This window comes from Pediococcus sp. AC40, assembly GCF_030252485.1.
Lineage (GTDB): Bacteria > Bacillota > Bacilli > Lactobacillales > Lactobacillaceae > Pediococcus > Pediococcus acidilactici.
The window spans coordinates 1153431-2039959 of record NZ_CP127012.1; the positions used below are offsets into that span (position 1 = coordinate 1153431).

852 protein-coding genes, 28 tRNA genes, 6 rRNA genes, 2 other RNA genes, 7 pseudogenes, 6 riboswitches and 4 other annotated features (1 of these 905 only partly in view) are annotated in these 886529 nt (G+C 42.4%); of the genes and pseudogenes, 167 read left to right on the plus strand and 728 right to left on the minus strand.

Features of this window, described 5'->3' with window-relative positions; all coding sequences use genetic code 11:
- From pyk to dnaE, 3 genes are all read right to left on the minus strand, one after another.
- Window positions 1-948: the 5' portion of a pyruvate kinase gene (gene pyk, locus NL111_RS05550; protein ID WP_002831885.1), read on the minus strand. It extends 816 nt beyond the left edge of the window; the window shows 948 of its 1764 coding nt (coding positions 1-948); it begins with the start codon at window positions 946-948; its stop codon lies off the left edge, out of view.
- 76 nt (window positions 949-1024) lie between these two features.
- A complete protein-coding gene (gene pfkA, locus NL111_RS05555; protein ID WP_002830324.1) occupies window positions 1025-1993 on the minus strand; it encodes a 6-phosphofructokinase in 969 nt (322 codons plus the stop codon).
- Window positions 1994-2116: 123 nt separating this feature from the next.
- The gene (gene dnaE / locus NL111_RS05560; RefSeq protein ID WP_350355569.1) at window positions 2117-5452 is read right to left on the minus strand and encodes a DNA polymerase III subunit alpha; all 3336 of its coding nucleotides are present in this window, start codon (window positions 5450-5452) and stop codon (window positions 2117-2119) included.
- Window positions 5453-5578: 126 nt separating this feature from the next.
- On the opposite strand from dnaE, the gene NL111_RS05565 reads away from it, so the two are divergent.
- Window positions 5579-5755, plus strand: coding sequence for a YjzD family protein (locus NL111_RS05565; RefSeq protein WP_002831889.1), 177 nt, complete (start codon window positions 5579-5581; stop codon window positions 5753-5755).
- Window positions 5756-5862: 107 nt separating this feature from the next.
- Here NL111_RS05565 and clpB read toward each other — a convergent pair whose 3' ends face one another.
- The 14 genes from clpB to rpsU all read right to left on the minus strand — a co-directional run bounded on the left by clpB (window position 5863) and on the right by rpsU (window position 20882).
- Entirely contained in the window at window positions 5863-8466 is a 2604-nt protein-coding gene (gene clpB / locus NL111_RS05570; RefSeq protein WP_285110012.1) for an ATP-dependent chaperone ClpB, read from the minus strand.
- An 11-nt stretch (window positions 8467-8477) separates the two neighbouring features.
- On the minus strand, window positions 8478-9269 hold the full coding sequence (locus NL111_RS05575; protein WP_285110013.1) for a Nif3-like dinuclear metal center hexameric protein: 792 nt from the start codon (window positions 9267-9269) through the stop codon (window positions 8478-8480).
- Window positions 9247-9957, minus strand: coding sequence for a tRNA (adenine(22)-N(1))-methyltransferase (locus NL111_RS05580; RefSeq protein ID WP_002831893.1), 711 nt, complete (start codon window positions 9955-9957; stop codon window positions 9247-9249). The genes NL111_RS05575 and NL111_RS05580 overlap by 23 nt, the downstream gene beginning before the upstream one ends.
- 95 nt (window positions 9958-10052) lie before the next feature.
- Entirely contained in the window at window positions 10053-11192 is a 1140-nt protein-coding gene (gene rpoD, locus NL111_RS05585; RefSeq protein WP_002830329.1) for an RNA polymerase sigma factor RpoD, read from the minus strand.
- Between the two features lie 17 nt (window positions 11193-11209).
- Window positions 11210-13066 (minus strand): DNA primase, encoded by a 1857-nt coding sequence (gene dnaG, locus NL111_RS05590; RefSeq protein WP_002830330.1) that lies wholly within the window; start codon window positions 13064-13066, stop codon window positions 11210-11212.
- A 346-nt stretch (window positions 13067-13412) separates the two neighbouring features.
- Window positions 13413-15485 carry a glycine--tRNA ligase subunit beta gene (glyS, locus tag NL111_RS05595; protein WP_053906252.1) on the minus strand — a complete coding sequence of 691 codons (2073 nt, stop codon included), beginning with the start codon at window positions 15483-15485 and terminating at the stop codon, window positions 13413-13415.
- Window positions 15485-16384, minus strand: a complete 900-nt coding sequence (gene glyQ / locus NL111_RS05600) for a glycine--tRNA ligase subunit alpha (protein ID WP_119178948.1) — start codon at window positions 16382-16384, stop codon at window positions 15485-15487. Before glyQ ends, glyS begins: the two co-directional genes overlap by 1 nt.
- A 285-nt stretch (window positions 16385-16669) precedes the next feature.
- Window positions 16670-17431: a DNA repair protein RecO gene (gene recO / locus NL111_RS05605; RefSeq protein WP_058120789.1), complete on the minus strand. Its 762-nt coding sequence runs from the start codon at window positions 17429-17431 to the stop codon at window positions 16670-16672.
- A 2-nt stretch (window positions 17432-17433) separates the two neighbouring features.
- Entirely contained in the window at window positions 17434-18348 is a 915-nt protein-coding gene (gene era / locus NL111_RS05610) for a GTPase Era (protein WP_285110014.1), read from the minus strand.
- A 24-nt stretch (window positions 18349-18372) separates the two neighbouring features.
- On the minus strand, window positions 18373-18756 hold the full coding sequence (locus NL111_RS05615) for a diacylglycerol kinase family protein (RefSeq protein ID WP_004165942.1): 384 nt from the start codon (window positions 18754-18756) through the stop codon (window positions 18373-18375).
- A complete protein-coding gene (gene ybeY / locus NL111_RS05620; RefSeq protein ID WP_002830337.1) occupies window positions 18740-19210 on the minus strand; it encodes an rRNA maturation RNase YbeY in 471 nt (156 codons plus the stop codon). The genes NL111_RS05615 and ybeY overlap by 17 nt, the downstream gene beginning before the upstream one ends.
- A gap of 4 nt (window positions 19211-19214) precedes the next feature.
- Entirely contained in the window at window positions 19215-20183 is a 969-nt protein-coding gene (locus tag NL111_RS05625) for a PhoH family protein (RefSeq protein ID WP_053906251.1), read from the minus strand.
- An 11-nt stretch (window positions 20184-20194) separates the two neighbouring features.
- Window positions 20195-20638 (minus strand): GatB/YqeY domain-containing protein, encoded by a 444-nt coding sequence (locus tag NL111_RS05630; protein ID WP_002830339.1) that lies wholly within the window; start codon window positions 20636-20638, stop codon window positions 20195-20197.
- 58 nt (window positions 20639-20696) lie between these two features.
- The gene (gene rpsU / locus NL111_RS05635) at window positions 20697-20882 is read right to left on the minus strand and encodes a 30S ribosomal protein S21 (protein ID WP_002830340.1); all 186 of its coding nucleotides are present in this window, start codon (window positions 20880-20882) and stop codon (window positions 20697-20699) included.
- Between the two features lie 199 nt (window positions 20883-21081).
- On the opposite strand from rpsU, the gene NL111_RS05640 reads away from it, so the two are divergent.
- Together NL111_RS05640 and NL111_RS05645 are read left to right on the plus strand one after the other, a co-directional pair.
- A complete protein-coding gene (locus NL111_RS05640; protein WP_002830341.1) occupies window positions 21082-21891 on the plus strand; it encodes a pyruvate, water dikinase regulatory protein in 810 nt (269 codons plus the stop codon).
- 22 nt (window positions 21892-21913) lie between these two features.
- Window positions 21914-22318, plus strand: a complete 405-nt coding sequence (locus NL111_RS05645) for a hypothetical protein (protein ID WP_270515192.1) — start codon at window positions 21914-21916, stop codon at window positions 22316-22318.
- 217 nt (window positions 22319-22535) lie between these two features.
- Here NL111_RS05645 and NL111_RS05650 read toward each other — a convergent pair whose 3' ends face one another.
- The 6 genes from NL111_RS05650 to hisS form a co-directional block, all read right to left on the minus strand.
- On the minus strand, window positions 22536-23426 hold the full coding sequence (locus tag NL111_RS05650) for a deoxyribonuclease IV (RefSeq protein ID WP_270515194.1): 891 nt from the start codon (window positions 23424-23426) through the stop codon (window positions 22536-22538).
- A gap of 2 nt (window positions 23427-23428) precedes the next feature.
- Window positions 23429-24634: a CDP-glycerol glycerophosphotransferase family protein gene (locus tag NL111_RS05655; protein ID WP_002831904.1), complete on the minus strand. Its 1206-nt coding sequence runs from the start codon at window positions 24632-24634 to the stop codon at window positions 23429-23431.
- Complete coding sequence (locus tag NL111_RS05660; protein ID WP_270515196.1) at window positions 24627-25784, minus strand: CDP-glycerol glycerophosphotransferase family protein; 1158 nt, start codon at window positions 25782-25784, stop codon at window positions 24627-24629. The genes NL111_RS05655 and NL111_RS05660 overlap by 8 nt, the downstream gene beginning before the upstream one ends.
- A gap of 12 nt (window positions 25785-25796) precedes the next feature.
- A complete protein-coding gene (locus NL111_RS05665; RefSeq protein WP_002830347.1) occupies window positions 25797-26675 on the minus strand; it encodes a YitT family protein in 879 nt (292 codons plus the stop codon).
- 281 nt (window positions 26676-26956) lie between these two features.
- A complete protein-coding gene (aspS, locus tag NL111_RS05670) occupies window positions 26957-28738 on the minus strand; it encodes an aspartate--tRNA ligase (RefSeq protein ID WP_002830349.1) in 1782 nt (593 codons plus the stop codon).
- 15 nt (window positions 28739-28753) lie between these two features.
- Entirely contained in the window at window positions 28754-30028 is a 1275-nt protein-coding gene (gene hisS, locus NL111_RS05675; protein WP_119178953.1) for a histidine--tRNA ligase, read from the minus strand.
- Between the two features lie 413 nt (window positions 30029-30441).
- Here hisS and NL111_RS05680 point away from each other — a divergent pair, with 413 nt between their 5' ends.
- A complete protein-coding gene (locus NL111_RS05680; RefSeq protein WP_002830352.1) occupies window positions 30442-31311 on the plus strand; it encodes an N-acetylmuramoyl-L-alanine amidase family protein in 870 nt (289 codons plus the stop codon).
- Here the strand turns inward: NL111_RS05680 and NL111_RS05685 are convergent.
- The 10 genes from NL111_RS05685 to NL111_RS05730 form a co-directional block, all read right to left on the minus strand.
- Window positions 31296-31919 carry an HAD-IA family hydrolase gene (locus tag NL111_RS05685; RefSeq protein ID WP_002830353.1) on the minus strand — a complete coding sequence of 208 codons (624 nt, stop codon included), beginning with the start codon at window positions 31917-31919 and terminating at the stop codon, window positions 31296-31298. The genes NL111_RS05680 and NL111_RS05685 overlap by 16 nt on opposite strands.
- Window positions 31920-32009: 90 nt before the next feature.
- Window positions 32010-32459: a D-aminoacyl-tRNA deacylase gene (dtd, locus tag NL111_RS05690; RefSeq protein WP_075140048.1), complete on the minus strand. Its 450-nt coding sequence runs from the start codon at window positions 32457-32459 to the stop codon at window positions 32010-32012.
- Window positions 32460-32468: 9 nt separating this feature from the next.
- Window positions 32469-34700 (minus strand): RelA/SpoT family protein, encoded by a 2232-nt coding sequence (locus tag NL111_RS05695; RefSeq protein ID WP_002830361.1) that lies wholly within the window; start codon window positions 34698-34700, stop codon window positions 32469-32471.
- A gap of 107 nt (window positions 34701-34807) precedes the next feature.
- Entirely contained in the window at window positions 34808-35137 is a 330-nt protein-coding gene (locus tag NL111_RS05700; protein ID WP_002830362.1) for a hypothetical protein, read from the minus strand.
- 14 nt (window positions 35138-35151) lie between these two features.
- Window positions 35152-35889 carry a 16S rRNA (uracil(1498)-N(3))-methyltransferase gene (locus NL111_RS05705; RefSeq protein ID WP_159207784.1) on the minus strand — a complete coding sequence of 246 codons (738 nt, stop codon included), beginning with the start codon at window positions 35887-35889 and terminating at the stop codon, window positions 35152-35154.
- Window positions 35890-35898: 9 nt separating this feature from the next.
- Window positions 35899-36846 carry a 50S ribosomal protein L11 methyltransferase gene (prmA, locus tag NL111_RS05710; protein WP_270515203.1) on the minus strand — a complete coding sequence of 316 codons (948 nt, stop codon included), beginning with the start codon at window positions 36844-36846 and terminating at the stop codon, window positions 35899-35901.
- 325 nt (window positions 36847-37171) lie between these two features.
- Entirely contained in the window at window positions 37172-38470 is a 1299-nt protein-coding gene (locus tag NL111_RS05715; RefSeq protein WP_002830365.1) for a uracil-xanthine permease family protein, read from the minus strand.
- 223 nt (window positions 38471-38693) lie between these two features.
- A complete protein-coding gene (locus tag NL111_RS05720) occupies window positions 38694-38993 on the minus strand; it encodes a hypothetical protein (RefSeq protein ID WP_171030834.1) in 300 nt (99 codons plus the stop codon).
- Between the two features lie 285 nt (window positions 38994-39278).
- Window positions 39279-39743: a DUF6773 family protein gene (locus NL111_RS05725; RefSeq protein WP_270515205.1), complete on the minus strand. Its 465-nt coding sequence runs from the start codon at window positions 39741-39743 to the stop codon at window positions 39279-39281.
- Window positions 39740-39940 (minus strand): helix-turn-helix transcriptional regulator, encoded by a 201-nt coding sequence (locus NL111_RS05730; RefSeq protein WP_270515206.1) that lies wholly within the window; start codon window positions 39938-39940, stop codon window positions 39740-39742. Before NL111_RS05730 ends, NL111_RS05725 begins: the two co-directional genes overlap by 4 nt.
- A 534-nt stretch (window positions 39941-40474) precedes the next feature.
- Here NL111_RS05730 and NL111_RS05735 point away from each other — a divergent pair.
- The gene (locus NL111_RS05735; RefSeq protein WP_270515208.1) at window positions 40475-41659 is read left to right on the plus strand and encodes an aminotransferase class I/II-fold pyridoxal phosphate-dependent enzyme; all 1185 of its coding nucleotides are present in this window, start codon (window positions 40475-40477) and stop codon (window positions 41657-41659) included.
- Window positions 41660-41890: 231 nt separating this feature from the next.
- Here the strand turns inward: NL111_RS05735 and rfbB are convergent, their stop codons facing one another.
- The 6 genes from rfbB to NL111_RS05765 all read right to left on the minus strand — a co-directional run bounded on the left by rfbB (window position 41891) and on the right by NL111_RS05765 (window position 47221).
- Complete coding sequence (rfbB, locus tag NL111_RS05740) at window positions 41891-42886, minus strand: dTDP-glucose 4,6-dehydratase (RefSeq protein WP_270515210.1); 996 nt, start codon at window positions 42884-42886, stop codon at window positions 41891-41893.
- 22 nt (window positions 42887-42908) lie between these two features.
- Window positions 42909-44492 carry a cation:proton antiporter gene (locus NL111_RS05745; RefSeq protein WP_285110015.1) on the minus strand — a complete coding sequence of 528 codons (1584 nt, stop codon included), beginning with the start codon at window positions 44490-44492 and terminating at the stop codon, window positions 42909-42911.
- A gap of 165 nt (window positions 44493-44657) precedes the next feature.
- The gene (locus NL111_RS05750; RefSeq protein ID WP_270515214.1) at window positions 44658-45116 is read right to left on the minus strand and encodes a flavodoxin; all 459 of its coding nucleotides are present in this window, start codon (window positions 45114-45116) and stop codon (window positions 44658-44660) included.
- Between the two features lie 101 nt (window positions 45117-45217).
- The gene (locus tag NL111_RS05755) at window positions 45218-45667 is read right to left on the minus strand and encodes a GNAT family N-acetyltransferase (RefSeq protein WP_159207779.1); all 450 of its coding nucleotides are present in this window, start codon (window positions 45665-45667) and stop codon (window positions 45218-45220) included.
- Window positions 45668-45894: 227 nt separating this feature from the next.
- On the minus strand, window positions 45895-46632 hold the full coding sequence (locus NL111_RS05760; RefSeq protein WP_159207778.1) for an NADPH-dependent oxidoreductase: 738 nt from the start codon (window positions 46630-46632) through the stop codon (window positions 45895-45897).
- 211 nt (window positions 46633-46843) lie between these two features.
- Window positions 46844-47221 carry a KGG domain-containing protein gene (locus NL111_RS05765; protein ID WP_002830377.1) on the minus strand — a complete coding sequence of 126 codons (378 nt, stop codon included), beginning with the start codon at window positions 47219-47221 and terminating at the stop codon, window positions 46844-46846.
- 592 nt (window positions 47222-47813) lie between these two features.
- On the opposite strand from NL111_RS05765, the gene NL111_RS05770 reads away from it, so the two are divergent.
- Together NL111_RS05770 and NL111_RS05775 are read left to right on the plus strand one after the other, a co-directional pair.
- Entirely contained in the window at window positions 47814-48323 is a 510-nt protein-coding gene (locus tag NL111_RS05770; protein WP_270515218.1) for an HdeD family acid-resistance protein, read from the plus strand.
- A 122-nt stretch (window positions 48324-48445) separates the two neighbouring features.
- Window positions 48446-48712 (plus strand): SemiSWEET family transporter, encoded by a 267-nt coding sequence (locus NL111_RS05775; RefSeq protein ID WP_002831927.1) that lies wholly within the window; start codon window positions 48446-48448, stop codon window positions 48710-48712.
- A 167-nt stretch (window positions 48713-48879) separates the two neighbouring features.
- Here NL111_RS05775 and NL111_RS05780 read toward each other — a convergent pair whose 3' ends face one another.
- The 47 genes from NL111_RS05780 to NL111_RS06010 form a co-directional block, all read right to left on the minus strand.
- Entirely contained in the window at window positions 48880-49518 is a 639-nt protein-coding gene (locus NL111_RS05780) for a carbonic anhydrase family protein (protein WP_002830380.1), read from the minus strand.
- A 403-nt stretch (window positions 49519-49921) separates the two neighbouring features.
- Window positions 49922-51031, minus strand: coding sequence for a lactate oxidase (locus NL111_RS05785; protein ID WP_065124176.1), 1110 nt, complete (start codon window positions 51029-51031; stop codon window positions 49922-49924).
- 1098 nt (window positions 51032-52129) lie between these two features.
- A complete protein-coding gene (locus tag NL111_RS05790; protein WP_285110016.1) occupies window positions 52130-53452 on the minus strand; it encodes a GH25 family lysozyme in 1323 nt (440 codons plus the stop codon).
- On the minus strand, window positions 53436-53675 hold the full coding sequence (locus NL111_RS05795; protein ID WP_285110017.1) for a phage holin: 240 nt from the start codon (window positions 53673-53675) through the stop codon (window positions 53436-53438). Before NL111_RS05795 ends, NL111_RS05790 begins: the two co-directional genes overlap by 17 nt.
- Window positions 53675-53902: a hypothetical protein gene (locus NL111_RS05800; protein WP_285110018.1), complete on the minus strand. Its 228-nt coding sequence runs from the start codon at window positions 53900-53902 to the stop codon at window positions 53675-53677. The genes NL111_RS05795 and NL111_RS05800 overlap by 1 nt, the downstream gene beginning before the upstream one ends.
- Before the next feature lie 106 nt (window positions 53903-54008).
- On the minus strand, window positions 54009-54140 hold the full coding sequence (locus NL111_RS05805; RefSeq protein ID WP_285110019.1) for an XkdX family protein: 132 nt from the start codon (window positions 54138-54140) through the stop codon (window positions 54009-54011).
- Window positions 54140-54463 (minus strand): DUF2977 domain-containing protein, encoded by a 324-nt coding sequence (locus tag NL111_RS05810; protein ID WP_285110020.1) that lies wholly within the window; start codon window positions 54461-54463, stop codon window positions 54140-54142. The genes NL111_RS05805 and NL111_RS05810 overlap by 1 nt, the downstream gene beginning before the upstream one ends.
- Window positions 54463-55296 carry a hypothetical protein gene (locus NL111_RS05815; protein ID WP_285110021.1) on the minus strand — a complete coding sequence of 278 codons (834 nt, stop codon included), beginning with the start codon at window positions 55294-55296 and terminating at the stop codon, window positions 54463-54465. Before NL111_RS05815 ends, NL111_RS05810 begins: the two co-directional genes overlap by 1 nt.
- Window positions 55297-55310: 14 nt before the next feature.
- Complete coding sequence (locus tag NL111_RS05820; RefSeq protein ID WP_285110022.1) at window positions 55311-57146, minus strand: BppU family phage baseplate upper protein; 1836 nt, start codon at window positions 57144-57146, stop codon at window positions 55311-55313.
- Between the two features lie 3 nt (window positions 57147-57149).
- Entirely contained in the window at window positions 57150-57563 is a 414-nt protein-coding gene (locus NL111_RS05825) for a hypothetical protein (protein ID WP_285110023.1), read from the minus strand.
- The gene (locus tag NL111_RS05830) at window positions 57563-60508 is read right to left on the minus strand and encodes a phage tail protein (RefSeq protein WP_285110024.1); all 2946 of its coding nucleotides are present in this window, start codon (window positions 60506-60508) and stop codon (window positions 57563-57565) included. The genes NL111_RS05825 and NL111_RS05830 overlap by 1 nt, the downstream gene beginning before the upstream one ends.
- Complete coding sequence (locus NL111_RS05835) at window positions 60508-61269, minus strand: phage tail protein (RefSeq protein WP_285110025.1); 762 nt, start codon at window positions 61267-61269, stop codon at window positions 60508-60510. The genes NL111_RS05830 and NL111_RS05835 overlap by 1 nt, the downstream gene beginning before the upstream one ends.
- Window positions 61270-64290 (minus strand): phage tail tape measure protein, encoded by a 3021-nt coding sequence (locus NL111_RS05840; protein WP_285110026.1) that lies wholly within the window; start codon window positions 64288-64290, stop codon window positions 61270-61272.
- On the minus strand, window positions 64274-64591 hold the full coding sequence (locus NL111_RS05845; protein WP_243909967.1) for a hypothetical protein: 318 nt from the start codon (window positions 64589-64591) through the stop codon (window positions 64274-64276). Before NL111_RS05845 ends, NL111_RS05840 begins: the two co-directional genes overlap by 17 nt.
- Window positions 64592-64689: 98 nt before the next feature.
- The gene (locus NL111_RS05850; protein ID WP_008842043.1) at window positions 64690-65025 is read right to left on the minus strand and encodes a tail assembly chaperone; all 336 of its coding nucleotides are present in this window, start codon (window positions 65023-65025) and stop codon (window positions 64690-64692) included.
- 62 nt (window positions 65026-65087) lie between these two features.
- A complete protein-coding gene (locus NL111_RS05855) occupies window positions 65088-65549 on the minus strand; it encodes an Ig-like domain-containing protein (RefSeq protein WP_285110027.1) in 462 nt (153 codons plus the stop codon).
- An 8-nt stretch (window positions 65550-65557) separates the two neighbouring features.
- A complete protein-coding gene (locus tag NL111_RS05860; RefSeq protein WP_285110028.1) occupies window positions 65558-65833 on the minus strand; it encodes a hypothetical protein in 276 nt (91 codons plus the stop codon).
- 77 nt (window positions 65834-65910) lie between these two features.
- Window positions 65911-66516: a phage major tail protein, TP901-1 family gene (locus tag NL111_RS05865; RefSeq protein WP_285110029.1), complete on the minus strand. Its 606-nt coding sequence runs from the start codon at window positions 66514-66516 to the stop codon at window positions 65911-65913.
- A gap of 17 nt (window positions 66517-66533) precedes the next feature.
- Complete coding sequence (locus NL111_RS05870; protein WP_285110030.1) at window positions 66534-66935, minus strand: hypothetical protein; 402 nt, start codon at window positions 66933-66935, stop codon at window positions 66534-66536.
- Window positions 66936-67277, minus strand: a complete 342-nt coding sequence (locus NL111_RS05875; RefSeq protein ID WP_285110031.1) for an HK97-gp10 family putative phage morphogenesis protein — start codon at window positions 67275-67277, stop codon at window positions 66936-66938.
- Window positions 67270-67575 (minus strand): hypothetical protein, encoded by a 306-nt coding sequence (locus NL111_RS05880; protein WP_285110032.1) that lies wholly within the window; start codon window positions 67573-67575, stop codon window positions 67270-67272. The genes NL111_RS05875 and NL111_RS05880 overlap by 8 nt, the downstream gene beginning before the upstream one ends.
- A 4-nt stretch (window positions 67576-67579) precedes the next feature.
- Complete coding sequence (locus NL111_RS05885) at window positions 67580-67951, minus strand: phage head-tail connector protein (protein ID WP_285110033.1); 372 nt, start codon at window positions 67949-67951, stop codon at window positions 67580-67582.
- An 11-nt stretch (window positions 67952-67962) separates the two neighbouring features.
- Window positions 67963-68229, minus strand: a complete 267-nt coding sequence (locus tag NL111_RS05890; protein ID WP_285110588.1) for an Ig-like domain-containing protein — start codon at window positions 68227-68229, stop codon at window positions 67963-67965.
- Window positions 68230-68246: 17 nt separating this feature from the next.
- Entirely contained in the window at window positions 68247-69065 is an 819-nt protein-coding gene (locus NL111_RS05895) for a N4-gp56 family major capsid protein (RefSeq protein WP_285110034.1), read from the minus strand.
- Window positions 69065-69781, minus strand: coding sequence for a capsid assembly scaffolding protein Gp46 family protein (locus tag NL111_RS05900; protein ID WP_285110035.1), 717 nt, complete (start codon window positions 69779-69781; stop codon window positions 69065-69067). The genes NL111_RS05895 and NL111_RS05900 overlap by 1 nt, the downstream gene beginning before the upstream one ends.
- Before the next feature lie 104 nt (window positions 69782-69885).
- A complete protein-coding gene (locus NL111_RS05905) occupies window positions 69886-70857 on the minus strand; it encodes a minor capsid protein (protein ID WP_285110036.1) in 972 nt (323 codons plus the stop codon).
- Window positions 70841-72160, minus strand: a complete 1320-nt coding sequence (locus NL111_RS05910) for a phage portal protein (protein ID WP_285110037.1) — start codon at window positions 72158-72160, stop codon at window positions 70841-70843. Before NL111_RS05910 ends, NL111_RS05905 begins: the two co-directional genes overlap by 17 nt.
- 81 nt (window positions 72161-72241) lie before the next feature.
- Window positions 72242-73588 carry a PBSX family phage terminase large subunit gene (locus NL111_RS05915; protein WP_285110038.1) on the minus strand — a complete coding sequence of 449 codons (1347 nt, stop codon included), beginning with the start codon at window positions 73586-73588 and terminating at the stop codon, window positions 72242-72244.
- Window positions 73581-74072, minus strand: coding sequence for a terminase small subunit (locus NL111_RS05920; RefSeq protein WP_285110039.1), 492 nt, complete (start codon window positions 74070-74072; stop codon window positions 73581-73583). The genes NL111_RS05915 and NL111_RS05920 overlap by 8 nt, the downstream gene beginning before the upstream one ends.
- A 495-nt stretch (window positions 74073-74567) precedes the next feature.
- Window positions 74568-75011 (minus strand): ArpU family phage packaging/lysis transcriptional regulator, encoded by a 444-nt coding sequence (locus NL111_RS05925; RefSeq protein WP_285110040.1) that lies wholly within the window; start codon window positions 75009-75011, stop codon window positions 74568-74570.
- Between the two features lie 343 nt (window positions 75012-75354).
- Complete coding sequence (locus NL111_RS05930; RefSeq protein WP_285110041.1) at window positions 75355-75606, minus strand: hypothetical protein; 252 nt, start codon at window positions 75604-75606, stop codon at window positions 75355-75357.
- Window positions 75606-75914 (minus strand): hypothetical protein, encoded by a 309-nt coding sequence (locus tag NL111_RS05935; RefSeq protein WP_285110042.1) that lies wholly within the window; start codon window positions 75912-75914, stop codon window positions 75606-75608. Before NL111_RS05935 ends, NL111_RS05930 begins: the two co-directional genes overlap by 1 nt.
- 109 nt (window positions 75915-76023) lie before the next feature.
- Window positions 76024-76200, minus strand: coding sequence for a hypothetical protein (locus tag NL111_RS05940; RefSeq protein ID WP_159219778.1), 177 nt, complete (start codon window positions 76198-76200; stop codon window positions 76024-76026).
- Window positions 76200-76760 carry a DUF1642 domain-containing protein gene (locus NL111_RS05945; RefSeq protein WP_285110043.1) on the minus strand — a complete coding sequence of 187 codons (561 nt, stop codon included), beginning with the start codon at window positions 76758-76760 and terminating at the stop codon, window positions 76200-76202. The genes NL111_RS05940 and NL111_RS05945 overlap by 1 nt, the downstream gene beginning before the upstream one ends.
- Window positions 76761-76762: 2 nt before the next feature.
- Entirely contained in the window at window positions 76763-77056 is a 294-nt protein-coding gene (locus NL111_RS05950) for a hypothetical protein (RefSeq protein ID WP_159219780.1), read from the minus strand.
- Window positions 77046-77180, minus strand: coding sequence for a hypothetical protein (locus tag NL111_RS05955; protein WP_285110044.1), 135 nt, complete (start codon window positions 77178-77180; stop codon window positions 77046-77048). The genes NL111_RS05950 and NL111_RS05955 overlap by 11 nt, the downstream gene beginning before the upstream one ends.
- Window positions 77181-77221: 41 nt before the next feature.
- The gene (locus NL111_RS05960; protein WP_285110045.1) at window positions 77222-77593 is read right to left on the minus strand and encodes an N-acetylmuramoyl-L-alanine amidase; all 372 of its coding nucleotides are present in this window, start codon (window positions 77591-77593) and stop codon (window positions 77222-77224) included.
- Entirely contained in the window at window positions 77580-77729 is a 150-nt protein-coding gene (locus NL111_RS05965) for a hypothetical protein (protein ID WP_285110046.1), read from the minus strand. The genes NL111_RS05960 and NL111_RS05965 overlap by 14 nt, the downstream gene beginning before the upstream one ends.
- Window positions 77726-78127: a RusA family crossover junction endodeoxyribonuclease gene (locus NL111_RS05970; RefSeq protein WP_285110047.1), complete on the minus strand. Its 402-nt coding sequence runs from the start codon at window positions 78125-78127 to the stop codon at window positions 77726-77728. The genes NL111_RS05965 and NL111_RS05970 overlap by 4 nt, the downstream gene beginning before the upstream one ends.
- The gene (locus tag NL111_RS05975; protein WP_285110048.1) at window positions 78120-78740 is read right to left on the minus strand and encodes an RNA polymerase subunit sigma-70; all 621 of its coding nucleotides are present in this window, start codon (window positions 78738-78740) and stop codon (window positions 78120-78122) included. Before NL111_RS05975 ends, NL111_RS05970 begins: the two co-directional genes overlap by 8 nt.
- A 117-nt stretch (window positions 78741-78857) precedes the next feature.
- On the minus strand, window positions 78858-79673 hold the full coding sequence (locus tag NL111_RS05980; RefSeq protein ID WP_285110049.1) for an ATP-binding protein: 816 nt from the start codon (window positions 79671-79673) through the stop codon (window positions 78858-78860).
- Window positions 79654-80376: a hypothetical protein gene (locus tag NL111_RS05985; RefSeq protein WP_285110050.1), complete on the minus strand. Its 723-nt coding sequence runs from the start codon at window positions 80374-80376 to the stop codon at window positions 79654-79656. Before NL111_RS05985 ends, NL111_RS05980 begins: the two co-directional genes overlap by 20 nt.
- A gap of 37 nt (window positions 80377-80413) precedes the next feature.
- Complete coding sequence (locus tag NL111_RS05990; protein ID WP_098040711.1) at window positions 80414-80638, minus strand: hypothetical protein; 225 nt, start codon at window positions 80636-80638, stop codon at window positions 80414-80416.
- Window positions 80628-81305 carry a putative HNHc nuclease gene (locus NL111_RS05995; RefSeq protein WP_241531674.1) on the minus strand — a complete coding sequence of 226 codons (678 nt, stop codon included), beginning with the start codon at window positions 81303-81305 and terminating at the stop codon, window positions 80628-80630. The genes NL111_RS05990 and NL111_RS05995 overlap by 11 nt, the downstream gene beginning before the upstream one ends.
- A 10-nt stretch (window positions 81306-81315) precedes the next feature.
- A complete protein-coding gene (ssb, locus tag NL111_RS06000) occupies window positions 81316-81741 on the minus strand; it encodes a single-stranded DNA-binding protein (protein WP_285110052.1) in 426 nt (141 codons plus the stop codon).
- Window positions 81734-82426 carry an ERF family protein gene (locus NL111_RS06005; protein WP_285110053.1) on the minus strand — a complete coding sequence of 231 codons (693 nt, stop codon included), beginning with the start codon at window positions 82424-82426 and terminating at the stop codon, window positions 81734-81736. Before NL111_RS06005 ends, ssb begins: the two co-directional genes overlap by 8 nt.
- Window positions 82427-82885: a chromosome segregation protein SMC gene (locus NL111_RS06010; RefSeq protein WP_235019139.1), complete on the minus strand. Its 459-nt coding sequence runs from the start codon at window positions 82883-82885 to the stop codon at window positions 82427-82429.
- Window positions 82886-83109: 224 nt separating this feature from the next.
- Between NL111_RS06010 and NL111_RS06015 the strand changes: the two genes are divergently transcribed.
- Window positions 83110-83802 carry a DUF4145 domain-containing protein gene (locus NL111_RS06015; protein ID WP_053905900.1) on the plus strand — a complete coding sequence of 231 codons (693 nt, stop codon included), beginning with the start codon at window positions 83110-83112 and terminating at the stop codon, window positions 83800-83802.
- On the opposite strand, the gene NL111_RS06020 is transcribed toward NL111_RS06015, so the two are convergent.
- The 4 genes from NL111_RS06020 to NL111_RS06035 all read right to left on the minus strand — a co-directional run bounded on the left by NL111_RS06020 (window position 83778) and on the right by NL111_RS06035 (window position 85414).
- The gene (locus NL111_RS06020; RefSeq protein ID WP_053905901.1) at window positions 83778-83963 is read right to left on the minus strand and encodes a hypothetical protein; all 186 of its coding nucleotides are present in this window, start codon (window positions 83961-83963) and stop codon (window positions 83778-83780) included. The genes NL111_RS06015 and NL111_RS06020 overlap by 25 nt on opposite strands.
- 101 nt (window positions 83964-84064) lie before the next feature.
- A complete protein-coding gene (locus NL111_RS06025) occupies window positions 84065-84394 on the minus strand; it encodes a DUF771 domain-containing protein (RefSeq protein ID WP_285110054.1) in 330 nt (109 codons plus the stop codon).
- Window positions 84395-84407: 13 nt separating this feature from the next.
- Window positions 84408-85133, minus strand: a complete 726-nt coding sequence (locus NL111_RS06030; protein ID WP_243909992.1) for a Rha family transcriptional regulator — start codon at window positions 85131-85133, stop codon at window positions 84408-84410.
- Window positions 85134-85225: 92 nt separating this feature from the next.
- Window positions 85226-85414, minus strand: coding sequence for a helix-turn-helix domain-containing protein (locus tag NL111_RS06035; protein ID WP_201197922.1), 189 nt, complete (start codon window positions 85412-85414; stop codon window positions 85226-85228).
- Window positions 85415-85678: 264 nt separating this feature from the next.
- Between NL111_RS06035 and NL111_RS06040 the strand changes: the two genes are divergently transcribed.
- The 6 genes from NL111_RS06040 (at window position 85679) to NL111_RS06065 (ending at window position 89167) form a co-directional block, all read left to right on the plus strand.
- Window positions 85679-86017, plus strand: coding sequence for an XRE family transcriptional regulator (locus tag NL111_RS06040; RefSeq protein WP_285110055.1), 339 nt, complete (start codon window positions 85679-85681; stop codon window positions 86015-86017).
- A 3-nt stretch (window positions 86018-86020) separates the two neighbouring features.
- On the plus strand, window positions 86021-86431 hold the full coding sequence (locus NL111_RS06045; RefSeq protein ID WP_195918524.1) for a hypothetical protein: 411 nt from the start codon (window positions 86021-86023) through the stop codon (window positions 86429-86431).
- Between the two features lie 61 nt (window positions 86432-86492).
- Window positions 86493-87137: a hypothetical protein gene (locus NL111_RS06050; protein WP_285110056.1), complete on the plus strand. Its 645-nt coding sequence runs from the start codon at window positions 86493-86495 to the stop codon at window positions 87135-87137.
- An 18-nt stretch (window positions 87138-87155) separates the two neighbouring features.
- Window positions 87156-88043, plus strand: a complete 888-nt coding sequence (locus NL111_RS06055) for a DUF5067 domain-containing protein (protein WP_285110057.1) — start codon at window positions 87156-87158, stop codon at window positions 88041-88043.
- 151 nt (window positions 88044-88194) lie between these two features.
- Window positions 88195-88392 carry a hypothetical protein gene (locus NL111_RS06060; protein ID WP_005917307.1) on the plus strand — a complete coding sequence of 66 codons (198 nt, stop codon included), beginning with the start codon at window positions 88195-88197 and terminating at the stop codon, window positions 88390-88392.
- A 97-nt stretch (window positions 88393-88489) separates the two neighbouring features.
- Window positions 88490-89167, plus strand: a complete 678-nt coding sequence (locus NL111_RS06065) for a hypothetical protein (protein WP_159209602.1) — start codon at window positions 88490-88492, stop codon at window positions 89165-89167.
- 3 nt (window positions 89168-89170) lie between these two features.
- Here NL111_RS06065 and NL111_RS06070 read toward each other — a convergent pair whose 3' ends face one another.
- Complete coding sequence (locus NL111_RS06070; protein ID WP_285110058.1) at window positions 89171-89974, minus strand: hypothetical protein; 804 nt, start codon at window positions 89972-89974, stop codon at window positions 89171-89173.
- Window positions 89975-90258: 284 nt separating this feature from the next.
- Here NL111_RS06070 and NL111_RS06075 point away from each other — a divergent pair, with 284 nt between their 5' ends.
- Window positions 90259-91374, plus strand: a complete 1116-nt coding sequence (locus NL111_RS06075) for a site-specific integrase (RefSeq protein ID WP_285110059.1) — start codon at window positions 90259-90261, stop codon at window positions 91372-91374.
- A gap of 142 nt (window positions 91375-91516) precedes the next feature.
- Here the strand turns inward: NL111_RS06075 and NL111_RS06080 are convergent.
- Window positions 91517-91604 (minus strand) — tRNA-Ser (locus NL111_RS06080).
- A gap of 385 nt (window positions 91605-91989) precedes the next feature.
- On the opposite strand from NL111_RS06080, the gene NL111_RS06085 reads away from it, so the two are divergent.
- The gene (locus tag NL111_RS06085) at window positions 91990-93243 is read left to right on the plus strand and encodes a BglG family transcription antiterminator (RefSeq protein ID WP_285110060.1); all 1254 of its coding nucleotides are present in this window, start codon (window positions 91990-91992) and stop codon (window positions 93241-93243) included.
- Window positions 93244-93264: 21 nt separating this feature from the next.
- Here the strand turns inward: NL111_RS06085 and NL111_RS06090 are convergent, their stop codons facing one another.
- The 3 genes from NL111_RS06090 to NL111_RS06100 all read right to left on the minus strand — a co-directional run bounded on the left by NL111_RS06090 (window position 93265) and on the right by NL111_RS06100 (window position 95977).
- Entirely contained in the window at window positions 93265-94536 is a 1272-nt protein-coding gene (locus NL111_RS06090; protein WP_502929582.1) for an ISL3 family transposase, read from the minus strand.
- Between the two features lie 611 nt (window positions 94537-95147).
- Window positions 95148-95531, minus strand: coding sequence for a YxeA family protein (locus NL111_RS06095; RefSeq protein WP_002831931.1), 384 nt, complete (start codon window positions 95529-95531; stop codon window positions 95148-95150).
- Between the two features lie 197 nt (window positions 95532-95728).
- A complete protein-coding gene (locus NL111_RS06100; RefSeq protein WP_002830441.1) occupies window positions 95729-95977 on the minus strand; it encodes a GlsB/YeaQ/YmgE family stress response membrane protein in 249 nt (82 codons plus the stop codon).
- A 223-nt stretch (window positions 95978-96200) separates the two neighbouring features.
- Between NL111_RS06100 and NL111_RS06105 the strand changes: the two genes are divergently transcribed.
- The gene (locus tag NL111_RS06105) at window positions 96201-96797 is read left to right on the plus strand and encodes a TMEM175 family protein (protein ID WP_002830442.1); all 597 of its coding nucleotides are present in this window, start codon (window positions 96201-96203) and stop codon (window positions 96795-96797) included.
- Between the two features lie 149 nt (window positions 96798-96946).
- On the opposite strand, the gene NL111_RS06110 is transcribed toward NL111_RS06105, so the two are convergent.
- The 10 genes and pseudogenes from NL111_RS06110 to NL111_RS06155 form a co-directional block, all read right to left on the minus strand.
- Window positions 96947-98272, minus strand: coding sequence for a Na+/H+ antiporter NhaC family protein (locus NL111_RS06110; protein WP_128211878.1), 1326 nt, complete (start codon window positions 98270-98272; stop codon window positions 96947-96949).
- Window positions 98273-98650: 378 nt separating this feature from the next.
- Window positions 98651-99544 carry an IS3 family transposase gene (locus tag NL111_RS06115; RefSeq protein WP_128688300.1) on the minus strand — a complete coding sequence of 298 codons (894 nt, stop codon included), beginning with the start codon at window positions 99542-99544 and terminating at the stop codon, window positions 98651-98653.
- Window positions 99541-100215 (minus strand): helix-turn-helix domain-containing protein, encoded by a 675-nt coding sequence (locus NL111_RS06120; RefSeq protein WP_004165838.1) that lies wholly within the window; start codon window positions 100213-100215, stop codon window positions 99541-99543. Before NL111_RS06120 ends, NL111_RS06115 begins: the two co-directional genes overlap by 4 nt.
- 154 nt (window positions 100216-100369) lie before the next feature.
- A complete protein-coding gene (locus NL111_RS06125; protein WP_270515283.1) occupies window positions 100370-101545 on the minus strand; it encodes an ArgE/DapE family deacylase in 1176 nt (391 codons plus the stop codon).
- A gap of 105 nt (window positions 101546-101650) precedes the next feature.
- Complete coding sequence (locus NL111_RS06130) at window positions 101651-102067, minus strand: hypothetical protein (RefSeq protein WP_005917328.1); 417 nt, start codon at window positions 102065-102067, stop codon at window positions 101651-101653.
- Window positions 102064-102507, minus strand: a complete 444-nt coding sequence (locus tag NL111_RS06135; RefSeq protein ID WP_270515285.1) for a LytTR family DNA-binding domain-containing protein — start codon at window positions 102505-102507, stop codon at window positions 102064-102066. Before NL111_RS06135 ends, NL111_RS06130 begins: the two co-directional genes overlap by 4 nt.
- A gap of 212 nt (window positions 102508-102719) precedes the next feature.
- Window positions 102720-104180: pseudogene (locus NL111_RS06140) on the minus strand (catalase).
- Window positions 104181-104363: 183 nt separating this feature from the next.
- Complete coding sequence (locus NL111_RS06145; protein ID WP_270515286.1) at window positions 104364-105140, minus strand: ABC transporter; 777 nt, start codon at window positions 105138-105140, stop codon at window positions 104364-104366.
- On the minus strand, window positions 105137-106033 hold the full coding sequence (locus NL111_RS06150) for an ABC transporter ATP-binding protein (RefSeq protein WP_270515287.1): 897 nt from the start codon (window positions 106031-106033) through the stop codon (window positions 105137-105139). The genes NL111_RS06145 and NL111_RS06150 overlap by 4 nt, the downstream gene beginning before the upstream one ends.
- Window position 106034: 1 nt before the next feature.
- A complete protein-coding gene (locus NL111_RS06155; protein ID WP_002831937.1) occupies window positions 106035-106229 on the minus strand; it encodes a PLDc N-terminal domain-containing protein in 195 nt (64 codons plus the stop codon).
- Between the two features lie 215 nt (window positions 106230-106444).
- Here NL111_RS06155 and NL111_RS06160 point away from each other — a divergent pair, with 215 nt between their 5' ends.
- A complete protein-coding gene (locus tag NL111_RS06160) occupies window positions 106445-107518 on the plus strand; it encodes an IS30 family transposase (RefSeq protein WP_128212102.1) in 1074 nt (357 codons plus the stop codon).
- A 304-nt stretch (window positions 107519-107822) separates the two neighbouring features.
- Here the strand turns inward: NL111_RS06160 and NL111_RS06165 are convergent, their stop codons facing one another.
- From NL111_RS06165 to rnz, 4 genes are read right to left on the minus strand one after another with little or no spacing between them, the layout of a single operon-like run.
- The gene (locus NL111_RS06165) at window positions 107823-108341 is read right to left on the minus strand and encodes an adenine phosphoribosyltransferase (RefSeq protein ID WP_002830449.1); all 519 of its coding nucleotides are present in this window, start codon (window positions 108339-108341) and stop codon (window positions 107823-107825) included.
- On the minus strand, window positions 108342-110663 hold the full coding sequence (recJ, locus tag NL111_RS06170) for a single-stranded-DNA-specific exonuclease RecJ (protein WP_270515292.1): 2322 nt from the start codon (window positions 110661-110663) through the stop codon (window positions 108342-108344).
- 17 nt (window positions 110664-110680) lie between these two features.
- Window positions 110681-111466, minus strand: a complete 786-nt coding sequence (locus NL111_RS06175) for an SDR family NAD(P)-dependent oxidoreductase (RefSeq protein ID WP_002831939.1) — start codon at window positions 111464-111466, stop codon at window positions 110681-110683.
- 58 nt (window positions 111467-111524) lie between these two features.
- Window positions 111525-112451 carry a ribonuclease Z gene (gene rnz / locus NL111_RS06180; protein ID WP_058121246.1) on the minus strand — a complete coding sequence of 309 codons (927 nt, stop codon included), beginning with the start codon at window positions 112449-112451 and terminating at the stop codon, window positions 111525-111527.
- Between the two features lie 130 nt (window positions 112452-112581).
- Here rnz and NL111_RS06185 point away from each other — a divergent pair, with 130 nt between their 5' ends.
- The gene (locus NL111_RS06185; RefSeq protein WP_058121247.1) at window positions 112582-112884 is read left to right on the plus strand and encodes a hypothetical protein; all 303 of its coding nucleotides are present in this window, start codon (window positions 112582-112584) and stop codon (window positions 112882-112884) included.
- A 67-nt stretch (window positions 112885-112951) separates the two neighbouring features.
- Here the strand turns inward: NL111_RS06185 and obgE are convergent, their stop codons facing one another.
- The 4 genes from obgE to NL111_RS06205 all read right to left on the minus strand — a co-directional run bounded on the left by obgE (window position 112952) and on the right by NL111_RS06205 (window position 118448).
- Window positions 112952-114247 (minus strand): GTPase ObgE, encoded by a 1296-nt coding sequence (gene obgE / locus NL111_RS06190; RefSeq protein ID WP_220444244.1) that lies wholly within the window; start codon window positions 114245-114247, stop codon window positions 112952-112954.
- A gap of 39 nt (window positions 114248-114286) precedes the next feature.
- Window positions 114287-116071 carry an excinuclease ABC subunit UvrC gene (uvrC, locus tag NL111_RS06195; RefSeq protein ID WP_270515301.1) on the minus strand — a complete coding sequence of 595 codons (1785 nt, stop codon included), beginning with the start codon at window positions 116069-116071 and terminating at the stop codon, window positions 114287-114289.
- 164 nt (window positions 116072-116235) lie between these two features.
- Window positions 116236-116979 (minus strand): amino acid ABC transporter ATP-binding protein, encoded by a 744-nt coding sequence (locus NL111_RS06200; protein WP_270515303.1) that lies wholly within the window; start codon window positions 116977-116979, stop codon window positions 116236-116238.
- Complete coding sequence (locus tag NL111_RS06205; protein WP_036671242.1) at window positions 116979-118448, minus strand: ABC transporter substrate-binding protein/permease; 1470 nt, start codon at window positions 118446-118448, stop codon at window positions 116979-116981. Before NL111_RS06205 ends, NL111_RS06200 begins: the two co-directional genes overlap by 1 nt.
- A 178-nt stretch (window positions 118449-118626) precedes the next feature.
- On the opposite strand from NL111_RS06205, the gene NL111_RS06210 reads away from it, so the two are divergent.
- Window positions 118627-118767, plus strand: coding sequence for an SPJ_0845 family protein (locus NL111_RS06210; protein WP_002831946.1), 141 nt, complete (start codon window positions 118627-118629; stop codon window positions 118765-118767).
- A 59-nt stretch (window positions 118768-118826) separates the two neighbouring features.
- Here the strand turns inward: NL111_RS06210 and NL111_RS06215 are convergent, their stop codons facing one another.
- From NL111_RS06215 to rpsO, 8 genes are all read right to left on the minus strand, one after another.
- Entirely contained in the window at window positions 118827-119117 is a 291-nt protein-coding gene (locus tag NL111_RS06215) for a nucleoside triphosphate pyrophosphohydrolase family protein (RefSeq protein WP_002830457.1), read from the minus strand.
- Window positions 119118-119119: 2 nt separating this feature from the next.
- Window positions 119120-119707, minus strand: a complete 588-nt coding sequence (gene yihA, locus NL111_RS06220; RefSeq protein ID WP_002830460.1) for a ribosome biogenesis GTP-binding protein YihA/YsxC — start codon at window positions 119705-119707, stop codon at window positions 119120-119122.
- Between the two features lie 94 nt (window positions 119708-119801).
- A complete protein-coding gene (gene clpX, locus NL111_RS06225; RefSeq protein ID WP_002831947.1) occupies window positions 119802-121058 on the minus strand; it encodes an ATP-dependent Clp protease ATP-binding subunit ClpX in 1257 nt (418 codons plus the stop codon).
- A gap of 219 nt (window positions 121059-121277) precedes the next feature.
- On the minus strand, window positions 121278-122594 hold the full coding sequence (tig, locus tag NL111_RS06230; RefSeq protein WP_058121250.1) for a trigger factor: 1317 nt from the start codon (window positions 122592-122594) through the stop codon (window positions 121278-121280).
- Window positions 122595-122739: 145 nt separating this feature from the next.
- The gene (gene tuf / locus NL111_RS06235) at window positions 122740-123927 is read right to left on the minus strand and encodes an elongation factor Tu (RefSeq protein WP_002830466.1); all 1188 of its coding nucleotides are present in this window, start codon (window positions 123925-123927) and stop codon (window positions 122740-122742) included.
- Window positions 123928-124109: 182 nt separating this feature from the next.
- Window positions 124110-124979, minus strand: a complete 870-nt coding sequence (locus NL111_RS06240; protein WP_159207747.1) for a hypothetical protein — start codon at window positions 124977-124979, stop codon at window positions 124110-124112.
- Entirely contained in the window at window positions 124979-126682 is a 1704-nt protein-coding gene (locus NL111_RS06245; protein ID WP_002831951.1) for a ribonuclease J, read from the minus strand. The genes NL111_RS06240 and NL111_RS06245 overlap by 1 nt, the downstream gene beginning before the upstream one ends.
- A gap of 459 nt (window positions 126683-127141) precedes the next feature.
- Window positions 127142-127411, minus strand: a complete 270-nt coding sequence (gene rpsO, locus NL111_RS06250; RefSeq protein ID WP_002830470.1) for a 30S ribosomal protein S15 — start codon at window positions 127409-127411, stop codon at window positions 127142-127144.
- A 203-nt stretch (window positions 127412-127614) separates the two neighbouring features.
- Here rpsO and rpsT point away from each other — a divergent pair, with 203 nt between their 5' ends.
- Window positions 127615-127869, plus strand: a complete 255-nt coding sequence (gene rpsT, locus NL111_RS06255) for a 30S ribosomal protein S20 (protein ID WP_002830471.1) — start codon at window positions 127615-127617, stop codon at window positions 127867-127869.
- 26 nt (window positions 127870-127895) lie between these two features.
- On the opposite strand, the gene holA is transcribed toward rpsT, so the two are convergent.
- From holA to NL111_RS06310, 11 genes are all read right to left on the minus strand, one after another.
- Complete coding sequence (holA, locus tag NL111_RS06260; RefSeq protein ID WP_270515315.1) at window positions 127896-128915, minus strand: DNA polymerase III subunit delta; 1020 nt, start codon at window positions 128913-128915, stop codon at window positions 127896-127898.
- A complete protein-coding gene (locus NL111_RS06265; protein ID WP_285110062.1) occupies window positions 128912-131170 on the minus strand; it encodes a DNA internalization-related competence protein ComEC/Rec2 in 2259 nt (752 codons plus the stop codon). Before NL111_RS06265 ends, holA begins: the two co-directional genes overlap by 4 nt.
- Window positions 131160-131642, minus strand: a complete 483-nt coding sequence (locus NL111_RS06270; RefSeq protein ID WP_002830474.1) for a ComE operon protein 2 — start codon at window positions 131640-131642, stop codon at window positions 131160-131162. Before NL111_RS06270 ends, NL111_RS06265 begins: the two co-directional genes overlap by 11 nt.
- Before the next feature lie 14 nt (window positions 131643-131656).
- The gene (locus NL111_RS06275) at window positions 131657-132337 is read right to left on the minus strand and encodes a helix-hairpin-helix domain-containing protein (protein WP_119179097.1); all 681 of its coding nucleotides are present in this window, start codon (window positions 132335-132337) and stop codon (window positions 131657-131659) included.
- Window positions 132338-132396: 59 nt separating this feature from the next.
- Window positions 132397-132879, minus strand: coding sequence for a pantetheine-phosphate adenylyltransferase (coaD, locus tag NL111_RS06280; RefSeq protein ID WP_002831957.1), 483 nt, complete (start codon window positions 132877-132879; stop codon window positions 132397-132399).
- 32 nt (window positions 132880-132911) lie between these two features.
- Window positions 132912-133466 carry a 16S rRNA (guanine(966)-N(2))-methyltransferase RsmD gene (gene rsmD / locus NL111_RS06285; protein WP_002831958.1) on the minus strand — a complete coding sequence of 185 codons (555 nt, stop codon included), beginning with the start codon at window positions 133464-133466 and terminating at the stop codon, window positions 132912-132914.
- The gene (locus NL111_RS06290) at window positions 133463-133726 is read right to left on the minus strand and encodes a YlbG family protein (protein ID WP_002830479.1); all 264 of its coding nucleotides are present in this window, start codon (window positions 133724-133726) and stop codon (window positions 133463-133465) included. Before NL111_RS06290 ends, rsmD begins: the two co-directional genes overlap by 4 nt.
- Window positions 133727-134929: an FtsW/RodA/SpoVE family cell cycle protein gene (locus tag NL111_RS06295; RefSeq protein ID WP_002831960.1), complete on the minus strand. Its 1203-nt coding sequence runs from the start codon at window positions 134927-134929 to the stop codon at window positions 133727-133729.
- Between the two features lie 154 nt (window positions 134930-135083).
- The gene (gene typA / locus NL111_RS06300; RefSeq protein WP_270515320.1) at window positions 135084-136928 is read right to left on the minus strand and encodes a translational GTPase TypA; all 1845 of its coding nucleotides are present in this window, start codon (window positions 136926-136928) and stop codon (window positions 135084-135086) included.
- Between the two features lie 77 nt (window positions 136929-137005).
- On the minus strand, window positions 137006-137788 hold the full coding sequence (locus tag NL111_RS06305) for an inositol monophosphatase family protein (RefSeq protein ID WP_159207742.1): 783 nt from the start codon (window positions 137786-137788) through the stop codon (window positions 137006-137008).
- Entirely contained in the window at window positions 137775-138071 is a 297-nt protein-coding gene (locus tag NL111_RS06310) for a UPF0223 family protein (protein ID WP_002830483.1), read from the minus strand. The genes NL111_RS06305 and NL111_RS06310 overlap by 14 nt, the downstream gene beginning before the upstream one ends.
- A gap of 82 nt (window positions 138072-138153) precedes the next feature.
- Here NL111_RS06310 and def point away from each other — a divergent pair, with 82 nt between their 5' ends.
- Window positions 138154-138708 carry a peptide deformylase gene (gene def / locus NL111_RS06315; RefSeq protein WP_002830484.1) on the plus strand — a complete coding sequence of 185 codons (555 nt, stop codon included), beginning with the start codon at window positions 138154-138156 and terminating at the stop codon, window positions 138706-138708.
- Window positions 138709-138778: 70 nt separating this feature from the next.
- Here def and NL111_RS06320 read toward each other — a convergent pair whose 3' ends face one another.
- Window positions 138779-139237 (minus strand): hypothetical protein, encoded by a 459-nt coding sequence (locus tag NL111_RS06320; RefSeq protein ID WP_002830485.1) that lies wholly within the window; start codon window positions 139235-139237, stop codon window positions 138779-138781.
- Window positions 139238-139389: 152 nt separating this feature from the next.
- Here NL111_RS06320 and NL111_RS06325 point away from each other — a divergent pair, with 152 nt between their 5' ends.
- Together NL111_RS06325 and rnjA are read left to right on the plus strand one after the other, a co-directional pair.
- Entirely contained in the window at window positions 139390-139605 is a 216-nt protein-coding gene (locus NL111_RS06325) for a DNA-directed RNA polymerase subunit epsilon (RefSeq protein WP_002830487.1), read from the plus strand.
- Between the two features lie 3 nt (window positions 139606-139608).
- Window positions 139609-141285 (plus strand): ribonuclease J1, encoded by a 1677-nt coding sequence (gene rnjA, locus NL111_RS06330; RefSeq protein ID WP_002830488.1) that lies wholly within the window; start codon window positions 139609-139611, stop codon window positions 141283-141285.
- 216 nt (window positions 141286-141501) lie between these two features.
- On the opposite strand, the gene NL111_RS06335 is transcribed toward rnjA, so the two are convergent.
- The 30 genes from NL111_RS06335 to mraZ form a co-directional block, all read right to left on the minus strand.
- On the minus strand, window positions 141502-142923 hold the full coding sequence (locus NL111_RS06335; protein ID WP_285110064.1) for a C40 family peptidase: 1422 nt from the start codon (window positions 142921-142923) through the stop codon (window positions 141502-141504).
- 362 nt (window positions 142924-143285) lie between these two features.
- On the minus strand, window positions 143286-145229 hold the full coding sequence (locus tag NL111_RS06340; protein WP_270515329.1) for a PTS fructose transporter subunit IIABC: 1944 nt from the start codon (window positions 145227-145229) through the stop codon (window positions 143286-143288).
- Window positions 145230-145239: 10 nt separating this feature from the next.
- Window positions 145240-146151 (minus strand): 1-phosphofructokinase, encoded by a 912-nt coding sequence (gene pfkB, locus NL111_RS06345; protein WP_058121260.1) that lies wholly within the window; start codon window positions 146149-146151, stop codon window positions 145240-145242.
- Window positions 146148-146897, minus strand: a complete 750-nt coding sequence (locus NL111_RS06350; RefSeq protein ID WP_002831974.1) for a DeoR/GlpR family DNA-binding transcription regulator — start codon at window positions 146895-146897, stop codon at window positions 146148-146150. The genes pfkB and NL111_RS06350 overlap by 4 nt, the downstream gene beginning before the upstream one ends.
- Window positions 146898-147256: 359 nt before the next feature.
- Entirely contained in the window at window positions 147257-148309 is a 1053-nt protein-coding gene (locus tag NL111_RS06355; RefSeq protein ID WP_002830493.1) for an AI-2E family transporter, read from the minus strand.
- 97 nt (window positions 148310-148406) lie between these two features.
- Window positions 148407-149357 carry a ribose-phosphate diphosphokinase gene (locus NL111_RS06360; RefSeq protein WP_285110589.1) on the minus strand — a complete coding sequence of 317 codons (951 nt, stop codon included), beginning with the start codon at window positions 149355-149357 and terminating at the stop codon, window positions 148407-148409.
- A gap of 90 nt (window positions 149358-149447) precedes the next feature.
- Window positions 149448-151958 carry an SF1B family DNA helicase RecD2 gene (gene recD2 / locus NL111_RS06365; RefSeq protein WP_285110066.1) on the minus strand — a complete coding sequence of 837 codons (2511 nt, stop codon included), beginning with the start codon at window positions 151956-151958 and terminating at the stop codon, window positions 149448-149450.
- Window positions 151958-152617, minus strand: a complete 660-nt coding sequence (locus tag NL111_RS06370) for a tetratricopeptide repeat protein (RefSeq protein ID WP_002830498.1) — start codon at window positions 152615-152617, stop codon at window positions 151958-151960. Before NL111_RS06370 ends, recD2 begins: the two co-directional genes overlap by 1 nt.
- 9 nt (window positions 152618-152626) lie before the next feature.
- Window positions 152627-153301 carry a histidine phosphatase family protein gene (locus tag NL111_RS06375; RefSeq protein WP_002830500.1) on the minus strand — a complete coding sequence of 225 codons (675 nt, stop codon included), beginning with the start codon at window positions 153299-153301 and terminating at the stop codon, window positions 152627-152629.
- Window positions 153302-153505: 204 nt separating this feature from the next.
- Window positions 153506-154639 carry a tRNA 2-thiouridine(34) synthase MnmA gene (gene mnmA, locus NL111_RS06380; RefSeq protein WP_002830501.1) on the minus strand — a complete coding sequence of 378 codons (1134 nt, stop codon included), beginning with the start codon at window positions 154637-154639 and terminating at the stop codon, window positions 153506-153508.
- Between the two features lie 126 nt (window positions 154640-154765).
- Window positions 154766-155107, minus strand: coding sequence for a DUF1831 domain-containing protein (locus tag NL111_RS06385; RefSeq protein ID WP_002830502.1), 342 nt, complete (start codon window positions 155105-155107; stop codon window positions 154766-154768).
- 12 nt (window positions 155108-155119) lie between these two features.
- On the minus strand, window positions 155120-156280 hold the full coding sequence (locus NL111_RS06390; protein ID WP_002831978.1) for a cysteine desulfurase family protein: 1161 nt from the start codon (window positions 156278-156280) through the stop codon (window positions 155120-155122).
- On the minus strand, window positions 156277-156981 hold the full coding sequence (locus NL111_RS06395; RefSeq protein WP_002830504.1) for a 5'-methylthioadenosine/adenosylhomocysteine nucleosidase: 705 nt from the start codon (window positions 156979-156981) through the stop codon (window positions 156277-156279). Before NL111_RS06395 ends, NL111_RS06390 begins: the two co-directional genes overlap by 4 nt.
- Window positions 156982-156993: 12 nt before the next feature.
- Entirely contained in the window at window positions 156994-157245 is a 252-nt protein-coding gene (locus NL111_RS06400) for a hypothetical protein (protein ID WP_002831980.1), read from the minus strand.
- An 8-nt stretch (window positions 157246-157253) separates the two neighbouring features.
- Window positions 157254-157793 carry an NUDIX hydrolase gene (locus tag NL111_RS06405; protein ID WP_002831982.1) on the minus strand — a complete coding sequence of 180 codons (540 nt, stop codon included), beginning with the start codon at window positions 157791-157793 and terminating at the stop codon, window positions 157254-157256.
- A complete protein-coding gene (locus tag NL111_RS06410) occupies window positions 157793-158005 on the minus strand; it encodes a cold-shock protein (protein ID WP_002830506.1) in 213 nt (70 codons plus the stop codon). The genes NL111_RS06405 and NL111_RS06410 overlap by 1 nt, the downstream gene beginning before the upstream one ends.
- A gap of 155 nt (window positions 158006-158160) precedes the next feature.
- On the minus strand, window positions 158161-160962 hold the full coding sequence (gene ileS, locus NL111_RS06415; RefSeq protein WP_285110067.1) for an isoleucine--tRNA ligase: 2802 nt from the start codon (window positions 160960-160962) through the stop codon (window positions 158161-158163).
- A gap of 65 nt (window positions 160963-161027) precedes the next feature.
- Window positions 161028-161244 (minus strand) — a binding site (T-box leader).
- Window positions 161240-161968: a DivIVA domain-containing protein gene (locus tag NL111_RS06420; protein WP_002830508.1), complete on the minus strand. Its 729-nt coding sequence runs from the start codon at window positions 161966-161968 to the stop codon at window positions 161240-161242. Its footprint overlaps the feature before it by 5 nt.
- 23 nt (window positions 161969-161991) lie before the next feature.
- Entirely contained in the window at window positions 161992-162777 is a 786-nt protein-coding gene (locus NL111_RS06425; protein WP_002830510.1) for a YlmH family RNA-binding protein, read from the minus strand.
- Complete coding sequence (locus NL111_RS06430; RefSeq protein WP_002830512.1) at window positions 162770-163051, minus strand: YggT family protein; 282 nt, start codon at window positions 163049-163051, stop codon at window positions 162770-162772. The genes NL111_RS06425 and NL111_RS06430 overlap by 8 nt, the downstream gene beginning before the upstream one ends.
- Before the next feature lie 75 nt (window positions 163052-163126).
- Window positions 163127-164449: a cell division protein FtsZ gene (gene ftsZ, locus NL111_RS06435; protein WP_002830513.1), complete on the minus strand. Its 1323-nt coding sequence runs from the start codon at window positions 164447-164449 to the stop codon at window positions 163127-163129.
- A gap of 23 nt (window positions 164450-164472) precedes the next feature.
- Window positions 164473-165828 (minus strand): cell division protein FtsA, encoded by a 1356-nt coding sequence (gene ftsA / locus NL111_RS06440; RefSeq protein WP_002830515.1) that lies wholly within the window; start codon window positions 165826-165828, stop codon window positions 164473-164475.
- A 156-nt stretch (window positions 165829-165984) separates the two neighbouring features.
- Entirely contained in the window at window positions 165985-167085 is a 1101-nt protein-coding gene (locus NL111_RS06445) for a cell division protein FtsQ/DivIB (RefSeq protein ID WP_285110068.1), read from the minus strand.
- 12 nt (window positions 167086-167097) lie between these two features.
- Window positions 167098-168189, minus strand: a complete 1092-nt coding sequence (murG, locus tag NL111_RS06450; RefSeq protein ID WP_053906270.1) for an undecaprenyldiphospho-muramoylpentapeptide beta-N-acetylglucosaminyltransferase — start codon at window positions 168187-168189, stop codon at window positions 167098-167100.
- Window positions 168186-169580, minus strand: coding sequence for a UDP-N-acetylmuramoyl-L-alanine--D-glutamate ligase (gene murD / locus NL111_RS06455; RefSeq protein ID WP_002831989.1), 1395 nt, complete (start codon window positions 169578-169580; stop codon window positions 168186-168188). The genes murG and murD overlap by 4 nt, the downstream gene beginning before the upstream one ends.
- A 12-nt stretch (window positions 169581-169592) precedes the next feature.
- Window positions 169593-170549: a phospho-N-acetylmuramoyl-pentapeptide-transferase gene (gene mraY / locus NL111_RS06460; protein ID WP_053906268.1), complete on the minus strand. Its 957-nt coding sequence runs from the start codon at window positions 170547-170549 to the stop codon at window positions 169593-169595.
- A 15-nt stretch (window positions 170550-170564) separates the two neighbouring features.
- The gene (locus NL111_RS06465) at window positions 170565-172730 is read right to left on the minus strand and encodes a penicillin-binding transpeptidase domain-containing protein (RefSeq protein ID WP_270515353.1); all 2166 of its coding nucleotides are present in this window, start codon (window positions 172728-172730) and stop codon (window positions 170565-170567) included.
- The gene (gene ftsL, locus NL111_RS06470) at window positions 172727-173116 is read right to left on the minus strand and encodes a cell division protein FtsL (protein WP_004165986.1); all 390 of its coding nucleotides are present in this window, start codon (window positions 173114-173116) and stop codon (window positions 172727-172729) included. Before ftsL ends, NL111_RS06465 begins: the two co-directional genes overlap by 4 nt.
- A gap of 6 nt (window positions 173117-173122) precedes the next feature.
- Window positions 173123-174076, minus strand: coding sequence for a 16S rRNA (cytosine(1402)-N(4))-methyltransferase RsmH (rsmH, locus tag NL111_RS06475; RefSeq protein ID WP_002830522.1), 954 nt, complete (start codon window positions 174074-174076; stop codon window positions 173123-173125).
- Window positions 174077-174081: 5 nt separating this feature from the next.
- Window positions 174082-174513, minus strand: coding sequence for a division/cell wall cluster transcriptional repressor MraZ (mraZ, locus tag NL111_RS06480; protein WP_002831992.1), 432 nt, complete (start codon window positions 174511-174513; stop codon window positions 174082-174084).
- 244 nt (window positions 174514-174757) lie between these two features.
- Between mraZ and NL111_RS06485 the strand changes: the two genes are divergently transcribed.
- Complete coding sequence (locus NL111_RS06485; protein WP_002831993.1) at window positions 174758-174886, plus strand: DUF4044 domain-containing protein; 129 nt, start codon at window positions 174758-174760, stop codon at window positions 174884-174886.
- A gap of 275 nt (window positions 174887-175161) precedes the next feature.
- On the opposite strand, the gene NL111_RS06490 is transcribed toward NL111_RS06485, so the two are convergent.
- The 5 genes from NL111_RS06490 to NL111_RS06510 are packed head-to-tail and all read right to left on the minus strand — an operon-like array spanning window position 175162 to window position 179729.
- Window positions 175162-177513, minus strand: a complete 2352-nt coding sequence (locus NL111_RS06490) for an FtsK/SpoIIIE family DNA translocase (RefSeq protein ID WP_285110069.1) — start codon at window positions 177511-177513, stop codon at window positions 175162-175164.
- An 8-nt stretch (window positions 177514-177521) separates the two neighbouring features.
- The gene (locus NL111_RS06495; protein WP_004165988.1) at window positions 177522-178040 is read right to left on the minus strand and encodes a tRNA (cytidine(34)-2'-O)-methyltransferase; all 519 of its coding nucleotides are present in this window, start codon (window positions 178038-178040) and stop codon (window positions 177522-177524) included.
- 25 nt (window positions 178041-178065) lie between these two features.
- Entirely contained in the window at window positions 178066-178197 is a 132-nt protein-coding gene (locus tag NL111_RS06500; protein WP_255050926.1) for a hypothetical protein, read from the minus strand.
- Window positions 178198-178209: 12 nt separating this feature from the next.
- Window positions 178210-179355, minus strand: coding sequence for an AI-2E family transporter (locus tag NL111_RS06505; RefSeq protein WP_270515793.1), 1146 nt, complete (start codon window positions 179353-179355; stop codon window positions 178210-178212).
- 17 nt (window positions 179356-179372) lie between these two features.
- Complete coding sequence (locus NL111_RS06510) at window positions 179373-179729, minus strand: PTS glucitol/sorbitol transporter subunit IIA (RefSeq protein ID WP_002830528.1); 357 nt, start codon at window positions 179727-179729, stop codon at window positions 179373-179375.
- 131 nt (window positions 179730-179860) lie between these two features.
- On the opposite strand from NL111_RS06510, the gene NL111_RS06515 reads away from it, so the two are divergent.
- A complete protein-coding gene (locus tag NL111_RS06515; RefSeq protein ID WP_270515365.1) occupies window positions 179861-180874 on the plus strand; it encodes a lactonase family protein in 1014 nt (337 codons plus the stop codon).
- Between the two features lie 14 nt (window positions 180875-180888).
- Complete coding sequence (locus tag NL111_RS06520) at window positions 180889-181518, plus strand: copper homeostasis protein CutC (protein WP_270515367.1); 630 nt, start codon at window positions 180889-180891, stop codon at window positions 181516-181518.
- Window positions 181519-181598: 80 nt separating this feature from the next.
- Here NL111_RS06520 and mgtE read toward each other — a convergent pair whose 3' ends face one another.
- The 4 genes from mgtE to yjbM are packed head-to-tail and all read right to left on the minus strand — an operon-like array spanning window position 181599 to window position 185268.
- A complete protein-coding gene (gene mgtE, locus NL111_RS06525) occupies window positions 181599-182948 on the minus strand; it encodes a magnesium transporter (RefSeq protein WP_002832003.1) in 1350 nt (449 codons plus the stop codon).
- The gene (locus NL111_RS06530; RefSeq protein ID WP_004165990.1) at window positions 182948-183853 is read right to left on the minus strand and encodes an RluA family pseudouridine synthase; all 906 of its coding nucleotides are present in this window, start codon (window positions 183851-183853) and stop codon (window positions 182948-182950) included. Before NL111_RS06530 ends, mgtE begins: the two co-directional genes overlap by 1 nt.
- The gene (locus tag NL111_RS06535) at window positions 183843-184652 is read right to left on the minus strand and encodes an NAD kinase (protein ID WP_002830534.1); all 810 of its coding nucleotides are present in this window, start codon (window positions 184650-184652) and stop codon (window positions 183843-183845) included. Before NL111_RS06535 ends, NL111_RS06530 begins: the two co-directional genes overlap by 11 nt.
- Before the next feature lies 1 nt (window position 184653).
- Window positions 184654-185268, minus strand: a complete 615-nt coding sequence (gene yjbM / locus NL111_RS06540; RefSeq protein WP_002832006.1) for a GTP diphosphokinase — start codon at window positions 185266-185268, stop codon at window positions 184654-184656.
- A 165-nt stretch (window positions 185269-185433) separates the two neighbouring features.
- Between yjbM and NL111_RS06545 the strand changes: the two genes are divergently transcribed.
- The gene (locus tag NL111_RS06545; RefSeq protein WP_002830536.1) at window positions 185434-186024 is read left to right on the plus strand and encodes a DsbA family protein; all 591 of its coding nucleotides are present in this window, start codon (window positions 185434-185436) and stop codon (window positions 186022-186024) included.
- Window positions 186025-186187: 163 nt separating this feature from the next.
- Here NL111_RS06545 and NL111_RS06550 read toward each other — a convergent pair whose 3' ends face one another.
- From NL111_RS06550 to NL111_RS06565, 4 genes are all read right to left on the minus strand, one after another.
- A complete protein-coding gene (locus NL111_RS06550) occupies window positions 186188-187237 on the minus strand; it encodes a competence protein CoiA (protein WP_285110070.1) in 1050 nt (349 codons plus the stop codon).
- Window positions 187238-187401: 164 nt separating this feature from the next.
- Window positions 187402-188124 (minus strand): adaptor protein MecA, encoded by a 723-nt coding sequence (locus NL111_RS06555; RefSeq protein ID WP_002830539.1) that lies wholly within the window; start codon window positions 188122-188124, stop codon window positions 187402-187404.
- 248 nt (window positions 188125-188372) lie between these two features.
- Complete coding sequence (gene spxA, locus NL111_RS06560; protein WP_002832011.1) at window positions 188373-188771, minus strand: transcriptional regulator SpxA; 399 nt, start codon at window positions 188769-188771, stop codon at window positions 188373-188375.
- 253 nt (window positions 188772-189024) lie between these two features.
- A complete protein-coding gene (locus NL111_RS06565; RefSeq protein WP_002830543.1) occupies window positions 189025-189762 on the minus strand; it encodes an MBL fold metallo-hydrolase in 738 nt (245 codons plus the stop codon).
- Window positions 189763-189883: 121 nt separating this feature from the next.
- Between NL111_RS06565 and NL111_RS06570 the strand changes: the two genes are divergently transcribed.
- Complete coding sequence (locus NL111_RS06570; protein WP_002832012.1) at window positions 189884-190339, plus strand: hypothetical protein; 456 nt, start codon at window positions 189884-189886, stop codon at window positions 190337-190339.
- Between the two features lie 443 nt (window positions 190340-190782).
- On the opposite strand, the gene NL111_RS06575 is transcribed toward NL111_RS06570, so the two are convergent.
- The 14 genes from NL111_RS06575 to NL111_RS06640 all read right to left on the minus strand — a co-directional run bounded on the left by NL111_RS06575 (window position 190783) and on the right by NL111_RS06640 (window position 197428).
- Window positions 190783-190853 (minus strand) — tRNA-Cys (locus NL111_RS06575).
- Window positions 190854-190929: 76 nt separating this feature from the next.
- Window positions 190930-191013, minus strand: a tRNA-Leu gene (locus tag NL111_RS06580).
- A 45-nt stretch (window positions 191014-191058) separates the two neighbouring features.
- Window positions 191059-191131 (minus strand) — tRNA-His (locus NL111_RS06585).
- A 5-nt stretch (window positions 191132-191136) separates the two neighbouring features.
- Window positions 191137-191210, minus strand: a tRNA-Trp gene (locus NL111_RS06590).
- Window positions 191211-191263: 53 nt separating this feature from the next.
- Window positions 191264-191336: transfer RNA gene (locus NL111_RS06595), tRNA-Phe, on the minus strand.
- A 25-nt stretch (window positions 191337-191361) separates the two neighbouring features.
- A tRNA-Asp gene (locus NL111_RS06600) sits at window positions 191362-191435 on the minus strand.
- A 15-nt stretch (window positions 191436-191450) separates the two neighbouring features.
- Window positions 191451-191523 (minus strand) — tRNA-Val (locus NL111_RS06605).
- A 4-nt stretch (window positions 191524-191527) separates the two neighbouring features.
- Window positions 191528-191599, minus strand: a tRNA-Glu gene (locus NL111_RS06610).
- Window positions 191600-191612: 13 nt separating this feature from the next.
- Window positions 191613-191704 (minus strand) — tRNA-Ser (locus NL111_RS06615).
- Between the two features lie 12 nt (window positions 191705-191716).
- Window positions 191717-191789 (minus strand) — tRNA-Asn (locus tag NL111_RS06620).
- 6 nt (window positions 191790-191795) lie between these two features.
- Window positions 191796-191912 (minus strand): 5S ribosomal RNA (gene rrf / locus NL111_RS06625).
- A 96-nt stretch (window positions 191913-192008) separates the two neighbouring features.
- Window positions 192009-194931 (minus strand): 23S ribosomal RNA (locus tag NL111_RS06630).
- A 221-nt stretch (window positions 194932-195152) separates the two neighbouring features.
- Window positions 195153-196729: ribosomal RNA gene (locus tag NL111_RS06635) — 16S ribosomal RNA — on the minus strand.
- Together the 16S, 23S and 5S rRNA genes with 10 tRNA genes alongside form the textbook arrangement of a ribosomal RNA operon.
- Window positions 196730-197053: 324 nt before the next feature.
- The gene (locus NL111_RS06640) at window positions 197054-197428 is read right to left on the minus strand and encodes a S1 RNA-binding domain-containing protein (RefSeq protein ID WP_002832018.1); all 375 of its coding nucleotides are present in this window, start codon (window positions 197426-197428) and stop codon (window positions 197054-197056) included.
- Between the two features lie 188 nt (window positions 197429-197616).
- On the opposite strand from NL111_RS06640, the gene NL111_RS06645 reads away from it, so the two are divergent.
- Complete coding sequence (locus NL111_RS06645) at window positions 197617-198264, plus strand: VTT domain-containing protein (protein ID WP_002832019.1); 648 nt, start codon at window positions 197617-197619, stop codon at window positions 198262-198264.
- Between the two features lie 26 nt (window positions 198265-198290).
- On the opposite strand, the gene NL111_RS06650 is transcribed toward NL111_RS06645, so the two are convergent.
- From NL111_RS06650 to purB, 19 genes are all read right to left on the minus strand, one after another.
- Entirely contained in the window at window positions 198291-198917 is a 627-nt protein-coding gene (locus NL111_RS06650) for a TIGR01906 family membrane protein (RefSeq protein WP_119179052.1), read from the minus strand.
- Window positions 198908-199681: a TIGR01457 family HAD-type hydrolase gene (locus tag NL111_RS06655; RefSeq protein ID WP_270516079.1), complete on the minus strand. Its 774-nt coding sequence runs from the start codon at window positions 199679-199681 to the stop codon at window positions 198908-198910. Before NL111_RS06655 ends, NL111_RS06650 begins: the two co-directional genes overlap by 10 nt.
- Entirely contained in the window at window positions 199681-200214 is a 534-nt protein-coding gene (locus NL111_RS06660; RefSeq protein WP_002832021.1) for a YutD family protein, read from the minus strand. The genes NL111_RS06655 and NL111_RS06660 overlap by 1 nt, the downstream gene beginning before the upstream one ends.
- A gap of 99 nt (window positions 200215-200313) precedes the next feature.
- Window positions 200314-200922, minus strand: a complete 609-nt coding sequence (locus NL111_RS06665; protein WP_270516093.1) for a metallophosphoesterase — start codon at window positions 200920-200922, stop codon at window positions 200314-200316.
- Window positions 200923-201120: 198 nt separating this feature from the next.
- Entirely contained in the window at window positions 201121-202125 is a 1005-nt protein-coding gene (locus NL111_RS06670) for a class I SAM-dependent methyltransferase (protein WP_270516076.1), read from the minus strand.
- Window positions 202126-202141: 16 nt separating this feature from the next.
- Complete coding sequence (locus NL111_RS06675) at window positions 202142-202465, minus strand: conjugative coupling factor TraD, SXT/TOL subfamily, traD (protein ID WP_270516073.1); 324 nt, start codon at window positions 202463-202465, stop codon at window positions 202142-202144.
- The gene (locus NL111_RS06680) at window positions 202425-202859 is read right to left on the minus strand and encodes a competence type IV pilus minor pilin ComGF (RefSeq protein ID WP_270516071.1); all 435 of its coding nucleotides are present in this window, start codon (window positions 202857-202859) and stop codon (window positions 202425-202427) included. Before NL111_RS06680 ends, NL111_RS06675 begins: the two co-directional genes overlap by 41 nt.
- Window positions 202837-203025, minus strand: coding sequence for a hypothetical protein (locus tag NL111_RS06685; RefSeq protein ID WP_002832025.1), 189 nt, complete (start codon window positions 203023-203025; stop codon window positions 202837-202839). Before NL111_RS06685 ends, NL111_RS06680 begins: the two co-directional genes overlap by 23 nt.
- On the minus strand, window positions 203006-203452 hold the full coding sequence (locus tag NL111_RS06690) for a type II secretion system protein (protein WP_036672306.1): 447 nt from the start codon (window positions 203450-203452) through the stop codon (window positions 203006-203008). Before NL111_RS06690 ends, NL111_RS06685 begins: the two co-directional genes overlap by 20 nt.
- On the minus strand, window positions 203436-203744 hold the full coding sequence (gene comGC / locus NL111_RS06695; RefSeq protein ID WP_004165396.1) for a competence type IV pilus major pilin ComGC: 309 nt from the start codon (window positions 203742-203744) through the stop codon (window positions 203436-203438). The genes NL111_RS06690 and comGC overlap by 17 nt, the downstream gene beginning before the upstream one ends.
- On the minus strand, window positions 203744-204775 hold the full coding sequence (gene comGB / locus NL111_RS06700) for a competence type IV pilus assembly protein ComGB (protein ID WP_236252642.1): 1032 nt from the start codon (window positions 204773-204775) through the stop codon (window positions 203744-203746). Before comGB ends, comGC begins: the two co-directional genes overlap by 1 nt.
- Window positions 204729-205691 carry a competence type IV pilus ATPase ComGA gene (gene comGA / locus NL111_RS06705; protein WP_058121505.1) on the minus strand — a complete coding sequence of 321 codons (963 nt, stop codon included), beginning with the start codon at window positions 205689-205691 and terminating at the stop codon, window positions 204729-204731. The genes comGB and comGA overlap by 47 nt, the downstream gene beginning before the upstream one ends.
- Window positions 205692-205986: 295 nt before the next feature.
- Window positions 205987-206898 (minus strand): ribokinase, encoded by a 912-nt coding sequence (gene rbsK, locus NL111_RS06710; protein WP_285110072.1) that lies wholly within the window; start codon window positions 206896-206898, stop codon window positions 205987-205989.
- Window positions 206899-207041: 143 nt separating this feature from the next.
- Complete coding sequence (locus tag NL111_RS06715) at window positions 207042-207779, minus strand: YebC/PmpR family DNA-binding transcriptional regulator (protein ID WP_002832031.1); 738 nt, start codon at window positions 207777-207779, stop codon at window positions 207042-207044.
- A gap of 216 nt (window positions 207780-207995) precedes the next feature.
- Window positions 207996-209429 (minus strand): multicopper oxidase family protein, encoded by a 1434-nt coding sequence (locus tag NL111_RS06720; RefSeq protein WP_058121504.1) that lies wholly within the window; start codon window positions 209427-209429, stop codon window positions 207996-207998.
- Window positions 209426-209599: a hypothetical protein gene (locus NL111_RS06725; protein ID WP_002832035.1), complete on the minus strand. Its 174-nt coding sequence runs from the start codon at window positions 209597-209599 to the stop codon at window positions 209426-209428. The genes NL111_RS06720 and NL111_RS06725 overlap by 4 nt, the downstream gene beginning before the upstream one ends.
- A gap of 242 nt (window positions 209600-209841) precedes the next feature.
- Window positions 209842-210399, minus strand: a complete 558-nt coding sequence (gene efp, locus NL111_RS06730; RefSeq protein ID WP_002832037.1) for an elongation factor P — start codon at window positions 210397-210399, stop codon at window positions 209842-209844.
- Between the two features lie 287 nt (window positions 210400-210686).
- Window positions 210687-211241 carry a cysteine hydrolase family protein gene (locus NL111_RS06735; RefSeq protein ID WP_002832038.1) on the minus strand — a complete coding sequence of 185 codons (555 nt, stop codon included), beginning with the start codon at window positions 211239-211241 and terminating at the stop codon, window positions 210687-210689.
- 32 nt (window positions 211242-211273) lie between these two features.
- Window positions 211274-212575 carry an adenylosuccinate lyase gene (gene purB, locus NL111_RS06740; protein ID WP_002832039.1) on the minus strand — a complete coding sequence of 434 codons (1302 nt, stop codon included), beginning with the start codon at window positions 212573-212575 and terminating at the stop codon, window positions 211274-211276.
- A gap of 182 nt (window positions 212576-212757) precedes the next feature.
- Here purB and NL111_RS06745 point away from each other — a divergent pair, with 182 nt between their 5' ends.
- On the plus strand, window positions 212758-214050 hold the full coding sequence (locus NL111_RS06745; RefSeq protein ID WP_159208529.1) for an adenylosuccinate synthase: 1293 nt from the start codon (window positions 212758-212760) through the stop codon (window positions 214048-214050).
- A gap of 88 nt (window positions 214051-214138) precedes the next feature.
- Here NL111_RS06745 and NL111_RS06750 read toward each other — a convergent pair whose 3' ends face one another.
- On the minus strand, window positions 214139-214933 hold the full coding sequence (locus NL111_RS06750; protein ID WP_285110075.1) for an SDR family NAD(P)-dependent oxidoreductase: 795 nt from the start codon (window positions 214931-214933) through the stop codon (window positions 214139-214141).
- A 22-nt stretch (window positions 214934-214955) separates the two neighbouring features.
- On the minus strand, window positions 214956-215795 hold the full coding sequence (locus NL111_RS06755) for an aldo/keto reductase (protein WP_159208528.1): 840 nt from the start codon (window positions 215793-215795) through the stop codon (window positions 214956-214958).
- A gap of 127 nt (window positions 215796-215922) precedes the next feature.
- On the opposite strand from NL111_RS06755, the gene NL111_RS06760 reads away from it, so the two are divergent.
- On the plus strand, window positions 215923-216291 hold the full coding sequence (locus NL111_RS06760) for a winged helix-turn-helix transcriptional regulator (RefSeq protein WP_002832043.1): 369 nt from the start codon (window positions 215923-215925) through the stop codon (window positions 216289-216291).
- A 108-nt stretch (window positions 216292-216399) separates the two neighbouring features.
- On the opposite strand, the gene NL111_RS06765 is transcribed toward NL111_RS06760, so the two are convergent.
- On the minus strand, window positions 216400-217230 hold the full coding sequence (locus tag NL111_RS06765) for a hypothetical protein (RefSeq protein WP_226888032.1): 831 nt from the start codon (window positions 217228-217230) through the stop codon (window positions 216400-216402).
- A 264-nt stretch (window positions 217231-217494) separates the two neighbouring features.
- Here NL111_RS06765 and NL111_RS06770 point away from each other — a divergent pair, with 264 nt between their 5' ends.
- The gene (locus NL111_RS06770) at window positions 217495-218226 is read left to right on the plus strand and encodes an MIP/aquaporin family protein (RefSeq protein WP_002832045.1); all 732 of its coding nucleotides are present in this window, start codon (window positions 217495-217497) and stop codon (window positions 218224-218226) included.
- Window positions 218227-218484: 258 nt separating this feature from the next.
- Here NL111_RS06770 and ccpA read toward each other — a convergent pair whose 3' ends face one another.
- Window positions 218485-219486 (minus strand): catabolite control protein A, encoded by a 1002-nt coding sequence (gene ccpA, locus NL111_RS06775; RefSeq protein WP_285110077.1) that lies wholly within the window; start codon window positions 219484-219486, stop codon window positions 218485-218487.
- A gap of 163 nt (window positions 219487-219649) precedes the next feature.
- Between ccpA and NL111_RS06780 the strand changes: the two genes are divergently transcribed.
- Complete coding sequence (locus NL111_RS06780) at window positions 219650-220744, plus strand: M24 family metallopeptidase (RefSeq protein ID WP_004165407.1); 1095 nt, start codon at window positions 219650-219652, stop codon at window positions 220742-220744.
- Window positions 220745-220842: 98 nt separating this feature from the next.
- On the opposite strand, the gene NL111_RS06785 is transcribed toward NL111_RS06780, so the two are convergent.
- Both NL111_RS06785 and NL111_RS06790 read right to left on the minus strand, forming a co-directional pair.
- A complete protein-coding gene (locus NL111_RS06785; protein WP_002832050.1) occupies window positions 220843-221193 on the minus strand; it encodes a hypothetical protein in 351 nt (116 codons plus the stop codon).
- Window positions 221194-221616: a DUF948 domain-containing protein gene (locus NL111_RS06790; protein ID WP_159208527.1), complete on the minus strand. Its 423-nt coding sequence runs from the start codon at window positions 221614-221616 to the stop codon at window positions 221194-221196.
- 123 nt (window positions 221617-221739) lie between these two features.
- On the opposite strand from NL111_RS06790, the gene NL111_RS06795 reads away from it, so the two are divergent.
- Window positions 221740-222585, plus strand: coding sequence for a mechanosensitive ion channel family protein (locus NL111_RS06795; protein ID WP_004165409.1), 846 nt, complete (start codon window positions 221740-221742; stop codon window positions 222583-222585).
- Window positions 222586-222735: 150 nt separating this feature from the next.
- Here NL111_RS06795 and NL111_RS06800 read toward each other — a convergent pair whose 3' ends face one another.
- The 41 genes from NL111_RS06800 to ezrA form a co-directional block, all read right to left on the minus strand.
- The gene (locus NL111_RS06800) at window positions 222736-223329 is read right to left on the minus strand and encodes an XTP/dITP diphosphatase (RefSeq protein ID WP_002832053.1); all 594 of its coding nucleotides are present in this window, start codon (window positions 223327-223329) and stop codon (window positions 222736-222738) included.
- A 9-nt stretch (window positions 223330-223338) separates the two neighbouring features.
- Window positions 223339-224136 (minus strand): glutamate racemase, encoded by a 798-nt coding sequence (gene murI / locus NL111_RS06805; protein ID WP_004166014.1) that lies wholly within the window; start codon window positions 224134-224136, stop codon window positions 223339-223341.
- 249 nt (window positions 224137-224385) lie between these two features.
- The gene (ppsA, locus tag NL111_RS06810) at window positions 224386-226785 is read right to left on the minus strand and encodes a phosphoenolpyruvate synthase (protein ID WP_133279882.1); all 2400 of its coding nucleotides are present in this window, start codon (window positions 226783-226785) and stop codon (window positions 224386-224388) included.
- Window positions 226786-227273: 488 nt separating this feature from the next.
- Complete coding sequence (trxA, locus tag NL111_RS06815) at window positions 227274-227585, minus strand: thioredoxin (protein ID WP_002832056.1); 312 nt, start codon at window positions 227583-227585, stop codon at window positions 227274-227276.
- Window positions 227586-227683: 98 nt separating this feature from the next.
- Entirely contained in the window at window positions 227684-230041 is a 2358-nt protein-coding gene (locus NL111_RS06820) for an endonuclease MutS2 (RefSeq protein WP_159208538.1), read from the minus strand.
- Between the two features lie 96 nt (window positions 230042-230137).
- Window positions 230138-230419 (minus strand): DUF1292 domain-containing protein, encoded by a 282-nt coding sequence (locus NL111_RS06825; RefSeq protein WP_002832058.1) that lies wholly within the window; start codon window positions 230417-230419, stop codon window positions 230138-230140.
- 9 nt (window positions 230420-230428) lie between these two features.
- Complete coding sequence (gene ruvX / locus NL111_RS06830; protein ID WP_002832059.1) at window positions 230429-230869, minus strand: Holliday junction resolvase RuvX; 441 nt, start codon at window positions 230867-230869, stop codon at window positions 230429-230431.
- Window positions 230869-231150: an IreB family regulatory phosphoprotein gene (locus tag NL111_RS06835; RefSeq protein WP_002832061.1), complete on the minus strand. Its 282-nt coding sequence runs from the start codon at window positions 231148-231150 to the stop codon at window positions 230869-230871. Before NL111_RS06835 ends, ruvX begins: the two co-directional genes overlap by 1 nt.
- A gap of 470 nt (window positions 231151-231620) precedes the next feature.
- The gene (alaS, locus tag NL111_RS06840; RefSeq protein ID WP_002832064.1) at window positions 231621-234266 is read right to left on the minus strand and encodes an alanine--tRNA ligase; all 2646 of its coding nucleotides are present in this window, start codon (window positions 234264-234266) and stop codon (window positions 231621-231623) included.
- A 271-nt stretch (window positions 234267-234537) separates the two neighbouring features.
- Window positions 234538-235899 (minus strand): DEAD/DEAH box helicase, encoded by a 1362-nt coding sequence (locus NL111_RS06845; protein ID WP_285110078.1) that lies wholly within the window; start codon window positions 235897-235899, stop codon window positions 234538-234540.
- A gap of 257 nt (window positions 235900-236156) precedes the next feature.
- Entirely contained in the window at window positions 236157-237092 is a 936-nt protein-coding gene (locus tag NL111_RS06850) for a DHH family phosphoesterase (RefSeq protein ID WP_128736937.1), read from the minus strand.
- A gap of 80 nt (window positions 237093-237172) precedes the next feature.
- A complete protein-coding gene (gene dinB / locus NL111_RS06855; RefSeq protein ID WP_002832070.1) occupies window positions 237173-238297 on the minus strand; it encodes a DNA polymerase IV in 1125 nt (374 codons plus the stop codon).
- Between the two features lie 21 nt (window positions 238298-238318).
- A complete protein-coding gene (gene zwf, locus NL111_RS06860; RefSeq protein WP_004165423.1) occupies window positions 238319-239806 on the minus strand; it encodes a glucose-6-phosphate dehydrogenase in 1488 nt (495 codons plus the stop codon).
- A 230-nt stretch (window positions 239807-240036) separates the two neighbouring features.
- On the minus strand, window positions 240037-240420 hold the full coding sequence (gene yajC, locus NL111_RS06865; protein ID WP_002832074.1) for a preprotein translocase subunit YajC: 384 nt from the start codon (window positions 240418-240420) through the stop codon (window positions 240037-240039).
- A 64-nt stretch (window positions 240421-240484) separates the two neighbouring features.
- On the minus strand, window positions 240485-241627 hold the full coding sequence (tgt, locus tag NL111_RS06870) for a tRNA guanosine(34) transglycosylase Tgt (RefSeq protein ID WP_002832076.1): 1143 nt from the start codon (window positions 241625-241627) through the stop codon (window positions 240485-240487).
- Between the two features lie 19 nt (window positions 241628-241646).
- Window positions 241647-242681 carry a tRNA preQ1(34) S-adenosylmethionine ribosyltransferase-isomerase QueA gene (gene queA / locus NL111_RS06875; RefSeq protein WP_002832077.1) on the minus strand — a complete coding sequence of 345 codons (1035 nt, stop codon included), beginning with the start codon at window positions 242679-242681 and terminating at the stop codon, window positions 241647-241649.
- Window positions 242682-242693: 12 nt separating this feature from the next.
- Window positions 242694-243707: a Holliday junction branch migration DNA helicase RuvB gene (ruvB, locus tag NL111_RS06880; protein WP_002832078.1), complete on the minus strand. Its 1014-nt coding sequence runs from the start codon at window positions 243705-243707 to the stop codon at window positions 242694-242696.
- Between the two features lie 10 nt (window positions 243708-243717).
- Window positions 243718-244305 (minus strand): Holliday junction branch migration protein RuvA, encoded by a 588-nt coding sequence (gene ruvA, locus NL111_RS06885; RefSeq protein ID WP_285110079.1) that lies wholly within the window; start codon window positions 244303-244305, stop codon window positions 243718-243720.
- 45 nt (window positions 244306-244350) lie between these two features.
- Window positions 244351-246273 (minus strand): DNA mismatch repair endonuclease MutL, encoded by a 1923-nt coding sequence (mutL, locus tag NL111_RS06890; protein WP_285110080.1) that lies wholly within the window; start codon window positions 246271-246273, stop codon window positions 244351-244353.
- A gap of 11 nt (window positions 246274-246284) precedes the next feature.
- Window positions 246285-248969 (minus strand): DNA mismatch repair protein MutS, encoded by a 2685-nt coding sequence (mutS, locus tag NL111_RS06895; RefSeq protein ID WP_285110081.1) that lies wholly within the window; start codon window positions 248967-248969, stop codon window positions 246285-246287.
- A gap of 124 nt (window positions 248970-249093) precedes the next feature.
- Window positions 249094-250653, minus strand: a complete 1560-nt coding sequence (gene rny, locus NL111_RS06900; protein WP_002832083.1) for a ribonuclease Y — start codon at window positions 250651-250653, stop codon at window positions 249094-249096.
- 268 nt (window positions 250654-250921) lie between these two features.
- Window positions 250922-251977 (minus strand): recombinase RecA, encoded by a 1056-nt coding sequence (gene recA, locus NL111_RS06905; protein ID WP_002832084.1) that lies wholly within the window; start codon window positions 251975-251977, stop codon window positions 250922-250924.
- A gap of 170 nt (window positions 251978-252147) precedes the next feature.
- A complete protein-coding gene (locus tag NL111_RS06910) occupies window positions 252148-253389 on the minus strand; it encodes a competence/damage-inducible protein A (protein WP_119179152.1) in 1242 nt (413 codons plus the stop codon).
- 137 nt (window positions 253390-253526) lie between these two features.
- Entirely contained in the window at window positions 253527-254108 is a 582-nt protein-coding gene (pgsA, locus tag NL111_RS06915) for a CDP-diacylglycerol--glycerol-3-phosphate 3-phosphatidyltransferase (protein WP_004165430.1), read from the minus strand.
- Window positions 254109-254120: 12 nt separating this feature from the next.
- Entirely contained in the window at window positions 254121-254999 is an 879-nt protein-coding gene (locus tag NL111_RS06920; protein ID WP_270516014.1) for a helix-turn-helix domain-containing protein, read from the minus strand.
- A 42-nt stretch (window positions 255000-255041) separates the two neighbouring features.
- Window positions 255042-255767: an elongation factor P 5-aminopentanone reductase gene (gene ymfI, locus NL111_RS06925; protein ID WP_002832088.1), complete on the minus strand. Its 726-nt coding sequence runs from the start codon at window positions 255765-255767 to the stop codon at window positions 255042-255044.
- 16 nt (window positions 255768-255783) lie between these two features.
- A complete protein-coding gene (gene yfmH, locus NL111_RS06930) occupies window positions 255784-257076 on the minus strand; it encodes an EF-P 5-aminopentanol modification-associated protein YfmH (protein WP_285110082.1) in 1293 nt (430 codons plus the stop codon).
- A complete protein-coding gene (gene yfmF, locus NL111_RS06935; RefSeq protein ID WP_270516006.1) occupies window positions 257076-258335 on the minus strand; it encodes an EF-P 5-aminopentanol modification-associated protein YfmF in 1260 nt (419 codons plus the stop codon). Before yfmF ends, yfmH begins: the two co-directional genes overlap by 1 nt.
- Before the next feature lie 160 nt (window positions 258336-258495).
- On the minus strand, window positions 258496-259923 hold the full coding sequence (gene cls, locus NL111_RS06940; protein ID WP_270516087.1) for a cardiolipin synthase: 1428 nt from the start codon (window positions 259921-259923) through the stop codon (window positions 258496-258498).
- Window positions 259924-260005: 82 nt separating this feature from the next.
- Complete coding sequence (locus NL111_RS06945; protein WP_002832093.1) at window positions 260006-260824, minus strand: amino acid ABC transporter substrate-binding protein; 819 nt, start codon at window positions 260822-260824, stop codon at window positions 260006-260008.
- Window positions 260825-261460, minus strand: a complete 636-nt coding sequence (locus NL111_RS06950) for an amino acid ABC transporter ATP-binding protein (protein ID WP_002832094.1) — start codon at window positions 261458-261460, stop codon at window positions 260825-260827. It abuts the gene before it with no gap.
- Window positions 261461-261477: 17 nt separating this feature from the next.
- Window positions 261478-262128, minus strand: coding sequence for an amino acid ABC transporter permease (locus NL111_RS06955; RefSeq protein ID WP_004165442.1), 651 nt, complete (start codon window positions 262126-262128; stop codon window positions 261478-261480).
- Between the two features lie 226 nt (window positions 262129-262354).
- Window positions 262355-262583 (minus strand) — a binding site (T-box leader).
- Window positions 262584-262626: 43 nt separating this feature from the next.
- Window positions 262627-263172 (minus strand): rod shape-determining protein MreD, encoded by a 546-nt coding sequence (gene mreD / locus NL111_RS06960; RefSeq protein WP_002832096.1) that lies wholly within the window; start codon window positions 263170-263172, stop codon window positions 262627-262629.
- A gap of 9 nt (window positions 263173-263181) precedes the next feature.
- A complete protein-coding gene (gene mreC / locus NL111_RS06965; RefSeq protein WP_002832097.1) occupies window positions 263182-264027 on the minus strand; it encodes a rod shape-determining protein MreC in 846 nt (281 codons plus the stop codon).
- Window positions 264028-264115: 88 nt separating this feature from the next.
- A complete protein-coding gene (gene radC / locus NL111_RS06970) occupies window positions 264116-264784 on the minus strand; it encodes a RadC family protein (protein WP_002832098.1) in 669 nt (222 codons plus the stop codon).
- Window positions 264785-264826: 42 nt separating this feature from the next.
- Window positions 264827-266101, minus strand: a complete 1275-nt coding sequence (locus tag NL111_RS06975; protein ID WP_285110083.1) for a bifunctional folylpolyglutamate synthase/dihydrofolate synthase — start codon at window positions 266099-266101, stop codon at window positions 264827-264829.
- A gap of 158 nt (window positions 266102-266259) precedes the next feature.
- Window positions 266260-268923, minus strand: a complete 2664-nt coding sequence (locus NL111_RS06980) for a valine--tRNA ligase (RefSeq protein ID WP_285110084.1) — start codon at window positions 268921-268923, stop codon at window positions 266260-266262.
- Between the two features lie 46 nt (window positions 268924-268969).
- Window positions 268970-269179: a binding site (T-box leader), on the minus strand.
- Window positions 269180-269221: 42 nt separating this feature from the next.
- Window positions 269222-269713 carry a thiol peroxidase gene (tpx, locus tag NL111_RS06985; protein ID WP_002832101.1) on the minus strand — a complete coding sequence of 164 codons (492 nt, stop codon included), beginning with the start codon at window positions 269711-269713 and terminating at the stop codon, window positions 269222-269224.
- A 169-nt stretch (window positions 269714-269882) separates the two neighbouring features.
- On the minus strand, window positions 269883-271100 hold the full coding sequence (gene thiI / locus NL111_RS06990) for a tRNA uracil 4-sulfurtransferase ThiI (protein WP_002832102.1): 1218 nt from the start codon (window positions 271098-271100) through the stop codon (window positions 269883-269885).
- A gap of 12 nt (window positions 271101-271112) precedes the next feature.
- Window positions 271113-272267, minus strand: a complete 1155-nt coding sequence (locus tag NL111_RS06995) for a cysteine desulfurase family protein (RefSeq protein WP_002832103.1) — start codon at window positions 272265-272267, stop codon at window positions 271113-271115.
- 235 nt (window positions 272268-272502) lie between these two features.
- Window positions 272503-274212, minus strand: coding sequence for a septation ring formation regulator EzrA (ezrA, locus tag NL111_RS07000; protein ID WP_002832104.1), 1710 nt, complete (start codon window positions 274210-274212; stop codon window positions 272503-272505).
- Between the two features lie 163 nt (window positions 274213-274375).
- Here ezrA and msrC point away from each other — a divergent pair, with 163 nt between their 5' ends.
- From msrC to NL111_RS07030, 6 genes are all read left to right on the plus strand, one after another.
- Entirely contained in the window at window positions 274376-274861 is a 486-nt protein-coding gene (msrC, locus tag NL111_RS07005; RefSeq protein WP_024863027.1) for a free L-methionine (R)-S-oxide reductase MsrC, read from the plus strand.
- Window positions 274862-275043: 182 nt separating this feature from the next.
- Window positions 275044-275652 (plus strand): 30S ribosomal protein S4, encoded by a 609-nt coding sequence (rpsD, locus tag NL111_RS07010; protein WP_002832106.1) that lies wholly within the window; start codon window positions 275044-275046, stop codon window positions 275650-275652.
- 58 nt (window positions 275653-275710) lie between these two features.
- A complete protein-coding gene (locus NL111_RS07015) occupies window positions 275711-276988 on the plus strand; it encodes a replication-associated recombination protein A (RefSeq protein ID WP_004165449.1) in 1278 nt (425 codons plus the stop codon).
- A gap of 39 nt (window positions 276989-277027) precedes the next feature.
- Window positions 277028-277207, plus strand: a non-coding RNA gene (gene ssrS, locus NL111_RS07020) — 6S RNA.
- Between the two features lie 134 nt (window positions 277208-277341).
- On the plus strand, window positions 277342-277533 hold the full coding sequence (locus NL111_RS07025) for a hypothetical protein (protein ID WP_226884809.1): 192 nt from the start codon (window positions 277342-277344) through the stop codon (window positions 277531-277533).
- 66 nt (window positions 277534-277599) lie between these two features.
- On the plus strand, window positions 277600-278055 hold the full coding sequence (locus NL111_RS07030; protein ID WP_004165450.1) for a universal stress protein: 456 nt from the start codon (window positions 277600-277602) through the stop codon (window positions 278053-278055).
- Window positions 278056-278354: 299 nt separating this feature from the next.
- On the opposite strand, the gene NL111_RS07035 is transcribed toward NL111_RS07030, so the two are convergent.
- The 3 genes from NL111_RS07035 to NL111_RS07045 all read right to left on the minus strand — a co-directional run bounded on the left by NL111_RS07035 (window position 278355) and on the right by NL111_RS07045 (window position 281122).
- On the minus strand, window positions 278355-278918 hold the full coding sequence (locus tag NL111_RS07035; protein ID WP_285110085.1) for a DNA-3-methyladenine glycosylase I: 564 nt from the start codon (window positions 278916-278918) through the stop codon (window positions 278355-278357).
- A gap of 46 nt (window positions 278919-278964) precedes the next feature.
- Window positions 278965-280020 (minus strand): D-alanine--D-alanine ligase family protein, encoded by a 1056-nt coding sequence (locus tag NL111_RS07040; RefSeq protein ID WP_002832116.1) that lies wholly within the window; start codon window positions 280018-280020, stop codon window positions 278965-278967.
- Window positions 280021-280147: 127 nt separating this feature from the next.
- Complete coding sequence (locus NL111_RS07045) at window positions 280148-281122, minus strand: DUF2785 domain-containing protein (RefSeq protein ID WP_285110086.1); 975 nt, start codon at window positions 281120-281122, stop codon at window positions 280148-280150.
- 178 nt (window positions 281123-281300) lie between these two features.
- Between NL111_RS07045 and NL111_RS07050 the strand changes: the two genes are divergently transcribed.
- Entirely contained in the window at window positions 281301-282725 is a 1425-nt protein-coding gene (locus NL111_RS07050; RefSeq protein WP_002832119.1) for an APC family permease, read from the plus strand.
- A 346-nt stretch (window positions 282726-283071) separates the two neighbouring features.
- On the opposite strand, the gene NL111_RS07055 is transcribed toward NL111_RS07050, so the two are convergent.
- From NL111_RS07055 to NL111_RS07070, 4 genes are read right to left on the minus strand one after another with little or no spacing between them, the layout of a single operon-like run.
- On the minus strand, window positions 283072-283836 hold the full coding sequence (locus NL111_RS07055) for a DUF975 family protein (RefSeq protein WP_004165452.1): 765 nt from the start codon (window positions 283834-283836) through the stop codon (window positions 283072-283074).
- A gap of 7 nt (window positions 283837-283843) precedes the next feature.
- Window positions 283844-284632 (minus strand): ABC transporter, encoded by a 789-nt coding sequence (locus NL111_RS07060; RefSeq protein WP_002832121.1) that lies wholly within the window; start codon window positions 284630-284632, stop codon window positions 283844-283846.
- On the minus strand, window positions 284625-285491 hold the full coding sequence (locus tag NL111_RS07065) for an ATP-binding cassette domain-containing protein (RefSeq protein WP_002832122.1): 867 nt from the start codon (window positions 285489-285491) through the stop codon (window positions 284625-284627). The genes NL111_RS07060 and NL111_RS07065 overlap by 8 nt, the downstream gene beginning before the upstream one ends.
- The gene (locus NL111_RS07070; protein WP_002832123.1) at window positions 285488-285859 is read right to left on the minus strand and encodes a GntR family transcriptional regulator; all 372 of its coding nucleotides are present in this window, start codon (window positions 285857-285859) and stop codon (window positions 285488-285490) included. The genes NL111_RS07065 and NL111_RS07070 overlap by 4 nt, the downstream gene beginning before the upstream one ends.
- 264 nt (window positions 285860-286123) lie before the next feature.
- Between NL111_RS07070 and NL111_RS07075 the strand changes: the two genes are divergently transcribed.
- Together NL111_RS07075 and NL111_RS07080 are read left to right on the plus strand one after the other, a co-directional pair.
- Window positions 286124-286798 (plus strand): helix-turn-helix domain-containing protein, encoded by a 675-nt coding sequence (locus NL111_RS07075; protein ID WP_004165838.1) that lies wholly within the window; start codon window positions 286124-286126, stop codon window positions 286796-286798.
- Complete coding sequence (locus NL111_RS07080; protein ID WP_128688300.1) at window positions 286795-287688, plus strand: IS3 family transposase; 894 nt, start codon at window positions 286795-286797, stop codon at window positions 287686-287688. The genes NL111_RS07075 and NL111_RS07080 overlap by 4 nt, the downstream gene beginning before the upstream one ends.
- Before the next feature lie 246 nt (window positions 287689-287934).
- Here the strand turns inward: NL111_RS07080 and NL111_RS07085 are convergent, their stop codons facing one another.
- From NL111_RS07085 to NL111_RS07195, 23 genes are all read right to left on the minus strand, one after another.
- On the minus strand, window positions 287935-288750 hold the full coding sequence (locus NL111_RS07085) for a MetQ/NlpA family ABC transporter substrate-binding protein (protein WP_285110087.1): 816 nt from the start codon (window positions 288748-288750) through the stop codon (window positions 287935-287937).
- Between the two features lie 10 nt (window positions 288751-288760).
- Window positions 288761-289441, minus strand: a complete 681-nt coding sequence (locus NL111_RS07090) for a methionine ABC transporter permease (protein WP_002832125.1) — start codon at window positions 289439-289441, stop codon at window positions 288761-288763.
- Complete coding sequence (locus NL111_RS07095; RefSeq protein ID WP_004165454.1) at window positions 289431-290468, minus strand: methionine ABC transporter ATP-binding protein; 1038 nt, start codon at window positions 290466-290468, stop codon at window positions 289431-289433. The genes NL111_RS07090 and NL111_RS07095 overlap by 11 nt, the downstream gene beginning before the upstream one ends.
- A gap of 427 nt (window positions 290469-290895) precedes the next feature.
- A complete protein-coding gene (locus NL111_RS07100; RefSeq protein ID WP_002832129.1) occupies window positions 290896-292110 on the minus strand; it encodes an FtsW/RodA/SpoVE family cell cycle protein in 1215 nt (404 codons plus the stop codon).
- A gap of 15 nt (window positions 292111-292125) precedes the next feature.
- On the minus strand, window positions 292126-292347 hold the full coding sequence (locus NL111_RS07105; RefSeq protein WP_285110088.1) for a DUF2969 domain-containing protein: 222 nt from the start codon (window positions 292345-292347) through the stop codon (window positions 292126-292128).
- Window positions 292348-292355: 8 nt separating this feature from the next.
- Window positions 292356-292613: a membrane protein insertion efficiency factor YidD gene (yidD, locus tag NL111_RS07110; RefSeq protein ID WP_002832133.1), complete on the minus strand. Its 258-nt coding sequence runs from the start codon at window positions 292611-292613 to the stop codon at window positions 292356-292358.
- Window positions 292614-292626: 13 nt separating this feature from the next.
- Window positions 292627-292848 (minus strand): DUF1146 family protein, encoded by a 222-nt coding sequence (locus tag NL111_RS07115; RefSeq protein ID WP_002832135.1) that lies wholly within the window; start codon window positions 292846-292848, stop codon window positions 292627-292629.
- 207 nt (window positions 292849-293055) lie between these two features.
- On the minus strand, window positions 293056-293475 hold the full coding sequence (locus tag NL111_RS07120) for a F0F1 ATP synthase subunit epsilon (protein WP_002832137.1): 420 nt from the start codon (window positions 293473-293475) through the stop codon (window positions 293056-293058).
- Between the two features lie 11 nt (window positions 293476-293486).
- On the minus strand, window positions 293487-294896 hold the full coding sequence (atpD, locus tag NL111_RS07125; RefSeq protein WP_002832138.1) for a F0F1 ATP synthase subunit beta: 1410 nt from the start codon (window positions 294894-294896) through the stop codon (window positions 293487-293489).
- 23 nt (window positions 294897-294919) lie between these two features.
- Complete coding sequence (locus NL111_RS07130) at window positions 294920-295843, minus strand: F0F1 ATP synthase subunit gamma (RefSeq protein WP_002832139.1); 924 nt, start codon at window positions 295841-295843, stop codon at window positions 294920-294922.
- Between the two features lie 37 nt (window positions 295844-295880).
- A complete protein-coding gene (gene atpA, locus NL111_RS07135; RefSeq protein WP_002832140.1) occupies window positions 295881-297398 on the minus strand; it encodes a F0F1 ATP synthase subunit alpha in 1518 nt (505 codons plus the stop codon).
- Between the two features lie 29 nt (window positions 297399-297427).
- Window positions 297428-297970 carry an ATP synthase F1 subunit delta gene (atpH, locus tag NL111_RS07140; RefSeq protein ID WP_002832141.1) on the minus strand — a complete coding sequence of 181 codons (543 nt, stop codon included), beginning with the start codon at window positions 297968-297970 and terminating at the stop codon, window positions 297428-297430.
- On the minus strand, window positions 297967-298488 hold the full coding sequence (atpF, locus tag NL111_RS07145; protein WP_002832142.1) for a F0F1 ATP synthase subunit B: 522 nt from the start codon (window positions 298486-298488) through the stop codon (window positions 297967-297969). Before atpF ends, atpH begins: the two co-directional genes overlap by 4 nt.
- A gap of 45 nt (window positions 298489-298533) precedes the next feature.
- The gene (gene atpE, locus NL111_RS07150) at window positions 298534-298746 is read right to left on the minus strand and encodes a F0F1 ATP synthase subunit C (RefSeq protein WP_002832143.1); all 213 of its coding nucleotides are present in this window, start codon (window positions 298744-298746) and stop codon (window positions 298534-298536) included.
- Window positions 298747-298778: 32 nt separating this feature from the next.
- Window positions 298779-299495 (minus strand): F0F1 ATP synthase subunit A, encoded by a 717-nt coding sequence (gene atpB, locus NL111_RS07155; protein WP_002832144.1) that lies wholly within the window; start codon window positions 299493-299495, stop codon window positions 298779-298781.
- 240 nt (window positions 299496-299735) lie between these two features.
- Window positions 299736-302339 (minus strand): ABC transporter permease, encoded by a 2604-nt coding sequence (locus tag NL111_RS07160; RefSeq protein ID WP_285110090.1) that lies wholly within the window; start codon window positions 302337-302339, stop codon window positions 299736-299738.
- Between the two features lie 9 nt (window positions 302340-302348).
- Window positions 302349-303050 carry an ABC transporter ATP-binding protein gene (locus NL111_RS07165; RefSeq protein ID WP_004165456.1) on the minus strand — a complete coding sequence of 234 codons (702 nt, stop codon included), beginning with the start codon at window positions 303048-303050 and terminating at the stop codon, window positions 302349-302351.
- 356 nt (window positions 303051-303406) lie between these two features.
- Complete coding sequence (gene upp, locus NL111_RS07170) at window positions 303407-304036, minus strand: uracil phosphoribosyltransferase (RefSeq protein WP_002832148.1); 630 nt, start codon at window positions 304034-304036, stop codon at window positions 303407-303409.
- Window positions 304037-304105: 69 nt separating this feature from the next.
- Window positions 304106-305338: a serine hydroxymethyltransferase gene (gene glyA, locus NL111_RS07175; protein WP_285110092.1), complete on the minus strand. Its 1233-nt coding sequence runs from the start codon at window positions 305336-305338 to the stop codon at window positions 304106-304108.
- A gap of 12 nt (window positions 305339-305350) precedes the next feature.
- Window positions 305351-306373 carry an L-threonylcarbamoyladenylate synthase gene (locus NL111_RS07180; RefSeq protein ID WP_285110093.1) on the minus strand — a complete coding sequence of 341 codons (1023 nt, stop codon included), beginning with the start codon at window positions 306371-306373 and terminating at the stop codon, window positions 305351-305353.
- A 1-nt stretch (window position 306374) separates the two neighbouring features.
- Window positions 306375-307232, minus strand: a complete 858-nt coding sequence (gene prmC / locus NL111_RS07185) for a peptide chain release factor N(5)-glutamine methyltransferase (RefSeq protein ID WP_005917724.1) — start codon at window positions 307230-307232, stop codon at window positions 306375-306377.
- Window positions 307225-308304, minus strand: coding sequence for a peptide chain release factor 1 (prfA, locus tag NL111_RS07190; RefSeq protein WP_002832153.1), 1080 nt, complete (start codon window positions 308302-308304; stop codon window positions 307225-307227). Before prfA ends, prmC begins: the two co-directional genes overlap by 8 nt.
- 3 nt (window positions 308305-308307) lie before the next feature.
- Window positions 308308-308892 carry a thymidine kinase gene (locus NL111_RS07195; protein ID WP_058120908.1) on the minus strand — a complete coding sequence of 195 codons (585 nt, stop codon included), beginning with the start codon at window positions 308890-308892 and terminating at the stop codon, window positions 308308-308310.
- Between the two features lie 326 nt (window positions 308893-309218).
- Between NL111_RS07195 and NL111_RS07200 the strand changes: the two genes are divergently transcribed.
- Both NL111_RS07200 and NL111_RS07205 read left to right on the plus strand, forming a co-directional pair.
- Complete coding sequence (locus NL111_RS07200; protein ID WP_004165460.1) at window positions 309219-310565, plus strand: Mur ligase family protein; 1347 nt, start codon at window positions 309219-309221, stop codon at window positions 310563-310565.
- A 2-nt stretch (window positions 310566-310567) separates the two neighbouring features.
- Window positions 310568-311272, plus strand: a complete 705-nt coding sequence (locus NL111_RS07205) for a type 1 glutamine amidotransferase (protein ID WP_053906399.1) — start codon at window positions 310568-310570, stop codon at window positions 311270-311272.
- Window positions 311273-311356: 84 nt separating this feature from the next.
- Here NL111_RS07205 and manA read toward each other — a convergent pair whose 3' ends face one another.
- The 5 genes from manA to NL111_RS07230 all read right to left on the minus strand — a co-directional run bounded on the left by manA (window position 311357) and on the right by NL111_RS07230 (window position 317997).
- Window positions 311357-312325, minus strand: coding sequence for a mannose-6-phosphate isomerase, class I (gene manA, locus NL111_RS07210; protein ID WP_285110094.1), 969 nt, complete (start codon window positions 312323-312325; stop codon window positions 311357-311359).
- 67 nt (window positions 312326-312392) lie between these two features.
- A complete protein-coding gene (locus NL111_RS07215) occupies window positions 312393-313397 on the minus strand; it encodes a serine hydrolase domain-containing protein (RefSeq protein WP_285110095.1) in 1005 nt (334 codons plus the stop codon).
- Between the two features lie 336 nt (window positions 313398-313733).
- A complete protein-coding gene (locus tag NL111_RS07220; RefSeq protein WP_005917739.1) occupies window positions 313734-315605 on the minus strand; it encodes an ABC transporter ATP-binding protein in 1872 nt (623 codons plus the stop codon).
- Window positions 315598-317337: an ABC transporter ATP-binding protein gene (locus tag NL111_RS07225; RefSeq protein WP_002832161.1), complete on the minus strand. Its 1740-nt coding sequence runs from the start codon at window positions 317335-317337 to the stop codon at window positions 315598-315600. Before NL111_RS07225 ends, NL111_RS07220 begins: the two co-directional genes overlap by 8 nt.
- Window positions 317338-317340: 3 nt before the next feature.
- Window positions 317341-317997, minus strand: coding sequence for a TetR/AcrR family transcriptional regulator (locus tag NL111_RS07230; protein WP_285110097.1), 657 nt, complete (start codon window positions 317995-317997; stop codon window positions 317341-317343).
- Between the two features lie 110 nt (window positions 317998-318107).
- On the opposite strand from NL111_RS07230, the gene NL111_RS07235 reads away from it, so the two are divergent.
- The 4 genes from NL111_RS07235 (at window position 318108) to NL111_RS07250 (ending at window position 319138) form a co-directional block, all read left to right on the plus strand.
- Window positions 318108-318449 (plus strand): hypothetical protein, encoded by a 342-nt coding sequence (locus NL111_RS07235; protein ID WP_002832164.1) that lies wholly within the window; start codon window positions 318108-318110, stop codon window positions 318447-318449.
- Window positions 318450-318462: 13 nt separating this feature from the next.
- On the plus strand, window positions 318463-318927 hold the full coding sequence (greA, locus tag NL111_RS07240; RefSeq protein ID WP_002832165.1) for a transcription elongation factor GreA: 465 nt from the start codon (window positions 318463-318465) through the stop codon (window positions 318925-318927).
- 60 nt (window positions 318928-318987) lie between these two features.
- Window positions 318988-319060, plus strand: a tRNA-Glu gene (locus tag NL111_RS07245).
- A 5-nt stretch (window positions 319061-319065) separates the two neighbouring features.
- Window positions 319066-319138, plus strand: a tRNA-Gln gene (locus tag NL111_RS07250).
- Window positions 319139-319256: 118 nt separating this feature from the next.
- On the opposite strand, the gene NL111_RS07255 is transcribed toward NL111_RS07250, so the two are convergent.
- The 3 genes from NL111_RS07255 to NL111_RS07265 form a co-directional block, all read right to left on the minus strand.
- Window positions 319257-320222: a serine hydrolase gene (locus tag NL111_RS07255; RefSeq protein ID WP_285110098.1), complete on the minus strand. Its 966-nt coding sequence runs from the start codon at window positions 320220-320222 to the stop codon at window positions 319257-319259.
- Between the two features lie 271 nt (window positions 320223-320493).
- Entirely contained in the window at window positions 320494-320619 is a 126-nt protein-coding gene (locus NL111_RS07260; protein WP_285110099.1) for an NADPH-dependent FMN reductase, read from the minus strand.
- A gap of 241 nt (window positions 320620-320860) precedes the next feature.
- Complete coding sequence (locus NL111_RS07265; RefSeq protein WP_285110100.1) at window positions 320861-321055, minus strand: hypothetical protein; 195 nt, start codon at window positions 321053-321055, stop codon at window positions 320861-320863.
- A 276-nt stretch (window positions 321056-321331) separates the two neighbouring features.
- Window positions 321332-321421, plus strand: a riboswitch (TPP riboswitch).
- A 125-nt stretch (window positions 321422-321546) separates the two neighbouring features.
- Here NL111_RS07265 and thiW point away from each other — a divergent pair.
- Window positions 321547-322062: an energy coupling factor transporter S component ThiW gene (thiW, locus tag NL111_RS07270; protein ID WP_002832168.1), complete on the plus strand. Its 516-nt coding sequence runs from the start codon at window positions 321547-321549 to the stop codon at window positions 322060-322062.
- 66 nt (window positions 322063-322128) lie between these two features.
- Here the strand turns inward: thiW and NL111_RS07275 are convergent, their stop codons facing one another.
- Both NL111_RS07275 and NL111_RS07280 read right to left on the minus strand, forming a co-directional pair.
- Entirely contained in the window at window positions 322129-323481 is a 1353-nt protein-coding gene (locus NL111_RS07275; protein WP_002832169.1) for a glucose-6-phosphate isomerase, read from the minus strand.
- A 268-nt stretch (window positions 323482-323749) separates the two neighbouring features.
- Window positions 323750-324619 carry a GRP family sugar transporter gene (locus NL111_RS07280; protein WP_002832171.1) on the minus strand — a complete coding sequence of 290 codons (870 nt, stop codon included), beginning with the start codon at window positions 324617-324619 and terminating at the stop codon, window positions 323750-323752.
- A gap of 284 nt (window positions 324620-324903) precedes the next feature.
- On the opposite strand from NL111_RS07280, the gene fba reads away from it, so the two are divergent.
- Window positions 324904-325767 carry a class II fructose-1,6-bisphosphate aldolase gene (fba, locus tag NL111_RS07285; RefSeq protein WP_002832174.1) on the plus strand — a complete coding sequence of 288 codons (864 nt, stop codon included), beginning with the start codon at window positions 324904-324906 and terminating at the stop codon, window positions 325765-325767.
- Between the two features lie 197 nt (window positions 325768-325964).
- On the opposite strand, the gene NL111_RS07290 is transcribed toward fba, so the two are convergent.
- Window positions 325965-327407, minus strand: coding sequence for an ATP-binding protein (locus tag NL111_RS07290; RefSeq protein WP_002832175.1), 1443 nt, complete (start codon window positions 327405-327407; stop codon window positions 325965-325967).
- Between the two features lie 3 nt (window positions 327408-327410).
- A complete protein-coding gene (locus tag NL111_RS07295) occupies window positions 327411-328133 on the minus strand; it encodes a winged helix-turn-helix domain-containing protein (protein WP_002832176.1) in 723 nt (240 codons plus the stop codon).
- 103 nt (window positions 328134-328236) lie between these two features.
- Here NL111_RS07295 and NL111_RS07300 point away from each other — a divergent pair, with 103 nt between their 5' ends.
- Window positions 328237-328371, plus strand: a complete 135-nt coding sequence (locus NL111_RS07300) for a hypothetical protein (protein WP_285110101.1) — start codon at window positions 328237-328239, stop codon at window positions 328369-328371.
- A 421-nt stretch (window positions 328372-328792) separates the two neighbouring features.
- Here NL111_RS07300 and NL111_RS07305 read toward each other — a convergent pair whose 3' ends face one another.
- The 7 genes from NL111_RS07305 to gnd (NL111_RS07335) all read right to left on the minus strand — a co-directional run bounded on the left by NL111_RS07305 (window position 328793) and on the right by gnd (NL111_RS07335) (window position 336890).
- Window positions 328793-329335 carry an SAV1803-related protein gene (locus tag NL111_RS07305; protein WP_053906393.1) on the minus strand — a complete coding sequence of 181 codons (543 nt, stop codon included), beginning with the start codon at window positions 329333-329335 and terminating at the stop codon, window positions 328793-328795.
- A 202-nt stretch (window positions 329336-329537) separates the two neighbouring features.
- Window positions 329538-330224, minus strand: a complete 687-nt coding sequence (gene apf / locus NL111_RS07310; RefSeq protein ID WP_002832178.1) for an aggregation-promoting factor — start codon at window positions 330222-330224, stop codon at window positions 329538-329540.
- Window positions 330225-330461: 237 nt separating this feature from the next.
- On the minus strand, window positions 330462-331106 hold the full coding sequence (locus NL111_RS07315; RefSeq protein ID WP_004165473.1) for a LysM peptidoglycan-binding domain-containing protein: 645 nt from the start codon (window positions 331104-331106) through the stop codon (window positions 330462-330464).
- A gap of 464 nt (window positions 331107-331570) precedes the next feature.
- Window positions 331571-332560, minus strand: a complete 990-nt coding sequence (locus NL111_RS07320) for an alpha/beta hydrolase (RefSeq protein ID WP_002832180.1) — start codon at window positions 332558-332560, stop codon at window positions 331571-331573.
- A gap of 318 nt (window positions 332561-332878) precedes the next feature.
- Window positions 332879-334231: a gluconate:H+ symporter gene (locus NL111_RS07325; RefSeq protein ID WP_058120914.1), complete on the minus strand. Its 1353-nt coding sequence runs from the start codon at window positions 334229-334231 to the stop codon at window positions 332879-332881.
- A 181-nt stretch (window positions 334232-334412) separates the two neighbouring features.
- Window positions 334413-335984 carry a gluconokinase gene (gene gntK / locus NL111_RS07330; RefSeq protein ID WP_004166061.1) on the minus strand — a complete coding sequence of 524 codons (1572 nt, stop codon included), beginning with the start codon at window positions 335982-335984 and terminating at the stop codon, window positions 334413-334415.
- A gap of 3 nt (window positions 335985-335987) precedes the next feature.
- Complete coding sequence (gene gnd, locus NL111_RS07335; RefSeq protein WP_285110102.1) at window positions 335988-336890, minus strand: phosphogluconate dehydrogenase (NAD(+)-dependent, decarboxylating); 903 nt, start codon at window positions 336888-336890, stop codon at window positions 335988-335990.
- A 150-nt stretch (window positions 336891-337040) separates the two neighbouring features.
- On the opposite strand from gnd (NL111_RS07335), the gene NL111_RS07340 reads away from it, so the two are divergent.
- Window positions 337041-337883 carry a MurR/RpiR family transcriptional regulator gene (locus NL111_RS07340; protein WP_004166062.1) on the plus strand — a complete coding sequence of 281 codons (843 nt, stop codon included), beginning with the start codon at window positions 337041-337043 and terminating at the stop codon, window positions 337881-337883.
- Window positions 337884-338117: 234 nt separating this feature from the next.
- On the opposite strand, the gene NL111_RS07345 is transcribed toward NL111_RS07340, so the two are convergent.
- The 18 genes from NL111_RS07345 to recX all read right to left on the minus strand — a co-directional run bounded on the left by NL111_RS07345 (window position 338118) and on the right by recX (window position 358655).
- The gene (locus tag NL111_RS07345) at window positions 338118-338354 is read right to left on the minus strand and encodes a hypothetical protein (RefSeq protein WP_285110103.1); all 237 of its coding nucleotides are present in this window, start codon (window positions 338352-338354) and stop codon (window positions 338118-338120) included.
- A 125-nt stretch (window positions 338355-338479) separates the two neighbouring features.
- Window positions 338480-339328, minus strand: coding sequence for a hypothetical protein (locus tag NL111_RS07350; RefSeq protein WP_285110104.1), 849 nt, complete (start codon window positions 339326-339328; stop codon window positions 338480-338482).
- Window positions 339318-340766 (minus strand): glycosyltransferase, encoded by a 1449-nt coding sequence (locus NL111_RS07355; protein ID WP_285110105.1) that lies wholly within the window; start codon window positions 340764-340766, stop codon window positions 339318-339320. Before NL111_RS07355 ends, NL111_RS07350 begins: the two co-directional genes overlap by 11 nt.
- A 41-nt stretch (window positions 340767-340807) precedes the next feature.
- Window positions 340808-341614, minus strand: coding sequence for an accessory Sec system protein Asp3 (asp3, locus tag NL111_RS07360; RefSeq protein ID WP_229091700.1), 807 nt, complete (start codon window positions 341612-341614; stop codon window positions 340808-340810).
- Window positions 341607-343205: an accessory Sec system protein Asp2 gene (gene asp2, locus NL111_RS07365; RefSeq protein ID WP_058120919.1), complete on the minus strand. Its 1599-nt coding sequence runs from the start codon at window positions 343203-343205 to the stop codon at window positions 341607-341609. The genes asp3 and asp2 overlap by 8 nt, the downstream gene beginning before the upstream one ends.
- Window positions 343198-343974: an accessory Sec system glycosyltransferase Asp1 gene (gene asp1, locus NL111_RS07370; protein WP_285110106.1), complete on the minus strand. Its 777-nt coding sequence runs from the start codon at window positions 343972-343974 to the stop codon at window positions 343198-343200. Before asp1 (NL111_RS07370) ends, asp2 begins: the two co-directional genes overlap by 8 nt.
- Window positions 343965-344858: an accessory Sec system glycosyltransferase Asp1 gene (gene asp1 / locus NL111_RS07375; RefSeq protein WP_285110107.1), complete on the minus strand. Its 894-nt coding sequence runs from the start codon at window positions 344856-344858 to the stop codon at window positions 343965-343967. Before asp1 (NL111_RS07375) ends, asp1 (NL111_RS07370) begins: the two co-directional genes overlap by 10 nt.
- Window positions 344859-344877: 19 nt before the next feature.
- On the minus strand, window positions 344878-346113 hold the full coding sequence (locus tag NL111_RS07380) for a preprotein translocase subunit SecY (RefSeq protein ID WP_058120921.1): 1236 nt from the start codon (window positions 346111-346113) through the stop codon (window positions 344878-344880).
- Complete coding sequence (secA2, locus tag NL111_RS07385) at window positions 346110-348479, minus strand: accessory Sec system translocase SecA2 (RefSeq protein ID WP_285110108.1); 2370 nt, start codon at window positions 348477-348479, stop codon at window positions 346110-346112. Before secA2 ends, NL111_RS07380 begins: the two co-directional genes overlap by 4 nt.
- A gap of 764 nt (window positions 348480-349243) precedes the next feature.
- The gene (locus tag NL111_RS07390; RefSeq protein ID WP_058121470.1) at window positions 349244-349978 is read right to left on the minus strand and encodes a hypothetical protein; all 735 of its coding nucleotides are present in this window, start codon (window positions 349976-349978) and stop codon (window positions 349244-349246) included.
- 244 nt (window positions 349979-350222) lie between these two features.
- Window positions 350223-350585, minus strand: a complete 363-nt coding sequence (locus NL111_RS07395) for a DUF1634 domain-containing protein (protein WP_002832198.1) — start codon at window positions 350583-350585, stop codon at window positions 350223-350225.
- Window positions 350586-351431: a sulfite exporter TauE/SafE family protein gene (locus NL111_RS07400; RefSeq protein ID WP_002832199.1), complete on the minus strand. Its 846-nt coding sequence runs from the start codon at window positions 351429-351431 to the stop codon at window positions 350586-350588.
- 164 nt (window positions 351432-351595) lie between these two features.
- Window positions 351596-353764 carry an LTA synthase family protein gene (locus NL111_RS07405; protein WP_128736914.1) on the minus strand — a complete coding sequence of 723 codons (2169 nt, stop codon included), beginning with the start codon at window positions 353762-353764 and terminating at the stop codon, window positions 351596-351598.
- A 103-nt stretch (window positions 353765-353867) separates the two neighbouring features.
- Window positions 353868-355436 (minus strand): peptide chain release factor 3, encoded by a 1569-nt coding sequence (locus NL111_RS07410; protein WP_002832201.1) that lies wholly within the window; start codon window positions 355434-355436, stop codon window positions 353868-353870.
- 66 nt (window positions 355437-355502) lie between these two features.
- The gene (gene tagD, locus NL111_RS07415) at window positions 355503-355907 is read right to left on the minus strand and encodes a glycerol-3-phosphate cytidylyltransferase (RefSeq protein ID WP_002832202.1); all 405 of its coding nucleotides are present in this window, start codon (window positions 355905-355907) and stop codon (window positions 355503-355505) included.
- A gap of 75 nt (window positions 355908-355982) precedes the next feature.
- On the minus strand, window positions 355983-357113 hold the full coding sequence (locus NL111_RS07420; RefSeq protein WP_002832204.1) for an AI-2E family transporter: 1131 nt from the start codon (window positions 357111-357113) through the stop codon (window positions 355983-355985).
- 79 nt (window positions 357114-357192) lie between these two features.
- On the minus strand, window positions 357193-357747 hold the full coding sequence (locus NL111_RS07425; RefSeq protein ID WP_002832206.1) for a DUF402 domain-containing protein: 555 nt from the start codon (window positions 357745-357747) through the stop codon (window positions 357193-357195).
- 92 nt (window positions 357748-357839) lie between these two features.
- Window positions 357840-358655, minus strand: coding sequence for a recombination regulator RecX (gene recX, locus NL111_RS07430; RefSeq protein WP_004165485.1), 816 nt, complete (start codon window positions 358653-358655; stop codon window positions 357840-357842).
- 52 nt (window positions 358656-358707) lie between these two features.
- On the opposite strand from recX, the gene NL111_RS07435 reads away from it, so the two are divergent.
- Entirely contained in the window at window positions 358708-359166 is a 459-nt protein-coding gene (locus NL111_RS07435; RefSeq protein ID WP_002832208.1) for a flavodoxin, read from the plus strand.
- Between the two features lie 201 nt (window positions 359167-359367).
- On the opposite strand, the gene NL111_RS07440 is transcribed toward NL111_RS07435, so the two are convergent.
- From NL111_RS07440 to NL111_RS07495, 12 genes are all read right to left on the minus strand, one after another.
- Complete coding sequence (locus NL111_RS07440; RefSeq protein WP_058121475.1) at window positions 359368-359994, minus strand: GNAT family N-acetyltransferase; 627 nt, start codon at window positions 359992-359994, stop codon at window positions 359368-359370.
- A gap of 373 nt (window positions 359995-360367) precedes the next feature.
- Window positions 360368-361735 carry a 23S rRNA (uracil(1939)-C(5))-methyltransferase RlmD gene (gene rlmD, locus NL111_RS07445; protein WP_285110109.1) on the minus strand — a complete coding sequence of 456 codons (1368 nt, stop codon included), beginning with the start codon at window positions 361733-361735 and terminating at the stop codon, window positions 360368-360370.
- Between the two features lie 273 nt (window positions 361736-362008).
- Window positions 362009-363007 (minus strand): diacylglycerol kinase, encoded by a 999-nt coding sequence (locus NL111_RS07450; protein WP_002832212.1) that lies wholly within the window; start codon window positions 363005-363007, stop codon window positions 362009-362011.
- Between the two features lie 27 nt (window positions 363008-363034).
- Window positions 363035-364462, minus strand: a complete 1428-nt coding sequence (gene gatB / locus NL111_RS07455) for an Asp-tRNA(Asn)/Glu-tRNA(Gln) amidotransferase subunit GatB (RefSeq protein ID WP_002832213.1) — start codon at window positions 364460-364462, stop codon at window positions 363035-363037.
- On the minus strand, window positions 364462-365922 hold the full coding sequence (gene gatA, locus NL111_RS07460; RefSeq protein ID WP_220444216.1) for an Asp-tRNA(Asn)/Glu-tRNA(Gln) amidotransferase subunit GatA: 1461 nt from the start codon (window positions 365920-365922) through the stop codon (window positions 364462-364464). Before gatA ends, gatB begins: the two co-directional genes overlap by 1 nt.
- Entirely contained in the window at window positions 365922-366236 is a 315-nt protein-coding gene (gene gatC / locus NL111_RS07465; RefSeq protein ID WP_002832217.1) for an Asp-tRNA(Asn)/Glu-tRNA(Gln) amidotransferase subunit GatC, read from the minus strand. Before gatC ends, gatA begins: the two co-directional genes overlap by 1 nt.
- Before the next feature lie 19 nt (window positions 366237-366255).
- Window positions 366256-367413, minus strand: a complete 1158-nt coding sequence (locus NL111_RS07470) for a CamS family sex pheromone protein (protein WP_004165494.1) — start codon at window positions 367411-367413, stop codon at window positions 366256-366258.
- Between the two features lie 75 nt (window positions 367414-367488).
- Window positions 367489-369762 (minus strand): DNA helicase PcrA, encoded by a 2274-nt coding sequence (pcrA, locus tag NL111_RS07475; protein WP_036685151.1) that lies wholly within the window; start codon window positions 369760-369762, stop codon window positions 367489-367491.
- 90 nt (window positions 369763-369852) lie between these two features.
- A complete protein-coding gene (locus NL111_RS07480) occupies window positions 369853-370992 on the minus strand; it encodes an ATP-grasp domain-containing protein (RefSeq protein WP_285110110.1) in 1140 nt (379 codons plus the stop codon).
- A gap of 33 nt (window positions 370993-371025) precedes the next feature.
- Window positions 371026-371598, minus strand: a complete 573-nt coding sequence (locus NL111_RS07485; RefSeq protein ID WP_002832221.1) for a xanthine phosphoribosyltransferase — start codon at window positions 371596-371598, stop codon at window positions 371026-371028.
- Window positions 371599-371619: 21 nt separating this feature from the next.
- On the minus strand, window positions 371620-372261 hold the full coding sequence (locus NL111_RS07490; RefSeq protein WP_002832222.1) for a glycoside hydrolase family 73 protein: 642 nt from the start codon (window positions 372259-372261) through the stop codon (window positions 371620-371622).
- Between the two features lie 100 nt (window positions 372262-372361).
- Window positions 372362-372970, minus strand: coding sequence for an ECF transporter S component (locus NL111_RS07495; protein ID WP_004165497.1), 609 nt, complete (start codon window positions 372968-372970; stop codon window positions 372362-372364).
- Window positions 372971-373387: 417 nt separating this feature from the next.
- On the opposite strand from NL111_RS07495, the gene NL111_RS07500 reads away from it, so the two are divergent.
- Window positions 373388-376234: a DEAD/DEAH box helicase gene (locus NL111_RS07500; protein WP_285110111.1), complete on the plus strand. Its 2847-nt coding sequence runs from the start codon at window positions 373388-373390 to the stop codon at window positions 376232-376234.
- 46 nt (window positions 376235-376280) lie between these two features.
- The gene (locus tag NL111_RS07505; protein ID WP_036672320.1) at window positions 376281-377399 is read left to right on the plus strand and encodes a DUF4767 domain-containing protein; all 1119 of its coding nucleotides are present in this window, start codon (window positions 376281-376283) and stop codon (window positions 377397-377399) included.
- A gap of 264 nt (window positions 377400-377663) precedes the next feature.
- Here NL111_RS07505 and NL111_RS07510 read toward each other — a convergent pair whose 3' ends face one another.
- A complete protein-coding gene (locus NL111_RS07510; RefSeq protein ID WP_002832229.1) occupies window positions 377664-377921 on the minus strand; it encodes a helix-turn-helix domain-containing protein in 258 nt (85 codons plus the stop codon).
- 143 nt (window positions 377922-378064) lie between these two features.
- Between NL111_RS07510 and NL111_RS07515 the strand changes: the two genes are divergently transcribed.
- Window positions 378065-378286: a helix-turn-helix domain-containing protein gene (locus NL111_RS07515; protein WP_002832230.1), complete on the plus strand. Its 222-nt coding sequence runs from the start codon at window positions 378065-378067 to the stop codon at window positions 378284-378286.
- A 561-nt stretch (window positions 378287-378847) separates the two neighbouring features.
- Here the strand turns inward: NL111_RS07515 and NL111_RS07520 are convergent.
- From NL111_RS07520 to rpsL, 43 genes are all read right to left on the minus strand, one after another.
- Window positions 378848-379051 (minus strand): hypothetical protein, encoded by a 204-nt coding sequence (locus NL111_RS07520; protein ID WP_002832231.1) that lies wholly within the window; start codon window positions 379049-379051, stop codon window positions 378848-378850.
- 31 nt (window positions 379052-379082) lie between these two features.
- Window positions 379083-380384 carry a Y-family DNA polymerase gene (locus NL111_RS07525; RefSeq protein WP_285110113.1) on the minus strand — a complete coding sequence of 434 codons (1302 nt, stop codon included), beginning with the start codon at window positions 380382-380384 and terminating at the stop codon, window positions 379083-379085.
- Window positions 380385-380529: 145 nt separating this feature from the next.
- The gene (locus NL111_RS07530; RefSeq protein WP_285110114.1) at window positions 380530-381906 is read right to left on the minus strand and encodes an APC family permease; all 1377 of its coding nucleotides are present in this window, start codon (window positions 381904-381906) and stop codon (window positions 380530-380532) included.
- Window positions 381907-381917: 11 nt separating this feature from the next.
- The gene (gene ald / locus NL111_RS07535; RefSeq protein ID WP_285110115.1) at window positions 381918-383018 is read right to left on the minus strand and encodes an alanine dehydrogenase; all 1101 of its coding nucleotides are present in this window, start codon (window positions 383016-383018) and stop codon (window positions 381918-381920) included.
- Window positions 383019-383338: 320 nt separating this feature from the next.
- Window positions 383339-383557, minus strand: a complete 219-nt coding sequence (locus NL111_RS07540; protein ID WP_002832235.1) for a PspC domain-containing protein — start codon at window positions 383555-383557, stop codon at window positions 383339-383341.
- 326 nt (window positions 383558-383883) lie between these two features.
- Window positions 383884-384276, minus strand: coding sequence for a 30S ribosomal protein S9 (gene rpsI / locus NL111_RS07545; RefSeq protein ID WP_002832236.1), 393 nt, complete (start codon window positions 384274-384276; stop codon window positions 383884-383886).
- A 14-nt stretch (window positions 384277-384290) separates the two neighbouring features.
- On the minus strand, window positions 384291-384734 hold the full coding sequence (gene rplM / locus NL111_RS07550) for a 50S ribosomal protein L13 (protein ID WP_002832237.1): 444 nt from the start codon (window positions 384732-384734) through the stop codon (window positions 384291-384293).
- Window positions 384735-384859: 125 nt separating this feature from the next.
- Window positions 384860-385606 carry a tRNA pseudouridine(38-40) synthase TruA gene (gene truA, locus NL111_RS07555; protein WP_002832238.1) on the minus strand — a complete coding sequence of 249 codons (747 nt, stop codon included), beginning with the start codon at window positions 385604-385606 and terminating at the stop codon, window positions 384860-384862.
- 7 nt (window positions 385607-385613) lie between these two features.
- Window positions 385614-386408 carry an energy-coupling factor transporter transmembrane component T family protein gene (locus tag NL111_RS07560; RefSeq protein WP_005918860.1) on the minus strand — a complete coding sequence of 265 codons (795 nt, stop codon included), beginning with the start codon at window positions 386406-386408 and terminating at the stop codon, window positions 385614-385616.
- Window positions 386401-387264 carry an energy-coupling factor ABC transporter ATP-binding protein gene (locus NL111_RS07565; RefSeq protein WP_159208482.1) on the minus strand — a complete coding sequence of 288 codons (864 nt, stop codon included), beginning with the start codon at window positions 387262-387264 and terminating at the stop codon, window positions 386401-386403. The genes NL111_RS07560 and NL111_RS07565 overlap by 8 nt, the downstream gene beginning before the upstream one ends.
- Window positions 387240-388082: an energy-coupling factor transporter ATPase gene (locus tag NL111_RS07570; RefSeq protein ID WP_159208481.1), complete on the minus strand. Its 843-nt coding sequence runs from the start codon at window positions 388080-388082 to the stop codon at window positions 387240-387242. Before NL111_RS07570 ends, NL111_RS07565 begins: the two co-directional genes overlap by 25 nt.
- A 179-nt stretch (window positions 388083-388261) precedes the next feature.
- Entirely contained in the window at window positions 388262-388645 is a 384-nt protein-coding gene (gene rplQ / locus NL111_RS07575) for a 50S ribosomal protein L17 (protein ID WP_002832244.1), read from the minus strand.
- A 21-nt stretch (window positions 388646-388666) separates the two neighbouring features.
- Window positions 388667-389611 (minus strand): DNA-directed RNA polymerase subunit alpha, encoded by a 945-nt coding sequence (locus tag NL111_RS07580; RefSeq protein ID WP_002832245.1) that lies wholly within the window; start codon window positions 389609-389611, stop codon window positions 388667-388669.
- An 83-nt stretch (window positions 389612-389694) separates the two neighbouring features.
- Window positions 389695-390084, minus strand: a complete 390-nt coding sequence (gene rpsK, locus NL111_RS07585) for a 30S ribosomal protein S11 (protein WP_002832246.1) — start codon at window positions 390082-390084, stop codon at window positions 389695-389697.
- Between the two features lie 20 nt (window positions 390085-390104).
- Window positions 390105-390470 carry a 30S ribosomal protein S13 gene (gene rpsM / locus NL111_RS07590; protein WP_002832247.1) on the minus strand — a complete coding sequence of 122 codons (366 nt, stop codon included), beginning with the start codon at window positions 390468-390470 and terminating at the stop codon, window positions 390105-390107.
- A gap of 25 nt (window positions 390471-390495) precedes the next feature.
- Window positions 390496-390615: a 50S ribosomal protein L36 gene (gene rpmJ, locus NL111_RS07595; RefSeq protein WP_002832248.1), complete on the minus strand. Its 120-nt coding sequence runs from the start codon at window positions 390613-390615 to the stop codon at window positions 390496-390498.
- 27 nt (window positions 390616-390642) lie between these two features.
- Window positions 390643-390861 (minus strand): translation initiation factor IF-1, encoded by a 219-nt coding sequence (infA, locus tag NL111_RS07600; protein ID WP_002832250.1) that lies wholly within the window; start codon window positions 390859-390861, stop codon window positions 390643-390645.
- A 152-nt stretch (window positions 390862-391013) separates the two neighbouring features.
- A complete protein-coding gene (locus NL111_RS07605; protein ID WP_002832251.1) occupies window positions 391014-391673 on the minus strand; it encodes an adenylate kinase in 660 nt (219 codons plus the stop codon).
- A 31-nt stretch (window positions 391674-391704) separates the two neighbouring features.
- A complete protein-coding gene (gene secY, locus NL111_RS07610) occupies window positions 391705-393003 on the minus strand; it encodes a preprotein translocase subunit SecY (RefSeq protein ID WP_002832252.1) in 1299 nt (432 codons plus the stop codon).
- Window positions 393003-393437 carry a 50S ribosomal protein L15 gene (gene rplO / locus NL111_RS07615; protein WP_002832253.1) on the minus strand — a complete coding sequence of 145 codons (435 nt, stop codon included), beginning with the start codon at window positions 393435-393437 and terminating at the stop codon, window positions 393003-393005. The genes secY and rplO overlap by 1 nt, the downstream gene beginning before the upstream one ends.
- Window positions 393438-393463: 26 nt before the next feature.
- The gene (gene rpmD, locus NL111_RS07620; RefSeq protein WP_002832254.1) at window positions 393464-393646 is read right to left on the minus strand and encodes a 50S ribosomal protein L30; all 183 of its coding nucleotides are present in this window, start codon (window positions 393644-393646) and stop codon (window positions 393464-393466) included.
- A 13-nt stretch (window positions 393647-393659) separates the two neighbouring features.
- Window positions 393660-394163: a 30S ribosomal protein S5 gene (gene rpsE / locus NL111_RS07625; protein WP_002832255.1), complete on the minus strand. Its 504-nt coding sequence runs from the start codon at window positions 394161-394163 to the stop codon at window positions 393660-393662.
- Window positions 394164-394184: 21 nt separating this feature from the next.
- Entirely contained in the window at window positions 394185-394550 is a 366-nt protein-coding gene (gene rplR, locus NL111_RS07630; protein ID WP_004166087.1) for a 50S ribosomal protein L18, read from the minus strand.
- A gap of 43 nt (window positions 394551-394593) precedes the next feature.
- A complete protein-coding gene (gene rplF / locus NL111_RS07635; protein ID WP_002832257.1) occupies window positions 394594-395130 on the minus strand; it encodes a 50S ribosomal protein L6 in 537 nt (178 codons plus the stop codon).
- 26 nt (window positions 395131-395156) lie between these two features.
- Window positions 395157-395555: a 30S ribosomal protein S8 gene (rpsH, locus tag NL111_RS07640; RefSeq protein ID WP_002832258.1), complete on the minus strand. Its 399-nt coding sequence runs from the start codon at window positions 395553-395555 to the stop codon at window positions 395157-395159.
- A gap of 33 nt (window positions 395556-395588) precedes the next feature.
- A complete protein-coding gene (locus NL111_RS07645) occupies window positions 395589-395774 on the minus strand; it encodes a type Z 30S ribosomal protein S14 (RefSeq protein WP_002832260.1) in 186 nt (61 codons plus the stop codon).
- Between the two features lie 18 nt (window positions 395775-395792).
- Window positions 395793-396335 carry a 50S ribosomal protein L5 gene (rplE, locus tag NL111_RS07650; RefSeq protein WP_002832261.1) on the minus strand — a complete coding sequence of 181 codons (543 nt, stop codon included), beginning with the start codon at window positions 396333-396335 and terminating at the stop codon, window positions 395793-395795.
- A gap of 27 nt (window positions 396336-396362) precedes the next feature.
- A complete protein-coding gene (rplX, locus tag NL111_RS07655) occupies window positions 396363-396674 on the minus strand; it encodes a 50S ribosomal protein L24 (protein WP_002832262.1) in 312 nt (103 codons plus the stop codon).
- A gap of 33 nt (window positions 396675-396707) precedes the next feature.
- Window positions 396708-397076 (minus strand): 50S ribosomal protein L14, encoded by a 369-nt coding sequence (gene rplN, locus NL111_RS07660; RefSeq protein WP_002832263.1) that lies wholly within the window; start codon window positions 397074-397076, stop codon window positions 396708-396710.
- A gap of 46 nt (window positions 397077-397122) precedes the next feature.
- A complete protein-coding gene (gene rpsQ, locus NL111_RS07665) occupies window positions 397123-397389 on the minus strand; it encodes a 30S ribosomal protein S17 (protein WP_002832265.1) in 267 nt (88 codons plus the stop codon).
- A gap of 26 nt (window positions 397390-397415) precedes the next feature.
- Window positions 397416-397610, minus strand: a complete 195-nt coding sequence (rpmC, locus tag NL111_RS07670) for a 50S ribosomal protein L29 (protein ID WP_002832266.1) — start codon at window positions 397608-397610, stop codon at window positions 397416-397418.
- Window positions 397600-398034, minus strand: coding sequence for a 50S ribosomal protein L16 (rplP, locus tag NL111_RS07675; protein ID WP_002832268.1), 435 nt, complete (start codon window positions 398032-398034; stop codon window positions 397600-397602). The genes rpmC and rplP overlap by 11 nt, the downstream gene beginning before the upstream one ends.
- 2 nt (window positions 398035-398036) lie before the next feature.
- Window positions 398037-398708: a 30S ribosomal protein S3 gene (rpsC, locus tag NL111_RS07680; protein WP_004165509.1), complete on the minus strand. Its 672-nt coding sequence runs from the start codon at window positions 398706-398708 to the stop codon at window positions 398037-398039.
- A gap of 12 nt (window positions 398709-398720) precedes the next feature.
- Window positions 398721-399068: a 50S ribosomal protein L22 gene (rplV, locus tag NL111_RS07685; RefSeq protein WP_002832270.1), complete on the minus strand. Its 348-nt coding sequence runs from the start codon at window positions 399066-399068 to the stop codon at window positions 398721-398723.
- Window positions 399069-399080: 12 nt separating this feature from the next.
- Window positions 399081-399362 (minus strand): 30S ribosomal protein S19, encoded by a 282-nt coding sequence (gene rpsS / locus NL111_RS07690; RefSeq protein WP_002832271.1) that lies wholly within the window; start codon window positions 399360-399362, stop codon window positions 399081-399083.
- Window positions 399363-399388: 26 nt separating this feature from the next.
- Window positions 399389-400237, minus strand: a complete 849-nt coding sequence (gene rplB, locus NL111_RS07695) for a 50S ribosomal protein L2 (RefSeq protein ID WP_002832272.1) — start codon at window positions 400235-400237, stop codon at window positions 399389-399391.
- A 19-nt stretch (window positions 400238-400256) separates the two neighbouring features.
- Entirely contained in the window at window positions 400257-400544 is a 288-nt protein-coding gene (gene rplW, locus NL111_RS07700) for a 50S ribosomal protein L23 (protein ID WP_002832273.1), read from the minus strand.
- Entirely contained in the window at window positions 400544-401167 is a 624-nt protein-coding gene (gene rplD / locus NL111_RS07705) for a 50S ribosomal protein L4 (RefSeq protein ID WP_002832274.1), read from the minus strand. Before rplD ends, rplW begins: the two co-directional genes overlap by 1 nt.
- 17 nt (window positions 401168-401184) lie before the next feature.
- Complete coding sequence (gene rplC, locus NL111_RS07710) at window positions 401185-401823, minus strand: 50S ribosomal protein L3 (RefSeq protein ID WP_002832275.1); 639 nt, start codon at window positions 401821-401823, stop codon at window positions 401185-401187.
- Window positions 401824-401850: 27 nt separating this feature from the next.
- A complete protein-coding gene (rpsJ, locus tag NL111_RS07715) occupies window positions 401851-402159 on the minus strand; it encodes a 30S ribosomal protein S10 (protein ID WP_002832277.1) in 309 nt (102 codons plus the stop codon).
- Between the two features lie 283 nt (window positions 402160-402442).
- A complete protein-coding gene (gene fusA / locus NL111_RS07720; RefSeq protein ID WP_002832278.1) occupies window positions 402443-404536 on the minus strand; it encodes an elongation factor G in 2094 nt (697 codons plus the stop codon).
- 118 nt (window positions 404537-404654) lie between these two features.
- Window positions 404655-405125, minus strand: a complete 471-nt coding sequence (gene rpsG, locus NL111_RS07725) for a 30S ribosomal protein S7 (RefSeq protein WP_002832280.1) — start codon at window positions 405123-405125, stop codon at window positions 404655-404657.
- 15 nt (window positions 405126-405140) lie between these two features.
- On the minus strand, window positions 405141-405554 hold the full coding sequence (gene rpsL, locus NL111_RS07730; RefSeq protein ID WP_002832281.1) for a 30S ribosomal protein S12: 414 nt from the start codon (window positions 405552-405554) through the stop codon (window positions 405141-405143).
- 279 nt (window positions 405555-405833) lie between these two features.
- Between rpsL and NL111_RS07735 the strand changes: the two genes are divergently transcribed.
- Window positions 405834-406544: a prepilin peptidase gene (locus NL111_RS07735; RefSeq protein WP_285110116.1), complete on the plus strand. Its 711-nt coding sequence runs from the start codon at window positions 405834-405836 to the stop codon at window positions 406542-406544.
- Between the two features lie 28 nt (window positions 406545-406572).
- Window positions 406573-407520 (plus strand): nucleoside hydrolase, encoded by a 948-nt coding sequence (locus NL111_RS07740; protein WP_128211412.1) that lies wholly within the window; start codon window positions 406573-406575, stop codon window positions 407518-407520.
- A 74-nt stretch (window positions 407521-407594) separates the two neighbouring features.
- Here NL111_RS07740 and rpoC read toward each other — a convergent pair whose 3' ends face one another.
- From rpoC to NL111_RS07820, 16 genes are all read right to left on the minus strand, one after another.
- Window positions 407595-411236 (minus strand): DNA-directed RNA polymerase subunit beta', encoded by a 3642-nt coding sequence (rpoC, locus tag NL111_RS07745; RefSeq protein WP_002832285.1) that lies wholly within the window; start codon window positions 411234-411236, stop codon window positions 407595-407597.
- A gap of 30 nt (window positions 411237-411266) precedes the next feature.
- Window positions 411267-414866 (minus strand): DNA-directed RNA polymerase subunit beta, encoded by a 3600-nt coding sequence (rpoB, locus tag NL111_RS07750; RefSeq protein WP_285110118.1) that lies wholly within the window; start codon window positions 414864-414866, stop codon window positions 411267-411269.
- 228 nt (window positions 414867-415094) lie between these two features.
- Window positions 415095-417566: an ATP-dependent Clp protease ATP-binding subunit gene (locus NL111_RS07755; RefSeq protein WP_285110119.1), complete on the minus strand. Its 2472-nt coding sequence runs from the start codon at window positions 417564-417566 to the stop codon at window positions 415095-415097.
- A gap of 26 nt (window positions 417567-417592) precedes the next feature.
- The gene (locus tag NL111_RS07760) at window positions 417593-418057 is read right to left on the minus strand and encodes a CtsR family transcriptional regulator (protein ID WP_128688501.1); all 465 of its coding nucleotides are present in this window, start codon (window positions 418055-418057) and stop codon (window positions 417593-417595) included.
- A 237-nt stretch (window positions 418058-418294) separates the two neighbouring features.
- Window positions 418295-420100 carry a pyruvate oxidase gene (spxB, locus tag NL111_RS07765; protein ID WP_243909925.1) on the minus strand — a complete coding sequence of 602 codons (1806 nt, stop codon included), beginning with the start codon at window positions 420098-420100 and terminating at the stop codon, window positions 418295-418297.
- Window positions 420101-420434: 334 nt separating this feature from the next.
- Window positions 420435-420508 (minus strand) — tRNA-Pro (locus NL111_RS07770).
- 70 nt (window positions 420509-420578) lie between these two features.
- Window positions 420579-420652 (minus strand) — tRNA-Arg (locus NL111_RS07775).
- A 196-nt stretch (window positions 420653-420848) separates the two neighbouring features.
- Window positions 420849-420922 (minus strand) — tRNA-Arg (locus tag NL111_RS07780).
- 16 nt (window positions 420923-420938) lie between these two features.
- Window positions 420939-421010: transfer RNA gene (locus tag NL111_RS07785), tRNA-Gly, on the minus strand.
- 4 nt (window positions 421011-421014) lie between these two features.
- Window positions 421015-421087: transfer RNA gene (locus NL111_RS07790), tRNA-Thr, on the minus strand.
- A gap of 10 nt (window positions 421088-421097) precedes the next feature.
- A tRNA-Leu gene (locus NL111_RS07795) sits at window positions 421098-421179 on the minus strand.
- 34 nt (window positions 421180-421213) lie between these two features.
- Window positions 421214-421286 (minus strand) — tRNA-Val (locus NL111_RS07800).
- A 239-nt stretch (window positions 421287-421525) separates the two neighbouring features.
- Window positions 421526-422806: a serine--tRNA ligase gene (serS, locus tag NL111_RS07805; protein ID WP_024862977.1), complete on the minus strand. Its 1281-nt coding sequence runs from the start codon at window positions 422804-422806 to the stop codon at window positions 421526-421528.
- 282 nt (window positions 422807-423088) lie between these two features.
- Complete coding sequence (locus tag NL111_RS07810; RefSeq protein ID WP_002832291.1) at window positions 423089-423721, minus strand: deoxynucleoside kinase; 633 nt, start codon at window positions 423719-423721, stop codon at window positions 423089-423091.
- 76 nt (window positions 423722-423797) lie between these two features.
- Window positions 423798-425261 carry an amino acid permease gene (locus tag NL111_RS07815; RefSeq protein ID WP_002832292.1) on the minus strand — a complete coding sequence of 488 codons (1464 nt, stop codon included), beginning with the start codon at window positions 425259-425261 and terminating at the stop codon, window positions 423798-423800.
- A gap of 110 nt (window positions 425262-425371) precedes the next feature.
- A riboswitch (Lysine riboswitch) is annotated at window positions 425372-425549 on the minus strand.
- 29 nt (window positions 425550-425578) lie between these two features.
- Window positions 425579-426085 carry a GNAT family N-acetyltransferase gene (locus NL111_RS07820; protein ID WP_024862976.1) on the minus strand — a complete coding sequence of 169 codons (507 nt, stop codon included), beginning with the start codon at window positions 426083-426085 and terminating at the stop codon, window positions 425579-425581.
- A gap of 101 nt (window positions 426086-426186) precedes the next feature.
- Here NL111_RS07820 and NL111_RS07825 point away from each other — a divergent pair, with 101 nt between their 5' ends.
- Window positions 426187-426981, plus strand: a complete 795-nt coding sequence (locus NL111_RS07825) for a lp_1002 family arylesterase (protein WP_024862975.1) — start codon at window positions 426187-426189, stop codon at window positions 426979-426981.
- A 166-nt stretch (window positions 426982-427147) separates the two neighbouring features.
- Complete coding sequence (locus NL111_RS07830) at window positions 427148-428398, plus strand: LCP family protein (protein ID WP_128688503.1); 1251 nt, start codon at window positions 427148-427150, stop codon at window positions 428396-428398.
- Between the two features lie 180 nt (window positions 428399-428578).
- Here the strand turns inward: NL111_RS07830 and NL111_RS07835 are convergent, their stop codons facing one another.
- The 9 genes from NL111_RS07835 to NL111_RS07875 all read right to left on the minus strand — a co-directional run bounded on the left by NL111_RS07835 (window position 428579) and on the right by NL111_RS07875 (window position 435893).
- Window positions 428579-429037 carry a threonine/serine exporter family protein gene (locus NL111_RS07835; protein WP_002832298.1) on the minus strand — a complete coding sequence of 153 codons (459 nt, stop codon included), beginning with the start codon at window positions 429035-429037 and terminating at the stop codon, window positions 428579-428581.
- Window positions 429038-429055: 18 nt separating this feature from the next.
- The gene (locus NL111_RS07840; RefSeq protein WP_004166103.1) at window positions 429056-429799 is read right to left on the minus strand and encodes a threonine/serine exporter family protein; all 744 of its coding nucleotides are present in this window, start codon (window positions 429797-429799) and stop codon (window positions 429056-429058) included.
- A 148-nt stretch (window positions 429800-429947) separates the two neighbouring features.
- The gene (locus NL111_RS07845) at window positions 429948-430148 is read right to left on the minus strand and encodes a cold-shock protein (RefSeq protein ID WP_002832300.1); all 201 of its coding nucleotides are present in this window, start codon (window positions 430146-430148) and stop codon (window positions 429948-429950) included.
- Window positions 430149-430357: 209 nt separating this feature from the next.
- Window positions 430358-431260: a cation diffusion facilitator family transporter gene (locus tag NL111_RS07850; protein ID WP_004166105.1), complete on the minus strand. Its 903-nt coding sequence runs from the start codon at window positions 431258-431260 to the stop codon at window positions 430358-430360.
- 228 nt (window positions 431261-431488) lie between these two features.
- Window positions 431489-432169 carry a phosphatase PAP2 family protein gene (locus tag NL111_RS07855; RefSeq protein ID WP_285110120.1) on the minus strand — a complete coding sequence of 227 codons (681 nt, stop codon included), beginning with the start codon at window positions 432167-432169 and terminating at the stop codon, window positions 431489-431491.
- A gap of 12 nt (window positions 432170-432181) precedes the next feature.
- Window positions 432182-432841 (minus strand): HD domain-containing protein, encoded by a 660-nt coding sequence (locus NL111_RS07860; RefSeq protein ID WP_285110121.1) that lies wholly within the window; start codon window positions 432839-432841, stop codon window positions 432182-432184.
- Window positions 432838-434400 carry a ribonuclease Y gene (gene rny, locus NL111_RS07865; protein ID WP_002832304.1) on the minus strand — a complete coding sequence of 521 codons (1563 nt, stop codon included), beginning with the start codon at window positions 434398-434400 and terminating at the stop codon, window positions 432838-432840. The genes NL111_RS07860 and rny (NL111_RS07865) overlap by 4 nt, the downstream gene beginning before the upstream one ends.
- Before the next feature lie 147 nt (window positions 434401-434547).
- Window positions 434548-434961, minus strand: a complete 414-nt coding sequence (locus NL111_RS07870) for a hypothetical protein (RefSeq protein WP_004165533.1) — start codon at window positions 434959-434961, stop codon at window positions 434548-434550.
- Between the two features lie 53 nt (window positions 434962-435014).
- The gene (locus tag NL111_RS07875; protein ID WP_285110122.1) at window positions 435015-435893 is read right to left on the minus strand and encodes an RluA family pseudouridine synthase; all 879 of its coding nucleotides are present in this window, start codon (window positions 435891-435893) and stop codon (window positions 435015-435017) included.
- Between the two features lie 127 nt (window positions 435894-436020).
- A riboswitch (THF riboswitch) is annotated at window positions 436021-436116 on the plus strand.
- A 66-nt stretch (window positions 436117-436182) separates the two neighbouring features.
- On the opposite strand from NL111_RS07875, the gene NL111_RS07880 reads away from it, so the two are divergent.
- Both NL111_RS07880 and NL111_RS07885 read left to right on the plus strand, forming a co-directional pair.
- Window positions 436183-436737, plus strand: coding sequence for a folate family ECF transporter S component (locus NL111_RS07880; protein ID WP_002832309.1), 555 nt, complete (start codon window positions 436183-436185; stop codon window positions 436735-436737).
- A gap of 72 nt (window positions 436738-436809) precedes the next feature.
- A complete protein-coding gene (locus tag NL111_RS07885; protein ID WP_002832310.1) occupies window positions 436810-436956 on the plus strand; it encodes a hypothetical protein in 147 nt (48 codons plus the stop codon).
- 137 nt (window positions 436957-437093) lie between these two features.
- On the opposite strand, the pseudogene NL111_RS07890 reads toward NL111_RS07885, so the two are convergent.
- Window positions 437094-438421, minus strand: a pseudogene (locus tag NL111_RS07890) (nucleobase:cation symporter-2 family protein).
- Between the two features lie 199 nt (window positions 438422-438620).
- Between NL111_RS07890 and NL111_RS07895 the strand changes: the two are divergent.
- On the plus strand, window positions 438621-440027 hold the full coding sequence (locus NL111_RS07895) for a C69 family dipeptidase (RefSeq protein ID WP_058120834.1): 1407 nt from the start codon (window positions 438621-438623) through the stop codon (window positions 440025-440027).
- A gap of 353 nt (window positions 440028-440380) precedes the next feature.
- Here the strand turns inward: NL111_RS07895 and NL111_RS07900 are convergent, their stop codons facing one another.
- The 4 genes from NL111_RS07900 to NL111_RS07915 form a co-directional block, all read right to left on the minus strand.
- A complete protein-coding gene (locus NL111_RS07900) occupies window positions 440381-441619 on the minus strand; it encodes an ABC transporter permease (RefSeq protein WP_285110123.1) in 1239 nt (412 codons plus the stop codon).
- Between the two features lies 1 nt (window position 441620).
- Window positions 441621-442511 (minus strand): ABC transporter ATP-binding protein, encoded by an 891-nt coding sequence (locus NL111_RS07905; RefSeq protein ID WP_285110124.1) that lies wholly within the window; start codon window positions 442509-442511, stop codon window positions 441621-441623.
- 202 nt (window positions 442512-442713) lie between these two features.
- Window positions 442714-443058 carry a helix-turn-helix domain-containing protein gene (locus tag NL111_RS07910; RefSeq protein ID WP_004166113.1) on the minus strand — a complete coding sequence of 115 codons (345 nt, stop codon included), beginning with the start codon at window positions 443056-443058 and terminating at the stop codon, window positions 442714-442716.
- 844 nt (window positions 443059-443902) lie between these two features.
- On the minus strand, window positions 443903-445828 hold the full coding sequence (locus NL111_RS07915) for a BspA family leucine-rich repeat surface protein (RefSeq protein ID WP_285110125.1): 1926 nt from the start codon (window positions 445826-445828) through the stop codon (window positions 443903-443905).
- Window positions 445829-446470: 642 nt separating this feature from the next.
- Here NL111_RS07915 and NL111_RS07920 point away from each other — a divergent pair.
- From NL111_RS07920 to NL111_RS07935, 4 genes are all read left to right on the plus strand, one after another.
- Window positions 446471-446923 carry a hypothetical protein gene (locus tag NL111_RS07920; protein WP_002832318.1) on the plus strand — a complete coding sequence of 151 codons (453 nt, stop codon included), beginning with the start codon at window positions 446471-446473 and terminating at the stop codon, window positions 446921-446923.
- Window positions 446924-446938: 15 nt separating this feature from the next.
- Window positions 446939-448132, plus strand: a complete 1194-nt coding sequence (locus NL111_RS07925) for a hypothetical protein (protein WP_285110126.1) — start codon at window positions 446939-446941, stop codon at window positions 448130-448132.
- Between the two features lie 132 nt (window positions 448133-448264).
- Entirely contained in the window at window positions 448265-449338 is a 1074-nt protein-coding gene (locus NL111_RS07930) for an IS30 family transposase (RefSeq protein WP_128212102.1), read from the plus strand.
- Between the two features lie 339 nt (window positions 449339-449677).
- On the plus strand, window positions 449678-450214 hold the full coding sequence (locus tag NL111_RS07935) for a zinc ribbon domain-containing protein (protein WP_285110127.1): 537 nt from the start codon (window positions 449678-449680) through the stop codon (window positions 450212-450214).
- Window positions 450215-450509: 295 nt separating this feature from the next.
- On the opposite strand, the gene NL111_RS07940 is transcribed toward NL111_RS07935, so the two are convergent.
- The 18 genes from NL111_RS07940 to NL111_RS08025 form a co-directional block, all read right to left on the minus strand.
- The gene (locus NL111_RS07940) at window positions 450510-451154 is read right to left on the minus strand and encodes a redox-sensing transcriptional repressor Rex (RefSeq protein WP_002832321.1); all 645 of its coding nucleotides are present in this window, start codon (window positions 451152-451154) and stop codon (window positions 450510-450512) included.
- A 14-nt stretch (window positions 451155-451168) separates the two neighbouring features.
- Window positions 451169-452146 carry a serine hydrolase domain-containing protein gene (locus tag NL111_RS07945; protein ID WP_004166117.1) on the minus strand — a complete coding sequence of 326 codons (978 nt, stop codon included), beginning with the start codon at window positions 452144-452146 and terminating at the stop codon, window positions 451169-451171.
- Between the two features lie 15 nt (window positions 452147-452161).
- Window positions 452162-453199, minus strand: coding sequence for a tRNA (adenosine(37)-N6)-threonylcarbamoyltransferase complex transferase subunit TsaD (gene tsaD, locus NL111_RS07950; protein WP_285110128.1), 1038 nt, complete (start codon window positions 453197-453199; stop codon window positions 452162-452164).
- A complete protein-coding gene (gene rimI / locus NL111_RS07955; protein WP_005918056.1) occupies window positions 453186-453782 on the minus strand; it encodes a ribosomal protein S18-alanine N-acetyltransferase in 597 nt (198 codons plus the stop codon). The genes tsaD and rimI overlap by 14 nt, the downstream gene beginning before the upstream one ends.
- A complete protein-coding gene (gene tsaB, locus NL111_RS07960; protein ID WP_008841867.1) occupies window positions 453763-454491 on the minus strand; it encodes a tRNA (adenosine(37)-N6)-threonylcarbamoyltransferase complex dimerization subunit type 1 TsaB in 729 nt (242 codons plus the stop codon). Before tsaB ends, rimI begins: the two co-directional genes overlap by 20 nt.
- Window positions 454492-454653: 162 nt before the next feature.
- Window positions 454654-455646, minus strand: coding sequence for a UDP-glucose 4-epimerase GalE (galE, locus tag NL111_RS07965; RefSeq protein ID WP_024862965.1), 993 nt, complete (start codon window positions 455644-455646; stop codon window positions 454654-454656).
- 44 nt (window positions 455647-455690) lie between these two features.
- A complete protein-coding gene (locus NL111_RS07970; protein ID WP_285110129.1) occupies window positions 455691-456428 on the minus strand; it encodes an acyl-[acyl-carrier-protein] thioesterase in 738 nt (245 codons plus the stop codon).
- Between the two features lie 33 nt (window positions 456429-456461).
- Window positions 456462-457334, minus strand: coding sequence for a 16S rRNA (cytidine(1402)-2'-O)-methyltransferase (gene rsmI, locus NL111_RS07975; protein ID WP_285110130.1), 873 nt, complete (start codon window positions 457332-457334; stop codon window positions 456462-456464).
- A 1-nt stretch (window position 457335) separates the two neighbouring features.
- Complete coding sequence (locus NL111_RS07980) at window positions 457336-457683, minus strand: DNA replication initiation control protein YabA (protein WP_002832330.1); 348 nt, start codon at window positions 457681-457683, stop codon at window positions 457336-457338.
- 4 nt (window positions 457684-457687) lie between these two features.
- Window positions 457688-458698, minus strand: a complete 1011-nt coding sequence (holB, locus tag NL111_RS07985) for a DNA polymerase III subunit delta' (protein WP_285110131.1) — start codon at window positions 458696-458698, stop codon at window positions 457688-457690.
- A 6-nt stretch (window positions 458699-458704) separates the two neighbouring features.
- The gene (gene darA / locus NL111_RS07990) at window positions 458705-459040 is read right to left on the minus strand and encodes a cyclic di-AMP receptor DarA (protein ID WP_002832332.1); all 336 of its coding nucleotides are present in this window, start codon (window positions 459038-459040) and stop codon (window positions 458705-458707) included.
- Between the two features lie 15 nt (window positions 459041-459055).
- Window positions 459056-459685: a dTMP kinase gene (tmk, locus tag NL111_RS07995; RefSeq protein ID WP_004166122.1), complete on the minus strand. Its 630-nt coding sequence runs from the start codon at window positions 459683-459685 to the stop codon at window positions 459056-459058.
- Between the two features lie 424 nt (window positions 459686-460109).
- Window positions 460110-460709 (minus strand): recombination mediator RecR, encoded by a 600-nt coding sequence (gene recR, locus NL111_RS08000; protein WP_002832336.1) that lies wholly within the window; start codon window positions 460707-460709, stop codon window positions 460110-460112.
- 23 nt (window positions 460710-460732) lie between these two features.
- Window positions 460733-461047 (minus strand): YbaB/EbfC family nucleoid-associated protein, encoded by a 315-nt coding sequence (locus tag NL111_RS08005; protein ID WP_002832337.1) that lies wholly within the window; start codon window positions 461045-461047, stop codon window positions 460733-460735.
- Window positions 461048-461062: 15 nt separating this feature from the next.
- Window positions 461063-462799 carry a DNA polymerase III subunit gamma/tau gene (dnaX, locus tag NL111_RS08010; protein ID WP_063504429.1) on the minus strand — a complete coding sequence of 579 codons (1737 nt, stop codon included), beginning with the start codon at window positions 462797-462799 and terminating at the stop codon, window positions 461063-461065.
- Window positions 462800-462877: 78 nt separating this feature from the next.
- An RNA gene (gene ffs / locus NL111_RS08015) (signal recognition particle sRNA small type) lies at window positions 462878-462964 on the minus strand.
- 49 nt (window positions 462965-463013) lie between these two features.
- A complete protein-coding gene (tadA, locus tag NL111_RS08020) occupies window positions 463014-463499 on the minus strand; it encodes a tRNA adenosine(34) deaminase TadA (RefSeq protein ID WP_005916020.1) in 486 nt (161 codons plus the stop codon).
- Entirely contained in the window at window positions 463492-464097 is a 606-nt protein-coding gene (locus tag NL111_RS08025) for a class I SAM-dependent methyltransferase (protein WP_002832340.1), read from the minus strand. Before NL111_RS08025 ends, tadA begins: the two co-directional genes overlap by 8 nt.
- A gap of 221 nt (window positions 464098-464318) precedes the next feature.
- Between NL111_RS08025 and nrdH the strand changes: the two genes are divergently transcribed.
- The 3 genes from nrdH to nrdF all read left to right on the plus strand — a co-directional run bounded on the left by nrdH (window position 464319) and on the right by nrdF (window position 467779).
- Window positions 464319-464549: a glutaredoxin-like protein NrdH gene (nrdH, locus tag NL111_RS08030; protein WP_285110132.1), complete on the plus strand. Its 231-nt coding sequence runs from the start codon at window positions 464319-464321 to the stop codon at window positions 464547-464549.
- Between the two features lie 92 nt (window positions 464550-464641).
- Entirely contained in the window at window positions 464642-466807 is a 2166-nt protein-coding gene (gene nrdE, locus NL111_RS08035; protein ID WP_002832343.1) for a class 1b ribonucleoside-diphosphate reductase subunit alpha, read from the plus strand.
- Between the two features lie 18 nt (window positions 466808-466825).
- Window positions 466826-467779: a class 1b ribonucleoside-diphosphate reductase subunit beta gene (gene nrdF / locus NL111_RS08040; RefSeq protein ID WP_285110133.1), complete on the plus strand. Its 954-nt coding sequence runs from the start codon at window positions 466826-466828 to the stop codon at window positions 467777-467779.
- A 351-nt stretch (window positions 467780-468130) separates the two neighbouring features.
- Here the strand turns inward: nrdF and rplL are convergent, their stop codons facing one another.
- The 15 genes from rplL to NL111_RS08115 all read right to left on the minus strand — a co-directional run bounded on the left by rplL (window position 468131) and on the right by NL111_RS08115 (window position 479931).
- On the minus strand, window positions 468131-468496 hold the full coding sequence (rplL, locus tag NL111_RS08045; RefSeq protein ID WP_002832345.1) for a 50S ribosomal protein L7/L12: 366 nt from the start codon (window positions 468494-468496) through the stop codon (window positions 468131-468133).
- A gap of 45 nt (window positions 468497-468541) precedes the next feature.
- On the minus strand, window positions 468542-469048 hold the full coding sequence (gene rplJ, locus NL111_RS08050; protein WP_002832346.1) for a 50S ribosomal protein L10: 507 nt from the start codon (window positions 469046-469048) through the stop codon (window positions 468542-468544).
- Between the two features lie 26 nt (window positions 469049-469074).
- Window positions 469075-469200, minus strand: a sequence feature (ribosomal protein L10 leader region).
- A 47-nt stretch (window positions 469201-469247) separates the two neighbouring features.
- Entirely contained in the window at window positions 469248-469937 is a 690-nt protein-coding gene (gene rplA, locus NL111_RS08055; RefSeq protein WP_285110134.1) for a 50S ribosomal protein L1, read from the minus strand.
- Between the two features lie 91 nt (window positions 469938-470028).
- Complete coding sequence (gene rplK, locus NL111_RS08060; protein ID WP_002832348.1) at window positions 470029-470454, minus strand: 50S ribosomal protein L11; 426 nt, start codon at window positions 470452-470454, stop codon at window positions 470029-470031.
- A gap of 128 nt (window positions 470455-470582) precedes the next feature.
- On the minus strand, window positions 470583-471131 hold the full coding sequence (nusG, locus tag NL111_RS08065) for a transcription termination/antitermination protein NusG (protein ID WP_024862957.1): 549 nt from the start codon (window positions 471129-471131) through the stop codon (window positions 470583-470585).
- Window positions 471132-471221: 90 nt separating this feature from the next.
- Window positions 471222-471392, minus strand: a complete 171-nt coding sequence (gene secE / locus NL111_RS08070) for a preprotein translocase subunit SecE (protein WP_002832350.1) — start codon at window positions 471390-471392, stop codon at window positions 471222-471224.
- A gap of 12 nt (window positions 471393-471404) precedes the next feature.
- Window positions 471405-471554, minus strand: a complete 150-nt coding sequence (gene rpmG / locus NL111_RS08075) for a 50S ribosomal protein L33 (protein ID WP_002832352.1) — start codon at window positions 471552-471554, stop codon at window positions 471405-471407.
- A gap of 53 nt (window positions 471555-471607) precedes the next feature.
- Window positions 471608-472189, minus strand: coding sequence for an RNA polymerase sigma factor (locus tag NL111_RS08080; RefSeq protein ID WP_002832354.1), 582 nt, complete (start codon window positions 472187-472189; stop codon window positions 471608-471610).
- Between the two features lie 136 nt (window positions 472190-472325).
- A complete protein-coding gene (gene rlmB, locus NL111_RS08085; RefSeq protein WP_002832356.1) occupies window positions 472326-473081 on the minus strand; it encodes a 23S rRNA (guanosine(2251)-2'-O)-methyltransferase RlmB in 756 nt (251 codons plus the stop codon).
- On the minus strand, window positions 473074-473487 hold the full coding sequence (locus NL111_RS08090) for a Mini-ribonuclease 3 (RefSeq protein WP_004165556.1): 414 nt from the start codon (window positions 473485-473487) through the stop codon (window positions 473074-473076). The genes rlmB and NL111_RS08090 overlap by 8 nt, the downstream gene beginning before the upstream one ends.
- On the minus strand, window positions 473480-474898 hold the full coding sequence (gene cysS / locus NL111_RS08095) for a cysteine--tRNA ligase (RefSeq protein WP_024862956.1): 1419 nt from the start codon (window positions 474896-474898) through the stop codon (window positions 473480-473482). The genes NL111_RS08090 and cysS overlap by 8 nt, the downstream gene beginning before the upstream one ends.
- Before the next feature lie 156 nt (window positions 474899-475054).
- Window positions 475055-476542: a glutamate--tRNA ligase gene (gene gltX, locus NL111_RS08100; RefSeq protein ID WP_002832359.1), complete on the minus strand. Its 1488-nt coding sequence runs from the start codon at window positions 476540-476542 to the stop codon at window positions 475055-475057.
- Between the two features lie 124 nt (window positions 476543-476666).
- On the minus strand, window positions 476667-477815 hold the full coding sequence (locus NL111_RS08105) for a PIN/TRAM domain-containing protein (RefSeq protein ID WP_002832360.1): 1149 nt from the start codon (window positions 477813-477815) through the stop codon (window positions 476667-476669).
- 115 nt (window positions 477816-477930) lie between these two features.
- Window positions 477931-479301 (minus strand): DNA repair protein RadA, encoded by a 1371-nt coding sequence (gene radA, locus NL111_RS08110; protein ID WP_002832361.1) that lies wholly within the window; start codon window positions 479299-479301, stop codon window positions 477931-477933.
- 93 nt (window positions 479302-479394) lie between these two features.
- Window positions 479395-479931 (minus strand): dCTP deaminase/dUTPase family protein, encoded by a 537-nt coding sequence (locus NL111_RS08115; RefSeq protein ID WP_002832362.1) that lies wholly within the window; start codon window positions 479929-479931, stop codon window positions 479395-479397.
- 128 nt (window positions 479932-480059) lie between these two features.
- Here NL111_RS08115 and NL111_RS08120 point away from each other — a divergent pair, with 128 nt between their 5' ends.
- The 3 genes from NL111_RS08120 to NL111_RS08130 are packed head-to-tail and all read left to right on the plus strand — an operon-like array spanning window position 480060 to window position 482475.
- Window positions 480060-480383, plus strand: coding sequence for a GNAT family N-acetyltransferase (locus tag NL111_RS08120; protein WP_002832363.1), 324 nt, complete (start codon window positions 480060-480062; stop codon window positions 480381-480383).
- 10 nt (window positions 480384-480393) lie between these two features.
- On the plus strand, window positions 480394-481080 hold the full coding sequence (rpiA, locus tag NL111_RS08125) for a ribose-5-phosphate isomerase RpiA (RefSeq protein ID WP_002832365.1): 687 nt from the start codon (window positions 480394-480396) through the stop codon (window positions 481078-481080).
- A 48-nt stretch (window positions 481081-481128) separates the two neighbouring features.
- Window positions 481129-482475, plus strand: coding sequence for a C1 family peptidase (locus NL111_RS08130; protein ID WP_002832366.1), 1347 nt, complete (start codon window positions 481129-481131; stop codon window positions 482473-482475).
- 393 nt (window positions 482476-482868) lie between these two features.
- Here NL111_RS08130 and NL111_RS08135 read toward each other — a convergent pair whose 3' ends face one another.
- Genes NL111_RS08135 through NL111_RS08160 form a run of 6 tightly spaced genes read right to left on the minus strand, consistent with a single transcriptional unit; the run spans window position 482869 to window position 487770 of the window.
- Complete coding sequence (locus NL111_RS08135; protein WP_285110135.1) at window positions 482869-483540, minus strand: 2,3-bisphosphoglycerate-dependent phosphoglycerate mutase; 672 nt, start codon at window positions 483538-483540, stop codon at window positions 482869-482871.
- A gap of 23 nt (window positions 483541-483563) precedes the next feature.
- The gene (gene accA / locus NL111_RS08140) at window positions 483564-484331 is read right to left on the minus strand and encodes a carboxyltransferase subunit alpha (RefSeq protein WP_285110136.1); all 768 of its coding nucleotides are present in this window, start codon (window positions 484329-484331) and stop codon (window positions 483564-483566) included.
- Window position 484332: 1 nt separating this feature from the next.
- Window positions 484333-485115 (minus strand): acetyl-CoA carboxylase carboxyltransferase subunit beta, encoded by a 783-nt coding sequence (locus tag NL111_RS08145; RefSeq protein WP_285110137.1) that lies wholly within the window; start codon window positions 485113-485115, stop codon window positions 484333-484335.
- 2 nt (window positions 485116-485117) lie between these two features.
- The gene (locus tag NL111_RS08150; protein ID WP_285110138.1) at window positions 485118-486413 is read right to left on the minus strand and encodes an acetyl-CoA carboxylase biotin carboxylase subunit; all 1296 of its coding nucleotides are present in this window, start codon (window positions 486411-486413) and stop codon (window positions 485118-485120) included.
- Window position 486414: 1 nt separating this feature from the next.
- Window positions 486415-486792 carry an acetyl-CoA carboxylase biotin carboxyl carrier protein gene (locus tag NL111_RS08155; protein WP_002832374.1) on the minus strand — a complete coding sequence of 126 codons (378 nt, stop codon included), beginning with the start codon at window positions 486790-486792 and terminating at the stop codon, window positions 486415-486417.
- A 9-nt stretch (window positions 486793-486801) separates the two neighbouring features.
- On the minus strand, window positions 486802-487770 hold the full coding sequence (locus NL111_RS08160) for a beta-ketoacyl-ACP synthase III (protein ID WP_058120844.1): 969 nt from the start codon (window positions 487768-487770) through the stop codon (window positions 486802-486804).
- Window positions 487771-487998: 228 nt separating this feature from the next.
- On the opposite strand from NL111_RS08160, the gene NL111_RS08165 reads away from it, so the two are divergent.
- A complete protein-coding gene (locus NL111_RS08165) occupies window positions 487999-488460 on the plus strand; it encodes a hypothetical protein (protein WP_002832376.1) in 462 nt (153 codons plus the stop codon).
- Window positions 488461-488473: 13 nt separating this feature from the next.
- On the opposite strand, the gene NL111_RS08170 is transcribed toward NL111_RS08165, so the two are convergent.
- From NL111_RS08170 to NL111_RS08235, 14 genes are all read right to left on the minus strand, one after another.
- On the minus strand, window positions 488474-488647 hold the full coding sequence (locus tag NL111_RS08170) for a hypothetical protein (RefSeq protein WP_002832377.1): 174 nt from the start codon (window positions 488645-488647) through the stop codon (window positions 488474-488476).
- Window positions 488648-488661: 14 nt separating this feature from the next.
- On the minus strand, window positions 488662-489162 hold the full coding sequence (locus NL111_RS08175) for a PTS sugar transporter subunit IIB (RefSeq protein ID WP_002832379.1): 501 nt from the start codon (window positions 489160-489162) through the stop codon (window positions 488662-488664).
- A 20-nt stretch (window positions 489163-489182) separates the two neighbouring features.
- Window positions 489183-492113 (minus strand): sigma-54-dependent transcriptional regulator, encoded by a 2931-nt coding sequence (locus NL111_RS08180; protein WP_285110139.1) that lies wholly within the window; start codon window positions 492111-492113, stop codon window positions 489183-489185.
- Between the two features lie 378 nt (window positions 492114-492491).
- A complete protein-coding gene (locus NL111_RS08185; RefSeq protein ID WP_004165571.1) occupies window positions 492492-492872 on the minus strand; it encodes a DUF956 family protein in 381 nt (126 codons plus the stop codon).
- A gap of 118 nt (window positions 492873-492990) precedes the next feature.
- The gene (locus tag NL111_RS08190; RefSeq protein WP_002832384.1) at window positions 492991-493902 is read right to left on the minus strand and encodes a PTS system mannose/fructose/sorbose family transporter subunit IID; all 912 of its coding nucleotides are present in this window, start codon (window positions 493900-493902) and stop codon (window positions 492991-492993) included.
- Between the two features lie 17 nt (window positions 493903-493919).
- Window positions 493920-494726, minus strand: coding sequence for a PTS mannose/fructose/sorbose transporter subunit IIC (locus NL111_RS08195; RefSeq protein ID WP_002832385.1), 807 nt, complete (start codon window positions 494724-494726; stop codon window positions 493920-493922).
- Window positions 494727-494746: 20 nt separating this feature from the next.
- Window positions 494747-495727: a mannose/fructose/sorbose PTS transporter subunit IIA gene (locus NL111_RS08200; protein WP_002832386.1), complete on the minus strand. Its 981-nt coding sequence runs from the start codon at window positions 495725-495727 to the stop codon at window positions 494747-494749.
- A 466-nt stretch (window positions 495728-496193) separates the two neighbouring features.
- Window positions 496194-496279: transfer RNA gene (locus NL111_RS08205), tRNA-Leu, on the minus strand.
- A 70-nt stretch (window positions 496280-496349) separates the two neighbouring features.
- On the minus strand, window positions 496350-496802 hold the full coding sequence (locus NL111_RS08210) for a SprT family protein (protein ID WP_004166144.1): 453 nt from the start codon (window positions 496800-496802) through the stop codon (window positions 496350-496352).
- Window positions 496799-498973, minus strand: coding sequence for a Tex family protein (locus NL111_RS08215; RefSeq protein WP_285110140.1), 2175 nt, complete (start codon window positions 498971-498973; stop codon window positions 496799-496801). Before NL111_RS08215 ends, NL111_RS08210 begins: the two co-directional genes overlap by 4 nt.
- A gap of 120 nt (window positions 498974-499093) precedes the next feature.
- Window positions 499094-499528, minus strand: coding sequence for a hypothetical protein (locus NL111_RS08220; protein ID WP_128736880.1), 435 nt, complete (start codon window positions 499526-499528; stop codon window positions 499094-499096).
- 1 nt (window position 499529) lies between these two features.
- On the minus strand, window positions 499530-502199 hold the full coding sequence (locus NL111_RS08225) for a cation-translocating P-type ATPase (protein ID WP_285110141.1): 2670 nt from the start codon (window positions 502197-502199) through the stop codon (window positions 499530-499532).
- A gap of 225 nt (window positions 502200-502424) precedes the next feature.
- Complete coding sequence (nadE, locus tag NL111_RS08230; protein WP_285110142.1) at window positions 502425-503243, minus strand: NAD(+) synthase; 819 nt, start codon at window positions 503241-503243, stop codon at window positions 502425-502427.
- Between the two features lie 19 nt (window positions 503244-503262).
- Window positions 503263-504726 carry a nicotinate phosphoribosyltransferase gene (locus NL111_RS08235; protein ID WP_285110143.1) on the minus strand — a complete coding sequence of 488 codons (1464 nt, stop codon included), beginning with the start codon at window positions 504724-504726 and terminating at the stop codon, window positions 503263-503265.
- 126 nt (window positions 504727-504852) lie between these two features.
- Here NL111_RS08235 and NL111_RS08240 point away from each other — a divergent pair, with 126 nt between their 5' ends.
- Window positions 504853-505575 (plus strand): WecB/TagA/CpsF family glycosyltransferase, encoded by a 723-nt coding sequence (locus tag NL111_RS08240; protein WP_285110144.1) that lies wholly within the window; start codon window positions 504853-504855, stop codon window positions 505573-505575.
- Between the two features lie 108 nt (window positions 505576-505683).
- On the opposite strand, the gene NL111_RS08245 is transcribed toward NL111_RS08240, so the two are convergent.
- The 27 genes from NL111_RS08245 to pth all read right to left on the minus strand — a co-directional run bounded on the left by NL111_RS08245 (window position 505684) and on the right by pth (window position 533445).
- Entirely contained in the window at window positions 505684-506385 is a 702-nt protein-coding gene (locus NL111_RS08245; protein ID WP_002832395.1) for a GntR family transcriptional regulator, read from the minus strand.
- A gap of 27 nt (window positions 506386-506412) precedes the next feature.
- Window positions 506413-507555, minus strand: coding sequence for an N-acetylglucosamine-6-phosphate deacetylase (gene nagA / locus NL111_RS08250; protein WP_285110145.1), 1143 nt, complete (start codon window positions 507553-507555; stop codon window positions 506413-506415).
- A 67-nt stretch (window positions 507556-507622) separates the two neighbouring features.
- Window positions 507623-508411, minus strand: a complete 789-nt coding sequence (gene proC / locus NL111_RS08255) for a pyrroline-5-carboxylate reductase (RefSeq protein WP_285110146.1) — start codon at window positions 508409-508411, stop codon at window positions 507623-507625.
- 405 nt (window positions 508412-508816) lie between these two features.
- Entirely contained in the window at window positions 508817-509833 is a 1017-nt protein-coding gene (adhP, locus tag NL111_RS08260) for an alcohol dehydrogenase AdhP (RefSeq protein ID WP_285110147.1), read from the minus strand.
- A 232-nt stretch (window positions 509834-510065) separates the two neighbouring features.
- A tRNA-Gln gene (locus tag NL111_RS08265) sits at window positions 510066-510137 on the minus strand.
- Window positions 510138-510140: 3 nt separating this feature from the next.
- Window positions 510141-510226: transfer RNA gene (locus tag NL111_RS08270), tRNA-Tyr, on the minus strand.
- Between the two features lie 87 nt (window positions 510227-510313).
- Window positions 510314-511114, minus strand: a complete 801-nt coding sequence (locus NL111_RS08275) for a metallophosphoesterase (protein ID WP_036672334.1) — start codon at window positions 511112-511114, stop codon at window positions 510314-510316.
- Between the two features lie 98 nt (window positions 511115-511212).
- Entirely contained in the window at window positions 511213-512679 is a 1467-nt protein-coding gene (locus tag NL111_RS08280; protein WP_002832402.1) for a peptide MFS transporter, read from the minus strand.
- A gap of 110 nt (window positions 512680-512789) precedes the next feature.
- A tRNA-Thr gene (locus tag NL111_RS08285) sits at window positions 512790-512862 on the minus strand.
- Between the two features lie 61 nt (window positions 512863-512923).
- Window positions 512924-512996: transfer RNA gene (locus NL111_RS08290), tRNA-Asn, on the minus strand.
- Between the two features lie 6 nt (window positions 512997-513002).
- Window positions 513003-513119 (minus strand): 5S ribosomal RNA (gene rrf / locus NL111_RS08295).
- Between the two features lie 95 nt (window positions 513120-513214).
- Window positions 513215-516137 (minus strand): 23S ribosomal RNA (locus NL111_RS08300).
- 178 nt (window positions 516138-516315) lie between these two features.
- A tRNA-Ala gene (locus NL111_RS08305) sits at window positions 516316-516388 on the minus strand.
- A gap of 5 nt (window positions 516389-516393) precedes the next feature.
- Window positions 516394-516467, minus strand: a tRNA-Ile gene (locus tag NL111_RS08310).
- A gap of 80 nt (window positions 516468-516547) precedes the next feature.
- Window positions 516548-518124 (minus strand): 16S ribosomal RNA (locus tag NL111_RS08315).
- A 542-nt stretch (window positions 518125-518666) separates the two neighbouring features.
- The gene (lysS, locus tag NL111_RS08320; protein WP_002829757.1) at window positions 518667-520163 is read right to left on the minus strand and encodes a lysine--tRNA ligase; all 1497 of its coding nucleotides are present in this window, start codon (window positions 520161-520163) and stop codon (window positions 518667-518669) included.
- Window positions 520164-520240: 77 nt separating this feature from the next.
- The gene (gene dusB, locus NL111_RS08325; protein ID WP_285110148.1) at window positions 520241-521227 is read right to left on the minus strand and encodes a tRNA dihydrouridine synthase DusB; all 987 of its coding nucleotides are present in this window, start codon (window positions 521225-521227) and stop codon (window positions 520241-520243) included.
- Between the two features lie 101 nt (window positions 521228-521328).
- Window positions 521329-522207 (minus strand): Hsp33 family molecular chaperone HslO, encoded by an 879-nt coding sequence (gene hslO / locus NL111_RS08330; protein WP_002832404.1) that lies wholly within the window; start codon window positions 522205-522207, stop codon window positions 521329-521331.
- 62 nt (window positions 522208-522269) lie between these two features.
- Complete coding sequence (gene ftsH / locus NL111_RS08335; protein ID WP_002829754.1) at window positions 522270-524354, minus strand: ATP-dependent zinc metalloprotease FtsH; 2085 nt, start codon at window positions 524352-524354, stop codon at window positions 522270-522272.
- A 93-nt stretch (window positions 524355-524447) separates the two neighbouring features.
- Entirely contained in the window at window positions 524448-524984 is a 537-nt protein-coding gene (hpt, locus tag NL111_RS08340; RefSeq protein ID WP_002832405.1) for a hypoxanthine phosphoribosyltransferase, read from the minus strand.
- Complete coding sequence (tilS, locus tag NL111_RS08345) at window positions 524974-526347, minus strand: tRNA lysidine(34) synthetase TilS (protein WP_285110149.1); 1374 nt, start codon at window positions 526345-526347, stop codon at window positions 524974-524976. Before tilS ends, hpt begins: the two co-directional genes overlap by 11 nt.
- Window positions 526347-526808 (minus strand): S1 domain-containing RNA-binding protein, encoded by a 462-nt coding sequence (locus tag NL111_RS08350; protein WP_002829752.1) that lies wholly within the window; start codon window positions 526806-526808, stop codon window positions 526347-526349. The genes tilS and NL111_RS08350 overlap by 1 nt, the downstream gene beginning before the upstream one ends.
- A 267-nt stretch (window positions 526809-527075) precedes the next feature.
- Window positions 527076-527444: an FtsB family cell division protein gene (locus tag NL111_RS08355; RefSeq protein WP_058121356.1), complete on the minus strand. Its 369-nt coding sequence runs from the start codon at window positions 527442-527444 to the stop codon at window positions 527076-527078.
- Between the two features lie 76 nt (window positions 527445-527520).
- Entirely contained in the window at window positions 527521-527790 is a 270-nt protein-coding gene (locus NL111_RS08360; protein ID WP_002829750.1) for an RNA-binding S4 domain-containing protein, read from the minus strand.
- Window positions 527787-529370: a putative polysaccharide biosynthesis protein gene (locus NL111_RS08365; RefSeq protein ID WP_285110150.1), complete on the minus strand. Its 1584-nt coding sequence runs from the start codon at window positions 529368-529370 to the stop codon at window positions 527787-527789. The genes NL111_RS08360 and NL111_RS08365 overlap by 4 nt, the downstream gene beginning before the upstream one ends.
- A 9-nt stretch (window positions 529371-529379) precedes the next feature.
- Window positions 529380-532877: a transcription-repair coupling factor gene (gene mfd / locus NL111_RS08370; RefSeq protein WP_285110151.1), complete on the minus strand. Its 3498-nt coding sequence runs from the start codon at window positions 532875-532877 to the stop codon at window positions 529380-529382.
- Between the two features lie 10 nt (window positions 532878-532887).
- On the minus strand, window positions 532888-533445 hold the full coding sequence (gene pth, locus NL111_RS08375) for an aminoacyl-tRNA hydrolase (protein WP_004166161.1): 558 nt from the start codon (window positions 533443-533445) through the stop codon (window positions 532888-532890).
- Between the two features lie 242 nt (window positions 533446-533687).
- On the opposite strand from pth, the gene NL111_RS08380 reads away from it, so the two are divergent.
- From NL111_RS08380 to cbpA, 3 genes are all read left to right on the plus strand, one after another.
- Window positions 533688-534659, plus strand: a complete 972-nt coding sequence (locus NL111_RS08380) for an L-lactate dehydrogenase (protein WP_002829746.1) — start codon at window positions 533688-533690, stop codon at window positions 534657-534659.
- Between the two features lie 232 nt (window positions 534660-534891).
- Window positions 534892-536265: a L,D-transpeptidase family protein gene (locus tag NL111_RS08385; RefSeq protein WP_002832412.1), complete on the plus strand. Its 1374-nt coding sequence runs from the start codon at window positions 534892-534894 to the stop codon at window positions 536263-536265.
- 55 nt (window positions 536266-536320) lie between these two features.
- Window positions 536321-536968, plus strand: coding sequence for a cyclic di-AMP binding protein CbpA (gene cbpA, locus NL111_RS08390; protein ID WP_002829744.1), 648 nt, complete (start codon window positions 536321-536323; stop codon window positions 536966-536968).
- 145 nt (window positions 536969-537113) lie between these two features.
- Here the strand turns inward: cbpA and NL111_RS08395 are convergent, their stop codons facing one another.
- The 10 genes from NL111_RS08395 to NL111_RS08440 all read right to left on the minus strand — a co-directional run bounded on the left by NL111_RS08395 (window position 537114) and on the right by NL111_RS08440 (window position 546055).
- Complete coding sequence (locus NL111_RS08395; RefSeq protein ID WP_002832413.1) at window positions 537114-537476, minus strand: type II toxin-antitoxin system PemK/MazF family toxin; 363 nt, start codon at window positions 537474-537476, stop codon at window positions 537114-537116.
- A gap of 28 nt (window positions 537477-537504) precedes the next feature.
- Window positions 537505-537753 carry a hypothetical protein gene (locus tag NL111_RS08400; protein WP_002829742.1) on the minus strand — a complete coding sequence of 83 codons (249 nt, stop codon included), beginning with the start codon at window positions 537751-537753 and terminating at the stop codon, window positions 537505-537507.
- A 54-nt stretch (window positions 537754-537807) separates the two neighbouring features.
- Window positions 537808-538935: an alanine racemase gene (alr, locus tag NL111_RS08405; RefSeq protein WP_002832414.1), complete on the minus strand. Its 1128-nt coding sequence runs from the start codon at window positions 538933-538935 to the stop codon at window positions 537808-537810.
- A gap of 2 nt (window positions 538936-538937) precedes the next feature.
- Entirely contained in the window at window positions 538938-539291 is a 354-nt protein-coding gene (gene acpS / locus NL111_RS08410; RefSeq protein WP_002829739.1) for a holo-ACP synthase, read from the minus strand.
- Window positions 539292-539505: 214 nt separating this feature from the next.
- A complete protein-coding gene (gene cshA, locus NL111_RS08415) occupies window positions 539506-541041 on the minus strand; it encodes a degradosome RNA helicase CshA (RefSeq protein WP_002832415.1) in 1536 nt (511 codons plus the stop codon).
- A gap of 320 nt (window positions 541042-541361) precedes the next feature.
- Window positions 541362-542741 (minus strand): UDP-N-acetylmuramoyl-tripeptide--D-alanyl-D-alanine ligase, encoded by a 1380-nt coding sequence (locus NL111_RS08420; protein ID WP_002832416.1) that lies wholly within the window; start codon window positions 542739-542741, stop codon window positions 541362-541364.
- Between the two features lie 220 nt (window positions 542742-542961).
- Window positions 542962-543747 (minus strand): hypothetical protein, encoded by a 786-nt coding sequence (locus NL111_RS08425; RefSeq protein ID WP_058121122.1) that lies wholly within the window; start codon window positions 543745-543747, stop codon window positions 542962-542964.
- A gap of 47 nt (window positions 543748-543794) precedes the next feature.
- Window positions 543795-544691, minus strand: a complete 897-nt coding sequence (gene htpX, locus NL111_RS08430; protein WP_002829735.1) for a zinc metalloprotease HtpX — start codon at window positions 544689-544691, stop codon at window positions 543795-543797.
- Window positions 544692-544712: 21 nt separating this feature from the next.
- Entirely contained in the window at window positions 544713-545294 is a 582-nt protein-coding gene (locus tag NL111_RS08435) for a LemA family protein (RefSeq protein WP_002832417.1), read from the minus strand.
- A 71-nt stretch (window positions 545295-545365) separates the two neighbouring features.
- Window positions 545366-546055, minus strand: a complete 690-nt coding sequence (locus NL111_RS08440; protein ID WP_002829731.1) for a class A sortase — start codon at window positions 546053-546055, stop codon at window positions 545366-545368.
- An 81-nt stretch (window positions 546056-546136) separates the two neighbouring features.
- Here NL111_RS08440 and NL111_RS08445 point away from each other — a divergent pair, with 81 nt between their 5' ends.
- Window positions 546137-547363: a multidrug efflux MFS transporter gene (locus NL111_RS08445; protein ID WP_004166170.1), complete on the plus strand. Its 1227-nt coding sequence runs from the start codon at window positions 546137-546139 to the stop codon at window positions 547361-547363.
- A 93-nt stretch (window positions 547364-547456) separates the two neighbouring features.
- Here the strand turns inward: NL111_RS08445 and NL111_RS08450 are convergent, their stop codons facing one another.
- The 6 genes from NL111_RS08450 to NL111_RS08475 form a co-directional block, all read right to left on the minus strand.
- On the minus strand, window positions 547457-547702 hold the full coding sequence (locus tag NL111_RS08450) for a type B 50S ribosomal protein L31 (RefSeq protein ID WP_002829728.1): 246 nt from the start codon (window positions 547700-547702) through the stop codon (window positions 547457-547459).
- Between the two features lie 100 nt (window positions 547703-547802).
- Complete coding sequence (gene rho, locus NL111_RS08455; protein ID WP_002829726.1) at window positions 547803-549077, minus strand: transcription termination factor Rho; 1275 nt, start codon at window positions 549075-549077, stop codon at window positions 547803-547805.
- A gap of 27 nt (window positions 549078-549104) precedes the next feature.
- Entirely contained in the window at window positions 549105-550376 is a 1272-nt protein-coding gene (gene murA / locus NL111_RS08460; protein WP_005918974.1) for a UDP-N-acetylglucosamine 1-carboxyvinyltransferase, read from the minus strand.
- A 194-nt stretch (window positions 550377-550570) separates the two neighbouring features.
- Entirely contained in the window at window positions 550571-552175 is a 1605-nt protein-coding gene (pyrG, locus tag NL111_RS08465) for a CTP synthase (RefSeq protein WP_002832418.1), read from the minus strand.
- 212 nt (window positions 552176-552387) lie between these two features.
- Window positions 552388-552927, minus strand: coding sequence for a DNA-directed RNA polymerase subunit delta (rpoE, locus tag NL111_RS08470; protein ID WP_002832419.1), 540 nt, complete (start codon window positions 552925-552927; stop codon window positions 552388-552390).
- A 44-nt stretch (window positions 552928-552971) separates the two neighbouring features.
- Window positions 552972-553409, minus strand: coding sequence for a YwiB family protein (locus tag NL111_RS08475; RefSeq protein WP_002829721.1), 438 nt, complete (start codon window positions 553407-553409; stop codon window positions 552972-552974).
- A 158-nt stretch (window positions 553410-553567) separates the two neighbouring features.
- Here NL111_RS08475 and NL111_RS08480 point away from each other — a divergent pair, with 158 nt between their 5' ends.
- The 3 genes from NL111_RS08480 to NL111_RS08490 all read left to right on the plus strand — a co-directional run bounded on the left by NL111_RS08480 (window position 553568) and on the right by NL111_RS08490 (window position 557399).
- Window positions 553568-554908: an HD domain-containing protein gene (locus tag NL111_RS08480; RefSeq protein WP_008841769.1), complete on the plus strand. Its 1341-nt coding sequence runs from the start codon at window positions 553568-553570 to the stop codon at window positions 554906-554908.
- Window positions 554909-554918: 10 nt separating this feature from the next.
- Complete coding sequence (yidA, locus tag NL111_RS08485) at window positions 554919-555731, plus strand: sugar-phosphatase (RefSeq protein ID WP_053906234.1); 813 nt, start codon at window positions 554919-554921, stop codon at window positions 555729-555731.
- A 699-nt stretch (window positions 555732-556430) separates the two neighbouring features.
- Complete coding sequence (locus tag NL111_RS08490) at window positions 556431-557399, plus strand: ROK family protein (RefSeq protein WP_195459469.1); 969 nt, start codon at window positions 556431-556433, stop codon at window positions 557397-557399.
- A gap of 258 nt (window positions 557400-557657) precedes the next feature.
- Here the strand turns inward: NL111_RS08490 and NL111_RS08495 are convergent, their stop codons facing one another.
- From NL111_RS08495 to NL111_RS08525, 7 genes are all read right to left on the minus strand, one after another.
- A complete protein-coding gene (locus NL111_RS08495) occupies window positions 557658-558467 on the minus strand; it encodes a hypothetical protein (protein WP_058121117.1) in 810 nt (269 codons plus the stop codon).
- Between the two features lie 56 nt (window positions 558468-558523).
- The gene (locus NL111_RS08500) at window positions 558524-559336 is read right to left on the minus strand and encodes a hypothetical protein (protein ID WP_285110152.1); all 813 of its coding nucleotides are present in this window, start codon (window positions 559334-559336) and stop codon (window positions 558524-558526) included.
- A 12-nt stretch (window positions 559337-559348) separates the two neighbouring features.
- Window positions 559349-560080, minus strand: a complete 732-nt coding sequence (locus NL111_RS08505) for a hypothetical protein (protein WP_036685491.1) — start codon at window positions 560078-560080, stop codon at window positions 559349-559351.
- 300 nt (window positions 560081-560380) lie between these two features.
- Window positions 560381-560908, minus strand: a complete 528-nt coding sequence (locus NL111_RS08510) for a hypothetical protein (protein ID WP_002829714.1) — start codon at window positions 560906-560908, stop codon at window positions 560381-560383.
- A 144-nt stretch (window positions 560909-561052) separates the two neighbouring features.
- Complete coding sequence (locus NL111_RS08515; RefSeq protein WP_002829713.1) at window positions 561053-561595, minus strand: hypothetical protein; 543 nt, start codon at window positions 561593-561595, stop codon at window positions 561053-561055.
- 72 nt (window positions 561596-561667) lie between these two features.
- On the minus strand, window positions 561668-563008 hold the full coding sequence (locus NL111_RS08520) for an MATE family efflux transporter (protein ID WP_285110153.1): 1341 nt from the start codon (window positions 563006-563008) through the stop codon (window positions 561668-561670).
- Window positions 563009-563026: 18 nt separating this feature from the next.
- On the minus strand, window positions 563027-563635 hold the full coding sequence (locus NL111_RS08525) for a CPBP family intramembrane glutamic endopeptidase (RefSeq protein WP_036672063.1): 609 nt from the start codon (window positions 563633-563635) through the stop codon (window positions 563027-563029).
- A 259-nt stretch (window positions 563636-563894) separates the two neighbouring features.
- On the opposite strand from NL111_RS08525, the gene NL111_RS08530 reads away from it, so the two are divergent.
- Complete coding sequence (locus NL111_RS08530) at window positions 563895-564140, plus strand: hypothetical protein (RefSeq protein WP_002832425.1); 246 nt, start codon at window positions 563895-563897, stop codon at window positions 564138-564140.
- A 112-nt stretch (window positions 564141-564252) separates the two neighbouring features.
- Here the strand turns inward: NL111_RS08530 and NL111_RS08535 are convergent, their stop codons facing one another.
- Window positions 564253-564891: an HAD family hydrolase gene (locus NL111_RS08535; protein WP_285110590.1), complete on the minus strand. Its 639-nt coding sequence runs from the start codon at window positions 564889-564891 to the stop codon at window positions 564253-564255.
- A gap of 258 nt (window positions 564892-565149) precedes the next feature.
- On the opposite strand from NL111_RS08535, the gene NL111_RS08540 reads away from it, so the two are divergent.
- Window positions 565150-567009: an FAD/NAD(P)-binding protein gene (locus NL111_RS08540; RefSeq protein WP_002832427.1), complete on the plus strand. Its 1860-nt coding sequence runs from the start codon at window positions 565150-565152 to the stop codon at window positions 567007-567009.
- A gap of 234 nt (window positions 567010-567243) precedes the next feature.
- On the opposite strand, the gene NL111_RS08545 is transcribed toward NL111_RS08540, so the two are convergent.
- The 9 genes from NL111_RS08545 to NL111_RS08585 all read right to left on the minus strand — a co-directional run bounded on the left by NL111_RS08545 (window position 567244) and on the right by NL111_RS08585 (window position 575168).
- Entirely contained in the window at window positions 567244-568074 is an 831-nt protein-coding gene (locus NL111_RS08545; RefSeq protein ID WP_002832429.1) for a YitT family protein, read from the minus strand.
- 186 nt (window positions 568075-568260) lie between these two features.
- Window positions 568261-569547 carry a D-alanyl-lipoteichoic acid biosynthesis protein DltD gene (dltD, locus tag NL111_RS08550; RefSeq protein ID WP_285110154.1) on the minus strand — a complete coding sequence of 429 codons (1287 nt, stop codon included), beginning with the start codon at window positions 569545-569547 and terminating at the stop codon, window positions 568261-568263.
- Window positions 569540-569782 (minus strand): D-alanine--poly(phosphoribitol) ligase subunit DltC, encoded by a 243-nt coding sequence (gene dltC / locus NL111_RS08555; RefSeq protein ID WP_002829698.1) that lies wholly within the window; start codon window positions 569780-569782, stop codon window positions 569540-569542. The genes dltD and dltC overlap by 8 nt, the downstream gene beginning before the upstream one ends.
- 16 nt (window positions 569783-569798) lie before the next feature.
- A complete protein-coding gene (dltB, locus tag NL111_RS08560) occupies window positions 569799-571001 on the minus strand; it encodes a D-alanyl-lipoteichoic acid biosynthesis protein DltB (protein WP_087115922.1) in 1203 nt (400 codons plus the stop codon).
- Window positions 571001-572527: a D-alanine--poly(phosphoribitol) ligase subunit DltA gene (dltA, locus tag NL111_RS08565; protein ID WP_285110155.1), complete on the minus strand. Its 1527-nt coding sequence runs from the start codon at window positions 572525-572527 to the stop codon at window positions 571001-571003. The genes dltB and dltA overlap by 1 nt, the downstream gene beginning before the upstream one ends.
- Before the next feature lie 14 nt (window positions 572528-572541).
- Entirely contained in the window at window positions 572542-572694 is a 153-nt protein-coding gene (locus NL111_RS08570) for a teichoic acid D-Ala incorporation-associated protein DltX (protein ID WP_004166183.1), read from the minus strand.
- 282 nt (window positions 572695-572976) lie between these two features.
- Window positions 572977-573501: a biotin transporter BioY gene (locus tag NL111_RS08575; RefSeq protein WP_002832434.1), complete on the minus strand. Its 525-nt coding sequence runs from the start codon at window positions 573499-573501 to the stop codon at window positions 572977-572979.
- 330 nt (window positions 573502-573831) lie between these two features.
- Window positions 573832-574413, minus strand: coding sequence for an ECF transporter S component (locus NL111_RS08580; RefSeq protein WP_056985174.1), 582 nt, complete (start codon window positions 574411-574413; stop codon window positions 573832-573834).
- Between the two features lie 125 nt (window positions 574414-574538).
- Window positions 574539-574663: riboswitch (FMN riboswitch) on the minus strand.
- Window positions 574664-574715: 52 nt separating this feature from the next.
- On the minus strand, window positions 574716-575168 hold the full coding sequence (locus tag NL111_RS08585) for a MerR family transcriptional regulator (protein WP_002832437.1): 453 nt from the start codon (window positions 575166-575168) through the stop codon (window positions 574716-574718).
- A 151-nt stretch (window positions 575169-575319) separates the two neighbouring features.
- Here NL111_RS08585 and NL111_RS08590 point away from each other — a divergent pair, with 151 nt between their 5' ends.
- Together NL111_RS08590 and NL111_RS08595 are read left to right on the plus strand one after the other, a co-directional pair.
- A complete protein-coding gene (locus NL111_RS08590; RefSeq protein WP_004166185.1) occupies window positions 575320-576798 on the plus strand; it encodes an MDR family MFS transporter in 1479 nt (492 codons plus the stop codon).
- On the plus strand, window positions 576798-577562 hold the full coding sequence (locus NL111_RS08595; protein WP_002832441.1) for a DUF4811 domain-containing protein: 765 nt from the start codon (window positions 576798-576800) through the stop codon (window positions 577560-577562). Before NL111_RS08590 ends, NL111_RS08595 begins: the two co-directional genes overlap by 1 nt.
- Window positions 577563-577751: 189 nt before the next feature.
- Here the strand turns inward: NL111_RS08595 and NL111_RS08600 are convergent, their stop codons facing one another.
- The 10 genes from NL111_RS08600 to NL111_RS08645 form a co-directional block, all read right to left on the minus strand.
- Entirely contained in the window at window positions 577752-578957 is a 1206-nt protein-coding gene (locus tag NL111_RS08600) for a CDP-glycerol glycerophosphotransferase family protein (RefSeq protein WP_285110156.1), read from the minus strand.
- Between the two features lie 68 nt (window positions 578958-579025).
- Window positions 579026-580165 (minus strand): serine hydrolase domain-containing protein, encoded by a 1140-nt coding sequence (locus tag NL111_RS08605; protein WP_004166187.1) that lies wholly within the window; start codon window positions 580163-580165, stop codon window positions 579026-579028.
- A gap of 424 nt (window positions 580166-580589) precedes the next feature.
- Window positions 580590-582089: a glycosyltransferase-like membrane protein gene (locus tag NL111_RS08610; protein WP_004166188.1), complete on the minus strand. Its 1500-nt coding sequence runs from the start codon at window positions 582087-582089 to the stop codon at window positions 580590-580592.
- A 4-nt stretch (window positions 582090-582093) separates the two neighbouring features.
- Window positions 582094-583065 carry a glycosyltransferase family 2 protein gene (locus tag NL111_RS08615; RefSeq protein ID WP_053906224.1) on the minus strand — a complete coding sequence of 324 codons (972 nt, stop codon included), beginning with the start codon at window positions 583063-583065 and terminating at the stop codon, window positions 582094-582096.
- 23 nt (window positions 583066-583088) lie between these two features.
- On the minus strand, window positions 583089-584765 hold the full coding sequence (locus NL111_RS08620; RefSeq protein WP_004166191.1) for a putative glycosyltransferase family protein: 1677 nt from the start codon (window positions 584763-584765) through the stop codon (window positions 583089-583091).
- A 24-nt stretch (window positions 584766-584789) separates the two neighbouring features.
- On the minus strand, window positions 584790-586163 hold the full coding sequence (locus NL111_RS08625; protein WP_285110157.1) for a putative glycosyltransferase family protein: 1374 nt from the start codon (window positions 586161-586163) through the stop codon (window positions 584790-584792).
- A gap of 467 nt (window positions 586164-586630) precedes the next feature.
- Window positions 586631-591613, minus strand: coding sequence for a bifunctional glycosyltransferase/CDP-glycerol:glycerophosphate glycerophosphotransferase (locus NL111_RS08630; protein ID WP_285110158.1), 4983 nt, complete (start codon window positions 591611-591613; stop codon window positions 586631-586633).
- A 19-nt stretch (window positions 591614-591632) separates the two neighbouring features.
- Window positions 591633-592697, minus strand: coding sequence for an ABC transporter ATP-binding protein (locus NL111_RS08635; RefSeq protein ID WP_204230247.1), 1065 nt, complete (start codon window positions 592695-592697; stop codon window positions 591633-591635).
- Between the two features lie 12 nt (window positions 592698-592709).
- On the minus strand, window positions 592710-593519 hold the full coding sequence (locus tag NL111_RS08640; protein ID WP_004166195.1) for an ABC transporter permease: 810 nt from the start codon (window positions 593517-593519) through the stop codon (window positions 592710-592712).
- Between the two features lie 191 nt (window positions 593520-593710).
- Window positions 593711-594637 (minus strand): glycosyltransferase family 2 protein, encoded by a 927-nt coding sequence (locus tag NL111_RS08645; RefSeq protein WP_285110159.1) that lies wholly within the window; start codon window positions 594635-594637, stop codon window positions 593711-593713.
- Window positions 594638-594735: 98 nt separating this feature from the next.
- Here NL111_RS08645 and NL111_RS08650 point away from each other — a divergent pair, with 98 nt between their 5' ends.
- The gene (locus tag NL111_RS08650; RefSeq protein ID WP_002832450.1) at window positions 594736-595155 is read left to right on the plus strand and encodes a GtrA family protein; all 420 of its coding nucleotides are present in this window, start codon (window positions 594736-594738) and stop codon (window positions 595153-595155) included.
- Between the two features lie 10 nt (window positions 595156-595165).
- Here the strand turns inward: NL111_RS08650 and ligA are convergent, their stop codons facing one another.
- Together ligA and NL111_RS08660 are read right to left on the minus strand one after the other, a co-directional pair.
- Entirely contained in the window at window positions 595166-597193 is a 2028-nt protein-coding gene (gene ligA, locus NL111_RS08655) for an NAD-dependent DNA ligase LigA (protein ID WP_058121102.1), read from the minus strand.
- A 23-nt stretch (window positions 597194-597216) separates the two neighbouring features.
- A complete protein-coding gene (locus tag NL111_RS08660; protein ID WP_004166198.1) occupies window positions 597217-597972 on the minus strand; it encodes an exodeoxyribonuclease III in 756 nt (251 codons plus the stop codon).
- Between the two features lie 139 nt (window positions 597973-598111).
- Here NL111_RS08660 and NL111_RS08665 point away from each other — a divergent pair, with 139 nt between their 5' ends.
- Complete coding sequence (locus NL111_RS08665) at window positions 598112-598612, plus strand: YbhB/YbcL family Raf kinase inhibitor-like protein (protein WP_005918147.1); 501 nt, start codon at window positions 598112-598114, stop codon at window positions 598610-598612.
- A 209-nt stretch (window positions 598613-598821) separates the two neighbouring features.
- On the opposite strand, the gene NL111_RS08670 is transcribed toward NL111_RS08665, so the two are convergent.
- Window positions 598822-600732, minus strand: coding sequence for an endonuclease MutS2 (locus NL111_RS08670; RefSeq protein WP_285110160.1), 1911 nt, complete (start codon window positions 600730-600732; stop codon window positions 598822-598824).
- A 470-nt stretch (window positions 600733-601202) separates the two neighbouring features.
- Between NL111_RS08670 and NL111_RS08675 the strand changes: the two are divergent.
- Window positions 601203-601561: pseudogene (locus tag NL111_RS08675) on the plus strand (type II toxin-antitoxin system RelE/ParE family toxin).
- Window positions 601562-601576: 15 nt separating this feature from the next.
- A complete protein-coding gene (locus tag NL111_RS08680; RefSeq protein WP_002829673.1) occupies window positions 601577-601852 on the plus strand; it encodes a helix-turn-helix domain-containing protein in 276 nt (91 codons plus the stop codon).
- 392 nt (window positions 601853-602244) lie between these two features.
- On the opposite strand, the gene NL111_RS08685 is transcribed toward NL111_RS08680, so the two are convergent.
- The 3 genes from NL111_RS08685 to NL111_RS08695 all read right to left on the minus strand — a co-directional run bounded on the left by NL111_RS08685 (window position 602245) and on the right by NL111_RS08695 (window position 606486).
- Window positions 602245-603216: an AEC family transporter gene (locus tag NL111_RS08685; protein WP_285110161.1), complete on the minus strand. Its 972-nt coding sequence runs from the start codon at window positions 603214-603216 to the stop codon at window positions 602245-602247.
- A gap of 225 nt (window positions 603217-603441) precedes the next feature.
- Window positions 603442-604824, minus strand: coding sequence for a class II fumarate hydratase (locus tag NL111_RS08690; protein WP_236119739.1), 1383 nt, complete (start codon window positions 604822-604824; stop codon window positions 603442-603444).
- A gap of 18 nt (window positions 604825-604842) precedes the next feature.
- Entirely contained in the window at window positions 604843-606486 is a 1644-nt protein-coding gene (locus NL111_RS08695; protein ID WP_285110162.1) for a malolactic enzyme, read from the minus strand.
- A 121-nt stretch (window positions 606487-606607) separates the two neighbouring features.
- Between NL111_RS08695 and NL111_RS08700 the strand changes: the two genes are divergently transcribed.
- A complete protein-coding gene (locus NL111_RS08700; protein WP_024862907.1) occupies window positions 606608-607480 on the plus strand; it encodes a LysR family transcriptional regulator in 873 nt (290 codons plus the stop codon).
- A gap of 500 nt (window positions 607481-607980) precedes the next feature.
- On the opposite strand, the gene NL111_RS08705 is transcribed toward NL111_RS08700, so the two are convergent.
- The gene (locus NL111_RS08705) at window positions 607981-608895 is read right to left on the minus strand and encodes an aldo/keto reductase (protein WP_002832459.1); all 915 of its coding nucleotides are present in this window, start codon (window positions 608893-608895) and stop codon (window positions 607981-607983) included.
- A 596-nt stretch (window positions 608896-609491) separates the two neighbouring features.
- Complete coding sequence (locus NL111_RS08710; protein WP_036672059.1) at window positions 609492-611015, minus strand: ClC family H(+)/Cl(-) exchange transporter; 1524 nt, start codon at window positions 611013-611015, stop codon at window positions 609492-609494.
- A 134-nt stretch (window positions 611016-611149) separates the two neighbouring features.
- On the opposite strand from NL111_RS08710, the gene NL111_RS08715 reads away from it, so the two are divergent.
- The 14 genes from NL111_RS08715 to NL111_RS08780 all read left to right on the plus strand — a co-directional run bounded on the left by NL111_RS08715 (window position 611150) and on the right by NL111_RS08780 (window position 625721).
- Window positions 611150-611779 carry an HAD-IA family hydrolase gene (locus NL111_RS08715; RefSeq protein ID WP_058120976.1) on the plus strand — a complete coding sequence of 210 codons (630 nt, stop codon included), beginning with the start codon at window positions 611150-611152 and terminating at the stop codon, window positions 611777-611779.
- Between the two features lie 359 nt (window positions 611780-612138).
- A complete protein-coding gene (locus tag NL111_RS08720) occupies window positions 612139-612876 on the plus strand; it encodes a hypothetical protein (RefSeq protein ID WP_058120975.1) in 738 nt (245 codons plus the stop codon).
- Between the two features lie 13 nt (window positions 612877-612889).
- Complete coding sequence (locus NL111_RS08725; protein ID WP_058120974.1) at window positions 612890-613699, plus strand: hypothetical protein; 810 nt, start codon at window positions 612890-612892, stop codon at window positions 613697-613699.
- 304 nt (window positions 613700-614003) lie between these two features.
- The gene (glpK, locus tag NL111_RS08730) at window positions 614004-615518 is read left to right on the plus strand and encodes a glycerol kinase GlpK (protein ID WP_285110163.1); all 1515 of its coding nucleotides are present in this window, start codon (window positions 614004-614006) and stop codon (window positions 615516-615518) included.
- Between the two features lie 19 nt (window positions 615519-615537).
- Entirely contained in the window at window positions 615538-617361 is a 1824-nt protein-coding gene (gene glpO / locus NL111_RS08735) for a type 1 glycerol-3-phosphate oxidase (protein WP_024862904.1), read from the plus strand.
- A 14-nt stretch (window positions 617362-617375) separates the two neighbouring features.
- Window positions 617376-618095: an MIP/aquaporin family protein gene (locus NL111_RS08740; protein ID WP_024862903.1), complete on the plus strand. Its 720-nt coding sequence runs from the start codon at window positions 617376-617378 to the stop codon at window positions 618093-618095.
- A gap of 392 nt (window positions 618096-618487) precedes the next feature.
- On the plus strand, window positions 618488-619231 hold the full coding sequence (locus NL111_RS08745; RefSeq protein ID WP_024862902.1) for a hypothetical protein: 744 nt from the start codon (window positions 618488-618490) through the stop codon (window positions 619229-619231).
- Window positions 619232-619248: 17 nt separating this feature from the next.
- The gene (locus tag NL111_RS08750; protein ID WP_128688529.1) at window positions 619249-620118 is read left to right on the plus strand and encodes a hypothetical protein; all 870 of its coding nucleotides are present in this window, start codon (window positions 619249-619251) and stop codon (window positions 620116-620118) included.
- Between the two features lie 123 nt (window positions 620119-620241).
- Entirely contained in the window at window positions 620242-621108 is an 867-nt protein-coding gene (locus tag NL111_RS08755) for a hypothetical protein (RefSeq protein ID WP_024862900.1), read from the plus strand.
- A 248-nt stretch (window positions 621109-621356) separates the two neighbouring features.
- Complete coding sequence (locus NL111_RS08760) at window positions 621357-622205, plus strand: hypothetical protein (RefSeq protein ID WP_024862899.1); 849 nt, start codon at window positions 621357-621359, stop codon at window positions 622203-622205.
- A gap of 83 nt (window positions 622206-622288) precedes the next feature.
- Window positions 622289-623032, plus strand: a complete 744-nt coding sequence (locus tag NL111_RS08765; protein WP_024862898.1) for a hypothetical protein — start codon at window positions 622289-622291, stop codon at window positions 623030-623032.
- A gap of 214 nt (window positions 623033-623246) precedes the next feature.
- On the plus strand, window positions 623247-624098 hold the full coding sequence (locus NL111_RS08770; RefSeq protein ID WP_229091669.1) for a hypothetical protein: 852 nt from the start codon (window positions 623247-623249) through the stop codon (window positions 624096-624098).
- Between the two features lie 68 nt (window positions 624099-624166).
- Window positions 624167-624898: a hypothetical protein gene (locus NL111_RS08775; protein WP_058120965.1), complete on the plus strand. Its 732-nt coding sequence runs from the start codon at window positions 624167-624169 to the stop codon at window positions 624896-624898.
- A gap of 13 nt (window positions 624899-624911) precedes the next feature.
- Window positions 624912-625721, plus strand: coding sequence for a hypothetical protein (locus tag NL111_RS08780; protein ID WP_285110164.1), 810 nt, complete (start codon window positions 624912-624914; stop codon window positions 625719-625721).
- 83 nt (window positions 625722-625804) lie between these two features.
- On the opposite strand, the gene NL111_RS08785 is transcribed toward NL111_RS08780, so the two are convergent.
- The 3 genes from NL111_RS08785 to NL111_RS08795 form a co-directional block, all read right to left on the minus strand.
- Window positions 625805-626608: a hypothetical protein gene (locus NL111_RS08785; RefSeq protein ID WP_285110165.1), complete on the minus strand. Its 804-nt coding sequence runs from the start codon at window positions 626606-626608 to the stop codon at window positions 625805-625807.
- A 12-nt stretch (window positions 626609-626620) separates the two neighbouring features.
- Window positions 626621-627361, minus strand: a complete 741-nt coding sequence (locus NL111_RS08790; RefSeq protein ID WP_159210853.1) for a hypothetical protein — start codon at window positions 627359-627361, stop codon at window positions 626621-626623.
- A gap of 305 nt (window positions 627362-627666) precedes the next feature.
- On the minus strand, window positions 627667-629889 hold the full coding sequence (locus tag NL111_RS08795; RefSeq protein WP_285110166.1) for a BspA family leucine-rich repeat surface protein: 2223 nt from the start codon (window positions 629887-629889) through the stop codon (window positions 627667-627669).
- A gap of 445 nt (window positions 629890-630334) precedes the next feature.
- Between NL111_RS08795 and NL111_RS08800 the strand changes: the two genes are divergently transcribed.
- From NL111_RS08800 to NL111_RS08815, 4 genes are all read left to right on the plus strand, one after another.
- Entirely contained in the window at window positions 630335-631180 is an 846-nt protein-coding gene (locus NL111_RS08800; RefSeq protein ID WP_058120960.1) for a hypothetical protein, read from the plus strand.
- A 47-nt stretch (window positions 631181-631227) separates the two neighbouring features.
- A complete protein-coding gene (locus NL111_RS08805) occupies window positions 631228-631959 on the plus strand; it encodes a hypothetical protein (RefSeq protein WP_204230226.1) in 732 nt (243 codons plus the stop codon).
- A 115-nt stretch (window positions 631960-632074) separates the two neighbouring features.
- On the plus strand, window positions 632075-632818 hold the full coding sequence (locus tag NL111_RS08810; RefSeq protein WP_058120958.1) for a hypothetical protein: 744 nt from the start codon (window positions 632075-632077) through the stop codon (window positions 632816-632818).
- A gap of 16 nt (window positions 632819-632834) precedes the next feature.
- On the plus strand, window positions 632835-633665 hold the full coding sequence (locus NL111_RS08815) for a hypothetical protein (protein WP_285110167.1): 831 nt from the start codon (window positions 632835-632837) through the stop codon (window positions 633663-633665).
- Window positions 633666-633739: 74 nt separating this feature from the next.
- Here NL111_RS08815 and NL111_RS08820 read toward each other — a convergent pair whose 3' ends face one another.
- On the minus strand, window positions 633740-635893 hold the full coding sequence (locus NL111_RS08820; RefSeq protein WP_285110168.1) for a BspA family leucine-rich repeat surface protein: 2154 nt from the start codon (window positions 635891-635893) through the stop codon (window positions 633740-633742).
- Window positions 635894-636132: 239 nt separating this feature from the next.
- Window positions 636133-637935 carry an oligoendopeptidase F gene (pepF, locus tag NL111_RS08825; protein ID WP_285110169.1) on the minus strand — a complete coding sequence of 601 codons (1803 nt, stop codon included), beginning with the start codon at window positions 637933-637935 and terminating at the stop codon, window positions 636133-636135.
- A 30-nt stretch (window positions 637936-637965) separates the two neighbouring features.
- Between pepF and NL111_RS08830 the strand changes: the two genes are divergently transcribed.
- On the plus strand, window positions 637966-638091 hold the full coding sequence (locus NL111_RS08830; RefSeq protein WP_285110170.1) for a hypothetical protein: 126 nt from the start codon (window positions 637966-637968) through the stop codon (window positions 638089-638091).
- A gap of 110 nt (window positions 638092-638201) precedes the next feature.
- Here the strand turns inward: NL111_RS08830 and NL111_RS08835 are convergent, their stop codons facing one another.
- Window positions 638202-638756 carry a hypothetical protein gene (locus NL111_RS08835; protein WP_024862894.1) on the minus strand — a complete coding sequence of 185 codons (555 nt, stop codon included), beginning with the start codon at window positions 638754-638756 and terminating at the stop codon, window positions 638202-638204.
- Window positions 638757-638899: 143 nt separating this feature from the next.
- Window positions 638900-641395 (minus strand): glycoside hydrolase family 31 protein, encoded by a 2496-nt coding sequence (locus NL111_RS08840; protein ID WP_285110171.1) that lies wholly within the window; start codon window positions 641393-641395, stop codon window positions 638900-638902.
- 284 nt (window positions 641396-641679) lie between these two features.
- On the opposite strand from NL111_RS08840, the gene NL111_RS08845 reads away from it, so the two are divergent.
- Entirely contained in the window at window positions 641680-643107 is a 1428-nt protein-coding gene (locus NL111_RS08845) for an MFS transporter (RefSeq protein ID WP_285110172.1), read from the plus strand.
- A gap of 443 nt (window positions 643108-643550) precedes the next feature.
- On the opposite strand, the gene NL111_RS08850 is transcribed toward NL111_RS08845, so the two are convergent.
- The 5 genes from NL111_RS08850 to NL111_RS08870 form a co-directional block, all read right to left on the minus strand.
- A complete protein-coding gene (locus NL111_RS08850; protein WP_285110173.1) occupies window positions 643551-644747 on the minus strand; it encodes an MFS transporter in 1197 nt (398 codons plus the stop codon).
- A 172-nt stretch (window positions 644748-644919) separates the two neighbouring features.
- On the minus strand, window positions 644920-645393 hold the full coding sequence (locus NL111_RS08855) for an S-ribosylhomocysteine lyase (protein WP_285110174.1): 474 nt from the start codon (window positions 645391-645393) through the stop codon (window positions 644920-644922).
- 71 nt (window positions 645394-645464) lie between these two features.
- Window positions 645465-647030, minus strand: coding sequence for a BCCT family transporter (locus NL111_RS08860; RefSeq protein WP_502929571.1), 1566 nt, complete (start codon window positions 647028-647030; stop codon window positions 645465-645467).
- 204 nt (window positions 647031-647234) lie between these two features.
- A complete protein-coding gene (locus tag NL111_RS08865) occupies window positions 647235-647789 on the minus strand; it encodes a sugar O-acetyltransferase (protein ID WP_285110175.1) in 555 nt (184 codons plus the stop codon).
- 29 nt (window positions 647790-647818) lie between these two features.
- A complete protein-coding gene (locus NL111_RS08870; RefSeq protein WP_285110177.1) occupies window positions 647819-649165 on the minus strand; it encodes an FAD-dependent oxidoreductase in 1347 nt (448 codons plus the stop codon).
- A gap of 175 nt (window positions 649166-649340) precedes the next feature.
- Between NL111_RS08870 and NL111_RS08875 the strand changes: the two genes are divergently transcribed.
- Window positions 649341-650021, plus strand: coding sequence for an EAL domain-containing protein (locus tag NL111_RS08875; RefSeq protein ID WP_285110178.1), 681 nt, complete (start codon window positions 649341-649343; stop codon window positions 650019-650021).
- Between the two features lie 317 nt (window positions 650022-650338).
- Here NL111_RS08875 and NL111_RS08880 read toward each other — a convergent pair whose 3' ends face one another.
- From NL111_RS08880 to NL111_RS08940, 13 genes are all read right to left on the minus strand, one after another.
- Complete coding sequence (locus NL111_RS08880; protein ID WP_002829629.1) at window positions 650339-650761, minus strand: Hsp20/alpha crystallin family protein; 423 nt, start codon at window positions 650759-650761, stop codon at window positions 650339-650341.
- A 379-nt stretch (window positions 650762-651140) separates the two neighbouring features.
- The gene (ndk, locus tag NL111_RS08885) at window positions 651141-651566 is read right to left on the minus strand and encodes a nucleoside-diphosphate kinase (RefSeq protein ID WP_053906363.1); all 426 of its coding nucleotides are present in this window, start codon (window positions 651564-651566) and stop codon (window positions 651141-651143) included.
- Window positions 651567-651955: 389 nt separating this feature from the next.
- The gene (locus tag NL111_RS08890) at window positions 651956-652867 is read right to left on the minus strand and encodes a DMT family transporter (protein WP_058120949.1); all 912 of its coding nucleotides are present in this window, start codon (window positions 652865-652867) and stop codon (window positions 651956-651958) included.
- Window positions 652868-653002: 135 nt separating this feature from the next.
- Entirely contained in the window at window positions 653003-653449 is a 447-nt protein-coding gene (locus NL111_RS08895; RefSeq protein ID WP_002829626.1) for a MarR family winged helix-turn-helix transcriptional regulator, read from the minus strand.
- A gap of 153 nt (window positions 653450-653602) precedes the next feature.
- Window positions 653603-655234, minus strand: a complete 1632-nt coding sequence (locus NL111_RS08900; RefSeq protein WP_002832485.1) for an ABC-F family ATP-binding cassette domain-containing protein — start codon at window positions 655232-655234, stop codon at window positions 653603-653605.
- A 289-nt stretch (window positions 655235-655523) separates the two neighbouring features.
- Complete coding sequence (locus tag NL111_RS08905; RefSeq protein ID WP_128736829.1) at window positions 655524-656849, minus strand: uracil-xanthine permease family protein; 1326 nt, start codon at window positions 656847-656849, stop codon at window positions 655524-655526.
- Between the two features lie 22 nt (window positions 656850-656871).
- The gene (locus NL111_RS08910; RefSeq protein ID WP_128688533.1) at window positions 656872-658215 is read right to left on the minus strand and encodes an amidohydrolase family protein; all 1344 of its coding nucleotides are present in this window, start codon (window positions 658213-658215) and stop codon (window positions 656872-656874) included.
- A 157-nt stretch (window positions 658216-658372) separates the two neighbouring features.
- Window positions 658373-660310 (minus strand): ABC transporter ATP-binding protein/permease, encoded by a 1938-nt coding sequence (locus tag NL111_RS08915; protein WP_285110179.1) that lies wholly within the window; start codon window positions 660308-660310, stop codon window positions 658373-658375.
- A 32-nt stretch (window positions 660311-660342) separates the two neighbouring features.
- A complete protein-coding gene (locus tag NL111_RS08920) occupies window positions 660343-663048 on the minus strand; it encodes an HAD-IC family P-type ATPase (RefSeq protein ID WP_285110180.1) in 2706 nt (901 codons plus the stop codon).
- Between the two features lie 275 nt (window positions 663049-663323).
- Complete coding sequence (locus tag NL111_RS08925) at window positions 663324-663977, minus strand: ABC transporter permease (RefSeq protein WP_002829614.1); 654 nt, start codon at window positions 663975-663977, stop codon at window positions 663324-663326.
- Window positions 663977-664903: an osmoprotectant ABC transporter substrate-binding protein gene (locus tag NL111_RS08930; RefSeq protein ID WP_002832492.1), complete on the minus strand. Its 927-nt coding sequence runs from the start codon at window positions 664901-664903 to the stop codon at window positions 663977-663979. Before NL111_RS08930 ends, NL111_RS08925 begins: the two co-directional genes overlap by 1 nt.
- Window positions 664904-665539: an ABC transporter permease gene (locus NL111_RS08935; protein WP_285110181.1), complete on the minus strand. Its 636-nt coding sequence runs from the start codon at window positions 665537-665539 to the stop codon at window positions 664904-664906.
- Window positions 665539-666729 (minus strand): betaine/proline/choline family ABC transporter ATP-binding protein, encoded by a 1191-nt coding sequence (locus tag NL111_RS08940; protein ID WP_002829609.1) that lies wholly within the window; start codon window positions 666727-666729, stop codon window positions 665539-665541. The genes NL111_RS08935 and NL111_RS08940 overlap by 1 nt, the downstream gene beginning before the upstream one ends.
- A 230-nt stretch (window positions 666730-666959) precedes the next feature.
- On the opposite strand from NL111_RS08940, the gene pepT reads away from it, so the two are divergent.
- Complete coding sequence (pepT, locus tag NL111_RS08945; protein ID WP_128688535.1) at window positions 666960-668204, plus strand: peptidase T; 1245 nt, start codon at window positions 666960-666962, stop codon at window positions 668202-668204.
- A gap of 120 nt (window positions 668205-668324) precedes the next feature.
- Window positions 668325-669365: an oxidoreductase gene (locus tag NL111_RS08950; protein WP_128688536.1), complete on the plus strand. Its 1041-nt coding sequence runs from the start codon at window positions 668325-668327 to the stop codon at window positions 669363-669365.
- A gap of 341 nt (window positions 669366-669706) precedes the next feature.
- On the opposite strand, the gene NL111_RS08955 is transcribed toward NL111_RS08950, so the two are convergent.
- From NL111_RS08955 to dhaK, 5 genes are all read right to left on the minus strand, one after another.
- Window positions 669707-671485: an ABC transporter ATP-binding protein gene (locus NL111_RS08955; protein WP_285110182.1), complete on the minus strand. Its 1779-nt coding sequence runs from the start codon at window positions 671483-671485 to the stop codon at window positions 669707-669709.
- 2 nt (window positions 671486-671487) lie between these two features.
- Window positions 671488-672087 carry a MarR family winged helix-turn-helix transcriptional regulator gene (locus tag NL111_RS08960; RefSeq protein WP_058120943.1) on the minus strand — a complete coding sequence of 200 codons (600 nt, stop codon included), beginning with the start codon at window positions 672085-672087 and terminating at the stop codon, window positions 671488-671490.
- Window positions 672088-672281: 194 nt separating this feature from the next.
- Entirely contained in the window at window positions 672282-672650 is a 369-nt protein-coding gene (gene dhaM, locus NL111_RS08965) for a dihydroxyacetone kinase phosphoryl donor subunit DhaM (protein WP_024862880.1), read from the minus strand.
- Window positions 672650-673216: a dihydroxyacetone kinase subunit DhaL gene (gene dhaL, locus NL111_RS08970; protein WP_024862879.1), complete on the minus strand. Its 567-nt coding sequence runs from the start codon at window positions 673214-673216 to the stop codon at window positions 672650-672652. The genes dhaM and dhaL overlap by 1 nt, the downstream gene beginning before the upstream one ends.
- 19 nt (window positions 673217-673235) lie before the next feature.
- The gene (gene dhaK, locus NL111_RS08975; RefSeq protein ID WP_002832498.1) at window positions 673236-674228 is read right to left on the minus strand and encodes a dihydroxyacetone kinase subunit DhaK; all 993 of its coding nucleotides are present in this window, start codon (window positions 674226-674228) and stop codon (window positions 673236-673238) included.
- 152 nt (window positions 674229-674380) lie between these two features.
- On the opposite strand from dhaK, the gene NL111_RS08980 reads away from it, so the two are divergent.
- From NL111_RS08980 to NL111_RS08995, 4 genes are read left to right on the plus strand one after another with little or no spacing between them, the layout of a single operon-like run.
- Window positions 674381-675091, plus strand: a complete 711-nt coding sequence (locus NL111_RS08980; protein ID WP_005918298.1) for a GTP pyrophosphokinase — start codon at window positions 674381-674383, stop codon at window positions 675089-675091.
- Window positions 675081-675389, plus strand: a complete 309-nt coding sequence (locus NL111_RS08985) for a DUF7671 family protein (RefSeq protein WP_002829592.1) — start codon at window positions 675081-675083, stop codon at window positions 675387-675389. Before NL111_RS08980 ends, NL111_RS08985 begins: the two co-directional genes overlap by 11 nt.
- A gap of 2 nt (window positions 675390-675391) precedes the next feature.
- On the plus strand, window positions 675392-676075 hold the full coding sequence (locus NL111_RS08990) for an NAD(P)H-dependent oxidoreductase (RefSeq protein ID WP_004166247.1): 684 nt from the start codon (window positions 675392-675394) through the stop codon (window positions 676073-676075).
- On the plus strand, window positions 676075-676248 hold the full coding sequence (locus tag NL111_RS08995; RefSeq protein ID WP_002832503.1) for a hypothetical protein: 174 nt from the start codon (window positions 676075-676077) through the stop codon (window positions 676246-676248). Before NL111_RS08990 ends, NL111_RS08995 begins: the two co-directional genes overlap by 1 nt.
- 62 nt (window positions 676249-676310) lie before the next feature.
- Here NL111_RS08995 and NL111_RS09000 read toward each other — a convergent pair whose 3' ends face one another.
- The 8 genes from NL111_RS09000 to NL111_RS09035 form a co-directional block, all read right to left on the minus strand.
- Window positions 676311-676745 carry an Asp23/Gls24 family envelope stress response protein gene (locus NL111_RS09000; RefSeq protein ID WP_002829589.1) on the minus strand — a complete coding sequence of 145 codons (435 nt, stop codon included), beginning with the start codon at window positions 676743-676745 and terminating at the stop codon, window positions 676311-676313.
- 27 nt (window positions 676746-676772) lie between these two features.
- Window positions 676773-677189, minus strand: coding sequence for an Asp23/Gls24 family envelope stress response protein (locus NL111_RS09005; RefSeq protein WP_002832504.1), 417 nt, complete (start codon window positions 677187-677189; stop codon window positions 676773-676775).
- Window positions 677182-677304, minus strand: coding sequence for a hypothetical protein (locus NL111_RS09010; protein ID WP_002832505.1), 123 nt, complete (start codon window positions 677302-677304; stop codon window positions 677182-677184). Before NL111_RS09010 ends, NL111_RS09005 begins: the two co-directional genes overlap by 8 nt.
- A 13-nt stretch (window positions 677305-677317) precedes the next feature.
- Window positions 677318-677515, minus strand: a complete 198-nt coding sequence (locus NL111_RS09015; protein ID WP_002829587.1) for a DUF2273 domain-containing protein — start codon at window positions 677513-677515, stop codon at window positions 677318-677320.
- Between the two features lie 16 nt (window positions 677516-677531).
- Window positions 677532-678077, minus strand: coding sequence for an alkaline shock response membrane anchor protein AmaP (gene amaP, locus NL111_RS09020; protein ID WP_002829585.1), 546 nt, complete (start codon window positions 678075-678077; stop codon window positions 677532-677534).
- 10 nt (window positions 678078-678087) lie between these two features.
- Window positions 678088-678342, minus strand: a complete 255-nt coding sequence (locus NL111_RS09025; protein WP_002829584.1) for a GlsB/YeaQ/YmgE family stress response membrane protein — start codon at window positions 678340-678342, stop codon at window positions 678088-678090.
- Between the two features lie 497 nt (window positions 678343-678839).
- The gene (locus NL111_RS09030) at window positions 678840-679796 is read right to left on the minus strand and encodes an aldo/keto reductase (protein ID WP_024862877.1); all 957 of its coding nucleotides are present in this window, start codon (window positions 679794-679796) and stop codon (window positions 678840-678842) included.
- A 232-nt stretch (window positions 679797-680028) separates the two neighbouring features.
- Entirely contained in the window at window positions 680029-680154 is a 126-nt protein-coding gene (locus NL111_RS09035) for a hypothetical protein (protein ID WP_004166252.1), read from the minus strand.
- A 119-nt stretch (window positions 680155-680273) separates the two neighbouring features.
- On the opposite strand from NL111_RS09035, the gene NL111_RS09040 reads away from it, so the two are divergent.
- Window positions 680274-681083, plus strand: a complete 810-nt coding sequence (locus tag NL111_RS09040) for an HAD-IIB family hydrolase (RefSeq protein ID WP_002832507.1) — start codon at window positions 680274-680276, stop codon at window positions 681081-681083.
- Window positions 681084-681382: 299 nt separating this feature from the next.
- On the opposite strand, the gene pyrF is transcribed toward NL111_RS09040, so the two are convergent.
- Window positions 681383-682096, minus strand: coding sequence for an orotidine-5'-phosphate decarboxylase (gene pyrF / locus NL111_RS09045; RefSeq protein WP_285110183.1), 714 nt, complete (start codon window positions 682094-682096; stop codon window positions 681383-681385).
- 213 nt (window positions 682097-682309) lie between these two features.
- On the opposite strand from pyrF, the gene NL111_RS09050 reads away from it, so the two are divergent.
- Window positions 682310-682720: a peptide deformylase gene (locus tag NL111_RS09050; RefSeq protein WP_004166255.1), complete on the plus strand. Its 411-nt coding sequence runs from the start codon at window positions 682310-682312 to the stop codon at window positions 682718-682720.
- Here the strand turns inward: NL111_RS09050 and NL111_RS09055 are convergent.
- The 3 genes from NL111_RS09055 to NL111_RS09065 are packed head-to-tail and all read right to left on the minus strand — an operon-like array spanning window position 682717 to window position 683884.
- Window positions 682717-683250, minus strand: a complete 534-nt coding sequence (locus tag NL111_RS09055; protein WP_285110184.1) for a GNAT family N-acetyltransferase — start codon at window positions 683248-683250, stop codon at window positions 682717-682719. The genes NL111_RS09050 and NL111_RS09055 overlap by 4 nt on opposite strands.
- A gap of 11 nt (window positions 683251-683261) precedes the next feature.
- A complete protein-coding gene (locus tag NL111_RS09060) occupies window positions 683262-683714 on the minus strand; it encodes a MarR family winged helix-turn-helix transcriptional regulator (RefSeq protein ID WP_063504479.1) in 453 nt (150 codons plus the stop codon).
- Window positions 683715-683737: 23 nt separating this feature from the next.
- Window positions 683738-683884 (minus strand): hypothetical protein, encoded by a 147-nt coding sequence (locus tag NL111_RS09065; protein WP_226890109.1) that lies wholly within the window; start codon window positions 683882-683884, stop codon window positions 683738-683740.
- A 514-nt stretch (window positions 683885-684398) separates the two neighbouring features.
- Between NL111_RS09065 and NL111_RS09070 the strand changes: the two genes are divergently transcribed.
- Window positions 684399-685106 (plus strand): MerR family transcriptional regulator, encoded by a 708-nt coding sequence (locus NL111_RS09070; RefSeq protein ID WP_285110185.1) that lies wholly within the window; start codon window positions 684399-684401, stop codon window positions 685104-685106.
- A gap of 244 nt (window positions 685107-685350) precedes the next feature.
- Here the strand turns inward: NL111_RS09070 and NL111_RS09075 are convergent, their stop codons facing one another.
- From NL111_RS09075 to NL111_RS09140, 14 genes are all read right to left on the minus strand, one after another.
- On the minus strand, window positions 685351-685668 hold the full coding sequence (locus tag NL111_RS09075) for a carboxymuconolactone decarboxylase family protein (protein ID WP_002829574.1): 318 nt from the start codon (window positions 685666-685668) through the stop codon (window positions 685351-685353).
- 1 nt (window position 685669) lies between these two features.
- Window positions 685670-686086 carry a cupin domain-containing protein gene (locus NL111_RS09080; protein WP_002829573.1) on the minus strand — a complete coding sequence of 139 codons (417 nt, stop codon included), beginning with the start codon at window positions 686084-686086 and terminating at the stop codon, window positions 685670-685672.
- A 13-nt stretch (window positions 686087-686099) separates the two neighbouring features.
- Window positions 686100-686609: a flavodoxin gene (locus tag NL111_RS09085; RefSeq protein WP_002832511.1), complete on the minus strand. Its 510-nt coding sequence runs from the start codon at window positions 686607-686609 to the stop codon at window positions 686100-686102.
- Window positions 686610-686698: 89 nt separating this feature from the next.
- Window positions 686699-687583 carry a LysR family transcriptional regulator gene (locus tag NL111_RS09090; RefSeq protein WP_285110186.1) on the minus strand — a complete coding sequence of 295 codons (885 nt, stop codon included), beginning with the start codon at window positions 687581-687583 and terminating at the stop codon, window positions 686699-686701.
- A 290-nt stretch (window positions 687584-687873) separates the two neighbouring features.
- Window positions 687874-689037, minus strand: coding sequence for an NADH-dependent flavin oxidoreductase (locus NL111_RS09095; RefSeq protein WP_002832513.1), 1164 nt, complete (start codon window positions 689035-689037; stop codon window positions 687874-687876).
- A 208-nt stretch (window positions 689038-689245) separates the two neighbouring features.
- Entirely contained in the window at window positions 689246-690130 is an 885-nt protein-coding gene (gene rbsU, locus NL111_RS09100) for a ribose/proton symporter RbsU (RefSeq protein ID WP_004166265.1), read from the minus strand.
- Between the two features lie 166 nt (window positions 690131-690296).
- Entirely contained in the window at window positions 690297-690692 is a 396-nt protein-coding gene (rbsD, locus tag NL111_RS09105; RefSeq protein ID WP_002829567.1) for a D-ribose pyranase, read from the minus strand.
- Between the two features lie 17 nt (window positions 690693-690709).
- Window positions 690710-691615, minus strand: a complete 906-nt coding sequence (gene rbsK, locus NL111_RS09110) for a ribokinase (RefSeq protein WP_002829566.1) — start codon at window positions 691613-691615, stop codon at window positions 690710-690712.
- Window positions 691616-691746: 131 nt separating this feature from the next.
- A complete protein-coding gene (gene rbsR, locus NL111_RS09115) occupies window positions 691747-692745 on the minus strand; it encodes a ribose utilization transcriptional repressor RbsR (protein WP_002829565.1) in 999 nt (332 codons plus the stop codon).
- 281 nt (window positions 692746-693026) lie between these two features.
- Window positions 693027-694370: an Nramp family divalent metal transporter gene (locus NL111_RS09120; RefSeq protein ID WP_002829564.1), complete on the minus strand. Its 1344-nt coding sequence runs from the start codon at window positions 694368-694370 to the stop codon at window positions 693027-693029.
- A 229-nt stretch (window positions 694371-694599) separates the two neighbouring features.
- Window positions 694600-694767, minus strand: coding sequence for a hypothetical protein (locus NL111_RS09125; protein WP_002832515.1), 168 nt, complete (start codon window positions 694765-694767; stop codon window positions 694600-694602).
- Between the two features lie 82 nt (window positions 694768-694849).
- The gene (locus NL111_RS09130; protein WP_285110187.1) at window positions 694850-696706 is read right to left on the minus strand and encodes a glycosyltransferase family protein; all 1857 of its coding nucleotides are present in this window, start codon (window positions 696704-696706) and stop codon (window positions 694850-694852) included.
- A 30-nt stretch (window positions 696707-696736) separates the two neighbouring features.
- Window positions 696737-698701 carry a glycosyltransferase family 2 protein gene (locus NL111_RS09135; RefSeq protein ID WP_002829562.1) on the minus strand — a complete coding sequence of 655 codons (1965 nt, stop codon included), beginning with the start codon at window positions 698699-698701 and terminating at the stop codon, window positions 696737-696739.
- The gene (locus NL111_RS09140; protein ID WP_063504785.1) at window positions 698701-699780 is read right to left on the minus strand and encodes a bifunctional glycosyltransferase family 2/GtrA family protein; all 1080 of its coding nucleotides are present in this window, start codon (window positions 699778-699780) and stop codon (window positions 698701-698703) included. The genes NL111_RS09135 and NL111_RS09140 overlap by 1 nt, the downstream gene beginning before the upstream one ends.
- Before the next feature lie 332 nt (window positions 699781-700112).
- Between NL111_RS09140 and NL111_RS09150 the strand changes: the two genes are divergently transcribed.
- Both NL111_RS09150 and NL111_RS09155 read left to right on the plus strand, forming a co-directional pair.
- Entirely contained in the window at window positions 700113-701975 is a 1863-nt protein-coding gene (locus NL111_RS09150; RefSeq protein WP_502929572.1) for a glycosyltransferase family protein, read from the plus strand.
- A gap of 80 nt (window positions 701976-702055) precedes the next feature.
- On the plus strand, window positions 702056-702658 hold the full coding sequence (locus NL111_RS09155; protein ID WP_058120931.1) for a histidine phosphatase family protein: 603 nt from the start codon (window positions 702056-702058) through the stop codon (window positions 702656-702658).
- Between the two features lie 110 nt (window positions 702659-702768).
- Here the strand turns inward: NL111_RS09155 and NL111_RS09160 are convergent, their stop codons facing one another.
- The gene (locus NL111_RS09160) at window positions 702769-703623 is read right to left on the minus strand and encodes an SDR family oxidoreductase (protein ID WP_002832520.1); all 855 of its coding nucleotides are present in this window, start codon (window positions 703621-703623) and stop codon (window positions 702769-702771) included.
- A gap of 118 nt (window positions 703624-703741) precedes the next feature.
- On the opposite strand from NL111_RS09160, the gene NL111_RS09165 reads away from it, so the two are divergent.
- Complete coding sequence (locus NL111_RS09165) at window positions 703742-704218, plus strand: Rrf2 family transcriptional regulator (RefSeq protein ID WP_002832521.1); 477 nt, start codon at window positions 703742-703744, stop codon at window positions 704216-704218.
- A 156-nt stretch (window positions 704219-704374) separates the two neighbouring features.
- Here the strand turns inward: NL111_RS09165 and NL111_RS09170 are convergent, their stop codons facing one another.
- From NL111_RS09170 to NL111_RS09195, 6 genes and pseudogenes are all read right to left on the minus strand, one after another.
- Complete coding sequence (locus tag NL111_RS09170; RefSeq protein ID WP_119179073.1) at window positions 704375-705544, minus strand: MalY/PatB family protein; 1170 nt, start codon at window positions 705542-705544, stop codon at window positions 704375-704377.
- A gap of 2 nt (window positions 705545-705546) precedes the next feature.
- A pseudogene (locus NL111_RS09175) lies at window positions 705547-706409 on the minus strand (DUF3737 family protein).
- Between the two features lie 274 nt (window positions 706410-706683).
- Window positions 706684-707373, minus strand: a complete 690-nt coding sequence (locus NL111_RS09180) for a B3/B4 domain-containing protein (RefSeq protein WP_159208240.1) — start codon at window positions 707371-707373, stop codon at window positions 706684-706686.
- Between the two features lie 139 nt (window positions 707374-707512).
- Entirely contained in the window at window positions 707513-708202 is a 690-nt protein-coding gene (locus NL111_RS09185; protein WP_002829547.1) for a 2,3-diphosphoglycerate-dependent phosphoglycerate mutase, read from the minus strand.
- A 94-nt stretch (window positions 708203-708296) separates the two neighbouring features.
- A complete protein-coding gene (gene eno, locus NL111_RS09190) occupies window positions 708297-709583 on the minus strand; it encodes a phosphopyruvate hydratase (protein ID WP_004166282.1) in 1287 nt (428 codons plus the stop codon).
- A gap of 56 nt (window positions 709584-709639) precedes the next feature.
- A riboswitch (Fluoride riboswitch) is annotated at window positions 709640-709706 on the minus strand.
- 87 nt (window positions 709707-709793) lie between these two features.
- Window positions 709794-710684, minus strand: coding sequence for a hypothetical protein (locus tag NL111_RS09195; RefSeq protein ID WP_285110190.1), 891 nt, complete (start codon window positions 710682-710684; stop codon window positions 709794-709796).
- A 154-nt stretch (window positions 710685-710838) separates the two neighbouring features.
- Between NL111_RS09195 and NL111_RS09200 the strand changes: the two genes are divergently transcribed.
- Together NL111_RS09200 and NL111_RS09205 are read left to right on the plus strand one after the other, a co-directional pair.
- Window positions 710839-712014 (plus strand): SAM-dependent methyltransferase, encoded by a 1176-nt coding sequence (locus NL111_RS09200; protein ID WP_002829543.1) that lies wholly within the window; start codon window positions 710839-710841, stop codon window positions 712012-712014.
- Between the two features lie 421 nt (window positions 712015-712435).
- Window positions 712436-712878, plus strand: a pseudogene (locus tag NL111_RS09205) (GNAT family N-acetyltransferase).
- A gap of 171 nt (window positions 712879-713049) precedes the next feature.
- On the opposite strand, the gene NL111_RS09210 reads toward NL111_RS09205, so the two are convergent.
- The 5 genes and pseudogenes from NL111_RS09210 to NL111_RS09230 all read right to left on the minus strand — a co-directional run.
- Entirely contained in the window at window positions 713050-714603 is a 1554-nt protein-coding gene (locus tag NL111_RS09210) for a TIGR03766 family XrtG-associated glycosyltransferase (RefSeq protein WP_285110191.1), read from the minus strand.
- Between the two features lie 18 nt (window positions 714604-714621).
- The gene (locus tag NL111_RS09215) at window positions 714622-714993 is read right to left on the minus strand and encodes a 6-carboxytetrahydropterin synthase (protein ID WP_002829539.1); all 372 of its coding nucleotides are present in this window, start codon (window positions 714991-714993) and stop codon (window positions 714622-714624) included.
- Between the two features lies 1 nt (window position 714994).
- Entirely contained in the window at window positions 714995-716335 is a 1341-nt protein-coding gene (locus tag NL111_RS09220) for a TIGR03111 family XrtG-associated glycosyltransferase (RefSeq protein ID WP_002829538.1), read from the minus strand.
- 1 nt (window position 716336) lies between these two features.
- Window positions 716337-716960, minus strand: a complete 624-nt coding sequence (gene xrtG, locus NL111_RS09225) for an exosortase XrtG (protein ID WP_002829537.1) — start codon at window positions 716958-716960, stop codon at window positions 716337-716339.
- A pseudogene (locus NL111_RS09230) lies at window positions 716961-717536 on the minus strand (Firmicu-CTERM sorting domain-containing protein); the annotation flags it as partial.
- Between the two features lie 113 nt (window positions 717537-717649).
- Here NL111_RS09230 and NL111_RS09235 point away from each other — a divergent pair.
- On the plus strand, window positions 717650-718723 hold the full coding sequence (locus NL111_RS09235; RefSeq protein WP_128212102.1) for an IS30 family transposase: 1074 nt from the start codon (window positions 717650-717652) through the stop codon (window positions 718721-718723).
- 66 nt (window positions 718724-718789) lie between these two features.
- Here NL111_RS09235 and NL111_RS09240 read toward each other — a convergent pair whose 3' ends face one another.
- The 13 genes from NL111_RS09240 to rsmG all read right to left on the minus strand — a co-directional run bounded on the left by NL111_RS09240 (window position 718790) and on the right by rsmG (window position 730479).
- Window positions 718790-719512, minus strand: coding sequence for a hypothetical protein (locus NL111_RS09240; RefSeq protein ID WP_285110193.1), 723 nt, complete (start codon window positions 719510-719512; stop codon window positions 718790-718792).
- Between the two features lie 273 nt (window positions 719513-719785).
- On the minus strand, window positions 719786-720118 hold the full coding sequence (locus NL111_RS09245; protein WP_002829535.1) for an AzlD domain-containing protein: 333 nt from the start codon (window positions 720116-720118) through the stop codon (window positions 719786-719788).
- Between the two features lie 21 nt (window positions 720119-720139).
- Entirely contained in the window at window positions 720140-720928 is a 789-nt protein-coding gene (locus tag NL111_RS09250) for an AzlC family ABC transporter permease (protein ID WP_002829534.1), read from the minus strand.
- Window positions 720929-721145: 217 nt separating this feature from the next.
- Window positions 721146-722393: a serine hydrolase gene (locus NL111_RS09255; RefSeq protein ID WP_159208232.1), complete on the minus strand. Its 1248-nt coding sequence runs from the start codon at window positions 722391-722393 to the stop codon at window positions 721146-721148.
- 310 nt (window positions 722394-722703) lie between these two features.
- Entirely contained in the window at window positions 722704-723852 is a 1149-nt protein-coding gene (locus NL111_RS09260; RefSeq protein ID WP_002829532.1) for a sensor histidine kinase, read from the minus strand.
- Between the two features lie 19 nt (window positions 723853-723871).
- Window positions 723872-724561: a response regulator transcription factor CroR gene (gene croR / locus NL111_RS09265; protein WP_285110194.1), complete on the minus strand. Its 690-nt coding sequence runs from the start codon at window positions 724559-724561 to the stop codon at window positions 723872-723874.
- 117 nt (window positions 724562-724678) lie between these two features.
- A complete protein-coding gene (locus NL111_RS09270) occupies window positions 724679-725173 on the minus strand; it encodes a methylated-DNA--[protein]-cysteine S-methyltransferase (protein WP_285110195.1) in 495 nt (164 codons plus the stop codon).
- Window positions 725174-725417: 244 nt separating this feature from the next.
- Window positions 725418-726560, minus strand: a complete 1143-nt coding sequence (guaB, locus tag NL111_RS09275; protein WP_002832530.1) for an IMP dehydrogenase — start codon at window positions 726558-726560, stop codon at window positions 725418-725420.
- Between the two features lie 26 nt (window positions 726561-726586).
- Window positions 726587-727285, minus strand: coding sequence for a DUF1129 domain-containing protein (locus NL111_RS09280; RefSeq protein WP_285110196.1), 699 nt, complete (start codon window positions 727283-727285; stop codon window positions 726587-726589).
- A gap of 26 nt (window positions 727286-727311) precedes the next feature.
- Entirely contained in the window at window positions 727312-728418 is a 1107-nt protein-coding gene (gene ychF / locus NL111_RS09285; protein ID WP_285110197.1) for a redox-regulated ATPase YchF, read from the minus strand.
- A gap of 254 nt (window positions 728419-728672) precedes the next feature.
- Entirely contained in the window at window positions 728673-728873 is a 201-nt protein-coding gene (locus NL111_RS09290) for a DUF951 domain-containing protein (RefSeq protein WP_002829525.1), read from the minus strand.
- Between the two features lie 13 nt (window positions 728874-728886).
- Window positions 728887-729738, minus strand: coding sequence for a ParB/RepB/Spo0J family partition protein (locus tag NL111_RS09295; protein WP_002829523.1), 852 nt, complete (start codon window positions 729736-729738; stop codon window positions 728887-728889).
- Between the two features lie 9 nt (window positions 729739-729747).
- On the minus strand, window positions 729748-730479 hold the full coding sequence (gene rsmG, locus NL111_RS09300) for a 16S rRNA (guanine(527)-N(7))-methyltransferase RsmG (protein WP_004166297.1): 732 nt from the start codon (window positions 730477-730479) through the stop codon (window positions 729748-729750).
- A gap of 107 nt (window positions 730480-730586) precedes the next feature.
- Here rsmG and NL111_RS09305 point away from each other — a divergent pair, with 107 nt between their 5' ends.
- The gene (locus tag NL111_RS09305; RefSeq protein ID WP_271900779.1) at window positions 730587-731060 is read left to right on the plus strand and encodes a GNAT family N-acetyltransferase; all 474 of its coding nucleotides are present in this window, start codon (window positions 730587-730589) and stop codon (window positions 731058-731060) included.
- Between the two features lie 107 nt (window positions 731061-731167).
- Here the strand turns inward: NL111_RS09305 and rihC are convergent, their stop codons facing one another.
- The 3 genes from rihC to NL111_RS09320 all read right to left on the minus strand — a co-directional run bounded on the left by rihC (window position 731168) and on the right by NL111_RS09320 (window position 735970).
- On the minus strand, window positions 731168-732082 hold the full coding sequence (rihC, locus tag NL111_RS09310) for a ribonucleoside hydrolase RihC (protein ID WP_002832538.1): 915 nt from the start codon (window positions 732080-732082) through the stop codon (window positions 731168-731170).
- Window positions 732083-732182: 100 nt separating this feature from the next.
- Window positions 732183-733454 carry a NupC/NupG family nucleoside CNT transporter gene (locus NL111_RS09315; protein ID WP_002829516.1) on the minus strand — a complete coding sequence of 424 codons (1272 nt, stop codon included), beginning with the start codon at window positions 733452-733454 and terminating at the stop codon, window positions 732183-732185.
- A gap of 164 nt (window positions 733455-733618) precedes the next feature.
- Entirely contained in the window at window positions 733619-735970 is a 2352-nt protein-coding gene (locus tag NL111_RS09320) for an ATP-dependent DNA helicase (protein WP_063504789.1), read from the minus strand.
- A gap of 86 nt (window positions 735971-736056) precedes the next feature.
- Between NL111_RS09320 and NL111_RS09325 the strand changes: the two genes are divergently transcribed.
- Together NL111_RS09325 and NL111_RS09330 are read left to right on the plus strand one after the other, a co-directional pair.
- A complete protein-coding gene (locus tag NL111_RS09325) occupies window positions 736057-736194 on the plus strand; it encodes a hypothetical protein (protein WP_285110198.1) in 138 nt (45 codons plus the stop codon).
- A 69-nt stretch (window positions 736195-736263) separates the two neighbouring features.
- On the plus strand, window positions 736264-736617 hold the full coding sequence (locus NL111_RS09330; RefSeq protein WP_285110199.1) for a C40 family peptidase: 354 nt from the start codon (window positions 736264-736266) through the stop codon (window positions 736615-736617).
- 206 nt (window positions 736618-736823) lie between these two features.
- Here NL111_RS09330 and NL111_RS09335 read toward each other — a convergent pair whose 3' ends face one another.
- Window positions 736824-737360, minus strand: coding sequence for a MerR family transcriptional regulator (locus NL111_RS09335; RefSeq protein ID WP_002829510.1), 537 nt, complete (start codon window positions 737358-737360; stop codon window positions 736824-736826).
- Window positions 737361-737566: 206 nt separating this feature from the next.
- Here NL111_RS09335 and rlmD (NL111_RS09340) point away from each other — a divergent pair, with 206 nt between their 5' ends.
- The gene (rlmD, locus tag NL111_RS09340; protein ID WP_285110200.1) at window positions 737567-739039 is read left to right on the plus strand and encodes a 23S rRNA (uracil(1939)-C(5))-methyltransferase RlmD; all 1473 of its coding nucleotides are present in this window, start codon (window positions 737567-737569) and stop codon (window positions 739037-739039) included.
- A gap of 196 nt (window positions 739040-739235) precedes the next feature.
- Here rlmD (NL111_RS09340) and NL111_RS09345 read toward each other — a convergent pair whose 3' ends face one another.
- Genes NL111_RS09345 through NL111_RS09360 form a run of 4 tightly spaced genes read right to left on the minus strand, consistent with a single transcriptional unit; the run spans window position 739236 to window position 742570 of the window.
- Complete coding sequence (locus NL111_RS09345; RefSeq protein WP_002832543.1) at window positions 739236-739841, minus strand: response regulator transcription factor; 606 nt, start codon at window positions 739839-739841, stop codon at window positions 739236-739238.
- A gap of 3 nt (window positions 739842-739844) precedes the next feature.
- Window positions 739845-740945, minus strand: a complete 1101-nt coding sequence (locus NL111_RS09350; RefSeq protein WP_285110201.1) for a sensor histidine kinase — start codon at window positions 740943-740945, stop codon at window positions 739845-739847.
- Window positions 740938-741696 carry an ABC transporter permease gene (locus tag NL111_RS09355; RefSeq protein WP_159208980.1) on the minus strand — a complete coding sequence of 253 codons (759 nt, stop codon included), beginning with the start codon at window positions 741694-741696 and terminating at the stop codon, window positions 740938-740940. The genes NL111_RS09350 and NL111_RS09355 overlap by 8 nt, the downstream gene beginning before the upstream one ends.
- Window positions 741689-742570, minus strand: a complete 882-nt coding sequence (locus NL111_RS09360; RefSeq protein ID WP_285110202.1) for an ABC transporter ATP-binding protein — start codon at window positions 742568-742570, stop codon at window positions 741689-741691. Before NL111_RS09360 ends, NL111_RS09355 begins: the two co-directional genes overlap by 8 nt.
- 193 nt (window positions 742571-742763) lie before the next feature.
- Between NL111_RS09360 and NL111_RS09365 the strand changes: the two genes are divergently transcribed.
- From NL111_RS09365 to NL111_RS09375, 3 genes are all read left to right on the plus strand, one after another.
- Complete coding sequence (locus NL111_RS09365) at window positions 742764-743381, plus strand: DedA family protein (RefSeq protein WP_002829504.1); 618 nt, start codon at window positions 742764-742766, stop codon at window positions 743379-743381.
- 64 nt (window positions 743382-743445) lie between these two features.
- Window positions 743446-743655, plus strand: coding sequence for a PLDc N-terminal domain-containing protein (locus NL111_RS09370; RefSeq protein ID WP_002829503.1), 210 nt, complete (start codon window positions 743446-743448; stop codon window positions 743653-743655).
- A 22-nt stretch (window positions 743656-743677) separates the two neighbouring features.
- The gene (locus NL111_RS09375; RefSeq protein ID WP_058121432.1) at window positions 743678-744400 is read left to right on the plus strand and encodes a DUF6198 family protein; all 723 of its coding nucleotides are present in this window, start codon (window positions 743678-743680) and stop codon (window positions 744398-744400) included.
- Between the two features lie 316 nt (window positions 744401-744716).
- Here NL111_RS09375 and NL111_RS09380 read toward each other — a convergent pair whose 3' ends face one another.
- Window positions 744717-746642: an acyltransferase family protein gene (locus tag NL111_RS09380; RefSeq protein WP_002832549.1), complete on the minus strand. Its 1926-nt coding sequence runs from the start codon at window positions 746640-746642 to the stop codon at window positions 744717-744719.
- Between the two features lie 304 nt (window positions 746643-746946).
- Here NL111_RS09380 and NL111_RS09385 point away from each other — a divergent pair, with 304 nt between their 5' ends.
- Complete coding sequence (locus tag NL111_RS09385; protein ID WP_285110203.1) at window positions 746947-747510, plus strand: LOG family protein; 564 nt, start codon at window positions 746947-746949, stop codon at window positions 747508-747510.
- Here the strand turns inward: NL111_RS09385 and NL111_RS09390 are convergent.
- A complete protein-coding gene (locus NL111_RS09390; protein WP_285110204.1) occupies window positions 747507-747701 on the minus strand; it encodes a hypothetical protein in 195 nt (64 codons plus the stop codon). The genes NL111_RS09385 and NL111_RS09390 overlap by 4 nt on opposite strands.
- Window positions 747702-747963: 262 nt before the next feature.
- On the opposite strand from NL111_RS09390, the gene NL111_RS09395 reads away from it, so the two are divergent.
- Window positions 747964-748722 carry an ABC transporter ATP-binding protein gene (locus NL111_RS09395; protein ID WP_002832552.1) on the plus strand — a complete coding sequence of 253 codons (759 nt, stop codon included), beginning with the start codon at window positions 747964-747966 and terminating at the stop codon, window positions 748720-748722.
- A gap of 11 nt (window positions 748723-748733) precedes the next feature.
- Window positions 748734-750539, plus strand: coding sequence for an FtsX-like permease family protein (locus tag NL111_RS09400; RefSeq protein WP_002829495.1), 1806 nt, complete (start codon window positions 748734-748736; stop codon window positions 750537-750539).
- 89 nt (window positions 750540-750628) lie between these two features.
- On the opposite strand, the gene NL111_RS09405 is transcribed toward NL111_RS09400, so the two are convergent.
- Window positions 750629-751258, minus strand: coding sequence for an endonuclease III domain-containing protein (locus tag NL111_RS09405; RefSeq protein ID WP_063504500.1), 630 nt, complete (start codon window positions 751256-751258; stop codon window positions 750629-750631).
- A gap of 95 nt (window positions 751259-751353) precedes the next feature.
- Between NL111_RS09405 and NL111_RS09410 the strand changes: the two genes are divergently transcribed.
- Complete coding sequence (locus NL111_RS09410) at window positions 751354-752772, plus strand: C69 family dipeptidase (RefSeq protein WP_285110205.1); 1419 nt, start codon at window positions 751354-751356, stop codon at window positions 752770-752772.
- A 193-nt stretch (window positions 752773-752965) separates the two neighbouring features.
- On the opposite strand, the gene NL111_RS09415 is transcribed toward NL111_RS09410, so the two are convergent.
- From NL111_RS09415 to NL111_RS09480, 14 genes are all read right to left on the minus strand, one after another.
- A complete protein-coding gene (locus NL111_RS09415; RefSeq protein WP_285110206.1) occupies window positions 752966-753694 on the minus strand; it encodes an EAL domain-containing protein in 729 nt (242 codons plus the stop codon).
- Between the two features lie 11 nt (window positions 753695-753705).
- Window positions 753706-754347 carry a GGDEF domain-containing protein gene (locus tag NL111_RS09420; RefSeq protein WP_285110207.1) on the minus strand — a complete coding sequence of 214 codons (642 nt, stop codon included), beginning with the start codon at window positions 754345-754347 and terminating at the stop codon, window positions 753706-753708.
- A 48-nt stretch (window positions 754348-754395) separates the two neighbouring features.
- A complete protein-coding gene (locus NL111_RS09425) occupies window positions 754396-754908 on the minus strand; it encodes a hypothetical protein (protein WP_285110208.1) in 513 nt (170 codons plus the stop codon).
- A 445-nt stretch (window positions 754909-755353) separates the two neighbouring features.
- A complete protein-coding gene (locus tag NL111_RS09430) occupies window positions 755354-755566 on the minus strand; it encodes a P8 family protein (RefSeq protein ID WP_002829482.1) in 213 nt (70 codons plus the stop codon).
- A gap of 371 nt (window positions 755567-755937) precedes the next feature.
- Window positions 755938-756165, minus strand: a complete 228-nt coding sequence (locus NL111_RS09435; protein WP_053906336.1) for a DUF2922 domain-containing protein — start codon at window positions 756163-756165, stop codon at window positions 755938-755940.
- Window positions 756166-756220: 55 nt separating this feature from the next.
- Window positions 756221-756427, minus strand: a complete 207-nt coding sequence (locus NL111_RS09440; protein WP_285110209.1) for a DUF1659 domain-containing protein — start codon at window positions 756425-756427, stop codon at window positions 756221-756223.
- A 595-nt stretch (window positions 756428-757022) separates the two neighbouring features.
- Window positions 757023-758168 (minus strand): N-acetylglucosamine-6-phosphate deacetylase, encoded by a 1146-nt coding sequence (gene nagA, locus NL111_RS09445; protein ID WP_002832564.1) that lies wholly within the window; start codon window positions 758166-758168, stop codon window positions 757023-757025.
- A gap of 10 nt (window positions 758169-758178) precedes the next feature.
- On the minus strand, window positions 758179-759354 hold the full coding sequence (locus NL111_RS09450; RefSeq protein ID WP_162013296.1) for an SIS domain-containing protein: 1176 nt from the start codon (window positions 759352-759354) through the stop codon (window positions 758179-758181).
- A 23-nt stretch (window positions 759355-759377) separates the two neighbouring features.
- A complete protein-coding gene (locus NL111_RS09455) occupies window positions 759378-760112 on the minus strand; it encodes a GntR family transcriptional regulator (protein ID WP_002829461.1) in 735 nt (244 codons plus the stop codon).
- Window positions 760113-760195: 83 nt separating this feature from the next.
- Window positions 760196-761026, minus strand: a complete 831-nt coding sequence (locus NL111_RS09460) for a PTS system mannose/fructose/sorbose family transporter subunit IID (protein WP_002832566.1) — start codon at window positions 761024-761026, stop codon at window positions 760196-760198.
- Window positions 761010-761927, minus strand: coding sequence for a PTS mannose/fructose/sorbose/N-acetylgalactosamine transporter subunit IIC (locus NL111_RS09465; RefSeq protein WP_285110210.1), 918 nt, complete (start codon window positions 761925-761927; stop codon window positions 761010-761012). Before NL111_RS09465 ends, NL111_RS09460 begins: the two co-directional genes overlap by 17 nt.
- A gap of 20 nt (window positions 761928-761947) precedes the next feature.
- The gene (locus tag NL111_RS09470; RefSeq protein ID WP_002832567.1) at window positions 761948-762442 is read right to left on the minus strand and encodes a PTS sugar transporter subunit IIB; all 495 of its coding nucleotides are present in this window, start codon (window positions 762440-762442) and stop codon (window positions 761948-761950) included.
- A 20-nt stretch (window positions 762443-762462) separates the two neighbouring features.
- A complete protein-coding gene (locus NL111_RS09475) occupies window positions 762463-764490 on the minus strand; it encodes a hypothetical protein (RefSeq protein ID WP_285110211.1) in 2028 nt (675 codons plus the stop codon).
- Window positions 764491-764495: 5 nt separating this feature from the next.
- The gene (locus tag NL111_RS09480; protein WP_002829452.1) at window positions 764496-764891 is read right to left on the minus strand and encodes a PTS sugar transporter subunit IIA; all 396 of its coding nucleotides are present in this window, start codon (window positions 764889-764891) and stop codon (window positions 764496-764498) included.
- A 514-nt stretch (window positions 764892-765405) separates the two neighbouring features.
- On the opposite strand from NL111_RS09480, the gene NL111_RS09485 reads away from it, so the two are divergent.
- Complete coding sequence (locus tag NL111_RS09485; RefSeq protein ID WP_285110212.1) at window positions 765406-765696, plus strand: HesB/YadR/YfhF family protein; 291 nt, start codon at window positions 765406-765408, stop codon at window positions 765694-765696.
- A gap of 271 nt (window positions 765697-765967) precedes the next feature.
- On the opposite strand, the gene NL111_RS09490 is transcribed toward NL111_RS09485, so the two are convergent.
- Both NL111_RS09490 and NL111_RS09495 read right to left on the minus strand, forming a co-directional pair.
- Window positions 765968-767476, minus strand: coding sequence for a sialate O-acetylesterase (locus NL111_RS09490; RefSeq protein ID WP_285110213.1), 1509 nt, complete (start codon window positions 767474-767476; stop codon window positions 765968-765970).
- A 75-nt stretch (window positions 767477-767551) separates the two neighbouring features.
- The gene (locus tag NL111_RS09495) at window positions 767552-768430 is read right to left on the minus strand and encodes an aldose 1-epimerase family protein (protein ID WP_285110214.1); all 879 of its coding nucleotides are present in this window, start codon (window positions 768428-768430) and stop codon (window positions 767552-767554) included.
- A gap of 253 nt (window positions 768431-768683) precedes the next feature.
- On the opposite strand from NL111_RS09495, the gene NL111_RS09500 reads away from it, so the two are divergent.
- Window positions 768684-769187, plus strand: a complete 504-nt coding sequence (locus NL111_RS09500) for a QueT transporter family protein (RefSeq protein ID WP_285110215.1) — start codon at window positions 768684-768686, stop codon at window positions 769185-769187.
- A 323-nt stretch (window positions 769188-769510) separates the two neighbouring features.
- On the opposite strand, the gene NL111_RS09505 is transcribed toward NL111_RS09500, so the two are convergent.
- The 8 genes from NL111_RS09505 to NL111_RS09540 form a co-directional block, all read right to left on the minus strand.
- A complete protein-coding gene (locus NL111_RS09505; RefSeq protein ID WP_285110216.1) occupies window positions 769511-770536 on the minus strand; it encodes a zinc-binding alcohol dehydrogenase family protein in 1026 nt (341 codons plus the stop codon).
- Between the two features lie 173 nt (window positions 770537-770709).
- Window positions 770710-772116 (minus strand): dihydrolipoyl dehydrogenase, encoded by a 1407-nt coding sequence (lpdA, locus tag NL111_RS09510; RefSeq protein WP_002829442.1) that lies wholly within the window; start codon window positions 772114-772116, stop codon window positions 770710-770712.
- Window positions 772117-772118: 2 nt separating this feature from the next.
- Entirely contained in the window at window positions 772119-773723 is a 1605-nt protein-coding gene (locus NL111_RS09515; protein WP_502929583.1) for a 2-oxo acid dehydrogenase subunit E2, read from the minus strand.
- A gap of 10 nt (window positions 773724-773733) precedes the next feature.
- Window positions 773734-774714, minus strand: coding sequence for an alpha-ketoacid dehydrogenase subunit beta (locus NL111_RS09520; RefSeq protein ID WP_002829439.1), 981 nt, complete (start codon window positions 774712-774714; stop codon window positions 773734-773736).
- 2 nt (window positions 774715-774716) lie between these two features.
- Window positions 774717-775835, minus strand: a complete 1119-nt coding sequence (locus NL111_RS09525; RefSeq protein ID WP_285110219.1) for a thiamine pyrophosphate-dependent dehydrogenase E1 component subunit alpha — start codon at window positions 775833-775835, stop codon at window positions 774717-774719.
- A gap of 11 nt (window positions 775836-775846) precedes the next feature.
- Window positions 775847-776833, minus strand: a complete 987-nt coding sequence (lplA, locus tag NL111_RS09530) for a lipoate--protein ligase (protein WP_002829437.1) — start codon at window positions 776831-776833, stop codon at window positions 775847-775849.
- A gap of 222 nt (window positions 776834-777055) precedes the next feature.
- The gene (locus NL111_RS09535) at window positions 777056-778402 is read right to left on the minus strand and encodes a PTS sugar transporter subunit IIC (protein WP_002832577.1); all 1347 of its coding nucleotides are present in this window, start codon (window positions 778400-778402) and stop codon (window positions 777056-777058) included.
- A gap of 24 nt (window positions 778403-778426) precedes the next feature.
- Window positions 778427-779800: a glycoside hydrolase family 1 protein gene (locus NL111_RS09540; RefSeq protein WP_285110220.1), complete on the minus strand. Its 1374-nt coding sequence runs from the start codon at window positions 779798-779800 to the stop codon at window positions 778427-778429.
- Window positions 779801-779954: 154 nt separating this feature from the next.
- Here NL111_RS09540 and NL111_RS09545 point away from each other — a divergent pair, with 154 nt between their 5' ends.
- A complete protein-coding gene (locus NL111_RS09545; protein ID WP_285110221.1) occupies window positions 779955-780668 on the plus strand; it encodes a GntR family transcriptional regulator in 714 nt (237 codons plus the stop codon).
- 104 nt (window positions 780669-780772) lie between these two features.
- Here NL111_RS09545 and NL111_RS09550 read toward each other — a convergent pair whose 3' ends face one another.
- From NL111_RS09550 to NL111_RS09560, 3 genes are all read right to left on the minus strand, one after another.
- Window positions 780773-781417 (minus strand): DUF4767 domain-containing protein, encoded by a 645-nt coding sequence (locus NL111_RS09550; protein WP_285110222.1) that lies wholly within the window; start codon window positions 781415-781417, stop codon window positions 780773-780775.
- A gap of 132 nt (window positions 781418-781549) precedes the next feature.
- Window positions 781550-784747, minus strand: coding sequence for a YhgE/Pip family protein (locus NL111_RS09555; protein WP_285110223.1), 3198 nt, complete (start codon window positions 784745-784747; stop codon window positions 781550-781552).
- Window positions 784748-784816: 69 nt separating this feature from the next.
- Entirely contained in the window at window positions 784817-785137 is a 321-nt protein-coding gene (locus NL111_RS09560) for an ArsR/SmtB family transcription factor (RefSeq protein ID WP_002829430.1), read from the minus strand.
- A 186-nt stretch (window positions 785138-785323) separates the two neighbouring features.
- Here NL111_RS09560 and NL111_RS09565 point away from each other — a divergent pair, with 186 nt between their 5' ends.
- Window positions 785324-786166 (plus strand): methyltransferase domain-containing protein, encoded by an 843-nt coding sequence (locus tag NL111_RS09565; RefSeq protein WP_159215719.1) that lies wholly within the window; start codon window positions 785324-785326, stop codon window positions 786164-786166.
- Between the two features lie 54 nt (window positions 786167-786220).
- Here NL111_RS09565 and NL111_RS09570 read toward each other — a convergent pair whose 3' ends face one another.
- From NL111_RS09570 to gnd (NL111_RS09580), 3 genes are all read right to left on the minus strand, one after another.
- Complete coding sequence (locus NL111_RS09570) at window positions 786221-786406, minus strand: hypothetical protein (protein WP_285110224.1); 186 nt, start codon at window positions 786404-786406, stop codon at window positions 786221-786223.
- 230 nt (window positions 786407-786636) lie between these two features.
- Window positions 786637-788433 carry a toxin Cry1Ac domain D-VI-related protein gene (locus tag NL111_RS09575; protein WP_220444387.1) on the minus strand — a complete coding sequence of 599 codons (1797 nt, stop codon included), beginning with the start codon at window positions 788431-788433 and terminating at the stop codon, window positions 786637-786639.
- A 351-nt stretch (window positions 788434-788784) separates the two neighbouring features.
- A complete protein-coding gene (gnd, locus tag NL111_RS09580) occupies window positions 788785-789684 on the minus strand; it encodes a phosphogluconate dehydrogenase (NAD(+)-dependent, decarboxylating) (RefSeq protein WP_002829425.1) in 900 nt (299 codons plus the stop codon).
- A 173-nt stretch (window positions 789685-789857) separates the two neighbouring features.
- On the opposite strand from gnd (NL111_RS09580), the gene NL111_RS09585 reads away from it, so the two are divergent.
- Window positions 789858-790874, plus strand: a complete 1017-nt coding sequence (locus tag NL111_RS09585; protein WP_285110225.1) for a LacI family DNA-binding transcriptional regulator — start codon at window positions 789858-789860, stop codon at window positions 790872-790874.
- A 247-nt stretch (window positions 790875-791121) separates the two neighbouring features.
- Here the strand turns inward: NL111_RS09585 and NL111_RS09590 are convergent, their stop codons facing one another.
- The 7 genes from NL111_RS09590 to NL111_RS09620 all read right to left on the minus strand — a co-directional run bounded on the left by NL111_RS09590 (window position 791122) and on the right by NL111_RS09620 (window position 801623).
- The gene (locus NL111_RS09590) at window positions 791122-792666 is read right to left on the minus strand and encodes a gluconokinase (protein WP_285110226.1); all 1545 of its coding nucleotides are present in this window, start codon (window positions 792664-792666) and stop codon (window positions 791122-791124) included.
- A gap of 19 nt (window positions 792667-792685) precedes the next feature.
- The gene (locus NL111_RS09595; RefSeq protein ID WP_285110227.1) at window positions 792686-793675 is read right to left on the minus strand and encodes a D-isomer specific 2-hydroxyacid dehydrogenase family protein; all 990 of its coding nucleotides are present in this window, start codon (window positions 793673-793675) and stop codon (window positions 792686-792688) included.
- A 17-nt stretch (window positions 793676-793692) separates the two neighbouring features.
- Window positions 793693-795312 carry a mannitol dehydrogenase family protein gene (locus NL111_RS09600; RefSeq protein ID WP_285110228.1) on the minus strand — a complete coding sequence of 540 codons (1620 nt, stop codon included), beginning with the start codon at window positions 795310-795312 and terminating at the stop codon, window positions 793693-793695.
- Between the two features lie 24 nt (window positions 795313-795336).
- Complete coding sequence (gene uxaC, locus NL111_RS09605) at window positions 795337-796755, minus strand: glucuronate isomerase (protein WP_285110229.1); 1419 nt, start codon at window positions 796753-796755, stop codon at window positions 795337-795339.
- Window positions 796756-796778: 23 nt separating this feature from the next.
- Window positions 796779-798332, minus strand: coding sequence for a tagaturonate epimerase family protein (locus NL111_RS09610; RefSeq protein WP_285110230.1), 1554 nt, complete (start codon window positions 798330-798332; stop codon window positions 796779-796781).
- Window positions 798333-798353: 21 nt separating this feature from the next.
- Window positions 798354-799775, minus strand: coding sequence for a glycoside-pentoside-hexuronide (GPH):cation symporter (locus NL111_RS09615; RefSeq protein ID WP_285110231.1), 1422 nt, complete (start codon window positions 799773-799775; stop codon window positions 798354-798356).
- A gap of 366 nt (window positions 799776-800141) precedes the next feature.
- Window positions 800142-801623, minus strand: coding sequence for an Ig-like domain-containing protein (locus NL111_RS09620; protein WP_285110232.1), 1482 nt, complete (start codon window positions 801621-801623; stop codon window positions 800142-800144).
- 434 nt (window positions 801624-802057) lie between these two features.
- Between NL111_RS09620 and NL111_RS09625 the strand changes: the two genes are divergently transcribed.
- Window positions 802058-803329, plus strand: coding sequence for an ISL3 family transposase (locus NL111_RS09625; protein WP_502929582.1), 1272 nt, complete (start codon window positions 802058-802060; stop codon window positions 803327-803329).
- A gap of 74 nt (window positions 803330-803403) precedes the next feature.
- Here NL111_RS09625 and NL111_RS09630 read toward each other — a convergent pair whose 3' ends face one another.
- The 19 genes from NL111_RS09630 to yycF form a co-directional block, all read right to left on the minus strand.
- Entirely contained in the window at window positions 803404-804897 is a 1494-nt protein-coding gene (locus NL111_RS09630) for a lipopolysaccharide biosynthesis protein (RefSeq protein ID WP_285110233.1), read from the minus strand.
- Window positions 804898-804909: 12 nt separating this feature from the next.
- Entirely contained in the window at window positions 804910-805365 is a 456-nt protein-coding gene (locus tag NL111_RS09635; RefSeq protein WP_226887976.1) for an acyltransferase, read from the minus strand.
- Between the two features lie 71 nt (window positions 805366-805436).
- Entirely contained in the window at window positions 805437-806429 is a 993-nt protein-coding gene (locus NL111_RS09640; RefSeq protein WP_285110235.1) for a glycosyltransferase family 4 protein, read from the minus strand.
- A 101-nt stretch (window positions 806430-806530) separates the two neighbouring features.
- Window positions 806531-807517, minus strand: a complete 987-nt coding sequence (locus tag NL111_RS09645; protein WP_002832602.1) for an acyltransferase family protein — start codon at window positions 807515-807517, stop codon at window positions 806531-806533.
- Between the two features lie 24 nt (window positions 807518-807541).
- On the minus strand, window positions 807542-808489 hold the full coding sequence (locus tag NL111_RS09650; RefSeq protein ID WP_002832603.1) for an acyltransferase family protein: 948 nt from the start codon (window positions 808487-808489) through the stop codon (window positions 807542-807544).
- Entirely contained in the window at window positions 808482-809789 is a 1308-nt protein-coding gene (locus tag NL111_RS09655) for an O-antigen ligase family protein (protein ID WP_002832605.1), read from the minus strand. The genes NL111_RS09650 and NL111_RS09655 overlap by 8 nt, the downstream gene beginning before the upstream one ends.
- Window positions 809789-810454 carry a YveK family protein gene (locus NL111_RS09660; RefSeq protein ID WP_002832606.1) on the minus strand — a complete coding sequence of 222 codons (666 nt, stop codon included), beginning with the start codon at window positions 810452-810454 and terminating at the stop codon, window positions 809789-809791. Before NL111_RS09660 ends, NL111_RS09655 begins: the two co-directional genes overlap by 1 nt.
- Window positions 810451-810990: a hypothetical protein gene (locus NL111_RS09665; RefSeq protein ID WP_271900730.1), complete on the minus strand. Its 540-nt coding sequence runs from the start codon at window positions 810988-810990 to the stop codon at window positions 810451-810453. The genes NL111_RS09660 and NL111_RS09665 overlap by 4 nt, the downstream gene beginning before the upstream one ends.
- On the minus strand, window positions 810972-811718 hold the full coding sequence (locus NL111_RS09670) for a WecB/TagA/CpsF family glycosyltransferase (protein WP_271900728.1): 747 nt from the start codon (window positions 811716-811718) through the stop codon (window positions 810972-810974). The genes NL111_RS09665 and NL111_RS09670 overlap by 19 nt, the downstream gene beginning before the upstream one ends.
- Window positions 811719-811720: 2 nt before the next feature.
- Window positions 811721-812356 (minus strand): sugar transferase, encoded by a 636-nt coding sequence (locus tag NL111_RS09675; protein WP_002832609.1) that lies wholly within the window; start codon window positions 812354-812356, stop codon window positions 811721-811723.
- 15 nt (window positions 812357-812371) lie between these two features.
- Window positions 812372-813286 carry a hypothetical protein gene (locus NL111_RS09680; RefSeq protein WP_271900726.1) on the minus strand — a complete coding sequence of 305 codons (915 nt, stop codon included), beginning with the start codon at window positions 813284-813286 and terminating at the stop codon, window positions 812372-812374.
- Between the two features lie 257 nt (window positions 813287-813543).
- Window positions 813544-814155, minus strand: a complete 612-nt coding sequence (locus NL111_RS09685) for a recombinase family protein (protein ID WP_285110236.1) — start codon at window positions 814153-814155, stop codon at window positions 813544-813546.
- Between the two features lie 103 nt (window positions 814156-814258).
- On the minus strand, window positions 814259-815368 hold the full coding sequence (wecB, locus tag NL111_RS09690; RefSeq protein ID WP_285110237.1) for a non-hydrolyzing UDP-N-acetylglucosamine 2-epimerase: 1110 nt from the start codon (window positions 815366-815368) through the stop codon (window positions 814259-814261).
- A 696-nt stretch (window positions 815369-816064) separates the two neighbouring features.
- On the minus strand, window positions 816065-817288 hold the full coding sequence (locus tag NL111_RS09695) for a S1C family serine protease (protein WP_285110238.1): 1224 nt from the start codon (window positions 817286-817288) through the stop codon (window positions 816065-816067).
- A 117-nt stretch (window positions 817289-817405) separates the two neighbouring features.
- Window positions 817406-818209 carry an MBL fold metallo-hydrolase gene (locus NL111_RS09700; RefSeq protein ID WP_002829398.1) on the minus strand — a complete coding sequence of 268 codons (804 nt, stop codon included), beginning with the start codon at window positions 818207-818209 and terminating at the stop codon, window positions 817406-817408.
- Window positions 818210-818251: 42 nt separating this feature from the next.
- Window positions 818252-819166, minus strand: coding sequence for a two-component system regulatory protein YycI (locus tag NL111_RS09705; RefSeq protein ID WP_285110239.1), 915 nt, complete (start codon window positions 819164-819166; stop codon window positions 818252-818254).
- Window positions 819167-819177: 11 nt separating this feature from the next.
- On the minus strand, window positions 819178-820473 hold the full coding sequence (locus NL111_RS09710; protein ID WP_002832615.1) for a YycH family regulatory protein: 1296 nt from the start codon (window positions 820471-820473) through the stop codon (window positions 819178-819180).
- The gene (walK, locus tag NL111_RS09715; RefSeq protein WP_285110240.1) at window positions 820473-822320 is read right to left on the minus strand and encodes a cell wall metabolism sensor histidine kinase WalK; all 1848 of its coding nucleotides are present in this window, start codon (window positions 822318-822320) and stop codon (window positions 820473-820475) included. Before walK ends, NL111_RS09710 begins: the two co-directional genes overlap by 1 nt.
- A 640-nt stretch (window positions 822321-822960) precedes the next feature.
- The gene (yycF, locus tag NL111_RS09720; protein ID WP_002829394.1) at window positions 822961-823662 is read right to left on the minus strand and encodes a response regulator YycF; all 702 of its coding nucleotides are present in this window, start codon (window positions 823660-823662) and stop codon (window positions 822961-822963) included.
- 395 nt (window positions 823663-824057) lie between these two features.
- Between yycF and NL111_RS09725 the strand changes: the two genes are divergently transcribed.
- A tRNA-Lys gene (locus tag NL111_RS09725) sits at window positions 824058-824130 on the plus strand.
- 181 nt (window positions 824131-824311) lie between these two features.
- On the opposite strand, the gene NL111_RS09730 is transcribed toward NL111_RS09725, so the two are convergent.
- Genes NL111_RS09730 through NL111_RS09740 form a run of 3 tightly spaced genes read right to left on the minus strand, consistent with a single transcriptional unit; the run spans window position 824312 to window position 826866 of the window.
- On the minus strand, window positions 824312-824899 hold the full coding sequence (locus NL111_RS09730) for a sugar O-acetyltransferase (RefSeq protein ID WP_502929584.1): 588 nt from the start codon (window positions 824897-824899) through the stop codon (window positions 824312-824314).
- Between the two features lie 24 nt (window positions 824900-824923).
- Window positions 824924-825931: an aldo/keto reductase gene (locus tag NL111_RS09735; protein WP_285110592.1), complete on the minus strand. Its 1008-nt coding sequence runs from the start codon at window positions 825929-825931 to the stop codon at window positions 824924-824926.
- A 17-nt stretch (window positions 825932-825948) separates the two neighbouring features.
- Window positions 825949-826866 carry an amidohydrolase family protein gene (locus NL111_RS09740; protein WP_285110242.1) on the minus strand — a complete coding sequence of 306 codons (918 nt, stop codon included), beginning with the start codon at window positions 826864-826866 and terminating at the stop codon, window positions 825949-825951.
- A gap of 98 nt (window positions 826867-826964) precedes the next feature.
- Here NL111_RS09740 and NL111_RS09745 point away from each other — a divergent pair, with 98 nt between their 5' ends.
- Complete coding sequence (locus tag NL111_RS09745) at window positions 826965-827342, plus strand: MerR family transcriptional regulator (RefSeq protein ID WP_285110243.1); 378 nt, start codon at window positions 826965-826967, stop codon at window positions 827340-827342.
- A 33-nt stretch (window positions 827343-827375) separates the two neighbouring features.
- Here the strand turns inward: NL111_RS09745 and NL111_RS09750 are convergent, their stop codons facing one another.
- The 7 genes and pseudogenes from NL111_RS09750 to NL111_RS09780 form a co-directional block, all read right to left on the minus strand.
- Window positions 827376-828497: a low temperature requirement protein A gene (locus tag NL111_RS09750; protein WP_285110244.1), complete on the minus strand. Its 1122-nt coding sequence runs from the start codon at window positions 828495-828497 to the stop codon at window positions 827376-827378.
- 774 nt (window positions 828498-829271) lie between these two features.
- Entirely contained in the window at window positions 829272-829976 is a 705-nt protein-coding gene (locus tag NL111_RS09755) for a hypothetical protein (RefSeq protein ID WP_159216964.1), read from the minus strand.
- 609 nt (window positions 829977-830585) lie between these two features.
- Window positions 830586-830819, minus strand: a complete 234-nt coding sequence (locus NL111_RS09760) for a hypothetical protein (protein ID WP_128736757.1) — start codon at window positions 830817-830819, stop codon at window positions 830586-830588.
- 121 nt (window positions 830820-830940) lie between these two features.
- Window positions 830941-831174 carry a zinc-binding dehydrogenase gene (locus tag NL111_RS09765; RefSeq protein ID WP_081219226.1) on the minus strand — a complete coding sequence of 78 codons (234 nt, stop codon included), beginning with the start codon at window positions 831172-831174 and terminating at the stop codon, window positions 830941-830943.
- A gap of 5 nt (window positions 831175-831179) precedes the next feature.
- A pseudogene (locus NL111_RS09770) lies at window positions 831180-831425 on the minus strand (prolyl-tRNA synthetase associated domain-containing protein); the annotation flags it as partial.
- Window positions 831426-831464: 39 nt separating this feature from the next.
- Window positions 831465-832013: a GrpB family protein gene (locus tag NL111_RS09775; RefSeq protein WP_036671350.1), complete on the minus strand. Its 549-nt coding sequence runs from the start codon at window positions 832011-832013 to the stop codon at window positions 831465-831467.
- Window positions 832006-832701: an MmcQ protein gene (locus tag NL111_RS09780; RefSeq protein ID WP_229785782.1), complete on the minus strand. Its 696-nt coding sequence runs from the start codon at window positions 832699-832701 to the stop codon at window positions 832006-832008. Before NL111_RS09780 ends, NL111_RS09775 begins: the two co-directional genes overlap by 8 nt.
- Before the next feature lie 428 nt (window positions 832702-833129).
- Between NL111_RS09780 and NL111_RS09785 the strand changes: the two genes are divergently transcribed.
- Both NL111_RS09785 and NL111_RS09790 read left to right on the plus strand, forming a co-directional pair.
- A complete protein-coding gene (locus NL111_RS09785; protein ID WP_002829385.1) occupies window positions 833130-833435 on the plus strand; it encodes a hypothetical protein in 306 nt (101 codons plus the stop codon).
- A gap of 74 nt (window positions 833436-833509) precedes the next feature.
- Window positions 833510-833887, plus strand: coding sequence for a DUF805 domain-containing protein (locus NL111_RS09790; RefSeq protein ID WP_002829384.1), 378 nt, complete (start codon window positions 833510-833512; stop codon window positions 833885-833887).
- A 79-nt stretch (window positions 833888-833966) separates the two neighbouring features.
- Here NL111_RS09790 and NL111_RS09795 read toward each other — a convergent pair whose 3' ends face one another.
- Entirely contained in the window at window positions 833967-835199 is a 1233-nt protein-coding gene (locus tag NL111_RS09795) for an alpha-L-fucosidase (protein ID WP_285110246.1), read from the minus strand.
- 212 nt (window positions 835200-835411) lie between these two features.
- On the minus strand, window positions 835412-835747 hold the full coding sequence (locus NL111_RS09800) for a PTS sugar transporter subunit IIA (RefSeq protein WP_002829381.1): 336 nt from the start codon (window positions 835745-835747) through the stop codon (window positions 835412-835414).
- Window positions 835748-835854: 107 nt separating this feature from the next.
- On the opposite strand from NL111_RS09800, the gene NL111_RS09805 reads away from it, so the two are divergent.
- A complete protein-coding gene (locus tag NL111_RS09805) occupies window positions 835855-836928 on the plus strand; it encodes an IS30 family transposase (protein ID WP_285110247.1) in 1074 nt (357 codons plus the stop codon).
- A 107-nt stretch (window positions 836929-837035) separates the two neighbouring features.
- On the opposite strand, the gene NL111_RS09810 is transcribed toward NL111_RS09805, so the two are convergent.
- The 4 genes from NL111_RS09810 to NL111_RS09825 all read right to left on the minus strand — a co-directional run bounded on the left by NL111_RS09810 (window position 837036) and on the right by NL111_RS09825 (window position 840880).
- Window positions 837036-838130: a DUF871 domain-containing protein gene (locus NL111_RS09810; RefSeq protein WP_036671351.1), complete on the minus strand. Its 1095-nt coding sequence runs from the start codon at window positions 838128-838130 to the stop codon at window positions 837036-837038.
- Window positions 838131-838133: 3 nt separating this feature from the next.
- Window positions 838134-839393 (minus strand): PTS sugar transporter subunit IIC, encoded by a 1260-nt coding sequence (locus NL111_RS09815; protein WP_002829379.1) that lies wholly within the window; start codon window positions 839391-839393, stop codon window positions 838134-838136.
- Window positions 839383-839700 (minus strand): PTS sugar transporter subunit IIB, encoded by a 318-nt coding sequence (locus NL111_RS09820; RefSeq protein WP_285110248.1) that lies wholly within the window; start codon window positions 839698-839700, stop codon window positions 839383-839385. The genes NL111_RS09815 and NL111_RS09820 overlap by 11 nt, the downstream gene beginning before the upstream one ends.
- Before the next feature lie 208 nt (window positions 839701-839908).
- A complete protein-coding gene (locus NL111_RS09825; protein WP_002829376.1) occupies window positions 839909-840880 on the minus strand; it encodes a LacI family DNA-binding transcriptional regulator in 972 nt (323 codons plus the stop codon).
- 243 nt (window positions 840881-841123) lie between these two features.
- Here NL111_RS09825 and NL111_RS09830 point away from each other — a divergent pair, with 243 nt between their 5' ends.
- The 10 genes from NL111_RS09830 (at window position 841124) to NL111_RS09875 (ending at window position 849569) form a co-directional block, all read left to right on the plus strand.
- Entirely contained in the window at window positions 841124-841444 is a 321-nt protein-coding gene (locus NL111_RS09830) for a DMT family transporter (protein WP_002829375.1), read from the plus strand.
- Between the two features lie 443 nt (window positions 841445-841887).
- Complete coding sequence (gene mscL, locus NL111_RS09835; protein WP_002832633.1) at window positions 841888-842310, plus strand: large-conductance mechanosensitive channel protein MscL; 423 nt, start codon at window positions 841888-841890, stop codon at window positions 842308-842310.
- Window positions 842311-842615: 305 nt separating this feature from the next.
- Window positions 842616-843986 carry an NAD-dependent succinate-semialdehyde dehydrogenase gene (locus NL111_RS09840; RefSeq protein WP_002832634.1) on the plus strand — a complete coding sequence of 457 codons (1371 nt, stop codon included), beginning with the start codon at window positions 842616-842618 and terminating at the stop codon, window positions 843984-843986.
- Window positions 843987-844068: 82 nt separating this feature from the next.
- Window positions 844069-845256 carry an acetate/propionate family kinase gene (locus tag NL111_RS09845; RefSeq protein ID WP_065124016.1) on the plus strand — a complete coding sequence of 396 codons (1188 nt, stop codon included), beginning with the start codon at window positions 844069-844071 and terminating at the stop codon, window positions 845254-845256.
- A 382-nt stretch (window positions 845257-845638) separates the two neighbouring features.
- A complete protein-coding gene (locus NL111_RS09850; RefSeq protein WP_128736749.1) occupies window positions 845639-845959 on the plus strand; it encodes a PadR family transcriptional regulator in 321 nt (106 codons plus the stop codon).
- Window positions 845952-846581 (plus strand): DUF1700 domain-containing protein, encoded by a 630-nt coding sequence (locus NL111_RS09855; protein WP_058120903.1) that lies wholly within the window; start codon window positions 845952-845954, stop codon window positions 846579-846581. The genes NL111_RS09850 and NL111_RS09855 overlap by 8 nt, the downstream gene beginning before the upstream one ends.
- A gap of 4 nt (window positions 846582-846585) precedes the next feature.
- A complete protein-coding gene (locus NL111_RS09860; RefSeq protein ID WP_285110250.1) occupies window positions 846586-847503 on the plus strand; it encodes a DUF4097 family beta strand repeat-containing protein in 918 nt (305 codons plus the stop codon).
- Between the two features lie 28 nt (window positions 847504-847531).
- Window positions 847532-848260, plus strand: coding sequence for an ABC transporter ATP-binding protein (locus NL111_RS09865; protein ID WP_162013274.1), 729 nt, complete (start codon window positions 847532-847534; stop codon window positions 848258-848260).
- Window positions 848257-848973: a hypothetical protein gene (locus NL111_RS09870; RefSeq protein ID WP_285110251.1), complete on the plus strand. Its 717-nt coding sequence runs from the start codon at window positions 848257-848259 to the stop codon at window positions 848971-848973. The genes NL111_RS09865 and NL111_RS09870 overlap by 4 nt, the downstream gene beginning before the upstream one ends.
- A 47-nt stretch (window positions 848974-849020) precedes the next feature.
- On the plus strand, window positions 849021-849569 hold the full coding sequence (locus NL111_RS09875) for an ABC transporter permease family protein (protein ID WP_285110252.1): 549 nt from the start codon (window positions 849021-849023) through the stop codon (window positions 849567-849569).
- Between the two features lie 205 nt (window positions 849570-849774).
- Here NL111_RS09875 and NL111_RS09880 read toward each other — a convergent pair whose 3' ends face one another.
- Window positions 849775-850164 carry a GNAT family N-acetyltransferase gene (locus NL111_RS09880; RefSeq protein ID WP_235015638.1) on the minus strand — a complete coding sequence of 130 codons (390 nt, stop codon included), beginning with the start codon at window positions 850162-850164 and terminating at the stop codon, window positions 849775-849777.
- Window positions 850165-850333: 169 nt separating this feature from the next.
- Here NL111_RS09880 and NL111_RS09885 point away from each other — a divergent pair, with 169 nt between their 5' ends.
- Complete coding sequence (locus NL111_RS09885) at window positions 850334-850561, plus strand: DUF454 family protein (RefSeq protein WP_002829364.1); 228 nt, start codon at window positions 850334-850336, stop codon at window positions 850559-850561.
- 106 nt (window positions 850562-850667) lie between these two features.
- Here NL111_RS09885 and NL111_RS09890 read toward each other — a convergent pair whose 3' ends face one another.
- The 4 genes from NL111_RS09890 to ascB all read right to left on the minus strand — a co-directional run bounded on the left by NL111_RS09890 (window position 850668) and on the right by ascB (window position 856465).
- Window positions 850668-852077 carry a glycoside hydrolase family 1 protein gene (locus NL111_RS09890; protein WP_285110253.1) on the minus strand — a complete coding sequence of 470 codons (1410 nt, stop codon included), beginning with the start codon at window positions 852075-852077 and terminating at the stop codon, window positions 850668-850670.
- Between the two features lie 19 nt (window positions 852078-852096).
- Window positions 852097-853935: a beta-glucoside-specific PTS transporter subunit IIABC gene (locus NL111_RS09895; RefSeq protein WP_285110254.1), complete on the minus strand. Its 1839-nt coding sequence runs from the start codon at window positions 853933-853935 to the stop codon at window positions 852097-852099.
- Between the two features lie 95 nt (window positions 853936-854030).
- Entirely contained in the window at window positions 854031-854906 is an 876-nt protein-coding gene (gene licT, locus NL111_RS09900) for a BglG family transcription antiterminator LicT (protein WP_080548154.1), read from the minus strand.
- A 71-nt stretch (window positions 854907-854977) separates the two neighbouring features.
- Window positions 854978-856465, minus strand: coding sequence for a 6-phospho-beta-glucosidase (gene ascB / locus NL111_RS09905; protein ID WP_285110255.1), 1488 nt, complete (start codon window positions 856463-856465; stop codon window positions 854978-854980).
- Between the two features lie 536 nt (window positions 856466-857001).
- Here ascB and NL111_RS09910 point away from each other — a divergent pair.
- Window positions 857002-857211, plus strand: a complete 210-nt coding sequence (locus NL111_RS09910; protein ID WP_119178724.1) for a helix-turn-helix transcriptional regulator — start codon at window positions 857002-857004, stop codon at window positions 857209-857211.
- A complete protein-coding gene (locus tag NL111_RS09915) occupies window positions 857204-857641 on the plus strand; it encodes a hypothetical protein (RefSeq protein WP_285110256.1) in 438 nt (145 codons plus the stop codon). Before NL111_RS09910 ends, NL111_RS09915 begins: the two co-directional genes overlap by 8 nt.
- Window positions 857642-857690: 49 nt before the next feature.
- On the opposite strand, the gene rlmH is transcribed toward NL111_RS09915, so the two are convergent.
- The 4 genes from rlmH to NL111_RS09935 form a co-directional block, all read right to left on the minus strand.
- Window positions 857691-858170: a 23S rRNA (pseudouridine(1915)-N(3))-methyltransferase RlmH gene (gene rlmH, locus NL111_RS09920; protein ID WP_002832638.1), complete on the minus strand. Its 480-nt coding sequence runs from the start codon at window positions 858168-858170 to the stop codon at window positions 857691-857693.
- 536 nt (window positions 858171-858706) lie between these two features.
- Window positions 858707-862423, minus strand: a complete 3717-nt coding sequence (gene addA / locus NL111_RS09925; protein ID WP_285110257.1) for a helicase-exonuclease AddAB subunit AddA — start codon at window positions 862421-862423, stop codon at window positions 858707-858709.
- A complete protein-coding gene (locus NL111_RS09930) occupies window positions 862413-865976 on the minus strand; it encodes a PD-(D/E)XK nuclease family protein (protein ID WP_285110258.1) in 3564 nt (1187 codons plus the stop codon). The genes addA and NL111_RS09930 overlap by 11 nt, the downstream gene beginning before the upstream one ends.
- Window positions 865977-865985: 9 nt before the next feature.
- Window positions 865986-866516, minus strand: a complete 531-nt coding sequence (locus tag NL111_RS09935) for an NAD(P)H-binding protein (protein WP_002829353.1) — start codon at window positions 866514-866516, stop codon at window positions 865986-865988.
- A gap of 140 nt (window positions 866517-866656) precedes the next feature.
- A riboswitch (purine riboswitch) is annotated at window positions 866657-866754 on the plus strand.
- Window positions 866755-866978: 224 nt separating this feature from the next.
- Here NL111_RS09935 and NL111_RS09940 point away from each other — a divergent pair.
- The 3 genes from NL111_RS09940 to NL111_RS09950 all read left to right on the plus strand — a co-directional run bounded on the left by NL111_RS09940 (window position 866979) and on the right by NL111_RS09950 (window position 870000).
- Window positions 866979-868301: a nucleobase:cation symporter-2 family protein gene (locus NL111_RS09940; protein ID WP_036672010.1), complete on the plus strand. Its 1323-nt coding sequence runs from the start codon at window positions 866979-866981 to the stop codon at window positions 868299-868301.
- Between the two features lie 152 nt (window positions 868302-868453).
- The gene (locus tag NL111_RS09945) at window positions 868454-869020 is read left to right on the plus strand and encodes a DNA-3-methyladenine glycosylase I (protein ID WP_053906300.1); all 567 of its coding nucleotides are present in this window, start codon (window positions 868454-868456) and stop codon (window positions 869018-869020) included.
- A gap of 14 nt (window positions 869021-869034) precedes the next feature.
- Window positions 869035-870000, plus strand: a complete 966-nt coding sequence (locus tag NL111_RS09950) for an SGNH/GDSL hydrolase family protein (RefSeq protein ID WP_285110259.1) — start codon at window positions 869035-869037, stop codon at window positions 869998-870000.
- Here the strand turns inward: NL111_RS09950 and nhaC are convergent.
- The 15 genes from nhaC to rpmH form a co-directional block, all read right to left on the minus strand.
- On the minus strand, window positions 869985-871376 hold the full coding sequence (nhaC, locus tag NL111_RS09955; RefSeq protein WP_285110260.1) for a Na+/H+ antiporter NhaC: 1392 nt from the start codon (window positions 871374-871376) through the stop codon (window positions 869985-869987). The two genes, NL111_RS09950 and nhaC, sit on opposite strands and share 16 nt — an antisense overlap.
- 316 nt (window positions 871377-871692) lie before the next feature.
- Window positions 871693-873159: a cardiolipin synthase gene (cls, locus tag NL111_RS09960; protein WP_036668439.1), complete on the minus strand. Its 1467-nt coding sequence runs from the start codon at window positions 873157-873159 to the stop codon at window positions 871693-871695.
- Window positions 873160-873520: 361 nt separating this feature from the next.
- The gene (locus tag NL111_RS09965; protein ID WP_285110261.1) at window positions 873521-873919 is read right to left on the minus strand and encodes an HIT family protein; all 399 of its coding nucleotides are present in this window, start codon (window positions 873917-873919) and stop codon (window positions 873521-873523) included.
- A 71-nt stretch (window positions 873920-873990) separates the two neighbouring features.
- The gene (gene lepB, locus NL111_RS09970; protein ID WP_002829343.1) at window positions 873991-874569 is read right to left on the minus strand and encodes a signal peptidase I; all 579 of its coding nucleotides are present in this window, start codon (window positions 874567-874569) and stop codon (window positions 873991-873993) included.
- A gap of 198 nt (window positions 874570-874767) precedes the next feature.
- A complete protein-coding gene (locus NL111_RS09975) occupies window positions 874768-876081 on the minus strand; it encodes a PTS sugar transporter subunit IIC (protein ID WP_002832648.1) in 1314 nt (437 codons plus the stop codon).
- 28 nt (window positions 876082-876109) lie between these two features.
- On the minus strand, window positions 876110-876634 hold the full coding sequence (locus NL111_RS09980; RefSeq protein ID WP_002829340.1) for a GrdB-related putative oxidoreductase: 525 nt from the start codon (window positions 876632-876634) through the stop codon (window positions 876110-876112).
- 18 nt (window positions 876635-876652) lie between these two features.
- A complete protein-coding gene (locus NL111_RS09985) occupies window positions 876653-877609 on the minus strand; it encodes a glycosylasparaginase (protein WP_063504794.1) in 957 nt (318 codons plus the stop codon).
- Window positions 877606-878931, minus strand: coding sequence for a Sapep family Mn(2+)-dependent dipeptidase (locus tag NL111_RS09990; protein ID WP_285110262.1), 1326 nt, complete (start codon window positions 878929-878931; stop codon window positions 877606-877608). Before NL111_RS09990 ends, NL111_RS09985 begins: the two co-directional genes overlap by 4 nt.
- Window positions 878931-879671, minus strand: coding sequence for a GntR family transcriptional regulator, LSA1692 subfamily (locus tag NL111_RS09995; RefSeq protein ID WP_285110263.1), 741 nt, complete (start codon window positions 879669-879671; stop codon window positions 878931-878933). Before NL111_RS09995 ends, NL111_RS09990 begins: the two co-directional genes overlap by 1 nt.
- 184 nt (window positions 879672-879855) lie before the next feature.
- Window positions 879856-880602 carry a peroxide stress protein YaaA gene (gene yaaA / locus NL111_RS10000; protein WP_285110593.1) on the minus strand — a complete coding sequence of 249 codons (747 nt, stop codon included), beginning with the start codon at window positions 880600-880602 and terminating at the stop codon, window positions 879856-879858.
- A 398-nt stretch (window positions 880603-881000) separates the two neighbouring features.
- Window positions 881001-882908 carry a tRNA uridine-5-carboxymethylaminomethyl(34) synthesis enzyme MnmG gene (gene mnmG / locus NL111_RS10005; protein WP_002829334.1) on the minus strand — a complete coding sequence of 636 codons (1908 nt, stop codon included), beginning with the start codon at window positions 882906-882908 and terminating at the stop codon, window positions 881001-881003.
- 15 nt (window positions 882909-882923) lie between these two features.
- On the minus strand, window positions 882924-884318 hold the full coding sequence (mnmE, locus tag NL111_RS10010) for a tRNA uridine-5-carboxymethylaminomethyl(34) synthesis GTPase MnmE (RefSeq protein WP_002829332.1): 1395 nt from the start codon (window positions 884316-884318) through the stop codon (window positions 882924-882926).
- Window positions 884319-884574: 256 nt separating this feature from the next.
- Window positions 884575-885414 (minus strand): membrane protein insertase YidC, encoded by an 840-nt coding sequence (yidC, locus tag NL111_RS10015; protein WP_002829329.1) that lies wholly within the window; start codon window positions 885412-885414, stop codon window positions 884575-884577.
- Window positions 885414-885773 carry a ribonuclease P protein component gene (rnpA, locus tag NL111_RS10020; protein ID WP_002829328.1) on the minus strand — a complete coding sequence of 120 codons (360 nt, stop codon included), beginning with the start codon at window positions 885771-885773 and terminating at the stop codon, window positions 885414-885416. The genes yidC and rnpA overlap by 1 nt, the downstream gene beginning before the upstream one ends.
- A gap of 103 nt (window positions 885774-885876) precedes the next feature.
- The gene (gene rpmH / locus NL111_RS10025; protein ID WP_002829327.1) at window positions 885877-886011 is read right to left on the minus strand and encodes a 50S ribosomal protein L34; all 135 of its coding nucleotides are present in this window, start codon (window positions 886009-886011) and stop codon (window positions 885877-885879) included.
- Window positions 886012-886529 lie beyond the last annotated feature (518 nt).

Here is an 886529-nt window from a genome sequence, read left to right on the forward strand (position 1 = left end):
TTCACCAGAAAGCATTGTTGCATCAGTACCATCCCAAACAGCGTTAGCAACGTCAGAAGCTTCCGCACGAGTTGGGCGTGGGTTTTCGATCATTGAGTCAAGCATTTGTGTAGCAGTGATAACTGGCTTACCAAGTGCGTTGCACTTCTTGATCAATGTCTTTTGTACCAACGGAACGTTTTCTGCTGGAATTTCAACACCCATGTCACCACGAGCAATCATGATTCCATCAGCAACCTTCAAGATTTCGTCAGTGTTGTCGATACCTTCTTGGGATTCGATCTTAGGGAAGATTTGAACGTCTTCCATGTTCTTTTCTTCAAGTAATTCACGAATATCAAGAACGTCTTGAGGCTTACGAACAAAACTTGCAGCAATGTAGTTAATGTTCATTGATTCAAGACCAAAGCGAATGTCGCTAGCATCTTTTTCAGTAATACCTGGTAAGTTGATTGATACGCCAGGAGCGTTAGTACCCTTACGTGAACCAAGGACACCGTTGTTTGTAGCATGCACAACTAATTCGCGGTTTTCGTCATCTTTTTCGTCAATCTTAAAATCAAGTAATCCATCATCAAAGAGAACGTGTCCACCAACATGAACATCGTCGTAAAGACCAGGGTATGTAACCGCGATCTTTTCCTTAGTAGTTTCTAAGCTAGCATCCATTGAGATACGAGCCTTATCCCCTGTGTGATATTCTTGGTTACCATCTTTTTGGACGGTTGTCCGAATTTCAGCACCCTTTGTGTCAAGCAAAATACCTACTGATTTACCAGTAATCTTTTCTGCTTCCTTAACCATGTTGTAGCGGCCTAAATGTTCTTCATGGTCACCATGTGAAAAGTTAAAACGGAAAATATTTGCACCAGCTTCGATTAACTTAACAATCGTGTCAACTGATGTACTTGCAGGACCAAGTGTTGAAACAATCTTGGTTTTCTTCATTACAGAATCTCTCCCTTGATTTTAAATTATAAAAGATCTTTTAGATCATTTTATACCAAATTAATAAAATAAAAAATTAGAACGATAAGTCCTCACTTAATTGGTAAAGTGAGTCGTCTGCTTGATGTTTTGCATCAAACAAGTCCGTGATGTCGTGTGCTTGAACCTTGTTATCCAAGATTCCAACCGCTAAACCACCCTTGCCTTCAAGAAGTAGTTCAACAGCATAAGCACCCATCTTACTTGCTAGGACACGATCCTTAGCAGATGGAACGCCCCCGCGTTGAACATGGCCAATTACCGTAGCACGAGCGTCGAAGTCACCATATTGCTTAAGCTTTTTAATAAACTCTGGAGCAGCTTCAGAGTTTGCATCGCCTTCAGCAATTACGATGATTCCATAATCCTTACCGTTAGCACGGTTTCTCTTAAGCTTGTTAGCAATTGCTTCCACATCGTAATCAAAACCTGGTGCAATCACTGCGTCAGCTCCCGAAGCAACTCCTGCCCAAAGAGCAATATCAGCAGCGTGGCGACCCATTACTTGAACCGCAAACACCCGTTGATGACTCTTAGCAGTATCCCGGACCTTATCGATCGCGTCTACTGCAGTATTCAATGCGGTGTCAAAACCAATAGTGAAGTCGGTAAACGGAATGTCATTATCGATCGTTCCTGGAAGGCCGATTGTATTGTATCCGTGTTCTGTTAAGCGAAGAGCACCGTGGTATGAACCATCTCCACCAATAACAACCAACGCATCAATACCGAACTTCTTAAGTTGTTCGATACCCTTTAATTGGCTTTCTTCTTGAGCAAATTCAGGGTAACGGGCTGAGTACAGCATAGTTCCGCCTTGCGAAACCATGTCATCTAAATCCGTTGCCTTGAATTCATGAATATCACCAGCTACTAAACCAGCGAAACCATAATTTATTCCATAAGCTTCAAGACCTGAGCTTATGGCCTTTCGTGCAACGGCGCGGATGGCTACGTTCATGCCCGGAGCATCCCCACCACTTGTCATGATACCAATACGCTTCATTTTTTCACCTCAAATAGAAATATTGAGTTTTTTCAAAACTTCATTGTTGATTCTATCACTTTTAAAATCAGTTGTCTGTACCATTTTGCCAATTCTTTCAATGTAAGTGCTTTAATACACGTTTTATTTTTCAACCAATGAAATTTGATCTGTTCCAAGTAAATTTTCAAACGCTTTCTTCACTTCGGGTGTTCCTTGTAAACTAAATTTTTCGGATAGTGCTCGTTGCTGATTGGTATCTCGGTAAACCAAGGTAACCGGAACTTTACCATGGTACTCTTTGAACATCCCGAATAATCTCTTTTGGAAATCTGCGGGATTTTTGCGGCTGGGTACTTTAATTAGCCAGTGCGTTTGCCCATGTGCAATTTGTCGAGGTGCTTCAATCTGATCAACAATTAGCTGGAGCTGGTCCTCTCGTTGCTCAACTTTGCCCGTTAACTGCAGTACTCGTTTACTTTCTAAAAGTTGGGTGGCTTGGTAAACACGGGGGAAGATTACCGCTTCGCACTCATCCGTTTGGTCACTGATTTTAGCAAATGCCATAGGTTCGCCCTTCTTTGTTCGAATTGAGCGAATACTGCGGATATAAACTATGGAAGTTACCTTTTCTCCAGCTTTAAACTGCTGAATTGGGACAAAACGGCGCTGTTTAATTAATTCCGCAAATCGTTCTACTGGATGAGCTGAAACATAAGTTCCAAGTAATTCTTCTTCCCGATCCAACTTCTCATCAAGCGGTAGATCGGGACGACTTTTAATTGTCGGCATTAGCTTTTGAAATAGGTCCACATTTTGACCGCTAAAGGTAATCCCCTTAAGCAGTTCGGGTAAATATTCGTCTAGTTCCGCCCGATTATAGCCAAAGCTGTCCAAAGCTCCCGCAAAAATTAATTTATCAATTACATCTTCGTCAATCCCCTGATTGCCCATTCGGCGTAACCAGTCGTCAACCGTCTTAAATTGTCCACCCCGTTCACGTTCCGCTAATAAATGCTGGATAAAGTCGCGGCGTAACCCCTTAATTGCGGTAAATCCCATTCGGATTTGACCATTTTGGTAGGTATAAGTTGCGCTACTTTGATTAATATCTGGAGCTAACGTAGGAATTCCTAACCGCTTTAATTCTTGAATGTAAGTCTTAGTTTTCGTATCATTGCCCACCACGGAATTTAATAATGCCGTATAAAAATCACCAGGATAGTGTGCTTTAAGGTATGCCAACTGAAAGGCTAGTTTACTGTAAGCAACTGCATGGGATTTATTAAATCCATAGTTAGCAAAGTTTTCGATATACCGGTACACTTGTTGGGCAATTTTTTCACTATAACCCTTTTGAACGGCTCCCTGAATAAAATTCGTCCGCATTTGCTCAATTACGGCATGCTTTTTCTTGCTCATTGCCCGTCGCAACAAGTCCGCTTGGCCCAGGCTCAAGCCCCCCATCGCGGAGGCCACTTCCATTACCTGTTCTTGATAAACCAAGATTCCGTAAGTCTCACCTAAAACCCGTTCCAAAATTTGGTTAGGAAACCGATACGGTTCCAGATGATCCTTTCGTTTAACAAACCGGTCAATATTTTCCATTGGCCCCGGCCGATAGAGGGCGTTGACCGCAACGACGAGTCCGAAGTTCGTGGGGTGTACTTTACGCAAAACGTTACGGATCCCTGTAGATTCGAATTGAAAAACTCCGCTAGTATCCCCCCGCTGAAATAACTGTAAAGTTTGCGGATCGTTTAAATCAATCTTTTCAATCTCAAATTGCGGTTCGGTACGGTGGACCAGTTCTAAAATGTTATTCATTAAAGAAAGGTTCCGAAGTCCTAAGAAATCCATCTTTAATAAGCCAACTTGCTCAACAAAATTCTTGGAATACTGGCTCATCAGCATCCCTTCGTTACCATCTTGAACCGGCACGCTTTCCACCAGTTCGTCTTGACTTAAAACAATTCCCGCTGCATGCGTTGAAAAGTGTCGGGGAAGTCCCTCTAACCGGCACGCTGTCTCAAACATAAACCGATTTTTCGGCGAACTTTCAATAAAATCCCGTAACCGGTGAGAGGTTTGAGCTGCTTGTTTTAACGTGATGTTTAATTTATTAGGAATGAGTGCGCTAATTTGGTTAATTTTATTAGGCATTTCCCCAAATACACGGGCAACGTCCCGAATGGCCTGTTTAGCAGCTAAAGTACCAAACGTAATAATCTGCCCCACGTGTTGGTGACCATAGCGGTCGTGTACATATTGTAAAACGACTTCCCGCTGATCATCAGGGATATCTAAATCAATATCAGGCATCTGCGCTCGTTCGGGATTCAAGAAACGTTCAAACAAAAGCCCGTATTGCAAAGGATCCACACTCGTAATTTTCAATAGGTAAGCTACTAAGGAACCGGCCGCAGATCCGCGACCTGGACCAGTTAAAATTTGCTTTTGGTGTGCAAATTGAACCACATCGTGAATAATTAAAAAGTAATCCGCAAAGCCCATTTCTTTAATCACGGCTAATTCATGATCTAACCGTGCTTGATAACGTTCTGCGTCCGGAATATTTTCCTTCAACTGGGTTAATGCTTGCTGACATAATTGGGTCAAATAAGTGAATGAATCCTGCTGGTTAGGGGTTGCAAACTGTGGTAGACGCGGACTTACGATTGGAATTTCAAGGTTAATTCCGGCAACCACCCTATCCAGCTGGGTTAGCATTTCGGCATCAACCAAATGACCGTATTCGCGAACAAATTCAGTCGCGGGCTTCAGCCAGTTGTTACCGCCGCCCTTTGCTAAAAGTTCCGGATGCTGCAAAACTTTTCCCGAATCAATGTCACGCAGCACCTGGGTTGCGAAGTGATCTTCTTCATTTAAATATTCAACGCTGGGAAGCGGTAAACAACCAATCCCTGCTTTCTGCGCCATCTGGGTCAGTGTTTGGCGCATGACGTGAGACTGTTGCCCATTAATTCCTAAAAATAAATCCGGGGAGTCAATTGATTGTTGATATTCTTCGATTAGTGCTTGGGCATCGTTAGCCATTCCCCGCTCCAATAGTTCATTAACTTCGGAACGAACTGGGGGCACGATCACCACTAAATCTTTCCAATAAGCTCGTAAATCATTAAACGTAAGTGTTGGTTTTGCGGAGATTTCCGTCATTTTGGCAGAACTAATCCGTAGTAAATTATGATACCCGTTAATGTTTTTAGCTAGCAACACCAACGCAAACTGATTGTCGATGCCCCGGGTACTATCTAACCAAATGGTCAATCCAACGATTGGTTTTAAATCATTCTTCAAACAGGCTTGATAAAATTCAATCGCGCCGTACATCGTATTATTATCAGTGAGGGTCATCGCGGAATAACCACGATCTTTGGCAGTTTTAACCAGCTCAGCGATTTTTGTTGGACTCGTCAACAAACTATACGAACTTAAGACATGTAGCGGTACAAAAGCCATCATTTTCCCTCCCGTGTTTTTCTTAATTATACTAAATGTATTAGGCATATCCAAAATTCAAGTTTAATTTATTTTCCCTTAAGTTTGTGCTAGAATAGCTTTGTTCGAGAAAGGGGTCAATTAATAATGATGAAACAAATCGTAGTTATTTTTTGGGCATTTATTTTTGGCGAAGTACTCGGTTATATCGGTGGTGCCCTAGAAGTACTACCATACAGTAGCCTGGAGATTGGTACGATGGCTGCCATTACCGCCCTCATCACCTCTAACTTAATTCCGTGGCTTTCAAAAAAATACCGGTAATTAAGCTAAAGAGCTATCTTTTAAATTTAACCAGATAGCAACCCTATAAAAAGTAAAAACAGGTTGGAATTACTTACATTCCAGCCTGTTTTTTGTTTTATCAACCATTACTTAATTTGGGCTTCATTTTGAAAAACCAATTGGTCATTGAGCACGTCAATCATTACTGCTGACTTCGGTTTTACCCGTCCGCTAATAATCTCCTTAGCCAATGGCGTCTCTACATTCTTGACGATGTAACGTCGCAGCGGCCGTGCGCCATATGCCGGATCATATGCTTGCTGGACAATGTAATCTTGGGCAGGTTCTGAAATATTCAACTTAATCTCTTGGTCTGCCAACCGGTCAGATAATTGAGTAACTAATTTTCGAACAATTTTGCGAACATCCGTCTTGCTTAACGGCGTGAACATGATGATATCATCGACCCGGTTTAAAAATTCCGGCTTAAAGTATCCTTGTAAGACGTCGCGAACTTGTTGCCGAATATCTGCGTCAATGGAATTTTCCGACTGGTTCTTTAACAATAATTCCGAACCTAAATTAGAAGTCATGATTAAAATAGTATTTCGGAAGTTAACCGTTCGCCCTTGGCCATCCGTCAAACGACCGTCATCAAGCACTTGCAATAAAATATTGAAGACTTCCGGATGAGCTTTTTCAATTTCATCGAAGAGGACGATGGAATATGGGTTTCGGCGAACCGCTTCGGTTAATTGTCCGCCTTCTTCATATCCTACATACCCTGGTGCAGCTCCCACTAACCGGGAAACCGATTCTTTTTCCATGTATTCGGACATGTCAATCCGAACCATGTTGTCCTCCGAATCAAATAAAGCCTCAGCTAAAGCTTTCGACAATTCAGTTTTCCCTACTCCAGTTGGCCCTAGGAACATAAATGAACCAATGGGCCGGTTAGGATCCTGTAAGCCTGCTCGAGAGCGCAACACGGCATCGGCTACGGACTGAACTGCTTCGTCTTGTCCAATTACTCGCTGATGTAATTTATCCGCTAAATGAAGTAGTTTCTCCCTTTCGCCTTCTACTAACCGTGCAACCGGAATTCCAGTCATTTGACTAATTACCCGGGCGATTTCTCTGTCAGTAACCGACTCTTCAACAAGCCATTCTTGGTGAGTGTTTTCAGACTCATTTTCTAAATCCTGCAGTTCTTTTTCCAAAGTTGGAATGGTACCATGCTGGAGAACCGCTGCCCGATCTAAGTCGTAGGCACTTTCAGCTTCTTGTAAGTCATGTTTTGCCTTATCAAGTTCGTTTTTCTTATCACTGATTTTTTTAATTTCCGCTTTTTGGGCCGCCCAACGAGATTCTAACTTAACTTTTTCCTCTTTAGTAGTTGCCAATTCCTTTTGCAGTGCCTTTAAGCGTTTTGCGGATTCTTCATCCGTTTCGTTTTTTAACGCCCGTTCTTCAACCTGCAGCCGCATCAACTGGCGGTTAACTTGATCAAGTTCGGTAGGGTTTGAGTTCATTTCCACTTTAATCTTTGCAGAAGCCTCGTCAATCAGGTCAATTGCCTTATCTGGCAAATAACGGTCGGTAATGTACCGGCTAGATAACTTGGCTGCCGCCACTAATGCATTATCGTGGATTCGCACACCGTGATGAATTTCAAAACGTTCCTTTAGCCCTCGTAAAATACTAATCGTGTCCTCTACCGAAGGTTCCTTTACCAAAACCCGTTGGAACCGCCGTTCTAAGGCTTTATCCTTTTCAATGTTTTCGCGATATTCGTCTAACGTCGTAGCCCCGATTAGGTGGAGTTCACCACGTGCCAACATTGGTTTGAGTAAGTTACCAGCGTCCATGCTGCCTTCGGTCTTGCCAGCGCCAACGATTGTGTGAATTTCATCGATGAATAAAATAATCTGGCCATCCGCCTTTGCGACCTCTTTGAGAACCGTCTTTAAGCGTTCTTCAAATTCTCCCCGGTACTTGGCTCCGGCGATTAAGGACCCCATGTCTAGGGAAATGATGGTCTTATTGGCTAAATTACTAGGAACGTCTCCCTTTGCAATTCGTTGTGCCAATCCTTCGACAATGGCAGTTTTTCCGACTCCGGGTTCTCCAATTAGAACCGGGTTATTTTTGGTTTTCCGTGATAAAATTCGAATTACGTCTAAGATTTCTTCATCCCGACCAATCACCGGATCGGGATTCTCGTTATGCGCACGTTTTACTAAGTCCGTACCATATTTCTCTAGTGCTTTATATCCGCTTTCCTGTTCTTTGGACGTCACTTTTTCACCTCCACGAAATTCTTCAATCTTCTCTAATGCTTTTTTAGCAGTTACTCCCTGCTGTTTTAAAAAATTAGCAAATTCATTATTATTCAAATCAAGCAACGCTAAGAATACCGTATCCACCGCAATGAATTCATCCTGCAGCTTTTGTCGACGCTGTTCTGCTTGGATTAATAATTGATTTAATTCAGTAGAGATTGATTGACCATAACTAACTTGGCTACCACTAACGATGCTAATTTGAGCTAATTCGCGGTCTAATTCTGCTTGGACCGTCTGGTTGCTAACTCCGAGCTCCGAGAGTAAAGTTCCCACCGTTTGATCTGGTTGGGCTAAAAATTTAAACAATTCCGGAACCCCAATTTCTTGGTGCTGACGGTTAACCGCAATTTGTTGCGCCTCACCCAGTGCTTCTTGTAACGCAGTAGTCATTTTTTCAGGATTCATTCAATTACCCCCTACATAAATTGATAAGGATTGGTATTCACCGTTGACGGACAAACCTCAACTTGCCATTGGTTCGTCGCCTTCCATTGGCTAAATAACTTTGTTAATTCATCAATACAGATTTTTTCCACGTTGTGTCCCACGTCAAAAACATTAAGGTGATCCGCCAGCATATCGTGACCAGTATGATAATACACGTCGCCAGTAGCAAACGCGTCCGCACCGGCCGCCATCATTTCTGGATAAAATTTACCGCCGTCACCGCCTACGACCGCTACTTTACGGACCAATGCCTGGTTATCTTCAGCAACTACCCGCAAACCGTCAAGTTGGAAGACCTCTTTTAAGGTCTTGGCAAACTCACTCACCGTTTGGGGTTGTGCCAAACTGCCAATTCGTCCAATATTGCGGTCGTAGTGCGCAGAATAAACGGGTTGCACTTCCGTAAGGGACATTGCTTGTGCTAACCAATCGTTCATACCACCCGCCGCCACGTCTAGGTTAGTGTGGGCGGAGTAAACCCCAATGGAATGTTTAATTAAGGTAGCGTACATTTGATTCTGTGGTACGGTCAAATCCAGATTACGCACCGGTCGAAAAATCAACGGATGATGTGAGAATATAAAATCACATCCTTTGGTAATTGCCTCTGCCACAACCTCGGGACGGACGTCTAAAGTCACTAATACGCGGTGAATGGGCTGGTTAAGATCCCCAATCTGCAATCCGACCGGATCCTTAGGAAAAGCACTTTCTTTAGGTGCCATTTCTTCAAAACGTTCAATTAATTGTTTCGCCAACATTAGTCAACATCTCCTCAATTTGCGCAATCTTTTTTGATACTTCCGCTAATTTTTCGTCACCATGTTGTGGATGTCGTTCTAAATTATCCTGAATTGATTTTAGCCGTTTCAACTCCCGCTGCCACTTTCGCAAGAAAGTAGCGTTAGCAGCCTGCATTAAAAATGGGCCAAACGTTAATTCAGTTTCGGTCAATTGCATTTGTCCTGGCTCAGCAACGATGATTTCATAAAGGTGATAATCTTCAGCCACAATATCTTCATGAGTGATTTGATATCCGTGGGTGATGAGCCACTCCCGCAGTTCGTATTCCCCAACGTTAGGCTGTAAAATCAATCGTTGCACTCCAGATAACTTTACTTGGCCTTCTTCTAGAATTCGCCGAATCAACAGGCCACCCATCCCCGCGATACAAATCACGTCAACATGATCTTCTGGGTTTAGGACTGCCAATCCGTCACCTAACCGCGCATCAATCAAATCACTAACCTGATTTTTTTCAATTTCCATTTTGGAATTAGTTAACGGCCCCGGGGCAACTTCCCCAGCAATCGCAGCCGTTGCAATTTGATTTCTAACCAGGTTAATCGCTAAATAAGCATGGTCCGAACCAATATCGGCAATTTTGGATCCTTTTGGAACTAAACTCGCAACTACTTTTAGTCGTGGCGATAAATTATTTGAATTCATGAAAATAAACTCCCGGTATTTTTTGTATTTATTTTATGCTATCCCAAAAAGAGGCCCTATACAAATCTGCGACCTGTATGGAACCTCTTTAAATGCTAATCTAAGAAATCTTTTAATTGTTTTGAACGTGAAGGATGGCGCAGTTTCCGCAAAGCCTTTGCTTCAATTTGCCGGATCCGTTCACGAGTTACGCCGAAGACCTTTCCCACTTCTTCAAGGGTGCGAGTCCGGCCATCATCTAACCCAAACCGAAGCCGGAGAACATTCTCTTCTCGGTCTGTCAAGGTATCCAAAACGCCTTCTAGTTGTTCTTTAAGCAATTCATAAGCCGCATGGTCAGCAGGACTAGTTGCCTCTTGGTCTTCAATGAAGTCGCCTAGGTGTGAATCATCTTCTTCACCAATTGGAGTTTCCAAAGATACTGGTTCTTGAGCAATTTTAAGAATTTCGCGAACCTTATCCGAAGGCATGTCCATTTCTGCACCAATTTCTTCGGGCATTGGTTCACGGCCTAAATCTTGAAGCAATTGCCGTTGAATCCGGATTAATTTATTGATGGTTTCTACCATATGAACTGGGATTCGGATTGTCCGCGCTTGGTCAGCAATCGCACGCGTAATTGCTTGCCGAATCCACCAGGTCGCGTAGGTAGAAAATTTGAATCCCTTTTGGTAATCAAATTTTTCAACGGCCTTCATTAAGCCCATGTTTCCTTCTTGAATGAGGTCAAGGAACTGCATTCCCCGGCCAACGTACCGCTTAGCAATTGAAACTACTAAACGCAAGTTAGCTTCGGCAAGTTCTTGTTTTGCACGTTCGTCACCCTTTTCGATTCGGAGGGCTAGGGCAACTTCTTCATCGGCAGTTAACAGTGAAACCCGGCCAATTTCTTTTAGATACATCCGAACCGGATCGTTAATTTTAACTCCGGCCGGAGCTTTAGTATCGTCTAATTCTTCCTTTGAAATCTCTTGTGCCTTTAAGGCCTTTTCACTCGGGTCACCGTTTTCGTCAACCACACTGATTCCGGCGTCTTCGATCCGTTGAATTAAGTCATCCACGTCTTCGTCAGTCAACTTGAATTTATCGATCAAATCACGGGTAAGCTTAGTGTACTTAACCTTGTGTTCACTTTTTTGTGCTTTAATAATTTGGTTAACCGCCTTTTTAAATTCTGGTGAAGAAATGATACTTTCACTCTTTTTACGTTTGATTTCACTTTTTTTACTTGCCATAGTTAGCTGTTCCCCCTCTAATTTTGGAGCTGTTGTTGTTTTTGATAAAGAGAAATAAGTTTTAGCGTTAATTGCTGTTGTAATTCTTGGTTACCTAATCTGGTAGCTTCGTTTAAATCCGACTTAACTTTTGAAATCTGTTCGCTGAGCGGGGCCACGTCCTTAATCAAACTAATGTAGTCTTCGATTTCTTCTTCCGTGTAATCGGGGCTCAAATTAATCGACTCAATATTAGCCACTACCGACTGTAACTCTGGTTCCTTCAAATAATCCATGAAATCTGCCGCATCATATTCTTGATTCTTGGCTAGGTATCCTCCAGCCAACATATAAATAGTTTCCAGTTGCTCATTTGGAAAATAAAAATCCGGCAAGCTTTGTAATTTCAACCATACGTCGTGATGATTAAGTGCGCGGGCTAACAACCGGTACTGCGAAATATCCACACTTGATAGCTTCTTAGGAGTATTTTCGGTTTTCTCAACTTGATTTTCAAAAGTAGGTGGCGGCGCGGGGGCCGGACCCGGATCAAACTGCCGAGGAGTATGCGCAATCCGATCAGCCACGCTTTCCCTTAACTGGTTTTTCAAATCACGCTTATCAATACTAAATTCTTCAGCAAGTTGGTTAAGATATAGGTCTTGTTCCAAAGCGTCATTTAATTCACCAATCCGTTGGAGAGCTTTTTTTAGGTATTCCAGCTGATCGTTTTCGTTAGCTAAGTTTAAACCCATCCGGTCAAATTTCAATAAAAATGCCGTACTGGATTCCCCAGTCTGATTCATTAGTTTTTGAAAAGACTCAACGCCCTTATCCCGCACGTATTCGTCAGGATCACGGTTATCCGGGATAAAAATGACGCTGATTTGCAAATCACTAGTCTGTTTAATTAACGCAATGGCCTTCGCAATTGCACGTTGGCCGGGCTCGTCGCCATCAAAGCAGATTACTACACGGGAGGCAACTCTTTTAAGCGCTCGCACGTGGTCTTCTGTCAAACTAGTTCCCATCGTGGCAATTCCATTAGCCACTTGGGCCCGGTGAGCTGCAATTACATCCATAAACCCTTCATATAAAATAACGGTTTTCTTTTGGACAATTTCAGGGCGGGCTTGCGAAAAGTTATAGAGTACCTTTCCTTTATTAAAAATGCTAGTTTCCGGACTATTTAAATATTTCGGATGTTGGTCATCCTTCACCAAGCTCCGTCCGGAAAAAGCGACAATCTTCCCATTATTATCTTTAATTGGGAACATGATTCGATTAAAAAACCGGTCCTTTAACGAACCGTCTGCTGTTTCAATAAATAGTCCTGAATCTTGCATTTGTTTTTGATCGATTTGCTGTTCCTTAAGAAAACTTAACAGCAAATCTTGGTCTGCCGGTGCAAACCCTAAATCAAAATCCTGCATGTCTGCTTCAGTAATTCCCCGCTTTTTTAAATACGCGAGGGCCTTTTCACCTAATTGCGTATTCACCAACACGTGGTGATAAAGTTCAGCAGCCTTTTCATATAAGCCAATCATCTCACTTTGAGTCGCTGAATAAGCTGACTTAGGAGACTTCTTTACGTACTTATCGTCTAGGGGGACGTTGCCAAACTCCGCCACGCGCCGGACGGCTTCTGGGAAACTAATTTTTTCCAGATCCATCAAAAACTTAAATACATTTCCTCCACGTCCACAACTGAAACAGTGAAAAATCTGCTTATCTTCGGATACTGAAAAAGAAGGTGTTTTTTCATCGTGAAATGGGCAAATGCCAAACAAATTTTTTCCAGCTTTTCTCAACTGAACGTATCGACTAACTACATCAACAATGTTCACGGCGGACCGGACGTTGTCGATAACTTCTTCTGGAATCATACCAGCCATTCTATCACCCACTTCCGTAAGATAGACTCATACGATAGTATATTACAGCACTCCCTACTAATAAGCAATCAAAACGCACCAATAATTAACACTTTTGTCAAGTATGTTAAATAAGCACTTAAATATTGGGATTACCTCATTTATAGACTAAGCTACCTCAAGCTCCCCCAAAAAAATTTCACAAAAATTCTAAAAACTAGCGAAGACACCGGCAGCCCTGCTAACCTTTTCACTCCACCAAAAAATCTGTTGGTAGCAATCACTTTTCAATCACTGTCAACAGATTTTAAATAACTATTGCCACAGCCTCGTTAGCGAGCTCGCAGCTTTTTTAAAATTTCAATTTTTATTTAACCATTACCTTAGTCAAATCTCCAACACGAAGAACCAAGTTTGCTAAACGGCTCATCATGTTTAACCGGTTTGCTTTAATCTTTGCATCTTTATCCATTACCATGGTAGCGTCAAAATATTCGGTAATTGCTGGGGTCAAACTAGTCAATTCCTTAAAGAAGGCTGCCATGTCCGAATCATTCATCGCTTCAATCTTAGTGATCAAGTCAAAGAGCTTACCTTCAGTTTCGTTATTGAATAATTGCGGATCAACTGCCAAGTCACCGGCAGTGGTGTTTTTAGTAGCAATCCGTTGTACCCGGGTTAAGGCCTCGATCTCATCTTTGAAGGAATCCGCAGCCTTCGCGTTAGTTAGCACTTCGGCAGCCGCAATGATTGTCGTTACGTTGTGCTGGCTTCCGGCAAGCACGGCATCTTCAATATCATAGCTAACCGACTGGTGATCAAGGTATTGCTTAATTCGGTCATTGAAGAATTCCACCACTTCGGCAAAGTTTTTATCTACGTCTACCCCAAAGCTAGTTTGGTCGTCCGCCAACGCTTGCTTAACAGCTTCTTCAAATTTGTTCAAGTCTAGTGACCAATCACGTTGAGCAAGAATTCGAACAATCCCGTATGCGTGACGCCGTAAAGCATACGGGTCATTTGAACCGCTTGGGATCATTCCTGCACTAAAGAAGCTAAAGATATTGTCAAACTTATCGGCTAAAGCTAATACTGCTCCCACAGTGCTTTCAGGAAGTTCGCCTTCCGCACTATTTGGCATGTAGTGTTCCCGAATGGCTTGCGCTACGGCTGGTTTTTCGCCCTTCAATAGAGCATACTTTTCACCCATTACCCCTTGTAATTCAGGGAACTCACCTACCATCCCAGTAACCAAGTCAAACTTGTAAATTGCTGCAGCACGTTGCAAGTCTTCAGCTGCTTCTGCATCTAATCCGAGCATTTTAGCAATTACTTGAGCGATGGAGCCGACCCGCGTCATCTTTTCTGCCATAGTACCGATTTTATCGTGGAAGCTAACCTTTTTAAGTCGGTCAACGTAGTAGTCAATCGAATTCTTTTGATCTTCGTCGTAGAAGAAGGCAGCATCTTCAAGTCGAGCTGTTAACACTTTTTCATTTCCACGAATAACGTTTTCTAGGTGTTCCTTGTTTCCATTCCGTACGGAAATAAAGTTTGGCAACAGCTTGCCGTCCTGATTCCGCACGAAGAAGAACCGTTGATGATCACGCATGGAAGTAATTAAAACTTCTTCGGGAATTGCCAAGTACTTAGGATCAAATTTTCCGCTAAATGCCGTTGGCCATTCTACCAGATTATTTACTTCTTCTAATAAGTCAGCGTTCGGCGTCACTTCCCAGTTTTCTTCTTGGGCGATTGCTTGAATTTGTTCGCGAATCAACGCTTTGCGTTTTTCTGCGTCAACAATCACAAATTCAGCTTGTAGCTTTTCTTCGTACTCACTTGGATTAGCTAAGTCGACCGCTTTACCTAAGAAACGGTGGCCTTGGCTTTGCCGTCCGGCCTTAATGTCCAAAATTTGGAAAGGCAAAACCTCGTCGTCCAAGATGGAAACCAACCAGCGAATCGGTCTTACAAATTTAAAGTCGTAGTTCGCCCACTTCATCATGGTTGGGAAGTTCAATGATTCCACCACGTCTTTAATGCCTGGCAAAATTTCTTGGGTAGTTTTACCTTGAATTAGCTTGTGTACGTATACGTATTCCGTGCCTTTAATGGTTTTAAAGGTAATGTCGTCAACTGTTAAGCCTTGTCCCTTAGTAAAGCCAATCGCCGCTTTTGTCCAATTGCCATCCGCATCTTGGGCAATTTTCCGGGCAGGCCCCTTAGCATCCTCTTCAATATCTGGCTGACGATCGCCAAGTCCATTGATTCGAATTGCTAGACGACGAGGTGTCGAAAATTGCTCAATAGAATCATAGCTGAGCCGGTTTTCCTTCAAAAATTTAGCAACTTTTTGTGCTAATTGTTGGATGCTCGGTGTCACCACGTGTGCGGGAATTTCTTCTAAACCAATTTCTAATAAATAACTATGAGCCATTATTTTACCTCCTTGTCGTCATTTTTTAATAATGGGAAACCAATTTTTTCACGTTCTTCAACAAATGCGCGGGCTACTTTACGCGCCATGTTGCGGATTCGAGATAGGAATCCTGCTCGTTCAGTAACTGAGACCGTCCCGCGAGCATCAAGTAAGTTGAAGGTGTGGCTACATTTCAAGATGTAGTCGTAAGCCGGGTGCACTAAGCCTTTTTCGATTAACCGGTTAGCTTCGGCTTCAAAATCGTTAAACATGGTTTCCAACATTGCTTGGTTAGATTCTTCAAATGAGTACTTGGAATGCTCGTATTCAGGTTCTTTAAAAATGTCTCCGTAAGAAACGCCATTCCCCCACTCTAAATCAAAAACGGATTCTACGTCTTGGATATAGGAGGATAGCCGTTCTAGTCCGTAAGTTACTTCGCTGGTAACGGGGTGTACTTCGAGCCCCCCCACTTGTTGGAAGTACGTAAATTGGGTAACTTCCATTCCATCAAGCCAAACTTCCCAACCAACACCGGCACAACCCATTGAAGGATTTTCCCAGTTGTCTTCTACAAACCGAATATCGTGTTCGAGGGGATCAATCCCTAAAGCCTTTAAACTACCCAAATAAAGTTCTTGGATATTTTCCGGTGACGGCTTCATTACTACTTGGAATTGATGATGTTGGTAAAGCCGGTTAGGGTTTTCCCCGTAACGACCGTCTGCTGGACGCCGAGATGGTTCTACGTAGGCGGCGTTCCATGGTTCGGGGCCAATTGCCCGTAAGAAAGTGTACGGACTCATCGTTCCCGCACCCTTTTCAGTATCGTAGGCTTCCATCAACATGCATCCTTGGTCTGCCCAATATTTTTGTAAAGTTAAAATAATTTCTTGGACCGAAAGCTTTTTATTCATAAGTTCCTCCTTTAAATTTTACGGACAAAAAAAGCCCCTACGTAGCATAAAATACACTACGTAGGGACGATAATTATCGCGGTTCCACCCTACTTCCGGTGAGTTAATTTCTCACCGACAGCTTGAAATATTTATCTCTTAAGGACTCCAAATGCCCCACGGAACCGTTCCTAACCAGCTTCCACTATCCTGATTTCGCTAATAGTACGGAAAATCCGCTTTGTTCTTCACTGTCCGATTTAACAGAGATAATAATAAAAAACTTTTAATTGGTTGTCAATATAATTAATGCGCCCAATTTTGCATTTGATCAATAAAATGACGACTTTTAAGGTTAATCCCGACTTGATCTTGATAAATCCGCTCAGTTAACTGCCAGATTTCTCGCTTAGTTGCTGGTGAAACCGAAATCTGGCCTAATTTAAAAATACTGACCAAACTAAGCATTGCCATGGTTTTAGCTGCTTTAACGCTAAGGTGCCAGCGGTGTTCGTCTAAATGCCAGTGATTTTGACAAAGCATCCCGCCTCGCGACTCAGAATAATCTAATGCCAAATCTCGACGTCCGCAAACGACACAATGATCCCAAACGATTGCAATCCCAAAGGAATTTAGCAATTGAATCTGAATTAGATCCGTAATTACTTCCGCATCGTTACCAGCGTCAATCAGGGTCAGCGCCCGGGCTAGCCGGTCAAACCAAGCTTCAATTTTAAAATTATCATCAAATGCAGCGTCAACTAAATTTAATAAAAAAGTGGCGTAGGCATTTAATTCAATATCCTGAAAAATATTTTCAAACTGTTTAACGTCTAGGGCAGCGTTAATATACGACAGCCCGTTGCCCCGGATTAACCCCGAATAACGACCGTGGGTAAACGGCAAAATTGCCGAACGCAACTTAAAATCCTTCTTTTTGGCATTCTTGATGAAAAACATCCGTTTACCATATTCCCTGGTAAGAAATTTAACCAACAAATCGTTTTCCCGATGATTTTTGGCAAACATCACCATGCCAGTAAAGTCCGCGTTCACCAATTGGCTCATATTTAATATTCGTCCTTTTTATAACCGAAGGATTGCAAAATCCCTTGTTTATCACGCCATCCTTCAGAAACTTTAACCCATAGTTCAAGATAAACCCGGCTACCTAGTAAATGTTCAATGTCTACTCGCGCTCGGCTGCCAATTTCTTTTAGCATCCGACCGCCTTTGCCAATGATGATTCCCCTTTGGGTGGGGCGGTCCACAATGATCGTTGCGCTAATATCCACGAGGTCATCCTTACCAGGTTTCATGGATTCAATAACTACAGCTACGGAATGGGGAACTTCTTGCCGAGTTAACTGCAATACTTTTTCCCGAATCAATTCAGAAACCACAAACCGTTCTGGATGATCGGTAACTTGGTCGCTTGGGTAATATTGCGGACCTTCGGGCATCTGTTTACTCAAGGTTGCTAAGAGCTCGTTAATGTTGTTACCTTGTAACGCTGAAATTGGGAAAACCTCGGTCCAATCCAAAGCATCCCGGTACGAATCAACAATCGGTAACAGCTCGTCTGGATGAACTAGGTCAATCTTATTAATCACCAAATAAATTGGCCGATTCTTAATTTTCTTCAACCGTTCGATAATGTAGTTATCCCCGGCACCCCGTTTTTGATCCGCATTGACCATAAACATTACCGCATCAACTTCGTTTAACGAAGATATGGCGGATTGAACCATAAAGTCTCCTAGTTTATTGTGAGCTTTATGAATACCTGGAGTGTCGATAAAGACAATTTGTTCGCGGTCCGTAGTGTAAATACCTTGGATCTTATTCCGGGTGGTTTGTGGGACGTCGCTCATAATTGCTACCTTTTGACCAACAACGTAGTTTAAAAAGGTCGATTTACCAACGTTAGGCCGGCCAACGATTGCCACAAAGCCCGAATGAAAAGCTTGTTTATTTTCTTCCATAATCACGATTCCGTTTCCTTAATTTTAAAAAAAGTGGTGTGCAAAAACCAATAGTCCAATCAAGACGGTGAATACTGCGGTTAGTAAGACCGCTGCTGACGCGGCATCCTTAGCCTGTTTAACTAGGAATTGGTACTTGCCATTACAGGCAAAGTCCGCCAATCGTTCAATTGCTGAATTAAAAGCTTCTGCCACAAACATTGCTCCGATACAAACCACGATCGCAATCCATTCCATCAGTGACAAGTGGATTGCTAAACCACAGCCAACGACTAACACCGCAATTAAACAGTGGTAGCGGAAGTTGCGTTCACGTAGAAAAATATCTTTAACCCCGTACATCGCGTGGGCAATCGATTGGATTAGCGAGCGGTTCTTTTCGGTTTGGCGTTTATCTTTCAAGACCATAAGCACTCATAATTTCTTTTTGAAGCGGGAACATTTTTTCTTGGTCTTCCTTTTTCATGTGATCATAGCCGTTAAGATGTAAGAAACCATGGACACATAAAAACCCTAGTTCCCGTTCGTAAGAATGTCCCAAAAATTCCGCCTGTTCAGCAACTTTGTCAACCGAAATCATCAAATCCCCAATGTTATCCGGAATTTCTTCTGCCATTTCAGGATCCATAATAATATCTTCATCTTCGTCGTTAATTGCAAAACTAATTACGTCAGTAGGACGATCTACATTGCGATATTCGCGGTTAATTTTTTGAATTTCATCATTATGCATTAAGGTAACCGAAATTTCAGTTGCCACGTCTAATTTTAAATAATTTCCGGCAAAGTCTAAAATGTTCGCAATTAAATCCAAATGTTGTTGGGGTACTTCTTCAGTATGATCAAATATTTGAATATCCATCATATTATCCTTTCGCTTCTTTTTCGTCGTAAGCTTTGACAATCTTCGCAACTACAGGATGGCGAATAACGTCGTTAGCGGTGAAGTTAACGAACGCTACCTTATTGACGTTACTTAACACAATTTGTGCTTCCTTCAAGCCACTACGGGTGCCTCGCGGTAAGTCAATTTGGGTCACATCCCCGTTAACAATCATTTTAGAACCAAATCCCAAACGAGTTAAGAACATTTTCATCTGTTGATTAGTCGTATTTTGGGCCTCATCAAGGATTACGAACGCGTTATCGAGAGTACGTCCGCGCATATAAGCCAACGGCGCAATTTCAATCACACCACGATCTAATAAACGCGTAGTGTGTTCTGCCCCAATAATTTGATACAACGCGTCATAAACTGGTCGGAGGTATGGATCAACCTTTTCTTTCAGGTCACCTGGTAAAAATCCTAGACTTTCACCGGCTTCTACAGCTGGCCGGGTTAAAATGATTCGTTCTACGTCGCCCCGCTTTAAAGCCGCCACGGCCATCACCACCGCTAAGTATGTCTTACCAGTTCCGGCCGGACCGATTCCAAACGTCACGTCGTTATTCTTGACTGATTCCACGTACTGCCGCTGTCCAAAGTTCTTAATCCGAACTGGTTTACCCTTCGCATCCTTAATTAAGACCGTTGAATAAAGCTCGGGCAGGTAGCTTAAGGTTCCCTTTTCAGCCATCTTCATGGCACTAACGAAATCGGTGCTGCTAAGTTGCACCCCGGTTTTTAAAACTTGAACCAGCGTTTTCAAAATTGCAATGGTTTGTTCTACGTCAGTTTGTGCACCCTTTACGGTAATTCGTTCGCCAAACGGAAGTACCTTGACGTTCATCCCTTCCTCAATAATCGGCACGAAGCGTTCCTGATTACCAAGCAGTGACATTTCTAAATTTGGATCTGATAATATGAGATTCTTTTCGAACAACTCTTCAGACACGTTACCTTCCCCTAACCTAAGGTATTTTTTACAATTTCGTTAACTTTGGCACCGTCTGCCTTACCTTTTACTTTAGGCATCAATGTCGACATTACTTTTCCAAAGTCTGCCTTCGAAGTTGCCCCGGTCTCTTCAATTACTTGGTTAATGATTTCTTGCAATTCATCATCGCTTAGTTGTTTAGGCATGTACTTTTCAACAACCTTTAATTCAGCTTCAGTTTCTTTTACCAAGTCATCGCGGTTACCCTTTTTGAACTCAGCAATTGAATCTTTCCGTTGCTTATAAGCACGGTTAATTACCGTAGCAAAATCATCTTCGGTTAATTCGTGACCAACCCGACCTTGTTCGTTTAAAAGTTCGGACTTGATCATCCGAATTACGCTTAAGCTTAATTTATCGTGGGCCTTCATGGCAGTTTTTAAGTCGTCGTTAATTTGCTTTGTAAAATCCATTTTTATTCTCCTTTTAGTATACAAAAAAAGCTCCTGAAATTCAGGAGCGATGATCGGATTAGAAGCGTTTCTTGTTCTTGCGCTTTCTTGCAGCTTCCGATTTCAACTTGCGTTTTACGCTAGGTTTTTCGTAAAATTCACGTTTACGATATTCTTGTAGAGTACCAGACTTTGACACCGTACGTTTAAAGCGACGAAGAGCGTCATCAAGTGACTCGTTTTTGCGAACAACTGTTTTTGACAATGTGATTCCCTCCCTCCGAGCTTTGAAATAACAATTCGTACTTAGTACTCATGTTTCTTAAACATTATAACTGAACTAAACCATACCGTCAACAACAAATAATTAACTAGTTGCATAACGATTTGTTTATCGAAACCGTTTTCTTGCCTTTTAAAGTTATGTTACTATCATATAAAAGGATAACAGGAGCGAATTAATTATGACAGAAAACAAACAAATTACTAACGTTTTTATCATTTCCGATTCCGTCGGAGATACTGGTGATCAAGTAGCCCGCGCCGCCGCTGCCCAATTTTTAGATGCCCACTTGCGTTTTTCACGCTACCCCTTCACCCAGACCATTTCTTTACTAGATAGCATTTTAAAAAAAGCTGAACGGGAAAAGGCAATGATTTTTTCTACATTTGTTGATCCAAAGCTTAACCAACGCACTAAAACTTTTTGCCAAGAAAAAAATTTAAAATATTTTGACGTTCTGACCCCCGCCATCCAGCTTTTTGCCGAGGAGACCGGCCTAACTTCTTCCAATACTCCAGGAAGACGTCACTCCCTTAATGAAAACTATTTCGATAAGATCTCAGCAATGGAATTTGCGGTAACCTACGATGATGGTAAAGATCCCGCTGGTTTCTTAAAAGCTGACATCGTTCTACTAGGGGTTTCACGGACTTCCAAGACGCCGTTATCACTCTACCTTGCTAATAAGGGGTATAAAGTAGCTAATCTGCCATTGGTGCCTAAAACCCAAATTCCTGAAGAAATTTGGCAGGTTGACCGCGATAAAATTTTTGGTTTAACCACCACCAAGGAAGTTCTCAACGGGATCCGCCGGCAACGCATGATTTCATACGGTTTGAACCCCGATTCTTCATACGCAGATATGGACAGCATTAATAAAGAACTCCAATTTGCGGACGACCTATTTAAAAAAATCGGCTGCTTAGTAATTAATACGGCTAATAAATCAATCGAAGAAACCGCGACAATTATTATGGAAAGCCTCGCGTAACCTCATTTAAGAAGAGATTAATATGAAAAAAACATTAGTGTTCTTAGGATTTGCGGTAGTGTTAATTGGAAGCATTACTTTAGGATGGCACCTCACGCATCGTCCTAGCTCTGCCGCTAAGCAAGACTATGCCCAAGTTTATAACGCACACCAAAGTAAAATCGCCACCATCACTAATCATCAAAAAATTAGTTACTTATCTAACCTCCTTGGCGATTTGGGGTCAGCACGGAGAGTTCACCCAAAAAAGCCTCAGAATGGCCAGTTGCTCCGTCATTTTAAAATCGTTCAAATTAATCCGTCGGCCAAAATTGACGCTTTTATCTACCGGAACCACACCATTACGGTTAAAAATCTTCCCGTGGTTCATTCTGGAGCCTGGCACTTAAGTAGCCAGCAGTATCAAAAATTAGCGCATTTACGTTAATTTTCACAATCAGCAAAAAGAGGCAAAAAATCATTTTGGTGCATCGTTTTTAATGAAGCCAAAACTCAATTTATTCTGCTTAACTAAAAATCGCTTATTATGCCTAAGTTTGGCATAATGAGCGATTTTTAGTTAACGTTCACCAACTATTCGACTTTTCTCTGACGCGTGTTTTACAATGCACCGTTCTAGTCTACGCTTAACACCTAAACAATCACTATTCTTGCAGGACCTTCGTTAATAAATCCGGATCAAAGTCCCCTGATTTAAGCATTTGAATTTCAAGGCGGTAAGGAGCATGCTTCTTGCCATCCGCATCCTTAACCTGCGGAGTTTCCAAAATCTTGGGTATCTTCGCCAAGCGTTCATCATGAGCAATGCGATATAAAGCTTCAAAACCAATTGTCCCAAATCCAAGGTTGGCGTGCCGGTCCTTATGGCTCCCTAATCCATTTTTCGAGTCGTTTAGGTGAATTACCCCGATCCGGTCTAAACCGATCACCTGATCGAATTCAGCCAGCACATCGTCGAAATGATTCTTCACGTCGTAGCCCGCATCGTTAGTGTGACAAGTGTCAAAACAAACTGAAAGTTTATCGTTATGGGTTACCCCGTCAATGATTTGACGAATTTGTTCAAAGTTCGTGGCTACTTCAGTACCTTTTCCAGCCATCGTTTCAAGCGCAATTTGAACTTGCTGTTCCGGCGTGATGATCTGATTGAGCCCTTCAATAATTGAAGAAATTGCCGCGTCTGCTCCCGCACCTACGTGGGCGCCTGGATGGAGTACCAATTGACTAGCTCCCAACGCATCTGCTCGTTGCACTTCTTCTTGTAAAAAGTTAACCGCAAATTTAAAATTCGCGGGTTTTAACGTATTTCCCAGGTTAACGATATATGGCGCGTGAATAACCGTTGCCTGAAAGTTATGTTGTTTAAAAAGTGCTCGGCCTTCCTCAATTTTTAATTCTGTAATTGGCTTACGCCGGGTATTCTGAGGAGCCCCGGTATAAATCATCAAGGCGTTGGCGCCGTTAGCAATGCTGGTTTCCACGGAACCCAGAAACATTTTTTTACCACTCATGCTGACGTGTGATCCAATAATCAAGATTAATCCCTCCCGTAGTGAATTTTTTTAATAATTTGTTGAGCAGCGTCCCCCTGCTCCCATTGCACAAAGCGTTTAGCAAATTGGTTAAACCGCGACTGATCTAAAATAGCAAAATCATTCTGCGCTAACTGATGAACTTCCCGGAGCAGATCTGCCGCAGTAGTGGCAATGGGGCCCGGTAGTTCGTGATAGTAGTCAAAGTAAAAGCCACGCAGATCATCCCGGTAGTAATCAAGGTCGTAGGCAAAAAACAACATTGGTCGACGTAAATTGGCGAAATCAAACATAACTGAAGAATAGTCGGTAATTAATAAGTCGGTAACCAAATAAATTTCGTTCATGTCGTTAGTGGAATCCACCACCACCCGGTCTTCGTAGCCCGAAATATCAATCCGATCCGTGACTAAGTAGTGCGGACGAATCAATAGCACCACGTCGTCAGGCAAAACGCGCAGCATCTCACCTAAATCAAAATGCCAACGAAAATGATAATGCCCCACCTTAATAAAATCATCTTCCCGCCAAGTTGGCGCATAGGTAACCACCCGGCAGTCCGGCTTGCCAATAATTTTTTGCTTTAATTTGGCAATTGCAGCAACGTTATTCTTTTGAAAAAGAACGTCGTTACGCGGATAACCAGTTTTTAAAAACTGGTGATGAAAACTAAATGCGCGTTCAAAAATATCTGCTGAATATTGGTTGGCTGCGACTAAATAGTTCCAACGATCCGCCTCCTTAACAAATTCTGCTAGGTAACGTTCCCGACTATTTCCGGGAAACTTAACCTGATCCATATCTAAAGCAAGGTGCTTTAATGGGGTTCCATGCCAAGTCTGCACGTAGGTGGTCCGACGGTTCTTTTTCCACCAGGTTGGCATCCGCGAATTAAAAATCCAATATTCAGCGGTTGCAGAAGTCCAAATCCAAGTTAACGACCAGCGTTTAACGATTTTAGCTTCCGGAAATCGAGTAGTCATTGCTTGGTAAAATTCACCCTTAACGCCCCAAACTAACTGGGAACGATTTTCCGGAAACTCCTTAAGTAATTCATCATAAATGGCCTTAGGATTATCCGTCAGCCCCTTACCATTAAAACTTTCAAATAAAACGCGGCCCTTATGAACCGGCAACTGGATCAACGCATCATTAACCAGTATTAAACCGTATCGAATTATAATTTTAAGTACTTGTTTGAGCTTACGCATTCGTCAAAATCCCTTCAATCTGCTGAATTAGTCGGGTTCCCGCATGGCCATCATTTAGCTCGTTCCACTGTTGATTTATTTTTTGCAAACTATTCTTGCTAGAATAGCGGCTTTGCAAAGCAACGTTGAGCTCGGCTACGTTCTCAACTAGCTCGTCGAAAAACATCTGTTTGAAGCTGGCTTGAATGCCAACTGTTTGTTCAAATTGTGCAAGATCGTATGTAAAGAAAATCACCGCATTGGCGTTATTTAACAAGCTAAAGTCAAATGCGATCGAAGAATAGTCGGTAATCAGCGTATCCGCTACACACAATAACTCTTGGGTGGTAACGTGATGGTCAACTAGCACCACCCGATCTGGAGAATTCGCCACCAGCTGCTGTTCCAGTTCGCTTAAGTGCGGATGCAGCCGCACCACTAAAACGGCATCTTCGGGAACTTGCAAATGGGACCAATCCTTGGGGAGCTCAAACGTAACGTCTTTGCGGTACGTTGGCGCATATAAAAGCACCCGTTGTTTTTTAAACTGCGGATAATCCCGAAAAACTTTGGCCCGGGCCTTTTGTACCCAGGCTTCATTAAAATATTGGTCGGAACGCGGGTATCCAATTTGAGCAAGTTTAGCTGAGCTAACTTTCCAGCTTTGTTCAAAGACTTCTGCCATTTTAGCTGACCCCACCACAATTTCGTCAAAGCTATTATAAACCTGTTGAAATCGTTGCTGGTCGGCTACTGACCGATGATAGGTGCTGGGGTCTTCCCAGCCAAAAGCCTTAATTGCCCCATTAGCGTGCCAGATTTGGATAAAAAATTGTTCCTTCAATTTAGCAATCGCACTTAATTCAGGATAGTAATTATCAAATAGGGCAACCCGGGCAGCCCGGATTCCCCTAACAAAACTGGTCATTTGAAATTTGCGGAACTCAAGCGTGTGGCGCACCACTCCCGCGCTTTTTAAGCGTTGGACCTCCGCTTTTACAGCCGGTTCATAAACCAGCAGCACCGCGTCAGTACCAAAATGGCTGGTTAATTGTTTAATAAACTTGGCGTTCCCCGTAAAACTCATAAAATACGCAATTTTAAAGTGCGTGGGACGTCGTCGCAAAAACCAATCAACTAGCCGAACTAGCAGCAAATATAACTTCTTCAAGAAAATAACCCCTTATAAGGTCGGCTCGTAAAAGTGACCTAGAATTTTAATTGTGTCCGTAATACTTACAAAAGCGTGCGGATCGGAAACTTCCATCGCTGCTTCTAATTCCGGCATCTCATACCGCGAAACAATCGTGAAAAGAACCGTTTTTTCTTTGTGGTTATACGCACCTTCTGCACCATGGATAATGGTAATCCCCCGGCGCATATTATTTTGGATACTATCAATCACGCTCTTAGGCCGATCTGTAATAATCATCACCTGCATTTTTTGTTGCCGCGTGTAGGTCATGTCCATCACTTTTGCGTTAACGATCAACCCAATTGCTGAGTAAAATGCGTAGGGCCAACCGTATAGGAAACCAGCGGCCGTAACAATCAAAATGTTAAAGGCGATGTTGATGCTTCCAATGCTGTGCCCCGTTTTACGAAGAATCGTGATCCCTAAAATATCTAATCCACCAGTTGAAATCCCGCTTTTAAGGGCTAATCCGGTTCCGTAACCGTTAACTGCCCCACCAAAGAGGGCACAGATAATCGGATCGGTAGTTAACGTGACCGGGTGAATCCACTTAATCATGATACTGGCTAATCCAACCGAGATAATGGTAAAAATAGTAAACCGCGGACTAATTGCCTTCCAAGCTAATACAAATAACGGGACGTTTAACGCAAAAAGTAAGATAGCGACCGAAACGTCCATCGAAAAAAATCGTTTTAAGACCGTAGCAGCCACCTGTGCCGCTCCCGTAACTCCAGAAGCATAGATGTGTCCCGGTGTCCAAAATAAATTCATCGCAATCGAAACTAACACTGCGTATATAAACGCCGTAGAAATTCGTGCAACGTACTGATGTCGTTTAACAATTTTATTTATCTGATGACCCATTTCCCTATATCAATCACTTTCATATTTTATTTAAATTCAACATTTAATATAACATTTTACCGCAGTCAAAATGAAGGTTTTCAAGCGGTTATTGGAGATTTTTAAAATAACTTCCCCTTTATCATTAAATACCGACTCATTAATGATTTTATTAGTCCGATTTAAAAATAAAAAAGGCGGAAAAACCTTTGCAATTATGAAAACATCCTAGCAACTAAGTAAATTGTCTAACCTAGTTAGATATTTTCATTCCAACAAAAGTCTTCCCGACCTTTTTAAAGTTATTTTTCAGGTTTACGAATATCAACGTCCAAAGATAGTTCCGCCAACTGTTCTTCCGATACCGGAGTTGGGGCTTCGGTCATTGGCTCTGAAGCCTTGGAGTTCTTTGGAAAGGCGATCACGTCACGAATATTATCCCGTTTAGCTAGCAAGCGAGCAAACCGGTCTAATCCAATAGCGAGTCCGCCGTGTGGTGGGAAACCGTAGTCTAGCGCCGTTAGCAAATAGCCGAACTGGTCGTTAGCTTTTTCTAGCGTAAATCCAAGGGCCTTCAACATTTTTTCTTGAACTTCCCGGGTGTTAATCCGGATGGAGCCGCCCCCTAGTTCCAAACCATTTAAGATGATGTCGTAGCTTTGCGCATGTGCTTTATGCGGATCTTCGCCCTCATCTAGGTAATGTAAATCTTCTTCATTAGGCATGGTGAACGGGTGGTGCGCCGCAACCCAACGTTCGTCACCTTCATCATATTCAAACAGTGGCCAATCTACAACCCACAGGAAGGCGAATTGGTCTTCATCGATGAGGTCGAAGCGTTTAGCAAGTTCTACCCGCAAATAACCCAAAGTATCCGCGACAACTTTCTTGCGGTCCGCCGCAAACAACAATAAGTCGCCCACTTTAGCGTCTGTCTTAGCCATGATTTGTTTTTCGGTAGCTTCATCAAAGAACTTCGCTACTGGTCCGCTAAAGCCTTGGTCAGTAATCTTCAACCAAGCCAAGCCTTTGGCCCCGAAGCGTTCTACATACTTAGCAAGCTTGTCGATTTCCTTTCGGGAAAGTTTAGCAGCCCCATCAGGAACGGCGATTGCCTTTACCACTCCGCCGTTTGCAACTGCTCCGCTAAACACTTTAAATTCAGAATCAGCAACAATTTCACTGATGTCCTTTAATTCCATTCCAAACCGTACGTCGGGTTGGTCAGTACCGAAGCGATCCATCGATTCTTGCCATGAAATTCGATCAAATGGCAATTTAACGTCAATATCCAAGGTGTCTTTCATTACCCGGGCAATTAATCCTTCGGTAATGTCTTGAATTTCTTCCGCGGTCAAGAAACTAGTTTCTAAGTCGATTTGAGTAAATTCAGGTTGACGATCCCCACGTAAATCTTCATCACGGAAACAACGTGCCAACTGGTAGTAACGGTCAATTCCTGCTCCCATCAATAATTGTTTGAAAAGTTGTGGTGACTGTGGCAATGCATAAAAGTGTCCTGGGTAAACCCGTGATGGCACTAGATAATCACGGGCCCCTTCTGGAGTCGACTTAGTTAAGTCAGGCGTTTCAATATCTAGGAAACCTTGTTCATCTAGGTAGCTGTGTACCGCTTGAGTGATCCGATTCCGAATTTTGAGGCCCTTCAACATTTCTGGACGGCGTAAATCTAGATAACGGTACTTCATCTTCAATTCGTCAGATGCGTTCACCCCGTCTTCAATATCAAACGGTGGAGTTTTAGCTTTGTTCAAGATTTTGGCTTCGTGAACTTCAACTTCAATTTCCCCCGTCTTCATCTTCGGGTTAACGTCCTTGGGCTTGCGTTGTTTAACCACCCCGGTAACTTCAATTACGTATTCACTACGCAATTGGTCAGCAACGGCCAATGCGTCCGCTGAAAATTCGTTACTAAAAACTAATTGAACAATTCCTTCCCGATCTCGCAAATCAATAAAGATTAATTGTCCTAAGTTACGTCTCTTTTGTACCCATCCCTTCAGGGTAACGGTTTGATCAAGGTATTGTTGATCAACTAGTCCCGCATACGTTGTTCTCTTCATCTTTTTCTCCTCACGTTACTTTAAATCATTTTTTATATCTTTTAGTTCATCCAGTGATAAGGTCTTTTCCGTCCCCGTAGCCATTTCTTTTAACTTGAAGACGTGCGCTTGCATTTCAGCTTCGCCCACCGTAATTACGTAACGGGCATTAAGTTTATCGGCTGATTTAAATTGCGCCTTTGGTTTTCGTTCCAAGTAATCTTGTTCGGTAACAAAGTTCATTTTACGTAATTCATGAACGATCTTAAGGGTCTCAGTTTGTACAGCTTCCCCAATGCCAACCACGTAGAAATCTAGCCGGCTAGCTTGTAAGGCTGCTTGAGTTTGTTCGTTTAATAGTAACAAGAGCCGCTCTACACCTAAGCCAAAGCCAACTCCAGAAACTTCGGGGCCGCCTAATTCCTGTACTAATCCGTTGTAACGACCACCCGCGCAGATGGTAACGTCGCCTTTTCCAAGGGCAGAATCAGCAACCATAATTTCAAAGATGGTGTGGTTATAGTAATCCAAGCCACGCACCATTGACGAATCCACTACGTAAGGAATTTCCAAAGCATCAAGTTGTTCCTTCACTTGGGCAAAGTGCTTTTGAGCATCTTCGGTTAGGTAATCTAAAATACTTGGCGCATCCTTAACGATTTCCTGATCGGTGGCATCCTTACTATCTAAAACCCGTAGCGGATTCTTATGTAGCCGTTCTTTTGAATCATCGCTAAGTTCATCGTAGTGCGGTTCCAAATAATCAATTAAGGCTTGCCGATATTGCTGCCGACTTGCTTGGTCACCAAGGGTGTTAATTACCAATTTCAGTCCTGCAACCTTTAATTGGTTAAGGAAGTCCATTGCCATGGTAATGGTGTCTACGTCAATTTTAGGACTGTCACTTCCAAAGGCTTCGACCCCGATTTGGTGGAATTCACGTAACCGTCCGGATTGGGGACGTTCATAACGGAACATTGGCCCCATGTAGTAAACCTTCACTGGTTTTTGGTGTTCAGGACCATACAACTTGTTTTCCACGAAAGCCCGGACTACCCCAGCGGTACCTTCGGGACGCAAAGCAATGTGCCGGCCGCCCTTGTCATCGAAGTCATACATTTCTTTAGTGACAATATCCGAAGTATCTCCCGCACTCCGCGAAAAGACTTCGAATTTTTCAAACATCGGTGTCCGTATTTCTTCATAATTATAAAGCGCAAAAGTTTCCCGCGCTTTTTGTTCTACAAATTGCCATTCTTTAGAGTATGGCGGCAAAATATCCGCCGTTCCCTTAGGCTTTTGATACTTCATATAAATCACCTCAACTAGTTTTTAAGTCAGTAAATAAGGAATTTGGGCGAATTTAAAATACTATTATGAAAAATGCTTAGAGTCTTAAGGGACCAACAGAAAATAAAAAACGCCCTTGTATAAACAAGGGCGTTTAAACGCGGTACCACCTTAGATTGTACTCTATAGCATCATAACGGCTGCTAACCCATCTCCAAGGTGTCTTCAATACGATCCATGTACTCTTTTCCATCCCCCGAGCTCTCTACAACATGTAATCAATATTTAATAGTCCTTTTCACCGATTTATATTAACTTTATTATTAAAAGTACTAAAAAAATGCTAGTTAGTCAAGCTAGATTCTTTCATAAACCTCCGTCATATCTTTGATATAATGGACAGAGTGAATCAATAAATGTTAAGTGAGCGGAATATGAACAAAGAGATTATTTTTAACTTCATTAAAAGAAATACCTTGCAAATCATTATATCGGCTGGCTTCCTCATTGCCGCAATTTTAGTGATTGTCCCCCTATTCAGCGCCGAGAGCGTGTACGTAGGACTCGATCAAGTGGCCATTCGGAACTCGCCTAATCGCACGGCTAAAAAAGTCGGTTCCTTAGATCAATACCAAAAGGTGACCGTAGTTTCCAAAAGCAACGACTGGTACCGGATTCGTTTTGATGATACGAAAACCGGTTGGATCCCTTCCTGGATTACTAACCGAACCTTTAAAAAGGGGCAAAAAGAAACTCCGTTAGCCGAATCCAAAATTGTCCTGGACCCTGGACATGGCGGAGTTGACTCGGGAGCGTTAGCCATTAATCAAAAGCATCAAGAAAAAAAATATACGTTGCGGACCTCGCAAACCATCCAACAAACCTTAAAAAATGCTGGAGCAAAGGTTATTATGACTCGCGATGACGATGCCTTCGTGGAACTAGCTAAACGTCCCCAAATTGCCAACCAAGTTAAGGCGGATGCATTTATTAGCATTCATTACGATTCGGCTGACGTAAACAATTCGGGAACTGGTGACACAACCTATTATTATCATGATAATGGTTCAATTCAATTAGCCGAAGCGGTTAACCACCAGTTGATTAAATCAGTTCCTTTATACAATCGCGGAGTTAAATTTGCTAATTACCAAGTATTGCGGGATAACCGCCGTCCAGCCATTTTGATTGAGGGGGGCTACATCAACACTAGGGACGACTTTAAACTGATTTCAAGTGCCAGCTACCCTCAAAAGGTTGCTACTGCCGTCCGCAAAGGGCTAGAAAACTACTTAGCTAAGTAGTCCCTAATGGCAGCAAAATTAGTGGTCGTAAATTCTGGGGCACTAGTTACATCAATCAGTTGGTCTGGATCAAATAAAATTCCTTTAATAGCAGCGTGATGTGCGGCATCGATATCTAAATTTCGATCGCCAATCATGTACGCTGCTTTTTGATTAACGTGATGTTTGGTGATTAAATAATTTAAAGAGGCCGGATTGGGCTTCCGCGGAAAATCTTGATCTCCCGTCACAAAGTCGGTAAAGTAATCCCGCAACCCGTATTTTTGTAGTAAATCAATTGCAGCTTGGTTACGGTGGGTCAATAAGAAATTGTGTCCGCCTTGGGCAGTGATCTGAGCCAACAATTCTTTGACGTCGAAAAATGGCTGGGCTTCAATTAATCGTGGTGTTTCGATTTCACGAAACACCCGTTTAAATTGGTTAGCGTCAAGACCGTTAGCTTTGGCCGTCGTTTTAATCGCAAATCCTAAAGAATGTTGTCGCATTTGTTCGTAGACTAGTTGAGGATTTACCGTTACTCCTGCTTGCTGAGCAGCATCCACAAACGCGGCCACCATTACCGGATAGGTATTAAATAAGGTCCCGTCAAAATCGTAAAAAATATCCATTTTATTACTCCTTTATTATACTTAAAAAGAGGTTGCAAAAATCGGGTTTACTTGTCAGTGCACCCCATTTTCACAGCCTCTTTTACTTTATTATTCTTTATTTTGCGTATCTAAAAGAATGGTCACCGGACCATCATTAACCAACTCAACTTGCATATCCGCGCCAAATTCTCCAGTTTGTACCGGAATTCCAGTTTGGGCGAGGCGTTGGTTAAATTCATCATAAAGCTGACTAGCGGTTTCAGGATTTCCAGACTTGGTAAAACTAGGACGGTTACCCTTCTTCGTCGATGCAAATAAGGTGAACTGGGAAACTGACAGAATGGCTCCCCCAACTTCGTTGATCGACCAGTCCATCTTTCCTTCCTCATTTTCAAAAATCCGCAAGTTAGTAATTTTACGCACGGCATAATCAAGGTCAGCGGCGGTGTCCTGATCGTTAAAAGCCACTAACAGCATTAAGCCTCGATTAATTTTTCCTACCGAGCGCTCGGCAATCGATACCTGAGCCCGGCTTACTCTTTGAACTACTACTCTCATTTTTCACTCCTAATGGGTCGGGCGTTTAACTACGTAAACGTCCTTAACGTTTTTCAAACTTTCCATCACCCGTTCTAGATGGGCCAGATTATGCACTCCCATCGATAGGCTAATTACCACGATTCGGTTATGGTTAATTTTTCCGTTAATTGATGATAGATTACGCGTCGCGTTGTTGACCGATTTCAATACGTCATTTAATAAACCGTTCCGGTTGTATCCTTGTACTTCCAAATCAGCGGAATAGTTTCCCGAAGTATCGTCGGGGTCTTCCCAACTAACTTCGATAATTCGTTCACCCTGTTCTTCGGCACTCTTAACGTTCGGACAATCTTTTCGGTGAACCGAAACGCCCCGCCCTTTAGTAATGTACCCAACAATTGGGTCGCCAGGAACTGGCGTACAACAATGACTCAAGCGCACCAGTAGATTATCCGCGCCCTCAATAACTACCCCTTCCGAAGATGCCTTGGTTTTACTCTTCGGACGATGGTCGTCAGTGGAAATTGCCTGATGATTTTCAAGCATTTGCCGTTGAATTTCTTTTTGGTGATCAGCTTCAGCCTGTTCACGAATGTCTTTAGTTAGTCGGTTAGCAATCCCCACGGGGGCCAAATCACCGAACCCGACGGCAGCCAACAAGTCATCCACTTGGTTGAAATTCAATTGTTTAGCAACCTGAGCGAGATTTTCATCTTCCAGAAGTTCGCTAGGATCGTAACCAGTTTGTTCTAACTGCTTAGTTAAAATTTCACGACCCTTTTCAACATTTTCTTCATGATTAGCCTGGCGGAAGAATTGTTTGATTTTGTTACGACTCCGCCGGGTTGAAACCATTGTCAACCAGTCCCGACTTGGGCCTGCTGAATTTTTTGAAGTTAAAATTTCAACGATGTCACCGTTTTTAATCGTGTAGTCTAGCGGAACAATTTTGCCATTAACTTTCGCACCGGTGGCATGATTACCGACTTCGGTATGGATGGTGTAGGCTAAATCAAGCGGACCCGCTCCCTTAGGCAGTTCAAAAACGTCGCCTTTGGGAGTAAATACGTAAACGCGGTCACCAAATAAGTCACCCTTAACACCTTCCATGAAGTCCGCTGCGTCATTGCTTTCGTCCTGTAATTCAACAATTTCCTTAAACCAATTTAACTTAGCGTCGGTAGCATTTTGGTTGACTTCGTCCGTGATGCCTTCCTTATACGCCCAGTGTGCAGCAACCCCGTATTCGGCCACCCGATGCATGGCTTCCGTCCGGATTTGGAACTCCAGCGGGCGCCCTTCAGGTCCTACCACGGTCGTATGCAACGATTGGTACATGTTGGCCTTAGGCATGGCAATGTAATCTTTAAAACGCCCTGGAATTGGTTTCCATTTAGCATGGATTGCGCCTAAAACTGCATAACAGTCCCGCACCGTATCCGTGATTACCCGCACCGCCAACAGATCATAAATCTGGCTAAACTGTTTATGTTGGTCAACCATTTTCCGATAAATTGAATAGATGTGTTTCGGCCGACCATAGATATCCACGTGTTTCAAGTGAAGGTCAGCAATCGCGTCTTCTAACTCACCAATTGCCGAATTAATATATTCTTCTCGTTGAGCCCGCCGCGAATTCATTAAGTGGACAATCCGATAATATTGTTGGGGATTCAAATAACGTAAGGCAATGTCTTCTAGCTCCCATTTGATGGTGCTAATTCCTAACCGTTCGGCTAGTGGCGCGTATATTTCCAACGTTTCGTTTGAAATCCGCCGTTGCTTGTCCGGACGCAAATGGCGCAACGTCCGCATATTATGCAAGCGATCAGCCAATTTAACAATGATTACCCGAATATCTTGTGACATCGCTAAAAGAAGCTTCCGGTGATTTTCGGCAAGCTGTTCTTGGTTGGACTTATACTTAATCTTGCTGATTTTAGAAACGCCGTCAACAATGACCGCCACGTCGTGACCAAATAGTTCCTCAACGTCACCTAGTGTAATCAACGTATCTTCTACTGTATCGTGTAAAAAACCAGACGCAACCGTCTCCGGATCCATCTTTAAATTGGCTAAAATCCCGGCAACTTGAATCGGGTGCATAATATACGGTTCTCCCGATTGCCGATACTGCTCCTTATGAACATAGGAAGCAAAGTCACAGGCCTTTTGCACAAACGCCGTGTGCTCTTCATTCATATATTCTCGGCACATGTTCATTACGTCATTGGCCGATAATACTGGTTCTTTGGACATTAACATCACCACCAACCTCAAAATACAATAAAAGCACGGTATCGAGTGACAACGTGCTTCGGTCTTATTGAATAAAGTATACGTTTATTATAAACAAATTGCAATGTTTAGCTATTCGATAAGTTATAGGATAATATTTCAATACAGAAATATACGATAGCAAAGTAATTTGCGTAATGCGGCAAGATTATTATTGCCCCGATTAAGTATAATACCGGAAATAAAAATAAAAACATAAAGTGCAAACCATTCGACTTAATCAGGTTACCAAACGTGTAGCTTGCTAAAGAGTTAAACACGATTAGCAGCCACAAAACAATCATTACCGATGGAGTATGACATAATTTCAGCACAATTGGCAAAACAATTCCAATTAAAAACGCAAATAAAACGTAACGCCAGTGGGCTGAAATCTCCAAATTAGCGATTTTTTTCATAATTCTTCCCCTCACTATTGCAGTTCAAATTGATATGAAATTGCCGATAACACATACATTGGTGCGCTCTCGGCCCGTAAAATCCGGGGTCCGAGGCCGGCAAGTGTAAAATTAGCGTCGTTAAACGACTTGATTTCTTCAGGAGCCAGTCCGCCTTCTGGGCCAAATACTGCTAGGAGCGCATCCCCGCTAGCCGTATTTGATAAAACCCGCTTAAAATTAGCAAACTCTCCTTCTTTCGCAGATTCCTCATAAGCCACCATCCGATGCTGCACTGGTGAGTTAACCAAGTCCGCAAAGGAAATAATTTCCACCGTTGGAATCATTTGCCGGTGGGACTGTTCGGCAGCAGCCTTAGCAATTTCCTCAAAGCGTTGCAATTTGCGGTCAATTTTCTTTTCATTCCAGCGGGCAACTGAATAACGTGCTGTGAAAAATTGAAAATGACTTGCACCCATTTCCGTGCCCCGCTTAATAATTTGCTCGTTTTTATCCCCTTTAGAAATACCACAGGCAATTGTAACTTCTACCGGCAATTCCACAGATTTAGTGATCTCTTGTACCGCCTTTAAGCTCGCAAGCGCTGCATTATCAAGCAACTGACTTAGCCAAACCCTTTGATCACTACCCACTACTTCGATTTTTTCACCAATCTGTGCCCGCATTACCTTCAATAAATGGTGCGAATCCGCCTTAGAAAGTGTGAATTCATCTTGGAGAGCTAATGCTTCGTTAATAAAATACCTTTGCATAGCAGCCTCCTACTCTTCAAGTTGGTGTGACGCAATTACTCCGCGCCATTCCCCGTAAGTTAGCACTTGGTTAACCTTAAAGTCATTTGCCGCCAACGTCTTTTGAATCAATGGAAGCTTGTCATCAATAATTCCCGACATAACTAACCAGCCATTTTTATTCAACAGCGACTTGGCTTGAGGAATCATTGGCACTAGTACGTCAGACAAAATATTTGCTACGATGAGGTCTACGGGTTGCTTAATTCCCTCGAGGAGGTCGTTAGGCCGCGCCGCAATTGACTTAGCGATTGGATTCAAGTCAAAATTTTCTTGAGCAGCGGCAATTGCATCATCATCGACATCAAAAGCTTCCACTTTAGCTGCGCCCAATAATTTAGCCGCAATGCTCAACACGCCGGAACCAGTTCCCACATCGTAAACAGTTTCGTTTCCACGCATGATCATTTCCATTGCTTGTAAACATAGCCGGGTCGTCGGATGGGTTCCCGTTCCAAAAGCCCGTCCCGGATCCAAACTAATCACCTTTTCATCCGGTTGACTTGCTTGGTAATCACTCCAACTCGGTTTAACCGTTAGGTAACGGGTAATCCGCACCGGATGGTAATATTTTTTCCAAGCGGTAGCCCAATCATCGTCTTGAACATCCACGGTGGTTACGCTAGCCGGGCCAACGTCCAACCCAAAGCTGGGTAATTCGTTAAGCTTTGCCTTTAACTGGCCAACCACCTTGCTAACGTCCGTAGATTCCGGATAGTACGCCGAAACAATTGCCCCTTCCGTAATGTGGGGAATGTCTTTTAATTCATATAGTTCACTCGGATAAGAAGCCTGGTAGTTCTTAAAATCTAAGGCATCTTCAATTTTTACTCCTACAGCATCAAGCCCGTCAAAAATACTGCTTACTGCTTCAACGGCCTCGTTAGTAGTTTTTACGTTTACCTCGGTCCATTTCAAACCTGATCAGCTCCTATGTTATCTCATGTTAGATACTATAATACCGCATTTGACTAAAATTTTCGAAACGTAAAGCTAATTTTCCCCATCAAAAAGTCTGCAGTTATAAAAGAGGAATTTAAACTAAACCCGGGGAGCTGGTGACACCACTATCAAGATGGCGGTCAAACAAAATTTGAGTCCTACCGTCGTTTTCAAGTTAGCTCCGAACAAACTGTCTGCTAGCAAATCTTTCTTATAGACGGTAAATAAAAATGCCTTCCAAGAACTTCAATTCTTGAAAAGCATTCCTTCTGACTAACCACTTAATTATTCAAGCTGATATTTATCTTTCACTTAACGCCTTTTGGGGAAGTACTAAATTTAAAATTATTCCGAGAACCGTTGCTACTGCTAATCCCGAAAAGCTTAGATCCCCTAAGTTCAAGCTGGCATTACCAATCCCGATTACTAAAATCGAAGCAGCAATCATTAAATTGCGTTTCTGATTAAAATCAACGTGTTCATCAATCAAAATCCGTAATCCATTAGCCGCAATCGTTCCAAATAATAGGAAACTAATTCCGCCAATGACTGGACTCGGAATACTTTCAATCAAAGCGCTCAACTTTCCAATAAAGCTGAAAATAATCGCACTGACTGCCGCGCCCATTAACACGTAAACGCTATGTACTTTGGTAACGGCTAACACCCCGATGTTTTCTCCGTAGCTGGTTACTGGAGGGCCGCCAATGAATCCTGCCACGATGGAGGCAACCCCGTCCCCTGACAGAGTCCGGTGCAGTCCAGGTTCCTTGAAGAAGTTTCGGTGTGTCAAGGTATTTAAAACCATGATGTGCCCCGTGTGTTCGGTCATCGTAACGAAGGCTAGTGGCATCATACTCAGAATTGCTCCCCAGCTCAAGTGTAGATGATAGCTTACAAAAGGAATTTCAAAACTTGGAGCGATTAGCCAATGTGCGTGCGTCACTCCCGATAAATCAACCACCCCGAGAAACAACGCTACGATGTATCCGGTAATCAAACCTAGCAAAATGGGAATCAAACTAACGAATCCCTTTAAGTACATATTGAAAACGATCGTAATTAATAGGGTAATTAACGCAATTGCAAAATACTTAAGGTCATAAACACTTTGACTACCCACCGTACGCATGGTGGCATCTTTTGCGGCCGTTCCCGCCAAAGATAATCCAATTACCATGATGATTGGTCCCACCACTACCGGAGGTAAAATTCGGTCCAACCAGTCCGAACCTAGCTGGCTGATGATCAAGGCCACGATCAGATACACCACTCCGACAGAAATTGTTCCTTGGGCAATCCCCTCATATCCCGTAGTTTTCATGAGCGCCATCATCGGTACAATGAAGGTGAAACTTGAACCCATGTAAGCAGGAATCTTAGCCTTGGTAATCAGAATATACAGTAATGTACCTACTCCAGAACTAAAAAGTGCGATTCCAGGATTTAAGCCTACCAAAATCGGTACTAGTACTGTAGAACCAAACATTGCAAACATATGTTGAATCGATAGTCCGACTAAATGCGGAAACGTAGGGCATTCATTAATATCCAAAATTGCTTCCGGATTGCGGTACTGTCCTTGTTTTTGCTTTGACATAACTTGCACTACTCCCTTTCTTAATGCAAAAAGCCTCTTGGATCCAGCTGTGATCCAAGAGGCTTTTTGATGGTTTTCCCCGAATTAGTCGGAGTATTCAACGAGCAATTAGCCTTTTGGCCTCACGGGACCAAATTAAGGTTTCTTTAAGGAATAATCATACGCACATTCGATAACCCCGTCAATAGTTTATTTAAAAAATTCTCGTTTTACTGTAATTCGATTAGCGTTTGATATCCTTGACCCCGTCTTGCTCCGTCAAATGTTTCTTCAAATAAGCAAGCAGTTCATTTTCCCGGTGAAAAATCCGTGGACTTTGTTGTCCATGTAACCGCAAATCAATTTCATTAATTTTAATCCGCCCTGTCCAAGTATGGGTATACTTAATAATTACCCGATTATTAAGTTCTTCCTTACCAAATTTAAAAACGTACACGCTTTCAGGTGTCATCATTGGGCGAATATATTTCTTGCTATATTGTAACTGGTTACTCCGTAAAAATTGTTTGATTTTCTTTAAAATTGTTGACCACCTCACCCTTTTTTTATTTTCTAGTTTCCGCTGATTATGATTACTAATTCTATCCTATTCCAGTCTAAAAGTAAAATACGCCATTTCTAATAAATTTATTGATTTAATCCCGCTAAATATAGTTTTTTAACTCTATTTTATTTACTAATTTTTCTAAAACAGTTCGGCTGCTTGACATTTTCCTTCACGAGCAAATTAATAACACTATATTAGTCATCATAAATAAACACTTGGGGTTACCATAACTATCATCAAAGCAGCTTGATATCTAAAAACTTATTCATCTTTATCAAAACGTCGTTCAATACGTCGTTGATTCCATAAATCAAGTTTCTTTAGTAGCTCCATTACCCAAAGTCCCAAAATTAAACTGCTAATAAAAAGGATTCCGGTCGCCGCAATAAAGTAACCAATTCGACTTCCCTGGTAGAAACGCTGGTAGCGGTGGTAGTTCTGATAGGCATTTAAACCAGTCAATCCCAGCGTAAACAATAGTAGGAAACTTTTTTCATAACGCCCATCAAAAATTCTAATGCCGTTAAACAGCATCCGGACCACTACGTAACCACCTGCTAGTACTAATCCAAAGGCCTCTACCACGTAAGCCGACCAGGGCATCTTAAAAATTGTCATTTGTAAGGCAATTGCAATCGCCAACAGCGTCAGTAAGATTGTTAAAGCTTCGTAAGCAATTTGGTTACGGATTCGTTTAACTCGTTCATCAACAACTTTTTTTCTCATGATGGGTCCTCCCAAAATAAATCATCCAATGTCTTGTCTAAAGCTTGACAAATTGCTACACATAATCTGAGCGTCGGGTTATAGTTGCCTGCTTCAATCAAGCCAATGGTTTGTCGAGTTACCCCAATCAAGTTGGCCAGTTCGGCTTGGCTAAGGTCTTTTTCTAAACGAGCAATTTTTAAACGCTGATTTTTCATAACCCACCACCTTTTGTAATATATATTGCTTGATGCAAATTATACATTACGCAGAAACCGTTTTCAATGGCCAATAATAAAAAAACCACTATCGGTTGGATAGCGGCCGGTTGGACATCCGTAAATGTCCAGTTATTGGATGGGATATCAGAGTTAATATATGGAGGCTTAAGCCTTCCAAGTTGCTAGTATAGCCCCAAAATGGCAGAAAAACTAGGGATTTTCAATAATTTGTTTCAAAAATGTCACATTAACCGTTTTCAACTTTCCCACATTCTGGTAACTTAATTTTATTGATTACCTATTCGGCTAATTCCATTTAGTGTTATCATAAACCATTAGAGGGAGATTGAGAAACCATGAGCTAAGTCCAGCCCTTTAATTTTGAGCTTTGGTATGGCCATTCGTTTTTCATCTCTAACTACCAAAGGGGGGCGTCCTATTCAAGATTAACGTTGATCTGAGGATTGGACAGTAAGTCAGCGACAATCCGGCTAGTAAAAATTAACCATTTTAATACGAGGAGGACTGCACATGAGTGATAAAGTTAACGCACTATTAGAACGCATCAAACCATCTGTAAAGAATACTCAAATGGCGCAAGTTTTTAAATACAATGAAGAAATTTCTAAAATTCCAGGAGTAATTAAGCTAACCCTTGGAGAACCCGACTTCAATACCCCCGAACACGTCAAAGAGGCTGGCGTTCAAGCCATTCGGGATAACAAGAGCCATTACACCGCCACCGCTGGGGACCCCAAAGTTCGTCAAGCGGCAGCCCAATACTTAAAACAAAAATACGGTCAAGATTATGACCCAGAAAATGAACTCGTTATTACGGCTGGGGTTACCGGTGGAATGTACGCCACCCTAACGTCCATCGTTAGCGAAGGTGACGAAGTTTTAATACCAACGCCAATTTTTCCATTGTACTTCCCAATCGTTAAAACTAACCAGGGAAAAATCGTCTACATGAATACGGCTGAAAATAATTTCCTACTTAGCCCTGAACAATTGGAAAGTACTCTACAAGCGCATCCGCGTGCTAAGGCAATTATTCTCAACTTCCCTTCTAATCCAACGGGGATGACTTACACTAAAGAACAATTGTCCGCTTTAGCAGATATTCTGCAAAAGTATGATATTTTCGTAATTAGTGATGAAATCTATAGCGACTTGATTTTTGATCAAAAACACTACTCGATTTCTCATCTATTACCAGATCAAACGATTGTGCTCAACGGCCTTTCTAAGTCACATGCAATGACTGGCTGGCGAGTAGGCATCATTGCCGGACCAGCTCCATTAGTTGAGCAAATTGAAAAAATTCACGAGCTGTCGGTTACCAGCATTACGACGGTTGCCCAATACGCGGCCTTGGAGGCTTTCCAAAACGGGCTCAACGATAGCGAACCGATGCGCGTAGAATACAAAAAACGGCGCGATTATCTGCATGATGCCCTCGTTAAGTTGGGGATTGAATGCAGCAAGCCGCAAGGTACCTTCTACCTGATGGCTAAAATTCCGGGTGACTTAGAACAAGATGACTTCAAATTCAGTATGCAACTTGCTAAGGAAGCTAAAGTCGCCGTTATCCCGGGTTCTAGCTTTGGTCCTGGTGGTGAAGGCTACGTTCGCTTTAGCTATGCAGCAAGTATGGACGATCTAACTAACGCAATTGCGCGGATTGAAAAATTCCTTAAAGCTAAACGAGCATAGTTAAAAACCAGGACTGAGAAAACACCAAAAAATCCTTTTTAAAGATAAAATTTTTTGAAAAAACCATTTTGGTGCGTTGCTCGAATAGAAGCAAACGTACGCCAAAAGTTAGTATGTTCCCGCTCAGCCAAAAGGCGACCGTTATGCCAAATCCAGGCATAATGGTCGCCTTTTTAGTTAATGCTCAAACCATCCAATTTTGGGACAGTTCCCCTGCCTTTAATTATGGTTTTAAAGCTTACCTTTTTGATATTGCTGTAAATAAAAATCAACCGTCGCTCGTAATCCTGCGGGAAACTCCGTTTGTGGCTGCCATCCTAATTGTTGTTCGAGTAGGCTGGCGTCAATTGCGTACCGAAAATCATGCCCGGGACGATCCTTAACGTGCTGTACTAGCTGCGTATACTGTTCGACTGGTTTGCCCGTCATTTCAGCTAAAATAGCTAACAATTCTCCCACTAGTTGTTGGTTGCTCAACGGATGATCAGCACCTACGTTAAAATGTGCACCCGGTTTTGCTTGAAAAACCACCTGCCAAATTGCTTCACAATGATCACTGACGTAGAGCCAATCGCGCACGTTCTCCCCGGTTCCATATAAGGGGATTGGTTCCCCACGGAGTGCGTTAAAAATAACCTTTGGAATCAATTTTTCCGGATGTTGGTAAGGTCCAAAATTATTACTAGCGTTCGTAATTGAAATGGGCACCCCAAAAGTTCTCCCGTAGGACTGAACTAACAGATCCGCACTTGCCTTAGAAGCCGAATACGGACTACTTGGTTGATAAGGGCTCGCTTCAGTAAAGCTCCCCGTGGCCCCTAAGAAACCATAAACTTCGTCCGTACTTACTTGGTGAAACCGTTTGTGGGTGTAATCCTCTGCCCACAATTCTTTAAACTCTTCAATGAGGTTAAACGTACCATTAACGTTGGTGGTGATAAACTTTGCTGGATCGGCAATGCTCTGGTCCACGTGCGACTCGGCGGCAAAATTAATTACCACTTCTGGACGAAAATCCTGGAAGATTTGGCGAACTTGCGACCGGTCGGCAATGTCGCCCCGGCAAAAGTGGTAATTGCTTTCTTGAGAAACGGTAAGGTTATCTAGATTAGCCGCGTAAGTTAGCTTATCTAAATTCAAAAATTCAAATTTGGGGCGGCGGGACACCCACATATTCATGAAATTGGCGCCAATAAAGCCTGCGCCCCCGGTAACTAAAATTCTCATTTTTTGCTTCCAGCCTCCAAGTTTAAACCATTTGATTTTGTGGATCTAACACCAAGGATTCCGACAATAAAATTTCGCTATAAATTTCATAAACAACGTCACTATTAACTACGTGTCGCTTAGCTAAATCATATAAGTAAGCACGTTCCGCATCAAATGCATACATCAACGCTCGACGACGTGCAACACTTTGCAGGTTAGTTAAAACTCTTTTTTCAGTGTTGATTTCACGCCATTTTTTAAAAAAGTCTCCCAAAGTATTAGCTTGAATTTGGTCTCGTATATCATACATTGCATTATCTCTGACCGCTTCTTCTAAATCTATCGACTTCAGTTTTTTAATTCCGGCCTTAACCATTCCCTCTCGTAGAAATGCCAATTGCTGTTGCCGAATTTGTTCATCAAAATCTTGGGGCAATAATATTTTGAAGATGACGGTGGACACCGCCATACTAAGAATAATCGCAACCGTTTCTACCATTACCACAAAATTAAAGGTAGCCGGTGTTAACATCTCACTAATTGAAAAAGTCATGGCTAACGTAACTGTTCCATGAACTCCGCCTAAGGCAAACAGTAATGCTGTCTGGCGCTGTTGATCGCCAACAAATAGCCTTCCATAACAGTATCGACAAACTAACAGGATTACGTATACTAAAATACCAACCATCAACCATTCAAACGACTTAGTCATCATCGAATAGTTATCTTGTAATATACGAACTAGAACAATCCCCAAAACGACGAAAACAAAACTATTTAAAATACGATTTGCAAAAGTTACTATCTGTAATCCAAAATGCACTTGCCGTGGATCCGAAAAGCGGCTACGATTGACTTCGCCATTATGAATCAAACCGGAAACAATTACTGCAATCACTCCTGACATTCCTAGTCGCTCTGCAAAAAAATAAATTGCAAAAGGAGAAAGCAAATAAATTAGAGTCTGCGAAGAACGAACGTTATTACTTGAACGCATGAAGTATTCACGAATCGTCATCAGTATTATGGCAGTAATTGATCCAACCAGTACGCCGCCAATCATCATTTTAAAAAAATCTAATAAGTTTTGACCAATTACCAATTGTCCCTTTTGTAACCAAAGCATTGCTGCCTGCAGTAAAACAATCCCGGTGGCATCATTAAATAATGATTCCGTTTTTAAGGTATCGCGGATGACGCGACGGATTTTACGCCCTTCGATTACCGAATCAAACGCGGTAGCATCAGTTGGTGTAATAATTGCTGCAATTGCTAAGGCTAACGGCGCTGCAATAGACAAAGTCACGTGCAATAACCACGTTAAAATTATCATAGTAACCGTTGCTAATAAAACGGCCGTTCCCAAAATACTACCTAACTTCTTTTTAATTCTCAATAATGGCGTTAACTGCCCTTCAAAAAATAACAACGGCGCTAAGATCAAAACCATGAATATTTCACCATTAAATGGTGCAATTAATTGGTTAGTTACTGGTAAGATACCGGTCAAAATTCCAGCTAACAAGTTAACATAGTTGCCCGATACCTTAGGAATATATCGGGCAAGCACATTACTCACTCCCACTACTACTAGAATCATAAAGGTTGAAATCAAAATATTCATGACTAACTCCCATTTAAAATTGATTAACCGGGGGAATAGTATACCATATGATATAAAGTATAATCCATGTACAACGCGTATTTTATTGCATACTATTTTAAGTCCTTAATTACATAAATAAGGGAGCTTTCGCATTTTTCTGAAAGTTCCCTTTTTATAATCCGGTTATTTCACTAGTTCATCAACCCATGCAGCTAAGTCTTTTTCGCCACCATGTCCAGCTTTCACTTGCAAATCTCCAGCCCATTCTTTGAAGGTCTTTTCAAAAATCCCCGGATCACCGCCGAACGTGTAGAATGGCGCTACCACTCCTTGATAGCCTTGTAAATCCGTTAGGAAAGAATGGATGGGGGTTGCTGGGGCTCCATTCCAAACTGGACTACCTACCAAGATTAAATCATACAAAATCACATTTGAAATCGTTTTCGAAAGTGGCGGGAAATTTCCGGTTTCCGTTTGCTTAGTTGCCTGCTCTGAAACTTCCGTCATTTCCTCACTAAAGATCCCAGGAGCCACTTCAATGGTGAACCGATCCGCATCTGGAAGCAATTCGTACAGTGCTTTCGCTACTTTGGCAGTCGTGCCTGTCCGTGAATACGTTGCAATCAAAACTTTCTTAGCCATTTAAAAACCATCCTTTCTTTGTTTAGCATTTCACACCTATACTATAACGCTTTTTAGGTACTTTGCGGCGTACTTTTGTAAAACACTTTACAAACTTTTGATCATTCCAAAACCATGTCTAGGTGCGGGATGTTATCTTCTAAATAGACATCTGAAACGGGTTTAAAGCCAAATTGCGCATAAAAATTTTGTAAGTAGCTTTGCGCAGCAATTTTAACCGGTCGAATGCCTGCCACTCGTTTAATTTCATCCAAGGTTGCTTGAACCAAACGTTGTGCTAAATGCTGCCCCCGAAACTCTTTAACCACAAGTACTCGGCCAAAACTAATATAATTTGGATCGTCATGCGGAACAATTCGAGCATATGCCACCAGCCGACCGTTTCTTTTGATCATTACATGGCGCGCGTTCTGGTCTTTCTCGTCAACTTCTTGATACGGGCAATTTTGTTCCACGACAAAAACTTTGACTCGTTCTTGAAAAACTTCCCATAATTCGGTGGCGGCCATTTCCGCCGTTGTTTTGATTGATAACGTTAAATCGTCTGCCATTGAGTTCCCCCCTTCCGCATGTTTTTATTATTCAAGTCCAGTATACTCTTTTTATATCTACTACCAGAATTTTAACAAATTTTGTAGGATCTTTTAGCAAACGAAACCTTTCGGTATATAATTTTAATCTCTCTCCTCAAGACCAAACTCATTAACACATAAAAAAATCCAACCGCAATTAAATTTAGATAAAATCTCTAAGTCCAACCAGTTGGATTAAATATTTTTCATTCTAACGTAAACCCTTGTTCCAATAAGAAAGATGCCATCTCTTCGCGTCGTGGTTCAGCAAAAAAATCGGTCATTTTCCGTATCCAGTCGGTCTCTTGGGCATGCGAAGACCGTTTCGCATAATAAGCTTGCGTAATTTTTTGGTATTCACTCAAATCTTGCGCCGCTTGCCGATCGTAACCATTTTTGAAAGTATTATTATGCAGCGGCATCCGGGGCTTAACTGCATTTTTACGCGTAGGTTTTCCAACTGTTATCCCAAATAACGGCACCGTAAATTTAGGAAGGTTTAGCAAATCGCGTACGGTTGTTAAATCGTTGCGAATTCCGCCAATATAGCAGATTCCTAAGTCTAAAGACTCTGCGGCAACTGCCAGATTTTCCCCCGCAATGGCGGTATCCACTATCGCTACCGTTAGCGCCTCCATGTTTTTAATTCCGGCTAAGTCTAGACCCTGTTGTTGCAAGATTTGGGATTGCCGATACAGATCTGCCACGAACACAAAAAAGGCTCCGCTTTGCTTTACGTAGGCAGCACTCTTTGAAATTTCAGCAAGCTGTCCCCGGATGGACGGATCCGTCACGTCAATAATCGAGGTAGCTTGTACAAAGTTCGACGAAGCACCCGCATGCGCAGCAATTATCAGTTGTTCCTTAACCTCATCCGTAAGTGATGTGTCCGCAAAATTTCTTACAGAGGTATGTTTTTTCATTAATTCAATTACGTCTTCCAATAGCTTTCCCTCAATCCATGCTTACTATTTGTCAATAAAAAACAACAATCCATTATAGCACTACCCTTTCAAAAAAATATACCCAATCTTATAAGACACAAAAAACCTGATGATTAAAAGTGTTCGTGACTACTCTTAATCATCAGGTCTGGATTGTAGAAAAAAACTTGTATTTTTTTAAAAATGTTTTATACTAAATGCAAGGTTATAATTAATCGTCGTCGGAGTTAGCTCTTCCACCTTTTTTACCAATTTCTTGGTAAAAGTCCTTGCCATGGGATTTGGAAGTTGCTTCTCCGCCTTTTTTTCCATTTTTTTGGTAGAATTCTTCATCATGAGCTTCTGAAGTTGCTTCTCCGCCCTTTTCGCCGATGTCTTGGTAGAAATCCTTGTCGTGAGTTTCGGAAGTTGCTTCCCCGCCTTTTTCACCAATGTCTTGGTAGAAATCCTTGTCATGCGAGTCTGCAGTTGCTTCGCCACCCTTTTTACCAATGTCTTGGTAGAAATCCTTGTCGTGTGATTTAGCGGTTGCTTCTCCGCCCTTCTTGCCTGCTTCTTCCCGAGTCATCTTTTCTTCTTCTTTAGCCATGTTTCATTCCTCCTTGAGTTAGTTTTTTTCTACGAGTGTTATGTTAAATGCTTTTTAAAGCGATTACAAATTTAACGCTTGCAGATGCTCAGAAAAAAATAGTTAGGAAAATGATAGTTTCTTACAGGTTGCTAAACCAGTTGAGATACCAGTATTTTTGGACAAGCTACACCCATTTTAATTGAATGAATTTGGGATCGTTCGTTAAAAATTGGGGCATTCTACCTATATTTTACATAATTAGCTATCATTTTATTTGCTTAATATATTTTGCCTATTAATTTATCACGTCAGTCCGATACATGGCCGGCGTGTGCACATATAAAATTTTAAATTTACTAGACAAGTCCGCATTTGTGGGCTTTTTTATATTGGTAACATAAGAAATAATTAATCAAAATCAGTTAACTTTTCTTTTTTTATTTATTATTTGCTTGTATAATACGGTTAAAATTAAATCAAGAACCATCAGTCTAAAAGGTAATGGATCCGATATAAAGTTTATTCTGGTAGTAATTTTTATATCCTTATCTACTCGATGACCAACAATCTGACGTCTATAAAAGCTGTACATTATTGGGAGGAATTTTACATGAATAAGTTATTAGACAGATTTGATCCATTCATGTTTGTCGTCGGAATCTTAAGCATTTTCGTTGCGGTTATTTCTTTAAGAAATCCACTAGCAACCTTTAGTGCGGTAGTCGTTATTGCGGCAATTACCGCGATTTTGTCCGGGATTTACAAATTAACCGTCCTTAGAAATGCTTTAGAAAACTCTGGATGGGTGGTTTTTAATGCGGTTATTGATATTATTATCGGGATTTTAATGTTGTTTAACGGAAAATTTGGGATTTTGTTTGTCGCAATTTCGTTTGCAATTATGTTTTTGATGGATTCGATAATATCATTGTGGCTCTCTAACGTTATTAAATTAGTTAACGAAAAGTATTTTATGGTTGACGTTATTTTATCCGTAATTGGTATTATTTTGGGCGTTCTTTTATTAATTTATCCAGCCTTTTCAATCCTATCAATCTATTACCTAGTAGGATTATTCTTTATGATTACTGGGATTGGTGCGCTTATTCATTCGATTTAATTTGCTATTTAAATTAAACCGCCTTTCCCGCTCTGGTGACCGGACACAGTTCGATTCTGTGTGCGGGAATAAGTCCAAAAATTGATGACTCTAAAAGCTAAGTTGTTTTAGGAGATGATTTCTTGCAAGAAGAAACTAAGGTTATTCGAATTATTGGCCGGATGGCTTCCGTACTCTCCGTATTGATGTACGTTTCATACATCCCCCAAATAATCTCCAATATGCATGGTGATTACGGGAATCCTATCCAACCGCTAGTTGCTGGGATTAACTGCACCGTTTGGACAATATACGGTTATTTCAAGGCTGAGCGCGACTGGCCAATTATTGTAGCCAACGTCCCGGGGATCTTTCTTGGATTCTTTACGTTCTATACAGCATTGCATTAATTCTTAAATATTTTATCGGTTAAATAAAAAGTGACTAATCCCCAGTGGTGGTATTAGTCACTTTTTTATGATTATCTCATTCCGTTTTGAATGATCCGCTTAACAATTATTGGCGATAAAGTTAACGTAAGTACTTAGTAATCGATAAACTAGCTTCTGGGGCTTTCTTAAAGTTCGTACTTCTCGATGCTCCGACCATTCAAATTTTGTAACGCTCGATTATTAGGAGCGGCAAATACGGAGGTATATCTGTTGAGTTGTTGCAAGTCAATCGTTAGCGCATTTTCAAATACCAACCATTCCACCCCCTCGGTCAACGGAGGGGTCGTCAGGGAACCGATGTACCGATAAAAATTTCCGTCTTGGGGGATTAATTCCTCTAAAATTAACGGCTGGGTCACCGCTCCGTCCTCCATAGCATCTAATATCTTCTCGAAAATTTCATTTTTAGGACCTATTTTAAATGTAACGCTAACCACCAGCGGTTGTTCCAAGCTACCATAATGGACAAAGTGCGCTTCTAAAACTCGTGGCTCGGCTTCACCTTCAAAACGATGTTCTGCCGGATGGTGAAAATGGACCTCCATTAATTGAAAGCGACGTCGGTCAGACTTAATTTCCCCATTAGCCGTCAAAGACAGGTTATTAAGGTTGTTATGTACCTCCGTAGCGACGTACGGTTTGGTTCTACTAATTACTTGGTTTTGTTTGCCTTCTAGCTCGGCTTTTTCAATCAAGATTGGTGATTGTGTCATCCGGTCTTCTTTTTCCCACTGGTCTTGGTGATTATAATTTAATTTTCGCATCGTTAATCCCTTCTTCAAATCAATTGCACGGCGCTATTTTTTGGTAATTAAAAGGCAGAATTGCTCCCCCACTTTTAATTTAGCTTAATGCTATCAATTGTAATAATCGACTACAAACAACCAAAAAGCCGATTTGGTTAAAATCACCAAATCGGCTGAGATATTTCTTGATATTGAGCTGTTCAAAAATTACTGCACTCGTTAGCGTTGCGTTGCATTATCAACCTCTTAGTCACTTAGCCAGGCTACCAGATCATCAAGTTCGCCGATCATGAAAATTAAAATACTAATTCTTCATCTTAGCGAAAAGATGCGGTAAAATCGTTGAACACGCACTCAGTAAGCTGATTTACTAATTACATATTTTTCTGATTATTAAGCCTGAAATGGGAAATTTTACAGTCTAATATTTGATATTCAACAAACTATTATTTTTAACGTCTTCAATTGTCTTCGTGCCTGCTAGTTGCATAACAATCTCCAATTCGTGGTTTAGGTGTTCGAATACCGACTGCACTCCCTTAGCTCCGCCTAAAGCTAATCCGTAAATTACTGGACGGCCTAAAGCAACTAAATCTGCTCCGCTGGCCAAAGCTTTAAACACGTCTGAACCTCGGCGCACGCCGCTATCAAAGATAATTGGTACTTGTTTATTAACCGCGGTAGCAATGTCTTCTAGGACGTCAAAAGAAGCGGGCCCCCCATTTAATTGGCGGCCTCCATGGTTGGATACGTAAATTCCGGCAGCTCCAGCATCGATTGCTCGAATGGCATCTTCAGGAGTTTGAATTCCCTTAACGATTACCGGTAAATTCGTATAATCAGCAATTCGCTTAACATCTTCCGGCCGAATGTTTTGCGCGGCAGAAGCATATATCTCTTCAATTCCTTTTCCCTGACCGTTTCCTTCAGAAAACTTAATTAAGTTCGCCATTGGCAAAGGGAACGTGAATTTATTTTTTATGTCAGCTTCCCGATATCCGTCCACGGTGGCGTCAACCGTCAAAATAATTGCCTTAACGTTAGCCTTTTTTGCTTCATCTAACAGACTCTCGTTAAAATTCCAATCCTTGCTCATGTACAGCTGGAAAAATTGGGGAGCGTCTCCGCCAGCGGCAGCAGTTTCGGCAATAGATACTGATGAATAGGTACTTTGCGCCATTAGTCCACCAACGGCTGCAAGCCCGCGCGCAGTATCCTTTTCTCCTTGAGAATGTGCTAGCCCCTGGGCAGCAGCTGGAGCCATCATTACCGGAGTATTTAAAGGAATTCCAAAAATTTCAGTGTTTAGCTCTGGCTTTTCAATCCCGCTTAAGGCCTTTGGAGCAATTTGTCGGTGATGAAACGCCATTCTATTTTGTTTAAGGGTCCACTCATCTTCAGAGCCACCAGCAATGTAACCAAATCCACCTGCTGGAATTATCTCCTCAGCCCGTTTTTCTAAGGATTCCAAATTCAAAATATCTATTTTTTCTTCCCGATCACTTTGTTCATAACCATTAATCATTGTCATGGTATCTTCCCCCCGATTAAAAATCTAACTATTCTAAAATGGCTTCATAACAAAGAATACGCTAATAATTCATTGCCGTTGTCATTTCACTTACTTATTGTAAGTAGATTGACGGTTAAATGCAAGTGTCAATTTGATATTGATCTCCTAACCATATTTTTTAGGCAAAAATCGGAGTGATAACCCTATAACATAGCACTTAAACGTGTGTAATACGATCACACCTGTAATCGTGTGATTGCGATGACATTAAATTTCATTACTATGCAAACCAATTTCCTTTTTAGACAAAAAAATAGAAATGCCGATATATCGACATTTCTATTTTTCGTATATTGCTCTAATGGTACCTATAAAGGAGAGTACAAGATTTGAAAACTCCTTATAAATGCCGTTATATCAACACTTTAATGTGTTTACCGCACCACTATAGCACCACAACAATATAGCAGTACTTCATGTTTAAATAAGCGGGCACCTATATGGGTGCTTTTTGTATTCTTCTTGATTCGGCTTTTTCTATTTTGTATCAGTAAATCGTGTCATCAATCGTAATATATTAGCCATGCATGTTGCTTGCAATGCTTCTATATTTGCTTTAATATAAATTCTGCGATTTATTTTGTATTAACGATGAATTTTACCCCTTAACTATATAAACCTGTCTTTTTCAGATATCAAAATAAATTACACAAACAAAAAATCACGCAGCCTATTTCTAAGCTGGTGATTTCCTGGCAAGCCTGATATTCTTTGGAGGAGAACCTAGCTTGCAACTTCATTGTAATACTTTAATCGTATTAAGGAAAGTCCACTTAACCAATTATTGGTCGAGTGGGCTTTTTCTGTATTTTAAGTTATTTTCCGAAATAATTGGCGTAAATAAGTTTTTTTCCTACATTGGAGAATAATGATGTCATTTCAATAAAAAATAGGAGAACTCAATTCAAGAGACTACTCCCCCCTTTAGCCCTTAAACTAATACTCCTACTGATGATTATCCTACACCCAAATACACTTTAAAACAACCTGTCCAGACAACAAAAAAGCCTCCGTCCGAAGACAGAGGCTAAATAATTACTTCCTATTTAGTTAAACTTAAAAATTACTATGATCGTTAATGCTAATCTGGAGTCGATCTAGCGGTTCGCCATACATGCCGGCCCACGAATCAAACCCTGAAACTGAACCATTATCAGCGCACACTCCTAGATAGCCAGCACGTTGTGTAGATTGTGAACGGTAGTATGCTTGTTGGTAAGTCTCACCTTTTGGTGTGGTGTAGTACATTTGCACGCCGTCAATAGTGTGGCCTTTAATACCAGCTACGCCGTTGACTGTATCGTTCTTGTTTGCTTTGTGTACCCACGGAAGCCAACCGTCTTCGATTGTGTGGACGCGGTATTTGATTGAACCACGGTTTACTTTAATGTAAAGCATATCGTGCGCACTGTATGGCATGCCTGCAAATCCGTTAGCACCTGAACCAGCATTTTTAACTGGTGACAACCAGCGACCATTACGTTGATGCATTGCGTAGGTTACATCTACGCGCTTCTTGTGCGTTGGTTTAACTGGTTTTGGTGCCGGTTGCTTGCCATCATAACCGTTGTGCGTAATTCCGGTTAAATCGATGTTGCCATCTAGTCCGCCATTAATATACGTAGATGTGAACTGCCAAATAGCCACTCCATCCATAGTTGGGAAAGTTCCCCAATATGGTGTACTACGGACTAAGTAATCGGGATAAGCTGCAATCCAAAGGCATGTACCGAACTTCTGTATAATGCGCTTGTAATCAACATGAGCAAGCGTATAAGGCTTATAACTGTAATACATCGGCGTATATCCAGCATCCTTGATTTGTTGCATACCAGCAATGATAGCGTCTGTATTAGCTTTAATGCTGCCACTTGCACCATCTTCATAATCGAGGGCAACAATCGAACCCTTGGGTGTTTTAACGCGTGGCAAGTAGTAGTTAAGGCATTGCTTACCGAGTGCTGTACTACCACCAACCCCATACCAAATATAAGTATGAGCTCGCATCCCTTGACTTAATGCACTAGCAACTTGACTGTTGTACGTAGCTTGGTTAATGAACGTTCCACCGTATGATCCACCAATTTGTGCAATCGCAAACTGGTCGTTCTTATAGCCTTTAACTCCGCTATATCCTTGATACTTAGCCCAGTCTACACCTTGGCTACGTACCGAAGTAACCGACTTTTTAGCTTTCGCCTTACCCGTTTTAGCTTTGGCAGTGGTGGAGTGTTTCTGAACCGCTTTATGCTGTACGTTGGTGTATTGGTTATTCGTAGCACCACCAGCATTGGCGCTGACCAGTGGAGCGGCACTTACTCCAACAAAAAAGGCTGCCGCAATTGCAGCAACCCATCTTAATTTATTTAGTTTTGTCATCTTGCCCTCCTGTCTGGTTACTAACGGTAGTTGTATCACTAATTACCCCTAGCATCCCTAGGATGGTTAGTACAGTGTTAATAATCCCTACAATGCTTTGCCAGTCGACTGGATAATTGTAACCAAAGGCTACCATTAACTGCTGAACCAAAACGATTAGTAAACTAATCAATCCTGCCCACAATTTACCATCATGCCAATTGATGTTTTTTACATTCTTCATTAATAACTACCTCCCCATATTTTGTTTTGCAAGTCCTTAATCCTTTCGTGGTGGCGGTCTAACCGCCGATCATGCTCGTCTACTCGCTTATCTAACTCATTAATGCTAACCTTTATTTCTCTCAGATTATCATTAAGTGCTTTAAAATTTTTGTTTAAATCTTTTATATCATCTTGAAATGGGCCAAAAACGATGTATTTAAAAAGCAGGCTAACTATGCCTGCCATAAAAAGAATGATAGTTACAATCGATGCCCATTCCCCCCAAGACAACCCCAACAGTGTGTGCAATCTTGCACCTTCTTTCTCCTTACTTTTTCCAAAATAAAAACGCCTATTGTGCAGGCGTTGGGTTAATTAATGAATCATATTCATCTTGAGTTAACAGTTCACCATTCAAAAGTGTTTTTAAATCGTCTTTAGTGTATAAACCTTCTTCGTAGTATTTTTTAATATATTTAAACATTATTTATTGCCTCCTAGTTTAGCTAACTGTAATAGAGTTTGAGCGTTGAATTCATCTTGTTCTTCCTTTTGCTTAGCTTGATTTATCATTATTTGAGCGTTAATTTTATCTTGTTCACTTGGACCAATCACTGGTGGTTTGGGTTCTACATAGTCTGGGTTCTCTACAATCTCATTATTTTTTAGTAAATAAAAAAACGGTTTATAATTTTCGTAGAAATCATCTGGTATTTTTCCATCATACTGAATAACGTTGTCACCAATTAATCCACTACCAATGGCATAATCAACAATGATATTTTGGTCGACTTTTAAACTAAGCATTATTGGACCACCCCCACAATTTTGCGAATTGATGCTAGGTTCGAAGCCGCAACCGGTCCAGCCGTGCCTTCGTTATAAGCGTCGGATACATTTTTAGTAATGCTGCCAGAGTCACCACTAATAGTAAGCGTTACTTCAAAATTATTCATACCCAAGTGCGTATTTTGGTGTTGAATGGCGTTAATTTTAAAAGTGTTCCCCACCGCCGGCGTTGTTACATCATAAAATGCCCCGTTATTAGAGTTTATTGTAAATATCAATCGTGTGTATTTTTCAATCTTGTCAGCTAAGGTGAAATTAGTACCTACAGTAGTCATACTACCCTCCCACAGAGTTGCTAACCTAGGAATTGCTGTCCAAACGCTCGGTGCATTGTAATTAGTCCCAGCTCCATTAGTGTGTTCGGTATAAAAATATGCTTGACCTGTATAGGATTTAATAACAGAAATTTGTTTTCCCATACCCTCAATTTCGGACACATCTACGGTAACAATTGCATCATCATCGGCTGCTAAAGGACCATTTTTATATTTAAGACCGTAATATTTTCCCGGCTCTAACGCCATAATGTCTTTACCGCCACCAGTGTAAGTTCGCTTTCCCGCAATCTCATAAAATTTTAGCCACAAGTCACGGGTCATAAAGCCTGCCTGATAACGACTAACTGGAGTATGAGCATTAACCCCACTACCAATGTGCGCATCGACAACCGCAGCTAGCTTTTGGATGGCCTCCATCATCCCCATCTCGGTAATTGCCTGGTCCCTATTAACATAGGGAGTTAAACTATTAACTATATCGTGCGCTGGATTATTAATTGATTTATTTGCCAAAATTATCCCTCCTATTATCCGTTAATGAATTTGAAATTTCGACTGGTAGCATGCCCAAAACTACGTAATTGGATTGTTTGATTTACCGGATCCACACTTACTACGACCCAACCATCGTCACTGGGATTGCTAGCGTCGCTTCCAACGGAACATGTGATCCCAATGTTGTTAAATCCAAGGTCACTAGTGTAATTATCTTGATGCTGATGTCCGTGAATGTAACCCGCCATAATTCGCTTACCCTGGCTTGTGAAGTCAGATTTAACAGAAACTTCCCAATTCTTCGTGTTACTTGTCACCATGCTGGATGTGCCACGCATGAAGTCGTTGATTACCTGATTAACTAGATCCACGTTGTAATAGTGATCTCCGTAGATGTTATCTTCGTCCACGCTATCTTTCATTGCATCCGCATGAATATGCCCGACAATTATAGTTGTGTAATCTTCTGGGACGTTCTGTAAAGCAACATTAGCTAACCAATTGATTTGTTCCTCTTGATAACCCATGTAGATTAATCCAAGATACTTCAATGTGCCGTCTGATTTGAGTACTTCAGGCGTATCATTGGAATCAAGTCCAATTAGTCGTACTTTCTTTTCGGGATAATCTTTATAAAAATAGTTGCTATTTCCATTCCGTATTTCTCCATTTAATAGAGCCGAATTGTTGTACATTCGCTTTAAATCATTGGCTGGAATTGGTGTGGTACCGGCAAATTGAGTATCACCAGTACGGAGATAGTTAACCGGGCGCCCACTTGCGTCATCATGATTGCCTTTCAAAATAAATTTATCCGATGAACCATTATGATAAAAAAGCATATCGTTGATAAATTCCTTATGTTGGCTTAACACGATATCATACAATGCTGAACCGCCATCAACATTATCGCCGCCAGCAATAATTGCATCGACTGAACCGTCCATCAATAGTGCATTGTTTAGACGGTCGAGCCCAGTGCGGTTCGGATCGTTCCACTGGTCGTAGTGGCAGTCTGTAAAAAACACAAAGTTGAACAAACTAGGATCCATCAACGATCGCAGGTTTTCAATCGCCGATTGATTGTTTTTCGAAACGAAATTACCAATCCGAATATTATCTCCAACAATAATATTGCCCTTTAACTTTTCAAGTGCATCTTCAATATTTTGATTAACAATTTTAATCTGAGCATCAAAATCAGCCTGTGTAAGCAACCCGTCAGCCTTAATCTTGTCCTCAAGTGCTGAAAGTTGAGTCTTAATCTCGGTAATTGTCAGGTTAATACCGCTAACGTCAGCATTAAGCTCAGTGATTAAGTCAGCTACATCTTTCTTCCATTGCGCCATTGCTGTTTCAAAGTCACCGTTAGCCTTAACGATGTAATCTTTGAGTTTGAAATACAAATCTTCGAACGGCGTTATATAATCCGATGGCACTAGGTCGTTATAGACAAGATCAGCTAGGACAGTTAGATCAAACTCAAGTGTAGTAATACTTTCACCGTCTCTAACGATTCTGAAAAACGCTTGAACATAGGATCCCGCAACTGCAAAAGCTTGCTTCGGCATATCAAAGCGGAATTTTCCGTTCTGTGCGTCCAATGTCACCCCGTGCTTAGCATCAATAATTTTATGGATGCCGTCCGGTAGCTTGCCTTGGAACCAGTAATTGCAACCAGTCAAATTAAATGGTGAGCCGTCTTCGTTTTTAACAGTTACAAAAACTTGCCGCATCCCATCTTCATTTTGCCGAGCTTGTAACCACTGCGGATTAGTTGATGTCTCTTTATCGATATGGAAATCAGTAATATCGTCAACTAAATTACGTTTATCTTTCCCGATAGTAAAAGTTAGATACATACTCATAGGCTACACACCCCTTTCATTTAACTTTTCATCAATAATACGGTCGAGCGTTGGTTCGTCGGTCCCCAGAATGATTCGGTCGATTTTCAACTGCCAATCCTCATCAAACTTTTTGAGTGCTTCTCGATTTTCTTTTCCAACATTTTCAATATTTGTTTTGTTGTCGTTAATTGATTTTTCAACCATTTCCGTTAATTTTTTAACGTCGGCACGGTAACCGATGATTTCATCTTTCAGGTCTTCAACATCACTGATAAGGTGGTTAACAACTTCTGAATCGTCAATCGTTTCAAATCCTTGTGCCATTGCTTCTCGCACCTCGCTTCCTAATTTCGCATGCCGGATTGTGTCGGCAATCTCGGCTACCTTTGCTGGGTCCTTTTTGATTTCGGTATAGTCTTTAAACACCTGTGTCATCAGCTACCAGCTCCTTCCAATTTCTTTAATCTTTCATTTAAATCTGCGATAGTTTTTTCATATTCAGCCAGCTTCTGTTTAGTCGATTCGTCATCTTCCTTTACAGTTTTCAGGTCTGTTTCAGCGGTAGTCAATCGTTCATCGGCTTTTTTGCTGAAATCTTGGATACCTTCAACGTCTTTCTGCAACTGTGGCACGTTGGTATTGCCTAACCGGTCGTAGATTGTTTGCAGTTGACTGCTAGAGTTACCCGCACCACCACGCATGGCAGAAACATCACCAGAGATAGTTGTGACTGTGCTTGCCAGCTTTGAAACTTCTTTGGATATATTTCGATTTTCGTTCTGGTAATCGGTCAACTTTGGCGTCTTATCGCCAATTGTTAGCGTGGACTTAAATGGATTGGTAATGTCGATCTCCTTGCTAACCACCGTCAGTAACTGCGTGTCAGCTACGTACGGATTAACGAATAAGTAGCGATCGTAAACCTTAAAGTGGTCGTAGTCCGGCAACTCTAATGCCGAGATGTTCCAAGAGTTGGTTGACGCTTTTTGGTTCCTGATCCAAGCCTTAGCCTTACTCAATAGCTCGTTCGGATCCTTAACATCATCCCACGTGACAGCACCATTAATGATCCCGAACTCTTTTTGAAAATCGGGAATCTCAAGGTAATCCTTACCATCGTTAACCGGCGCAATGGTATAACGGACACCGGATTTAATCGTGCCACCTTTTTGGTCACCCGATTCTTGCTCCGGTATATTTCCGCCAAAACGGTATAGGTACCAGTACCATTCGCCCTTCCAACCTTGTGAATTCCGTTTCCACCAAGCAGCTAAATTCTCATCACCGGATTTACCATGTTCAAACATATCGGCGCCACCTTGGTCATAACCATTGCTCCAACCTTGCGCGCACTCTAATAACGTATCCGCGTCCTTCATTACTGCGGTATGGCTTGGTTTGTCGCCTTTTTTGCCCAAAATAAAAACATCGCCAGTCTGCAATGCCGGGAGCGTCTTAGTGTTACCCTCGTAATGCAGTGCATAGCCATGTTTTTTCAAAAATCCGTGCAACGTGTCGGTTGTGTAGAGCGTTCGATCAGTTTCGTGTACTGCCAACTCTAGAAAGTAACTCACAAACGATGAGCAGTCGCCGTGTGCTTGATTAGACAAGATGTCCGCACGGAGGTAGTTGGTCTCATATTTTAAATGTGAAGACTTTGCCGCTTCGAACAGCTTTACCCCAGCTTCAATGTCAAGTGCTTGCTTAGCTAACGGCGAATCAGCAACTACCTGCTTAGCTAACGGCGAATCAGCAACTACCTGCTTAACCCTCAACATTATTCTCTTTTTTGATCCAAAAATTAACGGCTCCGGGTCAATCCATGTACCATTATTGGTAAACGAGTGTGCAACTGCGTAGTTGAAGTCCTTTTTTGTCACACCAACATGAAGGTGATTGGTTGTCCGTCTGCCGACTACTTGGCCAGTCTTAACGTAATCTCCAATCTTAACCTTGATGTTGCTACTACTGCCGAATGCTTCCTGATAGACCACGTTGTAGCCATCATCGGAATGGGTGACGAAGTAGTATGCCAATCCACCCATGTAGCCCTTATGCGTTACTCTACCGCCATGGACGGCGTGAACGTCGGTGCCGGGATACTTAGCCGTCCCAAAGTCTAAGCCGTCATGGAAGCCATTTTGTCGGAATTCTCCTCCAGGGTGAACGCCGAAAAGTTGTCCGCTTTCGAATGCTACGTGTCCGACAGAAGGGAACGGAGACCCCCAATTACCACCTCCGCTAGCAACTATTTCAACTGGTAATTTATCATAACGACGCTTACCGGTGGGCCCCCATCCACCAGTATGGACATCACTAGCCCAATTGGAATCATTGAACATCGCCAACAGTTGGTGGAAGCCTTTGAGAATATCGGTATAGCCTTCGATAGCGTACGCCTTAAAAGTCGTGTCAATGAATTGCAGTAGTCCCTTGCTTGGGTGCCCAGCTGCAGCGTTAGAATCCCAGTTATTAACCACTGTCTCGCTACCACCGGACTCATGTTGAATAACATTTTTGATAGTAGCAACTTGGGCGTTGGTCACCTTAGTGTTCATACATTGTGCCGCAAACTTAATCGCTGGCCCCCAGTCACCATTAACAGCATGCATTGGACCGCTTAACTTAGTCCCATCGTCCGAACTATCATCATTCTTTTTATCCGGGTTCTGGGTCTCGATCTGTGCACCTAGCGGAATCAATCTAGTAATTACCTTAGACGGGTCAATCGTAACGCTTGCCGATTGCATGTTTTCGGTAATGCGAATTGGTGTGTCGTTGTTATGGTCCTTGCCCGGTGCCTTAAGGTAATCCAGGTAGTTCTTACCGTCCTTATATTCAGTAATCAAAAAGCCACCAACGGAATCCGTTAGTAGCTTCTTAATGGTTTCTTTGGTTGTGGCATAGTCAATTGTTCGGAGTGCGTTATCCTTGCTATTATCAACCGTTACAGTTCTTAGATTGAACTGCTTATAAGCCGGTACTTGAGTATTGTGCTCCTCAATAACCTTCTCCAGAAATTGCTTAGGCGTTGCGTTTCTAACTTCTAAAAAGCGCTGAACGCTGTCGATTAGGTAGCTTGAAATGTCTTCAAACACATAGGTCTGCAGAAATTGTCCGGAATCTTTCATCTCTCGCGTAGGCTTTAACGCTCGCCCCCGAAAGATAAGCTTATCATCGTCGTAGACCTCAACGTGCGTGTGCATTGGTCTCACATTGCCGAAGAGAGGGTTATCTTGATTGATGGTTAGCGATAAATCGTTAACATCGGACTGCTTAAGATTCAGCTTGCCTTCACTAACCGATTCATTAACAGCGGGATCGTGGATAACAAAGCCTGCTGTATCAGTCGGCTCATTGTAAGCAATAATTCTATACATTACAGCAGTTCCTCCCTTCTGAATTTGAACCATATCGTTCCATTACCATCAAGCGTGATCTTGTTAATACCAACTTGGATTGGAATTGAAGACTTTTCATCGGTTTTCTCGTCTAGAGTTTTCGTACCGAACGCACCTTTGATAGTCACTTTTCCAGTCACTTCAAAATTACTCATCACCTTATGCGACCCAATGTTTTCTAACTGAATATTCTGCTTACCATTGACCGTAAATTTGACGGGTTGCCAAATCCAGTGATCGAAGTAGACGTCATCCCAAACGTCTGCACCTTCGAGATTGTTGGTAAAGGCAAACGGGTAGCAGTCAAATGCTACCGTGACGGTCAATAGTCCTTTTTCTGAATCATCGTCAGCTTCCACGCTCTTACACTTACCAATCCAGTAATAGATTTCCTCGTGTGTGTCAATCAACGCTTGCCGCCCTAATGGCATTAGCTGTCGCTTGATGTCTTGTTCGACGCCTTTTCGATCGTGATATACACCAATTGGGATAACTAACTTGTATGTGATTTCTCGATTTTCGAAAAAGCGCTCGTTTTGATACATTGAAAAATCGTAAACACCCTGCATGTAAGGCACACTCTCGGTGATCTCTTTTTCTTCTGGCGTAGGCGCTGTACGCTCAACTAAAAAAAGCCCTGCTTTTCGGCTATCAAAATCACCGAATGCAAAGCCTTCTTCTGGGTTGTCGTCAAACACATCTCTCAATGTTGGTTGTAAATTTCTAAACCGATATTGCATCTAGCGTCCCCACCTTTCATTAAGATCAGCATGATTACCGAGTGCCGAATCTGTGCGTGTATAAGTCCTACCAACTAGCGCATCACCATCAAGATAGATAGCCTGTTGCTTGTTGGCTATTTTCCTCAATAATAGATTGTTTTGTTGGCCCACCGTCGAATCTTGCAAGGCAACTGTGCCACTAAAGTTGGCTCCAAAGGTGTTCGATGATAGTGACTGAACTCTACGGAGACTATTGCTCATGTTTGAAGCATCAATCGAAGGCATCGTAAACTGCATGCTATCAGCTACCTGTCCTGCCATTGCAGTAACGTTGCTCTGTACATTGCTGAACTGCTTCATCAATCCTTCATTGAATCCAAGCATGATAGATTTACCAGCAGGGATTAATAACCGTCTATCGTAACTAATTGGCCCTTTATGCTGTTTAATCCAGCTGGCAATACCACTTATGAAACTCTGTACAGCACCATAAGCGGATTTCATACCATTCAGAAAACCATTAATAATAGATTGACCGGCACCAAATAATGAAATGCCACTAATTCCGTCTTTAACAGCGTTGGCATTTTTAGTACCAGAATTTCTAGACCCGGTCAGTCCATCCAAAATACCTTTAACGAAAATTCCAATAAGCTTGGTTCCTGATGCAAGTACTTGTCCTAGAGCATTACCAACACCATAGACGAATTTCTCAACAGCTTGAACAGCGACACTAGCAAGCCTAGGCATTGCATTAGCTATTCCTAAAATAAACTTAGCCAGCAAATTAATACCTGCATCGATAATCCTGCCTAAGTTATTTGCGATCCCGTTAATAAAAGCAACAATTACATTAACTGCTGCCGTTATTATGTTAGGGAGATTTTGCGCAATTCCATTTAAAAACGCAACGATCAAATTGGAACCTGCAGTAATTAGTTGTGGTAGGTATGTGGTAATCGTGTTCAAGATTGCGATTATCAATTGTGCAAACGCCTCTGTTATTTGCGGAGCGTACGTCACAATTGCATTAATTAACGCCATTAATAGCGTCATGAAAGTTTGGATAATTTGAGGTGTCAGGGTAACGATCACATTAAGGATTGTTTCTCCTAATGTGATAAATGCTTGTCCAATTAATGGTACATTAGTAATTACCGCATTAAGGATCCCGCTTAACAATGCACTCATGCCAGCACCGATAGCTCCCATCATTGGGATTACTAGTCCAATGTTGTTACCAAGCAAGATAAAAGCATTAACTAGCGCCGTGACACCTTTGCTAGCTAGGACTAACCCGGCTCCCATCGCAAGGATACCGGCTCCAAAAAGTGCAACACCGGCACCTGCAGCTACTACCGCAGCACCGAACGCGATTAATCCCACAGCGTTAGCTGTCAACACTGGTCCGAGCAGAGCGAAAACACCAGCCAACACGGCGACTGTTGCGCCAAACGCTACTAAGGCAACCACGCCGTCCATGCCTTGCTTAGCCAATTGCGCAATCGCAAGTACCAACACAGCCAGGCTAGCAATCACCAACGCGAATCCTGCCGCAATCTCAAGTGCAGCGAATCCCATTGCGATCATCTGTCCAGCACTTTTTTCAGCATTCTTTCCAACTGCTTTTTCACCAACAGCAGCACCTTCGGAAGTAGCACCTACAGCAGTGTTTCCGGTTGCTACGCCAAATAGCTTAGCGACTAAGCCAACTACTGCCTTACCTATCGAGTAGAAGCCCTTAGCAAGCTTTCCGACTGCCGATGCCACTTTTACTGTCGCAATTAACAAACCTCCAAAAATAACTAATGCAGGTCCTAAGACTGGAGATAGTCCAACAAAACCACGAATAACTTTCGCAATCCATGAATTAGAAGTTGTCGCCCACGTAATAGTATTATTGATCATGTCAATCATGGCACCGACAACGCCGTTTTTGCTATCCATAGCCTTGTTTCGTAAAGCTTCCCAGTTACCGCCTATTTGCTCAATTTTAGAGCCAACATTTTTCTGCATTTCTGATGCTTGCGTACTTAAAGTTTTTGATGCCGCTGAGGCACTGTAAGATCCGTTTTGAATTTCTTGAAACATGCCGTCCCACGACTTAGTAACAGAGCCTGATTTATCATTAATTGAATCAAGTAACGGTCCAATTGCTTGCATTCCGGCAGTACCAAACATTGCTTTAAGATTTTTTTGCTTTTCAGACGATGTCATCCCGTCCATTGACTTGCTAATTTCTTGAAGAATTGTAGGGAATGGCTTCATGTTTCCTTGGGCGTCAGTGAAGCTAATCCCTAAATTCTGCATAGCATTTTGTGCTACTTTGCTAGGAGCTTGCATTTGCAAAATAGCATGATTCAAATCATCAGAAGCTTGAGCCGCACTATAACCACGGTTAGTTAATAGCCCAATGGCTGTAGATGTGGTTTGTAAACTCATGTTGGACGCTTTCGCGGTGCCACCAATTGTTGCTAGCGCTTGTTGCATGTCCTCAATTGAGGCATTACTTGCATTAGCGGTTAATGTTAATGCCGCCGCAGCTTGTTTTGGTGATTCGAGGCTATCACCCCAAATGTTCATCGCATTCTGAACAACGCCAGCTGTTTGAATCAAGTCCGAACCCGCCGCAGTTGACGCTTCGGCTATTGCAGGAAACTGTTCTTTAATCTGCCCAACGTTCGCACCGGCTTGTGCCATTTCAATCATCGCATCTGCCGAATCTTGCGCTGATAGAGGCAGGTCGGCACCCATCTTATTAGCAACGTCTGCTAGTCCTGAAATGTCTTTTGACGTCCCACCAGCAGTTACAGCTGCCTTATTCAACGAAGCTTGGAAGTCACCGAAAGACTTAACAGAACTAACACCTAGTGCAGTGGTCGCTCCACCAATAACAGCCATTGACTTACCAACCCCGCTAGTAACGGCTCCAACCTTGGACGAAAAGGAAGCAGTCTGCTCAGCGGCTTTTGCCATGGTTGCACTGAAATTTTTATCAATTGCGCTTAATATCGCCGTTACATTATAACTTTCCGCCATTCTGCTTCCTCCTTTCCTTAATCTTCTGGTAAGCGGCATAGCGCTCAGCAATCATGCGACTACGTTCTTGCTTTTCAATTCGTTTAGAAGGTAATCCTTCGAACTGATGTCTAATCTCACTGATTTCAGCTTCAGCGTCGTATAACTTATCGAGTTGGTCGTACTTCGGATGCGGATTGTTTTTACTCTTAGGTGTCTGGACCATCTGATTAAAAAATGCTTGTAGTGCTAAGTTGGTACGATCTTCTACTTTGCGAAGCTGGTAGGCTTCTAAGCGCAAGTAATACTCGCTGATCGTCATACGCTCAATTTCTTGGATAGAAGTAAAGCCTAGATAAGCTAACGAAAATAGAATGATTTCGCGATATTCTTCATCGCTTGATCTTTTTCGTTTGCCATCTAGGCTTTCATGTTTTTTAATGCCAACTTAACTGCGTTAGCCTTTTTAAGTTCTTTGTTAACTTCTTTGAATAGTCCTTCAATATCAGTGTCTGGATTATCAATAAAATCATAGATTGATTCGAGGCTTGCCCGTGGTGAATTAGGGAAGGTCGCACAGTATAGGACTTGAGCCAGTACTGCTGTATCGTAGGCTTGTAAAGCTGGAATACTCTTTGTCAATCCAAAGCCCAACGAAATTCCATCGCGTTTAACTCCGATTACATTATCAAGTTCATTTACGAAACGTACTCCAAAATTCAATTCTTGTTTTTGCTTTCCAATTGTAATTTCCATGTCTTATTACTCCTTTAATTGCCGCCCCCGTAGGTATTGTTCATTTCGTTGGCGACTGAGTTTTATTTTTCGGTAACTGTAACCACGCATTCTGCGGAATAACCACCATCAACGGTTGTAGCTTTAATCGTTGACTTACCAACACCTTTTGCCACAACTAATCCTGTGTAATCAAACGTTGCCACCGCTTCGTCTGTAGATGAACAGGCAATTTTTTGATTGGTTGCATTAGGCGGTGAAATTACTGCTCCAATATAGGTTTGGTCGCCAACAGTCATTGATAGTTCACTTTTAGTTAACGTTATTCCTGTAACTGGTACTATTACAGTAAAGCCGGGCACATCTACCTTTCTAGATAGGCTTGTGCCATCGCTCCATGCAACTTGGTATTCGCCATTGGCTACTGATGTTCCTGGTTCAATACCAGTAATTGCCACTGTCTTTTTACCAATATCTCCTTCGAATTTTTTAACTCCTGTTTTGTCAAAAATAACCAAATGTTGATGTGCACGATCTGTACTCATTTAATCACCTACTGTGCAGAAACATTCGCTCCATCACTGGTTGGGTCAACTGTGACCTCGGCGGGTTCATCTGGCACTGGTGACAAAACTGTAAATCCTGGAACGTCTACTTTGTTTGATTCGTTAGTACCGTCGTTCCAAACGATCTGATAGTCACCATCTGCAACGACAGTTCCTGCATCCAGTCCAGTAATTGCGACCGTTGTTTCTCCAACCTTTCCTTCAAATTTCTTAGTACCAGACTTGTCATAGATAACCAAATGTTGATTAGTTCTATCTGCCATAATATGTCCTTCCTTTTAATGTGCTTGTACAAGAGCCCCATTTTTAGTGGGTGTACTAGAAACTCCCACTGGGGCTTCTATTTTGACGATGGTGTTGCGTCAGGCACGTTTGTCCCAGCGTCCGCATCTTCCCATGGAGTTCCGCCGTTGCTTTCGGTGCCATCCTCGCCGTCTGTGACCTGATCCAGACCGCGGAAGATATAATCCAATTCGGCTTGTTGATCAGCAGACAACGTTAACCAGCCCCGTTGTGGCACGCCTTGAATCGCAAACGACACGTCGCGTTCGGACTTGTCGCCTGCATCGTTGGAGTTGTCGTCTTCAGAAACAACACCACGCATGTACCACGCATAGTACTTACCATCTTTGTTTTTACGCTTCCGATTAACACCCCAAATCTCCATAACCTCGTTATTCATAATTGAATCAATGAGCTGGTCGGCAATTTTCGAAGTGTTGTTAATGAAGTCGATTTCCACATCCGTTTCCAACGAAGAACTAGTTTGGAATCCTCCATCTTTTGTGTCTTCCGTGTCGGCATCTCGCTTGAAGTCAATCTCAAATGAGGTTTGCCCAGGGATTAACTGTGCTGATTCTGTTTTGGCATTGGATAGCTTACGAACGTAACCGACAACATCGTCACCGGAGAACTTAAGCACGCTATCATTTTTGGTTTCTGGCATTTATTCTTCCTTCCTTTCTATTGAATCTGTAGTTCAACCGTTACAATTCCATGCAATAAAGTTGAATTAGGTACGCTGGTGTCAATCAAAATGCGGGTTGATTGCTGTTGAGCTTGCCCGTAATACGCGTAGCTTTCTGTGTTGATGTGTCCGATTGAGGCATAAAAAAAGCGCTCAACCATATCTGTAATGGTTAAACGCTGTTTCGGTGTGCCCCAACAATCAATGGTTAGCACGATTGATCCAGTCAATTCTGTTTTGGTGTTATTTTTGTTATCTTCGACGCTACTCATTACGACGAACGGATATTTGACCTTGTCAGGTGGCAAGTAGTCGTATGTGTCGTATCCCATTTTCCGGGAAAGCATGAAGTAGCGATCGTAGACGTCTTGTGCTGGTGATTTTCTGATATTAACCACCTACCTTACTAAATTATGCAAATCGCTTAAAAATAGTGGCCGTTCCTTTCGCCAAGCCGGACCCATGTATGGTTGAGCAGCCATAAAACGAGTACCAAATTCTTGGTACCCCGAGTATTCCGCAGAAGAAATAATGGCTCCTGCCATTCCGCCTTTTAGTAATTGTGAACTGATACCGCGTTTTAGATTACCTGTATCAACAGGGGCTAACTCTTGTGCTTTGCTCTCCATGTTCGCAGTATGGGATTTAACAATAGCTTTAACTGCACCTTTTTGAGCTTTTTGCTTCAATTTTCTAATTAAAAGGTCTTGACCTTTGATCGAAAAATTATAGTTACTCATTTTGTGTTTCCCCCACAATGAAACCCATTATCTTAAGCGGATGTACACCAGTCTGGAGCTTATAGAATGTATCTCCACCATTAACAGTCAGCACGTCCCAATCAATGCCATACGGCTTAATCAGGCGTACCACCAGCCTATCGGTATCGATGTCTCCAAACAGTTGCTGTGCCCGGGTCAAGCCCAGATGTGTCACGTTGGCAACAGTTTCCCCAACCTTAACTGGCTCTCCACTGGGATTATCGGGGTCATAATGGTCATTCAATTTGTAAAATTGAACCTTGTCTGTAAATCGCATCCCATCACTTCCCTTGGTATCCCGAAATAAAACTAACCTTACCTAACGATGTAGGCTTATCTTCTTCGTCCGATAGCCAATCGGCAATATCATCTAAAAAGTCATCGAAATCACTATCCTTGAAAGTGATTGTTTCACCTTCTTGCGAATAGTTAGTCATACCTTCGTTTTTAAACCGATTAAAGCGCCGCACAGCCACCTCTAACAGAATGTAATTAAGCTCTGCTGGTACATCGTCCTTAGCTTTGCGATGAAGCTTAATCTTAAGCGATGCTTTGGTGTTTTTGAGGATTAAATTCAGTAAGGTGTCCCTACTGTTATCACCTTCCATTGCTAACAACACTTTAAGATTCTTCAAATCTTCTGTTTCATCCATTTGACCACCCCCTAGACGGCGTCAGTGATTGTTACCGCTAATGTTGTGGTCAATTTGCCGCTAGTGAACGTGATAGTTGCTGTACCAGCCTTAACGCCCGCTACAGTAAACGTCCCATCACTCTTTTTGACAACCGTGGCAACAGTCTCATCACTTGATGTAGCTGTAGTAGCCTTAACTACGGCGTCAGCATCACTCGCATCTGTTGGATCACTAGTGATTGTAATATCTTTAGTGTCCCCCACCTTTTCGGACAACGTTTTTTGACTAGCTGTAATCCCGCTAGCAGGTGGGTTTACACTTTTGGGGCTGAGTAGACAAGGTTCTTGTCGTAGTAAACGTAAGCTGTATAATGTTCGTCAGCTGTCATGATGGTTGTCTTACGAGTAATGTCTCGGTCAGTTTCAACTTGCACACCACGCTTCATGATTAACTTAAGAGCTGGCTTAGTTGGATCCACCTTGATAAATACTGCTTCGCCTTCTTTTAACTTTTTAGAACGCACAATTTGAACACCTAATACGTCAAGGTATGTGCCGTTGATTAATTGGTTGGCGCCCACTTCTGAACCAAGCTTTTGTGCCATAGCATCTTTACGAACCTTAGCTGCATCCTTAGGGCTCATAATTGCCACTACTACCTTGTCATCTTCATCATCAAAGATATCAAGCGCGGCTTGAATGCCATCAACTGTTGGATCGAACGTGATTGTTTGAGTTGCTGTCTTAGCAGCTTCCAATACGTCGTCATCAACCTTATTGGCAAGCGACAAACCTAATTGACGAGTCGATTCGCCGAGTGGGTCTCCATATCCTGAAAGCACTGCTTCGTCAGTAATAGAAGTCCCTTTAGCAGCCTTCTTAATGGTTGCTTCTTGCGTTTCTGTCCCTAATTTATCAAGCGGAATAGCTTCACCTTCACCAATATCTTGTGCATCGCCGATGTAGGTAAACTTAGGAAACTTCAATGTTGTCCCTGGTTGACCTTGTAAAGTAGTATCTACATTTGCTAATGGTGAAAAATGAAGTGCCTTCTGTAATTCATAGGACACAATCGGTGCTAATACCTCTGGGTTTGTTAAATCTGCAATTTTTGTTGGGGCTGTATCTGCCATTATTTAATTCCTCCTGTTAATTTATTAAACTTGTCGGGATCGTTTGCAAGGAGTTGAACCTTTTCAGCCAATGTCATTTGATCAAAATCTTTTGTCGAAACCTTAGCTGATTTCTTGCCACTGATTCGTGGTGTCGATCCTTTCATAAACTCTTTTCTAGTATCTTCCTTAATGTTATTAATCAAGCCTGTCAACGCCTTTGCGTTTTCGTAAATAGCGTCATTATCAGTACCATTGCCTACAACCATGTTAAGGACGTCATCACTCACTACTAAGCCTTGGTCTTTAAAGACTGCATTAGTTTCATTGATAGCTTTAGTACGGGCGATTTCAGCCTTTAACTTAGCAATCTCATTATCTTTTTCAGTTTCTTCCTTTGACTTTTTGTCATCAGAAAAAAGCTCCTTGATTGATTTGCGTCCGGACTTCAAATCATCAAGCAATTGAGATTGTTCATCGTACTTTTGCTTCAAGTCATGGTTTTCAGCTGTTTTAGAATCTAGACGCTTCTTGAGTTTCTCAACGGTTTTATCGCCATCGATATTTTTATTTTTGCCATTTTCTTCTTCGTTTTCCTCTTGTTGTCTTTGTGCATCTTCCGAGCTAGCATGGGTGTCTGCATTAGGATCAAGATTATCATTAGTAGCATTGCCACTATCATCTGATGGTTCAGCGAAGAATTGTAAGTTCATTGGTAATTTTTCTTCTAGTTTCATAACGATTTCTCCTTTTGCTCGCATTTAAAGCCTTGGGAGGCTACTCAGTTGTTCTTTTAGCTCTGCAAACAGGAAAAAGAGCATAAAAATAGCGGTAACCGTAATTAGTCATCGCTATTAGTTTTGTCATGCCAAGCCGAAATGCTGCATCTACAATTGGGATGCACAGGTAAATCTGGAACATCATCGACCGAATAAACGCCGTCGTTATAGGATGCAATCTCAAGACAAATCTTACAGGCAGAAGGTTCTGCGTGCCATTTACAGGTTTTAATATTGTACTTCTTAAAGCTCCTCAACTGCGCCTGTGTCTGTACCCTAGCTGATTCAGTCCGTGCTAAACGTTCAGTTACATATCTAGCATTGTTAACCTCATCTTTAAGATAAGACTTCAAATATCGTGCAATCACCCTCGGATTCAATCCCTGCACCATCTGTTTGGTTAGCAATTGGTCAAGCTTAGCTTTAAAAACGTCGCTATTAGCCCATAATCGTTCGCTAAAATTAGCATTGCCCGTAGACGCCATTACAATGCTAGACGTTTCAGCTGCTTTAACTGCTCCAGCTGAATCTGATAAGATACCAGCCTGTCGTTTTAGCTCGTCTACGTACTCATTGTTGAGCCTGTCAGTCATTGAGCTGTATATATCCATATTGTTATCAATCATTTCTAAACCAATTTGGGCTTTAAGCATTTCCAAACGGTTAATTCGCATTGTAGCGTTATAGAGGCGTAACCGAGTGTTGACCTCGTCTGAAAAGTCGGCATATTCTACTTTGCCTTTCTTTTTGAAGATATCTCTCGCCTTTGCTACCAGCTTTTTGGCTTGGTTAGAAAACGCTTGGACGTCTTCTTGAGCCACCTTTTTACGAGCTTCGGCAAGCGTGTATCCTTCACGTTTTGCGTAACGTGTGTACTGCTCACTGATATCCTTGTTAATGCTATCTAACAGAGTGTCATAGTGCTCTTGAAGGAGCTTATCGAAGTCCTTATCGTTTTTGATGTTAGATTCAATCCACTTGCGTTCATTGGCTTCACGCTGCTTCCAATAATCATCACTATTCTTCTTCGCCACCGTCTACACCAGCTTTCTGTTGGTCGGTCAAATTGCCTGTAGCTTCAAGTGAGTTCTTAATTGAATCAGCTTGTTCTTTTTCCATGCGATTAATTTCTTCTTTTGGATCATCGACAATTGACAACGCCGATAATTGCGTTTCCTTGCTGGTAATTCCTTCAAGATTCTTAGCAGTGGCAGCTTCATCGGCAAGGTTGGCTGGGATGTTTTGTGAGAATTTAAATGATAAGTCTTGCCAAGCATCTTGCTTACTGTCACTCAATACCGTTCCAACGCTAAACAATAGCTTGTAGAGTTGTCTTAATGATTGAGTAAACTTACGTTCTTTATTCATTGCTAAGTTACGCATTGGCAATAATTTGTATTGCATTGCCACGCCCGAACTATTTCCCGCAAAAGCCTCATCGTTGAGATTAGATACCATGCTGATTTGATAAATCAGATTAGTAATTCGATCAATCAGATTTTCTTGCATGTTATCGCCATCGGGCTTAGATAGAAATTCTAATCTAGCATTAGTTGCATCGGCATCTGGCGAATAGATAACTTGTTGCCCTTCAAGATTAAGCTTAGGATTACCTTCCTCGTCCTCTTCAAGTTGCACGCCAAGCATTGCTAAATAGGCATTGTCAAAATATTCGACCTGATTAGCTTTTTGACTTAACGTATTATCCAACGCATCAATCAGCGTCTGCACATTATCTAAAACGCCTTGCCTGTCTTCGTTTTGAAAGAACTCAACGGCCGGAACTGTACCGAACTGATTAACTTCACCATCATCCATCTTGAACGTGTCAGACAAATCATACTTAATATCATTTGTGATGACTTGCCCATGGAGTCGATTATTGATGTAATAGTAATTAATGAACGCAATCGGGTTCATGTCAACTGTGTCATCGTAGATGATAAAAGCGGATAACGGGCTTGCGTACTGCACTCGTGTCTCACTATTCTCATCTTGATACAAAAAAGCAATCGAACGACCATAGATATCTACTTGCCGACTAATCTCGGATAGCTTATCTTGAAATGAATTCTTGTCGTTCCATTGCTTTAATTTTTCGTTATCTTGCTTATCATCAAGCGTAATTTTGGGTGGAATTCCAATAAAAAATCCGTTAAACGTTTCAACAATATAGTGTGCCAAATTAGCTACTAATCGGTTATCCGGGCGGTTACCGCGGTGCGTGTCTTTATGCAAGATGTCATGATCGCCGATGTAATCTTTTCGCAAACTTTTATAGTGTTCTGCAATCATCATGTGTTGCAAGATAAAATCTAATACATCTTGTCCCGTCAACTCTTTGTCTGCTGGAAATACCAGCGTATTGTTATCAGTTACTAATATGTTTTCATTAATTCCTTGGATAAGACCACCTCCTTAAATATAATCATTTCTCAATACTGCGGCTTTATTGCCTTGCTTAAGTCCTAGTTTGGAAGCTAGGTCCATAATGATGTACTTAAATGCGTCACACGTATGGTCGTCTTCTTTAATAACTTTAGGTTCGTCCAGTTCAAAAGTCTTATCATCCCATGAATAACGTTCATGCTGGTCAATAAAGATTTTATTGTCTTCATTATCCAAATAATAAACTCGTCCTTGAGCCAATAAGTTAGACACGAAGTCAATCATTTCAGCTTCCTTTTTCTTAATCACTCCGTGCCAACGCAAATTAAACTCCTTTACGAATTCGTTTCGCATAGCACCTTCTGCTGAATCAATCGTTAACTTGATGTATCGCTTGTTCCCATACCGTTTTTGTACGGAATCTAAAAAAGACTTAATCTCGGGGACTAAGTCGCTAGGCGCCTTCTTATTTGCTTTGTTGTGCGGACTATAGTAATAAGTGTCTAACACGATCACTTTTCCTTTAGACGTCAAGCCAATAACAACGGCTGTCGTAGCCGAATTAATGTGCCCCGCATCCAAACCAACGGCTAATGATTTAATCTCATCATCGGTTGGTATCTCTTGCAATTTGTGGAACAACTTCATGTTGTACACATTGTTACCGATACCGATTGATTTACCTAAGTACAGCCATGAATAATAGTTATAGTCATTCTGCTTGTATTTCTCAATCATGCGCAGTTGTTCAGGCTGGATAATACCTAGCCTATCCATAGTGTAATCAGACGTATCAATGAAATAGTCCTGGTCTCCTGCCATCTCTTCTGCCCATTGGTTAACCCAATTATATTTACTTTTAGGGGGGTTGAACGAGTAGAATATCTTAACGGCATCTACGAACGGGCTTTTTTGACGTACAAAAGTACTGTTAGATTGGTCAAATACTTCACCGCTCTTAAAGTTGCTTATTTCTTCGTACCAAAGTGCAATTACATTGCTAATCGTGTTCGACTTAAGCTTTTCTGGATTGTCAGCACCATAGAATCTAAAAGTAGAACCTGTACGTATGTGTTCAATTTTCATAGGACTAACACTAGATCTAAACTCACTAGTCATACCCAGCATATCAATTGCCCATTTAATCTGGTTAAAAACTGAATCACGTAAATTAACAGCATTCTCACGAACGCAAACTATGTTGGCTTTGTGATTGCGCTGAATCTGTTGCTTCATCATCATAACCAACTTAAGACTAATGGTACTGGACTTAAACGAATTACGCCCGCCTTTGAGAATGAAATAATTCTTGTTGGAATTAAAAAACTTGTAAAAGTGCGGTTGTATTAAGTCACTAAGTTTAATTACCTTATTCATCTGGCAAATCACTCACAATCACTGTCTTATCTTCTAAGTTTGTAGCATCGGTCATTACTTTGGCTTTGTACTCACTTATATCAGCTTCCGCGGTAATCTTTCTAATCTGTTGTTCAAGCAACTTATCGTTGTCAGGATAACGTTTAAGGATCTCTTTAGCAGCACTAATCTTGGTTTTAACATCAGCCGGCACCTTCACCGTGCTTACATCGTACTGTGTGGTGACCACCTTCGTTTCAAGCTCCTTGCCTCTAACTACATTAGTAAGGAATTCTAAAGCTTCCTGTGCCCCCATAATGCGGTCTGATTCAATCTCTCGCATCTTTTTATCGATGTACGATTTAATCACAGGTTTTAACAAGTTTTCTGAACCAATTTGTTGTGCTGAACTCTTCTTATAGCCCGCATCAATAGCTGATTGAGTAGCATTGCCAGTCTTGATGTAGTTATCCGCAAACTTCTTTTGTTTAGCTGTTAGTTTCATTACATATCACCACACCTCCTTTAGGACAAAATAAAAAGCCACACAACGATAGCGTCATGTGACCTTAGTTATAAGAATGAGATGGTAAGGATTTGCACCTTACATATACTGGATTTTGTACTCTCCTACTTGTTCTTGGCTTCTTTCAACCTTAGCTTCGGATAGCGTCTACCTATTCCGCCACATCTCACCTGGTAGTTGTCCCCGATGGTTTCCGAGTAGGACTTATGCTGGCCTTTATGTATCTCCACCAGACTTCTTTTGTGTTTGCTTATCCGTGACTACCAACTACGACGTCAAACACACCGGTAATAAGACAGCAAGGAATCGAACCTTGCGACAAATGTAACATGCCTTTCCTTGATTGAATTTGTTGAAACGGAAGTTCGCCGAACCATCTGCCTTACATCTTTCGATACTACCAATATAACGGATACTAACTCCAAAAGTACTCAAGTTTTACTCCAAATTTACTCCAGATTTACTCCACTTTTTTTATTTTACAAAAGCTTGGCACTCCAGCCTTTCAGCTACATCTAATAGTGCTGCTTCATGCCAATTAAAATAAGTAGTCGATGACATGTTGTAATACCTGTTGGGCAGTCGTTGCATTAACGCGTCCATGTAGTAGCCGTGATCTTCCTCATAGCCTTCACAATAGACAATTTTAAGCAACTCACGGTAATGATACTTTCTACAACTGTTGATCGCCCAATCTACCCATTTACAGAACACTTTACCTTTTTCGGCATTAATCATTCTTTGCTCAACATATTCTGGAGCTGGTGCCGTTGCACTTGGTGCCCCATCGCCAAAGCTGGAGGTAACTTTCGGGTTAATTGGAGCATTTATGTAAGCTTTGTACTTACGATATTTAGACAATATTTTTCTTGCGTTATACTTGGTCTGTTCTTTATCTAATTCTGGTAATAATGCCATGCCCCGTCACTCCTGCTATAATAATATTGTTGAGATTATTAGATCGAGGGCACGTCTACGAGGTGCTCTTTTTTGTTGACATCATTCATCTATGTTAATTTACCCGTTACTCTAGTTTCTTGCCACAAAATGGGCAATATTTAATTCTCAAGCTATCAACAACTGCATTTTCTTTTTTGAAAATCACTTTATAGCCACGGTCATCAAGGACAATACGTGCCGAAAATCCGTTCCCAACGTCCTTTGCTTCCCCCTTATGGTACTGACATAAGTATTGGGTCCATCTTTCCAATATTCGTTTTACCTTGTTTTCAAAATTAGCGCAAACATATCTTACCTTTATTTATCTCACCTCTTCATAAGTCTTCCTGAAAATGTCATCCGCGATTGGCCAATGTTCACCATCGACGCCTGTAGCAATCCAGTCACCTATATTGATAGCCAAACCGCCTTCAAGGGTTGGTATTGAAAACGTAGGACCCCAACCGTCAATTACAAAGTTTTCTTTCACAATTCCATATTTTTCTATCATCTCTGCCGAACCATCGAACTGTTCTGCTTTAATCGTTGCTGTCTTACGAAATTTCTTTAACATTATTCGCCCTCCATTTTATTGCTCGGTAGTTCTTTAATTTTAATTAAGGCTTCCACAGCTTCTTCCCAGGTCAAATAGCCAAGTACATCGTTAGTAATTGGTGTACCGTATTCTAGATCGCCCTCTGGGTTAACACTAAAATCTAACACAGCTAATTCCAAACCATAACTACCCGGAGCGTATATCAGGCTTGCACCATAATCATTAGGAAATCTATATTTATTTTGTAACCCCACAGTCATACGACTTTTAGGGATTTCATATTTTGAAAATTCATTTAATTTTTGAATCGGATTTATTTCAGTCATTTACTATTCCTCCGTTTTTCTACAGGCTTCCTACTGGCTTTAATTAAAACGCCTTATAAACGTTGATATTACGGCTTTCTTTTCTGCTGGTTTTCTTCCCTCTCTATAATTAGCGGTACATCGCATTTATCTCGACATTATTACTGATTAATTTTTCCGTTATCTGTCTTAATTCTTTCGCGAAATCATCATCATGCCGGTTAATGTTACGCAATACTCTTTCAAACTTGTTCATTAACTTTGCCTGTTCATCCTGTAATTTCTGCATTTCTGTTTCCCAATCCATTAGTCTTCTACCTCCTCAAACTCAAGCAATCCAGCGTTGTTGTAATTTTCAAACTCCGGCCACTTTTCTTTAGCTTCCTCCTCTGTGAGAGCACCACCCGTAATTCCATCACTGCCCACAAGGCCTAAAATTACCTTTCCTTCATCATCTAATCGAACGTACTTCCTAAGACCGTGTATTCCTTTTAACTTAACTACACGTCTTGGTTCTTCAACCTCGTAACCATTGGCAATTGCATTAAGCAATAGTTTTTGGTTGCTTATATCGTTTAGCCATTCATAATGTGATTCTGTACTACCAGCATGATTGCGTATCCAAAAAATAATTTCCAACAGATTTACTTCATCGCCATAATATGCTTTTGCCTTTTCAATCCAATCCGCAACAAACTTTGGAATAACTACTTTCTTTTCTTGCAAATTTTCTAAAAGTTTAATTGCGTAATCACAACCTGAGGCATACCCTTCTTGATATTCCCCACCCACAGGGTCTTCAATATAATCTGAATGTGCTTCCACCATGCGCTTTGTTAGCTCTTCTTTAACTTCTTCAATATCCACTATTAATCGCCCTCCTTAAATCTCTTTAATACTGGCTTAAATTGCTCTTCTAGTCGGTCCAATTCATCTAAATACTGCGACAATTCCATCACATCGTTGTTGTCACGGATCATTAAATGAATGGCAGCGTTAAGAGCGTGCCTGACACTCGGATAGAAACCAAGTTGCTTCATGACAGGTAAATTGTCCTTGTCTAACTTAATCGCCCCAGAATCATCTCTGACGAACTTCAACAAGGTGTGATTGTTGTGACTCTCAATTTTAATCTGGTAATCTTCGTTAATTTTAATAATCATTTTTTCTCCCCCTAATCAGATAAGCGATTCCACTAATCCACGTTTGTAAAATAATCGCTGCTATAAAGATTGCTACGCCAATCAGTCCGCTATGGACCGCATGCCCGATTAACACTGCTGGCAACAGCCAAAATACACATGAGAAATACCACAACATGAACATAATTAGATTTCCTCCGGTTCAAATTCCACATCAATGCCTACCTTCGCCATGCCGATCGCAATTTCTTCAGCTTCCTTTAACGCTGCTTCTTTTTCAGCAAACAGCTTGGCTTCTTCTTTCGGTGCTGTCCATGACACTTGGTTCATGTAGCCTTTATCGTCCTTATTCTTCAATATGTAGAACTTGTGCTGTTCGACTTCGAAGTTGACCTGTTCGCCAATCGGACTAATAGCCGCGTGTAAGATGTCCGCCTTCTGTTTTGCTTGCTTCCATTTTCTGAATACTGTGGCATCTTCAATACCCACGTATTGGTGGACTTGATTTCCTAGCCTACGATAATATCTATTAGTTCCTGTGATCTTAATCAAGTACATCTTTTTCATTCTCCTTTTTAAATTTCTTTTTCCGCCAATGTTCCTGTTCGTCGACTACGGCTTTTTCAATACGTTTTAAATCATCAATCGTGTAATTGTTGCCGTAGATTTCTCTAACAATTTCCTCTGCCGTCATAACTCTTCAACCTCCATTTCAACTCTAGGCTCTTCGGCATACATTTTTTCCATCTCAACGCTCACTATCTGGTTGTCATCGTGCCAGACAACGCCTGTGCACGCGTCTGTGACTGCTTTAAATAGATTATCTATGTCAGGTTTAAAGATGGGTCTATGCTCGTTAGATAGCCTTCTATTACGTTCAGCCTTTGATACGCTTTTCTGTACCGACCGATAAAACGTAGTCTTAACTTTCAGTGCGCCCATTAGTGGTTCGCCTTTGTATTGATTTCTTACGGTCAAATGTGCATTGTCCTTATATGCCTTGTATTTCGGGGCAATGTACGCCCAACCTTTCCGCGTCACTCTCGGTCTACTAGCGGCTACTGGTTCGCCATCAATTACTAGCTTAATCACTTGAGGACACCTTCTTTTTACATACCTTGTACCAATGACTAGCGACGTTATATCCTACCATGCCTAATTTTTCGGCAATTTCATCGAATGTTGCACCCTTGCTTCTTTCGGCAATCAGAAACGCGTCTTCTTTTTTAGTCCACGTCTTAGGTGTCCTCTTACTATTATCTTTTTTAATTTCAATTCCGAGTTCCCGCAAATCTGAATAAATCTTCTGGACCTCTACACCTAGCTTCCATGCAATGTCAGCATAGCTAAGACCCTTATCAAGCATTTCTGGAATTAGTTTTTGCCGGGCAACCTTCATCTTGTGCTTCATCATGCTAATCTCACCAATATACTTACGCTTTTTAACTTTGGAGATGCTCAATCCGCGAGCTTTGCGAAAACCTTCGTAGTCGCCACGATCCAATAACTCTTGCTCAATATCGGATTGTTTAACAGCTGTGCCTGCTTTTACATAGCGCATGGGCTCCGGCATGTCCATGTAAACGCTATCCTTACGGTCACCCTCATATTTTGTGTAGTTCTTAAGCATCCACTTATGCAGGTCCGACTTATGTTCGCTTTCGCCGTATACTTCCTTGCTATTAATCCCGACCAAACGCCACATTAGCTTCACGCTCCTTTTCCTTTCGGTATTCTACATTGCAATTCGGGCAGGGCATCACCTGCATAATTGCTCCATTCGTTTGGTACACAATCTGCGTACCGCCACATAATTTACACATTAGAAAATCGCCATCCTTTTATCTTCTGTTTTTTCAAATTTGATAATTGCGTCGTTCTTAACGACACCCTTGTACATCCGACTTAATAATTTCGGGTTATATATTTCCGATAGTTCCTTACTGCTCAAATTAGTAGTGATAATCGTCCGGCTCCGCTTGTTTAAGACGCCAAACAGTACCTGCTGTACATATTCACTTGCTTCTCTTGATTCCCGCTTAAACGACGCCTCACTGCCCAAATCGTCCAATACAAGCAAGCTAACCTTACCAAGCAAGTCCACCATGCGAGATTCGGTGTAGTAGCTATCCCGATGCTCGAACGAATCCTTAATCTTTCGCATCATCTCGTTTATCGAAATGAACAAACAGGAAGCGTTAGGCTTGATGTTCTCATTGACACCCTTAAGCATGGAGATTGCTAAATGCGACTTACCAACCCCCGGCTTACCAGTAATGATGGTGTTAGCTTGGTAATTGCGATCCATATACCTGTATGCAATTCGCTTAGCTTTTTTTAAGTTACTCTCCGCTTCACTACCAGCTTCAACCTCGTAATTGTCAAAGCTCGCCTGCCACAAGTCCTCATCATCAATGATCGAATCTTTTCGTAGCACATCATGGAAGCCACGCTTGTAGTTCCGCAATGCACCTATCGTGACTAACTCGTTATTTTTATGCCTACGCTTCTCCTCAACGCATCTAGGACAGAAAGGCTCATGGTTAGCCAACATTAATAACTTTTGGTCGGGATGAATTTGGCAGTATTCGTTTGTCTTTTTAACATGCTTTAAAAGTTCAAAATTCAACCCCGCCATACGAAGACCCTCTCTGTGCATTAGATTGTTGTCGCGTTTGATATTCATCATCAAAACGTCCATTAAACCAAGTAGATCCATTCATCGGTCGTTTCCACGTATTAATAGCTAGGTCTTGTTTATAGAGTGCCAACCGTTCCAATAGATACTCGTTAGTATTATTGGCGCTCTTTCGTCTCCAAGCCTTGTAATGACTGAAAGCTTGTTTCTTACCTGTTTTATTCGGGTAGTCTTTCCAGACTGCTTCAAATTCTTGTTCAAGGGATGGTTGTTCATCGTCAGATGAACTATTATTTATATCCTTACCTAACCTATCCTTACCTAACCTAACCTGTGGTGACGGGTCGTCGACGGCCCGTGGACGTAACGTATACGCACCATTTTCATCCTGCTCTAATTGTTCCTTTTCATCGCCGTAAATCGTGGTGTTGTAGGTATCCTTGCGGATATAGTTGTGGATTTTCCAATCCTTGATAACTACGACCCCGGATTCAAATGCAAATATAAATTGCTTAGCTAACAACAATTTCAAATCATCATCGCTTGAACCAATCATTCTTTTAATTGTTTTGGCGTTCGAAACGAAACCATCATCATCGGCGTGCATATTAAGGTGAAAGTACAATGCCTGTGATGATAGCGGCATGTCTAAGAACGTGTCTGTGTCGGTTATTTTCTTACTGAACATCCTTCGTTGTGCCAATCAATCACCCCCATAGTTTCCTTTAATTCCCAATTCCTTATAACTTCTGATTGATTGCTTTTGAATAAAGCCAATTGTCAACTAATATCAGGGCTTCTTGTATTTCAAGATAAGAAGCTCCTTTTTTCTGCATTTCTTCAACTATTTCATTTGCAAGTTTTAAGGATTGCTCCAGTATTAAAAGGTTCTGCCCCTTTAATTTGTAAATATTTTGCATATGTTGATCTATTTCTGTATTTAGTGGTTTTTCACTAAGCTTCATCGTAATTCCCCCTGATTTTTAATCGTTTTAAATCTTCGACACTCAATTTGATACCGTTTACTGGCACGTGATACTTAGCGGCAAACTTAGCTGATGTAATACTTTCAATTTCGCCATGATGCACTCTGCAAAGCGGTAGTACATGCCGTTTTGAATGGTCAATCTTATTTCGGTTCGTTCGCCCGACCACGTCCACATGATGGATATCTGCATACTTTCCGCAAATAAGACAGACCCGATGTCTACAGCATTGATAAATGAAGTACTGCTCCTCTCGTGGTAGCAATTCGTAGCCTTTTTTAAACGGTACTCGCCATTCGAACATGAAATCGATGACCAGGTCTAGCAACTGGTTAGCATCGCTGACCGTTGATTCTGTGTGGTCTGATAAGCTGATTTTTTTACCCGCGGTGTAATATTCGTATTGTGTATAGAACATTGATTTCAGAAATTCCGCGGGTACTACGAAGTACGTTTCAATGTCATGCAGCAGGGCGAAAAATAATCGTCGCTGTTGTACTCGTGCTTTCCGCGGGTCTGCAACCTCGAAATCAATATAAAACTCACTCTGTGACCCACTAACGGTCTGGATATGATCTTGATTTAGCGGTTGTTCTAGATGAATAACCAAGTCTTTGCCTCGTTGTTCCGCTCTCGCTCTCTGCATCTAATCATCCCTAGAACGGTAAATCGTCGTCACCAATATCAATTGACTGTCCGCCATTAGCGAATGGATCTCCCGGCGTTGATGCTGGCCGTGCGTTATTTTGCTGGTTGCCTTTTGGTTTCGAATCTAGCAGTGAGAAGTTATCCGCCACAATTTCAGTTACATAAACTCGTTGTCCTTGTTGGTTTTCGTACGAACGGGTTTGAATCCGCCCTTCAATACCTACCAATGAACCCTTGTGTGTATACTTAGCAAAGTTTTCCGCTGCTTTCCGCCACATTACACAGTTGATGAAATCTGCTTCACGTTCACCCTGTGAGTTGGTAAACTGTCGGTTAACTGCCACGGTAAAACTAGCTACCGCATCGCCTTTAGCTGTGTGGCGAAGCTCAACATCTTTAGTTAAACGTCCTATTAGTATTGTTCGATTAATCATGGTGCCCCTCCTGTGTTTTGCTGACGTGGTCCAGTTGCTTGGTTACAAGTACGATCATCTGGTTAGCTGTCTCGTAATTTAAGTCGTTGATATGGGCAACATGTGCCTTATTTAGATACGCCGATTTAACTACGGCCTCTGGCTTACCAGTGGCGGTTGCCATTGCCTTAAATAGTGCCGTTAATGTTTCGTTTTGTTCGTTAGAAATCGGGTCAGGTTGTTTTTTGCTTTCAACATTTTTTTGAAACGAATCGGGATCCATGTCGTCGGTTGCGATATTGAAAAACTTAAGTAGAAAGTACTTTTCACCGTAAGTTAGTGCCTTACCAACGCCCTTTTCACCTGCTGTGTCAACACCTTGCGCATACCATGGGCATTCGATTGTTTCTTCGGGGTTATCACTGTTAATCCACGTCATCGTCATAATCAGCTCGGTAAAGTACACCACTGCACCTTTCTTATTTGAGCTAGTCATTACATTTTTGCTCGTGATTCGAGGAATCAGTAGCACGCCTTCTTGGTCCATTAATTCGTGGATCTGTCCCAAGACGTCCGATGAACCGGCATAGCTGTACTGCGTTGATCGTTGCGATTTCTGCACATACTTTGCACTAGCATGGATTGTCTGTAGTTTTTGGTACAATGTTTTAGGTTTAACCTCTTCTTTTGTTTTAGTTGTTGCCATCTAGTCCACCGCCTTAACTGATAACTTGTCTGGTTTTTGTCGTGCTACATAAGGGATTAGTGCTCCAGTTTCCGTGTCGACTAGTTGCCCGTTTTTTGATGGAACAAATCGACCTTCGGCAACCATGCGTTTAATTGCTGATAAGTTAGGCTCTTGTTTTACTAACGCCTCATCAATTCCAGAAAGTGACTGCACAATTTCTTTAGGCTTCGCATTGTTTGCCTTCGTAACTTGCCACCACGTTGGTTTGCTAGGATTGCTTTCGGTTCGAACATAGCGCCAAGTAGCGGTCTGTAATTCACGTCCTTGAAATAAGTTGAGCTCCTCTTGTTCGACCTCACTAATCCGATCACGAAGCTCGTCAATTTGAATATTGATACCTTCTTTATCGTGCTTTAACTTGCGCAATTTACGATCTAATTTGCTTCGTTTAGCTTCTAACTCATCAATCTTCATCATGTTTGCTCCCTTCAAATAAAGCTTCGGTTTCTTTGTTTTCACGTTCTGTTTCCCAAGCTCTTTCTAAGCTTGCGCTTAACTGTTTATTGTTCATGTGGTACACTCTCCCTAAGGTGTTTTATTATTTTTGGCCTGCTATTGCTGTAGCAGGCTTTTTATTTTGATTCATAATTTATAGGTTCCTTCTTTCTTGTATAATCGATATAGAAAGGAGGTGAAATTTTTTGGAAACTAAAGTATTTAATTATCGATCAACACTACAATGGATGCCCTCTGCGGAAATTGAAATTCCATCATTATGTCCTAGGTGCTCGGTTTCAAATAACCCTATTTTTTATATTGAGGGACACAGAGCGTTTAAAGATGGTGATGTCGCTTTCATATCACTACAATGTTCTTATTGTTCACGTTGGTCATTTATTGTGATTCAAAAAGGCGAAAATCATCACTGGAATCTTTTATCAGTATCACCAAATAGTCTAAAAAGAGAATTCGATTCTGCTATAACCAAGTGCTCACCTCGCTTCGTTGAATCTTACAATGCTGCATATAATGCAGAACAAAATGGTTATCTAGATTTGGCCGGCTCAGGTTATCGCGCTTGTGCTGAAATATTAATAAAAGATTGGGCATTGAAATATTCTGGAGAAAGTAAAGAGCAAATTTCGAAATACAAATTAAACGATGCAATATCACATTTTTTTAATGGAAACATAGCAGCTTTTAATGCATCTGATGTAGTTCGTTATTTTGGAAATGACTTCACTCATTGGGACAGACCAGAAGACTTTGACGCGCGCAGAACACTGGATGAAGTTAAAATTTATCTAGATATTTTAATTCAAAATATTCTGCTACAATTAAAAATTGCTAACCCGCCAGTTGGACGTGGTCATTCTGTTTCAAAAAGTAATTGACCATCTTCACTTGAGTAATAATGTTCAACAAACCTAACTGGATTTTCTGTTGATCCATCTCCTTTTCTGGTGGTTATGTGAATAACTTTTAAAACCTCTACTTTGTAGGGGTTTTCTTTTTGGAGATTTGCAAGAACCTCTTCTTTACTTAGATATTTCATTGTCTTCACACCTCCTTACTCGAAAAATGAATTAAATCCAAAACGACCAAATGCGTAGGCCATCCCTGCTATTACCAACATTGCTATCAGAATTCTCATTGCTAATTCCCCCTCATAATCACTTCTTTGTTATCATCAATAAATTCCTTGATTTCATCGGCAAACATCCACCATGTACCACCTTTGCCACCGCCACCAAGTGCCCCCTTATCACGAAGCTCTTGCAATTGTCTGTATAAATGTGGATTAGCTAAGACGTTAGCGGTAATCCATTGAGTGCTCTTATTGAGCATGTAGCTTTTCAAGTCGTCCATTTTCCAAATTTCGTGAGCCTCCGCTTTCTTCTTGGTGATTTCCCATTCGATACGGTCAACTAAAACTTTGTCAGCTGGTATCTCGAACTTAATGTTCGCTTCAACAATTTGAGCCACCTCTGCTACCTCCTTACTCTCCTAAGGTTGTTTGCCCCGCTGGAACCTTACTCATCTCTTTAATGATCTGGACTGTTGCGGTAGATGGTTGCCAGTTATTGATGAATTCATTGGCTTTCTCAAAGTCTTTCTGACGTAATTGCGACCGCGTCTTAATTCCAGTTACTTCATTAAGTCCTCTGTTGATGTCCTTAAACAACTTGCTACGCTGTGCAGCTGTTAATGCCAGTCCGTGAATTTTGATATATTCATTAACTTTTTCCGAAACACGGCGTGAGATGTATCCATATTCGCCCACATCCAAGCGCTGATTATCCTTCAAATACTTAACGTCACTACCGATTCGGTTTACCTTGTTATTGGTTTCTTCTGTTGCATCAAACATCAATTTCAATGCTTCCATTGGCGTTTTGGGTAATTGAATACGTTCTGCCTTAATGGTTTTTTCCATCTGGTTGAAAGCTTCAATGTATTTAAGTTTGAATCCTAAGGCCTTTTTACCAGTGAATCCCATTGCCAACAACGTGAATCCATCTCGGTTCATATAGACCACTTTTCGATCGCGCCCATAAGAATCTGGTTCAGTGCCTTCCGAAAACATCTCCCCAAAATTGGGGACATCTTGTTTCATCTGAGAAATATCCCGCAAAATATGATCATGTCGCTTTCCAAACACTTCTGCTACTTGTAAGCTGGTTGTTACTGCTTGTTGGTCTTTCATGATTACTAATTCGTTCATTCTTATTTCCTTCTTTCTTGTCCCACACCTATATACATGTATAAAAATCTGAGAAAATGCCAGTTTTTGGTAAAATTCTTTTATTTTTTCTCCTAGATTTTAAAAGCGTCAATTATTTTTAAAATTAATTTATTAGCGCTTGGCCCGTGGTTTTCTCCGCTCAGTACTTTCTGCATATATGAATGTGATACGTTAAAAGTTTTTGCGAGACTACGGGAGCTAATTCCTTCTGACTTTAAAAATTCAATAATGGCATCACGCCCGCCTTTTGTTTCTGGCAACAAAATCACCCCCCTAATTTTTAAACTAATTTATCAAGTTTTGTTGACTTTTTTTAAACTATAGTTTAATATAAAGCCATATTAAATAAGCAATTAAAGCCCACTACCACCGCAATTCCTCGCCAAAGTTGTTGCCATTGATGGGTATGTTTTTTATTGCCTAATTACTTGATGAGTTAATAATATAACTATAGTTTAAATAATGCAAGTGTTTTTATAACTAAAGTTTACTTTTTTCTCATCAAACATAGGAGAAACGTTATTATGACAATGTTTGACAGAGTAAAAGAAATTTCAAAGAAAAGAGGATTAAGTCTTGCTCAGCTAAACGAAAAAGCGGGATTTAAGCCAAATGTTATATATTCTTGGAAAACAAAATCACCTTCTATTGATAAAGTTGAAGCTGTAGCAAATGTTCTAGGTGTATCTGTAGACTATTTATTAGGTAAAGAAGAGAAATCCTCTACCACCAATGAGCCTGTTGACTTAGACAAGGCTCTATCTGAGGAAGGTATAGCTATGTTCGACGGTAAGCCGTTATCGGAAGAATACAAAAAAGCTCTATTAGCAATGCTTAGAGCCAATAAAAACAGTGGTGAATAGTCTATGCGCAATGATTTACATGATGATTTATTAGCACGTCTTATCTATATTGCAGACAAGGCGGGGATTAAGATTACAGAAATTGAAGGAAATTCCAGCGACCCAGACGTCGCATTTTGCAAGCAAAGAATTATTAATGTAAATAAAAATTTTGAGAGCGATATTAGTGTGTCTTTTCGGCTTGCCCACGAAATTAGCCACATCCAATTTTCACCGCCAACATTTCTTTACACTTTTTCTCCTTACATAAGAAATAAGGAAGAACGTGAAACCAACGAACGTGCCATTCACATAATTTCACGTTTAATTTATGCCGAAGTCCCAAAGGAGCAGCGAAATTGGCTTAACTTTATGAATGAGTTTCATTTACCGACGTGGTTCGAACCTCTAGTTAAAAACATCATATATGATTAAAATAATTGCCCAATAATCTGATGGCTAAAAAAGCTGTACACATTTTGGAGGAGTGTTCGCTATGGTAACATCGTTTACAGTTATTTTATTAATAGCATTAATTGCTACTTGGTACTTTTGGAAAAAGTCTCCAAATAAAAAGTATAGAAACGTGTCTATTGTAATTGCTATAATCTCATTTTTTGTGGTTGGATATTTCGGTAAAGATAGTACCGCAAAACCTAACAAATCTGTAGAAACGGAAAAAGTTTCTACGTCAAAACAATCACGCTTTTCTAACATTAAACTTGGAATGACTAAGAAAGAAGTGATCAAAGAGCTTGGTAAGCCTGATTTTCAAACTTCCCGTAACTTAACCTACGGCAAAAAGGACATTTATCTAGTTGACAATAAAGTTATTGGTGGTAATTACAAATCACTGCAAAAACAAGTTGACAAGAAAAATGCTGAGAAAAAAGAAAAACAAGAGCAATTAAAAGGGGCTGCTCAAGCATTTGGAAAAAGGAGTACAAAACATTTAGAGAGTATGCCAAGTACCTATAAAAAGATACCCCTAGCTACCGGTGAAACCATGTATAGTTGGAAGACGGATTATGGATTACTAGTTCGCGTTGATTCAGCAGACGGAGCTACTACTAAAGTATACAAATATGATAAAAAGGCTGATGACGGGCTTGGTGAGTTGTTATTTACTGGTCAAAATTAATAATTGGAGGAAATCAGAATGAAGAAATCACTAACATTGGGAGTAGTACTTATATCATCGATTATATTAGCCGCCTGTGAGAACAAGAACTCGAATGTGGCTACTAATCATTCTAGTAGCTCATCAAAAGTGGAAAAAGCCACATCAAAAAAGACTGATCCGTCTAAGCGTAAGTGGACGTACAAAAATAATATTTTTGATGCGGGAATTGAAACTTATAAATTTACTAAAACTGAAATCCGTGATTCTGCTACCGTAGGCAAAAAAGTATTGGTCATGTATTGCGATATAACTAACAACTCTAAAAAAGAACAAGACCCATCTAATATCTACATGGTTGTCCACGCCTACCAAAAAACAGGCACCGCTGATAAGAATTTAAGTGTAGGGATGAATGCATACGACGAGAACGGCAATGATCCACTGCAAAAATATAATGACGGTCTACAAGACAAATTATTAGCAGGCAAAACTACGCACGCAGCTATTATGTTTACTCTGGCTAATGACAATGATGTTACTGTTACATTCCAAAACCCAGAATTTAAGACTATTGGTAAGAAAGTTATCTCAGTTAAAGGACTAGGTGCATCTACTTCATCTAGTTCATCGAATGCATCAAGTGCGTCATCGCAAGTAGCTCAAGCAAGTGCTTCACGGAAAAGCCAACCTAGTACTGCCCAAAGTTCTGTAGCTGCCAATAGTCAAAAGCAAAATCAAGTTGCTGCTTCATCCAATCCTAATCAATCGTTGACTGATTTTGTAAATGAATATGGCATGTCACCAGCAGCCTATAAGATGCAACATGACGGCATGTCCGAAAAAGAAGCTCTAGATTCGACTCCGCGTGGAATGAAAAGTTCCGGAGAAATCCAAAGGCAAAATGAATTAGACAATCAGCAATAAAATAAAAAAGCCACATCCCCTAACCGCCAAGTAAGATGTTAGAACGTGATTGGCCGATCATTGCAGCTAACATCCCTGGTATTTTCTTAGGATTTTTTACATTCTATACCGCGTTACATTAATACTTTATTTACAAAGGAGCGAATAGTTTATGGAAACGAGTATTATGGCTATCATTGGAATAATTATATTTTTTATTGGAGCATTAATAATAACTCTTGGTCGAACTTTAAATATCTTACGTTTCTTTTTTGGTGATCGTAGTATGTTTACGCAGATGTTTTGGGGAATTATCTTTATCTGCATTGGCTTATTTTTAATCATACTTGGTAGCCCTCAGCTTAGATGATATCCTCTTTCCACTCCGGTGACTAGATACAGTCCGACTCTGTATGTGGGAATTAAAAAAGCATCCCAATATGGATGCAGAAAGAAAGTGATTATTTATGAAATCAATGTCATTAAGAAAATACACAAAATTTAATATCCGAGAGGATGATGGTTCTTTAACAATTCAACATAAAGGTACAGACGTTGGTAATATTTCGAATCCTGGTGATTCTCGAATAATTTCAGGTACTGCTTTTAAAATTTTTGATTGTAATTTTTATAGAACCTTTGAGGAACAAATTATTTTAAATGACGGTTCAGTTGTAGATTCATATAAAAAATCAGAAAATTTTAGACTATATTTGTCTGAAAGTGAACATATATTGTTTGTACCTGGTGCGACGAGTACGATAAGGGCATTCTTAAAGGACTTACAAACATCATATCCTGATAAAATTGAACTTTCGCTAGTGAACTTTAATTTCAACGCAATTAGATCTAATGAATCAATAACTAAAGGCGTTTGGTTTAAAGTACAGGATGACATAGTTGATAGTAAAGCATTTTTTGGGGACGAAGTCGATCAAAATGATGAAGCTAATAATGCTTTAAATAATGAGGATGCTACCTACATTATCTCTCAATTCGATATAGCTGGGGTTGAAAGAACTATCGGTTTTTCTAAAAAGGGCGCGATTGTTTCTTACAATTATATTGCAGCTACTCCTGAAACACCATTGCCATATCTGCAACTATCATTTGATGTTTATAAACAAGTGTCATCTTTAATGTAGCTATCATTCAATAGTTGACAGAATAACGTATTTATCCAAAGACTTTTCAATATCTTCTTTATTCTTAGAAGTTATTGTTAATGTTCTAGGTTTTATTTTTATGGATGAATTAGTATAACTATCTTCAAAATTAAGATTAAAATCGTTTATATTTTCTTCATCCAATTTTCTTATAGAAAAATGGTAGAAAGGATTAAACTTAATAAATTTTAATGTAACGGAATAGAGCTCACTACTTAAAAAGACATCTTTATCAGCTGAATAATCCGCAATTTTTTGAAATTCACTAATAAAGTTTAAAAAAACCGAAAATTCATTAATGGAATCTTTATACGCCATCGAAGAAGTATACAAAATCTTTATTTGATTATAATCTGCGCCATTTGCAAGTATAAATTTTAGGTCTCTATTGTTTTTACTATCAAATATTTCCACGTGTAAATTATGCTCAGAATTACTAGGAGAAAGTTTCATACGAGTTCCATTTTTTTTATTGTTGTAGTTAGCTACATATTTTTGAACCAACTCCTTAAAATTGCAACTTTTTTCTATATTAAACTTATTTGTACTCGTCCAGTTTACGGTGTCGCCTTGTATCTTTAATTTTAATTTATTCCATAAAATATATACTGTGTTGGAATGATTTAAAAGCCACATACTATAAGCACTTATAGTAGTAAGAACAGTAACTGTTTGATTAACCCATTCTGCTGTAAAGGAGCCAATTCCAATACTAAATACCAATGCAAGTAAAAATAATATAGTTGCAATTGCTATTTTCAGTAACTCGCTAATTGTTGGTTTCATAGAACTAGTCCTCCTAACTGTAAAACTAATAACGCTATTATACAACATGTTTACTTTAATAATATAGGAAATGCATATTCGATACACTCTATGTTATACCCTTAATTGAAAAAAATAGTAGCTAAATAATTAAGTTAACTACATAACAAAAAAGCCACTTCCCCCACCGACCAAAGTTTGGGATGTGACTACCAAATTAGAAAAACCACGGAAGTGGCTCCTTTAATGTACGCTTATTTTAACATTGAAGCCTGCTTCCAACAACAGAACGGAGGTTCGCTTTTATGGCAAGTATTAAAAAACAAAATGGAAAATGGACTGCTAGGATAACCTGGCGAGATGAGGAGGGAAAACGTCACTACAAAAGCAAGTATAATTTTAAAACGCAATCCGAGGCAGAATTATGGGCCGCAGATTTCCAGTTAAATAAACGGGATATTGATAGCGAAACTTATTTTCCTGCTTATTTTTATGATTGGTACCTAACGTATAAAGAACCCTCAGTAACTAATCGGACTAAAGCTACTTACATGCAACTATATCACGTTTTAAAGAAGTCGTTACTTGCTAAAAAACCGGTTGGCGAGATCACCCGGAAAGATTACCAGCGATTCATCAATGTCTTTGGCAAGAAGCATGCTAAGTCCACCGTAACTAAATTTAATTCGTTGATTCATGCTTGTGTCAAAGATGCGCTCTACGATAAAGCCATTGAAAAAGATTTTGTCTACGGCGTTTCCATGGTTTTCAACAAGAGCAAAACTCGCAAAATTGATTATTTAAACATTGATGAGATGAACACTCTATCCACTTATCTTCGTAGTAGTTTAAATAAGCATTTTACAAGCAAGTACATGATTCTAACTGCGATTTATACTGGCGCTCGTCTAGGTGAAATTCAAGCCTTGACCTGGAAAGATATCAATACCACCTTTAATACCATCTCTATTCGACGGTCTTGGAATGATGAAGAACAAAAATTCCAACCAACTAAAAACGAATCGTCAGTGCGAATCATTAAGATTAACGACGATTTAGCACAGTTACTGAAACAGCTGAAACCTAAGAGCAGTAGCACCAAGATATTCACTAATCAATATGGTACGGTGCCCTCTTCCAGCGCAGTAAATAAAACACTCCGGGAATCATTAGCCCATTGTGGAATCGATAAACCTAGTTTTCACTTTCATTCGTTACGTCATACGCATGTGGCGTATCTCTTATCCGAAAACGTTGATTTATTTATCATATCAAAGCGATTAGGCCATTCTGATATATCAACAACCAGTCGAGTATATTCATATCTAATTGACGAATACAAACAAAAAGCTGATCTACGTATCGAAAAATCACTTGATAAGATTTCACTGAATTCAAAAAATGTGCGAAAAATTTTATAGCACCGGAGTAGCACCGAAGTGCATTTTTCATATAATATTCTCATTTTATTCTATCTAACAAAAAAGTGGCTTAACACCAGTGTTTCCAAGGTGTCAGCCACTTTTGCGACGTTTCATAAAACCTTCTAAAAGGGTACTAATAAGGAGAGTACAGGATTTGAACCTGCGCGCCGGTATTAACCGGTTCGCCGGATTTCGAGTCCGGTGCATTACCACTCTGCCAACTCTCCATAACAGCATTTATTATATCAGATGAATTATTAACCCGCAACACCAATCAAGTATTTTTTTTAATTTTATCATGAACTTTACTCACGAATAATAACACCCTTTTAATTATTTTAAAATCGCTTAATTCTAGTTAATTAAACTCTTTAGCGGTTTCAGAAAATTAATATAACCGCACCTCCTTCTTTAAGTGAAATTAGCTAATCTTTATGCCTATATAAAGTTTATTTAGTACTATTTTTAAAACATTTTACCGAATAACGTAAATATAGCACTCCTAAAATATCCGTTATCGAAAACATTTTCCGTTGATTAAGCATTTATCGTGTATAATTATATGTAACAGTAAATATTAAGGAGGAGCTAACCATAGATTCTACCAAATTAATGAACAAGCGCGATTTGCTTGCGTATCAATTATTACAATTTTTTAGTCAGAATAACGTAAAACCAATTAGTACCTCCTCGTTAGCTGAAATCTTCAACACGACTCCGTACAAAATTGAGGCTTCCATCGCTACTCTGAATGCTGATTTACAAACAATTACTGCTAATGACCACAGTGTTTACATAAGTGAAAAATCATATAAGGGAATTTGGAGCGGGCATAATCTTTTTCAAATCATTGTCGACAAAGTCAAATTACATTATATTGAACGGTCGACCGCTTTTCGTGCTATGGAATATTTATTGTTTTATAACGATTTGGTTACACCCAAAAAATATATTCCCAAGGCTTTCTCGAGTCGCGCCGTTTTTTATCGTCAACTAACTTTAGTTAAACAATTACTAACTGATGAGTTTAATAACTTAACAATCCAAACTGGTAAAGACCGGGAATTTCAGATTCGATTAGAAATCATTGAATTATACGAACAAATTTATAAGGGATTAAAAGAGCCCTTCCCCGAACTAGATCCATTAATAAGTGGAATTTTTGATAGCTTAACGCCCTTTTTTAAACATCAATTACAACATGGCGAAAAATTTAAATTATCAATATTTCTACGAATTTGGATATTACGCCATAATAACCACAAGTATGTTCGTTTTTCAGCGCCTCATCCGCTTAATGTTAAACGCTACGACAAAATTTATCACGTTTTAAAGCAAACCCTAGGCTGGCACTTTAAGCTAACCCATTCGGAAATGCTTTTTTTGTACGGTTTTTTATTAAATCAAGATTACTTAGATTATGCGGGGATTCCAAAGGATACGTGCAACTATCAATTAGTTAATAAAATTACGGATGATTTTCTAAATTGGATCAAATCGTTTAATATTTTAGCGGATTTTCCGTTGGAAGTTGAACAATCTTTAAGAAAAGACCTTATTAACGTCAATTTAAAATTATTTTCGTACTACGCGGAACTACTAGACGCAACTTACAAAAATTCAATCCATACCTTACGAGAAAACTATCCTACGTTTGATATTTTAATTCAGCAATTTTGGCAAAAACTTGCTGCTCAACCCGAGCTTAAAAAATACCATCTTAATAAGTACAACTTGTACTATGGTTACATGTTGGCATTAGCTAATAACATTCCCGCTAAATACAGTCGCGACCGGGTTAGAGTGGTGATTGATTTTTCAAAGGGCAGCCTGTATTCCCGGCTCTTCGTCAACTGTTGTTGGTAAACTAAATTTTGAAAGTTCTAATCACTTGGTGATTAGGGCTTTTTTAGTATGTATGCGGAAAACGTAAAGTACTCTAATCCTAAACTTAAAAAAACCTCGGTAGCCAAAGCCAGCTCTTTTAATAGCTTTGATTTTATTATTTAATCCTTCTAAAGGTCCATTTGAGTGTTGTGTAATGAAGGTATTATGGATTTCATCATGATGAGTTTGAAGCATTTTAAGCGTACTAAGCATTTCTTCAGAACAACCTTCGGTGTTCCAAAAGGCGGCATTGTAATTGTTCCAATCTTTGTGTTTAAGTGCAGCTTGAAGTTTATTTAAGACGTTGTAAGTTTGATTGAGAGCGGGATCAAGATTTAACAGCCGATCTACAATATCTTTGGCGGTGACCCAGTAAGGGAAATAAGTCCATTTATGAAATTGTTCAAAATCTAACTGCTCATGAGGCACTAGCAATAATTTCCAATAGCGTTTAAGTGCTTTAAATTCACGGGAAGATGGGGCAAATTTTTTCATTATGCGAACTCTAGTCTTATTAAACGCCCGATTAAGGGCGTTGACGATATGGAACTTATCTACGACGACAATCGCATTTGGAAAGATAGTTCTAGTCAACTTTGGGTATGTATAGTTCATATCTGTGACAATGATTCTGACATTTTCCCTGGCCGCTAGATCATAACGTTTAAAGTGTTTTTCTAGTCGTTGGATAGTCCGAAAAGGAAGAATATCAATTAATTTATGAGTTTTGGCGTCCATGAATTCAAAGCTCATGGCATCAGTAGCGGTTTTAGTACTTTTGATTTCATCCATCAAGATTACTTCTGGAAGCCAGTGAAAATTTGGCTTAAAATCGCGTTCAGCTCGTAATAGTTGACGTCCAACAAAGGAGTCGGATGTCGAAAGTTCATTAGCAATATGTTTTAAAGACACTGGTTCAGCAAGTTTTTCTAGGCAAGCTTTACGGGTTGGATTAGAAATTGTGCAGTGCTTGGGAACTAGACTGGTTTGTGCTAGAAAATTAGTTTGGCATTCTTTACAGCGAAAGTATCTGCGCTTTAACTTCAAGACGGTATCATTTCCAAGAGCTTTAGCAAAGCGAACGGTGGTCAACCGCCACCCATACCTAATAATCTGTCCATTATTCATAATGCCACATTTGGGACAAGCCATCGGCTTGTAATCTAAAGTGCCTTCCAAGCGAATAACTCCATCACATTTTCGAGCACCATTTTTAATTTTTATATGATTATCATCTATACCTAACAAAAGCTTAGTAGTATCATTACACATAAGGACATTCACTTCTTTCTGAAAATCTTCGTCGTGGTTGATTTTTTCTGAACGGACAGTGAGTGTCCGTTTTTTTATATACCTAAGCATACAAAAAATCTGTCATCAGCAATAGATAATTCTATTACCAACAACAGATATTGTAGAACCGTATTCCCAGTACGTTGATAATACGCTAAAATCCTTATATGGAAATAACGTAATTTTGACTAATCATTTAGAACCACAATCCGATCTCTTCTTATCAGATACGTATTCTTACAAAATTAAAATTCCACAGCTGATTTGGAAATCATTTCCAACAGTTGCAGATTGGACCAACTTGATTACCCTAATCAAGGAAACCCGATCAGCAAAAGCTCGGCAATTTTTCAAATAACAAATTAAAAGCGTGTAAGACAAAAATCGGCTAGTTTGCGAGAATTAACTGAAAAGCGACCGTTATGAATTGGCATAACGGTCGCTTTTTGATTAAGCAAAACTAACTGATTTTTAGCACATATTTTGCCTCTATTGGAGCCAAAATACCAAAATAGCTTTTTGAGAATCCTTGAAAAATATTTCTTTAACTTTGTTCAAGCCTCTCTCCAGCTCATCAGTTAAAAACATCCTTAATCGATATTCAAAATTTTACGTACCTTGTTAGGTACCTTATCCTTGCTGATCTCGTTAGGTCCCTTTATTACCCGTTTTTTCGAAATCTCAGCCTTAACGACCGCGTTAGGAGTAAACGGTTTAACCTTTTCTCCCGTTAACTCATAATCTAGCGTACGCTTTTCGCCATTTTTTAAGACAAACTCAAATTTATAGTCGTAAGCATGCACACCAGATATTTTCTTCCCGCTGTCGTCGGTAGCTTGTTTTTTAGCTGGAACCTCATTCGGCACCACTGCGTAAGCTGTTTCCGCTTGATAATTGTCCTGATAGTACTTCCACCCAAAAATAATCACCACTGCCGCGACTAAAATCGCTAAAACTCGCCCTGCATCTCTCATTTATATTCTCCTATCTAGTAAGCCGTTATCAAACGTCTAATATTTGTAAGAAATGATACCATTTTTCGATTTATCATTACAAAAATAATGACCTACGTTGTCCAAAATATTCCGGCGAATAAAATCTTTTTCTAGCATAAAAAAAGACGACCCCCTGCGGATCGTCCCTATTTAAAATATAAATAACTAAAAAATTGCTAATTCTTACGGCTTTGAAGGAACCAAGATACAACAGCTACTAGTACTACAGCTCCGATGATCGAAGGAATCAGTGCCATTCCAGCTAAGGATGGTCCCCAAGTTCCTAGTAAGCTTTGGCCTAACCAAGCACCTACTAAACCAGCAACGATGTTACCAATCCAACCAGCTGGTAAATCACGGCTAGTAAGCGCACCAGCAATTGCACCAATAATAGCTCCTACAATTAATGTCCAAATAATTCCCATTATTACGCCCCCCTTCACTGCACTAATAGTAACAAATGTTCATTTTATATACAAATAATATGCATTGTAACTAACTTTTGTAAAAAATAACCCGTCAAAGTAACCACAATAGTTTGCCGCTGCAATAGTGTTGTACGACTAATAATTCCACATAAAAGATGGAATCATTAGCAAAAATTCCTTTGTGCTGTATAATTTTTATTAGGCAAGAAAGGAAATTACGATGAATAAAGCAAGAGTTGAAGCATTTACTGACGCAGTCTTAGCAATAATTTTAACAATTATGATTTTAGAACTTAAAGTGCCCGATTCTAACCAACTGAGTGCTATTTTAAGCGAACTGCCATACCTCTTTTCATATACCGTTGGCTATCTACTTATTGGGGTTGCGTGGTACAGCCACCACTACATGTTTAGTAAAACTTCGGGAATTTCTAAAAGAGTTTATTGGGCAAATAATTTCTGGATGTTCACGACCTCCTTTATCCCCATGGCAACCGCCTGGATTGGGCGAGACTTAAAAGCCCAGGGTCCCGAAATCTTTTACGCCATCGTCTTTTACATCTGGACCGCCGCTTACCTCATATTAAGCTACGTGATTTCTAATGACGACCTGAAAAGGAAACAATATAAAAAAGCGCACGACATTAGGAAAATGAAAATTTACCAATACCTCACCAACGTAAAATATATGCTAATTCAGACCATTTTGTTGATCATTATTTTAGTTTTCAAGCCTGAATTCTTACTAGCGGTAGTCTTATGGCAAATACTGGCCTTTGCAATCTGGAATAATGACGATAGTGATAAATTATTTTAAAAAGTTCGACCCTGAATTTTTAGGTAAAACTATCCCTAAAACGCGAAGCGGTTTACCGTAGCAAATTAATCCTAGACACACAAAAACCACTTGAAATTAATCAAGTGGTTTTTTTAGGCATCTTTTATAAAATTATTTAGTAAATATTTCTAGGCTGCAGAACGTTTTGCGTTGATATAGTTAACGATAAACGTCAAGCCCATCAAGACCACTGGGTAAACCATGTAACGAATCAAGTCTAAGTAGTTCGTACTCTTCCCCGCAAGTTGAAGGGTCATCATCATCGCGGAGTCCTGAGGAATGACCATCGAGGCCGTAACCGCAAAAATGGAAATCACTCCGGCGAGCACCTTCTTATCAACTTGGTATTGGTCACCTAATTCCTTAGCAATCGGTGAAGTAATCAAAACCGAAATATTGTTATTAACGATTGCACCGGTAACACAGAAACTCAAAATCCCAATGAGGGCTTCACAGCTTGCCTTGCTCTTGATATGCCGGGTGAACACGTGGACCATCCAATCAATTCCGCCATAGTGTCGCATTAATGCAACCATTCCGTTAACCATCATCGCAAAGATTGCTAGCCAGAACATGCTTTCCATTCCACTACCAATCGCCTTTGCGCACGCAAACAGGGAGGCTTTACCCAGTGCCATCCCGATTGCACTAGCCATTACGGTTCCCAAAGCTAGCACTAACACTACGTCCATTCCCATAACGGCCAAAATTAAAACTACTAAGTAAGGCAAAATGGTAATTACGTTATAACTGCCAGCATGAATATTGCTAGCACTGCTATTATTTAAACTCATTAAAGTATAAATAATAATCGTGATTACCGCTGCTGGAACGGCGATTTTAATCTGCCATAAAAACTTATCACGCATTCTTGCGCCCACTCCCGCTGCCGCTGAAATGGTAGTTCCACCGATCATTGAAAGTCCGTCTCCAAAGTACGAACCGGTGATTACCGCTGCCCCAGCCATTCCTGCGTTTAGGTGTGCAGCTGCTACTAGCGAAAAGGTCACTGGCGCCATGGTTACGATCGTTCCCGTAGAAGTTCCGATACACAGTGAAATGATTGCCGCAATCAAGAAGATTCCTGGTACCAGAAATTGGCTTGGAATCAACGAAGTTCCTAAATTAACGATTGAAGACTGCCCTCCCGAAATTGCTACGGCTGAAGAAAAGCCCCCCGCCATCATTACAATCAAGGAAAGGTTCATTACTCCTGCGTTTCCAGCGTTGTTTAGGTAGATGTTCATTTTCTTGGCAAACTTTGCCCGCGGTTCGAAGAAAATTAAAGCAAACAACAACGCCACTAAAATTGCTACCTGTCGTGGCATGTACGAAGACGGATCCTTGGCACCTTTAATCGTAAAGACCGCTAAGCAGCCTACGTACAGCACCAAAAAAATCAGTAATGGTAACAAACCAGCCGCGCCATAATCTTTGCGCGTTTTCTTTTCCATTCTCAAATCCCCTTAAACATTTATTGGTCTAGCACTTATCTATAATACCAAAACCCCGTTCAATTAACATAACTACTAAACTAAAGTTAGAGGTTACCATTAATAAGTAAATTTTTCAAATAAAAACCCTCTGTAACAGGTAGTTCGGAGAAAAGCGCCCTTTTCTCCTGAATCGTAAAGTAATTTTTTCAATAAAAAGAGGCTGAGAAAAAATAAAGTAATCCTTTTTAAGGATGGATTTTTTGGAAAATCAGGCTGGAATGTTGCCTTTACTATCATAGAAGCAAAAGTCAATTTTTCGGTTCAATCCAAAAACGACCATTATGTACTAGGCCCTGTCAAGTTGACAGATGAAATAATATAAAATTAGGCGGCTTACTAAACGGCTTCATTCCAGTATTCATCTGGAGTGAGGCCGTTTCTTTTTGTTGATCGATCATAATGATTAAAATATTCAATTCCACTTTCAACTAACTTAATCAGCTCTTGATAAGTTTTAGGTGTTTCATGCCGTTCCATCCAACGTAGTTTAAATTCATTCCACCATCGCTCCATCGGAGCATTATCATACGGAGTTCCAGGACGTGACATACTTCGTTTAATGTTGAATTGATTAAGAAAATTGTTAAATGTTCCGGAGGTGTAGGCTGATCCACGGTCAGTATGAATTAACGGTTGAACACAACTTACCATTGAAAACGCCTGCTTAAATAGTTGTACCTGTGATTTGCTAGTTTCTGTTTCGCTTAAGGTATATGTAAGTAACTTTCGACCGTATAAATCTAGTACGCCACTAAGGCGTACCTTATATTCACTGTTTACTCCATAAGATAATTCAGTTGAATCTGCTAACCAAACTTCGTTTGGCTTGTTTACTTCAAAATTTTGATTTAATAAATTGTCTTGGATATATTGTTCGTTTTGTTTGTTTCGATTATGTTTCTTCGGTCGAATCTGACATCTAATACGCAATTTACGCATTACACGACGGACCATTTTAGTGGTCACAGGGAAATCAATCAGCTTATCTTTTTCTAAATTAACTAATATATTTCCAGCGCCAATACCTTGATGATGAAAATCAAACCAATATTGTACACGGTTATTTAATTGTTGATCTTGCCGTTCCCAATCCGTTTCTTTGCGTTTTAGAAATTTATAATAAGCCTGTCGGCTTAAACCTGCATTCCTCAAAAGAAGCGATACTGCTCCAAAGTGATATTGACTGATTTCTTTAATTGCTTGATAAATCAACCGATGTTGCTTTTTCACCCCCTGCGCTGAAGTTCCATGTATTTTTTTACGAATTCTTCAAGTATTTTTTTCTCAGCTAATTGTGCCTTGAGTTGCCGATTTTCGCGCTTTAATTTATCTGTTTCGGTTAATTCTGTAGTTGGTTTACGATGCCCACGATTATCTGCGAGGCTTTCATAACCACCAGTTTGAGCTTTGATAACCCATGAGCGAACTTGTTGGTATGATACCTTAAAGTGCTCAGCTGCTTCGGCATACGAATGTTTACCTTTGGTAATCCACTCGACAATTTCTATTCGCTCTTCAAAAGTTGTCTTACGACTCATAACGGGGACCTTCTTCCTAAACGGCGTAGCCGTTAAAGTTTTATCCTCATTATACTTGTTAATCCAGTCAATTAGTTGCTTACATGAACGTAATCCAAATTTACTCATTAATTCACTAAGGGTACCTTCACCATTCAAATATGCCATAACCGCTGTGTACTTAAAGTCAGTGGAATATTTATTATTTTTTTTAACTTCCATCAGACCTTTAATACCAAAGGTTTCGTAGCGTATTAACCAATCCTTAAAAGTGCTTCTTCGAAGACCATGATATTTAGCAAATGCTCTTTGACTAATATTCGATTGGTTAAATTCATTTATAAAATTTAATTTTTCTAATGCTGTGTACTTAGATCTAGACATTCAAAAATCCCTCCATGATTATCAGATGAATTATGTTATTTCATCTGACAACCATAAAGGGATTATCACATTAAACCAAATTCAGGCTTAATGGTCAGTTTTCAGTAAATGTTCCTAAACTACCCAACTTTTGTCTTCCTCTTTACTTAATTGGCTAGTCTTTTTGGGCAGTTAGATATTGCGTAAATACCGTAATATACATCTTAATAAAGTTTAAATATAGGTCCTTTTCAACGTATTCATCAACTTGGTGAACTCCGTCACCGGTCGGCCCCCAAATCGCAAATGGAAAACTTTCATCCTTATCCCTTAGCAAATTAGAAGCATCGGTGACCGCCGGAATCACCCCTGGTTTAATTGGCGCACCACGAAATTCGCTACCGACTCGTTGAATTAATTCCATCAGCCGGCTTTTTCCAGTTGTTTCCACCGCATCCTGAGTCATGTAGGCTTCCAATTTAACTTGCGCGCCCGCGTCGTTTTGCTGATCGACTAATTTTTGAAGGTCAGCAATCACCTGCTGATTGGTAAAATTTGGAATCGTCCGCGCGTTAATTTCTGCTTCTGCCGTTGCCGGAATCGAATTAACCTGGTTCCCGCCCTTAAAAATTGTGGTGTGGAAGGTTAACGGCCCAAGCAATTCATTTTCAACTGCGGAATCACGGAAATGGTGATTAGCCGCGTGCAAAATTTCAATTAACGGATCAATAGCGTTTTTACCGTCCTCGGGCATCGAACTGTGAGCGGACTGCCCCTTAGAAGTTAACCTAATATCCAAGGAACCCTTATGTGAAAATGCCGGATCATAGCCACTCGGTTCGCCAATCACTAAAGCATCCACGTCGTCCATCAGTCCCATTTCAGCAATTTTTTGCGATCCTTCTTCGCCCACTTCTTCACCAAAGGTCGCCATTAGCCGAATGGTCCCCTTCTTCAGCAGGCGGTTGTGCTTAATTTCAATCAAAGCGATTACCATAGCTGCTAAGCCAGATTTCATATCAGCCGCGCCACGTCCATACAAACGGCCATCACGCTCCGTTAGTTCAAATGGATTACTGGTCCATTCAGTTGGGTCACCTGCATCAACCACGTCCATGTGTCCCGAAATTCCTAGAACCGGGCTGCCTGAACCAATTTCCGCTAACAAATCTGCCCGAGTGTCACTATAGCGAAGAACTTTAGCGTCAATCCCATTTTCCTTTAATAATTTTTGTAAGTACTTTGCCACCGTAATTTCGTGATCGTTAGTAGAATTAATCGCAATTAAATCCCCTAAAATCGCTATACAATCCTCATTTGTAAATACCGGTCGTTTTAATTCAATGTCCATTTTATTCCTCCTTGCGTGCACATCTTAGTGAAAACGTCTTCATCATTAATTGAATGCATTTTATCACTAATACTCGTTAATTTACAAGAAAGACCCTCTAAAGGATTAATTTCTGGAATGTGGTGCGTTAAGTTGCTGAATTAGTTTTTGATTTTGGTAATTACGATAATAATAGAACGTGAGGATATGCAGTATTAAAGTAAGTATCAAGATTTCCCACCAGAAAGGCAAAACCATTTTAAGAATTTTACTAGAAAAAAGCCCTAGTCCACCAAGAAGTGCGCCAAAATTTATTAATGTTGTGCAGCCAATATTTCTAAGCGCCCCCCATGTTGTGTAGTTCCATATGTACGGATAGATAACGCCAAATACACTCCCGCCAATAATGGCGATTAATAAGAGATGCCATAGGTAACTAGGTGTCATTTCCAAATGCGGGCAAAATAGCTCAATTACTACTATCAACCACCCCATGAACAGAAAGCTCGTCTGAAAAAAGGTATGTTTTAGTTGAGTTATCAAATTAACCCCTCCTTCACTTTTTTAGCATAATGCCGGCTAACAATGAAACTTTCCGCATTTTTAGTATGTACTTCTATACGTGCATACGTCGCTTTCTTAAATTCGGTAACCTGGTCCATATTCAGTATCGTTGAATTATTAATCCGCATTAAATTTTTCAACGCCAATTTTTCTAAATCTTTCAACCTTCCCCTGATATAGTAGACTTGGTTATTTACCGTATAAAGTTTCGAAAGATGATCCATCGCTTCAATTAGATAAATCTGAGAAATATCAATCTTAAGCCTTCGTTCATTTTTGGGATTAATTACTTCCACCTGATCTTTGAAGTTAAAACTTCTTGTTATTTTGCTAGCGTACTTTTTATTATCGGGGTGTAGAGTAACGGTAGCTTTGTCAATTGCTTGTTTTAAATCCCATTTAAACTCAAGGTAAATCATTAAAAGCCTCCCTTCATCTACCAAGGTTACCGTCTTTTAGGGGAATCCACAATATTTCTAATTTTTGTTGCAAAAACGCTTCCTAAGTTGCTACCTTGCCTTACTAGTACGGTTTATTACGAAGTACTCGAAAAAGAGGCTTTACCACATGGTGATTAAAGCCCCTCCAATCTTTGTTATTTATATTTTTAAATTTGAGCGTCGGTTTTGCTTTATCGTTCTGCTTCACCAACAATTTTATTGATGTCCATGCCTAAAGCTCTTGCAACTCGGATGCCGTAATCATGATCAGCGTCATAAAATTGACTAATTTCCAGCTGTTTAATTTCGTCAGATTTAACCTGGCCTAAAGCTCCTTTAATTGTGTCGATTAACCGATCTTTTTCAGCTGCTGACATTAGGCGATAAAGATCGCCTGCTTGAGTCGTATAATCAACCTGGTATTCATAAGGTTGTGCCAGCGCTTCCCCGTCCACCTTGAAAGGTTTAATGGAAGCATCCCGATCTTCAGTAGGTCCGTCAAAGGAGTTGGGTTCATAATTTACTTCCGGTCCCTGCGTGGCCTTCATAGCGCCATCACGTTCATAATTGTGTACCGGGACTACCGGACGATTAATCGGCAAGTCTTCAAAATTTGCTCCCAAACGATATCTTTGCGTATCTTTATATGAAAATAGCCGACCTTGCAATAATTTATCTGGCGAAGCTTCAATTCCAGGAACTAAGTTAGCAGGTGACATTGCCGCTTCTTCCACGTCCGTGAAGTTATTAGTTGGATTTTCATTTAGCACCATCTTTCCAACCTTAATCAATGGGTAATCTTTATGAGAAATTACCTTGGTTACGTCAAAGATGTCCCACTTATAGTGAAGGCCTGCTTCGTACGGCAAAATCTGAACGTAGAGCGTCCACGATGGGCTCTCCGCCTAAGCAATGGCGTCATATAAATCATCTTGTAGATAGTCAGTGTCTTTAACCGTGGCCTCGGCTGCAGCTTCATTCGTCATGTTTTTAACGCCTTGGTCTGAAATGAAGTGGTACTTGACCCAGAAGGCTTCACCCTTTTGGTTAACCCATTTAAAAGTATGAGAGCCATAACCGTTCATCGTTCGATAAGATGCTGGGAGCCCCCGGTCACCCATTAAATAAGTAACTTGATGCAACGATTCTGGGGAATGGGCCCAAAAGTTCCACTGCATGTCTTGAGTGCGCCGATTAGTTTGCGGATCCCGCTTTTGAGAATGGATGAAATCAGGAAACTTGAGCGGATCGTTTACAAAGAATACCGGAGTATTATTTCCAACAATGTCGTAATTACCATCCTGAGTATAAAATTTGACCGCAAATCCGCGCACATCGCGAACCGTGTCTGGGTAGCCCTTTTCTCCAGCCACTTGGGAAAAGCGCACAATCAAGGGGGTTTGTTTGCCAACGCCGTTAAAAAGGTCCGCCTTAGTATACGGACTCATGTCATTTTCTAGTTTGAAGTACCCCTTCGCACCAGCTCCTTTGGCATGCACGACCCGTTCAGGAATCCGTTCCCGATCGAAATGGGCCAACTTCTCCAATAAATTGTAGTCCTGCATCAATACCGGACCGCGATTTCCAGCAGTTTGCGTGTGTTGGTTATTGGCCCACGGTTGTCCAGCCTCCGTTGTTAATTTTTCTGACATATCTACTCAACCCTTCTCTAAAAATTTTAGTAGATCTACTATTCAATAAAACTAATAACGTTATTTGCCACGGATTATAACACCCGCTCTGCCAATAAAGAAGCAATATGCCTTCCGTTCTCACCTTTGACCCGCAATGGATATGCATTATCAAACTGCTTGTATACCTATCGTTACAGTAATTTATTCCGCAATTGTTTCAACTCGTCGAACCGCATGTTGGTTACGTAATGATTTAGCCATTATCAAAATTAAACATCCCACAATTAAAATTCCAATAAGTACCAGAGGTCGCCATAAATCGGTCCAACTAACTGGATGAATTAACCAATTTGTGGGGTTCAAAAGGTTGGTGGGCGACCATTTCATAAATCCTTTAAGCTGGCTAAACAGACTGCTAATTAAAACGCCAATTTCAATTACACCCGCAGCTAAAAATGGTGCGCCTGAATATATGGCAATCGTACTTGCCAAAACAACACTCGTTACAATGCCTAACGTTTGTAACAGTAAACTTGGCCATACTAAGTCGAAACGAATGGTGCTGCTAAAGAAAGCCCAATCCACATAAACTGCCCAACCAGCCCCCATTACCGTGCCTAAAACCACACAAATTAATCCTGCCGCCATTTTTGGAAAATAAATTGGCCCAGCCTTTTTGGCACGTGTTAAATAAAAAAGTTGTTGTGCGGGATTTTTTCCTAAAGTACAGGCATCCGCAACCAAATATGCCATGATAAAAAGTACTACTTGCTCCGTACTTTGGAAGTAAGAAGTCATCAAACTATCCCAAGTCGGAGATGGAAGCTGAATACTGGCAGCACTGCCGCCACCAAATTTTTCTATCAGTTGATCACTATAATATGCCGATAATGGTGCTACAATCCCCATTAATGCAGCAATGAGTAATATTAAAAACATCCGCTGTTTTCGAATCCACTGTCGTAATTCTAATTTCATTTAGCTTTCTCCTTATCTTTTGCGTGAATCCACCGTTCAAAAGCATGGTTAAGGTCTTGACTACTTCGATTAATCATTACCACGTCATCAGCTAACCTACTTAATTCGCCTAGCCCTTTTTCAAAATCTTGTGCTGGAAACTCAATTTGGTGTTGTTGAATCTCCTTTACCACAATTTGACATTGCTGTAAGGCAGCCACTACCCGATCCTTAGCGTTAACCGATTTAACTAATATTTCAACCGAATCATCCGTTCCTGCGATAAAATCTGTCAACGCTCCTGAAAAAATCATTTCTCCACGATTAAGTACGAGCAATCGTTCGGCAATTTGCTGGATATCATTAAGTAGATGGCTCGAAATTACCACCGTGGTAGTTTGTGCTATTTCATTAATTAAACCCAACATTGCCTGTCGACCGAACGGGTCCAGTGCACTGGTAGGTTCGTCTAAAAATAGCAGTTGGGGTTTTAAGATGTTGGCAGCGGCGATTCCTAATCGTTGCTTCATTCCTCGAGAAAATCCACCTACTAAACGGTTTTGGTGTTCCGCTAAGCCAACTTGTTGCAACGCAGTTAAAATTTGTTTTTCATTTATGCGTTGATTATCCAAGCGAAGTGACTGTTGTAAAATTTCACGAGCAGTTAAATATTTTTCAAACTCGGGAGTATCTGGGCAATATGCCAACTTTGCCGTCTGGTCGATTAAGATTTGTCCATGCTCTACTGGTTCTTGACCAAAAATAGCGTGGATTAGGGTTGTTTTTCCTGCTCCATTTGGCCCAATCAGACCCACCACTCCCGGACGGTTAGTAATTTTACCGTTCACCTTTTTTAAAGCTGCGAAATCCTTGAAGCGGACCGTTAAATCATGAATTTCTACTAAATTTCTCATTTTACCAACTCCCTTCCCGTCGTTCTAATAGATAATATGCGATCCCGCCTACCGGAATTGCTAACAATGTCACCACTATCCAACCCCATTTAGGTAAGTAATGCGTTCGTGATATTCGGCAAATATCATTAATTGTCCAAAACAGATAAATCCCACCAACTAAAATTAGCGGAACAATAATCTTTAAATAAGCCATTATTGGTTCTCCTTTTCCTAAAACTAATTGCCTACCTCCTTTATAAATGATGACGTTGGGTCGTTAGCAAATACTTTTCGTTAAAAAATATTATTTATTAGATTTAAAATAAAAACGCGCGTTTTATAATTAAGTTAGCCACGCAGCCAAAATGGTAAAAAAAAAAAACACCAAGACGAAAAATTCAGGTATCATTGAAGTTCCTACAACAAACAATGAAAGAAGTTTTCGTCTTGATGCAAGAACAGTCTATCACACCACGCCCAAAAGGTCACCATTTATCGGAAATCGAACGCGGTCAAATCGCCGCTTGGCACATTGAAGGATGCTCAGCACGGCAAATAGCGATTCGATTAGGCGTCTGCCACCAGACCGTCAATAATGAGCTCAAGCGTGGTCGAGTCACGCAAGTTAAACGCGTTAATAATCAGAAACACTACTTTGAAATTTACAGCCCTGAAGCCGCTCAGAATCGCTATGAAATAAAGCGGCAAAACTGTGGACGTCCATTAAAATTTAGCCAAGTGACGGCCTTCTTAGCCTACTTTGATGATAAGTTCTGCCATGAGGGCTGGTCTCCGGACGCTGCTGTTGGTTATGCCCGTAAGCACCGGTTATTTAAGCCGGCCAAAATGGTCTGTACGAAGACTTTGTACAACTATATCGATGCGCAACTATTGGAGATCCGTAACCTTGATCTGCTGGAAAAAACAAAACGCCGGACGACCCAGCACCACTCGCACCAACATCAGCGCCTACTCGGTCGTAGTATTGAAGAACGGCCAAAGCGAGTAGAAACGCGCCACGAGTTTGGTCATTTTGAGATCGATACTGTCATTGGCAAACGTGCTGGTAGCGAGAGTGTCCTATTAACGTTTACCGAACGTAAAACGCGCTATGAGATTGTCCGCTTGATCGAGGGTAAAGACGCTGAATCTGTGGCTTATGCCATGCAAAATATTACGGCTGAATTCGGTGACGTTATGCGGACAGTCACGGCGGATAACGGAACAGAGTTCACCACGCTAACGGCTGCGCTTGAGGGTGTTGCCGAGACTTATTATGCCCACCCTTATAGCTCGGCCGAACGCGCCACTAATGAGGTCCACAATCGTATACTCAGACGTTACTTTCCTAAGGGGCAATCACTCGATCTAGCTACACCCAGTCTGGCCCGTCAAGCTGAATCTCGGCTCAACCATCTCCCGCGCCGCTTACTTAAGTTCTGTACACCAGCTGAAGTATTTCGAAAGGAATTAGCACGTGCGCGCAAAGGCCGCGCCGCCTAATCCTGATCCACCTGGAACTCCCATGAGCCCTTTCGTCTGTGTGCTTTATCGGCACTGGCTAACTTACTATTGCAATTTGCGTTTAAAATAAAAACGAGAAGCCTTCTTATGTAAGGCCCCTCCTCTAAACAAACTAAAACGTTAAATGTTAAGACCCTCGTCTTCGATTAACGATTTAAATTTGAGCACAAAAAAACGCCTACAGATTTTCATCCATAAACGTCACTTTACTTAGAACATCAATTAAATTGCTAGTAAAAATCAAAATTTACTATAATGTGCTAAAAGTTATTATCCCTAATTTTTAGTACTCCATTAAACTAAGCATGTCGTAATCACGAATCTTTTCGCGTCCGTGCAAGTCTTTAAGTTCAATTAAGAAGGCAGTGCCGACTACTACCCCGCCAAGCTGTTCAACTAGCTTGATGGTTGCGGCAATAGTTCCGCCGGTGGCTAGTAAATCATCGGTAATTAAAACCCGTTGCCCTGGTTTGATGGCAGATTTTTCCAAATATAACGACGACTTTCCGTATTCAAGTCCATAGGAAGCTTTAACCGTTTCAGTTGGCAATTTACCCTTCTTCCGTGCGGGAGCAAATCCCACTCCCAAGGCGTACGCGACTGGGCAGCCAACAATAAAACCGCGTGCTTCAGGTCCTACAACCATTTCAACCTTTTTTTCTTTAGCAAAGTCAATGATTTGGTTAGTAGCTTCTCGGAAAGCTTCTCCGTTTCCCATTAAAGGTGAAATATCCCGAAAAATAACTCCCTTTTCTGGAAAATCCGGAATACTTGCGATGTAATCATGTAAATCCAATGCCATTTAAGACACTCCCTCATTCTCAACGTTTAGTAACTGGGTTAGCATGGTTGCCAATTGATCACCGTTACTATAAAGTAGTTTTTCCTGCGTTTGAATTAAATCCAAACGTTTTTGGTAGATTGGAGCTTCAGATAATTGGTGAGTTTGAACTTCGTCATTTATCAAAAGCTTTCCTTGTTCCATTTTAACAAAATTTAGTTCAAAGAATACTTTTACCATAAAATTAACCTTTTCTTGGTCAATTTTTAATTGTTTTCCTAGCTGTAACAATGCCGCTTTAGTTAACGGTTGCCGTTTGACCGCCGCAAAAACTGTCGCAAATTCAGTACGACTCGGCATCCCACTTGCGTAGTAATCAGTTTGGTGGAAAAAGTAAGTTGTAATTTGGGTTGGTTGCCACTTTTGCAAAGCCTGTCGTAGAACTTTTAAACTAGGCGGACAATCAACCAGTACTACGGCTTGATGGGCCTGGATTGCCGGGGAATCGTAAAGATAAAGCTGACGGCCCAAGTTTTGTTTTTCAATTAAACTTAATAGTTTGGGATTGAAAAAGATGTACTGTTGCTCATCACGGAACAGACTCTTAGCTAAATTAGTGGTTCGCTGATCAACCACCTGCAATCCGTTAATTTTCAAATCCTCGGTCATTAATTGTAGTGTTACATTCCCCCGCCACTCGTTAATGCCCAACGTTCCGGCCAGGTCAATGGTGTTGGATAAGTGACTTAATTTATCCGCGATCTCCCCGCGTTGGAATGCAATGGCTGCTAATTGTTGGCCAGCTTGATTTGCCGTGAATTTTAAGTGAGCTTGGTTTTGACCAATTGCCTTCACATCGGTAACTCGTACGTTGGTAATTGCCAATTTAGGCACCGGATTATCCATTCCAAACGGACCTAATTGCTTAATTTTGGTTACTAAGTCCGTGGAAAGCTCGCTAATTGCAACCGTAGCATCTAAATTCAACTGCGGCCGTTGCCGAAAATCGAGTTGGGCTTGTTCCGCAGCCTTTTCAAGTTGGTCCGCTAAAACTGGCAAATTAGCCTCTTTAACGGTGATCCCAATTGCCATGTGATGCCCGCCAAAACCTTCAAAATGCTCGCGCGCCGGGTTCAAGGCTTCAAAAAGGTTTAAATTGGCCACGCTACGACCGGAACCTTTATATACGCCATCCTGGTTTTGATCGCTTAACACGATGGTTGGTTTGTTAGTCAGTTCGACTAAGCGGCTCGCAACAATCCCCAGTACTCCCTGATGCCAATCGTGGCCGCTAATTACTAAGGTCTGTAAATCGCGATGGCCTTCATCTTTAGCAATTTCTGCCGCCACCTCATAAATCTCGTTAACCAACCCTTGGCGTTTAGTATTGGTGGCGTTAATGTCCTTAGCAATCGCGGTAGCTTGTTCCTCGTCAAAGGTCGTCAATAATTTTACGGCTTGGCTAGCGTCTCCCAAGCGACCAACGGCATTAATTCGGGGTGCCACGGTAAAGCCGATTGTTTCTTCATCAATCTGGCTAGTTTCAACGCCCGCCACCGCAATTAATTTTTGCAACCCGATTCGGGAAGTTTCTGGGATTAGCTGCAATCCTAGCTTAACTAAGAGGCGATTCTCGTCAGTCATCGAAACTAAGTCCGCAATTGTACCGATTGCGTATAAGTCCAAAAACTCTTCGGGCACTTCTTCTAATAGCGCACAAGCCACCTTAAAAGCAACTCCCACGCCAGATAAATCTCCGAAGGGATATTCTCCTTCTGGATGTCGGGGATGGACGATTGCATATGCGTTAGGCAATTGATCGGGCATTTCGTGGTGATCAGTTACCACCACGTCCACACCGTGCTCTTGCGCGTAATTAATGGCTTCGTTGCCAGCAACCCCGTTATCAACCGTCACAATTAGTTGAACCTGCTCATTGTTAATAAAATGCTGGTACTCCGCTAAGTTTGGACCGTATCCATCCTTAAAACGGTTCGGCACAAAATAATTTACGTCCGCACCTAACTGAGCAAGGGTTTCATACATGATGGTCGTACTCGTCACCCCGTCAGCATCGTAGTCTCCATAGATCAAAATCTTTTCGTTGGCTTCAATTGCGGACATGATCCGTTCGACAGCTTTTTGCATATCGTGTAGTAAAAACGGGTCGTGTACCACACTTTGATCCATCGCCAAAAAATTGGTCATTTCGTCGGCAGTCCGGAACCCCCGGGCTACTAGGATTCTTACAATGATTGGATCCAGCTGGGTTGCCTTAGCTAACTCCGCAATATCCACATCCGGCAGTGAAGGTACCTGCCAATTAAATCGACTATCTTTCATTAAGTAACATACTCCAGTTATTTCCGGTTAATGATTGGACTGTTAACCAGTCCGTCACCTAAACGCGGAAAGATTTGATAAAATATTGCTCCTAAAGCCATTACCTTAGGAACGTTTACTTCGCGCAGATTTTGTTCAATTGCTCTACGAGTTAGCCACGCAACCCGGTCAGAACTAATGACGAAGTTTTGCACACCTTTAAGATACTTACCGCTTGGATCAGCAATGTTAAAAAAGTTAGTATCCATTGGACCCGGATTAATCGTGTGCACCCGCACGTTTCGCCGTTTTAATTCTAAGCGTAACGCGTTCGAAAAGCCCACCAGTCCAAACTTCGCCGCAGCATAAGTGGTGGTCTTAGCGGTAGCAACTTTTCCAGCAATCGAGGCAACGTTAACGATGTCTGCCGCCTCACCAACGTGGTCAACCATCAGCGGTAGCAACGCCCGCGTTAGCTTAATGGTTCCCGCTAAATCAGTGCTCAACGTTCGGTCAATTTCGGAAAAATCTTGATTCAACAACGTTTTAAAATAACCTAATCCAGCATTATTAACCAACAGGTCCACAGAGCCTAAATGGCTACGAATCCAACGCCCCGTTGCTTCGATTTGCGCTTCTTGGGTTAAATCACAAGATAACGTAAATACTTGCCGGGCGCCACATTTGAAACAGTCCTGCGCGGTTTGCTTCAACCTATCTGAATTTCGCCCTAAAAGGACCAAGTTATCGTAATAAGGGCAGTTCAAAATCGCAATTTGCCGGCCCAAACCACTTCCAGCACCCGTAATTACCGCAGTTTTCATCAAAGATCATCCTCCTTTATTTTTCCTAACTTCCTACCAAATAGGCCACCTCAGGCCTTTACGGAAGTGGAACGTCAATTTCATCAAAATCTTGAACCACTTTAGTATTGGCAAAAATTGTACAAGCATCTTTTTCTAGCTGTTTAGCAAGTTTACCAGTGTAACGAGCTGAAATGTGCGTTAACAATAGTTTTTTTACCCGACACTTTTGAGCAATTCGGGCGGCTTGCATATTGGTCGAATGGTAATATTTCCTTGCCAAACTACCCTCCTGCTTGCCAAACGTACTTTCGTGCACCAAAACGTCCGCGTGATAAGCTAATTTTTCAATATTGGCCGTCTGACGCGTATCACCAAGAATGGTGACTACCCGACCAGGTTGCGGCTTGCCGATGAAATCTTTGCCATCAATTACTCTTCCGTCCGGTAAAGTAACCTGTTTACCCTGCTTAATTTCCCCGTAAATCGGTCCAGCAGGAATTGCCATTTCCTTTAGCTTATCCACCAATAGTTCTCCGGGATGGTCCTTTTCGCGAACCCGGAATCCATAGCTTTTAATCCGGTGATCTAGTTCAGCAACTTCTACAACGTAGTTCGCATCTTCAAAGAGCTTGCCGCCCTTCGTAATTTCGACAAACCGGATGCGATAAGCCAGTTTAGTTTCCGAAATCCGTAGCGCCGTCATCACAAAGTCCTTAATCCCCGCTGGCCCATAAATGGTTAATTCAGAATCGCCACCTTGATTTGAGCGACTACTCAAAAAACCAGGCAATCCAAAAATATGGTCTCCATGCAAATGGCTAATAAAAATTTTGTCAATCTTTCGCGGACGGATATTAGTTTTTAAAATTTGGTGTTGAGTTGCTTCTCCACAGTCAAAGAGCCAAACTTCGTTACTTTCATCTAATAATTTCAATGCCACACTCGTGACGTTTCTAAAACGACCGGGGCTTCCCGCACCCGTTCCTAAAAATTCAAGTTGCATACTTTCACCTATACACTGCCTTAACATCCATTTTTTACTTAATTTAATTGTATCACTAGCATCCATTTTTCTTTTAAGCTATTCTTATTTTAGCAGAACCGCTTAAAGAATATTGAGGAGGGTTTCACTAATGAATTTAAGTAACTTTATCAAATCCACCGTGGAACTTCATTCCAACCTGATTCTCAAGGGCGAACAACAAAAGGCCGTTTCCATAATCACCAAGCTAACCCTCACCAATGACGGTCAAACCATTTTACTGCACGTGGCTAACCGACCGTCAAGTCATTCCGGCTTAACCTTAGGCCAATTACGCGCCCAAACCCGGTTGGCTCAGCCTCAAGCCAAGCTTTGGCTGGTAAATCCCACAAGCGGACTAACCAGTCCCCTCTTTGGCTATTACCTGCGTAAACAATTTTTAATTCTCAAGTGAAAAATCAGTGATTAACCCCGCACAAATGTTTTGTTAATTTGTGATGGTATTCAATCACTGATTTTTGCTATTCTACAAATTCAAATACAAAGTCTAAAATCTGTACGCTGTCCCCATTTCGAGCACCTAAGCGCCGTAGTTCATCATCGATTCCCATTCCTCGCATTTGCCGTGCAAAGCGCAACAAACTTTCGTCATGGGTGGTATCCGTCATCTTAAAGAGCTTTTCAATTTTAGCTCCCTTAATTACCCAGACACCGTCTTCGTTGTCGATTTCAAAGTCCTTGTCCGCGTTAAATTCGTAGGTCTTATCGGTCGAATCGACTGAATTATCCTTAACTACCGTTGGCTGAGGGGTCGATTCTAAGACATCGGCTGTCCGAGAAATCAGCTTGCTAAGGCCTTCATGCGTAATCGAAGAAATTGGGAAGATCTCAAAATCACGGTAACGTTCATCGGCCCGAACCTTTTTCTCGAATTCGGCTAATTGCTCGTCCGCACCCGGTAAATCCATCTTGGTTGGCACAATAATTTGCCGTCGCTTAATTAAATCGGGGTTGTATTTTTCTAGCTCCGCGTTAATCTGTTCAAAATTAGTAAACGGATCTGCTTCGGTAAGCCCACTCATATCTACCAGGTGAAGCAACACCCGAGTTCGTTCTACGTGTCGTAGGAATTCAAACCCGAGCCCCACGCCCTGAGAAGCTCCTTCAATTAGTCCTGGAATATCAGCAATAACAAAGTCACGTCCGTCATCTAACTGAACCATCCCTAAGTTAGGTACTAAGGTAGTAAAGTGGTATTCAGCGATCTTAGGTTTTGCACTAGTAACTACTGATAACAGCGTTGATTTGCCCACTGACGGAAATCCAAGCAATCCAACGTCTGCCAAAACTTTCAATTCTAATTGCAATTCCAGTTCTTCACCTGGTTCACCATTTTCGGCAATTTCTGGCGCCGGATTCCGTGGGTTAGCAAAATGCATATTGCCCCGACCGCCGCGGCCACCTTTGGCAACTACTAGTTCTTGACCATTTTCTGTTAAATCCCCGATTACTCGGCCAGTAGTTAAATCCCGAACGATTGTCCCACCCGGAACCATAATTACTAAATCTTCAGCACTCCGTCCGGTCATTTGCTTATTCATCCCATTTTTTCCGGATTCGGCCTTAAACTTGTGACGGTAACGGAAATCCATTAAGGTGCGCAAACCGGGATCGACCTTTAAGATCACATCTCCGCCGCGACCCCCATCGCCACCGGCAGGTCCACCGTTAGGAACGTACTTTTCACGCCGAAAGGCAACGATTCCGTTTCCCCCGTTACCGGCCTTAATATTTATTTTAACTTGATCTACAAACATGTTTTTCTCCTAATCTTTTTTAACTGCGTTAACCGTTAGTCACCGCTTCACCGCACTTAGCGAGATTTTAATCGTTTTAGCAACCTTCGCAGAGATTCCCAATGCTTCGATTTCTTCAATTTTAGCGTCTCGAATCTTATTCAGTGACCCAAATTCCCGTAAAAGTTTGTTACGTGTTTTTGGTCCAACCCCGTTAATCGAATCTAGTTGTGATGATAACGAGTTTTTGGCGTGCATTTGCCGGTGGAAAGTAATCGCAAACCGGTGCACTTCGTCTTGAATCCGTTGGACTAGGTAAAATCCCTGACTCTTAGGGTCAAGCTGCACCCGCTGGTCTTGATCACCAAAGATTAAATCTGCGGTTTTATGCTTATCATTCTTTACCATTCCAGCAACCGGAATGTGCAAACTAAGCTCATTCACCAGCACATCGCGCGCGGCATTTAACTGTACATCTCCGCCATCCATTAAAATCAAATCAGGCAGCGATTGGTGTTCCTTTAATAGTCTAACATACCGACGCCGAATTACCTCCCGGGTACTGGCAGCTTCATCCGCGTGATCAACAGTATTCAGCTTAAACTTGCGATACATCTTCTTGTCGGGTTTGCCGTCGGTAAAGACCACCATCGCCGAAACTAAATCGGCTCCTTGAATATGTGAATGGTCAAAAGCCTCGATCCGGTGTCCCTCGGGGATTCCCAGGGCATCGGTAATTTCCTTCATGGCTCCCACGGTTTTGCTTTCGTCAAGCTCTAACAAACGGAACTTTTCTTCTAACGTAATTTGGGCATTCTCGCGAGCCAAATTCATTAAGTCCCGCTTTTCCCCTCGTTTAGGCGTACGGACCGGCACTCCTAAAATTTCGCTAATAATTTGATTGTCCAATCCTTCTGGCACCAAAATTTCACTAGGCAACACTTTATTTTTATTATTGTAAAATTGTAAAATGAACGAAGAAAATTCGTCAGCCACATCCGAAGCAATTGGAAACAACCGTTTCTCGCGCTTCATCAACCGGGATTGACGGATGAAGAAAATCTGAATGGATAACCATCCCTTATCCAAATAAAAGTTGAACAGGTCCCGGGGGGTGCGGTCGTTAGAAATGATCCGCTGTTTTTCAACGGTAACTTCAATGTAGTGAATCTGATCCCTAATTTCAGCTGCCCGTTCGAATTCCATTGCCTCAGAAGCTTGCTGCATTTTTGCCTGCAACGACTTTTTAACTTTAGCAACGTTCCCTCGCAAAAAGGACTTAATTTTAGCAATCTGTTGGTCATATTCTTCTTTAGGAACCTCTTTAAAGCAGGCCCCCAGGCATTGCCCCATGTGGTAATACAGACAGGGCCGCCCTTGATATCCATTACAACGCCGTAAGGGATAAACCTTTTCTAAAAAATGAAGCGTTTCTTCAGCTGCGTAAACATTCGGGTACGGTCCAAAGTAGTATCCCCCATCACGCCGGACGTTAGAAACAATTTGCATCCGCGGATCCTTTTCATTTGTAATTTTAATGTAAGGATATCCGGTTCCCTTTTTCAACTTGATGTTGTAATAGGGCTGGTACTTCTTGATTAACGTAATTTCTAGTAAAAATGCTTCCTTATCACTGGCGGTGACGATGTAGTCGAAATCAGCAATTTCACTTACTAATTTAGCTGTTTTACCTTCATGACTGCTTTTAAAGTACGAGCGCACCCGGTTTTTTAGATTCTTCGCCTTACCGACGTAAATAATTTGACTATTCAAATTTTTCATCTGGTAACAGCCGGGTTTGTCCGGTAACAAAGCCAATTTATGCTCAATATGCTCTGACGCCAAATCACTGCCTCCTAGTTTACATAATTACTCGTAACTCATAACATTATACTCTGATTTAACCATAATTATCAATCAAAAGGAACCATTCCCATTACATAGTAAAACCCCCGCCGTTAATCGCAAAAATCACTTTTGGGGTTTTAAAATTAGCCAAGTCAATTAGTTTATTGCAAATTAATTTTCGAGAGAAAATCCTGGGCCCGGCTAGTTTGTGGCTGAACAAAAAAGCTATCGGGAGTTCCCTTTTCTTGAATATTAGCTGCATCCATAAACCAAATCTGGTCCGAGACCGATTTAGCAAATTGCATTTCGTGAGTAACCACTACCATTGTCATACCGGATTGGGCTAAATCCCGCATAACTGTTAAAACTTCGCCAACCATTTCCGGATCTAACGCCGAAGTGGGTTCATCGAATAACATTACAGCCGGTTCCATCGCTAACGCGCGAGCGATGGCAACCCGTTGCTTTTGTCCGCCTGACAGATTTCCCGGGTACGCATCCGTTTTATCTGCCAAGCCCACCTTTTCTAGCAGTTTTTGAGCCTGGCCCCGGGCTTCTTCTTCAGAAATTTCCTTTACCCGTCGTGGTGCTAATGTAATATTTTCCAACACCGTAAGGTTAGGAAATAAATTAAAGTTTTGAAAAACCATGCCCACCTTTTGCCGCACTTCTTCAATTTCACGTAAGCTTTTTTCTACTAGGTTCCGTCCTTCAAAAACCACCGCGCCCGCAGTTGGCCTTTCTAACAAGGTTAAGCAACGCAAGAAAGTGCTTTTCCCGGCTCCCGAAGGGCCAATCACACTAATCACCTCACCTTCCTTCACTTCCGCCGAAACGTCTTTTAAAATCACGTTCTGCGCAAACGATTTAGTTAAGTTTTCAATCTTAAAAATAGTTTTGGTCATTAGTTAAACTTCCCTTCGTAAAATTTTAATAACCGTGATAGCGAGAAAGTTAAAACGAAGTAAAGGACCATCGCTACTAAAATTGGTGCAACGCCCCGATAAGTATCTGATTGGACAATTTTTAACTGGTAAATTAGGTCCGTCACCCCAATAATGGAAACAATCGAACTTTCCTTGATTAGGGAAATAAATTCATTGCCAAGCGCTGGCCAAATATTTTTTAAGGCCTGTGGTAAAACTACGAAACGCAACCGGTCTTGATAATTTAGTCCTAAACTTTGGGCAGCTTCGACCTGTCCTTCATCAACCGAATTAATTCCTCCCCGAATCACTTCGGCAACGTAAGCCGCGCTATTTAAGGAAACTGCGATCATCCCAGCAGTCAGCGCCGGTAAATTCACCACAATTCCCAGACCAAAGTAAACCAACATCAGTTGCACCATTAGCGGAGTTCCCCGAACAAATTCTACATAAGCCAACGCAATTGCTCGCAGGCTAGTGTGTCGACTTAAGCGCATTAAGGCTAGCAGTGCTCCGATTATTGAACCAAAACAAACGCCCACTAACGAAATTAAGATCGTGTATCCCACTCCAAGTGCAAAGTACTTCCAATAATGGATCATGGAGGTGTCTACAGTATTGCCTTTTAAATAAGTTCCCGCCGTTTTTAAGTATTCTGGTAACCGTTTTTGCTTTTTTATCCGCGCAATGGTCTGGTTAATTTTAGCTTTTAAAACTGGAGAGCCCTTAGGTAAGGCTACTGCCGTGCTAGTTTCGTCATCATTCAATTTAAAATGGGCGTTGAGAATCTTTAATCCCCGGTTATTTGCGGCGTAGGCCTCCGCGGTGGGCTTTTCCATTACGATTCCATCGACTTTATTAGTTTGCAAGGCCAAAATCAAATCAGTTCCCTTCTCAATCCCCCTTACCGAAGCCCCCTTAATTTGCTTTTTGGCGAGGTTATATTGGATTGACCCCGTTTGGGCAGCCACCTTCCGTTGATGAAACGAGTTTTTATCCTTAAATAAATGCCCGTCCTTTTGATTGATAATAATACTTTGACCACCTTGATAATAAACGTTAGAAAAATCAACCGATTTCCGCCGAGCTGCACTAGGATTCATTCCCGAAAGAACCATATCAACCTTGCCAGTTTGTAATCCTACTAGTAAGGAATCAAAATCCATGTTTTTAATTTTTAGTTTTACTCCTAGATCATGGGCAATATCTTTAGCAACGCTGATATCCATTCCCACGTCCTTACTTTTTCCATTACTAGAAGTTTGAAACTCATAAGGCGCGTAATCTGGGCTCGTTCCCAAAACGATATATCCCCGCTCTCTAATTCGTTGATAAGTGGGGTCTTTCGTCGTAGCGTGCACCGTGTCCGCTATGTCAACTCCCGTACTAATCAAACATAATGAAAATATAATGAATAACCAATTAAAAAATGTCTTCTCTTTTCTCATCGCAATCTCCTTATTCATGTAATGTTTATTAATATACACTATGAATACTAATTTCGGAAGACCGATTGCGTTATTTTGAATTATTATTCATAATAATCTGAATATTAGTTATGGAAATGTATATTTCTGACAATTACTAATATTTTTGGTATGATATGCGCAAGGGAGTGATTATCAAATGGGATTAACCGTAAAAAGAACGACCGATTTAGAAAAAATGCTGGGGCAATTTACTAATCCGGCAACCACCGCTGAAGAAAAAAAGAAGAAAGATAAATTTTTAGCTAAAGATAAAGACAAAAAAGGACAAAAAAAATAACCATCGTTACCAACTTGCTTCATTTCACGAGGCCATTGGTAACGATGGTTTTTTATTTTTTATTTAAAGCTGTGCGGGTACCGTTTTGCTAAGTCTTTAATGTTTTTTTGGGCAACCTCTTCAAAAGGAATGTCCGCCCACTGTGCGACTTGGGATAAATACCAAAGTACGTCGCCCATTTCCTTGGTTAACTGTTCCTTATCTAAATCCGCGCCCCGGAAAGTATAGTTTTTAACTAAATTAACTACCTGACCACTTTCACCCGCTAGCCCCAAAGCACAATTCGTTAATACTTGTTCATTGCCTAAAAGGGTTTTATTAGCTTTTTTTTGATACTCGTTAAATTCCATTTCTAATCACCCATCCTATCTTCAATCCATTGCCAAATTGCGTCCTTGCCAAACTTAGTTTGCGCAGAAAACATTTGAAACGCGTCTTGCTGATCAAAATTAAGGACTTTTTTTATCCGGCTTTCATGCTGGTTCCATTTTCCGCGGGCAATTTTATCACTCTTAGTAGCAACCACTAATACCGGAATATCATAGTAGCGTAAATATTGATACATGGAAATATCATCATCAGTTGGATCATGCCGAGCATCCACCAGTGAAATTACTCCCTTAAGTTCCTTGCGAGAAGTCAAATATTTTTCAATCATCCGACCCCATTTTTCCCGTTCCTTTTGGGATACTTTTGCATATCCGTATCCGGGTACGTCAACAAAAAAGAGTTGATCTTCGACCCGGTAGAAATTTAGTGTCTGTGTCTTTCCTGGTTGTGAAGACGTCCGCGCGTACGACTTCCGGTTGATCAACGTGTTGGTCAACGAAGATTTTCCCACGTTAGAACGCCCTACCAAGGCAATTTCAGGGTAGCCTTGTTCGGGATACTGTTCAGGCTTTACAGCACTAATTTGTAACTCTACATTATGGACTTCCATTAAATTCCCACCTTCCAATTCCGCCTTTAATCATAACACGGATTCAAAAAAAAGAACCAGGCTTAAGTAATTCACCTAGTTCCAATTTTTGAAATTACGATGCTTGTTCGTTGGTTAGTTCCACTTCTGGTTCTACGCCGTCAACCACCGTTTTCTTGTTAACCGTAACTTTAGCAACGTTATCTCGGGACGGAATTTCAAACATGATGTCCCGCATCACGTTTTCAATAATCGACCGCAGACCCCGCGCCCCCGTATTCCGGCTAATTGCTTGTTCAGCAATCGCGTGCAACGCTTGCGGGGTAAACTTCAATTCAACCCCATCAAGGGCAAGCAAGGCTTTATATTGCTTAACTAAGGCGTTCTTAGGCTCGGTTAAAATCCGGACTAAGTCTTCTTCAGTTAATTTTTCTAAAGCAGTTAAAATTGGTAAACGACCGATAAATTCGGGAATCAAACCAAATTTTAACAAGTCTTCAGGGATTACTTGTTGCATCAAGCTCTTACTTTCATCTAACGAAGTGCTTGCATTCGTTCCAAACCCAATCGTCTTATCGCCTAAGCGATTCTTTACGATTGTTTCAATTCCGTCAAACGCACCCCCGACAATGAATAAGATGTTGGTAGTGTTAATTTGAATGAATTCTTGTTGCGGATGCTTCCGTCCACCTTGAGGAGGAACGTTAGCAATCGTGCCTTCCAAAATCTTTAGTAAAGCTTGTTGGACACCTTCACCCGAAACATCCCGGGTAATTGAAACATTTTCGCTCTTCTTAGCGATTTTATCAATTTCATCGATGTAGATAATCCCGTGTTCGGCTGCTTCAACGTCATAATCGGCATTTTGCAAAAGCTTGAGCAAGATGTTCTCAACATCTTCTCCCACGTACCCTGCTTCAGTTAAGGTAGTCGCATCCGCGATTGCAAACGGCACGTTCAAGATTTTAGCCAAACTTTGAGCCAAGAAAGTTTTACCGGAACCAGTTGGCCCAATTAAACTGATATTACTTTTTTGTAATTCAGGACCATCATCCTTAGCATCCGCCTGGGCCATTTTGTTAATCCGTTTATAGTGGTTATATACCGCTACGGATAACGTCTTTTTAGCCTCTTCTTGACCAATTACGTATTGGTCGAGGTAATCAACAATTTCCGCAGGAGTCGGGATGTTAGTGATTTCAGTGGGTTTCTTTTCCGAAGCAAGTTCTTCGTCAATGATTTCTTTACATAGGTCAACACATTCATTACAGATATATACATCTGGACCAGCAATAATCTTTTTTACTTGATCTTGCGTTTTACCACAAAAAGAGCAAGCAATTTGGTCAGATGTCTGTTGATCATCATACAATCCTGTCACCTCTCAAATATTTATACAACCATCATAGCAGAATCCCTAAGGATACGCCAATTTAAACGTTTTGCTAGCTGATGGCGCATTTATCCTAAATAAGTAGAAAGAGGCTGGAAAATTACCTTTTCCAACCTCTCTAGTACCACCGTTAACTCTTTAAATTACCGGTGGACAATTCGTAGCCAACTTGGTTACTTCCTACTTTAAAAAATTCAATTATTTCTTAGCACTCTTCTTAGCTTTTGACTTAGGTTCTTCAATTGCAGAATCCTTAATCAAGTCAACAGCTTGCTTAATTGCTACATCATGTTTAACCATGTCAGCAGTCAATGCAGAGCGAACTGCTTTTTCTTCCATGTTGTATTGTTCAGCTAAGCTCTTGTATTCAGCATCCAATTCTTCGTCAGAAGGATCGATCTTTTCAGCTTCAACGATTGCTTCAAGAACTAAGGTTGTCTTAACCCGGTTTTCAGCACCTTCACTAAGTTGTTGGCGAAGTTGGTCTTCTGATGAACCAGTTAATTGGAAGTACATGTCTGGGCTAATACCTTGTTGTTGCATGTTTGCAAGATATTGGTTAACTTGACGGTCAACGTCTTCACGCAGCATTGCTTCAGGAATTTCTTTGATTTCAGCATTGTCAACGGCTGCTTGGATTGCTTCGCTTTCCTTAGCTTCGTCAGCTGCTTGAATCTTACGTTCCTTGATTTGGTCCTTAGTTTTAGCTTTCAATTCTTCAAGTGAATCTACGTCTTCATCAACGTCCTTAGCGAATTCGTCGTCAAGTTCTGGAAGTTCCTTAGTCTTGATTTCATGAATCTTAACCTTGAATAGTGCTTCCTTACCTTGAAGTTCTTCGGCTTGGTAATCTTCTGGGAAGGTTACCTTAACGTCAACGTCGTCATCCGTGTTGTGACCAATTAATTGATCTTCAAAACCTGGGATAAAGGAGTTTGAACCAAGTTCTAAGTCATAGTTAGTGGCCTTACCGCCATCAAAAGGTACGCCGTCAATTGAACCATCAAAGTCGATAGTCACTGTGTCGCCCTTTTCAGCTGGTTTGCCTTCTTTTAAGACTAATTCAGCTTGTTGTTCACGTTTCTTTTCAATTTCTTCGTCAACTTCTTTTGAAGTTACGCGAGTGCTTTGCTTGATTACCTTAACACCCTTGTATTCGCCAAGCTTAACTTCTGGCTTAACGGTAACAATCGCGCTCAATACCCAAGGTTCGCCCTTTTCAAGCTTTTCAACGTCAACTTGTGGTTGGTCAACTGGTTCAATACCAGCTTCCTTAATTGCTGCTGAATAAGCATCTGGTAATACGATGTTTAAAGCATCTTGGTATAAAGCTTCTTCACCATAAAGTTTGTTAAAAATTTGGCGTGGTACATGTCCCTTACGGAATCCTGGAACATTTAAACTCTTCTTAGTACGTTGAAATGCTTTATCAACGCCTTCTTTAATCATATCAGTACCAACTTCGAAAGTTAATTTACCTTCGTTAGTACCTGTTTTTTCCCACTTTGCAGTCATTGTGTTCCCTCCGACAAATGATTTATTTCATTACAATTCTGGATTGCATACGCTTATAATCTTAACGTATATAATTCAAAAAGTAAATATGAATATAACAAAAAAACCCGCAAATAGCGGGTTTTTCGCGGGACTAATGTAAATATTAGTCGTCGATTTCTGATACAACACCGGCACCAACAGTGTGTCCACCTTCACGAACAGTGAACTTAGTACCTTTTTCAATAGCAACTGGTTCGATAAGTTCTACAGTAAATGTAACGTTATCACCAGGCATAACCATTTCAACGTTGTCAGGTAATTCGATAACACCTGTTACGTCAGTTGTATGGAAGTAGAATTGTGGGCGGTAGTTTGAGAAGAATGGAGTATGACGTCCACCTTCTTCTTTTGATAGAACATAAACTTCACCCTTGAACTTCTTGTGAGTTTGGATTGAGCCAGGAGCAGCCAATACTTGACCACGAACAACTTCGTCACGGTTGATACCACGTAGAAGTGCACCAACGTTATCGCCGGCTTCACCAACGTCAAGAGTCTTACGGAACATTTCAAGACCAGTAATTGTAGTCTTCTTAACGTCATCCTTAAGACCGATGATTTCTACTTCGTCACCAACTTTAACTTCACCACGGTCGATACGACCTGAAGCAACTGTACCACGACCAGTGATCGTAAATACGTCTTCAACAGGCATCAAGAATGGCTTGTCAGTTGAACGTTCTGGTGTTGGAATGTATTCATCAATTGTGTCCATAAGTTCCATGATAACTTTTTCTTGTTCTGGGTCGCCTTCAAGAGCCTTCAAAGCTGAACCGCGGAGAACAGGAACATCGTCACCAGGGAAATCATATTCAGATAGAAGTTCACGAACTTCCATTTCAACAAGGTCAACCAATTCGTCGTCATCAACAAGGTCAGTCTTGTTCAAGAATACAACGATGTAGTCAACACCAACTTGGTGAGCAAGAAGAATGTGTTCACGAGTTTGTGGCATAGGACCATCAGTTGCAGCAACAACCAAGATAGCACCATCCATTTGAGCAGCACCAGTGATCATGTTCTTAACGTAGTCAGCATGTCCTGGGGCGTCAATATGAGCGTAGTGACGCTTTTCTGTTTCGTATTCAACGTGAGCTGTGTTGATTGTAATCCCACGTTCCTTTTCTTCAGGAGCAGCATCAATATCAGCGTAATCTGAAGCTTGAGCTAATCCCTTTTCTGACAACACTTTTGTAATAGCAGCTGTCAAAGTAGTCTTCCCATGGTCAACGTGGCCAATTGTACCAATATTTACATGGGGTTTTGTTCTTTCGTAATGTTCTTTTGCCATTAATACGAACCTCCTGTATGTCGTAAGAATCACTCAGCATTCAAATGAATAACTGGATCCTTTAAAAAATATTATACTACATCCTCCACGAAAGGCAAAGCACCCTCAGAGAATCCTCTAGTATTGTATAATAATCGCCTTTATTTTGTAAACTAAAATATTATAATTATTTGGCTTTTTTATTAACTACCCATAATACTGTTCATGATTTTGTTTAAGTCGTGAAATTGTTTCACCTCTTTTCCAGCCAGAAACTGGGCTTGCAATGCTGCCAGCCATCCCGTAGCCGTAGCAAAAACCCGCTCTGGAAAAGGAAATGCTAAATCGTACATTAGCCCCGCTTGCTGAATCAATAACTCTGCCTGAACCGGATCTGCACTTTGTTCAATTAATCGCATAAGTTCTTTACGTAAACGACTGGCATCAATTTGGGCTGGGACCACCCGATAGCTTTTTTCGTCAAGCCAAATAAAATCTAATTCTCGTTCAACCCGTAAATCAACCAGGTCTTTTAGAATTGAAACGCGGGTAAGTTGGTTTAAGTACGGGTCGACTAAGTTAAAACTTGCTGCCCGAATATAGTTTTTTTGTGGCAAGTGGTATGCTTGCTTAATTGCTTTTATCTGATCCGCTAATTGACGATCACCGAGATGATAAAAATGGCGTTCATCGGCCCGCACGCTTTGCGGAAAATCTTCCTGATAGCGGACTTCGGCTTCTTCGAGGCGCGTCACCATCGCCGGTGTTTTCATCTGCTGATCGGCTGACGCTAAAGTTTTCCACGCCACAATGAAATTATTAGTAGCAATTAACGCCCCTAAATAATCCGCAAAAACTCCCGGATGATGCAAAAAATTGGTCGACTGATTTGCGACCAATTGTAATGCTTCAGAATATTGTTGATTAGCAACGTAAAAATGGTTTAATAATTCCGCAACCTGGGTGGTAGGCGTCTTTTCATCAAGTTCTTCCAAAATTTGGATCGCTTGGGCTTGTTTACCATCATCCCAGAGTTCTTTAGCCTGGGTGAGTTGTTCATCAATTTCCTTCATTATTTTTTCTTACTAACCTTTTTAGCTTTTTTATGGTGCTGATTAACTTCCATAATCACTGGCAAAATTACCGGACGCCGCTTAGTTTGGTCGTAAAGGTACTTACCTAATTTGTCGCGGACATCTTGTTTCAAATGTCCCCAATCAAATTCTTTGTTATCTAAGTTAGCTTGCACGGTTTTCTTAACCAATTTAGAACTTTCTTCAATTAGGTCACCGCTTGCTTTAACATACACAAACCCTTTTGAAGTGATCTTAGGTTCCTTAATAATAATTTTCTTCTTCCGGTCAATGGTAACTACCGCAACAAACACTCCATCTTCAGAAAGGATTTTCCGGTCCCTTAGCACAATGTTACCAATGTCACCGACCCCGATTCCATCGATCATTGTATTGCCAACTTCAATACCCTTACCATGGAACATTTCACCATCCTGGTACTCTAAAACGTCACCTTTATTGACGATGAAAATTTGTTCTGGTTTCATTCCAACCTGTTCAGCTAGCTCTTGGTGAGCCGCCAACAATCGGTACTCCCCCTGAATTGGAATCAAAAACTGGGGCTTAATTAAATTCAGCATCAACTGTAAATCGTTACGACTTGCGTGGCCGTTTGCATTAGCGCGGTCAGAAATCGACTTAACTTCGGCCCCTGCCCGGTAGAGCATATCCTTAGTCTTCGCAAAGGTTGTTTCCATTGCGTGGGAAGGGTTGGTAGCAATTAAAACTAAATCACCCTGCTCAATTCGTAATTTTCCTCGACGACGAGAAGCCATTTTTTGTAAGGCTTTGATTGGCTCGCCTAACTTACCCGTTTCTAAAACGATGGTTTCTTCTGGAGCAAGCTTATCAAGTTTATTTAACGGAACGATTAAGTCATCGTCTGGAATATTAATCTTATTCAATTTAATCGCCGTATTAACGATTTTTTCTAAATCGTGACCCGTCAAAACAACTTTGCGTCCCGACTGAACAGCCGCGTCGATTACTTGCTGAATTCGTAAAATATTCGATGCTACGGAAGCGACCACTACCCGGCCTTCGTGATACTTGATGATTTCAGCGATGCTTGCTGCAATTTCGGTTTCGTTAGAAGGCCGTTCAAAGTTTTCTGCGTTAGCTGAATCACTCAATAACGCAATTACCTTCTTAGTACCAATTTGGGCTAACCGTCCAAAATCAGTCGCGTATCCATCTGTAGCGGTTTGATCAAACTTGAAATCTCCGGTGTATACGATTCGTCCTTCATCACAATCCAAGACGATTCCTAATGAATCTGGAATGGTATGCGTAGTTTTGAAAAACGAGACCGTCACGTCCCCAAAATCAATTTCCTTCTTCTCGTCCACCACGTGAAAGTTTTTAAATTTGCGTAAGTCGGGGTCATCATTGACCGTAATTTTTGCCAACGCAATTGTCATTTCCGAACCGAATACCGGCACCTCAATTTCCTTTAAAAAGTAAGGTAATGCTCCAATGGCATCCGCATGGCCGTGGGTCAAGAACACCCCGACAATTCGGTCTTTATTTTCAACTAGATACGAGAAATCCGGAATTACTATGTCAATTCCCAATAACTCGTTTTCAGGGTACTTAAGCCCACAATCCAAAATATAAATATCATTATGGATTTCAACTGCATACATATTTTTTCCGTTTTCGCGAACGCCGCCAAACGGAATGATTTTTATAACATCACTCATTTTTTCACCTACATTAAATATTCTTTAGTTTCCGCACAATTTATATACTGCTTTAATTTTAGCATAGATTAATTGTCAAAAACAAAAAGCACGCAGGAAGACTTTGGCGTTCACTTTATCTATACGGCAAAATTTATCTAACAAATTTCTCTAAATTGACCACGGCCAGTGCTTGGTCTGCCGTTAACACATTAGTAAAACAAACCCATCCCCCATTTTTAATGCCGCTCATTTAGCAATTAGGAGGTTTTTTATTTAAAAATTTACTTTTCGCTTCCAAATAAAAAGCAGTCTCGCGCTCCGGAGACTGCTCCAATTTAACTAACTATTTTAGGATTTCAATAATTTATTAACCAGCTGATTAAGTCAACTTAATTATTAAGCAGAACTCCCTCGTATTTTTCTAGGGTAAACAAAAAAGCCCCGCATCGAGATGCAGAGGGCTTTATCTGACCAATCTTAACGACGAAGGCCAAGACTCTTGATTAATTCACGGTAACGTTGTACGTCTGTCTTACGTAGGTAAGCAAGTAAGTTACGACGATGACCGATCTTCTTCATCAATCCACGTTGTGAATGGAAGTCTTTCCGGTGAACACGGATGTGTTCGTTGATTTCGTTAATGTCTGCTGTCAAAACTGCGATTTGTACTTCTGCAGAACCTGTATCGCCTTCGTGACGAGCGTATTTTGCAATAATTTCGTTCTTCTTTGCTTGTGAAATTGCCATTTTATCCACCTCATTCTTTAAATTGCCCAAGACTGAGTAAATCGTCGGCAGATCGATAGACTAAGTAATGGGTTTGCTTTTATAAGCACATCCTAGTTTACCGAAACTCAAAACTTTTTTCAAGTTTATTCGAGCATTGCATTAATAACGTACTTTCTGTATAATACTACTGTTGTATTAAGCATACTCTGGAGGTGAATAATATGCCAGTTATCAAATCTGCAATGAAACGTGTTCGTACAAACGAAAAAGCTGCTGCTCGCAACCGTTCGCAATTGAGCGCAATGCGTACCAGCATCAAAGCATTTGAAATTGCTGCTAAGAACAACGCTGAAAACGCTAATGAACTTTTAAACACAGCTTACAGCCGTATTGACCGTGCTAAAACAAAGGGTCTTATCAAGGCTAACAACGCTGGACGTAAGAAGTCTCGCTTAGCAAAAATGCTTGCTAAATAAAAAAGCACCGGTGATCCGGTGTTTTTTTATTGCCATCCATTTTTAAATTTAACTAGAAACAACTCAAAGAGTTCCTGTGGGGGTCTTTGGGTTGTTTTTAATTGCTCTTCTAAATCAAGCAATCCGAGAAAAGCACGTTTGAGGCTAGCCATATCAAATTGGCGCACCGCCTGCATAGCTAATTTAATTCGGTACGGATGGACCTTTAATTCTTGAGCAAGTTTACCTTGAGAAAATCCCCGTTCCGTTAAAATTTTAACCTGTAAGAGTAACCGAAATTGACTAACTAAGGCGGCGTTAATTCGCAATGGTTGTTCTTGGTTAAGCAACAAGACGGAATAGTCTGCAATCGACTGTCGCACATCCCCCTTCATCAACACCTTAATCAAATCAAAAACATTTTGGGTCAGACTTTTGGGAACGAGTTTTTGTACCGCCTCTAGGTCAATGTGCTTCGAATCCGCTGCGTAAACGGTCAATTTTTCCAATTCATTAATCACTTGCGCTAAATTATTTCCCGTTCGTAAAATCAATTCTTCGACTGCCGGGCTGGCAATTTGAATTTGACGCTCGTTAACAAACTGTTGAATTAACTGCCGAGTATCAGCCTCTTTAGGCGGGTTAGCGTCAATAACGGTGGCCTGCTTTTTCAAATCTTTGACGATTTTTTTCCGGCCATCCAATTTCTCATATTTAGCAGCAAACACTAAAATAGTCGTGGGTTCGGGTTGCTTCAAGTAATTAATTAAGCCGTCCAAATTAAACTTAACTTTAGTTTTTTCACCAGTTAGAAAAACCGGATTATTAGCAATCACCAGCCGATAGTCCCCAAAAAATGGCGAGGATTGCGCATCGTCTAATAACAAGCCTAAATCGGTATTTTCTAAGTCGTACGTTCCAACATTCATCACTTGCTGGTCTTCTGGGATTAGCGCGGTTAGTATTTTTTTGGCTGCGTTTTGAATGTAGTTATCCGGCCCTTCAATCAAATAGATTGGCTGAAGGTTACCTTTAGCAACATCCTTTTTTAAATCAGTAAGTTTCATTGAACAATGCTTCCTTTTTTATCAATTCCTACCTTCCATCTTCCCATACCATTGAAAAAATATCTATAAGAAATCATCCCGTAATCTTGGGTAGAAACGACCGGAATTCGTAACCGTTGCAGGCGCTCAATCACTTCCGCATTTGGATGGCCGTACCGGTTATTTCGTCCCGCCGAAACGACCGTTAGTTTAGGGGAAATTGCGGATAACAATTCAGGCGAATTAGCAGTCTTGCTGCCATGGTGTCCCAATTTAAAAATATCCACCTTACCAACCAATTCTGGATTTTGTAGTAGTTTCTGTTCACCACTAATATCTAAATCACCAGTCAATAAAATTCTTTTTCCGCCAAATTTACCTTCCAGCACTAAAGAATCTTCGTTTGCACCCTTCCCCAGCCGTTCCGGATATAAAATTTGCAGCGGTAGTCGGGAAACTTGAGCACCTTTTAATACCTCAACGATCCGGGTTTGGTGGAGATAGGGCAAAATTTGGTAACGGAAGTTATCCGTTTTTTCTACCCCGGCGGGAAAGAGCAGCTGTTGGACCTTTAAATTTTGCAAAACCGCCTTTGCTTCTCCAATATGGTCAACGTCTTGGTGGGTCAAACAAAGTGTATCAATCTTACTAATGCCAATGCTTTGTAAATAATTAATTGAACTATTCTTAGCAATTGTAGAAGTCTGCTTTTGCCGGGAGCCAAACCGTAACTTACCACCCGTGTCCACCATGGTTACCGATCGGTTAAAAGGCTCCCGAATTAAAATACTGTCTCCTTGACCGACGTCAAAGAACGTAACCTCTCCAAAAGGCAGTAAACGAAAATAAACTCCCGTCGCTATCCAAGTTAACCAATAAACTTTAAAAAGTCGTTTCTTCAAGGTCTGTGCATCCGTGGATACAATTTTAAGTGCAATCACTAAAAGAAACATCACCAACCAGCGACTAGGCTTTCCGGTTAGTAAAAGTCCCGGAAGCTGATCTAACCGTTGCAATCCCCACTCTACCCCGATAATCACCTGATTAATCACGCTGGCAGTGAGTGGGAAACAAAAAGCTATTAAAACAGCCGGGATCACTAAGCTTGAAAAAAGCGGTACGCATAGTAAATTAAAAAGAACCGTCAAAAGGTGGATTTTGTACATCGAAAAGAGGATAATCGGTATTTCTACCAAAAATAGTTTAAATGAAATTTTTAAACTGCTAGTGGTACTTTGACTAATCAAAACTAGAGATAGCAAGTAACTTAGCTGACCACCCATTTGAAGCAGCACGAATGGATTCAGCCATAGATTAATCAATAAAACTATGCACCAAGCCTCTATGCCACCCCTAAAATTCAACCGTAGTCGTTGTGCCACCAGCTTAATTAAAACTAGCGTGACTGCCCGAAAAAGGCTTGTACTTCCCCCTCCAAGCACGAAATAAACCGGTAAAACTACCATTTGTATGGTAAACAAAGTCTCCCGATCAATTCGCAACAAGATTCCTATTTTTTCAATCAACTTGATGAAGTAAAAAACGTGTAATCCCGAAATACAAAATAAGTGAATAATCCCTAAATTACGCAGTTTTTCACTATTTTCTTTTAGAAAATCGGTCTGCTCGCCCAAAATGATTCCCGCGCAATAACTACGCAGCGGTTCTGCAAACTGCTGACAGCGGTCTAATAACTTCTTCCGCCAGTGGTGCATCCATGCTTGGTAACTCTTTAAGGGGAGTTGTCGAACATTGATCAGCTGCGTCTTGTTTAAGTTATAGTAAACCTTTTTACCGTACATAATGCGGCGAAAATCAAATTGGTTCACGTTGGTTGGTTGCGCTAACGGCCCCAGATTTCCCGCAACTTCTAGTTGTAAATCTTGCGAATTATTTTGGAAGCTTTGCTGTAATTTGGGAGACTCCAGTGGGATAAAAGCCTGAACTCCTTGGTGATCAAAATTATTATTAAACGCTCGGATGCTGATCCCATCTTCTCGAATTTTGACCTCATCAGGGTGCACGTTTAAGATTATCCGCACATTTTCATAACTTTTCTGATGTTGCCCGATAAAATGACTCACGTGACTAAAATGCCACCCAAAAAGCAATCCCAACGTCACAACTTGTACCAATGGGAAAAGCTGTCGCAACCAACAAACCCGGCCAAACCAAACAAATAGCAATACTAAAAAAACTATTGAACGAGTAAAAACATATCCCGCCAGCAAAAAGATCGTCACCGTTGCCCAAATTAAAGAACTACTACTTTCCATCCTTTAATAAAGTTTTGACATCGATTTTAGCTAAATCTTCGTCCGTAAACTTAATTTGCTTAACGGCAACATTTTTACGTTTCAAAAGTGCTACTGCATAAGGGTCGTTATTATAGTTTCGTAAATAATTAATTTTCACGATGCCCGTTTGTAAAAGCATTTTGGTACATTGCAGACACGGAAAGTCGGTAACGTAAATCTCCGCTCCGTCAGTTGCCACGCCAAATTTAGAGCATTGCAACACCGCGTTCATTTCAGCATGAATTGTCCGCACGCAATGGCCATCAACTAAGTAACATCCTTCGTCTAAGCAATGCACGTCGCCGCTAACCGATCCGTTATATCCTCCAGCAATTACGCGCCGGTCGCGGACAATAATTGCTCCGACAGAAAGCCGTTTGCATGTGCTCCGTAGCGATAATAATAGTGCCTGTGTCATGAAATATTGGTCCCAATCAATTCTTTTATCCATTTTAACCATCCTTTTTAAACCGTAATTGAATCCTTTAAACCTGCAAAAATTTTATCACCAATTCCTTGAACCTGCTTTAAATCATCGATGGTTTTAAAGCCACCCTGTTCTTCCCGATAGCTAATAATCTGATCCGCCTTTTTATCTCCAATCCCGTTTAACGTTAACAAAGCATTTTTATCAGCCGTATTGATGTTTACTAACTCACCAGCCGATGAAGAACTTGCCAGGCTTTCATTTCCAGCATTGCCAGCGGTTCCCATTAACTGCTTAGGGTCAAAGTCCTTAATTTCTCCTTTAATGGGTATGTACACTACCTGTTGGTCACTTAATTGTAAAGCCATATTAATGTTTTTGCGGTCCGCAGATTCAGTCAATCCGCCAGCCAGTTCAATTCCGTCGACGACCCGCATCCCCGGTTTTACTTCATAAACTCCCGGTTTTTTAACCGCACCCTTTACGTCCACCATTAACTTCTGCTTCCTAGCTGATTTTTGAACACTATCAGTCGAAGGGTTGCTAGTTACAGAGCTAGATTGAGCTTCCGAACCCGCCATCATCACTTCTGAGCTTTCTTGTGGGGACTGCACATTATTCTTCGGCCGTAGCAAACTAACAACTAACAAAATAGCCGCCATCAAGATGCTTCCTATTATAATTGGTTTTTGGTATTTTTCCCAAATTTCTTCCCACATTTTCACCCCTCCTCAACTATATATACAAAAAAAGACCGGAATTTCTTCCAGTCTTTAGTTTATTTATTTTTTAGTCGACTTTTAAGCTGTAGCTCCACTGCTTCCGGTACTAACCCGTGGATGCTACCACCCATTTTCACCACTTCTTTAATTAAACTTGAAGAGGTAAAGTTCCATTTAGGATCAGCTGGCAAAAAGACGGTTTCAACTTGTTCAGCCAAAAATTGGTTCATTTGTGCGACTTGTGTCTCAAAATCAAGGTCGGCGGCGTTCCGAACGCCACGTACCAAAACGTCCGCATTTAATTCTTTAAAAGTATCCACCGTCAACCCTTTAGACGTGGTAAAGCTCACGTTCTCCAAGTCCTGCATCGCCATCGTCAACAAGTTAACCCGCTCTTGAGGAGAAAATAACGGCTGCTTATTGGTATTAATAGCGACCACTACCACCAGTTCGTCAAAGATTCGCGCAGCACGGCGAATCAAGTCCACGTGTCCGTTAGTAACCGGGTCAAAACTTCCCGCATAAAGTGCCTTCGTCATTATGTTTTGCTTCCTTACTTAAAATATTTTATCTAGCTACCCGCCTTGTAGATAACAATCTTAGTAATACCGTAACGTTGCTCGCGTGTTTTAGCTAACCAGCCAATTTGGTCGGGCAATTCGACTTCTTCACTAGTTTCACAGACAATGGTGACGTCTTTAGCAAGTAAATCTAGCTCCATCAGGGACACAATATCTTGGGCGATGGTTTGCAATGCGTATGGCGGGTCAAAAAAGACCATGTTATACGATACCGCTTGCTTCGCTAAATTATGAATCACCTTTTTGGTATCACCCTTAATTATCTGAAACTGCTCCGGATGTTTCGTTACCTGTACATTATCCCGAATAGTCTTAATTGCCGCCATTTGTTTATCAATCAAGGTTGCTTGTTCCATGCCCCGCGAGACCGCCTCGATAGCGAGACCGCCGCTACCAGCATACATGTCTAAAACGGCGCCACCGGTAAAATATGGCCCGATAATGTTAAATACATTTTCCTTAATTTTATCAGTCGTGGGCCGGGTTTTCATCCCTGGGACCGCCTTTAACCGTCGGCCGCCAAAATCACCAGAAATAATTCTCATTGTTCATCTTCCTCTGTTATCGTATAGTCCTCATCGTAGTTGACTCGCAAATCAGCGCGTGGTGAAATATACGCCGTACGCACAAAATTAAAACTGCGGATTTTTTTCAGCGTTTCCGCTGCGTCAGCTCGGTTAACATACAAAATCAAGTAATGCATTTCTTTGGACAAATAATTAATATCCCCTAGCTTCTTCAAAGCCGTAACTTTTTTTAGGTGACTAAAGAAAATTACGATGCTTTGCCGTTCAGTTATCTCCATTTATTTTGCTTCCCTTTGCTCTATTCTTTGGCTTCTTTTTTGTGAAGCACTAATATTTAACAAAACGCCAATGGTGGCAGATAAAACAATCATACTCGACCCCCCGTAGCTAATAAAGGGAAAAGTTACCCCTGTAATCGGGATCAAGCCGGTAATTCCACCAACGTTGAAAAAGGTTTGAACTACTAAATAAGTCGCAATTCCGTAGCAAATTAACGTATCGTACATCCGGTTTGACTTGGTACCTAAGATAATTGCCCGGAAAATAATCACGAAGAGCACCGAAATAATGATAATCACCATAATTAACCCTAACTCTTCAGCTACCACGGACATGATGAAGTCGGTATTTGCTTCTGGCAAGTATCCCTTTTTCTGGATACTATTTCCTAAGCCAACGCCAAATATCCCACCATTACCGAGCGCGTAATAAGAATTAACTAATTGGTTTCCGGCTCCTTTGGATAGCTCAAACGGGTGTGCAAAGCCGACCAACCTTTGCAGCATGTAATTGGAGGTGTTGACGTCAATTTTAGAAGCTACCGTCGTCAACAACCCAAAAAAGACTGCCAAACCCGCAAAAATTATTGCAACACTTTGCCGATAATTTTTCCCGGCTGCCAAGAATAGCACAATTGCAATCGCTGCGTTAATTGTGGAACCCCCTAAATCGTGTTCCAAAAAGTTTAATACGATTAGTCCGAATACAATAACGGCCGGGCTCCAGGTCGTCTTCGCTGAAATCTCGTCACCTAATTCCATGCGGTGCTGGTGCAACGACAAGATATTAGCTAAGTAAAGAATGATGAACAGTTTTAAGTACTCAGCCGGCTGAATCCCAAACGAACCAATATAAATCCAACCAGTGGCTCCGTTAGTGTTAGGGCCAAAGAAAATTAAGTATACTGACGCCAAAAATAGCGCCACAAATGCGAACATCAAAATTTTCTTGTTTCGAAAAACTTTTTTGTTCATCAAAAAGACTAGCAAGGTAATCACAAATCCAACGGCTACCCACACCGCCTGCTTCAGCAAATAGCTTTTAGCGCTAATCCCATTTTGAATATAGTAGTCTGCACTGGCCGAATATACCATAATGATCCCAAAAATACTTAGCAACACGTATGGAAAAACGACCCATAAATCTAGGTCTGGAAGCCGCCGCTTTAGTTTTTGCGGCAGCCAATTGATAATGCTTTGCATTGTTATCCACCTTTATCCTAATAATACTGTTCTATTATATCCTATATTTTCCCCGGAAAATTAAAAAGAGGCCGAGAAAATTTTTCCCGACCCCTTCTTAAGAAGAACTTAAACAGCGTTATTTTCTAACGTGTTTACGTAAACCTAATATTCATTATTTTTTAGCAGCCATTTTACGTTTCTTAGCCGCTTTTTCACGTTCGTTAGTATTTAAGATTTGCTTACGGAGACGAATATTTTCTGGTGTAACTTCACAGTATTCATCTTCATTTAAGAATTCAAGGGATTCTTCAAGCGTCATGTGTAATGGTGCTTTAACCTTAGCAATATCTTCAGAACCAGCAGCCCGGACGTTAGTTTGGTTCCGTCCCCGGGTGATATTTACTGAAATATCATTTTCCCGGCTGTTTTGACCAACGATCATTCCTTCGTATACTTCGGTTCCGGCGTCAGTAAAGATTACCCCGCGATCTTGGATTGCCATGATTGCGTATGTGGTTACCTTACCTGAGTTAATGGATACCAAAGTACCGTTACGACGACCTGGGTTCCAATTCTTAATCACTGGTAGATATTCTTGGAAAGTATGGTTCATAATTCCGTATCCCCGAGTCATTGAAAGGAATTCGGTTGAGTACCCGATTAATCCGCGTGAAGGAGCTAAGAAAGTTAACCGAGTTTGTCCGTTTCCGGTTGATTCCATGTTTTTCATTTCACCTTTACGTTGTGAAAGTGAATCGATAACTGAACCAGTATATTCATCAGGAGTATCAATTTGAACTGATTCAAACGGTTCGCACATCTTACCGTCAACTTCTTTAAGGATAACTTCTGGACGAGAAACTTGTAGTTCGTAGCCTTCGCGACGAAGCATTTCAATCAAGATTGAAAGATGTAGTTCCCCACGGCCAGAAACCACCCAAGCACCGGGATCATCAGTATCGTCAACTCGTAAGGAAACGTCTGTATGCAATTCTTGCTTCAAACGTTGTTCCAATTGACGTGAAGTAACAAATTTTCCTTCCCGACCAGCAAAAGGCGAATCGTTAGTTCTGAAGGTCATTTGCAAAGTTGGTTCGTCAATCCGCAAAACTGGCAATGCTTCTGGGTGTTCGGCATCTGCAACGGTTTCCCCAACGAAAATGTCTTCCATCCCGGAAACGGCAATTAAATCACCGGCCTTAGCTTCCTTAATTTCCAGCCGTTTCAAGCCAAAGTAACCAAATAGCTTAGTAACCCGGAAGTTCTTCTTACTACCATCCAACTTCATTACGGTAACGCTATCGCCAACCTTAATGGTACCGCGGAATACCCGACCAATTCCGATCCGACCCACGAAATCGTTATAATCAAGCATTGCTACTTGGAATTGAAGTGGTTGTTCAGAAGTATCTTCCGGAGCAGGAATGGTCTTCACAATCGTGTCAAAAATTGGTTTCATCGTGTGTTCTTGTTCTGCAGGATCTGAGGAGAAGCTTGAAGTTCCGTTCAAAGCTGAAGCGTAAACCACTGGGAATTCAAGTTGATCTTCGTCAGCACCAAGTTCAATGAACAAGTCCAAAACCTCGTCAACTACTTCTTCAGGACGAGCACCGGGGCGGTCGATTTTGTTAACTACCACGATCGGAGTTAGGTGTTGTTCCAAAGCTTTCTTCAATACGAACCGGGTTTGCGGCATGGTACCTTCAAATGCGTCTACAACTAACAAGACCCCGTCAACCATGCGCATGATCCGTTCTACTTCACCACCGAAGTCCGCATGTCCTGGAGTATCTAAGATATTAATTTGCTTGTCGCCATAACGAACAGCCGTATTCTTAGAAAGAATGGTGATTCCACGTTCCTTTTCGATTGCGTTGGAGTCTAACGCCCGATCTTCGATTTGAACGTGTTCATCTAACGTGTCCGATTGTTTTAACAATTCATTAACTAACGTTGTTTTACCGTGGTCAACGTGAGCAATAATCGCAATATTTCTAATATCGTCTCTTAATTTCAAAATTTGTTTCTCCCTTTCGTTTTGCAATGGCTTTACATAAAAAAACCTGTGACTCATTGTTCGGTCACAGCACAAGCTCATTTTACTATGTTCATTATAGTAGCAAATGCCTTTTTCGTAGCAACTAGTACAACGCCCGATTTTAGCATATTAAGTGGGCTTCCGTCAACACGGTCAACCATGAGCCCCAACACCGTCGCTAAAGCGTTTCCAGCCGCAAAATCCCATGGCTTAAGCGTGGATACATAGCCGACTTGCTTACCTAAAATCACCCGGCTAAATTCAATCCCCGCACTTCCTAAGACCCGTGAACCTAAGCTTTGTGACTCAATTGTTTGAAAATTAAATTTATTTGCAATTAACATCGGCCCGCTTAGCCCTACCAACCCCTCTGCTAACGGCAGATTTTCTGGCGAGGTTAGTTTCATTTCGTTACAATAGGCGGCACCCAGTCCTGGTCCTCCGTGCAGCAATCGGTCACGCATCACGTCATAAATATAGCCCAAAATCGGGTGTCCGTCCTCATACAACGCAACCATTACGGCAAAGTCTTCACCCTGTTTTACAAAGTTCATGGTACCATCGATCGGATCGATTACCCACACTAAACCAGTAGAATCAGTGATTTGATGTTCAGTCTCTTCTGCCAATATTTTAGCTGGCTGCAATAACGGTTCTAAGAAGGCAATGATCCTTTGCTGGTTTTCTTTATCTAGCGAAGTTACTAAATCACGCCGCCCCGTTTTTTGTCCAACCGCATAATGTTTTTGCATTTGTTCTAAAATAAATCGGCGGTCCTGCCGCAAAAAATCACAAATTTGTTGATCAATTTGTTCTAATTGGGTTTTAGTGATATCCATTTTCGGTCACCTTAATAATTTTTACACCTTCATCACGAAGTTGTTTAACTGCTTGAAACGGCTGCATTCCTGAATTTTGTTCAAATTCACGATAAATTCGTTTCTCTTCACTTTTATTCGGAACCACTTGCCGAAATTTGTCATAGGCGTTCTTTAACGTTTGCTTTTTAACGCCCTTTTGATAGCTTTCTTCAATTTTAGTAAAGAAATCTACTACATCCGTAATCTCTTGAACGTTCCACCGTTCGTCCAACGGATAGCTAAAATTTTCCTTAATTCCCACAATGCTACCTCACTAAAGATTTATTTTGTATTCTCTTTAATCTATATTATACTTAATATCAGACAAATTGGAGGTTTTTATCTTGATTAAAATGAATGATATCACGCGAGATGGTAATCCAGTTTTGCGCAAACGGGCCGAAAAGCTGACTTTTCCTCTCGATCCCAAGTATCTTAAAGTTGCTGACGAAATGATGGAATACCTAAAAAACAGCCAAGATCCTAAAATCGCTCAAAAATATCATTTACGAGCGGGCGTTGGTTTGGCGGCTCCCCAAATTGGCCTATCAATCCAAATGGCCTCAGTTTTAGTTCCTGGACCAGATGACGAGATTATCTTTGAAGAAACCCTCGTAAATCCGGTTATCGTCAGTCAGTCCGTTCAAGTTGCTGCACTCGACGAAGGTGAAGGTTGCCTTTCAGTAGACAAAGAAGTCCCTGGCTACGTTCCCCGCTACGACCGAATCACCATTCGGTACCAAAACGTTGAGGGTGAAGAAAAAACCATAAAACTACGTGATTACCCCGCAATCGTATGTCAACATGAAATCGATCACCTTAAGGGAACCCTATTCTATGATCACATTAACAAAAAGGATCCATTTTCAATTGACGACAACGCCATTTTGATTGGTTAAAGATCATAAGAATGACAAAAGACGCAGGTTTCTCCATTATTTTAGGAGAAGCCCTGCGTCTTTTTATTTTCTATAATTTGCTTAAGTCCTTTAAGTAATTTTTAGTTTGCTCGTTAATCAGGTAAACTACATCAACCTCTAAAATGTTTTTGTTTGCCCATAAATCTGAAACACGCAACATCGGTTCTTGGTCTTCCATTAAATCTTTCCTTTGACAATACTGTGTTAGCCAATAATCAATTCGGTCACCTACATCTCTAAAATTGCCCTGGTCGTTAAGTTTAATCTTATAGTTAAACCCCACAACTGCCTGTCCCCAAACGTCTGCTACAGACGTACCGCGCTTAGTAACCAATACAAAACCCTGAGAACGCATTTGCTCAGCCACGAATCCCATGGCCTCATCAACGATGGTTTCGCCTGAGTTACGGACAATCGTCGCTGCTTTCGAAACCCTACGCCGTTTTATATAAACCATTAGCGCTAACACTACCAGCACAAGCAACAATCCCAAAATGATTAATTTCATTGAACGTCCGTCCTTTCAAAACCCTAATTCTATACTTATAAGTACCGCTGTGATAAAATATTCTAAGATGCGTTGTAGTAATACAACTTATTGAACGGGAAAAACTTTATTTTTATTGGAACACATTTTTATTGAAGAAGGAAGGAAAAAACATGATCTTTAAAATTTATTATCAAGAATCAAAAAAAGAAATGCCACGTCGGGAGAACACTCGCTCACTATATATTGAAGCTGACTCTCAACCAGAAGCAATTAAGCGTGTCGAAGACCACAATCCCGATTTTAACCTCGAACAAATTGAAGTTTTAGAGGGGAAAGCCCTTGAATACGAACAACAAGGGGTAAATTATAAGCTTGTGGAGTACTAAGCGATGGGTAAGATTAATATAAAAAATAACGAGACGGCCGTTTATGCAATCGGTGGTCTAAATGAGATTGGAAAAAACACCTATGGAATCCAATTTCAAGACGAAATTATTGTCGTAGATGCCGGTATCAAATTCCCTGAAGACGAACTTTTAGGAATCGATTACGTCATCCCCGATTATCAATTTTTAGTCGCAAACCAACAAAAAATAAAGGCTTTAGTGATCACCCATGGTCACGAAGACCACATTGGTGGAATCCCGTTTCTACTACAACAAATTAACGTGCCAATCTATGCTAGTCCACTAGCTGCCGCCTTAATCCGGGGCAAACTTGAAGAGCACGGATTGTTAAAAACTACCGAAATTCACGAAATTAACGAAGATACCGTGATTAAGTTCCCTAAAACTAGCGTAAGCTTTTTTAGGACCACCCATTCTATTCCGGACACTCTCGGAGTAGCGGTGCACACCCCTTCTGGCGTGATTGTGGAAACTGGTGACTTCAAGTTCGATCTCACCCCTACCACCCACCAGCCGCCTAATTTACAAAAAATGGCTAAGTTAGGTGACGAAGGCGTACTGTTATTGATGTCCGATAGTACGAATGCTGAACGTGACGAATTTACCAAATCCGAACGCTGGGTTGGTAAATCAATCCGTAAAATTTTTGAAGAAGTTCAAGGACGGATCATTTTTGCGACCTTTGCTTCCAATATTTCCCGGATTCAAATGGCCGCCGAGGCTGCGCTGAAGCACGGCCGTAAAATTGCGGTCTTTGGGCGCTCTATGGAAGCAGCGTTAGTTAACGGACGTGAACTAGGCTACTTAGATATTCCTGACGAAGCGTTGGTTAATGCTGAAGAAATCCGGCACCTCCCCGCTGATAAAGTATTGATTATGTGTACCGGCTCGCAGGGTGAGCCAATGGCCGCCCTAAGCCGAATCGCTAACGGGACTCACCGACAAATTTCGATTGAACCTGGTGATACAGTTGTATTTTCAAGTAATCCGATTCCTGGAAACACAATCAGTGTAAATAACGTAATCAACGAATTGGAAGAAGCCGGAGCACGAGTTATTCATGGTAAAGTCAACAACATCCACACTTCTGGACACGGTGGCCAAGATGAACAAAAATTAATGCTCCGTTTAATGAAACCTAAATACTTCATGCCAATCCATGGCGAATACCGGATGCTTCAATTGCATACCGAATTAGCTCACGACTGTGACATTCCCTTCGAAAATAGCTTTATCATGTCCAACGGGGACGTCTTAGCCTTAACTAAAGACTCTGCTCGGCGTTGCGGTCATTTTAATGCCGGGGACGTCTATGTTGATGGTAATGGCATTGGCGACATTGGTAACGTCGTTTTACGTGATCGTCAATTACTCTCTGAAGAAGGTTTAGTGGTCGTCGTAGCCACCATTAACCTCAAGACCAAAATGATTGAATCAGGACCAGATCTATTATCGCGTGGGTTTGTTTACATGCGTGAATCTGGGGAACTCATTAATGAAGGACGGCGGCGAATGTTTGCCACGATTCGGCAAGCCATGCGCAACCCCCACGCTAACGAAGCTTCAATTAATCGAGCAATCATTGATGATTTACAAAAATTCCTGTACGACCAGACCGAACGTCACCCGGTAATCATCCCAATGTTAATTATGGATTAAAATTTCAAACACCGCTAAATCAAAATTAGCGGTGTTTTTTAATATCTAACCACTTGCAATGTGGCTTAACTACTCCACTTAACTTGCCTACCCCTCCCCCCTGCGCAACAATCCTGCTAAATTTCACTATTGAAAATTGATTCCGTGCTAACAAGAACATACAAAAAGACCCCGCTAGTAAAAGCGGAGCCTTGTGAAGACGATTGTTAGTCAATCTTATTTAACTCTCCCAACAAAGCTTGGGTAGAAGTATGATGAAATTGTTTGTACTTTAACGTTTTGACCAAAGGTTGGTGCACTTGCGTATTGGTTGTTACCAAGGTAAATACCAACGTGGTAAGTTGCCCCTGGAGTACCCCAGAATAACAAGTCACCTGGTTGAGCAGCTGAAACTGACTCTTTGTTAACGTATGATTCCATTGCTACGGTGTAGCTTGGTAAGCTAATCCCTGCAGCATGTTGGAATACGTAAGATACAAAACCAGAGCAGTCAAATCCTGCAGGTGTCTTACCGCCCCAAACGTAAGGAATGGTGTTGTTAGCTAACGAAGTAGCCAAACCGGTAACTGATCCTGTGTTTTGGACGTTGCTAGTTGCTGCACTTGATGGTGCCGCTGATGAAGCGACGTGGTTTGTTGAAGCTGCAGGAGCTGCACTCGATGGTGCTGCCGATGAAGCGACATGATTAGTCGTTGCAGGAGCACTTGATGGTGCTACTGACGAAGCGACGTGATTTGTAGCTGCAGGAGCACTCGATGGTGCTACTGATGAAGCGACATGGTTTGTAGCTGCAGGAGCACTTGATGGTGCCACTGATGAAGCAGCTTGTTGTTGCTTACTAATTTGTGGAGCAGCTGAACTTGCTGCTTGGTTTGCATTAGTAGCAACCGAAGCACTGCTTGCTGCAGAAGCAGGTTTGCTGTAGCTATGGCTTGCTGCACTGTTTGCTTGAGTAGAAGAAGCTGTTGCTACACTACTTGGAGCAACTGAACTTGGAGCTACAGAGCTTGCTGCACTCGAAGTAACTGCACTACTTGGAGTTTGGCTAGCTGCAGAACTGCTTTGTACCGCTGAAGAAACTGCTGCACTATTGGAAGCTGCTGATTGAGTAGCTTGCGAAGTTGGAGTTTGTACTTGTGGCTTAGCAGCTGAACTTGCTGGTGCTGCAGGTGCTACATATGTACTGTGTGTTGAAACGGTATTTCCGCTAGGAATGTTAAGTTGTTGTCCCACAAGAATTAATGAGCTAGTCAAGTGGTTTACTTGCATTAAAGCGTTAACTGAAACACCATAACGCTGAGCAATTACTGAAAGACTGTCGCCACTCTTTACCGTAACCGAGTCAGCCTTTACTTTGTCACTAACACTTGTTTTGGGTTCGGCGTTGTTCTTTTCTGGAATATTGATTTCTTGACCAACAAAAATCAAGTGACTGTTTTGATTAATGTTATTCAAGGATTCAATACTCTTAATGGAAACTCCGTATTTTTGAGAAAGTGCCCAAACTGTGTCGTTCTTTTGAACTTTCACAGAATCAGCATGCGCAACTGCTTGTGAACCGCCAGCAACAAGTAATCCCGCACCGGCTACTCCGGCAAGCAATAATTTGGACGCATTTGATTTAGATTTAGATACCATTATAAGTTTGTCCACTCCTTAAAGTTTTCGATTTATATATTATTTCATTCGACTTTATTCAAAATAAATTATAATTGGTTTTGCACGTCTATAATATTAGCATTTTTCGCCAACTTTGAAAACACTATTTATACATTAGATATTCAATTTTTCTTTAGGAATTCTTATAAACCCCTTCAATACGGTGTTTAACAAAACTTAATAAATTCAAATTTTTTTGTCCCGCTTTTTTGATAAAAAGCTTAATTTCAAGCACATTTAGCTAGCGTTACAGTTTTGTTACAAAAAAAGCACATTGTTACAAACCTTGTAACAATATGCTTTATCGCATTAACTATTTTTATGCACAAAATGAATATTTATTAGTCATTAGTAGTGCGCCGTGGCTTCCAGATTCCCATAATGAACCCTGCAACTACTGCCCCAATTAAGACTGATAGGACGTAGAAGAGCTTGTGATCCGCTAACGCAATTACCCAAAGGCCACCATGCGGTGCAGGAACGCTAACTTTCCAAAGCTGACTTAGTCCACCACCAATTGCTGAGCCTACAATACTTGAGCCGATTACCCGGAGCGGATCAGCCGTAGCAAATGGAATTGCCCCTTCGGTAATGAAGGAAATTCCTAATACCCAGTTAGAAATCCCCGCTTCGCGTTCTTGTTCAGTGAACTTCTTTGGCCAGAAAGTTGTCGCAATGGCCGTTGCTAATGGTGGAACCATCCCACCTACCATTACGGCCGCCATTAGATCACCATTTTTGGTTGACGTAAAGGCCGCAATCGCAAATGCGTAAGCCGCTTTATTAAACGGACCACCCATATCAATCGACATCATTCCGGCTAAGACAGCTCCTAAGAGGACTGCATTACCAGTACCCATGCCTTCCAAAACACCAGTTACCCAAGCGTTTACCGCCGCAAATACCGGGTTAATAATGAAGAACATTAGGGCCCCAACTAACAATAAACTGACAATTGGGTAGAATAGCATCGGTTTCAAACCTTCTAATGATTTAGGAATGAAGCGGAAGAACTTCTTTAGCGCATTGACAATTAAACCAGCCGCAAAACCAGCGATCAATCCACCAATGAAACCTGAAACACTATTAGTATGCATAATGCTTGCCGCCGATTGGGTAGCCATGTAACCACCAACTACCCCGGGCATTAACGCAGGTAAATCACCAATTGATTGAGCAATAAACCCAGCTAAAATCGGAATTAAGAACGAAAAGGCGTAATTACCGATATCGTTTGGGAAGGTGAACCATAAGCTGGTTGCCGAAGTATATCGTTCAATAAAGAACGAAATCGCCATGATAATTCCACCACCAACTACGAATGGTAGCATGTGGGAAATTCCGTTCATCAAGTCCTTATATACTTCGTTCCAAAAACCGCCCTTAGATTCATCAGCAGCATCATCGCCATCGGCTTGGCTTGCACGGAACGTGCTTGCCTGATGGTTTTCGACCATTTCAATTAATTCATCAGCTTTGTTGATCCCATCAATTACCGGCCGATTTAGCAAGGGTTTCCCATTGAAACGCGCCATTTCAACCTTTTTATCGGCGGTGACAATTACTCCGTCTGCACGTTCAATATCTTCCTTAGTTAAACGATGCTTTACCCCTTCGGAACCGTTAGTTTCAACCTTAATATCGATTCCCTTATCTTTAGCTGCTTTTTTCAAAGCTGCTTCCGCCATGTAAGTGTGGGCAATTCCGTTAGGACAAGCTGAAACCGCAACAATAAATGGTTTTTGGGTTGCTGAAGTTTCTTCAGTTGCAGGAGCCGCATTCGTTGCAGGAGCTTCTTCTTGAGTATCTGCAGCATCTTCGGCATCCTTCGCCGCTTCCGCTTCTTCAAACAATTTAATCACGTCGTCAGCACTTTCCGCTTTTTTCAACTTCGCAACTAGGTCCGGGTTGATTAACAAACTGGAAAGTTTTGCCAGCGCTTGTAAATGGGCGTTATTCGCACCCTCAGGAGCTGCAATCATAAAGAAGAGGTGGACTGGTTGTCCATCTAAGGCATTAAAATCAACGCCTTGACTGCTCTTAGCAAATAACACGGCTGCTTGGTTAACCGCATCAGTTTTAGCATGTGGCATAGCAATCCCATCACCAATTCCGGTGGTGGATTCTGCTTCCCGATCTAATATCCCTTTAAGATATTTTGCACGATCGGTAACGACTCCTTCAGCCACGTACTTATCAATCATTTCGTTAATCGCTGCTTCTTTTGAATCAGCTTTTAAATCTAGAATCATCAAATTTGGTTTGAGTAGATCCTTAATTTTCATCCTTCATGCCTCACTTTTCAAAAATTTCAATTGCGTTAGCAACTTCATCAATCTTAGCTTTGGTGGCAATGTCTAGTGAAAAGGCCGTTGCACTACCACAAGCTAAGCCTTGTTTAAAGGCCCGTTGCTTATCGTGGGATTTAACCAATTCTCCAACAAATCCAGCAAGCATTGAATCACCTGCCCCAACCGAATTAACAACGGTGCCTTTAGGTGCAAAACTGCGGAAAACCTGATCCTCAGTAACGAGCATCCCTCCTTCGCCAGCCATTGAAATCATTACATTTTGAGCGCCCATTTCAATTAGCTTTTTACCATATTCTTCAATTTGGTCATCGGAAGTTAGCTTTACCCCGAATAAATCTCCGAGCTCATGATTGTTAGGCTTAACGACCAGCGGATGGCTATCCAACGTATCTAACAAACCTTGTCCTGTTGTATCAACCGCGAAGCTTGCTCCATTTTGGCCGATCTTCTTGATAATGTCATCGTACAAAGTTTGTGGTAAGTTTGCTGGAACACTACCGGAGAAAATCACTACGTCGCCTGCCCCAACCTGGTCGAACTTGGCCATGAATTGGCTTAGTTCTTCATCGTCAATATTAGGCCCCAACGCATTTAATTCCGTTTCTTGTTGAGCGTGAATTTTCACATTAATCCGGGTATCTTCCTTAATGCCAACAAAATCGGAATGGACCTTTAACTCTGTCAAGGCGTCGGCCACAAATTGCCCGGTAAATCCCCCTAAAAATCCAAGGGCGGTATTTTCCACATCTAGTTCATTAAGAATCCGGGAAACGTTGATCCCCTTTCCCCCAGGAAACTTAATTGCAGACTTCAATCGATTAACTAGCCCAACTTGCATTTCGTCTAAGCTGATTACGTAATCGATTGAGGGATTAAGCGTTACTGTATAAATCATTTTTGAACCTCCAAGTAATTTAGTTGCTGATCAGTTTTTAACCATTCTGGACATTCGTCAGCAATGATGGTTACGTCCTGTAAATCAGCAAACCTTGCAAAAGAAGTCTGATCAAATTTACTACAGTCTGCCAAAACATATGCGTCCCGACTTTGTTCAATTGCCGTGGATTTAATTTGCGCTTCCTGAATGTCCGGAGTGGTTAACCCTTGAACACGGTCGATTCCGTTCGTTCCCATAAAGCAGCGGTCAAAACGGAAAGTACGCAACCGATCGACCACTTCAGCGCCGATTAACGCTCGGGTCTTGTTTTTTAGCTGTCCGCCAACTAAGTAAGTCTTTATATCAAAATCAGACAATAAGCTAGCAATCGATAAGCCATTCGTGACCACTAGCAAACCCTTGAGTTCCGCTAAATAAGCAATCATTGAAGCGGTAGAAGTACCAGCGTCCAAAAAAATCACTTCGTTGTCTTGGACAAGCTCCGCGGCCCGTTTACCAATTTCATTCTTTTCTAGTAAGTTCAGTTTGGACTTTACTCGAAAATCAGTTTCATCTTGTAAATTGGTTTCTAAACGAGCTCCTCCATAAATCCTCTTCAACTTTCCGGCTGCTTCTAGGCGTTTTAAATCTCGCCGAACAGTGGAGATAGAAGCGTCGTTTTCTTGCATAATTTCATTAACCTTAACGAATTGACGTTCTTTTAACATTCGCAAAATGTTTTTCTCACGCAGTTCTGTAAGCATTTTCATCAACTCCCTAAAAGAATATATCACCATTCTTCGCCAAAATCAATCAAAATTGTTCAAAATAATTCATTTTTGTTCAAAAAGATTCAAACGAGCGTGGATTTTTATATTTACATCTTCTGGTATCGGGTCCTTTACAAAGTTACGCGCAAAAAAGTGGCCCGGGAAAACTAAAAAATCCTTTTTTAGGGTGAAACTATAAAAAAAATTTAACGGGTTGCCTTTAATAGCGTCAAAAGTCAACCCGTTCCGCTTAACAAAAAAACGACCATATGCCAATTTAGGCATAATAGTCGTTTATTAGTTAAGACGCACAAGCTAGCCGTCTTTTATTTGCCATAAACTATTAGTTTAAATTATTCAAATTCCTCTTCAATAGCTTCTTTGGGATTCTTTGGCCGGCGTCTTTTGATCTTAATTCCTAACAGATCAATAAAGAAGGCCACCGTAGGAATTCCCACGATTAACCCCCACGTTCCAATCATCTTTGCGCCAATGATTAGCGTGATGAAGGTGACAAACACTGGTAAATCCGTGGCTCCCGCCATTAGTCGAGGATGTAGGAAATACGATTCGAAAAAGTGGATTACCGCCACTAACGCTAACACTTCGACTACTGAAACCAATCCATTAGCCGAAAAAGCCACAATACTCAACGGAATTAGGGAGATTAACACCCCCGCGACCGGTATCAAGCCTAAAACAAAAACAATGATGGCCATTAACAAGAGTTTAGGAATCCCAATTATCCATAAACCAATCACCATCAGTCCGGTATTAATGCTACAAATGATTAGCTGCGTCTCAATCACGGTTCCTAAAATTAAGACGTACTTTCGTAACAAATAATATACAAGGTTAAATAGCCCTTGGTAACGGCTATGTAAAATTGCGTGTCCAAACTCCCGTAAGTGGTTGTAAGTTAAGTTGAAAACTAAGCTTAAGAATAACGCAATCATCACGTGCTCAGCCGCAATCCCAATCCGGCCTAATTGGTTCAATCCCGACATAGCAAGGTGCTGGCTGCCCTTAACCGCCGTGGTGTTTTTTGCAATTTCATTAATGATTCCTTGAAAATATTTGTTATTAAAAGCATCGCTGTTAATCGCTTGCCCAATCAACGCGGGGATCCCCTTTAATTGGTCATAAAGCATTGAAGCGGTGAAAGAAAATACCACGGCCGCAAACGCTAACAATACCGAGTAAAAAATCAAGGTACCGAGCGGTTGATTGACATGCAGATACTTTCGAATATTTTTAATACCCACGTGGGCAACAAACGAGAAAATGACAATCAGCAAAATTTGCGACATAAACCCGCGTAAAAGATACACAATTAATAGCAGAGCCGCCAACGTTGTCCAGAGTTGTACCGACTTCTTTTGCCAAATTCTTACTAAAACGTCCATTATTTTCCTCCAGTTATATCTTAAAAGGGCCTGCACAAATTATAATCTGTTGCAGGCCCTTTTGGGAAATATTTATTAATATTTAATGGTTATTTAATTAGTTTTTGCTTTTAAATAGCGGTGCGAGCGGTTCGTTGTTGTAAATCATCTTGATTGCGTTCCCTAATAAAGGTCCCACTGATAATTCGACTAACTTTTCAAAGCGCTTCTCCTCACCAATCCTAATGGAGTCGGTAACGATCACTTTAGATAGCTTGGAAGCTTGTAAAATTTGGGGTGCGTTCCGCGAAAAGATTGCGTGGGTAGCTGCACCATAAATTTCAGTAGCACCAGCATTATGCAAAGCTTCGGCCGAAATTGTCAGCCGGGTTCCCGTATCAATCATATCGTCGATCACTAAGGCAACTTTTCCTTTAACGTCACCGATGATCTCCGTAGGAATTTCGTTGAGGTTTTCCGCCGATTCTTCGTTACGGTTATCAATAATCGCAATTGGAGTTCCTAATAATTCCGCCATGTTCCGTGCCCGAGAGACACTCGCGTGGTCTGGAGAAACGACCACGAGGTTTTCAGAATCAAAATTATGTTCTTGGAAATAGCTTGCTAACAAAGGCGCCGCCGCCAAATGGTCGACTGGAACATCAAAGAATCCTTGGATCTGCGGAGCATGCAAATCTAGAGTCAATACCCGCGTAATGTCATCATCTTCCAACAAATTAGCGATTAATTTTGCCGTAATGGGTTCCCGTGAACGAGCCTTGCGATCTTGACGGGAATAGCCGTAGTAAGGAATCACTACGTTGATCTGCCGAGCACTTGCCCGCCGTAATGCATCAACCATGATTAACAGCTCCATCAAAGAATCGTTAATCGGATCCGAAATTGATTGAATCACGTACACTTCCGCTCCCCGAATACTTTCTTCGATGTTAACCTGAATTTCTCCGTCGCTGAATTGCTTAATGGTAGCCTTTCCTAATGGAATTCCTACTTCGTTTGCAATTTTTTCTGCTAACGCCCCATTCGAATTTAAAGAGAATATTTTCATTCTTCTTTTTGCTTTGCTTTCCACGGCTAAACCTCCAATTTTTATCTACCGCTATTATAGCCATCTTTAGTTATCAACTTCAACAAATACTTAAAGAAAATCCCGGGGAGTCACCCCGTCCATCCCAATCATCGGATCGATTTTTCCGGTTTCTACCAGTTGTTTAGTCAAAAGAGTTGGTTCATCCCCGCTAGTTGCGAAAGTTTCCGTAACTTCTGGCTTTGTAAGGATCGACTTACGCTGAGGTTCCCCTGCTTCGCTTTTTTCCGAAGTCGTTTTGGGTTCAGACTTTTCTGCAATTGGCTTTTCCGTTATGGTAATTTCCGGATTAAGTCGCTTAACTAAGCCAGTTTGCCGGTTAGCCGATTCGTTTTGTACAGCCCGTTGGTAAGCTTCTACCTCACCTAGTAAAATGATGGAGTCTGACGCCCGGGTTAACCCCGTATACAAAAGGTTGCGCTGTAACATCCGGTAATACTGGCGTACCATTGGTAAAATCACCACCGGAAACTCGCTTCCTTGCGATTTATGAATCGAAACGCAGTAAGCTAACGTCAACTGGTTTAGATCATTTTTTCCATAGGTAACCTCGTTGCCATCATAATCAACAATTAACTGTGCGTGACCCTTTCCCGCTTTTTCGGTAACTATTCCAGTTATTTCCCCGATATCCCCGTTAAAAATATTATTTTCAGGTGCGTTAACTAACTGTAAAACTTTATCACCAATCCGAAATTGCTGGTGATTTGCTTCTAAATATTTAGGGTGATCAGTTTGCGGGGGGTTAAGCACCCGTTGCAAATGGCGATTGATTTCATCGATCCCTGCGGCTCCGCGGTACATTGGCGCTAAAACTTGGAGGTCGTTTTTAGACAGTCCCCGAGCTACCGCGCGTTCCGCAATTTGATCGATTGCATCCGCAACTTGGTAAGCACTCGCCTTAATAAACGATTTGTCAGGACGATTTTGGGTAAAATCATCCGACATTTCTCCGTTTTGAATGCTGTGCGCCATTTGGATAATTGAAGAATCCTGCTCTTGCCGATAAATTTTAGTTAATGAAATTGTTGGAATTTTTTGACTACGAATCAAGTCACTAAAAACTTGTCCCGGTCCTACCGACGGTAACTGGTCCTTATCACCAACTAACACAACTTGCATTTCGGCGTTAATCGCTGAAATCAAGGTATTGAACAGCCCCGTATCCACCATGGACATTTCGTCCACCACGAGAAGTTCTCCCCGTAATTCTTGGATTTGTTCGTCGTGTAAATCGTCATTCCCGTTCAAGCCCAATAAACGATGGATGGTTTTAGCGGGAACACCGGTAACTTCACTCAACCGCTTTGCAGCCCGACCAGTGGGAGCAGCCAGTTGAATGGGATAATCCTGGTCCGGATTGGCGTTAGGGTCAAGATCTAGATCGTGCAGTTCCGCAAAACTATTGATTAGTCCCCTTACAATGGTGGTTTTACCAGTACCAGGCCCCCCAGTAATAATGGTAATTCCGTGAGACAGCGCCATTCTAATTGCGTTATTTTGAGTTTCGTCATACTCAAGCGCAAGATGTTCTTCCGCGCGTTTAATTGCCCGGTCAACCGCTTTTTCGTTAACCTTAGGAGGATTCTTAAGCAGATGCTGGAGCTGGTAGCCAATCGCTTCTTCCGCTTGGTAAAGCCATTTTAAATAGATTTGGCCGTTTTCTCCAACCACCCGTCCTTGTTTACCCAACTCAAGTACTTGTTCAGCAATCTTTTCAGCATTAATTTCGTTTCCCAATAGTTGCTGTGCCCTTTGCAGCATTATTTCCGCAACCATGTAAGTATCTCCGGTGCTGCTACACCACTCTTGAATCGTGGCTAAAATACCGCTTTGCAAGCGTCCTGGAAAATCAACCGGAAAATTTAGCTGCTGGCCAATTGCGTCGACACGCTTAAATCCAATATTTTCGATGTCATTAGCTAACTGATACGGATTTTCTTCGATAATTTTCAAGGTATCTTCGCGATATTTTGCAATTACGTTATCGGCGGTTTTGCCTGAAATCCCCAAATCCGCGAGTTTGATCAGGATCTTCTCCATCCCATTGGATTCAGCTAGCACCGTTTCAATCACGTCCGCCTGCGCGCTTGATAATCCGATATCCCTGAGCACCTGGGCATTATCCTTAATTACGTCAATGGCGTCCATCCCCAGTTGTTTAACAATCTTTTCAGCAGTTTTCTTTCCAATTCCCTTAAATTGCGAGCCCGCAAAATATTCAACTAACCCTTCCTTAGTATCTGGTCCTAACCGACTAGCCTGGCTTAATTGAATCTGGGTTCCGTACTTGGGGTGTTCCACCAATTTGCCCTTAAATTGGTACTTAGCTCCCTCCTGAACTTCCGCCATGTTGCCAGTTACCACAATTTGGGGTTCCTTCCAATCAAAGTCTTGATCAACCACGTCAATCAAAACCACCTTAAATAAACTAGTGGGACTTTCAAAAAAGACGGCGTTAACCGTCCCAGTTAACTCCACCATTTTATTCATGGAAGTTGCTTTTTTTGGAGGTGCTGCTGAACCTTCATCACCAAAAAGGTTTAGTTTCTCAAATGCCATTAATCTGCTTCCTTTGACGAATGCAATAGTTTATCAATATCGACTAGGCGTTGCTTTGCTTTACTGAAAAATTCGGGATCAATTTGTTTAGCTTTGGCAAAGTAATCGTTATCTGGTTGCTGGGTCAAGGTCATTTCGACCACTCCCCGGTTAAATAATAATTTCGCAGTATTTTTATTTTTCAACGCCACGTCGTAATATTTTTGGGCCGCTTGAGCCTCTCCCATTGCTAAATTGATATCGCCCATTAATTCATTAGTCTCTGGATCTTGCTGATGCTGTTCTAGCGCAGTCAATGCAAAGGCAAAGGCTAGCTTATACTGACTTTGTGCGTAATACCCTTGGGCAATCATTAGGTTAGCGTCGTGCCGGTATTGAGAATCTTTAACAGTTTGAAATGTAGCGTTGGCCCGCTCATAAAGCCCTGTTGCGTAATAAACATTGCCGAGCCCGTAAGTAAGTAAATCTTGGCTAGGTTGATCACTAAAAAGCCCCCGTGCTTTAACTAGGAGTTCTTCAGCTTGATCAAAGCTTTGCTGTTTAACCAAAACCGTGGCTAAAGCATAATAGTTTTGGGCATTGTGTGGGTCTTGATCAATTTTTTGAATTAATTCGTGAACTAAATTTTGGTTTTCTTCATTTTCTTTTTTTTCCGTCATCTTTTCACCTTAAATCACGTCTGTAGGATCTGTTTTTTTAGTTAAGTAGCTAGTATCGTTCCATTCCAAGAGCCGGTACGTCTTTCCCTGATCCCGGGTTTCTAGGATAGTGGTACTAGTGTTGGCGAGGCCGCCCCGTTTGCGTAAGTCGGGCAACGGAACCTCTAATAACGCGTTAATAATCGCGTTTAACGCGGCTCCGTGGCTTACAATAATTACCTGGTCATCATCGCCAGGGTTGGATTCACAAATCCGTAAAATTGCTGGACGCATTCGTTCAATGAGGTGTTGGAAGGTCTCTCCCTTGATTCGGGCGGGGAAATAGCGTTCGGGGTGGTTACGAAAAGCATCCACTTCTTCAGCATATTTCTTTTCAACGTCAACAAATTTCATTCCCTCCATCACACCTAAATCAAATTCCCGTAGACGACTGAGAATTGTTAAAGGGGTTGCGTGACCTTGCAATTCATCCAGTTCGTGTTGCAAGGTGGTGGCCGTCACCCGTGCCCGACGAAGCGGGCTAGCATATATGTGGCGGAACTGCTGGGGTGCTAAAAAGGCGGCTAATTGCTTAATTTCCGCGTAGCTTTCTTTTAAAAGCGGGGAGTCCCCCTTTGCTCCTTGATAACGCCCTTCTAAATTCCATTCGGTCTTTCCATGTCTTACAAAATATAATTTTGTCAAATCTCTCGTCCCTTTATCAATGTGTTTACCCACTATTTTAACATTAAACGCTAGATTGGTAATAGTAACGCTAGCCTTTTAACGGCAAAGAAAAAGGCCGGGGAAATTTTCCCCCGACCCTATTTGGTATTCTTTTTAATTGTACTGAAAGTCGTCTTTGCTAAACTTGCGTTATCAAACACGGAAAAATCAGCGAACCCTTTTTTAAACGTATTGCAATTGTTGCTTGCTCTCGCTATAGGCAGCATCAATAATTCCGCCACCGATGCACTCTTCACCATCGTAAAGCACGAGGGCTTGGCCTGGCGTAATTGCCCGAGCAGGCTCGTCAAAATCAACGGTAACCTTAGAGAAATCGTCGCTGAAATGTACCGTCACTGGAACATCCTTAGCACGATAACGGAACTTAGCCGTGCACCGGAAGTCATGGCCGCGCTCTTCGCCCAACCGGTTTACAAAATGCATGTCGGAAGCGTCCAAGCTAGCGGCGTAAAGGTGCGGATTATCAAATCCTTGACCAACGTACAGGATATTCTTGGAAAGGTCCTTACCAACCACGAACCAAGGCTCGTTGTTCTTAGAACCGCCCCCAATTCCGAGTCCGCGACGCTGACCGATGGTGTAGTACATCAATCCAGCGTGCTCGCCCTTAACTTCGCCATCAAGGGTCATCATCTTACCAGGCTTTGCAGGAAGGTAGTTGCTTAAGAACTCACGGAAGTTTTTCTCACCAATAAAGCAGATTCCCACCGAATCCTTCTTATCGTAAACTGCCAAACCAGCTTCCTTAGCAATTGCGCGAACCTCTGGCTTAACCATGCCCCCCAATGGGAACATAACCCGGTCAAGCTGTTCAGCACTAAGTTGGCTCAAGAAGTAGGTTTGATCCTTATTACTGTCCGTAGCGCGCAAAAGGTGCTGATGACCATTTTCGTCGCGCTCTACTTGTGCGTAGTGACCCGTTGCCACGTAATCAGCTCCTAAACTAATTGCGTAGTCTAGGAAAGCCTTAAACTTAATCTCGTTATTGCAAATTACGTCGGGATTAGGCGTCCGGCCCTTCTTGTACTCGTCTAAGAAGTAGGTAAAGACCCGATCCCAGTATTCCTTCTCAAAGTTAACGGAATAATAAGGAATCCCAATCTTAGCGGCTACCTTAGCCACGTCCTTGTAATCCTCGGTAGCAGTACAGTATCCATTTTCGTCAGTGTCGTCCCAATTTTTCATGAACACCCCAACGACGTCGTAGCCCTGCTTTTTAAGCAAATAGGCTACTACGGATGAGTCGACACCGCCGCTCATCCCGACTACAACACGCGTCTTGCTGTTGTCTGTCATTATATATCACCATCATTTCTAGAGATTCTGGAGAATCTTACGATTGAAGGTCGCAATAAATCCAGTAAATTACATTCTATAACAATCAATTCGGAAATTCCACCGTTAACAAAAAGTTAGTAAAAATTATTCTTGCACGAGGACTTCCCGTTCCAATAGTTGGTCAATAATGAAATGGTATTGCTCCACTAAGGGCTGGTCCTGCTCGCGCTTAAAGATGTTTGCTTTTTGCATTCCGTTAGCGGTCACCGTACTCATTTTAAATGCTGAAAAATCAGGTTTAATCATTATTTTTAACTTAATGCCCTGGTTGTACGGCGAAGTAGCATCCAACGACCGTTCCAAAATAAAGGTTCCGTTGTTTTTAGTAGTGAATCCTAAGTCAGTTAACGTATAACGCTTCAAGTTTTCGCTAAGCCGGTAAACGTGGGGGTCTCCGGCGATGGTAACTTCTTTAGTAAATGCCATGCCTACATCTCCTTACTTTTGTTTTAGGTGCTTTAAACGTTCCTCAATGGCAATAATCTGCTCACACAAGTAGTCTACATCTTCCGTGGTGGTGTTTTTACCAAAGCTAATCCGGATTGATTCCCCGATGCGTGGTGAATCAGCTCCGTACATCGCCGTGAGTACGTGGGAAGGTTCCAAACTCCCCGCCGTGCAAGCTGAACCGCCGGAAATTGCAACTCCGGCCAAATCCAAATTAGTTTGCATCACGTAGGTAGACATCCCCTTCAACCAGATGTTAAAGACGTGTTGTAAATTATCTGGCGAAAGTGAGCCATTAATTGCAAAATCAACGTCGTGGTCTTTAAGCTGCTGAATAATTTGTTGCTTAAAACCGGCGTAGCGTTTTTGTAAATCTGCTTTAGTCTGTTCATCCAGCAAACTTACCGCTTTAGCAAACCCCGCAAGGTTAGCAACGTTTTCCGTACCAGCCCGACGCTTATCTTCTTGTTCACCCCCGCGGATAAAACTATCAAAGTTAACTGCTTCATTTTTGTACAGAAAACCTGTCATTTTTGGTCCGTTGAGCTTGTGTGCCGAAGTGGACAAGAGGTCGATATGATCCCGCTTCACGTCAATATCTAACAACCCGTAAGCTTGAACCGCATCGGTATGGAAAACCGCCTGATGATCCTTTAAAATTTCACCAATTTCATGGATTGGCATCCGACTTCCCACTTCGTTGTTTCCCATCATGATGCTAACTAAGATGGTCTGATCGTTAAGAGCTTCTTTAAACTGGTCTAAGCTAATTACCCCGTCTTCGTTAACGTCTAAATAAACTACGTCAAAGCCCATTTCCTCTAAATGAGCCATCGGTTTTAGTACCGACGGATGTTCAATTTTAGTGGTAATGACCCGCTTACCAAGTTTACGGTTACGTAAAGCCACCTGCGTAATGGCGGTATTATTACTTTCGGTTCCGCCACTGGTAAAAATGATTTCATCATCGTTGGCATTAATACTTTGAGCGATTACGTGACGCGCTTCGTCCAACTGGGCCCGCGCTTGCCGCCCAAAGCCATGTAAACTGGAGGCATTGCCCCAGTTATTCTTGAGTTGGTCAGCAATGACATCCACTACTTCAGGAGCAGTTGGTGTAGTCGCCGCGTTATCTAAATATACTTGTTTCACGCTTGCTTCCCTTCCATCTTAAATAAATTAATTAGCATATTGGCAGAACGTTTTCCCGCCTCAATGATAAATTCATCAAAGGATACTCCAGCTTCGTCATCCCCCGTGTCAGACATCGCCCGGACTACGATAAACGGCTTATGGAACTGGTGGGCAACTTGTCCGATGGCTGCCCCTTCCATTTCACAACATAACGCATCGGGGAAATGGTCTAAAATTGCTTGGACCTTTTCTTGACTCGCAATAAATTGGTCTCCCGTGACGATTAATCCAGTTTTCACGTTTAAGTTAGTATCCTGAGCGGCTTGTTTAAACTTTTCTATTAACGCTGAATCCGCTGCATAACGGGCAACATCTTGTTCTGGTAATTGACCGTAAGCGTACCCAAACGCAGTCGCGTCCACGTCATGATAGGCAACTTCCGCAGACAACACCACGTCGCCTACCGCAAGTCCCTGTCCAATTCCACCAGCAGAACCGGAATGAATTAACGCATCGACTTTAAAATTAGTAATCAAAATTGCAGCAGTAATCCCAGCTTCAACTTTGCCAATTCCAGAACGGACTAGCACAACTTCGACATCTTCAATACGGCCTTCGTAAAAAATGACCCCGTTAATATCCGTTTGTTTAGTTAGCTCAAGATTTTCCTTAAGCGCCTTAATTTCTTCTTCCATTGCGCAAATTACGCCATACTTCATCTTCTTTTCCACCTATCCTATAAAAAATAAAACGAGAAATACTAATACAATTCCCACCGCTAAAAGTGCAATTGCAATGTTGAGTTTCTTTGCTAAAGCGCGACTTTTTTCTTCAGCAATCTCGTCGGTACTAAACCGCTGTTCGCGACTCGTCCGTAACCGTGATTCATTTTTAGAATCTTCATTTGCAGAAGTTTCCTCCGGCGCCTTTTGTGCGTGAATTTTTTTCTGGTATTCCGCACGGGTTTGATTCTTTTCGTCCAAAAAATCACCTACTTTGTGGTCGCCTGCCAATGGTAAATTGCAAGCACCGTTTTTGCATCTTCAATTTTACCGTCTTCGATTGCTTTTAGCGCTTCGGATAGTGAAAGTTCAAAAACTTTTAAGTTTTCACCTTGATCCCGCGGTAATTTATCTTCCACCGGTTTTAAATCAGTTGCCTTATAAACCGTCATGTATTCGTCCGTAAAGCCTGGTGCGGAATAAAAGCCGACCATTTTTTCGATCTTTCCGGCAGCGTAGCCCGTTTCTTCATTTAATTCACGCTTAGCGGTTTCTAAAAAATCTTCACCTGGTTCCACTTTGCCAGCGGGAATTTCAATCGTTGGTTTAGCAACTGGTGCCCGCCATTGTTTTTCAAAAAGGGCTTTACCGTCTGCAGTCAGCGCCAAGATTGCAATTGCATCCTGGTGTTTGACTACGTCTCGATTAGCCAACGTGCCATCCGGTAACTCTACCGTTTGTTGGTAAACGTCAACAATTTCTCCCTTATACCGGGAAACTGACTTAACTACTTTTTCTTCTAAATCCATTAATCCTGTTCTCCCTTACGAAATACTTTTACAGCCACCAATCCTTTGGGACCCTCAGCCACCATTAACTGGACGACCTCGTTTTCATCTAAAGTTTTAAAATCATCGGATTGTACCGCACTATAATGTACAAAAGCCTTTTCCCCGTTGTCAAGCTCGATGAAGCCGTAACCTTTGGTTTTATCAAAGCTCGTTACCGTACCAGTTTCCAAATTGCCCACTCCTTTTATTATTTAATACCATCATAATCGTGAGAACTACTTCTGTAAATTAAAAAAGAGACTGAATTTTTCAGCCTCTAATTTTAGAGCGTTAGTTATGGGCAAGTTTTTTCAAATATACCCGCCCTTTTAAATCTAACGGCGCCCTATTTTTCTTCAAAACCTTCGGTAACTGCTTCCGGATAATACTTTGTAACGATTGTAGCACAGCTAGCACATAAGGTTGGGAAGTGTTCGTCACTACCAACATCCGTCTTCGTCATTCGGCATCGTTCGCAAACTTCTCCTTCAGCAGGTGTGATTTGAACCGCAACTTGACCGTCAAAACTTGCCGCATCTTCAGGAGCTTCTGCGAGGTCCCGAACTTCTAATTGCGAAACAATCAAGATCAACCGCAGGTCGACGTTTAATTCGTCAACAACTTGCTTAGTAGCTTCGTCAAGGTACAAGGTTGCCTTTGCTTCCATTGATTTACCAATCATCTTTTGGTCCCGTGCTTCTTCAAGAGCCTTTAAGACGTGAGTCCGTAACTTCTTGACGGTTTGCCACTTAGCTAACAGGTCTGCTGCCCCGGATAATTCTTGCACTTCTGGCATTTCAGCAAGCTGGACAAATTCTTCCGGTTCAGAGAGGAACTGCCAAATTTCTTCCGTAGTGTGTGGTAGAACTGGCGTCATTAACTTCGTCAAACCGACTAAAATTTGGTAGAAGACGGTTTGCATTGACCGGCGTTTCAAACTATCTTCCGGTTCAATATAAACGACGTCCTTCGCAAAGTCGAGGTAGAACGCGGAAAGATCCGTAATGATGTAGTTCATCAAAGCCTTGTAAATTTCAATGAAATTATATTGGTCGTAATCTTGCCGAATTTCCTTAACTAATTCGTTAAACCGGACTAACATGTAACGATCTTCTGGTTGCAAGTCAGCGTAAGCTACGGTATTAGCTTGAGGATCAAAGTCCGCCGTGTTTGCTAATAGGTAACGGATTGTATTCCGGATCTTCTTGTAAGAATCTGAAATCTTTACAAAGTTATCTTGCGAAACCCGCACGTCAGACGATGAATCAATGGAAAGTACCCATAACCGAATGATTTCAGCACCCATCTTCTTAATGATGTCTGCTGGCACAATTGTGTTACCTAAGGACTTACTCATCTTATGGCCCTGTCCGTCAAGGGTAAAGCCTTGCGAAATCACCTGCTTGTATGGTGCGTGACCCGACATCGCTACACTAGTAATCAAACTAGAGTTGAACCAGCCGCGGTATTGGTCAGAACCTTCCAAAGTTAGGTCAGCTGGATACTTCAAGTAATCGCGTTTTGCCAAAACCCCTTGATGTGAAGAACCGGAGTCGAACCAAACGTCCATAATATCGGTTTCCTTGGTAAACGTTCCGTTTGGTGAATGTTCGCTAGTGTAGCCTTCTGGTAGCAAGTCCTTAGCATCCCATTCAAACCAGATGTCAGAACCATGTTTTTCAAATAGTTCCGCAACGTGTTCGATCGTTTCCCCATTCATGATTGGCGTACCGTCTTCAGCGTAGAAGATTGGTAGTGGCACACCCCAAACCCGTTGACGAGAGATTACCCAGTCGCCACGGTCCCGGATCATGTTGTGGAGTCGTTTTTGACCCCATTCTGGGAGGAACTTAACGTCTTTTAACGCGTCCAAGATTTGATCACGAATTTTGTCTACCGAAGCAAACCATTGTGGAGTAGCCCGGAAAATAATTGGCTTCTTAGTCCGCCAATCAAACGGATAACTATGTGTGTAATCCATCTGCTTAAGCAAAGCGTTAGTTGCTTTTAACTTGTTCAAGGCAATTTCATTAGCATCTTCGTAGAAGACCCCTTCAAAATCAGGACCCGCTTCAGCAGTGAGGTAACCACGATCATCGACTGGTACAAAAATATCGAGGCCGTATTCTTTACCAACCCGGAAATCGTCTTCCCCAAAGCCAGGTGCCGTATGAACTAATCCCGTTCCGGAATCTAAGGTTACGAAGTCCCCTAACATAACCACTAGCTTGCGATCACTATCAAATGGGTGGAGCGCCGTAATGTTTTCTAACTCCTGCCCGCGAACCGTCTTGATGGTTTCAACGTCTTGCCACCCAAATTGTTCAGTAGCGTAACTCAACCGGTCCGTGGCAATCACAAATTTGCGGTCGTCACCCGCGGGTTTCACAACGGAATAATCAAAACCAGCATCAATGGTAATTCCTTCTGAAGCCGGAATGGTCCATGGAGTCGTTGTCCAAACTACGAAGTAAGTGTCTTGATCCAAGACGCCCTTACCATCGCTTACTCGTTCCGCATAAAAAGCAGATGGCGAAGTAACGTCGTGATACTCAACTTCCGCTTCTGCCATTGCCGATTCGGAAGACCATGACCAAAATACGGGCTTTTTACCGCGATAAATCAAGCCTAACTCAACCATTTTAGCAAAAGTCCGAATTTCTTCTGCTTCAAAAGATGGTTGCAAAGTTAAGTATGGGTTATCCCATTCGGCAGCTACTCCCAAACGCTTGAAGTCTTCGCGTTGCTTGTCAACTTGTTTTAAGGCGTAATCGCGACATAATTTACGGAATTCAGTCGTCGACATTTTTTTACGGTCGTGGCCTTCCTTAGTTAATTGTTGTTCAATCGGTAAACCATGCGTATCCCAACCCGGAACGTACGGGCTCCGAAAACCACTCATTGATTTATATCGGACGATAATATCCTTAGAAATCTTGTTCATCGCGTGACCCATGTGAATGTTTCCGTTGGCATATGGCGGTCCGTCATGAAGAACAAAACTTGGCTTGCCCTCATTTAATTTTTGCCGTTGTTCATAAACTTTGTTTTCAAACCAAACGTCTTCGCGTTTCTTTTCGTTTACCGGAAGATTTCCGCGCATTTTAAACTTGGTTTTTCCTAGATTTAAAGTATCTTTAACCCGCACTAAAATCACTCGCTTTCCTAAGTATTATTCTTGAAATTTTAGACAATAAAAAAGACTCCATCCCTACTAGGGACGAAGTCAAATCGTGGTACCACCCAAATTCAAGGACGTTAAAAACGTCCTCCTCATTTTCCCATAACGGTGGAAACCGACAGCGTCTACTAAATACTTCAACGCTGCACTCAAAAGTGATTGTCCTTCTAACTAGCAGACTAACCTCACACCAACGTTAGCTCGCTGAACTGCTGATTGCTAGAAGTCCCTCTTTTTTTACGTTTTATTTTTTAGGATTTACGTGGAACCCTTGGTCAGTGGGTTTCCCCTGTTCGTTAGGTTGATCTTCTGGAAAGACCACCACCGTTTTTAGCTCATCTTCTTTGGGCTCTACAGCAGGTGTGTCCGGATCAATTTTCCCAACTTCTTCTGAGTGTACACTGTTTTCCTGAATAATGTCAAGCGCTCCGCTATTCCGCATTGCTTCCTTGATTTCACCAATCGTTAGCAATTCATCAGAACTCAATAAGTTATCCCAATCGCGTCCCTTGATCATTTGTAATTGTGATTCAAGAAGTACTTCCAGCTTTTGCCGGAAACTACGGGCTTGTTTTTTCAAGTCGTCAGTTGCCACAATAACCTTTTGAGCTTTGCCAGCAGCTTCGCCGATATAGCCGTCCGCTTTTTTGTGCGCATTTTTGACCACTACTTCAGCTTCTTTTTGAGCTTCTTTAGCAGTGAATTCCGCTTCCCGTTTAGAACTAATTTTAACCTTATCCGCGGCATCTTGGGCTACCATAATCGACTTGTTCAAGGATTCCTTCATCTCGTCGAAATATTCCACCCGGCTCTTGGCTTCGGCTAATTGGCGCCGTAACGAATCAATTTCATCATGCAAACGCCGTTGTTCAAAAGCAACGTCATCTAAAAATTCGTCAACTTCGTCGGGGTTATACCCGCGCATTTTGTTGGAAAAGTGTTTTTGTTGTATATCTTGTGGTTCAATTGCCATCTGAATAAAACCTCCGTAAATCGCTACCTAGTTTTAATTAAATCTAGTTGGGTTTTTAGCTTATCTTTTTTTGTTTTACCTAAAACTTCCACAAGCTTAATCCTACCATATTTTCGAACTGAAATGACATCATTTCTCGCAATTATTGTGTCTGCTTTTTCATCAATCATCCAGTTTAATTGGACTTGGCGGTGCTCAATCAACTCCTTAGCACGGTGACGAGAGATCGAAAAGGCGGTGGCCACTATCGAATCCAGTCGTAACGACGCAAGCGTCACTTGCGTTCTTTCCCAATCATTAACCGGTGTAAGTATCTCGGATGGGGTTGCCAGCTGCATCCGTACTTTAATCCGTCCAATTCGCGTAATCTCATTTGAAAAGAACTTCTCTAATTCACCGTTCGTGGCCACTTGCCAACGGTCTTGATAATGAACAATATCGCCAAACGTATCCCGTTGAATCCCAGAATTCGCTAACGTGCCTAAAATCTGGCGATGTTCCAATTCCGCGAATTTAACCGGATAATCAATTTCAAATATTTCAACTAGAAAATCCGCCTTTTCCGGAACAAAGTATTGGGGGTAAATCAAGCCCCGCTGGTTTTCTGCATTGGTAAATCCACCAAAAAAGGATAATTGTAATTCTTCATCCCGGTTAACCAGCGTCGTTAAAATGTGTTGTTGCCTTGGATTTAAAAAGTTGGTTAAAATAGACCGGTTTTGATCCTTGGCTTCTTGCACCAGCGCACTAAATTCTTCAATTAACGGTTGTTCATCCGGACGGAAGTGCTGACCAATCGGATTATCCATAAACCGTCACACCAAATAGCAGTGCTTCAATGTAGGTAAGCCCGTTAGAACACAATTCTAATACTAACAGAGCCAGAATTGGCGAAAAATCGATTCCCAAAATTGGTGGGATAAATCTAAACCAGCTCATGTATGGCTGACAAATTTTAGTCAGCCACTGGCCAAATGCAGATTGATAGGCACCTGGAAGCCAGGACATCAATACCCAAATAAAAATCAGCATCATGTAAATTTGGATTGCCCAGTGTAGTAATTGAAAAATTAACGCAATCATTATTTTTAATCACTCATTTCTTGTCATTATGCAATAAATGGGCTTGAGCCCTGCTCAAACCCATTTAAATACAAATTATTTTCTACGACGTTTGAAAAATGGAGGTGTATCCAATGATTCATCGTCAGAACTTGTATTGTTATTATCGTTAAACGCGTTAAACTCTTTCTTTTCCACGTTCTTAAATTCATCATCACTTGGCGATGATGGGCGAACGGTAGAGGAGTTATTTGATTGGCGAAGTTGCCAATCACCAAATGGATCGTTTGCAGCTTGTGTATTTTGGTTATTAGCTGCTCCATTATTATTAAGGTTATCAGTCGAACCAGCCCCGCGCATTTCAGTGTTTGCTGAAATGTTGTTTGTATTCGCAGTGTTTACACTACTTGGGTTCTCAAAAGAGGTGCGTGCTGGTTGACGGTGTAAAGACGCTCTACCAGCTTTTTTATCAATCCCAGTAGCGATAACCGTTACCCGAACGCCATCCTTTAACTCTTCGTCGATTGAAGTCCCAAAGATGATGTTAACGTCATCGTTAGCCGCTTCTGTAACGATTTGTGAAGCTGCTTGAGCTTCGAACAAGGAAAGGTCTGGGCCACCAGTGATGTTAAGCAAGACTTGTTCAGCACCATCAATTGATGTTTCCAACAATGGTGAAGAGATTGCCTTCTTGGTTGCCTCTTCGGTCCGGTTTTCGCCATTTGCGGAACCAATTCCCATCAAAGCGGAACCTTGGTTTTGCATAACTGTCTTAACGTCAGCAAAGTCCAAGTTAACGTAACCTGGTGAAGTAATCAAATCAGAAATACCTTGCACACCTTGACGCAAAACGTTATCGGCTTCGTTGAAGGCTTCCATCATTGGCGTCTTCTTGTCAACTAAGTCAAGCAAGCGGTTATTTGCAATAATAATTAAAGTATCTACGTGTTCTTTAAGGTTGCTTACCCCTTCAGCAGCAAAACGCGCACGTTTTGGTCCTTCGAAAGTAAATGGACGGGTAACTACCCCCACGGTAAGGGCACCTTGTTCTTTAGCAATTTTGGCTACCATTGGTGCAGCGCCGGTACCAGTACCGCCACCCATTCCGGCAGTAACGAAAATCATATCTGCGCCTTCTAAAGCTGAAGCAATTGTTTGTTGACTTTCTTCAGCAGCTTTAGCACCAACTTCAGGAGTTGATCCAGCACCTAGTCCCTTAGTTAATTTCGGTCCTAGTTGAATCTTTACGTCCGCATTTGACGCTTGTAAAGCTTGCACGTCGGTGTTAGCAACGATGAATTGTACCCCTTTGACACCTTCAGAAATCATCCGGTTTACGGCGTTACCACCACCGCCACCAACACCAATAACTTTGATGTTAGCGCCTTTACTCTTGTTATCATCCATTGAAAATTCCATGTTTAATTCCTCCATCGTTAATGTTAGTCAAAGAAATCACTAAACCATTTTTTGATTCCATCGAAGCGATTGGATGTCGCTTTTGGTGACGAATTACGTTCAACCGGCTTAGAGCGTTCTTGCGTTGGTTCAGGGTGCTTTACCGTTGCTTGAGCACGTTTAAATTTAGGTTTCTCATCCACAACTTCTTCTTGTGGCGTCTCTGAAACTGTCCGTTCACTTGAAACCATCGCATTTTTCGCTAAGATATCAACGTCGCTCATCCGTCCTTCATAATTTAGGATAGCTAGCGCCTGCGCAAAAGCGGGGTGTCTCAATCCCATTTGGTCAGGAACGTATAATTTAGCGTTAGTTTCGAAAATTCTTTCAACTAACTTTTCGATTCCAGGAAGGGCTGCCCCTCCACCGGTAATCACGATTCCACCTGGCATGTCCAGTGCACCAATTTTATCTAATTGCTTCTTGATATTAGTTAAAATCTGTTCCAAACGTGCTTCAATAATCTCACTCAAATACTCTTCATCAACCGCAACCGGCTCGTTTTGGCCAACCACGTTAACCGGGAAGGTTTCCTTACCGGCTTCGCTAGCAACCGCGTAACCGTATTGTTGTTTAATTTGTTCCGCGTTATCTAAAGAGGTGTTCAATACCACTGAGATATCCTTGGTTACAAATTGGCCACCCTCTTGTTCGACAAAAGTGTACTTGAGGTGGTGGTCATGAATCACTGCCACCGTCGACTGGCCTGCGCCTAAGTCTAACGTAATTGTACCAAAATCTTGTTCACCATCATTTAAGATTGTTTTACCCAGTGCTAGTGGATTAACTACAACGTCCACCAAGTTCAATCCCGCTTGACGAACCGCACTCTTCAAATTATGGATGATTGTTTTAGGTCCGGTAATCAATCCGCCGTTCATTTCCAGGCGAACCCCTACCATCCCTCTTGGATCCTTGATACCGTCGAAACCGTCCACAATAAACTCATCCGGAAGCACATCTACCACTTCTTGTTCCGGAGGTAAATTATGTACAGACGCCGCATTAGAAACTTCAATCACATCTTGATTATTAATCTCGCGTGAACTATCTGAGATAGCGATCATTCCCCGTACGGGTTCGATTCTTAATAAATTAGCTGGAATACCAGCCACTACATCTTGGATTTGAATATTTGCTTTGCGCTCTGCAGTTTCAATAGCCCGCTTAATGGCAATCGCTGCCTTATCAATATCAACGATTACACCACGATTGACTCCATCTGAGGGCTCTCTTCCCACACCAATAACGTTCATTTGTCCTTTGACATATTCAGCAACAATAACTTTTATTGAGGTGGTTCCAATATCCAGTCCAACGTAAATTCCTGAATTATCCATAATAAAGGAACCTCCTAGTCGTTTAACTGTTTCATTTATATACTTATCACATATATTAATTAGTTTACCATATTCATTCTTTATTTAGAACGCAGAATTCCACTAAAATTACAGCTTATTTCAACTAATTGCCGGTCAAAATGGTTCTTAGCCCTCTTAGTTTCCATCTGGGTTCTCTTCATCAGTCGCTGTAAAACCTTGCACACTATTTTGCGTAGCCCGTCGTTGTTGGGTTTGGTAGTCAACGTTGTCAATTGAAGAACTACTTGATGAATCTGCTGATTTACTCTTCGCGGAGGGTTCAACACTTAGTGATTTTTTTTTGCTGTCGGACGATTGACTTCCCTCTTCCGTCGGGTCAGTCGACGTCGAACTAGTTGACGATTCATCACTTTGCCCCCGCGGATACGAGTATGCACCGACTTGTAGGTCCACTATTCCCCTTTTTTTCATGCTTGCTGAAATTTCCGGGTAGTACTTCATTTTCTTAGCAAAGGTATTTAAAACCGCATATACTTCATTACCGTCATTCATAAAGAAGTGCAACTGGTGTCGTTCTTTTTTGGTTGCCGTATAGTCAACTTCTGCAACGTCGTTTTGCACTTCATTAGGTAACTTCGCGTATTCGCTCAGGAAACGTTTCAAAACCTGATTATCTTTAAACTGGCGGAAAACCGGGTAATCACCATCTGGTTGGGTAGCGCTTTTTTTAGATACCGTGCCGTCTTGTCGAACTGCGTAGTAGTATTTGTTGCGCACCACGTATCCCATTACGGCGTTTTCACGCACTTTAATTTTGACGTTACCTAATAACGAGACCGAGATTTGAGCATCCTTTAAATCCGGTAGCTTGTGAATTAGACGCGCTTCGTCGCCCCGTTCCTTAAACCAGGTCGCCGGAATCACGTCATTTTTCCTTACGGTTACTTTCTTTAAAATGTCACTTTTTTCCACCCGTTTATTCCCCTGCACGGCAATGGTTTGTACCCGGCTAATGGGAGCGCAGAGGTAAATCGTAACTAAAATCAAGATCCCAATCAAGCTAAGCAAACCAATTTTAATTCCTTTACCAATGTGTAAAGGCTGGCGGACTTTCTTTTGGGTTAACTTATTACGCTTTTTCCCCGGGTGCTTTTTTGCAGTACCACGCTTTGCGCCACCTAATTTAGAACTCTTTTTAGTCCGGTTACGTTGGTTATGCTCTTTTTGATAACGGGCCCACGGGGTTAGATTTTCATCATCTTTTTTCTTTTTCATTGGCATCACCCGTTAAGCTTTGATTACTGATTTCAAAACTGCGTACAATTTTTCTGCTGCTTGCGGCTGTCCCAATTTTTTAGTATTTTCGGCCATCTGCTTACGTTTTTGGTCATCGAGCATCAAATCATCCAACTTAGTTAACAGAGTCTTTGAAGTTAACTCATTTTCCGTAATCATTTCTGCAGCGTGTTGATCGACTAAGCTGCGCGCATTTTTAGTCTGGTGATCATTTGTGACGTACGGACTTGGAATTAAAATTGACGGAATTCCCAGGGAAGTAAGTTCGGCTAAGCTTGTTGCTCCCGCGCGACCTACCACGACTGCCATTCGAGGAAGCATTGCTGGCATATCAGCAATGTACGGTAGCACCGCCACTTTCCCTTTATAAGGGGTTAGGTCAACGTCCTTAGTTAAGTTATCAAAATGAACTCGCCCGGTCACGAAAATCGTTTGGTAATTACGTTTTACTAATTCATTCAAAGATTGCATGGTTACTTCGTTAATTTTTTCTGCTCCACGGCTACCGCCAAAAATTAACACGGTGGGCACGTCATCTTTTAAGCCAAATTGGTTTAGCGATTGCGGAGTAATTTTAACTACTTCGGTTGCTCGCGGATTCCCAGTTAAAACCACTTTTTCTTTGGGAAATTGGTCTTCTGCTGCTTCAAAGGAAATTGCAATCTTCTTAACAAACTTGCTTAAGAACTTATTGGTGACCCCCACCACGCTATTTTGTTCGTGGATCACCGTTGGAATCCCCATCATGCTGGCGGCAAATACTACCGCCCCGCTGACGTATCCTCCAGTTCCTAGTACAACGTCTGGTTTAAACTCCTTAATCATTTTACGCGCCTTAACCACGCTACTCAAAAACAGTCCCACTGTTTTAAAGTTTTCTAATGATAATGAACGTTTAAATCCTTGAATTTTAATCGTTTTAAAATCGATCCCCGCATTGGGAACAATTTTGTTTTCCAGTCCCTTATGCGTTCCCACATACAGTACTGCTGAATCGGGTTCGACTTCCCGAACTTGTTTAATAAGGGCAAGTGCTGGGTAAATGTGGCCGCCAGTTCCGCCTCCTGAAACCATCAGTCTCATTTAGTAACATCTCCTTTTTCCTTCGATAAATTTTCCACGGCGGTGATGAATTCATCGCCCCGTTCTTCAAAAGTTTGGTATTGATCCCAACTTGCTGCAGCTGGTGAAAGTAAAATTACGTCTCCAGGTTGGCTGTCTTCAAAGGCGATGGCAACCGAATCCTTAACCCGCGGGCTGTCCTTAACGACTTTAACGCCCGCCGCCTGTGCAGCTTCCTGCATGTGCGCAGCAGTTTGCCCGTTAACAATCACTTCCTTAACGTGGGGCTTCAAATCAGCCACCAGTCGAGTGTAGTCGTCTCCCCGGTCTAAACCTCCCGCAATCAAGATGATTGGCCGTTGAAAGGCCTTTAAAGCCACCTGCGTTGCTTCGATGTCGGTTGCTTTTGAATCATTATAGAATTGGCGGCCGGCTAAGGTTTTTACGTATTGAATCCTGTGTTTGACCCCGCTAAAAGTTTGGAGAACCTGCTTAATATGTTTATTAGCAACCCCTTCAATCTTAGCCACGGCAATTGCCGCGAGCGCATTTTCAACGTTCTGGTCCCCAGGCACCCCGATTTCATCGGCCGCCATGATCCGTTCATTTTTGAAATATAATTGTCCATCCTTGGCGTAGGCCCCGTTTTCAACTAAACCTTGGCGGGAAAACGGAACGACCTGCGCCGCAGTCCGTTGCGCTAATTGTTGCCATTCAGGATTATCCCAGTTAATGACAAAATAATCATCTTTGGTTTGGTTCTCCGTGATCCTCATCTTGTCATTAACGTAATTTTCCCGAGTTTTGTGCCAATCTAAGTGGTTAGAGAAAATGTTGTTAACCACGGCAATGTGGGGGTGCAACTGGTCAATCCCGGCGAGCATAAAGCTAGATAGCTCCATTACGACCCGGTCGTTGGCAGTAGCCTTTTGCACTACCGTAGTCGCAGGAACTCCAATATTTCCCGCCACGTATGCTGCATGATGATCTTGCTGATCTAGCATTAGTTGAATCATCGTGGTAACGGTTGTTTTTCCGTTACTACCGGTTACCCCAATTAATTCGCTGTCCATCACCCGGTATGCCAACTCAGGTTCGGCAATGATTGGCACGTTTTGCTCCTTAGCAGCTACCAAAACTGGGTTTGTATACGGGATTCCGGGATTCTTGACGATTAATTCAATATGATGCTGAGCCAAGATTCCCTTTGGGTGACTGCCTAAAATCATTTGGACGTCAGCCTTTTTAAGTTGTTCAATCAGTTCTTGCGGTTGTTCTGCCTTTGCGTCATTTACTAATACCTGCGCATTCAGTTTACGCAACAAAAGAGCGGCACTAACTCCGCTCTTTGCCATCCCCAAAACGAGAATATTCTTATTTGCTAAATCCTTTATCTCTGCTAATGCTTTCATTCTATAATCTCCCTACCAAATGCTAATTAACGTAATTAGCGCACCGATCAATCCAACAATCCAAAAGACGGTGTCGACTTTCCATTCACTCCAGCCTAACATTTCAAAATGATGGTGAATGGGACTCATCTTAAAAATTCGGCGTCCGGTTAGCTTAAAGGACAGTACTTGTAAAATTACGCTGAGGGTTTCCAATACGAATACGATTCCCACCAGTAGTAGTGACAATTCTTGATTCAAAATGATGGAAACCGCCCCTAAGGCACCGCCCAATGCTAAGGAGCCCATGTCTCCCATAAAGACCTTGGCTGGTTTGTGGTTAAATACGAGAAAGGCTAACATTGCGCCAACCACCGCCCAGCAAAATAGCATCACTGCAGGTTGATTGAGCTTCGCAGCAATAATTGCGTAAGTAGCAAACGCAATCGTCGATAAACCAGCAACTAGACCATCCAGTCCGTCCGAAAGGTTGACTGCATTGGAAAAGCCAACTAACCAGAAAATTACAAATAGTGCGTACCAACCGCCTAGATGCCAAACTCCGATTCCGGGAATTGATAATTGCAAGGCTACGCCAGTTTCTTTAATGACCCAGTAAAAAATCAATCCGCCAATGATTTGGCCAAGCAGCTTTTGCCAAGCTTTAAAACCTTCGTTTTGCCGCTTTAATAATTTAATACTGTCATCCCAGCAACCAATCAAACCGAATTCTAAAAGAACGAAAAGGAGCATCACTAGGTTGGTGGTCAATAAATGGAACGCTAACCCGCTGATGATCGCAGCCACGATAATGGCCACGATGAAAACTAGTCCTCCCATCGTGGGTGTCCCAGATTTCTTTTGATGCCATTTGGGGCCTTCCTCTCGGATCATTTGCCCTTCGTTCCGTGCCCGGAAATAATGGATAAAACTGGGCATCCCTATTAAAGTAATTACGGCACTTAAGCCGCCCGCTAACAAGTTACTCATTTTTCTTCTCCTATGCTATTTTTTGAGTGTTACCGTCATGGTCATTCCTGATTGAAGCGTGGTTCCTTTGGCGACCGACTGACCGGCTACAAAACCTTTACCTTGGTACTTAACTTCAATGTTAAACATTTTAGCAAGTTTAATCACGTCGTTTTTGGACCATCCCGTAAGGTCCGGCATGGTAACCGTTCCTCCGGTATTCAAAAGAATCCGCTGGCCCACTAACAACTTACTACCGGCCGATTCCGATTGTGCCAAAATCCGGCTCCCATTACCTAACCGAACCACAGCTACGTTATTTTTACCCAATTCCTTCACCGCGTCGTCAGCATCTTTACCCACCACGTTTGGTACTTCAATGGAACTATTAATGTCCGTATTCGCAGTGGATTTATCTTGTTCAAGGGCCTGCTTCATCACTGGCCCAAAAATTTCATCTAGTAACTGGGTTGCCGTCTTATCCGCAGGCAAGTTTGGTTTTTTCATCGTAATGTACATGATGTACTTCGGATTTTTTGCAGGAGCCATCGCGGCTACCGAATACAGGTAGCTGTCGTCACCAGAAGCGTAGTTCCCGTTACTTGCAACTTGCGCTGTACCGGTTTTTGCCGCAATCCGGTAACCCTTCAGCTTAAAGTCGCTCCCGATTCCGTATGGTTTGTAAACCACATCTTGCATTAGCTTACGGACTTCTTTAGTAGTTTTAGCTTTCACTGGCCGGCCCACTTTTTTGGTTTTCATTTGGTAGGTCGTTTTTCCCGTGTTGGGGTTCACCACTTTTTTAACAAACTGTGGCTTCACCATTTGTCCATTATTAGCAATCGCGGTGAAACCTTGCAACATTTGCATGGCCGTCACGTTAATTGCTTGCCCAAAGGCGGTGTCCGCTTGCTCAATTGGATAGTCAAACTGCATGCTGCCTTTAGATTCGCCTTCTAAACCAGAGTTAGTTGATTCTAGTAGGTGGAATCGTTTAATATACTTCTTCCAAGTTTTGGCACCCATCTTTTGTTCCAAATGGGCCATTGCCACGTTACTAGAAAGGGCAAATCCTTTTTCGTAGGAAATTAATCCCCAGCCTTCCCGCTTCCAATCGGGCACTACCTGCCCATCGATTTCGTAGGTACCCGACTTATACACCTCATCTGGGTCAAAATTACCACTATCAATTGCAGCAGCGGTGGTGAAAATCTTCATGGTTGAGCCCGGTTCATAAGTATCCTGTACTAAACCGTTATTCCAAGCTTTGGACAAGCCTTTCTTAGTGGAGGCATTAAACGTTGGACGTTGGGTAGTTGCTAAAATTGCCCCGGTCTTAGCGTTCATGATAGTTGCCCCGATCGACTCAGGATGTGCCTGAGACTGTACTTTGCTGACCGTGCTTTCCATGATGGTTTGTAACCGTTGATCTAAGGTGGTGTAGACCGTGCTTCCATCCCGCGCTGGACGTTCTACCTGTGATCCCGGCAATTGGTAACCAAATTTATCCTTTTGTAAGGATTTTTCCCCATCGGTTCCCGTCAACTGCTTGTTCAACATCTTTTCGAGCCCCATAACTCCTGAAAGTTGCGTGGTATCGCTACCCTTTTCTTGGGACTGTTGGGCAAAGCCGATTAAGTTTGAGGCGAAAACCCCGTTAGGATATAAGCGCGCTTCCGAGGAAACGAAGTTAATCCCGGTTAATTTGTATTTTTCAATTTTTTCCTTAGTTGCTACGGAAATGTTATTTCCCGCACTCCCAAATTCCACTTGGAAAGTCTTGGGATTACTAGGACTCAAAGTTTTTAACGCTTTTTTGTAGCTAATTGGTAGATACTTGCTCAGTACGCGCGCCGTTTTCTTTTTATCGGTTACGTACAGCGGTTGGCGATTTGGGCCCACCTGCTTTTTACTTACCACCGCGTAAATCGAATATGTACTAGTATCCTCGGCAATCGGGTTCCCGTTGGTATCTAAAATGGAACCTCGTTTAGCCTTAATAGTTTTATTGTCCGTGTATAGCCGTTTGGCTTGACTGCTGAGATTGACGCTTTCAATCGTCTTATTAATGGCAATATAAGAAAAGCGCCCAACAATCACTATAAATACTCCTGCTACAATCAATAAAAACCATTTTCCAAACATCATCCGATTGTGCTGAGTTTCCGTAGTATTAGTCGTTCGCTTTTTTGGGTTCATCATTTATTTACATTCCTTATATTCTCTGAATTAAGAGAAAGGCCTGCCTTTTTAGCAACTTTATTTAACCGATTTTGGTCGGATAACTGATTAACCTCTTGTTTCATAGTTGTATTTTTGCTTGATAAGGCCGTTGTCTTCTCTTGTGTTGCTTCAAGTTTATGCTGTGCATTAGATAAACTTATTTTACCAGAAACAACGGTAAGCATTAACCCTACCAAAATAAATCCGCAAAATGTTATCAAAAACTTTTCAAACTTCGACAAGGGCAGTTGTCGAGCAGTTACAACCTCCCGGGCTTTTTTTAATTCTTTTTTCCCTACTCCGGCAATTGAAGTTGGTTCGTTAATCATTCTTGAACGACCAGCATAATCATTATTTTGAGCCATTGGCGTCTACCCTTCCTGTAACTTTTCGATAATTCTTAATTTTGCACTATGTGCTCGACGATTTTCCTTTAGTTCGTCCTCAGAAGGAACGATTGGTTTACGATTAACCAATTTAAAATGCGGTTTTTTATCAGCTGGAATAACTGGTAGTCCAGCCGGTAAATCACCAATTTCTGTCTTTTCTTTAAACATGCGTTTTACTAAGCGATCTTCCAGCGATTGGAACGTAATCACTGAAATCCGACCGTTGTCGTTTAACAAATCTAAGGCTTGTTCCAATGATTCTTCTAAAGCCCCTAACTCATCATTGACCGCAATTCGAATTGCTTGAAACACCCGTTTAGCGGGGTGACCGCCCGTACGGCGCGCTGCCGCCGGAATTGCTTCTTTAATAATCTCGACTAGTTCCCCGGTAGTTACAATAGGATGTTGCTCGCGGACTTTTTCTATTCGCCGTGCAACTTGCTTTGCATACTTTTCTTCTCCATAACGGAAGAAAATCCGGACCAAATCGTTGTACGACCATTCGTTGACTACCGCTTGGGCCGTTAATTCTTGACTCTGATCCATGCGCATATCAAGCGGTGCGTCATAGCGATAGCTAAAGCCTCGCTGGGCATCGTCGAATTGCGGTGAGGAAACCCCTAAGTCGTATAGGATCCCATCAACGTGATCAATTCCTCGTTGGTTTAATTCATTTTTTAAGTTTCTAAAATTAGCCTTAATAAAGGTTACTTGCTGATTTGCTATGTATGGTGCCAAATGATCTTGATTGTAATCAATCGCTGTTTGATCTTGGTCAAACGAATACAAATGACCTGTAGAGCCCAGCTTAGATAAAATCAACTGACTGTGGCCGCCCCCGCCAAGGGTACAATCCACATAAACGCCGTCTTTGCGGATATTCAATCCAGCAACGGTTTCTTCCAATAGCACGGTGGTATGTTTAAATTCTGTCATTTATATCACAATCCAAAATCAATTAAATTTTCGGCAATATCGTCAAAGTTCGCTTCAGTTTCTTCGATAGCAGCTTCCCAGCGGGCCTTATTCCAAATTTCAATTCGGTTAGAAACCCCTACTAAAACACATTCTTTTTGCAAATCTGCGTGGACTCGCAACTTCTTAGGAATGATAATTCTTCCCTGCTTATCAAAGTTACATTGGGCTGCATCAGCAAACATAAAACGAACAAACGCCCGATTATTTTTCTTATTAGATGGTAGTTGACTAAGCTTTTCTTCGACGAGTTTCCATTCACTCAAGGGATAGCCAAATAAGCATCCATCTAGCCCTCGCGTAATTACGAAATCCTCGCCTAGTTGATCGCGGAATTTAGATGGTATGATCAAACGTCCCTTGTTGTCCAATGAATGTTCGAATTCACCCATGAACATGAAACCGCCTCCGTCAACTAAATCTATAACAATATTACCACTTCCCCCCACTTTCCACCACTTAATTACAAATGTTTTTTCCCAATTTTTTATTAAATTTAAACATTCTATAAAAGCTTGATACGAATAGGGTTTTCACTTGTTTTACGAGGTGGAGAAAAAGTGGGGGATTCATCCCTGGATTTGCCTAAAAAAATTACTTATTGTAGAATTGCTGTAAATCATGAGAAAGTAGTGTTTTTAAATGTATAATAATAAAAAGAAGAAAAAGAGCGGTCTGCAAAAGGTCATCATGGTCTTTGTTTGGATTATGATTATCTTGACCCTGGGCAGCGTACTTTACGCCCCCCTTGCCCAACTCCTGGGTGCTTAAACATCTAGATATAAAAGAGACGAGCGTGGGACAAAAGTCGGGTAGTTTGCGAGCATTAACTGAAAATTGACCATGATGCCTGAATTGGGCATGATGGTCAATTTTTTGGTTAAGCGGAACCAACTGCTTTTGGCACACGTTTTGGCTCTATTGAAGTCAAAATGCCAAAATAAAAACGGTTCATGAGGAAGTTTCACCTCATGAACCGTTTTTTGTTTAGAGACTTTTGGCACAGTCCCGTCTTTTTGAAATTGTCCTCAAAACATTAAGGATAGCTATTGCTCATCTTTAGTACGGTAAACTTTACGCGGCTTACTACCTTCTTGCGGACCGATCACCCCATTTTCCTCAAGCTGATCAATGATCCGCGCTGCCCGGTTGTAACCGATTCGAAACTTCCGTTGCAACATGGACGTGCTTGCTCGTTGCATTTCCGTTACTAACTCAACGGCTTCCGGATAATATTCATCCAATTCGTCAGTAGCTTCAGTTTCGGCAACTTCTTGATCCGTAACGTTTAGTTGATCATCGTATTCTGCAGTTTGTTGCTGCTTAACAAAATCAACGATTTCCTTAACGTCGTGATCCGAGATGAATGCTCCTTGAACCCGCTCTGGCTTGTTCTTGCCCATTGGGAAGAATAACATATCTCCTCGGCCAAGGAGCTTTTCAGCACCGTTAGCATCAATAATGGTTCGTGAATCGGTTCCCGAGGCTACGGCAAACGCAATTCGGGAAGGTACGTTAGCCTTAATCAATCCCGTTACCACGTCAACCGAAGGCCGCTGGGTAGCGATAATCATGTGAATTCCAGCAGCCCGCGCTAGTTGAGCTAAACGAATAATCGCATCTTCCACTTCGTTAGAAGCCACCATCATCAAGTCCGCTAACTCATCCACAATTACGACAATGTACGGCATTTTTGGCCGTTTTCCACCGTCCGCTGCATTTTTTTCCTCAATGAATTCGTTGTAACTTTTAATATTACGCTGATTCATTTCCGCAAACAAATCATAGCGGTGCTGCATTTCTGCAACCACTTTATGTAATGCTTTAGCAGCCTTCCGCGCATCGGTAACTACCGGGGTTAATAAGTGAGGAATGTCATTGTAAATTCCCAACTCAACCTTTTTAGGATCAATTAAAATCAACTTAACCTCGTCAGGTCGGGCATTCATTAGCAACCCGGTAATAATTACGTTAATCATTACCGACTTCCCTGAACCTGTTGCCCCGGCAATTAACAAATGTTGCATCTTAACTAAGTTAGCTTCAACTAGGTTACCCGAAACGTCACGCCCAATGGGTACTTTTAACGGATCATCTGGGTGCGCTGGTTGGGATTCAATGATGTCACGGAACGAAACCGTTGATATCGTCCGGTTAGGGACTTCAATTCCAACCAATGATTTTCCTGGAATGGGCGCTTCAATTCGAATATCCTTAGCAGCCAAAGCCAAGGCTAAGTCGTCCGCCAAACCAACGATTTTGCTAACCTTCACCCCAATTGCCGGATGAATTTCATATTCGGTGACTGATGGCCCCATTTTCACGCTTTCTACCGAGGCGTCCACCCCAAAACTATTCAAAGTGTCCTGTAAAATTTGGGTGTTCTTTTTGATTGAATCGTATTCTGAGCTTTGGTCAGCTTGCGGAATTTCGGTTAACAAGGTTGAAGATGGCAACCGATAGTTAGGATTCAACTTATTCTCGCTTTCAAATCCCACTTCCGGGTTAGCAGTTGATTGCTTTTCCTGATTCTTAGGTTTCCGCGGATTTCGTTGGTTATTGGTTGAAATCTCAATCTTTGGCTCCGCGGGGTGCTCAATACCACGAGTCCCATCGATCACCGGTTCTTCGGTAGTTAGCTCTACGCGCGTCCTTTCTGACTTAACGGACTGTTTAGTAGCACCATCCTCCGGCGGCTTCCTCTCCATGGGGGTTCGTTTAACATCCGGTTTGCTAATCGTAAAATCTAGCTGTTCCCACCAGTCCCAAACGCCGCGGGTTAATGCCCGAATTCCTTCAATTAACCGCTGTGTAATCCAAAGAATTGCGAGACCCGTCTTTGATAGAACTTCATCAAAAGGAATGCCAAAGAGGATTACTAAGCCCACCGTCATCAAAACAATTGCTAAAATGGCGCTGCCAATCTCACTCAACAAGAAGTGCGTGCCGCTATAAAAGACCGCCCCTAGCAAACCTCCTCCAATATCGTTAGTGGTGATTTGTTCTAAAAAGGATCGTTCGATTCCCTCGACGGCCCGGGCAACAAACCCGCTTTCCAAATTTAGCCCGCTTGCAAACCGGTACTCGACCCAAAGTAAATAACCAATCATGGTTAAGCTAAGCCCGATTACCCGGTCGCTAGCGCCTTTAAACCGTAGTTCCCGTCCCATAAATAGCAGGTAGAGCCCATAAAAAAATAGCAATACAAACCCCAGCGGGCTTAGGCTCCCCACAAAAATTCGAAACATATTGGCAACCAGCATTCCTAAGAATCCCCGGCCAAAATAACCTAAAAGGGCAACCAGTACGTACGCCAGCCCCAATAAATTTTGGGTAGGGAGGCTTTGTTGCTTCTTTCGTTTGCGCGTTGTTTTACGCCTTTTCTTTGCTTTTGCCATATCTAACCCTATTTCAATTTATCATTTTCGTATTCATGACTAATTTCTAAGTTAGGAAACTCCTGTTGTCGTAAAACTTCGTATATCACAATTGCTACCGAGTTTGATAGGTTCAATGCCCGAATATGTTGGTCATTTTGCGGAATACGGATTGCACAATCCGCATATTGGCGCATAAAGGCTTCCGGTAGTCCAGTCGTTTCCTTCCCGAAAAGAAAGTAGTTATCCACGTCGTCTTCAGCTCCAGTATAATCAGCTTGAGTATAAGCTTTTGAAGCAAATTTAGAAACCACAAAAAGTCGTTTTCGATCCTTAACGGTCGCTAAAAAATCAGGTAAGTTATCGTGGTAAACCACCTTAACGCTGTCCCAATAATCTAAGCCGGCCCGTTTTAAAGTCTTATCACTGATTTCAAAACCCAGTGGCTTAATTAAATGTAATACCGCGTTAGTTCCCGCACAAGTTCGGGCAATATTTCCGGTATTAGCCGGCATTAACGGCTCAAATAATACAATATGATTTGTCATTTTTAATCTCCATTTAGTCTTAAAATTAAAAACGTAGACACTCGGTATTGCGCGGCGAGTATCTACGTTCGTGAAGTCCCCGAATCGTTTCAAACGAAATCCCTTCGATATCCGCGTAACACGGGCTCCATCCGCATACTAACACTACTTTTTTCATTCTGCAAATTAGCTATTGTTCGTAACCGCCTACCCGACGCTTGAAAAGCTCAAAACCGTGGATAAACAGTACCTTTAACACTGCATAAGCAGGAATCCCAAAAATCACACCAACCAAACCAAACATTTGTCCCGACGCTAGTAAAACCACCAAAATAGTTACCGGATGAATCGCTAGGTTGCTTCCTAAAACTAATGGTGAAATGAAACGGCCTTCTAACGTTTGTTCAATTGCAAAAACAATCAGCACCTTGACCAACATCACCGGCGAGATGAACGCGCCAATTACTATGGAAGGAACCATTGCTAAAAACGACCCCAAGTAAGGAATTAAATTTAAAAATCCTGCCGCAACTGCGAGGGTAAGTGCAAATTTTAGCCCAATTACTAAGTAACCAATAAAAAACATCAGGGCCACGAAGAATGCGACCACTAACTGTCCCCGGATATACTGACTTAATTGGGTATTAATTTCACCAAGGATCTGGAGAAATTGAGGCCGATACCGTACGGGAAAAGTCTTCGCTAGGTATTCTGGAAGGTCATGTCCATCCCGCAATAAGTAAAACAAGATAAACGGCATGGTGATGATGCCAATCACCACCTTCGTAATTAAGCTCAATACGCTTCCCAACGAAGTGACCGTATTATTGGCAACGCTCGTTACTTTCTTTGACCACGATTGAATAGTTTCGCTACTAACTCCGTGGAATTGCTTTTGAAAATCACCTAAGCGTGGGTCATTTAAGATACCATTGATTTTTTCTATAGCAGCGTTCCAATAATCTGGCCAGTTTTGAATTAGCGCTGCAGTTTGTTCCCGAATCACGGGAATCACCGCCACTACTCCAGCAACGATTAAGATAGCCACCCCGACAAAAATAATACTGATGGAAACCACCCGTTTCATTTTAAAGCGGCTTTCTAACCGATCAACCAACGGATTCAACAAGTAATACAAAACGCCCGCTAAAATAATGGGAAATCCCACAATTTTAAAGAAGTCTTCCAGCGGCTTGAAAATCCAGGTAACTTTTGAAAACATAAATAAAATTAGTAACACTAATAACACGATGATCAAACTAACGACCGGCCGGTTATTGAGTACTAACTGGTTAAACCACGTTCTCCACCTAGGTACTTTAGGCTTGCGTTCCATCAACTTTCACCGTCCAATCACTTGTATTGAATAGTTTCCCCCACTTTAAAGTCGGGAAAAACATCCGGGCTAAGGTAAATTGCGCTCGCCAACGGCTGTTCAGGTACCTCTTTAAAAACCAGCGTCGTGTGACCAATGCTTTGCAAATTTTGATTTACCAAACTACCAACAAATTTAACGTCATAGGTTTGTTCACCAATTACGATTTGTGAACCCGCTTTTAAATTAAATTGCTGATCATTATCTTTTTCAATTTCTTGGACAACCGCAATTTTCTTTAAATCTGGCGTTGCGGTTTCGTCAAACAAAATTGCTAACCGATCTTGCTTAGCAATTGCCTCTGGTCCAATACTTTTTACCTTAGCTGAAATCATTTAACACACCCCTTACTCATTATGATTTTATTGTACCATAGTGGGGTTCTCACACCTTCAGAAAACGTATTCAATCCGTGAAATATGCTATACTTAACGGTGAGTTTTACCTAGAGAGGAGCACAAGTGCTATGATTGAAACCATTTTATTAGGTACCTACACCAAACAAACCAGTGAAGGAATCTATCAAGTTGAACTTGATACAACCCAAAAACAACTCCAAAACTTACAATTAGTTGCTAAAGTAGAAAACCCAACCTATCTAACGGTAAGTCAACAGCAAATGCTGTATGCTGTCGATCGTTACCAAGATCAAGGAGGCGTTTCGGTAACTCAACTAGGCGATCGTTCTCAAGTTTTACAACATTTAGTACAGCCGGGAACCCCGCCTGCTTACGTAACCGTAGACGAACACCGTCACCTAGTTTTTGACGCTAATTATCACGAAGGCACCGTTCATGCGTATCAAATTCAAGCCGACGGAACCCTTAATTTAGCACACACTTTTACTAATCAAGGCTCCGGCCCGCGTCCAGAACAAAGTGAAGCCCATCCCCATTACGTAGATCGTACTCCCGATGAGCACCTTGTGGTCTGTGATTTAGGTTGTGATGAAGTATTTATTTTAGATTATGATGCAGCCACCGGCTTCCAAACGGTTTCTAAGTACGAAACTGCTCCAGGGTTTGGCCCTCGTCACGTTGTATTTAACCAACAAGGAAACACGGCTTATTTAGTTGGTGAATTGGCAAGTGAAGTAGAAGTGCTTAATTACCACAATGGTGAATTTCGTCACGTTCAAACGCTAAAAACCATCCCCGACGACTGGGAGCAACATAATGGAGCCGCCGCAATTAGAATTACTAGCGACAACCGTTTCGTTTATGTATCCAACCGGGGCCATGATTCAATCGCCGTTTTTGCGGTTAATGACGATGGCACCCTCGAACTAATCCAAAATTTTGCCATTGCAGGCAGTTTCCCCCGTGATTTTGCCCTAAATGCTGACGAGCGTTTTCTTGTTTGTGGCAACCAGACCACCAATAACTTGAGTTTATTTGAAAGAAATTCCGAGAATGGTAAACTTAAACTTATTCAAAAAGACTTTGCCGCTCCAGAAGTGGTTTGCGTCTACTTTAAATAAAAACGAGGTTAATTATGCTTAAAGAAGTTCCAGTAGAAAATTACACTGACATTCCCCGGGTAATTGCCAACGGGGCTAATCGAATTGAGCTTTGTGACAACTTAGCGGTGGGCGGCACTACCGTCAGTCACGGGGTAATGGCGGAAAGCCAGAAATACGCTAGCGAACATCACATTCCGGTTATGGCTATGATCCGGCCCCGGGGCGGCAACTTTGTTTATAACGATATTGAATTAAAAATGATGGAAGCCGACCTTTTCCAAGCACAACAGCTTGGCGTTGATGGTGCAGCTTTCGGTGCATTGACTCCCCAAGGAACCATTGACGAAGAGGCAATGGAACAATTAATCGGTGCTGCCGGTGGTATGCAAATCACCTTCCACATGGCTTTTGACGCGATTCCGGTTGAGCACCAAGCCGCTAGTATTGATTGGCTGATTGACCACGACGTGGATCGGATCTTAACCCATGGTGGTCCGTTAACTAAACCCATTGAAGATACGCTTAGCCACCTCAAGGAAACCGTTGAATACGCTAAGGGCCGCATCATCGTAATGCCGGGTGGTGGCGTCACCGTTGATAACGCTGCTGAAATTGCTGAACAACTTCACGTTCCCGAACTACACGGCTCGAAATTAGTTTAATCCTAAAATAAAAGCATCGTGGTAATTCCCCTGATTCATGGAATTATCACGATGCTTTTTATACTATTAATTAACCTGTCCTAGTGAAAGTTCGCTAAGCAAATTGTCGCAATGTTAAAGTAAATTAAAATTGAAATAATATCACTAACGGTGGAAATCAGTGGTCCGCTAGCTACCCCTGGATCTTGACCTAACTTTTCCAGAATAATCGGAATTAAACTACCTACCAAATTAGCGATAAAAATAGCTCCCCACATGGCTGCCCCAACAATTATGCCAAGCATTAAGTTGTGTTGCCAAAGCAATACTACGACGAAAATCACTAAACCAGTAAGTACACTAGTTAAAAGTCCCGTTAGAATTTCATTTAAAATAATTTTAAATCCACTATTGTCATCTTCGTCATTTGCCAACCGGCGCATTGCGACCGCCAAACTTTGAGTACCTGCGTTACCAGCCGTCCCGGTAATCAAAGTGATGAAAACTGCCAGTACGCCAAATCGGTCAAGAACCCCTTGGAATTGGCTAATCACGACCGCACTGATCAATCCCAAAAATAACATGGTTACTAACCAAGGCATCCGGCTCTTGAAAGCTGCCCAAGGATTTTCCGACAGGTCTTCCGTACCAACCCCGGCCAACCGTGAATAATCTTGGGCGGACTCTTCGTCAATTACGTCGATGATGTCGTCAACGGTAATGATTCCCAACATTTTATTGTTCTTATCGACTACCGGTATCGCAATAAAATTGTAGTCCCGAATTTGAGTGGCAATCTCAACTTGGTCTTCGTTATCCAATACCGACACCACGTTGGTATTCATAATTCGTTTAATAAATACGTCGTCAGGATTAACAATCAAGTCCTTAACGGAGATTACCCCAATTAGTTGGTTAGATTCGTTTACTACGTAAATGTACGAAATAGTTTCCGCATATTGGGCTTCTTGCTTAACCTGGTTCATTGCGGAACCGACCGTGGCATCGACCGCTACCGAAATAAATTCGGTAGTCATCAACGCCCCCGCCGTCTTATCTTCGTATTTTAGCAGTTGCCGGACGCGAGCCGCATCCACGGGTTGCATATACGATAGTAACTTGTGCAACTTATCATTGCGAACCGCCCCCAATACGTCGGCTTCGTTATCATCATACATCCCGTTCAACAACGCTGCCGCATATCGCGGAGTCATTTCATCTAAGTATTCCGCAATCAAATCAGGCTCATCGTCAATTTCGTCAAAGGCGTCCGCCAGTTCATCTGGGCTGAGGTATTGATAAACCAGTTGCCGTTCAGGACCGGTTAGCTCCCCAAAAAAACGCCCCTGATCATAATTATGTAAGTCAAGGAAGTCTTCCTTGAAACTCTTTGCATCTTCTTTACTTAATTCTAATTTTAATTTATCAAAAATCGCTTGAGTATTATCCATTATTCTTTATCCTTTTCTTTCTTCCAATATTCAAGCATGTCATTTGGAATTGGCGCTTGTACGTCAATTTTCTTTCCTCTAAACACATTCTCAAACTTCAATGAAAAGCAGTGCAACGCCTGCCTTTGTAAACTCCTAAAGGAAGTTTCGTTATAAAGCGGATCTCCAATCAACGGATGGTGAAGTTCACTAAAATGAACCCGAATCTGATGGGTTCGTCCAGTGTGTAACTGCACTTTTAACAGGGAATCCGTAGCAGTCTGCTCCAGTACCCAATATTCGGTTTTTGAAGGTTTCCCATTGCCAGCGCTGGCCACCCTGCGCTTAATAAAGGAAGCTGGGTCCCTTTCAATCGGGGCGTCAATTAATCCGTGACTTTGTGCAAACCTTCCCGTCGCCATTGCTAAATAATATTTTTGCACCCGGTGTTGTCGTAAATCTTGGTCCATAATTGTATGTGCAAACCGGTGTTTGGCAAACAAAACTAGCCCCGAAGTATCTTGATCAAGTCGGGTCACCACGTGAACAACCTGGCTTTCATAATCCCTTTCCGCGTAATAATTCTTAACGCGATTTACTAGGGTATCCGTTTGATTTCGGGCGGACTGCACCGTTGGCAAAAATGGCGGCTTGTTTACCACTAAGTAGTCCTGGTCCTCGTAAATCACATCAATTGGTTGACGAGACCGAACCACGTGAGGGTTCCCTGGCTCTGGCGGTAATTCAACGGTTACTTGGTCACCAGCAGTCACCATCTCGTTAGTTCGCTTCGGCTGCTCATTAACTAAAATTTTCCCACCATTAAACTTAATACTTTTTAATAGTGCTCGGGAAATCCGTTTCCGTGTCAAAAAAGTTCGTAGATGTTGAGGGGACTCATCTTGAACTTGCCAACTAAATTTCATCTATTTGACCAATAAACGAATTCCGCACCCGGTTCCAAAAACCAGTGTGCCGGTATTTAAGAAACTTTACCTTAGGAACTGCAATTCCGTAATGTACGGATTGCACATTTTTATCTAAGATTCCTAGCCGATCCGCCGTAAAATTGTAAGTTCGGTGATAACTTGGCAAAGGCCGAATCGTAACGGTCTCATTTGGCGCTAAAATTAGTGCAGCCCCCACCGTCCGGAAAACACGGTTATTAATCGAAGCAATCTCCGCCATTTGCATTGCTTCTAACTGCGGATGCACGATTGCTCCGCCAACCGACCGGTTATACGCGGTTGATCCGGTCGGGGTTGAAATGCAAAGTCCATCCCCCCGGAAACGCTCAAATAATTGATCCCCAATTAAAACGTCCGCAACTAAAGTACCGTTTAATTTCCGTAACGTAGATTCGTTAATCGCCTTATAATTAGCCTTCGTTCCGTCGGTATGGATCACGTCAATATTTAATAACGGATACCCAATCTCGGAACATCCATCGCTTTTCAGCGCCTTAACCAAGTCGTCTAACTCATAATCTCGCCAATCGGTATAAAAACCTAAATGTCCCGTATGAACGCCCACAAAGCGAACTCGATCAATAATTGGTAAGTACTTCTGGATTGCCGATAGTAAAGTGCCGTCGCCGCCAATTGTGATTACCACCGTGGGGTCTTGATCATCCAAAGCAATGTGATTTTCCCGTAAGATTTGGCTCAAATCTTGGCCGACTTCGATCGAGTGTTCGTCACCTGAATGGTAGATTGCTATTTTCATTTTATTCATCACGTTGTTCCCTTTGTGCTAATAAAATTTGTTTACGAATGTCTGACATTTCTTTATCTAATTCGTACGACTTAACGGATGCCTTCTGCAAGCGAGTTCGTAGCTCTGCAGGGAAATTACCGTTAAACTTGTAATTTAGCGAATGTTCGATGGTTGCCCAGAAATTCATTTCTAAAGTCCGGACTTGAATTTCAGCCAAGACTTTCTTTTGCCCGGTTAACATTTGAACTGGGTATTCAATCACGATGTGGTACGACCGATACCCACTCGGCTTCTCATTTTCCACATAATCCCGCTCTTCAATCACGGTCATGTCGGTTCGTTTTCGGATCAGGTCAACCACCTGATAAATGTCTTCTACAAACTGACACATTACCCGCACGCCCGCGATATCTTGCATATCCTGTTCAATTCGTTCTTCTAAAATTTGGCGCCGAACCATCTTTTCTTTAATACTATCTACCGGCTTCACACGCCCAGTAACGAATTCAATTGGACTTTCTTCGTCACTTCTTAAAAATTGTGTGCGCATTGCTCTTAGCTTAACCTTTAGCTCTGAAACAGCCTGTGCATACGGCAATAAAAAACTATTCCAATCTTCAATCATACGGATCCCCCCGAATCAATTTAACAACCTCTTCTATTTTATCATAGAAACACGCTCAACTATTTTAAACATTCTCCAGAGTTTTTCAAGCAAAATAATTGCTTTTATGCCATAATTTGTTAAAGTATAATCAGTTTGACTTACGTATTCTTTGGAGGAATTTAAATGCTGGAAACATACCTTTTCATCACTCCGTGGGGTGATGAATGCTTCAAATGTGAAAAGGAGACCATTCGCTATTTTGGCCGTGCTGAGGAAAAAGTAGATTTAAAAATCTTTCCGGTTTTAAATATGCAGGTTGTCTTAAACTATATGAAGCATAACCAAGTCAAAAATGGTAATTACAACGACCTATTTAACCGCATGTATTTAACTTGCCTCGATTACAAGGCTGCTTGTTACCAAGGGCGTGCTAAAGGCCGCCAGTTCTTAGTTGCCATGCAAAAGTCAGTAATCGACAAGGGCGAAAGCTATTCTATCGAACTAGGCAGTCAACTTGCTCAACAAGTTGGTTTAGACTTAACCATGTTTGAAGATGACCGGCGTTCTGAAATGGTCCAAAAGGAATTTAAACATGACCAACAATTGGCCCATGAAATGGGTGCCGAAAGCATCCCCGCTGCGGTAATCTTTAACGTAAAAGATGAGGAATATGGCATTTTAATGGATCATTATGATTACCAGACCCTCGCTTCAGTTTGTAAACTGAAACTAGCATCTGATGACGATAATTCATTTATTCCCGAGACACTTTAGCTTGTAAGAGCACCGAAATTATTTTTCTGATTAATAGAATTTCAAGACAAATTCTATTCAGGGAGTTGTCTTGAAATTTATTTAGCCAGACTTATTCTCATACCACAGCAAATTTAAAGGCTGGATTAAGTTCCAGCCTTTTTTGTAAAATCTTTCCAGCAATTTACTTTCTCAATTCATTAAGATTACCTTTCAAAGCATTTATTTTGGTGGATGCATCCGGAAACCAAGTAACTGCCCTCCCTCGAAACTGCCACCGTTGCTCTCGTTTAACTATCCAATGATGATTAACTAAGTAATTCCAAAATTCTTGATCCACCTCTTCACTAATCCAACCATTAACACCGTTTGGTTCTTCCAGCATAAGTAAAATACAAATCCGATTTAAAATTGGCGGACTCAAATGCCAAAAATCCGTACAGTTTTGGGGAACGTGTACCACCCACGGACACCCTAGTAAAGAATGGCCCTTTTCATAACAAAGCTGTTGCACCTTAAGATAACGTTGATCAATTTTTGTTCCCAACACGTGTCTTTCAAGTTGGCGAACTTCCCTAATTAAGTTCGTTGAATTAGTTAAAGAATTTGGTTTAGTTTGAATACTAATTTTAGAATCATTTACTAGCAGGGGCTGTTTTAAGTAGGTGACTTTGCCAAATAGTTGCCGGTAAACTTGATAAAACAACCACGGTGTATTATCGGCTAAAGCATCCCACGCTAAAAACCACCACCCGTAGCGCGTGGCGTACCGACCAAACTTTTGCATCGTCGCTAGCAGTCCCTTTTCCTTACAGTGTTGCGGTCCTGCAATCCAGTAAACATGTTTACTAACTTGCTGGTAATCGTACGTTCTTTGGCGAATTTCCGAAACCGTGATGGGACTACACTGGTATTCAATCACGTAGATTTCGCCATGTGCCCGCACCACCACGTCTCCACGCCGTTTAATGTCTGGAAAATAATATTCCGTCTGCACTTCTAGGCCTAATTTCATAAAGTAATCTCTAAGTCGTGTTTTTCCAATTTTGTGCCGTCGACTTTCTTCGCTCCCTAATTTTGGCTTATTCTCAGCTACATGAGCAAAATACTTATTTCGATAACGTCCTGCACATAGTCGTAATGGCCGGTGGCATTGTGGGCAATAGTATCTGCCCTTAGCAATTGCAGTAGCGGCTTTCACCAATTTCCCCGTTTCTGTTAATGCAACCTTCATTAAATTCACCTCTATTAGCAAATACGCAAGCTAAAAGAGATTATTCGCGGAAATAAATGTTTTTACGCATTTTCATAAAATAGCAGCTACTTTTCCACAAAAAAGAGGTTAAGGAAAAATCTGTTCAGATTTCCCTAACCTCAAAGCCGTTTTCTGGCTAATCGTTACGCTTTAAAATAGTGTTTTGCTAACTCTAAAGCAGCACTATCAATAATTGTTTTCCCGTGTTCGCGAAGTACTTCGCTAGTAATTGACGTTTGATCGCCATACTCGTACGCCAAAGCTAAATTATCCTTGACCAACTCGGGAGTATTTTCACTCATATAGAAAACCAACTCTAAATAGTAACTATCTTTATAGCGATAAAGGACCGAATCCAGACCGTTCACATCGCTAATCGCGGCCGCAATTCCTGGTAAGCCTTCAAAATCGTTAAGTTTAATTACCTTTGTTTGGGTGTCGTCACTATCGCTACCATAACTATTAAAGTCTGCCGGATCTGCATCACGGCTCGGATTGCTCATATTGGCATCTTGTCCATCAGTTTCAGCAAGCTTTTTCTTCAAGAAATCAGAGACTTCATCTAGTTCTTCGTTACTAGGTGATTCGTTCTTCGCTACTGATTTCATTGCCTCTTCCATTCCGTTAGCGGGGTTTTTACTAATATACAATTCTAAGCCATTACGATTTGGTAAAACTTGGAAAGTTACTGCATCATTGTTAGCAAATTGATGATCAGTATCTACTTCTTCTAATACAGAATAAAAAAAGTTTTCTATTTCTTTGTGATTATCAAGCAAGTCTAGGAAGGTAACTCCCCTTTCGCTCAAATCTTCTGAGCTGATCTTGACTCGAATGGTATCTTCATTAATTCGTTCCATTTCCATTAAGCAGCACCTCCAGTTTAACGAAACTGAATGAAAAGAACCCACTAATATTAGTATATATTAGGTTCCCCACGATTATCCCATAAATTCATTAAAAATTCCACTTTCATAGCTGATTCAACCATTTTTGGTCTGTAATCAAGTAAAAATGAAGAGGGGCCGGAAAAAGTATTTTCCTAGCCCCTTAGTTTGAACTTTACCTATTCTTTTTAAGATCTCGTCAGCGAACCGACTTACCTAATTAATCATTATAAATTAGCAATCTTTTGTGCCCTTGCCAATTCAAGCTGTCTTACCTTACGTGGTAAGAAGCGCCGAATTTCATCTTCATTGTATCCCACTTGTAGACGCTTGTCGTCTACTAAGATTGGACGCCGAAGTAACCCAGGGTTCTTTTCAATTAAATCAATTAATTGTTTTAAAGAAAGATCGTCTAAATCGACATCTAATTCTTGGAAAACCTTTGAGCGCCGAGAAACGATTTCCTCTGTACCGTTTTCAGTTAACTGCAGAACTTGTTTAATCTCTGCAGCACTTAAAGGTTCAGAAAAAATATTTCTTTCCTTATATTGAATACCATGTTCTTCAAGCCATGCCTTAGCTTTCCGGCAAGATGTGCAACTTGGTGAAGTATATAAATTAACCATAACGTATGTCCCCCTTAACGTCGTTAAATATTACCTGTCTTATGGTTAATATTATACAGTTTTACCGGGTGTTTGTCTAGAACTATTTTTAAATTTACTTATAAAAAATAACTAAAAATAATCCTTAATTCGGGATTAAAGTTTTTGCTTATCGACCTATAATACTTTTAAAGTAAAAGTGTTCAATACACGAAGGAGCTATTTTCAAACATAACCTTATACCAACAAAACACTTTTACTTATAATAAAACCCTTATAATTCGATAACTTTTCCGGTAGCCGGTAATTCAATTTTTGTTGGATTTGCTGAAAAATGTTGCGTTTCTTCTAACATTATTTTTGGATCAATCTTTGGCGACAAGTGACTAATTATTAAACGTTGGGCATGTGCGTTATCAAACAATTGCGCAGTTTCTTTAGTTGTCAGGTGCCATTTAACTCCTTGATAATCACTCAAAAAGTTCGTATCCGTAATTAACAAATCACTATTCTGCGCAAAATCAGCTAATTGCGCGAAATAACGCGTATCCGACGTAAAGGTAAAGACTTTACCCGTGGCAACTTCCTCAATTCTGGTGGCAAATGCCGCTACCGGATGCTGTGTTTTTTCAAAGGAAATCTTCAATCCCCCTACTTTAATTACATCATTTACTTGATAACTAATTCCCTTGGACGCATTGGGCCAGGTTAGTGCACCAAAATTTAGCGGATCTTCTGTATGTCCATAAATCGGCAACGTTGCAACTTTTTTCTTCTCATTCAATTGCCAACGGTACTGTAAAACACCTAGATCGGCTGTATGATCGTGATGATAATGCGTGAGTAAAACCGCGTCTAGGTCTAGTGGATCGAGATGCTTTTCTAATTCTAAGAGAGTAGCCGATCCAGCATCGAGCAATAAATTAGTATCTTTGGTTTGAACTAGGTAACCGGTAGTCCCCGTATTTTTACTTGGATAACCACCATAGTATCCTAAAATTGTAATCTTCATAAAATCCCTCCATGTGACATCATTAACCCATTTTAACGCAAATTAATATCCTTATCGAACTTTAATATTTTTAGTTTGTCCATTGTAGCATTATAATGGTTATAAAATTGGAGGTGTTTCAATGTTTAAAACAATTACTACTTCTTTCGGCAGCTCTGCCGTTTTAAAATCGATTCAAAAAAAATATTCTTCGCGAAAGTTACTACTACTAGCTAATCAGAACGATAACGATAGCTTCCAGTTAGTCGATTTTTCAAATCAACCGACGATTTTTAAAACTCCCCAGCGCTACACCGTCTTGAATTCTTTTGATTCAATACAAAAGAACTCAATTTTTACGTACCACTTTTTCGAACTTAGTACAGATGCGTTAGATGCTTTCGATAGTCAGGTTGATAACCTTGCAGGCAAGACCGCCACTACCCTACTGAATTTAAAGCCGCTTGATCAAAAACCATATAATCGAGCAATTTTAGAAATCTCCCAAAATAGTGCGGTCCCAGAATCCCTACAAGCTCTTGTAAGTAAATACCGTAATCAAAATTATTATAAAACCAATTATCAGGTTGTCGGGTAGGTGTTATTTTATTACTTTTACAGTATACTGGTATATTGAATACGAAGGGAGTTGAAACTAATCTTTCCTACCAAGAAACCACAAATTCTTATTTATAACATCATATTTGACTTGATTGTAGGAATCTTTTTTGTCTACTACTTGAAAGTTTCTGCAAATTTGTCAACTTTTCTACGTGTTATTTTAATGGCTTTTGCAGCTTATGATTTCACCGATATGTTCTTTAGCATCAAATTACTTCTTGAACAACGTCGGCGTAATAAACATAAATGATGCATTTTAAAAACTGATCTCTTCCTATCGATTATTATGTCTTTAGGGAGGGATTTTTTTGCTAACTAACCAACTGTAATCTTACCAAACGCTCCTAAACAGGATTACTCGCAACCCAAACAAAAAAGCCTAACCCAAAATGAGTTAAGCTCTTATCGTATTCGATCAAAAGGCGGTAGACGGATTTGAACCGACGATGAAGGTTTTGCAGACCTCTGCCTTACCACTTGGCTATACCGCCATAACAAATAAAAAAGTGTAATCACCCGTGTAAAAAATACACGATAATTACACGAAACAAACTTTAATTATTTTAATGCCTCCGGTGGGGGTCGAACCCACACTCCCGTGAAGGAACTGGATTTTGAGTCCAGCGCGTCTGCCAATTCCGCCACAGAGGCAACTAAAAAAATCTAACAAACTGAGTTCCAATTACGAACTCAAAGGGCGGTAGGTGGGAATCGAACCCACGCGTGCCGGAGCCACAATCCGGTGCGTTAACCACTTCGCCACTACCGCCATCATGGCAGGGATAGTAGGAGTTGAACCCACACTGACGGTTTTGGAGACCGTAGTTCTACCATTAAACTATATCCCTATCATTGATAATAAGTGACTGTTATTAAATTAAGTGAACTATACCGTTCACAATGGCGCGGGACAGAATCGAACTGCCGACACATGGAGCTTCAATCCATTGCTCTACCGACTGAGCTACCGAGCCAAATAATATATATAAAATGGTGCAACGGTCCTAACGAGACTCGAACTCGTGATCTCCTGCGTGACAGGCAGGCGTCCTAACCAACTAGACCATAGGACCAAAACACTTTTGGAATGGAGGATACAGGGCTCGAACCTGTGACCTCCTGCTTGTAAGGCAGATGCTCTCCCAACTGAGCTAATCCTCCAAAATGACCCGTACGGGATTCGAACCCATGTTACTGCCGTGAAAGGGCAGTGTCTTAACCACTTGACCAACGGGTCAGATCATATTATACGGAGAGTAAGGGATTCGAACCCTTGAAACAGGCTTTAACCCGTTTACATCATTTCCAATGATGCTCCTTCGGCCAACTCGGACAACTCTCCAAATAAATGAAACTCCGGCAGGCGGACTCGAACCGTCGACACCCTGATTAACAGTCAGATGCTCTACCAACTGAGCTATGCCGGAATAATCGCATGGCAACGTCCTACCCTCGCAGGGGGCGATCCCCCAACTACTCTTGGCGTTAAGAAGCTTGACTTCTGTGTTCGACATGGGAACAGGTATATCCTTCTCACTATCGTCACCACACTCTGTGCTAACTTACGTTATCACTTGAGAAAACTTTTGTCCTCTCAAAACTGAATAATATCTACATTCTCTTTCGAGTTACTTGCCACGTTCTACTTGGTTAAGTCCTCGACCGATTAGTACTAGTCCGCTCCATGTATCGCTACACTTCCACTTCTAGCCTATCTACCTGATCATCTCTCAGGGGTCTTACTTGCCCGAAGGCAATGGGAAATCTCATCTTGAGGCGAGTTTCACACTTAGATGCTTTCAGCGTTTATCTCATCCACACATAGCTACCCAGCGATGCTCCTGGCGGAACAACTGGTACACCAGCGGTGTGTCCATCCCGGTCCTCTCGTACTAAGGACAGCTCCTCTCAAATTTCCTACGCCCGCGACGGATAGGGACCGAACTGTCTCACGACGTTCTGAACCCAGCTCGCGTACCGCTTTAATGGGCGAACAGCCCAACCCTTGGGACCGACTACAGCCCCAGGATGCGATGAGCCGACATCGAGGTGCCAAACCTCCCCGTCGATGTGAACTCTTGGGGGAGATAAGCCTGTTATCCCCAGGGTAGCTTTTATCCGTTGAGCGATGGCCCTTCCATACGGAACCACCGGATCACTAAGCCCGACTTTCGTCCCTGCTCGACCTGTCTGTCTCGCAGTCAAGCTCCCTTCTGCCTTTACACTCTGCGAATGATTTCCAACCATTCTGAGGGAACCTTTGGGCGCCTCCGTTACCTTTTAGGAGGCGACCGCCCCAGTCAAACTGCCCACCAGACACTGTCTCCCGCCACGATTAGTGGCGCGGGTTAGAGGGTTCATACAACGAGGGTAGTATCCCACTTGCGCCTCCTCCGAAACTAGCGTTCCGGATTCTACGGCTCCTACCTATCCTGTACAAGCTGTACAAACACTCAATATCAAGTTACAGTAAAGCTCCATGGGGTCTTTCCGTCCTGTCGCGGGTAACCCGCATCTTCACGGGTATTATAATTTCACCGAGTCTCTCGTTGAGACAGTGCCCAGATCGTTACGCCTTTCGTGCGGGTCGGAACTTACCCGACAAGGAATTTCGCTACCTTAGGACCGTTATAGTTACGGCCGCCGTTTACTGGGGCTTCAGTTCAAAGCTTCGCTTACGCTAACTCATCCCCTTAACCTTCCAGCACCGGGCAGGCGTCAGCCCCTATACGTCATCTTACGATTTTGCAGAAACCTGTGTTTTTGATAAACAGTCGCCTGGGCCTTTTCACTGCGGCTGATCTTGCGATCAGCACCCCTTCTCCCGAAGTTACGGGGTCATTTTGCCGAGTTCCTTAACGAGAGTTCTCTCGCTCACCTTAGGATACTCTCCTCGACTACCTGTGTCGGTTTGCGGTACGGGTAGTTAAACTCTAACTAGAAGCTTTTCTCGGCAGCGTGACGTCAGGAACTTCGTTACTTAAATTTCACTCCCCATCACCGCTTGTCCTTAAGAAATCAAGCATTTGACTCGACTTCAGACTTACGGCTTGGACACCCACTTCCAATCGGGTGCATTCCTTAGCCTCCTGCGTCCCTCCATTGTTCAAACAAGTTTAACTAGTACAGGAATCTCAACCTGTTATCCATCGCCTACGCCTCTCGGCCTCGGCTTAGGTCCCGACTAACCCTGGGAGGACGAGCCTTCCCCAGGAAACCTTAGTCATACGGTGGATAGGATTCTCACCTATCTTTCGCTACTCATACCGGCATTCTCACTTCTAAGCGCTCCAACAGTCCTCACGGTCTGCCTTCATCGCCCTTAGAACGCTCTCCTATCACGCCACCTAATGGTGGCATCCACAGTCTCGGTAATATGTTTAAGCCCCGGTACATTTTCGGCGCAGGATCACTCGACTAGTGAGCTATTACGCACTCTTTAAATGGTGGCTGCTTCTGAGCCAACATCCTAGTTGTCTATGCAACTCCACATCCTTTTCCACTTAACATATATTTAGGGACCTTAACTGGTGGTCTGGGCTGTTCCCCTTTCGACGATGGATCTTATCACTCACCGTCTGACTCCCGGACATAAATCGATGGCATTCGGAGTTTATCTGAATTCGGTAACCCATGACGGGCCCCTAGTCCAAACAGTGGCTCTACCTCCACGATCCTAATTCCGAGGCTAGCCCTAAAGCTATTTCGGAGAGAACCAGCTATCTCCAAGTTCGTTTGGAATTTCACCGCTACCCACACCTCATCTCAGCACTTTTCAACGTACACGAGTTCGGTCCTCCAGTGCGTTTTACCGCACCTTCAACCTGGACATGGGTAGGTCACTTGGTTTCGGGTCTACATCCGCATACTAATTCGCCCTCTTCAGACTCGCTTTCGCTTCGGCTCCGTCTCTTCAACTTAACCTGGCATACGAACGTAACTCGCCGGTTCATTCTACAAAAGGCACGCCATCACCCATTAACGGGCTCTGACTTCTTGTAGGCACATGGTTTCAAGAACTATTTCACTCCCCTTCCGGGGTGCTTTTCACCTTTCCCTCACGGTACTGGTTCACTATCGGTCACTAGGTAGTATTTAGCCTTGGGAGATGGTCCTCCCGGATTCCGACGGAATTTCACGTGCTCCGCCGTACTCAGGATCCTGAACTGAGGGAGTTTGATTTAACTTACGGGGCTGTCACCCTCTCTGGCTGGCCTTCCCAGGCCCTTCAGCTATCAAGCTCTTTGGTAACTCAAATGTTCAGTCCTACAACCCCAAGAAGCAAGCTTCTTGGTTTGGGCTGTTCCCGTTTCGCTCGCCGCTACTCAGGGAATCGAATTTTCTTTCTGTTCCTGTGGGTACTGAGATGTTTCAGTTCCCCACGTTTACCTTCACACATCCTATGAATTCAGATGCGGATAATAGTCGATTAAAACTATTGGGTTGCCCCATTCGGAAATCCCCGGATCAAAGCTTACTTACAGCTCCCCGAGGCATATCGGTGTTAGTCCCGTCCTTCATCAGCTCCTAGTACCAAGGCATCCACCATGCGCCCTTCCTAACTTAACCTAACTTTACCTACGGTAAAGCGATTAATTGAGTATTGCGATTATTTTGAACTAATCTTGTTTAACTCTTTAAAATTACGCGGTTTTCTCTCGGTTTAATTATGATTAATTAAAATTAGAAAATTATAGATATTATTCAGTTTTCAAAGAACAAAAGTGAGAGTAGACCTCTCAAAACTAAACAAAACTTTGACTCGTGTGCGGTTCCGTATTATTCCTTAGAAAGGAGGTGATCCAGCCGCAGGTTCTCCTACGGCTACCTTGTTACGACTTCACCCTAATCATCTGTCCCACCTTAGACGGCTAGCTCCTAAAAGGTTACCCCACCGGCTTTGGGTGTTACAAACTCTCATGGTGTGACGGGCGGTGTGTACAAGGCCCGGGAACGTATTCACCGCGGCATGCTGATCCGCGATTACTAGCGATTCCGACTTCGTGTAGGCGAGTTGCAGCCTACAGTCCGAACTGAGAATGGTTTTAAGAGATTAGCTAAACCTCGCGGTTTCGCGACTCGTTGTACCATCCATTGTAGCACGTGTGTAGCCCAGGTCATAAGGGGCATGATGATTTGACGTCGTCCCCACCTTCCTCCGGTTTGTCACCGGCAGTCTCACTAGAGTGCCCAACTGAATGCTGGCAACTAGTAATAAGGGTTGCGCTCGTTGCGGGACTTAACCCAACATCTCACGACACGAGCTGACGACAACCATGCACCACCTGTCATTCTGTCCCCGAAGGGAACGCCTAATCTCTTAGGTTGGCAGAAGATGTCAAGACCTGGTAAGGTTCTTCGCGTAGCTTCGAATTAAACCACATGCTCCACCGCTTGTGCGGGCCCCCGTCAATTCTTTTGAGTTTCAACCTTGCGGTCGTACTCCCCAGGCGGATTACTTAATGCGTTAGCTGCAGCACTGAAGGGCGGAAACCCTCCAACACTTAGTAATCATCGTTTACGGCATGGACTACCAGGGTATCTAATCCTGTTCGCTACCCATGCTTTCGAGCCTCAGCGTCAGTTACAGACCAGACAGCCGCCTTCGCCACTGGTGTTCTTCCATATATCTACGCATTTCACCGCTACACATGGAGTTCCACTGTCCTCTTCTGCACTCAAGTCTCCCAGTTTCCAATGCACTTCTTCGGTTGAGCCGAAGGCTTTCACATTAGACTTAAAAGACCGCCTGCGCTCGCTTTACGCCCAATAAATCCGGATAACGCTTGCCACCTACGTATTACCGCGGCTGCTGGCACGTAGTTAGCCGTGGCTTTCTGGTTAAATACCGTCACTGGGTGAACAGTTACTCTCACCCACGTTCTTCTTTAACAACAGAGCTTTACGAGCCGAAACCCTTCTTCACTCACGCGGCGTTGCTCCATCAGACTTGCGTCCATTGTGGAAGATTCCCTACTGCTGCCTCCCGTAGGAGTCTGGGCCGTGTCTCAGTCCCAATGTGGCCGATTACCCTCTCAGGTCGGCTACGCATCATCGCCTTGGTGAGCCGTTACCTCACCAACTAGCTAATGCGCCGCGGGTCCATCCAGAAGTGATAGCAGAGCCATCTTTTAAAAGAAAACCAGGCGGTTTTCTCTGTTATACGGTATTAGCATCTGTTTCCAGGTGTTATCCCCTGCTTCTGGGCAGGTTACCCACGTGTTACTCACCCGTCCGCCACTCACTTCGTGTTAAAATCTCATTCAGTGCAAGCACCTCATAATCAATTAACGGAAGTTCGTTCGACTTGCATGTATTAGGCACGCCGCCAGCGTTCATCCTGAGCCAAGATCAAACTCTCATATTAAAATGATGAGTCTTTTTCAAGCTCATTAATTGTTTGTTTTTGCGAATTGACTTCGCATGTTTGTTCTCACTAAATCAATTTGATTTGCGAGTCCTCACACGATCGTTTGTCAAAATTTTGTTCAGTTTTCAAAGGTCTACCAGCGTTGTCATATCAACGTTTATAACGTTTTTGACAACTATTTAAATATATCACCGTGAGAATCAATTGTCAACAACTTTTTTTAAATTGTTTTAATTTGAAATCTCATGAACGACGTCTTCCTTAACGCCGCTCAAATATAGTACCAAGTTTTATACGGGTACGTCAACCCATTTTTCTAAATTATTTTAATTTTTCCGCTTTCCACCCCTCCAAGTGCTCTGCTAACGGCTTAAAACCTGCATCATAGTGGCTTTTTGTCCAAAAATGCTTATGATTAACATAAAAATTAATTGGCCTAGGGTACTTACTTAAGTTACCCTTGGTTTCCTTTAAAGCACGAATTGACAGCGCAAAGCGTCGATTGCCATCATCTTCCATTACCACCGCTTGAACTTTTTCTCCAATATCAAAAGCGTGGTGCATATTTCTAATATACTGATTGTCACACTCGGAAACATGTATTAACCCCTTACGTCCCTTTTTATCCTGAATAAAAAGACCGTAATCCCGGATGCCAACGATTTTTACTTCAAGTATTTCTCCTAGTTTATACATATTGCTCTGCTCCCCCTCTAAAAGTTTAATTTTAAGGTAATCTTTTAAAAAAGCAAAGTTCCTTCCCTAACTGTATGATAATATAGACTGCGGATTCAAGAAAAGCGGGATTAAAACAAGGCTTTCTAGACGTTGAAAGTTAAATCCTCAATATATGATACCTAAATTTTTAGATAAGGAATGATTCTTTGCAAACTCTAATTGACTTTGTTCTTCACATTGACGAACACTTGGTAACTATTGTAAATAACTTCGGTAACTATTCTTACTTAATTCTATTTGCCATTATCTTTATTGAAACTGGTGCCGTAATTCTCCCGTTTCTACCAGGTGATTCCCTTTTATTTGCAGCTACTGCTCTTTCTGCTAAACCTGAATACGGGCTAAACGTTTGGGCGTTCATCATTTTATTTTCTCTTGCAGCCTTATTGGGAGACTCCCTAAACTTCTTTTTAGGAAAGCACGTCGGAATGGCACTGCGCAGGCATCCCTTCTTTGGTAAGTTTATCAGTGACGAAAAAATGGACGAAGCTCAGCAGTTTTTCGAGAAGCATGGTAACATTTCCATCACCCTAGCACGGTTCATGCCCATCATTAGAACTTTCGCTCCTTTTGTTGCTGCTGGAGCTAACATGCCTTACCGATCATTCATCCGCTATAACATCGTGGGGAATTTTGCTTGGGTAGCCGTTTGCTGTGGTGCTGGTTACTTCTTTGGCAACATCCCATTTGTAAAAGAGCATTTTTCATTAGTGGTAATTGGCATTATCGTCGTTTCCCTAATTCCTGCAATAATTTCGTTCATCAAGTCAAAATCAAAAAAACAGGTCAACTAACGTAACCCCACTTATTAAACGGAGGTCTACGTTAGGACCTGTTTTTTTATTATTCGATAAAAAATGATCATGTACATTTCAAAAAGAATTCCTATTAAGGCGAAACTAAGCGCGAAAAACCGATCCGTTAATACGTTGATAATCGGATCCGTTTTTGGATCAAAAATCCAATAATTATCCCTAAAAAAGACTTGATGAAAAATAATAAAATAACGGTTAAAATCCACTGCCAAGAAAAAAATGATTAACGGAGTTACCACAATGGCAATCTGAAAGAAACGCAACATTTGCCACTCCTGTTTTTCTCTAAAAATTCGGTGCCAAATTAATAGTAGTCCGCCGATTGCCAATACCAACGTAATGGAATTTAATAAAAACAGATTTTTTACCGCCGCCATATGAATTAACCCTCCCTTAGAAAAAGGGAAATCCGCCAAGTTAAGACGTTTCACCCAGGGAAATTCTAAGTACGCTAATAGTTGGTGATAATTTTTGATAACCTGCGCAGTAGTTAAACCCGTTGTGTGAACAGTTCGCGCCGTTAATGACCAATGAAACAACCAGGGCGAATTGATTGTAAGAAAAATCGCACCACTAATCCCAACCCAAATTGTCAATAAAGCTGCCATTAGTTTGCGCATTTTTATTGCCATTCATCAAAACTATTAATTTCGTGCGTAGGTTTAACCGCCTGCTTTGCCACCAATTCAGGCGTTGAAACCCCCGTATACACCAATAAAGTATCCATGCCAAAATTGATTCCAGCGGAAATGTCAGTCATGTAATTGTCTCCCACCATAACTACCTGATCCTTTGGCAACCCCATTACCTTTAATGCCTTTTCCATAATAATGGTTTCTGGCTTTCCGATATAAAAGGCCCTTTGCTGCGTTGAACGCTCTAGCAAAGCAATTACAGAGCCCGCACCCGGTACTAATCCCCGTTCATTAGGCAAATTAGTGTCCGCGTTGGTGCCAATAAATTTAGCACCTTTTTTTACTGCTAAGGTTGCTACCTCAAATTTATGATATGTAACATCGTAATCCAACCCGGCAACCACGTAGTCGGGGTGGTCTTCTTCCATTTCAAACCCCTTCGCTAAAATTGCACGTTTCAACCCGATTTCACCGATAATGTAGACTTTGCGATGATCTTTGTTAGCAATTCCATCCAAATAATCTGCAGTAGCCAAAGCAGCCGTATAAACATTTTCCGGTTTCACTTTAATATCATGGTTTTCCGTCAAATTTTTTGCTACGTCTTCTGGAGTTTTAGTCGTATTGTTAGTTACGAACAAAAACGGAATCTGCTTTTCCTGTAACCGTTCGACGAACCGCTTAGCTGCCGGAATCTTCTCTTTTCCCCGGTACATCGTTCCGTCTAAATCAATCATATATCCACCATAATTTTCAATCATTACTTCTTTTTCTCCCTTATTTTAAAAGTTTTTTGTCGTTTCTTTTTACCGGTACCCACCACTTCGTTACGTCGTTTTGCAACTGGCTTGCGTGATTTAGCCTTCTTCGAAACCGGTCGTTTTGCTTTATGCTTAGTTTCTGCGCGGTGCCATTCTTTAATCCAGCGTCGCTTTGAACGCTCATTAACTTGCATATTACGTAATATAAAGTATGGACACCCAAAACTACAAATTTCAAAAAGGTAGTCTTCGAAACGACTGATTTTTAATTCGTTAGGCACCTTTTCTTCATCTGCAAAAAAGCCCTTCAGCCGTAATTGTCCCGAACCGATATCCCCAACAATAAAGTCGTACCGGCTCAACAACCCGACAAAGCGTTCGGCCATCAATTCTTCATCAAACGCATCGCGATAATTTTTTTCTAAACGATATTCGTGATCGTTGATTAGAACCTCGTCTGTATTGACTTGAACGACCCGGTTAACCACCGGACGTCGCATTTCCGCCAACTCTTCATTTGTTTTTTTATTCATCACTATTCCCCGCTTATTGTATAGCACCATCCTAAATTAAAAGGAACGTACAGGTCAATATCTTACTTTAATTACCGTAACTTTTCCATAGCCTACAGCTTAACGCCGTTTTTTAAAGTCAATTCTTTTTCCGTCAATCATTTGTTCAATATCACTTTCAGAAAAGGGGGCGCCAAACGGAATTCGGTAATCTAAATAATCCTTTTCAGGAGTGTCGACCCCCACATTGATATTTTCCTTAATATTCACGCTGTAATGATGGATGTGCCCATGCAAATTAATCACTTGCTGGACAATCCCTAGCATAATTGGGTAGTGGCTCATAATTAACTGCCGGTGATTCATTTTAATAATTGTTCCTACCGAATGAAATTCAAATTTCGGCTTACCATTCACTAAGTAATTATGTTTAGATAAATATTTAAATAAACTCCGCGAATCATGATTCCCCTTAATTAAAACTAGTCGCCCGTTAAGCCGTTTTAATAGTTCGTACACCTCTTCATGCGCCTTTTTTTCTGGGCGCACAAAATTTAACGCAATGTCGCCTAAATGATAAACCACGTCCCGATCCGTCACCCGTTGATTCCAATTTTTAATTATTGCTTCGTGCATCGCATAAATATTTGTAAAATCACGTGGCGCAAAGTCATGGTCTTTTAGTAGCTCTTTATGAAAAAAATGGGTATCTGCCGTAAAAAAATTCAAATTATCATCCTCTTCATTACTTTCCCTTAATTTTTTCATTCTAACTAAGAATCATTTTTAATTGTACCGCGGCTATAAGAACTTTGTACAATTTCCCTCTACGAAAAAAACTGGAAACCTCTATCAGAGGTCTCCAGCCTGCGGCATCGGAATTATCGGGGGTAACTGTGCTTAAAAATAATTAAGCAATTTAAACAATTATTTTAAACTTTTTTGCGCCCATTTTTTGAAATCCTTGAGGAACGCCACCATTTCCTTTTGCTCCTTAAAGTCTGGGAATTCACCTAACAAAACTTGATCAGCCTGTTTAGCATTCTGACCCACCTTTTGCAGAATTAAAATCGATTTTTGTGCTTTAGCGTCTTTAAACATCTTACTTGGCAAGTTTAAAATCGCCTGTAAATAAATTTTGTCATGGAAAAATGCTAGTAGCTTTTTGGCCTCTTCCGTTTGAAAAAGGTTACTTGGAACTAAATAAACTCCAAAGCCGCCCGACCGTACCGCCTTCATTGATTGCTCAATTAATAAATGGTGTACAAAGGAATGTCCCTCCGAGCTACGCGTCTCAAAACCAACCGTTCGCTCATCAATTGGGTAATATCCAACCGGCAAATCTGAAACTACAATATCAGCATTTTTAACCAACAAATTATCGATGCTGTCTTGATGGTAGAGATCCACTTTTAAATGCTCGAAAATAAAGGACATACTTGCAATCGCAAGCATAGTATCGTCATTATCGATTCCTGTCCCGTTGAATTTAACTTGGTGATCTTGAAAATAATTCAAAATGGTTGATAGCAAGTTCCCCGTGCCAACTGCCGGGTCGAATATTGATACTTGATCTTGGGATAACGGCAAATTCTCAATGATGTAGTTAAAAAGCATTCCAATTGCTTCCGGAGTAAATTGGTGATTAGCTTGGATGCGTTCGACCCGGTTTGCTTGGATCATCACCAATTGGATGGCTTTGCGAAGCTCTTCAGGTTCATATTCCTGCCAGTTAAAATCTGCGTAAACTTGCTTTAATTTTTGCACTGTTGCTTGATCTGGTTTACCGTCTTCAACTTGGATTTCTCCCGTAATTAAGTTATCCCCCGTTTCAATGAACGCATCTAAAAAATCCACGTCCAAATTTTTTTGTAATAGTTCGGTTGATTCCTTAAAAACACGGTATATTTTTTCAATTTTTTCTGTATCCATTTGCGATCCTTCCTCACTAATATCCACTTTCGTTAAATCTAACCTTTACAGTATTACCTTTCTTGAGTTTTATCGTCAAGTTTTGATCCTGATTTAATTCTACCGTACCCAGTTTTTTATTAGTCAACTTTTTAATTTCTTTTTCTCGGTAACGTAATAAAAACTGGTTGGCTAAGATTTTAACTTGGGTGGTCGCTTGTTCATTTTTTAATCGCAAAATCGTTTGCCGTGCTTGGTCACTCAAAAACAGATTAATTCCCGCCATAAACGTTAATACAAACAAGGCGGTAATCATCGCGCTAGCTTTCTTTTTCGGCTGGTGGAATAAACGCGTACGCACTATAGTTGCCTCCATAAACCTTCATTTTAATTTGAACTAAATTACCGACCCGTTTGAAAGAAACCGCACGCACCCCCGGCATCAACGGCATATGCCCGGGAGTATAACGCAGCATATTTTTTTGCGAATAGTACTCCAGCTCGTAACGCTTCTTTTGCGCTTCTGAATACAAGATCAAGCGATTAGGGCGAACTTCTTTCAAACGAAAATCGTGCCGTTTTGATTCTAAATCTTGAACAACCTCGGTAATTTTGTCTTCAAAGTCAGCTTCAGCTTTATGCTTAGTTGCTTTGACTGCCATGATTGTTAAGTTAACAATCAGTACCATAATTAATAATGCTAAAATTGCTTCAGCCAATGTAAATCCGTATTTATAATTTTTGCCTGAGTTCATTTAAAACTTCCCGTTCTTGATTAAGCTCGATTCGGTTTTCCCTAATACTAACCTGCCAACTATGCCAAGTGTTCATCATAACTGCTAAAAAGCTTCCCAGAATAAATAGTCCCACGATTCCTTCATAAAGCAACGTGCCAGTCTTTTTATACCCGGGTAATTTCATAAACACCCCATCCTAACTGTGCTGCTAAGCGGTATTTGTTTTGGCCATTCTCCTGTAAAATCACCGTCGTGGGGGTAACAATCCCGTCTCGACCAATCCGAATGGTCCGGTCGGTATACGGCTCTAAGTTAGGAGGTAAATCTAAATATTTAGAGTGTCGCTCCCGTCCGTGCTGCCAATGAAACATCACGCTGTGATCGTCTTTAATAAAAATTACCGAGCCCTGGCAACCTTCATACATTGCCAACCGTTCCATTTCCTGCCAACCCATTTCAAAACGTTTAAAAAATATTTTCTCCTGCTGTTCACTATGGGCTCCCCGAAAATTAACCAACCCCATTCCAATTGTGCTACAAGTGATTAACAATACCACAATGCTTTCTAAAAGGGTAAATCCCGCTTTCCGGACATCAGCTACGGCTAACATGACCGCTACTATCTACTTTAATCCCGTCCCGATTAACTTGGTCCATTTGTTTATCCGATAAGTATCCTTTTTCCTTTAAATCATCTAAGCTTTCCGGTAAATGATTGTATTCATTTTCATACAAGTCCACTTGAGTTTGAACAACTTCGGTAAGTGCATCGCCCTGGATGTTGCGAGCATTATGTTTTTGACTAGTTACGTTTGGTAAAATGATTAGGATTAATAATGAAATGATAAACAACACGACCGTCATTTCAATTAATGTAAACGCTTTCTTAATTCTGTTTTTCATTACGACACTTCCTTTATTGAGTTATACATTGGCATCAATAGGTTCCAGTACATAATTACAATCACTATCCCAATAATGCCGAATAAGATTGGTTGAACTACTAAAATCAAACGTTCAATCCGACTAATTAAGCTTTTGTACTTCATCATTGACAACGCGTAAATTTCCGTTGCTAAGGCATCTTTTTGACTTCCTTTTTGGATTAGCAAACTTAGTTCGGTTGGCAGATAAACAGCCTTTTGAATAATTTGATCCACCTGCCGGCCGTTCGCAATGCTGTGTTCAACCTTCCGCCCAATTTGGTGCAACAACGATTTTGAATCTAACTGGTTAAGGTATTTACAAATACTTCCCACAGACATCCCGTTGGCAATTAGAAAAGATAGGTTTGCTAATAAATAATAGTGGCAATAATTTTGGTAAAGCGGCCCAATGATGGGCAAGCGACAAAGAAGGTTGACTTGGTTAGTAATGCTGGAACGTTTAAATTTCCAGAAATAATATCCTAGCGCTGCTAACGCAACCAAAAAGACTGCTGCCCACCCTGCCTTAATTAATTGGCTATCCCAACTTTTAGTTTCCCGATTCCAATCTGCTACTTCTGGCATGATGTAAATCCGCATTCCCACCATCATGAGTCCTAAAAACAATAGCAAAAATAACGGATATTGGATCACTGACCGTAGTTTTTTTCGTTGCCGTTCCTGACTGGTGAAAATTTGAGCAATCGTGTTGAGCGTCCTAACAAGGCCCCCATGCTGATCTGCAATTGCCAGTTGATAATAAATGTTCGTGCTTACGTAAGGCTGAAAGGCGGCCGAAAAAGATTGCCCGCGCTGCAGCTGTTCAATCACGTTTTGCATCGGTTTAGCAATCGAAGGTCGCATAATGCGAATAAAATCTACGCTTTTTCTTAGCGAAATGCCCATTTTTAACAAATCCACCATCGTGGAGAAGATAAATGCCTGATCTGCTAAAGGTATTTTACCCGTACTGGTAGTCCTGATATACTTCGTTGGTAATTTGGCCACTGTTTTTCCACTCCTCTAACTTGGTCTGCCACCTTGGTGACTTAGTTTTTAACAATGGGTGGAATGACTTCATTTCCGCTAGAATTCGGATAGAACCATTTTTAATTGGAATAATCCGTTGGTAAATGGTGGCAGTTAGCGCCTCCTTTAAATAATCTTCTTGCACTCCCAACTCTAGCAACCGGTCCCAAACCCCTTCCGTGCTTTTACAATGCAAAGTAGTTAATACTAAGTGACCACTTAGCGCAGCTTGAACCGCGATTTCGGCCGTTTTACTATCCCGAATTTCGCCAATAATAAATATATCTGGTCGGTTTCGTAGTCCACTTTTTAACAATGCTTGGTAGGTCATTCCGGACTTCTCGTTAACCTGTAATTGCAGGAAGTTATTTTCTTGAATTTCTACCGGATCTTCAATCGACATTACGAGTTTTGAACCACTTAACTTTTTAGCAATCTCGTAAATTAACGTAGTCTTCCCCGAACCAGTTGGCCCAGAAAAAACAATCATCCCCCTTAAACGCGCCGCCGCTTCAATATCTTGCAGGCTGACCGGGTCTAAAATTTCACGTTGCTGCTTCAACTCGTAAATAAAGCGAACCACCATCGAGGGACGGTCTAAAAAGTCACCTACCGTTGAAATTCGTAAATTTACCACCTGACCATCGGCTGCCAACCAGGTCATGGCGCCGCTTTGGGGTCGACGTCGTTCACTTATTGACATATCTGCGCGATACTTGATATATGACATAATTTGTTCGGCTTCCCGCTGTTCGATGTGCGTAGACTTGCGATATCCCTGCACATTTCGATAAAGCACCTGGTATTTATCGTTACGGGGCATAATAAACAAATCACTATCATGATGAACAATGCTTTCTTGCATAATTCGACTTAATTGGTTTGTTATATCCACTACTCATTTCGCCTCCTCATCATGTAGATACGAAAAGTCGGCAAATTTATTTTTTTAAACTTTTTTTTAATTAGTAAATTTGTTATCACCGCGGTGAGCAAAACTGCTAACCTTAATTACCTTAAAAAACTACAAAGGAACCCCTTAAGAATCGAAAAATTCTTAAGAGGTTCCTTTAATTTGGTCGCCATTTCTGGTAATAAATCGTATTTGCAAGCTTAATTGGCTTTACTTAACGGACAACCCACTTTGACTTTCTTACAACTAAATGTTTTTTACCTACCGAAATAGAAATTTATTTCAGAATATCTTTCCGAGTCGGAATTGAAGGTTGCGCCCCCATCTTTTGGACTGCTAACGAAGAGGCCTTGTTACCATACTCAATGGCGGTTTTTAAATTACTTAAATCAGGATTTAATTCCGAGCTTAAAGCACCTAAGAAAGTATCTCCCGCTGCAGTTGTATCCACCGCCCGGACTTTAAATGCCGGAACGATTCCGTGTTGCACACCATCGTCGTAGAACACACCCTTACTTCCTAGGGTGATAATTACGGTCGCCACGCCTAGGTCGTGTAAGCGTTGGGCTGCTTTTAACATTGCCGCTTCGTCAGTCACGGCAATTCCAGTTAAAATTTCGACTTCCGTTTCGTTCGGGGTGATCACATCCGTATTTTTTAGTAGCTCTGCTGGTAACTTAGCCACCGCTGGTGCGGGATTCAAAATGGTTTTAACTCCCAACTCTTTAGCCATTTGGAAAGCAAATTGCGTCGTTTCTACAGGAGTTTCTAGTTGGGCAACCATTAAATCTGCTGTAGCAATTTGTGTTTGGGCCTTCTTCACGTCTGTGGCGGATAATTGCGCATTGGCACCGCCATAAATTAAAATTCGGTTTTCGCCACTCTTTTCTACCATCACAAATGCTTGTCCAGTACCTGCATCCTCGTCTACCGCTACCAAGTCGGTAGTAACTCCGCTATTAACCAACTGTTGCAGCATGAACTTACCGTTTTCGTCTGCGCCAACCCGGCCAATAAAACTCGTTTGCGCACCAGAGCGAGCAGCAGCAATTGCCTGGTTAGCTCCTTTACCGCCACCGGCCATGTCTTGATTATTTAATGCTAATGTTTCGCCAGGTTCGGGGACTCGATCCATCTGTAAAATCCGATCCACGTTTAAACTACCTAGCACAACTACTTTATTAGTCATTTTGCCACCTCAATTATCATTACGTATGCAATGATTTTACCATACCGGTTTTATGCCCGCCTACCACCATTGAAACTTTCTTTTACTAAAACGGCACAAAAAAACCAACCCGCATAAAATGGGGTTGGTTCTGAAATTCATTATTATTCAGCGTCATCTGGTAAAACAGCAGCTTCGTATACTTCTGAAACGTCGTCGTTGTTTTCCAATTCGTCGATTAATCCCGTGTATTGCTTTACTTTATCAGCAGGAACTTGAGTTTCCGTTTCCGGAATCATAGTTAATTCAGCATTTGCCAAATCATAGCCCTTAGCTTCAAGTGCATCACGAACGGCAGCAAATTCTTTAGGATCCGTGTAGATTTCGAATACTTCATCAGAAGTTTGTACGTCATCCGCACCTGCTTCGATAGCATCTTCCATCATTTGGTCTTCGTCTTTATCCAAACCTTCGCGTTTAATAACGATGTAGCCCTTCCGGTCGAACATGTACGAAACTGAACCAGTAGCTCCTAGTGAACCACCATGATGAGTGAATGCAGAACGAACAGCTGCAGCCGTCCGGTTCTTATTATCAGTCAAAGCAGAAACGATAATTGCGGTTCCTGCTGGTCCATAACCTTCGTAAGTAATTTCTTCGTAGTTAGCTCCACCAGTACCGCTACCCTTGTCAATAGCACGTTTAATGTTATCTTTTGGCATGTTAGCTGCACGAGCTTTATCCATCATTAAGCGAAGTTGAGGGTTGGCAGAAGGGTCCGGACCCCCAGCTTTAACTGCCACGTAGATCTCCCGGGAGATCCGTTGGAAAATTTTACCACGTTTTGCGTCTTGGGCGTTTTTACGGCCTTGAATATTATGCCACTTTGAATGTCCTGACATTTCCGAACTCCTTCTTTCATATTATATTTATCGTATTCATAGACGCTTAATATAATACGCTTCCGAAATATGCTTGTCAACGGAAGTTCGTGCTCATCCAAGATCGCTTCCGCATCCGTAATCCGCCAAGTTTCTAACTGGAAGTCACTCCGATTGATTGCCGACCGCTAATGCACGTTAGCTCGTTGACCTTAACCGTAAAACACTCCCTAATTCCTACATTTTATGGTTCATTGGCATTAGATGATATTCAATTGGGTGATCTGGATCAAAAATTTCAATTTGGGCCATCATTCCGGTATCTTCGTGTTCCAAAATGTGGCAGTGGTACATAAAGATTCCTAATTTGGTAAATTTAACCTTAATCCGAACCGTTTCGTTAGGGTTAACTCCAATGGTATCTTTCCAACCGTGCTCGTTGGGATTAACCGCGTGCCCGTTGCGATCAATCAATTGGAATTGGCAGCCATGGATGTGGAACGGGTGAATCATCCCACCTTCCATGTCGTTAGTGTTGGAAACTTCCCAAATTTGGGTTTGATCAACTTGCTGGCGGGTGTCAATTCGTTGCATATCAAACAACTTGCCATCCAACCGCACTTGATCATCCATCCCGGACATCACCGTTTTGAAGACCGGAGTATTTTCGTCAACGGACAATGCTGGGATTTCTGCCAATGGTGATGGTAGCAGCATATTTTCCTTCTTAATGTCGCCAATTTTGAACTTAATTAAGTTAAAATCGTCGGTTTGCAAAATTACCTCTTGACCCGGTTGGTAATCGGAGAAGTTAACCAATACGTCGGCCCGTTCCGCACAGGTCAGCATAATGCGATCCATTTCAACGGCTTCCGGCAACAGTCCCCCGTCGCTACCAATCTGGGTGAAGGGATGATAATCCGCAAAGTGAAGCCGCCATTCCCGCCGGTTAGAACCATTCAAGAAACGTAACCGGACAATTGGCTTAGTAACGTTAACCACCGGATTGACCGTGCCGTTAACCAACGCGTAATCGCCCAAGGTCCCGTCCACATCGTAGTCGGCTTTGTAATCTAGTTGATTATCGTGATAGCTACGATCCTGCAATACCACTGGAAAATCATTAACTCCCCAGCGCCGCGGAAGCTTAAGGCTTTGTTCGTGTCCATCGGTAATAATTACCGGTGCTGCCAGCCCATTCCAAACTTGGCGCGCCGTTTCTGGACATGGATGCGGATGCAACCAAATGTTAGCCGCCGGTTGGTCGACCGTAAACGTAATTTTGCGTTCCCCGTGCGGATAGACTGGCGCATGAGGTCCCCCGTCTTCGTAGGGCCCCACAATATTCAATCCATGCCAATGGAAAGTAGTAACTTCGTCTAATTCATTTTTTAAAGTGACGTGGTAGGTCTTACCAGTTTCAAACTGAATTGCCGGACCTAAAATACTACCGTTGTACCCCCAAGTGTGCGTTGGCTTGCCAGGCAAAATCTTCGTTTCTCCAGCTTGTGCAGTTACCGTATAATAAATTTCATTTCCTTCTATTCGATCAGGTTTCAAAAAATCCGGAACGTTCAATGGGTGTTCTTCTCCGGGCGCCTTTTTTAACGGGCGGTACCCACCGTCATGGTAATCATAGGCGTTTTCATCATATAGATACTTTGTAATCATTTTGATTTCCCTCCCATTTTAAAGTTATGTATTAAGCATATTACTGACTCCAACAGCATTCCGCCCGCCATTACGTACATTGCAGGCATCATTTGGTTAGTAGCCACCAAGTAAAACAAATACACGTAGAGCAATACAAAAAATACCGACCCAATTTTAGACTTAATCATCAGCTAACCCCCATTTCTACTTTAGAACAATTAAAAAGTACACCCAATTGCCAAAAATGTAAAGGTTTCCCTAAAAGTCTAAAATAGTACTCAACTTTATCGCGGTTAACTTTCCTACTACGTTAACCGCTTCCATCCACGGAAACAAAAAAACTGGGAAAAATTCCCAGCTTCAAGCATTTCCTCGCAACGTCGTCTAACTGCGAAAAGTAGATTAATTATTCTATTCTAAGACTGCGCAATTACGCCCGTTTTGTGTAAGTACCCTTTTCGGTATTAATAATTAACGTTTCGCCCTCTTGGACAAAATCCGGAACGTTAACTACCAAACCGGTTTCCATAGTGGCTGGTTTACCAGAACCAGTTACCGTTGCCCCCTTAATGGAAGGTGAAGTTTCCACAACCTTGAGTTCTACCGTAGTTGGAAGAGTAATCCCAATCACTTCGTCACCATAGAAGTTGATTTTCACTTCCGTATTTTCTAGTAAGTATTTCATTTCTTGTTCAATACTTGAAATTGGCAGTTCGTATTGTTCGTAAGTCTCCGTGTCCATGAAAATCGCCGTATCGTCTTGCCGATATAGGTATTGGGCTTCCTTAGTATCCACAATTGCTTGCTCAACTTTTTCGGTTGGCCGCATCGTAGTTTGCACGGTAGCTCCCGAACGTACATCGTAAAGCTTCATTTGCATTACCGTGTTTCCCTTACCAGGCTTATGGTGGTTCGTTTCAAGAACTTTAATCAACTTACCATCCTTAATAAACGTCATTCCTGCTTTTAAATTAATTGCTTCAACCATTTAATCAATCTCCTTTAAGTTATTTACAATAAATATGGAATCCTCCCTAAAAACTTAGTTAGGAGGGATTGAAAAAATGCTTCGCATGATTTTTAGAGTAAAGCTCATCTGCGCCCTCCGCGATTTATTGTTTATCTCCATTCTAGCATAAAAAAGCGCTTAAATGGACGGCTTCTCTAGCGGGGCTAAAAAGCATTTAGCTATAAAAAAAGTGCAACGCCCACTTATCCACTAAGCTAGCACTACACTTCTTAATTTATTAGATACTCAATTTTATTTTAAATCAGCTATTCAATCGTCGCCCCTAACGCATTTTTAAAATGGGACAACGCCCATTCTTGACCGTGTTCGGTGAACGTTGCGACCGTCGTTGGGTCAATAATTAACTGGTAACCCAGGTCATAGGCATCAACTGCCGTATGCAAGACGCAAATATCCGTACAAACCCCTGCTAATCGCAAAGTATCTACGTGACGTTCACGTAAACGAATGTCTAAATCTGTGCCCGCAAAGGAACTATAACGAGTTTTAGCAAACTGCCGGACCCGCGGATTATCCTGATTCAATTCGTACCAGTCCTTTAATTGGCCGTACAATTCCCGTCCCCAGGATCCTTCTAAATTATGCGCATCAAATAATTTGGTTTCGGGATGGTAGGGATCCTTTTCAACATGTAGATCCGTTGGTAGCATTACCCAACCACCTTCGCGAAGTTCCCGATTAGCGGCTTTAATCAAGGCTGGTTCAATTGCTTGGCCCACCTTGCCAGTCGTTAACGCTCCGTTCGTAGCAACAAAATCATTTGTATAATCAATAATCAGTAAAGCTTCGTTTGCACCCATTTTAATTCCTCGCTTCCTGGTTTCGCACCTGCTTATTCTACGTTAATTCCACAACGTTGGTAAATCGCGTCAACGTTCTTCAAGTGGTAGCGATAGTTAAAAATTGATTTAACTTCTTCATCACTTAACGTCGTCTTTATTTTACTATCTTTAAGCAGTAAGTCCATAAAATGCTGCCCAGTATTCCAAACTTCCATGGCAATTGGTTGAACAGTGTCGTAAGCTTCTTCCCGAGTCCAACCTTTATCGATGAGCTTCAACATGACTTGTTGTGAGAAAATCAACCCGTGGGTCATTTCCAAATCCTTTTTAATTTCGTCTTCGTTAATGACCAGGTTATTTAAAATTCGGTTCATCCGGTTTAATACATAGTCCACCAAGGAAGTCGCGTCCGGTAAAATTACCCGTTCTGCCGAAGAATGCGAAATATCACGTTCGTGCCACAAATTCATGTTTTCAAAGGCCGTAACCATTTCGCCACGCACCACCCGACTTAAACCAGAAACATTTTCTGAGCCGATCGGATTACGTTTATGAGGCATTGCGGAAGAACCCTTTTGACCCTTGGCAAAGCCTTCCCGCATTTCGTTAACTTCGGTACGTTGTAAATGCCGAATTTCAGTTGCCATTTCTTCAATTTGGGAAGCAATCAATGCTAGCACGCTTAAGTATTCGGCGTGTAAATCCCGTGGCAAAATCTGGGTGGAAATTTCTTGGTGCCGGATTCCCAACATTTCGCAAACCCACTCTTCAATTTGAGGAGTGATATTAGCAAACGTTCCTACCGCACCGCTGATTTTACCCACTTCAATGTGTTGGCGAGCCTGCTTGAAGCGTTCAATATTGCGGTTGATTTCGGAATACCAGCGTAGGAATTTCAAACCGATCGTAGTTGGTTCCGCGTGAATCCCGTGGGTCCGCCCTACCGTAATCAGGTCTTTATACTTGGTTGCCATTTCCTTCAAAGTTGCTTGGAGCTTTTCTAAATCAGCTGCGATGATTTTGTTAGCTGCTTTAATCCGCAACGACTGTGCAGTGTCAACCACGTCGGTACTGGTCAAACCGTAATGGATCCATTTCCGTTCTTCACCTAAAGATTCGGAAACCGCCCTTGTAAAAGCAATCACGTCATGGTGAGTCTGACTTTCAATTTCATCAATTCGGTCAATATCAAAGCGCGCATTCTTCTCAATTAGCGCTAGGTCTTCATCCGGAACTTTTCCGACCTTATTCCAAGCTTTGACTACCGCAATTTCAACTTCTAGCCAGCTGTCAAACTGCGCTTGCCGGTTCCATATTTTTTGCATTTCAGGTCGCGTATAACGATCAATCATTTAGATTACCCCTCGTCCTAAAAAAATTATTTACTAACCTATTTTATCAAACTCTCCCTAATTAATAAACGCGAACTATCAAATGCTTAACCCTTCCAATAATTCGGGTCGACTCATTTAAATTTACCCTATTTTATGTTATTATCAGGAAGTTGTGTATTGATAAAAATGGAGGAATGAAGATGACAGCTACAGTAGTAATCGGCAGCCAGTGGGGCGACGAAGGAAAGGGTAAGATCATTGATTTTTTGGGACAAAACGCTGATGTTACCGTTCGTTACTCTGGTGGAGATAACGCAGGTCATTCCTTGGTCGTTAACGATCAAAAGCTTGCCTTGCGACTAATCCCATCCGGAATTTTGGCACCTAATTCAATTTGCATTATTGGCAACGGAACCGTGGTTAACCCACACACCCTATTAGACGAAATTAAAGAATTAAATCAAGCCGGCGTAAACACCGACCACTTAAGAATTTCTGACCGGGCACACATCATTTTCCCTTACCACATCTTGCAAGATCAACAACAAGAACGTGATCGCTCTAAAAACGGCGAAAAAATTGGTACTACCAATAAGGGCATTGGTCCGGCATACATGGATAAGATGCAACGGATCGGGATCCGGGCCGTCGACTTGCTTGACGCTGAAGGATTAAAAGAAAAGATTGCCTTCAACCTAGCTCAAAAGCAACGGGTTTTGGATGACGATCTTTGGGAACAATTACCAAGCGTGGATGAACTTACAAAGCAATACGCTGAATACGGACAAATCCTAAAAGATTACATCACCGATACCAGTTACTTAATCAACACTAAATTGCACGAACAAAAACGGGTTCTTTTTGAAGGCGCCCAAGGAACCATGCTTGATATTGACCATGGTACCTACCCATTCGTTACCTCCTCAAATCCGACGGCTGGTGGTGCTGCTACCGGCTCTGGAATTGGGGTAACTAAAATCAAGCACGTCATTGGCGTATGTAAGGCATACGTTTCTCGAGTTGGTGAAGGTCCTTTCCCAACCGAACAAATTAACGAAATTGGTGATCGCATTCGCGAAGTTGCTCACGAATACGGTACCGTTACCCACCGTCCGCGGCGGATTGGTTGGTTTGACGGAGTTTTGATGAAGTACGTTGCCGACGTCAACGGTTTGACTGACTTAGTCGTCAACTGTCTCGATGTCTTGTCCGGCTTCGACGAAGTGAAAATTTGTACCGGTTACCAAACCGATCACGGAATAATTAATTATTACCCAGCTTCTGAAAAGGAACTCGAAAACTTAACCCCAATTTACGAAACTTTGCCAGGTTGGCAAGAAGATTTAACCCAAATGCAGTCTTACGATGAATTACCTGCCAACGCGAAAAACTACCTTAAGAAGATCGAAGAAATTACTGGCGTACAAGTTAGTGCCTTTTCAATCGGTCCTGACCGTGAACAAACCGTGGTAGTAAATGATATGTGGGATTAAGCTTTATTAACCACCATAAATAGTAAAAATAAACTATGTAAAAAGGCCCTGTAACACCCGACTAGGATGTTGCAAGGCCATTTTTAATTTAAAAAATAGTCGGTACTAGTCCGCCGTCAATTCTCAAAGCTTCTCCAGAAAATGATGACGAATCCGGACTTGCCACAAAGGTTACGAACCGTCCAATTTCTGCAGGACGAATAAGACGCTGAATTTGTGATCTAGAGCGGTGGTTCTTCATGAAGTCTGCTTCCCATTGTTCTTCAGGAATTCCGCTACCCTGATACATTTCGGTAAGCATCTTTTGAACACCTTCCGTAAGGGTTGAACCTGGCATCACCGTATTTACCGTTACGTGAGTACCCACGGTCAGGTTCGATAGGCTCTTTGCCAAAGATAAGTTCATGGTCTTCGTCATGCTATACTGGGGCATTTCTCCCGAAGGCATAACGGCTTCTTCGCTAGCAATAAAAATTACCCGACCAAAGTCTTGTTTTAGCATGTGGGGCATGTAAAATTTAGCTAGTGCATTGCCAGCCAAAACGTTGGTCCGGAAATAACGTTCCCAGGTCTCATCATCAATATCCCAATACTTCATGGTGCCAAAAATCCCCATGTTATTCACTAAAATATCGACTTCGGGAAATTTTTCAAACAACACTTGCCGAATTTTATCATCAGTAATATCGAAAGGCGCTCCCTGCGGATGAGTTTTAGGAAACTGTGTTTTAATTTCATCGACTACCTTCTGTACGTCAGCAGCTCGACGACCATTAATAATTACGTTAGTCCCCTCCCGGGCCATTTCCATCGCAATTGCTTTTCCAATTCCCTTAGTTGAATCAGTTATTAACGCTAATTTACCATCTAAATGTAGTTCCATTTAATTATCCTCGCTTTCCAAATTAAAAATTAAACGTGTCCGGGTCGGGACCAACCCGTAAATTTTCATTTAGCTCATTAATTTTAGCCATCTCGGCGGCGGTTAGTTCAAAGTCAAAGACTTCCGCGTTACTCTTAATACGGGCGGGCTTGACCGATTTAACTACCAACAAAACGTCCCGTTGGATGTCCCAACGTAAAATAATTTGAGCAACGCTCTTTTGGTGGTTTTGCGCAATTTCGGTCAAAACAGGATTATCCAAAATTTTTCCCTGCATTAACGGCGACCAAGCTTGAATTTTCAAGTTGTGGGTGGTCGCAAATTCGATCAACTCCGTTTGGCTTAGCTTAGGGTGGGTCTCCACTTGGTTAACCACCGGCATGACTTCCGCAAATTCAGCCAGCTCTTTTAAATGGCTGATTTGGAAATTACTTACCCCAATCGCCTTGATTTTACCGTCGTGATAAAGTTTTTCTAACGCCTTCCAAGAATCCCGGAAAGCGTCTTGACCCGGCCAGTGAATTAAATACAAATCAAGATAATCCAAGTCCAATTTAGCCAAGCTATCTTGAAAAGCCCGGAGCGTTTCATCATAAGAAAGGTGGTCATTCCACACCTTAGAAGTGATGAATAAGTCTTCTCGCTTTAGCCCGGTTGCCGCCAAACCGGCTTTAATCCCGGCTCCGGTCCCCGCTTCATTGCCGTATACTTGGGCGGTGTCAATCAAACGGTACCCCGCTTTGATTCCTTCGGCAACAACTTGCGCAGTTTGCTCATTAGGAATCTGAAACACTCCCATCCCCAAACCTGGCATGGTCGTGCCGTTGTTTAAAGTTACGCGATCGTCTAAAGATTTAATCATATTAACAATGCTCCTTAATTAAATTAGTAAAGCAATTATAGAAACAAAGTTTCATTTAATCTAGTACCGACTTTATTGTGCTATACTTACCTAAAAGTTACTTTTAATAACTACAGGGGTGCAACTAATGGAGAAAAAAATATACAATATCGGGGTTGAAGCAACGATGGACGTGATTGGCGGAAAATGGAAGCCAATTATCCTGTGCAACCTCCGCCACGGGAAACAACGCCCAAGCGAATTGCGTCGGCAAATTTCTGGCATCAGCCAAAAAATGCTCACTCAAGAATTACGCGAACTAGAACGTGACCACATCGTCAACCGGAAAACTTACAACGTAATTCCTCCCAAGGTAGAGTATTCCCTTAGCGACTATGGACAGACTTTGTCCACTCTGTTAGACCAGTTATGTTCGTGGGGGGAAATGCACGTGCAGACTTTACAGAAAAATGGCGTTGCCGTTGAGTTAAATTGTGCCGACACGCTCGCCGAATAGCAATAAATCCGACTAAACAAAAATCGACTATTATGCCCACTTCAGGCATAATAGTCGATTTTTAATTAATGCTCGCAAGCTTGCCAACTCTGGCCTCGTTTTTCTCTCCTACCGTCGCTTCAACCCTTTGCGAATCGTAGTAAATCCCTTACCAAATACTGCTAAAACCACTCCTACCAAGAATAGCCCTAGCGCGATCGTAAATTCTCGTACCAATAAATCTTGTCCAGCAGTCTGCACGATTTGCTTAACCACTGGGTACTGAATCGGTAAATTACTCAATACGTTGCTTACGTATCCAATTCCGCAAATGATGGCTACAAATCCGCCGACTACTAGCAAGGTAGAACTAATGGTACTGAGCAGTCGTTTACGTAGCAACGCATATGCCAATGTCAAAACTAGCCCCACGCCACTAACCCAAATTACGGTTTGGTCAATCCGCGATAATTTTTGCACCTGGCCGGCGTATCGAGAAAGTTTCTGTGTATCTAGCTGACTATTAAAAACAGCCACTACTTTGCTAACTACCATTGCGTTAACCGTTTGTTGGAAATCCCCCGTAGCTTGGGTGCTTTGGTTGATTGCGTTAGTAATGATATTTTCATCAATGTGCACTTGCTGCCCATCGTAAAATTGCTGAACCATCGTTTTTAACTCATCGTTAACTAGATCATCTGGAATTAGGTTGCTTTGGTTAATCCCCGCTTGCTGTAACTGGGTATCCAACTGTTGATTAATTACTTCGGCAGCACTAGACTTTTCAATTTGCTGCTGGACGTAATTTGCATTAAACACGGTCTGTTTAGCCGAAACTGCGCCAAAGAAGAATAACCCAAATAAAATCATTAACACCCTTGCTACCACAAGGCGTGGCGGTCGAACGGGCACCTCCGTTTGATCAACTTTCTTTTCTGCTAAATGACTTTGCCTGCTCATCCTGGTTTCTTGAATTTTAACCACTTCCCCTTCTCAATCGTAATTAAACGTGCGTTTTCAACGCTTTGCATTGGTTAACAGCTTCATCCACTTCTTAGTTTATCATTTCGCCTGTTTTTTCTTCAATGAAAGCAGATGTAATTTATTTTTATTTTTGAAAACTCTCCCGAAAGCTTGCAAAATTGGTATTGCATATCCCCTTTTAGATAAGATATACTTTTAAACAGTGTGTCTCATTAAAATACTTTTTAAGGGAGTTAGATGATGGAATATAGTTTTTTTGCTAAATTAGCTGCTGAATTCTTGGGTACAGCTATTTTAGTCATTTTAGGAAATGGTTCGGTTGCCAACGTGGAACTTAAAGGAACTAAGGGAAACGGTAGTGACTGGCTTGTAATCGCCGTTGGTTACGGTTGTGGAGTCATGGTTCCGGCATTAATGTTTGGAACCGTGTCAGGAGCCCAAATCAACCCCGCCTTTACAATTGGGTTAGCCGTCTCCGGAATGTTTAGCTGGTCACAAGTTATCCCATTTATAATTGCTCAAATGCTGGGTGCGATTATTGGTCAACTAGTTGTTTACTGGGCTTACTTACCACATTACGATCAAACCACTGACCCAGAATCAATTTTAGGAACTTTTGGTACCATTGACGCAAGTGATAGCTTATGGAACGGCTTTGTTAACGAGTTTGTTGGTTCGTTCATCCTCTTCTTCGGTGCAACTGCCTTTACGCATGCCCCATATTTCAAGGAAAACATGAGCTCGGTATTTATCGCCCTCGGTTTCCTTGTAGGAACTTTGGTTGCTTCACTTGGTGGTGCAACTGGTCCAGCGTTAAACCCTGCACGGGATTTAGGTCCACGGTTAGTCCACGCTATTTTACCAATTAAACATAAGGGTTCTTCTCAATGGAACTACGCACCAATTCCAGTAATTGCCCCTATTTTAGCGGGAATCTGTGCCGTAGCGTTGTACAAAGGGATTTTCTTATAAAAGACTTATACATAAATAGTCCGTATAATATTAAAAAGGTGAAGATTGTTATTTTCGTAATGAAAAACAATCTTCACCTTTTTTGGTTTAATTAAAATAAAAAATGCTTTTCAAGGATTAAATATTCTTGAAAAGCATTTTGATTTGCTTTATTAGGGGTAAAAGCTGGTTTATTCTGCTAACCCGAACCTAGCGTAACGCTAAATTTCCGTTAACTTTCCCAAACTCCCCGACTTTCTGTACCCGCTCGTTTTTAGCTTATTTAGTTGATTGTCTGAACACCATGTCAAATGGCAAAGTAATGTTCCGTTCTTCAACTTCTTCTTTGTTCATTAACTTAGTCAATAGCCGCATTGCTACCGCCCCAGTGTCGTACATTGGGTGGCCAATTGAACTAATTTGCGGGCGCACCATCTTAGTTAAGTTAGTATTGTTGCTGGTCATGATTTCAAACTCTTCAGGTACTTTTACGTTAAGGTCTTGTAACCCATTTAAAAGTCCCACTGCTAAACGGTCGTTAGCAACGAAAGCAGCCGTGATATCGCTTGAAGCAATTTGCGAAGCTAACTTAATTCCGTCTTCGTAAGCGTTAGTAGTTTCAAATACGAGGCTTTCATCAAAATCAATGTTTGATTCAGCTAAAGCACGCTTGTATCCTTCGATCCGGAACTTTCCGTTTACCGGTTGTGAAAGTGGGCCAGAAACAAAAGCAACCTTCTTGTTTTTATTTTCAATTAGTTTTCGAACTGATTCGTAAACGGCCGCTTCGTTGTCGATGCTAACGGACGGTAACGCATGCTTGTCATCAACGGAACCCGCAAAAACCACGGGAGTCCGTGCTGACTTCAACGCTTCCCGTAACCGATCGTCGATTGCGTTCCCCATGTAAATAACACCGTCAACTTGCTTTGCAAGCAAGTTTTCAAGTACTTCCACCTTTTTATCGACATCTTCATCAGAATTTTCCAAAATGATATTGTACTTGTACATTGAAGCAATATCGTCAATCCCCCGTGCTAATGCAGCAAAGAACATTTCGGTGATGTCAGGTAAGATAACCCCGATAGTGGTTGATTTCTTACTTGCTAATCCGCGCGCAACCGCATTAGGATGGTAATCTAAGCGTTCGATTACTTCGTTAACCTTCTTACGGGTGTCGGGCTTAACGTTAGGGTTTCCGTTAACTACCCGAGAAACGGTTGCCATGGAAACGCCGGCTTCACGAGCAACGTCGTAAATTGTAATAGTTTGTTTTGACATGATAATTTCCTCTCCATATTGATTTGATTTGTTTTCATACTGTTTTCAACGCCATGAATACGTTATCAAATTTTGTACCTTCTTGCAAGCTTTTTTTCGTCTGTAGCCCAATTTTTTTGTGTGATATAATCGAAGTACCTTAAGTAAAGAAAGAAGCGATCAAATGTCACAACTAGAAAAAGTCCAAAAGTGGGTTGCTGATCACCGATTGGACGTTGCTTACATCAGTAATTTTGAAAGTATCAAGTATTTGACAGGTTTTGGGAGTGATCCGATTGAACGGGTTCTCGCGTTATTTGTTTTCCCTGACCAAGATCCATTCTTATTTGCTCCCGCTTTGGAAGTTGAAGCAATTAAAGACACCGGCTGGAAGTTCCCCGTTTATGGCTACCTCGACCATGAACAACCCTTCCATTTAATTGCAAACTACATCCGTGAACGTAACGCCAACCCGGTCCACTGGGGCATTGAAGAAGACAATCTCACCGTAGATCGGTACGAAGTTTTACGTTCTGAGTTTCCAAATGCTAAATTTGAAGCAAATCTCACCCCCGTTTTTGAAAAATTACGAATGGTGAAAACTGCGGATGAAATTGAAAAGCTAAAGGCTGCCGGTGCTGAAGCTGACTTTGCTTTCCAAGTTGGTTTTGATGCCGTTGCTGCGGGTAAAACTGAAGCTGAAGTGGCTGCTGAACTAGAATACGCCCTTAAAAAACGCGGCGTAATGGAAATGAGTTTCGACACCCTTATCCAGGCGGGTGCCCACGCTGCCGAACCTCATGGAGCAACTGCCATGAACAAGATTGAAAATAACGAATTAATTCTTTTCGACCTTGGAACCGTACATGATGGTTACATCAGTGACGCTTCACGGACGGTTGCCTTAGGACAACTAAGCGATAAACAGGCTGACATTTACAAGGTATGTCTTGAAGCGCAATTAACGGCGCAAGACTACGCTAAGCCAGGAATTACAGCTGCTAGTTTGGATAAAGTAGCTCGTGACATTATTGATAAAGCTGGCTACGGCGAATACTTTATTCACCGTTTAGGCCATGGAATGGGCATGGGCGAGCATGAATTTCCTTCAATCATGGAAGGAAATGATTTAGTCCTTGAAGAAGGCATGTGCTTCTCCATCGAACCTGGAATTTACATCCCCGGATTTGCCGGAGTTCGAATTGAAGACTGTGTTCACATTACCAAGGATGGCTGTGAACCATTTACCCATACTTCTAAAGAACTAAAATACCTATAAAATTTGAATATTTACCCAGCTTAGACTAAAAGTGGGAACTAGAAATCTGTTTCATAATTTCTAGTTCCCACTTTTTTACTACTATGTTACGTAAACAATTAATCTTCTAGTTTATGGGGCATGAAAACCTCAGTTGGCTTTTCATAAGGTGCCGTTGCCATTTTGTCGAGGATTACGTCCTCTTCTTCAGCAATTTCATCATCACCATTGAACTTTTCGTTAGCACGGTTAGCTAAGTCCATTCCCCGTTGCTTAAGTTCGTCTACCGAAGCTGCTGCCTGTTCTTTTAGGCTCGCCATATCAAAGTCGTTAGCTTCCATAAAGCCGTCAACTTTTTTCATAGCGGCTTCCTTTAATTCTGTCGGAGTCGTGTCCGTTAATTTAATTGCTGCTGCCGTAGCCGCTGCTCCACCTACGATTACACCTAATAAGAAACTACTTTTTGACATTTATTTAACCTCCTGCTTGTTTTTTTGCCGATTTTTGTATAAATTAACCGCGCCTTTGCCAACGTTCATAGCTGTGGCAACCTTTCCTGTTTTTTTAGTTTTTGCGGTACGGTTGACTTTACCAGCAAGTCGCCGGGTAGCTTGGTTTAAGTCCGAGGTACTCTCGCTCAAATCCGCAACCGCTTGGAAAAGTGGGTCAATCGTTGCGACCTTACCGTTAACGTCTTCCAGCAACTCGTTTGCATTAGCCATAATGCCTTCTGCTTCATGTGAAATCAAATCCACATCTCTAGTAATGATTGCTAAACTACGATTTATTTCTGCCAAGGTCTTTGAAGCATTCACCAGCACTAAGCCGATAAACAATACCAAAATCAACAACGCGATCGCCGCGATGATGGCTGCAATTCCGCCTCCTGTCATGCAATATCCCCTCCCGTTAGTTTATGTCTCCAGAATAGCATTGTGGCCCATGATGTGCAATGAAAACACCCTTAATCTCTGGTAAAATAAACTTACTTAACCGAACCAGAAAGGATTTTTAACATGCCCCAAACCTTACTTATCGGCGCTGCTTTTCAGCCGCTCCAAAGAGAATTATCGCGGATTGATTGGAGTCAAATTGGCGCTAATTTTCTTAAACATTTTTTACAAATAATTCTCATCAGTATTATTTTTTGGGTGATTAACCGGATTGGTAAACACTTAATTAACAAAAGTTTCGGTCCCTATCAAGCCCCTGAAAAGCAATCTGCTCGTTCTCAGACCATTTTCGTAGTAGTAAGAAACATTTTCAAATATTCCGTAATGTTTTTCTACGTTTACACGATTCTTTCCAACCTGGGGGTCCCCGTTGGTACACTGGTTGCTGGAGCTGGAATTCTTAGTGTGGCAATTGGTTTAGGAACTCAAGGGCTGGTTTCTGACGTAATTAACGGCTTGACCATCTTGATTGAGGGCCAATTACGGGTAGGCGACAGCGTAACCATCCAAAGCATTGATGGAACGGTGGTCTCCATCGGGTTACGGACCATTGAACTGCGAGCCTTAGACGGCACTTTGCATTATTTGCCGAACCGGAGCATTACAACCATTTCTAACCATTCGCAAGAAAACCAGAATATTACCATTTTCTTGCGGATCAAAGATCCGTTTAGGATTGATGAAGCCAAGGACTTGCTACAAGATCAACTACCCAAAGCTAAACACCACACCACCAAACTGAAGGCGGGAATCGTTATCCAAGCTCCGGTTGCCGAAAAAAGCCATGGTTACCTCGGAGTCCAAATCTCCACGAAGGTGGCACCCGGCTATCAAGCAGCGATGCAAACGATGATTCTTGACCGGACCTTGAAAATTCTACGGGAAGCTCAAATTGAAGTGGAAAACTAACGCTACTTTTTCATTGATTATGTGAACGGAAATTTCCCTTCAGAAAACTAAGTACTTCTTCATCACCAATTTTCAACAGTAAAATGTACGTTGATATTTATTACCAAAAAAAGCAATCTTTAAGGAAGCCCTTAGAGATTGCTTTTTAAATTACCAGAATTTATCAAACTTAGTTAATAAATCTTGGATGGCTAACGCCCGGTGACTAATTTGATTTTTTTCTTCCCGGGTCATTTGAGCCAACGTCTTTTGCTTTTCTTCAACGTAAAAAAGCGGGTCGTAGCCAAAGCCGTTGTCCCCGCGTGGAACGCTCAGAATCCGACCACGGAGGTTCCCGTTAGCCACTAATTCGGTGCCATCCGGTTTCCGAACCACCACGGTGGTGTGGAAGGTTGCGGTCCGCTTTTCGTCAGGAACCCCACCCAATTCAGTAAGCACTTTGGCGTTATTAGCAGCATCGTTATGGTCCCCAGCATACCGTGCTGAGAAAATTCCGGGGCGGCCGTTAAGTGCATCGATTTCTAACCCAGAATCATCTGCGAGGACCGGTATTCCAATAGTTTTAGCATAACTATCTGCCTTAAGACGCGCATTTTCTTCAAATGTTAAACCATTTTCTTGAACGTCAACATCTTCATCAACATCCTTTAACGACAGAACTTCAATTCCCTTCGCAGTAAAAATCTGTTTAAATTCTTTTAATTTACCTTCATTTTTGGTCGCTATTAAAATTTGATTACTCATTTTAATCTCCTAATCAATTTTTGCTAAATTTACTTGTATATCCGGAGCGAGGAAGCTTTGAGCAATAGTTCGAAAACTTGCAATATTTGCCGTAGCAAAATACTGTTCATCAGGTGTACTAGTGGCTTCTCGTAGAAGACCTTGTCGTTCAAGGACGTCCTTTAATTGCTGAACCGCTGCTACACCTGGATCAACTAGTTTAACCTGGTCGCCTACCGCTGTTTGAATTCCCTTCGCTAAAAGTGGAAAATGGGTGCATCCTAGGACCAATGTATCAATCCCCTGGTTCTTTAATCCGACAAGTTGTTGATCAATCACCTGCAAAGCTTCGGGTGTCGTCAACTGGTTATGTTCCGCCAATTCCACAAATGATTGGCAAGCAACCGGGAAAACCTCTGTTTGTGGTGCTAAAGCTGCTAACGCTGTTGAATACGCTTGTGATTTAATGGTTCCCTCAGTCGCAATTACTCCTATCCGATTGTTACGTGTAGTTGCCACTGCGGCTTGCGCTCCCGGTTGGATAACTCCAATCACTGGAATTGGTAACGTTGTACTTAAAATCTGAAAAGCCGCGTTCGTAGCCGTATTGCACGCAATTACCAACGCTTTAACATCCTTTTTGACCAAGAAATCCGCCATTTGTTGCGAAAACTTGATTACTTCCGCCGTGGGACGTGGCCCGTACGGTACCCGAGCTTCATCCCCAATAAAAACGACTGCTTCGTTAGGCATTAGTTCCTTAGCCGCCTTTACCACGGTTAATCCGCCGACTCCGGAATCCATAAATCCAATTGGACGATTATCCATGTTCTTTACCCCCAGACAAATCAATTACACATTGTCTATAATACTAAATTTTTGATAAAAAAGAAAAAAACGCTCCGTAAGAAACTAAAAAAGCATCAAAATAGCGTATGAGATAAAAGTCGGATAGGTTGTAAGGATTACTAAAAACGACCATTACGCCTAATTTTGGCATAATGATCGCTTTGAGGTTAAGGAAAATAAACTGTTTTTTAGTGTACGTTTATTAATATTATTTAATTTACCCTTTTTCTACCAATCGTAATCGGTAGGGTCTTGAATTCCCCGACCAGTTGCTTTATCTAACATAATCCGTTGTTCAAAGTGGGCCACGTTTCGTTTAGTTTCTTTAACCATATCGGGGTTAACCGAAACGTAATCGATTCCGCTTTGAATTAAGAAGTTGGTGAACTCTGGGAATTCCGATGGTGCTTGCCCACAAATTGAAACCGTCTTACCATCCTTATGGGCAGCCTCAATCAGGTGATGGATTGCACGTTTAACTGCTAAATTCCGCTCGTCAAAGAGCCGTGCAACCGTGTCGTTGTTCCGGTCACATCCTAAAATCAACATTGCTAAATCGTTTGAACCAATTGAGTATCCATCTATGAACTGGTTAAACTGGTCAGCTAAAATAATGTTGGATGGAATTTCTGCCATCATGTAAACTTTAAAGTCTGCACTCCTTACTAACCCTTCGTTTTGCATAATTTCGGTGACCTTCTGCGCTTCGTCAACCGTCCGAACAAATGGAATCATCACGTTCAAATTCTTTAACCCAAATTCATTACGAACCTTCTTGATTGCCGCTAGTTCAAGCTTGAAGGCGTCAACGTATTTCGGATCGTAGTACCGGGAAGCTCCCCGCCACCCCAACAAGTCTGCGGGTTCGTGCGGTTCGTATTTATCGCCGCCCTTTAGTTTCCGATATTCGCTAGACTTGAAATCGGATAACCGGAGTACTACTGGCCGAGGTGCCATTGTCCGGGTTACTTTAGCGATCCCTTCTGCGAGCATGTTAACCACCTTTTCGGGGTGGCCTTGCTCGATTAGGTATAACGGATGCTCGTGAATATAAGTGGTCCAGAGAAATTCTTCACGCATTAAACCAATCCCGTCAGCCGGTAAGCTAGAGTACTTTTCAACTAACTCAGGATCACCAAGGTTCATCATTACTCGGGTAGCGGTTGGTGCAAAGGTCTCAGCCGCTACCATTTGGTTGCCCTCCTGTTGTGCGGATGCGGCTTTCTTTAACATGCTGGCGACTTTGCCATGGTATACCACCCCATTTTTAGCATCGATCGTAACCACGTCTCCCGTCTTAAGGGCGTCGGTGGCAGCCAGATTTTTACTCTTAGTTCCTACGATACATGGAATCTGCATTTCCCGAGAAACAATTGCTGCATGACAGGTCATCCCACCATCGTTAGTAATAATCGCTGTCGCCTTCTTCATCGCTGGAACCCAGTCCGGGGAGGTCATCACCGTTACCAAAACTTCGCCTTGTTTAAATTGGTCAATATCTTTGGGATTGTCAATGACGTGCACTACGCCGCTTGCTAATCCCGGGCTAGCTGGAAGGCCTCGAACTGCAACCTCAGCATCTGCTTCCTTGACCACGTCGACATCTTCTTCATCCGCGTGATCCGCCGCCTTCCGTTGGGACCAAACTGTTTCAGGCCGTGCTTGCACAATCCATAAGCGGTCGGTATTGGCATCCAAAGCAAATTCCATATCCATGTAGCAGCCGTAATGCTCTTCAATTGCCTTCGCATAACCCGCCAACTCAATTACTTGGCTATCTGACAAAACTGGTTGCCCCTGAAGTTCTTCGGGAACCTTTTCTTCCACCGTTCCCCCATCGGCAACTCGGACTAGCTGAATTGGTTGCTTAATAATGTTCTTTTCAACAATTTTCATCGTTTCTTTGTCAATTACAAAATGATCCGGAGTTACTTTCCCTAAAACAACGTATTCGCCAAGCCCATAAATCGCATCGATCACAATTTTAGAGTCGTCTCCATCAGCGACGTTAACCGAGAACATAATCCCCGAAGCTTTAGAAAAGACCATCATTTGAACTGCTGCTGAAAGGGCAACTTTTTCGTGTGGAAAATGCTGTTTATGCCGGTAGTAGGTTGCCCGGTCGGTAAAGAGCGAAGAATAACAAAGTTGAACCCGGTTAACAACGTCGGCACCCCCCTTAATATTTAAGTAAGTTTCTTGCTGGCCAGCAAATGACGCATTAGGTAAATCTTCGGCCGTTGCGGAAGAACGAATCGCAACGAAGGGGGCATCTTGGTCAACTTTTTTGGCCAAATCCGCGTACGCTTGCTCAATGTCCTTTGCCAAATCTGCGGGCATGGTGGCGTTAACAATTAAATTCCGAATTTGTTCGCATACTGAATGCAATTCTTCAGAATTTTCGTAATCCTGAATACTTTCTAGCAACTCGTTAACTTGATCATTTAAACCCGTCTGCTCCATAAAGTACCGGTACGCCCGCGCAGTAGTTGCAAAACCAAACGGCACTGGAACGTCCATCGCCGACGTCATTTCCCCTAATGATGATGATTTACCACCAACCAGGTTTACATCTTCGCGATGCAATTCGTCAAACCACAATACATTTGCATTTTCACGGCTACTCATAAAATTACCTCCTCATCAACAGACACTTAACTTTAATCAAACAATTTTAAACAATCGATGGAAGCGTTTACATTCTACGCCTATATTGTAGTTCATTTCTGCACAAAGTAAAAGAGTTACTGGCAATTTTTTAAATTTAGTATGTTGAATATCAGCGTTTACTAATGCTCGTCAAGGGACGTTAACTCGCATTAATTCAAGGATTTAACCGTTCGAAGCTAGTAAGCAACTGGCGTTGGCATTGTTAATTTATTAAAGTGAAAAACAACACAATTATTTGCTAAACCACCCTAATTATTAGTAGATCTGATTAACTTAATAATCGGGGCCAGTCATCTTAATAAGCCCATTTAACTAAAAAGAGAGTGCGACAAAAGTCGGATAGTTTGCGAACATTAACCAAAAAAACGATTCATGAGGAAGCTTCACCCCATGAACCGTTTTTTTGTTTAGAGACTTTTATCACAGCCCCTTAATCATTCACCTGATTATAGGTATTGATTTAAAATCTTTGCTAACTGTTCTTTAGAATGGTAACCCACGATGGTATCAACTACCGCGCCATCCTTCTTTACCATTAGCGTGGGGATGCTCATAATCCCAAATTTCCGGGCAGTTTCCGGATTTTGGTCAACATCCATCTTCGTAAAGTTAACTTGGTCGCCCATTTCGTCGGCTAATTGTTCCACTACCGGGGACTGCATCCGACATGGACCGCACCAAGTCGCCCAAAAATCGGTCAACGTTACGCCAGTACCAGTTTTTTCTTCAAAATTTGCGTCCGTAATTGCTTCAACCATATTTTTAACCTTCTTTCTCAAAAAGTAACCATGTTGATATAGTAACTATAGCAGTTTTCAACCAAAAATTGAATTATTTTGCTTACGAATAATAAGAATCATCGTAAATGCACGATGGTAGCGCCATTACCTCCCGCATTAGCCGGGGCATACTCAAAACTTTTAATTCGCCGATTTTGTTTTAAATACTTTGTAATGCCGCTTCGTAACGCTCCAGTTCCCTTACCATGGATAATGGTGACTTCGTCATAACCGGCCAACAGTGCCGCGTCAATGTACCGGTCAGTTTCGGTAAGCGCCTCTTCATAGCGTTTTCCGCGAAGATCTAAGCTAGTTTTCACCCCAGCAGATTTGGTCCGGTGAACTACGTTGTGGCTGGCTGGTTTAGTGGTCCGTTCTGGTTTAACCTTTTCTAACTCGTCGGTAGCTACCTTCATTTTCAAAATTCCCATTTGGACTTCCCAATGGTGAGCGTCCACTTGCCGTAATAGCTCACCACGTTGTCCGTAGGTTAACACAATCACTTCATCGTTAACGTGGAGTTTCTGTGCTTCTTTAGCCTTACGGAGCACCTTGTTGCGCTTCAAGTTAGTATCTTGGTGCAAGGCGTTCAGCTTACTCTTAGCTTCAATCAAATCGTTTTCTTTGAAGTTTCCCGCTGATTTTTCTAGACGCCGCAACCGTTTAATAATCTGGTCGGCCTCGCTACGGCTATCGTTAACGATCTGGTTAGCTGATTCTTTGGCACTTTCTAACAAACGGTCCCTTTGTTGACTAAGCCGTTCCACTCCCTTAACCAGGGTATCGTTATACTCTTCAGTTTGTGACAACAAGGTTTGAACCTGCTCATTTAACTTCTGGGCCCGTTTTTGCCGGGTAGTTAAATCCTTAATCATGTTATTCAAATCTTGACTATCTTGGTCTACCAACCCTCGTGCTTGAGTAATGATGTCCTCGTCTAAGCCTAAGCGCCGTGAGATTTCAAAAGCATTACTCTGTCCAGGAATTCCCAGCAATAGCTTGTATGTGGGTTGCAACGTGTCTACGTCAAATTCCATGCTGGCGTTAATCGTTCCTGAGCGTTCGTACCCATACGTTTTCAGTTCTGGATAATGGGTGGTGGTAATCGAAACCGCCCCCCTTTGACGTACCCGGTCTAAAATCGCGATTGCTAAAGCCGCTCCTTCTTTAGGATCGGTTCCTGCCCCTAATTCGTCGAAAAGCGCTAACGAACGTTCGTTAAGGTGCTCTAAAATATGAATGGTGTTATCCATGTGCGACGAAAAGGTACTTAAATTCTGTTCGATGGATTGTTCGTCACCAATGTCAGCAAAAATCTCTTCAAAAACTCGCACCGTACTATTCTCGTTGGCTGGAATAAACATTCCCGATTGGGCCATTAGTTGGAGCAAGCCCACGGTTTTTAAAGTGATGGTCTTCCCACCAGTATTTGGTCCGGTAATTACTAAGGTGGAGTACTCCCCACCCAGTCTGATGTCGTTAGGAACCACCTTTTTCGGATCGATTAAGGGGTGTCGGGCCTGTCGCAAATTAATCCGGTTATTCGTTGAAATCTGTGGCTCCGTAGCCTTTAACTTATGCGCGTATTGCGCCTTAGCGTTAAGCAAGTCAAGGTGACCAAGCACCTTGCTATTATCTTTTAACGTGTCCGCGTATGGAGCAATCAACGCACTGAGTTCTTGCAAAATTCGCTGCTCTTCGTGTACCTCAGCAACCTGTTCTTGCCGAAGCTGATTATTTAAATCAACCACCGCTTCGGGTTCCACATAGAGGGTTTGCCCCGAAGAACTTTGGTCATGCACCACCCCGCCAAAACGGGACCGGGAATCGGCTCGAACCGGAATTACGTACCGCTCGCTTCGAATCGTGACAATGGGTTCACTTAGGTACTTTGCTTGACTTCCCCGGGTAAACTTTTCCATTCGCTGCCGAATTTCGCCTTCCACCCGCGTAATTGCGGCCCGAATCCGGCGCAACTCACTTGATGCGGAGTTTAATAAATGTCCATTTCCTTCGATTGAACTATTTAACCGTTCTTCAATTTCTGGAATCGTTTCTAACTGATTCACCACGCCGTTCAAGGTTTCCACCGTTACTTCCGTATCTGGTAAATCCGCAAAGAAATTAATTACTTCCCGGGTTGCTCGCAACACTCGCCCAATTTGCGCAATTTCGCGACCGTTGAGGGTAGCATCAATTTTTAAACGTTGTAATGGTTCGTCAATATCTTCTAAACGCGGAATGGGAATCCCACTTTTTACCCGGTAAATGTTAACCGCGTCTAGAGTTTCTTTAAGGGCGTTTTGCACTTTGGCGGAATCCGTCATTGGAACTAACTGGCGAAGCTCCTTGGCCCCGTTTTCGGTTGCAATGAACTGTTTAACCGCATTTTTCACTTTTTCATATTCTAAAACTTCTAAAATTTTACTGTTCATCATAATCTCATTTCATTTCAAATCAAAAACGGCCCGTTTGGTGGTCAGACATTGTATCTGCACACCAAACCGCGGCCGTTACTTGGATTATAAAACTTAGTCTTGGTCACCTAAGAAGGTATTTAAGACTTCTTCAACCATATCCCACTCTTCATCAGATTCGATTGGGATTAATTCACCTTCGCCTAAATCGTGATTTTCATCAGGTTCAAAGGCGTAAGCTTGAATATCCACTTCTTCATCATTTTCTGCTTCAGCCGGATAAAGTAGGACGTACGAACGACCATAGTCCTCTGAATCAAACGTAAACAATACGTTATATAGTTCTTCGTTGCCGTGTTCGTCTACTAGGGTAATTTTTTGTTCTTCGTTATCCATTGCGTGCCCTCACTTTAATTTATCGATTAATTTACCGTGACCATTGAGGTAGTTCTCTAAAATCAAACTAGCTGCTAATTTATCAATTACTTTCTTGCGCTTGGAGCGCGAAGTATCCGCTTGTTCAATCAACATACGTTCTGCTTCCACAGTGGTCAAACGCTCGTCTTGAAAATCAATTGGTAACCCAAACGTTTCCGTTAGTAGTTTACCATAATTACGCGCAGCTTCCACCCGGGGGCCCTCGGTATTATTCATATTTTTGGGTAAGCCAATTACAAAACCGGCCACCTCATACTGGCTGACTAACTCTTTAACTCGACTAATGCCGAATTCGCCCTCGTCCTCGTTAATTGGAATAATTTCTACTCCTTGAGCTGTCCAACCTAACTGATCACTTACCGCAATTCCCACGGTTCGTGAACCAACGTCCATTCCCATTAACCGCATTAATTCTTATCCTTCTTGCCACCAGCAACTTGATCTGCTAAATAGTATCTTACTAATTCTTCAATAATTTCGTCTCTTTGATGCTTACGGATTAAGTTCCGCGCATCGTTTAACCGCGGGATGTAAGCTGGATCACCAGAAATCAAATATCCCACGATTTGATCAATTGGGTTATAACCCTTTTCTTCAAGAGCATCGTATACGGTCTTTAACGTTCCCCGAACATCATTTGGCTTATTATCGCCAAAATCGAAGAACATGGTTTCATCAAGTTTTCCCACTGTTAGCACCCCTCTTCACATACTATGATTAATTTTACTTGATTAACCGCAAAATCACAATAAAAGGGCCCGCTCGTAACTGAAGTGTAATATTCAACTGCTAATTTAGGGGCCTTTTTCGGGAAATGTATCTTTTTTGGCGCATAAAAATGGCGCTCATAAATTTCCTAACGTCACTTTTGAGCTCGACGAACCAATTAACTAGTGACCAAATTAAAAAAATTGAGAGTGGGACAAAAGTCGGGTAGTTTGTGAGCAAAAATTGACCATGATACCTAAATTTGGCATCATGGTCAATTTTTGGTTAAGCGGAATATACTGACTTTTGGCACCCGTTTTGGCTCTATTGAAGTCAAACCACCAAAACAACTTTTTAAGGACCTTTTCATCCTTGAAAAGCATTTTTTTATTTTTTCCACCCTCAACCCTTTTAGTTATGTTGCAAATTTTACTACTAGTAGGGTTTAAAATTATTTACCTTGGGTCTCTAGCCATTCGCTAGCAGCTTTCAACGCTTCGTTAATTTTTTCTGGCGCAGAACCACCGGCTTGGGCCATGTTTGGACGGCCGCCACCGCCACCGTTAACCTTCGGTGCGATTGCTTTGATCAAATCGCCAGCCTTCAAGCCTTCCTTTACGAGCGGATCCTTTACGGCAGCAATTAAATTAGCCTTTTCACCAATCTTAGCACCTAAGACCAATACGTCAGATTGGTCCTTAGTTTTCCAATCGTCCGCCATTTGCCGCAATTGATCCATGCCGGAAACCTGCACTTCGGCAGTAATTAACCGAATTCCGTTGATTTCTTGTACTTGATCGTAGATGTTGGCAACTTCAGCTTGAGCAATCTTAGCTTCAAGTTGGTTAATCGTTTGGTTCAAATCCTTAACTTGAGCTTGTAACTGTTCAACTTTTGCAGGAACATCCTTCATTTGAGTACTCTTCAGCAATCCCGCTGCCTTTTGTAAAAGCGCTTCTTCCCCGTTTAAGAACTCTAGTGCCGCTTGGGAAGTAACGGCTTCGATCCGCCGGACTCCAGCTCCCACACCAGATTCAGAGACAATCTTGAATAAACCAATTTCATTAGTGTTCTTTACGTGGGTACCACCACAGAATTCTCTTGAGTAATCACCAACGCTAACTACCCGAACCTTTTTACCATATTTGTCATCAAACAGGGCAATTGCACCCATTTTCTTTCCGGTTTCTAGGTCCGTTTCGACGGTAGTTACTGGAATTTCATCGTAGATTTTATCGTTAATAATTTCTTCAACTTTTTGCAAATCTTCGTCAGTAACCTGTCCAAAATGGGTAAAGTCAAACCGTAAGTAGCCTGGTTCAACTAAGGAACCGGCTTGGTGAGTGTGTTCCCCTAAAACATCCCGGAGCGCTTGGTCAAGCAAGTGGGTCGCGGTATGGTTCTTTTCCACCTTCAAATGGAAAGCCCGGTCCACAATGAGGGTAAACGATTCACCGGCGTGCATTTCTCGTTTAGCCTTGATGGTGTGCAAGTTTTGTCCGTTAGGAGCGTGTTGCACATCCACAACTTCGGCTACCACGTTGCCATCAGCGTCCTCGATTACCCCTTGGTCAGCTACTTGACCACCCATTTCCGCATAGAATGGGGTTACGTCAAATAGTACGCGAGCTTCCCCCGGATTTACCGTATCGGTCAGCTGATCGTCTTGGATAATATCTTTAAGCACTGCAGCATCTACTTTCAAGGTGTCGTAGCCAACGTATTCACTTGGCGTCTTCAAGTCCGTTAATAGGTCGGATTGCACGCCCATTGACTTAGCGTTAGAACGTGCTGAACGAGCCCGTTCCTTTTGTTTTTGCATTTCGTCCGCAAAACCAGCTTCGTCAATTTCCATTCCTTGGTCTTCCGCGTATTCCTTCGCTAATTCCAATGGGAATCCGTAGGTATCGAATAACCGGAAAGCATCCTTACCAGAGATTACCTTAGAATGGTCCGCTTTGGTGTCAGCAATGATTGAATTTAATAATTCTAAGCCATCCGTTAAGGTTTCGTTAAAGCGGTCTTCCTCTGACTTGATTACTTTTTCAATGTAATCCTTGTCCGCAAGTACCTCCGGATAGTAGTCTTCCATAATTTTGCCGACTACTGGCACCATTTGATATAAGAATGGCTTATTAATGTTCAACTTCTTACCATGCATAACTGCCCGCCGGAGTAAGCGCCGAATTACGTATCCGCGACCTTCGTTAGATGGAATGGCACCGTCCCCAATTGCAAATGTAATTGCCCGCGCATGGTCAGCAATCACCTTGAAGGAAACGTCGTCATTTTTATCAACGCCATATTTCTTACCACTGAGCTTTTCTACTTCGTGAATAATTGGCAAGAAGAGGTCCGTTTCAAAGTTAGTTGGTGCATCTTGGAATACGGAAACCACCCGTTCTAAGCCCATCCCCGTATCAATGTTTTTATGTGGGAGTGGTTCGTAAGTTCCGTCCGGCTTATGGTTAAATTGAGAAAAGACAATGTTCCAGATTTCCAACCAGCGTTCATTTTCTCCACCAGGGTAGTTTTCTGGGTCATCATCGGCAAGGTTATTGAACTCCTCACCGCGATCGTAGAAGATTTCAGAATCGGGACCACTAGGACCTTCCCCAATATCCCAGAAGTTATCTTCCGCTTCCACAATATGGCTTGGATCTACGCCAGTTTCTAACCAGATCTTCTTTGCTTCCTCATCCTTCGGGTAAACCGTCACGTAAAGCTTTTCCGGATCCATGTCAAACCATTCTTTAGAAGTTAAAAGTTCCCACGCCCAGTGGATGGCCTCTTCTTTAAAGTAGTCGCCCACCGAAAAGTTTCCTAACATTTCAAAAAGCGTGTGGTGCCGCGCAGTGTGGCCAACGTTTTCAATATCGTTAGTCCGGATACTCTTTTGTGAACTAGTTAGCCGGGGAACTTCGGGAACTACGCTACCATCAAAGTATTTTTTCATTGTGGCAACTCCGGAGTTAACCCATAACAAAGTGGGGTCGTCCTTTGGAATTAGCGACGCACTGGGTTCCACCACGTGGCCCTTGCTTTTGAAGAAATCTAGATACATGCGTCGAATTTCGCTACTTGATTTTCTTTCCATTTTTTCCTCCTAAAATAAAAAACACCGTTGCTTGTAAAATAAAGACGCCGAAACGCGGTACCACTTTACTTGCAACGATGTTTAGATCGTATACCTCTTGAGTCTCATTAACGCTGAGCAGACGATTCATTATTAATCGGGTAGCACAACCGCGGCGCTTCGTTCTTTACACCAGCCAGAACGTCTCTACACTAAGCGTTGCACGGTTACATATCCCTAATGATTCTAAATATCACAGCTAATTATAGAAAACCAAATTAAGATTGTCAATTTATCTTCGCTTCGAACGCGATTGCCGCATTTTAGCTTTCTTAGCCTCACGAACTGCTTGATGCTGTTCCATCCGCCGGTCGCGAATTGCCTTTTCAGAGATTGCCTTTTTAATGCGCCGTTTATAACCTGGTTTAACTTTCTTCTTTTTCTTTTTAACTAACCCGACCAAGGTAGGGTCCAGTTTTTTCTGACTTAACCGCCGAGTCTGTCGCCGTTGCCGATCGTAAGTATCCACTAGTTCGTGGTTACGTAATTGTTGGGGAATAAACTTAACCCCCATTTTTTCAACTTCTGCCACTTCGGCTTCTTCGTTAGGCATGTATAACGTAATGGCCGTCCCTGGTAAACCATTTCGGCCAGTCCGACCTACCCGGTGAATGAAGAATTCTAAATCAGTTGGGATATCGTCGTTAATTACTAGCGAGACCCCTTCGATATCAATTCCCCGCGCCGCTAAATCAGTTGCCACCACGTATTGGTAACGTAAGCGGTGGATGTCTTTCATGATTCGTTTCCGCTCCCGAGGCGGAATTCCACCGTGAATTTTAGCCACCGGTAGTCCTTGCGACTTAAGGTAGTTAGTTAATTCGTCCGCCCGTTCCTTTGTATTAGTAAATACTAAGGCTAAGTACGGTTCCCCCATCGTCAACAACTGGTAAATCAAGTTGTTTTTATCCTGACTCTTGGTAGAAATCAAAATATTTTTAATCGTGGGACTAATCGTAGTCGCCACCGGAATTTCTTCAATTGCCGGGTGCTTCATGTATTTTTGTAAAAAGACGTTTAATTGCTGTGGAATCGTAGCGGAAAAGACCAACATCTGTAGATTTTCGGGCATGCTTGCTGCAATTTGGTCAACGGCGCTTAAAAATCCCATGTCCAAAGTCATATCCGCTTCGTCAATTACCAGATATTGAACTTGCCTGAAATTAAGTGCCCGAGCTTGAAGTAAATCAAGCACCCGGCCCGGAGTTCCAATGACAATTGCTGGTTGGCGGTGTTCTAATTTAGCAATCTGCCGTTTTTTGTCAGTTCCCCCAACGTAATTGCCAATTTCAATTGGGGTTTCTGAAGCAGTGGCCAATTGCTTAGCCGCCTCATAAATTTGGTAAGCTAACTCCCGACTAGGCGTGGTGATTACCGCTTGAATCGCGTTTTTGGCCGGGTCGATTTGATTAAAAATCGGTAGCAAAAACGCGTGGGTTTTCCCGCTTCCGGTTTGGGATTGGCCCACTACGCTTTGGCCTTCCGCAATTAGCGGGATGACACGCTCTTGGACCGGAGTCGGTTTCACAAAACCAATTTGATCCAAAGCCTGCATGAGAAATGGTTTTAGATTAAACTTTTGAAATTCGTTCATACTAGCTCCTTACTATTTATTGCAGAAAGCGGTAAGTGCTCGGGCATCCTTATAGAAGGTGCGCTTAAGTCAGGTATTTTTTGAACGTTAACGTAAAATCGGCCATCATGCCTGAATCTGGCATAACAGCCGATTTTGAATTAAGCCACACTAACTAACTTGTGGCATACGTTTTGGTTTTACTAAAGCCCACAAACTAAAAATTTACTTTTGGCGTTCACCAAAGATATCCAAGTTTTCTACCGCTTTACAAACTTTTAAACTAATTCTTCTAATTCTTTAACGATTTGAGTAACCTCATCACGATCCGCCGCTTTTGCACCACTGGCGAGCGGGTGGCCGCCCCCGTGGTGCCGCTTAGCTAATTCGTTGATAACCGGGCCCTTCGAACGTAACCGCACCCGGAAGGAGTGGTCATCTTGTTCAACAAAGATTGCCCAGCATTGAACTTGCGCGATGTGTCCAGGTAACGGCACAATTCCCGCCGTTCCGGCGTCTTTCAAGTCGAATTTTTCCAAGATTTCCTTGGTTAGCACCAAGTGGGCCGCCCCTCGTTCACTAATCGTGAGATGGTCATAAAGGTAGGCTGACAAATGGGCAACCGAAACCGGAATTTCGTCTAGGATTTGATTAATTTTAACCATATCAAAACCGGTCGCCATTAAGCCAGCCACCACTTCATGAGTGTGGGCACTCGTTGCTGAATACATAAAGCGCCCCGTATCACCAACAATTCCGGCATATAGATCACTAGCAGCATCTTGGGGCAATACTAGCTCTGACTTAAACTGATTGTAAAAATCATAGACTAGCTCCGAGCTACTGGAGGCAGCTTCTTTCACCCACATTAAGTCCCCAAAAGGTTCATCATTAGGATGGTGGTCAATTTTGATTAAATAGGCACCTTGATCGAACCGCCGATCATCGATTCGGGGAGCATTCGCCGTATCAATGACGATTACCAAAGCGTCATCAAAAAAATCATTGTCAACGTCGTCCATTTGCCCTAGCCAACTTAACCCATCAATCTGCTTTCCCACGACCTTGATTTGTTTGTGGGGAAAGGATGCTTGCAAAATCTTTGCTAGCCCAACCTGTGACCCGATTGCATCCGGATCCGGACGCTGGTGCCGATGAATCACAATCCGGTTGTACTTTTTAATTTGTGCTAAAATTTTTTCCTGTGTATCCATTTTTAACCTCATTCACTATATCTCAACTAAGCCGCGCCCGGCTCAATCTGTTTACTCGCGTGTTTAAGCATACCATAAAATCAGTCCTCATGCTTAAACAGCGGTAAAGAAACTTCTTGGAAACTCTGATCAGAAAGATTTGTAATGGTGATTCCCAGCAAACGAATTCCACGCGAAAAATCCGCAATTTCGTCAAAAATCTGCTTAGCATAAAAGTAGTAAGTCTCACTATCGGTAGGTAAAAATTCCGGACGAGTGATTCGCTTAGTAAGGGTTTCAAAATCACTATACCGTAATTTTAAGACTAATGTTTTACCATGCTTTTGTCGCTTGGTAACCGCTTGAGCTAGTTTTTTGGCAATTAAGTGAAGCCGTTGGTCGACTTCGTTTTCCGTCACCAACGGTTTGCCGTAGGTTTCTTCCTTACCGATTGATTTTCGTTCGCGCTGGTAAGCAACCGGACGGTCGTCTTGTCCGCGCACCCTTCGATAAAGTGTGTACCCAAATTTACCGAAATGGTGAATCAAATCGTTTTCGCTCAGTTTTAATAAATCCGCGCCTTTAAACACACCCAATTCGTGCATTTTAGGGATCGTCTTCTTGCCGACTCCCCGAAACTGTTCAATAGGCATTTCTTTTAAAAACGCTCCGACGTCATCTTTTTCAATAATTGCCACCCCGACTGGTTTAGCATATTCAGACGCCATTTTTGCCAAAAATTTATTATAAGAAATTCCGGTAGAACAGGTCAGCTGAGTATGGTTAAAAATTCGCTTTTGAATTTCATGGGCAATCAGTACCGCATCTTGCATCCCTTTCTTATCATCGGTTACGTCAAGGTAAGCTTCATCGAGGGCGACCGTTTCAATTTTATCGGTAAATTCGTGGAAAATATGGTGAATTTGGTCCGACACCGCCCGATATTTTTCAAAATCAGGAGTTTTAAAAACCGCCTGGGGACATAGTTCTAACGCTTTAGCAGCTGGCATTGCAGAATGAACTCCTGACTGACGGGCAACGTAATTAGCCGTTGCCACCACCCCGTGACCGCCAGTCTTTCGGGGATCTCGTGCCACCACTAGCGGTTTAGTACGAAATTCTGGATGATCACGCATTTCAATTGAAGCGTAGAAAGCGTCCATGTCAACATGAATAATTTTTCGAGAATCATCAATTATTAGCGGCGTTGACACCTGGTTTGCCAAAACGGTCACCTCCCACCTTGGCTATTTTTGGGGGTTAAAAATCCATTGCCGGCCGTCCCGATCTAATAAGTCATCCGCAGCTTGGGGGCCCATGCTGCCACTTGCGTAATTAGGGAAATCAGGAGTTTCAGCATCCCAAACCTGACGAATAACATCCACGATTTGCCAAGCTTTACGAACTTCGTGCCAGTGGGCAAAGTTAGTTTTATTACCCATTAAGGCGTCCCGGATTAAACTTTCGTATGCGTCCGGGGTTTTAGCCTTTTCTGAAGCTGACTTCCGGTAGCGTAAGTGCACTGGTGAAAGTTGGTAACCTTGATTACCCTTCTTAGTATTGAATTGCAGCGTAAATCCTTGGTCAGGTTCAATATGCAAGGTCAACACGTTGGTTTCTAGTTTTTGGTTAGGGTCGCTATTGAAAATATTCTGGTCGTCATTTTTAAAGACCACGTTAATTTGCGTTGACTTCTTTGCCAACCGCTTCCCCGTCCGTACGTAAATTGGCACCCCATCTAAAGAAGGATTGTGGGTAATTAATTTTCCAGCTACAAAGGTTTCAATGCTAGAATCATCCGCCGTTCCTTCTTCTTCACGGTAGGCTAATTGGGTATGCGCAGCATCTTCACCATATTGACCACGGACAAAGTTCTGCGCAGCTTCTTCCTTACTGTACGTTTGGATATTTTCTAACGCTTCAATTTTCTTGTCTTGCAAATGTTTGGAATCAAATACTTCCGGCCGTTCCATCGTTAATAGCGACACGATTTGCATGATATGGTTTTGCAGCATATCCCGCATTGCTCCAGCCGTTTCGTAATAACCAGCCCGTTCTTCAACCCCCAGTGATTCTGCTAAGGTGATTTGAATGTTGTCAATATGCTCCTTATTCCATAACGAGTTAAATAAGGCATTTCCAAAGCGAAGTCCCGCAATTGATTGAATCGGTTCCTTACCTAGGTAGTGGTCAATCCGAAAGATTTGTTCTTCGTCAAACGACCCAGAAATTGAATCATTGAGTTCTTTTGCACTTTGATAATCTCGCCCAAACGGCTTTTCAATAATTAACCGGTTAAAACCTGATCCTTCAGTCAAGAGTTTTTGATCCTTTAGATGGCCCGCAATTGTACCAAAGAAACGGGGTGCCATCGCTAAATAAAAAATCCGGTTTCCGTTTAATTGATACTTTTCGTCTAATTGATCAGCGAGATTACGCAAAGCAACGTAATGTTCTGCATCGTCAACGTTGTGGGATTGGTAATAAAAATGGCTAGCAAATTTACGAGGCAGTTCACTGTTCGTCCGCCCCGCGTCTCGGCCAGAATCCTCAATCGCACTCATGACTACTTCATGATAATGATCATTTGACCATGGCCGGCGGGCAGTTCCGATTACGGCAAAGTTTTCTTTTAAATACCCTTTTTCATATAGATTAAAAAGTGCCGGGTATAGCTTCCGGTAAGCTAAGTCCCCTGTACCACCAAAAATAATAAATAATGCCTTTTGCTCCATTTTTGACTCCTCACTTTCAGTCTTCAATGTTTTATATTATGAATCAGTTTGCCTCACCGAACAAGTAAAAACATTTCGTTGCATGCGAAACATTGTCCGCTTGCCCAACTATTAATTAACTAAGGATTTCTTTACCCCGACGTCTTGCTAATAAAGTGCTCGTGAATATTATTAGACTATAAAAAGCTAGGATTCCACCCACTTAACGAGCGCTCCTAGCTTTTAAAAAACTACTTTTCTTCCGTAGTTGAATCAGATTTTTCATCATCAGTTGTGTCAGTTGTATCTGCATTAGTTGGCTCAGTTGTTGATGCTGGGGCAACGTTTTGCTTCTTTTCAACTCGCATGATTGCCATTCGGTCAAATACCAAGTAAATCCCGTCACAATCTAACGTAACCGTCTTAGCTTCGTTGTCGATCGAGTCAACCACGCCGTGCAAACGACCAATTGTAACTACTTCATCACCAACGTTAAGTTGGTTCATCATTTCTTGGCGCTTTTGTTGTTGCTTACGTTGTGGACGAATCATCATGAAATACATTAAACCGAAGATCAAGATGAAGAAAACAATCGTACTCATCCCAAAACCACCATTTGCGGCTGCTAATAACATTTTTTCACCTCGCTAATTCATTTATATTAACTGTACCAAAAATATACCTACTAAACCAGTGGTGTTAGAAATTCTTACTATTTTCTTTGCCGTAACCGTACTCGTCAAAGAAGTTTTGCCGGAACTCTAGTAAATTATCATCCATAATTGCTTGCCGAACGTCCTTCATTAAATGTACTAAGAAGTAAACGTTATGAATGCTGGTTAGCCGGAGCCCAAAAGTTTCGTCCGTCTTTAGGAGGTGGCGCACGTACGCGCGGGTGAAGTTCCGGCAAGTGTAACAGTGACACTGGTCATCAATTGGGGTAAAGTCTCGCGCATACTTCGCATTTTTAACTACCAGTCGTCCGTGACTGGTCATGCAGGTTCCGTTCCGGGCAATTCGGGTTGGTAATACGCAATCAAACATATCCACTCCCCGAATTACTCCATCAATCAATGCGTCGGGCGAACCCACTCCCATCAAGTAACGCGGTTTATTTTCGGGAATTAATGGAGTGGTAAATTCAAGCACCCGGTTCATTTCTGCTTTGGATTCTCCAACCGAAAGCCCCCCAATTGAGTATCCAGGGAAATCCATGCTAACTAAATCATGGGCGCTTTGACGACGTAAATCTTCAAAGCCAGCTCCCTGAATAATCCCAAACAATCCTTGGGTACCGGGATTACGATGGGCCTTCAATCCCCGTTCAGCCCAACGACTTGTGCGAGCTACCGAATGTTTGACGTAGTCGTAACTTTCAAAAAATGGCGGGCATTCATCCAGACTCATCATAATGTCAGGGCCTAAATCATTTTCAATTTGAATGGCCTTTTCGGGTGACAGGAACATTTTCGCACCGTTAATTTCGTTTCGAAAATGCACCCCCTCTTCGGTGATGTCGCGCAACTTCGCTAGCGAAAATACCTGGAAGCCGCCCGAATCTGTCAAAATCCCCTTGTGCCAGTTCATAAATTGGTGCAAACCCCCCGCCTCTTTGACGATGTCTTCACCAGGGCGGACCCAGAGGTGGTAAGTGTTTGACAAGATAATATCCGCACCCAAGTCTTCTAGTTCCTCAGGTGACATTGCTTTAACGGTTGCTTGCGTTCCTACCGGCATAAAGATTGGTGTAGGAAAAGTGCCGTGTGGGGTAATAATCTCTCCCAGTCGGGCACCGGTATGCTTATCCTTTTTTATTAGTCGGTATTTGATTGCAGGTTCCACAGTATTCTCCATTCGTTATTTATTTAATAAACATCGCGTCGCCAAAACTAAAGAAGCGATACTTTTCTTCAACAGCATGCTTATACGCGTTTAAAATCGTTTCACGACCAGTAAATGCGGCGACTAACATTACTAAAGTTGACTTTGGTAAATGGAAATTAGTGATGAAGGCGTCGACCACTTTCCATTCGTAACCTGGTTTAATGAAAATATCGGTCCAACCGCTATCTGGCTTAATTTCGCCATTAAATTTAGTACCGATCGTTTCCAAGGTCCGAATTGATGTCGTTCCAGTAGCAATAATTCGACCACCGTTCTTCCGGACTTCGTTTAAAGTAGCGGCTGATTCCTCAGATAACCGGTAAAATTCACTGTGCATCTTATGATCTTCAATATTTTCTTCATCTACCGGCCGGAAAGTTCCTAACCCAACGTGCAAGGTTAGATAAACCAGCTTAACGCCCTTATCTTGAACTTTTTGAAGTAATTCCTTAGTCCAGTGCAAACCTGCGGTAGGTGCTGCTGCCGAACCCGGTTCCTTTGAGTAAACCGTTTGATAACGCTCTGGGTCATCTAACTTTTCTTTAATGTATGGTGGTAATGGCATTTCTCCAAGTTTTTCTAAGATTTCCATAAAAATGCCATCGTATTCAAATTCAATTTCACGTCCGCCATGGTCAAGTTCCTTTTTAACGGTCGCCGTTAAACTGCCATCTCCGAACGTAATCTTGGTACCTACTTTGGCACGTCGCGCTGGTTTTACCAACGTTTCCCAACGGTCGCCTTCAATGTTGTGCAGCAGTAAAACTTCGAGGTGGCCGCCGGTTTCTTCCTTGACCCCGTAAATCCGCGCTGGCATAACCCGGGAATCGTTCATTACGATCGCGTCTCCTGGATTAAGCTGGTCAACAATGTCGTAAAAATGTTTATCCGCCATTTCACCAGTTTTATGGTCTAATACCAGCATCCGGGAGGCGTCCCGCTTTTTAATCGGAGTTTGGGCAATTAATTCGTGTGGTAAATCATAGTTAAAATCTTCGGTTGTTAATGTCATTTTTTCCATTCCTCATTTATTCATATATAAATTTTCTAATCCTAAATGAGCGTATGCGCGCTCAGTAACCATCCGGCCGCGAGGGGTCCGCTTTAGAAAGCCAATTTGCAATAAATATGGCTCATACATTTCCGAAATTGTATCCGGCTCTTCGCCAATGTTAGCGGCAATGGTGGTTAATCCCACCGGCCCCCCACCGTATAGTTCGATCATCGTGGTGAGAACCTTTTTATCAGTTTGATCCAACCCCCGATCATCCACCTGAAGCAATTTCAAGGAGGTTTGAACTAACGTGCGGTCGATATGGGCATCATTTTCCACTTCCGCAAAATCACGGACCCGTTTTAAGAGACGGTTTGAAATTCGAGGAGTTCCCCGCGAGCGACGAGCAATTTCGTGAGCTCCCTGATCGTCAATGTTTGTTTTAAAAATTTCCGCCGATCGTTTGACAATGTTCGCTAAATCATCTTCGGTATAGTAGTTCATGTGCTCTACAATCCCAAAGCGATCCCGCAACGGTGCCGAAAGCAATCCGGCCCGGGTAGTCGCCCCAATCAACGTAAACGGTGGCAGAGGAAAGTGGATCGGATGTGCCGTAGGTCCTTGTCCGACCACGATGTCAACAAAGAAATCTTCCATTGCCGAATAAAGCATCTCTTCGACTACTTTAGGAAGCCGGTGAATTTCGTCAATAAATAAAATATCACCCGGTTGTAATTCATTCAAGAGGGCCACTAAATCGCCCGGCTTTTCAATTGCGGGACCACTGGTTGTTCGAATTTGGACTGCCATTTCATTTGCAATTACCATTGCTAAAGTGGTCTTCCCTAATCCCGGTGGTCCATACAACAGTACGTGGTCCAACGCTTCTTCACGTTTCTTCGCCGCTTCAATGTATACGGACAGTTCATGCTTAATTTGGGCTTGACCAATGTACTGTCTTAGGTTCTGGGGGCGTAACGATTGCTCGTTAGCCTCTTCTTGGGCTCCCTGAACGGCCGAAGACGTAATTCGTTCATCATCCATTAATCACACGCTATCCTTTCATTAACAATTTTAATCCTGCACTGATGTATTGGTCCGTAGTTTGGTTGCTAAGCTCATCCAACTTAGGCGTAATCTTTTTTAGTTCGCGTTCTGAATACCCTAAAGCTGCTAAGGCTTCGATCGCTTCGTCTAACGTATTATTAGTAGTAGTCGGCATTTCAAATAACGGGCCACTAGGTTCGTTGCTCGTAATTTTACCCTTCAGATCCAAAATAATTTGCTTAGCCGCTTTGGGGCCAATCTTAGGAAATTTTTTTAAGTAGTTGACGTCATCGTTGTTAACCGCCCGAATAAAGCCCTGGTGATCATCGTTAGCCAAAATTGCCAGCGCACTTTTAGGTCCAATTCCCTTAACCTTGAGCAGGTTCAAAAAGAGCTCTTTGTCCGCGTATTTTTTAAATCCGTACAACGTGTTTTCAGTCTCTGAAACCGCCTGATGCACGTAAACCTTTTGCTTTTTATCTGCTTTAAAGCTATACGGGTTAGCTACGTTAACCAAGTAGCCGACCCCGTTCACGTCAATTACGATGTAGGCGGGATTGATATCCACGACGACACCATTTAAATATTCATACATCTTTTAATCCCCATTTCAAAACGTTTGTTCGTATTAATAATTGTATCATAAGTCTTCGTCAATTAAGTTTGTATTATGGGGATCTTGGATCCGCTTGAACATCTTTTCCATATCCGTAGTGGAGAAATGTACGAGCACTGGCCGGCCGTGAGGACAGTTGAACGGATTTTCCACCTTCGCCAAATCCTTCAACAACTGTTTAGCTTGTAAATCGTCTAAATGATGGTTAGCCTTAATCGCCCGTTTACAACTCATCATAATTGCGGTTGCTTCCCGAAACTTAGCTACCGTCATGTTTCGGTCGTTCAAAACGTAATCCACCATTTCTTTAACGGTATCTTCCTCCTGTCCCTTCTTAAACCACGTCGGATGGTGACGGACAATAAACGTGTTTCGGCCGAACTCTTCAAGATATAACCCACACGCTTCTAAGACCGATTGCTTTTCCTTGATGCGTAACGTGTCGGTTGTCGAATAATCTAGATAAATTGGCACTAATAAATCTTGCTGGTCATCGCTAACTTCCCCAATTTGAACTCGATAATATTCGTAATTGATTCGTTCTTGGGCGGCGTGCTGATCAATAATGTATAAACCGTCGTCCGCTTCCGCAAACAAGTAGGTTCCATGCATCTGCCCAATGTACGTTAAAGCAGGAAAACGACTAGTGCTAGGAGTTTTCTCTTCACCTTCCCTGTTCTCATTTTTAGTAACGGGCGTAGTTGAATCGGCATATTTTTCTTTAAATTCTGTAATCCGATCCGATTGCAAGTCTTGCCGCGTGCTAATGATAATCGGCTTAGTAGCCGCAACGGAGGGATGCAACGCTGCTGCGGAATCATCCTCTTCCACAACAGCTGATTCAGTAGGCGTTGGCTTACCAAACGAACCCGAAAGTACAGTCTCAGTTAAGTCTAGTTGCTCACCAGCTGGCTTAGAAATTCGTTTTTTCTTCAGGTTATCTACTGCATCCGGAATCAAATTTTGGTCCGCTAACCGGTCAAAAATTGTTTTACTAATTAATTCCGTTAAGGCATTTTCTTCACTAATCCGAACTTCCAGCTTGGAGGGGTGCACGTTCACATCCACCAATAGCGGGTCAGTTTGAATATTGATTACCGCCACCGGATAACGACCCACCATTAGCTTTGAGCCGTATCCTTCAATAATCGCTTTACTGATGTGGAAATTTTTAATATACCGTCCGTTAACTAAAATAGTAATGTAGCTGCGGTTAGCTCGGGTAAATTCCGGCAAACTAACGTATCCATCAATGCGAAAATCGACACTTTCGCCATGGATATCTAACATTTTTTGGGCGTTATGGGTACCGTAAATGTTAGCTAGTACTTGTTGAACGTTGCCCTGCCCCGACGTACGCATTAACTGCCGTTCGTCATTTTGTAACGAGAACGCGATTTCTGGATAACTTAGAGCAATTCGGTTAATGATGTCGGTTATTTTTGACAGTTCCGTTGCCAAGGACTTTAAGTACTTTAACCGGGCAGGCGTGTTGAAAAATAAGTCACTGACCGTAATATCGGTTCCCTGTCGACTTTGGGCCTCCCGATGTTCGATTAGTTCTCCGCCCCGGTAATGCACGAATTGACCGGGTCCTTCGGCTGTGGAAGACGCCATTTTAACATCCGCAATTGATGCGATACTGGGTAACGCTTCGCCTCGAAAACCGAGGGTCCCCACCCGAAACAGGTCGGCACGCGAAGTTATTTTACTGGTTGCATGCCGTTTAAAGGCCGTCTCTACTTGATTACCCTCAATCCCGCTTCCGTTGTCAATTACCCGGATCATTTTTAATCCTGATTCAGCTAAGAGAATATCGATGCGGCTGCTTCCCGCATCAATTGCATTTTCTACTAGTTCCTTAACCACCGAAGCCGGTCGTTCAACTACTTCTCCTGCAGCAATCTGGTCGGCTAAAATATCGCTTAACTCTTGGATTTTTGCCATTTATCCGCACCTCATTTTCGTAGCTTCTTTTGCCACTTATACAATTGATTCATAACTTCCATCGGGGTCATATCCATTAAATTTAGGTTAGTTAGCTGTTCTACTACTTGCGTTTGTAACTGGTTCGTTTTCTTTTGCGCTGGAGTGGTGTCAAAGAGCGCCATTTGTTCTTCTACAACCTCCCGCGAAGAGCTTGTTACTGAACTTTCCTCCGCGCCGGATTGGTCAGCTGGTTGCGTCTCCGCAGCCTGAGAAGCGGTGAAAACTGGTTGTGGTGTTTCACTTGCGGTTAGCTTTGCAGCATCACCTTGGTTTTCGTTTTCTAACTGTTCTAGAATTACGGATGCCCTTGCCAATAATGAATCCGGCATTCCCGCTAACTTAGCAACGTGAATTCCGTATGACTTGTCTGCGGGGCCGTCTTCCATCTTATGCAAGAAAACTAAATTGCCATCCTGTTCTACCGCACCGACGTGCACGTTTTTCAACCGTGTCAGAGTCTGATCAAGTGCCGTCAACTCGTGGTAATGGGTCGAAAACAGAGTCTTAGCATGCACATTTTGGTGAATAAATTCAATAATTGATTGTGCTAACGCCATTCCATCGTAGGTTGCGGTCCCCCGACCAATTTCATCAAAGAGGATCAAACTGTTTGCAGTTCCGTCCTTTAACGCACGGTTAGCTTCCTGCATTTCAACCATGAAGGTACTCTGACCAGAAATTAAATCATCAGCAGCTCCTATGCGGGTGAAAATTTGGTCAAAAATTGGTAACGTAGCTTCCTCAGCTGGAACAAAACACCCCATCTGCGCCATAATGACGGTTAACGCGAGCTGGCGCATGTAAGTACTCTTACCAGACATATTTGGCCCGGTAATTAGTAAAATTTCCGTATCCTGATTCATTAAAATATCGTTAGGGACGTAACTTTGATGCCCCATTACCTTTTCAACCACCGGATGACGGCCAGCTTTGATTTCAATTTCATGGGATTCCGTCATGGTTGGTTTAACGAATTGGTACTCTTCGCTAACTACCGCGAAACTTTGTAAAACGTCTAATTCCGCAACCTGCTTAGCAAGGTTTTGAAGGCGTTCAATTTGCTCTTTAATCGTTTCTCGAATCTTTTTGAACAACTCGTACTCTAAATCCGTCGACTTTTGTTCGGCTTCTAGGATGATCCGTTCCTTTTCCTTGAGCTCGGGAGTAATGAACCGTTCAGCATTCGTTAAGGTTTGCTTACGCTCGTAACGTCCTTCCGGTACGCTAGCTAAATTAGCCCGCGTGACTTCAATGTAGTAGCCAAACACTTTGTTGTAGCCAATTTTAAGGTTTTTAATTCCGGTTGCTTGGCGTTCTTGGGCTTGTAAGTCAGCAATCCATTTTTTACCGTTCCGCATGGCGTCCCGATACTCGTCTAACTTGGGATTATAGCCATCTTTAATAACGTTACCTTCCGTAACGGAAATCGGGGCATCTTCGTCAATGGCCGCTTCAATCAAGTCCGCAATTTCGCTAACCGGATCTAACCGCGTAAGGGCCTCATCGAAAACGGGGTCGTCCAATTCCGCTAGTACGTGCCGAATTTTAGGAATTTGCAATAGCGAGGTTTTTAATTGAATTAAGTCCCGACCATTCACATTTCCAAAGGCGACCCGGCCAGCTAGTCGTTCCAAATCGTAAACTTTAGTTAACTCTTCTTGCAGATTGCTTCGTTCAAAAAAGTGTTCTAATAAAACCTGCACGCGACTTTGCCGAGCATTGATAGCGTCCTTACGAATTAACGGACGGTCCAGCCACTGCTTTAATAACCGCCCTCCCATTGCCGTTTTCGTTTCATCTAACAACCATAATAGCGTTCCTTGTTTTTTCCCCGTTCGAATTAAGCGAGTTAACTCGAGGTTATACTTTGACGCATGGTCCATTCGTAAGTAAAACGATGGTTCGTACGCAATTGCTTTTTGCATATGCGCCAGATTGCGCTTTTGGGTAACTTGAACGTACATTAATAGTTGTTTAACCACTTGCACGGCAATTGGGGATGTCAAATCTTGAATTAAATAACTTAATTCTGCCGAGATTTCGACGTTATTTTGTTGCGAAACTAAAATGTTTAATTCTTTAAACCGTTCCCCAAAGTGCTCCACAAAATACTGGTCCGCAACAATTTCACGGGTCCGTAATCCTACAGCCTCGTTGACCACGCTCTCAATATCGTCCAAAATTGCGACCTTCAATTCACCGGTTGACAGGTCCGTGTACGCAAACCCGTACTTTTTAGTTGCAGCGTCAAAACTCACTGCCGTTAAATAGTTATTTTCCTTAGCGTCTTCCGCCTTTTGATCCGTAGTGGTACCTGGGGTAACGAGTTGGATTACTTCCCGTTTCACCATTCCTTTGGCGGCCTTAGGGTCTTCCATCTGCTCACAAATTGCCACTTTATACCCTTGGTCAACTAAAATGTCGATGTAATTTTGGGCGGCATGATGCGGCACTCCGCACATTGGAATGGGGTCGTCCGCATTTTTCGACCTTGCCGTAAGCGTCAATTCTAGCAATTGTGAACCCTTAATGGCGTCGTCGTAAAACAACTCGTAAAAATCCCCGATCCGGTAGAATAAAAAAGCATCCGGATACTGTTTTTTAATTTCCATATATTGACGCATCATTGGCGTATCACTTGTCTTTTGTGGCATTTCGTATTCCTTCCGACTCTTAATTTTTCAGTTAATTACAAATACGTAAAAAATTAGTTTAACAATGGCTATTCTATCATATGCACCATATAAAAAAAGAGCGGGTCCACAGTGGCCCAACTCCTTACTTTGCAAAATCAACGGCGCGAACTTCTCGAACAATTGTTACTTTAATTTTGCCTGCATATTCTAATTGTTTCTCAATTGCTTTACGAATTTGATGCGTTAACATAACCGCTTTTAAGTCGTTAATCTTGGTTGGCTTAACGATTACCCGCACCTCGCGTCCGGCTTGAATTGCATAACTCTTTTTCACTCCATCAAATTGGTTAGCAATTTGTTCTAACTTCTCTAACCGATGGATATAGCTCTGTAATGTATCGCTACGTGCTCCGGGACGAGCTGCAGAAATCGAATCCGCCGCCGCCACCAACACGGAAATAACATGATTTGCTTCGTTATTGTTTCGGTGAGACGCAATCGCATCAACGACGACCGCGCTTTCTTTGTACTTCTTCGCCAATTCCACACCTAATTCAACGTGCGAAGTGTCGGTCTCATGTTGGACCGCTTTACCAATATCGTGTAATAATCCTGCGCGTTTTGCTACAGTAACATCTTCACCCAACTCAGCAGCTAACACTCCTGCCAAATTAGCAACCTCAATAGAATGGTTTAATACATTTTGACCATAACTCGTCCGATATCTTAATTGCCCAATTAACTTAATCAATTCAGGATTCATTGAATGAATACCAAGCTCAAATACTGCTTGCTCACCGGTCTTGCGAATGGTGTCATCCAATTCTTTCTTAGCCTTTTCCACCATTTCTTCAATCCGAGCAGGATGGATCCGGCCATCTTGGATCAGTTTTTCCAAAGCAATGTGTGCAATTTCACGACGAATCGGGTCAAAACTACTCAAAACGACCGCTTCCGGAGTATCATCAATAATTAAGTCAACTCCCGTGACGTTTTCAAAGTTACGGATATTCCGGCCTTCACGCCCGATAATTCGTCCCTTCATATCGTCATTTGGTAGCGAAACCACCGTAATAGTGGTCTCGGATGCCATATCTGCAGCACTTCTTTGAATCGCTTGCGCAATTACCTTCCGAGCTGTTTCATCAGCTTGGTTTTGAGCATCTTCTAAACTTTCTTTGATAATCAAAGCCCGTTCTTTTTCAAGTTTGGCTTTCACTTCCGAAATAATTAAACTTTTGGCATCTTCTTGAGTTAAATTTGAAACTCGCTCAAGCTCTTGTTGTCGTTCCTCAACGAGTGATGATGCTTTTTGTTGTTGTTCATCAATTAGCTTTTGATCTGCAGCTAGTTTCTGCTCTTTACGTTCTAGGCTGTTTTCGCGCTTTTCAAAGGAACTATCCTTACGATCAAGGACGTCTTCTCTTTGAAGAAGTCGGTCTTCTTGCTTTTGCAATTCCGCCCGACGTTCCTTAAGCTCTTTTTCAACCTGTGCACGATAACGATGACTTTCATCTTTTGCTTCCAAAAGCTTTTCCCGACGTTCGGTTTCCGCTTGTTGTCGCGCATTTTCAATAATTAGATCAGCTGAATTACTAGCATCTGCAGTTTGCTTTTCAATGAACCGCTTGTGCATGATGTATCCTGCACAATAGCCAACAACTATAGCGATGATTGCGAGGATAATATAATAAATTACCATCTTTGCCTCCAAATCATCAAGACCATAGTTATAATCTTTGAATGATGTTATTTGATTCTCACACTTATAATCATTTTAATATTTAGCCATAAGCGTGTCAATAAGTCTTTAGCGCCCAACGCTGATTAGTGCTAGCTTTGCGAAAGCTAGGTACTCCCTTAAGGGTTTGGTAAATTATTAGTTTAAACAGGTCTTTTCCAATTACTGATAACGTAGAAAAAGAAGCTGGAACTATTCCAACTTCTTTTCTCCCCATAAATATTTACCTTTATTTCAAGTCTAATTCAGCTTGGTCGTCTTGTTTGCTATCTTCCTTAACTTCACTAGCTGGATCAGCTACCATCCCGTACGCTTCTCGAACCTTAGCCAATACCTCGGCACGGACATCTGGGTGGTCCTCCATGTACTTCTTAGCATTTTCACGACCCTGTCCAATTCGTTCTTCACCATATGAGTACCAGGAACCGCTCTTACCAACGATGTCTTTTTCTACGGCCATATCGATCATTTCGCCCGTTTGCGAAATTCCTTCACCATACATAATATCGACTTCTGCCCGCTTAAACGGAGGTGCGACCTTATTTTTAACTACTTTAATCTTAACCCGGTTACCAATTACGTCAGAACCGTCTTTGATTTGTTCAGCACGCCGAACTTCCAAACGAATGGTTGCGTAGAACTTCAAGGCCCGACCACCCGGAGTGGTTTCGGGGTTTCCAAACATAATTCCAACCTTTTCACGGATTTGGTTAATGAAAAGGGCGATTGTTTTAGTTTTATTAATTGAACCCGAAAGTTTCCGTAGCGCTTGAGACATCATCCGTGCTTGTAAACCAACGTGAGCATCGCCCATTTCACCGTCGATTTCAGCACGCGGTACCAAGGCCGCAACCGAATCAATAACTACTAAGTCAATGGCTCCACTTGAAACTAAAGCGTCCGCGATTGCCAAACCTTCTTCCCCAGTATCTGGTTGGGAAAGTAAGAGGTCGTCAATGTTAACTCCCAGATTAGTTGCATAAGCTGGATCCATCGCATTTTCCGCGTCAATGTACGCAGCCGTTCCGCCTCGCTTTTGAACTTCGGCGACCGCGTGAAGCGCAACCGTAGTTTTCCCTGAACTTTCAGGACCGTAGATTTCAACAATCCGTCCTTTAGGATAACCGCCTACACCTAACGCATCGTCTAGCGCTAGCGAACCGCTTGGAATGGTGGAAATTTGCGTATCAACCGCATCCCCCATCCGCATGATGGAACCTTTTCCAAAGTTTTTTTCAATTTTTTTAAGAGCTTTATTCAAAGCTTCTTTTCTTTCATCTGCCACTTAATTAATAACCTCCTAATGGGTCTTATATTGCACGTTTCCAGTTAAGGCTGACGCTTCTAGTTGATTAAAATTTAAAATTATCCCAAAGTCGCCCTTAACCATCTATACTAAATATAATACCTAGTAATCTCCAAAAAAGCAATCAAAAAGCGAACAAAAGTTCGATATTATTTAACCACTTGTTCCCAAATCATTCGAAAACCATTCATTACTGCTAAATGGCGGATTTTTTCCCGGTTACCGCTAAAATGGAACCCCTTAGCCACGGTACTTCCATCTGGCAACGCCAACCCAATCCATACGTCACCAGGCGCGTGTCCTTCTAATCCTTCAGGTCCCGCTACTCCAGTAAAGCTAATCGCTAGGTCCGTACCTAATTGCTTTTGTGCCCCGCGCGCCATCTCTTCAGCAACCGGACGACTTACCACCGTGTATTGAGCGATAGTTTCCGGACGAACCCCCAATAAACTAGTTTTTACTTCATCAGAATACGTTACAAAGCCTCCCGAAAATACTGCGGAAGTACCCGCTGTTTTTACTAATTGATTTTGGAAAGCACCACCAGTCAAACTTTCTGCTGCCGTTAACGTTAGTTTTCGTTTGATTAATTCTTGTACTACAAAATCTGGAAAAGCGACCTGTTCACCTTCAGCATAGTAATAATCGCCTGCTCGAGCAAGGATTTCTGCCTTGGTTTTTTCTAACATTTGTTCTGCCTCATCTTTAGAATCCGCCTTCGCAGTTAGTCGGATGGTTACGTCAGTCGGTTTGAAGTATAACGCGATTGTAGGATTACTCTGTCGTCTGATCACGTCATCCACCCGGGTCGCCAAGTCGGCTTCCCCAACCCCTACGAAGTGTAACGTTTTGGATTGAATTGTTTTATCCAACGAGTACCGCTCTTTTAACAAAGGAAGCACTTCCTGGTTAACCATTGGCTTAAATTCACTAGGCGGTCCTGGTAAAACCAAGTAATCGGTCGTCGGAGTAGTGGCAAACAAGCCAATCGCTAACCCGTTGGGATTGTGCACCGGACGACTCCCTTTTAATAACAACGCCTGCCGTTCATTATTGGGAGTGATAGGACGCCCCTGCTTAGTAAAGTGCTCGTGCACCTTTTCTAGCGCCCGGTCGTCAACCACTAATTCTTCACCTAAAAACGCGGCCAACGTTGGTTTAGTAATATCATCTTCCGTCGGTCCTAATCCCCCAATGGTAATCACTAAGTCGCTGCGCTTGCTGGCAATTTCCAGCGTTTCCTTCATGGTAGTTGAATTATCGCCCACCGTTGCTTGGTGATAAACGTCAATTCCTAGCTGGGCTAATTGCTGACTCAAATAAACGGCGTTAGTATCGGTGATTTCACCTAACAAAATCTCGGTACCAACTGAAATAATTTCCGCCTTCATCTATTAACTTCCTCCTCATTATATAACTACGCTAATCTTACTGCTTTATTTTAACTTTTTCAGCAAAAAAAGGCTGTTTCCAAACCTTCCGAAGCTAAACTGGTTCGCTTCCGTTAGTTTTTCCACTAGCCTTTGTTTTAAAAAGAATCCGCAAAAATGGAGCGGTTTTGGTAAAAATAATCAATTCCAGAATAAATGGTAAAGAATAAGCATACGTAAAGCAAAACGGTTCCTGGCCCAAAGTGCAAATAGTTTGCAAATAAGTTGTTCAATAGCAAGAAAATAATTGCAAACATTTGGGAAAAGGTTTTAATTTTACCAGGCATCGCCGCAGCTAAAACTTCCCCTTCGTTTTCTACAATAATCAATCGCAACCCACTAACTGCCAGTTCCCGGCACACAATGATGGCTACCACCCACGCCGGAGCCATTTTCATGGACACCAGGATGATGAACGCCGACATTACTAACATTTTATCCGCAATCGGATCAGCAAATTTGCCAAAGTTAGTTACCAAATGTTGGCGCCGAGCAATTTGACCGTCAAGAAAATCAGTGATGGAAGCTACCGCAAAAACCACGGCTCCCCAAATTTTAGTGATGGCAATCGGGGTTCCCAACCACCATACGCTCCCTCCGACTTCTGGCATAACGGTCAAGATGATAAAAATCGGAATTAAAATAATCCGAAAAACGGTTAGTTTATTTGGTAAGTTCATGTTTTCTCCTTTCTAATTAACGACAATGGTCACGCTCCGTACCGTGACTCCCGTAGCAGGATCAGGCATTTTACGTCCCCCGATACTACCCTTTAATCCAATTGTATTTCCAATTTTCAAAACGTATGTATAGCCCTTTTTCAACTTAAAGTGCTGGGTTTGGTGAGCTTCCATAACTCCTTGAGCAACGGTAGCCGCTTGGGGAGCCGTCGCTGTTAACGAATTCCAAGATTGGTTATCGCCAGTCTTGAGTTTAAGCGTGGCGTGTTTTTGTTCGTCCGGCAAAGTCACCCGCAAATTATCTACACTGTCATTAACCTTTTCGATTTTCGGTTTTGTCGTGGTTTGCTTAGATTGCTTTTTAGCACTAGGATGCGTAGACTTGGTTTTACTTGCATTAGTTTTATGATGGCTTTTTTTAGTTTTATCAATCACCGTCGGATTTTTTTGTGCGACTAATTGTGACGGATAACGGTTGGCCATCTCACTAAAGGCTGCCCAAACTAATAACCATATCACCCCAACTAAAATAATTGCCATCAACCACGGGTGCTGATGAATTAAGCCGCTCAGTACCGACGGCTTTTGTTGAAGTTCTTTTTGCGCACGGCTAGTAACTTCTCCATGAGTTCGTCGCCATTCCTTGATACTTTCGGGCTCATTTTCTAAATGACGGTTGCCCACTTCCACCCCTAGTAAATTCGCGTATTGCTTAATTAGCGACTGGGTGTAATAGTCTCCTGGCAAATCATCATCTTCACCAGCTTCTAAAGCCATTAAATATCGTTTAGAAATTTGTAACTTTAGTTGAACTTCGTCAAGAGTCCAACCCTTTTTGAGACGGGCATCTTGCAACCGCATCCCAATTACTTTGTATTTTTTCGTCCCCATAAAAATACCCCAATTTATTTTAAATCAACAACCAGTATACCATTATTTTTGCCAGCCGCCGTCCACATAAATGGTCTGACCAGTTAAGTATGACGCCGTTTCGGCTAAAACAGTTTCCACTAGGTAGGCAATTTCGTCTGGTTTAGCAAACCGACCTACCGGGATTTCTTCACTGATTGCTTCAATTTCATCTTCCGCAAAGTTAGCGTTCATCTGTGTTTGAACTGCTCCTGGTGCAACCACGTTAACAGTAATCCCTAAGGAAGCCACCTCTTTAGCATAAGCATTTACAAAACTGCTCATTGCCCCTTTTAACATGCTGTAAGGAACTTCCATGGCGCTGCCCACCGCCCCATAAACCGAGCCAATAAAGACAATTCGTCCGTGACCGCCTTCTGCCAGTTTAGAAACTAATTTTTTAATTACCAATAACGGAACTTTAAGGTGTTCTAACCATAAATTTTCTAACTGGGTACCGTCAAATTCATCGAACAACTGGTAGATCGTGGTTCCCTGTGCAAAAACAATCGCGTCCAAGCTAAAAATTTGCGCATCGATTTCCTCTGCCGCCGCCTCGTTTCGAAAATCTGCTTGAACCATTAGGAAGTCTTGTTTTGGGTATTGCCGTTGTAATTCTTGCACTAATTCTTCTACCGTCGCAGCGTGCTGGTGGTAATGTAAATATAAGGACCAGCCTTGTTTAGCTAATCGTCGACTAATTGCCATCCCAATGTTTCCACTCGCTCCACATACCAACGCAAACTTCATTTTCTCGCCTACTTAATTATTTTGGTTTAATTTCAAAACTACTAATTACTTGTTCACTAACGAATTGGCCTAGCGCTTCAATCACTTCTGTAAGGGAGATCTCCTTAAACATCTGCGCTTCGTCAAAGATAGTGGCATTGCCGTAAAGAGCCCCTTCAAAAGAATTAGCAATTGCTTCTAATGAATTCATCCGGGCAATGCACCGACCGTACATTTCTTTTTTAGCCAAAGCAAAATCTGCTGCCAGCTCTGGGGTATCGGTAAGTCCCTGACGCAAAATTTCCTTCAAGGCAGCTGCTAATTGTTGGGGATGGCCGCTGTCGCCACCCATCGTCAAAAATAATTCGTCCCGCTCGTTATTTAAATCATAACCGAAAGTATCGTCTAAAAGTCCTTCATCGTATAATTTTAAGTAATTTTTAGAAGAAGAGCTTAATAGTAAATATAAACCTAAATCTAAGGTCAATAAGTACTTTAAGCGTTCCAGTCCCGGAGCTGGTAGGTAACGATTATTTCGAATTCCCAACATTACCTTAGGGCGGTTGGCCAGGCAAACTGCCGAGCTTTGCTCAACTACCGGAAGGATCTTCTGTTCAGCTTTTTGCAAATTAACCGGCTGAACAAATTCTGTAAACTGCTTTTGGCCCTGATTTTCTTCAACCCAGTCGACGACCATTTGCGGATCTAAATTGCCAGTAACGAACAAGTGCATGTTTTGGGGATGGTAAAACACCTGGTGGACCTTATACAGTAATTCAGGCGTAATCTGCGCAATTGAAGCGCTGGTTCCGGCAATGTCTTCACTTAACGCTTGTTTGGGAAATAGGTTACGCATCATTCCCATGTATAATTGCCAATCTACATCATCATTATACATCTGAATTTCTTGTCCAATGATCCCCTGCTCCTTAGCTACGGAAGCACTAGAAAAGTACGGATCCTGCACAAAATCTAGTAAAGTCGTCAAGTTCTCTTTCAGCCGGCTGGTTGCTGAAAATAAGTAGCTAGTCTTGCTATAGCTTGTAAACGCGTTCGAATCCGCTCCGTTTCGTGTAAAAATTTGAAAAGCGTCGTAGTCGGCTTTTTCAAATAGTTTATGCTCCAAAAAGTGCGCCGTTCCGGCTGGGATTTGTAACTTTTGTTCCCCAACCCGAAAATTACGATCCATTGACCCCAAGTTAGTGGTAAAAACGGCGTACGTTTTTTGAAAATCCGCTTTAGGCAAAATATTAATTTGTAAGCCGTTAGCTAACGTTGCCGAAAATAATCGTTCGTCAAAAACCGAATATGCCTTTTCCTTTATTTGCATTAGTCATTATCCCCATTTAAGAAAAATTCCGCTCGTGGCTTGAGTTGCCGAGCAATCTCAACAATTTCGGTCGCCCCGACCCGGTCTAAATCATTTAACCATTGCTCAGCTGGGCGATGGAAAACAAGTAGATATTCGTTAAGCCCCCGACGGTGAATCGTACGTTGTAAGTCTAAACCAGCGAGGTAATCTGAACGCAGCCCAGCTTTAATGCTGGTTAAATCACTCTCGGTAAACTGTCCCGCTTGTAAATCTACAATTTGTTGTTGAATGATTTGCTTGGCCTGAGCGTAATTGCTTGCTTCAATTCCCGTTTGCACGGTTAAAAGTCCGTTATACAAATCTAAGCTGGAACTAGCATAGTATGCCAAGCTAGCTTTTTCCCGCACGTTAAGGAACAGTTTCGATTGTGGCGAGCCGCCAAAGAGCGCGTTAAAAACAACGGCAGCGTGAAAATTATCGCTTACCACCGTAGCTGGAATATCATAGGCCAAGTTCAACCGAGCTTGTTGAACTGCTTGATTTGCCACTCTATGACGCGGTTTTGGCAACGAATTAAACTTCGTAATTACCGATCCTAACTGAACTTTCCGCTCGGGTAATTCTAAAATTGCCAAATCTTCTAACACTTTTTGTTCATCGACGTCACCTGAAACACTAATATGTACTAAGTCATGACGCAGCATGGATAAATACGTGGCGTAGACTTGTTCGTTTTGTAAATTCTGCAAATCCGCCCGACGTCCGTAACTAGGGACCCCTTGAATCCGGTTTGCTCCAAAAGCCAACTTGCGAAGCTGCTGACTCGCCCAAAACTGCTTGTCTTCAGTAGCAGAATCCACGTAATTAATTAAATTAGTCTTTTGACGGGCAAACGTCTGCTCGTCAAAGCGCCCGTTACTAGCCAACGGGTGACTAATCACCTCGTTTAAGAATTCGATAGCCATCCGCACTAAGGACTGACCGCCCGTGTAGTGATCATTAGCCACCGTAATTGAAAATCCAATGTCATGGAGGTTGCCTTTTTTACCTGCCCCCACGCCAAAACTCGCCCCGTACATTGCTGACAGGGCGTGCGTAAATTGGATTTGGTTAACATAGCGCTGGGTGCTCGTCTCTAAAAGATTCGCCACCAGGGTTCGAGGAGCTAACTCCGCTACCGTTGCGTTTTTTAAGAAATGTACGTCAATCCGTACCGTTTTAAACTTCTTGCTTGGAACAATTAAAGCCTGAACTCCAGGCCGCATTTGTACGTCCAAAGATGACGCCTCCTACCTTTTCACATGCGATTAATAATAGCGAAAAAGCATTGAAATATCAATGCTTCTTCGCTTTTTTACTACCTCATTCAATTAAAAAAATCTGCCACCTAATTTACCTGCTTTATAAGTAATCCGATTTCTTTGCCTTAAGTTCCACTTACAAAATTGGTGCAATCATTCGGCTGGCTAACTGGCGAAACTTCTTCCACCGTGATTGACTCGCAAAATACTGTTCATCGAGTTCATGAGCATCCTTAACGTCTTGTTTCATAATGGCGATCATTTTTTGCGCAACTTTTGCGTCGTAAATAAATGCATTTGCTTCAAAGTTTAGCTTGAAGGACCGAATGTCCCAATTTGCCGAACCCACACTAGTAATTGATTGGTCCACCACGATCGTCTTAGCGTGCATGAACCCCTTTTGATATGCGAATACTCGTGCTCCCGCTGCTAATAATTGCTTTGCGTAATATTCCGTCGCCCGATATACGAAGGGATGATCTGGCATTTTAGGAATTACCATCCAAACCTGAATCCCCGAACGTAGCGCAATCAGGAGTGCTTCCATAAGTGCATCGTCGGGAATGAAGTACGGAGTCTCAATCCAAATCGAGTGTTTGGCTCCCATAATCATTTTAATGTAGCCCTGCTTAATCTTTTGGATGTCATTTTCTGGACCGCTGCTTACAATTTGCATAGGCAACTTCTTTTCCAACGCGGTTTGCGGGAAATAATTCAAACTAAACGTTAACTTAGGCTCGGTAACCGACGCGTTCCAATCCATAAAGAACCGACTTTGTAATTGTAACACGACCGAGCCGACCAACCGCAAGTGGGTATCACGCCAATTGCCAAAACGACGATTTTTGCCTAAGTACTGGTCTCCCACGTTAAACCCGCCAATGTACCCGATTGAACCGTCAATTACGACGATTTTGCGGTGATTACGAAAATTAATTCGAAAACTATAATAGCCAAATTTAGAGCGCATAAACGGGGTAACTTCTCCACCGGCAGCAATCAACGGCCGAAAGAACTTTTGCTTAGCTCCTTTTGAACCAAATAAATCGTACAGCACCCGGACCCGCACCCCTTCGCGCGCTTTTTTCACGAGAATCTCCCGTAACTGGTGCCCTAAATCATCATCGTAAATGGTGAAGTATTCGATATTAATGTGATGTTGGGCACCCCTTAAATCTTGAAAAAGTTTTTTAAACTTAGCCTGGCCGTCGGTTAAAATTTGTAAATCATTTTGACTGGTCAAAATCGCGTCGTCCGTGTTTAAAAACATGGTTACTAAGTCATTTTCGAGGGTCGTAGACAACGAAACCCGATTTTGGGCGCTTTGCTTTTGGTGATCCGCCATGTCACTAATTCCCAAATGCTTTTGCGCTTTTAAATTAAAAATTTGTCGCTGACTTAATTTCCAGCCAAAGAACAAATAAATAATCAAGCCAATTCCCGGTAACAACACAATTACCAGTAACCAGGCCCACGCGGCTGAAATGTCCCGTTTTTCCATTAACGCAATCCCAAAGGCAAACAATAAGTTCAATAAATATCCCACTACACTAGCTAAAAGCATGGCGCTTCCTCCCTTAACCCCTCTTTGTTCTTTCAGTGTATCAAAAAGGCTGGAAATCGCTAAATTTCCAGCCTGAATGCCATTACTTACCGAACCATTTCTGGTTAATTCGTTGTAACTCACCCGTTTTACGTAAGTGTTCAATTCCTTGGTCAATTTTTTGTTTGACCTCTTGATTGCCTTTTTTAATGCCCACCGCAAAATATTCGTTAGGCATGCCACTCTTAATCACCCGGTAGTCACCTGGATTTGGTAAATGCTGCAGGTAGTAATTTGCATAGACACTATCAATCAGCAAGCCCTGAATCCGGTCGGCCTTCAAATCAATAAAAGCATTGTTAAACGTATCATAAAGTACGGGAGTATGCTTTTTAATTCGCTGTTTCAAAAGTTTCGGGTAACGGTCAATGTCCTGGGCCCCAGACGAGCCGCTTTGAACCCCTAGTGTTTTACCAGTCATATCCTGTGGTGAGTGAATATGCTGACTCTTTTTCACCACCAATACCTGTTGGTTGACCAAGTAGGGCTCGCTAAAGGTCATTGCCCGTTGCCGTTCATCGGTAATCGTCAGTCCGTTCCAAATCAAATCAACGGTTTGGTTACGCAATTCAGTAACGTTCATCGACCAGTCGATGGTTTGAAAATCGACCTTAATTCCATATTGCTTAAAAACGGCGCGGGCCAAATCGATATCGTATCCCGCCAGCTTCCCATTTTTTTGGCGAAAGCCCATCGGCACGAAGCTATCATCCAAGCCAATTACCACATGGTGTTTAGCTTGAATACTTTTCCAGCTGCTTGGCTGGGGATTATTTTGGGCAGTTTTTCCGCACCCTGCTAATCCTGGAATTAATAGCGCACAGGCCATCACGAGTAAGCTAAATTTTACTAACTTTTTCATTTAATTCACCGGCTTTACAGTCAAAGTTTCGTCAGCAATTTTTTCAGCAAATTCAATGTCATGCGTGATGATGACTTGCGTAATTTGATTTTGTTTCAGGTCTAGAATCATCCGACTAACTTCATCCCGAAGTTCTGGATCAAGCGCTGAAGTTGGCTCATCGTAGCAAAGGATCCGGGGATTCATCGCCAATGCGCGGGCAATTGCCACCCGTTGCTTTTGGCCCCCCGAAAGCTGGTAGGGGTATTGATTAATAATTTTAGCTAAGCTTAGTCGATCGATAATTTCTTCCACCCGTTGTAAAGCTTCTCGTTCACTAAGGTGCAACACGTTCATGGGTGCCAACGTAATGTTTTCAATTACCGATAAATTAGGAAATAGTTGAAAATCTTGGAAAACCACCCCGATGACGCTCTCACTGTCCCGCGTTTCAAACGGGTTAAACGGCTTACCATCTAATAGAAATGAACCCGAATCAATCTTTTCAAGCCCACTAATACACCTTAGCAAAGTAGTCTTTCCCGCTCCTGACGGTCCCACAATCGTTAAAATATGGCCATCTTGGATCTGCAGGTTTAAATTATCAATAATTGTCCGTCCGTTATAACTTTTAGAAATATTTTTTAATTCAAGCATATTGATTTCCCCCAATCCTAGCGAAAGTACGAATAGTGTTTTTCAACTTTACGTAAAAAGAAAGTGCAAATTCCGGTTAAAATCAAGTACATAATCCCGACCAGGATAAACGGAACCAAGGTAACGTCACGGGCCGCCGCTACGTTTCCTGCCCGGAGCAGGTCCCCAATCCCAATTACGTAAACTAGCGAAGAATCCTTAACCAGGTTAATTACTTCGTTACCAATCGATGGGAGGACAATTTTGGCTACCTGAGGCAAAACCACCTTTTTAGTTGTTTGCCAGTAGGTCATTTGCAAGACCCGGCCTGCTTCATACTGTCCCTTATCCACCGACTGCAACCCGCCCCGGAAGATTTCCGCAAAGTACGCTGCGTAATTTAGGATAAAGGCAAACAACGCCGCTTCGTAACGCGGAAAGACAATTCCTACGGTTGGTAGACCGTAAAAGACAAAAATTAATTGCAACAATAACGGAGTCCCCCGCATTAGCCAAACGTACGCGCTAATTATGTATTGCAACGGTTTGAATTTCGAAACCAGTCCTAGCGCTAAAAATACTCCCAAAATTAAAGAACCGATAATTGTCCAAATAAAAACTTGTAACGTCATCGCCGCTCCGGAAAGCAGCGAAGGCAATATTTCGCTAATGTATTGAATATTAAACATCTTTTCAACTCCCTTAGTATTAAAAAATCCCCTTAGACTAAATTGTCTAAGAGGACGAGTTAATCGCGGTTCCACCCCATTTTCGTTACTCGCTCGCGCAAAGTAACCTCACTAAGTTAAACACCCTTTATTGGTAAATGAGCCGTAACTACCCACGTTACTGTCTCCAGTACAGTGGGAAGCAAAATCTACCGCGAAAATAAAAAAATCCCCTTAGGCCGTAGCCTAAGAGGACGAATTATCGCGGTTCCACCTCATATTTATCAACTGCTCGCGCAGTCAACCTCAGAAAGTTGCATTAACTTAAATGATAACGGAATTACCGGATAACCCTAGTTATTTTTCAGGCTATCAACTCACAGATGTGGTTCATCTACGGCTTCGCCTAGGCTTGCACCATTCCCTAGGTCGCTTTTCGAAGTAACGTAGACTACTCTTCTGATCATTGTCAAATATAAGTAAAATAATAGCAATTATTCTTTAAATGTCAAGCACTCCTTAACCAAAACTCCGATAATTAGTTCCCCGGGTCCGCCGAAAGAAGGTCTTGATTGGGTAATATAAAACCACGAAGAGTGCCAAATTTAAAATAATGGTTGGGAAAAACGAATACCCAATAAAAAAGCTTGCCGACACGTTTGCCAAATGAATCGCTTGGAAAACTGCGTAGAATAGCACGTTGTACAATGCCATTGCAAGCGTATCAAGCACCATCACGATCAAAAACGATGTATTGACGTATAAGCGAACTTCCCGCACAAACATGACCACTAACGGGATAATGAAGGTATTTACCCCAAAGACCCCCGTATAGTACCAGTCAAAGACGATTCCAATCACGAACGCCCATAACGTAAAATTAATCTGGGACTCTCCTTCAAAAAAGATTCCCATCACAAACCACATCAGCGTTAGGTTGCAAATCATCGAGTACGGATATTGAAATAAAACCGCCGAAAATATTTGGTTTAAGGCGCCGTCCAAAAAGAAGGTCCCAAATAAAATAATTGGAAAAAGATATTTAAGTTTTGCCGATTGTAACATACTTTCACCCTAATCTAGCTTAGCAATATAAACATCGTTAACGTTGCTCAACTTTGCAGCTGGCTTAATCCGAATTTCATTTGCTAACCCATAATCTTCTTTTGAAACTTTTGCTACCTTCCCAACGTAGAGTCCCTTCGGGGTTACGCCTCCCAGACCGGAAGTAATTACCTGACTACCAACCGCCACATCTTTATCTTCAGTAACTTGTCCCATAATGATTTCGTTGGTCTTTTTGTCATAGCCAGTAATAATTCCATTAACGTAATTTCCGTCTTTAGCCTGGACTTGGATCGCAAACCGGTTAGCCGATTCATTATTGTCGCTGATCAACTCTACTTTACTGGTTGAATAGTTAGCTTCCACTACCCGGCCAACTAAGCCATTTCCGGCAAGCACTGGTTGATTTTTCTTAACTCCGTTAGCCGTTCCCTTATTGACGGTTACTAGGTCCTGCCACGAACTTGGTGAACGGGTCAGCACGATTGCTGGGGTTAAAGAATAATCCGTCATGGAGTTCTTCAACCCCACTAGTTGCTTTAATTCCCGATTTTCTTCCTTGAGGCTCTTGTTTTCAGCATGAGTCGCGCTTAATTTATCAATGTCTTGGCGCAATCGTTCATTTTCTTCGTAAGTTGCAACAAAGTTATTTAAGTTAGTCGATAACGTCTGCATACCGTGGGCAGGGATGGCGATCACCCGGCTAACGGCGCCAAAAAGGTCGTTTCCCAATTTTTGGACGGCCGGTGTCTTATCTTTCTTTCCCAATGCCAACGATCCCGTAATTAACCCTGCAGCAATAATTGCACAAATTACCGTTAACACTAGCTTTCGATTAGAAAAAAATTTATGCATGAGCTTTGAACCCCTTAATTAATCTCATTAAAATGACTTCATAAATTATAACACACAAAACGGCCAAACTAGCGCTAATTGAGATTGTTTAACAATCATTAAGAACTCGATTTTCCGCCGCACTCCAATAGGTTTGGTCACCCACAATCAGATGATCAATTAGCCGAATCCCCATTAAATCGCCAATTTTTTTCATCTTTTTAGTAAACGCCACGTCGTTCATGGAAGGCTCTACGTTTCCACTCGGATGATTGTGTACCAAAATAAAACCGTTCGAGCTATACCGTAAAACTTCCGCCATAATTTCTCGCGGATGCACTTCGGCAGAGTTTAACCCGCCTTTAAAAATTACCCGTTCCTGTTTAATTTGGTTTTTTGTGTCCAAACAAAGCAACACCAAGTGTTCTTGCGGATTTTTTTGAAAACGAGCTACCATCAAGTTCCCAATCTGCGCACTGCCCAACACCTTGCCTAATAGATGGATTGGTTGGCGTTGGACGCGGCGTCCTAACTCGATTGCGGCTTCTAGAGCTAACGACTCCGCTGGTAATTGCGAAAAAATCGTTTGCCGTTCTCGTTGGGTCAATAAACTATACCCCACTATATCGCCCACCTGATCCCAAAATTCTTGGGATAGCCGGTTAACCGCCTGCTCTTGACCGCAACAACTTAAAAACGCCCGCAATAATTCCGCGTTGGTCAAATTTTCTGCGCCAATTTTTGTAAGTTTTTCACGTGCGCCATCTTTTAATAACATTTTTACCACCTCTTAGATACAAAGTACCTAAAAAGCAGCTAATTATTTCTTAAACAACGGGCGAACTTCGGAAACGAAGTACAAGGATCCGGTGATGATCACGACGTCCCTGGGGTTGGCCTGCTTAATCAATTGCCGTAACGCCGTTCGCCAGTTCGCTTCATAATTAATTTGCCGCGCTTCATTGGCTACGAGTTCCGCGGATTGCACCACTTGCCGATGGAGCGGATTTTGAAAATTAGTTAACGTTAGTTGGGCGTTCGGAATCGTTAACAATTCATCAATCATCGGCTGAAATAGCTTATCATCAAGAATTGCCGCTAAGATATGGATGGGACGATCCTGCCAATAGGTTTGTAGCGACTGCTTTAACGCTTGTACCCCTGGTAGATTATGCGCTCCGTCAAGGACCACTAGCGGCGCTTGTTGCATGATTTCCATCCGACCCGGCCAGCGAGCCTGCAAGCTGGCTCTGCGAATCTGATCAGCGCTAAGTTTCCACCCCCGCTGTCGACTCAAGACTACCGCAGCTTGGATTGCTACGGCTAAATTTTTAAGTTGATAAACACCTAATAACCCGCTTTTTATATTTGAAACGTGGCAATCATTGCTTTCGAAATCTGCAGGATCACCAGTCAACTTAAAATCATCATCCAGTACCATTAACGGTGCATGCTGCTCGTTAGCAACCCGTTTAATTACTGTTAACGCTTCTGGCACTTGTACGCCAGTAACCACCGGAACGTGCGGTTTGATGATTCCCGCCTTTTGTTGGGCAATTTCCGGTAAAGTATTCCCTAAAAGTGCCATGTGGTCCCAGCCCACGTTTGTAATCACCGATACCAACGGGGTAAAGACGTTTGTGGAATCATACAATCCCCCAATTCCTACTTCTACCAAAACCACGTCAACCGAATGTTGCGCAAAGTATAAAAACATCATCGCGGTGACAATTTCAAACTCTAACGGGCCGCCCAATTCAGTTTGGTCCATTTTTTCCACCACCGGCCGTACTTGGGTAACTAAATTTGCCACCGCTTCATCGCTAATTGGCTGGCCATTAACCGCGATCCGCTCGTTAAAACGGGTAATAAATGGCGACGTAAAAGTCCCTACTTGACGACCTTCTTGGCCCAATAAACTAGTTAGAAAGGCGATCGTGGAACCTTTGCCATTGGTTCCAGCAACGTGGACCGCTTGGATTTTAGTTTGGGGATTTCCTAATTCGGTTAAAAATTGTCGCATCCTTTTTAAAGTGGGCGCCTTTCTTAACCGGGGCCGCCCGTGAACAAATGCCAGCGCCTCTTCATAGTTCATCCGCTCTCCTCCTTATCACGGTGCCATTAAAAAAGACCGAGAAAAATCGCGTAATTTTCCTCAGCCCCTATTTTTCAAGTACTAACGGTTCTAATCGCTAATCCTAACGAGGTTGGGAAAGTTGGTTCCCCATAACCTTAAAGTACTAATTTTTATTATTATTTTCCGGAACGGATATCTGCCAAACGACGACGAGTAGCCGCAAGCTTACCTTCGTAATCGGTCTTCTTGGTTCGCTGTTCTTCAACGACGGCTGCCGGAGCGTTATTAACAAATTTTTCGTTTTGAAGCTTCTTAACCACCCGGTTAACTTCTTGTTCGTACTTTTGCTCTTCTTTTTCCAGACGAGCAATTTCTTCGTCTAGGTCAACTAGTTCAGCTAGTGGAATGTAAATTTCACCATCGGTAATTACTGCCGACATGGAAAGCTTTGGCGCTTCGACAGTTGCCCCTAGTTCAAATTCTGCTGGATGGCAGAAGCGGTCAATGTAATCGCGGTTTTCGTTAAACAACTTAACCAACGCTTCGTTATCCGTCTTGATTAAGAGGTCTACAGGACTAGACATTGGAGCTCCTGCTTCAGAACGAATGTTTCGAACCGCCTTAATCAATTCGATTAAGTGGCTCATTCCTTCTTCAGCAGCTTCGTCAGTTAATTCTGGATGACTAACTGGGTAAGCCGCCGTTACCAACGATTCACCTTCGTGTGGCATCGATAACCAAATCTTTTCAGTTACAAACGGCATTACTGGATGTAAAAGCCGCAAAGTTTGGTCTAGGACGTATGCCAATACGTTTTGGGTATTTACTTGAGCAGTTTGGTCGTCACCGTTGAGAATTTCCTTACTCATTTCGATGTACCAATCACAGAAATCATCCCAAATGAAGGTGTACAATGCCCGACCGGCTTCCCCGAAGTCGTAAACGTCAAAGAAGTGGGTAACTTGTTCCACCGTGTGGTTTAGACGACTTAAAATCCAGCGGTCAGCAAGGTTAAGTTCGTTCAATGCTGGTAACTGTGGCTTATCAACTTGGTCTAAGTTCATAATTACGTAGCGGCTTGCGTTCCAAATCTTATTAATAAAGTTCCAAGCTGCATCCATCTTAGTGTAGCTAAACCGTAAATCTTGTCCTGCAGTAGAACCGTTAGAAAGGAACCAACGCAGTGCATCCGCACCATATTTATCAATTACGTCCATTGGGTCGATTCCGTTTCCTAGCGATTTACTCATCTTACGACCCTGTTCGTCACGGATTAATCCGTGCAACAATACGTCTTTAAACGGCCGCTTGCCGGTAAACTTCAAGCTTTGGAAGATCATCCGAGCAACCCAGAAGAAGATGATGTCATAGCCGGTTACCAACGTGCTAGTTGGGAAGTAGCGCTTAAAGTCCGCCGCGTTTTCGTCCGGCCAGCCCATCGTGGTAAATGGCCACAATGCACTAGAGAACCAAGTGTCTAGTACGTCGGGATCTTGTTCCCAGTTTTCAACGTCTTTAGGAGCTTCTTCGCCTACGTAAACTTCGCCAGTTTCCTTGTGATACCAAGCTGGGATTTGGTGTCCCCACCACAATTGCCGGGAAATTACCCAATCGTGAGCATTTTCCATCCACTGCTTGAAGGTGTGTTCAAAACGTTCGGGGATGAAATTAACCTTGCCATCCGTATCTTGATTTGCTAAAGCCATCTTAGCAAGTTTATCCATTTTAACGAACCATTGCGTCGACAAACGGGATTCCACTTGTACACCCGTCCGTTCCGAATGACCCACGCTATGAACAATTGGGTCAATCTTAATCATGTAGCCCTGGTCTTCGAGGTCCTTAACCATCGCCTTGCGTGCTTCAAACCGGTCTAGGCCTTCGTACTTGCCCGCGTTCTCGTTCATTGAAGCATCGTCATTCATTGTGTTGATCCGCTCAAGGTTATGCCGGTTACCCACTTGGAAATCGTTAGGGTCGTGCGCAGGCGTAATCTTCACCATTCCAGTCCCAAACTCGGGATCCACGTACTGGTCAGCAATGATTGGAAGATGACGGCCTTGAAGCGGCAAAATAACTTCCTTGCCTACCAAGTCTTGGTAACGTTCGTCGCTTGGGTGAACGGCAATGGCAACGTCCCCGAACATCGTTTCTGGCCGGGTTGTCGCAATTTCAATATAATTTTTCCCATTAAAAGTAAAATCAGGATCCGCAAAGAAGTACTTCACGTGGTAGAAAGCGCCTTGGTCGTCTTGGTGCTCTACTTCGATATCTGAAAGTGCCGTCCGCGCCTGCGGATCCCAGTTAATAATGTATTCACCACGATAAATCAACCCTTCGTTATATAAAGTAACGAATACTTTCCGAACGGCCTTGGAAAGTCCTTCGTCAAGGGTAAAACGTTCCCGACCGTAGTCGAGCGAAAGTCCCATTTTAGCCCATTGTTGATGGATGGTGTCGGCATATTCATCTTTCCATTCCCATACCTTATCAATGAACTTGTCCCGTCCAAGATCATAACGGGAAACTCCTTGTTCACGCAGTTTAGCTTCCACCTTTGCTTGGGTAGCGATTCCGGCATGGTCCATTCCTGGTACCCAAACCGTATCATATCCTTGCATCCGTTTTTGCCGGATCAACATATCTTGTAACGTAGTATCCCAAGCATGACCTAAATGCAATTTCCCGGTAACGTTAGGAGGCGGAATTACAATTGAATATGGTTTTGCTTTTTTATCTCCATTAGGCTTAAATAAACCCTTTTCGACCCACTCTTGGTAGCGGCCCTGTTCGACCTTTTGAGGTTCGTACTTTGTCGACATCTCAACTTCTTTGGTCATCAAACTTCACTTCCCTTTCCAAAATAAAAAGCACTTTCTTCCTAAGAAATAGGACGAAAGTGCTTCGCGGTACCACCTAAATTGGGCATAACTGCCCCGCTTTGTCTTTGATAACGAACGTACTGTTCGATCTTTAAGTTCTGTGCCTTAAAGATTGGTTCATAAGCAACCCGATCTTCCGTGTTTAGAGACTTGCAGCCCCGTCCCCTCTCTGAAAAACACTGATGGAAAATCTCCTCTTAATCATCACCGTCAAAAATAATAATAAAGAATAAATCTTGGTACGTCAATTAAGTTTTTACATTTGTTTAATTACTTCTAGCGCAGCTTCGTAGTTTGGCTCAGAATGTAATTCAGGAACGATTTCCCGGTAAACGATTTTACCAGATGCATCAGCAATGAAAATACTCCGTGCTAAGTAACCAGCATTCGGAATGTATAATTTCATTTCATAACCAAACGACAATTCGTGATCTGAAAGAACTTCTAGGTTATTAACCCCTTCGGCAGCACACCAATTTGCTTGATCTTGCGGTAAATTATTAGAAATCGTGACAAACCGAACTTCCGGATAGTTATCCGCCTGCTGGTTAAAGGCCTTTGTTTGAATGCTGCAAACTCGCGTATTCAAATCAGGCACCACGCTTAATAACAACGGTTTGCCAAGTAAATCACGTGTTTTTACTTTTGCGCCCTTTGCCGTAAAGACTTTAAACTTTGGTAATTGGTCGCCCACTTCTGGCGGGTTACCAACTAGTTCAACCTTTTGTCCACCACGTAATATTTCCATGACCTTACGCTCCTTTATTCTAACGACTAGTCAAAATGGATTGTTCTCCACTAACTTTGTCAGATAACTTAATTAGCCAACTAATCGAGGACTAAATTTCTCAATATCCACCGATATTTACGTTAACCTTATCCCAAAACACCCCAAATAGCAACTAATCAATTTAAGCTTAAAGAAGTTCTGCAAAAACTTCTTCATTCTGGTTCAAAAATTCTTCGCCAGCGTGGATGTTAGTAACTTGCACTCCGTCAAGAGCACGCTTCATCAAGCCTTCCACGTCAATCTTACTTTCGTAATAGCGGGCTTTTTCTAAATCCGGACGCGTCTTTGGAGCTGGCGGAGCGAAAATGGTACAACAGTCCTCAAATGGCATAATTGATAAATCGTAGGTATCAATTTCCTTGGCAATTTCAATGATTTCGTTTTTATCCATCGAAACTACCGGTCGGATAATTGGCATGGTAGTTACGTCGTTTATCGCCATCATGCTTTCCATTGTTTGAGAAGCCACTTGGCCGAGCGACTCGCCGTTAAAAATAGCTAAGCCACCCCGCTTTTGTGCTAACGCCACGGTCAAACGAAGCATCATCCGCCGTTGGATCGTCATTAAGTAACCTTCGGGACACTTCTCCTTAATGGTTTCTTGAATTTCAGCAAACGGAACTTGCAAAAACTGAACGTTCCCGGAGTAAGCAGCTAATTTACCGCTTAGCTCCTTAGCTTTTGCGAGGGCTTGTTCACTCGTGTATGGCGGGCTAAAGAAATGAACCATTTCCATCTCAACGCCCCGTTTCATACCTAGATATGCGGCAACTGGCGAATCAATCCCCCCAGAAAGCATCATCATTCCCTTACCAGCCGTTCCCACTGGCAAGCCGCCAGCTCCATCAATCACTTCGCTAGTTAGGAAGATTCCGTTTGAACGAATTTCCACTCGTAAAGTAATGTCAGGATTCTTCATTTTAACCTGACTTTCGGGAAAGTTTTCTAAAATGAATCCGCCTAGTTCCCGGTTCATCGTATCGGTATTGATAGGAAAGTCCTTATCTGAACGACGGGTGTTAATCTTAAAAGTCATCTGGGGCTTTAACTGTTCTTTCATCATTGCTAGCGCGCCTTCTTGAACAGCTTCCATTGATTTTTCAACTTTTAACATTGGTGATAAATTTTGAATTCCAAAAACCCGTTTCAAGCGGGCAATTACTGCCGCACTGCTCGCCCCGTTTAAAGTAACGTGGGTGCGGTCCCGATTAGGGTGGACCACCACTTGTTCAAAGTCTTTTAAACTTTTACGAATGTTACCGCCTAAGCGGGCAATAAAATCTTTTCGGTTTTTTCCCTTTGTAGATAGCTCGCCGTAGCGAACCATAATTTCCGTATATTCCATAAAAACTCCTATCTAAGCATTTTGATTAATTTTAGAAAAGTCTTGGTACAACTGGTCGAAAACTTTATTAAAGCGTTCAGCTTCTTCCATAGTGTTAGCACTGTCTAAACTGACCCGCACCGCACTAGTGGAAATCTGTTGATCAACGTTCATGGCCGTCAAGGTACTAGAAGCTTGTTGTTTTTTAGAAGAGCAAGCACTTGTCGTCGAGATGTAAATGTCGTGGCTTTCAAACGCGTGAACAATTGTTTCCCCTCGGACTCCCTTAATCGCAAAGCACAGGATGTGGGGCGCAAAACCAGCATCACATTTCGAAAAGGCGACTACTTTGTCAAAGCTAGTGACGTGATCATAAATAGCCTGTTTTACTTGAGCTTGGTGCGCAACTTTTTGCTTTTCGTCAGTTAGTAACAACCGCAAAGCCTTGGCCATCGCTGCAATTGCTGGTAAATTTTCGGTACCGCTGCGTAAATTCTTTTCTTGTCCGCCACCAGTCATTAACGGCGCAATTCGCCGACCTTGCCGCGCGTAGATAAAGCCAACGCCTCGCGGAGCGTGGAATTTATGTCCCGAGAAAGTGACAAAGTCTACCCGGTCGTTCATGATGGCCGATTGAATTCCCTTACCGATTCCTTGGACTGCATCCACATGAAAATGAATTTTAGGGTAATCCTTCAACACTTCGGCAACTTCGGTGAGCGGTTGTACCGTACCAATTTCATTGTTAACCGCCATGATTGAAACCAAAATTGTATCTGGCCGAATCGCATCCTTCAAATCTTGGATACTAATCCGCCCTTCGTCATCTACGGGTAAATAAGTAACGTCAAAGCCGAGTTGCTCTAATTGAGCCATCGTATTTTGGACCGCCGGATGTTCCACCGTAGTGGTAATCAGGTGTTTTCCGTAAGCACGTTTTTCGATTGCCGTTCCCTTAATCACCCAGTTGTCGCCTTCCGTACCTCCGCTGGTAAAGAAGATCTCGTGTGGCTGCACGTTTAACAAGTCCGCAATTTGTTTACGTGATTGTTCAAGCAAATTAAACGCAGTTTCACCCATGTTGTGTAAACTAGAGGGGTTTCCCCAAATCTGATTGCTAACCTTTTGGTAAGTTTCTAAGACTGTTTTATCAACTTGCGTAGTTGCACTATTGTCAAAGTAAATCATTTTCCTCATCCCTAACTTAAAATCCCGCTTAATCACATTCCATTATTCTACTTACAAATGGGAAGCGTGTCAAAATTTTACCATTTTCAAAACCAGTTAAAATTCTACCTAATTTTGAAAAAAATTCCATCCCCATTACATAAAACAGAGGCCGAGAAAAAATTTCCCAGCCTCCGTTGCCGCTTTTTAATTGTGGAACCTTGATCCCTATATCAGTTAACCTAATATTTCTAGATTAATATTCCGTTTTCTTTTGTTGGTAGTAGTTTTCCGTAATGTTCTCGATTGCTCCCGGTTCAACCTTGTCCAACGCCTTCGAAATTACTGAAAGGCTTTCGTTGTAACGGTGGTCTTTATCAAAAAGCTTTTGCGCTTGTTGACTGGCTGCCGCAACCTCTTCATCAGTATGCCGGTAACGGTTAGCGTATTGGATGGCCGCCTCACTAATTGCAGCATCATCGGTTAAATCAGAAGTCTTCTTAATCAAGGTTTGGATGTCGGTGCTAACCATGTCTAATTCGCGGTTAATCATCCCCATATTGATCCGGACTTGATTCATATCACTGCCAACTTTTTCGATTTCGTCGCTAACCACAAAGAAGTAATCCATGTAGCCTTCTGGAATACCAGGTAAGTTGAGCGTTTCGACGTGCCGTTTAATGTTATGAATTTCATTGTCGTATTGTTGCAAACGCGTCCGTGCGTCCTTTTCACTATCGACCATTTCCTGTAATTCACTATTCAAGGCTGCCTGCCGGTCTTCAATTTCAGTTAGCTGTTCATTTTCTTCCTTTAGCCGTTCTACGATTTCGGAATAAACCACCGGTTGGTTAGTAATGCGTTCCGTGTCCCGGTCGTGTTCATTGCGAATGTCGTTTAATTGACCCTCTAGAACTTGACCAAGGTTTAGCTGATCATCGTTTAAAACGTAGCTTTGGTCTAGCCGAGCAATTTCAGAGAGGAGCACTTTATTTTGTTTTTCAGCATGATCAAGGAATCGAGTAATTACGTTGAAGTTGTGCTCTACAGATTTACGAGCGTCAATTTCGGTTTGTAAAATGTCATATAATTCATCAATTCGAATTTCAATCGCCTTGTTATTAGCTCGCACAGCATCCAGCCGTAAATTGCTAAGGGTTTCTAAATTGTCATTAATCTTGGCTTTAATTGCCTTGATTTCATCCTTAACCGTGTCATTTTCAAAAGCGTAGTTATGATTAATTAACTGATCATAGCCATCGCGAACTTCTTCGATTTGTGAAGGAAATAAGTTGGTTAATTCATCGTATAACGAAGGAATTGCCTTAATTTCTGCTTCAATTTCAGAAGTGCTTGCCTTTAATTTCTTAAGTTGACCTTCGGCTTTTTCGTGATCCCCAGCATCCACGGTCTGGTTAAACGTATCGAAATCGTCGTTTAACCGGGATAACTTTTCTTCAAGCAAATCAATGCTTGGTCCCAGAGATAGGTTTTGGTCAAGCAGTTGCTTGCCAATCTCTTGGTACTTCATCCGGAGGACCTTAACCGCATCACGTTGTTCTTGATCAATTCGTTGGATATTATCCAATTGGTCATTCAAACGCTTGGTTTCTTCTTCAATCGCATCGAGAGTCTCACTAACCGTCGTAATATCTTTACGCGCCTCAAATATCTTCATATCATTAATATTTTGACGTGAATGGTTAGCGATATCTTCAACTTCGGGCAAGCGGTGATCAATGATTTCTTGGTAGTCATTGCGGATGTTATCTAAGCCGACCGCAGACGATCCGGTTAAGTTCATTGAAGATACTTCCATTAACTTCTGGCGGATCGGTGATTCGCTAATATCCGCCTTGCGGTTTAACAGTTCATCGACCTGTTTTAGTAAATAACGTTGATATGCAACAATCCCGAGGTAAACTAAAATCGCTACCACGATGACTGAAATCAATACTATGATCATATCTAAAATCCCATCCTTCTTGCTTCACTCAATTCCTTTATGAAAAACTTGCTTTTTAAGATTCTTCAATTTAGAATTTAATCCATTATAAATTATAGCATACCCTATCTACTGTTAAAGCAGTGATTTTAATTAAACTACTTAAAATTAGGAAGTGACCACCATGTCCAAGACAATTGCTCCAATTATCATTGACCAAATTGACGCCCTTTTAACTGACGAACCACACCCGATTGCTAACCTAGCTAACGCAGCGGCGTTGTTGTATAGCGAAATTAGCGACCTCAACTGGGCAGGTTTCTACCTATACGATGCTAATGCTGACGAACTCATCTTAGGTCCCTTCCAAGGCAAAGTTGCCTGCATGCATATTCAAAACGGCCGCGGCGTTTGTGGCACCGCTCTAAAACAGCAAAGTACTTTGCGCGTTGCTAACGTTCACGAATTTCCAGGCCACATTGCTTGCGATAGTGCATCTAACTCTGAAATTGTAATTCCTTTAATGGTAGAAAAGCAACCAATAGGCGTTTTAGATATTGATTCGCCTAGTTTAAACCGGTTCAGCGCAACGGATGAACAGGTTCTTAATGATTTTGTTGCTACTTTAATGAAACACATTGACAAGTCCGTTTTGCGTGCGTTAAACTAGCTAAAGTGTAAAATAATGCAGCGGTGGGCGGTAAGCTCGTCAACAGATTGTTGCCTTTTTAAATGGTTAATTAGTACCCTTAGCGGCTGCAAAGGTGAAAATTACAGAGCAATCTGCACGAATACTAAACCCACATTTGTTTATTTTACTCCAACAAAAATAATTTATTGGAGGATTTTTTAATGTCTAGATATACAGGTCCAAGTTGGAAAGTTTCTCGTCGTCTTGGTATTTCATTGTCAGGTACTGGTAAGGAATTGGCTCGCCGTCCTTACGCACCTGGTGACCACGGTCAAAACAACCGTCGTAAGATTTCTGAATACGGTATGCAACTTCGCGAAAAGCAAAAGTTACGGATGATGTACGGTTTAACTGAACGTCAATTCGCAAACCTTTTTGATCGTGCTAGCAAGATGCGCGAAGGTGTTCCAGGTACTAACTTCATGATCTTACTTGAACGTCGTTTGGACAACATGGTTTACCGTTTAGGTTTGGCAACTACTCGTCGTCAAGCTCGTCAATTAGTAAACCACGGCCACATCACTGTGGATGGCAAGCGCGTTGATATTCCATCATATGAAGTTGAAATTGGTCAAGTAATCGGCGTTCGTGAAAAATCAAAAGATCTTAAGATCATTAACGAAGCTGTTGAAGCAGTCGTTGGACGTCCTCAATTCGTTCAATTCGATGCTGACAAGCTTGAAGGTTCACTTGTTCGCCTTCCAGAACGTGACGAGCTTGAAGCAGAAATCGACGACTCACTTATCGTTGAATACTACAACAAGCTATAATAGGAAAACGGCTACGGCCGTTTTTTTTATTTACTTTCATTTATTTTGAGGAGGAAAAATGCAACCATTAGCATATCGGATGCGTCCCCGAACCCTTGAAGAAGTGGTTGGGCAAAAGCACTTAGTTGGCCCGGGAAAAATCATTAGCCGAATGGTCAAGGCCAAACGGTTATCTTCCATGATTTTATACGGTCCCCCTGGAACCGGAAAGACTAGTATCGCTAGTGCGATTGCTGGTTCAACCAAATACGCGTTTCGCATGTTAAATGCAGCTACGGATTCTAAAAAACAACTCCAGATTGTTGCCGAAGAAGCTAAAATGAGCGGGACGGTCGTCCTCTTGCTCGATGAAATTCATCGACTAGACAAGACTAAGCAGGACTTTTTGCTTCCCCACTTGGAAAGCGGGCAGATTATTTTAATTGGGGCCACTACGGAAAATCCATACATTAATATCAACCCGGCGATTCGTAGTCGTACTCAAATTTTTGAGGTTAAGCCCCTTACTCCTGCTGACATTAAGGAAGCTGTTGAAATGGCACTCCAGGATTCTCAACGTGGGTTGGGTGACCTTCCCCTCCAAATGGATGAAAACGCGTTGCAATTTGTTAGCGAAGCAACCGGGGGCGATCTCCGCAGCGCCTTAAACGCGGTAGAATTGGCCGCTCGTTCCACCTCACCAAGTGACGACGATAAAATCCACCTCACTTTGGAAATTCTTCAGGAATGTCTCCAAAAACGGGCACTCACCCAGGATAAGGACGGAGACGCCCATTACGACGTGATTTCAGCGTTTCAAAAATCAATTCGGGGCAGCGATACGGATGCCGCGCTGCATTACATGGCCCGTTTATTAGAAAGCGGTGACTTAAAGAGCGTAATTCGCCGTCTGCTTGTAATCGCTTATGAAGACATAGGTCTTGCAAATCCTCCCGTATGTCAACGAACGGTCGCTGCGGTTACCGCGGCCGAACACATTGGCTTACCCGAAGCCCGGATTCCCCTTGCTAACGCCGTAATTGAATTATGTGTTTCTCCCAAATCAAATGCTGCAATTACGGCAATTGATAACGCACTCGGTGACATTCGCGATGGCAAAATCGGTGAAGTCCCTGATCACCTGCGTGATGCCCACTACCAAGGAGCAAAAGCATTGGGTCGGGGAACTGACTATCTTTACCCGCATAATTATCAAAACGACTGGGTTCCCCAGCAATATTTGCCTGATCAATTAAAGAATGCTACCTACCTTGAGGCTAAGGGAAATAGTCCTTTTGAATCTAAAATTTACGAACAGTACCAAAACCTGAAAAAATCACAAAAATCAGGACTTTAATATTGTCTTTTAGGTAAAAATTATAGTACTATGAATGTGAAGAAACCGAGGCATGCGAGAGAATTGGTTTCATATTCTTCCAACAAACATCTAACCGGGAACCCGGATCGTACGTGAATTGTAGGCTCGTAAGCGAGAAACGTGCAGCGTAGGTATGGGTACCCACCTTGCCTTTTGGGTTAGATCCTGGCCAATCTGAACGGTGTCGTTAGTTCTTCCCCCACGTTAGGTGGGGCTTTTTTTATATCATGAAAGTAGGTTATTTTATGTTAATTCCAGGCTTAATGGTTATTTTTTCACTTATTATTTTTTACATCGGCAATTATTTATATCGCCATCAGCACCGAGATTTTATGTTATTTAAACCAACTTCTAATTCGCTTTTAAGCAGTAGTCTACGAATTATCGGTATTTTACTTATGATCGTTAGCATGCTGACTTTAATTGCGGGAATTAGTAGCAGTACTCCCCTAATTGTGGCTGGGTTGGTACTTGGAATTGTGTCAACCACGGGCACGCTGCTATTTTTATTAAAATTTTTATAGCAAATTCCTTTTTATTTTCTAATTTTTAACGTACAATTAGTGTAAATAGATAGGGGTGGTTATGTTATGGCTCAACAATACAAGCATATTCTCGTGCCAGTAGATGGTTCTAAGGAAGCAGAATTAGCCTTTCGCAAGGCGGTCGCGGTAGCTAAACGTAATGATGGAGCTGAATTGCATCTCCTTCACGTAATTGATACCCGTGCCTTTCAAAATATTTCTAACTTTGACAACGCAATGGTGGAACAAGTTACGGAAACTGCCAAAAAGACGTTAGACCGTTACGTTGAGGAAGCTAAAAACGATGGTTTAGAAAACATCGCCTATTCAATCGAATACGGTACGCCAAAAGCAGTGATTTCTCAGGACGTCCCCAAAGAATTGCACACGGACTTAATCATGATCGGTGCGACCGGTTTGAATGCTGTTGAACGCTTATTAATCGGTTCAGTAACCGAATACGTCACCCGGACAGCAACTTGCGACGTGTTAGTTGTTCGTACTAGTCTAGAAAACAACTAAATTGTTAGTATAGAGTAACTAAAAGTCGAGCTTTTTACGCAACTAACGCTGGAAACTCATCAAATTGATAAATTAAAGCGGCTGGAAAAAATTAAACAACTTTTCAAGGATGCAAAGGTCCTCGAAAAGTTGTTTTGGTGATTTGACTTCAATAGAGCCAAAAGTCAGTTTGTTCCGCTTAATCAAAAATTGACCATGATGCCAAATTTAGGCATCATGGTCAATTTTCAGTTAATGCTCGCAAACTACCAACTTTTGTCCCACTCTCTTTTTAATTTTCCAACTTAAGAATTAATTACCTAATTCCACTTTTGATAATACTCGCAGTTGACCCAGTGCCCGTTAAGTAATCCTGCATCTTGTAGAAAAAAGCTGACGTTTCGGGGACCAACAAATTCAAACCCCTGCGCCTTCATTTCCTGGCAAACTCGTTTAGCAACCGGATGCTGAACCAGCACCTTTGTATTAGTCCGTTGCTGTAAGTCTAGGGGAACGAAACCCACTTGTGACCATAACCAGTCGCTGAAGGATTGCTTATGCTGGGCCATTTGCTGGATTATCCGCGCATTATGGATTACTGAGCGAACCTTACGTTCATTTTTAATCATCAGTGGGTCTTGTAAAAGCTGTTGGACCTTAGCTTCTGAATACCGGCTGACCGCCTCAATTTGCCAGTCGTCCATTACAGGCGCCATCTCAGGAAGTTTAGCTAACACCATTTGCATTTTGAGCCCGGATTGAAAAACCTGACGAGTTAAACTTTCAAATAGCGCTTGGTCAGTAAACACGGGCCTTCCCCAAACTTGATCATGATACTTTTTTAACACTGGGCTAACCGTGGCCCATTGACAACTTTCTCGCATAAAAAACCTCCTTTAGATGTAGTTACTCTAAGGGAGGTTTCTTTATTTATTTTTCTGCTTCTTGATAAAGTTTTTGCTTGCCTAGAATGATGCTTTCACAGAGGTCCTCATAACTGATTCCCGCTGCTTCTGCCTCTTGTGGCAATAGTGATAGCGGCGTCATGCCCGGTAAGTTGTTTGCTTCAATTACGTAAACTCCCTGGTCATTAACCAAGAAATCCACCCGGCCATAGTTAGTCATTCCCAGTACCTTCATGGTTTTTACCGCAACCCGCTTCATTTCGTCATGGACTTCTTCATCGATATCCGGTGGCGTGATAAATTGGGTCGTTGTACCAGTCTTAAACTTATGCTCGTAGTCATACCAACCATCGTTAACCACAATTTCAATTGCGGGCATGGCTTGTTCATTAACTACCCCAAGCGAAAATTCCCGGCCAGTAATGAACTCTTCCACAATGATTTCATCGTCAAATCGGTAAGCATCACGTAACGAATCAGCCAATTCTTCTTCGTCGTGAACAATCATCGTTCCTACACTAGATCCCCCGCTATTAGGTTTAACCACTACTGGAAAACCAAAATCTAACTGAGGATGAATTCCGTCTTCTTCATGGAGAACCACAAAGCGTGCCGTCTTAATATCGTTATAAAGCATAATTTCCTTTGAAATCGCCTTATCCATTGCAATTCCCGATGCTAAAGTTCCGCTTCCCGTATACTTAATATCGTTCAGGTCTAAAACAGCTTGTACCTTACCATTTTCGCCATCACCACCGTGTAATGCGAGAAAAACAAAGTCGGCAGCCCGGAGGATTTCCAAAACATTTTTCCCAAATAATCCAACCGTGCCATCCGTCCGAAGTTTTTCGATATCAGCATCCGTTAAAACGTCCGTCTGAATTTCGTAGTCCGAATCCGTATTACTAGTCTCAAAAACATCTTCAACAGTCTGCCCTTCTTGTAGATCATATCCCAAGAATAGGTCGATCATCGTTGCTTCATGGCCTTTAGCACGCAAAGCATCGGTGATTTTTGAACCAGAGGAAAGTGAAACGTTTCGTTCCGTACTCTTTCCACCAGCAAGCACTGCAATTTTCATTTTTTTCACCTCATGTGTAAGATAATTACAAACTTCAGTTTGCTCCGCCAATTATCAAACGTTTTTTGAAACTCAAGTATACCACAAAACAACTTCAAGAATGAGATGAAAATTAAAAATATCACGCTTAAATTGTAAAATCATTCGAATCTTCTAAATATTCCACCACTGCCTTAGCCATGTTGGAGTTTAGCATCATGGCTTGTAGTAATCGCTGCCGGTTAAAAATCGCATTCCACATTGCTTGGGTTTCCCGGACTTGGGTTGATGCCAGGGCGCGACGCCATTCGCGAAGTTCGATTAATAAAAACTGCTGGTAGACGTCATCTTCCAATAATTGATCAGCAAAATAAACCGCTAAACGCGTTGGTTCACCGTATATTAAAGGGGTGGTGAGTCGGCGGAATTTTTCAATGACCGTTGCCATTAATAAAATTTTATCAGCGCGTAACAGTTCTTCATCACTAGCTAGCTCATCCAAAACGTTGCCAATGTGGGTATATGCGTGAACCCATCCTTGGTTAGCCACAAATCCCCTAGTATCATTTTCCAACATTATATATATGGCTAGTTGCTCGACTAGCTTATTTTTTCGCGCATGGTCGATAAACGCTGCCCCGGCTCGGTCAATATAAATTAACGATGCCAGCATCATCACTGCAAAGGAACGCAAAAAGGATGCGTCATTTTCTTTTTCATTGATGTGTGCAAATAACACTTGGTCGCTAGTTAGTCGATCAAACGTCCGCACCATCTGCGCCTTAGTTAAAACTTGGTTTTGAATAAGATCGTTAAAAAGGTAAAAAACCCCCTTATCCCGAATAATTGGGTTGGGCGATCCCAAATGTTGCAACATTAAGTCTAAATCAGCGTCACTAAGCTCTTCTAGTTTTCCCTTCCCCAAGGCTGCCCGAATTCGCTGGAGCAACTCTTCAATGCCGTCCTGATCATCAGGCAATGCCACTGGTTTAACCGCTTGATTCTCGTTAGCAGCGTCAATAATTGCCCCTACCGAACGACCTAAAGAGGCAAAAATTTTGCCCTGTTGCAGCCTAACGCGTAATTGTCTTAGCTTCTGGCGGGTCGTTTCGATTGCATCCATTTTTTCGTACTCCTCTTCTTTTTACTACTTTGATTCTAACACTTTCCATAACCTACACGAAGAAACTTGCCGTTACGATTTCCTACAAAAACTTTCCTTAAATTAACATCAGATTAAAAAATGATGATAATTTATGGTATGATATTTAAATCAGATACTTTTACGAGGGGGAAAGCTGATGAGTTCATTCATTAAAAAGTTTATTCATAAAGAGGATCCTTCCCAATACGAAGATAAGGACGCCAACCTGGTGCGCACGTTGACTGTCAAAGATTTTCTATCTTTAGGGGTGGGAACCATTGTTTCGACCACTATTTTTACACTACCTGGAGTGGTGGCTGCGGAACACGCTGGTCCGGCGGTAGTTCTATCATTTCTAGCTGCAGCGGTAGTTGCTGGTTTAGTAGCCTTTGCTTACGCTGAAATGGCTTCGGCAATGCCGTTCGCCGGTTCGGCATATTCCTGGATCAACGTAATTTTTGGGGAAGGCTTTGGTTGGATTGCTGGCTGGGCTCTTCTAGCCGAGTATTTCATCGCAGTAGCCTTTGTAGCTTCCGGGCTTTCGGCTAATTTCCGGGGGTTAATTTCTACGGTAGGCTTAAAACTGCCGGCTGCCCTAGCCAATCCCCTAGGAACCAACGGCGGCATCATTGACATTGTCGCCTTGATTGTCATCCTACTGGTTGCCATTCTACTGGCCTGTGGAACTTCTGAGGCCGCACGGATCGAAAACGCCCTCGTGGTATTAAAGGTTTTGGCCATTATTTTATTTATCATCGTAGGCGTTACTTCGGTTCATTTATCTAATTACGTTCCCTTTATTCCACATCCGCGCGTGTTACCCGACGGTAGTCATTTTGGCGGCTGGAGCGGAATTTACGCTGGAGTTTCGATGATTTTCTTATCCTACATTGGTTTTGATTCAATCGCTGCCAACGCTGGTGAAGCTAAGGATCCCCAAAAAACGATGCCGCGTGGGATTTTGGGATCCCTAGCAATTGCGGTAACCCTTTTTGTGGCGGTTGCCCTTGTGCTAGTCGGGATGTTTCATTACTCTAATTACGCAAATAATGCGGAACCGGTCGGCTGGGCATTACGCACTGCCGGACATCCTGCAGTAGCTAGCTTAGTACAAGCAATCGCGGTAATCGGAATGTTTACCGCCCTGATTGGAATGATGATGGCTGGTTCCCGGTTGCTGTATTCATTTGGCCGGGACGGCATGCTGCCTAAGTGGCTTGGTAAATTAAATCGTCATCAATTGCCTAACCAAGCGTTGCTATTTTTAACCGTCACCGGAATTATTATTGGGTCGCTGTTCCCGTTTGCCTTTTTGGCACAATTAATTTCAGCAGGGACGTTAATTGCCTTCATGTTTGTTACGTTAGGAATTTACGCCCTTCGTCCGCGTGAAGGAAAGGATATCGCGGTGCCAAGCTTCAAGATGCCATTTTACCCAGTTTTACCTGCGTTAGCCTTTTTAGGAACGTTGGCAGTGTTCTGGGGACTAGATTACCAAGCTAAGTTGTACTCGTTGATCTGGTTTGCAATTGGCTTGGTAGTATACTTGGCATACGGGGCGAGAAATTCGAGGATTAAATAAAGAGAACGGAAGCCACCGGGTAATCTTCGAGGATTAGCTTAATCATTCGATCAATCGCCAAAAGTAGCGATTAATCGAATGATTGGGGCTAAACGGAAAAGATTGGTGGCTGGAGTTCATTTCAACCATATTGCAGAGAATACTAAAAGGACTAACCACGAAATTCGTGGTTAGTCCTTTAATTTAGTTAACCGGAAGAAGCTAGGTTGCACAGTTCATTTCAACTCCGCAACAAGCAACCACACTTAACAAACCAAAAAATTCCTTCTACGATTAGAACCCTTGAGGCGCTCCCATTCTTAGAAGGAATTTTTAATATTTTTAGATAGCAAGTTTTATCTTATCTTTATGCAAAAATTTCTGGCACCACTTGCTTACCCCGTTTTTCAACTAAATCTTCGTAAAAGGCGGTGTACACTCCGTTACGGTACGGAATGTACCATAGGAAGCCAATTCCAAAGGTTAATACGCTTAGGATAAACCAGCCCAACAACGATAATTGAAGCAGTAAGAAGCGAGCTTTGTAGCCGTTCATCAAGCGACGACTAAACGTAATAAAGGTGACAAATTCAAATTGGTCCGTCAATTGCCGTTCTTGTGCGTCCTTGTACAGCAAATACGACTGCGAATAAGAGTAAAACTTAATAATCGCGGGAATTACGAACAAAAAGGACCACAGCGTTAAGAAAATAAACTCAAATAAAAAGATGGCCAACGTGGACGTAAAGTATTTCCGAGTAAACGTTTGAAATGGCGCTCCCCACGAAGGAATCCGGGTCCGATTGCGCAACCAATCTAAAGTACCGTATTGAATTCCTACCATAAAGAAGGTCGCGATTGCCATTGATAGAAAATCACGCGCCATCCCCGTTCCGGAATATGCAGAATTAACACTCGCTGCTTGATCATAATTTGTAGCCTGACGCAACGCCGCTGGGTCAGTTTGGGTAAATACTACTACGGCAATCCCAATAAAAGTCATAATCATAAAACTAGTAAACGCGGCACTTATAATTGGTAAGATATTGGCTTTAATGGCCGCCATCCAATTTCCTTGATACGTATCCAAAGTACGTTTCTTTAGTGCTTTAATACTTGTAAAATCATTCATTAAACGGCTATTCTCCTCGTTTCAGTCTTAAGCGCACGTTTAACCATCGCGAAATTGCTAAACATGCTAACATTAATACTAACATAATTATGGAAGGAACTACCGGGTTAAGATGCCCCATTGGCCCTGTATCACCCATAACAAATCTAATGAAATTATCAATTCTTTCCCACGTAATTACTTTTTCACTAACCATTCGTCCAATAATCGTGAAAATAACAATCAGCACTAGCGGAATCCCCACTAGGATTGCCCGCTGCTGCCGCCGGTTAAGCAGTGCAAAGAGTGCCCCTAACATCATTCCACCCGCTGCCACTAGGAGCAGAAAAATTAAGTTAGTTAGAATCATTGAAAGGATGTTGAGGACGCCATTCTTATAAAAATGTCCGTAAAGTGACCAGTAAAAGGAAACATTCTTGCTCTGGTCACCCATTAAGGAAAGCATGTTAGCTAATAAGCCATAAATAATGGCTACCCCAGCTAAAACTAAGAGCGAAATTAATTTAGCAATCCACCCCGTTCGCCGAGAGACCCCATTTTGGATTAAAAATGCAAATCGTTCGTAAGTTAGGAAACCACAATAAAATATCAGCACGAGGTTAACGAAAATTGCGCCAAACGATAGCGTCGTTAATTGTGCCCCAATTGTCTCGGCAGTTCCCGTAAAGCCTTTGCCAATTACGTGAATAATGGTTGGCACCCCCAGCATTAACCCGATAATCCACGCGTACGCGATTAGCACGAGGCGTAAATAATTGCTTAAATCATATTTAACCACCGCCGCAATTTTATTCATGAGTTTCTCCCCCATTTGTTAAATTAATAAAAAGCGTCTGTAAATCCATTGGATCGATATTGATCTCATCTGGAATCGGTCGATCATTTAGCGGCCCATACACGTAATTAGCCTTAATCCGTGCTAGTCGATCACTGCCAATGACGTTTAACCCCGCGGTGTACTGATCAACTGCTTGAACAGGCCCGCTGATGGTGTATGCGTTCGCCAAGACCGTTTCCGTTTCGTCGTCAACCACGATCCGCCCCTGGTCCATAACCATTACGTGCTCAATTAATTTGGCAAATTCTTCAATTAAATGAGTAGCAATCACAAAAGTTCGGGGCTTTTCCGCGTAACTTTCTACTAATGCATTGTAAAAAAGTTCCCGGTGGTTAGCATCCAAACCTAAAACTGGTTCATCTAAAAAAACATACTCAGCCGGGACAGATAACGCCACAATTAACTTAGTAATTGTTCGGTATCCCGTAGAGAGATGGTGAAAAAGCATGGACTCTTTTAAACCGAATTGTTTACTCAACGAATGTGCCAACTCACTATCAAAGCTACCGTAAAAATTGGCAGACCATTTAAAAATGTCCTTAACCCGAATATTTTTGGGATAAAGGTCCACTTCGCTCATTAAGAATAGCTTTCCAAGTTGCCGATCATTATCACCAATCAATTCGTTATCCAGCTTAATTTCGCCTTCATCGGGCCTAATTCGGTTAACCAGCAAATTCAAAAGCGTACTTTTTCCAGCCCCGTTTCGCCCTAGTAAACCGTATATCTTGTTCGGTTCTAGAGTTAATCCAATTCCATTTAAAACTAAGTGGTGGTCAAAAGTTTTCGTTACTTGCCTTACTTCGATACCTTTCATAACGATTGATACCCCTGTTCAATTAATTTTTTTAACTCTGTTTCGGTGATGTTTAAGCGAATCGCTTCCTTAACGACGCCCACCACGTACTTTTGGTAAAAATTCTGTTGCCGGTCTAAAGTAATTTGTTTACTCGCCCCGGGAACCACAAACATGCCGACTCCCCGATGTTTTTCTAAGAGGTTCCGCGCTACCAACTGGTTCATTCCTTTTAAAACCGTTGCCGGATTGATGTGAAACTCCTTAGAAATTTCCGTTGTTGAGGGGATTTGTTCTCCTTCTTTAAAACCGCCCGTGAAAATTGCATCTTCGATTTGTTGGGCGACTTGGAGATAGATTGGTTCGCTGCTATTAAAGTTAAAATGCATAAAATCCACCTTCAAATTATATTATTTACTAACCTAATTACTCACGTAACTAACTATATGGGTTCTCAGCCTAAAAGTCAATTGCCGCCCATCGTCTAAACAATTAATTCCCTTACGAGTTGGTCCTTTTTCCATAAAAAAGAGTGGGACCAAAGTCGGGTAGTTTGTGAGCATTAACCGAAAATTGACCATTATGTGATAATCCCTTTATGGTTGTCAGATGAAATAACATAATTCATCTGATAATCATGGAGGGATTTTTGAATGTCTAGATCTAAGTACACAGCATTAGAAAAATTAAATTTTATAAATGAATTTAACCAATCGAATATTAGTCAAAGAGCATTTGCTAAATATCATGGTCTTCGAAGAAGCACTTTTAAGGATTGGTTAATACGCTACGAAACCTTTGGTATTAAAGGTCTGATGGAAGTTAAAAAAAATAATAAATATTCCACTGACTTTAAGTACACAGCGGTTATGGCATATTTGAATGGTGAAGGTACCCTTAGTGAATTAATGAGTAAATTTGGATTACGTTCATGTAAGCAACTAATTGACTGGATTAACAAGTATAATGAGGATAAAACTTTAACGGCTACGCCGTTTAGGAAGAAGGTCCCCGTTATGAGTCGTAAGACAACTTTTGAAGAGCGAATAGAAATTGTCGAGTGGATTACCAAAGGTAAACATTCGTATGCCGAAGCAGCTGAGCACTTTAAGGTATCATACCAACAAGTTCGCTCATGGGTTATCAAAGCTCAAACTGGTGGTTATGAAAGCCTCGCAGATAATCGTGGGCATCGTAAACCAACTACAGAATTAACCGAAACAGATAAATTAAAGCGCGAAAATCGGCAACTCAAGGCACAATTAGCTGAGAAAAAAATACTTGAAGAATTCGTAAAAAAATACATGGAACTTCAGCGCAGGGGGTGAAAAAGCAACATCGGTTGATTTATCAAGCAATTAAAGAAATCAGTCAATATCACTTTGGAGCAGTATCGCTTCTTTTGAGGAATGCAGGTTTAAGCCGACAGGCTTATTATAAATTTCTAAAACGCAAAGAAACGGATTGGGAACGGCAAGATCAACAATTAAATAACCGTGTACAATATTGGTTTGATTTTCATCATCAAGGTATTGGCGCTGGAAATATATTAGTTAATTTAGAAAAAGATAAGCTGATTGATTTCCCTGTGACCACTAAAATGGTCCGTCGTGTAATGCGTAAATTGCGTATTAGATGTCAGATTCGACCGAAGAAACATAATCGAAACAAACAAAACGAACAATATATCCAAGACAATTTATTAAATCAAAATTTTGAAGTAAACAAGCCAAACGAAGTTTGGTTAGCAGATTCAACTGAATTATCTTATGGAGTAAACAGTGAATATAAGGTACGCCTTAGTGGCGTACTAGATTTATACGGTCGAAAGTTACTTACATATACCTTAAGCGAAACAGAAACTAGCAAATCACAGGTACAACTATTTAAGCAGGCGTTTTCAATGGTAAGTTGTGTTCAACCGTTAATTCATACTGACCGTGGATCAGCCTACACCTCCGGAACATTTAACAATTTTCTTAATCAATTCAACATTAAACGAAGTATGTCACGTCCTGGAACTCCGTATGATAATGCTCCGATGGAGCGATGGTGGAATGAATTTAAACTACGTTGGATGGAACGGCATGAAACACCTAAAACTTATCAAGAGCTGATTAAGTTAGTTGAAAGTGGAATTGAATATTTTAATCATTATGATCGATCAACAAAAAGAAACGGCCTCACTCCAGATGAATACTGGAATGAAGCCGTTTAGTAAGCCGCCTAATTTTATATTATTTCATCTGTCAACTTGACAGGGCCTAGTACATTAGGCAAAATTCAAGCATAATGGTCAATTTTTGGTTAAGCGGAACCAACTGACTTTTGGCACACGTTTTGGCTCTATTAAAGTCAAAAAACTAAAACCACTTTTTAAAGACCCTTTCATCTTTGAAAAGCATTTTTTAGTTTTGTCCCACTCTTCTTGCTAGGATTTAGTCATAGCAATGGAAAAGTTCTCCTATTCAACAGGAGCAACCGCACCCTTGAAATGTTTTTTAATCCATTTCTGAGTTGACTTGGACTTTAATTCCTTCATGAGTTTTTTAATGGCTGACCGATTTTTTTCATCCGGTCGAATAGCAACAATATTACTATAAGGAGAGGCGGAGTTTTCCGTTGCAATCGCGTCCTTTTGTGGATTTAAATGCGCTTGCACCGCATAATTAGAATTAATTACTTCCGCACTGCCCTGTTTATTTTTAAGCAGCTGGGGCATAATTTTTGGTTCGTAACCCGTCTTAAATTGCAATTGCTTAGGATTCTTTGCGATGTCACTAAATTTTGCCTTAGTTAGGTCGGTACCCTTCTTTAAGGTAATTAATCCGGCATCCCGAAAAATTTGTAGCACCCGGCCATAATCCGAAACGTTATTGCTAACCAAAATTTTAGCATGCTTAGGCAATTCCTTTAAAGAATTATATTTTTTAGAATAAACCGCAATCGGCTCCAAGTGGACCGCCCCAGCGCTCACCAAGTGCCCGTGATTCTTTTCATTCCATTCTTTTAAAAAGGGGCCATGTTGAAAATAGTTGGCATCAATGTTGCCGCTCGCGAGGGCTTTATTAGGTAAAACGTAATCCTGAAAAGTTTTGATATCTAATTCGACACCCTCTTTTTTTAATGCGGGTTGGATATGTTTTAGAATTTCCGTGTGGGGAACCGCTGAAGCACCAATCGTGATTTTTTGAGTATTCGCGGATTTTTTTCCACATCCTGCTAAAAGCAAGATGATTGCTAAGCCACTAACTAAAAAAATTAATTTATTTCTTTTCATTTAACCACTCCTAAACTAACCGCTTATCGATTTTCTTAACTAACCAATCGCCAGTCCACTGTAATGCAAAAACAAAAAGTACGATCAAAACGGTGGCAACTAAGATAATGGCTCCGTTATATTGCAAAAAACCATTATTGTAAGCCAACGCACCCAGACCGCCGGCCCCGATTGCCCCCGCCATAGCGGTGTACCCCACTAACGAAATGGCGGTAACCGTCAAGCCGGAAACTAGCGCAGGCATGCTTTCCGGAAGCAATACTTTGAAAATGATGGTCGATTTTTTGGCACCCATGGCGGCAGCGGCTTCCAAAACTCCGGAATCAATTTCTCGAAATGCAATTTCCACCAATCGCCCAAAAAATGGTGCCGCGGCTAAAATCAGCGATGGCAACGCCGCGGTTGGCCCCACAATGGTATGCACCAACACGTTAGTTACCGGGATTAAAATTACAATCAAAATAATATATGGAATCGAGCGAAATACGTTTACCAAGAAGGATACCAGCCAATTGATTAGGCGAATCCCCCAATTTTTACTATTTCGGGTTTCAAAAAGCAGTAGGCCGATTAGTAGTCCCAAGACAGCAGTAAAAATGACCGCCACCAGCGTTACCCAAATCGTTTCCCAAGTTGCTTGACCCATTTCATTCCAATCTACGGTACTAAAGTCTAAGATACTACTGTTCATCACTAACTACCTCCGTTTCCACCCTTAACTTACGTAGAAAACTTACCGCGCCATCCAACTGACTTTGGGGCCCGGTTAATTGCACGTACAAGCTTCCAATTGAACCTTCCTGAGTCTGCTTGATATTTCCCGCGATGATGTTTAGCGCCACCTCTGGAAATTCATGAACCATTTCAGAAACGATTGGCAATTTAGCTTGATCACCGTGGAAAGTTAACCGCACCACCCGTCCGTTTGGATTCTGGTCAACTAATTCATCCAAAATTATTTCGGTATCTTGCGGAGTTGGATCGGTTTCTGCGGTAATAAATCGTTTGGTTAATGCTTGCTGTGGGTGTTTAAAAACGTCTAATACCGCTCCATCTTCAATGATTTTTCCGCCGTCGAGAACCGCCACTTGGTCACAAATTTTACGGATTACGTGCATTTCATGAGTAATCAAGACAATTGTAATTTTTCGCTTACGCTTAATTTCTAATAACAAATCTAAAACTTCATCCGTAGTTTCGGGGTCTAATGCACTAGTTGCCTCGTCTGATAAAAGAATTTCCGGGTCGTTCGCCAACGCACGGGCGATGCCCACCCGTTGTTTTTGTCCGCCAGACAGCTCACTAGGGTAACGATCTTCCTTTCCAGTAAGCCCCACTAGTTCGATTAGTTCACGTACTTTTTGCTCCCGTTGCGGGCGACTAACTCCCGCAATTTCTAGCGGAAACATGATGTTAGCCTTTACCGTTCGGGACCATAATAGGTTAAAATGCTGGAAAATCATCCCAATTTTATGCCGCTGTTGCGCTAGTGCCGCGCCCGTTAGTTGATTAATGACCACATCATTGATTTTAACTTCACCCGTGGTCGGCTTTTCTAGTCCGTTTAACATCCGGATCAAAGTTGTTTTTCCCGCACCGGAATAACCAATGATGCCAAAAATTTGACCATTTGGAATCGCTAAATTAACATCCTCAATTGCGGTTACTGGCCCCGTCTTGGTCGAGAAAGTTTTGGACACGTTCTTAAATTCAATCATTTCAGTTCCTCCTTCAAACAAAAAAACTTCCGTCCGAGAATAATGACTAAGCACCATTCTCAAGGACGAAAGTTTATCGCGTTACCACCTTGTTTTTCCACCCTCCTCACGAAGGGCAGACTCTGCGGGTCCATCAACCCGTGCGCTATATTGGGCGCTCCCATGATTTGCTAGCACCGGGCTCACAAATCGCTGAAAATAACCAAAGACCATCTTCGATAACGTTCTCGTTCCTTTTTCACCACCCAAGGACTCTCTAAGCGTAGAACCGTAATCTACTCATCTTTTTTTAATAATTTGTTAATACGCTAAAGTATACCTTCCAATATCAAGCCTTGTCAACAACTAAATCACTAAAAAAGAACCCTTCCGGTGAAGTACCTCAGTACGAGCACTTCCCCCGGTGCGGATTCTTTCAATGGCTTAATTAAAAATCGGCGTTTTCTTCGATGCTTGCCTTACTATACGAATAGTAATGGTAGCGCATCGACATTATCAATCCAATTCCAATCATGTTTCCAATTAACGCGGAACCACCGGCACTAACAAATGGTAGTGGGATCCCGGTCAACGGCAAAAGTCCGATATTCATTCCGATGTTTTCAAAAACGTGGAATAAAATCATCATGATGACTCCGGTAGCTACGTAAGCGTAAAACTCGTTTTTGGTGTCAAAAATTACTTGTAAAATTTTGTAAATCAATAAAAAGTACAAACCAATCAGAACAATACTTCCAATGAATCCAAAGTTTTCGCCAATTACGGAAAAAATCATATCGGATTCCCGGACCGGCACGTTAACGTTAGAGACGTTGAAGCCCTTGCCAAATAATTGACCCGAACCAATCGCCTTCATGCTTTGCCAAAGTTGATATCCGGAATTGGTAGTATCCGAAGACGGATGCAACCAGTTATCTACCCGAGCAAATTGGTAACTTTCAAAGCCGATCTTTTGCAATAGGGCTTGCCCCCAAGGAAGCGCCACTAACATAAGCGTCGTACTACCTAAAACTACCATTCCTACGAAGGATGGGATTAAGATCCGCCAGGTTACCCCAGAAACAACTACCAGCCCAATAAAGATTGCAATAAACACCAACATGGTTCCAAAGTCATGCTGGAGCAACAACAGGATTGGAATCGGCAAAGTCCAAAGGGCCATGGTTCCAATTAACCGCCAATCTGATTGAATTGTACGATTTTTTACCCGGTGGTTATAAACCGTAATCACCCGCGCCATCATCAAAATGTACGCAGGCTTCATTACCTCGGACGGCTGAAAGGTAAAGCCCCCAAAGGCAAACCAACTCTTAGCTCCGGTATTTGCGGCGTACGAGCGACTGTACAAGAAGAGCACCAGGATGAGCAAAACGATCCCTGCTCCGTACGCAATTGGTGCTAACCACCAAAGCTGGTCTGCATCAAATTGCATAAGTACCACCACGATGCCGACTCCCAAAAGGTACCAAATTAGTTGGGAGAACACTTGGCGAAATACGCTGGTAGCACTAGTATCGTGCGTAGCAGCTACATAGATCGATGCTAGCCCAATAATGGCCAACATAAGTACCGGAAAGATAATTCCATAGTCAATGCGAGAGCTGTCGTCTTTACGCGCTACTCGAGAATCATTTCTTTCCATCGAAGTAGCTCCTTTCTATAGCGAATGTAAATTAAATTCAGCGATAATCCACTGAATCCCCTCATCAATTGATTTTACTCGCATTTCTCCGCTTTGGTTGGAAGCTACCCAATTCTTATCATTTACTTGAGATATTTGTCCAATCATCCGTTGGTTAACGTAAACTTCGTTAACCGTAGTACCGTTATTGTTAGTTTCTTTGACTCCAATAGCAAACTTTTTTTCTTTTCGTGACATTTTAACTCCTATTTTCTTTCTGCACTATTTTTTGAATTTCTTTTTAAAGAAAATTGATCAGGCACGGGGTCGTAACCACCCCGTACGAACGGATTACACCGCAGAATCCGGGCAATTCCCATTAAAGTGCCCTGCAACGCACCAAAGCGCTTGAGCGCCCCCACCATGTAATTAGAACACGTTGGATAGTAACGGCACGAAGGGGGAAATAAAGGTGAGATCACCCTTTGATATCCGCGAACCAGCATTAATAAGAAGCTCTTCATTATCGCTAACCTTCTAACGCACTAAAAAAGTTAAGTTCTGAATTGCCGTAATCAAACCTAAGAAAAAACTAGCAACGGTGTAGCCTAACGCAATTGAAAGCAAAACAATTAACATTTTTGCCTGACTTTCAAACCGGCCCATAAACTTATGAAACGGAATTGCTTGAATACACCAAAAAGCCAGTAAAATAAAGAATAAATAACTAATTAACGTAATTATGGCTTGAATTCCCAATCGCTTTCCCTCCAAAATTCATACATATAGTATTGTACCAGAAAATTAAGCTAAGAATAACTTTTTACTCACAAAAACAGTGGTTAATTCGCTCCGCAATTCTGCTCAATTTGTGAAAATTTACCGGCCCATTCCCAAAAAAAACGTTCAGTTGTGAGGAAAAATTCCTCATAAACTGAACGTTATCAATAATAATATTAACTAGCTTTAATGTTTTGAAACGTTGATTCGGTTAATCGCCCGCCGCAAATGAATTTGCGCACGCCGAAGCTCGCTATTATCGTGAGCTTGTTGTGCTTTACGGATCGTTGCCTCAGCACGTTTCTTAGCACTTTCAGCTCGCGCTACGTCAATGTCAGCTTGATTTTCAGCAGTATCCGCAACAATCGTTGCCGTGTTATCTGAAAACTCAACAAAACCACCGTTCACCGCCACTACATCTTCAGCTTTGTCATGCTTAATGCGCACTTCGTCAATCGCTAAAGTTGCAATTACTGGAACGTGATTAGGTAAGATTCCCAATTCACCTTCTCTGGTATTGACTACCAGCATGGTAACTTGGTCATCATTATAAATCTGACCATCAGGAGTAACAATACTAACTGTTAATACTGAATTTTCAGCCAATTAGATCCCTCCTAATCTTCTGTAGCAGTTAATTTCTTAGCCTTTTCAACCACATCGTCAATTGAACCAACCAAACGGAATGCTTCTTCTGGAAGGTCATCGTACTTACCTTCAAGGATGCCCTTGAAGCCAGCGATGGTGTCTTCCAATTTGACGTAATGTCCTGGTAAACCAGTAAATTGTGCCGCAACACTAAAGTCTTGTGACAAGAAGAGTTGAATCCGCCGTGCCCGTGCAACTACGGTCTTTTCTTCGTCAGACAGTTCATCCATCCCAAGGATTGAGATAATATCTTGCAATTCCTTGTAACGTTGGAGAACATGTTGTACTTCACTAGCAACTTCGTAATGTTCTTCGCCAACAATTTCTGGGTCCAAAGCTGTCGATGTGGAAGCTAATGGATCCACCGCAGGATAAATCCCTTGTTGGGTTAAGCTACGTTCCAAGTTGGTTGTAGCATCCAAGTGGGCGAAGGTAGTTGCTGGCGCAGGGTCAGTATAGTCATCGGCAGGAACGTAAACCGCTTGAATCGAAGTAACTGAACCTTTCTTCGTAGAAGTGATCCGTTCTTGCAATTGACCCATTTCAGTAGCCAAGGTTGGTTGGTAACCAACGGCTGAAGGAATCCGACCAAGTAAGGCAGAAACTTCTGAACCAGCTTGGGTAAAGCGGAAAATGTTGTCAATGAATAACAACACGTCTTGACCTTCAACATCACGGAAGTGTTCCGCAATCGTCAAACCAGTCAAAGCAACCCGCATCCGAGCCCCAGGCGGCTCGTTCATTTGTCCATACACCATGGCCGTACGTTCAAGAACGCCCGATTCCTTCATTTCGAAGTACAAGTCGTTACCTTCACGTGTCCGTTCTCCAACCCCAGTAAATACTGAGATACCATTATGTTCTTGTGCAATGTTATGAATTAATTCCTGAATCAAAACGGTTTTACCAACTCCGGCACCACCGAAGAGACCAATCTTACCACCCCGAATATATGGAGCAAGTAAGTCAATAACTTTGATCCCTGTTTCAAGAATTTCTGTACTTGGATTCAATTCGTCGTATTCTGGTGGGTCACGATGAATTGGATCGCGTTTTATATCTGGACCTAGCTCTTTACCACCATCAATTGTTTCACCCAAGACGTTGAAAACACGACCAAGTGTTTCATCACCAACTGGTACTTTAATTGAGTCTCCAGTATCTTCAACTTCCAGGCCACGTTGTAGCCCTTCCGTTCCGTCCATAGCGATGGTTCTTACGACACCATCACCTAACTCAAGCGTTACTTCAGAAACTAAAATTGTACCGTCTGCTTTTTTAATTTTCAAAGCATTATTGATTGTTGGGATTTCTTCGTCAAGGGGGAATTCAACGTCGATAACTGGTCCGATAACTTGAACAACTTTACCAGTACTCATATTGTTTAATTCCTCTCGTTAATTTATTCAAGTGCGGCTTGACCACCGGTAATTTCGGTGATTTCAGTCGTAATAGCACTTTGTCTAGCGCGATTATACTGTAGCTCTAAATCTGCAATTAAATCACTTGCATTATCAGAAGCGGTGCGCATAGCTGAAGAACTAGCGGCGTGTTCCGCCGTCTTAGCATCTAAAATGGCACCGTAAACCAAACTCTCAGCATACTGTGGCAAGATTTCTTGCAACAATACTTCGGGAGATGGTTCGGTTTCATATTCAGCAGTGATTGTTTCGTGCTTACCATCGTTTACCAATTCTTCGCCGCCAATTGGCAACAATTTAGTAACGTGGAAGCTGTTCGAAAGTCGATTTACAAAGTGATTGTAGCAAACGTATAATTCATCGAATTCACCGTCTTTGTACATCTTGGTGACGGTAGTGACGATTTCCCGAACTTCGTTAAAAGTAGGCACGTCGCTAACCCCGCGGTATTCGTAGCCGACCTTTTGTGGGCGATTCTTGTAAAAATCAGCCCCGGTACTACCTACCGCAAGAATTATGGCATCATCACCGCCATCATGACCGTGTTCTTTCATGAAATCGTTAGTTTGCTTAATCACACTACTGTTATATGAGCCCACTAACCCGCGATCAGACGTAATAACTAAGTATCCGGTCTTTTTCACTGGCCGTTGAACTAATAAATCAGCTGCTGATATAGCCTGATCAGAGCTAGCTTTGCCAGCCACTCCCGCATTCATTAAATGCGATTTAGCCAGGTGAGCAACAATACTCTCAACTTTCTGCGCGTACACTTGATATCCAACTGTATGTTTCTGAATCTGGCTTAACTTAGCCGTTGAAACCATTTGCATAGCAGTCGTAATCTGACTAGTTTTCTTAGTCGAATCAATTCGCCGCTTAACATCTTGTTCAGATATTGCCATTAATTCTCACCACTTTTCCTCTCGTTAGCTGATATCCTTATTTAGCTTCCTTGGTTGGTTGAAAATGTTCTGCAAAAGCCTTGATGGCTGCATCCATTTTTTCCGTGTCCGGAAGTTGTTTTGTTTCACGGATTTCGTCGGTGAGCTCTTTGTTGTTGCTTGCAACATAATCAAAGAGTTCATCTTGGAACCGTTGAATATCATCTACTGGAACCTTATCCAAGAAACCATGTGTCAAAGCGTAAAGAATCAACACTTGGTCTTCAACAGGAAGTGGTTTGTGTAGCGGTTGCTTCAAAACTTCTACCGTCCGACGTCCCCGAGCTAATTTAGCTTGGGTTGCCTTATCCAAATCAGAACCAAATTGAGCAAATGATTCCAATTCACGGTAAGAAGCTAGGTCTAGACGCAACGTTCCAGAAACTTTCTTCATCGCCTTGATTTGCGCATCCCCACCAACCCGGGAAACTGACGTACCAGCGTCGATCGCTGGACGAACTCCGGAATGGAAGTAGTCGCTATCCAAGAAGACTTGTCCATCAGTGATGGAAATTACGTTAGTTGGAATGTAAGCTGAAACGTCTCCAGCCTTGGTTTCAACAAATGGCAAGGCGGTCATTGAACCACCGCCCAAGTCATCGCTTAACTTAGCTGCCCGTTCTAGCAAACGTGAGTGGGTATAGAAAATATCCCCAGGGTAAGCTTCACGCCCAGGCGGCCGACGAAGAATCAAGGAGAGCTCACGATAAGCGTCAGCTTGTTTTGATAGATCATCATAAACGATCAAAACGTGCTTGCCGTTGTACATAAACTCTTCACCCATCGCTGCCCCCGCATATGGTGCAAGGTATAGTAATGGAGCTGGTTCTGAAGGACCCGCACTAACCACGATGGTGTAATCCATCGCGCCATAACGCCGAAGCGTTTCTACTTGGGTCCGAACAGTTGATTCCTTTTGTCCGATCGCAACATAGATACAAATCATATCTTCGTTCTTTTGGTTCAAAATTGTATCAATTGCTAAAGCAGTTTTACCAGTTTTCCGGTCCCCGATAATCAACTCACGTTGACCACGGCCAATTGGTACTAACGAGTCAATCGCCTTAATACCAGTTTGGAGAGGTTGATCAACGGATTTCCGTTGCATAACCCCTGGAGCCTTATGTTCAACTGGACGAGTTTTGTCAGTTTTAATGGCGCCTTTACCATCAAGCGGTTCACCTAATGGGTTAACAACTCGACCGATTAAGGCATCTCCTACTGGAACTTCCATGATCCGACCAGTTCTCTTAACGGTGTCACCTTCGTGAATTTCATCATAGTTACCCATGATAACAATCCCGACGTCGTTTGATTCAAGGTTTTGAACCATTCCGTAAACACCGTTAGAGAATTCGAGAAGTTCACCAGAAAGAGCATTATCTAAGCCATGAGCGCGAGCAATCCCGTCACCAACGTAGGTAACTGTACCCGTTTCTTCAACGTTAAGCTCGGCTTGGTAGTTTTCTAATTGCTGTTTGATTAGAGCACTGATTTCCTCAGCCTTAATGCTCATAAAAGTTTCACCTCTTTACAAATTTCGAGCTAACCAACGAGGCGCTGTCTAATTTGATTAATTTGGGTTTGAATACTACCGTCGTAGATCAAACCATCTGTTTTAATGATTGCACCGCCGATAATCGAATTATCGACTTCACTATCCAAAATAACCTTGCTAACTTTCAAACGTTTAGCAAAGTTTTCAGCCATTTTTTGAAGTTGTTCATCACTTAATGGAATGGCGGAAATAACTTTAGCACGAACGACTGAAGCATCAGCATCGCATAAGCGGTTAAACTCAGCGATGATTGCGGTCAAATCATCCATTCGACCGTAATCAAAAGCCATTTTAATTAAGTTGCCAACGTACTTTGAAGCATCCTTGGTCAAAAGCGCCATAATTGAACGTTTTTGATCATCCTTCAAACCCTTATCGGTCAACATTTTGCCTAATCCTTCATTATCATCAAAGATCTGTTGAATTTGCTTTAATTCATCTCGAACTTGATCAATTTGGTTTTGTTCAGCGACCACGTCAAACAAAGCTTTGGAGTAGCGCTTAGCAATTGTAGTTTTATCTAAACTCATTTACTCTCACCTAAACCTTCAATGTACGAATCAATCAATTCTTTTTGACTATTTTCATCAAGTTCTTTTTTGATAACTTTGGAAGCAATCTCAATAGATAATGACGCAATATCGTCTTGTGCACTCTTGAGTGCGTCAGCACGTTCTTGTTCAATATCTTGTTTAGCTTTGTCCTTCAATGACTTCGCTTCTGCTTGAGCATTGCCGACAATTAGTTCACGTTCCTTAGCACCACTATTCTTAGCATTGTTAATAATGGTGGTTGCTTCGGCGTGAGAGTTGTCTAAGGCTTCCTTGCGTTGTTCAGCAAGTTTTTGGGCTTCCTTTTTAGCTTGTTCAGCTGATTCGATATCATTAGAAATCCGATCCGCACGTTCTTTTAACATTGCATTGACCGGACCCCAAGCAAACTTAGCAATTAATGCCATTAAGACCACAAAAAGGATCGCATAAAACAACATATCGCCAACGTACAAAGTACTACCTTGTGCCGCTCCTAATATCATGTGCGAAAACATCTATTGACACCTCCTTCTTTCGATAAATTGCTTAATTTATCACGCTTACTTGTTCATTACAAGAAGTGAAATAACGAAGGCTAAGATTGGCATAGCTTCAACCAAACCAACACCAATGAACATGGTTGTTCTTAATTGACCTGATAATTCAGGTTGACGAGCCATACCTTCAAGCATTTTTGCGATAACGATTCCGTCACCGATACCACCACCAATAGCGGCTCCAAACATAGCGATTCCAGCTGCAATAGCACCCATAATAGTTGTTCCTCCTACCTAAAAATATAATATTATTCGTCTTCGACCTTATGAGAAATATAAACGGTTGTCAACGTAACGAATACGAACGCTTGAATACTACCTAAGAATACGGAAAATCCTTGCCAAATCAAGGCAAGTGGAATGGCGATTACCATATTTAAGATGCCACCAGAGAACGCAATTCCCCCGATCATCTTAAGTAACATTTCACCAGCGAAAATAACACCGAAGATACGTAACCCAAGGGTCAAGAAATCAATGAATTCTGTAAAAACACCAATCGGTAACCAAACTTTAAATGGCGACAAGTACGTTCTTTCGAAGTACGATTTGAAGCCAAATTTTGCCACACCAGAATAGTGCGCTATCATCATTGTGATCAACGATAATGTTAAAGTGACAATCGGATCAGCTGTCGGGCTTCTTAGATACGTAACATCGTTCCACGCAATTTGTAGAAACAGCCCAAGCTGATTGGCAACAAAAATGAATAAGAACAATGTAAATGCATACAAGCCGAAGTTACGGGTTTCCGTTTCGTCAACTGAGCTCCGCAAAATTCCATTTGTAAAATCAATTACCCACTCTAAGGCATTTTGTTTACCAGTCGGCTTTAGTTTTAAATTTCGAGAAAATGCAAACACAACTGCAAATACAATTATGGCCGCAACCAATCCCGAAATGACGTTTGCCGTACTAAATGTTAGACCAAGAAACTGAAAAGTTGAAATTGATTCACCACCCACAGAATATCACCTCTTTTCTACCTAAGTGTACCTAAATTTACCATCCAAAAATGATAAAAATTAAGTCAAAAACTTGAACAAAAGACAGTATTTTCCGTCCGAAAATACAATTGAAATGATACCACCAATTTTGACAAAAGACAAAGCAATGATTACCGATATCTACGACTTTTTTTATATGGTACCGCTTCAATTTTTAAACACACTTTTTTATCGTTGAATTCTTGTCAAATTCTCACCCTAATCGTTGGACTTCAATGCCGCTACCATGTCGATTTTTTGGAGTTTTCGGTGGGTAATATAAACTACGACTAGGTTAAAGATGACCATTAACAAAACCGCCACCAAATAAGCGAATGGTTTGATAGTTAGCGGAAAAATTACGTTATTAGTTTCGGCTTGTCTGATCACGTAACCAGTTAAAAGGTTGCCCAAGCCAAAACCAGCTAAAATACCAATTATCGCTAGAATAATACTTTCCCGAGCTACGTAAAGCGTCACCTCTCGATTATAAAACCCTAAAACTTTAATAGTAGAAAGTTCGTATAATCGCTCCGCAATATTGATATTGTTTAAATTGTAAAGTACTACAAACGACAGGATGGCTGAAAGTCCAATAAAAATCATTACAATCGGTCCTAACTGCTTGGTCATTTTTTGGATCATTTCTGCTTGGTCAGCCATTAAACTAATGCCTAAAATTTTGTCGTTATCCGACATCCACCGTTTTGTAAGCCGCGCTGAAGGCTGGTGATCAGTCTTAACTAAGACGCTCGCAAAATTTGGTGCGTGGCTAAACGCACGTTGATAGGCGCTTGGTGATGCATAGATAACGTTACCGGCGTAATTTGTCACTACCTTAGTGATTCGAACCCGGACCGTTTTTTGATTAGGCACCCGCATTTTAATTTGGTCGCCAACCTGTACGTGCAAAATTCGGGCTACCTTAGGTGAAACCACCACTCCCCTAGTTGGTAAACCAATGGAATGATTGCTCTGATAATCACGTAACCGGACAAACTGGTCAAATTGCCCTGGATTCTTTGGCACGGTCAACGTAACGTCCCGAACGGTCTTTTGTCGTTGATTAACTTGTACTACCGCGGTATAAACTGGTAGCGTTGCTCGAGTAGCCGCGCTCCGTTCTAAAGAATTTTGGACACTCGTTAAATCTTTCGGTTGCCGAGCTCGTACTACTGCGTCATACCGAAGAACGTGTTGAAACTGCTGATTTCCAGCCTCTTTGATTGAGCTCGCAATTCCAAATCCGGTCAAAATTAAGGCCGTGCCGCCAGCAATTCCTAAAATGGTCATTAATCCTCGTAGCTTAGCGCGTGATAAATTACGGTAGCTAATTTTTTGGAAGAACCGTAGCCGCCGCCATAACCCGGGCACCCGTTCTAAAAGGATTTTATGCGCCGCACGGGGAGCTCGGGGCCGGAGTAACGCTGCTGGGGAGGTACGCACCTCTCGAAGCGAAACTAAGGTTGCCGCCCCAATAGTTACTAATAGCGTCAGGAGTGCCGCTAAAGCAATTGCGCGCCAATCCACAGGAATTTTAACGATTTCTACCACATACTCCTGGTACATTGCTAACACGATCCGGGGAATCAACTGGTTCCCTAGCACTGCTCCCACAGCTGCACCGCTAATTCCGGCTAAACCTGCGTAGGCAACGTATTGGAAAACAATTGCACCTTTCCCATAGCCCAAAGCCTTAAGCGTCCCCATTTGTCCGCGCTGTTCCTCCACCATTCGCGTTACGGTTGTGAAGGTGATTAAGCCCGCTAATAGGAAGAAAAATAACGGGAAAACGTTGGCAATTGCTGCAATCCGTTGCGAACTTTCTCCGTAGCCCGTAAAACCTGGCAGGTCTTGGCGGGTTTGGTAAAGTAATGACGGTTGCAGCGCTTTTTTAATCCGCTGCGCTTGCTGATCAAGCTGCCGACGTTGTTGCTGCAACTTTGCTTTTTGACGTTGTAAGGTGCGCATTGCAGACGCGTCGGTTAAACCTTGCTGTTTAAGCACTTGTTGGGCAGCTACCAGCTTTTGCCGGCTCTGTGCCAGCCTTTGTTTTCCTTGTTCAATTTGTGTTAGTGCATTTTTTGTCAAACTTTGCCGGCGTTTTTTAACTGCCGGCGTTAATTGGCGGCGTACTTGAGCAGTTTTTCGTTTTACCGCCCGCTCATACTTGTTAGAAAACATTTTTTGGTTTTGCAGCTCCGGAAAATATACTTGCATCCCGGAGTACACGGACGAGCGGAAAGCTAAGTGGGATACATAAGCAAAGTAGGTTACTTTCCCAGTACCTAAATTACTCGCTCCCCTAGTCGAATGGTCAACATATTGGGGAGAATCCGCAAAGCCCACGATTCGGTATTTTTGATATTTCAGCTGGGGATTTTTCTCTAAATTAAAGTAGTCCCCAATTTTGTAACCCCCACGTAGCCGGGCCTGCTGGTCTAAAACAATTTCGTGCTGATTGCGGGGAAGCCGACCTTGTTTCAGAATCAACTGATTTTGGAGATTATTTTTTTGATAACCATACAAGGCGATTGCGTCCCGATTCTTGCCGCCAAGCACGTTTTGCAATAAAACCCCTTCAACCTGCGCTCCCGGAACCTGCCGAACTGCTTTAAGTTCGGTTTCGGTGAAGCCTTGGCTAGACAAAATCTCTAAATCACTTAGATGATGCTTTACCACGGTTGCTTGCAGCGAATCGTTGAGTGCCGGGCCGGTCGCCTTTACCCCCACAAAAATCAGCGTCCCCAGCATAATGATCAAACTAATTGCAATGAAGCGCCCCAAAGAATTCTTAATCGTGCGTAACAATAGTTTTATCATCTCAGCCACCTACCACTCAATTTCTTCGACCGGAGCAGGCTGAGGATTATCTACGATGCTCCGGACCTGGGCATCATTAATTTGAATTACTCGATCCGCCATTTTCGCAATTGCTGAATTATGGGTGATAATGATGACCGTCTTTTTAAATTTTCGGCTAGCATCGTGGAGCAGTTGTAAAATTTGTTTACCCGTTTGATAATCCAATGCACCAGTCGGTTCGTCACATAGTAATAGCTTCGGATTCTTCGCTAAAGCTCGGGCGATTGCCAGCCGTTGCTGCTCACCGCCAGATAACTGGGCAGGAAAATTATCCAAACGTTCTACCAGCCCAACGTCTCTTAGGACGGTTACCGGATCTAACCCATCATTGACCAGTGCGGTAGCTAATTCTACGTTTTCGGTAGTCGTTAGATTCGGAATTAGATTGTAAAATTGAAAAATAAACCCAACGTCGTTACGCCGATACTTCGTTAACTGGCGGTCGTTAAATTGCGCAATGTCCGTCCCGGCAACGTTGATGCTCCCCTTCGTCGGGCTGTCCATGCCCCCGAGCATATTTAAAACCGTGGATTTTCCCGCCCCGCTCGGTCCTAAAATCACGGCAATCTGCCCTTGCTCAATCGTAAAATTCACGTCCCGGTTCGCGACAATTTGATTGTCCCCCATTTGATAAATTTTAAATTCATGTTGTACTTCGATGTAAGCCATACGTTCCTCCTGATTTGTAAGCGCATTCTATTAACCCCATAATAAAACTATTTTTTCTCAATTGACAAATCTTTTCACTTACCAAACCGCGCAGAAAACAAAAAAGAGAGTGGGACAAAAGTCGGGTAGTTTGCGCGCATTAACTGAAAATTGACCATGATGCCTGATTTTGGCATGATGGTCAATTTTTGGTTAAGCGGAACAAACTGACTTTTGTCCCACGTTTTGGCTCTATTGAAGTCAAAACGCCAAAATAAAAACGATTCATGAGGAAGTTTCACCTCATGAATCGTTTTTTGTTTAAAGACTTTTGTCACAGCAGCTTAACCGTTGGTTATAAAATCCAACGCACCTATTTATTTAGTACCAAACAAGCGGTCACCGGCGTCACCTAGTCCAGGAACGATGTAACCATCTTCATTTAGTTTTTCATCTAATGCAGCTGTATAAATATCAATATCTGGATGAGCTTCTTCTAAAGCTTTTACCCCTTCAGGAGCGGCTACTAGACTGCAAAAACGAATGTCCCTTGCGCCACGTTTTTTCAACGCATCCACCGCCATGATTGCTGAACCACCGGTGGCAAGCATTGGGTCAACTACGAATACTTGGCGTTCGCTAATGTCGCTTGGCAACTTAACAAAGTATTCGGTTGGCTTTAAGGTCTCTTCATCGCGATACATCCCGATATGACCAATCCGAGCAACGGGTAGCAATTCAGCCATCCCGTCTACCATTCCTAATCCCGCACGTAAAATTGGCACGATGGCCACTTTTTTACCCGAGATTTGTTTTTGAATAGATTTTCCGATTGGTGTTTCGATTTCAACATCTTCTAACGGCATATCCCGTGAAACTTCATAAGCCATCAATGTTGAAATTTCGTTAACTATTTCACGAAACTCCTTTGTACTGCAATTCTTGTCTCTAATTAACGTCAACTTATGTTGAATCAACGGGTGGTCGAGAACTTCAAACTTCCCCATGTCTAAACTCGCTCCTTTCAAATTCCTTATCAATTGTAGCTAAAAAACCGTAAAAAAACTAGGTTTAATTTAAGATAGTGGATATTGATCCGTTAAATCAAACACTTCTTGTTTAATTTGGGCGAGTACTTCTGGTTCGTCAACGTGGTGAATTGCGCGAATGATCAGCTCCGCGACCTTACGACTGTCTGCTTCGTTAAAACCCCGGGTAGTAACGGCGGGGGTCCCAATCCGAATTCCCGAAGTTTTAAATGGGCTTAACTTTTCGTCAGGGATTGCCTCTTTATTTAGCGTGATATAAACGGTATCTAATAAGTCTTGAATTTCCTTCCCGTTATGTCCGGTTTGGGTCAAATCAACCGTCATTAAGTGATTATCAGTCCCACCGGTAACTACGTGCAAATCTGGTTCGTTTTCAAAAACTTCCGCCATTGCTTGCGCATTTTTGATCACCTGAGCTTGATAACTCTTAAACTCGGGGCATAAAGCTTCCCCTAACGCAACTGCTTTAGCAGCAATCACGTGTTCTAACGGACCACCCTGGTTTTGAGGAAAGACTGCGAAGTTAATTTGTTTTGCGTATTTTGCTTGCGACAAAATCATCCCGCCTCGAGGTCCCCGAAGCGTTTTGTGGGTAGTAGTAGTGACTACGTCAGCAATCCCCACTGGTGACGGATGCAATCCGACAGCCACTAGTCCCGCAATATGCGCCATGTCCACCATTAAGAAGGCGCCCACTTCGTCAGCAATTTCTCGGAACTTTTGCCAATCGATAATCCGACTATATGCCGAAGCCCCCGCCACGATCATTTGTGGCCGTTCCTTCAAGGCAATCTGCCGGATTTGTTCATAATCTAACCGTTCGGTCTGCGGATCAATTCCGTAAGTCACCGATTCATAGAATGTACCGCTGAAACTAACCTTGGCACCGTGGGTTAAGTGACCGCCCGCGTTCAGATCCATTCCAAGGATTTTATCCCCGGGTTTGATAAATGCAGCGTACGCGGCTGCGTTAGCTTGGGAACCGGAGTGGGGCTGCACGTTGACATATTCCGCGCCAAACAGTTCTTTAGCCCGATCAATGGCTAATTGTTCTACTTGGTCAATGTACTCGCAACCACCATAATAACGGCGTCCTGGGTAACCTTCCGCATACTTATTAGTTAAAACGCTGCCTTGCGCAGCCCGGACCGCTGCCGAAACAATGTTTTCTGAAGCAATCAATTCAATATTATGTTGTTGGCGATCGGCTTCCCGATCAATCGCTGTCCACAATTGCGGATCCTGTTCTTGGTAGTTCATTGGCAATCCCTCCTAGTTAATTTCGTCGAAGTAAGTATTCCCCGCAGATTTCTGCAACCGGTTCATATAAGCTGCCCCAATCCCAGTAGGGTCAAACGCTTGCGCAAAAATCACCTTAATCTGCGGATTTCCATCAAAGGTACGCAATCCGTCAAAGAGGTGGTGACTTGCGGTTCGCGCATCTTCTCCTAACGAAATAAAATCAACGTTATCAAAATCAATCAACTTGGTACTATCAAAAATGGCCGACGTTGCTAATACCCCAACGGGTTGTTGTGCATGTTGGGCTACCCAATCCGCCACTTTTGACCACTGAGCGTCCTTGACGATGTACACCTGGGCGTTCGGAGCGTAGTGCTTATACTTCATTCCTGGAGCTTTCGGCACTTCGTCCTTACCAACTTTATGGTGATCAGTTTGCACTTCTCCTAAGATTGGGGTTAAATCTTCAGGAGTAACGGCACCTGGCCGTAAAACGCTTGGTACTGCACCGGACATATCCAATACCGTCGACTCAACCCCGATTTTAGTTTCGCCACCATCTAAAACGCCCGCAATTTTGCCATCTAAATCGTGCATAACGTGCGCTGGCTTAGTTGGACTCGGCTTTCCCGAAGTATTTGCAGAAGGCCCCACTAACGGCACACCCGCCTGCTCGATTAACTTAAGGGTTAACGGGGTATCTGGGTTACGAAACGCAGCGGTCGTCAAGCCTCCAGTTACTACTGGATCCAATACGTGCGGTTTGATCGGCAAAATAATGGTGAGCGGTCCTGGCCAAAAAGTATCCATCAACTGCTTACTTTGGGCGTCGATTTCGGCAAATTCGGCTACCTGTGCTGGACCCGTAACGTGAACAATCAACGGGTTATCTGATGGCCGGCCCTTTGCTTGATAAACTTTCTTTACCGCATCTGGGTTAGTAGCATCCGCTCCTAAGCCGTATACGGTTTCGGTTGGAAATGCCACCAATTCCCCGCGCTGAATTGCCGCGGCTGCGTCAGCTAAATTTTCACTTTGAAATATTTCACTCATTCTAAATCACCGATCCTCCCCTTACCCAAAGTATCCGGTCATGGCCACTTAAGTCTTGGAGCACGTCCACGTCCTTAACTCCAGGTAATTCACTAAAATATTGTTTTAACTTTGCTCCTTGATGATAACCAAATTCACACCATAACTGGCCAGCATTCGTTAAATGATTAGCCAGCTGTCTACCAATTTGTTTATACCAAAACAAACCATCGTCCGGTGCAAAAAGTGCCTTATCTGGTTCGTATTCTATCACGGATTGGTCCATTACGTCCCGCTCATTTTCGGCAATGTACGGCGGATTGCTAACAATGATGTCAAAACGTTCCCCTTTAACCGCGTCAAATAAGGAACCTTGCCGAAAATCAACCACCGCTTCTTGCTGGTGAGCATTTTGCTGGGCGACCGCTAATGCCTCACTAGCAATGTCTACGGCGGTAACTTGCCAATCTGGACGTTCAAGTTTTAAAGTGATGGCAATGTTGCCGCTTCCTGTTCCAATGTCTAAAACCCGGAGCGGTTGGTTTAATTGAGGGTGCGCATTTAAAATGTGTTCAACTAATTCTTCAGTCTCCACCCGCGGGATTAGCACCCGAGAATCCACGTAAAATTCACGCCCATAAAAATTGGCCTTGTTAGTAATGTACTGGACGGGTTCCCCTTTAACCGCTCGTTGAACGTCTTTTTGAAACTGTTGCCACTGGTCAAGACGTAATTGCTGGCGATAGTGTACAAGTAATTCCGTCCGATTCCATTCCATCCGGTCCATCATAATCAGTTCGGGAGCATTTTCATCGCCATGATGTTCCTGAATAAGCAAAGAAGCCCATTTCAGAGCTTCAAAATATGTTGGATTATTCATTTCGTAAAGCTTCCATTTTCTTAGCTTGATCGTCTAGGATTAACGCTTCAATAATTTCATTAAGCTCCCCATTCATCACCCGGTCCAACTTGTTCAACGTCAAACCAATGCGGTGGTCGGTAACCCGGTTTTGCGGGAAGTTGTAAGTCCGGATCCGTTCCGAACGGTCCCCCGTTCCGACGGCGTTCTTCCGTTCTTCATTATAAGCATCTTCTTCTTGGGATTGGTAATAGTCGTAAACCCGGGCCTTCAAAATTCGCATAGCCTTTTCCCGGTTTTGTTGCTGAGAACGTTCATCTTGCATCGCAACCACAATTCCGGTTGGCAAGTGGGTCATCCGCACCGCAGAAGAAGTCTTATTAATATGCTGTCCACCAGCACCTGAAGAACGGTATACGTCGGTACGAATGTCCTTAGGATCAATCTCGATATCCACGTCTTCAGCTTCGGGCATTACCCCCACCGTGGCGGTAGAAGTGTGCACCCGTCCAGCGGATTCCGTTACCGGCACCCGTTGAACTCGGTGAGCGCCGTTTTCGTACTTCAATTTAGAGTAAACTTTGTCACCTGAGATCATCAAAACGATTTCCTTGAAACCACCTACATCCGTGGCGTTTTCGTCGACAATTTGTACTTTCCAGCCTTGTGATTCGGCATAGCGAGTGTACATATTGTATAAATCAGCCGCAAACAAACTGGCTTCATCTCCGCCAGCCGCCCCGTGAATTTCCATAATGATGTTTTTATCGTCGTTAGGGTCCTTAGGCAACATTAATACTTTAATTTCTTCTTCAAGCTTTTCCTTTTGGTCGCGTAAGTCCGCTAGCTCCGCTTTTACCAAACTATCCATTTCTGGATCAAGCTTTTCGCGTTGTAGTTCTTCGTTTTCTGCAATTGAATCAACCACTTTGCGGTATTCCCGGTATTTTTCTACCGTTTCACGGATTTCGCCTTCTTCTTTTGATAATTCTTGATAACGTTGTGAATCAGCCAACACTTCCGGATCCGCCAACAATTCGCTTAATTCATCGTAGCGATCCGCAACTGCTTGCACTTTATCCATAATATCCATTAATTAATTCCTCATTTCTTCAATTAGTGGGTTAAAGTAGTGACGCCGGCAAACCGGATAGTAAGATTCATTTCCGCCGATTTGGACCTGTTCGCCTTCGTAAACTGGTTTACCATTATGCACCCGTAAGTTCATTAGCGCTTTATGTTTGCAGAACCAGCAAATGGTCTTCATTTCGACAATCTTATCCGCGTATAACAAAAGGTACTTCGAACCTTCAAAAAGTTCGTTGCGGAAGTCGTTTTTTAAGCCAAAAGTCATCACGGGAATCCCTAGTTCATCAACCACCTTGGCCAATTCTAGTACGTGATGCTTCTTTAAAAACTGGGCTTCATCAATCAGCACGCACGCCGGATTCGTTTCCGCCTGTTTGATTCCCGCGTAAATATCGGTATCGTCAAAAATTGGAAATGCATCCCGGCGTAACCCAATTCGGCTGGAAATTTCGCCAACTCCAGAACGGGTGTCAATGCCACTAGTCATTAAAACAACCTGTTTGTCCTGCTCTTCGTAATTATGAGCAACCTTTAAAATCTCAATCGATTTGCCACTATTCATGGCTCCATAATGGAAAAATAACTGTGCCATTTTGCCCCACTCCTAATTTTATTCTCCAAGAAATAAGTATAGCTGATATAAACTAAAAATTCATCCGCTCAAAAATAAAATGTAGTTTTTTCCTCAAACAGGGGTAACGCAACGTTTAAACGCCTTTTTCCGGTCCGAAATATTCAAAATCTTCCTATTACTACCTTAACAATCCGGCTTTCAAGATTTAATAACCGCTCCGCTTGGCTGAATGCCGGCCTAAAATAGTTAAGATTTTACACAGCCCGCTACTCTTTGCTTTTCTTTTTGCCAAAATCAGCTTAAAATATTGTTTTAGATGTTTGAGAAGAATCGGGAGGAGTAGCATGTCATTTAGAAGTTCAATTGCCAAAATGGCGGGAAAATCATCGTATTGGTTTTTGCATACATTTCGTTCCGGAGGTAGTTCACTCCCTGGTAAAATCACTACCAAAATTGACCCTACAATTTTAAAAGATCTGGGCCAAAACTATGACGTAATCGTCATCACGGGAACTAACGGGAAGACCTTAACAACCGCACTTACGGTAAAGGTTTTACGTCAAAAATACGAGCACGTTTTAACCAACCCCACGGGTTCTAATATGGAGCAAGGGATCGTCACCACTTTTTTGACCGACCACCGTTCTAAAAACGGGAAAAACATTGCCGTTTTAGAAGTTGACGAGGCTAACGTAATTAAGGTCACCCAGTATATTAAACCGATTGCCTTTGTATTTACCAACATTTTCCGGGATCAAATGGACCGGTACGGCGAAATTTACACCACTTACCAAAAAATCTTAGACGGGGTCAAGTTAGCTCCAGAAGCCACCATCATTGCTAACGGCGACATGCCAATCTTTAATTCGGTGGATTTACCAAACCCGATTTTATATTACGGTTTTAATAACCAAGCGGATGGCGAAATGAAGGCCGACCCAAATACGGACGGCGTAGTTTGTCCGCGTTGTGAACACATTATTCACTATAAATTCATTAGCTATAGCAACCAAGGTAAGTACTACTGCCCTCACTGCGGTTGGCACCGGCCAGAACTTAATTTCCAACTAACGCAGATTACTAAGTTGACACCTAACTATTCTAAGTTTTTCATCGACGCGTCCAACTTTACCCTGCACATCGGTGGGTTGTACAACGTCTACAACGCCCTTGCGGCTTACTCCGTGGGTAAGTTCATGGGCGTACCCACTTCGCAAATTCAAAAGGCGCTTAACGATCCTGACGAACGGGTCTTTGGCCGCCAAGAGCAAATTAACGTGGATGGTAAGGAACTAACCATTGTGCTGGTGAAGAACCCGGTAGGTTTAAACCAGGTCATCGACATGGTGGGTACCGAAACCGAGCCGTTCTCCTTCGTGGGTCTTTTAAATGCCAACTACGCCGACGGAATTGATACAAGCTGGATTTGGGACGGTAATTTCGAAAAATTAGCACAAATGAACATTCAACAATACATCACCGGTGGCGAGCGGTACAAAGACATTACCTTCCGTTTGAAGGTGGCTGGCGTCACTGATGACCAACTTTGGACTTACGATAACTTGCCCGACGCGATTGCAAATATTAAACGGCTCCCTACTACCCGGGTTTACGTTTTTGCAACCTACACGGCCATGTTACAACTACGTAAGCAACTAATTAGTGATGGCTATATTAAGGAGGGGGTTTAATTATGAAATACGAATTAAAGGTCGCCCATTTATATGGTGATTTGCTTAATACCTACGGGGATAACGGCAACTTATTAGCCCTTAACTACTACGCTAAAATGATGGACACTAAGTTAGACACCCAAATCGTTAGCCTTGACGACCAGTTTGTCGCTAAGGATTGGGACATCGTTTTCTTCGGTGGCGGTCAAGATTACGAACAAACCATCGTTTCCCGGGACTTACAAAATAAAAAAGCGGAGCTGACCAGCTATATTGAAGATGGCGGTCCCCTTCTAGCAATCTGTGGAGGCTACCAACTCCTTGGTCACTATTACGTAGGTGCAAACGGTGAAAAAATTAGCGGGATTGGTGCCTTAGATCACTACACATTGAGTCAAGACGATAACCGGTTCATTGGCGATATCGTAATTAAAAACCAGGAAACTGGCGAAACTTACCATGGTTTTGAAAACCACAACGGTAAAACTTATCTAGGTAAGGACGAACGTCCCCTAGGGAAAGTGGTCACCGGAAACGGAAATAACGGTGAAGACGAATCGGAAGGCGTTATCTACAAAAATGTTTACGGTTCGTATTTCCACGGTCCGATTCTTACTAGAAACGGAAACCTCGCCAAGCGAATTCTCCTGACAGCGTTACACCGGCGTTACCCTGATGCTGATTTAAGCGCCCAGGAAGCATTAAAAATCGAACCAACCTTTTAACATCAAATATTAAAAAGAGTAGGAAGAGTAACCGCGTGATTACCTTTCCTACTCTTTTTATTTATAGTTCAATAACTATTTTTACTATTCTTCGCCAGGCTCGCTAACGATTAATTCTAAGCTACCTTGATAACGCCACTGCTTAACTGGGTTCGGTAAAATGAAGTGTTGCCCCTTCTTAATTGGATAGTCTTGACCATCCACCGTGAGCGTTCCTTCACCGTCTAACACCGAAACTAAGGTGTACAAACCTTCCCGGTTGAATTCTGCGCTACCATCATGTAGTTCCACCCGTTTAACCGAGAAATACTTCGATACTGGCGGTTGCACAAAGGTGGTTACTTGAGCATCCCCAACTTGTTCATTGGTAATGTTTAATTGGGGATCGTGATGAGGCACGTTAGTAACGTCGATGGACTGTTGTAAGTGTAGCTCGCGTTTCTTACCAGTCGTCTTATCCACCCGGTCAAAATCGTACAACCGGTAAGTGGTGTCACTGCTTTGTTGGGTTTCTAGTACCATAATGCCCTTACCCAACGCATGAATGGTTCCGCTAGGTACGTAGTAAAATTCGCCCGCCTTAACCGGAACTTTGCGGAATAATTCATCCCATTTACCATGGTTAATCCAGTCGGCAAGTTCTTCGCGAGTTTGCGCATTATGTCCGTAGTATAATTCAGCCCCTGGCTCAGCTGAAATAATGTACCAACATTCAGTCTTGCCCAATTCATGTTCGTGTTCGGCAGCGTAAGCATCGTCCGGATGGACCTGCACGGACAAGTCTTGGTTAGCATCTAAAATTTTAGTCAATAAAGGAAAAACCTCGCCCTTGGCATTGCCAAACTGCTCGCGATGCTGGTCCCATAATTGATCGAGGGTCATCCCCTTAAATTCACCGTTCGCAATTGCGGCAGGTCCGTGTGGATGGGCAGAAATTGCCCAACATTCTCCGGTATGGTCACTAGGAATATCATAACCAAACTTAGTCTTCAAATGGTCGCCGCCCCAAATTTTCTCATGGAAAACCGGGTTCAAAAATAATGGTTCGCTCATAGTTTATAAAACCCCTTTCATTCACTCAATAATAAGAATACCATAACCCCTTTTTATCTTTAAGCCCTTACTTTAATTTATCTTCTGCCGCAAAAGTTTGATAAATTTGTTGGCGATAATCCAAAAATTCTAAGTTAGGTTCTGGATAAAGCCGGTTGGACAACAGCACTAACGCATTTTGGGTCATTCGGTCCCATAAGATAAACGTCCCGGTAAATCCGCTATGCCGCAACACCGCTTGGTCAGCATTGCGGCAAACAAACGCCCAGCCCCATGAGCGTTGTAACGCTGGATTAGCAGTTTGGTTATTTAAAAAATCCTGCTGCTGGTTAAACCCGAACAGTTCGTTTTGGGGCGCTAGCATTTTTTGGGTGAATTTAACTACGTCAGCCTTGGTCGCAAACAACCCTGCCGAGGCGGCATGTGCTCCCAGGGAGGCGGCTTTTGGGTCATGAACTTGTCCGCGTAATAAGACGCCATTCCGAATTCCCGTCGGCACTGTTTGGAACGAATCCGGGTTGAACGTGCTCTGGGTGAGCTGCCACGGCATTAAAACTAATTGCTGGATTGCCTTTTGAACTGGCAGATGGGTTATTTTTTCCGCAATGAAGCCCAGTAAAAGGTAGTTATAATCGTTATATTCAATTTCTTGGTTGAACTTCGTCCCAAAACTAACTTGGGCGTATATAGCTTCGCGCAGTTGACTGGCGGACAAGTCATCCCGGTGGTCAATCCACGCGGTGACTCCCGACGTGTGCGTTAATAAGTGCCGGATGGTAACCCGGGTGTCCTTAATTTCTGGTAAGTATGTACTTACCGATTCATCAAGTTCCAATTGTTTTTCCGCCGCTAACCGCAAAATCAGTGGCACTGTCCCCATCACCTTGGTCAGTGACGCTAAATCAAAATAACGACCTTCAGTTAACTTTCGCGCACCTGGAGCCCCCGTTTCAGTTCCTTGCGTTACCGTATACTTAACTTTTCCGTGCTGAATTAGCGTATAGTCCACTCCAGGAATGATTTGTCGCTCAAGCATTTCGGCAATTAACGCCCGCGTTTTTTCAAAGCTCATTTTATCCCCCGCTTTTTTCCAAACTAAATTTCCACTTGAATTATATCCTACTTTCCATAACAAAAACGTTCGGGAAAACAAAAAGGTGTTTTAGTATTTTGACTTTAATAGAGCCGAAACGTGTGTCAAAAGCCAGTTTGTGCCGCTTAACAAAAAATTGACCATTATGCCAAATTCAGGCATAATGGTCAATTTCCAGTTAATGCTCGCAAACTCCCCGGCTTTTGTCCCACTCTCTATAGTCAATTAACGTTAACGAAGTCAAGATATCATCCACACACATCGATGCTGATTATACTAAGCTTCGTTCCCGTTTTAATTTTTTAGCCCGGTAAATTAAATCACTTCACCACTGGCAAACTGTGAATTATATAAATCAGCGTAGAAGCCATTTTGGGCCATTAAGCCGTCATGGTTACCAGTTTCTACAATCTGTCCATGGTTCATGACCACAATATTTTGGGCATTTCGGATGGTCGAGAGTCGGTGCGCAACCACAAAACTAGTCCGGTTCTTCAACAACCGGTTCATTGCTTTTTGAATCAGCACTTCCGTCCGGGTATCTACCGAACTAGTTGCTTCATCCAAAATTAAGATGTCAGGGTCTGCTAAGAACGCGCGGGCAATCGTTAGTAATTGTCGCTGCCCTTGCGAAATGTTAGATGCCGCCTCATTTAAGACCGTGTCATAGCCGTCTGGTAATTGGCGGATGAAGCCGTCCGCGTGGGCTGCTTTGGCTGCCGCGTACATTTCTTCGTCAGTAGCCCCTTCCCGACCATACTTAATATTTTCCCGAATGGTTCCGGTAAATAGCCAGGTATCTTGCAATACCATGGCAATGTGTTTCCGTAGTTCATTGCGGGACATGTTACGAGTATCTTCTCCATCTAAATAAATGGTCCCGGAGTTAACGTCGTAAAAACGTTCTAACAGGTTAATGATGGTGGTTTTTCCAGCCCCAGTTGGTCCAACAATTGCAACCATTTCGCCCGGTTCAACCCGCAAGTTAAAGTTACGGATCAACGGTTTGTCCGGCACGTAACGGAAATCAACGTCATCAATAATTACCTTAGCACTCGTATCAACCTTAGCAACGTCCGTATGGGTTTCTTCCATTTCAGGTTGATCCAGTACTTCAAAGACCCGTTCTGCAGACGCCATGGTCATTTGCAAGGTGTTGGCAATGTTGGCGACTTGCGTAATCGGTTGAGAAAATTGTTGTGTGTATTGCAGAAATGCTTGTACGTTACCTAATGATAACCTTCCGTGAGCTACCTGAACACCACCTAATACGGCAACCATCAAGTAACCCAAGTTCTTAACAAAGTTCATTAACGGCATGATCAGCCCACTGATAAATTGGGCTTTCCAAGCTGACCGATAATACTTAACGTTTTCTTTTTCAAAATCTTCAATGGCTTTTTGCTCGTGGTTGTAAGTTTTAATTACCGTGTGTCCGGCATAAGTTTCTTCAACCTGGTCGTTCATCAATCCTAGATGCTTTTGTTGGGACTTGAAGTAACGTTGTGACTTAGGAGCAACGATCGTTACCACAATCAAACTTAATGGAACGGTAGCCACGGCTACTAAAGTCAATTTCCAACTAATCGTCAACATCATGTACAAAACACCGACGAATTGCAAAGCACTCGTGACCAACTGGGTCAAACTTTGTTGCAACGTGGAACTGATATTATCCATATCGTTAGTCATTCGACTCATGATGTCCCCGTTTGAATGGGTATCATAGTACGAAATCGGTAATTTTTGCATCTTGTCTTTAAAATCGCTCCGCAATTGGGCAACTGCCTTTTGCGAAACCCGGGTCATTACCACTTGTTGAATAAAGCTGAAGGCTGCGGAGAGTCCGTAAAGAATTCCTACCGTAACCAAGATTTGGAAGACTTTATCAAAATTAACCGGAAAATGATGAACGGGCATCCCCATCTTCATTTTCATAGCGCCCTTCATCACGCCTTTAAAAATTTCGGTAGTTGCTTCTCCTAAAACTTTCGGTGCCCGAATTTGCAGAAGGGTCGAAAGTGCTGCGAGGATCAACACGATGATGAAGCCAAACATCCAAGGAGATAAATACTTTGCTAACCGAACCGCTGATTTCCAAAAGTTCTGCGGTTTTTCAATTACCCCACCGGGGCCGCCATGTCGTCCAGGACGAGGTGCATTTACTGGTTTTGTTGGTTTAGCCATTTGCTTGGTCTCCTTTCTTGATTTGGGAATCGATAATTTCTCTATAGGTTTCGTTGTTAGCCTTCAATTCAGCATGCGTTCCTTGGCCAACAACCTTTCCGCCGTCCAAGACGAGGATTAAGTCAGCATCCGCAACCGTTGCAATCCGTTGGGCCACGATAATCACAATCCCCTTTTTGATTTCTGGATCTTCGCGTAACGCCTTCCGTAAGTTAGCGTCGGTTTTAAAATCGAGTGCTGAAAATGAATCATCAAACACGTAAACTTGGGCCTTTTTAACCAACGTGCGGGCAATCGACAAGCGTTGCTTTTGCCCACCAGAGAAATTATCCCCGTTTTGTTCTACAAAGGTATCCAATCCATCGCCGTCCCGACTAATAAATTCGGTTGCTTGGGCCACTTCCAAGGCGTGCCAAATTTCCTCATCGGTTGCCTTAGGGTTACCGTAACGCATGTTTTCACGAATCGTTCCCTTGAAGAGCACGGCCTTTTGTTGTGCAAAGGCAATTTGATCGTGCAATACGTGCTGGCTGAGCTGGCGGATATCAACTCCGTCCAGTTCCACCTTTCCTGCCGTCACGTCAAACAACCGTGGTAGTAAACTAATCAAGGTTGTCTTTCCTGAACCAGTTCCCCCAATGATTGCCACGGTATCACCTGCTTTAGCTTGGAAATTGGCGTTATCAATCGAAAGTCGTTCTGCGCCAGGATAGCGGAATTCTACATTCTTATAAGCTAGCGTAGTTGCTGGTTGGGCTGGTAAATCCGTTGTCTTTGCTTGGTCGTTAACGCTGTTTTGGGTTTCCAAAACTTCGTTGATCCGGGCTGCTGAAGCAGAAGCCCGCGGAATCATTACGAAAACCATCGAAAGCATCATAAAACTCATTAAAATTTGAGTTGCGTACGTCATGAAGGCCACTAGGTTACCAACTTCCATCGTCCGATCGGCAATTAAATGCGCCCCGTACCAAACGATTCCAATGTTAGTTCCGCTCATGATTAACGTCATGATTGGGAACATGAACGAGACGATGGTAAATACCTTAATTCCGGTGCGCATGTAATCATGGTTAGCGTCGGCAAACCGGTCTTGTTCAAATTGGTCTTGGTTAAACGCCCGGATTACCCGCACACCGGTTAAGCCTTCCCGGAAAACCAAGTTAATCCGGTCAATCTTCTTCTGTAATCCTTTAAAGAGCGGAACCGCGAAGTACATTACCAAGCCCACAAAAATTGCCAGCACCGGTAACGCAACGAGAAAGACGCCCGTGAGTTCTGATTGTTTCTGGTAAGCCATGAAGCCGGCACCCACTAACATAATTGGGGACATCAGCATCATTCGCAAAATCATTACCACTACGTTTTGAATTTGAATAACGTCGTTAGTGGTCCGGGTAATTAATGAAGCTTCCCCAAACCGTTCGAATTCATAGTTAGACATGAAGGAAATCTTTTTAAATAAAGAACTCCGCAACTTATTGCCAACCTTTTGTGCTTGGGTTGCGGCAAAATACACGTTCACCGCGGCACCAATTAACCCAATCAAGGAAACGCCTAACATTTTAAATCCTGAGTTCCAAATGTAGTCGATATTGTTCTTAGCAACCCCGTTATTGATAATGTCCGAGGTGATGTTTGGTAAAATTAAATCGCCAACAATTTGAACGACTAAAAAGACGGTGCCGATTAAAACAGCTCCCCAGCTTAACCGTTTTTTCAATATTTTCCACATAAACTACTTTTCCTCCGTTCTTCTTACGCCATATTCTAGCCAATCCAAGTTATGTTCAATTTCTTTTTGCACCGTAGCAGGTTCTTCATCCGTTTCATCAGCGTGGATAAAATAACTAGCAAATGCATGAAAGAAAATCATCATGATCAACTGTTGAATCATGGCTTGGTCTTTTTGACTGGTAACTTTTAATTGATCCCAGTCGACTACCTCCCGCAATTGGGAACGCAATTCCCGCATCCGTTTGGAGTGGAAGACGTTAAATCCGGTGCCCGGGTGATGATTTTCACGGGCGCGAATCGAAGCGTTAGCTCCCAAAAAGAAATTCCGGTAGAAATCGCGGTGCTCGCCCGCAAGGATCTCTTCCAAAAAAACGCCCGCGTACTTTCGCACCGCAGCAAAAATGTCTCCGTGATTTTGGCGAACCTCGTCAATGAGTCTCGCTTGAATATCTTCCAAAATCAAACTAAAATAATAGCCATATAAATCAGCAATATCCTCAAAATATTGGTAAAAACTCCCCCGGGGAATTTTAGCTTCTTTAATGATATTGTTGATGGAGCTTTCATATAAAGGGTGGTGACTAAATTCACTTCGCGCCGCCGCGATAATTCGGCGCTGCTTTTCATCCTTTAAATTAAAGAAAGTTTGTTTTGGCATGTTGCACCTCCCAAAAATGACAACTTGTCATAAACAGCTATTATACACTGGTATACACGAATTGCAACAACTTTAAGCCAAAAAATAACCGTTACAGAAAGGAACTTACCATGGCCACCAATTCTGATTCTTTGTACAATGTTTTATACCGGATCGACAATAAACCTGAAATGGCACGGATCAATCCGCTAGGCTACCGAAACGTTTTAAACATGACTTTCCCAGATAGCACCCCCGTCGCTAATCCGGAGGTTTATTTCCCGGATAATAGTTTGCTAGTGGACCGCTTTGCTGACGACTTTGTGGCCAAAAACGGGGCATTATTGGGACGGTTCCTTGCTAAAACTGAAGCACTTGATCACGGACTTGATTCAGTTTGGGTCACCACTTCGCATATTGTTGACCAACATGAATACATGATTGAACTAACTTTTGAATCTTCACCAATGTAAAGGACCTGAGCATATGCAACCCCAATTCGTACCGATGACTAAAACCGGATATCAAAAGATTCAACAAGAGATTGCTGATCTAAAAAAGACCCGCCCCGGCTTGATTAAGGCGTTAGCGGACGCCCGCGCACTGGGTGATTTATCCGAAAATGCGGAATATAGTGCAGCCAAACGGGATTTACGCCGAATGGAAGGCCGCCTACGCTATCTGGAACGGCAGATTAACTACTCCAAGATTGTGGAAAACACGGATCGTACTAAAATTGACCTCGGCAGCAACGTCACTCTCCGATTTTTGGATGACGACTTCACCGTCACTTACGAAATTGTGGGTAAACATGAAGCCGACGTGGCTCAGCAAAAAGTTTCTTATCAATCTCCGCTAGGCGCTGCCCTACTACACCACCACCTTCATGACGTGGTGACGGTTAACGCCCCCGATGAGCAATATCAGGTGGAAATTTTAGCAATTAATTAACCATTTTTCGCTTAGTTTATTGACGAAATGCAAAATTTAGTGTAAATTAATATAGTAATTTGCCCGCTGGTCAAATTGGTTAAGACGTCGGCCTCTCAAGCCGGAGTTACGGGTTCGATCCCCGTGCGGGTGATTTATTGGCCATTCGCCAAATTGGTAAGGCAGCGGACTCTGAATCCGTAATTTACTGGTTCGAACCCAGTATGGCCAATCATTTAAAAAGCTGTCATCCTCAAGATCAGAGGGTGGCAGCTTTTTTGTTTAACCACAAAAAAATCCGTTGGCATTTAGTTTACAGGCTTAATACCAACGGATTTTATTTTCGCTTCCTAAGCCTTCCGTTCAGCTCCCGCAATTTTTAGCTGAACGCCGACTTGTTGACTTAACTTTTCTAATAATGCCTCCCCGCTTTCCAAAGAAGGGTTATCTTCTGACATGATTGCAATAGTACAACTGTTCTCGCCCTTGCCTAAGTAACCAATGCTGTTAACAATCCAGTGCCCGTTAGGCATCTGTTTCCAACCATTCTTTAGCCAAGCATACTCGGAACCTGCTGAAATTCCCCAGTCTTGGTCGTCGGCAACGTTAGCCATCAAATTTTTAGTATAGGCCTTTGACTTATTTGAGATATAGCCGTTCTCGTAAAAAATCTTGTTTAACACCTTAATTTGGTCACGGGGGGTGGTGGGTGTCAGCGCCCACCCACTTGCTAACGCAGTCGAGTTAGTCATTTTTAAGTTGTTAAACAATTGCCCTAAACCTCGCGCGCTGCCGATATCATTGTAGATACTCGTGGCCGCATCGTTGTCACTATTTTTAATCATCTGTATCGTCGCGTTTTGCTCTCCGGTGGTTAAAGCGCTGGCTTTTTGGTGACGCTGATGCAACAGTTCTACTAAAAGGTCGGTTTTAATAATACTTGCCGAAGGGAAAGTAGTCTGCTTGGTATTGGTCGCCTCATAAAGCTGATGGTCTCGTTTTGAATACACTGCAACCGCAACCTTTGCATTTGTATTCGCTAAAAACGGACGTAATTGTTCAGCAAATCCCTTAGCGGTCGCTTTATTGACGGCTTTCTTCATTGGAACTTGTGGGTTTGTCGCGGGTTGATGCTTAGCCGAACCCTTTTTGTTTACTGGGCCGCGTGGCGATTGTGATTGCGCAACTTCTTGGTGTGCGCTAACCCGTAACATTTCTAAGCCCACTACGCTAGTTATCAAGACCAAGATGGTTACCATTGAATAAAATCGCGTCCAATTTAATCTTGGGGAAGGCTTTTGCCAATTTTGATTCATTTAATCTAAACTCCTACTCAATAAACTTTAATACTGGATCCCAAGCGCAACAGCTACTCAAGTTGTTCAATCACCCGCACAAATTTAAGAAACTTTTGCAAAATTTGTTCAAGAAAAGCCACCATTCTTGCATCCCGCAAATCACCGGCTTCATTGAAAGCTGTTTTTGCACTACTTAGCAAAAACTCATTGCCCGATATAACGATCCCATTGACGTATAAGCGCCTCTAGGATCTGTTTCAAATGCAATTGAGTGCAGGAAGCCCCTTGTCTATACTGTCACCCGGATTGATTTCCCATCGGGTAATTTAAACGAAAACCATTTAATAAGTTTTTTCAGAGCTGCAGGGATAGCATGATTATGTTCTGGAGCGGCGAAAATTATCCCATCGGTCACATTATTTTTTGATTTAACTCCTGTAAAACGAGAAGGGCGCTTAGGTCTTGATCCTCGTTAAATAGGTGAACTTGCCGAAGATCTAGCACTTCAATTGTCACGTTTTTTGAAAATATTGCCGTAAATGCTCCACTAACATTCGTTTATATGATTGCTCGCCAATCGATCCGGCAATTACCCCGAATTTTATTTTATCACACCCCCTCTCGAGGGCTATCGCCATTTTGGCGCACAAATTACTTTAATTCTGTTTCATAGCTTGATGAGCATGGTTTAACTGCTGGACATTTTTAGTTTGATCAATTAAATCACCACGTTCATCAAATACTTGTGGAGAATTCTCCAACAAAAATTCAGTACTAGGCAAAATCCGGGCTTTCAGTTCTGATGCGCCTAAAATTTTCCGTAGCTGAGTATACGCTCTTGAAGCGCCCAAATTACCGTAAGCGGCAGCCGTGATTATTAGTGATTTATCTAAAATGCGATGAATGCCGTGCGTTAATGTGCGTTAATCCCCATATCGCAACAAGTTGTTTCATTTCGCTAACCTCCTCCAAATTAGCTTTGTCCATCAAACCGCTTTACACTTCATTACCATTATACGACTCCTAATGTAAACGCTTAACCTATTTTTTGACGAATTCGATTTTTTATAAAGTTAACCCCATTTACAAAGTTAAAAAAACGTGGTATCTTGATCAACAAATAACTACTAACATTGCTGGGGTGCCACGCGGCTGAGATTATACCCATTGAACCTGATCTAATTAGGATTAGCGCAGGGAGCAGTGCATTAGCCAAGCTACGTATAATTGTGTTTTTACTGATTTTATGTAACCAGCGGTGTCCTGCTTTGCGGGAGACCGCTTTTTAACTGGGCTTTTTAGGTAGCATCCCCTAGCTAAAATTGATTTTGGAGGAATTACCATGCAAAATAAAACCACTTTACGACTGGCCATCGCTGCTTTACTGATCGCCATCGACGTAGTTACTTCCCCGCTTTTTCGGATTGAAGGAATGGCTCCCATGTCGAGCGTGCTAAACGTAATCATTGGCTGTTTGGTCGGCCCCTTTTACGCATTCGCGATCACTTTAATGACCGGAATAATTCGGATGCTCATTCTGGGAATTCCCCCGCTCGCCTTAACTGGTGCAGTATTTGGTGGCGTTCTTTCCGCCCTCTTTTACCGGTGGACTAACCGGGTCGGCGGCGCTTGGCTAGGAGAAATCATCGGTACCGGAATTATTGGCTCCCTGCTAAGCTATCCGGTGATGATTTTATTCACCGGCAGTAGTAACGGCTTGTATTGGTTCATTTACACGCCGCGTTTCCTCGCTGCGACCCTTTTTGGCGGCTTAGTGGGCACCATTTTAACTAAGATTCTGCTTAAGAGTCCGCGTTTTCTACGATATCAACAGCTGTTTAGCAAATTAAAACTGTAAATAAAAAATCCTGACCACAATTTTTAAATTGCGATCAGGATTTTTAAATACTAGCCTAGTTTAAAATTATTTTAAACGAGCATTTAATTCTTCAGTCTTATCTTCGTAACCTGGTTTACCAAGTAAAGCAAACATGTTGGACTTGTATGCTTCAACACCTGGTTGGTTGAATGGGTTGATTCCGTTCAAGTAACCAGAAACGGCAACGGCTGCTTCAAAGAAGTAAATCATGTAACCAAGCGTGTAAGCAGTTTGGTCAGGGATATTAAGCGTCATTACTGGTACGCCACCATCGTTGTGTGCAAGGGTAACCCCTTGGTAAGCTTTCTTATTAACTTCGTCCATTGTCCGACCTTCTAGGTAACGGAGACCATCAAGGTTTTCTGCTTCCTTAGGAATGTCGATGTCATGGTTTGGCTTTTCAACGTTAATTACAGTTTCCATTAAGTCGCGACGACCTTCTTGGATGTATTGTCCAAGTGAGTGTAAATCAGTTGAGAAGTTCGCTGATGAAGGGTAAATGCCCTTTTGGTCCTTACCTTCGGATTCGCCCATTAATTGCTTCCACCATTCGCCAAAGTATTGTAACGTTGGTTCGTAGTTTTCAAGCAATTCGGTAGTGTACCCCTTCCGGTAAAGGATGTTCCGCAATGCGGCATACTTGTATGCGTCGTTTTTGTTAACGTCAGCATCTGTGTATTCCTTGCTTGCGTCTTCGGCACCCTTCATTAATTGATCGATGTCGCCACCAGCTACGGCAATTGGAAGTAAACCAACTGCAGAAAGTACTGAGAAACGTCCCCCGATGTCATCAGGCACAACAAATTCTTCGTAGCCTTCAGCATCTGCTTCAGTCTTCAAAGCACCTTTTGCACGGTCAGTTGTAGCGTAGATCCGTTTCTTAGCTTCTTCTTCACCGTATTTTGCAATCAATTTTTCCTTCAAAACGCGGAAAGCAATTGCAGGTTCGGTAGTTGTACCCGACTTAGAAATTACGTTGATCGAGAAGTCACGGTCACCAATCAAGTTCAAAACGTCTGCAAGGTATGTGGAACTAATTGAGTTACCAGCAAAAATTACTTGAGGTGCACCGTTACGTTGTTCCTTAGTCAACATGTTGTAGAACGTGTTGTTTAAGAAATCAATTGCGGCACGGGCTCCCAAATATGAGCCACCAATTCCGATTGCAACAAAGACTTCGGAATCTTCGCGAATCTTTTCAGCAGCTTTCTTAATCCGTGCGAATTCTTCCTTATCGTAGTTAGATGGTAAGTCTAACCAGCCCCGGAAGTCGCTTCCTGCACCAGTACCTTTGCGAACTAATTCGTCGGCAGCGGTAACCATTGGTTGGATTTCAGCAAGTTCATTTTCATGAACGAAATCAGCCACGTTGGAACTATCAAATGAAATGTGTGCCATTTTAAATACCCCTTTTATTTAGAATTCCCTACTATTATACAATAGTTTGCCAGACTTTGAAGAACTTTGGACAACTTGAAGCGGTTAAATTTTCCTTAAACAAATTAGCGTCCGTCAGCAAGTCACTTTAAAAATTAAGTTTTTCTAAAGAAAATTGGTCTATATCTTTTGTCGAATTCTACGCAAAAGCTCCTCATGTTTTTATATGATTGCATAAAAAAGACTGAGAATTTTATAATCCCAGTCTTTTTTCTTCATATTAAGATTTCTATTTTAACGTTGCTAGTAACGTTTCACCGATAATAATTAAAATCGAGCCGATAATCACGAACTGCATTTCGCGATGGGTCTTACGCTCGCCTAGTAACCAAATTGATCCGAAAGTAGAAATTACAATTCCAGCTTGTGCTAAAGAGTAGCTAATTGCTAGTCCAACTGATGGAATTGCCAAGAACATGAAGATGTTCCCGATTCCCCAAATCAAACCAGTAGTAATGTTTAAGAACGTCGGTTTCTTTGCAATTTGATCCGTTTCTTTAGCAAAGAAAACAAATAAGAAAGCTCCGAGCAACATTCCAACTGCTTGTGGGAAAATAATTGCCTTCGCATCAACATTTGCAAAACGCACGATTACCGTATAACCGATGTACCCAATCGTCGAAATTGTCAGCGCTTGAATTCCGGCTGGCATATTTTCGTCATCGTTTTCCGTCGTGGAATCGCTCTTATCTTTTAGCGACGTTAATGCCGCACCAACGATTAAAGCGATTACCGCGATGGTACCAACCATAATCATATTACCGGAAGTCCATTCGTGCCAAATCAGTACCCCTGCAAGGGCGTTCCCTGCCAACTGTAAGCCGGTTGAAATTGGCACTGTCTTAGAAACCCCAATGTGCTTCATTGAACTAAACTGGTTAAATTGCCCAACTGCCCAAAAAAGGCCAGAAATCAAACCAGCAATCCAAATCTTGCCGTTTAACGTTGGCTGGTAAATCACGAGGGTCACTAAGGAGAAAATCACCGCACCCATCGTCATTCCTAACGTTTGCTGCGACGCACTCCCGCCTAAGCGGCCACTCACTAAACCAATACTTCCCCACATAATTGCGGGAACCAAAGCGAGTAAAATATTCATATCAATATCTCCTATATATTTATCAATCTCTGTCTCTCTCATAAGACAAAGTATTATTGTACCAGTTATGAAAACGAATTCCAACATTTTTTTTGAAATAAAAATGGTATACTTCATTTTTCATTTTTTGAAACTCGTTATGAAAATAACCATTAGATGCATTAAAAGTAATCGAGTAGTTTTATGAAAACTCGTATAAAATTTTAAGGTTTTGTGCTAGAATAGAAGTGTTGCGAAGAGGAGAACTCTTTGTCTGTATAAAAATATTGGGAGGAACCAGTTTTATGTCATTTATTAATGGTACAGAAACATTTGCAGCTGCTCGTAAGGGCCACTACGCTGTAGGTGCTTTCAACACAAATAACCTTGAATGGACTCGTGCTATTCTAGCAGCAGGTCAAGAAACACACACACCAATCTTGATCCAATCATCAATGGGTGCTGCTAAGTACATGGGTGGTTACAAAGCTGTTAAGAACCTTGTTGAAAGCGAAGTAGAATCAATGGGCATCACTGTTCCAGTTATCATGCACTTAGACCATGGTAACTACGAAGCTGCTAAGGAAGCTATTGCTGCTGGATACAGCTCAGTTATGTTTGACGGTCATGACCTTGATTTCGAAGATAACTTGGTTAAAACAAAAGAAATCGTTGCTTTGGCACATGCTCAAGGTATTTCTGTTGAAGCTGAAGTTGGTTCAATCGGTGGTGAAGAAGACGGAATCGTTGGTGCTGGTGAATTAGCTGACGTTGAAGAAGCTAAGACACTTGCAGCTACAGGTGTTGACTACCTTGCCGTTGGTATTGGTAACATCCATGGTGTTTACCCTGAAAACTGGAAAGGTTTGAACTTCGATCGTCTTCAAGAATTAGCTGACGCTATCGACACACCACTTGTATTGCACGGTGGTTCAGGAATTCCTAAGGAACAAATTGTTAAGGCAATTTCAATGGGTATTTCAAAAGTTAACGTTAATACTGAACAACAAATTGCTTGGTCAGAAGCTGTTCGTAAGTACTACGAAGAAGACAATGACAAGAAGCCTAAAGGATTTGACCCTCGTAAGGTTCTTGCTTCTGGTACAGAAGCTATCAAGAACACTGTTAAGGAACGTATTGAATGGTTCAATACTCCTTCAATGTGGTAAAAATAAACCTTTAATTAAAAAGCTTGGCGGATTTATTCGTCAGGCTTTTTTCTTTGTCACAAAATCAAGCCCCACTGTTTAACTAAATGGCAGCAAAAATAAAAGGAGTTGTCCAAGAACCTAAAGATTCTCGCCAACTCCTTAGTATATCGCCTTTAACGATGTTGCAACGTACCCTATATTTACAACCCAAGCCCCTATTGATCTTCGGATGCTTTAGGAAAATGCAATTTAAAGGTGGTCCCCCGGCCTGGCGCGCTTGAAACTTCAATTTTACCGCCGTGAATTTGGACTAGTTCGTGCACGATTGCCATCCCCAAACCAGATTCACCCTTCGTCTGGATTCGCGAAGCATCTGCTTTGTAGTACCGTTCCCAAATATTTTTAATTTGATCCTCGGTCATTCCAATCCCGTTATCGCTAATTTGAATATTGGTTCCGTCACTTGCATTCTGCGCACGCACCGTGATTTGGCCGTTTTGGGTAAATTGAATCCCGTTTTGCACAATGTTGAATAGAATTTGAATTAACCGGTCGGGATCTGCGTACACCACCACGTCACTATTCATCTCTACTATAAGCTGGTCATTTTCCTTTTCCGCCTTTTTACCCAGCTGTTCTACTACGCGAAGAACAGCTTGTTTTAAGTTAACCATCTGGCAATCTAGTTTAATTTTATTGGTGCGAATTCGCTCATAATCTAAGTTGTCGTTAACCAACCGAATCAATCGCTTAGTTTCCCTTTGCATCAGTCGAATGCTTTCTTCCTTACTATCTTCCGGAATGGCGTCGTATTCTAAGCCCTCTAAAAGACCGTTAATTGTCGTTAACGGTGTGCGCATTTCATGAGCCGCATCCGCCATAAAAGCTCGCCGTCGTTCTTCTTGACGCTTAATTTCATCATTAGATTCTTTAAGTGACTTAGTCATTAAGTTAAAATCGGCACTTAACTCGCCAATTTCGTCCTGTCGACCAGGATCCAGCTGCACCTCAAAATCCCCTTCGGTAACTCGGTGAGCTGCTTGACGAATCTTTTGAATCCGGCGAACCATGTACCGGGATAAGAAATAGGAAGCCACGATTGCTACCAGGATTGCTAAGCCAAACGTGACTAACAAGTTCTTCTGTACCTGTTGAATATCAGCCTGCACCCTTGCCAAGGGGGAGCCCACCGCAATTACACAAATTAACTTTCCTTGACGGTCAAAATACGGTTTTTTAAGCTCCGTCATGGTGATTCGGTGTTTTACCTGCCCGACCGCCATGCGGGATTCTTGACGAAGAATATTACCCTTGTTCAACTCTCGCCACTGTTTTTTACTGATTTGCGTCGCGGTATTGTCATTAGGGTAGCTAACCCGTTCGCCATTTTCCGTATAAATGGTGAAATGAATGTGCTGATTATTTAATAAACGCTCCATCCCCATCAATTGATCTACCCGAACGGTCGTCACCGACGAATCTTGTGGGTCTAGGACTACCGATTGCTGGAAAATGCTATCTGCATATTCTTGCAAAGAATGCCACTTAGTGCGGTAAACTGAATCACGTGTAAATTGAATAAATACTAAACCAACAATTAGTAGCGTCGCCACGGTTACCGCTAAGAAGGCCATCATTTGTTGAAAAAACAACTTCATTAGTTATCCCTCGTCAATTTTACTATCATCGAATTTGTAACCAACGCCCCAAACCGTTTGCACTACTTGTGGGCCTACTGCCTCAAGTTTTTGTCGAAGCTTTTTAATGTGAGCGTCCACGGTTCGTTCATCACCATAATACTCGTAATCCCACACCATTTGTAATAATTGCTCCCGGGAGAAAACTTGCATTGGCTTTTGCGCCAAGGTTTTTAGTAGATCAAACTCCTTCGGCGTCAAATCTGAAATTAATTTTCCGTCTAAATAGACTTCGCGGGTTGCCGTGCTAATCTTTAAGTGCGCCGTCCGCACGTCGAATTTACCAGCCTGTTGCTCCGCATTACTATTGTGTTTATTCATCAAGACCCGGCGGTGTAATGCCTTAATCCTTGCAATCAGAGTAATTGGGCTAAATGGTTTAGTAATGTACTCGTCTGCTCCCATTTCTAACCCTAATACTTGGTCACTTTCAGAGTCTCGGGCAGTCAACATTATTAGCGGCACTGTACGTGAAGTCCGTCGTAATTCTGCTGCCACTTCCATTCCATCTTTTCCTGGTAAATTTAAATCCAGCAAAACAATGTCCCATTGTTGCGGATCCGCCTTAAAAATTTCTAACGCCTTGACCCCGTCATAAGCAAAAGTAACTTTCCACTTTTCCTTCTTAAAAAACATTCCCATCATATCAGAAACTGATTTATTATCTTCAATCATTAATATCTGCATTGAAATTCCTCCAATTTCATTTACATCACTCAGTATAGTCTTTTTAATCGAAAAATTTATGAAAAATACGGAAAAAGACCCTTAGTTTTGGCCGTCCCCTTTTATGATAACGAAATTAAAGGCGCAAAAACACCTTAAAAAAGTCGCTTTTAACGTTCAACAAGTGGGCAGACCACGTAATGCTTCAATTGACGCAAACCGTCCGAATACAGGCATTATCGCTAAAATGCTATATTAGACTCCTTACTAAATCGTTCTCCATCGCATTTTCTTTAAAATCTAGATAAAATTATAAAAAGCTAAAAATCCTTTCAAGAACGAAAATTTTCCAAAAATCATTTTGCTGTCTTGGCTTTAATAACGCCCAAACTTACGTAAAAAGGCATTTTATACTGCTTAACTAAAAATCGACCATTATGCCCAAATTCGGCATAATGATCGATGTCTTAGTTAGTGCTCACAAACTTCTCTGATCTTTTTTCCACTCTACAATTATTAAATTTGTTGACAATTATGCTTGATCTAAACATTGATTGTCACATAATTTCGACATAATTTTCGTTAGCAATTATCGGTTAAATTTAATTCTTACTTACGAGCGTTACTATTCAAAATAGCTTTGCACCGTTTATTAATCGAGTAATGCTATTTTGGAAATCCTACACCGTCCCTAAAAACCCCATTACCTTATCTAAAAGTTGCTCGGTTTCCTCGCTGGGTAAAAATGCCCTTTGTTTAATTACTTTTTTCCATTTTGTTTTTGGCTCCAATTTTCTCGAATAAAAGTTGATGACGTCTGGCGCTAAGACTACCCGAAATTCCGTTTCTCCAAACTGATTACCAGTTTCTTTCATGATTAACGCCTGCAAAAGCAAGTGTTCGAATAGATCGCAATAAACTAGTTGTTCTTTTTGCTGGAGTTCGAAGGAGTATTGATATTTTTTTATCCATTCTAGATCCGCTAAATGCTCATGATGATTTTCATTTACGTGATGACAATATAAACCTAACGCTGTTTTTGAAAAATTTCCTTTTTCTGGGAATTTTATTTTCCCATTCAAAAACCGCTCATAAGACTTCTCGCGAAAATAGTCGTCTTCCACCATTCCATACTTTTCTTTTAACTGTGCTACCGCTTCCGCGTAGCTATTTTCCAACAGTGATTCGTAGTACGCAAGTTTAACTCCATATTCCTTATCCATCCACGCATCTCCTAACGGGTTATTTTAAAACTATTTTTCCTAGGCACAGCCAGCAACCATTACTATCTCAGCATTGAAGTGCCTTCTTTGATAACCAGGTTTCCACTTCTAAACGAAAACAGAGACCAGAATTTCGTAAATTCTGGTCTCTGCCATGGTTTGGGACTATTTTCCCAGTTTTTAACGTATAAATATTTTTATTTTAGTACCAACCTTGTGATACCCAAGCGTTCTTAGCAGCACTCCAGCTACCGTAACGTGACTTAACGTAGTTGTCAGCAACACGTTCTTGGTTAGCTGCGGAGTAGTCACCATTTAAGTATGATGAAGATAATTGATACTTACCAACGTATTGCCCGTTACGAGCTGTGTATGAACCACCTGATTCGCGCGCAGCGATCCAAGCTTTAGCAGCAGCTTCATTGCCAGTTGCGTTTGATGAGTATGAGCGATTGTTGTTAGTTGTGCTTGCTTGACGAACTGGAGCAGCCTTTTGAACAGGTGCTTGGCTAGTTTGCGTTTGTGCTTGAGTTTGAGTTTGAGTTGTTTGTGCTTGGCTTGCGCCAGCAGCGTTTGTGTTTTGCTTTACTTCAGGAAGTTGTTGAACATCTTTGTTTGTAGCTTGCTTGATGTCACCATCGTTAGTGATCTTCAACTTTTGACCAACGTAAATTACGTTTACGTCAGCAATGTTGTTAGCCTTAGCGATGGTGTTGTAATCACCGTTTAAGCCAAATGAGTAACTAATTTCTGAGAGTGTATCGCCAGATTTTACTGTGTAAATTTCATCAGCGCTAGCACTACCACTGGTAGTAATCATAGCAGCACCAATTGCGGCACCAGAAAGTAATGCGATTGACATTTTAGAAATTTTACTTTTAATTGACATTTAATTATTTCTCCTTATTTTTAAAAACACTTTTTTCTTCTTTGTTTCAACATCAGTAACTTTACACGATGATTATTACAGAACTATTTTCGAATTCTGATAAATCACTGAAATTTTGTAAAGTTAAGTAACATTTTGTAACAAACCAACCCGTTAGCCTTGCTATCATTGCTTTTTTACGCTTAGGTTAATTGTCAAAAATGAAATATTATTTTCTAAGATCCGATATTTATCAGCTTATTCTCCCCAAGCTGATAAACCTTGTGCGTTATAAACGTTAGTTGCCATGTTGATTTGTTCAGCAACTGACATTCCAGCATGTTCACCGTGACCTAATAATTGGAACAAACCGTAAGCTCCGGAAGAAGCGTTAGATACGTTAGCGTTCCCGCCAGATTCACGCATGATAATTTGTTGCCACTTAGCAGCAGAAACTCCCGTCCGGGATGCCATTTCGTTAGCAACTGAAGATACTGAGCTGTTTCCACTGTAACTTGCTGTTTTAGTAGAAGTTGCCTTTGGTGTAGCAGTCTTTGCAGGAGTTGCTTGCTTAGTAGCTGCTGCAGCATTAGTATCTTTATCAACTTCTGGAAGCGACTTGATTTCTGACTTAGTAGCCTTTTGAATGCTTCCGTTATCCTTAATTACTAATTTTTGACCAACCGTAATGAAGTTAACGTCTTTAATGTGGTTAGCTTGTGCGATTGCATCGTAGTTACCGTTAAGGTTAAACGCGTAGCTGATTTCTGAAAGAGTATCACCAGATTTTACAGTGTAAATTTCGTCCGCATTTGCACTACCACTTGTAATTGCCGTTGCACCGATTGCTGCACCCGCAAGTAAAGCAATAGATAGTTTTGAAAATTTACTTTTGATTGACATATAGATTAAATATCTCCTTTATGTTTAAAAAATCATGTCCGTGTTTCTTTCGTTTCAACAGGTTATTACTTTACCGAACCTATATTACAAACATATTGGGATATTTTGGGAAATAGGGATATTTTGTAAGATTCTGTAACATTTTGTAATAAAAACTCCGTCATCCCCCAACAAATTAGGATTCCATCCTTACAGAGATATTTGCAAAATGAAATATTTTTTTTGCAAAAAGCCTTATTTCTGCCTTTTTTCTCCTAAATTCCCATAAATAAAGCGTTTTCTGTACAAGACTTCTTAGCGGATTTTTTATAAAAAAACGTGATAGAGAAACTAAAAAAGACTTCCCAAGAAGCTAAAAATCCTTGAAAAGTCCCTCTAATTTATCAAACATCACAGCGCTAAACCTTGTATCCATAGTCAATTTATATTGTATTAGACGGTCGCCGGCTAACCAGATCCACCAGCTAATCTAAGTTTTTTAAAAAATCTTGTGTATTCTCGAAACATTCTTTACCAGCCCGGCTATCCAAATCAAACTGGTATTCATGGTTAACTTTTCGTCCTTTACCGAAAAATAACGCCTGCGTAGCCACTCCTTCCTCACGTAATTTATGGTATAGCTCTTTTCCTTGGGCTTCAAAAGATCCATTATTACCATCTGTAATAAAAATCGGTGGGAATTGCTTATTCACGTAATTCACCGTGGAAACCAACCGCCCCTTTGCCGAACTTTTCCAATCCTTGTCGCCTAGGTATGCCCAGCCGACTTGATTAACAAAAAGTTTCGTCATGGTATCTACGTGCTTTTTATTTACCATTTGTTTAATATCATACGGCCCACAGTATAATAATCCGCCAACAATTTTTACATCTCTCAAATGGTGATAATTTATTGCGGTAGCTAGCTGATGGTTACACTGCGCGGCAATTACTTGAGACGCAATATGGGCCCCAGCTGAATCACCACCGACGACTACTTTTTGCACATTTAATTGTTTTGCATAGTTACGATGCACGAATTGAATGGCTTCCCGCATCTGGTTCACTTGGGTGGGATACTGGCGATCCGGAGCAAGCGTGTAGTTAATTGACACGACGTTATACCCATTTGCCGCCATTTTCGTGGCCCAATAAGTGGTTCCCGACTTATCGCCAGCAACAAAGGCACCCCCGTGCGCCCAAATAATCGTTGGTTTAGTACGGTTATCCTTTTTATAAAAAATATCCATGGTGTTTTTAGCGGATTGCGATGAATATCTGACATCCTTTTTAATGGAAATCTGATCCCGATAACCCTGATACGCGCGTGGCCTAATTGCAGCTTCGTCTTTTGCAGCGTGATTTAAAAAGAAGACGAATGGTCTCGGAGAAACATTAATTGCAATAGCAATCGCTAAGCCAGCTCCCCCAATTAAGATTAGTAAATATTTGATGATGCGCTTAAAAAGCTTCATGCCTACTCCCCTAACTTTACTACTGTATCCTAAATAAATTATTCACCGTTCTTTGGATTATTAAATTACGTTGATTGTTCCGTAATAACGTAGTTTTTAACTCTAAAATCCATCTTATCAAAAACTTTCTTTCCTATATAGTAGTCTCCAACAATATGATGATTTTTTGCTAAACACCCTTTGTTGATGTAAATAGTCGGCTTGATGCAAATTAAAAGGACTTGGCCATTTTTAACCAAATCCTTTAATTGTTCTACCTATTAAATTATTTTTTTAGATTGTAATTATTTTTCAACGTGAGTACCATCTGTAATTGCGTTATACCACTAAACTCAGAACCAATACTCCTGCTAAGCCTACTACGGAAATTACCGTTTCGAGCATCGTCCACGTTAGAAGAGTTTCCTTAACAGTTAAATCAAAATACTCTTTAAACATCCAAAATCCAGAATCGTTAACATGACTAGCCGCTAAACTACCTGCTCCAACAGAAAGAACCATCAGTGCGGGATCGATTCCCGCTCCTTGCATCAAAGGTAGTACCAAGCCTGCCGCGGTGAGGGCTGAAACGGTAGCTGATCCTAGTGCCACCCGCAAAATCACGGCAATTAGCCAACCTAAAATTAATGGTGAAATGCTTGAAGAAGCAAACGCCGTTTTAATGGCGTCGCCCACTCCCCCGTCAATCAAAACTTGCTTGAAGGCACCGCCCCCACCAATTACGAGGAGTAACATCGCGATTGACTTTACCGCGTCTTCTAAAGTATTCATAATCTCACCACTAGGAATGTTACGGTGATAACCCATTGACCAAATTGCGAATAATAAGGAAATTAACATTGCAATACTTGGCGAACCGATGAAACTAATTAAGTTGTCCAAGAAGTTTGGATGTGTAGGTGTGACCCCGTTGTGAACCACCAGGTCATAAATCGTTGTGATGGCCATCAAAATTACTGGAAATAGTGAGGTTAACACCGCCATTCCAAAACTTGGCGTCTCTGACAACTTAAATTCCTTTTGGGGACCCAAAGCCTTTAAATTACCCGTCCGTTCAAAAGCGCTTGGCACCATTTTACGTGCAACCTTAGTAAATAAAATTCCCGCAACGTAAACCGTTGGAATGGCCACGATAATTCCGTAAAGCAGTACCTTACCCGCGTTAGCATTCAAAACTGTCGCAATTGCGGTTGGTGCTGGATGGGGTGGTAAAAACCCGTGGGTAACTGATAAAGCCGTTGCCATTGGAATCCCTAGCGCGAGAACTGAAACCCCGGCTTCAGTAGCGATTGCAAACACAATTGGAACTAAGAGTACAATGCCGACTTCGAAGAACAACGCAATCCCAATAATAAAGGAAGCCACTACTACCGCCATTTGCAAGAAACGCCGGCCAAACTTATTAATTAAGGTATGGGCAATGCGATAAGCACCACCTGCGTTGGCAACTAACCGTCCTAACATTGCCCCAAAACCAAAGACTAGTGCTAATTCGCCCAGTTGACTGCCAATCCCGTTTTGAATGGTGTCCGCGATTTTACTTGCGGGCATTCCCAGTCCCAGTCCCACGACTACTGACGTAACGATCAATGAAACGTATGTGTTAAATTTAAATTTAATAATTAAAGTGAGTAATAAAATAATTCCAACAATTAGAACTATAAACTCCATTGTTTTCACTCCTTATCAGCGCTAGGTAAGCGTTTGCATGCTTTTCCAAAAATACAGGAGACTGAAAAACTTCCTATTTATAATAGTTCATTCAGTCTCCAGTTTTTTGAATCGCGGTGCTGGTAGCTTACGATTGCTACTTTTTAAAATTTCTGACTAAATTACGGCCCTACCTTGACAATTAATCTTCTTCCGCAATTCGCGCGTGAGGGTTAGGGTGTTTGCGCTGGAAGTCCGCAATGCTGTCATATTCGCCTGCTAATTCGTCCGTTAACCGGATCCAAATTGGTAATAGTTCCCGGTAAACCCCGAAGTTTTCTTGGTTAGGATGGTGTTGGTGTGTAACCCCCACCATTGATTTAACGGCACTGAGGTCGTCAATAATTCCCAAACTCTTCATTCCGATTACAACCGCTCCAAGTGCTGAACTTTCAAAACTTTCCGGAATGTTAACGTCTTGCTCGAAAATATCCGCTAGCATTTGCCGCCATAATTCGCTTCGCGCAAATCCGCCGGTGGCTTGAATTGATTTCGGTTTCCCCGCAACCCCTTCGATCATCAGCATGACCATGTAAAGGTTATAAACAATTCCCTCTAGTGCAGCCCGGACCATGTGTGCTCGGGTATGTTGCCGCGTAAGTCCAAAGAAACTGCCCCGGGCGTTAGCGTCCCAGATCGGTGCCCGTTCGCCACCTAAGTACGGGTGGAATAATAACCCGTCAGCGCCGGCGGGAATCTTAGCAGCAATGTCAGTTAAAATTTCGTATGAGTTAACTTGCATCTGTTCTGCAGTAATTTTTTCTGGAGAAAACAGCTGGTCGCGAACCCACCGGAAAACAATTCCGCCGTTATTTACCGGTCCACCAACTACCCATTTGTTATCGTCAAGGTAGTAGGTGAACAAGCGCCCACGGGGGTCGACTACCGGGTGGTCAACCACCACCCGCACCGCGCCCGAGGTACCAATTGTGACCGCCAAAACTCCTGGATCAATGGCGTTCACACCTAGATTACTTAAGGTTCCGTCACTGGCTCCTAAAATAAACGGCGTATCGGGATTGATTCCGGTCACCTCTGCGTAAGAACGGTCCATTCCAACTAATTGTTCTTCTGGGGTAACTAACTCAGGAAGTTGTTCCCGACTGATTCCAACGGTTTCTAGGGCTAAACTGTCCCAATCCTTTTCAAAAATATTAAATAAACCAGTTGCGTTGGCTAGTGAATAATCCTGGACGTATTTGCCGTATAGGCGGAACAATACGTAGTCCTTAATGCCAATAAAATGCTTAGCTTTTTTAAATAATTCTGGTTGATCTTTTTTTAACCAAAGTAACTTAACCATTGGCGACATTGGATGGGTAGGCACCCCGGTGCGCGCGTATAACTTGGCACCTAAGCCGTTTTCCTTAAGTTCTTCAGCTTCTCGGCTAGCCCGGTTGTCTGCCCACGTAATCACCCGAGTTAACGGTTGGTCGTTTTGATCCATTAAAATCAAACTGTGCATCGCACTGGAAAATGAGACCCCAGCAATTTGGTCAGCCGCAACTCGACTTTTCCGCATTACTTCCGTCAAGCCACTGATTACCGCGTCAAAAATTTCTTCCGGATCCTCTTCCGCCATGTCAGGAGTTTCTTGATACAAAGGATATGGATTATTGGCGTACGCAATCGATTTTCCCTTTAAATCAAATAAAACTACCTTGGTACTGGTAGTCCCCAAATCAACACCAATCATGTACTTCATCTGCTTCATCCCCTATTTTTCCTGATGGTCAACTGCATGACCGCCGAATTCATTTCGTAATGCCGCAACTACTTTTCCGGTCATCGTATCGTCTTTTTCCGAACGGTAACGCATCATCAATGCACTCGAAATTACCGGAGTAGGCACCCGCAACCGCAACGCCTCTTGTACCGTCCATGCTCCTTCACCAGAGCTATGCATTACACCCTTAATTTCATCTAAGTTAGCATCTTTACTAAAGGCATCTTGGGCTAGTTCCATAAGCCAGCTCCGGACCACCGAACCGTGGTTCCAAACTTTAGCAACCGCTTCGTTATCATAGTCAAATTGGCTTTCACTCAAAACTTCGAAACCTTCCCCAATTGCTTGCATCATGCCGTATTCAATTCCGTTATGCACCATCTTTAAGTAATGTCCTGAACCTGCTTTACCGGTATACAAGTAGCCATCTTCAGCGGCAATCGCTTTAAATAGGGGTTCAATTCGAGCAAAGATTGCTTGAGGCCCCCCAATCATAAAGTTACCATTTTGCCGGGCACCAGCCTTACCACCTGAGGTTCCAACATCAAAGAAGTGAATTCCTTGTTCCTTTAAAATTTCTGCATGGCGAATCGAATCTTGGTAAAACGAATTTCCACCGTCAATTACCACGTCGTCTTCGTCTAGCAACTCACTGAGCTCTTTAATTGTATCGTCAGTGGGTTTGCCAGCTGGTAGCATTGACCAAACGATTCGGGGATGCGTTAGCCCCTTCACTAAAGATTGAAGGTCGGTAACCGTCTTGATTTGGGCCTTGGTTGCCGCTTGGCGCGCCTCGGCAAACAGATCAAAAGCAACCACCTCAATTTGGTGGTCACGCATATTCTTAGCTAAGTTAAGTCCCATCTTGCCTAAACCGATTAATCCAATTTCCATAATAACCCCTCGCTTATCTTCGTATAATTAATTCCATATCCATTCTATGAAAATATTTTACATAAATCAAGCGCTTTCATGAAATTATTTTTCTGAGCTAGATTTAGTGATATACTGAACATAAGTAAACTTGATGGGAGTATCTACACAATGTCAAATTTTGCGTTACGTATTCAGGCGTGCCAAAGCAACTTTAGCGATAAAGAACGCCAATTAGCAACGTTTCTTTTAAAGAATCAAAGTCAAATTAGTCACGCCACCATTTCTGAACTAAGTCAAAAAACTGCGATTTCTACCGCGACCATTTCACGCTTCGCTAAAAATTTGGGGTTTAAAAATTTTCAGGAGCTAAAGTTAAGTCTCGCCCAGACCGAAAATTCCGATAACCTTTTTGCAGAGATTAGTCCTAGTGATTCCCCAGTCACCGTTGCCGAAAAGGTTTTTGCGGCTAACGCAGATGCTTTAAAAGCCACGGTGAAATCCCTTAGCGAAACTGACTTAGCAATCTGCGTTCAACTCTTATTAGACGCCCAGCAGGTGGGCATTTTTGGACTGGGAGCTAGTAACATTGTTGCCCTGGATGGCTATCATAAATTCCTGCGAACCCCGCTAGACGTGGTTTACGCAAATGATTTTCATATGCAAATCATGGCAGCAACTCGTCTAACTGCTAAGGACGTAATGCTTTTGATTTCGCATTCGGGCGAAGACCGGGATGCGATTGCCTTAGCTAACTTAGCGTTACAACACCAAGTTCCCTTAATTTTAATCACTAGCTCTGCAAACGCCACCCTAGCTAAAATGGCGGACGTTACCCTAATTTCGGTTGCTGAAGAAGCACTATACCGTTCCGAAGCTCTTCACGCACTAATTGCGCAGATGAGTATTATGGACGCCCTCTTTATGTCGGTAGCAATCAAGACCAACCATAAAATTGCTTTGAAAATTCACCAAGAAATTAAAAAAACTCGTAAAAATGACCCGTTGTTTTAAAACCAAAAGAGTACGAGACCAAAATTGAGTAATTTACGAGCGTTAACTAAAAATTGACCATCACACCTGAATTGGGCATGATGGTCAATTTTAGATTACGCGGAACAAACTGACTTTTGGCTCTCCTGAAGTTAAATCACAAAACAACTTTTTAAAAATCTTTTCATCCTTGAAAAGCAATCTTCAGTTTTTCCCAGCTGCTCCAGAACTTTGAAACAAAAAAATTAGCGTTTTTTAGTCGAGGCGTAATCCTTCAAACGCCTTAACCAGCATTTCACGATCCGCCTTCTTAAAGAACTTAAATTGGCTTGCTTCTAGTTCGTTAAATTCTTCAATCAACATGTACGCCGTTAAGTAACGCTTTAGTGCGTCCTTGCTTGCGCGAACATCATCGGGGTTATCTAACTTAGAGCCGCTGATTACTGCCAAAGCGAATTCATTCGGGTTAATCTTAATTTTTTTCTCAGCCATCCTTCATTCTCCTTAACGTATATATTTGTGTCTCCGGTATTATATTCCTTAGTTCCTCACTTTTCAAGTAACCAAAAAAATGAGTGGGCCTTCCTCACTAACTAAGGACTGCACCACTCATTAATTTATTGTTTAGGTTCGACTTTGGAAACATTTAAACCTAAATCAAGCATTTTCTGGTAATCTTCACTACTTACTATTACGCGTTGAACGTAGTCGATTTCATCTTCCATAATTAACTTCAGATTTCCTTTGACTTGGTCCCCATCAAAAGCAGGTTCTTCTAAGTAAAGGGTGTTCTTAGATTGCGTGTCTTTTAATGCATCTAATTCCACACCTAGATAAGTAATTCCTACTTCATCTTCCGGTTTAACAATTTTAGCAACTTGAGCAGCCTGAAATTGGGACATATTGTCATATTTCTCAATAATTTCCTTAGTTTTCGGATCTTCAATCGTAATCAGGTTAATTGAACCTTCGTACAAGTAATAACGTAACCGAACATTTTGATCATTATCAAAGAAATCAATTTCTTGGACGTTATCATCATAGTAAAAAATATTACTGAAAGGCTTACCATCAAAGGTATATTCTTCAATCATATCACGACTGCCATCTACATTAAGGAATTTGATGTCTTGCACTAACCGCCGGGTGCGGGGAAAAACTCGCATTTCTCCAATTACTACTCCGTCTTTAACAATCGTAATGACGCCGTCCCGATTCATAATTATTTCAGCACCCTGTACGGTATCCACTTTATCAAAAAATAGCGAACTGTTTTCGTCGTAATTTCTTTTAGTAACGTAATCAATAACGTTAATCATCTTGGAATATTCTTCTTTTCGCAAACGAACGAAAAGTGGTTCCGGAAATAACGTAATTAAAGTTCCATTATTTTTTTCTACGCGTTCTTTTTGGGATTTCCAGTTATCCGTTTCTGGTCGTAAGACACTTACCAACTCATAGTTCATTAATCAATTTCCTCCATTTATCAGCAATAACGTGATCACGATAGTTTTCTACAGACTTGAAGATGTCTTCCTTCATTTCTTTGATGTCTCGATCCATCAATTTTTGAATTCCCTTTTCTAATTGACTGACGTCGAAATCTAAGTCTTCTCGTTTAAAGGTCATTAAGTAACCATTTTTACCATCTTCAATTAACTCTAAAGAACCAAAACGAGCGGCAAAGGTAACTACTGGCAGCCCAGCATTTAACGCTTCAATGTAGGTTAAGCCAAATCCTTCAGAGAAGGAAGCCGAAACAAAGGCATCATACTTAGGATAAACTTCGTCAGCGTGATGAGTGAGCCCCCGCATCTTAATATATTTTTTAGCCTGAACCTTTTCAATTAGTTCTTTCAACTTCTTGTCTTCTTCGCCGGCACCGTAGATATCTAAACTAACTTTATTGCCTTGTTTATGTAAGTTAGCCACCGCTTTAACAATTAAGTCAATATGCTTTTCAGATGCTAGACGAGAAATCGTGACTAATTTAAATTCTTTGTGCGGAATGCCTTTGACTTGTTTAATTTCGTCATCCACTCCTCCAACCGGAATCGTTACAATTTCCTTTCCCCTATCCGGAAAATCAATTAATAGATCTTTTCTTTGAAGTTCGGTAGCAACCACCATTCGATCAATCCGGTCCATGTGGGTAAGCGCATATTCATAATAGTTATTCCAAAACGGTGCTTTAGGATCATCCCGATCAGCTAAATGATCCGCATGGACAATTTCCACTAGTTTCCGGTTTGGTTTTGGCATATCTTCATCCATTAAAGCAACTTCGTTCATTTCTCCACGATCTAGAACGAAGATATTCTTTCCAGAATATAACCGTTCAATTTGATGGAAAAAGTATCTCCGCAACTGGACTGAATTAGGGAAGAAGAGCTCGCCATTAGGTTGATTATATAAATGAATATTTACAATTTGATTACCTTGATCGTTGTGCGGATCCTGTAAAAATTCAAACGCAACCTTTCGCAAATTAGTCTGCGCATCATATAATTCAACCCGGTCAATTCTAACCAGTAAAGGTGGATTTTTCTTTGGATTAGGGAACTTCACATAATGCCGAACGACCCGGATTCCCGCTGAAGTAACTTTATTCTCTAATCGTAAGGTGTTCGTACTATCAATTACGTTCTTACTCTTTACTTTGGTACGCTGCTTTAAACCATGCAATGCATAATCATCACCGTAAACAAAATACTCCCAAATATTAATTACTTGGTCGTCACGTAAGTTCCATTTGTCCATCGCTTCATGTAGGTTATCAACCAGTGCCATGAAGATGAATTTATAATCTAAGTTAGCTTGGTCAAAGCGTTTTGCACGGTAAAATTGGGCATGTTCTACTCCCGAATTACCAATTCCCATTGCTTCATTAACAAAAAAATTCATATTTTTCCTCCAAAATATAGGATTTCTAAAATTATTTATTTTTACCGCCTATAAAAATGCAATATTTTTGACAATTCAATAGTTGCATACTTTTCTACCGCGGTTAACCGTTCTTCTTGCGGTGAAAGTAAAACTGTTTTTGGCGATAGTGCGTCAAACGCCATTTTGTTTTTCCTAACCACCTTTTCAAACGACTTAAATGTTGTAGAAATTTCTTTCCGCAATTCCTGTGCTTGCCAATTAGCTCGACTGTCAAACTCCACAAAAATACGTAGGGTACTCTTTTTACCTAAATAAGCTCCTGAATATAGCAGTCGACTACGTAAATAGACTTCTACATCTTCAAAAAAATCGTCTTGGCGGTTCCATATATAGGTAGTATTCATGTAACCACTAGTTGTGGCAACTGCAAACTCACTTTCTAAGGGTTCGATCACTAAATTTTCGAATTCTAATGATCTATTATTCAAGTTAACCAAACTAAGTTGGTAGTGATCCATCTCTTCAGGAACTACAAATTCACCATCTAAATCAATGGTGAGCGGGCCATCAATAATTTCGTCTCGATTATCAAAGAAATCTAACTGGACTTGGACCGATCCCTCGGGAACTACCTCTGCCTTAGCATTTACCTGATACTTAACCCCTCTTTTTAACAACGGTAATTGTGAAAATTCAGAATCACGAATATGGTAATTAAATTTTGATTTCCAAGTGTGGATTCGTTCTCCCGGACTCATCCGCTCATTTTTGAAATAAATTTTGCCTTTTTGATAGTTGATTACCGATCCAAAGCTGTACGTATTATTCATTCGTAACGGCCATCTAATCACAAAATAGTTACTCATCGTCTTCATCATCCTCCTGCGGGCTAAAGTCACGACCGTAGTTGGTTGTTAATATATTTTGGTATTGATTTTTAAACCAAGCACCGAGAGCACCAGTTTGATCATTATGCCGGCCAGTAAATCCTTTATGAATGATCCGCGACGTCGGTGAATGCTTACGTAAGAAGCGATCCAGTTTTTCAAATGCTTCCCCATCGTAATCGTCATCTTTCATATAGACAATTACAAAATTAGTTTTTGAATGATCGTGTTTAGTAAATGAATTCCAAAAAATATCGTCGGCCTGCTTAATATTTTCATCCGCGATTCCACCAGTTAACCGTAATACCACGTCTAAAGAAGTTGGAAATCCGCCAGGTCGGTTGATGCGTTCGTTAGCAGCAATCTCACCTAAGCTAGTTAAGGGCTTACCAACAATTACCCAGTCAGGATTGAGAAACGATGAGTAGTATAAACTAGCAAAGGTTCCCATCGAGAGACCGGATAGGATCAATTCATTTGGTTTAAAGCCTAATTTTTTCAGAGTTGACTGAATAAGATTGATAATTTGGCTCTCTAATTTCTTACCCCCAACGTAGAATGCCCCCCCAAGGATTCGGAAGTCTTCAATTAAAAGGCTTGGCCCCTTTAAACTTCGCATCATGTACATCCCTTCGACACCGGGATTAAAACGAAAACCGGAAAAGTACACCATCAATGGTGGTTTGAAATCACCGGGATCAAAGTAATGGTACAGCGGTTCGCCCATTGCTTCATCGTCAATTTCCATATCTTCACCAATTAGCAAAGTTCCTCTTCCATCACGACCCTCGTTTAAAGTAATCGCTCCCATAGTTAGGTCGACATCCTTACCCTTAACCATCAGTTCAACAAGGATGAAGGCCCCATCGTCATTGACTTCTAGTGGAATGTCATTCTTTAGTTGATCATTATCCACCTCTTTGGAATAGTAAATTTGAGCATCCGCGGGGCTTATTAGTGAAACTCGTAACCGAACGTTAGTAGTGGGGTTATTACGTTTGAATTCCGTATGAATTTCCCAGAGCGTATTTCCCCCAACACCGATCGGGCCATCCCAATTAGCCACTCGTTGGTATTCCTCAATATCATTATCTATAATTCTTAGATAATTATGTCCCAATTGTTTTACAGTTCCCTTAAAAAGAGAATCAAATTGGATGTTATCAAAAGTGTATTTAAAACCAAGTTGGTCATTATAAAATACCTCTTTAAATTGCTTGGCCAAATTCTCTGCATTTGGAATGCTAATGAATTGAGCATTTTTCAAGTGGAGCGCCTGAGTAGCCTCCTTAGAAAGTTCCAGCCGGTCATCTATCAAAATGTTATTTGCTGGTAGTTCTTTTAAAAGGCTGCTTTGTTCAGCAGCTAAATATTCTGGTTGGGTAATTAAAAACATATCATGACGAAAAGCTAAGTTTAGTGCTCCCTTGATGAGCAACCTCTTTTTTTCTTTACCGATCGGCTGATTAACAACTTCCAATGGAACATCAAAAATTTCAAAGTCGTTCTCAATTAGTTCTGCTAATCCTTCAATCTTGGGCCCCAGATGTATAATTTTCATTTTACTCATAGTGTATCCTTCTCTCCCACCAATCGGATTGACGCCTAAATTCTAGTTGTTCCATATATTTAGCCGTGTTTACCAAGGCTACGTTCCAATTGCCTAATTTTTTCAAATAAAAATCTAGCCCTTGCGTTAAACTATGCCCCTCTTTAACAATCCATCCGTTTTCCTGATCAATTACAAACGGACTTTCAACATTATTAATTTGGGGAATTCCGGCACTAATCGCATTAAACTGCATTCGTGCGTCATACGGTTCGCCCATATCAACCAAAATTCTTGCGCGTGATAAATCGTCAAAAATTTGATAGTCCTGCGGCTCTACCCTAATAAGGACGTTCGCAATGTCGGTAGCAAATCTCTCCCAGTCAATTTTTTCACTTGGAGCTTCTTCACCAACCGTTACTGTCATCTCACCCTTCTTAATTGGATGTTCAATTTGCCATTCTTGCCACAGTCGGAACCGTACTTGATTTACTAAATTTTGCACTTCCGTTGCGTTGTTAGGGTTACGTAAAATCTTATCTAAGGTTTCCCGATCTTCAGCTTCAGTGAGAAAATCGTATTGGCCGATTATCTTGTCCAAAATTTTTGAAGATACGATCCTCGCCTTGTCTTCATCAAGCGTTGCTATTATTAACCCTGTATTTTCATATTTTAAATAATAGTCCGTTAATTCGTTACACGCGTTTGTAATATTAGAATCATCATTAGCATCGCCAATATTCCAATAAACAATTAGTTGGCGTTCTTCATTACTATTTCCTAAACGCATGTCAGCGCCATACGGATAGCTAGTTCTAAATGGCTTTGACTAAGTTCATCAACTTCAAGCTGAAATTGTTCAAAAATTGCATAATTCGGAACCACAAAGCTAGCTGCTCCCCTAATTTGCGGAGTTAATTTTTTAATATCTGTCGAATCAACCGTTCCTTGGTGATCTAGCAGATAAGTGACTGGCATCTGTCTTTGAATTTTAAGCATCAACGGTCGAATCATTTCGTCACTGCTAGCAATTAAGCCATCCGCTTGGGGATCAAATTCATTTGCAAATTTCTTATTAACAAATTCTAAATATACATCATCCAAACTAGCGTATTCAGTATGGTTAAAATTATCGTAATTACTTAAAATTCGTACAGGGACTTTAGCATCAGGTTCATAACGCAAAACACATTGTCCAACTTCGTCAAACCAATCTTGCCGTACTAATCGATCTTCATTCATATACTTGGTTGAAGCTTTGAATCCACGGTCATCGTAGATATCAAAAAAGTGTTTTCCAGACTCAATGTTTTCCACAGTCTGAACAAACCCTTGACTATTACCAATCAACGTTGCTGCTAATTCATTTCCTCGGTATCCGAGCATTGCCCAAGGTCCCTGGACTATTCGCACGTCATCAGGGATCTCTAAACTCTCCGGGCCAAGCGGCATCCCGTCCGTTCGCTCAATCCCTAAAATGGCGTCCCAGAGGTTCCAAAACGGAAGGTTAGTTAATCCATTTACGTGTAAAAGATACCTTAGATTAGGCAAGAAATTTAGTACCAGTAATTTTACTGGTTTATCCCCGCTATTTAACAAACTGATTAAGTTTTTTAACGGATTGTGATTTAATTCTTTAATATCATTTGTCCATGCTGGGGCAATATAAAACATTCGCTTTACTCCTTATAACTTACAAAAGATCGTACTGCGTTCTTAAGTACATTGTCTTTAGCTGTTCTAACGTAGTGTCCATAATCGTAACCACGATTAAAATACTAGAATACGCAAACGTAAAATTAGTTACGCCCGGTACGTATAACCCAATTATTAATGGGGTTGCGATTACCGTTAAAAAGTATCCGTTGGCAGCTGTACTTAACCTAATTACGTGGTAATTCAAATATTTTTTGGTATCCTTACCTGGCGCAATTCCAAAAATATAGTCTCCCGATTTTTTTAAATTTTCTGCCTGGCGTTCCGTTTGCAGGTTCATAAAACTAAACGCGTAACTTAAGAACACTACGACTCCACAATAAATTGCAATCCCAACTGGATTACTAAAATTAATGTACGTTTGAGTAAAATGGCTAAAACTGCTATCCGGATTAAAATTAGCAATATAAGTAGGCATAATAAATACCGTAGTGGTAAACATGAATGGCATGCTTCCTGAAGTTAAAAAGCGAATTGGTAAGTATGATTCTGAAAAATCATTTTGGATATTTGGGCGCTGTAACGGAATTCTTAATTCTGCCTTATTGAAAAATACCGTAGCGATAAAGACCACTAATACTGATACTATTAAGGCTATCCAGAGGTTGGTTGAAAACGTCTTAACTTGATAGCTTCCCACTCCGGGACCGTGCATCACCATCATTGGCATACTAATGAAAATTCCCGGCATAATCATAACTCCAGCACCGCCGACCCCATATTTAGTTGTCATGTCAGCCATCCACGATACCATCATTGCTCCCGCAACCAAGACCATAAATGCCGTTGCCACGTTAAAATCAAAGCCCCATAGTTTGACTCCTGAAGGGGTGATTTGATCACGCATTACAAACATAAATTGTAGTGTTTGAAGTATCGCAATTACTAAAGTAATCCACCGTTGGATATATCCTCGTTTTGAATCACTAATCTTGTCCATTAAATTAGTATTAACCAACTGAACGGCCTGAAATAAAATCATCCCAGTCATGTATGGTCCTAAACCAATTGAAAATAGCGATGCAAACCTATACTGTCCCCCAGTAAGCATTGAAACATTTCTCAATAAAGCTGAACCATTCAATGCTTTACGACTCATTTCAGGATCTAAGCCTGGAACAGCAATTTGCCGGCCTAACTCCATTAAAATAATCATAAACAGCGTAAAGGCAATGCTAGAAACCAACTCTTTTTTTTCACTACTTTTTCTCATGGAAATTCCACCTTAATTGATTCATTTTTACCAACGATCAAATCTGACAACAACATATATTTGATCGTATCGCGCCAAAATGATTTCTTCATTTGTTTAAATGAATTCATGGCCTCTTTTTCGTACTCAAATATCGGGTTATGCTGTCCTAACGCCCGACTAGATACTACCGTTTTTAACTGTGTCAGGTTATCCACTTGTTCAATCCAAGCCATGTCCAACGCCTTTAAAATTGACAGCCTCTTTAAGTAATTTTGCTTAAATTCGTTATCTAAAATTACTTTTTGATCTTCCCATTTTTGTTTTGCAATGTTTACAACGTATTGCTCAATTTGTTCGGGACTTTCCAGAATTTTAGAATCGATTTGTAAATTGTTGTAGTTATAATCCAAATTATTGATGATAAAGTCGCTCAATTTTTCCCTTGTTAGGTTCTTTTGGCGCGCGTATGCTTTAAAAAAGTTATCCCAAATTCGTTGCGTAATTTCAGTTAAGTCCCCATCAGACATTACGTAATCACGAAAATCATAAATCATTTCACGTTGAATCCGTAAGGTATCGTCCATTTTCACAGAACTTTTACGACCTGCTTCAGCTTGTGCATCCGCGGCTTGTTGCGCATGTTCTACAATATTTCGATCGCGCCGTCCTTTTAACGGCTCGCCGTATTTTCTTTTACCATCTTTAAGTGCTTGGGCTAAACGAATTCGATACTTTTCTACCCATTCGGGAGCATTCTCAATCACCACTTTATCGTCAAGTGAAACTAGAAAAATACTTTCTCCAGGGTCTCCTTGTCGTCCGGCGCGCCCCCGTAACTGGTCATCTACCCGGCGGCTATCCATTCGTTCCGTTCCAATTACCAACAAGCCGCCCTTTTCTTTTACTCCAGGGCCAAGTTTAATATCGGTTCCCCGACCGGCCATTGAAGTTGCAACGGTAATCGCACCGGCTTGTCCAGCATCAGCAACGATCAGCGCTTCTTTAGACGCACTCTGCGCATTTAAAACGTTATGAACAATCCCATTTTTGAGCAGCACCCGTGAGTATAATCTCGACAACGATAACGAACCCATTTTTAATAAAACCGGCCGTTGAATTTCATATGCGTTTTTCACTAATTTTATGGTCGCGTCAATTTTTTCGTCCATGGTTGCGTAAACAACATCGGGACGGTCTATCCGAATATTCGGTTTATGGGTAGGCACCCTTAAGACCGGTAAGTTGTAAACGTCCATAAACTCCCGGGCGGACGTAACCGCGGTCCCCGTCATCCCGGAAAGCTTCTTAAACATCTTGAAGAAATTCTGCAACGTAATTGAAGCCATTGACCGAGTTTGATCAGTAAGGGGGACTTCTTCCTTAGCTTCCATCGCTTGGTGAATCCCAGATTCACGTTTCATCCCCGTCAGTGCCCGACCATTTTCGCTATCTAAAAGCAATACTTGGTTATCGACCACCACATAATCTAGGTTTCGTTTAATCGTATAATTTGCTTGTAGTGCTAATACCAAGTGACGATATAATTCGGACCATTTTGGAGAAACTAAATCGTCTACTCCTAAATACTCTTCTAAATGTTTGATTCCTGCTTTTGTGAACCAAACGCTCTTTAAATCTTCACTAAACTCGTAATCTTTGTCTTTTTGCAAACTTTTTACAATGCGATCCGTTGAGTTAAAAAGGTTCGATTGGACCCGCGGAGAACCCGAAATTACCAATGGCGTTTGCGCAGCATCAAGTAACACGGAATCCACTTCATCAACTAACGCAAAATTTAAATCGTTAAGCTTTTTATCTGTGACATTTTCCACCAAGTTGTCAGTTAAGTAATCAAAGCCCAGCGCACTATTCGTTGTATAAACAATGTCATGGTTATAAACCGCATGCATATCTAATTCTTCGTCATCTTCGCTTACTCCAGCCGTACTAGTTAAACCCATCCAGTGGTAAACTTTACCGGTTTCTTCCGCATCCCGGTTTGCCAAATATCCATTTACCGTAACCAAAAAATTACCCGGGCCAGTCAGCCCGTTTAAGTACATTGGCATGGTGGCGGTTAAAGTCTTACCTTCACCGGTATTCATCTGGGCTACTGCTCCAAAGTGTAAAATCACGCCACCTAGCACTTGGTTTTCAAATGGTTTTAGCCCTAAAATTCGGTAATCAGCTTCACGGATGGTGGCGTACGCATCTACCAGAATCGAATCCAAACTTGCACCCTGTGCGAGTTTTTCTCTAAAGAAGGTAGTTTTTGCTTGCAACTGCTCATCCGTCAATTGTTGGTATTCTTTATCTAAAGCTAAAATCTTTTTAGTGATTTTCGAATACTTTCTGAGACGAAAGTCATTAAAATCGAATCTCATCTGTCTACCTCTATTCTTTATCGTACATTCAATGTAACACACCACGTTTATTTTTTACAGGAAGTATGTTACACGACGTTAATTTTTTTGCGATTTTACTTAGCCTATTTACTTTTAAGTAGAAAATTGTTTAAATGGCATTAAGAACAGCTCGTAATTAAAGGGGGTCTTTACCATTAATAATTCGTCCGAACAAAAAAGTCAGCTACTTGAAAAGGATATCGAAAAAAGGGTATCTTATGAGAAGGAAATCCAAACTCCTCCGCGTACACAAAAGAAAAAGAAGGGCCAAGCACCGGAAAAAATTATTTCCGTAGTTTTCTTCTTAATTATCTTAAGTAACTTAGTTTACATGGCCGTTGGTTTCATGCATCACTAACTAGTTCCCATTTTGGATTAGGGACCTTCCGTAATTGAGAAGGTTCTTTTTGTATATTCACTGATTTTGTTGTATAAATTAGCCAACGCTTTCATAATTTAACATTCTTGATTTATATTACCCTTTAATGTTACACCCTTAACCAAGATTGTCTGTCTCAAGATTTTAAAAAAACAGCATAAAATAGAAAACTATTTTTTTGCATTAACTAAATTACCTTTTATACAAAAACAGCTTTAAAATTACCGGCTCTCACCCAATTAATTTTAAAGCTGCTTAATCTAACCCACGGGGGATTTAAAATAGCTTCGCTAAGCTCTCTTCCCAGCCCATTTCTTTATAGTCAAATTGCTAACCACTGCTTAGTTTAGATCCCTTAACCCGCTTATTTATGTTTAAACCAGGCGCTACTACGTTCTTGGAACCCGTTAAAAATAGTACTAACCTCTCGACCGTGAATTAAGCGGTTACTAAAATAACGGTAGGCCACATAATTCGAAATCAACATTTCAAAATGTCCTAAATTGTAAGAAGCATCTCCCTGTTTGACTTTCAATTCGGCTTCGGTAATTAATTTAACCATAATTCCTAAATACTCGATTAAAACATCCCGAGTCCCCACCATCACACCTAAATTTAGGATTGGTAAATCATTATTTTCCCAAATAAAATCCCTCATGTAGGTAGGGGCATCATTACTAATAATTATCGACGTGTTAAAAATTGGGCTTGTTTCATCACCCATATACAAAATCCCCTCTTGTACATTATCAAAGGGATAATTAAGCATTGTTACATCAGCTGCATCGGTTAGGGCAGCTTTTTTAATTTCTGGGTGAGCTTTTAAAAAGTCAAAAGCCATTAAAAGTCGTTGGAAATACAAGGTTAAGTTAGGAAAATGTTCAAATAAGTCGAGATGAACAATGGTTAGTCCGCCACCAATGTGCTCCCTGCCCGGCCCGTTCGTTAATACGTAATAAGGAACTTTAAAATCCGCCAAAGAGTCTGCTTGTTCCTTCACTTTTTCAGCAACGTCTACATTGCTATTGTCTTCTCCGTGAAGTTCATCAACCATATTAATGATGAATTCACTTATTACGACGTTTGGTTCCACTTTCATATAAAACTCCCTCATCTATGCTTTGGCATAATAATTATACCGGACGTTAAAATTCCATCTCGTTAATTATAACTTCTACACAGTGAATTGTCTACGTCATCAATTAGCGCACATTTTTTATTATCAGCTAGTTCCGTCATAATCTTACTTCTGGATAATTTTTACCTCTACTATCTTTCAACAATAATTTCCTAATAAAAAAGCTAGGAAAGTTTGTCAACTCTCCTAGCTTAATTAATGGTTATTACCCTTGGTAACCAATTGTCATCCCGATAATTAGAATAATTAAAACAATTGTCGTAATCGTTACGTACAGTCGATCCCCTTCCTTAGCAAAGGCGTAGATTGACACCACGACTCGCAAGACAGGGGTTAAAATTAGCAGAAAGATTCCCAACATTAAAACTGCGTAGGGCTTTAATTGCATAGCTCCTTGGAAAATTATTCCCAATCGGGTTGGTAAGGCACCGGCATAACCCGAACCATTTTTTACTAACCATAAACCGATTCCGCAGATAATGACGATTGCGGAAATATAAACCCCAACTTGTAAAATACGGCCAATCAATAATTCGACGTGATTCATTTCTTTTTGTTTAGCGTTCATCTAAAAGTTCACCCCAAATCCTTTTAAAACCATTTGTAAGCCCATGTATAGCAATACCGGAATGAAGATTAACCGAATCCACCGGGGACGAAGGCGCTGCATAATTCGGCTCCCTAATTGGGCACCAAATAAAATTCCAATTGCTAAGGGGCCCGCAATGTCAGCATGAATCGAGCCGTTGAAGAAGTAAACCATCGCACTAGCCGCAGCGGTGACTCCCATCATTAAATTGCTAGTGGCGCTAGAAGGTTTTAACGGCATCTTCATGATGTTATCCATCGCCATCACCTTAAACGCGCCGCTTCCGATTCCTAAGAGTCCGCTAGCTAATCCAGCGCCAAACATCACTGCCGAACCTCCTGGAACATTTTCCACTTGGTAATCAATTTGTTTTTTCAGCGCCTTATCGTAGTAACTGCCATTAAGGTTAAGTTGGTTAGCTAAGCGATCATTCTTTGCGCTACCTTCTTCACTGCCCCCTTGACGGAGTTTTCGGTACATGTTCCAACTCGAAAAAACGAGAAACGATCCAAACAGTACGTAGAGGACCGTCGAATTAAAAAGCCCGGTCATGATCGCCCCCACAATCGCTCCGACCGTGGTCGCAATTTCCAAAAACATCGCTACCCGCAAATTAAGCATCTCGTCCCTTAAGTAGGCAATGGTAGCACCTGAACTAGTCGCAATTACGGCGATGATACTTGCCCCAATTGCGTATTTAATATCGAGTCCCATCCCAATGGTCAAGACCGGGGTGATAATCATCCCGCCCCCAATACCAAGGATGGCGCCAAACACTCCGGCCAATAGACCGACCAGCAGTAAAATGATTAAATGACTTGCCATAAATCAAAGTCTCCTTCTAACTTAATTAAATTTTTAAAACTCCACGATTCTTAACTAGTATTTTAATCTAAAAAACAAAAGAGGTTGGGAAAAATTTCCCAACCTCTCCATGCTAATTCTTAATTTTGTTTGGGCTAATCGTGAGTCCCTTAAATTGTTAATATCTATTTATCTTCTTGGGTAACAGTATCTGCGGAACTACTTCCTGAATGACTGCTATCTTCCGAAGAATTGTTGCTTGAAGAACTCGAACTAGCCGCCTTCTCTTCATTTTCTGGTAATTCCGGTGCATCGGTTACGTAATCGTCAATCGTTGACCGGCCGTGATTTTGTTCGAGCAAACTAGTCTTGGATTTTTGCGCCTTCTTTAGATTCTTCAAGGCAGTTTTCTTAGTGTAGCTGTAATCCGCCTTATTGACCTTCTTAAACCAGTCTAAGTCTGCAAAGCGCAACAAATCACCATTAATGATTCGATCGGAATAATTCAACTCATTATTAACGTACTGTTGAATTTGTTTAACCTCTCGTTTTTGACTAGCCGTTTCGTCAGTAATCTGCTCCCCAGTAGCCGTGTAGTATAAATCACCACCGTACTTGGTGTACTTCTTAGAAACGAAATCCCCGTTTCGGAACGCCACAATTTGGTTATACTGCTTAGAATTAATGTCGTGACCAAATTGATAAGCTCCTGGCGTATCAATTCCTAAGAGGTTCAATAGGGTTGGCATCACGTCAATTTCACCACTGTAGTTGTGGTTGACGCCTCCCTTTAGACCCGGAGCATGAATCATGAACGGTACCTTTTGGAACATAGCCAAATCATAATTAGTAACCCCTTTTAGACCTAAAATCTTGGCAATTGCGGGTTTATGATTGTTTGAAATTCCATAATGATCACCGTACATCATGATCAAACTCTTATCGTAAAGTCCGGTCTTCTTCAAGTAACTAATTAGTTCCCCAACCGCTTGGTCAAGGTAATGGGCCGTTTGAACGTACGGGTCAACGGTTGAATCCCCCGTCTCCCACGGATCAATAGAAACGTTTTTCTTTTCGATTCCGTAAGGATAGTGGTTAGAAACCGTGATTAATTTTGCATAGAACGGCTGTGGAAGCTCTTCAAGGAATTTCGCGGACTGTTGTAAGAACAACTTATCCTTCATTCCATATCCACTTACGTAACCCTTCTTCAACGAGTAGTATTGCTTACTGAAGAAGTACTGGTAACCAAATGATTTATAAGCGTTATCCCGGTTCCAGAAACTAGCTACGTCCCCGTGGAAGGCTGCGGTAGTGTAACCGTGCTGATCCATAATTGCGGGCATGGATTGGAAGGTGTTGGTAGTACCATCCGTAACCATCGCTGATCCTTCAGGTAATCCAAACAACGAATTTTCTAACATCATCTCGGCGTCGGCCGTCTTTCCTTGTCCAACTTGGTTAAAGAAGTTGTCATAAGCTAGCGTGTTCTTGTCATTGTAGAACTTATTGATGTTAGGAGTAATTTCCTTTCCCTTCCACTTTTGGTTAATGACAAATTGTTGCAAACTTTCCAAGTGAATAATAATTACGTTCTTACCCTTCGCAACACCCTTATATTCGATGTTGGCGGGCACGTTATTCTTCTTTAAAAACTCGTTAATTGGTTTTAATTGAGAACTTTTGGCTTCTTTCTTTTTATTACTATTCTGAACGGTCTTAACGCCGTCATACAGGGTGAAGCTTTGTAATCCCAAATACTTAACAATGTAATTATTATCAAACGTCCGGGTCAGCAATCCGGAACGGTTTGAATAAGCAAGGGCTAAGTTAGCAGCTAGGACTCCAATTGACAAAATCGTGACCGCTAATGAATTAACCAGCTTGAAACGCTGTTGGTCAATTTTAACAAAACCAAACGCTAAAATTGCAATGACGAAGATTACATCCACAAACACTAAAAAGTCGGTTGGTCGTAAAATTCCCATCAAGCTTTTTCCCAGGTTATCCGAAGCGGCACCCGAGCCCTTGATTAAGTTAAAGGTGATAAAATCTGAAAACTCTCGGTAGTATAAAATGTTGGCAAACAGCCAGGTTGATAAGATTGCATCCATTACAATCATGTACCAATAGGCCCATTTACCCCGGATATATAATCCAATTCCAAATAATAGAATGGCAAAGCCAAGGGGGCTGATGGCTAAAATTAATTCCTGCATCCCACCTTGAACACCCAACGTAAACTTAGTTTGGTACGCAATGTATGATTTCAACCAAAATAGCCCGGTAATCAACATAAAGAACCCAAACTTGGTGTTCACACCCCGGCGAAACTTACCCCATAAACGATTCATGCTATCGTTCCTCCACATGATATTTCTTAAATAACTTATCCATTATAGCCCATAATTTACCTAGTTGGCTGTTTGAATCAGTTACTTTAGAAAGTTTTATTTTTTAAAGTTTTGCGGTGAGTTCTACGTCAGGATACTTGCCTTTGAACCAACGTTCCGCGAATTGATTTTCGAATAGGAAGAGCGGTTGTCCAGCGCGGTCCTTCACCAACAAATTCCGGGAAGACGACATTTTTTCGTCCAGTTGTTCCGGATTGATCCAGCGGGCAATTTTCTTGCCCATTGGTTGCATTACCACTTCCGAATTGTATTCGTTTTGCATCCGGAATTGGAACACTTCAAATTGCAATTGACCTACGGCGCCAAGGATGTAATCCCCCGTAGTGTAGTTTGTGTACAACTGCACCGCACCTTCCTGCACCAATTGCTGAATTCCCTTATGGAAGGATTTTTGTTTCATTACGTTCTTTGCAGAAACGCCCATGAACAATTCTGGAGTAAATTGCGGCAGCTTTTCAAATTGTACCGGTTGCTTGCCAGCGTAAATTGTATCCCCAATCTGGAAATTCCCCGTATCGTATAAACCGATAATATCTCCAGCAACCGCACGTTCAACATTTTCCCGTGCATCCGCCATAAATTGAGTTGAATTGGAAAGCCGCAACGTCTTACCAGTCCGGTTTAAAGTAACGTCCATTCCCCGATCAAATTCTCCGGAACAGATCCGTAAAAAGGCAATCCGGTCCCGATGGTTAGGGTTCATATTCGCCTGAATCTTAAAAACAAATCCGGAGAATTCTTCGTCAGTAGGTTGAATTTGTTCGCCGTCCGCCACTTTATGCGCGGATGGTGCCGGAGCAAATTGTAAATAAGCATCTAGGAAAGTTTTTACCCCAAAATTAGTTAAAGCTGAACCGAAGAAAACCGGAGTCAATTCACCCTTAGCAATCTTAGCCTCGTCAAATTGGTTCCCCGCTTCCTTCATCAAGTCCACTTCCATCATTGCGTCTTGGAAGACACTTTCTTCTTCAATGGGATTAGGTTCTTTTAGTTCACCGTTACTATCAAGCGCTAAATATTCGGGCTCGTCAGTATGTAGTTCAATCCGGTTGTTGTAAATGTCATACAAGCCTGCCAGACCTTTTCCCATCCCAATTGGCCAATTCATTGGGTAAGCGTCAATTCCCAGAACTTCTTCTAGTTCATTTACTAGGTCGAGAGGTTCACGGCCGTCGCGGTCCAACTTGTTCATAAAGGTAAAAATTGGAATTCCACGCATCTTACAAATTTGGAATAACTTTTTAGTTTGGGGCTCAATCCCCTTTGCGGAATCGATCACCATCACCGCGGAGTCCACGGCCATTAGGGTCCGGTAAGTATCTTCCGAAAAATCCTCATGTCCAGGAGTATCCAAAATGTTGATTCGTTTTCCTGCATAATCAAACTGCATCACTGAACTAGTTACGGAGATTCCCCGCTTCTTTTCAATTTCCATCCAGTCTGACTTAGCGTAGTTACCCGTCTTCCGAGCCTTAACCGTTCCGGCTTCTCGCACTACGCCCCCAAACAATAGTAATTGCTCGGTAATGGTGGTTTTCCCCGCATCCGGGTGAGAAATAATCGCAAAAGTGCGTCGCTTATCGACCGCCGCTTTTAATTCTGCCTGGTTCATATTCGTTCCTTTCCCTCTAAAAAATAAGATTGGAATCATTTTGATATCCCAATCTTAACTGTTGTCTTAATCTTTTTTATAATCACCAAGACCTAAATCACGCTTGATTTTAGTTGTCGAGATTCCTTCGGTCCGTGGTAAATAAATAACTTTACAGTAATCCTTGAGAAAATCAAATTGACCCTTCCAGTCGTCGCCCATTACGAAAATATCAATATCATTTTCCTTAACGTCATTTATCTTTTGATCCCATCCGCGTTCTGGAATCACTTCGTCAACATATTTAATCGCTTCTAAAATATACTTTCGGTCTTCGTACGGGGTGTAAGCTTTCTTGCCCTTAACCGCATTAAACTCGTCCGTTGATAAACATACTGTCAAATGGTCGCCTAATTCACGTGCCCGCTTTAACAACCGGACGTGTCCTTTATGCAACAGGTCGAAAGTCCCGTAAGTAATTACTCTTGTCAAGATTTTTTTCTCCTTGAAATAATTTATCTAACTCTGTAGATATTACCATATTAATAGCAAACTACCAAATTTAGCCTATTTTTCTGGCTTAACCTTTTCTTCAATCTTATCTCGGTCTAAAACCCAGATATGGTGGATAAAGTTAATTAAAACTTTAACAATTGCGTAAGTCGGTACCGCCAAAATCATTCCCAAAATTCCTGCAAGTTTTCCCGCTACCAACAATAAAATAATGATGGTTAACGGATGAATTTGCAAGGACTTGCCAATCACGTTCGGGTATATTAGATTTCCGTCCACTTGTTGGACAATTAAGACCACGATGATCACCGAAATCACCTGTTCGGGAGACTGGGCAATTGCTACTAGTAGCGAAGGAAAAATCCCAAAATAAGGTCCAACATACGGGATGATGTTGCAAATCCCCGCGATCACGCCGAGCACCAACCCATACGGCTGATGGATAATCATATAGCCAATCACGGTAAAGGTTCCCACGAAAATACATTCAATTACTTGTCCAGAAATGTAAGAAGACAGCGTGTCACTCATTGAATAAAATAAATTTAACACACTTTTGCGGTTGTGTTCTGGGACAATCCGCGAAATTGTCGGGATTAATTTGTAACCGTCCTTTAACATGTAAAACAGAATAATGGGCACCGTAATCACGATGACTGTGATGTTAGTAAGCGCCGCGATAATATTACCGATGCTGTTAGTCATGTTCGCCAAAAATTGCTCTGCGTATTGGCCAATCTCATTATTAAGATTTTTTAAATACGGGTCAAAATCAACCTTGCGAAGCCAGGAATGGTCGACTAGCTGAGGAATGGCAACCTGCAGTTTCTTGGCAATCATTGGTAAATTCCCTAACATTTGGGAAATTTGATCGATCAAACTGGGCAAGAAAGAGCTGATTCCCCAAACAATTAGGAGCAGGAATCCCACAAATACCAACACCACTGCCCAGGTACGCGATATCCGAAACTTCTTATAATGGACCTTCATCAACAACTTCACCAACGGATGGAGCATGTAGTATAAGAAGGTCGCCAAAATTAACGGCATGAATACCGTGCTAATAAACGTTCCAATCGGGCTAAACAAAAAATCAATTTTAGTACAAACCCACAGCAAGGTCGCAATAATTAACAATTCCAACGACCAGTACATTAAGGGCGTTTTACGAAATTTCTCAAACATTTACCAGACTCCTCATTTTCATCTATGTTCAGTGTATTCTTTTTTAAAGAAAAGGGAAGTGCTCTTCACACCTCCCTTTTTACCGAGTATTGCGCTCCGCTATATTCAGATAACGTTTGTACCAAATATTAATAAACTCAACCGAAAACGGTCCACGCTTTTTATTTATCCAATCCGTCAGTTCCCGTACACTATCCAGCAAAATCTGAATCGTGTCCGCGGAATAGTGCCACTGCCGACTGAACTGCTCGAATTCGTCCGTATCCAAAAGGCGTCGTTCGCCATTGGGAAACACCTTAACATCTAAATCGTAATCAATGTACTTGAGGGCTTCGCGATCCAAAACATATGGTGACGCAATGTTACAGTAATAGGAAACTCCGTTATCCCGAATCATCGCCACCACGTTAAACCAAGTATGCTTATTAAAATAAACCAGCGCCGGTTCCCGAGTCACCCAGCGGCGGTCGTTATCCTCAATCACCACCGTGTGATCATTACAGCCAATAAACTCGTCTTGACTATTTTTTAGAACCATTGTTTCACGCCAAGTCCGATGCAAACTACCATCATGCTTATAGCTTTTTATCGCAATATACTCGCCTTCCTTTGGTCCATCTGAGTATTGAGACATAGCATAAGCCTACTTCCTACAGCTGAAAGCTTTCAATTTCTCTTCAATTATACCAAAGTGGACTTTAATTTTGCACTATCCATTCCAGAAACTTAAGAATCATTTTCGTTTAAAAAACGTTCAATTAATTCCATTTCAAAGCCTTTTTGATATAACGACCGTTTAATTTTAGTGGTTCGCTGGTATTCCGGTTGCCCCTGGTACCGACGTAACAGTCGTTCACCTAATTTACGTAGCTTTTCGTATTCTGCATCGCTATCGACCGTAAATTCGATTTCAGCAAGTGCTTTTTCGATAATTTCGCTAGTGAAACCCTTTTGCATCAAATTTTGCCGAATTTTCAACTGTTGTTGCCGGAGTGCTTGTGCCTGATGCCGTTTTTGCAGTTTCTGTCCGACCCGGACTGCTAGAGCCACCTGTTCAGCATCAGTAAATAGCTGCAATCCCGCTTGCAAGTCGTTTTCCAGCACCCCTTTTTGCCGTAAATGATTAATTAGGTACCGGGGCCCCTTGTCGCCCGTCCGCATCATCGTGCGCACGTAGCTTTTGGCATACTCCCGATCGTCTAATAGATTCAAATCAGCTAGCTTAGCAATCACCGCTTCGATTACCGACTCCTCGTAATCCTGCTGACGTAATTTTTGGCGTACCTCATTTTCCGTACGCAACTGCCCGGTTATATAGGTTAGCGCAATATTATAAGCCTCGGCATTAGTTTCATACTCGCCAATTTCCTTTAATAAAGTGCCGTTCACGGCCATCCCCTTACCTAACCGAAAGTGAATGAAGGTTTCCTCGCTAATTGGAAAAGCGTACTCGCCGTCCAAAAAAACGTTGTAACGCCCTGCTCGTTTTTGTGCGGTAATTTTAGTAATTTTTTTAGTTTCTTCAGAATTAATGTTAATCAACTCCTTTTTTGCTATACTTTGATAGGAAAATATTGGAAAGAAGGATCAAACTATGCCAACTGCAAAAGTTGTTTTTGCTACCATCACTGGTAATAATGAGGACTGTGCTGACATCATTACCGAAGCTTTAGAAGATTTAGGCGTGGAAGTTGACGAAACCGAAATTTCACAAACCGACGCTGCCGAACTTAAAGACTACGACATTAACGTCATTGTCCCCTACACCTATGACGAAGGAGCACTGCCCGAAGAGGGGCTCGACTTTTACGACGACCTAGCCGACCTTGATTTGAGCGGCAAAATTTACGGAGTCGCTGGATCAGGAGACACATTCTACGAAGAATTTTATTGCGTCGCCGTTGACAAGTTTAGTGAAGCTCTCACTAAGGCTAACGCAACTAAGGGAACTGCCGATCTTAAGATTAACTTAGCTCCCGAATCGCAAGAGGATCTCGATCACCTAGATCAATTCGCCCAAGATTTGGTTGACGCCTATAATGCCCAAAATTAATTCTTGTATGTAGCAAAGCGTAGAAGCCGAATTTGGTTCAGTTTCTACGCTTTTTGGTTTGCAAACTTTTACTGCCGAATCCTAACCACCACGATTAAAGATTTCCTTCGACTCTATTATAGCAAAGGTACCCACTAAAAAAGCTAAACCCGTCACTTAAAGACGGAGCGCCTCGTAATCGTGACGAGTTTACTTTTCAAGTTAAGCTAATTGCCCGGGAAGAACACGCTTTTCTTTTGACGGAAATTGCTGGTCAAATTTATTAACGTCGCTTTCACTGACGTAATATGCTGAAGGCGTGTAGTAGAGTGCTCCTTGTACTTGCTCAAAGAAGCCTTTCCGTAATTCCTTTGCCAAAAAATATGGGATTTCTCCGTTTTCAGGTTCACTTGCGTAACGAATTCCCTTGGTAGTCGCAACTTCAAAACCAGCGTGCTTATAAAAAGCTAAGTTACCTTCAATGCATAGTGCGGAGGCACCCCATTTACGCGCTTGAGCAATGCCATAATCGAGCAGCTTTTTCCCATACCCCTTTCGTTGGTATGCCGGGGCAATTGATAATGGTCCAAATGTTAAAACGGGCACTTCATTCCCGTTTTTATCAACCATTTTTGCCTTCACAAAGCAAATTTGCCCGATAATTTGGTGGCCTTTTACCATCACCAAGTTAAGCTGAGGGACAAACTCGCGACTTTTTCGTAGGACATGTAATACGTAATGTTCATAGCAACCTGGCCGATAAACATTCCAAAAAGCTTCCCGCACCATCGCTTCCGTTTCCCGGTAGTCAGCTGGTTGTTCTAAACGAATCAAATAATCTTTTTCCATTTTAACGCTCTCCTTAAGAATTGAATTCAATGGCAATTCCAGAAGATTTGTAGGCCAAACCTTCTGGCTAACCTACAATCGCTAAGCTGCTGTAATTAATCATTCAACCTCTCCTTAATAAATTTGTTTTGAGCTTATCAAAGAGGGTTAGGAAATTCAAGAAAATACCTTACAAGTACAAATTTTCAGAATCGTTTTAATTGCCATTGGAGTTATTTTGGCTAACTTAGCGGGTAATCATTAAAATAACTGCCATATGTAAAAAAGTGTGCCCCTAGTATTCAATAGGGGTACACTTTTTAGTTTGCTAAACATTTTAATTATTTTTGCCTTTTAGTTTCCATTTGCAGAAAACCCATTATTTCTTCGTCGCTTAGCTCCTCGACATTACTGTGACGCTCTCAACATGCGGCGTCTGCGGGAACTGGTCCACTGGCGTGATTGGTTGATCCACCTTGTAGCCTTGAGCCTGGAACCGGTCGATGTCTCGAACCAGCGTTGCTGGGTTACAACTGACGTAAACCACTCGTTTAGGAGCCATTGCCACGGTTGCGTTAATCACACTTTCGTCGAGGCCTTTGCGTGGCGGATCCACTACCACAACGTCTGGTTGCATCCCTTCAGCTTGCCACTTCGCCATTTGGTCTTCCGCCTTGCCGACCACAAATTTAACGTTCTTAGCTTGGTTTTGAACGGCGTTAACCTTCGCGTCCTGGACGGCTTCCTTAACAATTTCGACTCCGTAAACTTTCTTGGCGGCTTGCGCCATCGCTAGGGAAATCGTCCCAATTCCACTATAAACGTCCAAGACCGTTTCTTTACCAGTTAGGCCGGCTTTTTCGATTGCTAGCTGGTAAAGCTTTTCAGTTTGCACTGGGTTAACTTGGTAGAAGGAATGTGCTGAAATAATGAATTTTTGACCCAACAGTTCATCGTGAATAACCGATTCACCAGCTAACAGGCGATCTTCCTTCCCCATAATTACGTTAGTCTGCTTAGGGTTAATATTTTGAATTACGCTAACTACCCCATCAATTTGATGAATTGCCTCAGCAATTTCGTCTAAATGGGGAACTGAGCTGGTGCGGGTGATCAACACCACCATAATTTCGCCCGAACGCCGGCCCCGACGGACCATGATATTCCGCACTACGCCGCGTTGGTTAATTTCGTCGTAAGGTTCAATTTGGTATTCGCGTAAAATGTCCCGAACTTGGAGGATTACTTGGTCAATTACTGGGTCTTGAATGTAAAAATCTTCAATCGGCACTAAATCATGTGAACCGCGCTTGAAAAAGCCGGTGGCTAACTGTCCCTTAACTTTTCGAACCGGAACCTGCGCTTTATTTCGGTATCCCGTTGGATTTTCCATCCCGACCGTTTCCGCAACTTCAATTTGTTCCAAGTGAGACTTTTGCAATAAGTTCTTAATTTGAGTTTGCTTAAATTTTAATTGCGCGGGGTACGCAATGTGTTGCAACGGTGCAATTCCCGTTTGCGTATACGCGGCATCATTTCCCGCAACCCGGTCTGGGCTTTCCACTAGAACCTTTTCTACCCGGCCAAACGCAAAATTTTTCTGCACTTTAGTGATTTTGACTTGAATTTGTTCGCCTGGGATACTGTCGGCAATGAAAATTGGAAAATGCTCGATTTTAGCTACGCCCATTCCTTGATAAGTTAAGTCGGTAATGGCTACCGTATACGTTTGGTTTTTTTCTACTGGTGCTTTAATTTTCATTGATTTCCCCTTATTGATAATCTAATAAACAGAGTGGGACAAAAGCCGGGTAGTTTGTGAGCATTAACCGGAAATCGCCGGTTCCGACTGATGTTGCCGGAATTACCGATTTCAGGTTAAGCGGAGCAAACTGACTTTTGTCCCACATTTTAGCTTCATTTAAGTTAATGGTCCAAAGTGCTTTTCAGTGCTTTATGGATCCTTGAAAAACACTTTTGATTTTTAATGCATGACGATTAGCAGTGATCAACCGTAGTTAGTCACGGTGCATGATCACTCTTGATCATCATCCTGTGATAAATTTTGAACTTCAGCAACAAATTGTTCTTCAACTTGGCGATACTCATCGTCTTCCGGTTCGCTGACCGGGACGCTATCTAAATTAGTAAACATGTCGATATGCCGTTTTAGGTTCTTGAAAACCATTGGGGCATCACCACCATATTCACCATCTAAATTAACCATGACCCGTTCATTAACCGGATTAACGACGACCTTACGCGCCTTTCGGTAAATAATCCGCGGGTCGTCAACGTGCTTGCCGTTAAGCGCCTTGACCATCAAGTGTAACAAGTCAGGTAAACTGCTAGATTTCACGATGATCATGGTGAATTTTCCATCATCTAACGAGGCGTCGGGCACAATTTGTTCAAAGCCCCCAATTGAATTGGTTAATGCCAAGAAGAACATGGACGCTTGCCCATGGAAATGTTCTCCATCGTACTCAATATCCATCTCGACCGGCTTCACCCGGGGCAACATTTCCGCCCCCTTCACGATGTAAGCTAAGTATCCAAAAATACTCTTCAAGTTGGATGGCACGTCGTAGGTCAATTCGGTCAGCAAACCACCCGCTGCGATATTAATGAAGTAGTTATCCCCGGCTTTACCAATGTCCATCTTCATCCGTTGATTTTGGAGCACTACCTTTGCGGCCGCCACCGGATCTTCCCGGGGAATCCGTAAAGCCCGGGCGTAGTCGTTGGTGGTTCCAGCAGGGATGATTGCCAATTTAGGCCGCCGGTGGAGCGGAGCAATTCCGTTGACCACCTCGTTAATGGTCCCGTCGCCGCCCGCTGCCACAACTAAGTCAAAACCATCCTTAGCAGCTCGGTGCGCTTCGTTTTTGGCAGAATTAGGTTCCGGAGTTGTTGCAAATGCACTGGTCTCATATCCCGCCTTCTCAAATACCGCCAGAATTTCAACTAAATGCTGCTTGATCATTTCCCGACCCGAAGTCGGGTTATATATAATACGCGCACGTTTTCGCATCGCACGTTTTCCTCCGCTTCTATTCCACTAACGAGCGTTGAGCTCTTGCATTAAGATTTGATTTACCACCTTCGGGTTCGCCTGTCCCTTAGTTTGTTTCATGATTTGCCCAACTAAGAAACCAACGGCCCGATCTTTTCCGTTCTTAAAGTCAATTACCGATTGTTCGTTATCATCAACTACTTGCGTAATGATTGGCTTCAAAACTGCTGGATCGGAAAGTTGTACCAAGCCCTTTTCCTTTACCCAGCTAACTGGTTCTTCGCCCTTAGTAATTGCCTTGAAGACTTTCTTAGCAATCTTCGAAGAAATGGTTTCGTCACTGATCATCTTAACCATGCTAGCAAGGTGTTCTGGCGTAATCTTCGTGTCTTGTAAGTCAACCTTTTGATCGTTCAAGTAGGCGTTTACGTCACCCATTAAGTAGTTAGCAACCAACTTAGGATCTGCATCAAAGGCAATTGCTGCTTCAAAGAAGTCGGACATTTCCTTTGTTTGGGTAAGCACCATGGCATCGTAGTCACTTAAGCCCAGTTCGTTAACGTAACGCGCACGCCGTTTACCAGGCATTTCCGGCATCTTGTCTTCTACCGCCTTGATCCATTCATCACTGATGGTGATGCTTGGTAAATCTGGCTCAGGGAAGTAACGGTAATCGTCCGCGCCTTCCTTAACCCGCATTAGGATGGTTTGACCAGTGGCTTCATCGTAACGCCGAGTTTCCGGACGCACTTCTCCACCGGATAATAAAAGTTTTTGCTGCCGCTTTTCTTCGTAAGCCAATCCCTTCCGGACGAAGTTAAAGGAGTTGATATTCTTCAATTCGGCCTTGGTACCATAAGTATTTGAGCCTTCCGGACGGATGGAAATGTTAACGTCCACCCGCATGGAACCTTCTTCCATCTTCACGTCTGAAATCCCAGTAAACTGAATCCGTTGCCGAAGTGCTTCCAAATATGCGTAAGCTTCGTCCGGTGATTCAATATCTGGTTTAGAAACAATTTCAATTAGCGGGGTTCCCTGCCGGTTCAAATCGACGTAGGAGTAGCCGTTAGGGTTATGGGTATTCTTACCGGCATCTTCTTCGATGTGCATTTCGGCAATCCCAACTTTTTTCTTCTTGCCGTCTACTTCGATTTCAATCCAGCCGTCCGTTCCAATGGGCGTATCTGCTTGGGTAATTTGGTATGCCTTAGGATTATCCGGATAGAAGTAATTCTTCCGGTCAAAATGCTGGGTCCGAGCAATGTTAGCATGCAATGCCTTGGCGGCCATCATTCCGGCTTCCACAACCCCTTTGTTAGTTTGGGGCAAAACGCCGGGATATCCCCAGTCAATTACGTTAGTATTTTCGTTCGGCTGATCCCCAAATTCTACGGGTGAAGGACTAAATATTTTGGAATTAGTTTTTAATTCGATGTGGACTTCAAGTCCGATAGTGGTTTTAAAATTCATTATTTGTCCTCCGTTTCAGGGTGTTTTTGGTAAAAATTAGTTGCCGCTTCAAAAGCAGCCCCTGCTTGATACATAGTTTGTTCGTCAAATGGTTTAGCAATCATTTGTAAACCAACCGGCATCCCTTCGCTGAAGCCTGCTGGTAATGACATTGCTGGCAATCCCGCTAAGTTAACTGGGATCGTCAACACGTCGTTCATGTACATGGTCGTTGGGTCATCAACTTCCGCACCAATTTTATAAGCTGGAGTTGGTGCAGTTGGCCCAATGATTAAGTCGTAATTTTCGAAAACTTTATTGAAGTCGTCGATGATTAAAGTCCGCACTTGGGCAGCCTTCTTGAAGAATGCATCGTATGATCCAGCTGAAAGTGCGTAAGTTCCCAGCATGATCCGGCGCTTAACTTCATCGCCAAATCCTTCGGAACGAGATTTTACGTAAACGTCTTCTAGGTTCTTTACGTCGTTCGCCCGGTAACCGTAGCGAATCCCATCAAAACGTTGCAAGTTGGAAGAAGCTTCTGACGAACCAATGATGTAGTAAGCCGCCACCCCGTAGTTGCTCCGTGGTAGGGAAACTTCTTCGACCGTTGCTCCTAAATCTGTTAGCGTTTGAACGGCTTGTTTGATGGTTGCCTTAACGTCTTCGTTAATTCCCTTGCCAAGGTATTCTTTAGGAAGGGCGATCTTCATCCCTTTAATATCTTGTCCAATCTTAGCCGTGAAATCGGGAACTTTCTTGTCCGAACTAGTAAGGTCCCGTTCGTCCATTCCAGCAATGATGTTCAATAAGGCTGCGTTATCCTTGACCGTTCTCGTCATCGGACCGATTTGGTCTAAGCTTGAACCAAATGCGATCAATCCGTAACGCGAAATCCGACCGTACGTTGGTTTTACCCCAACAATTCCGGTATAGGAAGCTGGTTGGCGAATGGAGCCCCCGGTATCTGAACCAAGTGCGGCAATCGAATTCCCAGCCGCGACCGTAGTAGCTGAACCACCAGAAGAACCACCGGGAACTTTAGTGTGGTCCCATGGATTCCGGGTCGTACCGTAAAAAGAAGTTTCTGTTGAACCACCCATCGCAAATTCATCTAGGTTAGTTTTTCCAATGACGATTACGTCGTTAGCCTTTAAACGTTCAATTACCGTCGCGTCGTAAATGGGCGTAAAATTACTCAACATCTTTGAAGAAGCGGTCGTTTTTAAGCCTTTAGTAACGATGTTGTCCTTAACGGCAATGGGAATCCCTGCCCATAAGTTGTCAGGGTCAACGCCCTTTTCGTCAATCGCTTGTGCTTGCTTTAAAGCTTCGCCGCGGTTAATGGTGACAAAATCGTTTAAAACGGCTTGGTCAGCTTCGATTTGGTCTAACGTTTGGGATACCAACTCCGTAACGGTTAATTCCCGGTCAACCAATTTTTGATGGAGTTCGGTCACCGTAATATCAAAAAACTTCATTATGCTTCCTCACTTTCATCAAGAATTGCGGGAACCCGAATGAACCCGTCTTCAGTATCGGGTGCGTTATTTAAGAGTGCTTCCTTATCTCCTGAACGAACGGCTTGATCTTCGCGCATCCGGTTCAATTGATCAGTTACGTTGAACGTTGGTTCCACATTAGTCGTATCGACTTCGTTTAATTGTTCAACTAGGTCGATGATGTCCTCGAATTGATTTGTAAACTTTTCTAATTGGGCATCATCTAATTTTAATTTAGCCAACGTAGCTACGTGTGCTACGTCGTTTTTGGTAATGTTATTTTCAACTGTCATTGCTTGCTTCCTTTCAGAATTAATAGCTTGTAAAGACGTGCGAACTAAAGGTCTTATCCTTTGATGAACGGGATAAGAAGCTTTGAACGTCGTCACTCGAACGAATCGTAATGTCGATATTTACCCCGCTTGGCAGGTATTTTTCTGCCTGGGTCGAAACAAACTGCGTGAAACTATTAATTTCTGTCTCACTATAGAATTGAGTGGTAATCGTCACGCTCATTCCTTGCATTGAATCCCCTTTGTAACGAGCCTTCGCGGTAATTCCGCTCAAGTTAGGGAAGAAACTTTCCACTTGAGTTTTGAAATTATCAAAAGCAGTCGAATCGTTGCTATTCGGCGTACTTTCGTTATCCCCGATTGGGTAAACCACGTTCTTATAATCCAAGTTTTTCCAACTAGCTAGTTGATTACCCTGGTTATTAGAATACCGGATAAAGGTTCCCCCGGTCAAACTATCATTAGACGCTTGTTTATAAACGGCAATCACGATCGGGATATCTTTGAATTCGTCTTTCTTCCGCAATCGTTGCAGTACTTCTTTAGCAATCCGCGTACTTTGCTCTTTAATTTCCGCGTCCGAAATTTTAGTTTCGTATTCTGCACCATACTGCTTCTTTTGGTAATAGTCGACCGTGTTCATTGCTAGTCCAATCGTGACCCCCTTCAACTTCAAGGAGTTCCCCGATTTTTGCATGTAGTCTTGTTCTTCAAGTGCCTGCAAATAAATCGGGTTTCGCTTATCAGGATCTTTAGAACCATTATCCTTCGGATTGAGGCCATCAGGGTTCTTCTTGGACTTTCGGTCTAGCCAACTTTGAACCGTATCCGAACTAAGGTATTGCCCCTCTTGGAAAACGTATTTAGATGGCGCGAAAACTTCTTTGGAGACGTCTTGCAAGCCCGTTTCAAAACTCTTCGTATTATTTACGTTGCCATTTTGATCCGCAGTTAACCCACGGGACTTGCTGACCACGTACTTTCCATTTTTTATCACTCCGGCGTATTGTCCAGAAGAAGAGCCCGTTGTTTGATAAGTTGTCTTTTTATTTTTTTCACCGGTCACGTTATTGGTTGCCGACGACATAGAAGAATTATTTAATCCCCCACAAGCCGACAAACCGACTCCGAGTAATAACGTGGCAACTAATAAGCTGATTTTTTTAGTTACTTTCATAGAAAAGTTCCTCAAACTTTCGTTATATACCTAATTATACCGCTAAAATAAATCACATCTTGTCTAAGGTTAAGCTTAGTCCGTAACCCGCTTAATCGGTGCAAAGGCTGCTAATAGACGCTTAATCCCCTGATCTTTAAAGGCGATGTCTAATTCCACGTCTTCGCCAGTTCCAGAAACCTTAACCACCGTACCAACACCCCAAGCTTTGTGTTGCACTTTATCGCCAGCCGCCCAACTAACTTTTTCTGCGCCAGTACCTTGGTTAGTAGATACTTTAGCACGTTGAGTACCGTAAACACTAGCAGTTGCCCGGGCGTTTCGTTCCCGATCAAACGGATATTTATTTCTACTGCTTGAGCTGAACCCTTGAACTTGTTCGTTTTCGTCTTGTAAATATTCTGCGCTAATTTCCCCAATAAAGCGAGATGCAGGGTTATTTTGCGTCCGCCCGTATAACATTCGGGAATAAGCGTTCGTTAAGTATAACTTCTTTTGTGCGCGGGTAATTCCCACGTAAGCCAACCGGCGTTCTTCTTCAAGTTCGTCAGGATCGGTAGCCGCCCTAGATAATGGGAAGACCCCTTCTTCCATTCCTACTAAGAAGACTACGGGGAATTCAAGCCCCTTCGCCGCGTGCAAGGTCATCAGCGTTACTGCCGATGGTTCTTCTTCTACATCGTCTTGGTCAGAAACTAAGGCAAGGTCTGCTAAAAAGTCCACTAAGCGAACGTTATCACCATTTTCATCGGCAACTTCGGTTCCTTCCGCGTCGTTTTGTTCGTCAAATTGCTTAGTTACCGTGAGGAATTCGTTGATATTTTCTAACCGAGCTTCCGCTTCCATGGTTCGGGTTTGTTCCAAGGCTGCCCGGTAGCCGGTTTTATCTAGTAAAGTTTCCGTTAATTCCGTGATGGAAAGAAATTCGGCGGACTTCCGTAAAGCATCGATTGTCTTGGCAAAATCTTCAATCGCGTTGCGCGTGCGCCGAGCAATTCCGTTAGCAATCTGCACGTTGCGCGCCGCTTGTAAAAGTGACCAACTATTTTCGTCCGCAAACGCCTGTAGCTTAGCCATTGAAGTTGCACCAATCCCTCGTTTGGGTTCGTTGATTACCCGTTCAAAACTCATGGAATCCTCTTCGTTAGCGATCAACGTGAGGTAACTGAGAACGTCCCGAATTTCCTTGCGGTCATAGAACTTATGTCCCCCCACCATGGTATAAGGAATGTTGGCCTTCACGAAGGTATCTTCAATCAACCGGGATTGGGCGTTCGTCCGGTATAGGATTGCAAAATCACCGTAATCAAAATTATTTTCTTCAATTTGCTTGCGAATTTGTTGAACAATGAAATGGACCTCATCATTGCCGGTTTGCCCCCGGTAGTACGAAATTTTAGCCCCTTCAGCATTATCCGTCCACAATTGCTTAGGCTTGCGTTCCACGTTGTTAGCAATCACGTCGTTAGCCGCGTTCAAAATATTTTGGGTAGAACGGTAATTTTGTTCCAACATCACCGTGTGCGCGTCGGGATAATCAGATTCAAAATTCAAAATATTTTGCATGTCGGCACCCCGCCAACCGTAAATACTTTGGTCAGAATCCCCCACTACGCATAGGTTCCGAAAACCTTTTGCCAACATGGTAACCAGTTGGTATTGCGCTTGGTTAGTATCCTGGTATTCATCCACGTGAATATAGTGGAATTTGTTTTGGTAAAATTGCAACGTTTCGGGACTTTGTTCAAACAACCGAATTGTTTGCATGATTAAGTCGTCAAAGTCCAACGCTTGGTTGGCTTTTAACCGTCGTTGATATTCGTCATAAATCTTACCAACCGCCTCATCATGCGGGTTACTTGCATTTTCTTGGTAATCCGCCGGAGTCATTAAATCGTTTTTGGCGTTGGAAATCTTTCCCAATACCGACCGAGGATCGTATACTTTTGGATCGTAATTCAAATCTGCAAGTACGTGTTTGATCAGCGTCCGTTGTTCACTAGGGTCGGCGATTGAAAAAGCCCGGTTGTACCCGATCTGTTCAATGTCGCGCCGTAAAATTCGTACGCACAACGCATGGAAAGTGGAGACCCAAATTTCAGATGCCACTTCGCCCAATAAATTAGCCACCCGTTCACGCATCTCCCGAGCCGCCTTATTGGTAAAGGTAATGGCCAAAATGTTCCAAGGATTTACATCCTTTTCTTCAATCAAATAGGCCACCCGGTGCGTTAACACCCGTGTCTTTCCACTACCAGCACCCGCCATGATCAGCAACGGGCCCTCCGTTGTTTGGACGGCTTGCTGTTGCATATCATTAAGACCTTTTAATAAATCATTTTCAGGCAATTCGTTCAATCCTCTCTATTTGTAACTAAAAAACAACCACAGACCATTATAGCAAAAAAGCCGGTTCATTAACCGACTTTAAAGCGACTTTTACCAAACATCTGTATTATCAATTTGCTCTTGAATTTGCTTGGCGTTGTCGCCATCCGCCAACACGTAGCCCACGTGATTTTCATCCTTGTGTTCGCTAACCTGCGGATAGAAATGGAAGTGCCAATTATCTTTGATTAACCACTGTGTTTTAATTTTTTGCATTTGCGGTTCGGCAACGTTCAACATGATGGTCGGCACTTGAAGCCGAATATCACTGATCACCATCCCACTGAGGGCCCGCAAGGTTTCTTCGTAAACCGTTGTATTCGAAGCTAAGTTAAAGATATTTTGGGAACGGTGAATTCCAGGAATCAACCGTTTTAAGTAAATTTCTCCATCTTGGACGTAGAACACAATTGAAAAGACCCCTACGTATTCAATTGAATTGGCGATTTTCGTTGCTTGTTCCAATAGGTTATTTTGAATCCGCGGATCAATATCTACTGGAACCCGAGTTTCTTTTAAGTGATGGTTTTGATAGATATTCTCCACCATTGGGAACATCTTTTGCCGGTGTTTTTGGCCCTTCACTACGCTTAACGCAACTTCACGACCAGTGTCCGGCCATGATTGTAGTAAATAGGTCCCCCGTTCGAGCAATGGCGCCGCCTTGGGAACGTCAATTTCACTTTCCAACAGCAAGCTTTGTTCATTTAACGGATCTTTCAAGATTGGTTGTAAAATTCCGGGATACCCAATCTCATTAACCGAATCGTATAGATCATCCAAATCGACGATGGTAACGTATGGTGCCGTTTTAATTCCGAGTTGTTCCATCGTGGCCTTTTCAATGATTCGATCTTGGTTGAGCTCAAGCAACTGGGTTCCTTGAGGGATGGAAACAAATTGTTGTAGGTATTTAATGATCTTAATATCGACCATCTCGGATTCATACATCACGATTTTGCAGCGTTCCGCAAATCGTTGAAGTTTTTCCCCATCGTTTAAGCTTCCCACGAAACTTTTATCCGCATAGTGAACCACTTCATTTTGCTCCGACGTGACGTAAACGGAAACTTTAAAGCCCATCGACTTAGCGGTGGTTACCAATTGAACACTGGAACGCCCTTCGCCGATAATCCCAATCATATCGCCTGGATAAATAATCTTTTTCGAAGTAATTACCTCATTTTCCACTTTTGATCATCCTGCCTGTTCCTCAATCTATAATTACTCAAATTCAACTTGACCATCGTCAGTTAACGCCTTAATTTTAGCTAAGGACTCTAGTTGCACGTTGCGATCCTTGATGATTTGACTTCCCTTTTGGAAGGTCTTTTCAATCACGATTCCGACGCCCACCACGTCGATTTTAGCAGCGTCCGCAATGTCAAATAAACCAGACACGGCTTGTCCATTAGCTAAGAAGTCGTCAATAATTAGTACCCGATCGTTAGAATCAATGAACCGTTTGGAAATCGAAATTTGATTGCTGGTTTGTTTGGTATATGAATAAACTGACGCCGTATATAAGTCATCTTTCAACGTTAAACTTTTGTGCTTCCGCGCAAAAATTACCGGAACGTCCATTGCCAATCCGGTCATTACTGCGGGAGCAATCCCTGAAGATTCTACGGTTAAGATTTTAGTTACCTTTTGGTCCTTAAACAACCGCGCGAATTCTTTTCCAATTTCAAACATTAATTGTGGATCAACTTGATGATTTAAGAAGCCATCAACCTTTAAGACATTGTGTGGTAAAACAATTCCTTCTGATCTAATCTTGTCTTCAAGTAACTTCATCCCGTAACTCCCCCTGAATTATTATTTATCATATTGATTTAAATTATATTTTTGAATCAAGTTAATTAACTTGGCTGGATAATCCGGATCCGTGGCGTATTGAGCGTCGTACAGCGCTTGGGCAGCTTGCTTATAATCACTTGCCGTAATTACCGCTTGATATTGCCGTGGGTTCCAATTAGTCCCGTTCACCAGTAGTAGCGAATGGTCACGCATTGACTCTTGCCACGAAGAATAAACTTTAAAACGGGCCGCCACCGTGACCCATTTGCCGTTTACAAATTCCTGCGTTTTAAAATAACGACTGTTCTGATCAGAGTCACCTTTAATTCCGTAGTAATTATTAAACTTTTTGGACAGCGTACTTTGTCCCCAGTCTGATTCTAGAATTGCCTGAGCCATCGTAATGCTCGGCAAAATACCATATTGCCGCTGCATCTGCTGAGCATATGGCGCAATTGTTTTTATAAACTGTTGGTGACGCTGTGCGGTGGCACTGGTGGTGGTCAAGTTATCCGTAACCTGGGTAGCTTCCGTTCGGAGCTTCATTCCCAGTTCAACTACCAAGCATACCACTAAAAGCAGCCCAATAATTGACGAAACTTTTAACTGTCCCTGTTGATAAAAAAAGTTATTCTTTCGCCTACGTTTTTTCTTCGCCACTGGTGGTCAAGACCCTCCATTTTAGTGTACATACTTAGTTTAACCGAAGCACCTTAAAAATAATAGTCCGGTTCTCCGAGATTAAACAAAAAATAACTTTTTACTGCTTAAACCGTTGCTGCCCGACTTTAGAATACTTTAATAGCGGTACAGCTAATAACGGAGCAATAATTCCAGCAGCAATGGCTTCGGGAATTCCGTGTACACCGGCAACCGTTAATAAGTATGGCATTAACTCCTTTAAATTAAGTGCTGCGTAGACTTGTGAGCCGTTATGATAGAAAACGTAAATCAAACTCAGCACTAACACCGTGTTAACTAATGAGCCAAGCACGGAACTGATTATAAATGTGACCTGTTGAGGCAGTTTGGTTTTAATTAACCAGTTGACTAACCACCCGGTGATTACCCCAATTAAGATGCGGGGGACGATTGAAATCAACGGATTAACCATTACGACATTACCTAGTGCACTAGACGTGACGGTAATGGCCCGTAACCAGTCAACTAGTCCCCAGATTCCACCAACGATACCTCCATCTACGGGTCCTAAAAGAATTGCCGCTACGATGACCGTGATGTGGATTGTCGTAATTTCTAGCATCCCCACTGGAATGTAACCGACTAAAGGAACGTAATTTTGAATAATAATGATTGCTGCAAATAAAGCTAAAATACTAATTTTACGTGCATGATTTTGCTTTTGCATAATTAAACTCCTCGTTGGAAAAAGATTGGATATATTATAGCACGAGCTGACGACCAATCCGGGGAGGTTCTTAACGATCAATTAAATTTAATAGCGTACTTCCTGTAGAATTTTTGTCCCTCTAATAGCGCAGGTGGTTTCTCGCAACTATTTACCCTTTAATAACTTTCTTCGTGGACGAGGATCGGGTAAATTAGTTACCTCGTCCAGTTAATTACCGTCTACATAAATACATTCCCCATTTTAATTACTAATTTGGCTATTAACTAACTCAAAATTTGGCTTAAGTTACAAAACCTGCCCGTCAGTCGCAACCACTTTAAATAACGATTATTTAAATTAAATTTAACGGTACTTTTCCCAAAAGCGCGGTAAAATACATGTAACATTGATAAACTACGTTTTTAAGGAGCACTTATGAATCTTGAACCTAACTTTAATAATTCAATTTTAGCCGCACTTAGTAATTACCAGCTGCCTGCTGAAAATGAGTACCTCCCCCAATTAATTACTAACCAAACTGCCGTCAACCTTAAGCTCCATTTAGAACAAGAGTTGCAAAATTGTACTGGGTTTACCTTAGCCGTTGCTTTCATTACAAACGGTGTCCTCACCGATTTAAAGGTCCAGTTTGCTGATTTAGCTATTCAAAATATTTCTGGTCGCATTTTAACTTCAACTTATTTATATTTTAACCATCCCCATGTGTTCGAGGAACTTTTGAAGATTCCTAATGTGGAAGTCCGCATTATTGATCAACAACAAAATTTTCACGCCAAAGCCTACCTTTTTGACAAACCGGAGGGCTACCAAACCTTTATCCTCGGGAGCGCTAATCTAACTGAAGCAGCGTTAATACAAAATTACGAGTGGAACATTAAACTAACTGCGCATCGGCACGGACAACTAGCTCGCACAATTAATCACGAAGTGGACCAGCTTTGGCAAAATGCGCGTCCGCTTGATGAAATTTGGCTTAGCCAATATCGCAAAGCTTATCAGCAAGCCGCCCCTCGGTTAACATCGACACCGTCATCGTCACCAACTACTTCGATTACCCCTAACGTCATGCAAAAGGATGCCCTCGCCTCACTAACCGAATTACGGCAATCCGGCGCCAAGCGTGGCCTTATCGTTTCCGCTACCGGAACTGGTAAAACTTACTTAGGCGCTTTTGACGTACGGAATTTTAATCCTCGTAAATTTTTGTTCGTCGTTCACCGCGAACAGATTTTACGCAAGGCATTACGTAGTTTTCGAAAAGTACTTGGCGGTCCGGCAAGTGATTACGGAATTCTTTCCGGAAATCAGCACGATACCAACTGTAAATATCTTTTTGCTACCATTCAAACCTTGTCACGCGAGTCAATTTTACAATCCTTGCCCGCAGATATGTTTGACTACGTTTTGATCGACGAAGCACATAAAGCTGGCGCGCCCACCTACCAACAGGTGATCGACCATTTCCAGCCCGAGTTTCTTTTAGGGATGACCGCCACTCCGGAACGAACGGACGATTTTAACATTTACGAGCTTTTTGATTACCACATTGCCTATGAAATTCGCTTGCAAGCTGCCATTGAATCCGATATGCTCAGCCAATTTCATTACGTAGGAATTACCGATTACGAATACCAGGGTCAGTTAATTGACGAAAAAACTCCGTTACGCCATTTACTCGCTCAAGAACGAATGGACTACGTGGCTGAACAAATTGATTACTATGGTCACGATGGAGAAAGAGTCTATGGCTTAATTTTTTGTAGTCGTCAGGCTGAAGCCGTGGAGGTCGCTCAAATCATGACGGCAAAGGGGCATCCCACCCGCGCTTTGACCGGAAACACCTCGGTAAGCGAGCGTGAAAAAATCATTCGGCGATTTGAAAAGGGTGAATTAGAATATTTAGTTACCGTCGACATTTTTAATGAAGGGGTCGACATTCCGAAGGTTAACCAAGTGATTATGCTACGCAATACCGAATCCAGCATCATCTTCATTCAACAACTCGGACGTGGCTTAAGAAAAGCTCCGGAAAAATCTTTCGTAACGATTATTGACTTTATTGGTAATTACAAAAACAACTACTTAATTCCAATTGCGTTGACTGGTGACCAATCCCTGAATAAAAATCGGCTTCGGCAGCAAATTGCCACCAATCAAACCATCGGGTTGTCTTCCATTAACTTTAGTCGAATTGCTAAGGAACGGATCTATCAGTCGATCAACCATAGTAATCTCACCCTGTTGGCAACCTTACGTGAGGCCTATCAAGCATTGAAAAATAAATTGGGCCGCGTGCCCCGATTAGCCGATTTTCAAAAATTCGGCTCGGTAGATGGTCAAGTTTTAGTCGATAAGTACGAAAACTATCAGCAGTTTTTGATTAAAATGCATGACGAACAGCCACTTACTAAGTCAGCAGACGCCTTTTTACGCCTAATTTCGCGGGAATTTTTAAACGGCATGCGCATTCATGAACTAGTTTTACTACAACAGTTGTTTAAGCAGCCCCGGTACGCTAAGCAAGCGTTGGTCAGCCGACTTCACGAACTGGGAACTTATACTGATCCAGCAACTTTGCAGTCGGTAAACAACCATCTCGATTTAAGTTATTTTCAGCCTCGTGATCAAGTTAAATACGGGCAAACAGCTTGGGTTACTCTGCAAGATGGTTACTATCAGCTTAACGATGAGCTCTGGGCACAATATCAGCAAAATCCGTACTTTAAAAACTTGGTTGACGATGCCTTACAAGTTGGCATGTGGAATAGTAAACGATACGACCAACAAACGAAGTTCACCCGCAACCAACGTTACACCCGCCGACACGTCAACCGCTTATTAGGCTGGCCTAAAGACCAATCTTCCGCGATTTACGGCTACAAAGCTAATCAAGGAAGTTGTCCGCTTTTTGTCATTTACCAAAAACGTCCCCAGTCTCCGGTTGCTGCTCGCCACCAAAACGTTTTCTACGATACCCAGACGTTAAGCTGGTTCACCAAAACGCCTCGTAAGTTAGATTCTAAAGAAGTGGTCCACCTTCTTAAGGGAAATCGGCAACAAACCATCGCTTTTCCCCTCTTCGTAAAGAAAAGTGAGGACGAAGGTGCGGATTTCTACTATCTCGGCCTGGTAGATTTTGATTTTCAGTCTTTAGAACAACAGACCCGGATAATCAATGGACACGAAAAGCCAATTGTTAAAGCTAACTTACAATTGCGGACGCCGGTAGACTATCAACTGTATCTAAACCTCATTAATTAAGGTACACTATAAACTGTAAACAATTATTCAGTTTGGAGGAGTAATTTTGCAGAATTTAAAACGAACTTTCGGCTGGTTAGCTAGTATTGGAATGGGAGCCTTATTACTAACCGCCTGCGGAAATTCTAATTCTTCATCATCGTCCGTGCACCAAAATACCGCAACGGACCTCACTAAATCGAGTCAAGCACGCTCAACCACCCACAAAGCAACCCCAAGCGCGCTGTGGGATCCACGGAAAGCTGAACAACTTAGCAGCTTTATGGAATCCTTCGGTCAAACGATGGATCAAAGTTATACTGCTTGTACTCCTGGGCATAACACCACTTACGCCGGATTGCATTACCCTGACGATCTCAAACAGCGACGCACTGCTTTTGACGATCAAAAGCTTTCTGCCGGATGGGCACCCACTGGGAAGGGACATTATCGCGTTAATGTCGTAGCAGTATATGAAGATCCCGGACAAGGTACCTTAGGCGGTCACGTTTACCTGTTCGCCATTAAAGATGGCAAACCCGTCGTGTACCACACTTCCCAAAATCAGGGAATGCCAGACAACCTTACCCACTTCACCACTACTGAGAATCAGACGCTTAGGCAAGGATTCGCTAAGATTGTTGCGGGCCAGCAAGTAGCGTTGCCAAATAAGTCCTCATCTTCTAAAAAAGCGGTAGCTCCTACGCACCATTACGTTAAGTTTGTTTTTCCACAATGGATGCAGGGAACTTGGTATTCTGCTGATGACGATGGCAAAATCGAAAAATTAGTCGTTACTGGTAACCTCCTTAATACGGACGGCGTGAAAACCCCGACCTACGACGGAGCGTCCCGCACCGCAGCCGACATGAAAGTATTGAATGGCGGCGGAAAACCCGATCCTGCCAAAACCGATTGGGGTGCCGGAGGGTTAAACAGCCCTTCTGAAAGTTTATTTGACGACCCTAGCAAAGTTTCGCAAGTAGTCAACGTCCGCGGCTGGTATCAAGGTGCTGGAGACGGCACGTACTTTTATACTAGTACCGAAAAAGATGGCGGACAGCCGTTCACCGTCCTTACTCAAGCTGGCGGGGCCGGCATGTGGCTGACTGCGCACTATTACCGTAGTGTGGACCTCGCTAAACAACACCAAGACGAGCATTACTCAACTGATCGCGATAATTAAGCCCCTACGCCTTCCTAACAAAAATAGACTAAAAAATGCTTTTCAAGAACTTAAAAATTCTCGAAAAGCATTTTAAATTTGTTGATTTTAAAATAGGTTCAACAGGTACGTTAAAAATTAGTTTATCCTGCTTATCTGGAACAGTAATTATGCTAAATTCAGCCCTAATTACTAGTTTTCAGTTAGCACTCGTAAACTACCCGATATACCATTATTCTCTATACTAATTCACCATTAACAAATCAGGAGGTTGTCCTAGCTTTGTTAATGGTGTTTTTTACTGCTGATTTGTTTAATTTCTTCACGTGCTAATTCGTTTAAATCCAAGTCTAAATAAACTGCCAATGCAAATAGCGCTTCAATTGACATTCGTCGCGGTACTGGAGTTAATTCATCTTCATAACGAGAAAGCATACTAGTTGATATGTCAATTCCATACTCATCATGAATACTACGAATCAACTCGATTTGTGACAGATTTCGTTGCTTTCGTGCATTTTTCAGTATAGTTCCAAAAATCAAAGGTAAATCCTCCTTACTACTAGATGTATTAATTCTAGTACATTTATACCGAATAGAGTACAAAGCATTGCTAAGGAGACCCTTTTAGGGTTATAATCCCACAAGAGGAATCTTTAAAAGGAATAAAAAATCGAACTAATTGGATGGTGATTTTTTTGTGTGATAACTACCGGGATTTTCGCGGCGTCTTAGCTTATCTAAAAGAAAATCAAATTAAACAGGAAACGGTCGCAAATTTTTTAGGCATTGGTCGGACCACCCTGAACCGTAAGTTAAACGGCGCAAGTGAATTTAAGCTCTCTGAAGTCAAATTGATTCATGAGCATTTTAACGTACCTTTAGAAATCTTTTTTAAAGATGTCTGAGTTAATCGATTAAATATCAGTTCACTATCAATTAGTTGCATTATCCTTATTGATAACTAACTATAAATTTAGCAATTATATTTTAAACATCATTGCAGTAGTCTTGTCCGAAGTTAGGTATTCCCCATATGCCGTGATTCATGTCAGCCAACGTGAAGATAAACTTCTACTACTGCTGCAATGTTTTCATCCGCAATGTAGTCGTGCAGACTCATTGCGGTTTTACTTTTGCCAAAATAAAGTTTAAATTTTTGATAACGTTGTTACACATTTAATTTATTACGCCTTACAAATATTCGTTTCAGAATCCCATTTATCTCCAGGCGAAAATGATATACCTTAAATAAAAGTTATCCCTTATATCATTATCATCTTTTTTGTAATTTTAGCTCAAAAACTAAAAAAATTGAGACGCACCTAATCTCAATTTGTCTTATTATAATGTTGCAACATAAAGTTGCGAATTCGCTTGTATTTTTTAATGCTTCTCCGCACTCAAAAAATATATCGAGTTATCTTTTCTTTCTAACCGCTGAACGTCCTCCTCGGGACGTTCTTTTTTTACGACCCCTTCCCTGGTTCTTCTCCGATCCCATAGTGTTTTTCATCCCATTGTAGTTTTGCCGTTCGCTGTTCAGCATCCCTTTTCAACGCATTTAAATGGTCAGATAAATAGTATCCCTGCCATTTAATGATGCCCCGGTCAACGTAATAATAATCAAAAAATTCTTGTACATCCGCTTCCGTAAATCGATCGTATCGCATTATAATTTTCTCCTAAAGAACCGTAATTAAACTATTCGTACGCGTTTCCGCCATTATGGCCTCCTACCAAGCCGGCACGGTTAATCGCCGTAGCCCCCGGAGTTTTACTTCGTGCGTATACTAGCGCTTTAAAACCATACTGCTGGCGAATTTTGTCCACGGCTTTTTCGATATCGTAATACTTAATCTGCTGGGTAGCTGGGTGAAATAAATCTAGTTGCTGGCCAGTTGCGGGAGCTAATTTACTTGCATAAACGGCAATATTTCGCACCGCTTCTCCTTGCCAATTTTCTCGAAAAAGCTGAATCAGGACATGCGTAAGCGCAAAATTTTCGTTAGTAGGCGTAATTTTTTGGGCCACGTGAAAACCGCCCCGTCCATCCTCAACGCTGGCCGCGTAGGAAAAACCAATCCCTAATGAAATGCACCGGGTCTGCTTTTGGCGATGGCGTAACCGGGCTGCTACTTGTTCTCCAATTTCCTTGATTACCGTCTCAATTTCTAACTGTTGACAATAATCGCGGGGTAAAACCTGCGAATTCCCCACACTACTATCCTTAGGCTGAATCGGCTGTTGTAATTTACTACGGTCAATCCCCCACGCGGTGGCGTAAAGTTGCCAGCCAATAATTCCTAACGCTTCTTTTAGCTTAAAGGGATTGGCGTGAGCAAGTTCTGCCATTGTATTGATTCCTAACCGATTCAACCGCCGTTCAGTGCGTTTACCGATTCCCCAAACTTCCGTTAAGTTAGTAATTGGCCAAATTTTTTGAGCCACGCTTTCATAATGAATCTCGCCAATTAGCGCGGGACTTTTTTTCGCGTAAAGATCAAGCGCTAACTTTGCTTGCACTGGGTTATCCCCAATTCCAATCGTGGTGTAGAGCCCCAGTTGCTCACAAACGGTGCGTTGGATTTTTTGGGCAACTTCCCGCGGAGTTCGGCCAAATAATCGCCACGAACGGGTAACGTCTAAAATTGATTCATCAATTGAATATGGCAACAAATCTTCATCAGCGACAAACTGCCGAAAAATATTGTTAATTTGCAGATTCTTTTGAATGTAGAGGTTCATCCGCGGCGGAACTACTAACAACTGCTTCGTATTAGGCAAATCCCGTTGGCGAGAGACGTTTGCGTGCAAATTAAACAGTTTTTTAGCCATCGGGGAAGTTGCCAACACTAATCCTCCGTTAGTATTAGCTTGTTCCGACATTACCACCATCACCGCCCTTAGTGGGTTAAGCCCCCGCTGAACCGCCTCCACGCTGGCGTAAAAGGATTTATTATCAATCAGAAAAAACACGCCCCGGGGTTCCTTTCGATAATCCATCTGTTAATTGCCACCTTTAAATTAACTTATTCATCACCATTATCGAACAAGTGTTCGCGTCGGTCAAGTAAAAAAGCCAGGAACTTACTTAGTTCCTAGCCCTCGCATCCGTATGCTTAAGCAAAGTTGCCACTTGTTTGACCGTTCAAGGATCGGTCCGTTCAATAATGTGATTTTTAGAATATAGTTCGTACAGTGCAAATCCTACCACGAGCCATCCTAAATAAAACTCCCATGCCGAAAAAGTAATATTAGCCAATAAAAGCGCACAAATTAACATCGCAGCGATTGGGATTACGTTCCCCAACGGGATTCTAAAGGGTCGTGGCAAATCCGGATACTGCCGACGTAATAAAATCACGATTAAGGAAATTAAGAAAAATACCGATAACGAGCCCACGTTAGCAATCAACGCTAGATTTCGTAAATCGAAAAAGCCAGCTAGCAACGCCGCAAAACATCCACTAATCCACAATGCTAAGTTAGGACTTTGCGTTTTTGGGTTTAGTTTTGCCCAGTTTTGGGGTAAGAACCCGCCCCGGCTCATCGCCTTCATGACGTTGGAGTTAGCGTAAATAAACGCGTAAACTACCGCCATAATCCCCAAAATAGCTCCTGCGGAAACCACTTGCGCCGCTAAATCATGCCCCTTGATCAATAAAACATACGCCATTGCTTCCGAAACGTTTAGGTGTGGATAAGCCACCACTCCGGTCATTACCATGCTGACCACAATGTAAAGTGAGGTGGTTACCACTAACGAGATGATAATCGCGCGCGGGAGGTTGTGACGCACATTTTTAGCGTCTTCGGCCGAAGTTGCTAGCGCGTCAAATCCAAGAAACGTGAAGAAAACGGTCGAAGCTCCCGTGACAATCCCCTTAATTCCATACGGATTAAAGGAACTCCAATTACCCGCCTTGACATTGGGGACGCTCACCACGATAAATAGCGAAATGATCGTCAACTTCACTAAGACCAGCGCGTTATTGACCCACTTACTTTCTCCCGTCCCCTTCGTTAAAACGAAGGTGATTAAAAGGATCATCAAAAAGGCTGGTAAATTCATCCAACCGCCCATGGACGGCGCCACTAACAGCTGGTGGGGCAAGTTAACTCCCACTTCATGCAAAAATGAATGAACATAGCCGGTCCAACCATTTGCAACTGTAGCTGCCGTAGTCACGTACACACCTAATAAGGTCCAACCTGCTAAAAAACCTACGAGTTGACCAATGCTAACCCAAGCATAAACGTAAGCGCTGCCCGAATTAGGGATCGTCGTTGCCAATTCGGAATAGCATAGCCCAATTAATCCACTAGCCAACGCTGCAATTAAAAAGGAGAAAACTACCGCTGGCCCGGCGGTAGTGGCTGCCACAATTCCGGTTAACACCAAAATTCCAGTCCCAATAATCGCGCCTATTCCCAAAATTGATAAATCAAACAAACTCAGCGTTCGTTCTGCTTCACTTTTAGCAGCACTTTTAAAGATAAGCTCTAAATTAATTCTATTTTTCATAAGATCATCAACTAACTCATAAACGGTGTGTATTCGATATTTAGACTATCCGCAACCGCCTTAGAAGTTAATTGTCCATTGAAAGTGTTAATTCCAGTCAGAACGGTTTGATTAGCGGCCGCCGCTTCCACTCCCTGGTTAGCAATCATCACTGCGTAACGAACCGTTGCGCTAGTTAATGCATCCGTAGCGGTTTTAGGCACCGACCCCGGCACGTTAGCAACCGTATAATGGATCACCCCGTGAGATACGTAGATTGGATCGTCCAACGTGGTTGCTTTAACACTAGTTTCAAAAATTCCACCTTGATCAATTGGAATGTCTACCACCACTGATCCCGGCTCCATACTATCAATCATTGCGGTAGTAACTAACTTCGGCGCCAACGCTCCCGGAATCAACACCGCTCCGATTACCAAGTCGGCTTCCTTAACTGCCCTTGCAATGTTATGGGAGTTTGATGACAAGGTTTGGATATTACCGTTGAAAATATTATCAACTTCAGCTAAGCGTTGCGCATTAATATCCAAAATAGTTACTTGAGCACCAAGCCCTACCGCAATTTTGGCGGCATTAAACCCTACGGTTCCGGCACCGATAATTGCTACTTTCCGCCGAGCCACTCCGGTAACTCCCGATAACAGGACGCCCTTTCCAGACTGCGGTCGCTCTAAGAAGTGAGCTCCTACTTGGACTGACATTCTCCCAGCAATTTCACTCATTGGAAAAAGCAGTGGTAAATCGCCGGCCGGCCCAACCATGGTCTCGTAAGCAATGCTAGTAACTTTGCTTTTCAACAGTGCTTCAGTTAGTCGGCGATCCGCTGCCAGATGAAAATAAGTGTAAATGATCAATCCTGGACGGAAGTATTGGTATTCTGCCGGTAACGGTTCTTTAACCTTCATAACCATTTCGCAGTTCCAAACGTCTTCTACGAAGCCCAGCTTTGCACCCATATTTTCATAAGTCTCGTCAGAATAACCCGAACCAATGCCCGCACCTTTTTCAATAACTACTTCATGTCCGGCCTGAACTAAATTTGCCACCGTATTTGGAGAAGCTCCGATTCGTTGCTCTTGCGCCTTAATCTCTTTAGGTATACCAATTTTCATAAGATTCCATTCCCTTCTTTTGTGAACAACTTAACGACGATCATTAAACCGGTACATTTTACTTATTCAAACGTACCTTGCTTCACTAAGTTATCGTTTTAAATCCAGGGTAGAATATTCTATCAATATCGCTAAAAAGCATTGTCTTTTCGGCATTTACCACTATTTAATTTTACATCCCCGCTCACCTCCAACCACCCTTTTTCGGTTCTAGAATAACACACTTAAGCGTAAATTGCAGTAAGAATCCAAATAAAAAGTCTGGTTGATTTTATCTTCTAAAAGCAACCAGACCAATTTCATTATCTTTTTTACTACAACTAATTAATTATTTTACGTTTTTTTGAGTAATCCACGGGACTTTCCATTAATAACCATAAAATCAAGTACACGATGATTCCCGGAAAAATCGGTGTGAAGCTTAAAAGTAGGTAAATTATTCGAACGTGACTGGCATTCCATCCGTAATGCTCCGATAGTCCTCCCAAAACTCCAGCCAATAACCGATTATTTGCCGAGCGGTGAATGTTAATTTTCATACTTTCCCCTCCTCGTAGTTTTTATCAATTCTACCATTTAAATGATTTACCCGGTATTTTAATGCTTCACGATCGGCTTTTTAAAAGTTATTAAAATTCCTCCAACGGTTAGCATCCCGGAATAAAACGTTCTTTATTAAATGATAATCACCTTTATATTCTTCAATAAAAATAATTTAACTTCAAAGAGGCCCGTTCTATTTTATCGTTTAGTTTCCATTCCAAAATAGATAACATGACAACTTAATTACTAGTCGCAGTTATGACTGCACAAAAAAACACCCTCCATTCCTGGAAGGTGTTGTAATCGTTGTGTATAGTAACGATTAACGTTTTGAGAATTGTGCAGCCTTACGAGCTTTCTTAAGACCGTACTTCTTACGTTCCTTCATACGAGGGTCACGTGTAAGTAAACCAGCCTTCTTCAAAGGTGCACGGAAATCAGGATCAACATCCAAAAGAGCACGAGCAATACCATGACGGATTGCGCCAGCTTGTCCGGAGAATCCACCACCATTAACGTTAGCAATAACGTCATAGTTGCCGTTTGTTTCAGTTACGCCGAATGGTTGGATAACTACTTGACGTAAGTTTGCAAATGGAATGTATTCTTCGATTGGACGATCGTTTACAGTGATTTTACCGGTTCCCGGTACAAGACGTACACGAGCAACGGAGTTTTTACGACGGCCAGTGCCGCGATATTGTGCTTCAGCCAAAATTCATTTCCTCCTTAAATTAAGTTCGTGATGTCAAGCTTTTCTGGGTTTTGAGCTTGATGTTTATGATCTGTACCAGCATAAACATGCAACTTCAAACCAAGCTTACGACCTAGTGAGTTGTGTGGAAGCATACCCTTAACTGATGTTTCAATCAAGCGTTCAGGAGTCTTTTCACGCATTTCACCTGCAGTCTTCATCTTCAAACCACCTGGATGCAATGTGTGGTGGTAGTAGATCTTGTCTGTCGCCTTGTGACCAGTCAACTTAACCTTGTTTGCATTAATAACGATAACGAAGTCACCAGTATCCACATTAGGAGTGTATGTTGGTTTGTTCTTACCACGTAAAATAGATGCAACAACTGTTGAAAGACGTCCCAAAGGAACATCGGTCGCATCAACGACATACCATTTACGTTCTACTTCACCTGGTTTAGCCATATATGTTGTACGCACTTGAATTTCCTCCAATTTCTGTTTTGTTTAACTCAACTATAATAAGTTTCCGGGGCTTATTTTGTGGAGGTAAACAATACCAACTTCCATTATATTGACAGTCCCGGTTAAAGTCAATCAAAAATCTAATAATCGACTTCTTTTAAATATAACCCACTTGCTGGGGCAGTTCCCCGGGCTTGATTGCGATCCTTGACCGCCAAAAGCCGCGGGATATCATCCACCGGCCGCCGTTTACTACCAATTTCAACTAAAACGGCCACCATGATTCGCACCATGTTATATAAAAAACCATTGCCATAAAATTCAAAAATAATTTCGTTTTGGGCTTCATCCTTCCAAGCCTTGGCCTCGTAAATGGTCCGCACGTGATTTTTGGCCGTGCTTCCGGAAGCCACAAAACTAGAAAAGTCGTGGGTGCCCTCTAAATCTTTAATTGCTTGTTGAATCAATTCAATGCTAATCGGAAATTTCCAATGTCCGGTGTAATTGCGTTTAAACGGGTCAACAAATTCCCCTAACGCCATCCGGTACTGATATCGTTTGCCATGGGTGGTAAAGCGTGCGTGAAAGTCTTCGTCCACGATCTCCACCTTTTTTACCTGCGTATCTAACGGTAAAATACTGTTCAACGCGTGCAACATGTTATTGGCCGTCATTTCAATTGGCAGATCAAAATGCACTACCTGACCGAAGGCGTGGACTCCGGCGTCCGTTCGACCAGAACCGAAAATTGGAATTTCAGGTTGGGGGTTCTTCGCAATTTTATTCACCGCGCGTTTTAAAACTCCCTCAACCGTTCGTTGGTTAGGCTGCGCTTGAAAGCCCGCAAAGTTAGTTCCATCGTAAGCCATTGTAATCTTATAACGCATGTCAACCTCATCTTCTAAGGGCGATAATCACTACTGCTGCAAGCAGCATCGTTACCGTCCCGATAATATCATTTTTTGTATAATTTAAAACCCGATACTTACTGCGCCCTTCTCCACCTTGGTAACCGCGCGATTCCATCGCCGTAGCGAGCTCCTCAGCGCGACTAAAGGCACTTTCAAACAGTGGAATGAGGATGGCTACGAGCTTCTTTAAACGCACCAAAATCGACCCAGAGCTAAAATCAGCCCCCCGGGACCGTTGTGCATTTAAAATCTTTTCCGTTTCGTCGATTAATGTTGGCACAAACCGCAAAGCAATCGACAGCATTAACGCCATTTCGTAAACTGGGAAGTGCACTTTCTTTAGCGGCATAAAAATGGCTTCAATCGCTCCCGAAATTTCCAAGGGAGAAGTTGTCAGTGTAAGTACGGTAGAAACTAGAATAATTAAAATAAACCTTATCGCAATGTACACGGCATTTAAAAGTCCGTTGCTGGTTATGGACAGGATTCCCCAATGCCAGTAGACGTGACCCCCGACACCAAAGAACACCTGGATAATCATCGTCAGTAAAATGACCCCAATTAACGGCTTTACCCCGTCCCAAAAGAAACGTGGACCAATTGCCGACGCTGCGATAATCACCATTGCTAAAACAAAGCTTGCTAGGTAAGCTGCCCAACTATTGGCAAGAAATACGGCGACAATGTATACCAAACTTAAAATTAGCTTAGCGCGCGGATCCATTCGATGGATAAAAGAATGACCGGGAATGTACCGCCCAAATAAAATCTTATTCACGTGCACGGCCCCCGTTCTGCTTAAGCTGTTCAATTAGTTCGCCCATTTGCAGCGGAACTGGGTCGAAGTGAAACCCACGTTGCATTAACCGTTGGGCAAACTCCGTAACCTGGGGCAGCCCTAACTGGTGTTCTAATAACCACTCTGGAGCGCTGAAAACGGCTCGGGGACTCCCCACCTTAATAATTTGTCCGTCATCCATTACCACAACCTGATCGGCATAATTGGCAACGTCATCCATCTGGTGGGTCACTAACAGGATTGTTAAGTGCTCTTGTTCATGTAATTCCGCAAAAAGCTCCATCATTTCGGTCCGTCCCTGCGGATCCAGACCTGCCGTGGGCTCGTCCAAAATTAAGATTGCCGGGTTGGTTGCTAAAATTCCGGCAATTGCCACCCGACGCATTTGCCCACCCGATAATTCAAAAGGTGATTTTTGCCAAGTGTTTTCGGGCATGTGTACCTTTGCAAGTGCCTGCTGAGCTCGTTGAGTCGCTTCCGCGTCACTTAAACCAAAATTTAGCGGACCGAATTTAACGTCGTCCAACACGGTTTCCGCAAATAACTGACTTTCAGGAAATTGAAAAACAATTCCCACGTGCTGCCTTAGAGCCACCAGCGCCTTATTTTTTGTGGTTGCATCAATTACTTGATTATCAACCTCGACCGTCCCCGTCGTGGGCTTCAATAGACCATTAACGTGCTGAATCAGCGTCGACTTTCCACTACCAGTGTGGCCAATGATTGCGGTATACGAGCCAGTAGGAATTGTTAAATCAACGCCCTTTAACGTCAGGTTTTCAAAAGGAGTATGGGCTTGGTAAACGTAACTTACTGATTTGAACTTAATTGACATACCCATTCCTCCAATTTAGCTTCGTTCATTTTTAATGCTGGTGGCACGTTGAATCCATGGGCCACGAGTTCGTCATAGAGCTGACCGCTAAAGGGCTTTTCTAGCCCAGTCTGCTCTAAAAGCTGGTTGTCCGCAAAAACCGCTTGAGGGGTACCCGTAGTGACTACTTTACCGTCATTTAATACAATTACCTGATCGGCTAGCATTGCTTCGCTAACGTCATGGGTAATTGAAAGAACGGTTAAATCTTGTTGTTGGTGCACTTGGTTGATTAGTTGAATAATTTCCGTGCGTCCCTGTGGATCAAGCATGCTGGTGGCCTCGTCCAAAATCATAATTTCCGGTTTAGTCGCCAACACTCCGGCAATCGCCACCCGCTGTTTTTGCCCACCAGACAACTGGTCGGGTTGCCGGGACTTAAAGTCACTCATTCGCACCTGAGTAAGCACCCGCTCAACAATCTGGTGCATCTCCGCAGTAGGAATTCCTAAGTTTTCCAGTCCAAAGGCCACGTCATCTTCCACCGTGGCGCCAACAAACTGATTGTCTGGATTCTGAAAAATCATGCCAATCTTTTTTCTGACGTCCCATACCGTATCCTCACTAAGGGGAATTCCGGCTACCGTGACCGTGCCTTCCCGAAACGTCATCAATCCGTCAATTGTGCGTGCTAAGGTGCTTTTACCGCTCCCGTTATGTCCAACAATTGCCGTCCAGGTTCCCTTTTGAATAGCGACCGAGACATCATCCAGTGCTTTTTTATCACCGTTATTAGCGTATTTATACGTAAGATGTTTTACTTCAATAATGTTTTCCACAGTCCTACTCTCCCGATACAATATGGAACTAATTTTATCATTGTATACAAAAAAAATCACTGAAGATAAAGGTAGCAAGTCCGTAAACTCGCCGTGGGCTAGACTCGGATTTCTCCAGCATCGTAACACCCTACCAATATCTTAGTGATAGATTTTGTTATTCTTATAATTGCTTAGAATTAGTCAACTAATTCTAAGACAACCATTGGGGCACCGTCTCCGCGGCGTGGCATCGTTTTGTAGATACGAGTATATCCACCATTACGATCAGCATAACGTGGAGCCAATTCAGCAAATAATTTTTGAAGTGCTGAAGAAACTTTAACATCTTCACCATCTTCTGTAACATCAGCAACGACGTTACGAACAAATGCTGCAGCTTGACGACGGGCATGTAAGTCGCCACGCTTACCCAATGTAATCATTTTTTCAGTTGTAGAACGTACTTCCTTAGCACGGGCTTCAGTTGTAACGATCTTTTCATTAACAATTAATTCTGTTGTAAGATCGCGAAGCAACGCTTTACGTTGGGAGCTTGTACGACCTAATTTACGATAACTCATCTATGGGAACCCTCCTTATGATTAGTCTTCTGAACGGAAACTCAAGCCCAAAGCATTCAGTTTTTCTTGGATTTCAACAAGTGATTTACGTCCAAGGTTACGAACTTTCATCATTTGAGCCTCAGTGCGATCAGTTAATTCTTGAACACTGTTAATACCTGCTCGTTTTAAGCAATTGTATGAGCGAACCGAAAGATCTAACTCTTCGATTGTCATTTCAAGCATTTTTTCCTTGTGAGTTTCTTCTTTTTCCACCATAATTTCAGTCTCTTTAGCCTGGTCATTAAGGTTTACAAAGATAGCAAGGTGTTCAGTTAAAATTTTAGCAGATAAACTTGTTGCCTCACTAGGAGTGATCGAACCATCAGTCCAAATATCGAGCGTAAGTTTATCGTAGTCATCTCGTTGACCAACACGAGTTTTTTCAACTTGATAATTAACACGTTCAATTGGGGTATAAATAGAATCGATTGGCAATACGCCAATTGGCATATCCGCCTTTCGAGCCTTGTTTTCGTCCGCAGAAGTATATCCACGGCCAGTATCAGCAGTTAAAACGGCATGGAATGTCGTTCCTTCTGCAACAGTACAAATTGGTGAATCTGGATTGAGAACCGTAACATCACCGTCTCCCATAATATCACCAGCAGTAACGTTGGCAGGTCCCACTACGTTGATATCTAACGTCTTTTCGTCATCAGATTCAATCTTTAAGGAAACCTTCTTTAGGTTCAAAATAATTTGTGTAACGTCTTCTACAACACCTTCAATAGTGGAGAATTCGTGTAACACGTTATCAATTTGAACACTGGTAATCGCTGCTCCTGGAAGCGACGATAATAGGATTCGACGAAGTGAATTACCAAGCGTTGTACCATATCCCCGTTCTAAGGGTTCAATAACAAATCGGCCATAATTGTCATTTTCGTCAATTTTATGAATTTTTGGCTTCTCAAATTCGATCATTCTAATTTTTACCCCTTTCAAAACGCAGTCTGCATTTCGACTTTGAATGCATTATAAAGTTTGCCCTCAAACAGAACCGAACTCTATACACGACGGCGCTTTGGAGGACGAGATCCGTTATGAGGAACTGGTGTAACATCACGAATTGCGCTTACTTCAAGCCCAGTTGCTTGGAGAGCACGAATTGCAGCTTCACGACCAGAACCAGGTCCCTTAACAGCAACTTCAACATTCTTCATACCATGTTCCATAGCAGCCTTTGCAGCAGCTTCTGAAGCCATTTGAGCAGCAAATGGAGTCGATTTACGACTACCCTTGAAACCAAGTGCACCAGCAGATGACCAAGCAACTGCGTTACCTTGAGGGTCTGTAATCATAACCAGAGTATTGTTGAATGTTGAATGGATATGAGCTACTCCAGATTCAATATTCTTTTTTACTCGACGCTTACGAGTATTTCTTTTCGTTGCCATAAATGTTTAGCCTCCTTTAATTATTTTTTTCTACCTGCGATAGAAACTTTCTTACCTTTACGTGTCCGAGCGTTATTCTTCGTGTGTTGTCCACGAACTGGCAAACCACGACGATGACGCATACCACGGTATGAACCGATTTCTTGGAGACGTTTGATATTGAGACTAACTGTACGACGAAGATCACCTTCAACAAGATACTTGTCTACTTCTGCACGAATCTTGTCTTCTTGATCTGCTGTTAAATCGCGAACGCGAACATCTTCAGAAACATCTGCGTCCTTTAAGATTTTTTGAGCGGTAGTGTTACCAATACCGTAAATATATGTCAAACCGATGACAATACGCTTATCACGTGGTAAATCAACACCTGCAATACGGGCCATTAAATTTCACCTCCAAGTATAATAATTATTTTCCTTGACGCTGTTTGTGCTTAGGATTTGCTGAGCAAATTACCATAACGCGTCCTTTACGTTTAATGATCTTGCAATGTTCACACATTGGCTTAACTGATGGACGTACCTTCATGAATAAATCCTCCTAAACGAATAAAACTTATTTGAAACGATAGGTAATGCGACCCTTGGTAAGATCGTACGGCGACATCTCAACCGTAACCCGATCTCCAGGTAGAATCTTGATGTAATGCATCCGAATCTTACCCGAAACGTGGGCAAGAATTTCATGACCATTTTCAAGCTCTACTTTAAACATCGCATTAGGCATAGTTTCTTTGACTTTGCCCTCAATTTCAATGACATTATCTTTAGCCACTAAATTTGTGCCTCCTAATTAACTTTTCTAACAGTAAAAACCAACAAAAAGCTTCAAAATATGTATTCCGAAGCTAAACCTGAATCAGCTTACCATACGAAAAAACTATTTGCAAACAATGAACGTTATCTATAGTACCAACAAGCACGAAATTAGAGAGCCTCTAATACTTTTTTGACTTCAGAATAAACATCGTTGATATCCTGATCGCCATTAATATTGTAAAGGAGATGCTTTTCTTCATAGTAATCAATCAAAGGCGCGTTAAGTTTTGTGTTAACGGCAATTCGATTTTTTACCGTTTCTGGCTTGTCGTCCTCACGTTGATAGAATTCATGATGTCCGCAAACATCACAAGTTCCTTCAACCTTTGGTGGATTGTAGAGCTTATGATAAGTAGCTCCACAATTCTTACAAATAAATCTGCCAGATAGTCTTTCAACCAAGACTTCAGGTTCAACATGAATGTTGATCACTGCCGTCAATGGTTTATTTAAGCGAGATGTCATTTCGTCTAACGCCTTAGCTTGTTCGAGGTTTCGAGGGAAACCATCAAGCATAAAACCATCATTGACATCGTCCATTGCTAGACGATCTTCGACAATCCCGTTAGTTACACTATCGGGAACTAGTTCACCCTTATCGATGAACTTTTTAGCTTCAATCCCCATCTTGGTTTCATTTTTCATTGCTTCACGGAAAATGTCACCGGTGGAGATGTGCGGAATTTTAAAATCCTCAATAATCTTTTGAGCTTGGGTACCTTTACCAGCACCAGGCAAACCCATCAAAACGAGGTTTAATTTAGTCATTAGTAATTCTCCTTCATTGCTAAACGACGAATTAGTTACGAATAAACCCGATGTATTCTCGTTTCATCATTAGACCTTCAAGTTGGTCAAACAACTGAATTGCAACTCCGACCACGATTAGTAAGCTTGTTCCACCCAATCCAATCGATTCATCTAAACCAAAGATGTTAGATGCAAGTAACGGAATTAACGCAACTAAACCTAAGAAAAGTGCTCCGACTACGCTCAACCGAATCAAAAGACTCGAAACGTAGCTTTGCGTTTTCTTCCCAGGCCAAACACCTGGGATGTAACTGCCCTGTTTTTGTAAATTCTCCGCTAATTTTTCGGGATTAACCTGAACAAATGCGTAGAAGAACGTGAACAAGACGATTAACACGGTGTATAAGATTGCGCCATCCGTGGTTTGCATATTAAACACGTTGGTCAAGATATTGTACCAATCATCTTCTGAATGAGATGAAGCAAACGCCATTAAGATGGTCTGGGGAGTTGAAATAAACGAACTAGCAAAAATTACCGGAATAACTCCCGCAACGTTAACTTTTAATGGTAAGTAACTGCTGTCAGATGCGCCCGAAGCCCGGCGTGTATATTGGATTGGAATTTTACGGCTTGCTTGTTGTACCCAAGTTACGAAAATAACAATGGCTAAAACCGCAAGTAAAATTAATCCAACATACAAGAAGCTTTGGCCCCACTGACTTTTCGGCGTATTAACAAACTGTTCAGTATAAATTTGTTGAATTCCAGTTGGTGTCCGGGCAATGATCCCTGCGAAGATGATCATTGAAACCCCTTGACCAATACCCCGTTCTGTAATCATATCTCCTAACCAAGTTGTTAACATCGTTCCCGCTGTTAAAATCAACCCGATGGTTAAGAAGGTGTGTACATTTGGTGTTTCAACTAAATTCATTTGACTCAAGTAGTTAAAACCAGCAGTGATTCCGATTGATTGCGCAAAAGCAAGGACGATTGTTAACCACCGGGTTGCTTGATTAAGCTTCCGACGACCAACCTCACCTTGCTTACTCCATTCCACAAATTTTGGAACAATGTCCATTTGTAACAATTGAACAATAATTTGTGCCGTAATGTATGGAGAAACTCCCATTGCGAAAATGGAGTAGTTTGTCAATCCGCCACCACTAAAGGTATTAAGAATTCCAACTAATCCCGAAGAGGAAATGCTTTGCAAAGCATGCGCATTAACTCCCGGAACGGTGATGTATGATCCTAACCGAAATACAATCAAAATACCAAGTGTGAAGAATATCTTATGACGGATATCCTTCACTTTTAAAGCATTGATGACGGTCGAAAACATTAAATCACCTCGGTCTTACCACCAGCAGCTTCGATTGCCTTTACAGCACTCGCAGAGAATTTTTGAGCTTTAACAGTGAATTTCTTTGAAACTTCACCATTACCGAGAATTTTAACACCGCTAAGTTGTTTCTTGATGATACCAGCCTTAAGCAATGCTTCAGGTGTAATTTCAGCACCTTCGTCAAATACGTTAAGTGCATCAAGATTAACAATTGCGTATTCTTTGCGGTTAATGTTTGTAAAACCACGTTTTGGAATCCGACGGTAAAGAGGCATTTGGCCACCTTCAAAACCTAAACGAACTTTTCCACGTGCCTTTTGTCCCTTTTGACCACGACCAGCTGTCTTACCGTTACCGCTTGAATCACCACGGCCGATCCGTTTGCGGCTAGTCCGTGAGCCTTCGCTAGGCTTTAATTCATTCAACTTCATGCAAGGAAACCTCCAATCTTACAATATTATTTTACTTCTTCGACTTCGATTAAGTGTGCAATGTGGAAAATTGCTCCACGAGTTGCCTCATTGTTAGGTAGGACAACCGAACTGTTAACCCGGCCAAGACCTAATTCCTTAACAATTTTTCTTTGTTTAGGGAGGCGATGTGCGGCACTTTTAATTAATGTAACTTTTAATTGTGACATCAGAATATCCTCCTTATTCAGCTAAATGATCGACTGAAACCCCACGTAGGGCAGCAACTTCTTCTGCATTACGCATGCTCTTAAGGCCTTCGAAAGTAGCACGGATAACGTTAACTGGGGTGTTTGAACCCAAACGCTTACTTGTAACATCATCAACACCGGCTAATTCCATAACGGCACGAACAGCACCACCAGCAGTAACTCCAGAACCTTCAGCAGCTGGCTTCATCAGAATCCGTCCACCACCGTAAACACCGATGGCTTCGTGAGGGAGAGTTGTTCCAACGATTGGAACTTCGATCAAACTCTTACGTGCAGTTTCAACTGCTTTACGGATTGCTTCTGGAACTTCTTGAGCTTTACCAGTACCAAAACCAACATGACCGTTCTTGTCACCAACAACGACTAAAGCAGCAAAACGAAGACGACGTCCACCTTTAACAACCTTTGTAACCCGGTTGATGGCAACTACGCGGTCTTCCAATTCCAATTTTTCTGGATCGATAAACTTAGACATGTACGTATTTCCCTCCTATCCTTAAAATTTAAGTCCGTTTTCGCGAGCAGCTTCAGCTAAAGCTTGCACACGACCATGGTAAAGGTATCCACCACGATCAAAAACGACATTTTCGATTTTCTTTTCAACAGCTCTCTTGGCAACCAAAGCACCAACTTGTGCAGCAGCTTCAGTCTTTGAGCCACCTGAAACTTCGCTATCTAATGTTGAGGCACTAACTAGCGTTACACCCGCTACGTCATCAATTACTTGAGCGTAGATGTTTTTGTTAGAACGATATACATTTAAGCGTGGGCACTCTGCAGTACCAGAGATTTTTGAACGAATACGTGCGTGACGACGTTGACGTTTCTTATTCTTATCTGGTTTTGAAATCAAAATTTTCACCTCATATTTTTAAATTATCAGCTAACTATATCAAGCTGCTAGATTACTTACCTGTCTTACCTTCCTTGCGGCGAACGTATTCACCAACGTAGCGAACCCCTTTACCTTTGTAAGGTTCTGGTGAACGTACGGCACGGATTTCAGCGGCAAAATCACCAACGCGTTGCTTGCTAATTCCACTGATATTAATGTGTGTGTTGTCAGGTACTTCTACCTTAAGGTCTTCAGGAGCTTCCATTTCAACTGGGTTTGAGTAACCTAGGTTCAAAACAAGCTTCTTACCTTTAAGTTGAGCACGGTAACCAACACCGACTAATTCGAGTTTCTTTTCGAAACCGTTGGTTACTCCTTCAACCATGTTGTTAAAGTTAGCGCGTGTAGTACCATGTAATGCGCGCATCTTGTTATCATCGCTTGGACGATCAAATGTAACAACATTTCCTTCAACGTTCATTTTAATATCCGCACTCATTGTGCGTGTTAATTCACCCTTAGGTCCTTTAACAGTAACGACGTTTCCGTCTTGTTTAATTTCAACACCAGCTGGAACTTCAACTGGTTTTCTACCGATACGGCTCATTGAACGGCACCTCCTTATCTAAAAAATTACCAGATGTAAGCTAATACTTCTCCACCGATTTTCTTAGCGCGTGCTTCTTTATCTGTGATTACACCTTCAGAAGTTGAGATGATTGCGATACCCAAACCATTCAACACCTTCGGAACTTCATCAGCTTTTACGTATGAACGTAATCCAGGTTTTGAAATACGCTTCAAACCAGAGATAACTCGTTCGTTGTTCTTTCCATATTTTAGGAATACACGAATGATGCCTTGTTTGTCATCGTCAATATATTCAACATCTTTGATAAAGCCTTCGTTCTTAAGAATTTCAGCAATATCCTTCTTAATTTTTGATGCAGGTACTTCTAAAGATTCGTGACGAACCATGTTCGCATTACGAATACGAGTAAGAAAGTCTGCAATCGGATCTGTCATAGACATTCAGTATTACCCTCCTTTAACTCTGATTTCTTTTTACCAACTAGCTTTCTTCATACCAGGAATTTGTCCTTCATGAGCTAATTCACGAAGGCAAATACGGCATAAATGGAATTTACGGTATACAGAGTGTGGACGGCCACAACGTTCGCAACGAGTATATGCTTGAGTTGAGAACTTAGCAGGACGTTCACTCTTTACAACTAATGATTTTTTAGCCAATTTGTTTGCTCCCTTCGCTTACTTTTCAAATGGCATTCCAAATTCTGCCAATAATTCACGTGATTCTTCGTCAGTGTTTGCTGTCGTAACGATTACGATATCCAAACCACGAACACGGTTAACATTATCAAAATCGATTTCTGGGAAAATCAATTGTTCGCGAACACCTAATGTGTAGTTACCGCGGCCATCAAAGGCGGTACGGCTAACACCGTGGAAATCACGAACTCGAGGTAATGAAACGTTGATCAACTTGTCTAAGAAGTCATACATTCTTTCACCACGAAGTGTAACTTTGGCACCAATTGACATACCTTCACGAAGACGGAATCCAGCAATTGACTTTTTAGCCTTTGTAACAAGTGGCTTTTGTCCTGAAATAAGTGCTAATTCAGCAACAGCTTCATCAAGGTTCTTTGAGTTAGCAACTGCATCACCAACACCCATATTCAAAACGATTTTTTCAATCTTTGGTACTTGCATAACTGATGTGTAGTCAAATTTCTTAACTAGATCAGGTGTAATTTCGTTAACGAACTTTTCTTTTAAACGATTTGCCATGAATTTATTTTCCTCCCTCCGTTTAGATTACTTGTCGATACTTTCGCCAGTTTTTTTAGAAACACGAACTTTTTTACCATCAACAACCTTGAAACCAACCCGAGTTGGTTCATTAGTTGATGGATCGATAAGCATTACGTTTGAAACATCGATTGGTGCTTCAATATCAAGAATTCCACCTTGAGGATTTGCATTGTTAGGCTTTTGATGTTTTTTAATCATGTTAATGCCTTCAACAACAACACGGTTCTTTTTAGCAAGTGTTTGTTTGATGGTACCTTCCTTGCCCTTGTCTTTTCCGCTGATTACGCGAACTTTGTCGCCAACTTTTACGAACATTTAATGGCGCACCTCCTTCGTTATGATGGTCGATTACAATACTTCAGGAGCCAAAGAAACAATCTTCATGTAGTCCTTATCACGTAATTCACGTGCAACTGGGCCAAAGATACGTGTTCCTTGTGGACTCTTATCATCTTTAATTAATACTGCAGCATTTTCGTCAAATTTGATGTATGAACCATCAGCACGATGTGCGCCTTGTTTTGTACGAACAACAACCGCTTTGACAACGTCACCTTTTTTGACAACGCCACCTGGTGTTGCTTGTTTAACCGTAGCAACCACAACGTCACCAATGTAACCAAATTTAACACGGGAACCACCCAATACCTTAATAACCAACAGTTCACGTGCTCCAGAATTGTCAGCAACTTTCAAACGACTCTCTTGTTGGATCACAGTTAGTGTCCTCCCTTCAATTTTGTATCAGAATACGAAACATGAGCTAGATAATAACTGCTTTTTCAACGATATCAAGCAAACGGAATCTCTTTGTTGCAGACAAAGGTCTTGTTTCCATGATTGTTACGATATCGCCCTTCTTTGCAGCGTTATTTTCGTCATGTGCCTTATATTTCTTTGAGTACTTTACACGTTTACCGTAAACTGGATGTGTCTTGTAAGTATCGATTTGGACTGTGATAGTCTTATCCATCTTGTCAGAAACTACGCGTCCTTGGTAAACCTTTCGTGCGTTACGTTCTTCACTCATTGACTAAGTCCTCCCTTCGTATTCTTTTACTTGTTTAATTCTTGTTGACGTAGAGCAGTTTTGATCCGCGCAATGTTCTTGCGAACAGCTTTAAGGCGAGCAGTGTTTTCAAGTTGGCCAGTTGCCAATTGGAAACGTAGGTTGAATAACTCGTCCTTGTACTCTTTTTCCTTGTTGATCATTTCGTCAGTGGTTAATTCATTAATTTCTTTAGCCTTCATCTGATTCGCCACCTACTTCCTCGCGTGCGATAATCTTTGTCTTAACAGGAAGTTTCATAGCTGCCAAGCGAAGAGCTTCGCGGGCAACTTCTTCAGGAACACCTGCAACTTCAAACATAACCTTTTCGCGTTTTACTGGTGCAACCCAGCCTTCTGGAGTACCTTTACCATTACCCATACGAACACCCACACCTTTAGATGTGTATGATTTATGAGGGAAAATCTTAATCCAAACTTTACCGCCACGCTTCATGTAACGCGTCATTGCGATACGAGCAGCTTCAATTTGGCGGTTAGTAATCCATGATGAAGTCAATGCTTGTAAGCCGAATTCACCAAAAGTAACTGTCTTACCGCCTTTAGCGGCACCACGCATCCGTCCACGATGTTCGCGACGATGTTTTACTCTCTTAGGTACTAACATGCTTATTTCCCTCCTTGTTCTTTAGAGTTGTTATTAGCTTCCTTTGCTTCAGGTAAAATTTCACCACGGTAAACCCATGTCTTAACACCAAGTTGACCGTATGTAGTACGAGCTTCAACCCAAGCGTAATCCACATCAGCACGTAATGTGTGAAGAGGAACCTTACCTTCGGAATAGTGTTCTACACGTGACATGTCGGCTCCGTTTAGACGACCTGCAACTTGTGTCTTAATACCTTTAGCGCCGGCACGCATTGAGCGTTGCATAGCTTGTTTCATAGCACGACGGAATGCAACCCGTCCTTCTAGTTGAGCAGCAATGTTTTCACCAACAAGTTTTGCTTCAAGATCAGGTTTCTTGATTTCAACGATGTTGATGTGAACACGTTTGCCAGTTAATTCATTTAGTTGTTTACGCAACTTTTCAACTTCTGATCCACCTTTACCGATAACCATACCTGGTTTTGCAGTGTGAATTGAAATGTTAACACGATTTGCAGCACGTTCAATTTCAACAGTAGATACGGAAGCATCAGTGAGTTGCTTTGCGATAAATTCACGAATCTTGATGTCTTCGCCAAGGAACTTAGCAAAGTCTTTATCAGCATACCATTTTGCTTGCCAATCACGAATGACACCAACACGGAATCCATTAGGATTTACTTTTTGACCCACGCGTTATCCCTCCTATTTTTCTGATACTACAACTGTAATATGACTTGTCCGTTTGTTGATTGGTGATGCCGAGCCCTTAGCACGTGGACGGAAACGTTTCAACGTTGGTCCTTCGTTAACAAAGACTTTGCTAATTACCAAATCTTCACGATCCAAATCAAAGTTATTTTCAGCATTCGCCACTGCAGACTTCAATACCTTTTCTACGATAGGTGAAGCACTGCGCGGTGTAAATTTAAGAATTGCAAAAGCTTCAGCGACACTTTTACCTCTGATAAGATCGACTACGAGACGAACCTTACGAGCGGCAATCCGAACAGTCTTTGCAGTTGCCTGTGCAGATGTTACTTGTTCAGCCATGATTCATCCTCCTTACTTTCCAGATGTCTTTTTGTCGTCGCCACCGTGACCACGGAATGTGCGAGTTGGAACAAATTCGCCAAGCTTATGACCAACCATATCATCTTGGATATAAACTGGAACATGTTTTCTACCATCGTATACAGCGATTGTGTAACCGATGAAACTTGGAAAAATTGTTGAACGACGTGACCATGTCTTGATAACTGATTTCTTTTCTTGATCTTTTTGTGCATCGATCTTCTTCAAAAGATGTTCATCAGCGAATGGTCCCTTTTTTAAACTACGACCCATTAATTTGACCTCCTTCGAAAACTGTTCTAGATATTACCTAAGCGACCGCGTTTACGACCACGAACGATAAATTTGTTTGACTTGTTATGTTTGTTACGAGTCTTCTTACCAATTGTTTTCTTACCCCATGGAGAAAGTGGAGATGGACGTCCGATAGGTGCCTTACCTTCACCACCACCATGTGGATGATCGTTAGGGTTCATTACAGAACCACGAACGTGTGGACGTTGACCAGCGTAACGGTTACGACCAGCTTTACCAACGTTGATTAATTCGTGTTCTTCGTTACCTACAGCACCAATTGTGGCACGGTTTGTAGCAAGAATCATACGAACTTCTGAAGATGCAAGACGAACAAGTGCATACTTGCCTTCTTTACCAAGTAATTGAGCTGATGTACCAGCAGAACGAACAAGTTGTCCACCCTTACCTGGTTTTAATTCGATATTGTGGATAACTGTACCAACAGGAATGTTTGCAAGTGGTAGCGCGTTACCTACTTTAATGTCGGCTTCAGGTCCAGATTGAACTTGGTCGCCAACTTTTAAACCTTTAGGAGCAATGATGTATGATTTAACACCATCAGCGTAAACAAGCAATGCAATGTTAGCTGAACGGTTTGGATCATATTCGATTGCCTTAACTGTTGCTGGCACATCGTCTTTAATCCGCTTAAAGTCGATGATCCGGTATTGACGCTTGTTACCACCACCACGATGGCGAACCGTCATCCGACCGTAGTTGTTACGACCAGCTGAATGGCTTTGAGATTCCAACAATGACTTTTCTGGACGCTTCTTTGTAATTTCAGCGTAGTCCAATTGTGTCATGCCACGACGAGCATTCGTTGTTGGCTTAAATTTCTTAATCCCCACGTTGTTTCCCTCCTATTTTTTATTCTTCACCAAATAATTGGATTTCTTTTGAATCTTCTGAAAGTTGAACGATTGCCTTACGACGCTTCTTTGTGTAACCAGCGTAACGGCCTTGGCGCTTCAACTTACCTTTAACATTCATAATGTTAACCTTGATTACCTTAACATCAAAGATCTCTTCGATAGCTTTCTTAACTTGAGTCTTTGTAGCACGAGGATCTACGTCAAACGTGTAACGCTTGTCGTCAATCAACGCCATGGATGCTTCGGTAACAACTGGGCGTAAAATAATATCACGTGATTCCATTATGCTAGAGCCTCCTCTACTTGAGAAAGAGCCTTTTGTGTAATGACAAGTTTGTCGCTATTCATAATATCTAAAACGTTGATACCAGTTGGTTCAACAATTTTTACGTTAGATAAATTACGAGCAGCCAATACAGCACTTTCGTTATCTTCTTCAAGAACTAATAGAGCTTTCTTTTCAACATTAAGTTTGCTTAATGATTGAGCAAAGTCCTTTGTCTTTGGAGTTTCGAACTTAAATTCATCAACAACAACCAAGCTTTCATCCAATACCTTTTGTGAAAGTACTGACTTCAATGCTAAGCGACGCATTTTCTTTGGAATGCTGTATGCGTATGAACGAGGAGTAGGTCCGAAGACAATTCCTCCGCCACGCCATTGTGGTGAACGAATTGAACCTTGACGAGCACGTCCAGTACCCTTTTGACGCCATGGTTTCTTACCACCACCACGTACAGCACTACGATTCTTTACTGCGTGTGTTCCTTGGCGCATAGATGCACGTTGCATAACTACGGCTTCAAAGACCACATCGTTGTTGGGTTCAATACCGAAGATGTCGGCATTTAATTCAACGGTTCCGTTTTGAGTTCCGTCTTGTTTGAATAATGATACGTTAGCCATTTATTGGTCCTCCTCTCTTATTTAGATGTGTTTTTTACAGTACTCTTAACAACTACGTATGACTTCTTAGCGCCAGGTACGTTACCCTTAACCAAAAGTACGTTGTTTTCTGTATCTGCCTTAACGATTTCTAGATTTTGAATTGTAACTGTCTTGTTACCCATGCGACCTGGCAACTTCTTACCTGGGAACACGCGGTTAATAATTGCTCCCAATGAACCAGGACGACGGTGGTAACGAGAACCGTGCGCCATCGGACCACGACGTTGACCGTCTTTTTTGATAACACCTTGGAAACCATGTCCCTTAGTAGTACCAGTTACATCGACGAAGTCACCTGCTTCAAAGATGTCTGCTGCGATCTTGTCTCCGACTTTAACATCTTCCCCAAGCTCAACATCTCTGATTTCGTGAATGAAGCGCTTAGGATTTGTATTTGCTTTTGCTACGTGGCCTTGTTCAGGTTTGTTACTCAATACTTGACGCTTGTCGTCAAAACCTAATTGAGCTGCTGCATAACCGTCGTTTTCAACAGTCTTAAGTTGCAATACAACGTTAGGAGTAGTATCGATTACTGTAACTGGGATTAATTCACCAGCTTCAGTGAAAACCTGTGTCATTCCGACCTTCTTACCTAAGATTCCTTTTGTGGTCATTAGTACACCTCCGTTTGTGCTTTAAAATTATAATTTGATTTCGATATCTACACCGCTTGGCAAGTCAAGCTTCATCAAAGAATCAACTGTCTTTGGTGTAGGGTTAACGATATCAATCAAACGCTTATGTGTGCGCATTTCAAACTGTTCACGAGCCTTCTTGAACTTGTGTGGAGAACTCAAAACAGTGTAAACTGTGCGTTCTGTTGGCAATGGGATTGGACCCGAAATTGTTGCACCAGTGCGTTTTGCTGTTTCAACAATCTTGTCAGCAGATTGATCTAAAATACGATGTTCGTAAGCCTTAAGGCGAATACGAATTTTTTGTTTTGCCATTGTGTTACCTCCCTCGTCTATTTTAAAAATAAGACTTGCTCCGTGAAAATTACCGCCACACCCTGTGGCAAAGCGGCCGGGTGTGTCGCAACCTTTCACATCAACGCTCTGCTTATACACCACCGTGGGGAGGGCAGTATGCCCCCTCGTTTTTACACGGTACTTGATTATGATACATGAAAAACGCCCCCGTGGCAAGGGCATTTAGCGATTTTTTTGCAAAAAAAGAAGTTCCCTTCCCTAACGCTTTAAACGTTAAAAAAGAGAACTTCGATTTTAGAAATTATTCAGCTTTTCCGCCATTTTTCTTGATAATTTCTTCTTGGATTGACTTTGGAACTGGTTCGTAGTGATCAAAGGTCATTGTAAATGTACCACGACCTTGTGATGCAGAACGAAGCGTAGTTGCATAGCCAAACATTTCTGAAAGTGGAACAAATGCGTGGATTTCTTCAGCACCAGCAATTGCTTCCATACCTTCAACACGACCACGACGAGCAGTTACTTGACCCATGATATCACCCATGTATTCTTCTGGAACACGGATTTCAACCTTCATAACTGGTTCTAAGATAACTGGTGCAGCCGTCTTAGCAGCTTCCCGTAAAGCGATTGAAGCAGCAACCTTGAAGGCAGCTTCACTAGAATCGACTTCGTGGTAACTACCATCGTATAACTTAGCCTTCAAGTCAACTAATGGATAACCTGCAAGAACACCGTTATTCATAGCTTCCTTCAAACCTTGTTCAACTGATGGAATGTATTCACGAGGAACTACACCACCAACGATAGCGTCTTCGAATTCGAATCCTTTACCTTCTTCGTTAGGTGTGAATTCGATCCAAACATCACCATATTGACCTTTACCACCAGATTGACGAACAAACTTACCTTGAGCAGAAGTTTGTTTTGTAAATGCTTCACGGTAAGAAACTTGTGGAGCACCAATCTTAGCTTCAACGTTAAATTCACGCTTCATCCGGTCAACGATGATATCCAAGTGAAGTTCACCCATTCCGGCGATAACTGTTTCCCCAGTTTCTGGGTTAGTTTCAGCACGGAATGAAGGATCTTCTTCAGCAAGTTTTTGTAAAGCAACGTCCATCTTATCTTGGTCAGCCTTTGATTTTGGTTCAACGGCAACTTCGATAACTGGTTCTGGGAATTGCATTGATTCCAAGTGTAATGGATGATCTGGATCAGTTAAAGAATCACCAGTAGTAGTGTTCTTCAAACCGATTGCGGCAGCGATATCACCAGAGAATACTTCTGGGATTTCTTGACGTTGGTTAGAGTGCATTTGTAGCAAACGACCAACCCGTTCACGCTTGTTCTTTGTAGCATTTAATACGTATGAACCAGATTCCAAAGTACCTTGGTAAACACGGATAAATGTCAAACGACCAACAAATGGGTCAGTAGCAACCTTAAATGCCAAAGCAGCAAATGGCTTGTCGTCGCCGGCAATCAATTGAACTTCTTCACCAGTATCAGGATCTGTAGCACCGTATGGCTTAACATCCAATGGAGATGGTAAGTAATCCACAACAGCGTCTAACATCATTTGAACACCCTTGTTCTTGAATGCTGAACCAGCAAGTACTGGGAACAATTCAAGTGACAAAGTACCCTTACGGATAGCAGCTTTGATTTCATCAGTAGAAATTTCTTCACCGCCAAGGTATTTTTCCATGATGTTTTCGTCAACGTCAGCTAAAATTTCAAGCATTTCGCCACGACGTTTTTCAGCTTCTTCCCTGTATTGGTCAGGAATTTCAACGGTATCCCATTCGGTACCTAATTCGTCTTCATCATACAAGTCGGCCTTCATTTCAACTAAGTCAATAACCCCTTCAAAGTCATCTTCGGCACCGATTGGCATTTGAATTGGTAAAGCATTAGCTTGAAGACGGTCACGTAATGATTGTACGGAGAAGTCGAAGTTAGCACCGATCTTATCCATCTTGTTAGCAAAAACGATCCGGGGAACGTTGTAATCAGAAGCTTGACGCCAAACTGTTTCAGTTTGTGGTTCAACCCCTGCTTGTGCATCAAGAACGGCTACCGCACCATCAAGCACCCGGAGGGAACGTTCAACTTCGATAGTGAAGTCCACGTGTCCTGGGGTATCAATGATGTTAATCCGGTGGTCTTTCCATGCTGCAGTTGTAGCAGCGGATGTGATTGTGATCCCACGTTCTTGTTCTTGTTCCATCCAGTCCATTTGTGAAGCACCATCATGGGTTTCACCGATTTTGTGGATTTTACCTGTATAGTACAAGATTCGTTCGGTTGTGGTAGTCTTACCAGCATCAATGTGAGCCATGATACCGATGTTACGAGTCTTTTCTAAAGGAAACTCACGTTTGTTAGCCATTATTTAAAGTTTCTCCTTCCAATGAAATCAATTAATAGCCTGTTAGAAAAAATGACTACTATATGCATCCATATAATAGTCATCAATGGTTGCAACAAGTAATTGCAACGACTGAATTTTACCAACGATAATGTGCAAAGGCACGGTTAGCTTCAGCCATCTTATGTGTATCTTCACGTTTCTTAACAGATGCACCAGTGTTGTTAGCAGCATCCATGATTTCACGTGCAAGACGTTCTGACATTGTGTGTTCACCACGGAGACGAGCGTAGTTAACTAACCAACGTAAACCAAGGGTTGTACGACGGTCTGGACGTACTTCGATCGGAACTTGGTAGTTAGAACCACCAACACGACGAGCCTTAACTTCAAGGACAGGCATGATGTTGTTCATTGCTTCTTCGAATACTTCAGTTGGTTGAGAACCCGTTTCCTTTTCGATAATATCGAAAGCTTTGTATAGAATCTTTGAAGCTTTTCCACGCTTACCATCTAACATTAAACGGTTGATTAAGCGTGTAACAAGCTTTGAGTTATAAATTGGATCTGGTAATACTTCGCGTTTTGGTGCTGGACCTTTTCTTGGCATTTATACACGACCTCCTTACTTCTTAGGCTTCTTTGTACCGTATTTAGAACGGCTTTGTTTACGATCAGTAACCCCTGCTGTATCAAGTGCACCACGGATAACATGGTAACGAACACCAGGTAAATCCTTTACACGTCCACCACGGATCAAGACAACACTATGTTCTTGAAGGTTGTGACCAATACCAGGAATGTATGCTGTAACTTCGATCAAGTTAGATAAACGAACACGAGCATACTTACGCAAAGCTGAGTTAGGCTTCTTAGGTGTCATAGTACCGACACGTGTTGCAACTCCACGTTTTTGAGGAGCTGGATTATTAACTTGAGACTTCTTCATGCTGTTGTAGCCGTAGTTCAAAGCTGGAGCCTTTGACTTCGAGCTTTGAGAACGACGACCCTTACGAACCAATTGGTTAATTGTAGGCATCGATGTTTCTCCTTCCAAATAATTGAAAAATAATTTAAGTATTTTTAAGTACACATATCCAGGCGGTTCTTTTTTTGCTATAAAAAAGATGGCCAGGACGGGTACCAGGGCTAACGTTTCCAGTCAGCATGTCTGCATTTGCGCAGAGAACCTGTCCACAAAAAGCACCTTAAATAGAATATCACGCAATTTTATTGAATGCAAGTTAATCAATTAAAAAAACGCTCCGTTAGTTTCGTAGTTTTATACTTAGTTACGGTTACCGAGGAGGAAAATTCAATGCTATTATTCTATCATTTTTTAATTTTTTACTTTGGCTGTTCGTGGGGATCTTTTTTAATGGCTACTTATCAACGTCGCTTAACCGGGGATTCCATTACTTTTCCCGCTTCCCATTGTGATTATTGTTTAACTCCCCTACCCTACTTTTGTTTATTCCCTATTTTTAGCTACTGCTTTAGCAAGGGGCGCTGTCTTTTTTGCGGAAACCAGATTCCCCTCAAAATGCTGGGTCTCGAAGTCGTTAGCGGGATCGGCTTTTGGTTAACCATACAACTAACTACTGGCGAACCCTTTACACTTCTAACTCTGCTGATTCTAAGTTTTCTTAGTGTAGAAGATTACGCCACTAGACAAATCCACTCCCAAATTTTGCTATTTCCCGCGCTATTTGAAACTTACCAATCCTTTAGCGGTGTGAAATTTGCAGCACTCGTGCTATTAACCGTTTTACTATTAAATAACTTTGAAAACCAGCGTTTTTTTCAAAAAATGGGTCAAGGCGACCTTGAAGTAATGGTTTTTCTTGCCCTCCTATTCGGGACGTCCGTAACTTCAGGAATTATTTGCTTAGCCTGCTTAATTGCGTTAGTGCGCATAATGGTTACCAAACAACGAATGGTTGCCTTCGTCCCCTGCCTTTTTGCCGCCAATTGGTTAATCCTTACCTATATTAACCATTCAGCTCCACAACTAATTATGCTAAGATAACCATAATCAAATTTAGGGGGTTACCATCATGCAAAAAATTTATTTCAATCACGACGGCAACGTTGATGATTTAGTTTCGTTGATTTTATTACTCGCTTTTCCAGATACGGAAATTGTCGGGGTTAGTGCCGTGGGCGCCGACTCTTACGTCGAACCCGCCGTTTCGGCATCGCGCAAAATTATCGATCTATTCGGTTCGCCTAGCCAACTCGAAGTGGCCCAATCCGATTCCCGACCAGTCAACCAATTTCCTAAGGAATGGCGGCTAAGTGCATTTTCGTTCGATGATTTCCCGATTTTAAATGAACACCTCAATGAGGGTAATCCCCAAACTCGGTTAGCTAAACAGCCGGCGCACCTCGACATGGTCCAAAAGCTTCAGCAATCATCTGTGCCAGTCACCCTCGTAATGACTGGTCCATTGACTGATTTAGCACGTGCTTTAGCAGTTGATCCCACCATCACCGCCAAAATTGATCGGCTATTCTGGATGGGGGGCTCAATGAACGGGATCGGAAACGTAGCCGAACCTGCACACGACGGCTCTGCTGAATGGAACGCTTTTTGGGACCCCGAGGCAGTGCAAACTGTATTTGATAACGATTTACCGATTACTATCGTCAGCCTAGACAGTACTAACCAAGTCCCCCTCACCACTGCGCTACGTCAACGTTGGGCAAAACAACGGCAGTACCCCGCTCTCGACTTGATTGGTCAAGGTTACTCATTAGTGCACTCTTTCGAAGCTAATTCAACTTACTACCTTTGGGACGTGCTCACCACCTTAATTAGCAAGTATCCTGAACTAGTTTCTAGCAAGCCACTAAATGTAAAGGTGGTTTCTAAGGGGATTTCGGCTGGAAAAACGTATCCGGATCCGACGGGACGTCCCGTCACCTTTGTTACCCAGGTTAATGCAGCTGCCTTTTACGACCGCTTCGACCAGCTCGCCCAAAGTCTGCGCAGCAACTTCTAAAATTAAATTCCATTCCTAACAAAAAAGGGTGTTCCAAGTCAAAATAACTTGGAACACCCTTTTAAAATTCACAATTAATTTTCAATTGTTTCGTTCATTTCTTTTTCAACGTCGCTTAACGTTTGTGGTTGTTCAGTATTGCCACCAACCACTTCTGGTTTAATTTGACGGTAGTCTGTCATTCCAGTACCGGCAGGAATAATCTTACCGATAATAACATTTTCCTTCAAACCAACCAACGGATCGTTCTTACCGCGAATAGCTGCGTCCGTCAATACTCGGGTAGTTTCTTGGAAGGAAGCCGCGGATAAGAAACTATTAGTTTCCAAAGCAGCCTTAGTAATACCAAGAATTACTGGACGAGATGTTGCCGGGATTCCACCAGCGATCAAGGTCTTGTAGTTATCCTTCTTGAAGTCGTCGATGTCCATCAACGTTCCTGGAAGAATATCTGTGTCACCTGGATCCATAACCCGTACTTTCCGAAGCATTTGACGAATCATGATTTCAACGTGCTTGTCACTGATTTCAATACCTTGCATACGGTAAACCTTTTGGATTTCACTGAGCAAGTAGTTTTCAGTAGAAAGTACGTCACGAACCTTGATAAGCTTCTTCGGATCGATAGAACCTTCGTTAAGTGGTGCACCACGGTGGATGTAGTCACCTTCAGCTACCTTCATGCGGGCAGTGATTGGTAAGCTATACGTCCGGGTATCTGTTTCACCCTTAACGGTAACTTCCTTAGTACCTTCGGCAGGATCTTCTTCAATGGATTCAACCACCCCAGTAACTTCGGAAATTTCAGCAGGTCCCTTAGGATTACGAGCTTCCACAATTTCTTGGATACGTGGAAGACCTTGGGTAATATCGGCGTTACCAGCAACCCCACCAGTATGGAAGTTACGCATGGTAAGCTGAGTACCTGGTTCACCGATTGATTGAGCAGCAACTGTACCAACTGCTTCACCAACTTCAACCCGGTCACCAGTAGCCATGTTCCGGCCGTAACACTTTTCACAAACCCCGTGAGCCGTGTTACATGTAAATGCGGAACGGATAGTTACTTCTTGGATACCAGCATCAATGATTTCTTGTGCACTACGTTCGTCGATCATTTCGTTTTGACCCACGATCACCTTGCCAGTTTCTGGATTGATAACCGACTTCATGGTGTAACGACCAAGGATCCGGTCGTAAAGTGGTTCAATCATTTCGTTACCTTCTGCAATCGCAGTGATCAATAGACCGCGGTCAGTACCACAATCCTTTTCACGAACGATAACATCTTGGGCAACGTCAACCAAACGACGAGTCAAGTAACCTGAGTTAGCGGTCTTCAAGGCCGTATCGGTCATTCCTTTACGAGCACCGTGAGTAGAAATAAACATTTCCAAAACGCTAAGTCCTTCACGGAAGTTTGACAAGATTGGCAATTCCATGATCTTACCATTAGGCGCAGCCATCAAACCACGCATCCCGGCAAGCTGCGTAAAGTTAGAGATGTTACCACGAGCACCAGAATCCGACATCATGAAGATTGGATTTTGTGGATCGAAGGTATCCATCAACCGTTGTTGAATTTCATCCTTAGCATCGTTCCAAATTCCAATAACCCGTTCATAACGTTCGTCATCCGTAATCAAACCACGACGGAATTGTTTAGTAACCGTTGCGACCTTCTTATGCGCTGCAGCAATAATCGCAGGCTTGTCCGGCAAGTTGGTAATATCCGCAATCCCCACGGTTAATCCAGAAAGTGTGGAACGGTAGAAACCAAGATCCTTCATCCGGTCAAGGAGCAAGGAAGTTTCGGTAACTTTGTATTGCTTGTAAACTTCCGCAATTACATCACTCAAGAATCCAGACTTGAACGGTGAAAGTAGCGGACGTTGGTTCAATTGTTCATGAATATCTTCACCAGCTTCAAGGAAGTATTCATCCGGCGTACCGTTAACTAAGTTTTCGTTAGTTGGCGCGTTCAGATAAACAAAATCCTTTGGCAAAATGTCGTTGAACAACATCTTACCAGCCGTGGTGATCAAAATTTGTTGCCGTTGTTGATCGGTAAATGGCTTTTCAGGCATTGAACTTGCCCGCACCCCAATTCGGGTGTGAATTGATACGTAACCATTTTGCAAAGCAAGTTTAACTTCGTCGAGGTCGTTAAAGATCATTCCTTCCCCGACGCTTTCAGCACGTTCCATGGTTAACCAGTAGTTACCGATAACCATATCTTGAGAAGGCGTAACCACTGGCTTACCATCCTTAGGTGCCAAAATGTGGTGAGCAGCAAGCATTAAGAGCCGTGCTTCTGCTTGAGCTTCGTTAGATAGCGGAACGTGGATCGCCATTTGGTCCCCATCAAAGTCAGCGTTATAAGCTTCACAAGCTAATGGGTGAAGCCGCATTGCCTTACCACTAACAAGAACTGGTTCAAAGGCTTGAATACCAAGTCGATGCAAAGTAGGGGCCCGGTTCAATAGCACGGGATGTTCCTTAATAACATCTTCTAAAACGTCATAAACTTCTTCGTCTTTACGATCGATTTTCCGCTTAGCGTTCTTAATGTTAGAAGCTAAGTTCCGGCTAACCAATTCCTTCATAATGAATGGCTTGAATAATTCCATTGCCATTGGAACTGGGAGACCCATTTGGTTCATCTTTAATGATGGACCAACATCAATAACCGAACGTCCGGAGTAGTCAACCCGCTTACCAAGTAAGTTTTGACGGAAACGTCCTTGCTTACCTTTCAGCATGTGAGAGAGTGACTTCAACGGACGGTTACCAGGACCAGCAACCGGACGACCACGCCGACCATTATCGATCAACGCATCTACCGCTTCTTGGAGCATCCGTTTTTCGTTTTGCACGATAATTCCCGGTGCGTTCAAGTCTAATAAGCGTTTCAACCGGTTATTCCGGTTAATTACCCGCCGATACAAATCGTTCAAGTCGGAAGTAGCAAAACGGCCACCATCCAATTGAACCATTGGACGAAGATCTGGCGGAATAACTGGGATAGCATCCATTACCATCCAATCCGGATGGTTACCAGACTTGATGAAGGCTTCAATAATGTCCAAACGACGTACGGCACGCGTCCGTTTTTGGCCAGAAGCTTCCTTCAATTCTTCTTTTAGTAAGTTAGCTTCTTTTTCTAGATCCACGCTTTGTAGCAAGGCTTGGATAGCTTCCCCACCAATCTTAGCTACGAAACGATTTCCGTATTCGTCTAACTTAGCCCGGTATTCACGTTCAGTTAGCAATTGCTTCTTTTCAAGTGGAGTATCACCAGGATCAACAACTACGTAAGAAGCAAAGTAAATAATTTCTTCCAATGAACGAGGGCTCATGTCAAGTACTAAGCCCATCCGACTTGGAATACCTTTAAAGTACCAGATGTGAGTTACTGGAGCTGCAAGTTCAATATGTCCCATCCGTTCGCGACGAACTTTTGACTTAGTAACTTCAACACCACAACGATCACAAACAATTCCCTTATAACGAATCCGTTTGTACTTTCCACAAGCACATTCGTAATCCTTAGTCGGTCCAAAAATGCGTTCGTCGAATAACCCATCTTTTTCTGGTTTTAAAGTTCGATAGTTGATGGTTTCTGGTTTCTTAACTTCCCCATACGACCACATCCGGATCTTATCAGGCGAAGCTAAACCGATTTGCATACTTTCGAATTTATTAACATCGATCAACGGACTGACCTCCTCTTTCTTTTATAAAAATTAATTTTGGTTGTTTTCAGTTTCCACAGGAGTAGATTCCGTTGTTGACGAGTCAGCTTCGTTAGCATTAGCCGCCTTTTGCTTTTCGGCATACTTGCTTAGAGCATCAACGTTGACAACTTCATCATCATCTTCGTCCATATCACGAAGTTCAACCTCTTGCTTATCTTCTCCAAGAACCTTCATGTCTAGTCCTAAAGCTTGCAATTCCTTAACCAACACGCGGAATGATTCCGGTACGCCAGGACGAGGAATTGATTCACCCTTCACGATTGCTTCATAAGTCTTAACCCGTCCCACAATATCATCAGACTTGTAAGTTAAGATTTCTTGCAATGTGTAAGCTGCACCATAAGCTTCAAGGGCCCAAACTTCCATTTCACCAAAACGCTGTCCACCAAATTGTGCTTTACCACCAAGTGGTTGTTGCGTAACTAATGAGTAAGGTCCAATAGAACGAGCATGAATCTTATCGTCAACCATGTGGGCGAGCTTCATGTAGTGCATGACACCAACCGCAACCCGTTGTTCAAACGGTTCACCTGTTCGGCCATCGTACAATACAGACTTCGCATCGGAGTCCATACCAGCTTCGGCAACGGCTTCCCAAATGTCTTCGTCACGAGCACCATCAAAAACAGGTGTAGTCATGTGAATTCCTAGGTTCCGAGCTGCCATTCCCAAATGCAATTCCAAAACTTGTCCGATATTCATACGGGAAGGCACACCCATTGGACTAAGCATAATGTCGATTGGAGTACCATCTGGCATGTATGGCATATCTTCTTCTGGAATAACTACCGAAACGGTACCCTTGTTACCATGACGGCCGGCCATCTTATCCCCAACTTGAAGCTTACGTTTTTGAGCAATGTAAACTCGAACCATCATGTTAACGCCAGGAGAAAGTTCATCACCATTTTCCCGAGTGAAGATCTTCACGTCTTGGACGATACCGCCGCCACCATGTGGCACACGGAGTGATGTATCGCGAACTTCACGAGCCTTTTCACCAAAGATAGCGTGTAACAACCGTTCTTCAGCGGAAAGTTCTGTCACCCCTTTAGGAGTAACTTTACCAACTAAGATGTCGCCATCTTGGACTTCAGCACCAATCCGCACAATTCCGTCTTGGTCAAGGTTACGCAATGCATCTTCACCAACGTTTGGAATTTCACGGGTCATTTCTTCCGGTCCTAACTTCGTGTCACGCGCTTCTGATTCATATTCTTCAATATGAATAGAAGTATAAACGTCGTCGCGAACCAAGCGTTCGTTAATCGCAATCGCATCTTCGAAGTTATAACCTTGCCACGTCATGAAGGCAATCAATGGGTTTTGACCGAGCGCTAATTCACCTAATTCCATTGATGGACCATCAGCCAATACATCGTCGGCGTCAACCTTGTCGTTAACCCGCACAATTGGACGTTGGTTGTAGTTCTTACCACCGTTAGAACGGCGGAACTTCATCAATTTGTAAGTGTCTAGTGCACCGTCATCACGACGAACCCGAATTTCACGAGCGTCAACGTATTCAACAACCCCAGGATGTTGACATAACAAAGCAACTCCTGAGTCGTGTGCAGCTTTATATTCAATACCAGTACCAATCAATGGTGCGTGAGGGTCAAGCAAAGGAACCGCCTGACGCTGCATGTTCGCACCCATCAAAGCACGGTTAGAGTCATCGTTTTCCAAGAAAGGAATACATGCCGTCGCAACCGCAACTACTTGCTTAGGTGAAACGTCCATGTAGTCGACGTTTTCAATGCTGGTTTCAATGTTGTCACTTTCATGACGAGCCATAACTACGTCATCAACGAAGGAACCATCGTCATTTAGCGGCGAGTTCGCTTGGGCGATAACGAATTGGTCTTCTTCGTCAGCAGTCAAGTAATCGATCCGGTCGGTTACCTTGTGATCTTTCCAAGAAACCCGGCGGTATGGTGTTTCAATAAAGCCGTAACGGTTAATCTTTCCGTAAGAAGCCAAGTTATTGATCAATCCGATATTAGGACCTTCGGGAGTTTCAATTGGGCACATCCGACCATAGTGAGTATAGTGAACGTCCCGGACTTCGTATCCAGCACGGTCACGAGTCAAACCACCTGGTCCAAGAGCTGAAAGACGACGCTTATGCGACAATTCGCCAAGCGGGTTGGTTTGATCCATGAACTGTGACAATTGTGAAGAACCAAAGAATTCTTTAGTTGCTGCCACTACTGGACGAATATTGATTAATTGTTGTGGCGTAACGGTTTCGGCATCTTGGATTGACATCCGTTCGCGAACAACTCGTTCCATCCGAGCTAAACCAATTCGGAATTGGTTTTGTAACAATTCACCAACTGAACGAATCCGACGATTACCCAAGTGATCAATATCATCAGTGCTACCAATTCCTTGTTGCAATAGGAAGAAGTAGTTAATTGAAGCAATAATATCGGCAGGAGTAATGTGCTTGAGCTTCAAATCAATGTTCCCATTACCGATCATCTTTAATTCACGTTCAGGATCGTTAGGGTCTTGAATCTTAATTACTTGAATCGTCATTGGTTCTGGAACTACCGCTTCATCAGAAGGTTGGTAAGTAACCATCTTGAAATCTTGACGATCAAGGTAAGGTGCCAACTTCTTCATTACGTCTTTGTCAACAACGTCACCCTTTTGAGCCAATACTTCCCCTGTATCTGGGTCAGCAAGGGTTTCAGCGAGGGTTTGACCTAGCAAGCGGGTCTTCAAGCTTAACTTCTTGTTAACTTTGTAACGACCAACTGGTGCCATATCGTAACGCTTTGGATCAAAGAAGCGCGCAGTCAATAAGCTCCGCGAACTGTCCGCAGTTTTAGGTTCACCAGGACGAAGGCGTTCATAAATGTCCTTTAAGGATTCCGCAACTCGCGAATCTTCCGGATTTTTATGCACATCTTTATCAAGGGTAAAGTCTAAACTGTCTGACCCACCAAAGATATCAATGATTTCTTCGTCAGAACCAAAACCAAGTGCCCGAACTAATTCCGTCATTGGGATCTTCCGAGTCCGGTCGATACGAACGTAAGAAACTTCCTTAGCATCAGTTTCATATTCTAACCAAGCACCCCGGTTAGGAATTACCGTTGCGCCCCAAATATTACGATTATTTTTGTCAACGTCTAAGTTGTAATAAACCCCTGGTGAACGAACCAATTGTGAAACAATAACCCGTTCAGCACCATTAATAATGAAAGTTCCTTGTTCCGTCATTAATGGGAAGTCACCAAAGAAGACGTCTTGAGACTTGATTTCACCCGTTTCATGGTTAGTCAACTGCAACGTAACGTGCAATGGCGCAGAGTAATTTGCTTCATGTTCACGAGCTTCATCAACGGTATACTTTGGTTCTAACAACTGATAGTCAACGAACTCAAGTGACAATTTACCGGCAAAATCTTCAATCGGCATAATGTCGTTGAACATTTCCCGAAGACCTTCGTCTAAGAACCATTGGTACGAATCCGTTTGAATCTCGATTAAGTTTGGTAAATCGAGTACTTCTTTAATTCGTGCATAGCTCCGGCGCGTACGATGTTTACCATACTTAACTAAATGTCCTGCCAAGTTATTCACCTCTCCAATTTCTAAGACAAGTTAAATGTTACAGTTTGATTACAAATTGATCCAGCACCTGTTTTTTAGCAAAAAAAAACCAAAAACAGTTCCTAATTCAAGAAACTATTTTTGCTTTTTTTCTAAAACACTGCGGACAATAGATCGCACTGTTTCATTTAACCCAGCTTTAACATACAGATTATATTCTATGCTCTTTTAAAAGCTTTGTCAAATCATTTATTTACTTGTACTGCTTACCGGTTTAGCATCCTTCACTTTAAAAGTGATTTTGTGGTTGCGGGCCCCGATCGTCACGTCGTCGCCTACCTTAACTTGCCCAGCAAGCAACATTTCACTAAGTTGATCTTCTACTTGTGTTTGAAGTGCTCGACGAATTGGGCGAGCACCGTATTCAGGATCAAACCCGGCTTCGGCTACCACGTCAATTGCGGCTGGAGTGAACTTCATGTTAATTCCTTGCGCACTCATCCGCCGAATAATATCCTTCGACATCAATTTTACAATTTGATGCAACTCTGGCTTGGTTAAGGAATGGAAGACAATCGTTTCGTCAATCCGGTTTAAGAATTCTGGTCGGAAACTTTGCTTCAAGACTTCCTTAACCTTTGCGGCCATTGCTTGGTAATCATCAGCCATGTTTTGGGCTCCAAAACCGACTGATTTTTCATCCCGCAACGCCGTCGCCCCTAAATTAGAAGTCATAATGATGATCGTATTTCTAAAGTCGACCCGGCGACCCTTCGAATCGGTCAAGAATCCATCATCGAAGACTTGGAGCAACAAATTAAACACGTCCGGATGGGCCTTTTCAACTTCATCAAATAAGACTACCGAGTATGGCTTGCGCCGAACTTGTTCGGTCAGTTGGCCACCTTCGTCATAGCCAACATATCCAGGAGCCGAACCTACTAACCGGCTGGTGCTAAAACGTTCCATGTATTCCGACATGTCAATCCGGATCATGTTATCTTCTGAACCAAACATTACGTTAGCAAGGGTCTTCGCCAGCTCCGTCTTCCCTACCCCAGTTGGGCCAAGGAACATAAATGAACCAATTGGTCGTTTAGGATTTTTCAATCCGGACCGGGCCCGTCGGATTGCCCGAGCTACTGAAGAAACGGCCTCGTCTTGCCCAATTACGTGTTCGTGCAAGATTTTTTCTAAGTTAACCAACCGTTCCGATTCAGATTGCTTCATTTGAGTAACCGGCACCCCGGTCCAATCGGAAACAATTTGAGCAACGTCTTCACCAGTTTCTTGTAACTTATATTCAACCGGCTGTTCCGCTTCTGCTTGCCGGGCAGCTGCTCGTTCGACCTTTTTCCGCAGTTTCATTTCCTTTTTCCGAATTTCGGCCGCGGTTTCAAAGTCTTGGCGGTCAATGGCGGCTTCCTTATCTGTCTTCAACCGGGCTAACTTATCTTCGTCAGTTTCTCGTTTACTCTGCTTTTCGGCAGCGTCGATTCGAATCTTAGCGGCTGCTTCGTCAATTAAATCAATCGCCTTATCAGGAAGGAACCGGTCGGAAATGTAACGAGCCGACAAGTTTACCGCCTGTTGAATTGCTTCATCAGTAATCCGAACTTTATGGTGTTCTTCATATTTTGGCCGAATTCCTTGTAAAATTTGGACTGCTTCCGCTTGGGTAGGTTCATCAACTTCTACCTTAGCAAACCGGCGTTCTAAAGCTGCATCCGCTTCAATATATTTTTGATATTCATTTAGGGTTGTCGCCCCGATGGTTTGTAGTTCGCCACGCGCTAACGCCGGTTTCAAGATGTTGGAAGCATCAATGGCACCTTCCGCACCACCAGCCCCGATTAAGGTGTGTAATTCGTCAATAAATAGGATAACTTTGCCATCTTGGCGAATTTCTTCGATAACCTTCTTCAAGCGGTCTTCAAATTCGCCCCGGTACTTGGTTCCCGCAACCAACGCACCCATTTCAAGCATCATCAAGCGTTTGTTTTTCATATCTTCAGGCACGTCATCGGTAATGATTCGTTGTGCGAGACCTTCCGCAATCGCCGTTTTACCAACTCCAGGTTCCCCAATCAATACCGGGTTGTTCTTGGTTCGCCGACTCAAAATTTGAATAACCCGTCGGAGTTCGTTTTCTCGCCCGATCATTGGGTCAATTTTGCCGGCTTCCGCCATGGCAGTTAAATCCCGGGCAACCGAATCCAATGTTGGAGTTCCCTTCGTTGTCGTCGCCCGTTGCTTAGCACGCCGACTTTGGGTTGCTGGGTTAACCCCCAGCTTACGTAACGTTACTTTACGGACGTCCGCAACGTCAGTATCCAACGCTAACAGAACTCGTGAAGATAAGATGGTCTCATCTTGAATCAGCGCTAATAGAATGTGTTCTGTACCAATCTTAGCAGCTTTTAATTGCCGCGCTTGGTCTCCCGCATTCGCTAAAATCTCTTTAGCCTTTGGCGAATATGGCAAGTAATCATTTTTGGTTAAGCGTAAGTTGCCGTAACCCGTAAACTGCTCAATTTCTTCAATTACATCAATTTCGGTGACATTAAATTGTTCTAACACACTGTGGGCAACGCCGTTGTTTTCAATCGTTAGTGCTAATAGTAAATGCTCCGTTCCCACCGCGGGATGTTTAAACCGTTTGGCTTGCTCTTGAGCAATAATTAACACGTTGCGTGCGCTAGGAGTAAATAAATTTTCCATTGTCCACCTGTCTTTCTCTAAACTCGTTACTCATATCGAAGGTGATTTAAAACTCCGATAATGATTTTTGCGCGAATCTGGTCTTCTAGTTTCCGATCACCAATGTTTAAGGTACTCTTGGCAATTGTTGCAGCTAGTAGATTAGCTTCCCGCTTACTTAAAACCGCATCTTCATATAAACTGCTTAAAATAGAAATTGCGTCTCGTTCATTAATTGAATCGCCAATCACCTGGATCAACGAATCTAATACGTCAATATCATCTAGCAATTTAACTTTTTCAATCCGGATATAGCCACCGCCGCCGCGCTTACTTTCAACTAAATAACCGTTTTGGATGGTAAACCGGGTTTTAATTACGTAGTTAATTTGGGATGGTACTACGTCAAACTGATCCGCAATTTCAGAACGCCGAATCTCAACTTCCTCCGAATCAGCTAAAATTTCTTTCAAGTATCGCTCGATTATATCCGAAATATTCTGTCCTTGCATAACGACCACCTCTCCCTACTTTGACTAATATTGACTATTATTATACGAAACTGGTCGGCAATTGTAAAAGATATTGTTCAAAATTATCGGTATTAACCGGTTTCACGATATTTTTCCGTTCTTGGGCTAAGAGCACAAAAAGAAGTGGCGTTTAGAATTTAATTAAATTCCGCTTCCACTTCTTTTCTGAAGGTTTCTATCTTATTTTAAATGAGTTTAAAATGCAAGCTTAGTAAACTATTTTTCCACACCAAACTTAGCAAAGTAATCCGTTAGCGGCTTCAATTCGGATCCATCGTAGTCGCTAAAGAAATCACTGACTGACTTTTCACCGTGGGTTGCTTGATAAGCAGCCGAGATCTTTTCGGTGAAGTTTGCCGCTTGATTGTCGAATTCCAATTCTTCAACAGGCAATCCCCGTTGGTCGGTAATTTTAGCGTCAATTACTACTGGTTCGCCAGCTTTTTGATATTCTAACGCCTTATCAAAGGCCGCTGGTAATTCATCTAAGGTTCTAATTGTAATTCCCTTTGCACCCATTGCTTCCGCAATTTTGGCATAGTCAGCGTCTTCAAGATCAATTCCAGAATGATTCATTTGAATATCATCTTGTTCTGACTTAATAAAGTTAAGGGTTTGGTTAGAAGTGATGATGTTAATAATTGGCAAGTGGTATTTCACTTCGGTCAACAAGTCGTGAATTACCATTGAAGCTGCCCCATCTCCTGAAATACTAAATACTTGCCGGTCTGGATATGCAAGTTTTGCTGCGATTGCAGCCGGAATTCCGTATCCCATCGTGGCAAATAATGCAGAAATCGTCCACTGTTTGTCGCCCTTCAAGTCAAGGAAGCGGAAGGAGTTGATGATGTTGTCACCAGTATCAATGCCAAAGACCGCATCTTTATCCGCAATTCGGTTAATTTCCCGATAAATTTGTTCGTAAGATAGCGGACCGTCCGCCTTCTTCATTAACTTATTCAAGTATGCTTTCCAATCTTGCATGTCGGCAACCGTTGCTTGGTAGAATGGCCGATTTTCAACAGCTTCGGAACGTTCCAAAACTTTTTCCAAGAACTTGCCCGAATCAGCCCAGATTCCTAAGTCCAAGAAATGATGGCGCCCAAATTGAGATTCGTCGTTATCAATTTGAACAAACTTAAAATCATGAGTCCGGTAAACTAGGTTGGCAAACGGAAAGTCAGCGCCGAGCGCAATCACTAAGTCAGCAGTTGCAAAGGCTTCGTCAGCCGCCTTGGATGCTGCCCGGTTAGTGGTACCCAGGTTACCTTCCCAATCGTCGTCAACCTTACCCTTTGCTAGACCAGTAATCGTTACGGGGATTTGTAATTTTTCAGCAACTTTCTTCAAGAGTTCTTGATGGTCCTTAATTCCGGAACCCACGTGGAAGACTGGCCGCTTAGCTTCGCGAACCATCTTCAAGAATTGATCTACTTCTTCGTCAGTTGGTGTTTGTTTAGGAGTTTGTTTTTCTAATAACGCAGTCGAAGCATAATTTACGTCCGGAATTTGAACGTAACCGAAATCATTAGGAATTACCACTACCGCTGGCCCGCGGTTTTTGTATGCTGCCCGAATAGCCTTATCAACCACGTATGGAAGGCTTTCCGGGGTCATTACGCAACGGTCATAAACGGCCACGTCCTGGAACATTGGAACTTCAGGAAATTCCTGGAAGAAATCGTAATTCATGTTGCTATGAGGTACTTGCCCAACTAGTGCCAACACGGGAGTATGGTCTTCCTTAGCGTCATATAAACCATTCAACATGTTAACAGCTCCGGGACCTGCTGAACCAAAGGCAACTCCAATCTTGCCCGTTAGCTTTGCTTCAGCAGCGGCAGCGAGGGCACCAACTTGTTCATGGCGGACTTGCACATATTGAATTCGATCCTTTTCTAGGTCTAAAGCGTTCATTGTTGAATTAAACGAACCACCTGGATATCCAAAAACACGTTTAATATCCCAAGCCTGAAGGACTCTTAACATTGCGACACTTGCTGGTACAGTCTTTTCACTCATCTAAACTTACCTCGATTTTATATTTGTAATGTTGTAATCGTTTACAAATAATAACTTACAACTATACTTACTTTATGTCAACATTTTTGCCTGCGCTAACGAATACCGTGGATTTTAAGCATCGCGTTTCGGTTTTTTCCCTAAGTAAATTCATCACATAAATAATCACTTACTATAACTAATTCTGTAACGGGTGCTGGAAAATTCCGCTCAGGTTCAAAAATAAAAAAGCATCTTTCAAGAACTTAAATTTCTTGAAAAACGCTTTTTATTTCGGTGGCTTGGGTAGTGACCAATATGGTCAAATACTCACTTTATTCGCTTAATCGATAAATCGGGAAAACAGGATTTGAACCTGCGACCCCCACGTCCCGAACGTGGTGCTCTACCAAGCTGAGCTATTTCCCGAGCAACTTCGTATTTAGAAGCTTAAAAATGAAAAAGCACTACTCAGCCATGCTGACCAATGCTTAATCAATGCACCCAGTAGGACTCGAACCTACAACCTTCTGATTCGTAGTCAGACACTCTATCCAGTTGCGCTATGGGTGCAAATAATCAATTGTTAAGAATACTCGCAAGAGCCTTCCAACACTTAAAAAGTATATCACAAAATTTAATTTTCGCAATCGCTGTTTTTCACAATGGCGCACTTTGCCAATTAGACAATTTCAAAATAACCCGAATCTCTCGTCACGTTGGTTCAGGGCACAAAAAAACGCCGATCCACCGATTGACGTTTCAAGGATGCACCCAGCAGGAGTCGAACCTGCAACCTTCTGATTCGTAGTCAGACACTCTATCCAGTTGCGCTATGGGTGCATAATTATTAAGTTAAAGCGGAAGACGGGATTCGAACCCGCGACCCCCACCATGGCAAGGTGATGTTCTACCACTGAACTACTTCCGCAAAATGCCGACTAGAGGATTCGAACCTCCGACCCTCTGTTTACAAGACAGATGCTCTGCCAACTGAGCTAAGTCGGCTTAATCCCTATGCGGGCGAAGGGATTCGAACCCCCACACCTTTCGATACAAGAACCTAAATCTTGCGCGTCTGCCAATTCCGCCACGCCCGCATGTAACATTTAAAACCACTGAGAATAATCTCAATGGAGGATACAGGGCTCGAACCTGTGACCTCCTGCTTGTAAGGCAGATGCTCTCCCAACTGAGCTAATCCTCCATAAACCTCGTGAACACATTTATATATAATACGGATTAAACCATTAGTTGTCAATCACTTTTTTAAACTTTTTTTCGAAACACTAAATTAAAACGTTTGCTACGGATGATCGCCCACTACATCGGCACGTAAAATGGTCAAAAAAATAAGGATTAACCTTCTGCAATAAAAGATTAATCCTTATTTATAAGCATCTTGGATAAAACACCAAGCCCTGCCGTTATTTTTAACCTAAATTATTAATTTTTACCAATTACCTTGGTTCCTTGCATATATGGTACCAAAACGTCTGGAACGGTAACCGTACCATCTTCATTTTGGTAGTTTTCCAAAATTGCGGCTACCGTCCGGCCAACAGCAAGTCCCGAACCATTTAACGTGTGGACATACTGTAACTTACCATTTTCATCGCGATACCGGATCTGAGCACGACGCGCTTGAAAATCAGTGGTGTTCGAACAACTTGAAATTTCGCGGTATTTATTTTGCGCTGGAATCCATACTTCTAAGTCGTGAGTCATTGCAGCCGTAAAGCTCATGTCCCCGGTCGTCAACGTAATTACGTGGTATGGCAACCCTAGCTTTTGTAAGAGGGTTTCGGCGTGGTGCGTAAGCTTTTCTAATTCTTGCCAAGAATCTTCTGGTTTTGTGATCTTGACCATTTCTACCTTATTAAATTGGTGCATCCGGATTAAACCACGGGTGTCCCGTCCGGCGCTCCCTGCTTCCGAACGAAAGGCTGGTGAAAGTGCAGTTACGTTAATTGGCAACTGGTCTTCATCTAAAATTTCATCCCGGTAGAAGTTAACTAATGGCACTTCCGCCGTCGGAATTAAGGTTAGTTGTTCATCTTTAATTTCATAACCAGCGTGCGTTTCCTTAAACTTAGGAAATTGGCCAGTTCCATACATCGAGGCATCGTTAACCATGTAAGGCGTGATTTCTTCGGTAAATCCGGCCGCCACGTTTTGATCTAAGAAGAAATTGTAAACTGCACGTTCGAGACGCGCACCATCGCCAACGTAGTAAACAAACCGACTACCAGCAACCTTAGCAGCCCGTTCAAAGTCTAAAATTCCCAAAGCTTCGCCAATTTCCCAATGGGCTTTGGGCTTGAAATCAAACTTCCGAGGGGTGCCAAATTTACGTAATTCAACGCTGCCTTCTTCAGTTAAACTTACCGGTACGTCAGGATGTGGTAAGTTAGGCAAGTGGGCCGCTTGGTCTTCTACTTCCGCAGCAACTTTTTCTAATTGCTCATCGAGTTCTTTAATTTCTTGGCTAACTTTCCGCATTTTTTGAATTGGTTCGTTAGCATCTTCGTGGTTACGTTTCATCTGGGAAATTTGGTCCGAAACGTCATTACGAACTTTCTTTAAGCTTTCGCTCTTTACAATCAACTCCCGGCGTTGGTTATCCTTTGCCAATAACTGGTCAATCGTTTCTGGCTGAACCCCACGGGTAGCTAACTTTTCTTTAACTTCATCAGTATGGTTACGAATCATCTTTAAATCTAACATGCAAATTCCTCCTTACTAAAATCAAAATAAAAAGAGCCTCCCTCCCAATTGGGACGAAGAGGCTCTTTTCGCGGTACCACCCAAGTTCACCATCACTGGCGCACTTTCATGATGGTAACGGAATCACCGAATGGCATTACCCATTTGTTTAATCAGCGCCGGAGTTTCGGTTAGTCCTTTCCACCATCCGGACCTCTCTAAAAACCTACTTAAAACGCCTTGTTAACAACTGAACTATTTATTTGTTAACCGTATTATACAAAAAAGATGCAACTTCTGCAATTAAATTTGCGAAATCTTTTCTTCAACTAATTGGATAACTTGTTGACGTGCGCTAGGTTCTTCCACAAAGTCATACTTATCGCCATCAATTCTAATCTTAGGGCTTTGATCGTAGTTTTCAAACCACGATACGTAACGCCGATTTAATTCCTTATAGTAATCGTATAAGGACGGGTCGTTTTCAATCTGTTCGTATGAACGACCGCGCTTTTTAATCCGTTTTAACATGGTATCAAACGAAATATCAATATGAATCAAAAGGTCCGGGTTTTTCTTGTATGAAAGCCGTGGTAATTCTTGCATCATGTTGCTCAACAACGAATCGTAAATCTTGACTTCGGTTTCAGTTGCCCGTCCTAAATCAGCGTTTAGATGGAAGAGTAACGAATCCTCATAAATTGAGCGATCCATCACGCTTCTAAAACCGTCATTAGCTTGCTTGATGCTATCTAGCCGTTTATTTAGAAAATAAATCTGTAATAAAAATGCGTAACGTTTTGGATCCTTATAGAAAAGCGGCAAAATTTTGTTGTCATCTACCGATTCATAATAAGCATCGCTACCCCAATGCTGGGTTAATAATTCCGTCAGTGACGTCTTGCCGGCGCCGATTGGACCTGATAAAGCAATCATTTAAGATACCCCTTTTTCATTTAATAGCACCACATATTGTACCACCAAACGAAAGCAAAACAACATCTTGAAAAAATCACTTTTTCGTGATATTCGGCCGACTTAAGTCGATCTCCTCTAATGGAATTAATTTGGTCTTATACTTAATTTTGTAATATGCAAAAAGCACTATAAACAGCGGAACCGACATGTAGGTAATCCCAATCGCCTGCCAGTTAAGGTTGATTAAGGAATTAATGTCCTGTCCTAAGATAACCACAATACTTAACACAAAGGCAAACAACGGTCCAAACGGGAACCACTTTGCCCGATACTTCAATTCGCTTAGATCATGGTTTTGCTTGACGAATGCGCGTCGGAACCGCCAATGGGATACGGCAATCCCCATCCAGGCGATGAAGCCGGTCAATCCGCTAGCCGCAACTAACCAAGCATAAATCTTGGTTCCCATAATACTGGTAATAAAGGTTAATAAGCCCACCACGGTGGTTCCAATTAGGGCTACATAAGGAATGCCTCGCTTGGTCGTCCGACCGAAAATTTTAGCTGCATAACCTTGCTTTGCCAACGAGAACAACATCCGTGAAGATGCGTACATCCCCGAGTTAGCCGAAGAAAGCACCGATGTAAGGATAATGGCGTTCATTACCCCCGCTGCACCTGCTAAACCAGCCCGTCGAAATACAAGGGTAAACGGACTAATTGAAACGTCGCTTGCCGAAGTTCCTAGCAAATCTGGACTAGTATACGGTAAGAGACAGGCAATTACGAAAATCGCCAAAATGTAGAATAATAAAATCCGCCAGAAAACCTGGTTGATTGCCTTAGGAACGCTGCTTTCCGGAGTTTCTGATTCCCCAGCCGTAATCCCGATTAACTCGGTTCCTTGGAAAGAGAATCCGGCAACGACGAAGACGCTTAAGATTGCTGGAATTCCCCCAACAAACGGTGCCTTCCGGTATACAAAGTTTTCTAAGTAAGTTGCGTGGCCACCCATAATCCCGAAAATGGTAAGGGTTCCGACTGCCAAGAAAACAAAGACGGTAACCACCTTAATTAAGGCTAACCAGTACTCGGTTTCCCCGAACGCTTTAACGGTCAACGCATTAATCAGGACTACTAGCGCTAACGCAATCAAACTCCAAATCCATCCCGGAACGTTAGGTAACCAGAATTTCATAATCAGCGCAATCGTACTAATATCCACGGCGACCGTAATCGCCCAGTTGAACCAGTAGTTCCACCCCATTGCAAACCCAAAGGCGGGATCGACGTACTTAGAAGCGTACGTAGCAAACGATCCCGAAACTGGCATGTAGGTCGCCATTTCGCCTAAACTAGTCATCAAGAAGTACACCATAATTCCCATCCCGACGTATGCTAGTAGGGCACCACCCGGGCCGGCTTGAGAAATTGCTAAACCACTAGCGACGAACAGGCCGGTCCCGATACTGCCGCCTAGTGAAATCATTGAGATGTGACGAGTCTTCAGCGCCCGCTGGACGTGATTGCCGCTCGCCTGCTTTTGTAACTGTGCCATAATAGAGAACCTCCTAAAAATTAAAAGAGGCGCTGTGATTATCCCAGAACAAAATAAAAAGCCTTTTTGCGCGCACTTACACAAAAAGACCGTTTAAAATCGTTAGTCAAATCGTAGATAGCGCTCCGCAACCGTAATTGCGACAGTCCTTGGCTTATTCAACCAAGTCCCAAATCGTGCAGAATTAAGTCTGCAGTCATTTCGGCCTCGTTACCTTTCTCCCTGGGTCCCAGATGCTTAATCATCTTACCAGGGTTACTCATCATTGAGGCGACCTCTTCTTTCGATGTGATTCAAATTATAGCAAACTTGATTAATTATGCAAGCTTAAGGTTCAATTCGTATAAATATTCTTTCCGGACGCGGCCGTCATACCCGGATACATTTTCAAACACTCCCGGTTGGCGAATAAACCCATTCTTTTCTAAAACCCGCTGAGAGGCCTGGTTATCCGTTAAAACGTTGGCCTGAACTTTTACGGTACTCATCGTTGTCGATTGCCGATTCCTTAAACTCTTCAACGCAAAATGGACTGCCCGCGACATAATTCCTTGGTTCCAATACTCTTCAGCCAGTAAATATCCTAATTCAAAAACGGCTTCTTCCGCCTGTTGAAAAATAAAGATTCCCCCGCTCAACCGGTTTTCCTCGTTAACAATCGCTAGAAAATTCGGGCTGCCTACCATCCCTTTAAAAGCTAGCCACTGCTCTAATTCCGTTTTTAAAACTTGCATTCCCGCTAGTCGCGCGAGTTTTTCGTTATTCATCAGTACTTGATAATCTGCAAAGTCACTCGTTGCAAAGTATCGTAGTTTAAATTTCATTTATTTCTCCCAAATTATTTTTCGTATGACTCAAAAAGATTTAAGATAGTCTATAGATAATCTATGTGAATATATTTTACTACTTAAAAGGAGTCGATCTTATGCAAATAATTAAAACACCACTTAACCAGGTAAATCCTCAATCTCAAGCAGAGTTAATTTCCTACGTTGATCCCAGCCTTACCAACGCGCTTAACCCTGCGCTAATTTTTGTACCGGGAGGCTCTTATACTCACATTGATTTTAAGCAATCCGAAAAAGTTGCGCTACGCTTTTTGTCACTTGGTTTTCAAGTTTCCATCTTACGGTACTCTTTTGTCGACGAAGTTCAACCGCTCTTCCCGGCTCCCCTATTGGAAACTGCGCAAGCAATCGCCACTACTAAACAAAACGCCGCACAATGGCACGTTGATCGCCAAAAAGTCATGTTGATGGGCTTTTCCGTCGGTGGACACGTAGTCGCTAATTACAACAATTTATGGTCTTCAGACTGGTTACAAGCCCAAACCCACTTATCTGCAGAAGATTTAAAGCCCGCCGCTACTATTTTAGGTTACCCAGTAATTACCCCATTTGATGGCTTCCCTGACCAACCTACTTTGGCGCAGTGGACTAACAATCCCGATGAGATTGCTGCTGACCAACACGTAACCGCCGACAATGCTCCAACTTTCATTTGGGCCACCACTGACGACCAGTTAGTTTCTTCAAAAAATGCCGTGGACTACTTCTTAGCGCTCCAAGCTCATCAAGTGCCCACCGAATTACACCTTTACCACCACGGTCCTCACGGAATGGCGTTAGCTGACGAAACTACGGCTTACGACGAGCGTCACCAAGATTCTCGCATTGCCGATTGGATTGCTAATGCATTAGCTTTTTTACGCGAACTATAACAGAGCTTATTTTCCATTAATAAAGAAAATAGACCTTTATTCCTTAAAAGCATAAAAAACTACTTTTTATACACTAAATATTAAACTTTAGTTAATTCAATCAAACCACCAAATAAATTTGGTATTATATTAGTAATTGATTTTTAACATTGTGGAGGAAACTTGTATGAGTGAAGACTCACGTAATTCCAATTTAAGCCGATTTAGCGGCAACCAGTTTAATTCGGTGCCGGAGGAAAATGATTCTAACGCCGATGAGCAAAATAACCCAACCAGTGGCAGCCGGCAAAAACGGCAACGCAATCCCCGTCCGCCTAAGAAGTGGCATCCTTGGCGCTGGGTTGTTTGTGCCGTTATCGCCCTCCTGTTGATTGTTTTCGGGGTCAAAAAATGGTATACCGCTAAAAATGCGGTCGATTCAATTTTTGATAGTGCTCGCATTCAAAAGGCACGGGACGTTTCCAGCGAACTAAAACACGGCAAGCCGATTTCCATCCTATTACTGGGTACCGATACTGGGGCGCTAGGCCGGAATTATCGTGGTCGCACTGACACAATGATCGTCGCTACGTTAAATCCCAAAAAGAAGAAGATGACTTTGACTAGCATTCCCCGGGATACCGTAATGTCGATTCCGGGATATTCCAGTTATTCACCATCCAAAATTAATTCTGCCTACGATTTTGGCGGAGCCGGAACGGCCATTCGAGCGGTTCAAAAATTGTTAAACGTTCCAATTGACTACTACGGGTTAATCAACATGGGTGGACTAGAAAAGATTGTCGACGGTGTAGGCGGGATTGACGTCACCCCTAAGCTAACCTTTAAGTATGGCAACGCCGACGTTAAGAAGGGTGTTAAAATCCATCTTGATGGTAAAGCTGCCCTTGATTACTCCCGGATGCGTTACGATGATCCTAAAGGAGATTACGGAAGGCAAACTCGGCAGCGCCAAGTTTTGATGGCCATCTTAAGAAAGAGCGATTCGATCACCGCGTTGCTCAACCAAAACTTCTTAAATTCTCTGCAAAAACAAACTAAAACTGATTTAACCTTTAATGAGTTGCTAGCCCTTTCAAGTAACTATCGGGTTGCTACCCACCATTTGAAATCAACCCATTTACAAGGTGAAGGAATCACCATTAATGGCGGTTCTTATGAATACGTTCCGCAAAAAGAACGACAGCGCGTTACTAACTTCATTCGCAATGCGCTTGATTTACCACACAAAACTACCGGTACGACTGGAATCAGTAGCATGTATACCGGCGAAGTTGAGGAAAATGATGCAACATCTGGTGCTGATGATAATAGCAGTACTTCTTCAAACTACAATGATCCTAACAACCAAGCAACTCCTACCCCCACTACGCCTAGTACAGGGACAGGAGCAACTACGGGATATCAAGGCTATTAAGCAATAAATACCCAATTAAAACGACTTCGTTTGACTTGAACATCTGCAAAGCAGAATTTAAAATTCGACATTGATTCTGTTTAAACTGCGAAGCTTCCAAAATTAAAACGCCCCACAAGAGTATCACAACCCTTGCGAGGCGTTTTTCAATTTCATTTATTCTTTGTTTATTGGTAGCCCTTATTTATTTTCCCGGACCTTTTTGAAACGCACTACTAATTTACGTTGCAAGCGGTCAATGAACTCAGCCATCAAAAAGCCGATCCCGATTGACCCCGCAATTACCCCCACTTCCAACATAAAATGAGTGGCAAGCCGCGTATTGGACAACGCAAAGTTACGAATCATTTGGTAAGCCTGTCCGCCGGGGACCAGGGGCACAATCCCGGGAATACTGAAAACAATCATTGGCATTTTCAACCGCCGGGCCGCAAATAAACTTAGTAAGGCAATCACCGTCGTGGCCGTTAAGGAGCTTAATGCGAGCCCTAAGTGAAATTGCAACATTTCCCAGTAGATTCCCCAAGAGATTCCACCAATTATTCCAGCAGTTAACAACGCCCGGTGCGGGATGTTAATAATAATCCCAAACCCAACCGTGGCAATCCCCGCCATCACAAATTCCAATAATAACTGCATCAATCTTCCTCCATCACATCATATGAACCGAAATACGAACGCAATCCCAAAGCCAATCGCGCATGCGGATAACAGGGCCTCCACACCGCGTGCTGGCCCACTAACTAAATGGCCGTTTAAAATATCTCGGACCGCGTTAGTCAGTGGCACTCCGGGAACAAGGGGCATGACTGAGCCGATGATAATATCATCTAACGATTGCCCCCAGCCCATTCGAACGATTAAGACCGCTAAAATACCGATTACGATCGAGGCAAAAAACTCGCTTATGTACTTAACGTTCAAAAGACGGTTACTCAGGTAAAAGACGGTGTACCCGAGGGCTCCCACCAACATGGTGACCCCCAAATCTACCAAATTCCCCGAAAAGGCTACCATGAGGGGACCACTTACCAGTGCAGCACCCAACACCTGCAGCCAAAACGGGAAAAACGGTGTTGCTTCATCCAACGTGCTTAACTTTTCATAAAACTCGTCTAGGGTGATTTGTTTTGCCGCGTATTCTCGTGAAAAGGAATTGACCGCAGAAACCTTCTCTAGATCAAAGGCTCGCCGCGTAATTTGTTCCACCTGGGAAGTTAACGAGTTCGGAACCGAAACAATCAAGCCGGTAATTGTACCGAATAATTGTAAATCATCAATTCCTGAATTAATCGCAATCCGTTTCATGGTATCCTCGGCTCGCGACATTTCGGAGCCATTTTCAATCATTATTCGTCCAGCAAGCAGACAAGTCTTAATTACTTTTTTTAAATCACGCATCCACCGCACCTCCGCTTTAACTTCTTCATTATACCGAATAAGCCAGCGATTCGTTAATGATTTTATTTTTATAACGTAATTTTCTTCGCCAAATTACACAAAAAAAGCAGCGTGCCGAAGCACCCTGCTTTTTCAGTAATTTTTTAAATTAGTTTTTTTCAACGTTTACGGCTTGAGGTCCGCGGTCGCTTTCTTCAACATCGAAGCTAACTGATTGGCCTTCTTCAAGAGTTTTGAAGCCGTCGCTTTGGATAGCTGAGAAGTGAACGAATACGTCACTACCATCTTCGCGAGTAATAAAACCAAAACCTTTGTCTGCGTTAAACCATTTAACTGTACCTTGTTCCATTATGAACATCCTCCTGTAAAACCATGATGCATGGCTGTTTTAAAATTTGTAGCTTGAGCCGGTAGTAATGGGGATAGTTCACAATAAAACAATCTGACCAAAAGCACCTAACCAAAAGCACATCTATAGTATAGCATGCCCTTCTCAAAAAAAACAGCAATATCCTTAATTTCTTTCAAAAAAATTAAAACGCTATCAATTATCACTCGCTAAACGTCGTCTTTATTAGTCGTAAAAATCTGATATTCCTTGCCCCGATCAACTTCAGCTTGCAAAGTTGCGTGTTCGATATTGTACTTATCCTTTAGCAATTTTCTAATCTTTTGGTAAATTGGTTCAACTTCGCTGAGTTCTTGATCCTCTAAAGCAATGTGTGCGGTTAGCATAATCCTGTGTTCGTCAATCATCCAAGTGTGTACGTGATGAATATTAACCACTCCTGGAACGCTTAGCACCGTTGCTTTGACCGCGCGATAGTCCAACCGTGGTCCCGCCTCCATTAAAATATTAGTCGCTTCGATGATAATTGGAATCGTCTTGTAAGCAATGTAGACGGAAACCACAATGGTCATCAACGGGTCCGCCCAAACCACGTGGAATATTTTTATAATTAACGCACCTAAAATAACTCCCCCAGAGGCAAATGCATCACTTAAAATGTGCAAATAGGTCGCCTTTAGGTTTAAGTTATTGTGCGAACCGCTATGTAGCAACCACGCTGAAAAACCATTGGCTAACAAACCAACTACCGCTACAACTAACATTAATCCGCCGTTAACCGGGTGCGGATGAGCGAATCGCCGAATTGCTTCCCAAATTAACAGGGCTGACATTACTAACAAAAAAATTGCGTTAAAGTACGACGATAAAATTTCTGCCCGCCGGTAGCCATAAGTCTTAGACTGATTAGAATTTCGCTGACTAATCCGACTAGCCACGTAAGCCATTACGATTGAGGCACTGTCGCCCAAGTTGTGAATCGCATCGGACAAGAGCGCTAAACTGCCGGAGAGCAATCCGCCCCCGAATTCAACCGCCGTGATTACTAAATTTAAAACCGTCGCTTCCAAAAATCTCAAACCGTGTTGAGCTTTGTCATCTTTAAATTCCATAAAAACTCACCCCCACTGCAACTATCCTTATTATCCTTCATTTAGAAAGCACCTTCAATACTTCTCGAAGTAACAATTAATTTCGTTCTAAAATTAAAAAGCTTCCCAAGAATCTAAAAATTCTTGAGAAGCTCTTTGTAATATAAGTACGATTAACGCTTACCATGTGGAGAACTCCCTTTAATCCACCCAAATAAGCTTTAACTATACTCTTAGGGATCCAAATTACTACCGCTGGTGGTGCCGACCCACGCTAGGTTCTATGTAGTTAGCAATCGTATCGTACAAGCTGTGATATAACATGATGGCCACCCATAGCCAAACGGTTCCTAAGCCAACCGCCACTAAGGTATCGGTGAGGTAATGGGCCCCCAAAAAAATCCGGGACCAAATTACCAAAATCTGCCAAATTACCAACCCGGCGGTGCAAGCTTTTTTCAACGATGATTCTGCCATTGGCCGTACGAAGAATAGGTAAAGAAACGCTAAAACTAAGAACGCTTCAAAAGTGTGGCCGCTCGGCATACTATATCCCGTTTCAGGGATAATTTGAGCAATCGTAGGCCGCGGACGTTTGACAAATTCCTTTAAAAGGTAAGCCACAACTGCTCCGCCAAACATCGTGCAAATCACCCAAATTGCATCAACCCGTTGCCCTTGCCGCAACCACAAGTACGCTGCGATCAATACTGCGTAAATCAATCCCATTTTAGTGTCGGCAATCATCGTGATTAGTCGCATCACGGGTTCTAAAAACATCATAAATTCACTTTGTACGGCGCTGCTAAACAGTTGGTCCACAAAAAGCATAAACATGCTTTGCATCTTGACCCCTGCTACCAAAACGATTACCACTAACGCCGCTAGTATCACAAATCGTTTTGGCACATTAGGCATATCTCGTAACATCCCTAACTCCTCCTAGTTTTCTTGATTCCATTCGGCAATAAATTCCGTTAAAAACGACTTCATCCGCTGGGTGCGTTTTTCAGCAATTTGTTGGGCTAATGGAGTGTTCATTTCGTCCTTTAGCTTAAGTAGCTTTTCATAGAAATGGTTAATTACCGACTGATTTTGCCGATACTCGGCATGTGTCATTACCTCACGCGGCGCAATCTCAGGATCATACATTATGTGCCCATGCGCGCCCCCATAATAAAAAGTGCGTGCAATTCCAATGGCCCCAATTGCATCCAACCGGTCGGCATCCTGCACAATCTGCCCTTCTAAAGAAAGCTTATACTTATGTTCTAAATTATCCGAAAATGACATGTGCGTAATGATATCGAAAATATGCGCAATGTCATAGTCACTAACCGCCAATTCCCGCAAAAAACGGGTCACTTCGTCTTCAGCAGTTTTGGTTTGTTCAACAATCTTTTCGTCAATCACGTCGTGCAACGTGGCAGCCGCAAAGACCACAAAACGGTTGATTTTCTCATCACGATCATCCATCAACTTTTGGGCCATCTTTACCACCCGTTGGATATGGGCGTAATCATGTCCGGTCAAGTCGTTTTGCAATTTCTTCATCACAAAATGGTTGATTTGGTTTAATTGTTCGACATTATCTTGACTCATGCTTGCTTTTTCTCCGCGTATTCTACAATTTCCAGTTTTCTAACCACCGTAACCTTGACCTGTCCTGGATAAGTAACCTCATCTTCAATGCGGTCCTTAACGTGAGTAGCCACGTTCTTAATACTGCGATCGTTAGTTTCCTTAGGCAAAACGATTACCCGTAGCTCGCGACCCGCTTGAATTGCGTAACTTTCCTGTACTTCCGGCTGGTCATTAGCAATTCCTTCCAAGCTTTTAATCCGTTGCAAATAATCTGCCGCTGATTCGCTTCGGGCTCCTTGACGAGCACCAGAAATCGCGTCCGCTGCTTCAACAAGGTCAGCAATTACGTACTTAGATTCAACGTCTCCATGGTGCGAAGCAATCGTGTTAATCACCACTGGGTTTTCTCGGAATTTCGTGGTTAGCTCTACTCCCAGTTCAACGTGCGTAGCTTCAATATCCCGGTCAATAGATTTCCCAATATCATGTAAAAGCCCCGCACGCCGGGCCAATGCAGCATTTTCGCCCAATTCAGTAGCAAAAATTCCTGCTAGTTTAGCCGTTTCGATAGAATGTTCCAAAATATTTTGTCCGTAACTGGTTCGATAATGCATCCGCCCAATAATTTTAATCAAGTCTGGTGCCACGTGCTTCAGCTTCAATTCCCGAACCGCATTTTCACCGTAATGTCGAATGCGTTCGTCAATCGTCCGGTTAGCTTGGTTCACCAGCCGTTCAATCGTGTCGGGAAGCACTCGTTTTTCACCCTTAATAGATTTAATTACTTCCATAGCCGTAGCACGCCGCACCGGGTCATATCCGTTGATGATTACTTCTTTCGTTTGGTCATCAATGATCACGTCTACCCCGGTCAAGGCTTCAATCGCTCGGACATTTTGTCCGGAGTTACCAATAATTTTTCCCAAGTATTCTTGGTTATCGGCAACCAAGCCGCGGTGATTTTCATACTGCACGCTGACCACGTTACTATGTTCCATTGCCAACGCAATCAAATCTTCTGCTTCCCGTTCCTTTGAACTTTCTAATTCGGTTGCTGCATTGTTAACAAACTCTTCTTGGGATTGTTCCGCATCTTCCTTAGTGGCTTGCAAAACCGCGTCACGTGCCTGCGCTTCAGGTAAATCAGCCACGTTTTGCAACGTTTGCCATCGTTCAGCAATCAACTGGTCCGCCTGCTTCAAAGTTTCCTTAACCGTATTTTTCCGGCCCTGCAACTCGTGGCGCTTCTGTGATAACAGGTTTGCTCGGTTGGCAAGTGCATTGCGCTTTTGCTCCAACAACTTCATTCGTTGCTCAATCCAAGCACCCTTGCGTTGGTTATCACGTTGATCATCGTCGAGTTCTTGACTAATGGTCATCCGGTACTGTTCCGTTTCTTGGTGACTTTTTTGTTGATATTCTTGAACTGCTTGGCGGGTCGCTTCTTGTTGCTGGGCAGTCAGCTTTTTAGCTGCTTGCCGCGCTTCTCGTAAAACTTCCTGGTGCTTTTGCGCCCGACGCCAAAATCCGCCGCCTAGTGCCAGCACCAACAAAATTACGATTAAAATCGTTACCATCGCGTTGCCCCCTTCTTCTTCATAATCGGATTTTATTATAGCATAATTCCACTAGGTCATTTTCCGGCCATTCCAACGTTTTACCAGATGTTTAAACATCGCCTGAGGGCCTCTTAAATGATTCTCAGCTAAACTTGCGGGCTTGTCTTACAATTCCACCATTCGCCACATGCCTTCGCCGGCTTTTTCCAAGTCGTTTACAAAACTCAAAACCATCTTTGCCCGGTTCGGATTCTTTTCGTACAAACGGTTCAATCCCTGGCCAGTCGTCAACGGCGTGCCTAGGTTAAACTGTCCGTCCGTTTGCGTTCCTTCCGAAAAGGCCACTACCCAATCGCCAGTTTCAATCGCGGTGTATAGGAAAAATAAGGCGTAATCTTCACTCAAGTATGCGGGAACCGCCCAAACCTGGTCACCGACTTCCTGAGTCAAGTTACCCATGAAATTGTATTCGGACGCGTTGCTACTGTTCACCTCGTGATTTAACTGCATTAGCATGGCGTCAAACGCTGGGTCTCCTAACGTTACGTTTATGTTTTCAAAATTGCCTTCTGTTGTCATAACTACCTCTTCAATCAATTATTTTCTACTCGTTTAAAGTTGTTCGAAACTACCTACATCCCGATTGCTTGTAAATCTGCGGGCAAGGGAGCCGTAAACTCTAATTTCTGATTCGTGAATGGATCAAAAAAGCGGATGGATTGCGCGTGCAAAGCCTGTCGCTCAATTCCCCGGTCCATGGGACCACCATATAGTTGGTCGCCCACTAACGGATGCCCCGCGTCCGCAAAGTGTACGCGGATTTGATGAGTACGTCCAGTTTTTAAATGAACCTGTACCAACGTTTGATTTGCAAAACGTTGGACCACTTTAAAGCTGGTCGTAGCGCTTTGCCCGCCTTCTTGAACCTCCCGGTGGATTCCATCGGCAGCTAGTCCTAGCGGCTGGTTAAAGGTCCCTTTTTCAGCACTAACCACCCCGTCAACTAGCGCAAGGTACGTTTTTTTAATCTTTCGGTGACGTACTTGCTCGCTTAGAAGGCTGTTAGCCACTTGATGACGAGCTACGAGGGTGATCCCGCTCGTAAACCGGTCCAACCGGGTGATTAAATGGGGTACCAAGTTAACTGCTCCGTTAGCTTGCCAGTGCCCCTTAATCCGATTAACTAAGGTATCCGTACGGTTACTTGGCCCGGGAACCGCAGTTAGACCCGCAGGTTTATTAACCACTAACCAATTATCATCTTCATAAATAACGTCGAGCGGTTGATCACTAACTGGTACCGCTGGGTCAGAATCCTCATCCGGCAGTTCAATCCAAAAGGGTTCAAAGGGCATAACCTTGTCTTTTAACGCCACCGCCCGCTCGTTTTCGTCAACTAACCGCCCGTCTTGGCGAATTTTTTGCATTAACCGTTGACTGGCTCCTAACCGTTGTAATACTTTTTGTGCACTAATAATTTCTTCTAAATTATTTTCAATTCGATATCGCATATTTTCTCCATTCGTTTGTGCTTTCTTCCTTCACTCATTTCCATTATAGCTAATTTCCGATTCGCTTACCGAAAACTTTTTTCCTTGAATTTCAAGTAAAAGGGACTACAATAAATTTAGCTCTATCAATGGAGTAGGAATCGGTGCGTTAAGTGTCGTCGAGACGGAGAGTTGTTCGACGAACGAATGCCTAGCAGCGATATCGGTTCCGCATCTCGCCGTTGAAGAGGGAATTTTTCATGCTATTTCCTTTTCGTTTTGCGGCCAATAAAGAAATGGAGGGATTTGCATGAAGGATTTTTTTAGTATTAAGGGAGTTTTTTCCGTGCGAAACCTAACCATGATGGCTTTATTGGCGGCCTTAGATGTAGTGTTGGCTCGTTACACAACCATCCATCTAACGCCCCAGTTTACCTTGGTTAGTTTCGAGTATATTCCATCGGCCATCGTTGCCGGGCTGTTTGGCCCCTGGGCTGGAATTGTGTTTGGGTTGGTCAGTGACACGGTCGGTTACTTTTCTAACCCGGTTGGTCCGTACCTTCCCGTATGGGCCATTAGCGCCATGGTGGGCAACGTCATTCAATCAGTTTTCCTATATCAAGGTAAGTTTGACTGGTGGCGAATTTTGATTGCCCGCCTTCTCGTTATGCTGGTGGTTACCATGGGCTTAAACTTCATCTGGCAGTCGATTTACTTTGGCGCGGCGGCGGCTGCGTACTACAATTCGGCACGGATCATTAGCAACATCATTCAGTTGCCAATCCAAGTGGTGTTAATTCGCGTATTTGGTCAGCTGGCTCTACGAATTGTGACCCGGATGAACGCTAGCCGGCAATCCGTCTAATAATTTATTTGCTTTTCTCCATTATTCATCATAAAATAGTAATTGATTATTTTTTTGCTGAGGAGGAAGACCATGAAGTCACCATATAATTCATTCGCCCGTGCACGTAAAGTTTCTGGCAAACGCGAACGTCGTCGCCGTCAAGCACGGATCGTAGCGATTCAAAAATTTGCTAAAGGCAAGACTGATACAATCGCTGAAACACCAAAAGTTAAATAAGAACTCAAAAGAGGTTGGAATTTTTCCAACCTCTTTTTCTGTATTATTTTTATCTCATTTTTCGCCTTCATTAAATTAAAAACGACAATTATGCCCAATCCAGACAATAACCGTCGTTTTTTGTTAACGTGCGTAGGCTATTCGGCTGAGGATTCGCGCGTTTCGTCTAGTCCCTTAGAACCATTTAATAGAAGATTCATGATGATCGCCGTCACGCACCCAACCACCATTCCGTTATCTAAAATGGTTTGCACGGTTGCCGGTAAAATGTGGAACAAGGTTGGCTGGGTAGTTACCCCTAAACCAACGCCAATTGAAACCGCAATTACTAATAGGTTATTTACCGTCATGTCAACCGCCGCCAGCATCTTAATTCCTTGGGCTCCAACCATGCCAAACATTACTAGCATCGCCCCGCCAAGGACTGACGTAGGAATTAACGTTGCAATCGCGCTAAACTTCGGAATCAATCCTAAAATTAACAACATCCCCGCCGAGAAATAGATCGGCCGCAGCTTTTTAATTCCGGATAATTGCACAATTCCCACGTTTTGGGAAAAGGTTGAATACGGGAAGGTGTTAAAAATTCCGCCTAGGATTGCCGCAATCCCTTCCGAGCGGTACCCGCGTTTTAAATCGTCCGCCGTTAGTTTCCGTTCCGTGATATCCGCCAAAGCAAAGTAAACTCCGGTAGATTCAATCATACAAGTTACCGCGGCTAACAACATCGTTAAGATGGAGGACCATTCAAACTTCGGAGTCGCAAAGTAAAACGGTAGCGGAATTTTTAACCAGCTTGCTTGACTGATCGGCGTTGGATCAATTAATCCCATCAAAACCGCGATTACCGACCCGGCTACAATGCCAATCAAAACTGAAATCCGTTTAACGAACCCGTGAGTGAACACTTGAATTAAAATAATAATTAGTGCAGTTACAAAACCTAAAATCAAGTTGCTAGCACTCCCAAAATGCGGATCCGCAACGTTGCCGCCCCCGATATTCTGAAAAGCAACCGGGATTAACGTAAAGCCAATTAAGGTAATTAGTGATCCGGTCACCACTACCGGAAAGAATTTCCGTAGTCGCGCAAAAAGTCCGCTAATTAAGAAAACAAAAATTCCGGCGGCAATGACGCCCCCGTACATGTATCCCCAACCAAAGGTGTTTCCAATGTGCTCCATCGGGGCCAAATATTCCACAGCCGAGCCGAGCACCACCGGTAAGGCAATCCCAGTCAGCGGCGTACGCTTAATCTGTAAGAAAGTTGCTATCCCGCACATAAAAATGTCCACGGAAATTAAATAGGTCATTTGTTGGGCGTTAAATTTTAAAGCTGCCCAATCAAAAGCGGGATTAAAATATCCCCCGCGTACATTGCTAGCAAGTGCTGAAACGCCAGCAGAATTGTCTTTGGCGTCGACAACCGTTCTTCTTGTAAAACTTGCGACTCAAATTCCTTCATCTCATCCTCCACTATATCAGTAATCATTTTCAGTTTATAACGAACATTTTAGCATAATAATCGGCTTTTAAAAAGACGAATAACGAACTTTATTTCACTTAAAGGGTATTTCGAATAAATATTGTTCGCCTATTGTTCCTGTGAGTTTTGTGTAAAAGTTATATAATGAACATATAAAATAATAAAGGAGTGTTTATCAATGAACAAACGCATTCACGGTTCTTGTACCACTATCTTAGTTGGTAAAAAGGCCTCCATCGATGGTTCAACGATTATTTCACGGAACGACGACGGCCATGAAGCCCTCGATCCCCAACGTTTTGTCGTTGTTAATCCCGATGAACAACCCCAAAATTATCGTGCCGTAATCAGCGGCGTGGAAGTTAAGCTTCCCGATAATCCATTACGTTACACTTCCATGCCAAACTCCATTTTAACGAACGGAATTTGGCCGGCAGCCGGAATCAACAGCGAAAACGTTGCAATGTCCGCTACCGAAACCATCACCACTAATTCCCGGATTCTTGGAATTGATCCTTACGTAGAAAACGGGATTGGCGAAGAAGACATCGTTACGTTAGTTTTACCATACATTCACAGCGCCCGGGAAGGTGTTTTGCGGATGGGTGAACTATTAGAAGAATACGGAACCTACGAACCAAACGGAATTGCCTTTTCTGATAAGGAAGAAGTTTGGTGGCTTGAAACCATCGGCGGACACCACTGGGCAGCGGTACGGATTCCTGACGATGCTTACGTAGTTGCTCCTAACCGGATGAACATCGACCACTTTGACTTTAATTCTGACGACACTTTGTGCTCAGCAGACTTAAAAGATTTGATCGAAAAATATCACCTTAATCCCGACTACGATGGGTACAACTTCCGCCACATTTTCGGTAGTGCATCGATTAAAGACACGGTTTACAACAACCCGCGGACATGGTACGGACAAAAATACTTCAATCCGGAAATCGAACACGACCCGATGGACCAAGACTTACCGTTCATTTGCCACGCCGACAAGAAGATTTCAATTGAAGACGTTAAGTTTGTTTTGAGTTCGCATTTTGAAAATACGGAATACGACCCTTACGGTAACGGCACCGAAGACCAAAAGAAACTCTTCCGGCCAATCGGCATTAACCGGAACCACAACGTGCACATCTTGCAAATTCGTAACGACGTGCCTGCTGAAATTGCCGGTATCCACTGGCTAGCATACGGGGCCAACACGTTTAACACGGTGGTTCCATTCTATGCAAACGTCAACGATACCCCGGACGTTTATAAAAATGCCACCGGCACGTTCGACCTTAACAACATGTACTGGTTAAGCTGCACAACCGCTCTCCTCGGTGATACCGATTACGATCTGTACGTTGACTTACGGAACACCTTTGAACTTGAAGCAATGGGTGCTTACCGGCATATCCAAAATGAAGCCGACCAAAACTTCGCTACGCAAAGCGATCCCGTGAAGTATTTGGAAGCAGCTAACGAAAAATTAGCTCACGAATCCTTCACCCGTCAAACTAAGCTACTCGGCGAAATGGTTACTTTAGGTTCGGCTCACATGAAGTTAAGATACAATTTAAACGACTAATTTTTTAGTTAACGGCTCAAAGAATAAAAAACGAGAGTGCGACAAAAGTCGGGTAGTTTGCGAGCATTAACTGAAAATTGACCATGATGTCTGAATTTGGCATCATGGTCAATTTTTGGTTAAGCGGAACAAACTGGCTTTTGGCACACGTTTCGACTCTATTGAAGTCAAAACCCCAAAATAAAAACGATTCGTGAGGACGTTTTACCTCACGAACCGTTTTTTTGTTTAAAGACTTTTATCACAGCCCCGTTTTAATTTGGTTAACTCTACATTGATAGTAAGCATTGCAAAATCTAAGGCTGGTTGCCTACTCGCCAATTTCCAAGTTTTATCCTGGCCCTTTTTTGCGGTTAATGACGTTTACGTTGCATTTGTAAACTGTGCCGCAACGCTTTAAAAATTCCCTTGTTGTTATAAACAAGCACGTTGCGCTCGTAAGCGTTCGCGCTCAGCCAACAAAAAACTAGCAAGAAAATCACGTTAATAATCCCGGCCACCCCGGTTGCACTCAGACTCGCTTGGTCAACGCCATAACGCACCGGCATTACCATCGGACTGGTAAACGGCAGGTAACTTAGCACAGTCGTCACCATCCCTTGACTATCCGGAGCCTGAATTGCCGCGAAGAAGCCCACCATCGCGATTAAAGTGGCTGGTACCGCTGCTTGCGCAATTTGTTCCTGGTTGGTAACCAGTGAACCGCAAAGGGCCGCTAAAATTGCGTACGTAAAGACTCCCAAGATGAAAAAGCCAATTGAAATACTGAGGAACGGCAGATCGATTTCGTGCCACGGAATTTGATTAATTAAATCGTGCAGTTTGCCAGATTGGCCGCTGGTTAACCAAACCACCACCCCAACTACCAGGTAAACCAGTAGGTGGATTAAAGTCAAAATCCCCACACCAAGCAATTTGCCGTAAAATTGGGTTTTCGCCTTCACCGCGGTTAAAATTGATTCTTCAATTCGAGAACCCTTTTCTGTACCAATTTCTTGGGCAATTACGTTTCCATAACTAATTAAGAAAATGTACATTGGTAACGCAATTAATTGGGCAACAATCATTCTGAGTTGCCGGTTGCCGGAATTGATCGTGGTTAACCGTCCCTTCTTAAGGCTAACCATTTTCGTAGTTAGCTCCGGAGTCCGTAACAATTGGGCTAGCTGCTGTTGGCTTAAACCGAGTGCTTTGGCCGTATTAGCCGTATTTAAAACCGCTAAATCTTGTTGAATGTTGGTCTCTTCAACGTCGGCCCCCTCTTTATTGACCGTTAGTTTTGAATGTTGCATACGCGCATCGATGGTTAGGATCCCATCAACCTTAGTGCTTTTCAGCGCTCGTTCAGCATCCTTTTTAGAGGAGTATCCCCGATAGCGCAAATCTGCGTGTTGTGTAGCAGAAAGTTCCTGCACAATTTCTGACGGCGCCACCACCGCCACGGTAGCTTTAGAGTCTTTATGTCCGCTATAAATACCAATGCCCACCATGACCCCCGCGATAATCAGCGGCAATAAGACCAGCGACCACCAAGAAAAACTAGTCACGTTCTTTTTTAAAACTTGTTTTGCGATAATCATTAATTTATTCATCTTAGTCACCAGCCTTAATTTTGAAAATTTCGTCTAAAGTAGGCGGTTGTTGGCTAAATTCTTTTAGGTAGCCATCCTTAGTTACCAATTCAAAAATTCGGCGGCCCACCGCGGGCGTTTCTAATTCCAGAATAAACTGGTCTGCCCTTTGACTTACCCGTTGTACTCCCGGAATGGCCGCTAGCTCTGGTTGGGTGAATCGGTTTGTCTGCAAGTACACCCGCGTATCGCCAAACTGCTGGCGAATTTCGTTGACCTTCCCATTTAAAACTACTTTGCCGTCCTTTAGCATCACCAGCTGATCCGACAAATCTTCAATGTTTGTCATATCGTGACTAGAAAAAATAATCGCGGTACCATTCTGTCGTAAGAACCGAATACCTGCTTTTAATAACCCCGCGTTCACCGGATCCAACCCTGAAAAAGGTTCATCTAGAATCGCCAGCTTAGGCATGAATATCAATGCCGCAATCAGCTGGACCTTTTGCTGATTTCCTTTGGATAAGTTCTTAATTTTTTCTTTGCGTTTCCCCTTAACTTGGAAACGCTCCATCCATTCATCTAGCTGAGCTAAAATATCGCGCTTCTTCATCCCGTGTAACTGGCCAAAAAACAGTACTTGTTGTTCAATAGTCATCTTGGGGTATAACCCCCGTTCTTCAGGAAGGTAGCCAATCCAGTCGCGTTTCAACTGGTTAATTGGTTTTCCATCCCACCTAATTTGCCCTTCATCAGGCGTTAAAAAATCTAAAATCATCCGAAAAGTAGTCGTCTTTCCCGCGCCGTTTTGACCAATCAAACCTAAAATTTCACCTGGACGAACCACAAAAGACTCTTCACTGACGGCACAATATGTACCAAAGTATTTACTAACCTGGTCAATTTCTAACATTAATGACTCCCCTCTTTCTAATACATCCCCATCATTGAATATGGGTATTATAGCAAAGCATATAAACTATGTATGCGTTTTATCGATAAAAGTATTAAAAAGACCGTAAAACCTTGTGCAGGTTTTGCGGTCTAATCAATAAATAATTTTTATTTTAATTACTAAGGCACGAGTAACTTCTCCGACGCTACATTGCTAACCGTTATTTTTTTCGTTGTAGTAATTCAATAATATCAATGAAGTTCTTAGACAACTCTTCCGCTTCCAATTCATTCATCTCTTCTAAAATCCGCATTAGTTTAGTTAAATATAATCCTCGATGCTGTTGCCGATTTTCATTGACCTGTAATAGTTCAATTGTACTCAACCCTAATGCTTCAGCAATTGCTTCGATATTCTTCCAGCTAATGTTTTGGTTATCAGTTCTTTCAATTCGCGAAATGAAGTTAACTGATAAATCACTTTTCTCAGCTAACTCTTCTTGGGTCAACCCGCTCTCCTTACGAACTTGTTTAATTAATTTTCCAATATTTATATTTGCACTCATATTGCACCTCGCGTCTTGTTATAAGTCGACAATAAAGGTTTTTGGTTCTGTTGATAACAAAATATAGTCAACTATATAATATACATATATTATTACAACCAAAAAAGATTCGCGATTTTACCGTCCCCAAACCCCGAACCTTACCAAAAAATTAACCTTTTACCATTCGATTCCGAACAATCTTTGTCTACCAAAGTTAATGTATCGTTTATTATACTTTTAACCATTTTACCGCTGTTAAAAAATAATTTCTAGTAGCGATTGTACTATGAAAAAAATAAACCGTTTTACCCGGCCTCGTTTGTTAGTAGTTACTCCTCAAGTATACGCCAGCGTTGCTAAATAGAGTCTTTCGCTCCTTTCTAGAATTTACGAAATACGCTAAAGACCGTTACTAATTTTAGATTAAGTGGTTTCTAGTCCACCATTAATTTCCTAAAACAGTAATAATTGCATATCGGTGACTTATCACACCCTTTCCTTATTCTTTAAACCTGGTTACTTTATTTTTTAGCACTAAAAGTTTTATTTTTGATACTTAAAATGCTTTTTTGACGGCATTTTCCGACCTTTAATTATTTTTCTCAAACTACTGTATCGTTTATTATACGTGCATATGTTAATGCTCTTCAGCACACTTTGTGGTGATTCGACAAAGCTAATCACTTTGTTAACCGCGCGGTGAACTACCTGTCTTTAAAGATTGGCTAACCATGGTGAAGCTAGGATAACTCGCTAACCTCTTGCCTACGGATTTATTCGCAAGACCGATGCAAAAAAAGGACGAATTCAGAAATCCTGAATTCGCCCTTTAATACGTTCGTAATTATAGAAATTCGATTATCTAGTTTTTGCGTTGCTTCTTAACTAAGCCAACTACTGCCAATAGACTTAACATTGCTAAGCCAATTACGCTAAGTAACGTTGTAGATTGTTTCTTTTCATTCGTTTGTGGCAAAGTCTTAGCAGATGCTTGGTTAGATTGTTTAGAACGGGTTTGGCCGTTTGCACGATCTTGTGGCGCAAACACCGCATTTGATTGTGCGCCAGCATAATCAGTGGCATTACCGTTGTTAATACCACCATTTGGATCAACAATTACCCCACCATTTTGTTGGTTGTTAGCGTCGGTTGCTTGCGCATTATTTGCAGCAGTGTCGTCTCCATTAGCGTGCTTTCCATTATTTACATCATTTGCATTTGATGCATTGCTGCCAGCATTGTTCTTACCATCATTTTGTGCAGGTTGGTTACTGTCAGCGTTGTTTTTGCCGTTGTTTTGGTCTGGCTTATTACCGTCAGCATCGTCTTTGCCATCATTTTGGTCTGGCTTATTGTTGTTGGTATCGTTCTTGCCATCATTTTGACCCGGCTTATTGTTGTTGGTATCATTCTTGCCATCATTCTGACCTGAATTATTGCTATGAGAGTCGTCTTTATCGTTGTTTGGTTGATTATCGTCGTTTGTAACTAACGTATACGTCTCTGCTTTGTCACTACCGTTTTTATTGAGGAAGTCTTCAATTTCATCAGAAGTATAGGTTTTACCCGTACTTTCAATTTTCCATTTTTTATCATCCCCAGCTCTCAATACAAAGTACACATTCGAGGTAACTGGTCCAACCGTAACACTCTTTAGATAATTTGAATCAGTAAAATCTAAATTACTATCAATATAAAGCCCACCTAAGTTTAAATGCTCAATACCGGAACCAGTAAACATGGACCTATAATCATGCCCTTCACTAATCGCCGAATTTTTCCAACTACTTAAGTCTAAATCACTTAAACTAGTTGTCATATTAAACATACTGTTAAAGGAGTGTACTTTAGATACATCCCATCCCTTAACATTTAAATTACTCAATGATCTGCATTGGGCAAACATAATCCCCATATTTTCAACTTGACTTGTATCCCATTTTGACAAATCTAAATTATTTAGACTACTATCTCCTTGAAAAACAGATGCTAACCTTGTTAGATGACTTGTATCCCATTTTTCAATTCCCTCAATCGTCTTTAATTGTGGGTTATCAGCAAATGAAATTGTTTCCGAGCTTCCAAAGCTTAATTTGTCTGCATTAATGATTTTAGTTAAATTTTCATATTCACTAAAAAAGTAGTCTCCAAAAGTTTCAAAATTCCATGTGACTTCCCCATCAAATTGAATGACCTTTACATCATTTTTATTCCAATTTTTATCATATCTTCCATGCTCTAAATCCCCACTATTTAGATGTAAAGTTCCTTGGTTATCAAGGGTCCAATTTACCGTACCTACTGTACCGGAGTCTTTTTTATTATCTTGCGTAACTTTTGTGGATTCCTTAGTTCCATCATTATTCTTTACATCTTTTTGGCTATCTTCAGGATTGTGAGCTGTAAATTCATTTATATCTTTCTTATCATCTGCAACTGCATTTTTTGCAATTTGACTATCTTTAGCCTTATTAACCACTGATGTTGAAGCCACGCTACTTGAGGCTGTCGCACTAGTTGGGGCTGCTGAACTATTTACTTTTCTGGAAGCCGCACTAACCGAATTTGCAGCACTACTGTCGGCTTTAACAGTCGCACTAGTTACGGCCGCCGTGCTTTCTTGAACTTGTTCAGTTTGGAGTGTTTGTGCGGGAGCGTTAGCTGTTGCGACTTCGTCGGCGTTCGCACTTACCACGCTACCAGCCGTTACCATTCCTCCGGCGACAATTGCCGCTACAAGCCATTTTTTACCACTCTTATACATTTTAAAACGCTTTTTAGTTTCCATAATCCTACTCCTTAATATGTATTAATTAATCCTCTCACTCATACCTTTAAAGTGTAACTCTTACGCAATGCTATTTCAACATTATATTCATATAAAAAAAGTATATAAAATGGCACAAAAAAGTAACGGCACCATCCTTAAAATCCAAGTATCCTTCCCCTAAAAGGTCAATGTACCATCCATTTTGACTGAATTTATCAGTTATACCATAAATTTAAATCTAGTCTACCATTTGGAAAACCCTCAAAATAATACATATTTTTTCATTTCATCTATATGAATATAAAAACATTAGTGATAACATTTTATAGTGTCTACGGTACTAATACCTAAAATTTTTATAGGGAGGGAATATCAGATTAGTAACGTAAATAATTATGTCTTTCATTGAATTGTTTGCGTACTAAGAAATTAATCACTAGTCATTGACGCCTTTTGAGAAATCAATCACCTTATCCAAATCCATTTTTTAGTATTTATTTTTTTCGGTTACTAGGAAATGAATTTTTTTATGTGTTTATTAAAGCCCTTATATCTACTTAGGATTAGTTGCTTAAAAGGTGCGATCTGGACTAGTAGTTAAAGTATCGAGGACGATTGCCAAAATACTTATTAACCAAAATACTATGGAGGAGTTAAGGAATGAATTTTATTAAACAACATAAGTGGATCGCCATCATCGTTGTAATCTTAATCGCCATTGCCGGCGGTTATCGTTATGCCAATCGCGGTCAATACGCCGTGCAAAACAAAGTCATGACGGTTGGAATGCGTGCTGATGATGACGTAACCTACGATAAATCCGCAAAAGCGGTTTTCAAACCTGACCATGAAGTAAAGTTTTCAGGTAACCAAGACAGCATGGATGGTTTTGGCAAAGTTAAGTGGTCTGCTAAGGGAAGCAAGGTTTTCTTGAAGAGCTGGGGAGTACGCTTAGCTACCATTGATACAGCTCATAAAGTAACTTTTAAAGGGCATCCTGCATATCGGGCGAATATTGATTTGAAGAAAGTCCTTGCGGGAGCTGGATACGATGACGCTAGTGAATTAGTCGATGACGATTATAGTGTGACGCTCTACTTTGTCTTGAAATAATTAAAGGAGATTACAATGGATAAATTTAAAACATTTATTACCCAAAATAAAAAATTAGTGTACGGCGTGATTGCAATCATTATCATTGCTGCAGGTGCAAAAATAGGATACGACTACCACAGCAACAACATCATTTCCCGGATTGAAGTAAAATTCTATGGTTATAACGGACATGGTGATGCAGCAATAAGTAACGCCGAATCCGTAAATAAGTACATGACCCGGCGCGTATTGCAAAAGGATCACATAAAAAAAGACGTAATTAATAAAATAGTGTCTCATCCTGACACATTTGATTACAGTATGCTTTCTTCAGAAGATCAATATAAAATTCAATCATCAATAGAGGACCTTTCTTCGACTAGATTAGAATTCAAAGGGAAATCAACCGAACTTAAAAATGGCGATAAGGTTACCGTAACGTTTAAAAACAGCAATTCGGAACTTCCTTTCCGTGACGGCAAAAAAACGTTCACAGTTAAGGGATTGAAAAAAACTACCAAAGTTTCTTCCAATAAGATTTTTAACCAACTTAAAATCAAAGCCCTCGGAATTAATGGCAAGGGACAAATAGCACTTTCAAGTAAAAATTCTGACTTAATCAATAGCAACATTAAGGTTAAAAACAATGGTCACCTTAGCAACGGAGATGTTATTTCACTCACGCTCCCAAAAGCAGCCTTTAAAGATAGTAGTGGTAAGCACCAATACACTGGTTCAAGAACGTTCAAGTATAAGATTTCCGGACTAATTGATAGTAAATCAATTACTAACGTTGACGACATTACGGATGCCACCGACACTGTCATGTCTGATTATACAGATGACAAACAATTCGCTGATGAAAAATACACATCCAAGTTTGTTAACTTGTACGTAACTCCGTATAACGAAAATGAAGAAGAATACTACGATGACGACGACAACGAAGTTTCAAGCAAAGTAGAAGTCGCAGATGCATCCGAAAATAGTACTTCATCTAGCAACAAATTATCAATTGTTGCAATTTATAGCGTCAATTCTTCGGACGCAGATGACGATGACGAACCTGAAAATGTTGCCGTTGAAGTAAACAACCTATCGTTAAACGATGGTAAATTAAACATCAAAGATAAAAAGATTACTTCTGATGACAACGTTTCTACCCTTAGTGATTCCATTAAGACCTATGAACGTAACTTGGAAGTTTCTGGTTTGAAACTAAAATAAGTTAATACTAATTAAGAAGACTAGGAAAGTTACGCGCGTTTTATAATTAAGTTAGCCACGCAGCCAAAATGGTAAAAAAAAAAAACACCAAGACGAAAAATTCAGGTATCATTGAAGTTCCTACAACAAACAATGAAAGAAGTTTTCGTCTTGATGCAAGAACAGTCTATCACACCACGCCCAAAAGGTCACCATTTATCGGAAATCGAACGCGGTCAAATCGCCGCTTGGCACATTGAAGGATGCTCAGCACGGCAAATAGCGATTCGATTAGGCGTCTGCCACCAGACCGTCAATAATGAGCTCAAGCGTGGTCGAGTCACGCAAGTTAAACGCGTTAATAATCAGAAACACTACTTTGAAATTTACAGCCCTGAAGCCGCTCAGAATCGCTATGAAATAAAGCGGCAAAACTGTGGACGTCCATTAAAATTTAGCCAAGTGACGGCCTTCTTAGCCTACTTTGATGATAAGTTCTGCCATGAGGGCTGGTCTCCGGACGCTGCTGTTGGTTATGCCCGTAAGCACCGGTTATTTAAGCCGGCCAAAATGGTCTGTACGAAGACTTTGTACAACTATATCGATGCGCAACTATTGGAGATCCGTAACCTTGATCTGCTGGAAAAAACAAAACGCCGGACGACCCAGCACCACTCGCACCAACATCAGCGCCTACTCGGTCGTAGTATTGAAGAACGGCCAAAGCGAGTAGAAACGCGCCACGAGTTTGGTCATTTTGAGATCGATACTGTCATTGGCAAACGTGCTGGTAGCGAGAGTGTCCTATTAACGTTTACCGAACGTAAAACGCGCTATGAGATTGTCCGCTTGATCGAGGGTAAAGACGCTGAATCTGTGGCTTATGCCATGCAAAATATTACGGCTGAATTCGGTGACGTTATGCGGACAGTCACGGCGGATAACGGAACAGAGTTCACCACGCTAACGGCTGCGCTTGAGGGTGTTGCCGAGACTTATTATGCCCACCCTTATAGCTCGGCCGAACGCGCCACTAATGAGGTCCACAATCGTATACTCAGACGTTACTTTCCTAAGGGGCAATCACTCGATCTAGCTACACCCAGTCTGGCCCGTCAAGCTGAATCTCGGCTCAACCATCTCCCGCGCCGCTTACTTAAGTTCTGTACACCAGCTGAAGTATTTCGAAAGGAATTAGCACGTGCGCGCAAAGGCCGCGCCGCCTAATCCTGATCCACCTGGAACTCCCATGAGCCCTTTCGTCTGTGTGCTTTATCGGCACTGGCTAACTTACTATTGCAATTTGCGACTAGGAAAGTTAGATAAATTTCCTAGTTTTTTTATTAATGAAGCAGGGTGGACTTGTTTCTCCTGCTGATACTTTGTAAAAGAGGTTTACAAAACCTTAATTGTGAATATATAATGGTTATATCTGTTAATTTAGGAGGAATAACAATGGTACAATCTGCAGTTGTTGAAAACGATAGCGATGCGTTTTCCGTTAGTTTATTAGCGTTTTAGGTAAAGGGAAGCATTACACTAGATGACGCCTTCTTACGGGTAAATATGCCAAATACAGTTTTCTTTGGTTTGGTTCCTGCCGGTAAGCAAAAAGATTCATCTCCCCTTTCAGGAATTACTAACGTATACACATCGAAATCATATAAGCTGAGCTCAATCTTTTTAGGATTATTAATTGCAATTATTGGAGTAGCGCTAATGGGCTCGTCATTCTTTTCGACACTAATCGCAATTATCGTTGGGGTGCTTTTAATTGGTAGTGGAATCAGAACCACGTTTAACTATGAACGTTCCGGAATTAGTAAAACAATTGACTTACCTTTCTTCGAAGCACATCATAGTGAAGAATTAGAAGAAAAACTCACCCAAAAATTAGCTACATATCAAGCGGATCGCAACGTGAGAGCACAAACGGACCGCACAATTCAACAAGGAGCTCAAAACACACAACAAATTGTTAACGCCGTAAGCGGAGATGCAAATAATGCCGCATCATCAGCGAGCGCATTTTGTGGTAGTTGTGGCGCACCGCTTGCTCAAGGTGCTAAGTTCTGCAACAAGTGTGGCGCTCAAGCTAACTAATCGAGTTATAAATTTGATTAATTACAAATAAAAAGAGACCAGAATTTTTCACAAATTCTGGTCTCTTTTTTGAGTCAACGAGCACGAAACTCAACCAAATTAAAGTTCACTAGCAAGATGCCAGCTTTTTCCAAAAATCCATCCCTTTCTTAGCAAATCTAAGATTTTTCCACTATCTTAGTATTCTATATACTTATGCACCTATCTTTTAAATTAAAGACCACGTATCCATAACCCATTCTTAAGCTAATAAAAAAACTTACCGCAATATATAAACAGTAAGCCTTCAATACATTTATTCTAATTCTTCAATTTCCCGCCGGTTAATTCCGTAAATTAGCGATTGTAGTTCCACAGAAAGGTCCACGTCTTGCACAATCACTTTTTCTGGCACGGTCAGTGGAACCGTAGTAAAGTTCAAAATTCCTTGAATCCCAACTTCTAGCAGCTGGTCAGTAAGTTCTTGAGCTTTTTCTGCAGGAACCGCTAAAATTGCCACGGTAATTTGTTGTTCTTTAATTTGTTCCTTTAGGTTTTTAATGTCATAAACTGGAATCTGGTTTTGCACCGTGTTCACCAATTTAGGATCAACGTCAAAAGCCGCGGTAATCCGTGCATTTCCAACCCGGTGGAACTTGAAGTTTAGTAACGCCCGTCCGAGGTTCCCTACCCCTACTAAAGCAACGTTTGCGTTAATATCTTGTCTTAACGCGTCATCAAAGAGTTCCAAAAGCTTTTGAACATCGTAGCCGTACCCACGCCGGCCCATTTGTCCAAAGTAAGAAAAATCCCGTCGAATGGTTGCTGCATCAATTTGTAAATATTCAGCCAACATTGCGGAGGAAACTTTTTCTACTTTTTGGTCTGATAAACGCCGCAAATAGCGGTAATACAAAGGTAACCGACGGGTGGTCGGAATTGAAAGTTTAAAATTAGCCATTTTTTCCACATCCTCTATTGAACAACTTTTAATATTTCGTCACGCATTGCCACGTGGACCTTTTCATCCTCGATATAATCGTGTAGCAACACGAGACCATGTTTATTTTGGTTATTAAAGGCAATTAACCCAGTTGGGCTGCTGCCGTAAAAGACATCGCGGTTTTCCTTGAAACGGCACCAGCCGAGCGATTGGCCGTCGACATCCACCTTCTTGATTCCATCAAACAACTGCGGATCAAGAATTTCTTTGCCTTGGTAACTTCCCCGATTAATCATCATTTCGGTGAAAACCGTTAGATCATTTAACGTTGAGAATAGGCCTGCATGCCCGCTTTCTCCATTTAACAACAATCCTAACTGATCTTCAACCTGGCCTTGAATTTGTCCCCGTTTAGGATCGTTTCTCGTTGGCACAAAACGCATCTTAGGGCGGTTAAGGTTAAACCCACTGTTAGTCATTGCCAACGGATACAAAATCTTGTCCTGTACCGCCCGGTCAATGGAACCGTCCACCGTCCGAATGATAATTCCCAGAAGGGCAAAATTTAACGGAGAAACTTGCACGTGGTCGCCAGGCTCAAAATCCGTGTCAACCATGTAAAGCGCATTGATAAATTCAATCCCGGTCAACCGGTACATTCCCGGAATTTCCACCGGAATCCCACTAGTGTGCGTTAACAAATGCAACACTAGCACATTCGGGTTGGAAAACCCTGGCAGGTACTTTTTAATCGGATCTTTTAACCGGATTTCTTGAATCGCTAAAAGCTGAAAAATCCGGGTCGTGGTCGCAATTACTTCAGTCATTGAACCGACGTCGTAAATCATCGAAGGATCAAGGCACACATTGCCTTCCTTACCGCCCTGCACGCCTTCGTAACGGCTTTCAATTTCGTTTGGTAAAATGAAGCTGTACGAAGCTCCATTAATATAGTGTTGTTGAATTCCCTTTTCAATCACCTGATGAATCTGGTGCATTTGCTCAGTCATCTTTGCCACCTCTTTTTATTTAGTCGCGCCCGGTTCCCAATCAAACTCTAGGCTCGGATCGGCATTAAGCGTCAAATCGGCTAATACTCCGTGACGCATCAGCATTTCGCCGGCTGCCCCAATCATTGCGCCATTATCTCCACAAAGTTTTAAGGGCGCCTTCACGAAATCTAAATCATTAAATTGGGCGCTGAGTTGTTGGTCTAAGGCATCCCGTAATCCCCGGTTCGCAGCAACGCCGCCCGCTAAAATCAACTGTTTGATTTCTAACGCTTTGCAAGCGCGGACCGTCTTGGCCACGATTACGTCAACCACGCTTTGCTGAAAACTAGCCGCTAAGTCCGCTTTATCCAATTCTTCGTGAACTTGGTCCGCGTGGTGTACCGTGTTGATAAACGCGCTCTTTAACCCGCTAAAACTAAAGTCAAAGTTGTCGTCGTGCTCCATGGCCCGTGGAAAATGGAACGTATCTTGTCCTTGGTGCGCCAATTCATCAATTGCTTTGCCGGCAGGATACTTTAATCCCATTACCCTACCTACTTTATCATAAGCTTCTCCGGCCGCGTCGTCACGTGTTTCGCCAATAATCTTAAATTCATTTTCCGCTGCCATATATACTAGTTCGGTATGTCCTCCGGAAACTAGCAACGCTAAAGCAGGGAATTTAATTGGTTTGACGAACCGAGCTGCGTAGATATGTCCCATCATATGGTTAACCGGAATCAATGGCAAATGATTTGCAAACGCAAAGGCCTTCGCCGCAGAAACCCCTACTAAGAGGGCACCCACTAGTCCAGGTCCGTAAGTAACCGCCACTGCACTTAGGTCCGTTGGCTGGACTTGTGCTTGTTTCATTGCTTGGTCAATGCACAGGGTGATTTGTTCAATGTGGTGTCTGCTAGCCACTTCTGGAACCACCCCGCCAAACCGTTGGTGACTGTCAATTTGGGTGGCAATGATGTTTGATAAAATAGTGTCACCATTTTTAATAACCGCTACGCTAGTTTCATCGCAGCTGGATTCGATTGCTAATATTAAACTATCTTGTTCCACGATATCCTCCCCGCCATTTCGATAAATCTAGTTGCATATCGATGGCGTCCTCATGGTCACCAAAGTAATAGCCCTTTTTCAAACCGACGTTTTCAAAACCAATCTTCAAATATAACGCCTGGGCATTAATATTACTCTTCCGCACCTCTAAGGTAACCTTCTTATACTCAATAAACTGGGCCTTCCGCACAATTGCTTCAATTAAAAACGAACCAATCCCTTGATTTTGGTATTCGGGAAGAATGGCCACGTTGGTAATGTGGGCAGTCTTCGCCCGGTCGTTAAATGAAGCCCCGATAAAGCCCATCAACTGGTCATTATGGCGAATCACCAAGTATAACCGGTCGACCTTTCTTCTTAGCTCGTTTGCAAATGCCGTCCGGTCCCAGGGAGTCTGTCCATCATACACGGCCCGTTCCACCATTAAAATCTCGGGGATGTCCGTATTAGTTGCCTGAGCCACAAAGTAGCTTTGTCCTTCAATTACCACGTTATGATGTGCAATTTCGAAGGCTTCTTCCCTTAGCCGGCGCGTTCGATTAAATAAGGTTCCTTGTGCCCAATTAATTAATTTGTCGAACATATGATTCTTTACTCTCATCGTTTGGATGTTTTTCCTTCCAATTTCTTTCCGCTTCAGTTACTCGTAAATATGCTGGTACAAAAGTATAGTAATTTTCTAACGCTTGTTTTTGCAAGCCTAGCAAACCTAGCGCATAGGCGTTCGGCAAGCTATTCAACGTGGTCGAATGCTCAGCAATTACTCGCAAAGTGTCTTCTACCATCGGTTGAAATTTTTCAAAATGGTTATTAATAAAGTAAACCGATCGTCCCAGTTCATTGATTTTTGCCAGCAAAGATTCAAAACTCAGGTGCTGGTCGGCAACCACCGGCGTAACTTCCATGCCATGCTTTTCGTAAATTCCCGCAAAAACATTTTGGTTGCGTGCATCAAAGAACGGAACTACCAATCCGTCGTTAGGTGCGTTTGGCACTAACATTGCTAAACTAGAAATGCCGACCAATTCAATTTCCAGCGTCATTGCTAACGTTTTTGCCGTGGTGACCGCAATGCGCAACCCGGTGTATGAACCGGGGCCTTTGGCTACCACGATGCGGTCTAAATCTGCTAACGAAACTTCTGCCGTTTTTAGCGTCTGTGAAATAATTGGCATCAGCTGTTTACTGTGATTTCTTTTAATGTTAGTGGTTTGGATCGCCAGTAATTGATCATTTTCAAGTACTGCTACACTAAGTGCAACGTTAGACGTATCCAATGCTAAAATTTTCATTTAGTTCGCTCCTCTTTTAGTCCCTTCTCACATTATCCTACAGAAACCGGCTTCCGACAACTATAGGAACGCATAGAGGCTGAGAAAAAATTTTTCTCAGCCTCTATTGTAAAATGTTTTATCAATTGTTTTCTATAATCATCATAAAAACGTATTTAAAATTTAACGATCTTCATAACCGCGAGGATGCTGTTGCTTCCAATTCCACGCTGTTTGGATAATTTCCTTAACATCATCGTATTGTGGTTGCCATTGCAAAACGTCCCGCGCTTTTTGGCTAGCCGCGATTAGTGAATCAGGATCTCCGGGACGACGTTCGGCAATTTCAGCTGGAATTGGTTCGCCAGTAACTTCTCGCGCAGCTTCAACCATTTGCTTAACCGAAAAACCGGTTGAAGAACCGAGGTTGAATACGTCACTATCGTTGCCAGCTTTGAGGTAGTTAATCGCTAAAATGTGAGCATCAACCAAGTCTAAAACGTGCACGTAGTCTCGAACGTTGGTTCCGTCAGGCGTATTGTAGTCGTCGCCAAAAATCTTCAATTGGTCTCGTTGACCGGCCGCCACTTGTAAAATAATGGGGGTCAAGTGGGTTTCGGGACCATGATCTTCACCAATTGAACCATCCGGGTAAGCCCCCGCAACGTTGAAGTACCGTAGCGCCACGAATTTAATTCCGTAAGCTTGGTCAGCCCAACGAATGATTTTTTCCATCATTAACTTGCTTTCCCCGTAAGGATTGATCGGTGCTTGGCGATCGTTTTCCTCAATTGGTGATTTTTCAGGAACCCCATACGTTGCCGCTGTGGAAGAGAAAATAATTCGTTTAACGTCGTGATCGCGCATTTCTTCAAGCAACGCCACCATTCCGGCGGTGTTATTGTCAAAATACTTCAACGGTTTTTCCATGGATTCGGGCACGATTGAAAAGGCCGCAAAATGAACCACGGTATCAATATTTTCCCGGTCAAAAACTCCCTTTAGAAACACATGGTTGCGGATGTCGCCTTCGTAAAAGCGAGCTTTTTCGTCAACCGCCTTTCGGTGACCAGTCGATAAATTGTCCACCACGACTACTTCTTGGCCTTGTTCAATTAGTCGTTTTACCATGTGAGAGCCGATGTAACCGGCGCCCCCTACTACAAGTATACTCATTAACTTCTCCTCCATTCCAAACTATAAACAAGTTAATTGTACCCTTAACGCCGTGCCCATTCAACATTGGCTTCACAGCATAAGGTGTCGCCTACCGAAATTTGATGACTGCTTCGCAAACTGTTCCGGTCAAACTCAACGACGCTATGCACCATTTGGTGAGGTTGAATTTCGACATGATAGCGAATGTTAACCATTTTAGGGAAGTAGTTATCTAAAATATCGTCATTCACGGTATTAAAAATCCATTCAAAATAACGTGCGTTGTTAACGTGGTGGTTCATATCAATATCGAAGTAACGAACGGCGTAGTCCTGCTGGTTCGTTTCCCCGGTAATTTCTTGTAACTTAGGCAATCGGACAATTCGTTTTATGTAATCCGATTCGTACGGATCAATGATTTCTGGCAACAATTTGCGCATCCTTCGCGTAGTGCGGTCCATCAAAACAAACATCGCGGTAGTTTCCACAATCTTTTCCCCATCCAGGGTCTTAATCCAAAAATCCCGTTGGCAGAAGTAGTCGTTGTGGTTCACCGCTTGGGTCCCCACCACGATCCGTTCGCCCACGTTAGGCAATCTCCGTAGCTGCATTACGTACTGGGTGATGACCCAACCTAGCCCGGTCTGATCCACCACCTCGGGGCCGACGCCTAAGGCTTGGCTTTGGTTATCCGATACTAACAGCATTACGTTTACCATCATGGAAACCGTCATCGTTCCCGTTTGGTCTCCTTCATAGTAGGTTACCAAGTGTTCTTCTTCATGTATCTTTCCAGCCATTTTTCTCTCCTAAATACTGCTTTGCATTATAAGTTAAAGTTGATGATAAATGTCATAGACCTCTTGTTTGGCGAGTCCGCGTAATTTAGCGACCTGCTTAATTGCAATGGTCGGTTTGACTTTTTCTTCATCAATAATCTTTTGCACATGTTCATTAATGGTTAACGATTCCCAATCTTGGTTTTCCACAGCCTGGGGATGGGGATTTCCCGCCACCATTACCACGAATTCACCGCGGATTTCCGTGGACGCAATCCACTCCTGAACTTCTGCTACGCTGCCCCGAATAAATTCTTCGTAACGCTTGGTTAATTCTCGCGCTAAAACCATTTGCCGTTCCGTTCCCATTACGGCGGCGATGTTCTTCACCGTCTTTGCCAACCGGTGCGGAGCTTCATAGAAGATCAACGTGTCGGGATGGTTCTTTAACTTTTCTAGTTCCGCCCGTTGTTCTTTGGGTTTCCGAGCCAAAAACCCGTAAAAAGTGAACGGCTGGGGCGCTAATCCCGAAGCAATCAAGGCCGTGGTTCCGGCATTGGCTCCCGGTAGCGGAATCACTTTTAAGCCCGCTTGTACGGCCGCCTGCACCAGTTCCTTTCCAGGGTCGCTAATCGAGGGCATCCCCGCGTCCGAAACCTGGGCAATTGTGCGTCCATCCGCTAACATTTCTAAAATCGCTGGAATTCGCTCTTGGGTGTTGTGCTCGTGAAAACTCATTTGCTTGGTGTCAACTGCAAAATGGTTGAGCAATTTTTGGGTATTACGGGTATCTTCCGCAAGGATCAGGTCCGCTTCCTTTAAGATCTGGACCGCCCGAAACGTCATATCATCTAAATTTCCGATGGGGGTGGGCACTAAATATAAAGACCCCGCCGATGACGGGGTAAAACTCTTTTGGGTTAACATATTAACGATCTCCATAAATAACGGTTAAGCAAAAAGCACATTCTTCATCGTCTTGCCGGTGCTTGCCAAAGAATTCGTTGCAAATATGGTAGCCGCTAGCATAAAGCTTTTCCAAATTTTGCAATGATTTTGATAAACCGTGCTTCGTATTCTTGGTTCCTTCATTTTCGTGTTCCGCGGCAGTGGCCTGTTTAAGCCGTTCCCTTAAGTGTTGGTTTTCAATCTTAAGTTCGGCATTTTCCTCCATGATTTCTACCATGGCACTTTGGGTTTCGTGTAGTTTATTTAACAAATCCTCAGCGTTGTGCGTAACTTCTGTTATTTGATCAAATAAATCTTTCTTTTCCACACTATCACCCTCTCATTTTAAAAATATCACATAATTCAATTGTCACTTTTTCCACAATTCCCTGAAAATTCAAATTTTGCTTTAGCTTCCCGCGTAACGGCAATAGTAAATCGCTAACCTTAAGCAACTGGCTGACCGTTGTTTGCTCCGCGACCTGACGTAACGCTGCTTGATCAGTAAGGTACGTAAGGTCGACTTGACCAAACTTAAGTGCCAACAAATCCATCGCGTACAACATCATCATGTCTAAAACAATTGCTTGGTGTTCCCGGTCCTTAGCTAGTCCAATAATCCGAGTTTGGACGTCCACAAATGCACTCATGTCGCCCTTGGTAACGGCACCAAACCATTTTTCAAGAGCCTTATGCGCGTCTTCTATCCAATTATTTTCTAACAAGTTCTGCATTTCTTCACGGTCGCTAGTTAACCGAACTAACAGATGGGCGGTGCTCTCCGTTACCTCACCGTCCGCAGTTAGTTCAGCAACTAGCTGACTTTTCTGAAGCGGTTTCAGCTCGATAATTTCCGTTCGCGACATGATGGTTGGCAAAATTAAATTTTTGCTTTCCGTGAGTAAGAAGGCGGTCACGTTCCCCGCCGGCTCCTCAATAAATTTCAGCAAACTATTTGCCGCACTGGTAGTCATTAAGTGCGCCTGGTCGATAATGAAAACCTTCCGATTTCCTTCGACCCCGCTTTTGGAAAATTCGGCCTTTAAAAATCGAACCTGATCGACCTTGATCGACTGGCCGTCGGGTTCGATTTCTACTACGTCGGGATGCTGCCCAGTACTAATTCGATGACATTCTTCACATTTTCCACAGGGCATCCCGTCTTGTAAGTTTTGACAAAATAGCAGCTCGGCAACCCACCGGGCCACCTCTTTTTTGCCAGTTCCGCTTGCGCCGGTTAGCAAGTAGGCGTGTGCGAGGTGGCGGTTGTCAATCATTTGTTGAAAACGTTCGATGACCGCGGGTTGTTTAGTTACGGCCGGATTCTTTACTGCTGCTGTCAAGGCCGTTTAGAACCGTTCGAATTGGTCAACCGGCAAGACAAATACCGTAGCTCCACCGACTTGGACCTTAATTGGATACCCGGTTGCCCCTTCCATATTCACGTCCATATTTACCGATGGGGTCATGAACTCTTCCCGGGAGTGACTAGCCTTTTTAATGGTATCTAGAACCATTGGAACCCGTTCTTCTTCCACCCCGATTAAAAAGGTGGTGTTCCCAGATTGTAAAAATCCTCCGGTAGTCGATAATTTAGTTGCCCGGATGTTTTGGTCAATAAATTGATCACTAAGATGGTTAGCGTCCTTATCTTGAACAATTGCAATAACTAATTTGGTTGCCATAATGTGTTTCCCCCACTATTTTAAAATTTGGTCTAAAACATTGATAACTGCTTTTTTTACGTCGCCAATTGATTGACTAGCATCAATCACCACGATTCGTTCCGGATACCGTTTGGCTAATGCTAAATAGGCGTCACGAACTCGTTCGTGAAAATCAAGCTGCTCTAAATCAAGTCGATCAACATCGTCGGTGCGGTGAGTCATGATCCGTTTTAAGCCCACTTCAGCGCTCACGTCTAAATAAATAGTTTTTTCCGGTAAACACCCCTCCGTAGCAAACAAGTTCATTTGGTAGACTGCTTCCGGGCCAATTTCACGTCCGGCTCCTTGGTACGCAATCGAGCTATCCACGTAACGGTCACAGAAAACTACCTGACCGCGTGCTAACGCCGGTAAAATTGTTTCCGTCAAATGTTGCCGACGGGCTGCCGCATATAACAAAGCTTCCGTTCGAGCATCCATTTCTGTGTTATTTTTATCCAAAATAATTGCGCGAATTGCCTCTGAAATCGGATTGCCTCCGGGTTCGCGGGTCACCGTCAAACGATCTGCAAGTCGAGTGCGGTAATGCTCCACCATCGCCTCCAAAATCGTTGTTTTGCCAGCCCCGTCAGGCCCTTCAAATGAAATAAAATGCCCATTCACCAGTTATTCCCTACCTTATGATTTTTTATATTGATTATTTTTATTCTACTTTAGATTTTCTAGACTGTCTATTAACTACTCTAAAAACTCGTCCCGGTTTAGCCTTTGATATGCCGGTCAGCGTCGATATTTTAAATTTTTTAAAATAGTTGGCGCAATGCATTTCTCCGGCCAGTTATTTAATCCCGCAGTCTTTATATTTGCCACCAAATGGTTAAGTTTTGCACAGCCTACTGGGAGGAGTGCAGTTGTTCGTAAACTAAAAAGTTTTCCACAGCTCCCACTTCATTCTAACAACCCTGGTCGAAAGAACCAACGGTAAATCAAAAAGAGCCCCATGACCAATTTCGTAGTCATGAAGCTCTTTGATACGACCGGAACTTTAGAAGCTCTCCATTTAAATTAGCTTACCGTGCTCGGATCATTACATCTCTGTCCGACCTTCGACCGCTTTATACAAAGTCATCTGGTCAGCATACTCAATGTCACTCCCCACGGAAAGTCCGTGCGCCAGTCTGGTTACCTTAATACCCGAAGGCTTAATCAATCGAGAGATATACATTGCGGTCGCTTCCCCCTCGGGAGTGGCGTTAGTCGCAATGATTACTTCCTTGATTGCTTCGTTTTTCTGGAGCCGGGTCAGCAAGCTCGCGATGTTAATATCTTCGGGCCCCTTCCCGTCCATTGGCGACAACACGCCGTGTAGCACGTGGTAAAGTCCATGATATTCCTTCATTTGTTCCATTGACATTACGTCCTTGGAATCTTCAACGACTAGGACCGTTTTTTGGTCCCGGCTTGCATCTTGGCAAATATCACAAGGGTCGTCTTCCGTGATGTTGCCACAAATGCTACAAAAACGTAAGTCACGTTGTGCAGAAATTAACGCCTTGGCGAAGTCCGTCACATCATCTTTTTGCATATCAAGCGTAAAGAAGGCCAACCGGGTCGCGGTTTTATAGCCAATCCCTGGTAACTTCATAAAACTATCAATTAACTTAGCAATTGGTTCTGGATATTGCATCCGGACACTCACCTACGATTCTTTTATAGTCCGGGAATTCCCTTAGTGTATTTCCCCATGGTCTTGTTGGTTTCACTGTCGATTTTGCTCATTGCGTCGTTAACCGCGGCAACTACTAAATCTTGCAACATGTCGGGGTCGTCTTCGTCAATGGCTTCTGGATTAATAACGATGTCCTTCATCTTATGGTTTCCGGTAAAGGTTACCTTCACCATGTCATCGGGCGCAACGCCGATAAATTCGGTTTCGTTTAGTCGTTCTTGTTCTTCCGTCACTTGTTTTTGCATCTTTTGTACTTGACGCATCATATTTTGCATGTTTCCCATTCCACCACGCATAGTCATTACCATCCTTTAATCATTTTTTACATTAACGTTTTCGGAACCGAATAGTTCCACAGCCTTTTCCACTACGGCGCTATCTTCAGGGGCCACCGTCGTTGGTTGGGACGGTTCTTCCTCTTTAGATGCACTTTCGGTTTCCTTACTTAAATGGTGCGTTTTAATAAATTCTGCCCGCACCGTTGGCCACTCTTCAACTGTAACATAGACAACTTGATAATCTGAACCAGTTAGCTTAGCCAAATTTTGTTGTAATTCGTCACGCAAGCTTTCATTATCCACAGCCTTTTCAAACAAAAAGTCATAATCGAAAGCCACCACGACGCCCTCTTCGCTGGCAGCCACTGGTTTAGAAACGTGCATCAAGGCTCGTTTCGTGACCGATAGCATATCCATCAAATCGCGCCAAAGGTTTTGCATTTCCACCAAGCTATCTTTAGTGGCGTTCTCCAAAATTGGGTAAATTTTAGTCAGGTTGGCCGGCGTCTTCACGTTGCGACCTCCCGAAGCCCGTTTTTTCGGCGCTGCGGATGCTGGTTTAGCAGGCGCGGGGGCTGCAGAAGTTGTCCGCTCTTTGAGGCGGTTAACCTCCCCCTGCAAACGGTCAACTTCATTTTTAAGCTGTTGTACCTCTTCGTTATCTGCTGTCGCACTCGCTGGAGTTGCGGACCGCTGAGAGAGCTTAATCGTCAACACTTCCAGGTAAACGTCAGGGTGCGTCGTAAACCGCATTTGTTGTTGAATCTGGTTTAACGTGTCGATCATTTCGTACAACTCGCTGCCGCTAACCATGTCCGCTTCTTTGACAAAGTCTTCGCTAAGGTCGCTCAAACTCTGTTCCTTAACTAGCTGGGGATCTTCTTGGTATAAAAGCAGGTTGCGTTCTACCGCAATCAGATCTTCAATCAGCCGCTGACCGTCCTTACCTTCGTCCAAAATTTGGTGCAACGTTTCTAACGCTGCGGGAGTATCCTTTTCGAAAATCTGGGTTAGGTATTGATCCAGTAACTGCTGGTTAACGCTCCCGGTTACCAGCAACGCGTTGTCCATCGTTACCGTTTCGTTTCCAAACGAGATAACCTGGTCCAGAATACTGAGTGCATCCCGCATTCCGCCTTCCGCAGCCTTGGCGATGATTGATAACGCCTTAGGATCGTATTCAATCCCCTTTTGTTCCAAAATATAAACCATCCGGTCGTAACTTTGGGTCGGGGTAATACGCTTAAAATCAAACCGTTGGGTCCGTGAAATAATTGTTAGCGGAATTTTTTGGGGTTCGGTCGTCGCTAAAATGAAGATTACGTTAGTCGGCGGCTCTTCCAAAGTTTTGAGGAGTGCGTTAAACGCCCCCGTCGACAGCATGTGCACTTCGTCGATAATGTAAACCTTATAATCTGCCTCCGTGGGTGCGTACTTTGCCTTATCACGAATATCACGAATTTCTTCAACCCCGTTGTTCGAGGCCGCGTCAATTTCAATCACGTCATTTAAATTACCGTCCGTAATTGCCCGACAAGTCGCACATTCATTACACGGTTCGCCATCTTTTAAGTAATGACAGTTAACCGCCTTAGCAAAAATCTTAGCTGCCGAGGTCTTCCCCGTTCCCCGGGGACCCGTAAACAGATACGCATGACTAGTCTGCTTAGTTATTAACGCATTTTTCAAAGTTCTGGTAACCACTTCTTGACCAACCATGTCGGCAAACTTCTGCGGCCGCCAAACGCGGTACAATGCTTGATAACTCATTAAATTTCCTTCCCCGATTTCTGTTTTTAAAGAAAGAACCCTTAGCCCCGATGGACTAAGAGTTCCGTTGATTTGCTCAATAACTTAAGGCACAAGCCAGAGCATACTTAGTGCTGCTTCCTTCCGGACCTGACACAATTCGTAAGTCCAACCTTGCCTCAAGGCCTTACGGCAATAACTATGATACTCGAATTTTAATAAAATTTCCACTATTTTACCGATTTTTTTTTCGACGTTCGCGAATTGCCTTGAAGAAACTTTTCATTAACCCGGCCGCTTGGTCTGCAGCCACCCCTTCGCGGACTTCCACCTGGTGATTTAAACGCTGGTCTTCTAAGACCGTATACAAACTTCGGACTGCGCCCGCCTTCGGATCCCGTGCGCCAAAGTACACTTCCGGGATTTGAGAATTGATGATTGTCCCGCTACACATCAAGCACGGTTCAATCGTGACAAATAATTGGCAATCCCACAGACGCCAGCTTCGTAAATACGCGCAAGCTTCCGTGATGGCCAACACCTCGGCATGCGTGGTCGCGTCTTGGGAGTGCTCCCGAAGGTTATGTCCCCGGCCAATAATTTTGCCATCATGCACCACTACGGCTCCGATCGGCACTTCATCAATCATTTTGGCAAACTGGGCTTCCTTTAAGGCTTCTCCCATATAAAATTGAACTTCTGCTTCACTTAATTTACTCATGCTCACTTCTTAAAATGTAATATCCTTTATTTTTCTTTAGTACCGTTACGTTGCCAAAAGTTTCCGCCATTAATTTCTTTGCGGATGGCGCCCCCTGCTTCTTTTGTAAAACGATGATCAGCTGGCCGCCCTTCGTTAAGTGCTCCTTAGCACCGGTAATGATGGCGTTCACCACCGTTTTTCCGGCCCGAACCGGCGGGTTAGAAACGACCGTTGTAAAATCAGTTTTAGCTACCGCTTCGTAAGCATCCGAATGGTAAACTCGCGTACGTGCAGCTACGCCATTGGCTTCTGCATTCCGCTCAGCAAGTGCTAACGCCCGTTCGTTAACGTCGGTCATCTCCACTCGTGCTTCAGGGAATTGCTTAGCTAGCGCAATTCCCATTGGACCATATCCGCAGCCCACGTCTAAAATTGAACTTTGGGGAACATCCAGTGGCAAAGCTTCTAATAATGTCCGGGTACCAAAGTCAACGGTGTTCTTTGAAAAAACTCCGTTGTCCGACACAAAATTTAATTCGTGCCCCAAAAGTGTGTAACGCCAATGCTTTTCATCGTGTTCCACGTTAGGATTCTCCGTGAAATAATAATCTGTCATTGAAAAGTCCTCCAATCTCTATTAGTATGATAACGTATTGTAAATTTGGATACCAACTTAATTAAAATAATTTTTATTGCTCGGTGAATGCCGGCGTAGCACAACATCTGGTAGTTTTGACCCGTTAAAGACACCAGATGATGTGCTTTTTTGTTGAAATCGGTCCGAAATGTTGTATACTTAAATGCAGACAGAAAGAATAAATAAGAGGGGGAGTCACCATGAAAAAAGTCGTTGTTTACACTAAAAACAATTGCATGCAATGCAAAATGACCAAGCGTTTTCTAAGTGAAAACGGAGTTGAATTTGAAGAACGCAACATCAACATACATCCAGAATACATTGACGAATTAAAAGGCCGCGGTTTCCAAGCCGTTCCCGTAGTTCAATTTTCTGAAGATGATGCAATTGCTGGTTTTCGTCCAGACTTGTTAAAAAAATTAGCGATTTAATTTAAATTGTTAGTTTGTTGATTTAGTGTCCACGTTCCTTTGTTACAGATGGAGCGTTTTTTTATTTCGAAATTTAAGGAGTACACCCAAATATGAGCTTAAAGGATCTAACCGACGTTACCTATTACGACTTAAACAATGAAATCAACATCCCCGTTGACAACCAAATTCCGCTACATAAAGATCAAGAAGCCCTTGCAGCCTTTCTAAAGGAAAACGTGCAAGCTAACACCAAGCAATTTGCAAGCCTGCGTGAACGCTTTGACTACCTCCTTGAGGAAGACTACATTGAAGCCGAACTTATGGAAAAATATTCCTTTGACTTCATTGAAAAGCTTTACGATTATTTGCGTGCACAAAATTTCCATTTCCGCTCTTTCATGGCGGCTTATAAATTCTATGCCCAATACGCTTTAAAGACTAACGATAACGAATATTACTTAGAAAACTTCGTTGACCGCGTTGCCATGAACGCCCTTTACTTTGGTGATGGCGACGAAGAGTTAGCAATGCAAATTGCTGACGAAATTATTCACCAACGTTATCAACCAGCTACCCCTAGCTTTTTAAATGCTGGTAGAAAACATCGTGGTGAACTAGTCTCTTGCTTTTTAATTCAGGCCAATGACGACATGAACTCGATTGGCCGGACGATTAACTCTGCCCTGCAACTTTCCAAATTAGGCGGCGGGGTCGGAATTAACCTCACTAACCTGCGGGAAGCTGGCGCGCCAATTAAAGGAATCGAAGGCGCTGCAAGTGGCGTAGTTCCCGTAATGAAATTGCTTGAAGACAGTTTTTCTTACGCTAACCAACTTGGTCAACGGCAAGGAGCCGGAGTAGTTTACCTAAACGTTTTCCATCCGGACATCGTTTCCTTCCTTTCAGCTAAGAAGGAAAACGCCGACGAAAAGATTCGGGTTAAGACCCTTTCATTGGGTGTCGTAGTTCCCGATAAATTCTACGAATTGATTAAGCATGACGAAGACATGTACTTATTCAGCCCTTACAGCGTTGAAAAAGTTTACGGTAAACCTTACGCTTACGTAGATATTACGAAGGAATACGACAACTTAGTTAACAATCCGGAAATCAAGAAATACAAAGTTAAAGCGCGGAATATCGAAAATGAAATTTCGAAGCTCCAACAAGAATCTGGCTACCCTTACGTGGTGAACGTGGATACTGCCAACCGGGAAAACCCAATTTACGGTAAGATCGTAATGAGTAACCTCTGTTCAGAGATTATGCAGGTTCAAACTCCTTCCGTAATTGACAACAAACAAAACTACACGGAGTTAGGAACCGACATTAGTTGTAACTTAGGTTCCACAAACATTGTTAACATGATGGCAACTCCTCACTTTGGTAAATCGGTAGAAACCATGGTTCGGGCGTTGACCTTCGTAACCGACCATTCCGATATTGACGTGGTGCCGTCCATCCAACACGGAAACGCCCTTGCCCACACGATTGGGCTTGGCGCAATGGGCTTACACGGTTACTTAGCAAAGAACCACCTCTACTATGGCGAACCTGATTCCGTTGAATTCACCAGTGTTTACTTCATGTTGCTTAACTACTGGACGCTCCGGGCTTCCAACAAGATTGCTAAAGAACGCGGACAAGTTTTCCACAACTTTGAAAAGAGCAAGTACGCGGATGGTTCATACTTCGACAAATACCTAGCTCAAGACTTTGGACCTAAGTCAGCGCGGGTAAAGGAACTCTTCCAAGGAATCGACATTCCGACTACCGCAGACTGGGCAGACCTAAAGCAAGCCGTTATGCAAGACGGCCTTTACCATCAAAACCGAATGGCGGTTGCCCCAACCGGTTCAATTTCTTACATTAACGACGCAACGGCTAGTTTACAGCCGATCGTTAACCGGGTCGAAGAACGCCAAGAAAAGAAAATTGGAAAAATTTACTATCCAGCCCCATATTTGTCCAATGATACGTTAAAATATTATCAGTCGGCCTATGATATTGACATGCGCAAAGTTGTTGATATTTACGCCGCTGCGCAACAACATGTGGATCAAGGAATGAGCATGACCTTCTTCATGCGCTCAACCATTCCAGACGGGATTTACGACTGGAAGAATGGTCGAACAAACAAAATGACGACTCGCGATTTAAATATCCTGCGCAATTACGCACACCACGAAGGGATCAAGTCGATTTACTACATTCGGACCTTCACGGATAATGATGGCGAAGTCGGCGTTAACCAATGTGAAAGCTGCTCAATTTAACGATGGAGGATTTGTATAATGGCAAATTATGAAGCAATCAACTGGAACGCAATTTCGGATCAGATTGATAAAGCAACTTGGGAAAAGCTAACCGAACAGTTTTGGTTAGACACCCGAATTCCAATTTCTAACGATCTTAGTGATTGGCGTGAACTTGATGAGGACCATCAATGGGTGGTTGGACACGTTTTTGGGGGCTTGACTCTCCTCGATACCTTACAATCACAAGACGGGATGGCAGCCTTACGTAAGGACGTTCGGACACCGCACGAAACTGCCGTTTTGAATAACATTCAATTCATGGAATCTGTCCATGCTAAAAGTTATTCATCAATCTTTGAAACGTTGAATACTCCTACAGAAATTGATGAAATTTTTGAATGGAGTGACTCTGAAGAGTTCCTCCAAAACAAAACTAAGTTTATTTATGACTTATATCATGATGATGGTCACCCATTGAAAAAGAAGATTTCCAGCGTGTTCCTCGAAACGTTCTTATTCTACTCTGGCTTCTTCACCCCACTCTATTACCTGGGGCATAACAAGCTAAACAACGTTGCTGAAATCATTAAATTAATCCTTCGTGACGAGTCTGTGCACGGAACTTACATTGGTTACAAGTTCCAATTAGGAGTGAAAGACCTTGGCGAAAACGAACAACAAGAACTTAAGGATTGGATGTATAACTTCTTATACGACCTTTACGCTAACGAAGAAAAATACGTTCATAAAGTTTACGATCAAGTTGGTTGGACGGAAGAAGTGTTAACCTTCACCCGTTACAATGCTAACAAGGCGTTAATGAACTTGGGACAAGACCCGCTCTTCCCCGATACGGAAGCTGACGTTAACCCAATCGTTATGAACGGAATTTCTACCGGAACGTCTAATCACGACTTCTTCTCTCAAGTTGGTAATGGCTACCGTCTAGGTAACGTAGAACCAATGAGTGACGAAGACTACGAAATTTAGTTAACTAATTTACTGAAATTTGAATAATCCCTAAAAATTAACAGCGCTCAGGATGAAGATCCTGGGCGCTGTTTTTGTTCTATAAAATCCATTGTCTTTCTCTCTACCTTAACCTCCCTTTTAACATCGCTAACAAGGCCTTACCACAGTACGTTTGGAAGTTTACTTATATAATGCTCCAATTACTCTTACGTCCTTTAAAGTACATATGTGGGTACGCGAATTTCCATGTACCCACAAAAGTACCACATTAATATCCACCATATCCCGTTTATCCCGATTATGAAAACACAAAAAAACCACCTATATTCCGGAATAACCGGGATAAGGTGGTTTTTGTAGAAATTAAGCTTACTTAACTTCTACTGTAGCACCAGCTTCTTCAAGCTTAGCCTTCATGTCGTTTGCTTCGTCTTCGGAAAGGTCTTCCTTGATAACTGTAGGAGCGTTATCAACCATGTCCTTAGCGTCCTTCAAGCCAGCACCTGTGATTTCACGAACTGCCTTGATAACCTTGATCTTAGCTGAGCCAGCGCCAGTAAGTTCAACGTTGAATGATGTCTTAGCTTCTGCAGCACCGCCAGCAGCACCTGCAGCAGCAACTGGAGCAGCAGCTGAAACACCGAATTCGTCTTCGATTGCTTTAACAAGATCGTTTAAGTCAGAAATTGAAGCACCTTTTAAGTCTTCAATAAATTGGTCTTTATCTAATGCCATTTTTGTTTCCTCCAATATTAATTGTAATTAAATGTAATGTAATGATTATGCAGCGTCTTCTTCAGACTTCTTATCAGCAACAGCCTTAAGAGCGTATGCAACGTCACGTACTGGTGACATAAATTCATTAGCAAGCATTGCAAGCAAGTCTTCACGACTAGGCATTGTAGCGAAGGTATTGATTGTATCAATATCAGCCACTTTACCTTCGATAACCCCACCCTTGATGGAAAGGTTGTCGTTGCTGTCAGCAAATTGCTTCAAAATTTTAGCAGGGGCAACGGCATCTTCAGCAGAAAATGCAACGGCTGAAGGACCAACGAAAATATCATCCATACCTTCAAAACCTGCTTGTTCAGCAGCGCGAGTCAAAATCTTATTCTTGATCACGCGGAACTTGATTCCAGAATCACGAAGTTGTTTACGTAAGTCAGTTACTTCAGCAACTGTTAAACCACGTGAATCAACAACGATTGCGGAAACAGCGTTCTTCATTTCTTCTGCAACTTCATCAACGATTGCAGCTTTCTTTGCGATAGCTTCTTTACTCAATGTGTTTCACCTCCTGGAGATTTGTTTGAACTATAAAAAAATCCGTGACTCAAAGACTCTGAGACACGAATTAATTCATACGTTCCTCGGCAGGCAATATATTAAGGCCAAAGCAAGGCCACCTGAGTCTTAGGTAAATTATTCAGTTATAATTCACTCTTGATAATATATCACAGACCGAAGAACTAATCAAGAGAATTTAGAATTGAGTAAAGTCAACCTTAACTCCTGGTCCAAACGTTGATGCAACTGAAACGTTTTGGATGTAAGCACCCTTAACAGATGCTGGACGTAAACGAACAATTGTATCGCTGATTGTTTGTAAGTTACCAAGTAATTGGTCAGCTTCGAATGAAACCTTACCAATTGGCATATGAACGTTACCGTCGCGGTCGGTACGGTATGTAACCTTACCAGACTTAGAATCAGCAACTGCTTTTTCAACGTCCATTGTAACTGTACCAGTCTTAGGGTTAGGCATTAAGTTCTTAGGTCCTAAGATCCGTCCTAAACGACCTACTTGGCCCATCATGTCTGGAGTTGCAATAGCAACGTCAAAGTCTAACCAACCGTCTTGGATGCGTTGAACTAAGTCATCGTCACCAACGACGTCTGCACCAGCTGCCTTAGCTGCGTCAGCCTTAGCACCCTTAGCAAATACAACTACGGTTTGTTCTTTACCAGTACCGTTTGGTAAAACAACGGCACCACGTAATTGTTGGTCAGCTTGCTTTGTGTCAACGTTCAACTTGTAAACTACTTCAACAGTAGCGTCGAACTTTGCAAAATCAATTTTCTTAACTAATTCAAGAGCTTCTTTTGGTGCGTATGCTTTAAGCGAATCTACTTGCTTTGCAGCTTCTTGAAACTTTTTACCTTTTTTAGCCATCTGTGTGTTTTCCTCCTAGCAAATGTGGTTATAGCGGATTTTCCTCCCACTTTGATACATCTACTTTAGTAGAGTATCCGACAGTTTCGTATTAGCCTTCGACTTCGAAGCCCATGCTACGAGCTGTACCTTCGATCATGCGCATAGCAGCTTCAACGTCTGCAGCGTTTAGATCTTGCATTTTTGTTTCAGCGATTTCCTTAACTTGTGCAGAAGTAACCTTAGCTACTTTCTTTGTGTTAGGTTCGCCGGAACCATGTTCTACACCAGCAGCCTTCTTTAATAGAACTGAAGCAGGTGGTGTCTTTGTAATGAAGTCGAATGAACGGTCTTCATAAACGGTAATCACAACTGGAATTAACATACCAGCTTGGTCAGCTGTACGTGCGTTAAAGTCCTTTGTGAATCCCATGATGTTAATACCTGCTTGTCCAAGAGCTGGTCCAACTGGTGGAGCTGGAGTTGCTTTTCCTGCAGGAATTTGCAATTTAACAATATTTGCTACTTTCTTTGCCACGAGACGTACCTCCTTAAAATAAGTCCGTGTGTGGTCACGATGAAGATTTATATTTCTTCTCCCACATTAAGTATGCAAGGCATACTACGATATATTACCATAGACCAAAAAAATTATCAAACTAGAAATTAATCAATTTTGTCGATTTGGTCGATATCTAATTCGGTGCTGGTTTCCCGACCAAACATGTCAATGTTAACCTTCAGTTTCATGTTGTTGTGGTCGATTTCGGTAATTTTACCAGTCAAACCTTCAAATGCTCCGTCAACGATGGTAACTAGTTCGCCGACTTCTACGTTAATATCCGCGTGACGAGCCGTCATTCCCAAACGGCGAAGCACCCGATCAACTTCTTCAGGTAACAGCGGCGTTGGCTTACTTCCGGAACCATGAGAACCGATGAACCCGGTTACGCCCGGTGTATTCCGGACCACGTACCAGGAATCATCAGTCATCACCATTTCCACCAATACGTAGCCCGGAAATTCGTTTTTCTTAACCGTTTTTTCCTTACCGTTCTTGGTTTCAATCTCTTCTTCTTCCGGTACGACTACCCGAAAAATGTAGTCTTCCATTCCCATGGACTTTGCCCGAGAATCTAAGTTATTTTTAACTTTATTTTCGTAACCAGAGTAAGTATGTAAAACGTACCATTTCTTTTCTTCAGATTCCAAAATTAGCGCTCCTTTTCCAAAATAAAAAAACTCCGTAGACACGAAGTTTTTACCAACAATCAAATTATAACAAAATTATCCCCATAAAGCCATTTAGATAAACAACTTTAAGAATAATTGAATCAACCAGTCTACCAGTGCCAAGAAGGCCACAAAGAACAATGACGTGGAAACTACCGTTGCCGAATCATGTCTTAACTGCCGAAAATTAGGCCAGTCAACTTCCTTCATTTCTTGTCCAATGCTTTTTAAAAACCGAAACATATGTCCCGCCTCCTATCTGGTTTCACTGTGAAGGGTGTGCTTATTGCAACGTTTGCAATATTTTTTAACTTCTAAACGTTCCGTACGTTGTGGATTCGCAACAATTGTGTAATTTCGCGATCCGCAAACCGTACATGCTAAAGCAATCTTTTTCTGGGACATAAAACCCCTCCTTATCGTCACTCAACTTTAGCATGCTCTTTTCTGAATGTCAATTAGCGGTGTTCGTATAATTGGCGACTTAACTTTTGTTTACACCTAAGTAACGCGTTTTGAATTTTAGCAACGTCGTATCCCAGCCGTTCTGCAATCTGATCCGGCCGTAGCCCTTGAAAAAGCAATACCGAAACTTCCTTTTCAAATGGTGACAACAACGTTTCGTACTCCGCATACGTTTCTTTAACCATCAACTGGTTCTGCGGAGTAATCCGGGAAACCTGTTGTCCTAAGACCTCGGCTTCTTCTTTCAATTCTTCTAACGACTGCGCGGCAAAGCCCGCCTTTCGTTTATACGCCATTTCAAAACGTAAAATACTAAAAATGCGGTTGCGGAAATTATTTTTGAAAAAAGCTCCCAACGTAATTTTTAAATCCGCATCGTAATTAACCACCGAGTTAAAAAAGACGATCCGGCCTTCTTGCATCCAATCATCCCAATCGAAACTTCGGATGGTGTACTTTTGACGCATCTTTTTGATAATTGGGTGATACTTGTTAAACAATCGTTCAAAATTGTGCGTGTCATCTGCCTTGACCTCCGCAATAATTTTGGCTTCATCTAAATCAACTTGTTGCACTATAACCTCTCCTTTTTTGTAATCGCTTACTTTTACGGAAAGTTATGCTACCAAGCCTTTTCTGAACTACCAACCGGTTTTTTTGGGTTAAAAAAACGAATAACCGACTTTTCAGTCAATTATTCGTTAATTAGTTTTATAACGGATGACGGGAGCTGTACCCCTGATAAATCAGTAAACCAGCAGCAACACTCGCGTTTAAACTTTGAATGTCACCCACCATGGGGATGGTTAACATCTCGTCAACATTTTCTTTGGTAAGTCGCGCCATTCCCTTACCTTCGTTACCGATGATTAAGCCAACTGGGCCGGTAGCGTCCCAACGCCGGTAGTCGGTTCCTGCCATATCAGTGCCAAAGATCCATAAACCACGATCCTTTAATTCTTTCAAAGTGTTCACTAAATTATTAACTTGCACTACGGGCACCCGTTCGATGGCCCCGGCCGAGGTTTTGGCAACCGTGCTGGTCAAACCTACCGCCCGCCGTTTCGGGATAATTACCCCATGAACTCCGGCAGCATCTGCCGTCCGTAAAATCGAACCAAGGTTATGCGGATCTTCAATTCCATCTAAAATCACCACAAACGGCGCTTCGTTACGAGACTCCGCTAATTCAAAAACTTGCTCTAAGGAAGCATATTCAAAGGATGCTACCGCCAAAACTACTCCTTGATGATTTTGCCCGTTAGCTAGCGTATCCAATTTAGATTTAGAAACCCGTTGAATCACCAGCCCCTGCTTCTTAGCCTTTGCAATAATTTGGCCGATACTTTCCGATTTTAAGCCTTCTTGAATGAAAACCTTATTGATCGAATGGCCGCTTTTTAAGCTAGCCATCGCCGGATGCCGGCCGATTACGAAGTCCGGTTGTTGTTTGTTTTCGTTATTCAATACGTAATTTTCCTTCCTCTACTTTATCAATACACCACTGTGCAAATTCGTCTAGGCGTTCAGTTTGGTTGGTTAAGGATAAATAACCAACGATTGCTTCAAATCCAGTCGAAATCCGATACGTTAAAACGGAAGTGTTTTTAGCCGAAGTGTGGCTTTTAGCGTTACGGCCCTTCTTAAAGGCTTCCCATTCTGCTTCCGTGAGAAAATCATTTTCTTGCATTGCGTCAATTAACGCCGCTTGGGCCTTTGCTGACACGTAGCGGGTTGCCACGTGGTGTAAGCGGTTCGGTTTGGTCATGCCCTCTTCAATCAAATGTCTTCTAATGTAAACTTCATATTCCGCATCCCCTAAATAAGCAAGGGCGATTCCGTTAATTGCTTGATAATTAATCTCTTTACTCATCTTTTTTTCTCCAACGCGTTCCTTGAGGGGTATCTTCTAGAATAATCCCCATTTCTTTTAATTGATCCCGCAAACGGTCGCTAGTTTCAAAATCGCGCGCAGCCCGGGCTGCGTCACGCTGCTTAACGAGCGCTTCAATTTTTTCGTCAGCTGGGGCTTCCGTTGCGGTTGCTAATTCAATACCAAAAATTGCTGCCATTTCCGCAAATTGTTTTGCTAAGCGGGCAATTTGTTCATGATTTACCGTTGCTTGTTCGCTATAAACGTTAATTAAGCGGGCAAATTCGTAAACTACCGTAATCCCATTTTGGGCGTTAAAATCGTCGTCCATGGCCGCCACAAAGTCAGCTTGCAACGCTGCGGCTTGTTGATCAACTGCTGGATCAGCAGCTCCATCAGCAGTTTGGAGGCGATAATTTAAATTAACGTAGGCGTTTTGCAACTTTTCCAAGTTGTTTTTCGCGTCTTGCAGGCTGGTTTCAGTATATTGAATTGGCTTGCGATATTGGGTGGTCGACATTAAGAACCGCAAAACTTGCGGGTTAACTTGCTTAATTAAGTCATGCACCGTGACAAAGTTGCCGAGGGACTTACTCATCTTTTCATTATCGTCGCCCACGGTCACAAACCCGTTATGCATCCAGTACCGGGCAAACTGCACGCCGGTCCGGGCTTCACTTTGAGCAATTTCATTTTCGTGGTGCGGAAATTGTAAATCTTCGCCGCCCCCGTGGATATCAAAGGTGTCGCCTAAATACTTCGTTGACATGACCGAACATTCAATATGCCAACCGGGACGGCCCTTCCCCCATGGAGCTTCCCAAGCAATTTCGCCAGGTTTAGCAGCCTTCCACAACGCAAAGTCAATCGGATCTTCTTTTTGCGCCGTTTCTTCGTCGTTAATGTGTTGGCTGGCACCCTGTTCTAGTTCATCGATATTTTGGTGGGAAAGTGCGCCGTAATTTTTAAAACGCCGGGCCCGGTAATACACGTTGCCCTCCACAACGTAGGCGTAGTCTTTTTCAATGAGGTCCGCCACGAAGGCGATGATGTCCGTAATATTTTCGGTTGCTCGCGGATTTACGGTCGCTGGTTCCACGTTCAGGGCCTGAACGTCTTCCTTAAATGCCGCAATGTAGCGTTCCGCTAGTTCCGGAACCGTGATGTTTTCGGCTTGGGCCGCCTTAATCATTTTATCGTCAACGTCGGTAAAGTTAGACACAAATCGAACCTGGTAACCGCGGTATTCTAGGTAACGGCGAATGGTATCAAACGCAATTACGCTGCGGGCATTTCCAATGTGAATGTAGTTGTACACGGTTGGTCCACATACGTACATGGAGACCTGCTGATCAACTAAAGGTTTAAAAACTTCCTTTGAACGAGTCATCGTGTTATATAGTTTAATCATTTTTTCACTCCCTCAGGGGATTTTTATCTCTCCTAATGATAATTGAAAACAAAAGCTAACGCAAAGAAGAAAAGAGGCCCAAAAAGCATTCTCCCTCAGGAAATTACTTTTCCAGCCCCTTTTTAATCATTCATTAAATGAACTAATTATTTTTATTTAGCTTAATTCTTCAATCATTGCTCGCAAATGCTTCATCGATAATTCGTGGCCCAACAATTCCAAGCTTTCTGGCAATTCTGGTCCGTGCATCTCGTGAGTAATTGCAATCCGAATCGGCATCCACAATTTACGACCCTTAACGCCGGTTTCCTTTTGAACCGCCTTAATAGCCGCCAAGATGTTTACCGTGTCAAAGACTTCTAAGTCAGCAAACTTCTTTTCCAAAGCCTTAAGCACTGGTAAAGCATCATCCTTAGCCATTTCTGCCTTAGCTTCTTCGTCAATGTCTTCCGGACCGTTAAAGAATAGTTCAGCAAAATCAACAATTTGCGCAGTGTAACTCATTTGCCGCTTGAACAAGTTAATTAACTTACGAGCCCATTCAATCTTCATTGGGGCAGGATCAGTTTCAATCTTGCCCGCCTTGATCAATTGGTGCAATGCGGAATGCATAATGCGATCCTCGTCAGCAGCCTTCACGTATTGGTTGTTAATCCATTCTAACTTCTTCGCGTCAAACGCCGCTGGAGACTTGCTTAACCGTTTTTCATCGTACATCTTGATGAATTCGCGTTGGGTAAAGATTTCGCTTTCACCCACTGGAGACCAACCGAGTAATACGATGAAGTTTAGCATTGCTTCTGGTAGGTAACCTAAGCTCCGGTATTGTTCAATAAATTGAAGGATTGTTTCATCCCGCTTACTGAGCTTCTTACCAGTCTCACTATTGATGATCAAGCTCATGTGACCGAATTTTGGTGCTTCCCAGCCCAAAGCTTCGTAAATCATCAATTGTTTTGGTGTGTTGGCAACGTGATCGTCCCCACGGAAAACGTGGCTGATCTTCATCATGTGGTCGTCAACTACTACCGCGAAGTTATAGGTCGGCATGCCATCCCGTTTTTGGATAACAAAGTCGCCCCCGATGGTTTCAGAATCAAAGGCAACGTGGCCTTTAACAATATCGTCCCATTCGTACTTCTTGTGTTCGGGTACCTTAAACCGAATTACGGGTTGAATTCCCGCAGCCTTTGCGTCAGCAATCTTTTGGGCTTTTTCTTCAGGTGATAATCCAGCGTATTCGTCAACGTAATGCGGCATTTCACCGTTTGCCCGTTGTTCTTCGCGTTGAGCGGCTAACTCTTCTTCAGTCATGTATGACTCGTAAGCTTTGCCTTCCGCTACCAACTGGTCGATCAGGGGTTGGTAAATCTCTTTTCGTTCAGATTGCCGGTAAGGACCGTAATCGCCGGGTTTGTCGGGACCTTCATCCCAATCCATGCCTAACCACTTCAAGTTATCGATTTGGCTTTGTTCACCATCGGCGATATTCCGACTTTGGTCGGTATCTTCAATTCTTAAGATAAACTTTCCCTTGTAGTGACGAGCAAATAAATAATTAAATAAAGCTGTCCGGGCGTTTCCGATATGCAAATGTCCCGTTGGACTTGGCGCATACCGCACGCGTATTTCTTGCTTTGCCAAAATTAACACCTCTCCCAAAATTATGTCACAATGTCTCTATTCTACATTTATCTACTACAGAAATAAAGTGAGCCACGGAAAAACTTTTCTTCCGGACCCCTGAATCTTTAAGCTGAACAATTCTTTACTTAGATTCTGGCTTTTTGCCTTCCTTTTCGTCCGGCTTATCGTGGGTAATTTCCTTCGTGGAATGCATCGGCTTAGCGAAAATCATCCGTCCCGCATCAGTTTGAATTGCACTCGTAACGATAACTTCGATCGTCTTTCCAATGTAGAACTTCCCGTCTTCGACCACGACCATCGTTCCATCATCTAGGTAAGCAACCCCTTGTTGCCGTTCCGTACCATTCTTAACCACGTGAACGCTCATTGATTCACCCGGAATTACCCGCGGCTTCAAGGCGTTAGCCAATTCATTAATGTTGAGTACCTGAACGTTTTGGAATTGACTCACCTTGTTTAAGTTGTAGTCATTAGTAACAATTACCGCGTCCTTGTCCTTGGCCAGCTGAATCAGCTTACTGTCGACTTCTTCAATCTCTTCGTAATCGCCTTCGTACATCTCAATGGGCATGATTTTTTCGCTCTGTAACTTGTTTAAGAAATCCAGCCCGCGCCGGCCGCGCACCCGTTTAATGCTGTCTGCAGAATCGGCAATGTACTGTAATTCATACAATACAAAGTTAGGAACCAGCAGGGTACCTTCTAGCAATCCCGTCTTCACCAAATCGTAAATCCGGCCATCAATCAAAATGTTGGTGTCCAAAATTTTGTAGTGGTGGTAATTTTCACCAGCCCGGCGGTCAAGCACTTGGTTATTTCCATCGCGCTTCCGGGTCTGGAACAACTTCTTCCACTCGTTAAACCGGGTTGTTCCTAATCGGTAACCCAAATAACCCAGCATTAGCATTAAAATCAGCGGAATTACCGTATTCACAAAGAAAACGTGGGACCGATAGAATAAGGTCGAAATTAAAATTGCAATTACTAGCCCCAATACCGTTCCAATGCTTCCGGTAATTAAATATAGCGGCGACGTATCAATTAACGCCTTTTCGATTCGTTTCATCATTTTCAAGACGTAACTCGTCAAGAAAATGGAAAGAATCCAAAAAATAACCGCCCCAATTAAAAAGTTAGTCACTCGGTTATTCAATAAAACAATCGTGTTGATCTTGAAGATCAACCAGATCAACGGTAGGTACGCCATTCCTAGCGCCCCACCGGCCAAAGCGAAGACCGCTTGGACGATCCGTTTCTTGATGTCTTTCATTCTCTTTCCCCCTCGTGTTAAATAAATTCAAGTCGAAAAGTTACCTTTCCAACTACACTCGTACGTCAAACAATCAATTATCTTTTTAATGCCCTTGCTCTAGTTACCGGCACCGTTAATTAAATGCCCGCCGAATCGCGTCGGCAATCGTAGCTACCCCTACAACTTCAATTCCTTCGGGGGGCTGCCACCCCTTTAAATTATTCTTTGGAATCAAAATCCGCTTAAAACCAAGCTTTTGTGCCTCAGCGACCCGTTGTTCAATTCGGTTAACCCGCCGAATTTCACCAGTTAAGCCGATTTCACCAACAAAACTATCGGTCGGCCGGGTTCCCTGATTTTTAAAACTTGAAACAATACTAATCGCCAACGCTAAGTCAATTGCGGGTTCGTCAAGCTTGACGCCGCCCGCCGCCTTTAAATAGGCGTCTTGGTTTTGCAAAGTAAGCTTTGCCCGTTTTTCGAGCACCGCCATGATCAGCGAAACTCGGTTGCGGTCTAACCCGCTCGCCGTGCGCTGCGCATTGCCGAAGATGGTGGGCGTGATCAAGGCTTGTATTTCAACTAAAATCGGCCGAGTTCCTTCCATTGAAACTACAATTGCCGATCCCGAAGCATCTTTTAAACGCTCTTCTAAGAAAATTTCTGACGGGTTAGCCACCTCGCGTAACCCTTCTTCGCGCATCTCAAAGATTCCTAATTCGTTCGTGGAACCAAAGCGGTTCTTCACCGCCCGCAGGATCCGGTAAGTGTGGTGCAGATCACCTTCAAAGTAAAGCACCGTATCCACCATGTGTTCCAAAATCTTAGGGCCCGCAATTGCGCCGCCCTTGGTCACGTGACCAACGATGAAGATGGTAATGTTATTGGTTTTCGCGATTTGCATCAATTCTGCGGTAATTTCTCGAATTTGAGAAACGCTCCCCACCGCCGATTCAATATCCGGTTCCTGCATGGTCTGAACCGAATCAATGATCACGTATTCGGGGTGTAACTCCTCAATCACCGCCCGCACGCTAGACATATCCGTCTCTGGATACAAATAGAAGCGCTCACTATTAACTTTCAAGCGTTCGGCACGCATCTTAATCTGGGAAGCACTTTCTTCACCCGAAACGTAAAGTACTTTGCGTTGCGTCTCTGCCAACTGTCCTGATAGCTGTAACAACAGGGTTGATTTTCCGATTCCAGGATCCCCACCAATTAAGACTAGGGAGCCGTCAACCACCCCGCCACCAAGCACGCGGTTAAGTTCTTCCATCCCGGTCTTTACCCGGGGCTCCTCGTGCATCGCAACATCCGAAATCAACTGTGGTTGCGTATGTTTGCCATCAAAGCTCACCCGACTTTTTCGTTCGGCCTTTGGGTCGCTCATCCGTTCTTCAACTAAAGTGTTCCACTTACCACAATTGGGACAGCGTCCTAAAAATTTAGGGGAGGCGTATCCGCAATTATTGCATACAAACTGGGTCTTAACTTTTGCCATTCTCCCGTCCTCTCAATCCGTGTGATCACCTTATAGAATAGCATGGATCACCTAGATTTATTAGTGATTTGTTTGACCTTTATTGATTTTTAATTATCGTTTGGTTGAACCAAAGCCACCCGTCCGCGTTTGAAGGTTACCCGTTTCACCATCCGCAGTCAGATAGTTCATGAAAATTCCTTGACCAATCCGTTCACCTTTTTTAATGGTGATGTCCGTAATTCCGTAGTTAATTAATTGGAAGAAAATTTCCCCTTCATTGCCGGAATTATTGTAGTAATCAGCGTCAACAATTCCCACCCCGTTAGGTAAAATTAATCCTCGTTTTAGCGGGTTGCTGGAACGGTTAGCTAACATTAAATATTCATCATCTGCCATGTAGGCCTTAATTCCCGTTGGCACTAAGTAAGGTTTTAAAGCCGCTTGGGCCAATTGTTGCTGCGCGGGAGAAACTTCTTCTTGGTGGTGAATTGCCCACAACACTTTAATGAAGTCCATCTTCCAAATACTTGGCAACGTAAAATCACGGGCTGCTTCAAAATCATACCCCGCGGCTGCCTTAGTCTGCCGTTGTGGCAAATGCAATCCTTGTCCTTCGTAACTGCTTACAATCTCAAATCCTCGTTTCATATCGTTCCTCCCAATGATGTTTATTTCATTATCCGTTGTATCCAAAAATTTGTAAACGTAAATCTCGGTAATCAATTGACTTTATCCGCTTTCTTTACGACAATTAGTAGGGTAAGGAGGCTTGGAAAATGAAGCGTAACCTTGATGAAAATCGCCTATTTTGGACAAACGACGCTAACGACCAGGTCGGACAAATTTTATATTCCCCAATGCCGGATCATGCAACCTTGATCTGTGAAGAAGTTCTGGTGAATCCCCAGTTTCGCGGCCGCGGAATCGGTGGCAAAATCATGGCTGATTTTGTGGAATTTGCTAAGGAACGGGAGCAAAAAATTTATCCGCTTTGCCCGTTTGCCCTCAAGTACTTTCAAAACCATCCCGAACTTGCCGGCATGAATATGCACGAGCAAATCACTGCTGAAAAAGTTAAAAATCTGATCAACCGAAAGTGAGTAGATAATTATGGATCAAAATGAACTAAAAAAACTGGTAGGTAACGAAGCCGTTAAATTTATTGAAGACGGCATGACCGTTGGCTTAGGAACCGGCTCGACGGTTAAATTTATGGTTGACGCCTTAGGTAAGCGCGTTAAGGAAGAAAATTTAAACATCGTGGGGGTTCCGACTTCCGATCGCACTGCTAAACAAGCTCGCGATTTAGGAATTACCGTTAAGTCAGTTGACGAAGTTGACCACATCGACTTGACCATTGACGGTGCCGACGAAATCAGTAGCGATTTCCAAGGCATTAAAGGTGGCGGGGCAGCCCACCTCTTCGAAAAAATTGTGGCAACCAATTCCAGCAAGAACATGTGGATTGTTGATGAATCTAAAATGGTCGACAAGTTGGGCGCTTTCCCACTCCCGCTTGAAGTAATTCCTTATGGTAGCAAGCAAGTCTTCAAGAAATTAGAAGCCAAGGGATTCAACCCTGAGTTTCGCATGGATGAAAACGGTAATCACGTTTTAACCGACTCTAAAAATTACGTAATCGACTTGCATTTACACGAAATTGACGATCCGCATGCTTTGGCAGATTACCTAATCAAACAGGTTGGAATTGTCGAACAAGGCCTCTTCTTAGACACGGTTAACACGGTAATCGTCGGCCGGCAAGATGGACCCGAAGTTCTTCAAGCACGTCCTTAATTATTATTAATAAACAAAGTTTTTTAAAAAGAATTGGAGCTGATTTATTTGAGTAAAGAAATTTCTAACGAATTGATTAACCAATTTAATCAAGAATATCACGACCGCAAAGAAGCCAAGGTACTGGAACGGACGGTTACGAAGAATGGAATCTTGAACGCCAGTCGTAACTTAGCTGCCGATATCCAAAGTACCCCGGTTTTCTCCATTGATTTGGATACCGGTGACGTGGCTAACCAAAAACAAAGCGGGCGCTGCTGGATGTTTGCCGCTTTAAACACCATGCGTCATGACATGAAAAATCAGTTTAAGGTGCCAGGTAACTTCGAACTTTCCCAAAATTACACCTTCTTCTGGGATAAGTTTGAAAAATCAAACTGGTTCTACGAAAACATCATTAAAACCGCAGATCTTGAACCAGACGACCGCAAAGTGGCCTTCCTACTTAACGAACCCCAAGGTGACGGTGGTCAATGGGATATGCTGTGCGCCCTAATTGAAAAATACGGCGTGGTACCACAATCTGTTTACCCAGAAACGTACAATAGTTCTAAATCTCGTGAATTCGACACCCTATTAAACGAAAAACTTCGGAAAGATGCGATCACCCTCCGTAAGATGGTCCGAGACCAAGCTAGTGAAGATGAAATCCAAAGCCGGAAGGAAAAAATGCTTAGCGAAGTTTACCGGATGGCTGCTTACAGCTTTGGTGAACCGCCAGTTAAATTTGATTGGGAATTCCGGGATAGCGACCAAGTTTACCATCGGGAAGCTGGAATTACTCCTAAAGAATTTTATGACAAATACGTGGGTTGGAACCTTGATGACTACGTTTCAATCATTAATGCACCAACCGCGGATAAGCCATTTAACAAGACGTACACAATTGAAATGTTAGGCAACGTGGTCAATGGTCGGCCTGTTAAACACTTGAACCTTACCATGAAGGACTTCAAGCAAGCAGCGATTAACCAATTAAAAGCTGGTAAATCAGTTTGGTTTGGTTGCGACGTTAACCAACATTCGGAAGCTCGTGAAAAGGGACTGCTCGACCTTGACGCCTTTGCGGAAGATGAACTATTTGATATTGACCTTTCCATGACCAAGGCTGAACGCCTAGATTACAAGGAAAGTTTGATGACCCACGCAATGGTATTAACCGGGGTCGACCTCGTCGATGGTCAACCAACAAAGTGGAAAGTCGAAAATAGTTGGGGAAAGAAAGTCGGCGAAAAGGGCTACTTGGTAATGTCAGACGCGTGGATGGACGAATACTGCTACCAAGTTGTTGTTGAAAAACAATACTTAACGGAAGCCCAACGTAAGGCCCAAGCAGAAGACCCAACGGTGTTGAAGCCATGGGATCCCATGGGATCGTTGGCGTACAAGGATTAGAGAGCAAAGCCCCTGGGTAGCTTATGAGAACTAACGGAATTTAGAGGTTAATTGCGGGTTAGGCGATTACCCCTAAATTGGGTTAGCCGGAAAAGCTTGGTGGCTGGAGCTCATTTCGACTACATTGTAGTGAAACGCCGCTCTACCACCATCTAAAAAAGGGCTGTGACAAAAGTCTTTAAACAAAAAACGGTTCATGAGGAGAAACTTCCTCATGAACCGTTTTTATTTTGGTGTTTTGACTTCAATAGCGCCAAAACGGGTGCCAAAAGTCAATTAGTTCCGCTTAACCAAAAATTGACCATCATGCCAAATTCAGGCATCATGAACAATTTTCAGTTAATGCTCGCAAACTACCCGACTTTCGTCCCACTCTCTTTTTAGCATTAAAATTTACATTTTAGTTTTTTGCACAATGTTTAAACGGTGATCCATTTCATAAACGATCGGCTCGCCATTTTCCACTTCAACCCCGTCAATCCCCTGGTCCGAAATCTGTTCAAGATACTTGATTAGGGCTCGTAAAGAACTGCCGTGGGCAACCACCAACTGATTTTCTCCTTGAATCAGCCGTGGCACAATCTGGTCAACCCAGTAAGGTAGTAACCGGTCGTACGCCATATGCAAACTTTCTCCTAACGGTTCGTGAAGAATCCCGTACATCCGATAGCGACGGTCGTGGTCGGCCTGGTTTAATAAAGGAGGAACCGCATCAAAACTTCGCCGCCACAAGGCTACCTGATGTTTACCATAAATTTGGCGGGTCGCATCCTTATTCTGTCCTCGCAGCGCACCGTAATGTCGTTCGTTTAACCGCCACGTTTTGGTAATTGGTAACCAACTTTGACCAAGTTCATCAACCACAATATTGGCCGTGACGATTGCCCGTTGCAACATCGAGGTGTGCACCGCGGTAAAATTAATTCCCGCCTTTGCCAACAATTTCCCCGCTTCATGGGCCTGTTGGATGCCGCTTTCCGTCAACGGGACGTCAGACCATCCCGTATAAACGTTATCCCGGTTAGCCGTACTTTCACCATGTCGAATCAAAACTAATTTAGCCATTACTTTCTCCCCTATTTCAGCAATTAATCGGCAAACCAATCCCGTAAAACCTGCTGAAATTTTTGCTCACGTTGCATCACTAATTCATTTTCATCCATTTTCCGGCTCGTTGCAAGCCATTGCCGCAAAGCTTTCCTTAAATTTTCAGTTAATTGGGGGCCTTCCTTGAAAACTTGGTCCGCAATCCCAATTTGTTGTAATTGGCTAGCAGTCATTGGCACGCGAGCCAATGCACGGTCATCACGTAATATTGCCGCCATGGCCTCCGGAGCCGCGACGGAAAACAGACCATTTTCTAACATCCATAATTGGTTAGCGTTGGCAAAGGCTAGCGCTCCTCCGCTGTGGCCTTCGCCAACGATGACCGCTAAGTTAGGAACCCGGAGCGCACCCATGGTTTCCATCAGGTTGGCAATCATTAAGCTTTGACCTTCATTTTCGGAGTCAACGCTAGCATCGGCGCCCGGCATGTTTAGGAAACTGACCACGGGGCGGTCAAACCGTTGGGCTAACTCCACGTTCCGTAACGCCTTGCGATAACCGCCCGCCCGGACTGCGCCACCATTTTTCGCTAACCGCTCGGTAAGGTCCTGCCCCCGATCCACGCTTAAAAAAGTCACCGGTTGTTCTTCAAAAAGGCCGATTCCCGCCCATACCGCCGGATCATCGCTATTCACCCGGTCACCATGGATTGCCACAATTTCCGTAAATAGCCGTTGAATAATTTGCCGGCCCGTAATCCGTTGCGCGGAACGAACCTTATTTAACCGCGCGCTTAATTCCTTATCCATGTTAACCACCGTACCCATGTAATCTTAGTAACCGTTGCAAATAACCGCGCAACTCTTCTCGTTGCACTACGGAATCTAATTGCCCATGCTGCAATAAGTATTCGGCCGTTTGAAAACCAGCGGGCAAGTCTTCTCCAATGGCTTGCTGAATTACCCGTTTTCCTGAAAAGCCAATCTGCGCATGATCTTCCGCAATTACGTAATCACTTTTGAAGGCAAAACTAGCTGACACCCCGCCCATCGTCGGGTCGGTTAACACGTTAATGCTTAAGCCACCAGCTTCTCGCAACCGGCGTTGTTCAGCTAGAATCGTATTCATTTGAAGCAGCGCATAAATTCCTTCTTGCATCCGCGCGCCACCCGAAGCCGTAAACAAGATCAACGGGTAACCTTGGTGCCGCGCCCAACGCATAATTTGCCGCAACGCCGTTCCAGTTACCGTGCTCAAAGTTCCCATCATAAACCGGTTATCCATAATTCCCGCAGCTACCGGATTTCCCGCGATGGTCCCCCAGCCAATGGTGACTGCTTCGCCGTGTCCGCTTTGTTGCCTACTCTTGGCTAACTTTTGATCGTAATTGGGAAAATTTAATTGATTTTGCGTTTCCACCGGCACGGTAAGCTGGTTAAACTTACCTTCGTCAAAAGTAATCGCAATTCGTTCTTCCACCGTTAAACGTTGTGGACAACGACAAAAAGGGCAACGCCGAAACGTTCCCCATTGTAATTCATGTACGTGTTTGCCACATTTTGGGCATTTTGACCAACGATTTTGCTTTTGCATCACTAACACCCATCCAAAAGATTTTGATAAGTTCGAATGTCATAAGTTCCTTGAATAAACGCGGGACTTGCGACTAATTGCTCTACCGCGGCCAAGTTCGTTGGCACTCCGGCAATTTTAGTTTGTTTTAAAGCTTGTCGTAATTTTTGTACCGCTTGTGCTCGTGTAGAAGCCGTAACAATAATTTTTCCTACCAACGCATCGTAATACGGTGCAATTTGGTTGCCCGCAGCATACCCAGTTTCAATTCGAGTAGCGGGCCATTCCAATTCAACAAGTTGCCCTGGAGCGGTGGCATTAATCCGCGCCTCAATTGCGTGAACTTGGGCATCCCCCACCTTTACCAGCTCTGGTTGGCCAGCCGCTACTACAATTTGGGTCTGCACAATGTCAATTCCGGTTGTTTCTTCGGTCACCCCGTGTTCAACCTGTAAGCGGGTGTTCATTTCCAAAAAATAAAATTCTTCCCCCACTTGCAAAAATTCCACGGTGCCCAAGCTTTCATAGCCGCTTTGATCCAACAAACGGTGAACCGCTTGATACAGCCGCTCACGTTGTTCAATCGTCAAGTTAGCCGGACTTTCTTCCACTACTTTTTGGCGGTGCAACTGAATACTACAATTCCGGTCGCCTAAAATAATGATTTGTTCGTTAAGCCCCAGCACCTGCACTTCAATATGGCGAGCATTTTGGAGGTCCTGTTCCAGATACAATGGTGAACTTCCAAAGGACGCACCAGATTCTTGGCGAACTACCGCAATGATTTGAGATAATTCCTGTTCATCGTGGGCAACCCGGATCCCTTTGCCTCCGCCCCCAAAACTAGCCTTTAATAAAACGGGGAATCCTAGCTCTTCAGCTGCGGGTTTAATTTGTCGATCGTCAGTAATCAGCCCGCTACCAGGGATGGTGGGCACCCCTCGTTTTTGCGCTAGTTCGCGAGAACGTTCTTTATCCGCGTAGCGTTGAATTTGGTCGGGACTGGGCCCAATCCAGGTCAACCCACACTCAGCAACCATGGTCGCAAATAGCGGATCTTCCGATAAAAAACCATACCCCGGATGAATTGCATCGCTACCGGTAATTTGGGCCGCCATTAAAATTGCTTCCCGATTCAAGTAGGATTCCTGTGCACTCGCCGGCCCCACGCAAATTGCTTCGTCGGCCATTTGAACGAATTGGGCCTGCTCATCAGCGGTTGAATACACCACGACCGTTGAAATTGCTAGCTGGCGACAAGCTGCAATAATTCGGACGGCAATTTCGCCGCGGTTAGCAACCAAAACCTTCTTAAACATTTTATTTCCCCACCAATTCCACGAGCGGTTGGTCGTAAGCGACCCCTTCACCGTCGGCTGCCAAAAGTCGCTGAACCGTACCAGCTTGGGGAGCTTTAACGTCATTAAACAGCTTCATGCTTTCAATTTGCGCAATTACCTGTCCCTTTTCCACCACTTGTCCCGCGGCGAGTTCCTGATTAAAGTGTACGATCCCCACCATCGGACTCTTCACCATAACCCCGGATGGCTCCGGAACTGGTGTTGTGGTCTGTGACGTTGTTTGGGAAGCATCCGCCTTTTTCACGTGTAGCTTTAACCCATCCACCTCGACGTCAATTTCTTGGTACGGGTAATCTTTTAGGCGATTTAAAATATCATAGACTTTGTCAATTTTCATCTTTTATACCTACAATTTAATAATTAAACTACCATAATCTAAACCGGCGCCAAAACCAGTCAACAAGACTGTTTTAGCACTGGGATCCCGACTTTGCAACTGATCCAACGCCATCGGAATTCCGGCAGAAGACGTGTTGCCGTAATCTTGGACGTTGGTAACAAATTTTTCAAACGGAATTTGCGTTTCTTCCGCAATCTTTTCAATGATTCGCAAATTAGCTTGGTGACAAATTACGTAATCAATGTCGTCATGTAGCCCATTACGGTCCAAAATCGTTTGCATTTGTGGGGGTACCGCCCCTGTCGCAAAACTAAACACGTCCCGTCCACTTTGGTAAAATGCGTCAATTTGCGGATAATTACTTGCTTTTACCTCGCTAATGGCTGGAATTCGTCCACTATGGATGTACTCATTTTTTTCAGCTAAGGTAGCTAACTCTTCATCAACGAAAAAGTCGTCAGTCTTCGTCGATTGACTTAAGATTACTCCGCCTGCTCCATCACCAAAAAAGACGGCCGAGGTGCGGTCTTGAAAGTCCATCATTTTGGAATTAGTTTCCGCACTAATCACCATGGCATTTTGGTAACGCCCGGAGCGCAAAAATTTTTCAGCAGTACTTAGTCCAAACACAAAGCCTGCGCAAGCCGCCGAAATGTCAAAAGCAAAAGCGTTACGGGCACCAATTTTATCCTGCACTAGGGCCGCAGTTGCCGGAGTCAGGGAATCAGGGGTGATGGTTGATAAAATAATTAAATCGATTTGGTCAGCCGTTAAGCCACTCTTTTCCAACAGTTGTTGGCCCACCGTTGCTGCTAGATCCGAGGTGTTTTCCGCACCTAACGCATAGCGGCGAGTTTTAATCCCTGTATGAGATTGAATCCATTCGTCGCTCGTATCCATAATTTGTGCTAATTCATCATTATCTACCACCCGTTCGGGAACGTAATGGGCGGTAGCTAAAATTTCTAAACTCATTTCGCCAACTCTTCCTTACTTTAATTTATCATTTTATTTTATCAGTAAATAATTGGTTATGAAAACTATCTCACTAGTCCATCTAACCACTTTAATTGATTTATCCGCCAAAAGCTTCTCAAAGGCTAATTCTTATTTTTCTCTTAAGAAATCGACTACTTGCCTTTTAGGGAATTAATATTTATCCTTAAAGTTAACAAGCACCGTATTTTAATGGAGGTATGCTGAATGTTTAATTTTTCAATTAGTTGGTTAATCTTTTGGATGAAGGGCCGCGTGGAAGTCGATAATCAATCCGTGCGGAGCCGGATCCCGCGGTTATTAATTTGGATTTTCCCATATGGGATGGTTGCTAAAGACGTTAACCTAGCCGATATTAAGGCTACCGAGGTCAAAAGCAAAAACCAAATCTTCCCTTTGCTACTAGGGATCGTTTTAATTGTGTTAGGGATTTTAAGTACGATGAACGACGGAGTTGCCTTGGGAATTTTGGCAATCATCATCGGCATCATCCTTGGTGGGGCAGGTTTCAAGGCGCGTTTAGTGCTTACCACCACCCAGGGAACCGTCAATCTGGATGCAGTCGCTTTTCAAAAGGACGTTCTTTTACAGATTGCCCAAGAAATAAAAAATCGGCAAACTAAGCCAGAACCACAAATTAAGGATAACCAAGTTCTCGAAGAGCTGTAATCTCTGCGGCTTGCTAATGGTTATCCACCATGCAATAAAAGAAGCGCGGGACAAACTGACTTTTGGCACACGTTTTGGCGCTATTGAAGTCAAAACGCCAAAATAAAAACGGTTCATGAGGGAATTTCACCTCATCATGAACCGTTTTTTGTTTAGAAACTTTTGTCCCACGCTCTTTTTTAGCCATAATTCATTTCCAATTTACAAACCATTTTTATCCAACATTTTAATCAAATCCTTGCGGCTATCGTTCGGAATTTTTTGGGCGTACACCGTTAACCCGTGGGCAGCCAATGCTCTAATCGCCGCGACCTCTTCCTTACCAACTGCGATAGCATCCGTCAACATGGTCATGTCTACCGCGTAGGCAAGGCTGCCCACGTCAACTCCTAAATTACCGATGTCAATGCCACCCTCGACTAACTTCAACATGTCTTGAATTGTTTCCGTTAGCAGCAGCACTTTAAACGAATCAAATTGGGGATCGTGGTAAATTTTGATCATCTTGTCGACCGTAATCACGTTCACAAACACTCCCGGAGGAGCGGCCTGGGTAATCAGCGTTTTGCGCAATGTATCTTCTGCCACACTATCAGAAACCACCAAAATCCGGTTAGGCTTCACCTTTTTAGCCCACGCGGTGGCAACTTGCCCATGCAAAAGCCGACTATCTACCCGTGCGAGCAATATTTCCATTGTCATATTCTAATTTCCTCCAAAAACTATTGATTCTTCTCCATCTCATTTAGGATTGTATCATTTTTTTCTTGCCAGGTTTCTAACAATTTGTAAATATAAAATTCTTCACCTAGGGTCATTTTAATTTGAATCCGTTGAAGGAATTGGTCATCAGCTTCCTGAACCGCCTTAAACCAGGGCTGTTCTTGAACTTCCGCAAGTTCAGCTGCGTTGACTTGCATGGGATTATTCGTTAGTTGACGTTCTACCGCGCCCGCTACGTGCATTATCAAATTAATCCGGAAGGACTCGCTAAATTCGACCTGTCGGCTTTGCGCAAGGTAATCAACGTAATTCCATAGAATATCGGCAAATTTGTCAGCATTCAAAAACACAAAGTACTTCGACAAATATTGTCGACAAACACTCCGGGTCAGTTTAGCGTCCTTTTCATCAAAGACCCAGGAAAGCTCGCTTCGTTCTGCCAGTTGACGAACGAACTTTTCGCCGCCCCCCTGCAATAAGGATTGTAACGGCATGAAGGGAACTCCCACTTCCGGATCCATTACCCCGGTTGCGGCAACGATGGTGTATTTTTGGTTAATTTCCTCAATTGCTTGGTGCATGTTTACGATTGAAATTGGGAACACCTTAATATCTTCAATTAAATTTTGCAATAGCAACTGGTCAAGAATCCCCTTGATTTTTTGGGCAGTGCCCTCACCCGTTGAACAAACCGCGATGACCGCCTTCGGTTTTCCCGAAAGCATTGCTACCGTCTGGTCGTCTTCCATAGACTGGCCTTCGTCCGTAATTGCCACCCGGGAGTAACCGTGAAATTCGCGAAGTTCAGCATAAATTTCATCTAAATTACTATCAATGAAGGACGCCTTTCGGGTAGCTTCCAAAACCATCGCGGTGGTTACCATGTCAATCACCTTGACCTGAATTTGAGTTTCTTCGGTAATTTTAGGGCCAAAAGTGCTTAGCGAGCCCATATCTACAAGGAGCAGCACTCCTTCCCCTTGGTCTGCCGCGCGAACCCGATCGACAATTCCCTTATAAGCTACCTGCGGATTCATATCTAATGGCATGTCAAAGGCTTGGATCGAATTATCCGACAACAATTGTGATACCACTTGTGCCATTGAACTAGCCGTGTTACTACCGTGCGCGGCCACCACGATTCCAACCTTACCGGTACTGGTGGGCACCGTTTTAAGTGAAATTAGAAGTACGGCCAGGTAATAGCTTTCCGATTCTGGGATTGGCAACCCGTAATGTTGTTCTAGCGACTCTTTGATTGATTTAGCGACTTCCAGCTCTTCTGGATAATCCTTAACCATTGCCACTAAGTCGTTGCCCATTAACCGCATCGGCTTTCCTGACTGAATTCGTTTGATGAAGGAACTAATGTGCAAACTCATCGCGTAAATAAAGTTGTCCTTGAACCGGTAGTTGAGGCGGTTTTCCACCTTGGGCTGAATTTGCTTGGTAAAGTTAATAATTCCCTTGTCCACGATTTCTGCTAGCTTACTTTCCGCGTTCACCGTGTCCAGGTCATTTTTATAAAATGATTTTAAATGAAGATTAATGTCGGTAGTGATGAAATTATTGATATTTTCTTGGTCGAGCCCTTCTTCGCGAAGCATCATCGCTTTATCCCCAATGATTTCGTACAAATTGTAGGGCAATTCGTAACTATCTTTGCGGGTGACCGGGGTGGCGTAACTAGCTCCGGGTTTAACCACCATATACGGTTCCAAAAGTTTAGAAATTGCCCCGAGCTCCTGCCGGTTAGACGCCAAGTTTAACAACCCGTCCTTGATATTGCCAGGCAAATCGTCGGAAGTAATCATGATCTTTCCTTCGTTACCAATGTTATTAAGGAATCCCTTCGCACACACTAGCTGAATATTGGACTTCAACTGACCGACGTTTCCGTAAGTAACGCTACCAAGCAAAGCTTGAACCACGTCTTCGGTTAAAGTGATTTCCTTATTAGTCCGGTTGGCCTCAATCGTAACTAGCGAACGCAATAGTTCAATTCGTTCTTCCGGGCTCCGTTTATTGAATGGCGGAAGCTGGATCGTAATTGGAATTCGCCGTACAAAGGTTTGCAATAAGGTACTTTCGGGATCTTCGGTTGTCGCACACACTAGTCGAACGTTAGCATGGTGGGTCTTAGCAGTTTCACCTAATCGACTGTAGGTCCCGTGGTCCATGAAGTAAAAAATCATTTCCTGCCCTTCTGGGGGAAGGCGGTGAACTTCGTCAAGGAATAGCATTCCGCCATCTGCTTCTTGAATTAACCCGTCTTGTTCGTCGTCTGCGCCAGTAAAGGCTCCCTTCACGTAGCCAAACAAATGGGACATCAGCAATTCTGGGTTATGGGCGTAATCCGCACAGTTAAAGGTTACCAATTGTTGATCCTTACTGAGTAGATTACGGGCCTGTGCAAAATCAAACATTGCGTTGGCAAAATACGTTTTCCCTGACCCCGTTGGTCCGATGATTAACGTATTTAACCCGCGTGGCGGATACAACATGGCCGCCTTAGCCTGTTCAATTTGGTTTTTCATGCTTTGATCCTTACCAATCATTCGATCAAAAATGTCTTTATGCACACTAAGCTGCTTAGTAGCTGTCGGCTTATCGAGCTTTCCTGCCAGCTTCTTTTTCCCCAGTTCCATACCGCTAATCCCATCTTCAATATGGTACTCTGAAGGGTCCTGTGCCAATGGATCATCTTCATTTAGGGCTAGTTGACAATAACGAACTGGCCGGCCAGAAATTTTAAACAATTTTCGTTGCCGAACCAAATCATTTAATTCTTTACTGACGTTGCTACGCGCAATTTTTAACGCGTCCGCAATTGTTGAAGTTGTTAAGCCGTTTTGCCGGTTGGCTTCGTCCGCCGAAGCTGGCTCCGTATGTTCTAAAACGTATTGATATATTCTTTCTTGTCGTTTCATTTAGCCTCACCACGTTAACTGTATTAAACACTGTCTGTATTGATACACTACAGTTTATCACACTTTCTCCAAAGCGTTTTCAAGTCGGATTGGCTAGGGGGCGGATTTGATTTCCCGAATGACTAATTAAGGCACAACCGTCAGCAAAACGGGTTCCGAACCCCAGCTCTTTCCGGTTAATCAAAACCCCCCATCAATCGCCTATACCGCGATTAATGGGGGATTCAATTAATCCTGCTCTCCTACTGCTGCCATGTCGAAATGAGCTCCAGCCCCTAGCTTCTTCCGGTTAACCAAATATAAGGACCAACCGCCCAACCCGCGGTTAGTCCTTATATTCCGTTAATCCTCACAAGCTGCCCAAGGGACTTCCGCTCTCTATTTTCGGATCCTTCTCCACACTTCTTTTAATCCGCGCTTTACTACATCTACTACTCCTAGCGAGCGGACCATTCTTTCCTCGTCCACATACTTGCGGATTCCCCTCAACAATTCGTGGGGATGCTTTGCCGCAAAACTAAACGTCCCACTATGTTTGGTTTTAATTGCAAACCGAGGAATCCACCTGCCCCCAAACATTAGTGATGCGACCACTTTGTCGACTTCTTTCCATGGAATTTGAATGTAGTTTTTTACATTGCGATTATCAAAAAATTCAAAACCGCGATCACCAATCATTACTTTGCCGTAATCTCCCATTCCAAGGAATGAGGTTGCGTCCGTAACTTGATCCACCTTGGTATTAATTGACTGTACCATTCAATCTGCTCCATTCTTTATATTTGCTGTTTTCATTATAATCCGCAGCCGAATTAACCGCAAAAAATCTTAATAAAAAAGCCCAGGCCATTGCCCAGACTTTGTTAAAATCATTGCATTACATAACGTGTAGTAAGTGAAGCACAACACCAAGAATGAATAAACCAAAGATAACGATGATTGGTGAAACACCCTTCTTAAGCAACCACATGCAAAGTAATGTAAGCAGTAATCCTGCTAAACCTGGAATTAATTGATCCAAGTTATCTTGCAAAGTAGTAACCTTTTCACGAGTAAGTGACAAACCAGCCGCTTGTTCTTGAAGAGCCTTTTGGATACCCTTTGCACCACTTGGCAAGTTTGCCCAGTCAATGTAAGCTCCCTTACTTTGTTTTACAGTTGAAACGACCGGTGTGAATTTAACCACAACCCAACGGTTAATCAATGAACCTAAGATAAACATCCCAAGGATTGAAGCACCCTTAGTAACGTCTTGGAGTAAACTACCAGACATATCTTCGGTAATCTTGGAACCAGCTTTGTAGCCGAATTCTTGAGTATACCATGTAAAGCCCATCCGAATTGCGTTCCACAATACGAAGTAAAGAATTGGTCCTAAAATGCTACCACCCATTGCTAACGAAGCTGCCAAAGCACCTAAAATTGGCTTAACGGTGAACCAGAATACCGGGTCACCAACCCCAGCGAGGGGACCCATCATACCAACCTTAACACCTTGGATAGCAACGTCGTCAATCGGTGCACCATTAGCACGATCTTCTTCAAGTGACATTGTAACCCCAAGGATTGGAGCAGCTAAATATGGGTGAGTATTAAAGAATTCCAAGTGACGAGTCAAAGCTGCAGCACGGTCTTCTTTAGTCTTATATAACTTCTTGAGGGCTGGGATCAAAGTGTATGCCCAACCACCATTTTGCATCCGTTCGTAGTTCCATGAACCTTGCAGGAATGTGGAACGTAACCAAACGTGAATACGATCTTTTTTAGTTAATTGAACTTTTTCTTGCATTTTATGTTGGCCTCCTTCTAGTATTTATCGATAATGTCGCCGAGTGGGTCACCAGTACCTGAGTTACCACCGTTGCTTGAACCGCCCATCTTAGAAAGGGTTAAGTAAATCAAAGCAAGTGAGATACCAATTGTACCTAAAGCGATTAATGTTAAATCTTGAACAGTTGCTAAAACAAATCCAAGTGCGAAGAATGGCCAAACTTCTTTAGTAGCCATCATGTTGATAACCATCGCGTAACCAACGGCAACAACCATTCCACCACCGATTGATAGACCATCAGTTAACCAAGCTGGCATAGTGGAAAGTAATCCACGTACAGGACCAGCACCGATTGCTAAGATCAATGCTGCAGGAATTGCAATCCGCAAACCTTGCATAACAATCGCAATGTAGTGCCACAATTCCAATTTAGCAAAGCTACCTTCTTTAGCAGCTTTATCCATAATGTGGACAATCAAGGTTGCCAATGTACGCGCAATGATTGTCAATAAAAGTCCGGCTACAGCCAACGGAACCGCTAAAGCAATCGCTGATGAAACACCTGCTTTACCTTGACCACCTAAAACTAAAATAATAGCAGAAGCTACAGAAGCTAAAGCAGCATCAGGAGCAACCGCAGCCCCAACGTTAGCCCATCCAAGAGCGATCATTTGAAGTGAACCACCTAAAATAAGGCAAGGTACTAAATTACCAGTTACTAAGCCGATTAGCGTACATGCGATTACTGGTTGATGGAAATGAAATTGGTCCAAAATACCTTCCACACCAGCTAGGAATGACACGATAACGACTAAAATCATTTGAATTGCATTCAATGCCATGATTATTAATCCTCCGTTTTTTAGTTATTTTTTTGTTTATTAAGCTCATCTTGAGCCTTCTTCATAATTGCATCTAGATTATCTCTTGAATCAGAAGGAACCTTCCGCACGTCCATTTGAACGCCCATGTTTTCCAACTTCTTGTAAGTGTCAATATCATTTTGGTCAAATGCCAATACAGTATTTGGTTGAACTTTTCCAGCTGAATGAGCCATTGAGCCAACGTTCAAAGTCTTAATTGGAACACCGCCTTCGATAGCTTTTAAAGCATCTTGAGGGGTTTCAAACAAAAGCATTGCCCGGGTACCACCGAAGTGTTTGTCGTCCTTAGCCAGCTTAATCATTTGTTCAATTGGAACAACGTGGGCTTTAACGCCAGCTGGAGCAGCTTGCTTGATCATTGATGAACGTAAGTTATCTTTAGCAACATTGTCAGAAACAACGATAATCCGATCCGGGTTAGTAGTCTTCGTCCATGAAGTAGCAACTTGACCATGAAGTAAACGAGTATCGATTCGTGCTAACACGTAATCAAAGTGGCCTGGTTTACCTGTGTTAACCGGTGCAGCTGCTTCAGCAGCCTTTGGAGCTTCCTTAGGTTGAAGTTCTTCAGGACGAACCTTAACCCCTTCTTTTGCTGTGTCAATGATGTGTGCAGCAATTTCTTGTGCTGATTCCATCGATAGACGAGAAGCATATGCTTCAATTAACATTGGCAAGTTCAAACCAGCAACGATTGCCCATTTGTCCTTGTGTTCTTCAAACAAGTTGTTAACTTGGTTGAATGGAGTGCCTCCCCATAGGTCGACTAAGAATAATACTTGGTCTTGGTTACTAAAAGAAGCAATTGCTTCTTGAAGTTTTGCTCTGAGATCGTCAGGGCCTTCGCTAGGCATTAAGGTTACGGCCTTAACGTCTTCTTGTTCACCGAAGATCATTGAACCGGATTGCAAAATGCCTTTGGCGAATTCACCATGACTAGCAATGATAATTCCTACCATTTGTCTGTATACCTCCCATTTTCTATTTGTTACAGTTGAAAAAATAAAATAAGTTCTAAACCTGCAACTAGTTAAAATAAATTCCTGACAGCCTTTTCAATTTCAAAACTCCTAACCATCCCAAAAGCGTTTTCACAACGTCCCAAAAAAGTTAAATTTGTAATAAAATTGTGGCCAGCTGTCGATCTACCGCCACCAAATGGTAATCAGTAGGACCAACACACCGCTAACACAGTATGTTTAGCTTCCATTAAGTATATAAGCAAATACCGTGCCAAAATACACTAAGCCTAACGTAAGCGAATTCAAGCATTTTTGTTAATACACTATTTTGATACACTAAACTGTATTGATTAGTGTATCAAGTGTATCAATAGCTTGCCGTAGATCAGGTTAGGTTTTGACAAAAAAAGAGCCGCGACCCAACCTAGTTGAATCACGGCTCCTTCCCCAATCAGTAGCACAATGCGGCCAAGAGGGTTCGAACCTCCACCCGAGTAAATTCGGACAGGATCCTTAATCCTGCGCGTCTGCCAATTCCGCCATGGCCGCAAAAACCTTACTAGATAATAATAGCAAAACCACCATTAGCTAGCAAGTGTTTTTTATAAAAATATTTTTATTAGTGTTTTAACCCCAAGCGCCCCCCGCAACGTCCACAAACGTAGCGTCGCACGTTGATTCGGCGTTGGCGATGGTAAAGCTGACCACATTTTTTACACTGGTATACTAATCGCCCCGTTGTAGTAGTCCGACGCTTAGACGTCACTGGTGCGTAGCGTAAACCGCCCGTCCGCTGCAGCAACTCCTTAAAATGCGGGTTACGGTGATCTGGTTTTTCATGATGCACGTGCAACCAGTAGTGAACTAGTTCATGTTTAATTACGCCTACTAAGGTTTCCTCGTCAAATTCGCTTAGCATAAGGGGATTAATTTCAATGTGATGGTCCGCTAAAAAATAGCGACCGCCCGTCGTTCTTAAGCGGCGGTTAAACCGCGCTTCGTAAGGATAAGCTTGGTTAAAGAATTGTTTAGCCAGTCGACGCGTTAATTGAGTTAGCTCTAAGTCAGTCATTGTTCCTCAGCCGGAATCATGGTGAGCTGGATCCGATTTCGCTTGGTATCCACGCTTTCCACCCAAACGGTAACGATGTCCCCCACCGCCACTACGTCACTAGGATGTTTGACGAAGCCTTTTTTTAGTTTAGAAATGTGTACCAAACCGTCTTGTTTAACGCCGATATCGACAAACGCGCCAAAATCGATGACGTTCCGGACGGTTCCTTGCAGCTGCATCCCTGGTTGGAGGTCCTCTAAAGTTAAGACGTCGGAGCGTAATAATGGTGCCGGCATTTCATCCCGCAAATCCCGCCCCGGTTTTTGCAATTCTTCGAGAATGTCGTGAAGCGTTTCTTCTCCGACCTGCAGCTGAGCTGCCAATTGTGCGACCTTAACCTGTTGCAACGTTTGGTTAAAAGCGGGGGTTCCTAAGTCATGCAGGTTTAATCCCAGCTCCTTCATTAGGGCTTTAACCACCGGATAACTTTCTGGATGAATTCCCGTATTATCAAGCTCATCGTCTCCGTCCACAATTCGTAAAAATCCAATCGACTGTTCGTATGCTTTAGGTCCTAGTCGCGGCACTGATTTAATTGCTTGGCGAGTTCGGTAGCTTCCGTTGGCTTCCCGAAACCTAACGATGTTTTGCGCCGTCGTTTTAGTTAGCCCCGAAATGTGGGTCAGTAGCTCTGGACTGGCGGTATTTAAATTGACCCCCACCTGGTTAACCGCGGTTTCCACCACGTGGTCCAACTGTTCACGCAAATCTTTTTGGGCAACGTCGTGTTGGTATTGGCCGACTCCCACCGCTTGGGGATCGATTTTGATCAACTCTGCTAACGGATCTTGTAAACGCCGGCCAATGCTAATTGCGCTGCGCTCTTCCACTTGTAAATCAGGAAACGCTGCACGAGCAGCCGGACTAGCTGAGTATACGGAAGCTCCGGCCTCGTTGACGATTACGTAGTAAACTGGTCGCGCAATCGTTTTGATGACTTGAGCCACAAATTCTTCGGATTCCCGGCTAGCGGTCCCGTTTCCAATCGCAATCATTTCCACATGGTATTTTTCAATGAAGTCTTTTAATTGCTTAGCAGCCGCGGCTCGCTTCGCTTGGGGAGCCGGACGGTGCGGATAAATCACCAGTTTATCTAAGAACTTCCCGTTTTCATCAATTACGGCCAGTTTACACCCGGTACGGTAAGCAGGGTCAAACCCGAGGACCACTTTGCCCTTGAGCGGTGCTTGCATCAGCAAATGGTATAAATTTTCTCCAAAAACTTTAATTGCACGGTGCTCCGCCATGGAAGTCAATTCCGCACGCATTTCTCGTTCAATTGCTGGCCCAATAAACCGTTTATAGGCGTCCCGATAGGCTGCTTGCACCAGCGCCACCGCCGGGCCCCGATGCTTTTGTACCAAACGAAAGTTTAAATAGCGCTCAATGCCCGCTTCTTCCACCGCAACCTTAGCCCGGAGGACCTTTTCCTTTTCTCCCCGGTTAATTGCCAACACTTGGTGAGGCGCTAACTGAGCAAGTGGCGCTTGGAAATCATAGTAAATCGTGTAAACGCCGTTTTCATCTAGTTCCTTGCCCTGCCGTTTAACTTCGCTAACTAACGCGCCATTATGCTGGGTGTATTTACGAATCCACGCCCGGATTTCCGCCTGTTCGCCAAAGGCTTCGGCCAAAATTTCGTGAACCCCGGACTCTACGTCTTCGATAGTATTTAACTTCACTTCGGGATTAACGGCAGCCGCCAAGCGTTCTCGTAGTCCTTGTTGGGGGAAAGTTAAAACCCACGCCGCTAACGGTTCTAGTCCCGCTTCTTTGGCAATCGTCGCTTTTGTGCGCCGCTTTTGTTTGTACGGCAAATATAAATCTTCCACCATAGTTAAGGTGGCCGCCTGCTTGATTTGCTGTTTTAACCCGGTAGTTAACTTGCCTTGTTCTTCAATTTGCTTTAAAACTTCCGTCTTCCGCTTTTCTAACGTTTCCGTTTGGTGGTACGCAGCCTGGATTTCGCGAATTTGTACTTCGTCAAGGCTATGGGTACGTTCCTTACGATAGCGCGCAATGAACGGCACCGTATTTCCCTCATCGAGCATCTCCAACGTCGAGCGAATTTGTTGCGGTCGGTAAGCGGTCAATTGTTTTTCCACTAAAGCTAAAATCTCTGCTTCCAAATTTAAACCCCACTTTGTTAAAACTTTTTGTACAAGATAAGAGGCCAGGAAATTTTTCCCAGCCTCCTTTTAAACCTCTCCGATTTCACTAGCTAAATGACTAGTATGAGAAGTAATGATCTATCCCATCAAAATGCTCATAATTTTAGTCAACGCTTTGGTCATCTGGCCCATTGCAGCTTCTTGGGCATGTTCGGACTCTTGAAAGGCTACCTCATCCAGCTTTTTGGTTTGGTCATCTACTGCATCAACCATTTTTTGGCATTGGTTAGCATATTCCCTTAGGTAACGTTTCAATAGCTGATGTTTACCAATTAATTTAGCTGGCACCTTAGCATTCCAGACCATCTTTTCTAGCGCCCGGTACTGGTCGGTTGCCACTTGAAATTGTTTTTTGATTTCTTTTAACCGGCTTTGATCCATTTCGTCCACCGTACCTAATTGACCCGCCTTCTTTAATTCTTGAAAGAACGGATCCACGCTAGAACCAATTTCTTCTAATTTCTCAGTCAATCTTGAAATGGTGTTCGCGTACGCTTGAATACTTACCTTCATCTTAATTTCCTCGTGATTTCTTTAAAGTTCGTTGAATTAATTTTACCACTTCTACGATTACAATCATCGATAAAGATGCTCCAATTACGATTAACCACTGGTGTAAGTTTAGGTGGCTAACGTGGAAAAGGTCGTTAAAGCCCGGCACCACAATCGTAATTGCTAATAAAGCAAACGCGATGAGGATCGCCCAATTAAAGAATTTATTTTTCCAAGTGGTTGCTTGGAAAATTGATCCGTGAATCGACTTCGAATTAAAGGCGTGGAAAAGCTGGATTAAACCTAACGTTGCAAAGGCCATGGTTAAGGCATCGGCATGAATCTGTGCGCTCCCGGAATGGTCAGGGAAAGCTAGCGCCATTGCATAAACAAATAGGGTGATGGCCCCTTCCAAAATTCCCTGGTAGATTACGTTACCCGCAACGCCTCCCGATAAGAAACTAGATTTTTTATCACGTGGTGGCTGTTGCATCACGTTTTTTTCTGCGGGTTCAAGTCCCAAGGCAATGGCAGGCAAAGTGTCGGTCACCAAGTTTATCCACAGGATGTGCACCGGTGCCAAAATTTGCCAGCCCATCATCGTCATCACGAAAAGGGTTAAAACTTCCCCAAGGTTAGCTGATAAGAGGTACTGAATCGCCTTTTGAATGTTGGCAAATACTTTACGTCCTTCTTCAACCGCGTCCACGATGGTAGCAAAGTTGTCGTCGGCCAGCACCATGTCACTAGCACCCTTAGAAACTTCGGTTCCGGTAATTCCCATTGCCACTCCAATATCCGCTTGTTTTAAGGAGGGGGCGTCATTTACACCGTCCCCGGTCATCGCCACCACTTTCCCCTTCTTTTGCCAAGCGTCGACAATCCGGACCTTATGTTCAGGAGCCACCCGGGCGTAAACTCGGTAATTTGCTACGTGATCCGCTAGTTGTTCATCAGTTTGCTGATCGAGTTCTGCACCAGTCACCACCGCCGTGTCCGCTTCGGCATCGGTAATCATCCCTAGTCGTTTAGCAATTGCTCCCGCGGTATCGCGGTGGTCACCAGTAATCATCAGGGTTTGAATACCCGCATCGTGGGCTTCTTGAATGGCTTGCGCCACTTCGGGCCGTTCCGGATCAATCATCCCCACTAGTCCTGCAAAAATCAAGTCGTTTTCCACTACCGCACTAGTCAGCTCTTCAGGAACCGTATCAACAATCCGGTATGCAAAGCCCAACACCCGGATTGCTTGCAACGCTAAATCATGGTTCACAGCCTGAATCCGGTGCTCTTCAGCTTCGTCCATTGGCAATTCGGCACCTGGCATTACGTACTTGGTGGTTCGTTTCAAAAGTTCATCTGGTGCTCCCTTAACGGTAATCAAATACTTCCCGTCCGGTAACGCATTGACCGTGGACATTAGCTTTCGTTCCGAATCAAACGGTACTTCAGCGACCCGTTGGTATTGGTCAATTACCGCAGCACTAGAGTATCCCCGTTGGTCATTAAACGCAATCAAGGCCGTTTCGGTAGGATCCCCCACCAACTCCTCGTCAATTTTTTTCGTGTCGTTGTTTAAAATCATCAGGTCAAATAACTTGGATTGAAAATCAGGGGTGACCGTTGCGGCATCCATTAGCTGGTTATCCACAAAAAGTTTTTCAACCGTCATTTTATTTTGGGTAAGGGTTCCCGTTTTATCCGAAGCAATGATTTGCGTACTCCCTAAGGTTTCCACCGCCGGGAGTTTTCGAATAATTGCGTGACGTTTAACCATCCGCTGGGTTCCCAAGGCTAGGGTAATCGTAACAATTGCCGGTAAACCTTCCGGGATGGCCGCCACCGCAAGCGAAATTGCGGTTAACAACATGTCGATTAAGCTTTCTTGCCCCCGTAACATACCCACCGCAAACACCACCACCGCAATGGCCAAAATTAACCAAGTCAACGTTTTACTTAGCTTGGTTAAATTACGTTGTAAAGGAGTAATGGTTTCATCAGCGTCGTTAATTAACCGGGCAATTTTCCCTACTTCGGTCGCCATTCCCGTATGAATGACAATTCCCTTTCCGCGGCCAAAAGTAACGTTACTATTCATAAAGGCGAGGTTGGTGCGGTCGCCTAAGGGAAGCTGTTCGTCATCTAGGGCCGCCGTTTGTTTATTCACCGGAACCGATTCCCCCGTTAACGCCGACTCTTCAATTTGCATCGACGCTGACTCTACCAGCCGTAAATCGGCCGGCACCACGTCTCCAGCTTCTAAAATGACCACGTCTCCTGGCACCAATTCGGTACTCTGGATTTGCTGAATTTGGCCGTCCCTTTCGACCTTGGCTTGCGGAGCTGCCAAACTTTTTAATGCATCAATAGCTTCTTCTGCCTTAGATTCCTGAAAAACGCCAAAGATTGCGTTTAACACCACCACCAGCAAGATAATCAAGGCGTCGACTCCTTCGCCCACAAACACTGAGATTAAGGCGGCCACGAGCAGCACAATGATCATCAAATCTTTAAACTGGGCCAAAAACTTTTGTAACAAAGTCGTTTTACCCTTAGTTGCTAGTTCATTGTGGCCATATTTTTCCAACCGTCGTTGTGCTTCGGCAGCCGTGAGCCCAGCCAACCGGGTATCTTGCTTAGCAGCGGTATCTTCAACGGTCCGTTGCCAATCCTTTAACTTACTTGCCTTCATTCTCTTTCCTCCATTTAATTTGGGATCTTAAAGTTTAAAAAAAGACCCATGTGCGTCGAAAACTACTTCTCGACACACATGAGTCTCACTAATTTAAGGTAATACCAGATTTTTTCTTGCTGATGACATTACCACAGCTAAGCTGCAAGTTACTCCCTCATGTTTAAACACATTATACCGGAAATTAATTTCCCTTTACAAGTGACGAGCCTTGAACTTAACAATTTATTTATCAAAAACGGTATACGGCAAAGCACGTTTATGGGCGGTCCGTTGGTACCAACCTTCAATTTTTTCGGCCGCTGCGTCGCTAACTTCCTTGCCTTCTAGATAATCATCAATGTCTTGGTAAGTTACGCCTAACGCAACCTCATCCGGTAATGCTGGACGTTCATCTTCTAAGTCCGCCGTAGGCACCTTTTCGTAAAGCTCAACGGGCGCGTTTAACGCTTTAAGCAATGCCTTACCCTGCCGCTTATTCAAGCGCCATAGCGGAACGATGTCCGCACCGCCATCCCCGAATTTTGTATAAAATCCGGTCACCGATTCGGCCGCGTGGTCGGTTCCCACCACGATTCCTGCGGTTTCACCCGCGATGCCGTATTGGGCAATCATTCGTTGCCGGGCCTTAATGTTTCCCTTGTTAAAATCGGATACCTGAACTCCGGTTGCTTCAATAGCGGCTACCATGGCATCCGCGGCTGGTTTGATGTCAATTCGTACCACCCGGTCCGCTTGCATAAATTCGATTGCCTTCATCGCATCCGATTCGTCAGCTTGAACCCCGTAAGGTAGGCGGACCGCAATAAATTGGTAATCGTCATTGCCAGTTTCTTCCCGAAGTTCCCGAATTGCCATCTGTGCCAACGCTCCGGCTAAGGTAGAATCTTGCCCGCCGGAAATGCCAAGGACTAGCGAACGTAAACTAGGAACGCTTTTCAGGTAGCGTTTCATAAAATCAACGCTGCGTCGAATTTCTTTTTCTGGGTCAATTGTTGGTTGAACCCGTAGAGCTTCAATAATTTCTTGTTGCATTTTGCGCATTTTTTACGCCCCCCAATGATTAAAATTTAAGCTGATTTACGTAATCCCGGACCCGCTTAATGATGGATACCTTGTGATCGTAACATTCTTGTGAAAGGTCCACCGGATAGTCTTGCGGATTTAAATCACGTTTGTATTCATCCCACAAGGAATCTAAACTTTGCCGAGAAAATTCTTTGATTTCTGCTAAGGATGGGCGATCATAAACTAACTTGCCGTCCTTAAAAATGGTTTGTAATAACGGTCGAGCTTCAAAATCGGTCACCGTCTTATTGATGTACGTATAGTTGGGGTGGAACATGTATAGCGAATCCTTTTCACGAGGGTCTTCACCCCAAAGCGTAATGTAATCTCCTTCTGATTTACCATCTGCCCGCCGAGAAATTCGCCAAACTTGCTTTTTGCCTGGTGTAGAAACTTTTTCAGCATTGTTAGACAATTTGATGGTGTCGACCATCTTTCCGTCCCGTTCAATGGAAACCATCTTATAAACGGCTCCTAACGCCGGTTGGTCATAAGCGGTAATTAATTTGGTTCCCACACCCCAAACTTCAATTTTAGCTCCCTGCATCTTTAAGTTTTGGATGGTCTTTTCGTCCAAATCGTTGGAAGCGTAAATTTTAGCGTTTGGATAACCCGCTTCATCCAACTGTTCGCGAACTCGTTTAGACAGGTAAGCCATGTCACCACTATCGATCCGTACCCCAAGGAAATTGATCCGGTCGCCCATTTCTTTAGCCACCCGAATTGCGTTAGGCACCCCGCTTTTGAGTGTGTCAAAGGTGTCCACCAAAAAGACACAATCGTGATGAGTGGTTGCGTACGCCTTAAACGCATCGTAGTCGTTCATGTAATATTGCACCATTGCGTGAGCGTGAGTTCCGCTAATTGGAATCCCAAACTTCTTCCCAGCCCGTACGTTACTAGTTGCGTCAAAACCGCCGATGTAAGCCGCCCGGGTTCCCCAAATTGCTGCGTCAAATTCTTGGGCACGGCGCGTTCCGAATTCTAAAAGCTTGTCTGAGCCAACTACGGATTTAATCCGCGCCGCCTTGGTTGCAATTAAGGTTTGGTAATTGACCACGTTTAAAATTGCCGTTTCCACCAGTTGACAATCGGCCAGTGGTCCTTCGACTTGTAAGATTGGTTCGTTATTAAAAACTAGGTCGCCTTCCACTGCCGAGCGGATGGTCCCCCGGAAATGGAAATTCTTTAAAAATTCCAGAAAATCATCCGGATAGCCGCCCACTTCGCGAAGATATTCGATATCACTCGCCGAAAAGTGAAGGTTTTCGATATAGTCAATTACCCGTTCTAATCCGGCAAAAACTGCGTATCCATTGTCAAAAGGCATTTTACGGAAGAAAACTTCAAAAATTGCCTTTTGATTGTGAATTCCCTTTTGCCAATAAGTTTGAATCATGTTGATTTGATAAGCGTCTGTGTGTAAAGTTAATGTGTCATCTGGATATTCTTGTACCATGATGATTATGCTCCTACTCTTTATTTTTTAAAGTATAAATTTTACTGGTGGACATAAAATACAATTGCTTTAATTTTATCATTTTTGCGCCAAACCGCAATTTTATCGTGAGGAGAACCTTTATATATGAAGTTTTCAACTGCCAACGTCTTGGGATTCAATTTTTTACAAACGACCAAGGCCCAATTCTTAGAACAATTACATACCGACTTATCGGCCCACCAAAACCGCTTTGTGGTTACCGCTAATCCAGAAATTATTATGTACGCTAAAAAACATCCTGCTTACGCCAAAACTATTCGTCAAGCCGATTATTTAGTGGCCGATGGGATTGGCGTCGTGAAAGCAACCCAGCATACCGCCCATCCGCTGCCCGAACGCGTAACCGGCTACGAACTTTTTGAAGAACTTTTGCGTTGGGGAGACGCACACCATTCGCGAATCTACTTTTTGGGAAGCAAACCGGCCGTGATCGCTCAAGTAATTGCCAAAGTTAACCGCCAATATCCCCACGTGGAAGTCGCTGGCCATCATGATGGGTATTTTACCGATTTTGCTCCCATCCAAACTGAAATTGAGCAAACCCAGCCGGAAATGGTTTTTGTAGCCACCGGCTTCCCCAAACAAGAGGAGTTAATCCAAAAATATCGGCACCTCTCTCCCGCAATTTGGATGGGCATTGGGGGCAGTTTTGACGTCTTTGCTGGAGAAGTCAAGCGTGCTCCCGAATTTTGGCAAAAGCATAACCTAGAATGGCTATACCGTTTAATCAGCGATCCCCGCCGGATCAAACGCCAAATCGTGCTTCCCATCTTTATGGTTAAAGCGTGGTGGGCCAACCGCAAATAACGATGAACACAAAAAAACGAGGGTTAGCGTTCTTAAAAAGAACCTAATCCTCGTTTTTATGACTTTGGAATTAAGGGGTAACCCCCTTCTCAATTCCTCACCAATTATTTACCGATTTAAATAGAATTCAAACCGTTCTCCTACGTATTGCGTTCGTACGTATTCAAACGGCGTACCATCTTGGGCGTACGAAACCTGATGAAGGCGTAAAATCGCTGCGCCCCGCTTAACGTCAAGGTATTCGGCAACCTTTTCGGAAGCTAACATCGCCGATACGGTTTGCTCAGCACGACCAATTACCAGTCCCGCACGCTCTTCCAAAGTGTTGTACAACGACTTGGTTACTTCGGATTTACTAAAGTTAGTAACTAACTTTTCTGGGATGGTCGCCGTTTCGTAACAGATCGGTACCCCATCCGCATACCGGATCCGTTCCATTCGGAGTACTAAATCTCCATCCGCTAACTTTAATTTTTCAATTTCACTTAACGATGGCTCACTAGTATGGTAGGAAATTGTCTTGCTCGATGGTTTCTTACCCTGGGCTTCCGTCAATTCCGTAAAGCTGGTTACTCCAGAAACTTTTTCTTGGACCTTTTGACTAGCAACGTACGTCCCCGAACCCACCTTACGTTCTAAAATCCCTTCATCAACCAAAGTTGAAATCGCTTGGCGTAAAGTCATTCGGCTAACTTTAAAATGGTTTGACAGTTCCCGTTCGGCGGGAATCCGCTCACCAACTTTCCATTTTCCTGCTTCAATTGCCTTTTTGATTTCATTATGAATCTGAATATATACCGGTGAATTCATGATTGTACTCCTACTTGTTTTTAACTATTAATCTTCCTTAGCAAACTTTTTGCCGTAGCTGTAAGTTTCTAACTTGTTAAGGTCGCCGTCAAAGACGTTTAAATCAGCGTCCTTGCCAACTTCTAAGACTCCTTTAGAATCTAAGCCAAATTCACGAGCTTGGTTTACCGAACTCATTTGGACAGCTTCCGCAATTCCGCAACCAAAGAACTTCATGGCGTTCCGGAAAGCATCATCAAAAGATAGCACTGAACCTGCTAGCGTTCCGTCAGCTAGACGAGCTTGCTTGTCCTTTACGTAAACTTTTTGTCCGCCAAGTTCACTTTCTCCTTCGGCAATTCCCTTGGCACGCATTGAGTCAGTAACCAATTCAATGCGTTCTGGTCCCTTAACTTCATAAGCCAGTTTGAGCATGTCCGGAACGATGTGGAAACCGTCGCAAATTAATTCAGCATAGATGTTGTCTTCCAACATTACGTGGCCGGTAACTCCTGGTTCACGATGCTTAAATTCACGTTGAGCATTGTATAAGTGAGTTGCGTGGGTAACCGTGCTATTTAGCAATTGTGCACGGGTAGCGTTGGAATGTCCTACTGAAGGAACAATTCCATGATCCAAGCAGTATGCTTCAAATGCATCGGAGCCTGCGTGTTCAGGGGCGATCGTAATTAATTTTACCCGACCGCCTGAAAGCTCGTTCCACTTGCCAAGTAATGCTGCGTCCGGGTCCTTAATGTACTCTTCTGGTTGAGCTCCCTTGTACTTCGCCGAAATGAAGGGACCTTCCAAATGAACCCCTTGGATAACGGGATTTTCTTCCGCAGCCTTGGCCACTCCGCGCATTGATTTTTCAATGTTTTCGTTAGATTGAGTCATTGTGGTACAAAAGAAGCTGGTAACTCCTTCGTTGACTACCGCTTGGTTTACCATTTCGTTGATTTGTTCTGGATCGCCATCCATCGCATCAAAGCCGTAACCACCGTGGGTATGTACGTCAATGAACCCTGGAACAATAATCTTGCCCCCTGCGTAATAAACTTCGTCGTCACCCTGTGCCTTATATTCACTCATTGGCCCAACTGCTTCGATGGTCTTACCAAACCGAATGTAGCCGTCTTCGATCTTTTCGAGGCCCGTATAAATTGTCGCATGTCGTAAAACTGTACTCATGAATTTTCCTCCTCTAAGTTAATCTAGCTTCATTATATATCGGTATAGACCAAAAAACAAGATTACCTTAACCGTTTTCTTTTGCCACGGTTGCGTCGATTCCCTTAACTACGGCTGGGCTAAATCCAGCTTCTTCCATTGCTAATAAACCTGCGACGGTCGTCCCGCCTGGAGAAGAAACTTTATCAATCAATGCGTAAGGCACTTCATCACTATTGAGCACCATTTGCGCACTGCCTTGTACCATTTGCGCAGCAATCTTAGTGGCGTTAGCTTTAGTCAATCCGTACTTAACGCCCGCCCGGGAAAGCGCGTCAATAAATAGGTAAGCGTATGCTGGTGCGCTCCCCGCAAGTGCCGCGAAAATCGGAAAGTCATTTTCGGCAACTTCCATGGTTTTTCCGATCCGAGCAAATAACTCACCCCCCGCTTGGTACGGAGCTGCGTTAAGGTCGCCCGTGGCTTTGACCGCTGTCATTCCTTGCGCAATTTCAACGTTTACGTTTGGCATTACTCGCAAAATCGGTTGAGCAGTGCCTAAAACCGCTTGTAAGTCCGCTAAACTAACGCCAGAAGCAATTGAAACCACTAACTTTTCTTCAGTTAGTACCGGTTGAATTTCTTCAGCAACCCGCTTAATCACCGTGGGCTTAACTGCCAAAATAATTACGTCTGCCTGTTGGGCTACCGCCGTATTATCTGATACTGCGGTTAGTCCGTGTTGTTTTGCAAAAGTTTCGTAGTTTTGTGGGTGAGCGCTGTGGACCAAAATATCCTTACCAACGACATCTTTCTTTACTAATCCGCTAATAATTGCCTTGGCCATGTTTCCAACGCCAATAAATCCAAGTTTCATTTGTATTCCCTCGCTTTTCTGTTAATTATTTTAATTTTATCATTAAATCCCCGGGAATTATGTAATATTTTATGAAGGTTTAATACTTCTTGAGCAAATCCAACGCCCTTGCCAAAGTATCATGATGCCGTTAAAAACGTGACTGAAACTGAGAAAAAAATCATTCTAGAGCGCCGGTTTTTATAAAGTTCAAAGCCATTATGCTCCGCACAACCTAAAAACGACCGTTATGCCAAATTCAGGCATAATGGTCGAATTTCAGTTAATACTCAAAAACTAGCCGACTTTTTCAATCAGCCTTGATTTTTCATCCTTACGGGTCCTTAAAAGCTGGTCTTACCACTGCTTAATGTCTATCAGGCATTTTGGGACACTCCCGTATTTAAAGTTACGTGTCCGTCATCCTTATTTATGCATGTCCACAACCATCCGGCCTTCAATTTGTCCAGCTCGCATTTCATCGATGATGTCATTCACTTCATCCAAACGCCGAGTTTGAACAATAGGTTTAACTTGGCCATCCGCTGCAAACTGGAAGGCTTCCGCCAAGTCATTCCGGGTGCCGACTAAGGAACCAATTACTTGAATACCGTCTAATACAACTCGCGGAATTGATAAATCCATCGTGTCTACGGGTAGAGCTACGGCAACTAAAACGCCGCCTGCTTTTAGACAATCGGCCGCTGCGTTAAAGGCTGCCTTAGCTACCGCGGTCACCACCGCCGCCTGTGCTCCGCCGCACCGTTCCTGAATTATCTTCGCCGGATCTTCTTTGCTAGAATTGATTACCAAATCCGCACCCAGCTTTTGGGCCAGCGCCAATTTATCATCATTAATGTCTACCACCGCTAATTTAGCGTTAAACACATTCTTAGCGTACTGAATTGCCAGATTACCTAATCCACCAGCGCCAAACACCGTCAACCATTCTCCAGGACGAATTTTAGATTCCTTGATTGCTTTATAAGTAGTTACGCCGGCACAAGTAATTGAACTTGCCGCCACCGGATCCAGATTGTCCGGCACTTTCACCGCGTAATCCGCCACGACGATTGCCTGTTCTGCCATCGCTCCGTCAACCGTGTATCCGGCATTTTTAGCTTCCCGACAGAAAGTCTCTCGTCCAGTAGTACAATATTCGCAATGCCCGCAGCCTTCAAAGAACCAGGCGATGGAAACCCGATCTCCCACCTTTAAGCTGTGCACGTCAGCACCAATTTCGCGAACAATGCCAATTCCTTCGTGACCAATCACCCGTCCAGGTTGTTCGCCAAAGCCACCATTTGCCACGTGGAGGTCCGTATGGCATACCCCACAGTATTCTACGTCAACTAAGGCTTCATTGTCCCTAAGCGGCCGTAATTGCTTTTCTACAATATCAACGTACCCATCACTTTGATTCCTAACTACCGCTGCACGCATTTTAATTGCCTCCTTACTACATTAAAAGACTAGTTGCTCCATCTTCATTATAATACTAACGAGTATTTTGTGAAATCGTTTTCTAAGATCCGCAAAAAAAATCAAATTTACGATAACTACTTCGTCTTCTAATTAAAGAATGCTTATCAACTAGATAACCACTTTTACAGACAATTTAGCCATAAATGAACGCACAAAAAAACTCCACGTCATCGACATGGAGTTTAACTGATTGGGCTAGCTGGGTTCGAACCAGCGCATCACGGGATCAAAACCCGTTGCCTTACCACTTGGCTATAGCCCAATATGGTGGAAGGGAGTGGATTCGAACCACCGAACCCGAAGGAGCGGATTTACAGTCCGCCGCGTTTAGCCAGACTTCGCTACCCTTCCATATAAGTTGTCGTCTTATCTATCCGACTTAATTATAATAACTAATCTTGAAGAATTTTGCAAGCTTTTTTTGAAACTTTTTTAAATTTATTCAAGATCAATTATAAGTAATCGCTGAGTCCATTCAGTAATAAAATTATCCGAATTCCACTCGTTGATTCGTCTCTTATGATATCCGACTGAATTATTATAATATATCCCGCCAGCTGTTGCAAGAGGTTTATAGTGAAAATGTAGGTGTCCGGATAAAATAATTTTTGGCTGGTATTTTGCTAATAACTTTTCCATTCGGCGGCTCCCCATCATCCCGTTCGCCATGTTCCAAAAGCGGTAGTCATCAGTGTAGCGAATGTATTCGTGGCGCACTGCAAAATGGGTCATAAAAAGTACTGACTTAGATTGGGCTGCTTGAAGTTGTCGTTCCGTTTGTTGCAGTACGCGATCCATCCGTTCAATGTCGGAGATTGGCTGCTCAATCGCGGTATCTACCCAAAAAGTTTTTTTCCACCGCCAAAATTGCTCAGGAGTTTTATCTACGTTATCCGCAAAACTATAATCATACCAGCCGTTATTTCCAATGATGCGCCATTTGGTTCCCGGAACGTCATAAAATTGGTTGTGCAGGTACTGCGGGTGTTGCAGCTTTTCTAACCCAGCGTAATCAATGTCATTTAACATATCATGATTTCCCGCAATAAAGAACACCTTGGTCCGTGGCAAGCGGCGCTGTAATTTTTCCACGTATTCCTTACTACGGCTGAACTTATTAAATAAGTCTCCCGCAATCAAATAAATTCCCACGTGATTGTCTTTAAGGTATTGTGCTTGCGTTGCCAACGTTTGCTCAATATCAACCTTATTAATGTCCAAATGATTGTCACTAGTCATTGCTACTCTCAATACATTCGCCCCTACTCGTTTGACTTATCCTAAATAAAAAAGATGAACTAAGCATAACCTAGTTCATCTTGTAAATTCAAATTTTATTAACGAATCCCTTGCATCTTCTTGCTGATCCATGGTGAAAGTAACCATAAAGCAACCGCAAAGATAATCGTAATGATTCCGGTCCAAATGAAGTAGCTAACTTCATGACCAGGATAAAGCTTAACCAGCTGTGCGTTAATCGCTTGTCCAGCGGCATCTGCCAAGAACCACATACTCATCATTTGTGAAGCAAACGCTGCGGGAGCTAATTTGGTAGTTACGGATAATCCAATTGGTGAAATCAACATTTCCCCAATTTCAACGATTGCCCAGCTACCCACTAGCCAAAGGGCGTTAACTTTTCCATCAGTACCAAACATCAAGCCTGGTAACGCGATGAAGAGATATGAAATCCCGGTAAATACTAACCCATAGGTAAACTTCTTCGGTGACGAAGGTTGTTTTTTACCTAATTTAGTCCATAGCCAAGCAAAGATCGGGGTGTATAACATGATGAACAATGGGTTCAACGATTGGAAGTTAGCTGGCGTGATGTTAATCCATCCATAATGCAATTGGGTACGATCTGCAGCAAACAATGCCAATACAACTGAACCTTGTTCTTCAATTGCCCAGAATAAGGTTGCGGCGATAAAGAGTGGTACATAAGCCCACAAACGGGAACGTTCACCTTTAGAAACCTTGTTGCTAGTGAACATTAAAATGAAGTAAACCACCGGCGTAATAATAGCCACAATACTAATTAATAAAACAACGTTATCGATTGTAAGCACGTTGGCAATGAACATTACCAACAAGATTAAGGCGAGCACTACCACGCCGATAAGTACGCGTAAGCTAAACTTCTTAACTTCTTCTGGTTGAATTGGATCTGAAGGATAGAGGCTATCCTTATTTAAGTATTTTTTACCATCAAGATAATATTGCACCAGTCCGAAGAACATTCCAATTGCAGCTAACGAGAAGCCTGCGTGGAAACTGATTTGGAAACCAACCCACGAAACAATTAGCGGAGCCAGCAACGCGCCCAAATTAATACCAAAAACGAAAATACTAAAACCTGCGTCCCGCCTGGTATCCTCTACAGAGTAAAGCGAACCGACCATTTCAGAAACGTTGGGTTTCAACATCCCTGTACCGATAACGATTAGCGCAATTGACACAAGTAATGCCGCGCTACCGAATGGCAATGAAAGAGCAATGTGCCCAAACATGATTAAAACCCCGCCATAGAAAACGGTCTTCCGACTACCTAAAATACGATCACTGATAAAACCACCAGCGACACTAGCTAAATAAACTAACGACCCATAAATGGCCATAACTGAAGCAGCAGTAGCTTGGCTAAAACCTAGTCCACCTTGTGAAACTGCGTAATACATGTAATAAATTAATATTGCACGCATCCCGTAGTAACTGAACCGTTCCCACATTTCTGTGAAGAACAGGGTCATCAAACCACGCGGTTGACCAAGAAAAGCTGTATCTTTTTCTTGTGTATTCAATTTTATTTCCTCCATAATTCTCGCCTAATCAAAATAATACTTAAGGCTATAAACTTGGGACTATATATGAAAAAAACGCCTTAACTTTAACATTAAGGCGTATTCCATAATGCCGGCTAGGTGAGTCGAACACCTGACCTACGGTTTACGATACCGCCGCTCTACCAACTGAGCTAAGCCGGCATTGGCTTGGCTTTATAGCATAAAAGGATGCTAACAACTCGGTTAACATCCTTAAAGCTAACTCCGGCAGGCGGACTCGAACCGTCGACACCCTGATTAACAGTCAGATGCTCTACCAACTGAGCTATGCCGGAATAATCGCATGGCAACGTCCTACCCTCGCAGGGGGCGATCCCCCAACTACTCTTGGCGTTAAGAAGCTTGACTTCTGTGTTCGACATGGGAACAGGTATATCCTTCTCACTATCGTCACCACACTCTGTGCTAACTTACGTTATCACTTGAGAAAACTTTTGTCCTCTCAAAACTGAATAATATCTACATTTCTTTCGAGTTACTTGCCACGTTCTACTTGGTTAAGTCCTCGACCGATTAGTACTAGTCCGCTCCATGTATCGCTACACTTCCACTTCTAGCCTATCTACCTGATCATCTCTCAGGGGTCTTACTTGCCCGAAGGCAATGGGAAATCTCATCTTGAGGCGAGTTTCACACTTAGATGCTTTCAGCGTTTATCTCATCCACACATAGCTACCCAGCGATGCTCCTGGCGGAACAACTGGTACACCAGCGGTGTGTCCATCCCGGTCCTCTCGTACTAAGGACAGCTCCTCTCAAATTTCCTACGCCCGCGACGGATAGGGACCGAACTGTCTCACGACGTTCTGAACCCAGCTCGCGTACCGCTTTAATGGGCGAACAGCCCAACCCTTGGGACCGACTACAGCCCCAGGATGCGATGAGCCGACATCGAGGTGCCAAACCTCCCCGTCGATGTGAACTCTTGGGGGAGATAAGCCTGTTATCCCCAGGGTAGCTTTTATCCGTTGAGCGATGGCCCTTCCATACGGAACCACCGGATCACTAAGCCCGACTTTCGTCCCTGCTCGACCTGTCTGTCTCGCAGTCAAGCTCCCTTCTGCCTTTACACTCTGCGAATGATTTCCAACCATTCTGAGGGAACCTTTGGGCGCCTCCGTTACCTTTTAGGAGGCGACCGCCCCAGTCAAACTGCCCACCAGACACTGTCTCCCGCCACGATTAGTGGCGCGGGTTAGAGGGTTCATACAACGAGGGTAGTATCCCACTTGCGCCTCCTCCGAAACTAGCGTTCCGGATTCTACGGCTCCTACCTATCCTGTACAAGCTGTACAAACACTCAATATCAAGTTACAGTAAAGCTCCATGGGGTCTTTCCGTCCTGTCGCGGGTAACCCGCATCTTCACGGGTATTATAATTTCACCGAGTCTCTCGTTGAGACAGTGCCCAGATCGTTACGCCTTTCGTGCGGGTCGGAACTTACCCGACAAGGAATTTCGCTACCTTAGGACCGTTATAGTTACGGCCGCCGTTTACTGGGGCTTCAGTTCAAAGCTTCGCTTACGCTAACTCATCCCCTTAACCTTCCAGCACCGGGCAGGCGTCAGCCCCTATACGTCATCTTACGATTTTGCAGAAACCTGTGTTTTTGATAAACAGTCGCCTGGGCCTTTTCACTGCGGCTGATCTTGCGATCAGCACCCCTTCTCCCGAAGTTACGGGGTCATTTTGCCGAGTTCCTTAACGAGAGTTCTCTCGCTCACCTTAGGATACTCTCCTCGACTACCTGTGTCGGTTTGCGGTACGGGTAGTTAAACTCTAACTAGAAGCTTTTCTCGGCAGCGTGACGTCAGGAACTTCGTTACTTAAATTTCACTCCCCATCACCGCTTGTCCTTAAGAAATCAAGCATTTGACTCGACTTCAGACTTACGGCTTGGACACCCACTTCCAATCGGGTGCATTCCTTAGCCTCCTGCGTCCCTCCATTGTTCAAACAAGTTTAACTAGTACAGGAATCTCAACCTGTTATCCATCGCCTACGCCTCTCGGCCTCGGCTTAGGTCCCGACTAACCCTGGGAGGACGAGCCTTCCCCAGGAAACCTTAGTCATACGGTGGATAGGATTCTCACCTATCTTTCGCTACTCATACCGGCATTCTCACTTCTAAGCGCTCCAACAGTCCTCACGGTCTGCCTTCATCGCCCTTAGAACGCTCTCCTATCACGCCACCTAATGGTGGCATCCACAGTCTCGGTAATATGTTTAAGCCCCGGTACATTTTCGGCGCAGGATCACTCGACTAGTGAGCTATTACGCACTCTTTAAATGGTGGCTGCTTCTGAGCCAACATCCTAGTTGTCTATGCAACTCCACATCCTTTTCCACTTAACATATATTTAGGGACCTTAACTGGTGGTCTGGGCTGTTCCCCTTTCGACGATGGATCTTATCACTCACCGTCTGACTCCCGGACATAAATCGATGGCATTCGGAGTTTATCTGAATTCGGTAACCCATGACGGGCCCCTAGTCCAAACAGTGGCTCTACCTCCACGATCCTAATTCCGAGGCTAGCCCTAAAGCTATTTCGGAGAGAACCAGCTATCTCCAAGTTCGTTTGGAATTTCACCGCTACCCACACCTCATCTCAGCACTTTTCAACGTACACGAGTTCGGTCCTCCAGTGCGTTTTACCGCACCTTCAACCTGGACATGGGTAGGTCACTTGGTTTCGGGTCTACATCCGCATACTAATTCGCCCTCTTCAGACTCGCTTTCGCTTCGGCTCCGTCTCTTCAACTTAACCTGGCATACGAACGTAACTCGCCGGTTCATTCTACAAAAGGCACGCCATCACCCATTAACGGGCTCTGACTTCTTGTAGGCACATGGTTTCAAGAACTATTTCACTCCCCTTCCGGGGTGCTTTTCACCTTTCCCTCACGGTACTGGTTCACTATCGGTCACTAGGTAGTATTTAGCCTTGGGAGATGGTCCTCCCGGATTCCGACGGAATTTCACGTGCTCCGCCGTACTCAGGATCCTGAACTGAGGGAGTTTGATTTAACTTACGGGGCTGTCACCCTCTCTGGCTGGCCTTCCCAGGCCCTTCAGCTATCAAGCTCTTTGGTAACTCAAATGTTCAGTCCTACAACCCCAAGAAGCAAGCTTCTTGGTTTGGGCTGTTCCCGTTTCGCTCGCCGCTACTCAGGGAATCGAATTTTCTTTCTGTTCCTGTGGGTACTGAGATGTTTCAGTTCCCCACGTTTACCTTCACACATCCTATGAATTCAGATGCGGATAATAGTCGATTAAAACTATTGGGTTGCCCCATTCGGAAATCCCCGGATCAAAGCTTACTTACAGCTCCCCGAGGCATATCGGTGTTAGTCCCGTCCTTCATCGGCTCCTAGTACCAAGGCATCCACCATGCGCCCTTCCTAACTTAACCTAACTTTACCTACGGTAAAGCGATTAATTGAGTATTGCGATTATTTTGAACTAATCTTGTTTAACTCTTTAAAATTACGCGGTTTTCTCTCGGTTTAATTATGATTAATTAAAATTAGAAAATTATAGATATTATTCAGTTTTCAAAGAACAAAAGCAGAACAACTAACGTTGTTCAATGGAGAATAGCGGGATCGAACCGCTGACCTCCTGCGTGCAAGGCAGGCGCTCTCCCAGCTGAGCTAATTCCCCATGTATGGGCCTAAATGGACTCGAACCATCGACCTCACGCTTATCAGGCGTGCGCTCTAACCAGCTGAGCTATAGGCCCGATACGCATGTGTTTTGAGAGTAGACCTCTCAAAACTAAACAAAACTTTGACTCGTGTGCGGTTCCGTATTATTCCTTAGAAAGGAGGTGATCCAGCCGCAGGTTCTCCTACGGCTACCTTGTTACGACTTCACCCTAATCATCTGTCCCACCTTAGACGGCTAGCTCCTAAAAGGTTACCCCACCGGCTTTGGGTGTTACAAACTCTCATGGTGTGACGGGCGGTGTGTACAAGGCCCGGGAACGTATTCACCGCGGCATGCTGATCCGCGATTACTAGCGATTCCGACTTCGTGTAGGCGAGTTGCAGCCTACAGTCCGAACTGAGAATGGTTTTAAGAGATTAGCTAAACCTCGCGGTTTCGCGACTCGTTGTACCATCCATTGTAGCACGTGTGTAGCCCAGGTCATAAGGGGCATGATGATTTGACGTCGTCCCCACCTTCCTCCGGTTTGTCACCGGCAGTCTCACTAGAGTGCCCAACTGAATGCTGGCAACTAGTAATAAGGGTTGCGCTCGTTGCGGGACTTAACCCAACATCTCACGACACGAGCTGACGACAACCATGCACCACCTGTCATTCTGTCCCCGAAGGGAACGCCTAATCTCTTAGGTTGGCAGAAGATGTCAAGACCTGGTAAGGTTCTTCGCGTAGCTTCGAATTAAACCACATGCTCCACCGCTTGTGCGGGCCCCCGTCAATTCTTTTGAGTTTCAACCTTGCGGTCGTACTCCCCAGGCGGATTACTTAATGCGTTAGCTGCAGCACTGAAGGGCGGAAACCCTCCAACACTTAGTAATCATCGTTTACGGCATGGACTACCAGGGTATCTAATCCTGTTCGCTACCCATGCTTTCGAGCCTCAGCGTCAGTTACAGACCAGACAGCCGCCTTCGCCACTGGTGTTCTTCCATATATCTACGCATTTCACCGCTACACATGGAGTTCCACTGTCCTCTTCTGCACTCAAGTCTCCCAGTTTCCAATGCACTTCTTCGGTTAAGCCGAAGGCTTTCACATTAGACTTAAAAGACCACCTGCGCTCGCTTTACGCCCAATAAATCCGGATAACGCTTGCCACCTACGTATTACCGCGGCTGCTGGCACGTAGTTAGCCGTGGCTTTCTGGTTAAATACCGTCACTGGGTGAACAGTTACTCTCACCCACGTTCTTCTTTAACAACAGAGCTTTACGAGCCGAAACCCTTCTTCACTCACGCGGCGTTGCTCCATCAGACTTGCGTCCATTGTGGAAGATTCCCTACTGCTGCCTCCCGTAGGAGTCTGGGCCGTGTCTCAGTCCCAATGTGGCCGATTACCCTCTCAGGTCGGCTACGCATCATCGCCTTGGTGAGCCGTTACCTCACCAACTAGCTAATGCGCCGCGGGTCCATCCAGAAGTGATAGCAGAGCCATCTTTTAAAAGAAAACCAGGCGGTTTTCTCTGTTATACGGTATTAGCATCTGTTTCCAGGTGTTATCCCCTGCTTCTGGGCAGGTTACCCACGTGTTACTCACCCGTCCGCCACTCACTTCGTGTTAAAATCTCATTCAGTGCAAGCACCTCATAATCAATTAACGGAAGTTCGTTCGACTTGCATGTATTAGGCACGCCGCCAGCGTTCATCCTGAGCCAAGATCAAACTCTCATATTAAAATGATGAGTCTTTTTCAAGCTCATTAATTGTTTGTTTTTGCGAATTGACTTCGCATGTTTGTTCTCACTAAATCAATTTGATTTGCGAGTCCTCACACGATCGTTTGTCAAAATTTTGTTCAGTTTTCAAAGGTCTACCAACGTTGTCGTATCAACGTTTATAACGCTTTTGACAACTATTTAACTATATCATTGAGAAAAATGATTGTCAACACTTTTTTAATGAATATCTCATTATTTCTCGTTTCGAAATAGCGTATCATTGGCACTCAAATATAGTACCAAGTTTTACCATCCTTCGTCAATAGCATTTTTAAGAAAACCATTATAAAAAATGGCACTTTCACACCAAAAGGCCACACTGTGCGATTCGGTAACGCTTGCAACCGATCAACTTTTATAAAATCTTTTTACTCAGCCACCTTCGTTATCAAATTTTGCCCAGACTTTTTGTTTAGGGTGACTCATGAAAATAGTTTTACTTTCATAAGCAAACAAAAAAGACCACGCTAAATAGCGTGATCTTTGCTTATTTATCTGTTAATCAATTGGACGCATCGTTGGGAATAGAAGCACGTCACGAATTGAAGGAGCATCGGTTAGCAACATTACTAAGCGGTCAATTCCGATTCCTAAACCGCCAGTTGGTGGCATACCGTATTCCAAAGCTTCAATGTAGTCTTCGTCAATTCCTTCTGCTTCTTCGTTACCAGCTTCCCGTTCTGCAACTTGAGCCTCAAAACGTTGCCGCTGGTCAATTGGGTCGTTTAATTCGGTAAAGGCGTTTCCGTATTCGTTACCTAAGATATATAATTCAAAACGATCCGTAAAGCGTGGGTCGTCAGCATTCTTCTTTGCTAACGGCGAGATTTCAACTGGATGACCATAGATGAAAACTGGTTGCTTCAATTGATCTTGCACCTTATCTTCGAAGAATTCGTTAATAATGTGACCAACTGTCCACCATGATTCGTATTTTACGCCATGTTCGTCAGCCAATTTGCGGGCTTCTTCAACAGACATTTCTGGCCAGAAATCAACTCCAGCATACTTCTTAATCGCATCAACCATGTGTAAACGTTCAAAGTCTTGGTTCAAGTCGAGTTCCGTACCTTGGTACGTAATCTTGCCGTCATCTGAAACGGCGTTAACCGCCGCCTTTAAAATGCCTTCCGTTTCGTCCATTACGTCGTGGAAGTCGTAGTAAGCTACGTAAGTTTCTAGCATGGTGAATTCTGGGTTATGACGAGTGTCGATTCCTTCATTACGGAAAACTCGACCAATTTCATAAACGCGTTCCATTCCACCAACAATTAATCGCTTCAAGTGGAGTTCCAAAGCAATTCGTAAGTATAAATCAATGTCTAACGCATTGTGATGGGTAATAAATGGCCGTGCGCTTGCTCCACCTGCTTGAGTGTGGAGAACTGGCGTTTCAACTTCAGCGAATCCATGGTCGTCTAGGTAACGCCGAATTGCCGATACGATCTTGGTCCGTTTACGGAAGCGTTCCATGCTTTCATCGTTTGCAATCAAATCTAAATAACGTTGCCGGTAAATTTGCTCAACGTTTTGTAAACCATGAAACTTATCTGGTAACGGACGCAGTGCCTTACTTAAGAAGGTCAATGACGTAACCTTGATAGTTAATTCACCCATATCCGTCTTCATTACGTCCCCAGTTACTCCTAGGAAATCACCTAAATCAGCACGTTTAAAGATTTTGTAGACGTCTTCGCCTAATTCATCCTTACGTACGTAAAGTTGAATCTTTCCAGAACGGTCCTTTAAGTCAGCAAAACCGACCTTTCCCTTACCGCGCTTTGAAACCATCCGACCAGCAACGGTTGCGACAACGCCCTGTTCTTCAATTTCTTCTTTTGACATGTCACCGTACTTTTCGTGTAATTGTGCGGCTAAATGTGTTCTTTCAAAACGATGGCCAAACGGGTCAATTCCCTTGTCGCGTAATTCTTGCATCTTTTCACGACGTACCCGTAGTTGGTCATTCATACTTGGTTGTTGCTTCTCGCCCACTATGTGATCCCCCTCTTTAATTTTTCAAATATAATTATTACTTATTAAAACGGTAAAATGCAACCTTATTTCGCAACTCAACTCATTCGAGAGTCTAGCTTTTCAATAAACCGGTCAAAAATATCGATCATTTCTTGCTCAGTTTCGGCAGCATTTAAGGCTACCTTGGTTCGTGCAGAGTGTGGCACCCCTTTAAGGTAATATGCCGCTTGACCCCGGAATTCACGCGGTCCGATATTTTCACCCTTCAACTCAACTAAGCCATGCAAATGTTCCTTAGCAATCTTAATTTTTTCTGCTGGGGTAGGTTCGTCAATGAGCGTTCCATCGTTAAGGTAGGCTGCCACCTTTTGAAGCTCCCATGGATTACCTAAAACGGCCCGGCCAATCATTACCGCGTCGGCGCCCACTTCATCTAACATCCGTTTAGCGTCTTGGGGCGTCCTTACGTCTCCATTACCCATAAATGGAATGTGCAATTGACTGGCAACTTCTTTTAAGATGTCCCAATCGGCATGACCAGTGTACATTTGTTTCCGGGTCCGACCGTGCATTGCTAAGGCAGCTGCTCCAGCTCGTTGTGCAGCCAGGGCATTTTCCACCGCGTAAATGTGTTTATCATCCCAGCCAGTCCGCATTTTTACGGTTACAGGCTTTTTAACTGCGTCGGTAACGTAGGAAACCATTTCGTAAACCTTATTAGGATCTAACAACCAACGCGCCCCTGCATCCGTATTAACCACTTTGTTAACTGGGCAACCCATGTTGATGTCGATAATGTCTGCTTCAGTGTTTTGATCCACAAATTTAGCGGCTTCCACCAAAGTTTCCTTAGTACCGCCAAAAATCTGGATACTCATTGGATGTTCGTTGGGGTCAACTTGCATCATACTTAACGTTTTTTTGTTACCGTAAATGATGCCCCGGTCCGAGATCATTTCACAAACTACCAGCCCGGCACCAAACTGCTTGCAGATCACCCGAAAGGCCGTGTTAGTCACCCCAGCCATCGGTGCAACAACTAATTGATTTGGGATCGTTATATCCCCAATTTTCCATTCCATTTTTTCACCTCATCAAACTTTTTATGCATGCAGAATATGATAGCACACAAAATTGCGATTGTGGAGGAACCGCGGATCCTCATTACACAAATTTTGGCAAATTACTTTTCATCAATGATTTTTTGCAAATCAGCTTCGGAGAATTGATACTGGTTGCCGCAGAACCGGCAAACTGCTTGTGCACCCTGATCTTTATCGATCATTTCTTGAAGCTCTTCCGTAGGGAGGGAAGCTAATGATTGTGCAAAGCGTTCTTTAGAACAATCGCATTCAAATTTAACGTCCATTTTATCTAAAATTTTAACCTGATCGTCCTTAAAAATGTCGTTTAAAATTTCTTCCGGGGTCTTGCCGTTACGAAGCATTTCTGAAATCAACGGAATTTCCTTTAACCGCGCTTGCAAGCGATCAATTGCATCATCCGTAGCGTCTGGCATTACTTGAATCAAGAAGCCCCCTGCTACGCCAACCGTTTCGTCCGGGTTCACAAAGACTGACACTCCTACCGCCGAAGGAATCTGTTCAGATTGCGCCAGGTAATAGGTAAAGTCGTCGCCAATTTCACCAGAAACTAACCCAACTTGTCCGGTAAACGGATCGCCAAGTCCCATATCCTTAGTAACTGCCATAACCCCTTGGTTACCAACTGCTTGGCCCACGTCAATATGGTGGTCTTCCTTCAGCGGCAAAGATACGTGCGGATGCTGAAGGTAACCCTTAACCGTTCCCTTGGCGTTGCCATCCACCACGATGGTACCCACCGGACCACCACCATTAATTTTTACCGTAAGCTTTTCTTCACCCTTTAAAACGGATGAAGACAGTAACAAGGTCGCTGTTAATGAACGCCCTAATGCTGCCGTAGCCGCGCTCCACGAATCGTGGCGTTGTTGGGCTTCTTGAACCAAGTTAGTGGTATTAACTGCGTAAGCCCGAAACATCCCGTCATTAACAATACTTTTTATTAAATAATCACTCATTGAGTATGCTCCTTTCGCAAAAAAATCGTGAGTGCATTGGGCAACCCACGATTCTTTGGCTATTAATTTGTTGAACCGTCGTCATGATCCTCGTCATTAGGATAGTAAACGGTCGTGTCTTCATTATCTTTAGCGTTGGATTCCTTAACGGAGTTAGCCGCTTGTTCGTGGCGTTCAGCTTCCTTGCGTTCTAATTCACGCTTAGCTTCTTCGAACGTTGCAGCTTTTTCGCTTGGAAATTCAGTGTCCGATTTCTTTTCCGGCATCTTACCAGTCTTGAACAAACTGAGAATTTGCTTTTCATCCAAGGTTTCGTACTTAAGCAAAGCTTCCGCAATAATCTTGTGTTGTTCACGATGCTCTTGGATAATCTTGCGAGCTTGTTCGTAACCTTCGGTAGTAAAGCGCCGAATTTCTTCGTCAATGGTTGCGGCAGTCTTTTCAGAGTATGCCGGTCCGCTTTCGCCGTAGTAGGATTGTCCAGGTGCAGCCAATTCTACTTGACCGATTTTATCACTCATCCCGTACTGCATAACCATTGAGCGGGCAATTTGCGTAGCTTGTTCGAAGTCATTTGAAGCTCCCGAAGATTGTTGATTGAAAATAATTTCTTCAGCAGCACGACCACCCATCAAACCAGCAATCTGTTCCATCGCGTCTTTCTTAGACATCAGCATTTGGTCTTCACGCGGTAGCATAATCGCATAACCACCTGCACGACCCCGCGGAACGATGGTAACTTTATGCACGACCCGGGCATCGTTGAGAACTAACCCAACAATGGTATGTCCAGCTTCGTGGTAAGCCACCGTTTGCCGTTCCTTCTTGCTGACCACCGCGTTCTTCTTCGCTGGTCCAGCAATTACCCGGTCTTCAGCTTCATCTAAGTCGGCTGCGTCGATAACCTTCTTATTACGCCGGGCAGCTAACAGCGCCGCCTCGTTAAGCAAGTTTTCCAAATCTGCCCCTACAAAACCAGGCGTTTGTTTAGCAATCTCAGCTAGGTCAACGTCGCTAGCAATTGGTTTGTTTTTTGCATGGACGTGTAAGATGGCTTCCCGACCATTAACGTCTGGCCGACCAACCAAGATCTTCCGGTCAAAACGACCTGGACGAAGCAACGCAGGATCCAATACGTCCGAACGGTTAGTAGCCGCCATGACGATTACCCCTTCGTTACCGGTAAATCCGTCCATTTCAACCAGCAATTGGTTCAAGGTTTGTTCACGTTCATCATGACCGCCGCCAGTGCCATTGCCCCGACGCCGTCCAACCGCATCAATTTCATCAATAAAGATGATCGATGGGGCGTTCTTCTTTGCTTGGTCAAACAAGTCCCGAACCCGGCTAGCACCGACCCCGACAAACATTTCTACGAAGTCTGAACCAGAAATTGAGTAGAACGGAACCCCGGCTTCACCAGCTACCGCTTTAGCCAGTAAGGTTTTACCTGTCCCGGGAGGTCCCTCAAGCAGAACCCCGGCTGGAATTCGAGCACCTAATTGCACGAACTTCCGTGGATCTTTTAAGAATTCAACTACTTCCACTAATTCTTGCTTTTCTTCTTCTTCTCCAGCTACGTCAGAGAAACGAACTTTATTGGCACTTTTATCTGCGGGTTTAACCTTCGATTTACCAAAGTTCATTACTCCCTTGCCAGCACCGCCTTGTCCGGCCTGACCCATCATCATGTAGAAAATGAAAATAAAGAAGATTAATGGCAATCCCGTTACGAGGAGTTGAACCCAGAAGCTACTCGATTCTTCTTCCTTAGTACTTACCTTTACCCCATCAGATGATGCAGTTTTGGTAATTTGGGAGACGGTCGAGTCATTCTGTAGTACCGAAGTTTGGAACCCGGTTACCTTACTAGATGAAACTGTTCCGGGGAATAACCCTGTGGCAGTATCATCCTCTTGCGCAGAACGATATTTACCAGTGATCTTATACACACCATTTGATGGCTGAATATCAAAACTTTTCACGTTGTCTTTTTTAAGCTGTGAAATAAACTCGCTTGACGAAATGGTGGAGGTTTGGTTGTTTCCACCCTTGCCCACTACCGCAGCGATAATTCCCATAATACTCAAAAAAACTACGATATAGAAAAGACTATTTTTAAACAGCCCATTTCTGTTATTTTTCATGTAGTTCCTCCTTGTAAGGCATCAAGACGCATTAATTTTAATCTTGACTGTTGTCGATATAATATCACATTTGACTAACTTTGACCAATGTTTTTACTTATAAATTTCCGGCTTTAAAACACCCACGTACGGTAAATTGCGGTAATAACCTTGGTAATCTAGCCCGTATCCGACCACAAATTCGTTTGGAACCGTAAAGCCCACGTAGTCTGCCGTAGCTTCCACATCGCGACCGGCAGGCTTATCCAAGAAGCTACAAATTTTAACACTCTTCGCGTTACGGGAATATAGTAAATCCATTACGTAGCGTAAAGTACGTCCAGTATCCACAATGTCTTCAATGATCAGCACGTCACGGCCACTAACATCTTCGGAGATATCGGTAATTAATTCAACTTTTCCGCTTGATTGAGTGCCGCCGTTATAACTAGACACGTCAATAAAATCGATCTGTGCATAACCATCAAATTCGCGGACCACGTCCGTTGTGAAAAACATGGCCCCCGTCAATACGCTTAAAATCAACGGGCGTTTGCCAGCATAATCCTTCGTCAATTGCTTACCTAAACGTTGGCAAGCTTCTTTTATATCTGCCTCACTGTATAAAACTTTGGCGATATCATTGTCCATGGGGACGTCCTCCAGTTCTATATTCCAAAATATATTGTGTTTGCGTTGCTAAGTAGGGTTCGGCTAACCATGCTTGTCTTAAACCGAGTACCCACAAAACCCTTTGGTCGCCGTCCACAACTGCCCAAAAATTCGCTCGCTGTTCACGAGGAACCTTTTGATCGATTAATTCCCGTCGAACGGTCTTATACTTGCCGTTTTTTAACCGTAACCGATCCTGGGGGGTTGCCTGACGAACAAAAAGCGGTTGCTTAAGCTGATTGTCACTCAACACCATTGCTCCGGCAACCGGTCCAGCAACGGAACGGTCGCTGATTCGAAATTGAGTACCCTCATCTAAAGTTAACCACTTGTTCAATGTTACCATATGCTTTTTAGCTTGTTCACTTTTTACGGTCTTTTTTTTGATTATTTGTAATAAATCGTACGTGATTTCCAGTACATAATCGTTACCTAAATCAATCGAGCCCTGCGCTAAATTAGTTTGATTAATAAATTCTAAAACTTCATCCAGCTTATTTTGTCCAATTGCCACTGCGGGACAAGACTCGCTGACCAACTGTTTTAACAGTTGTTTTTGCCATAATCGCGACTCCGCTTTGAACTTTGGTAACTGATATTGACTCCCCTGCCGGAGCTGCGCTAGTTTTTGTCGACTAATTTCTTTGATCAATTGGTCTTGTTCGGTAATCTCGGTTTGGTATTGTCCAATATGCTCCACCACGCGCGGATTTTCCGCTTGCAGGGCGGGCAGCAACTGATTACGCACCCGGTTACGCAAATAATCATCCTGTTGGTTAGTTTCATCTTCAAACCAAGTTAGGTGATTTTCCTGCGCAAGCGCTACTAAAGTCGGCTTGCTAATTTTTAAAAATGGCCGCACTAAACGCCCGGTCGCAAAAGACCGCTCCTCGGGAGTGCCGCGTAACTGGCTTAACCAACCTCCGCGCACCACTTGCATAAGGAAACTTTCAGCCTGTTCGGTAGCGTTATGAGCCGTCAAGAGGGTGTTTGCGTTGTACCGTTGCATCACCTTGGCAAAAAAATCATACCTAAACCGCCGAGCAGCAGCTTCCACTCCCGTATCGGGATGCAGTTCTCTAGGCCACTTAGTACTTACAAACGTCAGTCGTCGTTTTGCACACCATTGTCGCAAAAAATCCTCTTCTTGCACGCTTTGGGAACGCAACTGGTGGTTTACGTGGGCAATAATTAGCCGATTTTCAGCGAGATTAGTCGCTGCTAAAAGAGCGTTGATTAATACCGTGGAGTCCACTCCTGTCGAGACCGCTACGACCACCGGCGCTTGATTCAATTGATAATGGTCAACAATTTTTTCACCCAACGCCCTTAAACTAATCATTAGTTGCGCCGTCCACCGCGTCCGCCGCGTTTACCATCCGTATTTTTCTTAAGCATGGAAAGACGAGATTCGCTGTCCTTTAGAAAGCCCGATAGCATTTGGTCAAACGATTCGTTTGCGTTTGAATGATGCTGTTTTGCTTGGTGATTAGATTGATGATTGAATTGCCGGTCGTCTCGTGAATGATGGTATTCATGAGACTTCTTCGGTGCTGCTTGCGCCGGCCGCTCTACCGCCTTGCGGATGGACAAAGCAATCTTACCGTCGTCAGCAATCGAAAGTACCTTCACCGTAACCGAATCGCCTACCTTAAGTACGCTGTGAATATCCTTAACAAAACTATCAGAAACTTCACTGATATGAACTAAGCCAGACCGATGCTCCCCTAAATCTACAAAAGCTCCAAAATTAGTGATTCCAGAAACTTTCCCATCTACCTTAGTTCCAACTTCAATTGACATAAATCCGTATGTTCCTCCTAAAAAATTTAATGTCTAATTATACCATTTCTTACTAGTGGCTTGCGAGCTGTCGACCCGGAAAAATTTATTTTCAACGGCCGTGAAAAAAATTGGACATTGTTGAAAAATTTCAAGAAATTATACATTCGAAAACGGGTCATTTAACAAAAAAAGTGAAAAACAGGATTGGTTTTCAAAACCCTGCTTTTCACTTTTTAAAATGGCTATTCAATTTCCAATATTCTTTAGTTTAATCGTGTTTTATCCTTACTTGGCATCGTTAGGTAAGTTATATACCGTTTCACCTTTTTTAGTGTAGAAGTACTTTGCCCGGATTAACTTTTCCAAATAATTTTCATCATTCATTTGCTTAACCTTGTCTTTTAACTGGGCATTTTCATCCTTCATTTTTGTGTAGCGTGCCGATTCCACCGCAAGTTTGGCATTCACACTATTCTGAGACACCTTTGCGTGGACTATTTGGAACAAAAAGACCGCCGCAACCGCCGCAAAAACTCCTAAAATAACTAGGGCCCGTTTTTTCCGTGCCCGTGCATAAGGATTCGGTGCTCCGGTTGCCGTCCGGTAACTCATTTTGCTGTGATTTTTTTTCTGATGATGTTGATTATTTGCCATTGTTATATCCCCTTAATCACTTCCGATTATAACAACGCTTACCTAGCCTGTCCACGCATATTTACCAAGTTTTAAATTATTTTCTAAAATCTTGTTGATAGTTTTCAGAAATAATCGTATACATTCGTTCCGCATCGTCTTTTTTGGTTGTATCCAACAGCTGTTCTACCCGGATCACCAACGTTTTATTTCCAAAACGGATTTCAACTTGATCGTTAGGAACCACGTTTGATGAAGACTTTGCTACCTTATCATTGATTAAAATTCGGCCCTGGTCAGCAACTTCCTTTGCCAACGCCCGCCGTTTAATAATTCGCGAAACTTTTAAAAATTTATCTAGTCTCATTTAACTATCCTCTGTATTGTTCTTATTATTTTTTTGCCAAGGGGGATCGTCAACCACTCTCGGAGGGTGAAGACCCGATTAATTAGCACGAAACTTAGCCAAGTTAACGCACCAATTAGCGCTGCCACTGCCGTAATTAGCAAAGCAGCTCCCCGACTATCACTTGAAACCAACACTCGTAAAAATCCGGTGATTAGTTGCACAACGCCAAACATCACCGCGTTTCCAATCAACAATTTTAGTAAAAAGTGGTTTTCTAGGTAAACCCTCTTTAACAGCCGCACTGGTAACGCCCAACTCATCGCGCCAGCAATGATTACCAAACTAAGGACGGTTATCCAGCTTGCGCCAGTAATTGACCAGTGGCGGACCGCCCAACCGTTGCAAATCACCTTGACGCAAAGACCGGCCGCAATCGCCCAAAACGTCATCTTTAAGCGCCCCATGCTTTGTAAAACACTATTATTAACAAAAATCAACGCCGCCAAAATTACGCTAAGGTTATAAATTGCCAAAGCGCCCGAACCAGCGAAACTACCGAAGAGCAGCCGGTTGATAAACGGCATTAAAGCAATCATTCCCACGCTAGCTGCCGAGGAAATTGCCACCGCCACTCGGATTAGCGAAGTTGCCGAGCGATAAAAGGCCCCGGAATCACGTTTTTGCAAAGCTTCGGTCAACGAAGGCAATAACGTGGTCGCAAACGCGGTCGCGATTACCGTTCCGACTTGTACTAATGGCTGGGCGCGGTCGTAAACTCCTTTTAGAGCTTTTGCGGCGTCAGGTAACATTCCCGCCGCCACTAAATTATTTTTAACGGTAAACGAATCCACTAACTGAAGCAGGATAATCATCGCCGAAAGCAGGCAAATTAGCCCGCCTTCCACTACGAACCGTTTTCCTAAATCTTTAAATACGGACCATTGAAAGTGAGCGGTACCTTCATGCATGATCTTACGGATTACTGGTATAAAAAACCAGCTTGCAGCTACCGCGGCTACGGTAGAACTAGCCATCGCGTAAGCGCCCATTTTGTAAACCGACCAGTCTTGCTGCACCGTGATTATCGCCACCAAAATGATGATGCTTACCCGGACCACTTGTTCAACAACTTGGGATTTTGCCGTTGGAATAACGTTATAAATTCCTTGGTAGTATCCCCGTCCCGTTGCTAAAAACGGCATCAGCAAAAACATGGTTGCTACGACCCGGAGCATCGGCGCCAACTGACGGTCCCCCATTGCCTGAGCAATCGGCTGCGCGCCGCCAACCAGTATCAAAAACACCGTCGCGGAAAGCACCGTTAGGATCATTATGGAGTACTGGCCAAGTACTAATTTTCTTTTTTCATCAGGTTCTTCGGCAATGATTTTAGAAATAAAGTTGGGATACCCATTAAGCGCGAAGGTCATCCCAATTCCGTAAATCGGATAAATTTGTTGGTATACGTAAAAACCGGTGTTACCAACCAAATTTTGGAGAGGAATCCGGTAAACGGCGCTCAAAACCTTAGCGATAATCGCGGCAACCGATAGAATGAAGGCTCCCCGCATTGCTTTTTGCTCGGTTATTTTTTTCAAGTCGCTTCCTCACAGATATTCAGCTAATTTTTTAACGTAGCTCATTAGTTGCTCAAACCAATCTTGCTGCGTCATTTGCGGTTGAATAACTAACTTTATATGCATTTTATCATTTGATTCCGCCACTGTCGCTCGTAGTTTAGTAACCGATAGCGCGGCAAAGACGTTTTCACCGCTGATCTTCTGGCTTGCCGCCGAAGTTAAGGTGATGAACAAGTTGCCATTTTTCCGCTCGATTTTTTCTACCTGCGCAGCATCCGCGTGTAATTTAAGCTCGGTAATTTGAATCAAGTTGGCAACTTCGGTTGGGTATTCGCCAAACCGGTCAATCAAATCATCCACCACGTCCATCAAGCCATCAGTGGAATCAACTTGCCGAAGTCGTTTGTAAAATTCAATTTTTTGCTGTGAGTCTTCAATGTACGTACTTGGAAGAAAGGCTTCGATTTCCAAATCAATTTCACTATCAGAACGTTTGGGAACCTTCTTGCCCTGCTTTTGTTTAACTGCATCAGCCAGCATTTGCGAATACAAGTCGTATCCAACCGAATCAATGAACCCGTGTTGCTGTTTACCAAGTAAGTTACCCGCACCCCGAATCGAAAGGTCTCGCATGGCAATTTTAAAGCCGGACCCCAATTCGGTGAAGTCTTTAATGGCTTCCAAGCGTTTTTCACCCAACTCAGTCAAAACTCGGTCCTTTTGGTAAAGGAAGTACGCGTACGCAACTCGAGAGGAGCGCCCGATTCGTCCCCGCAGTTGATAAAGTTGGGAAAGTCCCATGTGATCGGCGTTTTCTACAAATAGGGTATTGGCGTTGGGAATGTCGATGCCGGTTTCAATAATCGTGGTCGTTACCAGCACGTCGTATTCGCCCTCAATGAAATCAAACAAAATATCTTCTAATTGTTTTTCGGTCATTTGTCCGTGAATGTAGGCAACCCGTGCTTCGGGAACCAGTGCCTCAATTTGGGCAACCACCTTTTCAATGTCTTGCACCCGATTGTGCAAAAAGAATACCTGACCGTCCCGCCGGATTTCACGCATAATTCCTTCGCGGATAATCCCGGCATTTTCTTCAACCACGTAGGTTTGAATCGGGTAACGGTTGGTTGGCGGAGTTTCAATTACTGAAAGATCACGCACCCCAATCATTGACATGTTTAACGTGCGGGGAATTGGGGTAGCAGTGAGGGTGAGGACGTCCACTTGGGAACGCAAAGCTTTAATCCGTTCTTTATGTTTCACCCCGAAGCGTTGTTCCTCATCAATCACTAACAGGCCTAAGTCCTTAAAGTGAACGTCCTTTGATAGCAGTCGGTGAGTGCCCACTACGATGTCAATGGTGCCGTCTTTCAGACCTGCTAAGGCTTCCTTAATTTGCGCGTTAGTTTGAAAACGAGACAGCATCGCGGTCGTAATTGGATAATCTCCAAAACGGTCGTTCATCGTGTCGAAATGTTGTTGCGCTAAAATTGTCGTCGGCACGAGAATCGCCACCTGCTTGCCACCCTCAATTGCCTTAAAAGCAGCTCGCAAGGCAACTTCGGTCTTCCCATAACCTACGTCGCCAACTAGCAGTCGGTCCATTGGCCGGGGCTTTTCCATGTCTTCCTTAACTTCTTTTATGGACCGTAATTGGTCAGGAGTTTCGGTGTAAGGAAAGTCATTTTCAAATTGTAATTGCAAATCGTCATCCGGCGGAAAGGCAAACCCCTTTTCGGCCTCCCGTTTGGCATATAGTTCAATTAAATCGTCCGCAATGTCTTCAATTTTAGAAGCAACGTGTTGCTTAGTCTTTGCCCAGTCGGATCCGCCCAGTCGGTTGATCTTCGGGCGCTTGCCTTCCGCCGCCACGTATTTTTGAACTAAATTAAGCTGGGTAACCGGAATGAAAAGCTGTCCGCTGCCCTGGTATTGGATGGTGAGGTAATCTTGGTGAACCCCATCAACTTCCATGGTGGTCATTCCCAAGTATTTACCAATCCCGTGATTGACGTGCACCACAAAATCTCCGGGCTTTAACTCGGTATAACTTTTTAACCGTTCCGCATTTTCAATGTGCTGTTGGCGCGGCCGCTTTTTGCGAACTTTGGCAAACAGTTCCTTTTCAGTAAGCACCACCATTTTGGCGTCGGGCATTTCAAACCCTTGTGAAAAGGATTGCCCAATAATGTTGACCGCCCCGGTAACTATCCGATCTGCCTGCACGATTCGTGATTCGATTTCAAAATCACGCAACGTGCTGGCAATTTTACTTTGCCGCTCTTTAGAATTGGCAAAAATCAAGACGGTGGCGTGCCGGCTCATCCACCGTTCCACTTCGCCCTTTAAAACGGGCATTTGGCCAAAGAATTCCTGAACCGCTCTGGTAGTAATTTCCGTTAGTTGGTCAAACTTAAGCCGGCCCATCCCCTTTTGAAACATCGATAAAAAGATTTGGGGCTGCTTTTTTTGCCGGATTAATTGGCGGATTTCTAAGCCTAACGGATCATTGTCTAACAAAACGTTGTTCTTTAACTGGTCGACAATCCAACTAGCCTCATTTTTTTGAATATCCAACTCCGCATCCAAAATCCGCGGGTAGTCGTCAACCACGAGCACCCCGTCAGCTAAATAATCGAGCAGCGAATTAGGCTTTGCGTAGAGTTGCTTAGTGTAGATAACGTCTTCTGGGATAATCTGGTGCTTTTGCCAGCGTTCCGTAACTTCCGCAATGTTTTGCTGTAAAAGTTCTTGGTTATCTTCATCCAGCCGTTTACGCGCTTGATGAACTTGTTTTTGTAACTTAGTGATTCCTTGATGGAATTGTTCTTCAGTCACAATCAGATCCGTCGCCGGTAAAATTTTAGTCTGGGTAATATTTTCGATACTGCGTTGGTTATTTTGGTCGAAAGTTCGAAGTGAATCTACCTCAACGTCAAAAAAGTCTACGCGCACCGGGACGTCCTGGTTAAGCGGAAAAATATCCACGATTGAACCGCGAACGGCAAATTCCGATTTCTTTTCTACCTGTTCGACCCGTTGGTATCCCAGTTGGACTAGCTGTTGAATTAGCTGTTGCGGGTCGTATTCTTCCCCCACGCTAATTTCTAGCTGGGCCTGCTTAACGTCTGCGGCCGCCGGGACCATTCGCCGAAAACCAGAAGCAGAGGTAACGTAAATTCCCCGTTGCTGATTGGCGAGGGCGTTTAAAAATCGCACCCGTGCCGTCCGGTAGTTGGGCGAACTGGTCGCCACCTCTGCCGCGATAATCTCTTCTGCTGGAAACCAGTAGGCCTGTAAGTCCAGTTGCCCTTCTGCTAACTCGTTATACAGTCGTTCCGCGTGTGCCAAGCTATCCGTTACCACTAAAATTGGTTGATTTTGTTTCTGTAATAACGCATTCAAAAACAATTGTTTGGCCGGTTCTAATAAACCGGTCACTAATTGACGGGTTTGCGCTCCTAAATTGCTAGTAACCTCAACAACTGCCTTGGTGTCTGCAAAAATTTTTTCAATATTCATACTTGCCCCACTAATTATATTGATTCATCAACTGACTAAATTCCGCGCCCGCTAGCCAGTCGTCGAGCGCCGCAATTGCGTTTTGTACGCCAATTTCAAAATCCGCTTTTTGTTCTTTAGTAAATCTTCCAAGCACATAATCCACCACTTTTTGGTGTGCTGGGTGTTCGATTCCCACCCGGAGCCGGCGAAACTTTTCGGTACCTAAGTGGGCAATCAAACTCTTAATCCCGTTATGCCCGCCTGCCGAGCCCTTTTGCCGCAAACGAATTTTCCCCACCGGCATGTCCATGTCATCATAAACCACGATCAAATCCGTTAATGCTAAGTCATAGTAGTCCATTAACGGACGCACCGCTCGCCCAGAATCGTTCATGTAGGTAGTTGGTTTCACTAATAAAACCTTTTCACCGTTTGAGAAAAATTCGCCAACCATGGCCTCGTGATGAATCTTAAAATGATCCACCCCATACTTTTTAGCTAGTGCGTCTACCACCATAAAGCCGGTGTTGTGCCGCGTTTGATCATATTCTTTTCCAATGTTTCCTAAACCAACAATCATTTTCATTATTTATCATCCTCATACGCAAAAATAGCTGAAAGGAATCCGCCCCTTCAGCTTGAGCTCGTTTTAAATAATCTTATCATATATCGCCACAAAAGCTTAGATATTACTTCTGTTCGCTCGGTAATTATTTTTGGCAAACTTATTTGTTTTCTGAAAATTAGGTCTCAACTTTCCCCTGTTAAAATGCTATAATACTTTGGTGGACCAAATATATAATCTAATAAATGAAGGGAATGGATATTATGTCTAATATTCAAAATCATCAAAAAGTTGTCCTCGTCGGTGACGGTGCCGTAGGTTCTAGTTACGCATTCGCGATGGCACAACAAGGAATCGCTGAAGAATTCGTCATTGTCGACGTTGTTAAGGATCGTACAGTTGGGGACGCATTGGACCTTGAAGATGCTACTCCATTCACAGCTCCAAAGAACATCTACTCTGGTGAATACTCAGACTGCAAGGATGCTGACTTAGTTGTTATCACAGCTGGCGCACCACAAAAGCCAGGTGAAACACGTCTTGACCTTGTTAACAAGAACTTAAACATCCTTTCAACAATTGTTAAACCAGTTGTTGATTCTGGTTTTGATGGTATCTTCCTTGTTGCTGCTAACCCAGTTGATATCCTTACTTACGCAACATGGAAATTCTCTGGCTTCCCTAAGGAAAAAGTTATCGGTTCAGGTATCTCACTTGACACAGCTCGTTTGCGCGTAGCTCTTGGTAAGAAATTCAACGTTAGCCCAGAATCTGTAGATGCTTACATCTTAGGTGAACATGGTGACAGTGAATTTGCTGCTTTCTCATCAGCTACAATCGGTACAAAGCCATTGCTTGAAATCGCTAAAGAAGAAGGCGTTTCAACTGACGAATTGGCTGAAATCGAAGACAGCGTACGTAACAAAGCTTATGAAATCATCAACAAGAAGGGTGCTACATTCTACGGTGTTGGTACTGCATTGATGCGCATTTCTAAAGCAATTCTTCGCGACGAAAACGCCGTATTGCCTGTTGGTGCATACATGGACGGCGAATATGGTTTGAACGACATTTACATTGGTACTCCTGCAGTTATCAATGGCCAAGGTCTAAACCGCGTTATCGAAGCACCACTTAGCGATGACGAAAAGAAGAAGATGACTGACTCAGCAACTACTTTGAAGAAGGTTCTTACTGACGGTCTAAACGCTCTTGCTGAAAAACAAGACAAATAATCATTAAATTTATCAACGAAAGCACCGGTTGCAACCGGTGCTTTTTTGTACCCTCTTTTTACGTCCCTTCCCCAAACAGCTTGTACTAAAATCAGTTAATTGTGCAAATATTGGTGTCAAACCCAGATTTTTTTGTTAAGATTCGCATAGTAGACTTGATATATTCGAAATATTACAGTAATGTTACAGAAGAAAGCAAAAGTAAAGAATTAAATCATCTGGGGGAAGTACTATGCAACAACGCAAACATCAGCACCAGCAGCCACACCATTCTAAGATCGCCATCACAATCGGCGCGGTGGTTATCTTAGGGTTGGGCTACGCTGGAATGGCCTACCATTATAAATCTAGTAGCACCTTCATGCCAAATACAACGGTAGCAGGTACTAACGTGGGCGGAAAAAACGCCACCCAAGCACAGCAACTAATTGAAAAACACTTAAGTAATCAAAAATTAAATTTAACTGCTAACGGCAAAGTTGTTAAAAAAGTTAGCCTAGCTGACGCTGGACTTAACTCAACCAGTCGGCAATCCATCACCAGCGCAATTAAGTCGCAGAACCCTTGGACGTGGCCTCTTCAGTTAATGGACGTGGCTAACGCGGCTGACACTCCTAGTGTTAACCTTGATCAAGCGGGGACTAAAAAACTAAATGCTTACGCGCAGACCGCTGCCGACCAGCTGAACCAAAAGTTAAACTCCAGCACCAATTCAACTGGTCACGTAGTTAGCCCTGAAATTTTGGCACAACAAATCCAGGCTAGCACGGCTAAAGGCGCTCACGAGCTAGATTTAAAGAACACCTATTACTCTAAGAAAAACAACGCGGCCCAAGTCAAGTTGCAACGCATCCAGGCGGAAAACGAAAAAATCACTTACGATGTGAACGGCAACACCGTCGTAATTCCTCAAGCGACTCTGAAGAGTTGGCTTAAAGTTAAGACTGATGCTCAAGGTCAGCAAAAATTAAGCGTTGATCAATCTAAGGTGAAGGCTTATTTAGCAGATTTAAACCAAAAATACGCTACTTATGGTGCGGACGTGACCTTCAACAGTACTAAGCGCGGTACCCAAACCGTTAAAGATGGCATTTTTGGCTGGTCAATCAATACCACGGCTGATGCGGCCAACTTGAGTACCAACATTCTCAAGGGGGCAAGTTTCACCCAGAAAGCCACCATCGTTGGCTCCGGACAGTCTTTGAAAAAGGGCGAACTCGGAACCACGTACGTGGAAGTTGATAAAACTAACCAACACATGTGGTACTACAAAGATGGTAAACTACAAATTTCTACCGACGTGGTAACTGGAAAACCATCGGGTGGCAATACTACGCCTACGGGAGTCTTTTACGTTTGGAATAAACAGCGTAACGCAACGCTGCGTGGTAAAAATGACGACGGCTCTAACTATGCATCACCCGTGAACTACTGGATGCCAATTGATTACACCGGGGTCGGTCTTCACGACGCTTCTTGGCAACCTAAATTTGGTGGCGATTGGTACAAGACCCATGGTTCACACGGCTGTGTCAACACCCCACCCGCAACGATGAAAAAATTATTCGAAGCTGTCCCAGTTGGAACTCCGGTAGTGGTATTCTAACGTCTTAATCTATGCTATTATTAAAAACAGATTAAGATATGGAGGGTAATCCATAATGTTATTAAAATCAATGGTTAAACCCAAGCAACGCCTAACTACCGTTCAAGAAGATGCCACGCTCGAAGAGGCACTTAAAATTTTAGAAGATTCAGGTTTTCGCTGTGTCCCCATTTTGGATAAAACAGGACGGCTCTTTCGCGGAAATATTTACAAAATGCACATTTATCGGCATAAGTCGCGGGGCGGCTCAATGCAAGACCCGGTGACTAGTTTACTGAAAAACGCGACCAAGTACATTAACTTGAGTGCCGCGTTTTTCACCGTATTTTTTACCATCAAGGACTTGCCATACATTACCGTTTTAGACGATAATAACTATTTTTACGGGATCTTGACCCATGCCCGACTATTAGACGCCCTTTCCCAATCTTGGAACACTAACGTAGGAAGTTACGTAATCACGGTGGTTTCTAGTGACGAACGTGGCGATTTAGCCACTAGTGCAAAGATCATTACGAAGTACACCTCCATTGCGAGCGTTATTACTTTGGATTCCAACGAAGACGAATTAATTCACCGAACGTTATTCACTTTACCGGCGGGAGTACCGCCTAAAAAGTTGCAGCGTATTATTAGCAATCTAGAACGGAAAGGCTTTAAAGTTCCGGAAGTCGAAGACTTGCAGTCGCACCGCCTTGCTTAAGTTTATAGGCATCAACTAAAAAAAGAGCGTGCCAAAATAAAAACGATTCATGAGGAAGTTTTACCTCATGAACCGTTTTTTGTTTAAAGACTTTTGTCACAGCCTCTTTTTAATTTACAACGACCATTGAATTTCCAATAGTCTTTTATGTATTCGCCACCAAGCCCAGACTAACTTTAAGGGCTTCGTTGACGAGTTTCATTTTTTGGCCGTCCAGACGGCCAATTCGATCATGTAGACGTTGTTTATCAATTGTTCGAATCTGTTCCATTAAGATTACCGAAGCCCGTGGATTACCGGCTTCGCCTGCACGAATGGCAACGTGGGTGGGCATCTTCGGTTTAGTAATTCTAGTCGTAATGGCTGCAATGATTACCGTCGGACTGTAGTGATTCCCAACGTTATTTTGAATCACTAAAACCGGACGCATTCCCCCTTGTTCAGAACCAACAACTGGTGACAAGTCTGCATAGAACAAATCGCCGCGTTTTACCTTGGATTCGTCCACAGTGCCACCCCATATTCAATCTATTAATTTAATCACTACTTAACACGTTAAATACGTGTTCTTCACAAGCCGCCTCGCAGGACGTAAAATCCTGGGTAATCTTGGCGTTAATGTCCGCCATTTGTTGGTAGCCCGCCTTTAAGAGCTCCAAATGTTCTGCAGCATGACGCTCAAAAAAAGCATGAATCAACTGGTCACTTACCCCAGTGGGTTCAACTTCAAACATTTCACAATAAATCTCTTTTTCAACAGATATATCCCTTAGTTGATTACTCATTAGGCTCGCTCTCCTGTATTCCTGATTATTACTTTCATTCTACCATCAATGAAATTATTTTACTATATCATTATTCTTATAGACCCGCGGGAGCCGCTCCGTAAAGCCACATGTGATTTCATAATTAATTGTTCCAACATAATCAGCAATGTCCGTCATGCTAATACTTTTCCCTTGCGATTGCCCCGCTAAAATTACCGGGGTCCCCGCCGGATATTCATGCGGAAGGCGAATCATTAACTGGTCCATGCAAACACGGCCCACGATTTCACAAAAATGCCCGTCAACTAACACATGGAACCCTTGTAAACAGCGTGGATACCCATCGGCATAGCCAATTGGAATCGTCCCAATCCATTCGTCTTGTTCAGCAGTGTAAGTTGCTCCATAGCTTACCGAACGCCCCTTTTTCAACAACTTAGAAAATGAAAGCCGGGACTCTAACGTCATGGCTGGCTGCAAATCATAAGGAGGTTCCAAAACGGTTCCGGACGGATTCATTCCATAAATCCCGACCCCAAACCGAATCAAGTTACCGTTGCAAGCTGCGTGCCACAGACTAGTAGCCGTATTAGAAACGTGAACGTAGCGAGGCTTTTCTGGCAAAGTGTCCACTAATTTATGAAAACGGTCCACTTGGAGATTGAAATAAGTGGGATCCTTTTCATCCGCGGTTGCAAAGTGTGTAAATACACCTTCAAAAACAAAACGCGGATCTTTGATGAGCAATTCCGCCGCCTGGTTAAGACCGTCTGACTCTTGGAAACCAATCCGTCCCATTCCAGTGTCTAACGCTAAATGAACCTTTAACGGATGTTCTGCCGTTAACTGGGGAGCCGCCTTAGTCAACCACTCCACGTCTCCCACGGTCAAAGAAACGTTCTTTTCAGCAGCCAAGGCCGCCCACTTTACGTTAGTGATTCCTAAAACTAAGATTGGTTCGGCAAAGCCCGCCTCTCGTAGAGTCAGTGCCTCGTCTAAAATTGCCACGCAAAAACCAGTGGCGCCCGCTTGTTCAGTATACCGGGCCACCGGAATCAAACCATGACCGTACGCATCCGCCTTGATCACGGCAAATAACTCGCTTTGATGATCTAAACGTTCAATTTCCTTTTTTACATTTTGCCGAATTGCCGCCGCATCGACTACTAGTCGACTTGCGCGATGCCATCCTTCAACCATTGTTAATCCCCCTCTAAGATTACCTGTGTTACGACATGGTGTTTTGAATGCGAAATCGACACGTGCGCAACTCCTGCAAACGGGTGGTTGCTAATTACTGGTCGACCGTTGTCGTCATACTCAACTTCAATATCTTGAAAATTAAGCTTTTTTCCTAATCCCGTACCGTATGCTTTACTATAGGATTCTTTAACTGAAAAATGGCCAGCTAAAAATTCGTACGCTCGCTGACCGCTTTTACCTGCCAATTCGGCTTGTTCTTTATCTGTTAACACTTTCTTGATAAAAGACGTTGGATTGTGTAACGCTTTAAATCGATCAATGTTGGTAATGTCGATGCCAATTCCGTAAATCATGTGTATCCTCCCATTGTCGTCATTTATTGTATCAAACTTACCTTTGAAAAAACATCCCATCTTAAGCCCATCATGGCAAGCTTTACATACTAAACGGCTTTTTCAACTACCCCCACTAGCCCTAAGCTAAATTGGTAAAGTTTTTCTAAAACTGTGAAAACAAAAAATGAGGCCTGAAATCAAAGCTCCAGTAACCTCATTAAATGTTTAAACTTTATTTTTCTTTAATTACAAAGTGGCGCTTATTGCCGCCCTTGTTGTTATCTTGCCGGTGATTTGAACCTGCGTGGCGATCATCCCGGTCCCGACGATGACCGTTCTTACGGTCGTTCCATTTACCACCGTTACCGTTGCGTCGGTAGCCGTTGCCACCACCATGGCGCCGACCGCCGCGGTAGCCGCCACTCTTATGATTACCGCTCTTCTTGCGTGGTAATGGGCGTTCAGGGGTAATTTTAACCTTAATCTCACTCGCGTCTGCCTTAGTTTCATCGTTCAATAAGGCAGCTACTAATGTACGCGCGTCATATTGTTCTAATAAACGGTCTGCTTGTTCGCCAAACTTATCAACATCGGTCTTTTTAACCAATTCTTGCACGTTTTGTTCAGCCATTGCTGCCCGACCAATGAAGGCTTCTTCTTCTGTTGGTGGCTTTAATGGAAGCAAGCGTTTCTTAGTTAAACGTTCTACGTCTCGGAGGTAATCCATTTCCCAGTTAGTTACAAAGGTTACGGAAGTTCCGTGAGCACCGGCCCGACCAGTCCGGCCAATCCGGTGAACGTAACTTTCAGGATCCTGCGGAATGTCGTAATTATAAACGTGAGTCACCCCAGAGATATCTAATCCCCGAGCCGCAACGTCAGTAGCAACCAAGATGTCTAACTGTCCATCGCGGAATTGGTGTAAGATGTTCATCCGACGTTGTTGGGTTAGGTCACCATGGATTCCCGCTGCGTTATAACCGCGAGCAACCAAGCCCTTAGCCACTTCGTCAACTCGGCGCTTTGTCCGACCGAAGACTACTGCCAACTTAGGTGATTGTACGTCAATAATCCGGGTTAACATATCAAATTTTTCAAATTCTTTAGAACGAATGTAGTACTGATCAACTAAATCAGCGGTTAGTTCTTTTGACTTAACCGTCACCTGTTTAGGATCAGTCATAAACTTAACCCCAATCTTTTTGATTGGTGCGGGCATCGTTGCTGAGAATAGTAACGTTTGTCGTTCGCTTGGGGTTTGTTCAATAATTTTTTCAATATCTGGTAAGAATCCCATGTCCAACATGTCATCTGCTTCGTCAAGGACCAGGGTTTTAACGTGGTCTAAGCGAATAGTGTGTCGGCCAATGTGATCTAAAAGTCGGCCGGGAGTTCCCACAACAATTTGTGGGTGGCTCTTCAACGCATTGATTTGCCGGCGAATGTCTGCTCCACCATACACAACTTGAACTTTAGCTCGCTTGTACTTACCCAATTTAAAGATTTCTGCTTGGGTTTGGGCAGCTAATTCACGCGTTGGTGAAACGATAATTGCTTGAATATTAGGATTATCTAGGTCAACATTTTGTAAGATTGGCAATCCAAACGCAGCCGTTTTTCCGGTTCCGGTTTGTGCCTGTCCAATAATATCTTTCCCCGCTAAGACATCGGGAATTGTTTCAGCTTGGATTGGAGTGGGTTCATCGTATCCATTGTCTAAAACAGCTTTCAAAATGTCTTCTTCCAACCCTAGTTCGGTAAATTTCAAATATAATTCCTCCTAAATTTCTGCTACTGCATCAAAGAAAATCCGTCTTTTAGGGCAAAGCCCACAGTAACAATCATGTAAACATAACTTTATAATCATACACCCGCGAAGTGGGATTAGCAAATAAAATAGAGAGTGGAAGCCCTTGGCCAGGGTTTGAGGACTAACTTAATTTAGGACTTAATCGCGGGTTAGGCGATTGAAGCCTAAATTAGATTAGCCGCAGAAAGCTGGGGCCTGGAGCTCATTTCCTTTCTCTACCATCGCGTGCTTTTTACCCCACAAAAAAAAGACCGGGTTTCTCCCCGGCCTATGCTTCGTTATTTAAGCTGTTCAACCACTTTTTCCAAATGAATCCCGTGGCTGGCCTTTAATAGTACACAGTCATCAGCTTTAATCATTTGTTGTAAATCAGTAGTTAATTGTGGAAGTTCGTTTGCGTCGTATAAATGAACGGCTTCTGCTGGATAAATCTCTTCGTCAACCAGCCGTTTTCCTAACGCACGCATATGCTGGCCCACGAGAAATACTTCTTCGAATTGAGCCGGATTTAAACTGTCCGCTAATTGGGCATGCATTTGGTCGGCATTTTCTCCCAGTTCTAACATATCTCCCAGAACCACAAACCGGCGCCCAGTCTTCTTAGTATGTGCAAAGGAGTTTAACACTGCTTTAGCTGCCGTAGGATTAGAATTATATACGTCACTTAAAATTCGTTCTCCCTGCCGGCCTTTTAGCCATTCGGTCCGGTTCTTGGTTAAGTTAAAATCTGCCAATGCACGAGCACTATCCGCAACTCCGACGTGGTATCGATCACCTACCGTAATGGCTGCCAACGCATTTTTTACGTTATATTCGCCAATAATCGGTAATTTAACCTCCACTTCGGGGTCCAAATTAGTCTTAAATGACGTTTCAGTATCGGTACCTGCTACATCGGATGCGAATACGTCGTTTTCATTTTTCATCCCAAACGTACGTTGCTCAACATCCACCGCCTTGGCCCGCTCCGCTAGTAACGGTTCGTCACCATCGTAAATAAAGCAACCGTCTTCCTTTAAACCGTCCGTAATTTCCATTTTGGCATCCGCAATCCGGTCTCGCGTCTTAAAGAATTCAATGTGGGCTTCGCCAATCATGGTAATTACCGCGATGTCCGGTTGGACTAATTCACTTAAGAAATGTAATTGTCCGGGGCGGTCCATCCCTAATTCAACCACTAGAACCTCAGTATTCGCGTTCATTCCCAAAATGGTGATTGGAACCCCAATTTCGTTATTGAAGTTGGCTTCCGTCTTTACCACATTAAATTCGGTCGCTAAAACGGCGGCAGTCATGTCCTTCGTCGTAGTTTTTCCGTTACTTCCCGTAATTGCCACAACTTTGGGATTGATTTTATCTAAGTAGTATTTCGCTAATTTTTGCAACGCAGCCAGCGGATCTTCCACTTCAATACTTGGCAAATCTGCCGGGCGGGTATCTTCATGATCCTTCGCCCATAACGTTGCAACCGCGCCAGCCTGAATAGCCTGCTCAATAAATTGGTGGCCGTCGCGTTGTCCCTTGATTGGAACAAACAAAGAACCCGGCGTTAATTGACGACTATCAAACTGGACACTGGTGACACTAACCTCATTCCATTGGTCCGGATACTCGTCTACTCCTAGAGCACGGGCAATTTCACTTAGTTGCATTTTCATATTTTTAAAGCTCCCCCTATTCAAACCTACCCTCAATTATACCATAGCCACCTTTTTGGTTACTAAGGCAACGGGTTCAAAAAAGCCCAGTAGATTTTACCAACCAATTCAATCTAGAAACATGCCGTCAAAATTAGCTTTGGTTAACAAAAACTGGACTTTCATCTCATTAGCTACTATATAAGTCGTTAACATTTCATTTACAGATAAATAACCCGCATTAGTACAAGGCTTCGGCATCAAATGCCTTGGGATTGGTGATAATAAAATGCCAATCCTGATTCCTTAAATTATATTTTAACACCGCGATTTGTTGCGCTTGGTTGTATAGTGATTCTTTACTACGCAACGTGGGGGCTAAATTACTATCACTAGCAATTAAAATTGGCACCCGCAGTTCGTGGTCTTGTTCAATGGCTTGATCAAAAGCAAAAATGACGCCTTCGCCAAGCACTGGAATTAGTTGCCTCACCATGCTGGCTGGTAATTCCGAGAAATGATTGACGCGCCGAAAAACCAAGCGGTGTTCGTTATACGTCTGTTCGGCGTGCCGGATTACCGACCGGTTTAAAACTGCGTAAAAATTCTTTAGCCGCCGGTAGTAAGTTTTGACTTGGTTAGTCCCCACCTCTAAGTAAACGTAATCGTTTTGCAGTTTGTACGAAAAAGGGGTGTCCAAATGACTCTTCATATGTCCCATGTACAGTAAATTAGCGATGTCATTGGGCGTTAATTCACTAAGCGCCTCTGCTTGGGAAAAATCGATCCAATTTTTACTGCTGTGCGGATCAAGCAAATACTGACTAATCGTCTTGGCATCGTTAATCTCGTTTAAAAAAGTATGGTTATCAATTGGAACGTCGTCACTAACTTCCCGGTTTAAAAGTAAAATATTGGTCGGCACCTGCAAAATTCCACTTAGGAAATCCTTGGCAGTAATTCCGCGCGAATAAATTAAGTTAACAATTGATTCTAAATGTACAAAAATATAGTCGTCACGCAACATGGACCCTTATCTCACTTTCAATTAAATGATTTCTTTGATTGATCAACTCACATTTTCTCCAGTCGAGCAATGCGATCTTCAATTGGCGGATGGGTATCAAACAAATGGGCTAACGAGCGCTTCTTTTTAAAAGGATCCGCAATGTACAGTGCTGCGCTGCTCGGATCCGCTTCCTGCATCGGTTCACTAGCTGAAATCTTTTTTAACGCGTTAATTAATCCCAATGGATTCCGCGTCAGTTCTACACTTGATGCATCAGCGAGATATTCGCGATTTCGGGAAAGAGCCAACTGAGCAATCGACGTGGCAATTGGTCCTAAAATTACGAGTACCAACGCCAGCAACATTAAGATTGCCCTTAAACTGCTATCCTCATCATCGTCGCTGTCTCGGCGGCGGCCGCCACCCCACCAGAATGCATGCATCCCCCAGTTAACTAGCAATGAAACTGCTGCTGAAAGTGCCAACGCAATCGTAGAAAGGCGAATATCGTAATTACGGATATGCGAAATCTCGTGGCCGATCACACCTTCCATTTCTTCGCGATTCAAACGCGCCAAAATTCCGGTGGTTACCGCTACCGCTGCATTTTGCGGGTTATTCCCGGTAGCAAAGGCATTCGGGCTAGGATCGTCTACAATGTACACCTTAGGCATCGGAACCTTTCCTACTAGAGCCATATCTTCTACGATATGCCATAGCTCGGGATGGTCAGCTTCGCTAATTTCGGTCGCGTGGTTCATTCGCATTACCACGTTTGTCGAATTACTAATCATTAATCCCATGTAAACCGCAGCAATAATCGCCGCCATTACAACCCCCGCACTAGCGCTATTGTAAAACACGTAACCGACCGATGCTCCAATTAGGAGAACCAAAATCGCAAAACCAACCATTACGTATACGGTCTTGCGTTTGTTACTTGCAATTTGTTGATATAGCATTTATTTTCCTCTTAAATAGCCTTATTTATCGAAAGAAACTTTAGGAGCAGCGGTTTCTTCTTCTGGAACTTGGAGGTAGTCCACCGCTTTAAAGCCCCCGATTCCCGCTACTAAATTGCTCGGGAAAGACTGTAGCTTAATGTTATAACTAGCTACGCTTGAATTATACAATTGCCGTGAATACGCAATCTTATTTTCGGTATTGGTCAATTCTTCCATTAACTTGTTAAATTCCTGGTTAGCTTTCAAATCTGGATAATTTTCTGAAAGCGCAAAAATACTTTTTAAAGTATCACTCAACTGGTTAGAAGTTTGCATTGCCGCTTGCCGTTGGGCAGTTGACGGTTCCGCCACCTTCGTTTGGTCAACCAACTGGTTACGTAATTCCACTACCTTACTTAAGGTTTCCTTTTCGTGGGTTGCGTATCCTTTAACCGTATTTACTAAATTAGGAATTAAGTCGTTCCGCCGTTTTAGCTGAACGTTAATTTGACTCCAAGATTCTTGCGTGTAAGTCCGCGCCTTTACTAAACCGTTATACATCAACACAATTGCCACAACCAAGATTGCAACAATGATAATCCCTATGACCATTCCACTCATTATTTATCCATTCCTTTCAAAGTTACCTGATTACCTTAATAGTAGCAGACTGCCGCCAAAAAGCCACTAAATTAGCGGTTAAACTGTCGCGAAAACAGTTTTTGGACACTAGCCGGAGCTTCTTGGTGTTTCATTTCTTTAACTAACTTTCCCCGAATCATTAGTCGTCCCGCTCCGGTTGCATCACAAGTAACTAACGTAAGTAACTTTTGGTCCTTAACGTCGTCAATCACCTGTACATCCGTTGCTTTAATAAACTTCCGGGTTGTTACTTGATATTCGTAAATATTCTTTTCATCCGTCAAATATACTTTTTGTCCCACCTTGGCCTTCCAATATAACGGTCCAAAGAGAACCTTCTTGTCGATCATGTGGTGACCAGCCAGGGCGTAGTTACCCTTGCCCATCTTTTCATTTTCCTTAAGCGTTCCGGCTGCTAACGCTAACGTCAAATTGTCGACTCCTTTACCAATTGGTAAATGAATCCCCACTTCCGGGTAGGCAATCTCACCAATTACCTTAATCCGCTTTTCCGACGCCCGGGCTTTAACCACCGTCTTCCAGTCTAGTGACTTGACCTTTGAAAAATTAAAATCAGCCTTCTTCTTTTCATTTTTAGTGACCACCTGTTCACTAACGGTGGGATTGTACTGCGATACCATCCACGTTTTGATCTGTCGATTGAAAATTAATGCTAAACTAAAAATAACCACTAACGTTAACGCAATTGAACTAAGCCATTTTTTTAACTTACTATTCATCTTTTAGATCTCCAATATATATATTTTATTTTTGTGGTATTGTATATAGGTATACCTTTATTTTAGAAAGAAGGCTTTTAGATGTTTTCTCATCGAGAAGGACGAGCTAGAAAAAAACGCGAACCATGGCAGCAAAACCTCTTTGTACTATGGTTCGGAACGTTTATTGCCGGTATCGCATTTAGTGAGATTATGCCTTTTTTGTCCCTTTATGTCAATACACTCGGCAATTTCTCGAAATCTCAATTATCACTATACAGTGGACTAACTTATTCCTCAACCTTTTTAGTGCTAGCCATCATTTCACCAATCTGGGGAAAGATTGCTGATAAACGAGGGCGTAAGCTGATGATCTTACGAGCTTCCCTCGGAATGGCGTTTGTTTTAGGCGCGATGGGATTAGTCCAAAATGTCTACCAACTAATCGGCCTCCGTTTGTTACAAGGGGTCTTTGCTGGTTACATTAGTAACGCAAACGCCTTAATTGCTACGGAAACTCCGAAAGAAAAAAGCGGGTACGCCCTCGGTTTCCTATCAACCGGTCCCGTATCCGGCTCCCTTTTAGGTCCCCTCGTCGGTGGAGCCCTAGCTTCCATCTTCTCTTATCGTATCACCTTTTTCATCACTGGAGCACTATTATTAATCGTGTTCTTCCTTAGTTTATTCTTAGTTCACGAACACTTTGTTCCAATCGAAAGCACGGAAGGTTCGTTAACTGCTAAAGACGTGGTACATAAGTTGAACCGGCCGCAAGCAGTCTTTGGGATGTTTATCACCACCATGATTATTCAAGCTTCGAATAATTCCATCGCCCCAATTATTAGTTTGTACGTTAAGGAGCTGATGCATAACGGTGCCGGAGTTACCATGGTTGCCGGTTTAATCGCCGCCATCCCCGGGATTGCCAATATGCTTGCCGCTCCCCGGCTGGGTGAACTCGGCGATCGCATTGGAACCGAGAAAATTTTATCGGTCGCCTTCCTATTTGCAATGGTCCTTTACGTACCGATGGCGTTCGTGCCTTCAGTATTCTGGTTAGGCGTTTTCCGTTTCTTTATCGGCATCTCGGATGGTGCCATGTTACCAGCGGTGCAAAGTATTTTATCTAAGCGAACCCCTCCGGAAGTCACCGGACGAATTTTCAGTTGGAACCAATCTTTTCAGGCGTTAGGCAATATGATTGGTCCGTTATTAGGTTCGGCAGTTTCGGGACTGTTTGATTACAACGCGGTTTTCATTGCCACTTCCATATTGGTATTAATCAACTTCCTCCTCTTCCGTTGGTTAAACGGCCGGTCCGTTGCTTAACCGTTCCAAGACTTTAAAGACTTTACCATGACAAAATAAAAAGAGCTAATCCATGCTGGATTAGCTCTTTTTTGATTACCATTTGACTTAATATTAAGCCAAACCGTATTTCTTGTTGAACTTCGCAACCGTACCGTCGGCTTGTTGGAACTTTTGACGGCCAGTGTAGAATGGGTGAGAATCTGAAGTAATTTCAACCCGGATTAATGGGTATTCGTTACCATCTTCCCACTTGATTGTTTCAGAAGATGATGCAGTTGAACCTGATAAAAATTTGAACCCAGTTGCTGAATCTTGGAATACAACTGGATGGTAATCTGGATGAATTCCTTTTTTCATGATATTACGCTCCTTTGCCATGAATCATTTGCTGAATCATAGTTATTATAAAACCAACGACCACAATCATAGCATAAATTATTATTTCAAACAACCTCATTTAGGACTTTTTGCCGAAATTAAGGTTCTTCAGATTAGCGATAAACTCATCGTTATTCTTAGTATTTTTCATTAATTGTAGAATTTGTTCGGTGTATTCTAACGCGTCGCCACGCATGGACCGCCGGATGTTCCACAGCTGTTCTAAAACATCCCGTGAAATCATCAACTCTTCTTTACGGGTGCCGGATTGCCGAATATCTAATGCTGGGAAAACCCGCCGTTCTGCTAAGTTGCGGGATAATACCAATTCCGAATTTCCAGTCCCCTTGAATTCCTCGTAAATTACATCGTCCATGCGACTACCAGTATCGACCAGGGCGGTACCAATGATGGTTAACGAACCCCCTTCTTCAATATTGCGTGCCGCTCCAAAGAATTTCTTTGGCTTATAAAATGAAGCCGGATCGACCCCACCGGAAAGGGTGCGTCCGCTCGGCGCCGTAACTAAATTATACGCCCGGGTTAAACGAGTAATTGAATCTAGTAAAATGACCACGTCTTGTTTGTCTTCAACGAGGCGCATCGCCCGTTGTAAAACCAGTTCAGAAACCCGCGTATGGTTCCGGGGTTCTTGGTCAAAAGTTGAATAGACTACTTCACCATCAATCGAGCGTTCCAAGTCAGTCACTTCTTCGGGTCGCTCATCAATCAGCAGAACGATTAACTTCGCGTTAGGATGGTTCTTACTAATTCCGTTGGCAATGGCCTTCAACAACGTCGTTTTTCCAGCTTTAGGCGGTGCGACTACTAATCCCCGTTGACCAAATCCAATCGGCGCAAACAAGTCCACCAACCGTGTTGATAACACGTCTGGCGTAGTCGCTAACGTCAGTTGTTGGTTTGGGTAAATTGGCGTTAACGCTGGGAAATGCGGCCGTTGTTTAGCTTCCTCGGGATCCTTATTATTCACCGAAGTTACCCGCATCAGTCCGTAATAACGTTCGCCTGGCCGCGGATGCCGCGCTTCGCCGCCCACTAAATCTCCGTTTCGCAAACCAAACCGGGTGATTTGGGAAGCTGAAATATAAATATCTTCTTGGGAAGAGCCGTAATTAATCGGACGCAGAAAACCGTAGCCTTCGTTGCCGATTATGTCGAGGACTCCTTCCATTTCAACAAATGACTGCTTTTTTGCCTGAGCACGCAAAACAGCCAGTGACAATTCCTTCTTGTTCATCTGGCTGTAGTATGAAATCTTGTATTCACGCGCAAGGTTGTAAATTTCTTTGAGAGTCATTTCTTGTAAATCATTCATCGTTAAAAATTTATCCATGAATATTAACTCTCCTAATTGTTAATTCTAAAGCGATTGATCCGCAGTAATTTCCACGTCCGCACCTAGTTTAGTCAATTTCTTCACTAAACTATCGTAACCCCGTAAGATATTATCTGCTTTGGTGATCGTGGTGGTACCGTCCGCCATGAAAGCAGCAATCATCAAACAGGCCCCGGCCCGGATTTCGCCCGCTTCCACGTTTGCACCATACAATTGGTCGGTGTAGTCGACGTAAATTACTCCGTCGGCGTGCTGGATGTTGGCTCCCATCTTTTGCAATTCCGAAACGTGTTTTACCCGTTCTGGATAAATGTGGTCGTTAACCACACTGCGCCCTTGAGCCTTTAGCAGCGAGGCGGTTAGTGGCTGTTGCAAATCGGTTGCAAACCCAGGGAATGGATTAGTATTGACCTCAATCCCCCGCATCTTTTCCACCTTTGGTACGTAGATCTTGTCTCCGTCAATTTTTAAATCAACTCCCAATTCAATCATCTTGGAAGTGAACGATTCGAGATGTTCGGGAATGATGTTATTAACTAAAATCCCATCACCCACGGCAGCTGCTAAGGATAGGTATGTACCCGCTTCAATCCGATCTGGAATAATGGTGTGGGTCGCCGTGGAAACAAGCTTGTCGACCCCTTCGATCCGGATCACGTCCGTCCCGGCTCCTCGAATCTTAGCCCCCATGTTGTTTAAGAACATGGCTAGGTCAATAATTTCAGGTTCCCGAGCGGCATTTTCAATGGTGGTAACTCCTTGAGCTTTTACCGCTGCTAAAATTACGTTAATGGTGGCTCCAACAGAAACCACGTCTAAAAAGATGTGGGCCCCGTGCAATCCCCGCTCGTAAGCAGAAATGTAAACCGTGTCCTCATCTTCAGTAACGTTAGCTCCCAGAGCCTTGAACCCCTTAATGTGCTGATCAATTGGTCGCGGACCAATATTATCACCACCGGGGAAAGTAACGGTGGAACGCTTGAAGCGTCCTAAAAGCGAGCCCATAAAGTAGTATGAAGCTCGTAAACTCTTAATTGCTTTACTTGGTAGTGGGTTTTCGACAATTTCCGTCGGGTCGATTTCCATCACGCCATCTTTAAAGGTTGAATGAACATTCATTGATTCAAGAATAATCATTAAGTTATGGACGTCAAGTATATCGGGTACCGAATCAAACCGCACTGGGGTGTCCGCTAAAATGGCCGCCGGTATTAGAGCAACCGTACTATTTTTTGCTCCGCCAATGGACACTTCTCCAGTCAGTCGCTGTCCACCCTTGATTATCATTTTTTTCATGGTTTTTCCTCACATAATGAACTTAAAGTACTTAAAACTAAGGAATGTATTTTACAGTCAACTTCAATCATAAATAATTTGTTGCAAAAATACAACCACAAGCCTTCACCTATTAAAAAAACTCAAACATCCGTATGTAAAAACGAGGCCGGAAAACTAGTCCGACCTCGTTGAAGTAGTAGTTAGTAAACTAATTATTTACTTTGGTTAGCGGCCGCAATAAATGCCTTGAATAATCCTTCCGGACGTTGTGGCCGTGAAAGGAATTCGGGATGGTACTGTGAAGCAACGAAGAAGCGCTTGTCCGGAATTTCAATTACTTCTACAAGGTGGTTATCTGGTGAAGTACCTGAGAATACCAATCCCTTAGCTTCCATTTCAGCACGGTATTGGTTGTTAAATTCAAAACGGTGACGGTGGCGTTCTTGAATCAATTCTTGATTATCGTACGCCCGAGCTGCAACGGTACCTTCCTTCAATTTGCATGGGTACAAACCTAATCGTTGAGTTCCCCCAAGGTCTTCGACATCCTCTTGGTCCGCCATCAAGTCAATGATGTTGTGCGGCGTATTAGGATTCATTTCTGCAGAGTTGGCATCTTGGTAACCCAACACGTTACGCGCGAATTCCACGCTGGCCATTTGCATTCCCAGGCAGATTCCTAAGAACGGCACGTCGTTTTCCCGAGCGTATTGAATTGCGTCGATCATTCCTTCAATTCCCCGGTCTCCGAAGCCACCTGGCACGATGATTCCGTCTTGACCAGCCATTAATTCAGCAACGTTTTCCTTAGTAATTTTTTCTGAATCAAACTTCGTGATCTTAATGTCCGCATTCACAACGTAGCCCGCGTGTTTCAAGGCTTCGTTAACTGAAATGTAGGCATCTTGCAAAGCAACGTACTTACCAACCAACGCAATGTTAATCGTGTGGTCAAGGCGGTTGTTTACGTGGTCAACGAGGTCCGCCCACTTAGCCATGTCCGCTTCTGGAACGTCTAAGCCAAAGTGCTTAACGACAATTTCATCCATTTTTTGGCGTTTTAGATTTAACGGAATTTCATACAAACTTGCCACGTCTTTAGATTCAATTACCGCTTCCGGTTCAACATCACAGAAAGCAGCGATCTTCGAACGCATGCTGTCCGTAATATCTTCTTCAGTACGGACTACCAGCATGTTTGGCTGAATTCCTAAACCACGTAATTCCTTAACACTATGTTGGGTTGGCTTAGTCTTCATTTCACCAGCCGCCTTAAGGTAAGGTACCAACGTAGTGTGGATATAAAATACGTTTTGGGCACCCGCTTGGCTCCGCATTTGCCGAATTGCTTCTAAGAATGGCAAGGATTCAATATCCCCAACCGTTCCACCGATTTCGGTAATGACGATATCTGAATCCGTAACGGTTCCAGCACGCATGATCTTTTCTTTGATTGCGTCAGTGATGTGCGGAATTACTTGGACAGTTGCGCCAAGATAATCTCCGTGCCGCTCCTTACGCAATACTTCCGAATAAATTTTTCCAGTGGTAACGTTAGAATACTTATTTAAGTTAATATCAATAAAACGTTCATAATGTCCTAAATCCAAGTCCGTTTCTGTACCATCATCGGTAACAAAAACTTCCCCATGTTGGTACGGACTCATCGTTCCTGGATCAACGTTAATGTACGGATCAAACTTTTGAATTGTCACCTTCAAACCGCGATTTTTCAACAACCGTGCTAAAGAAGCTGCAACAATCCCCTTTCCTAAAGATGAAACCACTCCACCTGTAACGAAAATATATTTGGTCATCAAAACTCTCCTTTTCTAACATTTCTAACTGGTTAACTATTGGAAACCTGAAAGCGGATTTTATCATCGGGTAACCCTCACCCAACAATAAAAATACCCCCTATTCCATGAATAGGGGGTATTAACCGTTCATTGTCCGCTAAACCCAATCAGGTTTACCGGAGCCCAAAAAATATAATACCGAGTAATCAACCATAAGTCAAGCTGATAATTTACTCTTCTTCATCATCATTTAATTCTGTTAATTGACCTTCAATACCGTCAGGAAGCGTGTCGTTATCATCATCGCTAGATAAATCCTCGTAAGTTGGATCATCGGCATCCGCGTCATCAGCGGCGGTAACGTCTTCGTCTTCTGGGTCATCTGCATCGTAATCAATTACGTCGTCATCATCGGCGGCGTCAGCCAGAAAGGCGTTGACCCGTTTACGTTTTTTACGTACCGGACGATCTTCGTCTTCGTCTTCTTCAGTGTGAATTAGGGCTTCATCAATTGATTCAAATGGGTACCATGTCCGAAGTCCCCAGGTGTTTTCACCAAGGGAAATAAAACTGCCGTCAATATTTAAATCAGTGTAAAATTGCGATAACCGATTCCGAAACTCTTCGTCCGTCTTTTCCAAGTAATTTTGAACTGCATTAGCTAAATCAACGAATGCCATCGGTTCACCATTCTTAGCTAAGATAGCGTGAGCAACTTCGATCATCGAGAGTTCGTCTTTGTTTTGACCCTTAAAAATTTCTAATTCCAACTGGTGCACGTCCTTTCCACAGTCTGTCCTTAATGATACTACACTCAGGCCGTAAATTGCAATCGGATTTTATAGTTACCAATCAGCTGTTTACCCGCTAAAAGTTGGTAATCAATGTTCACTTGTCCTGCCAACGGTTCGTTTTGGAGTTGCACATCTAACAAAGGGGTGACCGTTTCAATTGGGAACAGTCCGTATGGGGTGCGGTAACGCGCTTCAATCCGTTTCCCACTTGCAAACCGAAGCCGCATTTCATTTTCAGCAGCTCGCGTTAGTAAAACCGTTCCTTCGCCGTCAATTTTCATGGTAACCGGAATTTTCTGTCCGCTTTTTTCGTCTACTTCTTGGTACCGTAAGTAAATTGAATTGCCCATTTGAAATACTTGTCCTGGTTCATCGAAAACTAGGTGGTTTTTTTCACCTTCTTGTTCAATAAACGTCTCTAAATGGATCGCAATTGGAATTCCATTATCTAGTGCCATTTGAATGCTCCTCTTCCTTTCACTTTATTACCATGCCAATTATAATTCATTTTACATATAATTGTACTATTCTACCGTTCAACTTTTACAAGCTTTAGCGAAAACTAGTATAATTCTAAGTAAAGGATTTATTTAATAAAAATCAGGAAGGTGGCATCATGGCCCTTAAAAATCAGCGCCTGCCGATGGAAAAAGTTTTTCGTGATCCCATCCATGATTACGTTTATGTCCAAGACCAAGTAATTTTGGATCTGATTAACACGAAAGAATTCCAACGGCTTCGCCGCATTCATCAGTTAGGAACTACTTCATTCGTTTTTCACGGCGCGGAACACACCCGTTTTTCACATTCTTTGGGTTGTTACGAAGTGGCCCGGCGCATTGTTGAAAACTTTGAACGGAATTACCTTTCCAAAAACCCTAACGATGGATTATGGCGTAAAGAGGAACGTTTGGTAACCCTTTGCGCAGCGTTATTACACGACATTGGTCACGGTGCTTATTCACACACGTTTGAGCACATTTTTCACACCAATCACGAACAAATTACTACCCAAATCATTACGGACCCGACTACGGAAGTTAACCAGGTTTTACGACAAATCAGTCCAGATTTTCCGACCCAAGTTGCTGCCGTTATCAGTCACGATTACCCGAATCCCCAAGTGGTGCAGTTGATTTCTAGCCAAATTGACGCCGATCGGATGGACTACTTGCTTCGGGATTCGTATTACACCGGGACAAACTACGGTACCTTTGATTTAACCCGTATTTTACGGGTGATGCGTCCCTACTCGAAAGGGATTGCCTTTCAAATTAGCGGAATTCACGCGGTTGAAGACTTTATCGTCAGCCGTTTTCAAATGTACGTCCAGGTTTACTTTCATTCCGTTTCACGGTCCATGGAGGTCATTCTCGGTCACTTGCTTGCCCGGGCACACCAGCTGTACTTAGATTCAGCAACCCCGTGGCAGCAGGCTCCACAATTTTTAATGCCCTTTTTCAACAAGCAATTTACTTTAAGCGACTACTTGAAATTAGACGACGGGGTACTTAACACCTACTTCTTGCAATGGGAAGATTCAGAAGACCCCATTTTAAACGACTTAGCTAACCGCTTTTTAAACCGCACCCCGTTTAAATCGGCCCGTATCAGTAACCAAACCCGCGCGCTTTTACCTGAACTAAAACAGTTAGTGGCCGCAGCAGGTTTTGACGCAGAGTACTACACTGCCGAAAACGATAGCTACGATCTGCCGTACGACGCTTATGACCCTACGTCGCAAAAGCCCCGAACCCAAATTGAATTGATGCAGGCCGACGGTTCCCTAGTGGAGCTTTCCACGGCTAGCGATTTAGTTCGGGCCATCTCGGGCAAAGTTTCAAGCGACGAACGGTTCTATTTTCCAAAGGAAATGCTCACTAGCAACACTGAAAACTTATTTTCAGCTACCTTTGAAGCATTTCAATCACACATCAAAAACGGCATCATCAATTAGGAGGATGATCATGAGTATTAAATTAGTGGCCATTGATTTAGATGGCACCCTATTAAACGATAATAAACAACTGACCGAAGAAAACATCGCTGCCATCAATGCAGCTTCTAAGATGGGTGTTAACATTGTTTTGTGTACCGGACGCCCCATCACCGGGATTCAACGCTACTTAGCCCAACTTGAGCTCCAAAACGAAAGGGAATACGCCATTACTTATAACGGCGGGCTTGCTCAGACCATTAACGGGGAAATTTTAATTAAACACACCTTAAGTTTCCAAGACTACCTGGATGCCGAAGCCTTCAGTCGCCAAGTGGGCGTTCATTTCCATGTGGATGGCAAGAACCATATTTACACTGCCAACAAAAATATTAGCCAGTACACGGTTGGAGAAAGTTTCTTAGTAGAAATGGGCTTACGTTACCGGAGCGTTGAAGAAATGAACCCTGACCTAGAAATGCCTAAGGTAATGTTTATCGACGATCCGAAAGTTTTAAGTAAGGCCCGTGACCAAATCTTCAATCGTTTCCAAGACGAATTTAGCGTAGTCCAAAGTGAACCTTACTTTATTGAATTAATGCCTAAAAACGTCAGCAAGGGCAACGCGGTTAAGGAGTTGGCGGAACGTTTGCACCTTAGCCTTGACCAAGTAATGGCAATCGGTGACCAAGGAAACGACTTGTCAATGATTAAGACGGCCGGAATAGGGGTCGCGATGGAAAATGGAATTGACGAGGTAAAGAAAAATGCCCAGTTCATCACGGCTAACAATAATGAAAGCGGTGTGGCAAAGGCGATTAGGAAGTTTGTGATTAATAAATAAGAGCGCTCCGCACCCCCGGGTAGCCCTTGAGGACTAACGGAATTAGGGAATTAATCGCGGGTTGGGCGATTGGTACCCTAATTTGGTTAGCCGCAGAGGGCTGGGGGCTGAGCGCGTTTCGACTACGCTGCAGGTAAGCACCTGGATTAACTTTATTTTGGCCTTAATCGCGGATTGCGATTGAGGCCAAAATTTGGTTAACCGGAGAAGATTGGTGGCTGGAACACGTTTCCGCTACGTTGCAAAAGAACCACGGAATTAGGGAATTAATTGCGGGTTGGTCAATCGGTCCAATATCCTCCTCCCAGAAATTACCCAACTACGTTATTATATAATCAACTTTTATCACCGGTCGTTCGCAAAAACTTAAAACGATTGTACATGAAGGAGGTTCGCTTAATGGGACATGGCTCACAATTTTTGAAAAAAATCTTAGTCATCTATATAGTTGTTAACCTAATCGTAATGGCACTTAAAGCCTTCACTCCGTTAGGTCAAAACAGCATTTTCAACCTGCTTGCTTTCGTAATCTTGTCCTTTTTCACCGTTTATTTACTTTATTTATTAATAAAAATGGGCAAGAAACTATAACTTTAAAATCAACGACATCTTCATTCGCTAGCGGGGGGCTCCCCCCGTTTTTTGATTACTGACGTTGAAATCGTTCTCAAACTATGTATAATTAATGTACACGAAGGAATGATTATGATGAATAACACGGAACAATTAAGCATCGCCGTTAATGAATCAGCAATTCGGTACGCACTTTTTAGCGACCAGGGTGAATTGAAGGTACGTAAAAGCGTCCCTACTCCTACTGATAACATTGATAATTTTTTAAAAGCCATTTATCACATTGTTGAAGAAAACCAAAAAAATATCTACGGGATTGGAATTAGCGTTCCTGGTCAAGTGGATCAAGCGGATGGAATCATCTACCAAGGTGGCTCCCTACCGCTTCTTCATGGACTAAGTTTGGGCAAAATTATCGCTGCGCGTTACGACCTTCCCGTTGCCATGCAAAGCGTTGGAATCTGTGCAGCGACCGCCGCTCACTGGAATGGAAACTTACGTAACATTCATAACGGTGCAGCCTTAATCCTCGATGATGGCGTAGGCGCGGGGATTATTTTAAACGACCGGATTTTTACCGGCAATCATCTAGAAGCTGGGGCTTTAGGGATGATTTTAGCTAATCCGCAAACTGATAATCCTTCACCATCCCAAATTATGTTTAACGCATGTTCTGCCACTAAAATGGTGCAAAAAATCGGGAACGTTTTGCAGCTTTCCGACCCTAACGACGATACCAAGGTCTTTAAAGCCATTGAAAATGGTGAAGCCAACGCTCGCGAACTTTTTAATGAATATTGCCGTAACGTTGCTTACATGATTGCCAATACTCAGGCGGTGTTGGACTTGAACAAATACGTAATTTGCGGACGAATCAGTACCCAGAGTATTTTGGTTCCCGAAATCAACCATCAGCTTCAGGTAATTCGGGACAGTTTCTCACTTTTAAAAGAGACTCTGCACATGCCAAATGTTGAAACTTCAGTTTTTAAACAGGATACCGACCTTTACGGTGCTTATTATTTTGCACTATCCCAATTCGATTTTAAAAAGTTACAGGAATATGCAGCTCAAGACCCGTCATTGCCAGATTAATAGTAATTACGCGTGCCTTAAATTTTCTTTGAAATCATTAAAAACGAGACTGAGAAAAAACTTAAAAAATCCTTTTCAATGATGAAGCTTTTTGAAAAAACATTTTGGTGCGTTAACTTGAATAGAGTCAAAACATTCGCCAAAATTCCGTTAATCCCACTCAACCCCAAAAAGAGACCATTATGCCAAGTTCAGGCATAATGGTCTCTTTTCAGTTAATACTTACAAACTCCCCCACTTGGGGTTGTACGCTCATTTTTATTTAAGCTCATACCGATCCGCAAAACGAACGGTAATGACCTGTTCAATCATTTCTTCTTCAGTGCGGTGGTCTTCAGGGTTTAATTGTCGTTTATTATTTTCGGATAAAATAGCAATTAACAGCTCTAGCATTAAATCTCGGCTACCGGCCAAATAGTTTAATCTAGGAACTCCATTATTATTAGCTATTAGCAGGCAAGCACCCGCTTCGCCGAAAAAGTCGTCTATTATCTCACCATTTTGGGAAATAATTATGTTTTGCGCCTCGGGATGTTTAATTAAGCATTCGTAAATCGCATTCAAGTAGGGGATTAAGGTAGCATCTTCTCCCGCTTGGTAAGTATCATATCCCTTTCGAGCTAAGGTCCGTTGTAAACTTATCTTAAAGCTAAACCTTGGTACAAAAAAGAAGTTGTGAGAAAATGGTCTCTCTTCTCCTAAATCAAAATTAGGAAAATTAATTAACACCGAGCCACCGCCACTAAGTACGATTTCGTTAGCTCCGTACATTCCGTGGTCCACTAAAGTGGCCGAGTTTACTTGGTTCCTATCTTGGTCATAAAAAAGCAGTTGTTGGGTTTCTTCGTCAAAACCCCAGTAGTGACCTTCCGGAGGGATAAAACCTACTTTCGTAGGCACAATAATGCTACCGTCTTTTTTGAAGATAAAACTTGTAAAACCAACTTTATCGTCTGCGTTGCCACCTAGATAGAGCACCCCCCGATCCCAAGGGACGTCCCGATCTGCAAGCTGCCAAAACCATATCTTGTCACAAATTAATTTTCTGAATTCACCAATTTTCAACACGCTTCCTCCTCATTGGTGCCTAACTCAACGCTACAAGCTAAAAACACTAGGGCTTCCTACTTAAATACACATCGTTCACTAAATTGTTCGTTGACAATCTGTTCTGTCATTTCAATTTCCGAACGCTGATCATCCGGATCTAATTGACGCAAATTGTTTGCGAACAAAATCTTAATTAATAACTCTAGGACTATTTCACGGCTGCCAACGCAGTAATCAAACGAAAAGCCTTCTCCGTAGTTGGCAAGTAATAGTTGATCATCCTGCGGGGAGGATTCAACTTCCAGCTCTCCACTTCGGGAAATGACCACCTCTTCAAGTTCGGGATGGTTAATTAAATCTTCGTAAGCTTGGTTAAAAAATGCTATCAATGTATCTGCATCATCCAGCCAATACGTATTGTATCCCATCCGGCTCAGTACTCGTTGTTTCTCGATATCGTATTGTGCCCGTGATACAAAAAATCCTCTTTGCGTAACCGGTACGTTTGTCTCTACGCCATAATCAAAGAAATTAACCAACATTCCGTTGCCATCCGCAAAGTCAATTACCCTAGCTCCATACACCCCAATTTTAGGCAGGCCAGCGAATACTTTGGGGTTTCGATCCTCATTTAAGAACTCAATTCGTTGTTGTTCTTCATTAAAGTTCCAATAAATAAATTCTGGAGGTACAAATCCTATCTTAGTAGGAAAGTCAACTTTACCGTCTTTCGTAAACTCTAATGCAACAAAGCTAAAGCCCTGGTCTTCACCAGATCCCAAAAAAAATTCTGCGGGCCTTTCATGGTAGTTTACGTTTACCGTATCCCAAACTTTCCAATACCATAATTTATCACAAATAAGATTTTTTAATGTATGTTTATCCAAGGTGACCCCCCCTTACTTATGCTTAAACCACGCACTACTCTGTTCTTGAAATCCCTTGAAAACGGTAGTAACTTTCCGGCCATGAACCAGGCGATCCGCAAAGTAACGATACGCCACGTAATTGCCAATTTCCATTTCAAATGGCCCAAGTCCAGCATGTTCGTCACCTTGGTGCACTTTTAATTGTTCGTCAGTAATTAGTTTTACCATAATTCCTAGGTATTCAATTAATACCTCGCGAGTTCCCCCAATTACTCCAATGTTTAAAAGGGTGCGTAAGGCATTTTTAGCACTAAATTCTTTCATATACTGAGGTGAAGCGTTATTAGCTACAATATCCACATCGCCTAACCGCTTCCATTCGTCACCAATGTATAGAATACCATCTTCGATTTCGTCAAAGGGGTAATTTAGCATAACCACGTCTTTTGCATCTGTTAAAACTGCTTTTTCAATTTCTGGATGGGCTTGCAAAAAGTCGTACGCCATTAAAAAGCGGTAAAAGTAGAGGGTCAAGTTTGGATAATGTTCAAAAAGTTTCATATTCACGATATGTAAATTATCTTCGTCTCCACCTTCGGAACTATTAGTGAGGACGTAAAATGGCACTCCGTAACGCGCTAAAGAGGCAGTTTGTTCCTGAACCTCTTCTGCAATATTAACGTTTTGATTTTCATACAGATGAAAAATATTGTCCATATTCACGATAAACTCGGTAATGACTACGTTTGGTTCAACTTTCATTAGCAATTGCTCCTTCACTTTATACGTCGGTTATATATAAATCAATTTGACGTCGTTAACTATAACAAGTATAAACATATTTCCAACGCCTGTCTACTTGAGAGTGGATAAAAGTCGCGTAATTTAAGGTTAAATTTCCCATTACGCCTGATTACGACGCTAATTGCGCTTTTAAGTTAACTGGAACAACCGGGAACCTAAAGCGTTGGACCACTAAAAAAAATACCCCAAGTCCACTAACAGCAATTTTGCCATCATTAAACTTGGGGTATTTAAAATTTTGTACAACCATTATGCTAACTAAGCCACCGCGTGTTGCCGTTGACTATGTGCCAAAAAGGCAAGCCGCATAATTACTAAGTTCAACTTCTCTTCTAACTTTGCATCCACCCGTAAATATTTGCTTACACAATTATCCACTTGTTGATACAATTTGGTTTCCTTCAACGCTTGATCACTTGCACCATAACAATGATTATAGTTTTGGTCCAGCTCTTCTTGTTCAAGCACGTCAGGAAAGTCGGTCTGGGTTCCCGGACCATCGTAGTAATCCACTAGATTAATATTGGTGTTTATACTCAAGAAAAATTCTTTCTTAGGAGTTCTTAACAGCTCAAATCCCAGCTCGGTATGGTTATCAGTGCTGATAACTAAGCCTTCATCATCATTTAGCGGTAAAAAGACGAAGTAATCGTGCCGGTTGCTGCTCCGAACGTCGTATTCCACTCCGTTTAATCCCGCGATTTTTTTGATGCAGCTGTCTTTATTGATTTCAATCGTTTTATCTTCTTGCATTACTTTAGATAAAACATCATATTTAAAAATCATTTTTCTTCCTCCAAAAAATAACCATAAATACTGGAACAGAAGAAATTATACTCCGCGCATTTAAAAAATCAACCGTTGTAATCTGAATGTAAAATATGTTTTTCATCCGCCGGCTTTTTCTTAAACTAGCGCCAATCTATCTAGTTATTTAACCGGCTTGCTTGCGGGGTTTTGGTCAAAGTATACCGCCATCAAAAAACGCAGCAACGTCAAGTTAAGTTTTTGGGCATCTTCGCCTTCAAAACCTAAATAATCCCCTAGATAACGATCGGTCATTTCATACGTGTTCCCGTGCATGATTTCTTCGTCACTAGCATGGTGGTACTTCCGACTGAATTCGCCAATTGACGGACCCGTGAATAAATCTAAAAAGTCGGTTTCGTTACCCACACCGTCTTCAATTCCAATTATGCCTTTATCAACATCAACGTCAAAATAAAACTCACTTAATGGAATTTGAAAAACGCTAAAACCATCAAAAGTGTTGCCATCGGAAGAAAATACAATGCCCTTCCCCGGATTTAACTCCAAGAAACAATAGTATTCATGCTCATTTTTAATTTTCGAGACGAACTTAATTGCGGCGATTTTATCCGCCATTAATTTTTGTATTTGACTTTGTTCATTAATGATAATTGGTTTTCCCGTACTAATTACGTCCTTTAATACGTCATACGTAAAAATCATTAACCAAACCCCCTTCTCTACACTCACAACCTACTAACTTTATTATAGTGCCCTAGCACTTTAAAAAACACTTTATGCTTCAGGTTCCCGTCTTAATTGGCGAACAACTTGGACATAGGACCAAATCAACACTAAATTTGATCCTAGCCAAGCTAACGGGTTTGCCGTGCAGGCTCCGATAAAGCCAAAGGCAGGTACTACCCAAATCCCCACTAACATCCGGGAAAGCAATTCTGCGACCCCTGCTAACGTAGGTGCCATACTCTTCCCAAATCCTTGTAGGGTGTATCGCACAATAAACAGGATTGCCAACAGGAAGTAACTCATGCTGACAATTACAAAATATTGATGTGCCAAATTAGTAATATGTTGTTCTGAATTTCCGATAAACAGGTTTACTAACGTCCGACTATTTAAAATAATCAAAATTCCCATCACGAAACCATAACTAATCGACGTAGTTAACGCTTGGCGAATCCCCTTCAATATCCGTTTGTATTGCTTAGCACCAAAGTTTTGCGCGGTAAAAGTTGCCATCGTAATTCCTAACGACATCATTGGCTGAGTCGCCAATTGGTCCACTTTTCCAGCAGCGGTGTACGCTGCAATTGCTGATGAACCCAAATGGTTTAACGAAATTTGTAAAATAATCGAGCCAATTGCGATGATTGAAGCTTGGAATCCCATTGGTAAACCAATCCGAATTTGTTCTTTAATTAACGTCCAATTTGTAGTGATTTCCCGCCATTCGAGGGACAACGCCGGAACCCGAGCCTTGATATAAAACCAACATAGAAAACAAGAAATCAACTGGGCCGTAACCGTAGCAATCCCTGCACCAGCGATTCCAACGTGCATGAAAACAATCAAGATGATGTCCAAAACTACGTTAATAATGCAGGCAATCACCAAGAAAATCAGTGGCAAACGACTATTTCCTAACGCCCGAAGCATATTGGAAAATAGGTTAAAAAACATGGTTGCCATTAGTCCGCCAAAGATAATGGATAAGAAAATTGCGGCTCCATCAATAATGTTAGCCGGCGTCTGCATTAACCGTAGTAATGGTCGGGTTGCCCAAACGCTAAGCGGGGTGAGCAACAATACCAATCCGCCACAAATCCAAATGCTAGTTGCAAAACTTTGTTTGACCGCTCGTAAATCCCCCGCGCCATAGTGCTGGGCAGTGATAATCGATAACCCGGTCGTCATCCCTTGGGCAAACCCAATGATCAAAAAGGTCAGCCCACTGGTAGCCCCTACCGCAGCTAGGGCTTGTACCCCGACCACCCGGCCAACAATCAAGGTGTCGGAGAGGGTGTAAATTTGTTGGAAAATATTACCTAAAAGCAGCGGAATACTGAATAAGATAATTCCCTTAATTGGGCTTCCTTTAGTTAAAATACTATCCATATTAATCCTCCGTAGCCGTTATAAAAATGAAATAAAATTATTTATGATGTGGAGCGTGATGCTATATTTGATATCCTTGGTCCATAAATAGGTGATCGCTAGCAGCATTCCCATGATTGCGTAAATTGGGAAACTAGCGCCTAGGTCGTGCAATCCGCCAAAAAGAGCGCCGTTAACTACCACGCCAATTATGCGTACCAGCCGACTATCTTTGGTAAAGAAGAACTCAAAAAAGAGGCCCCGGAAAATCAGTTCTTCAATAACCGGAGCGACTAGTACTGCGTCAACCCACGTCCAAATTGGCGTGTCCCGTAGTAGTTGTTCAATAGCCGATTGGTTTTCCGAAGTACCAATATTAAAGTAGGTTACGTACCAAGTCTGCAGAAGCATAAAAATGAACCATAACCCAACCATTAATAACATAATCCGAAAGTGCTTACTGTTCAACGGGTAATTAGCGAAATCACTATGATTTTTGCGCACTTTATAACGGTAAAATTGAACCAAAAAAATCACCACTGCTAGAGTGGTCAAAGTGTACACTACCACCAAAAGGACGTGTACAACTGGATGGGAGTCGTGAATATGCATTGCCGCTATTTGCGGTAATGAAATTACTTGATCCATCGCAAAAAGTAAAACTAAAAACAGACAATTTTTAATAACGTTAAGACCTTTCAGAAGAAACTCCTCCTTAGCCTTAGTTGAATTATTCAGCTTGAAAGATGATAGTCGCTTTATCTTTAAAATGCAATTAATAACTCCACTAAGTTTGATATATTTAAGAAAATATTTTTTTATTTAAGATGTGCTAAATTCTGAGCAAATTTTGCCCCTCTTTGGCCTCCACATGGTAGCCTTATAGAAGTGAGGGAGGATGATGCGAATGATTATCAACGATCCGAATATGCGCGAGTATTTGGAAGTCCAACTTATCGGACACGAAAATAATAAAATCAAAGCCCGGACGCGGACTGGTGAATACATATTTGTTTACCCCACCGCCCGCCAAGCACGCGACCCATTATTTTGGCAATGCTTGAAGGACATCATCAACAACAAACTGTGGCTACCGATCACAAAACAATTTCACCACTTGTTAGAAAACGACTGGTTGGTACCTTCAATGTAAAACTAGATAAACAACAGAGGTTGAGAAAATTGCTTAATTTTCTCAACCTCTTTTTTAGGGCTGTTTCGCAGCTAATATGGCTTCCTGCTCCACCGCCCATTTAATTTCACATCTATTTCCTTGACCGTTGCACGATGTCCAAAAGCTGTTCAGGCTTTTGCAACACGTATTCTGCCTCTGAGAAATCATTAGTTGGGATGGCACCCCAGCCGGCGTTAGCAAAGTCTACTCCCGCTGCGTGGGCTGCCTGCATATCAAATAACGAATCTCCTACGTACAAGACATCCTTTAAATCCATTTCTGCAAAGTATTTTTTGATCCCAAATAAAATCGGATCAGGATTTGGCTTATGTTTTTGTGTATCGTCAGAAAAGACCACCCGTTTAATCTGTTGAATCTTAGGGAAATGCTTCATCTCGTCATCAAAGACTCGTTTTAATTTGGAAGTAACAATCCCATACTCCACATCAAGTTCATGCAAACCGGTAAACATTGCCCCAATTCCGTCGTATGGTTTAATCAAATCGACTTCTTTACCAATTTGTTCATTAAAGATTGCGATGGTCTTTTCCGGATTAGGAGCACCCAATTGTTTAGCCATCTCTAAACCAGGGATTCCCATCAGACTAATAATTGCCTCCGGGGTAACCGTCACGCCGTCTTGTTTCAGAGCGTAGCTTAATGCGGCCACCGAAGCGTCTTCAGTTTTTAATAAGGTGTTGTCTAAGTCAAACAATACTACTTTATACATCATCGTTATCCTTCCACTCATTGTGATTTTACATTTATACTACGCCGTTTGCCCGTAGATAAAAAGGGAAAATCGCTTTCAATTCCACTTTTTTTACTTTTATTTACCTAGTTGAGCAAAAAAGATGTATTCGATTTCATTTTTTTATACAATTACCTTATTTTTGTAGCCTTTCTCACCTAGTAGTCCCGGAAAGCCTCGCCGCAAGCTTTCGTTATTATGCTATGATAAAGGTGAAAAACAAACGGGGTGGACAATATGAAAATTGCTTTAATCGGCGCGGGTCCGCGCAACTTAATGGCCCTCGAACGTTTAGTTTGTTGGGGAATCAGTACCAATTACTCAGCCAATGTCGAAATATCACTATTTGATCCCTTCGGAATTGGTGGTCGAGTTTGGAATCCTGACCAAAACCACGAACTGAAAATGAATTCGTTAGCCGAAAAAATTACTTTATTCACGGATCAATCTATTGAAATGGCTGGCCCGGTTCATGAAGGTCCGAGTTTACTTGACTGGGCCCTAGCAAACGGACGCAGCTTTATCGAAGAACACCAATATCATCATCAAAAGCTTCTCTTAAACGAATTAGCGAACTTAAACAAGCACTCTTACAGTTCTCGAGCCCTTTTTGGCATCTACCAACAGTGGTTTTACGAACAAATTATTAATCATTTACCGGATAACTTTAGCGTGATCCCTCGTTCAGAGTGGGTGACTAACGTTAAAAAAGATGCACAGCAATACACAGTCATCACCCAAGATGCTGCTTACAACGTGGACGTTGTATCCGCTGCTTTAGGGGAAGGCAACAACCCGTTAAGCAAAGAAGAACGGCAGTTGCAAGATTTTGCCGCTGCTCATCAACTAAAGTACGTTCCGATTGCGTATCCGGCCGAGATGGACGTTGACGACGTTGCTGCTAGCGATCACGTAATTATTCGTGGGTTAGGGCTAAGTTTCATCGACTACCTCGCCGAACTTACCGAACGGCGTGGCGGAACCTTCCACCGCGACGAACATGGGAACTTAACTTATACTCGTTCTGGTGATGAGCCTACGATTTACGCTAGCTCCCGGAGGGGATTGCCTTATCATGCTCGGGGACTAGACCAAAAGGCAGTGGGCGAGACTTTTCCGCGCTATTTCCTAAGTGACCAATACGTTGACGACCTTGTTCGCCAACACCAAGCCATTAGCGGCGAAGAATTTATTAACCGCATTCAATGGGACGTTGAGTTAACCTACTACGTTACCCTCGCGCAAAATAGTTATCCAGAAATTGATCTATCTGCTTTTGAAGCCGACCTAGCTGCTAGCACAAAGGGATTCAAGAAAATCTTGGATAACTACGGCATTGCTGCTAAAGATCGTCTCAACTGGGAAGAATGGAAGAATCCGATTCCTAAAGACGTTAACGACGCTGCCAGCTTTACCCAGTTTATTAAGACTTACTTGCAGCAAGACGTGGACTTGGCAAACGAAGGTAACTTAACCGCCCCATTTACAAGCGCTATTGAAAAGCTACGCGAATTACGTACCAACATTCGGAAAGTGGTTACCTACCGTTTAATCAGTGCTGACGACTACGTAGAGCAGGTTCTCAAACATTTTAATTCCTTAAATAGCTTCTTAGCGGTCGGACCGCCGGCATTTCGGATTGAGCAGATTTTAGCCCTTATCAAGTCGGGCATTTTAACTCTGATTGGCCCGGATATGAGGGTTGAAACGAGTGATGATCAATTTATGACTTATTCAAACCGGCTTGCGGATCATCAACAGTACTTTGGTAACGTCTTGATTGAAGGTCGTTTACCCCAGCCTAACGCTGCCAACAACACTAACCCGTTGGTAAATAACTTGCTGCAACAGGGGCTGGCCCGGATCTTTACCCTCCAGCTTCGCGATGGTTCTAGTTACCAAACCGGAGCATTGGACGTTACGGACGACACTGCTGAACTGATCGATCAAAACGGCAACGTGGTACCCCATTTCTTTGTTTGGGGACTTCCCACCGAAAAGCGGCATTGGCTAACTAACGGGGCTCCAATTCCTGGAGTTAACGATGTGCGACTCCGAATTGCCGATCGAATTGCGGCCCAAATATTTGCTAAATAAACTGGATATTTTAATATTGAAAAGGGACCTCGGATTTCTGCTTGAAATCTGAGGCCCCTTTTTTAGTTCATTGGTCGTTAAATACAAATACTTTTCTGCCACATAGTCGAAACGGGTTTTGTAACCCAGCTCTCTCCGGCTAACCAAATTAAGGGGATCAATCGCCAAAATCGCGATTAATCCCCTTAATTCCGTTAGTCCTCAAGAGCTACCCGGGTTTCAAAACCCTCTATATTAATATTGTCCCCCATGAATCTCCGCCACATTGGTCGTTAAAATGAACGCCTTGGGGTCAATTTCCCTAATTCTTTCAATAATTCGGTGATATTCGGCATTTTCCACCACTAGCATTAGCATCCGGCGGTTATCTCCCGAAAATCCTCCCTGCACGTTCAAACTCGTGTAACTTTGATCCAGCGACTCCGAGATAATTTCCTCGACTTCACTAAGTCGACTACTCATAATGTAAACACTCTTCTTCCGGTCAATTCCGGTCTCAATATAATTCATCACTAACAGCGTGATCACCGATGAAAATAGTGCTAGGATGAAAGCTTCCATTCCCGAACTAAAGATATTCATCAGACAAACAATCGTATCAAGCACCAGCAGACTCACGGAAGTTTTAAAGTTAAAGTACTTTTTTAAAATCAACGGCGGTACCGTAGTGCCCCCGCTGGAAGCATCAATTTGGTATAACAGCGCCACTCCAATTGCGTACAGTGCTCCTCCGACAATCACTGCTAACGTGCGGTCCGATACCAAACTTAAACTCGGCGTCACCGCCATACAGACTGGTAACAACAAACTGCCCACCGTAATTCGGGCCGTAGTCTGTTTTCCCAATGTAAAGTACGACGCTATCAGCATTGCCACGTTAATGATAAAGACAATCAGCGCCCGGTTCCAGCCAAAGGCGTCCTCTAACAAAATTGAAATCCCCGTTGCGCCTCCCGCAGCCACGTTATGTGGTGCGTAAAACATGTTAATGCTAATCGCTAAAACTTCTAGCGCGACTAACATGATGGCAAACTGGCTGACCAACCGAAAACTTTTCTCGCGCATCTATTTATCCCCCGTTCCCTTAAACTAGTTATCTAAAAAGAGTGGGTAAACGCTCGACTAGCTTTCAATTCCGCTCTCGCAATTTTGCAAAAGCAATCGTCAGTCACAAAATTCCAAAATCAATTTTCAAAGTCGCGACGTTCGGCTCCCCAGCTCCGATTCTCTTTCTATTATACCTAAAAGTTATTAATTATTCTTGATATAAGTTTTCAAATCAGATGGTTTTAACTGTTGCCAATCTTCATCAAAGAATTGATGCTTAATTTGGTAATGCGTTGATTGGCTAGGTTGGTCAACAAAATTCTTGACGTTTTGATCAACCACGTACCAACCGTACCAGCCTAAATGGATGGTATCTTGCATGAAGTATTTCTTACCACCATCACGTGATAAATCGAGGATCTGGTTGAATCCTTGACTTTGCAGCTGGTAATTTATTTTTTTGTCAAAACCACGGAGCATTTCTTGTGATAAGCCCACGTAATCCGCCCACTCCTGGTTAACCGGCGGGATGATAAAGAGCACTTGGGTATGATTTTTCGCAAATTGATCCAAAATTAGCTGGAAGTCAGCAAATTCAGGCGAACGTGTATAATCGTAATGCTTTTGCATCCCTTCAAAAGCAGCAATCCGTTTCTTCAAACGTTTATTATAAAACTGGTTTTGAATCCCAAACTGGTTGTTTGACGTTTGCCGTTTAGCTTGGCGGGTCAAAGCTTGTTGAATCATCCCATCCGACGGGCTATTAGGTAATGCTTCGACCTGCCGGTTAATATGGTCCTGATTAGTTCCTTGCAAGCTAAGCGGCGAAAAGAGCTGGTCTTCGTGAGCCAACAACCGCTTATAGTACTTCAAGTAAGTCCGTTGTCCCGAAGTTACCTGCTGCCCGTTAGCTACCCGATCTAACGCGTTAATTACTTGACGGTTAGTGCTGTTACTCCGGTCGTCTAACATGGTTAGCAACCGTTTAGCAGCGTATCGTTCACTTGGCTTTCCAGTTTGGTTTTCCAAGAAGTTAACGGCTTGCAATTGCGAGAAGTAAAATGCAAAGGCATGCGGGTCCGCTCCTTTTCTTACAAACCACTGTGGTGAAATCACAAAGACGGCCTTTTTATTTTTCAATTGGGGATTAATTCCCTGCATTTCAAAATAATGGGTCAACGATTGGGTCCCCGGTGCTCCTAGTAAAAATGGACGGAAGTCCCAATCATACTTTTCCGCCATTACGGACGGATGGGCTAAATCAAACCGGGAAAGTTCTGAAGACCCAAAAAAGGGAACGTAATTCCCATTTTCTAAGGCGGCCCGTTTTACGGCATCTCCTTTGAGCGTATCTGGGGACAATGCCGTAGCTGATTTTTGCTCAACGGCTGAGTTAATCTTATTTATTTTGAATGGGGAAAATAAAAGTCCGATTAAAATCAGCGCTGCCGCTAAAACGGGGCCAAAAATCATCCATAACCTTTTAGCCACGAGCTTGAAGTTCCTTTACTTTAGCAATGATTTTATTTGGGGTGTCCCATTCGCTACGTTCAAATTCAGATACGGGAACTTCAATTCCTAGTTCAGTTTGTAATTGCAACAATAATTGAACCGTACCCATTGAATCCAATAGACCTGCGTCAAAAAGGTTATCATCCATACTGTTGCTAACGTCCGTACCAATTAAATCTGTCAAAATATTCAAAACTGTTTCTTTTACGTCCATAATTAATTAATCTCCTTTAGTATTTAACAAAAAATAGTTTATCTAGAAATCCTGAGAAAACTAGGAAAGTGAAGCACACGAAATTAAAGGTAATGAAAATCGAAAGTGCTTCCGTCCACCGGTTATGCGGTAAGCGTCCCGGATTCTTTTTCTTAAATCCAAGCCACCAGTCGTTGATTACGAGGGCGACCCCATGAATCAAACCATAGAGGATGTAATACCAGGTTTCCCCATGCCAAAATCCCATTAACAACATGTTTAAAACGTAAGTTACGTTTGCCGTCGTCTTAGGACTCTTAAAGGTCTTGTGCTTCATGAAGAAAAACACGAGCCGCATGTAAACATAATCGCGGAACCAGAATGACAAGGTAATGTGCCAACGATTCCAGAATTCTTTGATGTTGTGCGATTTGAACGGTTGCTTGAAGTTCATCGGAGTTTCGACCCCCATGAAGTAGCTAATGGCTACCGCGAACAAACTATAACCCGCAAAATCAAAGAATAGGTAAAAACTGTAAACGTACATTACGCCCAGCAGGCCCCAAGAGAGACCGTCCGTTTGTAAAGCAATGTGTTGGACCCTTGGCAAAAGTAAGGAACCAAATACGTAAGATAGCATAAATTTATACACAAACCCTAAGAAAAGGTAGTGCACTCCCTTTTCCAACAGGTCCAAGTAGTGTCCCCGTTCAGGGACGTTTAAATAATCCTTCTTAAAGCGCCGGTACCGGTCAATTGGCCCAGAAGAAATTGTCGGGAAGAAGGCCAAAAACTGCAGGAAGAACCACGGATCGTAATCCTTCAAGACCCCGTCGCGAATTTCCATGATGGTCTGAACCGCCTTGAAAGTTAGGTAACTAATTCCGAGGAATCCGATTAACGAAGAGTTACCTGATTGCAATAACGGCGTCATTTTGACCACTGCTAGGGGCAAAATTGCCAGTATTACGGCCCCTACGAAAACTCCGGTCGCGTTATGCTGCTTGCGATAGCGGTTATATAGTGAAACCAATATCACCTGGAAGATTAAATAACCAATTAAGGCAATTCCCTGTTGCCACTTTGGTCCCCCAAAGGTTAGCAACAAGAAGAAAAACGATACTAACAGTTCGTACCAGTGAAAACGGCGTCCCCGTAGCATCCCAATCACAATGGGCACTAGGGCAATGGCTAACATGAAAAAGTAAGTCGGGTTTTCGTAAGGTGTCGCTGTCCACATCATGAGTTAACCCGCGCGATCATACTTTTTATGTCAATCTTGCCGTTCGCCGTTTGTGGCAATTCTTCAACAAAAATAAACCGGTTCGGGACCATGTATTCCATCATGTTAGCCTTCAAACTGTCCTTAATGGCCACCGTGAGTTTAATTTGTGAATCATATTCATCCGTTGCCGGAATTACGTACGCGACTAGTTGCGCAACTTTTTGGTCTTTACCGTACTTAGGCACGGCAATTCCCGCCTTGATGAGCGGGTCGTTGTTCAAGTAATGGTTAACCTCTTCAAGTTCAATCCGGTAACCGTGTAATTTAATTTGAAAATCAGTTCGACCGCGGTAGTAGAGGAGCCCATCTTGATCCATTACCACCAAATCACCGGTCTTGTATGCCGGATGTCCTTCATACTTGAAGAAGACTTCGTTAGTTTTGGTTGGATTATTAATGTAACCCTTTGAAACCGCTGGGCCATAAATTACCAATTCACCTTCGTTACCAGCCTTAACAACGTTGTTATCCATATCGATGATGAAACCGCCCATGTCCGGTTTCAACCGGCCGATTGGTAACCGGTCGTTTTGTTCCAGCACGGCGTCCGTAATTTCGATTGCCGAAACCGCAACTGTTGATTCCGTCGGACCGTACGTGTTAAAAATCCGCGCTTCTGGAAAACGTTGTTTTAAAGCTTGGGCCGTCGCATGTGATAACTCTTCACCACAGAACAAGAACCGGGATAGTGCCGGATAGTGATCCGCATCAAAAGTTGGTTGCAATAGGCATACGTCCATGAAAGATGGCGTTGAAACCCAGACGTTTAACCCTAACGTTGGTAAAATTTCGAAAAGTTCCTTGAAATTATCGGTAACCGTCTTAGGAACCGCCTTTAAAGTTCCTCCTAACACCAAAGTAGCGTATAGGTCCATTACCGATAAATCAAACGAATATGGCGGTTGCGACAAGGTTACCGGACGGTCAGGTAAATCGAACTGGTCCATTTGCCAGTTAACAAAGCTCAATAGATTGTTATGACTGATTTGAACTCCCTTTGGTTTACCCGTGGTTCCCGAAGTGAAAATAATGTAGTAGTTTTCATCTCCGGTGACCGCCTGATCTAGCTCTACGCTTTGCGAATCTGCAAACACGTCTGAAAGCTCCTGGCCTTCCAAAATCGGCAAGTCATCTAAAGAAACTGGTAAGTCTTCAATGGCAATACACATCCCAGGATGCGCAATCTCATTGATCATGGTTAACCGTTCTGGATTAGAATGCCGGTCAATTGGAACGTAAGCGTGACCGCTTTTAACTGCTCCTAAAAAGGCCGCCACCATTTCAAATGTTTGTCCCCCATAAATCATAATGGGAGCTTGTTCCATAATATTTTGTTCTAAAATGTAAGCCGCTAAATTATCTGAAAAAGCTTTTAATTCACCATATGTGTGCGTATTTCCCAAATAATCATAAGCAATCCAGTCCGGATGCTCTTGGGCAATTGAATCAATCTTTTCAATTACGTTTGTAACTTTTTGCAAATCAAAACCTCCTGCTAAAATTCATTGTAAATGAAAGTCCCGCCAGACATTCCACTATACCCGTATAAATAAAGTAAAATCACAAAAACTAAAAAGTAAAATACTGTCCTTGTGATGAATTTAACCGAATCGTGTTGCCACAGATTCTTAAGAAAACCGATCACCACAATCCCCCCTGTTTTTTGCTATTGGTTTAGTTTGCAAAGGTTGCGTTAGGTCGCTAACCCTGCTAAACGTTACGCAAAATTATGGCATGATTTGAATTTTTTGTAAAGTAACCGTAACATTACGGGCTTAAAAAGTTCACATTTGTCACATTCTATTCATAAATTATCTGCCGATTATTTCCGTCGTTACGGCGTTTATCAAATTTATCTCATAAAAGTTTAAAAAAAGCTAAAATTTAGCCTCCGGGAGCTGGTCTTGACTAAATTTTAGCTTTGTAGCGTCTATTTTATTTTTAAACGTCGTCCTATCAACGCCACTAAAGCGGACTTAATGACGTCCCCAGGAATGAAAATGGCGTTTGCAAGTACTGCCTTAAAAAAGGCCATCCGCATATTAATTGCAAATCCAACAATTCCCAATAAATCAATTACTAGAACCGCAATGATGGCAACTTTTGCAAAGAGGCCAAACCAATCTTGTCGACCATGTGACGTCCACCATGCCAATAACACTGCTCCTACAAGATACCCCAATAGGTAACCGCCCGTCGGCCCCATAAATACGGCTACTCCGCCCCGCATTCCGGTTAAGACTGGTATGCCTACCAAGGCCAGTAGCAGAAACGCGCCGATGGTGATTGCGGCTTCTCCTGGAGTAAGGATTAACCCCACTAATAAAATTCCAATATTTTGCACCGTGATGGGAACCGGAATCAATCCTATTGGAAGATTAGGAACCAATCCCAACCCAATGATAATTGCCAGTAATAATGCCATTTTTGTTATATTTCGTGCGTCAAGCCGCATAAACTTCACCTCTAAATTTGGCCTTCCAACCGAACAGTTGAATTACCTTATTCCAAAAATGTTGTTTATCAACCATTTTTGATGAAGCTTTATTATAGCATGTTGCGCATTAGCTGCTATTTTCGGTAACCGTTAACCGATATTATATATGTAGTAATTTTTAAAATTAGGACTGTCGCGAGCCTAATCTCCGTAGTTTAGCGAACTGGCTAACCCGCGTTCTGGAACCCAGCTCTCTCCGGTTAACCAAAACAGGGACCAATCGCCAAAAACGCGATTAGTCCCTGTTTCTGTTAATCCTCAAGAGCTACCCGGGTTCCAGAACGCTCTTTATTTTTCTCCCCTTCTCACTATCGGCATCAGCCTAAAGTACAGTAATCCAATTACTGCTCCTACTATGATTCCCTTTAAAATGTTGAACGGTAGCACCCCGTACAACACCATATTTAACGTCGAGATATTTATTTGGAAACTTGCCAATTTCATATACAGTGGTAACAAAACAAACAGATTTGCCACACTCATCACCACGGTCATCAAGGCCGTTCCTAATAGCACTCCCTTAACTAGCGCCATCACAGCTTGGTGATGCGGCTGATCTTCTGCACGCTTCAAAAACGAATAGATTGGTAGAACGTACGCTACCGCCGCCATCCAATTTGCTACCGCTCCAAGGGCTCCCGCCGGGTTGCTATCCCGAACAATAATGTCCAATAGCCCAGCTAATCCAGCCGTCGCCATTCCCCACACGGGCCCAAACAAAACGGTTCCGATCAAGACCGGTACGTCCGCAAAGTCAATCTTTAAGAACGAAAACCCCGGTAAAATCGGAAAATCAATGAAAATCAACACAAACGAAATGGCTGCCAGCATTGCGACAATCACCATCTTATTAACTTTAGAAACACTCATGTTACTGCCTCCTTTAGAATCGGAGCACCTTCTTGGTAACTTATTTCCACAAAAAAACGCCGTTGCTCGAGTTCGGGGCAACAGCGTTAAAAACCGAATTAAAAAATTCAGTGCGCGTCAATAAATTCAATCTCCCTTTATCTAGACTTTAACTATCGGTTTCGGAATTTCACCGAATCAGCTGTCAAAAATGACAGGTCATGGACTGTACCACCGGTCGGGAATTACACCCTGCCCCTTGAAGATGAACCTTATTTTTTATAAGTATTTCACTATAAATATAGCCTACTAATTAATCTTCGTCAATCATTTGTTTTTTTGATTTTGAAATAGCTTTCACCGTCTTGCATCACGTCTATCAGCAGGTGTTCTTCCGCAGGTAAGTTCTTCACTTCACCCAAGTCGATTTCATAGCCGTTTTCAATTTCGTAGCCCTTGTTTACCCGGGACTGCAAAAAAATTCGGAGCATTTTCATTAATTTACGATTATTCTCGGCTTTTTTAGCTGCCATCGCTAACGTATACCCCTTATTAAGGTAATGGGCAATGTTTCCGGCTTGAATAAGTGCAGGGTACGTATATTTACGCTGGCCCGACTCTGATACATTGGTCTTTACGTAGCCTTTCTTTTCCCAGTAACGTAATTGACGAGGTGACACATCAATTGCCTTTGCCACATCGCCAATACTTAGTAACAAAGACTCGCTCGCAATGATTCTTTTTAACATATCGACCCGATCTGACGGATTTCCCATGATTCTCCTCCTGAAGTTAACCTGATTGACTTTGTCCGTTTATTTAATTTAATTATAACTTCTCTAACATCTTTGTCAAATAAGTTGACAAAGATGGTATACCGGACTATAGTATCTAAGAATAGTTTTTATGAAAAGAGGTTGTAAGCTTATGACACAAGCATTTGATGCACATGGAAAACCCTATAAGCGGTCTTTATTGATCCTTGTGCTTTTAATTGGTTCATTTTGTACCGTTTTGAACCAAACCATTTTAACCACGGCCTTTCCTACTTTAATGAAGGCCTTCGATATCAGTACCTCGACTGTGCAATGGCTCACGACTGGTTTCTTGATGGTCAACGGGATCATGATTCCCATTAGCGCCTGGTTGACTAGCCGGATTCCTTCCAAGCGGCTATACCTTTCAGCCATGACGATATTTTTAATTGGGACCACGTTCTGTTACGTAGCCCCGTCGTTTTCAGTACTCCTTGCTGGACGACTAATCCAAGCGCTAGGGGTCGGAATTACGATGCCCCTTTTGCAGACCATGATGCTAACCATTTTCCCCGCTAACCAACGTGGTTCAGCGATGGGACTTGCCGGCCTAGTTGTCGGGGTGGCTCCAGCAATTGGGCCGACCCTTTCTGGATGGGTCATTGATAACTACCACTGGCGGACTTTATTTGGGATGATTATTCCAATCGTCATTGTAGTTTTAATTGCTGGTTTCTTCTTTATGAAAGACGTTTTGAAAACGGAGCACACCCAACTCGATTGGATTTCAGCTGCACTTTCAACCATTGGTTTTGGTAGCTTGCTCTTTGGCTTCTCTGAAGTTGGTGACAAGGGCTGGACTGATTCCTTAGTTGTAGCTACCTTAATTATCGGGGCAATCTTCGTAATCCTATTTGGGGCGCGTCAATTACGGAGTAAAAATCCGTTCCTTGACCTACGGGTATTGAAGATTCCTGAATTTTCAATTTCAGCAACCCTTAGTTCGGTTTCTATGATTGCCATGGTCGGTGCAGAAATGGTTCTTCCTCTTTACATCCAAACTGTACGTGGCGAATCTGCCTTTCATTCTGGATTAACGTTATTGCCTGGGGCATTAATGATGGGAGTTCTTAGCCCGATTACCGGACGTCTCTTCGATAGAATTGGGGCACGCCGGTTAGCGACTACCGGGATGTTCTTGTTAACAATCGGAACGTTACCATTTGCTTTCATTACCCGGACCACTCCAATGCTTTACATCATCGTGTTATACGCAATTCGGATGGCTGGAATCTCAATGGCGATGATGCCGGTTACTACTGCCGGAATGAACTCGTTGCCATTTGACAAGATGGGGCACGGAACCGCGGTTAACAACACCCTTCGGCAAGTTGCTAGTTCGATGGGAACTGCCATTTTAGTCAGTGTGCTAACCAACGTTACTAATAACCAAATGCCTGCTAAACACTTATTAAAAGCTGAACCACTTGCTTACAAAGACCAAGCCTTTAATGCCACTATCAGTGGTTACCACGCATCGTTTTGGATCGCGGTTGCCTTCAGTGCTTTAGGTCTAATCATTGCCTTCTTTGTTAGCAACCGTTCTGGTAGTTCAGCCGAAGTACAACCTCAAGCTGGAGGTGAAAAATAATGATTATTTTTCTACTAATACTTGCTGTGATCGCAACCTTTGTTTCAATGACCCTAATTCCCAAACCCGTGGTTCGTTACATCTGTACCGCAATTTCTGCCATCGTGGTCGTTGGCTCAGTAGCGCTATTGGTAATGAACGACCGGGAACATTTCGGAATGAAGAAGATCACCGAAACAACCACCCAAACCGTTTACTCAGTTTCACCTTCAAAACAAATGCCCATGTTACTTTATAAGAATATTGGGACCGATGGTAAGGAACGAGTTTACGTTTATAAAAAGGATGCGGACAAAAAGAAAACTTCCCACACCGAATTGGAAAAAACTACTAACCGGGTTAAGACTACTAACGACGACCAAGCCCGTTTAGAGAAGAAAACCACCCGTTGGGTATACAAAAATGATACCTACCGCCTTTGGTTTGGAATCGCCGGGAACGACCGGGAAGTTTCCCACCGGCTCAACACCTTCTACGTGCCTAAGAATTGGCCAACCTTGTCAACTACCGAAGCCGCTAAATTGCAAAAATTGGTTAAACAAAACCAAGCTTCTATGAAAAAGGATGCTACTAAGTACGTAAAAGCTAAGGTAACCGCAACGGTTAAGAACACCTTAAAAGCTGCTTTGCAGAAAAATCCCCGGATGAGTCCTGCCGAGCAGAAGAAGTTAACCGATCAAACAACTGCTGAAGCTACCAAGAAGTTTAGTGCCGAGTATCAAGCACAAATGATGCAAAAACTAATTGAACAAGCTAAGAAGTAGTTTAGCTACCAATCAAAAAAACTTCGCAAGAATTCCGATTCTTGCGAAGTTTTTTCATTTATTGATTAATTCCAAAGACCATCGTAGTTAATTATTGGTTTTACAAGTCCGTTAGGCCCCTTTAAAAGCCGCTGGCGTCGTTTTAGCGCAACTACTGGGCAAGAACACCGCTCATAAAATTCACCTTGCTTATTTAGCCTCGTAAGCTTGCAACTGTTGATTTACCCAATTTGTCGCCTGGGCCGCTGCATCACCCGCGTGAATGGCGCAGAACCTTGCGTAAAATTGTTCGAATTGGGAACTTGGCTGTTGCTGAGTTTCCTTAGCGAGTTGAGCTAATTCATGAGTCAGTTCGTCTTCGTTGTAAACAATCTTGCCCGGTAAATCTTTTTGATAGTCCAGATAAAATCCACGAAGTTCGTCGCGATAAGTTTCATAATCATATGGAAAGAACACAATGGGCCGTTTTAAGTATGCATAATCAAAGAAAACGCTGGAGTAATCCGTAACCAACACGTCCGCAGCTAAGTACAAATCCGCAACGTCCGGGTAATTCGATACATCAATTGCGAAGTCTTCTACACCAGTAAGATCCACCGCGTTAGCAATCAAATAGTGCATCCGTAAAAGCAAAACTGTATCCTCTCCAAGCGTATCCCGTAATTTTGCCAAATCAAACGGTAGGCTAAAAGCATACTTTCCCTTGGTGAAAAATTGGTTATCTCGATAAGTTGGTGCGTATAAGACCACCTTTTTATCCAGGGGAATCCCTAACTTTTCTTTAAGCTGCCGAATTTTAGCTGCGCTGGGATGCGCTAATTCGTCATTGCGTGGGTAACCAATTTCCAAAATTTCGTTTTGGTAACCGAAAGCTTGCCGAAAAATTTTCGTAGAATAGGCGTTAGGACTGATTAATGCATCCCACCGGTTTGCTTCATGAACAAAATTTTCGTGATATTTTTCCGTAGTGGTCCCGGGCATGGTTACTTGTGCAATATCCAAGCCCAACTTTTTCAGCGGTGTGCCGTGCCAAGTTTGTAGTATTTTAACGTGCGCCGGCTTTTTTACCCAACGAGGCAGCCGGGCATTTTCAACCCAGACGTGTGCTTTTTCAACCGTGCGCACCCATTTAAAAGATCCCCGAACCACATAATCGTAACGTTCTCCATTCGGAAACCCTTCTTCAACCAGTTGCTTATTCACCACCCAGATTAATCGATAATCGGGATGTTCTTTTTTCATTTCTTTATAAATTGCTAACGGCGAGTCACTAATTTGTCGCCCTCCAAAGCTTTCAAAAATAACGGTGGGCTGCTTTGCGGGCCGGTAGTTAATTTTAAAGGCGTAGGTTAGGAGGCGGCGTTTGACTTTTTCAATGAACGTATCAAGTTTCATGCGTTTCCCCTCCTTTTAAACATTTTTATTTATTACTAGGATATATTTTATGCACCTAAAATAGTACACTATTTTCCAACATTAAAGTACTGATTAGTTAATTTATCCACCACTTGCCTCAATGAAGGCTGTTTTGAGCGATTACCTTGAAGATTGCTAAATACTACGAAAGCTTTTTTGCCATCCGGACTAATCCGTACATGGTCCTCAAAACCATATCCGTAACCGTTAGCTCCGTAAAAAGATTGCTTCTCTGTATAAAGGCCACCATGATACCTAACTTGAGCAAAGTTAATTGGTCGATATAACGATTGCGTAGTTTGCTTGCCCAACAAATCCCCATTTAGTAATTTAGACAATACTTTATAATAATCCGGTGCAGACATATACACTTGTCCAGTGCCTAACTCTGATTCAACCGTGGCCATATTAGGCTGTTGCAAGACTTGTTTAACCATATTGCCCTGTTTTTTTAGGCGGTATCCTCTAGCAACGTCAATTCCAGTAGTATCAGTTGCAAATACGGTTTGTTGTAACTTCAATTTGCCCGTGTAGCGTTCCGCGAATAATTGTTGGTAATTATCTCCCGTCACCTTTTCCAAAATCATCGATAATAATACATAGTTAACGGGTTGGTAATTCCACTTACCGTATTTTTGTGGTTGAAATTTAACGTTCCTTCTAAGAATTTTTAAGTACTGGGTTCTAGGCAGACTGTCGCCCTTATAACTGAGCTTAGGCAATGATAATCCCGAAGTCATGTCCAGCAGTTGACGAATGGTAACCTCTGCAGAGCCCGGAATTCCCGTTATGTACTGATTAAGGTGATCCGTAAGCGCGATTTCATGCCTATTAACCAAAGTCATTACTAGTCCAGCCGTGAGTGATTTTTGCAAAGAATCAATTTCATAAGCAGTAGTTAGCCGATTATTTTTACCACTCTCATTATCCTCCACTCCCGCTGTGTAACTATCAACAATTTGGTTGTTCTCTACTAAAATTGCTGAGCCGCTAAACCCGGTCGGTGAGAGTGCCCGTCGAAGCCGCCCTTTCTCCGCGGAGTGAGCTGCCTGCGTAATTGCAGGATAACTATGCTTTTCTGTATTTGCTGGCCTTCTTAAATATACACTTGCTTGGCCCCAGATTAGTACTAGTGCAAGGATAATTAGTCCTCCAACAATTAATTTATTGATCAATTTTCTTGACATTTTCTATTTCTCCCCCAAATAAATTTACCAGATATAGTTTTACACTAATTGACGAGAAAGAACTAGCTTAAGCAGAAAAATTAAGTATAAGTTTAAGCATTACCAACCAATACTTTAATAAAATGACTTTTAAAATAGTTAAATAAGTCAATTTGGTTTGCTAATTGGTATCGTTTGCATTTGTCCAATAAATAGGGTATTTTCCTTATCTTAGGACCAAATTGTGTCCTCTACACCCAAAAATGATTTAGCCATTATTAAATTCAATAAAATAAAACTCCTAACTAGATAGACAGAAATTTCACTTATTTCTGTGCCTACTAAATTAGGAGTATAGTTTAAAAAATGTTTTACCTTTTTTGCACTCTATTTCTATTAAGGTTAATTATCATCCGGGCTTCCAAATTAAACCCTTCAGAAAATTTCATTCGTCTAAATTTGTTGCCAATTGGTTGTTTTTCCGCACGTACTTGCTTATAAAATTATCAAAGCCAAAACTAGCTAACAAAATTATAAAAGGTAAAAATTGAATAACATACCTACTCCTTCCTCCTTCAAAAAGAAGCAGGAAGAAAAAGAATCCTATCACCGTATATTTTAGCAGTTGAACCATCCATTCCTCATTAAAACAAGTGAACACCATAAATAGCAAAGTCAATAGCCAAATCACTTGCATTACAACAGAGAAACTATTGGTCCGGCTAGCTCGATTTTTAACCGTAAATAACCTTCTAGGTAACGTTTTGCTTAAACTCTTATCTACCATCGTCGTGTCAGCTTCATTTCCCCACGTAAACGTTCCGTCTTCCGTATTGTAGATCTGCTTATTCATCAAAAAACGCTCGTAAGCCGTTGGCCCCATTTTGTTGAAACGTTTTTTTAAGACCCTTAAGTCCCGATTCTTACGATTTTCATAATTTTTAATCGACTTATCTTTAAAAGTATCTTGAGGATTATAACCTCCACGTCCAGAAATTCCCATTGCCGCAAAGTGAAATAGCGAAAACGACTTGTTTTCATCAACAGAAACCAAGTTAGTATTTTTCTTGTAAAAACTAAATGCCGCAAAAAACGCAACTATTAATATTACAAATAAAGATACCACCCTAATGCTCATTCTACGTTCGCCCTTTACAAACTGCAAAAGAGAAATTATCAACAGAGCGATATAAAAAATAACTAAAGTGGGCTTTAAAAAATAACTAACTACTAGCAACAAGCTTAAAAATCCAGTTAAAATGCTTGTTTTAAGTTTAGTGTTTTCCTGATGAGTTAACAGTAGAACAATGCTCATGTTCAAAGAGCTTACGCAAAATGCCCATATATCACTATAGGGGATTGTTATCCATGGCGAACAGCCGATCAATAACAAACTGGCTAAAATATAGAAATTAGATAAACGTTTGCCATAGTTATTTCGCAAAATCCTTCCCAAAAACAAAATCGAGGAATCCAATAAAAAGATGTTCAAAAAACCAAGTTCTTTTGTGAAAAGTACTAACTCCGGTTTACCAAAAATAAGCCATAAAAAATGCTCTGCACTTAAAAGGAAAAGATTGTTAGGATAAATAGAAAAATAGTTGCGATCCCAAATAGGATGTCCAATTGCCTTATATAAAATGAGCGTCGGATCCCACTTAGTTATCGAAGTCATTGTCATCACTATCCAGCATTGCCAAATAAATAATGCCGTTAACGCCAGTAGGTAGGTAACTTTATTATCCAAACGTTTAAAGTCTTTCCTTAGCGGAATTATTAAGACTATGCCGATGATCGCAATATCAATAGCTAGTACCATCTTACCCGATAATTCAGACAAATCATTTCGTAATAAGCTAGCGGCACCCAAAATGCTCAGTATACCTAGAAACACAAAAAATATATTAATAAATTTATTGCTTAGGCCTTGTATATTGAATTTCAAAATCCTACATTCCTTTGTCTACAAATTTTTTTGTGTATTCATCCTTCTCAATCGTAAAACGTGGACGGTGCTTAACTTCCGAGAAAATTTTCCCAATATATTCACCAATTACGCTAAGGGAAATTAACTGTACGCCCCCTAGTAACCAGATGGAAATCATTAATGAAGTCCATCCAGAAACTACGTGCCCAACTATTTTTTCAATTAGCGCATAGATCATTAATACAATACTGATCAAAACGATTACCGTTCCCATCCCGAAGATTAAATGAATTGGGGCGTCGGAAAATGAGGTAATTCCATCCATCGCAAAGCGCACCATCTTTTTTAATGGATACTTCGATGTACCGGCAAACCGTTCTTTACGCGCGTAATAAACTTTATCCGATGGATACCCTACTAGTGGCACGATTCCCCTTAAGAAAAGGTTTCGCTCTTTAAATTGAAGCAGATCCCGTACAGCTCGTTTACTCATCAAACGGTAATCAGCCGAATTAGGGATGAGTTTAACCCCGATTTTTTCCATTACTCGATAAAACAACATTGCTGTATCACGTTTAAAAGCTGTATCAGTATCACGATTATTACGAACACCGTAAACTACGTCATTGCCTGCATGATACTTTTTAACCATTTCAGGGATTGCATTTACGTCATCTTGTAAATCAGCATCAATCGTGATAATCATATCTGAAAATTCAACAGCCGTGGACATCCCCGCAATTAGCGCATTTTGGTGACCATAATTTCGGCTAAATTTGATCCCAGTTATATCGTCAAATTTTTTAGTGTACTCTTCAATTAGCGACCATGTTTGATCTTTGCTGCCATCATCAACGAACAAAACTTTACTCTCGGAGTGAATTAATTTTTGCTTTTTTAAATTTATTAAAATATTTTCTAACTCTTTGTGCGTTTCCGGTAGCACTTCTTCTTCATTAAAACACGGAACAACTATTGTTAATAAATCCTTCATCTGATAAACAACCTTCCTAGGGATTATCTATTTATTTGAAACACATACTTAACTTTTAGTTCGTTATGCCCCTTTTTACAGTAAACCTTGGTACTTCCCATCTTACCCAACTTTACTTTATTGGTGCTTAAACTATGTCCATTAAGTACGTAGCGCGTACCTTGGTAGCGCACTACTGGTACCGTAACGTAGGCGCTTTTTCTTTGATTCCACTTAATGTTAATCCAACCGTCCTTTACAGAACGAGAAAAATTATTTTCATTTAAATAGAGGCCTTCAATCCCTTTAAACATTTGATATAAATTATTATTTCTGCATTTTAAAGAACCTGGTTTATTTAACTTCTCCATTTGCCGGGTAGCAGGCAAGTAATCGGGAATTGGTTTAGCTAAAATTTTCCACGGAGCATTTAAGTTTCGACTGCTAAATGCTTCTTGAACCGCGTAATTCTTCTGCCCTCGATATGTTATGTAACCAACCGCTCCAAAAGGTTTAGCAGAAACATTCCATCTGTTCAGTGCATCTGAAAAACGACTGACGGTGTCCATCGCGCTTACACAAGTCAAACCCATTAAAATAATAGCCAGCACTTTAAAATTATGATTTAGCTGTTGACCATTTTGTAAAACAGATAGCATTCCATAAATAACCAATAGAATACCAATCGGAGCTATCCGGAAAGGAAATTGTAAAATATACATTGCAGGAAGTATTTTAAAAAGATCATTCCACGGAAAAATCCCACTTGCCAGCAGTAAATAACCAATACCTACCCATTCTAGAAATTGTTGATCCCTATTCATGGCATCCCTATGTAAAATAGCAATTCCAACCGCAAATGCCAATGTCAACGCAATTGCTGGAGGCAAAACCGCATTTCCAATAGTATCCCCCCACTTTAATACACTTGCTTGCGGGTTTGCATACGGGTAAGGAGTCATTAATTTATCTTGCGAATTTAAGATCAGGTAAACGCCCCAAACGTTCACCGTGCCAATCAATGTAATTGCTGCCGAAATCACACTATCTCGTACTATTAATAACCGCTTTCCTTTCTGAACGGTCATGGCATAAATAAAGGTTACGCAGATTAATGACAAACCGATTATTGAGGATAAAATATGTAACTGCATCAACACAATCATCGTTAATGCCATTTCAGCTATATTAACGTTTTTGCTCCGTTTTCCATCAACCATCCGGATGGCGACAGCAACTGCTAATGGTAATACGCTTGCTCCCACTCCTAAAAACTCGTTATCAATAACCCAAGAAGTAATTGCAAAACTTGTAGCGTAAATGGTAGGACCAATAAGCAAAAGCTTTTTATCCTTTATCCCGCCAACTTTTAGCATATAGTACGTTGTCGAAACTGACGTAAACACAACTATAAAATTAAGCACTAGCTGTAAACGGTAATATGATTTAAGAATCCATAATAAGAACCCACATACATAAGCAAAGATTGGTCCATAAAGTACATTGATGTATCGACCAACTCCTCCAAACCCATACATCATGATGAAAGGCTGAAAATTATGTTCCCTTATTTGCATATACGTATCATAAAACCTATTCAGATGAAAGATTGTATCTGCAGAAATGATGATGCTGTTATGAAAAAATATTTGGGGAGAAACAATGAATAAAGAAATCAAAAAAAGTTTTCCTACCACCACGAGCTGTTTTTTATTAGGCATTAACCTGCTCTCCTTATGATCAACTTAAATTACTAAAACAAAAATAATGCATAATACCCAAACCACCGCAACTAACCATAAACTATATTTTGAAATTAAGGATGATTTATAAGCCAGCCGTAACTCATTTTTTCCCTTACGACTGCTAATAACTGGGGTACCAATTTTCGTTAATTTAATGGTGTCATTACTTAACCTTGTTCCATTCAAAGAAACCTGTGAATTTTTGTATACTGTAACTGGCACCATTGTTTTTTCAGCATTTTTATTACTGTGCCAACGCACGGTCAAAGTATTACCCTTAACGCTCTTATGAAATCCTTTTTGATTAAAAATGATTTCTTCTGCGTAAATACCGTAAGGATTGTTGTTAGCAAATAAGTTTTTACTCGAGGTTGGTAAATAATCTGGATAACCCTTTGTAACCAGCTTTAGCCCTCTTTTGAGATCTGCACTCTTCATCTCGTTACGAAATTCTGCTGCAGTAAACTGTTTAGTTTTAATAATGGGAGTCTTCGTTGAGATTGGCCAATTAGAATACCACACTAAGGCTGCATTTTGAATCCCATTAAACGTTCCCATTGTAATAAAAATAGCTCCAATAATTGCTGCAAGTTCGACTGGAACAAAGCTAGACTTGGAAGAACGTTTCATTTCACTTAAACTCATTGCGAAACCAGCAATCAATAATACTGATGCGATGGTTAGGAAACGGTATGGAAATTGAAGTAAACTTTCAATTTTACCAAAATAAGTACTGATTGTTCTCCAAGGGACCACGTTAGATGCTAGAAGTAAAAACATTCCGCCAATTAACGTGACCACTTTATTCGTAAAGTCAACAACCTTCCACTTGTACAATACATACCCAATTTGGACTAAATAAATAATACTTACTACTAACCCCAATTCGTAAATAGATGTATTTCCTACGGATAAATTAACGGTTTCCTTAGACATGTTTGCAACGGGAAATGGTGTAACTATGCTATTAGTACTAAAGACTTCTAACATTGCGCCCCAAACATTAAAAGTTAATACTAAACATAAAATTCCGGCTTCCGCCGTTTTCCAAAATAATTTAATCCGCTCCTTAGCCTTAACTAAGCCAATTACAAAGAAAATTAAAAATGCCACGACCGTAAAGAGTGCACTAAGCACGTGAACTTGAATTACTAAAGCCACAACCAGTGCTAATTTAACTGCCGAAAATTTACGCGGATCAAATTTTATCATGTCAATACCCACCATTATTTCAAGAGGCATTAACATCGTTCCCCAAGCCATAAAGGATTCCACCGTTACCCATGATTGGATCCAGTAACTAGACATGAAAATTACCGCCCCAATGGTGGCAAACTTTTTCTCGGCTCCTAATTTAGTTGCCAATTTATACATTAAATAACCGCTAATCACAAATATAGCGAAAGACGTTACAACCTGAAATTTCAACCAGCTTCTTACAAAGAATAATATTAATCCTAAAAAATAGGCAAATCCGGGCCCGTATAATGCATTTATAATTCTTCCACTTTGATTAAAGCCGTAATCCATTTGAAAGAAGTTAAAGTTATGGGTCTTTAATTGCATGTAAACATCATAAACACGGTTGAAATGAAAGGGCACATCGGCTCCAAAGATGATGCTTTTATTAAGAATCTGTGGGGAAACAAACAGTAATCCCACAAGTAGTATTACCAATCCTGGATAATATTTTTTTATTTTTGGCATAATCTTAACTGACATTTATCTACTCTCCTAAATAATAAAAATACTGTGAATAACTTAACAGCTAAAACAACTATTCTAAGTCAATCACAGTATTTATATAATAATTGTTTACGCCACACTAAAGTATAGCATAGCTATTCTGCTGAATGCTCAGATACCCAAACAAACTTATCGGCTATTTTTATTTTAAAGAACTTTGCGCCAACTAACGTTTTGTTGATAGGATCTTCTAATACTCGTGTTTCTAAAACTGTAAAAGTTACGGCATCAGCTTGAGCTATATCAAAATTACCGAGGAACTGGGTATCCTTTTGCCCATATACACCGCTCCATAGTAAGGTTGCATCCTTTAATTTAATGCTTTCAACTGGATTACTAATCTTTTCTACACTATAACAGCTGCGATTAAACACGTAATTCATTGCTTTTTGGGCACTTCTACCATCGTTCCATGAGTTATATTCTTGATTAAATTTTTCGACCTTTCGTTGATAATCTCGCCATTTCGGATCTGCGCTTATCCATGAATTGATAGCTTCTAACAATTCGGCAGTTGATCTTACAACCGGCCCTGGAACAAACTCTTCATAATCCTCTACGTAAAGTCCCCGAACATAATCTTGGTACTCTTCTAGGTCTGGAGCCATAAAGATCATTGGCTTATTAGTAACGGCAAAATCAAATAATACTGATGAATAGTCAGTTACCAACAAATCTGCTACTGCAAGAAGTTCAACGTTAGATTGCCAATCAGAAACATCGATAATATTATCCAATTTCTTAAATTTAGGTCTACCACTCGTAATTAGAGGGTGGAACTTAACAAGTACTACCACATCTTTAGGTAGTGAGCGGCTTAATTTTTCAAAATCAACTTTACTTTCCATTCCATACTGGTCTACATAAACAATCTCATCGTCTCTCCAAGTTGGTTCATACAAGATCACCCGTTTAGTAGCAGTAATTCCCAATTCTTGACGAATTTTTTCTCGTTTAGTAGAGTCCATATCTAATAACTGGTCAATTCTTGGCAGCCCACTCATAACGATTTGGTTATCACCAAGTCTGAACGCATTCTTCTGCAAATCAGCAGCAGTTGCGTTCCCAGCTAAAAGATAATCCCACTTGCGGCCTTCAATCACTTGATTTTTTTGGTATTGGTAGATTGACTGTCCCGGAATAAAGTCCGAACTTAAATCCGTCCCGACTTTTTTCAACGGGCTCCCGTTCCCAGTTTGAATTACCTTCATCCCCCGAGGCTTTTTCCAATTTACCGCCACCTCAGAATTAGTTATATAAAAACTGGCTCTTGCACGGGCAACAATCCCCTTTAACGATTTTTTGATCACATAAGGCAAGGCTGCAGAACGGAAACGTTCGGTTTGATCAGCACTCGCTAACCACAATAATTTATAACCATTAGGATGGACTCTAAGATATTCATACAAGGCACGAGGATCACTATCAGTAGCACGCCCACCGTTGCTTTCAAAAACTATTAACTTGCTTCGCTTTAAAAATTGTCCAAGTAGATTAAGTGCGCCCATTTCGAGACTTGTTACTCCTAAAGCATGGGCTAATTTACTAGTAAAGAAGCCCTTTTCTCCGTTATCCCTAGTAATCTTACTATTAATAACTTGTTCCACGGTATTCTTTGAAGCATCACCATCTCTACCATAGGTACAAAATTCATTATAGAACCATTCCAATTTACTTCCGTACTCTGCTTCTAATTTATCCGGTTTTTGTAAATAGTAGATGATTTGCTCAGTACTTTGTGCAATTGGCCCTGGAACGGTTTTAACGTAGTCCAAGTAAACACCACGGTTAGAATCATCGAGGTACCAATCCAAGTCGTAAGCAAAGAAAATCATTGGACGTTTTAAATATCCGTAGTCAAACATTACGGAACTGTAATCAGTAATTAAGACATCAGCAATTAGATACAAATCCGCAATGTTAGGATACGCTGATAAATCATAGGCAAATCCTTCAAATTCGTGAATATCAATCGCGTTTGCTACTAAATGATGGAGCCGCACCAAAACCACATAGTCGTCTGCTAGTTTATCCTGCATTGCCTTAAGATCCATCTCAAAATCAAGTTTTCCGGCTTGACGATATGTGGGGGCATACAAAACCACTTTCTTATCAAGAGGGATTCCAATATTCAACTTTAAGTTTTTGATGAACTCAGGATTATTGTTGTTGATTAATTCATCATTTCTTGGAAAGCCCACGCTAAGTACTTCATTTTTGAAATCAAATGCGTTCGCACCCACTCGGTCCATGTAAGCTGATGGCGAAATCAAATAATCCCACCGTCGGTTTCGTTTCATGAAATTGCGTTGTCCTTTGGCTGTGCTATTTCTCATGGAAGGCTCTTCTAGTCCCATCTTTTTCATGAATGTACCATGAAGCGTTTCTACTTCCACTTGTCCTCGTCTCTTGACGTAGGAGTTAGGAAAGTTGGTATTTTGTATAAAGTATTTTGCTGTAGCTAAATAATACCAGTACTTAAAGCTTCCTCGGCGAATAACTTTTCCCTGTCCACTGACTTTAGTTGATAAATCAGTTACCGGCCAAATAAATTTGTATTCAGGATGGGCCTTTTGCCAATATTCGTAGATTGCCCGAGGATTGTCATCAAATGACCTACCCCAAAAACTTTCTAGCACTACCGTCTTAGAGCTTAACGGTAGCAGTCTCATCAGTGGGTAAGCGATGTAGTAAGCCACTTTTCTTTTACGTACTGAATTGTCAATCCAGTCCCACTGCTGCAATAGTCCAATTTGGAACCTTCCTACGTCATTAACTTGTAGTTTTAATTTTAGATTTTTAAAACGGCTAATTTGTAAAACATTCCGTGACTGGTAATCTGCCATTAAAATAGGAATTCTGACATTGTTCTCATCACCAGCAATATCCACAAAAAAGTTATAGTATCCACTCTTAAAAAGTGGTTTTTTACCATCGCTGAACTTAATATTAACTTCAAAGCGATCATTAGTAAGCGGGTTAACCTCAAAAGCATCATAAGATTCTTTTGCGTCAGTACTGATCATCAAGAACTGCACTTTACTAGTTAGATCATTTATTAATTTTGAGCTTACTGAAAAGGTTAGCTGAAGTACCCCATTAACAAGTGTATAGTTTTCAACCTTCGCACTATTTTTTTCAAATATAAGGTGCACTCCCCTTAACGATGAGGAAACATCTACGCGGGCTTTACAGCTACCATTCGTTAAGGTGAATACTTGTTCATTTAAAGAGAACCTAAACTGATATCTTCCCATGTTAGTGGCGTTATATAAGTAAAGCCGACCACTGGTGATCCCATTTTCTAGGACGTTACAATCAAACGAAATGCGATACTTGAAGCAATCTCGTTCTTCTTGAATTAAGTCAACTCGTGCTGCGTAACGTTCATCCTTCCCATAACTGAACATAAATAATGGATCCATCAGGTTTTTATCCGTCAAAAAATCAAATGTCAAAACATTTTTATCCGTAAGCTTAAAATCCTTCACCAACGGGAGGTTGCCGGCTACAACCTGATTCTGCATTTTAGGTTGAACGTCAAAAAACAAATTCCAGGCACGATTAAAATCGTTGTTGATAACGTATTCTTCAGAGTCACTGGCGATTCTTTTGGGTGTCAAAAGAGCGTTTCGGCGCTTAACCGGACTACCGACCGGGGTTGTAATCGTTAAATCGAGATCCGTTGCAATTAAATCAATCACCCAACGTCCTGCTCCAATTTGAGCCAGAGCATCTTTTACATTGATTGCTAATTTAAAGGCGTAGTATGTAGTTCCCCAAAAAATACGCCGTCGCTTAGTTTTCTTTTTAACAATTACTTCGATATTAGTACTTTGGTGACTATGGATGTTTCGGATATGAGCGTCAAACGCGAAATTAGACTTTTCAAACTTTGCAATTTGACTAATGAAACAACGCCCTTCAACGATTACTTGATCGTTTTCACAATAAACACGGTCAACCTTCGACTTACCTTCAACCGCGCCCTTTGTCAATTCAATTTTTTCGGCTAGTTTCGGACGTAAAGCCTTATTAATGTAACGATACCGACCGTGATCACCAACAATTTCACCAATTTTTTTATATTGGTATCCGTAACGTTTAAAATCTGGAAAATCACCATTCAATAACGCGTAGTATTGAATTTGTTTTCTAATGGAAAGTTCTTTAATTACACTTAAATCATAGTTCCTTAAAAATTTAACTAAGTCCCGTTGAAACTTAAAGAGGGTTTCTTCACTAGCGTTTTGGAATCCGTTTAAGTAAAGTGGAATATCCATGTCTAAAACCTTGAAGTTAAAGGCTTCCTTTAATTCTGGACTTCCTCCCAACTCTAAAATAGATTTTCTTGCCATTTCTAAAGTCTGCATCCGATCCCAAAACAACTGAAAATTAGCCCTTTGCTGAGTAATGGATTGGTTAGCTCCCTCTCGAACACGCCAATGATAAGTATCTTCAGCGATAACATCAACAGATTTAGCTAAAAGATGGTACCGCATTGACACCGGGATATCTTCATAGGTCAATCCTTCTGGATATCTTAAGCCGTTTCCTATAAAAATTTCAGCTTTATAGACTTTATTCCAAGCCGTAGTATCGTAAACTAAATTAGTGTTTACGTTAATATTAGTTTGAAGTAAAGTTTCCGGAATTGCTTTTTCATGCAAAACCGAAGGGTATACTTTTTTAGAATTAAACCTATTTACAAATCCCGAAGCGAGATCCGAACCCGTTTGTAATAGGGAACCTACTAATTTTTCATACGCATTTTTGGGAACTACATCATCCGAGTCAACAAATGCAAGAAATTCCCCAGTAACATAATCCAATCCTGCATTTCGCGCCGCACTCAACCCACCGTTAGGAGTGTGAACAGCAGTAAATGTCGGATATTTACTATCGTATTCATCAAGAATTGCTCCTGTATTATCTGGGGATCCATCATCTACCATGATGACTTCGATATCTTTATATGTTTGATTTGCTAACGAATCCAAACATTCTTTGATATAATCCTCGACTTTATAACAAGGCACGATAATGCTTAGTTTTCCTCTTACAAACTCTCTCTTCACCGCTATTCTCCTCACAAAATTATAATAATGCTATGAAGCCCGCCGCTAATTTATGAAAAATTCGAGCCGGATTTTCTAACAAACTAAAAAATGAATACCCCATAATATGTGAAAAACCAATTCCCAGCATTAACAATACAAGAATTACAACTGCTAACCTTGTCATCAAGGTCATTTTTTCTGGTAGCACTTGCTTGTAAAGTACATTATGCACTGACTTTTTAGCTTCAGTAGGTTTACTACCCTGAGCTATCTTTTCTTCTACTAATTCTTTTTGGTACGCCTCAACATCAAAATCAAGTTGTTCCGCCTTTTTGGTTGCTTGATACTCTTTTTTCTCCTTAGCGGACATTGCCTTAAAATCCGCATAAAAAGCGCGGTATTCGGCAATTACCTTTTCAGCTGGACCGACGTCTTTTAACTCACCGTAATGCATCCAAGCAACTGTATCACAAATCTTTTCTACCTGTCCTAAAGCATGACTCACAAATACAATTGTTTTTCCTTGCTTTTTAAATTCCATAATTTTGTCAACGCACTTTTGGTAAAAAGTTGCGTCTCCAACAGACAATGCTTCGTCAATAATAATGATATCTGGGTTAATGTGAACCGCGATGGCAAAGCCGAGACGGGAGCGCATCCCAGTTGAGTAATCTTTTACAGGCTGGTTAATAAAACTTCCGATGTCAGCAAAATCAATGATATCCTGACGAATATCATTAATTTCTTTGATTGATAGGCCTTGCATCAACCCTTTTAGTCGAATATTTTCAAGCCCCGTCAAGTTCCATTTAAGTCCTGCACCGATAGAAATAATCGAGGTATCCCCTTTAACATCTACCGTTCCAGTGGTTTGGGGGATAATTCCCGAAATGATGTTTGAAATGGTTGATTTTCCCGAACCATTCACTCCAATAATCCCAAGAGTTTCACCTTGCTTAACGTCCAACGAGACTCCCTTAAGTGACCAAAAATGCGGTACGTCTGTTTTTTTAATATTAAAAAAGTTTTTTAACCGATCGCTTTTACTTTTGTATAAATCATACTCTTTAGTTACATTTTTAACTTGAATTTTATAATCCATATATCAATTCTCCTAAATCAAATCCACAAAATCTGATCTGAATTTATTGTGTAAATAAGACCCAAAAATACCTATCAAGATAATAAAACACCAGAAAAATAAAGTAAGTGCAGGATCTTGTAGCATGGTCCCGGTAGAAAACATCGAAAGACGCATCCCGTTTATTACGTAATAGAAGGGATTTAACTCTAGCAATCGGATTAATGGTCGTGGGAAGTTAGAGGTTACAAAATTAAATAACACCCCACTCATGTAAAACAAAACCCTTAAAACGGACTGCAACGTGATGTGCCAATCCCGGATTAAGACACTAACGGTTGAGTTAAAAATACCCAACGCAAACATTAAAACGATCATGCAAAAGAAGTAGTAAATGAATTGAAAGCTTAATAGCGTTAAACCAATATGACTAGCAAAGGTTAAAAACAGACCAAAAGCAATCATGGTCCAAAAACTATATAAATTTCCGTATATCTTGATCGAAGGTAAAACATTAATCGGGAATTTCATCTTTGAAACCAAGCCAACTTGTTGATACACACTTTTTGAAGCATCTAAAGTAGTTTTGTTCATGTATAACCACGGGGCAATTCCGGCAACCATCCAAGGTAGATAAGGAACACCCGGTTCTGGATCTCCATGTTTCAAAGCTACGCCGAATACTAAATAGTAAATCCCAATTTGAATTAACGGATTTAGAAATTCCCACGTTAATCCTAGATAATGACTTTGATATGTAGCACGATCATCGTATTTTGCCATACGACGAATTATTTTAAAATTCAAAAATTGATCGCGAACTATTTGAAACAATGTGTTCATAAAAATATTCCTTCCATAGTTGAATATATTTTTTATTAAAAAAGTTGATTACATCAGATTAATGCAAACCAACATTACCGCAAATTATTAAGTATAATTTAAGGCACTTTTATATTTTACTCCGAATCTATTTTTAAAACCGCCACATTATTAAATTCTTTATAAATAGCAAGCGGAAGCTACTTTGTAGCCTACTTCTCCTCCCGAACAATATAAACCGGCCGGTCCTTGACTTCCAAGTAAACCTCGGCAATGTAACGACCGATAATGCCCAAGCTTAGTAGTTGCACTCCGCTAAAGAAGAGGATGATCACTACTAAAGAAGGCCAGCCAAACGCAGAGGTGTGCGGGAAAATAATCGCCCGAACAATTACCGCCAAAGCTCCTAGCACGGCTAACACACAGGTAGCGATCCCAGCGGACGTCACAAACGATAACGGTGCCGTTGAGAAGGATACGAACCCTTCAATCGCGTACTTCATTAATCCCCAGAAGGACCATGAAGTTTTACCAGCGGCCCGTTCGCGGTTCTCATAAGAAATATAGTAAGTGTTAAAGCCGACCCAGTTAAAGAGTCCCTTACTGAACCGTTCCCGTTCCCGCATAGAAAGCACGCTATCCACCATTTGGCGGGTCATTACGCGGAAATCGCGGGCTCCGTCCACGAGTTCCAAGGAGCTTACCTTATTGATCCACTTGTAAAATTGTCGCGCAAAGAAAGAACGCACGCGGCTTTCTCCATCTCGGTCTTTGCGCCGCGTAGCCACTGAATCATACTCGCCCTCTTCGATCATTTTGACCATTTGGGGTAATAATTCCGGTGGATCTTGTAAATCAATATCCATCACCGCTACTAGTTCTCCGCTCGCTTTTTGTAAGCCGGCGTACAACGCCGCCTCCTTACCAAAGTTCCGTGAGAAACTAATGTAGTGGATTTCCTCATGTAATTTTTGAAGTTTTTTAATTTCAACTAGGGTCTTGTCTTTTGATCCATCGTCGACAAAAATCAATTCGGGCTCAACGTCCATTTGATTTTCCACCTTCGCAAAAGCGTCGTAAAACAGCTCCACGGTTTCTTCTTCATTATAAGCTGGTACAATCACTGATAACTTTTTCAAATTAGTTCACCTATCTAAAATTTATGTCTAAACTTTTCTTTTCTTAAGTTTCATGTTTTACTTAAAAGGTTAACTCTAAAGAACTTGGAGATGAAACCTTGATTAAGCAACTTTTCAAAAAATATAAATCCCTTATATCATACCTCTTTTGGGGCGTGGTCACCACATTGGTTAATATCGTGGTCTTTGCTGTGTTAGTAGACCAATTACATATATTCTACCAAGTCAGTAACGTAATTGCTTGGTTCGTGTCGGTTTTGGTCGCTTACGTCAGTAACAAACTGTGGGTATTCAATTCCCACACTTCAACCGCCAGCGATTTATTTGCCGAAGCGCTCCGCTTTTTCTTAATGCGGGCCGCCACGTTAGTGTTAGATATCGTCATCCTCTACGTAGGAATTTCCCTGCTCCACGGAAACGACATCTTCGTTAAAATCATTGATAACGTCGTCGTCATCATTTCTAACTATGCTTTTAGTAAATTAGTCGTTTTTCGGACGAAGAAAAAATGGGAGTAATCCCATTTTTTTATTGCTCTAATTTTTCTAAAGCCGTGGCTTCGTCAATCACTTCTACACCCAGGTCTTGCGCCTTAGTTAACTTGCTCCCGGCATCGGCGCCCGCAATCAACACGTCCGTTTTTTTCGAAACCGAACCGGCCACGTCTGCACCTAAGTTCAACAGCTTTTCTTTCAACTCGTTACGGGTAAAATGCTCTAATTTACCAGTTAAAACCACCTTTTTACCGTTAAAGTAGTTTTCTGGTGCTTCGCTTGGTTGTGCGCCGAGGTATTCCATATTCACGTCCACAGCCTTCAACTCGTCGATCATGTTACGCGCCGCTTCACTTTGGAAGAAGGTCGCCAAATTATTGGCCAGCGTTTCACCGACCGTATCTACCGCGTCAAATTCTTCCACGGACGCTTCCATTAACCGATCCATTGAACCAAACGCTTCGGCAAGGGTCCGAGCCATCTTGGTTCCTACGCCCTGAATTCCAAGTCCGTTAACCAAACGTTCCAAAGAATTTTGCCGGCTACGGTCAATGGCTTCTAGCAAGTTATTGACCCGCTTTTCCTTAAACCCGTCTAATTGGCTTAGTTGGTCGGCAGTTAATTTGTATAGGTCGTCAAAATGGTGAATAAATCCCTTTGCATAAAGTTGCTGAATTTGTTTAGGCCCCAACCCCATAATGTTCATTGCATTGCGGGATCCAAAGTGTTCCAAACGTGCCACAATTTGTGCGGGGCAATCTGGGTTAATGCATCGTAAGGCTACTTCACCATTTAAATGTACTAATTCTTTACCGCAAGAAGGACATTGATCGGGGATGGTCAAGTCCGCCACGTCTGCTGGGCGCTTGTCCAAGACGACCCGGGTGATTTCCGGGATAATATCTCCTGCCTTATGCAATAACACCGTGTCGCCAATCCGAACGTCCTTAGCAGTAAGCTGATCCACGTTATTCAAGGTTGCCCGACTCACCGTGGTTCCAGCTAGTTGCACCGGATCCATGACCGCCGTCGGAGTAACTACCCCCGTCCGGCCCACTGACCATTCAATGTCACGCACCACGGTTGCTTCTTCTTCTGGAGGAAACTTGTACGCAATTTCCCAACGGGGCACCTTAACCGTGTGCCCCAATTCCGCTTGTAGCCCTAAGTCATTAACCTTTAAAACAATTCCGTCAATTCCATAAGGCAAATCGTCGCGTTGACCTTCATAACGTTCAATATAATCCCAAACTTCGTCTAAGCTGTGGCAAACCGTCTGGGTGGGGTTAGTGTTAAATCCTAATTCTGCCATTGCCTGAATGGCCTCGTGCTGGGTTTGTACCCCCAAAACTTCGGGTTCCACCAGCGTATAGATAAACGTATCGAGCTCGCGTGCTTTGGTAATTTGCGTGTTTAGTTGCCGCAAACTACCGGCCGCCGCGTTCCGTGGGTTAGCAAAAACGGATTTCCCCGCTGCCGATTGCTGTTCGTTTAACTTCGCAAACGCCGCTTTCGGCATGTAGCATTCTCCCCGGACTTCCAAAGAAAGCGGCCGACTAAGGGTCTGGGGAACCGATTTAATGGTCTTTAAATTCTTGGTAATGTCTTCACCAATGTTACCGTCTCCCCGGGTGGAACCCTGCACTAGCTTACCGTCTTCATACACTAATGAAATCGCTAATCCGTCAATTTTAAGCTCCACGTTGTAATCAACTGGATGGCCCACATTTTTCTGAATGCGCTGGTCAAACTCCGCCAACTCTTCCTTAGAGAAAACGTCGCCCATCGACAGCATCGGTTCGGTGTGGGTAACCTTGGTAAATCCGGCAAGCACTTCGCCCCCCACGCGTTGGGTGATTGAATCTGGTGAAGCAATTTCTGGAAATGCTTGTTCTAAAGCTTGCAAGTCCGCATAATTTTCATCATAAACGTAATCTTCGACTTCGGGAGCATCTTTGGTGTAGTACAACTCACTCCAGCGGTCGAGCTTTTCACGGAGTTGTTCCGCAAGTTCGTTAGCTTCCGTTAGGTTCATTTTTTCAATTGGCTTCGGTAAACTCATCTTTTCTCTCCTATATCATGTTTCTATAAATTCAGGTCAAGTTCGATTGGACAGTGGTCTGAGCCAAAAATCTCCGTATGAATTTTAGCATCCGCGAGTTGCTTGTCCAATGCTTGGGAGGTCACAAAATAATCGATTCGCCAACCCGCATTGTTGGCTCGCGCGTTAAACCGGTAGCTCCACCACGAATAAACGCCCTCTTTATCAGGATAGAAGTAGCGGTAAGTATCCGTAAACCCACTTTGTAGCAGTTCGGTAAATTTTTGCCGTTCTTCGTCAGTAAACCCGGCATTATGGTGGTTAGTACGGTCGTTTTTCAAATCGATTTCTTCGTGAGCTACGTTTAAATCCCCACAAAAAATTACCGGCTTAGTGTCGGCAAGTTGTTTTACGTAAGCTCGGAAGGCGTCGTCCCAGTTCATTCGGTAATCCAAACGACGTAATTCCGGCTGTGAATTAGGAGTGTAGCAGGTAACCAAGAAAAACTTCTCGTACTCTAGGGTAATTACCCGTCCCTCTTGATCGAATTCAGGAATTCCTAAACCGTAAGAGACCGCCACCGGTTCCCGTTTAGTGAAGACGGCCGTTCCCGAATACCCCTTCTTTTCTGCATAATTCCAGTACTGGTGGTACCCCGGCAAATCCAGGTCAATTTGTCCTTCCTGTAGCTTGGTTTCTTGGACACAAAATATATCCGCATCCAACTCGTTGAAAACGTCCAAAAAGCCGTGCTTTACTGCCGCACGCAAACCATTCACATTCCACGAAATTAATTTCAAAACCGTGCCCCCATTTCTAATTATCTCTTTTAATTATCGCACAACTTGACGGAAAATTATTAAAGTTTGTCTAGCAAACTAGGTTGTTTACCACTTACGAAACTTTACGGTTATAATCAAACTAGGAAGGTGATGAATTATGAAAATTAACGTTGCATTATCTAACGGGTACTTACCCGATCGTTTTGGCAAATATGCTCCCGCAGCCGACAAGCTTCACGATTTGCCAATTCGGTCTTTTCCCATTGAAATTAGTGAGTTGCCTACTGACACAGCAGCCTTAGCACTAACTTTAATTGATTACGACGCCGTTCCCGTTGCTGGTTTTCCGTGGATTCATTGGATCGCGACCGACATTGCCGTGACCAATCTGATTCCTGAAAACGCTAGTGCTTTGGAAAACGGGATGACCCAGGGAAAGAATAGTTACGTTTCTAAGTTTTTAGACGTGGATGATCCCGCAATTTTCGAACACTATTCGGGACCTAAGCCGCCTACCGACCACGAATATACGTTGACCGTTTACGCGCTCAAGGAACCTACTAACCTGCCTAAGGGATTTTATCTAAACGACTTAATGCGTAAAACCGAAGCACTAGCCTTAGATTCAGCGCAGATCAAGATTCCTTCCCGCGGTTAAGTTTAGATCCTGATTGCTTACCATAGGGTAGAGTTACTGAAAAACGCTTTTTAAGAATTGAATTCTCAAAAAGCGTTTTTTGGTTGATTTTCTAATGTAATGCGACGGGTGCCAGCTCCCTAACTAAAAATCGGTAACGATGCCTAAACTAGACATAATTACCGATTCCTAGCTAATATTCACAGCCTGCGCAATTTTTAGTTCATTTCTTAATTTTTGTTTCGCCTTGCCCGGGCAATTTTATCCAACTGCTTCTGAGCTTTTTTAGAGCCCCGTTCTAAATCTTTACGCATTTTTCGTTGGTGAAAATCAGTAAAGAGGCTCTCCAAGTCATAATCCACGGGATACAATTTGTCGGCGGCCATTTTTAATCGCGTTCGTTTTCGTAAAACATTCTGAAAACCGTGTTCTACAAAGACTGCTACCGTGTCATCGCCGTGATCTTCGTAAACTAGTCCCACCTTTTTGAGTTCCGTTAAATAAACCTGATCGCCTTTTTGGTATCTCAATTCGTTTTCGGCTTTATCGGGCAGCTGATCAGTCTTCGCCAACTTCGGAAACTGTATTTTTTTGGTTGCATATTTCGCCTGATTGGTAATATATTTACCTGCCCGCTGAATCAATGCTTTGGGCAACCTCATTTTTTGGGCAATCCAAAGCGCCTGACTGTCGCCAACTTCACCAACTTGCAGTACGTACTTAGGAGTTAGTGTTTCACGATCAAATTTCATTGCGGCCGGCGTAAAATCCGCATGCTTTTTAGTGAAATTCTTAATCTCTCCATAATGGGTCGTAGCAACGATCAATGCTCCCTTTCGATACAAATCTTCCAGAATCGCAATCGCCAATCCGGCCCCTTCGTTAGGATCAGTTCCGCTGCCCAACTCATCTAATAAAACCAGTGTATTACGACCGGCCTTTTGAACAATCTTTGCAATATTTTTCATGTGGGCAGAAAAGGTACTGAGTTGATTTTCAATATTCTGCTCATCGCCGATATCCACAAATAGTTGGTCAAAAACTGCTAATTCAGTCCCTGTTTGGGCAGGAACTTGTAATCCAGCCATCGCCATCAAGGTTAACAATCCCACTGTTTTCATGACGATTGTCTTACCACCGGCGTTAGCACCTGTAATAATCAATCCCCGGTAATCCTTTCCTAATTGAAAGTCTAACGGCACGGGGTCACCGACCAAGAACGGGTGCCGCCCTTGAATTATATTAATGCGCTCCGCTTGGTTGATTTGCGGAGTAATTCCACCGTATTCCCGGCTATACTTCGCCCTTGCAAAGATAATGTCAAACATTGTCACAGCGTCAATAGCATTTAAAATACTTGTTCTTTGTTCACTTAATTCGCCCGTTAATTCAGCTAAAATCTGATAGCTTTCAGATTCGATAACTGCCTTTTGAAACGCGAGTTTTTCGTTAAGCTTAGCGACTAAATCTAGCTCAATATAAACGGTTTGACCGTTACTTGATTGATCCACAATCGTACCAGGAACCTTAAATTTATAGGATGCTTTAATTGGGACGGTTATCGAGCCTTGCTTTTCAACTATCAAAACGTCCTGGATCATCGGCTTGTTTTTAGGACTTCGCAAAAACTTCATTAGTTTATCTTGAATTTCGTCCTTGATGGTTTTAAATTGTCTCCGCGCCTTCCGAAGATCTCGAGAAGCATCATCTAGTACTTCATAATCATCAACCTTTTGGTAAATGTGCTCTTCGGTAGTCGTGAATTTAGATAACGCCTGGCTGTACTTATACAGGATTGGCGTCTGGTACCGATTCTTTTCAAAGAATTTTTTTAACATCCGGTTACTACGCAAGAAATCTGCAAATTCAATTAGCTCCGCGGGTGTCAGAATCACGCCTTTATCAATTTTATTCATTAACCGGTTAATCTGTTTCAAGCCTAGTAATGGAATATATTGACCACTTTCAATAATTATTCGTGCTTCTTTAGTTTCTTGTTGTTTAACCCTGATACTTGCTAAATTGCTTTCAATTGGCATATTTTCAAGTTTCTCTTTACTAAAATCACCAACTGCTTTAGCAATAACTCCCCTTTTTACTCGGTCAAATTGTAATTTTTTAAATAATGATTGATCAAACATCTCTTTTTCCTCTCATAAAAGAGACACCTATCCGATAAAACCTAATTGAAACAAAAAAGACCACAGTAATCCCCTGTCGTCTTCAAACTAAACTTAAAATTTATTTTGACAGGTATCGCTTGTAAAAGCATGCCAAAAAAAACCGTCTTCCCCGGTTCAATTAGCGCCAATATTTACATTTAGATACTTGCCACACTCATCAAAATTTCCCCATTCGCGTTTAGATAGGTTTTATCAACAAGTAAATTATCAAATTTTAACGAACTCGTCAAATCTTTGCTTTTTAAGTCCTCATTACCAATCAGAATTCTTTAAATCATTATTTTAAAGTTGCGTATTTAAATTTAGGGAGGTTACCCGCCATTCCAGCTTTGTACGTTGGTAAATATACAATTATGCCTCCACAATTAAATTCAATTGAAATTATATAACAAATTTATTATATTTCTAAGTATTAAAGAGGTTGATTTATGTACGAAATTGATTTTTATTTTGACAGCAATGGAAAAAGCCCAGTATCTGATTATATTGTGGCTCTTTCTAAAAGCCACCAAAAAAATGATCGAGCTATTCTAAAAAAATTATTCACCAGCTTGATTTGTTACAAGATTTAGGACCGCTCTTAAAAGAACCTCAGGTCAAATTTATAAAGGGCTATAAACATCCCCTGATGGAGCTAAGACCACAACCCGAAAGAATTTTTTACGCCTCTTGGAATAAGAATCGTTATATTCTGCTCCATCATTACTCTAAGAAAAAAAATCGAACCGATCCACGGGAAGTTCACATCGCAATTAACAGATTAGACGACTGGTTACAACGACATTAGAAAGGATTAGTTGACATGGCTACTTGGAACGAACTCAGAAAAAAAGTCACTAAGAATATTCCAACTGAAGAGTTAAACCTTATTGAAACTCTTACTTATCTACAAGAGCGTCGAATCAAGCTAAACATTACGCAAAAAGAGTTGGGTAAAAGAATTGGCATGGCACAATCTCGCATCGCTAAAATTGAAAGTCTTGACTCCACCCCTTCTCTAGAAACTCTAAATCGTTATGCACACGGTTTAGGATTGGAAATTAAACTAACTTTAAAACCATTCCTTCATAATCAGTAGTCATTCTTTTCAATATAGACACTGCTCTAACTATAGTTCGTAGATTCTATGTATAAAACTCGTATTTAAAATAAAACAGAGGGCGAAATTCACAACTGAATTCCGTCCTCTGTTAATTTTTAACCATTTTCTTGAACCGTCCTTCTCCCCATGAAGAATGCTTCAAGTCTTTTCTCTCTTTAATTTTTGCTAGCTTTTTAACCAGTCATATATTCTTGGCTGCGATCGCTAAACCACTTCTCCGTAAAACCACATTTTCCATATTCTAATACCGCTATGCCGAAACGGGCTCCGAAACCCACTTCCCTCCGATTAATCAAATTAGGACATCAATCGCTCAAACCGCGATTAATGCCCTAATTAAGTTAGTCCTCGAGACCTAATCGGGTCCTCTAGATAAATTGAATCAACGTCATCACAATTGGTACGACTACGATGAATAGGATCGTACTTGTCGTTACCAAGTTGGTTGCGTATTTTACGTCACCATGTGATTCGTTTGCTAGGATTGGCATAACCGCTAATCCTGGTGCTGCTGCTTGCACAATCAATGTTTGCATTTCCATCGTTGGCAATACGTGTCCGGTGTGTGCACCAAGCAAAATCAAACCGGTAATTACCAATGGTGACAATACGAAACGTCCAAGTAATGCAAAGATCGTATCACGGTCGAAGTGGATACTCTTCAATCCGGCGTCGTAAAGCACAATCCCAATGTAAATTAATGACAATGGGGTTACCAAATTACCCACGTAACTCAAGGTGTTGCCTGCCCAACTTGGCACTGGCAACCCGAGTACCAACCAGATGATGGCAACGATAAAACCAAGAAGTGGTGGTGGAAGAAGCTTCTTCCAGTTCACTTTACGTTCTGTACCTTGGTCACCCTTTTGCTTAGTTGGGTCGTCGTTGGCAATCAAGAATACCCCGAACGCCCACGTCGAAACCGTGTTAGTTACGTAGTAAACCAAGAAGTATGCCAAACTTTGCGAACCAAACAGCGCAATGTTCAGTGGTAATCCAATGAAAATGGTGTTTGCGTTAACTACGGTATTCATAAAGAGTCCGCGGCGTCCTGGGCGAACCTTTAATAACTTAACCGTAATCCATGCGATGATATATCCAATAATTACTCCACCAAACGAATAAATCAATCCGCTTGATAAACTAACTAGTTTTGGTAACGTTAAATACTTCATTACCGATACAAAAATTGAAGCTGGTAGAGCTACGTTCATAATTAATTTTGAAATACTACCACTAAAATGGTCGTCAAACCATCCCATTCCTCGTAGACCAAAGCCAAGGGCCATCATCAACAGAATGGTAATAATACTTTCAACGGACGTAATAAATGCCGCCATCTTACCCACTCTCTCTTTCTCTTTATAACGAGCTTTTGGAAAATCTTCTTAATTCCTGTACTTCTCTGCTGCACAGTCAAAGATTACCCGAATTCACTCACTCTCTCTTTTTTGAAATGAGTTCCCGAATTCAATCTCCTCCGGTTAACCAAATTATGCCATCAATCGCCAAACCCGCGATTAATGTCCTAATTTTCTTAATCCTCAAAGATTACCCGAATTCACTCACTCTCTTTTGTTATTCGTCATTTTCAACGGATCGACCCACCGGTCAAAGTCCGCTTCATTCACCAAACCGCTCTTTAATGCAGCTTGCTTGAGGCTCAATCCTTCCCGACTTGCTAGTTGGGCAATCTCTGCCGCTTGATGATAGCCAATATGTGGCGACAGCGCCGTCACGGTCATTAGTGATTGTTCCACCAAGTCCAGCATCCGGTCGGCGTTAATTTCAATTCCCGCGACCATCTTTTCGGTAAACTGAGCCACTACCCCGCTTAACAAATTGACGGAATCTAAAAAGTTGAAGATAATTACCGGTTTATAAACGTTCATCTCAAAGTTTCCTTGGCTAGCAGCAACGTTAATCGTTACGTCATTACCCATTACCTGAGTTGCTGCCATGGTCAATGCTTCCGCTTGGGTTGGATTAACCTTACCAGGCATGATTGAAGACCCGGGTTCGTTAGCCGGAATCGTCAATTCCCCATAACCAGCCCGCGGACCGCTTGCTAGGAAACGGATGTCATTAGCGATTTTTAATAAATCGGCTGCCAAAGTTTTCACCGCGCCGTGCACAGCTCCAATTCCAGAATGTGCACTAAGCCCGAAGAACTTATTTTGGGTCGTAAATTGTAAGTCGTACACCTTACTCAATTCGTTGACCATTTCTAAGTCATAGCCGGCAGGAGCGTTCAATCCCGTTCCCACTGCGGTTCCCCCAATTGGTAGCTCTAATAACGTATCCTTGAGCTTCTCCAGGTAATCTAAATCATGTTCTAACGTACTTACCCAACCGCTAATTTCTTGGCCGAAAGTCAATGGCGTTGCATCTTGTAGATGGGTTCGCCCGATTTTAACCACGTCCCAATACTGTCTTTGTTTTTCCGTTAATGTGGCAATCAAGTTTTTAATCACTGGTAGAAGGTGGTTAATTGCTTGACTCGCCGCAATGTTCATTGCCGTAGGAAAGTCGTCGTTAGAACTTTGCGATTTGTTGACGTCGTCGTTAGGTAAAAGCGCCAAATCAGAATCAATTTGTTGGGCAACGTGCGCAATCACTTCGTTGACGTTCATGTTCGTCTGGGTTCCCGAACCAGTTTGGAAAACGCGCAGGGGGAAATCCTGCATTAAAGTTGCATCATCTAAGGCCAATAATTGGTCACTCGCCTTTTGAATTAACCGCGTTTTTTCGGTAGGTAATAATCCAAACCGATTGTTCACCCCCGCAGCCGCCTTTTTGACGTTAATTAATGCTCGAATTACTTCGACTGGCATCAACGGTCCCGTCGCAAAATTATGCCGACTGCGTTCAGTTTGTGCGCCCCATAGAGCCTGTTGAGGTACCTTTACCTTTCCTAATGTATCTTCTTCAATTCGATAGTCCGCCATCGTTATCGCTCCTAATTTTTAGTATTCAGGAGTCCACCGGGTTTCTGCCACCGCTTTTTTCACGTCGGTGATGGTTTCTTTTGTCAATCCTTGATCAACTGCACTTTGGGCAATGCCTTCCGCAACCGTTTGTGAGAATTCACTCAACTTGGAAACTGGTGGCAATACCGCTGCTCCTGGTTTGCTTACGTCTACGATACCGCCCAATGAATGAGCAGCCTTAGAAATCATTGTATCATTTAATACTTTAGCAGTTGAGGCAATGACCCCTAAACCTAAACCAGGGTAAACCAACGCGTTGTTAGCTTGACCAATTTGGTAAGTAACACCGTTGTATTCAATATCGTCAACCGGGATTCCGGTAGCAATCAAGGCACGACCATCCGTCCATTTCAACAAGTCTTCCGCCTTTGCTTCAGCTAACTTAGTTGGGTTAGACAATGGGAAGATAATTGGGCGTTCCGTATGAGCAGCCATTTCACGAACCACTTCTTCGGTGAAGGCACCAGGTTTTGTAGAAGTACCCACCATGATAGTTGGGTGAACTGCCTTCACTACGGATAGCAAGTCGGTCAATTCTTCTGGGTTTTCAAATTCGCTGCGCTTACGTGCAAATGGCTTTTGTTCCGGCGTCAACGTTTCGTCATCATCAAACAAAAGACCTTGCTTGTCGACCATGTAGAAGTGTTTCTTAGCTTCTTCTTCGGACAAGCCGTTTTCAACCATTTCTGCGTAAATCCGGCTCAAGATTCCGGCACCTGCAGTTCCAGCACCGAAGCTTAGGTAAACTTGATCCGTAATCTTTTGCTTAGAAATATTTAGGGCACCTAAAATACCAGCTAAAGTAATAATTCCGGTACCTTGAATATCATCGTTGAAAATTACGTAACGATCCTTGTACTTGTTCAAAATCTTTGCCGCGTGGTCACGTCCAAAGTCTTCAAAGTGCAGGTACATATTAGGGAATAGGTTTTCTGCAGTTTGAACAAATTGGTCCACAAATTCAAAGTAACGGTCGCCCTTGATCCGTTCGTGACGGTTACCAAGGTACATTGGATCCTTCAATAATTTTTCGTTGTTAGTTCCTACATCCAACACAACTGGAAGAACTTGGCTTGGGTCAATTCCAGCAGCAGCGGTATAAACCATCAACTTACCAACCGAAATGTCGACACCGTTAGTTCCCCAGTCACCGATTCCTAAAATACCTTCTGCATCAGTAACTACGATTAAACGAATGTCTCGTCCATCAGCCGCGTTCTTCAACGCCGTTTCCATGTTATCTGGATCATCAATGGAAAGGAAAGTTGCGTTTTGTGATTGAACATAAAGCTCACTGTAGTTTTCGATCGTATCCGCAATGGTAGGATCGTAAACAATTGGCATAAATTCAACAACGTGTTCACTGAACAACTTGTAGAATAGTACCCGGTTTTCGTTGAAAATTTGCATCAAGAATAACCGTTTTTCTAAATCATTAGCCTTAGTTTGAAATTGAGCGTAAGTTTGTGCTACCTGTTCATCCAAAGTCTGGATGTATGGTGGAATCAAACCGTTAAGCCCTAACTGATCGCGTTCTGCTTTTGTAAATGCAGTTCCCTTATTTAAATAAGGATTGTTCAAAATACTCATTGCTTTTTCAGTCATTTTGCTTTCCTCCAATTTTTTATTACGCGGTAAGTTTAAGACTCCTTGGTTGCTATAGTCAAATTATTAGCATATTATAAATTATTTTTATATTTAACCGAAAAAGCTTGATATAATAAGGTTATGGAGGAACGTTATGAACACTAAAGATTTAAAATATTTTCATTCGCTAGTAAAAAATAAAAATTTTTCTACGGTTGCTGAAGAATTTAACGTTAGCCAACCCACTATCAGCATGGCTATCCGACGCTTAGAAGATACTTTTCAAACCACGCTGTTCACCCGAGATCAAGGCCGACACCATTTGTCCGTCACCCTAAGCGGTCAACAACTCGACGAACACGTGCAGGCCATCTTGGACCACTTAACCGTCGCCCAAAATAGCATTAAAAATATCAATACGAAAAAATTAATCTTGGGTCTGCCACCCATTATGACCAAGTACTTTTTCCCGCGGATTGCCAAACGCCTTACCGAACAAAATTTGTTAAAGGCCATCGTGCCCGTGGAAAAAGGGTCGGCTGAGCTAGAGGAAATGCTGCTTGCTGGGACCCTCGACATGTCCCTAATGGGGGCCATCGAAAAGCAATTCAACGAAAATCTAGCTTACCAACATTTGGGCAACGACCATTTTGTCGCAATTGTCGGTAACCAATCGCCCTTCTTTTCTCGCGACAAAATCTGGTTTTCCGAATTAAAAAACGAGTCGTTTATCACCTTTGATAGCAATTTTGTTCACGCGGAAGCTCTGCGTAATTTCAGCAACATTACCAATTTTCGACCTAACGTGGTTTACCAAAGCAATGATTCCCAAGTAATTCAAGAAATGGTGGCCCAAAACGTAGGGGTGGGTTTTATCGTCAATTCTGCGGTAATTAAACGCCCGGACGTTCGGGTTCTGCCCTTTTTCGATGAAGAGCAACCCTTGTTTTACATGAACCTGGTCCAACGTAAAGACCGGATCTTAAGTCCTTACCAACAAAGAATTGCCGATTTGATTCGAGAGTAGTCAATAAAAGTCGAATAGTTAGTGCGTGCTAATATAAAAAGCGGTTATTATGCCAATTCCAGACATAATAACCGCTTTTGGGATTAAGCAATCTTCCTCGAATTTTGTTAACCACTCACGCTGAAAATTCACGTGCTTCTTTGCGGCATAGCCGAAACGGACTCCAGTGTCCAATCTCTTCCGGTTAACCAAAATGCGGAACCAATCGCCTAAACCGCGATTAATGCCGCATTTTCATTAATCCTTGCGCTTTCCTGCCGCATAGTCGAAACGGGCTCCAGTGCCCAATCTCTTCCGGTTAACCAAAATACCGGCTCAATCGCCAAAAGCGCGATTAACCCGGCATTTCTGTTAATCCTTGCGCTTCTTTGCTACATAGCCGAAATGGGCTCCGTAACCCAGCTCTCTCCGGTTAACCAAAATGCGGCATCAATCGCCTAAACCGCGATTAATGCCGCATTTCCGTTAATCCTCAAGAGCTACCCGGGTTACTCCGCCCTCTAGTTTTTAAACCATTCGTCAATTTCCTTATATTCTTGTTCGCTAAGTTCAATTTCCGTTGCCTTTGCGTTGCTTTCCACTTGTTCCGGTTTGCGAGCCCCTGGAATTACCACGCTGATGGCCGGGTTCTTCAAGTACCACGCCAAGATCACTTGCGCCACGGTCGCCTGTTTTGCTTCCGCAATTTGGCGCACTTTTTCAGTTGCTTCAATTATCTGATTAAATTGAGCTTCCGAGTACTGGTCAAAGCGTTCATGATCCTTCTTCGTATATTTTCCCGTAAGAATTCCTGACGCCAATGGGAAGTATGGTACAAAAGAAATTTGGTGTTCTGCGAGATATGGGAACAATTCCTTTTCCGCATCCCGGTGCACTAAACTGTAATCATCTTCGACAACGTCGATCACGTCTTCCACGTTAGCTTCCTTAATTTGTGCTAAGGAGAAATTAGAGACCCCAATGGCTTTAATTTTTCCTTCTTTACGTGCCTTAACTAACGCGTTGATTGCCTCGTATTTGTTAGTAGTTTCGTCTGGAAAATGAATGTAAAAAATATCAATATAGTCCGTTTTCAACCGCCGCAAAGCTGCGTCGATTTGCAACGTTAAAAATTCTGGATCGTTGTTGGGTTGGTAATCGTGCAGCGGATCTTGGGCCGCCTTAGTTGCCAAAACCACTTTAGAGCGGTCGTAATCTTGTAAAACGTCGCCAATAATCTCTTCTGAACGACCCTTCCCATAAATAAAGGCGGTATCTAGCAATTGAATTCCTTCATCCAGCGCCTTCCGCACGACCGCATAACCATCTTCATCCTTTAAATTCGGGAACAAATTATGCCCGCCAACTTTATTAGTTCCTAATCCTAACGCCGTGGTTTCTACGTCACTTTTACCAATTCGAACTAAATTTGCCATACGATTACCTCCAATTATATTTTCGTGATTAGCATAACAGATAATCGAAAAAAAGGGACCCCTTTAGTTTTAATAGTTCTATTAGTAAACATTTGACGCAGCAATTTTCTGACATCGGGACATCAGGAAAAGGTCCGTGCTTTCCTGCCGCATAACCGAACCAGGCTCCAGTGCCCAATCTCTTCCGGTTAACCAAAATACCGGCTCAATCACCAAAAACGCGATTACCCCGGCATTTCTGTTAATCCTCGCGCTTCTTTGCCGCATGGCCGAAACGGGCTCCAGTGCCCAATCTCTTCCGGTTAACTAAAATACTGGCTCAATCGCCAAAAACGCGATTACCCCGGCATTTCTGTTAATCCTCGCGCTTCTTTGCCGCATGGCCGAAACGGGCTCCGTAACCCAGCTCTCTCCGGTTAACCAAAATGCGGAACCAATCGCCTAACCGCGATTAATTCCGCATTTCTGTTAACCCTCGCGCTTCTTTGCCGCATGGCCGAAATGGGCTCCAGTGCCCAATCTCTTCCGGTTAACTAAAATACCGGCTCAATCGCCAAAAACGCGATTAACCCGGCATTTCTGTTAATCCTCGGAGATTACCCGGGCACTTCCGCCCTCTGTTTTATGTATTCCTCTACGTATTTTCGATTTCCGTGCTGTAACGTTACTACCAGCGTATCGCCCGCCTTAATTACCGTATCTCCAGACGGAACAATTGCGCGCGGGCCCCTCTGAATACTAATCAATAAACTATGTGCGGGCCATTGCGCGTTGCGGACTGCCGCCCCATCAAATTGGGAGCCTTCTTTTACAAATACTTCCACCCGTTCTTGTCGGCCTTGCGGTTCCGCTAAAATATCCGGTACCAACTGGTGGAGCAACGATTCGTAAATTGGTTCGCCGCCCAATAAATCCAACACAATGTAGGCCACTAGTGCCACCACCGCTAACGGCATTAAATGCTGCAACGACCCCACCATTTCGGTAATCAATAGAATGGCCGTAAACGGCGCCTTCCCAATTGAGGCAAAGTACCCTGCCATGGCGTAAATCACAAAGTTAGGTAAGTAACGGGCGTCGATCAACCCCCAGTGTGCCATTATGCTTACGTAAAGGGCGCCACTTACCGCTCCGAGCGTTAGTATAGGAAGAAAAATCCCACCTGGTAGCCCTGAACCATACGAAACCATGGAGAAAACAAACCGAATCACTAGCAAAATCAAGAGCGTCACAAACACCGGGTTTTGCGCCGCAATCGTGGTAATCAGCGTGTTTCCCCCGCCAAGGTAGGACGGCCATCCCCAGCCTACCGGAATAATTAAGATAAAGGGCACTAAACTATCCAACCATCGTGGCAAAAATTTAATTTTGCCGTACCAAGTCTTTAATTTCAGCGTGCAGATTTGATACAACCGGCCAAAAAGCCCCAGTAAAATTCCTAATACCAACAAGTGCCAGTATAAATTAAGCGGCAGTGCGTGGGGATAAACAATTGCCAACACGGGGGTTAGCCCAAAAAAGGTCAGCGAAATGAAGTTTGCCACCACCGCACTCGTCAGCGCACTAATCCACACTAACGTGGAAAAGTTGTGGTAAATTTCTTCTAGCACGAACAGGGTGCTCGCAATCGGAGCATTAAAAGCGGCGGATAGACCGGCAGCTGCTCCTCCGGCAATTAACACCCGGCGTTGCGAACCGCGATACCGTAAAGTTTCGCTCCAGCCTTGTCCTACGGCTGCTCCTAGCTGAATCGAAGGGCCTTCTCGTCCTAACATTAATCCCGAACCAATTGCTAAAATACCCCCAACAAACTTTTTCCACAATACCGGCCACCATTGTTCCTCGTATTCTCCCGATAGCTGTCCTTCAATTTGGGGAATCCCGGATCCCGAAATATCTGGCGTCGTTTTAACTAACCAGCCTACTCCGACTGCTAAAATAAGATTTAACAGGACAATCCACTGCCAGTCGGTGGAAAAATTTTGGTATAGCTGTTGGAAAAAGATTAGCAGCTTTTCAATCGCCAGTCGAAAAATACTAACAATTAATCCGATTAAACCGCCCACCACCACTGAATTCAACAGGGTTGATAGACGGGTGTCTTCAATTTTTAAATGCATCAGCATTCCACCTCGTTCAAAAGATTAGCCTTACTTATGTTAGCATAACTAAAACTCTCGCCAAGTTTTGAATTTAGGATTTGCTAGAAACCTGTATAATGGATTGGTAAGAATAATTGAGGATGGTGTTATAAATGAAAAAAGTAGTTAGCTTTGCAGGGTTTGACACCTTGTTTAACGTGCAACCCTTTTACGAAGCGGTTGGACGAATTGGCAACCGCTACGATATTGACGAAAAGAAGGTTCGGGATACTTACCGCCAAAAAGAACAAGCTTTAATGCAACAAGGTGAATTTATGAAGTACTCTAAACTAATGGAAGTGGCTCTAAACGAAACTGCGGAAGAACTAAACTTCACGATTGACCCAAGTGATTTTAGTGACGTTTTAATTGCCCACACGGTAATGGAGCCGTTCCCCGACGCACCAACTGCACTATATAACATTAAGGAAAAGGGCTACGAGACCGTCTTACTGACCAACCACTCTAAAGACTTAATTCAAGCTAACGTAGTTAAACTAGAACACAATTTTGATCAAATCATCACCGCCGAAGACGTTCAGGCTTACAAACCTAACGCACGATTCTTCGCATACGTTGCCCAACAGTTAGGTGACGTTGACGAACACGATCACATCGCGGTCGACCCTACTAAGGATATCCAACCGGCTCAAGCAGCAGGCTGGCAAGTAATCCAAATTGACCGCCAGGACGACAACGCTAAGGTAGCTTCCTTAATGGACGCCGTAGATCAATTGGGCTAAGACAAGCTTAGCGACCAAAGTGAAAGAACTACCGACAAGCTCGTAACCTAATGAAAACAGGAACCAGAATTTAAGCTCTGGTTCCTGCTTTTTTATTTAAAACGACAAATGCAGGATTGGAAATAGTTACTAATTCCAAGATTCCGGAAGCGCGACAATTTATCATTAAGGATGTTTAAATCGCTTCTAACGGCTAATATTTCTCCATTATAAACAGAGATAGTCTCGTTTTATTTTAATAACCCGCTTTAATAGTTTATCGTGTGATATAATCTCCGTAGAGTGTATAACCTACTGCTCACCCCTCTAATATTAGAAGCTCACAAACACTGTGCTGTTTAACTAGGAGTTAAAAACTAATGACTACTATATCTAAAAACAATATTATTCTAGGAGAATTTTTGAAAGGTTTCTATGATCCGCAGTTTACGTGGGGAGCGGAAGAAACTAACGGGCTAACCGAAATTTGCCAATCGCTGGCCCAGTCTGCCGCTTACTATGATATTCCCGTCTACGTTTTAGCTAACGGGATTGGGCAAAAAAAGCAAGCTAATTTACATATTGAACCTGTGCAAGTTAACCCTCAGCGATATAAATTAACGCTATACTTTATCCGTTGGGAACTTGCGTTAAATTTTTTGGTCCAGCATCCCGAATTTGAAAAAATGGCTTTAGTTGACGCTACCGATGTTACTGTACTCAATTATCCCTTTGACCAAGTAGAAGATAAGTTCTTATATTTTGGCGACGAAATTAACTACTTAGATGCAGGAATTATTAAAAGGGATGCTAAAACGCCCGAAATGAGGAACTTTTTCGAAGAAAATCCCGAACTACAGCTACTCAACCCAGGGGTAATCGTGGGAACGCGAGAAACGATTATTGAATTTTTAACAATCTTCGTTAGCATCTTTAATCGTATTCAAGTAGAAGAAATGCGCGGAGTGCCGGAACAAAGACTGGGTAACTATGAAATGTCTTTAGTTAACTACATCGCTTACCGGTACTTTTACAACCGGATCAGACATGGCCGCGAAGTCAGTACCCTTTTTATGTACAATGAACGTACTAGCGGTGCGTGGTTTAAGCACAAATAACGGGTGGTAAAAAATGGATATTAAAAAATTAATGCATATGCTTGATAAGCAAGAATGGATTGTTGAAAATGCGGGAGATGACGGGACCGGAGCAACGATTGAGATGGGTCAAAATCAAGGGATTTTAATTCTACAATTAAACCCCAATGGAAAGGTCTCCTTCCCAACTCGGATGGGATTTCTTCCCCCTGAGTATTGCAACTGGCAGTTTAACGAAGCTCAACAATTAGTTGAACTCATGGATAAGGACTACCAAATAACGACAAGCTTTAGCCTTCCTCAAGAGGAGGGCTTGCATTTAATCATGAGGGAACATAACCCGCAGGGTATTTCGCGAAGACTAATTACGCGTCCTAAGTTATTTAAAGAAATAAGGAAACCTATCATTCCTGCTCCACAACTAGCGGCTGGCAAAATGATTTTAACTAAAAACTATCAACCTGATTCTAAAATAGGAAAAGTCGCAAAAAACAATGTCTTGGGAGTCCACCGCATTCAAAATGACCTAAAACATTTGGCTGGTGTCAATGAAATTCTCAATTACCTAATAGAGCATTCCGCTTTGGAAGAAATTGCCGTTATCAGTGATGAAAATTTACAGGACAATCCGTTTGTAAAATTAGATCGTTCCAAAATTAGAGTCAATAGTTCGTTAACCATTTTGGTTGCTTCAAGAGCGCTGCTGATCGAACTTCTGGGACAGGTCCTGATTGAAGCCTATCACCAAGCATTTGAAAACCAAATCATGCAAGATGAAGACGTTCCGGTTTCAATTAAAGATACCCTAGAAACTAAATTTAAAGATCGTGTCCAATGGATATAAATTTAAATACCACTAATACTAAATAAATATTAGGAGGCTGAGAATTTTCCCTCAGCCTCTTTTTCGATTACTAAAAACCGCTCGTTCGTCTTAATCGGGTATTGTTTTTAAACGTAGTTATCTTCTCTATCAAAGAAAGTACTTAAACACATTAAAAACGCCTGTACTATAGTAATTTCTTGTGGTCGTTCTCGACAAAACTTTCTATTTCTAAATTACTTACAAATAGTTTATAATTGTTTTGAAGTTACGAAAGCGCTTTCTTGAACTTCAACCATTCTTAAATATTTATGGAGGTACAGACATGGCAGATAAATACATTCTGGCCATCGACGAAGGGACCACGAGCACGCGTGCGATCATATTCGATCATGCTGGGCGTAAAGTTGCCGATGCGCAACGCGAATTTACGCAATATTTCCCTAAGCCGGGGTGGGTAGAACACAATGCCAACGAAATTTGGAACGCCGTTTCGTCTACGATTGCTAATGCTTTTATTGACTCAGGCATCAAGCCCAGTCAAATTAGCGGAATTGGGATTACCAATCAACGGGAAACGACCGTCATTTGGGATAAGAAAACCAGTTTGCCAATTTATAATGCAATCGTATGGCAATCGCGGCAAACTGCTGATATTGCCGATCAACTAATTAAAGACGGCTATGGCGACCTGATTCACCAAAAAACCGGCTTGGTAACCGACGCCTACTTCTCCGCGACTAAAATCCGCTGGATCCTCGACCACATTAATGGCGCTCAAGAACGTGCCGAACGCGGTGAACTCCTTTTTGGCACCATTGATACGTGGCTAGTTTGGAAACTAACTGATGGTGCTGTTCATGTGACTGACTACTCCAACGCTAGCCGGACCATGCTTTACAACATTCACGAGTTAAAATGGGACTCCGAGATTTTGCAATTATTAAACATTCCTGAAGCCATCCTGCCAGAAGTTAAGCCAAATTCGATGGTTTACGGTAAGACCAAGGATTACCACTTCTATGGTAGCGAAGTTCCGATTGCTGGAATGGCCGGTGACCAACAGGCGGCCCTCTTCGGCCAACTCGCGTTTGAACCCGGCATGGTCAAGAATACTTACGGGACCGGCGCCTTTACCGTAATGAACATTGGTGAGCAACCGCAATTATCCGATAATAATTTATTAACCACCATTGGTTACGGTATTAATGGCAAGGTTTACTATGCTTTAGAAGGAAGCATCTTTGTGGCTGGCTCGGCAATCCAGTGGCTGCGGGACGGAATGCAGCTCTTCAAAAAGGCTTCCGATTCAGAAGCCGCCGCGTTAGCTTCGCAAAATGAAAATGAGGTCTACGTGGTTCCCGCCTTCACTGGTTTAGGTGCGCCTTACTGGGATTCCGACGCCCGGGGGGCCGTATTCGGGATTACCCGCGGAACTACCAAAGAAGACTTTATCAAGGCAACCCTGCAATCCCTTGCGTACCAATCCCGGGACGTTCTTGACACGATGAAACGTGACTCAGGAATTGATATCCCGGCAATGCGGGTGGATGGCGGCGCCTCCAACAATAATTACCTGATGCAATTCCAGGCTGATATTTTGGGAATTGAAATACACCGGGCCCATGATTTAGAAACTACCGCGCTGGGAGCAGCCTTCCTAGCCGGCCTGGCCGTTGGTTATTGGCAAGATCTCGACGAGTTGAAAGCCGAATACCAACCTGGAAAAATCTTCAAACCACAGATGGGTGAAGAAGAACGCCGTGACCTTTACCAAGGTTGGCAAGAAGCCGTCGCCGCAACCCGAAATTTTAAGCACCAACCGCGTAAAGCAAATTAACTCTTAGGAGGATTATCACATGTCATTTTCATTATTAAGTAGAAGACAAGATATTGAACGTCTAAAAAATGAAACACTCGACTTACTGACCATCGGCGGTGGAATTACCGGTGCAGGAGTAGCCATTCAGGCTAGCGCCATGGGGATGAATAACGGCTTAATTGAAATGCAAGATTTTGCGGAAGGAACCTCTTCGCGATCGACTAAATTAGTCCACGGAGGAATTCGCTACCTCAAAAACTTCGACGTTGAAGTAGTTTCTGACACCGTTAAGGAACGGGCGGTCGTCCAAGGGATTGCGCCCCACATTCCCCGGCCTGATCCAATGCTGTTACCAATTTACGACGAGCCGGGATCCACTTTTAACATGTTCTCCGTCAAGGTTGCGATGAACCTATACGACCAACTAGCCGGGGTTACGGATCCTAAATACACTAATTACACAATTTCTAAGGAAGAGGTTCTCCAACGTGAACCCCAGCTTAATCCCGACAAATTGTTGGGTGGCGGTGTTTACCTGGATTACCGGAATAACGACGCCCGCCTCGTAATTGAAAACATCAAAAAAGCTCACGAAAACGGGGGCTTGATGGTTAGCCACGTAAAGGCCCAACATATTTTGCACGACGAAAACGGCAACGTCAACGGGGTCAACGTAAAGGACCTCTTAACTGGCGAAGAATTTGACATCCACGCTCGTCTCGTAATCAACACCACTGGGCCATGGTCCGACTTTATCCGCGAAATGGACGACCACCTCGAAGTAACTCCGCAAATGCGGCCTACCAAGGGGGTTCATTTAGTAGTCGATCGTTCTCGACTCAACGTACCTCAACCAACCTACTTTGACTCTGGACAACAAGACGGTCGGATGGTCTTTGCGATTCCGCGGGAAGGTAAAACCTACTTTGGAACCACCGATACCGACTACCAGGGCGACTTCCTTCACCCGCGGGTTGAACAAGCTGACGTGGATTACCTTTTGAAGACGATCAACGACCGCTATCCAGAAGCAGAAATCACCATTGACGATGTGGAAGCTAGCTGGGCAGGTTTACGGCCACTAATTGCTTCTAACGGCAGCTCCGATTACAACGGTGGCAATTCCGGTAAAATTACCGCACAAAGTTTTGACGAAGTAATTGCGATTGTGGATAAATATGAAAAGCAATTAGTTAGTCGTGAAGATGTAGAAGACGTGCTTAATCACTTAGAAAGCACCCTTTCCGAAAATAAACCGAACCCTTCTGCAGTTTCCCGGGGTAGTTCATTAGATGTGGCTCAGGATGGCCTAATCACCCTTGCTGGTGGTAAAATCACCGATTACCGGAAGATGGCCGCGGGCGCGATTGCCTTGATTGCTAAACTGCTTAAGCAACGCTTCAACCGGAACTTCAATTCGATCGACTCCAAGCACCTCCAAGTTTCCGGTGGAGATATCGATCCGCAAAACGTGGACGCCACTTTGTCATTCTTTGCTAAACAAGGTATCGAAAGCGGCCTTTCCAAACCCGAAGCGGAAAAGATTGCCAACCTCTTCGGATCCAACGCGGCCCGGGTCTTTAGTCAAATCGGTCGTTTGCCGGCTGCACCTGGCTTAAGTCTCGCGGAAACCATCAGTCTGCACTACTCGATGGAAGAAGAAATGACCTTGACCCCCGTAGATTACTTGCTCCGGCGGACCAACCATCTCCTCTTCCACCACGACGCCATTGCCGACCTTCAACAAGGAGTGGTTGACGAAATGGCCCGCTACTTCAGCTGGAGTGCGGAACAAAAACAACAGCATAGTCAAGAACTTCAAGACGTAATCGCTGAAGCCCACCTAGATTATCTGAGATAGGAGTAAGTTTAGATATGGAAACTAGTTTATGGATGCAGTTAGTCGGCGAATTTGTCGGCACATTCATCTTAATTTTACTTGGGGACGGTGTCGTTGCTGGCGTAACTCTGAAGAAATCAAAAGCAGAGGGCGCGGGGTGGATCGCAATCTCGCTTGGTTGGGGATTAGCAGTTACCTTAGGGGTGTATACCTCCGCCTTTCTAAGTCCAGCTCACTTGAACCCAGCCGTAACCCTAGGGATGGCAATGGCCGGCAAATTCGCCTGGGCCAACGTGATTCCTTACTGCATTGCCCAAACTTTGGGTGGCATCCTTGGCGGAGTATGCGTTTGGATCCATTACTATCCCCACTGGCAAGTTACTAAGAACGCTGACGACATTCGAGGAATCTTTGCTACTGGACCGGCAATCCGTAATTACGCGATGAACTTTATCAGTGAAGTAATTGGAACTTTCGTTTTAGTGTTCGCCCTGTTAGCTTTCACCCGGGGCAATTTCACCGATGGCTTGAATCCGATTGTGGTCGGCATTTTAATCACCGCCATTGGTTTATCCCTTGGAGGAACGACCGGTTACGCAATTAACCCGGCGCGGGATTTAGGTCCGCGGATCGCCCATGCCATCCTTCCAATCGCCAATAAAGGCAATTCCGACTGGGCGTATAGTTGGGTTCCCGTATTTGGTCCGATGGTCGGCGGTGCGTTAGGTGCCTTGTTATTTAACGTGTTACCGTAGTTTACAACTGCGCACTCATTAAAACGTATGCGAACAAAATAAGAAATCTTTTTCACGAATGAACATTTTTTCGAAAATCATTTTGGCGTGTTGACTTTAATAGCGCCCAAAATCAGTTTATTTCGTCTAACCCGAAATCGATCATTGTGCCCAATTCAGGCATAATGGTCGATTTTTAGTTAGTGCTCACAAGCTCTTCCGTTGTTGTCCCCCGCGCTTTTTTACGTTCTTATTCACGGCTAATTTGCTAACCTCCCAAAAAATTGATACACAAATAATTTTACAGCGTATATAATCAATGGTAGGCTAGAATCGTTTAAGAGTAAAAATGCTGTCCAACTTACAGCATCATACTTTATTCTAAAAGCGCCCCAAAAACGGAGGAATTACATATGCAAATTGAACCCAACGTCGTTATCAGTCAGTTCTTCACTCATATGGAAGATCTACTTCATCATGCGGACACTAGTAACGTAGATATTCCAAGTAAGGTAGCGGAACAAACTCATTCTTTAGCTCGTTTTAACGTTCCGTACTACGTCTTGACTAACGATTCCACCCAGGAACCCATTGATAACCTCCACGTGGTTAACGTTAACTTGGATAAAATATATCAAAGCTATCCTGATATGACCCTTTATTTCTACCGGATTTTTATGACCTTTTATTTTTTACAGGCCCATCCCGAAATCGAAAAAGCAGTCCTAACTGACGCGACCGACGTTACCATGCTAAACTATCCGTTCGACGAGATTAAACCCGATACGCTATACATGGGCGACGAAACTGCATTTTTATTTGAAACTGACATTATTCTTAATAACGAAGGTCCCCAGTATTTACAAGACTTTTTCTTGAGAAACGGCAGTTTGCTCCCCACCCTAAATTTAGGGGTGATGGCTGGAACTCGTGCAGTACTAATGGAATACCTTGGAATGATGGTCAAGCTAATTACCGAAGCCAAATTAAAATTCAAGCAAGGCGACGAACGCTACCGGCTCGGAGCATTTGAAATGGCGATTTCCAATTACGTGGCTTACGAATATTTCCAAGATCGTTTGGTTCATGGTCGTAAAGTAACTAGCTTTTTCTCTGGTTTTCAACCTCACAGTAGTGCTTGGTTTAAACATAAATAAACAAGGAGCACGATTGAATGTTAAATAAAAAACAAGTTTATCAACTACTACGTGACCGGGAATGGATCTTAAAACAAACAACTCCTGATACCGAAGTTCCTGGTTTTATGAGTTTTATAACTAGTTTAGACGATCCCCGTGCGTTCTTTTCTATCGAATTCAAGGATAACGGCCGGTTAGAATTCCCTACTGGAATTAAATACGTACCTGTAGAATATGGCGGTTGGGATTTTAATGAAGAAACTCAAGAACTTATATTTGTTAGTCGCGATGGTCAGTCAAATCTTCGGGCGGATCTACCCCAAAAATTACCTTACGGAATCATGGCGTTCAAAATTTATAACGATTACATTAATCCCTTGTACTTTTTTGTTAATTATCCGCACATTGACCAGGAGCAGGTAACCAGCCACTGCTTAGGCGGTACCAAAGCTTTCTTCCTACCCCGTTCAGCCTATGACAAAGGCTTCTACCAGACCCTGCGTTGGACTGGTTTTAATACTAACTTGGTCGACCACGAGGATGATCGGGTGGCCATGCTTACGGAAATTTATGATTACCTTGCGTACCATCCCCAAATTGAACAGGTGGTCTTTTCTCAAACCAATCAACCGGTCGTGCAACTTCCGGAAAAGCAGCACCTCTTGTTCACTCTTGAAAGCGGACAACCTTCATTGGATTATTTTTCAGGAACCCGGGCAGCAATTATGGAATTGCTTACGTTAATCATCTCCGAAAATAACTTGCGCCTATACAATGATGCTGATCAACGTGATGAAACTACTATGTTACAAGACGTTATCGCTAATTGCTTCACGGGACGTTACGAAGTGATTGACTCGCTTCCAGAAGCAACTTCACTTTGGCAGATTTTGTTGCATTTTTAAAACATTTGTAGGAAATACTTTATTGTCATACTAACGGTCGATCAACGGAAACTTAGAAAATTATCCCGTTTGAAAAACTTGCCCGGATAACTTTAAGTATCTTTAAGGAAGGAATTCATTTGAATGCTAAACAAAAAACAAGTCTATAATTTATTGCGCGAACGGGTGTGGATTCTGCAATATTTTAATAAAGATATGGCACACCCCGGACTTATTAACCTTTTACCTAAGCCGGCCTTTTTATGCTTTACGTTTAAAAAGAATGGGCGCATAGATGTACCCAATGGCGTAGGTTTTATCCCCGATGAATACAATGGTTGGGATTTTGATGAAGCAAGCCAAGAAATTATTTTTACTGAACAAAATGGTAAACCACGAATTCGTACTAGCTTGCCTAAGCAATTACCTTATGGCATTGAAATGCTCAAACAGACGGGCGCGCTTCCTGGGGATGGCAATACGATATATTTTTTTGTCAACTACCCTCACCTTAATAGTACCTACGCTGCGGAACAATTTTTAGGAGGCACTAAGGCCTTTTTCCTACCTCGCTCAAGCTACACAAAAGACTTTTATGATACTTTGCGATGGACCGGCTTTAATACCAATCTAGTCGACCACGAAGCTAATCGGGTAGCCATGCTTACGGAAATTTATGATTACCTTGCGTACCATCCGCAAATTAAGCAAGTAATCTTCGCCCAAGCTAATATTCCCGTCGTGCAACTTCCGAAAAAACAGCATCTTTTGTTTATCCTTGCAGACGGGCAACCCTCATTGGATTATTTTTCAGGAACCCGGGCAGCAATTATGGAATTGCTCTCGTTAATCATCTCCGAAAATAACTTACGCCTATACAATGATGCTGATCAACGTGATGAAACTGCCATGCTACAAGACATTATCACTAATCATTTTGCAGGTCGTTACGAAGTGATTGACTCGCTTCCAGAAGCAACTTCACTTTGGCAGATTTTGCTGGAAATTTAAAATTACTCAATACTATTACAACTTGCACAAACATAGAAAAACTGACACAAAAACATTTCGATAACGTTTATAATGAAAGTAATTCATAATCGCTGACGATAACTATTAGCTCTAGTAAAGTCAACACGCTAAATTTTTTAGACATAGCTTACAACTAACACCGTATAGCTGCAAAATTAGACCCTTTTTAGTGGTTAACAAGAGCATAGTAGTGCATGGTTTAAACATAAATAAAGGATGTACAATTGATGATAAATAGACAAGAAGTTTTTAACTTAATACGTGATCGGATTTGGATTTACCAAAGCGTAATGAATTCTGATCCCAATCCAATTTTGCTCACTTTAACAGGAAGTGATGAAGAAACGACAAAATCGTTCTTTAGCCTTTACTTCCATGAGGATGGCCGGGTTTCTGCGGCCACGAAAGTTGGGTTCTTCCCTAATGAATTTGCCAATTGGGATTTTGACGAAACCACTCAGGAAATTATTTTTATTAACCGTGATAACCAATCTGAGCTCCGGGCAAGCCTCCCGCAAGAGTTATCATATGGCGGGCTAGACGCCATTAAGCTTAAAAATGAACAAGCTGACGCAGATAGAACCATCCAGTTCGTAAACAATCCTGAATTTGATCGCTTTGAAATAACTAAATCGTCTCTAAGCGGAAAAAAAGTTTTCATCGCTCCTCGAGCAAATTATGAACCTTACTTTCGTTTTAGTATGCGCTGGAATGGTTTTAACATTAAATTAACTAACCATTCAGCCCCTTCAGTTGAATTCTTCAGTGATGCATATGATCATTTAGTTGCTCACCCGCACGTAGAGGAGATTATACTCTCGCAAAAAAATAAGGATATTATCGAATTTCCAAGGGATCAAAAGTTATTGTTCTTAAATAACCAAGGCACCCCCTCGTTCGAATATCTTTCTGGAAACCGTTCGGCAATAATGGAACTTCTCATCGTAATTTTATCCGAAAACAATTTACGTTTGTTTGATGATGGTGATCAGCGTGATGAAACTACCATGTTGCAGGATATTTTAACTAACCATTTTCAAGGACGGTATGAATTAAAAGATCTACCTGAATTTTAACAAGGTTGTCTTGTTTTCAGAGACATCCATTCCTTGGTATAACCGTTAATTCTAACAAAAGCAGCGTAATAAAGGAGTTTTAAATGAAAGTTGAACCTAATATAGTACTCAGTGTATTTATCACTAATATGGAGGACATTAACCACCACGAAGACACTACTAATGTCGACATTCCCAGTAAAGTTGCTACGCAGGCGCACTCACTAGAAAATTTTCAAGTGCCCTATTACTTATTAACCAACGAACCTAGTCAGGAAAAAATTGAGAATCTAAGCATCGTTAACGTTAATTTAGATCGGATATATCACAATTATTCTGACTTATCCGTATATTTTCTTCGCATATTTATGGCGTTTAAATTTTTACAGGACCATCCTGAAATTGAAAAGGCTGCGATCACGGATGCTTCCGACGTTACAATGCTAAATTATCCTTTTGATCGAGTTAAACCAGATACCCTATACATGGGGGATGAGCCCCATTCTGTAGCACTTAGTGTACAGACTTTCATAGAAGACGATCCGCAATATATTTACGATTATCTTCTTGAAAATAGTGACCTATTTCTTACGTTGAATCCAGGTGTGCTAGTCGGCACTCGTGAAACTTTAATCGAGTATTTAGGAATCATGGTCAAATTACTGTCCGAAGCAAAATTAAAATTTAAGCAAGGTGATGAAACATATCACTTAGGACCATACGACATGGCAATTTCCAACTATGTTGCGTACAAATATTTTAGTGATCGATTAATTCATGGACGTGAAGTCAGCACTATTTTTAATGGTTACCAGGAACGCAGCAGCGCGTGGTTTAAACATAAATAAAGCAACTTTACTAATTCGAATACAGTCACAATAAAAATTAATCGGTAACTAACTGCCGATTAAGGTTATATTTCTAACTAAATTAAACTTTATTTCCCTAGGTAGTATTTTAGGGAATTTAATGCACAGCAAAACCACTATTTTCCGGCAATACCTGACTCTCAATGGTTATTTACATCCGTTAGGCGTTTTTATTAGTTACCCATCATGTCTGATGAAGACACATCGACTACCACAATATAAGGAGTACACCACGTTGTTAACAAAAAAAGATGTAGAAAAATTAATTTGTAACCGTTTTTGGTTATTTATCTCTGTTACTGAAAACAAAGATTTTGTCTTGCTCTTCATTGGGAGAGGAGCCACCGATGCTTATCTAGCCATCCGGTTCGAATTGAACGGCGAAATTACTTTTCCTACTCATCTAGCATTTAACCCACCTGAATACTCACGTTGGGATTTTGATGAAGAAAAACAAGAAATTTTAATTTTTGATACCGATAATCAGCTTAGGATCCGGGGAAAACTTCCAACTAAATGGTTAAGTAATAGTGTTCAAATTCAACTGTTTGATGGAGTAGACGGAATCTTGGTCCACAGTCCGCGTTTTGACGCGTCTCAAGTTACTAAGCGAACTCTCGGCGGAAAGAATATGTACTTTGTCCCTCGACAAGCTTTTAACATGGAAATCTTCCACGATATTAGTCGGGAAGACTTCAATCTCAAAGTACTCGATTGTCAAGAATCTATCCTCAATTTTTTCGATCAGGCTTACGAATACATTGCTCAGCATCCGCAACTAGAAAACGTTGTGCTTGCTAAAGATGGCCAGCCAGTGATTAAACTTCCTGAGGAGGATCAGCTTATTTTTGCTAAGGATGCCGAGTCGCCTTCATTTAACTATTTTGCTGGCAGTCGAGCTCGTGTTATAGAGTTATTAATCATTATTTTATCGGAAAATAATAAGCGCTTGCTCAATCCGGACGACTCTCGTACTGAAGATGAATTGTTAGCAGATGTACTAAACACCCAATACAGTGGACAATTCACTCTAACGCAAGTTTAATCATCCGTTAAAATTGAAATAGCAATTAATCAACATACTTATTTAAAAGCAATAATAAGGAGTTACACATGAAAGTTGAAAAAAATGTTGTAATTAGTGAATTCATTGTTAACATGTATGACCCTCACTACGGGCAAGACAATAGTAATGTCGACATTCCTGAAAGGACTCGACCTCAAGCCGAATCTTTAACGCGGTTTCACGTGCCGTACTACGTGTTAACTAATGCAGAAGGTCAGGAAGCAGAAACTGGTGCCCACATTATTCACATGGACTTATTTAATCACTATCCTGACCTAACTTTGTACTTCCATCGAATCTTGATGGCTTTCGAATTCCTACAAAAACATCCCGAAATTGAGAAAGCTGCACTAACTGACGCGGGAGACGTTACAATGGCTAACTATCCCTTTGATAAAGTCGAGGAAGGCACTTTATACATGGGCGACGAAAGCTTCTATATCTTTGCCACTCCTGTAATTACTTGGCACAAAGATCTTCAACGTATTGAGGATTTTATAAGGGAAAATGGACTATTGCCTACCCTAAACTTGGGCGTGATGGTCGGAACCCGAGCCGTATTACTCGAATTTTTAGGGATTATGGTTGACATTATTACCGAAGCTCAACTAAAACTTAGCCAAGGAGACGATAGTTACCGGTTAAGCGACGTGGAGATGGCAATTTCAAATTACGTCGCTTACAAGTATTTTGGCGATCGTTTAGTCCACGGCCGAGAAGTTACTACGGTAATGGACGGTTATCAAGAACCAAGTAGCGCATGGTTTAAGCACAAATAAGGAGTTTTTGGCAATGTTAAATAAAGAACAATTAAAAGATTTAATTTGTGACCGTTTTTGGACATTTCGGGGATTTGATGATAAAAAGCATTTTAGCACTTTGTTTATTGGTACAGAGCCTGGTTCTGGAATGCTAGCACTTTGGTTTCATCGCGATGGTAGCATCACTTTCCCTACTAACGTAGCTTTTGAACCTGGTGAATACCGCCACTGGGATTTTGATGAAGACGCCCAAGAAATTATTTTCTTTGATTATAACCAACAGCCTAGCAAGCGCGCACATTGCCCCGTTCAATGGTTTGGCGGCAGTCTTAAGATCGAATTAATCTCGGACTCGGATAATACCGAAGTCTTCTCACACGAACCACACGTTGACCACTTTGCCCTTAAAAACCGGGTAATTGGGGGAATCCATATGTTTTTTGCCCCTCGCAGCGTTTATAATTTCGAACTGTTTCAAGATTTAGCTTTTTTAAATTTCAATATCAAACTGATTGATGCCGAAGATTCCATCATAGATTTTCTTCATGAAGTTTATCAATACGCAATCGCGCACCCCCAACTAGAGGAATTGGTAATTTCTCAAGAAGGGCAACCACACGTTCAACTGTCACAAGAACACAAACTATTGTTCACTAGCAACGATGGCCAGCCGTCGTATAACTATTTTTCTGGTGAACGTCCGTTAGTTATCGAATTATTGACCGTGATTTTAGCTGAAAATAGGAAACGGCTGCTCAATCCAGATGATTCGCGAAATGAAAAAGAAATGATTCAAGATATTATTTCAAACCGATTTACCGACCGCTACGAAATTGTATAAATATCCCTCATAAAAGTAAAAATTGCCTTAAAACGCAACAGAGACCAGAACTTTCCAATTCTGGTCTCTGTTTTTTATTTAAATTATTTATCACACTGTTTTAGTCGCTCGCCAAAATTTTCTTTTAAATAAGGCATCAAGGATTGCTCATAATGGTCATCGTCCATTAACTTATGCTCAAACGCTTCATGGTTCAAGTCGATTAAAAAATTACCCAGTAATTCTAACATTAAATCTCGTGGAGCCCTTATAAACGACTGCTGGTCATCAAATACTAGCTGATTGTCATTCGTCGAATCAAATGACTCGAAGGGATTAGCTGCAAAGTCCAAGTCAAACATAATCGCAACTTTTTTTAAATATGGATGTTCAATTAAATAATCAAAAATTTCTTGTATACCTTGCCATGTTTGGGGATTTTCATCTAAACAGTGTACATTCAATCCAAGATTTTCAACTAGCTGACCTAGTTGTGTTTGATTATCATATTGATAGGCCAATATCATCGACCCATGATCTGACTGCGGGTCCGGAGCAACTTGTAAATTTGATTTTTTGAAAATAGCGTCCCAAACGCGAAAATGTTCGTGTTTACCATAAGCATCCATAACCAATGTGGCACCTTCTCGTACTGGTAAACTAAGGGTTTGTTCTACTTCTCCTTGGACACCATAAACCAAAATTTTTTGTTGTTGCTCGTCGAAGTCCCAGCGATGACATTCTGGAGGGATAAAACCCACGTTAGTTGGGAAATCAATTGTCCCATCCGGCATGAATTTCAAGGCTAAAATTCCCTTGCCTCCAAGCGTAAGACTTACTCCCACGTCATTAATTTCATAAAACCATTCGTAGTCTTTGATCATTTCAAATGCTTCTTTAAAATCCATCTTAAAATACTCCTATTTATGTTTAAACCACGCACTGCTAACTGGTTCCCAATAGTTAAACTTGGTACTTACTTCGCGTCCATGCTTTAAGCGACGTTTAAAGTATCGATATGCAACATAATTAACTAGCGCCATTTCATAATCCCCAAAAGCTGATTTAGGAATCTGTCGCATCTTTTGAACTTGTGCCCGAGTAAAAATCTCTACCAGGATCGTTAAAAATTCCATAATTACTGCACGAGTTCCTACAATAACCCCCGGATTCAACATTTGGAGTTGCGAATTTTCTATAAAGAATCTTTCCATAAAATCAGGCTTTTTATCGCCCTTGACAATTCCACCGCCGATGCTTTTAAGTTCATCCCCAAAATATAAAATCCCATCTTCAACTCTGTCAAAAGGATAGTTGTAGACTTCCACATCTGAAAAATCTACAAGTGCTACTTTCTTTATTTCTGGATGTTTAACCAAAAAATCTAGTGCCATTTCCCAACGGATAAAGTAAATTGAAACATCATAGCGATTCGCATCAACATCCATGTTAACGTAATGCGCATTTTCGTCTACGTAATCCTCTTCTAATCCATTAGAAAGTATATACACCGGGAGCTGATAGTATGCTGCAGAGTGCTTTAAATTTTTTGCTAAAGATTCTACGCCATTTGAAAAATGAGCATGGCTTTGGTACTGCGGATCGAATAAATCGGTGATGAACTCACCAATAATGACATTATCTGCTACAACTTTATCCATTTTCACTACCTACTCCTTTAAGATTATTAAGCTGGGTATTTAAGATTAAAATAGTTAATCCGAATTACTTATATGGCCTACTAATATTTCCTGCTAAGAAACTAAAAGCGCATATTGATGTACACGGTTAATTATACACGTTATTTCTGTTCCTGAATACCCGTCAAAACTATTAAACAGACCGGCAATTGTGAATTTCAACTTTAAGCGGGCAACGTCAATTTTTTGACAAAATAAAAAAGAGACCATCCAGTCTCCCTTTACTATAATTCATTTTCCAACCCTTTTAGTTTTAATTTCCCTAGTTATGATTTAGGTACCGCCCGATCAATTTGCTTGGTAGTTACTACCTTCTTAGTTTGCGGTTGTGGATTTTCGAAATTGTGGTTGGCTAAGATTAATTTAACTGCACTCACGTCTTCTTTGGTGATTGTCTTTTGGGTAATTGGATAACCGCTAGGGCTATAATAAGTCAAAATAGCATTCATTACGTCATCATCAATGCTTAACGTATAACCATCCGGCATTCCGTAATATTGCCCATTAGACGTATGATTGAGCCCCAAGCTATGTCCTAATTCATGACGCATCGTAATAAATAGCACGTTAATGTCGTAATTTTCGCTATTAGGATCCAGTGCCCATTCTACCAGACTAGCATCAATCCCGGTATTCCCGCTCAACGTTGCGCTACCTGCGTCTTGGGGGTTAGCAACCACCTTTAAAGTGACCTTCTTGTCGGTGTCCGTGCCTTTAATGAGTACCGTCTTGCCCAAAGCATCGTTCCAACTCTTCGCTGCTCGATCTAAATTGTCGTTAAAAGCTTTTAAAGCCTGGGCAGGATCCTTTTCATTCGTAAAATCACTTTCTTTGGCGAAACTTTGGTAAATAATTTGCCCGTCCGGGTTATACGCATTATCAATCATCTGTGAGTTAAAATCTCCGCTAATAATTCCATACGTATTAGTGCTACCTAAAAATTGGTCGTCTATCAAAGCAACGCCTTCAGCATTTACCGCTGGATAACGTGATTTTAGATCCAGGTTAAGCGCGTGTTGATCGACCCAGTACCATTGACTGCCATCGAAACTTACCTTAATAAATTTAGTCGCTTGCCCCGCTCGTTTACCAGTTGCGTAAGTATAAGTACCGGGCATTTCAGCTTGGCTATAAACCGTCGCCCCCGACTTATCTCCTAAATTAGCGACATTGTCCTTTTCCGTCTGACCATCTTCGACCTTGGTGTAAAAAGGATAGTCGTTGTTTAGAACCACATTGTAACGATATGGGTGCAACGGATCCACTGCCGTGGGGACATACTTGCTCAGGACCGGATCGTTTTTATAATCGGTAGTTTCTCCAATATTAATCGTTGCCGGCTTCCGCTGCCATACGAAGGTGTCGTCACCCATCGTTGCCGCATCGAATTGAGACATTAACTCTGCCGAAGTCCAAACGTGATTGCCAGTAGGATCATCAATAGTACCATTACCCACGTTTTGCCAGTGCCCGGTGTAACCATCAGTGGTAGGGACGTCAGGGATGTGCATATCACTTTTTAATTGACTCTTTTTTCCTAAAATTAATTCCTTTAAATTGTTATTGCTTACGAGCATATCAACAGTGTCCGTACTATCTTTAATAGTAAACGATGATAAATCCAATTTCTCAACAGCCGTGTTTGAAAACATGTTGTTCATCGTTGTTACTTTTGAAGTATCCCAACCAGACATATTTACCGTCTTTAAGCTTGTTGCGTGGTCAAACATTTCATAAAATGTTCCTACATTAGAGGTGTCAAAATTAGACAAATCCAAATTAGTTAGATTTCTAGCACCCAAAAACATCTGCATCATATCGGTTACGTTACTAGTATTAAAAGAAGATAAATTCACTTCAGAAACGTTCGAGTTATAAAACATAAAGGTCATAGATTTAACTTTGCTCGTATCAAAACTACGTAAATCTAATTTTTTTAGATTCCCCGTACCGTCAAACATACCCGTCATATTAGTAACTTGGCTGGTATCAAAGTTACTTAAATCTAGCTGGTCAAATGCAGTGTTTAAGAACATGTAAGTCATATCGTTAATTTTACTAGTGTTAAAGTCTTTAATATCCATTGTCTTTAGCATTGGATCATCCCGAAACATTTCTCTCGCGCTTCCTGAATAATCCAAATTACCAAGTTTACTAATCTCTTGCAAATTAGGTACTGCACTAAGCATACCTGCTATATCATGAGCACTGGTTTTTTCAGTAAACTCGATGCTTTTAATTGTACTAGGATCAATACCGTTACTATTTAAGATTACGTCCAATCGTGGTGCTTGCCCAACGTCACCGCCGTTTGATATCAGCTCACCATCATTCGCTAAAGTCCAAGTAGAGTCTCCCCACTTAAACACAGTTGCGCGGTTATCCTTTTGAGCTGCCATTGCTAGTTGGACGGTGATTAACAGCATCGCACAGACGGCTATCATTACCATTAAAATTCGTTTGGCTATATACCCTACTCTATTATTCATCCATTTTTACCCCCGTTTTCAAAGTGAATATTTGTTCATATAATCACATTCTCATTATATACCTCACGTTAAAGTTTCTCAAGTGCAAGCACTTCCAATATAAAGGACACACAGTACTCTCTGTAATATGATTTAAAGCGTTTTTAAATACTATAGACACTGCATCGTTTAAACGCTATAATAAATGCAATATATATTTTACTGGAGTAACAATTATTATGCATATAAATTAAGGAGTATTCAATAAAAGTCTAACTTCGAATCTACAGATTATCGTAATGTGAAGATGATTTACTGCAAAGGTTTTAATTATCCGTTTTAACGATCAATACGCTTTAGTTGACCTATCCGCTAAGCAATAGAATTACAAGAACTGAAAAATTTTCAGTTTCTTGTTCATCAAAAATAATTAATGATTTGATGGCAGTTACATTGGAGGACAATTATGCTAAGTAAAGAACAATTTATCGATGCCATTTGTAATCGCTTTTGGCTTTATAAAAACATTTCTATTGACACACCCTATGGAACCCTTTCTAAGGGCCTCCCTCTGGAATACGGTCCTAGAGAAGGATATGCCTATTTAGGAATGAAATTTATGGCAGATGGTGAGATCACCTTTCCCGTAAAAATCGGCTTTATTCCACCAGATTTTTATCGCTGGGACTTTGACGAAGATCAGCAAGAACTTATTATTTATCACCGCTATAAAGACTCTGTAAAAAAGGGAAAATTAGTTGAAAATGGATTTTGTGACACTCATATAATTAAACTAACTCCTTTCTACGATAGCCAAAGCCAAGGTGTTCTCATTAATTTTCCATCTTATGATGCTTCAGAAATTAATACTCGGACAATCGGGGGCAACAACATGGTGTTTATTCCCCGTGAATTTTTTAATTCATGGATAACGGCTAATTTCACTCGTCGCGGTTACAACGTTTCACCCGTAACGCAAAATGATAATTTATTTTCTTTTGTTAGCGAAATTTACCGGTACTTAATCGAACATCCCAAACTAGCGGATGTAATTATTGTTCGTACTGGAATTGAAAACATGGCAATTAAGTTTCCGCAAAATCTTAATCAACTTTTAGTAGCTAAAGACAATAACCAACCTTCGCTAGATTATTGTGCTGGAAGCCGTGCCATCATTTTAGAGCTATTAATTATGCTAATAACAGCAAATAATAATCGCTTGTTAGATCCTGATGACCGACGTTCCGAAACTGAGTTAGTAACTCACATCTTAACTAACCACTTTATTAATCGTTATGACCTATTAGCGTAGGGTCGCACTAAACCTGTTCTTTAAGCAATTCTAAGGAGTAAATGTAAATGAATGTTGAACCTAACGTAGTCATCACCGAATTCATCGTAGATGTAGACAACTTTTATCACCATATTGATAACAGTAACATCAATATTGAACAGCAAGTTCAAAAATTAGCCCAATCATTACAACATTTCAATGTACCTTTGTATACTTTAACTAATAGTAATGAAGAAAAGGCTGCTGACGATTTCCACATTATTCATATGGATCTCGCAAAGAATTACACTGGTTTAACGGTGTTCTTCCATCGACTTGTACTAGCATTTCGATTTCTTCAAGCCCATCCAGAAATTGAAAAAGCCGTTATTTCGGATGCCTCAGACGTGACCATGCTTAACTACCCCTTTGATTCAATGGAGGATGATAAGCTCTATATGGGTGATGAATTGGGTGTGATGGGCGATACTTATGTCTTATACAGTGATCGCGCTCCCTTCTTTATTAAAAAGTTCGTTGCTGAAAACCAATTGTTACCTACTATGAATATGGGAATCATTGCCGGAACTCGAGAAATCCTTATCGAATACTTAGGAATTATTATCCAATTGATTTCAGACAGTCAGGTGAAAGTACAACAGGGAGACAACACTGCCGCTCTGGGTAATCACGACATGGAACTGGGAAATTACGTTGCTTATCGATACTTTGCCGATCGTTTAGTCCACGGCCGGAAAATCAATACTATTTTCCAAGGATTTCAAAATACTAGTAGCGCATGGTTTGAACACAAGTAATTGGAAAACTATTTACATCAAAGATGTTATTAATGATTGCTACACTATTTGCCTGTTATAAATAAAAATGATGTATTTTTCCATAAATAATTTTTTATTGAATTAAGGAGATTTCATGAAAGTTGAACCAAATATTGTCATCAGTGAATTTATCACTAATATGGATGATTTATTGCACCAAGAGGACACGCACAATGTAGATATTTCGGAAAAAGTTGTAGAACAGAATCAGTCATTAAAGCGATTTAACGTGCCATACTATGTATTAACTAACGAAGCCAGTCAAGAACCAATCGATAATTTACATATTGTAAACGTTGACCTACAAAAAATTTACGAACGTTTCCCTGACTTAACCGTGTATTTCTACCGAGTTTTTATGGCATTCTATTTCTTACAAGACCATCCGGAGATTGAAAAAGCTGCTCTCACCGACGCTAACGATGTAACCATGCTTAACTACCCGTTTGATAAGGTTAAGCCTGATACTTTGTACATGGGTGACGAGACTACTTTTTTATTTTATTCTTCATTAATCTATCTGGGTCAGAAGCCTTGGTTTATCAAAAAATTTATTTTCGATAATAGCAATTCACTTCCTACCCTGAATTTAGGGGTGATGGTCGGAACCCGTGAAGTTTTAATCGAATATCTTGGAACGATGGTTAAATTAATCACTGAAGCCGAGCTAAAGGTTCAGCAGGGTGACGAAAGTTATCGTTTAGGAAATTTTGAAATGGCAATTTCTAATTACGTTGCCTACAAATATTTCCCCGATCGGCTTATTCACGGTCGTGAAGTCACTTCCCTTTTTGGAGGCTACCAAAAGAATAGTAGCGCTTGGTTTAAACATAAATAGCGAGGAATAATAATTAATGCTAAGTAAAAAAGAAGTTTATAATTTAATTGGTAATCGAATTTGGATTTATCAAATCACCTCTGAAAATCATCCTTTACCCACGCTAGTCATACTGGGAGACAGTCCAGCATATTTTATGGTTACTTTTCACAAAAACGGACGCATCGAGGTTCCTACGGATGTTGGTTTTACTCCACCAGAATTTACGTATTGGGATTTTGATGTAGAAGCTCAAGAAATCCTCTTCAAAAATGAAGAAAACCAGGTTGCGTTACGAGCACAATTGCCTCAAGAACTTCCTTACGGTGTTACCGCTATCAAAGTAAATCAGCTTCCCCAGCACGGAGATAACCAGTATATGCTCATTAACGCCCCTCATGAGGATCACGAAGAAATTACTCAACGACTTTTGGGTGGTACAAGGATCATTTTTGTTCCTTACTCAGCTTTAAACGAAGATATATTTTACAATTTACGGTGGCGTGGCTTTAATATTCACTGGGTTGAACAAGGGCCTGAACTAACTAAATTTTTCACGGAAGTGTATGACTACCTTGCTATTCACCCTAAACTAGGGCAAATCGTAGTCTCGCAAAAAAGCACAACCATCACTAAATTTTCTTCTAAAGACCAGCTATTATTTTTGAATGATCATGGCAAGCCATCCCTCAATTATTTTTCGGGGAGTCGTCAGTTGCTTATGGAATTATTGCTCATGATTCTATCTGAAAACAATATGCGCCTATTTGACAAAAATGAGCAACAAAGCGAAGAGGAATTACTTCAAGAAATACTGATCAAAAACTTTAACAACCGCTATGAATTAGTGGATTTACCAGAATTTTAAATAATCATATGAAAACGGAGACCGAAATTTGCGAATTTGGGTCTCCGTTTTTTAATGTTGCTTCTTTTTTGCTTCTAAGATTTAGGAACTGCCCGATCAACTCGATCAGTAATTTTTACTTGCTTATCATGTGGTTGTGGATTCTCAAAGTTATGGTTCGCACGAATTAATTTAACCGCATTGACATCTTCAGAAGTAATTGTCTTTTGTGTGTACGGATAGAAGCTATTTTCATCGTAAACTAAAACCGCATTCATTACATCGTCGTCAATATTTAATCTATAGCCATCGGGCATCCCATAATATTGTCCATTAGAAGTATGGTCCAATCCTAAACTATGCCCCAATTCATGGCGCATTGTAATATATAGCATGTTAATTTCATAGTTCTCATCGTTAGGATCTAATGCATGCTCAACTAACTCTGAATCAATTCCAGTATTTCCACTAGAAGTCTGACTTCCTGATCCAGGAGTGTTAGCCCCCACTCGTAAAGTAATTCGCTTATCTGTGTCAGAATATTTTACGAAAACGGTTTGTCCAATGGCATCATTCCAGCTCTTCGCAGCTCTGTCTAAATTATCATTAAACACTTTGAGAGCTTGAGCTGGGTCTTTCTCTGCCGCAAAATCGCTTTCTTTAGCAAAACTCCGATAAATGACTTGACCATCTGGATTGTAGGCGTTAACCACCATTTGCGAATTAGTATCAGTACCTGCAGCACTGTAGGTGATTGTGGACCCTAAAAACATACCCTCAAGAAGAGCCTTACCGCTGCTATTTACGCTTGGATAACGTGATTTCAAATCTAGGTTAAGCGCGTGTTGGTCGACCCAATACCATCGATTGCCATCGAAACTTACCTTAATAAATTTAGTCGCTTGCCCCGCTCGTTTACCAGTTGGGTAAGTATAAGTACCGGGCATTTCAGCTTGGCTATAAACCGTCGCCCCCGACTTATCCCCTAAATTAGCAACGTTATCCTTCTCTGTCTGACCGTCTTCTACTTTAGTGTAAAAAGGATAATCGTTGTTTAGAACTACGTTGTAACGATACGGGTGTAGCGGATCCACTGCCGTGGGTACGAACTCACTCAGGACCGGGTCGTCTTTATAATCGGTAGTTTCACCAATATTGATTGTTGCTGGTTTCCGTTGCCATACGAAGGTGTCGTCGCCCATCGTTGTCGCATTGAATTGAGACATTAGCTCTGCCGAAGTCCAAACGTGATTGCCGGCAGGCTCGTCAACGGTGCCATTACCCACGTTTTGCCAGTGACCGGTGTAACCGTCGGTCGTGGGAACATCCGGAATATTCATATCATCCTTTAATTGACTATTTTTACCTAAGGTTAGTTGCTTTAGATGATTTGTACCTTGAAGCATAGTAGATGTATTTACTTCATCACCAATAGTAAACGAAGAAATATCTAACTGCGAAACCGCAGAATTTAAAAACATATATTCCATCGTACCAACTTTTGAAGTATCAAAATTACGTAAATCTAATTTGTCTACCGAAGTGCCATCAAACATCCCTTCCATATTATTAACATTACTAGTATTGAAAGAAGACACATCAAGATCATGGGCGATAACATTATTAAACATAAAGCCCATGCTATCAACTTTACGTGTGTCGAAATTTTTTATATTTAAAGAGCTCAATTTACCTGCATTATCAAACATCCCGTACATTGACGTAACTTGACTAGTATCAAAACCACTTAAATCCAAACTTTTAAAACCAGTATTGAAGAACATAAAACTCATACTGGTTATTTTGCTAGTATCAAAGCCCTTAAAATCAACAGATTCTAAAACCGTGTTATCACGAAACATTTGATCACCATTACCCGAATAATGTAAATTACTTATCTTAGTAATCTTTTTTAAATTGGGCAGGTTTCCCAACATATCAGTAATATCATGGGCGCTAGTAGCCTTAGTAAATTCAATACTCTTTACTTGCCCAGGTTCAATTCCATTGTTACTTAGAACATCATGTAGTGGCGGCGCCTGTCCAATATCGCCGCCTGCTGAAATTAATTCACCGTCATCTCCTAGCGTCCAAGTAGAGTTCCCCCATTCAAATGCAGCTCCTCGCACGTTTTTGTCTCCCGTTGTTTGCGCCGCCATCGCTAATTGGGTAGTGATCAGCAACGTAGCAATAATTGCCCCCGCAATCACCAAACTTTTCTTAATTATGTAACGTAGATTATTAGTCATTACAAACCTCCTTTAACCAAACCAATTGTTCAACATTTTACAATCTAATTGTATAATCAACGTTATGAAATAAGCAAGAGAAAACCCTTACAAAATTATTCAACTGCAAATTATCCGCAGATTACCTGCTTCCTGGCACAACGTTCATAGTGCTTTTTCCCACAAAAAAATCTGCTGTTAATAACCGATCTCTTAGTTATCAACAACAGATGTTAATTTTCATATGGGGTTTTCCCCAATTACTTTAATAATTCTTTTAATTCCTTAACCTTGTCCCCAAAATCCACAAACGCTTGGTCAAGATAGTCACGTTTCGTAACGTCAATTCCTGCTCGTTTAACAATTTCCACTGGATAATCACTTGCACCTGCTGACAGGAATTCCTTATAACGTTCAACCGCGCCCGGTTTTTGGTTGATGATGTCGTCTGCCAACGCCGTCGCAATCGCCTTGGAAGTCGCGTATTGGTATACGTAATAGTCATAATAGAAATGCGGAATTTGTGCCCAAGTATCGTCCTTCCACGGTAAGTCACTAACCGCTGTCCCATTATAAGTTTTGAAGAGCCCGTTAAATTTCTGAGCCATCAAATCGGGGGTGAGGGTCGTTCCTTTAGCGTCTTCGGTGTAAATAAAGTGTTCAAACTCTGCAAAGAGGGTTTGCCGGTAAACTGTTCCAATAAAGTTATCCACATCCTGAGTTAAAATAAAGGCTTTGATTTGGGGATCATCGGCATGTTTTTCCAGCATGTAATGGTTGAGTAAGCTTTCATTTAGCGTAGAGGCAATTTCTGCAATAAAAATCGGGTATTGTGAATACCAGAAAGGTTGCGCTTGATCGGTGTAAACACTTTGTAAAGCATGACCTGATTCGTGAGCTAAAGTGGAAGTACTATCGTAAATATCGTTCCAGTTTAGCAAAATATACGGATGCACTCCGTAAACATCGTCTTCATAGCCACCGCTTCGTTTCCCCTTATTTTCGGCAACGTCAATCCAACGCTGGTCAAATTCAGTTTGTAAATGTGCTTGATAATCCTTGCCTAACGGTGCCAACGCGGCCATCGTTGTTTTTTTGCCTTCTTCAAACGACAAACTCAACTTGGCGTCCGCAACTAACGGAACGTGCCGATCAAATTGATACATATCTTTCAAGCCTAAGAATGACTTTCGGAAAGCATAGTAATCGTGCATCAAATCTAAGTGTTCATGCGTCGTTTCAATTAACGTATCATAGACCGTTTCGGGAATTTTTTGATCACTTAAGTTCATTTCACGCGCACTCTTAAAGTGGCGAATTTCAGCCATAATGTTCTGCGCATGCACGTGACTGCGAAGCGTAGCCGCGAAGGTATTCCGCATGGATCGGTACGCCTTGGCAACTTGGCGGCTAGCTTTCATCCGCATTTCTTGACTTGGTGAAAGTGCAAATTCACTTGCAGTGGCGTTAGTCAATTGGACCTCTTCCCCATTTTCATCTTTGATCATCCCGAAATCTAAGTCGGCATCGTCCAACTTAGCAGAAATTTCTGCCGCATCGTCGATAGCTGGTTGTAATTGGGCCAATAACTTTTCTTCGCTTGGCGTTAACGTGTGTGCCGCTTGGGCTTGCACGCGCCGGAGATTAAATTCGTATTGCTTTAGTGCTGGTTCAGTTTTTAGGAACTGGTCGAGTTGTTCAGTAGAAAGGCTTGTAATTGCCGGATCGTAGAATGCAACGGCGGCCTCCCATTTATTTAAAACCAACAGAGCTTGGTTTAAAAGATCGTTGCCATGTGGATCTGCCGTATCCCCGTCATTGACGCGCGCAGCGTAGCCATAAATTTTTAGGACTGCTTCTTCACTCTCGTAGAGTAATTTAGTAGCCGCAAGTAAATCATGGGCATTTTGTATTCCTTTTTGAGCAAGTTTTTGAATGTCTTCAATTTGAGACTTAACGGCGGTAATTGCGTCGTGAAAGTCTGTTTCCGTAGCAAAAATGTCCGCAACGTTCCAAGTTAGGTCAACGGGAACTTCTGCACGGGTAGGTTGTTTTTTAGCCATGGTGTCCTCCTATATTAATGTAGATTGGGGTTGATGAGGAATATTATACTACAGAGCGCTCTGAAACCTGGGCAGCTTTTGAGGATTAACGAAGTTAAGGCGTTGATTGCGGCTTATGCAATCGACGCCTTAATTTGGTTAACCGGAGAAAGCTAGGTTTCAGAACGCATTTCGACTACGTAGCAAAGCACCGTCAGTCTAAACCCTGCGATTCCCCACATAAAAAGGATCGGGAAGTTTCCCAATCCTAATTTTGCTTGTTTCATTTAAGCTCTACTACGTTTTAGACGTACACCAGGAATTCCGGGAATGCCTTGACTGTTTAGATACCCGTTAATTTTTGCTACGTCAAAGCCGTCTATGGTGGCTAAGTCCTCCGTAGCAGGATTGCTAGCTAGATAAATTCCTAAGTTAGTATCGATCGGATGAGTCTGGTAGGGATCTATTTCATCAGACGTTACCAACGTAGAATCTACTTTATAATCAGCCGCGTCCGGATAATAAGACATCACCGTTTCTAGACACGCCTCTAACATCGGCTTATCACCCTGTTGAATTTCCCATTTATCAGCGACTTCCCTTGCCAATTTAGGAACCACCTTATTCATATGCATAGATGGGTAAAACCAAAAGTGTAACGCGCGGGTTCTTAGGTACTCGTCGATTTCTTCTGGGTTAACATTTTCTGGAATAAACGTGTCATCGATTCCCCGGGCGATGATTTGCGCTAATCGTAGCTCCACATTTGGAACCGCATCCATTTCAATTAAAGTGAGCGCCACCTGTTTTAAATCTGCGTAACGGCTAAATTTATTTAACATGAATACTCCTCCAATCCTTTACAGTTCTATTGTATATCTTTTGGCCTTAAAAAGATATTCAGCGGCATAATTTACCCCCTGTTCTACCGTCTACACTCTTATTTGAAAAGGGGCTGGCCAATTCACTTTAAAATTTCGGCGCATTAAATTGAAATCAGGTCCTTAACGCTAAAGTTAATCGCTACGCTAAATTTTACAGCGTCAGGATTGGCAAACCGAATCGTCGTCTGTTTAGTTTCCCCACTGTAGTACCAACCCTCCACAGCCGTGGCAAACCGTGCGGCGTTAAGGTATCTCGGTACTTCGTTTCCAGCTATCATCACTGCCACTGGTGCCACCGTAGGGCATCCAACTACCAACTCTAGCTCCTTAACTTTGGTCGCATAGCTGCCTTCCCGCTGAAAGTCTAAGCTAACTCCTTGGCTACCCGGCGTCACCTGAATGTGGGTTCTTAGCAAATCCCCCGTCCGGTAATCGTTAGAAATCCCGTCGTCTTCGTACAAAGTAAATTTTCCAGCTTCACTAGGTTCTACAAAAATCCGCAACTTTTCAACCGGTTCGTTATGGATATTATTGAGTCCCGGACTGGTGGGTAAAATACCTCCGCTTCGTAAAAACATCGGAATGCTGTTTAAGTCAACCGGAACCGTGATGGTTTGCCCGCCGTCATAATATTGGTGAGTGTGTAAATCAAACCACCGTGCGCCCTTTGGTAAATAGATTGTCTTGGTTGTTTGTTGCGGTTCGACTACGTTAGCCACTAGAAGTGCTGGTCCCAACATAAACTCAAAGCTTTCTTCAGCTACTTGCGGATCTTCCTGAAATTCATAAACGAGGGGGCGCATGATTGGGGAACCTACCGTAGCCGCTTCGTCGAGTAACGCATAGAAGTACGGGATTAAGGAGTACCGCAATTTAATGGCGTCGCGTACGTAATGGGTATACGCTGGATACGTCCAAGGCTCCGTAACGGTGTTATCCGTATTACAAGAATGAATCGAAAACCGGGGTTGAAAAATTCCGTTTTGGACCCACCGTACGAAAAGCTCGGGTTCCGGAAGCGGGCCGTCAAAGCCGCCGATATCACATCCCTGATTAGCTACTCCGGACAATCCCATTCCCAAAATCGTCGGAATATTATATTTCAAATTCGTCCAACTTGTATAGTTGTCGCCAGCCCAAGTTTGCGCGTAACGCTGAATTCCCGCAAAACCAGCCCGGTTAATCAAGTACGGCCGTTGGTCAGGAGCCGCTTCGTTAATCGCTTCTTGTGCCGCCTTAGCCATCATGGTTGACATAACTGGTTTAACTTCGCCAATCGTCCGGTGCAGGCCTTCCGCATCAACCTGCGCTTGGTTATCATTGATTTCATATTCGTTATTATCATTCCAAATTGATGTAATTCCTAAGGAGATTAGTGCTTTTTTCATCTCGGTTTTCCAAGCTGCTCGCCCGTCAGCACTCGTAAAGTCCACAAAATAGGCTGAACCGCCCCAGAATTGGTCGGTTTGGCTTGCTTGACCATCCGCCGTTTTCACGTAGGCCGCCTTCTGTTGAAAATTCTTTGCTAGCGGATGGGTAGTTAACATCCCCGGTTTGATATTAGGTGCTAGTAAAACACCGCGGGCCTTCAATTCGGCAACGAACTTTTGTGGATCAGGAAATCGTTTTTTATTCCAATTGAAAACGTAACGCTTCCCGTCCTTTCCGGAGGTGTAACCCGAAGACAGGAAGAAACCGTCGCACGGAATGTCATTTTGTTTACAAGTTTCCACAAAGTCAATAATCGCGTCATCCGCGTGCTCGGCTAGTTCCGTATAAAACATGGTCGAACCCATATAACCAAAAGAAGCCATCGGCACCATTGCCGATTTCCCGGTCAAATCCGTATAGTGTTCCACCACCTTTTTAATCGTTGGCCCACCAATAAAGAAGACATCTAAATCACCTCCGTCACATTGAAAATAGCTATACCGCAACCAATAATTGCTGTGCTCACAATCCATATCAAAAACCGAATCCCGCGCAGTGTTGTAAAACAAGCCACTCGCGACCTGATTAGCAGGATCAAAATCGATGTAGAACGGAATCATTTTATAAAGCGGATCTGATTTTTGCGCATTCCACCCCAGTGAATCGGTATTGTGCATCCGCATCCGTCGTTTAAATTTATTTAATTTACCGGATTTTTCCCCAAACCCATAAAATTTGTTCGTATCACCCATCCGACTATAGTGATATTCACGACCAAAGTCGTCTTCCACAAACGCTCGGTTAGGCAAATCTTGGTGAACTACCCGGCCGTTTTCGTCCACAATTTCAAAGTAAAACGGCTCTTTGAAAATATTTAAAACATACTTTCCGTTAGTTACGCAATAATGATCCGCTAGTTCCGTTACAGTAATGGAAATCGGGGACACCCGCTGCCGCTCATCGCCAAGCAGCTCGTCGGTCGCATCCGCCCACGCCGTTTTTACCAGCGCGTAAGATTGTTCAGGCGCAAAATCATCCGCAAAAGTTCCCTTAATGCGAATAATATTTTCATCCAATAAATAAATTCGAAAACGTGCCCCATTCGTAATTACGTCCAAAAAATCATTTTGATTATTTATTTCCAATACTTTAGTGCTAGTTTTCATTGCGTGTCACCCCGTCCTCGAAAAAACCATCCGTTATGTAATGTCTCAGTTATGCACTTACTTTATAACCCACCGAAAGCGCTGTCAATATCAAATGTTTTACGTGAACAAATTTTACTTTCTCCTTGTTTTGCCCATAAAATCAATCCTTATCCAAGGTAATTGCATTTTTTGCCAAGTTACATCGTTTTATTGAAAACGCTTTCTTTAGGTGCTATTCTTACAGTGTACTTGTGAAGTAGTTTAGCAATTATTCCAACTTAATTTTAAGGATGTGAAGTACATTGGACAAAACCCAAAAAACGGTCACCATCGACGCGGCCCCTTTTAACATTAAGGATAAAGTCGGCTACATGTTTGGTGACATTGGTAATAACTTCTCGTTTAACGTTGTCAATTCCTTCTTAATGATTTTCTACACCAACGTGCTTGGTTTAACTGGTGCCCAGGTGGGGATTCTTTTCTTAATCGCGCGGTTCGTGGACGCGTTCGCTGACATTACCGTGGGCCGGTTGGTCGATAATAGTAAATTACATAAAAGCGGCCGTTTCAAGCCTTGGATGTCCCGGATGCAGTATCCGCTCCTCATCTTTTTGGTTCTTTTATTCGTCCCGGTAGTTAAGGACTGGGCGTTACCAGTTCGGCTCGTTTTTGTATTCATTACGTACCTTGGCTGGGGAATTTTCTACTCCTGCGTGAACATCCCCTACGGTTCGATGGCGGCCGCACTTAGTAGCGACCCTAACGACAAGACCTCCCTTTCAACCTTCCGGGCGCTGGGATCTGCGTTAGGAAGTGCCATTACCAGTTATATTATCCCGCTATTTATCTACATTGGCGCTACCCAAAAGATTTCAGGAACCCGGTTCTTCTGGGTGGTCGTGGTATGTGCTTTTCTAGGCTGGGGATGTTATGAATTGACCATTCACCTCACTACCGAACGGATTCGGACCGAGAAAAGTGCAAAAGTCCCGCTTTCTCGGCTGGTTCAGGGAATGTTCGAAAATAAAGCCTTAATTGTTTTAGTTCTAATTGATATCATGATCGTAATTAACCAAAACCTGTCTGGAACCATGATTTCCTACCTTTTTAACGACTACTTTAAGGATAAGGCCGCGATGTCGATTGCGTTGATTTTCAACTTTGCGACCGTAATTTTGCTGGCGCCGTTTAGCAATTTCCTTACCAAACGGTTTGGGCGGAAAGAAACTTCCATCGTAGCGCTGCTCTTTGGAGCCTTAATGTACGGCATCCTGCTAGTTGTCCACACCCAAAGCACGAGCTTCTATCTAATTATGCTGTTCTTTGGCTCGTTAGGTGCGGGAATGTTTAACCTGATGGTTTGGGCATTCATTACCGACGTAATTGATAATCACGAAGTACTAACTGGCGTCCGAGAAGATGGGATTGTGTACGGAGTCAACTCCTTCGCCCGGAAAGTTGCCCAAGCAATCGCAGGTGGTTTTGGAGGATTTATGCTGACCTTCATCGGCTATCAATCGTCAACCGGCGGTGGTGCGGAACAAAGTGCAACGGTAATTCACCGAATCTATAACTTGGCGACGGGAATTCCAACGGTGTGTTTGTCAGTAGCGGCATTATTACTACTATTCTTCTACCCGCTAAGTAAGAAGCGGGTCACGGAAAATGCAAGGAAGCTGGAAGAATTGCATGAAGAAAATAGAGTGCGGAAGCCTTCGGGTAAGGCTTGAGGATCAACTGGATTAGCCCGCTAATCGCTGGGGTGGCGATTGGACGGCTAATTTGGTTGACCGCAGATCCTTGGAGGCTGGAGCACATTTTGGCTATTAACATAGTAACAAAACCATTAAAAGTTAAGGCACCAAACGCATAAAATGCGATTGGCGCCTTATTTTGGTTAACCGGAAGAAGTTGGGACGTGGAGTATGTGTACCCACCTCGCGCCCCACCCTCAAAAATCTCCAAACAAAAAAGCGTGAGGAAAACTAAAGTAATGCTTTTCAAAGATGGAAAGATTCTTAAAAATAGTTTTGGCTTTTCAACTTCCATAGAGCGAAAAGCCAATTTGTTCCGCTTAACCAAAAATTGACCACTAATGCCAAATTTAGGCATAATGGTCAATTTTCAGTTGATGCTTGTAAACTACCCGACTTTTGTCCCACACTCTTTTATTTTAATATTGTGCTTCGTGTTTCATCACGCGTTTAACCGCGAAGGTGATCCCGTAAGAGATGAACAGAATCAACGCTACCAATAGGTATGGAATGTGGGTATTGTAATCCATCAACATTCCGGCTAAAATCGGGCCGATTACGTTTCCAACGCTAGTTAACGACATGTTCAATCCGTTAATTAAGCCCTGGTTATTTTTGCCTTCCTTAGTTAACAAGGTGGTGATTGCCGGCCGCAAAATGTCAAAGGCCGAGAAGACTACCAATGTGGCAATAATTACTTCAATTTGAGTGTGCGCTTGGGTAATCCAAAAGACGAAAATCGCGCCAATGAGGAAGCACGCGCCGATTAAGTTAACTTCGCCCATTTTCCGAACCAGCCAATCAAAAATAAACACCTGTAAAATCAAAGAAAAAATTCCATTAAAGGTTAACACCAACGCAATGGTTCCTAACCCAAAGTTAAACACCTGGTTCACGTAAATACTATAAATACTTTCAAAGCCCTGAAGGCCAAACGCCGCCACGAAAATCATCGTAAACAAGATGATTAGCGGTGCGGTTAAGACGTCGCGGAGCGCGCCCGTCTTTTTAACCGCTTGGGGCTCATCGTCATGCTCTTCATGGGCAATTTCACGAATAACTTCCATTTTCGGCATTACCGCGTAAGTGAAAATTGTCGAAATTAGTCCTAGCGCTGCAGCGGCCCAGAAAGGCGTTTTATAGCTAATGTTTGCCAAAACACCGCCAATTCCGGGTCCAAGGATTAGCCCACCACTAAAGGCCGCCGAGATCCAGCCAATCACTCGGGCACGTTGTGCGGGCGTGGTTACGTCAGCAGCCAACGCCATCGAAGTTGGCACGAATAACGCCGCCGACAATCCCCCAATTACCCGGGATACGTTAAACCAGATCAGCGAATTAGATAACGCAAAAATCACTTCGGACACGGCGTACAAAAATAATCCCGCTACAATCAACGGTTTCCGTCCAATCCGGTCCGAAAGTCGGCCAACTAAAGGAGACGCAATGAATTGCGAAAAGGCAAATAACGACGTCATAATCCCCATTTGAGTTGTGGAATAGTGGTAAAAGTTTTTGATGAAGGGGGTTACCGGAATTACCAGCCCGATTCCCAAACAAATCAATAGGTTTCCAGCGATCAGAATCCATAAAGTCTTTTTGTTTTTAGCATCCATTGGCGCTCATCTCCTTTGCGTGTTTTCATATTCTTACATACTACCACGAAATAATTTTCCTGTCTTATCATGCAGAATGGTAATTTTTGGGAAAACCGGCTTTCCCGTTCAAAAAGAGCCGTGACTAAAGTTTGGTCACCGCTCTTTCTTTAAATTGCTATTTAATTAATGATTAAACCACGTTTCGTTCAAACGGTTGGTCACTAATGCCATCCGCGAGAATCTTCTTGGACCATTCCTTTGCGGAGAATAACGAGTGGTCCCGATAATTTCCGCAACTGTAAATGTCAGTTCCCGGAACATCTTCCCACTTAATGTCATCTGCGATTGCTTCTAAAGAACCCTTCAACGCTTTAGCCACTTCCGTAGTCGTTGGCGTACCCCAAACGATTAAATGGAAACCTGTCCGGCAACCAAATGGTGAACAATCAATAATTCCGTCCATGCGATCCCGCATTAATCCAGCTAACAGATGTTCAATGGTGTGCAAACCTGCCGTTGGAATTGCGTTTTCGTTTGGTTGAACAAGTCGTAAGTCAAAATTGGAAATTTGGTCACCCTTGCTGCCCTCTTCGACAGCGATCAACCGTACGTAAGGTGCTTTAACCTTGGTATGGTCTAATTCAAAGCTTTCTACTTTTGCCATAGAAACTCATCCCTTCATCAAATATTGGTTACATACCTATTGTAAGCCGAATTTTCCTAAAAGTCTTCCTTTTAGAAATCATCTTGGCCAAGGTTGTGCAAGTAGTGATTGAAGACTAAGCGTTGCATCGGCCGTAAGTGAACAACTGGCAAGTAGCTGGGAACCTTCGCTTGCATTGGCGCGTAGCTGGTAACGTCTTTGTAAATGGAATACAACAGCAACGCACACACGAAAATCAGTGGGAAGCCGGCTACCGTACAAATTGCTTGAACGACTTCGAACCCGCCGACGATCACAATTCCCAGTGAGAAGAAGATAAATACAACGACCCACGTCATCCGGTTCCAACGACTAGGCTGCCGTCCGTTAGATAAGTCCAGACTGGTAAAGGACGACACGATAAACGCGGAAGACGAAATCGTAGTTGCCAAAAAGATAAAGCACGAGACGCAGAACAAAATCAGCATCAATTTACTCATTGGCAAGGTGGTAATCAAGGCCGCTTGCACCGCTGCTTGCCCCTGCGTATTTAAAATGTGGACGATGTTCAACGTACCGGATTGTTGTAACCACAATGCGTAGCCCCCGAGGACTGCGTAAAAGGAAAGGCACCCGCCAACTCCGTAAGTCATCATTCCAATGATGATTTGCCGAATCGTTTTTCCGTGCGAAATCCGGGCAATGAACAAGCCCATTACCGGCATGTAAGCTAACCACCAGCCCCAGTAAAAGAGGGTTTGATGTTGGGCAAAGCCGTTCGTACCAGCGTTAGCCTTGTTAAAGGATAGCGCCGTGAAGTGTTGCCCCATTAATTTTAGCGTCTGTCCTTCTGAACCTATTAAGAATTTAGTAGGACCAACCAAAAGGACAATCGCTAAGAAAATGATTGCCAGGTAAATGTGCCAAGCGGATAACTTTTTAATCCCCTTGTTTAGCCCAGCGTAAACCGTTAGTGAGAATAAAATCAATAGAATAAAGAACAAAAACAACTTCAGATACAAAGTATCCTTGATACCCATAATGATACTCAAAACGCGGGCAATGACCGGGATTTCCATCCCAATCGACGAACCAATGCCACCCATGATGCCAAACACCACGAGAAAGTCGATTAGTTGCCGCAATACCTTTTTGTACAGCTGGTCGCCGCGCAAAACGGGAATTACGGTACTCAACCGCCGCACCGGAATTTTTTTCACGTACATCGTATAGCCAATCGCGATCGTCGCGGTCCCAAACATCATCCAGGCCATCGGACCCCAATTAAATTCTCCAACTACGTTCGCGTAAGCAAACGCTGCTTTGGATAAGGGCTTGGCACCAAACGCGGGGTGTTGCAGGTACTGCAACGGATCCGAGGCACTCAGCATCAAAATGCTGGCATCAATTGCCGTTGCAAACACCATGCTTCCCCATTGAAAACCGCTAAAATCGTGATCAGGATCAGCTTTGCCAAATCGAATCTTGCCGTATTTACTAAAAATCAAAAACAAGAAGAAAACAAAGTTGATCACATAAATGGAGATATACATCCATTCATATTTGCTGGTAACGAATGACAACAACGCGTTCATTAATTGCTGAACGGCTGGGCCGCCTATGATCAGGATTATGGAAACAATCCCGAATAATACCATCGTTGGTAAAAAGACAGCTCGATCGACATTCTTACTGTGTAAGATAAAAAATTCCTCCCAATAGTTCTAAGACTGCGGTACAAAAAAAGCAACGCGGCTGGCGTATTTAATTTACACCTGCATAGCGTTGCTCGATCGGTTTTACCCGAAGTTCGTCATACCTGTCGTTTATTATGTTACTACTAAATTACAAAAAGTCCAAATTTAGTCGATAGTCTTGATGATCCGGGCCGGATTTCCCGCAATTACCACGTTATCACCAAAGCTTTTGGTGACCACTGAACCAGCACCGACCACGACGTTGTTGCCTAACGTCACCCCGGGCAAGACGGTCACCCGGCCACCAAACCAGCAACTATCCCCAATCGTAATGGGTGCGCCCATTTCAACGTCGGCGTTCCGCTGGACGGGATCCAAGGGATGGATCGGCGTGTAAAGTCCGACATTGGGACCAAAGTAACAGTGCTCGCCAATTGTGATGGGGCACGTATCTAGGAAGGTCATGTCGTAGTTGCCGTAAAAGTGGTTACCGATGTGAATATTCCATCCGTAATCAAATTTAAAGTCACTTTCAACAAAAAAATCATCGCCCACGTCACCGAGCATTTTTTTAAATCCTTGATTACGCCGTTCGTTATCAACTTCTTGGTTCAGTTGCTGAATCCGTTGGCGAATGAATTTCCGCCGTTCAATTAATTCCGGATCAAACTGCTGATAGGGTTCTCCCGCCGTCATTTTTGCTCGTTCAGTTTTACTCATCTAACATTCCGCTTCCTCACTCAATTTGTTTAAAGCAGTCCAATTTTACGTAACCCAGCTTGGGCAGCCAAGTTAATAAAGTTAAACGGTCGGTCGTAATACGGCTGGAATAGCATATCCACAAACGCTAAGTCCTTAAGCGTATTCTGGTTTTGAATTGCTAGAGAAATTAGGTTGGCCGACTGTGAAACATCGTGTTTGCTATAGAATTGGGCCCCTAAAATTTGCAAACCCCTTTTTTCATAAACCATTATACTCGTTATTTTGGTGGTCGTCGGCATAAATTCTGGACGATAGTTATCTTCAAATAGGACATAATCAGCATCAATACCCGCATTTAACGCCCGTTGATAGGTCAAACCCGTCATCGCTAAGGTATGTCCAAAGAGAGCAATTGCCGAGGTCCCCTGAGCGCCCATTTCCGGCCACTGATTGCCAAAGATGTTGATCCCAGCTAAAGTACCCTGACGGACGGCATTCGTGGCTAAGGGGATGTATTCGGGAGTGTTGGTAGGGTTGTAATGAATAGTTCGTAAGTCACCCGCCACGTAAATGTCGGGATCCGAACTTTGACCATATTCATTAGTGATGATTGCCCCGCGCCGGTCCATTTTCACTTCCCCACGCAATAAGTCGGTAACCGGAACGAACCCGGTCGACACCACCGCCACGTCGGTAGCAAATTCGCGGCCATCTGCGGTCGTAATCAATAACTCACTGACTTTATCGGTAAATGAGACCACCTTGCTGTTGGTTTCCACCTTCACGTGGTGATCATTCAATAGTTTAATAACTTTAGCACTCAACGGGGTGTCCACGTAATTATTTAAAATATCTTCGTGGCTTTGAAAAAGGGTGACTTCGTGGTTAGTGTCCACCAAACTTTCAGCCAATTCGACGTTAACGTAACCACCACCTACTAAGGCAACTCGCCGCGCATCCTTCACTTTTTCATGTAAAAGTTGTGCTTGTTCATAGTTCTTACATAACATTACCCGCGCGTGATTAACTCCCTTGATTGGCGGTAAGGACACCATTGAACCGGTACACATAATGATTTTGTCATACTTTTCCCGTTTAACGGTGAAATCATCCATGTCTTGCACCATTAACTCTTTTTTTTGCCGGTTAATTCGGATCACGTCATGACGCAGATTTACGTGAATGTTTTCAGTACGGATGTCTTCGGCACTATCGTAAAACATATCTTCAAGTTGCTTAACCCGGCCATTTAAATACAAGGCAATCCCGCAGGAAAGAAACGAAATGTTATCATTTCTTTCATAAATATTTACCTCGGTAGTGGGGTCTTGTCTAATAATTTCACGAACCGCAGCGGTTCCGGCATGGGTACATCCGATAATTGCTACTTTCATTTTTCCTCCTAATTAGTCTATACTATAGACAGTTTTAATATTTCCAAAAAATCTATTCCCAAAAGTTATCATTCCATAACAAAACAATTATAATAGTTAATTTACGATACATCAAAAAAGGTGTATCGCGATAATTTTTTGCATCACAATTCAAATTCGAGGAGTATTGTCTTTAATGTTTAGATTCTTCATCCAACCACAATTGAATACCGTTGCTCAATCCGTATTAGGTTACGAACTATTAATTAAGCAGTACCGGGACGGCGCTTGGCGAATGCCCAAATCATTTTCGGCGATTCCCGCCAAAACGATGGCCGATACCCTAATTGCCACGGTAAAAGAACTATCGTTAAAGGTCGGCTCAGTTTCCGTCAATGTTGACCGCCATCAGATTCAAGATCAGCACCTCATCCATGCACTCACTATGGCCCAGGCTGTTTTACGACCAGTTAAGCTAGTTATTGAGTTAATTGAAGATGCAGTAAATCCCGCGGTAACTAACCAAGAACTGATTCCTACGGTACAAAACTTGAATGATTTGGGAATTCAATTCTGCCTTGACGACGTGGGTAGCGGAATTAACACTTGGCCAGAGATAAAATCGCTGTTGCCCTATACTAGTGAACTCAAGTACGCTTTACAAAATTATAAAGAGCACTTGAGTGAAACCAACGCTGAGCACCACGTTGCGTTTTGGCAAAAAATCGCCGCTGAGCATAAGATGCGTTTTATTCTTGAAGGCATCGAGGATGACCAAGACGATGCTTGGGCAGACCGAATGAAGATTGACCTACGCCAAGGCTATTATTATGGCAAACCAGCCTTGATGAAAATTTACGATAGCGACCCTGACTAAAAATATTATCAATTTCGCATAGTTTACTATAATTAGCGAGTTTTTTAACCCATTATGCTTATTAACCTGGGACAGACGCCGGGCAACTGGTAAGCATTAACCCAGAAACGACCATTACGCCTAAATTTGGCATAATGGTCGTTTTTGGGTTACGCGAAACCAACTGACTTTTGGCGCTGTTAAAATTAACACCTTCAAAATAATTTCCCCCTTTTTTGTTTAAAAGGATTGATTAAAAAAGGCGCCCACAGTTTTCCAGCTGTAGACGCCTTTTGCTTTAAACTAGTGCGTTTCCCGCACCTTTAACAAACTAACCACTATTCAATTTCAATTCCTGAACTAGAATCGTCATTGGTCTTTGGTAGTGTGATACTCAACACACCGTTATTAACCTTAGCCTTGATATCGCTTGCTTTAACCCCTGGCAAGGAGTAGCTTCTGTGCATAATTCCGTAGTTCCGTTCAGTCATGGTAACGTTGTGTTCCTTGTCTTCATGATCTGCGAAGCTATCTTTCTTAACTTCGACATTCAAAACACCATCTTGGTAGTTTAGCTTAATGTCCTTCTTGTCAATGCCCGGAACATCAATCTTAACATTGTAGTCCTTATCCGATTCACTAACGTCAGTCTTTAAGCTAGTTGGAGTTGCGTTCCAGCTGTCGTTGAAAAATCCACGTGCCAAACGGTCAAAGAATGGATCCCACATATCATTCCTACGATTCATCATTTCATTAGCCATAAAACAAAACCCCTTTCCAAATAACCAAAATGATCGATGAGGTTTTTGTTTACCTCATCTCTTCACTTTCTTATTGTAGTGCGTTGGTCAAAGAAAGTCAAACTTTTTATTTGACTTTCTTTGACCAAATTTATTTTGCAAAAAATGCCTTGATTTTGCAAATAAAAAGCACCTGAGAGTCAATTTTCTCCGATTCTACTGCTGCATAGTCAAAACGCGTGAAAGTCACCAATTTTCTTCCGCTCCACTGCTGTATAGTCGAAACGTGTTTTGAAATCCAGCTCTCTCCAGCTAACTAAATTGTGCCATCAATCGCCCAACCCGCGATTAATGGCACAATTCTGTTAAGCCTCAAAAATCACCCGATGTCTGTCACGCTCTAATTTCTTTCCGGAAACCAAATCTTAATTTCTTTTTCTGCGCTTTCCCTACTATCCGAGCTGTGGACCACATTCTTAATCGGGCCTGGTCCCCACGCCCTTGCAAAGTCGCCCCTGATCGTTCCTGGCATTGCTTCACTTGGATTCGTTGGTCCCGCCATCTTCCGGAAAGTTTCGATGATTTCATCACCCTCCGCAATGATTGCTACCAATGGGCCACTCGTCATAAATTCTTCAATTCCTGGATAATATGGTTTATCCACCAGTTGGGAATAGTGTTGCCGAAGTTGTTCCTTAGTCGCGTTAATCATCTTTAACGCCTTAATTTCATAACGCCGATTTTCAATTCGGGAAAGCACGTGGCCTACGTGTCCACATTGCACTCCGTCTGGTTTAACTAAAATCAAAGTTCTCTCTTCACTCATATGCGCATCCCCCTTGGATTTTCATACCCTAATTATATACTAGGGAACGTACTCGTTATAAATTTTTCGCTCACCAAACGTAATTTTTATGGGTTTATTAAGAAACACTAATTTTAGCACTTCGTGAACTTGGATTGAAGTTGGTTTGAACTTCATTTTAAAGCTGTTTTAACTAAAAAAATACTTTTCAAGGATGAAAAGGTCCTTAAAAAGCTGTTTTGGGATTTTGACTTTAATAAAGCCAAAACGTGTGCCAAAAGTTAGTTGGTTCCGCGTAACTAGAAATTGGCCATGATGCCAAATTCAGGCATCATGGCCAATTTCTAGTTAATGCTCGCAAACTATCCGACTTTTGTCCCACGCTTTTCTTAATTTACATTAGGCTATCTTCAGGGCTCCGACCGGAACTTTTGAATAATCGTAATCGCTACAATCACTAAGATTGAGCCAATTAATTCGGTGATGTTGAACTTCAAGTTTAAGAACAACAAGCTTAATACAAAGGTCACTACCGGTTGCACAGCGTCCAAAATGCTAACCACTGCCGATGGAGCAAAGTTCAAGCTATGTAACAATGCCCAGAATGGCAAGATGGTTCCGACTAAAATTACGGTAGCCATTGACAATACCAATCGCGTCGTAATTTCAGGAGTGTTAACCCACACTGGTTGGTGAATATTGAACAAAATTCCGCCAATGATTAACGCCCAACCCAAGACGATCATTGGAGAATGGTCTTTGGTGATCGGCTTAGGCAAAACAACGTAAAACGCGGCCGTTACCCCAGAGAGAATCCCCCAGATTAAAGCACTATTTGAAATTGCTAAACTATGAATATTGCCGTGGGTAATCGCCAAGAATACCCCTAACATGGCAATCACGAACGCGATTAAATCACTACGCATCGGCCGTTCGTGTTTGAAAATCAGACTGCCCAAAACAATGAACAGCGGACTTAAGTATTGTAAAATCGTGGCCGCAGACGCGTTTCCTTCCTGCACACTCATGTAGAAGGTTAATAAATTAGCCATTAAACCAAAAATTGCGTAAGCAAATAACCATAACACGGTTCGTAATGATTTAAAAACATCAAAAATGTGCATCCGATACTTGATAAAGCTGATAATGAGTAAGAGAACTCCTGCTCCACTCGTCCGTGCGGACAAAAACCACGAAGCCGGAATACTTTCTCCCTGAGAGATTACCTGCAATACCGTACCAGAAATTCCCCACATACAGGAAGCAATGAGGGCCCAAAAAATTCCTTTTCCCACCTGCTTGTTTGTCAAATTATTCTCCATCTCAGTAACCTCACCAATTTATTAATTTACAATATCACTAAAAATTATATCTAAAAAACCTTCCTTCCGTAAAGAATTAAGGCTTGATAAATAAAAAGACAGGACCTCTGCCCTGCTTCTTACGGTAGCTTTTAATTAGTTATCCATCGTGTCTTTAATAACTTCAACGATCTTATTGATGTGTTCAAGTGTCTTCAAGAAATCGTCCTTACCATAGCGTTTAGCCACGTCGTCTAACATTTCCTTAAAGATCTTATCATTTTTCCAATACATTTCGCGACCACGGTTAGTCAACGTTAAATACTTCTTCCGCCGATCTACCCGATCGCTCTTTTGTTCGATTAAACCTAGGTCAAGTAAAGTCCCTACTTTACGTGAGATTGCACTTTTAGTTACTTCTTGTGTCTCTGCAATTTCACTCAAAGTAATTGGTTCACTACCAGATTGTTCGATTATATGCATGATCATAAACATATCAAAGGATACTTGTGGATCAGAAATTTTACTCTCGAGCAATGTTCCAATCAACTTGATACTCTTATTATATGCTTGAGCAATAAATGAAATATCTGCTTGTTCCATTATTTTTCCTCTTTTCTTTCTAACTCTCCAAAAACCTTAAACACTATTAAATTTTAACACACTAATAATTATAGTCAAGGCAACGCTTAAAATGGTAACACATTAACCCGATGTTTTACAATATATTATGTTAAAAAGGTTTTATAAAACAAACTATTTATCCATATATAGTTGTTGAACTTGTTGTTGGACTACATCATGTTTTAAAAATTCATCGTAAGTGGTATCTGCCCGTTCTACCACTCCACGATCTGAAACTTCAATAATGTGATCGGCCGTCGTTTGAATAAATTCATGATCGTGAGAAGTCATAATAATGGAACTCTTAAACTCGGTTAACCCTTCATTTAGTGCGGTAATTGATTCCAGGTCAAGGTGATTAGTTGGGTCATCTAAAAGCAAAACGTTGGCCTTGCTTAACATCATTTTTGAAATCATGCAGCGAACCTTTTCGCCCCCAGAAAGTTTCGTTACGTTTTTCAACACGTCTTCCCCAGAAAAGAGCATCTTGCCTAAGAAACCACGTAAGAAGGTGTTGTCACTTTCTTCTTTGTCAGCGTACTGCCGCAGCCACTCGAGAATGTCCAAATTTTCGTCAGTAAAATATGGATTAATATCGCGAGGAATGTAACTACGCTCAGTAGTTTGTCCCCATGTAACCGAACCCTCATCCGGTTCAAGTTCTCCTGCTAAGATTTGCATCATCACCGTGGTTGCTAAATCGTTGCGACTTAAGATTGCGGCCTTTTCTCCGGGACGAATTGTAAAGGTAATGTTATCCAAAATCTTTACGCCGTCAATTGATTTGCTAACCTTATCAACCCGCACTAAGTCATTACCTAACTCACGAGCTGGGTTAAACCGGATGAACGGATATTTACGCGAAGATGGTTTGATGTCATCCAGCGTAATTTTTTCCAACTGTTTCTTCCGGGCGGTCGCCTGTTTTGATTTCGAGGCGTTTGCGCTGAACCGCGCCACAAATTCTTGTAATTGCTTGATCTGTTCTTCTTTTTTAGCGTTGGCATTTTCTGCTAACCGCTTAGCAAGCGCACTAGATTCCATCCAGAAATCATAGTTTCCCACAAACAATTCAATTTTGCCGTAATCGACGTCGCACATCATCGTGCAGACCGAGTTTAAGAAATGGCGGTCATGGGAAACCACGATCACGATGTTCGGAAAATCTGCCAAAAAGTTTTCTAACCAGCTGATTGATTGCGGATCCAACCCGTTTGTCGGCTCATCTAGGATCAAAATATCCGGCTTGCCAAATAACGCCTGACCGAGTAACACCTTGATGCGTTGACCTTCAGTCAGCTCACTCATCTTGCTGTAATGTAATTCTTCGCCGATTCCGAGCTGTTGCAATAATTGAGAAGCTTCTGCTTCGGCATTCCAGCCGTCCATTTCCGCAAATTCTGCTTCCAATTCCGCAGCTTTCATCCCGTCTTCGTCCGAGAAATCAGGCTTAGCATAGAGTGCGTCCTTTTCCTGCATCACTTGATACAACTTTTGGTGACCTTGAATAACGGTATCCATTACCGTAAATTCTTCGAACGCGTAGTGGTCCTGATTCAAACTCGACATCCGTTCGTTAGGCGAAATGCTAACGTTTCCCGACGTCGGTTGTAATTTTCCTTCTAAAATTTTCAAAAAGGTTGACTTGCCGGCCCCGTTTGCGCCGATAATCCCGTAGCAATTGCCCGGGGTAAATTTTAAATTAACGTCGCTGTACAATTTTCGATCTGAAAATTGCATGCTCATATCCGTTACAGTTATCATTGATTTCCTCCATATACTAACAAAAGGCAAAAATAAAAGAGAGTGGGACAAAAGTCGGTATTTACGAGCATTAACTGAATCCCCCATTAATCGCAATCTAGGCGGTTGATGGGGGATTTGGTTAAGCAGAACAAACTGACTTTTGGCACACGTTCTGGCACTGTTAAAGTTAACAGTCCAAAATGGTTTCCCAGCCTCAATATCCTTCAATCTTTTTAATCTAACATACCTACTATATCCGAGCAACTTTCTTTTACTGAAGCTCTCGCATCGGCTTGGTTAAGCAGGTTTACTTATTTTTTCCGGTGGACATCACCAAATTCAAAATGATTGCCACCATAGCCGCAACCGCGATTGGCGAGCCTAGTAAATATTGTACCATCTGAGGGGCTTCCTTCACCACCGTTGTGGGAATTAATACTAGCGCGAAGGTCAAAACAATCGGAATCCCAATTACGTATATGTCGCCATCTTTTTCTTGGAGGTTACGGATAACTCGCAAGCCGTTTAGCATAATGGTTACGCAGATAATCGCAAACACGCCGCCAATCACTGGGGCCGGAATGGCGGACAGAAACGCCGAAATCTTAGTAAAGAAGCCGAGCACGATGAACCAGATTCCAGCCGAAATGAACACCCGTTTACTGGCCACTCCGGTAATTGAAATAATTCCGGCATTTGTGGAATAGCCCGTTACAGGCGTAGACCCTAATAGAGCAGCAATTAGACAACTAATTCCTTCCCCAATTAAGCCACGGTTCCATTGTTTGTTGGTAATTTGGTGGTTAGTGACCGCCCCCATCGCAAACCAAGTTCCCGTTGTTTCGGTCGTTAGAATCGCGTAAATAATGATAAAAGTTAAAATTGCGGTTGGTGAAAAGGTGATTCCGTAATGAAAGACGGTGCCTTGCGGTAAGCTAAACCACGCCGCTTGTTTAACGGTGCTCCAGTCGAAGCGGCCCATCATGGTTGCCGCAACCGTACCGGCTAATAACGCAATGATGATTGCTCCAGTTCTAAAAATCCTTTGTAAACTAGGAAAGTGAATGCTAATTGAAATCGAAATCAAGAGCGTAACTGCCGTAATTCCAGCCAAAATTATATTTTGGTTGATGTTGCCGCTAGCTTGAAAAATATTACTGTTTAACGCAGTGGGGATCAGCGACAGTCCCACGCAAGTTATGATGGTGCCGCCCACCAGCGCCGGCACCAAAGTTTGAATAATCTTGTAAAAAACACCGGATATTCCCAATAATATAAGCAAAATTGCTCCCACGATGAGCGCTCCCAGCAAGGTAGCCATCCCTTTTTGGAGCCCACCGCTAGCGAGGACAATCCCCGACGCTGCCGTCAGCGGAACAAAAGAAGGTCCCTGAGAAATTGGCATTTTCATGAAAACAGCGGTTTGAATGATGGTCCCGATTCCGGCCGCTAAGAAAGCCACCTGTAAAAGTCCCATTTTTTCGCTAAAGGACATCGACAACATCATTGCTAAAATGACCGGCGGAACGTAGACGTCCATTGCCAAAACGTGCTGTAATCCTAATAAGCTTGCCTCACCATTGCCAATTTTATCGTCGGGCCCGATAAATAAGTTACTATGTTTTTCTTCCATTATTGAAATACTTCTCCTATGCTTACTTTTGACTAACTAAATTTCCGGCAATCAATACTTTTGATATATCGTCTGGGTTAGTTTGATACATTAACCTTGAAAAAATATCTGTCGAAGCGGTTGAAGAAATCTCCGCCCAGCCGTCCCTTACAATTTGCAAATCAGCGTAACATCCCCGCTTGATCTGACCGGCCGGGATGTGAAGCGCGCGGGCCCCGTTGACAGTTGCCATATAAAATGCTTGCACTGCTGAAATCCGCGAATTAGCTACGCCCCGCTGCTCAGCAGCCACCCGGTTATCTACCCCATCTTCAAGCATTCTGGCGGAAATAATTGCCTGTTGAATGTTTCGGTAAATGCTAGCAGAAAAGCCACCTGAAATATCCGAACCTAACCCAACCGTTATTTTCTCCAAAATTTTTCTGACTGGGAGTACCGCATTTCCAAAGTAGGCGTTAGAAATCGGACAATGAGCAATTGCGGCGTGAGTCTGTTGGAAAATTGCTAAGTCATCTTCTCCTAATAACGTCCCGTGCGCCATAATCGAGCGGTCGGTGAGCAGATCCATTTCCTGAAGAACTTTTGCATCTGATTTACCAAACCGGTCCATTACATAGCCGTGTTCCCAATCGCTTTCACTACAGTGGGATTGAATCAGCAAATTGCGTTCCCGCGCTAACTTGCCTAACTCCAGTAACGTTTCATCCAAACAACTCGGAATAAATCGTGGGGTGACCACCGGAAAAATTGGTGCTTTTGAAAACTTTTCCTGGATTTTTTCAATAAAATTGACCGTACTATTTATTGCTGTTTTGGTAGAAGCATTGCGGTAGTAGGCTGGGGTTTGCTCAGGGTTATCCATTACTACCTGACCAATAAACGCCCGTTGCCCGAGCTGGTTGCATTCCTCCGCTAAAACTAAGTTTGCTGCTTCATGAATTGTGCCGAAATACAGCGCGGTAGTGGTGCCGTTATTAACTAAATTACGCACTAAGTGGTGATAACTTTTTCTAGCAAAATCTGTATCTTGGTACTTGGCTTCCAACGGAAAAGTATATTCGTCTAGCCATTCGTTCAACGGTTTATCTAACGCCATCCCTGCTTGCGGCCATTGGGGAGCGTGAATATGTAAATCAATAAAGCCTGGTAAGAGGTATTCATCGTCGGCTAATTCGATTAACTTTTTAGCGGTCCGAGCTTTTACTAAAAGATCGCGATATTTGACCTCTTTGGGCAAGACGATATCATCAATCATTCCCTTTTCGTCAATCACCACTAACGCGTCCTTAACAAAATTAACTTTTTGGGTTGATTCAGCCGAAAAGAAGGAACCCTTAATAATTTTTTTATAGTTAATTATCCCCACTCCCTTTCATTCTTTTTATATTATCACGAAATATATTTAATTAAAAACGGTTTTTATGACCGATTTTAACGAACATTATTTTCAAAAGCGCACCAAAAAAGGCCAGGAAACAAATTTCCTAGCCTTAAGTCAGCGCCACTTACTTAGATTTTTAATTTTATTCCGTTGCCAAAGCTTCCACCGGATCCAGTTTAGAAGCCTTACGGGACGGCGTAAAGGCCGCCAAGAGGCTAATTACCACGCTGATAATCACTCCAAAAGTAATGTATCCCGGAGTAATTCCGATGATCGCAAAGTCAATGTATTTCTGTGACAACTGGTTGGCACCCCATTGAGCTAACAAGGCGAGCACCGAACCAAGCACACTAGAGAACAAACCGAGGAAAAAGGCTTCGGAAACAAACAAGTTACGGATGTCTTTTCGCCGTGCACCAATTGCCCGAAGAATTCCAATTTCTTTGGTCCGTTCGGCAACGCTAATGTAAAGTACCACGATGATCATGATTGCCGAAACTAGTAGTGAAATTCCTGCAATTCCCGCTAGAACGTAGAAGGCCAGCATAATGTAGGTGTTTAACGAGTCTAGGATTGCTCCTACGCCGGTAATTGCGTAGGTTGCCCGTTGCTTGCCCTTCACCTGATGCTTATAACCCTTAATCTTGTTTTGAACGTCCTTAACGTTCGTAACTTGATCAACGTTAACCGTGAGGAAGTTAGGGCTAAAGGAAAGCTTTTGGTCCGTAAACATTCCCTTTAAAGTGTTGTAGTTAATGGCGCTGGTCCCGGACGTAATTACCCCCGAAACCGTGACTTCTTTTTGCAATTGCACCGGCCGTTTTTGGTCATCAACGGTGGTTACAAAAATGGTCACTTTTTTGCCGACCACGTTTTTGTAATGCTTGTCCAACTTCTTCGCTGACGCCTTATCTAACAAGATTTCATTTGCGTGTGGTAAGTGTCCATACTTAATGTCGTTGACCCGTTCAGTCTTATTCCAAGTCTGTAAAACTTGTAAGGTCGTTGACTTCTTTTCCTTAACCACCTTAGCCGATTGCAGGTAATAGCCGCGTTCGACCGACTTGACATGGTCCATCTTCTGGAAGCGGCGGTAATCCGCATCTGCCATCGTGATTCCTTGGCCATCTTGCATTTGTTCAGGAGTAGCATTTTTGCTAACTTGCACCGCGGTCGGGTTAATTTGCGACGAAATCTGGTCGTTCATGTACCCAGTCACCCCGTTACCTAATCCCAGCATTAAGATCACCGAAAAGATCCCAATCGAAGCGCCGAAAATAATCAACAGGTTACGTTTTAAATTGTATCCCATGTGCTTGAGTGCCATTTGTAACGCGGCCCCAAAGGTCAAATGCTTGGGCTGAAAGCCTTTTTCTGTCGCAGGAACCGGATAAGGATCCCGCAAGTTAGCTTCACCATGGATCACCCCGTCGTCCAAATGAACCACCCGGGTACCAAAGTCAGCTACCTCTTGAGAATGGGTAACCGCAATTACCAGCTTGCCATCCTTAGCAATCGATGCCAAAATTTCGAGAACCTCTTGGGTATTTTGACTATCTAACGCACCGGTGGGCTCGTCGGCGATAATCACGTCCGGATCTCCTGCTAAAGCCCGGGCAATGGCGACCCGTTGCTTTTGGCCCCCTGATAATTGGTTAGGATGTTTCCGCATGTGCTCTTTCAATCCCACCCGGGTCAACAGTTCCTTAGCCCGGGCCACTCGTTGAGCATGGGATAACGAGGTCATTTCCAAGGAAACGAGCACGTTATCTAAAATATTCAGGTGACTAATCAAGTTGAAACTTTGGAAAATAAAGCCAATGTTTTCCCGCCGGTAAGCGTCTAACACCTTCGGCTTTGCGGAATGAAGCGATTGGCCGTTGTAGACCACGTCGCCTTCGTACTGGTGGTCCAAGCCCCCGATAATATTCATCAAGGTCGATTTTCCGCCACCCGATTCACCTAAAATCGAGACAAATTCTCCACGATCGAATTTCAAGTTAATCCCCTTGAGGACCTTGAATTCTTCATCGCCTAAATAATAAGATTTATGCACGTTTTGGACTTCAAGTAAACTCATATTTTCTCCTCTTATGATCTATATTCTGCAAGTTAGTCTGCATGGACTTGCTTAAAGTGTCCTGGGTGGAAATACTTATCGACTTCGGTCACCACGAGAACTACAATTCCAGCCACGACCGGAATCAACCATTGCATGCCGCTCATTGTCGCAGTGCTGAAGATCGCTTGCATGAACGGTAAATAAGTTAATCCCAATTGTAACACTAATAGAACCCCGATTATCCAAAAAATATGCCAATTACGGAAAACATCCGTAGAAAGTGCTGGCTTTGGTGTTCGAATATTGAAGAGGTAGAAAATTTTACCAAAGACGATGATGTTTACCGTCACCGTGCTAGCCACTAATTCGCTGATTCCTTGACCACGGAGCCAGTCAAAGCCGACCATTCCTAGTCCGGCAATTAAAATCGAAACGTAAATAATTTGGATTACGTCCGCCCGGTTTAAGAACGCCCTTCCCGCTGGACGCGGTCGCCGTTGCATAATGCCCTCTTCTGCGGGTTCAAATAAGAAAGCAAATTGAATCGTGATCGCCGATACCATGTTGATCCAGAGTAATTGGGTCGGTACCAACGGCAATTCTTGTTGGCTAATAATCGATAGAAGCACGATTAACCCTTCCGCAAAGCTAGTCGGTAACAGGAAGCGGATCGTCTTCTTAATGTTGTCGTAAACCCGGCGGCCTTCGCGGATCGCTTTGGAAAGGGTCGCAAAGTTATCGTCGGTGAGAATCATGTCCGCCGATTCCTTTGCCACGTCAGTTCCCTTAATCCCCATCGCAATTCCGATATCGGCGCGTTTCAAGGCGGGCGCATCATTTACTCCGTCCCCCGTCATCGCGGTAACCAATCCGTTAGCCTGGTAAGCTTCTACAATGCGTAACTTATTATTCGGCGTGGTCCGCGCAAAAACATTGTAATTTTGGATAACTTTCCGCAAGGTTTCATCATCCAAGCGGTCAATTTCTGCACCAGTAATTGCCCTAATTTGGTCGTCCAACCCTAATTTTTGCGCAATTGCCGTGGCTGTTTCCGGATGGTCACCAGTAATCATCTTGACCTTTACTCCGGCATCCCGCATGTCGTGCAACGCCGCAATCGTTTCTTCTCGAGGAGGGTCAATTATCCCCGCCACCCCTAAAAATTGCATTCCATTTTGCAAATCTGCATGGGTTAAAGTGGTTTGCTCTGCCGGAGCTTTCTTATAAGCAACCGCCACCACGCGTTGCCCTTTTTGTGCAATTTGGGAGACCCGGTCGTACCACTCCGTCAAGTTAAAATCGGGATCGTCCTTAACCATTTCAAAAAGTTTATCGGGAGAACCCTTTACGTAAATCAATTTTTCACCAGTTGCACTCTGACTCAACTCCGCGATGTAACGATAGTCTGAATCAAACGGAATCATGTCCACTTCGGTCCACTCAGGAACCCGTTGCTGAAAGGCTTTGTTCGCCAGGGTTAAAAATGCCCCGTCGGTAGGTTCCCCGTTAATTTGCCACTGACCATCAGTTTGCGTTAATTCAGTGTCGTTAGCGTAATAACCAGCCAAGATCAATTTTTGTAAATCCGGGTGTTCGGTCAGTTGCACCGGCTGACCATTCAAACACACCGTGCCTTCCGGTTGGTATCCCGTTCCCGTAACTTCAAATTCGTGTTGTTTAGTAACGACGGATTCCACCGTCATTTCATTTTTAGTCAACGTCCCGGTCTTGTCGGTTGCGATTACGTTCACCGAGCCTAACGTTTCTACCGCCGGCAAAGATTTCACAATTGCGTTTTGCTTGGTCATTTTGTTAATTCCCATGGCCAAAACTACCGAAGTACTTGCGGGCAGTCCTTCTGGCAGGGATCCCACGATCATCGTGATCAACGCAATGACTAAAACAGGTAACGAGTAGATTTTAGTCAGGTAGCCGTAAATTCCCACTAACATGGCTACAATGACAATCCCGTACGAAATGTACTTTCCTAATCCATTAATTTCCCGCATTAACGGGGTAGTTTTACTCTTAACGGTCTTGACGCTGGAACTAATTTGACCAATTTCAGTTTGTTCCGCGGTAGCCACCACGATTCCAAGTCCGCTCCCGTTAGTAACCGCAGTCGAAGCAAACGCCGAGTTAGCCCGATCCCCTAAGGGAGTTTCTTCCTTGAGCGCCGTAGGAGTTTTTAAAACAGAATCTGCTTCACCAGTGAGCGCAGCTTCTTGAATTTTCAAGTTATCCGCGTCCACGATCCGGAGATCTGCCGGCACGTGGTCCCCCGCCTCTAAAAAGACTAGGTCGCCCGCCACTAGATCTTCGGCAGGAACGTCAAGTCGTTGCCCATCGCGGACCACCGTAGCTTCCACTTGCAACAGCTGTTTAATTTTGTCCACCGCACTAGAAGCCTTCACTTCTTGGAAATAACCAATTAGCGCGTTAATAATTACCACCATTCCGATAACGATCGAATCTGAATACTCTCGCAACATAAAGGTGGCAATTGCAGCAACAATCAAAATGTAGATAATGCTGTTGTTGAATTGCTTTAAAAAACGCGTTAAATTGCTGGTCTTCTTTTCGGTCAAAGCGTTGGGCCCGTCCACGGATAAGCGTCGTTGGGCTTCCGTGGCGGTGAGCCCCGCCTCGGGATCGGTGCGGAGAATTTGAGCGACCTCCGCAGTAGTTAAACGATAAAAATGAGGCGAGGGAGAGTGACCCGCGCCATAGTCATCGGATGTGGATTTAGTGTGCATAAGCGCCTCCTTAGATTTATAGATAGTTTTTGGTAATTAAAGCATAGCAAAGGTGGGTGGGGGAAGGAAAGAAAAAGGCTCAGAGTGTTTTGCACCCCGGGTAGCTCTTGAGGACTAACTGAATCTCGTCATTAATCGCGGGTTTGGCGATTGATGTCGGGATTGGGTTAGCCGCAGAGAGCTGGGGCGCAAAACACGTTTCGGCTACCTCGCAATAGAACACAAAAAAACGAGCCAAGATTTCTCTTAGCTCGTTGATTAAATCCATGTATATTTTAAAGTGTCCGGCGCCGAAGTCGATTTTCTAGTGCACCAAGCACCAAATCAACAATGATCGCCATTAAAGCAGTTGGCAACGCTCCGGCAAGGATAATCGCGCCCCCGTTTGTGGCGTTGGTTCCGCGGATAATAATGTCTCCCAGACCACCAGCACCCACGAAGGTTCCGATCGCGGTTATTCCGATCGCCAATACCATGGCGTTGCGAATCCCGGCTAAAATTACCGATAGCGATAGCGGAATTTCAATCATCCAAAGCACTTGGAGTTTGGTCATCCCCATCCCCTTACCGGCGTCGAGGTATGCATCGTTTACGTTCAACATCCCCGTATAAGTGTTTTTAATGATTGGCAGTAAAGCATATAGGAAGACCGTCACGATTACGGTAGATACTCCCAAGCCTAACCCAAGCATTAAAATCGAAAGCATCGCTAGGGATGGGATGGTTTGAATTACGTTTGCTAAACCAATCACCCAATCACTAATCTTTCGGTTTTTCGCGATAAAAATCCCAATGGGAATCCCCACGATTGCCGCTAAAATGACCCCGTAAATGGAAATCAAAAAGTGGCGACTGAATTCCGAAAGCACGTACATTCCATTATGCGAGAAGTAATAGAACAGTTGTTGCCAAATATTCATACTTTGCATTAGTGCTTCCCTCCTTCAAAGTAGTGGTGCGCCTTAAGAAATTCACTAGCTACCACCGATGGTTCTTTCAAATTATTATCAACTTGGTAATTCAATTCTTGCATTGTTTCCAACGAAATTTTCCCGTCTAACTTGTGTAAAACGGGTGCTAATTGCGGATACTTCTTCAACGCCTTGTTATTAACAACGACACTCGCGCTGTACGGTGGGAAGAATTGCCGGTCGTCCTTAAGCAATTTCAAATGGTAGCTGCGTACCCGGCCGTCCGTAGAATATCCGAGGACCGCGTCCATCTTGTTGCTTGCTAAAGCATTGTAAAGCAATCCCATTTGCATTGGATATACGTGTCCAAACTGGAAGCCGTAACGCTTCTTGAAGTCTTCGTAACCGTCTCCTTTTCGGCTTAACCAAGTTTGGTCGATTCCGACCTTCATTTTAGGAGCAATTTTCTTCAAATCACTGACCGTTTCAATATGGTGTTTCTTCGCAAAGTCCTGCGTTACCATAAATTGGTAAGTGTCCGCGAACCCGTAAGTTGGAAAGTACGTCATATCGTAACGCCGGTTGAATTCCTTGTTTACGTAATCGTTAACTGCTTGCGGCGACTTACCTTGGGGACCGTGCAGAATGGTCTGGTAGTCGGTTCCGCTAAAGCGAATCGAAGTTAAATCAGCTTCGTCACGTTTTTGAGCTTGAAAACTAACCGTTCCCGAGCCCAAGTTGTTGATTACTTCCGCATTTAAATTCGTATCATGTTCAATTAACTGTTGAATCATTGCGCCCATAATTTGTTGTTCAGTAGTATTTTGGGCTGCAATCCGCACCGTATCTCCCGAGGTGCCGTTCAAACCAGGCCAGCCGCAGCTCGAAAGCATTACGGTTAACACGCCTAGCGGTAGGATCAGCTTCAGTAACTTTTTCAACATCTAGCCCACCTCCTGCGTTGTTTTGGGGGTTAGTTTGGCTTCTAGTTTACCTAAAAGGAAATCGGCAACTAATGCCAAGATAATTACCGGAATCGATCCGCCTAAAATCAAGTCGGAACGGTATAAGTTCAAACCGTTGAAAATCAGGTCACCTAAACCGCCCGCCCCAATATAGGAAGCTAACGCCGTCCAGGCAATTACGTAGGTTGCTGATAAACGAACCCCCGCCATAATTACCGGAAGCGCTAATTGGAGTTCAACTTTCCACATCCGTTGGAAACTATTCATGCCCATCCCCTTTGCCGCATCAATTAGCGCAGGGTCTACACTGGTTAATCCCAGATAAGTGTTCCGTAAAATAGGTAATAATGAGTAAATGAATAGCGCCACGATTGCGGGAGTTGATCCAATTCCAAAAATTGGAATCATGATGGCCAACAAAGCAAGCGCTGGGATGGTTTGCATCACGCTGGCAAGTCCAATTACCGTCCCTGAAATTTTAGGAGCCCGCGTAAGTAGCATCCCGAGGGGCACTGCCACGATGATTCCAAGCGCAAGGGCAACCGCTGAAATATAAATGTGTTGTCCAGTCTTGCTAAGAATGTCCGCACCGTACTGATTTAAGAAGTTGATCATTATTGATCACCATCTTTCTTAGTAGACTCCTTTGTGGTTTGACTTGAATTGTTTCCGTCCGCAACGATTGAATCATCGGTAAAGAGTGCGTCATAAACCACGTCTACGAGGGTCGCCCGGGTAACAATTCCGGTTAACCGACCCTTCTTGTCAACTACCGGCACGTTCCGGAAACCACGTTTTAAAATACGATCTACGGTGTCCCGAATAATGGAATCTTCGTTAACGTAAAATACCCGCGGATCCATGATTTCCCCAACGGTTTTGCCAGAATGGTAATATTCGTCAACCTTTTCGATGCTGACAATTCCCTTTAGGCGTTCTTCGGCGTCAGTAACTAATAGCGTATCAACTCGCCGACTGTGCATAATGTCAAGTGCCCGAACTACCGGCTGATCAATCGCAATCGATGCTGGCTTATTCGCCACTTGCCCAACGGTCGTGATACTTGGCTTAGCTTGGATCAAACGATCTTGTCCAATTAAGTTAGCCACGAAATCATTGGCTGGATGACGTAGAATGTTTTCGGGAGTATCTACTTGGACTTGCTTTCCACCGGTCATGACTACGATCCGGCTGGAAAGGCGTAATGCTTCATCCATATCGTGGGTAACGAAGATGAAAGTCTTACCTAACCGTTCTTGCAAGTCCTTAACGAGGTCTTGTAAATCTTCCCGAGTAATCGGGTCAAGTGCGCCAAACGGTTCGTCCATTAAAATAATGTCTTGGTCCGCTGCTAGCGCCCGCACTACCCCGATTCGCTGTTGTTGCCCACCAGAAAGTTGGGATGGATAACGATCCAAATATTCTTCTGGCAAATCAACCAGTTTAATCATTTCTTTAGCCCGCTCATTGCGTTTTTCTTCGGGCCACTTCAATAATTTTGGTACAAGGGTAATATTTTCCCGAATGGTCATGTGGGGCATTAACCCAATATTTTGGATTACATAACCAATCTTACGACGAAGTTTAACCGGATCCATCTTGGCGATATCTTGCCCATTGATTTTAATCGTCCCCGATGTCTGCTTAAGCATCCGGTTAATCATTCTCATTGTGGTGGTTTTTCCCGAACCGGAAGTTCCGATAAAGCAGATAAACTCACCTTTTTCGACGTTTAGATTAAAGTCATCAACGGCCACTTTGTTCCCAGGATAAACCTTTGACAGATGGCTCATTTCAAGTAACATTTGTATTTAAACATCTCCTTATTTGTTCTCTAAAACAACTTGGTTTCCATACATTCGGTCTCAGAGGCATTGGGTGCTACTATAACATATATAACACTTTCTTGTACAATATCGCCAGCGTAAGCCCTCCAGCTGTAACCGAATTCTTTATTGTTTTAATGAGGATTAAAACTTGTTAAAAGAAATAGATGTTGTAAGATAGTACTATAAATTAAAAGGAGCTGAGAAAAATGGCAAAATATGAAACATTGCTTCCCCGTTTTCTAAGATATGTAAAAGTAAATACTCGATCAAACCCTAATTCAAGTACAGTTCCCACTGATCCTAAAGAAGTTGAATTCTTAAAAACTTTAGCAAAAGAATTAGAAGAAGTTGGCGTAGTGGACGTTCACACCCAACCATCTTCCGGTTACGTAGTTGGAACGTTGCCAGCTAACGACGATGGCAACACTCCCGTAATTGGATACATTTCACACGTTGATACAGCTGATTTCAACGCTGAAAATATCCAACCTCAAGTCCACAAAAACTACGACGGTGAATCTGACATTGACTTGAGCGGCGACGGCAAGTGGGTTTTGAAACCTTCCGTCTTTCCAAGTTTGAAGAAGTATGCCGGCCACGACTTAGTTACTACCGACGGACTCACTCTGTTAGGTGCTGACGACAAGTCTGGAGTTGCCGACATCATGACCATGTTGGACTACTATAAGGAACACCCCGAAGTAAAACACGGTGAAATCCGGATTGGATTTGCCCCTGACGAAGAAACCGGTACTGGTGCAGATCATTTCGACGCTAAGGACTTCAACACTAAGTACGCTTACACCGTTGATGGCGGCCCCCTTGGCGAACTTGAATACGAAACTTTCAACGCTGCGCAAGCAACGATTGAAATTCAAGGTAACGAAGTTCACACGGCGGTTGCTAAGGGACTCATGGTCAACGCTTTGCAAGTTGGAATAGACTACCACAACCAATTGCCAGAACATGATCGTCCAGAAGAAACTGAAGACCGCGAAGGCTTCTACCACCTCTTTAAGATGACTGGGACACCTGACCACGCTCAGTTAGTTTATATTATTCGTGATCACGACCGGCAAAAGTTCGAAGAACGTAAGCAAACCATGAAGGATATTGCTGAAAAGATGAACGCCGGATTTGGTGAAGACCGGGTCAACGTGGAAGTTCACGACCAATACTACAACATGCGTGAAATTCTCGAAAAAGACATGACGCCAGTTAACATCGCTAAGAAGGCCATGGAAAACTTGGACATTAAGCCGGATATTTACCCCGTTCGTGGTGGTACAGACGGTTCTAAGATTTCCTTCATGGGGATTCCAACCCCTAACCTCTTTGCGGGTGGCGAAAACATGCACAGCCGTTACGAATACGTTTCGGTTCAAACCATGGAACGTGCGGTTGACTTGCTGTTAGAAATTAACCGTATTAATACAGAAGAAAACAATTAATTTTTAAAGAGTGGGCAAATTCCGTTAGCCAAAAGGACTAGGAATTAGAACCCGATTTGACATTAAGGACTGTGACAACCTCGTTGTCCAGTCCTTTTTTAATAGAAAAGGAGCTTAATTATGTCACTGACAATGGCGATTATTGGATTTGGTAAAAGTGCCAACCGTTACCACATCCCCTACATTAAAGAACGCGACATCAAAATTAAATACATTTACAACCACCGGCGTCACCCGGAAAAAGAGCAAGGATTTTATGATCCTAACACCATCTTTACCGACGACCTTGAGCAGGTTTTAAACGACCCGGAGGTTCAGTTAGTTACGGTTTGTACGCCGCCGGCCACCCACTTTGAATACGGAAAATCTGCGTTAGAACACGGCAAAAATGTTTTAATCGAAAAACCTTTCGTAGCCAACCAAGCCGAGGCTAAAGAACTTTTTGCACTAGCTGATGCCAAAAAATTACTGGCGATGCCTTACCAAAACCGACGTTTCGATAGCGACTACTTGACCCTCAAAAAGGTGATTGAACGCGGCTACGTGGGCCGGCCCTTGTTGCTTGAATCCCATTTTGATAAGTACCGTCCCGATGACAGCCTTCATGAAGGTTCCCAAGTCGATGGCCAATTTTACGGCTTGGGCGTCCACATGCTTGACCAAATTTTGGGGCTTTTTGGCAAACCTCAGACAGTTAACTACGATATTCGGGCAATTCAAAACCCCGCTAGTTCCGTCGATGATTTTTACGAAACGCAGCTATTCTATGGTAATTTTAAGGCGACCGTGGTCAGCAATCCGTTAGCCGCGCGTCCCTACCCTCGTTTCTTACTTCACGGAACTAACGGAACCTACGTTAAGTACGACATTGACCAGCAGGAAAACGACTTAAAGCTTGGCATCATGCCAGGCGACGATCATTTTGGAATTGACGCTCCTAGTCAATTTGGGGTGGTCAAGTATAAAAACCAGAATGGCGATTGGATTGAAAAACAAATTCCTACCATTAATGGAGATTATGGTCGGGTTTACGACTCCATCGCCGCTACCCTTACCAACGGCGACCCCAAATTAGTTTCCAACGAGCAAGCCTTATGGAACATGGAAATTTTAGAGGCGGGGATCGCTGAAAAAGGTCCTCACCTTTATCAAATGAAGTAAATTAAAACCGTTAATGGTTAGGGTAAACTGGAAACTTGCCCGCACCTTAACTGACTTTTCACCCTACTAAACAAAAAGAGCGGGACCAAAGTCGGATAGTTTGCGAACGTTAACTAAAAATCGACCGTGATGAATTTACATCACGATCGATTTTTTAGTTAGGTAGGTTAAACTGTCTTTTGGTACACGTTTTTGACGCCGTTGAAGGCAAACCGCCCCAACAGCTCTTTCTTTAAGAATCTTTTCATCCTTGAAAAGCATTTCTTTAGTTTTTCCGTCTTTTTAATTTTTTCCTCATTAGGCTACTAAAAAGCGCAAAAGTTTTTTACAACCTAATTATTTTACGCAGTAGCTACCTTAAACTGTTCGTTCACATACTTAGCGTACATTGGGTGAGAAGCAACTAACTCTTGATGCGTTCCCGAACCCGTAATTTGCCCATTTTCCACAAAGTAAATTTGGTCGCTGTCCACGATTGTCGACAAACGGTGGGCAATTACTAGCGTAGTGCGCCCCCTCATTAAGTTGGCTAAGGCATCTTGCACCTTCATTTCCGATTCTGAATCCAAACTAGCCGTCGCTTCATCAAGCATTAAAATTTTCGGATTCCGGAGAAACGCCCTGGCAATCGCGATCCGTTGTCGCTGTCCGCCAGAAATTTTTACGCCCCGTTCGCCAACTTCGGTATCCAGTTGGCTAGGCATTTCTTCAACAAATTTCCTTGCATACGCTAAATCTAGCACTTCCCACAGTTGCTCATCCGTAAAGTCATCGTCCAAACCGTACGTAAGGTTATCACGGATTGTCCCCGCCATCATGGCCGAATCTTGGGATACAAATCCAATCTGTTTACGATAATTAGTTAACCGAATGTCTTGAATATTAGTGTTGTTAAACTTAATTTCCCCGTGCGTTGGTTCATAGAAACGTTCTAACAAACTAAAGATGGTTGATTTTCCGCCGCCAGAGGGGCCCGCAAACGCAATCACTTGGTTAGGCTTAGCCTCAAATGAAATGTCTTTTAGGACTTCTTCTTCAGGAGCATCCGCGTAAGCGAAGTCAACGTGTTCCACCGTTAAATCTTTATCAGCCAAATCTAACATTTCACCATGATTGAAGTCTTCCGGTACTTCTTCCAACAATTCTTCAACCCTTCTTGTGGAGCCAGAAGCCTTGGCCATTTCTGAAAATAGCGTTGCAATAATTGGCAATGCCCCAATCAAATTAAACAGGTACATCAAAAAACTCATTAAGGTACCAATTGACATCACCCCAATTGCAATTCGGTGAATTCCATACGCCAAAAGACCAAAGATCATGCTCATAAAAACCATCATCATAATGGGCTGCATCGCCGCATCAAAAACGGCTTCTTTTTTCCCAATTTTAAACAAGCGGTTAATTTCCTTATCAGCGTGTTCTTGAGCTTGGTTTTCCGCATTGGAAATTTTTACCAACCTAATTTCACTGAGCGTTTCGCTAACGATCCCGTTAAATAGTGCTAGCGCGTCTTGCCGTACGTGGCCGACCTTCGTGCCAAATGCCATTACCGGAATCATTAAAATGACCACCACGGGAACGGCAATTACCATTGCTAAGGTCATGTGCCAATCCATCCGAATCATCATGTAGACGGTCCCTACCACGGTAATAATGCTGGCTAGGGTTTGGGGAAAGGTAACCGCCAAAAGCTGTTTAACCTGGTTGGTGTCGTTAACTAACCGACTCGAAATTTCGCCGGCCTTTACGGTATCAAAATAACTAACTTTTAGGAGGGTCAATCTTTCCCACAACGTTTTCCGTAAATTCTGGATGACGTTTTCCCCAAAGATTCCGAGAATCGTCCCGCCAATCGCCGAAAAAATTGCCGAAGCCACAAACAGTAAAACCACTTTGGCTAATAACGAGTAATCCACGCCTTTAGTAAAGTTATTAACTAACGTGGAGGCTAGCTTGGGCACGTAGACTTGGACCCCTGAACTAATTGCTAATAAAATTACCCCCAACACTAAAAGCAGGTACTTAGGGCTAGTTTTCTTAATCAACCCGAAAAACTGTCTAAAATTAAATTTAGTACGATCTTTACGGATCGAATCGTTAAAACGTGCGTTTGCTGCCAATTTTAGCGCCGTCCTTTCTTCCAATCATCAAAACCACCAAAGCCCCTGAAATCGCCGGGACGCATTCTTCCGAAATGGTTATGCCGAAGCATTTGTTCGCGGGCTCTTTCAAAATGCGGGCTCATTTTGCCAAATTGTTCCCAACGGCGATCGTTGCTGAACACTTCACTAAATTTTTCTTTGAATTCATCCTCGTCCATGTTTTCAACCATCCGTTTTAAATAGTCGGCCAAATTGGTTAACTCGTCGTCCGAAAAATCCTTAAACAAGACGTCTTTTAAAGTCCCCCCGATGGATTCGTGAGTTTTTAAGCTTTCGGCTCCTTTATCCGTAATTTTAATGATGGTAACGCGAGAATCACTAGGCGATTTTTCGCGAACCACGGTACCGGCTTGTTCTAATTTTTTAATAATCTGGGTTACGCTGGACGGTTTGATGTCTAAGAATTCTGAGATCCGGCCCGCAGTTACGTTTTCTTCCTTAGCTAGTAGCTTCAAAGTTTCGAACGTGTTATCCGTTTTTTCTTCTATCCGGTTCGCAAAAACCAAAAAAGGTTGGTGAGTGATTTTCATCAAGTTGTCTAAAATTTCATCTTTATGCATTATTAAAGTTCCTCCGTTCAATTTATTTAGTTTACTTTTTATTTAACGAACTAAATAATAAAATCATTTAGTTCGTTTGTCAATATCGAAACTAAATAAATTACGATAAAAAATCAAAACCCAGCCTTACCGGCAGTTAGCCGATAAAACTCAAGTTTTGATTTCGTTAATAATAGTTCCTAACTACGGAGCGCCTATTTAATTTTCAAATCTTGGAGTTGTTCCTCCACGTCGTCAATCTTAGTGTTGACTTGTAATAAAGCCGCTGCGGTATACGCACTTTCGACCAAAGCCGTGTCGTACAGTTTAACTTCTTTAGCGGTCATTTCCATGGCCATCTCTAAATTCATCTTCGCACTGCCTAAATCGTAGAACGCGAGCAGCTTGTCTGCCGCATTGTCGTCAAACGCCTGCATGATGCGTTGTATCTCGGTACCCACTTCACCATTAGCGAGTCCGCCAGCGGTTGTTACCGGAACGTCCTGGGCAACTTGTTTGATTAAGCGCTGTACGCCTTGCGCAATTTCGGCGACGTGCGAAACAATCACAATTCCGTATTCCATTATTTCGCCTCCACTGCTAGTAAAGTCTTCAGTAAGTAACCGGTGGAAACGGCTCCCGGATCTAAATGACCTACCGCGCGTTCACCAAGGTAAGACGCCCGGCCCTTCTTGGCAATCATTGGCTTAGTGCTTTCAACCGCCCGGTCAACATCCTCGGCAGTGAACGTAGCCTTTTCTGAAATTGGCTCCCAGACGTCCACCATTGTTTTTTCGCCCAAAATTGCCTTGCCCCGCTTTTGTACTCCAGCGGTGGCGGCCACCAGGAGCTCGTGTACGTCACCGGTATTAGCCTTCGCCATTTCGATGAAGGCGGTTCCAAACAAAGGACCAGAGGCTCCGCCAACCTTGCTAATCAAACTCATCGCAATCGTTTTAAAAATTGCTGGCAGATCTGGAAAATCCTTCCCATCCAGGGCTTCCATTACAGCATTCATTCCGCGGGCCATGTTATTTCCATGGTCACCATCCCCGATTGGGGTGTCCAATTCACTTAAATAAGCGTGCTGGGCCTGAATCTCCTGATTAAATTTTTCCATCCACTTTTTTACGTCTTCCACTGTTAACAAATCAATCCGCTCCCTTCAACTACCATGCAATCGTGTGAGTTGCATAATTTAATTTATCGACCCAATCGTCCTTAATTTTAAGAATGGTCAATGAAACTCCGGCCATGTCTAGCGAAGTCATGAGGTTCCCGACTTTACTGAACCGGACGCGCAAACCTTCTTCGGCTAACTGATCTAGTACATCATTCATAAAAACGTACTGTTCCATAAGCGGGGTTGCCCCCATGCCATTTACCAATACCGCTACGGCGTCGCCCTTCCGAAACCGGAATTCCGACCTTAACTTTTCAATTAGCTCATTTGCCAATTTCTTAGACGGCTGTAATTTTTCCCGCCGGTAACCTGGCTCACCGTGGATCCCCACTCCGTATTCAATTTCGTCGTCTGCCAAGACAAATCCGGGTTTCCCCACTTCAGGAACCGTCGCACCACTTAAAGCAACCGCCACGGTCTTCAAATTAGGCAATACTGCCGTAGCTAAATCCGCAATTTCATCCAAACTAGCCCCTTGGTCGGCTGCCGCGCCCAAAATTTTATGCATTAAAATAGTGCCGGCAACTCCCCGACGACCTTGCGTATAAGTACTATTTTCTACCGCAACGTCGTCATCGACCACGATCGATTTAACGGGGATCTCTTCCATTTCTGCCATATCTTGCGCCATTTCGAAATTCATCACGTCGCCAGAATAGTTTTTAATCACTAAAAATACGCCAGCACCAGAATTTACTTGCTTAATTGCTTCAAAAATTTGGTCGGGAGTCGGAGAAGTAAAGACCTCGCCACAAACCGCTGCACTTAGCATTCCCGCACCGACAAAGCCAGCGTGCGCGGGTTCGTGCCCACTTCCGCCACCGCTAACGATGCCGACTTTGCCAGCAATTTTAGCCAAATCCGTGCGGTAAACCACCCCGGTTTCTGGAATGCGTTTTAAATAATCTGGATAACTTTTCACCATCCCCTGAAGCATTTCTTCGACAACTTGCTTCGGGTCGTTAATAATTTTTTTCATCATGCCACTCCTTTTCGTTTTCTTTCCTCACAATTAGATTCTAGTTGAAAGCGGATACAATCACAAGTAATCTCCCTCTTAGATTTACCTGAATCGATCTTTTCCTTTATAATGTGGGAGATGATGCTAATTTTTAAAAGGAGTTCGCAAAAATGATTTTAGAACGGAACAACATGTTTAACATTCGTCAAATCAACGACGATTTAGAGCGGGTCATCGGGCCCGAGCACGTTACGGAGCTAAGGAACTTAATGCGTTACTACCGGTTATGCCAATCCGCAGTTAACGAAGTGGGAACCAAGCTGGAAAACCTCGACGGCGAATACGAGAATGAGTACAACCATAATCCCATTCATCACATGGAACAACGGATGAAATCGGTCGACTCCCTCTTTAATAAAATGAAAAAGAAGCATCTACCAAAGACGATTGCCGCGGTAGAAAACAATATTTTTGACATCGGGGGCATTCGAGTAATCACCAACTACATCAGCGACGTCTACACCATCAAGGAAAACCTGATTTCCCAAGACGACGTCACTTTACTCAAAGTGAAAGATTACATTCGGGACCCCAAGCCAAGCGGCTACCGTAGTCTACACCTGGTCGTAAAGGTTCCGGTCTTTTTATCGACCGGTCCCGTGGAAACCCCGGTGGAAATTCAAATCCGTACCGTCGGAATGGATATGTGGGCCAGTTTGGAACACAAGCTGCGTTACAAAACCAACGTTCCTTCCGCAAAGGTGGCGGATTTTGCCGATCGGTTAGTTGACGACGCCAATACGATTTACAAAGTAGAACAAAACTTACAAACTATTTACCGAGAATTATCAGAACCCGGGGTTTTCAAAAATGAAGAATAAGTACCCCGTCACCCGTTATTATGGCGTTCCGTTGGAGCTAGACTCTTCCGGCAATTATCGTTTTAAATCGACCATTAAAATTCACGCTTGGCGAAACGGTAAACATACTCGCGGTCATTTTCAAAAACCTGGCCAATTATTTTTGACCGAAAACAACCAATTAGTGATGATTGTGGCAACGGAAAAGATGAACTTCAGTCAGCGTCATTCGTTAGCACCCATTCAGCGGTTCACCAAGGAGTCGATTGCACCCGACATGCTGGCAACCGCGCAACAAGTTTTCCATGAGGAGGATTAATTATGAAAACCTTAGTGGTGGTCGCCCATCCTAAACTAGCAAGTTCTACCACCCAGCCTTTTTTTAAGGCGGCCGTTGAAGACTTCACCACGGTTACTTGGCATCCGCTCCATGCTGAATTTGACGTAACTCAAGAACAGCAGCTTTTAACCGAACACGATCGGATTATCTTCCAATTTCCGCTCTACTGGTACGGCGCACCGGGCCTTTTAAAAAATTGGCTTGATCAAGTTCTGACCGTGCGTTTTGCCACCGGAAATCGTTATGCGTTAGCTGATAAAGAACTGGGTTTAGTGGTTACCGCAGGCGAAGCAGCTGCTGATTTCCAAGCCGGGGGAGCCGAACAGTATACGATGTCTGAACTAATGCGCCCGTTTGAAGCGCTCGCCCATAAGTTACGGATGCGTTATCTGCCGGTGTTGGCCGTTCATCAATTTCTCTACTTGACTCCAGAAGCCCAGCAACGGCTCCTCGTTCGTTACCAACAGTACGTAAACAATCCTAATTTTGAACATTTTGCCGGTCAGGTGGCTTGGTTTAGCGACCAGCTGCGGCACCAAATCGCTAAAGCAGACTCTGCCTCCGCCGCCCTAAACCAAGTCTTAGAGAGCTTAGAAAATCGGCAAAGCGAGCTCGATGACCTGGCGTGGAACCTGTCCATGTTAAAAAAGGAGGAGGATTCCTAATGGATCAAACCGAAACCGCATGGCTATTGGAACAAGCTCGCCAGCTTGCCCAACAAGCAACCACTTACCAACAAAAAGCCTTCTACGTAGCATTGGGCGACCTCATCCGGGAACAACAAAAACGGGCCGACCAACTCGAAAACGAGCTCGACGGCCGGATGTGGGAACACTAATCCACTAAAAAAGACCTAACCGAAATCCCCCCATAGGTTTCAGTTAGGTCTTTTTTAAAATTTTAGTGCTTGTCGTCACGTTGCTGACGATCCTTGTTGTTCTTTTCAGCCCATTCTTCACGGGTTAGCACGTCTTTAACGTTAAGTTTGATTTCTGATACTTCCATGTTGGTGATTTCCTTAACTGCAGAAGTAATCTTATCAATCATCTTGTCAAAGATTGCTTGGGCGTTCTTCCCGTATTCAAGGATGGCATCCATCTTTAAGGAAACGGAATGGTTTTCGTCGTCAACGTCAACGTTAACTCCCGTAGTTGGATCGTCGCCCTTAGAAATTCGATCAGTTACTTTTTCAAAAATATTACCTTCAAGACTTAAAACACCGTCTACTCCGTTAGCAGTTTTGCCAGCAATTTTTGCTAAAACTTCGTCGTCAAACGTTAATTTAGTTTCTGGTTTTGCCATCTTGTTTTCTGATTTTGCGATTTTATTTTCCATGTGTGATTGCTCCCTTCGCGTGAATAGTTACTTAGCTTCTGGACGAGGTGCTAAGTCTGAATTAGGTTTACGATTGTTTTGTTCTTTCCACTCTTTCTTACTTAGTACATCACTTACGTGGAAATTCAATTCAATGACCTTCAAACCGGTCAAACGTTCAACTTCCTCGCTAATTACGTCGCATACTTGAGTAAAAATTTCTCGAATATCGTAACCGTATTCCACCTTAGCATTCATCTCTAGCGATACCTGTTTTTCGCCAACTTCAGCTTTGATTCCTTGAGTTGGATCTACCTTGTTACGAATCTTGTCGGTGATGTTGTCAAAGAATCCACCGTCAAATGAGAGAATCCCATCGACTTTACGAGAAGCTAGTCCCGCAATTTTTTCGATTACCCCTTCGTCAAATGACAAACTAGTTTGCGCGATTCTTGGTTTATCCATGGTTCAACGCCTCCTTAAATTTGCGACGATTCTTCCAAACAAACCATAAGCTTGATACCACCATTAGACCCATTAATGATCTTAATGGTTTATTCTTATCTGTTTTCTTGGCCATTGACAAAACCTCCTTAGCTTTGCTTGCGATCCATGTTCAAGGCTGACATTACTTCTGAAATCAATTGTGATAGCAGGCTTCTGCCGTACTTACCGAGTAAGAACCCGATTAAGGCAAGTAAACCAACTAATACCGCGCTACCAAAGCCAATCGTGACCCAGATAATGCCGAAAATCATTGCGATGATTGCTCCTAAAACTTCACTTTTCATTTGCCATCCCGCCTTTCTAAACGACCTTCAGTGACTTCTTCGAGTGTTGCCGCGGAATGATTTGGACTTTAACATCGCTCTTCATTCCTAGGTGGCGTTGCACACTCTCTTGTACTGAACGTTGAATATCTCGTGCATTGACCCGGTAGTTGTCATTGGACAAATCTTCCACGCTGACTTTTGCTTGCAAGTGATCCTTGCTGCGAACCCGCACCTTGGTATCAATGTTACCTACGTGATGGTCTTCAGCAACTGCCTTATTAATAATTTGTTCCATGGATTTCTTTGGAACGGTCAAGTTACCATGTCCATCCTGCAACTTCAAATCTTTCTCACTTGTCCGACTCATTAATGCAATCCCGAGCATTACTAACGCAAACAAGGCAACCAGTATGCTAAAGACAATTGCGATAACTTCCATTACCTGTGCGTTAGACGTCCTCAACGTTTCAAAGAAATCGGTTAGATACGGAATGTAAACTTCCGTTGCGATAAACCATAAAGTTAGAAGCAACGTGATTACTGCCATCAAACTCAATAAAGATTTACTGGTTCGATTCATGAAATCACCCCTAACCCTTCTTGCGCATGCCGAAGATTATCGAGACAATCACTACTAAAATTACCGCACCGAGGATTGACGGAATCAATGCCATTCCGGCTAAGGAAGGTCCCCATGAACCTAGTAAGCTTTGTCCTAACCAAGCTCCGACTAAACCAGCAACAATGTTACCAAGCCAGCCTGCTGGTAAATCACGACTTGTAAGTGCCCCGGCGATTGCACCGATGATACCACCAATAATTAATGACCAAATCCATCCCAACATAACAAACACTCCTCTCGTAATCTAAAGATTGACCAACGAACCCGTTGTTCATTGGTTCACCATTAAGATAGCATAGGTGGATACGCTTCAACAAAGAATATGCTTATGGAATTAATTACTTATTTGTAAGGGTGGATAGTAATATAGGAAGACTTCCAGAGGGTGCCATCATCCAGGAAAGTCTCGCAGATTAGCCAAAATACAGCATTAAGCGCGCGGTTAGGCGGTTGATGCCGAATTTTGGTTAACCGGAAGGCGCTAGATTACTTCACACATTTCGGTAGTCCGTTTAGCAAAACCTGCTACCTAAACGTGGGATAGCGATTGAGGTGCAAAATTGGCTAACTACAAGAAACTGGAACCAAAAAACAAAAAAGCCCCTCAAGAATTTTTAGTCCACTCTTGAGAAGCTTTTAAATTGTTATTCATTCTTAGTCGCACCTAAATGTGTGACGCGGATCGGTTTGCTTCACTTACTTAAGGGTACGCCAACCATCTTAAAATACAAATGGTGAGAAGCCTGAGTAGTGTTCTTCGCCGCTGCGCTCCATCCGGTCGTGGTCGATTGCTCGTGATTGGAAAATTTTGAAAATCCCATAATCTTTAAGCGGTAGCCAATCTTCATTAGATGCATTGTCCAGCCGCTCTAAACGATGCAGATCATTAATCGTAATTTTGTAGTTTTGTTCCAGCGGGTTGTGGGCATGGAGCACCCAAAACTTTTTAATTATTGGCATAATATGTCGTTGGTGCGCATACTGACACATTAACTCGTCGTTTTCCACCCGGTACTTAGAAGCAATTTTGCCCATCGTGGGTAAGTCGACAAAGCTATAATCTAGAAAAGGAAAATCCGCCATTATTTGCAAATGATTTTGTTGACAATAGTCGTAAATGTCGTCATTTAACGACATTGGAAAATACCCCGTCTTAAAAATCATCGGGGCAACCGAGACTTTTTTCCTAAGTTTTTCAACCTGTTCAATACTAAAGTTAGCCACGCCTAGTGCGCCTATACATCCTTTTTCATACAACTTTTCTAAAGAATGCCACAGCTCGGTCATTAACTCATCATCGTTACCAAATACCGCTTGATCAAGCAATAAAGCGTCAAAATAATCAAACTTCATTGTTTGGAAAGCATCTTCAATGGCTTCCTCAAACGAGGGCTTGTCATTAACTTTTTTCGCAAAATTAACCGTAATATAAAGATTTTTACGTTTTAGTTTAGGTTGTCGGTACATTTTTAAAGTTACCGCAATATCGCCATGCGGTTCCTTAGTCATCGGAAAATGGGCATAAGGGTCCTCATTGTCATCGTCAGTGTCCTTAATCTCTTCATAAAAATGACGGTAACCTGACCAAAGCGCATCATGAAGCCGACTAACCCCTAACGCCGTACTAATTATTTGTTTTGGTAGTTTAGTTCCGTTCACTAGCTCAGTTAATGCCATAAGTGACACCTTCCTCTAATTTGGATGTGATTATTTTATAAACGCGTAAGCGGTTTCTCATTAGAAAACCAGTCAATCTAAAAAGGCGCTATCGAGCACCACCGCCAAATTTAACCACTTTTATATCCACTTTAGCGTTCTTTGACATCATACTAACACTTAATACACTGAATAGCAACATTTAGAATGAACCCCGTTAAATATTTTGTATATTTATATTGGTACACCGCAATCATTTTCGAGGTTTAGCTAACCCAACTATCCCAGCAGCTAAAATCAAGGCTCCACCAACTAAGTTAAGGGATCCGCCCACGATTTCCAAAACACTGCTAGTTTTAAAAAATTTATTTTTTTTCATATCTTAAACCCCTTTCTGTTACCCAAGCATAACAGTTATAAATCAGCTTTACTATTGCCAAAGAGTTGTTTTAAACTAAGTATATAACTTTTAGAAATTAGGTGACAATCGTGATAAAAATGATTGCGACAGATATGGATCAAACCTTTCTCAATAACCAAAATACTTATAATAAAGACCGGTTTAAAGAACTATTTAATGAAATGCAACGACAAAAAATTCATTTTGTAGCGGCTAGCGGTTCTCAGCATGAACGTTTGCGGGCCTTATTTACCCCGTACGCCAACCAAATGGATTTTATCTCCCAAAACGGTTCAATTATTTACTCTGGCGACCAACTCTTAGACGTGGAGCAACTTCCCGTCCCGTTAGTTCAACAAACCATTGACACTATTTTTGAAAACTTTAACGATGATGAAGTAATGATCAATGTTTGCGGGTTAACTAGTTCATATATTGATCAAACCACCCCGCAAGAGATCGTCGACTTTTTGCATCAATTTTATAAAGAAATTCGCCTAGTAAAGAATTTACGTAATTTTGCGCAAACCGGCATTACAGACCCCGTTGTGAAAATTGCGGTTAGTTTTGCGGATAGTGCGGATTTGCCAGGTAAAGTTCAAAATCTGCGTCAAAAACTAGATCCCCAACTGACTAGCTTAAGCTCGGGGTTCAATACCGAGTTAATCGGATTTAGCCACGTTGATAAAGCGAGCGCTCTAAAGCATCTAATGGCTAATTATCGGGTGACTCCCGCAGAATTAGTTACGTTTGGCGATAACGAAAACGACCTTAAAATGCTTCAAATGACCCCAAATGGTTACGCAATGAAAAGCGGATATCCCATTGTGAAAGAAGTTACCCAACACCAGACTCGTTTTGATAATGACCATGATGGTGTTTTAGACGTGATTGAAAGCTTACTATAAGTTTTCAAGTAGCGTGAAAGCATTGTCTTAAGCGGAGTAAAACACCTTTGAGTGCACCTTACTCTTCTGTATAAAAGCCATAAACCAAATTCTTAAGGTTGCGAACCAACTTGCAAACGTCAGTTGGTTCCGTTTAACCCAAAATCGACTATTATGCCCAATTTAGACATAATAGTCGATTTTTTAGTTACTGTTTATAAACTACCTGGCTTGTGCTCCCACTCTCGTATTTTCATCTACTATTCTTCAATAAATAAGCCGTCCGTAGCCATGCCAGCAGCTTAGCCTGCATTTAACGCTTAATCTTGCATGCTTTCCACTATTCTTTGGTAGGCCACCACGGGGTCAGCCGCTTTAGTAATTGGCCTGCCGACTACCAAAGCAGAGCTTCCTGCCTTTTGGGCTTCCGCGGGCGTCATCACCCGCTGCTGGTCGTCCTTCTTTGCGTCGGGCATCCTAATACCTGGAGTGGCGTACAAAAAATCTGCCGGGAGGACCGGTTTTAGTTGGGCAACTTCGTGCGGTGAACAAATCACCCCGTCTGCACCCGCATTTTCAGCAAGTTGGGCTAATTTTTGAACCTGTTCATTCATTTTCAAGGGCACATTTTGCTCTTCTTGCAACTGGCGCTCCGAAATTGACGTGAGTTCCGTTACCGCTAATAGCTTAGGGACGGGAACCTTCGCTGCCCGAGCGCCTGCCATTAATCCACGCTTAGCCGCCTGAATCATTGGTTTTCCACCTGACGCATGGATCGTAGTGTATTGAATTCCTAACTTTCCTAATTGAAACATAGATTTTTCCACCGTGTTAGGAATATCATGCAATTTTAAATCTAAAAAAACAGCGTGTCCCTTTTGACGCAGGTTCCGTACAATTTGAGGCCCCTGTCCATAAAACAACTCCATTCCAATTTTCACAGTTAACTTAAGATGTGACGGAAATTGTTTTAAAAAGCTTTGCAATTCTCCTACACTTTCAAAATCCAACGCAATCATTACCGGTGTTTTCATTATGATGGCTCCTTACTGAACCGCTCCACCAAAGGCCAAAGTAGTTAAGGCACCGCTGTACCTTAAATGCACATCTTTATTTTGATGTAAACTTGCTTATCAACCTCACAGAATTGATTTAAAGCGATTCGTTAATTTTTTCTTAATCCTACGAGCTTCCCTCCCTAAAGTCAAGGGTGGTAAAATGGTTAAAACGCTATTTAAGGAGAGCTTATGCAGAAAAATATTGTCCGTGACCAAAATTTCTTATCCCAAAAGTCAGTTCCTGCAACTCGGGCTGATTTACCCACGGCTTTGGATCTTGTGGATACTTTAGCAGCCAATGCCGATCGGGCAGTTGGTTTAGCCGCCAACATGATTGGGGTTAAAAAACAAATTATTGCCGTATCCATCGGCGTGATGAATATTGCCATGCTGAATCCTAAATTAACCAAAAAAAGCCATCCTTATCAAGCTAAGGAAGGCTGTCTTTCATTAACTGGCGAACGGTCAACCACTCGTTACAAAGAAATTGAGGTTCAATACCAAGATTTGAACTTCAAAAAACAGACCCAGCATTTTAGTGGCTGGATCGCTGAAATCATCCAACACGAAATCGACCACTGTGCTGGAATTTTAATTTAACCTTCGGAAATATTATTAATCGGCTTCATTAAAATTAAATCGCGTTGTTCCGATTTTCCTAACTGAAAACGGTGGTCCCCAACTTGTTTAAAGCCCTGCATTTGGTAAAAATGCTGGGCTTTTTTATTATTCTCCCAAACTCCTAGCCAAATTTGAGTTTTATGAGCTGCGTAAGCAAGTTGTTCAGCTTGCTTAATTAAGCAAGTGCCTACGCCTCTGCGTTGAAAAGACGGTCGTACATAAATCCGTTCCACTTCCAAAACTTGCGCTCCCATCGGTTCAGATTGTGCATCCCCAACGTTGGTTTTCAAGTATCCGGCAATTTCATCATCAATTTTTGCAAAAAAGAATTGCGATTCTGGATTCAATAATTCCCGACGAAGTTGATCAACATTATACGCTCGTTGATAATGCTGCTGTAAATCTGCTTCCGCATTGTAGGGTCCAAAAGTCGCGCCAAAGGTTTCAATGCTTATCCTGCGTAAGTTGGCTAGATCTCGTTCTCGAATCGGTTGAACTTCAATTGTCATTCAATTTCACCTCAATAATCGCGATGGTTTCCGTTCTTAACGTAATGCCAGTCAGCATTAACGTTTTTTTCCACCCGAAGTAATAAATTACGAACCTGTTTAACTTCTTCTTCAGAGAGACCTTGCAAGGCGGTTACGTTAGAATACTCGTTTTCCCGCTTGATAATGGGGTAAACGGACCGCCCCTTTTCGGTTGGGTAAAGGCGTTTAATTTTTTGGTTATCTGCCGTAAATTGGCGACTAATCAATCCTTGATCTTCTAATTTACGCAACGCTCGGGCTGCCGTGGTCCGGTCAACTCGCAGAAGTTCAGCTAATTCTCCTTGAATAATGCCTGGATTTTCACAAACTCGGGCAAGGTACAAAAATTGCCCCTTGGTAAGGTTGATTTCTTTGAATTCCACGTTAGCAATTGAGTCTAATTCGCGTGCAATTGAACCAATAACTCGCAAAATGTCTTCCATTCCGTATTCCTCTCCACGATGTATTATTTACGTAGTGCCCGCACGATTTGACCTTCAATTAATTTCAAATCATCCGTTTCATTCCCGTTATGAGCAAAGCTTATTGTAAAAAGCAAACCGCCAGCTGCCCAATAATCGTCCACACAGTTGAAGCACTCTAATTGTGCCATCCCTTGCAAATAAATCCAGTGCAATCAATCGGGAACTTCGCTTCTCTTTTGCCAGAGCTTGTTGTTAAAGCCATTTTTATAATTTTCAAATACTCTTCCGTACATTTTTATGCCTTCCAATAACGGCGTAGCTCGATAATAATTAACAAAGTCAATACTACTAGAAATTCTAGTAATATACCAAGGTTCTCCACCTAATTTTGGCAAATTGGGCCTGACATCATCCTGGAATCTTAGTAATACTTAAACCCAAGATTACTCGAATATTAATTTCTAAATTACTGTCGTTCAATAATTGTAATTTGCTAAAGCTTTTCACCATTATCGTTTAAGCAACCACTTTTTATAGCATATTATGTAACCAAATATGCATTTTACTGCCAATTTAATACCTTCAACTGTAAAACGCAATCGTATTTAACTTCAATTGAAGTTAAAATACACTTAATAACTAAATACTGCTTGCTAATCCCCTTACGTAATTAGATATAAATAAGCATGGAGGTGAGTTTTAATGGCTAATTATTCCACTGGTGAACTAGCCAAAAAAGTAGGGGTAAGTATCCGCACGGTTCAGTATTACGACCGGCGACAACTGCTTTCCCCTGCTAAACTTTCAGAAGCGGGTCGACGTGTTTATACCGACCATGAATTAGAACAATTAGAATTAATTACTTTCTTGAAATCGCTCGGACTTTCTTTGAATAATATTAAGGAGCTTTTAAACAGCCCGAATTTTGACGAAGTGCTCCAAACTTTGCTTAACCAAGAAGAACTAAAATTAAAGCAAAAGATTAAACAACAAGAGGATACTTTAAAAACGATTGGTGAAATTAAACACTGGTTAACTGATCAAATTCCCATCACGCCTAATTCCTTTATTGGTATCGAGGAAAGCATTCGTCGGCGACGTAGTTTAACCAGGAAACGAAGCGCGTTGTTTGTTTTCGGGGGCCTAATTGATATTTTAGAAATATTGGCAATTTGGTATGGCATTTCCAGTAGTAACTGGTGGGCGGTGGTGGCCGCTTTTTGCCCCATTATAGTTGCGGTGGCAATTGCCGTATACGCATACTACCGCTCGGTTGAATACGTCTGCCCGCAATGCGAAGCATACTTCAAACCAGCGTTTGGCGAATTTTTCTGGGCAAAACATTCACCAAAGACCCGTTGGTTAGGATGCCCCAACTGTGACTATGAGGGTTATTGCGTGGAAATATAGCACATTCCGAATCCCGGGTAACTCTCGAGGATCAATTAAAAAAGAACGTTAATCGCGGATTATGCGATTAGCGTTCTTTTTTGGTTAACCAATGGAGACTAGGGGCTGGAGTTTATTTTAGCTGTACTAATCTAGTTTTTGCCCACCAGTAAAAAGCACGTCTCAAGATGGATTAGCATTCTTGAAACGTGATTTTAAATTGATTGTCCTTAATTAGGTTTAAAAATTAATCTATACTACTTTATTAATCAAAAATCTTCTTAACTAGCCCAAATGCTGACCAAGCCTTTGGCCAACCCGCGTAAAATGCGAGGTGGGTAACTAATTCCACCATTTCATCTTTAGTTACGCCATTGGTCTTAGCCATTTTCATATGTGCTTCCAATTGAGGGAATGCTCCTTGAGTTAGTAAACTCGCGCAAGTAATCATACTCCGGTCCCGCGCCGAAAGCTGACTTTCACGCGACCATACTTCTCCAAATAATACGTCATCATTAAGTTCTGCAAATTTTGGTGCTAAGTCGCCTAACTGTTCACGTCCAGCCGTTTGTTTTTTTGCCATTCTATTCATCCTCCTCAACTGCTGCGTACTGTTCATCACTTACGGGTTCCAACCATTCTGGGGTCCCCGCAGTAATTGCAATATGTTCAAACCAACTGTCCTTGGTTGCACCATGCCAATGTTTGATACCATCATGGGTGACCACTACATCGCCTGGTTCAAGATGTTGGGCAGGCGCACCTTCTTCTTGGTACCAACCTTCTCCGCCAGTTACCAATAAGATTTGAAAGCCATTGTGATGGATATGCCAATTATTCCGGCATCCCGGTTCGAAAGTTACGTTACCTACTCCCACGTTAACTGCCGAATCAGCCACCAAATTTTGTAGGTAACTTTGTCCGGTAAAAAATTGAGCATATGCCTCGTTTTTTGCCCCTATGGGAAAAATCACTCCATTTTTGACTTCTTCATTTTTCATTCTTAAATTCCTCCTAAATTAAGTTTAATTGTTTTAACCAATGTGATATCGCCGTCGTTGCCTGTTGCACACGCGATCCACGAATTGCTAATCCAGGTTCTAATTTTGTTAACGGTAAGATTTGACGCAGTTCATTTTCGCTATTGCCCATTCCGCTACCTTCGTTGGTACAAAATGGGTACGTTACTTGGGGCGGATTCTTCAATTGCTGTAAAAAGTTTTTTACTACGTTGGGGATGGTTCCAAACCATATTGGGTATCCGATCAATAACCGATCGTTAACTTCTATTTCATGAGGTTTAGCGATTGCTGGTAACCGCCCCGTCTGCCGTTCCACCCGTATTTTTTCAACTAATTCTTCATATTCCTGCGGATAAAACTCTTCTGGAACTATCCGAACTGGGCTTTCTCCTAAAACTTGTGCAATTTGTTCTGCTAAAAATTGGGTATTTCCCACATCTTGTTGAACTGGGCGCCCGTTAATCCAGTGCTCACCAACGTGCGAAAAATAGATAACTGTCATCGTCTCCTCCTAAAAAAGCTGTAACTTTATCAACAACGATAATGCTACAGCCATTTTTAATATACGTAAAACGCTTATAATTTATACCACTATGCCTTGAAGGCATCTCTAAAGTAATCAATGAACTGATTTACCACTGGTGAATGCCTTCGTTCTTTTCGCCAAACCAGTACGCAATTGGTTTTTATTTCCGGATCTAATGGCAAAAATTTAATTCCATCAGGATTGGTCTGTGAGATTGCTCCTTCAATTCCAAAAGCATGTCCGACTTGTCGCTTAACTAGTGCTAGAATATTGAAACTTAAATTAAAGTTCCCTACAATTCGCAATTGGTTATAAGCAATGCCACTCCATTCAGCAAGCAACTGCTGGACTTCTGGCCGCCTCGCAATGAATAATGGCATCCCCCATAAATCTGTTGGATGAATAGCTTTTTTTCGCGCCAAAAACGAGTCTTTTGCTACGAGAAGCCCCCACCTTTCAGTATGTGGAAGGGTGATTTCGCCATATTTTCCAGTTTCAATTGGTTTCAATAGTATTGCTACGTCTAATAGCCCTTTATCTAATCGTGTAGTGATGTCATCACTAGTACCACTGTAGATGGTGAACGTCACTTGGGGATAATCCTGAACAAAATCTTCTAAAATTAAAGCTAAGGTATCCGAATTATCCGCCTCCACGCACCCAATGGCTACGTGACCACTAAATAACTGTTTCCGTCGATTTTCAAACTCGCGACTAGTTTGTTGGGTTAGTTGCAAAATTTCTTCCGCCCGAGTCTTTAAAAATAGTCCTGCTTCAGTTAATTGTAATTTACGGCGTCCGCGAATAAATAAAGCAGTACCCAGTTCATTTTCTAACTCCCTTAGTTGGCGGCTAAGAGTTGGTTGTGTGATGTGCAGGATTTCTGCAGCCCCAGAAATGGTACCTTCCTCAGCAATTGTCCAAAAATATTTAAGCGTACGAATTTCCATATTCTTCCCCAATCATTTATAAAATTGAAGTTCAACACGTTTATTTTAACTTAATTTAACTTCAATAAGTACTGCCATTTCAACCATAACCAACTAATAAGCCAAGGATCGGTTCAAGCAGAACCTAAAGGTATTGGATACATCGCAGGTGCTTTGCCTGGACTCCAAACGTACATGTTCCGCTTAACCTAAAAGCGACCATCACGCCTAAATTTGGCATAATGGTCGCCTTTCAGTGAGTGTTTATAAACCACCCAACTTTTGACATAATTTCCCCTAGTTCGTGAAATTTAACGGTCAAAAACGACGCTGTCACCTGACTTTTTTTCGCGATCGGCACCAATAAAACGCAAATCTGTCCCAATTTGACCCAAGAAATCCATTAACGCCGGATTTAGACCTAATTCGTCTAGTGCGTCCGGATCCACCTGGTAACGAATGGCGGCTTCGTGACCCCGCGCAACTTTTTCAACCCATTGCGGTTCGCGCAGCGATTCACGGCCCAAAGCGACGAAGTCAATCCCCTCGTCCATCACCTTTTCCGCGTCAGCTGGCGTTTCTACCGAACCAACTCCGATGATTGGTAAGCGATTATGCACTTGTTTTTTAATACGCAAAATGGTGGGCCGTTTTTCACTGTCGTCGTTTAATGACTTTCGCCATACGTTTCCCATCGAAACGTGAAGATAATCCAGGGGTTGGTCAGCCAATTCGTCGATAAATTGCAGAGTATCCGCTAGGCGAATCCCAGGCTCTTCTATCTCTTCTGGTGAAATACGATAGCCTAACATAAAGTGGTCTCCAGCATATTTGGCAACCGCACGGTGTGCAGCCTGAACGACTGCCAACCCAAAGTTCATCCGTTTTTCTACCGAGCCACCCCAGTGATCCGTGCGCCGGTTGGAATGCGGTGAGAAAAATTGTTGAATCAAATACGTATTGGCACCGTGAATTTCGACCCCGTCGAACCCCGCTTGAATTGCTCGTCGGGTAGCTTCGCCAAAGGCTTTGATAATTTGCTCAATTTCAATTTCTGACAATTCTCGAGGAGTTTCCATTCCTTCTCGCGGAGCAGCTACTGCACTTGCGCTAACCGGTTGGGTGCCCCGTAAAACTTTGCTGTTTGACATCCGTCCGGCATGAAAAATCTGCAGAATTGCCTTAGTGCCGCCCTTTTTCATGGTTGCGGCTAGTTTAGCCAATCCTGGAATGAAGCGGTCGTCCGCTACCGAAAGTTCGCCTTCAAACCCTTTTCCATCACCCGTGACGTTAGCAACTGGACTAATAAACATGCCCACTCCTCCAGCACGCAATCCTGCGTAGAATAGGTCGTCTCGCGAAACTGACCCGTCTTCTAAACTAGATTGGATGGTCATTGGCGGAATCACCACTCGATTTTTGACTTGTGCCCCATTTTTAAACGTGTATGGCTGTAAAAACTTGTAGCTCACCATTTTTTCGCTTCCTTTCTAAAAATCCCTTACACTTACGAGTATACTAGGAAAACGATTCCAATCAACCGAAAAAACTTATCCTACTAAAACTAATTGCTTATACATAAAAAATTACAATCCACCTGACACTACAAAAAAGCTCCTCAAGCATTTTCATCCTTGAGGAGCTTTATCTAAATTAGTTGCACTTTAGCTTAATTTAATTGAATTAAATCATTACCGTAATGGTTGCTGCTACTAGAATTAGTACTAAACCAGCAATCGTAACGGCCATTTCTTTTGGCGTCTTTTTTTGACCTAAGAACCATATTCCGGTTAAGGTTGCCAAAACTACTGACGTTTGTGACAAGATGAAACCAGTTGCCAAACCATTCATGTTTGGTTGTGCCGAAATCAAGTAAGTCAACGCTGCAAAGGCAAAGAAAAAGCCCGAAATGATTTGTTTATAAGAAACTGCTTCAGTTAAGGCCGATTTTTCGCCCTTCATCGAAAGGAAGACGGCGTAGACAACGCCCACAATTACCATCCCAATCGCTTGTGGCAAGAAAGCGTGCATTCCGTCAACTGGAGTTGCTTGAGGCGCTGCCGAATATACCCAGTATCCGATTTCCCCGACTGCTAACCAACCCACTGCTTGGGTAATTAACTTGGAATTTTCCTTTGTTTTGTGTTCCGACCAAACCGTCAAGGAAGCACCAAAAATAATCATGATTAAGGCGATTCCACCAACGATTTTAGCCGTGATTCCTGGCCAGTTTCCTAAGGCGATCACGCCCCATAACGAAGCTCCCAAGAGTTGAAACGCCGTAGTAATTGGCATTGCACGTGATGAACCAATCATTGCAAAACTCTTAAATGTAATAATTTCAGCACTTGCCCAACCAATTCCAGAAGCGATGGTTAAAACTAAGTTCCAACCGGTAGGTAAGCTTAGGCCGTTCACCATTGCGACTATCAACGCAAAAATGAAAGTACCAAAAGCGGTCCCGACAATCTGGTCAACCGGACGACCGCCGATTTTAGATGCTAGGGTAGGAAACAGTCCCCACCCAATCAACGGTCCAAGACCGATTAAAATTGCTGTTGCATTCATACTTTTTCCCCCTTAAATAAAGAGGCTGGGAACATTGCTTCCGCAGCCTCGGTTAATTCCTATGGCGTTGACCAAACATATTAATAATACGCCTTCAATAGGCCAATGGAAATCTTTTATCGTAGTTAATATTGACCATCTAACTGCTCAATCCCCTTAAGGGTAATTAAAATACTACGCCACTTTCCAAAATGATATTTGAATAAGGCGTCATTTCTCCCGTCCGAATGAACGCGCGACAGTTGTTTAAGTCTTGCTTCATTTCTGAGTGTGGAATGAAAGTAACCGGCACGTTAGGCATTATTTCTTGAATGCTTTCCAACATCTTAGGATTTTCGGTCTTGATTTCTTCCGCTAAGTAAATTCGTTGTACTTCTAATTCTTCTAAAACATTCAAAAGTACTTGAGTAAAGCTTGGAATTCCATTATCAACTGCTAAGTCGATTTTTTCGGTTCCTGCTGGTACTGGCATACCCGCGTCACCAATGCTTAACTTATCGAAGTGACCCATTTGGGCAATTACCCGAGAAATATCTGAATTGATTACTTTTGTTTTTTTCATTTTTCCGCACTCCTTCGTTAATTTAATTCTTTCTTATATGGAATCGATGGTTGCGCACCAAAGCGTTGCACCGTCAATGATGACGCCTTATTACCGTAAAGGATTGCGTCTTTAAGATTGCTAAAGTCTGGATTCAAAACCGTGCTCATGGCACCAATGAAAGTATCTCCGGCTGAAGTAGTGTCGACGGCCTTCACCTTAAATGCGGGAACGATCCCGGTTTCACCATTAACGCTGTAGAAAGTTCCCTTACTACCAATGGTGATTAACACGGCCTTAATTCCTTGGTCATGCAAAGCTTTAGCAGCCTTCACCATGCTAGCTTCGTCAGTGACTTCAATTCCAGTGAGGATTTCAGTTTCCGTTTCGTTAGGAATAATCATATCCGTTACGGCTAGCAAATCATCCGGAACCTTTTCAATTGCGGGAGCCGGATTCAAAATTGTTTTTACACCCGCTTCGTGAGCGATTTCAAAAGCCTTAGTAGTTGCTTCTAACCCAGTTTCAAATTGAGCAATAACGAAATCACTATTTTTAATCACGTCTGCTTTAGATGCTACGTAATCCGGAGTAAAGGCCATGTTTGCACCGGCATGAAGCATAATTTCATTTTCACCAGCGTCGTCAACCACAATGTATGCTTGACCAGTTGCCTGATTGTCCAAAGTAGTAACTCCACTAAGGTCAATGTCTTCATGTTCTAGTAAATCTAACATTGCCCGGCCAGCATCATCGTTTCCTACTGCACCAATAAAATTGGTTTTTGCTTCGGAACGCTTAGCTGCCACCGCTTGGTTTGCGCCCTTGCCGCCACCAGCGGAGAAGATTTCTTTTGTATGCATCGTTTCTCCAGGTTTGGGCATTTGCTTAACCCGAATTGTGCGATCTAAATTAATACTTCCAATAATCGTTACCGTACTCAACTTGTTTTCCTCCTGAGTTTAAAAAATTGCCATTTATTTTAGGTAAAACGTTTTACTAAACAAAAAAATAAAAATGTCTTCCGCATGAAAACGTTTTAAAGACATAATAGAAATATAGCACAACACTTAAATTAATTCAAACGGGCAGTGGAAAATCGTTTTACTAATTGAACCGGCAACAACTCTTCTTCCCATTGTTTGTTAGGCTTTTCGATTCGGTCAATTAACATTTTTGCCGTAGTTTGCCCTAATTCAAAAATTGGCTGCGCAATCGTAGTTAACTGGGGGACCACGTATTCGCACATATCAATGTTATCGTACCCAATTACGCTGTAATCTTCAGGAATCCGGCACCCCTGATCAGCCAGCCCGAGGTATAACCCTAAGGCAATTTGATCGTTTACCGCAAAAATCGCCGTCGCGGGCGAATTAATTACCGCTTGGGCCGCTTTACGTCCGCTCTTTTTGGATAGCTCGGCGTCTACGCGAACAATCTCGTCTTCCCCAAATACCGTTTGGAAGCCGCGAAGTCGGTTTTGAATATTTTCCGTGGCGTTTTCAGGCATTACAACGGCGACTTGCCGGTGACCTAAATCCCATAAATGCTGGGCCGCTTGTTGTCCACCAGAAAAATCGTCGGTGAGAACCGCGTCGCTGATTCCCTCCGACTTTTTTTGGTCTAAAACGATAAAAGGAAATTTTTCGCCGCGCAGAATTTTTTGAATTGCCTCGTTAGAAATTGACGAGCTAGCAATGATAAACCCATCGACTCCCCGGTGGGTAAGTTCCGTCAAATAACGGTCTTCCTTGCCCTGGTCCATATCCGCGTTGCAAAGCATCGTCATGAAATCATATTGGTATAATACGTTTTCAATCCCGCGAACTAAGCTGTTGAAAAAGGGATTAGTAATGTCCGGAACCAACACCCCGATCATCTTACTTTTCTTCATAATCATCCGCTGCGCAAAGTAATCTGGTTCGTAACCCAGTTTTTCTTTAGCGCGTTGAATACGTTTGATCGTTCTTGGAGAGAAACGAGAGCCGTTCCCATTTAAAGATTGGGAAACCGTAGTAACAGAAACCCCGGCAGCTTTGGCAACGTCTTTGATCGTAACTTTCTTTTTATTCATTATGTCAACCACACCTAATTGATAAATTATTTTAAGGAATAGTGTACACTAAAAAAAGCAAGCGTGTGCAAATCTCTTTGGAAGATTTTTCGGTCTCATAGAATTAATAATTAATTATTCACCCGAAAAATCAGCTGTTCCGTTGGCTTTATCAAGCTGACAAAAGCATTTTTACTGCACGATTCCTTAGTTACGGAAACTAAAAAAACAGGCTGTCAGAAATTCCTGACAGCCCGCTTATAAAACTAATTTTTAACTTCAATTGAAGTTCAGTTTTAACTTCATTTAACGATTCCTAAAGTTTGTAAGATCAGATAAATGTTCAATAAAATCAATATTATTGTAGCAATCCAAGCACACCACTTCACCCACTGACGGTTAGCAAACTCACCCATCAGTTTTTTACTACTGGTATACATTACCAACGGAATTACCGCAAATGGTAACGCAACACTGAGGAACACTTGGGAGAAAGTCAATAGATTTTCAATCTTGGCTTCGTCACCATGATAGTAAATCGCAAAAATCAAAACCGGTGCCACCGAGAGCAAACGGGTTACCAACCGTTGTACCCACAACGGAACCCTCAGGCGAATGAAACCTTCCATGATAATTTGTCCGGAAAGGGTTCCGGTAATCGTTGAACTTTGTCCAGACGCGAGCAACGCTACCGCAAATAACATACTCAACATTGGACTAGCAATTGCTCCAACAATTTGATTGTCACTAAGCGCATTGAACAAGTCCACAAATCGACCTAACGAGCTATCGGTTCCGTAAAACAAAGCCGCCCCTAAAATCAAGAGCAAACTGTTGACGATAAACGCCAAAAATAGTTGCATATTAGAGTCAATCGTGGAAAAACGAATTGCTTGAGCCACGTTTTTACGATCCCGGCGGTCAATTTCACGCGTTTGCGAAATCGAAGATCCTAGGTAAAGGTCGTGAGGCATTACGGTTGCCCCCACGATTCCCAATGATAAATATAGCATTGAATTGTTCTGCAAAATTACTGGTGCAGGCACGTAACCTTTAATGATTCCCGAAATACTAGGATCCGAAAGGAAAACTTCGTAAGCAAAAACAATTAAGATCACCATTACCAATGTCGCTACAATCGCCTCAATTTTCCGGAAGCCTAAGCGCATTAGCAACAGCAAAATCAATACGTCCGCTGCGGTAATTAAGATCCCGATAATTAGTGGAATGTGGAATAATAGCTCAAGCGCAATCCCCGAACCAATAATTTCCGCAATGTCGGTCGCCATAATTGCTAATTCAGCAACTACCCACAGCATGAATCCAACTCGTTTACTAGTACGCTCCCGAGTTAACTGCGCTAAATCCTTTCCGGTTACAATTCCTAACCGTGCCGACATCGCTTGTAAAAGCATGGCAATTAAGCTAGAAATCAAAATGACCGACAGCAACGTATATTTAAATTGAGCACCACCCGCGATTGACGTAATCCAGTTCCCTGGGTCCATGTAACCAACCGCGATTAAGATTCCCGGCCCAGTGTAGGCCATTAACGTTTTGAAAAAACCGGCATTCTTTGGCACCTTAATACTACCGTTAATCTCATCTAAGCTCTTATTATCTACTTCATCGAGTTTTTCTGACATTGTAGTCCCTCTTTTCTATTGGTTTAGAAATTCGGTAACTTGAAACAAACTCTCCACGCTAAAAATTGACCCATTTTAATATCAGCGAATTAAAAATGGATCAATTTTTGATATCTTCTTTTTTAAAACGGAGTGCTCTTTTCAAAAACCATAACTACTATACCATAAACCGTTATTTAAATGGCCACAATTGCGCTTAATTTTTTTCACAACGTTCCGTGGCCTTTAATTATCGCTTACGGGTTAACACAGCGATTGCAAACATAAGGTTCACTACGACAATAATTCCCCAGTTAAATTGAAACTGATGAGGGAAAAAGTCCGCCACCCACCAGCTCATCCCCGTGGTAATCAGCACAAACAAAAGTATTTCGCGGATTTTACGACGCCAATCCATCAAATTCACCCAACTTATTTTTAATCAATTTAGTCATTTAAGGACCCATTGTCACATTTAAGCATTAAGCCAATTATAGCGCCTATGGTTTAACTTGCCTAACTTTAACTAGTCCCTCGGGCGTCACCCGAAATAATCCGGTACGATAATCTTGGTGATAGGTCTTTTGCAACATTACCGTAAACGTACGGTGCCATTCTGGAAGCGCGATGTATTGGTAACTTTGAACTAATTTTTTAAAGTCAGTTGGCGACATCATGAAATCTTCACGAGCGACCAGGTTGTCCGAAAAGAAATAATATTTTCCAACGTATCCCGCGTAGTAACTTGCTACGTCGTCTTGATGCGGGTCGACTAACAGAACTTTTTGGTGATTGTACTTGGTGGTCTGCTTGGCGATTTGGGGCAGCTGGACCGGCAGCGCTTCTTGACTATGCGCGTTATTATACTCCACACCATCAATTTCTGAAATCATCAAAATTGTTGAAAAGATCATCAGTGCAAGCGTCGTGAATTGGTAAATGTTTTTAGTAATCAGCGAGCTAAACGAACGAACGCCTCGTTTTTGAATTTCTTGTACAAACATTGCCCGATCCATCGCTATCGCAATTGCTAAAGCAGCTAGGAAGAGGTTTAAAACCACCATGCTAGATAAGTAACGTTCTAGTCCATCAAGATGAATGGCCTCCTTGTACGGCATGGAAACGAGGTACATAGCCAATACACTCACGTAATAAACCACAAAACTAAGGTCAATGGCTAATAGTACTTTTAAAAGCGGAGTGCGCTTATGTAAAACAAGTCCAATCACCACCCAGGCCACGATTAAACCAATGTTAATTAATAAAACGCCCCTCGTAGACAGGGAATTTAACGTTAAAATTTGATGGATGAATTGTTGGCTAATCCGACCCATTACGGCAGAGCTTTCGTGGTTTAGCTGACTTTGATACGCTTGGGCGCTGATCTGATGTTTAGTAACTGCGTGAAACGTGTTGTGCACGTGTTGGTTCCACCAAAAAAAGGGTAAATAACTGAGCCCCATAGTAAGTGCAGTTCGCCATGACGCAAACCGGATCCGTAGCCAATGCTTACCAACGCTATAGTTAGTGGTTAACGAGTACATCAGGTAGCATCCAATCATCACCACGTACATCGTCCCCGAATTTTTAATTAGTAACAGTTCTGCGCTAAAAATCCCAGCAGTTACGCATTGTAACCACGGATGGCGTCGATACGAATAAATTCCCGCGAAAGCTGCGGCCGCCAACACTGGCAAAACAAAGTCAACCAGAAGGTTATTCATCCGAATTGCGATGTTAAAAACGTTACTGATGGCAATGATGAAACACAAGAAGAACGCTGTCATGGTTCGACTACGATCCCGTAATGCAGCAAAAAGGGCGTATAGCCCTGCCCAAATCAACAGGAACTGTCCCACTAACATGGCGCCTTCACTAAAACCAACCCAGCTAACAAATTCCGTGATCCATAAAGCCGCGGCCGGCGGGTAGGACGTGAAAGAAATTAAGGTTTCGCCTCCGGCTGGTAAGTGCCCTTGAAACAATAAGAACTTAACCATTACGGCCCAGTGAGAATAATTATCGTAGTGAATTAAGGGACTGAAATATAAAGTGCGGCCCATCATAATTCCCAAAAACAGCATCCAAAAGTCAAAATAATGGATTCCTTCAAAGGGGAGCTTTCCCCGATTAAAACTGATCAGGCCGACCCGCACAACCAGCCCAATACAGCCCACAATCACAACGGCTTTAAGCCCAAATTCCAAGAAATTTACCATTGCCAAAAAATATAGTGCTAAGGTTTGGACGACCATTGCCGTAATCCACGACATGTATTTATTTACGCCGGTCATCCGAATCAGGCCCGTATATCCCAATTGAGCCATCATAAAAACAACTAAACCAAAGAAAGACATTTTTCCTTACCTACATTTCTAAATTAACTTTTATGAACGGCGCATAAAGCGCGTCGCGGACCGTTCTAACTCCTTCAATCGTAAAATCACGTTTAAATGAAGTTGGTCAAACGGCGTTAGCCAATTATCTTGTTCTTTAGAGAGGAATTTGTTTTCCCCGTCATACGTTAGTTCTAAGTAGTAATCTTGGTCCTTACGATCTTCAATGTTAACGGTCACTCCGTACCATTTTGGTTCGGTATCGACTACCCGGACGACTTTGCTCTTAAAATGAATTGGATAATTTTTGTAATAGATGATTCCCGTCGTTTCCGTGCCCATTTCTAGTTGGTTTTGGTCGTCATCCAATTCAAACGAAAAACCGCCATCCGAAACGTCTCGGGTTTTAAAATCCGCCCATTTTCCATTTGCTAACTGCATGCGGCCCTTTGCGTGGCGAATAAATCGTTCGCTACGACGATGAATGTCTCGTTTCATCGAGATAAATAGGCAGAAACTAAGGTTAATGAAGTGCATTACCAGCCAAAATGTAATTACACTTCCCACAATAATTTCTGACCCCCACTTTCCCCAGTTAAATTTAATAATCGCAATTAACGTTAGCGACCATAAAATCAAGTACGGGATGATGTACAATTTGTCTCGCCAAGAAAATTGTACTTTTTTATCCGTTACTTTAAATTTTTTGGCGTGAATACCAATTGATTCCAGTAACACGGGTAAAAATAAGTATGGGGCAAAAAAGGTTTCTTGGATTTCTCCCCACCGTTCATTACGAATATTACTGGAGGCATCTCCCAGTACAAAGTGCAGCAAGAAATATCCCGGTGCCCAGACAATCATCAGCACCCAGAAATTAGCATTAACGACCTGCACTTTAAAAAGGGCATACAAAATCGGGGCTGCAATATAAATTAATCGGCGCAAAAAGGACCACCAGTAAAGCCACGTATTAATCAAAATAATTCGATTAATCAAGTTAATTTTGGGATTCAAAAAGATGTGGAGGTTACGGCAACTTTGAATTACTCCCCGAGCCCAACGCGTCCGTTGCTTGATAACACTCTTCATATCAACCGGAGTAATTCCGCTTGAAACGGGTTCTACCGTTGCCAAACTCTTATAGCCCTCACTGTTAATTTTGGTTCCTAATTCGAAGTCCTCCGTGATCGTATCCGTAGGAAAACCACCCACTTTATCGACCGCTTCCCGTAAGAACACCGCGTTAGACCCGGTAAATAAAGCATGCCCATTGGCGCCGTTTAAAACGTTGACATCCCGCGAGAAAAAGTCTTGTTCGTTAACCACCGCATCTTGTAAAAAGAGGTTGAACTGGAAAATATCTGCGTTATAAAAGCTTTGTGGTGTTTGTACAAATCCTAATGGCACGGTATGGTCGGGATCTTCTTGTAATTCAGCAAAATTTTCCGTAAAAAACGGGACGCTCTCCATTAAAAAGTTGGAGAAAGGTACCATATCCGCGTCAAAAATGGCAAACAACGGCGCATGAAGCTGTTCCAATGCATTGTTAATATTTCCCGCCTTAGCATGCTTATTTTCTTCCATCGTAACGTAATTAGCATGGTACTCCTTGGCTAACTGGCGGACTTCCGGACGATTCCCATCGTCTGCAAGCACCACGTTAACCAACTTAGGGTCGGGATATTTCATGAATTTGGCCGCATTCACGGTTTTACGCAATAAAGCCACCTCTTCGTTATGGGTGACGATAATCACGTCAATCGCCGGGAGGGGTTGGCGATCATCAAAATCCGGAATTTTAAAATCGACCGGCTTCTTTTGCCGGATTAACCGGAAAACAATTAATACATAAGCCGTAAAGTTAGAGACAATCTCACTACCAACCAGCATCAACGCAAAAATTAGTGTAAAGAGGTGGGCATGCCACGGGATTGTAAAAAACACCCTCCATAACAGGTACAAAACGGACAAAACAATTGCTAAAATATAACTAATTTTTTTGATTTTTGGCATTAGTCAGCCCCTCGCTTTTCCTTAAAGATCAAATCACGTTGGATTTGATAGCTGATAATAAATAACGTAAAGTCCACCACAATTTTGGCGATTAGCGGTGCAATGCTACCCTGGCTGTGTGGCAACCAGCCCGTAACTAAATCAGTTAGGTATCCGGAAGCAAACATCTGGATGATAAACAACCCCCCGTATTTAATAACGGTTTGACGGCCCTGCTTACCAAATACCACCCGATGGTTCAGCGTGTAATTAACCATCGCAGATAGCAGGCGCGAAACAATTGTAGCCACGATAATTCGTTCCCCAAGTAATTCTTTTCCCATCAAAACAATCATTAATTCAAACAATCCTACATCAACTAGAAAAGAAATCAACCCGCTCATCGCGAATTTCAAAAAACGTGCGTATATTGCGACCGAATCACGAACCACCCGAAAGTGTGAGGACTTATTGCCATCTAAATAAATTGTGGGGATTGGTTGTTCGGTAATCTTAACCTGGAACTTCCGTGCTCGAAGCAGCATGTCAAACTCAAATTCGAAACGTTCTCCCGGAAAACTAAGTAATTGCCTCACGTAGCTTCGAGGGATTACCCGCAGACCGGTTTGCGTATCTGAAATATTTTGCCGAGTGAGCATGCGCACTAATTTACGCGTTAATACGTTACCAAACTGGCTCCGCCATGGGATTTGATTTGTAAATTGGCGTGCACCGATAATTAAGTCTTGCGGGTGCTTTTCAAACTGATGAATACAAGCCGCTAATGCATCCACCGGATGTTGTCCATCCGCATCCATGGTAGCAATCCCCTGAATTTGTGGAAAATTTTCTAAAATGTACTTGAAACCAGTTTTCAACGCGGCTCCCTTTCCTCGATTAACCTCGTGATGCAGTATATGAATACGTTCATCTTCCATATCTGCAAGACGTTGGAAAATTGGCTGTGCCTGCTGGTCGCTACCATCGTCAACGACCACGAGTGCCTGTACGGGAACCGAACTTTCTAACAGCTCCTGAATTAAATCGAGTAATTTTTCATCAGGATTTAATGCCGGAATCAAGATGCCGTAAGCTTTCATTGGTTTCCTCCGATATCTATTTTTAATTATGAAAAAACTATGTGTTTTTTGTGGCTTAATGTATTAAAAAACGTATAGTTATGATTATTTTTTTAAGGCTTAAAAATAACATAGTTTTTCAGTTACACCAGCGTCTATCATACTTCAAAACGGGCACCAATTCAATTTAAACTATAAAACATTAAATGAGCTCAATTTTACATTTAGCCTAAAACGAGTAGAATTAAAATGTGAGATTAACTTCCAAAAATACATACTATTTAAACCATTTTACTAAAGAAAACTATTAAACTGATTTGTAATTATTTACTTAAAGAAAGCGGGTAAACGTAATGAACTTATGGGGAGCGCTCTTTTTTGTCCTGAGCCAAATTGGTTTTGCAGGCATCCTGCGCATGGCAGGGATCGATAAATATTTGTCCTGGATCACTTCCATAGTTGTCCAAACCCTCCTTCTCTATATTTTGGCCATGGTTGGCCTGCTTTCCTTCGGGATTCGTTCCATCGTCTTCGTCGGATGTGGTTTTTTCCTGCTTCGTCTCATCTTTATCGGCTTTCAAATTGGTAAATTGCCTTTTGAAGGAATTCATTATTTTGACGTCTGGATGGTGGTAATCGGGCTCACCATGCTCCACACGCTAAGTCAAAGTATCCTTATTCATTATGACAACTACTCCCACTGGGCCATCATTGTTAAATATCTGCTTACCCAAGGGCATCTTCCAATTGCGGGCGATTCAATCATTTCTTTTACGTCTTATCCGCCTGCGACCGCCCTTTGGATTACCGAATTTGTTAGCTGGGTTGGTTTTAACGACGGGACCATGCTGGTTGCCCAATTTTTATTAATCTGGGCTAGTTTGTACGCCCTTTTTGCCGTCCTGCGCGACCGGACCCGTTCAATGAATGGCTTCTTTCTTTGTTTCATTATTGCGATAATAAATGTTTTTAACATCGCAATTCGGCTGAATAATTTACTGGTTGATTTTGTCCTTCCCGTAGTTACCGCAGCTGGATTTGCCGGAATTTATGCCGAACGAAAACATCACCTTTGGCAATGCAGCATCACCGCGCTTTTTAGTGCCGAATTACTATTAGTTAAAAATTCTGGAACCATGTACGTGGTAATGCTGGTTGCTTATTTGCTGTATTCACTTGCAACTAATCGCGAAGTCCCGCGCTGGCAACGATGGTTCCGTAGCTTGGCTTTGAGTGCGTTTACCGCAGTAATTGGCTTTCTACCCTTTTTTTGGTGGAATCAACACGTTCACAACACCTTCACGACAATTTCTAAGCACCAAATTAGTGCCCAAGCGTACCAGCAACAGTTGCATCACGAAGGCAATGCCGTTGTTATCAAGATTGGCCATCGCTTTCTCGACCAAATATTAAATTGGCATGCCCTATCGACCCGGGGGGGTTTGCTAATTAACGCTGCTTTATTAATTGGTTGGATTGTAATTACTTTCCTCGTGCACCATAAAAATCCATTGTTAAAAACACTGTTTGCTATCGACGTTAGTTTTCTAATTTACTACGCTAGCGTATTTGCCATGTACCTCGTTTCCATGCCCTATGCAGAAGCGATTCAACTTGATGGGTTAGAGCGCTACCTATCAAGCATGGTGATTCTAAATCTTCTGCTAGGCGCTATGGTATTAGCCGTGGTTATGGACCAAGCGATGTTCGAACAAAGAATTGGTCGGCGGGGGGTTCGTTCCTTTAAAAACGTGTTTACCAAAAATCTTTATCAGCTTACGGCGTTGGTACTAATGATTTTCTCGACCATTTTAATGTTTTCAGAAATAAACGGCATCGAATATAACAACACCTTGGGTAAAGAACAGCTCCCAGTTCAACTAAAACAAATTGCCCAACCTTCGATGACTTACAATCACCGCAAAATTTTACTGGTAGACCCGCACACTAACGACGTTAATAATTACTATGCCGGTTACGTTGGCCGTTACTACTTCTTTTCCGATAAAGTCGTTGGTCAAGAGAACTTCATGATGGATCCGGCTACTTTTAAAAAGACCGTTGCCGCTTACCAATACGTAGCTTTACCAGAATGGCACCGTACATTTACGGTAATGTTGCAAAAGACCTATCATCAAAGTTATAAAACCGGGCTTTACCGCGTTACTTCCCGTGGATTGCGTCGGGTGCAGAAAATAACTCCGGTTAAAAATTAACCAAACGATTTCATTTTCCCTAAATTACTTGTATCATAGAAATGTAAGCGCATTACCAGACCATTGAGGAGGTTTCACCCATGCTTTTAACCATTGTTCGTCACAGTACTAGTCAAGATAACGGTCGCGGATTAGTTTCCGGAGCCCGGTCCGACGTCGGTTTGTCCCCGGCCGGAATCGAATATGCTAAGGAAGTTAGTCAAAACTACGACTGGCACCAGTTTGACCACGTTTTTTGCAGTCCCATGCTGCGTGCTAAACAAACCGCGAAGATTCTTTTAGGTGATGATGCTGCGCTCACCTATGATCCCCGGATTACTGAGATGGACTTTGGCGATTGGGACGGGGTCTCCGAAAAATTAATTTACGACAAGCATCCCGAAGTTTTTGACCGTCTTGGTATGTTCAACGCCAAGTACGCTGACTATGCGCCCCACTCCGAAAGTTATGCCGCACTGGTTGCGCGGGTGAGCGAGTTTGTCGAAGACCTTAAACAGCAGTTTGCTGATCAATCCGTACTATTGATTTGTCATGGGATGACAACTCGGGCAATTTTTGCAGCCATCTTCAACGTTGACGTAGCTGAATTTGGCATTGTTCAAAACGTAACCCTAAATCAAATTCACCTTGATGAAAAGGACCACTTTAAGCCCCGGTTAAATTGCTATAATAATCGGGTTTAGTTCGGCTAACCCGTAACTTCGACCATTCAATTTTCTGTAAACAAAAAGATGACGGTGCAGAATTTTCTAATTCGATCCGTCATCTTTTTTATTACTCGTGATAAAAACTACTATCCCAAGACTTCTTTAATCGCGTCAACCATTGGGGTTAAAGGCTTTCCGAGGTATTTTTCAAAATCGTCAGGTTGCACTGCTAAAGCACCGCTTTTGACAATTTGTTGAAAGGAAACCAACAGTTCAGCCACGTTTTGTGGTACTCCCGCATTTTCGACGAGGTTTTTTGCAGCGGTAGCTTCATCCGCGCTGATCACTTCCAGGTCTTTACCAGTTGCTCCCCGTAAGGCTGCACCCAAATCTTCGTAAGTGCGAAGTTGACCACCTAATTCTAGGATTTCAGGGAAATCAAATTTTCCGGAAACCGCTCGTGCCGCAACTTCGGCGTATTCGCGACGAAGTGCCCAGCCAGCTTGGCCGTTGCCGCCCGCATAGATGAACTTGCCACCTTTAGCGCCCGCTGCTAAAAAGGCCGCTTCGTTTTCCAAATACCAATTATTCCGTAAGAAAGTATGGGCAATTCCGCTTTCTTCAATAAGCTGCTCGGTAAACCGATGGTCAGCGGCGAGCGGACTAGTTGATTCCGTTGCCTTGCCAAAACTGGTGTATGCAATGTAACTCACTCCCGCTGCCTTGGCCGCCTCGACGACATCCCGATGTTGCGCTTGACGGTCACCATCCGTTGTACTCGAGACAAAGAGTAGCCGATCGATTCCTTCAAAAGCTTTTTGCAAACTTGCCGAATCAGTATAATCACCAATCCGTACTTTAATCCCCGCTTCCTTTAGCTTAGCACCCTTCTCTTCAGTCCGAGCAAGGCCATATAGATTGTCTTCTGGAACTAAGTCCTGTAAAACTTTTAAAGCATATCCCCCAAAGTTACCTGTAGCGCCCGTTACTAAAATATTCATAATCAAATCCTCACTTTCGTTATTAACTGATTAGCTGTACATTTATAAATCACACGTTTATACTAAGGGTAGTAATTCTGATTGTCAAGTGATAAATTCTAGAAGGGAGTTGATGATAATGAAATATTCCATGCGTTTTAGCGATACCATCCACGTGTTGGCTTACATTGCCATTCTGCACGATACGGCCCCGTTGACTAGTCAGGCCATCGCAGCCAGTGTGGAAACCAACCCGTCTAACATCCGCCGAATTATGGCGTCACTTAAAAAAGCTGGATTGATTAAAACCACCGTGGGTAAGCCCCAGCCAGCGCTAACCCGGGCACCAGAACAAATTTCTTTATTAGACATTTTCAACAGTCTTGATGAGGCCGACACGAATTTAATTCAAGTTGACCCCAAAACGAACCCGGACTGCGTGGTAGGCGGCAACATCCAAGATGCTTTAAACGCTCAATACGCTCATTTTCAAAAAGTTGTCCAAGACGAAATGGCTAAAACCACTTTGGCCGACGTCATTCAGGATATTGCAACTAACGAAGTCAAAAAACGGCCCGAAAGTCAGGGATTGTTGGCTAATTATCTAAAATCTTAAGTCTGCACTTTTACTGAAAATTAACTGTCTAGCTAAGAAAAAATAAAGGGACTCTTCGAGAAAATTTCTTTCTCGAAGAGCCCTTTTCTTTTGCAAAATGATTAATTTTAAAACATGATTAACGCTTATTCCACGTTTTTACATACGAAGTTTAGCTTACGCTTGCCAAGCAGTTAGTCCCTTTTTCAACCGTTGCAGTCCGTCTTGCAGGCGTTCTTTTGGACAAGCCACATTCATCCTCAAAAAGTGATTTCCATTGCCACCATAAACACTTCCGGCCGATAAAATTAACCCAGTTTCTTTTCGAATAAACTTCGCTAGTTTTGCTGAATCATTTGTAACCTGGCTGACGTCTATCCAGATCAGATAAGTAGCTTGTCCCTCAACTAAGGCGACCCGTGGGCCCACTTCTTGCGAGATAAAATTGCGAACTAGTTCGCGATTTTCGACCAAGTACTCTTTAAGCTCTTGTAACCAAGGAAGTCCTTTTTCGTAAGCCGCAATCGTGCCCGGGATTGCGACCAAGTTGGGTTCTGCCAATTCTTCGCTATTCAATCCACGGTTAATTTGGGCGCGCAAATTTTTGTTTGGTACCAACACAGTTGCTGCGTGCATTGCTGCCACGTTAAACGTTTTGCTTGGAGAAACTGCCGCCACCAAGTTTTGAATCAATTCTGCTGGTAAGCTAAACATTGGTGTATAGCCTGTTTGATTAAAAGTGAGGTCTCCGTGAATCTCATCACTAAAAATTTTCACGTGGTATTGTTGGCAGAGTTGGGCAAGTCGAGTCAACGTCTCCCGTGACCAAATCAATCCAATCGGGTTGTGTGGGTTGCATAAAATCATCATATTCGTTAGTGGATCACTTAATTTTGCTTCCAAATCATCCCAATCCACATGGTAGACGTGTTTGTTTTCGTCATAAAGTAAGTCACTTGAAACCACGTGGCGCCCGTTATTCACGATTGAATTATAAAAAATATTGTAAACAGGTGCTTGCACTAAAACATTATCTCCTACAGCAGTTAGCCGACGAACCGCTGAAGAAAGCGCGGGAACTACTCCGGTTGCAAACGTCATCCATGCGGGATCTGGACGAAAACCATGCACCCGTTCATACCAATTTGCCACTGCATTAAAGTATGCCGGCGGAATTTCTTCATACCCAAAAATTCCATCTCGAACCTTTTCTTGTAATGCTTGAACAATTGCAGGACTCGTTTTAAAGTCCATATCTGCTATCCACATAGGCAGCTCATTTTTAGCAACGTGCCACTTAATGGAATTAGTTTTGGTTCGGTTGATTATCTGATCAAAATCACTCATCGTTACGCTCCTTTCGGCAACCGTGTTGTTGTCTGGGTAATTACGGTATTTTGTGGATCAATTGTTGGATCATCCATAATTATTTCACCAACGGATGCAACTCGAATATTTCCACTGATTGGGTTCTTAATGCTCATTACATCAGTAGTAATTTCTGCGTCAATGTTCCGACAATATTCAAAGGCAAGGTTAGTCCGCAAAACCCGACAATTAATCATTTTTAAATCATCTACATAACAAAGCCCTTGTTCGCTTTCAATTGTACAATTAATTAAAGTTAAATTCTTAGTATTCCACGCTAAATATTCACCACTGATTATGGAATCGTAAATGGTGACATTTTCACAATTCCAAAAGGCATCTTTAGAAACCAGTCGCGAATTGTGCACCTCCACATTTTTAGCCCCGTCGAAACAATAATTACCCACTAAATCCAAATGGTCGATATATAAATTGGTGCTATTCATCCCGAAGTAATCACCATTAGCTTGCACATTTTTCATCGTTACCTGATTGCATTTCCAAAGAGTTTCTTGTGCATCTGAAAAATGAATATTATTTAGCTTAACTTGCTTGCACACTCGAAAAAGCTTTGGTGCTTGAAGAGTTGAATCATTAAGTTCAATATCGTTCGTATACCAAATTCCCGAGCGAGCCATCGTCTCTAGAATTATTCTTTCTCCTTTAACGTGCTTTGCATACCAAAGGGGTACTTCCACTTAAATACGGTATCTATTAATTCAATATTTTGACTCTCTTTTAAAGGCGACTCTCCTTCGCCAAAAGTAGCTTGTTCAATTATTAAATCACGAGCATTAAACAGTGATCGTTCTCCTTCAAAGTAGTTTTCATTTATTTTTTGCATTCTTACATCTCTTTTCATTAAGCTTACTTAACTTCCAATATTCATAGTATATGGCGCCCACCCAACTATGTTAAATATTTATTGGTTATCGTCATTTATAATATTTACTTATCAATTGAACTAATATTGGGAGCCGTACCAAAAAAGGTTTCTCAGAACTTTTACATTCTTGAGAAACCCTTTTAATTTGTTAACTTTCAATTCGAACTCAAAGCACGTGTCAAAAGTCTTTTTACTATACTTAACCCGACTTTCTTAGCAAACTTAGCCAAGGTTACTTCTTCAAAACCATACGTTCCGCATCCACGCCTAACTCGGTTTTGATCCGTTGCTGTAATTCTTCAGCAGCTTGTTGTGCACGTTGCGCTTGGTCAGCGTTAACCGCTTCGATAACCAATACCGCATCGGTAGTTTCATCAGTTAGCATGGTGCGTTGAGCCTCACGCCAATTAAAGCAGCGACAAATAGCCCCAGTTTGGTCGTAATAAATGACTTCCCCTGGCAACGCTGGCTCATCTTCTTCTACTCCAAGGGGCCGGAAACTTTCGCCGCCCTTAGCAACTCCGAGATGCATCGTACCATCCATTTTTTGTAAATCTTCGCTGCCACACGGCACGCCAAATTCGAGCGAAATACTATTATAAATATCAACTAACGGGTTAATTGGACTAAGCGATTTTCCTTGGGAAACTCGTTTGAGCAACGCTTCAATTGACGAACGGGCACCCTTTTTCTTCTTAAATTTGGTAAACGCATCCCGCCATTCACTAATCACCGGGTTATTCCGAAAAACATCATCAGTAATAAATTTCTGGGCTTCTTTAACGGCATTGTCTAACATTGCTTGATAGTGTTCCGTTTGCATAGCCGCTAGATGGTTATCAATGCCATGTGCTACCAATACTTGAAACTGCGCTTTGGGAAATAATTCCCAGATTTGATCATCAACGATTAATGGTTGCATATTAAACTTCCTCCTCTTAATACTTACAGATTAATTCACAGCCATTATCTAACAAAATAGGTGCAAATGCAACAAAACTAACAAAAAAAAGACTGAGGAAAAATTCCCTCAGTCTTTTCGTCAACTCAACTAAATAAAATTAGTTAAGCTTAGTTTTACTTTGAACTTCAAGCTTGTCGTTGAAGTCGTAAACAACTGGTTCTCCAGTTGCCATTTCAAGATTCATGATGTCTTCATCAGAAATGTTTTCGATGTACTTGCTCAAAGCACGGAGTGAGTTACCGTGTGCAGCAATGATAACGTTCTTGTTGTCAAGCAACTTAGGAGCAATTTCATCTTCCCAGAAAGGAATAACCCGTTCAAGAGTTACCTTAAGGTTTTCACCACCAGGGATGATACGGGGGTCTAAGTTTGCGTAACGACGGTCGTTAGCAGCTGAACCTTCATCGCTAGCATCTAACAATGGAGGAAGTACGTCGTATGAACGGCGCCAAATGTGAACTTGTTCGTCGCCCCATTTTTCAGCAGCCTTAGCCTTGTTTTGGCCTTGCAATGCACCGTAGTGACGTTCGTTCAAACGCCATGTCTTGGTTTCTGGAATCCAAAGTTGGTCAGATTCTTCCAAAGCATAGTGCAAAGTCTTGATGGCACGAGTTAATACTGAAGTGTAAGCTTGGTCAAATTCAAGACCAGCTTCCTTAATTAACTTACCAGCATTTTTTGCTTGTTTAACACCTTCATCACTAAGATCAACGTCAACCCAACCAGTAAATTGGTTTGATAAGTTCCATTCACTTTGACCATGACGAATCAAAACTAATTTTGCCATATCGTTTGAATACCTCTTTCTTCAAATAAATTTCTAACGTTCTAATTTTACAATTTTTAACCGCTAAGCACAAACCTAAAATAAAGAAGTTTTCTTAATCGAGATCAATTTGGTTAGGAAAGTGTGCTAGCCGGGTGCCGGCTTTGCCTAACTCTTCTTCGATCCGCAAAAGCTGGTTATATTTTTCCACCCGTTCTGAACGTGCCGGCGCTCCCGCCTTTAATTGCGCAGCGTTTGTGGCCACGGTAAAGTCCGCAACAAAGGTATCCGCCGTTTCACCAGAACGGTGCGACATCATCGTGGTATAGCCATTTTTGCGGGCTACCCGGATGGCTTCGAGCGTTTCCGTAACCGTCCCAATTTGGTTTAACTTGATTAAAATTGAATTTGCCATCCCTTTTTTGATAGCTTCCCGAATCAAGCGCGGATTCGTGCAGACCGGGTCGTCAGCTACAATTTGGACTCTTTGCCCATATTCACTAGTAAATTTACTAAAGTTGTCCCAATCTTCTTCCCCGTAAGGATCCTCGATGGAAATGATTTCTGGAAACTCGTTTAGCAGCTTGCCGTAATATTCTCCTAGCTCTTGCGGCGTGTACGTCCGACCTTCAAAATCGTAATTCTTGGTCTCTCGATTATAGAAATAAGAGGCTGCCGCATCAAAAGCAATCGCCACTTCTTTCCCAGGAACGTAGCCTGCTTTAACAATCGCTTCGTGTAACATTTTTAAAGCGTCTTCTGAGGAAGGTAAATCCGGCGCAAAGCCGCCTTCGTCCCCCAGTCCAGTGGAATAACCCGCATCGGCAATAATTTTTTTCAATACGTGATAGGTATTGACAATTTTTTCAAACCCCTCTCGGAAACTAGTCCGTTCCACCGGAGTAATCATAAATTCTTGAATATCAATTTGGTTATTAGCGTGCTCGCCCCCGTTAATTACGTTATGAAAAGTTTGCGGGAGTTCTAAATCAGTTCCCCCTAAGTACCGGTAGAGGGGGATGTGGAGCGCATTGGCCGCCGCTCTTGCCGTAGCCATGGAAACGCCTAAAATCGCGTTGGCGCCTAATTTACGCTTATTGTTAGTTCCGTCTAAATCAATCATTATTTGGTCAACGTTAGCCTGGTTGAAGGGATCAACCCCCTTTAAAGCCACCGCAATATTGTTATTTACGTTGTCAATCGCCTTTAGCACCCCTTTGCCAGATAACCGTTTACCGCCGTCTCGTAACTCGACAGCTTCCTTTTCTCCAGTAGAAGCCCCCGAAGGTACCGCTGCCCGACCCATTATCCCGTTAGACAGCGTTACGTCAACTTCTACCGTCGGATTTCCCCGTGAATCGAAGATCTCGCGTGCCTTAACATTTTCAATAACTAGTGTCATTACTAAATTCCCCCTCTTAAACAAAAAAGACGCCTATTATCCCCAGGAATTTCCTAGAAATAATAGACGTCATCAAATTAATGTTTAATTATTTTTACGGCGAACGTCATCGCCTATTTAGTTACAGCCATATTGTAGTTCCACTTAGTAATTTTTACAACCCGCTTTTTGAAAATTTGCGCAGTTTTATAAATATAACTGCGCCAAAAATTATTTTTGTGAGGACGCGGAAGAACCTTCGACCATGGCGTTTTCAGCTTCTTTTTCAGTTTGAGAAGGTTTACTGCTGCCAGAGCTGCTCGTTTCCGATGAAGAATTAGTTGAATCATCAGAATCTGGCTTATCGCTTGATTCCTTGTTCGAGGGCTGATCCTTAGAAGCGGCTTTAGAAGAACTGTCCTTAGGTTTCTTTTTAGGCGCCGCCGGTTTGGTGGTAGTCGGCCCTTCGTAGCGTGGCCTTACCTTTGGCTTAAGGGATTTATTTGCCGCCCCTTGGTTATTGTCCGGCGTCGTATCACTATTGAAAGCTCCTTGGTCAGCAACGATCCCAGCATTATTAAATCGCTGCAGCGTTAGTGCCTGATCATGGAGGGTTTCATAATATCCCTTATTAAATTCTTCGTTGCTAAGCAGCAAGTCTAACTGCGCATTTGAAGCATAAAAGTCCCACGCCGCGTTCAATTTTTTAGCTTTCTTTAGTTGTTTACTGAATTTTTTAAAATTATCCCTAATTTTTTTGATTAATTTGATCCGCGCCTGACTACGTTCTTTCAACGTCCTAGAGCCGTCTGAAATTTTCAGCACGTTTTGGTAATCTAACCGCGCACTGGTAAATTCATTACTTTTAAATTCAGATTCTGCGCGGGTAAATTGCCGAGTTTGGTCGAGGAGGTTGGTTGCCTCCCGATCGTTTTTCTTCTTTGTGAGGGCCCGTGAAAAATAATTCTTGGCAGCCGCATAATTTTTTTGGGCAATCGCCGTTTGTCCATTGGTGATGTTGCGTTGATATTGCAGTTCATTTTCGTGATAATGAGCAACTGAGTACCCACCAACCACTCCGGCGACCAAAAAAATCAGAACCGCCCAAATCCACTTTTTCATCGGTATTCCTCCCCATTCAGGTGTCTGCTTAATTATACCACGTAAGGCTTCATTACCCATATTAGGGAATTCGTTTTCATTAGCTTCTCATTTGAAATATTTACCCAAACACGTTATAACAGTTGTATAACTATTTTTGGAAAGGACCTGAATCATGCTTGAGAAACAATTTTATAAAACGTTTTTAAAACGTTCATTCAATATCCCAATTAAAGTTAATTATTGGGATGGAAGTTCCGCAGTTTACGGGACGGGAGAACCCCAAGCAACCATTACTTTTAAAAAGGCCATTCCGATTAAAAGCATTACTAAGAATGCTTCAATCGCCCTTGGGGAGGCGTACATGGATGGTACAATTACCGTCGATGGTAATTTACAAAAGTTAATTACTTCTGCTTACGAAAATGCGGACAGCTTTTTCCACAACAAGAAGTTCATCCACTTTCTTCCTAAACAAGGCCACGGCGAGAAGGAAAGTAAAGAAGATGTGCAAAACCACTACGATATTGGAAACGACTTCTATAAATTATGGTTAGATCCAACAATGACTTATTCTTGTGCTTACTTTGAAAGCGACCAAGATAGCTTGGAAACGGCACAAATGAATAAGGTTCGCCACATTATTCGGAAACTAAACCCACAACCTGGAAAAACTCTTTTAGACATCGGTTGTGGTTGGGGAACCCTAATGCTTACTGCCGCTAAAGAATTTAACTTAAAGGTAGTCGGTGTAACCCTTAGCCAAGAACAATACGACTTGGTCAACCAACGTATCCAAGAAGAAGGACTTAGCGGGGTTGCAGAAGTTCGGCTGCAAGATTATCGGGAACTTGGCGACGAGAAGTTTGACTACATTACCAGTGTAGGAATGTTTGAACACGTTGGAAAGGAAAACTTGGGGATCTACTTTGATAACGTAGCTAAGTACTTAAAGGACGATGGGGTCGCATTGATCCACGGAATCACCCGGCAACAAGGCGGGGCTAATAACGGCTGGCTAAACAAGTGGATTTTCCCAGGTGGATACGTACCTGGTTTGGTAGAAAATATCGAACACATTGTTAACAGCGGTCTCCAAATTGACGATATGGAACCATTGCGTCGGCATTACCAACGGACTACTGAAATTTGGGACGCTAACTTTAACAAGCATCGTGACGAAGTACGCGAAATGTTCGACGAAAAATTCGTTCGGATGTGGGATTTGTACTTACAAGCATGCGCGGCTTCGTTTGAATCTGGCAACATTGACGTAATCCAATACTTGCTAACTAAGGGAGCAAGTGGCCGGGTCCTTCCAATGACGCGGGATTATATGTATGAAAAATAGAGCATCCTAAAATCTGAGTAGCTCTTGAGGATAACTGAATTAGGGGACCGGCCGCGAATTTAGCGGTTGGTCCCCTAATTTGGTTAACCGGAGAGAGCTGGGTTTTAGAACGCGTTTCAGCTACGCGGCAAAAAACGAAAATTCATGAAATTAATCGCGGTTTTGATGATTAGTTTTATGATTTTGCTAACCGGAGAAGATTGGTGGCTGGAGTTCGTTTCGAACCATGCTGCAATAGAAGCAAAAAAATTAAGGGATTAAGCGCGTTTTATGCGATTGATCCCTTATTTTGGTTAACCGGAAGAAGTTGGGGTTTAAAGTTTGTTTCAACTATGCAGCAGTCTTAAAAGCAACATCGACTTTTCGGCAAAAATCCAATAAAATTATCATCAAGTTAATCATTTGAAAGTAGGACGTTAACATGAAAATAGTAGAAATAAATGCCCTTCTCCCAAATCAATTCAAGATCTCTTAGTTGTGTGGGAAAGTTCCGTTAAAGCAACGCATTTATTTTTGTCAAATGATGAAATTCAAAAAATAAAGGGTTACATTCCAGAGGCTTTGACTAGCGTTGCGCACCTAATCGTTGTCGAAAATGACCATGCACACCCCGTCGGTTTTATGGGCATTAACGATCATTTTTTGGAGATGTTATTTATCTCCGACGACTATCGTGGTGAGGGACTAGGTAAGCAATTATTAGAATATGGAATAACCAATTATGCAGTGAATAAACTTGACGTAAACGAGCAGAATCCCCTTGCAAAGGGATTTTATGAACATATGGGATTTACGGTTTACCAAAGAAGCGAATTAGATGGCCAAGGCAACCATTACCCCATCTTACATATGCAAAAAGATTAAAAATAGTGTGCGACAAAAGTCAGGGAATTTGCGAGCATTAACTAAAAATCGAACATTATGCCTAAATTTGGCGTAATGTTCGATTTTTGGATTAAGCGGACCAAACTGACTTTTGGCACACGTTTTGACTCTATTAAAGTCAATATACCAAAATAATTTTTCCCGAGCTTTTTAACTATCTTTTTTGGGAATTCCATTTGCCCAATAATAAACATGTTTAAAAAATAAAATTGATTGATCATAAACTAGGGACGCTAAAATTAGGTAAGCTGGCAAAAATTGGATCAAATACCGGCTTCTCCCACCTTCAAAAATCAATAAATATAAAAAGCCTCCCAGAATGGTCAAGCGCATCACCTGATTAGTCCGGCATTGATTACGCCAACCGAAGGCAATTAAGATTAACCAAATTACCCACCATGCTTGCGCCCAAAAACGAAAGTCACCTAACCGTTTGCCATATAAATAAACAAATTGGCGTAATTGACCTGCCCAGCCTTTTCCTTTCGGGATTGGATTTTCATTAATAAAATGTCCTTCTTTGACCCAAGTAAAAGTTCCATCTGCCGTATTATTACGGTGTTTCTTAACTAAGAATTTGGTATAACCAACAACGCCCTTTTGCTTCAAGCGGTGAAATAACACCTTTTTAGAATACTCTGCTCGTTGTCTCTTTGTTTTAAACTCCGCCATCTTAAGTGCGTCTTTAGGATTATAACCTCCGTCACCTGATACTCCCATACTTATAAAATGGACTGCTGGAATTTGACGATCCTTATGGTATACAACATAATTTTGATTTTGAACAACGTGGTTAAATCCCCAATAGCTGCTGCCCAACGCTAGTATTGTGATAACAAGAATCCCCCAGTTTTCTAACGAGTTAGCAGATTCTTTGGGATCTTTTTTAAACTGAAATAATATCTCACCCAAACCAATCGCAATCACCCCAACTATTGCAGAGGGTTTGATGAAATATGCAGCACTAGCAATGACACCAAAACCTATTGCAGCTAATATTCGAACCCACCATGAAAATTCATTTTTTCGCATTAAACAGTAGCATAAAAAATAACCCAAAACTAGCGGTAAAACCCACGTATCACTATAGCTAACAATAATCATTGGAAAAAATATTAACCAACCGATATGAATATATACTGCTGCCACAACTTTTCGTGCATCGATTACCCAAACACTTAAAACGTTCATTAATGCCGATAAATCGACCCATAATAAAGTCAGTAGATCAAAAGTTAACCACTTTGTGGAATGCAAAATAGTTGCAAAGAAATGTTGAACCAATAGCAAAGGCAAATTATTATAGTTTAGGCTGAAATAGCCAGTTAGTTCGGGACTAATTGGCTTATGTAAGGCTTCATGAATCGCCCCTACATCAAATCCAATCGGTAGATGCACGTTCAAAACAAAACTAATTTGCCACAAAATTGTAAAAGCTAATAGAATACTTACCGTTATTTTTTTATGCACCACAAAAACTTGATGAGTCCACCTTTTAAAATGTCCACTCGTTAACCAAGTAACTACGATAGCCATTACTATAATTATCCCCGTAGTAGTTACCATTGTTGTGCCCGCTCCGGTCTTAGGATTGTCTCCTAGGACAAGGTTAGGCGATGTTATCGCAAACAATAAGGTAGCGAAAAACAATACGCTAAATAATCCCATTAATAGCCCGTTTCCATACTGGAATATTTTTTTCATCAATTCCCGTGCTCCTTGTTAGTCGTCAATATCACTGATTACGTATGATCGGGTTGGAGATTCACCAACCTCAATTCGCACTAGCTTAGCTGAAAGTTCTTCTAGAATCGATGAAAGCAAATCAAACAACCAAATTGTTACGTTCTCAACAGTTGGATTAATCTCTTTAAAGTAGGGTAATTCATTTAAGAATTGCCCTGAAAAGCTTCCTAACACATCTTGAATTTTTTTCTCAATATCACGAAAAACAATCATGTGATCATCTTTACTCTTAATTTCACACACAACTTCCCAGGTATGGTTATGTTGTTTGCCTTCCCCATCTTTCCAACGCATTGCATGGCTAGCGTTAACGTATGATTTTATTTTATAGGTGTGTACAAGTGGCATATTACTTCCTCCAATGCTGTTGTAAAGTCTGCCAGTCTTCCTTAACTACCGACTTAATTTTCTTTTTTTCACTATCCATAGTAGGTAAATTCCAAGCTGAAGCATTTGTCATCCCATTTACCGTACCCACAAATCGAATTAAGTAACACATGAAGTTGTAAAGTGGCAACGTAAAACTAACCCACCAAAGGGATTTATAGAAATGTTTTTCTTCTTTAAATTCGCGCAGCAACAAACAAATACATCCAAAGTTAAGCATCGCCACCAAAATATACAGAAGGTAAATAACAAGGTACGACATTCCCATCATAATTGGCGAATAACGGAAAAATAACAATACTATACTGGCACACAACCATATCATTTTAGGAAATAGAAAAGTATGGTCAATAATCATTCGTCGAATCAAAAAATTCTTAAAAAAATTCTTCATCGAAATATCTGCTGCAGAATCATGAATGACTTCAATTTCTCCACGTTGCCATCGCTGCCGTTGTGTGTAAAGTTTACCTAATCCTGGAATAGGTTCTACATAAAAAATAGCATTTGCACAGATTGCTACTTTTCTTTTTAAGCGGTCCCTAATTTGAAAGGTCATATCTGTATCTTCACCAATTGTCTGGGTATTATACATAAAAGTGCTCAACAAGGCATCTTTACGAAAAGCCGAAAATGCTCCAGACATAGTAAACAACTGATTATTATTTGCTTCAATTGTTCGTCCAGAGAGAAATGCTTGCGCGTATTCAAAATACTCGTTTTTTTGTAAAAGTCTTCGACCCCAGCCCTTAGTCTCTTTAATCATTTCTTTTTGTGGCAGAATTGTTCCGGTCAACGCTGATACATCGTAGTCGTTTTCAAACTGCAAAACCATATTCATTAACGCATTTTTTTCTAGTATTCCATCACTATCAATATTAATAATATATGTCCCAATACTGGTATATATTGCTGAATTAAGTGCTGATGCCTTGCCTTTAGCAGTGTGAATCAACTGCATGTGCATGTCAGTAAACTTATTTTGAGCCCGTGCATAAACTTCGAAACTACCATCTGTACTTTGATTGTCTGCTAAAATAACTTGAATTAAATCCGTAGGATACGTTGAGTCATGGATTGAACGAATACAGTTATACAGCGTTTCTTCAGAATTATAAACCGGGACAATCACCGTAATCATGGGCATTTTATCCGGCATTTCAAGTTTTTTGGTTCGTAATGTCTTAATTAGAAGCCGTATTACAGAAATAATTGCGGGAATTATTTCAACGACAATTGGAATAAGCGCCCACGTAAGCCAAAAACCCATCTTAAAAAGGGTTAAATTTAACCAATATTCCATCTTAATGCTGCTTCCCCTTTATTTTAACGTTGATTTGTCGAACCTTACCCTTAAAACTTCGATACAAGCTTCGTGAAAGCTGTGAGTAAGTAAAAACTTCGTAATACAAGATAATTACTAGAACGTAAAAAACAATTCGTCCAATAATTGAATGCGCCAGGAAGAATACCGGACCGCCACCAAAATGAACAATCACAATTACTACTAGCAATCGTATTATGTTAGCTACGTAAATCCACACCATTCCTAATAGTGAAAAAAACAATCGTTCGTGCCGATTATAGAGCGGCAAAAATACTACCAAACTAACAAATGCTGCCGTTTCAATAATTCCTGAACACTCATAGTCAATGCTCATATTTACTGGCGCTAGTGTATTAAATATGTTAACCATTCCATATTGAGACATTACAGCACAAATCTTGAACGGATTTGTGATTACTTTTACCCCGTTAATTACTGCATGCGTAAAAAACCATACCCAATACGGATCGCTAATCGCCATGAGTACGAAAAAAAGCCCTCCACTACCAACTATGAAATGGAAGGCTGAAAGATGAGCTCGTTTTAAAATAGATAAAGAATACAGCCAAATAACTATCCCAATAATTAAATAAATGTTCATTTATTTCAATCCTAACTTACGTTTTCGACGCGTAAATTGATATACTGACCATCCGGCAATTGCCACTCCGGTACTTGCCAATAGTATTGGGCCTGTACTACCACCAGTAGTAGTTAGCTCGCCATTCCAAAGGTTACTATTCTTTAACGTAATCGTTTGGCCACTAGTATTGGAAATTCCCTTTAATTTACTAAACGGAACTGCACATTCAAACATATAACCCGTGCCCTTAACGGTCGAGCCATCCCCCATTTTTTGATCGATATTTTGTTTGGCAACTACTGCTTGATTACTTAAGTCCACGCTGCCATCTGAGCTATAAATATTCATTGACACAGCCTGTTTTTGTCCAACATCTAAATTAACCGTTTGGTTATTGTTGAAAGAAATCCAAAACTCCTTACCACCAATGGTTAAATCGTAGCCCGATGGCTGAAAACTAGTGTACCCCCCTGATAAGACTGGGTGCATCATTACGTAAAAATAAATGTTTTGATCATCTGCTACTAAAGCTGCGTACTTAATATTATCGTTATCTCCATTAATTACCATTGGAGACTTTTCAACATTGTCCCAATCACTAAAATTCCGCGCGTTTTATAATTAAGTTAGCCACGCAGCCAAAATGGTAAAAAAAAAAAACACCAAGACGAAAAATTCAGGTATCATTGAAGTTCCTACAACAAACAATGAAAGAAGTTTTCGTCTTGATGCAAGAACAGTCTATCACACCACGCCCAAAAGGTCACCATTTATCGGAAATCGAACGCGGTCAAATCGCCGCTTGGCACATTGAAGGATGCTCAGCACGGCAAATAGCGATTCGATTAGGCGTCTGCCACCAGACCGTCAATAATGAGCTCAAGCGTGGTCGAGTCACGCAAGTTAAACGCGTTAATAATCAGAAACACTACTTTGAAATTTACAGCCCTGAAGCCGCTCAGAATCGCTATGAAATAAAGCGGCAAAACTGTGGACGTCCATTAAAATTTAGCCAAGTGACGGCCTTCTTAGCCTACTTTGATGATAAGTTCTGCCATGAGGGCTGGTCTCCGGACGCTGCTGTTGGTTATGCCCGTAAGCACCGGTTATTTAAGCCGGCCAAAATGGTCTGTACGAAGACTTTGTACAACTATATCGATGCGCAACTATTGGAGATCCGTAACCTTGATCTGCTGGAAAAAACAAAACGCCGGACGACCCAGCACCACTCGCACCAACATCAGCGCCTACTCGGTCGTAGTATTGAAGAACGGCCAAAGCGAGTAGAAACGCGCCACGAGTTTGGTCATTTTGAGATCGATACTGTCATTGGCAAACGTGCTGGTAGCGAGAGTGTCCTATTAACGTTTACCGAACGTAAAACGCGCTATGAGATTGTCCGCTTGATCGAGGGTAAAGACGCTGAATCTGTGGCTTATGCCATGCAAAATATTACGGCTGAATTCGGTGACGTTATGCGGACAGTCACGGCGGATAACGGAACAGAGTTCACCACGCTAACGGCTGCGCTTGAGGGTGTTGCCGAGACTTATTATGCCCACCCTTATAGCTCGGCCGAACGCGCCACTAATGAGGTCCACAATCGTATACTCAGACGTTACTTTCCTAAGGGGCAATCACTCGATCTAGCTACACCCAGTCTGGCCCGTCAAGCTGAATCTCGGCTCAACCATCTCCCGCGCCGCTTACTTAAGTTCTGTACACCAGCTGAAGTATTTCGAAAGGAATTAGCACGTGCGCGCAAAGGCCGCGCCGCCTAATCCTGATCCACCTGGAACTCCCATGAGCCCTTTCGTCTGTGTGCTTTATCGGCACTGGCTAACTTACTATTGCAATTTGCGATCACTAAAATTCCCATCAATTTTGATATTTAGCGCTCCATTTACGTAACTATTAGGCGTTCGCTTAATTGATTCTTTCCGTTTGGAAGAATTTTCATGAAAAACCTGATGAACTGGATCGGTTGTGTTCTGATCGTCTTTATTAATTACTTTGGTAGATTTCGCTTGTTTAGTATTACTTTCATCTTTTGCCTTAGTGGAACTACCTGTTTTATCCGCAATTGCCTTACTAGTCGCCGTCGAAGTCGTTTTATTGACTATATTTGTCGTCGCTTGCTGATTACCGATTTTAACTATTGCGGACTTAGCGCCTTCTGCTTTCATGGTTGTTTTATTTACATCTATGCTAGCTTTTAAATTAGTTCCCCGAGCGCTAATCTCTCCGTTACCAACTACCTGGTTATTTTCTGTTATGGTAACCGCACCATCTTTTATACTACTTAAATTAAATTTAATTTGTTGCTGATTGTAATCGATAGTGAAAAAATTAGGTAACGAAGCATTACTAGTCCCAGTGTTTACTAAAAGTCGGATTTGATTTCCTACATTGGTGACCGTAATCTTTTGTGCCGCCTTATTTGTCGTCGCCTGGTTCGTCTCATTTGTAGGTGCGGTAGCCGCATTGACTACCGGTGGCGTGATTCCGCCACTGAATAATATCAAGGTTCCTACTCCCAATAATGTGCTAGTTAAAAGTTTCTTTTTCATAAAATTACTCCCGTAGCTTTAATAGCTGCCATTTAATGTCAATCCATATAAACATCTTGTCCGTCACTTTACGATTTATTGTATACCCTTAAACGCTATTTTTAAAGCAAAAAAACACATTAGTCAATGTTTTAAGCCGATCAGTTCAAAGTAAACAGAAAACCAAATTTTGTATTAATAATTCTTATTCAATCCAATTATATAAATAAAAAACTTCACACAATATGTAAAAATTTATCATGCAAAGCCTTAAATAATTATTTTTATTTATATTTAAATAATTAACGTCAAAATCATTACCGTAACCAATCCAACAATTACGGAAACGGCCATCGAACGCGTCCAGTAGGCAATGATAATTACTACTAGTGCGCCTAAGATTAACGCTAAGTTTCCTGACGTAATCAAAGTATAGTCACTTGAAATAAAGATTCCCTTTACGACGAGCGCCGTAAACAATGAAATTGGCACGTATTTCATCCAATCGTTGAACCAATCGGGAATCTGGCGTTTTGAAAAAAACAGTAGTGGCAAATATCGTGGAGCAAAAGCCACAAAAAAGCCGAGAATTATAATCAATAAATGATCAAACGAACTGTACTCCATAGGTAATTTCTCCTACCAAACTTAAAGAATATCTGATTCTTTCTTATCAATTTTTTCGATAATCGGTCCACCCTTACGTGAGCCAATTGCTTGCAGCCACATACTGGTTGGTCGCTTTTTAACCAATAACTCTTCCGTCAAAAAACCGGTGAAGGAAGCTAGCAGCGTTGAGATTACTAATCCTAAAGTACTCTTAGTAACAATCATGCAAACCGCTGCGAGAACTCCAGAAAAGATGCAGATTACTAATGATAGTCGAGATTTCACTTGCATTACAATCATGTAAATGAAAAGTGCAGTTAGCGCAAAATCCACGACGGTCAAATTAATTTTCAAGACGCTCCCGATTAACGAACCAATCACGTTAGCCACGGTCCAAAATAGTAACGACCAGTGTTCAACTTGACGGGCGTCGTTGGGGGTCCAATTCTTATCTGTAGCAAATTTCAAATAATTTACCGCGTAATTTTCATCATTTAATGAAAGCGCGAATGTAAATATTGAAGTATGACTTTCTCCCTGTAGATACTTCGACAAACTCGATCCTAGTAAAGCATAACGCAATTCAAGGAAAAAAAGCATTAAAACAATCGTTAGAATCGGTGCATTCACCGTTAACATCTGTGCAATTAAAAATTGGGCTCCTCCGGAAAAGATAACCAAAGAAACTAAACCGGTAAGCAACGTATTGAAACCAGCTGCGTGCAATAAAATACCACATGCTAAGCCAATTGGTGTGTAACTTAAGCAAAGCGGCCACGCAACTTTGAAGGTTTCCTTCCAACGTGCCTTTGTTTCAACTTGTTCCAAAGTTTGTCCTCCCAAAAAAATTAGATCTTTTAAGAATATATTAATTTTTTGCAAAGCATACGAACTAATTTTAACATGCAAGGTTGGTTTTTAATAGTAGCAGCTTGGAAAACCTGCGAACCCCGTTAGAATGGCTAAATCACGCGCTTGGTGAGCACGATTCACTTGATTTCTCGCCTTAATATTTCAAAAATGAGTCACTATCTTTTCAAATTTCCTAGTGAAACCATCCGGAAATTGTGCGACCTAACCGGACCCACCAACTTGCCTTTTGCACGTCGTGTACCGGTTTTAATTGTACCTTACGCGTATACTTATTTGGTAGAAAACTTAACGAAGCGCCAGTAAGCCGGCCCGTTGCAATCACCTGATTCTTATCTACGGGGGCTTTAGTTTTTGCGGACTTTAGCTTAACCTGGTCGAGTTTCGGCATTTGGCCGCCCTTTTTAGCTTTCCAATACGCCAACGGTTGTGCTAATTGTAACTTAACCTGCCGCTGCTTAGCCGAATCCATCACTACGGAAGCTTGATTTTTCAGGTTCGTTTTTACCACCGTCAAATTAGTCATCAAAGCTTGCCAAATTGCCTTCGTATCGGTAAAACGATGGTCCGTTTTCGCTCCTAAAACCACACTAATTATCCGGCGCTGGTTGACTTTTCCGGTTGCTGCGAAGTCTTCCCCCGCCGCTAACGAGGTTCCCGTTTTCAACCCGTCAAGTTGATATTGGTGGTCATACTGCGCTCCGCCAGGCAGTAATTCATTATGGTTAATCATCGTGACCTTACCACTGCCGGTGTCAAAGTCTAACTTTTGAATTTTGGTAATCTGCAGAATTTCTGGAAATTCTTTTAAGACGTGTTGGATTACCACTGCCATATCGTTTGCCGACATTTGATTTTCAGCATTTTTAGGTGAGTTAGGGTATTTTTCGGCACCAACCTGATTTTCTAGTAAACCAGCTGCATTATATAATTTAGCATCCTTAATTCCCCAGCTTCGAACGGTGGCACGCATTTCGTCGACAAACTTACGCGAACTGCCCGCTTGCGCCTTTCCCAACGCGATGATTGCTGCGTTAGCGGAATAAATTAACGACGCATCCAGCAGATTTTTGACGGTGTACGACTTTCCCGCCGTCAAAGGAACGTTGGTCAACTCACTATTTTCACTAATTTTAGCGATATCAGCGTTAATTTTTACCGGTTGGTCCCACCGCATTTTACCACTTTGCACGCTTTTCATAATTAAGTAGGCCGACAATACTTTCGACATTGAAGCAATCGGTAAGACTTGATCAGCGTGCTTCTCGTACAAAACTTGGCCCGTTTCCGAATCAATCGCTAGCGCAGACTTTGCCGTTATCTCTGGATTCACCAACGACGACGTTTGCGTAGCTGCCGCGGCCGGAGTGACTCCAGTGGCAAATAATAGCAGCGTAGCGATCACTAATAATACTTTTTTCATTTCTACTCCCTTTAATACCTATGTAATTAAAAACGCTAGCTGGCCCATTTTTCACTAACTTAACCACCAATCGAATGGCTGAAAAATTGGAGATCGTTGTCTTTAACAGAGCCAAAACGTGCCCCAAAAGTCAGTTTGTTGCTCTTAACCATCCCCACCAATCGCCTAGCCCGCGATTAATGGGGGGACTCAATTAATGCCCGCAAACTGCCCAGCTTTGGTTTCACACTCCATTAATCGAACGGCCTCCACCATTCCACTTACGTTAATTAGCCCGATTGACCACTAGCGTCTTCGCTATTTTTATTTTTTAATATTTACTAGTTGGCTGTGCCCCCCGCACCGGTTGCTTTAACGGCAACTGGATGATAAAACTAGTGCGTTTATCATTTGAATGGGCCTCGATGGTTCCATTATGCATCTCGACAATGCTTTGCGCAATTGCCAACCCCAGTCCAGTCCCGCCGGTTGCTTTGGATCGCGATTCTTCCACCCGGTAGAAACGGTCAAAGAGCTTACCTAACGCTTGGGCAGGAACCTTCTGTCCGTCATTTGCTACCTCAAAAATAACCGTATCGTTAATTTGGTGCGCGTTTAGGTAAATGTGCTTGCCGCCAGCGCCATATTTCAACGCGTTAGTAATCAAATTATTGAACACTCGGCCAATCTTTTCAGCATCCCCCATCATTTCCAAATCCTCGGGAACGCACGTCGAAGTAATTACAAACCCCTTTTGCTTAGCTTCCAGCTCAAAGCTGGCCGCCAGCTGTTGCAACATGGAGTCAACGTGGATCTTATTGTAATTTAACTTCGGATTTGATTGACTAACCTTCGTATATTCAAACAGATCTTCCACAAGCGATTTCATCTGGACCGACTTTAAATACGCCGTGTGCGTGTACTTAAGGATATCATCGGTGCTTTGATACTGATGATCCTCAATTAAACGCAGATAGCCGATAATTGACGTCAGCGGCGTCCGTAAATCGTGGGACACGTTGGTAATCAGGTCATCCTTAGACTGCTTGAGAGCCCGTTCTTCTTCCATCGAACTGATTACGCTGTCAACTAGCGAATTCACACTGTCCACAACCCGTTGGTGATCCCCGCTCAATTCAAACGGAATCCGGTGGTCAAAGTGTCCGTTAGCAATGTAATGCAATTCTGCAATAATATGCCGCAACTGCATTTGTTTGTAACGTCGTTCTAGTCGCCAATACAACACGCCTAGATCAGCTAAAAACATTATGGCAATAAAAATATTTTGGTAACTCCAAATTTGGATTCCACCAATGCGGATGGAATTTTTAACTAGGAAAATCGCATTTGACAATGCAGGGTTTGTTTTTAACGCGCCATCAATCAAAATAAAAACTGATAAATTTAGTAACAGCAAAAGGATAATGGTAATGATCCCTTCGCCAAATAATTCGTATTTTTCACGACCCGTTAACTTCATTCACTTGCTCCCCAAAAATCTAGTGTGCCACCACTTTATAACCAACGCCCCAGACGGTTTCGATTACTTTTTCGCCGCCCGTTGCTTCTTCAATCTTATCTCGTAAGTGACTTACGTGAACCATGACCGTCTTCGCGGAAATAACGCTTTCTTGTTGCCAAACTCGTTCAAAAATTTCGTCCGCAGAGAAAACGCGGTTCGGGTGGCTAGCTAGCAAGTATAAAATTCCAAATTCAAGCGCCGTCAACTGGACCGCTTTGCCCGCCAAAGTCTTAACTTCGTGAGAATCACTATTAATCGTCAACGGACCAATGTCCAAAATTTCAGGAGCGTCATCGGTAACGTCCTTTTCGCTCCGTCGTAATAGTGATTTGACCCGAGCCATAATTTCCAACGGATTGAACGGTTTGGTAACGTAATCGTCCGCTCCGGTCAGCAAGCCCTTAATTTTATCCATATCGTTAGTTTTAGCTGACAACATCAAAATTGGCAATTCCGAATCTTTGCGAACTTCCCGCACAACCTGCATCCCATCCATCTCTGGCATCATGATGTCTAAAATCATTAGCTTGATGTCCGGATCAGTATGCAACTTGGTTAACGCTTCTTTACCATTGTAAGCTGATACGGGTTCGTAACCTTCGTTTTTAATGTAAATATCTAATAATTCAACAATTTCCTTATCATCATCGACTACTAAAATTTTCATGGTTTATCCCCTTTAAAATTTACGCTCATTTACTATAGTCTAGCAAATTTAAAGATAAATGCCCGAATTTAAGCACGTTTTTTTAGTAATCCTTAAAAAAACGGAAAAATACTGGCCTTATAAGCAAGCGCCTTCTAATTTAAGCAACCGGTGCTTCATTGGGGAGCCTCCCCGATACTGACCAAGCTGACCGCTTTTTAAAGTCACCCGGTGGCACGGAACCACGATTAAAAGCGGGTTGCGCGCTACCGCCGTTGCCACGGCACGAACGGCCCCGGATCGGTTAATTTGTTGGGCTAGTTCAGAATAACTAAGCGTGGTTCCCCGCGGAATCTTTAACAATGCTTGCCAGACTGAACGTTGCAAATCCGTTCCATTTTCCATATCCAAAGACAAGTCAAACTGGCGCCGCGTCCCTTGTAAATATTCCGCAAGCTGCTGCTTGGCCGGCAAGTTAGCGGTCTCATCCTGGATTAACGTAGCGGTTGAATAAAATTGGTAAATTTCAGTCAACTCAGCATTCGGCGTTCCCACAAAAGCCAATCCCGCTGCCGTAGAGCCAAGATAGTAACGAGCGGTCCCGCTGGTTAGCGATGTGTAGTAAATTTCCATATTTTCCTCCTAGAAATTAAGGTTCGGGTGGATAAAAAGAGCGTGTGCTAGAAGTCGGGTAATCGATGCGTATTAACTAAAAATCGACCATTATGCCTAAATTTGAATTTGGCATAATGATCGATTTTAGGTCAAGCGGAGCAAACTGACTTTTGGCTTTCTTAAAACCAACACACCAAAATGATTTTCCAAAAAATTTTATTCCTGAAAAGGAGTTTTCCCCGGCTTCTGAAGAATTTTCAGTTTATTTATGGTAATTAGGAGCTAACTTAGTCATTTGTACGTCGTGCGGGTGCGATTCGACCAATCCAGCATTAGTAATTTGGATGAATTGCGCTTTCTCAGCTAAATCGGGGATAGTGGCAGCCCCTACGTATCCCATTCCGGAACGTAACCCGCCTAACATTTGGAAAATGATTGCGGCAACTGAGCCCTTATATTCTACGCGAGCTTCAATTCCTTCTGGAACCAGTTTGTTAGCTTCGTTAACGCCACCTTGGAAATAACGGTCGGCAGAACCTTTTTCCATTGCACCAACCGAGCCCATTCCCCGGTATGCTTTGTATTTCTTCCCACCGTCTTCGATGATGGAACCGGGCGTTTCGTCAGTTCCGGAAAGCATGCTACCTAACATTACGGCATTTCCACCAGCAACCAAGGCCTTCACAATGTCCCCAGAAAACTTAATTCCCCCATCCGCGATGATTTGCTTGCCGTATTCACGAGCAACGCCTGCCGCGTCGTAAATCGCCGTGATTTGGGGGACCCCGACGCCAGCTACCACGCGGGTGGTACAAATTGAACCAGGTCCGATTCCTACTTTGACTACGTCGACGCCCGCTTCAAAAAGTGCCCGGGTACCTTCTGCAGTAGCCACGTTCCCCGCGATTAAAGTTTGGTCGGGGAAGTGTTCACGAATTTCCGCAATTTTACGTAAAACTCCAGCTGAATGACCATGGGCCGTATCAATTACGATGGCGTCAACGCCCGCTTCAATCAACGCTTCCGCACGTTCAAACGTGTCGCTAGTAACGCCGACAGCGGCAGCAATTAACAACCGGTCCTGGTCGTCGACCGCTGCTTTAGGATTATCGTCAAAATCAACGTCCGCCGCCTTAACTTTTCGTACTTCAGCGGCTTGCTGATCCGCACTCATATTTTTATGGATGACCCCTAAGCCACCTTGACGAGCCATGGCAATGCCCATCGCCGATTCGGTGACCGTATCCATCCCCGCACTAATAATTGGAATATTAAGCTTTAAATTATCTGCTAACTGCGTCGTAATGTCCGCCTCGTTGGGCAACACGTGGCTTTCGCCAGGAATTAATAAAACATCGTCAAACGTTAATCCTTGTTTCGTAAACTTATTATTCCAATTACTCATCAATACTCTCCTTTATTTATCCGAAATTATAGTAAACCACCGACAATGTGAAACTTTCGTCTAAGATACCACCGACCGGCGAAGGCTGCAACCGCTAGCACGATGTAACCAGCTAGCGGCAACATCGGGTTGATGACTGGTGGCAGTGCTCCAAAGGCCGTGTAGAAAATAATCCATAAAATTACTGCTAATACGGTAATTCCGGCTTGTTTCCATAAAGATGGCCGCTTTTTGCGATTACCAATCAACCGATAAATGTAGGCAATTCCAAACCCACCGACTGCCGAAGTTAAGATGATTGCTAAAATTCCAGCTGGTCCGGGAGCTGCTTGAACTGACTTCGGTTGAATCAACATCATTAACGCATACATAGCCGCAAAAAGGGCCATAAAGATGAGGCCGTTATCCGCGGCACGAAGCCAGATGTTATTGCTTTGAGCTTCCATTTTAGCCTTCTTAGGGCCTTCCACAATTGCTTTAAACCGGTCAGTTGGGGTCCCAAATAATTGTTTTGCGGTCGTTCCCGTTTTTTGTCCTTCTAACAATTGGGTTTCCGTGTCGATTAACGCAGCTTGGCGTTGTTCGTCACTTAATTTGCTTGCCTGTAATCCCTTACGCAAACGGTGCATAAAATCGGCGTTACGCTTAGTTAGTTCCGTCGATTGTTGATGTTCAGGATGCGGGTGTCGCTGTTGTGCACCCGCGTTACGTGGTTCTTCACTCATGTTTAATTGCTCCTCATCCAGTAATTTTATACGTTAAAGCGGAATTCGATAATGTCGCCATCTTGAACGTGGTAATCCTTACCTTCTAGACGCAAGCGTCCCGCTTCCCGAACTGCTTGCATGCTGCCATACTTATCCAAGTCGTCAAACGAAACGGTTTCCGCACGGATAAAGCCGCGTTCAAAGTCCGAGTGGATAATTCCCGCAGTTTGCGGTGCCGTCATGCCCTTCTTGAACGTCCAAGCACGGGTTTCCTTACCACCCGCCGTGAAGAAGGTTTGCAAGCCTAATAGGTTGTAAGAAGCCTGGATCAAGCGGTTCAAACCAGGTTCTTCAATTCCCTCTGCTTCAAGGAATTCAGCCTTTTCGTCGTCTTCAAGTTCTGCAATTTCTTGTTCCGTTTCAGCAGAAATCCCTAGAACTTGGGCATCCGGATCCACTTCGACAACGTAATCCTTAATTTCTTTAAAGTACTTGGAACTTTCTGGATCGGCCATGTCATCTTCGGCAATGTTAGCCACGTAAAGGACTGGTTTAGTGGTCAACAAGAATAAGCCCTTCACAATTGGCATTTCAGCTTCATCGAATTCCACTGCTCGAGCTGGTTTGCCGGCTTCAAGAACTGGATGCAATTTTTCAAGCACTGCCAATTCTGCTAAAGCATCCTTATCACGACCCTTAGCCGCCCGTTGCACCTTAGCTAACCGCTTTTCAACACTTTCTAAGTCTGCCAAACTCAATTCCATATTGATAGTTTCAATATCTTCGATGGGGTCGACTTTACCAGATACCGTCGTAATGTTGTCGTCATCAAAAGCACGAACAACGTGAACAATCGCATCCACTTGCCGAATGTTTTCTAGGAACTTGTTTCCAAGACCTTCTCCCTTACTTGCTCCCTTAACAATTCCCGCAATGTCGGTAAATTCAAAGGTGGTGTGCACAATTTTCTTTGCCGGAATGATTTCTTGGATCCGTGCTAACCGCGCATCGGGAACCTCTACCATCCCCACGTTAGGGTCAATTGTCGCAAACGGATAGTTCGCCATTTCGGCGCCCGCCTTCGTAATTGCGTTAAATAAGGTCGACTTGCCGACGTTGGGCAAGCCCACAATACCAGCTGTTAATGACATGTTAATTACACTTTCCTTTCAAAATTGCGTGTTCTTGTTTCTATGGTATCAAAAAAGTGGTCTAGATAATAGGTGGTGACTAGATCAGACAGAAAAATTCTAAATTTTCCAAGCCAACCTCGCTAAAAGTAATTTAGCTTACAAAAAAGAACACATCTCATCCTTCACCCTTCCAAATTCAATTGAAAGCGGCTGATAATGTGTTCTGTCCGTTTCTGACGCAAAATAAGTGCCTGCTGACGAATTTTGCAACATTAACGTTCGTCTTCGTCTGGCATTTCGGCAATTACTTTTTTTAACTTCTGTTCAAATTCCCGCCGTTTAAGCATCACGATGTGCCGACAACCTAAACATTTCATCTTAATGTCCATTCCTAAACGAATGATTTCCCACCGGTTTGTGCCACAAGCATGGTTTTTCTTCATTTGAACAACGTTGTGCAAATCGTATTCCATGATAACTTCCTCCCTAATCTAGTGAAATATGTAATAGTTCCAAAATACGGTTTAAATCACTCATTGATTCGTAATTAATTTCAATTTTGCCCTTTTGTTTTGAGTGGGCCACTACCAACGTTTTCGTTCCTAAACGTTCGGCCAACTGGTTTTCAATCTCCCTAATGAACGGAGACTTACGTTGTTGCGCCGTTTTAGATTCTGCCTTGGGCGCCTTCGTTGCGTTGATCTGGTTGACAATGCTTTCCAGCTGCCGCACCGTCAGCCCTTCTTGCACCGTACGTTGGGCGAGTTTTTCTAGCTGCCGTTCTTGTTTAACTGCTAATAAGGTTCGCGCCTGCCCCATTGAAATTTTTCCCGATTGTAAAAGCTCCTTCACGGAAGTTGGCAAACCGAGCAACCGCAAGTAATTGGCAATGTACGGCCGACTTTTGCCCAAACGCTCGGAAACTTGAGCTTGCGTCAATCCCAGTTCCTTAATCATCGCTTGATAAGCTTCGGCCTCTTCTAAGGGACTTAAGTCTTCGCGTTGCAAATTTTCAACGATCGCAGCTTCGCGGGTGGTCTCATCCGAAAAATCGCGGATAATTGCCGGAACTTTTGTTAATCCCGCAATGATACTCGCCCGGTAGCGCCGTTCCCCCGCGATAATTTCGTAACGCTCAATCGCTGCAATTGGTTGCCGTAAAACTAACGGTTGGAAAATCCCCGACTCCCTGATGGAATCTGCCAACTCCGCTAATTTTTTCTTATCAAAAATCCGCCGTGGCTGGAAGGGATTGGGACGAATCTTATCCACTTCCACCATCTGGTAACTAGCATTTTCTGGAACGTTCAATTGTATTTCTAATTGTTTCTCATTCATGATAACCTTCTATTTCTCGCCAATTGGATCTTTACTTGGAGTTCCCGGTTTCCGCGGATACTTGTTGGGCGTCTCCTTTTTCTTTTCAATTACCACTAAATGCCGTTCATCGCCGGTCACTGGCAAAGCAAATTGTCGATCTTCTAATAATTTCCCGCCTAAAACCGCGATTGCTTGCCGCCCGGTTGCCAGCTCCTGTTCAGTGTGGGCCGCCTTGAGCGCGATAAAGTGGCCGCCTTGCTTAACTAACGGCAAACATAATTCGCTTAAGACACTCAACCGCGCCACTGCCCGGGCGGTAACTAGTGCAAAACTAGCCCGGTACGCCGATTTTTTAGCGCCAAACGTTTCAGCTCGGTCATGAACCAATTCCACATCAGTTAAACCTAGTTCATCTACCAACGCCTGTAAAAATTTAATTCGTTTATTTAATGAATCGACGATGGTAACTTTCAATTCGGGCAACAAAATTTTCATGGGCAACGATGGAAAACCTGCCCCTGCGCCCACGTCGCATAACGCGATTCCCGGAGTGAAAAATTGTGGCGCCTCTAATAGCGGGGTTACCGAGTCGTAAAAATGCTTGAGGTAAACCTCCTTTTCATCCGTAATTGCGGTTAAATTAACGTGTTCGTTCGTTTCCACTAATCGTTTATAATAGGTATCAAATTGCCACATTTGGTGGTCACTCACTGTCCACCCTCGTTCGGCAAGTGCTTGACGAAATTCTTCTGGATTCATCTTTTCTCTCCTTGTGAAACATTAATTGTTTCATATTCCTAACTCCACTTTACCCAATTCCCCCAGTTTTGGCAATAAGTCAATTTATACTTGAAAGGAAGGATTATATGCAACCAACCATCCGCCCGGTAAGCGCGTTTACCCCGCAACACTACGATCTGTTACTTTTGGCCGATCCCTCCCTGAAAAGCATCGCCAGCTACCTATCTCGTAGTACCACTTTTGAAATGGTCGCAGACCAACGTTTAATTGGTCTCGTGGTGGTACGCCCGCTCGCTAACCAAACTGCTGAAATTATGAATCTGGCCATCACGCCTAAATTTCAGCGACAGCATTTTGCTAGCCAGTTACTGGAATTCGTGATTGAGCACGCATCTACGACGGGGGTCCAAAAGCTGCGAATCATGACTGGTTCAACTAGTTTTACTCAGCTATACCTTTACCAAAAATTCGGTTTCCGTTGTGTCAAAGTGCTGACCGATCATTTTGTTAACTCAGGTTACTATTCTGAGCCAATTCACGAAAATAACCTCCGCCTTCGCGACGCAATCGTCCTTGAGCGAGGCTTGCTTTCCGATTAAGGACCCTTTTAACGCAAAAAGCCCGCAACTACATTGTACACGTAGCTGGGGCTTGCTTAATTAATTAGTTAGTAACGTATGGCTTTCCTCACGCCTTGGTAAAAAATTTAGGCACGCATCTTTTTAACTTCCGCAATAAACCACTTATTGAAAGCAGCTGCATCAATATCTACACATACCTCTGCGTTAGTTTTGCCGTCGTGGTAAGCACCGCGGATGTCGGCGACCGTTTCACCAATCGCCGGTCCTTCGGTAACCACGTCAACCCAGTACGCTTCCGTTCGATACATCTCGGGGTTCAAAATATACGCTAACGTATTTACATCGTGCATCGGAAGACCACTTTCGTCACCGTCACAATAGTGGGTGAAAATTGCTCCTAACATTTCCCCTGGCTTGCCTAGATCTTTAATGGTGGCGATGGTTTCTGGCGTAAGCAACGCCTTCATGGTAACGTCTAGGCCGACCATCACTATTGGAATTTCACTTTGGTAGACAATTTCAGCCGCGTGCGGATCCGTAAAGACGTTAAACTCGGCCGCACTGGTCATGTTTCCCATCCCAATTGAGCCGCCCATTGCAACGATTTTCTTGATTTTCCCCTTAACGTCGGGATGTTCCTTCAATAATAAGGCAATGTTAGTGTATGAACCAGTCGGCACTAAAGTGATTGGGTCATCGTTAGCCATAATGGTTTGGTAAAGAACTTCTACCGCGTTGTTAGCCGGTACCTCTGCGGGTTCTTCACCAAAGTCGTAGCCCGGCATCCCAGATTCACCGTGCACCCGAGCCGCATCTTCAAACGGCTTTAAAAGCGGTTGTTCAGCACCACTAGCCACCGGTACGTCCGCATTAAAGAACTTAACTAGTTTTAAAGCATTTTTTGTAGTTTTATCAACCGTTACGTTTCCCGCAACCGTCGTGATTAATTCTAATTCAATTTCAGGATTGTTGATGGCAACCGAAATTGCGGCTGCGTCATCAATTCCTGGATCAGTATCCATAATAATTTTTGTTGTCATTTAATTACCTCCCAAGGTTTTATGAAAGCGTCCTCATTACCATTCTAAAAAAAGATGAACTCCGAGTCCATCTTTTTTCTTTTTTTAGTTTTGAACTAGTTTACCAAACGAATACGCCGATGAATCCAGCAGATAGTAAGGAAACTAAAATTCCAGAAAGCAACATGTAACCAACGTTTTTAGAAATTACATCGTTCTTTTCCCGGTCAACTAAGCCCTTGAACGCTCCGATAATCATTCCGGTAGTTGAGAAGTTTGCAAACGAAGTTAAGAAAACGGTGAGGGTTGCCAAGAAATGTGGTGTGAAGTGTTTCAAAATTGGTGAAACCTTACCCATAACCACGAATTCGTTAGTAACTAACTTAGTACCCATGTATTGAGCCATTTGGAAAGCGTGACTCGGATCGAAACCAAGTAGCCAAGCAAATGGGAACATAATTACCCCGAGAATGTTTTCTAGTGAAAGTGCTGGGTTAATCTTGCCTAATAAAGCATCAATCAACGCTGCCAAAGCAACGAAGGCAATTACGTTAGCCGTAATGATTAAGATTAAACGGCCCGCGCCTAAGATTGAATCACCTAAGAACGAGAAGAATGGTTCCCGAGCAGGCTTCTTAGCAACGGTTTCTTCCGCAACTTCTTCTGAACCTGATTCGATGGTTTCCGTAGTTGCTCCAGTATCGGCACTGCTACCGATCTTAGCAATTGTATCTTCTTCTTCCGTTACTGAAACTGGATTGAGCACCGTGGTGACGATAATTGCGTTGATAATGTTAATTGGCACCGCGGCAATTATGTATTGACCAGGCATCATTAATAGGTACGAACCTAAAATTGAAGCCGTAACACAGCTCATCGACATCATTGCGATCGTAACTAACCGCGCCGACTTCATTTGCCGTAATTGTAAACCAGAAACCGCCAAAGCTTCCGTATTACCTAAGAACATCATTTCTACGGCAAAGAATGATTCAAACTTTGGTTGGCGAGTAATGAAGGATAATCCCTTACCAACCCACTTAATAATCCAAGGGAGAACGCCGATGTAGGTCAAAATATCAAATAATGGCACAATCATCAAGATTGGTAGCAACGCACTCGTTACAAAGTTCATTTGCTTTACGTCGACCCAATCAGCAAGTGCAAAGGAAATTCCTTTATACGAAATATCAACTAAACCTTTAAATCCATCCGCGGCAGCCTTAACTGCGTTAATCCCAACGGTAGAGTTAACTAAGAACCAAGCTAACACAATGTTAATTACCACCATGATACCGACTGATTTCCAATCAATATGCTTGCGGTCTTTAGAAAATAGGACGGCAACGCCCAAAAATACGATTATTCCAATCACATTTACTGCTAAATACATACCGAATATCTCCCTCTTACAATCCAATTTATTAACAGATGTTGTAATAATCATAACGGCAAATATTTAGTATGTAAATAAAAAATCTAAAGATTTTGAAAAGATTTTCAAAATCCAATCAATTGCTATTGTGGTCCGTTCCAATTTGTGGTAAATCGTTTTACCTAACGCTGCCAAAAGCCATTAACCGCTTTCTTTAAGTCAAAAATCGAACTGATTTGACGATAATTGCTCCAATGTTTCGGAAATAGCTTTAAGTACCGATAACCCGCAAAACGTTGATCCATGAGTACCACGTTTCCCCGATCACGTTTTGTCCGGATTAACCGCCCCGCCGCCTGCAAAACATGATTCATTCCCGGCAACTGATAGGCGTATTCGAATCCGTGGCCGTTTTTTTCGTCGAAATAATCCCGCAATAAATTCCGTTCCACGCTTAGTCCAGGCAACCCTACACTGACAATTCCAACCCCGATCAATTGTTCGTCAGTTAAATCAATTCCTTCCGAAAAGATTCCGCCTAATACAGCAAAGCCTACCAAGGTTGTTGCCGACGGGGTCCGAAATTTATCCAGAAATGCCGTTCGGTCTTCTGGGGACATTTGGTTATTTTGCTGTTCAACCTGCACTTCTGGGCGAAGTACGCGAAAGGCACTGGCAATCTGGTCTAAATACGCGTACGACGGGCAAAAAATCAGGTAATTTCCCGCTTTAGCGCTTACTAACGTATCAATTGAAGCGACAATTTGCGGCAGACTTTCCTCGCGGTTGGCAAACCGGGTGTCAATGTAATCGGTAATCAAGATATTTTGCTGTCGTTGCTCAAACGGCGAGTCCATCCGCAAGGATAAAGCATCGCTGCTTCCCAAGGTTTCCTGGTAGTAATCAACCGGACTTAAGGTAGCCGAAAAAAAGACCGCCCCGCGTCCCTTTTTGAGTGAAGCATCAAGGTACGGACTGGGATCCAGGATTTGTTCCTGTACGTTAATTCCGACTTCCGTTTTTTTAATGATGATTCGGTAACTTTCGTCATAATATTCAGCAATCTTCAAATAGACGCTGCACGCGAAGAATACCGACAAAATCTGGTCCGTTAAGTCCCCATCCGGCTGCTTAGGCAACCATTCCCGCACCGCTTCGTTGAACTTCAGCATTACGTTTTCCAACGGTCCTAACGGTTGGTAGTCGACTAAGGCTTCTTTATTTTCCTTTTCAAATGTATTTTGAATGATTGTTAGTTCGTTGCCGAGCCGGTTTAACCAGCGCTTAACCGTCGAAGAGTCAACGTCGTGACCACTAGTTTCAAAAAGCTCTTGGGCTTTCACCACTTGGTCAGTGTTAATTTCTGCCGAATACATCTCGCGCGAACGGGATACCAAGTTGTGCGCTTCGTCGATTAAAAAGAAATTCCCCTTATCCACGTTAGAGAAGTAACGTTGCAAATATACCCGAGGATCAAACAGGTAGTTGTAATCTCCAATAATCAGATCACAAAAAAGCGACAAATCTAGCGAGAATTCAAACGGGTCCAACGTATGCTTCTTTGCATACTTTTGAATAACTTCCTTGGTTAATTGATTTTCGTGATCTAGTACGTCTTGAATCCCATCCTTTACGCGATCATAGTACCCCAGCATGTAGGGATTATTTTCCGGATTAACCCCCACCTCTTCCGGAAAAATAATCTTATCTTTAGCCGTTAACGTAATACTCTTTAACTTCAAGCCACCTTCAGCCATCAGTTCCAGGGCTTCTTCAGCAACGTGCTGGGTGCTTTGTTTAGCAGTTAGGTAAAAGATTCGTTCCATCTTTGCTTCTCCAATCGCCTTGATGCTGGGGAAAAGCGTTGAAATGGTTTTACCAGTTCCGGTCGGTGCCTCCACGAATAGCCGTTGTTCCGTGAGGATGGTTTTATAGACTGCTACCGCCAGCTCCCGTTGTCCAGCCCGATATTCGGAAAACGGGAAAGCTAGTTTTTGGGCAGACTGGTTTCGCACACTCCGCCAATCTCGCTGCCGCCGGACCCATTCTTGGTATTCGTTGATCAATTCGTCAAAGAATTCACTCAGTTCCTGACGACTAAACGTTTGTTGTTGTTCCAACACGTCGTCGGTAGGTCGCTGATAATAGGTCAACTGAATCGTCACTTGCTCATAATCTAAGTCCTGACTAAGGATGGCACCGTAAACTTTCGCCTGGCTCCAATATAGCGTCTTCGTGTTTTCACTAAGTTCATCGTACGTTGGGTCGGAAGTTTTAATTTCTTCGATAAAAAGTTCGTCACCAATCACCACTCCATCAGCCCGTCCTTCGACGGTAAGTTCCGTCCCAGCAACCTCAACGACCCGTTTGACCGCGTATTCTTTTTCGTAGTCTGCGCCCCGCTTTTTTTGCAGCCGTCGGTGAATCTGCGCACCTTTTAACGCTGTATTTTGGCTATTTGCCGTGGGATTTAGGTCCCCGCTTCGCAAAATAAATTCTACTAACTGACGAATCCCGATTTTTGTTGGTACCATTACATTCTCCCGCTAATTTTCTCAAATAAAAATTTTTCGTTCCTCGCTAACGTATTTACCTACGAAACCAATTTAGGAGGAATTTTATGAATTACAGATCAATCCTTTTTACTACAGCAATTGCGACGATGGGTGCATTTTCTTTGGGTCACTCCCCAGTTTCTGCACACAGCTTACCAGCTAATTCACCGCTATTAACGGCCTCTATTTCAGAAACTCCGTAGCCCAAAGTCTCCCAGTCATTTTCCGCTGCGTCGGCTGCCCCAGCGGCTTTCAATCAACTCGAAACAGTTTTGAATCAGCACCTCGGACAACCCTTTGCGTGGGGCGCAACCGGACCGACCGCCTTTGATTGTTCTGGGCTAACTCAATTTGCTTTTCGCCAAGCGCTGGGGCTGAACTTAAACCGGACTGCGGAACAGCAATTCCAACAAGCGCAGCGTATTGACGCCACAGCGGTACGTCCCGGCGACTTAGTTTTCTTTTCCTACAACCATGGTCAAACCATTGATCACGTAGGCATCGTGGTTAATGGCAACCATTTGATGATTGACGCCCAAAATCGTGGGGTGATCCGAGAAAGCTATGCCACACCTTGGTGGCAACCGTTTATCGCCGGATACGGGCGCGTTTTAACCAACCAATAAACATTTACAGCACCCTTCGCGGTAATTTAAAGGGACTGGGGAAATAGACATCTTGATCGCCAAGATGCCTAAAAAGTTCCCCAGTCCCTTTGTGCAGTATCGTTAAGTACATCAATTGAAGTTCAGAATTCGATCAAAGCGCGTTTGCATGACCCGCTTCTGAGTTAACTTCAACATGTTTTAATATAATGAACCCACCTTAAATTTTAACCAAAGTGGCGTTTCCACCAACCTTTTTTAGGTTGTTCTAAGGCCTTTTGGTTCTTTTCTACTAAGTCATCAATTTTCTTAGCTAACTTAGCGTTTTCTTCGTGATAGCTTTGGTTTTGCTCAACAACTTTGGTTAGCAGTTTTTTAAGGTCTGCCATGTCCTGGCTTTGAGCCGTGATGAAGCGTTTCATCGACTCGTCCATCACCATTGGAACACTATCGCCTTCAACTTGATCCTGTTCATCTTCAACTTCTTCATCGTCCTCGTCGCTAGAAGATGAAACTCCCAAAGTTGCTTGAACAGCTTGTTTAAGGGTGTTTTTTTCACCCAAAAGTTCGTTCATCTTTTCTAAAATCTGAATGTCTTCTTCAGAGTAAATGCGTCGTCCACGACCATCATGTTGGAATTTATGGCCGCTACGTTCCATTTCCTTTGCCCAGTTACCTAACGTGGCAAGGCTTCCGATCCGTTCGATTTTTTCAACGACGTCCGAACCAGTTGCATATTCATCTGCTTCAATATCTTTTGCCATTATTTCACCCACTTTAATGATTAATTTTACTACAAACTGAAGTACAATTCTAGTTCAAATAAGGCGATTTAATCGGGTTTGTTACTTCAGTGAACTTCAAAATTATTGCTTACTTCATTCGACAAACCTATTTTACTCCCGTACTGGTTTCCCAACAATCTATGTTAGAATGACTAATTGAGTGAACACAATAATCGAGGTAATTTATGAATAACAAGAAAAATTTTAAAACATCTAAATCACGTTCGCAATCCCGAACGAATAGCAAACAAAATAATCGTCACTACTACCATAATCCCAAGAGTGCACAACAAATTGCTGAAGGTCAGGTAATTCCGTTGAAGATTAAACGACTTGGTATCAACGGTGAAGGAATCGGTTACTACCAGCGGACAATTTGCTTCATTAAGGGCGCGCTTCCTGGTGAAAAGGTGCTTGCCACCATCACTGAAGTGCATCCACGCTACCTTACCGGTGTCTTACTTCAAATTAAAAAAGCGAGTCCCGACCGGGTAACGCCGATCGACGCCTATGCCGATGAAGTCGGCGGTTTCGAACTGGAACACCTTGCTTACCCTGCCCAGCTAGAATTTAAGCGCGACGTCATTCGCCAAGCGCTAACTAAGTTCCGGCCCGCGGGTTATCAAGATTACGAGCTGCGGCCCACCATCGGGATGGACGACCCGGTGGCCTACCGCAACAAAGCGCAGTTCCAAATCCGGCGGCTGGCTGACGGCCGAATTGGTGCAGGACTTTATAAGGAAGGTACCCATGAACTCGTTGACCTCGCAACTTGCAGCGTCCAGCATCCGTTAACCATGAAAATTATTCGGGCGGCGGTCGCCCTATTCACCAAGTACGACGTTGATATTTATGACGAACATCATAACGAGGGTGAATTAAAAACATTGGTGGTGCGGGTTGCCCAAGCTACCCAGGAAACTCAAGTTGTTTTCATCACTAATACACCCCAACTATCACACGCAACGGAAATCATTGACGAGTTAAGTACCCAATTTCCAGAGATTGTTTCCTTCATGCAAAACATCAATCCTGGACGGCAATCTTTAATTTGGGGTGACCAGACCGTAAAGCTTCGCGGACAAGATACGATTCGCGAAGAACTTGACGGATTGTCCTTCAATTTATCTGCACGGGCATTCTTCCAGTTGAATCCCCAACAGACCGTTACTTTATACGATGAAGCTCGAAAAGCGTTATCGATCACTCCAAACTCACGAATTGTGGACGCCTATTCTGGAGTGGGAACAATCGGTTTATCCCTAGCTAGCGAGGCAAAAGAAATTCGGGGGATGGACACGATTGCTGACGCGATTACTGATGCAAACGAAAATGCCCGGCTTAACAGCATTACTAACGCTCGTTATGAAGTCGGTTCTGCCGAAAAATTGTTACCTAAATGGTTGAAGGAGGGCTTTCAACCTGATGGAATTGTTGTTGACCCACCCCGCGTTGGTTTAGACCGGCGGTTAATCGACGCCATTTTAAAATCAGCACCCAAACACTTTGCGTACGTTTCCTGCAACCCATCCACTCTGGCACGCGACCTAGTTCCACTAGTGAAGAAGTACCGGGTGGAATATATTCAATCAATCGATATGTTCCCCCAAACTGCTCGAGTAGAGGCAGTTGTAAAGCTAACGTTGCGTAACGCGTAATCAAATGAAGCTGGGGAAAACCAAAGAACTGCTTTTCCAGGATGAAAAGATCCTTAAAAAGTTATTTTGGTGTTTGGCCTTCAACAGAACCAAAACGTGCGCCAAAAGTCAGTTTGCCCCACTCCCTAAATAAATACGTTAAAAACCCAAGGAATTTTCTAGAGCTTCAACTACTGGCTCAATTCCTTGGGTCTTTTTATATCCATCGATTATTCTGGGCAAGTTCGACTGCTTCAAGCCGATTTCGAACCCCTAGCTTACTAAAAATTGCCGATAAGTAATTACGAATCGTCCCTTCACTCAAAAAAAGCTGTTGAGCAATTTCCTTGGTCGGCATCCCGCTGGCGGCCACCTTTAAAACTTCGGTCTCACGCTTCGTTAGCGGACTTTGCTCCGCAGATAAAACACTTTGCACGAGTGCCGGATCGTAAATGGTTTTTCCCGTCATCACTTGATTAATCGCCCCAATTAATTCTTCACTCGGGCTATCCTTTAATAGGTACGCAGCCACTTGGGCTTGAACCGCCTGTTCAAAATACGTTTGCCGAGCAAAGGTGGTTAAAATCACCACGCGCGTGGGCAACTTTTCTTCGTGAATTCGTTGCGCAACTGCTAGTCCAGTTAGCCGCGGCATTTCAATATCTAAAATAGCCACGTCAGGAGATTGTTTTTGAATCATCTCCCAGGCCATCTGCCCGTCACTGGCTGTCCCAACGACTTTTAAATTATCTTCTAAATCTAATAACTGGCTTAGCGCCGAGTTCAGCATGCTTTGATCCTCAGCTAAAAATAGCGTAATCATAATTTACTCCTTTGACAAATGAACTTGGACTAACGTTCCAATGGAATTGCTAAAAATCTGAAATTCACCATTTTGTTCTCGCACCCTTTGCAGCATCCCCGTAATTCCATTAGCATTCTCGCGGGTCAACCGCTTGGCATGTCCATTATCCTGAACTTCAAGGTGATAATTTTCGCCAACCTGATTAAATTTAATCCAGACTTGGGAAGCTCGCGAATGCCGAATCACGTTGGTTACGGCTTCTACAATTACCGCCGCTATGCAATTCTGAACTTCAGTCGGCCATTTACTAGCCGCTTCTTCGTGCTCCGTAAACATAAAAATACGTGCTTGAGCCAAGTTTTTACCCTGTTCCAACAAAACTTCGCTCAGGGTTTGCTGGTGCAAGTCGGCAACGATTTGACGAACCAGTTGAAGATTGGCGCGACTAGTTTTAGCAATGTCGCGAAGCTCATCGGGAACTCGTTCCGGGGCCTTCTCCAATAGTTTTTGAGCGAGCTCCGTTTTTACCGTAATCATGGAAAAACTCTGTCCCAAGGTGTCGTGTAAATCTCGGGCGATCCGGTCTCGTTCCCCGCGCCGAATTAAATTTTCCAGCCGGCGATTATTTTGGGACATTTGTTTTCGGATTTGGACTGAACGGGCAAACCCGTACGACATTATTGGAGAAAGCACCGGAAAAATTAATCCAAAAGCGTTCATAGCATATTCCACCCCAGACGTCGGGTTGATTTGGAAACTGTGCACAACTCCCGCTCCTAAAAGGGTGTAGTAAGCCACTAAAAACCAACCAAAATAGCGCCGTGGCATCGTTGAAAGGATGAACGCAACTTGCCAAGCAGTAAAAGTAATCATGAAAAAGTTTAGCGGCCATACGGCAAACGAGCCGGTAATTAGCAATTCCAGCGGAATCGTTACCCTCCGCCATTTAGGTACCTCGGTAACCAATATGTAAACAATGAGAAACGCTCCCATCATCAGCAGCCAAAAATAGTCCGTCCACGACCGGGCTGGTAAATAGAATGCCGCGCTAAACGGCAAGTACATTAGCCAAATGTAGGTCTCCCACTTAATCTTTTTCAAAGTTTCCTTAAAACTACGCATTAATTGCTGAACTCCTCTTCGTAAATAATTGCGCCACCCCCGCGGTTACCAACGCCATAATTAAAATCCACTCGCTAATTCCCACTACGCTACTCCAGTTAATTTTAGCATGGTTGATCACTTGTCCAATCGTACGATTTAAAAAATACGTGGGCAAATGTCGCCCGATGTTTTGGACCCATTCTGGCATTGTTTCTAGGGGCCACCACAATCCACTCACAATTGCCAAAGGAAAGGTTACTAAGTTCATTAACATTCCCAACGTTTCTTGGCGCTTAACGTTAGCTAGCAACCCGGCTAACAACATAATTGGAATTTGCCCCACTAAAATTAATCCCAATAAAGTCAGCCATTGTACCGGATCTAAAGTAATTGCATTCAGATACGCCGCGACCATCCCCAATATCCCCATTGCCATGAAGTTTTTAAGCGTGTTCCACAATAAAAACGAAGCGTAATAATTGTCTAAGCGGTGGTGATTTAATTTCAAAAATACCGTCAATCCTTCATTACGATCCCGGATTAAAGCAGTAGACATCCCCATAAGCAAGGTAATCAACAAGCTGTACACCATCATACTTCCCAAATAACTACCGGCAAACTCACGGTTATTAGTTGCTGGATTCGTAAATAATTTAGTGAATAGCCAGTAAAAAAAGGCTGGCATTCCCAGCGACATTATTAAAAACGAGGGATTGCGGAATACTAGCCGCTTTCCATCAAATTTCAACTGCTCCCATAATTTATTCATGGCGGTCATCCTCCTTGGTCATCGCGGTAAAAATGTTTTCTAACGAAGCGGCGGTGATTTTTACATTATTTAATTGGTTTAGCCACGGCGCCAAAGCCCGCAGTGTTTGATCACTATCCGTGGTGTCCAGCGTAACTTGCTGGCCCTTTACAAGCACCTGCTTTACGTTCGACAGCCCTTGAAAACGAGCTTTAGGAAGATTGGTTACAAAACTAATTTGACTAGTTAAGTAGCCTCGCTGAAGTTCAGCTAAAGTACCATTGAACTTAATTTTACCTGCTTTTAAAATCAAAATTCGGTCGGCAACTTCCTGAATTTCTGCCAAGTAATGGCTGGTAATTAAAACCGTCTTTCCCTGAACGCGCATTTGTTCAATTTTACGCCAGAATATTTGTCGTGCGTTGACATCCATTCCCACGGTAGGTTCATCTAAAAATAGCAACTGTGCATTGCTAACCAACGTTAATCCAAAGGCTACTTTCCGCAACTGTCCACCCGACAACCGGCTTAAGGGACGTTTTGCAAACGAACTTAAGGCCAATTCTTCCATTACGTCAGCTACCGGGCGCGGATCACGATATTGCGCAGCAGTAAGTTGTAATAAATCCCGTACGGTCACCCCCACAAGCTTCAGATTATTTTGAAACATCGTGTTCACTTCTGGTTTAGCCACCTTATTCCACTGAATTGCACCGCTTTGGGAATGCAAGATTCCCAATAACAATTTTAAAAGAGTGGTTTTTCCCGCACCGTTTTCGCCAATCAAGCCAATGATTTCTCCCATGGGTATGGTTAAATTCACCCCGCGCAAAACCATTTTTGAACTATAATTGAACTTCAATTCGTGGACTTCCACGAGTGTCGTATTTTTCATTAGCAGATCCTCCATACTCCATATTCTAGGGAATTACTGCCTCCTTATTCAGTACTAGATGTCACTACTTTGCCATGACATTTGTCACGTTTTATAAAAACTGTTTAAGTTTCCCGTTTGCCGGAGGTTTTTCGTCGACTTCTCGCAACCGACCCGGAATAATAGGAGAAAACATCCCAATATGGAGGATTTTATGGAACAACAAATTACGCAGTTCATCAACGACTTTGGTTACCTCGCAATTGTGCTCTTGATTGCCTTGGAAAACCTTTTGCCGCCGATTCCGTCAGAGATTATTTTGACCTTTACGGGATTTATGACCCTCACGTCTAAACTGACCTTGTGGGGAAGCGTAATCGCCGCCACGGTTGGTGCCGTTATTGGTGCTTTGCTTTTATACGTAATTGGTCGCTACTTGAATCCGGAACGCCTACATTGGCTAGTAGCTAGCCGCTTAGGTCGGGGATTGCGCCTAAAAGATAGTGACATTACCAAAGCACAAAGTTTCTTCCAGCGCCACGGCTTCAAAACGATCTTTTTTGGGCGGTTTGTCCCCGTAATTCGGAGTTTAATTTCAATTCCGGCGGGGATGGCTAAAATGCCGGGGCTCCTCTTCGTCTTGTTAACCACGGTTGCCACCTTAATTTGGAACTTAGTCCTCATTCTTTTAGGACGAGCAGCGGGCAGTGCATGGGCAGAGGTTTCCGCAATGGTTGATACGTACGCTTCCGTTGTGGCAATTTTACTAGCTGGAATCCTCCTCATCGGCGGGTTAGTTTATTATTTCAAACGAATTCGCACAAAAGCTTAAACCAAGAAATCGTTTTCATGATAAAATAGGGATAATTATAATTTAGTTGGGGAGGACACTCACAATGACCAAAGAACATTATCTTAATAAGCGCCGCCAACAGGAACTTTTGCCGCTAGTAGCGTTTGAAATCACCGCAACTTTCCTCGCGTATAAAGATATTCTTACCGCAAGTAGTTTCCGACATGGTAACCGCACCCTTTGGTTATTGGTCGCCCTCATCCAACCAATCGGACCGTGGCTTTACTTTACTTTCGGCCAGAAATCCGAGTAACGTAGAAGGAAGATGACCCTGTTTGAAAATTCAAGATGCCAGAAGAAGGTTCTTTTGGCTGACAATCTCAATTATCATTAATTCCGCAGCAAATGCTCTGACCATTGCCACTGGAATGGGGAGTGCAGTTTGGACGGCTTCCGCGGTTAATATTGCACACTGGGTGACCCATTCCACGGATCCAGCCGTGGCCAATCACGTCATGGGGACCGTGTTAGTGATCTATGGGGTTGCGGTAGCCTTTCTTGCAATGCTACTTACCCAACGAATGGATTGGACTCGTTTTGTTCGCAACATCCTGTTCGTGGTACCTTTTAGCTACCTAGTACAGTGGTTTGTGCCGCTTTTTCGGGATTTTTTACGGATTGGTGAACTTCAAGCCAACTTCAGCCACCCCTACCAGCTTACACTAGATATCATTATTGATATTTTTGGGTTATTTTGGGTCGCCACCGCGGTTTCCTTATACCAGCGGGCCAACCTAATCATGCACCCTAACGACGACCTCTCTTACATTCTTCGTTTTAAGTACCTGCACGGGCGTGCCTCGGCTTCCCAATGGGCAAGTTACGTACCGCCATTAGTAATGACGGTATTGAGCTTGATTGCCAATCACCAAGTCTGGTCGTTTGGTTTTGGCACGGTTTGGGCTTTCGTCACTCAAGGATATGTCCAGGGCTGGGCCGATGAACACGTGGCGCCTTCTTTTAAACACCACTTTGTGTTGCAGAAGCCACGGGGATGAAAGTTTAATAATTAGGCTATCTAAAAAAGAGAGCGGGGCAAAAGTCGGGTAGTTTGCGAGCATTAACTGAAAATTGCCCATTATGCCTGATTTTGGCATGATGGGCAATTTTTGGTTAAGCGGAACAAACTGACTTTTGACACCCGTTTTGGCTCTATTGAAGTCAAAACGCCAAAATAAAAACGATTCATGAGGAAGTTTCAACTCATGAACCGTTTTTTGTTTAAAGACTTTTGTCACAACCTCTTTTTTAAATTTGGATGACATATTTACTCAAGTTAACAAATAATTTTTTCAATCCCTAACTTCAAGCCCTTCATTGCACTGCCTTAATAATTGCCTTTGCTACTAGCGACGCGTATTCTTTCGAGCCCTCTGGATTAGGGTGAACGTGGTCGCCGTAGAACCAACCGGGTTGGTTCTTAGCGGGGCCGTTCCAATCGATAATTTGCAAATTATCATACTTCTTCGTAGCTTTATTCAAGGTTTGGTTAACCGAACCTTCCCAAGTTTGGGTAGGTACGTGGACGTTAACCCAGAAGAGCTTCCGGTGCTTACCGACCACCTTTTCAATAGCGTCGATTTGTTTAGCATTTACCGGGCCATTTGCGCCTAAATTAATTAGCACGTTGTCGCTCAGTTGTCCTTGTTTCTTCATGGAAGTTAGTAATCCCGGTGCTTCATCCACCTGTCGACCAACCTTAGCGGACATAAACGCGGTTGGGAAGATTTCTTGCAAATCGGCTCCCGTATCTTCTAGAACGGAATCGCCTACTCCAGTTAATGGAATTGACTTAGCTGCGCCCATTTCTTGGTCCGTTAGATGATACTTTTGAGCAATTGCCTTTTCTTTCTTAGTTAACTTAACATGTTTATCCTTAGATTTGGCATGGTCTTTTTGCGCTTCCTTTTGTTTTTTCAGCGCAACAGCATTTTTGCGGTCCGTAGCCTTGCTATTTTTGGCCAGCTTAGCCTGTAAATCATCAGTTTTTTGCGAGACTTTTTCTGGAGCAGTGACTGCGCCAAAAATTGCCACGAAGGTAACAAACAAGACGGCTGCCACACCTACGTGACGCCATTTAAATCCTGATTCGATATCGAACATCTCCTTCAAGAAACGGCCTAGATGACGATAATCAAACTGTGCTAACGGAATCTCAACAAACCGGTAGGACAGTTCACTCAACACTAAAATAATTACTAGCGGAGCGATCGTATTTAAAACTGGATGCGCCGCAATGTTGGTAACCTTTTGTTCATAAAACACCATCACTGGTAATTGGTACATGTAAATACCGTACGACCGGCTTCCTAACCATTTGAAAACTGGATTAGTCAACGCTCGATTCCAAATAAAAGCCGGATGGGCAATGATGGCAATCATCAATACTGACAATACCGAAAAAATAAAGATTCCGCCATAGTAAGGCCACGCAGAAGTCCCTGGCATGGTGAAGAATGACGTGATCATTAACGCCATGATGATCAATCCGATAATGTTCGCAACGGCATTTTTATGCAAATCAAGGTTTTTCTTCAACCTAGTAGAAGGCCAAATAAAAGCCAACGCCGCACCAATCAAGAAGGGCGCTACCCGGGTATCCGTACCGTAATAAACGCGGTTAACCGTGTCCGGATGGTACAGAATTGCCATGATCATTGCTGAAATCACGCTAAGCGAGAACAGGATCCCCGCTACCTGCACCCGACGATGGGTGTAAATTTTTAACAACACAATTAGTAAAAGCGGCCAAATAAAATAGTATTGTCCGAGTACCGACAAATACCATAAATGGGTAAAGGGTGACTCCCCATTATACCGGTCAAAGTATGACTGCCCGTGACCCACCAGCCACCAGTTGTATACGAAGGTCAGGTTGGTCAAGATTATGCTTCGGATATGCGACAATAAATTATGCGCGAAGATGGTCATATAAGCGGTGCTCGCCACCAACACAACGACTAGGGTCGGATATAACCTCCGCAGCCGGCGTAAATAAAAAGCCCCTAATTTTATTTTCCCCGTACGATCCCATTCCTGAATAAAAATATCCGTGATTAAGTACCCAGATACCGCAAAAAAGATTGGCACCCCGAGATACCCTCCCGGAACCTTATAAGGCATTAGATGGTAGAAAATAACTCCTAAAAGTGCCAACACGCGCAAACCATCAAATCCAGTAATGTAGCGGCGCGCCCCCGTATTTTTGTATTCTAAAGAAACTTCATCAAACTCTTTCATTCACGCTTACCTCTAACATCCAAAATAAACAACTTTTTCTCCCCCATAAACGTTGATTAACTATGTACGCTCAATGATTAATATCATATAATAACCATTCCAAATATCCAACTATATGTGTAAAACATTTTTAATTTTTATCTAATTCCTACATTAATGTAAACAAAAAAGGGAGGTTTGCATACCAAACATCCGCCCATGAAGTACCAGAGATGATTTTACCACCCCATCATCACTTATTAAAATCGTGAATTGGCGTGGTAAGATAGCTATAACTTTGAAATTAAGAAAGGAATGCTCGTTCATGAAAAAAATCGCAGTATTTTGTGGCGCTGCCGAAGGTGAATCTCCCCGCTATACCGCAGCCGCTCAACAATTAGGTCAGTACTTAGCAAAACATCAAATGGGGCTAGTATATGGTGGTGGCAAATACGGATTAATGGGGCAAATTGCCACAGCTGTCTTAGAATCCAGCGGCTACGTCGAAGGCATCATCCCTCAGAACCTTGCCGATCGCGGTGCTAGTTACTCAGCAATTTCTAAACTAGAAGTCGTTGAAAACATGCCGGTCCGCAAGCAACGGATGATGGAGCTTGCGGATGGCTTCGTGGCACTCCCCGGAGGACCCGGCACCCTTGAAGAAATTGCAGAAGTGTACTCTTGGTCATTAATTGGTGAAAATGCCAAGCCGTGCGCCCTTTACAACGTTGCCCATTACTACGATGCCTTGCAAGAATTCTATGATAGCATGGTTAAAAATGGATTCTTAGCCAAATCCGCGCGTAAAAAATTACTATTCTCGGATTCATTAGACGAGATTTTTCAATTCATCAATAGTTACACCCCGCCTGCAATCCGGCGATACTAAGCCAGAAGCGACACCGCTAATAGGATTGTCACAATCACCCGGACTACAAAATGGGGCCAGTTAATATTGAAAAAAATTAGCTGCCCGTTAACTAACGAAACCGGTAATACCAGTATTAATCCGGCTATCCCTAGCCACGGCTGAATAAAATTTAGCAACATTAACGCTCCCACAATGATGTTAGCCGCCATAATCTAGGTCTCTACCTGTGCTTCAATTCGAAGTGCACTATAAATCAAGAAACCTCCGTATAACATAGTTAATATGATTCCAACGGTATGCGTCATTGTGGCCACTCCCCATAATTTATATTGAAGAAATCGTTATCTTTTACTAATTCCATTGTAACAATATTGCGGCAAAAATTGAGAATAAAGTTTACGGTTGACATCTCACTCATTTATTTATATAGTTAGTCACATAAGTAATTAAGTAATTCGGGAGGGACTTTTTATGAACAACCAAAATATTGTTAGTGTTTCGGACTTGCGGAAAACTTATGGGGGAAAAAACGAACGGCAATACGAAGCACTAAAGGGAATTAATTTTGATGTTCAAACAGGGGAATTTGTGGGGATCATGGGAGCATCTGGTTCCGGTAAAACCACCCTATTGAACATGTTGGCAACTTTAGATAAGCCAACTAGTGGACAGGTACTAATTAACCAACAGGACGTTACTCGCCTAAAGGGAAATCAAATCGCTGATTTCCGTTCTAAAGAAATTGGTTTTATTTTCCAAGATTTTAACCTTTTGGAAACTTTGACGGCGGAAGAAAACATCGCTTTACCACTTTCTTTGCAAGGAGTTCGTCGCAGCGCTATTAAACAAGCGGTTCACGCAGTTGCAGAAACTTTATCGATCCAAGACCTATTGCGAAAGTACCCAACTGAACTTTCTGGTGGGCAAAAGCAACGGGTTGCCGCTGCCCGGGCCATCGTTCATCAACCAGCATTACTATTGGGTGACGAACCAACTGGAGCTTTGGATTCTAATAGTGCACGAGAAATGTTGGAATTATTGACGGATATTAACCAAAAACAAGGCGTTTCCGTCCTCTTAGTTACCCACGATCCGTTCTCAGCAAGCTTCTGTCAACGAATCCTCTTCATTAAAGACGGGGTCATTGGCCAAGAATTGCGGCGCAACGGTACCTCACGTTCTGAGTTCTATCAAGAAATTCTTGAAAAACTCGGTACGTTTGAACAGTAGGAGGTTTCATAATGTTACTCAGACTAGCTCTATCTAATATTAAAAACCACCTGCGTGACTACGTAGTTTTACTAACCGGTTTAGTGATGTCTTCGGCAATTTTCTACATGTTTGCCAACTTGGCAACTAACGAAGGATTTATCAAGGCAAATGCTACCTTTAAGTATGCTAGCCCCGTCTTTATATTTGGGGAAGTTTTATTGGTAATTATCACGTTTGTTTACGTAATGTACGCTAATTCGTTCCTATTAAATATGCGCCTTCATGATTATGGATTATTCATGATGCTAGGCGCAAAAAAACGGCGCGTTGGTAGTTTGATGGTTTTCGAAACCATGACCGTCGGAATTATTGCTACCGTCTTAGGTTTACTGCTAGGTGTGGGATTAACTGGTGGGATTTCACAATTGCTATTCCACCGCTTCGGGTTAGAAATTCACAACTTCAACCCCATTTACTTCAAGGCAATTCTGGTAACAGTCTTGTTGTACTTGATTTTGTTCTTCATTGCTGCGCTGTTTAACTTACAATCTTTAGTCCGGAAACCAGTCTTAAAGCTTCTTAAGCAAACTGACACCGTCGACCGGATTAAAATTAATCCAATTGGTCTACTCTTTTCTGGCGTTGCCGGGATTGTTCTTGTAGGGATTGGTTATTACGCACTCGCTAAAATTGTAGACCTTCAGCTTTCTGCAATTCCGATTGCTTTAGTTACCATCGTAGTTGGTAGTTTCTTGATTTTCCGCTCTAGCATGACGCTGATTATTCATTGGCTAAAGAATTCAGGATTTGCTCAGCGCAAACTAAATACCTTTACCTTATCGCAAATCATGTTTCGAATTCGAGATTATAACAAGATTCTAACGATCACTTCGTTACTATTTGCTTTGGCATTAGGGGCTATCACCGTTGGGGCTGCTTTCAATCGTGAAATTGATTCCACGGCTCAATTACAAAGCTCCTTTACGCTTGCTTTAAATAACCCCACTGCCAAAGAAAAACGGTTAGTTAAGCAACTGAAGAATGCTGAAGTCGTTAGTTATGATCAAAAATTTGCTAACTCACACGTTTACTATAATGAAGACCAATTTGAACAACATCCATTTTATACTATAAAATACAACCCCAGCACGGATCACCCTGCTGATGCCAAACGGGTTAAAATTTCATTGAGTGATTTAAAAAATAATGCTAGCCGGAGTATCGACTTTATTGGCTTAGGTGGCTCAAAAATTGATACTACACCACAATTTTACTCTACTAGTGAATTTAACCAGCTTAACGGCGAAAAGGGTACCGTCAGCGTTATCACCGTCAAAGACATCGGTATAAACCGCGATGTTCTACAAAAACTTAATGATTTGCAAACTAAGGCTCATCCACAACCTGAAGAATTCACCATGGGTGTAGGTGCTTTTAAAGCTTACTTGCTAGCTAGCGGCATATACGGTGGGCTTGAATTCATTGGTTACTTCTTGGGAATTGCGTTCTTAGCAATGTTAGCAAGCTGCTTAATGTTCAAGATTCTTTCTGGAACGCGTCAAGATACTGTTCGCTACAACCTTCTAAACAAAATTGGAACTCGGCGCTCCTTGATGAAGAAAAGCATTAACCGCGAAATCTTTATCTTGTTTGCTCTTCCAGGAATTTTAGGAATCATTGACGTTTGGTTTGGACTTCAAATGTTCAAGCCACTCTTACACGACCCGTACTACAACATTCAATATCTAACCATCTTTTTTGTAGTAGTATACTTGGCTTACTATCTTTTAACCACTTGGATTTACAAGCTAATCGTGTTACCGAAGAAGAAATAAAAACACAATAGTAGCAAACGTGGCTGAAAAAAGCCGTGGTAAAAGTCAGTTTGTTCTGTACTAACTAAAAAATGGTCATTATGTCTGTCCTAGACATAATGACCATTTTCTTCTACTCTCTTTTTCCCATCATTCACAATCATCGCATGAAAATTCTTCCATTGCTCCGAAGTTAAGTCCAATTCTTTCTCCACCATTTTTTTCGCCGCTTCATATCCCTTAGGTAACGGGCAGTCCATTCTTTCAAAAAGTCTTCTACTGTATTTATCGGCGATGAATCCTGCGTGCTCAAACGCGTACATCATTACGTAATCCGCCGTTTCTGGGCCAATCCCGTGTAATGCAAGCAACTCCGCTCGAAGTTGACTTGAAGTTAAATTCTGAATCCGTGAAACCGAAAAATCGTAGCCCTTCGCCCATTGTAAAATATTTTTAATGGCGGCCGCCTTTCGCGTATAAAACCCACTCGGACGGACATTTTGCTGCAATTCTTCGTCACTTAATTCTAAAATTAACTTCGGATTGAAGTTAAAATTTAATTTCAAGTTGTTTAAACTAGGGACCACGTTTCGCCAACTAGTATTTTGTACTAAAATACCTCCGTACACTACTTCCCAGGGGGTTTCCTGCCATTCTTCCAGCCAAGGTTGTTTCCCCATTCGATCGTACATCGTTTGATAAATCGTTTTAACCTGCACCGTTACCACCTCCGTTCCCATTATATCGGCGAATTTTAAAAAAATTATTATAAAAGGCCTAAAAATATTAGATTTGCGTTAGAATAGAAGATAATTAATATAAAGGAGTCCTGAATTTGACTGAAAAAGCCTGCACAACCGTTTTAGTTGGTAAGAAAGCCTCAATCGATGGTTCGACCATGGTCGCTCGTAACGACGACACTTTCTTGCCGCTCGCACCGCACCGTTTCTACATGCATCCCGCTGAAAGTGGCGTAGACGAAACCATCGTCTCCTCACAAAATGGGTTTACAGCAAAATTACCTGCTAATGGCTACCGTCATAGCGCCGTTCCTAACATCGATCCTGATCGTGATGGAATCTATGACGAAAGTGGTTTTAACGAAAAGAACGTTGCCATGAGTGCCACCGAAAGCGTCTACGGAAACCCTAAGACCCTGGCGTACGATCCGCTCGTTCCTAATGGGCTTGCTGAAGACACCATGCCAACCATGGTACTTCCTTACATTGATTCCGCGCGGATGGGCGTAGAATACTTAGGTAAGTTAATTGCTAAGTATGGTTCTCCTGAAGGTAACGGCGTCATCTTCAGTGATAAGGATGACGTATGGTACATGGAGATCGTCACGGGGCACCACTGGGTTGCTCAGCGCATCCCTGATGATTCCTATGCCGTAGCTGCTAACCAAGTGGCAATTCAACAAGTTGACTTCAACGATCCTGACAACTTTATGTGGTCGGAAGGTATTCAAGAATTCGTTGAGAAATACCATTTGAATCCCGACCATGAAGGTTGGAACTTCCGTCACATCTTCGGTACTGACACTGAAAAGGACCGGCATTACAATACTCCTCGGGTTTGGTATGGACAACTTTACCTTAACCCAGAAATCGAACAGGACCCGCAATCTTCAGAATTACCGTTCATTCGTCAAGCAAGCCGTAAAATTACGGTTGAAGACGTGGGCAACATTTTGAGTTCGCACTACAATGAAACTAAATACGATCCATTTGGCCATGGTGATGACAAGGATCGCTTGAAGTTCCGGCCAATTTCAATGAACCGGACCCAAAATTCGCACGTTTTGCAAATTCGTAACGACGTGCCTGAAGATCGTTCCGCAATTTTCTGGCTTAACTTCGGTGTCCCAGCATTTAGCCCATACGTGCCGTTCTTTAACAACGCTACGGATACTGATCCTAGCTACAGCGCTACTAAGCAAACCATGAATTTGGACGATGCTTACTGGATGTACCGCGCGGTTGGTTCCGTTGTGGAAGGCCACTATAGCCAATTCATCCAAAAGAACGTGGACTACGTAACTGCTTCTAAAGAATTCTTGCGTGGCCGGGTTGCTGAAATTGATCGTCAAGCCGCTGAATTGTCTGGTGAAGAATTAACCAAGTTCTTAACCGAAGCCAACCATCAAACCGTGGCTGCGATGAAGGAGCGCACAATGAAGCACTTTAACGAGCTGCTCGCTACTGGATTAACGCTTTCGAAATTGACGTTTAATATGGATAAAAATCTTTAATATGGAAAAGAGACTGAGAAAAATATTCTCAGTCTCTTTTTTTAGGAAAATCTGCTTCTCAGCTGCCTAGTCAAAACATGTTCCAGCCACCATTTTTTTCCGGTTAACAACATTACGGCGCTAATCGCCTAAAACGCGACTAGGGGCCGTAACATCGTTAAATCCTCGAGTCTTACCCGGGTTGCTCCGTGCTCTAATTCTTTTCAATCGCCCGCGGCCTTCCCCAATAATATCCCTGCTGTAGCTTAATACTATTGTCTACTAACCAGTCACTTACCGAGAGGTTATCGATTCCCTCAATAATCAAGTCAATCTGGTTATCAATTGCCATTGAGCGCCACAACATCACCGTTTCTTGCACTAGGTCTTTACTTACGTTGCGTAATTGCAACAATGACAACTTGATCCGGTCGATATATTTACCATACTCACGAACAATATTAAAACTGTTCATTCCGCTAGAAACATCATCGATTGCAATTCGGAATCCTAAATCATGCACCTGCTTAATCGGCTCAATCATCGAATTATTGTAATATTGGTCGAAATACCGTTTACTTGAGATTGCTTCCGTGATTTCCACCATCAAGGTCTTTTGGTATGGAATTAAAGCCTTCAAAGCCTCGATAGTGCTTGGATACAATAATTGTTGCGGGTCAATGTTAAAACTAAAATATTGGTTTGGCTTATTTTTTACCAACTCTTTTAATTCATTGGCCATCCAATTACAGAAAATCCGATTACTCTCGTTATTCCGAATATATTCCTTAAAGAGGGCCGCTGGAAACTTATTGTCCTCTCCAGCTTCACGTAATAATAATTCATACTCTTGGAGCTTTCCTTCGGTGTCTTCGTTATCCACCGCAAAGATTGGTTGTTCATAAAAACACAACTTAACCACCGCAGCTTCTAATTCAGCCAACCTATCCTTCTCTAACTTAATGACGAAACATCCCCCTCTACAGACATACTATTCCTAGAATTATTTTTAGCTTGATATAAATATTTGTCAACTCGTTTATAAAAATCCTTGGCACTTTGATCACTTTTCTTAAGGTCAGTGACCCCAATCGATACTGTAACACGGACGTTGAGGTCGTCTTTAACTTCAAAAGTCTTTTTAACTAGAATATCACGGATCGTCTTCACAATTGGAGCAGCTTCGGCGGACGTCCGGTTCCGGAAAATAATCGTGAACTCTTCTCCACCAACCCGAAAAAGTTGCGCGTTAGTTTTACGTTCAAATAATTCATCCGAAAATAGCTGAGCAACGTATTTCAAAACATTGTCACCCACTTGATGTCCGTACTGATCATTAAATAGCTTGAAATGATCGATATCAAACATCACCATGGCAACTGGTAAATCATTATTAGAGTAAACTTCAAAAACTTCATTGACCACTTCGTTAAAGGTTCGCCGATTGCGGACCCCGGTTAAGAAATCATAACCGTTATCCTTTTCTAACTTCATGTATCGCTTGACCATAGCCCGAATTTCAATATTACCAAAATGAACAATTGTCATCATCATCATAAATTCAAAAGTTAGCAAAAGTACTTGGCTAACTGTCATAGTACGGATGCCTTTCAAAATCGACCACCAAGCAACCCCAAATAAAAACTAGGTTCCATAATACCAGGCACTATCAATCAACCAATCACTGTTGCGATAAATGACCCAAATCACCGCGATTAAAAGCAGCATCGCCAACAAATTTAAAATATTAAACTGCGTTTGATGCCGAATAATTGCCAATCCATAAATATAAATCGGCAACCCCATGTTGAACCAGAGTACCGTTTTGCGATGCACAATGTATAAACAATAAAACAAGATAATAAACTGGGCATTTGAGTATTGCCAGCCCAATTGACTACTATCAATGTCCGCATGGAGGGCCACAAAAGTTGCCTGTAAAAAGAGCATTGCAATCGCCAAGCTGACAAACCAACTAATCTCTTCATAAACTACTGTGTTAGTTTCATATCGACTAAAAAAGTGGTCAATCCCGTACGAAACCAACGTTAAAATGCATAAAACACCAATCGTAATTGCAGCAATAATCAACGTATTAAAACTAAAAAAACGCGCAAACCATTGTCCAATTGGACTTACAACCATACTAAAAGGCATTTTAATTTCTCCTATTCTTTTGCTATTTTAATTAAGGCGTCCACGTAGTCGTTAACAACAAAATAACCGGTATCCTTCGTTTAGCGCAAGAAAATTATACATAATCTTCCCTACCCACACTAAATGCAAAGGTTTATTTCTAACATTCCACATTGCCGAAATCAAAACTTAATCTTCCAATAAAAACTAATCTTTGCAATAATCTATTTTGCCGTCAATTTCATGGCGCTAAAAGTACGTCATTCCACGATACCGACGACTAAATCACTGTCCTTAAGTATACGATTTTTATTAGATATTTTGCAAGTTAATATTATTAAAAATTAACTTGTCAAAGTATTATTTTCTGTACGCAACTTTTGCACATAAAAAATACCCCTGAAGCTACGAGATATCGCTGCTTCAAGGGTATTTTTATCTGTCCGAGACAGTGGTGCTTAGGTGCTTACTTTAACATATCTTCGGCGGTCTTCTTTAGGTCAGCATCGCTCATGCTTTCCCACTTCTTGGCTTCCGCGATTGTCTTAACCGTGTTGTGACCGTTCGAATCCATAACGTGGTTCCACATTGCATCACGTACTGGAGTTGAATCGTCACTCCAATCAAATACTTCCTTCATTTGTTTATCCAAAAGTTGTGTCTTCAATGTTTCTGCCATAATAAAAGCCTCCAATAAACTGGGTGACCATGGTTAAAACCTAACCATGCCGTTCATTTTATTATTGCACCCCACGTCTCTGTTATAACACTGGTTGGGCAATTTGTTAATATAGAAAATCGGTTTGTTTTGGTTGTGTATTTGTCGGGTATGGTAACGGTTTATCGGCCCCTAAAACCCAAAGAAGTGGAAATCACCGTTAAATCGTTCCCACTTCTTGAACTTAACCGTTATTTTTCCTGATAATCAAAATACCCAAATTGTGCTGGCACTTCATAACCTGAGTAATCCACGAGATGTTTTATACGCATTCTACAAAAAAAGCGGTTAGAAAGGACCATCTGGTTCTTCCTAACCGCTTTGCTTATTTTCTAAAGTTGGCTGTCATCGAAAATTGGTTCGTGCAAGGTTTCCACGTATTGGGCTGCTTTGGGGGTCACATAAAGCAATTGGCCTTCTTTTTGGAAAAGCTTAGTGTCAATCATCTTTTCCATTGCTAAACGTACCGTACCCTCGTCAAGGTCTTGTTTTGCATACTTTAACTTCAAGTGTTGCGTCTTTCCCGCAGCGTTCAAAAATTCTAAGTCTAGTTGTTTCATCAAATGATCCTCCCATTTATTTTTATGCGATATATAAATCAACGTTCTGATTATTTTAATTTAAAATTACTTGCTCCGTGGTGACGACTTGTGCTTCCGTCACTTCATCTTCCAAAAGCATTTTGAGCGCCCGTGCTAATTCTTCCACTTGTACGGCGCTGACGTCTTTATCCACGTTGGCAAAGGAACGGCGCACCTTCTTATCGTGTCCTGCTCCTTCCATTGTGAAGTTGATTCCCGTCTTTAACCAAGTTTTTTGCATTTCACTGTCCTCTTTTCTTAAATATTGAATTAGTAAGTGTCGCGACGCCTTACATTTACTAATAACAATCGAGCAGCAAAAAAGTAAACCTGTTTTCTAAAATTTATCACTGTTTTTTGGGGGGTTATTTATACAGCTAAACTCGCCAGTTTGATTACCGCATAAAAATAAAACCCCGTCAATCAAACAAAATCCCGTTATTTAAAGAAAAACTTATCGTACCATAATAAGAAAATAATTAATAAAAACATAAATAAAATCTATTGACAACGTTTTTACAACACGCTATATTATTAGTTGTACAGAGAGCCCGTTCCCTGTACTGAGTGTTTAAGTTATATCATTTTTTCCTGTAGCTGATTCTTCTACCCAAGGAGTTGGCTACTTCATCTCCTTTTTTTACTTTCTTTCAATAAGACTTCTTCAAACTGAAGTCCTGTCTCGTACTGGGACAACGCTAAAGAGGTTGGTACTATAACATACCAACCTCTTTTTATTGATCAAAAGGTCCTGATTAATGCAGCACCAAAAAGGCTAGGAACCCCTTGCAGGAGTTTCCTAGCCTTCGTTTCATGTGATTAAGGTAGTTAGTTTGTTAACCAAATACTTTAACCCCGTCTAAATACGTCTTGTTCAAGTTCAATTCGTGGTCAAGTACGATGAAGTCGGCATCCCGACCTGGTAAAATATGGCCACATTGATCGCCAACGCCTGCACTATCGGCAGCATTAGCTGAAGCCATGGTAATTGCCTGTTCAGGTGTGGCTACGTTCCAATCCACCACGTTCTTAACCGCGTCCTTCAACAATAGAATGCTACCAGCCAAACTATCGCTGCCATCCGTTAGCCGGGCCGTCCCGTTGGCTACTTTAACTGGGAATTCTCCCAAAATATAGTCGCCGTCTGGCATTAAACCTGCCTTCATACAGTCGGTTACCAAAGCAACGTTTTGGTAAGTCTTGGTTTGCATCAAGATTTTAACGACGTATGGGTTAACGTGGTGCCCGTCACAAATTAATTCATCGGTCACCCCATCTAAACTCATTGCCGCGCCGGCCATCCCTGGCTCGCGGTGATTAAGTCCACTCATTCCATTAAAGGTATGGGTAAACATCGTCGCGCCCGCCTCTACACAGGCTTTGGCTTGGTCAAAGGTCGCATCGCTGTGCCCTAAGGCAACCACCACGCCTTCGGAACTAATCTTAGCGGTAAATTCTACCGCCCCGTCTCGTTCAGGAGCAATCGAAATTTTCCGGATCATCCCTTGGGCGGCGCTTTGCCAAGCATGAAATTCGTCAACACTCGGATTTTCAAAATACTTTGGATTTTGGGCACCCTTGTGTTTTTCGGTGTAGTAAGGTCCTTCAAAATGGATCCCTTGAACCTTGGCACCTTCAAAGTCGTCCACGTGGTCACTAATCGTTTGGACCACCTGCTTCAATTGGTCTGAACTAGCAGTTAAAGTAGTCGGTAGCCACGAAGTTACCCCGCATTCCAACAATCCCTTAGACATGGCGTCGATCCCTTCAGCATCGGCATCCATCACATCATGGTTCAACAACCCATGGATGTGCGTATCAACCAATCCGGGAGCTATCCATTGATCACCGTAGTCCACAATTTTGCCGGTAGGCTTTTCCTTTTGGTAACGCCCAAACTTACCGTCAATTACTGGCAAGTAGCCGCCCATTTCGACGTTGCTGCCTAAGAAAAATTTTGCTGCGTGAATATAGTATTCCAAAATATCGCTCCTAACCTTTAAAATCGTGGATGGTTACGCCCTTAACTACTCGGTTAACTGTTCCAGTTGCCGAAGGAGTGTCTGGGGTGTTATTAACTTTAATCGATGACAATAGCGCAACCGTTTGTCCAAACATTACGTCAGGGAAGGCCATGTAGCCATCTGGAATTTGATCGTTTCCGTTAGCAAAGGTGAAGTTTGCACCGGCAAAATTATTGTCAGATTTCACTCCAACTCCCATCACTACTGGCGCAATTTCGTCTCCGGCCACTTCGTCTAAAATGTCAACGTCGTATTGACGAGTGTAAGCTTCGTTGCTAACAAAATCAAAGAGGAGGGTCTTTTCATTAACAAATGATTTGGGACCGTGACGGAAGCCCATCGAAGTATCGAAGACGGTAGCCTTTTGACCAGCCGTGAGTTCCAAAACTTTTAGTTGGGTTTCTCGAGTCAATCCGCCAAGGGCTCCCGAACCTAGGTAAACAATTCTTTCAAAATCAGTATCGACAATCTTTTGAATTTCGTCCACCCGGTCAATTACTTCATGCCCCATCTTACTAATGGCCTTCACGTAGCTTTCCTTTTGGTCGTCCGTATGTTTTACATCAAAGACTAATAAAGCAGTCAGCAACATGCAGCTAAAACTCCCGGTCATGGCAAAACCCTTGTCGTTTGAGCGCGCAGGCTGCATTAAAACTAAGTTATTTTCGTCGCTTTGTGCGTGTTGAGCCAATTTACCTTCTGGTGCGCAAGTAATCGTTAATTGGTAAAGGTGACGAACGTACTTTTCAGCAATATCCACCGTTGCAACACTTTCAGGACTGTTTCCACTCCGGGCAAAGGAAACTAACAAAGTCGGAGTGTCTTTTTCAAGGTATTGTTTAGGCGTCGACACAATTTTGGTTGTGTCAATCGCTTCAAAACGGAAACGTTTCCGGTCGCCATTTTCGGTTAGGTATGGCGCCGCCGTATCCCCAACGTAGGCCGAGGAACCCGCACCGGTAAAGATCACCCGGACCGGTTCGTTGAATTCGTTTTCAATCTTTTCTAAAAATTCCGTAATGGTCGCTTTTGTAGCTTGATAGTTTTGCCAAGCTTCTTCCCACAATTCCGGTTCTTGTTGAATCTCCCGAGTGGTAATTACCGCTCCCATCTTGGTTAGCTCATCATCTGTTTTGTTAAACATAAAGTAATTCTCCTCTCAATCCTTCAGTGTCGATACTTGATATTGTAGACAAACTGGTCGCCCCGCGCACTGCTAATGGTGTACTCGATGATTTCGTTCTTATGATTGTACGTCGTTCGCCGCGCCAAAAACCCGGCAGTGTTAGAAGCAACGTTCAGTAGTTTAGCATCCTCATCACTGATAATTCCCACTGACAAACGTTCATCAGCAACTTTTACTTTTTCACCGTAATCCTCCAAAAAGATTGCGTACAGTGAACGTTGCTTAAGTTCTAAATCATCCCGACTTAAATTAGGAAACTTAGCCTGCGGAAGGTAGGTTCGGTCAATCATAATCGGCTGTCCGTCTGCCAAACGCAAACGTTTCAGCTTAATCAAACAAGTCCCCACCGGAACCTTTAGTTTTTGACTAAAGTACTCGTCCGCATCCCGCTGATACATTTCCAAAATTCGAGTCTCAGGCTTGCGTCCCATTGACTTCATTTGCTCGGTAAAGCTATATTCGTCGCCAATTTTCTGCGTGTAATCAATCATGTTGGCTACGAAGGTTCCCTTGCCGCGCTGTCGATAAATGTAACCAATGTTTTCTAATTCAGACAACGCTCCCCGGACCGTGTTGCGACTAACCGCATACTTACGCATGATTTCGCGCTCAGACAACAGCTTATCGTTTGGTTGATAATTATTTTTGATTTCTTTTCGCAAAACGTCCACGAGTTGACTGTACACGGGACGTTTTTCGTTATATTTAAATTCCATAACCATTCCGCTCTTTCTAAACCGGTTTCATAATGACAATATGATACACCAGATTCAGGAAAGTCGGATACTAAAATTGCAAATTAAGCTGCTTTTCCGATTACACCTAGTGCAGATAGTACAACTGCCACGATAATTACGATAAAGATTGCCTTGGTAGAAGTCATCCGTTTCTTACCGAGCATCCAGTAGATTGCACCAACAATTAATGCAGGAACTAACTTCGGCATGATCATGTCGATCTTATCTTGGAAGTTAACCGTCATCTTTCCTAAGTGCGCCACGAGGGTAACTTGGGTGTTAACCATGGTAGCTGCTAAGGCACCCACAACGTAAACCCCTAGAAGGGTTGCTGCGTCAGTCAATGCGTTTAATTGGCCTTGCATTTCGTTAACTAAGCTAACCCCTTGTTTATAAGCAAACTTCAATTGGATCCACCGGAACCACATGATGACGAAGTTAACCAGCATCCATAAGATTGCTCCAAAGGCATTTCCTTGAACCGCCATATTCGCGGCGATCGCACCCATAATTGCGGGAACGAGGGCTGCGAAAATCGAGTCCCCAATTGCGGCGAACGGCCCCATTAAACCAGCCTTGATACCAGCAACGGTTTCGAGCGAGTCGACCCCTTCTTTTTCTTCCAAAGCCATATCGATCCCTTCGATAATGGTGTTGAAGAAGTTACTGGTGTTGAAGAATTGGTTTTGCATCTTCATCATTTTTTTCAATTCGGGAGTATGGTCACCATACATCTTCCGCAATTGCGGCAAGATTAGGTACAGGTATGATGAACCTTGCATCCGTTCGTAGTTCCAGCCAACTTGGTTGAAAAGAATGTTCCGGATGTTCATTTGTTTGAAGTCTTTATCGTTTAGTTTATAAGTTACTTTATTTTTAGAGTTCGTCGCCATGAATCTCACCATCCTGTTCATCTAAATCTGTCGCGCTATCAGCTGACTTCGGTGCTGCAGCAACCATATTTTGTTCCTTTACCGAACGGTTGTATTGCATTGCTGCAAGTGCAAATCCAATCAAGGCAATTCCCAACATTGGCAAGTTTGCAAATACGGTAGTGAACTTAGCATTCATGCCCGCAATGGTTGTTCCCAAAGTAGAAATGTTGGCGTAAAGCGTTGAAAGCATTGCAGTAATTACGAAACCTAAAATGAGGTATGGCCAATGTTTCTTAACTGGTAGGTAACGAAGCAAGATTGCGAAACCAACTGCTGGAAGTAATGCTCCGGCGGTTGCCAAACCGTTACTTAACCATGAAAGGTTGGTGTTCATGTAATCTACGGCTGTCCGTACGAACGGGCCACCAAATGCGAGTGCTAAGAATACTGGAATACCACGTGATAACGTCCATGGAAGGTAACCATAGAGGAAGTTACGTTCAATCCCCTTATAGTTTTCTTCGTCGATCATCTTATCAATTCTGTGCTGGAAGAAGGTGTTCGCAAACCGTGCGAGAATATCGGTTTGAATCATCAAACTAGCTACCGGAACCCCTAAAGCTGCTACGGCAACTTCCGCTTTCATCCCAGTACCAATCGCAAACGCGGTTGCTAAAACAGTTCCGGAGTTGGCGTCAATCTTGGAAGCGCCACCAAAAGTTCCGACACCTAAAACGGTTAATTGTAAACTACCACCGATTAACAAACCAGTTTTTAAATCGCCCATTACTAAACCAGCGACGATCCCAGCCCAAATTGGTTGGCTCAAACTGGTTTGAACGGTCAATTCATCCATGATTTGCCACATTGAATAAATTGTTAATATAATAACTTGCCAAATTGCAATACCTGAACCCATGAGAATCCCTCCTTATTTAATTAGTTTTTTGGTTTAAATTTCTTGAGAATTTCCATAAAGTCGTTTGCTTGGTCACCAGGAACCATTTGTTGAGTAAGCTTAATTCCCTTTTCGTGCAACGCGTTAAATGCGTCTACGTCTTCTTGCACAACGTTAATGGAGTTAGTCAATTGGGTCGTTTCGTCAGTTTGGGACATATTACCCACGTTAATGGCTTCAAGCTTTACCCCATCGTTAACTAAATCTAACAAGATTTGTGGGCGCTTAACCACGATAAATACCTTTTGGGAATCGTAGCCGCCCCGGTTAATATGGTCAGCCGCCACCTTTTCAGGAAGCACACTTAAATCTACTCCTGCAGGCCGGGCTAATTTTAATCCCGCCTTTTCAATGTCACTAGCTGCAACTTGATCGTCAATTACCATAATCCGTGTAACGCCTAATTTGGTAGTCCACAAGTTTGCAACTTGGCCGTGAATTAAACGTCCGTCAATTCGTACTGCTGTAATTGCCATCCTACTCACTCCTTCGTTTTTTAAAACTCCGCTAATAAAATTACTGTTTCTAAGCCCTTGAGGCGGTACGGAATGGTCAACATCCCGTTTGAATCCGGTGAGGCAGTAACCTCCATACTCTGTAACTGCGCACCTTCGTGGAAATAGAGCTTCCAGTGTTGGTTCGCCTTTGCTTTAGTAAGGTGTAACTGAATTTGCGCTTGGTCATCGATCGTAAAGTTTGATAAAACCATTTGGTCGGCAACGGCCGTTAGTTTCGTCCCTGGCATCTCAATGACGTAATCCAAGTTCGTGATCTGATTTAAAATCCGTTTGAATAATTTCTCTTTAATTGAATAATATTGCGATTCCCAACCATATTTTGGATCAGTGTTCATTGGTAAAATTAGGGTCCGTTGGTTCACTAACGCCATCACCGGCCCTAATTTCTTGGCGTTTTCGTTGTACGCGTTTGAAATTATTTGCACCGACGCAGCTGGTTCATAACCAACTTGATAGTAGTCCCCAGTGTGCTGGAGCATCGTTACCCGCGGATTTTGAATTCCGTCGATGGTCATCCCATCAATTTGCTCGTACGATTGATAACCGGTTCGTGCTTTTTTCAGTTCCACTTGGTTGGCGCAAACTAATTTACCTAGCCCCCGATCAATTAAGATCTGGACGCTTGGACCATCAATTAGCACCACGTTGTTTTCAAGTAATTCGGTAATTTGCCGGTCAGTTAAATTGTTGAAGAACTGTCCGCTAACGGCCAGCACCTCATCCGTAAAATGACTTTGTAACGTCCACTTTTCGGGTTTGCAAGCAATCCCCAAAGTACCCAAAAGTTCCAACCAAGAATATTCTTGGGGTAGTAATTCTTCAGGGTTCTTACCGACCGCGGTTTTAAGGTTAAAGACCGCGTCCGGAGAAAAGAGGACCTTTACTCCTGCTAAATGTTTTTGCTTCAGGCGATGTTGCATACCTAAATTCATTAAGGGTTTGGATTCCGCTAAAAGACGCGCGTAATCATACGTTTCATCGATTCCGTTACCCATCATGTCAAACAAGTTCAGTAAAATTCCGGAAGCCCCCACCATTTGAGTACTTTCGAGTTGCAGTTTTGTAAACGCTTTAGATTTTACGAACGGAGAATACATGTAGCTTTCCAATTCGGGGTAAATATCGGAATTTTCGCCAACCAATTCGGTGGTAACTCGGGTAAATCGTTCAAATGCTCGCGAATATTTCAAGGGAGAGATTTCATTGTACGCTGGCAAATGCGGACGACTTACTCGAGGATGTTCATCAGCAAGGTTGTCTAATAAACCGTCCCAATCTCGTCCTTCCACGGCGTGCCATTCCGGAAACGAGCTCATCAAACCAAGACGAGTAGCTGGAGAAACTTGGTGAACTGCCGCCGCGATTTTGGCAGCCACCCGTTTCATTTCAGCACGCGCTACGCTAAGATAAACAATTCGTTCAGGAGTGGGTTCGCCAGGTTGCAACATTTTTGCGACAAAAGCTTCTCGACTAATGGGCTTTTCCAACATCTCGCTGTAAAGCGCCATGTGTCGGTCACAAAAACACGCTAACTTAATTGGCGTGTGGTTGTAATGACGAAAATCATCTTCTAGCCACAACTCTTTAGGCTTTAGCTTCGCATACTCCGCATAGATCGCGGTGCTGTAATTCACCCAACGGTCATCTTGCGGACACGCAATCGAAGCTGAGGCGTGTCCCAAGTAGTCGACCATCGTATCAAAGCCGAGCTCTGGAGGGACGCGGTGGCCCCGATCACTGTGCATCAAAGTCGTCCAAGGATTTAGACTGGTCGTGATGCCCATTTTCGCCAAACGTTCCGCAACTGACTTAATCGTTGGCAACCAATGTTCCCGCACTTGGGCGAGCGTTGGATGTCCTTGGTTAAGTTCTTCAGGGTTAATGAAAAACACCACGTTATCAATTTGCCCCTGTTTACAAAAATCAATTAATTTCGCTTCTTTTACGGTGTCCCAATTGTAGGGATCAATCGCAAATCTTAATGAATATTGGTATGTTTTTGCCATTAGCTTTATCCATTCAATTTAGCATTTACGTCAACAACGCCGTTCTGTGCCTCACTAATCAATGATTGTTTGTCAACATCCATTCCCATCATTACTTGGTTTGCAAAACCAATCACCATTGGTAGATTCAATCCGCTAACCACTTCTAAATCTGGGTACTTAGCCATCAAACGTACCACGACGTTTGATGGAGTTCCGCCGAGCAAATCAACCGCAACCATGGTCTTGTCTTGATTAGGGTTGTCATTAATAAACTCTTCGGCAGCCTTTTGTAAATCTTCCGGACCTTGGTTAGGTTGTAAACCAATCGCCTTCATGTTATCAATATGGCCTAAAATCATTTCTGCGCTTTTCAGCGTTTCGATTGCCATATTTCCGTGACTCATCAACAGTAATCTCATAAAACGTTCCTCCACATCCTCGAAATTTGTAACCGTTTGCTGTATCCGCTTACAAAATTCGGTAAAATAAATGGCTGAATTCCTCAGCTCCAATTCATATTATGACTGGTTGGTACCAGTATGTCAAACATTATCCGACCCGGGCAAACCTTGATATCAAGGCATTTTATACGGGTGAGAGCTTTGGTATAGTCCACGATTTAGCGAAATTAGCCCGATATTACGGCTTCTGTTCTCTAAATCAAAAAAAGCGGTTTTAAAACGTTTTACCATCAATTTTTTCTTTAAAAGACAACAAAATTTATCCTAAAAGTAAATTAAATTAGGTGCATTTAATATATATTCGCTCAGTCGCGCGATGATTTTTAAATTTAGGAGTTTATTTTGACCCAAGAAAATTCGCAATTACTTTTTGTAAACGATTTCTTTATGATAGGATTAGTGTTGGAAGGGTTTTATATGTTTTGAACCTAAGACGTGCATAATCAACAATTAAGAAGGAGAGCAAATCAACATGAAATTTTCCGTAACTAGTGAGGCAGCCCAGTGGTTTATCAAAGAATTGGATTTAAAACCAGGCGGCGCAGTCAAGATATTCACCAAAATTTACGGGGGAATCCCGACGGTTTATCCAAGCTTTTTCTTAGGGATTGCACCCGGAAATAAAAACGATGAATCAACCGCCAAGACCGTCGTAGATGACATCACCTTTTATATTGAATCGGGAAACGAATGGATTGTCGACAATCACGACTTGACCGTGGAATATAACGGCCAGGATGTCAACTATCGTTTTTCAGATTAAGTATGCGCGAGCCCATTTTTCGGACCGCTACTCGAACTAACGAAAGTGGAACAAAACTAAAGAAATGCTTTTCAAGGATGAAGGTCCTTAAAAAGTTGTTTTAGTATTTTGGCTTTAATAGAGACAAAACGTGTGCCAAAAGCCAGCTTGCTCCGCTTAACCAAAAATTGACCATCATGCCAAATTCAGGCATAATGGTCAATTTTCAGTTAATGCTCGCAAACTACCCGACTTTTGTCCCACTCTCTTTTAATCAATTTGTTTTGAAATATTAAATCAGCTCTTGCGTAGTTAAATCTACGACAAACGGGCTGACTGGGTCACCTATTTCATTAAACAGCGTCAAAGTCGGCGCGTTACTATACCCGTAGCGAGCTTGGGTAGTTCCTAGTGGAAAATGAACTCTTAGGTCAGTTCCTTTAATTTCTGCCGGGACCGCCTGCCATTTTTGCTGAACATACCCTTCGATTAAAGGTGGCTGGGTGGCATGTAACTCCTTAACATACCAAAAGTGAAAACAGGTTTGTTCCGCTTCTAAGCTCAGCCAGCCTAGTTGCGGAGTTGCTTGATAGTCCTTTCCCGCTAAGATACGACCTATGCGTTGGCCCGCCGCCATTTTAGCCGTGGGATGGGGATTATAATACTCCCCCGTATCCGCAATTGAAATCAAGTAAGTATCGGCAAGCCTTTGTGCCACTTTAAGTTGCTGCTGGCGGATTTTTGCCCACGCGTGACGTTTTACGTCCGCATATTTTGGCAGTTGCACTACGTATACCGGTAAAGAAACGTCCGCCAAAGTAGCCCGCCAATCGTTAATTAAGGTCTGCAAGAGTCGATCATAAATTTCAGGTTGATCTGCATCAGTTTCGCCTTGGTACCAGACCAGCTGGCTGAACCGGAAATGCCGAATCTTTCTTACCATTGCGTTAAACAGCGCCCCGGGTCGCAAATAGCTGTCCGGCGTCTTTGGCGGCGGCCAAGGCGTCTGCCCCACAATGTTCAGCGCTTCGCCAATCGGAACCTCCGGATTGCTTTTCATAAAGTTATACATTAATCGATTATGCCGTTTGACGGTTTGGTGATAACGTTCGATGTCTGCCTTAAAGTCCGCATCCGTAATCTTTTCAATGTGGCTTAAGAAAGGCTCCACCACCCGCTTTGCCAATAGCTTGTCTTTGCGTAAAGATGTTTCCGACACCCAGGTTCCTGCTGAAGCACCGTCCCTGGTACAACAAACGATCCCTACCGGCATTTTCGGGTCTTGTCGGGCCATTTCTTGGGCAGCGTAATAACCCACCGCCGAAACGTGTCCCAGGTTAGATTTCTTTACTTGGTGCCAATGGGTGGCACGGGATTGATATTCCTTAACCTCCCCATCTTCGTAAACAAAAGCCGGTTGAGGGACGTTGTAATAGGTGATGGGGGTTGCGGGAATTGACGTTTGGGCTTCCGTAAAATTTTGGTCTTGCGACATGCGAAAGCCCACGTTAGATTGTCCGGCAATCAGCAAAACTTGACCAAACCGAACGTTTTCTAACTTCAATTGATGATTTTGAACTTCAATTTTAACTTCAAATGAAGTTCGATAATCGGTAAAAGGTCTAAATTGACAATCCCACGTGCCATCTTTTCTAACAATCGCCCGCGCAACTTGAGTACCGATGGTGGTTTTAACCGTCGCTCCTGCAGTAGCTAATCCACTAATTTGAAATGGTTTGCCAAAGGGCAGAATCATATTATCAGAAAATATTTGATCTACTTGTAACTGATAATCCTGCATGTAAAATCCTCACTTAACTATTTTTTAGCAAGGTAAAGGGCGCTGGCGTTGTTACCATTGCCGCGCCCCTCCTCGCTATTTAAACTCAATTGAATACGTGAATGCCTGGGTTTCCTGCGGTTCTAGGAGATTGTTACCCTTTTTATTCTTCCATTCGGTAGGCTCTTCAGCAGCTTGATCCGGCAAGCCCGCAAACGGTTCAATGCATAAAAATGGCTCCGCACGGTTCTCCATTGTCCATAAGGTAAGGTATGGGAAGTCTTTGAAGTTCAATTTAACTTCATGCGCAGTTTGTGTTGAACCTAAAACGACGCTATCAATTTTCTTCGCATCTAAAATAATTAAACCGTCGTTAAACATTTCATGATTTAAAGTTAATTCGCTGTTTTTGATGGCTTCCCAAGGAGCTTTCTTTCCATCACGGAATGGTACTGGGTTAACCCCTAAACGCTGAATTCGTTTTTGGTGCGGACTAAAAGTTAAATGGTAGTTTTCAAAAATACCGTCGTTATCTATTGGAACGTTAAATGCGGGATGTGAGCCTAAAGCGTAAGGCATCCGCCGTTCGTCATGATTAATAACGTAGTAAGTAGTTAATAGCTGGTGGTCCTTTAACTCGTATTCTACTTGAAGCGTAAAATCAAACGGAAACATTCGTTTTGTTTGTTCATTGGCCTTCAATTCTAATTTTGCTGTCGTTTCACTTTGCGAAACCTTTTGCCAATCAAAATCCCGGGCAAAGCCATGTTGCGGCATTGAATAGGTTTGTCCTTCCAATACATAACTATCTTGGTTAGACTTACCAATTGCTGGAAACAGAATCGGGGCATGACGTTGCCAAGCTTGACCATTCCAAATGTAGTCGTATCCACTCGGTTGGTCAATCACGTGCGTCAGCTGCGCACCCATGTTATCAATTTCGACCGTTAAGTAGCGGTTCTTCAATTTAATCATCTAATTTACACCCTTTCTTTTGGTTTCCTCCACTATTAGCATGATTCATTTTCAAGTAAATGTAAAGGCTTTCTTGATTATTAAATCAACTATTTTAACGAATGGTTACCTAATACCTAACCTTTAGAAATGCCTGGGAAACTGGTATGATAGAAACGTTGGAAATTTTTCCACCGATGGCACTTCCCCGGTACTCCGGGTTCCTTTGGTCATCGTCATTTAGTAACTAATTAAGTTATAAAGGAGAATATTTATGTCAACTAAAATGAACGTCCGTGAGATTGTAATATCAGCAATCGTAGCTGCTCTATACGTCGCCATTACCTTTGTTTTTTCAGCAGTTAGTTTCGGCCCACTTCAATTTCGGGTTGCTGAGATTTTAAATTGTTTGGTGGTTTATGATCGCCGTTATATTTGGGGAGTTTCTTTGGGAGTTTTAATTGCTAACCTACAATCTTCTCTAGGAATTATTGACATTACGTGGGGAACTTTAACCACCCTCATCACCCTGAGCGTTGTAATCATCGCCATCCGGAGATTAACTGACAACCGAGTTAAGTTGGCCCTTACCGTTATCATTACGACCATTTTAATGGGCTTCTTAGTTGCCTTAGAACTCACCTATATTTTAAAAGTTCCCTTTTTCTACACTTGGGGAACGGTTAGTTTAGGTGAATTTGGGGTAATGTTCATTGGGGCTTTTGTAATGTACGCTCTAGGAAAAAGTATTGATCTTTCACTTAATAAACGTAGCTAATTAAAAAATTTAGGTAATAAAAAAGCGAAGTGTCCTCGGTTCAGGATCCTTCGTTTTTTTGTTGTTAGATTGGTGGGAAATGGCAGAGCTAACGTAGTCAAAACGGGTTCTGTACCCCAACTCCCTCCGGCTAACCAAATTAAGGCACTAATCGCAAAAAACACGATTAATGCCTTAATTCTTACAATTCTCTGCAGCATGGACCAAACGAGCTCCAGCCGCCAATCTTCTCCGGTTAATCAAATTTGGTCCTCAATCGCTTAAACCGCGATTAAGGCCCAAATCCAATTAATCCTCAAAAATTACCCGGCGGCTTCCGCTCTCTACTTAACTACCACCTTACCCATCATTTTTTGGCTTTCTACCAATTGGTGGGCCTTCTTTATGTTTTCTACGTTCATTGGGTGGAGTTCCTTTGTCATCGTTGACTTTAATTTTCCTTCATTCAACAATTTAGCAATCTTTTCTAGATTTTCGTGCTGGGACACGAGGTCTTCTGTTCCATAATAGGATTTCGCAAACATCCATTCCCACGCGAAAGTTACGCTTTTCCTCTTTAAATCGGTTAAGTTTACCGGCTTTTTCGTTGAAGTAATCGAAGCGATTCGGCCACCTGGCTTAATCAATTCCACCATTGCTTCCCACTGTGCGTCAATGTTATGCAATTCCAAAATGTAATCCACGTGCTGAACCCCTAAATTGCGCACCTCCATAACCAAATCTTTGCGATGGTTGACCGTTTGATCCGCACCGTGATCCAAGCACCACTGAATCGTTTCTGGACGTGATGCCGACGCAATCACGCGTAAACCGGCCAAATGTGCAAGCTGTGTTGCCACTGAACCTACACCGCCCGCGCCATTAATGATCAAGAGGGTTTTTCCCGCATTTTTCTTTGGGTCCTCTGAATCAATCTGAAGTTGTTCAAACAACGCTTCCCACGCCGTCAGGGACGTAAGTGGCATAGCTGCTGCATGAACATCATCCATTTGTTGGGGAGCGTGCCCGACAATTCGTTCATCGACCAATTGATACTCGCTATCACTACCCGCTCGTTTAAACGAACCAGCATAAAAAACTCGGTCGCCATTTTCAAAAAAAGTGACTTCCTTGCCTTTAGATACCACCGTACCAACCGCATCAAAACCTAATACCCGCGGTTCCTGCAACGGTTCGGATTGACCCTTTCGTACTGCTATATCGATAGGGTTTACCGAAACAGCACTTACCTTAACCAATAGATCATGCCCGCTTGGTTCAGGACGGTCAGTGGTAAACTCTACCAAACTATCCGCTTCCTCAATTGGTAGCGATTCTTTAAAGCCGATTGCCCACATTTTTTCACTCATAAAGTTCAGCCTCCTCTTTTTAAGTAGAATATATGCTTATTTGGTTTAAAAGTAAATAAATTGTTCTCCCTTAAGCTAACCACTAAAAAACCGTCCCCCTTCACCCTACTTTGGGCTCTGAGAAACAGTTTAATCAGATTGGTATTTGTCCCCTTAGGACATTTTTAGCTTAACTAAATGTGAATTGGCAAACCAGCAGCCACTTCAGCAGCATCCATGATTTCTTCACCAAGGGTTGGATGTGGGTGAATCGTCAATTCGATATCTCGAATGGTGATTCCATTTTCAATCGCTAAGGTTAATTCAGAAATCAAGTCTGATGCTTCTGGACCAACAATTTGGGCACCAATAATCGCACCAGTAGGGTTGTCAGTAACTAAACGAATGAAACCTTCCGTCTGGTCCATCGTCATTGCCCGACCACTTGCGGCAAATGGGAACTTGCTAGATTTAGCATCCAGTTTCTTTTCCGCAACCGTTTGTGGGGTTTCCCCAACCGTCGCTACTTCGATATTAGTGTACGCAACCGCAGGAATCACGTAATGCTTGTCGTGTGCGTCTTCACCGCTCATTGCTGCTGCAGCAACTTTTGCTTCATAGCTAGCTTTATGAGCCAACGCAGGCCCCGCAACTACGTCTCCAATTGCGTAAATGTGTTTTACTGAAGTTTGCATAGAGTCACTAACTTCAATCAAACCACGTTTGTCCAGCTTAACGTCCGTATTATTCAAGCCGATTTGGTCGGTGTTTGGCCGGCGTCCAACTGATACCAAGCAGTAATCTCCGGTAACTTTCTTAGTAGTTCCATCAACTTCGTAAGTAACGGTAACGTCTTTATCAGTTTGGTTAGCTTCCACTGCAGTCGCTTCCGTGATAATGTCTACGCCGTTCTTCTTGAAGTTGTTCAAAACTGGTTGAATCAACTCGCCATCGAAACCATTCAAAATGTGGTCAAGACCTTCAATAATGGTGATCTTAGAACCGAGGTTCATGTATGCGCCAGCTAATTCTGCACCGATTACCCCACCACCAATGATGATGAGATGTTCGGGAACGCTCTTCAAGTTTAATGCACCTGTCGAATCAATAACCCGACCACTAAACTTAAAGTGTGGAATTTCTACTGGGCGTGAGCCAGTTGCAATCAAGGCTTTCTTGAAGCGATAGATGTGCGAATCGTCTCCGTCAATTACGTTAACCGTTTCGTTATCGTTGAAGTACGCTTCCCCACGCACAATTTCTACCTTGTGCTTCTTTAGCAGCATTTCCACCCCACCAGTTAGTTTTTCAACTACTTGGTGTTGTTTCCAGTCTTGAGTTTTTGCAAAATCGAGCTTGGATTCACCCACGGTAACCCCGAACGGATTGCCGTGTTGCAAAGTTGCGTATAAATGTCCTGCTTGAATCAAAGCTTTTGATGGGATACAACCCACGTTTAAGCAAATTCCGCCAATAAAGTCGCGTTCCACAATGACTACTTTTTGGCCTAATTCAGCTGCCCGAATTGCGGCAACGTAGCCACCAGGGCCTGAACCAATAATTAACGTATCAACATCGATTGCTTGTGTGCCAACAACCATGACTACACCTCCATAAGCATGTAGGCAGGGTTACCTAAGAGTGCCTTCAGCTCGTTCATAATTTTTTGTGCTAGAGCACCGTCGATTAAACGGTGGTCGAAACTAAGTGATAGTTTCAAGGTATTACCAACTGCTAATTCACCATCTTCGTTAACAATTGGGGTCTTGCGAATGCGGCCAATTCCAAGAATTGAGCTTTCACCTGGGTTAGTGATTGGAGTAAAGAAGCCGCTGCCGCTTTCAGAACCAATGTTGGAAATTGTAACGGTTCCGCCTTGTAATTCAGCAGGCTTCAATTTGCCATCCCGGCCCCGGATTGCCAAGTCATCAATTTCTTGGGCAACTTGCATAATTGACTTCGAAGCAGTGTTTTTAACGTTTGGTACGAAAAGTCCTTGATCAGTATCTACAGCAAAGCCCACGTTAGTTTCTTCGTAGTAGACGATTTCTTGGGTTTCGTCATCAATTGTTGCACTCAATTCTGGGTACTTACGTGCTGCTGCCGCCAATGCTTTGGCAACAAATGGCATGTAAGTTAGCTTGTAACCCTTCGCCTTAGTTTGTTCCTTGAATTGATCACGGAGTTCCATTAACTTGGATACTTCAACTTCGTCCATAATCGTTACATGTGGAACAGTTTGAACGCGTTGGGTTAAGTTCCGTGAAATTGCCTTACGGATTGGTGAAAGTGGTACTCGACCAGCCTTAACTGGGGCTGGTTTTGCAGGAGCTGGTTTTGGAGCTTCTGCAGCTGGAGCAGCACTAGGAGCTGGTGCGGCACTTTCAGTAGCCTTTGGAGCAGATGGGGCAGTACCGCCGCCACTAAAGTTCTTCACGTCTGCCATGGTAATGTGACCATGACGACCCGTTGCAGGAACTTGCATTAAGTCAATGTCGTGTTTCCGAGCGTATTCACGAACCGAAGGCATTGCCAAAACTTGGCCATTAGAAGCCACTGCCGTTCCAACTTTAGTAGGTTCATCATTATTAGCTGGTGCGGCATTTTCCTTAACAGGAGCTGCACTTGCTGCTGGAGCAGCGTTTCCACTACCAGCACCGCTACCGTCACCGTTAAATTCGATGAGCGGTTCGCCAACCTTAACCACGGTTCCCGCGTCTACGAATAACTTAGTAACCTTTCCAGAATATGGTGAAAGGATTTCTTGCATTAACTTGTCGTTTTGTACTTCGGCAACTGGATCGTCTTCCTTAACTTCGTCGCCAACTTTAACTAACCAGTTTGCAATTTCGCCTTCTGCCATACCTTCACCAATGTCGGGCATGTTGAAGATTTCTGCATCGCTGCTAGGGGCATTGTCGCTGCCCTTGTCAGCTGCTGGAGCAGCATCGGCAGCGTTATCCTTGCTGTCGGCACCACCGCCAGTTCCGTCGCCATCAAATTCGATGAGCGGTTCGCCAACCTTAACTACGGTTCCCGCATCTACAAATAGTTTAGTAACCTTTCCTGAATATGGTGAAAGGATTTCTTGCAATAATTTATCATTTTGAACTTCAGCCACCGCGTCGTCGGCTTTGACATCATCGCCTACTTTTACCAACCAGTTGGCAATTTCGCCTTCTGCCATACCTTCGCCGATGTCTGGCATTTTAAATATTTCAGTCAAAGTTTACGACCTCCTTGATCTTGTCAATTACATCGTCTTCTTTTGGTAACCATTCGTTTTCAGCTAGCGCAAATGGGTAAACTGAATCCGGAGCGGCTACCCGACCAATTGGAGCATCTAAACTCATAATGAAACGTTCACTAATTTCACTCATTACCATTGCTCCAATACCAGCTTGACGTTGTGCTTCTTGAGCAACTACCACCCGGCCAGTCTTTTCGATACTCTTGCCAATTGTGTCAAGGTCGAGTGGGCTTACGGTCCGTAGGTCGATTACTTCAACATCAATGCCTTCTTTAGCAAGGTCTTCTGCAGCCGCTAGACTGGTGTGTACCATGCCGCCATAGGTAACAACGGTAACGTCTTTACCTTCACGTACTACGTTTGCTTTATCGAGAGGGGTGGTGTAGTAACCTTCTGGAACTTCGCCACGAATTGAACGGTACAAACGTAAGTTTTCAAGGAAGATTACCGGATCGTCGCTTTCAATTGAAGAAAGCAATAATCCCTTCGCATCTGCTGGAGTTGCCGGCATAACTACTCGTAATCCAGGAGTTTGTGCCATTAATCCTTCTAGAGAATCCGCATGCATTTCAGGGGTCTTAGTTCCTCCACCATATGGCGAGCGAACTACGATTGGGAATTTACGAGTGCCGTGGAAACGGAACCGTCCCCGAGCCATTTGTCCAGCAATGGAGTCCATTACTTCGTAAACGAACCCAAAGAATTGGATTTCCATGATGGGACGGTAATCTTGGGTGGTCAATCCAATTGCTAAACCACCAATTCCACTTTCTGCTAATGGAGTGTTGAATACTCGATCTTCACCGTACTTTTCTTGAAGACCATCGGTAGCTCTAAATACACCACCATTTTTACCAACATCTTCACCAAAAATTATAACGTTTTCATCATTAGCAAGCGCCAAGTCTTGAGCTTCTGTAATCGCTTGGATATATGTTTTTTTAGCCATGATTACTTGCCCTCCCCTCTAAATTTGTTGATCTGATCTTGCGCTGCTTGTCCCGGAACTTCTAAGGTTTGTTCAATGAAGTCTGAGATCTTTTGCTTAGCAATGCCATCAGCTTGTTTTACTGCGTCATCAATTTGTGAGTTAACAATGTCTGCCCAGTCGTTTTCAATATCTTCTGACCATAAGTCACGATCAGTAAGGTACTTACGGAAACGAATCAATGGTTCACGCTTAGTCCAGTTATCAATGTCTTCTTGAGTCCGGTAACGGAGTGGATCATCACCTGACATTGAGTGCGGTCCTAAACGGTTAGTGATGGTTTCAATGAAGACTGGTCCATTGCCATCTACAGCCCACTTACGAGCTTCTTTAGCGGCAAGGTACATCGCAATTGGGTCCATTCCATCAACTACGAAACTTGGCAAACCAGCTGCCCAGCCTTTAGCTGCAAGGTGTGGTGCTTTAGTTTGTACGCTACGTGGGGTGGAGATTGCGTATCCATTATTTTGTGCGAAGAAAACTGTTGGAGCGTGGTAAGCGCCGGCAAAGTTCATTCCTTCATAGAAGTCACCTTGTGAAGTACCACCATCACCAGTATATGCGTAAGCAACGTTTGGTTTATTACGTTTCTTCAAACCTAAAGCTGCGCCGGCTGCTTCAACATATTGGGCACCAATAATGATTTGTGGGAACCATCCGTTAACGTCTTCGAATTCGTTACCTTCGAAGTGACCACGAGACCACAAGAATGCTTTATAAATTGGCCAGCCCTTCATAATCAGTTGTGGAATGTCACGGTAACCAGGGAATAACCAGTCACCCTTTTCAAAGGCATAGTTTGAAGCGATTTGGGAAGCTTCTTCACCAATGGTTGGTGCATAGAAACCTAACCGTCCTTGCTTGGATAATTTTGATGAACGTTCGTGCAAGATCCGGCTGAATACCATTTGCTTCATGAGTTCAACCATTTGGTCATCACTTAATCCCGCTCTCTTAAGGGCGTCTTCATCTACGATTTCGCCATCGTTGTTCAAGACTTGGAGCATTGGAAAGCTTTGGTCTTGATCTTCCATTTGAAGGTCGAAATCTAAAATCTTTTTATTGTCATCTTTTATAGCCATAACTACCCCTCCTAGGCTTCAAATAATTGTGTTAATTCATCAACGCTGATGGTACCAAAGTACTGCTGATCCTGGTTTTTCTCAAAGACCGGTCTGATTTGATCCGCTTCAAACGGCAAGCCAATGAACTGATCTTTGATGTCCCGCCAGTCACGCAGCATCAAGAAATCTCCGGTAAAGTTAATATCTTGAATGACACCACCCTCAACTTGAACCTGGACTTCAATGATCCCGCCATCGTACTTCGCGTGATTCTTAAAATTAAAGTTCGGCGATTGACCATAGTTCCAGTCCCAAGTTGAGAATTGATCTGCAGTCAACCGAATAATTTCTTGTTTTTGCTCAGGAGTCAACAGAATCTCGGAATCGCGTCCGTGATCGGTCAGCTCGTATTGTACGGCTTCCCAGAAGTCTTGCAACGTCAACCCTTCTGGTGCGGCTTCCTTAATCATCCCGACACGGCTGCGTACTGACTTAGCAGCTTTCGAAATAAATTTTTCATCCGCCACGTTCAGTGCCCGCACCATCGTGTCGACGTTGCTATCGAATAGTAACGTTCCGTGGTGCATTAAGTAGCCCTTTGCATAACGCTGGGCCACGCCTGAAATCTTCTTGCCATTAACAACTAAGTCGTTGCGTCCCGTAGCTTCTGCTGGAATTCCCAAGTTATGTAACGCCTTCAAAACTGGCTCAGAAAATTGCTTAAAGTCCGTATTAGCTGATGAATCTAGTGGTACAAATAATGTAAAGTTTAGATTACCTAAATCGTGATAAACTGCCCCACCTCCAGTAACTCGCCGAACAACTTCAATTTGATGTTGATCGATAAATTCTTGGTTAACTTCACCAAATGTATTTTGGTTTTTTCCTACAATGACAGCATTATTATTTTGCCAAAGCGCGAATATTGGTTCATCTGCATGAAGGTTATTCAAGATCCATGTATCAGTTGCGATATTCGTGTAAGCATCTGTCCCCAAATATGTGACATAGCGCACAATGTAAACCCCCTCGTATCGGCTTTGTAAGCGGTTTCTGCTACAACCTCATAATAACACACATTCGCTATTTTGTGGACGATTTTTCCGAATTAAAATGTTTAAACAGCAAGCTTTGTCCCATGAATTTAACTTTTTAAAGTGTACAAATGGCAATTGGTATATACACTATTGCGATAAAAAAGACCTAGGATTCACTAACTCAATCCTAGGTCGAGGGTCTTAATCGCGGTTTTCTTCTGCTTGGATTCTTGCCACTTGTTCACTGATTTTCAAGAATGGTAGGTATAAGAAAACGCCAATAATAATCACAATTAATTGCAGGATAACCGAACGCCAATCTCCGGCAGTCGATAAATAAGGACCGATTAACGGTGGAGTAGTCCAAGGCACTAACACGACCGTCCGACTTACCCAACCCCATAAGGTTGCAAAATATCCAATCAAACTACCAATGGTGGGGAACAACACGAACGGAACGATCATCGGAAGGTTGAAAACGATTGGAAATCCAAAGATCATCGGTTCGTTGATGTTAAAAATCCCGGGTGCCAACGACAATCCGGCAATTTGCCGTGATGATTTCACTTTACTGAAAATTAGAATTGCAATAATCAATGCAATGGTGCTTCCCGAACCACCGACTAAAGTATAGTTGCTAACAAAAGAAGTGGTGATGATGTTGGGAATCTCTTGATGATGCGCATAAGCCGTCATGTTTTCGTTCATATTAACCAACACCAACGGATCCAATAAGGTTCCTGAGAGAACGGTTTGGTGAATTCCTAAACCAAACAGGAAGTTAGCTAAGGTGTAGATCACACAATATCCGACAATGCTGGTGTTAAAGCCCCGCAATGGTTCTTGAATCCAAGTTTTAATTAAATTAATTAGGTCAGCATTGAAAAATCCAGCTAGCAGTGCAGCGATAATTGCAAAAAATGACATCAATAAAATTGCTGGAAGTAACACACTGAATGACGCCGCTACTGCTGGGGGCACGTTTTCTCCTAAATGAATCTGAAGCCGTTTAACTGACGCTAGCTTAATGAAAATTCCCGTTGCAATTAAACCAACGAAAATTCCGCCAAACATCCCTTGGGTCCCCGTATTTAAATAACTCAATCCACCGGTAACGGTTGCCATTTTCGCACCGCCCGACGCTACCGTCCCCAGTTGAATGCTGTTCGGCATTAGGATAAAAATGCTGGCTAACGACATGGCTGCCGCAGCAATTGGATTATTGAAACCTTTATTTTTAGCCAGCATATAGCCAATCATCGGGGCAACTAAAATTCCAGCTACGTTTAAAGTTCCGTTAACAATCGCGTTACCGACAACTTGGAACTTCGCTAGCAGGTCTCCCTTTAAAAACCAAGTAAACACTACGTTATTTAGCAAAACTCCGATGCCGGCCACGATAAACATTGGCAGAATAACTGCGAAAGCATCCCGCAAGGACCGTAAGTAAACCCAATTGCCGACCTTTACCGAAATTTCCGTAAATTTGGCAATGAACTTTGAATTCTGCATTCGATCATTAATTGATCCGCTTTTCGAATCGCCCATAAAAATTCCTCCCGTTAAAAATTTCTAATCTAAATCAGCACCATTAGACTTGATAACTTTTGCAAACCAGTAGTAACTCTTTTTAGGCACGCGTTTAAGGTCGCGGAGCTCGTGATTGCCCCGGTTAACGTAAACCATTCCGTAACGTTTTTCCATATTGCCTGCCGAACTGGGGATATCGATCAATCCCCATCCCAGATACCCTAGCACCGCTACTCCATCGTCATTTACCGCCGCCATTAGCGCTCGTAAATGATCACGGTGATAGGCAATTCGGTAATCGTCTTGAATCATTTGTCCATGAAATTCTTCCCGATACCCGATTCCATTTTCAATCGGAAACATCGGAATCCCGTAGGCGTTATAAGTCTTCGTCAAAACGTCGCGGAAGCCTAGCGGGTCGATATTCCAGCCCCATTCCGTTGCTGTGAGATGGGGATTTGCTACCGCGCCGTAATCTAAGTACCGGTTGGGCATGGTGCCTGCTGGAATCTTGGTTGCATCCACCACGTTACTTGCGTAGTAGCTGAAGGCAATGAAGTCGCTCTTTAATTTGGCGAATTCTTGCCGATCTTGATCCGTAAAATCAATATCGAAATGGTGCCGTTCAATATAGGTGGATACTTCCGTTGAATAGTGGCCGTTAACCCAAACGTCCAATAAATTGCGATTCAAATATTCATCAATTTGCCGCGCAGCAAAGACGTCTTCCGGCAAACTGCTGTTTGGGTAAGTCTCCACGAACGCCAGCATTCCGCCAATTTTAGCGTCACTGTGTTCGTGCAGGTAATTTGCAACCTGAACATGAGCCGTCATTACGTGATGCGCAATCCTTTGCAATTCCTCATCGGTGCGGTCGCCATTTAAATAACCAGCAATCCGAAAGGCCTCCGTTTGCGAATATAGGTTCTGCTCATTAAACGTAATCCATAACTTAACCCGGTCGCTGAACCGGTCAACCATTTCCTTACCCAAGCGAACAAAAGCATCCACCACGTGGCGACTCAAAAAGCCGTTATATTGTTTTGCCAAGTGCAACGGCATGTCAAAATGATACAGACAGATCATCGGCTGAATGCCCCGTTTTAACAACGCGTTGATTAAATTATCATAATAACGAATCCCCTCTTCATTGAATTCTCCGTCGCCTTGCGGGTTTACCCGGCTCCAAGAGATCTGAAAACGATAGCAGTTCATCCCCTGCTGAGCCATCAAATCCAAATCTTCTTCATAATGATGGTAATTATCAATTGCCACGTCCCAATCCGAAGTTTCTGCGGTTGCTTTATACGTGTCGTAAACGGACGGTCCCTTACCGCCCTCATGTGCACCTCCTTCCGTCTGCATACTGGATGTTGAATTTCCCCATAAAAAACCATCGGGTAACTTTGCTTGCACAATTATGACCACCTTTCTTTTGTATCCGTTTTCATTATAATCACCATTTTTATAAAAGTAAATTCTTTTATGGCAAAAGTATATACTTTTATTAATTTGTGAATACCATTAAGATGGGCTAAAATTAACGGTGATTAAGGATGGTGTCAGATAAATGTATAAATACGAGAAAATTTCGCAAACTTTGCGCAAAAAAATTATAAACCACGAATTGCAGCCGGGAGTCATGTTGCCAGACCAAAATCAATTGGCAAAAGAATTTAACACCACCCGCATCACGATTAGCAAAGCAATTCAGATTTTAATCATTGAAGGACTAGTTTATAGTAAGCGCGGGGCGGGGACGTTCGTTCGAAAAGACGTGCAATTTAACAATGATTTCAATACAGACGTTGACAAGCCGTTGGGAACGACCATGACCCACCCTAATAAAAAGGTCACTAGCAAACACATTCATTTAACCGCCCGGATCGCTACCAAGGATGAGCAGGAACATTTACTGCTGGAAGACGGGGAGACCGTCTACGTAATTAAGCGAACCCGATTGATTGATGGCAAACCGTTCAGCTACGAACAAACGATTATGCCAACTAAAATTGCGACCATCACTAAGGAAATTCTTCAAAAATCGGTTTACGAATATTTACAAAAAGAGCACCATTTAGAGTTTGCCGGATCACATCGCCAAATCATGGCTCGTAAGGTTTCGGATGAAGACGTTCATTTTTTAGGTGAAAAGAAAGGGGACCCCATTTTAGTAATTAGTCAGGTCAACTATTTAGTTGACGGCACCCCTTTTGAATACTCCGAATCACATTTTCCGTACCAAAATAGCGTGGTGTCGGCGGACATAAAATTAGAACACTAATAAGTTTTAGGTCAGCGCAACTCTGTTTCTGCAAACAATTTTCGTTTAGAACCAAAAATGGGAGCTTTCAGAATTTTGATCTGAAAGCTCCCATTTTTAATATTCTATTGTTGCGATGGATTCGTTGATTCACTTTGTCCATTAACAATGTTTTGAAAACCGTTAACTAATTGCGCATTTTCCGTCACCTTAAAGTTAACTCCGTCGCTAGCTGCTTGAGAGGTAACTAACACTTCTGGAGTTTGTTGGTGGAAAGTAAACAAGTATAGGTATTGAGTGCCGGCATAAGCTGCGACCACTTGATAATCGCTGCCGTCTTTTTTGTTAGTCGTCCATTTCATCGTCACCGGTTGTTGGTTTACGTAAACCGTCCCCGTCGATAAATAATCGGGAAGCGTGACGCCTTGGAAGGTTACCGAGCTACCTGAATTAGTTCCGGTATACGATTGCCCCATCGTCTGTTGCCAATCACTAATGAACGCAGCCAATTTTGCATCCTGTTTCTTTGTCCAAAGCTTATCTTTGCTTGATTTATGTTTATGTTTTTTTGTCGTTGCCTTTTTAGCGGACGACGAGCCTTCTTCAACGTCAATCACCTTAGTACTGCTAGATTGCCGTGCCGTGGTGTGTTCAGGTTCCACGTGGTTAGGATAGAAAAATTTATATCCGCCTAAAATGACCAATAGTGCCACAATGACCCACACAACCGGATTGACCGGCCAACGGGAGCCCTTTTTCATGTGTTTCATCTAATCACCTCATTTCCATTTATTATACAGGAAGCTAGCCTTTCGTGGGAGACCACGCCTAAAATACTCTTTAAATTGGTGCTATGTATACAAAAAGGGGGCGGAAATTTCCGGCCCCTCTCTGCGATTAAATTATCTTTCAACTTCTTGAAGCTTTTGGTTATCATCTAATTGCGACTTGTTTTCCAAATGATGCTTTTGCAATTGATTCATACTGAACCATAGCAATGCCAAAGCAATCACTGCAAACAAGAGCAACGCGCCCATTGCTTGTTCAAAGGTACCGTCACCGAGACCAGACGTAATTGCCTGACGGAACGATAGGATTGAGTAAGTCAATGGCAAGAACGGATGAATTACGTTGTAGAAGTGGTTAGTTACTTCCATTGGGAAGGTACCACCTGATCCACCTAATTGAAGCATCAGGAGAATCATCGCTACAAACCGTCCTGGGTTGTCGAAGGCCATCGACAAGAACATGACGATGTACATCGACGCTAACGAGATCATAATCGCGGTCATGTAGAATTGACCAACGTGATCTACGTGAATACCAGCAATCATCATGATTGTGGTTTCAACCAACGCCATTCCTAGAGCTACTACCGTACCAACGGAAACCTTACTCAAGAACCATTGAGTTGGAGTACCACCGCGTTCGGAAACCTTCCGAATTGGGTAAGCAAAGTTAAAGACGATTGCTCCAACGTAAAGTGCTAGTGAAAGCACGTATGGTGCTAACGCATGTCCGTAGTTTGGTACGTAACTGTAATTAGTGTGTTTCAATTTAGTTGGTGCGGCAAACATGTTAGCCGTCTTGTCGGTAAGCGGCACGCTGTTAACTTGTTTTGCACCGTCAGCTAACTTACTTGATAATTCGCCATTGCCGTCGCTAATTTGCTTAGTAGCGTCTAACAAGGCACCTGAGTTAGCGTCTAATTCAGCAGCTCCAGTATTCAACTGGTTAACGCCGTTGATTAACGTTCCAGTACTGCTGTTAAGAGTTTGGATACCAGTGTTCAATTGGTGACCACCATTATCAAGTTGCGCAACGCCAGAAACTAACGCTGGTACTTGACCATTCAAGGTGTTCAACCCGCCAGTAACTTGAGAAGAACCGGCTGCCAATTGATTACCACCGTTAGCAAGTAGGCTAACGCCGCTTACTAAGGTTGGCATTTGTGAACTTGCGGCGCTAATACCGTTGCTTAATTGGTTAATTCCACCAGCTAAAGCACCCGTACCAGCACTGATTTGGTTGCTACCAGCAGCTAACTGACCAATCTTGGATTTAAGAGTTGGAGTTTGCTTGTCTAGCATTGCCAAGCTTGAGCTCAATTCTTGAGAACCGCTAACTAACTTCTTAACGTCCTTCGAATTCTTGTTAGTTTGACTTGCAAGGCTCTTAGCACCACTGTCTAATTGAGCAACTCCCTTAGTCAAATCAGAAGCTGAACCGGCAAATTCGCCGACTTTACCAGCTACCGTGTTTGAACCAGATGAAAGAGCTTGTAAGTTAGTTGTAACTTCTTGTGAACCAGCAGCTAATTTCTTCAAAGTTGCTGCCAACTGCTTCATGTCGTCACTGTTGCCAGTTAATTCATTTGCGCCAGCTGCCAACTTCTGGAAGGAAGCTGTTAACGACGTCACTTGCTTATTGATTTCAGCTTGTTTGTTAGCTAAATCATTCAACTTCGTTACTTGACCTTGAACGTCAGTAATCTTCTTTTGAATTGATGCAATCTTATTTGTATCTACAGTTTGCGAAGTAGTCTTATTTTGGCTACCGTTAGCAACGCCAGCTAAGGCACTCTTCGCTTTAGCTGCATCTTCTGCACTTAATCCTGCACCGTCAATTTTAGAATTAATGGTTGCTTGAGAAACGCCACCGCTAGTGCTTGTCGTAGTTTTACTTGAGTTTGCCAAGCTTCCTACTTCAGACTTAATTTCTGAAAGTTGATTATTGATGGATTGTGCGGCATTGCCACCATTTGTTTGTCCAGCAGTTGCCTTATTCAACGCAACTAATTGTGTTTGAATAGAAGCCATTTGTTGCTTCAAAGCAGCCGCTTGCTTACTAATATCGTTTGCACTTACTTGATCAGCAACCTGGCCAAGGCCGGTTGAAATCTTGCCATTTGCATCTGCTAATTGTTTTGAGCTCTTCGCAATGTCTGCAATTCCGTTGTGCAAAGCGTTGATACTACTTGGCATATCCTTAGTGTCGTTAGCTAATTTAGCTACGCCACCTTGTAATTGGCCTGCACCAGCCGATACACCGTCTGTATATTGCTTAACTCCAGCACTTAAAGCACCCGCACCACTTGACAATTGCTTGATGCCGCCAACTAGTTGACCAGTTTTTGCGTTAAGTTCTTGTACACCATCGTTAAGTTGGTAAACACCGTTAACGTATTGGGGAACCTTAACCTTCAACTGTAAAGCACCGTTGTTTAGTTGGGAAACTCCGGTAACGAGCGCACCGCTCTTTTGTTGCAACTCGTTTAATCCCTTACTCAAGGCAACCGCACCGGTGGTTACTTGACCAGAACCATTTGCCAATTGGGAAACTCCTGAAGACAATGCCCCAGTTTTTCCGCTCAATTGATCTAAACCATTGGTCAATTGGCTAGAACCCTCTGCTAATTGAGCAACGCCCGCTTGCAATGGTTTAACTGAAACGGCCATTGTAGCAATCCCGTCGTGTAGTTGGGAAACTCCTGCCGTGTAAGTCTTGGTACCGTCATTTAATTGAACCGCACCATCCTTAAGTTTCTTCGCTCCGTCAGAAGCTTGCTTGAAACCTTTTCCGGCAGTCTTAACTTGGTCAAACATTGCCGTAGCATAGGACTTCGTAACTTGTTCCCGAACTTCGGAATTAAGCTTTTCAGTACCCACGTCACTGATAACTTTACCAATATAGTTCAACGAAGCGTTCGTTGAATACTTCAACTGCATCTTCTTAGGATTTTTATCCGTAACCGTTGCGGCGTTAGCTGAGAAGTCCTTTGGGATCGTAACTACCGTGTAGTACTTTTTATCCTTCATTCCTTCTTTAGCCTTTTTAGCCGATACAAAGTGCCATCCCAACTGATGGTTATGCTTTAAGTTATCGACCATTTCATCACCGACCGCAAGTCGTTGGCCTTGGTACTTAACGGGTTGATCTAAGTTAACGACTGCGACTGGTAAATTTTTCGTATCCCCATATGGATCCCATACCGATTTCAAGAAGAAAATACTATATAGGAAAGGAATGAAAATAATTGCCAGCACGGAGATTAAAATTAACTTATTATTTCTAATAAATTTCCACTCTTTGCGAACCATGCTTTTCCCCTTCTCAACAATAATTTTTTAATATTCGATCCAATGAATGAACAATCAGACAATCCCGACTTAATTAAATAACTTCTTATCGTTCCGCAAAATATCAACCAACTTTTGCACTTGATCGAGAGCCTGTCCGATCGTTAATTGATAGATGTTGCTAGTACCCTTTTTTCTAACCGAAACTAACTTTAAATCTTTTAATTGCTTCAAATGATGCGATACTGCGGGCTGGGAGAGACCAATAATCTTCGTCAATTCCCCAACCGTCAAGCCTTTTTCACTTTCCCCTAAAGTAATCATAATTTGCTGGCGCCGCTCGTCGGAAAGCGCGTCTAGCAAGGGGATATTCTTCTTAAAAGCTGCGAGTGCCTTGCTATGCTCCACCATCAGGTCGTCCTCCATTCAAACATTCGAATATTTAAATACAGGAGGTATTTTACCGCGAATTATATTTTAATTCAACCTTTAAGTTCAATTCAATTTTTCTTCAATTTTAGTTGTTCTAAAATACCATTGGCCTTCCTTAAAGCCGTGGTAGAATTAACTTAATTACGAGAACAACGAGGTCATATTTTGAACAAAATCGAATTAACCAGTCAATTTATCCAACAACATTTAAATCAATTTCAGTGTCCCGTTTGCCAGGGAGCTTTTGCATCCGCGGAAACTGGTACCGTCGCTTGCGAAAATCAACATACTTTTAACGTGGCGAAAAAAGGAAGCCTCTTTTTCCTTAGTCATCCCGTCAAAACCGAATATACTGACGAAATGCTACGCTATCGCCACCAATTCTTAACGGCCGGTTTTTTCGATCCGATGCTTGAACAGGTTCGGAAATTGCTTGCTGGCGGTCTTATTTTAGATGCCGGCTGTGGCGAAGGCACCACCACCAAATGGCTTGCCAACCATTCGAGGGGAAACTTAGTCGGCCTGGATATTTCCAAACCAGCCATTAACATTGCTAGCGCAGGGGTGGCACTGGAAAACCAACCGCTCTTCATGGTAGGTGACTTAGCTCGTTTGCCATTTGCCGACCATCGTTTAGACGCCATCGTCAACATTTTGTCACCCGCTAATTACCAAGAGTTTGACCGTACCTTAGCCCCAGACGGCGTGCTGGTTAAGGTCATTCCCGGCAACCATTATTTGCAGGAGCTTCGGCACTTAGTTTATCCGGAAGGACCACACGCTACCTATAATAATACGCCAGTTAAGAAACACTTTATCGAACACTATCCCCAAGCGAAATTCTCGACCATTAGGTATGAATTTCCGCTTGACCAACCGCTTTTTACGGCCTTGTTCAACATGACGCCCTTAACTTGGCAAGCACAAGAAAACCGGGAGCAGCTCCTCCAACGTCCATTAAATTCCATTACCGCGGAGTTTGAGATTGCCGTGGTACATCATTTTTAAACGTTCAATTGCGACCAACCAAACCTCAGTCATTGCATAAACCGACTGGGGTTTTTATTTAGCAGCTGGGGTATCGATCCACCACGTGCAAACAGAGTCTAAAACCACAAACGTTAATAGCGTTGTCAAAAATTGCCACCCTTCATGAACGTGCATAAAATCGACCTTACTAACCAAAAACATAGTCACCACGGTGCCCCCAAATGCTACCAAATCGCCACGCGTAATCCATTTACGCAAATCATCACTCTCCTTTCGAGATAATACGCTATTCATTATTAATATACCCAGTTAAATTATACTCTTTGAGCACAATTATATACATCCCGTAAACTAATATAGAATAGATTCCCATATATAAAAACAGCTTCAACCAAATGACAATTGTTGAAACTGTTTCTTGATATTTTATATGTTAATCCATTATTGATAATTAAAGTCTCAGTTACGATAATGGATTTTTTCGTAAACTAATTTAATAGTTCAAGTGCTTTAGCACAGAGATTGTAAAGAATCATCGTATTCCGGTTGTCAAAAGTAAGGTACTTAGCAATCATACTTTTGGCTTCGTTTATCTTATCCCGGTCTACTCCTGCAGCCAACTTGGTATGGGTACCGTCTGTGAAAAGCGCGTTAACCGCATCAATCACTGCTTGTTCTTCTTTACTTGCAGCTGGACGAATATCATTTGAACTTTCTAACAAACGCTCTGCTTTTTGGTATAACTTATAGAGAACCGTGAAGTTACTGTTACCTGGTTTAACATATTTTACAAACAATGCGTTAGCTTTTTTGAGCATTGCACTGTTAGCCTTGTCGGATAATTTTGTGTATGTGTCATCACTAAATAGCGCCTTAATTGCATCAATTGCTTCTTGTTCGCCTTCACTACTTGCTGGACGAATTGTTCCTGATGCTTCTAGCAAACGTTCTGCTTTCAAACATAGGTTCCACAGCCTACTAAAGTTAGGATTAGCTACACTTACATTTTTTGCAACCAAGTCCTTCGCAGCCTCGACTTTAGCACTATTAGTGCTATCTGCCACACTACTTAGCGATGAATCAGCAAATAGCGCATAAACCGCTTCCTCTGCTTCACGGATTTTATCTTCGGTATTAGCGTTATCGAGCAAAATTTTTGCCTTACGACATAAGGTCATTAACATTTGATAATTGTTATTACTTTGTGACACATTTTTTTCAACTAACTTTTGGGCTGCTTCGATTTTTTCAGCAGTAACACCCTTCGCTAATTTAGTATGTGCTTCATCTGAAAAGAGTGCGAAAACTGCTTTTTCCGCTTCTTTTACCGCTGGGTCATTATTTTCTGCAAGAAGCTTTTTAGCTTTTTGGCAAAGATCATTTAATCTTTGATAATTTTCGTTGTTAGTTGGAATTTTATCAACTAATTTTTGGGCTGCTTCAATTTTTTCCGCAGTAACATCCTTCGCTAATTTAGTATGGCTACTGTCTGCAAACAATGCAGTAACTGCCTTAGTCGCTACTTTAACGTCGTTTTTAATTGCTGTGTTTAACAAGTTTTTAGCTTTGGTGCATAAATTACGTAACTCAACGTAGTTAGGGTTTGACGTTGGAATTTTATCAACTAATTTTTGAGCTGCTTCAATTTTTTCTGTAGTAACGCCCTTCGCTAATTTAGTATGACTACCATCTGCAAACAATGCATTAACAGCATCTGTCGCTTTTTGGATATCGTTTTTAGTATTGGAGTCATTATTAGATGCGCGTGAGAAGGATTTTGCCCGATCACATAACGACATAAGCCGTTGGTAATTACTATTACTATGCGGCACATTTTTTTCGATTGTTTTTACGGCAGCTTCAATTTTTTCAGCAGTAACTCCCGTTGCTAACTTAGCGTGGGTCCGATCCGTAAATAATGCGTCAACTACCTTTTCGGCCGCTTTAATAGCAGAAGCATCATCCGAGCTATCACTTAATTTGTGCCTTGCACTATTACACAAACTTAACAATAGTTGTGAATCTTTGTAAGTTAATACGTACTTATGTACTAAAGCTTCTGCTGCATCAACCTTTGCACTAGTTACTCCGCTTGCTAATTTGGTGTATTCTTTATTAGCAAACAAGGCGTGCACTGCATCAGTTGCTTTTTTAGCATTTGCCTCTTGTGAGTTAGCTGCCGATACAGCATGCTGGTTGGTATGTGCTGCATGTGTAACTTTAGCACCCACAGTTCCTAGTGTTAGTGCGGACATTGCTAAGACTGTATATTTGGTATACTTCATTATACATAAACCCCTTTTTATTTTTATTTTAACCACTGTATATGGTGTACACCAATTATGCCCTACAAAGTGATTTTCAGCAACACTTTTTTAAATTTTTTCTGCCGGTAAATAAAAAGGGGGTAGCTCCGCTCGTTAAAGCGTTACCACCCCTAATTTCACCAAATTTTAGATTAAGAAAAAATTCACTTTATAAAGTATGGATTATCATGATTTACCTATAATAAGCCTTAGTTATATTTAGTAAGCTTAATTCATAAGGCTCAGAAAGCGTTTAGTCGCAGAAGTTAATAAGTTGCTGACTAGCTGAACTAAACGCAAATTCTTCAACTATTATCTCACCATGAGGAACTACTTTTTATCAACTGCGTGCCCGCCAAATTCATTTCGCAGAGCCGCCACCACCTTGCCGGTGAAAGTATCGTCTTGCATCGAACGATAACGCTCCGCAACCGCTGCATAAATTACTGGGGTAGGGACGTGGCGGTCCATAGCTTCTTCCACCGTCCATTGACCCTCGCCGTTGGAATGCATTCGTCCCGCAATTTCAGCTAGGTGCGGATCCTTACTGAAAGCGTCCTGAGCAAGTTCAATCAGCCAGCTCCGAACTACCGAGCCATGGTTCCACAATTTGGCGACCGCTTCGTTATCGTAATCAAACTGGGAGGCTTCCAATACTTCAAAACCTTCCCCAATTGCAGCCATCATCCCGTACTCAATGCCATTGTGAACCATTTTAAGGTAGTGTCCTGAACCAGCCTTACCAGTGTAGAGATAACCATCTTCCTGGGAAATATCTTCAAATAATGGGCGGATGGTTTCAAAGGCTGCGGCGTCATCGCCCCCAATCATGAAATTCCCGCCATTAAGTGCTCCGCGCCAACCACCTGACGAACCAGCATCAAAATAATGGATCCCTTTTTCCGAAATTAGCCGGTTATGCCGCAAACTATCCTTCCAGAAGGTGTTTCCGCCGTCGATTAGGTAATCACCCGCTTCTAGCAGGTCGCCTAGCTGCGCAATTGTTACATCGGTCGGCTTGCCCGCCGGCACCATTACCCAGACCACCCGGGGAGCCGTCATTTTTTGCACCATTTCAGCTAACGAAGCCGCTCCAGTTGCTCCATAACCGATCGCTTTTTCAACTAACGCGTTATTCAAATCAAATCCGACCACTTTATGCTGGTGACGCAACATGTTTTGGGCTAAATTAATGCCCATTTTTCCCAAACCAACTAATCCGATTTCCATTATCGTTACCCCGCTTAATGTTTGATTAAATTGCAAATGTTCACGTGAAACCTTACAATTAAATTATAGCACGGTCCCCATTTAGTACAACCGTTTTCATGAATTATTATTAATTCTCATTTTTGTTGTATAATTGGAGCTGCTACGCTTGAGTAATTTAAAAGGAGCATCCTATGACAAATAATTCTTCAAAACGGACCACGATTATTGATATTGCCAGTCACCTTGGTATTTCACACACCACCGTTTCTCGGGCGTTAAACGGGAGTCCTAAGGTGAAGGAAACTACCCGACGGAAAATTGTGGAGGCCGCCCATCAACTAGGCTACGTCCCCAACCAAAACGCACGCGGACTTAACCAAGGACGGACCTACACGATCGGCCTGTTTTTTACCGATCTACAAAACGGGACTTCGGGGCTCTTTTTAACCAGCATTATTTTAAATATCCGGGAACAGTTACCCGAAAATTACGTCCTCTCAATCAATTCCATTAACGACCACGACCGCCTTAGCTTTTTCGACGGCGTAGTGGTGGTTAGTCAATCCGTGAAGGACGAAGAATTCATTAATAATCTAGTTCAAATGAAAATTCCCGTCGTGGTGCTCAACCGTAAAACGCAAATTCAGCCCGTTTATAACTATTGGCTGGACAATTATTCAGCGGCTCGCGAAATGACCACCCACGCGCTACAAGCTGGGCACCGTAATGTAGCCTTAATTCGCGGCTCCCTGGATTACGCTTCAACGCAGGAACGTTCGCAGGGTTACTTTGCCGCAATTCAAGAATGGGACGCAGCTCATCCAACCAAGTTGTTCGCCCATCCCCCAATCGAGGGTGAATATACCGCTAAGGGTGGCTGCCGGGCAATGGAAGAACTGTTGGCACGGCCTAACTTTCCGGATTACGTTTTCATCGAAAATGACGACATGGCAATTGGGGCCCTTCACGCGATCAACACGCATCCTAATCTAAAGCATCCAGTCAGTGTTTCCGGATTTGATGACATGGACATTGCCACCTACACTTCACCATCCTTAACTACCGTACATAGCCCCATCACCGAAATGACCGCGTTAGGGATTGCGACTTTGAAACATTTACTAACTAACGAGGAACTCGACGACAACATCCCGTTTAAAAAATGCTTTAAAATGCCGATTATTTACCGGGAATCATTGCGTAAATAAAATTAAGAATGCTGCCAACTTGGTTAAAACCGGTTGGCGGCATTTTTTTGTTTCTTCCGGTTAACCAAATCAAGGGAACCAATCGCAAAGTTCGCGATTAATTCCCTTGCGCTCCACTGCTATTTTGCGAAACGTGTTCCAGCCCTCAAAGCTCTCCGATTAACCAAATAAGAGCACTAATCGCCAAATCCGCGATCAGTGCTCTTATTCTGTTAATTCTCGATCTTTACCCGAGGCCTTCCACACTCTAATGCGTTCTCTGATACTCCGCTATACTATCGTATTCACCTGCCAACTCTCTCGACAGCCTAATATAGATTGGTATCAAATCACGGTACGCCCTAAAGTTTGCTGGGTTTGGTTCATACGTATTTACCGCATCCTTTACCAAAAAGTCTTCGACCTTCGTCAAATCCTTTGCCAAACCTAAGCTGATTTGGGCGATTACCATCGCACCCATGCAGCCACCCTCAACCGACTTAGGGACCTTCACCGGTTCCTCAAATACGTCGGCCAAAATATGCTTCCATAATTCTGAATGCGCAAAGCCACCGGTCGCCAAAATCTGTCGGTCACCTTTTGGCATAACTTCTTCCAACGCCAAGTTAACCGTGAACAAATTGTAGACAATACCTTCCAAAATGGCCCGCAACATGTGCGCTCGCGTATGGGTTTGCGTCAATCCAAAGAAGGATCCCCGCGCATTTCCAGACCAAATTGGGGCCCGTTCACCACCTAGGAAAGGATGGAATAGTAGGCCTTTGGACCCGGCTGGTGCCTCGCCCGCAATCTTCGTCAACAGGTCGTACGGATCTTGGTTGAGGAGCTCCGCGGTACTTTTTTCGGCGTTGAAAAATTGGTCGCGAGCCCAGCGAAGCACTACTCCACCATTATTAATCGGCCCGCCAATAATCCATTTGCCCGGCAAAACCGGATAGCAGTAAATCCGGCCTTTCGGATCAAATTGGGGCTCGTCCACCATGGTCCGTACCGCGGCCGAAGTTCCAATATCAATTGCGATCTGACCCTTCCGCACCGCGCCAACCCCAATGGTGGTCGCCACGCCATCCGAAGATCCCATTACAAACGGGGTTTGCGCAGGGATCCCAATTTGTTTTGCTAATTGCGGATTTAAACCATGGACCTGGTGCGTGGCTTCCACCACTTGAGGTAATTGGGAGGCTTGCAATCCTAGTTGTTGTAAAGCTGCCACGTCCCACTGCATTTCCCGGGTGTTAAATAATCCCGTGGCCGCCGCCATCGGTTGTTCTTCCAAAAATTGGCCAAAGTATTTCCAAATAATGTACGATTTAATTCCTAGCCAGTACTTAGCTTGTTTAAACCGCGCGGGTGCTTCATGTTTATACCATTGTAATTTGTAGTAAGGCGCCATGGGGTGGGTGGGCACGCCCGTCCGTTGGTACAGTGCCAGTCCCGAACCGTCCCGTTTGGCTTGGTCGGCATACTTTTCAGCCCGGTTATCCGCCCAAATTGCGAGTTTAGTCACCGGGTTAAATTCGTCATCAACCCCCATGATGGAATGTTGCTGTGCACTTAACGAAATTGCCAAAAGCTGATCTTGCGCGGCGTCAAAATGGGCGGCTTGGATAACCTGCTGTAAAACGGCCACCGTCGCGTCGTAAATCACGTCCGGGTCTTCCTCGGCGGAGTCCACATTTTCGCGAATGATTGGATAAAGTTGGTGGGCAACTTGCACAATCCGACCCTTTAGGTCAAACATTACCGCCTTCGTACTGGTGGTTCCAATATCCATTCCAATGATATATTTCATGATTAATACTACCCTTCAATTAAAGTTTTGCCGTTAATTCCCGTACCAATGGGCGTTCGTTAACGATGTTTTGCACATCGGATACGCATTTTTCACCCATCCCGTGCAAGCATTCGTAAGTGTAAGCAGAGGTGTGCGGCGTAATCAAAAAGTGTGCGTTCTTCAAGAACGGATGATCCGCCCGCACTGGTTCAACTTCCATGGTGTCGGCTGCGTAACCACCAACTTGACCCGCTTCTACCGCGGCTAACATGGCATTTTCGTCAATCAGCGCACCCCGCGCGTGGTTAACAAAGTAAACGCCCTTTTTGACCTTCTTTAAAGCGGCTGCGTCAATTAGGTGATAATCGTCATCGTTCAAGGAGGCGTTCAACGAAATGTAGTCGGCCCGTTCCAAAAGTTCATCTAGGCTCACCCTTTGTACGTTATTGTTTTCTAGCCAACCTTCGGGAGCCTTCGGGTCGGGGTCGTTAATTAAAACGGGTCCGCCAAAAATCCCAAATAGTTCCGCTACCCGGCTACCAATGTTTCCGGCGCCAATTACACCGAAAGTTTTGCCGGAGAATTGATTACCCATAAAACGGGCCCGGTCTTCATAATGGTCGGCCTTAATTGCATCCCCAGCCGGAACCGTCTGCCGAACCAACGCCATCAGGTTTGCCAATGCATTTTCCGCGACGGCATTTCGTTCTACCAATGGGGAAACGATGGTGACCCTCGTGCCGTGCGCCTTCGCTGCTGCTAAATCAACGTTGTTATAGCCAATTCCATGACGTGAAATTAACAATAGTTCATCCTTATTATCAAAGAATTCCTGATTGAAATTTGGGGTTACGCTAGCGACCACCACGTTGAAACCCTGTAGCTTTTCTGCCAATGATTTACCATCGATATCCGTTGGCAGCATAAACCGTTTAACTTCCCCAATCTCTTCGAGGGCTTGCCAATGTTCTTTGAAAACTTGTCCAAAACTACTTGAGTTGACGACCGCAATCCGATATTTTGCCATTTCTCATTCTCCTCTGTTTAATTTACTTGATTTAATTTTTGATGTAGGGTTTGTGCAACCGCGCCCGGTCCCTGTAGCATTTCCGCTAGGTCGGCTTCAATTAGTTCTGCCAAACCAGCTTCTACTAGGTCCACGCCGAATAGCTTCTGATTAGCCAAAATCGGTTTGATTTGGGCTTGGAGGTTTGGATTTTCACCTAGTTGAATTCCCTGAAGCTGTTCTTTTAGGTAGTCCATTAACGGATCTGGACTAGGTTCAAACGCCTGCCCCTTATCATCAAGCGCTAATAGATAACGCAACCATGCGGCAATCGTTAACGGGATAAATTTCAAGTCGGTAACCTTCAACGTTGGAACTGCCAAATAGTGTTGAATAGTTACGCCATAGCGCACCGCCATTTTTTGCGATGTGTCGGTCGCAATGCGTTGCGGAGTGTCGGGAATGTATGGATTAGGCAGCCGTTTTTCAACCACTTCGTCAATGAAGGCTTTCGGATTGATTACCTTCGGATCCTTCACCACTGGCAAACCTTCCACGTAACCAATTTGCTTAATTAAGTCCACCAAGTCGGCATTCTTCATTTCTTCGGAAATCGAGTGATAATCCAGCAATGAACCAAAAATTGCTAAGGCTGTGTGCAACGGGTTCAAGCAGGTTGTAACCTTCATTTCATCGACATCGTTAACCGTCGCCCGGTCCGTCACGATCACCCCAGCCTTTTCAAGTGCCGGACGGCCGTTTGGAAAGGCGTCTTCGACTACCAAGTAATGAGCTTCTTCCGTGTTAGCAAAGGAAGCTAGCATTGCGCCGTACGAGGCTTTAAACGGGGTCATATTTTCCACGCCCTGGGCCTCTAAGCTTTCCCCTACTGCTTTGGCAGGGTTCGGGGTGATCCGATCGATCATGGACAATGGGAAACTAACCTTGTCCGGGTTTTGCAAATAATCTAAGAATTCGTCTTCGACCAACTGATTCGCCGCCCAGCCTTTAGCAATCGTTAAGACCGACTTCTTCAACCGGTCCCCATTTTGAGAAAAGTTGTCGGTACTTAGTAATGCCAACGGTAGCTGGCCGTGATTGAAGCGGTCGTAAAGTAAACTAGTAAGGCGGGCAATATTATTTACCGGATCTTCAGGACCCGCCGCGACGTCCTTTGTTACACTAGCGGTTAAGTTACCTTCCCCATCCGTTAATGCATAGCCCTTTTCAGTAATTGAAAACGTAACTAGTTGCAACGACTGGTTTTCAAATGCTTTGCGTAATTCTTGGCTAGGCGCCTCTGCAGAATCAAAAACTGCGTCTGCAACCGAACCAAAGACCGCGGATTCCAACGTGCCATCCGCTTTGGTAACGACCCGCAAGACTTGGTTGTGATTATCGTGGTAAACCCTTTCAACAACTTCCTTACTAAAGGTATCGACTACTAATAAACCAGCGTCTAACTCCCCTTGTTCAATCAACTCATCCGCAATAGCCGCGTGAAACGCCCGGAAAAGGTTGCCTCCTCCGAAGTGAATCCAACGGGGGTGGGTCACCCCTTTTTGCGCTACGGCATCGTGGTCGTAAGTGGGAACCTTAATTCCGGCCTTTTCAAACTCGGCCCGGTGGGTAATGTAATTATCAGATAGCTTAACCATTTCTATTTTTCACCTCAAATTGATTTAATCGAAGAAACCAAAGTATTCGTGTGCGTTGTTATAAGCAATGTTTTGAACTACCTTGCCCAAAATCTCGGCATCGTCAGGAACCCGGCCCTGCGCTACCAAGCGGCCAAAGAAGTTGCACAATACCCGCCGGAAGTATTCGTGCCGCGGATATGATAAGAAACTCCGGGAGTCGGTCAACATCCCGACGAAGTTTGGTAAAAGACTTTGTTGGGCAAAGACCCGGAGCTGTTCGTCCATCCCTTCGGCAGTGTCGTTAAACCACCAGGCCGCTCCAAGTTGAATCCGTTGTTTGGTTTGCCCTTGGAAGGATTGCATGAGCGTTGCCAATTCCATCCAATCGTTTGGGTTAAGGGAGTAGAAAATCATCTTAGGAACCACGCCCTCTGCCGACATCTTGGTCATTAATTTTTGAATGCCGTCGACGATGTCTGGCTGAGTCCCCATTGAGTCAAAGCCGGTATCCGGACCTAATTTTTCGTACATTGGTTTGTTGGCGTCCCGCAATGAATTGATGTGGAATTGCATTACCCAGTCAAATTCGTTGTTGAGTTTCATTAAAACTTCTAACAACGCGGTTGTATAACCGTCGCGTTCACGTTCTGTCAAAGTTGCTCCATCGGCCGCCTTGGTTAAAATCTGGTCTAGTTCTGCTTCAGATAGCTCCACAAAGTGGTAAGACGGCAACGAGTGGTCGGATAAACGGCTTCCCATGTCCTTAAAGAATTCAAAACGCTGCCGTAACGCCTTCGCCAAATCTTGGAAGGAATTAATGGTTACCCCAGCGGCCTTTGCGAGGGTTTGCAAATATTCGCCAAATCCAGGTTTTTCAATCTGCATTAGTTTATCCGGCCGCATTGCGGGAACCGTCTTGAAGCCGGATTCCGCTTCTTCGTCTTGCAAAAGTTTGTGATAGTGCAAATCCGAAGCCGGATCGTCAGTTGTCGCTACTAGCTTAACGTTGGAATTTTTAATCAAGTTGCGGGGCTTGAAATCATCGGCCGCTAATAATTGGTTGGCCTTCTCCCAAATTTGGGGAGCGGATTTAACGGTAAGTGGTTCATCGATGCCAAAGAACCGCCGTAATTCCAAGTGGGTCCATTCGTAAAGTGGGTTACCATACGCATGTTCAATGGTATCCGCCCATGCTAAAAATTTTTGATATTCATCACCGTCGCCGGTAATTAAATCCTCGCTAACCCCGTTGGCCCGCATTAAGCGCCACTTGTAGTGGTCTCCGTAGGTGCCTTCGTTTAGCCAGATTCGGCTAATGTTGGGATAGTTTTTATTTTCGTAAATTGCTTGGGGGCTTAAATGACAGTGATAATCAATAATCGGCATCTTTTCTGCGTAATCGTGGAAAAGGGTCTTCGCCATTTCGTTTTCCAGCAAAAAGTCTTTATCAAGTAATTTCATGACTGCTACCTTCCTTTATTGATTTAGTCTTTGGGTTCGTATTTATCTAAAACAGCTTGTTTCGTGGTTTCGATTCCTTGTAATAGGTCAACGTGTTCCGCCATGTGCAAGCTCAAGTACTTGTCGTATTCGTCAGCGTGGTGAAGCAAAATATCAAACAAACGGTCCCGGTATACATATTGGTAGTTTTCGGTGTACCCGAGGATCGAACCGTACATCGTGTGCAAAACTTGCCGTGCGTCGTCATCCACGAGCAGCATGTTGACGTCTTTTTCGGTGAGATCTTCAGGTTTGGATGCCTTGCCATCGGTTTGTGCGTTAAAGACGTAGAAGTCCTTTACGTCATCAAGGTTGTCATAGCTAAACTTGTAAAGTTCCAGCATGAATTGGGGATCTTCGTGAGCAACCACCCGGAGCGCCTCAAGCCAGTTGGTTCCCGCCGTCTTAACGTGCCAACCGTGCTGGTTAGCCAAGCGCGCAATTACTGGATAAGCCGAAAGTTTATCGGAGCCGGAATGTACGCTAAGTTTGTAGCCAAACTTCTCGGCAATCGCTTCGTGTTCGCCAAAGTCTTTTTCAAACCGGTCAAGGTCGCCAATGTAGTCGATCGCCTTTTGGAATTCCCCGTAGAAACGGGGAGCCAAGGTTTCGGGAGTGATTCCGGCATCGGCCAATTCGTTGGCAAAGAAGTAGTGTTGTGCCGGAGTTGTAGAAACCGGCGTCTCGTCAACCGAAACTTCAAAGTCCAAAGCGTATGGTTTAACAAATTTTTCGTTGACCCATTCTGCGAAGAGGACTCCTTCGTTAAAGGCCAACACCGCTTCCTTCAAGTCCCGTGGGCTAAATTCGACCACGTCGCCGTTGCCTAACTCAAAGCGGTGGTTAAGGTACTTCTTTTCAAATTTTTCGCGAATTTCAGGGGCTAATTCGTTATACTTCGCGTCCAAGTCTTCATCTGAATAAGCTAAGTATTCGGTATGGGTCTTTTCGGTGAGGTCTAAAGTAATCATCGTTGCGCCCGAACGTACCGCGTAGTCAATTTCGTACGCATTTTTAACATGGTCGCCATCTGCACCCCAGCCGTCGCGGTAGCCTTCTTCAAAAACTGACCACGATGCTGCTTCAATTACGTCGGTGAAGGTCCGGTTACTCAATAACAGTTCCCGAATTGATTGTTGGGCGAGGACGGGGAAAATGCCGCGTCCCTTTAACAATTTCAAATGGGCGTTAGACGCAATTCCGAGCCGGTCGCCTAAGCCAAGCGTGTATTTGTGACCGTGCCGGGAAGACGGTTTAATCCAGGCAAACCGTTTTGCCAGTGCTTGGTTATTGAAGAAGTTCAGCGGGCCCTTCAATAAAACGTAGTCGTCATCAACTAAGGTCTCGTCAGCTTGGAAATCGCGAGCTTTGCGGGCATCTTCGTAAACTATCAGGCTCTTCTTAATTCCTTCACGATAGATAAAGTAAACGTTGCGCCGGTCAATTTGTACTGAAGGGCGGTAAATTCCCTCGTCAACGTCCGCATCCGGATTTTCAATCAATTTTTTAACATCCAATAGTAAATTTTCTAAAGCCATTCCAATTACCTCTTTCTTAAATTACAAAGTGCCCTTTTCCCAACGGCCATGGTCTAGGTCATTAGAAATCCGGTTAAACTTATCGTCATCCAACTTAAACAAGAACAGTAAAATCACCCCAGCCAGTGCCAAACAAATTGCCGGGTATAAAGTCATCGCAATCTTAATTCCGTTGAGCGCAGAACCAGTTTGCGTGTGGTTAGCCACGTAACCGGTAATTGCCAACAATCCCGAAGAAACTAACGCCGCAATTGATTGAGCGATTTTCCGTGAGAAGTTAAACGCGGCGTACGTAATTCCTTCTTTACGGGTTCCACTATGCCATTCACCATAATCGATGACGTTAGAAACCATTGCCCAAGTAATTCCGTTCGGGATCGCTAACGCTACGTAACCAATCGTCACGAATAGGATGAAGGTGTACAAATTCGTCGGCAAGAAGAAATTGATTGCGTTAGCCACTGCCCCGATAAATAAGCTCACGATGGCAGTTTTCTTTTGCCCGAAATGTTTGGTTAAGTACGGAACCATGAAGACCCCGGCAACCGAACTGCCCATCATGATGAAGTTAATTATTGGTTGCAAACCGATGTTGCCCAGGTTGTACTGTGCGTAAAAGACCATCATTTGGTTATTAGTGTTCATTGCCGAAATCGTAAACAGCGTCATTAAAACTAACGCGCCCAACGGTCCGTTAGTGAAAACCACCTTAAAGTAGTCCTTCATGCCTTCCTTTTTGGCATCCTCGTCGCGTTTGATATGCAGGTTTTCGCGCGTGCCCAGGAAGCATACTAAGAAACCCAGTACCCCCATTACGCCAAAGATGGCCGCGGAAATGGTATAGCCGTGCAGCGGGTGCCCACCGCTAGTCAATTGCATTAACGGGATAAAAGCCACCCCAGCAATTAATTGGGCCGCTACCGAACCAATTTGCCGGGTGGTGGACATGAAACTCCGGTCCTCCAAGTTCCGGCTCATTACCGAAGCTAGCGATCCATAGGGGTCGTTAGTTAGGGAGTAAAAGACACCCCAAATCATGTACGTTACTAAAGCGTAGGTGATCTTTTGCGTCATGGTTAACCCGCTTGGCATGGTAAAGGTGACTACCGTCATAATTGCTAAAATTACTGCCGATCCCATCATGATCGGCCGGAATTTACCGTGCTTACCACGCTTACGGTTGTCAATTGCCGCACCCACGATGGGATCCATCACCGCGTCAAAAATCTTAGTAAACGCAAAAATTGCCCCGACGACTCCGGCCGCAATGCCGGTTCCATCGATCCAAAACTTAGTTAAATAAGCTTGCCCAAGGTCAAACATGAAGCCGTTCCCCATGTCACCAAATCCGTAAGCAATTTGCTGTGATTTAGGGATTCGCTTGGTGGAGTCGTTGAGTAAAACCACGTGGTCCGGCGCGCTTGAATGTACACTGTCCGCCATATTTTTTACCTCCGTAATTAGTTGTCTTCCAAAAATGTTCGCGTGAACATTTTTGCGCAGACACTACTATTAATTTAAAAATCAAACCCGTATCCTAGATCAACCAAGAAAGTTATGTAGTCCAAATTCACGTGAAAATTAGCTGACTTTCTTACACGGTTATGTTAACACAACCACTATGAAAGCGCTACCTTTTTCTGGCGATAAAAATTATTTGAAACCCTTTTTGCTAAATTAGTATAGCAACTCATAATTTCTTTCCAGACGTGACTTATTTTAGTATTTATTAATTAGCGGAGCTAATCTTAACTTCCCCACTAAAAAACGTTCTCGGATTTCTCCAAGAACGCCCTTGATAAAAATTTTCTAAGCCACAACTTCTAGATTCTTTGAGTCTAATACATTTCCGGAAGCGTCTAACAAGTTGACCGTGACATTTTGACCTGGGGTTGATACCAAGTTAGCGATGTAGTACTTGAATTGACCATTGCCAGGTTCTAAAGGTACGGTGCTCCCTTTAACCCCGTCAACCACTACGTTAACTTGGGCTGCTGCTGACCCAGTGTAGGTGCCGTGAATGTAACCGTCATTGTTACTAATTGAGTATTTATCCAAACCTGTGATCTTACCATCTTTGGATTCTCCTTCGTGCACGGTAACTTCCGTAGCCGGGCTAGTTTCGGTTCCATTTGTTTCCACCACGTGCAAGATTGTGTACGCGTCTTGTGCTGGAATGTCTACGCTAAACGACTTGTCTGATTGTACCAGACCCCTGCCTAATTCCTTACCGTTGGAATCCGTAACGATAATGGTATTACCAGCTTCGTAACCAGTCCCCTTAACTTGCGTGTCGCTGCTAGTTACGGGTTCGTTCACCGTTGGTTTTGGAATGCTTTCTTCTTTATGTTTAACTACCGTCGTGATTGGATCACTCCAGCCTACCCCGGTATTTTGTGAGATCGTCAGGGTTACTCCCTTAGATTGTTTAGGAATTTTTACTTCGTAAATGCCATTTTCGTCTACTGTGCCAGTTCCAATTACTTCGTCTCCAACTTTGACCTGGACTTTGGCTCCCGGCACTCCTTTACCAGTGACTACTTCGTCACTATCATAAACGTCTTCAACGGTTGGTTTTTCATTAATTAGTGTCCAACCAGGATCTAATTGGTGGGTCGGTAAAGTATAACCTGCATTGTAATTACCAATTAAGTCCCAATCAATCACGTCGCCCTTTTTAATTAAGCCAGCGTTGAAATAATAGCTTGAATTATTTTCAGCATCAGGGATTCTAATGCCCGTATCCGTTACTAATTGACCTAAATCGATATTTAACTTAACGTCAAAGTTTGCTCCGATGAACCAACTTTCAGTTGGGTTGATCACTCTAATGGTCGCACCATTATCTTCAACCCGAATGTCGTGGGGATCGTAAGTATGTTCCGAACCGTTATTAAATTTAAAAATTCCGGTTACATAATTATTGAAGTTAGGGGAGTTAACCACTTCTTGTAATTCTTTAGGTACAGAGAATACAATTTCGGTTTGTTCGTCAATCCCGATCCCAAGAGATTTTCCAATGTAATGTAAATCAAGAGTACCCGTGGTAACCGTATTATTACCTTGTAGCTTCAACCCGTTAGCACCTGTACCAGAGATATTTAATTCTCCCTTAGTAACAATTCCAATATCACGTGGAGCTTTTTGATCGTTATGTGCTGGCTTATTAACCTGTTTAGTGACGGTTGCTTGTCCATTATCCTTACTTGCCGCGAAGGCGGTTTGTTCTACCAAAATACTTGTACACACCAAGCTAGTAACTAACCCAGCGGTAATCAGACCTTTTTTCATAGTATACAACTCCCTTACTTTTTATTAATTAAAGCTAACTAACTAATTAACTTGTTTTTTATGATAGCGATTACTATCAAAAGTGTCAATTAATAACCCTTGTGATGAACAAACATGCGCACAAGCACCCGCGTACAGCTAATAACGCATCACACTTAACTAAGTATGTTTATAATATGACTTCAAAATGAACAGTTTGATAATTAATATGCAATTTATATTTTTTTAAATTATTACTATAAAATCCCGTTTTAAAGCCGATGTCTAAAAAAGGGCCCAATTATGGTTCTACAATATCTGTTGTTGGTAATAGAATTATCTATTGCTGATGACAGATTTTTTGTATGCTTAGGTATATAAAAAAACGGACACTCACTGTCCGTTCAGAAAAAATCAACCACGACGAAGATTTTCAGAAAGAAGTGAATGTCCTTATGTGTAATGATACTACTAAGCTTTTGTTAGGTATAGATGATAATCATATAAAAATTAAAAATGGTGCTCGAAAATGTGATGGAGTTATTCGCTTGGAAGGCACTTTAGATTACAAGCCGATGGCTTGTCCCAAATGTGGCATTATGAATAATGGACAGATTATTAGGTATGGGTGGCGGTTGACCACCGTTCGCTTTGCTAAAGCTCTTGGAAATGATACCGTCTTGAAGTTAAAGCGCAGATACTTTCGCTGTAAAGAATGCCAAACTAATTTTCTAGCACAAACCAGTCTAGTTCCCAAGCACTGCACAATTTCTAATCCAACCCGTAAAGCTTGCCTAGAAAAACTTGCTGAACCAGTGTCTTTAAAACATATTGCTAATGAACTTTCGACATCCGACTCCTTTGTTGGACGTCAACTATTACGAGCTGAACGCGATTTTAAGCCAAATTTTCACTGGCTTCCAGAAGTAATCTTGATGGATGAAATCAAAAGTACTAAAACCGCTACTGATGCCATGAGCTTTGAATTCATGGACGCCAAAACTCATAAATTAATTGATATTCTTCCTTTTCGGACTATCCAACGACTAGAAAAACACTTTAAACGTTATGATCTAGCGGCCAGGGAAAATGTCAGAATCATTGTCACAGATATGAACTATACATACCCAAAGTTGACTAGAACTATCTTTCCAAATGCGATTGTCGTCGTAGATAAGTTCCATATCGTCAACGCCCTTAATCGGGCGTTTAATAAGACTAGAGTTCGCATAATGAAAAAATTTGCCCCATCTTCCCGTGAATTTAAAGCACTTAAACGCTATTGGAAATTATTGCTAGTGCCTCATGAGCAGTTAGATTTTGAACAATTTCATAAATGGACTTATTTCCCTTACTGGGTCACCGCCAAAGATATTGTAGATCGGCTGTTAAATCTTGATCCCGCTCTCAATCAAACTTACAACGTCTTAAATAAACTTCAAGCTGCACTTAAACACAAAGATTGGAACAATTACAATGCCGCCTTTTGGAACACCGAAGGTTGTTCTGAAGAAATGCTTAGTACGCTTAAAATGCTTCAAACTCATCATGATGAAATCCATAATACCTTCATTACACAACACTCAAATGGACCTTTAGAAGGATTAAATAATAAAATCAAAGCTATTAAAAGAGCTGGCTTTGGCTACCGAGGTTTTTTTAAGTTTAGGATTAGAGTACTTTACGTTTTCCGCATACATACTAAAAAAGCCCTAATCACCAAGTGATTAGAACTTTCAAAATTTAGTTTACCAACAACAGTTGACGAAGAGCCCCAATTATTCATTAACTAGGTCCTCATTTATTTAAATTTATTAGTAATTAAAGTAAACATCCTCTGTCTTTGTTGGTCGGTTAAATCAACCCAAATAAATAAAATTAGATATGTCAAAGTGTATAATCCGCCATAGATCAAAAATGTAAGTACGTTATTAATGGGATGAAAATACATCACTGCTTCTAGCAACAGGATGCTACCCCCTGGAACTACCGAAACTCTCATAATCCTCCGCCAAAAGCGTGGCATATCCAATGCTACCACCCTCGTATAGTAAATATTAATGTAGAGTCCGTTTCCTAAAATCATGGTAATAAAAGTACCTAACACCGCTCCCACTAGGCCAAATAGTTGGGTAAAGATCACGCTGATGAGCACGTTAATTAATGCTAACGTTAGGTAAACGTAGGATACTCGTTTATATAAGTCCTTCATTCTGATAATTTCCATTCCTACGTTTTGAATTAACGGCGTCAACAATGGAATGATTAATAAAATACCCACTATGTAAGCTTGTTCATATCCTTTTCCTACCCATAATTGGATGAAGTACGTCCCAAAAACAATGAAGCCACCAAAAATATAGCAAACGGCTAGATACTGATAATTCCCCAGCTTAACCACCAAATCATTGAGTTTTTTAGTGCTTTCCTTCTCCTTATTAATTTGGTAAATGTGGGGAATGTAAATTGTTGAAATTGCGGTAGAAATGCTGATAAAAACATTTTTAATCTGGTTAGCCACCCCATAAATTGAAACGTCGCGGGGACCCGAAAAAATTCCGAGTACTACGTTAGGCAGGTTCCAGTTGACCATGTCGACAGCTTCATTAATGAAAATAAATCCTGAGAAGACAAAAATTGCCTTAAAAAGGGATAATTTTAGTTTGTTAAACCAGAAACGCATCCCTAATTTAACGTACGCAAAGTAGATGTTCCACAACAAAAATATCGTGGTAATCACCACCTGAATGGCTACCACAATTACCGTATTACTAGTAAAAAAAAGAAATGGTACCGTAACTAGCGGTACCGCTAAATTCAATAAAATTTCTCGCGATTTTAAAAAGGTAAATTCTTCCTTCGCAGAAATATAACAATCAAAAACTACCGAAGGAAAGGTTAAGCTAACATTAATAATCAACAATGTCATCAGGTGTTTCATCGTTAGTAATTCAGCACCATTAAAGGTCCGCCCAAAAATTAATGCTACGTTTTTTTGGAGGATCATCCCGAGAATGATGGATAAAATTCCCAGTGAGAAAAAGATCACCATGTAAATGCCATTCAAACGTTTAATTCCGTCTTCGTCTTCTTTGGAATAAAACTTTATGTATGCTGCTGAAAACCCCAAGTGCAACGTAAATAACATTGTCATTATCGAAGTGGTCATTTGGTACAAACCATAATTAGTTTGTCCTAAGCTTCGTATTAGAAAGGGAGTATATAGCACCGTCGATAAATTCTTAACCACAATGTTGACGTAGGACAGAAATACACCAATTTTTCTTTGTGACATGGTTACCCCCACCTACGTTCTTTCTTTAATAACTTTTGCCGGATTACCGCCAATCACACTGTACGGAGGGTAGGTTTTTCCCACCACTACCGATCCTGCTGCAACTACGCTGCCTTTTTGGATAACTGCTCCAGGCAAAATAATCACCCTTCCACCAATCCAAACGTCGTCTTCAATAATTACCCGTTTTTTGACGGCTTTGCCATTTAACAGTAACGTATCCCGATCCGTAATCTTATGGTTTTGGGTCCAGATTGCAACTTCAGGCCCCATCATTACGTTATCTCCGATAATTACTGAATCGGCCGCAACAATCATACTACGATCACCAATGCTAGATTCCTTACCCAAGGAAATATTGCTTAAGTACGAAAGCCGAACGTGGGGCCGGATATTAGCATTATCCCCTACAAACGCGAACAAATGCCTTGCAACGGCATTTTTTAGCTTCCGAAATTTTCTTTCCAACCTCTTTAGACGATAAGGCACGAACAATTTATTTACTATTAAAAATAAAACTGTATAGACTGCTCTCATTTTTAGTTCCCGTCAAATTTCTTAATTTCTGCAATTAATTTTTTATTTACCAAATTACTATCATACTTTTGGGCCGTTGCCATGGCGTTTTCTCCCATAGCCTTTTGCTGCGCGGCATCTAAAGCATAAAATTTCTTAATCTTATTTTCTAAGTCAGATTGACTGCCCGGTTTGAAGAGCAAGCCGTTATAACCATCTCTAGTATACGTCTTAATCCCACCAAAATCGCTTCCAATTACCGGAGTTCCACAAGCCATGGCCTCTAATCCAACCAACCCTAAACTTTCTCCAGCCCTTGTGCTAGGAAAAACGAATACGTTTAGCTTATTGTAAATTTTTACTAGTTCCGCTTGGCTGAGCATTTGAATTTTTTCGACATCTTGTTTAATTCCCAGATCTTTAATTAATTGCACGGCATCGGCATCTTGCGCGCCGCCACCCACCATAACTAATTTAGCGTTGGGAATCTCTGCTTTTACCTTTTTAAAAGCCTTCAAAAGGATATCCCAACCCTTTTCTGCGTCAATACGGCTAACGTAGCCAATGTAGAAATGGTCGGTACTTTTTTCAACTTCCTGTTTCTTAAAGAGGTTACGGTTTACCCCAGAAGACGGCGAAACAAAAATAGGAATCTTCCCGTACTTATTTTCAACTACTTCTTTGAAGTAGGCAGAGGGCACTACCGTTAGATCTGCCTTCTTAACTATTTTTTTGGTCAAAAAATTAGTCTTTTCTTCCAACCTTTTTTCAGGAGTGACGTCGCTGCCATGAACGTTAACGATCAAAGGAACCTTCCGATTGAAGAACTTTCCTAAAAGAATCGGTGGCACGTTGTATCCAGCGTAGTGTACGTAAACTAAACTATACTTTCCCGAAACGTAATTGAAGAAAACCCGCAGATAAAAAATCAGGTAGCCTAATTCCTTTAAAAACTTACTTTGTTTTTTCTTTAAAGCGACCACTTTCACTTCTTGTGTTTGCGATAATTCTTGCACGAAATTTTTTACGAAAACCCCATAATTAGGGAATTCCCTTGAAGGATACATATTTGAAACTACTAATATCAATTTAGGTTCTCCTTTAATAATTCAAGTAACTATTTGAATAATCTGTTTAAAGCACTAGCGTTTTTAAACTTAATCCAGATGTAAGTCAGCACTAAACTACTGCCGACCAAAAATAAGTAACGAGTTTCCCACCATCGGTTTAAGTACGGTACCCGGTTGACTACCCGAATTGCAAAAATGTGAACGTAGTAAATAGTTAATGAATTTTTGGACAGCCAGATTAGCCATTTCGGATTAACTTTTTCAAAATATTTATTCACTATGGTAGTAACCGTGAAAAGCAACAACGAAATCCCTGCTCCATAGGCTACGTATTGCAGTTCAGGCGGAAACTTGAAGGTCTCCACTCCAAAATCGCTACGCAAGTAACCCAGCATTATATAAACAAGAAGAAACACACCAGCTAGCACCAAATTTTGCTTTTTAGACTGTTTTAAGGCGACCATGCCTAAATACGCCAATAATCCGTACGCCACAATCCCCAAAACTACGCTTACGAAAGTGCTAAAGAAAGTGGAACTATACTGGTCATATAACCAACTTAGTAGCGTAATTAACACTACTCCACCTACCATAAATTTTTTACTTTGCTTTTTTTCAAACATCTTTTTTAAAAATGGTAAAAAGATTGCTACTTCAAAGAAAATCAAGAAAATCCAAGTATACCCAATCCCGTGGTTTGTTGACATCAAGAAAGACGCCATCATTTTTGAAAACGAGTAAGGAAAACCGTCTTTCGTAACCAAAGTAAACAACCAGATACTAATGAAATATAGAATTAAAAAACCCCAAGTTGGGATAATTAACCGCCTAAAACGTTTTAACAAATAGGTTCCGTAGCGTTCGTCCGAGTGTCTGCTAGATGATATAAAATAACTTGACCCCATAAGAATCGTCATTAGGGGTACGTCAAACGCTCTAGCTTGGAAAACCAAGTTTGACGGATCAATATGCGCCAATATAATGAGCAAAATTGCTAATGCCCTCAAAAAATCTATTCGTAAGTCTCTTTGCATCCTGCTTCTCCATCTGATAAATAGTTAACTACCAAATAATATCTTGTTAATTTTTAACTTCTGAGCAACCACGTAGACCAGGAGCGGCATTACCAGCCCCGCCAATATTCCTACTAGCACGTTAATACCAACGTTTTGAATATTGAGTTTCAACAATACTATTCGCGTAGGCGCCGTAAAAAAGACGTGCAACAGGTATATCGGCATTGTTCTTTGTCCCAAATATTGTAGCCACCCCATATGTGGAACCTGCATAAATAATTTAATGAAGAAAAATGCGCTGGTGATTCCTGCTAATGGAATTAATAATGACGTCGCCAACTCGTAGTTCATTTCCAAACAGTAGCTATAGACGGCATATAACGGAAGCGCCATGAGGGCGAGCCTTAGCAAACTGTCCCTTTGAATTTGGTCTTTTATTTCTTTAAAATAGGTTCCCACGTAAAAAGCAATGAAGTATGGAAAAAAGTTGTTTAGAATCCAAAAGTTGGGAAAAACCAATCCCAAAATAAAACCACTCCCGATAACCAGCATTTGCGTTCGTTGTCTTAATTTTTGAATAGCTGCAAAGAAAACAAAGTACCAAAACAGATAATACAAAAACCAAAAATGCCATTTAGGAGAAACTAAAATTGTGTATATGAACGAAAAATCAGCCCGATGATTAACATAGGAACTTCCCAAGATGTTCAATAAACCATACACAATTGACCAAATAAAGTACGGTACCAGCAAAGCTTTCACCTTTAATAGAAACTTTTTTTCTTTTTTAAGCCAGGAATTAGCAAATAGTCCGCTTGCCAAGAAGAACGCTGAAAGAGCGACTCCTTTAGTAAGGGTTGTGATTAAAACGTAAATAAAGCCACTATAATGCGCTTCGTAATGCATTCCGTCCATAACGTGGAACGCCACCACGCTAATTACACTAAAAGCTTTTAGATAATCAATCCAATCAATTCTCTTTTTAATCATCATTTTCTCCAAATTTATTATCAGTAAAGTATGCTAACGCAACTGCCAAAATCGTGGTGGTCATTGCGTTAAAGATTACGTGTCCAGCAATTAAGCTATACACTATGAATACAACTAGCATTATTTTTACGGGATTTTTCTTACTATTAAGTATATTAAATAAACTTTCCTTGAAGTAGGTGATGTAGGCTACTATCCCAACTAAACCGTAAGAAAAATACAAATCAAACCAGTCCATCTCGGTGACCCGGCGTCCGGCTCCAAAGAAAGGCTTATCTAATCTAATGTAGTAGCCGCCCCCAAAAAGATGTAAAAAGAGGGAGTTATCTGCCCTATTGATTGATTTAAATGTTTTTTCAAGAAAAACTGATCGGCTGCTCGTAATGAATTTCAGCAGATTTCCGTCAAACAAATCAAAAAAGTACTGATTCCGCTGAATAAATAATGTAACTTCTTTAGCGAATCCTTGATAAATAAATGGTGAAAGTACCACAATTAGCACCGACAACAGTTCGGCTAGTATTCGACGCTGTTTTTTAGTAATTACTTTCCGTAAAACGAAAAATGAACGAGGCAAAAAATAAATTAGGTAAATCACCCCTACCAAGATTCCCGTTTTCGTCGTGGTTATAATCTCTGCCATGACCAAGCTTAGTAATATTAGTACGAACTGCACCCCATTTTTTAAGTTACCCTTTTTAAAAAAGGCCAAAGCACGTTGTCCAGTGTAAAAAGTAAATATAACCAAAATTCCCACTAGCGAATTAATTTCAACGAAGAAGCCTTTGCTCCCGACCCCAGTGCCGTGCCCTACCATTACGAATCCTGTTCCTTGGTAATCATACGTTATATACCCTGTATGAAACAAAGTTGGTGTAATAATTAGCACCGCATATAAGATTGCATATGTTGTCAACAGTTTGACTAATTCAGCTTTTCTAATATCCTTTCGGACAAGTGCTACGTAAAAATACGCGTAGTATAAGGGGGTGATAATTATTCTAGTCGTTGTCTTTAAATCACTTTTAAAAGCCGTAATATCTCCATGAAAAAAAATAAATTGAAACATGGTCAACCCAATGTATAGTAGCAATAGGAATAGTAATTCAAAGCTTTGCTTGTGCAAGTACTTACCCGTGCAAAAAATGTACACCAAAATTAATAAACCCAACCCAGCACGATATATATCGGAAATGTGATGCCCCAACAGAAGACCATTCAAACTTTCCACGATTGGCATGATAACTAGGAGAAATAAGATGACCTTATTCAAAGAAATTGTGCTTTTTGAATCGACCATTATTTCACCTTATAAATTGTTTTGGCCTCTAAAATATCGGAAATCTGTTCCTTGAAATAGATTTTTTTGCCAAAAATTACGTAAAAAATAACTAGCAGGTAATAAAGCACAAAAAAGATTGTAAATAAGGAGATTAGATACACTTTTTTATTGATTTTGACTACCCGATTTGTTTTGTTGGCGACTGAAACTAAGGTCAATTTATTTGTGTCTAAGATCTTAGGAATGTATTTTACCGACTCTTTAGCTAACGCATTAACTAATTTAATACTGTCTTCTGGATTAGATGCAGAAGCTTGAATAACAATTACTTGAGAATCCTTTCCAATACTAACTGACAAATGATTTTTTAATTTATCGGTAGTGATTTTCTCCTTGCCGTGATATTTACTCTTAACTTTTTCTAAGAAACTGTTTGAAGACATTAACTGGCTATAAGTATTTGCATATTTCATGGTGAAAGTTTCTGAATTTCCCCTTTTAGGAGTTACCAGAACTTGGCTTTCGGCCATATAATTTTCAGGAACTAACTTGCTATAAAACTTCAATCCCACCAAACAAGTTAGCGCAGTTAAGATAACCACTGGGATTAAAAATTTGGCTAAGACAACTTTAAGTGTTTTTCTTGTAGTTTTGATACCTCCGAACTCCTTCCCATCAATCAAAAAAGTACTGGAGCTAAAAACTCTAGCTCATTCTTTTTACTCTCTTCATCAATATTTCGTATGATTTTTTTAGCCATTCCCTTAGTGTGGATTGCCACTACGGCCCGTTTTTGTTTTTTTAATAAATATGGTGCCTGCTCAAAGATGTTATCCCGATATTTAACTAGTACGACGTCAAAGTCGGTATATTGTGTGATGGAATTTTTCTCACTGCTGATCAGTATTTTGGTAAACTCCTTCGGGTTGTCGGCTACCTCAGTCGCCTTAACATAGTCAATCGACTCCCACTGGTATCCTGGAGCATCCAAATTATCCTCGCGCGACGTTTTTCCAAAATTCCAATCAATAATTAGTATTTTTTCAAATTCTTTTCGGAAGCATTCCGCAACCAAACCAACAAACTGGTCATATCTTTCAACTTGACCTACTGGTACCATGCTAATAACGTTTTGGTTTTCTTCGTAAACTATATTTGTATTTGCAATTACGTCATCAACTAGATCATTAGCAACGGTTCTTAAACTTGTTTTTGCCACTTAAATTTCTCCCTAAACATCGAAATTAAGAATTTTACATTCCCAAAAAAGTATCGCTTAAATAAGCGTTTGGGTTCTTGTAAAAAGCGGTACATCCATTCCATATTTGTTTTTCTAACCCATTTTGGAGCCCTTTTAATATAGCCAGACAAAACATCAAAGCTTCCACCGACTCCCATGAAAATAGCGTTATTGCCTTGTTTCATGAAGTAATCAATTAAGTACTCCTTAGTGGGTGAACTAATCCCGATAAATACCAAATCCGGATGAGCTTCTTTCAGCTCGTTTGAAATATTTTGCCATTCATCCTTACCAAAATATCCGTCCCGATACCCCACTATTTGTAACTGTGGATATTTTCCCTTCGTCCTGTCTACTAAAGTGCTTACCACTGCATGTTTAGCACCCAGAAAGTATACGGAAAAACCATATTTTTCTGCCATTTCCAGTAGATCTTGCATGAGGTCGATGCCCGCAACCCGTTCGGGGATTGATTTATTCAAAAACTTGGCCGCCATAATCAAAGAAACTCCATCGGCGTTAATAATATCGGCATTTTTAACGATCTCATCATATTGCTTATCTTTTCCTAAGCCGTTAACTTTATCCGCATTCATTCCTAAAAGGTGGGTAGGGACCTTATTAACTATTTTTTCCCGCACCAATTCCACCGTTTGTTTAGTGGTTAGTGGGTCAACGCTAATCCCAAATAAATTTACACGCTTCATTCTTAGTACGCCCCCTTAGGAAAAATCATCTGAACCACCGTTTTCCAGATGATTTCCAAATCAAAAAGTATGCTTCTTTTTTGGATGTACTCCAGGTCTAAGTCCACCATTTCGTCAAAATCCAACTCGTTTCGCCCGCTAATTTGCCATAAACCCGAGCATCCCGGACGAACGCGAAGTCGCTGAAGATCTCGTTTTGAATATGCCGCAACTTCGTTTACTAACGGGGGCCGCGGACCAATCAGGCTCATGTCCCCAATTAAAACGTTGTACAGTTGGGGGAGTTCATCCAAGCTGCGTTTTCTAATGAAATGACCCACTCGGGTAACGCGGGGGTCGTTTTTTAACTTAAACATGGCACCTTTAACGTCATTTTGGCTTTTCAACTTTGCTAGCTCTTCCTCAGCATTAACTCGCATGGAACGGAACTTGTATATTTTGAAATACTTGCCATTCTTCCCTACTCGCACTTGAGTGAAAATTATTGGACCGCGGGGATCCTCTAATTTAATAGCGATGGCAATGATTAGAAATACTGGCGATAAGATAGCCATCCCTAAACCAGCGCCGATAACATCCGAGAGACGCTTTACCACGCTATACAAGCTCAAATCTGCAACTTCCATTTTCATGTTCATAAAGGTTCACCGTCCTTACACGTTATACGGGCTTGAATTAGTAAAACTATATGAACCTTTAAGCCAGAAAACATCGCCAGCCTCGACCATTAAACTAGTGTCATATAGCAAGCGGAAGTACGTTTTGTTCACGGGAGCTTCCACGACTTGAATCATCTCTACCCCATCAGCTAGAGACATTTTTTTATAGCCATCCAAGCTAACCACCAGCCAATCTGAAGATCCTTCCTTATTCAGCATAATTTGGCTACTTAGGCCATATTGTTCATGAGCACCACTCCGGTAAGTTTGCGTACCAATTGGTTGCCATCCCTCGATTTCAGAATTAGGAATCGAAAACTGATCGTAGTATTGTCCGTTAGTCTGTAGCCCACTATATTCAATAATGTATGCGGGTTCTTTAACTTGAAATTCGACCTTCACCTTTATTTCAGATCCCTTAACGACGTACGTGACCTTCTCTTCCACAATTTTTCGTGGATAACTTATGTGGGTATTGCTAGCTTCCACTAGATTAGTTGTCACTAATGTAATGGGTTTATCAACGACCATGTTGCTGAGGTCATTTTTAATCGGTGTATTACCAATAAAGACATCTAATCTTACAAATTCAGCGGTTGGATCGCCCTCCCCATTGTTAGTCCCATGGTTACCACCCGTTAATTTATTTCCATTGTTAGGGATGTCGATATCGTTTTTGGCAACTATCCAATATGGGGAAATCCAATCCGTGATTGGTGAGATAATTTGGTTTTCGGCCGTCAAATCACTTTCTTGAATTTCAACCAAACTTTTAGGTACGATATAAACCTCTGCTAATGAAAAAATCTGGTTTATTCCGAATCTCTGAAAGGCAAAGCCAATTGAACTGCCCTCACCATATTCACCGTAAATCGTGACTTGTTCCTCTTTAAACGTGACTTTATTCAAAATTCCACCTGCTATCCTTTTTATAAACGCCGCTATGTACAACACAAAACGAACGTTTTACGGATAATCAAAAACATAAAAAAAAGAACCATTTTTTAGAGAAATTTCTCTAAAAAATGGTTCTGATGGCGGTCTTTTGCCGTTTTTTAAGAACTACGTAAAACGTTCATTTTATGTATAAAACACCTCAAAAAATTTACGACGTTAATTTGATACCATTATGTTATTACAGATACGATAAAAAGTAAACACGAGATCTAACGACTTCTCCGCCTTTTTACATCCGATTCCCGCAGAGTATTGTATACAGACGTGGTGCCCACACTACACAATTCCGCTATTTTAATCACGGTTAAATCAGTCTCTTTGTATAGCTTCAATATTTTTTCCTTAACTTCCTCGCTAAGGGGTGGACGACCCAATCTCTTCCCATTCAACCTTGCCTGCGCTAAGCCTTCTTTGGTCCGTTGCCTAATACTGTTCAGCTCAAACTCGGCAAAAGACGCCAGTATCTGGTATTGTAGCACTCCAACTGGAGTGGAAGTGTCAAACTGCTCCTTAATGCTAACTACTTCAATACCGTTGCTATTTAAATTTTCAATGATTTGGATGGCTTTACTTGAATGCCGTCCCAATCGGTCTAATTTATAAATATAAAAACGGACTTTAAATTTTTTTGCCACGTATCTTTTAGAACTTTCAATTGCTTTTAGCATTTGGTCGTGGTCATCCTTGCTTCCACTGACTTCCTCGTAAAATACCTTATCACATCCCGCCTCTTTTAATGCCCTAATTTGAAGTTCAAGACCTAAAACCTGGCGTTCGACAGTCGAAACCCTTGCATATCCAATATTTATTTCCTTCTTCATGGATATCTTTTCCCCCAACACTTAGTAACATCTAGCTTTTTAAGAATGTGATATTTACATACCTTAAAAGCGTACTCACAGAAATATTAATAACCTAGAAAATCTATTTAATTGTTTTGGTAATTGCATCTAAAATCCGAGTTGCTGCGTGACCATCGCCGTACGGATTTTGGGCTTGGGCCATTTCTGCGTATTTTGCCGGATCATTTAAGAGGTCACTCATTTGCTTCTTAACTGCTTGTGGATCAGTTCCCACTAATTTCAATGTTCCGGCCGCAACCCCTTCTGGCCGCTCCGTCGTGTCCCGTAGTACTAGAACCGGTTTACCTAGTGAAGGAGCCTCTTCTTGAACACCACCCGAGTCCGTCATGATTAAATAACTGCGGGCCGCAATATTATGAAAATCAAGGACATCTAACGGCGCGACCAACTTAATCCGGGGATCATTGCCCAATTCGGCTTCCGCCATTTGTTGTACCTTAGGGTTCAGGTGGACTGGGAAAATAACCTCTACGTCGGGGGTTTCATCCACTGCCTGCCGGATGGCTTTGAAAACTCGTTGCATAGGCGCCCCTTGGTTTTCACGACGATGCATGGTTACCAAAATAATTCGGCGATTCTCACTAATTTCTTCTAAAATTTCGTTATGGTAATCTTCGCTAACGGTGTCCTTAAGGGCATCAATTGCGGTATTTCCGGTGACAAAAATTTGATTTTCGGGGTGATTTTCTCGGAGTAAATTATCCCGACTAGTTGTGGTTGGCGCGAAGTAAAGGTCCGTCAGCACGTCCGTCATCTGGCGGTTTAATTCTTCAGGGAATGGCGAGTACTTATTCCAAGTTCTCAATCCCGCTTCTACATGGCCTACCGGAATTTGGTGATAAAAAGCACTTAGTCCCGCAGAAAATGTAGTGGTGGTGTCCCCGTGTACCAAAATCAAATCAGGGCGGTCCTCCTGCAAAATTTTATCCATCCTCAAAAGAACCTTGCTAGTGATGCTGCTTAGAGTTTGGTCCTTTTGCATAATGTTCAAATCATAATCTGGCTTAATTTTAAAAATCTGCAAGACTTGATCCAGCATTTCTCGGTGTTGTCCGGTAACTACCGTAATCGGAGCGAACCGCTCATCGTGTGTCATCGCTTTAACTACGGGAGCCATTTTAATCGCTTCTGGACGAGTCCCGAAAATGCTCATCACTTTGATTTTCTTCATAAATTTTTCCTCCTTGTTTACCAAACTTTATTATCCATCGCGAATCCCGTTCGAATACCTCGAAATGCTATATAAAAAAGCCACCAATCTAAATTAGTTAGCGGTTTCATCACAGTATTAAGAGGCAAAAAAGTACAGCCGAGATTGCTTTTAGCATAGTAGCATGACTTATAGCTTTTTACAAACATAACTATAACGCGATTTTTAGCACAAAAAATGAATGATATTAAACAAATTCATTGGTAAGTGTTTTACTCACTTAATTTACACCAAAAACCTGCTCGTGAACGTTAAACTTTATTATTTTTTGAAATTTAGAAATTTTTTTAGTTTTAATTTCCCTTTGCTATAAAATAAAACTAATGCAATTAATTGTTATTAATTAATGTGAACTCTCATAAAATAATAAAAATAAATTTCTGCCTCTTTTTAATTACTCTCTCCGTATTCCTAATAATTCAGCTGTTGTATTAAAACAAGATAATTTTTCACTCTGCTTTAACACTCTATAAAGATCCTAGAATACAAATTAACTAAGTTAACTTGAATAATTATTTAAGTAGTAAATGTGCGCTATTATTTTCCAACCAAAACATTTGTTATAGATACTTTCTTAAAGAGATTAATTTCTAATAGTTCAAAAAACAATAAAAAAGGAGAATACTCAAAAAAGCATTCTCCGTTCAGCAATTTTATCTAATTAGTACTTGCTGTTTTAGTTAATTTAACGTCCGTAGTCTTGTATTTTCCGCTATGGTAGTAACCGATCTTAACGGTATCGCCAACCTTATGCTTATATAGCGCTTCGCGAAGTTCGGCCGTATCCTTGATTGATTTTCCATCAACCTTCGTCACCACATCGTACTTCTTCAAGCCCGCAGTCTTTGCCGGACCTGAATCTACCGACATGATTACCGATCCGCCCGTTACGCTGCTAGGCAATTTTAAGATTGATTTTTGTTGATCTGAAGAGATTGCCGTTAAATCTACCAACGTTACTCCTAGCGCCGGACGATTAATTTTACCGTTCTTCACTAATTCGTCGATTACAGAAACCACTTCGTTAGATGGAATGGCGAAGCCCATCCCCTCTACCGAAGTTGAGCTACCGCTTGAAGAAAGCTTCATCGAATTAATTCCAATGACTTGGCCCGCCAAGTTAATTAACGGACCACCAGAGTTACCAGCGTTAATTGCAGCGTCAGTTTGAATAACCGTTGCTTCGCCAGTACCTTGGCCATTGCTATTTGACGTTTCAATGGTCCGCTTCTTCGCTGAAATGATTCCTTGCGTCAAGGAAGTTGCGTATTCCGAACCTAGTGGTGAACCAATTGCCAACGCAGTCTCTCCGACTTTAATGTTGTCAGAATCACCAAAACTTGCCACGGTGGTTACCGGAGCAGAGTTAATCTTGAGGACTGCTAGGTCGGTTACGCTATCAGTTCCCACAATTTTAGCGGGTAGCTTCTTTCCGTTGCTCATGATAACTTCAAGCGAATTTGAACCGCTGACCACGTGGTTATTCGTAACGATGTACGCGGTGTCGCCACTCTTCTTATAAATTACCCCGGACCCTTCCGAAGCCGTTTGAAGCTTATCAGAAGAAGACTTGCTTGACGAGGACTCACTGCCCCCAAAAATTGAGTTTAAAATATTGTCGGTGTCGCCCGTATTTTCTTTTTGCAAATTAATTACGGAAACTACGGAATCCTTTACCGTAGAAAATGCTTTTGAAGATTGACTGCTAACGTTAACCTTCACGTTGCTTGTCTGAGTTTCCCCTGATTTATTTGAACCAGTTGGAACTGCCGTAATGGTAGCTTCCATCCGATTTTGTACAAAACTTGCACCACCATAGGCAACCCCACCACCAAGCAAACCTGCAATGGCAGCCGTGATAATAATCTTATTATTTTTCATAACACGTCGCGGATTCCCGCTCCCTCCTCATACAATATTCCCGTTACGGCCTATTATAGCCTGTAATTTATGTTATTTGTATGAATTTACTCGGTAAATTTCCTAAAAGGTTAAAAATTAGATTAAAGCCAGCGGGTCCGCTTTTTCATGGTCCGTATCTAGAATTTCAAAATCGTGGCCAACTGCTAAATCATGGTTTTGCATCATGGAACTCACCGTTAAATGGGCCAACTCCTTCATGTTGTTATGCAAACTCAAGTGACCTAAGTAAATTTTCTTAGTACGGTTGCCAATTACATCCATGAGCGCGTTGGCACCGTCTTCGTTGGATAAATGACCGTGATCGCCCATGATTCGTTGCTTAAGGGGCCACGGGTACCCGCCCATCCGCAACATTTCCGTATCGTGATTTACTTCAAACAAGTAGCCGTCGGCATTGCGAATTGTGCCCGCAACCCGGTCCGACACGTATCCCGTATCCGTTAATATCACGAACGATTTTCCCGCGTGATGAAATTCGTAAAATTGCGGTTCGGCAGCGTCATGTGACACCGCAAAACTTTCAATATCCAAGTCATCCAAAGACTTAGTCGTATTGGGATCAAAAATGTACTTTTGTTCGGTAGGAATTTTACCGACCTTATTTTTAATGGCATCCCAAGTTCCCCGGTTTGCGTAAACGTTGATCCCGTACTTTCGAGCTAACACCCCGACACTTTGAATGTGATCAGAATGTTCGTGAGTGACAAATAAGGAGTCCACCTCATGAATATCCCGACCGACACTTTCCATTAACCCGGCAATTTTCTTGCCGCTCAAGCCTGCATCTACCAGCACCTTATGTTCGGGTGTTTCAATGTAGGTAACGTTTCCGGTGCTTCCACTGGAAAGCACGCTAACTTTCAAACCCTCTTCGCTCATCTTGTGACCTTCCTACTTAAAATTTAATCCATTAACAATAATTTATGCGTTCATACTATTTGTTGATGCAGTACCGTCCTCTGCAGATCCAGCACTCGTGCCGCTCGCATCCGTAGCAGCTGCTTTATCCGTGGTTTTAGCCTTCTTTACTGGGGTTTGTCCGTCTTTTTTGATCAACACTCCCGAAAAGGCATTAATTCGTTTAACTTCAATATTAGCACTATTTTTGTTTTTGATCCCAATTACCCAAGTAGGCACGTAAACTGCACCTTCATCAGTGCTTAGCAACCTCGTGTATCCCAAATTAGCCCACTCAATTTTGGAACTATTTGGAATTTCGTTGTATTGGTAAAGCAGGGTGACCGCCCGCGATTGGCTAATCAATTCGCTTTCTTCACGAAGCTGTTTTTTAGCTACCAAATGACCTTGCACGTAGCCGGTAACTTGATTACTGGTATTTACGTAAAAAATAAGCTGGCCGTCCTTAGAATATACCGGGCGTTGGTCAATCATCTGCGTGTAAACCACTTGCGTATCGCTGCTTAAGTTCGCATTATACTGATACTGCGTGCCAGCAATTACGTTTTCCCGATCCTTTAAAAAGCGGTCTAAAGCCTTCTGGGGATCTTGGGGATCGATGGTAAATGGATCGGTGATCGTGCTATACAACTTATTATCAACCACGCGCGCATTTTGCCCAGTAAGGTGCTTAATGTCGCCCTTGAGGGAAGTGTCCACTTTGCTTTGGGCGTAATACCCTTCCTTTTTCTTGTTAGAAAGTGGCATATACGTGATCTGGTCGTTACGCATCTCTTTTAAAATGGACGTGCTCGCACTAGTATTTGACGACGTAACCGTGCCCGATTCCATTTGGTATTGCCAGTAGGAACCGAATAAATAGGCGTTTAAGATGGCAAAAACCACGATGAAGATTACTTCAATTCTCTTAAAATCCATTTCGTTCCTCCTTAGCTAGCCAAATTTTGGTAGGCCGTCCATTCACCACGATAATTAACGTACCACGTTGGTTCCAGTTCTATCGTCGTGTTGGCTGCTACTTTACCTGCCCATTGATACCCAATTTCAATATCTTTGATATCTTTAGGGTTAATTCCTTGGTAACTAAGCTGATTTAGTACTTCTTCAGTCGTAGGCAGCTGTTTGGTACCTCCCTTAGAAGGAACTGGCACCTGTAAGTTGTAAATTGAAAAGGACGTTGTCAGTTCGTTGGATTGTCGGGCAACCTTAATCGTGCCTAAACCATCCTCATTGAAAATCGGGAACCCGGCGACGTAATCGCGGAATTCCGCCTGCCGTTTAGCCAATTGGAAATCAAAGTAACGCACGTTGGTATCAGCTTGCACTCCCAGTTGTTTCATCTGCAAGAAACTCTTCTCGATATTATCATTCAGGCTATTTCCGCCACCATTTCCGCCCGCATTATTAAAGGTTACCTGACCATTATTACGGACAAGGAGGCGTTTCGTGTTGTCGTTAGTCACGTACACCACTCCGTCCTTGGTTTTTTTGGTATCAATTGAGTCAGCATCCGTGTTGGTCAACAAGTTGGCCGTAAATACGCTGCTGCTTTCCTCGTTAATCAAAAAGCTGTTGTATGGTACCGCAGGGGCCTTATAGTAATCGTTGATCAGCCGGTGATTCATGACCGTTTCTTTAACTGCATAAACCTGGTCATTTCCCTGCACTAGTTGTCGTAAATTCTTTAAGTTCTGCCTGCTGACTTTAATTTGATAAACGTCGTAAGTTTTATCATTAAGTAAGAAAAACTCGTTTCGTTTATCTAGATTAATCACCACTTGGCTAATTTCATAATTGGAATTTAACTTCTGATCGTAAACTCCATTGAAAATTTGCGTGGTAATGTTGCTAGGATATTTCAGCATTACGCTACGATCCATGGTGGCGTAATCCATAAACCGTTCCTTATTGCCACGTGATACTCGCGTGGAACTTTCCAAACGCCATTTACTAATCTCGGCCACGGTCATTTTTGGTAAATTTTTCTTAGAATTATTAATTAATTGTTGTTTGTCACGATTGGTGTAAATAATTTGAGTAGGCAAAATTACGTCGCTCATGTCCCGTTTAACTTGGTTGGACTGAACTTTTTCGTTTGCAATATGGTGTGAGCCACCGTAACGAGCCGGATTCGTCCAAATTAACCACGAAAGGCTAATGCTCATAATCGCTAAAATTGCTAAAAGCGCGTGGCGAATAATGCGCCGGGTCTTCGTATCCTTCATTATTCCCAAGCATCCCCTTCCTCAAACGGTTCGTACGGTAGCGAAATGTAGAAGGTCGAACCTTCACCTTCACGACTTTCTACCCAAATCCGGCCACCGTGCATTTGGACCACTTCCTTGGAAATTGCTAGACCTAGCCCAGTACCGCCTTGTGCTCTAGACCGTGCTTTATCAACCCGATAAAAACGGTCAAAGACGTGACTAATCGCTTCTTTTGGAATTCCAAGTCCTTGGTCAGTAATGCTCATGATTACGTGGTTATGGGTCTCAACCAGCCGACAAGTGATTACCCCGCCATCTGGAGAATACTTGATGGCGTTATTCATAATGTTATCCAACACTTGTTGAATTTTATCCGTATCCACTTCAACCCAGATATCTCGCCGGGTGAAATCCCGTTTAATGGTGTAATTTTTCTCCGATTTTTCCCCATTCTTCAAAATCATATCAAAACGATCCAGAATATGGTTAAACAACTCGTTTAAATTAACGTATTCTTTATCTAACCGCGCCGTCCCCAAGTCCATTCGGGACAGATTTAGCAGGTCGTTAATCATCCGCATCATCCGGTCGGTTTCTTCTTGGGTAACTTTCAAGAAGTTTGGCGCGACGTCCGGATCCTTCCAAGCCCCATCGACAAGTGCTTCAATGTAGCTCTTCATGCTGGTCAGCGGAGTCCGTAACTCATGTGAAACGTTAGATACGAAACGTTTCCGGTCTTGGTCAATTTTTTGTTGTTCAGTAACGTCATGAAGCACGCAAACTAACCCACTAATAAACCCGGATTCCCGTTGAATCAGGGCAAAGGAGGCGTGCAAAATCAAATCCTGTTCATCGTTAGACAAATCTAACACTTCGGGATCTTGATTTTCCAGTAAATCACGCAGCGTTACCGAACCACGTAAGTCTAAAATGTCTAAAATTGACTTGCCCACAATTTGGTCGTTTTCCAAATTCAAAAAGTCCGTTGCCATTTCGTTGACGATCGTTATTCGGCCCCGGCGATCCGTCGCCAGCACCCCGTCGGTCATATAACCCAAGACTGAATCTAACCGCCGCCGTTCTGATTCAGTCAATTCTTGCGATTCTTCAACCCGAACCGACAAATCGTTAACGGCTGCAGCAAGTTGGCCAAGTTCATCGTCACCGTAAATCTGGACTTGTCCGGAGTAATCTCCCCGGGCAATTTGCATGGTCCGTTGCCGCATTTCTTCAATTGGTCGCGTAATCGCCCGCGCAATTAAAACCGCAAGGAAAAGGCCAATCGTAATCGCAATTAGAGCCGCCACCACGAAAATAAGCGTAATGTTATTCACATTTTGGTAAACCGACTCTAAGTTGGCCCGAATGTAAACAACACCCGTCAAATTATTGGTGGCTCCCGACGTGTTAATGAGGGGAACAACCGAAATAAAATAACGCGTGTTATTCGTTTTATTATAAGAAATTTGTTGGTAACTGCGGGTGTTATAAATAACGTCCTTGACGTTCCGGTCGGTAGTTTTTTGTCCGACCATGCTCCGATCGGCATTATTACTAGTCCCGCGAATAACTCCCTTAGCATCAATTACTCGAATTTCCGTGATGTTTTGGTTATTAATATTGCCAATAATGTCCGCAATTTGGTCGTTCGCCTTTTTCGTGTTGCTGCGCTCAAGTTGCGCGCTAATTTCATTTTCCACGTACGGTTGGAGTTGGACTTGCGACTTGAACTGGCTTAAGTTTTGCGTCTCCAATTGACGCACAAAAATAACTCCAACGACTTCCAACGTTACCACCAGCAACATTGCAAACACTAGAGCTATTTTAAAATTGATTGATCTAAAAAAATTTGTTCGCTTATTCATTTAAACTCCCCGAGTTCTAACTAATTGATTAGTTAAGGAAACAAATCGGCAATTGCGTGCCTAAAAGAGGCCAGCCTGCTTAGCCATGGGGATCCTTACCGAATTCCGGTAACTAAGTTTTACTGGTCAAATGTTATTAATCGTGATGTGCGTTAGCAACCGTTTAGTTGGCGTTTGAGTCGTTCGCTGAGTCAGGTCAGGCATCATAACTCGTTCCATAGTTAAATGGGCGCTACTTCCACTTACATTGCGATGGTGCAGCGACCGATATTTTTCTGTTAAATTAGTTGAAATGAGTTTTGCAACCCGATTTCTTGCGGTTAACCAAATTTCGCTGCTGCATAGCCAAAACAAGCTCCAGCCCTCAGCACTTCCCGGTTAACCAAATTCTACTGCTGCATAGCCGAAACATGTTCAAGTCTCCCAGCCTTCTGCGGTTAACCAAATTTCACTGCTGCATAGCCAAAACAAGCTCCAGCCCTCAGCTCTTTCCGGTTAACCAAATTCTACTGCTGCATAGCCGAAACATGTTCAAGTCTCCCAGCCTTCTGCGGTTAACCAAATTTTAGACCCAATCGCTGTCGCGATTAAGTCTAAAATCCAGTTAATCCTCAAAGACTACCCGGGATAATTGAACACTCTAGTCTGTTTCCGGATTCCTCAAGTAATATCCTACTCCTCGACGGGTTACCAAAATTTGCGGATTACTTGGTGTTTCCTCAATTTTTTCGCGCAGCCGCCGCACCGTTACGTCGACCGTCCGCACGTCGCCAAAGTAATCGTAGCCCCACACCGTTTGTAAGAGATGTTCCCGGGTCATCACTTGGTCCGTATGTTGTGCCAAATAATGTAGCAATTCAAATTCCCGGTGCGTCAAATCTAATTGCGCACCGTCCCGAGTTACCGAATACGAATCCGAATTAATTACTAGTGGGCCAATCTTAATGTTATTTTTTACTTCTTCATTGCTTTGTTGGAATTGATCCTGCCGACGCAAGTTAGCTTTTACCCGCGCTACCAGTTCCCGATTGGAGAACGGCTTGGTAACGTAGTCATCCGCACCAAGTTCCAATCCAACAACCTTATCCAATTCCGAATCCTTAGCGGTTACCATAATGATTGGGATGTTATGTTTGGCCCGCACTTGGCGAGCAACTTCTAACCCATCAATTTTTGGCAACATTAAGTCTAATAGGATTAGGTCCGGTTCCTCGGACTCTACTTTTTCTAGCGCTTCTTCGCCGTCATAAGCAGTTACCACATCGTAACCTTCCTTATCTAAATTAAACTTGACGATGTCGGAAATTGGTTTTTCATCATCTACTACTAAAATTTTTGGCATGTTTGCCCTCCTCAGAAGATATATCTGCCATTAGTTGTAAGAAGTTGGGACAGACACTTAATTAATTTTCAAACGTTTGGTCACCGGCTTAGTGCTTCAATTTCACATTAAGCTACCGTCAACCAAATTTACTAATCCGATTTTGTCCATATAAATACAAATTCAAAAAAAGTTGCGGATTTTTTTGCCATTTTTTAGGCAAAGGTCTATCCCATTCGTTTCTGTCAATTATACCACATGCGCTCAAATTTGAATGATAACGCTCTCGTAGCCCCTTATTAGCTAAAATTTCACTTTTTTTAACTTTTTTTGAAAAAAATTCAAAAAAAGTGTTGTCATGATTTTTTTTTCATGCTACTATATTTAAGTCGAGTTGATGAGGACATCAATCACATGGGTGGTTAGCTCAGCTGGCAGAGCAACGGACTCTTAATCCGTGGGTCCAGGGTTCGATCCCCTGACCACCCATTACATAGACACACTAATCAGCAATCACGCTGCGTCAGGCCGTGGTTGCTGATTTTTTTGTTGTCTACATTTTTCTCTTTAACAAAAAACCAGCAATTAATTTGAAGTGCTGGTTTTTTGTGCTCAAATTTTTTTGGACTATATCTCTATTTTATTTATAGAGTTTTAGATTTCTAAATCACTAGCGATCAAGTACTGGCAAATCTTTGATCTTCTTTGCTGGCACTCCGCCAAAGATAGCATTATCAGGGACGTCCTTATTGACTACGGCTCCGGCCGCAATAATTGTATTGTTGCCAATCTTTATCCCAGGAAGAATAGTGACGTTTCCTCCAATCCACACATCATTTCCAACCTCAATAGGTCTGGTAGTGGAAATAACATAGGAATTCCCATCTGAGCGCTTTCCAAAACGTTTGCTCGCATCAATCGAATGCTCACCACAATAAAACTTAACGTCCGGTCCAATTAATACCCGATCACCAATGGTGACCAAATTAGCATCCAAAAAATTGGCATTAGCGTTTATTAATACATCATTTCCCAGTCGCATATGTTTTCCGTACGTAACTCGAAAAGGACTCATTATGGTTACATTTTCGCCCACGTCTGCAAATAATTTCTTAAACAATGCCATTCTTTTACTAGAATCCTGAGTCTGATTAATTTCTTTCGTCACATTCTGGGCATTCTGGATCATTGTTTGAATTTCGGGATCCCGGTAATCATAGCCTTTTCCCGCTAACAATTTTTCATGTTCGCTTAGCAGGTGTACACTCTCCTCACAAAACCATTATTTTTTCTCGTCAATTAGGACGGTTCCTTCAGCTGGATTTTCGTCAAGCGCCCCAATTATCTTATGTGGTACATATAATTCTTCTAAGTAATTAACATCCTCTGCTGATAAGTCAATCGATAGCGCAGCAGCTGCTTCATCAAGATGTTTCATCTTAGTTGAGCCAATAATTGGTGCAGCCACGCCTTTTTTCCATTGCCAAGCCAAGGCTATTTGACTCATCGAAACACCATACTTTTCAGCTAATTCGGATACTCGGTCAACAATTTCTTGGTCTTCCAAACGGGAATCATCGTATTTTCCACGTGCTACGCGGTCGGTTTGACTACGTAGAGTGTTCGTCTGCCAAGCCTTATGACTTAAATGTCCCGCTGCTAGCGGGCTGTATGGCATTAATGACACTTGCATTTGATTACAAATTGGAATTAATTCACGTTCATCTTCCCGGTAAAGAAGATTGTAGTGGTTCTCCATAGTTTGAAATTGCGCCCAGCCGTGTTCCTTGGCAATTTGTTGCATATTATAAAATTGATAGCCATACATTGCTGAAGCACCAATCGCACGTACTTTACCAGCCTTTACTAAATCATTTAAAGCTTCCATTGTTTCTTCAATTGGTGTTTCATAATCAAATCGATGAATAATATATAAATCTAAATAATCCGTGTTCAAGCGTCGTAAAGAGCCCTCAATTTCTCGGTGAATCGCCGCTTTAGACAACCGTCCCGGATTGAAATAAACTTTAGAAGCTAAAACTACTTGGTCACGAGGAATTTTGTTTTCTTTAAGTGCGCGTCCTAGATATTCTTCACTAGTTCCTTCAGAATAAGAGTTTGCTGTATCAAAGAAATTAACCCCCAAACCAAGGGCGTGGCGGATTACTTTTTCACTTTCTGAATAATCGAGTGTCCAATCGTGCATACTCCCCGGTCTGCCAAAACTCATCGCGCCCACACACATCTTTGAAACTGCTATATCAGTTTGTCCCAACTTTGTATATTGCATATCTTTATTCATTGAACTTATCCCTTCAGTTTGTTAATTGTTAAATCTTGCCAGTTTTCAACGAAGACTTTTCTTTTTTGTTGTTTAGTTAAACTGCTTGTCTGGATTGCTTGTTTAATAACCTGGGTAGGCCCATCCGGTTTGATTCCAAGAGGAGTATCTGTACCAAATAATACATGCCGTTCCCCAAAAAACTCTACAGCCATTTCTAAGGCCTTTGGATTACCCAATAGAGCTGTATCTACATAAAATTTTTTGAAATCTTCATAGTTATTCTTTCCTTGAATGTAATAAATCCGTTGCGCAAAATATGGCGCCATTGCTCCGGCATGGTGGACGATTATTTTTAAATTAGGATATTTCTTAAAGTAACCGTTATTCACTATATTATTCATGGCAATTGTTTGTTCATATTCCCAGCTAAAAGTTAGGTTATTATCTGATTTGCGTTCATCAAAAACGGGATGCAACCAAATTGGCTTTCCTAAGCCTGCCATTTTTTCAAAAATCGGCTCATATTCTGGATCTGTGATGGGCTTTTTCATCGCTCTAGTAAACATTTGCACGCCCACCAACGCTTTATTGTTAGCCACCTGGTGATCAATTATTGATAACGCTGCAGGAATGTTATTCATTGGTAACATCGCTACGGCGCCCACAAAGTGCTTCGGTTGCGCTTCAACCCTTTCTATAAGTTCGGCATTGGCAGATTGACACAGGGAAGCCGCTAAATTGGGGGCAACCCAATCTTCAGGATTCAAGTTAACCATTGAGATAATTTCTTGCTGGTCTTCTGTCATTGTCTTTACTCGCTTTTTAATATCCGTTAATAATGGATTTTGCATCCATTCGTTATTTTTTAAAGCATTCGGCGCAATTTTCAACATCTCAACAAGGTAGTTAGGCGTTAAAACATGCGCATATACATCGACCATCGAAATGCCTCCTTTAATAACTTCGCTAGACACCATCCCTCTGCGATTGTTGACAATTCTACTGCTTAAAGTACACTTTAAGTCAAGGAGGATTTTCCATGAAAATTAATGAAGTTGCTAAAATGTTTAACGTTTCTACTCCCACCCTGCGTTATTACGAAAGCGAGGGACTACTCGGTCCAATTAATCGCGTTAATGGCGTTCGAGAATTTACCAAAAAAGATTTAGAAAGACTAGATTTCATTATTTGCACTAAAAATTGTGGAATGACCATTACTGAAATTAAAAACTTTATTCAACTTTACCAAAGGGGGAACGAAACCATCCCCAGCCGTCTGACCATCTTAAAAAGACAGTTATCCAAGTCCGAAAAGCAATTACACGCACTTCAACAATCTATTGACCATCTAAAAGATAAGATCGTAGACGTCCAAAATTTGTCGGCAGCTGCAGATAAACAAAACCTCAGAAATTAAGTCACAGCTATAATTTCTGAGGTTTTAAATTTATTATGGTTTTTGCCTAGAAGGACCATTTTGCCCAATCCTAGCTAATATCAGTAGATTTAATAGAGCAACCACTACCGTAATGGATATTATTTCGGTAGCATTTTTTAACTGCAATGTGGCTCCCCAACCTAGCAAGGTAAAGCCTATTATCCAGCATACCCGTTTACTTCCAATCTTAAAGCTTACTCCGTTGTAAATACCGCCTAGTAGAATTCCAACGTAAAACAGTAACAACCCCGTATACAGGCATCCAACACTAAAAGTCAAGTTAGCATTAGCGCTTTGAATAAACTTAATTGCCACCGTAATCAAACTTAACCCAAATAAAATGAAGTAATGTAGGTAAATTAATCGATTTCCCGTTTCCCTGCCTTGCTTTTCTTCGATTAAATCGCTAAATTCTGTAGCATATGCCATGAAAAGCAGTGCCACTAGCACAAATAATAAGAGTGAATAAGGCGAAACCGTCCGTTGGGTGAAATATTCTGCTATTCCTACAATCATTTCTCCGAACATAATAATAATTAAAGCCGTGACCCGTTCAAGTAAGTGCGAAAAAATAATTGGTCGGCGTACGGTTAATTTACCAGTAAAGCTTGGTGCAATCCAACTAATCATGATTCCCAGTAACGCGGCCAGTAGTCCTAGTTGGTTTTGAACAGTAGCCCCGATGGTTAACGCTAAGGTCCTCGTAGCTAAGATTCCGCTGAAGGCTAAGGTAATTTGTTTATCTACATTCTGAGTCGTTTTTAAATACACAATTACGTATTGCATGGTTTGGGTCAAAGACAACAACGCAGCTGCGCCAAAAAAAGGTGTCAGTTGGTGATTAAACGTACTTGAAAAAGAGTTTGACATATACAAAACCACGGCCATATTAATAAAAATAAATAATTTATTTGACCAAGAATCGTTGCCATAACGGTTGATAAAGACAGTTTGAATCATCCAAGAATTGATAAATAAAATTACCACTAAAGCAAAAATAGAAAAAGTGCTTAATCCAATTACCCCATTATGTAAATGATGAATTAGACCTGTGGCTTGCGATATCATGTATACAAAAACCAAGTCATAAAAGAGCTCAATTAATGATACTTTTTTAGTAACTAAATCATTCATCGTTCTTTAAGATTGTCCTTTCGTCTTTTGTTAGCATTTACCATTATATCCTAAATATTTAGTGCGCTTAACTTCCCATAATAAATGGGCATGTTCTAATCGGATAATGAAGACGATGAGCCTCCTTAAGGGTATTTTTATTAATTACTATGTAGATATCAAAAACGATCAAATACTTCATAAAAATAGTTAGCTAAATTTTAGTATTTTTCTTTGAAATAAAAATTTTTAAAGCATATAATAACTCCACTTCATGAAAGAGCGGATACGCTGTTTCAGCTTAGAATTTACACAATTAACAACAATGAAAACGCAGATATTTATTTAAATAAGCATTGGAAGAGACACCTGGTGAGCCTTCCTAAATACGGCATCACTGTTCACAATGTGTACAAAGAAGTCGGCACCGATGGTGAATGTCGAATTTTCGCCTTGGTTTCTTCTGACGGGGATCTCAGCGCATAAAATAAAGAATATATGGACAGCAAGGACTTCGTCGAGGATATGGCAGGCTTCGACACGCCCGCAATTAAGAGCGTTCAGGAGATTAACTTAGATAAGAAGTATTAAAAAATAAACTTTTAAAACCTTCTATTTAGCATTTATGCATGAGGGTTATCAAGGAAACCATTTCGTTTGACAACGAATTGGTTTTTTTAATAATTAATAGGACTATAAAAAACCACTATATAAACAGAAACACTCATTCCTGCGCTTAATAGTGGTTTTTAAATTATTTAATTTGTCCGGTTAACACGAAAATACATAGTATAACTACATCAAGTTAATTAACATACCTGCTACTACTTGTGAAAAGGTGTCTTTTATAAAGTCTGGTGCTAATTCTTTAACGGATTGTAGGATCTTCCTTAATTTACTTGTATTTTCAGTATTGGCAGCTTCTTCCATTTGAGAAAGCATTTTAAATTCAATACTATCTTCTGTGTATTCAGCTTTTGCTTGCTTTATTTCTTCGTTTAATTGTTTGAAGTCAATGTTTATATGGTTTGAATTATCATTAATTGACATTCCGCCACCCATATTACCATTATTAATTTGTTGATTTTCAATATTCACGATATATTTCTCTGACTTTCCATTTATACTTTGCTGTATAGTTTCTACAACTTTTTTCATAAAGTCTTTGTCTTGTACTAAAATTCTGTATGTATAGTTGTTATTCATTACTATAGATATATAAGAGCTGCTATTTAACTTCTCACGGTATTTCATATAAATCATTATGCCGAGAGCAATTAAGACTACAATTCCTAATAATGGCATTAATGCCAACAATGCAAGTCCTAAGATTCCCATTAAAATATATAATCCGATTGGATACGTAACTAATATTTTTCCAGTATAAAAATATGCAATATTTTGAATGTGTAGATTAAAATCTGCAATCTGCAATATATTTTTATCTATGCTGAATTGACCTACTTTCAATTTACTATCATTATTATCTAAATTTAACATGTCCATTTAAAAACTCTCATTTCTTATTTTTCTATCATTTAATAATTTCTAAACATTCATAGTTCCAATAATAATTTTCTAAGTGAATAACCGTTAACATATCATCTAAAAATTTCGCCCCTCATTTAATTTTTTAAAAGCCTTAAACCACTGGTTAGTACAATATTTTTAGATCCTAACTAGCATTTTAGTTAAAATACAAAACCTGATTTTTTACTTCACTCCAATCATTAACTTTGAATAATCGTTATAGTTTACTAATTCCCTTTTACATTGTACAGTTTATGGTACAAAAAATTCAACAATCAATTGTAAACTGCGCCTTATCTGGCCGTTAATTAAGACAAAAATAATTGTCAACTATTTTCTAGGCATTTAACTTTATATAAAAAAGGGCTATATCTTCAATTAAAGTACGAAGATAAAGCCCTTTTTTCGTCCCCCAAACGGCAACCAGCCCCACTTCTTGGAAACTCGAGGGACCATAGTTTTTTGCCTATACTAAATAGTCGATTCTAACTTGTGTCTTAAACGTCGTGGGAACTTCCTCGTAAGTAATTAATCGTACAATTAGCCACGTAAGAGCGCCGATGTGAAACCATCACTTATTTATCCTTTAGTAGTATGTTGTCCCGCTTTAAACTTAAGCCACTCTCCATTACCAAACGGGTCGTCCGAAATGAATGTATCTACGGACATTTGCTTTCCTTGCGGCAACTCCCCATCGTCTATTTTTGTGGTCAAAAACGGATTTAATCGATCATTCGTAGTATTTTGGGTCGCTCGCCCGTAACCCAGTACTACTAATAGCGTTACCGAAACACCTATAATTAACGAAACCATTATCAAAGCCCGGCGATATTTTTCCTTTAATCTTACGTCCTCCTTTATTTCCAGATTAATAAAAAAAGCGCCAAATGTAACGCGATTATCGTGTTACATCCGCCGCTTCTAACCCTAATTACTATTTTTCCTTGCTTAAATCCTGATTAATATCAATGACAATTTTTCCCCGTGCATGCCCTTTTCTAGAATAATCTAAAGCCGCTTGAATCTGGTTAAAGGTAAAAGTTGAGTCAATAATGGGTTTCAATTTGTTTTCTTCAACTAACTGGGTGATTTGGGCTAACATTTTGCCATCCGGGCGCATAAACCAAAAGCTGTAATCTGCCTTCGCCTGGCGCGCTAGTTTAGTTATTTTGGTAAACGTTTTTCACCCACGATTTCCGCAAACTTATGCATGTCTAAGTGCTTTTGATCGTCCACAATTAATAAATAGTACGCGGATTTCCGTCGGTTAGTTAAAAACATTGATTTCGTGCGAACTCCCGAAATCCCCTTAATATCACTATCCGCTTCTGCGGTGGTCGTTGCCGGCGGATGATTGACAATTTCAAACGGAATGTTGAGTTCGGTTAACTTGGCTTGGACTGGCTGACTTGTTTTCATTGATAGACCTCTTATTTTAACCTAAAACTAAATAGCTTCTTAAACTTTGCCCCTTCTAGCTAGCTGCGTGTACTTCTTTACAAACTCGGTCTTGGCGGCCGTATAGCCATCACGATCGTATTCATAAGGCTTCCAAAGCGCCAGTTTTAATTCTTCATACTGGTGGGCAATTTCGGGATGATTATTTAGGTAATCCCGAAAATATATTTCATCATTATCTCCAGGCACCCGCAAATGAAGGTGAAAAACTCGCTCGGCAAAACCTTGGGGCAGGTATCCCTTATTAAAATCACTCCGGTTTTCCCGTTGCGCCATGCAAATGTAGTCGTTTTGTTCCAAAATTTCTTTAATCGTTGCATGATTGGCGTGAGGAGCTTCCACTAAAATATCGACAATGGGTTTGGCCCAAATATTAGCAATTGCCGTACTTCCTACGTGGCTAATTGCCGCGTTGGCCGGGAGCAGGTGCTTTAAACGCCGTTCTTCTTCTGCGTACCAAGTTTGCCATTTTGGTCGAGGAGCAACCAGCTGGATTGGAAAAAGTTGCCACAGTTCTTCTAACGACAAATCGGATAGTGAATTACTCATCGCCATCACCCTCTTGTACTTGCATGTAATGCGTCAACTGCTTGGGCATGTGCCGCGGTCCCCGCACCGTGGTGACCCCGTACTGTTTTAAAACGGGGAGCGCAAATTGGGTTTTGTCATATTTCCTTATCAAATGAATCCGCATCGCCTTATTCATTTTAATATTGGCATCCCGGTAATTTTGCGGAATGTTAACTTCCACAGCCAGACACTTGTACCTAATCGCCGAAATCGGCGACGTGACGTAAAGGTACACCAGGTCGTTCACCTTAATATTACTGGTCTGTTTCCAAATAATGGTGCTATTTTCACGAAACGCCTTATCCACATCAAAATATTTAGGGTTTGCAGGGACAATCCACTTTTGACCTACGTGCGCATGATCATCAAACGTGAAACATTGGTCAGCAATTGATTTTAAAAGTGCTACATAGGTTTCACGAACCTTACCCGCAAATTCTCCAGCCACGTATTTTGCTCGGAAATTGGTGTATTCATCGCCAAATGCTAAATCAAAAATGTGCCCCGTAACTTGTCCAGTGGGGGCTATGCTAATTTTCACCGAAAAATCACCGTTAATAATTTTCTTAGTAAAAACTAGTTGACCGTCTTTTTCTTGAAAACCATACTTTAGCAACCGTTGCTTAACCGGTTTCAAGTTTCCTAAAATCTCATCTTCGATTTCCAAAGATTTTTCCTCCATACATTTTTGCTGTTCTTCAAGTCCAATTTAACACAAACCGCTCGAAATAATAGAGCTCACCTAAATAATTAGGTATGGTTACTTACTTAACCAAAAATTTGCCAAGCACCACTCCCCTGATTGACACTTCCTTAGGCTTCTCCAGCCATCTATTTTCTTCAAAATGCTTTTCTAGATCAAAGAAATCGTCGTTACTTTATTAAAACTTTCATCACTAATTCTTTCGGGATATTTATAGCTACTAATCGTTACAAGCATAAAAATCGCTATTAAAACTCGTACCCCTTATAATTAAGAAAACTCCAGCATTATCATATTTCTTTAAGATTGGTAAAAATAGTGCAATAATTAATTGTTGGTGTTTTTTGAACTTCAATTGTACTTAATAATTAAGTTAAATTAAGGAGAAGCTTATGCCATTATTTGCGTGTTTTCTGGATTTTTTAGCTCTCGGAACTTACTTCATCCAGTTAAATCATCCTAGTAACCCAATTTACGTAGTGGGAACCGTCATTCAAATAATTATTACGATTGGCTTATTATTAATTGCAATCGGCTATCGGGGTCCCCGCTTTACCGCTTGGCGACCGGCAGGCTATAGTTACCTAACGATTCGCTATGGCATTATTATCATGTCGCTGGTGATCAATGGATTAGTTTTATTTCTATACGGATTAAATTTATCTGGAATTAATTCCGTTATTTTCACCGACTTTTAAACAACGATGTCCAACGAACTGAAGACTTAAAAAGCTGGTATTAATTTTAAATTTACTTAGAGAGGAAACATTTTATGGTAACTGCATACAAGAAATTCTGGAATAATTTATTTGATTTTTCTGGTACTGCAAAACGTGCCGAATATTGGTGGCCAGTAATTATTAACTACATCATCGGCGGTTTAGCAGTTAGTATCATCACAAAATTAATGGGGCATCCCATCGATGATATTTATAACTGGCGGGATCTAAGCACTAACGTAGTGGTACAAATCGTTACCTTGATTGTTTGGGTGGGAACCTTATCACTTAAGTTCCGTCGTTTACACGACACGGATCGTTCGGGTTGGTGGGTCTTAATTGACCTCATTCCGCTAATTGGAACGATCTGGTTCTTTATCTTGATGATTTTGCCATCTAAGCCTAACCGTTGGGATGGGCAACGCGCATAATTGAACTTCAATATTCTATTTTTAAAACGAGACCTAGGGAATTTTTCCCTAGGTCTCGTTTTAGTTTATTGGATATGGCTTAATCTACAAAAGTGATTTGGGCTACCCGTACTACTAGGTGCGTGCCGTACCGGAAACTGTCAGCAAGTATTTTTAGCTCATCTGAACTTTGTTGGAAATCCACGGATTGCCCATTATCCAACCAAACAATTCGCTTAATTTTTCGTTGGGGCATCTGCCCTTGAAAGATAATTTCCTGTGCCAGTTCGCCACCCAGCACCACGTTATGGTTCCCTATGTTCTGCAGGCCAGTAACAAACAAATAGTCACCTTTAATGAAGTTTTTATCGTTATTCTCAGCGATATACGTTGGATGAGTTTCGTTAGCGGTGGCTGTGATTGCCGTTCCGTTAACTCGCATCCATTTGCCGACCAATTCAAGAAGCGCCTGACTTGGTAAATCAATTGAACCGTCGAATTGAGGCCCGATATTAATTAGTAAGTTGGCTCCTACTTTACGAGATTGACAAATTTGTTCAATTAATTGGCGAGCAGCCACGTAATCTAAATCATTTTCTGCGTTGCCCCAATGGCGGTTAAGCGTCATCGAAGTTTCCGCAGCAAAGTACCGGCCGTGCTGCTCATGTTTGATATTTTGTGGATTACCACGCTCAAAAGTTAGGACATCCACGGCCTCGCCTTGATTAACCCCCTGCTGTTCTAGGCCCGTGTTATTGGTGATCATTGCCTGAGGTTGAAGTTGGCGAATCTCGCTGTATAACTGGTCCGTCTGCCAATCCGCATTCGGTTTGTCCCAATTACCGTCAAACCAAAAACCACCAATTTCTCCGTAATTCGTTGCCAAAAGTCGAATTAGCTGCCGTAACTCTGCAAGGTATCCCGGAAAGTCCGCAGTATATTTAGAATTATGCCAATCATAGGTGGCAAAGTACAAAAACGGAGCGATTCCTTGTCGGTGGCATTCATCAACAAAGATCTTAATGACATCTGCTTTAAAAGGCGTGTGCATGCTGTCAAATTCAGAAATCCCCTTAGTATCAAACAGACAAAAACCGTCGTGATGCTTGGCCGTTAACACGATGTACTTAAAACCATTTTGTTTTGCCAGGGTAACCCACTGTCGAATTTTCTTAGGATCGGGATTGAAATGTGTAAAGGCTTGCGAGTAATTTGGAACCTCTAAAATATTTTGCGCCCATTCACCTTCCGCAAAGTGCGCGTAGAGACCCCAGTGAATAAATAACCCTAAACCCATCTTTTCAAAATTTAAAATCTTGTCTTCTACCATCATTAAATTTACCTCAATAAAAATTCCCGTTCCAGCTGTCTTGATAGATTAACCGGCTTAAAAATGTCCTTATAGTTTAGTTAATCGTTGAAAGCGAGAACGGGAACGTATTTTTATTAGCTTATTGAATAACTGCGTTAAATTCATTTTTAAACTGATTCTGAAGTTCAATTGAACCTCAAATCCAACCTAAAACAACCTCAATTGCAGTTATCTTAAAGCTGTTGCTTTATTTCTTGGAGTTCCTTATTAGTAGTAATCAGTTCACTAAGTAAGTCCAGGAAGATTTCTGCTGACATCATCTGGTCTTCCGCGTGGATATATAGCGGATTAACCGCGTCTCCTTGCCCCGATTGTGCAAAGTCGGATAACACCTTCAAATGCGCTTTTTGAGCAACCTTCAACTCGTCTCGAGCATCTTTTAGCATCGTTTCAATTGCCGAATAGTCTGGATGTTCCGCTCGCGAATCGGTCACCGCTTCCATCAGTAAGCCCTTCGCCTGGCCCGAGTGACTAATTATTTCAAAACAAATTTCTTCTAAACCTTCCAAATCAAATCGCGCGTTTTATAATTAAGTTAGCCACGCAGCCAAAATGGTAAAAAAAAAAAACACCAAGACGAAAAATTCAGGTATCATTGAAGTTCCTACAACAAACAATGAAAGAAGTTTTCGTCTTGATGCAAGAACAGTCTATCACACCACGCCCAAAAGGTCACCATTTATCGGAAATCGAACGCGGTCAAATCGCCGCTTGGCACATTGAAGGATGCTCAGCACGGCAAATAGCGATTCGATTAGGCGTCTGCCACCAGACCGTCAATAATGAGCTCAAGCGTGGTCGAGTCACGCAAGTTAAACGCGTTAATAATCAGAAACACTACTTTGAAATTTACAGCCCTGAAGCCGCTCAGAATCGCTATGAAATAAAGCGGCAAAACTGTGGACGTCCATTAAAATTTAGCCAAGTGACGGCCTTCTTAGCCTACTTTGATGATAAGTTCTGCCATGAGGGCTGGTCTCCGGACGCTGCTGTTGGTTATGCCCGTAAGCACCGGTTATTTAAGCCGGCCAAAATGGTCTGTACGAAGACTTTGTACAACTATATCGATGCGCAACTATTGGAGATCCGTAACCTTGATCTGCTGGAAAAAACAAAACGCCGGACGACCCAGCACCACTCGCACCAACATCAGCGCCTACTCGGTCGTAGTATTGAAGAACGGCCAAAGCGAGTAGAAACGCGCCACGAGTTTGGTCATTTTGAGATCGATACTGTCATTGGCAAACGTGCTGGTAGCGAGAGTGTCCTATTAACGTTTACCGAACGTAAAATGCGCTATGAGATTGTCCGCTTGATCGAGGGTAAAGACGCTGAATCTGTGGCTTATGCCATGCAAAATATTACGGCTGAATTCGGTGACGTTATGCGGACAGTTACGGCGGATAACGGAACAGAGTTCACCACGCTAACGGCTGCGCTTGAGGGTGTTGCCGAGACTTATTATGCCCACCCTTATAGCTCGGCCGAACGCGCCACTAATGAGGTCCACAATCGTATACTCAGACGTTACTTTCCTAAGGGGCAATCACTCGATCTAGCTACACCCAGTCTGGCCCGTCAAGCTGAATCTCGGCTCAACCATCTCCCGCGCCGCTTACTTAAGTTCTGTACACCAGCTGAAGTATTTCGAAAGGAATTAGCACGTGCGCGCAAAGGCCGCGCCGCCTAATCCTGATCCACCTGGAACTCCCATGAGCCCTTTCGTCTGTGTGCTTTATCGGCACTGGCTAACTTACTATTGCAATTTGCGTTCCAAATCAAATTCCCCGTTTCCATTTAAAACTTGTCCGCATCGATAAACTTAAACTTGTCCCAAGGCTGGATGAAGTCAATCAACGCTTGATTATTCGGTACGATTGTAGCAACCACATTTTTAAGCTCATCAGCATTTTCCATCGGTTGCTTAACAATGTTCACCTCTGCCTTATACTGTCCAAAATCATCATTACCAATCGTTACCATTCCTCGGGTCAGTTGATGCTTCGCGTTGTTAACCGGAATATTGACCTGACGATACTTCAACTTAACAAAGGTCGACCGAATTGCGTAGCTGTTAATATCTCCGCGGTTGAAATGTAAATTATTCAAAATAATTTGTTTTTCTAACTCCGTAGTCCCTGGAGTAAATTGAATCAAGAACTCGGGCAACTGTTGATTTAGCTTTGCCACTTGGGCAAGTTCTTCATCACTAGCACAAGCATTGCCAATAATTACATCATCAATTAATTTAGTACTGATTAAATATTGCACTTGTTCGACAATTGGCCGCCCCCGATGAATTTCTAGAGTTGGCAGCCCCGCATTGTAGGGATGGGGACCTTGCGTGGCAACGTTGGATGAAACAAATGCTGCCGTTCGTAAGCCCATTTCTTTATACTTCTGGGTTGTTTGCAAAAAGTATTCGGTATCTAATCCGGTATAACGTTGCGGGTAAAAGTTATGGCACCCAATAATTTTTGATTTTAGTGGTCGGTAAGTCAAAATGTTCGCGACGTTGCCAGTATCGTTACTAATATTCACTTCAATCGTAAGGTCATGCTCATCATAGGTCATCAATGATTCCGGCATCCCGTCAAAACTCATGTCTAATCGTAAAATATCGGCTCCTAGGTCTTTAAAAAAGGACAAATCATCGTAGCTAACGTTCAATTTTTGAAACAAACTTGGATTTACGTCTAAGCTCACCCACATCTTTCGTTGCTTAGCGTGATGAATCACCGTTTTAAAACGAGCAATGGTTTCCTCTGGATCGCCTTCCAATTCAATTAAGCTCGTAAATAGACGCTGGTAACCTAAATCAGCCGCTTTATCAATGTACGTGACGCATTCTGCTGTACTTTGTTTACTTGGGTAAACTGATATGCCAAACATCACCTAGTCATCTACTTTCTCTAATTTAAGTTGGTTTTTATCGTATGCCTTAAAGAATGGCCAATAAATCACCATCGAAATCAAAATATTCACTATACATAAGACGATTGCTCGCCAGTCAAATCCGGTCGCCATCCACGCTCCGATCGGGCCTGGTAACGTCCACGGTGCCACTGCGGTCGTGTACGCGACCATGTGCAATTTCATTGCTAAATAGGTAACCGCCGCCATTGCCGTTGGTGCAAGTACGAACGGTACCGCAAAATAAGGGTTCATAATGATAGGAATCCCAAAAATCAACGGTTCGTTGATGTTAAAAATGGCCGGAATGATGGTGACCGCCCCCATCGTTTTACTAAACTTGGCCTTACTGAAAAATGCCAGTAGAATCGCTAAGGAAAGGGTGGCTCCGGCTCCACCAACCCAAACAAACCATTGGAAAAATTGTTCCGTCATAAAGTGAACTGGTGCGCCGCCGTGCGCGATTGCATCAGTGTTGGCATTGAGGTTAGCGTACCAATATGGATACAGAATTGGGGTGGCAATAACCATTCCGTGCACCCCGAAGAGCCAAATAATGGTAATCAAGAATACCGGGATTACCGCAGAAAGGAAGGTGTCGTGACCAAAGTAGCCGATCGGCGAGAAAATCCAGGTCAAAATTCCATTAACGTCCAGCTTCAAAATTTCTTTTAGAACGAACGACACCACGATAATTACTACCCCAGGCATTAATGCGCTAAACGATTTCCCCACCGCACTTGGTACGCCCTCTGGCATTTTGATAATTAAATTCTTTTTATAGAAGAACCGCACTACTTCTACTGAAAAAATGGCACACAGGATTGCGGTAAACAGTCCTTGAGCTCCCATATTTGCCAATGGAAGGTAAGTTCCTGGCTCCATTCCGGCTGTCTTAGCACTTAAAACGTTTGGAACAATTGCTAAAATAAAAAATGACATTTCAGCTAAGACGGATGTAGAAACTGGGTCTAAATCATAAAATTTACATAAACTAGAAGTAATCGAGAATACACAATAGACCGCCATCAAACTGATGGAATAGTACATTGGAATTGACAACATGGATGCATAGGGCTGAATAAATGCTTTCCAAGCATCGATTGGTAAATTCAATAAAATTGTAAAGAACGAACCAATAATTGAAACGGGAATAATTACAGCCATCCCATCCCGGATTGCGGTTAAGTAGCGGTTGTTGGCCACCGCTCCCATTTTCTCGGAAATTGTATCAAAGTTCATGGTTAGCCTCCTTATTAACTAGTTGAAACAGTTCCTTTGCCTTTGCAGGAGTGTACATCGTCATTGGAATCAGCACTAATTTAGCACCCTTTTCTTCAGCTAATCCGGCGATGTATTTTTTCCTAAACGAAACTTGGGGCGCAAGGAGGACAATTTGATAATCCTTTTCTTGTAAGTCGTCTTCGACACGGTCAATACTAGACTCGTTAACTTCCCAAGTAACTCCGTTGTTTTGAGCTTCCTTGCTCAAAGCTTCCGCCAAAATTGACGAACTCATCCCACCACCACACGCTAATAAAATGTTCATGATAAATTCCTCCTTTAAATTTGAAACGTTTCATTTTTAGGGAAAAATAAAATCCAATGCTGTACATCACCACCTTCTTTTGAATCGTTTCATTTTCACCGAAATAATAACACGCCCCTCTAAATAACGCAAGCGCTTTCAAAAACATTTTGCAAACTTAATTGCCTACTTTTATTTGCCAATCCGTCCTTAAAGCCACTAGCGCTGCCTAAGTACGTAGGCTATTTTTACAATAAATAGTTTCATAATTGCCTTCCTTACCTTTCACCAAACGTTCGATCAATAGTCGTCCCGCCGTCTTTCCAATCGTGGCGACCGGTTGTTCAATCGAGCTAATTGATGGGTAAAAAATATCGTTAACAAAAAAGTGGTCAAACACTAGCATTTCAACGTGTCTTTTTGAAAAATTTTGTCTTAAGGCCTTTAACGCACCTAATGACATGTAATAATTGATCACGAAAAGCGCCTCAATTTCCGGGTGCTTAGTAAGTAAGCGGGTTGCCCCCTCCACTCCTGATTGAATGGTATAGTTTCCTTGCCAAATATACTGCTGATTAATGGGCAAGTCGTGTTCTCTTAGAGCATCTTCATATCCGCCCTGACGTTCTCGGGAAATGTAATTCCGAGGTTGCCCCGAGATAATGCCAATTTTTTGGTAACCGCGGTTAATTAAATCCACCACGCCTTCCCGCGATGACTCATAATTATTAACTAAAACCACGTCGGATTGAATCCCATGAATCGGTGCGTCAATTGCTACAATCGGTACGGCTTGCTCCACCACTTTTTCCAACATGGGAGAACTTTCGTCTTGGTGAAAAACTACAATTGCGTCAATCGAGCGGTTTAACAGGAACTCGATCTTTTCTTCAAAACGTTGTTTATCTTCTCGGCAATCACAGATAATAATGCTATAGCCATAATTTTCCACGTAATTTTCGATTTCGGATACAATCGACATTGAAAAAAAGTCGGTTAAACTATTCACTACAATCCCGATTGACATACTTTTGTTCTTCTTTAACCCACTTGCAATAATATTTTGATGATAATCGAGTTCATCCATGGCTTTTTTGATTCGACTAGCAGTCTTGGGCTTTAATCTTTTACCATTCAAATAATTTGAAACTGAACCCAATGAGACTCCTGCCCGTAACGCCACATCTTTAACCGTCGCCATTTCAATCCTCCTAAATCATCTCGTACTGTGATGTTTTTAAGTTGATTGTATCAAACTACCACCCGCTTTGAGATAGATTTGTTGAATTGTCTTTTAGAACTTTGTTAGTTTTCAACAGCTTCGCTTCAATTTACTAATCACCAACCCGCATAAAATTTCACCCGCTAAATTTTTATAACTAACATTTTATTTAATAATTTCTGTTATGATGAAGGAGTTAAATCAGAATTAGAGGTCAAAGATATGGGGTATATGTATTTATCATTTGCCATCGTTGGTGAATTAATTGGAGATAATTTATTAAAGGCGTCGGCCGGTTTTACGCGTCCCGTTTACGGCATTTCTGCGTTGCTTTCGTATGGAATTTGCTTTTACTTTTTCTCGCTTTCGCTAAAAACGATTAACCTAAACATTGCGTATGCAGTGTGGGCAGGTATTGGCATTTTGCTAACTGCCGTGATTGCCTTCCTTTTTTGGAAGGAACCGATCAATCTAGGCAATATTTTAGGTATCTTCTTCATCATTGTGGGGGTCGTCATTCTTAGTTTCTACGGTGAAAATTAAGATTAAATAGGACGACTCGCTTAATTTACTAGCTTCAAAGGGCGACAAGTTCTGCTTAATCCAAAGAGAGTGGGACCAAAGTCGGGTAGTTTGCGAGCATTAACTGAAAATCGACCATGATGCCTGAATTTGGCATGATGGTCGATTTTTGGTTAAGTGGAACCAACTGACTTTTGGCACACGTTTTGGTTTTATTGAAGGTAAAACACCAAAACGACTTTTTAAGAATCTTTTCATCCATGAAAAGCATTTCTTTAGCCTCTTTTTTGATTTGCCACTCTAATCCTTACTAAATTGGTAAAATTCGTCCGCTACTTAAATTATGGCTGACCATGTTAAACTAGAAATGGTAATTAACGAAGGAAATTATCCAAAGTTAAAATTATTGTCGGCCGATTAAAGCAAAGTGCCGGCACCATCTAAAAATAGGGAGTGTACTACATATGCTTAAGGAGTTTAAAGAATTTGTTTCACGTGGAAACGTCCTTGATTTAGCCGTTGGGGTTATCATTGGGGGTGCTTTTACTTCAATCGTTAAGGCGTTGGTCAACTATTTAATTAACCCATTAATTGGCCTTTTCGTCGGAGGAATTGATTTTTCAGACTGGTCATTCAAGGTGGCTGGCGCTACCTTTAAATTTGGGAGCTTCATCAACGCCGTCATTAACTTTTTAATTATCGCCTTCGTGGTCTTTATTATCGTAAAAACCGTTAATAAGTTTGTACCTAAGAAAGCTGAAGAGGAAGAAAACACTGATGAAGTTGATAATAGTGAAATTTATTTAAAAGAAATCCGTGATGCGTTGGTCAAGGACCCCGACTTACTTGAACAAGTTCGTGAGCAGTCTAGCTCCAGTGAAAAGTAATCCATTACTAACTTAATTTAACCTTCATAACGAGACTCTGGAAATTACCGGGTCTCGTTTTATATTACCGTCAATTCAGGAATGCTGAACTTAAATTTAAGTTCATTTAACTAACTGAAAGCGACCTTAAAAGAGGTCGAAAAATGAAGAACCTCAATCGGGTTTTTGGGATATACCAAAAACCAAACTTTTTCCTCCACGTAAAAGAGCTTAAATTTATTTTTTAACAAATAAGCGATATTACTTGAATGTAAGCGCATTCTTTTGCACAATAGAACCATAACGAAAAAGGAGCTGATTTTTTTATGGCATACCAATCTGTAAATCCATATACTGGAAAATTAATTCAAACATATCCAAGCACCACTGATCAAGAGGTCGAAGTTGCTTTAAAAAATGCCGATGAATTTTACCAACTTGCCAAAACTCAACCTATCGAAAAACGAGCTGAGAAACTACAATTAATTGCGGACACCTTCCGGGAAAATCTCGATGACTACGCCCGTTTAATCACTACCAACATGGGAATGCTTTTCACCGAAGCACAAGCAGAGGTTAAAAAAACTATTGAGTTTGCGGAATACTACGCCCAAAACGCCGCTAAACTATTGGAAGATACCCCGTACAACGACGTTCCGGGCGTTCGCGCTCACGTTAAATACCAATCCATTGGGGCAATTTTATTAGTTGAGCCTTGGAACTTCCCGTACACCCAAATCATGCGCGTATTTGCTCCTAATTTCATGGTGGGAAACCCCGTTTTATTGAAGGATCCTAGCATAATTCCGGACTGTTCCGATGCCTTTGCCACGGTTACCCAAAAAGCCGGTATCCCTACCGGAGCTTTCAAAAACTTATTGATCAACTATGACCAAGTCAACACCATCATTGCTGATCCACGTGTTCAAGGGGTCGCTTTAACTGGTTCGGAAGGCGCCGGAAAGAAGATTGCGGCCGAAGCTGGCGCGAACCTAAAGAAATCAACCATGGAGCTAGGCGGAACCGACGTGTTCATCGTTACGGAAGATGCCGATCTTGACCAGGCAATTAAAGTTGGCGCGAAAGCCCGGCTGACCAACGCTGGACAAGTTTGCACTTCCGCTAAACGATTCATTATTAATTCAAAAGTTTACGACCAGTTCTTAGACGGACTAATCGCGGAGTTTGCTAAACGAAAAATTGGTGATCCCCAAGATCCGAAAACAACTCTTGCGCCACTTTCTTCCAAGTCTGCCCAAGAAAAACTACAAAAACAAGTTGATATGGCCATCGCCGGCGGTGCTGAATTGCTTTGGGGCGACAATACGCCGTTTGAAGGGCCTGGCGCTAGTTTCCACCCGTTGATTCTTAGTGGCATGCAACCCGACAATCCGATGTATGATCAAGAGCTCTTTGGTCCAGTTGCACAAGTTTATAAAGTCGACAGTGACGAAGAAGCAATTGAGCTCGCAAACGCCTCACAACATGGACTAGGCGGTACCGTCTTTGCTGGCGATTTAGACCGTGCTGAAAAGCTCGCTTCCCAAATCGAAACTGGTCAAGTCGCCATTAACCAAATGCTAACTTCACACGCAAGCCTTCCGTTTGGGGGCGTAAAACTTTCAGGCTACGGACGGGAATTAAGTGACCTGGGAATTCGCGAATTTGTTAACGCTAAGACGATTATTGATGGATAAAAATCGTTAAATCGTTTATTATTAAAATGTAAGCGGATTCATCAGTTCGTTTAAAATTGTCGGAGTTAGTGAGGAATGACGTATGTTAAAAGAATTAGTTATTAATGCTGGTAGTTCAACTTTGAAATGGAAATTATTCTCCATGCCTGATGAGCAAATCTTAGCGAGCGGATTGGTTGATCGAATTGATTTGCCTGCCTCCGTTTTTACTGCTCAACAACCCGGGCAAGAAAAGTACCGCATTACCCAAGATAATATTACCTACGATTTAGCAGCTACCATGGTGCTTTCGTACCTAAAAGATCAAGGGGTCGTGGAACATCTTCACGAAATTAGCGGAATTGGTCATCGTGTTGTCGCTGGGGGTGAGTATTTTAAAGATTCTGTCTTAGTAGACAATGAAGTTTTGGCTCAGATTAAGGAACTCTCCCAGTACGCCCCGCTGCACAACCCCATTGAGGCGCGCTATATTGAGATTTTCATGCAGCTATTGCCTAAAGCGCGACAAGTAGCCGTTTTCGACACTTCATTGTACGCAGAAATGCCAAAAGTAAACTACCTTTACCCCATTCCTTACGAGTATTACACCGAGTACGGTGTGCGGAAATATGGTGCGCACGGAACTAGCCACCGTTACGTTGCCCAACGTGCTGCCGAAATGCTCGGTCGGCCGTTAGAAGACCTAAAATTAATCACCTGCCATTTGGGATCCGGTTCGTCAATCACCGCCTTCGACCATGGTCAGGTTATCGATACTTCGATGGGCTTCACTCCGCTAGGCGGGGTAATGATGGCGACTCGAGCAGGCGATTTGGATGCTTCCCTCGTGGCTTTCCTAGCTGAGAAATTAGAAATTAGCGTAGAAGAAGTTGTTGACATCCTCAACCAAAAATCAGGTTTATTAGGCATCTCCCAGCTTTCTCCCGACCAACGGGATCTGGAAGAAGCTGCACCTACCAACCCCCAAGCGCAACTAGCTTTAGATATGTTCATTAATCGAGTTGTCCGTTTTATCGGAAGCTACGTTGCAGAACTTGGCGGTTTAGACGCAATTGTCTTCACCGCAGGCTGCGGAGAGAATGCGATTGAAGTACGCCAAAAAATTGCTGACCAACTTAGTTACTTTGGTTTGGCAGTCGACGCCTCCCGCAATGACGTCCGAGGCAAAGAACGGAAAATCAGCCCTGACAATGCCGCGGTAGACGTGTTAGTCGTTCCTACTAACGAAGAATTAATGATTGTACGAGACGTTCAACGTTTGGCAAATTAATCTCCCTAAAGTGTGCCGGCAGAACTGCTGGATTGGTTTTTGTTACTTCATTTATTAAAATTTAAGCCTAAAGAATCGGAAAAACTAAAAAAATTCTTTTCCCCGAAGAAACTTTTTTGAAAAAATAATTTTGGCTTTAATAGCGTCAAGACGTGCGCCAAAAGTTAGTTTATTCCGTTCGTCCCAAAATCGATTATTATGCTAAATATGGGCATAATAATCGATTTTTTAGTTTACACACAAACTGCCCGATTTTTATCCTCCCTCTTTTTCTTCTATCCAGTTCAAACTTTCTTGATATTCGCCATTGACTTTCAACAGGATTAACCTCATAATGTGGCTAAAGTAATATTATATGTCATATAGTATAAGGAGGAGTAATGTGGCAATTCAAATTCCCACCGCCTTACTTGATGGATGCGTACTCGGCATTTTAAATCATGATGATTATTACGGGTATGCTTTAACCCAGAAAGTCCAAGAGCACATCCCCGTTTCCGAATCCACCATGTATCCCGTTTTAAGGCGCCTGAAAAAGGCCAACCTACTTACCACCTACGACGAACCCTATCAAGGACGGAATCGTCGCTATTATCAAATCACCGCTGAAGGTCAAGCGCAGTTAACTGAAGTTCAGCACGAGTGGCTCACTTTTAAAAACCAAATCGACCAATTACTTGGAGGAGTTGAATCAGATGCATGAATACATCGATGAACTAAAGTCCCATTTAACCGAACTAACTGCAGAAGAACAGTTAGATGTAATTAATTTTTATACTGAATACCTTGCAGACGCCGGAATTGAAACGTATGCCGCAGCCGTTGATAAGCTTGGCACGCCGGTCCAGTTGGCTAGGAAAGTGCTTGCTGATTATTCGATCAAGGCTAGCCAAACCATGGACGACACTGGCGCGCGAACCCAATCTAAGCAACCGCAACGTGACGTGCGCACCATTTGGCTAATCATTTTAGCAATCCTCTCCTTTGCTACGCCAGTGGGTCTGATCATCCCCGCCATCCTCATCACCATTTGCGTGGTTCCGTCCAGCATTATTTTTTCGATAGTGGTCACTATTGCTGCCTTCTTTTTAGGGTTACTGCTGATGGGCGTAATTTTAATTGGGGCGGGCGGTTACATAATCTTCACTTCATTTTGGGCGGGAGTCTTAGTTCTCGGAATTGGCTTTACTGCTTTGGGGTTGTTTTTATTACTTCTCCCAATCTTCCACTGGCTTACGGTGAACGGTATCCACCTCGTTTCCCAATTATTCCAGAAATTATACAACTTCCTCAACGAAAAAAATCATTTCGGAAAGAGGGTATAAACCCATGAAAAAAACTTTTATCGTTGGATTTGCACTAACCATTCTTGGAATCATCTTTATCACCATTGCTTCGCTTAATAACGCTTTTTATGATGTTCCTCAAATAAACGAACAAATTCATTTTGTTAGTCCGCATTCAACCACTAAATCTTATCGTCAGGTTCGTTCCATTGAACTTAAAACCCCAAATGACGTTAAGGTTGAAGCTTATGATGGCAAGTCAGTAAAGGTGTCCGCACCGACTTCCCTAAATCAAATCCATTACCAATCTGACTCCCAGCGATTAACCATTGGGACAGCGGGATTGAACCATTTACTAACTTCACTTCTCAACCGTTATGACCACTCTGACCCCATTTTAATTAAAATTCCGCGACAAACCACCCTTCGTTCGGTAAAGGGCAGCTCCACCGGCGAACTTAATTTTTCCGCTTTAAACGTCGATCAACTTCGATTACGGGGAACTAATGAAGTTCATTTAAACAACGTGAAGGTCAATGGGCTCTTAAGCATTAGTGGTGAAGCTGACCTGAATTTAAATAACGTCACGGCTGACAACTTGAATATTAACAATGATGGCGAAGTAGACATCCAAAACTCCGACTTTCAAAAGCAGCCCGCTTCAATTGCTAACGCCGACGATATTTCAATCACCAATACCAAACTTAATCGTGCCAATTTAACTTCATCCGATGGTGATATTAACTTAAATGAACTTCAGATCACTCACGACCTGGCTGTCCGCACGAGCGACGGTGACATTCATGCCGTTTTAAATTCAGCTAAAAACCTTGCCGCCTCCGCCACAGCTAACGACGGAAAAACTACGATCTTTGGTCACTCCCGACGCCACTTTACCGACGGCAATCTAGCAACCAATTATTCATTTAGCACTAACGACGGCGATATCCATATTGAATAATTTTTTTACCGATTGGAGGGTAAATATAGTGCAATCCATCATTGAAGTACAACATCTAAACAAAAACTATTACTATGGTCCGCATTCCCAATTGAAGCCCGTTTTAAGCAACGTGAATATGTCGGTCAGGCCCGGAGAATTTTTAAGCATCGTAGGCCCTTCTGGAAGTGGTAAAACTACGCTAATTAAGTGTATTGCCGGTTTACTATCACCCTCAGGGGGAACCGTTGCGATTAATGGCACCAATCCTTTTCAACTTAACCCACGCAAGCTAGCCCAATTTCGCCGAACGACGGTGGGTATGATTTTTCAACAGTATAACCTAGTTCCTTACCTTTCTCCGTACGAAAACGCCGTCCTGCCGCTCCGGCTTGCTCGTAAGCCTATTGAATGTTCTCGCGTAACCGCTCTTTTATCAAAAATGAAGTTCAACGGCAATTTGTTCGGCAACGTTACCGATCTATCTGGTGGTGAACAACAAAAGGTGGCCATTGCGCGTGAAATTCTTGCAGGAGCTAGCGTAGTTTTTGCCGATGAACCCACCGGTGCACTTGATTCCAAATCAGGAGCAATTGTAATGCAGCTTTTGCAAAAATTAGTTCAGCGTGGCACCACCCTCGTAATGGTTACTCATAATCTAGAACTAGCCGCTCAAAGTGATCGGGTAATCATTTTAAACGACGGACGCCTTACGCATAGTATTTCAAACCCCACGACTACAGATTTAATTTATCTTTCAGGGGGAACCTCATCATGATTCGAATTGGCATTAAAGAATTTCGCTACCAACTTAACAATTGGTTAGGTGCTTTAGTTGTATTTATTGCAGCTAGTTTAGTAAGTTCCAGCTGTTTAATTATTTATTTTCCGCTGGCACCCGTTGTTCACCATTCTGAAGTCACCAATGCGCTCTTTATTACTCCCCTGAGCTTTGGCCTCGTAACCCTCTTTGTGGTAATCAGCGGCGTCATTGGAACCATTGGAAAAGCGCTCGCTAAAGAACACGCCCGACTGGCTCAACTAGGGTCTAACCCTGCCCAATTAGCTCAAATTACCACGGTACAGATGGTTTTAGTTAGTTCATTAGGAACTTTGATAGGCTATTTTTTTGCCCTTCCCTTAGCTCAAGAATTGTACCACCTCATTCAAAACGAAGCGGGAAAAACTTACATTCCTTCCGTTGTAATCAATTACCAGTTAAATTCGTTCTGCGCAGTTTGGGGACTCACCTCGATTATCACCTACGTTTCAAGTTTTCTTTATAGTTACCACACTCTAATGAAAATGAAAAATAACAAGCAACTCCGCTTTTTGAAAATTCTGAAAACTGTTTTTTTCGGCATCGTGGTTGTGCTAACCATCTCAGGGATCCTTGGGAGTACTACCAAATCTACTTTGCTACCAACGATATTAAACCTACCGATACTTTTCAGCTACTGTTGTTCCTTACCGCCACTTTGGTTTGGCTAGTTGGCAATCACTTAATCAAGCTCAGTCTTCGTTTAATTTACTATGGAGTGCGTAAACTAGGCACGCGGACGCTAAATACCGCGTTTTATCGAGTTAACCGCCATTCCTCACGATTAACTACCCTAATTAAACCTTTTTTAATCGCATTGCTGCTTCTTTCAGGGATTCTTCATCTAGTTTTGGAATTGCTTAACATGCAACGCGTCCGGAGCCTTACTGGGGTGTTCCTCGTGTTACTGATTTATCTGGGCCCCACCTTAATTATCGTCGCCGGCAATATGATTTCCTTAACCATTATGGAAAGAAATATTGCAAATCAAGATTTCACGCAATTGAGAATTTTAGGTTACTCTCCCGGTGATATTTTATTGGAACAAATTCAAGAAGGAGCTCTGTATAGCTTGACGGTTGGCTTTTTGATGGCAATTTTTAACTTGCTATTCTTTGCCGCCATCCGTTTTGTAAAAAACCGGGTGTTTGATGTTGCCTATTTTTCCCTTGATTGGATTTCCGTTTTATACTGGCCAATCTTAGCTAGTACTGCATGTTTCATCTTGGTCTTCTTACTTAGTAGTGTCCGAGTAAAGGCTGCTTGATTCTAAGCTAAGAAGTGCTAAAAGTTAGTACTTAACGCTTTTTATAAAAAGGAAACGGGACAAAATCCGGAAAATTTGTAAGCATTAACTAAAAATCAACCATTATGCTAATTATTGGCATAATAGTCGATTTGGGGTTTAAGGGGGGCAAACTGACTTTTGGCGCATGCTTTGAACCTGCCTAAATTCAACACCACGAAACCTTTTAACGTTCTTGACGCCATTGCATTACTAATTCTGGTTGTTGCGTTGCTTCATCAATTTGCCGCTTAATAGTTTGAAAATTATGACTCAAATAGAATCGAATTGCCGCCGGATTTTGCTCATATACTGCCAAACTAAGTTCAGAGTAATCGTGTTGAAGCTGCGTCACTAACCGGCCGCCAATTCCTTGTCCTTGCACATCAGCAGGCACAAAAATCCCCGCCAGATAGTTTTCTTGTAGTCCCGCAAAGCCTCGAATGCAGCACTCGTCCTCAGCAACGTAAACTGTTGCCTGCTGCATTGCCGCCTGCACTGCCCTTTGATTTTGCTTCCAGTATTGGGGATCCACAAAATGGTGCGCAGATAAATTTCCGTCCAACCAAATTGCCATAATTTGGTCCAATTGAACTTCAGTAATGTTTTTTAACCGATGAATTTTAATTTAGATCGACCTTCTTTCAGAAAATTTAAAAGTAATTAAGGAATGCTAAATAATCCAGCCTTTTGCTCGTATTTGTTAACTGAAGGTGCTATTTTTAGAGTCGAAGGAGTTGATTTAGATGACATTTGCAATTTCGCGCTTTTTTTGGGTCGCGGCCACCATTTTTAACGTAATTTTAGGCGCTATTGGCGCGGTGTTGCCAATCATGCCCGGCACTCCCTTTTTCATTTTAGCATTCTTCTGCTTAAAAAAAGCCTCTCCCGAGCTGCATCAACGAATCGTACATACTAAACTAATGGTATGGTTAGAAACTAAGTTTCCGCTTTTAGAGCACTGGTTGCACTAAATAACTGATTTGATCAGCTCAAACGAACTTAAATTGAACTTCAGAATTCATTTAAAAGTGTTGATTTAACTTAAAAAGCCGCTTCCGGATTGGAAACGGCTTTTTATTACTTGTACAAAGATTTACCATTTGTTGAAATAATTTCTTTATAAACGTTATAGCTTTCTTTTTTCATCCTCTTTAGCGTTCCATTACCATTGTTATCCTTATCAACATAAATAAATCCATAGCGTTTTTTCATTTCGCCAGTTCCAGCCGAAACGATATCAATCGGTCCCCACCAAGTATAACCGATTATTTCGCATCCATCTTTAATTGCTTCATCAATCACTTTTAAATGGTCCTTAAGATACTCTATCCTGTATGAATCATATATTTTGCCATCATCACTAATCTTATCTTCTGCACCCAAACCATTTTCTACAATAAACATCGGTTTATGATATCGATCTTCCAGTATATTGCATAAATATCTAAGGCCTTGAGGATCAATTGGCCATCCCCAATCAGACTTCTTTAGATACTTATTTTCTAATCCTAATAGTCCACCAGTTCCGCCTTTTTGAGATTCCCCAGCAGCATATACTGAACTTCGATAATAACTGAATCCAAGAAAATCAGACGTATAATCATTGATTAATTGCAATTCTTCTTGTGTTCTATCTAAATTAAGATGATGTTCTTTGCAGATTCGTTCAAAATAACGTGGGTATTTTCCTTGAAGTTGAACATCTGCAAAGAATAGGCTTCTTCGCTGAAGATTCATAGTTGCTAAAACATCATCTGGCTTCGTTGTAGCTGGGTATAAAACCGCACCGCTCAACGACAGCATAATCCCCATATGTGCTTTAGGCATGATTCTTTTTGCTAGTTTTACTGCCTTAGCATTGGCTACAAACATGTTATGCGCGGCTTGGTATTTCTGTTGCAATTGATGATTTTCGTCTCCATGTAACCTTATTGCAGCTGCTGCAAAAGGAATGGTGTGAACATTATTCATTTCATTGAAGGTCATCCAATATGGAACTAAATCACCAAAGTTTTCAAATAAAGCCTTGCAGTATCTTTCAAAAAGCGGGATTAGTTTTTTACTTTCCCAACCATTATATTTATTAACTAAATGAAGAGGAGTTTCGTAATGAGATATCGTAACCACTGGCTTCATTTTTAATTCTTTCATTGTGGTAAACATTTCCCGATAATATGCTAATCCCTTTTCATTTGGCTGTGTTTCTTCTCCTGTAGGAAAAATTCTCGACCATGCTATTGAAGTTCTAAAACAATTAAAGCCCATCCCCGCCATTAATTTTAAATCTTCGTGATAACGATGATAAAAATCAATTGCTTCATGGCTCGGATAGTATTTATCCGGATAAATATATTGATCCAGTTTCCCTTTAATGATGCCTCCCCTAATGACATCACTTAAAGCGATACCTTTTTCATCAACATCCCAAGCTCCTTCTGCTTGATTAGCAGCTATTGCACCGCCCCATAAAAAATCTTTTGGAAACATACAAGTATCTCCTTTCAAATTAAATCATTAACGACAAAACTTCTTTGCCAGTTTCTACATCTTCATTTTCATGTTGATTTAATATATCTAAATAACTATCTGTATTTGTAACTACTACTACTACTGTAGAATCAAACCCTTGATCACGTATTTTTTTACGATCAAATTCAATTAATTTTTCTCCACGTTTTACGTGATCTCCTGTTTTCACCAAAGCTGCAAAACCTTCACCGTTTAATTTAACGGTATCAATACCAATATGAATTAGAATTTCTGCGCCACTATCCGTTCGAAGACCAATTGCATGTTTCGTTGGAAATAGCATTGTCACCTCTGCATCTGCAGGAGCATAAATTGCATCTTCGCTAGGGTCTACTGAAAAACCTGCTCCCATTGCCCCAGAAGAAAATGTTGGATCATTAACTGTACTAAGTGGTTTTACTTGTCCGCTTACTGGGCTTAATAAAGTATCTTTTCTGATTAACGTTGTTTCTTCCGAAATATTTTCTTTGTCAGAGTCTTGCTCTTCAACTCCAAAGATTAACGTTAGTGTTAGCGCTAAAAGCATTGCTCCAAAGTAGCCAACTACATAGCCTAAGAATCCATGTCCCATATAAACTGGAATTGTAAGTATGCTCCGAGTAGCAACAGCTAAAGCAGCTGCACCAGAGGCACCAGCAATTGCTCCACCAATACCACCACTAATAATTCCAATAATGAATGGACGTTTTAATTTTAAGTTGACGCCGTATACTGCAGGTTCAGTAATACCGAAAAGTCCAGAGATAAAGGCTGACAATGATAAACCTTTCATTTTAGTTTTATGTGTCTTAAAAAATACTCCTAAAGCGGCCCCGGTCTGCGCTGCAACAGCTGGGCCAACCATTGCTCCCAGTGTATCCCGATGAAATGCTGAAATATTATTAAGCATTACTGGTACAAATCCCCAATGCAAACCAAAGATTACAAAAATTTGCCATCCAGCTCCCATCACTGCTCCAGAAATTAATGGGCTAACATTATAAATCCATAAATAACAACTTGCTAACAAACCACTAGCGTACGTCGATACAGGACCAACCACTAGCAATGTTAGCGGTACCATTATTACCAAACATAAAAATGGTGTTAATAAATTTCGTACACTTTCATGGAATTTTGCTTCAAAGAAGTGTTGCAATTTAGACATTACCCAAATTGCTAAGATTGCCGGAATAACCGTGCTACTATATTGAGACAAAATCACTGGTATTCCTAAAAAGGTCAACTTAGTCCCTTCAGTATATGCTGTTACAATTGCTGGATATACAAGAGAACCTGCTAAAGCTATTGCAATATACTGGTTTGCCTTAAATTTTCGCGCTGCTGAAACTGCCAAAATGATTGGTAAAAAATAAAACATACTGTCTGCTGCAGCGTTCAAAATGATATACGTTCCGTCTTTCGCATTCATTCCTAAGCTTACTCCAAGTGCTAATAATCCCTTTAGAACACCTGAACCTGCTAACAATCCTAGAATGGGTGAAAAAATTCCAGAGATCATATCTACAAAACGATCAAACAAATTTCCTTTATCTTGGTTTTCTTCTGTATTGGACTGGGTAGCTGTCCCCAAACCAGTCATTGCCATAATCGCGTCAAAGACATACCCAACATTATTTCCGATAACTACCTGAAATTGGCCGCCACTTTCAACTACAGTAATAACCCCATCTAATTCTTCAACTTCCTCTTTATTGGCTAGGCTACGGTTTTTTAAAGTGAATCTCAATCTGGTAGCGCAATGTATTAAATCTTGAACATTATTTTCACCACCAATATTTTTTAAAATATTACTGCCTAAAACACTATAATCCATATCTTCAACCCCTTTTAAGTTTAAAAAAAGACCCAATTATCCCACAAAAATTGCTGATAATCGAGTCTTGCCTAATTAAAGTAACAATCTCTATATTATTTATTCAATTTTTCATGTGCTATCAATCGATGAATATGCATCATAAAATACAATTGGTCATTTTTACTCATTGAATATTGATATTCTTTATTTAAAAATAAATCTATTTTTTTAACTATCTTATACGACTTTTCGTACTTATTTCTAACTAAATTAAAAAGATCACTTTCCGTTTCATCAGCCGACTGCATCCGCTTTATTAACCTCTGAGAAAAGAACTTTACGTGAGTAATAAAACGATAGCTACTAATGTCAGATGAATCTATGACCATATCTAAATTCAAACTCACAATATTAATTATTTCATGTACTAGTTTCGTCAGTAAAGCAGTATTACCGTCTTCACCAATATCGTTAGTAGCGTTGATAAAATGAAATGCTATATATCCTGCTTCGTCATCTTTTAGCTTAATGTTAAATTTCTTGTTTATTAGATGCACCGCTTTAAGAGCCACTTCGAATTCTTTAGGATAATACCTTTTTATATCCCATAAAAAAGTATTAGTCATCAATTTACCTTGATGATATCTTTCAATAACATAATGTATATGATCTGTAAGACTGATATAAATTGATTCGCTCAATTTCACTTTTAACTCTTGACGAGCCATACTAATAATTTTTGAAGTAACTAGCAATTCTTCACTAGTAACCTCGTTTAGAATACGACTGAATTTAGCCATTGTGCCTTTATCAGCTAATAAAAATTTTTTCTGAATTCTATCTTCTTCTACAAATTCGCCTGGCTTTTTCGAAAAACCTATACCTCGTCCTACTAAAACACATTCATCTTCATCGTTAGTATTAACTAGTACAACATTATTATTAATAACTGACTTAATACGCATTTTTTCACGTCCTAAATTTGTCATACATCTAGTTTAGTCTTTTTTCATATCATACTTCCATTCTTTAACCAATTTAATATGATTACTACTAAAATTTAGCTTAGATCTTCGCCATTTGTATCAATAACCTTTTTGTACCAATAAAATGATTCCTTTCTAAGTCGCTGCTTAGTTCCTTTCCCATCATCGTCTTGATCAACATAAACGAAACCATAACGTTTTGACATCTGTGAAGTAGAAGCACTAACTATATCAATGCATCCCCACATGGTATAACCAAATAAATCAACCCCATCATATAGCGCTTCTTTCATTTGCTTGATATGTTCTCTTAAATAGTCAATACGATACTGGTCATTAATTTTACCGTTTTTATCTACTTGATCCTTTGCTCCCAGACCATTTTCTGCAATAAAAATTGGCTTCTGATAACGAGTGTATAGCTGATTCAGTGCTATCCTTAAACTAACAGGATCGATTTGCCATCCCCATTCACTACTCTTTAAATAAGGGTTTTTTATTCCTCCTGTAATTAAATTACCTTCAGCATGTTCTAATTTTTCTGGATGAGCGCTAACCGTACTAGACATATAGTAACTAAATGAAACGTAGTCAACAGGATATTTACGCAAAATTTCTGCATCGTTAGGTTCAGCTTTTAAATGTACATTTTTTTCTTTGAACATCCTATTAGTATACGCTGGGTATTTACCCTGAGCTTGCACGTCGCTGAAGAATAATGAGACTCGCTGAGCTTCTACTGTTGCTTGTACATCTTCTGGATTACAAGTATACGGTAATAGCATTTGATAACTAATCATACAACCTACTTTAGATCCTGGTATAATTTCATGACATAACTTAGTTGCTAGTGCACTAGCTATGAATTGATGGTGAGCTCCTTGATATTTCTCTTGTTCTATATTTTTTGCTCCTTCCTCAATTACTCCCACACTCACATATGGATGGTGTTTTACCGAATTTATTTCGTTAAATGTCATCCAATACTTTACTTTTTTTCTGTAACGTTTAAAAACTGTCTCTGCAAATTTAACAAAAAAATCAATCACTTTTCGGTTTGTCCATCCCCCATAATTTGTAACTAAATTTAGGGGCATCTCATAGTGAGATAGTGAGACAATTGGTTCAATATTATATTTATTTAATTCATCAAAAACGGCGTCATAGAAATTTAATCCGTCTTCGTTTGGTTGCTTTTCATCACCATTAGGAAAAATTCGAGTCCAAGCAATCGACATTCTAAATGCCTTAAAACCCATTTCAGCAAACAACTTTATATCTTCTTTATAATGATGGTAAAAATCTACACCAATTCTTTTAGGATAAAATTCTTTGCTATTAGGATCTTGAGCTTGCGCTACTTGTTCATGAGTCATTCCTAACCATTGCTTAGTCCATTCACTTTTAGGGCGCTTACTATCAAATGTATACACATCCGAAACTGATAACCCTTTTCCGCCTTCGTTAAAACCGCCTTCTAATTGATTAGCAGCTGTTGCACCACCCCACAGAAAACCATCTGGCATCTGACGACTTGTTTTTTTTATCAATTCCTCTACCATAAAAAATCCTCCATCCAATAAAAAAGGCAATATCTCCAGAAGTATAAAAATACTTACTACAGATATTGCCTACTTAAAGTAACAACTTTGCTCTTTATTCACTTTTCTTACAATTTTTATAATAAAACGTTTTCAATAACAATTCAAGTACTTTTAATGAATTTATTTTTTATAAAATAACTGCACACATCAATTTTCTTAATTGTTTTTAAAAAACTTAACTATATTTCTACCCTAATCACTTAATTAACAAACACATATCTTGTTTCTTGCTAGTAAATAATCAGCTATCTAATTACAGAGGTAGCTGGTTTATAATTTCAAATATATTTGAATATAAATTTTAATTAAAATAAACTTAAATTGAACTTCAGAATTTGTTTAAAAGACTTAATTTAACTTAAAAAGAACCGCCTCTAGGAACAGCGCTAGGAGCGGTCCTTTTTTAAAATGTAAAATATGTTTGACTTTATATGTAAAACATGTTTTACTAAAAATGTAAAAAGTATTTTACATTTAATAAGGGAGCAATAACCATGAAAAATAGCATTACTAGGCGTCGTAAGCACCTTAAGCTCTCTCAAGCTGAAGTTGCTCAATTAGCTGGGGTTACGCGTCAGACAATTAACGCCATCGAAAATAACAAATATGATCCATCACTTTCCCTAGCTTTTGAACTGGCCCATATTTTAAACACTACAGTAGATCAATTATTTATGTATCCTCAGGAGGAAGACAATGAGTAGAACGCAACGGTTAGTATACTTTGATTTTTGGATGAATAATACTATGATTTTGCCATTTATTATTATATTTTTGGGAATTGCTGGGATACTTCCTAGTTCCATCACATTTATTTTAGTTCTATTGACTGCTTTCATTCCTCAAAGATTTCGCAATTGGTATCATCGATCTTTGGGTGTGAAATACAATCAATTCTTCTATTCCGGAGACGATGAACGTGAGAAAAATATTGCTCTTAAAACTATACAAAAAGTGCTTGCATGGCTTTTAACTAGTTGCTTTCTTTTAGTTTTTTCCCTACCATTTATTTTACTTTTCACCGCCGACAATACTATCTCTATAGAGTTGATTGGATTAACTTTAAGTTTAATTTTTATGGTAGCAAACTCTATCTACTACGTCCTATGGTTTAAATACGATCCACAACAATAAAATTAAGGACCGTTCTCTTTAGCGAAAACGGTCCTTAATTTTAGTTTATTTACTTATGGTACGGACTCCCCGATTGAATCATGAAGGCTCGGTAAATTTGTTCCGTTAGCACCAACCGCATCAGCTGGTGCGGTAAGGTAAACCGCCCAAATGAAATTGCCGTGTCAGCTCGTTTCATTACTGCTGGGCTTAAACCCAGCGAACCGCCAATAACGAAGGTGATGTCTGAATGTCCATACGTGGTTAATTTCGCGATCTCTTCGGCCAGCTCTTCTGAAGAACGCTCCTTACCCTTAATCTCTAGGGTAAAGACGTATTCACGGTCCTTAATCTTAGCTAAAATGCGTTCTCCTTCCTTTTCCTTGACCATTTCCATCTGAGCGTCACTTAAACTTTCGGGCGCTTTTTCATCCGGGACTTCAATAATTTGAAATTTGCAGAATTTAGAAAGTCGTTTGGCGTATTCTGCAATCCCCTGTTTCAGATATTTTTCCTTTAACTTTCCCACACCAATAATTTTGATATTCACCGTTTATCCACATCCAATCCTCAAGTTATCCACAAAGTTTTCCACAGGCGTTTTGAAATACTCACAACATATTGGGCCGAATTTATGTTCGCCACCACATTTATTTCTTTGGATTTGTCAACAGCATTTTTACTTATCCACAGTTTTCCACCTTCATTTTTAAAATTTTGTTACCGCTACAAACGTTGTCATAGCGGCGTTTTTCACCTTAAAATTCACTTTTTAATTTTTTTATCCACATTTTCCACCGCAACCTGTGGAAAACTTTTCTACAAGTCCGAAGGTCGGTTTAATCAGTTTTGTGCACAACTTTATTTCCTCTTCCAAAGTTATGAACAAAGTTATCCACAGTTTTCCACACGGAACTACAACTGTACTTCAATTGTCCTTCCGCCTAAATCGTTATCATTAATTTTTGAACTAACTTTGAATTCACCAAAACTAATTTACGTTCTCGCCCACCTTTTACTGCCGTATAGAAAACTGGGTTCCGCCACCAAATATTTTTGGCAGAATCCAGTTTGCAAGCTAACTACTTATTGAATTTCTACTAGCTTCCCAATTGACAATAAATACAGGTACTTTTCGTTAACTGGTTTACCCAGAATATTACTTAATGCTTGCGCATATAGGTTAACCTGACCCTGGTACCGATCAATCACTTTTTGAATCCCTTGCTGCGGGCTACCTGGAAGTACAAAGTCAGTTTTGTAGTCCAGCAGAATTACTCGGCCATCTAATTCGAAGTACGCATCGATAATTCCGTGAATTAAAACGTCCTGATTGCCAACTACATTAGGAAACAGCCCCTTTGCCGGCAACAGCAATGAGAACGCCTCTTCACGGTGCACTTGTTCGGGATGAGCCAACATTAATTGTCCTAGTTCACTTTCAAAGAAGTCTAAGATGCTGTTGATTCGAATTCGCTTCGCTACGGCTTCTTCTAATACCTGATTCATCACTAACTCACGAATTTTATCCTTGATTACTGTCTGAGTAACCGGTTCTCGCAAATCAAGCTGCTGCAAAATCAAGTGGGTCGCCGTTCCGATTTCAGTTGGTTTAGGTTGACTAACTTCACTCATAAAGCGGGGCGTCATCAGTTGATCGGTGACAAACCGTTTCTGCGGACGGATTTTTTGGTCACGGTCGACCGCACTAAAGTCCATCTCTAATTTGTCCGGATCATCAAAAACCCGTTTAATTTCCGATACAGACTGATAAGCCGTCGTTTGGGTTGCTTCAATATCATGATATTTGAAGTTCAGAATCGCCCTAATTTGGTCTGCATCATTAATGTCGCTATTCACGTCCACTTTTTCTAACGTTGGTGGTGGTCCTTGCTCAATTCCCGTGTCAGAACGCTGTCCAGCCAGTAAATCAGCGCGGTTAACGACCTTCAATTTAACTTCAACTCCCGCGACAGAGTCCAATTTTCTTGAACTAACTTCGGGATAGTCTTCCGTAACGGATGGTACTCGCATAATCGCCATTCCAATCCAATCAAGAAAGTTTTTCGCCTTCCCCCGCTCAGCTTCTGGCAACAGCAGCTCACCCATGTCAGCTGCCTGGGCCCACTTTTCTAGCGTTGGGGTAGCAGCCTTTAGCGCTCCGGTAATGATTAACTTTTGTTGTGCACGAGTTAGCGCAACGTAGAGCACCCGGAGCTCTTCGGCGAGCATTTTACGTTGCCGTACGTCAATAATCCAGTTTTTCTGCATCGTGTCGACTTCTAAGCGGTGCACAAAGTCCTTCACGGTAATTCCCATCCCCGCATCACGGTCCAACACGTAGCGGCCCTTAGTGTCGCTATTATTAAACCCGTGATCCGCATCGATCAGGAACACGATTGGAAACTCTAATCCCTTACTACTATGGATGGTCATTAATTTTACGGCTTCCGTATCGGTAACTACCGGATTTTCTGCCAAATCTTTATTCTTTTCGCGCATTTTTTCTACAAAACGCACGAATTGAAATAACCCTTTAAAACTGGACTCTTCATAGCTTTGGGCCCGGTCATATAAAGCATGGAGGTTATTTTGTCGTTGCGGTCCATCCGGCATTCCGCCGACGTAATCCAAATACCCGGTCTCTTGGTAAATCTCCCAAAGTAAATCTACCAGCGTGCATTGTTGGGAAAGCTTCCGAAAATGCTGTAATTGGGCTAAGAACTGGTCAATTTTACGTTTTAAGTTGGCTTGAAATTCATTTTGGTAATCAATTTTAAACTCATTTTGGAAATACAATACCGACTCAAAATAATGCCCGTTCTTCTTAGAAATTCGCAAAAAGGCCAGCTCGTTTTCATCAAGGCCAACAATTGGCGAACGTAAAACGGCCGCTAATGGGATGTCCTGGTACGGATTATCAATAATCTTCAAGAGGGCCATCATGATCGAAACTTCGGTCGTTTGGAAATAGTCTTGGGCATTGCTAACTTCAATTGGGATTCCGTACTTTTTGAAGGTGTCCACGATGTTAAGATTGTTATTCCCCGTCGAATGCAGCAATGCAATATCACTATATTTCAAAGGCCGCATTTCCTGCGTGTCCCGATCGAAAACTTCGGTTTGATCCGCAAATAGCCGCTTAATTCGTTGCGCAATCATTTGCAACTGTCCGTCGTTTTTATCGGTGATTATCGCCCCAGGTTCTTGGTCAGCCGTATTTTCGTTTTGCTGATCGTCAAATAATAGAACTTCCGTGTCATTCTGAACTTCAGCGGGGTAATATTTCGCGCCGAACTTCAGCTGTGCATCCGCGTCGTAGGCAATTTCACCCACCGCCTGGTCCATGATTTGGTTAAAAATCAAGTTGGTAAAATCATCAACGTTTTGCATAGAACGGAAATTTTCCGCCAGAATAATCCGTTCGTCTGGTTGCCCAGATTGTTTAAATCGCCGGCTTTTACTAATGAATAAGCTGGGGTCTGCCATTCGGAAGGCGTAAATTGACTGTTTAACGTCCCCCACCATGAACATGTTTCCAGGATCTTCACGAGCCACCGCCGTCAAAATGGTCTCCTGAAGCGGGTTAATATCTTGGTATTCATCGACAATTACTTCGTTAAATTTCTCCTGGAAATTTCGCCGAACCGCCTGACCCTCTTCGGACTGGTTTTGCAAAATTTGTAACGCAAAGTGCTCTAGGTCACTAAAATCCAGGGAACGCCGCGTTAGCTTTTCTTGTAAAAAGCGGTCGGAAAATTGCTGCTGAACTTCAATTAACTTCAGCATTATCTCCCGCGCGTCCTTAAAAATGGCGATTAACTGGTCATTTTTTAGTTTAAAGTACCGCTCCACTAATCCGTTAAATTCAGCTTTAAATTCGTTGCGTAACGGCTTAGCTTCTAAATTAAACTCTTGAACTTCAGGCTTTTTCCCACGCGGTAGCTGAGCAAACTTAAAGTTAACCATTGCCTGTTGCAAGGCATCCCAGTTAGGCTGATCAAATTGATCAATCACGGTTTTTAAACCGGCTACTTCCGCTTGGAAATTAGCGGCCGCTTTTTGCAAAGGCTCGCCGCCGTTAATTGCACGTTCGGTAAGGTTAAGGTCCGTTTGATAAATTTGAATCAGCTGCGTTTTTATCTTTGCGAGGATTTGTTTCACAAAATCCATTTCCATTACCTGATCAGTTTGTACTTCATAATTATTGGCAATCTTAGTTAGCCACGCTTCAGGATCCGGGTTGGCGTTTGCAAATTCGAACAAGTCCAACATTAATTCCTGTAAACCAGCATCCGAACGGTCGTTAGAAAAATTGCGCGTTAAGCGGGCAAATTGGCCATCCTCATCACTTTCGTACAGTTCCTCCCGTAAGTCGGCCCACACCTGTTCCTTCAATAACTCACTTTCCGTAGGATCCATGATGCGAAAGGCTGGATCTAAGTCGATTACGTAGTAGTAGTTGCGGATCACCGCCATACAGAAAGCGTGCAAAGTACTGATATTAGCGTTATTTAATTTGCCGAGCTGTAGCGAAAGGTGGTTTTGTAAGTCAGCATCCTTAACCTCACTAATCTTTTTCATAATTGCCGCTCGGATCCGCTCCTTCATTTCAGCAGCGGCTGCTTCAGTGAAGGTCACGACCAGGAGACGATCCACGTCTTCTCCGTTGATAATCTTTTGAATTACCCGTTCAACTAAAACCGAGGTCTTTCCCGATCCAGCGGAGGCCGAAACTAAAATATTATGCCCCGAACTATCAATTGCTTGTTGTTGACTAGGCGTGTAAGTTCTAGTTGCCATTCTTCTTGCGTTCCTCCTCAATCTTCCTTAAGACCGTTTCTTTATCGAGTTTTTCTAAGACTCGGTAATTATTTTCCGGTAGCATTGCGTCAAATTGCATAATTTCTTTATATGGTGAATATTCCAGCGCGGTCGTCCGGTCTGGCCATTGTACCGGGTTCAAATCGACTTCACCACTAAAGATTCGTTTTCCAGCTTCAATGACCTTCTCTTCGGCATGTTTAATTAAATCCTGAAGTTCAGTTTCACTGACGACGTTGTTTAAGCTAGCCTTGGTTAGGCTACCGCTCTTAGTGAAATCAAACGGGTACACTGCCGATTTACCAGTTTCAGCGACCGTTTTATCAATTTCCTTCAACAGTTCTTCGTTGTTCAACACGAACCCGTTTAAAGAAAACTTTTTGAAGAGTGCCTGTTGCAATTGATCTTCGTCTTGCACCTTCAAATCGGTAGCCTTTAACAGTGGATCTTGGAAAATCATGTATAGCGCGCTTGATAGTCGTGCTTGTTCGTGAGGATCAATCCGTTGTCGATTTTGCTGCACAACGTCTAAATATAACAACATCTGCATTGCCAGCCCGTAATAAGCATCGGCAAAGTCGAACTTACGCGTGCTCGACTTGTAATCGACCACTCCTAAATATGGTTGACCTTCAATATTAATTTTGTCGATGCGGTCGATTTTACCGCGGACGTTAACTTCCTGTTTTCCATTAACTTTGAAGTTCAGCGCAGGTAAGCCTTCCTTCAAGCCAATTTGGCCAAACATTTGCTCTGAAGCAATTGGCCGCATTCTGGTCTGAGCTAATTGTTTAAAAATCGCCGTAACCATCGTTTCCACCGTACGATCTAACTGCTTTCTCAAGTATCCCATTCGGTAGGTGCTATTAAATTGATCAAACTGCGAGTCTTGGCGCATGTTTTCTAAAACTCTTTTAGTAACCTGTTTTATCTGTGTTTGATTAACTTCATTGAAGTTCAGATCCGCTTGAGTAATTACTTTTACTAGGTTATCCATCGCAGCGTGGAAGTACTGTCCGGTATCCGCCGGGCTTAAATCCGCCGTTTCCCGTTCTTGCAGTTTCAAACCGTACTTCAAGAAGTATGAATATTCATTGCGGAAAAATTCCTCGAGTTTCGAAACCGAAGCGTAAATTTTATCACCATATAACTGCGTGACGATGTCCGGTTTTAACTTGCGAGGGACGTTCTTATAACTTAAACTCCCCATCAGTCGTTCGGTTAAATCATGCCAGCGGCCAGCCTCTAAGATGCTGTAAATTAAATTCCACCGTACGTCAGCCGGTTGCTTACTTTCCTTCATGGAACGAGCGTACTGAACTAAATGGCTTAGCGTACTCCTTTTTGAACCGATAAACGGTTGAATAAGCGGTTGGTCCACGGCCGGACGACTAGGCAAACATTGAACTTCAATTTCAAAGTAAGCCTTAATTCGTTCCACGTAAGGCGACAATTTAAAGTCAGTTCCGTCATTGCCCCGTTTTGGATAGGTAAAGATTAACCTTTGAGAACCAATCATAAAGGTTAGGTAGTTTAAATAAGGTTCCTGACGCATTTGTCGCTCGTTACTCATCTTAAGGAATTGGTCATCTGCAAGCTGGTCACTAACTTGCGCTTTACCTTCCTGACTCAAAAAATCATTATCCTGAATTTGTTCCGGCATGGCCCGGTCGGTCGCGCCAATGATGAAGACCACCTTCCGATCCATCATTTGCACCATGCCGCTTTCTGAAATAAGCACCTGATCCAAAGTGGATGGGATTTGAGAGTAGGTCGCATTTTCAAAGCCAGCATTTAATAAACCGAGGAAATTGTTGGAATCAAATGGCTGGTCACCTAAAATGTCCACAAATTCATCCAGCATCGTCACAAACGTTTCCCAAGTCTGCTCTGGTTCAGCAGCCTTGGCCAAGTTACCGTCTTCAATCCATTGGTCGCGCCAGGCCAGCAACCGCTGGTCCACGTGGTTACGAATTAAAAACTGGTACAGTGCCTTGGCTGCCTCCGCGCCATTTTCAGCCACCGCCAACTGGTTGAAAAACGGGTTGACCGTTTTAACTACGTAATCCTTAATTTCGTTAATCCGTCGGTTAATTTCACGTTCCTCGTCAGTTTGCTGCTCCATATCAACGTCATTGAAACGTTGGTATCGCCACGGAGCTTTTTGCAGCCACTTACTGCCGTAAATTCCCTGACGCAGCACGTAGTTTTCCGTAATTTGGACGCTTTTGACAAAATCCTTTCCGTCCGGGTCGGCGTCGTTTTCAGGACGGAGAAGGCCAGTTTTCAGCAAGCGCATTACGTCTTCGTAACGAAAATGCCGCTTTTGAACGTCGAACAATGCGTTAATCAATTCTAGTAGGGGATGGTTTTTCATCGCCACTTGCATATCGTAAAAAATCGGAATATCAAACTGATCGAAAATTGGCTTAATAATTGTGTCGTAGTCGCTCAAATGACGAGTTAACACTGAAAAATCGGAGAAATTTAGCCGATCATCCTTCGTCATCATTTGGCGAATTGCCGTGGCTACGTGCTCTACTTCGGCATACCGACTGTTAAATTCGAGCACCTCCACACTGTTATTTTGTTCATGCCCATTCCGACCAAGCTGTCCCTGCGTAGATGCAACCCAGTAGCGCTCTAGTTTTCTTAGGTCGTCATTTACCCGTTTTTTGGTTACCACTCGTGGAGAAACAACTTGAATCCCGTTTTCACGAGCCCATTCATTTATTTTGAAAAATAATTTTTCGTTTTCAAAAAACAAGCTATTTTCTGAAAGTTTTTCATTTAGTGGATTACGCTCCATTACTAAGTCAATTACGACGGTCGCGTTAGCCTTAATCAACGTCTGAATTAAATTAAGCTCTTCCGCAGTAAAATTAGAAAAACCGCTAATCACAAAGCTTTGTGCATGTAAATCCATTTTGGCTAACTGGTCGGTTAATGCACGCAAGATATCACTGCTATCAACAAACTTTTGTTGAATTGCTTCGTCATAAGCCGTATAGATGATGTTTAAATCATGCAACTTAGCCATCAAGTCTAACTGGGGATCTTCATTTTTGGCTAGTTGATCAATGATTTGACTTAAATTTTCAGGGCTTACGTTTCCTTGTTTAAATTCTGCCAATTGGCTAGTGATTTCTTGAATTAAACCAAGTTGTGCATCAATGTTATGGAATAATAATAGTTCATCCTGATGCTCCACGATAATTCGGTAGAGTAACATACTGGTACTTGAATTAGTCAAACGGGGATACTGGTAAATGCTACTATTACGTAAGAAAAACCACGCTAACCGGCTAATCGATAAAATTTGAATATCCTTTTGCGCAAAAACCGGGCCCGCTGAATCGCTTTTTTCGCGGAGTTTTTGCAACAATTGAATTTCAGATTGGAACTTAATGTGATTAGGTACCAAATAGTAAATTTTACGTTGCTTTTGTTGTTGCTGAAGTTCAATTATTGTTTCAGCAACCGCATCTAAATGGTCGACACTGGCCGGCCCGTACATAAATTTAAGTGGCATAGTTCCTCCTTAATTGGGATTTGAGATCCCTACGGATTGATTTTGGTATTCTTCTGTTAAAATTGCTTGCTTAACGAGCTTGATAACTGCCCGCTCACTAACTATGGCAGTGGGGATCGGTTGTCCTTCCGGAGTAATTTCAGCACCTTGATTTTGAACTTCAGATTTAACTTCAACTGGTCGAATGATGGTGTACGGCAGCTCTGTTTCATCAACTAGCTTAGCCACGTACTTGACCTCCAGCATTAGTTCCTTTACGTCCTGAACTTCAATCCAAGTGGGATCAATTTCGTTATCCATTCCAGCAGTTGCTAAAAAAACAATTTTATTAACTTGTAATTGTTGTTCTTCTAGCCGGTCCACCACCGTTTCAAACTCCTCGTCCATCCCCAAATGAAGCAGGTCTACGTATAATACGTCGTAGCTGCCCATCGCCTCTTGAACTTCAGCGATAGTCACCTTTACTTCTGGCAAAGCATTTAGCTCCGCCGCCACTACATCAGAGACCGGACGATCCATCCCGATTGCTAATATCTTCATTGTATTCTCCTTTAAAACGTCTTTTTACCATTATAGAACGGATTCATTCTTTCTCCAATTTTATCGATTATTGAAGCTTTTGTACGCTCCCCGCGTGATCGTGAGTTGTTGAAATATTTTTTATGTGTTAAAATTTCAGACAAATTAAATGGACCCAAGCCTATATAATGTCTTAATCTGGTTGACAGTTTCTACCCAACGCCGTAAATGTTGGACTATAGGAATTTTTAACTTACATATTCATCAAAATGGCTGGAGAATGAGCTAGTCCGTTTGCTTTGTCGTGCCAATAATCGGGCCACTTCTAAGATACGGTGGGGAACGATAAATCTTGGTGACGGTGTGGTAAACTGCTAACCCTCATGTCCCAGCTTTTTTTAATTGTAGTTTGGCGCCTTCCAGACTATTTATAGGCTCGCTTTCATAACTTTTGAAAATATATGAAAACGAGGAATGTGCTTTATGAAAACTAATGATTCGTATGCTGACGCACCAATTACCGAAATAACCCCGCAACTAACCGAGGGTAAAGCAGCGGTACTTGGTTTTCAGCACCTCTTGGCGATGTATTCCGGTGACGTAATCGTCCCCCTCCTTATCGGGGGCTTTTTACATTTTACCGCCGCCCAAATGACCTATTTGGTGTCCATCGACATTTTCATGTGTGGCATTGCCACCCTTTTACAAATTAGAACCACGCCGCTCACCGGAATTGGCCTACCTGTAGTGCTAGGTTGCGCAATTCAATCGGTCCAACCTCTAGAACGGATTGGCGGAGGACTAGGGATTACGGCAATGTATGGGGCAATTATTGCGTCGGGTCTCTTCGTTATTTTGGTTGCCGGGCTCTTTTCCAAAATTAGGGGCCTTTTTCCGCCAATCGTAACTGGTTCCATCATCACCGTAATTGGGTTTACCTTAATTCCCGTGGCATTTGAAGACATCGGGGGTGGAAATCCCGCTGCGCAATCATACGGCGACCCCAAAAATCTATTAGTCGGTTTGGTTACCGTTGCAGTAATCGTCCTCATCAACGTTTGGGCGCGCGGTTTCATGCGTTCCATTGCCGTGTTAATTGGGATTCTCGTTGGAACCGGCATCGCCGCTTTGTTAGGAATGGTATCATTTACCCCCGTTTTACAAGCAAGCTGGTTTCATTTTCCCCGCCCCTTTTACTTTGGAGTGCCGACTTTTAACCTCTCAGCGATTTTAACGATGATTATGGTGACCCTCACCACGATGATTGAATCCACGGGGGTATTCTTCGCCCTCGGGGATTTAGTTGGTAAAGAAATCACCCAAACCGATTTAAAACGGGGATACCGTGCGGAAGGCGTTGCTGCCATTTTAGGCGGAGTTTTCAATACCTTCCCGTATTCCACCTTTTCTGAAAACGTAGGGGTTTTGCAACTTTCCGGTGTTAAAAGTCGCAAACCGCTTTATTACGCTGCTGGATTTCTAATCCTCTTAGGACTCCTCCCAAAGGCCGGCGCCATGGCCACCATTATTCCTTCTAGCGTCCTGGGAGGCGCTATGCTAGTAATGTTCGGCATTGTCGGCATCCAAGGCGTCCGAATTCTCCAAAAGGTGAACTTCAATCAAACTAAAGATATCTTAATCAGTGCATTATCCATTGGAATGGGGTTGGGGTCAACCGTAGATCCGCAAATCTACCGAGCCCTCCCTCAAGCCTGCCAGATGCTCTTAACTAACGGCATCGTGGTGGCTAGCATCACCGCCGTGGTCCTTAACCTATTATTCAACGGCTACGATTCTTCTCGTTAATTGTTCCATCAGTAACTGTGCTAAAATTAAGTTAAATGAAGTTAATGTCAGTGAATGAAACGACCGACCCGCCTACTTTAATGGCGCATCGACCTTCGCTTTTGCGATGTCGCTTCGTTCTTGGCATTTTTCTTTTAGGATGGAGATTTATGATGGAAAATAATTTTATTTGTACATGGGCTCGGAACGCTTCCCCACTGATGCAAGCTTACCACGCTAACGAATGGGGCCAAGTTTCTCACGACGACCGTTACATGTTTGAAATGCTCTCACTAGAAGGCTATCAAGCTGGGCTCAGTTGGAATACAATCCTTAATAAACGGGCTGCCTTCAAAGAATCCTTCGCTAACTTTGAGGTCGCTAAGGTTGCCCAAATGACGGATGCTGACGTGGAAAAGCTTATGCAAAATCCAGCTATTTTACGGCATCGCGGTAAATTAAAAGCCACCATTACGAACGCTCAGGCCTTTATGCAGGTCCAGGCGGAGTTTGGCAGCTTTGATAAATATATTTGGCAATTTGTTAATGGCCGGCAAATCAACGACCACATCCGGATTCCGGAAGAAATCCACGCGCACACCCCGCTTTCAGCAAAAATTTCTGCAGATTTAAAACAGCGCGGGTTTAAATTTGTGGGGCCGGTAATCATTTACTCATTCATGCAAGCAATCGGCTTGATCAACGATCATGAAATTGAATGCATGTATAACCCCGGCTAAGGAGGGCTCTGCTAATGGAAAGACTAATCCCCACGTCCGCAAACGGCACCATTCCCAATCTTTATTTTATTGGCCGGTGGGTTCCTAAAAAGTTTACAAATCATTCGGTGATGTACACCACCAACTTGGGTGCTCAAGTGACCTTTGAAGTTCAAAATGCTGCGAGCGTGATTTTGGAATGGATACTTCCGGACCTCACCATCCCGCAAACCGTCACGATTTTTGTTGACGATCAGCCTCGACTGATTGAACTTAACGAGCCCCGCTTTGAACTTCAATTAAGTTCAAAATCCCGACACGTCGTGCACCTTTATTTCACTGGTAATACCGACCAAGACGAGGTTTGGACTTCTTCAGCAGGTTTAACGCTTGCCGATGTCCATCCTTCTGCGGGTGGCCAAATGCACGCAGTTAAACCTGCTGGGCCCTTGGTTGCTTGGATTGGCGATTCCATCACGGCGGGATGTTGGGTACGTGAAAAAGTTCCTTCTCGCGGCTACGGCGCCGACCTCAACTACGCAGCACTAGTTTCCCGTAAATTAAATTGGGAAGACTATCGGGTCGCTTACAGTGCAGCCGGAATTATTCGTTACGGCACGGGCGGGGTTCCTGCCGCGCCCCGTTTTATTAACTACGTAGATTACGAAACTCCGGCACCTGATTTCCAACCTAAATTTGTTTTTATTAACTTAGGCACCAACGACTGGCAATTCGATACTCTAGTATTTGAAATGTACTTCACTGCCTTTATGAAGGAAGTTCAATTTAAGTTCAATGAAGCTCAAATTTTCGTGATGATTCCGTTAAACCAGAGCCATGCTAAAACGATCAAAACCATCGCACAAACGTTTAATTTCACCGTAATTCCGACCGCTACTTGGAAATATTCCACTACGGATGAAGTTCATCCCGACGTGGCCGGATCGCAAGTTCTCAGTCGCCAACTGCTGGACTGGTTACAGATTCACGGCTGGGTTTGATTAGAACTTGCCTTACTTCGTTTTAACCCAATCCCGGTGAAACCACTCAAGATTGAGAAAACGGGCGACAAAAGGCTAAAAAAGGCAAATGGCAAGTAGTCCAACGTGGCTACGTGGAACGTATTTGCCGCAAACGTCGCCGCCACGCCCCAAGGTACTAGGTAATTAATGACGGTTCCCCCGTCTTCCAAAGCCCGGCTTAGCGCTACGTTTGCTAAGCCGGCTTTTTTAAAGGTCGCTTTGAAGGCTTTTCCTGGCAGAATTACCGATAAAAACTGCTCTCCAATCAAGAGGTTGGCTCCCATCGCACTAAGAACCACTGCTAAAATCAATTTGCCGTCGCTATTTAGTACTCGCGCAATTGGTTCCATGACCTGGTTGATCAATCCTAAATGAACGAGCACGCCGCCTAGTGACAAGGTCACCACAATCAAGGAGACGGTGGTCATCATGCTGGCAATTCCGCCCCGACTTAGTAATTGATCCACCTCTAGGTTACCAGTGTGAGCAACGTAGCCAGTTTCAATAATTTTAGCTAAGTGCTGCACGGAAGTAGCCGGATGTTCGAGCCAAATTAAACCTACCGACACCCCAATGTTGATGAACAGGGTGGGAACTGCCGGAACTCGGCGCCAAGCGCAAACAAACATTAAAATAATTGGAATCAAAACCCACCAGCCGGTTGCAAAATGGGCCTGTAAAACTGATTCAGTATGCTGAATTTTGCTAATGTCAGCATTTTGGGCGTCCCCTGCACCAAAAATAGCAAACAAGATTAACGCTCCCACAAAGGCTGGCAACGTTGACCACATCAAGTTGCGAATATGATCAAATAAATCGGCATCGACCACCGCCGCGGAGAGGTTAGTTGATTCAGAAAGCGGCGAGCACTTGTCGCCAAAAACCGCTCCGGAAATGATTGCTCCAGCAACTAACGCTGGGTTAATGCCCATCGTCATCCCCATTCCAAAAAACGCGATCCCCACGGTCGACATCACCGTAAACGCCGATCCGACGGCAGTCCCCACCAATGCGCAGACTACGAAGACGGAAGGGATGAACCAATTTACACTGATCATTTTAAAACCTACGAGCATCAACGTTGGGATGATGCCGGCCGCAATCCAAACGCTGATTAACGCTCCTACAAGGATAAAGATGAAAATCGGGATAATCCCGGTTTCGATCCCCGATTTAATTCCATCGTTAATCGCTTGCCAGCTAAACCCCCGTATTTTAGCCCAAATCGTTAATAATCCTAATACTAAGAGTACCGGTGTTTGGGGTGACAACCCCCACTTAATCACGCCGGTTCCTAAAATTGCCAACATGACAATCAAAACTAAACTTGCTTCCCGTGTCTTTACCTTTTGCATCCTCTTCCTCCTTAATTTAGCTAATAAAAAATCCCGGTTGTATTTAAAATACAACCGGGACGAATTAACCGTGGTACCACCCAAATTAGACCCTCCCTAGGGGACAGTCTCACTCACTAGATGATAACGGTTCTAGTTATTAGCCGTTCTTAACAAAACTATTCCACGGTATTTCGCCGCAATAATCCTGATCGGTTCGCAGCAACCACCGACTTCCTGACACCCAGATTATCCGCTACTTAATGTGAAAGTTATTGCGCTTTAATTTATTGTAGCTAGCCTATCATGTCCATTTTCAAACGTCAAATCCCAACCTTTATAAAATCGGCGACAAGAGCCGTGAAAAAGTCTGTTTGAACTTCAGCCAGCGTGATTGGCGGTTAAAGATGCCCACCGTTTGCAAACTAGAATTTTCAATGTCGTTCAAGAATATTTCTTCTAATTGGTGAGCAATATTTTCGTCGTACATGAAGGCGTTAACTTCAAAATTAAGTTTAAAACTTCGAAAATCTAAATTTGCGGAGCCCACTGACGATACCTTTCCATCAACCACCATCGTTTTCGCGTGTAGGAAACCGTTATTGTAGTAATAAACCTTGATCCCCCACTTTGCGCATTGCCAAGCGTAGTACTGGGTCGCGCGGTACACAAAGACGTGGTCAGGTTTGCACGGCACCATAATGCGCACGTCAATTCCCGAATTTGCCGCCAATCGCAAGGCATCCAATACGCTATCATCCGGGATTAAGTATGGCGATTGAATCCAAATCGACTTCTTCGCCGCGTTAATCATCTTCAAGTAACCCATCTTAATCTTTTCAATGTCTGAATCCGGCCCGCTAGACACAATTTGTAAACTGGTATGCCCCTTAACCTCCGCAACGGGGAAGTAAACCGATCCTGGTTTAAATTCTTCACTTATCGGATGCGCGCGGTCGGTAGCGTTCCAATCTAAAATAAAGCGCGATTGTAAACTATAAACTCCCGAACCGACAATTTTCAAATGGGTATCCCGCCAATAACCAAATTTTTCTTTACGTCCTAAATATTGATCGCCAACATTAAAGCCACCGACATAGCCGATTTTGCCGTCAATCACCACGATTTTGCGGTGATCTCTGAAGTTCAATCGAAAGTCGGTTAACGCTGAACGCGTTCCCAAAAAGGGAAAAGCCTGTCCGCCAAGCTCGTTTAACTTCTTAAAGAAGCTCCGCTTGGTGCCCATCGAACCCCACGAGTCCCAAAGCACCTTTACTTCCACGCCTTCTTTAGCTTTTTGTTCTAACAACTTTCGCAAATCATTTCCGATTTGGTCGTCATAAATTGTATAAAACTCAACGTGAATATGTTTTTGGGCTTTTTTAATTTCCGCAAACATGTCCTCAAACAACGCGTGTCCGTCAGTGATGATTTTGACGTTATTACGGCGCGTCAAAAACGCGTAATCCGTCCGCGAAAAGAACTGTACCATTCCTGCTGACTCTTTAACCACTTGATCAGCAGCTGTTAAAGTCGTTTCCTTTAACTCCTTACGTTGATGTTCCATAATTTGGTCTAATTCCAAGCGTGTTTTGCTTTTTAACGGAAATAATTTATTTTCCGGCAGCTTGCGACCGACAAAGGCGTAAATAACGAATCCAAATAATGGCAAAAAACATAGTACCAATAGCCAGGCCCAAGTCGCGGCAATATCCCGACGCTGTCTAAAAACCGTATATAAAGCTCCCGCCACGTTTAGTATTAAAACCCCATCAACAATCCATTTTAAAATCTGCAATGCCATCCCCCCATATTAATCCTATGCCTTATCATACTATCTCCTTTGGAAAATAAAAGTGATTTTTTATATTACCCCATTGATTATTTCATATGTAATCAAATATCCGACAAAATGTAATCTCGTAGCAATCAAAAATTCACAATTTCTTCACATTTTACTTCTATAGTACTAAGCATAGATAACTTTTTCATTTACTCCCCCCATAAGGTGAATGAAGGGTCTCAAGACCAGTTACTTATTACCTGTATGCGTCTCCTTAGTGAGACGCTTTTTTTGTGTTTAAAAAACAGGCAGACCAAATTTTGCGTAGTTCTCTAGCAACTGGTCTGCCTATTTTTATTTATACTGATTAATCTTTTGGCAGTTAATCCATTCCTTTAAATTGGGGGCGTTTATTAGGAATTAAATACTGCGCTGGTACCGGCTTACGCTGCGGATCTTTGCTCCAATACCGGGGGATTAAATGAATATGACAATGAAAAACACTTTGTCCCGCGGCCGCTCCGGAATTAATAGTCACGTTGTAGCCGTCCGGGTGGTATTTCTCATCTAGAATCGCTTTGTTTTGTTCAATTAAATCCCAGATGGCCTTCCGCTCTTCGGCAGTGACATCCCAAATTTGACGGACGTGCCGTTTTGGAATGATCAACGTGTGGCCCTTACTTACTGGGTAAAAATCCAGAAAGGAAGCAGCCAGTTCATTTTCCACAATGTAATCTGCCTCCGTTTTTTGGCAAAATACACAGTTTGGGTCGGTTTTCATATGCGGTCCCTCCATTCAGTCCCATTGTACACAAAAAGCAGGTTAAAAGGGGACTTTCAACCTGCTTTAAGTTATTCAACAGCTAAATCGTTGATATTCTTTTTCGCTTTTTCATCATGACTCCAGAACGGCACCTTCACGACGCCCATCACCTTCGACTTCTTTACAAATCCCCAATAACGGCTGTCGTTAGAAACGCTACGGTGGTCACCTAAAACAAAGTAGGAATCCTTTGGAACCTTTACCGGATTCTTTGCCCAACCATATTTATTAGCAATCGAGCTGAGCGTCCAATTTCCCGTTCCGGTTGTGCGTTGTTCCTCGTCAATAAACTTTTGCGGAACTTCTTTATCATTTACGTAAAGCTTACCGTCTTTATAACTGATCGTGTCGCCTGGAACCCCAATCACCCGCTTCACGTAATCAACTGGTTGAGTAGCCGCCGGATCCTCTCCGTGGGCGTCAAACACAATTACGCTCATGCGTTTAATTTTGGCTTGTTTCCAAACTAGCACCCGTTCGCTATCCTGTAAGTTAGGTTGCATTGACGAACCGTCAACCTTTACGATTTGGAACAAGTAAGTTTTAACAAGAAAAGCAATTAATAAACCAACTACGATCGGTAAAACCCAATCCCTTAAAAACCTCATTAACTCTCCTCCAGACTATCTCATACGACTTAATAATTTTAATTGTAGCCCAAAGTATCCTAGTTGTCTTAAGATTTTTAGTTTTGAAACCAAATTTTGATATTTCTATATCTTTTTGAAATATAACTGTTATATTCGGGTATTTTTAACTTAAATTGAAGTTCAGAATTTGCTTAAACAGTTAAATCTGAACTTCAATCACACTTCGTCAAAGTCAATGTCTAAGTCCTGCCCTAACGCGATATCCTCTTCCTTTAGGTACTGGTGATCCAGCATTTTCACGAATGGGTAATAGATAATAATCCCTAAAATAATCTCCACTAGTTGTAGTAGGGACCCGGTCCAGCTTCCGGTAGCGAGCCAGCCCGAAATAATTGGCGGTGTCGTCCATGGCAGTAAAACCCCGTTAGTCCGTGGCACCCATCCGAGGGTGAATACCACTCCCGAGATGAAGGTGTTCAATACCGGCACGATGATAAATGGAATTGCGATAATCGGATTTAAAACTACTGGCAGACCAAAAATAATCGGTTCGTTAATTCCAAACACTCCTGGTAGAATCGCCAATTTGCCTAACTCCCGAATCCGTTTGGAACGGCAAACCGCAAACATAACGATCAAAAGCGACAAGGTGCTTCCGCCGCCTCCGTAGGTCGTAAAAATATCAATAAAGGGTTGCGTATAAATGTGTGGGAGCGGAAGGTGGTTTTGGAAAGCCTTCAAATTGTCCTGGGTAAGGACAAAGAAAATCGGTGACCAAACCGAATTAGTGATGGTTGGTCCGTTAATCCCAAACACCCAAAGCAAACTCGCTAAGAAGTTGTATAGCAATACTGATGGCAACGAGTTTCCTACGTGCTTAAGCGGTGCTTGTAACAAGGTATAAATAAAATTATATGCGGTATCGAAACTAGAAATACTAAAACCGATCCGAATTAAGAAAAATAGCAAAATTACTAACGCACTCGGAATTAACGCATCAAACGATTGACTTACTGCTGGTGGAACACCATCAGGCATTTTAATTGTCCAATGGTGCTTCACGGCAAACCGGTAAACTTCCACACTGACAATTGAAATGAAAATCCCTAAGAAAATTCCGTTAGGTCCTACGTACATGGTTTGTACCGCGCTTACCGCCGTTTTACCAACCGTAAACGAAGTCGGGGTCAAAATGAGGAATGAAACTAAGGCAACTACCGCGGAATGGATGGCCTCGAGCCCCCGGTTCTTTCCATAAGCGTAACCAATGCCCATACAGGATAAAATTCCGGTGAAACTAAATACCGAATTGGAAACCGCACTAAACCATTCCGTCCAGTGTTCGCCTAAAATCCTTGTCCAAAAACTTTCCCAGCCTGGAATGGGAAAGTTGCCGATTAGCAGGAAAATGGAGGTAACGATGATTAATGGCGTGATGATTAAGAATCCATCCCGCAAAGACTTTAAAACCACGTTGTTTCCCAACTTAGATGCTAACGGCATTAATACTTGTTCAAATTTCTTCTGCATATCTTCCAAGCCCCCTTTGCTTTTAAATTTAGTAACAGTACTGGTTCTTAAAGGCGGTTAAATCTTCACGATTAGCCGCCAGTACGCACCCTTCTACAAGGTGATCAATTGCTACCGACAATCCCGTACCACCCTTTTTAGGCATTTTCACGATTAGCAAGTGATCCTTATACTGCTCAATAATGGCCGCGTTCTTTTCCAATGCCGTCGCTTGTAGTGCGGGAATTGTAGTATCCTTTTGAAACGCCGCGGTCAATTCGCAAGCCATTTGCGAAAATTCTGGGTAATCGTAAGTCGGTCCAATTATAACCACATCGGCGGCCATCTTAGCGGCCATTTTGGTGAACTTTTCCTGAACTAGTTCCGGATGTTCCCGGTAATAATCCGTTCCACAATAGAAAGTACCGATGACTTCTCCGTCTACCTTTGCCAAAGCTTTCGCGGTAGTTTCTGCGCTTCCCAACGCAACTTTTTTGCCGCCTAATGGGGTGTCAGCGCGTTCCTTACCACCTAGTCCCGCTTGAATTTGGTCTAAAATAATGATGACTTTCAAAAAATCCCCTCCTTTGATTTATTTAATGGGTGCCTTAATTCGTTTTTCATAAGCGTCCAACCATTCCTGCGTAATGGGTTCAATCCGGGTCGTTTGGTTTTCGGCAGGGTGGGCAATTAAAATCTGGGGCACACTGGTTGCCGTAGCTACGCTGAAGGTAAATTCGACGTTGGTAGCTACTCCCCACTCGCCGTTCTTATTCAACGCAACTAATGAGAATTCACCCGCCTTGCCATAACGGCGCTTTAGTTTTTCAACGAACGGGTACACCGCGTGATCACAGGCGTCCTGTGGCGTTTCGCCTTCTGCCATTCGTCGAACGATTTCATAGGAAATGCATCCCTTCATGATGTCTTCACCCAATCCAGTTGCTGCAGCACCACCGATTTCACTGTCAACGTAAAAACCGGACCCCGAAAGCGGTGAATCGCCAACCCGTCCCGCTTTTTTCATAAATAACCCGGATGTGGAAGTGGCTGCCGCCATGGAACCACTTTGTGCAAGCGTGAGGGCGCCAATCGTATCGTGCCCGTCGTATGGGCTAATTTGGGCCTCTTGAATTTCCTTTAAACGTTTTTGCCAACGAAGCTTTGCCCGGTCGGTCAGCATGTTACGCATTTCAAACCCGTTCACCAATGCATACTTTGTGGCGCCCTCACCGACCCGAAAGCTATTGAAGTGTTCGTGACTTAGTTGCCGAGCCACCGAAACCGCATGGAGGACGTGGCGAATGCCTCCTACCGCGCCCTGAGCGAGGGTGTCGCCATCCATAAAGGCGGCGTCCATTTCGACCACTCCTTCTTCGTTTGGCAACCCGCCGTAGCCCACCGATTTATAGTAGGGATATTCTTCGACTACGTTGATTAAACTTTCAACGGCATCTCCCGCACTTGCATTTTCTTTCAGCATTTCACTGGCTTTCAAAACTCCGTCGTGTGCCATTCGCCAGGTGGCAATCGTTGCCCAATTTGTCATTTCTTTTCCTCCATTTTTGCTAAACCTACCATGGCATTCATGTAAATCTCCATGTTTAACTTCAAATCATGATTGGTCATCCACTCGTCTTGTATATGTGCAATCCCTTTTTGCCCGGGGAACGATGGCCCAAAAGCAATAATGTTAGGTACCGCCCGGGCGTAGGTCGCTCCCGTCGTGGTTACGGGAGTTCCATCTTGCCCGGTAACCATTGCGTAAACTGCCGATAGTTGTTTTATCCGCGGATCATTTTTATCATGCATAGTTCCGGGTATCCGCCGAACTACCCGAAGCTCACTTCCCGGAAGAATCGCTTTTTTAAGTCCCGCGGTAACCTGTTCTTCGGTAACGGTCACCGGATAACGGATCGCAATACTTAACTTCAAGCCACCTTCAACTTTTTGGAGGAGGTAGGGCGTGACCATCAATTTGCCACTATCTTCGTCTTGAAAATCTATCCCTAGCCCCTCGCCAAAGTAACGTTGGTCAAAACTATCGAGAAGCCAATCAAAGTAAGTAACCAGTTCGGGGGCTAGTTCAGCCCGCTTCTTGATCGCCTTGGCTAGGAGCATGATGGCGTTCACCCCCAGCTCTGGAGCGTTAGAAGGGCTGCGTTTTCCCTGAACTTCAATCAATTGATTTTGAACTTCAATTGTAAGTTGGTCGGGAACGTGATCTTTAGCTTGGTCACCCGTGATGGTCGAAATTTGCTGTAATGCTGCCAACTTAATTGGGGTATCAATTTCATAATTAACAATTCCACGCTCGCCATAGACTGCTGGAAATTTACAATCAGGAGTAAATCCAAATTCGGGTGCTGGTTGTTCCTTTAGATAAAGGGGGATGTCCGCACTCCCGCTTTCCTCATCGCTACCAAAAATGATTCGCAAAGTTTTCCGGGGATAAAATCCGCGTTCTTTAAGTAAATGCATCCCAAACAGCACCGCCATGATGGGCCCCTTATTATCTAAGACACCCCGGCCATACAAGGTGTCCTCCCGAATATTTAACTTAAAGGGATCGCTTTGCCAGCCTTCACCAGCTGCGACCACGTCTAGGTGACCAACGATTCCTATGTAGTCGCTTGTGTCGGGACCCCACTGTGCTACCGCAACGGCATCATTGACAATGCTTGTTTTAAACCCGTACTGGTCGGCTAACTTCACGGCCACCCTTAATACTTGGCGAGGACCTTTCCCAAAGGGTGCGTGAAGTTCAGCTGGCCCACGGACACTTTGAACTTCAATCACCTTTGCTAAATCACGTAAAAATTCATCGTAATGTGCTTCAATCAGTGCTTTAAACTCTTGGTTAACCACCATTATTTTCCTCCTTGTTCCAAACGAGTCAGGGTCGTTTTAAAGGTGTACTTATCGGCCCGGTAATAAGACGTGTCGTAGAAAATTGGTTGCCCATCTGCCGTGTAGGTAAGCGAGTGAACGCATAGAATGGGATCTCCCTCCTGAACATGCAGTAACTTCGCTAGCTTTTCGTCGACCTTAATGGCTTCGATTTCTTGGTTGGAATAGGCAATTTCAACCGTTTCTGCCAAGATTTGAAACAATGAATGCTTAAAATCGTTTTTTTGATGATTGGCTACGTACTTATGTAAAATTACGATGTCTTCGATAGTCATCGGATCATCGTCCCAAAAACGTCGGCGCACTAGTTCATCAACTTCAAGTTGCGGGTTATTACGTAAGTTTAATTTTTCTTCCACCCGCTGGTCTGGTCGAATCAACGGTTGGTAATCAAGGACCTGCGTTTGGCTTTGTTTGCCATAAGTTTCGGCAGCTTCCGTAAAGCTTTGTAGACCCATCCGGCCGCTTTCAACCTTATTGGACGAATTCGTCGACATAATGTAAGTTCCCTTTCCAGGATCCTTCACCAAAATTTTGGCGGTCACCAGCCGTTCAATTGCCTTCCGCACCGTCAGCCGGCTCACCCCGTATTCGTCAGCAAGTTGATATTCTGAAGGTAACCGCTGCATATTAGAATAAATTCCCTGCTGAATCCGTTCCACAAGGCTTTGCGCCACTTTTTCAAACTTTGTTTTTGGCATTCTTTTGCTCCTCATCGCAAATCATCCGTTTTGATTTACGGTATATACTACATTGTGTTTATCATATTTGCAAGCGCTTTCTGAAAATTGGTATATTTATTTCCTGTATTATTTTTCTTTCTCCACACAAAAAAACGGCTTACTTAACCATTAAATTTCTTCATTGGTTAAGAAGCCGTGGAACTTAATTTGAACTTAAAAATACCAGTTGCCGACCACTAGATAATTCTTCGCAGAATTGGTAGCCTCGCTGCGCAAACTGCTTTAGTTGCGCAACCTTTTGAACTTCATTTTCTGCCATAAATCGCACCATTTCACCACGTGCAATTTTAGCTTTGGTAGCTTTTTGCCTTACTTTACCATTCACTAGTTCGCCAAAGACGCAGGTTACCATCTGTTGGTCTGCTTGTAAATAGGGCTCTATTACCCGAGCATATTCTTTAGACGCTAAGTTGATCACCACTTCGGTATCTTTAAATAATTGGTGATAGATTTGGGCGCCCCAGAAGTCGTATAAATTTTGCTGACCTGCAATTTGTAAGCGGGCCTGCATTTCTAACCGGTAGGGCACAATTCCGTCAAACGGACGCAAAATTCCATAGAGTCCTGAGAGAATCCGTAAATGATCCTGTAAATAGTTAAGCTGCGGACTAGTCATTAAGTCGGCACCCAAGTTTTGATATTGGATACCAGTATACGCAAGCACGGCGGGCGTTTGGTTGCGTAACAAATCAAGTCGGCGCGTATTTTCGTAGCTGATTACGGCTAGCCGATCACTGCATTTCCAAAGCTGCTGAAGTTCATTTAAGCTCATTTTTTTCAATCGATTAACAATTTGTTGGGCCTGGCTTAGAAAACGCGGTTGGTTAAGGGCGGCAAAGGAATCCGTATCCACCTGCATTTGCTTAGCTGGCGCAATGATTATTTTTATGATATTTATTCACCACTCTTTAGTTCATTCTAACAAATTCGACGCGTTTGTTTCACGTGGAACTGTAAAACAAAAAGAATGTGTGCCAAAAATCGGGTAGTTTGCGAGCATTAACTGAAAATTGACCATTGTGCCTGATTTTGGCATGATGGTCAATTTTTGGTTAAGCGGAACAAACTGACTTTTGGCACACGTTTTGGCTCTATTGAAGTCAAAACGCCAAAATAAAAACGATTCATGAGGAAGTTTTACCTCATGAACCGTTTTTTGTTTAAAGACTTTTGTCACAACCCCAATTTTAGGTTAAGCGGAATAAACTGATTTTTGATGCACGTTTTAACCATAATTAAAGTCAAAGCGCCCAAGTGTTTTTTAGTTTTTCTCAGCCTTTTATTTAATTAAATCTTCGCAATTTTTCCTTGCTGAATATAAACGCTCAAGATTGCGATATCCGCAGGAGTTACTCCGCTGATCCGAGAAGCTTGCGCAATCGTGGTTGGCCGAATTTTTTCTAACTTTTGCCGTCCTTCAGTTGCTAACCCGCTAATCGCGTTATAGTCGATTCGATCAGGAATTACCTTAGCTTCCATCTTCTTCAACCGGTCAACTCGTTCTTGGGCTTTCTTGATGTAGCCGGCGTACTTAATTTCAATTTCCACCTGTTCAACTACCCGGCGATCGAGTTGCTTTTCTGAAGCTGGAATGAACTTCAGCAAATCTGCGTAGGTAACTTCCGGACGCCGCAAGAATTCGGCTGCCAGAACACCATCCTTTAAGCCATGGGATCCTTTAGACTCCAAAAATTCCTTTACTTGACCAGGCTTAATGCGAATTTGTTCCAAACGGTGAAGTTCATCTTGAATATCCGCCTTCTTTTGTAAGAATGCCGCATATTCTTCTTCACTAACCAAACCAAGGTCGTGACCCATTTCAGTTAACCGTAAATCGGCGTTATCATGCCGCAAAATTAACCGGTATTCTGCCCGACTAGTTAACAAGCGGTACGGTTCCTTAGTTCCCTTAGTAACCAAATCGTCAATCATTACTCCGATATAGGCATCGCTGCGTTTTAGCGTAAAGGGTTCCTGTCCGAGTGCCCGACGACCTGCGTTAATTCCCGCAATTAAACCTTGTCCGGCTGCTTCTTCATAACCAGAAGTTCCGTTAGTTTGACCCGCGGTGTAAAGGTTCTTAATTAACTTCGTTTCCAAAGTGTTCTTTAATTGATAAGGAGCCACCACGTCGTATTCAATAGCGTAACCAGGGCGCATCATTTCTGCGTCCTCTAACCCTTTGATGGAGTGCAAAATTTGTTGCTGCACTTCTTCTGGCATCGACGTCGAAAGTCCTTGAACGTACCATTCGTCAGTCTTCCGGCCTTCAGGTTCAAGGAAGAGTTGGTGGCGGTCCTTGTCCGCGAAGCGTACGATTTTATCTTCAATTGAAGGACAATAACGTGGTCCCACGCCCTCAATTACTCCGGAAAACATGGGTGCTCGACTGAGGTTTTCCCGGATAATTTCGTGCGTCTTCTCGTTGGTGTAGGTTAACCAACACGACAATTGATTCTTTAATTCCAAATACTTACTATCCGGAGTTTGGAAACTAAAATGGTTGGGTTCCTCATCACCAGGTTGTTCTTCGGTTTCGGCATAATGGATCGTTCCGCCATCAACCCGGGGTGGGGTCCCCGTCTTAAACCGTTCTAATTCAAAATGATACTTTTCAGTTAAATTCTTCGTCAACTCTAAAGCTGCTTGGGAGTTGTTTGGTCCCGAAGAGTATTGTAATTCCCCAATGATAATTTTACCGCGTGCGGCGGTTCCAAGAGTTAGCACAACGCTTTTTGCGTGGTAGCGCGCCCCGGTATTGGTAATTACTCCCTTGCAGACCCCGTCTTCGACAATTAAATCATCTACAATGCCTTGACGTAACGTTAAGTTAGGTTCTGCTTCAATCGTCTTTTTCATTTCGGCGTGGTAGGCATGCTTATCAGCTTGGGCACGTAATGCCCGCACTGCTGGGCCTTTCCCGGTATTTAACATCCGCATTTGAACGTAAGTTTTATCGATATTGCGACCCATTTCACCGCCTAAAGCGTCAATTTCCCGCACGACAATTCCCTTTGCGGGTCCTCCAATCGACGGGTTACATGGCATAAAGGCCACCATATCAAGGTTAATCGTCATTAAAAGGGTCTTGTTGCCCATCCGGGCCGCTGCTAAAGCCGCTTCGGATCCCGCATGGCCGGCCCCTACCACGATCACGTCGTAATCGCGGCCGTCATATTGTTTTACTTCCAACATTCTTCAACTCCAAATTTATTTTCCTAAACAAAATTGACTAAATAATTGGTCTAGCAACTCATCTTGATAACTATCGCCGGTAATTTCGCCGAGTAGGTCCCAAGCCCGGGTCATATCAATTTGAACTAAATCAACGGGCATGCCTGCTTCAATCCCGTCTAGTACGGAATCTAAAGCAGTCACGGTTTGTTGTAACAACCCAATGTGCCGGGCGTTAGTAACCATTACGTTATTTGAACTATTTTCGATACTGCCCGCAAAGAATAACTTCGCAATTCGGTCTTCCAAATCCTTGGTTCCCAAAGGTGCTACCGCCGAAGACTTGATGATTTCTGCTTCGCTAGCATATTTCTGAAGTTCATTTAAGTTAATTTTAGTTGGTAAATCAGTCTTATTTAAAACTACAATCCGCTGCATGTTTGCAGTTTGATCAAGTAACTGCCGATCTTCATCGCGCAATGGTACGCTACTATCTAACACCAAAATTACTAGGTCTGCCTGTTGTAAGGCTTTCCGGCTACGATCAACCCCGATTTTTTCGACCTTGTCTTCAGTTTCATGAATTCCAGCTGTATCAACTAACTTAAGGGGAACCCCTTGAACATTCACGTATTCTTCAATTACGTCCCGGGTAGTTCCGGCCACGTCGGTAACGATCGCCTTATCTTCATGCAAGAGGTGGTTCAATATACTTGATTTACCCACGTTAGGATGGCCAATGATTGCCGTTGCTAAACCATCACGCAACACCTTACCTTGCTTAGCCGTTGCTAAAAGCTGGTTGACCTTGGCTTTAACTTCAATCGCCTTTTCTTTTAACAATCGCGTGGTCATCGTTTCAACATCATCGTATTCAGGATAATCAATATTAACTTCAACTTGAGCTAAAACATCTAAAATGTCTTGCCGCAAATTTTTAATTAAATGGGAAAGATTTCCGTCGAGTTGGTCTAAAGCCACCTTCATCGACTGATCGGTTTTAGCACGAATTAAATCCATAACCGCTTCTGCTTGGGACAGGTCAATTCGTCCGTTTAAAAAGGCCCGTTCGGTAAATTCGCCCGGTTTAGCCAATCGGGCATCTAATCCAAGAATTAATTGTAAAATACGGTTCGTTGCCACAATCCCGCCGTGACAATTAATTTCGACTACGTCCTCTTTGGTATAGGTGTGTGGAGCACGCATTACCGAAACCATAACTTCGTCAATTTCTTCGTCAGTAGCGGGATCCACAACGTGCCCGTAGTTAATCGTATGACTAGCTACTTTGGCGAGGTCCTTGCCCCGGTAAATTTGACTAGCCACTTTTAACGCGTTAACTCCGCTAATCCGAATGATCGAAATCCCGCCTTCCCCAGGAGGCGTCGAAATTGCCGCAATTGTATCAAATTCCGTTGAAACACTTGGCATCGCTAATATCGTCCTTTCTATTTCCAATAAAAAAAGCGCAATTCCACCTAAATAAATAATCGTCAATAGACGACGTCAGATGGACAAAGCACTTTCACTACTTCATCATATTCAATTCATACGCATATATCATAAAAGTTTCGTTTTTGTTTGTCAATTACTTTATTTTACGCTTGCTAATAAAAAACGCCAACTCACCGACACCGGTAAATTGACGTTCAACCCAGCTTTTGTAACTACAATTGAAGTTCACGAACTATTTTCGTTTACTCTTCATTGCCTTACGTTTAGCCTTTTCAATTGCTTTTCGTTTTGCTTTTTCGGCTTGTAACTTAGCTTGCCGTTCTTTTTGAATCTTAAATGGATTTTGAATTACCAACGTTTGCCCCACTTGGAAGAGGTTCGTAACTACCCAGTACAAAGTAATCGCAGCTGGGAAGTTTAGTGCCGTAATCAAAATAATCAATGGCATCCCAAAGGTCATTGCCGAAGTCATTCCATTTTGTGCGCCCGCTGGTTGGGCCTTCATTGAAAGCCAGGTACTTAAGAAGGTAAAGAACGCCGCCAAAATTGGCAAGATATAGTAAGGATCCTTATCGTTAAGCTGCAACCATAGGAAGGTTCCTTCTTTTAATACCTGTGTTCGGCTTACCGCCGCGTACAAAGCGTACATTACGGGCAACTGAATGATTAATGGCAAACACCCCGCCATTGGGTTAACGCCTGCTTCAGCATAGAGTTTTTGTTGTTCTTCACGAAGCTTTTGTTGGGTTTCAACATCGCGTGAAGAGTACTTCTGTTGGAGCTCTTTTAACTTGGGTTGAAGTTCAGCCGTCTTCATTGAAGTCTTCGTTTGGTAAATCATCAGCGGTAAAATGATGATCCGGATTAAGACGGTGAACACGATGATTCCCCAACCATAGTTATTTCCGCAAATTTTCGAAAGGTAAATAATAAATTTCGAAAAATTGTAAACAATTACGCCGTCCCAAAAACCGGTACTGTGACTGGTAATTGGTGCGGTGCTACATGCCGTTAATATGAAAGAGAGCGCTACCACACTCAGCAAAGCCAAATTTCGTTTTAAATGTTTCACTATTCTTCCTCACTTTGTTTCGAAGCAAACAGTCCAGCTAATTTAAAAACGTGTTCCAACTGGCGTTTAACTTCTTTCATTGGTAAACCTGAAGCTTGTGGGCGAGCAATTACTAAAAAATCAACGTCCGAACGCAAAAGGGGCTTGAATTCCAAGATACTTTGCCGAATTCGGCGCTTCATATAATTACGCATTACCGCATTACCGATTTTTTTACCTACGGAAATCCCCACCCGAAAATGTGGTTGCCCAGGTTTGTCCATTACGTAAACAACGAACTTCTTATTTGCAAATGAATTTCGGGTTTCAAAAACTTCTTGAAACTCTTTTTCTTTCTTTATTCGATATGACTTTCGCATAATTCCTCACCACAATCTCATTCACTATCACATATTATATGTAAAAACCGTTAGCTTGTCTCTAGAAAATAAAAATAAAAGACCACTGGGATCAGTGGCCTTATTATGCAGATAATACTTTTCTACCTTTTTGACGCCGACGTGCTAAAACTTTACGGCCGTTGCTCGTGCTCATGCGTTTGCGGAAGCCGTGAACGCGTTGACGATGACGTTTCTTTGGTTGATATGTTCGTTTCATTATGGTCCACCTCCTGAACGAAAATACACATACTGAATTTTTATATCTTAAGTTGATTCTCGATAAATCAGTTTATGTCCTTTAAAACAATTACCTTAACATAATAGCACATTTGCCATAGAAAGCAAACCACCAAATAAAACCTAACGGAAAAAAATTATCCACAAACAGAGCGTTAGTTTGTCGATTAAATTGTGGATAACCATTTTAGTTATTTTCGATTTTACACAGGCTTTTTCGCAGCGATTTTCACAAATCACAACCTGTTTATAGAGTTATCCACAACCTTGTGGAAATCTGTGGATATGTCCAATTAACGCCGTTATTACAGCATCTTTTATCCACAAGTTGGTGTTCACAACTCTACTTTTGGTTTTAAGAATGCGTCATTTCCCCAGCCTGTGGAAAACCCAACTCACAGCCTGTTATTTTACACCATTTAGTTTTCCACACCCCTGTGGAAAACCGATTTTTTTTATGATAAACTGAATGAGCTAAAAATTTTGGAGGAATAAAAA

Bases quoted from the DNA above. Each gene is read 5' to 3' on its own strand.
- NL111_RS09220 (WP_002829538.1), bottom strand. From the start codon at position 716,335: ATGGAATATTGGTTAAATTTAACCCTTTTTAAGATGGGTTTTTGGCTT.
- NL111_RS07390 (WP_058121470.1), bottom strand. From the start codon at position 349,978: ATGAAAGTGGAACCAAACGTCGTAATAAGTGAATTCATCATTAATATG.
- xrtG (WP_002829537.1), bottom strand. From the start codon at position 716,960: ATGAACATTTATTTAATTATTGGGATAGTTATTTGGCTGTATTCTTTA.
- NL111_RS06125 (WP_270515283.1), bottom strand. From the start codon at position 101,545: ATGGACATTGAATTAAAACGACCGGTATTTACAAATGAGGATTGTATA.
- NL111_RS08540 (WP_002832427.1), top strand. From the start codon at position 565,150: ATGAAAATTGCTTTAATCGGCGCGGGTCCGCGCAACTTAATGGCCCTC.
- NL111_RS06760 (WP_002832043.1), top strand. From the start codon at position 215,923: ATGGAGAAAAAAATATACAATATCGGGGTTGAAGCAACGATGGACGTG.
- NL111_RS07825 (WP_024862975.1), top strand. From the start codon at position 426,187: ATGCAAATAATTAAAACACCACTTAACCAGGTAAATCCTCAATCTCAA.
- NL111_RS09280 (WP_285110196.1), bottom strand. From the start codon at position 727,285: ATGAGTGAAGAACCACGTAACGCGGGTGCACAACAGCGACACCCGCAT.
- NL111_RS09930 (WP_285110258.1), bottom strand. From the start codon at position 865,976: ATGCCACTTAAATTTATGTACGGGCCGGCCAGTGTCGACCATTTAGAT.
- rsmH (WP_002830522.1), bottom strand. From the start codon at position 174,076: ATGACAGAATTTAAACATACCACCGTGCTATTGGAAGAAACCGTTGCT.
- NL111_RS09975 (WP_002832648.1), bottom strand. From the start codon at position 876,081: ATGCAGAAGAAATTTGAACAAGTATTAATGCCGTTAGCATCTAAGTTG.
- NL111_RS07235 (WP_002832164.1), top strand. From the start codon at position 318,108: ATGGCCACCAATTCTGATTCTTTGTACAATGTTTTATACCGGATCGAC.
- NL111_RS09475 (WP_285110211.1), bottom strand. From the start codon at position 764,490: ATGGCAAAAACATACCAATATTCATTAAGATTTGCGATTGATCCCTAC.
- fusA (WP_002832278.1), bottom strand. From the start codon at position 404,536: ATGGCTAACAAACGTGAGTTTCCTTTAGAAAAGACTCGTAACATCGGT.
- NL111_RS07075 (WP_004165838.1), top strand. From the start codon at position 286,124: ATGTCTAGATCTAAGTACACAGCATTAGAAAAATTAAATTTTATAAAT.
- NL111_RS05895 (WP_285110034.1), bottom strand. From the start codon at position 69,065: ATGGCAGATACAGCCCCAACAAAAATTGCAGATTTAACAAACCCAGAG.
- NL111_RS09560 (WP_002829430.1), bottom strand. From the start codon at position 785,137: ATGGTGGAGCATAGCAAGGCACTCGCAGCTTTTAAGAAGAATATCCCC.
- NL111_RS09825 (WP_002829376.1), bottom strand. From the start codon at position 840,880: ATGGCGACGGTTAAAGATGTGGCGTTACGGGCAGGAGTCTCATTGGGT.
- NL111_RS06845 (WP_285110078.1), bottom strand. From the start codon at position 235,899: ATGAACGAATTTCAAAAGTTTAATCTAAAACCATTTCTCATGCAGGCT.
- NL111_RS09465 (WP_285110210.1), bottom strand. From the start codon at position 761,927: ATGGGTTCAGGTATTGCAATTTGGCAAGTTATTATATTAACAATTTAT.
- NL111_RS08615 (WP_053906224.1), bottom strand. From the start codon at position 583,065: ATGAAGGATTTATTAACAATAGTTGTTCCGTGTTTTAATGAAGAAGAA.
- NL111_RS08895 (WP_002829626.1), bottom strand. From the start codon at position 653,449: ATGGAACAAGCAGATATTTCATTTATTGCTCAAGCATATAATAAGAGT.
- recR (WP_002832336.1), bottom strand. From the start codon at position 460,709: ATGCAATATCCAGAACCAATTGCTAAGTTAATTGATAGTTTTATGAAG.
- NL111_RS07195 (WP_058120908.1), bottom strand. From the start codon at position 308,892: ATGGCACAGTTATTTTTCCATTATGGAGCCATGAATAGTGGCAAATCG.
- ftsZ (WP_002830513.1), bottom strand. From the start codon at position 164,449: ATGGAATTTTCAATGGATGATAACAAGAGTAAAGGCGCTAACATCAAA.
- asp2 (WP_058120919.1), bottom strand. From the start codon at position 343,205: ATGAGTAAAATGAAAATTATACATCTGGGGCCCAAGATTGAAGGATTA.
- NL111_RS09590 (WP_285110226.1), bottom strand. From the start codon at position 792,666: ATGAAATATATCATTGGAATGGATATTGGAACCACCAGTACGAAGGCG.
- NL111_RS08435 (WP_002832417.1), bottom strand. From the start codon at position 545,294: ATGAGTGGAATGGTCATAGGGATTATCATTGTTGCAATCTTGGTTGTG.
- ychF (WP_285110197.1), bottom strand. From the start codon at position 728,418: ATGTCATTAACAGCTGGTATTGTGGGCTTGCCCAACGTCGGCAAGTCG.
- NL111_RS09040 (WP_002832507.1), top strand. From the start codon at position 680,274: ATGATTGCGACAGATATGGATCAAACCTTTCTCAATAACCAAAATACT.
- NL111_RS05750 (WP_270515214.1), bottom strand. From the start codon at position 45,116: ATGGCTAAGAAAGTTTTGATTGCAACGTATTCACGGACAGGCACGACT.
- NL111_RS06385 (WP_002830502.1), bottom strand. From the start codon at position 155,107: ATGGCATTTACTAAAGAAGTTACCATCGCCGGAGACCCCCACGTTTAC.
- NL111_RS07930 (WP_128212102.1), top strand. From the start codon at position 448,265: ATGAAAGAAGTTTTCGTCTTGATGCAAGAACAGTCTATCACACCACGC.
- NL111_RS09555 (WP_285110223.1), bottom strand. From the start codon at position 784,747: ATGGTTCGCAAAGAGTGGAAATTTATTAGAAATAATAAGTTAATTTTA.
- NL111_RS06325 (WP_002830487.1), top strand. From the start codon at position 139,390: ATGATCTTTAAAATTTATTATCAAGAATCAAAAAAAGAAATGCCACGT.
- NL111_RS09090 (WP_285110186.1), bottom strand. From the start codon at position 687,583: ATGGAAATTCGTACGCTTAAATATTTTTGGACAATTGCTGAGGAAGGT.
- NL111_RS05735 (WP_270515208.1), top strand. From the start codon at position 40,475: ATGAGTGATAAAGTTAACGCACTATTAGAACGCATCAAACCATCTGTA.
- NL111_RS06545 (WP_002830536.1), top strand. From the start codon at position 185,434: ATGCTGGAAACATACCTTTTCATCACTCCGTGGGGTGATGAATGCTTC.
- NL111_RS08200 (WP_002832386.1), bottom strand. From the start codon at position 495,727: ATGGTAGGAATTATCATTGCTAGTCATGGTGAATTCGCCAAAGGCATT.
- NL111_RS06295 (WP_002831960.1), bottom strand. From the start codon at position 134,929: ATGCAAAGCATTATCAATTGGCTGCCGCAAAAACTAAAGCGGCGGCTT.
- NL111_RS06800 (WP_002832053.1), bottom strand. From the start codon at position 223,329: ATGAGTAATCAAATTTTAATAGCGACCAAAAATGAAGGTAAATTAAAA.
- NL111_RS08900 (WP_002832485.1), bottom strand. From the start codon at position 655,234: ATGATAACTGTAACGGATATGAGCATGCAATTTTCAGATCGAAAATTG.
- nadE (WP_285110142.1), bottom strand. From the start codon at position 503,243: ATGCGCAAAATGCAACAAGAAATTATTGAAGCTCTACGGGTTCAACCA.
- pepT (WP_128688535.1), top strand. From the start codon at position 666,960: ATGGCAAAATATGAAACATTGCTTCCCCGTTTTCTAAGATATGTAAAA.
- NL111_RS07485 (WP_002832221.1), bottom strand. From the start codon at position 371,598: ATGAAGTTACTTGAAGACAAGATTAGATCAGAAGGAATTGTTTTACCA.
- NL111_RS06020 (WP_053905901.1), bottom strand. From the start codon at position 83,963: ATGAAATATCTAAGTAAAGAAGAGGTTCTTGCAAATCTCCAAAAAGAA.
- cbpA (WP_002829744.1), top strand. From the start codon at position 536,321: ATGTTATTAAAATCAATGGTTAAACCCAAGCAACGCCTAACTACCGTT.
- rpsE (WP_002832255.1), bottom strand. From the start codon at position 394,163: ATGTCTAAGTTTATCGATCCAGAAAAATTGGAATTGGAAGACCGCGTA.
- NL111_RS08700 (WP_024862907.1), top strand. From the start codon at position 606,608: ATGAACACTAAAGATTTAAAATATTTTCATTCGCTAGTAAAAAATAAA.
- dnaG (WP_002830330.1), bottom strand. From the start codon at position 13,066: ATGGCTGGTATGATTCCAGAAGAAGTTATCGACAACGTCCGGTCCGCC.
- ald (WP_285110115.1), bottom strand. From the start codon at position 383,018: ATGAAAATTGGTATACCTAAAGAGATTAAGGCGCAAGAGCAACGAATC.
- NL111_RS05575 (WP_285110013.1), bottom strand. From the start codon at position 9,269: ATGTTGGCGAAACAATTAATTGAACGTTTTGAAGAAATGGCACCTAAA.
- NL111_RS06430 (WP_002830512.1), bottom strand. From the start codon at position 163,051: ATGATTGCGTTAATTTTTCAATTACTACACTGGGCAATCCAAATTTAC.
- NL111_RS05745 (WP_285110015.1), bottom strand. From the start codon at position 44,492: ATGAATATTTTGATTTCAACCTTTATGATTCTAGTAGTAGTGGGAGTG.
- NL111_RS07045 (WP_285110086.1), bottom strand. From the start codon at position 281,122: ATGGATGCAATCGAAACGACCCGCCAGAAGCTAAGACAATTACGCGTT.
- recD2 (WP_285110066.1), bottom strand. From the start codon at position 151,958: ATGGCATTTGAGAAACTAAACCTTTTTGGTGATGAAGGTTCAGCAGCA.
- rplW (WP_002832273.1), bottom strand. From the start codon at position 400,544: ATGGAATCACGTGATATTATTTTACGCCCAGTTGTTACCGAAGCATCC.
- NL111_RS09460 (WP_002832566.1), bottom strand. From the start codon at position 761,026: ATGGCGACGAACTCTAAAAATAAAGTAACTTATAAACTAAACGATAAA.
- asp3 (WP_229091700.1), bottom strand. From the start codon at position 341,614: ATGAGTAACTATTTTGTGATTAGATGGCCGTTACGAATGAATAATACG.
- clpB (WP_285110012.1), bottom strand. From the start codon at position 8,466: ATGAATCCTGAAAAAATGACTACTGCGTTACAAGAAGCACTGGGTGAG.
- NL111_RS06055 (WP_285110057.1), top strand. From the start codon at position 87,156: ATGAAGAAATCACTAACATTGGGAGTAGTACTTATATCATCGATTATA.
- NL111_RS05800 (WP_285110018.1), bottom strand. From the start codon at position 53,902: ATGGCAGGCATAGTTAGCCTGCTTTTTAAATACATCGTTTTTGGCCCA.
- NL111_RS09810 (WP_036671351.1), bottom strand. From the start codon at position 838,130: ATGTTTGGCATATCAGTTTACCCAAGTAAACAAAGTACAGCAGAATGC.
- NL111_RS06305 (WP_159207742.1), bottom strand. From the start codon at position 137,788: ATGGATATCACTAAAACCCAATTAGAACAAATTGATCAACAAATTTGT.
- murA (WP_005918974.1), bottom strand. From the start codon at position 550,376: ATGAAAAAAATGATAATCAAGGGTGGACAGCGACTGACTGGAGAAGTG.
- NL111_RS08210 (WP_004166144.1), bottom strand. From the start codon at position 496,802: ATGACTGACTTAGAGCTAACTCAATTAACGCGTCGACTGGCTAAACAA.
- licT (WP_080548154.1), bottom strand. From the start codon at position 854,906: ATGACAAATTTAGGACGTGAAAAAATGCGTATTAAGTCAGTTATTAAT.
- NL111_RS07895 (WP_058120834.1), top strand. From the start codon at position 438,621: ATGAACAAACGCATTCACGGTTCTTGTACCACTATCTTAGTTGGTAAA.
- asp1 (WP_285110107.1), bottom strand. From the start codon at position 344,858: ATGTTTTATATTGCCCCAGCATGGACAAATGATATTAAAGAATTAAAT.
- NL111_RS06095 (WP_002831931.1), bottom strand. From the start codon at position 95,531: ATGAGAGATGCAGGGCGAGTTTTAGCGATTTTAGTCGCGGCAGTGGTG.
- serS (WP_024862977.1), bottom strand. From the start codon at position 422,806: ATGTTAGATTTAAAGATGATTCGTAACCATACTGATGAAGTTAAAGAA.
- NL111_RS08620 (WP_004166191.1), bottom strand. From the start codon at position 584,765: ATGCCTAATAAAAAACAGCTCGTGGTGGTAGGAAAACTTTTTTTGATT.
- NL111_RS09480 (WP_002829452.1), bottom strand. From the start codon at position 764,891: ATGAGATTACTGTTGATGAGTCACGGAAATATGGCAATCGAAACGCTG.
- NL111_RS08855 (WP_285110174.1), bottom strand. From the start codon at position 645,393: ATGGCAAAAGTAGAAAGCTTTGAATTAGACCATACCAAGGTTAAAGCA.
- NL111_RS09490 (WP_285110213.1), bottom strand. From the start codon at position 767,476: ATGCAGGATTATCAGTTACAAGTAGATCAAATATTTTCTGATAATATG.
- NL111_RS07915 (WP_285110125.1), bottom strand. From the start codon at position 445,828: ATGGAAACTAAAAAGCGTTTTAAAATGTATAAGAGTGGTAAAAAATGG.
- NL111_RS07435 (WP_002832208.1), top strand. From the start codon at position 358,708: ATGCCAACTGCAAAAGTTGTTTTTGCTACCATCACTGGTAATAATGAG.
- gnd (WP_002829425.1), bottom strand. From the start codon at position 789,684: ATGGAAATCGGATTAGTTGGTTTGGGAAAAATGGGCATTAATTTAGCC.
- NL111_RS06135 (WP_270515285.1), bottom strand. From the start codon at position 102,507: ATGATTTACCTTGAGTTTAAATGGGATTTAAAACAAGCAATTGACAAA.
- NL111_RS06655 (WP_270516079.1), bottom strand. From the start codon at position 199,681: ATGATTGAAAATTATGGTGGATATATGATTGATTTAGACGGAACGATG.
- NL111_RS08480 (WP_008841769.1), top strand. From the start codon at position 553,568: ATGGCCCTTAAAAATCAGCGCCTGCCGATGGAAAAAGTTTTTCGTGAT.
- NL111_RS08105 (WP_002832360.1), bottom strand. From the start codon at position 477,815: ATGAAAGACATCAAGAAACGGATCGTCCAAGCGGTCTTCGCTTTGGCC.
- holA (WP_270515315.1), bottom strand. From the start codon at position 128,915: ATGAAACTTACTGATTTAAAAAAGGATGTTGCTAAAGGTAACCTTCAG.
- dhaM (WP_024862880.1), bottom strand. From the start codon at position 672,650: ATGGAATACGGAATTGTGATTGTTTCGCACGTCGCCGAAATTGCGCAA.
- NL111_RS09515 (WP_502929583.1), bottom strand. From the start codon at position 773,723: ATGCCAGACATCGGCGAAGGTATGGCAGAAGGCGAAATTGCCAACTGG.
- NL111_RS06640 (WP_002832018.1), bottom strand. From the start codon at position 197,428: ATGTATAAACTAGGAGAAATACTTGAAGTAAAAATCGTTGGCATCCGG.
- NL111_RS06495 (WP_004165988.1), bottom strand. From the start codon at position 178,040: ATGACAAATCATATTGTATTATTTGAGCCGTTAATGCCGGCTAATACC.
- NL111_RS09495 (WP_285110214.1), bottom strand. From the start codon at position 768,430: ATGATTAAATTGAAGAACCGCTACTTAACGGTCGAAATTGATAACATG.
- mreD (WP_002832096.1), bottom strand. From the start codon at position 263,172: ATGTTACAATCGGCAAAACTTAAATATCTTTTTCCAATTATTTTATTT.
- NL111_RS08490 (WP_195459469.1), top strand. From the start codon at position 556,431: ATGATTATGATGAATAACACGGAACAATTAAGCATCGCCGTTAATGAA.
- NL111_RS08120 (WP_002832363.1), top strand. From the start codon at position 480,060: ATGAAGCGTAACCTTGATGAAAATCGCCTATTTTGGACAAACGACGCT.
- NL111_RS08795 (WP_285110166.1), bottom strand. From the start codon at position 629,889: ATGAATAATAGAGTAGGGTATATAGCCAAACGAATTTTAATGGTAATG.
- NL111_RS07880 (WP_002832309.1), top strand. From the start codon at position 436,183: ATGAAGGATTTTTTTAGTATTAAGGGAGTTTTTTCCGTGCGAAACCTA.
- NL111_RS06825 (WP_002832058.1), bottom strand. From the start codon at position 230,419: ATGGATAACGAAGAACAAAAAATTACCCTAGTAGACGAACACGGCAAC.
- NL111_RS09610 (WP_285110230.1), bottom strand. From the start codon at position 798,332: ATGGCTTTAGAAAATTTACTATTGGATGTTAAAAAATTGATTGAAAAT.
- NL111_RS08925 (WP_002829614.1), bottom strand. From the start codon at position 663,977: ATGCAAAGTATGAATATTTGGCAACAACTGTTCTATTACTTCTCGCAT.
- NL111_RS05810 (WP_285110020.1), bottom strand. From the start codon at position 54,463: ATGCTTAGTTTAAAAGTCGACCAAAATATCATTGTTGATTATGCCATT.
- rnjA (WP_002830488.1), top strand. From the start codon at position 139,609: ATGGGTAAGATTAATATAAAAAATAACGAGACGGCCGTTTATGCAATC.
- NL111_RS09750 (WP_285110244.1), bottom strand. From the start codon at position 828,497: ATGAATGATTTAGTTACTAAAAAAGTATCATTAATTGAGCTCTTTTAT.
- NL111_RS09550 (WP_285110222.1), bottom strand. From the start codon at position 781,417: ATGAAACACATGAAAAAGGGCTCCCGTTGGCCGGTCAATCCGGTTGTG.
- atpD (WP_002832138.1), bottom strand. From the start codon at position 294,896: ATGAGTACTGGTAAAGTTGTTCAAGTTATCGGACCAGTTATCGACGTT.
- NL111_RS08355 (WP_058121356.1), bottom strand. From the start codon at position 527,444: ATGGCAAATAATCAACATCATCAGAAAAAAAATCACAGCAAAATGAGT.
- NL111_RS08810 (WP_058120958.1), top strand. From the start codon at position 632,075: ATGAAAGTTGAACCAAATATTGTCATCAGTGAATTTATCACTAATATG.
- NL111_RS06065 (WP_159209602.1), top strand. From the start codon at position 88,490: ATGAAATCAATGTCATTAAGAAAATACACAAAATTTAATATCCGAGAG.
- NL111_RS05695 (WP_002830361.1), bottom strand. From the start codon at position 34,700: ATGTCCAAAGAACCAGTATTATCGGCCAATGACGTAATGAACATGTGC.
- mreC (WP_002832097.1), bottom strand. From the start codon at position 264,027: ATGCATAAATTTTTTTCTAATCGAAAGCTAGTGTTAACGGTAATTTGT.
- NL111_RS06165 (WP_002830449.1), bottom strand. From the start codon at position 108,341: ATGGCATTGGATTTACATGATTACATCGCAAGTATTCCGGATTTTCCA.
- NL111_RS05840 (WP_285110026.1), bottom strand. From the start codon at position 64,290: ATGGCGGAAAGTTATAATGTAACGGCGATATTAAGCGCAATTGATAAA.
- rbsD (WP_002829567.1), bottom strand. From the start codon at position 690,692: ATGAAAAAAACAAAAGTAATCAATTCAGATATTTCTCGGGTAATTGCC.
- mgtE (WP_002832003.1), bottom strand. From the start codon at position 182,948: ATGGATAATACTCAAGCGATTTTTGATAAATTAAAATTAGAATTAAGT.
- NL111_RS09095 (WP_002832513.1), bottom strand. From the start codon at position 689,037: ATGGTGAGCTACAAGTTTTTACAGCCATACACGTTTAAAAATGGGGCA.
- NL111_RS08690 (WP_236119739.1), bottom strand. From the start codon at position 604,824: ATGGCGGACTATCGAATTGAAGAAGATACATTAGGAAAGGTAAAGGTA.
- NL111_RS07105 (WP_285110088.1), bottom strand. From the start codon at position 292,347: ATGTCACGAAAAGAAAAAAAGTTTGCTATTGGAGTCAAAGAAACTAAC.
- NL111_RS06045 (WP_195918524.1), top strand. From the start codon at position 86,021: ATGCGCAATGATTTACATGATGATTTATTAGCACGTCTTATCTATATT.
- NL111_RS07525 (WP_285110113.1), bottom strand. From the start codon at position 380,384: ATGGATTATCGAAAGGAACCCCGGGGCGTGTTTTTTCTGATTGATAAT.
- NL111_RS09355 (WP_159208980.1), bottom strand. From the start codon at position 741,696: ATGAATAAATTATGGGAGCAGTTGAAATTTGATGGAAAGCGGCTAGTA.
- adhP (WP_285110147.1), bottom strand. From the start codon at position 509,833: ATGCGTGCAGCGGTAGTTAGGAATCAAAGTGATGGGTACGTTGATATT.
- nhaC (WP_285110260.1), bottom strand. From the start codon at position 871,376: ATGCAAAAGGTAAAGACACGGGAAGCAAGTTTAGTTTTGATTGTCATG.
- NL111_RS08740 (WP_024862903.1), top strand. From the start codon at position 617,376: ATGGAAACTAGTTTATGGATGCAGTTAGTCGGCGAATTTGTCGGCACA.
- tsaB (WP_008841867.1), bottom strand. From the start codon at position 454,491: ATGAAAATTTTAGCATTGGATACGTCTAACGTTGCACTTAGTGTAGCA.
- NL111_RS06100 (WP_002830441.1), bottom strand. From the start codon at position 95,977: ATGGGAATTATTTGGACATTAATTGTAGGAGCTATTATTGGTGCAATT.
- wecB (WP_285110237.1), bottom strand. From the start codon at position 815,368: ATGAAGAAAATCAAAGTGATGAGCATTTTCGGGACTCGTCCAGAAGCG.
- NL111_RS08865 (WP_285110175.1), bottom strand. From the start codon at position 647,789: ATGAGTAAAACTGAACGAGCAAAAATGACGGCGGGAGAACCCTATCAG.
- NL111_RS06520 (WP_270515367.1), top strand. From the start codon at position 180,889: ATGCTTAAAGAAGTTCCAGTAGAAAATTACACTGACATTCCCCGGGTA.
- NL111_RS09585 (WP_285110225.1), top strand. From the start codon at position 789,858: ATGACAAATAATTCTTCAAAACGGACCACGATTATTGATATTGCCAGT.
- NL111_RS05755 (WP_159207779.1), bottom strand. From the start codon at position 45,667: ATGGCAGACGATTTAACGTTATCAATCAAAACAACGGCGGAAATGGCC.
- thiW (WP_002832168.1), top strand. From the start codon at position 321,547: ATGCAAAATAAAACCACTTTACGACTGGCCATCGCTGCTTTACTGATC.
- NL111_RS09830 (WP_002829375.1), top strand. From the start codon at position 841,124: ATGGGGTATATGTATTTATCATTTGCCATCGTTGGTGAATTAATTGGA.
- NL111_RS09325 (WP_285110198.1), top strand. From the start codon at position 736,057: ATGAATTACAGATCAATCCTTTTTACTACAGCAATTGCGACGATGGGT.
- rpmD (WP_002832254.1), bottom strand. From the start codon at position 393,646: ATGTCACAATTAAAAGTTACATTAATTAAAAGTGCCGCACATCGCCTC.
- NL111_RS09195 (WP_285110190.1), bottom strand. From the start codon at position 710,684: ATGAAAAAGTGGATTTGGGCGGTTCTGATTTTTTTGGTCGCCGGAGTG.
- NL111_RS07405 (WP_128736914.1), bottom strand. From the start codon at position 353,764: ATGAATCGTTTATGGGGTAAGTTTCGCCGGGGTGTGAACACCAAGTTT.
- NL111_RS05765 (WP_002830377.1), bottom strand. From the start codon at position 47,221: ATGGCTAAAGAAGAAGAAAAGATGACTCGGGAAGAAGCAGGCAAGAAG.
- NL111_RS06155 (WP_002831937.1), bottom strand. From the start codon at position 106,229: ATGGCTTATTTAAAGATTATTGTTCCGCTAATTTTAGTTGGTGGGATT.
- NL111_RS07290 (WP_002832175.1), bottom strand. From the start codon at position 327,407: ATGAAGTTGTTTTTTCAACAAATGATGGCCTTCTTAGCGGTAACCGTG.
- NL111_RS06945 (WP_002832093.1), bottom strand. From the start codon at position 260,824: ATGAAAAAGTTAGTAAAATTTAGCTTACTCGTGATGGCCTGTGCGCTA.
- NL111_RS06265 (WP_285110062.1), bottom strand. From the start codon at position 131,170: ATGGAAAGTAGTAGTTCTTTAATTTGGGCAACGGTGACGATCTTTTTG.
- ruvA (WP_285110079.1), bottom strand. From the start codon at position 244,305: ATGTATGAATATTTAAATGGTGTCGTCGTGGATATCAATCCCGCCTAC.
- zwf (WP_004165423.1), bottom strand. From the start codon at position 239,806: ATGGAGCAAAAGGCATTATTTATTATTTTTGGTGGTACAGGGGACTTA.
- NL111_RS07345 (WP_285110103.1), bottom strand. From the start codon at position 338,354: ATGGCTGAGAAAAAAATTAAGATTAACCCGAATGAATTCGCTTTGGCA.
- NL111_RS06755 (WP_159208528.1), bottom strand. From the start codon at position 215,795: ATGATTAAATCTTTAGACGATCGCGTAACTTTAAACAACGGCACGACC.
- rfbB (WP_270515210.1), bottom strand. From the start codon at position 42,886: ATGAGAATTTTAGTTACCGGGGGCGCAGGCTTTATTGGCGCCAATTTC.
- NL111_RS06745 (WP_159208529.1), top strand. From the start codon at position 212,758: ATGACAGCTACAGTAGTAATCGGCAGCCAGTGGGGCGACGAAGGAAAG.
- NL111_RS09435 (WP_053906336.1), bottom strand. From the start codon at position 756,165: ATGAAACAACTAGACTTAGAATTTTTGAACGCTGCGGGAAAGACGCAA.
- NL111_RS07740 (WP_128211412.1), top strand. From the start codon at position 406,573: ATGCAAAAAATTTATTTCAATCACGACGGCAACGTTGATGATTTAGTT.
- dltB (WP_087115922.1), bottom strand. From the start codon at position 571,001: ATGTGGACAGCGACACCTTACGAAAACCCGACTTACTTTTTCATGTTA.
- NL111_RS08985 (WP_002829592.1), top strand. From the start codon at position 675,081: ATGAAGAATAAGTACCCCGTCACCCGTTATTATGGCGTTCCGTTGGAG.
- hisS (WP_119178953.1), bottom strand. From the start codon at position 30,028: ATGAAGTATCAAAAGCCTAAGGGAACGGCGGATATTTTGCCGCCATAC.
- ftsH (WP_002829754.1), bottom strand. From the start codon at position 524,354: ATGAAAAATAACAGAAATGGGCTGTTTAAAAATAGTCTTTTCTATATC.
- NL111_RS06205 (WP_036671242.1), bottom strand. From the start codon at position 118,448: ATGAGAAAAGAGAAGACATTTTTTAATTGGTTATTCATTATATTTTCA.
- prfA (WP_002832153.1), bottom strand. From the start codon at position 308,304: ATGGATATTATGGATAAAGTGCAAGCAGTTGCGGATCGCTACGATGAA.
- gatA (WP_220444216.1), bottom strand. From the start codon at position 365,922: ATGAAGTTTTTTGATATTACGGTGACCGAACTCCATCAAAAATTGGTT.
- NL111_RS09420 (WP_285110207.1), bottom strand. From the start codon at position 754,347: ATGACAGTTAGCCAAGTACTTTTGCTAACTTTTGAATTTATGATGATG.
- manA (WP_285110094.1), bottom strand. From the start codon at position 312,325: ATGAGCGAACCATTATTTTTGAACCCGGTTTTCCATGAGAAAATTTGG.
- NL111_RS08790 (WP_159210853.1), bottom strand. From the start codon at position 627,361: ATGGATAAAGTTGTAGCAGATAATGTCATTATTGGTGAGTTCATCACC.
- rpsQ (WP_002832265.1), bottom strand. From the start codon at position 397,389: ATGAGTGAAGAACGTAACGCACGAAAGGTTTACCAAGGACGCGTAGTT.
- NL111_RS09295 (WP_002829523.1), bottom strand. From the start codon at position 729,738: ATGAATGAGAAACAATTAGAAATACAATTGAACGTTCCAGAAAATGCT.
- nrdE (WP_002832343.1), top strand. From the start codon at position 464,642: ATGAGCTTAAAGGATCTAACCGACGTTACCTATTACGACTTAAACAAT.
- tilS (WP_285110149.1), bottom strand. From the start codon at position 526,347: ATGATTAGTTTAAGGGCGTTGGGTGAAAAAATTGTTGACCATTATCAA.
- NL111_RS09070 (WP_285110185.1), top strand. From the start codon at position 684,399: ATGGCTAATTATTCCACTGGTGAACTAGCCAAAAAAGTAGGGGTAAGT.
- ybeY (WP_002830337.1), bottom strand. From the start codon at position 19,210: ATGGATATTCAAATATTTGATCATACTGAAGAAGTACCCCAACAACAT.
- NL111_RS07305 (WP_053906393.1), bottom strand. From the start codon at position 329,335: ATGGATAAGGAATATGGAGTTAAACTTGCGTACTACGAATCACTGTTG.
- NL111_RS08385 (WP_002832412.1), top strand. From the start codon at position 534,892: ATGCAACAACGCAAACATCAGCACCAGCAGCCACACCATTCTAAGATC.
- ssb (WP_285110052.1), bottom strand. From the start codon at position 81,741: ATGATTAATCGAACAATACTAATAGGACGTTTAACTAAAGATGTTGAG.
- rpmC (WP_002832266.1), bottom strand. From the start codon at position 397,610: ATGAAGGCTAAAGAAATTAATGAATTAACCACTGACGAAATGATCAAC.
- NL111_RS06565 (WP_002830543.1), bottom strand. From the start codon at position 189,762: ATGAAGATTACAATTTTAGGATACTATGGTGGTTATCCAAGTAAAAAT.
- NL111_RS08720 (WP_058120975.1), top strand. From the start codon at position 612,139: ATGACTACTATATCTAAAAACAATATTATTCTAGGAGAATTTTTGAAA.
- NL111_RS06660 (WP_002832021.1), bottom strand. From the start codon at position 200,214: ATGAATAAAAAAACAAATGAAGAGTTGGCGGAAATGCGACGTCCGGTG.
- NL111_RS06370 (WP_002830498.1), bottom strand. From the start codon at position 152,617: ATGACGGAAAAAAAAGAAAATGAAGAAAACCAAAATTTAGTTCACGAA.
- NL111_RS08425 (WP_058121122.1), bottom strand. From the start codon at position 543,747: ATGTTGCGTGACGACTATATTTTTGTACATTTAGAATCAATTGTTAAC.
- NL111_RS05845 (WP_243909967.1), bottom strand. From the start codon at position 64,591: ATGACGATCAGCGAGTATTACTTGCGCTTAGAAGCCTACCAGCTTCGC.
- NL111_RS09710 (WP_002832615.1), bottom strand. From the start codon at position 820,473: ATGAAGGATACGAAGACCCGGCGCATTATTCGCCACGCGCTTTTAGCA.
- NL111_RS09170 (WP_119179073.1), bottom strand. From the start codon at position 705,544: ATGAGTGATTTTGATCAGATAATCAACCGAACCAAAACTAATTCCATT.
- NL111_RS06005 (WP_285110053.1), bottom strand. From the start codon at position 82,426: ATGGCAACAACTAAAACAAAAGAAGAGGTTAAACCTAAAACATTGTAC.
- NL111_RS09685 (WP_285110236.1), bottom strand. From the start codon at position 814,155: ATGAAGAAGGAAATAAATATTGGATATGCAAGGGTTTCGACTGTCGAA.
- NL111_RS06505 (WP_270515793.1), bottom strand. From the start codon at position 179,355: ATGGAACGCAAGCCTAAAGTACCTAGGTGGAGAACGTGGTTTAACCAG.
- NL111_RS09740 (WP_285110242.1), bottom strand. From the start codon at position 826,866: ATGGTCGATGTATATGCGCATGTTTTAACGCCTAACTACCTTGTTGAG.
- NL111_RS08235 (WP_285110143.1), bottom strand. From the start codon at position 504,726: ATGGTACAAGAATATCCAGATGACACATTAACTTTACACACAGACGCT.
- tpx (WP_002832101.1), bottom strand. From the start codon at position 269,713: ATGGAAATATTACGTGGTGGACAAAAGGTTGAACTAGTTGGTAACCCG.
- hpt (WP_002832405.1), bottom strand. From the start codon at position 524,984: ATGGACAATGATATCGCCAAAGTTTTATACAGTGAGGCAGATATAAAA.
- NL111_RS09245 (WP_002829535.1), bottom strand. From the start codon at position 720,118: ATGGAGTACAGTTCGTTTGATCATTTATTGATTATAATTCTCGGCTTT.
- NL111_RS07160 (WP_285110090.1), bottom strand. From the start codon at position 302,339: ATGATAAAACTATTGTTACGCACGATTAAGAATTCTTTGGGGCGCTTC.
- rsmD (WP_002831958.1), bottom strand. From the start codon at position 133,466: ATGAGAATTATTTCTGGTGATTTTGGCGGCCGACGGTTAAAGGCGGTC.
- NL111_RS09380 (WP_002832549.1), bottom strand. From the start codon at position 746,642: ATGAAAGAGTTTGATGAAGTTTCTTTAGAATACAAAAATACGGGGGCG.
- NL111_RS07215 (WP_285110095.1), bottom strand. From the start codon at position 313,397: ATGAGCTTTGAAAAAACGCGGGCGTTAATTGCCGAAATGCTTGAGCGA.
- NL111_RS06570 (WP_002832012.1), top strand. From the start codon at position 189,884: ATGTTTAAAACAATTACTACTTCTTTCGGCAGCTCTGCCGTTTTAAAA.
- NL111_RS07055 (WP_004165452.1), bottom strand. From the start codon at position 283,836: ATGAATGATTTTACAAGTATTAAAGCACTAAAGAAACGTACTTTGGAT.
- NL111_RS09305 (WP_271900779.1), top strand. From the start codon at position 730,587: ATGCAACCAACCATCCGCCCGGTAAGCGCGTTTACCCCGCAACACTAC.
- NL111_RS09915 (WP_285110256.1), top strand. From the start codon at position 857,204: ATGAGTAGAACGCAACGGTTAGTATACTTTGATTTTTGGATGAATAAT.
- NL111_RS05680 (WP_002830352.1), top strand. From the start codon at position 30,442: ATGAACAAAGAGATTATTTTTAACTTCATTAAAAGAAATACCTTGCAA.
- NL111_RS07885 (WP_002832310.1), top strand. From the start codon at position 436,810: ATGAAGTCACCATATAATTCATTCGCCCGTGCACGTAAAGTTTCTGGC.
- NL111_RS06185 (WP_058121247.1), top strand. From the start codon at position 112,582: ATGAATTTAAGTAACTTTATCAAATCCACCGTGGAACTTCATTCCAAC.
- NL111_RS05725 (WP_270515205.1), bottom strand. From the start codon at position 39,743: ATGAGAAAAAAAGTTGTTGATGAACGAGTTAAACGAATCCGTAACCAA.
- efp (WP_002832037.1), bottom strand. From the start codon at position 210,399: ATGGTTGAAGCAATTAATTTAAAAGCAGGAATGACGTTTATTAAGGAT.
- NL111_RS09595 (WP_285110227.1), bottom strand. From the start codon at position 793,675: ATGGCAAAATATCGGATTGCGGTCGTCAACTCAAGTAGTTTTGGACAA.
- NL111_RS09895 (WP_285110254.1), bottom strand. From the start codon at position 853,935: ATGGATTATAGTGTTTTAGGCAGTAATATTTTAAAAAATATTGGTGGT.
- NL111_RS06920 (WP_270516014.1), bottom strand. From the start codon at position 254,999: ATGGGGACGAAAAAATACAAAGTAATTGGGATGCGGTTGCAAGATGCC.
- NL111_RS06555 (WP_002830539.1), bottom strand. From the start codon at position 188,124: ATGGAAATGGAACGAATTAATGAAGATACCATTCGAGTCAAGATCAGC.
- rnpA (WP_002829328.1), bottom strand. From the start codon at position 885,773: ATGCGAAAGTCATATCGAATAAAGAAAGAAAAAGAGTTTCAAGAAGTT.
- NL111_RS09210 (WP_285110191.1), bottom strand. From the start codon at position 714,603: ATGAAAAAAATATTCCAGTATGGAAACGGGCTATTAATGGGATTATTT.
- aspS (WP_002830349.1), bottom strand. From the start codon at position 28,738: ATGAAGAGAACAACGTATGCGGGACTAGTTGATCAACAATACCTTGAT.
- NL111_RS08905 (WP_128736829.1), bottom strand. From the start codon at position 656,849: ATGGAAGAAAAACATAGTAACTTATTTATCGGGCCCGACGATAAAATT.
- NL111_RS09065 (WP_226890109.1), bottom strand. From the start codon at position 683,884: ATGGCACAATTAGAGTGCTTCAACTGTGTGGACGATTATTGGGCAGCT.
- NL111_RS09860 (WP_285110250.1), top strand. From the start codon at position 846,586: ATGAAAAAAACTTTTATCGTTGGATTTGCACTAACCATTCTTGGAATC.
- NL111_RS09120 (WP_002829564.1), bottom strand. From the start codon at position 694,370: ATGTCAGAAAAACTCGATGAAGTAGATAATAAGAGCTTAGATGAGATT.
- NL111_RS08960 (WP_058120943.1), bottom strand. From the start codon at position 672,087: ATGCATAAAGATGAAATTTTAGACAACTTGATGAAAATCACTCACCAA.
- NL111_RS09390 (WP_285110204.1), bottom strand. From the start codon at position 747,701: ATGGCGGCTAACATCATTGTGGGAGCGTTAATGTTGCTAAATTTTATT.
- accA (WP_285110136.1), bottom strand. From the start codon at position 484,331: ATGGATAAGGAATTAAGCGCGCGGTTAAATAAGGTTCGTTCCGCGCAA.
- NL111_RS08025 (WP_002832340.1), bottom strand. From the start codon at position 464,097: ATGACAGATTATTATTTCACGGAGAATCCTAACGTGGAACACGATGAA.
- NL111_RS09575 (WP_220444387.1), bottom strand. From the start codon at position 788,433: ATGAAGTATACCAAATATACAGTCTTAGCAATGTCCGCACTAACACTA.
- NL111_RS08350 (WP_002829752.1), bottom strand. From the start codon at position 526,808: ATGTCAATTGAAGTTGGAACTAAGGTAGATGGGAAAGTTTCTGGAATC.
- NL111_RS07225 (WP_002832161.1), bottom strand. From the start codon at position 317,337: ATGTGGAAAATATTGAAAAAACGGTTAAGCTGGGGAGCTGTTTTAATC.
- NL111_RS08400 (WP_002829742.1), bottom strand. From the start codon at position 537,753: ATGAGTAATCAACTAAGGGATATATCTGTTGAAAAAGAGATTTATTGT.
- upp (WP_002832148.1), bottom strand. From the start codon at position 304,036: ATGGGGAAGTTTGAAGTTCTCGACCACCCGTTGATTCAACATAAGTTG.
- greA (WP_002832165.1), top strand. From the start codon at position 318,463: ATGCAACCCCAATTCGTACCGATGACTAAAACCGGATATCAAAAGATT.
- NL111_RS09630 (WP_285110233.1), bottom strand. From the start codon at position 804,897: ATGTCACAAAGAAAAATTGGTGTATTTCTGTCCTACGTCAACATTGTG.
- NL111_RS09705 (WP_285110239.1), bottom strand. From the start codon at position 819,166: ATGGATTTTAAGAGAATTGAAGTAATCTTCATCGTGGTTTTTGCCATC.
- NL111_RS07755 (WP_285110119.1), bottom strand. From the start codon at position 417,566: ATGGAAAATTTATTTACTCCTAGCGCACGCAACGTGTTAATTATTGCT.
- darA (WP_002832332.1), bottom strand. From the start codon at position 459,040: ATGGCAACCAAATTAGTTATTGCAATTGTTCAAGATAAGGACGCTAAC.
- NL111_RS07350 (WP_285110104.1), bottom strand. From the start codon at position 339,328: ATGAACTATGAGTTGGTAAGTGTCTTACGACCAGAAACGGATAACTGG.
- NL111_RS07060 (WP_002832121.1), bottom strand. From the start codon at position 284,632: ATGAATAAAATTGCGGCGGTGGTTAAATATGATTTAAGCAATTATTTA.
- NL111_RS08240 (WP_285110144.1), top strand. From the start codon at position 504,853: ATGAAGTTTTCAACTGCCAACGTCTTGGGATTCAATTTTTTACAAACG.
- NL111_RS08275 (WP_036672334.1), bottom strand. From the start codon at position 511,114: ATGACTAGTGACAATCATTTGGACATTAATAAGGTTGATATTGAGCAA.
- NL111_RS08840 (WP_285110171.1), bottom strand. From the start codon at position 641,395: ATGAAAACTAGCACTAAAGTATTGGAAATAAATAATCAAAATGATTTT.
- NL111_RS09500 (WP_285110215.1), top strand. From the start codon at position 768,684: ATGTCAACTAAAATGAACGTCCGTGAGATTGTAATATCAGCAATCGTA.
- NL111_RS06510 (WP_002830528.1), bottom strand. From the start codon at position 179,729: ATGATTTCAGCTAAGGTAAAAAGTATTGGACCAGAGGCAATTGCTAAG.
- NL111_RS09620 (WP_285110232.1), bottom strand. From the start codon at position 801,623: ATGAAAAAAGGTCTGATTACCGCTGGGTTAGTTACTAGCTTGGTGTGT.
- NL111_RS09935 (WP_002829353.1), bottom strand. From the start codon at position 866,516: ATGAAGATATTAGCAATCGGGATGGATCGTCCGGTCTCTGATGTAGTG.
- NL111_RS08510 (WP_002829714.1), bottom strand. From the start codon at position 560,908: ATGATTTTTAAATATGATGTTTTATCTAAAGTAATGCAAGAAGATAAA.
- asp1 (WP_285110106.1), bottom strand. From the start codon at position 343,974: ATGCGTTTAGGAAATAGTAATGAAGAACGCCAACTAATTGTTTATTGG.
- NL111_RS09695 (WP_285110238.1), bottom strand. From the start codon at position 817,288: ATGAAAAATAATAAGATTATTATCACGGCTGCCATTGCAGGTTTGCTT.
- NL111_RS09185 (WP_002829547.1), bottom strand. From the start codon at position 708,202: ATGGCAAAATTAGTTTTGATTCGTCATGGTCAAAGTGAATGGAACTTA.
- NL111_RS06335 (WP_285110064.1), bottom strand. From the start codon at position 142,923: ATGGTATCTAAATCTAAATCAAATGCGTCCAAATTATTGCTTGCCGGA.
- NL111_RS06670 (WP_270516076.1), bottom strand. From the start codon at position 202,125: ATGGATACAGAAAAAATTGAAAAAATATACCGTGTTTTTAAGGAATCA.
- NL111_RS08640 (WP_004166195.1), bottom strand. From the start codon at position 593,519: ATGAACACATTGTTTCAAATAGTTCGCGATCAATTTTTGAATTTTAAA.
- NL111_RS07735 (WP_285110116.1), top strand. From the start codon at position 405,834: ATGCTATTATTCTATCATTTTTTAATTTTTTACTTTGGCTGTTCGTGG.
- NL111_RS07200 (WP_004165460.1), top strand. From the start codon at position 309,219: ATGTCATTTAGAAGTTCAATTGCCAAAATGGCGGGAAAATCATCGTAT.
- mutL (WP_285110080.1), bottom strand. From the start codon at position 246,273: ATGGCAAAAATCCAAGAGTTAAGCGATATTTTAGCCGACCAGATTGCT.
- NL111_RS05730 (WP_270515206.1), bottom strand. From the start codon at position 39,940: ATGAAAAATCAGCGTTTAAAAATTGCTCGTTTAGAAAAAGACCTTAGC.
- rpsM (WP_002832247.1), bottom strand. From the start codon at position 390,470: ATGGCCCGTATTGCAGGTGTTGATTTACCACGTGATAAGCGTATTGTC.
- NL111_RS05655 (WP_002831904.1), bottom strand. From the start codon at position 24,634: ATGCGTAAGCTCAAACAAGTACTTAAAATTATAATTCGATACGGTTTA.
- rsmI (WP_285110130.1), bottom strand. From the start codon at position 457,334: ATGTTAACCCAAAAGAGTTTTACCCCGTCATCGGCGGGGTCTTTATAT.
- rplL (WP_002832345.1), bottom strand. From the start codon at position 468,496: ATGGCATTAGATAAAGACCAATTTATTGAAGACTTAAAAGGTGCTTCA.
- rpsT (WP_002830471.1), top strand. From the start codon at position 127,615: ATGCCAGTTATCAAATCTGCAATGAAACGTGTTCGTACAAACGAAAAA.
- rpsO (WP_002830470.1), bottom strand. From the start codon at position 127,411: ATGGCAATTTCACAAGCAAAGAAGAACGAAATTATTGCAAAATACGCT.
- NL111_RS05865 (WP_285110029.1), bottom strand. From the start codon at position 66,516: ATGCCAGAAACCAAAAATGATAGCGTGCTTAAGTTCTCCGGTGACGAT.
- NL111_RS08185 (WP_004165571.1), bottom strand. From the start codon at position 492,872: ATGGTACAGTCAATTAATACCAAGGTGGATCAAGTTACGGACGCAACC.
- radA (WP_002832361.1), bottom strand. From the start codon at position 479,301: ATGGCAAAAGTTAAGACCCAGTTTGTATGCAATAATTGCGGATACGCC.
- NL111_RS09735 (WP_285110592.1), bottom strand. From the start codon at position 825,931: ATGCAATATACAAAGTTGGGACAAACTGATATAGCAGTTTCAAAGATG.
- NL111_RS06395 (WP_002830504.1), bottom strand. From the start codon at position 156,981: ATGAAGTATGGCGTAATTTGCGCAATGGAAGAAGAAATTAAGGCGCTT.
- NL111_RS09235 (WP_128212102.1), top strand. From the start codon at position 717,650: ATGAAAGAAGTTTTCGTCTTGATGCAAGAACAGTCTATCACACCACGC.
- NL111_RS09440 (WP_285110209.1), bottom strand. From the start codon at position 756,427: ATGCAAAAAACTTGGTTAAAGACGGGAATCAACTTCACAATGGAAGGA.
- purB (WP_002832039.1), bottom strand. From the start codon at position 212,575: ATGATTGATCGTTATACGCGACCTGAAATGCAAAAAATATGGAACCGG.
- nagA (WP_285110145.1), bottom strand. From the start codon at position 507,555: ATGAGTACAGTTTTACGACATGCGACAATTTATACGGGCCTCGAAAAG.
- NL111_RS08875 (WP_285110178.1), top strand. From the start codon at position 649,341: ATGTTTAGATTCTTCATCCAACCACAATTGAATACCGTTGCTCAATCC.
- rny (WP_002832083.1), bottom strand. From the start codon at position 250,653: ATGGTAATTTATTATATTATCCTCGCAATCATCGCTATAGTTGTTGGC.
- NL111_RS07090 (WP_002832125.1), bottom strand. From the start codon at position 289,441: ATGAACAGTAGTATCTTAGACTTTAGTACCGTAGATTGGAATGAAATG.
- NL111_RS07945 (WP_004166117.1), bottom strand. From the start codon at position 452,146: ATGACTGAGCAAATGCACCAGATTCATCAGGTGATTGAAAAGGGAATT.
- dhaK (WP_002832498.1), bottom strand. From the start codon at position 674,228: ATGAAAAAAATTATTAACGACCCGAAGCAAGTTGTCGAAGAAATGCTT.
- NL111_RS07605 (WP_002832251.1), bottom strand. From the start codon at position 391,673: ATGACTAAATTAAACCTCGTTTTGATGGGTTTGCCTGGTGCTGGTAAA.
- NL111_RS08805 (WP_204230226.1), top strand. From the start codon at position 631,228: ATGAATGTTGAACCTAACGTAGTCATCACCGAATTCATCGTAGATGTA.
- murG (WP_053906270.1), bottom strand. From the start codon at position 168,189: ATGAGACTGATGGTTTCAGGAGGCGGAACTGGCGGCCACATTTACCCA.
- NL111_RS09360 (WP_285110202.1), bottom strand. From the start codon at position 742,570: ATGAAAAATACGACACTCGTGGAAGTCCACGAATTGAAGTTCAATTAT.
- NL111_RS09840 (WP_002832634.1), top strand. From the start codon at position 842,616: ATGGCATACCAATCTGTAAATCCATATACTGGAAAATTAATTCAAACA.
- NL111_RS09345 (WP_002832543.1), bottom strand. From the start codon at position 739,841: ATGATTACGCTATTTTTAGCTGAGGATCAAAGCATGCTGAACTCGGCG.
- rpsK (WP_002832246.1), bottom strand. From the start codon at position 390,084: ATGGCAACGAAAAGAAATACTCGTAAGCGTCGAGTAAAAAAGAATATT.
- NL111_RS09400 (WP_002829495.1), top strand. From the start codon at position 748,734: ATGTTACTCAGACTAGCTCTATCTAATATTAAAAACCACCTGCGTGAC.
- NL111_RS08190 (WP_002832384.1), bottom strand. From the start codon at position 493,902: ATGCAAGAAAAAGTTCAATTAACTAAAAAAGATCGTATTCACGTTTGG.
- NL111_RS08360 (WP_002829750.1), bottom strand. From the start codon at position 527,790: ATGAGACTAGATAAATTTTTAAAAGTTTCGCGAATTATTAAACGGCGG.
- NL111_RS08595 (WP_002832441.1), top strand. From the start codon at position 576,798: ATGATTATTTTTCTACTAATACTTGCTGTGATCGCAACCTTTGTTTCA.
- NL111_RS08175 (WP_002832379.1), bottom strand. From the start codon at position 489,162: ATGACAATGGAAATATTGCTCGCACGGGTAGATAGTCGGCTTTTGCAT.
- NL111_RS08935 (WP_285110181.1), bottom strand. From the start codon at position 665,539: ATGATCAACTTCTTAAATCAGTACGGTGCGGACATTCTTAGCAAGACT.
- NL111_RS06820 (WP_159208538.1), bottom strand. From the start codon at position 230,041: ATGAACAGTAAAATTTTAGAAGTTTTAGAATATGAAAAAGTGAAAAAT.
- dltC (WP_002829698.1), bottom strand. From the start codon at position 569,782: ATGGACGTAAAAGAAACAGTTTTGAATATTTTGACAGATTTAATTGGT.
- NL111_RS09240 (WP_285110193.1), bottom strand. From the start codon at position 719,512: ATGAAAAAGAAACTTTTAACTAGCACATTATTGGGAGTAGGAACCTTG.
- rpsL (WP_002832281.1), bottom strand. From the start codon at position 405,554: ATGCCTACAATTAACCAATTGGTTCGTAAGGGTCGTCGTTCTCAAAGC.
- NL111_RS09470 (WP_002832567.1), bottom strand. From the start codon at position 762,442: ATGGCAATTACAGCAGTACGAATTGACGGACGTTTAATTCACGGCCAA.
- NL111_RS08440 (WP_002829731.1), bottom strand. From the start codon at position 546,055: ATGAATAGTAAGTTAAAAAAATGGCTTAGTTCAATTGCGTTAACGTTA.
- eno (WP_004166282.1), bottom strand. From the start codon at position 709,583: ATGACACTAGTTATTGAAAATGTTAAGGCACGCGAGATCTTCGATTCA.
- NL111_RS07935 (WP_285110127.1), top strand. From the start codon at position 449,678: ATGCCAAATACAGTTTTCTTTGGTTTGGTTCCTGCCGGTAAGCAAAAA.
- ppsA (WP_133279882.1), bottom strand. From the start codon at position 226,785: ATGAGTAGCCGTGAAAATGCAAATGTATTGTGGTTTGACGAATTGCAT.
- NL111_RS07870 (WP_004165533.1), bottom strand. From the start codon at position 434,961: ATGACAACAGAAGGCAATTTTGAAAACATAAACGTAACGTTAGGAGAC.
- NL111_RS06355 (WP_002830493.1), bottom strand. From the start codon at position 148,309: ATGGACGTTTTAGTAAGAATTTGGCAAAAGAAGTCGGTACAACTCTGG.
- NL111_RS09350 (WP_285110201.1), bottom strand. From the start codon at position 740,945: ATGCGTAGTTTTAAGGAAACTTTGAAAAAGATTAAGTGGGAGACCTAC.
- rlmD (WP_285110109.1), bottom strand. From the start codon at position 361,735: ATGAAAATTAAAGCACCAGTAGAAAAAAACCAAACGTATACGGTAGCC.
- acpS (WP_002829739.1), bottom strand. From the start codon at position 539,291: ATGATTTACGGAATTGGCATCGACATTACCAACATTGATCGATTTAAA.
- rnz (WP_058121246.1), bottom strand. From the start codon at position 112,451: ATGCAACTTGAATTTTTAGGAACGGGTGCGGGAAGCCCCGGTCGTTTT.
- NL111_RS09670 (WP_271900728.1), bottom strand. From the start codon at position 811,718: ATGAAGCGTGTAAATTTATTTGGGATTAGCGTTGACCCACTAACCACT.
- NL111_RS08155 (WP_002832374.1), bottom strand. From the start codon at position 486,792: ATGAAAATTGACAAAGTCTATGATATTTTAAATCGCCTAAAAGATTAC.
- NL111_RS09125 (WP_002832515.1), bottom strand. From the start codon at position 694,767: ATGGATTGGCGTCGTAAAATCCGCGAAATACTTTTGTTTGTGCTGATT.
- htpX (WP_002829735.1), bottom strand. From the start codon at position 544,691: ATGCTATATCAACAAATTGCAAGTAACAAACGCAAGACCGTATACGTA.
- mnmE (WP_002829332.1), bottom strand. From the start codon at position 884,318: ATGCCAAGTGTTTCAACGGAATTTGATACAATTGCGGCAATTTCGACG.
- NL111_RS05820 (WP_285110022.1), bottom strand. From the start codon at position 57,146: ATGAGTATGTATCTAACTTTTACTATCGGGAAAGATAAACGTAATTTA.
- NL111_RS07860 (WP_285110121.1), bottom strand. From the start codon at position 432,841: ATGAGTCAAGATAATGTCGAACAATTAAACCAAATCAACCATTTTGTG.
- NL111_RS09815 (WP_002829379.1), bottom strand. From the start codon at position 839,393: ATGAACTTTGATACAATTTCCGAGAAAATGGGAGCGGTGGCCAACAAC.
- pyrG (WP_002832418.1), bottom strand. From the start codon at position 552,175: ATGACCAAATATATTTTCGTTACAGGTGGAGTGGTTTCATCTTTAGGA.
- NL111_RS08505 (WP_036685491.1), bottom strand. From the start codon at position 560,080: ATGAAAGTTGAACCAAACGTAGTCATTACCGAGTTTATCGTGAATATG.
- NL111_RS06720 (WP_058121504.1), bottom strand. From the start codon at position 209,429: ATGATTACAAAGTATCTATATGATGAAAACGCCTATGATTACCATGAC.
- NL111_RS09005 (WP_002832504.1), bottom strand. From the start codon at position 677,189: ATGGATAAACCAAGAATCGCGCAAACTAGTTTGTCATTTGACGAAGGG.
- rimI (WP_005918056.1), bottom strand. From the start codon at position 453,782: ATGTTCGACAAATTAATTAATTGGGCACAAGGAACCTTATTTAATCGA.
- glpO (WP_024862904.1), top strand. From the start codon at position 615,538: ATGTCATTTTCATTATTAAGTAGAAGACAAGATATTGAACGTCTAAAA.
- thiI (WP_002832102.1), bottom strand. From the start codon at position 271,100: ATGGAATATACGGAAATTATGGTTCGCTACGGCGAGCTATCTACAAAG.
- NL111_RS06360 (WP_285110589.1), bottom strand. From the start codon at position 149,357: ATGAAAATATTCTCTTTAAATTCGAATGGGGCGTTAGCAGAAAAAATT.
- NL111_RS07325 (WP_058120914.1), bottom strand. From the start codon at position 334,231: ATGGAGTTTATAGTTCTAATTGTTGGAATTATTTTATTACTCACTTTA.
- NL111_RS07220 (WP_005917739.1), bottom strand. From the start codon at position 315,605: ATGGCTAAACCAACAAAACCAGTAAATGCACCTCGTCCTGGACGACAT.
- NL111_RS05780 (WP_002830380.1), bottom strand. From the start codon at position 49,518: ATGCGAAAATTAAATTATAATCACCAAGACCAGTGGGAAAAAGAAGAC.
- era (WP_285110014.1), bottom strand. From the start codon at position 18,348: ATGGAAGAAAATAAACAAGCTTTTCATTCGGGCTTTGTGGCAATCGTT.
- NL111_RS09365 (WP_002829504.1), top strand. From the start codon at position 742,764: ATGGAACAACAAATTACGCAGTTCATCAACGACTTTGGTTACCTCGCA.
- uxaC (WP_285110229.1), bottom strand. From the start codon at position 796,755: ATGAAATTACTTGATAAAGACTTTTTGCTGGAAAACGAAATGGCGAAG.
- NL111_RS06245 (WP_002831951.1), bottom strand. From the start codon at position 126,682: ATGAGTGATGTTATAAAAATCATTCCGTTTGGCGGCGTTCGCGAAAAC.
- NL111_RS09505 (WP_285110216.1), bottom strand. From the start codon at position 770,536: ATGAGTGAAAAAATGTGGGCAATCGGCTTTAAAGAATCGCTACCAATT.
- rplE (WP_002832261.1), bottom strand. From the start codon at position 396,335: ATGGCAAATCGTTTAAAAGAAAAGTTCGTTAACGAAATTACACCTGAT.
- NL111_RS07565 (WP_159208482.1), bottom strand. From the start codon at position 387,264: ATGTCAATTAAGTTCAAATCAGTAAGTTACGTTTACCAAGCCCATACT.
- NL111_RS05785 (WP_065124176.1), bottom strand. From the start codon at position 51,031: ATGACAATGATTAATGGTTATGAACAAAGTGATCGGGAAGAAAAAATA.
- NL111_RS09290 (WP_002829525.1), bottom strand. From the start codon at position 728,873: ATGGAATACGATTTGCACAACGTTGTTCAAATGAAGAAAAACCATGCT.
- NL111_RS06320 (WP_002830485.1), bottom strand. From the start codon at position 139,237: ATGAAATTAATCATTTTGGGATTGTTGCTTGTGCTGGTAGTGTTAGCG.
- NL111_RS08525 (WP_036672063.1), bottom strand. From the start codon at position 563,635: ATGGATCAAGTAATTTCATTACCGCAAATAGCGGCAATGCATATTCAC.
- NL111_RS06955 (WP_004165442.1), bottom strand. From the start codon at position 262,128: ATGTTTAATATTCAATACATTAGCGAAATATTGCCTTCGCTGCTTTCC.
- NL111_RS06790 (WP_159208527.1), bottom strand. From the start codon at position 221,616: ATGACAGGAGGCGGAATTGCAGCCATCATCGCGGCGATCGCGTTGTTG.
- NL111_RS09450 (WP_162013296.1), bottom strand. From the start codon at position 759,354: ATGTTTAACAAAACAGATGATGAGCTAACCAAGATGGGAGCGGTAATT.
- rpmG (WP_002832352.1), bottom strand. From the start codon at position 471,554: ATGTCCCAGAAAAAGATTGCTTTAGCATGTACGGTTTGCGGATCGCGA.
- glyQ (WP_119178948.1), bottom strand. From the start codon at position 16,384: ATGAATAAAAAGCTTTCGGTCCAAGAAATTATTTTAACTTTACAAAAA.
- NL111_RS07845 (WP_002832300.1), bottom strand. From the start codon at position 430,148: ATGGAACAAGGTACAGTTAAATGGTTTAACGCAGACAAAGGTTTTGGT.
- NL111_RS06210 (WP_002831946.1), top strand. From the start codon at position 118,627: ATGGGATTAACCGTAAAAAGAACGACCGATTTAGAAAAAATGCTGGGG.
- NL111_RS08765 (WP_024862898.1), top strand. From the start codon at position 622,289: ATGAAAGTTGAACCTAATATAGTACTCAGTGTATTTATCACTAATATG.
- NL111_RS08220 (WP_128736880.1), bottom strand. From the start codon at position 499,528: ATGAAGGTAAGTATTCAAGCGTACGCGAACACCATTTCAAGATTGACT.
- NL111_RS05615 (WP_004165942.1), bottom strand. From the start codon at position 18,756: ATGGTCTTGAAAGATAAACGCCAAACCGAAAAGAACCGCTCGCTAATC.
- addA (WP_285110257.1), bottom strand. From the start codon at position 862,423: ATGGCAACTAGAACTTACACGCCTAGTCAACAACAAGCAATTGATAGT.
- yidD (WP_002832133.1), bottom strand. From the start codon at position 292,613: ATGAAGAGCTTCTTATTAATGCTGGTTCGCGGATATCAAAGGGTGATC.
- rpoD (WP_002830329.1), bottom strand. From the start codon at position 11,192: ATGGCAAGTAAAAAAAGTGAAATCAAACGTAAAAAGAGTGAAAGTATC.
- NL111_RS06530 (WP_004165990.1), bottom strand. From the start codon at position 183,853: ATGAAATTTAGTTGGCAAGTTCAAGATGAGTCCCCTCAACATCTACGA.
- NL111_RS08870 (WP_285110177.1), bottom strand. From the start codon at position 649,165: ATGAAAGTAGCAATTATCGGATGTACCCATGCCGGAACCGCTGCGGTT.
- ymfI (WP_002832088.1), bottom strand. From the start codon at position 255,767: ATGAAGTTTGCGTTGGTATGTGGAGCGAGTGGAAACATTGGGATGGCA.
- NL111_RS09050 (WP_004166255.1), top strand. From the start codon at position 682,310: ATGCAGAAAAATATTGTCCGTGACCAAAATTTCTTATCCCAAAAGTCA.
- rihC (WP_002832538.1), bottom strand. From the start codon at position 732,082: ATGACAACAAAAATTATTATGGATACTGATCCAGGAATTGATGACGCA.
- NL111_RS05995 (WP_241531674.1), bottom strand. From the start codon at position 81,305: ATGCAGAGAGCGAGAGCGGAACAACGAGGCAAAGACTTGGTTATTCAT.
- NL111_RS08835 (WP_024862894.1), bottom strand. From the start codon at position 638,756: ATGTTAAATAAATTTAGCCGTTACGCAGATTTAAAACAGGTGGCGCTC.
- NL111_RS07970 (WP_285110129.1), bottom strand. From the start codon at position 456,428: ATGGCTGGAAAGATACATGAAGAAGAACACTTGGTAACCTACTATGAA.
- NL111_RS05950 (WP_159219780.1), bottom strand. From the start codon at position 77,056: ATGATTATTAAAATTAACGAAGATTACCAGATTAAAATTGAGAGTCAC.
- NL111_RS08785 (WP_285110165.1), bottom strand. From the start codon at position 626,608: ATGGATTTTAAAGAAGCATTTGAAATGATCAAAGACTACGAATGGTTT.
- rplQ (WP_002832244.1), bottom strand. From the start codon at position 388,645: ATGAGTTATCGTAAATTAGGTCGTACAAGCTCCCAACGTAAAGCGTTG.
- NL111_RS08180 (WP_285110139.1), bottom strand. From the start codon at position 492,113: ATGAAACGACAAGAAAGAATATATCAATACGTTTTAGAACATACGGAG.
- NL111_RS09000 (WP_002829589.1), bottom strand. From the start codon at position 676,745: ATGGAAAATAAAATCGCAAAATCAGAAAACAAGATGGCAAAACCAGAA.
- NL111_RS09910 (WP_119178724.1), top strand. From the start codon at position 857,002: ATGAAAAATAGCATTACTAGGCGTCGTAAGCACCTTAAGCTCTCTCAA.
- NL111_RS05715 (WP_002830365.1), bottom strand. From the start codon at position 38,470: ATGTCAAAGCAAAAACAAGGACAGTACCGCAATCCGGAAGCAATTTTG.
- NL111_RS08380 (WP_002829746.1), top strand. From the start codon at position 533,688: ATGTCTAATATTCAAAATCATCAAAAAGTTGTCCTCGTCGGTGACGGT.
- NL111_RS05790 (WP_285110016.1), bottom strand. From the start codon at position 53,452: ATGACAAAACTAAATAAATTAAGATGGGTTGCTGCAATTGCGGCAGCC.
- rplA (WP_285110134.1), bottom strand. From the start codon at position 469,937: ATGGCTAAAAAAGGTAAAAAGTTTCAAGAAGCTGCAAAGCAAGTAGAT.
- NL111_RS09675 (WP_002832609.1), bottom strand. From the start codon at position 812,356: ATGAACATGAAAATGGAAGTTGCAGATTTGAGCTTGTATAGCGTGGTA.
- amaP (WP_002829585.1), bottom strand. From the start codon at position 678,077: ATGAATCGAACCAGTAAATCTTTATTGAGTTTGATGGCAGTAATCACG.
- NL111_RS07205 (WP_053906399.1), top strand. From the start codon at position 310,568: ATGAAATACGAATTAAAGGTCGCCCATTTATATGGTGATTTGCTTAAT.
- NL111_RS07820 (WP_024862976.1), bottom strand. From the start codon at position 426,085: ATGAAATTTAAACTACGATACTTTGCAACGAGTGACTTTGCAGATTAT.
- tig (WP_058121250.1), bottom strand. From the start codon at position 122,594: ATGACTGCAAAGTGGGAAAAAACAGGTACTAACGAAGGTAAATTAACT.
- rpiA (WP_002832365.1), top strand. From the start codon at position 480,394: ATGGATCAAAATGAACTAAAAAAACTGGTAGGTAACGAAGCCGTTAAA.
- NL111_RS09180 (WP_159208240.1), bottom strand. From the start codon at position 707,373: ATGCAACCATTAATCGTTGATGATCAAATCTGGGAATTATTTCCCAAA.
- glyA (WP_285110092.1), bottom strand. From the start codon at position 305,338: ATGAACTACCAAGAACAGGATCCGCAATTGTGGACAGCGATTGATCGG.
- NL111_RS07180 (WP_285110093.1), bottom strand. From the start codon at position 306,373: ATGAGTGAAATATTTCAAAGTGAAAATTTAGCTGACGCAGCCGCGGCA.
- NL111_RS05960 (WP_285110045.1), bottom strand. From the start codon at position 77,593: ATGTACTTGATTAAGATCACAGGAACTAATAGATATTATCGTAGGCTA.
- NL111_RS06110 (WP_128211878.1), bottom strand. From the start codon at position 98,272: ATGGAAAAGAAAACGCGCAAAGATTATGGCGCGGCTGGTTTGTTACCA.
- NL111_RS07165 (WP_004165456.1), bottom strand. From the start codon at position 303,050: ATGGCTTACATCGAAGTACAACATGAATTTAAAATTTATCAAATGGGG.
- NL111_RS06350 (WP_002831974.1), bottom strand. From the start codon at position 146,897: ATGCTTACAGAACTGCGTGAGAAAAACATTTTGCGAATGTTAAAAGAA.
- NL111_RS06145 (WP_270515286.1), bottom strand. From the start codon at position 105,140: ATGAAATTAGAATTACGACAGTGGATTCGAAAACAGCGGATGTTTTTA.
- NL111_RS09795 (WP_285110246.1), bottom strand. From the start codon at position 835,199: ATGATGGTAGAAGACAAGATTTTAAATTTTGAAAAGATGGGTTTAGGG.
- NL111_RS09535 (WP_002832577.1), bottom strand. From the start codon at position 778,402: ATGGGCGATTCGAAAAGCGGATCAATTAATGATCGAATGCAGAATTCA.
- NL111_RS07025 (WP_226884809.1), top strand. From the start codon at position 277,342: ATGTTATTTAAACCAACTTCTAATTCGCTTTTAAGCAGTAGTCTACGA.
- NL111_RS08090 (WP_004165556.1), bottom strand. From the start codon at position 473,487: ATGAGTAAAGAGATTAATTATCAAGCAATTAACGGAATCGCCCTTGCT.
- mscL (WP_002832633.1), top strand. From the start codon at position 841,888: ATGCTTAAGGAGTTTAAAGAATTTGTTTCACGTGGAAACGTCCTTGAT.
- NL111_RS08150 (WP_285110138.1), bottom strand. From the start codon at position 486,413: ATGTTTAAGAAGGTTTTGGTTGCTAACCGCGGCGAAATTGCCGTCCGA.
- NL111_RS06515 (WP_270515365.1), top strand. From the start codon at position 179,861: ATGATTGAAACCATTTTATTAGGTACCTACACCAAACAAACCAGTGAA.
- NL111_RS09485 (WP_285110212.1), top strand. From the start codon at position 765,406: ATGAAATTTTCCGTAACTAGTGAGGCAGCCCAGTGGTTTATCAAAGAA.
- nrdF (WP_285110133.1), top strand. From the start codon at position 466,826: ATGGCAAATTATGAAGCAATCAACTGGAACGCAATTTCGGATCAGATT.
- NL111_RS06500 (WP_255050926.1), bottom strand. From the start codon at position 178,197: ATGAAAAAAGTAGTGTTAGTATGCGGATGGAGCCCGTGTTACGCGGAT.
- gntK (WP_004166061.1), bottom strand. From the start codon at position 335,984: ATGAAGCAGATGAAGTACATGATTGGTGTTGATTTGGGGACTACCAGT.
- NL111_RS06275 (WP_119179097.1), bottom strand. From the start codon at position 132,337: ATGTGGGAAGAAATTTGGGAAAAATACCAAAAACCAATTATAATAGGA.
- NL111_RS07530 (WP_285110114.1), bottom strand. From the start codon at position 381,906: ATGAAAAATAGAATTAATTTAGAGCTTATCTTTAAAAGTGCTGCTAAA.
- NL111_RS05915 (WP_285110038.1), bottom strand. From the start codon at position 73,588: ATGAATAAGGTAATTAAACTTAGTGACTTAATACAACCGCACTTTTAC.
- NL111_RS08680 (WP_002829673.1), top strand. From the start codon at position 601,577: ATGGCTACTTGGAACGAACTCAGAAAAAAAGTCACTAAGAATATTCCA.
- NL111_RS09965 (WP_285110261.1), bottom strand. From the start codon at position 873,919: ATGAAAACCGACCCAAACTGTGTATTTTGCCAAAAAACGGAGGCAGAT.
- rlmD (WP_285110200.1), top strand. From the start codon at position 737,567: ATGAATAACAAGAAAAATTTTAAAACATCTAAATCACGTTCGCAATCC.
- tadA (WP_005916020.1), bottom strand. From the start codon at position 463,499: ATGAGTAAATTAAGTGAAGCAGAAGTTCAATTTTATATGGGAGAAGCC.
- NL111_RS09940 (WP_036672010.1), top strand. From the start codon at position 866,979: ATGAAAACTAATGATTCGTATGCTGACGCACCAATTACCGAAATAACC.
- mnmA (WP_002830501.1), bottom strand. From the start codon at position 154,639: ATGACAGACAACAGCAAGACGCGTGTTGTAGTCGGGATGAGCGGCGGT.
- NL111_RS07070 (WP_002832123.1), bottom strand. From the start codon at position 285,859: ATGCATTTTAACTTTAATAGCAGCGAACCAATCTATCTCCAAGTCGCC.
- NL111_RS07015 (WP_004165449.1), top strand. From the start codon at position 275,711: ATGCAACCATTAGCATATCGGATGCGTCCCCGAACCCTTGAAGAAGTG.
- alr (WP_002832414.1), bottom strand. From the start codon at position 538,935: ATGGTTGAAGGATGGCATCGCGCAAGTCGACTAGTAGTCGATGCGGCG.
- NL111_RS09855 (WP_058120903.1), top strand. From the start codon at position 845,952: ATGCATGAATACATCGATGAACTAAAGTCCCATTTAACCGAACTAACT.
- NL111_RS06085 (WP_285110060.1), top strand. From the start codon at position 91,990: ATGAACAAGCGCGATTTGCTTGCGTATCAATTATTACAATTTTTTAGT.
- NL111_RS09880 (WP_235015638.1), bottom strand. From the start codon at position 850,164: ATGGCAATTTGGTTGGACGGAAATTTATCTGCGCACCATTTTGTGGAT.
- NL111_RS08575 (WP_002832434.1), bottom strand. From the start codon at position 573,501: ATGCGGCTTGACGCACGAAATATAACAAAAATGGCATTATTACTGGCA.
- radC (WP_002832098.1), bottom strand. From the start codon at position 264,784: ATGTTATTAAAAGATGGCGCACGTGAAAAACTTACAAAAATTGGCGCA.
- NL111_RS08820 (WP_285110168.1), bottom strand. From the start codon at position 635,893: ATGACTAATAATCTACGTTACATAATTAAGAAAAGTTTGGTGATTGCG.
- NL111_RS09545 (WP_285110221.1), top strand. From the start codon at position 779,955: ATGTATAAATACGAGAAAATTTCGCAAACTTTGCGCAAAAAAATTATA.
- dusB (WP_285110148.1), bottom strand. From the start codon at position 521,227: ATGGAATGGAAAATTGGGGATATAACGATCCCAAATCAATTAGTTGTT.
- NL111_RS05855 (WP_285110027.1), bottom strand. From the start codon at position 65,549: ATGAGTACAGATCGTGCACATCAACATTTGGTTATTTTTGACAAAACA.
- NL111_RS06050 (WP_285110056.1), top strand. From the start codon at position 86,493: ATGGTAACATCGTTTACAGTTATTTTATTAATAGCATTAATTGCTACT.
- pfkB (WP_058121260.1), bottom strand. From the start codon at position 146,151: ATGATTTATACAGTAACGCTTAATCCCTCAATCGATTACGTAATCAGC.
- NL111_RS08770 (WP_229091669.1), top strand. From the start codon at position 623,247: ATGAAGACACATCGACTACCACAATATAAGGAGTACACCACGTTGTTA.
- ndk (WP_053906363.1), bottom strand. From the start codon at position 651,566: ATGAGTGAAGAGAGAACTTTGATTTTAGTTAAACCAGACGGAGTGCAA.
- NL111_RS09650 (WP_002832603.1), bottom strand. From the start codon at position 808,489: ATGATTAAAAAGAGAATTGATTGGATTGATTATCTAAAAGCTTTTAGT.
- ezrA (WP_002832104.1), bottom strand. From the start codon at position 274,212: ATGATCATAGTATTGATTTCAGTCATCGTGGTAGCGATTTTAGTTTAC.
- NL111_RS08850 (WP_285110173.1), bottom strand. From the start codon at position 644,747: ATGGATGCTAAAAACAAAAAGACTTTATGGATTCTGATCGCTGGAAAC.
- NL111_RS09315 (WP_002829516.1), bottom strand. From the start codon at position 733,454: ATGTATTTAGCAGTAAATGTGATTGGAATAATCGTATTTTTGGGCGTT.
- NL111_RS09085 (WP_002832511.1), bottom strand. From the start codon at position 686,609: ATGACAGTTATCTATTTTTCGCACGTTGGTGAGCACTGGATTAACGGG.
- proC (WP_285110146.1), bottom strand. From the start codon at position 508,411: ATGAAACTTGGATTTATTGGCGTTGGAAACATGGCCAAGGCAATTATT.
- NL111_RS08225 (WP_285110141.1), bottom strand. From the start codon at position 502,199: ATGAAGGCAAGTAAGTTAAAGGATTGGCAACGGACCGTTGAAGATACC.
- queA (WP_002832077.1), bottom strand. From the start codon at position 242,681: ATGACATTAACAACCGAAGATTTTAACTATGATTTACCACACGAATTA.
- NL111_RS08245 (WP_002832395.1), bottom strand. From the start codon at position 506,385: ATGAATTCACCGGTATATATTCAGATTCATAATGAAATCAAAAAGGCA.
- NL111_RS06715 (WP_002832031.1), bottom strand. From the start codon at position 207,779: ATGTCAGGACATTCAAAGTGGCATAATATTCAAGGCCGTAAAAACGCC.
- ftsL (WP_004165986.1), bottom strand. From the start codon at position 173,116: ATGGCTCAAAATAATGATTATGCTGGTCGTTCAAGAATGATTAACGAA.
- cysS (WP_024862956.1), bottom strand. From the start codon at position 474,898: ATGATTAAACTATATAACACGATGACTCGTTCAAAGGAAGTTTTTAAA.
- NL111_RS09270 (WP_285110195.1), bottom strand. From the start codon at position 725,173: ATGGAAATTTACTACACATCGCTAACCAGCGGGACCGCTCGTTACTAT.
- NL111_RS07810 (WP_002832291.1), bottom strand. From the start codon at position 423,721: ATGATTGCTTTATCAGGTCCAATCGGCGCCGGCAAGACGTCACTGACG.
- NL111_RS09260 (WP_002829532.1), bottom strand. From the start codon at position 723,852: ATGAAGTTAACGGGTCGTGAAAAATACGAATTATTTGGCGAAGGGATC.
- msrC (WP_024863027.1), top strand. From the start codon at position 274,376: ATGTCCAAGACAATTGCTCCAATTATCATTGACCAAATTGACGCCCTT.
- pepF (WP_285110169.1), bottom strand. From the start codon at position 637,935: ATGGCTAAAAAACAACCTACCCGTGCAGAAGTTCCCGTTGACCTAACT.
- NL111_RS08450 (WP_002829728.1), bottom strand. From the start codon at position 547,702: ATGAAAAAAGGAATTCATCCAGATTACCATCCAGTTGTATTCCAAGAT.
- NL111_RS07035 (WP_285110085.1), bottom strand. From the start codon at position 278,918: ATGCGAGAAAGTTGTCAATGGGCCACGGTTAGCCCAGTGTTAAAAAAG.
- alaS (WP_002832064.1), bottom strand. From the start codon at position 234,266: ATGGAAAGAAAATCAAGTAGCGAAATTCGACGCATGTATCTAGATTTC.
- NL111_RS06950 (WP_002832094.1), bottom strand. From the start codon at position 261,460: ATGCTTGAATTAAAAAATATTTCTAAAAGTTATAACGGACGGACAATT.
- rplP (WP_002832268.1), bottom strand. From the start codon at position 398,034: ATGTTAGTACCTAAGAGAGTAAAACATCGTCGCGAACATCGTGGACGG.
- apf (WP_002832178.1), bottom strand. From the start codon at position 330,224: ATGTCAATTAAAAGTAAAATTTCTAAAATGTCAATCGCATTACTTTCT.
- NL111_RS06070 (WP_285110058.1), bottom strand. From the start codon at position 89,974: ATGAAACCAACAATTAGCGAGTTACTGAAAATAGCAATTGCAACTATA.
- NL111_RS09790 (WP_002829384.1), top strand. From the start codon at position 833,510: ATGGTAACTGCATACAAGAAATTCTGGAATAATTTATTTGATTTTTCT.
- NL111_RS06980 (WP_285110084.1), bottom strand. From the start codon at position 268,923: ATGACCAAAGAAGTTGAGATGTCGACAAAGTACGAACCTCAAAAGGTC.
- NL111_RS09525 (WP_285110219.1), bottom strand. From the start codon at position 775,835: ATGGCTATAAAAGATGACAATAAAAAGATTTTAGATTTCGACCTTCAA.
- NL111_RS07230 (WP_285110097.1), bottom strand. From the start codon at position 317,997: ATGCCAAAACAAACTTTCTTTAATTTAAAGGATGAAAAGCAGCGCCGA.
- NL111_RS09140 (WP_063504785.1), bottom strand. From the start codon at position 699,780: ATGAAAGCTTACGGCATCTTGATTCCGGCATTAAATCCTGATGAAAAA.
- mraY (WP_053906268.1), bottom strand. From the start codon at position 170,549: ATGAGTAACTTGTTAGCGGGCGGCTTAAGTGCCGTAATTACTTTAATA.
- rpsJ (WP_002832277.1), bottom strand. From the start codon at position 402,159: ATGGCAAAACAAAAAATTCGTATTCGCCTTAAGGCTTACGAACATCGT.
- NL111_RS07910 (WP_004166113.1), bottom strand. From the start codon at position 443,058: ATGAGTGCAAATATAAATATTGGAAAATTAATTAAACAAGTTCGTAAG.
- ftsA (WP_002830515.1), bottom strand. From the start codon at position 165,828: ATGGATAATTCAGGAATTTACGTTGGACTGGATATTGGAACCACCTCA.
- NL111_RS09165 (WP_002832521.1), top strand. From the start codon at position 703,742: ATGAAATATTCCATGCGTTTTAGCGATACCATCCACGTGTTGGCTTAC.
- rpsG (WP_002832280.1), bottom strand. From the start codon at position 405,125: ATGCCAAGAAAAGGTCCAGCACCAAAACGCGAAGTATTACCAGATCCA.
- NL111_RS08670 (WP_285110160.1), bottom strand. From the start codon at position 600,732: ATGTTTGATCAATCATTATTTAAAAAATTACAATTTGACCGAGTAAAA.
- NL111_RS05825 (WP_285110023.1), bottom strand. From the start codon at position 57,563: ATGACACAGGTGTTTAAAGACTATACCGAAATCAAAAAGGACCCAGCA.
- cls (WP_270516087.1), bottom strand. From the start codon at position 259,923: ATGCTTTTAGCTAGTGTAGTGGGATATTTATTGAACTTATTGTTTGCC.
- NL111_RS08135 (WP_285110135.1), bottom strand. From the start codon at position 483,540: ATGGCTAAATTAGTTTTGATTCGACATGGTGAAAGTACGGCTAACCGG.
- NL111_RS06490 (WP_285110069.1), bottom strand. From the start codon at position 177,513: ATGGCAAAAGCAAAGAAAAGGCGTAAAACAACGCGCAAACGAAAGAAG.
- NL111_RS07380 (WP_058120921.1), bottom strand. From the start codon at position 346,113: ATGAGAAAAAGTAGTGAAAAAAAAGAGTTGGTTTCTAGCATTGCCTTT.
- NL111_RS07280 (WP_002832171.1), bottom strand. From the start codon at position 324,619: ATGAATATTTTACTCGCTTTGGTTCCCGCAATTATGTGGGGAAGTATT.
- NL111_RS07095 (WP_004165454.1), bottom strand. From the start codon at position 290,468: ATGATTGAATTTAAGAACGTGTCCAAAACTTTCTCGACCAAGACGGGG.
- NL111_RS08420 (WP_002832416.1), bottom strand. From the start codon at position 542,741: ATGAAAATGCAACTAAGTGAAATTGCCCGTGCTCTAGGAGTAGACGAG.
- NL111_RS09335 (WP_002829510.1), bottom strand. From the start codon at position 737,360: ATGGCAAAAGATATTGAAGCAGATGAATATGCAACTGGTTCGGACGTC.
- rbsU (WP_004166265.1), bottom strand. From the start codon at position 690,130: ATGAATGCAACAGCAATTTTAATCGGTCTTGGACCGTTGATTGGGTGG.
- NL111_RS07940 (WP_002832321.1), bottom strand. From the start codon at position 451,154: ATGGCTAATTTTAAACTTTCAATTCCGACCACCCGTCGGTTACCTTTG.
- NL111_RS09990 (WP_285110262.1), bottom strand. From the start codon at position 878,931: ATGGTGGTTAACCAAGAGTTTAAAGCACTGATTGAAGCACATTACGAT.
- NL111_RS08445 (WP_004166170.1), top strand. From the start codon at position 546,137: ATGTTTTCTCATCGAGAAGGACGAGCTAGAAAAAAACGCGAACCATGG.
- rplF (WP_002832257.1), bottom strand. From the start codon at position 395,130: ATGAGCCGTATCGGTAGAAAACCAGTTGAAGTTCCAGCTGGTGTTGAA.
- NL111_RS05920 (WP_285110039.1), bottom strand. From the start codon at position 74,072: ATGAAACTAACAGCTAAACAAAAGAAGTTTGCGGATAACTACATCAAG.
- ascB (WP_285110255.1), bottom strand. From the start codon at position 856,465: ATGGTAGAGGAATTGATAAAAAAAACAAGTCGTCAGATGCCAGATGGT.
- NL111_RS08725 (WP_058120974.1), top strand. From the start codon at position 612,890: ATGGATATTAAAAAATTAATGCATATGCTTGATAAGCAAGAATGGATT.
- NL111_RS08600 (WP_285110156.1), bottom strand. From the start codon at position 578,957: ATGAAACTTGATACGTTCATTGAAAAAGTCAAACGCCGCCTCCTAACC.
- NL111_RS09430 (WP_002829482.1), bottom strand. From the start codon at position 755,566: ATGGCAGAAACATTGAAGACACAACTTTTGGATAAACAAATGAAGGAA.
- NL111_RS07355 (WP_285110105.1), bottom strand. From the start codon at position 340,766: ATGAATTTTTTTGTTAATGAAGCAATGGGAATTGGTAATTCGGGAGTA.
- NL111_RS08920 (WP_285110180.1), bottom strand. From the start codon at position 663,048: ATGCACACTAAATCCACATCCGATGACTATGGCGCGGGTCACTCTCCC.
- pth (WP_004166161.1), bottom strand. From the start codon at position 533,445: ATGAAAATGATTGTTGGTTTAGGAAACATTGGAAAAGAATATGATCAA.
- coaD (WP_002831957.1), bottom strand. From the start codon at position 132,879: ATGACGAAGGCACTTTATGCGGGAAGTTTTGACCCGGTTACTAACGGA.
- NL111_RS05685 (WP_002830353.1), bottom strand. From the start codon at position 31,919: ATGGATATTTTTTACGATTTTGACGGGACCTTATTTAATACCTATCCG.
- NL111_RS06290 (WP_002830479.1), bottom strand. From the start codon at position 133,726: ATGGAGATAACTGAACGGCAAAGCATCGTAATTTTCTTTAGTCACCTA.
- ligA (WP_058121102.1), bottom strand. From the start codon at position 597,193: ATGAGTTTACCGAAGCCAATTGAAAAAATGAACCTAACGGAAGCTAAC.
- rpsS (WP_002832271.1), bottom strand. From the start codon at position 399,362: ATGGGTCGTAGTTTAAAAAAGGGACCATTCGCTGATGAACATCTTTTG.
- NL111_RS09130 (WP_285110187.1), bottom strand. From the start codon at position 696,706: ATGTCTTTCTTTGGTTTAGTTGTTTTTATGATGGCTCAATTGGGATAT.
- NL111_RS07840 (WP_004166103.1), bottom strand. From the start codon at position 429,799: ATGCGTGATTTAAAAAAAGTAATTAAGACTTGTCTGCTTGCTGGACGA.
- NL111_RS08860 (WP_502929571.1), bottom strand. From the start codon at position 647,030: ATGGTATTATTCGGGATTGTTTCCATAATCCTGATCATAGGCGGCCCA.
- rplX (WP_002832262.1), bottom strand. From the start codon at position 396,674: ATGTTCGTAAAAGTTGGCGACAAAGTTCGCGTAATCAGCGGAAAAGAC.
- NL111_RS05805 (WP_285110019.1), bottom strand. From the start codon at position 54,140: ATGTTTAAATATATTAAAAAATACTACGAAGAAGGTTTATACACTAAA.
- NL111_RS09625 (WP_502929582.1), top strand. From the start codon at position 802,058: ATGTGTAATGATACTACTAAGCTTTTGTTAGGTATAGATGATAATCAT.
- NL111_RS08755 (WP_024862900.1), top strand. From the start codon at position 620,242: ATGCTAAACAAAAAACAAGTCTATAATTTATTGCGCGAACGGGTGTGG.
- cls (WP_036668439.1), bottom strand. From the start codon at position 873,159: ATGGCATTGCAGATTTTAAAATGGATTGTTGATGGGGTTTTAATACTA.
- NL111_RS09060 (WP_063504479.1), bottom strand. From the start codon at position 683,714: ATGGAAGACATTTTGCGAGTTATTGGTTCAATTGCACGCGAATTAGAC.
- atpH (WP_002832141.1), bottom strand. From the start codon at position 297,970: ATGAGTTTAGATAAAACTACAATTGCTAAGCGCTACTCCAAAGCTTTG.
- NL111_RS07920 (WP_002832318.1), top strand. From the start codon at position 446,471: ATGAATTTTATTAAACAACATAAGTGGATCGCCATCATCGTTGTAATC.
- secA2 (WP_285110108.1), bottom strand. From the start codon at position 348,479: ATGAGATTCGATTTTAATGACTTTCGTCTCAGAAAGTATTCGAAAATC.
- hslO (WP_002832404.1), bottom strand. From the start codon at position 522,207: ATGAGTGATTATTTAATAAAAAGTATTGTTAATGACGGGATGTTTCGG.
- NL111_RS08715 (WP_058120976.1), top strand. From the start codon at position 611,150: ATGAAAAAAGTAGTTAGCTTTGCAGGGTTTGACACCTTGTTTAACGTG.
- NL111_RS09845 (WP_065124016.1), top strand. From the start codon at position 844,069: ATGTTAAAAGAATTAGTTATTAATGCTGGTAGTTCAACTTTGAAATGG.
- atpA (WP_002832140.1), bottom strand. From the start codon at position 297,398: ATGAGCATTAAGGCTGAGGAAATCAGTGCTCTAATCAAACAGCAATTA.
- NL111_RS09520 (WP_002829439.1), bottom strand. From the start codon at position 774,714: ATGGCTAAAAAAACATATATCCAAGCGATTACAGAAGCTCAAGACTTG.
- secY (WP_002832252.1), bottom strand. From the start codon at position 393,003: ATGTTTTCGACCGTCATCAATGCTTTAAAAGTGAAGGATATCCGTCAT.
- NL111_RS09030 (WP_024862877.1), bottom strand. From the start codon at position 679,796: ATGGCATTAACTGAGCTAGTGAACGGAACTAAACTACCAAAACAAATA.
- NL111_RS06785 (WP_002832050.1), bottom strand. From the start codon at position 221,193: ATGTCAAAAAGTAGTTTCTTATTAGGTGTAATCGTAGGTGGAGCAGCG.
- NL111_RS06340 (WP_270515329.1), bottom strand. From the start codon at position 145,229: ATGAAAATTAAGGATCTACTCAAACCAAATTTGATGATTCTAGATTTA.
- ruvX (WP_002832059.1), bottom strand. From the start codon at position 230,869: ATGCGGTTAATGGGAATGGACGTTGGTTCACGAACCGTGGGAATTGCG.
- NL111_RS06485 (WP_002831993.1), top strand. From the start codon at position 174,758: ATGTATAATAATAAAAAGAAGAAAAAGAGCGGTCTGCAAAAGGTCATC.
- fba (WP_002832174.1), top strand. From the start codon at position 324,904: ATGTCATTTATTAATGGTACAGAAACATTTGCAGCTGCTCGTAAGGGC.
- NL111_RS07495 (WP_004165497.1), bottom strand. From the start codon at position 372,970: ATGCAAAAGCAAAATCATGCACGTAAAATTAGTATTTTAGCTTTATTT.
- lpdA (WP_002829442.1), bottom strand. From the start codon at position 772,116: ATGGTTGTTGGCACACAAGCAATCGATGTTGATACGTTAATTATTGGT.
- NL111_RS06405 (WP_002831982.1), bottom strand. From the start codon at position 157,793: ATGGATTTAGAAGAAAAAGTAGTTAAGTCAGTTTCCCGGTATAAGGGA.
- NL111_RS08545 (WP_002832429.1), bottom strand. From the start codon at position 568,074: ATGCGCGAGAAAAGTTTTCGGTTGGTCAGCCAGTTTGCCATCATGTTA.
- NL111_RS08625 (WP_285110157.1), bottom strand. From the start codon at position 586,163: ATGTATAAATTGGCAACTAAATTAGGAGCCGAGAAAAAGTTTGCCACC.
- NL111_RS07085 (WP_285110087.1), bottom strand. From the start codon at position 288,750: ATGAAAAGAAATAAATTAATTTTTTTAGTTAGTGGCTTAGCAATCATC.
- NL111_RS08760 (WP_024862899.1), top strand. From the start codon at position 621,357: ATGATAAATAGACAAGAAGTTTTTAACTTAATACGTGATCGGATTTGG.
- NL111_RS07050 (WP_002832119.1), top strand. From the start codon at position 281,301: ATGAGTTCATTCATTAAAAAGTTTATTCATAAAGAGGATCCTTCCCAA.
- NL111_RS06075 (WP_285110059.1), top strand. From the start codon at position 90,259: ATGGCAAGTATTAAAAAACAAAATGGAAAATGGACTGCTAGGATAACC.
- NL111_RS08705 (WP_002832459.1), bottom strand. From the start codon at position 608,895: ATGGCAAATTTAGTTCGAATTGGTAAAAGTGACGTAGAAACCACGGCG.
- rho (WP_002829726.1), bottom strand. From the start codon at position 549,077: ATGGATAAATTTTTAACGATGAATGATTTACAAGAAATGACTCTCAAA.
- NL111_RS09615 (WP_285110231.1), bottom strand. From the start codon at position 799,775: ATGGCGGACAGTGTACATTCAAGCGCGCCGGACCACGTGGTTTTACTC.
- NL111_RS07540 (WP_002832235.1), bottom strand. From the start codon at position 383,557: ATGAAAATTAACATTCACCGCTCGGCAAATAATCGGTTATTGGCTGGA.
- NL111_RS06160 (WP_128212102.1), top strand. From the start codon at position 106,445: ATGAAAGAAGTTTTCGTCTTGATGCAAGAACAGTCTATCACACCACGC.
- NL111_RS06240 (WP_159207747.1), bottom strand. From the start codon at position 124,979: ATGAAGGAAATTGATGAACAACTCACCCAGGCTAAAGAACTCTGGGAT.
- NL111_RS08890 (WP_058120949.1), bottom strand. From the start codon at position 652,867: ATGGAGAATAATTTGACAAACAAGCAGGTGGGAAAAGGAATTTTTTGG.
- NL111_RS09645 (WP_002832602.1), bottom strand. From the start codon at position 807,517: ATGCAAAGAGACTTACGAATAGATTTTTTGAGGGCATTAGCAATTTTG.
- yajC (WP_002832074.1), bottom strand. From the start codon at position 240,420: ATGTTATTAGCAGCCGCAAATGGTGGTTTTGGGATGAGTACGATTGTT.
- NL111_RS07255 (WP_285110098.1), bottom strand. From the start codon at position 320,222: ATGAATCAAAATTGGCAAAAGCCTTCCCCAAGATTAAATTGGACGCGA.
- pgsA (WP_004165430.1), bottom strand. From the start codon at position 254,108: ATGAACTTACCAAATAAACTAACCGTTTTTCGGATTATTTTAATTCCG.
- glyS (WP_053906252.1), bottom strand. From the start codon at position 15,485: ATGGCTCATAGTTATTTATTAGAAATTGGTTTAGAAGAAATTCCCGCA.
- NL111_RS09760 (WP_128736757.1), bottom strand. From the start codon at position 830,819: ATGGTTTCGTTAATTATAGGTGTTTCGGTAACGCTATTAGTAGTACTG.
- NL111_RS09985 (WP_063504794.1), bottom strand. From the start codon at position 877,609: ATGACAAATTGGGCAACGATTGCCACCTGGCGAATGGCACACGACGGA.
- NL111_RS06550 (WP_285110070.1), bottom strand. From the start codon at position 187,237: ATGAAGGTTGCATTAACAGAAACGGGGAAATTGGTGAAAGCCGCTACT.
- NL111_RS06150 (WP_270515287.1), bottom strand. From the start codon at position 106,033: ATGAGAAATTTAGTAGAAATTCATGATTTAACGGTCCGCTTCAAGGAT.
- yycF (WP_002829394.1), bottom strand. From the start codon at position 823,662: ATGCCAAAAATTTTAGTAGTAGATGATGAAAAACCAATTTCCGACATC.
- NL111_RS08535 (WP_285110590.1), bottom strand. From the start codon at position 564,891: ATGTATAAAGTAGTATTGTTTGACTTAGACAACACCTTATTAAAAACT.
- NL111_RS06850 (WP_128736937.1), bottom strand. From the start codon at position 237,092: ATGGATACACAGGAAAAAATTTTAGCACAAATTAAAAAGTACAACCGG.
- NL111_RS09160 (WP_002832520.1), bottom strand. From the start codon at position 703,623: ATGAATATTTTAGTAACGGGCGCTACAGGTAACTTTGGGGGATATGCT.
- yjbM (WP_002832006.1), bottom strand. From the start codon at position 185,268: ATGATTGAAGATTGGAATAGTTTTTTATTGCCGTATGCACAGGCTGTT.
- NL111_RS06215 (WP_002830457.1), bottom strand. From the start codon at position 119,117: ATGGAATTTAACGAGTATCAAAAAAAAGCTAATAAAACCCTTTTAGGC.
- NL111_RS09155 (WP_058120931.1), top strand. From the start codon at position 702,056: ATGCTTTTAACCATTGTTCGTCACAGTACTAGTCAAGATAACGGTCGC.
- prmC (WP_005917724.1), bottom strand. From the start codon at position 307,232: ATGAATAATCCAACATATTTTGAAGCTCTGAAATGGGCTTCTTTGCTT.
- NL111_RS07450 (WP_002832212.1), bottom strand. From the start codon at position 363,007: ATGCGAAAACGTGCGCGTATTATATATAACCCGACTTCGGGTCGGGAA.
- NL111_RS08530 (WP_002832425.1), top strand. From the start codon at position 563,895: ATGATTATCAACGATCCGAATATGCGCGAGTATTTGGAAGTCCAACTT.
- NL111_RS08710 (WP_036672059.1), bottom strand. From the start codon at position 611,015: ATGCATTTAAAAATTGAAGACACCCGTCTATCAACCCTGTTGAATTCA.
- NL111_RS06650 (WP_119179052.1), bottom strand. From the start codon at position 198,917: ATGGCAATAAAAATGCGCAAACTAATGGCAGCTTTATTGACAATTTGG.
- atpF (WP_002832142.1), bottom strand. From the start codon at position 298,488: ATGTTTTCGCACATGATATTAGGAGCGGCACAAGGTAGTACTTTGTAC.
- NL111_RS08145 (WP_285110137.1), bottom strand. From the start codon at position 485,115: ATGCAAAAGCAAAATCGTTGGTCAAAATGCCCAAAATGTGGCAAACAC.
- NL111_RS05935 (WP_285110042.1), bottom strand. From the start codon at position 75,914: ATGACTGAAATAAATCCGATTCAAAAATTAAATGAATTTTCAAAATAT.
- NL111_RS09255 (WP_159208232.1), bottom strand. From the start codon at position 722,393: ATGAAAAAAGTATTATTAGTGATCGCTACGCTGCTATTATTTGCCACT.
- NL111_RS07315 (WP_004165473.1), bottom strand. From the start codon at position 331,106: ATGTCAATCAAAAGTAAATTTTCAAAACTATCTATTGCTTTACTTGCG.
- NL111_RS08160 (WP_058120844.1), bottom strand. From the start codon at position 487,770: ATGAGTTTAGAAATTTTAGCTACCGCCCATTACGTTCCCGAACGGGTG.
- NL111_RS08995 (WP_002832503.1), top strand. From the start codon at position 676,075: ATGGATCAAACCGAAACCGCATGGCTATTGGAACAAGCTCGCCAGCTT.
- NL111_RS06420 (WP_002830508.1), bottom strand. From the start codon at position 161,968: ATGGCAATTGAACCACAAGATATACAACAAAAACACTTTTCCAACAAA.
- gatC (WP_002832217.1), bottom strand. From the start codon at position 366,236: ATGACAGTTGAAAATAACATTACCAAAAACGACGTAGCACACGTAGCT.
- NL111_RS05965 (WP_285110046.1), bottom strand. From the start codon at position 77,729: ATGACGGCAGAGGAAATTGTTAGAGAAATCTACGGCAACAATTACACG.
- NL111_RS05700 (WP_002830362.1), bottom strand. From the start codon at position 35,137: ATGAAAAAAATCGCTAATTTGGAGATTTCAGCCCACTGGCGTTACGTT.
- NL111_RS09150 (WP_502929572.1), top strand. From the start codon at position 700,113: ATGAACTTATGGGGAGCGCTCTTTTTTGTCCTGAGCCAAATTGGTTTT.
- NL111_RS09370 (WP_002829503.1), top strand. From the start codon at position 743,446: ATGACCAAAGAACATTATCTTAATAAGCGCCGCCAACAGGAACTTTTG.
- NL111_RS07515 (WP_002832230.1), top strand. From the start codon at position 378,065: ATGGTGATTTTTTTGTGTGATAACTACCGGGATTTTCGCGGCGTCTTA.
- dnaE (WP_350355569.1), bottom strand. From the start codon at position 5,452: ATGGCTTTTGTACCGCTACATGTCTTAAGTTCGTATAGTTTGTTGACG.
- NL111_RS05925 (WP_285110040.1), bottom strand. From the start codon at position 75,011: ATGGCATTATTACCAGAATTAGATAAAGAACAGACCAAGTATAACGCA.
- NL111_RS09320 (WP_063504789.1), bottom strand. From the start codon at position 735,970: ATGGTACCAACAAAAATCGGGATTCGTCAGTTAGTAGAATTTATTTTG.
- NL111_RS08585 (WP_002832437.1), bottom strand. From the start codon at position 575,168: ATGGGAAATCCGTCAGATCGGGTCGATATGTTAAAAAGAATCATTGCG.
- NL111_RS07340 (WP_004166062.1), top strand. From the start codon at position 337,041: ATGTCAAATTTTGCGTTACGTATTCAGGCGTGCCAAAGCAACTTTAGC.
- rsmG (WP_004166297.1), bottom strand. From the start codon at position 730,479: ATGAATCCAGAAGAATTTCGTCAAGCACTTGCCGAACGAGGGTGGACA.
- NL111_RS06765 (WP_226888032.1), bottom strand. From the start codon at position 217,230: ATGAGCAGGCAAAGTCATTTAGCAGAAAAGAAAGTTGATCAAACGGAG.
- yfmH (WP_285110082.1), bottom strand. From the start codon at position 257,076: ATGCAAATAAAGGAAAAGGCATATTCGGTTTTTGACGAACGATTATTT.
- pyrF (WP_285110183.1), bottom strand. From the start codon at position 682,096: ATGAAAACACCGGTAATGATTGCGTTGGATTTTGAAAGTGTAGGAGAA.
- NL111_RS07320 (WP_002832180.1), bottom strand. From the start codon at position 332,560: ATGAAGCTTTTTAAGCGCATCATCAAATATTTACTAATCTTAATTGGG.
- NL111_RS08750 (WP_128688529.1), top strand. From the start codon at position 619,249: ATGTTAAATAAAAAACAAGTTTATCAACTACTACGTGACCGGGAATGG.
- NL111_RS09755 (WP_159216964.1), bottom strand. From the start codon at position 829,976: ATGTTAAATTTAGATAATAATGATAGTAAATTGAAAGTAGGTCAATTC.
- NL111_RS09135 (WP_002829562.1), bottom strand. From the start codon at position 698,701: ATGCCAAAAATCAAAAAAATTAGTTATATTTTAGCAATTGTTTTGTCC.
- rpsH (WP_002832258.1), bottom strand. From the start codon at position 395,555: ATGTCTATGACAGATCCGATTGCAGACTTTCTTACTCGTATTCGTAAT.
- obgE (WP_220444244.1), bottom strand. From the start codon at position 114,247: ATGTTTGTAGATCAAGTTAAAATAAATATTAAGGCCGGTAACGGGGGA.
- NL111_RS05850 (WP_008842043.1), bottom strand. From the start codon at position 65,025: ATGGAAATTACAATTGGAAAGCAAAAACAAGAATTGAATTTTGGAGTA.
- mfd (WP_285110151.1), bottom strand. From the start codon at position 532,877: ATGAATATTGAAAAAATTTTTGCAGACACCAAGGCAGTTGTTGAGGTT.
- NL111_RS05770 (WP_270515218.1), top strand. From the start codon at position 47,814: ATGAATAAGTTATTAGACAGATTTGATCCATTCATGTTTGTCGTCGGA.
- NL111_RS06795 (WP_004165409.1), top strand. From the start codon at position 221,740: ATGCCCCAAACCTTACTTATCGGCGCTGCTTTTCAGCCGCTCCAAAGA.
- NL111_RS08665 (WP_005918147.1), top strand. From the start codon at position 598,112: ATGAAAATTAACGTTGCATTATCTAACGGGTACTTACCCGATCGTTTT.
- NL111_RS07030 (WP_004165450.1), top strand. From the start codon at position 277,600: ATGGCTCAACAATACAAGCATATTCTCGTGCCAGTAGATGGTTCTAAG.
- NL111_RS08165 (WP_002832376.1), top strand. From the start codon at position 487,999: ATGTTTAATTTTTCAATTAGTTGGTTAATCTTTTGGATGAAGGGCCGC.
- rpmH (WP_002829327.1), bottom strand. From the start codon at position 886,011: ATGAAACGAACATATCAACCAAAGAAACGTCATCGTCAACGCGTTCAC.
- NL111_RS09745 (WP_285110243.1), top strand. From the start codon at position 826,965: ATGAAAATTAATGAAGTTGCTAAAATGTTTAACGTTTCTACTCCCACC.
- NL111_RS09655 (WP_002832605.1), bottom strand. From the start codon at position 809,789: ATGGTCGATTCAAAAAGCACAATTTCTTTGAATAAGGTCATCTTATTT.
- NL111_RS06685 (WP_002832025.1), bottom strand. From the start codon at position 203,025: ATGAAATTACCCGGGTATAAAAAGACTGGCACGTTGCTTTATGAAGGA.
- NL111_RS05705 (WP_159207784.1), bottom strand. From the start codon at position 35,889: ATGCAAAGGTATTTTATTAACGAAGCATTAGCTCTCCAAGATGAATTC.
- NL111_RS09950 (WP_285110259.1), top strand. From the start codon at position 869,035: ATGGAAAGACTAATCCCCACGTCCGCAAACGGCACCATTCCCAATCTT.
- recJ (WP_270515292.1), bottom strand. From the start codon at position 110,663: ATGAAAGATAGTCGATTTAATTGGCAGGTACCTTCACTGCCGGATGTG.
- NL111_RS08880 (WP_002829629.1), bottom strand. From the start codon at position 650,761: ATGGCTAATGAAATGATGAATCGTAGGAATGATATGTGGGATCCATTC.
- mnmG (WP_002829334.1), bottom strand. From the start codon at position 882,908: ATGTTGGAAGTAAAACAATATGACGGCCGCGATTACGACGTGATCGTG.
- nrdH (WP_285110132.1), top strand. From the start codon at position 464,319: ATGAAAAAAGTCGTTGTTTACACTAAAAACAATTGCATGCAATGCAAA.
- pfkA (WP_002830324.1), bottom strand. From the start codon at position 1,993: ATGAAGCGTATTGGTATCATGACAAGTGGTGGGGATGCTCCGGGCATG.
- NL111_RS09025 (WP_002829584.1), bottom strand. From the start codon at position 678,342: ATGTTGGGATGGATTTGGTCATTAATTATTGGTGGTATCATCGGTGCA.
- murD (WP_002831989.1), bottom strand. From the start codon at position 169,580: ATGAAAGCATTAGCAGAGATAAAGGATTTAGCAAATAAGAATATTCTC.
- NL111_RS07440 (WP_058121475.1), bottom strand. From the start codon at position 359,994: ATGGAAAAAGATTATTTGATTCGTTTAGAACAACCAGCTGACTACCGG.
- NL111_RS09405 (WP_063504500.1), bottom strand. From the start codon at position 751,258: ATGGGAACGGAGGTGGTAACGGTGCAGGTTAAAACGATTTATCAAACG.
- rbsK (WP_285110072.1), bottom strand. From the start codon at position 206,898: ATGACTAATAAAGTAGTTGTGCTAGGTAGTTTAAACGTGGATCGGATT.
- NL111_RS06690 (WP_036672306.1), bottom strand. From the start codon at position 203,452: ATGTTAGCCGTAGCTGATGTCCGGAAAGCGGGATTTACCCTTTTAGAA.
- NL111_RS06465 (WP_270515353.1), bottom strand. From the start codon at position 172,730: ATGATGAACCCAAAAAAGCGAACGACTAATACTACGGAAACTCAGCAC.
- murI (WP_004166014.1), bottom strand. From the start codon at position 224,136: ATGGATAATCGTCCAATTGGATTTATGGATTCCGGAGTCGGCGGATTA.
- NL111_RS06270 (WP_002830474.1), bottom strand. From the start codon at position 131,642: ATGGATAAAAGAATTGATTGGGACCAATATTTCATGACACAGGCACTA.
- NL111_RS09885 (WP_002829364.1), top strand. From the start codon at position 850,334: ATGACATTTGCAATTTCGCGCTTTTTTTGGGTCGCGGCCACCATTTTT.
- trxA (WP_002832056.1), bottom strand. From the start codon at position 227,585: ATGGTTGAAGCAATTACGGACGCAAATTTTGAAGAAAAAACTGGTACT.
- NL111_RS08195 (WP_002832385.1), bottom strand. From the start codon at position 494,726: ATGGCATTGAATGCAATTCAAATGATTTTAGTCGTTATCGTGTCATTC.
- NL111_RS06425 (WP_002830510.1), bottom strand. From the start codon at position 162,777: ATGGATAATCCGATTGGTCAGCACTTCCGTCCGGATGAACAACCGTTA.
- NL111_RS09395 (WP_002832552.1), top strand. From the start codon at position 747,964: ATGAACAACCAAAATATTGTTAGTGTTTCGGACTTGCGGAAAACTTAT.
- guaB (WP_002832530.1), bottom strand. From the start codon at position 726,560: ATGAGTAATTGGAATAATAAGTTTACGAAACAAGGATTAACGTTTGAC.
- NL111_RS09055 (WP_285110184.1), bottom strand. From the start codon at position 683,250: ATGACAATTGAAGTTCAACCGATTCGAGAACGAGATCTAGCCAACTTA.
- NL111_RS08800 (WP_058120960.1), top strand. From the start codon at position 630,335: ATGCTAAGTAAAGAACAATTTATCGATGCCATTTGTAATCGCTTTTGG.
- dnaX (WP_063504429.1), bottom strand. From the start codon at position 462,799: ATGAGTTATCAAGCATTGTACCGCGTTTGGCGGCCGCAGAAGTTTGCC.
- NL111_RS07040 (WP_002832116.1), bottom strand. From the start codon at position 280,020: ATGAAAATTGCAGTGCTTGCTGGTGGAAAGAGTACGGAACGAAACGTT.
- rplD (WP_002832274.1), bottom strand. From the start codon at position 401,167: ATGGCTAACGTATCATTATTCAAACAAGACGGAACTCAAAACGGAACC.
- NL111_RS09425 (WP_285110208.1), bottom strand. From the start codon at position 754,908: ATGCCTTTTAGTATGGTTGTAAGTCCAATTGGACAATGGTTTGCGCGT.
- NL111_RS06200 (WP_270515303.1), bottom strand. From the start codon at position 116,979: ATGACCAAAACTATTTTTAAGATTGAAAACTTAACTAAATCGTTTGCG.
- yidA (WP_053906234.1), top strand. From the start codon at position 554,919: ATGAGTATTAAATTAGTGGCCATTGATTTAGATGGCACCCTATTAAAC.
- NL111_RS05930 (WP_285110041.1), bottom strand. From the start codon at position 75,606: ATGTTAAAGAAATTTCGTAAGACAGCAACGATTAAAGCAGAACAGTTC.
- NL111_RS08780 (WP_285110164.1), top strand. From the start codon at position 624,912: ATGTTAAATAAAGAACAATTAAAAGATTTAATTTGTGACCGTTTTTGG.
- NL111_RS09775 (WP_036671350.1), bottom strand. From the start codon at position 832,013: ATGAGTAATTCACTATCCGATTTGTCGTTAGAAGAACTGTGGCAACTT.
- NL111_RS07065 (WP_002832122.1), bottom strand. From the start codon at position 285,491: ATGAAAGGTATCGAAGTAAGGCAAGTAACGAAAACTTTTGACCACCAC.
- NL111_RS09700 (WP_002829398.1), bottom strand. From the start codon at position 818,209: ATGAGCGAAGAGGGTTTGAAAGTTAGCGTGCTTTCCAGTGGAAGCACC.
- NL111_RS09455 (WP_002829461.1), bottom strand. From the start codon at position 760,112: ATGGAATTTAAATATAACGAAAAACGTCCCGTGTACAGTCAACTCGTG.
- NL111_RS05795 (WP_285110017.1), bottom strand. From the start codon at position 53,675: ATGAAGAATGTAAAAAACATCAATTGGCATGATGGTAAATTGTGGGCA.
- walK (WP_285110240.1), bottom strand. From the start codon at position 822,320: ATGAATAAGCGAACAAATTTTTTTAGATCAATCAATTTTAAAATAGCT.
- rny (WP_002832304.1), bottom strand. From the start codon at position 434,400: ATGGTAACGATTTTAATCGTAATTTTGTTGGTGCTGGCACTAGGCGGC.
- NL111_RS06175 (WP_002831939.1), bottom strand. From the start codon at position 111,466: ATGAAAACTGCGGTAATTACGGGTGCTGGAAGTGGTTTGGGCCGGCAA.
- rpmJ (WP_002832248.1), bottom strand. From the start codon at position 390,615: ATGAAGGTACGTCCATCAGTTAAGCCAATGTGTGAACATTGCAAGATC.
- NL111_RS05860 (WP_285110028.1), bottom strand. From the start codon at position 65,833: ATGGCAGATAGAACTAATCAACATTTGGTTATCTATGACAAGTCTGGT.
- NL111_RS08980 (WP_005918298.1), top strand. From the start codon at position 674,381: ATGATTTTAGAACGGAACAACATGTTTAACATTCGTCAAATCAACGAC.
- NL111_RS07470 (WP_004165494.1), bottom strand. From the start codon at position 367,413: ATGAAAGTAACTAAAAAAATCAGCTTATTAGTTGCCACGTTATTACTC.
- NL111_RS09215 (WP_002829539.1), bottom strand. From the start codon at position 714,993: ATGCCACTTGTACACACCTATAAAATAAAATCATACGTTAACGCTAGC.
- NL111_RS05900 (WP_285110035.1), bottom strand. From the start codon at position 69,781: ATGAAACTAGAAGAAAAATTACCAATGAACTTACAATTCTTCGCTGAA.
- spxB (WP_243909925.1), bottom strand. From the start codon at position 420,100: ATGAGTGAAAAGACTGTACCAGCAAGTGTCGCAATGTTAAGAGTCCTT.
- NL111_RS06910 (WP_119179152.1), bottom strand. From the start codon at position 253,389: ATGAAGGCGGAAATTATTTCAGTTGGTACCGAGATTTTGTTAGGTGAA.
- NL111_RS05835 (WP_285110025.1), bottom strand. From the start codon at position 61,269: ATGCAATATCGGTTTAGAAATTTACAACCAACATTGAGAGATGTGTTT.
- NL111_RS05885 (WP_285110033.1), bottom strand. From the start codon at position 67,951: ATGGATGAAACAGAAGATTTGAAGAATCTTAAAGTGTTGTTAGCAATG.
- NL111_RS08170 (WP_002832377.1), bottom strand. From the start codon at position 488,647: ATGGCTAAAAAAGAGCGTGGGACAAAAGTTTCTAAACAAAAAACGGTT.
- NL111_RS07410 (WP_002832201.1), bottom strand. From the start codon at position 355,436: ATGAACCAGGCAGAATTAAAAGCGGCGGTCGATAAGCGACGCACTTTT.
- NL111_RS09945 (WP_053906300.1), top strand. From the start codon at position 868,454: ATGGAAAATAATTTTATTTGTACATGGGCTCGGAACGCTTCCCCACTG.
- NL111_RS05630 (WP_002830339.1), bottom strand. From the start codon at position 20,638: ATGGATTTTACAAAGCAAATTAACGACGACTTAAAAACTGCCATGAAG.
- NL111_RS05665 (WP_002830347.1), bottom strand. From the start codon at position 26,675: ATGGGTCATCAGATAAATAAAATTGTTAAACGACATCAGTACGTTGCA.
- NL111_RS06995 (WP_002832103.1), bottom strand. From the start codon at position 272,267: ATGATTTACTTTGACAATAGTGCAACTACGCAAGTTGATAAAACAGTC.
- NL111_RS05875 (WP_285110031.1), bottom strand. From the start codon at position 67,277: ATGAGTAACTATAATTTTTCGATCAAAGGTCAAGACCTTTTAATTAGA.
- NL111_RS06090 (WP_502929582.1), bottom strand. From the start codon at position 94,536: ATGTGTAATGATACTACTAAGCTTTTGTTAGGTATAGATGATAATCAT.
- NL111_RS06010 (WP_235019139.1), bottom strand. From the start codon at position 82,885: ATGATGAAGATTGATGAGTTAGAAGCTAAACGAAGCAAATTAGATCGT.
- NL111_RS06060 (WP_005917307.1), top strand. From the start codon at position 88,195: ATGGAAACGAGTATTATGGCTATCATTGGAATAATTATATTTTTTATT.
- NL111_RS08990 (WP_004166247.1), top strand. From the start codon at position 675,392: ATGAAAACCTTAGTGGTGGTCGCCCATCCTAAACTAGCAAGTTCTACC.
- NL111_RS07520 (WP_002832231.1), bottom strand. From the start codon at position 379,051: ATGCGATACGATCGATTTACGGAAGCGGATGTACAAGAATTTTTTGAT.
- NL111_RS08685 (WP_285110161.1), bottom strand. From the start codon at position 603,216: ATGGCGGCATTTATTACGTCCGTTGAAAGTATTATTACCATTCTGTTG.
- NL111_RS07400 (WP_002832199.1), bottom strand. From the start codon at position 351,431: ATGGCAAGTCATTTAATCATTTTACTGCTGGTCGGTCTATTGGCCGGA.
- NL111_RS07850 (WP_004166105.1), bottom strand. From the start codon at position 431,260: ATGGAATTTAAAGATGACAAAGCTCAACACGGTTTGAGATTTTTGGAA.
- NL111_RS07295 (WP_002832176.1), bottom strand. From the start codon at position 328,133: ATGCAGATATTAATGATTGAAGATAATAAATCAGTTTCTGATATGATG.
- rpsD (WP_002832106.1), top strand. From the start codon at position 275,044: ATGTCTAGATATACAGGTCCAAGTTGGAAAGTTTCTCGTCGTCTTGGT.
- yihA (WP_002830460.1), bottom strand. From the start codon at position 119,707: ATGGAAGTCCATAATGTAGAGTTACAAATTAGTGCTGTAAAGCCTGAA.
- glpK (WP_285110163.1), top strand. From the start codon at position 614,004: ATGGCAGATAAATACATTCTGGCCATCGACGAAGGGACCACGAGCACG.
- NL111_RS07900 (WP_285110123.1), bottom strand. From the start codon at position 441,619: ATGAATAAATTAATGATTATCGCAAAACAAGTTTTAAAAAAGAACGTG.
- NL111_RS05565 (WP_002831889.1), top strand. From the start codon at position 5,579: ATGATGAAACAAATCGTAGTTATTTTTTGGGCATTTATTTTTGGCGAA.
- NL111_RS05580 (WP_002831893.1), bottom strand. From the start codon at position 9,957: ATGAATTCAAATAATTTATCGCCACGACTAAAAGTAGTTGCGAGTTTA.
- NL111_RS05640 (WP_002830341.1), top strand. From the start codon at position 21,082: ATGACAGAAAACAAACAAATTACTAACGTTTTTATCATTTCCGATTCC.
- NL111_RS06750 (WP_285110075.1), bottom strand. From the start codon at position 214,933: ATGGAACTACATTTAGATGGTAAATTAGCGTTAATAACTGATTCAACT.
- NL111_RS05990 (WP_098040711.1), bottom strand. From the start codon at position 80,638: ATGAAGCTTAGTGAAAAACCACTAAATACAGAAATAGATCAACATATG.
- NL111_RS05880 (WP_285110032.1), bottom strand. From the start codon at position 67,575: ATGCGATTTACAGACAAGGTTCAATTTTACAAATTGAATGACCATTAT.
- rplC (WP_002832275.1), bottom strand. From the start codon at position 401,823: ATGACCACAAAAGGAATCTTAGGTAAGAAGGTCGGAATGACACAGGTT.
- NL111_RS08515 (WP_002829713.1), bottom strand. From the start codon at position 561,595: ATGATTTTTACGTATGACGTATTAAAGGACGTAATTAGTACGGGAAAA.
- NL111_RS07100 (WP_002832129.1), bottom strand. From the start codon at position 292,110: ATGGAAAGAAATGATTCTCGAGTAGCGCGTAAAGACGACAGCTCTCGC.
- ruvB (WP_002832078.1), bottom strand. From the start codon at position 243,707: ATGGATGATGAACGAATTACGTCTTCGGCCGTTCAGGGAGCCCAAGAA.
- NL111_RS08745 (WP_024862902.1), top strand. From the start codon at position 618,488: ATGCAAATTGAACCCAACGTCGTTATCAGTCAGTTCTTCACTCATATG.
- NL111_RS06735 (WP_002832038.1), bottom strand. From the start codon at position 211,241: ATGGGTGCAAACGAAGCTTTACTGATTATTGATTATACAAATGATTTT.
- NL111_RS08605 (WP_004166187.1), bottom strand. From the start codon at position 580,165: ATGTCAAGAAAATTGATCAATAAATTAATTGTTGGAGGACTAATTATC.
- NL111_RS08580 (WP_056985174.1), bottom strand. From the start codon at position 574,413: ATGAGTGTTTCTAAAGTTAATAAGATGGTGATTGTCGCAATGCTGGCA.
- NL111_RS05940 (WP_159219778.1), bottom strand. From the start codon at position 76,200: ATGGATTGGGAAACAGAAATGCAGAAATTACAGGATGAACAGGCAAAG.
- lepB (WP_002829343.1), bottom strand. From the start codon at position 874,569: ATGAGGTTTTTAAGGGATTGGGTTTTACCGATCGTAGTTGGTTTATTA.
- NL111_RS08915 (WP_285110179.1), bottom strand. From the start codon at position 660,310: ATGAGTTTACTTGAAGTCCAAAACGTGCATAAATCTTATTATTTAGGC.
- NL111_RS08590 (WP_004166185.1), top strand. From the start codon at position 575,320: ATGACACAAGCATTTGATGCACATGGAAAACCCTATAAGCGGTCTTTA.
- tuf (WP_002830466.1), bottom strand. From the start codon at position 123,927: ATGGCAAAAGAACATTACGAAAGAACAAAACCCCATGTAAATATTGGT.
- NL111_RS09785 (WP_002829385.1), top strand. From the start codon at position 833,130: ATGCCATTATTTGCGTGTTTTCTGGATTTTTTAGCTCTCGGAACTTAC.
- comGC (WP_004165396.1), bottom strand. From the start codon at position 203,744: ATGAAAAACAGAATTAAGAAAGCGTTTACATTAATTGAAATGACGGTC.
- NL111_RS08520 (WP_285110153.1), bottom strand. From the start codon at position 563,008: ATGGATAGTATTTTAACTAAAGGAAGCCCAATTAAGGGAATTATCTTA.
- NL111_RS07855 (WP_285110120.1), bottom strand. From the start codon at position 432,169: ATGTTACGAGATATGCCTAATGTGCCAAAACGATTTGTGATACTAGCG.
- NL111_RS08940 (WP_002829609.1), bottom strand. From the start codon at position 666,729: ATGTTACTTGAAATGAGCCATCTGTCAAAGGTTTATCCTGGGAACAAA.
- NL111_RS06040 (WP_285110055.1), top strand. From the start codon at position 85,679: ATGACAATGTTTGACAGAGTAAAAGAAATTTCAAAGAAAAGAGGATTA.
- ccpA (WP_285110077.1), bottom strand. From the start codon at position 219,486: ATGTCAAAACAAACTATTACAATTTACGACGTTGCTCGTGAAGCCGGC.
- truA (WP_002832238.1), bottom strand. From the start codon at position 385,606: ATGCGTTATAAGATTACAATGGCTTACGATGGAACTAACTTTGCGGGC.
- croR (WP_285110194.1), bottom strand. From the start codon at position 724,561: ATGAAAATTTTAGTAGTCGATGATGATAAGGAAATTGTTGAATTATTA.
- atpE (WP_002832143.1), bottom strand. From the start codon at position 298,746: ATGGGTGCTATTGCAGCTGGAATCGCTATGTTTGGAGCCGCTATTGGT.
- NL111_RS06445 (WP_285110068.1), bottom strand. From the start codon at position 167,085: ATGAAAAAGAAAAAAGATGATGAAAATCTAACCCCGTGGGCCCGTTAT.
- NL111_RS07835 (WP_002832298.1), bottom strand. From the start codon at position 429,037: ATGCAGTTATTATTGGAATTTGTGATGGCGGGGATTGCCACGGTTGGG.
- mutS (WP_285110081.1), bottom strand. From the start codon at position 248,969: ATGCCACAAAAGACAAGTGATACGCCAATGATGCGTCAATATATGGAA.
- NL111_RS09820 (WP_285110248.1), bottom strand. From the start codon at position 839,700: ATGAACATTTTATTAGCGTGTGGTGGTGGGATGAGTTCGTCAATTTTG.
- galE (WP_024862965.1), bottom strand. From the start codon at position 455,646: ATGAGTATACTTGTAGTAGGGGGCGCCGGTTACATCGGCTCTCACATG.
- NL111_RS07425 (WP_002832206.1), bottom strand. From the start codon at position 357,747: ATGTCTCAATACTCAGATGGACCAAAGGAAGGCGAGTATATTGCGATA.
- NL111_RS07130 (WP_002832139.1), bottom strand. From the start codon at position 295,843: ATGGCAATATCTGAACAAGATGTTAAGCGGCGAATTGATTCGACTAAG.
- NL111_RS08930 (WP_002832492.1), bottom strand. From the start codon at position 664,903: ATGTTGAAAAAGTTACTGAAGCTGATCCTACCGCTAGGCGTGTTAACC.
- secE (WP_002832350.1), bottom strand. From the start codon at position 471,392: ATGTTTCGGTTTTTAAAAAGCATTGGACAAGAAATGAAGGAAGTTGAC.
- NL111_RS06975 (WP_285110083.1), bottom strand. From the start codon at position 266,101: ATGAACTATGAAGAGGCGCTGGCATTTGTTCACGGGCGGCCCCGGTTA.
- NL111_RS07830 (WP_128688503.1), top strand. From the start codon at position 427,148: ATGAGTGAAGACTCACGTAATTCCAATTTAAGCCGATTTAGCGGCAAC.
- NL111_RS08950 (WP_128688536.1), top strand. From the start codon at position 668,325: ATGTCACTGACAATGGCGATTATTGGATTTGGTAAAAGTGCCAACCGT.
- NL111_RS08815 (WP_285110167.1), top strand. From the start codon at position 632,835: ATGCTAAGTAAAAAAGAAGTTTATAATTTAATTGGTAATCGAATTTGG.
- NL111_RS09600 (WP_285110228.1), bottom strand. From the start codon at position 795,312: ATGGTTAAGCTATCTGATAATTACATTACCCACCGGGCCGAGTTTGAA.
- NL111_RS08635 (WP_204230247.1), bottom strand. From the start codon at position 592,697: ATGGATTATAAAATTCAAGTTAAAAATGTAACTAAAGAGTATGATTTA.
- recO (WP_058120789.1), bottom strand. From the start codon at position 17,431: ATGAGCCAATTGGTGAACGCGGACTTTACTGGCATGGTGATGTTTGCC.
- NL111_RS09890 (WP_285110253.1), bottom strand. From the start codon at position 852,077: ATGTTTCCAAAAGATTTTTTATGGGGCGGTGCAATAGCTGCTAATCAA.
- spxA (WP_002832011.1), bottom strand. From the start codon at position 188,771: ATGGTTAATTTATATACTTCACCAAGTTGCACATCTTGCCGGAAAGCT.
- NL111_RS09385 (WP_285110203.1), top strand. From the start codon at position 746,947: ATGAAAAAAATCGCAGTATTTTGTGGCGCTGCCGAAGGTGAATCTCCC.
- NL111_RS07905 (WP_285110124.1), bottom strand. From the start codon at position 442,511: ATGTTAGAAATTGACCAGGTTAGTAAATACTTTGGTACATATTGTGCC.
- NL111_RS06780 (WP_004165407.1), top strand. From the start codon at position 219,650: ATGTCACAACTAGAAAAAGTCCAAAAGTGGGTTGCTGATCACCGATTG.
- NL111_RS07275 (WP_002832169.1), bottom strand. From the start codon at position 323,481: ATGGCACACATTTCATTTGATAGTTCCAACGTGGCTGATTTCGTTCAT.
- NL111_RS08775 (WP_058120965.1), top strand. From the start codon at position 624,167: ATGAAAGTTGAAAAAAATGTTGTAATTAGTGAATTCATTGTTAACATG.
- NL111_RS07300 (WP_285110101.1), top strand. From the start codon at position 328,237: ATGATAACGAAATTAAAGGCGCAAAAACACCTTAAAAAAGTCGCTTTT.
- NL111_RS06535 (WP_002830534.1), bottom strand. From the start codon at position 184,652: ATGAAAATAGCAATCTACCATTCAGGTGACGAACACTCGATCGAAGTC.
- NL111_RS07760 (WP_128688501.1), bottom strand. From the start codon at position 418,057: ATGCAAGGACAGAATATTTCGGATATAATCGAGCGATACTTGAAAGAA.
- NL111_RS06680 (WP_270516071.1), bottom strand. From the start codon at position 202,859: ATGAACTCAGGCAAAAATTATAAATACGGATTTACATTGGCTGAAGCA.
- NL111_RS09080 (WP_002829573.1), bottom strand. From the start codon at position 686,086: ATGAAAAATGAAGAAGTCAAAAATGGAGTGATTTTTCCCATAGGGGCA.
- NL111_RS05975 (WP_285110048.1), bottom strand. From the start codon at position 78,740: ATGTGGCGTTTGGTCGGGATTAATAGCAAGGAAGTATACGGCGAAAGC.
- gatB (WP_002832213.1), bottom strand. From the start codon at position 364,462: ATGAATTTTAAAACCACTATCGGACTTGAAGTCCACATCGAATTAAAA.
- NL111_RS07580 (WP_002832245.1), bottom strand. From the start codon at position 389,611: ATGATCGAATTTGAGAAGCCAAAAATTCATAAAATTGACGAAAATGAC.
- NL111_RS09870 (WP_285110251.1), top strand. From the start codon at position 848,257: ATGATTCGAATTGGCATTAAAGAATTTCGCTACCAACTTAACAATTGG.
- dtd (WP_075140048.1), bottom strand. From the start codon at position 32,459: ATGAGAGTAGTAGTTCAAAGAGTAAGCCGGGCTCAGGTATCGATTGCC.
- NL111_RS05645 (WP_270515192.1), top strand. From the start codon at position 21,914: ATGAAAAAAACATTAGTGTTCTTAGGATTTGCGGTAGTGTTAATTGGA.
- NL111_RS09015 (WP_002829587.1), bottom strand. From the start codon at position 677,515: ATGAAAAGTGAAGTTTTAGGAGCAATCATCGCAATGATTTTCGGCATT.
- NL111_RS09200 (WP_002829543.1), top strand. From the start codon at position 710,839: ATGCTTGAGAAACAATTTTATAAAACGTTTTTAAAACGTTCATTCAAT.
- rplO (WP_002832253.1), bottom strand. From the start codon at position 393,437: ATGAAGTTGAATGAATTAAAGCCTAGCGAAGGCTCACGGACTAGCCGC.
- NL111_RS07815 (WP_002832292.1), bottom strand. From the start codon at position 425,261: ATGGCACAGTTACAAAAGCAGGCGAGCGGCAATCACGTCCAGCGGGCG.
- NL111_RS09075 (WP_002829574.1), bottom strand. From the start codon at position 685,668: ATGGCAAAAAAACAAACGGCTGGACGTGAACAGTTAGGCGACTTAGCA.
- NL111_RS05830 (WP_285110024.1), bottom strand. From the start codon at position 60,508: ATGTATAGAATTATTGCTTACAATGAGCCGACTGATACAGCAGGCTTT.
- NL111_RS07395 (WP_002832198.1), bottom strand. From the start codon at position 350,585: ATGAACGCTAAACAAAAAGAAATGAATCACGTCGAATTATTGATTGGC.
- NL111_RS08005 (WP_002832337.1), bottom strand. From the start codon at position 461,047: ATGCGTGGTGGAATGGGAAACATGCAAAATATGATGCGTCAAGTACAA.
- NL111_RS07420 (WP_002832204.1), bottom strand. From the start codon at position 357,113: ATGTTTGAGAAATTTCGTAAAACGCCCTTAATGTACTGGTCGTTGGAA.
- NL111_RS08115 (WP_002832362.1), bottom strand. From the start codon at position 479,931: ATGAAACGAGGATTTGAGATTGTAAGCAGTTACGAAGGACAAGGATTG.
- NL111_RS07925 (WP_285110126.1), top strand. From the start codon at position 446,939: ATGGATAAATTTAAAACATTTATTACCCAAAATAAAAAATTAGTGTAC.
- NL111_RS09010 (WP_002832505.1), bottom strand. From the start codon at position 677,304: ATGGCCAAGAAAACAGATAAGAATAAACCATTAAGATCATTAATGGGT.
- NL111_RS09995 (WP_285110263.1), bottom strand. From the start codon at position 879,671: ATGCCAAAAACAAAGTTTGAAAAAGTGGCGCAAAGCCTTGTGGAACGG.
- rbsR (WP_002829565.1), bottom strand. From the start codon at position 692,745: ATGAATAAAAAGAAAGTTACGATCAAAGACGTTGCCAAAGCTGCCGGG.
- NL111_RS06725 (WP_002832035.1), bottom strand. From the start codon at position 209,599: ATGATTAAGTCTAAAATTGGGTCGGTATTTTTTGTATTGCTCTACGTG.
- NL111_RS07500 (WP_285110111.1), top strand. From the start codon at position 373,388: ATGAATCTTGAACCTAACTTTAATAATTCAATTTTAGCCGCACTTAGT.
- NL111_RS07875 (WP_285110122.1), bottom strand. From the start codon at position 435,893: ATGCGATATCGAATTGAAAATAATTTAGAAGAAATTATTAGTGCACAA.
- NL111_RS06770 (WP_002832045.1), top strand. From the start codon at position 217,495: ATGGAATATAGTTTTTTTGCTAAATTAGCTGCTGAATTCTTGGGTACA.
- gnd (WP_285110102.1), bottom strand. From the start codon at position 336,890: ATGGAAATTGGATTAATCGGTTTAGGCAAGATGGGACTTAACTTAGCT.
- NL111_RS09805 (WP_285110247.1), top strand. From the start codon at position 835,855: ATGAAAGAAGTTTTCGTCTTGATGCAAGAACAGTCTATCACACCACGC.
- NL111_RS06105 (WP_002830442.1), top strand. From the start codon at position 96,201: ATGAATAAAGCAAGAGTTGAAGCATTTACTGACGCAGTCTTAGCAATA.
- mraZ (WP_002831992.1), bottom strand. From the start codon at position 174,513: ATGTTCATGGGTGAATTCGAACATTCATTGGACAACAAGGGACGTTTG.
- NL111_RS06120 (WP_004165838.1), bottom strand. From the start codon at position 100,215: ATGTCTAGATCTAAGTACACAGCATTAGAAAAATTAAATTTTATAAAT.
- NL111_RS08475 (WP_002829721.1), bottom strand. From the start codon at position 553,409: ATGGCACTAGATAATGGAATTCCAATTGCGATCCATTTAGAGACGTTT.
- NL111_RS06030 (WP_243909992.1), bottom strand. From the start codon at position 85,133: ATGAACGAATTAGTAATCATGAAAGACCAACAAGCAGTAACAACCAGC.
- rplV (WP_002832270.1), bottom strand. From the start codon at position 399,068: ATGGCTGAACAAGTAACATCTGCACAGGCAACTGCAAAGACTGTTCGG.
- NL111_RS09035 (WP_004166252.1), bottom strand. From the start codon at position 680,154: ATGAAAAAAAATAAATTTTTTAAAACTAGCAGTGTTTTGGAAATCGTG.
- NL111_RS05980 (WP_285110049.1), bottom strand. From the start codon at position 79,673: ATGGCGGGGTTGAATTTTGAACTTTTAAAGCATGTTAAAAAGACAAAC.